Genomic DNA, 901,723 nt, shown 5'->3' with positions numbered 1-901,723 from the left:
GCGGCGGCTCGACGTCACCGACGCGAACGAGGTGGCCGCGCTCGCCGCGAGCGAACGCGCATTCGACGTGCTGTTCAACTGCGCGGGCTACGTGCACCACGGCTCGATCCTCGACTGCGACGACGACGCGTGGGCGTTCTCGCTGAACCTGAACGTCACGTCGATGTACCGGCTGATCCGCGCGCTGCTGCCCGCGATGCTCGAAGCCGGCGGCGCGTCGATCGTCAACATGGCGTCGGCCGCGTCGAGCGTGAAGGGCGTGCCGAACCGCTTCGTGTACGGCACCACCAAGGCGGCCGTGATCGGGCTGACCAAGGCGGTGGCCGCCGATTTCGTCGAGCGGGGCATCCGCTGCAACGCGATCTGCCCGGGCACGATCGAATCGCCGTCGCTCGAGCAGCGGATCGCCGACCAGGCGCGCACGCGCCACGTGTCGACCGACGAGGTGCGCCAGGCGTTCGTCGCGCGCCAGCCGATCGGCCGCATCGGCACCGCGGACGAAGTGGCCGCGCTCGCGCTGTACCTGGCGTCCGACGAAGCGTCGTTCACCACCGGCACGATTCACCTGATCGACGGCGGCTGGTCAAACTGACCGCGTCAAACTGACCGCCCCTTTCCATCCACTTTCCGTTTCCGTTCGGACGACGATATGAAACTGCTGAGATTTGGCGACAAACACCATGAAAAACCGGGCCTGCTGGATGCGCAGGGCCACATTCGCGATCTGTCCGGCGTGATCGACGACATCGCCGGCGACGCGCTGACGCCCGCGTCGCTCGCGCGGCTGCGCGACATCCCGCCGTCGTCGCTGCCGCTCGTCGAAGGCACGCCGCGGCTCGGCGCGTGCGTCGGCCGCGTCGGCAAGTTCATCTGCATCGGGCTCAACTACTCGGATCACGCGGCCGAATCGGGGATGGAGGTGCCGAAGGAGCCCGTCGTGTTCGGCAAGTGGACGAGCGCGATTTCCGGCCCGAACGACGACGTCGAAATCCCGCGCGGCTCCGAGAAGACCGACTGGGAAGTCGAGCTCGGCGTGGTGATCGGCCAGGGCGGCCGCTATATCGACGAAGCCGATGCGCTGTCGCACGTCGCCGGTTACTGCGTCGTGAACGACGTGTCGGAGCGCGAATATCAGCTCGAACGCGGCGGCACGTGGGACAAGGGCAAGGGCAACGACACGTTCGGCCCGCTCGGGCCCTGGCTCGTGACGGCCGACGAAGTGCCCGATCCGCACGCGCTGCGGCTGTGGCTGGACGTGGACGGCCACCGCTACCAGAACGGCTCGACCGCGACGATGGTGTTCCGCGTGCCGCACCTGATCAGCTACCTGAGCCGCTTCATGAGCTTGCAGCCGGGCGACGTGATCTCGACCGGCACGCCGCCGGGTGTCGGCCTCGGACAGAAGCCGCCCGTCTACCTGCGCGCCGGACAAGTGATCACGCTCGGCATCGACGGGCTCGGCGAGCAACGCCAGCGCACCGTGCAGGCCTGATTCCCTTTAACGGACGGTTCGTCATGCCTATCATTCGATCGATGCGCGTCCTCGACGTGCGCTTTCCGACCTCGCGCCAGCTCGACGGCTCCGACGCGATGAATCCGGACCCCGATTATTCGGCGGCCTACGTCGTGCTCGAAACCGACCACGACGGGCTCGAAGGTCACGGGCTCACGTTCACCATCGGGCGCGGCAACGAAATCTGCTGTGCGGCGATCGACGCGATGCGTCACCTCGTCGTCGGCCTGGACCTCGACTGGATCCGCGAGGACATGGGCCGTTTCTGGCGGCACGTCACGTCGGACAGCCAGTTGCGCTGGATCGGCCCCGACAAGGGCGCGATCCACCTGGCGACGGGCGCCGTCGTCAATGCGGTGTGGGATTTGTGGGCGAAGGCCGTCGGCAAGCCGCTGTGGCGGCTCGTCGCCGACATGAGTCCGGAGGAGCTGGTGCGGGCGATCGACTTCCGCTACCTGACCGACTGCCTGAGCCCGGACGAAGCGCTCGAGCTGCTGCGCCGGCAGGCGCCCGGCAAGGCCGCGCGGATCGCCGCGCTCGAGCGCGACGGCTACCCGTGCTACACGACGTCGGCCGGCTGGCTCGGCTACAGCGACGACAAGCTGCGCCGGCTGTGCCGCGAGGCGGTGGAAGAAGGCTTCGACCACGTGAAGCTGAAAGTCGGCGGGAACCTCGAGGACGACATCCGCCGCGTGACGATCGCGCGCGAGGTGATCGGCCCCGACCGCAAGCTGATGATCGACGCGAACCAGGTGTGGGAAGTCGACGAGGCGATCGACTGGGTGCGCGAGCTCGCGTTCGCGCGGCCGTGGTTCATCGAGGAGCCGACGAGCCCCGACGACGTCGAAGGGCATCGCAAGATCCGCAAGGCGATCGCGCCGGTGCAGGTCGCGACCGGCGAGATGTGCCAGAACCGCGTGCTGTTCAAGCAGTTCATCGCGCGCGGCGCGATCGACGTCGTGCAGATCGACGCGTGCCGGCTCGGCGGCGTGAACGAGATTCTCGCGGTGATGCTGATGGCCGCGAAGTACGGGCTGCCGGTGTGCCCGCATGCGGGCGGCGTCGGCCTGTGCGAGTACGTGCAGCACCTGTCGATGATCGATTACGTGTGCATTTCCGGCACGAAGGAAGGGCGCGTGACCGAGTACGTCGACCACCTGCACGAGCATTTCGTCGAACCGTGCGTGGTGCGCGGCGCAGCGTACATGCCGCCGACGGCGCCCGGTTTCTCGATCGAGATGAAGCCCGAATCGCTGGAGCAATACCGGTTCCGCGGCTGACGCGGGGCGACGCGCGACGGCGCGCCGCGCGCGCCGTGCGCGGCGACAACATGAACGACGGAGACGCGAAGTGGATTTGAATCTGCAAGACAAGGTCGTGATCGTGACCGGCGGTGCGTCGGGCATCGGCGCCGCGATCTCGATGCGGCTGGCCGGCGAGGGCGCGATACCGGTGGTGTTCGCGCGCCACGCGCCCGACGACGCCTTCTGGCGCGAACTCGCGCAGCATCAGCCGCGCGCTGCGTGCGTGAGCGTCGAACTGCAGGACGATGCGCAGTGCCGCGATGCCGTCGCGCAGACCGTCGCGCGCTTCGGCCGTATCGACGGCCTCGTGAACAATGCGGGCATCAACGACAGCATCGGGCTTGACGCCGGGCGTGATGCGTTCGTCGCGTCGCTCGAACGCAACCTGATCCATTACTACGTGATGGCGCACTACTGCGTGCCGCACCTGAAGGCGGCGCGCGGCGCGATCGTCAACATTTCGTCGAAGACGGCCGTGACCGGGCAGGGCAACACGAGCGGCTATTGCGCGTCGAAGGGCGCGCAGCTCGCGCTGACACGTGAATGGGCGGTCGCGTTGCGCGACGACGGCGTGCGCGTGAACGCGGTGATTCCCGCCGAGGTGATGACGCCGCTCTACCAGAACTGGATCGCCGGTTTCGACGATCCGGAGGCGAAAGTCGCGGAAATTGCCGGCAAGGTGCCGCTCGGCCGGCGCTTCACGACGGCCGACGAGATCGCCGATACGGCCGTGTTCCTGCTGTCGGATCGCGCATCGCACACGACGGGCCAGTGGCTGTTCGTCGATGGCGGCTACACGCATCTCGATCGTGCGATCAGTTGAGGGCCGCGTTCCATGCAACCCGACCCGACCCCGAACACCCCGCCGCCGCTGATCGCGCTGACCGGCATCGGCAAGCGCTTTCCGGGCGTGCAGGCGCTCGACGATTGCCGTTTCGACCTGCATGCGGGTGAAGTGCATGCGCTGATGGGCGAGAACGGCGCCGGCAAGTCGACGCTGATGAAGATACTCGCGGGCGTCTACCAGCGCGACGCGGGCGAGATCCGGATGGACGGCCGCCCGGTGGAGATCACCGACCCGCGTGCCGCGCAGGCGCTCGGCATCGGCATCATCCATCAGGAACTGAACCTGATGAATCACCTGAGCGTCGCACAGAACATCTTCATCGGCCGCGAGCCGCGCGGCCGCTTCGGCGTGTTCGTCGACGAAGACAGGCTGAACCGGGACGCTGCCGCGATCTTCCGGCGGATGCGGCTCGATCTCGATCCGCGCACGCCGGTCGGCCGGCTGACGGTCGCGAAGCAGCAGATGGTCGAGATCGCGAAGGCGCTGTCGTTCGACTCGCGCGTGCTGATCATGGACGAGCCGACCGCCGCGCTGAACAACGCGGAGATCGCCGAGCTGTTCCGCATCATCCGCGACCTGCGCGCGAACGGCGTCGGCATCATCTACATCTCGCACAAGATGGACGAGCTGCGCCAGATCGCCGATCGCGTGACCGTGATGCGCGACGGCAAGTACGTCGCGACCGTGCCGATGGCGGACACGTCGATGGACACGATCATCTCGATGATGGTCGGCCGCCAGCTCGATGCGCAAACCCGCACGCCGCCCGATACGTCCGCGAACGAGATCGCGCTCGAAGTGCGCGGGCTGTCGCGCGGCCGCGCGATCCGCGACGTCGGCTTCACGCTGCGGCGCGGCGAGATCCTCGGCTTCGCCGGGCTGATGGGCGCGGGCCGCACCGAGGTCGCGCGCGCGGTGTTCGGCGCGGATCCGGTCGACGCGGGCGAGATCCGCGTGCACGGCAGGGCCGTGACGATCCGCACGCCGGCCGACGCGGTGAGGTTCGGCATCGGCTATCTGTCCGAGGATCGCAAGCACTTCGGGCTCGCGGTCGGGATGGACGTGCAGAACAACATCGCGCTGTCGAGCATGCGCCGCTTCGTGCGCCGCGGCATGTTCCTCGATGCGCGCGGGATGCGCGAGGCCGCGCAGTCGTACGTGCGCCAGCTCGCGATCCGCACGCCGTCGGTCGCGCAGCCCGCGCGGCTCTTGTCGGGCGGCAACCAGCAGAAGATCGTGATCGCGAAGTGGCTGCTGCGCGACTGCGACATCCTGTTCTTCGACGAACCGACGCGCGGCATCGACGTCGGCGCGAAAAGCGAGATCTACAAGCTGCTCGACGCGCTGGCCGCCGACGGCAAGGCGATCGTGATGATCTCGTCGGAGCTGCCCGAGGTGCTGCGCATGAGCCACCGGATTCTCGTGATGTGCGAAGGCCGCGTGACCGGCGAATTGCGCGCGGCCGACGCCACGCAGGAAAAGATCATGCAGCTCGCGACGCAGCGCGAGTCGACCGTATTGTCCTGAATCAGACGCTCAGACGCCTACCCGATCATGTCCAACGATACGCATCCCGTTCCGTCCCTGGCCACCGGCGACACGCCGGCCGCCGCAGCGAGCCTGAAATCGCGCTTCTTCAACCCGGCCGCGCGGCAGAAGCTGCTCGCGTTCGCGAGCCTCGTGCTGCTGATCGTGTTCTTCAGCTTCGCGTCGTCGAACTTCCTCGAAGTCGACAACCTCGTGTCGATCCTGCAGGCCACCGCCGTGAACGGCGTGCTGGCCGTCGCCTGTACGTACGTGATCATCACGTCCGGCATCGACCTGTCGGTCGGCACGCTGATGACGTTCTGCGCGGTGATGGCCGGCGTCGTGCTGACCAAGTGGGGCATGCCGCTGCCGCTCGGGATTCTGGCGGCGCTGGGCTTCGGCGCGCTGTCGGGCGGCGTGTCGGGCATCGTGATCGCGAAGATGAAGGTGCCGCCGTTCATCGCGACGCTCGGCATGATGATGCTGCTCAAGGGGTTGTCGCTCGTGATCTCCGGCACGCGGCCGATCTACTTCAACGACACGCCGGGCTTCACGTCGATCGCGCAGGATTCGCTGATCGGCAACCTGATTCCCGCGCTGCCGATCCCGAACGCGGTGCTGATCCTGTTCCTCGTCGCGATCGGCGCGTCGATCGTGCTGAACCGCACCATCTTCGGCCGCTACACGTTCGCGCTCGGCAGCAACGAGGAGGCGCTCAGGCTGTCCGGCGTGAACGTCGACGCGTGGAAGATCGCCGTCTACACGTTCAGCGGCGCGGTGTGCGGGATCGCCGGCCTGCTGATCGCGTCGCGGCTGAACTCCGCGCAGCCGGCGCTCGGGCAGGGCTACGAGCTCGATGCGATTGCGGCCGTCGTGATCGGCGGCACGTCGCTGTCGGGCGGCGCGGGCAGCATCGTCGGCACCATCATCGGCGCGTTCATCATGAGCGTGCTGACCAACGGCCTGCGCATCATGTCGGTCGCGCAGGAATGGCAGACGGTCGTGACGGGCGTGATCATCATCCTCGCCGTCTACGTGGACATCCTGCGCCGGCGGCGCCGCTGACGCAGGTACGGGCGCAAGCACGCATGGGCTTCACCGCCGGCCGGGCCGGCATTTCAGTCGATACCAACCAAGGAGACGCGAAGTGATCAGGAGCAAGGTGTTGAACGCGATCGTCGGGCTGACGTTCGCCGTCGGCGTCACGGCCGGCGCGCAGGCGCAGGAAACCTACATCCCGCTGATCTCGAAAGGCTTCCAGCATCAGTTCTGGCAGGCCGTGAAATCGGGCGCGATGCAGGCGGCGAAGGACTACAAGGTGAAGGTGACGTTCGAAGGGCCGGAAACCGAGGCGATGGTCGACAAGCAGATCGACATGCTGTCGGCCGCGATCGCGAAGAAACCGGCCGCGCTCGGCTTCGCGGCGCTCGACAGCAAGGCCGCGCTGCCGCTCCTGAAGAAGGCGCAGGCCGAGAAGATTCCGGTGATCGCGTTCGACTCGGGCGTGGACAGCGACATTCCGGTGACGACGGCCGCGACCAACAACAAGGCGGCCGCCGCGCTCGCCGCCGACAAGCTCGCTGCGCTGATCGGCGACGAAGGCGAGGTGGCCGTGGTCGCGCACGACCAGACGAGCCGCACCGGCATCGACCGCCGCGACGGCTTCCTCGAACGGATGAAGTCCGCGCATCCGAAGGTACAGGTCGTGACCGTGCAGTACGGCGAGGGCGACCAGCTGAAGTCGACCGAGGTGACGAAGTCGATCCTGCAGGCGTATCCGAAGCTCAAGGGGCTGTTCGGCACCAACGAAGGCTCGGCGATCGGCGTGGTCAACGGCGTGCGCGAGATGAAGCGCAAGGTCGTGATCATCGGCTACGATTCCGGCAAGCAGCAGAAGGACGCGATCCGCAGCGGGCTGATGGCCGGCGCGATCACGCAGAACCCGATCGGGATCGGCTACAAGACCGTCGAGGCGGCCGTGAAGGCGATCAAGGGCGAGAAGCTGCCGAAGGTCATCGATACCGGGTTCTACTGGTACGACAAGACCAATATCGACGATCCGAAGATCACGGCGGTGTTGTACGACTGAACGTGGCGAATGGTGGCGACGATGCGGGCCGTCGCCGCCGCGGCGATTGAACACGAGGGCATCATGGGCGCAGTGCGTATCGATTCGCATCAGCACTTCTGGCGTTATCGCGCGGCCGACTATCCGTGGATCGGCCCCGGCATGGGCGTGCTCGCGCGCGACTACCTGCCCGACGCGCTGTGGCCGCAGATGCATGCGCAGGCGCTCGGCGCGTCGATCGCGGTGCAGGCGCGCGCCGGGCGCGACGAGACGGCATTCCTGCTCGACCTCGCGCGCGACGACGCACGCATCGCGGCGGTGGTCGGCTGGGAGGATCTCGGCGCGCCGGCGCTGGCCGACCGTGTCGCCGAGTGGCGCAGCCCGAAGCTGCGCGGCTTTCGTCACCAGGTGCAGGACGAAGCCGACGTCGGCGCGTTCGTCGCCGATCCCGGCTTCAATCGCGGCGTCGCGTGGCTGCAGGCGAACGGTTACGTGTACGACGTGCTCGTGTTCGAGCGCCAGTTGCCGGACGTGCGTGCGTTCTGCGCGCGGCACGACGCGCACTGGCTCGTGCTCGATCATTGCGGCAAGCCGGCGCTCGCCGCGTTCGAGCGCGACGACACGGCATTTCCGCGCTGGCGTGCGGCGCTGCGCGAGCTGGGCGCGCTGCCGCAAGTCGTGTGCAAGCTGTCGGGGCTCGTGACCGAGGCCGACTGGCGGCGCGGTCTGCGCGGACAGGATATCCGGCATGTCGAACAGTGCCTCGACGCGGCGCTCGACGCGTTCGGCCCGCAGCGGCTGATGTTCGGCTCGGACTGGCCCGTGTGCCTGCTCGCGGCGTCGTATGACGAAGTGGCGTCGCTCGTCGAGCGCTGGGCCGAATCGCGGCTGTCGGCGGCCGAGCGCGACGCGTTGTGGGGCGGCACGGCCGCGCGTTGCTACGCGGTGCCGGGCGACATGAAGCGCGGCATATAAAATAGGCGCGAGCGGTCTGCCGATTCGTCAGACCGTCCGGAACGAAACCGATTACCAGCGTCAACGTATGTCCATCCAGCCGATTCAGAACCGCCGCCTCTACCAGCAGATCGCCGACAAGCTCAGCGCGATGATCGAGTCCGGCGATTTCCCGCCGGGCAGCTATCTGCCGCCCGAGCGCGAACTGGCCGAACGCTTCGGCGTGTCGCGCACGTCGGTGCGCGAGGCACTGATCGCGCTCGAAGTGAACGGGCTCGTCAGCGTGCGCGTCGGCGACGGCGTGAAGGTGCGCCACCCGGAAGCGGCTGCCGTGCCCGAACCCGCGCCGGCGCCCGACGCGAAGGTCGCGCCGTTCTCGATCGTCGAGATCGATCCCGAACTCGGCATCGCGCTCGACCTCGATACCGAAATCCCGCCGTTCGCGCTGCTGCAGGCGCGCCGGCTGATCGAGCCGGAAGCCGCGTCGCTGGCCGCGAAGCATGGCTCGGACGCGCAGATCGAAGGGATTCACGAAGCGTTCCTGCGCAACCAGGACGACAACCGCAGCGGCTCGCTCACGCACCCGGGCGACCGGCTGTTCCACATCCGCATCGCGGAAGCGAGCGACAACCCCGCGTATGCGCTGATGATCAAGCAGTTGCTCGCGCACAAGTACGATCTGATGTTCCAGCGGCTGCAGTCGCTGTACATGCCGAACGACATGCCGCACCGGTCCGAGCTCGAGCATCGCGCGATCCTCGACGCGATCCGCGCGCGCGACCCGGACGCCGCGCGCCGCGCGATGGCCGAGCATCTCGACGAAGTGATCCGCATCTTCGGCCGCGCGCTCGACTGAGCGCACGAATCGATTTCCTGCATGTCGGGAAGCGGCGCACGCGACGCGGACCCTTCCGGGTGTCGATGCGGCGTCCGCACCGTGCGAGCGCACCGGCCGTCGGGACAGAACGAACGCTGCGCTGCGAGCGACGCGCGCCGGTCGACCGGCACGCCGCTCGCGCGCCGAATGGAGTGTGACGAATGCGCGTGAACGATTGCCACAATTTCCACGACTTCCGCGAACTCGCCAGGCGGCGGTTGCCGGGACCGATCTTCAACTACATCGACGGTGCGGCCGACGATGAAGCCACGTATCGACGCAACACGCGTGCGTTCGAACGCTGCGATCTGGTGCCGAACGTGTTGCGCGGCGTGCGCGATGTCGACCTGTCGGTGACGGTCATGGGGCAGAAGCTCGGCATGCCGGTCTATTGCTCGCCGACGGCGCTGCAACGCCTGTTTCATCATGACGGCGAGCGCGCGGTCGCCGCCGCGGCCGCGAAATTCGACACGATGTTCGGCGTGTCGTCGCTCGGCACCGTGAGCCTGGAAGAAGCGCGTGCGATCAGCCAGGGCCCGCAGGTCTACCAGTTCTACTTTCACAAGGATCGCGGCCTCAACCGCGAGATGATGAACCGCTCGAGGGACGCCGGCGTGAACGTGATGATGCTGACGGTGGACAGCATTACCGGCGGCAATCGCGAGCGCGACAAGCGCACCGGTTTTTCGATTCCATTCCGGCTGACTCTCGCGGGGCTGACCGAGTTCGCGTTGAAGCCGGCCTGGGCCATCAACTATCTGACCCACGAGCGGTTCCGGTTGCCGCAACTCGACCGGCATGTCGACATGGGCGGCGGCGCGATGTCGATCAGCCGCTACTTCACGGACATGCTGGATCCGTCGATGTCATGGGACGACGTCGCCGCGATGGTGCGGGAGTGGAACGGGCAGTTTTGCCTGAAAGGCGTGATGTCGGTCGACGATGCCCGCCGGGCGGTGGACATCGGCTGTACCGGCATCGTGTTGTCGAACCACGGCGGACGGCAACTGGACGGTTCGCGCGCGGCGTTCGATCAGCTTGCCGAGATCGTCGACGCGGTGGGCGACCGGATCGACGTGATGATGGATGGCGGCGTGCAGCGCGGTTCGCACGTACTGAAGGCGCTGGCGTTGGGGGCGAAGGCCGTCGGGCTGGGACGCTATTACCTGTTCCCGCTCGCCGCCGCCGGGCAGCCCGGCGTCGAGCGCGCGTTGCAACTGATGCGGGCGGAGATCGAACGGGACATGCGGCTGATGGGCTGCGCGTCCGTTGCGCAACTCGGGCGAGATCAGCTGCGCTTTCGCTGACGACGCCGGATTCGACGCCATTCGGGGCGGCGCGTCGGGGGATCGCCTGCTCAGAAGCGATCCGCGCGATACGGCGCCGGATCGGTGAACGGCGCCTCGCCGGTCATCATCTCGGCGAGCAGGCGGCCGGTGACGGGGCCGAGCGTCAGGCCGTGATGGTTGTGGCCGAACGCGAACCACAGCCCGCGATGCGCGGGCGCGGGGCCGATCACCGGGCGCATGTCGGGCGTGCACGGCCGGAAGCCGAGCCACGGATGCGGGTCGAGCCGCTCGCCGAACCCGAACACCGGCCGCGCGACGCGTTCCGCGCGTTCGAGCTGCACGCCCGTTGGCGGAAGCCCGCGCCGCGCGATCTCGACGCCGGTCGTCAGCCGCAATCCGCGCCGCATCGGCGCGATCACGTAACCGTATTCGCGATCGACGATCGGCGCCGACGGCACGCCGCGCGCGGACGGCGCGTAGTGCATGTGATAGCCGCGCTTCTCGCGCAGCGGAATCTTGTAGCCGAACTTGCCGAACACCGTGTCGGACCACGGGCCGAGCGCGACGACGACGGCTGGCGCGGCCGCCGGGCCGTCGTCGGTCTTCACCTGCCAGCCGGGTGACAGCGCGTCGAGGCTCGCGGCGTCGCCCGTCAGCAGCGTGCCGCCGCCCTGCGCGAACAGCTGCGCATACGCTTTGACGAGCGCGGACGGATCGACGACGCTTTTCGGGTCGAGCCAGTGCAGCGCGCCGCAGAAGCCCGCCGCGAGGCTCGGTTCATGCGCGAGCAGCGCGGCCGCGTCGAGCGGCGTGATGCCGAGCCCGTGGCGGCGCGCGGTGAGGCCGGCCTCGGCCACGCCGCGTTCGAATGCGGCCGGCGTGCGGAACGCTTCCAGCCAGCCGTTCGCGCGAATCAGTTCGCCGGCGCCGGCCCGGGCGATCAGCGCGTCGTGTTCGACGATGCAGCGTTCGATCAGCGGCAGCATGTCGCGCGAGGCCGCCGCGTGACGTAGCGGCGCCGATTCCCACCAGAACCGCGCGAGCCACGGCGCGAACGCGGGCAGCGACGCGCTGTGCCAGTAGAGGTCGGTCGAGCGATTCAGCGCATAGCGCATCAGCGTGAACGGGCTGCGCGGGAACGGGTACGGTTCGACCGACGAGCGCTCGATCAGCCCGGCATTGCCGAAGCTCGTGCCTTCGCCGGGCGCGCCGCGATCGACGAGCGCAACCTTGCGCCCGCGATCCTGCAGGTGCAGCGCGGCGGAGACGCCGACGATGCCGGCGCCGAGAACGATGACGTCGAAATCCATCGATGACGGGAGAGAGGTTGATATAGGTTGCGAGCCGACATCGTGGTCGGAGCGAATACCGCGGGCTGCCCCCGTACGGCTTGTTATTAGGATACTCGCGATGTCATTCGATTCGCAAAATCACTGGGGGTCTGCTGGGCTGCACTTCACGATTTGCGACAATCTGAATTATGCTCGGACGCAAAGTCCAAGGTCAGAGGCCGTCCGTCGGCATTGGACGACTGCGCTCCATTCATGTAACTCCATGATTTAGAATGGAATCGTGAACGGGCCTATGGCGGCGCTCCGGATTGCCGCTGGACCCTGCGTTTCGCCGACGTTGAGCGCATCGGCCGTGGGCGGGACACCCATCTATCATGCTGGTGGTTGGGGCCTCTTGAGTCGATAGAGATACAAGGATGAAACGGGAACCGGTTGAAGGCGTGCAGCCTGAGGTGTTGCGTTGGGCGAGGGAAACGGTCGGACTGTCGATCGACGAGGTCGCGACCATGCTTCGCGCAGCGCCGAGCGAAGTGGCTGACTGGGAAACGGGCGCCGGGGCGCCGACATACGCTCAACTCGAGAAGCTCGCGTATCAGGTATTCAAGAGACCGCTTGCAGTTTTTTTTCTTCCGGCGCCGCCCGAGGAAAAGGTTCCGCAGCGGGAGTTTCGCACGCTTCCGGAAACGGACATGCGCTCGCTTGCTCGCGACACCTATCTGCAGATCCGGCAAGCGCATGCATTCCAGCTATCGCTCAAAGAGGTGTTTAACGGACGTAATCCTGCGGATAAGTTGATCTGGAAATCCCTGGCGCTTTCGTTGTCGGAGCCTGTATCGGCGCAAGCTGACAAGGTTCGTCGCTTGCTGGGTATCACGCTCGATGAGCAGACCTCGTGGCGTAACGATGATCTCGCGCTCAAACAGTGGCGGAAGGCTATCGAAGACGCTGGTGTCTTTGTCTTCAAGTCGTCGTTCAAGCAGCGCGAGATTTCGGGATTTTGCCTGATGGACGAGGCATTCCCGATCATTTATCTCAACAACAGTACGACGAAGACGCGTCAGATATTCAGTCTTTTGCACGAACTGGCGCATTTGCTCCTGAGCATGAATGGGTTGAGCAAGCTCGATTCCGGCTATATTGATGCGCTTCCGAAAGCGGAGCGGGAAATTGAGCGATTCTGCAACGCCATAGCAGCGGAAGTACTGATTCCACCATCGGCTTTCGACCGCCTCGTGGCAGGACATCCCTCCGACGTTGAATCCGCGCCCGACGAGATGTTCGCCGAACTGGCCAGCTATTTTGGTGTGAGTCGTGAGGCGGTGCTGCGGCGATTGCTGGACCAGGGACGAGTGAGTCAGGCGTTCTACAAACGTAAGGCAACGATCTGGTCAGCGCAGCAGAGAGAGGCGAAGGGAGGAAGCTACTATGCGAATCAAGGCGCATATCTGAGTGACCGCTTTGCTCGGGAGGTCGTCGGACGCCACTATCGGCATCAAATCACGCTTGAGCAGGCCGCGGACTTTCTCGGCATCAAACCCAAAAGCTTTGCCGGATTCGAAGAGCATGTTCTTCATGGGGCCGGTGCATGATTTATGTGTTTGACACCAGTTCCATTCGATCGTTGCAACATTTCTATCCGCGTGTGTTCCGAAGTATCTGGCAGGGCATCGAAAAGCTCGTGGGTCAGAGGCGATTGATTTCGACTAGAGAAGTGTTGAACGAGATCGAGCGCCAGGCTGTCAGTGCAGATGTATTGACGTGGGTGAAAGGCAACCGATCACTGTTCACGACGCCGAGCGCGGACGAATTGCGGTTTGTCGCTTCGATTTTGCAGATCAAACATTTTCAGGCACTTATCGGTCAACAGCAGCGACTCAAAGGGACGCCAGTCGCTGATCCGTTCGTTATAGCGTGCGCCAAGGTCTGTCTGGGGACGGTTGTGACGGAAGAGGGATGGTTGCATGCGGGCGACGGACTTGTGCCTAAACCGCATGCAGCGAAGATACCCAATGTATGCGCGCATTTCGAAATCCCATGCATTGATCTCGAAGAATTCATGCATCAGCAGGATTGGCAGTTCTGACCGACAAGCATCAACTCATCGAGAACAGCTTTCCCCACCGCGCCAGCACGCCCGTATCGACGCCGGCCATCCGCAACGCCTTCCACACGACCGTCGACACCGTGTCGTAAGCCGCGATGCCCGTCGCCTGTTCGAACGGCCCGGCCAGATGCGCGGCATGCAGGTTCGTGCAGAACGTCGCCACCGCATCCGGCCGCGCCTGTGCCGTCTTGCGCATCAACGCCGCGAGCTGCGTATCGGGCACGTCCGCGAAGCTGGCGTTGTCGCGCAGCCCGAGATGCCGTTCGGCCACGCAGTCGATGCCGAGCTGCGCATACTGACGCACGATCCGTTGCTGCACGTCGCCGAGATACGGCGTGACGAGGCCGAGCCGCCGCACGCCGGTGCGCTCGAGCAACTCGTTCAGCGCGAGCACCGACGTCGTCGCCGGGATGCCGGTCGCTTTTTCGATGCCGCGGCACAGCGCGGCATCGCGCTCGAAGCCGAGCCAGCCGGCCGACGTGCCGCTCCAGCCGGTCACGTCGACGCGCGCGTCGGCGAGCTGCCGCGCCGCGACGAGGATGTGCGCCGCGTCGAACTGGTCGAGCGCGGCCGCGCTGAGCGCGATCTCGGTCACGGTGAAGCGCGCGAAATGCACGCTGACGTGTGGCAGGCCGGCGACGATCGCGCTCGTCAGCGGCTCGAGCGCGGTGTTCGACGACGGCGTCAGGATGCCGATGCGGATGCGCGGATTCATCGGATGGCCTCCACTCAGTCGAGCAACTGCCGCACCGCGGCGACGGCCGCACGGCGCAACGCGGCCAGATCGAGCCCCGGGATCTCGCCGTTGTCCACCACGATCCGACCGTTCACGATGTTGTACTTCACCGGCGCGGGCTCGCCGGCCGCCACCGGCGCGATCGCATGGTCGTGGAAACCGTTGAAGCGCGGTCCGCTCACGTCGTACAGCACGAGATCGGCGGCTTGTCCGACCCCGAGCGTGCCGACCGCATCCAGCCCGAGCACGCGGGCGCCGCCTTGCGTGCCCCAATGCAGCACGTCCTCGATCGTGGTGGCCGACGCGCCGTGCGCCGCGCGATGCACGAGCCACGCGAAATTCGCCTCGTGCGTCATGCTGCCCGATTCGTTCGACGCGACGCCGTCGACGCCCAGCGACACCGGCACGCCGGCCGCCGCCATGCGCGGCGCGGGCGCGATGCCGCTGCCGAGCCGTGCATTGCTGACGGGGCAGTGCGAGCAGCCGGTGCCGGTTTCCGCGAGCATCGCGATCTCGCTCGCCTCGAGATGAACGAGGTGCGCGAACCACACGTCCGGGCCGAGCCATTCGTGCTCGGCGACGAATTCGACGGGCAGCTTGCCGTAGCGCTCGCGGCAGAAATCGACGTAGCGGGTCGTCTCGGACAGATGCGAATGCAGCCGCAGACCCATGCCGCGCGCCGCTCGCGCGACTTCCGGCAGCAGGTCCGGCGGCAGCGAGAAGGTCGGCGTCGTCGGCGCGACGACCACGCGGCGCATCGATGCCGCGCCCGCGTCGTGATAGCGCGCCTTCAGCCGTTCGATATCCGCGAGCATCTGATCGAGCGTCTCGGGCTGCAGCGCGGTGCCGGCGAACCCCGGATGATCGCCGGCCGCCTGCAATGCGCCGCCGCGGCACAGCACGAAGCGCATGCCGAAGGCGGCGGCTTCGTCGAACAGCAGGTCGCCGGTCTCGGTCGTGCCGCCCGCGTGGTACAGGTAATGATGATCGGCGCAGGTCGTCACGCCGGACAGCAGCAGTTCCGCGAAGCCGAGCCGCGCGGCGATGCGCGCGAGCTCCGGCGTGAAGCGGGCGACGCGCGGATACGGGACGGCGGCAAGCCATGCCTGCAGGTCGGCGTTGATGCCGGCCGGCACGCCTTTCAGCAGGTTCTGGAACAGATGATGGTGCGTGTTGATCCAGCCCGGATAGACGACGCAATGGCTCGCATCGATCACGCGCTCGCCGGGTAGCGGCGCGAGATCGGGTGCGATCGTCTCGATCCGGCCGTCGCGGATGCGCAGGTCGGGCCGGCCGAGCCGCGCGGCGTCGCCGGGGTGGCCGCTCATGACCGCGAGCGGGTGGCGGATCAGCAGCGAAGAACAAGGAACGCTCATGGTCGGGTCTCCTCGGATTCGGATAGTCGGGTCACGGGTTGTCGTGCGCCGCGCGCCGCCGTGAGGCCGCGCGTGGCATGAAGCCGGTCAGTCGCACTCGCGCGCCATCGGGCTGCGGGGCGCGGCATCGGCACGGGCATGCGTTTCAACGGGGGCGGCCGCCGGCACGCCGTTGAGCAACGCATTGAGCAGCACCGACACGAGGCAGGCGATCACGACGCCGCTGTGCAGGAACGGCTGCGTCCAGTTGGGCATGTGCGCGAACACCTTCGGCGCCATCACCGGAATCAGCGCGGTCGCGATCGTGAAGCCGACGATCAGCACGTTGTAGCGGTTGTTCTCGAAATCGACCTTCGCGAGCGTCTGCACGCCGGCCGCGACGACCACGCCGAACATCGCGATACCCGCGCCGCCGAGCGCGGCCGACGGCGTCGACGCGACGATCGCGCCGATCTTCGGCACCAGCGCGACGACGCACATCAGCACGCCGCTGACCGCGACGATCCAGCGGCTGCGCACGCCGGTCAGGATCACGAGCCCGACGTTCTCCATGAACGCGATGAACGGAAACGCGGCGAACGTGCCGGCGATCGCGCTCGCGATGCCGTTCGCACGCAGCCCGCGCACGACGTCCTCCTCGCTCACCTGTTTCTCGACGATGTCGCCGATCGCGACGAACAGGCCCATCGATTCGACCATCTGCACGATCATCACGACGACCATCGTCAGCACCGGCACGATCGCGAACACGGGCGTGCCGAAATGGAACGGGTAGGGCACGGTGAACCACGGCGCGGCCGCGACGTTCGTGAAGTTGCCCATCCCGAGCGCGATCGCGAGCAGGCTGCCGGCCACCAGCCCGATCAGCACCGACAGGTTGCGCAGGAACGCGTTCGCGAAGCGGTTGACCGCGAGGATCACGACCGCGACGACGAGCGCGACCGCGAGGAACGACAGCTCGCCGAACTGCAGCTTCGCCGCGTCGCCGCCGCCGGCCCACTGATATGCGACCGGAAACAGCTGCAGCCCGATCACGGTGACGATGCAGCCCGTCACGACCGGCGGGAACAGGCGGCGCAGCCGGCCGACCAGCGGCGCCGCGAAGGTCGTGATGATGCCCGCGCCGATCACCGCGCCGCACACGCCGGCGAACCCGACGCCCGGCGTCAGGCCGATCGCGATCACCGGGCCGACGCTGCTGAACGCGACGCCCTGCAGGATCGGCAAGCGCACGCCGAGCTTCCACACGCCGACCGTTTGCAGGATCGTCGAGATGCCGGAACAGAACAGCGCGGTGCTGATCAGCACGGTCGTATCGGCGGGCGACATCTTCAAGGCCGATGCGACGATCAGCGGCACCGCGATCGCGCCGATATACGCGACGAGCATGTGCTGCAGGCCGAGCGTCAGCATCTGGCGGCGCGGCAGGACCCGATCGACGGGATGTGAAGCAGAGTTCATGGGCGTGTCTCCTGAGGTTCGTTATCGGGCGGGCGCATGGCGCACCCGCCTGGCGTGCCCGTCAGGCCGCGACCGGCGCGGCGAGACAGGCATGGAAACGGTCGGTCAGCGCGGCGCGATCGAGATCGCGGCCGATGAAAACGATGCGCGACGAGCGCGGCTCGCAGCCCCACGCCTGCGCGGCGCGCAGTTCGATCACGCCGTGCACGCCCTGCAGCACGTAGCGCTGCGCGCGACCCTGCACGGCGAGGATGCCCTTCATCCGGAACAGGTTCGCGGTGTCGGCGCGGCGCAGCTCGCCGAGCCAGGCTTCGAGCGCGTCGAGATCGACGTCCGCGTCGACTTCGATGCCGACCGACGATACGCTTGCGTCGTGTTCGTGGTGATCGTCGTGGTCGTCGTGCGGATGATCGCCGTGTGCGTCGTGGCCGTGCGCATGCGTGTGTTCGTGTTCGTCCGCATGCGGCGCCTCGACCGCCAGCCCGTCGCTCTCGACGAGAATCTGCGCGAATTCGTTCGCGCCGATCCCGAGGATGCGATCGAGATCGACCTGCGCGTAGCTCGACGTCACGATCTCGGCGGTGCTGTTCAACTCGCGCAGCCGCGCGGTCAGCGCGCCGACGTCCGTCGCGTCGACGAGATCGACCTTGTTGATGACGATGCGGTCCGCGCAGACGATCTGGTCGACCGCCTGGTTGTCGCGGCCGTCGAGCACGAGATCGTCGAGGTGCGCGCGAATATGCTTCGCATCGACCATCGTGACGACCGCATCGAGCGCGACTTCCTTCGCGATCGGATCGTCGAGAAAGAAGGTTTGCGCGACCGGATACGGATCGGCGAGCCCGCTCGTCTCGACGATGATGTGATCGAGCCGGTCGGGCCGGGCGACCAGCATCCGCACGATCCGCACGAGATCCTCGCGCACCGCGCCCACGCAGCACACGCAGCCGTTCGTCATCTCGTAGATTTCCTCGGTCGATTCGAGCACGAGGCCGCCGTCGATGCCGATTTCGCCGAACTCGTTCTCGATCACCGCGATCTTGCGGCCGTGTTTCTCGCGCAGGATATGGTTCAGCAGCGTGGTCTTGCCCGCGCCGAGGAAGCCGGTCAGCACGGTGACCGGAATCTTCTGGACGTCGCTGTGGGTGGTGTGGATGTGGGTCATGACGCGTCTCCGTTGAGTCGGTTGGGCTGCGGATGGGGCCGTGATTCGCTGTCTTTCCAGCGATGGACGGTGCGGGAATCGAGGTCGAACAGGTCGAGCACGCGGCCGAGCGTGTGGTCGATCATCTGCTCGAGGGACGTGGGGCGCGCATAGAACGCCGGCACGGGCGGCGCGACGATCGCCCCCATCTCGGTCGCGGCGGCCATGTTGCGCAGGTGCGTGAGCGTGTACGGCGTTTCGCGTGCGAGCAGCACGAGCCGGCGGCGTTCCTTGAGCGCGACGTCGGCGGCGCGCGCGATCAGGCCCGCCGACAGCCCGCTCGCGATCTCCGCGAGCGTCTTCATCGAGCACGGCGCGACGATCATCCCGAGCGTGCGGAACGAGCCGCTCGCGATCGGCGCGGCGATGTCGTCGCTGCGGTACAGCACGCTCGCGCGCGCGGCGACGTCGGACAGCTTGAAATCGGTCTCGTGCGCCATCGTCAGCGCGGCGGCGCGGGACACCACCACGTGCGTCTCGATGTCGAGTTCGCGCAGCAGCGCGAGCAGCCGTATCCCGTACACGAAGCCGGACGCGCCGCTGATGCCAACCACGAGCCGCCGCGCGCTCATCGCGGCGCTCCGGCGAGTTGCGCGACGAGATGCGCGGCACGCTGCATTGCAGCGTCGCCGACCCGGGCGCGCACGCCGTCGAAGCGCGCGCCGCGGGTCGCGTCGACGCCCATTCGCGACGTCGTGCCGTCGGCCGACGACGATGGGTCGAGCGGGCTGCCGGGCAGCCCGTCGACGACGAACAGGTCGCGATGCGGCTGGAAGTGCGTCGCGATCGCCCACAGCACCTGCGCGTCGTCGGTGATGTCGATGTCGCTGTCGACCGCGACGACGTTCTTCAGGTACGGGTCCCAGCCGAGCAGCGCGAGCATGATCTGGCGCGCCTCGCCGTCGCGCGACTGCTTCAGCGCGACGTAGCAGTGAAAATGCGTGCCGGAATTCGGATAGTGGATCGCGGTGACGGCCGGAAAGCGCGCCTTGAGCTTCTCGCTCATCTCGGCTTCGCGCGGCAGCCGCGCGAGTGTCAGGTGTTCCGCGTACGGGCCGCCGACGACGTCGACGAGCCATGCGTCGTCGCGCCGCATCATCGTGTCGACGCGCAGCACGTTGTTGGTCGAGCGATCCGACGAGTAGCCGGTGAATTCGCCGAACGGGCCTTCTTCGGCGTGCGCGTCGGGATCGATCGTGCCCTCGAGCACGAACTCGGCGGCGGCGGGTACGCCGATGCCGTGGCGCGGTGTGCGCACGAGCTGCAACGGCGCGCCGAACAGCCCACCCGCGATCGCGCGTTCGTCCGCGCCGAACGGCACGCGCGCGGCGGCCGCGAGCATGACGAGCGGATGTGCGCCGATCACCATCGCGACTTTCAGCGTGTCGCCGCGGGATTTCGCGGTTTGCAGCATCCGCCACAGATGGCCGCGCGAATGCAGGCTCGTCGCCAGCGCGTTGCGCGCGTGCGGCATCGAGCGGTGATAGCTCAGGTTCGCGATGCCCGTCACCGGATCTTCGGCGACGATCACCGCGTTGGTCACGTATGGCCCGCGATCCGTTTCGAAGTGGCGGATCATCGGCAGGTGCGCGAGATCGACCGCGTCGCCTTCGACCACATGATCGAGCACGGGGCCGTGCGGCACGACGACCGGCGCGACGGGCGCGTTCGCGCGCTGCTGCCACGCGTCGAACAGCCGGTTCGCGTCGACGCCGAACAGCCGGCCGATACGCGTGCGGGACGCGAAGACGTTGGTGACGAGCGGCGTCGACAGGCCGTCGATGCGCTCGCAGACGAGCATCTCGTGCCGGCCGCGCGCGGCGAGCGACGCGACGACGGCGGTGACGTCCTGGTCGGCGGACAGCGGCTGCGCGATCGTCAGCACGTCGTCCGGAAAGCGTTCGCGATAGGCGGTCGCGAAGTGATGAAAATCCTGCTGCTCGGCGAAAAGGCTCGACGCCATGATGCACTCCGTCGGATGCGGAAGGGAAAAGGCCGGACCGCGTGCATGCCCGTGGCGGCACGCGGTCCGGGCGCCGGCGCGTTACACGTAGGTCGCCGTCAGGCGCTTCTGTGCTTCGTCGAGATCCTTCGGCGGCCTGGTCGGCTCGATGCCGACGAGGCGGGCGATGTTGTTGCCCATGTAGTCCTCGAGGCCGTCCTCGTCGAGATCCATCCCCTGCGGCGCGGGCCCGCACAGCATTTCCAGCTCGCGCAGCCACATGCCGGGCTCGTTCGGCGGCGAATCGGTGCCGAACACGATCTTGTTGCGCGGCAGCTCGCGCGCGAATTCGACGATCCGCGACTGGTAGCACCAGCCCGATTCGCAATACACGTTCGGCGTGTCCATCGCCATCCAGAACGCTTCGAACGAGTAGTTGCCGCCCGTCTGGATGCCGAAGTGACCGATGATGAAGTTCACCATCGGAAACTCGCGGATGATCGGGTAGAACTGCGTCGGAATCGTGTACGGCCCGTCGCCCGTATGGATCAGCACGACGGTGTTGTACTTCGCGCACACCTTCATCGCTGGGCGCAGCCAGTCGAGCGCGCGGTCGGGCCGGTAGCCGTGCATGTTCGCGTGCAGCTTCACCATCTTGAAGCCGTACTCCCTGATGTGGAATTCCAGCTCCGCCGCACCGTTTTCCGGGCCCCAGCGCGGGTTGTACGTGAAGTTGCCGATGAAGCGGTCGGGGTACTTCTGCGTGAGTTCGGCGATGTACGCCATGTAGTCGCGAATGCCGTCGCGGCCGCGGCGATTGCCGTCGCGATAGCCGGTGTTGCCAGGCGGCGGCTGGATGAACCCCATGTCGATGCGGCGCGGCTTGCCGTTGATGATGTACGGGCCGTCCATCATCTTCAGCAGGCGTTCGCCGGTGAACGGTTCGCCGGTATGGCGCCACGCCTCGTCGACGAGGTTGGTCGGGTGCAGGTGCGTATCGATGATCATGCAATGCTCCGGAATCGGGAGAGAGGGGCGCGCGTCAGGCGGCGAGCAACGCTTTCGCTTCGTCGACGGTGCGCGGCGCGGGCGTCGGTTCGAGGCCGATCATGCGCGCCGTGTTGTTGCCGAGGTAATCCTCGAGCGTGTCCTCGTCGAGATTCATCCCTTGCGGCGGGTCGAAGCACAGCACTTCGAGCAGGCGCAGCCACATGCCCGGTTCGTTCGGCGGCGTGTCGGAGCCGAACAGGATCTTGTGCTTCGGCAGCACCTTCGCGAATTCGACGATGCGCGATTGCAGGCACCAGCCCGATTCGCAATACACGTTCGGCAGATCCATCGCGAGCTGGAACGGCTCGAAGCAGTAGACGCCGCCCGTCTGCACACCGAAGTGCGCCATGATGAAATTGACCGTCGGGAATTCCTTGATCATCGGCACCCACTCGGTCGGGATGCTGTACGGGCCGTCGCCGGTATGCAGCTTCACGAGCACGCCGAGTTCCGCGCATTTCTTCAGCGCGGGGCGCAGCCAGTCGAGCGCGCGGTCGGGCCGGTACGCATGCATGTTGGCCTGGAATTGCACCATCTTGAAGCCGAGCTTGCGCACGTAGTGATCGATTGCGTTCACGCCGTTCTCCACGCCGCAGCGCGGGTTGTAGACGAAGCAGCCGATGAAGCGGTCGGGATGCCGGTGCACCATCTCGACCGTGTACGCCATGTACGCGTCGATCGATTCGGTGCCCGACTTTTCGCCGTCGGTATACGTATAGATGGTGTTGCCTTGCGGCGGCTGGATGAACGCCTTGTCCACGCGGCGCGGCTTGCCGTTGATGAGGAACGGGCCGTTCATCGTCTCGATCAGGCGTTCGCCGGTGAACGGCGGGCCGTCGTGGCGCCACGCGAGGTCGACGAGATTCGTCGGGTAACAGCTGGTGTCGATGATCATCTACTCGATCTCCTTGAGAGGAACCGGAAAAGCCGGTTGCCGGGTCGCGGGCAGGCACGTCGATGAAGCGACCTGTCGGTCGGATTCATGCGGCCCTTTGCAAGGCGCTTTTTTTTCGCGCCTTCCCCTCGCCGGCATCGAGTGACACACTGCGGCGTGCACTGCTGCTTGAGACCGAGTGTCACAAGCCGAATGTGCTCTGTACAATATTTTTTACTGACGCTCTTGATACGTTTGCGATATGGACATGCGTGTGTTGCGTTACTTCGCGGTGCTGGCCGACGAACTGCATTTCGGGCGCGCCGCCGCGCGGCTCCATATCTCCCAGCCGCCGCTGAGCCAGCAGATCCGGCTGCTGGAAGAGCAGCTCGGCACCGCGCTGTTCGTGCGCTCGCAGCATCGCGTCGCACTCACGGAGGCAGGGAAAACACTGAAGGAACAGGTGCCGCTGATCGTCGCGCAGTTCGATCGCGCGATCGATCTGACGCGGTGCGCGGGGCGTGGCGAAGTCGGGCGCCTCGCGGTCGGCATCATCAGCTCGGCGATGGTCGCGCCGATCCCGCACGCGTTGCGCGTGTTCGCCGAACGCCATCCGCACGTGCACTGGTCGCTGCACGAGATGACGCCGGCCGCGCAGATCGATGCGCTGAAGGAGAAGCGGCTCGACGTGTGCTTCTTCCGGCTGTTCCAGGACGATCCGTCGATCCGCAGCGAGATCGTCGTGCGCGAGACGGCCGTGGCCGTGCTGCCGCCAGGCCATCCGCTCGCATCACGCGCTGCGATCGCGCTCGGCGAGCTGGCCGGCGAGCAGTTCGTGTCGTTCGGCCTGCGGCATTCGCAACTGGCGCGCTTCCTGCAGCAGAGTTGCGTCGATGCGCGCTTCACGCCGCGGATCGCGCACGAGGTCGTCGAAGTGCACACGCTGCTGTCGCTGGTGCGCGAAGGGCTGGGCGTCGCGCTGCTGCCGGCGTCGTCGCGGCAGATCTCGACGGGCGGCGTCGCGTTCGTGCCGCTGTTGCCGCCGGCGCTCGAGGTATCGCTGCAGGCGCGTTACCGCGCGGACGATACGTCGGCGGTGCTCGGCGCATTTCTCGATACCGTGCGCGAGGTCGCGGCGGAATTCACTGCCTGAAGCGCGCGGGTCAGCGCGCGAGCGATTGCATGACCAGCGCGCCGATCGCGTCGATCAGCGGTTTCACGCGTGCGTGCCGCTCGCGCGGCCAGATCGCGTGGAGGTTGTAGTGGGTCGGAATCGCGATCGTGCAGAGCTCGACGAGCCGGCCGTCGCGCAATGCATCGGCGGCGAGCAGCCCGCGCACCAGTCCCGCGCCGCACCCTGACGCCAGCGTCGCGACGAGCCCGGCCGCGTTGTCGAACACGGCGATCGTCTCCGGTTCGACGGGCGCCAGCCCGGCCGCTTCGAGCCACGGAATCCACGAACGCTTCGTATAGCCGAGCAGCGGCAGCTCCAGCACCTGCTCGGGCGCGAGCGGCGCGGCGAGCCCGTAGCGGGCGAGCAGTGCCGGTGCGGCCATCGCGGTCAGCCGGTCGGGGCAGACCAGTGCACTGTCCACGCCTTCCCATTCCCCGTAGCCATAGCGCAGCGCAATATCGACACGATCGAACGCATCGCGGTCGTGGCGCGGCGCGGACAGCACCGTCAGCGTCGTGTCGTCGAGCGTGCGCATCAGTTCCGGCAGCCGTGCGGGCAGCCAACCCTGCATCAGTTCAGGATCGACGTCGAGCCGGAGCGACGGCGCGGTCGTGCGCCCCTTGACCGACGACAGCGCGCGATCGATCTGTTCGAGCCCGTCCGACAACTGGTTCGCGAACAGCGTCCCCGCGTCGGTCAGGATCACGCGGCCGCCGGCCCGCGCGAACAGCGGCTGGCCGATGAATTCCTCGAGCGAGCGGATCTGCTGGCTGATCGCGCTGTGCGTGAGCGCCAGCTGACGCGCCGCGCTCGAAAAACTGCCGACCCGCGCGGCCTGCAGGAACGCCTGCATCGACTGGATCGAAGGGTATCGCTTGAGCATCTGTTAGTCCGACTGACAGGGATTCGACGAAATGATCGCTGGCGTGGCCACCCATCGCGTTTCGATAATGCTCCGAAACCGCGCACCGACCCATGAATGCGAATCAGGAGACTGCACATGATCGACATCGTCGTGAACGATACACGCCATTCGCTCGAGAATGTACCGGACGACATGCCGTTGCTGTGGGTGCTGCGCGACCGGCTCAGGCTCACCGGCACGAAGTTCGGCTGCGGCAAGGGCCTGTGCGGCGCGTGCACCGTGCATCTCGAAGGGCAGGCCGTGCGGTCGTGCCTGATCCCCGCTGTCGCCGCGAACGGGCGGCACGTGACGACGATCGAAGGGCTGTCGCCGGACGGGCGCCATCCGCTGCAGCTTGCATGGGTGGCGGAGGACGTGCCGCAATGCGGCTATTGCCAGCCAGGGCAGCTGATGCAGGCCGCCGCGCTGCTGAACGGCGGGCAGCCGGTGGATGACGCGGCGATCGTGTCGGCGATGTCGGGCAACATCTGCCGCTGCGGCACCTATGCACGGATTCACCGTGCGATCAGGCGTGCGGCCGCCGGCGATCCGGCGTTGAAGGCTGCCGCCGAACCCGTGAAGGAGGCGTGACATGCGCGACGATCACGCAACGGATGCACCGAGCACCGACGACACGCCGCGTCGTCGCTTTCTCAAACAGACTTCCGCGCTGCTCGCCGCCGGCATCGCGATCGGTTTCCGGATGCCTGATGCGGCCGCCGCGGGCAAGCGTGCGAGCGGCGATCCGCATCCGTCCGCGGGCGAATTCGAACCGAACGCATGGGTGCGCGTGCTGCCCGACGACACGATCAAGCTGGTCGTGCACAAGCACGATTCGGGCACCGGCACGCGTACCGCGCTCGCGGCGGTGGTGGCGGAGGAGCTCGACGTCGATCCGTTTCGCGTCGACGTGATCACGCCGGAAGATCCGTTCTTCGCCGACTACATCCATCCGCTGTGGAAGGTGTTCTCGACCGGCGGCAGCACGAGCGTCGCGATGGAATACGAGCGGTTGCGTCGCGCGGGTGCGACTGCGCGGGCGATGCTGGTGGCCGCGGCGGCGCGGCAATGGAGCGTGCCCGCCTCGGCGTGCACGACGGCCGATGGCGCCGTGCTGCATGCGGCGAGCGGGCGCCGTGCGACATACGGGTCGCTCGCGCAGGCCGCCGCGCAACTGCCCGCACCGACGCAGGTCGCGCTGAAGGACCCCGCGCAGTTCCGCTACATCGGCAAGCTGCGCAGCAAGCGCGGCGCCGCGCAGAAGGCCGATGGTTCGTTTCCGTACAGCATCGACGTGTCGCTGCCCGGGATGCGGGTGGCGGTCGTCACGCGCGCGCCGGTGATCGACGGCCGCGTGCGCCGCGTCGACGCGAAGGCCGCGCTGGCGATTCCCGGCGTGCGCGAGGTATTGCAGATTCCGCCGCGCCCCGACGTGCTCGGCGGCAACCAGGCCGGCGTCGCGGTGCTCGCGGACGATTACTGGTCGGCCCACAAGGGACAGGCTGCGTTGACGATCGAATGGGAGGACAGCCTGTTCGAGACGTTCGACAGCGGCACGCTCGCCGCGCGTCAGGCGGCGTGGATCGACGATCCGACCGCGCGCGTCGTACCGACGATCGCCGACGGCGATCCCGCGCATGCGAAAGCGCCCGGCGCACGCATGATCGAAGCGTCGTATTCGATGCCGCACAAGGCCGCGAATCCGCTGGAACCGATCAACCTCACCGTGTGGGCGCGCGACGGCGGCATCGAATACTGGGGCGGGCTGCAGGTGCCGTCCACCGCGATGGAAGCGGCCGACGTGATCGGCGGCATTCCCGCACATCGCGTGACGTTGCACGAGCTCATGTCGGGCGGCAGTTTCGGCGCGCGCGAAGCGAAGTACTGGCTGTTCGAGGCGACGTGGCTCGCGGTGAAGACGGGCAAGCCCGTGAAGCTGATGAACAGCCGCGAGGACGAGATGCGCGCGTTGTTCTATCACGCGGCGAGCCACCACCGTGCGCGTGCGGTGCTCGATGCGCAGGGCAATCTCGCGTCGCTGTGGCTGCGTGGCGTGATGCCCGCGTCGCCGCAGCAGTGGGAGCCCGGTTATCTCGAGCGCACCGACCGGATGGATTTCAGCACGACCGAAGCGCTCACCAAATGGGAGTTCGCGTACCGTGCGCCGCATCGCGATATCGGCTGGATCCGCATGGAGACGGGCGTGCCGACCGGCTGGTTTCGCGCGGTGAGCTACATCCCCAACGTATTCGCCGTCGAATCGGTGATGGACGAAGCCGCGCATGCGGCGAAGCGCGACCCGGTCGAATTCCGGCTCGCGCACATGCATGACCGGCCACGTCATGCGGCCGTGCTGCGGGAGGCCGCGCGGCGTGCCGGCTGGGGGCAGCCGCTGCCGGATGGCGTCGCGCTCGGTGTGGCGACGAACCAGGCCTACGACAGCTATGTCGCGGTGGTCGCGCGGGTCGTGCGCCAGGACGGCGCGGTGAAGGTGGAGAAGCTCACGTGCGTGGCCGATTGCGGGATCGCGGTGTCGCCGTCGGGCGTCGACGAGCAACTGTACGGCGGGCTGATGTGGGGGCTCGGCCATGCAACCGCCGATCGCATCGATTTCAAGCACGGCCGCGTGCAGCAGTCGAATTTCGATACGTATCGCGTGATGCGGATGCGCGACATGCCCGACACCGACATCCATGTCGTGCAGGGCGATCCGGCGAAGCCGGGCGGGGTGGGGGAACTGTCGAGCCCCGCGGTGACGCCTGCGATCGCGAATGCGGTGTTCAGGCTGACGGGCAAGCGGTTGCGGGAGACGCCGTTCGATCTGTCGGCGTTGACATAGCACGCGAAAGACAGTCGCGGCGACGCGCGGCATGCGCGGCGGGGATCGCTTCGCACGAGCAGGCGCTTCGCACGGGGCATGCCGTACCGGGGCCCGGCTAACGAACCATCGCGCGCCATTCGGCCGAGAATTGCCGCGCGGCGACGAAGCACGCGGCGTCGTCTCCGGGCGCGCCGATCAACTGCACGCCGACCGGCAGTTCACCCGACGCGAAGCACGGTGCGCTGACGACCGGCAGCCCCGCGAATGAAATCGGTTGCGTGAGCAGGCCGAGCGCCTTCGCGGGGGCGAGCGCGACGCCGTTGATATCGACGGTTGCGTCGGTGAAGTGCGGCGCCGCGCACGGTGTCGAAGCGGCCAGCAGGACGTCGTAGCGCGCGAACAGCGCTTCGAGGCGCGTGCGCCACGCGGCACGGCAGGCGAGCGCCTCGCGATACACGGCGCCGGGGACGGCGAGGCCGATTCCGATGCGCGAGCGCAGGTGTTCGGATACGAGTGCCGCCGGCGCGTCGAGCAACCCGCTATGGGCGCGTGCCAGCTCCACGTTCGAGATCACGAGCGCCGCTTCGCGCACGTTCGCGATTTCGTCGCTGCCGACAGACACCGATTCGCGCGCCCGCAGGCAGGCGGCCACGCGCCGGACGGCGCGTTGCGCATCCGCATCGGCATGTGTTTCGAAATCGCCAGTCAGCACGGCGACGCGTAGCGGCACGCCCGGATCGCGCACCGGCTTCGAGCGCGGCGCATGGGCTTCGCACAGCGTGTCGTACAGCACCGCGAGATCGTCGATATCGTTCGCGAACCCGCCGACGGTATCGAGCGATGCGGCATACGGCAGGCAGCCGGTCCGCGACAGCCGCCCGTCGCCGGGGCGGAATCCCCATACGCCGCACAGCGCCGCCGGCGCGCGAATCGATCCGTTCGTATCGCTGCCTAGCGCGAGCGGCACGTATCCGGCGGCAACCGCGGCGGCGGAGCCGCTCGACGAGCCGCCCGTCATGCGCGTCGGGTCGGCCGGCAGGTGCACCGCGCCGTAGTGCGGATTCACGCCGGTGGCGCCGCATGCGAGTTCGTCCATGTGGGTTGCGCCGATCGGGACCGCGCCGGCCGCACGCAATCGTGCGACCGTTGCCGCGTCGGCGCTGGCGGGTGGCAACGCGGCGCGCGCGGGCGATCCCGCGACCGTCGGGTAGCCCGCCACGTCGACATTCCACTTCACGAGGAACGGCACGCCTGCCAAGGGGCCCGGGTCGTCCCCGTCCCGCACGAGGCGGTCGACGCGCAGCGCGTCGCGCCGTGCCCGTTCGTCGAAAGTGCGTGCGCAGGCATTGATCGCGTCATCGCGCGCGGCGATGTCGGCGAGCACGGTTTGCACGAGCGACTCCGCGCTCACCCGCCCGCTGCGCACGCCCGCCGCCAATGCCAGCGCACTGCGCATCGAAGGCGCCGCGCTCATGAGCGCACCATGAGCCGACGCGGAATCGCCAGGATCAGCGCGGCGGCGGCGAACAGCGTGAAGGCGAGCAGCGCGACACCGAGTTCGGTGCTGCCGGTCAATCCCGTTGCATAGCCCATCAGCGTCGGCCCGACGAATCCCGCGACGGCCGCGCCGATATTGACGAGCCCGGCGCCGCCCGCGGCCGCTTCGCCCGCGAGAATCCGCGACGGCAGGCTCCAGAACATCGCGAGCGTGCTCATGATGCCGGCCACACCCGCGGTCAGGCACGCGACCGCAAGCACGGGATGCGCGCGCATTCCGAGGCTCGCGAGCAACGCAACGCCGCCGAGCGCGACCGGCAGCGCCGTATGCCAGCGGCGCTCGCCGGTTCGCACCGAATGCTGCGCGTTCGCGACCATGGCGACCGACGCGACCAGATACGGGAAGGCGCTGACCAGCCCGATTTCGAGGTTGCTCGGCGATCCGAGCGCCTTGACCATCGTCGGCATCCAGAACACGAGCCCGTAGTTGCCGACGTTGTAGAGGAACGACGTCGCGAACAGCAGCCACAGGGTCGGCTCGCGCAGCGCAGCGCCGAGCCGGGTACGCTTGCCGGCCGCTTCCTGAGCCATTTCCGCGTGGATCATCCGTTTTTCCGTATCGGTCAGCCAGGCTGCATCGTCGATCCGTTCCGTCACGCGGGCGAGCAGATAGCCGCCAAGCACGATGGCGGGCAGGCCTTCGATCAGGAACATCCACTGCCAGCCGCGCAACCCGAAGCCGCCGTGCGTGGCGTCCATGATCCAGCCGGACAGCGGGCCGCCGACGATCACGCCGAGCGGCATCGCGAGAAACAGGAACGCCATGACCTTCGCGAGCCGGTGCGAGGGAAACCACACGCTGAAGTACGCGATCACGGCCGGAAAGAAGCTTGCTTCGGTCACGCCGAGCAGGAAGCGCAACGCATAGAAGCTCGCGGTGTCGCGGGTCGCGAGCGTGGCGACCGACACGACGCCCCACGTCAGCATCGATCCGGCGAGACAGCGCTTCACGCCGATCCGCCGCACGAGCCAGCCGGCCGGCACCTGCAGCAGCAGGTAGCCGACGAAGAACAGGCCCGCGCCGACGCCGTAGGCGGCGTCGGTGAGATGCAGGTCGGTCACCATCTGCAGCTTCGCGAAGCCGACGTTGACACGGTCGAGATAGCCGAAGAAATAGCAGACCAGGATCAGCGGAACGATGCGTCGGCTCAGGCGCGCATAAAGTGCGTCGAGCCCGGGCGTGGCGGATTCGGCGTGCGGCCTCGAACCGCGGTGCATGCCGCGCGGCGTGGCGGCGCCGTTGGGATTCGTCATGGTGACTCCGTTCAGGTTGACTCGGGGCCCGCTGTCGCGATCGCGCGAGCGCGCGTCGCCGCCAGGCGATCCTGGACGTCGCGGCGCAGCGCCCGGCCGGGACGCGCGCCGGTGTGACGGCCATGTTCGAGCACGGCCCGTCCGTTGACGAAGACGTGTTCGATGCCTTCGGGGCGTAGCGTCGGGCTCGCGAACGTCGCGCGATCGATCACGCGTGCCGGATCGAACACGACGAGATCGGCGTAGTGACCGACCGCGAGCCGTCCGCGCCGTGCGATGCCGAACTGCTCGGCTGTGAGGCCCGTCATCTTGCGCACGGCGGTTTCCAGCGGGAACAGGCCGCGCTCGCGGGAGAATTCGCCGAGCACTCGCGGGAACGTGCCCCACAACCGCGGATGGGGGCGCTTGTCGTTGGGCAGTCCATCCGAGCCGACCATCGTCAGCTCGTGCTGAATGATGCGCTCGACATCCGCCTCGTTCATGACGAAGTAAATCGCGCCGGCGGGGCGTAGCGCGTCGATTGTGGCGTCCACCGAATTGCCGAACAGCGGCAGCAGTTCGTGGAAATCGCGGCCCGCGAGTTCGGGATGCGGCTTCGACCAGCCGAGAATCACGCGGGACGACTGACGGACGCGATCCGCGCGCAGCATCGTCGACGTGGCCGGATACGGATGACAGTCGAGACACAGCGGTTGCAACTTGCGCCGCGCGTCGATATGCGCGAGCGTTTCGATCGAGCGGCCGTGGTTGGCCTTGCCGGCCACCTTGTGATGCGACAGCACGACGCGCACGTCGAGCGCGCGGCCGATCGAGAACGCTTCGTCGAGCGATGCGATGATCGCATCGCTTTCGTCGCGCAGGTGCGTCGCGAATACGCCGCCCGTCTCGCGCAGCGGCGCGCACACATCGATCAGTTCTTCCGTCGGCGCGGCTGCCGCGGGCGGATAGAAGGTGCCCGACGAGACGCCGAACGCACCGGCCGCCATCGCTTCGCGTACGTCGGCCGCCATCGCCGCGATTTCGGCTGCGCTGGCCGCGCGGTCGAGATCGGCCATGTGCCGCACGCGCAGCGTCGAGTGGCCGATCAGGGCCGCCGTATTGACGGCGGCGGGCGTCGCGTCGAGCGCGTCGAGATAGGCGCGAAAGGACGGGAAGCGGAACGCCTGCCACGCGCCCAGCAGGTCGAGCGGCTGCGGCACCTCGCGGTTGGCGAGCAGCGGGGCGAGACTGATTCCGCAATTGCCGGCGATCACCGTGGTGACACCCTGCGCAACCTTCGGCTCGACGTCGGGATCGGTCAGCACGAATGCGTCATCGTGCGTGTGACTGTCGATGAAACCCGGCGCGACGACGAGGCCGCCCGCATCGAGCGTGTGCGAGGCCGTCGCGCCGCCCAGATCGCCGATCGCGGCGATGCGCTCGCCCGTTACGCCGAGATCGGCCTCGAAGCGTGCGGCCCCGGTGCCGTCGATCAGCTCGCCGCGACGCAGGATCACGTCGAAATGCATGGTGGTTCCTCCAGAATCCGCGCGGAGCCGGGCCGCGCCCGTTTCCGTCGTTCATGTTCGCCACCATCGTCTCCAGCCATTTTTCGCGAGTCCAATGCCGTTCGGCTCGCGATTCATGCGAAACCGGCATCAATGCGGGCGCTGTCGCGCCGCCGTGTGGCCCGCGGCGTTATGCGAACGACGCCTGCACCAGCGCAAGCAGGTCGCTCGCGAAGCTGGACATCGAGATGGCGCGATGCCGCACGATGCCGACCCGGCGCTCGATCGTCGGGCTCGCGATCGGCACCGTGCGTACCGCGGGCGAACCGTAAGCACGCAGCGCACTCTCCGGCAGGATCGCGCAACCGACCCCGGCCGCTACCAGTGCGGCAACGCACGAGATGTGCTCGACCTCATAGAACCAGCGGGTTCGCACCGCTTCCTGGCCCATCAGCATTTCGAGCAGCAGACGATTGCCGCTGTCGCGACCGCCGATGATCAGCTTGGCGTGCCGCAGTTCACCGAGCGTGACGGCGTCGGCGTGCGCCAGCGGATCGGCGTCGTGGGCCGCGAGCACGTAGCGGTCGGTGAAGAGCGGTTCGAACACGAGATCGTCGTCGTCGCCGGGATGCAGGCTCACGCCGAATTCGGCGATGCCCGCGCGCACTTGCGACAGCACGAAGTCGTGATTGCCGTCGAGGATCTGCACGGCGACGTGCGGATACTTGGCGGCGTAGCGACGCAGCACGTCGGGCAACGCCTGAGCGACGACCGTCGGGATCGACGCGAGCCGTACCTTGCCGTATCGCTTTTGCGCGATGTCCTGGATCGACGACAGCATCATCCCGAGCTGCGCGATCTGCTCGCGCGCCATCGGCAGGAACTGGCGGCCGACACCCGTCAGCGTCACGCTGCGGGTGGTGCGCTGGAACAACTCGACACCGAGCGTCTGTTCGAGTTTCTGGATGCGGCGCGACAGTCCCGGCTGGGTCAGGTTCAGCTTTTCCGCCGCGCGATGGAACGTACCGAGTTCCGCAACGGCGACGAAGGCTTCGAGTTCCGAGTTTTCGACTTTCATGGCGTTCCAGTAGTTGACCGACTCCGGCATGCCGACGTATCGCGGCAGGCCTCGCGGATATTCTCGCCGGTCTCGCTTGATGATCGCCGCAAGCGTACATGCATTGCCGGCCGGGTCGGCGACGAGTGGCCCGCGTACTGACGCACGAGCCGTCGCAGCGTTGACGAACGTCTGACGTTTGCCGCGCACCGGCATCCAATCCGCTGATCAATCCGTCGACGTCGATGATGAATCGACGTCGGCCCGCGCGTTCGGCCGCCTCCCCGGGCGGTGGCATCGAATCCGCATACTTTCCGACGTTTTCTCGGGTGTTTCCCACTGCTTGGTGATCCGAATTTTTACCTAAGATGAAGAAATCGTGCGCGTCATTCGGTGCTTGCATGCGCATGGAGGGAGGCAGGAGGCAGCGCCGGAGCGATGCCAGCGGATGTTGCCATCATGGAAGCGAAAGTGTGCGCGGCGGCTGCCTGTCTTGCGACGGCGGCGACGCCAACGGGCGCGGCGGAGATCGCCGCACGGACCACGAGCCGGCCCGGCCGGATCACTTCGCTGCGCCACGCGTTGCTCGCAATCGTTTGCGTTCTGGGGGCCGCGCCGGCCGTACTCGCCGGGGCACCGACCGATGCCGACGGCCCGCCCGACAACGCGCACATCGTCCCCGCCGCGAACCCCGTCGATTCGGGCATGTCGTCACACGACACGGCCGTGCGTCAGGTCGTGCTCGGCATCATCAGCTTCACGCGCTGGCCGACGACGCCCGTTCGTCTGCATCTGTGCGTCACCGGGCGGCCCGACTACGCGCGTGGCCTGACCGACACGCTGCAGGCCGGCTCGACGTTGCTCGACGTGCAACGCGTCCGCTTCGACGATCCGTCGCTCGGCATCGCGTGCGACGTCGTCTATCTCGGCACGTTGAGCAACGACGAGCGCGCGCGGGTGAGAGCCGCATTGGCCGGCCATCCGGTGCTGACGATCGCGGAACACGATCCGTCCTGCACCGCGGGCGGCATGTTCTGTCTCAACGTCGACGGCGACCGCGTGTCGTTCGACATCAATCTCGATGCCGTCGCGCGCAGCGGCGTGCGCGTGCATCCGAATGTTCTCAATCTCGCACGACGGCCGGTGACGCCATGACACGCTCCGCGCTCCCCGTTCCCGCTTCGCGCCTGCCGCGCCCGACGCTGCAAAGCGTGTTGCGTCGGGCGCACCTGCGCCTCGCGTTCGTCGCCGTGACGATGGCCGCCGTGTCGTTGATCGTCGTCGCCGTGATCGCGCTGCGCGCGTATGCCGGCAACAACCTGAACCTGCTGGCGCGCTCGCTCGGTTACACGGTCGAGGCGGCCCTCGTGTTCGGCGATCGCGTCGCGGCGAACGAGGCGATCGGCATGATCGCCGGCGACGAGGACGTCGCGCAGGTGGTCGTCACCGACAGCAACGGGCAACTGTTCGCCACGTGGCAGTTACCGGCCCGAAACGGGGTCGCGCGGCTCGAGCGCGCCGTCGCCGATGTGGCGCTGCCGGGGCCGGTGACTGTCCCGGTGATGCATGACGGCATCATCGTCGGCCACGTCGTCGTGCGTGGCCGCGGGCATCAGTTCTTCGGATTCCTGCTCGGGGGCGTCGGCGGCATTCTCGGCTGCCTGGCCGTCAGCGTATTCGGTGCGTATGTCAGCTCGAAGCGTCTGCTGCGCAACATCGTGTCGCCGCTGCGCGCGCTGGCGGGCGTCGCGCATGCGGTGCGACGCGAGCGTGCGTTCGCGCGGCGTGTCGAGCCGGCGGCGATCGCCGAACTGAACCAGCTCGGCGACGACTTCAACGCGCTGCTCGACGAATTCGAAGACTGGCAGAACACGCTGCGCGACGAGAACGCATCGCTCGAACACAAGGCCACGCATGATGCGCTCACGGGGTTGCCCAACCGCGTGCAGTTCGAATCGCGCCTCGCGCTTGCGCTTTGCGACGCCACGTTGACCGGGCAGCGGGTCGCCGTGCTGTATCTCGACTGCGACCGCTTCAAGGAGATCAACGATTGTCTCGGCCACGACGCCGGGGATGCGGTGCTGATCGGCATCGCGTCGCGGTTGCGCACGCGGGTGCGCGAGACCGATGTCGTCGCGCGCCTGGGCGGCGACGAATTTGCGGTGATGCTGGTGGCGGTGCCTGAAGCGGGCAGCGTGTGCCGGATCGCCGACGAGATTTTGTCCGGCATGGCGCCGTCGATCGAGTTGTCCGACGGCCGCGTGGTGGCCACCATGATGAGTGCCGGCGTTGCGCTGTATCCCGATCACGCGTCGGACGCGAGCGGCTTGCTGCGCGCGGCGGATATCGCGATGTACCGCGCCAAGCGCGCGCGGCCGGGATCGTGGCAACTGGCGGAGAGCGTTGCAGGGCCGGTGTGAGGTCGATCGACTCGCGCTGCGGGCGAGGCCGCGGCGGCGGTTAAAAGAAGCGCTTGCCGGGCGGGCGCAACGGAAGGGGATGCGAAATGAACCACTCGTTTCCTGTGAGCATGGGGCGGATGTGCGTCGGGAGCGCACTGCTGCTGTGCATGCTGCTGGGGGGCTGCAAGACGCCGCCGCTTCATCGCGGGCTGACGCAGACGCAGGTCACGGCGCTGAAGTCGGCCGGATTCCAGGAGACCGGACAGGGATTCGAGTTCGGATCGACCGGGCCGATTCTGTTCGATTTCGACCGGTACAACCTCAAGCCGGACGTGCGGCGGATCGTCGAAAGGATCGGGCGGACGTTGCGGTCGGCGGGGATCAACGGGGTGCGGGTGTATGGGTACTCGGATGACGAGGGGGCGGCGGCTTACGATCTCGAGTTGTCGAGACGGCGGGCTGAAGTCGTTGCCGTCGAACTGGCCGACGTCGGGCTGGATGCGAAGCGGATCGCGGTCGTGGGGCGAGGGAAGAGCGATCCGGTGGGGGACAACAAGACGCCGGTGGGGAGGGCGCAGAATCGGCGGGCCGCGATCGTGGTTTCGCCGCGGTGAGGGAAGTGCGCCGTGATGGCGATTGCACGCCTGCCGACCAGCAGGTTGCCTAGTATGTTTGTTCAAACACCGACCCGGGAATGCCTTGGTGCGGTCGGTCTGGACGGTTTCTTACCATTGTCACGCAGACACCCGAGCATCCGTTGATCGTCACGGTGTTCCGGGCGGTCCAGGTTATCGACACGCGCGCTGACACGGTTTTCATTGCAGACCGTCGTACTGCGCAGCCGTGGGCGATAGCCTTCAGTCAGCTTCACTGCTGGCTCAGTTCTTTCGGTTTTAGGGTCGGAAAGCAAACGTTTGCGCGAGACTTTCGCGCAGTCGGGTTTTACCCTACATTATCGGGGCTTCGGGCCGGCGAGCCGGCTCATGGAACCTGAGATCACACGCAAGGAACAAGAATGAGTTTCGCTCCGAACGGGGGTATTCCCAGTGGATTGGGCGGTGGTGCGCTCGGCTCGTTGAGCGCACTCGGGGGCCTCGCGGGCCCGGTGGCGTCGAGCGTGGCCGGCAGCCTCGGGCCGCTCGCCGGGCTGGCCGGGCACGTCGACACCGTCCAGCGCGCGATGCAGCTTGCGCAGACCGGCTTCTCGCTGATGGACAAGACGCCCGGCGCGATCGCCGAAGCGATCAACGGCGCCGCCAACCCGGCACGCCTGACCCAGCTCAACCGTTACGTGACGCTCGATACGCCGCTCGGCCCGGATGTGCTGCTGGTCAGCGCGGCCGTCGTCGACGAGCACGTGAACCGGTTGCCGGAAATCCACCTCGACCTGCTGTCGCATCGCCACGACCTGCGCCCGGAGGACCTGATCGGCCAGCAGGTCAAGATCCGCTTCGATCAGCAGGCGCGCCTGTCGACGCTCGAACGCGTCGTCGCGTCGGGGGCAGTCGAGGGCGACCGCTACTTCGACGGCTACGTCGCGTCGTTCGACCGGGCCGGCAATCCCGGGAACGTCACGCAATACCACCTGACGGCCGTGCCGTGGTTCTGGTTCCTCACGCGCTCGACCGACTGCCGGATCTTCCAGAACAAGACCGCGCAGGACATCCTCACCGAGATCTTCCAGGAACACGGTTTTTCCGATTTCACGTTCGACATCCGGACCAGCCAGAAGCCGCTCGAGTACGTCGTGATGTACCAGGAGAGCTACTACAACTTCTGCGCGCGGCTGATGGAGCAGGAAGGGCTCGTGTGGACGCACCGCTACGAGAAGGACAAGCACTTTCTCGTGATCGGCGACACGAACCTGCTGTTCCGCCCGATCGACGGGCTCGCCACCGTGCCGTTCGCCGCGACCGAGGCCAGCGAGGACAGCGGCATCGATCAGTTGCACGAAGGTCGGCGCTTCGGCGTCGGCAAGGTCACGTTCCGCGACTTCAATCACCAGAATCCGTCGTCGCCGCTGATGCTGGTCGAGGCCGGGCCGCAAAACCTCAAGCATGCGCGGCTCGATGCGACCGAGCGCTTCGAGCACCAGTCGCTGTACGACCACGGCGACGACGGCAACCGCTATGCCCGTTTCGCGATGGAGGCCGAGGAGGCGCAAGCCCATCGCTATACCGGCGGCGGCTACGCGTGGCGTATGACGACGGCCGGCGCCGTGACCGTCGCGAATCACCCCGTCCTCGAGAACAACCAGGAGTACGTGATCCTGCACGTGCGTCACGAGGCCGTGAACGACTATACGCAGCACAGTGCGAAGCTGCCGTACCGCAACAGCTTCGCACTGCTGCCGAAGAAGATTCCGTACCGTGCGCCGCGCGCGACGCCGAAGCCGGTGATTCACGGCACGCAATCGGCGATCGTCGTCGGGCCGAAGGGCGAGGAAATCTATACGAACGGCAGCGCGGTGAAGGTGCATTTCCCGTGGGACCGGCGCGGCAAGAAGGACGGCTCCGATTCGATGTGGGTGCGCGTGTCGCAGCCGTGGGCGGGCGACGGCTGGGGCGCGGCCGCGATTCCGCGGATCAAGCAGGAAGTGCTGGTGGCGTTCAATCAGGGCGATCCGGATAACCCCGTGATCGTCGGCCGCGTGTTCAACGGCGAGCAGGGCAACCCGTATCACGGCGCGGCCGGCCAGACGATGGGGATCAAGAGCCAGACGCACAAGGGGCAGGGGTCGAACGAGATCCGCATGACCGACACGAACGGCATGCAGGAATTCTTCATGCACGCGCAGAAGGACATGAACACCGTCGTCGAGAACAACGAGACGCACAAGGTGCTGGGGCCGCTGCGGACCGTGCTGGTGGCGACGGGCAGCGAAGAAAAGCAGATTCCGCAGGGCAACCTGACCGAGACGATCGCCGAGAAGCGCAGCACCACGGCGACTACCGTCGAGGTCACGACGCCGGCCAAGGATGGTGGCGGCGGTACGCAGGTCTACGTGGCCGAGCGCGGCATCCTGCTCAAGGTGCAGAACAGCTCGATTTCGCTCGCGCCGGAAGGTATTCGGTTGGAGCACAACGGCTCCGTGATCCTGATGACCGACGACGGCGTGATGGTCAACGGCAAGCGCATCGATCTCAACAAATAACTCGACGAACACCAGTCATGCACTACGCAATCCATGAAGGCACATTCGAATTGCCGGACGCGGCGCTTGATCGCACCGTCAACATGCTGATTCTTCCCGTCGGCCCGGGCGGGCTGAGTCTCGTCGTGTCCCGCGGCCGGCTGCGCGAGCAGGAGTCGATCGACGCATTCGTCGAGCGCGAATGGGCGCAGGCGTCGCGCACCGCGCAGAACCTGAACGTGCAGTCGCGACGCCCGGTGACGGTCGGGCGAGCGGAATGCCCCGGCGTGCAGACGGAATCGACGCATGAACAGGACGGCCGCACCTTTCATCAGATGCAGACGGCGTTTCGGCTCGATGCCGGCGGGCAGGTCATCGTGATGACGTTGACCAATGCGGCGCCGCTCAACGACGAACAACGTGCGCTTGCAGCGCGCATGCTGGAGAGCTTCCAGCCGCGCCCGGTTGCGCCCGCGCTGGTTTCGGATGCCGGCCGCCCATGAGTCAGCCGGCCGCTCGTAAGGATGATCCCTTTACCCACACGACGCTCGCGGGCGACCTGCTCGGCATGGGCGGGTCGCTGCTGGGCGGCTTGGGGATCGGATGGGCGCTGACCACGCTAGCGGAAGGTCTCGTGTTTGGTGCATTGGGTGCGCTCGAAATCGGCACCGGCGGGCTGGCGACGCCCATCGTGCTGGCGATCGGTGTCGGCGTGGCTGCATACATGCAGGGTTCTGGCCTCAACGACAAGATCGACGAGGCCGCGAAGGGGCTCGGCAACGCCATTTCTCCGCCCGAGGAGAAAGGCACGATCCAGAACGGCTCGCCCGATGTGTTCGTCAACGGGAAGCCGGCCGCACGCGCGGCCGACGGCGCGGACATGGATCCGGTTCTGTGCAGCGATCATCCCGGTCCGCAATTCGTCGCGCAAGGGTCCGACGTGGTGTTCATCAACGATCTGCCCGCGGCGCGGGTCGACGACAAGACCACCTGTGACGGCACGATCTCGAAGGGCTCGCCGGATGTTTTCTTCGGTGGCGGCACGAAGACCGTGCGCGACATCAGTGCGGCACGGCCGTGGGTCGCCGGACTCGGCGCGGCGATCGGTATCGCGCTTGCGCTATGTGGTCGAGGCAAGGGGAACTGGAGCGATTTCGTCAAGGGCAAGCTGCCGTGTCTCGCGATGAACTTCGCGGCCGGCATATTCGGCACATGGCTCGGCAGCAAGATGCAGCCGTCGGCCGGCCATCCCGTCAACGTGATTACCGGCGGCAAGATTCTCGACGGCAGCGACGACACGGATTTCGTGTTGCCGGGCCCGCTGCCCATTGTCTGGCGGCGTTTTTACAGCAGCCATGACGATCGCGCCGATGGCCTGTTCGGCGCCGGCTGGAGCGTGCCGATCAGTGTCGAGTTGAAGGTCGCGCGAGAGAACGGCGTCGTCGCGTCGATCACGTACTGGGACGAACAGGGGCGTGATATCGAGTTTCCGCCGGTGGCGCCGGGTGAGAGTCATTTCAGCGTGCCGGAAGGCATTTACCTGATTTGTACCGCTGGCGGGCACTATGTCGTCGAAACGGTCGATGGTTTGTATCGCGATTTCGGTCCGGCCCGGGCACCGGCGTCGGATGCTGAAACACTGAACCTTCGGCGGCTTGAGGACCGAAACGGCAATTGGATCGAGGTCGAGCGTGCGGCCGCCGGCGAACGGGAGCGGCCGGTTCGGCTTCACGATAGTGCCGGCCGTGTGCTGACGGTGCACTACGATCCGGAGCATCCGCGACGCGTCGCCTCGATCGAACTGGTACGCGGCGTCGATGGTGAGTTGCCCGAGATCCTGGTTCGTTACGGCTATACGAGCGCAGGCGAACTCGCAACGGTCACCGACCGCAGCGGCCATACCGGGCGGCATTTCGGTTACGAACACGGCCGGATGACACGGCATACGCTGCCCGGCGGGCTACAGTGCTTTTACGCGTGGAACGGCGTCGGCCGCGACGCGCGTGTCGTGCGCCACTGGACTGACGACGGCGAAGCGTACACGTTCGACGCAGACCTTGCGCAGCGTTCGGTGACGATCACCGATCAGATCGGGCGCGTGACGCAATGGACATGGAACGAGGATCGGCAGCCGACGAGCCATACGGATGCAGAAGGTCACGTCTGGCAGTTCGAATGGAATGCGATGCGGCAACTGGTCAGCACGACCGATCCGGCCGGCCATGTCACGCGCTTCGAATATGACGAGCGCGGGCGGCAGACGCAGCGCATCGACGCGCTCGGCGAGGTCGAGCGGACCGAATGGAACGGGCACTACGATCTGCCTGTTGCGGAAATCGATCCGACCAATGCGCGGTGGATCTATCGCTACGACACGCGCGGCAACCTGACGATGACGCGCGATCCGGCGGGTTTCGCGACCGAGTATTACCGGGACGAGCGCGGGCTCGTGCATACGATTCGCGATGCGCGTGGCGGGTACAAGTTCCTCGAATGGAATGGTCGGGCGCAGTTGACCTCGTATACCGATTGCTCCGGCAAGGTCACGCGGTTTGCGTATGACGCACGCGGTGCGCTCGCGCGGGTGACGGATGCGGCCGGGCAGGCCACCGTGTACGAAACGGATGCGATGGGGCGAGTCACGGGAATCCGGACGGCCGATGGTGCGCATCAGACGTTTCGGTACGACGCAGCGGGGCGTCTCGTTGAGGTCATCGATCCGAATCAGCGCAGCACGCGTTACGAGCTCAATCCGCGGGGATTGTTGCTGGCACGCACGGATGCGGCTGATCGTGTCGTGCGGTTCGGCTATGACGATGCGTTCCGGTTGGCGAGCTTGACCAACGAGAACCGTGAGACGTATCGCTTTCAGTATGATCGTCGCGATCTGGTTTCCGCACAGATCGGTCTCGATGGCCACAAGCGTACGTACGAGTACGACGTGTGCGGTCAAGGAACGATCGTACGCGACGGCCAGCTCGAGACGCGATACGAGCGCGATGCGGTCGGTCGGTTGACGGCGAAGCAAGCTGCGCACGAGCGTTGCGAATACCTGTATGACGAGGCAGGCCGGATTACATCGGCCGAGTTGTACGCGTTCGCCGCGCGTGGGCCATCGTTGAAGAATCGGGTCAGCCTGAAGTACGACAAGCGTGGAGAAGTCGTCGAGGAATACACGCCGACCGGCTGGCTCGCACATACCTACGACGAGCTTGGCAATCGTGTCAGCACGACGATTTCCGGCGAGCGCACGATCGATTGGCTGCATTACGGTTCTGGGCATGTGCACCAGATTCGTTTCGATGGTGCCGCGGTTGCGGACATCGAACGGGATGACCTGCATCGCGAGGTGCTGCGGACGCAGGGCAAGCTGACGAGTCACTTCGGGTATGACGCGGTGGGGCGCCGTGCGCGGCAAACCGCGCAGCGAGGTACGGCGGGCGGCGAGTTGCTTGCGAAGCAGTGGCAATACGATGCGGCAGGCGACGTGATCCAGAAGCGCGATCAGCGTTATGGCACGACGAGCTATCGGTATGACCCGACGGGGCGCATCGAGCACGCGGCAGGGCCGGGGTTGCCGTCGGAAGTGTTTCGCTGGGATGCGGCGGCGAACCTGGTGTCGAGCGATCACCCGGGCGGCTACGTCGAGCACAACCGGCTCAAGATGTTCGAGGACAAGCGCTTCGAGTACGACGCGTATGGGCGGTTGGTTCGCAAGCTCAGTGGGCATGGGCCGGCTAAAGAATTGGTGCTTGAGTACGACGATTGGAACCAGCTCAAGACGGTCGTGACGAAGGACCGGCTCGGGATCGCGACGACGCATTTCGAGTACGACGCGTTCGGCCGGCGGATCCGGAAGCTCAATGGCAGTTATGCGAGTACGGATTTCCTGTGGGACGGCATGCGGTTGGTGCAGGAGACGTATCACGATCGCCAGGGCGAGGAAGCGCTGACGTACTTGTACGAGTCCAATAGTTATGTGCCACTTGCCCGGATCGATCAAGGGAAGGCGGCGGCTAATGATTCGGATGTACGGGATGCGGTTTATTACTTCCACAACGATGTTTCGGGGCTGCCGGAGGAACTGACTGACGCTGGTGGCGAGCTGGTTTGGCAGGCGCGCTATAAGGTGTGGGGCAATGCGGTGCAGGAGGAGTGGGTTGCGCGGGCGCCGCAGCGGTCCACACCGGCGTGGGGCGAAGTACAGGCCGTAGCACCGGTGCAGTCGCACGTGCCTCGACCGCAGAACTTGCGCTTTCAGGGGCAGTATCTGGACCGCGAGACTGGCCTGCACTACAACACGTTCAGGTTCTATGATCCGGACATCGGACGCTTCATCAATCCGGATCCGATAGGGTTGGCAGGCGGGTTGAATCAGTATCGATATGGGCCGAATCCGCTGGCGTGGATTGACCCGTGGGGCCTGACTTGCCTGAGTCAATGGAGTGGAAAGCGCGGTCGCGAAAAATCGATGTACGACTTGGAGCGAAACGGCTTCAACGTCGTTGCTGAAGAGGTGACAATGAAGGTGAACGGCAAGCGTATTCGGGCCGACTTCGTTGCAACGGACAACCACGGCAACTATCACGTCTTCGAGGCGAAGCATGGGACAGGGCGTCTGACCAAAAATCAAAGTGCTTCCGGTGTATTTGATATGGCGAGTCCATCGAATACCGTTGACGGTATTGGTGGTGGGGTAATTACGCCGTCAGCGGGAAAAACGGGACAGTTCGAGATCGCAACTGGCAATAGAGATATAGGGGAAGTGCTTGGTGAGCGTGGTACTTCGTATGATGCAACATTTCACGTGCTGAAATATTGAGGTGTGTTGATGAGCGCGGAGTTGAAGAAGACATTTGAGAAAAGACTGCAAAATTTTTTAAAGGAAAATATAAGTGAAAAAGGTGTCAAGGTATCGAGGGGCGAGATTGTTGTTGACCGAGAAGGTATGGGTAATGGGCGTATCGGATTCAGATTTCTGAGAAATGCAAACGGATATATTCTTTCTGCTGCAGCTGACTCTCCTGGCCTCCAGGATTTTTATGTGAGCAGAAATCCTCCGTACAGGCCGAAGATACCAACTGGTTTGGTTATGGCGATGAATACATCCATGGAAACGGTAAAATCATTTTCCCCGAATGTCGGTGGGGCAATTGATCTGCCGCGGGATGAAGAGGGGATTGAGTCGGCGTGTCGATGGATATGTGAAAAGGTAGCGAGTATTTATTTGCCGAGAGTAATAAATGTAGTTGAGATCAATTCTGGGTTGGTGCGAGATGTAATGGAAAATCCAAATTACTATTCATACCCATTTTTGACCATCGTTTTCGCTGCAAAGAAAAATGGTATCGGACTGAATGAACTTGATACTGATTATTTGCTGGGTAAAAAGGTGTCAGGTAATAAGTCGTTCGATGGTGAAGTTTTGAAAGAGTATTTTTAGGGTATGACGCGGTGGGTCGTCGTGCGCGGCACGCTGCGCAGCGAGGTACGGCGGGCGGCGAGTTGCTTGCGAAGCAGTGGCAATACGATGCGGCAGGCGACGTGATCCAGAAGCGCGATCAGCGTTACGGCACGACGAGCTATCGGTATGACCCGACGGGACGCGTCGAACAGGCGGCAGGGCCGGGATTGCCGTCGGAAGTGTTTCGCTGGGATGCGGCGGCCAACCTTGTGTCGAGCGATCACCCGGGCGGCTACGTCGAGCACAACCGGCTCAAGGTGTTCGAGGACAAACGGTTCGAGTACGACGCGTATGGGAGGCTCGTTCGCAAGCTGAGTGGGCATGGGCCGGCTAAGGAGCTCACGCTTGAATACGACGATTGGAACCAGCTCAAGACTGTCGTGACGAAGGATCGGCTCGGAATTGCGACGACGCATTTCGAGTACGACGCGTTTGGCAGGCGGATCCGGAAGCTCAACGGCAGTTATGCGAGTACGGATTTCCTGTGGGACGGCATGCGGTTGGTGCAGGAGACGTATCACGATCGCCAGGGCGAGGAAGCGCTGACGTACTTGTACGAGTCCAATAGTTATGTGCCACTTGCCCGGATCGATCAAGGGAAGGCGGCGGCTAATGATTCGGATGTACGGGATGCGGTTTACTACTTCCACAACGATGTTTCCGGGCTGCCGGAGGAACTGACTGACGCTGGTGGCGAGCTGGTTTGGCAGGCGCGCTATAAGGTGTGGGGCAATGCGGTGCAGGAGGAGTGGGTTGCGCGGGCGCCGCAGCGGTCCACACCGGCGTGGGGCGAAGTACAGGCCGTAGCACCGGTGCAGTCCCGCGCGCCTCGACCGCAGAACTTGCGCTTCCAGGGGCAGTATCTGGACCGCGAGACTGGCCTGCACTACAACACGTTCAGGTTCTATGATCCGGACATCGGACGCTTCATCAATCCGGACCCTATCGGGCTGATTGGCGGGATGAACTTGTACCAGTACGGATCGAATCCGATCGTATGGATTGACCCGTGGGGATGGGCGGCCGATAGGTTGCCGCGCACCAACGGCCGTTGGGACGGTGAACCTGGGAACAGCAACTGGTATTCCGACAATGCGAAAGTAAATGCCATTACAGGCAATGATCCGATTCCTTTCAAGGGGGGGTGTCCTGACTTCTCGGCATGGTCAAAGGGTACGTTGACCTTCGAGAAAGATGTTCTTAACGGTACGCGGACCGATTTCCCAACGGTCTATGCTGAGCTTGGTCGTATCAAAGGAATTAGTGCGAACGCTGCCAAGAATCTCTTGAAAGAGAAGGGACTTACACCCCATCATTTGAGTGCGACGGAAATTCAGTTCATTCCATCTGATCTACATGGAAATGTCCCGCGCACGGGATCTGCGGCAGATATGAGGAAGGCGCGATGCTAGACAAACTTTCGCAACTCGGAGCAACTCCTGACGAATTGTCGTCGGAAAGGAAGATGCAGCTTTTAGCTTCTTTGGAGGCCGAGGTTGGCCCGCTTCCGGACGACTATAGAAACCTGTTGCTGCATTTCGGCGGGGATATCGAGTTCAATTCTCTCGTCAAGTTTCGTTCCGATGAACCGTCACCGTGGGCAGCACAGGACGGTACCGATTCTTTGGAGTTTCTCTACGGACTGTCGAGCAAATACGGATCGACAATACTCGAGAGGTTTGAGACGTACAAGGGCCGTATTCCGGCTGATTGGATTCCGATCGGAGAAGCGCCTGGTGGAAATCAAGTCTGCCTCAGAATTCATCCATCAGGTGCTCGATCGGTTGAGTTCTGGGATCATGAGAGCGAGGTCGGCCCGGGCTTGCAGCCGCGCGGTACGGGCTTGACGAAAATCACCGACACGTTGCAGGAGTTTGTTAGCCGACTTACGCCGGAAGATCCACCAGAGAATGCGCCTCGTGCCGTAAAGGTGGATCTTCAGTTTTGATATTCAATCTTGGCTCCCCCTGAATCAGGAGCTCAAGGAACAAGCATGCAAACGATTGACCTGTTGATTTCCCATAGTCAAATCGTAGTTCGATCGAGGCCGTACGATGAAGGTTCGAGCCAATGGGGAACGGGCAACGTTGATCAGGGCGCGGTGCTGCACGCCAACTACCTCATTTTCTATCCGCTTCCGGACGATGCCTTCGGTGCAAAGGTGTACTTGCAGGTGGTGGACAAGTTCGAGATGGACGAGTGGGCCGCACGATGCATTGTTGCGCCGTTTCATATTGAGGATCGCAATTCGCTCCAAGTCGCCTCGGCGGCCGAAAAGTTCAAGGCGTGATCATCACACAGATGTAAAAGGCAACGCCGCGAAATGCGACCGCGCAGCGCAACGTCGCGCAGCGTGCCGGGCAGGGTAGACCAGCCGTAAGCGGCCGCTACCCCGAAACCCCACTTCACCAAGCAATATCGCAAGACGACCGCGACGTCCTCGCACCACCGGTAGCCGTGCACTTCGTCCCCGATCCATTGTCATAAAACGTCCGCGTCTCTGGCTGCGGCACCGACGGATCGAACGGATTCGGCGCCCCGTGAGGACCACGCGGCGCATCGTACGGCCGCTGCGGCGCATACGAGCCGCCACGACCAGCAGGCCGAGAACCGTTCGCGCGCAGGTATTCATGCCAGTTTTGCTCGCGCTGCTCGTACCCGGGCACTGCGCGACCCAGACTATCGTTCCCGCCCGCGCCGAGCGCGACGCGGTTCGGCGGCAAGACGAAATCGGGTTCACGCCCGGAAGAAGCGGGCAGCGGCGCCACCAGCGCATCACTCGTTACCCGCAATGGCCGCGTATCCGGCGTATCGAACGGGCTACGTTCGGCAGGCGCGGCGAACTGTACGCGTGGGCGGCTCATCCTCACCGCGCGCCCGTCATCCCGAGCAGCCGCACGCCGCTCCGAGCGAAACACATTGGCACCGGCCGACCGATCGGTCAGCGTATCGCGTCCCGAAGCATGGGCAGCAGAAACAGAAAGCGCGCACGCGATCGCGGCGGCGGAAGAGAGGCGGACTGGGCAATTCATGGGCGATCCGAAGCAGGTGATGTGCATTGAACAAAAACGGCAGATCACTGGCTGGCGGCTGAGCGACGAGGGGGCGTCGAAGCGGCCCTGAAGCGACTGCGGGGCGCGGCGAACGCGACTTGCAGGGAGGCTGGCTGGATTGCAGAAGCGAGCTCGTATTATTTCATGAAAATATCAAAAAGCTTTCAGATTGTTTAGTTTCGCAGATAAACAGTAATATTTGCCGCCTCACTGAGCGCTCCGTCCTGGTGCGTGCCAACACAATCATCAGTCGATTGATCCCCAGCGACCAGGGCTCTTGGCAACCCAAAAAATGCATCCCCGGGAAATCCCCGTCGCCGAACGCCAAGCCCAGCAAGGAACCAGCTCCCAGCTTCTTGCCAAAATAGCAACCCGATTGCACTCGAAGCAAACGTTGTCACCGCGTCGCGGTTGCGCCCCCATCGCCACCCACCCATCTCAAAAACGTACGTGTTTTCCCTCAATCGACAGGCATTTTTGACAGACGATTGAAAAACGCCCATATAATTTCGACTGCCTTGCCAATGGCTGTCGGACCATCCCTCCGAACGAGCGATTTGGCAAGCGGGGCAGGCGAAACGCTTGCGCAATGCAAGACGCATCACGATGTCTTTCCGAACCAGACGTCCCCTTCGGGGACTGCAAGAGCCGGGCCCCGCTACGCAACATTCCGCCGGAGTTCCGTCTTCTATGTGTCTCGGGCGTGTCCCATGTCCTCGCCCCGGGTGCTGTTCGATTGCGCAAGTCATGCCGCCTTTGCCCGTATGACTAAACAACATCGAGGAGCTCCCAGATGACGCTGTCCCGTCTTACGTCCATTTCCGTCGCCGCCGTGCTGTTCGCCGCCGGCGCCGCCGCCGCGCAAGCGGAAACCGTGAAGATCGCCATCGCTGGTCCGATGAGCGGCTCGGTCGCCCAATACGGCGACATGGTGAAGGCCGGCGCGCTGACCGCGATCGAACAGATCAACGCGGCAGGCGGTGCGGGCGGCAACAAGTTCGAAGTGGTGATGATGGACGACGCGTGCGAACCGAAGCAGGCCGTCGCCGTCGCCAACAAGATCGTCAGCCAGAAGATCAAGTACGTGATCGGTCACGTGTGCTCGGGTTCGACGATTCCCGCGTCGGACATCTACGAGAACGAAGGCATCGTGATGGTCACGCCGTCGGCCACCGCGCCGCAACTGACGGAAGGCAAGAAGCGCCACTTCATTTTCCGCACGATCGGCCGTGACGACCAGCAAGGCCCGGCCGCCGCGCACTACATCATCAACAACGTGAAGCCGAAGAAGGTCGCGGTCCTGCACGACAAGCAGTCGTACGGCCAGGGCATCGCGTCGTCGGTGAAGAAGGACCTCGAAGCCGCGAAGATCCCGGTCGTGCTGTTCGAAGGCATCAACGCCGGCGATTCGGACTACTCGGCGATCATCACGAAGCTGAAGTCGCAAGGCGTCGATTTCGTCTACTTCGGCGGCTACCACCCGGAAATGGGCCTGCTGATGCGCCAGGCGCGCGAGCAGGGCGTGAAGGCGACGTTCATGGGGCCTGAAGGCGTGGGCAACAAGGACGTGACGGCGATCGCCGGCCCGGCTTCGGAAGGCATGCTCGTGACGCTGCCGGCCGACTTCTCGGCCGATCCGGCCAACGCGGCGCTCGTGAAGGCGTTCGCGGACAAGAAGCGCGACCCGAACGGTCCGTTCCAGATGCCGTCGTACGCCGCGGTGAAGATCATCGCCGACTCGATCGCGGGCGCGAAGACGACCGACCCGACGAAGGTGGCCGCGTACATGCACAAGACGACGTTCGACACGCCGATCGGCAAGGTCGCGTATGACGCACAGGGCGACCTGAAGGCGTTCAAGTTCGTCGTGTACACGTGGCACAAGGACGCGACGAAGACCGCCGCCAAGTAACAACGGAGTACCCGCCCGCGCACCCGCCCTGTCCGAAACCCGGACGGGGCGGGTGCGTATTGGCCGCGCATCTGCCCCATGCGCGCCAGCGGGCGGCCCGAGACGACACCGTGCGTTGCGCGCGGCCGAGCGCCGTGATCCGGCGACGGCATGCGACCCAGCGCCAACGGGAGCTTCCCGCACATGACTGACTTCTTTCCTCAATTCGCCCAGCAGCTGGTCAACGGCCTGACGCTGGGTGCGATCTATGCGTTGATCGCCATCGGCTATTCGATGGTCTACGGCATCATCGGCATGATCAACTTCGCCCACGGCGAGATCTACATGATCGGCGCGTACGTGGGCCTCGTGACCCTGACGGCCATCGGCATCTCCGCCGGCTATCCGCTGCCGCTCGTGCTCGGCGCCGCGCTGATCGTGTCGGTGATCGTCACCGGCCTGTACGGCTTCGCGGTCGAGCGCGTCGCGTATCGCCCGCTGCGCGGCGGCCCGCGCCTCGTGCCGCTGATCTCCGCGATCGGCATGTCGATCTTCCTGCAGAACTACGTGCAGATCGGCCAGGGCGCGCGCGACGTGTCGGTGCCCGTGCTGATCTCCGGCGCATTCGACATCCATCTCGGCGGCGACTACGACGTGACGATTCCGTATGCGCGTCTGCTGATCGTCTGCGTGACGATCGTGCTGATGATCGCGCTCACGCTGTTCATCTCGCATTCGCGGATGGGGCGTGCGTGCCGTGCGTGCGCGGAAGACATGAAGATGGCGAACCTGCTCGGCATCGACACGAACCGCGTGATCTCGTTCACGTTCGTGCTCGGCGCGATGCTGGCGGCCGTCGGCGGCGTGCTGATCGGGCTGACGATCGGCAAGCTGAATCCGTATATCGGCTTCGTCGCGGGCATCAAGGCGTTCACCGCCGCGGTGCTCGGCGGGATCGGCAGCATTCCGGGCGCGATGCTCGGCGGCGTGCTGCTGGGCCTCGCCGAAACCTTCGCCGCGGGCTACATGCCGGCCGAGTACAAGGACGTGGTCGCGTTCGGCCTGCTCGTGCTGATCCTGCTCTTCCGCCCGACCGGCCTGCTCGGCAAGTCGGACATCGAAAAGGTTTGAGGGAGACGCAGATGAGTCAAGTCATTTCCGTTCGCCGCCCGGCCGCCGACGCGTCGTTCGGCCAGGCGCTGAAGAACGCCGTGGCCGCCGCGATCCTGACGGCGATCCTCACGATTCCGGTGCTCGGGCTGCAACTGAAGCTCGACGGCTATCAGGTGGTGCTGACGCCGCACTGGCGCCCGGTGTGGATCGCGGTCGCGGCCGTGTTCCTGTTCCAGTTGTTCAAGCCGTGGCTGATGCGCGCGAAAGCGGCCGTGAAGCTGCCGGCGGCGCCGACGATGGGCGCGCGGCAGCAGCGCGTGATCATCTGGGTGCTGCTCGCGGTCGGCCTCGTGTGGCCGTTCTTCGGTTCGCGCGGCGCGGTGGACGTCGCCACGCTCGCGCTGATCTACGTGATCCTCGGCCTCGGGCTGAACATCGTGGTCGGTTTCGCGGGGCTGCTGGATCTCGGCTACGTCGGGTTCTACGCGGTCGGCGGCTATACGTACGCGATGCTCAACCAGTATTTCGGGCTGTCGTTCTGGGAATGCCTGCCGATCGCGGCGATCGCCGCGGCGACGTTCGGCTTCCTGCTCGGCTTCCCGGTGCTGCGGTTGCGCGGCGACTATCTGGCGATCGTCACGCTCGGCTTCGGCGAAATCATCCGCCTGCTCGCGAACAACCTGACGAGCCTCACCGGCGGCCCGGACGGCATCTCGAGCATTCCGAAGCCCACGGTGTTCGGCTTCGAGATGGCGCGCTCGGCGAGCGTCGAAGGCGCGAAGACCTTCCATGAACTGATCGGGCTGGAATACAGCGGCGAGCACATGGTGATCTTCCTGTACCTGATCGCGCTGCTGCTGGTGGGCTTCACGCTGTTCGTGACGAGCCGCCTGATCCGCATGCCGATGGGCCGTGCGTGGGAAGCGCTGCGCGACGACGAGATCGCATGCCGTTCGCTGGGTCTCAACCCGACGCGCATCAAGCTGTCGGCGTTCACGCTCGGCGCGGCGTTCGCGGGGATCGGCGGCGCGTTCTTCGCGGCGCGTCAGGGCCTCGTGAATCCCGAATCGTTCACCTTCATCGAATCGGCGCTGATCCTCGCGATCGTCGTGCTCGGCGGGATGGGCTCGCAGCTCGGCGTGATTCTCGCGGCGATCCTGCTGACCGTGCTGCCGGAAGTCGCGCGCGGCTTCGCCGAATACCGGATGCTGATCTTCGGTCTCGTGATGGTGTTGATGATGATGTGGCGTCCGCAGGGCCTGTTGCCCGCGAGCCGTCCCCACGTGGAGCTGCCGCAATGAGCGCGAATGCAGAACTGTTGAAGGTCGCCGGGCTGCAGATGCGCTTCGGCGGGTTGCTCGCGGTGGACGGCATCGATTTCGACGTGCGCCGCGACGAGGTGTTCGCGATCATCGGGCCGAACGGCGCGGGCAAGACCACGGTGTTCAACTGCGTCGGCGGCTTCTACAAGCCGACCGGCGGCGACGTGGTGCTCGACGGCCACGCGATTGGCGGGCTGCCGAGCCACAAGATCGCGTTGAAGGGTCTGGTGCGGACGTTCCAGAACATCCGGCTGTTCAAGTCGCTGACCGTCGTCGAGAACCTGCTCGTCGCGCAGCATCGCAAGGTGAAGGCCGGGCTGCTGCACGGCCTGTTCGCGACGCCCGCGTATCGTCATGCCGAGCAGGCAGCGCTCGAACGCGCGGCCGTCTGGCTCGACCGGATGGGGCTGACGTCGGTCGCCAACCGGCCGGCCGGCACGCTGTCGTACGGGCACCAGCGGCGTCTGGAGATCGCGCGCTGCATGATCACCGAGCCGCGCCTGCTGATGCTCGACGAGCCGGCGGCGGGCCTCAACCCGCAGGAAAAGATCGAGCTGCAGCACCTGATCGACAAGCTGCGCCGTGAATTCGGCGTGTCGGTGCTGCTGATCGAACACGACATGAGCCTCGTGATGGGCGTGTCCGACCGCATCCTCGTGATGGAGCACGGCCGGCCGATCGTGATCGGCACGCCGGAAGCGGTCCGCAACGACCCGCGCGTGATCAAGGCGTATCTGGGGGAAGAGTGATGCTGAAGCTGGAACAGGTCCATACGCACTACGGCGCGGTCGAAGCGCTCGCGGGCGTGTCGATCGAAGTGAACAAGGGCGAGATCGTCACGCTGATCGGCAGCAACGGCGCCGGCAAGACGACGCTGATGATGACCGTGTGCGGCACGCCGCGCGCGTCGTCGGGCCGCGTGCTGTTCGAGGGCAACGACATCACCGCGATGTCGACGCACCAGATCATGCGGCAGGGAATGGCGATTTCGCCGGAAGGGCGGCGCGTGTTCCCGAGCCTGACGGTGCTCGAGAACCTGAAGATGGGCGGCTTCTTCGCGAGCCGTCACGAGATCGACGACGGCATCGAGCACGTGTTCAAGCTGTTTCCGCGCCTGAAGGAACGCGCGGCGCAGCGGGCCGGCACGATGTCGGGCGGCGAGCAGCAGATGCTCGCGATCGGCCGCGCGCTGATGAGCAAGCCGCGTTTGCTGCTGCTCGACGAGCCGACGCTCGGCCTCGCGCCGCTCGTGATCGCGCAGATCTTCGACATCATCCGCACGATCCGCGACGAAGGCGTCACGGTGTTCCTCGTCGAGCAGAATGCGAACAAGGCGCTCGGTGTGGCCGACCGCGGCTACGTGCTCGAAACGGGGCGCGTGGTGCTGGCCGACACGGGCGCGAACCTGCTCGCGAACGACCGCATCAAGCAGGCGTATCTCGGCGGTTGACGAGAGAAAGCCCGCCGGCCTGCAACGGGCCGGCGGCAGTTTTTCCGGCGGTTCACTTCTGCTTGCAAGGCCGGGTTCCCGGCCTTGTCTTCGTTATCCGATCCTGAACGTGCTTTTCAGTACGTCGCGCAGATGCAGCGCGGCGCGATTGCTGTCGTCCGTCAGCACCGTGATCAGGTGCGGCGGCAGATCGGGCAGCACGATCCCGGCGACGTGGCTCGTCAGGTTGCCCGACACGCGATCGTGCTCGATCAGGCCGACCGCCAGCCCGTTCGCGATACACGCTTCGACCGCCGGAGAACTGGCGCTTTCGAGCAGCATCCGGTGCGCGATCTTCGCCTTCTTCAGCGCATTCAGCGCGGTGTCGCGGTACGGGCAGCCCTGCAGTTGCACCGCGATCGGTAGCGGCGCATCGGGATTGAACTTGAAGGTGCGCGCGGCGACCCACACCGGATGCGTCTTGCTGAGCAGTTCGGCGTGCGGCAGCGCTTTCGGCACCACGGCGATCGTGATGTCGAGCTGGCCACGCGAGAACAGCAGCTGCAACTCTTCGCTGGAGCGCGCTTCGACCGTCAGTTCCAGCAGCGGCCGGTCGGCGGCGAAGCGCGGCAGGAATTCGGCCATGAAGTGCGCGGCGTAGGAATCGGGGATGCCGAGCCGCAGCTTGCCGGTCAGCATCTGCGGCGACAGCGATTCGACGAGCCGGTCGTGGCTCAGCAGGAACTCGGTGGTGTCGCTCAGCAGCTTGTGGCCGAACTGCGTGAGTTCGACCGCCTGGTTGTTTCGCGTGAACAGCCGCTGCGCGACCATCTCTTCCAGCTTCTGAATCTGCGCGGTGACCGACGACGGGCTGCGGTTTACATGAACGGCCGCATCCTTGAAGCGGCCGAGCTTCGCGACGGCGTGGAAGGTACGCAGCAGGTCGACGTCCAGGGTACGCGGCATGATTTGGTTTTTCCGAATCAGTGATTCAGGTAATGTCGATTGACGGAATTATTGGGCATCCCATATTCTCGGGTCAACAGGCAGACAACGGCAGGCAGCCGGTCGGGCGTTGCACGCATCCGGGGAACGATTCATGTCGATCAATGATTTTGTCGTAGATGCATTGGTGCGGGACAGGAAGCTGAAGGCGGAGTCGGTATGGACGGTCGAGAATCACGAAAAATATTCGACGTTGCATCGCACGGACGATGACGTGCGGCGGCAGGAAGCGGGGCGCGAAGTCTTTGCGCTGATGCGCAACCTGAACGAGCTGGGCGTGCGAAGCCCGGCGTTGTGCGCGGATCGCGACGGTAACGGGTCGTTACGCGAAGCGATCGGCGCATTGAGCGAGCGGCTCGCGACGTTGTCGCGCGGCCGCCATGTGCATTACATCGAGCTCGGGCCCGAGCCGGTCAAGACGACCGAGCTGATGAAGGCGGTCAGCGGCGGCGGCCCGAACCATCTGCGTTACACGGCCGTCGACATCAACGAGTCGTCGGAAGACGCGATGCGGCACGCGATCATGCCGTTCCTGAAAACGCCGGGCTGTTTCAACTACATCGCCGACGATTACCGGAACGTGCAGTGGAACCATATCGACCTGGGCCAGGACGTGACGTTCATCACGATGCTCGGATTCCAGGAAGGCAACGAGCTGCCGGTGACGATCGGCCGGCTGATTCGCAATCTCGGCGGCAAGTCGACTTACGTCGTGTCGGAGATGCAGTTGCTCGTGGAAGGGCGCGAAGAGCCCATCTACAACTTCTACCAGAACGAGAACATGGTGCGGTTCTCCGAAATCGTCAGCCGGCAGCAGGGTTTCGAGCCGCTCGGCAAGCATCACGTGTCGATCGTGCGGCTCAATCTGCTGGGCGACCAGTTCCATGTGGCGGTCACGCTGCAGCCGGTGTCGAAAGCGGGGGCCGACGGGCATCTGATCACCAACGTCTGCCTGAAATACACGCCGGAGCAATTCCGCCACGTTCGCCTGAGCCACGGCAATTGCCGCGTGATCGACGAGCTGCGCAGCGGGGATGGCAGCGTCGTGTACCAGATTGCGCAGTTCAAGGGCTGAATGGCGAAACGTCGACAGCGAGGCACGCGATGAACAAGGGAAATGCATTGCCGGTGTTTGCGCGCGGGTTCGGCCGGGTGAGGCTGGCGCTGCGGACGTCGCTGTCCGTCGGCGCGAACGTCGGCGGCAGGCTCGACGCATCGACGGAACCGATGCGCTGGTCCAGCGCGTGCCTGCGCGACGGCTACGAGGTACGCTACCGCCGCAACCTCGACGATCTCGGCTATCGCGACGTGCCGATGCGCGGTACGCGCTCGGATGCGCTGAACGCGGTGTGTCACCTGCGCGGCTTGTTTTCCGACGAAGCGGTCGACGCGTTGCGCGAGATCGGCCGCGCGCTGGAGCGCAGTGCGTCGAGCAGCAACTGGATCATCTCGAAGCGCGTGCGTGCGGTGACGAACCGCTCGCGGTTCGTCGACGACATGATGCACGATCGCGCGTTCCTGCTGCGGGTGTCGCGCCTCGCCGGCGTGCCGTTGATTCCGTACCCGATGGCCAATGCGCGCTCGCAGTTCAATTACTACTATCCGACGGACCAGCGCGACGGCAAGGAACAACTGGGCATGTGGCATACCGACGGCACCAGTTTCGTGCTGAACATCGTGTTGTCGGATCGCGCCGAGTACGAAGGCGGCAACTTTCTGTTCTACGAATCGATGGCGGAGACGTTCGATCGCCACGATCGCGAACGCCGGCACGTCAAGACCGCGAATCTGGACAACGCGGGTGATGCGCTGCTGATCTACGGCAGCAAGCTGTTTCATGGCGTCGAACCGGTTCAGGGCGGGCGTCGCATGTCGCTGGTGCTGTCGTTTCATTGCCCGACCACGCGCGAGGACGACAACGGGTTCTGGCATCTCGCGTCGGACGACGGTATTCCGCGCACCGTCGTCAACTGGCTGGCGCTGCAGCGTGCCCTTCGGGACGACGCCGAATTGCAGTACCTGCGCCTGGGGCTCGAACCGATCCGGCCGGAAGACCTGGGCGACCAGCGTCTGGCTCCGGCCACTTTCTGAGAACCGTCGCGCCATGCAGCTTTTCCTGCTCCAACTCGTTTTCGTCCTGTCGTGGAGTTCCGGGTTCATCGGCGCCAAGCTCGGCGCGGAGACGGCCGGCGCGTTCAATCTGCTGTTCTGGCGGTTCCTGCTCGTCACGCTGTGCCTTGCGATCGTCCTCAATCGCCAGCTCGCGCGTCTGACGCTCGAAAAAATCCGCTATCACGCGGTGATCGGCTTCCTGTCGCAGTTCCTCTATCTGGCCTGTGTGTACGTCGCGATCCAGCATGGCCTGCCGCCGGGCATCGCCGCGATCGTCGCGGCGTTGCAGCCGCTCATCACGGCGGCGATGACGTCGTTCGGCGGCAGCGAGCGCAGCGGGGCGCGCCAGTGGGCCGGGCTCGTCGTCGGGTTCGTCGGCGTAGGCATCGTGATCGGCGGGCAATATGCGCTGCCGGCCGGGTCGGTCGGGATCGTGATGTACCTGCTGCCGCTGGTGTCCGCGTTCGGACTGTCGATCGCGACGATCTATCAGCGCCGCCGCGCGCTGACGGCCGCGCGCAGCAACGAGGACGGGCTGTTCCTGCCGCTGTTCGTGCAGGGTTGCGTGAGCCTCGTGCTGTTCGCGGCGTGCGGGCTCGTCACCGGCGACCTGCATGTGCCGACGCAGCCGAACGTGTGGGTGTCGGTCGTGTGGCTGACGGTGTTCTCGACTTTCATCGCTTACCTGTCGCTGTGGGCGCTCCTCAAACGCATGCCCGCGACGCGCGTGGCGACGCTCGTCTATCTCGAACCGCCGGTGACGCTGCTGTGGGCCGCATGGATGTTCGGCGACCGGATCGAGGTGACGACCTACGTCGGCATCGTCGTCGTCGCGATCGGCGTCTGGCTGGCCGGCAAGCACGGCGCGCGGCCCGCGCGGCCGCGCTGCGCGGACATGGAGACGGCCGGCCGCTGACGCACTGGTTGCGCGCGCGATTCCGGTGTAGCTTCGCGAGACTGCCCGACTCGTGAAGGAACCCGATGAAAGTCAAACGGATCGTCGCCAACGTCGATACGCGCTCGATCGACGACGCCAGGCGCTTCTACCAACGGATCTTCGGTCTCGACCTGCTGATGGACCACGGCTGGATCGCGACCTACGGCAACGCCGAGCAGATGGACGTGCAGATCAGCTTCGCGTCGCACGGCGGATCGGGCACGCCGACGCCCGATCTGTCGATCGAGGTCGACGATGTCGATGAAGCGCTCGCGCGGGTTCGGGCGGCCGGCATGTCCGTCGAATACGGGCCGGCCGACGAACCGTGGGGCGTACGGCGGTTTTACGTGCGCGACCCGTTCGGCAAGCTCGTCAACGTGCTCGCGCATCGCTGAGCCGGCGACGGGAGTCGGGTACGCCGGCGTTCACGCATGCAGCGCCAGCCCCTTCACCGCCTTGTCGACGGCCTTCTTCGGCCCGTGCAGCGCCAGGCCGACCAGATCGGGATTGTCCGCATCCTCGGCGCGGAACGCCGCGCGGTTGGCCGCGTCGTGCCCGGTCGAAAACATCGCGCGCACGTAGGGCACGATCGTCAGTTCGCGCGACAGCGCCTGCCGATGCGCGGCCTGCAAGCCGTTCAGGTCGGCCGCGAACACCAGCATCGGCTGGCCCAGCATCCGGCTGTAACGGCGCCCGGCCGCATCCTCGTAAGGCTCGCCGAGGGCGTCCGGCGCACCGGCCGCGACACCCGTCGCGAGAAACGCGACCACGTTGAGTTTCTGCCACGCCGCGAGATCGTCGCGCACGATCAGCGCTACTTTGGTATCGAACATGCTTGCTCCTGGTTGGAGCGCTCATGATCGGCCGGCGCGCGCGATCAGTCTGGAACGTTTGTGCAAAGTTGCCGGTACGCGGCCGGCGTGATCCGGTACGCGCGGCGGAACCAGCGGCCGAGGTGGCTCTGGTCGGCGAAGCCGACGTCGGCGGCCGCCTGCGCGGGCGTGCGGCCGGCGGCGAGCAGCTTGCGCGCGGCACGCAGCCGCAGGCGCACGAGATACGCGTGCGGCGACGTGCCGAACGCACGCTGGAACATCCGCGTCAGCCGGAACCGGTCGATGCCGGCGACGCTCGCGAGTTCGTCGAGGCCGAGGTTGCCGTCCATGTGTGCGTGCAGCAGGTCGCGCACGCGCGCGATCGCGGGCGGCACGACGGCGCTTTCCAGCGCGAGCGGGCCGCCCAGCTGGCTGCCGAGCCGCATCAGCAAGCGGTCGAGCGTCTGGTCGCGTGCGAGCCGGCCTTCGTTGTCGTGGATCGCGAAGAACGCGTTCCGGATCGCGTCGACGAGGCCGCGATCGTCGACGAGCGTATGGCCGAACGTCGCTTCGACGCTGCCGAGGCCCGGCAGGTCGAGCCGGCGCGCGGCGCGCTCGACCCATGCCTGCGGCAGGTACAGCATCCCGTACGTGAAGCCGCCGGCTTCGGGCGCGTGGCCGTCGTGCATCGCGCCCGGCTCGATCAGGATCGCGCGGCCCGGCACGCTGGTATGCAGCGAGCGGTGGCACTGGAAGCGCTGCACGCCCTGTTCGGTGAAGCCCACCAGCATGTCGTCGTGGTCGTGCGCATCGTACGCATGGCCGGTGAAATGCGCGTGCAGGCTTTCGATGCCGGTGTCCGCATCGCGGCGCGCGACGAGCCAGTGGTCGGTCGTGCCGGTTCGGTTCGTCGCGGTCGTCATCGGGTTCCTCGCACGTCGTCATCGCGTGACGGGATGGATCCGCAGCCGGCGAGGCGACGGGGGCGGGCGGTGCGGTTCATGGTTCGATCGCTATCTGTTCGTCGCGCGCGTATTGCGCGGGCGGCCGGCCGACATGCCGCGTGAACGCGACGCTGAAGGTGCTCGCGGAGCGGTAGCCGACGCGCGCCGCGATTTCCGCGATGCGGCCTTCGTTGCGGCGGAGCAGATCCTTCGCGAGCGCCATGCGCCACGTCAGCAGGTACTCCATTGGCGCGACGCCGACCGCGCGGCTGAAGCGCTCGAAGAACGTCGAGCGCGACAACGCGGCCTCCTTCGCGAGCTCGACGATCGTCCACGGGTGCGCGGGGCGTTCGTGCATCCGGCGGAGCGCGGCCGCGAGGCGGCTGTCGGCGAGCCCGCGCACGAGGCCGGGCGATGCGTGGGTGCCGGTCGTGAACCGCAGCGCCTCGATCAGCAGCACTTCCAGCAGGCGCGCGAGCACGATCTCGCGGGCCGGCCGCTGTGCGTGCGACTCGTCGCGCACCAGTTGCACGAGCGTGGTCAGCCGCGGCTCGCCGCGTACGTGCACGAAGCGGGGCAGCAACGACACCAGCAGCGATGCATCGGGCGAACCGAAACTGCAGTTGCCGACCATCATCCGCGTATCGATCGGGTTGGTCGGGTCGCCGATCCGGTACTCGCCAGGGGCGAGCGGGACGGGCGGCGCGGTTTCGACGCCCGGCGCCGGCGCGTCGAGGCTCGACAGCGCCACGCCGTAGGCCGCCGGAATCAGCACGAAATCGCCGGGCAGCAGCTCGATCGGCGCGTGCCCGTCGATCGCGATCCGGCACCCGCCGTCGAGGACCGCACAGTAGAACGGCTCGCCCGCGACCACGCGATTGATCGCCCACGGGCTCGCGCCGCGCACGTACTTGGCGTGCCGCGCGCCGGGTTGCAGCAGCGTCACGACTTCGGTCAGCGGGTCGCTCATTGCCGGACTCTCGCAAAAGAAAAGCGGATTTTCGATTGTAGCGAATACGGTTCCGGCCATCTATCGTACGGACACATGCTCAACACACCCTAGGAGTTTGCATGAAGACCGTATTGATTACCGGCTGTTCTTCCGGCTTCGGCCTCGAAATCGCGCGCCATTTCCTGGCCCGCGACTGGCGGGTCGTCGCGACGATGCGCAAGCCGGGCGACGACGTGCTGCCGCCGTCGGAGCGCTTGCGCGTGCTGCCGCTCGACGTGACGAACGCGGACAGCATTCGCACCGCGATCGAGGCCGCCGGCCCGATCGACGTGCTTGTCAACAACGCGGGCTTTGGTGCGGCCGCCCCGGCCGAGCTCACGCCGCTCGACACGGTGCGCGCGCTGTTCGACACCAACACGATCGGCACGATCGCGGTGACGCAGGCGGTGCTGCCGCAGTTTCGCGCGCGCGGCGCCGGCGTGGTCGTGAACGTCACGTCGAGCGTCACGCTGAAGGCATTGCCGCTCGTCAGCGCGTACCGCGCGAGCAAGGCGGCGGTGAATGCGTTCACCGAATCGATGGCGGTCGAACTCGAGCCGTTCGGCGTGCGCGCGCATCTGGTGCTGCCGGGCCGCGCGCCCGACACGCGTTTCGCGGACAACGCGCGGGCCAACATGCACGGCTTCGACCACGAAGCGTATGCGGAATTCGTCGGCCAGGCCGTCGCGCGGATGCTCGATGCATCGGGGCCGATCACCCATGCGCAGGATGTTGCCGAAGCCGTGTGGCGCGCGGCGACCGATCCGTCGAGCCCGCTGCGGCTGCCGGCCGGCGCCGACGCCGAAGCATGGGCGGCGCAAGCGGCGTGATCGATCGGGAGTCCGTCGCACCGGCCGGTTGAGCCGGCGCGACGGCGCGCGTGAGTTGGGGTGCGGCGGACGTTACAGCGCGCGCGTGATCGCCTGCTCCAGCAGCGACAGCCCGAGGTCGATCTCTTCGTCGCTGACGGTCAGCGGCGGCGCGATCCGGAACACGCCGCCCATGCCGGGCAACTGCACGATGTTCATGCTGAGCCCGAGGTTCATGCACTCGCGCGTGATCTTCGCGCCGAGCCCGTCCGCCGGCTCCCTGGTGTGGCGATCCTTGACGATCTCGACGCCGAGCAGCAGCCCGCGCCCGCGTACGTCGCCGATGCAGTCGAAGCGCTCCATCAGGTCGAGCAGGCCGCGCCGCAGCCGCTCGCCCATCGTGTTGGCGCGCGCGACGAGACCGTCGCGCTGCACGACGTCGAGCACGCGCAGGCCGACCGCCGCCGGCAGCGGGTCGGACACGTGCGTCGTGTAGAACAGGTAACCGAGCGCGTGCGCGCGCTCCTCGATGGCCGCGGACGTGACCATCGCCGCGAGCGGCAGCCCGGCGCCGAGCGTCTTCGACAGCGTCAGGATGTCGGGCGTCACGCCGTCGCGCTGGCACGCGAACATCGTGCCGGTGCGGCCGACGCCCGTCTGCGCCTCGTCGAGGATCAGCAGCATCCCGCGTTCCTCGCACTTGCGCTTGAGCGCGGCCATATAGCCTTCCGGCAATTCGATGATTCCGCCCGAACTGAGGATCGGCTCCGCGATGAACGCGGCGAGGTTGCCGCTCGACTGGCGGTCGATCAGTTCGAACGCGTAGTCGAGTTCGGCGAGCGGATCGTACGCACCGTTGCGCTCGAAGCGCGGCCGGTACGCGAACGGCGCCGGAATCGCGAACGAGCCGACCGACGCGGGGCCGACGCCCTTGCGGCCGGCGCTGTACGTGGCCGACGCGGCGGCGCCCGTCATCCCGTGCCACGACTGCGCGAAGCCGACGATCTCGTACTTGCCGGTGACGAGCTTCGCCATCCGGATCGCCGCCTCGTTCGATTCCGCGCCGGTGCTGAGCAGCAGCGCGCGGTCGAGGCCGGCGGGCGTGAGGTCGGCGAGGCGCGTCGCGAGATCGACGACCGGCCGCGACAGCATCCCGCTGAACAGATGGTCGAGCTTGCCCGCGTATTCTCCGATGACGGAGACGATCTCCGGATGGCTGTGGCCGAGCACCGCGCTCATCTGGCCCGACGTGAAATCGAGGATCGCGCGGCCATCGGCGTCGTAGACGAAGCTGCCTTTCGCGCGCTCGATGATCACCGGTTCGAACGTGCCGCCGTAGCGGACCAGGTGCTGCCTGGCGTTGCGCCAGAAGGTTGCATCGTCGTTCAGGGACATCGGGCGGCTCCGGCAAAAGGGCAGGGATCGCTTGCAGTCTAGGCGCGGGTCTGGTTTGATGGAAACGAATAGTCCTAATGCAAGGTAGAAAAGGAGCTAATACCTTGGTGCTTTCGCTCGACATCGACCTGCTGCGCTCGTTCATCGTGATCGCCGAGGTGCGCTCGCTGAGCCGCGCGGCCGCGCGCGTCGGCCGCACGCAATCCGCGCTCAGCCAGCAGATGAAGCGGCTCGAGGAAGCGGTCGACCAGCCGTTGTTCCAGCGCACCGGCCGTGGCGTCGTGCTGACGCATCCGGGCGAGCGGCTGCTCGTGCACGCGCAGCGCATCCTGCGGCTGCACGACGAGGCGATGGCCGACCTGTGCGGCACGGGGCTGTCGGGGACGATCCGGTTCGGGTGCCCCGATGATTACGCCGAAGTGTGGCTGCCGTCGCTGCTGCGGCAGTTTTCGAGCCAGCATCCGCAGGCGATCGTCGAAGTCGTCTGCGGGCCGACGCCGCGGCTCGTCGAACACCTGGAGAAGCGCGCGGTCGATCTGGCGATGATTTCCGTGCCGGACGACGGCGCGACCGACGACGTCATTCGCCGCGAGCCGCTGGTCTGGATCGGTTATCCGGGGCTCGAACCCGCGCATTTCGATCCGTTGCCGCTCGCGCTGTCCGATCGCGACACGCTCGATCACCTCGCGGCCTGCGACGCGTTGAATCGCGCCGGCCGCGACTACCGCGTCGCGTATGCGAGCAGCAGTCTCGCCGGGCTGATCGCGCTGGTGCGCTCGGGGCAGGCGTTCGCGGTGATGACGCAGACGGCCGTGCCGGCCGACCTCGCGATCGTCCACGGCGATCCGCGCTTGCCACCGTTGCCGGCGGTGGGCATTACGCTGAGGTTCGACCGGAAGCGGCCGTCGCATCTGACGGCAGCATTCGCCGAGCATATCCGGCAAACGCTGCCGTTGCTTTGATCGTCGACGCGATCAGTCGACCATCGACGAAGCCGACGCCTGCGTGCGGCCCGGACGCTCCGCCGCCGCCTCGCGCACGCGGATCGTCGCCCGCATGCCGGACAGCTTCAGTTCGGTTTCCTGATATTCGCTGACCGGCTCGGAATCGGCGACGATGCCGCAGCCCGCGAACAGCCGGCACGCGCCGCCCGCGATCAACGCCGAACGCAGCGCGACGATGAAATCGCCGTTGCCGTGCGCGTCGATCCAGCCGATCGGCGCCGCATACCAGCCGCGATCGAAGCCTTCGTGCGCACGGATATGGTCGAGCGCCGGCGCGCGCGGATGGCCGGCGACCGCCGGCGTCGGGTGCAGCGCCGCGACGACCTGCAACAGCGTCGCCTCCGCATTCAGCGTCGCGCGAATCGGCGTGCTCAGGTGCTGAAGCTTCGGCAACCGGTGCAGCGACGGTTGATCGGGCACGTCGAGCTCACGCGACAGCGGCGCGAGCGCGGCACGGATGGCGTCGACGACGAGCGCATGCTCGAGCCGTTCCTTCGCGGACGCCATGAGCGCGGCGCCGAGTGCGCGATCGTCGTCGGGCGTGGCGCCGCGCCGGATCGTACCGGCCAGCGCATGCGTGCGCACGTCGCCGGCCGCGACACGCGCGAGCCGTTCCGGCGTCGCGCCGACGAAGCACGCCCCGTCGCGACGGACCGCGAACAGGTGCGCATGCGCGTCGCGCCGTCGCAACCGGCGCAGCAGCGGCGCGATCGCGACGGGCCGTGCGTACTGTTCGAGCACGTCGCGGGCGAGCACGACCTTGCCGAACGCGCCGTCGTGGATCGCATCCACCGCACGGCGGACTTCGTGCTGCCATTCGCTGGCCTGCAGCGCCTGCGTGTGCAGCAGTTGCGGCGCGTCGTCTTCCGCGGCCGGCGCAAGCGCGCCGAGCGACTCGATCCGCGCGAGGCACGCATGCGCGAGCGCGGCCGGATCGTCGTGAGCGGCGACGACCTGCTGGCAGACGGCCCAGTGCGCATCGCCTTCGCGCACGATCAGCAGCTTCGCCAGCATCATGCTCGCATCGGGAAACGATGCCCAGTGCGCGCTGCGCGGGCCTTGCGCATCGAACCGGAAGCCGCCGACCAGCCGCGGCGGCTGCGGGCCCGCCGTGACCGCGTCGCGCACGAGGGCGCGCCAGCGCGCATCGATCTGCGCGAAGCGCGTGTCGCCGGTGGCGCTCAGTTCGGCCGCGCAGTCCCAGCCGTAGAGCGTGACGGACGCATCGCCGGCTTCGTGGAAGCACCATGGCGTCGCGCCGTCGTCCCACGCGGCGATCAGGTCGAAGAAGTCGAGCGGGCGCAGCGGCACCGAGACCGACGCGAGCGTCGGCGTGCCGGTGGCGGCGGCGCGGCGGGCCGCACGCGCGAACGTGTCGTGCAGCAGCGGAAGGCCGGCGTTCATGCGAGCCCCCGCTGTTGTCGCCAGTATTGCGTTTGCTGCGCGATGTACCACGCGATGAGCTGGGCGAACAGCGTCTCGACGTAGTCGGCGTCGAGGCCGGCCTGCTCGGCCCAGCGGCGCCGGTCGGGCAGCATCGCGGCCACCCGTTCCGGCGCGGCGATGCTCGCTTCGTCCGGCTTGAAGCGCGACGCGGCTTTCACGTACTGCATGCGCCGGCCGAGCGCGTCGATGATGTCGGCGTCCAGACGATCGATGGCTTCGCGAATGTCGGGAAGCCCCGTGCAGGCGTCCGGTGTTTTCATGTGTACTCCTTTCCGTAACGAAGGGATTGGTCGATCCGTTCGACCAGATGTGCGATCACCGCCGGGTATTGGTGTCGCAGGTAGAAGTGGTCGCCGTTGAACGTCTCGACGCGGATCGGCCGCGCCGCGACGTCCTGCCACGCATGCGCCTCGTCGCTGTCGAGCTCGGTATCGGCGAGCGGCAGCATCACGCCGAGCGGCGCATCGATGCGCGGCGGCCGCTCGCGCCGATACGTTTCGATCGCGCGGTAGTCGTGGCGGATCATCGGCAGGTAGATTGAGCGCATTTCCGGATCGGCGAGCAGCGCGGCGTGCTCGCCGGACAGCCGGGCGACGTCGCCGACGAGCGCGTCGTCGGATTGCAGGTGCAGATCCGACGGGCGCTGGCGATGCGGCGGCGGCAGTGCGGACACCGCCACGTAAAGCGGCGCGGCGCCGCGCGCCTCGAGCCGTACCGCGACCTCGTACGCGAGCGCCGCGCCGAGGCTGTGCCCGAACAGCACGAGCGGCGCGTGCGCATAGCGTTGCAGCGCGTCGGCGGCGGGGCCGGCGAGCGCTTCGATCGAGGGCAGGCACGGCTCGCCGAAGCGTTCCTCGCGGCCCGGATACTGCAGCGCGAGCAGATCGACGTCCCACGGCAGCGCACGGCTCCAGCCGCGAAAGAAATTCGCGGTGCCGCCCGCGTGCGGGAAGCAGACGAGCTGCGCACGCGGGCACGGCGACAGCCGTAACTCGCGAATCCAGTTCGAATCGGTCGGGTGCGCGCTCATGCGGCCGCCTGCAACTGGCGGCGCAACAGGTCGCGCAGCGATTTCTTGCTGGTCTTGCCGATGCCGGTTTCGGGAAAGCGCGGCATGAATTCGATGCGGTCGGGGATCTTGAAGGCCGCGAGCCCGCAGTCGCGCAGGTAGCGTTTCAGCACGAGTCGGGACGGGGCAGGCGCGCGCGCGACGACGAACGCGCAGGTCCGCTCGCCGAGCATCGGATCGGGCATCGCGACGACCGCCGCGTCGTGCACCTGCGGATGCGCGAGCAGCAGGTTTTCCACTTCCTCGGCCGAGACTTTCTCGCCGCCTCGGTTGATCTGGTCCTTGTCGCGGCCTTCGACGACCAGGTCGCCGTCCGCGGTGCGCCGCACGCGGTCGCCGCTGCGATAGAAGCCATCGGCCGTGAATGCCGTCGCGTCGTGCGCCGCGAGCCGGTAGTAGCCGCGGATCGTGTACGGGCCGCGTACCTGCAGTTCGCCGATCTCGCCGGGCGCGACCGGCGCGCCGGTTGCGTCGACGATGCGCACTTCGTCGCCGTCCGAGACCGGGCGGCCCTGCGTGTGCGCGATCCGTTCGGGCGCGTCGTCGAGCCGCGTGCAGCAGATGAGCCCTTCGGCCATGCCGAACACCTGCTGCAACCGGCAGCCGAGCACGGGCGTCACGCGTTCGGCCGCGTGGTCCATCAGCCGCGCGCCGCCGACCTGCAGCACGCGCAGGCTCGACAGGTCGGCCTGCCGTTGCGGCTGCTCGTCGAGCCACAGCAGCGCGAGCGGCGGCACGAGCGCGGTATGCGTGACACGTTCCTGCGCAATCAGCGCGAAGCTCTGGTCGGGCTCGGGCCGCGCGGTCGTCACCACCCGGCCGCCCGCGAGCAATGCGCCGATCGTGCCGGGGCAGCACAGCGTGAAGTTGTGCGCCATCGGCAGCGCGGCCAGATAGACGGTGTCGGCATCGAACCCGCTCGCGGCGCTGCATGCGCGCACGTTGTACAGGTATTCGCGATGGCGGCGCGGAATCAGCTTCGGCGTGCCGGTCGTGCCGCCTGACAACTGGAAGCACGCGATATCGTCGGCGCGCGCCGCGCAGTCGAGCACGGGCGCCGCGTCGTACAGCGCGGCGAACGACGTGAATGCGTGGTCGTCGCCGGCCATCACGATGTGCTCGAGCGTCGGGCACTCGGCCTGCAAGGCGGCCGCGAGCGGCCGGCAGTCGAAATCGCCGAGCTGCGACGCGCCGAGATAAGCGCGCGCGCCGGCGAAGCGGCAGAACGCGCCGATCTCGTAGTGACGGTGCGCGGGCAGCGCGAGCACCGGCCGCACGCCGAGCTGGAACAGCGCGAAGCACGTCTCGATGAAACGCGCGCCGTTCGGCAACTGGACGACGACCGCGTCGCCGCGTACCAGGCCGAGGCGCGCGAGGCCGCCCGCGAGGCGGCGAATGCGCGCGAGCAGATCGCGATAGCACAGCCGCAGCGCGCCGTCGACGACGGCGAGCGCGTCGGGATGGCGCTGCGCGCAGGCATCGAGCGCGTCGAAGAACGTCGTGTCCTGCCAGTAGCCGGCGTCGCGGTAGCGGCGCGCGAAGTCGTCGGGCCAGTCGGGCGCGTCGGCCGGCACGGCCGCCGCCAGGGAGGAAGGGGAGGATTGCATGCGCTGACCTTGGGTTCCGGCAAGTTGTCAGAAAATGTAAATGAGAGGTATTATCATTTGTAACAGGTGCTGCGATAGCGCCGTTTCTTTCGATATCGCGGCAATTTCGTTCGATCGGGCGCTGGTCGCGCGGCACCCGCCCGGTCCGGCCGGACAATCGGCCGGTTGCCGCCGGCGCGCGCCGGTCCGCGCGTGCCGCCTAACCAACGGACCTCCGATGAGATCGACCTCCTTCGCTTCGTCACGACGTCACCCGCCGGTGCTCGTGCCCGGCAATCATCCGGGTGTGGTGCACATCGACACGGGCATGAAACTCATGAGCGGCACGCTGTGCTCGGATAGCCGCGACTGGTACGAGGAGCCGCTCGAAAAAGGGCTGAAGCTCGTCCTCGTGCAGAGCGGGCAGTTGCGCTGCCGCGTGCCGGGCCAGCCCGAGCAATGCATCAAGGGGCCGGGCCTGTGCGTGATCGCCAACGACGGCGAATTCACGACCCACCAGATCTACGACCGCGACGTGCCGCTGCGCTACACGATCGTGCAACTCGGCCTCGATGCGCTCGACCGCAACCTGAGCCTGCTGCCGGAGAAGATGCTCGCGCCGACGGGCGGCGATCCGCGCATCGTCAGTTGCCCGGCGTCGAAGGCGCTGCAGGCGCTCGCCGTGCAGATCGCCACCTGCCCGTTCGAGGGCGCGGTGCGCGAGTACTACCTGAAGGCGAAGGCGTTCGAGCTGACCGCGCTGAGCGCGCAGTTGCTGGCCACGCAGCGGCAGTCCGCGCCGGCCGACGTGCGGGTCACGTCGTCGGATGTCGAGCGCGTGTATGCGGCGAGCGACATCCTGACGCGCGAGCTCCAGCACCCGCCGACGCTCGACGCGCTCGCGGGCCGCGTCGGGATGAATTCGCGCAAGCTGACGGCCGGCTTCCGCAAGGTGTTCGGCACGAGCGTGTACGCGTATCTGCAGGAATACCGGCTGCGGACCGCGCACGCGATGCTGTGCGCGGAGGATGCGAACGTGTCGACCGTCGCGTACCGCGTCGGCTACAGCCCCGCGCATTTTTCGATCGCGTTCCGCAAGCGCTACGGCATTTCGCCGAGCGATATTCGCGTGTCGCCCAACGCAATGGATCACGAGGAATTGACGGGCGCGGCGATCTAAAACAACTGACCGGCCGCCTAAAGGAATCGACCGGGCTCATGGGTGTTAATGAGATAGATTCTCATTCACAGGTGGCCGCCGCCGCGCGGACCCGCCGTCGAACGACCCATACAAGGCGTGCCCATGAGCCAGACCGTTGTCGATTCCACTACCGACCATTCCGATCCTTCCTGTTGTTCTCCCACTGACTGTCGCGCGCAGCTCGTTGCGCTGATCGCCGAGCTGCTCGACGAAGCCGTCGACGAGATCGCGTCGCTCGACGATGACGAGGACCTGCTGAGCTGCGGCCTCGATTCGATCCGGTTGATGTATCTGCAGACGCGCTTGAACCGGCTCGGTCATGCGCTGACGTTCGACGCGCTCGCGCGTAAGCCGACGCTCGGCGCGTGGACCGCGTTGCTCGCGACTGCGCCGCGTATCGCGCGCGCGGAAGCCGTCGTCGCGGCCGAAGCCGTCGACGTGCACGCGCCGTTCGAGTTGTCCGCGGTGCAGCAGGCGTACTGGCTCGGCCGCGGCGACGGCGAGGTGCTCGGCAACGTGAGTTGCCACGCGTTTCTCGAATTCCGCAGCCGCGCGATCGATCCGGTTCGGCTGGACACCGCGTGCCGGCGCGTGCGCGAGCGTCATCCGATGCTGCGCGCGCGCTTCGACGGCGGCCGCCAGCAGATCGTCGCGGCGCCGGACGCGCCGGTGTTCGCGCACGCGGACTGGCGCGACCGGACGGCGGCCGAAGCGGAAGCCGAATGGGCGTCGCTGCGCGCATTCCGCTCGCACGAATGTCTCGACGTCGAGCACGCGCAAGTGTTCATGATGGGGCTCGCGCAGATGCCCGGCGGCGAGGATCGCGTGTGGCTGAGCGTCGACCTGCTCGCGGCCGACGTGGACAGCGTGCGGCTGCTGATGCAGGAGATCGGCGTCGCCTATGCCGAGCCGTCGGCGCTGCCGGCTGCGCCGTCGACGTGGTTCCCGGCCTGGCTCGCGCGTCGCGCGGCCGATGCGCGCGATGCGCGGGCCGCGGCGCGCGACGCATGGCAGGCGCGGCTCGCGACGCTGCCGGAAGGGCCGGCGCTGCCGCTCGCCCGTGCGCCGGAAACGATCCGTGCGCCGCGTTTCAGCCGCGTCGCGCATACGCTGAGCACGGACGAGTTGACGCGCCTGCAGGCGCGGGCCGCGCAGCATGGCGTCACGTTGTCGTCGGTGTTCGGTGCGGCATTCGCGGCGGTGCTCGCGCGCTGGAGCGGCCGGCAGGCGTTCCTGCTCAACGTGCCGCTGTTCGACCGGCACGGCGATGCGCCCGATCTGGGCCGCGTGATCGCCGATTTCACGACGCTGTTGCTCGTCGAATGCGACGTGCACGCCGATGCGAGCGCGGCCGACACGGTGCGCGCGTTCCAGCAGCGGCTGCACGGTGCGATCGCGCAGGCCGCGTATCCGGCGCTCGACGTGCTGCGCGATGCGCGTCGGCAGGGCACGCCGCGCGCGGCGCCGGTCGTGTTCTCGTGCAATCTCGGCGACGAGCCGTTCGTGCCCGCTGCGTTCGCGCAGGTGTTCGGCGATCTGCACGACATGATTTCGCAGACGCCGCAGGTATGGCTCGATCATCAGCTCTATCGCGTGCCGGGCGGCGCGCTGCTTGCGTGGGACAGCGTCGACGGCCTGTTCCCGGACGGGATGATCGACGCGATGTTCGGCGCGTATGTCGCGTTCGTGCAGGCGCTGTGCGATCGCGACTGGCGGCTGCCGATCGCGGTCGAGTTGCCGTCCGCGCAGCGGCGCGTGCGCGATGCGCTCAACGCGTTGCCGGCCCCCGGCCGTGCGCGCACGCTGCATCACGATTTCTTCGCGCTGGCCGCACGCGAGCCGGCCGCCGTCGCCGTGCGATGCGGCGATCGCGCGGTGACGCGCGGCGAACTGGCCGCGCAGGCGCTCGCGATCGCGGGCGGGTTGCGCGCGGCCGGGATCGGGCACGGCGATGCCGTCGAGATCAGCCTGCCGCGCGGGCCCGAGCAGGTCGCGGCCGTATTCGGCGTGCTGGCGGCCGGCGCGTGCTACGTGCCGCTCGACATCGCGCAGCCGGTCGCGCGCAAGGCGCTGATCGAGCGCGCGGCGGGCGTGAAGGCCGCGATCGTCGACACCGCCTGCGCGGACGGGCCGCTGCCGCATGTCGGCATCGCCGCGCTGCTGCGGCATGTGCCGCTGGCCGCGCCGCTCGAGGTCGCGCCGCGGGCGACGGCTTACGTGATCTACACGTCCGGTTCGACGGGCGTGCCGAAGGGCGTCGAGATGACGCACGCGGCGGCCGTCAACACGATCGATGCGATCGATGCGCTGCTCGGCGTGCGCGCGCACGACCGGCTGCTGGCGGTGTCGGCGCTCGATTTCGATCTGTCGGTGTACGACCTGTTCGGCGCGCTGGGCGCCGGTGCGCAGCTCGTGCTGCCGACGCAGGACGAAGCGCGCGATGCGGCACGCTGGATCGAACTGATCGCGCAGCACCGCGTGACGCTGTGGAACTCGGCGCCCGCGCTGCTGGAAATGGCGCTGGCCGTGCCGGCGGCGCGCGACGCGTGCCGCAGCGTGCGCGCGGCGCTGCTGTCCGGCGACTGGATCGCGCTCGACCTGCCGGCGCGCCTGCGCGAGCGCTGCGGCGACGCCTGTGCGTTCCACGCGCTCGGCGGCGCGACCGAGGCCGGCATCTGGTCGAACGTGCAGACGGTGCGCGACGTGCCGCCGCACTGGCGTTCGATTCCGTACGGCCGGCCGTTGCCGGGGCAGGCGTATCGCGTCGTCGATGGCGACGGTCGCGATGTGCCCGATTACGTGCCGGGCGAATTGCTGATCGGTGGCGACAGTCTCGCGCGCGGCTACCGGAACGATCCCGAGCTGACCGCGCAGCGTTTCGTGCAGCACGCGTCGGGCCGCTGGTATCGCACCGGCGACCGCGGCCGCTACTGGCCGGACGGGACGCTCGAATTCCTCGGCCGCGAGGATCGACAGGTGAAGGTGCGCGGGCACCGGATCGAACTCGGCGAGATCGAGGCGGCGCTCGCCGCGCATCCATTGATCGACGGTGCATGTGCGAGCGTCGTCCACGGCGAGGCCGCGCGCATCGTCGCGGCGTTCGTGCCGGCCGACTGCGCGGCGGCGGACACCGCGCCATCGTTGCTCGCGGCAGTCGACATGGTCGACACGATGCCGGCGGAAACGGCCGTCGCGCACGCCGTCGCCGCCCGGCTGCTCGACGGCGACGCGGGGCTGCCGCCGCCGCTGCTCGCGCACTGGCGCGCAAAGGGCGCCGCATCGATCCCGATCGACGACGCGCTCGACCGGCTCGCCTGGCAGGCAACCGATCTCGACGCTCTGACGGCCGCGCTGCGCGCGCTCGCCGCCGATCCGGAGACCGCCGCGCAACGCGTGCCGCTGGACCCGTGCGTGGCGCCGCTCGCGTTCGCGACGCGCTTGCCGGACGGCGTTCGTGCGCTGCGCGAGTTCGCCGCCGCGCTGGACGCGCAGGCCGCGGCGCACACGGGTGCGCTGCGCGTCGCGGTGCTCGATGTGCGCGCGGGCCAGGCGCTCGATGCGGGGCTCGGCGTGCTCGACGATCCGCGCTTCGACGTCACGCTGTTCGACGTGTCGCCGGGCCTGCTGCACAACGCGCAGGCACGCTTCACGCGAACGCTGCCCGCATTGCAGACGATGCAGGACGGCTTGCTGCCCGCACGTCATCTCGGCGCATTCGATTGCGTGATCAGTTTCGCGGCCGCGCACCTGCGCGACGATCCGCGCGACACGTTCCGGATCGCGGCCGCGCTGCTCGCGCGGGACGGCCGCCTGCTGCTCGCCGACGTGCTGCGCGATTCGCCGCTGCGTGAACTCGTCGCGAGCGTCGCGGGCGATACGTCGCCGCCGCGGCCGTTCCCCGACGACGCGCTCGCGGCGGCCGCCCACGCGTGCGGCTTTGCGCTCGATGCGCGCAGCTGGCGCTCGACGGCGTTCGCCTGCCTCGACGCGCGCCGGGTCGGCGAGCCGATCGCGCAGGCGGCGCTGGCCGACTGGTTGCGCGATCGCTTGCCCGACGCGATGCGTCCCGATGCGCTGTGGTGCGTGCCGCGCTGGCCGCTCAACGCGAACGGCAAGATCGATCGCCGGACAGTCGGGGAGGCGCTCGCGCGCGCACTCGGCGACGCGCCGGCCGCGCACGACGCATTCGTGCCGGCCGGCGAGCGGCACGCGATATTGCTCGCCTGCTGGGAACAGGCGCTCGGCCGCGCGGCGAACGCGCGCGACGCGACGTTCTTCGCGCTCGGCGGCGACAGCCTGCTCGCGACGCGCCTGCTCGCGCAACTGCGCGAGCGGCTCGGCGTGCGGATCGGGATGGCCGCGTTCTACCGGCAGCCGACGCTCGCCGGTCTCGCGGCGCAGCTCGACGAACTGACGCCGGCGGCGCCGGCCGACGGCGACGCAGCGGTCGCGACGATCGAGGAGGGCGTGCTGTGAGTTTCGACGACGTGCTCGACCTCTGCCGCGAACGGCGGATCGAACTGTGGTGCGACGACGGCGGCCAGTTGCGCTATCGCGCGCCGGCCGGCGCGCTCGATGCGGATCTCGCCGCGCGCATCAAGGCCGAACGCGATGCGTTCGTCCGCTTCCTTCAGAACGGCGCATGGCGCGACGATCCGGCGCACCGGCACGAACGGTTCGCGCTGACGCCGGTGCAGGCCGCGTATGTGCTCGGTCGCCACGAATCGTTCGAGTTCGGCGGCAGCGCATGCCACCTGTACGTCGAATACGACGAACCGCAGGATCTCGACTGCGTGCGCTTCGAAGCCGCGTGGAATGCGTGCGTCGCGCGCCATCCGATGCTGCGCGCGATCGTCGAGGACAACGCATGGCAACGCGTGCTGCCCGACGTGCCGTGGCAGCCGCTCACCGTGCACGACCTGCGCGAGGCCGACGCGAACGCCTTCGACGCGCACCTGAGCCGCGTGCGCGAGCGCCTCGACCATGCGGTGCATGCGCTCGACCGCTGGCCGGTGCTGCAGCCGGAAGTGAGCCTCGGCCAGGAGGCGGCGGTGCTGCACCTGTCCGTGGATTTCACGCTGATCGACTACGCGAGCCTGCAATTGCTGCTCGCCGAATGGCGGCGCCGTTACGACGATCCGCAATGGCAGCCCGCGCCGCTCGATGCGACGTTTCGCGACTATGTGCTGCATGAAGCGCAGGCCGACACGCGTGCGGACCATGCGCGCGACAAGGCATGGTGGCTCGCTCGACTCGACGAGTTGCCCGCGCGTCCCGATCTGCCGGTCGTGCCCGCGAGGCGCACCGACGGGCGGCCGCGCTTCACGCATCGGCATGCGCGGCTCGATCGCGCGCAATGGGCCGCGCTGAGCGGCCAGGCGAGCCGTTTCGGGCTGAGCGCGGCGAGCGTCGCGCTGGCCGCGTTCGCCGAGGTCGTCGGCCGCTGGAGCCAGACGCCGGCGTTCTGCCTGAACCTGACGGTGCTGAACCGTCCGCCCGTGCATCCGCGCATCGATGCGGTGCTCGGCGATTTCACCGCGCTGAGCCTGCTCGCCGTCGACGCGACGCACGGGCGCGATTTCGTCGAGCGTGCCCGCACGATCGGCGCGCGGATGTTCGACGATCTCGACCATCGCGCGTTCACCGGCGTCGACGTGATGCGCGAACTCGCACGGCGGCGCGGCAAGGATGCGGCGCTGATGCCGGTGGTGTTCACGAGCGGGATCGGCAGTGTCGAGCGCCTGCTCGGCGAGCACGCGGGGCACGCAGGGCACGCGGCGCGCGCCGCGCCGCCGCGCACCATGATCAGCCAGACGCCGCAGGTGTGGCTCGACTGCCAGGTGACCGACCAGTTCGGCGGGCTGGAAATCGGCTGGGACGTGCGCGACGACCTGTTTCCGGACGGCATGCCGGCCGCGATGTTCGACGCGTATGTCGCGCTGCTGGGTCGTCTGGCCGACGATGCCGCATGGTGGTCGCGTGAGGGTGACATCGTGCTGCCGTCCGCGGCGCCCGTCGCCGACGTGCATCCGGATGCCGATACGCATATCGCGGCCGGTTTCGCCGCGCAGGCGCTGCGCACGCCCGATGCGCCGGTCGTGATCGATGCGCGGGGGCCGCGCACGTACCGCGAGGTCGCGCAACAGGCGGCGGCGCTGCGTACCGCGCTCGAACAGGCGGGCGTCGGCGTGGGCGATACCGTCGCGGTACTGATGCCGAAGTGCGCGCACCAGCTCGCGGCCGTGCTCGCGATCGTCCAGGCGGGCGCCGCGTACGTGCCGGTCGACAGCCGCCAGCCGGCGCTGCGGCAGCAGGCCATTCTGCGCAATGCACGGGTACGCGCGGTCGTCAGCGTGCAGGCGCTCGCATTCGACCATGACGGTTGCGTGCGCATCGATATCGATGCGGTGCCGATCGATCCGCAATGGCCGCCGCGCGCCGCATGCGACATCGCTCCCGATGCATTGGCTTACGTGATCTATACGTCGGGCTCCACCGGCGAGCCGAAGGGCGTGATGCTGAGCCACGCGGCGGTGTGCAACACGCTCGCCGACATCAGCGCGCGGCATGCGGTCGGCGCGGGCGACGTGGTGCTGGGCCTGGCCGAACTGAGCTTCGACCTGTCCGTCTACGATTTTTTCGGTGCGACCGCGCGCGGCGCGTGCATCGTGCTGCCCGATCCGGCGCGCGGCAACGATCCGTCGCACTGGGCCGAACTGATGGCGCGCCATCGCGTGACGCTGTGGAATTCGGTGCCCGCACAGGGGCAGATGCTGATCGACTACCTCGAAGGCGAACCGGCGCTCGACGTGCCGGGCCCGCGCCGCGTGCTGTGGTCGGGCGACTGGATTCCGGTGACGCTGCCGGCCCGCTGGTGGCGTCGCTGGCCCGACAGCGCGCTGTTCAGCCTCGGCGGCGCGACCGAAGCGTCGATCTGGTCGATCGAACATCCGATCCGTCCGGAAGATACGCAGCTCGCGAGCATTCCGTACGGCCGCGCGCTGACCGGGCAGACGATGGAAGTGCTCGACGCACTCGGCCGGCCGTGCCCGCCGGGCGTGCGCGGCGAGATCCATATCGGCGGCGTCGGGCTTGCGACGGGCTACGCGAACGATCCCGTGCGGACGGACGAGCGTTTCATTCGTCATCCGGACGGGCGCAGGCTTTATCGCACCGGCGATCTCGGGCGCGTGCGCGCCGACGGCTCGCTCGAATTCCTCGGGCGGCAGGACGATCAGGTGAAGATTCGCGGCTACCGGATCGAGCTCGCCGAGATCGATGCGGCGCTGACCGCGCATCCGCTCGTCGGCGCGGCGGCCACGATCGTGCTCGGCGAGGGCGCGGAGCGCCGGCTTGCGAGCTTCGTGTCGCTGCAGGGCGCGGAAGCGCCCCCGCCGGCGCAGGACGACGCGCTGCACGAGATCGCGACGCACGTGCGCACGGCGTTCGACGCCGCGCGCTGGCCCGCGCAGGCGGACGTGTCGCGTTCGGTCGCGCAGCTCGACGCAGCGTGCGTGGCGTCGCTCGCCGCGTGGATCGTGCCGGCCGGCGGCTTGACGACCGACGGCGTGACCGGTTTCGCGACGCTGTGCGAGCGGCTGCGCGTGCCGGCGGCGCGACGACATCTGCTGCGCCACTGGCTCGCGATGCTGGTCACACATGGCGTGCTGGACGCGGACGCGGACGACGGCTGGCGCAGGCGGCCCGACGTCAGCATCGTCGACGCGCGTGCATGCTGGGACGCATTCGCGCAACACGCATCGCCCGCGCTGTGGCCGGCCGTCCTCGTCGATTACTTCCGCGCCAGCGCCGGATGCCTCGACGCGCAGATCGACGGCCGCGTATCGCCGGCCGGCCTGATGTTCCCGGAAGGGGCTTCGCATATCGCCGAAGCGATGTACAGCGACGGCGAACACGCCCGCGCGCTGCATCGCGGGATGGCGCAGGCCGTGCACGCCGTCGTCGCACGCGAACCGCGGCGCGCGTGGCGCATCCTCGAAATCGGCGCGGGCACGGCCGCCGCGACGCGGGCGATCGTCGAGGCGCTCGCGCCGCTGGTGGAAGCCGGGACGCGCATCGATTACCTGTTCAGCGACGTGTCGAGCTACTTCCTCGCGGCCGCGCGCGAGCGTTTCGCTGCGTATCCGTGGATGCGCTTCGTGCGTTTCGACATGAATGCGGCGTGCGACGCGCAGGGCATTGCGCCGCATTCGGTCGACATGACGATCAGCTCCGGCGCGCTGAACAATGCGCGCGACACGGTCGCGCTGATTGCCGGCTTGCGCGCACTGTCGGCGCCCGACGCGTGGTGGGTGATCCAGGAACTGACGGCCGAGCATCCGGAAATCAGCATCAGCCAGGGGCTGATGATGGAGACGCCGGACGATGCGCGGGCCGCATCGGCGCGGTTGTTCGTGCCGCATGCGCAGTGGCTCGACTGGCTGCAGGCGGAAGCGGGCGATCGCGCGCTCGGGTGCGTCGCGCCCGACACGCCGCTCGCCGCGCTCGGCTACGACATCCTGCTCGCCCACGTGAAGCGCGGCGCGGCGCGCATCGCGCCGGATACGCTGCTGGCGTTCGTGGCCGAGCGTGTGCCGGGCTACATGGTGCCGTCGCAACTGCGCGTGCTCGAACGTTTGCCGGTGACCGCGAACGGCAAGATCGACCGCCGTACGCTGGCCGGCATCGCCGATATCCGCGAGCCGGCGCCGGCCGTGGTGCGAGCGGTGCCCGCACCGGCAGCCGATCCGTTGCTGGCGCGGCTGATCGGCTTGTGGGAGACCGTGCTCGATACGCGCAACGTCTCGCCGGATCAGGACTTCTTCGCCGCGGGCGGCGATTCGCTGCTGATCGCGCAACTCGTGTCGCGGCTGCGCGGCGAGGAACCGCTCGCGCACGCGCATCCGTTCGACCGGCTGTTGCGCTGGGTGCTCGCGCAGCCGACGCCCGCCGCGTTCGCGCAATGCCTGCGCGACGCGGGCGAACAGCCGGCGAGCGCGACGCCGACGGCCGCGCCCGCCGCGTCGCGCACGGCGCATGGGTCGGCGGTCGTCCATGCGCCGGCGCCGCGCGTGCGCACCGGCGTGCGGCCGATTCCGCTCGCGCCCGGCGACGGCGTGCCGCGCGTGATCGTGCACGAAGGGCTCGGCACCGTGCATGCGTATCGTCCGGTGCTTCCCGCGCTGGCGCGGCTCGGCCCGGTGCTCGGCTTCGCGGTGCGCGACGCGCAGGACTATCTCGACCTGCCGGCGCGTCACCTGAACGCGACGCTGGGCCGGCGTTACGCGGATGCGCTGTGGCGCAGCGGCGTGCGCGAGGTCGACGTGCTCGGCTATTGCTCGGGCGGGCTGGTCGCGCTCGAAATGGCGAAGTCGCTGGTGCAGTTGGGCGTCACGGTGCGCACGCTCGACATCGTGTCGAGCTACCGGATTCCGTACCTGATCGAGGATGAACGGCTCGTGCTGTTCAACTTCGCGGCGACGCTCGGGCTGCCGCTCGACGCACTCGGGTTTCCGGAAACGTACGTGCTGGCCGACGCGCTCGCCGACGCATTGAAGGCCGACCCCACGCGGCTCGCGCCGGGCAGCCTGCAGGCGCAGCTCGAGATCTTCGGCGATCGCTGCGAGCCGCTCGACGTGCTGCGCGGCCGCGTGTTGCGCGCGGCGGCCGGCCTGTCGATGCAGGACGCGGTCGCGCATCCGCTGCTCGACGAGCGCGAGCGGCTCTACCGGCTCTTCATGCATTCGGTGCAGGCGTGCCACTGGGCCGGCGATGCGCCGTATGCGGGCGCGCTGCGGCTGTTCGTGCCGGAGCGCTGCAATCCGCTGATTCCGCAGCAGCGCGCGGCGCTCACGGACTACTGGACGGCGCAGGCGCTCGGCGGCATCACGGCCGTCGATATCCCCGGCGGTCATTTCGACTGCCTGAACGCCGCGTTCGTCGACACCCGCCTGAAGGAGGCACGATGAAGGTCCATCCGCTGCCGGTCGTCGTGGCCGGCTCCCGTTTCGGTCAGTTCTATGCGGCGGGCCTCGCGGCGTCCGGTTCGTATCACGTCGCCGGCATCCTCGGCCAGGGCAGCGCGCGCACGGCCGCATTGGCCGCGCGCGTCGGGGCGCCGGTGTTCGACCGCGTCGACGCGTTGCCGGACGACGTGCGCATCGCGTGCGTCGCCGTCGGCGGCGCGGCCCGCGGCGCGGAGGGCGCCGCGCTGGCCTGCCGGCTGCTCGAACGCGGGATCGACGTCGTGATCGAGCATCCGCTGCTGCCCGACGAATGGGCCGGCGTGCTGCGTACCGCGTCGCGCCAGGGCCGCCGTTGCCTGCTCAACAGCTTCTATCCGAACCTGCCGGTCGTCGCGCGCTTCATCGCGGTCGCGCGGCGGCTGCGCGAGACGAGCGCGCCGGTGCATGCGGACGTGGTGTGCTCGGTGCAGGCGAGCTACGCGGCGCTCGACGTGCTCGCGGCCGCGTTGCAGGGCGTCGGGCCGTGGTCGGTCGAACCGATCGGGCCGGCGTTGTCGTCGATGCGCGAATGCGCGATGGTGCTCGCCGAAACGCCGGTGTCGCTGCGCGTGCACAACGAGATGGCGGCGGCCGACGACGGCCGGATGAGCATGCTGTTCGGCATCACGCTGACGACCGACGCCGGCACGTGGACGCTCGCGTCGCCGCACGGCCCGCTGTGGTGGGCGCCCGCGCTGCGCGAGCCGGCGCAGGACGAGGACGGCCTGTTCCCGATCTTCGGCGAGCCGGCCGGCGACGACCTGCCGAGCATCCAGATCTGCGACGACGCGCAGGACACGTGGGGCGAGATTCATGCGCGCAGCTGGCCGCAGGCGGCCGTGCGTGCCGTCGATCGCCTCGTGTCCGGCGAAGGGCTGCACGCGTGCAACCAGCGCAGCATCGACGTGGCGCGCGTGTGGCAGCAGTTGACCGCGCAACTCGGTTTTCCGGCGCAGCCGCCGGGCGATGCGCGCGCCGCGACGCTCGGCATGCTGCTGGAGCGTGCTGCATGAAGGGGCCGTTGCTTTCGATGTTGCGACCGTTCGCGGTGCCGCTCGTCGCGGCGGTGGCGTTGCAGGCGCTGGCCGGCATCGCGTCGCTCGTGCCGTGGCTCGCGCTCGCGCATCTCGCCGACGCATGGCGCGCGAGCGCGCAGCTCGACACGGCGGCGCGCGGCTGGCTCGTCGCGGCCGTGGCGGCCGGTGCGTTCTGGCTGGCCGGCCAGACGGTCGCGCTGCACCTGACGCACCGCGTCGACGCCGATCTCGGCGATCGCCTGCGCAAGCGCCTCGCCGATCATCTGCAGCGTTTGCCGCTCGGCTGGTTCGCGCGCGCGGGCAGCGACCGCGTCGCGCGCCACGTCGACCAGGACGTGCGCGCGCTGCACCAGCTCGTCGCGCATGCGCCGGCCGATCTCACGCAGCTCGTGGTCGTGCCGTGCGCGGCGCTCGCGTGCCTGCTTTACCTGAATCCCGCGCTGCTCGCGTTCGCGCTCGTGCCGCTCGTCGCCGGCGCGGCGCTGTTCCGCTGGATGCGCTCGGCACGTTTCGCGCCGGCCTTCGCCGCACGCAACGCGGCGCTCGAACGGTTGATGGGCGACTACGCGCAGCTCGCGCAGAACCCGGCGCTGGTGCGGCAGTATCCGGGCGCCGGCATCGAGGCGGCCGCGCTCGCGTCGAGCGGGCAGTTCTCGCGGGCGTTCTCGGCGTGGGTCGGCCGCATCGGCGGCCTCGGCGCGTGCACGCAGGTGCTGCTCGGCACGCCGTTGCTGCTCGCGTGGGTCGTGTTCGGCGCGACGTGGCTGACGGCCGGGCAGTTGCCGGTCGGCACGCTGTGCGCGTTCGCGCTGCTGATCTGGGCGGTCGCGGCGCCGGTGCGTGCGCTCGGTCATGGCGCCGATGCGCTGCGCGACGCGCGCGCGGCCGCCGCGCGGCTCGATGCGTTGCTTGCGCAGCCCGGCCTGCAGGAACCCGCCGACGGCGCGGCACAGGCGCCGCGCGATGCGTCGATCGAACTGCGCGGCGTGCAGGTGGACATCGACGGCGAGCCGATCCTGCGCGACATCGACGCGACGCTCGCGGCCGGCACGACCACCGCGATCGTCGGGCCGTCCGGCGCGGGCAAGAGCACGCTACTGATGCTGCTCGCGCGCTTCATGGACCCGGATCGCGGCACGGTGCGGCTCGGCGGCGCCGATCTGCGATTGGTCAGTTCGCAGACGCGCCGCGAACAGATTGCGATGGTGTTCCAGCAGGCGAGCGCGCTCGACGTGTCGATTGCCGCGAACATCGCGCTTTATCGACCCGACGCCGATCGCGACGCGATTCGCGCCGCCGCGCGCGCGGCGTGTCTCGACGCACGCATCGACGCATTGCCGGGCGGTTACGACTGCGTATGCGGGCGCGACGTGCGCCTGTCCGGCGGCGAACTGCAGCGGCTGTCGATCGCGCGTGCGCTGCTGTCGCGTGCGCCGTTGCTGCTGCTCGACGAACCGGCGTCGGCGCTCGATCCGCAAACCGGGCGCGCGTTGCGCAACGCGCTGCGCACCGACACGCGTACCCGTGTGATCGTCAGCCACGATCTCGACGCGATCCGGCACGCGGACCAGATTCTCGTGATGGAACGCGGCCGCCTCGTCGAACGCGGCACGCATGCGGCGCTGCTGGCCGCGGGTGGGCTGTATGCGCGGCTCTGGCGCGAACGCGGCGCCGCAGGCGGGGAGGCCGCATGATGACGAAATCGCTCAAACGTTTGCAGTGCCTGCCGCGCGACACGCGCCGCGCGCTGTGGCGCGGGCTGGGCTGGGCGGTGGCCGCCGCGTTGCTCGACGGCGCGTGCGGGCTGCTGCTCGTGCCGTTGATCCGCGCATGGTTCGCCGGCGCGCATACGGCCGCGCTGCACTGGACGATCGTGCTCGGCGCGCTGACGCTGGGTCATGCGCTCGTGCTGTACGTCGCGCAACGCGGCGGCTATCGCGCGGGCGGCGCGCTGGCCGTGGGCCTCGTCGAACGCCTCGTGCAACACCTGCCGCGCATCGCGTCGTGGCAGACCGTGCGCGACAGTCATCCGGCCGGGTTGCTGCGCGGGCCGGTGATGCAGGCGATGGGGATTCCCGCGCACCTGCTCGGGCCGTTGATCGGCGCGGTCGTCACGCCGCTCGCGGTGGTCGCGGGCCTTGCATGGATCGACTGGCGCATCGCGCTGTGCCTCGCGGCGGCGGCCGTGCTGCTGTTCGCGCTGCTGCAGCGCGGCGGCGCCCGCACGCTCGGGTTCGAACAGGCGCGCGCCGCGGGCGATCGCGAGATGGCCGTGCAGCTTCAGACCTTCGCCGCGCATCAGGGGCTGCTGCGCTTCGCGGGCCAGGACGGCGAAGCACGCGCGGCGTTGCAGCGCGCGTGCGACGAACAGCATCGCCGCACGCGGGCGCTGATGCGGCGCTCGCTGCCGCTCGAGCTCGGATTCGCGGCCGCGGTGCAGGGCGTGTTCGTCGCGATGCTGATCGGCGGCGCGTGGGCCGTCGCGGCCGGCCGACTCGACGCGGCGACGGCCGTCGCGGTGCTCGTGCTGCTCGTGCGCTTCATCGAGCCGCTCGCGCAACTCACGCAGCTCGATCAGGCGCTGCGCGGCGGCTGGCGCGCGCTCGACACGGTGCTCGCGGTGCTGCACGCGCCGCGCTTCGACAGCCCCGAGCGCGGCACGCCGGTACACGACGCGAGCGTCGACGCGCTGCGCGTCGGCTATCGGTCGGCCGGCGGCGCGACGCTGCTCGACGGGATCGACCTGCATTGCCCGGCGGGCGGCTTCGTCGCGATCGTCGGCCCCACGGGCGCGGGCAAGAGCACGCTGCTCGGCCTGCTCGCGCGGCTCGACGATCCGTGCGCCGGGCGCGTGCTGCTCGGCCGCGCCGACGTGCGGCACCTGAGCGAGGCGACGCTCGCCGCGACGCGCAACCTCGTGTTCCAGGACAACGGGCTGTTTCGCGGCAGCCTCGCGTGGAACGTGCGGATGGGGCGACCGGACGCGACCGATGCCGAGCTGCGCGCCGCGCTGGACGCGGTCGGCCTGCTGCGCGACGCCGAGCGCCTGCCGGACGGTCTCGACACCGACGTGGGGCCGGGCGGGCAGGTGCTGTCGGGCGGGCAGCGCCAGCGGGCGTGCCTGGCGCGTGCGCTGCTCGCGCGGGCGCCGGTGCTGATGTTCGACGAGCCGACCGCGAGCCTCGACGAACTGAGCGCGCGGCGCGTGCGCGACAGTCTCGTCGCGCTGCGCGGGCAGCGCACGCGCATCGTCGTCACGCACCAGCCGGCGCTGGCGGCGGCCGCCGACACGATCGTCGTGCTCGACGCGGGCCGCGTGCGGGCGACCGGCACGCACGCGCAACTGATCGAGACCGATGCGTGGTACGCGGCGTTCGCCCGCGCCGGACGGCCACCCGACGGGGCGCCGCCCGCCGGCGCGGACGCGGAATTCCGCCCGGCCGAATCCGAACAGTGACGTGAACAATACGGGCCGCCGTGCCCGGAATCGATAGGAAAAGCCCCTCGATCGAAAAATCGCCTGCCGGTTCTAATTGATAATGAGAATGATTATCAAATACGGGGGCGTGAATGCGGTACGAGGTACGGGAACCTGAGAGATCGATGATGCAGGGCGCGCGCGTCGCCCGTTTCGGGCGCTGGCGTCCGTCGCTGTACCTCGGCCTGCTGATCGCCGCGCATCCGGCGGCGGCGTTCGCCGATGCGGCGCCGGCGGGCGGCGCGGAAGTCCGCAAGGAAGAGGCGGCCGCCGCGCAGCCTGCCGGGGGCGAGTTGAAGGCGATTGCGGTGAATGCGTCGCGCAGCGTGGCCGACGATCCGTCGGTGGCGACGGTCGGCAAGATGCCGCTCGCGTTGCGCGAGATTCCGCAGTCGGTCAGCGTGACGACGCGCGAGCGGATCGACCAGCAGAACCTGTTCTCGCTCGACGAGGTGATGCAGCAGTCGGCCGGCGTGACGGTCCAGCCTTACGTGCTGCTCACCACCGCGTACTTCGTGCGCGGCTTCAAGGTCGATTCGTTCGAATTCGACGGCGTGCCGGTCGTGATCGGCGACATGGCGAGCGCGCCGCAGGACATCTCGGTGTACGAGCGCGTGGAAATCCTGCGCGGCGCGAACGGGCTGCTGCACGGCTCCGGCAATCCGGCCGCGACCGTCAACCTCGTGCGCAAGCGCCCGCAATACCAGTTTTCCGCGCATGCGACCGCAAGCGTCGGCAGCTGGGACCGCTATCGCGCGGAAGCCGACATCGGCGGCCCGCTCAATGCGGCCGGCACCGTGCGCAGCCGGCTCGTCGCCGCGTACGAGGATCGCCACTTCTTCTACGACCATGCGAAGCAGGACACGCGTTCGATCTACAGCGTCACGGAAGTCGACGTGACGCGCGACACGCTGCTCACGTTCGGCGCGCAGTACCAGACCACGTCGTCGGTGCCCGACATGTCCGGCGTGCCGATGGCGCGCGACGGATCGAGCCTCGGCCTGTCGCGCTCGACGTTCCTCGACACCGCGTGGGGCCGCTTCAACTGGGACACGACGCGTGCGTTCGCGTCGGTCGAGCAGAAGCTCGGCGCCGGCTGGAAAGCAAAGGTCAGCGGCGAATACCAGAGCGTGCGCTCGGACCTGAAGTACGCGGGTTCGTTCGGCGCGATCGATCCGGCGACGGGCGCCGGCGGCCGGCTGACCGGCGCCGCGTACCAGTTCAGCAGCTACAGCCGCAGCCTCGACGCGAACGTGCAGGGCCCCGTGCATGCGTTCGGGCTCACGCACGACCTGCTGTTCGGCGTCAGCTACGCGAACAGCAGCAGCGGGCAGATGACGGCGCCGCTGCTCGGCGACGTGGCCGGCACGCCGGTGAACGTGTATCGCTGGAACCCGAGCAGCGTGCCCGAGCCCGGCATCGGGCCGTACCAGCAATCGCAGCAGAACGACATTTCGCAGAAGGGCGTCTACGGGCTCGGCCGCATCAAGCTCGCGGAACCGCTGACGCTCGTGCTCGGCGGCCGGATGAGCTGGTGGAACCAGGACAGCCTCGGCGCGCACTACAACACCGGCCACCAGTTCACGCCATACGGCGGGCTGATCTGGGATTTCGCGCGCGACTGGTCGTGGTACGCGAGCTATGCGGAGGTGTTCCAGCCGCAGACCAAGTCGATGTGGGGCGGCGGCATCCTGACGCCGGTGAAGGGGCGCACCTACGAAACGGGCGTGAAGGGCGAACTGGCGGGCGGCAAGCTCAACGTGTCGCTCGCGGCGTTCCGCATCGATCTCGACAACAACCCGCAGGTCGACCTCGCGCATCCGTGCGCGGGGCCGAGCTGCTACTACGTGAACGGCGGCAGCGTGCGCAGCCAGGGTTTCGAGTTCGAGGCGAACGGCCGCATCACCCCGTGGTGGAGCGTGTGGGCGAGCTACACGTACGACACGATGCGCTATGCGGACAACCTCGCGAACGCGGGCACGTTCGCGCCGCTGCTGAATCCGCGCCACCTGTTCCGGCTGTGGACCAACTACGACCTGCCGTGGCAGGAGCGGCGCTGGAGCATCGGCGGCGGCGTGCAGGTGCAGAGCAGCTACTCGGCGCAGGCGAACGGCGTCACGATGAGCCAGGGCGGCTACGCGCTCGCGAGCGTGCGGCTCGGCTACCGCTACGACAAGCACTGGAGCGCCGCGCTCAACGTCAACAACCTGTTCGACCGCCACTACTACCTGAGCCTGAGCCAGCCGGGCTGGAACAACCGTTACGGGGAACCGCGCAACGTGATGCTGACCGTGCGCGGGCAATTCTGATGGCGTCCGGCTGGGGGGCGCGGGCGGCGATCGCGATCGGCGGCGTGCTGCCGGGTGCGGTCGCGCTCGCGCTCACGCTGGCCCGTCATTACCCCGACGACGGCCTGAACCGGCTCTATGCGGCCGTGTTGCTGACGCTCGCCGCGAGCGTCGCCGCGCTGCTGTGGGTGCTCGTCGCGCCCGGCTGGCGGCAGGCCGCGTGGCGCGCGGGTGTGTGGCTCGCGGTGCTCGTGCCGTGCGCGATGTTCTGGGGAGGGCGCTGACATGGATGCTTCGTCGCGTTCGCGCTGGCGCGCGCTGCATCGCGGCGCTGGTGCGCTGTTCGGCGTGGTGCTGTTCGTCGTGCTGTTCAGCGGCGCCTGGAGTCTCGCATTCGATTCGATGCAGGGCTGGTGGCGGCCGCCGGCGGTGGCCGTCGCGCGGCCGACGTTGTCGCTCGATGTGCTCGTCACGCGCGCGGCGTCGCTCGGGGTGGCGTTGCGCGACGCGCGCATCGTGCTGCCGCGGCCGGACGATCCGGCCATCCGTTTCTGCGACGCGCGCCAGACATGCACGCTCGCACTCGATCCGGCAACCGGCGCGCCGCTGCCCGACGCAGGGCGGGCGACCTTGATCGTCACGCTGCACAAGACGCTGTTCGCCGGCTTCCCCGGGCGCATCTTCGTCAGCCTGTGGGGCATCGTGCTGCTCGTGCTCGTCGTCGCGGGCATCGTCGTGCATCGCAAGCGCTGGCCCGATGCGGCGCGCATCCGGCGCGGCCACGGCTTGCGCGTCGCGCTGTTCGACCTGCACGCATGGATCGGCCTGTGGGGCACGCCGTGGCTCGTGCTGTTCGCGTTCACCGGCGCGTTGTCGGGGCTCGGCGCGCTCGGCACGGTGTCGCTCGCGGGCGTCGCGTATCCGGGGCAGCCGCAGCGTGCGTTCGCCGAACTGCTGGGCGGGCCGCCGCCCGTGGAAGCCGGCGGCCCGTGGCGACATGCGCCCGATCTCGATGCGCTGCTGCGGCGCGACGCGGTGCGCAGGCCGGATTTCCGGCCCGAAGCCGTCGTGCTGCATCGCTGGGGCGATGTGAATGCGCGCGTCGAGATTGCCGGCACGACCGCGGGCCTGCCGAGCACCGCCGTGTTCGAACGCCACCTGTACCGTGCGACGGACGGGCAATGGCTCGCCGATGCGACGTCGCGCGGCCGCGGCTTCTGGCTGCGCGCGTTCATCGCGGTGCAGCCGCTGCATTTCGCGCAATACGGCTGGGTGGGGGCGGCCGGTGATGGGCTGCGCGTGCTGCATTTCCTGATGGGACTCGCCGCGTGCGCGTTGTGCGCGACGGGGTTGCACCTGTGGATCGAGCGGCGGCGTGCGCAGCGCGAGCGTTCGGCGGACGTGCTGGCCGCCGCCGCGGTCGGCGTGTGCGGCGGGCTCGTGCTCGCGGGCGGCGCCCTGCTGTTCGCCGGCCGTGCGCTGCCGGACGGCGTGCACGTCGACCATGCGCTCGCGATGCTGTTCTGGGCCGTGTGGGTCGGCGCGATCGCGCTCGCGGCCTGTGTCGCCGATCGCGCGGCATGGCTGCGCGTGCTGATGCGTGCGGCCGGCATCGCGTACGGGCTGGCCGGCGCGACCCATTGCGCGCTCGCGCTGCGGGGCGCGGGCCAGCCCGTGTACTGGCCGATCGACGTGGCGCTCGTCGCCTTCGGCGCATTGTTGCTGCGTGCGGCACGCCGTCCGCGGCGCGACGCGATGCAGCCTGCGCGCATGCCGGCCGGCGCCGAACCTTTTTAACCTCATTCAACTGGAGACTTCGATGCGCGACCTGCTCGAACATCGCCGCCTGGTCATCACGATCACGCTGCTTTACCTGTCACAGGGAATCCCGATCGGCATCGCGATGGACGCGATGCCGACGCTGCTGCGCCACGACGGCGCGCCGCTTCACGCGCTCGCGTTCCTGCCGCTCGTTGGACTGCCGTGGGTCGTGAAATTCCTGTGGGCGCCCGTCGTCGACAACCGCTGGTCGCCCCGCATCGGCCGGCGGCGCAGCTGGATGCTGCCGATGCAGACGATCGTCGTGCTGTGCCTGGTCAGCCTCGCGCAGATCGGGATGACCGTCGCGACGGCCGGCTGGGCGGTCGGGCTGCTGGCCGTCGCGTCGCTCGCGAGCGCGACGCAGGACATCGCGAACGACGGGATGGCCGCCGAGCATTTCAGCGGCGACACGCTCGCGAAGATCAACGCGATCCAGATCGCGGGCGTGATGATCGGCTTCTTCGGCGGCGGCGCCGGCACGTTGACGCTGATCGGCCTGTTCGGCCAGCCCGCCGCGTTTCTCGCGCTGGCCGCCGTCCCGCTCGCGAGCCTCGTCTGCGTGCTGTGGGTGCTGCCGCGCGACGCGGATCGCGCGCGCGTCCGGCCCGAACACGATGCGAGCCTCGTGCGCTTCGCGAAGCGGCCGCGTTCGTGGTCGCTGCTGTCGCTCGCATTGCTGTCGGCGATGACCGCCGTATCGGGCTTCGGCCTGTCGAAGCTGTTCCTCAACGACGCGGGCTGGTCGCTCGACGCGATCGGCAAACTCGGGATGGCGGGCGGCGTCGTGACGGTCGTGCTCGGTTGCGGCGGCGGCGCGTGGCTCGTGAGGGCGCTCGGGCTGTGGCGCGCGTTTACGGCCGGCGTGAGTTGCGCGGGCGCGGCCGCGCTGCTGTGGTTCGCGCAGGCGAACGGGTGGCTGCCGGTGTCGCCGTCGTGGGCGTGGCTGTGCACGGTGCTCGGCTCGTTGGCGACCGGCATCACGTCCGTGTCGATCATGACGGCCGGCATGCGTTTCGCCGGCGGCAGCGATCAGGCCGGCACCGACGTGACGGCCGTGCAGAGCACGCGCGATCTCGGCGAGCTGATCGCGTCGTCGACGATCCTGTCGCTGACCGCGAAGGTCGGTTACACGGGCGGGTTTCTCACCGGCGTCGCGCTCGCGGTGCTGGCGGCGCTGATCGCGATGAAGCTGCGGCGGCGCGAGGCGGCGTATGCGGTGAAGGGGGACGATGCGCTGGTGTCGTGACGGCTGAGCGGCCGGCGCGCGATGCAGGGTGCGCATCGCGCCGCGCCGCGTCGGGTCACGCGTGGCTGAGCGCGGCTCAAGCGCGGCTCAACTGCCGCGCCGCCAGCAATGCGATGACGAGCAGCACCGCGACGTACGCGGCGACGCTCGTCCACGCGCCGCGTTGCCAGAACGCGCCGCCGACCGAGCCGAGCATGCTCGACCCGACGTAGTAGGCGAGCAGATACAGCGAAGCCGCATGCCCCTTCGCGGCGCCCGCGAGCGCGCCGACCCAGCCGCTCGCGACCGAATGGGCGACGAAGAAGCCGATCGTCACGAGCACGATGCCGACGACGATCGCGGCGAGCGAGTGCGACAGCGTCAGCGCGAGGCCCGCCGCGAACACGACGATGCCGCTGACGAGGACCGGCGCCCGCCCGAGGCGATCGGCGAGCGCGCCGGCGCTCGACGACGACACCATCCCGAACAGGTACGCGCCGAAGATCAGCCCGCACGCGGTCGGGCTCAGGTTGAACGGCGCGGCCATGAGCCGGAAACCGGCGTAGTTGTAGATCGTCACGAACGCGCCCATCACGAGGAAGCCGATCGCGAATACGAACGGCAGGCGCGCGTGCTGCAATTGCGCGTGCCACAGCCGCAGGTGGTGACGCAGCGTCAGGTCGGTGCGCTTCACGAAGCGTCGCGACGGCGGCAGCAGCATCACGAACGCGATCGCCGCGAGCAGGTCGACGACGCCGATCGACAGCATCGCGGTTCGCCACGAGAAGTGCTCTTCGAGCGCGCTCATCCCGATCCGTCCGATCATGCCGCCGAACGCGGTCCCGCCGACATAGAGCCCCATCGAGAAGCCGAGGCCGTCCGCCGCGATTTCTTCCGCGAGATACGCCATCGCCACCGCCGGCACGCCGCCCAGCGCGAAGCCTTCGAGCGCACGCCAGACCAGCAGCAGGTGCCAGTTCGGCGACCACGCGGCGAGCAGGTTGAACAGCGCGGCCAGCGTCATCGACGCGAACATCAGCCCGCGCCGCCCGACGCGTTCGGACAGCGCGCCGGCGCACAGGATCGACACCGCGAGCATCCCGGTCGACAGCGACAGCGAGAGCGAACTCGACGCCGCGCCGACGTTGAACTCGCGGGCGAACGCGGGCAGCAGCGGCTGCACGCAGTACAGCAGCGAGAAAGTGGAAAAGCCGGCGAGGAACAGCGCGAACGCGATGCGCTTGTACGCGGCCGAGCGCGGGGACACACCGGCCGGCAGCGCATCGGGTGCGGTGTTCTGCGTGCCGGGCAGGGAACGGGAAATCGAAGCGGAGGACATGAAGGCACTCGTTGTGCGACGGGATACACGAATTCTTGCGCACGGTCATGTATATGTCCAATATATGAAATGAACCGCAGCCATATGTTTTAACACTGGCTGACGGATTAATCCGACTCACCGCGAGGTCACGTCACGCATGGAACTCCGGCATCTCCGCTACTTTCTGGCCGTCGCGGCCGCGTCGAATTTCACGAAGGCCGCCGAAACGCTCGGCATCGGCCAGCCGCCGTTGAGCCAGCAGATCAAGGCGCTCGAGAACGAGCTCGGCGTGGAGCTGTTCAAGCGGACCGCGCGCGGCGCCGAGCTGACGCTGGCGGGCGAGGTGTTCGCGGAGGAGGCGCGACGCGTGCTCGACGACGCCGAGCGCGCGGCCCGGGCGGCCAGGCGCGCGGCGCGCGGGGAAACCGGCCATTTGCGGGTCGGCTTCACCGGCACGGCCGCGTTCAATCCGAAGGTGTCGGATCTGATTCGCCGCTTTCGGGAGGCGTTTCCGGAGGCCGAGCTGACGTTGCAGGAAGCGACGTCGGGGGTTTTGCTGGAGGCGCTCGAGGCCGGGCGCGTCGATGTCGCGATCGTGCGGCCCGAGCGTCGCGTCGCCGCGACGCTGCGGGTGTCGGACTGGGACGAGGAGCCGATGTTCGTCGCGCTGCCCGTCGCGCACCGGCTCGCGCAGCGGCGGCGCATCGAGCTGGCGGAACTGGCCGACGAGTCGTTCGTGCAGGTGCCGCGCGCGGCCGGCGGCGCGCTGTTCGACGACATCGTCGCCGCGTGCCGGGCCGCCGGGTTCGAGCCGCGCATGGCGCAACCGGCGCCGCAGATCGCGTCCGCGGTGACGCTGGTGGCGGCCGGGCTCGGCGTGTCGGTTGTGCCGAAGGCGATTACGCAGGTGCAGGTTCCCGGGGTCGTGTACCGGCCGTTCGCGGGTAACCGGTTCCGCGCCAGGCTGGCGATTGCGTCGCGCTGCGACGAGCCGTCCGCGGTCGTGCGGAATTTTTTGTTGTTGGCGTAGCGGAAAACAAAAAACCCGCGAAGCCAGGTGCTGTCGCGGGTTTCAGAGAATGCTGGAATGCGGGGAAAACGCATCTGGTGCCGACGGCGAGACTCGAACTCGCACAGCTTTCGCCACTACCCCCTCAAGATAGCGTGTCTACCAATTTCACCACGTCGGCACTGCAAGGGGCGCAATTCTAACGTCACATCGCGCGTTTGTGAAGGGGGTGTGACAAGGTCGTGCACGGGCACCCGATCGATCCCGGTAGAATTCGTCCGATCGACCCGACGATCAACGCAACCGCCACCCGTTTTCTTCCCGTGACCCACACCCTCGAACACCTGCAGGCCGGCCAACTGGCGGGCGCGCGGCAACTCAAGCTCGCGTGCGGGCTGACCGAATTTCCGCGCGAGATCTTCGATCTGGCCGACACGCTCGAAGTGCTCGACCTGACCGGTAATGCGCTGTCCGCGCTGCCGGACGATCTGCCGCGGCTGCATCGCCTGCGCATCCTGTTCGCGTCGGGCAACCGCTTCACCGCTTTCCCTGGCGTGCTCGGCGCGTGCGAGCAGCTCGACATGATCGGCTTCAAGGCGAACCGGATCCGCACCGTGCCGCGCGGCGCGCTGCCGCGTGCGCTGCGCTGGCTGATCCTGACCGACAACGCGATCGACGAACTGCCGGCCGACATCGGCGACTGTGCGCGGTTGCAGAAGCTGATGCTCGCCGGCAACCAGCTGCGCGCGCTGCCTGCGGAACTGGCCGCGTGCCGCGCGCTGGAACTGGTGCGCCTGTCCGCGAACCGGCTGGAGGCGTTGCCCGACTGGCTGCTGCGCCTGCCGCGTCTCGCATGGCTCGCCGTTGCCGGCAATCCGCTCGGCGCGGTGCCGGAGGCTGCGGCGTCCGCGGAACCGGACGTCGCGGAGATCGACTGGGCGGCGCTGTCATGCGAACAGAAGCTGGGCGAGGGCGCGTCGGGCGTCATTTACCGTGCGCAGTGGCGCGCGGACGGCCATCCGCCGCGCACGGTCGCGGTCAAGCTGTTCAAGGGCGCGGTGACGAGCGACGGCCTGCCCGATTGCGAAATGGCCGCGTGCCTGCATGCCGGCGGTCACCCAAACCTGATCCCCGTGATCGGCAAGGTGCGCGGGCATCCGGACGGCACGCACGGCCTGGTGATGGCGTTGGTCGATCCGGCGCTGACGAACCTCGCCGGGCCGCCGAGCTTCGCGTCCTGCACGCGCGACGTCTACGCCGCCGATGCGAGGTTCGATCCGGCGCAAGCGGTGCGAATCGCGCACGGCATCGCGTCGGTCGCCGGTCATCTGCACGCGCGTGGCATCATGCATGGCGACCTGTATGCGCACAACATCCTGCACGACGGTGCAGGCGGCGCGTTGCTCGGGGATTTCGGCGCGGCGTCGCTGTACGACCCGAACGCGCGTATATGGGGCGCCCGGTTCGAGCGGCTCGAAGTGCGCGCGTTCGGCTATCTGCTCGGCGAATTGCTCGAGCGCTGTGGATCGCACGCCGACGCGCTCGATGCGCTGGCGGCGGCCTGTGTGAACGAGGACGTCGATGCGCGGCCGTCGTTCGACGAGATCACGGCCGCGCTGGCCGAGCGCATGCGCTGAACGGATGGGGCCGACTCATGCCTGCCGTGCACTCAGCAGCTTGATGCCGAGCCCGACGAACAGCAGCCCGCTCGCGCGCTTGAGCGCGCGTACCGCGCGGCTCATGCCGAAGCCGCGATGCAGGCGGCGCACGCCGGCCGAATAGACGCTGTGAACGACCACGACCGTGCACGCGATCGTCGCGTACATCACGACGAACTGCAGCGCGAGCGGCCGGTCGTGCACGACGAACTGCGGCATGAACGCGGACAGGAAGATCATCGTCTTCGGATTGCTGCCCGATACGAACAGCGCTTCGCGGAACAGCTTGCGGCGATCGGGCACGGCGATCTCCGTTGGGCCGCTCGATGCGGCGGCCTTGCGGTCGCCGCGCAACTGCCGGACACCCAGGACCATCAGGTACGCGGCGCCAATCACCTTCATCGCGACGAACAGCGGCGGCATCGCGGCCAGCACCGCGTCGACGCCGAGCGCGACCAGCAGCACGATCACACCCTGCGCGACGAGGTTGCCGGCGATCGTCGCCGCGGTGCCGTGCGCGCCGTAGCGCACCGTGTTGCGGATCACGAGCAGCACGTTGGGCCCCGGCGACAGCGTCGTCGCGAGATAGGCGGCGGCAAACAGCATCCAGGTCTGAATGGACATGCGGCGCTCCGAGAGGCGGTTCCGGCGGTCGGGATGACGCGATGATGTCACGCCAATAATGGCGCGGGCCGCCGCCGGAACCGTGCCGTCCGGCGTGTCAGCGCGCGTCGCGCATGCAGTACGCGGGAATCGACGGCGGTGTATCGATGGCGGCAGGCCGCGTCATCCACGCGATCCATGCGGCCCACAACCCGCAGACGATCAGTACCGCGACATTCAGCGGCGTCCGGTAGCGAACGATCAGGTCGGCCAGCGGCAGGCGGTCTTTCATGTACGTCTCCTTCGATCGTGAGGCGGGCGGCGTTACTGGCCGGCGTAGGTCGGCGCCTTCGCGTCGCAGGTCACGGACACGGTCGAGCCGTCCGCGAAGTGCAGCCGGAACGGCACCTTCGCGCCGGGCGCGACGGCCTGGCGCGGCTCCTCCAGCATCACGTGATAGCTTTTCGGCTTGAACGTCACCGCGCCGTGCGCCGGCACGACGACCGAATCGACGTGCACCATCTTCGCGGTGCTGCCGCTCGTCTGCGTTTCATGCACCATCGCCATCCCGTAGGCGGGCGTGTCGATACCGGTCAGCGTCGCGGGCGCGTCGCCGTGGTTCTTCAGCGTGAAGTAGCCGGACGACGGCACCGTCGCCGGCATCGTACGGATCCAGCACGCATCGGCCTGGATGGCCGGCGCGGCGAACGTGGCGGTGGCGTGCAGCGTCAGTGCCATGAGCAGGCCGGTCGGAATCGGGCGTTTCATCATGTGTTCTCCTTATTGGGTGCGATGCCGCGGGCATCGATGCGAATGCGCTCGGCACGAAGCGCCGATGCGCACCGCGTGCGTGCCATGCGTTACTTCAGCGTGAACGTGTAGCGGCCGTGCGTGCGATGGCCGTCGCTGGCCACCGCGATCCACGCGACCGTGTAGGTGCCGGGCTTCAGGTTCGCGAGTGGGACGTGCATTCGCTTCCGGTTGCCGGCGTCGACGGCCGATTTCCCGTCGACGACCGATTGCCCTTGGCTGTCGGTCACGGCGATCGAGCTGAACGCCGGCTCGAGCGCCTCGCCGAAATCGATCGTGACCGCGTGCGGCGCGGTGGACAGCGTGGCGTCGGGAGCCGGGTCCTGCGTTTTCGGGAGCGCATGCGCGTGGGCGGCCTGGATGACGACGAAGCCGAGTGCGGCGAGTGCGCCGCGAACGAAAAGGGTGGTTTTCATGGCTGGATGAGCGAATGACGAATCGGATGAAAAAACGGATTCGACGGACGGCTGCGCGGAGCGGCATCGATGCCGACGCCGGTCGGCGCGGACCTGCGCGGCCGGGCATTCGCATGCGGGCGAATGCGGGCGCGGCAACTCGAACCGGCGGCGGCCAACCACATGCCCGGCACGACGCCGTGCGCAGCAGGGTGAGACATGATCGTCCTTCGAAACGTGACACGTCGCGCACGCCGGCGGCGTGCGCGGACGGCGCGATGCACGACGGCATCACGCGCAATGACGACGGATCAGGACGTGAACGGTGGGGCGCGCGGTCGCGCGGACGTGAGCGGTAGCGCGCGGCGCAGGCTTTCGAAGCGGGTGGCCGCGCGATGCTCGATTGCGTGCACGTGAGCCGCGAACGTCAGTTCGGGCGCGGGCAGCGCGGGGGTATGGGCAAGCAGGCTGCAGTAGCCGCATGCCTGGAGATGGGCCTGCAGGCTTTTCGTCGCCGCATCGGCGGACGGCGTGCCGGCGGCCGGCGCGGACGAACAGTAGCCGGCCAGCAGCGCGTCGACGCGCCCTTGCGTGGTCAGCGCCTGCGAGATCGTCGGCGCGAGCGCCGTCATCAGGATGGCGAGCATCCCGATCAGACTGCCGATCTTCCGGAGACGACGACTCAGCATGCGATGCGCGGCGGCGGGTGGACGACGATGCCGCCGATTATGCCACGCACGTCGATGCGCCGGTCGGCGCGGACGTGCGGCGTAGCGGCGCGCTACGCGTGCAGCGCCAGATACTTTGCGATCAGCGTCATCTGCGCGGCCCAGCCCTGGTCGTTCATGTCGCGCGCGGTCGCGCGACGCGCTTCGATCAACTGGTCGAAGCCCGTTTCGGTGACGGTGAGCAGCGTGCCGCCCGCCTGCGCCGCGAGCGTGAACGTGACGAGCGTCATCGGCTCGGACGCGTAATCGACATTCGGATCGATCGCGAACGGATGCCAGCGAAACGAGAACAGTTGCTTGGGTTCGATACGGTCGACGACGATTTCGAACACAGTGCCCGCATAGGGCTCCTGCGCCTTGGCGACGTCGTCGTCGACGCGGGTGGGGGTGATGCGGCCGAACAGCGACTGGCCGGCCTCGAACGGGCCGTCGAACGACACGCCGAACCACTGGCCGAATTCGCCGGAATTGCTCACGGCTGCCCAGACGCGGTCGGGCGATGCGGCGAGCAGCGTCTGTTTTTCGATGCGATCGGTTGGCTGGACCATCACGTTCTCCATGCAGGATCGAGCGTTGCAGGACGACGCGCGCGGTCGCGCGCCGCGTCTAGTCGAGCATGACCGCGTCGGGCACGTCGAGCACGAGGTCCGACGTCGCGACGGCCACGCACGGCAGCGTATAGCCGTCGGCCTTTTCCTCGCGGGAGAGCCCCGGCCATTCGATCGTGTAGCGTACGCTGCCGCTGACGATCCGGCAAAGGCAGCTTCGGCACGTGCCGTTGCGGCACGAGCGCGGCAGCGATACGCGCGCGAATGCGGCGGCTTCGAGCACGGTCAGCGCATCGGGCGCGTCGAAGGTGGCGCCGAGCGGCTCGATGCGCACGACGGGCGGGTGTTCTGGATCGGTCATGACTGAAGCGGGCGGCGGTTCGGCGGCAACGCGCCAAGCATACCCGAACGCGCCGGCCGCCGGCCGTGTGCATCAGTGCCGCCGCAGATACCGGTACACGGTATTGCGGGCGAGGCCGAGTTCGCGCGCGGCCGCCGACACGTTGCCGCCGTGCCGCGCGAGCACCGCGTCGATCATCGCGGCCTGGTGGCTTTGCAGCGTCGTGCCTTCGTGCTTGCCGGCCGATGGGGCCGGGGTGGCCGCCGCTGGCCCAGCCGGCGCATCGTCGCAGTCGAGCCAGAAATCGTCGGGCAAATGCGCGAGCGTGATTTCGGCTTCGTCTTCGGCGAGCATGCCGGCCGTGCGCAGCACGTTGGTCATCTGCCGCAGGTTGCCGGGCCAGCGATGGCGCGCAAACGCATCGAGCACGTCGGCCGCGAGACGGCGCGGCATCGGCTCGCTGCGCGCGAGCCGCGCGAGGATGCGCTCGACGAGCGCCGGCAGGTCGGTGCGGGCGGCAAGCGCCGGCAGCGTGACCGCGAGCCCGTTGATCCGGTAGAACAGATCCTCGCGGAACGTGCCTTCCGCGATCATCGCGCGCAGGTCGCGGTGGGTCGCGCAGACCACCCGCACGTCGACCGGCACCGCGCGTGCGCCGCCGAGCGGCATCACCGCGCGCTCCTGCAGCACGCGCATCAGCCGCACCTGCTGCGCGAGCGGCATGTCGCCGATTTCATCGAGAAACAGCGTGCCGCCGTCGGCCTGCGCGATCTTGCCGGGGCTGCCGCGCTTGCGTGCGCCCGTGAACGCGCCGTCTTCGTAGCCGAACAGCTCGGCCTCGATCAGCGAATCGGGCAGCGCCGCGCAGTTGACCGCGACGAACGGACCGTCCGCGCGCGGCGACGCCTGGTGCAGCGCGCGGGCGAGCCATTCCTTGCCGGTGCCCGTCTGGCCGAGGATCAGCAGCGGCAGGTCGCGCCCGCGGATCTTCGCGACGCGTTCGAGTACGGCGGCCATGCGCGCGTCGCCGGTGTCGAGCGTCGCGAACGTGATCGCGTCCGGGTCCGGTGCTCGCACGCGCGCGGCCGGCGCCGGCGGCGTGACCGCGACGGTCGTTTTCTGCGCTTCCGGGAATTCGCAGCGGGCGAGCACGCGCACGCCGGTCGACAGCGCGAGGCGGAACGTGGCGCCCGGCGCGCGCGCGGCCTGCTGCGCGAGCTGGGCGAAGCGCATGCCGAACAATGCGTCGCTCGCCTGATGCTGCAGTGCGTCGAACGACGCGCCGAGCTGGAACTGGGCGCTGCGGTTCGCGGCGATCAGCCCGCCGTCGGGGCCGAAGGCGACGAGCCCGGCGAACAGCGAATCGACGCAATCCTCGTGCGCGTGAAAGCGCAGCCGCAGCGCTTCGCCGCACTGGTTCGCGAACAGGTGGTTCTCGATCAGTTGCGCGGACATTCGCACCAGCGCGAGCGTATGCGGGCTGGAGCTGCGCGGGTCGCCGCTCACGTCGAGCGTGCCGAGCGTGCGGCCGAACGGATCGACGATCGGCGCGCATGCGCAGGTGAGGATGTGGTTCGCGCGCAGGAAATGTTCGGAGCCGTGCACGACCACGGCCTGGCCCGACGCGAGCGCGGTGCCGATCGCGTTGGTGCCGCGCGCGCCTTCGGCCCACGACACGCCGTTGCACAACGCGACGCGGTTCGCTTTCTCGATGAAGTCCGCGTCGCCGATGCTGTGCAGGATCACGCCGTCGGCATCGGTCAGCAGCACGAGGCTTTGCGTCTCGGCGATCTGCGCGTGGAGGTCCTCCATCACCGGGCGGGCGTGCGAGAACAGCGTGTGGTTCGTGTCGAGCAGTTCGCGCAGCGCGACGCGCGACAGCGGCGAGAAATCGGGGCGTTCGTGCGCGCGCAGGCCGACCGCGGTCGAACGCGCATGCGCCTGCGCGAGCAGGTCGGTACGCCCCGCGGTGGCGGGCAGCACGAAGGGTTGCGGCATGATGTGTCTCCTGTTCCCGGGGCCGCCGGGGCCGACCGGATCGGAATCGGCGGCGGAGTGCGGCTCCGCTCGCGGTGCACCATTCGGCGCGACGGCCGACCGTCCGGGTACGCATCATCATACAAGCGCCACGTGCGATGCGCGACCGCGAACAAAATCCCCTTGCTTTTAAGCGCCCGCCTGCAATGATGGAAATGGAACACGCACGCGCCGTGTTCCGCAGTGCAACATGCATGCGACGCGACATGCATCCGTTCGGGAGACGCATCATGGTTCGGGCGGAACTGAGAGTCGTGCTGGCGGCCATCGCCACTTTCATCATGCTGGGCGGCATTGCCGTGGCGATCCACGGATTGCTGTTCGATCTGACCGATGCGGTGAGATACGGGGCGGCCGCGATTGCGGTGGGCGTCACGACCGCCGCGATCGCGCTCAACATCTGGCCGACCGATCCGCACTGACGTCCGTTGCTGAAACGGTGCCGGATGCCGCGCAGATCAGACGAAATGCGCGTCGGAACGACGCACACCGAAATTTTTGTGTCCCGCGCGAAACCGTCTAAAGTGGAATTCAACCGGCATGCATCGACCGCGCCACACCCCGCGGTCGGGGCCTCCGCCGGCGAGCCCGCGTACATTTCGTCCGGCCGGTAGCGGACGACGGACGCGGTCATTCGTTTTCTACCGGTCGAGGCGGCGCCCATGCAGATCCATTTCACGAACGAGAAGCCTGAGTATTCGGGGCGTGACCTGATGCTGGGGTTCACGGCACTGGTCAATGGCGAGCGCGTCCAATGTCAGATCACCGCCGAGGCGCTGGAAGACCACTTCGGTGCGGCGTCGCCGCGCTTCGAGGACATGGTCGGCGCATTCGACCAGCACCGCGAGCGCATCGAGGCGGCCGCACGGCGCCTGCTGTCGGAAACGCGCGCGCAGTGCGTGACGCTGCGCAGCGGCTACGTGCGTTTCTACGAGGCCAACTGGCGCTGACGACACGACGCTCGTCCGGCGGCGCGCGCGACCGAGCGCGGCGCACGAAGACGTTGCCTTTCACGCAATGCCGTTCGGTGGGGCCGGGCGGCATTTTCGTATGCGGGCCGGGCGGGATGGTCGACCATCGATAGGGGCGTGCGCGTCGATTCGTCAGGATCGCGGATGAATCGTGCGAAAACGAAAACGCCACCCGAAGGTGGCGTTTTTTCGTTGCATCGTGCGGCGCGGCGATGCGCTTCGCTTACTCGCTGCCGAGATAGAAGAAGCGGAACAGGAACACGGCCGCGATGATCCAGACGATCGGCTTGACCGTGCGGCCCTGGCCCGTCAGCAGCTTGAGGCCGCCGTACGCGATGAAGCCGAACGCGACGCCGTTCGCGATCGAATACGTGAACGGCATCAGCAGCGCGGTCAGCGCGGCCGGCACGGCTTCCGTCGCGTCGTCCCACGGCACCTCGACCATCTCGCGCAGCATCAGGCACGACACGTACAGCAGCGCGGGCGCCGTTGCGTAGGCCGGCACGACGCCGGCGAGCGGCGCGATGAACAGGCACGCGAGGAACAGCACCGCGACGGTGATCGCCGTCACGCCGGTGCGGCCGCCGGCCTGCACGCCCGACGCGCTTTCGATGTACGCGGTGGTCGACGACGTGCCGAGCACCGAGCCCGCGACGATCGCCGTGCTGTCGGCGAGCAGCGCCTTGTTCAGGCGGTTCATCTTGCCTTCGACGAGCAGGCCCGCGCGATTCGCGACGCCCATCAGCGTGCCCGTCGCGTCGAACAGCTCGACGAGGAAGAACACGAGGATCACGTTGATGATGCCGGTCGACAGCGCGGCGCCGATGTCGAGCTTGAACAGCGTCGCGTCGATCGACGGCGGCGCGGAGAACACGCCGTGGAACTGGTTGCCGGCGAAGAAGAACGACAGGATCGTCACGCCGATGATGCCGATCAGGATCGCGCCGCGCACGCGCAGGTGGTCGAGCGTGACGATCGTGAAGAAGCCGACGATCGCGAGGATCGTCTCGTGCTTGTGCAGGTCGCCGAGCGTGACGAGCGTGGCCGGGTTGCCGACGATCACACCCGACGTCTTCAGCGAGATGATGCCGAGGAACAGGCCGATGCCGGCGGTGATGGAAATTCGCAGCGATTTCGGAATGCCGTTGACGATCGCCTCGCGCACGCGGAACAGCGTGACGAGCAGGAACAGGCAGCCGGAGATGAACACCGCGCCGAGCGCCGCCTGCCACGTGAAACCCATCCCCTTGACGACCGTGTACGCGAAATACGCGTTCAGGCCCATGCCGGGCGCGCAGGCGATCGGGTAGTTCGCGTACAGCCCCATGATGATCGACGCCAGCGCCGCGACGAGGCAGGTCGCGACGAACACGGATTCCTTCGGCATGCCGGCGTCGCCGAGGATCGCGGGGTTGACGAAGATGATGTAGGCCATCGTCAGGAACGTGGTGACGCCCGCGAGTATTTCGGTGCGGAAGTCGGTGCCGGCTTCAGCGAAGCCGAAATACCGCTTGATGGATTCCATGAAGGCGTTTCTCCGGTCGGGTTGTCGTGTTGATTGTTGTGCCGAATTGTTGTAAAGGCAGCGCGCGGCCGGCTAACTGTAACCAGCCACTATTGTCCGGCTATCGGCGGATTGTAATAGCGTGGATAGCTCGGACGATATAGTTGGGGGCACGATCGGTTGCCTGCGCGCGAACGGTCTGGCAGCCCGCCCGCGCGACGAAGGCGCGCATTTTACCGGTTCGCGCGGTGAGGGCCGGCAGAAATGGCTGAAACGGCGGGAGCGGTGGAAACGACGGGAAGCGGCGGAAAGCGGCGCGGCGCAGGCAGGCGAGACGGGCCGATGCGTGCGCAACGGCACGCCGGCGGCATCGCACGCGGCCGGTGCGCGATGACATGCGACTGAAACGGAGCGCCCGCATGCTGCACGAACGCGGTGCAGGCGGCGGTGCGCGCGAACGCGCGTGCGCGGCCGATGCGGATGCGCGGCCGCGGCGTGCGGCGGCCATTCGTCAGTCCAGGCAGTTGCAGGTATCGGGCTATCCTGCGCCGAAGCCGTCCCGTGCGCAACAGTCATTTCGCGATGCGGGGGCGACTGTGGTTTCTGTGTAAAAGATTGCAAGACCCCATCGCGTAAACCGGCAAGTCTTTCTACGATAGATACACCGCGCATGCACACGCCGGCCGGTCATTGCCGACGCGGGGGAGTCGCAGTCCGTGCAGGCCAGGCGGTGAATGGCGGTCAAGGCCGTTGCGCGTTTGGGCAGGCACGGCCGGTTGCGATTGCCCGATGCGGGTTCGTCCGTAATCACGGAGGTCAGCATGTTGAACTGGATCAGCCGCTGGGCGATGCGACACGCCCCCACGCCGGAAAAAACCGCTGCGTCGATGCTCGTGACGGCGCGCATGGAACTGTTCGCAGCCGAACAGCGCGTCATCGATGCGAAATTACAGGCGGATTACTGGCGCACGCGTGTGTCATTCCTCGAAGAGGTGCAGAAGCAGGGCATCGATCCGTGGGTGACCTCGCAGGCCGCGCAACGTCCCGACCTCGATTCCACTCCACGAAGCACGGGCCCGCGTCTCGCCGCCAGCACCTGATGCCTTTGCTGCATCCCGTCGCTGCGCACGGCGCGCGATCGCTCGCGGCATGCACCGGCGTGCCGCGTCCTTCGATGCGCACCTGCGGCGCGTTGCGCCGCGGGTGCGTCCGTTTCCGGTCGCGGCCGCTCCGCGTGTCGCGCGCGTGACGCGTGCGACACGGCACGTCGCTCATCCGCTCCTTCTCCCTATCCCGACGAGCAAACGTTGCACTTGCGCGAGCATGCGCTTGACGCGCTCGCCGCGCCGCACGTACGCGGTCGTGATCGTCGCTTCGGCCGACCGGTCGGCATCGGTGCCGAGCCAGATGCGCTCGCCGCGCGCGATACGCAGCACCTCGCCGGGCCGCACCCAGTGATCGTCGACGCTCGGCGGCCGCGTGATCCACAGCGCCGCGCCGTGCGCGCGGATCTCCGCATCCTGCGGCGCGCGCCAGGTCATCGTCGTGCGTGGCGCGACCGCGAAACGGATCACGACGGTCGGTAATGCGATCGTGCCGGCGTGGCGCCGATCGCGGCGTTCAAACAGCGGGCTTGCCTGGTCCATCGTCTTCTCCATTCAGTGAGCCGGACGGATGACGTGCACCAGAACAAAAAGGCCTCATCCGTTTCCGGCGAGGCCTTGTGTGACATGCGGTACTGCCCGATTGCTAACGCACAAGCGCCTCCCGTGATCCATTCTTTCGAATGTTCACCGGGCAATGCATCGTGATGGCGATGAGCTTGAACGTAGGCATGCGAACGATTTTGTTGTCGGCGCGCGGCGTTGTCAACGACTATTTTCGGGATATGCGCGGGCGATACAGGATGCGTCACTCGCGCGTTCTTCGACCTCGTCTGCCCAGCATGTCGCGCATCCGTGCGATCGCCCGCCCCAGCGACGTATCGCGCCGCATCACGTACACGGTCGCGATCGACGCTTCGGCGGGCTGGGTGTCGCCGGTGCCGATCCAGATGCGGTCACCGCGCCGTACGCGCAGCACGTCGCCGGTGCGCAGCCGGTAGTCGTCGATGCGGCCGAGCCGCGTGATCCACAGCGTTGCGTCGTGTACGCGAATCTCGGCGTCGTGCTGCGCGCGCCACGTGAGCGTCTTGCCGGGCGCGACCATGAAATGCAGCTCGATGCTCGGCAATGCGATCGTATCGGCGCGGCACCGATCGGGGCAGACAACCAGCCGGCTTGCGTGGTCCATCGTCATCTCCATCCGTTGAGCCGGGCGGGATGACGCGCACCCAAACAAAAAGGCCTCATCCGTTTCCGGCGAGGCCTCGTGACATGCGTGACTGAATTTCGATGCTAACGCACAAGCGCCTCCGGTGATCGCCGCGTATGGGCGTTCACTCGGTTTTCATGCGCGATGGCGACGGGCTTGAGCATAGGCATGCGAACGAGTGTGTCGTGGCCGCGCTGCCGTGTCAACGGCAATTTCGAGATACGTGGCGGTTACGCGTCGCGTTGCGCGAGGCCGTTCACGAGCAGTTCCGACAGCAGGCCCGTCATCCCTTCCGGGTGCGTGGCCGCGCGTGCCTTCAGCTGTTCGACGAGCGCGGCGTTGAGCTTGCACGCGAACGGCACGAGGCCCTGTTCCTGGTCGAGCTTGCGCTGCGCGCGGCGGTCCAGCTTGGCCGCTTCGTCGGCGCCCTTGCCGAAACGCGCGGAGCTCGACTGCTTCATCGCGTGCGTCAGTTTGAGCGCCTTGTTCTTTTCGAGATCGGTTTTCTTCATGGCCATCGCGGCACCTCCGGGAAATGAAGCCGCGATTGTACGCATTTCGGCGGGCGCCGCCTGCCGGGCCGGCCGAAAACCCGGTCACGCGCCTTTCGTCGTGCCCCAGTTGCCGCCGTGCGCGGCCGCCTGCGCGGCCGGCGAGCGGGCGAGGTACGCGAGCGCCTGCTCGGTCGAACCTTCGTGATGCGGCGTATAGCCCGGCTTGAAATAGCGCAGCGCCGCGCCGATCACCTTCCAGAACGACGGCAGGTGCCCGCGCCGCGAACCCTGCCACCACGCGAGCACGAAGCCCGGGTAGCGGCCGGCGTCCGGATCGCGCCGGTACATGAATTTCGCGCCGGTCGTGATGTAGTAGAGCAGCAGCAGGATCACGAACGCCATGTGCACGCACCGCTCCGGATAGGTGCCGCCCATATGCCGGTAGATGTCGAACGCGACGGTGCGGTGCTCGACTTCCTCGGCGCCGTGCCAGCGCAGCAGGTCGACCATCGTCGGGTCGGCGCGGCCTTCGTCGAGTCCGTGCGCGTTGAGCACCCAGTTGCCGAGATAGCCGAAGAAATGCTCGAGCGACGCGATCACGGCCAGTTGCTGCCGCAGCCAGAAGCGCGTATGGCCGATCTTCAGCCCGAACGGGGCTTCGCCCAGCACGCGCGTGAACAAACGGTTGAGCTTCTGCGTGAACGGCTTCGTGTCGATGCCGTGGCGGTCGTAGTAGTGCTTCAGCACGCCGCCGTGCGAGCGCGAATGCACGGCTTCCTGCCGCAGGAAGCCTTCGGCTTCGTCGCGCAGGCGTGCATCGGTGATCAGCGGCAGCGCCTTGTTGTACACGCGGCAGAACCACAGCTCGCCTTCCGGGAACAGCAGGTTCAGCGTGTTGATGATGTGCGTGCTGCCCGGATCGTTCGGCACCCACGTGACCGGCGTGTCGCTGAAGTCGAACTTCACGTGCCGGGCCTTGATCTTGTGATAGTCGGCGGTATCGGTCATGTTGTCTCCCTGTGCGGCGTCGTGCGCCGTCAATGCGATGCCATGCTGACGCGGGCGATCATCCGGCCGAGCCACGGCATGAAGCGGCCGACGAAGCGCAGCGCGTGCGCTTCGCCGCCGACCGCGACGACGGGGCGGTTGCGCAGCACGCCGTCGACCATCGCCTGCGCGACGGTTTCCGGTTTCAGGCCGCGCATCTGGTACAGCTTCGTCGCGCGCTTGCGCAGCCGCGCTTCGTCCTGCGCGTTGGCGCCCGCATAGTGCGTCGACGCCATGATTCCCGTCTCCGCGAAACCGGGGCACACGGCCGTCACGCCGATGCCTTTCTCCGCAAGTTCCGCGCGCATGCATTCGCTGAGCATCAGCACCGCGGCCTTGGTCGTCGCATAGGCGGGCAGGTCCCGCGACGGGCCGAATGCGGCTGCCGATGCGGTATTGACGATATGCCCGCCGGTGCCGCGCGCGGCCATCTGCTGCGCGAACAGCCGCGAGCCGTGGATCACGCCCCACAGGTTCACGTGCAGGATCCGCTCCCAGTGCCGCGCGCTCGTGTCGAGGATGCCGCCGGCCATGCCGATGCCCGCGTTGTTGATCACGACGTCCGCGCCGCCGAGTTCGCTGCCGACCCAGGCCGCGAGCGCTTCCATCTCGTCGGCGGACCCGACGTCGACGCGTTTCGCGTGGGCCTGCGCGCCGGTCAGCCCGATCAGCAGCGCGGTGCGCTCGGCGCTCGCGAGATCGATGTCGCATGCGACGACGGTCGCGCCCTCGCGTGCGAAGGCCAGCGCCGCGCAGCGGCCGATGCCGCTGCCCGCGCCGGTGACGACCGCGACCTTGCCGCTGAAGCGCCCGCTGGTGGCGCGGCGGCGCGCGTTCGCGAGCGCGGGCGGTTCGTTGCCGGATTCGACCGCGTCGATCAATTGCCCGGCGAGATCCGCGAAGCGCGCGGGATCGGCGAGCGGCAGCCAGTGACCGGCCGCGACTTCGCGGCGGTAGTACTGCGGCACCCAGCGCGACAGGTTTTCGGACAGCGCGGGGCTCACGTACTTGTCGCCGAGCGGCACGATCGTCTGCACCGGTGCGTGTGCGTAGCGTTCGCGCGGCGCGAACAGGCAGCGGATGAAGTTCGCGCGATACAGGCGCACGCCGCGCGCGCCGTCGTCGGCCTGCGTCGGGCGCGGCGCGGCGGGCGTTTTCTCGAGCCGGCGCAGCAGGCCCGGCCACGCGCGGCCGAGCCACAGCCGCCAGCCGAGTTCGGGGAGGAACGGCAGGTGGAACAGGTACACGTACCACGAGCGCATGAGCTGGCCGCCGAGCTTGGCGAGCGACGCGGGCGTCGGCCGCAGCACGCGTTCGCGCAGCCAGAAGCCGACGTGGTCGAGGCACGGCCCCGAGCACGACGTGTACGACGCGATGCGACCGGCCAGGCGCGGATCGGTGACGAATTCCCAGCCCTGGATCGAGCCCCAGTCGTGTGCGACGAGGTGCACGGCGCGGCCGGGGCAGAGCGCATCGATCACCGCGACGAAATCGTCGGTCAGCTTCGCGAGATGGTAGTCGGCCGTGCGCGTCGGCACGCCGGACAGGCCCGCGCCGCGCACGTCGTACGCGATCACGTAGTGCCGGCGCGCGAGCAGCGGCGCGACGTGCTGCCAGACGCTGCTGTCGTCGGGATAACCGTGCACCAGCACGACCGGCGAGCGGGCCGGGTCGCCCCAGGTCCGGACCGCGAGCGTCAGGTCGCCGGAGGCGACCGCCGTTTCGTTGTGAACCGATTCGAACAGGGCCAGCGGCGCTTCGTCGGAAAGAGGCTGCATCGTGAGTCCGTCGTTCAGGGAGTCGTGAGGAAGGGGCGCGTCAGGCGGCGGCCGGCACGGTCGACGCCGCCTGCGCGCGTCCGGCCTGGCGGCGCTGCCAGCGGCGCACGTGCGGCAGGTCCTCGTCGAGCCAGTACGCGTCGTCGTCGGTGATCACCAGCAGTTCCTCGAATTTCGCGCCGACGCCGGCGAAGCCGAGATGCGGCTCGACGGCCCACAGGCCCGGCACGGGCGCATGCTCGGAGCGGCGGTCGATCGACCACAGCGGCGACCAGCCTTGCTGCTTCGCCGCGCGGCCCTGGTCGAGCAGCAGGTTGCGCGTCGCGTTCAGCCCGAAGCGCGCGACGAAGCGCGGCTTCGACAGCTTGTGGATCTTCGCGACGCGATGCGCGAGCACCTTGAACGGATAGGCCTTGTGGCGCGGCTCGACGCCCTGGCGGCGGCACAGCGCGTCGACTTCCTGCGCGACTTCCGCCATCGACCGGCGCTCCTTCACGAGCCGCACGATCATGTCGCGATGGTCCATCAGGTCGTCCTGCAACTGCTCGAGGATCGGGTTGTGGCCCAGGCAGTGCGCGTAGCCGACGTCGGCGACGATGCCGTCGAGCACCGGTGCGACGTCGAGGATCACCGGCATGTCGGTTTCGAGTTGCCGGTTGCTCGGAAAGAACGCGAGATTGAAGCCGCCCATGTGCTTGAGGCCCGAGAAGCCTTCGAACGCGGTGCGGTCGCCGAACCACGCGAACGGCTTGTGCAGCCAGTCGTGCACGCCGTTGTCCTGCAGCCATTCGGTCAGGAGGCGCGCGGCTTCCTTCTCGGTGATGCCGGGGTAGAGCATCGCGCCGACGGTTTCGACGCAGCGGTACGCCAGTTGCTGGACCGCGCGGAATTGCGGCAGCTCGTCGAGGTGGACTTCCGGCAGCGGATGGTGGTCGGCCATGATGCGTCTCCATGTGTCGGCCCGCGTTCGCGTCTCGGCGCAACGCGGGTCCTGGGCAAGGCTGGGGTGCTGATCCGGAATGCATCCGCCGGCGTCCATCGCCGCACGGTTTATTCAGTCAGCATTTAATGTGTCATTGGGTAATGTAATGATCATAGCCGGTTCGACGTCGCGCGCCAGCCCCCCGGAGATGAGGGCTTCTCCTAATGAAAGGCCGAAATGGAGGGGAAGCTCTAGATTTCAGGCGAGCGGGGCCGGATGGTCATTGCTTGTTCATGCTTGCCGAACGGGGAAGTCGGTCGTGGCACCCATGCAAGGCTTCCGCACGGCCCGGCATGTCGCGCCGGATCAACTCGCCGTCGTGTCGCGGCGGGACGCTGTCAAATTGCCGAAATAATTTCGTCACATCATCCGCCCCGATTCGAAGCCTTTGCGGCTTCGCGAGGCCGGTGTGTCGCGCGTCGCGCGGGGCCGCGACCGAGGCCGATTCGGCATATCAACGGAGAGACCATGCAACGCCGCCAGTTCATGAACACCCTTGCCGCGGCGACCGCTGCGACGCCGCTGATGCTCAAGGCCGGCCTCGCCGGCGCGAAGAGCGCCACCGCGCCGGACGCGCTGGACCTCGGCCGCTGGTCGCCGTTCAACGCCGCGCGCCTGCAGGCGGTGCTCGACCAGCATGGCGTCGCGAGCGCCCGCTACGACGGAAAGCGCCGCCCGTACGCGGTGTTCGACTGGGACAACACGTGCATCATGAACGACTGCGAAGAGGCGTTGCTGATGTACCAGATCAACCATCTGCAGTACAAGCTGACGCCGGACGAATTCGTCGCCGTGATGTGGAAGGACGTGCCGAAGGGCGCGTTCATGAAGGACTACACGACCGTCGACGGCAAGCCGGTGACGATGGAGGACCTCGCGGCCGACGTCGAATCCGACTACCGCTGGCTCCATGCGAACTACCAGGGCCTCGGCGGCGACAAGAGCCTCGACGAGATTCGCGAGACCGATCAGTTCAAGGATTTCCGCGCGAAGCTGTACTTCATGTACGACGCGATCTGCGACACGCATCCGCTCGAAGTCGGCTACAAGTGGATCATCTACTTCTACCAGAACATGACGACCGCCGAGCTGCAGGCGATGGCGCAAGCGTCGAACAACTACGGGATCGGCGACGCGCTGCGCAAGGTCCGCTACGAAAGCCCCAAGGCGCTGCCGGGCAAGGCCGGCGTGGTGGCCGATACGCATTTCCACGGCATCCGCATTCACGAGGAAATCCGCGCGGTGATGCACACGCTGCGGGCGAACGGCATCGACGTGTACGTGAGCACCGCGTCGCTCGACGACGTCGTGCGCGTGTTCGCCGGCAATCCGAACTATGGCTACGGCGTGCCGCCGGAGAACGTGATCGGCCTGCGGCTGGACATGCAGGACGGCAAGTACACGAGCACCTATCCGGCCGGCTGGCATTTCAACTGGGGGCCCGGCAAGACGGTGGGCATCCGCAACGTGCTCGCGTCGAAGAAGGGCTACGGCCCGCTGCTGGTGTTCGGCGACAGCGACGGCGACGCGTGGATGCTGCGCGATTTCAAGGACACCGCGGCCGGCGTGATCGTCAACCGGATGAAGAAGGGCGAGATCGGCGCGGACAGCAAGCTCGCGGCAGAGCAGATCGGCAACCCGGACGCGCGCTTCCTGCTGCAGGGCCGCGACGAGCACACGGGCCTGATGATCCCGGACGAGAAGTCGATCAAGTACGGCAAGGCCGAGCGCAAGCTGCTGGCCTGACGCGGGCGGGCCGCTGGGCCGCCGGGCGCTGGCCGCCGCGGCTCCCGCGCCCATCGGCATCGGCCCGCGGCGTCGTGCGGCCGGCGCATGCGCGTCTCAACGCTCGCGCGGCGGGCCCAGCCGATCCAGCAACGCCCCCAGCAGATCGACCGGCAACGGAAACACGATCGTCGAATTCTTGTCCGCCGCGATCGTCGTCAGCGTCTGCAGGTAGCGCAACTGCATCGCCTGCGGCTGCAGCGCGAGCCGCTGCGCGGCCTGCAGCAGCTTCTCCGACGCCTGAAGCTCGCCTTCCGCATGAATCACCTTCGCGCGCCGTTCGCGTTCGGCTTCGGCCTGCCGCGCGATCGCGCGGATCATCGTCTCGTTCAGGTCGACGTGCTTGATCTCGACCGTTGACACCTTGATCCCCCACGCATCGGTCTGCGCATCGAGCGTCTTCTGGATGTCTGCGTTCAATTGCTCGCGCTCGGCGAGCAGCGCGTCGAGTTCGTGCTTGCCGAGCACCGCGCGCAGCGTCGTCTGCGCGAGCTGGCTGGTCGCCTCGAAGAAGCGCGCGACCTGGATCACGGCCTTCTCCGGATCGACGACGCGGAAATACACGACCGCATTGACCTTCACCGACACGTTGTCGCGCGTGATCACGTCCTGCGCCGGCACGTCGAACACGACGGTGCGCAGGTCGATCCGCACGACCTGCTGGACGATCGGGATGATCAGCACGAGCCCCGGCCCCTTCACTTTCCAGAACCGGCCGAGCATGAACACGACACCGCGCTCGTACTCGCGAAAGATGCGGATCGACGATGCGACGAGGACCACGACGAAGACGACCAGGACGCTGCTGAAGCCGAACGTGTAACCGATCATGAAGGTTCTCCCTGGGGATGGGCGGGGGCGGGCACGTCGTAGAGCGGCGCGACCGTCAGCGTCAGCCCGTGGCGGCCGGTGACGCGCACGCGGCAGCCGGCGGCCAGCGGCGTGCTGCTCGCCACGCGCCAACGCTCGCCGTGCACGCGCGCCCAGCCGGCGGCCGACGGCGCGGCGTCGGTCGCGCCATGCGGCTGGTCCGGCTGCAGGCCGTCGTCGAGCACTTCGCCGATGCTGCCGAGCATCGCCTCGGCGCCCGTCACGACCGGGCGGCGCCGCGCGCGCAGCGCGACGCTCGACACGCCCGCGACGAGCAGCGCGCCGCCGAGCGCCAGGCTCGCGATCACGGGCCACGGAATCCCGTAGCCGGGCACGTCGGTGTCGATCAGCATCAGCGCGCCGATCGTGAACGCGACGATCCCGCCGAACCCGAGCACGCCGAAGGTCGGCAGGAACGCCTCCGCGACGAGGCAGCCGAGCCCGAGCAGCACGAGGCCGAGGCCCGCATAGCTGATCGGCAGCAACTGCATCGCGAACAGTCCGACCAGCAGGCAGATCGTGCCGGCGACGCCCGGCAGCACGAAACCGGGGTTCGCGAATTCGAAGAAGAGGCCGTAGATGCCGATCGTCAGCAGGATCAGCGCGACGTTCGGATCGGCGATGATCGCGAGGAACCGGCTGCGCCAGTCGGGCGCGAGCACGACGAGCGGCGCGTGCGCGGTCGCGAGATGCAGCGTGCCGGCAGTCGTCGTCACCGTGCGGCCGTCGAGCTGGCGCGCGAGGTCGGCCGGGTCCGGCGCGATCACGTCGACGACGTGCTGCGCGCGCGCTTCGTTCGCCGACAGGCTCACGGCCTCGCGCACCGCGCGCTCGGCCCATTCGACATTGCGTCCGCGCAATTGCGCGAGGCCGCGGATGTATGCGGAAGCGTCCTGGATCGCCTTGCGGATCTCGGTCGATTGCGTATCGGTCGGCAGCACGGCAGCCGCGTCCGACACGCCAGACGCACCCGATGCACCGGTCGGTCGCGGCGCGGCGGGATTCGCGCCTGGCGGCGCCGCGCCGCCGATGCCGAACTGCACGGGCGACGCCGCGCCGAGGTTGGTGCCGGGCGCCATCGCCGCGAAGTGGCTCGCATAGACGATGTAGGTGCCCGCGCTCGCCGCCCGCGCGCCGCCCGGCGCGACGAAGGCGGCGACCGGCACCGGCGAGCGGAGGACGGCCTTGATGATCTGCCGCATCGACGTATCGAGGCCGCCGGGCGTGTCGAGCTGAAAGATCGCGAGCGGCGCATGCTCGCGGGCCGCGCGGTCGAGCGAACGCACGATGAAATCGGCGCTGGCCGGGCCGATCGCGCCGTTGACGGGAATCACGACGACCGGATGCGCGGCGGGCGCGTCGGCCGATGGCGGCGCGGCGAGCGCGGCGCACACGACGAGCAGCGCCGCGAACAGCGCGGCGCGCGCGACCCGCGCGGACAGCGGGTGACGGGGGCGGCCGTCGGGCGCGGCAGGCGCCGGCGGCGGGCCATGACGGTGAAAGCGCATCGGGACGTCCGGGCGGCGCACGGCCGCGTGCCGTCCGGCTGGCGGAAAGGGCGTAGGCCCGATGCTTGAAGATTAGGCGGTTTCGGCGCAAAGCGCGAAGGCGAGGCGGGCCGGCCGCGCCTTCAGCCGGCGCCGCCGCCGCGCGCGAGCGCTTCTTCCCGAAACTCGGCCGGGCTGCGCCCGCTCCATTTGCGGAACGCGCGGTAGAACGCGCTCGGTTCCGCGAAACCGGTCGCGGCCGCGACGTCGGCGATCGTGCGGGCGGGGTCGGCCAGCGCCTCGAACGCGAGATCGCGCCGCAGCGTGTCCTTGATCGACTGGTACGCGTGGCCTTCCTGATGCAGCTTGCGGCGCAGCGTGGCCTCGGCCACGTGCAGCCGCGCGGCCATCCCGCCCGCGCCCGGCCACGCGGCGGGCGGCATCCCGCGCAGCACCGCGCGCACGCGCTGCGCGAGCGCGTTCGGGTTGCGGTACTTGACGATGAAGCTGGCCGGCGCGTTGCGCAGAAACGTTTTCAGCGTCTTCGCATTCTGCACGACCGGCAGCGTCGCGAATTCGGGATCGAAATCGACATACGACTCGGGCTCGTTGAAGCGCATGTCGTCGCAGAACATCGACGGGTATTCGTGATCGGCCGGTGGCGTGTCGCAGCGGAAGCTCGCATGCAGCAGCGGAATGCGCCGCCCGATCAGCCAGCAGGTGAGGCCGTACACGATGATGAAATAGGTCGCGTACGTGAACATCGCGGGCGTCGCGCCGTTGTTGCGGTGCACGAAACGCAGCCGCACGCGCTGCGGGTTCGCGTCGAGCTCCGCGTGGAGGTCGTCGAGCACGCAGTGCATGAAGTTCACCGCGCGCGCCATCGCGTGCAGCCCGTCGCGCGCCGACAGCGCGGCCTGGCTCATCGCGATGAAGCTGCCGCTGCGCATCGGGTGGCGATCCTGCCCGAAAAACTCGTCGTCGAGCGTGCGCGCGATCGCGTTCCACAGCGCGCCGTATTGCTGCGCGGACACGCGTGCGCGCGGCTGCCCGAGCAGCGCGGGCGCGATGCCGGCCTGCGCGAGCAGCGGCTCGGCCGCGACGCCGCGCCGCGTGGCCAGCGCGACGCTGTACGCGACGAGGCTGATCGCGACGGTTCCCTTGTCTTCCTGCTTCATCGGTGTCGCCGGTGTGGCAAAAACGCTCAGTGTAAATGAGCGACGCGAGCATCGAACAGTCGCGCGTGCTTGCCTACACTTGTTGCATCGAAACGCAAGGACGGTCGCGCCCGGCGGCCGCGGGAGACAGCAGCACCATGGACGAGCTTTACACCGAAGACCAGCGGATGATCCGCGATGCGGCGCGCGCTTTTGCCACCGAGATGCTGGCGCCGAACGCCGCGCAGTGGGACCACGACGCGCACCTGCCCGACGCGATCGTCGCGCAGCTCGGCGAGCTCGGCCTGCTCGGGATGATCGTGCCGCAGGAGCTGGGCGGCTCGTATACGGACTACGTGGCCTATGCGCTGGCGATGGAGGAAGTGGCGGCCGGCGACGCCGCGTGCGCGACGATGATGAGCGTGCACAACTCGGTCGGCTGCGGGCCGATCCTCGGCTTCGGCACGCCCGCGCAGAAGGAGCGCTGGCTGGCCGACATGGCGGCCGGTCGCGTGATCGGCGCGTTCTGCCTGACCGAGCCGCATGCCGGTTCCGAAGCGAACAACCTGCGCACGCGGGCCGAGCTGCGCGACGGCCAATGGGTGCTGAACGGCGCGAAGCAGTTCGTGACCAACGGCCAGCGCGCCGGCGTCGCGATCGTTTTTGCCATGACCGACCCGGAAGCCGGCAAGCGCGGCATTTCCGCGTTCCTGGTGCCGACCGACACGCCGGGCTTCATCGTCGGCAAGCCCGAGAAGAAGATGGGCATCCGCGCGTCGGATACGTGCCCGATCACGTTCGAGAACTGCGCGATTCCGGAAGACAACCTGCTCGGCAATCGCGGCGAAGGGCTGAAGATCGCGCTGTCGAACCTCGAAGGCGGCCGCATCGGCATCGCCGCGCAGGCGCTCGGCATCGCGCGCGCCGCGTTCGACAAGGCGCGCCGCTATGCGGGCGAGCGCGTGCAGTTCGGCAAGCCGATCGCCGAGCATCAGGCGATCCAGCAGAAGCTCGCCGACATGGCCGTGCAGATCAACGCCGCGCGCCTGCTCGTGCATCACGCGGCGAAGCTGCGCACGGCCGGGCTGCCGTGCCTGTCGGAAGCGTCGCAGGCGAAGCTGTTCGCGTCCGAGATGGCCGAGCGCGTGTGTTCGGATGCGATCCAGATTCACGGCGGCTACGGCTACCTGGTCGATTACGAAGTCGAGCGTCACTATCGCGACGCGCGCATCACGCAGATTTACGAAGGCACCAGCGAAGTGCAACGGATGGTGATCGCGCGGCAGCTTTGAGCCGCGACGGTCGCACCGGGACGACAGCATCACGCAGGGCACGAGGGCAGCGCGGTGAACGCGGCACGCAACGACGTGACCGTGCGCCGTGCAACACGGAACCGGGCATGTGCTGCAGCACCTGCACCGGTTGAGCGCTGGGCATGGAGACTGGACGGAGACGACACATGACGGTACAGGCATTCCTGGACGCACGCGACTTTCTGCTGCGCCATCGCACCGACTACGACACCGCATACCGCGATTTCGAATGGCCGGTGCTCGATGCGTTCAACTGGGCGCTCGACTACTTCGACCCGATGGCGCGCGGCAACGACCAGCCCGCGCTGTGGATCGTCGACGCGGCGACCGGCACGGGCGATCCGTATTCGTTCGCGCAGATGTCCGAGCGTTCGTCGCGGATCGCGAACTGGCTGCGCGCGATCGGCGTCGTGCGCGGCGACCGCATCCTGCTGATGCTGCCGAACCGGGTCGAGCTGTGGGACGCGATGCTGGCCGCGATGAAGCTCGGCGCGATCGTGCTGCCCGCCACCACGCAACTGTCGCCCGACGACGTGCGCGACCGCGTGCAGATCGGCGGCGCGAAATACGCGATCGTCGACGAGAACGAAGCCGCGAAATTCGAACAGCCCGATCTCGGCCTCGCGCAGAAGATCGTCGCCGGCGCGCCGCGCGCGGGCTGGCTCGCGATGAACGACGGCTATGCGGCGAGCGCTGCGTTCGAGCCGGACGCCGTCACGCACGCGAACGATCCGATGCTGCTGTACTTCACGTCCGGCACGACGTCGAAGCCGAAGCTCGTCGAGCACACGCACCGCACCTATCCGGTCGGCCATCTGTCGACGATGTACTGGGTCGGCCTGCAGCCGGGCGACATCCACTGGAACATCAGCTCCCCGGGCTGGGCGAAGCACGCGTGGAGCTGCTTCTTCGCGCCGTGGAATGCGCAGGCGTGCGTGTTCGCGTTCAACTATGCGCGCTTCGAGCCGAAGGTCGTGCTCGATGCGCTCGTCAAGTATCGCGTGACGACGCTGTGCGCGCCGCCGACCGTGTGGCGCATGCTCGTGCAGCAGCCGCTCGCGTCGTTCGACGTGAAGCTGCGCGAGATCGTCGGCGCGGGCGAGCCGCTGAATCCCGAGATCATCGAGCGCGTGAAGAAGGCGTGGAACATCTCGATTCGCGACGGCTACGGCCAGACCGAGACGACCTGCCTGATCGGCAACTCGCCGGGCCAGCCGGTGGTCGCGGGCTCGATGGGCCGGCCGCTGCCCGGCTACCGGATCGCGCTGCTCGACCCGGACGGCGCGCCGGTGACCGAAGGCGAGGTCGCGCTGCCGATCGGTGGCGACGTCACGCGTCCGGTCGGGCTGATGAAGGGCTACGCGAACAATCCGGACGCGACGGCCCACGCGATGCGCGACGGCCACTACCGCACGTCGGACATCGCGATGCGTCGCGACGACGGCTACTACGTGTACATCGGCCGCGCGGACGACGTGTTCAAGTCGTCCGACTACCGGCTGAGCCCGTTCGAACTGGAAAGCGTGCTGATCGAGCATCCGGCGATCGCGGAAGCGGCCGTCGTGCCGAGCCCGGACCCGGTGCGGCTGGCGGTGCCGAAGACCTTCATCACGCTGCGCCAGGGCTATGAAGAAAGCCCCGCGCTCGCGCTGGAGATCTTCCGTTTCTCGCGCGAGAAGCTCGCGCCGTACAAGCGCATCCGTCGCCTGCAATTCGCGGAACTGCCGAAGACGATCTCCGGGAAGATTCGCCGCGTCGAGCTGCGCCGCCGCGAGATCGAGCGCGGCGACGACGCGACCGAACGTATGCCCGGCGAGTACTGGGAAGAAGATTTCGCCGCCGAACTGAAATGACCGGCCGCGGGTCGAGCGCGCTGCTTTTTTCCGCGCGTCGCCCGCCGCCTCGCTGAACCGAACCGGCCGCGCGTCGCACGACGCGACGCGGCCCACTGCAAGGAGAGTGCTCTGATGAACGCGAATCCGACACCCCGCACGGGGCAAGACGTGCCGACGGTCAAGCTGCTGATCGACGGCGCCTTCGTCGAGTCCGCCACGAACGAGTGGCGCGACATCGTCAACCCGGCGACGCAGCAGGTGCTCGCACGCGTGCCGTTCGCGACCGTCGCGGAAGTCGACGCGGCCGTGCAGGCCGCGCACGCCGCGTATGCGACGTGGAAGAACACGCCGATCGCCGCGCGCATGCGCATCATGCTGAAGTTCCAGGATCTGGTGCGCGCGAACCAGCAGCGCATCGCGAAGACGCTGACGGCCGAGCAGGGCAAGACGATTCCCGATGCCGAAGGCGACATCTTCCGCGGCCTCGAAGTGGTCGAGCACGCATGCTCGATCGGCACGCTGCAGCTCGGCGAATTCGCGGAGAACGTCGCGGGCGGCGTCGACACCTACACGCTGCGCCAGCCGCTCGGCGTGTGCGCGGGCATCACGCCGTTCAATTTTCCCGCGATGATTCCGCTGTGGATGTTCCCGATGGCGATCGTGTGCGGCAACACGTTCGTGCTGAAGCCGTCCGAGCAGGACCCGATGTCGACGATGGAGCTCGTCGAGCTCGCGCTGGAAGCCGGCGTACCGAAAGGCGTGCTGAACGTCGTGCACGGCGGCAAGGAAGTCGTCGATGCGATCTGCACGCATCCGCTCGTGAAGGCGATCTCGTTCGTCGGCTCGACCGCCGTCGGCACGCACGTGTACAACCTCGGCAGCCAGCACGGCAAGCGCGTGCAGTCGATGATGGGCGCGAAGAACCACGCGATCGTGCTGCCCGACGCGAACCGCGAGCAGACGATCAACGCGCTCGTCGGCGCGGGCTTCGGCGCGGCCGGCCAGCGCTGCATGGCGACTTCCGTCGCGGTGCTGGTGGGCAACGCGCGCGAATGGCTGCCCGACATCGTCGCGAAGGCGAAGACGCTGAAGGTCAACGCGGGCTCGGAAGCGGGCACCGACGTCGGGCCGGTCGTGTCGCGCGGCGCGAAGGCGCGGATTCTGTCGCTGATCGACATGGGCATCAAGGAAGGCGCGAAGCTCGAACTCGACGGCCGCGACGTGAAGGTCGCCGGCTTCGAGGAAGGCAACTTCATCGGCCCGACGATCTTCTCCGGCGTGACGACCGACATGACGGTCTACACGCATGAAATCTTCGGACCGGTGCTGGTCGTGATGGAAGTCGACACGCTCGACGACGCGATCGCGCTGGTCAACGCGAACCCGATGGGCAACGGCGTGGGCATCTTCACGCAGAGCGGCGCGGCGGCACGCAAGTTCCAGAGCGAGATCGACGTCGGTCAGGTCGGCATCAACATCCCGATTCCGGTACCCGTGCCGTTCTTCAGCTTCACCGGTTCGCGCGGCTCGAAGCTCGGCGATCTCGGCCCGTACGGCAAGCAGGTCGTGCAGTTCTACACGCAGACCAAGACGGTCACCGCGCGCTGGTTCGACGACGACACGACGGCCGGCCCGGTGAATACGACGATCCGGCTGCACTGAGCGGCGGAGGACACCAACATGAAAATCGGATTTATCGGCCTCGGCCACATGGGCGCGCCGATGGCGCTGAACCTGCTGAAAGCCGGCCACGACGTGCACGCGTTCGACCTGAGCGCCGACGCGTTGCGCGCGCTGCAGGACGCCGGCGCGCAGGTGGCAGCTTCCCCGCGCGACGCGGCATCGGGCGCGACGTTCGTGATCACGATGCTGCCGGCCGCGCCGCACGTGCGCTCGGTGCTGTCCGGCGAGAACGGCGTGCTGGCCGGCCTCGGCGCGGGCGCGACCGTGATCGATTCGAGCACGATCGACCCGGCGAGCGCGCAGGCGTTCGGCGCGCTGGTGCGCGAGCACGGCGGCGCGTTCGTCGATGCGCCGGTGTCGGGCGGCACCGGCGGCGCGGCGGCCGGCACGCTGACCTTCATGGTCGGCGGCAGCGACGCGGATTTCGAGCGCGTGAAGCCGGTGCTCGCCGGCATGGGCAAGAACATCGTCCACTGCGGCGCGACCGGCATGGGGCAGGTCGCGAAGGTCTGCAACAACCTCGTGCTCGGCATCTCGATGGCGGCGGTGTCGGAGGCGATGTCGCTCGGCGTCGCGCTCGGCATCGACCCGAAGGTGCTGGCCGGCATCGTCAACACGTCGACCGGCCGCTGCTGGAGCTCGGACACCTACAACCCGTATCCGGGCGTGATCGAGACCGCGCCGTCGTCGCGCGGCTACTCGGGCGGCTTCGGCACCGACCTGATGCTGAAGGATCTCGGCCTCGCGAACGATGCGGCGAAGCAGGCGCGCCAGCCCGTCTATCTCGGCGCGCTCGCGCAGCAGCTGTACCAGACGATGAGCAGCCGCGGCGACGGCCAGCTCGATTTCTCGGCGGTGATCCGCCTGTATCAACCGGCCACGAAGAAGGACGCGTGATGATCGAACTCGACTACGTCGACGACGGCGCGATCGCGTGCGCGACGCTCAAGCGTCCGCCCGCGAACGCCTTTACCGCCGACGGGCTGCAGCAATTGCAGCAAACCGTCGCCGAACTGAATGCGAACCCGCGCGTGCGCGCGCTGGTGATCACCGGCGACGGTCCGAAGTTCTTCAGCGCGGGCGCCGATCTCAACACGTTCGCCGACGGCGATCGCGCGGTCGCGCGCACGATGGCGGCGCGCTTCGGCGCGGCTTTCGAGGCGCTGCACGACGCGCGCGTCGTGACGATCGCGGCGATCAACGGCTATGCGATGGGCGGTGGCCTCGAATGCGCGCTCGCATGCGACCTGCGGATCGCGGAGACGCATGCGCAGATGGCGCTGCCCGAACCGTCGGTCGGGCTGCTGCCGTGCGGGCTCGGCACGCAGACGCTGCCCTGGCTCGTCGGCGAGGGCTGGGCGAAGAAGATCATCCTGACCGGCGCGCGCGTCGACGCGGCGACCGCACTGCGGATCGGCCTCGTCGAGGACGTGGTGGACAGCGGCGCCGCGCGCGACGCGGCACTCGCGCTGGCACGCAACGTCGCGCGGCAAAGCCCGCATGCGCTGGCCTACAGCAAGGAGCTGATCGGCCTCGCCCGACGCGGCGTGCCGCGCGGCGCGGCGCTCGCGGTCGAACGCGAACGCTTCGTCGACCTGTTCGACACGGCCGATCCGCGCGAAGGCGTGGCGGCGTTCCTGGGCAAGCGCGCGCCGCAGTGGCGCACCGATGGAGAGCCGCAACGATGAGCACGCCGGTGACGAATCACGACACGTTCGCGCAACATGCGCCCGAGGTGCTGTTCCGCGTGGTGAACCGCGTGGCGCTGATCACGCTGAACCGGCCGGCCGCGCTCAACGCGCTGTCGTACGCGATGATCGGCGAGCTGACCGCGCTGTTCGAACGCTGCCGCCACGACGACCAGATCGTCGCGGTCGTGCTGCGCGGCGCGGGCGAGAAGGGCTTCTGCGCGGGCGGCGACGTACGCGAGCTGTACCGGATGGTCGCGCAGCGCGAGACCTGGCTGCCGTTCTTCGTCGACGAGTACCGGCTCGACTACGCGATCCACACGTTCCCGAAGCCGGTCGTCGCGCTGATGGACGGCGTGACGATGGGCGGCGGCATGGGCCTCGCGCAGGGCGCGGCGCTGCGCGTCGCGACCGAGCGCAGCAAGATCGCGATGCCGGAAACGCGCATCGGCCTCGTGCCCGACGTCGGCGCCACGCATTTCCTGTCGGGCATGCCGGCCGAACTCGAACTGTACGTCGGGTTGACCGGTGCGATGCTGTCGGGCGCCGACGCGCTGACCGCGAAGCTCGCGGACCTGTGCGTGCCGTCTGCGTGGCTCGACACGTTCGAGACGCGCATCGAAAGCGTCAAGTGGGACGGCGATGCGCTGCCGTTGCTGCGCAAGGTGTTCGAGCCGCCGTGCAACGTGGTGCCGCATGCGGCGCTCGACGGCCAGATGCCGTGGATCGTTCGCCACTTCGACAAGCGTTCGACCGTCGAGCGGATCGTCGCGACGCTCACGCAGGAGCTGGCGCGCGACGAGCTGGCGCGCGAGCACCGCCAGTGGCTGCAGGCGACGCTCGACGCGCTCGCGAGCCATTCGCCGACGATGCTCGCCGTGACGCGCGAGGCGCTGCTGCGCGGCCGGCAGATGACGCTCGCGGAATCGTTCCGGATGGAGCTCGGCATCGTCGCGCGCGCGATCGAGGAAGGCGACTTCTGCGAAGGCGTGCGCGCGCATCTCGTCGACAAGGATCGCAAGCCGCGCTGGGCGCCCGCATCGCTCGTCGAGCTGCGCGCCGAACGCGTGCGGCATTTCCTGACGTCGCCGTGGAAGCTGTTCGCGCATCCGCTCGCCGATCTCGGCGCGGCGTGATGCGATGAGCCGACGCGCCCGCGCGGCGCGTCGGTTGCCGCGTATTTCGTTGCGGTTCTTCCGCGCTCAGCGCTCGATCATCGGCGGCACCGCCTCCACGAGCGCATCGATCACGCAGCGCGTCTTGCGCGGCAGGTAGCGCGTCTTCGGCCAGATCGCATGAATGTCGCCTTCGCAGACGAAGCAGCGATCGAGCACGACCACCATCTCCCCGCGCTTCACGTAGTGATCGAGCAGCCAGCTCGGCAGCCACGCGATCCCGAACCCCGACGCACCGGCCGCCGCGATCGCCTGCACGTCGTCGAAACTGAGCTGGTGCGGCATGTCGATGTGGACGCTCGAGCCGTCCGGCGCACGCAGGTACCACGGTTGCACGACGCCCGAGCGTGAATACGCGATCGTGCGGTGGTTCTTCAGGTCGTCGAGCGATTGCGGGGTGCCGTAACGCGCGAGATACGATGGCGCCGCGCCGAGGCTCCCGTATTGCGTGCCGAGCCGCCGCACCGCGAGGCTCGTGCTGTCCGCGAGCGGGCCGATCCGCACCGCGAGATCGATGCCTTCCTCGACGAGATCGACGAAACGGTCGGTGATCGACACGTCGATCCGCAGGTGCGGGTAAGTGCGCGCGAGGTCGAGCACGATCGGCGTCACGCAGTGGTGCCCGAACGCGAGCGGCACGCTCAGCCGCAGCTTGCCGCGCGCCTCGTTGCGACCGCAGTCGAGATCGGCTTCCGCCGCTTCCAGTTCCGCCAGCGCGCGTACGCAGCGGTCGTAGTACGCCTGGCCGTCGTCGGTCAGGCTCTGGCTGCGCGTCGTGCGCTGCAGCAGCCGCGCGCCGAGCCGCTTTTCGAGCCGCGCGATCGCCTTGCCGACGGCCGAGCGCGTCATGTCGAGCCGTTCCGCGGCGAGCGCGAAGCTGCCGGATTCCACCACCTGGACGAAGGTCGTCACGCCATCGAGTCTGTCGGTCATAGCGGGTTGCGCGGATTGCGTCCTGTGATTCCCCAGTTCGTAGAAATGGATGCGTCAATGGGGAGGGAAATTCTCACTATAGTACCGATTCCCGCCCAGCGTGCGTCGCCGGCCGCGCGCGGCGAATCCTACTCACCTGGAGGCGCGCGGCCTGTCGCCGGGCCGCCGCGCAATACGCATGACGCTATCCGACTCCCGCAGGAATGCGGTCGCGCTCGCGGCCGTCTGTCTCACGTCGCTGATGTTCGGCCTCGAAATATCGAGCGTGCCGGTGATCCTGCCGACGCTCGAACACGTGCTGCACGGCGATTTCAACGGCATGCAGTGGATCATGAACGCGTACACGATCGCGTGTACGACGGTGCTGATGGCGGCCGGCACGCTCGCGGACCGGTTCGGCCGCAAGCGCGTGTACGTGATCGGCACCGTGCTGTTCGGCGCGACGTCGCTGCTGTGCGGGCTCGCGCCGAACGTGCCGGTGCTCGTCGCGGGCCGGCTGCTACAGGGCGCGAGCGGCGGCGCGATGCTGATCTGCCAGATCGCCGTGCTGTCGCACCAGTTCCGCGAAGGGCGCGAGCGCGGCCGCGCATTCGGGATCTGGGGGATCGTGTTCGGCATCGGGCTCGGCTTCGGGCCGATCGTCGGCGGCGCGATCGTCGCGCTGGCGAGCTGGCCGTGGGTGTTCCTCGTCCATGCGCCGCTCGCGGCCGTCGCGCTCGTGCTGATCGGCGGCGCGGTGCAGGAATCGCGCGATCCGCATGCGGGCGCGCTCGACGTCGCGGGTATCGTCACGCTGTCGCTCGCGGTGCTCGGTGTCGCCTTTTACATCACGCAAAGCGCCGAGCTCGGGCTGACGAGCGCGGCCGGCCTCGGCGTGCTCGGTGCGACCGTGGTCGCGGTGATCGGCTTCTTCATCGCGGAGCGCGCCAGCGCGCGGCCGATGTTCGACTTCTCGGTGTTCCGGATCCGCGCGTTCACCGGCGCGATCTTCGGCTCGATGGGGATGAACTTCAGCTTCTGGCCGTTCATGATCTACCTGCCGATCTGGTTCCAGGTCGCGCTCGGCTACGACAGCGTGACGGCCGGCCTTGCATTGCTCGCGTACACGCTGCCGACGCTGATCGCGCCGCCGTTCGGCGAACGGCTCGCGCTGCGCTACGGGCCCGGCGTCGTGATTCCGGCCGGGCTGTTCACGATCGCGGCCGGCTTCGTGCTGATGCGGCTCGGCAGCGCGGCCGATCACGCGAGCTGGCTGACGATGCTGCCGGGTTGCGTGATCGCCGGCATCGGGCTCGGGCTGACCAACACGCCCGTCACCAACACGACGACGGGCGCGGTGCCGAGTGCGCGGGCCGGGATGGCGTCGGGCATCGACATGAGCGCGCGGATGATCTCGCTCGCGCTGAACATCGCGGCGATGGGCTTCGTGCTGGTGGCGGGGATCGTCGCGAGCCTGAAGGGCGGGCCGGCCGGCGCAATCGGCGACGCGGCGCTGCGCCGGCTCGCGCAGGAAATCGCGGCGGGCCGCACCGACGGGCTGCAGGCGATCGCGCCGGCGCTCGCGCAGGCCGACCCGAGCGGCGCGGCGCTGCACGCGGCGCTCGTGCACGGGTTCGGCTGGGTGATGGTGTACGGCGCGGCAGGCGTGGCCTTGCTCGCAACGGCGAGCGCGGTGGCGTTCGCGCCGGCGCGGCGCGGGGCGGCCGTGTGCGAATGACGCGGCCGGCGTGCGGCGCGTGACGGCCGGTCAGGACGTCCCGCCGCCGAGCGCGCGGTAGAGCTTCATCTGGTTGTTGAGCCGGTTCAGGCGCGTCAGCTCGTCGGCGCTCTGCGCGCTCCTCAGCACCTGTTGCTGGTCGAGCCACGGCTGCACGGCGGTCGCGCCGGCCGCGAAGCGCGCGGCGGCCAGCCGTTCGGCACGCTGCGCCTGCGCGAGCGACAGCGCGCGCTGTTCGGCCTCGCGTTCGAGCTGCACGCGTGCCGACAGCGCATTCTCGACTTCCGCGAGCGCCGTGTAGAGCCGCTGGCGGAACCCGACGACCGCTTCCTCGTACTGCGACTTCGACACCTTGATCTGCAACTGCATCGTGTTCCACTGGATGAACGGCAGCGCGAGGCCGAGCCCGAGCGTGCCGACCGGGTTCGTCAGCACGCGCTCGAGGCTCGCGCTCGTCGTGCCGGCGCTGCCGGTCAGCGTGAAGGTCGGGTAGAAGCTCGTGCGCGTCGCGTCGACCTGCGCGAGCGATTCGCGCAGCCGGAATTCCGCCGCCCGCAGATCGGGGCGCCGGCCGAGCAGGCTCGCGGGCAGGCCGGCCGCCACGTCGGGCGGTGCGGCGTCCGGCAGTGCCGCCGGCTCGGCCGCCAGTTGCTGCGGCGGCCGGTCGAACAGGATCGCGAGCGCGTGGCGGTTCTCGGTGCGCTGCTGGATCAGTTGCGTCTGCGCCGCGCGTTGCGCGGCGAGGCTCTGTTCGGCCTGCGCGAGATCGAGCCCCGACACGGCGCCGGCCGCGTGCCGCGACCGGACGAGCGCGAGCGTGCGCACCGCATACGCGATGTTCGCGTCGCCGAGCGCGATCTGCCGGTTCAGATAGCCGATCTGCCAGTACAGCGCCGCGGTCGTGCCGATCAGCGACAGCCGCGCGGCTTCGAGATCGGCGGCCGTCGCGTCGGCTTCCCAGTGCGCGGCATCGCGCAGCGCGGCCAGCCGGCCCCACAGGTCGATTTCGTAGCTGAGCGAACCGTTGAGGCCGCTCGACTGGCTCGTCCGGTGCGTATCGAGCGTGCGCGACACGGCGCCGTTCGCGCCGAGCGTCACGTTGGGCGTCAGGTTCGTATCGACGAGCCCGGCCTGCAACTGCGCGCGATACACGCGGATCGCCGCGATCGCGAGGTCGTTGTTGGCGCGCAGCGCGTCGTCGATCAGCGCATCGAGTTGCGGATCGCCGAAGCTGCGCCACCAGTCGCGCGCGGCGGGCGGCGCGTCGGCCGTGACCGGCGCGGCCCAGTTCGCGGGCATCGCGACGGGCGGCAGCGGATCGTGGCGCGTACCCGCGCAGCCGGCGAGCAACGCGGCCGCGCAGGCGAATGCGCCGAGGTGGCGAAGCGGGGAGGAATGCGTGATGGTCATGTTTCGTCAGTCGCGCGCGAGCGCATCGATCGGATCGAGCCGCGACGCGTTGCGCGCGGGCATGAACCCGAAAATCACACCGGTGAGCGTCGAGCACACGAACGCGGTCACGATCGCGCCGGCCGAGAACACCATCTTCCACTGCGCGACGAACATCGAGAACAGCGCGCCGAGCCCGAACGACAGCGCGATGCCGATCGTGCCGCCGAGCAGGCACACGAGCACGGCCTCGACGAGGAACTGCTGCAGGATGTCGGACTGGCGCGCGCCGACCGCCATCCGGATGCCGATCTCGCGCGTGCGTTCGGTCACCGACACCAGCATGATGTTCATCACGCCGATCCCGCCGACGACGAGCGAGATCACCGCGATCAGCGACAGCAGCAGCGTCAGCGACTGGCCGGTTTTCTCGACGGTCTTGACCACGCTGTCCATGTTGTACGTGAAGAAGTCCTTGCGGCCGTGGCGCTGGATCATCAGCTTCTCGAGGCTTTTCTCGGCGGCGGCGCTCGGCTGCCCGTCGCGCACGCGTACGGTGATGCTGTCGAGATAGCGCTGGCCGAACAGACGCCCGCTGGCGGTCGTGTACGGCACCCACACGTTCAGGCTTTTCACGCTGCCGAATGCGCTCTTCTTGTCGGCGGTCACGCCGATCACGACGCACGGCACGTTGTCGACCAGGATCACTTCGCCGACCGGATTGCGCGTCGCGCCGAACAGCTTGCGGCGCGTGTTCTGGTCGATCACGGCCACCTGCGCCTGACGGCGCACGGCATCGTCGTCGAACGCGACGCCGAGCGCGAAGCGCATTCCGCGCGCCTGGAAGTAGCGTTCGCCGACGCCGCTCACGAGCGCGTTCACATTGACGTTGCGGAAGCGCAGCAGCAGCGTGCGCGACGTTTCGGGCGTCGCGCTGTCGACGTACGGTTGCTCCGCGAGCGCGACGACGTCCGCGGGCACGAGCGTCTGGATCGTGTCCGCGCGGCTGTCGCCCCAGTCGGCGCCCGGATAGAGGCTGATCGTATTGGTGCCGATGCTGCCGATTTCCTCGAGCATGTAGCGCTTCGCGCCTTCGCCGACCGCGACGATCGACACGACCGACGTGATGCCGATGATGATGCCGAGCATCGTCAGCAGCGTGCGCAGCCGGTGCGACACGAGTGCGATCCATGCCATCCGGCACGCTTCGGCGAAGCGGCCGGTGCCGGCGGCGAAGCGGGGGGCGCGTGGGCCGGGATCGGTGTCGGCGGGCGGCGGGGCATCGTGCGGCGCGGGCGACGAAGCCGTCTCGGCTGCCGTTTCGGCTACGTCGGCTGCGCCGATTCCGACTTCCGCGAGCGCCTCCGCGTAGTGGCGGTTCGGCCGGTCGGCGACGATCTCGCCGTCGCTGATTTCGATGATGCGCCGCGCATGGCGCGCCACCGCCTTGTCGTGCGTGACGATCACGATCGTATGGCCGAGCGCGTTCAGCTCGTGCAGGATGCGGATCACGTCCTGGCCGCTTTTCGTGTCGAGTGCGCCGGTCGGTTCGTCCGCGAGGATCACCTGGCCGCCGTTCATCAGCGCGCGCGCAATGCTCACGCGCTGCTGCTGGCCGCCGGACAGTTGGCCGGGCCGGTGATGCGCGCGATCCGCGAGCCCGAGGCGCGCGAGCAACGCGCGGGCGCGTGCATGCCGCTCGGCGCGCGGGGTGCCCGCGTAGATCGCCGGCATTTCGAGGTTCGCGACCGCGTCGACGTGCGGCAGCAGGTGATAGCGCTGGAATACGAAGCCGAAGTGCTCGCGGCGCAGCTGCGCGAGCTCGTCGCTGTCGAGCATGTGCGTGTCGCGGCCGCCGACCGTGTAGGTGCCTTCGCTCGGATGATCGAGGCAGCCGAGGATGTTCATCAGCGTCGACTTGCCGGACCCCGACGCGCCGACGATCGCGACGATCTCGCCCGCGTCGATCGACAGGTTGACGTTGTTCAGGACGACGACGTCCTTGTCGCCGGCCGGAAAGCGTCGCGTGACGGCGGCGAGTTTCAGCAGGGGCTGGCGCATCGTTACACCACGTCCGACAGCGGCGCGCGCTCGTCCGCCGACGCTTCGCCGATCACGACGCGCTCGCCGTCCTTCAGGCCGGCCAGCACTTCGACGCGCACGTTGTTGTTGATGCCGATGCGGATATGGCGCGTTTCCGTGCTGCCGTCGGCGCGCAGCACGCGCACCGCCACGGTGCCGTCCTTGCGCTTCTCGCCGAGCGCAGCGGCCGGAATGCTGAGCGCGTTGCGCGCGTTGCCGAGCACGATGCTGACCTGCGCGGTCATCGCGATGCGCAGCCGGTGCTCGGGATTCGGCACGTCGAACAGGGCGTTGTAGAACACCGCGCTGTTCGGTTTCGCGCCGCCACCCGCGCCGCCGCCGAGCGGGCTTTGCGCTTCGGCGTAGTTCTGCGGCGCCGGTTCGATCGCGCGCAGCTTGCCGTAGTGACGCTTGTCCGGTTCGCCGAGGATCGTGAAATACGCGGTCTGGCCGGCGCTCACGCGAATCACGTCCGCTTCCGACACCTGCGCTTTCACGGTCATCGTGTCGAGATTCGCGAGCTTCAGGATCACCGGCGCCTGTTGCTGCGCGATCACGGTCTGGCCTTCCTGCGTGACGATCGCGACGACCTCGCCGTCGATCGGCGCGACGATGCGCGTGTAGCCGAGGTTGGCTTGCGCGGTCTCGATCTGGATGCGGGCCGAACGGATCTGCGCGGCGAGCGACGCGAGCGTCGCGCGCTGCACGTCGAGCGCCGCGCGGGCGGCCTCGAACGATTCGCGCGACGTCGCGTCGTCGGGCAGCATCGCCTGCTGGCGGCGGAACGCGAGTTCGGCCTGGGTCAACTGCGCGGCGGTCGATTGTTGCTGCGCGCGCAGGCTTTCTTCGCTGGCGCGCGCCTGGCGCAGCGCGTTTTCCGAGATCACCGGGTCGATCTCGGCGAGCCACTGGCCCTTCGTGACCTTGTCGCCGAGCTTGACCTTCAGCGTCTTCAACTGCCCCGACACCTGCGCGCCGACGTCGACTTGCCTGAACGCCTGCAGCGCGCCGGTCGCGAGCACCGCGTTCTCGAGATCGCCGCGCGTGACGGGCGCGGACAGGTACTGCGGATGCTTGTCGGGCGCGCAGGCCTTCAGCGTGACGCCGACGGCGATTGCGACGACGGCAAGGGTAGCCAGCACGATGCGCCGGCGGCGATGGGTCTTCTGGGTCATGAGAATGCAGCGAGGATGAAGCGGGCGCCGGCGATGCGTGCGGCCGAACGGAACGATCCGGTCGGCGCCGCGTCTCGGGCGTGTTGCCCGCGACGGGTTCCGCGTACGCATCGCGCGGGCGTGCCGAATCGAATCAGGCGCTCATGGTAAGCGAGGAATTCGCGCCAAATCGTGTGGAAATTGTGCTGAATTGTGTGGACGCCGTATCGATGCGCGGGCCGGACGGTGCAATTGTTTCGATCTGTGAAGGCGGCGATCCGCCGCGACCGCGCTACCGCCGCGCGGCGACGATCGCCATCATCGGCCGGTCGCGTTCCTCGTCGAGAGCGGGCAGCGCGTCGACCTGCCCGGGCGTCGGCGCCCATTCGTCGAGGTGCGTGAGCGTGAAGCCGCTGCGGATCAGCAGGTTCACGAGCGTACCGAGCGTGCGATGCTGCTTGACGACGCCCGGCGCGAGCCAGTCGGTCACGCGTTCGCCTTCGCGCTGGTAGCCGTCGAGCGGCCACGAGCGGTTGCCCTGCGCATCGACGTCGAAACCCGGCCGGCGCGGCGCCGTATAGATCGGATGCTCGATCGAGAACACGAGCCGGCCGCCCGGCACGAGCGCGCGGTGGATCGTGCGCAGCAGCGTGTCGAGGTGCACGACGTAGTGGAATGCGAGCGAGCTGTACGCGAGGTCGAACGCGGCATCCGGCAGCGCGAGCGTTTCGAGGTCGGCGCGACGGTACGTGATCGCCGGATGCGCGGTGGTCGATGTCGCGCGTTCGAGCATGCGTTCGGACACGTCGATGCCGAGCACGCCGGCAGCGCCCTGGTCGGCGGCCCAGCGGCTGAACCAACCGTAGCCGCAACCGAGATCGAGCACGTGACGGCCGTGCAGGTCGGGTAGCAGCGCGCGCAGCGCGGGCCATTCGGGCGCGCCGTCGAGCCCGTGAATCGAGCGGTTCAGGCGGCTGTAACCTTCGAAGAAGGCCGGGTCGTCGTAGATGTTCTGCGTCATGCGTCGGCTCAGGTGCGGGTGGGGCGCGCAAGGTGGCACGCCCGATCCCGCGAGCTTACGCGCGCTGCCCACCCGCGTCGATCCTGCGCTGCGTGTCGACATCGACGATCTCGCGGATCGCGCTGAACAGCGGCGCGGCATCGGTATAGCGCCGGCCGTAGCCGAGATTGAACGCATAGTCGAAATCGGGCGGATTGCTGCCCTGGTTGTGCTGCAGGATCGTTTCGAGCTTGTCGAGCGCCTTCGCCGCGCGGGCTTCGGGTGAGGCGGCCGCCTCGTATTCGTCCCACAGCGCGACGATCTCGTCGCGCACCGCGCGGTCGAGCGACGCGGTCAGCGTCAGCAGATCGTCGCGTTCGTGCGCGCTCTTGTCGGGATGCGCGGCCTGCTCGATCGCGGGGATGTCGCCGTGCAGCGCCTCGCCGAGGTCGTGGACGACGCACAGTTTCAGCAGCTTCAGCGTATCGACGCCGGGCAGCGCGTCGGCGAACACGAGCGCCATCAGGCATAGCCGCCAGCTATGCTCGGCCGTGCTTTCCGCGCGCCCGGCCGACGTGTGGCCGCTGCGCAGCACGTCTTTCAGGCGTTCGGCGTCGCGCAGGAAATCGAGGCGCGCGCGGATCGTATCGGGATTCATGGTCGGCGTCCTTGCGATGAACCGCCAAGCGTACGCCGGCCGGCCGCGGGGTGTCCACGCATGAAATATGCGTGGGCGTCAGTGCGCGTCCAGCGTTTCCACGAGCCGCACGGCCGAGCCGTCCGACAGCGTCATCCGCGTCCATCGGCACAGGCTGCCGCGAATCGGCACGACGCGCGACGCATTCGCGCCGGTGTCGAACTCGACGCTCGGCGGTCCCGCGCGGTCGTACCAGCCGAGCGGGTCGAGCGCGGCTTCCATGCGGGCGATTTCCGGCGTCGCGTAGCGCCACAGCGACGCGCCGAGCAGCGTCGAAAGCGGCCGCGAGAACTCGGCCGCGCGCGCCGGCGAGCTGGCCAGCAGGCGGTGCGTGAAGTCGCACACGAGATGCATGCGGCCCGTGCTGCCGGCGATCAGCCGCGCGAGCGCGTGGTCGCCCGCGGAATCGAGGCGCGCGGCGAGCAGCCGTTCGGCCGTCGCGCGCTCGGCGGGCGACATCTGCTGAAGGCCGGCTTCCCAGCGGGAGATCGTCGATTGCGCGACGCGGAACAGTTCGGCTGCATGGCTTTGCTTCACGCGGTGCAGCGCGCGCCAGCGCTTGAGTTGCGGGCCGAGCGAGGATGGATGAAGCGGCGGGTGGGGCATGTCGATGCTCCTGTTTCATGCGTCGGCCAGCGCCATGGCTGACAGGGGCGGCCTGGAACCTGGCGAGTGGCGGCCAGCATGTGCCGGCGTGTAATCGGTCCATGCATGTGCTCTCGTCCCGTCTGTGCGGTTCGGCTGGGTGGCTTTCGCCCTCGGAAGCCGGATTCTCCCGTATCCGCCGCCCGTTGTCGAACCCGAAATCTGCCGTGGCAGCGGGCGGCCGGGGCGGTCCGCGCCCCGCCGAAAACGTTTTCGCCAGGCTTTCAACCGGCTCCGCCATATCTTATTATTCGGCCAGAGCGGCGCATGCCGGCCGCCATCGATCACGTCGACGACATGACGGGCCGGCCACGGCGACCGCCTTCCGGCCGGCACGTCGCCCGACGCGCGGTCGAAACGACAGGGGGCGCGAGGCCGCGCGTATCCCGAAAAAATACGAGGGCGCAATGGTACGACTGGTGTTGCTGCTGCTGGGCATCGAATATCTGCGAACCCGCTGGCGCGGGCTGACCGTGCTCGGCTGGCTGTGGGTGGTGGCAGGCGTCGGCATTTTCATCGACGCGCTCGATGGTGCGCTGCATTTCCCGATCGAGCTGTTCGCATGGCTGTTCCTGATCGAGGGGCTCGCGACGCTCGCGGTGGCCGGCAGCGGGGTCGGCGGCCAGCGCATTCTGCGCTACGTGAAAGGCATCGCGGTCGTGGTGGCCGCGGGGCTCGTGTTTGCCGGCCATCATCACGGCCACTTCCTGCTGTCGATGATCTTCGGCACGCTGTTCCTCGTCGACGGGCTGCTGCAGTGCACGTCCGCGTGGATGGTGCGCTATCGCCGCTGGAATGTCGCGTTCGCGTGGGGTGTCGTCGAGATCCTGCTGGCGATCTTCTTCTTCCAGCCGTACCCGACGCACTACGCGGGCACCGTGCCGTACTGCCTCGGCCTGCTGCTGATGTTCGGCGGAATGCACATGCTGAGCCTCGCCGCGCGCGTGCGGCGGCTGACGCGCAATCCGGCGTTCGCGACCTCGCCCGCGCCGGCGCTGGCGCCGGATCTCGACGATGCGCAGTACCCGCCGCAGTTCGCGCAATCCGAATGGGACGGGCCGCCGGCCGACGGCGAGCGGGCGCTGACCGTGCACGTGTGGACCCCGACCGGCACGTCGAAGGCCGAAGCGCAGCGCTATCCGGTGATCGATCGCTACATCGCGGCGGTGGACGTCAACGGCGTGATCTCGACCGGCCATGCGGCGCTGGAATCGCCGGAGGGCATCTACATCAGCCTGTATCCGGCTGTCGAGATCGATCGTTCTCCGGACGAATTCACGCGCATCCTGCGCGCGACGCGCGAGAACGACGTGCCCGGCCTGTTTCAGCCCGACTATGCGACCGAGTCGAAAGCGTGGTGCCCGTCGACCGTGCGCGTGCGCATCCGCAACTACGATCCGGCCAAGCTCGAGGCGTTCTGGTCGTCGTATCGGCAGAACCTCACGTACAACCTCACGCACCGCAACTGCTCGAGCACCGTGTCGAACGCGCTCGAGGCGGCGCTCGACGGTGCGGTGTGGCGGCTGAAGGGCGCGCGGGCCGGGTGGGGCGCGTTCGTGCGGCTGCTGCTCACGCCCGAGCTGTGGGTGGCCGCGCAGATCCGCAAGCGTGCGGTGACGATGGCGTGGACGCCCGGACTCACGCTCGACTATGCGCGCGCGCTCAGCATGCTCGCCGATCCGCGTCCGTTCGCATGGTGGAAGGTGGCGCGCTCGGCGGTGAGCGCGATCATGGCGTCGCGGCGTGCGTGGCGCGAGCAGGACAGCGCGGCGTTGTCGCCGGGCGGCTCGGAGGCGGCGTCGATGAAGTGAAACGCGTGATGCCGGACGCGGGCCCGGCATCACGAAGGGCGCCCGGCGCGGCCCGGCGATATTGCCCGCTACCCGCACCCACGGACGACAACAATGAACAAGACGAGAACGTTCCGCATCCTGGTTCCCGCCGCGCTGGCGCTGGCGAGCGCCGGCCTCGCGCAGGCGGGCACGGACGAAGTGCCGCGCATGAGCAACGACGTGTACCGGATGTCGGTATCGTTCTGCTCGAACGTCACGGCCGACGAGAAGATCATGTGCCAGGGCGACATGATCGCCGCGGGCAGCAGGATCGTCGCGGCGATCGGCGGCCTGCCGCCGGCTTCCGCGTCGGCGATCGACGAAGGCGCGCGCAACAAGCTGCCGCCGGAAGAGCGCAAGGGCCTTGCGCCCGTCGAGCCGCGCGCGATCGACAAGGACGACGATCTGGCCGGCCTCGCCGGCATGGTGCGCCTGTGCGACGTGTACGAATCCGGGCCGGCGTCGCGCGCGCGGCACCACGCGGCGCTGCAGCAGAAGGCGCCCGATGTCGCACCGCGTGTCGAGGCGTTGCTGGCCGATGAGTCGACCGCGGCGCGCCAGCGCGTCAGTATCGGCGTGTGGCAGATTCTCGCGCTCGAGGGGCCCGAAGCGTCGGCGCGCGCGTGCACGCAGCTCGGCACCTGAGCGATCACGTGCGGTAAGCGCGTGCCGTTCGACCGTCGACGCACGGGTGCCGACCATGCGGCATCCGTGACGATCAGCTCAGTCGTGCGCGATCGTGGCCGGCCCGATCCGTATCGGCTTGCCGAGCGTTCGGGCGACCGGCGAGGCCCGTACCGCGTCGCGGACGAGTATGTGCTGCGCCTGCGACAGCGGCACCACGAAGCGCAGGGCGATGTCGAAACCGGTTTCGACATCGCGGCGTTCGAGGGTGACGTCCACCGTACAGGCCGGCAGCGTCACGCCCGCGCGTTCCGCTGCCAGTTCGACCGACATGCAGACGCAGGCCGCCAGCGCGCTTTCGAGCAACTCGTGCGGCCGCAGGCCGGCGTCGCCGCCTTTGCCTGCCTTGCGGGTGTCCGAGCGCACGACGCTGCGCCCGTTTCCGATCTCGACGCAGTACGGCTTGCCCAGCCGTGTGGCCGTCACCATGGGGATGCTCCGTTGCAGGATGAAAGTGGCGACAGCGTATGCCGGGGGCGCATGCGGCGGAAGGCAATCGCCGGTACCGGTACCGGCAGTAACAGGTTCGGCGGTACCCCGCGCGTTCTTTCGTGCACCTTCACATTCGTGCCACGTTGCGGCAGCAACAATCGCGGGCAGACATTCGACAACCTTGCGGCGCATCCCGCGACCGCAAGCCTTTTCCGAGGAAACACGCCATGCTCAAGACGCTCGCCCGCGCCGCTGCCGCACTCGCCGTCGCTTCCGTGTCACTGCACGCCGCCGCGCAGACCAGCTACGACTACCTGTTGCTCGCCGCATCGTGGGAGCCGGGTTTCTGCGCGTCGCACGACACACCGGAATGCACGAACCTCGCCGGATCGTACGCGGCGACGAGCCTGTCGCTGCACGGGCTGTGGCCGAACCGCTACGACGGCAACCAGCCGTTCTACTGCGGCGTGCCGCAGAACGACATCGACCTCGACAACGCGCACCAGTGGTGCAGCATGGACGCGTACCCGATCAGCAGCGCGACGCGCAACACGCTGTCGACGTACATGCCGGGCGTCGCATCCTGTCTCGACAAGCACGAGTGGTTCAAGCACGGCACCTGTTCGAACTCGGCGACGCCCGATGCGTACTGGAACCAGGCGTCGGGCATGATCAGCCGGCTCGGCAACACGTCGTTCAACGCGTTCCTGCAGGCGAACGCGGGCAAGACGGTCACGCGTAACCAGTTGCTGTCGGCGTTCGAAGGCGCGTTCGGCAGCAACACGCGCAGCGCGGTGTCGCTGAAGTGCACGAAGACGAACGGCGTGAGCTACTTCACCGAAGCGTGGATCGCGGTGAAGACGAACGCGACCGCGCAGTTTCCGAGCGCGGCGTCGCTCGTGACGGACGGCAATACGCAGGGTACGTGCCCGACGTCGGGCGTGTTCATCGCGAAGTGAGGCGGATGCTGCGGCTCGGCCGTCGTTACGCCAGCAGCCGCAGCGCCTCCGCGAGCGACAGCACCGTCGTGCGCGATTCGAACGCGGTGGCGAACAGATGCTCGTGGACCACCGGGTCCGGGTCGTAGCAGCAATCCTTGACCGTGTAGAGGCGGAAATCGGCGTCGCTCGCATGGGCGATCGACGACAGCATCACGCCGGTCGACGCGATGCCGACCATGATCAGCGAATCGACGCCTTGGGCGATGAGCCGCGCCTGCAGATCGGTGCCGAAGAACACGCTCGCGCGGTGGGCGAGGATCAGCGGCTCGTCGGGCTGTTTGGCCAGCTCCGGGCAGGGGGCATCGTCGATGAAGAGGCCGAGTTGCTTGATGCCCTGGCCGTTCTTGTTGAGCGGACTGACTTCCGGATAGCCGGGACTGAAGCGCAGATTCGCGAACCACACGCCGACGCCGGCCGCTCGCGCCGCGTCGCAGAGGCGGCGCGTATTCGAGAGCAATTCAGGGGCGACCGACGGAAAGAGGCCGAGGATGTCGGTCTGGTAATGCATGACGAGCAGCGCGGTTCGGGATGGCGCGATGCGCGGGATCGGCGAGGAGGAATGGCTGTCGGCGTGCGCGTGGGCCGTCGTTGCGACTTTTGATGCGTTGTCCGGATTCATGCGTGGGGCTCCAGTAATCGCTGCGGAATGTCGGGAAAGTCGGTTGTTCCGTATCGTCGGTCACGGCGGCGCCAGCGTGCTCGCGCGTTGCGGAGTCTCGGTTGGATATTTCCCGAGGATATCAACGAGTCGAACGATTTCCAGCGCGGCTTGACGGCAGGGGATCACGGCGTTTCGTTGCGATGCTTGCCGGAATCGCGCGTTGCGGCGACAGCGATCTATCGCACCCGTACCGTTCTTACGCAAGCCGGGGCCGGCGGCTCACCGTTATCGCCGCGTTCTCTGTAGGGGACGACCTCCACGGACATCTGCTCGCGCCAGAAGATCTCGGAGATCCGGCGGCCGTGCTCGCCGTAGTGGGTACGATGATTGAACCCCATCGACTCCAGTGCTCCAGTGAATTGCGCGAAATTCGGCTCGCATGTCGTCAGCGGCGCAGCCGGCATTCCGGGAATCGGATCAAAGCCCAGTTCTACGCGCGTCCCTCTTCCATAGACCACGAACCGCTGGATACCGACCGCCCAGTTACCGGGCAGGCGCTGGCCGTAGCCGAAGCTGTCTTGATCGATCGCGTGGGTCTGCACGCCGAAGCTGAGGTGCACCGCGTCGGGTGTCATGTCGGTAACCTGATTGCTGATCCGAATCAGCTCCAGCATGCCTTGCAGCGCTTGCGTGACGGTCAGGTTCGCCGGGCTTCGCGACTCGACGGCCCCGCTGCCGTCGGGTGGGGCATCCGCCGATTGCCCATGTGCGCCGCCGAACGGCAGGCACAGGCTCAATGCCGTCACGACGGCCAAGGGGTTGACGAAGCCGTGCCTGGTATGAGCGGTTGAAACGACGTGAATTCTGTTCTTGGTCTGCATCACGCTGGATCCTTGTTGTGTCGAGCAAAGCAACGATGTCCATTCCCCGTGCCCGTCCCGCGCGGCGTTGTGACGACATTGTCGACAATCTCGCCGACGTAATGGCGTCACTTCGTGGCGCGCGTCGACATCAATACGCTGTCACGGCACCGGACGACGCGAGTGCCCACTGAGACTTCTCAAAAAATCGACCTTCCCGTATAAGTCGTCAACCACTCCAGCGCCAGCGTCCCCGCCAACGAATTCCCGTTCGCATCCAACCCTGGCGCCCACACGCACACCGCCATCTCCCCCGGCAGCACCGCGACGATCCCGCCCCCCACGCCGCTCTTCGCCGGCAACCCGACCCGATACACGAAATCGCCGGCCGCATCGTAGGTGCCGCAGGTCAGCATCAGCGCCGACAGCCGCTTCGCGGAACTCGAATCGACGATCCGCTCGCCGGTCACCGGCGCGACCCCGCCGTTCGCGAGGAACAGCGCGGCGCTGGCGAGTTCGACGCAGTTCATCTCGATCGCACATTGGCGGCAATACGCGTCGATCACGGTATCGGGCGGCATCTGCATGTTGCCGAAGCTCGCCATGAAATGCGCCATCGCGCGGTTGCGCTCCGCGTGCTGCAACTCCGACAGCGCGACGCGCGAGTCGTAGTCGATGTCGTTCGCGCCGATCAGCCGCCGCACGAACTCGACGAGCGCCGTCTCGGCCTTCACGAAGCGGCGGCACAGCACGTCGGTGACCACCAGCGCGCCCGCATTGATGAACGGATTGCGCGGCTTGCCGCGCTCGCTTTCGAGCTGGACCAGCGAGTTGAACGCGGTGCCGGACGGCTCGCGGCCGACCCGTTCCCACAGTTCGTCGCCCAGCAGCTGGAACGCGAGCGTGCACGCGAACAGCTTCGAGATGCTCTGGATCGAGAAGCGCTCGTGCGCATCGCCGACCGTGTAAACGTTTCCGTCGAGCGTCACGACCGCCATCCCGAACTTGTCGGCGGGCACTTTTGCGAGTTCGGGAATGTAGTCGGCCACCCGGCCCTGGCCAATCCAGGGGGCGAGTTCGGTGTGGATGCGTTCGAGAGTCGTCTGGTAATTCATCGCGTCAGGCAGGGTAGAGGCACGGCCGGATTCCGGCGAGCCCGTATGGAACCGTCCCGGCGCCGATTCGTCAAGCGCGGGCGGAATCGCGCCCTTATTTTCAAGACCGGCAAACAGGCAAGCGGCGGGCGCAGTATCATGCGGTACGTTTCGGCCGATGGCCGGCGTCCGGCACCGGCCGGCGCCGCCGCGGCTTCCCCGATGATCCGACCGCTGCCCATGTCTTTTCGCATCCTGCTCGTCGAAGACGACACCCGCCTGTCCACGCTGATCGCCGGCTACCTGCGCAAGAACGACTATGAAGTCGACACTGTGCTGCATGGTGACGCCGCGGTGCCGGCGATCCTGTCCATTCGTCCCGATCTCGTCATCCTCGACGTGAACCTGCCGGGCAAGGACGGCTTCGAAATCTGCCGCGAGGCGCGCAAGCAGTACGACGGCGTGATCATCATGGTGACGGCGCGCGACGAACCGTTCGACGAGCTGCTCGGTCTCGAATTCGGCGCGGACGACTACGTGCACAAGCCGGTCGAGCCGCGCATCCTGCTCGCCCGGATCAAGGCGCAACTGCGCCGCGCGCCCGCGCGCGCGGCCGAAAGCACCGCGCCGCAGCCGGAGCGCTACGCGTTCGGCAAGTTCTCGATCGACCGCACCGACCGCACCGTCGTGCTGCCCGACGGCAGCACGCCCGATCTGACGTCGGCCGAATTCGACCTGCTGTGGGCGCTCGTGTGTCATGCGGGCGAAGTCGTCAGCCGCGACGACCTGATGCTGCAGTTGCGCGGCGTCGAATTCGACGGCCTCGACCGCACGATCGACGGGCGCATCTCGAAGCTGCGCCGCAAGCTGCGCGACGACGCGAGCAACCCGCAGCGGATCAAGACGATCCGCAGCAAGGGTTATCAATTCAGCAAGCACGCGTGGGAATGACGCCGCGCTCGCGCGACGCCGTCACGTTCCGCGCGGGCATTCCGCCTGCCGGCCGGGAGCCGCGATGATCCGACGAACCCGTTCGCACCCCGATGCACCGCCGCTGCCGACGCTGCGCTACGTCAAGTGGCGCTGGCTGCATTTCCGTCGCGCGTGGACCGACACGCGCGCCGACCGCATTCCGAGCTGGTCGCGCCTGTACGTGCGCACCTATCTGCATCTGCTCGGCCTCGTGCTGCTCACCGCACTGGTGCCCGCTCTCGCGCTGTGCGTCGAATTGTCGCCGCAGGTCGTGTGGCATGCGTTCGACTCGTTGCCGGGCGACATCTGGATCGTGCTCGCGTTCGTGTTCACCGCGCCCGCGCTCGCCGCGTACCGGTGGATGCGGCCGGTCTGGTCGGATCTCGTGATGGTGCGCGAGCGGGCGATCGACTTCACCGGCGGCCGCTTCAACACCCGCGCGCGCGAATCGCACAGCGTGATCATCGGTCCGCTCGCGCGCACGCTGAATGCGCTGGCGATGCGCATGGAGCGGCTGATCGCCGCGCAACGCGATTTGACGAACGGCATCTCGCACGAACTGCGCACGCCGCTCGCGCGCGTGCGCTTCGCGCTCGAAATGCTGCGCGAACCGGGCTCGGCGGCCGAATACCAGGGCGCGCTCGAGAGCATCGCGCAGGACGTGACCGAGCTCGAGGAACTGATCGACATGAGCCTCACGTATGCGCGGCTCGAATACAGCTCGCTGCAGTCGAACCTCGAGTCGACCGCGCCCGTCGCATGGTTCGAGCATCAGGTGAACGACGCGCAGCTGCTGTATCCGGAGCGTGCGATCGAGTCGCGCATCGCGATCGCGTCGGATTTGCGCGTGAAGATGGACCGGCGGCTGATGTCGTATGCGATGCGCAACCTGTTGCGCAACGCGAGCAAGTACGCGAAATCGCGGATCGTCGTCGGGATCTCGCTCGTGCACGGCAACATCGGGATCTTCGTCGAGGACGACGGCCCCGGCGTGCCCGAGAGCGAGCGCGAACGGATCTTCGACGCGTTCGTGCGCCTCGACCGCCGCACCGGCGGTTACGGGCTCGGCCTGTCGATCACGCGGCAGGTGCTCCACGCGCACAACGGCCGGATCGCGGTCGTCGATCCGGTCGAGCTCGGCGGCGCGCGGTTCGAGATCAGCTGGCCGGTCTAGCGATACGCGGCAAGCGTCCCGAGCCTCGCCGCAACAACGGCACGACAGCACGCAGCCGCGCGCGCCGGACCCGGATGCGTCGCCGGCCTTTCCCGCCATACCTTCCCCGTATCGATGCCTTCCTGCACCGCGAGCGCGTGACGATTCGTTTGCCACGCGGGCGCGCTTTGCATTACGATTGCAATTGCAACTATATGGGTGGCCGATCCGTGACGGCGGACGCGGGCGCCCCGCGACGCAGCAGTGAAGCCGGGGTCGCCACGATGGCCGTCCCCTTGTTCATGCATTCCTGTCCGGGTCACACATCATGCGGCTTTTGAATATCGTGTCTTCTCCCCGCGGCGCGAAGTCGGCTTCGATCGCGGTCGCCAATGCCTTTATCGATGCGTACCGGCAGACGGGCGCCACGCTCGACGTCGATACGTTGAATGTCTGGGAGGAGGATTTGCCGGACTTTGACGGCGACGCGATCGGCGCGAAATACAAGGGCGTCGCCAACGTGCCGATGGACGAGGCGGAGCAGTCGATCTGGCGACGAATCCAGTCCCTCGTGAAGCGCTTTCAGGAAGCGGACCGGATCGTCGTCGGCGTGCCGATGTGGAATTTCGGCTATCCGTACAAGCTCAAGCAACTGATCGATCTCGTCAGCCAGCGGAACATGCTGTTCACGTTCGATGGCACTGCCTACGGCCCGTTGCTGGAGATTCCGCGCGCACTGGCCATCCATGTGCGCGGGCAGGGCGAGGCGGCCGGCGCGGGACGTGCGGGCCATCCCGGCTTCGGGCATCAGGCCGATTACATCGAATTCTGGCTGAAGTTCATCGGCGTGGACGAGGTCAGAAGCCTGACCGTCGAACACACGTGGCATGCGAGAGCGCACGAAAGCATCGAACGCGCGCAAGCGCGTGCGGTCGCGATGGCCGCCGATTTCTGATCGGGGAAGACGCCGGCGCGACGGCCGCACGGATGCCGCCGCAGCGGCATCCGCGCATGCTCAATAAGTCCGGCCGAGCTGCAGGTAGACGTTGCGTCGGCCGCCGGGGGCGAGCGCCACGCCGATGTAGACCGGCCCGAACGCGGTCGACAGGCTCGTGAAGAACGTATAGCTCTGCTTGAGCGCGCCGCCGCCGATCTTCTCGCCGGCGGCCCACACGTTGCCGACTTCCGCGCTGGCGCCGATCGACAGGGCCTTGATCGGCGACGCGTTGAACGTCATCAGCTGGTTCATGTACGTCACGTTGCCGTATGCGAGCTCGTTGCCGTTCAACTGGTCGGCCGCATAGGCGGCCAGATGCTGGAAGCCGCCGAGCGTGAAGTTGAACGCGTTGATCAGGTTGGTGCCGCCGATGCTCTTGCCGCCTTCGATCGTCGCGCTGATGCTGTGCCGGCCGAACTGTTGCGCGATCATCGCCTTGCCGTAGATCTCCGTGTACGGCGTGTTGGAGATCGCATCGTCGAATTCCTGCGCCGACTGGCTGTTGTGCGACAGCAGCGAGCGTTCGACGCGGAATTCGGTGTAGTAGCCGTGACGCGGGAACATCGGATCGTCGAGCTGATCGATGACGAGCCGCGCACGGGCGATGAGCGCCTGCGACGTGAAACTCGGCCACAGCAGCGTCGAGCTGCTGCCGTCGTCGGCCGAGAACGGCAGGTTGTAGTTCGGCGAGCCGTGCCCGGTCGCGTAGCCGAGGCCGATCCGGAAGTCACCGAGACGCCCGATCGGCAAGCCGAGGTCGAGCCCCGCGCGCGCCGTCTGCATCAGGTACTGGTTCAGCTTCACGTCATTGCTGTTGTCGTACAGGTTCGCATAGCGACGCTGGTATTCCGCGTACGGCGACAGGTACACGCCATATGCGGCCGGCAGCGGCTGGCGCAATTCGACGCGCGCCGACTGCAGGTCGCTGCCGATCGTCGTGTCCGCGCGGAATTCGAGCCCCGACTCCGTGAGCCACGGCCGCCGGTAGCCGACATGCAGGCGGAAGCCGCCTTCGTCGGTCGAACTGCTCGACATGCCGAGCCCGAACAGCAGGAAGTTGGGCCCCCAGTACTTCTCGCGCGCGTCGATCTCGAGCACGTTGTCGTCGCCGCGGCTCACGATCTGCTGCGTGACGCTCTCGAAGTTGCCGCCCGTCGTGAGTCCGAGCAGATCCTGGCTGACGGTCTGCGGATCGTAGATGTCGCCGGGTTTCACGTGCAGCGCGTTGCTGACGACCCGCTTCGGCACGCCGCCGCTGGTCTTGATGTCGATGCGCGTGATCCGGATCGGCGGCGGCAGCGGCTGCGCGTGCGCGGACCGGTACGCCGCGTACTGTTCCGGCGTGAGCGCGAAACGCCGCAGCCTCGGCAGCGCCGCGGTCGCGGCGGCCTCGCCGGCGGCGATCGCCTGCTTCGCGTTCTGGAAATCGGTGAACGCGAGCGAGCCGAGGTCCGGCGTGAGCAGCACGTCCTGCGCGTCGAGTTGCTTGCGCTGCGCGGTCACGTTCTGGCGGATCAGGATGCCGACCATCTGCTGCATCACGTCGGCCGGCGACGCGAGCGCGTCGAGCGGGCGCAACTGCGAGCCGATGTCGACGGCGATCACGACGTTCGCGCCCATCTGCCGTGCGGTGTCGACGGGCAGGTTGCTGACGAGGCCGCCGTCCACGAGCGCGCGCCCGTTGATCTCGGCCGGCGCGAACAGGCCCGGCATCGCCATGCTCGCGCGAATCGCGAGCGGCAGCGAGCCGTGGTCGAGCACGACCATCTGGCCGGTCTGCAGGTCGGTCGCGACCGCGCGATACGGGATCGGCAGGCGGTCGAACGGCTGGTTGGTCGGCACGGCGGCCGTCCAGTTCGCGAGCAGCGCCTGCAGCCGGTTGCCCTGCACGAGGCCGACCGGCGCCTTGACGCCTTTCTTGCCGAAGCCGAGCGTCAGTCCGTTGATGTACAGGCGTTCGTCTTCCCGGCTGGTTTGCGGCAGGTCCGCGCGATCCGTCACGTCGAACGCGATATCCGCGAGGTTCACTTCCGACAGCCGCTTCTGCATTTCGTCGGCCGCCATTCCGCTCGCGTACAGGCCGCCGACGACGGCGCCCATGCTGGTGCCCGCGATGCAGTCGATCGGGATCCGGTTGTCCTCCAGCACTTTCAGGACACCGAGGTGTGCGTAGCCGCGCGCGCCGCCGCCGGACAGCACGAGGCCGATCGACGGGCGGCCGGCCGGGCCGCCGTCGGCCGAGCAGGTGTGCGCGGATGCAGCGGATGCAGCGGGCGTGGCGGCCGCCGGCGCGTTGGCCGCCGCGGCGACGGCCTGGGCGGCGGCGGATTCGGTGGCCGGCAGCGGTTGCGCGGCGACCGTGCAGCACCAGAAGGCAACGAGCGTCGTGCAGAGCGGGCGCACCGGCGCCCAGCGGAAGGAAACGGTCGCTGTCATGGTGAAAATACCTGGCGTGATCGTGCGTCTGACGCCTGCCGGGAGCAGGCAAGACCGAGAGATTACCGTGTTTTACAGGCCGAACGCGAGAGGCTGTTGCGTAGCCGGACGGGCGCGGAATGCCCGTTTCGGCAATTTCGTCGCGAAAAAATCATGGGAATTGCCTAAAGTATCGGAATGATTTGCCGCTAAGCTCGTGATGGGGCGGCATGGACGCGCGGCAAAAAAGTGCGGCGCGGCCGTCCCGGCCCGTTCCCTCACAAAGGTTTGATATGTCGACACCGCTGTTCGGAAAGTTGTTTGCGCAACCCGTTGCGATCGACCCGGGAACGGCGAGTACGCGGATCTATACGCATGAACGCGGCGTGGTGCTGAACCAGCCGTCGGTCGTCTGCTTCCGCAAGGGCGGCGCGAGCGACGCGCGGCCGACGCTCAAGGCCGTCGGCGAGCTCGCGAAGGCGCTGGTCGGCCGCGAACCGGGGCACCTCGAAGCCGTGCGGCCCATGCGCCACGGCGTGATCGCGGACGCGCACGCGGCCGAGCAGATGATCCGCAGCTTCATCGACATGTCGCGCACCCGCTCGCGCTTCGGTCGCCGCGTCGAGGTCACGTTGTGCGTGCCGTCCGACGCGACGGCCGTCGAGCGCCGCGCGATCCGCGAGGCCGCGTTCGCGGCCGGCGTATCGGAGGTCGAACTGATCGAGGAATCGCTCGCGGCCGGGCTCGGCGCGGGTTTGCCGGTGACCGAGCCGGTCGGCTCGATGGTCATCGACATCGGCGGCGGGACGACCGAAGTCGCGGTCATCGCGCTCGGCGGCATCGTCTACCGCGAGGCGATCCGCGTCGGCGGCAGCCAATTCGACGCGGCGATCGTCAACCATGTCCGCAACCTGTACGGCGTGCTGCTCGGCGAGCAGACGGCGGAGCACGTGAAGAAGACGATCGGCTCGGCCACCAGCGCGGTGCCGCGCACGTCCACGCGCGCCGTCGGTCGCAGCATCGGCGACGGCCTGCCGCGCTCGGTCGAGCTGTCCAACCACGACGTCGCGGACGCGCTGGCCGCGCCGCTCAAGCAGGTCATCGGCGCGGTGAAGTCGGTGCTGGAAAACGCGCCGGCCGAACTCGTGACCGACATCGCGCATCGCGGCGTGGTGCTCACCGGCGGCGGCGCGCTGCTCGCCGATCTCGAACGCCTGCTGTACGACGAGACCGGGCTGGTCGCACGGATCGCCGATGAGCCGGCCACCTGCGCGGTACGTGGCGCGGGCGAGGCGATGGGGCGACTCGCGATGTGCCCGGCCGACTGACCCGGGGCGGTGCCGGGTTCGCGTCGCGACGCGGCGCATCCTTCACATACTTTCGATCTCCCGATGGCCGGCCTGCGTGGCCGGCATCGGTTCGTCGCATGGACAGGCGCGAGCGCGCCGTGCTAGCGTGACGCGCCCATTCGGGGCGGGCCGGCCGATGCGCGCGGCGATACCTGAGAGAGACCGACTACCTTGAAATATCGAACCAAACGGGGCTTCGCGGCCCGGGCCGGCCGCGTGCTGGCCGTCGTTGCGTGCGTCTGGGCCGCGGCCGCTGGCGCGATCGTCGTCCATGGCATGCGGATGCCGAGCGATCCGGCGGACGTCGCCGTGATCTTCGGCAACGCGCTCGACGAAACCGGCGCGCCGAAGCCCGTGCTCGCGGCCCGGCTCGATGTCGGCGTGCGGTGTTACCGCGCGGGGCAGTGTCCGGCGTTTCTGGTCAGCGGCGCGATTGACGGCCCCGGGCTGAACGAGGCGACGGCGATGCGCGACTACCTCGTCGCGCGCGGCGTGCCGGCGGACCGGATCGCCGTCGACGACCAGGGCGACAACACGCTCGCGACCGCGCAGCACACGCTGGCCTACCTGCGCACGCACCGCCTGTCGCGCGTGCTGATCGTCAGCCAGTATTACCACCTCGCGCGGGCGCGCCTCGCGTTCGAGCGCGTTGGCATTGCGCGGTCGACTATCTCCGCCGCCTATCCGCGCCGCTTTCAGTGGCGCGATGTCTATTCGAGCTGGCGCGAGGTGCCGGCCTATGCGGTGTATGCGGTGCGGCTGTGGGTGAATCCCGATGCGCGGCCGGTTTCGTTTCGGCCGATGCTTTATCTGATGAGCCTGTTTTCGTGACGCGGCAGCCGCGGCGGCACATGCTTCCGGCCGCGTTGCAACGGTGTTTCAAGACGAAAATCGAAGCAATTCCGGGGATTGCTTGAAAATCCGGATTCCTCTGATGATTATTGACGGCGCGGATTATCCATTTCCTGATCCGGCAGGGTAAAAATATTGCACTGCAAGATTCGCGTATAACGCATCAGGACGATATATCAGCGTTTTCACGGATGCGGCGCGTCCGATATCTTTGCGAAAAACTTGAAACAAGCCGGTGAAAGACCTGCCGGTCGTTATTGGTGAGCGCCTTCCGGTGAGTAAAAAGTACATGTGCGTCGGCCCTTGATCCGATGGGAAAACATCGACTGGAAAACGGGTTGAGTTTGATATGGCCTTGTCTGATAAAAGCAGGGCAGTAATCAAATCAACAGAAAGTCGCTGCAAAAAACAGGGGCCGCCATCATGTCATTCGACTAGTTTCGACTTGCATTCCCGGTCTGACTAAAAATTCATCCATGAATAAACCGACATCGCGCCGCGATTGCCGGAGCGGACGCTTTCATCCGTGATTTTCTGCTGTGCGTCACCCTGTGTGGTCGCAATACCAATACCAAGGCCGAAATCAATAACGAGGGAAAGCATGAATACTGCGCGTTCGAAAAAGGCGAGTGAACCGTTCCCGAGACTGTTGTTGCCCACGGGTGTTTTCCTGGCACTGTCCGGCGCGGGTATCGTGCCCGCTCATGCAACTTGCAACCAGGCGGGCACGACGGTGAGCTGTTCCGGCGTCGCGAACCCGCTGGCGCCGAGTTTCTCGAGCAACCTCAACAACATCAACGCGACGGTCAACCCCGGTGCGAGCGTCGGCGTGCTGCTCGGCGTCGGCGGCACGGCGATGTCGCTGACGGGCAACAACACCACGCTGACCAACAACGGCACGATCGACCCGTCGGCGCTCGGCTCGGGGCTCGGCGTGCTGTCGAGCGGCGCGGTGATCGGCAACGCGGCGGCGAGCTCGGTCAACGTCACCAACAACGGCGTGATGAACGGCTCGACCGGCGTGGCGATCAGCGGCGTGACGGGCATGGCGCTGTCGGTCCAGAACGGCACGGGCGGCACGTCGACCATTACGAACACCGGTTCGATCGGCTCTTCCGCGCTGGTCGGTGCGACGCTGACCGGCGCCGATGCGCCGGTGGTCGCCGCCTACGGCGGCGGCACGGTCAACATGACGAACAGCGGGACGATCAGCGGCCGCGTGTCGTTCGGCTCGAACAGCGCGCCCGGGGGCGGCAATACGTTCACCAACTCGGGCGTGATCAACGGCAGCGTGTCGATGGGCGCGAACAGCACGAACACGTTCAATGCGATCACGGGCTCGCAGGTCAATACGGCGGGCGGCACCGGGGGCGCGTTCAACATCACGGTCGGGGCGAACACGCTCAACGTCGCGCAGACGGGCATCGTCGACGGCGGCGCGGGCGGCAACAACACCCTCAACCTGCAGCAGGGCGCTTCCGCGAACGGCACGATCGCGGCCAACAACTACATCAACTTCAATCACCTGAACGTCCAGGGCGGCAACTGGACGATCAACGGCGCGTCCACCGCGCAGGACGCGACGCTGAGCGGTGGCGTGGCGATCATCAACGACAACGCGTCGCTCGGCACCGGCACCATCACCGGGAACGGCGGTGCGTTGCAGGCGGGCACGGCGGCGCTCAACGTCTCTAACAACGTGTCGCTCGGCGTGGGGGGGCTGACGGTGCAGGGCACGACCGGGCTGACGCTGTCCGGTACGGTGTCGGGTGGCGGTGCGCTGACGAAGAACGACGGCGGCACGCTGACGCTGTCCGGCGCGAACAGCTACACGGGCGGCACCAACCTGAACGCCGGCGGCCTGGTGATCGGCAACAATTCGGCGCTCGGCATCGGCACGCTGAACGTGAGCGCGTCGGCGTCGCTCGACACGAGCACGAACGTGACGCTCGGCAACACGGTCAATCTCGCCTCCGGCTCGACGCTGTCGATCGGCGGCAGCAACAGTCTCGGGCTGACCGGCGCGATCAACGGAAGCGGCGGCCTCGTGAAGAACGGCGCGGCGACCACGACGCTGAGCGGCGTCAATACGTATACGGGCGGCACGACCATCAACAGCGGCACGCTCGCGCTGAATGGGGCCGGCAGTCTGTCGGCGACCGGCACGGTCAACCTGACCGGTGCGGGTGCAACGTTCGACGTGAGCGCTGCGTCGGGCGCGCAGACGATCGGCTCGCTGGCCGGCGCGGCCGGCACGAACGTGAACCTCGGCGTCAATTCGCTGACGCTCGGCGGCACCGGCAATGCGACCTATGCCGGCACGATCGGCGGGTCGGGCAGCGTGACGCTGTCGGGTACCGGCGTGCAATCGCTGACGGGTACGAACGTATACACGGGCGGCACCAACCTGAACGGCGGCAACCTCGTCGTCGGCAGCAATACGGCGCTCGGCAGCGGCGCGGTGAACGTGAACGGCTCGTCGACGCTCGACGCGACGACCAACGTGACCCTGACAAACGGCGTCAATCTCGCGACGGGCACCACGCTGGCGCTCGGCGGCGGCACCGATCTCGGCCTCGGCGGCGTGATTGCCGGTGGCGGCGGTCTCGTGAAGAACGGCGCGGCCGCGCTGACGCTGAACGGCGCGAACAATTACACGGGTGGCACGACGCTGAACGCAGGCAGCCTCGTGCTCGGCAATGGCTCCGCGCTGGGCACCGGTGCGCTGACCGTCGGCGGCGCGGCGACGCTCGATACGAATGCGAACCTGTCGGTCGGCAATGCGATCGGTCTCGGCACGGGCGCGACGCTGACGCTCGGCGGCAGCAACGCACTCGGATTGAGTGGCGCGATTTCCGGTACGGGCGCGCTGGTGAAGAACGGTGCGTCGACCACGACGCTGACGGGGGCGAACACCTACACCGGCGGCACGACGATCAATGCCGGCACGCTCGCGCTCGGCGCGGGCGGCAGCCTGTCGTCCACGGGTACGGTGAACCTGGTCAATGCGGGTGCCACGCTCGACATCAGCGCGGGCAGCGCGCAATCGATCGGCGCGCTGTCGGGCGGCGTCGGCACGAGCGTGAGCCTCGGCGCCAACGCGCTGACGCTGGGCGGGACCGCGAGCGGCACGTTCAGCGGCACGATCGGCGGCACCGGCAGCCTGACGCTGGCGGGTACCGGCACGCAGACGTTGAACGGCGCAAATACCTATACCGGCGGCACGAATCTCAATAGCGGCAGCCTGGTGCTCGGCAACAACGGGGCGCTCGGCTCCGGCGCGCTGAACGTCGGCGGGGCGGCGACGCTCGATACGAATGCGAGCCTGTCGGTCGGGAATGCGGTCAATCTCGGCACGGGCGCCGCGCTCACGCTCGGCGGCAGCAACAACCTCACGCTGGGCGGCGCGATTTCCGGCGCGGGCAGCCTCGTGAAGAACGGCGTGGCCACCACCACGCTGACCGGCGCGAATACCTACACGGGCGGCACGACGATCAACGCGGGGACGCTGGCGCTCGGCGCGGGCGGCAGTCTTGCATCGACCGGTGCGATGAACCTCGCGGGCGTCGGCGCGACGCTGGATCTGGGCGGTGCGACGGGTGGCCAAACGCTCGGCGCGCTGTCGGGTGTCGCGGGAACGAACGTCAACCTCGGTGGCAACGCACTGACGCTGGGCGGGACCGCCAGCGGCACGTTCAGCGGTGCGATCGGCGGTACGGGCAGCCTGACGCTCGCAGGCACCGGCACGCAGACGCTGAACGGCGCGAGCACCTATTCGGGCGGCACGAACCTCAATAGCGGTGGCGTGGTGCTCGGCAACAATACGGCGCTGGGCACCGGCACGGTGAACGTGGGCGGCGCGGCGACGCTCGATACGAACGCGAGCCTGACGGTGGCCAATGCGGTCAATCTCGGCACGGGTGCGGCGCTCACCTTGGGCGGCAGCAATGCGCTCGACCTGAGCGGTGCGATTTCCGGTGCGGGCAGCCTCGTGAAGAACGGCGCGGCGACGACCACGCTGACGGGCGCGAACACGTACACGGGCGGCACCACGATCAACGCCGGCACGCTGGCGGTGGGCGCGGGCGGAAGCCTCGCGTCGACCGGCGCGATGAATCTCGCGAGTGCCGGCGCGACGCTCGATCTGAGCGCCGCGACGGGCGCACAAACGCTCGGCGCATTGTCGGGCGTCGCGGGCACGAACCTCAACCTCGGTGGCAACGCACTGACGCTGGGCGGGACCGCCAGCGGCACGTTCAGCGGTGCGATCGGCGGCACGGGCAGCCTGACGCTCGCGGGCACCGGCACGCAGACGCTGTCCGGCGCGAACACCTATACGGGCGGCACGACGATCGGCGGGGGCAGCACGCTGGCGCTCGGCGCGGGCGGCAGCCTTGCGTCGACCGGCACGGTGAATCTGGCCGGGGCCGGGGCGACGTTCGACCTGAGCGGCGCATCGGGCGCGCAGACGATCGGCGCACTGACCGGTGCGGCCGGCACGAACGTGAACCTCGGCGGCAACGGGCTGACGCTGAGCGGCAACGGCAGCAACACGTTCGGCGGCGCGATCGGCGGCGCCGGCGGCCTGACGCTCGCCGGCAGCGGTACGCAGACGCTGACGGGCGCGAACACTTATACCGGCGGCACCACGATCAGCGGCGGCGGCACGCTGGCGCTGGGTGCGGGCGGCAGCCTCGCGTCGACCGGCGCGGTGACCCTCGCCGGCACGGGTGCGACGCTCGATCTGAGTGGCGCGACGGGCGCGCAGACGATCGGCACGCTGGCGGGTGCGGGCGGCACGAGCGTGAATCTGGGCGCGAATGCGCTGACGCTGAATGCCACCACCAACGGTACGTTCGGCGGTGCGATCGGCGGGACGGGCGGTGTGACGGTCGCCGGCACGGGCACGCAAACGCTGACGGGCGCGAACACGTATACCGGCGGCACGACGATCAACGGCGGCAGCACGCTCGCGCTCGGTGCGGGCGGCAGCCTCGCGTCGGGGGGCGCCGTGACTCTCGCGGGCGCGGGCGCGACGTTCGACGTGAGCGGCGCGACGGCCGCCCAGACGCTCGGCACGCTGACCGGCGCGGCCGGCACGAACGTGAATCTCGGCGCGAATGCGCTGACGTTGAACGGCAGCGGCAACGGTACGTTCGGGGGTGCGATCGGCGGGACGGGCGGCGTGACGTTCGCCGGCACGGGCACGCAAACGCTGACGGGCGCCAACACATATACCGGCGGCACGACGATCAACGGCGGCAGCACGCTTGCGCTGGGAGTCGGTGGCAGTCTCGCGTCCGGTAGCACCCTGAATCTCGCGGGCACGGGTGCGACGTTCGACGTGAGCGCTGCGAGCGGCGCGCAAACGATCGGTGCGCTGTCGGGAGTGGGCGGCACGAACGTGAATCTCGGCGCGAATACGCTGACATTGAACGGCAGCGGCAACAACACGTTCAGTGGCGCGATCGGCGGGACGGGGGGCGTGACGCTGGCGGGCACCGGCACGCAGACGCTGACGGGGGCGAACACGTACACGGGCGGCACGACGATCCATGGCGGCAGCACGCTTGCACTTGGCGCGGGAGGTAGCCTCGCGTCGACGGGCGCGGTGAATCTTGCGGGCACCGGTGCGAGGTTCGATGTGAGCGCCGCGACCGGTACGCAAACGATCGGTGCGCTGTCGGGCGCGGCCGGCACGAACGTGAATCTCGGCGCGAATGCGCTGGCGCTGAACGGCACCGGCAGCAGTACGTTCGGCGGCACCATCGATGGCTCGGGCAGCGTGACGGTGGCGAGCGGCACGCAGGTGCTGACCGGCGGCAACACGTACACGGGCGGCACCACGATCGCCGCCGGCGGCACGCTGCAACTCGGCAACGGCGGCACGTCGGGCAGCGTGGCCGGCAACGTCGTCGACAACGGTGCGCTGATCGTCAATCAATCCGGCAATGTGACGATCGCGAGCGTGCTGTCCGGCACCGGCTCCCTCACCCAGGCCGGCAGCGGACAACTGACTCTGACCGGCGCGAGCACGCTGAGCGGGCCGACCACGGTCAGTGCGGGCACCCTCGCCGTCAACGGTTCGCTCGGCCAGTCGACCGTCACCGTGCAGAGCGGCGCGACGCTGACCGGTACCGGCACGGTCGGCGGCCTCGTCGTGCAGAACGGCGCGACGGCGGCTGCCGTGCAACCGGGCGCGGCGCTGAACGTGGGCGGCAACGTCACGTTCCAGCCGGGTTCGACGTTCCAGGTCGCCGCCACGCCGCAGCAAAGCGGCAGCCTCGCGGCGAGCGGCACGGCGACGCTGAACGGCGGCACCGTGCAGGTGCTGGCGAACCAGAGCGCTTACCAGCCGAGCACGACGTACACGATCCTCAGCGCGTCGTCGGGCGTGCAGGGCGCGTTCACCCAGGTGAGCGCGAACTACGCGTTCCTGACGCCGACCCTCAGCTACGACCCGGGCCACGTGTACCTGCGACTGGTTCAGAACGGCACGTCGCTGCCCGACGTCGCGACGACGCCGAACCAGCGCTCGGTCGCGACCGCGCTGGGCGGGCTCGGCGCCGGCAATCCGCTGTACGACGCGGTGCTGACGACCGACGCGCCCACCGCGCGCCGCGCGTACGGGCTGCTCGACGGCGAACTGCAGGCGAGCCTGAAGAGCATGCTGCTGCTCGACAGCCGCTATGTACGCGACGCGGTGACCGATCGTGTCCGCCAGGGTCTCGCGCCCGGATCGGGCCCGCTCGCGGCCCTGTCGTCGGGCGGCGCCGCGCTGTGCGGCGACAACACGGCCGGCGTGGCCGACCCGACGCTGCCGCCGGAACGCCGGATCGGCTCGCGCGACGGGTGCTACGGTGGGACGCCGTATCAGCCGGTCGTCTGGGGGCAGGCGTTCGGCGGCCGCAGCCGGCTCGCCGGCGACGGCAACGCGTCGACGATCAACCGCAGCATGACGGGCTTCATCGCCGGCGCCGACATGGCGCTCAACGACAAGTGGCGCGCGGGGCTGGCGGCCGGTGTCACGCACAGCTCGCTCGACAACGACCAGAGTTCGTCGGCGGCGGTGAACAGCTACTACCTGTCGCTGTACGGCGGCGCGCAGTACGGCGCGCTCGGCGTGCGCGGCGGCGCGTCGTACACGTGGTACCGCATCAACAGCGACCGCTATCCGGGCTTCGCGGGCTTCTCCGATCACGACTCGGCCGGCTACAACGCGAATTCGGCGCAGGTGTTCGGCGAAGTCGGCTACGCGCTGCCGGTCGGGCCGGTCGCGATCGAGCCGTTCGCGGGCCTCGCGTACGTGAACCTGCATACCGACGGCTATACGGAAACCGGCGGCGCGGCCGCGCTGCGCGCCGGCGGCGAGACGACCCACGTCGGCTTCTCGACGCTCGGCCTGCGTGCGGCGTCGCAGCTCGGCTCGATCGCGAGCGGCACGTTCACCGCGCGCGGGACGATCGGCTGGCGACATGCGTTCGGCAACGTGCGGCCGTCGTCGGCGTTCACGTTCGCGAATGGCGGCACGTCGTTCCAGGTGTCGGGCGTGCCGATTGCTCGCGACAGCGCGGTACTCGAAGCCGGCATCGACGCGAACGTCACGAAGCGCCTGACGCTCGGCCTCACGTACAGCGGCCAGTATGGCAGCGGCGTGCGCGACAACGCGATCCTCGGCAACATCCTGTGGAAATTCTGACCGGCAACTGACGTACCCGTCCGCGGCGCCTCGCGACGCAGCGACGTCGCGGGGCGCCGCGGCCGTTTCGTCGCTGCGCACGTACCCGGTTCTGGCCTATCCTGTGCGAAACACGCGACGCGCGCCGCGCGTTGCGCCTCGACACAGGAGCATCGATGCCGAATCACGCCGAAGCCACGACGACGCAGGCGCCGCAAGTCGCGCCAGTTGCCCCGACCATCGCGTCGGGTCCCGCCTTCATCGCGCCCGAAGCCGATCAGCAGGTTCTCGCGCGCAACAACCAGTACGTGCTGAAATCCGGTGACGCGTTCGTGGTCAGCGACGCGCTCGGTGACATCGGCGGGCATGACGACGGCCTGTTCGTCGACGACATGCGCGTGCTGTCGAAATGGCGCCTGACGTTCGGCGGCCGCGCGCCGTCGCTGCTGTCGGGCGCGACGAGCGCCGACAACGCGTCGTTCACCGCGCACCTGACGAACCGCCCGCTGCCGCCGCTCGGCGGCCACGAGACGCCCGAGGGCGTGATTCATATCGAGCGCATGCGCGTGCTCGCGGGCGACGTGCTGTACGAAGCGCTGACGCTGACGAACTACGGCGCGAGCGAAGCCGAGGTGCCGCTGTCGCTGTCGTTCGCGGCCGATTTCAAGGACATGTTCGAAGTGCGCGGCACGCAGCGGCCGAAGCGCGGCACGGTGGGCGCGCCGCGCGTCGACGCGGGCGCGGTGCGGCTGCGCTACGACGGCCTCGACGGCGTGGAGCGCAACGTGACCGTGCATTTCTCGCCGGCGCCCGACGCGCTGTCGGTCGATCGTGCGGACTACACGCTGACGATCGCCGCGCAGGCGTGCGTGTCGATCTACCTGACCGTCGATGCGACGCTCGGGCCCGAGCAGGGCGAAGGGCCCGGATGCGGCCGCGTCGCGCTGCGTACCGCGCTGGTCGGCGTGCATCGCGAGATGCGGGCACGGCGCGAGTCGATGGCGCGCGTGAACACCGGCAATCCGCTGTTCGACGCATGGCTCGATCGTTCGCTCGCGGATCTCGGGCTGCTCACGACGCAGCTCGACACGGGGCCGTACCCGTATGCGGGCATTCCGTGGTTCTCGACGCCGTTCGGCCGCGACGCGATCATCACGTCGCTGCAGATGCTGTGGCTGCAGCCGTCGCTCGCGCGCGGCGTGCTGCGTTTTCTTGCCGAGCATCAGGCGCGCGAGACCTCCGCGTTCCGCGACGCGGAGCCCGGCAAGATCATGCACGAGTTCCGCCGCAGCGAGATGGCCGCGACGGGCGAGGTGCCGTTCGCGCTGTACTACGGCGGCGTCGATACGACTCCGCTGTTCATCGTGCTCGCGGGCGCCTATCTCGAACGCACCGGCGACGATGCGTTGATCGACGAGCTGTGGCCCGCGCTCGAGCGCGCCGCGCAATGGGTGATCGACAAGTGCGACCGCAATCCGTACGGACTGCTCGATTACCAGCGCACGTCGGAGCGCGGCCTCGCGAACCAGGGCTGGAAGGACAGCCACGATTCGGTGTTCCACGCGGACGGCCGTTTCCCGGACGGGCCGATCGCGCTCGTCGAAGTGCAGGCCTATGCGTGCGCGGCGCTCGACGCGATGTCGGCATGCTCGCACCGGCGCGGCCATGCGGCCGACGCGACGCGCTACGCGTTGCGCGCGAAGACGCTGCGCGATCAGGTCGATGCGCTGTTCTGGATGCCGGAAGGCGATTTCTACGGGATCGCGCTCGACGGTCATGGCGAGCTGTGCCGCGTGTTCGCGTCGAACGCCGGCCACCTGCTGGCATTCGGGCTGCCCGACGCCGAGCGCGGCGCGGCGGTCGCCGGCGTGCTCGGCTCGGCGCTGTTCCAGACGGGCTGGGGCATCCGCACGCTCGCGGCCGGCCAGCCGCGTTTCAACCCGATGGCGTATCACAACGGCTCGGTGTGGCCGCACGACAATGCGCTGATCGCGCGCGGTCTCGCGCGCTACGGCGACAAGACGGCCGCGGTGAATCTGCTGCGCGCGCTGTTCGAGGCGGCGGTGAGCTTCGAGATGCGCCTGCCGGAGCTGTTCTGCGGGTTCCCGCGCCGGCGCGGCGAACCGCCGACCGCGTATCCGGTGGCCTGCCTGCCGCAGGCGTGGGCGGCCGGCGCGCCGTTCATGATGCTGCAGGCGTGCCTCGGCGTGAGCATCGACGCGTCGCGCCACGAGGTGCGCGTCGAGCGCCCGGCCTTGCCGGAAGGCGTCGACTGGCTGCGGATCGACGCGCTGCGCGTCGGCGACGAAACCGTATCGCTGACGTTCCGCCGTGTCGACGGTCAGGTCGTCGCGGCGGCGGAGCAGCCGGGCCGCGTGAAGGTGGTCGCGGTACTGTAGCGGGGCGCTGCGCGAACGTTGCGCGATGTCGCGCCACGTTCGCGCGCAGCGGCATAGAATCGTGACATGACCCTTGAACGATGGCGGAGGTAGACGATGACGACCGACAACCGGCCCGACGACGGCGAGCACAAGCTCGAGAATCTGGAAGCGGCGGTCGACCACCTGCACAAGTCGATCGAATCGCAGAGCATCGCGGTCGGCGCGGCGAAAGGCATCCTGTTCAGCCTGATCGAAACGCTCGGCGCACTGATCGGCGATCCCGATCTGCCCGAGCATGCGCGTTCGGGCTACGAAGCGTTGCGCGACAAGGCGAGCGAATTGCGCGGCGGGCTCGACCGCCATTGATGCACGGGCGGCGCGGGCGCTGCCCGATTTGGCAGACGCGGCACAAAACCCCGTGCGCTCAACCAGTTAGGTGCCCGATGCGCAGGATATCCACAAGCTTGCCAACACAATCTGTGGAGAACCGCCCGGCCGCCGGCCGGGTGCGTCGCGGGTGCGTGGCGAGCGGTTCGACAACCGTTCCGGTGCCACACCATTGACCGGTCAAGGTCCGTGGATCGAATCCCCTTGTGTATCAAGATGTTACGCGTCCGATCTGACGGATATCCACAGGCTTGCCAACAAAATCTGTGGACAACTCGCAATCGATTGCGTCGCAGGGGTTGAGGATCCGGCCGGAATGCGACCGGGGCACGAAGCCCGTGCGCAAAGGCTGCCCGCGCCGTGCACCGGCACGCTAATGCGTGCGCGATCAAGGGCTTAGGCGCCAGGTACCCAGGATATCCACATCCTTGCCAACACTTTCTGTGGACAAGCGGCGTTATTCGACGGGCGCGGCGCCGGCCGCCTCGGCCACGATCCAGTCCCGAAAGAGCGTCATCGCGGGCGTCAGCGGTTTCGACTTCAGCGACGTGAGCCAGTAGCCGCCCGCGCGCACGTCGATGTCGAGCGGCCGCGCGAGCTGGCCGAGCTGCAGTTCGCGCGCGAACATGCACGCGGGCGCGAGCGCGACGCCCGCACCCTGCATCGCGGCCTCGACCATCAGCCGGGACGAATCGAACACGGGTCCGTTGACGGCCCACGGTTCGAGCCGTGCGGCGTCGAACCAGCCGAGCCATTCGTCGGTGCGGTACGAGCGCAGCAGCGTTTCGTTCGCGAGATCGGCCGGCCGCGCGAGGCGCCGCGCGATCTCCGGCGTGCACAGTGCGGTGAGTGGCGCATCGAGCAGCCGCTCGTTGCGCGTCGCCGGCCAGTTGCCTTCGCCGAAACGGATCGCGAAGTCGAGGCCCTCGGCGGCGAGGTCGACGACATTGTTGTTGGTCCGCAGCCGCAGCTCGACGAACGGGTGCGTGTCGCCGAACTGCTTCAGCCGCGGCATTAGCCAGCCTAGGGCAAAGGTGCCGACGACGCCGAGCGTCAGCACCTCGTGGAAACGCCCGCCGTCGAACTGCTTGAGCACCGTTTCGATGCGGCTGAACGCGTCGCTCAGCACCGGCAGCAGCGCGCGCCCTTCGTCGGTGAGCCCGAGGCCGCGCGGCAACCGCGTAAACAGCGTACAGCCGAGCCGCTCCTCGAGCGAGCGCACCTGCTGGCTGACGGCGGCCTGCGTCACGCTCAGCTCGAGGCCGGCGCGCGTGAAGTTCAGGTGGCGCGCCGACGATTCGAACGCGCGCAACGCATTGAGCGGAAGATGAGGGCGGAGCTTCGTCATAAGAATTTCTTTTGTCAGCGCTCAATTATCGTTGCTTGTCAGGCAACCGTAAAGTCTCGATAGTGCTGTCTCGGCGGCCGGCCGTTTTCCCTCTCCCGACACCGTTGCGCCGCCATTCCACCACGAGACAACCGACATGACCTACTCATCGAAACGTCGAACCCTGTTGCTGGCCGCCGCGACGGCGCCGCTCGTTCTCACCGCCACCGCGTGCGCGTCGCGGCAGGCCGCTGCGCCGGAGCCGGCCACGGCGGCGGCAGCGGCTGCCGCGGACGCCATGGCGCCCGCCGCGGCAGCAGCGACGCTCGCCGATCTCGAACGCGACGCGGGCGGCCGTCTCGGCGTATGCGCGATCGACACGGCGAGCGGCCGGGTCATCGAGCATCGCGCGGGCGAGCGCTTCCCGTTCTGCAGTACGTTCAAGGCGATGCTGAGTGCGGCGGTGCTCGCGCAGAGCGTCGAGCGGCCGGGCTTGCTGCAACAGCGCGTGAAGTATACGAAGGCCGACCTCGTCAACTATTCGCCGGTGTCGGAGAAGCATGTCGGCGCGGGCATGACGGTGGCCGCGCTGTGCGAGGCGACGATCCAGTACAGCGACAATTCGGCCGCGAACCTGCTGATGAAGCTGATCGGCGGCCCGTCGGCGGTCACCGCCTACGCGCGCTCGATCGGCGACGACGCGTTCCGGCTCGATCGATGGGAGACCGAACTGAATACCGCGTTGCCGGGCGACCCGCGCGACACGACGACGCCCGCCGCGATGGCCGCCAGCATACGCGTGCTGACGCTCGGCGACGCACTGCCGGCCGCGCAGCGTGCGCAGCTCGTCGCGTGGCTGCGCGGCAACAAGGTCGGCGACAAGCGGATTCGTGCGGGCGTGCCGGCCGGATGGGTGGTCGGCGACAAGACCGGTACTGGCGACTACGGGACGACGAACGACGCGGGCGTCATCTGGCCGACGTCGCGCGCGCCGATCGTGCTGGCCGTGTACTACACGCAGACGCGAGCCGATGCACGAGCGAAGGATGACGTGATCGCGTCGGTCGCGCGCATCGTCGCGCAGACGTTCGGTTGAGCGGCGCGGCGCGGCGTGCGTGGCGAGATCCGCGGGCGCGCCGTGCCGCAGTCGTGACCCGCGCGATCAAACGTTGTGCGATCAACGACTTAGATCGCGCATGCTCAGGATATCCACATGCTTGCCAACAAAAAGTGTGGACAAGCCCGCACGCGGCGGCGCCAGGCATGCGCCCGCCGTCGTGCCGCGTTTGAAGCAGCGCGGACAAAGTCTTTCGGATCAAGCGTTTGGCCGCGGTATGCGCAGGCTATCCACACGCTTGCCAACACAATCTGTGGACAAGCGCGGCGAGCAGTGTGGCAGCCGGTGCGTCACGCGTCGACGCAGCACATAACCGGTGATTGGCCGCCCGCGTGCCGCTTTCTAGGCGGCGCGGACAAAGTCTTTCGGATCAAGTGCTTGATCGCGGTATGCGCAGGCTATCCACATGCTTGCCAACACAATCTGTGGACAAGCCCGCGCGCTGCCGCGATGGCAACGCTCAGGGCTGCCGATCGCCGACGGCCGGCCAGCGCGCGAACGCGAACACCCACAACATGATGAAGTTCAGCACCGGGACGAACATCGTCAGGATCCACCAGCCCGAATGCCCGGTGCGCCGGACGATGCGGACGTACGGATAGACGACGATGGCGACGAGCACGAGCGAGATGAGCAATTGCCACGCGGTGAAGTGGTCCATGGTCTTCCTCGGATTGAAATGTCGTCATGCGGTGCCGGCGGAACGGCCGGCCCGTGGCGCCGACGCGCGTTGCCGGCCATGCGCGGCCGCGTGCGGCTTGCGTGATCTTGATGGGTGACGGGCGCGGGCGTCAAGGTATCGGCGCCGCGCTGCGATCGCACTGAATCGTCCGCGTGCGCGCCGGCCGCTACCGCGCGCTGCCGAAACGATGACACGCGGCACGAACCGTAGACCGATCAATGGGTTAGCGCAGGCTTGCGCAGGATATCCACAAGCTTGCCAACACAATCTGTGGGTAAGTGGCGCAGCGCCGGCCGTTACGACGCGCATCGAGCGTGCATCGGACTGCATCGGAGTACATCGGGACTACATCGCCGTGGCGTCGTGATGCGAAGTGCGGCGACGCGGTGTGCGCGATGGCCATGGCGCGCGCCGTGTCTGCATCACGCGTGCCAAAGTCCATCGGATCAAGGGTTTAGCGTCGCGGTGCGCAGGATATCCACAAGCTTGCCAACATTTTCTGTGGAGAACTCCACGTTCGCGAGGCGGCCGATGCCACGCACTGCCACGCTTCGCATGCCCGCTCACGCCGTGCAGATACCGGCCACGCCGACCTTCTGGAACAGGTGCGGGCTGGCGACGGCGGACGACGGATAGGCCGACAGCTTGGCGACGAACTCCGGATGCGTGAAGGCCGCGCGAAACGCGTCCGTCGATTCCCAGATCGCGTAGTTCAGGTAGGTCGGGCTGTCGCCGAGCGCGCGATGAAGCTGCGTCGAGATGAATCCCGGCTGCCGCTTCATGAAAGCCGCGTCGTCTTTCCAGGCGGCGAGAAAATCGGCTTCGTCGGCGGGCGCGAGCGTGAACACGTTGACGAGCACGACCGGGTCCGCGTCGATCGCAATCTGTTGCTGGATCGGAAAGGCCGGATCCATCGGCTTGAACTGGGGCATGGGTGCTCCTGGTGAGGTAGAGGGCGAGCGGGCGGCTACGCGTGGCCGTCCTGGCCGTGCGCGCCGGACATCGCCGACAGCACGCGCAGCGCCGCGTCGAGGTCGGAAGAGCTGAAGTCGCCGGCGATGTCGCGGACATGCCGCTGCCACTGCTCGACCACGGCCTGATAGGCCGCTTCGCCGCGCGGCGTCAGCGCATACAACGGCGAGCGCTTGTGCGCCGGATTGGGCAACGACAGCACCAGCCCTTCGTCGGTCAGCACGTTGATCTGTTTCAGGACGGCCTGCCGCGTGATGCCCATCGTGTCGGCGATCTGCGGGATGTTGGGCGCGTCCGGCGCCATCGAGATCGCGCCCAGCACCTGCCAGCGCGCGCTGGTCAAGCCGTGCGGCCCGGCGAAGGTGTTGCCCCATTCGATCAGCAGGCCGTTCAACCGGAATACGGATAGCGCGACGGCGGTCAACTTGTCGGATTTCGTCATGGCCAGCTCGGGTCGTAAATTGACAACTACTTTACGTAATAGACAACTAGTTGTCAAATTGATGGGCGAGTGTCGACAGACGAAGGGGCTTCGGTATTGCAGCGTGGAAGCGCACGCGAACATCCGTGAAACCTCGACCGATCTTTGGGGCGAGCGGATTGTCCACCAGGAGTGACGCGCGCGGGCGTGCTTGCCCCGGGCCGGCGCATTTGCCGCGCACGCACGACAAACCCTTTCCGATCAAGGGCTTGGTGCTGTTAATGGAAGGTTGTCCACAAGCTTGCCAACATTATCTGTGGACAAGCCTTCGGCCGCCCGCGCATCAGGCCGGCAGCGGGAAGCGCACCGTGACGGTCAGCCCGCGTCCGCCGCGGGTGGTGCCCAGCGAGACGGTCGCGCGATGCTGTTCGGCGATCCGCTTGACGATCGACAGCCCGAGCCCGCTGCCCGACGACGTGGCGGCCTGTGCGCCTTCGCCGCGATAGAAGCGTTCCCACACGTCGGCGCGCTCGGCTTCCGGAATGCCGGGGCCGTCGTCCGCGACTTCGAGCACGGGCGTCGTGCCGTCGACGCGCGCCGACACGTCGACGCGCGCGCCTTCGCCTGCATAGCGGATCGCGTTGTCGACGAGATTGTTCAGCAGCACGCGCAGCGTGTCGGCATTGCCCGCGGCCATCACCGGCACGTCGACGATCGCGCCGAGATCGATCCGGTGCGCGTCGGCGACGCGTGCGCGATCGGACACCACCGAGCGGCACAGCGCGGCGAGATCGACCGGCGCCGATGCGGAGACGACCGCCTGCGCATCGGGTTCGAGGCGCGCGAGCGTCAGCAACTGTTCGGCGAGGTGGCCGAGGCGGGTCGTGCCCGCATGGATCTGCGCGAGGATGTGCTCGCGTTCCTCGGCCGTCGCCGCGCGCCGCAGCAGTTGCGACTGGATCGACAGCCCCATGATCGGCGTGCGCAGCTCGTGCGCGGCATCGGCGATGAAGTGCCGCTGCAGCGTGAACGAGCGGTCGAGGCGCGCGAGCAGGTCGTTGATCGCTTCGGCGAGCGGGCGGACCTCGTTCGGCATCGACGCGACGTCGACCGGTTCGAGGTTGTTCGCATTCCTGCGTTTCAGGCCGGACGCGATCGCCCGCAGCGGCCGCAGCCCCGCGCCGATGCCGAACCACAGGCCGAGCGCGAGCAGCGGCAGCATCGAGAACACGGGCCACAGCAGGTGGACGGCGATGCCCGCGATCGCTTCCCAGCGCGCATGCCGCGCCTGTGCGAGCCGGATCGTCGTGCCGCCGCGCTCGGTCACATAGGTGCGCCACGGCTGGCCGCCGACGTCGACGCTCGCGATGCCCTGCTGCGCGGGCGGCGGCAGCTTCGAGTCGCGATCGGTCGAATACACGAGCGTGCCGTTGCGCCACACCTGCAGCAGCACCGCGTCGGGGTCGCTCGCTTCGAAGCCGTGCTTGCCTTTGGCATGGTTGCTGAACGACAGCTCGCCGTTCGGGCCGACCACGATCTGTTTCGACATGCTGCGCATCTGGTCGTCGAGCAGGTCGTCGAGCTCGCGCAGCGCGCCCCAGTAGGTGCCGGCGCTCGCGACCAGGCCGATCACGCACGCGGCCGGCAGCAGCCACGTCAGCAGGCGCCGCCGCAGCGACGCGTTGCGCCAGCGCGCGACCGCGCGTTCCATGCGCGTCACGTGCCGTCACCGATCCGGTAGCCGACGCCGCGCACCGTGCGGATCATGTCGTGGCCGAGTTTCTTGCGCAGGTTGTGGATATGCACCTGCACCGCGTTGCTCTCGATTTCCTCGCCCCAGCTGTACAGCCGTTCCTCGAACTGCTCGCGCGAAATCACCGCGCCCGGTTCGCGCATCAACTCGTGCAGCAGTACGAATTCCTTCGGCGACAGCGGGACTTCGTCACCGTCGAGCCAGACGAGGTGCTTGACGGGATCGAGCCGCAGCGGGCCGATCGCGAGCGTCGTCTGCGCGCGACCCGCATGGCGGCGGCTGACCGCGCGAATGCGGGCGAGCAGCTCGTCGAGCTCGAACGGCTTGACGAGATAGTCGTCCGCGCCGCTGTCGAGGCCGGCGATGCGGTCCGGCACGCCGTCGCGCGCGGTGATGATGATCGCGGGCAGGTTTTCGTCGCGGCGGCGCAGCGCGGCGAGCACCGACAGGCCGTCGCGGTTCGGCAGCCCGAGATCGAGCAGCAGCAATCCGTAGCCGGTCGCGCGCAGCGCGAGCGACGCGGCGTCGCCGTCCTTCACCCAGTCGACCGCGAAGCCTTCCTGTTTGAGGCCCTGTTCGAGCCCGCTGCCGATCAGCGGATCGTCCTCGACGAGCAGTACGCGCATGAATTCGTGTCTCTTCAAACGGGGCGCCGCGGCGCCCGGGATTCCCATGATAAGCGCACGCGTCTTAGACCAAGCTTAAATGCGCGCAGGGCGCCGCGCGGTTTTCGTACTCGTCCAATGCGGCACCGTGTCACTTCGGGATGCCCTTCAGGTTTGCTTAATCTTACGGTCCGTAATCTGGCGCCGTCGCGTTCAACGGAGCGCGGCGCCACATCGAAGAAGAGGACCACGATCATGAAACATCTGGCCAGAATTCTGGCGGTCGCGCTCGTCGCGCTGCCCGCCGCCGTCTACGCGCAATACACGGGGCCGTCCGCGCTGACCACGACCACCGTGAAGGAACTGCTCGCCAACGGCCGGGATGACCAGCACGTGCAGTTGCAGGGGCGCATCGTCAAGCACGTCGGCGGCGAGGACTACGAGTTCGCCGACGCCACCGGCACGATCCGTGTCGAGATCGACCACAAGCTGTGGGCGGCGGGCCAGCCCGTCAGCGACAAGAACGAGGTGAAGCTGACCGGCGAATTCGAGCGCAAATGGTCGGGCCGCGTGAAGGTCGACGCCGATCACGTCGAAGTGCTGCGCTGACCGATGCGCGCGGGGCCGGTGATACCATGGACGACCGGTTCCCGTTCCCATCAAGATGGCCGCCAATTTCGACGAACTCGCGTCCCGGATCCGGGCGCAATTTTCCGAGCTGAGCCCGCAATTCCAGGCGGGCGCCGCCTTCCTGCTCGATCATCCCGACGAAGTCGCCACGTCGTCGATGCGTAAGGTCGCACAGCGCGCGCAGGTGCAGCCTGCGTCGCTCGTGCGGCTCGCGCAGCAATTCGGCTTTCCCGGCTGGAACGAGCTGCGCGACCTGTGCGTCGCGCGCGTGCGTACGCGGCCCGAGCCGCTCACGCAGCGTGCGCGCTCGCTCGTGCGGCCCGACGCGAAGGCGTCGCTCGCACACGACCTGCTCGCCGCGCAGCAGCACAACCTGTCGGCGACCGCCGCGCAGAACGAGCATGCGCTCGCGGATGCGGCAAAGCTGATTCGCAAGGCATCGCATGTGCACGTGGCGGGGTTTCGCTCGTGCTATCCGGTCGCGTTCGGTTTCGTCTACGGCTACCGGCTGTTCCGGCCGACCGTGTCGCTGCTGAACGGCGTCGCCGGTTCGCTCGAAATGGAACTGCGGACGATCGCGAAGCAGAGCGTGACCGTGATCGTCAGCTTCGCGCCGTATTCGGCCGAAGCGACGCGCGTCGCGCAGGCCGCGAAGGCGCAGGGCAGCCGGATCGTCGCGATCACCGACAGCGCCGTGTCGCCGATCGCGCTGCACGCGGACGCGCAACTGATCTTCACGCACGACAGCCCGTCGTTCTTTCCGTCGCTGGTGGCCGCGCATGCGATGGCCGAGGCGCTGGTCGCGCAGTTGCTGGCGCTCGAAGGCAGCGATGCGATCGCGGCGCTCGAGCGGACCGAAGCGGAACTGCACGCGAAGGGCGCGTACGTCGTTTGACGGGCGCGGCACGGGCAGTTTCAGCCCTCTCGCATCACTTTCATTCACGACCCGACGCAACTCGATGACGTTGACCTACGCAGTGACCGACGCGGGCGACGCGGCGGTGCGCAAGCAGATCGTCGCGCCGCTCATCCGCTTCAACGAAAGCCAGGCCGGCCCGGTCGACTTCCGGCCGCTGGCCGTGATCGTGACCGACGAGGCCGGCGCGGTGGTCGGCGGCCTGTGGGGCGGCACGGCGTTCGGCTGGCTGCACGTCGACCTGCTGGTCGTGCCCGAGGCCGCGCGCGGCCAGGGTGCCGGCACGCGCATCATGGACCTGGCCGAACAGGAGGCCGTCGCGCGCGGCTGCCACAGCGCGTGGCTCGACACGTTCGACTTCCAGGCGCGACCGTTCTACGAGAAGCGCGGCTATGTCCGCTTCGGCGAGCTGCCCGATTATCCGGTCGGGCACAGCCGCATTTTCCTGACGAAGAAGCTCGCGGGCTGAGCGCCGCCGCGCGGCACGATTGACGTTGCCGGCGGCCGTCGCCTACGATACCGGGCAGCGATGCAGGTCGCTTCCGGGTCCGCGGAAAGGGTTCAACCCACCTGTCGCGGCAAATCCGGTCTTTCCCCATCCTTTGTGCTGGCGGTATTGCGGACCTTCGGCCATCCATGCACGAGGATCCGCATGAAAAAGCTGCCTCCCAACGCCCATCCCGATCATCTGAAAAAGCAGGCCAAGGCGTTGTTGCGCCTGTACCGGCAGGGTGACGCCGATGCCGTCGCGCGCTTCGTCGAGTCGCTGCCCGCCGCCGCGAATCGCACGCACGACGAAACGCTCGCGCTCGGGCTGCGCCTGCACGACGCGCAGTCCTGCATCGCGCGCGAGTACGGTTTTGCTTCGTGGGCCGATCTCGGCGTGTTCGTCGAAACCCATGCGCTCACGCGGGAACCGCGGCCGCTGCTGATCCGCCGCTGGCTGGAGCTCGCTTACGGCGCCGACGTGACGGGCGGCTTCGACGCGGCCCGGCCGCGCGTCGCCGCGCAATTGCTGCTCGATCATCCCGATCTCGTTTCGGCGGACCCGACCATCGCGTGTGCGGCCGGCGATCTCGACGCGGTGAAGGCCGCGCTGGCCGCCGATCCCGGCTGGATCGCGCGCGCCGGCGGGGCGCTGAAGCTGCCGCCGCTCGTCGCCGTCACGCATTCGCGGCTCGGGCAGCTTCCCGAATTCGCGGCGAGGTTGCGTGCGTGCGCGCGTCATCTGCTCGATGCGGGCGCTGATCCGAACCAGCGGATCGGCAACCGGTATCCGCCGGCCTCGCTCGCCGCGCCCGATGCGTCGGCGCCGCTGTCGGCGCTCTATGGCGCCGCCGGCGTCCAGCGCGATCCGGCGCTCACCGCGATGCTGCTGGAAGCCGGCGCCGATCCGAACGACGGCGAATCGCTGTATCACTCCGTGGAGAACCCGGCGTGCACGCGGCTGCTGCTCGAGCACGGCGCGCGGGTGGGCGGGACGAATGCGTTGCGACGCGCGCTCGACGTGCCGGACGCGACCGCGCTCGAACTGCTGCTCGCGCATGGCGGCGATCCGAACGAACCGGCCGGCGAGGGGCCGACCAGGACGTGGGGCGCGCCGTTGCTGCGCGCGATCGCCGTGCGTTGCCCGGCGCGCCACGTCGCCGCGCTGCTGGCGGCCGGCGCCGATCCCCACGTGCGGACCGCCGCGGGCGTCAGCGCGTACCGGCTCGCGATGCAGACCGGATCGTCCGATGTCGCGGCGCTGTTGCGCGCGGCCGGCGCGGAGGAAGCGCTCGATGCGCAAGACGCGTTCGTGGCGGCGTGCGCGCGCGCCGATGCCGACGACGCACGGCGCATCCAGGGGCGTCATCGCGAACTGCCCGGTGCGCTGTCCGACGACCGGCTGCGGTTGCTGCCGGACGCCGCCGCATGGGGTTCGCGCGATGCGGTGAAGGTGATGGTCGAGCTGGGCTGGCCGATCGACGCGCGTGGCGGCGACTGGGACGCGAGCGCGCTGAATCACGCGGTGTTCCGCGGCGATGCGGAACTGCTGGCGTTTCTGCTCGCGCACGGTGCGGGCTGGCGCGACCTGCACGGGTTCGGCAGCGACGCGCTCGGTACGTTGTCGTGGGCGTCGGTCAACGAACCGGAGGGAGCCGGTGAGGCCGACTGGGAGGCGTGCGCGCGCGTGCTGCTTGCGCATGGCGTGCCGCCAGCGGTGCGCGATCCGTCGAATCCGGATGGCGTGCTGATCGACGGTCGCGCGATGCGGTTCTCCGAGGCCGTCACCGACGTGTTGCTCGGCAGCGACGGCGGGCGGCCCGTATCGACGTGAACCGACGCGGGCGGCCGCGCGGGGTGGCCTGCATTCGGCGTTGGGCCGCATTCTTCCTGTTGCGCGACGACATTTCGACGAAAGCTGAAACGTCGCGTGCACGACCGGCGTAAGCTCACCCGTCAACACTGTCCCTGGAGTTCGCGATGATCCGTTCCGACCTGCAAGCCCGCCACGCCGAAGCTTTCCGTGCGCTGCATACGCGCCCCGGCGCGTTCATCATCCCGAACCCGTGGGACGCCGGCACCGCGCGCCTGCTCGCGATGGCCGGCTTCGAGGCGCTCGCCACGACCAGCGCCGGCTACGCGTTTTCGAAAGGGCAGCCCGACAACGCGATCGACCGCGACGCGATGCTCGATCACATCGCCGATCTCGTCGCCGCGGGAGGCCTGCCGGTGAGCGCCGATCTCGAGAACGGCTTCGGCGACGCGCCCGGCACGGTGGCCGAAACGATCCGGCTGGCGGCCGAAGCCGGCGCGGTCGGTGGCTCGATCGAGGATGCGACCGGCCGCGCCGATACGCCGATCTATGCGCGCGACGCGTCGGTCGAGCGCATCGCGGCGGCCGTCGACGCGGCGCGCGCGCTGCCGTTTCCGTTCACGCTGACCGCCCGCTGCGAAAACTACCTGCACGGCCGCCGCGACCTCGACGACACGATCGCGCGGCTCGTCGCCTATCGCGACGCCGGCGCCGACGTGCTGTACGCGCCCGGCATCACCGACGCCGACGAGATCGCGGCGGTGACGCGGGCGGTCGGCGCGCCGGTCAATGTCGTCATGGGCCTGCAGGGCGGGCTGCTGAGCCTCGACGAACTGGCGGCGCTCGGCGTGAAGCGTGTCAGCGTCGGCGGCGCGCTGGCGCGGGCCGCGCTCGGCGCGTTCCTGCGCGCGGCGACGGAGATGAGGCGCGACGGCACCTTCACCTTTACCCAGGCGGCCGTGCCGGGGCGCGATATCAACCGCTGGTTTGCGGCGCCCGATAATTCGCCGATTTTGTTCGACGAATGAGCCCCAATAAAAGCCGGAATCGTTTACGGCGAAACATTGATTGACAATAATCAACCAGTTTCGCGTCCGAATTAATCGTCGATGACGACACGAAAATCATCGTCTATTCTCCGCATTCCGCCTGTTCGGCCACAGCCGGCGCGCCGCGCCTGACGCCCGGCGGGCCGTCAGGCGTGACGATCCCGCGCATTGTTGCAGGTTATTGTTCAGAGCGTTGCCGCGCGCGGCAGTTGCCGGATGATTTTTTGATTGATAATCTGCGGCACGTTCCAATGGCCGGTCAGTGCGCCGCCGGGAATATCAATATATTCAATATATAAAAAGCTGAGAGAGCGATGACGATCCGAGAAAATCACCGCATGAGGTTTCGCGTGGGCGATGTCGTGACGCTTAAAACGGGCGGCCCGCGCATGACCGTCACGTATGCCGGGCCGGTCGTGTTCGACGACGGCGACTGGCTGATCTGCCAGTGGTTCGACGAAAGCGGCGAATTCCGGCAGGAAATGTTCCATCACGACACGGTGGTGCCCGAACCGCGCGCGATTTCGGCCGGGCGGGTCCGGCTGCGCATGCAGTCGCACCGCGACCGATCGGCGGCCTGACGCCGGCCGCCTCAGCCATGCCGTGACTCGTCGCTCCCCGTCCGTACCGCGACATTTCACGCCATCCCGAAACATGCGGCGGCGCACTGCGCCGATACTGAGCGCATGAACCCGACCGATCCCATTGCCGCGGTCACGCACCGCGATCCCTATCCCTATTACGCCGCGCTGCGCGATCGCGCCGAGACGATTGCCGCGCGGCGGTTGTCCGCGCCCGGCGATGCCGACGCGCTGAACGCATGGTGCATGACGGTGCCCGTGTGCGCGGTTGCCGATCTGCTCGGCTTCGACGAAACCCAGCTCGACGACATCGCGGCGCGGGTCGTCGAATTCGTCGCGGCACTGTCGCCGCTGTCGGATGCCGCGGCGCTGGCGCGCGCGAGCGACGCGGCGCGACAACTGCTCGACCGGATGACGGAACGCGTCGCGCAGTCGCATGCGCAGGACGGCACGCTGGTCGCCGCGGTACAGCAGGCGGCCCGCGCGTCGGGCTGGCAGGCGGGCGGCGCGCTGGTCGCGAATCTCGTCGGGTTGCTGTCGCAGACATGCGAGGCGACCGCCGCATGGCTCGGCAATGCACTCGTGGCGTGGAACGGCGAAGCAGGCGAGGTGCCGGACGCTGCCGCGATCGACGCATTCGTCGCCGAAGTCGGGCGTTTCGATTCACCGGTACAGAACACGCGCCGCTTCGTCGCGGCACGCACGACGATCGAAGGCGTGAGCGTCGAAGCCGGCGACGCGATCCTCGTCGTGCTGGCGGCGGCGAATCGCGATCCGGCCGTGCATCGCGAGCCGCACCGGCTGATGCCCGGCCGCACGGCGGGGCCGAATTTCGGTTTCGGCACGGGGCCGCATGGATGTCCGGGCGAGCGAATCGCACGGGCGGTCACGGCGGGGGCATTCGCGGCGCGGTTGCACGCGGGCGGCTGGCCGCCGCGTGACGCACTGAAGTGGGATTACCGCGCGTCGACCAATGTCAGGATGCCGAAGTTCGACGCGAGTCGGTGAAGGGGAAAGAGGGACTTACCGGCAGCCCTGTTTTTCCGCCCATTGCTCCTGGGCGGCGACACGGCGTTGCACGCGTTCGACGAGGCCGGTCGAAAAAGTCCGCATGCTGATGCCGCGGCGCTTCGCGAGGATCGTCTGCGCGACGTCGGTGCGCGGGTTCGGCTGGCACGCCCAGTACAGCGTCATCAGCCAGCCGATGCCTGTCCACGCGAACAGGGCGTTGAACATCGCGATCGTCAGCTTGTCGTGCCGGCCGCGCCGGTCGGCAATGACGGCCGGCAGGAAATAGAGCGCGATCGCCGCGACTGAACCGGCCACTTGAATCAGGACTGCATCATGCATGGTGCTGCTCCGTCCGAACTGCAATGAGGCTGATTGTCGCGCTTTTTCCGTTCGTGTGCAGGCAATTGATTGTTGCGCTTTTAGTGACGATCAGGCGGCTTCGACGTCGGTCGGCTGCACGTCGTTGCTCAGTGCGAAACCTTCGTCGAGCCAGCCCGTCACGCCGCCGATCATCAGCTTGACCGGGCGGCCGAGGCGCGCGAGCCGGATCGCCGCGCGGGAGGCGCCGTTGCAGTGCGGCCCCGCGCAGTAGACGACGAACAGCGTGTCGGCCGGGTAGCCGGCGAGCTTGCTTTCGATGATCTTGCGGTGCGGCAGGTTGCGCGCGCCGGGCACGTGGCCGGCGGTGAACTGGTCGGGGCCGCGCACGTCGAGCAGCACGAAATCGGGCGTGCCGGACGCGAACGCGTCGTGCACGTCCCAGCAATCGGTCTCGAAGCGCAGCGAGGCCTCGAAATGCGCGAGGGCGGCGGGGCTGTCGGCGGCGGGGACGTCGGTGACGTGGGACATGGTCAGGCTCTCCGGGTTGAACGGGCACGAAATGCGCCGCAATGAAGGGCAGTATCGCGGTTCGGCGCGGGTCGCGGCAGTGGCGCGATCGACAAGTTCCGGTAACATCGCGCCATGCACAATCATCTCGTCGTCGCGCTCGCCTACGATCGGCTCTGCACGTTCGAATTCGGCTGCGTGGTCGAACTGTTCGCGCTCGAGCGCCCCGAACTCGGCGTCGACTGGTATCGCTTCGCGGTATGCGCGAGCGAGCCGGGGCCGGTGCGCGCGGCGGGCGGCATTACCGTTGCCGCGCCCTACCGGCTCGCGACGCTCGATCGCGCGGACACCATCGTGATTCCCGGCTGGCGCGATCCGGACGAATTGCCGCCCGAGCCGTTGCTGAAGAAGCTGCGGGCCGCGCACCGGCGCGGCGCGCGGCTCTGCTCGATCTGTTCGGGCGTGTTCGTGCTCGCGGCGGCCGGCGTGCTCGACGGCCTCACCGTGACGACTCACTGGCGGTATGCGGAACGCCTGCAGGCCCGTTATCCGGCGCTGCGCGTGAATCCCGATGCGCTGTACGTCGACGAAGGGCAGATCGTCACGTCGGCCGGCTCGGCGGCGGGGCTCGACATGCTGCTGCATCTCGTGCGCCGCGATCATGGCGGCGCGATCGCGAACCGCGTCGCGCAGCGTCTCGTGCTGCCGCCGCATCGCGACGGCGGCCAGGCGCAGTTCGTGCCGCGTCCGGTCGCACCGGGCGGCACCGACCGGCTCGCCAAGCTGATCGACTGGATGCGCGCGCATGCGGCCGAGCCGCACACGCTCGCGTCGCTCGCCGCGCAGGCCGCGATGAGCACGCGCACGCTGCAGCGTCAGTTCTCCGATGCGACGGGGATGTCGCCGCTGGCGTGGCTGATCCGCGAGCGCGTGAACGTCGCGAAGGACATGCTCGAGGCGCAGCCGGCACTGCCGCTCGCACAGGTCGCGGCGCGCGCCGGGTTCGGTTCCGAGGAGTCGCTGCGCCGGCATTTCCGGCGCGTCGCGGCGACGAGCCCGGCCGCGTACCGGCGCGGGATGGATCGCGGCGGCACGTAGCGGGTGTCGGGCCGGAGCGCTCGCGCGACGATGAAAAGCCGTCCCTGCGGCACGATGCGCTCACCCGCGCGGCCGGGCTGCGCGACGCATTTCCGAACGCTGTCTGAACGGCCAGGAGGGGCGCCGGCGGGGGCGCATCGGCGTATGATCTGGGTTTTCGTCAGCCCGATCCAGGCACCCCCACCATGACTTCCGTCGACACTACCCCCGTCCTCGACCATGACAAGCTCGTTACCTTCATCGAGCGCAAGTGGAACGATGAAATCCTCCACGCCCTGACCGACTACATCGCGATTCCCGCGAAGAGCCCCGCATTCGACCCCGACTGGGCGAAACGCGGATATCTCGAGCGCGTCGTCACCGATGCCGCGCAGTGGGCCGAACGGCAGCCGGTGAAGGGCCTGAAGCTCGAAATCGTGCGCCTGCCGGGCCGCACGCCGGTGATCTTCTTCGAGTCTCCGGCCACGCGCTCGGGCAGCACCGACACGATCCTGCTGTACGGCCACCTCGACAAGCAGCCCGAATTCGACGGCTGGCGCGCGGACCTCGGCCCGTGGACGCCGAAGTTCGAGAACGGCAAGCTGTACGGCCGCGGCGGCGCGGACGACGGCTATGCGATCTACGCAAGCCTCGCGGCGCTCGGCGCGCTCGACGAGCAGGGCATCGAGCGGCCGCGCTGCGTCGGCCTGATCGAGACCTGCGAGGAGTCGGGCAGCTACGACCTGCTGCCGTACGTCGACGCATTGCGCGACCGGCTCGGTCAGGTGTCGCTCGTCGTGTGCCTCGATTCGGGCGCCGGCAACTACGACCAGATGTGGCTCACCACGTCGCTGCGCGGCCTCGTGTCCGGCGATCTGCAGGTCGAGGTGCTGGAAGAAGGCGTCCACTCGGGTGTCTACGGCGGCATCGCGCCGTCGAGCTTCCGCGTGATGCGCCAGCTGTTCGAGCGCCTCGAAGACGCGAAGAACGGCAACCTGCTGCCGGGCGTGTTCCATTGCGAGATTCCGTCGAGCCGCGTGCGCGAAGCCGAGGCCGCTGCCGCGATTCTCGGCGACACGGTGTGGAAGGGGCTGCCGTGGGCGTGCGGCCAGGATGGCAAGCCCGTGCTGCCGACCACGACCGATCCGCGCGAGGCGCTGCTGAATTCGACGTGGCGTCCGTCGCTGTCGGTGACGGGCGCGGCCGGCATGCCGGCGCTCGCCGATGCGGGCAACGTGCTGCGTCCGCGCACCGCATTCAAGCTGTCGCTGCGGCTGCCGCCGCTCGTCGACGCCGCGCAGGCCGTCCAGCAGCTCAAGGAATTGCTCGAACTCGATCCGCCGTACAACGCGAAGGTCACGTTCAAGCCGGACGCCGGCGCCGCGACGGGCTGGAGCGCGCCGGATCTCGCGCCGTGGCTCGCGTCGTCGCTCGACGCCGCGTCGCGCCGCCACTTCGGCGCCGACTGCGCGTACATGGGCCTCGGCGGCACGATCCCGCTGATGAACGTGCTACAGGAAGGCTTCCCCGCAGCGCAATTCATGGTGTGCGGCGTGCTCGGGCCGAAGTCGAACGCGCACGGCCCGAACGAGTTCCTGCACGTACCGTATGCGAAGAAGCTCACCGCGGCCGTTGCCGACGTGATCGCGACCGCGCGCTGATCGGCGCAACGTTCGACGTACCGTTGCCCGACCCGAACCGCCTTGATGGAGTGTTGCCGATGACCGCACTGCCGACGCCCGATACCGAACCGCTGCGCATGCGCGCCGAATCGCTGCACGCCTTCGTCGCGGCACTCTGGGAACGGGCCGGCAGCCACCCGCGCGAGGCGACGCTCGTCGCCGATCACCTGGTCGGCGCGAATCTCGCGGGCCACGATTCGCACGGGATCGGGATGATCCCGAATTACGTCGCGTCGTGGCGCGAAGGGCAGCTGCAGTTGAACGGGCACGCGTCGATCGTCCGCGACGGCGGCGCGGTGCTGACGATCGACGGCGGGCGCGGCTTCGGCCAGGTGATCGCGTTCGAGGCGATGGTCGAAGGAATCGAGCGCGCGCGGCGCATGGGCATCTGCGCGATCGGGCTGCGCGACGTTCATCACCTCGGCCGCATCGGGCACTGGGCCGAGCAGTGCGCGCGCGCCGGGCTCGTGTCGTTCCATTTCGTCAACGTGCCGGGCGACCTGCTGGTCGCGCCGCTGCACGGCACCGATCCGCGTTTCGGCACGAATCCGTTCTGCGCCGCGTATCCGCGGGCGGGCAAGCCGCCGTTGCTGCTCGATTTCGCGACGAGCGCGATCGCGTACGGCAAGACGCGTGTCGCGTACAACCAGGGCAAGCGCGTGCCGGCCGGGTCGCTGATCGACCATCGCGGCCAGCCGACCGACGATCCGGCCGTGATGCACGAGCAGCCGTTCGGCGCGCTGCTGCCGTTCGGGCTGCACAAGGGCTATGCGCTCGCGGCGATGTGCGAGATCTTCGGCGGCGCGCTGGTGGGCGGGCATACGACGTACGGCGATACGCTGCAGAAGACGAGCGCGATCGTCAACGGGATGCTGTCGGTGCTGATCGATCCGAACGCGTTCGACGCGGCCGATGCCGAACGCGAAGCCGATGCGTTCGTCGCGTGGGCGAAGGCGTCGCCGCGGGCCGGCGATGCGCCGGTGCAGGTGCCCGGCGAGCCGGAAGAGGCGAGCCGCGCCGCACGCGGCACGGCCGGGATTCCGGTCGACCGCGCAACGTGGCGGCAGATTCGCGAGAGCGCGGCGGCCGTCGGGGTCGACGCGGCCGAGTTCGATGCGTGGACGCAGCGCTGCGAGGCGTCCGCATGAGCTGGCAGGCGGAGAAGGCGCACGGCGAGGAAATTGCGTATCAGCTTGCGCCGCTCGGTACGGTCGCCGTAGCACGGTTCTTCAGCGGGGCGGCCTTGCGGCTCGACGGCGTGATGTTCGGCTTCCTGTCGCGCGGGTCGCTGTTCCTGCGTGTCGACGACGTGAATCGCCCGGCGTTCGTCGCGGCGGGGATGGGGCCGTTCTCGTATGCGCGGCCCACGCGCACCGTCTCGCTCGAGGGCTATTACGAAACGCCGGCCGACGTGCTCGAGGATGCGGGCGCGCTGCTCGACTGGTGCCGCAGCGCGTATCGCGCGGCGCTGCTGGCCGGGCCGCCGAAGCGCAAGGCGCGGGCGGTGTCGAAGACGGGATCGAGGGCGGCGCCGAAGCCTGCAGCGAAACCGGCGCCCAAAAAGGCATCCACGCCAGCGGCGAAATCCGCATCGAAACCGGCGTCGGCGCAGAAAGCGAAACCGGCATCGAAATCATCATCCGCGCCGGCACCGAAACCGGCAGCGAAGCGCAAGCAGACGTAATACCGGCCGCGTGGCGCGACAGCCTCGCAAGGTTCGCTTTCCTTTCTTTCAGACCGCCTCGTCGCGGCCGACCAGCACGCCGCGCGGGCGACTGGCCCGCGCGATCCGGCGCATGAACGCATCGAGCGTGACGCACCGCACATCCTGCGTGCTTCACAACGGCGGCCCCGACGTTTATGATCGGCGCGGGCTGCGCCCGTGCGTCGCGCGACCCGCGCCGGCCTCGCCGCCGGCCCGCGAACGGCGCACCGTACGCCGCGCGGCACGCTTCCCCACTCATCATTCCAGACGGAGACAGCCGATGCTCGTCCTGATTCTCGGTTTAGCGATCTTCCTCGGTGTGCACTCGGTCCGGATCGTCGCCGACGGCTGGCGGTCCGCGACGATCGATCGGATCGGCGAGAAAGGCTGGAAGGGCGGCTACGCGATCGCGTCGATCGTCGGCTTCGTGCTGATCATCTGGGGGTACGGGATCGCCCGCGCGGGCGCGACGTTGCTGTGGGTGTCGCCGGTCGGCGTGCGCCACCTGACGGGCATGCTGACCGCGGTCGCATTCGTGCTGATCGCCGCGTCCTACGTGCCGCGCAACCGGATCAAGACGCTCGTCGGGCATCCGATGCTGGCCGGCGTGATGGTGTGGGCGGTGGCGCACCTGCTCGTGAACGGCACCGTGCATGCGGTCGTGCTGTTCGGTGCGTTCTTCGTGTGGTCGATCGTCGATTTCGTCGTGTCGCGTGCGCGGGATCGCAGCGACGGTGTCCGCTATCCGGCCGGCGGGCTGGCCGGCGACCTCGCAACCGTGGCGGCCGGGCTCGTCGCCTGGGCCGTGTTCGCGCTGTTCCTGCACGGCCCGCTGATCGGCGTGCGGCCGTTCGGCTGAACGGAACGCGCACGCCGGTCGGCCTCCCGCCGGTCAACGCCCCTTCGCGCCGGCGGCCTGCCCGAACGACGGCTGCTTGCGCCGCAGGAAGTACGCCGCGACGATCGCGAGCGCCGTCAGCACCGTGAACCAGAACTGGAAGCGCGAATCCGGGTTGAACGCCTGCGACCCCAGCACGGCGACCAGCGCCAGCAGCGCGACCCAGTTCGATACCGGATAGAACCACGCGCGGAACGCCGTCGGATCGCGTTGCTCGTGCTTCGTCTGCCGGCGCATCGCGAAGTGCGCGACGATGATGAAGATCCACACGATCATCACGAACGCGCCGCTGCTCTTCGCGAGCATCAGGAACAGGTCGCCGCCGCTCACGAAGTGAATGCCGAGGATCGACACGCAGATCGCGAGGCACAGCACGAGCGCGTTCATCGGCACGCCCTTCGCGTTGGTGCGGCCGAACACCGCGGGCGCGTGGCCGCGCTGGCTCAGCGAGAACAGCATGCGCGAGTTCGAGAACAGGAACGAGTTCATCACCGACATGAACGACACGAACAGCACGATCTTCATCGCGACGGCGGCCTCCGTGAAGCCTGCCATGCCGAACAGCGATACGTACGGCGATTTCAGGTTGGCCTTGTCGGTCCACGGCATGCACAGGATCAGGATCGACACCGAGCCGACGTAGAACACCATCACGCGCACGATCACGCTCTTGATCGCGCGGATCACGTTCCTGCTCGGGTTTTCCGATTCGCCCGCGGCCACTGCCGCGATCTCGCTGCCGCCGAGCGAGAAGATCACGACCATCACGCCGGCGAGCACGGGCGAGATGCCGTTCGGCATGAAGCCGCCGTGATCCGTGAGGTTCACGAGCCCCGGCGCGGGAATGCGCGGCTGGAAGCCGAGCAGGATCGACGCGCCGAGCGCCATGAACACGATGATCGTCGCGACCTTCGCGAACGACAGCCAGTATTCGGCTTCGCCGAACGAGCGCACCGAATACGCGTTGCTCGCGATCAGCGTGACGAGCATGAACAGCGCGCCGCCCCAGATCGGCAGCCACGGCAGGAAATCGTGGAGGATCGCGCCGAGCAGGATCGCTTCGACGGTGATCGTCATCATCGACTTGAACCAGTACAGCCAGCCGACCGCGAAGCCGGCCCATTCGCCGAGATAGCTGCTCGCATACGTGGAGAACGATCCGCTGTCGGGATTGCGGGACGCCATTTCGCCGAGCATGAACATGACCAGCGTGACGATCACGCCGCCGATCAGGTACGACAGGATCGCCGCGGGGCCGGCCGTTGCGATGATCGCGCCGGAGCCGACGAACAGGCCCGCGCCGATCACGCCGCCGAGCGCGATCATCGTGATGTGCCGTTGCTTGAGGCTTTGCCTCAACGAGTTGTCCTGCATCTCCTACCTCTAGTTATTGTTGGCCGGGAACGTATCGGGCGGCGCGGCGGCAAGCGTTCTGCCGCCGCGGGGCGCCGATGTCGAGGGAGCGTGTGTGACGCGATGTGCGGGGCCGCCTGCGGTGTATCGAAATGGCGGCCACGGTGTGCCGGTCGGTGCCCGCGAGAGGGCGGTGATGGCGACAAACCGGATTGTCGGCGGACACCGCCGCGACGGCAAACGAGATATGCGAAAGACGTCTTGCGGTTTGCTCATCAATTGCCGCGATCGCGGCAGGCGTGGGCGTGGGTCAGATCGGTTTGACGAACAACCCGATGGTCAGCAGCACGCCGATGCAGACGATCGCGATTCGCAGCACGCGTTCGTTGACGCGATGCAGCGCCCATGCGCCGAGCAGGCCGCCGACGATGGCGCCGCCGCCGAGTGCGATCGCCGCGCGCCAGTGAAGGTGCGGCGAGGTGAGGAACAGCACGACCGCCGACGCATTCATCACGCCCGCGAGCGCGTTCTTGGTCGACATCGCGCGACGCGGCGGCAGGCCGGCCATCGTCAGCGCGGCCATCATCAGGAACCCGATGCCGCCGCCGAAGTAGCCGCCGTAGATCGCGATCAGGAACTGCGAGGCCCCGGCCGCGACAGGGCCGAGATGTTGCGTGCCCGCGCCCGGCTTGCGAAAGAAGCTGCCCCATGCGAACACGATCGTCGCGAACAGCACGAGCCACGGGACGAGGCGCGAGAAGATCGACGAAGGCGTCTTCAGCAACAGCAGCCCGCCGAGCGCGCCGCCGACCACGCTGATCGCGAACAGCGCGCGAAACGGCAGCCTGCCCACGCCGCTCACCATGTTCCGGCTCGCCCAGCCCGTCGTGACCTGGCCGGGGAACAGTGCGACCGTCGACGTGATGTTGGCCGCGAGCGGCGACATCCCCGACACGATCAGCGCGGGCAGCGTGACGAACGAGCCGCCGCCGGCGAGAGCGTTCTGCAGGCCGGCCCACAGGCCGGCGAGGATGATGAGGGCGAGCACGATCGATGGATCCGGGATATTCCGACCTTGAACCGCGAACGGCCAGGCTTGCCGGGCGGGGATGCACGATGGTAATTCAGGACCGCGGCCGATGCACGCACGATACGCGGCGTGCCGATGGCGGCCAGGACGCGGACGAAATGAGCATCGATTGTCTGCGGCGACGATTCAATTAATAAAGACCAGGTCGTTTATTTCGTTTCTGGATTCATCGGGTGTGGTTTTCGGGAGACGGGTTTTTGGTATGAGCGGACAGGGTTGCGGCGAAGGTTGAATTGAATTCCGGGCATCCAGGCAGAAACGGATGCTGGGGTCGGAAGCGCCCGGATGTCGGAAGTTTTTGAGTGAATGTCGGGAAGAGAGAAGCGTCTTGCGAAAATCCTTGTCGTCGAAGAGGTTTTTGGCAGGATCCGACGCGTCGAAATGCTCGATCTCAATATAGTTGCATGGTGAGGTTCGATTTCATTTTTCACCCTGCAGCGTTGGGTGCGAGCGTGCGCGCATACGCCTTGTCGCACCGGCTGGGCCGAAAACATTCGGTTTCCAGCGGTGCTTTCGGGGATAACCCGCATCGCGATGACTCATTGCCACGACAGCGAATAAGGTGAACCAATCCAGACAATTGTTTATGTTTTTATAAGCGGCGGGAAATATGCGAAAGAAAGGCTGAAAATATTTGTAAAAGTGCCAGTGGAGTGCAATCATGTACGTGAAAGACCGGTGTAATCTAAACGCAGGCACGAGCGGTACATAGAGAGAGTGATGGTGCGCCGCGGCAATTCGCCCTGATCAAGCGAATTGTTGATGATTCGCGATAAAAGGAAATAACTAATATGGCGAGGGCGGTAGAAATGCAGATCCAATATCAAACAAAAAATCGCCGCGTGGACAACACCCGCGGCGCGAGGGCCATCAAACACGTATGTCCGTCGGACTGGCGCGTTGTATTGGGCCATTTCCCGGCACGCAGGGCGAACGGCTGTTCCGGCCGTCTGGACTCATCCCTGATTCCGTAGCAGCCCCGGCTCCATTTTTCCTTTTCCGGCATAGGCCGCCTCGGGCGGGCTAGCGGCTAGTTGCGTCCCGCGCGAGCCGGATACCCGGTTTGCAGCGGCGCGAATTCGCGTCGTGCTCCGTCGCGCCTGTTTGGTTGAACGTTTGCCTGTCATCGACGGGCCAGCTTTTGTCACATCCATCTACAAGGAGTCGGGCAATGGTTTCCTCGTCGGTCTTGAGCAATCACGTCGATGTTCCGGTCGCCAACGGTTCGCAGGTCGTCGCGTCGCCGGGTGGCCCGGCGAATTTTCTGCTGTCGGCCCACAAGGAGGACGTGGCCAACTATGCGCGTTCGGGGAACGACCTGGTCGTCGAATTCAAGGACGGCCGAACAGTGCGCGTTCAGGCGTTCTTCGAGAACGGCGCGGATTATCACAATCTCGTCTTCGTTCAGGACGACGGGCGATTTCTTGTGCAGTTCGGCCCCGCACTGCAGGCGACCGGCGATGGCATCGTCGATGCGGCGCTCACTTATGCGCCGATCGGCGACGGGTTGTCGACTGGTGCGCTGCTCGGAATACTCGGCGGCGTCGCCGCGGCCGGCGGCATTGCGGCAGCCGCGGCCAGCGGCGGCGGTGGGGATGACGGCGGTAGCGGCGCCAGTGGCGGAGGAACGCCGACCGGGCCGGCGCGACTGGCGATCGATTCGATCGATGGGCAGTCGACCGACGGCAACGGCAATATCGTCACGGGGCGGGCGTCGCCGACGATCGCGGGTTCGGGCGCTCAGCCGAACACGACGGTGACGATCCAGGTCGATGGTCAGACGATCGGTGCGGTGACTGCGGACGCGAACGGGCGCTGGTCGTACACGGCCGGTACGTTGCCGGAGGGCGCCCATCAGATCACCGTGACGCAGACCGACAGTAGCGGCAATACGAGCGAGCTGAGCACGGTGGGGATCGTGGTGGATACGATCGTGCCGGAAACGCCTGCGATTACGGCCGTCAGCGACGATGCACAACATCCGGTGACGATCGGCGGTGCGACGAGCGATACGACGCCGACGCTCGGCGGTACCGCGGAAGCGGGTAGCAGGGTGAGCGTGTATGACGGCACGACGCTGCTGGGAACGACGACAGCGGATTCGTCCGGGAAGTGGACATTTACGCCGACCACGGGTTTGGGCGAGGGCGCGCACTCGATTACGGTGACTGCGACAGATGCGGCCGGCAACGTGAGCACCCCGAGCGCGGCCTTCGAGCTGACGATCGATACGACGGCTCCCGCGCTGCCCACGGTGAACGCGACGGACGGTACATCGCTGTCGGGCACGGCCGAAGTGGGCGCAACGGTCAACATCGATACGAACGGCGACGGCACGCCGGACGCCACCGTGACAGCCGACCCGAGCGGCGCGTGGACGTACACGCCCTCGACCCCGCTGCCGGCTGGTACGGTGATCGGCGTGACGGCCACCGATGCGGCAGGCAACACGGGCCCGTCTGCCTCGGTAACGGTGACGGGTGACACGACGGCACCGGGTGCGCCGGTCATCGGCACCGTGACGGATGACGTGGGTTCTGTTGTTGGTGCGATCATTTCCGGCGGCAGTACTGATGACGCGACGCCGACATTGAGCGGTACAGCGGAGGCAGGCAGCACAGTGAGCGTGTATGACGGCACGACGTTGTTGGGTACGACGACGGCCGACCCGTCCGGAAATTGGACGTTCACGCCGACCACGGGTTTGGGTGAGGGCGCACACAGCCTGACCGTCACCGCAACGGATGCGGCCGGCAACGTGAGTGTTCCGAGCACGGCCTTCGATCTGACGATCGATACGACGGCTCCGGCGATTCCGACAGTGAACGCGACGGACGGTACGTCGTTGTCGGGCACGGCCGAAGCGGGTGCAACGGTCAACATCGATACGAACGGCGACGGCACGCCGGATGCCACCGTAACAGCCGACCCCAGCGGCGCGTGGACGTACACGCCCTCGACCCCGCTGCCGGCTGGCACGGTGATTGGCGTGACGGCCACGGACGCGGCGGGCAATACGGGCCCGTCTGCATCGGTAACGGTGACGGGCGACACGACGGCACCGGGTGCGCCGGTCATCGGTACGGTGACGGACGACGTAGGCTCTGTTGTTGGTGCGATCATTTCCGGAGGCAGTACTGATGACGCGACGCCGACATTGAGCGGCACAGCGGAAGCGGGCAGCACGGTGAGCGTGTATGACGGCACGACGTTGTTGGGTACGACGACGGCAGATCCGTCCGGAAACTGGACGTTCACGCCGACCACGGGTTTGGGAGAGGGCGCGCACTCGATTACGGTGACTGCCACGGACACGGCCGGCAACGTGAGTGTTCCGAGCACGGCCTTCGACCTGACGATCGATACGACGGCTCCTGCATTACCCACGGTGAACGCGACGGACGGTACGTCGCTGTCGGGCACGGCGGAAGCGGGCGCGACGGTCAACATCGATACGAACGGCGACGGCACGCCGGACGCCACCGTAACAGCCGACCCGAGCGGCGCGTGGACGTACACGCCCTCGACCCCGCTGCCGGCTGGTACGGTGATCGGCGTGACGGCCACGGACGCGGCGGGCAATACGGGCCCGTCTGCATCGGTAACGGTGACGGGCGACACGACGGCACCGGGTGCGCCGGTCATCGGTACGGTGACGGACGACGTAGGCTCTGTTGTTGGTGCGATCATTTCCGGAGGCAGTACTGATGACGCGACGCCGACATTGAGCGGCACAGCGGAAGCGGGCAGCACGGTGAGCGTGTATGACGGCACGACGTTGTTGGGTACGACGACGGCAGATCCGTCCGGAAACTGGACGTTCACGCCGACCACGGGTTTGGGAGAGGGCGCGCACTCGATTACGGTGACTGCCACGGACACGGCCGGCAACGTGAGTGTTCCGAGCACGGCCTTCGACCTGACGATCGATACGACGGCTCCTGCATTACCCACGGTGAACGCGACGGACGGTATGTCGCTGTCGGGCACGGCCGAAGCGGGCGCAACGGTCAACATCGATACGAACGGCGACGGCACGCCGGACGCCACCGTGACAGCCGACCCGAGCGGCGCGTGGACGTACACGCCGTCGACCCCGCTGCCGGCTGGTACGGTGATCGGCGTGACTGCTACCGATGCGGCAGGCAACACGGGCCCGTCTGCCTCGGTAACGGTGACGGGAGACACGACGGCGCCGGCCGCACCGATCGTTGTTAGTGTCACGGACGACGTTGGCTCGATCGTTGGCCTGCTGACGACTGGCGCGACGACGGACGACACGACCCCGACGCTTGCCGGTACGGCGGAAGCAGGGAGCACGGTGAGCGTGTATGACGGCACGACGTTGCTGGGCACGACGACGGCAGATCCGTCCGGAAACTGGACGTTCACGCCGGCCACGGGTTTGGGAGAGGGCGCGCACAGCTTGACCGTCACCGCCACGGACACGGCAGGCAATGTGAGTGTTCCGAGCACGGCTTTCGAGCTGACGATCGATACGACGGCTCCTGCATTACCGACGGTGAACGCGACCGACGGTACGTCACTGTCGGGTACGGCCGAAGCGGGTGCGACGGTCAACATCGACACGAACGGCGACGGCACGCCGGACGCCACCGTAACAGCCGACCCGAGCGGCGCGTGGACGTACACACCATCGACCCCGCTGCCGATCGGCACGGTGATTGGCGTGACGGCTACCGACGCGGCGGGCAATACGGGCCCGTCTGCTTCGGTAACGGTGACGGGCGACACGACGGCACCCGGTGCGCCGGTCATCGGTACGGTGACGGACGACGTAGGCTCTGTTGTTGGTGCGATCATTTCCGGAGGCAGTACTGATGACGCGACGCCGACATTGAGCGGCACAGCGGAAGCGGGCAGCACGGTGAGCGTGTATGACGGCACGACGTTGTTGGGTACGACGACGGCAGATCCGTCCGGAAACTGGACGTTCACGCCGACCACGGGTTTGGGAGAGGGCGCGCACTCGATTACGGTGACTGCCACGGACACGGCCGGCAACGTGAGTGTTCCGAGCACGGCCTTCGACCTGACGATCGATACGACGGCTCCTGCATTACCCACGGTGAACGCGACGGACGGTACGTCGCTGTCGGGCACGGCGGAAGCGGGCGCGACGGTCAACATCGATACGAACGGCGACGGCACGCCGGACGCCACCGTAACAGCCGACCCGAGCGGCGCGTGGACGTACACGCCGTCGACCCCGCTGCCGGCTGGTACGGTGATCGGCGTGACTGCTACCGATGCGGCGGGCAATACGGGCCCGTCTGCCTCGGTAACGGTGACGGGCGACACGACGGCGCCGACCGCACCGATCGTTGTTAGTGTCACGGACGACGTTGGCTCGATCGTTGGCCTGCTGACGACTGGCGCGACGACGGACGACACGACCCCGACGCTTGCCGGTACGGCGGAAGCAGGGAGCACGGTGAGCGTGTATGACGGCACGACGTTGCTGGGCACGACGACGGCAGATCCGTCCGGAAACTGGACGTTCACGCCGACCACGGGTTTGGGAGAGGGCGCGCACTCGATTACGGTGACTGCCACGGACACGGCCGGCAACGTGAGTGTTCCGAGCACGGCCTTCGACCTGACGATCGATACGACGGCTCCTGCATTACCCACGGTGAACGCGACGGACGGTATGTCGCTGTCGGGCACGGCCGAAGCGGGCGCAACGGTCAACATCGATACGAACGGCGACGGCACGCCGGACGCCACCGTGACAGCCGACCCGAGCGGCGCGTGGACGTACACGCCGTCGACCCCGCTGCCGGCTGGTACGGTGATCGGCGTGACTGCTACCGATGCGGCAGGCAACACGGGCCCGTCTGCCTCGGTAACGGTGACGGGAGACACGACGGCGCCGGCCGCACCGATCGTTGTTAGTGTCACGGACGACGTTGGCTCGATCGTTGGCCTGCTGACGACTGGCGCGACGACGGACGACACGACCCCGACGCTTGCCGGTACGGCGGAAGCAGGGAGCACGGTGAGCGTGTATGACGGCACGACGTTGCTGGGCACGACGACGGCAGATCCGTCCGGAAACTGGACGTTCACGCCGGCCACGGGTTTGGGAGAGGGCGCGCACTCGATTACGGTGACTGCCACGGACACGGCCGGCAACGTGAGCACCCCGAGCACGGCCTTCGACCTGACGATCGATACGACAGCTCCGTCGATTCCGACAGTGGACACGACGGACGGTACGTCGTTGTCGGGCACGGCCGAAGCGGGTGCAACGGTCAACATCGATACGAACGGCGACGGCACGCCGGATGCCACCGTAACAGCCGACCCCAGCGGCGCGTGGACGTACACGCCCTCGACCCCGCTGCCGGCTGGCACGGTGATTGGCGTGACGGCCACGGACGCGGCGGGCAATACGGGCCCGTCTGCATCGGTAACGGTGACGGGCGACACGACGGCACCGGGTGCGCCGGTCATCGGTACGGTGACGGACGACGTAGGCTCTGTTGTTGGTGCGATCATTTCCGGAGGCAGTACTGATGACGCGACGCCGACATTGAGCGGCACAGCGGAAGCGGGCAGCACGGTGAGCGTGTATGACGGCACGACGTTGTTGGGTACGACGACGGCAGATCCGTCCGGAAACTGGACGTTCACGCCGACCACGGGTTTGGGAGAGGGCGCGCACTCGATTACGGTGACTGCCACGGACACGGCCGGCAACGTGAGTGTTCCGAGCACGGCCTTCGACCTGACGATCGATACGACGGCTCCTGCATTACCCACGGTGAACGCGACGGACGGTATGTCGCTGTCGGGCACGGCCGAAGCGGGCGCAACGGTCAACATCGATACGAACGGCGACGGCACGCCGGACGCCACCGTGACAGCCGACCCGAGCGGCGCGTGGACGTACACGCCGTCGACCCCGCTGCCGGCTGGTACGGTGATCGGCGTGACTGCTACCGATGCGGCAGGCAACACGGGCCCGTCTGCCTCGGTAACGGTGACGGGAGACACGACGGCGCCGGCCGCACCGATCGTTGTTAGTGTCACGGACGACGTTGGCTCGATCGTTGGCCTGCTGACGACTGGCGCGACGACGGACGACACGACCCCGACGCTTGCCGGTACGGCGGAAGCAGGGAGCACGGTGAGCGTGTATGACGGCACGACGTTGCTGGGCACGACGACGGCAGATCCGTCCGGAAACTGGACGTTCACGCCGGCCACGGGTTTGGGAGAGGGCGCGCACTCGATTACGGTGACTGCCACGGACACGGCCGGCAACGTGAGCACCCCGAGCACGGCCTTCGACCTGACGATCGATACGACGGCTCCTGCATTACCGACGGTGAATGCGACCGACGGTACGTCGTTGTCGGGTACGGCCGAAGCGGGCGCAACGGTCAACATCGATACGAACGGTGACGGCACGCCGGACGCCACCGTGACGGCCGACCCGAGTGGCGCGTGGACGTACACACCATCGAGCCCGCTGCCGATCGGTACGGTGATCGGCGTGACCGCCGCGGACGCGGCTGGCAACACCGGCCCGTCCGCGTCGGTAACGGTTGCAGACCTGACGGCGCCGGCCGCGCCGATCATCGGCACCGTGACCGACGACGTTGGCTCGATCGTTGGTCTGCTGACGACTGGCGCGACGACGGACGACACGACCCCGACGCTTGCCGGTACAGCGGAAGCAGGCAGCACGGTGAGCGTCTATGACGGCACGACGTTGTTGGGTACGACGACAGCAGACCCGTCCGGAAACTGGACGTTCACGCCGACCACGGGTTTGGGAGAGGGCGCGCACTCGATTACGGTGACTGCCACGGACACGGCCGGCAACGTGAGCCCCCCCAGCGCGGCATTCGCGATCACGGTCGATACGACCGCACCGACTGCGACGGCCACGCTGACGACCCTGACCGACAACACCGGCGTGCCCAACGACTGGATCACCGGCGACACGACCCCGACCCTGAGCGGCACGCTGAATGCTGCGCTCGGTGCGGGCGAGGTCGTCCAGGTCAGCCTCGACGGCGGCGCCCACTGGACCAACGCGACCGTCAACGGCACGAACTGGACCTGGTACACGCCGGGCGTGTTGTCCGCGGCGAACTACACGGCGACGGTGCGCGTGGTCGATGCCGCCGGCAACCTCGGCCCGACGACGTCGCAGCTTTTCACGATCGATCCGAATGTCGCACCGGTCGTATCGGCGCAGGCGTCGGGGAACCTGCTCGGGATCATCGGCGCGAACCTGCTCAACCTGATCGATTTCAGCACGCAGCAGGCGTTCTCCGCATCGGACTACAACAACAACCTCGATCACGTGACGCTGCACTACGGCGGATTGCTCGGCCTCGGCGCGCTGCAATTCAACGCGAACCAGGCGCTGGCGAACGAACTGGGGCTGCACTTCAACGTCGTCAACAACCCCGGAATCCTCGGCATCATCGGGCCGTCGTCCGACCTGACGATCACGGCGACCGACGGCGGCCCGATCGACAACCTGAGGCTCAACGAGTTTCTCGGTTCGATCACGCTGAACGGCGGGCTGATCAGCATCAGCGCGCTCGACAGCGTGACGATCTCCGCGACCGACAAGACAGGGCTGTCCGCATCGGCCACCGCCGGTCAGTTGCTGAACGCGAGCCTGCTCGGCTCGACGCAGTCGGCGTCGATCATCGAGGGGACGTCGGGCAGCGACACCGTCACGGGCACGTCCGGCAACGACCGACTGTACGGCTATGGCGGCGACGACGTGCTGAACGGCGGCGACGGCAATGATCTGCTGCGCGGCGGCGCCGGCAACGACACGCTGAACGGTGGCAACGGCAACGATATCCTGATCGGCGGCGCCGGTAACGACACGCTGACGGGCGGCGCCGGCACCGACGTGTTCCTGTGGGAAGTCGTCGGCGCGGACAACACCGGCGGCAACGGCCATGACGTCATCACCGACTTCCAGCTGGCAAGCGGCCCCACCGATACGAGCGGCGACAAGATCGATCTGTCGAAGCTGCTGGTCGGCTACACGGCCGACGCGGACGGGCCCGCGCACTACGTGGACGGCGTGCCCACGATCGATGCGGGCGACACGATCGGGCAGTTCCTGTCGGTGACGAACGTCGGCGCCGATACGGTGATCAGCATCGACCGCGACGGCGCCGGGACGGCGTTCGGTTCCGAAACCCTCGTCACGCTGAACAACGTGACGACCAACCTGGAGAGCCTGCTCGCGAACCATCAGATCATCGTCTGACCGCAGCGCCCCGGGGAGGCCGGCCTGCCTCCCCGACACGGCAGGCCCGTTCGCATCGCGACGCGGGCTCGCCCGACGCATATCCGTTCCCGCGTCATGCGCGGGGCCAGCTTTGCCGGACGGCTCGCCGCCGGCGTCCCGATGATGCTCAAGACAACCGCTTGCTCGAGATTCACAGTGCGTCGCGCCGCTCGCGCGGCGCGTGCCGTTTTTCATCCAGGCCATGTGTTGTTCGCGATCGCGCTGTTCGATACCGCCTCGGTGGCGTTCGCGTCATCGTCGTCGCCGCTGCCGAGCGGCCGACTGACCGATTCGTTCGAGACCGCGGTCCGCGTGCCGGCTCCTGCGACCCAGGCTGCCGCGGCATCTCCCGCGCGTTCGTTGCCGCCGGGGTCTCCCCGGGTTGCCGCTCCGGCGATGCACACCGCGATGGCGCCGTCGTTCGTGCCGTTGCCGGCCGGCATGCCCGCCGCCGCCGCTGCCGCCCCGCGCCGGCACCTGGCGCCGCCATTGCCGCCTGCGGACCCGGCACGGCGCATCGTCCTCGCGAACCTGTCCCGCGCGATGGCGCCGGGCGACCTGCCATCACCGGTGCCGTTGCCGCACGACGGGGTGACGACGATCACGCCGGATCTGCCGGACGCATTCGACACGCCCGCCGCCGCGCACGCAGCGGATCCCGAGGTTGCAGAGGATTCCGCCGGCGCATCGGGCGAAACGCTGCGCATCGCGCTCGATCGCCTGACGCTGCGCGACGCGGTCGGCGTCGCGATCGCGCGCCATCCGGACATCGGTCGCGCGCATGCGGAAGTGGCGCAAAGCCTGTCGGAGGTCGAGGTCGCGAAAGCGGCCTGGTACCCGAAGATCGACTATGGCGTGCGCCCCGGCTATGGCGGCAGTTTCGGCAGCAACGGCAACCGCACCGGCACGCGCGCCTCGATCGGCGTGTCGCAGTTGCTGTACGACTTCGGCCGTACGTCGGGCCGGATTTCCGCGGCGGACTCGACGCGCAGCCAGAAGCAGTACCAGTTGGCCGACACGATCGAGACGGTTGCGTATCAGACGGCGTCGACGTTCATCGAACTGGCCGCGAGCCAGGACGTCGTCGCCGCCGCGCGGCGCCAGGTCGCCGCGCTGAGCGACACGCGCACGAAGATTCTCGATCGCGTGCGGGCCGGACTGTCGGTTTCGTCGGACCGCAATCTGGTCGAACTGGCGATCCTGCATGCACAGGCGGAAGTGCTGAAGGCCAACACGCGCTTCGACGTCGCCGCCGCGAAGCTCACCGAACTGATCGGCGCCCGCCCGCGGCGCGTGGCGCCCCTCGGCGGCACGGTCGATTTCGTCGGCGATCTCGGCCACGCCGGCGGCGACATCGAACGCACGCCGTCGGTGCTTGCCGCGGCGGCGGCCGTCGATGCGGCCGATGCGCGCGTGCGGGTCGCGCAGGCGGAACGCTTTCCGTCGATCGGTATCGGCGCGAGCCGTTCGATATCGAGCGGCCGCCCGAACGCGACCAACGACACATGGATCGGTTTCGCGGTGAGCGGCAACTACTCGCTCGGCGGCCTGGCGAAACACCAGATCGCGGCCGCCGAAGCCGAACTGCGCGCGAACCGCGAAAGCCTCGAGAACCGGCGGCTCGTCACGCGCAGCGCGCTCAAGTCGGCGGAAATCGAAGCGTCCGGCGCGGCCGCGCGCCTGAACAGCTACGAGAAAGTGACCGCGCTGTCGCGCGCGTCGCGCGACCTGTACTGGCAGGAATACATCCTGAACAAGCGTACGTTGACCGACGTCGTGAATCCGGAGCGCGACATCTTCGAATCGGAAGTCGAGGCGATCAACGCACTGGCCGACGGCGCGATCGCGCGCATCAAGGCATACGTGGCAGTCGGCAAATTCGTCGAATTGCTGCGCGAACACGAGGGGAGTCGTCATGAATGATGCGTTTCGCGCCGGGCGCGATGCCGGCGCCGATATCGCGCGCTGGACCGACCCGCTGATTTTCGCGGCACGGCATCTCGGTCTCGCCGTTTCGCCCGAGCAGGTCCGTGGCGCGGCGTCGTGGGCGAGCGTCGCGGAGCCGGACGCCGCCGTCATCGAAGTCGCCGCGTCCGCGGGCCTGGCCGCGCAGTTCGTCGCGTTGCCGCCGGCACGGCTCACGCCGGCGATGCTGCCGGCGCTCGCCGTGTTCGACGATGCGCATGTCGGCGTGATCGTATCGGTCGCGGCGGGGCGTGCGGTCGTCCAGTTCGTCTTCGACGGCAAGCCGGTCGAACGCGCGATCGATCTGGGCGCGCCGGCGCCGGCGTGGCCGGCCCGGATGTTGATCGTCCACGAGCGGGTCGCGCGGCGTGATGAACGCGTCGACGGCTACCTGTCCGCCAAACCCGACACCTGGCTGCACGATCTGTTCTCGGCGCAATGGAAGGTATTGCTCGATCTCGGTGCCGGCTCGCTGTTCGGCAATCTGCTCGCGATCGCGACGTCGCTGTTCGCGATGCAGGTGTGGGATCGTGTGGTCCCGGCGCGGGCGACGCACACGCTGTGGGTGCTGGCTTCAGGCGTCGTGCTCGCGCTCGCGCTGGAACTGCTGCTGCGTACCGCCCGCGTATCGATCGCCGATCATTTCGGCAAGCAGGCGGACCTCAAGCTGTCCGCGATGTTCTTCGCGCGCGTGCTCGATATTCGCAACGACGCGCGGCCGCGCTCGCCGGGCACGCTGGTCGCCCAGCTTCGCGACCTCGAACAGCTGCGCGAGCTGCTGACGTCGAGCACGATGGGCGTGCTGATCGACATCCCGTTCGTCATCACGTTCCTGTTCATCATCTGGCTGCTCGGCGGGCCGCTCGCGTTCGTGCCGCTCGCGGCGATCCCGCTGCTGATCCTGCCGGGCGTGCTCGCGCAAATCCCGCTGGCGAAGCTGTCGAACCAGGGGCTCGAGGAATCGGCGCTGCGCAACGCGATCCTGATGGAGGCCATCTATCGCGCGGAGGACATCAAGGCGTTGCAGGCGGAGCCGCGATTCCGGCAGCTGTGGGCGCGGACGAATCGCGTGAATGCCGATATCGGCTTGCAACAACGCCGGCTGGCCGGTCTGCTGGTCAATCTCGCGCAGACGGTGCAGCAGCTTGCGTACGCCGGCGTACTGGTCGCCGGCGTGTACGGCATCCTGGACGCGAGCCTGTCGTTCGGCGCCGTGCTGGCCTGTTCCATCCTGACGAGCCGCACGATCGCCCCGCTGGGCCAGATTCCCGCCGTGCTGTCGCGCATCCAGAACGTACGCGCGGGCAAGAAGGGGCTCGACAACCTGCTCGCGCTGCCGGTCGATCATGATCCGGCGGTCGATGCGTATCACAAGCCGGCGCTCGTCGGCCGATATCGCTTCGAGCAGGTCGGATACAGCTTCGATCCGCAGGCAAAGCCGGTGCTCGGTATTCCGAATCTGTCGATCGAGCCGGGCGAGCGGATCGCGATTCTCGGCCGGGTCGGTGCGGGCAAATCGACGCTGCTGCGGCTGCTCGGCGGACTCGCGACGCCGGTGCAGGGGCGCATCCTGTTCAACGACACGCCACTGCCGCTGATCGACGTCGCTGACGTCCGTCGCGACGTCGGGATGCTGCTGCAGGAATCGAGTCTCTTCTACGGCACGCTGCGAGAGAACCTGCTGATCGCGAATCCGCTCGCTACCGACGATGCGATGCTCGCGGCGATGAAGGTCGCCTGCGCGGACCAGTTGCTGTTGCGGCAGCCGCACGGCCTCGACCTGAAACTGCGCGAAAGCGGCCTCGGCCTGTCCGGCGGCCAGAAGCAGGCGCTGATGCTGGCCCGCGTGATTCTGCGCGCGCCGAACGTGTTGCTGCTCGACGAGCCGACCGCGTCGCTCGACGAGGCGACCGAGCGCGCGATCGTCGAGCGCCTGCGGCAGTGGCTCGGCCATCGCACGTTGATCGTCGCGACGCATCGTTATCCGGTGCTCTCGATCGTCGATCGCATCATCGTGCTCGATGGCGGGCGCGTGGTGCGTGACGGTCCGAAAGACGAGGTGCTGGCAGCGTTGCGCGGTGCCGGCACGCCGGAGCCGGCGGCGGCTTCGCGCGCGCCGGCTGGCGAGTCGAGCCCGTTGCCGGCGCAGATGGCGGGAGAGGCACGATGAGCGATTTTCCGTGGTCGGCGCATCGCGCACGCGAAGCGGCACCCGCCCGGCGGATGCTGTGGCTGATCGTTGCTGCGCTGGCGATCTTCCTCGTGTGGTCCGCGTTCGCGAACCTCGACGAAGTCGCGGTCGGCGAAGCCAAGGTCACGCCGGCATCGAAAGGGCAGGTCATCCAGAGTCTCGAAGGCGGCATCCTGCTGGAACTGGCGGTGCGCGAAGGCGATGTCGTCGACGCGGGCCAGCGGCTCGCGACGCTCGATCCGGTGCTCGCGCGCTCGTCGATGGAGGAAACGCTGGAACGGATCACCGCATTGCAGGGGCGTGCCGCGCGGCTGTATGCGGAGATGAACGACCTGCCCGGCATCGAATTCCCGGCGGAACTGGCGAACGAGAAGGCCGTGACCGGGCGTGAGCGTCAGCTGTTCGTCGCAAACCGGCGCGCGTTTCGCGAGAACGTCGCCAACCTGCGCGAACAGTTGCGGCTCGCCGAGGACGAGCTCCGGATTGCGTTGCCGCTGTTGAAAACCGGCGCGACCAACGAGGTCGAGGTGCTCCGGTTGCGTCAGAAGGCCGCCGAATTCTCGACGAAGCTCGCAGCGGCGCAGAGCGAATACTACGTCGCGCTGAAAGCCGACTATTCGAAGACGATGGCCGATCTCGAACCGCTGCTCAAGGTTCGCGAAGGGCGTGCCGATCAATTGCGGCGGACCGTGATTCGCGCGCCGGCGCGCGGCATCGTGAAGGACATCCGGGTGTCGACGCTCGGCGGGGTGATTCCGCCGGGCGGCATGCTGATGGAGATCGTGCCGCTCGACGACCAGTTGTTGATCGAGGCGCGCCTCAGCCCGCGCGACATCGCATTCATTCATCCGGGGCAGGAGGCGAGCGTGAAGATCACGGCGTTCGAGTCGTCGATCTACGGGTCGCTGCCGGCGAAGGTCGAGCGGATTTCGCCCGACACGATCGAAGACCAGGTCGACCGGCGCGTGTATTACTACCGTGTCTACGTGCTCACGCAGCACGCGTATCTGGAAACCCGCGACGGCAAGCGGCATCCGATCCTGCCGGGCATGGTCGCCACCGCGGAGATCCGCACCGGGCGCCGCACCGTGTTCGACTACCTGGTCAAGCCGCTGAACCGCGCAGCCGAGGCGTTGCGCGAACGCTAACGCGCCGGCGCGGCACGATCATGGGTGCGACGCCGAGTCGCTGCGTTCGGCATCCGGATACACGATCGTGCCGTCGTCCCGGATCACGGCACCGGCCGTGAGCCGCGCGGGCTCCACGCGGTTGCGGCCCATGATGTGCAGCACCGTTTCGCCGCGCGCGATCAGGTAGTCGGACACGATGCGCCGGTGGCAGCGCCACCACACGGCTTCCGAACACATGATCGCGCAGCGCTGCTCGTGCCCGTGCGCGACCAGCCGGTCGAGGCCCGCATGAAACGCCGGCGACAGCGCATAGTCCGCGTAGCGGTGAAAGCTGCGGTTGGTCCAGAAACCGTTGACGTCGTCGGGTACGCCGCGCGACTTGCCGCGCAGGCCGCCGAGCTCGGCGATGTGTTCGTACGCGATGTCGGCGGCGGCGAGCGCGTCCGGCAGCGTCGCTTCGTTGAATTGCGGATTGGTGCGCGAACGCGTCATCTTGCGGATGTCCGCGAGCAGCGTGATCTCGACCGCATCGAGCAGGTCGACGAATGCGTCGAGCGTGCGGTTCGAATGGCCGATCGTGTAGAACGGGAGCGTCATACGTCGTCCTTGCCGGCGATGCGTTCGAGCACGCGGCCGCGATGCGCGGCGATGTGGTCGGTCCGGTCGCTCTTGATCTCGTACTGCGGATCGTCGGGCGACGCGCGATGGCGATGCCCCTTGTAGTCGAAGTCGGCGGTATGGATCGCGATGATCGTGCCGGTCACGTAGCCGGCCTCGGAATTCCAGCGGACGTGGTCGCCCAGCCTGAATGGGGTGGTCATGCCGGGTGTGCCTCCTCGTGTCGATACGCGGTGGGTCGGCCCGCGGCCTTGGCGGTGCGCGCCGGCGGCCGCGAGACAGAACATCGATGAATTCAGGACAAACTGGATGCGTGAACGAGAGTAGCGCGATTTCCGCCACCCGGGCGAATGTGCTTGAGCGGAAGCCGGCGTGTCTTGTGTAACGCCATATATCCGACGAGGCGCCGGCAAAAAGTTCACATCCGTTGTCCGTACGGTGGTAGCCGGGTTCGGAACAGCAATGTGTGGGAGGAATCGGGGTGATATCCCGGGACGAAATGACTCGATCAGCGCCTGGCCCAGCTGGCTATCGCGGCAATGACGCGGGTGGTCGACCCGGCTGAAGCGACGAACAATTTCGATGCGGAGTCAACCGCGATGCAGTGTCTCGATGACGAGCTCGCGGAGCCAACAGATTCCTTCGTCATTGTCGAAGTTGCGATGCCAATGAACGGTGGATTCAATGTCGGGAATTTCCGCCGGTATCGGATAGATCGAGAACTGGCCCGTTTCATTGAACATGAGCGCCGCGCCTTTATGGAGCGTCACCATCCAGTCCGTGCGCTGCAGAATCTGTGGAACAACCGTGAAATGGGGTACGCGTAATGCAATACGCCGGTGCAAACCCTGCGTGCGCAAAATATCGTCGATCGCAAGATGGCTGCTGTCGCTGGTTGTGACGCTCACATGCAGAAATTCCAGAAACTTCTGTCGTGACAACTTCCGGGCCGGTAGCCCGGCGCGTTTTCGCGTCATGCACACGAACTCGTCGCGAAACAACAGCGCGTGGTTTGTGACCGGCATGAGCGACGGAAGGTTGCCGATAGCGAGATCGATCTGCCCAAGTCGCAGTTTCTCCTCGACCTCGCGCAGCGGCACTTGCTCGGCCGCTAGCCGCACCTCCGGTGCAACGCGTTGCAATTTCTCGCAAATGCGCGGCAAGAAAACGTGTTCCCCAATGTCGGACATTGCCAGGCGAAACTCGCGCGTACTCGTCGCAGGGTCGAACTCTTCGCTTTGCCGCAAGGCTTCGCGGATCGACGCGATGGCGTTGCTGAGCGGGACAGCCAATCTTTCCGCGGTCGCCGTGGGCAACATTCCATCCGGCGTGCGAACGAAAAGAGGATCGTCGAACAGCGAGCGCAGACGTCCCAGCGAATAACTGATCGTGGGCTGTGACAAGTGCAGCCGCTGCGCTGCACGCGTGAGGCTGCGCTCTTCGAGAATCACCTGGAACACGCGCAGCAGGTTGAGATCGATGCTATGGAAATTGATCACGTCTATGTACACCCTAAAATTGATCGATTTGACCGATATCTTAGCGGAACCTAGACTGGCCTCACACATAGGAGAGGCCAGTGTTTATGGAACTGACAGATACGATCGTCGAACAGCGTGCAGACGAACCAGCGGTTGTTTCGTCGCGCACGCTGCCGGCCTTGCTGGCAGCGCGCGTTGCCCGAAACGCCGAGGGACCGCTATTTTCGGACGGAACCACGGTATGGAGCGGCGCCGATGCCATCGAGATCGCGGCGCGCCGAGCCGGTACACTGGCCGCGCATGGCATCAAGCGCGGTGATCGCGTCGCATTGCTCTGCGGAAACCGTGCCGAATTCATGGAAGTCGTCCTCGGCTGCGGCTGGCTCGGCGCGGTGGTCGTGCCGATCAACACCGCCTCGCGCGGTCCGCAACTCGAGCATATCCTGCGTAACTCGGGCGCGCGCTTGCTGGTCGCCGAAGCGCATCTTGTAGACGTCGTGCACGCGCTCGACGCGCGAGATCTTCCCCTCGAGCACATCTGGCTGATCGACGAACCGGTGGCGAATTCGCTTGCGCCCCGTTACAGCACGACACCGCTCCCCCCGGCAGCAGAGTCGGTTCCGGCCGCGAACGTCCAAGACGGCGATGCTTTTGCCGTGCTCTATACCTCCGGTACGTCGGGGTTGTCCAAAGGGGTGATCTGTCCGCATGCCCAGTTCTACTGGTGGGGATACAACACGGCGCATGATCTCGGCGTTGTCGCAGGCGACGTTCTGTACACGTGCTTGCCGCTGTTTCATACAAACGCACTCAACAGCTTTTTCCAGGCCATGTTGCACGATGCTCAACTCGTCGTGGGCCGGCGTTTCTCCGCGAGCGGCTTCTTCGACGCGTTGGTGGCCACGCAAGCAACCGTTACGTTCGTTCTCGGTGCGATGGTGCCCATTCTGCTGGGCAGGCCGGCAACTGCGAGCGAGCGTGGACATCGGGTACGCGTCGCGCTCGCGCCGGGCGTGCCGGGACATTTCCAGGAAGAATTCACGGCTCGCTGCGGCATTGCCCTGATCGACGGGTACGGCTCGACGGAAACCAATGCAGTGATCGGCGGCGTCGCGAGCGCTCGACGCCCGGGATATATGGGCCGGCTGGCTCGAGGCTTCGAAGCGCGTGTCGTCGACGAGCACGATCGGCCGGTACCTGACGGCCAGCCGGGCGAACTGATCCTGCGCGCCAACGAGCCGTTTTCCTTTGCGAACGGCTATCTGGGCATGGCGGCCGAAACGGTGAAGGCCTGGCGCAATCTGTGGTTTCACACGGGTGACCGCGTCATACGCGAGGCCGACGGCTATTTCCGTTTCGTCGATCGTCAGAAGGATGCGATCCGCCGCCGCGGCGAGAACATCTCGTCATATGAGGTCGAGCAAGTGCTGTTGAGCCATCCTTCGGTCGAGACGGCAGCGGTGTTTGCCGTGAAGTCGACGCTCGCTGAAGACGAGGTGATGGCAGTCATCGGCCTGCGAGACGGCGAGGCGTTGGAGCCACTCGATCTGATCCGCTACTGCGAACCGCGATTGCCATACTTCGCCGTGCCGCGCTATCTGGACTTCCAGCAAGAACTGCCGAAGACGGAAAACGGAAAGATCCAGAAGTTCAAGTTACGGGAGACCGGCGTGACTGCCACGACGTGGGATCTGGAAATGTCTGGATACCAGCTCAAGCGTCGATGACGCGACGGTCACTATTTTCCGGAAGGCGCGGCGGACAAGTTCGCGACAGGGCGATTCGTCGACGCTTGGCAACTGAGACAGCAGCAATCAGTACATCTCGAATGTACACATGGAGCCTCCCATGGCCAGCATGAGAACGTTTTCTGCCGCGAGCACGCCCCCTCAAGTGGCGCCCGAGCCCGCAGCGGTCTCTGTCGACGAAAGGTCCCTGCGGCGAATCGTGTTCGCGTCCGTCGCGGGGAACGCGCTCGAGTGGTATGACTTTTTCCTGTATAGCACTGCCGCAGCGCTCGTTTTTGGCGAGCTGTTCTTTCCGAAAGGAACCGATCCGCTCGTGGGCACGCTTGTCGCATTCGCGGGCTTCTCCGTCGGGTTCGCCGCTCGTCCGTTGGGTGGCGCGCTGTTTGGGCATATCGGCGACCGCTATGGTCGAAAGAGTGCGCTCGTGTGGACCCTGTCGATCATGGGCGGTGCGACGTTCCTGATCGGCTTCCTGCCGACTTACCCGCAGGTCGGGCTGTGGGCACCGGTGCTGCTGATGGTCCTGCGCATATTGCAAGGCGTCGCGGCTGGCGGGGAATGGGGTGGCGCAGTGCTGATGATCAGCGAGTCTGCGCCGCCTGAACGGCGCGGATTTTACGCGTCCATGAGCCAGATCGGCGTCGGCGGCGGTTTCGTGCTGTCGGCTAGTGTTTTCTTCCTCGTGCAGATGTTGCCGAAGGACGCGTTCATGTCGTGGGGCTGGCGGATTCCGTTCTTGCTGTCGATCGCGATTTTCGGAGTGGGCGTTTATATCCGTTCGAAGTTGCCTGAAAGCGCCGAATTCGCGAAGGCCGAGGCCGAGGGAAGAAGAGCCCGGATGCCGGTACTCGACGTGATCCGCAAGCATCCGAAGGAAGTGCTGATGGCAATGGGGCTGCGCGTGGCGGAAAACGGCGCTTCATACATCGTCATTGCGTTTGCGCTCGTTTATGGGAAATTCATCGGCGTACCGAACCAGATCATGCTCGCTGGCGTGATCGTCTCGATGGCCGTGGAACTGGTCACGCTGATGTTGTGGGGCCGCCTGTCCGACCGGTTGGGCCGCAAGCCCGTGTACATGATCGGCGCTGTCGGCGTCGTGATCATCGCGTTTCCGTTTTTCTGGCTCCTCGATACGAAGGTCCCGGCGCTCATCTGGCTGGCCTTCCTGCTCGGTAATGCCGTGTGTCACGGCGCGATGCTCGGCACGCAACCCGCGTTGATGGGCGAGCTGTTCAGCACGGAAGTGCGTTACTCGGGTATGGCGCTCGGTCACGAGGTCTCGTCGGTCTTCGCAGGCGGCTTGTCACCGATGCTGGCGACGGCGCTGCTTGCGCACTACCACGCAGCCTGGCCGGTGGCATTGCTGATGGCGGCCCTCGGGATGATCACCGTGATCTCGCTGTTGTTCACCCACGAGACGGTTGCCCGTCGCGAGCGTTGATCGTCGCGCTCAAGGAGATCGAATATGACACTCGAGAAATGCGACGAAGTCCTGCTGACAGCCGGGGTGGAAGTACCGTATAGGCGACACGCTCCGTCGGATTCCACTGGCGACCTGCTTGCCCGGGCGTTCGCCGCTGCCCTCGACGAGTCGGGGTTCTCGGCGAAGGACGTCGACGGACTCGGCGTCGCGTCTTTTACGCTGGCTCCGGACCATGCCATCGACCTCGCGTGGCGGCTCGGGCTGAGCCCGCGCTGGAGCATGGACGATTGTCACGGTGGAGCAAGCGCCATCAACATGCTGCAGCACGCGATACGCGCGATTCAGCATGGCGACGCGAACGTGATTGCGCTGGTGTCCGGCGATCGATTCGAGCCGGCTGACTTCAAGCAACTGGTCGATCACTACAACCTGACGACGCGCACCTGGTTACGGCCGCTCGACCTCGGTGGACCGAACGGACTGTTCGCGATGCTCACGCAACGTCACGCGAAGCGTCACGACCTGACCCGCCGCGACTATGGGGCGCTGTGCGTGGCGCAACGGGCGTGGGCGGCGCTGAACCCGAACGCAGTCTATCGAACGCCGCTGACGATCGAAGACTATCTCGAAGCACCGATCATCGCCGATCCGTTGGGACGATTCGATTGCGTCCCCGTTGTGAGCGGCGCCAATGCCGTGATCATCGCGCGCGCCGATCTCGTGCGTCAGGCCAGGAACGTCCGTGTGCGCTCCTTGCAATGCCGCTACAACAGCGATCACCAGACGGGGGATGGCACTCGGACTTCATTGTCCGCGATTGCCGGCGAATTGTGGCGACAGGCAGGTGTCGCGCCCGACGACATCGACATGGTTTCGGTCTACGACGACTATCCCGTGATGGCGATTGCGCAACTGGACGATCTCGGCTTCGCGCCCGACGGCGACTTGCGCGCAATGATCGCGCGCGTCGAATCGCGCGCCCTGCCGGTGAATACATCCGGTGGTCAACTGTCCGCCGGGCAGGCGGGAGCCGCGGGCGGCATGCATGGGCTCGTGGAGGCGTTGACCCAGTTGCGCGGACGTGCGGGGGAGCGGCAGGTGCCGAATGCTCGGCTCGCGGTCGTGAGTGGCTATGGAATGGTCGAGTATCGCTACGGCATGTGTGCGAATGCCGTCGTGCTGGAAGCGGTTGAGCGGGGTGTGCAATGAAACTCGAGGTATTCCAGTGCACGCAGTGCGGTTCGACGGTGTTTCCTGCGCGCTATTTCTGTTTCGAATGCGGCGGCGCCGATTGGCGCGAGCGAGTGGTCGAACACGGCCGCGTCGGCGAATTGACGACCGTGCGCCGGCGCGTCGGCGCGCAAGACGGCGGCGACGTGCTTCTTGCAAGCGTGACGACGGATGCTGGCCCGACCGTCATCGCGCGACTCGAATGCGCGGTGCGGACTGGCGACTGCGTCCGCCTTGCAGTCGACGAACAGAACGGTGTTCTTGCGCTGCCCGTCGCGTGACCCAGGTGGAAATCGGTTCGTTGAACGATGCCGGTGGCGCCGGCGGGAAGGCGTCAGGATCCATGCGCGCTCGGACATGTGCACGGAACGGCAAAATTAATCAAGCAGGAGAAGGGTGTGACAACTCAATTGAATTCGACCTCGCGCGACCGGCAGTTGTTGCGCCATTACATCAACGGTGAGTTTGTGGCGAGCGGCACAACCTTTCCAAACCTCAGTCCGGTCGACGGTCGCAAGCTTGCCGACGTTTGCGAAGCAGATGCGGCGCTCGTGGATAGCGCCGTACAGGCGGCTCACGCGGCGCAGAAGGCCGGCTGGCGCGACACGACGCCCGCGCAACGGGCGGCATGGCTGCATAAGATCGCGGACGGCATCGAGGCCCGCTTCGACGAATTCGTGGCGGCGGAAGTCGCCGATACCGGTCGGCCTGTCGCGCAGGCCCGCACCCTCGACATCGCACGTGGCATTGCCAATTTCCGGACCTTTGCCGACCTTGTCCGCACCGCGAGCGGTGAGTACTTCGAAACGCATGCGGCGGACGGCAGCGAGCTGATCAACTACGTGACGCGCAAGCCGCTCGGCGTGATCGGCATCATATCGCCGTGGAACCTGCCTCTGCTGTTGTTCACGTGGAAGGTGGCGCCGGCGCTGGCAATGGGCAACTGTGTGGTCGCCAAGCCCTCCGAGGAGACACCCAGCTCCGCAACGTTGCTCGCCGAAGTCATGCACGACGTCGGCTTGCCACCCGGCGTCTTCAATCTGATTCATGGGCACGGCCAGAACGCGGCCGGCGAATTCCTGACGCGTCATCCGGATATCAGTGCAATCACGTTCACGGGCGAGTCGCGCACCGGCAGCACGATCATGAAGGCCGTTGCGGACGGCGTGAAAGAGGTTTCGTTCGAGCTGGGCGGCAAGAACGCGGCCGTCGTGTTCGCGGACGCGGACTTCGATGCCGCGGTTGCCGGCGTCCTTCGGTCCAGTTTCACGAACGCCGGCCAGGTCTGCCTGTGCAGTGAGCGGGTGTATGTGGAGCGGCCGATCTTCGAGCGCTTCGTCGCGGCGCTCAAGGAACAGGCGCAAGCATTGCGCGTTGGCGCGCCGGAAGATCCCGCCACGACGATGGGACCGCTCATTTCGCGCGGCCATCGCGACAAGGTGCTGTCGTATTTTCGTCTTGCCGTCGAAGAAGGCGCGACGGTCGTGACCGGTGGTGGCGCCCCGAGCTTCGGCGATGCACGGGACGACGGCGCGTTTGTGATGCCGACGATCTGGACGGGCTTGCCGGATTCCGCCCGATGCGTACGGGAAGAGATTTTCGGACCGGTGTGCCACATCGCGCCGTTCGACGACGAAGCGGAGGTCGTGAAGCGCGTCAACGACAGTGCTTATGGTCTTGCCGCAAGCATCTGGACGACGCAGCTTGCGCGCGGCCATCGCGTCGCGAAGCAGATCGAGACGGGCATCGTGTGGGTCAATGCGTGGTTCGTGCGCGATCTGCGCACACCCTTCGGTGGCACCAAACTGTCAGGACTGGGACGCGAGGGGGGCCGCCATTCGCTCGACTTCTATTCCGAATTGACGAACGTTTGCGTGAGGATTGCATGAATCCGACGACTTCAGCGCGTGTCGTGCCGGGCAAGGCCACGCCGCGTGGGCGCTTCCCGCATATCACGCGAGCCGGCGATTTTCTGTTCGTCTCCGGCACCAGTTCACGACGCCCGGACAACACGATAGATGGCGCGTCAGCCGACGAATTCGGCACTGCCGCGCTCGATATTCGCCGACAGACGCGCGCCGTCATCGAAAACATGCGCGACATACTGAAAAGCGAGGGCGCGGACCTGTCGAATCTCGTCGAAATCTCGGCGTTCCTCGTGAACATGAGCGATTTTGGTGGCTACAACGAAGTGTACGCGGAGTATTTCGACGAGTCGGGGCCCGCACGAACGACTGTCGCCGTTCATCAGTTACCTCATCCGCACCTGCTCATCGAGATGAAGGCAGTTGCATACGTACCCGCGCGCTGAAATGCGAACCGCAGGATCGACATACCGATCACTTTGAGTGAGACGAGCATGCTGAGTTATGGAAAGCCATTCAACTTTCAACGTTGGATCGACGAACACGTGCATCTGTTGAAGCCGCCGGTTGGCAACCAGCAGGTATGGCAAGACAGCGATTTCATCGTCACGGTGGTGGGCGGGCCGAATCGTCGAACCGATTACCACGACGATCCGCTCGAAGAGTTTTTCTATCAACTGCGCGGCAACGCATACCTGAATCTCTGGATCGACGGCAAGCGCGAGCGCGTTGAACTGAAGGAAGGCGATGTGTTCTTGTTGCCGCCGCACGTACGTCACTCGCCGCAGCGGCCGGAGTCGGGTAGCGCATGCCTCGTGATAGAGCGCCAACGTCCGGAAGGCACCGTGGACGGATTCGAGTGGTATTGCGATGCATGCGGAGAGCGCGTTCATCGCGTCGAACTGCAGCTCAAGAGCATCGTCAACGATCTGCCGCCGCTCTTCGATGCCTTTTACGAATCGGAAGAGAAGCGCCGCTGCCCACGCTGCGGCGTCGTCCATCCGGGCAAGCAGGGCCGAACCGATTAACCGAACCTGTCCAAAGCGAACCAACATGACAGTGCGAATCGATATGCATTCCCACTTTTTTCCGCGTATTACGCGGGAAGAAGCAAGAACGCTCGATCCCGAGCATGCGCCGTGGCTCCGGGTCGATCCGGACGGCGCCACCGGGACGATCATGACCGGAGAGCGTGATTTCCGGCCCGTCTATCGTGCGTTGTGGGACCCTGCCACGCGCATTGCCGAAATGGATCGATGCGGCGTGGACATCCAGCTGATGTGCGCGACGCCCGTGATGTTCGGCTACCGGTACGACGCGGTCGCGGCGCATGAATGGGCCACGCGAATGAACGATCGCGCGCTGGAATTTTGCTCGCACGCACCGCAGCGCCTGATGCCGCTGGCTCAAGTGCCGCTGCAGGACGTCGAACTGGCCTGTCGGGAAGCTTCGCGTGCGCGCCGTGCCGGTCATCGTGGCGTGCAGATCGGCAATCACCTGGGCCCGCGCGATCTCGACGACGATCAACTGGTGACGTTTCTTACGCATTGCGCACATGACGACATACCGGTTCTGGTGCATCCGTGGGACATGATGACGGATGGCCGCATGAAAAAGTGGATGTTGCCCTGGCTGGTCGCCATGCCGGCCGAAACACAGTTGAGCATCGTGTCGCTGATTCTCTCGGGCGCGTTCGAGCGCATTCCCAGGACGCTCAAACTTTGCTTCGCCCATGGCGGCGGCAGCTTTGCGTTCCTGTTGGGGCGCGTGCAGAACGCGTGGGAGCAACGAGACATCGTACGCGAGAATTGTCCGAATCCACCCGCTTCGTATGTCGATCGTTTCCATGTCGATAGCGCCGTTTTCAGCGATGGTGCGTTGCAGTTGCTCGTGGAGACGATGGGCGAAGACCGCGTGTTGCTCGGCTCGGACTATCCGTTCCCGCTCGGAGAGAAGGTCGTGGGCGATCTGGTTGCGAATCATCCGCAATTGAGCGACGCGGCGAAGGAGAAAATCCTCGGCGTGAATGCGCAACGCTTTTTCAATCTGGCGCCCGAGCCCGGTTCGGGAGGTCGTCATGCAAATTGAAGGCTGCGTGGCATGTGTGACGGGTGCCGACCGTGGGCTAGGTGCGGGCTTGCTTGAAGCGTTGCTGGAGCGGGGCGCGCGCAAGGTCTATGCGGGCGTCCGGAAAAAGGAATGTCTTTCGGACGTTGGTCCGCGCGTCGTGCCGGTTGAAATAGACATCACGAACGTCGAGCAGGTGGCGAGGGCGGCGTCGCGTGCCAAGGACATCACGCTCCTGATCAACAACGCGGGGCTGAACCGGATGCAACCGGTACTGGAAGCGCATGACCCGGAAGCGGCGCGTGCCGAAATGGAAGTGAACTACTTCGGGACGTTGAACATGATGCGTGCATTTTCACCGGCACTCAAATCGAATGGCGGCGCCATCATCAACGTTCTTTCGATACTCGCGCGCGTCGCGCTGCCGTCCATGGCGTCGTTGAGTGCATCGAAGGCTGCGGCGCTTCGAATGACGGAAGGCGCACGCGCCGAACTCGCGCCGCATCGCGTTCGGGTCATCTCCGTGCTGCCCGGACCGATCGACACGGAAATGAGCCGGAACGTTCCCCCTCCGAAGATTGCGGTCCGAGAAGCAGTCGACGCCGTGCTGGCCGCATTGGAAGGCGGAGCGGACGAGGTCTACATGGGCGCGATGGCACAAGAAATCGCGCAGGGACTCGCCGCGGATCGCCAGGCGCTGCACGCGCGCCTTTTGACGCCTTGAGCGACTCCGAGAATCGCAACGACATTGCATTGAGCAAAGGACGAAGAGATGATGAACGGTGAATACATTGACATTGACGCCGGCAATGGCGAAGCCTTTTCCGCGTACCTCGCGCGGCCCCGACAAGGTTCCGGCCCCGGCTTGGTCCTGTTGCAGGAAATCTTCGGCATCAACGACTACATGAAGGAAACGGCCGATCGGTTTGCCGAGGAAGGGTATGTCGTGCTGGTGCCCGATCTGTTCTGGCGCATGAAGCATGGTGTCGACCTCGGCTACACCGGCGAGGACTTCGCCACGGCGCTGCGATATAACGACGAGTTCGATGTCGACAGGGCAATCACCGACATCGCATCGACGATCAAGACCCTCCGCTCGCTCGAGCAGCACGCCGGAAAGGTCGGCGCCGTCGGCTATTGCCTGGGCGGCAAACTCGCGATGCTGGCGGCCGCTCGCACGGACATCGACTGCGCCGTGAGTTACTACGGTGTGGGGCTCGATGCATATCTGGAAGAGGTGCCGTCGATTCGATGCCCGATGGTTTTTCATTTCGCCGGTGAAGACGCGCTGTGCCCCGAGGCAACACGCGAGCCGATCCAGTCGGCGCTTTCCGCGCTGCCTGCGGTCGAGCAATACGTGTATCCCGGGTGCGATCACGCTTTCGCGACCCCGAAACGCGAGCATTTCGACAAGCCGGCGGCGATGATGGCTTATTCGCGTACCATCGCGCTGTTGCGTAAAGTGCTCGGACCCGTCTATGACCTGAACGCGCTGTGGGAGCTGCACTGCTATCACGAATTCGATTCGCGCGACGTCGATTCGATCTTGCCGACCATGGTTCCCGCGCCATACGTCAACCATGTGCCGACCATGACGGGAGGCGTTGGCTACGACGATCTCAAACGGTTCTACAAGTATCACTTCGTTCACGCCAATCCGAAGGACACGCATTTCATTCCGATCTCGCGCACCATCGGCGCGGACCGTATCGTCGATGAATTCATTTTCTGTGCCACCCACGACCGCGAGATCGACTGGATGCTGCCCGGACTCGCGCCGACCGGCAAGTACATCGAGATTCCGATGCTGGCAGTCATCTGCTTCCGTGGCGACAAGCTGTACAACGAGCACATTTACTGGGACCAGGCTTCGGTGCTCGTCCAGATCGGTGTTCTGGATCCCACGGGACTGCCGGTTGCCGGCATCCGTACCGCGAAGAAATTGATAGACGAGACATTGCCGAGCAACGAGCTGATGACGAAGTGGGCGTCGAGCGAAGGCAAGCCGATCTGAGGTTCCGTAGACAGCGGGGCGCGTAATCGCGGGCGCAGCAGGATCCGCTGGTCGAGCCTGGTTTTAGAAGGAAAATCGCGCCGCGTGGCGGCGCATCAACCACACGGGTTCCATCATGAAACTAAAGTCAGGACTACTGGCGGTTATGGCGGTTGCGTCAACCTCGGCATCGGCGCAAAGCTCGGTGACCCTATACGGAATCATCTCGAACGGGCTCGGTTATGTCAGCAATCAGGGCGGGCACAGCAACTGGACAATGATTAGCGGAGCCAATCAGAACAATCGCCTGGGATTCAGATTGACCGAAGATCTGGGCGGCGGTCTGTCCGCTATCGGAGTCCTGGAGAACGGCTTCGATAGCAACAGCGGCAAACTGGGGCAAGGCGGCCGGATGTTCGGGCGGCAGGCGTTTGTCGGGCTGTCGAGTCCGACGTACGGGAAAATTACTTTCGGTCGACAGTACGACGTGCTGTGGGATTACCTGGATCGTATCGAACCACAGGCCATGGGTCCAGGCCTTGGCGTCAGTGTCGGCAGCAACGACAATATCGAAGGCAACTTCCGCTACAGCAACGCCGTCAAGTATACGAGCCCGGTCTGGGGCGGCTTCGGATTCGAATCCCTGTACGCGTTCAGCAACAAGGCCGGCAGCTTCCAGCAGAACCGTGCGTTCAGCGCAGGCGTCAATTTCGACCAGCATACGCAACGATATGCGCTGGTCTACGTCGAAATCGACCATCCGGGCACGGGCAATCCAAATGGCGCGGTGAGCGACGACTACGCAGGTGCTCCGTTCCAGCTGTTCCATACCAGCCCGCTCAGTTCGTCGGTGGGCGTACGGAAACAGCGCGTGATTGCCGGGGGGGCCGAGTACGAGTCCGAAAAACTCAGCCTCGGCGCCATCGTTTCCGACGTGCGCTACAACTATCTCGATAGCACGAGCCTGCATCTGGACAACCTTAGCGTCGTCGGCGTGTACAAGCTGACGCCAGCCTTGTTCGCCTCGGCTGCCTACCTGTACACGCACGGCAGCTACGGTGGCGTCGTCTCGAATCCGCACTGGAACCAGGGACAAGTGAGCGTCGACTATTTCCTTTCGAAGCGAACGGACGTCTATGCGTACGTCAACTACATCCGTGCCTCCGGATCCAACGCCCCCGCCGTGTTGTTCCTCTCTTCAAAATCGAGCACGAATGCGCAAACGGCCGTGGTGGTAGGGGTGCGTCACAAGTTTTGAGTCGGGATCAGGCTGATTGAGCGCTGGGCCATAACGGTCCCGGCAATGATTTGGACAACAGGATGAATACGATTCTCGACCGGATTGTCGATCGCAAGACTCGTGAAGTCCGGCTGGCAGCCGAGTGCATGCCGCAAGCCGAGCTTCGCGAGATCGCGGCGACTGTCGACTCAAGGGATTTTATCGCCGCGCTTCGCAACAAGGCCAGGCAAGGCTTGACCGGCGTCATCGCCGAGGTGAAGAAGGCGAGCCCGTCCGAGGGGATTTTGCGGCCGGACTTCGACCCTGCGGCTATCGCGGCATCGTACGAGGAAGCCGGCGCCGCCTGCCTCTCCGTGCTCACCGATCAGGTGTTCTTCCACGGAAGTGCATCGGATCTTCGCGCTGCGCGCGATGCGTCAAGCGTGCCGGTGCTTCGCAAGGATTTCATCGTGGACGCCTATCAGGTTTGGGAGGCGCGTGCGATGGGGGCCGATTGCATCTTGCTCATAGCGGCGGTCCTCGATGGCGGCGCGATGCGGGAACTCGAATGCCTCGCGTCCGAACTGGGCATGGCAGTGATCGTAGAGATTCACGGCGCTCATGAGCTCGACGCGGCACTCACGTTGAAGACCCCGCTGATCGGCGTGAACAACCGCGATCTTGCGACTTTCGCAACGAATATCGAAACAACCGTCGCGATGCGCCGGCTCATCCCCGGCGACAGGATGGTCATTTCGGAGTCTGGAATTCGGAATGCGGACGATGCACGAAGGCTTCGTTCAGCAGGCGTGGAGCATTTCCTCGTCGGCGAAGCGCTGCTTCGCGCCGAGAGCCCGGGTGCCGCGCTCAAGCAGATCTTCTATTAGGCACTGACAGCTGAGAGGTCCATGAAAGCCATGCGAATTCAAGAGGCGGCGGCCGCGCTGCGTGACGCGGCAAAGACACGCAAATACATCGCGCCGTTGCGCGAGACATACGAGCAACTGAGCATCGCCGACGCGTATGCGATTCAGCGGATCAACACGGACCAGCATCTGGCGGATGGTCGGCGCCTCGTTGGTTGCAAGATCGGCCTGACCTCCGTGGCGGTGCAGAAGCAGCTCGGGGTCGATCAGCCGGACTTCGGCATGTTGTTTGATCACATGGGCTACGGCGACGGCGAACCCATTCCGGCTGAAATCCTTACCCAGCCGAAAATCGAAGCCGAAATCGCATTCGTCATCGGTCGCGATATCGTGGTAAGCGATCCAGGCCACGTGGATGTGCTCGGTGCCATCGAGTACGCGCTGCCGGCACTTGAAATTGTCGGCAGCCGCATCGCCGACTGGGATATTCGCATCGCCGACACGATCGCCGATAACGCATCGTCGTGCGCGTACGTGCTGGGCTCCCGTCCGCGCCAGCTGTCGGGTATCGACCTGCGTCTTTGCGGCATGGCGATGGAGCGGTGCGGGGAACTCGTATCGGTGGGCGCGGGAGCCGCATGTCTGGGCAACCCGCTCAACGCTGTCGTATGGCTCGCGCGAACGATGCATGCGCTCGGCACGCCGCTCAAGGCCGGCGACCTGGTCTTGTCCGGCGCCTTGGGTCCGATGGTTGCCGTCAGCCCCGGCGACGTATTCGAGACGCGCATCAACGGGCTCGGCTCCGTCCGTGCGGTTTTTGACCACGATTGAAGCGAGGCACGCCAATGATCACCACCATGGAATACGCCAGGCTGCTCGACGAGGCAGCAGTCCATGCGACCGAAGTGGCCCAATTCGACCCGGAAAGCCAGCTCCCGCTCGATATGGCTTATGCGATTCAGGCAGCGTCGATACAACGCCGTGTCGAACGCGGCCATCGACGCGTGGGTGTCAAGATGGGCTTTACCAGCCGCGCGAAGATGCTTCAAATGGGTCTGTCAGACGTGATCTGGGGACGTTTGACGGCCGACATGCAGATCGAGGAAGGCACGGCGATCGATGTCGCGCGATTCGTGCATCCGCGCGTCGAGCCCGAAATTGCGTTTGTTCTGAAGCGATCGCTCGACGGCGACGTGACGGGGCCGCAAGCGTTGGCCGCTGTCGAGGCCATCGCGCCTGCGCTCGAGATCATCGACTCTCGCTACAAGGACTTCAAGTTCACGTTGCCGGAAGTGATAGCGGACAACGCGTCGTCGAGCGGCTTCGTCCTCGGTCCCTGGTGCGATCCTCGTGTCGACGTTTCGAATCTCGGCCTCACGCTGAATATCGATGGACGTGCCGTGCAGGTTGGATCGACCGCGGCGTTGCTGGGCCATCCGTTGCGTTCGCTCGTAGCCGCCGCTCGGCTTTCAGCTCGAGCGGGCGAACCTTTGCAGGCTGGCTGGATCGTGATGGCCGGCGGTGCGACTCCGGCCGAATGGATCAGGCCCGGACAGCACGTGTCGGTCGATATCGAACAATTGGGCAGCGCGTGCTTCTACACCAGGAAGTAACGCGGCGCAGGTCTTCTCGACGCAAAGGTACCGGTCATGTTTTCCGGAAGGCAGGATGGGGGGCGCCAACTTCGGCGCGAAGCGCTGAAGGCGCCTGCGTCGCGATTGCGGGCGCACACGCTCGCGGATAGACGATTCGAGCATCACGGGTGCGGCAGGCTCGTTGCCGTCCGCATCAGCGGCGGACAGCGCAGTCCGGTTGGCCGTACCGTCACATTTGGGAGTCGCACATGAATGACAGGGTGAAGGTCGCCATCATCGGTCCCGGCAATATCGGCACCGATCTGATGATCAAGATAATGCGAAACGGCAGGCATCTGAAAATGGGTGCCATGGTTGGCGTCGATCCGAATTCGGAAGGGTTGGCGCGTGCGGCACGCATGGATGTCGCGACGACGGCAGAAGGAATCGACGGCTTGCTACGGCTGGACGTATTCAAGGAGATCGATATCGTCTTCGATGCGACGTCAGCGGGCGCGCACGGACGTCACAATGAATTGCTGCAGGCGCATGGGGTTCAGGTGATTGACCTCACGCCTGCCGCGATCGGGCCGTATGTGATTCCATCGATCAATCTGGAAGAAGAAAACGCGACAAACATGAATATGGTCACGTGCGGCGGGCAGGCCACCATTCCGATCGTCGCCGCTGTTTCACGCATCGCCAAAGTCCACTATGCGGAGATCGTCGCGTCGATCTCCAGCCGGTCCGCCGGGCCGGGAACGCGCGCGAATATTGACGAATTCACCGAGACGACGCGAGCCGCGATTGAAAAGCTTGGCGGCGCCGAGCGCGGTAAGGCGATCATCGTTCTCAATCCCGCGGAGCCGCCGTTGATCATGCGCGACACCGTATTCGTGCTGTCGGAAAACGCGGAGCCGGCGGCTATCGAGGCGAGTATCGCCGAAATGGTGAGCAGCGTGCAGGAATACGTTCCGGGCTACCGCCTGAAGCAGTCGGTTCAATTCGACGCGGTGCCGCCGGACATGCCGCTCAACGTGCCGGGCATCGGGCCGCGGCACGGCTTGAAAACCTCGGTATTTCTCGAAGTGGAAGGCGCAGCCCACTATTTGCCTTCCTATGCCGGCAACCTCGACATCATGACGTCGGCGGCACTCGCGTGCGGAGACATGATGGCCCGGCGCCGGATGGCCGCCGGCATCGCTCGCGGCTTCAAGGAGACGGCGCGATGACTTCAGCAGAAAAGAAGCTTTACATCTCGGACGTCACGTTGCGCGATGGCAGCCATGCGATCCGTCATCAATACAGCGTCGACCATGTCAGGGCGATTGCCGCGGCGCTCGACGATGCCGGCGTCGACAGCATCGAGGTTGCTCATGGGGACGGGCTCCAGGGATCGAGCTTCAACTACGGATTCGGCGCTCACACCGATGTCGAATGGATTGCGGCGGCGGCGCAAAGCGTCAAGAAGGCGAAGATCGCGACGCTGCTGATTCCCGGCATCGGCACGACCCATGATCTCCGGCATGCGTTCGATGCCGGCGCACGGGTCGTACGCGTGGCTACGCATTGCACGGAAGCCGATGTATCCCGCCAGCATCTCGATTTTGCTCGTGAGCTGGGTATGGATGCGGTGGGGTTCCTCATGATGAGCCACATGACCACCCCGCAGAAGCTGGCTGAGCAGGCGAAGATGATGGAAACGTTCGGCGCCACCTGTGTTTATGTGGTTGATTCGGGTGGTGCGCTCGGCATGAATGAGGTACGGGACAGGTTTCGCGCGCTTAAGGCGGTGTTGAAATCCGACACTCAAACCGGGATGCACGCACACCATAACCTGAGCCTCGGCGTGGCCAACTCGCTGGTTGCCGTGGAGGAGGGGTGCGATCGCATCGATGCGAGCTTGGCCGGCATGGGTGCGGGCGCCGGCAATGCGCCGCTCGAAGTGTTCATTGCGGCGGCACAGCGACAGGGCTGGAATCACGGCTGCGATTTGTACCGGCTCATGGACGCGGCTGACGATCTTGTGCGACCGCTTCAGGATCGGCCGGTACGCGTCGACCGCGAAACGCTTGCGCTCGGTTTCGCCGGCGTTTATTCGAGCTTCCTGCGTCATGCGGAAGTTGCCGCCGGCAAATATGGGCTGAAGACCGTCGACATTCTGGTCGAACTCGGCAGGCGGAAGATGGTCGGCGGCCAGGAAGACATGATCGTCGACGTCGCGCTGGATCTGTTAAAGCGCCAACAGCCGATCACGAGCGACGCGCATTGAGCTGCCGTGGGCGGCGTTGCCTCGTGTTTCTTCGACAGTCGCAGCGAATGGCTGCGACTCGATTCTGGTGAACCAACATGCGAACCTTGTCGGCTTCCCGTCAGCATCAGCCGTTTGTCTATCAATTGAATGTCGGTGCTGTCAAAGTGACCGTGATCGCCGAGTCGGTCGCGCCGCTCCTCCGATGGCAGGAACTCTATCCCGACGCGACGGAGCGGTCCGTGTCGGCATCCATCGCGACCGCGGATCCCAAACTCTACGACGTCGGCAGCGGGCGGCTCGTCATCGCTATCCAGGGTTTTCTCATTGAAAGCGAGGGGACGACGCTGATGGTCGACACTTGCGTCGGGGACTGCAAGGCCCGAGCGCGAGGCGAATTCAATGAAGCCCGTTTCGGCTGGCTGAGCCGGTTGCAGGCGGCGGGCATCCGCGTCGAGGATGTCGACCTGGTGCTTTCCACGCATCTGCATGTCGATCATGTCGGCTGTAACACCTACTACGCTGACGGCTGGTGGCGCCCCACGTTTCCCAACGCGCGCTATCTGTTTGTCAGCGAGGAATTCGGGTTTTGGTCGAGCGAGCTGGCGAGATCACCGCTGGAAAGGACCGGCGACTACATCGGGGACAGCGTCATGCCGCTTTTCGAGGCTGGACTCGCCGATATGATCGACTCCCGGCATGTCATCGATTCGTCCATTCGCGTCATTCCGCTGCCCGGACACACACCGGGGCACGTCGGCGTTTGCATTGAAAGCAATCGGAGGCGGGCGATTATATCCGGCGACCTGTTTCACACAGCGCTTCAATTGGAAAATCCGGACTGGAGCACGAGGTTTTGTGTCGATCCCGATCAGTCCCGCCAAGCCAGGCGAGCGTTCTTTGACGCACATGCCGACACGGATACGCTGATTTTGCCAGCGCACTTTCCCTATCCGTGTGCGGGGTTCATTTGTCGCATGGGGACTGCCTACGCCTTTCGATTCATGAGTTCGGAGAAGATTCTGAATATGTCCTAGCACATCGGGGCGTTGTTCGATAAATTGCGCGCGGACCGGTGATGTCGACGCGCAACGGCCGACATGGTTGACTGGTTCCGTCAATCCGAACCCACACATCATGCGCAGGATGATGCAGGACGTCGATGGCGCATCCGGTGCCTGGCCGCGACCATCGACCCGCATTTCCGCGAGTCGTGCGGCTACGGTTGGTACTGACGATTCGCTGTTTGGTCGGTGTCGTTGAGCGGCTCGACGAGATCGATCTGCGCTTTCAGTGGATTCGGCTGGTCAACGCTCAAGGTGCCCGCCGACGTGAACGCCAGTTGATTGTCGAGATCGGCGTTATACATCGGCCACGCAATCAGACCGGCGTCGGAAGGATTCCCCGTTCTGGCGAATGCCGTCCAGTAGGCGATCATGTCGTGCGCGACCTGTTCGTCCTGACTGGCCACGGCTGTGCCGTACGCGGCGGAGAGCGTGTCGAACACATAGGGAATCTCGGCCGCATGCGTCGCGCCGCTGACCTTGCCGCGTATCGACTGGGCAACGTACGAGAAGCGATACAGATAAGTCGGCACACCCCGCGCGGTAAAGGTTCGTGCAACGAACCGTGCGGGTTCGTCCATGGTGATGACACGGGCGATCTGGTTCTCCACTGTCGAAACGGACGCCGTGCCCGTCGGGTCGAACGCCGCGGCAGCCGCGCTCAGGTTTTGCTGACCGAAGATCGCATAGGCCTGCTCCTTGGTCGTGAGTCCGCGCGTGGCAAATCCGAGGTCCGCATTGTTGACGCCGAGCAGGAGCGGAACCTTCGCGAACTGGCCGGCCTTGTACTGATTCTCGGGTTCGTCGACCACGAGTTTGCCGTCGATGATGGAACTGCCGGAGAACGTCGCGAGGCTATGTGCGGTATTCAGCGTCGTAGTGTCCAGCCCGTCGAGAACCTGATCGGCCGAGAGCGCGCGCAAGGCGTGCAAGGAACGGGCGTCGCTGCCGGTGATGCCGAATCCTGCAGCAAACGCGGAACCCTGTTCCTCCGCGGACGCGCCGACTGTTTTCGCGTTGCGAGAGAGCGTGCGCCCGAAGTACTGGTTGACGCGTCCATTGCCGGACTCGACGATCGCCTTTGCAAACAGTCCCGATGCCTGTGGTGAAGTCAGCAGGTTGTGAACCGATTCTCCTCCAGCGGATTCCCCGAAGAGCGTGACGTTTGCCGGGTCGCCGCCGAAGTTCGCGATGTTGCGCTGTACCCATTTGAGCGCGGCGATCTGATCCATGTAGCCGTAGTTGGCCAACATCTCGCCGGATTGCGCGGCGGCCGCCGTCACGGCCGGATGTGCGAAGAAACCGAACCGGCCGAGACGGTAGTTCACGGTGACGATGACGACGCCTTGCCTGGCGAACTGCGTGCCGTCATATGTCGGCATCGACGTGCCGCCAATGACGTATGCACCACCGTAAATCCAGACCATGACGGGCAGATTCTTGCCGTTGCCGCTTTGCGGGCGCCATACATTCAGGTACAGGCAATCTTCAGACGGTGTGACCGTCAGCGTCGCGTTCGGGCCGCTCGTCTGCATGCAGTCGTGAACGAAAGACGTGGCCTGGCGCACGCCGCTCCATGCGGCCACGGGCTGCGGCGGTCTCCAGCGCAAGTCGCCGACTGGCGGAGCCGCGAACGGAATACCCTTGAATGCGATCACGCCGTTGTTCAGGGTGCCTTGTACGGCGCCGTCGGCGGTCACGGCGATCGTGGGGTCCGAAGTGACGGAGGAGCCGTCGCCGCCGCAACCTGACAGCAAGACGGCGAGCGTTGACGAAACGAACAGCACGGGCAAACGCCTTCCGCTATCGTGCCTCGGTGAAGCGCAGGCTTTGGCTTTTTTCAACGGGTTGTGTTTCCGTGAAATCATGGCTGTCATCTCTCCTTGAATCCATCGTTCAAGCGTGGAACGTTTTAATTGTCACCATGGTTCTTGTGTCGGCGAGCGCTGCGGCGCAGAGCGGAATCGAGTATCGAAGGACGACTTTGTGCCGTCAAATTCCGGCCAATAATGGCCGGCATGAATCGGGTTCATGCACGTGCGCCGTGAGCAATGCCGATCGGACGTGACGAAGCGGGCGTCCCGTCATCAGGCCGGAAGCCCGCTGAGACGTTGTGCAAGCCCGCGAGTTAGCCCGCGTCACTCACGAGCACGACTCTCTTTGACATGATGTCCGCTCGGGTTGACGGGCGAGTCACGCGAGCCTGGCGATGCGCTCGGCGAATCCTCTCGTTGACACCGGTCTCGCTTTTCGATGACCATGCGTCAAATCGCTTCACCGCGCGCAGTCAAATCAGTTCGGCCCATGTATCAAGCTGTCCGTCATGACATCCATTGACCATATCGATCTGAATCTTTTGCGCGTTTTCCAGGCTATCGTGGAAGAGCGCAGTCTGACGCGCGCGGGCGAGCGTCTTGCACTGTCTCAACCGGCGGTCAGCTATTCGCTTGGGCGATTGCGCACTTTGTTCGACGACACGCTATTCATCCGGACCCGCACGGGCATGCAGCCCACGCCCGTCGCACTCGAGCTGGCCGAAATCGTCGGGAGCGCGCTCGACACCGTGCGGCAAGCGTTGCGTCACGCCGAGCGCTTCGATCCGGCTACCAGCACGCGAACATTTCGCCTGTCGCTGTCGGATGCGGGGGAGATGGCGTATCTGCCAGCGATCTGCGCCGTGCTGCATGACGCCGCGCCGCGCGTGAAACTTGTTGTAGCGCCATTGCCGGTCGAAGAAATCGAAGAAGCGTTGCGCGCGAGTCGGCTGGATTTCGCAATCGGCAACCTGCCGTCGCTACTGCCGCGCACGCGCCATTGCGTGCTCTTCGAGGAATCGTATGTGTGCATGACGCGCAAACGCGGCGATCTGCCCGACGGCAAAAAACTGAAACTGGAGCAGTTTCTTGCCGCGTCGCACGTTCAGGTTCGCTCGCTCGAACACAGCCATGACGCGCTGGATGATGCCCTGCGCGCACAGGGCGTCGGGCGCAATATTGCGCTGGTGTTGCCGCATTTCGTGGCGGCGCCCGGCGTGCTGGCTGCCACGGATCTGTTCGCCACGCTGCCGGAAAAACTCGCGCGTATTCTCAACAAAGGCGACGCGTTCAACATCTACGCGCTGCCGGTGCCATTGCCGAAAGTCGCGGTGACGATGCACTGGCACGAACACTTTCACGACGATGAAGGTAACGCGTGGATGCGCGGCCTGATGACCGACACCCTCGCGAGTTTCAAAACGATGTGATCCCGGTCGGAGCTGGAGCGTTCCGCTTGACTCGGACCTGATCGCGATGTTCCGGCTCGCCGCTCACGACGTCCACCATGCAGGAGCCGCAAACGCCTTCGCATGACGAACAGTGTCAAGGTGACAGTCGGCGCGGTCGAATTCGCCGAAAGGATGGCCTGATATCGACGCAGCCAATGCGCGTCAGCCGTCGGGTTGACGAAACATCGAATAGATCGTGTCGCGCAACCATGCGACGCCCGGGTCGCTCGTGAATTGCGTGTGTGAGTGCACCTGGATCTCGATGGGCGGCAGGGTGAATGGCAATGGCAGAATGCGAAAGGCCCTCCCGCGATTGAAGCGCTGCGCAAGGCTCTTGGGGAAGATCACCGCCAGGTCCGAGTTCATCACGATTTCGGGCGCCACGACGAAGTGCGGCAGCCGTACCACGACATCGCGTTTGAAGTTCAGCTCGTCGAGCCATTGCTCGACCATGCGATGGCCCGTGGCGTTGGTGCTCGCGTAGACGTAGCGCAAGGCGGTCAGATCGTCGCGTGTCGGCCGCGCCTTGCCTAGCGGATGATTGGCGCGCACCACGCAGACATGCTCGTCGACGAATAGGGTCTCGCTGACGCATCCCGCGTCGAGGCCCGGCACGTAGCCGAGCGCCAGATCGATTTCGCCGGCGCGCATGGCGGCGCTGACGGATTCCACCGGAACATTGACCGCTTCGATTCGAATGCCGTGCGCGTCGCGTTCCAGCAGCGCGACCAGCGGCGGCAGAAAATAGAATTCCGACATGTCCGACATCGAAATGCGAAACACGCGCCGGGCGGTCGCGGGATCGAACTTGGCGAGTTGCTGGACCGCCTCGTTGATGATCGACAACGCCTGCGCGAGCGGCGGATACAGCCGATGCGCGGCATCGGTCGGCACCATGCCGGTGGGCGTGCGCACGAAAAGCGGATCGTCGAAGATGGTGCGCAAGCGCCGCAGGGCATGGCTCACCGCGGGCTGGGTCAATTCCAGACGGTCGCCGGCAGCGGTCAGGCTGCGCAGATCCCAGATGGCAAGGAACACGCGCAGCAGGTTCAGATCGGCGATACCGGAGTTGGGCTTCGTCATACGGGTTGACTCACGAACGAGCGCTGGTCGCGCCATGCGGCCATCAATGTGTGGCGAGATTACCGTATGTGCTGCGCATTGCAAAATGCGGCGTACCACCTCGATAGGGCGGCAAGGTGTGGAAGTCCCTGCGCATCAGGTCGCGCACCGGCGACGCGAGCGCGTCGGCGAGCGCCGACGCATCGTCGAAGACGACCTTGTTGCGCTGCATCGCTTCCGCGCGCGCGCACGGCAGGCCGATGGTGCAGTCGATGCGCGTATAGATCTCCAGCTCGCGCAGTGCGGGCAAGGTCGACATCAGCGGCGCGTGATGCTGCAGGTAATGCGCGAGCCATGTGTCGAAGTCATCCGCCGGGCCGTCGTAAGCGACGAGATAGGTGCACCGCTGCACGCGTGCTTCGCCTCCCGGCGTGGATGGTGCCAGGGTGCGTACCGCCATGGCCTGCTGCGTGAAGTGCTCGACTGTCGATTGCGCCTGCAGAGCGTGGTGAATCGGACCGTCGCAGGCCGCGGCCGCCTCGAGCGTCGCCAGTTCGTCGAAATAGAGTTGCAGCACGCTCGACGGCGCATCGGCAGCTGGTGCGATGCGCGGGTCGACCCGTTGGCTTATCGGTTCATGCACGACCAGGCCGCGTAATCCTTCAATGCGCTGCAGGGGCGCGACATCCAGCAGGGATGGCTGTCCACTCCCCCCGATCAGAAACAGGCAGACTTGCATGATCACGCCACCTCGCATGGAGCGGCCACGCGCGCGAGCCGATGAAACTGCCGGGCGAAGTACACGAGGCCGTCGCCGTCTTCGTGCGAGGCGATGTGTTCGACCTGTACGAAAAGCACCGAATGCGAGCCAACCTGCTTGCTGTCTACGATGCGGCCTTCAAGACTCGCGATCGCATCGTCGAGCACGGGGAGCTGCAGGGCGCCCGGGCGCGAGCCGCAGCGCGCAAAGCGCTCTTCCATCGAGCATCCGTCCATGCCCGCGAAAACACGCGCCAGCGCTTGCGCGTGCGCGCCCAGCACATTGATGCACGCGCGGCCATTGCCGAGCAGTACGTCGTGAACATAACTCGACTGGTTGATGCAGACGAGCATCGTTGGTGGCGTGTCGGTCACGGAGCATACGGCGCTTGCGGTGATACCGCAGCGCCCGTGCGGGCCGTCCGTGGTGATGACGTTGACGGCCGCGCCGAGCGAGGCCATTGCGTTGCGAAACTGTGCACGCGCTTGATCGTGGGTCATGGCTGCTGTCCTTTCGGGGAGAGGCGCATATTCAGGGATACGGCGTGACGGGAGGAATACCCACGAAAACCGCACCCGATGCATCGTAGTTGCCTTCGCCGAGGAAAGCGTGTTGCGTGACGACGATCGAGTCCCGTACAAGACGCTGCATGCGGTTCTCGCGATAGATCGCGCCGATGCCCGCCATCTTGTACGCCTGCATCACGATATCCGCACAGGTGTGAGCCGCGTGGGTGGCAGACAGACGCAGCAAATTTGCTTCCGCGGGCAGCACCGGATCGCCAGCCAGCACCGTTTGCCACGATGTTTCCGCGGACTCGAAGAAGAATGCCCGCGCGCTGCGCAACTGGGCTTCCGCCTGCGCGAGCCCTGAACGATAGTACGCGCGATCGGCAAGACGTGGCGCGCCCGTGGTGGTCTTCGTCACGCCAGACATCCCCGCCAGCAGATCGAGTGCGGCACGCGCCAGGCCAAGGTTGACTGCCGCATGCACCTGCGCCTGGTAGGCGATGGCGGGATACCGATACAGAGGCTCATCGATCAGCGGCGTGCCGCCGCGCACGAAGGTCCATTGTTCGTCGACGTATTTGTCTTTCAGGCGCAGATCGTGGCTGCCCGTGCCTTGCATGCCGACCACGTTCCAGTTGTCGACGATCTCGACTTCGCTTGCCGGAAAGACCGCCGTGAACGGCTTGCCGGCGTTCTTGTCGTCCGCGCCAGCAGGCACACCGCCGATTCCTACGCCGATCCAGTCCGCACCTTTACAGCCGCTGGCGAAGCGCCATTGTCCCGACACGAGAAAGCCGCCGGGTGCGCGCTCGGCCTTTTGCAGCGGATACAAGCCCCCTGAGAAGACCTGGTCGGGTCCCGATGCGTAGATCTGCGCTTGCGTTTCAACCGGCAATGACGCAAGGTAGGTATTGGCGGAGCCGAACGCCGCGACCCACGCGGTCGAGCCGTCGGCAATCGCGATGCGTTCGAGCATCTGGAGGAAGCGCGCCGGCGGCAGCGCATCGCCGCCGAAACGTTTCGGCGTGCTCGCGCGAAAAATGCCCGCGCGTTTCATCTTGCCGATCATATCGCGCGGCACATGAGATACCTTGTCGAATTCGTCACGGCGACGCTCGACTTCTTCAATCAGCGCATCGAGCGATAGCGGCGCGGCATACTGCGGATAGTCGTTATGCGATTCGATGATGGCTTCGCTTTGAAGGTCTTGCATGAGTGATACCTCGCGGTTGCTGGTGTGGGGATGTCATTCGGGCTGCTGACGAACAGCAGCGCGCATCGCTTTCGGAAATGTCTCGCGTGCGAGCAACGTGGCGACGACGGTCACGAGTCCGAGTACGCCCAGATAGATGGCGACCGGCACGGCGCTGTGATAGTGCGCGAGCAGCGCGGTCGCGATCATCGGCGAGAGGCCGCCACCGAGCACGGACGAGACTTCGCGGCCGATGCCGAGTCCCGAAAAGCGCAGGTGCACCGGCAACATCTCGCTGATGAACGCGGGCTGTGCGCCCTGGAGAATGCCGAGCGTGACGCTGTTGGCGAGGATAAGCGCGGCCACTACCTTCCAATACTCGCCCGAACCCAACAGCACGAAGTAGGGCCATGCCACCAGCATGATCGCGATCGCGCCGGCGAGATAGACCGGCTTGCGTCCGACCTTGTCGGTCACCCAGCCGAAGAACAGGGAGACGGGTATCATCAGCAGCATGGAGATGCACAGACCGCCGAGAATCCAGCTCGACGTGATGCCGAGAAACTGCGCGTAGGTGATCGAGAAAGCGAAGAAGAGGTAGGATGCCGCGCCCTCGCCAAACCGCAGGCCGAACACAGTGAGCACTTCGCGCGGACATTGGCGCAACACTTCGATGACAGGCATCCGGCTTTCATGGCGCGTCGCCTTCACTTCGGCGAACGCGGCGCTTTCTCCAATCGAGCGGCGCATCCAGAGGCCGAGGACGACGAGTGCGGCGCTGGCCAGAAACGGAAGGCGCCATCCCCAGCTGTGGAAGTCGTCCGCCGGAACGTTTTTCGCCAGCAGGAACGCGCCCGTGGACAATACGAAGCCCAGTGCGGCGCCACAGGGGCTCCAGGCGGCGAGTGCACCGCGCCTGGATCGCGGCGCGTTCTCGTGGATCAGTAAAATACTGCCGCTCCATTCACCGCCGGCGGCAAGCCCCTGAAGAATGCGCAACAGCACCAGCATGACGGGTGCCGCGATGCCGACCTGCCGATACGTTGGCAGAACGCCCATCAGGACGGTGGCCGTACCCATCGTGAGCAGCGTAAGTGTCATGACGGCCTTGCGGCCGTACCGGTCGCCGATATGGCCACATAGCACGCCACCGATCGGCCGGGCGATAAAGCCGACCGTGAACCCGCCGAATGCAGCGATGGTGCCCGTCAGCGGATCGGTGCCGACCGGAAAGAACAGCTTGCCGAAGACGAGCGCGGCCGCGGTGCCGTACAAGAAGAAGTCGTACCACTCGAGGATTTGGCCGAGTACGGCCGTGGTAACGGCACGACGCACGTTGCTCGCGGACCGCGCGGATCGGGGATGAGCGAGCGCGCCCAGATCGGAGTTCAGAGCTTCAGGGTTCATGGTGGGGGAAGACATGAAGTGATGGTTCCCGCTTCCCTGATGCTCCAGAAGCGGCGCGAGTCGTATCGATTCGATGTGCCCCACGATATGAGCGTCCACAATCGCGGTCAAATTCGAGACAAAAATGGACGACATGAATCTGGTGCATGTCGCGCTCGCCGCCGTACGTACTAACCCTTGCTTTACATGGCGTATCAACTGCGCTTGTTGACCGTCACCTTTTCGGTCGATTTGCCGCGTGCAATGAGCAACCGCGGACCGCACTCAAGCCCGCGCACGTATTTCCGGCGCGCCGGTATGAGTGACCGACTGCTGCACCGCACTGGGCACGGTATGGACGTGACCGGGCGCGAAGCGCCGTTTTTCGCTGACGGTTACGAACGCATCATCGAGCCAGGCATGTGCCTGACCATCGAGCCCGGAATTTATGTTGAAGGCATCGGTGGCTTTCGCCATTCCGACACCGTGTTGATCGGCGACGATGGCCCTGTCATGCTGACCGGTGGCCCGGTGAGCATCGGTGCGCTGACGCTTCCGATGCATTCTTGAAGAACGCTCGGCGGTCGCCGTCGGGCAGGCGCAGACGAACCGCATCCGGCCGGCGGCGAGATATCTTGCCAGCCCGAAGGACTGGGAGTGGGTGGCAGGGGCGACGAGGTTGGGGGCGGGTCGGTCGATGTCACGCCTGTCGCGACTGCCCGATGATCGGCGCATCGCTGAATCGCGTCATCGTTGACGTTCCTTTATTGAGGCGGGTGTGACGCTGCCCCACGACTAAGCCCGGTGAGCCCGCCAAGCCCGCTGGATCGCGCAACGAGGGGGTGACGGTGTCCGCGTGCCCCAAACGTTTAGAATTCCCGTCGAATCAGTTCAAGGCCCTGTCGGTAAGTTGTCACCTCAAACTCGGGGAATCGGCGCTTGAACTTCGTGGAATCGAAGAGATTGTCCTGCTCGTAGCGAGGCAGAAGCTCCCGGATCTCACGTACCTGCGGGGAGAAGAGGCCCGCGACCCAAAACGCCCCTTTCCCGATGATCGAATAGGCGGGCGGTCGTCCAAACGCGGCGCTGGCCATGTCGACGAACTCCCGGTAGGTCGGCCGGTCGTCGCAGCACGGCAGATGCCAGGTCTGCCCGAACGCGTCCGGCGAGTTGCCGAGCGTCGCGAGCGCACGGCTCGCGTCGGGCGTCCAGATAAGAGTGCGCCGCGTGTCGTCACGCAACGGCACCTTCGGCTTCTTGCCTTCCTTCAGCTTGTCGATGACCAACGCATTCGTGAAGCTCTGCGTCTTGCCCGGGCCATAGAACTCGGGTGCCCGGCCGATCAGCACCGGGATGTCGCCACGCGCCATCTCTTCGAGCACCATCGACGCCATTGCCGCGCGCACCTTGCCCTTGCGGCCTACCGGCGCGAACTGTGTCGCCTCGGTCTGCAGCCGGTTGTTCTGCGGGTACATGTAGGTGTTGTCGAAATAGGCGAATCGAGCACCTTCCGCGCGGCACGCATCCAGCGCGTTCTTCAACATCACCGGAAACTGCGTTTCCCACAGCTCCGTGTCCGGGGGCAGGCCCGCCGTGAAGTAGACGATGTCACTGCCTTTCACCGCCTGGGCGGTCTGTCGCGCATCAAGCAGATTGGCCGACACCAAGCTATCGGTGTCGTTGACCTTGCGCGGATTGCGGCTGACGAGGCGGATTTCGCCGGTGTTGAGGCGGCGCAATTCCCGCGCCAGTTCCGTGGCGATCTGACCGTTCGCTCCCAGTATCGTTTGCATGTCGGATACCTTCGTGACCTTGTGTCGAATGACGATGGACACTAGGCTAACCTTGAAGGCAAGTTCAAAGTCAAGCGGTTACGGCAACGATCGCAACGTTACATCCGCACTCGGTGCGGAGCCAACCTTTTCGAGCGCGGCAACCGTGGCGTCGTTGCCTTGCAGGATCGCGTTCTGTAGCGCGGTACAACCGAGCGCATCGACGTGATCCGGGTTCGCGCCATGTGCGACGAGTACCGGCAGCAGGTCGAGGCGGCCGAACAGCGCGGCGAACGACAGCGCTGTTCTGACTTGTCACGCGGGTTCTGCGCGAGTTCGTTCAGCGTTGACGACTCGTAGTTCACTTCGCCCTTGCGGTCGCCGAAGTTCAGCGCACCGTCCTGGTTGTTGTTCGTGACGCGCACGCGCGGACGGTTGATCGACGACTGATTGAAGTTCGCGCCGAGGCGGTACATCTGCGTATCGGTGTGCGAGAACATCCGACCCTGCAGCATCCGGTCTTCCCACGGCTCGATGCCCGGCACCATCCGCGACGGGGAAAAGGCATTCCTCGTTCGCCCCGGAAATATATTTAGGCAAACCAAATAAATAGAAGTTACGTCGGTGAGGCACCTGCCTGCATCAGCTAACGCGATCCACGGCCATGGATGCTCAGTCGGTTCGAGGCCGGGTTGGTGCGGGCATGCGACCGGATCGGTGACACGACAACGTCGTATCGATCGGTGGCGATGCTGATTCTCGAGACGGACGCCGCCGAGCGCCACGGCATCCGGACGCGTGGCGGTGTGGCGATGGCGCGCCGTGATCACTTGACATTCAACTTAACTTCAATCCTAGGATTTCGTCTGCATCCTTTCACGTCGTTGCTTCAGTGCGGTGCGATCGAGTCATGACCCGAAGTCGCGCCGACTTATATGAGGAATCGAGAATGTTCAAGCGTTGGCTTTTGAGGCATTGGCTCCTGGCCATCATGATTTCCGTGCTGACGGGCGGATACGCCTATGCAGCCGACGTTGCGCGGAACGAGGGCGTGCCACAGCTGAACGGCAAGGTTCTGGTCGTGATGACCAATCACTCGAAGTATCCGTCTCGATCGGATACGACCGGCCTCTGGTTCACCGAGTTGACTCATTTCTATGACGTCGCCCAGGCAGCCGGGCTGCAAATGGATTTTGCGAGTCCGGCGGGGGGTGAAGTCCCGATCGACGAGCGCAGCCTGAAGTCTTTCTACCTGGATGATTCGGCACGCGCACATTTGGCCGATCCTGCTTTCATGGCGCGATTGAAGGCGACTTTGCCGGCCGCGGCCGTCGATCCCGCCGACTACAAGGCGATCTACTTCACTGGCGGGCACGGTACGTTGTGGGACTTTCCCGACAACGCGGCGCTGAAGGCCGTCAGCGAGCAGATTTATCGTCAGGGGGGCGTCGTCTCGGCCGTTTGCCATGGCGTATCCGCGTTGTTGCCGCTCCAGGACGCCGAAGGCAAGTCTCTCCTCGCGGGCGTGCCGGTGACGGGCTTCTCCGACATGGAGGAGACGCTGTCCGGCATGAAGTCACAGGTTCCGCTCTTCTTGCAGGATGCACTTGTGAGCCGTGGTGCGCGCTACAAGAAGGCGTTTCTTCCCTTTACATCCTATGTCGTCAGTGACGACCGGATCATCACCGGGCAAAACCCGCAATCGAGCAAGGAAATTGCCGAGGCGGTCGTCAAGCGGCTCAGGGAAACGAATTGACTGGCTGCCGATGCCGGCAGAGCAAGTAGCAGGAAACGGGGCGCGTGGTCATCGAGTTTGCGCAACGGGGGTACCGGGAGCGTGATCGTACGCGGTTCGGGTATCGGGTGGTCAGATGTAGCCGCTTTTCGATTACCAAAGGAGGCTGTCATGAGCGGTAAGGATGAAGTCGACGTCATCAGCAAATCTCGTCGCGAACTGATGATCGGAGCGGGTGCAGTAGCGGCTGCCTCGATGGCGCTGCCCTTGTTTTCTTCGAGTGGCACGGCCGGTGCCGCATCAGCCAAGCATCCGATTTATCCGTCGGCAGGAGAGGCTGACCGTGGTAACAAGATCGTGACGAAGGACGGCGTCGAGATCTTCTACAAGGATTGGGGCAAAGGCCAGCCGATCGTCTTCAGTCACGGTTGGCCGCTGTCGGCGGATGACTGGGACGCTCAAATGCTGTTCTTCGTCGAGCATGGTTATCGCGTCATCGCCCATGATCGTCGTGGGCATGGGCGATCCACGCAAACAGCCGACGGCAATGACATGAATCACTACGCTGCCGATCTCGCGGCCCTGACCGAGGCGCTCGATATCAGGAATGCCGTCCACATCGGGCACTCGACCGGGGGCGGGGAAGTTGCTGCCTACGTAGCGCGTCATGGCATGAAGCGGACTTCAAAGATCGTTCTGGTCAGCGCAGTGCCACCGGTCATGGTGAAGAGCGAGCGCAACCCCGGCGGAACGCCGATTGAAGTCTTCGACGGCTTCAGGAAGCAGCTTGCCGCCAACCGGGCGCAGTTCTACCTCGACGTGCCGTCGGGACCGTTTTACGGCTTCAACCGGGCGGGCGCGAAGGTGTCCGAAGGCGTCATCCGCAATTGGTGGCGTCAGGGCATGATGGGTGGAATCAAGGCTCAATACGATTGCATCAAGGCCTTCTCGGAAACGGATTTCACCGAAGACTTGAAGAAAATCACGCAACCGGCGCTGGTCCTGCATGGTGACGACGACCAGGTCGTGCCATACAAGGATGCCGGCGTGCTGTCCGCAAAGCTGCTCAAGAACGCGACGTTGAGAATCTATCCGGGCTACCCGCACGGGATGCTGACGACCAATGCGGATGTCATCAACGCGGACATTCTGAAGTTCATCAAGAGCTAAAGGTCAAGGCGGCCTCTCCAGCAAGAGGCCGCCTGTTTCCGATACCGCGCCGATCTGTCGATCGGGCTCACTCTGCCGGGAGCGCGTCGGTGACGAGAACGATCTTGCCAATGTGCACGCCGGAATCGATCAACTCGTGAGCCCCGCGCGCGTCCTTCAACGGGAAGGTCTTGTAAACCTGGGGTTTGACCATTCCCGCCTGGATCAACGGCCAGACATGCATCTCCAGTTCACGAATAATTTCCGCTTTCTCGTTGGGTGTTCGGGAGCGCAGCGTCGAACCGATATGCGTCAGGCGTTTCGTCATCATCGGCCACAGATCGAGGTCTTTGGCGGGGCCTTTCAATACACTCACCTGCAGGATGCGGGCGTTCATTGCAGCGACCGTGTAGTTACGTGCGACGTAATCCCCGGCGATGATGTCGAGAATGACGTCGACACCGTTCCCGTTCGTGAACTCGCTGACCTTTTCGACGAAATCCTCGCCCCGGTAATTGATCGCGTGATTGGCCCCAAGACGCAGGCTGGCCTCGCGATGAACCTCCGATCCGACGGTGGTCATGACCTTCGACGCACCGAATGCTTTGGCCAGCATTGTCGCCGTGGTGCCGATACCTGAAGCGCCGCCATGGATGAGAACCGACTCGCCGGCTTGTAGTTTGCCGCGCTGAAACAGATTGAGCCAGACCGTCATGAACGTCTCCGGCATTGCCGCGGCTTCGACGACACCAAGTCCCTTCGGGAGCGTCATGGTAACCCGGTGATCGGCCACTGCATATTCGGCATAACCACCACCGGTAACGAGCGCGCACACGACATCGCCGCGCTTGAAGCGCTTCACTGCGCTCCCCACGTCGATGACCTCGCCCGCGATCTCGAGGCCCGGGATGTCCGATGCGCCCGGTGGCGGATTGTAGAAGCCCTTGCGCTGGAAGACATCGGGACCGTTGACGCCAGCGGCGTGAACGCGGATCAGGACCTGTTCGTCGGTGGGGCGCGGCACCGGACGTCGGGATGGAACGAGTACGTCGGGACCGCCGGGATGGACGATTTCGATCGCGGTCATTTCGGTAGGAGGTGTGAAAGCGTCAGCAGGCATTGCGTTTCTCGGATAGATTTGGAGTGACGACTGCGTGCCGGCCCGACTCCGGGCCGGAAGCAGTAGTACGATTCGGAACAGCGGCATTGTCGCGTCGTACCTCCGCGTACGAGCTTCACGGCCCGGCACTTGCCATGTCGGGCCGAACAGCGATAGTCATCGCCACTGGATGCGAGCGGACAGGGCCGGTTCCCCCGGCAGCCCGCTCGCATCGATGTACCACCGCTTTTTGTCAGGCGAGATCGAATCGATCGAGATTCATCACCTTGACCCAGGCCGCCACGAAGTCACGAATGAACTTCGCCTCGCCGTCTGCACTCGCATAGACTTCGGACAATGCCCGCAGCACGGCATTCGAACCAAACACCAGATCCACGCGCGTACCGGTCCACTTCAGCTCACCGGTCCGACGGTCACGTCCTTCATAGGTGTCTTCGCCGGCAATCGGCTTCCATTCGGTCGCCATGTCGAGCAGGTTGCGGAAGAAATCGACGGTCAGCGTTTCGGGCTGGTCGGTAAAAACGCCGTGTTTTTCGTCGCCGGTTTGGACGTTCAACACGCGCAGTCCGCCGACGAGCGCCGTCATCTGTGGGGCGGTCAGCGTCAACAGTTGCGCCTTGTCGATCAGCAGCGCTTCGGCCGGCACCGCGAATTTGTCCTTGACGAAATTACGGAAACCGTCTGCGACCGGTTCGAGCACCGCGAAGGAGTGCGCGTCGGTCTGTTCCTGAGAGGCGTCCATCCGGCCGGGCGCGAACGGCACAACCACGTCGTGGCCAGCGCGCTTCGCCGCCTGCTCGATGCCGGCGCCGCCGGCCAGTACGATCAGATCGGCCAGCGAAATCTTCTTGCCGCCAGGCTGCGTGCTGTTGAACTCGCCCTGAATGCGCTCGAGAACTTTCAGAACCTTGGCCAATCGTGCGGGCTCGTTGACGGCCCAGTCCTTCTGCGGCGCGAGGCGGATACGCGCGCCGTTGGCGCCGCCGCGCTTGTCCGAGCCGCGGAATGTCGATGCCGACGCCCATGCGGTGGACACGAGCTCGGCCACGGAAAGCCCCGAGGCAAGGATCGTCTCCTTGAGCGAGGCAACGTCCGTGTCGTCGACGAGCACATGATCGACCGCAGGAATCGGGTCCTGCCAGATCAGCTCTTCGGTCGGCACGTCCGGCCCGAGGTATCGGGCGCGCGGTCCCATGTCGCGGTGCGTGAGCTTGAACCACGCGCGCGCGAACGCGTCGGCGAACACGTCGGGGTTGTCCATGAAATGACGCGAGATCTTCTCGTAGACGGGGTCGAAGCGCAGCGAGAGATCGGTGGTCAGCATGGTGGGCAGCAGCTTTTTCGACGGATCGTGTGCATGCGGGATCGTCGGTTCGGCGTTTTTCGCCACCCACTGGTGAGCGCCTGCGGGGCTCTTCGTGAGTTCCCATTCGTATCCGAACAGGTTCTTGAAAAAGCCCATGCCCCATTGAGTCGGCGTGTCGCTCCACGTGACTTCGAGGCCGCTCGTGATCGTGTCCGCGCCTTTGCCGGTGCCAAAGCTGTTCTTCCAGCCAAGCCCTTGCTGCTCGAGACCGGCAGCCTCGGGTTCCAGACCGACGTTGTCGGCCGGACCCGCGCCGTGCGTCTTGCCGAAGGCATGACCACCGGCAATCAGCGCCACGGTTTCTTCGTCGTTCATCGCCATGCGTCCGAAGACCTCCCGGATGTCGTACGCTGCCGCGACGGGATCGGGATTGCCGTCCGGACCTTCCGGATTCACGTAGATGAGGCCCATCTGCACCGCGGCAAGCGGATTTTCGAGGTTGCGCCCGGCGTTGCCACCGTGTTGCGATTCGCAGGCGCCGCCCTTGCCGTAGCGCAGGTCGCCGCCAAGCCAGGTCGTCTCGCTGCCCCAGTAGACGTCGCGATCCGGCTCCCACGTGTCCTCGCGGCCACCGGCGTAGCCGAAGGTCTTGAATCCCATCGTGGTAAGCGCAACGTCACCCGTGAGAATCAGCAGATCGGCCCACGAGATCTTCTGACCGTACTTCTGCTTGATCGGCCACAGCAGGCGGCGAGCTTTGTCGAGACTCACGTTGTCCGGCCAGCTGTTGAGCGGCGCGAAGCGCTGCTGGCCGCGCCCGGCGCCGCCGCGCCCGTCGCCCATGCGATAGGTGCCGGCACTGTGCCAGGCCATCCGTACGAATAACGGACCGTAGTGGCCGAAGTCCGCCGGCCACCAGTCCTGGGAGTCGGTCATCAGGGCAGCCAGATCTTTCCTGAGCGCGTCGAGGTCGAGGCTGTTGAAGGCTTCGGCATAGTTGAAGCCAGGGTCGAGCGGGTCGGTTTTACTCGAGTGCTGGCTGAGCAGATCCAGGCGCAATTCGTTTGGCCACCAATCGCGATTGGTCGTGCCGCCGCCGTTGGCATGGTTGAATGGGCACTGCCCTTCGTTCGACATAAGCACCTCTGTATGAGGACGTGTGGGTGTATCGCTATGCACGGAGCGGTCGCCGGGAGCAATGCTCCCGCGTGCTGTGAGCCGCGCGAACGGACACTTGAATAATGTGTGAGTGTTTCTCGGGGAGGCAGTGTGCTTTCCCGGAAGGAGGCAGGCGGGTGCCGGGCGTGTTTCTTTTCCGGCACCCGTCGCGATTACCCTCGCAGGAACGCGAGCAGATCGGCGTTGATCGTGTCGGCGTTGGACGTAGGCATGCCGTGCGGGAAGCCCTTGTAGGTCTTCAGCGTGCTGTTCCGAGCGAGCTTCGCCGACAGCAAGCCGGAATCGGCATAGGGGACGATCTGATCGTCATCACCATGCATCGCGAGCACGGGAATCGTGGTGCTCTTCAGGTCCTCGGTAAAGTCGGTCTGCGAGAACGCGACGATGCCGTCGTAATGCGCCTTGGCGCTGCCCATCATGCCCTGGCGCCACCAGTTCCAGATCACGCCTTGCGACGGTTTCGCGCCGGCACGGTTGTAGCCGTAGAACGGGCCGGCCGGAACGTCGTAATAAAACTGAGCACGGTTCGCGGCCAGTTGCGCCTGCAGGTTATCGAACACGTCCTTCGGCAGGCCGCCCGGGTTCTTGTCTGTCTTGACCATCAGCGGCGGCACAGCGCTGATCAGCACGGCCTTCGAGACGCGATCTTCGCCATGACGGGCGACGTAGTGGATGACTTCGCCACCGCCGGTGGAGTGGCCGACATGAACGGCGCCTTGCACGCCGAGATGGTTCACGACAGCGGCGACGTCGTCCGCGTAATGATCCATGTCATGACCGTCCCACACCTGGCTGGAGCGTCCGTGACCGCGGCGGTCATGCGCGATGACCCGGTACCCGTGCGACAGGAAAAAGAGCATCTGGGCATCCCAGTCGTCCGCGCTGAGCGGCCAACCGTGATGGAAGAAGATGACCTGCGCGTCGCGCGGACCCCAGTCCTTGTAGAAGATCTGAACGCCATCCTTTGTTGTGACGTATCCCATGATCAGCACTCCTTTTCGATATTCAAGTTGACAACCAGTGACGTGTACGGCGATCGTTGCTGCTCGGTAGCGGGCGACTCCTTTTGTGACGGTGACTGACGAAACGGCAACGTGACGATGGCGCTGGGATCCGGTCACTCTGCCGGCGACGCGCAGGCCGACGTCACCATTTGCGGCCTGGGTGAGACAATGCGCTCCGTTTGTTGAGACAATTCGAAATACTCGGTAGGCCGCGAGGCGGTCGCTTGCCCCCGAGTCAGTCGGGCTTCACCATGTAGTCGCCGGTCAACTTTAGGATTAAAGTCAACGTTAATGTCAATAGTTTTTTGGGGTGTGGCGTGAAAATCGGAGAGTTGGCGAAGCGCAGTGGTCTGACGGCCTCACGTATTCGTTTCTACGAGGCAGAGGGATTGATCAGGGTGGTGGAGCGCCAAGCGAATGGCTATCGGGAGTATCCCCCGGAGGCGGAAATTCTCCTGGGGTTGATCTCGATCGCGCAGCAGGCGGGGTTTACGCTCGAGCAGATTCGACAACTGCTACCGGTCGGCCCGGGCGCATGGGATCATCGCGCATTGCTCGATGCACTCAAGCAGAAGGTGGAGGAGATCGATGGCATCCGCAAGCGTCTCGACCATACCCGGGCCCAACTTGTCGTCGCGATCGCGAGTATCGAGGACAGGCCGGACGGAATTGAATGTGTCGACAACAAGAAGCGCGTGCTGGACCGTCTCCGCGAAGCAGGAATTACGCCTGATTTAGGCAAGCCCGACGGTTCCACCACCGGCTGATCCCCACACCTGCCGAGCAAGCGCGCCGTGCGGGGAGCGCGCTTGCCTTCCAGCGCGCCGACTGGGATATCCGTTCCGGATCCGTCAGTGACTGACCAAACGCCGCAGCCGGAGGTCCCCGTCGTCCGTTCGGTTCGGGATTCGCATAAGCCAGCGGCTGCGGCGTAGACCAAGCGTATCGATTCATTCCGATTCGTTGCGAAGTACTTGACCTTAAAGTCATATTCAATCTTAGAGTGATTGTTGCCGGCTGTTAATCGGTATGCCTTTTCAGGCTCGCCTGCCGGTTCAATCACCGAGAAAGGTCAACGAATATGGATAAGCGGTTCATTCAGGTCGAGTTTGGCGAGCACAAGGTCGAGGTGCCTGCCGGCGGCTACTATGACCGTTACCGGATGAACCCGGATCTCGACGAGGTGGCGAGAGACCCTGCCGCAGGAAACATCGATTTTTTTCGCAGGATCCCGAAGCGGCTCGTCACATCCACGGTTGGTCCGACGTGGGCGCCGAACTTCTACTACCGCTCAAGTAACGTTCAGCTGCTGTTCCTGGCGCCTGCCGATCGATTGCGTGCAATGTTGCCGACGCCTCTCGAGCCACTGCGCGCCTATCCGGGCCATGGACTCGTGGCGTTGACCTTCTTCTCGTATTCCGTTTGCGATAACGACCCCTACGACGAAGTTTCCGTAGCGGTGGTGATCCGCCGGCCGGGGGCGCGGGGGCCCCATGCGCCGGAACTGCTCGCTTCCATGCGACGCCGCAGCTTCCACGCGCATGTTCTTGCGCTGCCGGTGACCACGGAAATCGCGCGGGTGCGCGGACTGTATGGATATCAGTTGCCAAAATGGCGCACGGAAATCGGCGTGCACATCGGCGCCGACGTAAAAGCCAGCATCGCCGGTCCCGGCGGCAAGCCGGACCTGACCTTGCGTGCGCCGCTTCCCGAGTTGCGCAATGTTCCGTCGCAGTCGCATATGGCGACGGCAACCATGATCAACCGGATCGACGGCGAGTGGCACCAGACACTGGTGCAGACCAACATGCTGTCGTTCGTGCAGCGACTCTTTCCGCGCGACGTCGAACTGTCGCGGCACGGCGGGCCGTTGAGTCAGCTGCTTGACGGACTCGGAGCGTCCACCGTGCTTCGTATGGACGTCGTCAAGGACGCGCAACTGGTCCTGAACATGCCCACCCGTCTGGGCACTTTCGCACCCAAGACATGAAGATAGGGGATCTGGCGGAGCGTACTGGCCTGACGCCGTCGCGCATCCGCTTCTATGAACGCATCGGCCTGTTGACGGCCGTCGAGCGGCAACCCAACGGCTATCGGATCTATTCGCCGGACGCTGTGGTCGTGCTCGGTCTGGTCACGGCAGCACAAAAGGCCGGCTTCAGCCTGGACGAGATCCGCATGTTGTTGCCGCCCGACCTCGTGCAGTGGCAGCGCGGTGCGCTGCTCGAGGCGCTCCGTCATAAGGTGCGGGATATCGAGACCATGCAGGTGAAGCTGGCGCAGAACAAGGTGCATCTCGTGTCGTTGATGGCCGAGATCGAGGCCAAGCCCGACGAGATCGATTGCAGCGCCAATGCAACGCGCCTGTTGTCGCAGATGCAGTCGAGGGAACTGGACGGTGCGGCCCGAACGAAGGGCGCCGGCAAGGCCGGACGCCGCCGACCGTCCGGAAAAGGCTAGGCGAGGATGTCCGCTGGCGTCCCGGGCTGCCTGCCGTTACAGGAGAGCCGCGACCTGCTCGGCCGTTGCTTTTGCCGATTGGGGATTCTGCCCTGTTACCAAGCGGCCATCTGTAACGACTTTCGACGTGAACGGCAGCAACGCTTTTTCGTAAAGTGCGCCGCGCCTCACCATCTCTTCCTCGGCGTTGTAGGGCACTTTCTTCGCGACGCCCGCAAGCACCTCCTCCACCCACGAGTAGCCGGTGAGGCGGCGGCCGGCGACGAGCAGTGTGCCGTTGGCGAGTCTCGTATTCAGCAAGCCGCAGTAGCCATGGCATACGGACGACACGATACCGCCGCGCTCGTAGATGTCTCGCGTGAGCCGTTGAAGTCCGGCATCGTCGGGAAAGTCCCACATGACGGCGTGCCCGCCCGTGAAATAGATCGCATCGAAATCCGCCGGATCGATCTGATCGGGGCTTGCCGTCGTCGCCAAAAGCTTCTGGCGGTCCTTGTCGTTCAGCCACTCCTTTACCGAGGCATCGGCGAGCGGCCATTTCAGCGAGCGAGGTTCCAGCGGGGACTCGCCACCCCTGGGGCTGACGAGGCGCTGGTCGTACCCGTGTTCGGCGAAGACGTGCCACGCATGGGTCAGTTCCGACAACCACAGGCCGGTCGGCTCGGATTGATCCGCGTAGTTGGCGACATTGCTGACAACGTGAAGTATGCGTTTGGTCATGGTGAGTCTCCCCTTCATCGGTCACAGGCGATAGCCGCGGACATGTCGCCCTTTGCCTGATGCCACAAGCGTGACCATGGGCTCGAAGCGCATGCCATGGCAAACCATAACCTTCAAGTTAAGTCTATGGTCAAGCTTTTTTTGCGTTCCTTCTGAGCAGTGCTTCGCGCTGACCACATCATTCGGCGGTATCGATGCAAGCATGTGACTCTCACGTGCACGTTATCGGTCGAGGGCGAGCTGAGGAGTCCAGGGAGCTTCGTTCCGCGACGTCACACCAGGTCGTTCATCACGGACGAAATGACGATGAACGCACCGATGAAGGCGATCATGCGTAGGCGCCGACGCGGAAGTGCGATTCAGATAGCGTCGGTGCAAACTGCAATGCGGTCGATGGACGGGCACTGGACGGCAACAGTCGTCTTCCGGAGTACGCGGTACCCGCCTGGGTCTGCCGTTGTCAGGAGCCGCAGTCTGCTCGGCTGGCGTCCTTGTGGATTGCGTATTCTGGCCGGTCACCGTGCGACCAACCAAAAGTTATTTGCGTCCGGGCGCTTGACATTAAAGTTTGGTTTGACCTTAAGGTGCGGGTAGTAGGCTGGGCCATTGTGATACGAGGCAAGGAAGCGATACATGGATCTTGACGTCAACCACCAACGGGTCAACGTCGACTGCGACCCGGCTACCCCCTTGCTGTGGGTGCTGCGTGACCACCTGAACCTGACGGGCACGAAATTCGGCTGCGGCGTCGCTGCCTGCGGCGCGTGTACCGTGCATCTGGATGGTACGGCGGTACGATCTTGTGTCCTGCCCGTGGCAGCGGTCGCCGGCAAGCGTATCACCACGATCGAAGGGCTGGCGGAATCGCCGGAGAAACGCCATGCGTTACAGCAGGCGTGGGTCGACGAACAGGTACCTCAGTGCGGCTATTGCCAGTCTGGCATGCTAATGGCGGCGGCAGATCTGTTGATGAGACAGCCCGATCCGAGTGACACCGATATCGACACGGCGATCACCAACCTGTGCCGTTGCGGGACGTATCCGCGCGTGCGCATAGCGATCAAGCGTGCGGCGAAAGTGCTGCGGGACGGCCACGCATGAGCGCCGACCCCAGGATTGCACGCCCTGGGCGGCGCCGATTTCTGCTGGGGGCGGTTGGCCTTGGCGGTGCGCTGGTGGTGGGCTGGGGCGTGATGCCTCCACGCAGCCGGCTCGGTGATCCTGCGGTGTTTCCCGAAACGTCCGGTCAGATTGCCCTGAATGGCTGGATCAAGATCACCTCGGAAGGCAATGCGATCCTGGCCATGCCGCGTGTCGAGATGGGGCAGGGAATCCACACTGGGCTGTCGATGTTGGCCGCGGAGGAACTGGATATTCCGCTGACGCGGGTGAGCATCGAGTCATCGCCGATCGAACGCATCTACGGTAATGTCGTCGCAATGGGCGACAGCTCGCTGCCGCTGCATCCGGACGACGCGGACAAGCTCTGGGCGCGCGCACTGCATTGGATCATGGCCAAGAGCGCGCGCGAAATCGGTCTCGTCATCACCGGCGGCAGCAGCAGCATGGCCGACGGGTGGCAGCCCGTGCGCGAGGCCGCCGCAACCGCGCGCGCCACGCTGGTGGAGGCAGCCGCGCGCGAATGGGGCGTGCAGTCGACGCTGGTGACGGTGCGGGCAGGGCAACTCATCGGGCCGGGCGGAAAGCAGATGCCTTTCAGCGCGGTCGCGCAGAAGGCACGCGAGATTGCTCCGCCGTCCAATGTCACGCTCAAGCCCGCTTCGCAATATCAACTGGTGGGCAAGCCTGCGCCGCGCAACGACATCGCCGCCAAGACCGATGGCAGCGCGCGCTTCGCCATCGACGTGAGGCCGCCCGGCATGCTGTATGCCGCTGTCGTTATGTGCCCGGTATTGGGCGGCAAGCTCAAGACCTTCAACTCGAAAGCGGCCCTTGTGATGCCCGGCGTGCGGTATGTCGTGCCGTTCGACGGCTCGACGGGCGGCGCTCCGGGCGTCGCCGTGGTGGCAGACCATTACTGGCAGACACGCCAGGCCCTTGGTGCACTCGAACCCGAGTGGGACAATGGCCCACATGCCACCCTGGATTCGGCTGACATCCATCAACAACTCGGCGGCGCGCTGAACAGCGACAAGGGTGGCTTCACCTACCGTTCGACGGGTGATGGGCTGAAGGCCTTTGAGAATGCACAGGGTGCGACCATTGTCGAGGCCGAATACAGTGCGCCGTATCTTGCGCATGCCACGATGGAGCCTATCAACTGCACGGCGCAGGTGACCAAGGATCGAGTGCAGCTTTGGGCACCCACGCAGGTCGCCACGCTGGCCCAACTGGTCGCAGCCCGCGCGGCAGGCGTGAGCCGCGACCAGGTACACATCGATATCCCGCTCATCGGAGGGGGCTTCGGGCGACGGTTGGAGTCGGACTTTGTCGGGCAGGCGGTGACGATCGCCGCCAGGACGGAAGGCCGCCCGGTGCAGGTGATCTGGTCGCGCGAAGATGACATCAAGCACGACTTCTACCGCCCCCAGGCCATCGCACGGCTGAAGGCTCGCGTCGAGAACGGCAGGGTGACGGCCATCGCCTCGCGCAGTGCGGGCCAGTCGATCCTGGCCGGCGAGTTGGAGCGCCTGTTCGGTGCGCCGTCGCTCGACATTGACCGCTATACGGCCGAAGGTTTGTTCGACCAACCGTATGAGATCGAGCACGAACACATTGCGCATCTGGTGGTCGACTTACCGGTACCCATCGGGTTCTGGCGCAGCGTCGGCCACTCGTACACGGGGTTCTTCCTCGAAAGTTTCCTGAACGATGTGGCTGCCGCCGCCAAGCTCGATCCGCTGGCGATGCGGCGAGACTTGCTCAAAGCGCATCCGCGTGAGCGGAAGGTGCTCGACATCGCGGCGCAGACGGCAGGCTGGGGCCAGCCGCTCGCGCCCGCCGCCGATGGCGCACCGCGTGCGCGCGGGCTGGCGCTGCACAACGCATTCGGCTCCGTGGTGGCACAGGTGGTGGAGGTGTCGCTCAAGGATGGCAAGCCACGTGTGCATCGCGTCGTCTGCGTGGCGGACTGTGGAACGGTGGTCAACCCCGGCATCGTCGCGCAGCAGATGGAAGGCGGGATCATCTTCGGGCTGAGCGCTGCGTTGTACGGCCAGATTCAGATCAAGGACGGACGGGTCATTCAATCCAACTTCCCCGACTATCCGGTCTTGAAGATGGCGGAGGCGCCAGCGATCGAAATCCACGTCGTGCCGAGCACGGCCGAACCGACCGGGGTCGGTGAAATTGCCGTGCCTCCGGTCGCGCCAGCCGTGGCGCACGCCGTCGCGCAACTCACCGGCAAGTCGGTGCGGCAGTTGCCGATGGTGTAGGTCAGAAATTCGCGAGGCAAGGCACTGTGGAGGTTTTGGGCAAGCTCGAAGAACGTCGAGCTTGCCGAAGCAGTCTGCTAACCACGGGTGTCTGAGTGAGTTTTCAACGTGGTTCGCCGCTGATTGAAGGCCTAGGACGCTACACACGAAGCTCGCGGCATTAACGGACCCACGGGGAATCGCAACTGCGTTACGTCGGGCTGTCGAGAGCAAAGCAACTGTTGCACCTTATCGGTGATGAAGATGTCGCGTCTTTCTTCATACCTGCCACGACCTGGTCTCCTAGGTTGCAGCGCCCATGCCGGCGTGCCGGCATGCTCTCCTGGTCTCGATGACAACGTCATGCCGGAATTTTCCACTTCCAAACGGGACAGTCTTGTGGACCCAGGCTAGGGTCGGTTTCAACTTGAACGAAAAAATTCCAAGTTGGACGCATCTCGACAGTCGGGCCGGACTGATAGACCGTCGGTCTCACGCTTGCTCTCGTGAAATTGTCATGCTAGTTTTTCATGAAATTTCTCGGCGTAATTTTCACGGGAGTCCGCATGTTCGTGCAGTCCGACCGTCACGTCGCAAGCTACTACGCCGGCACCTACCCGGCGCCGATCCCGCATCGGCCGGTGCTGGACGAACGCGTCGACGCCGACGTGCTGGTCGTTGGCGCGGGTTTCAGCGGGCTGCATACGGCGCTGCGGCTCGCGCTTGCCGGCAAGCGCGTCGTCATGCTGGAAGCGAGCCGCGTCGCGTGGGCCGCATCGGGCCGCAACGGCGGACAGGCGCTGCTCGGCTGGTCGTGCGACATGCAGCCCCTCGAGGATGCGCTCGGCCGCGACGGCGCGCGGCTGCTGTGGAACAGCATGCGCTGGGCGGCGGCCGAGGTGCGCGAACTGCCGGCGCGGCACGGGTTCGACATCGACTACCGGCCCGGCAGCCTGTGGGCCGCGGTGCGGCCGCGGCGCGTCGCGATGCTGGCGCAGGCGCGCGACGAGGCGGCCGAGCGCTGGGGCTACGATCGGTTGCGCGTGATCGGGCGCGGCGAGATGCCTGAATGGATCGGCGGCACGCGCTATCTGGCCGCGCTTCACGATCCGGAGGCCGGCCACCTGAACCCGCTGAAGCTCGCGCTCGGCCTCGCGCAGACGATCGAGCGCGCGGGCGGCCGCATCTTCGAACAGAGTCGCGTGCTCGACTGCCGCGAGACGGCCGGCGGCCACGTCGCCCGCACGACGCGTGGCGAAGTGCGCGCGGACGTGCTGGTGCTCGCCTGCAATGCGTACGTCGACCGGCTCGACCGCGATCTCGCGCGCCGGCTGCTGCCGGTCGGCACGTATCAGGTCGCAACGGCGCCGCTCGCACCCGACGTCGCGCGTGCGCTGCTGCCGCGCAACAGTTGCGTGATCGACAACCAGTTCGTGCCCGACTACTTCCGCCTGAGCCCCGACAACCGGCTGCTGTTCGGCGGCGGCTGCACGTATCTCGGCGGCATCCCGGCCGATATCGCGGCGGCGACGCGCCCGCACCTCGAACGCGTGTTTCCGCACCTGGCCGGCGTGCCGCTCGACTACGCGTGGGGCGGTCACATCGACATCAGCATGCGCCGCACGCCGGACATCGGCCGCCACGGGCAGCGCTTCTGGCTGCAGGGTTTTTCGGGGCACGGCGTGCTGCCGACGCTCGCCGGCGCGCGCGCGGTGGCCGATGCCGTGCTCGGCGACACCCGTCTGCTCGCGCAGTACCAGCGCATCCGCAACCCGCGCTTTCCCGGCGGCGGCCGGCTGGCCGCGCCGCTCGAAGCGATCGGCAAGGCCTGGTACCGTTTGCGCGATACCGTTTGATTGCACCGGAATCCATCATGAACGAACAGGAAGAGATAGAAAGTCTGGCGATCCTGATCCGCGACCTGCGCAAGCATCGCAAGGTCACGCTGAACGATCTCGCCGAACGGATCGGCCGCTCGGTCGGCTTTCTGTCGCAGGTCGAGCGCGGGCTGTCGCGTCCGACGGTCGCGGATCTCACCGCGATCGGCGAGGCGCTCGGCGTGCCGACCACCTATTTCTACAGCCTGAGCAAGCCGCGCAGCGTGCCGTGGGTCACGCGGCCCGACGAACGCCGCACCGTGTATTACGCGGCCGGCATTACCGACATCCTCGTGTCGCCGAACATGCGGTCGCGTTTCTCGATCCTCGAAAGCCATCTCGGGCCCGGCGCGAGCAGCGGCGAGCGGCCGGTCGACGACAGCGACGAGCAGGGCGGCTTCGTGCTCGAAGGAGAACTGACGATCTGGATCGACGGCGACGACACGCCGGTCACGCTCGGCCCGAACGATGCGTTCCAGCTGCCCGCGCACAAGCGCTTCCGCTACGCGAACCTGACCGACGCGCCGACGCGCGTGATCTGGGTATTCACCTGAGTGGTCGGCGGGGCGGGCGGTGTTGGAGGCGGCCCCGCCGCGCAGCCTGTTTGCAGTACTGATCGACATGCGGCGTGCGTTGCGCCGTGCGCCGCCCGAATCCGGTTCGCCGCGTTGCGGCACCGCCATACAAGACATGGAAAGGATGAGACATGGCTGACGTCGTTCCCGCGCTGGTCAGTGAAGTCCGCGCATTCCGGCAGGCGCACCCCGAGATCCGTTATGTCGACCTGATCTGCCTCGACCTGCCCGGGCACTTCTACGGCAAGCGCTATCCGATCGATGCGCTCGAGAAAGTCGCATCGGGCTCGCTGCTGAAGCTGCCGCAGAACTGCGTGCTGCTCGGCACGCAGGGCGGCCTCTACAAGATCGGCGACTACTGCTTCAACGACGGCGATCCCGATGCGCCGCGCCGCCTGATCCCCGGCACGCTGAAGCCCGTGCGCTGGGAGCGGCAACCGCTCGCGCAGATGCTGATCAGTTCCGATGGCACCGATTCCCCGATCGAATTCGAGCCGCGCGAGGTGCTCGCACGCGTGCTGCGGCGCTTCGCGGCGCGCGGCATCCGGCCGGTCGTCGCATTCGAGCTCGAGTTCTACCTGTTCGCCGCGCAGCTCGCGGACGGGATGCCGCAGTATCCGCGCGACCGCCTGAGCGACGACCGCGACGATCAGCCGAACATGCATATCGAGCGCCTGTCGCGCTTCTCCGACGTGCTGCACGAGATGGTCGAAGCCGCGTGCGAGCAGGGCGTCGATGCGACGGTGATCACCGCGGAGCTCGGGCCCGGCCAGTTCGAGATCAATTTCGGGCATACCGACGACGCGCTGCGCGCGGCCGACTGGTCGGCGCTGTTCTGTCGCAGCACGCGCGGCGTCGCGTTGCGGCACGGCTATCGCGCGAGTTTCATGGGCAAGCCGTATTTGCATGCGCCGGGCAGCGGCATGCACGTGCACGTGAGCCTGTATGACGACGCGGGGCGCAACCTGCTTGCGGCGGACGGGCAGCGGCCGTTGCGTCACGCGGTGGCCGGCTGCCTCGCGCTGCTGCCGCATTGCATGCCCGTGTTCGCGCCGAATCACAATGCGTTCCGGCGCTACGGGTCGATGGTGAACGCGGCGAGCCGCGCGAGCTGGGGTTTCGAGGATCGCGACGCGTGCATCCGCATTCCCGAGTCGGACGCCCGCAACCTGCGGATCGAGCACCGGCTCGCGAGTGCGGATGCGAACCCGTACCTGGTGCTCGCGGCGATCCTCAGCGGGATGGAGCACGGGCTCGATGCGCGCCTCGAGCCGATCGCGCCGCTCAACGAGGATCGCGGCAGCGGGATCGATTTTCCGAAGGAGATGCTGTCGTCGGTCGCCGCGATGCAGGATCATCCGGCCGTGCGCGACGGGCTCGGCAGCGAGTTCGTGATGGTGTACTGCGAGAACAAGCGGCAGGAGGAGCTGGATTTCCGCAACGAGATCGGCGCGCGGGAGTATCGGTGGTTTCTGTGAGCCGATGCCGCCGTCCGCACGGCTTATCGTCCGCGCGCCTGTTCCATCGGCAGGTGTGCGCCCCACGCGTTCGTCAGCGCTTCGATTTCGGCGACCGGATCGATCCGTTGTCGGGCGCTGTCGCTCACGTCGTCGCTGAATAACAGGTGCGCGAATTCACGCGCACGCTCGGTGATCGCGGCGGTTTTCCCGCTGCGCCGCAGCGTGAACGCCGTAAGCGCCGCATCGAGATCGCCGCCGTTGGCTGAATCGTATTCGTCGAGGCACCGGGCAAGATGCCACGCATCTTCGAGCGCCTGGCAGGCGCCTTGTCCGGAGGTCGGGAGCGGCGCGTGCGCGGCGTCGCCGATCAGCAGTACGTTGCCGCGGTGCCATGCGTCGACCGGATCCAGATCGTGCACGCGGATCTTCGTGAGCGTGTCCGCTGGCGTCGCACGTATCACGTCCGTGACGGGCGCCGGCCACGGCGCGAAGCGCCGTTCCAGCATCCCGCGCGGATCGTCTTCCGCCGTATCGCACCTGTCGGCTTCCGGCCATGCCGCCGCCCAGTACACGCGATGCCGGTCCAGCGCGACGATGCCGAAGCGTTCGCGCGTGCCCCAGTAATCGAATATCGACACTTCGTCGACCAGCGGCGCATTGCTTTGCGCGACGCCGATCCAGTTGACGAAGCCCTGATAGACGGGGGTGTTGTCGCCGACCACATGACGTCGCGCGATGGAGTTCATGCGGCCGTCCGCGCCGATCACGAGATCGGGGGCGATCGTCGTGCCGTTGTCGAAGCGAACGACGGCACGACCGTCCGCGCCGGTATCGATAGCCGTTGCGCCGTGGCCGAAGCGGACCTCGATGCCGCGCGCGGCGAGGTGCCGGGTCAGCACGGCCTGCAGGTCGCGCCGCAGGATCGACACCGTCGGGAAGCCCATGCGGCGGTCGAGCGCGCCGATCTCGGTGGCCTTGAGCAGGGTGCCGTGCCGGTCGATGCGCCGCATCGCATGCAGGCGGCCGCCGGCCTCGACGATGTCCGGCAGCAGGCCGAGCTGGGTGAGGACGAAGCCGGCATTCGGCCACAGCACCACGCCTGCGCCCATCGTCGATTCCGCCGGCCTGCGTTCGTACAGCCGGATCTCGTGGCCGCGCCCGGCGAGCGCGAGTGCGGTGCTCATGCCGGCCACGCCGGCGCCCAGGATTGCAATGTTCATGACGCTCCTTGCCTGTGTCGTGCGAACGCTCGCTGGCACGCGCGTGCGTGCCCGGGCGTCGCATTGACGGGATGAGCATCGTAAATTATGGTCTCTGGCGGGATAAGCCATCGAAATCGGCAGGCTTTGATACCTCCAACGGGATAATGATGCGTAGCAAGCTGGATCTGAATGCGGTGCGTGTGTTCGTGACGGTCGTCGATGAAGGCAGCTTTGCCGGCGCCGCGCGCATGCTCGCGCTGCCGGGTTCCAACGTGAGCCGTCATGTGGCGCAACTGGAGTCGCGGCTCGGCGTGCGCTTGCTCGAGCGCAGCACGCGGCACCTGCGGATGACCGAGGCCGGGCGGTTGCTGCACGAGCGTGCACGGCCGATGCTCGACGCGCTGACGCAGGCCGAATGCGAGCTGACGTCGCAGCAAACGGAATTGCGCGGCGTGTTGAAGCTTTGCGTCCCGGGCGAAATCGGGCCGCGCATGCTGGGGCCGATCGTCGCGGAATTCGCGAGCCGCCATCCGCGTGTCGAGATCGACTGCGACACCAGCCTCGCGGGCATGTCGACGCTGCGCGACGATATCGACCTGTCGATCATCGTCAATCGCGGCAAGCTGGACGACAGTGCGTTCGTCGTCAGGCCGCTCGCGAGTTTGCCGAGCGTCGTCGTGGCCGCGCCGTCACTGGTCGCGCGGGTCGGGATGCCTGGCCTGACGGAGCAGCTTCGGCAGTTGCCGTGCATCACGACGTTGAGCACGCTGAAAGGGCAGCCGTGGCAGTTCGCCGATCGCGACGGACGGATTCACAAGATTCCGGTGGCGAGCCGGTATCGCGTCAATAGCGGCGAGATGGCGGGCCTCGCGGCGGTGAACGGGATCGGCTTCGCGATTCTGGTCGAACGCGCGTGCGCGGTGGAGCTTGCCGAAGGGCGGCTGGTGCGCGTGCCGCTGGAGATGGCGCCGGCGCCGCTGCAGCTGCATGCCGCTTACGCGAGCCGGAATTCGGTCAACGCGAAGATTCGCGCGCTGCTGCAGCTGATGCAGGAACGATTGGCGACGGAGGAGGCGCTGCCGTCATCGCGACCGCTTCGGTAGGGCGCGCCAGTAGCGCACTTCCTCGATCGGCGTACCGTCGATCTCGAAGGTCTTGATGTCGTCTTCGGCGACGAAACCTTCGCGTTCGTAGAATGCTCTTGCCCGACGGTTTTTGACCAGCACCCACAGCGACACCCATGCATGACCCGCGTCGTGCAGCGCCCGGCATGCATGGTCGACCAGCCGCGCACCGATCCCTTGCCCGCAATGCGCAGGATGCAGATAGATCGCTTCGATTTCGCCCCACGCCCGGTCCTTGTCGGCGTCGCGCGTCGGGCCGTACGCGATCCAGCCGGTCGGTGCGTGGTTCGCGAACGCGAGCGCGACGCATGGCCGGCCCGCGTCGAGTACCGGGCGCCATGCGGCCGTGCGCTTTTCGACCGACAGGCCGGCGAGGAACGGGGCCGGCATGATGTCCGTGTAGGTCGCTTGCCACGACGCGACGTGGATGCCGGCGATGGCCGGTGCATCGGCGGCGGTGGCCGCGCGGATGTCGATCGTCGTCGTATTCGATGCCATGCGCCCTCCGTGTGGCCGGTTGCCGGTTGCCGCGCTGCCGCCTGCCGGATTCACGTCGCCGGATCCAGGCTGGCGTCGATGGCGAAACGGTAGTGGATGTCCACGTGTGATGCGTTGCCCGGTGCGTCGGTTTTCTTCAGCACGAACTCGAACGCGGGTTCGAACCAGCCGTCGCGTGCGATTTCTCCGCCGAGGATCTCGACGTCGTACCAGCCGTTGTCGATTTCAATGACGGGCCTGCCTGGTTCGCGATAGCGCGCAAGCAGCGCATTCACCGTGTCGTCGGTGAAGCGTTCGAGAATGCGCCACGTGTAGAGCATCACCGCACGATGCGCGACGCGCAATACGTATCCACCGCGCCGATGCTGCAGACGACTGCCTGCTTTCAGCAATTCGGGCGTGCCGTCGTCCAGCGTGAAGATGACCGTATATGGATGATTCTCGATGCCGGCCAGCGGAATGACGATGCCTTCGAGCACCGCGTGGTCGCCGCTGTCGCCGGTCGTGAACGCCGATGCGACGTCGTCCGGCAGCCCGTGTTCGTCCTTGTAGCGTTTCAGCAGCAGAAGATCGCCGACGAGAAAGTAGTCGATCAGATCGTTGAGGACTTCGGCGAATTGATGCCGCATCGTCGTTCCTTTCGAGCAGCGTGCCGTGCCGCGACGTGCTTCGCGGCACGGCACGCGTGGCGACCTTATTCGCCGAGCTTCGACGTCACGCAGCCGGTGCTCGAGCATTCGCGCTCACGCTCGCGCAGGAACGACAGTCGCGATTGCGTCATGTCGTTCGCGCACTGGATGTCGACGAGGTAGCTGCTGCCGCGCGTTTCGCTGCACTGCGCATCGCGTTGCTTCAGCCACGCGAGCTGGCCGGCCTTCAGCGTCGCCTGCTGGTCGCCGCTCAGTTGCTTGCGCAACCGGCCGTATTCGTCGTTGAGATCGCGGTCGGACTGCGAGAACTGCGTGCTCGTGCAATAGACCTGGTCGAACGCGCTGCGCGGCTTTCCGCAGCCGGCCGCGTGCGCGGCGAACGGAACGGCGAGCGCGAGCAACGCGCAGGATGCGAGCAGATTCTTTTTCTTCATGGTGATGCTCCTGACTGGGTGAAAACCGTTGAACGCGACGGGCGAGACCGTCGTTATTGGGGCGTCGTGCACGCGTCGATGCCGCCCGCGATCGCGGCGGACAGGCGCTGGATCGTCTCGCGGCGCGCGAGCCGCGCTTCTTCGTCCGGATTGACGATCACGCCGGCTTCGACGAGCACGGCCGGAATCGGCGCGGTGCGCAGCACGACGAGATCGTCGAAGCGGTGGATGCCGAGTTGCGGGTCGATCAGCGGACGATTCTCGCCGCGGATCGGCTGCGCGTGATACAGCGACGGCCGTTCGCCGGCCGCGACCAGCCGCTCGGCGATCGCCTTCGCACAACGCAGGCTCTCCGCATAGTGCGGATTGCGCTCCGACACGAACACCGAGAAGCCGCGGAATTCGCGCTGCCGGCCCGCGTCGATGAACTGCTGCTGCATCGAGTCGTGATGGATCGACACGAACAGGTTAGCGTCGGGCGCCTGCGTCGAGCGCTGATTGAGCGCGATCTCGCGACCGTCCGCCGACGTGCGCAGCACGCGGTCGCCGTGCGCGGCGAGTTTGTCGGCGACGGCGCCGGACAGGTCGAGGTTGTACAGATATTCGACGCGGCCGCTGGCGCCGGTGGAGCCCGGATGCGCGGGCGTATGACCGGTGTCGACGACGATGTAGCGGCCGGACGCGGGCTCGGTAACGGGCGTGGCCGCGGTGTCGGCCGCGTGCAGCGCCAGCGGCGCGCCGAGCAGCGGGGCGCACGCGAGCATGCGCGCGGCGGCGCGCACGAGCGGGCGAAGGCGTCGGAAGGTTCGGTTCGTCATTGTTGTTGTCGAGAGGGGCGGACGGCGCGTCGAACGGCGCGCCGCCGTCGGCCTGCTCAATGCAGTCGGAATGTCGCGCGATTATAGCGGGTGGCGGCGACGCCGCAATGACGCGCGACGGTTGTCAGGCGAGCACGCGATGTGCCGCCAGCATGCCCCAGTACGACGCTTCCTCGAACAGCGACAGTCCGGACAGGTCGGCATGCGCGAACACGACGGGGCCGTCGGCATAGCGCAGCGCGAGCAGCCCCGGCCGGCTCAGGAAGCCGACGTCGGGCGTGGCCATCGCATGGCCGCGGACGGTGATCTCGAGCGCGGTCGCATGCTTCCACAGCTCGCGTCCGTACACGGCCTGCAGGTCGATCGCCGCCTGCTCGCGCAATGCGTCGGGCTTCGCCTGCGCGAGCCAGCGGCGCGTATCGTCCGGCGTTTGCGCGCTCAATGCCTGATAGGCGGAGAACACCGAGCGCGTCGGCGGCGACATCCGGATCAACTGGTGCGTCGACACGACGTAGCCGAGCCCGGCGCCGTCGTAGACGACGTTGTCCCACGCGAGCGGCACGCCGGCTTCCTCGGCCGGCATGCCGTCGAGCAGGAAGTTGGACACGAGCCACGGCGCGCGCGGCGGCAAGTCGCGCGCAGGTTCGAAACCGTACGCGGCAAGCTGCGGAAACACGCGCGCCGCGACGAACAGCGGCATCGCACATACGACACGGCGCGCCTTCAGCGTGAACGTCGACAGCGTGCCGTCGTGACCGACGCGTGCGCACAGCACGTCGACGCCGCCCGCGCGTTCGGTCGCGCGCACCGCGAAGCCATCGCGCGACCACGTGTTCGAGCCGGTGCGCGCGGCGATCGACTCGCTCAGCTTCGTCACCATCGTGTGCAGCCCGTCGGGCCAGGTCAGCACCGCGCCGTCGCTCGCATCGCCCGCATGGCCGCCGCGCGACGAGAAATAGTGCAGGCCGGCCCAGGCGGAGACATGCTCGTAGCCGGCGCCGTAATCGTCGCGGCAGCAGTAGTTCAGATACCAGTGCAGCGCCTTCGCGGTGTAACCCTCGTCGTGCAGCCACTGGCGAAACGAGCGCCGGTCGAGTGCGCGCCAGCGCGGGTCGCGCGACGATTCCGCGATCGGGATGCAGAACACCTTGCGGCCGTCGGCGCCGCGTGCGGTGCGCAGCCCGTCCGTGTACGCGAAGAAGCGCGCCTGCTGCGCGAGCGCGTCGGCGTCGAGGCCGGTGGCCGGCACGATGCCGTCCTGCCACTGTCCATCGATGAACAGGCGTTCATCCGGTGCGTGGACGAGTGCACGCTCGTCGTACACGGGGCGCGCGGAGAACGGCGCGGATTCGATCACGCCGAGATCGGCGAGCATGTCGCGCAGATGCGCGGATTCGAGCGACGGCAGCGGCAGGTAGTGCGCGCCCTTCGGATAGCCGAGCGCGCCGAAACGCCCGCCGGCCGCGTTGCCGCCGAATTCGGGGCCGGCGAGCACGGTGAAGCGCGTATGGCCCGCGCGCGCGAGCTGCCATGCGCACGACAGCCCGGCCGCGCCGGCGCCGAGAATCGCGACATCCGTCTCGATCGTGCCGGACGGCGCGGGCAGCGCGGCATGGTCGCGCAGCGCATGGCCTTCGCGCATGCCGGGGTAGTCGACGCGCGGCGTCGTCTCGATCCAGCCGGTGCGGCCGCATGCGGCGAGCGACGCGGCCGCCGATGCGACGAGGAACGTGCGGCGATCCATCAGCGCAGCACGTGCTTCCAGTCGTCGTCGAAGCGGCGCACGAGCGGCTGGTCGTTGAGTTCGTTCGGCGACATCGACAGCGCCGGCATGTCGGCCGGGAAGTGGAACATCTCGGCGGCCGTTTGCGCATCGAGCCAGCGCGTCGGCACCGAGTAATGCGTCGGCACCGTGAAGTCGCGGCGCTTGCCGGCGATCACGAAGCCCCAGTCGCCGAACGACGGCACGTAGCAGTGGTATGGCCACGTGTTGAGCCCGGCTTCGTGCAGCGTCGCGATGATGGTCCAGTACGCGTGCGGCGCGAAGTACGGCGAGGTCGACTGGATCACCGTGTAGCCGTTCTCCGACAGGTGGCGCGCCAGCAGCCGGAACACCGGCACCGAGTACAGGCGGCCGAGCCCGAAGTTGGTCGGATCGGGGAAATCGACGACGATTGCGTCGTACACGTCGGCATTCGATTCGAGCCAGCGCACCGCGTCGTCGTTGATCACGTGCACGCGCGGGTCCTTCAGCGCGCCCTGGTTCAGCTTGACGAGCGGCACGGACGTCGAGAACAGCATCGTCATCGCGGGGTCGAGATCGACGAGCGTGATTTGTTCGAGGTTGCGGTGCTTCAGCAGTTCGCGCACCGCGAGGCCGTCGCCGCCGCCGAGCACGAGCACGCGCTTCGCCCACGGCAGTGCCTCGATCGTCGGGTGGATCAGCGCTTCGTGATAGCGGTGCTCGTCGCGCGACGAGAATTGCAGGTTGCCGTTCAGGTACAGCCGCATGTCGTCGTGCCATTGCGTGAGCACGATGCGCTGGTACGGCGTCGTTTCCGAATAGATCGTCTCGTCGCCGTACACGCCGTGCTCGGCCCAGTGCGTGATGCGGTCCGACAGCGCGAATCCGGCGACCAGCAGCCCGATCACGAGCGATGCGCGCATCAGCTTGCCGCGCACGTTGCGGATCTCGTCGCGGAACAGGTGCGTGGTCCACAGTGCGACGAGTGCGTTCAGGAGGCCGAACAGGAAGCTCGTGCGCAGCAGGCCGAGACGCGGCGCGAGCACGAGCGGGAAGATCAGCGACACGGCCAGCGAGCCGAGATAGTCGAAGGTCAGCACCTCGCTGACGGTATGGCGGAATGCCTGGCGCCGCTGCTGGAACGCGCGCATCACGAGCGGAATCTCCATCCCGATCAGCAGGCCGAGCGCGAGCACCAGTGCGTAAAGCGCCGCACGAAACGGCGCGGCGAGCCAGGCGAACACGACGAACAGCAGCGCGGCCGACACGCCGCCGAGCAGGCCGACGAGCAGCTCGATGTCGACGAAGCGGTCGAGCACGTCGTCGTCCTCGACGAACTTCGCGAGCCACGAGCCGATCCCCATCGCGAACAGGTAGCAGCCGATCACCGACGAGAACTGCAGGATCGAGTCGCCGAGCAGGTAGCTCGACAGCGCGCTGCTGATCAGTTCGTAGCCGAGCCCGCAGGACGCGAGCACGAGAATCGACAGGACGAGCGCGCGCTTATGCAGCATCGCGCATCCGTTGTGCAGTGTTCGGCAATGTGGATATACTGGCGCGGATTTTCGTCTGGCGGCCCCGTGCGGGCCGGCCGGCGACGGGGCGGCGAACCGAGCACAAAATCCGAGGAAAAGAATGAATAGTGCCTATCTTTATGCGGTTCATTTACTGTCGGCGTTCGTGCTGCTTCTCGTGTTCGCGGCAGTGTACCTGAAGGTCACCCCGTTCGACGAACTGGCGCTGATTCGCGACGGCAACGCGGCCGCGACGCTGTCGTTCGGCGGCGCACTGATCGGTTTCTGCCTGACGCTCGCGTCCAGCATCGCGCACAACGCGACGCTCGGCGAAGTCGTGATCTGGGCCATCGGCGCGATGATCGTGCAACTGATCGCCTACGCGGTGCTGACGCGCGTGATGCCCGGCATGAATCATGCGATCGAGGATCGCAACGTCGCGATGGGCGGCCTGATGGGCACCGCGTCGCTCGTCGTCGGCATCATCAATGCCGCCTGCCTGACCTGACGCGCCACGCGTTCCGAGGAGACCGACATGAGTCTGGGTTCATTCATCCGCAAGCAGTTCATCGACGTCCTGCAATGGACGGAAGACACCGACGGCGTGCTGGCCTGGCGCTATCCGATGGAAGACCAGGAAATCCAGTACGGCGGCAAGCTGACCGTGCGCGAAACGCAGGTCGCGATCTTCGTCAACGAAGGCAAGGTCGCCGACGTGTTCCAGCCGGGCCTCTACACGCTGGAAACGCGCACGCTGCCGGTGCTCACGAACCTGAAGAACTGGGACAAATTCTTTCAGTCGCCTTTCAAGTCGGACGTCTACTTTTTCAGCACGCGGCTGCAGCTGGGCCGGCGCTGGGGCACCGCGCAGCCGGTGACGATCCGCGACCGCGAATTCGGCTTCGTGCAGCTGCGCGCGTTCGGCATCTACTCGTATCGGATCGTCGATGCGGCCGCGTTCCATCGCGAGGTCAGCGGCACGCGCGCGGCATACACGGTCGATGATCTCGAGCAGCAACTGCGCAACCTGGTCGTCACCGCGATGAGCACCACGTTCGGCTCGGCCGACGTGCCGTTCGTCGACATGGCCGCGAACCAGTCGCTGCTGTCGCAGCGTGTCGCCGAGGCATTGGTGCCGGTGTTCACGCGCTACGGGCTGGCGCTCGACGCGTTCGCGGTCGAGAGCGTGTCGCTGCCGGCCGAACTGCAGAAGGCGCTCGACCTGCGGATCGGTGCCGGGATGGCCGGCGATCTCGTGCGCGCCACGCAATACCAGACCGCGCAGGCGATTCCGCTCGCCGCGCAAAACCCGGGCGGCATCGCCGGGGTCGGCGCGGGGCTCGCCGCGGGCGCGGCGATCGGGCAGGCGATGGCCGGCCAGATCGCGGGCGCCGCGCAACCGGCACAGGCCGCACCGCCCGCGCCCGTTGCCGCGCCGGTGGCCGCCGCGCCGGCCGAGAGCACCGATTACGTGCAGCGGCTCGAGCAATTGAAGGCGCTGTTCGACAAGGGCCTCGTGACCGAAGACGAATATTCGCGCGCGAAGGCCGAGATTCTCGCGAAGCTCACCCGGTAAGCGTCGCGCATGTTCCGTACCTCGTGCCCCCAGTGCGGTGCGCCGGTCGAGTTTCGCTCGGCCGCGGCGGTAATGGCCGTCTGCGCGTTCTGTCGCAGCACGCTGCTCAAGCGCGGCGCCGACGTCGAGCGCATCGGCGAACTGGCCACGGTGCTCGACGATGCGTCGCCGATCCAGATCGGCACGGCCGGCCGCTACGACAAGCGCGCGTTCACGGTGCTCGGGCGCATCCAGATGACCTACGACGCCGGTGCATGGAGCGAGTGGTACGTCGTGTTCGACGACGGCGCGTTCGGCTGGCTGTCGGATGCGTCGGGCCAGTACGCGATCACGGTGCGCGAACCCGACGATGCGTCGGGCCGCGCATGGCCCGCATTCGACACGCTCGAACCGGGCATGCGGATCGACCACGGCGGCCGCGCGTTTCTGGTGTCCGACGTGCGCACCGCGCGCTGCACGGGCGGCGACGGCGAGCTGCCGTTTCGCGTCGATGCCGGCTGGGAGGCGCGCGTCGCCGACCTGCGCACGGGCAATGCATTCGCGACCTACGACTATTCCGACGCCGAACCGAACGGCGGCATCCCGGCCGTCTATGCGGGCGAGGCGCTGGAATTCGACGCGCTCGCGTTCACCGGGCTGCGCGACACCGAAAACGATACGCGCGACAAGCGCGGCGCGGAGCTGGTGCCGTTCGCGTGCCCGAGCTGCGGCGCGCCGCTGTCGTATGCACCGAACGTGGCCGACTACGTCGTGTGCGGCAGTTGTCACGCGGGCGTGCAGTGCACGGCGCAGCAGCAGACCGTGTTCGCGGCGCGGCGCAAGCTCGAATCGGTGAAGGGCGCGCTCGAACTCGGCGCGATCGGCACGTTCGACGGCGTGAAGTACACGGTGATCGGCATGATGCGCTGCCGCGTGCCGGGCGACGACGAGACGTGGGACGAGTACCTGTTGCTGAACCCGAAACGCGGCTTCCTGTGGCTCGTGCAGAGCGACGGGCGCTGGGAACGGGTGCAGGTGCTCGACCATTGGCCGACGATCGGCGGCGAATCCGGCAACGTGACCGACGACGGCAAGACCTACCGGCTGCGCGAGGAATACGAATCGGAGGTCGTCTACGTGGTCGGTGCATTCAACTGGCGCGTGCAGGCGGGCGATCGCACGTCGATCATCGACTACGGCTGGCAGAAGGACAAGCTCACGCGCGAGCGCAGTGACGCGGAGATCGTCTGGTCGCGCGCGCGCCCGCTGTCGGCCGGCGCGCTCGCCGAGCGCTTCGGCACGCCCGCGCTCGCGGCGGCCACGCCGGCGGCCGCCGGCGCCACCGAATCGATGGGCCTGTTCGGCCGAAAGGGGCCGCACAGTTTCGCGCCGCTGCCGTTCATGTTCAGCGCGTTGCTCGTGATCTTCAACATGGGCTCGCTGTTCTCGTTCACCGGCCGCTCCGTCTACGTGCTGGTCGGCCTGCTGGTGCTGTGGCTGCCGGAATGGCTGTGGAAACGGTTTGCGCCGGACGGGGGCAACGCGTGATCCGGTACATTCTCTACGGCATCTACGGCCTGATCGTCGTCACGCTGTTCAGTTGTTCTTCGATCGGCGGCAGCGGTTCGGGCGGCGGCGGGTGGGGCAGTTCGTCGGCGCGCAGCGGCTACTCGTCGTACGGGTCGCACAAATGACCGCACGCGACGGGAGCGTGTCGCCGGACTCGACGCTCGGCTCGCACGTGCTGGCCGATCTGGCCGGCATCGATGCGACGCTGCTGCGCGACGCCGCGCGGCTCGAAGCAATCCTCACCGACGCGGCGCAACGGGCCGGCGCGCGCGTGATCGGCGCGCATTTCCATCATTTCGGCGGCGAGCATGGCGTGACGGGCGTCGTGCTGCTGGCGGAGTCGCACATCACGATCCACACGTGGCCCGAGCATCGCTTCGCGGCCGTCGATGCGTTCATGTGCGGCGCGGCGCGTGCCGCCGACGCGGTCGATGCGATCGCCGCGGCGCTCGGCACGCACGCGCAGGTCCGGCAGCAGGTGGCGCGCGGCGGGGTGGCGGCCGCCCGGCGTTTCCCCGGCTTCGGCGAATCTGGCAAATAGCCGATGGCGCAGCCGGCTTACGCCGGTCAGCGCGGCAGCGCTTCGGCTTCGGCCCAGCGCTTGAACGAATCGAGACGCCGGCGCGTCTGCACGAGATAGAACGCGCCGATCAGCGGTTCGAGCAGCCAGCGCAGCCAGGACGGCTGGGCGCGGAAGTGGTACGTGAACTTCACCTCGGTCGATCCGGCCGTGCGCTCGGTGAAATTCCAGCTGCCGCTGAAGCGTTCGAGCACCTTCGGCCCTTCGACCATTTCGACGGCGGCGACCTGCGGCGGACGGTACGAGATGTAGCGCGACACCATCGTCGCGCCCGACTGGCTGCGGCAGAACGCGTCGACGCCGACGTCGGCGGTCGTGCCGTCGAGCAGATAGGCATCGATGAGGAAGTTGTCCCAGACGAGCCGCCGCCCGTAGTCCTGCGACCACGTGAACAGGCGTCTGCGATCGACGCCGACGGTCCGGCTGACGGAGATCCTCATGAGGGCGGGCGCCGTGGCGCGGATTGGGATGAAATCGAGTGTAACTCGCCAATAACGCGTGTTTCGTCAGACTTCGTCAAGTCGAGCGCGGGCTCGAATCAGCTCGATTGACGTCCCTCGGGAATTCCCCTAGGATTCATCTCAACCCTTCGGGACAGACCCGGAGCGTTTCAATCTCTTGAGGGAGCCTCATGAGTACGCAACAGAACCGGCGCTTCGACGCGCTCGTTTTCATTGGTCGTTTCCAGCCTCCGCATCGTGGTCACCTGAACGTGCTGAAGTCGGCACTGAGCCGGGCCGAGCGCGTGTGCGTGCTGATCGGGTCGACCGACAAGCCCCGCACCATCAAGGATCCGTTCTCGTTCGACGAGCGCCGCCAGATGCTGGCTTCGCTGCTCGACGCGTCCGAGCGCGACCGCGTGACGATCGCACCGCTGCAGGATTCGACCTACAACGACGGCGACTGGGTGCGCTGGGTGCAGGATGCGGTGGCCGTCGCGCTCGGCGACGTCGCGCAACGCAAGGTCGGGCTGATCGGCCACGAGAAGGACGCCACCTCGTATTACCTGCGGATGTTCCCGCAATGGGAGCTCGTCGACGTCGATGCGACGGAAGACATTTCCGCCACCGAGATCCGCGACCAGTATTTCGCCGAACGCACCAACAGCTTCGTGCAGTGGGCCGTGCCGGAACCCGTGTTCGGCTGGCTCGAGCGTTTTCGCACGCAGCCGGAATTCGCGCAACTGAAGTCGGAAGCCGAATTCATCGCCGCGTATCGCAAGGCGTGGGCGGCCGCGCCGTATCCCGTCACGTTCGTGACGGTCGACGCGGTGGTCGTGCACTCGGGCCATATCCTGCTCGTGCGCCGCCGCAGCGAACCGGGTCGCGGCCTGTGGGCGCTGCCGGGCGGCTTCGTGAACCAGGACGAGCGGCTCGATGCGGCGTGCATCCGCGAGCTGCGCGAGGAAACCGGCCTCAAGCTGCCGGAACCCGTGCTGCGCGGCTCGATCAAGGATCGCCAGGTGTTCGATCACCCGACGCGTTCGCTGCGTGGCCGCACGATCACGCATGCGTGCCTGTTCAACTTCCCGACCGGCGAGTTGCCGCGCGTGAAGGGCAGCGACGACGCCGACAAGGCGCGCTGGGTCCCGCTCAACGAATTCGCGCAGATGCGCAACGTGATGTTCGAGGATCACTTCGACATCGCGTATCACTTCCTGGGGAAGCTGTGACGCGCTGATTCCCCGCATCGGTCCGCCGCGACAGACGCGGCGGCACTTCAACGGCCTAGAGGAGCTCTAGCCATGCAAAACGATCCCGGCGGCTTTGCCGCGGTTCTCGCCAATCCGATTCTCAACACGGATTCGTACAAGGCTTCCCACTTCCTGCAGTATCCGCCGGACGCATCGGCGATGTTCTCGTACGTCGAATCGCGCGGCGGCCGTTACGACCGCACGCTGTTCTTCGGCCTGCAGATGCTGCTGAAGCAGTACCTGTGCAAGCCGGTCACGCACGCGATGATCGACGACGCGCGCGATTTCTTCACGGTGCACGGCGAGCCGTTCAACGAAGCAGGATGGCGCTATGTCGTCGAGCACTACGACGGTTACCTGCCGGTGAGGATCCGCGCGGTGCCGGAAGGCTCGATCGTGCCGGTGAACAACGTGCTGATGACGGTCGAATGCGACGATCCGCAGGTGTTCTGGCTCGCGTCGTATCTCGAGACGATGCTGTTGCGCATCTGGTATCCGGTGACGGTGGCGACCCGCAGCTGGCACCTGCGGCAGACGATTCGCCGCTTCCTCGAACGGGCCGACGACGATCTCGCGCAACTGCCGTTCAAGCTGCACGACTTCGGCGCGCGCGGCGTGTCGAGCGCGGAATCGGCCGCGATCGGCGGCGCCGCGCACCTCGTGAACTTCATGGGCTCGGACACGGTGCTCGGCGTGCTGGCCGCGAACCGCTTCTATCGCGAGCCGATGGCCGCCTACTCGGTGCCGGCGGCCGAGCACAGCACGATCACGTCGTGGGGGCGCGAAGGCGAGGCCGATGCGTACCGCAACATGATCAGGCGCTTCGGTTTGCCGGGTGCGATCGTATCGGTCGTGTCGGACTCCTATGATCTGTTCGCCGCGCTCGATCTATGGGGTGGCGAACTGCGGCAGGCGGTGCTCGATTCGGGCGCGACGCTCGTCGTGCGTCCCGATTCCGGCGATCCGGTGACGATCGTGCTGCAGACCGTGCGCGCGCTCGACGCGTCGTTCGGTTCGACCGTGAACGGCAAGGGGCGGCGCGTGCTGAACCGCGTGCGCGTGATCCAGGGCGACGGTGTCGACGAGCAGTCGATCGAGGCGATCCTCGCCGCGCTCGACGATGCCGGCTATGCGGCCGGCAACGTGGTGTTCGGCATGGGCGGTGCGTTGTTGCAGCGCGTGAACCGCGATACGCAGCGCTTCGCGATGAAGTGTTCGGCCATCCGGCGTGATGGCGTATGGCACGACGTTCGCAAGGATCCGGTCACCGATCGGGGCAAGCGCTCGAAGCAGGGGCGGTTGACGTTGCTGCGCAATTGGCGCACCGGGGAATATCGGACGGTGACGTTGCCGGTTGCGTGGGATGATCGCGTGCTGGAAGGCGAATGGGAAGAGGCGCTCGAGACGGTGTTCGACACCGGGCGTTTGCTCGTCGATACGTCGTTCGCCGAGGTCCGGGCGAGGGCGCATGCGGGGGAGGTGTGACGCAGGCGGCGGGCCATCCCGCCGCTGCGCGGCAGGTTCGCGTCACTTGCCGGCCAGTACACGGCTGCCGGCATTCGCCGGCGCGCCGCCGCGCTCGACCACCCGCACCGCCTCCATCGCCCGCGCCAGCGCATCGAACACCGCCGGACCCTTGCAACGCGACACGTTGAAGCGCATGTACGACGTCGCGCTGCGCGACGCGCTGAACACGTCGCCGGGCGCGAGCACCACGTCATGGTCCAGCGCATGACGCGCGACGCGCGCGGCGTCGAGTCCGTCCGGCAATTGCGCCCACACGAACAACCCGCCGCGCGGCTCCGTCCAGATCCCGAGCCCGGCCCGCGCGAGGCGCCGGATCGTTTCGCCCATCGCGTCCGCGAGACGCGCGCGCAGGCTGTCGAGATGGCGCCGGTACGTGCCGTCGATCAGCAGTCGGTGCACGACGTTCGCGCCGATCTGTGCATTGCCGAACGACGTCGCGAGCTTCAGGTCGACGAGCGCGTCGATCCATTCCGGACGCGCGGCGACATAGCCGCAGCGGATCGCGGCCGACAGCGTCTTCGAGAAGCTGCCGATCGACACGACGCGCGACAGCCCGTCGAACGCCGCGAGGCGCGGTGCGGGCGTGCTCTCGAAATCCGCGAAGATGTCGTCCTCGACGATCAGCAGCCCGTGCTCGGCCGCGAGCGTCAGCAGCCGGTGCGCGACGGGCGGCGCGAGCGTCGCGCCGGTCGGGTTGTGCAGCGCGGCGTTGGTGATGTACAGGCGCGGCCGGTGCTCGGCGAGTACCTGCTCGAAGCGCACGAGATCGGGGCCGTTCGGCGTGAACGGGACGCTGACGATCCGTGCGCGATGCGCGCGCAGCAGCGCCTGGAAGTTGAAGTAGCACGGATCGTCGAGCACGACCGTATCGCCGGGCTCCAGCAGCAGGCGGCACACGAGGTCGAGCGCGTGCGTGCCGCCGTCGGTCAGCATGATCTGCGCGGGTTCCGCGTGGACGCCGTGCTGCGCGAGCCGCCACGCAAGCTGCTGGCGCAGCGCGGGCAGGCCGAGCGGGGTCGCATAGTCGGTCAGCGCATCGGCTTCGTCGCGCGACACGGCGCGCAACGCGCGCCGCAGGCTTTCGTCGGGCAGCCACGACGACGGCAACCATCCGCAGCCGGGCTTCACCGACGTCGGCGCCGCTTCGAGCGACTGACGCGACAGCCACAGCGGATCGAGCGCGCGATCGAGGCGCGGGCCGAGTTCCGCGAGCGCGAGCGGCGGTGCGTGCCCCGATACATAGAAGCCCGAACCGCGTCGGGCGACGAGCACGCCTTCACTCGCGAGCCGTTCGTACGCATCGACGACCGTCGATTTCGATACGCCGAGCGCATCGGCCATCATCCGGATCGACGGCACGCGCGCGCCGGGCATCAGCGCGCGGCTCGAGATCCGCGCGCGCAACGTATCCATGACGGTTTCCACGCGCGTGCGCGACGGCGCGGGCGGAGCGGGAATCGGGGCGGAATGGTTCATGGCGAACGATGAACTGTACGGCCGGTTGTCCAGCACAGTTTGTCTGAATTGTATTGGGCTGTAGCTTACGCCGTTTTCGCCGGCGGCGGATCATCGGTCATCCATCATCCATTTCCCCATTCAGGATCGACCGTGCAAAAGACGACCGACGGATGGCTCAGCGGCCTGCTGGGTGTCATCATTTTCAGTGGCTCGCTGCCCGCGACGCGTGTCGCGGTACAAGGGCTCGACCCGCTGTTCCTGACGTTCGCCCGCGCGACCATCGCCGGTGCGCTGGGCCTGCTGCTGCTCGTCGTGCTGAAGCAGCGGCGGCCGTCGCGCGCCGAGGCCGTGTCGCTGGCCATCGTCGCGCTCGGTGTCGTGGTCGGGTTCCCGTTGCTGACGGCGCTTGCGTTGAAGCACGTGACGTCGGCGCACGCGATCGTGTTCGTCGGGCTGCTGCCGCTCGCGACCGCGCTGTTCGGCGTGTGGCGCGGCGGGGAACGGCCGCGGCTGCCGTTCTGGATCTTCTCGATCGTCGGCAGCGGCGCGGTGGCCGCGTTCGCGCTGCGCAACGGCGGGCAGGCGTCGGTGGTCGGCGATGCGCTGATGCTGGCCGCGATCGTCGCGTGCGGGCTCGGTTATGCGGAAGGCGCGCGCCTGTCGCGCCAGCTCGGCGGCTGGCAGGTGATCTCGTGGGCGCTCGTGTTGTCGCTGCCGCTGATGCTGCCGCTCACGTGGCTGACCTGGCCCGCGTCGTTCGACGGAGTAGACGCCGCCGCGCTGTGGGGGCTCGCGTACGTGTCGCTGTTCAGCATGTTGATCGGTTTCGTGTTCTGGTATCGCGGGCTGGCGCTCGGCGGGATCGCGGGCGTCGGCCAGTTGCAGCTGCTGCAGCCGTTCTTCGGCCTCCTGCTCGCGGCCGGGCTGCTGCACGAGACGGTGCCGCCGTCGATGGTGGTCGTGACGGTCGTCGTGGTCGGCTGCGTGGCGGGCGCGAAGTACTTCTCGAAGATGGCGCCCGTGCAGCGTGCGGGGTGACGCAGGCGCAGCGGCGTGCCGCGCATCAGGCCGACGCCCTCCGGTGCGAGACTGGCGGCAAGCCGATTGCCGCCGATACGCGTGATCGCGACGTGCGCCCGATCCTGCACCCGATGACGCGGCCCAAGGCAAAACGGCCAGGCTGCCGGTAGCGGCAAGCCTGGCCGTTGGGCGTTCGTCACGCCGGGCGCGGGTTACTCGAACGTTTCCAGCGCGAGCAATTCGCCGATCGTCTGCCGGCGGCGGATCAGTCGCGGCCTGCCGCGATCGACGAGCACTTCCGGCGCGAGCGGCCGGCTGTTGTAGTTCGACGACATCGACGCGCCGTACGCGCCCGCGTCGTGCAGGAACAGCAGGTCGCCGATCTGCGGCTGCGCGAGCTTGCGGTGCGTGACCACGCCGCCTGCATCCTGCGTGAACACGTCGCCCGATTCGCACAGCGGCCCCGCGATCGCGAGATCGACGAGCGGCCGGCCGGCGGGCAGCGCGCCATCGTGCGCGTGTACCGACACCGCGTGATAGCTGCCGTACATCGACGGGCGCATCAGGTCGTTGAAGCCCGCGTCGATCAGCACGAAATCGTGCTTCGGCCGACGGTTGACGGCTTGCACCTCGGTGACGAGCGTGCCTGCTTCGGCGACGAGAAAGCGGCCCGGTTCGATCTCGATGCGCACCGGGTGGCCGAGATGCCGTTCGATCCGCTTGCGCGCGGCGTCCCACTGGCTGAAGTAGTGACCGACGTCGACGCGCGGTTCGCCGTCGCGATACGGGATCGACAGGCCGCCGCCGGCCGAGATCGCATCGATGTCGTGGCCGAGCGACGTGACGAGATCGACCATCGCATCGCACACCTGCGACAGGTGGCCGTAGTCGACGCCCGAACCGATGTGCATGTGGATGCCGACCAGCTTCAGCCCGTACTGGCGCACGATCTCGATCGCGCGCGGTACGTCGTCGATCCAGATGCCGTGCTTGCTCTGCGGGCCGCCGGTGTTGGTCTTGTTGCTGTGGCCGTGGCCGAACCCGGGATTCACACGCAGCCACACGCGGTGGCCGGGCGCGTGCTCGCCGATGCGCGCGAGCATGTCGAGCGAGCCGGCGTTCACGGTCACGCCATGCTTGAGCACCGCCGCGAGCGTCGGGCGATCGATCAGGTCGGCCGTGAACACGACGCCTTCCGGTTCGCCTGCCGGGCTGAACCCCGCCGCGAGGCTGCGCTCGATCTCGCCGAGCGACACGGCGTCGACGCACGCGCCTTCTTCGCGCATCAGCTTGAGGATATGGACGTTCGAATTCGCCTTCTGCGCGTAACGGATCACGTCGAACTGGCGCAGTTGGGCGATGCGGTCGCGGATGACGTCGGCGTCGTACACCCACAGCGGGGTGCCGTATTGCTGCGCGAGCGTCGCGAGCTGGCGGGAATCGAGAGACATGGCGGATGAACCGGATGGAATGAACGGATAGCGGGATGATGCGCCTGATCGGCTATACAGTAAAATGCAGATTTATCTTCATTCGATTCATTTCTGATATATACGATCATGCTGACGCACCGTCATATCGAGGTGTTCCGTGCGCTGATGGTCACCGGCAGCACGACGCGCGCGGCCGAGATGCTGTACACGTCGCAGCCGACGATCAGCCGCGAACTGGCGCGGATGGAGCAGGTCGTCGGCTTCGCGCTGTTCGAACGCGCGCACGGCCGGCTGCGCCCGACGATGGCCGCGCTCACGCTGTTCGACGACGTGCGGCTCGCGTATGTGGGGCTCGAACGCGTCGCGGCGACGGCCGCGCGCCTGCGCGAATTCCGCGACGGGCAACTGTCGGTGATCGCGCTGCCGGCGTTCTCGCACGCGATCCTGCCCGGCGCGTGCCGGCGCTTTCACGATGCGCATGCGGGTGTCAGCGTGTCGGTCACGACGCAGGAGTCGCCGGTGCTCGAGGAGTGGCTCACCGCGCAGCGTTACGACCTCGGGCTGACCGAGCACGACGTCGCGCCGGCCGGCACCGTGCTCACGCCGCTGCTCGAAGTCGATGAAGTGTGCGTGCTGCCCGACGGCCATCCGCTGCTCGCGCAGGACGCGATCGACTTGCTCGATCTCGCCGACCGCCCGTTCGTGAGCCTGTCGCTGAACGATCCGTACCGCATCCTGATCGACGAGGCGTTCGCGCAACTCGGTGTCGCGCCGCGCTCGGTGGTCGATACGCCATCGGCGGTGTCGGTGTGCGCGTTCGTGCGGCAAGGGCTCGGGGCCGCGATCGTCAACCCGCTCACGGCGCTCGATTTCGTCGGCCGCGATCTGCACGTGCGGCCGCTGACGCGCTCGTTTCCGTACCGGGTCAGCGTGATCGTGCCCGAGCACCGGCCGAAGAGCCTGCTCGTCGATGCGTTCGCCGATGCATTGCGCGGCGAAGCGAAGGCGATCCGCCGCCGGCTCGCCGCGCACCTCGGCTAGCGGCACCGTATGATGGGCGTTTCGCCGCCATCGTCCTCATTTTCCGGAATCCCGTCATGACCGACGCATCGTCTTCCCTCGAACAACCGACCCTCGTCGGCGAACGTGTCGTCCTGCGTCCGCTCGACGTGTCCGACCGGCAAGCGCTGCTGGACGCTGCAGCCGACGGCGAGTTGTGGAACCTGAAGGTCACGGTCGTGCCGGGCGCGCAGACGGTCGACGCCTACATCGACACGGCGTTGCGGGGCCGCGCGGCCGGCACCGTGATGCCGTTCGTGATCGTCGATCGCGCATCGGGTCGCGCCATCGGCAGTACACGCTTCTGGAAGATCGATCGCACGAATCGCAAGCTGGAGATCGGCCATACGTGGTTGAGCGAATCGGCGCAGCGTACGCGGGCGAATACCGAAGCGAAGTGGTTGCTGCTGACCTATGCGTTCGACACGATGCGATGCGTACGCGTGCAGTTCACGACGGACGAGCTGAACGAGAAATCGCGCGCGGCGATCCTGCGGCTCGGTGCGAAACAGGAGGGCATCGTGCGTCACGAACGGATCATGCCGGACGGCCGCAAGCGCAATTCGGTGCGCTTCAGCATCATCGACGACGAATGGCCGGAAGTGCGTGCGCGGCTCGACGCGAAGCTGGCGACGTAACGTGTGCCGCGCCGCCGGCAGGGGAGGCGGCGACGCGACAGGGGGCGGTGCGCCGCGCACGATGCGCGGCGCTGCATCGTGTTACTGCGCCGATGCGAGGTGATGACGCTGCGCGAGCTTCTGCGCGTCTGCATAGTGCGCCTGCAGGATCGGCAGCGCCTGGCGTGCGACTTCCTTCAGCTTGGTGTCGCGGCCCGATGCGATTTCGGCCTGGAATGCCGAGATCGCCTTTTGCTGGCCGGCGAGCGCGACCTGTTCGATGTAGGCCTTGTCGAAGTCGGCGCCGCGCAAGCTCTTGATGCTGTTCAGCACGGTCGTGTCCGGGTCGTTGGCCGGCACGTCGACGCCGCGCGGGCTCGCCGCGCGCATCGCCTGGATGATCTTCGCATCGTCGGTCGACACGCGTTGCGCGAAGGCCTTGACCTGGCTGTCCGACGTGCGCGAATCGGCGATGCGCGCGGCGTCGTGCTGGGTCGACACGGTTTTCGTGCCGTCCGTGATGAAGGTCTGGTCGGCTTCGTGGATGCGCGTCGCGGTGGCAGCCGGCGCGGCGGACGCGGCGGGGGCCGGTTGCGCGGTTTGCGCGGTCGCCGTCACGGCGACGAGAAGCAGGCCGGCGGCAGACAAGGCAAGGCGCGAGATGGGGGGAAAGCGGTTCATGGGACCTCCTTTCGATCGGGGCTCTGGTTGAAAAACGGATCGTGTGATCCGTCGCTGTGCGAGAGACCGGGCGCGCCCGGGCCGGATTCGATGGCCACTCTGCCGCGGCGGCGTTCGAAGTGTTTCCCGGCCCGACTGATTCTAGGAGAGCGCTCGGGTAGCAGGTGCAACCGTGCTGTGGCTTGTGTAACGGTTGGTAAGACGAATCGATGGGCATGCGCGCAGGCAGGTAGCGCGTACCTGATGCGCGTGCGGTGGCGGCAATTTTTGCGCGCGCGTGGCGCATGCAATGCATGAGATGCAGGTGCGTGTCATCCGCATTGCATCGACGTGATGTTGTCGTGGCGGCTGCCGTGGCTGCATGCGCGCGTGGCGCGGCGAACGCGTTACACGCGTTCGAGCAGCGCGTCGAGGCGCGGCAGCAACGGCGTCGCGCAATGCGCCTGCAACGCGTCGGGCGCCGTATAGCCCCACGCGACGCCCTGGAACGCGATCCGTGCACGCCGTGCCGCGTCGGCATCGCGGATTTCGTCGCCGACGTACAGCACTTCGTCGGCGCGCACGCCGGCCTCGCGAACGAGCGCGCGCAGACGACGCGCCTTGCCGAACAGCGGAATCCCGCATGCGAAATGGTCGACGCGCGCGCCGGCGCGCGGGCCGAGCCGGTCGCGCACGATCGCCTCGGTATTCGACGTGGCGATCGCGATGCGGATGCCGCGCGCGGCGAGCGCGTCGAACGTTTCGTCGACGCCGGGGAACAGCCGCACGTGCGCGACACGCGGCTGCATCAGGCGGCGCATGTCGATCGTCACGCGCGGCACTTTCCACATCGGCACGTCGAGCGCGCGGATGATGTCGCGCGCCGACATGCCGCGCAGCGCCGGGCGCAGTTCGGGCGTGGCGTCGCGAAAGCCGTGCAGGCGCGACGCTTCCGACAGCGCGGCGAGAAAACTGTCGAGCGAATCGGCGAGCGTGCCGTCGAAGTCGAAGGCGATGAGGCGGTAGGTCATGATGCAGCGTGGCAGGTTTATCGGGCGATGACATTGTCACCGAATCGAAGCCGGCAGAGTACGACCGTTCGTCCGCGGTGGATCGTTGCGCCCCTTGTCCGCCACTCGCCAGCGCGGTATCGTCGATGCTCCGCCTTCCGTCCCGACCGGAGAACAGACGTGCCCGCAGCCACCCCCGCCACGCTGAGATTTTCCACCGACAAGCGCGAACTCGACATCGACGCGATCTTCGATTTCCTGCATCGCGACGCGTACTGGTCGCAGGGCATTCCGCGCGACGTGGTCGAGCGCGCGATCGACGGTTCGCTGTGCTTCGGCGCGTACGTCGGCGACCGGTTCGTCGGGTTCGCGCGGCTCGTCACCGATCAGGCGACGTTCGCGTACCTGTGCGACGTGTTCGTGCTGCCGGCCGAACGCGGCAACGGCTACGGCCGCGCGCTGATCGACCATATATTCGCGCAGGAGATGGTGCGGCGGCTGCGCCGCATCATGCTCGCGACGACCGACGCGCACGCGCTGTACCGGCCGGTCGGTTTCGGCCCGCCGGCGAACCCCGAGCGGCTGATGGAGATCCGCCGCCCCGACATCTACACGACACGCTGACGGGCGGCGCAGCGCATACAATACGCGCTTTCCCTTTTTGCCGAAGAGAAGCACACCATGACCGAACAGGAAGCCGAACAGCTCGCGACGCACCGCCACTACAAGGGCGGCCTGTACCGCTACATCGGCGTTGCCCGCCATTCCGAAACCGAGGAATCGGTGGTCGTCTACGAGCATCTGTGGCCGCATGCGCGCGGGCTGTGGGTGCGGCCGGAAGCCATGTTCAACGGCAATCTCGAAGACGGCACGCCGCGTTTTCGCAAGCTGCGCGACTGATCCGCGGCCGGCGGCGCGTACGCCGCCGCGCGGGCCGGCCGCGCGAACCTGTGCGCGTTACGTGTCGGCCAGCGCCTTCACCAGTTCCGGCGGTGCATGCCTGACCGTCACCTCCGGCGTGCCGTGCCACGCCGCGAGTTTCTTCACGGCCTTCGCGACGTCGGCCGCGAGCCCGGTGCCGAAGCGCACGCCCGGCTCGACGTGCACGGCCTTCAGTTCGAACGTGCCGAGCGTGCGATGCGCTTTCGCATCGACGCGGCCCACCAGCCGGCCGCGATGCAGCACGGGCAGGCAGAAATAGCCGTAGCGCCGCTTGTGCTCGGGTGTGTAGCACTCGATCGTGTAATCGAAACCGAACAGCGTCGACGCGCGCCGCCGGTCCCAGACGACCGGATCGAACGGCGACAGCAGCGTCGTGACCGTCGAGCGCAACGTGTCGGCCGCGGCGGCCGGCAGCCACGCATCGAGCGAGCGATGCACGTAGGCCGGCTCCTTCCAGTCGTCGATCTGCACCGGAATCAGGTCGCCGGCCTCCGCCAGCCGTTCCAGCTCCGCGCGGTACGAGCGGCGCGGCAGCCGATAGTAGTCGGCCACCCAGTCCGCGCGCACGACGCCGAGCGCGCGGCACGTGTAGTCGAGCAGCGCGGGCAGCACGGCTTCGCGCGGCGGCAGGTCGCGCGTATCGTCCCAGCCGGGCAGCACGCGTTCGCGCACGTCGTACACACGCTGGAAATTGCGGCGCTCCGACACCATCAGGTCGCCCGTCGTGAACAGCACTTCCAGGTGACGCTTCTCGGGCTTGCGGTCCCACCAGCCGTTGCCCTTCACGCCGTCCTCGCGCGCGAAATCCGCCGACCGCACCGGGCCTTCCGCGCGAATCCGCGCGAGCAGCCGTTCGATCTCGGGACGATTCTGCGCATGCCATTCGGCCGCATATTTCCAGCCCATCCCCGACGGATCGAGCATCTTGTAGCGCATCAGCCCGAACTGCTCGATCGGCAGGAAACACGCTTCGTGCGACCAGTATTCGAACAGGCGCGCCTCGGCGAGATGTTCGTCGAGCCACTGCGGCGAGAAATCGCCGAGCCGGCTGAACAGCACGAGATACGGGCTGCGCGCGACGACGTGGATGGTGTCGATCTGCAACTGCGCCATCCGGCGGATCGTGTCGAGCACGTCGGACTTGGTGGCCTTGCGGCGGGGCGGCGTGAGCAGGCCCTGTGCGGCGAGATGCAGTGCGCGGGCGGCGGCGGGCGAGAGCGTGAGCATCGGCAGGACGGTCGAGGGTGGCGATCGGGAACCACTTTAGCGCGAAAGCGGCGCGCGCGTGCGACGTGCGGCTGCAACGCGTCTGACAATGGTTGACAGATGCGTTTCGCAAGTTTCCCTATAGTGCAGTTCATGGCGCGACGACAAGTGCGCGCAACGATTCCGCTTCCGACGCACATATGTCCATGGCACGCAGGAAGCGAATCCGGGACTCTCAACCCCCATCGGGAGACCCGGAGCCCTGAGCGAACATCCACGCGGCTGTGCACCGGCCCCGTGTGGATGTTCGCTGATTTTTTTGTTTTTCCGGTTTTCATCCGTCGCCGAGCGACAGGTCATGTCGCAGCGCTCGTCTGTCCGGGCCGCAGCGCACGGGACAGGTCGTAGTGTTTCGCCGCACCGTAACGCGGCGAACCGAAGTGCCAGTCGTAGTTGCCGCGAATGTATGTGCGGGCCTCGTCGAGCAGGCGCAGCGACGCGCGATCGTCGGTGCGCGCACGCACCTTTTTTTCCAGATCCAGATAACGCGCGAGATAGCCGTTGTGGATGTCCGCCGCCGCGTCGAGCGCGGCTTGCGGCGCGAGCCCGCGTTCGTGCATCAGGACGCAGACGAGATTGCTGCTCGATTCGCCGGCCTCCTTCGGATACGAAAAGATGTCGTTGCACAGGCACAGGATCAGGCCGGACAGCTTGCGCAGGCGCTCGACTTCTTCGTCTGCGTAGAACGCGGCGGGCGCTTCGTAGCCCGCGGCGATGTCGATCAGCGCGAACGCGCCTTCGCCGCAGCCGTTATAGGTGCGACCGGACAGGTACTCGGCCTCGCCGGGCACGACGTCGGTCGCGAACCGGCCGGTTTCCCATAGCGTCGAGAACAGGAACGTCATCATTCCCGCCACCCAGCGGGCGTACTGCACGCGTGTGGATGCAGCGGCGATACGCGCGCAGATGTCCTGCGTCGCCCGTTGCAGGGCGGGCAGGAACGCGGCCAGGTGCGGCAGGCGCCCCGCCAGCGCGGCGCGCAGCGGCGCCGGATCATGACCGGTCGGGTCGGCGATCATTTCGTACAGCCACAGGTAGAGCGCGCCGAGCTCGCCCGGGGCGCGCGCGACGCCGTGCAGGCTGCACAGGCCGTCGTCGATCGCGAAGATCCAGCCATACGCGCGGCTCGTCGTGCACAGGCCGTCGAAGGTCGCGTGCGCATAGACGCGTGAGCAGTATTCGCCGACCTTGCCGTGACGGATGCCGTTGGCCCAGCGCGGATCGTCGAGCAAGCCATGGCCGTTCATCCACGCGAGCAGGTCGGCTTCGGCGCGGTCGGCGTCGGGATGCACGGGCGTGTCGAACGGGTGGAACAGGTGCGGCAGCACGAGCGCGGGCGCGGCGGCTTCGGCGGTAACGGTTTCAACGGTGGACATGGCGTGCCTCGCGGATGGCGGGTGACAACGGGTGTCATGAAGGACGGTCCGGCGCTACTTGCCGAACCGGCGCGCGCGCTTGCCGTACGCATCGATGGCCTGTTCGAAATCGTCGCGTCCAAAATCGGGCCAGCACGTCGGCGTGAAATAGAACTCCGAGAAAGCGGTTTGCCACAGCATGAAATTCGACAGGCGCTGCTCGCCCGACGTGCGGATCACGAGGTCCGGCTCCGGCTGGCCGGCCGTGTAGAGCCGGCTCGCGATCAGCTCCGGGCTGAGTTGCGCGAGCAACTGCTCGACGGTGCCGGCGGCGACATGCTCCGCGATCAGCGAGCGGACCGCGTGCAGCAGGTCGAGGCGGCCGCTGTACGCGACCGCGATGTTCACGTCGAGCCCGCGCGCGTGGGCCGTGCGTTGCTGCGCGGTGCGGATGCGCTCGGCGGTGGCGGGCGGCAACTGCGTCAGGTCGCCAATCACGTGCAGGCGCCAGCGGCCGCAGGCGGCAAGCTCGTCGAAGACGTCGCCGATCACCGCGAGCAGGTCGCGCAATTCCCCGGCGTCGCGCTGGAGATTCTCGGTGGACAGCGGCCACAGCGTCACGAACGGGATTCCGGTTTCCTCGCACCACGACAGCAGCGCGTGCACGTTGCGCCCGCCGGCCCGATAGCCGTCGGCGGCCGGCAGGCCGAGGCGGTCCGCCCAGCGCCGGTTGCCGTCGAGGATGACGGCGAGATGCGTCGGCAATGGCGGCCGGGCCGTATCCAGTGCAGCGGGCGAGTCGGTGATGAATGTTTCCGGCGCGCGCAGAATCAGCTCTCGAGTCATGGAGACCCCTTCGAGGCGAGATAGCGATCGAAACGTGAAACAGCGGATGGGAGGTTATGACGACTGCTGCAATTCGGCGCGGGGACAATATTGGCGCCGATGCGAGTGATCATTATTGATCAATGGATTTCGGATTTTCAAGTCGTTCGCCTGCCCGATATCGGGACGCGCCAGCGCAAGCGACCGAGCAGGCGTGGCGGCGCGTCTGCCGATATCGAAAGCGGTGATGCGCAGTCGATCTTCGGGCCGAGGTTATTTCGACATGCGGATTCGGCGAGTGCCTCGTGCGTTTCGCGCGATTGAATAAATTTCGGAATTGAAAAATAAAAGCGATGCAATACGCGGACGATCGATGCAATACGCGGACGATCGATTGCGGCGAAAACGATTTCGCTGCGTCGGCCGTTGGCCGCCTATGCCCGCTTGCCGCGCGCGACCTCGTCGCCGGCGCCGGGCGGCAGCCGCCGCGTGATCGGAATCGATGCGAACGAGCACAGCCCGACTACCACGAATGCCGGCCAGAAATCCGACCACACCATCGCCTGATGGCCCTGGAGCCAGTGCGACACGTGCAGCACGAGGCCGGCCACCGTCACGCCGAGGCCGAGCGACATCTGCTGCACGACGCTGCCGAGGCTCGTCGCACGGCCTGCGTCGCGCGGCGAGATGTCCGCGTAGATCATCGAATTCAGGCTCGTGAACTGCAGCGCGGGGAAGATGCCGCCGACGAGCACGATCATCCAGATCGCCCAGGTGGCCATGCCGGGATGGAATACGCCATACGCGGCGATCGCGAGGCCCGCGAATGCCGCGTTGTAGATCAGCACGGTACGAAAGCCGAAGCGGCGCAGCGTATGGGTGGCCGTCGAGCGGCTGACGGCGCCGCCGAGCGCGGACGCGCACGTGATCAGGCCGGAATGGAACGCGCTCATGCCGAGCCCTTCCTGCAGCGCGAGCGGCAGCAGGAACGGCACCGCGCCGAGGCCGATGCGGAACAGCGACCCGCCGACGACGCTCGCGTGGTACGTCGGGATCTTCAGGAAACTGAGGTCGAGCACGGGGCGCTCCTTGCGGCGCGCGTACGGCACGTACAGCGCGAGCATCGCGGCGCCGGCCGCGCACATGAGGATGGCGTTCGAGCGCGACGTGAGCGAACCGTCGATCAGCGTGAGGCCCATCAGCAGCAGCGCCGCGCCGCTGGCCGACAGCAGGAAGCCGAACCAGTCGAGCGGGCCCGGATCGGGCTCGTGCGTGTTCGCGATGTGCTTGCTCGCGAGGTAGATCCCGTAGATGCCGATCGGCACGTTGATGAAGAAGATCATCCGCCAGTGCAGATAGGTCGTGATGAAGCCGCCGACGAGCGGCCCGACCGTGGGCCCGAACAGCGCGGGAATCGCGAGGTAGTTCATCGCGCGCACGAGATCGGAGCGTGGCACCGCGCGGAAGATGATGATGCGGCCGACCGGCACCATCATCGCGCCGCCGACGCCCTGTATGAAGCGCGCGAACGTGAGCACGCCGAGGGAGTTGGACGCCGCGCACATCAGCGAGCCGACGACGAAGATGCCGATCGCGGTGCGGAACACGGCGCGCGCGCTGAAGCGGTCGGCGAGCCAGCCGCAGATCGGGATGAACACGCCGAGGCCGACCACGTAAGCCGTGATCGCGATGTTCAGTGTGACGGGGCTGTGCCCGAAGTCCCTCGCCATCGCGGGCAGCGCGGTGACGATGATGTTCGCGTCGACGCTTTCCATGAACAACGCACAGGCAACGATGAGCGGTGCTAGAAAGACGGGCGACATGGGCTGGGCGCGCGGTAAAGACGTCATTATGCCCACAATGTGACCGTTGCGTCACGTACGACAACAGTTGTTCCGCATGTTGCAACAGTCGTCTTTTCCTGTGGATGGGGCGGAAAGAACGACTGTGCGTGGGCAAGCGGCGCATTGCTCGTGCGTGTCGAATGCGTTGTCCGACCGGTGAACGACGCAGCATCGCCGTTGCGGGGCGCGCGTGCGTTTTCGATGCCGGGCAGGCGGTCGACGCGCCCGACATTGCGATCGGGGAACGGCTTCCCGTGCGGTGCGTCCCCCGCGCTTTCGCCATTCGTCGTGCGTGTCGACGCGCATGAACACGATGAGCGGGACCGACGTCTGCCCGGTATGGCGATTCCTTTTGACGGAGTGGCGGTGCGTTTCTAGAATATGAGCGTTTGCTCATATTCGAAACTCGCATTCCCGCCATGTCCGACTCGTCTTCGCGCATCCCGCTGTCGCCCCGCAAGGCGCCGCGCCAGCGCCGCTCGGTGGCCACCGTCGATGCGATCGTCGAGGCCGCCGCGCGCATTCTGGAGCGCGACGGCTTCGACGGCTACACGACGAACGCGGTCGCCGCGCTGGCCGGCGTGAGCATCGGTTCCCTCTATCAATATTTTCCGAACCGCGATGCGCTGACCGCTGCGCTCGTCGAGCGCGAGAGTGCGCATCTGCTCGACGACGTCGACCGGGCGGCCGCGCTGTCGTCGTGCGACGACGTGCTGCGCACGCTGGTGCGCGGGGCCGTCGCGCACCAGATGCGCCGGCCGGTGCTCGCGCGGCTGATCGATTTCGAGGAGGCGCGGCTGCCGCTCGGTGCGCGCAACGCGCGCGTCGTCGACCGCATCCACGCGACCTTGCTGCATGCGCTCCGGTTGCGCGATGCGCCGCGTGTCGCCGCGCCCGACGTGATTGCGCACGATCTGCTCGCGATCGTGAAAGGCATCGTCGATGCGGCGGGCGCGCGCGGCGAAACCGATGCGCACGCGCTCGAAGCGCGGGCGTGGCGGGCGGTGCGCGGTTATCTCCGGGAATCGCGCGAATCGAAACTTGCTTGAGATGCATGTTTCGTGCGACAGTCGGACCCATTCGCACCACAACATGACGCGTATCGATCGAAGGCCATCGAGACGAACGCGCGCGCGAACGAGACCTCGTGCCGATCCACTCACCATCGAAAGGAGGGGACACGCCATGACGTCACGTCGTGCCGCACCGCTTGCATCTCGCTTCTCGTCGCGTCAGTCACCGCCCGCGCCGCGTCTGCGCTGGGCCGCCGCACTGGCCATCGCGTATCTCGCCGTCGCCGGCTGCGCCGCGCAGGCCGACAATGCGAACCAGGCCGCCGCGCAAGCGGCCGGCCAGTCCGCGATACCGGCTACCACCGCAGCGGCTGCCGCTCCCGCGTCGGGCACGCTGCCGCCGCCGCCGAGCCAGCTCTACGGCGATCTGTTCGTCGCGGTGCAGACCGCGCAGCTCTATCCCGACCAGAAGACCTTCGTCGACGCAACGCCCGATACCGACCCCGCGACGATCGTGCAGTTGTATCAGCAACAGAAATCGCAGCCGGGCTTCTCGCTGAAGGCGTTCGTCGACCAGCATTTCACGCCGCCCCCGGCAGGCGGCGTGACGCCGCCGCCGAACCAGACGCTGCGCCAGCACATCGACTGGCTGTGGCCGCAGCTCACGCGCACGAGCGTCACGGTGCCCCAGTACAGTTCGCTGATTCCGATGCCGAAGCCGTACGTCGTGCCGGGCGGCCGTTTCCGCGAAGGGTACTACTGGGATACCTATTTCACGATGCTCGGGTTGCAGGTGTCGGGGCGCGAGGATCTCGTCGACGACATGCTCGACAACTTTGCATACCTGATCGATACGGTCGGCCACATCCCGAACGGCAATCGCACGTACTACGCGAGCCGCTCGCAGCCGCCGTTCTTCGCGTACATGGTCACGCTCGCCGCGCAGGTCGAGGGCGACAAGGTCTACCAGAAATACCTGCCGGCGCTGCGCAAGGAACATGCGTACTGGATGCAGGGCGAGACCACGACGCCGCGCGGGCAGGCGGCGCGCCACGTGGTCGCGATGCCCGACGGCGCCGTGCTGAACCGCTACTGGGATGCGAGCGATACGCCGCGCGACGAGTCGTATCTGGAGGACGTGACGACCGCGAAGTCGGTGCCGTCCCGACCGGCGAACGAGGTGTACCGCGACCTGCGCGCGGGCGCCGAAAGCGGCTGGGACTACAGCTCGCGGTGGTTCGGCGACGGCAAGACGCTCGCGACGATCCGCACGACGTCGATCGTGCCGGTCGACCTGAACAGCCTGATGTTCCATCTCGAGACGACGATCGTGAAGGGCTGCGCGGTCACGCGCGACATCGCATGCGTGGCCGATTTTTCAGCGCGCGCGGGCAAGCGTGCGGCTGCGATCAATCATTACCTGTGGAACCGTCGCGGCTACTATGGCGACTACGACTGGCAGTTGCGCAAGCCGCGCGACGGCGTGACGGCGGCCGCGCTGTATCCGTTGTTTGCAGGCGTCGCGTGGCCGGAGCGTGCGAAGGCGACCGCGCGCGAAGTGCGCAAGACGCTGCTGCAGCCGGGCGGTCTCGCGACGACGACCGAGAACACGGGCCAGCAATGGGATGCGCCGAACGGCTGGGCGCCGCTGCAGTGGATCGCGATCGACGGGCTGCGCCGTTATGGCGAACCGGCGCTCGCGAAGGACATCGGCACGCGTTTCCTGTCCGACGTGAAGCATGTGTATGCGACCGAAGGCAAGCTCGTCGAGAAGTACGTGGTCGAGGGTACCGGCACGGGCGGCGGAGGCGGCGGCGAATATCCGTTGCAGGACGGCTTCGGCTGGACTAACGGCGTCACGCTGAAACTGCTCGGGCTGTACGGCGAGTAAGGTGCGGTGCGCGGTGCGGGCCGCGTGCCCACACGGCGAGCAATCGCACGGGCCGGACCGTCGCGCAAGCGGCCGTCCGGCCCGCGTTTTCATGCGGCGCGCGTCAGAACGTGATCGTCGTGCGCACGCCGACCACCGTCTCGTCGCCGATGCGCGCGCCGGCCGCGTTCGGGTTCGGGATGCCGCCGCCAGGGCGGAAGAAGTGCTGCAGGTCGGCCTGCACCTGCCACCACGGCGCGACCTGGTACTGGTAGGTCGCTTCGATGACGGTTTCCGCGCGGCGCACCGGATAGCCGGGCGTCGTGTACACGCCGGTATCGCCGTCGAGGCCGCGCGCATGCGAGCCGATCTTCGCGTAGCCGATCGCGATGCCGGCGACGTCGTTGTCGCGGCCGGCGAACGGCGCCTTCAGCGTCACGCCGGCGTTGGCCGCGAAATCGACGACGTTGCGGTCGCCCGGCGAACCCATCACGCGCGCGAACACGCCGACCGAACGCGGGCTGTCGGCGGACGGCCGCCACACCATCTGGTCCGCGACCGCATAGAAGCCATAGTTGCCGCGATGCGTGGCGGGCGTGCCGTTGCTCGCCGGATCGGCGAGCGACAACCCGTCGGTGCCGTAGCGCGGATCGTTCGCATGCTGCGAGTGATACCAGAAGCCGAGCTTGTACGTGCCGGGCAGGCCGGCCGGCTGCGGGGCCTTCGGGTCGGCGGGCGGCGCGTTCAGCGCGTACTGCACCTCGCCGATCACGAACGCGCCGCTGCGCAGGTTGAAGTTGGTGCCGTGTGCGTTCAGCACCTGGGCGTCGCCGTCGATGCGGCCGGCCGGGTTGCCGTCGAACACGCCGACCATCGCGGTCCACGCATCGGCCGGCTTCACGCGCAGCCGCACGCCGAGCGACGACAGCGGGTACGCGGGGCCGCCGGACGGCAGATCGGTGGACGGCAGCACGGGCCAGCCGAACGTCGCGTTCATGAACGTCGCCGCGTTCTGGCTCACCATGAATTCCTGGTCGACGCTCTGCTGGCCGACTTTCACGTCGACCTTGCCGTCGAGCAGCGACTGTTGGTACCAGAGTTCCCACAGGCGCGTGGTCGAGTTCGCCTCGATGCCGGTGGCGGTCTGCAACGTCTGCAGGTAGCGCTGCGTGAGGTTGGTGCCGTGGATCTGCAGCCCCGACACGTTGAACGTGCCGCCCGGCAGGCCGACCGCCTTGCCGGTGTCGACGTTGAAACCGAATTGCGTGAGCCCCTGGTATGCGCCGCCGCGACCCGTGCCGCCGGACGTGTTGTACAGGTACTCGCTGGTCTCCTGCAGGCTCAGCGTGACGCCGTGCTCGTCGAGCACGTCACGCAGCCCGCCCATGTTGCCGAGCAGGTTCGAGCGCTCCCAGAAGCCGGTCGGAGCGGGCGCGGCAGTATCGGCGGCCTGTTGCGCGGGGGCGGCGGCATCGCTCGCGCCGGCTGCCGGTTCGGCAGCGGCGGGCGACGATGCCTGCGCGAATGCGGGCGCGGCGGCGAGCGACAGCAGCAGCGCGGTGAGCGCATCGAGGCGGCGCTTGCGCGGGACGGGTGCGAGGTGATTCTTCATTTGGGTTCCGTTGGCAGTTTGATTAGTTTGGCTGAAGAAACGGGAACGTGATGCGGGACGCATGGCGAGACGGCCCGCACGGAGCAGGGCTTACGGCAGCCAGCCGCCGACGCGCCAGACCTGCGCGAAGCCGACGCGCGGCGCGACCGAGCACAGCAGCGCGGCGAGCGCGAGCGCGGCCGCCGTCGCGGCGATCAGCACGCAATCGAGCGGGCGGGGCGCCGTCGGCACGTGGGCGAGGGCCCGGCCGCGCCAGCGGCTGAATGCCCGGGCGAGCGGCGAGCGGCCGGAAAAAGAGCGGTCGCACGCGACGTGTACGACGCGCTTGAGCTTGACCGCGAACGATTGAACGAACATGACGCTGCCTCCGTTCCGTCCGGCGGACGCCGGACGACGTGATCGAGCGCGGGTGCGTGACGCGGCCTGCGATCGGAGGATGGAACATAACGGAGCGTGCGACTGACGAACCGGCGATGGCCGGCCCGGATGGAGGCGCGCTAACCCGACGAGTGCGAGCTAGCGGCGAAAGACATGCGTCTGGCTGCTATCTCGCGATGGCTTGGCCGGCCTGGACCGGCATCGAACTGCAACTAGAGCATGTATCCACGGAGGGGACTCCCGTGATGAATTGGGGCGGATTGTAGTCGCGACTTTTGCTGCGGCGCAAGTAGAAAACGCATGACGGTTGCGCCGTGTGGTGTGCGCGTCGCGGCGGCCCAGGGCCGCCACACGCCCGCCCGGCAACGGCAAAGCGGGTGGTTGCGCGTTGCGCCGCACCGTTGCTTGCACGCATCGGCGCGCGATCGCGTCATCGCCCGCTGAAAGGTTTCGGTACGTCAATTCAAGGGCAAATCTTTCAGTTGCGTCATGCGGGAAATTTATTTCGAAAAACGGGGTTTCGAGGGGTTGACTTCACTTTCGCGCGGTCCATAGAATCCGCCATCTTCACTCTTGGGGCCGCCGCCTTGGACGCCTGCAGTAGTCGATCTTCGAACGAAATTTCCGCCTGAGCGACCGACGTCCGCGCCTCATCGAAGCCGCCGTTTGTCTCCCGGGCAAACGGTGCGCGCAGCAGTATTTCCGCAGCAACTCCCTACGTGCACCCTGATTCGCGCCGGTTAGCGTGATGCGTTCTCGCATGCGTTGTCCGGTTTCACCGCCGCCTGGCAGGCGGCCGTGTTCGCGCATCCGTTTCCCGGGCGCGCGAATGCCGGCCCGCACGCCGGACGGCGGTCAACCGTGTTCCCCGGAACACCGTACAGGAGCCGCCATGAACGACAGTGACAGTTGTCCCTTATGCCCGCTGCATACGCAGACCCTTTTGAACCCGGGTCGCGGGGACATGCCGGCCGACTAGCCTGACACGTCGTTCAGGCCGCTGGCTGGCCCCGCGCCCACGACGCGGCCGGCACGCCTGCCGCCGCCGCACGGAGCCAGACCATGAACTTCGGCCTTCTGCTGTCGACCCTTCCGCACGTCACGGAATCGCGCCCCCACTACGACGCGATGCTGACGCTCGACGCCCGTCCGCGGGTGTTCTCCCGCCTGCTGAACCAGTTGAAAGCGTTGATCCGCTAAAAGAGACACGCCGAGCGCGCCTCGGCATGCGCACGTGCGGCCGCCTTCGAGCGGCCGTCCCGCGCGCATCCCAAGGTCGCACGCTCATCGAATCGCATAACCCTTAGCCGTACGGAACACATCATGTCCACGCCCTCCAACGTCTCTCCACCGATCGCGGTCGACCGCAGCGCCGTGCTCGACGACGCCCACCTGGGCGACATCCGCGGTGCGCTCGGCACGATCCCGCACCACGACACCGGCGCACGCGGCACGTGGTGGGCGCGCCTGCGTACGCTGCTCGCGATCATCGGCCCGGGCCTGATCGTGATGGTCGGCGACAACGACGCGGGCGCATTCGGCACCTATACGCAGGCCGGCCAGAACTACGGCACGACGCTGCTGTGGACGCTGCTGCTGCTCGTGCCCGTGCTGTACGTGAATCAGGAAATGGTGCTGCGCCTCGGCGCGGTCACGGGCGTCGGCCATGCGCGGCTGATCTTCGAACGCTTCGGCAAGTTCTGGGGCGCGTTCAGCGTGATCGACCTGTTCCTGCTCAACGCGCTGACCATCGTCACCGAATTCATCGGCATCACGTTCGTGCTGGATTTCTTCGGGCTGCCGAAGGTGGCCGGCGTGTGCGTCGCCGCCGCGCTGACGATGGCCGCGGTCAGTACCGGCGATTTCCGGCGCTTCGAGCGGTTCGCGATCGGGCTGTGCGTGCTGAGCCTGCTGCTCGTGCCGGTGCTCGTGTCGATCCACCCGCCCGTCGCGCAGATGACGCGCGATTTCTTCGTGCCGAACTGGCCCGCGCACGCGAAGCTGTCGGACGTGATGCTGCTCGTGATCGGGATCGTCGGCACCACGGTCGCGCCGTGGCAGTTGTTCTTCCAGCAGAGCTACGTGATCGACAAGCGCATCACGCCGCGCTTCATGAAGTATGAAAAAGCCGATCTGTGGATCGGCATCGCGTTCGTGCTGGTCGGCGCGGTCGCGATGATCGGCTTCAGCTCGGCGCTGTTCGGCGGCCATCCGGAAGCCGGCAACTTCACCGACGCGGGCGGCATCATCGCCGGCCTCGAGAAGTATGCGGGCCGCACGAGCGCGACGCTGTTCGCGATCGCGCTGCTCGACGCGTGCATCATCGGCGCGGCGGCCGTGTCGCTGTCGACCGCGTACGCGATCGGCGACGTGTTCAAGATCCGTCACTCGCTGCACCGCGGCGTGACCGACGCGAAGGGCTTCTATCTCGTCTACTTCGGCATCGTCGCGGCGGCGGCCACGCTCGTGCTGATTCCGGGCAGCCCGCTCGGCCTGTTGACGGAAGCCGTGCAGACGCTGGCCGGCGTGCTGCTGCCGAGCGCGACGGTGTTCCTGCTCGTGCTGTGCAACGACCGTCAGGTGCTTGGGCCCTGGGTCAACTCGACGAAGCTCAACGTGTTCACGGGCGCGGTGATCTGGGTGCTGGTGCTGCTGTCGATCATCCTGACCGCGTCGGTGATGTATCCGGACATCAGCGGGGAGGCGATCGTCGACGTGCTGGTGGGCGGCACCGTGCTCGCCATCGCCGGCTATCTCGCGACGGTACTGATTCGCCGCAACAAGCGCGTCGTCGAGCCGGCCGTCGATCGTTCGCTGCGCGACACGTGGCGCATGCCGCCGCTCGACACGCTCGAGCCGCAGAACATGACGCTCGCGACGCGGATCTGGATGGCCGTGCTGCGCGGCTATCTGGTGATTGCGGTCGGGCTCGTGATCGTAAAGGTCGTGCAGATGACGCTGCTGAAGTAACGGCGACCGTCCGCCGCGAGGAAGCGGCGCCGGCCCGGCGCCGCGCCGCAACCCGAACATGCCGGCCCGCGAGGCCGGCATGTGCGTTTACGCGATCGGCGAAACGAAACTGCGCCGCGCCGTCGCCCGCGCGTCAGATCAGCTCGAGCTTCGACGTCAGGTACGTGAGCTGGATCCGGTTCGCGACGCCGAAGCGCTTGCGCAGCTTGCGCAGGTGATAGTCGACGTTGTGCGCGCTGGTGTCGAGGCGCCGGCCGATCTCCTTGTCGGACGCGCCTTCGGCGATGCCGAGCAACAACTCCTGCTCGAACGGCGTGAGCCCGTTGACCGCGCGCTCGCGCGACGTCGAGATCAGTTGCGGCGACGCGAACTTGTGTACCGACAGCCCGATCGACAGCGCCTGCTCGATCGTCGCCGGCGTGATCCATTCGCGCGTGCGGCGCGGCGCGGTGAAGCTCATGAACGCGTGCAGCCGCGTGCCGGGCACGGCCATCGAATACATGATGCCGCTGCACATCCCGTCGTCCTGCATCGTCTGCAGGAAGCCGTCGAGCGCGGCCGGGCTCACGCACGAGTCGTCGTCGCGCTCGCGGTGTTCGCGGCGCAATTGCTGCAGGTCCCACACGATCGGCATGTTGCACACGCGCGCGCCGAGCGTGCGCGGATCGACGTCGTGATGGTTGTGACGTACGTAGTCGCCGCGATAGGTGGCCGGCGTGAATGCTTCGTGCAGGTAGAGACTTTCGACGCGCTCGCGCGCGAATTCGAGGGCGAAGTACGCGAACGTCGAGAAGCCTGTCAGATGCAGCAGGCTCGTGACGATCCGGTTGCGCTCGGCCGTGCTCTGTGCGTGCGCGAGCGTATCGGCGACGCCGAGCTTCGGCGCGTGCGGCTGCGCGACGTCGCCGCGTTTCACGTCGTCGCACCAGACGACCTGCACGGTGCGCTCGCGCAGCGTGTCCGCGCAGGCGTTCAATCCGCGCGACGAGCGGGACAAGGTGGTTGGGGCGACCGCTTCTTCATGCAATGCAATATCGGACATGAGCCATCCCTCGGAATCGACGCGCATCGCCTGGCGGCGGCCGTATCGTGTACGGCATTCGCGGCGGTGCGACCGAGCATCGTTGTGATATGCGCCGATCGTCATCCCTGACGAAACGCGGGGGCATTGTACAAAAATGCCGGTGTGTGGGTAATATGCCGTAATACTAATTGCGGCGAAAGGTTCATGTTCGTGCGCATATAACGACGACCAGAAAATCATAAAGAAAAGACCAGATCGTGACGGGGCGCAGTTTCACATATTGGGAAAGGGCGGGCTCCTCATGACATATGCTGACGGCGCACCACGCGTCGAGTGGTTCTCACAAGCCGATATAGCGGCCGCCGCCGCTTATTCGAACGAATATCACGCAATCGAGCGTGACGTTTTTACCGGTATTCAAATCACGTCCGGTAAAACCGACCTTGCGTCATTCGATTTCGCGCAATGCCATGCGCGATTGCGGCAAATCGGATTCAGTACGCTCGGTTACGGCGCGTACGAAATGATCGGGCGGCGCATTCTGCGCGCGCATCTGCTGCGCGACCTCGCGCCGGCGACGTTCATGCAGCCGTTCATCGAAGGGATGCTGTACGAAAGCGACCCGCGCTTCGCGCAGGTGCGGCAAAGCGGCTTCCCGGTCGCGTGGCGGCTCGACGAGATCGAGGCGGCCGCGCACGGCAGCGGCGACCGCAAGGTGCTGGCGCTCGCCGGCCACTTGCGTGCGCACGCAATGAACAGCGGCGTGATCTTCAGCCTGTCGGCGCCGCGGCTCGACCTGCGCGTCGCGGTAAACGTGACGTCGGAAACGCACGGCACCGAATGGATCGACGATCGGGTGATCGGCGGCGCGCTGTCGGTCAGTCTGGCCGTGCATCGCGTCGCGCTGCCGTTCCTCGAGGCGCGGGTCGCGCGCATGCGCGGCTTCGCGCTCGGCGACGAGCAGCAGCAGGTGCTCGACCGGCTCGTGCACGGGCTGTCCGACCAGGAGATCGCGAGCGCGCTGCGCACGTCGCTGCACAAGGTCGGGCACCACATCCGCTCGCTCGAAAAACTCTTCAACGTACAGAACCGCGCGCAGCTCGCGTACCTCGCCGCGCGCCGGCTGCCGTCCTGACCCGACCCCTGCCGCAGGCGCGCGCCGGCGGCCCGGCGCGCGATGGAAGCGGTTCCGGCGGCGCGTGCCCGAGCCGGCCGCCGGGTTTCGTAGTCCGATTCGATCGTCTGAGGAAAACGCGCTTTCACGCTACGAGGCGCGCTTCTTTTTCCGCCGTTTCCCGTCGCTACACTCGTCCCATTCAACGGTCCGCGCAGCACGGGGAAGGGTTGCCCGTGCCAGCCGGCGATAACGACAGGACGACGGCACGATGGCTGAACCGAAGGCGCTCCCCCGCGACTGGCAGCGGTTGTTTTCCGCCGGCCGCGGCGTGTCCGGACGGCGCCTCGGGGGCGCGTCGCCGCGCGCCGACCTGTTTCTCGCGACCTTCATCGTCGCGGTCGTCGCGCTGTTCATCCTGCCGCTGCCGCAGGCCGCGCTCGACGGGATGATCTCGCTGAATCTGGCGGCGAGCGTCGTGCTGCTGACGGTGTCGACCTACGTGCCGTCGGCGGTCAGCTTCTCGTCGTTTCCGGCGCTGCTGCTGTTTACGACGCTGTTCCGGCTCGCGCTGAACATCGCGTCGTGCAAGCTGATCCTGCTGCATGCGAACGCCGGCCACGTGATCGACGCGTTCGGGCGTCTGGTGGTCGGCAACAACGTGGTGGTGGGCGGCGTGGTGTTCCTCGTGATCGCGGTCGTGCAGTTCATCGTGATCGCGAAAGGGTCGGAGCGGGTGGCCGAAGTCGGCGCGCGCTTCTCGCTCGACGCGATGCCCGGCAAGCAGATGAGCATCGACGCGGACCTGCGCGCGGGCATCATCAGCGCCGACGAAGCGCGCGAGCGCCGCGAGAAACTCGAGCAGGAATCGCAGATGCACGGCGCGATGGACGGCGCGATGAAGTTCGTGAAGGGCGACGCGATCGCGGGCCTCGTGATCGCGTTCATCAACATCGTCGCGGGGATCGCGGTCGGCACGCTGATGCACGGGATGGACATCGGCGAAGCGCTGCAGCGTTACGCGATCCTGACGGTCGGCGACGGGATGGCGTCGCAGATTCCGTCGCTGCTCGTGTCGATCGCGGCCGGCATCGTGACGACGCGCGTCGCGACGCGCGATGCGCGGCAGCGCCAGCTCGGCGAACAGCTCGGCGAGCAACTGGGTGCGCATCCGCGCGCGCTGCTGATCGCGGCGTTCGTGCTGAGCGGTTTTCTCGTCGTGCCCGGTTTCCCGAAATGGTCGTTCGCGCTGATCGCGCTCGGCCTCGGCGCCTTCGCGTTCTCGCAACTGAAGCGCAAGACGTCCGCGCCGAGCTTCAACCTGATTCATGTCGCGGGGCGCGTCGGCGCGGCCGACGACGGCCAGCCCGCGAAGGTGTCGCACGCGGCGGGCGTCACGTCGCTGATCGCGGTGTCGCTGTCCGACGACCTGCGCACGAACCTGAACCTCGCGCAATTGCAGGCGGCGCTGTCGAGCGCGAAGGCGCGCGTCGACGCGGACATCGGCACGGTGTTCCCGCGTATCACGCTGAACGACGACGAAGGCGCGCCGGCCGGCACGTACCGGATCTACCTGCAGGACGTGCTCGTCGCGCACGGCGCGCTGAAGCCGGGCTGGCTGCTGTGGGACGGCGTTGCGCCGCTGCCCGAGCGCGCGGAGCGCCAGCCGGCCGAAGCGTTCGGCCCGTTCGCGACCGCGCTGTGGATCAAGCCCGACGGCGCGGCGCCGGACGGCAAGTGGCTGTCGAGCGAGAGCGCGCTGGCCGCGCACGTCGAGCAGATCGTGCGCCAGCACGCGGACGAGCTGCTCGGCATCCAGGAGACGCAGGCGCTCGTGCATCTGGTGCGCCGCGATCATCCGGAGCTCGTCGGCGAACTGACGCGGCTCGTGCCGCTGCAGCGCGTGACCGAAGTGTTGCGCCGCCTGCTGGCCGAACAGGTGCCGATCCGGAACCTGCGCGTGATCTTCGAGAGCCTGATCACGTGGGCGCCGAACGAGCCCGACGACGTGATCGCGCTGGTCGAACTCGTGCGCGTCGACCTGCGCCGGATGATCACCGATCGTCACGCGGGCACGGCGCGCCAGCTGCGGGTCGTGCTGTTCGAGCAGAACCTGCAGGAGCGGATCGAGAGCGCGGTGATGCGCACCAAGCAGGGCAATTTCCTCGCGCTGTCGAGCGCGGTCAAGCAGGACATCGGCGAACAGGTGCGCGCGATCGTGCAGGCCGCGCAGGCGGCCGGCCCCGGCGGCCACGGCAACGCGCAGGGTGGCGCGCGGCTCGCGGTGATGGTCGCGCTCGGCGCGCGCCGCTACGTGAAGACGATCCTGCAGCCGGTGCTGCCCGAACTCGCGGTGCTGTCGTACCAGGAAGTCGAGGAGGACGTGCAGTTGCATACGGTCGGCTGGGTGAAGAACCCGCCGGACGACGGCACGGTCGGCGCGGGCGCCGACGTGCGCGCGCCAGGAGCCGTGCAATGACGAGCTCGACGATCCTCGACCTGACGCGCCAGGCGCTGATGCTCGTGCTGCTGCTGTCGCTGCCGATCGTGCTGATCGCGACCGTCACGGGCCTCGTCGTCGCGATCCTGCAGGCCGTCACGCAGGTGCAGGACGCCAATATCGGCATCGCGGTGCGGCTGATCGCCGTGATGGTCGCGCTCGTGCTGCTGTCGGGCTGGCTCGGCGGCGAAGTGCTGCGCTTCGCGCAGCAGGCGCTGGAACGCATGTTCGTTTCTTCCACAGGAGTCCTTTGATGCGTCGACGCGTCGCCTCGATCCGGTTTCAACCGCGCAGCCTGCAACGGGCCGCGCTTGCCGTGTGCGCGACCGCGCTGCTCACGGCGTCGCTGTGCATGGCGCCCGCGCAGCATGCGCGCGCCGCGGACCTGCGCTGGCGCAACAAGCCGTTCACGATCGTCGCGAACGGCAAGAAGATCGGCGACTTCATCCGCGAGCTCGCGTCGTCGCAGGGCGTGACGGCGGTGGTCGACCCGAAGGTCGACGGCGTGATCAGCGGCCGCTTCTCCGGCACGCCGCAGCAGACGCTCGACACGATCTGCTCGACCTACGGGCTCACGTGGTATTACGACGGCTCGTTCCTGTACGTCGATCCGGCCGACCAGTCGCAGACGCAGATGATCCCGATTCCGCCGAATGCGTCCGGCGAAATCGGCCGCGCGCTGCAGGCGATGCAGATTCCGGACAAGCGCTACACGCTGGTGATCAACGATCGCGCGAACAGCGTGTACGTGGCCGGCCCGCGCCGCTATGTCGAGCTCGTGCGGCAGGCGGTCGGCTCGGTTGGCGATCCGTCGGCGAACGGCGCGCATGCGGACATCCGCGCGTTCCGGCTGAAATACGGCTGGGCGTCGGACTTCACGATCAACCGCTCGGGCAAGGAAGTGACGGTGCCGGGCGTCGCGACGATCCTGCGCCGGCTGTTCGGCAAGGGCGGCGGCACGACCGCGGCGCCGTCCAGCACGCCGCTCGGGCAGGCCGCGCGCCAGGTGAAGCTCGGCTCGGGGCTGACGATCGCGGTGCCGCGGCTCGACTTTCCCGACATTTCCGGCGGCCCGCGGCAGGGCGGTTATGGCGGGGCGGACGGCAGCATGGGCGGCGGCTTCTCGCCGTTCTCGAACAACGGCGGCGGCGACACGCTGCCGCAGATCGTCGCCGACCCGGCGATCAACGCGGTGATCGTGCGCGACCTGCCGGAGAACATGTACCGCTACCAGTCGCTGATCGGCCAGCTCGACGAGCGGCCGCGCATCGTCGAGATCAACGTGACGATCATCGACATCAACGAGGATTCGCTCGACAGCCTCGGGATCGACTGGCGCCTGCACACGACGCACGGCGACGTGCAGATCGGCAACGGCCAGAACGCGCTGAACGGCAACACGCAGTACAACGGCGCCGGCAATCCGCCGCTGACGTTCGGCATCGGCACGTCGGAAACCGGGCAGACGGGCGCCTTCATGCCGACCGGCATCGCGCTGACCGCGTCGATCGGCGGGTCGCTGCGCAACTACCTGCTCACGCGCGTGAACGCGCTCGCGCAGAAAGGCCAGGCGCAACTGCGATCGAAGCCGAAGGTGCTCGCGCTCGACAACACCGAGGCGATCCTCGAGAACCTCACGCAGTTCTACGTGCAGGTGCCGGGCTATCAGGATTCGTCGCTGTACAGCGTGACGACCGGCACCAGCATCAAGGTGACGCCGATGATCGTCGACGAGGCGATCCGCAACGCGGCGGCCGTGTCGGGCAACCCGCAGAGCGTGATGATGTCGATCGACATCCAGGACGGCAACATCGTGCCGGGGCAGGCGGTGTCGAACGTGCCGGTGATCCAGCAGCGCAACATCGTCACCAAGACGATGATCGACGAAGGCAAGAGCCTCCTGATCGCCGGTTTCAACGACGACGAGGTGCGGCTGAACAAGAGCGGCGTGCCCTGGCTGTCCGACATCCCGCTGATCGGCAACCTGTTCAAGTACACCGACAAGTCGGGCAACCACATGGAGCGGTTCTACCTGCTGACGCCGCGGGTCGTGACGAGCGCGTCGATGTATGCGCCGGACGGCTCGCCGGTGAATCCGGGCGTCGACGGTCCGGCGAACCAGGAAGGGATGTCGATGTATCGCCCGCCGGACAACGACGTCACGGTGCCGCTGACGCCGAAGCCGCTGCCCGGCACGAAATTCGGTCCGCCCGCGTTGCCGCCGCCGAAGGATACGGCGGCGTCGCAGCCCGCGGCGACGACCGCAGGAGTGGTCACGCATGTCGACGAGCATCATTGATCCGCACGGCGACGGTGCATTGCCCGGCGGCGCGGCGGGCGGGGCCGGCTCGGCCGCCGCGCTCGCGTCGCCGTGGAACCTGTGCTTCCTGAGCGGGCCGATGTACGGCCGCACGATGTCGCTCGCGCGCGGCGCGAACTGGGTCGGCACGGCGGCCGACTGCGAGGTGATCCTGCCCGATCGCGAGATCGGCGCGAAACAGGTGTGCCTGCAGGTCGGCGCGCTCGCGGTGACGGTGCAGAACCACGGCGGCGACGCCGGCGCGCCGGTGCTGTTCAACGACGAGCCGCTCGGCACCGGCCGCCGCTCGTTGACGCCGAACGACGTCGTGACGGTCGGCTCGATCCGGCTCGGCATCGCACGGCATGCGCAGGCGAGCGTCGCGGTGCCCGACGAAACCGATGCGCCGGACGCCGCGCGCGAAGCCGCGTGGCTCGGCTGGCTCACGGGCGGGCTACGGCGGCTGGGCAGCCGGCGGCTCGTGATCGCGCTGGTCGCGCTGTGGGTCGGCGTGCTGCTCGGCGCGCTCGGCTACGGCTTCGTCGCGTGGTCGGGGCGGCTGCCGTGGCAGCACGAATCGGTGCTCGCGCGCACGCACCGGCTGCAGCAACTGCTGCACGCGTATCCGGAGCTGGCGGTCGCGCCGCGCGACGACGGCGTGATCGTGTCGGGCTACGTGAGCGACCCGGCCGCGCGCGAGCGCGTCGCGCAGATCGTCGCGGGCGTCGACAACGCGGCGCTCGGCAACATCTACGTGGTCAGCGATCTCGTGGCGACCGCGCAGACCTATTTCAGCGACACGGCGCTGACGGTCACGTATCTCGGCCGCGGCCGGATCGAGCTGACGGGCACGGCCGCGCGCGCGCAGATCGAGCCGCGCATCCGCAACTACATGAAGGACGCGCGCCCGGCGCTCGAGGTGGTCGATCACGTGCGCGATGCCGATGCGGCCGCGCCGCGCACGGCGACGACGCTCGGCGGCACGGCGGGCATTCCGGAGATCACGACCGTGTTCGCCGGCGACGGCGACCAGCGCTACATCGAGACGGTCGACGGCAGCCGCTATTTCGAAGGCGCGCGGCTGAAGGAGGGCGCGACCGTCGTGTCGATCGGCCCGGACGAGGTCGTGTTCGAACGCAACGGCCAGCGCATCACGATGCCGCTCGGCGGCCCGTCGACGCGTGCGCCCGGGCAGGCGCCGGCGCCGCCCGTGGCGCCGCTCGCGAGCGGTGCGGCGGCGGGCGTCGCGCAGCCGGTGCCGGGGCCGACGCTGTTGCCGCGCGAGCCGGCGGCCGGTGTATCGACGAAGGAGGCGGCGCACTAGCGTCGCGACGAATCAGGCGCAGCGCGAATCGCGCTGCGCGCATCACGCGACACGTCGCCGGCAGGCGGCGCGTCACGTCATCGGCGGGGCATGGGGCCGCCGCCGGCAACGCAAGTGAACGTCACGTAAAGGAGCGAAACATGACTGCCCCCACCGGTAGCGCAACCGACACGAAGCAGGTCCAGCAGCAGGCCGACGACCTGACCAAGACGCAGCTCGAACTGACGAAGATCAACTTCCAGGTCCAGCAATCGACTGCGACTTTCGAAACCAGCAACGCAGTGACCGCGCAGGAGGGGACGGCGAACGCCCAGGTCGCGCAACACCTGAGTTCCGCCGGCCGCGCGTGATGCCGGTCGCCGGCCGTGCCGCGCGACGCCGGATGCCGGGGCCGCCCGTGACGGGCGCCCGGTGCGGCGTGGGTGCGTGCCGGCCGGCCCGTTTCCGGCCCTGCCGGTCAAGGAGGACACGATCATGTCGGTAACAGGCGTAGGCGCGGCGCCGCCGGGCGCAGCCGCGCTCGCGAGTGCCGCGCAGCAAACGGGCGCGACGTCCGATCCGGCGCAGGTGCGCCAGTTCGATGCGCTGATGCAGCCGGGCGCGTCGTCGGCCGCACCCCCGTCTTCGTCCGGTGTCGCGATGTCGCGCGCACCGGCGGATGCGGCGCCGGCCGTGCAGATGACGCCCGCGCAGGCGAACCAGTCGTCGCTCGTCGAGCGGTTGCGCACCTACGGCAACGATCTCGATTCGCGGTACGCGAACATCGACAAGCACCGCAGCGAGATGCTGACGTCGATGGCGGACAGCCGCAGCGATCCGCTGATGACGATGGTGAAGGCGATGGATTTCCAGTGGACGGCAACCACCACGATTTCGGAATACCAGTTGAGCCTGTCGGTTGCGCAGGCGGCGAACGGCTTCACGCACACGGTGCTGAAGACGCAGGAGTGACGAAAGCCGGTGCGTGTGCCTGCAACGGCCGCGCGCCCTGAAGCGGACAAACGATGACGACGATCGATTCGACGCCGCGCACGCATGCGTGGCGCAGCCGGGCGGCGCGCGCGCTGCTCGCGGGGCTGCTCGTGCTGTTGGCCGGGTGCCAGAAGGAGCTGTACTCCGGCCTGTCGGAGCGCGATGCGAACCAGATGGTCGCGGTGCTCGGCGACGCGGGCATCAGCGCGTCGAAGGACAACGATGCGCGCGACACGTCGGACCGCAACGCGTGGCTCGTGAGCGTCGCGGACGGCGACATGCAGGCGGCGCTCACGGTGCTGCAGGCGAACGGGCTGCCGAAGCCGAGCTATGCGAGCCTCGGCGAGCTGTTCCAGAAGCAGGGGCTCGTGTCGACCCCGGCCGAGGAGCGCGTGCGCTATCTGTACGGCGTGTCGCAGGACCTGTCGCGCACGCTGCAGGACATCGAAGGCGTGGTGGTCGCGCGCGTGCAGGTCGTGATTCCGGAGAACGATCCGCTCGCGGACAAGATCAAGCCGTCGTCGGCCGCGGTGTACATCCGCTACCGGCCGGGCGTCGACCTGCGCGCGATGGCGCCGATGGTCAAGGATCTCGTCGCGCACAGCATCGAAGGGCTGCAGTACGACAACGTGTCGCTGTTCCTGCAGCCGGCCGCCGCGCGCGCGACGCGGGTGGACGGCATCGGCAGCGCTGTGTCGGACATCCTGCGGCTGCGCTCGCCGCTCGGCTGGCTGGTGTTCGCGCTGATCCTGCTGACCTGCGCGGTGATCGCGCTGTCGGCCGCCCGGCGCGGGATGTTCGGTGCCCGCCTCGCGGGCCTCGTCGGCGCACCGCGCGGCGCGAACGGCGGTGGTGCGGCCGCGCAGCAGGCAGGCGGCGGGCTGCGTACGCCGGACGGCGCGCGCGACGGCGCATGAGCGACCCGCACGCGCTGCCGCCGGGCGAGGCGGTCGACGCGGCGCCGCTGCCGTGGCTGCAGCCGCTCGCGCCGCCGCCCGCCGCGCGCGCTGCCGCGTTTCATGCGCTCGTCTGCGACTTCAACCTGCGGCCCGACCGCTATCTGCACGTGACGCGCGTGCCGGCCGACTGGCCCGCGCGCTATCGTTCGCCGGACGCGTTCGGCGCGGCCGGCCGCAAGCTGCTCGCGCGGCACCTGCTCGACCTGCACGGCGTGGCCGACCGGCACGACTTCGACGTCGCGAGCCCGTGCGCGCGGCTCGCGCTGCTGCCCGGCGCGGCGCTCGAACAACTGGCCGCGTATGCGGGGCTGCTGCTGCATCGCGCATGGCTGCGCGACGCGCTGGCGGGGCGGCGCATTCGCGCGGAAGTCGCGGCGCGGCTCGGCGGCGATGCGCTCGAACTCGCGCTCGAACGCGCGCCGGAATTCGGCGCGCTCGCCGAAACGCTCGAACCGTGGCGCGCCGATCCCGCCGCGCTGCCGGTCGTGATCCGCGCGCGCGGCGGGCGCCTGCTCGCCGATTTCATCGGCGTGGCCGGCGACGCGGTGGCGCGGCGCGTGCGCCTGAAATTCAACCGCGCGATCGACGACGAAGCGCCGTACTGGCTGAACCGCGCGCAGCGCGACCAGTTCGGCGAACTGATGTTCCTGTTTCTGATTCCCGAGAGGCTTGCGTCATGGGACTGGCTTTTCTGATCACGAGCGACAACCTGCAGCTGCTGTCCGAGCGCAAGGTGCTCAAGGAGCGCGAATACGCGGCGCTGCTCGACGCGTCCGCGGTGATCGCGACCGCGCATGAAGAAGCGGCGCGCATCGTCGCCGACGCGCAGCGCGAATTCGACAAGCGCCAGGCGGCCGGCTACGACGAAGGCATGCGCCGCGCGCAGCGCGAGCAGGCTGCGCAGGCCTACACGCAGGCGCTCGCCGCGACGCGCACGATGGAGACGATGAAGGATGCGATGGCCGATATCGTCGTGAAGGCCGTGCGCGCGATCGTCGGCGAGATGAGCACGCAGAAGCTGTACGAGGCCGCGCTCGCGCGGATCGTGCCGCTCGTGCGCGACGAGGCGTTCCTGATCGTGCGCGTCGCGCCCGGCCGCACGGACGAAATGCGCGATGCGCTCGACGGCGCGTTCGCCGGGCAGTCGAACCGGCAGAAGATCCGCATCGTCGAGGATGCGCAGCTCGAACGCCACGCGTGCACGGTCGAGACGCCGTCCGGGCGGATCGACGCGAGCCTCGACCTGCAGATCGACGCGCTGCGCCAGGCGATCCGCCGCGACGCGCTGAAAGGGGCCGCGCGATGAGCGCGCCGCTCGACGATCCGCCGTCGTTCGGCGACGACGACGCGCCGTTCGATCGCGGCCGCCTGGTCGGCGAGCTCGACGCGGGGCTCGCGTTCTTCTCGCCGGTCTCGGTGCAGGGCCGCGTCAACCACGCGGTCGGGCAGATCCTGAACGCGACGGGCATCCGCGCGCGGCTCGGCGAGATCTGCGAGCTGCGCACGCCGAACCAGCCGACGCTGCTCGCGGAGGTGGTCGGCTTCTCGCGGCAGACGACGCTGCTCACGCCGCTCGGCGACGTGGCCGGCCTGTCGCCGGAGACGACCGTCGTGCCGTCCGGGCGCGAACATGTCTTTCCGGTGGGCGAAGGACTGTTCGGCCGCGTGCTCGACGGGCTCGGCCGGCCGCTCGACGATCGCGGGCCGGTGACGGGCGCCGCGTGGGTGTCGACGCAGCAGGACCCGCCGAACCCGCTCGCGCGCAAGATGATCGACACGCCGTTTCCGACCGGCGTGCGCGTGATCGACGGGCTGATGACGCTCGGCATCGGGCAGCGCGTCGGCATCTTCGCGCCGTCCGGCGTCGGCAAGAGCACGCTGCTCGGGATGATCGCGCGCGGCGCGCAGGCCGACGTGAACGTGATCGCGCTGGTCGGCGAGCGCGGCCGCGAGGTGCGCGAATTCATCGAGCACAGCTTGTCGCCGGAAGTGCGCGCGCGGTCGATCGTCGTCGTGTCGACGTCCGATCGCCCCGCGATGGAGCGCGTGAAATCCGCGCTGGTCGCGACCGCGATCGCCGAGCACTTCCGCGATGCGGGCAAGCGCGTGCTGCTGCTAGTCGATTCGTTGACGCGCTTTGCGCGCGCGCAGCGCGAGGTCGGCCTCGCGAGCGGCGAGCCGCCGACGCGGCGCAGCTTCCCGCCGTCGACGTTCGCGGTGTTGCCGCGCCTGCTCGAACGCGCGGGGCAGGGGTCGCACGGGTCGATCACCGCGCTCTACACGGTGCTCGTCGAAGGCGACGAGGAATCGGACCCGATCGCCGAGGAGGTGCGCTCGATCCTCGACGGCCATATCGTGCTGTCGCGCAAGATCGCGCTCGCGAACCGCTATCCGGCGATCGACGTGCTCGCGAGCCTGTCGCGGGTGATGCCGCTCGTCGCGAGCCGCGCGCACCAGCATGCGGCCGCGCGCGTGCGCGAGTTGATCGCGAAGTACCAGGAGATCGAGCTGCTCGTGCAGATCGGCGAGTATCGCGAAGGCAGCGACCGGCTCGGCGATCTCGCGCTGCGCGCGCGCGACGCGATCGGTGCGTTCTGCGCGCAGGCGTCGGACGAGGACGTGCGCTTCGACGCGCTGCTCGCGAAACTGACGAAGCTGGCGAACGATCATGTCTGAAGCCGACGACCGCCTCGTGCTCGCGACGCTTGCCCGTCTGAAGCGGGTGCGCGAGATGCGCAGCCAGATCGCGCGCGTCGCGGCCGCGCGCCAGCAGGGCATCGCCGCGCAGAGCCGGCGCGCGCTGGCGGCCGCGCAGGCGCAGCTCGCGCAGCAGGTCGCCGCGAAGGCCGCGATCCAGACGCGCCTGGCCGACGACGTGCGTGAAGCGCGCGCGTTGCAGAACGCGGCGGCCGATACGCGCACGTTCGACCGGCATATCGGCACCGCGAACGCGTCGGTGAGCGAGGCCGCGCACGTGCATCGCGGCCACGAGGCGACGCTCGCCGACCTGCAGCGCGCCGCACGCAAGGCGAAGGCCGCCGAGGACAAGCTGGAGAAAGCCGGCGAGAAGGCGCTGCATGCGCGCGCCGCGCGGGTCGAGCGCGACGCCGACGACGTCGCGGACGGCTACGCGGTGCGACGCTTCGCGACCGGCGGCACCTGGGTGGCCGGCGCGGGCGACGCGGCCGGTCACGGGTCCACGTCGCCGGAGGCCGCCGCCGCGTTCGATGCGGCGATGACCGACGTGGAGACGGGCGCCGCCGCTGCCGCTGAAGCCGATGCATCCGATACATCGGACGCACCCGCCATGCCCGACGATTCCGTCCCGTCCGCCGCCGCGGAGCGCCGATGCTAGACCAGGCCGCGGGTTTCAACGACGTCGCCGGCATGCTGCGGCCGCTGCTCTACGTGATGCCGCGTCTGTTGCCGGTCATGCTGATCGTGCCGGTGTTCAACGAGCAGATCATCACGGGCCTCGTGCGCAACGGGATCGCGGTCGTGATCGCCGCGTTCGTCGCGCCGACGATCGATGCCGCGCAGGTGGCCGCGCTGCCGTTCCTGATGTGGTGCCTGCTGGTCGCGAAAGAGGCGATGGTCGGCATGCTGCTCGCGGGCGCGTTCAGCGCGGTGCTGTTCGCGATCCAGGGCGTCGGCTACCTGATCGATTTCCAGACCGGCAGCGGCAGCGCCGCGTTCTTCGATCCGATGGGTGGCCACGAGGGCGGCCCGACTTCCGGATTCCTGAATTTCGTCGCGATCGCGCTGTTCGTGACAGCCGGCGGGCTGCAGGTGCTCGTGCAACTGTTCGCGCAGTCGTACGCCTGGTGGCCGATCGGCTCGCTCGGCCCCGATTTCTCGTCGATGCTGCAGACCTTCATCGTGCGGCAGACCGACACGATCTTCGAATGGATGGTGAAGCTCGCCGCGCCGGTCACGATCGTGCTGGTGCTCGTCGAGCTCGGCGTCGGGCTGGTCGGGCGTGCGGTGCCGCAGCTCAACATCTTCGTGTTCTCGCAGCCGCTGAAGAGCGCGCTCGCGATGCTGATGATGATCCTGTTCCTGCCGGTGGTGTACGCGTCGCTGCATGCGCTGCTGAGCCCCGACAGCGGGTTGATGGCGCTGCTGCGCGCGTTGTTCGCCGCGCACGGCGGCGGCTGAGCGCGCGAGAGCCGACATGGCCGAAAAGGACCAGAAGCCGACCGCGAAGCGCCTGCGCGAGGCGCGCGAGAAAGGCGACGTGCCGAAAAGCGCGGAAACGGTGTCGTCGGCGTTCTTCGTCGGCGTGTGCGTGGCGCTCGCGGTGGGCATCGGTTCGCTGTTCGCGCGGTTGCAGGCGCTGTTCCGGCTCGTGTTCGACGCGGTCGGCGCAGCCGATCCGGCCGCGCGGCTCGCGGTGCTGATCGACGGCGCCGCGCGCGACTGGGCGACGCTGTCCGCGCAGATCGTCGCGGCCGGGCTGCTGGCGGGGTTGCTCGCGGGCTTCGTGCAGGTGGGCGGCGTGATGGCGTGGAGCCGCCTCGTGCCGCAGTTGTCGCGGCTCAACCCGGCCGAGGGGATGAAGAACCTGTGGTCGCTGCGCAACCTCGTCAATCTCGCGAAGATGTTGCTGAAGACGGCGCTGCTCGTCGCGACGCTCGGCTGGCTGATCGTCGAGTCGCTCGATCCGTCGGTGCAGTCGGGCTTCACGCGGCCGGTCTCGATCCTCGCGCTGATCGTGAAGCTGCTGATGCTGCTGTTCGGCTGGGCCGCGCTGATCTACATCGTGATGGCGTTGATCGACATCGTGCACCAGCGGCACGAGTTCAACCAGAAGATGAAGATGTCGATCGACGAAGTGCGGCGCGAGCACAAGGAGGACGAAGGCGATCCGCACATCCAGGCGAAGCGCCGCCAGCTCGCGCGCGAAGTGCAGTTTGCGTCGCTGCCCGACCGGATCGGCTACGCGTCGGTGGTCGTCTATTCGCCGCGCGTCGCGGTCGCGCTCTACTACGGCGGGATGGGCTCGCTGCCGTGGGTACTCGCGCGCGGCGAGGGCGACGCGGCCGAGCGGATCGTGCGGCTCGCCCGCGACGCGCTGCGCCCGACGCTCGCGAACGTCGGGCTCGCGCAGGCGCTGTACGAGACGACGCCCGAGAACGGCACGATCCAGCCGCAGCATTTCCGCGAGGTCGCGCAGTTGCTGAAATGGGCGACCGGCGCCGGTTGACGGCGGCGTGGCGTGGCGGCGTTGCCGTCGGCATACGGCCCTTTTTTCATCCGCAACGCTTGCCGGCCAACTCACCGGATTCGATATGGCCCCTTGCGCGACCATCCGCACGCGGCACTTGACGTCCATTTTTTTCCGGACGGTGCCGACATTCACTGGTGAATTATTGCTGATTTATTTCTTCGTAATATGGCTCGACCGTCATGCCCGACGGCGGGCCGCGAGGTTGCGCGGTGCGTGACGGAACTGGTCAACAGGGGCAGACAAATCAATGTGCGGAATCGACGGCTTTCTGAATAGCGTCGCCTTCGATGAGGAGACAGCGCGCGGCACGCTCGCGCGAATGACGGCGAGCCTCGCGCATCGCGGGCCGGACGGGCAGGGGATCTGGGTCGACCCGGAGGCCGGCATCGCGCTCGGCCACCGGCGGCTCGCGATCGTCGACCTGTCGGTGCACGGCCGGCAGCCGATGGCTTCCGCGTGCGGCCGCTACGTCCTCGTCTTCAACGGCGAAATCTACAACCATCGCGAACTGCGCGCGGAGCTCGAGCGTGCGGGGCGCGCACCGGCGTGGCGCGGCCACTCCGACAGCGAGGTGCTGATCGCGGCGATCGTCGCGTGGGGCGTCGAGGCCACGTTGCGCCGCGCGACCGGCATGTTCGCGTTCGCGCTGTGGAATCGCGCGTCGCGGGTGCTGACGCTCGCACGCGACCGGATCGGCGAGAAGCCGCTCTACTACGGCCGGATCGGCGACGCGCTGGTGTTCGCGTCCGAGCTGAAGGCATTGCGCGGCTACCCGGGCTTCGACGGCACGGTCGACCGCGACGCGCTGTGCCTGTACCTGCGCCAGTCGAGCGTGCCCGCGCCTTACACGATCTATCGCGGCATCCGCAAGCTGCCGCCCGGCACGTACATCCAGTTCGAACATGCGCGCGACACGCCGCGCCTGCGCGCGTACTGGACGCTCGAACAGGCGATCGAGGCGGGCCGCGCGCAGCCGTTCGAAGGCACTCCCGACGAAGCCGTCGGCCAGCTCGACGCGATCCTGCGGCAGGCCGTCGCGCGGCAGATGGAGGCCGACGTGCCGCTCGGCGCGTTCCTGTCGGGCGGCGTCGATTCGTCGGCGATCGTCGCGCTGATGCAGGCGCAATCGGCGACGCCGGTCGACACGTTTACGATCGGCTTCCACGAGGCCGGCTACGACGAAGCCGGTTACGCGAAGGCCGTCGCGCGCCATCTCGGCACGCGCCATACCGAGCTTTACGTGACCGCCGACCATGCGCTCGGCGTCGTGCCGAAGCTGCCGTCGATCTACGACGAGCCGTTCTCCGATGCGTCGCAGATCCCGACCTTTCTCGTCTCTGAACTGACGCGCCGGCACGTGAAGGTAAGCCTGTCCGGCGACGGCGGCGACGAGCTGTTCGGCGGCTATACGCGCTATTTCCTGACGCCGCGCCTGTGGCGCAAGCTGCATCGCGTGCCGGGCGCCGTGCGCGCGCGGATCGCCGCCGCGTTGCACGCGCTGCGGCCCGACCACGCGGACCAGCTGGCAGCCGTCGCGCAGGGCGCGTGGGGCGGCGGCGTGGAGGCGCGCGAATCGACGTCGCGCATCGGCGATCGCCTGCACAAGCTCGGCCATGTGATGACGGCCGAAAGCCGCATCGGGCTGTACCGGCTGCTGATGTCGTCGGTGCATCATCCGGAGCGCATCGCGCTGTCGGGGCAGGAGCCGCCGACGCCGCTCGACACGGTGTCCGCGTGGCCCGCGCATCTGAGCTTCGCCGAGCAGGCGATGGCGATCGACACGCTCACGTACCTGCCGACCGACATCCTCGCGAAGGTCGATCGCGCGGCGATGGCCGTGAGCCTCGAGACGCGCATGCCGTTCCTCGATCATCACGTCGTCGAATTCGCGTGGCGCGTACCGGCGTCGGTGCGCTTGCCCGAAGGGCAGTCGAAGGCGCTGCTGCGCCGGCTGCTCGACCGGTACGTGCCGTCCGCGCTGATCGACCGGCCGAAGCAGGGCTTCTGCGCGCCCGTCGACCACTGGCTGCGCGGCGCGCTGCGCGACTGGGCCGAGGCGCTGCTGCGGCCGTCGCGCCTGCGCGAAGAAGGCTTCTTCGATGCGGCGGCGGTCGAGCGGCTGTGGCGCCAGCACCAGACGGGCCGGATGAACTGGCAGCACCAGCTGTGGACGGTGCTGATGTTCCAGGCGTGGCTGGAGGCGCAGCGCGCGGCGTGACGGCATCGTCGTGCCCGCCGCCGTGACGCGCGGCGGGCCGACCGTCATCCGACCACCAGCGGCGTGCCGACCGGCAAGTGCGTGGCATCGCGCGCGGCCGACGGATTGAGCTGCAGGATTTCTTTCAGCGCACGCGCATCCTGTTCGCCGCGCGTCATCGCCTGCTGGTCGGCACGCGATACGTGCGCGGCGTCCAGCAGCGACTGGCGATGCTGGTCCGCGATCACCCATAGCGAATCGCCGTCGACGACGATGTAGGGCTGCGGGGCGTTCGACGGCGACGGCGGGTTCGACGGCGTGCCTGGCGACGGTTGCGGTCGGGACGGCGAGGCGGCGCTCGCCGAAGGCGACGGCGGCGCGCTCGGCTGCGCCGCATGCGTGGCGGGCGCCGGGTGTCCCGGCGTGGCGGCCGACGACGGCGCGACGGCGTGCTGGGTCGCCCCGCCGCCCGGCTGCTGCGTGCCGGATGGCGGCGCCTTGCCGTCGTCGTCCTCGAATGCGGTGTAGATCCACTTGCCGACATAGATCAGGATCGGCGCGACCATGAGCGACGTCGGAATCGAGCCGGTGAGCCGCTTCGGCAGGTTCGGGAAATGCGTGTCGATGCGCGCGAGCGCGAGCAGCGTCGCGGACGACAGCGACGAAATCGCGATCGGCAAGTCCGACTGGATCGCGGGATGCGGGCCGACGAATGGCGCGATCGCACCGCCGGCGATGCTCGCGAGATCCGACATCAGGTCGATGCCCCGCACGACGCGGCTACGCCGTTCGATGCTCAGGTGCGCGAACGCGCTGCCCTGCACGAGGCCGGTATACGTGATGCCGAGCAGCGCGCCGGCCGCGCCCAGCGCCGGCACCACCGACGGATTCTGCAGCAGCGCATGCAGCGACAGCTCGCCGAGGCTCGCATAGCCGGCGATCGCGGCGGCGCGTCCGGCCTTGCCCATGAAGCGGCGCGGATTGCCGTAATGCAGCTGCTGGATCGAGGTGCCCGCGAGCACGCCCTGCATCTGCTGGAGCATGTCGTTGGCGATCATCTTCGTGTATTCCAGCGTCTTGTCCGCCGGCAGCGACGCGGCCTTGTGCAATTCCAGCTGGAGATGAATCTTCGCCCGCGCGCTCTCGGCGAGCAGGATCAGCGACGCGTTGCGCTGCTCGGCATGCATCTGGTGCGCGTCGAGCTGATTGTTCAGGCCGTCGACGAAGCGGTCGATCACGCGATCGAACAGCCGCGGGTCGCCGCTTTGCAGCGCGCGCACGGTGTCCTGGTGCACGGCCTGCACGAGCCGGCCGGTCCGCACGCCGACGAACGCCGCGTTCGCGGCCTGCTTGAACTTGTCCGGCGTCAGGCCGAAGTGATGGACCGCGAAGCCGGCCCCCGCGCCGATCGCGATCGACAGCAGGTTCTTGCGGTTCAGCAGCGCGGCGATCCAGCTGTCCGGCTGATGCAGGCGCAGCGCATGCAGTTCCGCGGCCGCGGCGAGCGGATCGTCCGGACGCATCGGCTCGTTCGTCTGCGCGCTGACGAGCCGGCTTTCGCTGATCGGCTGCGTATCGGCCGCGACGAGCGCGGGCGCGAGGACGGTTTCGCGCCAGGCCTGCAGCGGTTCGACACCGGCGCCGCCGCCGTCCGTCGTGACGATCTGTTCCGGCGCCGCGAGCCGCGCGCCGACGTCGGTGAGCCATCGTTCGGTAAACATCCGGGCGGCGTCGCTGGCCGCGGGCGCGCGGCGCGGGTCGGCGGCCCAGCGGTCCGCCGCGAAGCGCGACGTCGCATAGCGGGCGCGATGCAGCAGTTGCGTGGTGTTGCCTTCGTACAGTTGCTGGCGCAACGCCGCGAGCCGCGCGGGCGACATGCCGCGCGCCCGGCCGATGCGGTCGACTTCCGCGAGCAGCAGGCCGTGCTGGTTCATCAGCGTCGTGCGGTCGACGCGGTCGTATACGCGCGTCAGCGCGTCGGCGCCGTGCAGTCGCGCGAGCGTCGGGTCGTTGGCCCTGGCGCGCTCGACGAGCAGCGTCGCGAGCGCGGTCGTCAGTTCCTGGTTCGCGACGAAGTCCGAGCCATGCGTCGCGTACGACAGGCCGACGTGCACCCACGGCAGCGCCGGATGGTCGAGCAGCGATTTCGCGAGTTCCAGGTGGCTCGCGCCGGACGCGGGCTCCGGCACCGTGTCCCAGCCGTGGAACGTCACCATCACGTGCGGTGCCGGCTGGCCGAGGTGCGTCCGGTTCCACGATTCGAGCAGCGCGCCGAGCCGCGCGTGGTCGTGATAACCGGTGTTGGAGCCGGGCTGATGCCGGTGGTCGACGGACGACACCAGCGCCCGCGCCGGCGCCATTTCGAAGCGCAGCAGGAAGCCGGCCTTCGACGACGCATCGAGCCAGTTGTGCACGTATTGCTCGGCCAGGTCGTCGATACGCATCGACTTGCCGTTCGCACCGGTGATCGTGCCGGTCCAGTAGTCGATCGTCGCGTCCTTGTGGTCGCCGATCGACTTCGCGTCGTGCACGACGGCGGGGTCGTGCTTCGCGCCGCGCGTGGCCGCGAGCGTGTGCGGGTCGATCACGATCGTCACGGCCGGCATCACGCCGCCGTGCCGCTCGATCTGCGCGACGAATTTCGCGGGATCGTCGGAGAGCCGGAACGCGCGGCTCATCGGCACCACGCGCTGCTGGTACGCGGGATCGGCGGCGAGGAGGCGCCGGCGCAGCGCGCGATCGGTCGCGAGCGCGGTGCTGAAACGGCTCAGCACCTTTCTTCTGAGCGGGATCGGCGCATAGCGCGAGCCGCCGCCCGACCAGTCGCGCGCGACGTACAGCGGCATGCCGGTGTCGCGCAACGCCTGGGCGTCGGCCATGATCGCGGGCGGCACGCCGTTGACCGCATCGTCGAGTTCGAGCGGCGCGGCGCGCGGATCGCGCGCGTGCTGCACGAGCGCGTCGATCCGGTCGTAGTGCGCGAGCAGGGCCGACGCGTTGCCGTCGCCATAGCGCTGCAGCGATTCGACCTGCGTCGTGCTGACGAGCGACGGCTGATAGGTGCGCACGTCGAGCACCGGATGGCCCGATGCCGCTTGCCCGTTGCGCGCGGCCGCGGCGTTCGCGCGGCGGATCGACTGCAGCGCCGCGTGGCGTTGCGACCGCAGCCGCCGCGCCTCGGTCGCGCCCCAGTCGCGCCGCGCGTCGGACATGTGCGGCGACGGGTCTTTCGCCCATGCGTCGACGGTTGCGAGGCGGGTCTCGAGCGTCTTGAGCCGGGTGCCGCGCGCGTGCTCCGCAAGCGCATCCGGCGCGAGTTCGGTCAGCAGCAGATGGGTATCGCCGCCGTACGGGCCGCCGCCGATCGGCGACGCGTCGAGCGGCACGCCGGGGCTGTCGGGCTTGCGCCAGTTGTCATGCCAGGTCAGTTCGCCTTGCGCGTTGGCCGTGATCACCGCGCGCGGCTTGCCGAGCCGGTACGCGATGCGCTCGCCGCCGCCATACACGTAGATGAAATGCTTGCCGGGCACGAGGCCGCGCGCTTTCGCGAGACTGAGCAGGTGCACGACGTTGTGACCGCTGAAATCCAGCGCATGACCGGACGCGGCGGGCAGCAGCCCGGCTTCGAACGCGCGGGGCGCCGGCGCCAGCGCGGTGGTCGCGGGCGTGCGCGTGCCGCCGGCGGGCAGCGGGCGCGTGGCTGACGATGCGCGGCCGAGCGTCGCGATCGCGCGGGCGCGGCGCAGTGCGATCGCGGCGCCCGTGCCGGTCAGCGACGCGAAGCGCCGCCGCAGGCCGTGCATGCCGCTGATCGCCACATGGCCGCCATAGTGCAGGCCGCGGCGCGGCAGGACTTCCGTCTTGTCCTTCTTCGGTGGTCGCGGCGCGTCGAAGCGGTCGCCGACCCGCGCCAGCGTGGCCGGTTCGACGCTGCTGACGAAGAACGTCATGCCGCGCGTGCGGGCCCGCGTGAGCGGCACGCCGTGCAGTTTGCCGTTCGGCCGCAACCGGATGCGGCCGCGCTGCGGATACGCGGCGGCGAGCGGCCGCTCCGTCACGTGAGTCCGTGCATGCGGGGCGTTTTCCCGGTATTGCCAGACACCGGTGGCCGAGTCGTAGCGCGCATGACCGGCGATCTTGCCGGTCGCCTTGTCGACGACGTAGATCGTGTCGGCGTGGCCGGCCGCCGCGACGGCCTGTTTCGCGCGTGCGAAATGCGGCGCATTCGACAGCGCGTCGATCGCATCGACGTACGCGTCGCGCACGCGCCCGTTCCGCGTGAATTCGACCGTCTCGCCTTCACGCGCGGGCTTGACCTTCGCCGGGCCGCCGAGCGCGACCAGTTCGCGGTGCGTGACGGGCGACGCATGGAAATCGAACGCGCGCCGCGCGGCGGCGGTGCCGGCCGGATCGCTGCGTTCCATCGCGCTCGACAGCGCCTGCTTCAGCGCCTGTCGCTCCTCGGCGTTCAGCGCGTTGCCGAGAAAGCGCAGGCGCTGGATCGCGCCATTCGCATCGACGTGCGCCGTCGCGACGAACGTCGGCGGCGCGTCGGGCGTCGGCTGGCCGGCCCGCGCGATCAGCAGCGCCGTGTCGGTGCCGGTCTGCTGCACCAGGTGCCCGAGCGTGGGCGCGTGCTGGCCTTCGGCGCGCGTCAGCGTGCGCATGTCGCGCGCGTCGAGCCACGCGCGTGCGTGCTTCATCGCGTTGCCGTCGACCGCATGGCGGGCGCGTGCCGGCGCGGCGAGCCGTGCCGCGACGGGGCGTCCGGCCGCCGCGCGAACCTGTTCGCCGTAGTACTCGCGATAGGTCGGATTGCCGGGCGTCGACGTGCGCATGTCGCCGAACGTGTCCGCGAGGGCGTCGAGCGCGGCCGGGTCGCGGCTCGTCAGCGCATGCTCGGTCGCCCGGGCGAGCGCGTCGGGCAACGTCGCGTGGGTCGCGATGTCGGGCCCGCCGGCGGCGAGGATTTCGTTGCGGATCGTGTACGCGTTGACCTCCGCGCGCGCATCCGACTTCAGCAGCGCGGCCACGGCGGCTTCGGGGCTGGCGTGCTCGGCGGCCAGCGCGCCGGTCGCGAGATCGACGCTGTGCTGCAGTTCGTGGCCCCACACGAATACGAGCGTGCCGGCGCGGCGCGTATTGCCGTCGAGTACGATCGTGCGCGTGTCCGCGTCCGCGTAATGACCGCCGCCCGGCGTGCCGACGCGGATCGTCCAGCCGTCGCTGCGGGCCAGCCGCATCTGCGCGCGGAAGGTCGGCGACTGTCGCGCGATCGCGTGCGCGCGCATCAGCAGCACGCGGCCGCGGAACCGCTGCACGACGCGCCCGAGCATGCCCGGGCGTTGCGCGTACGCGCCGCTTTCGGCGTAGGCGGGATGGGCGAGGCGAATGCGGCCCGTCGCAATGCCGCGCTGGATCGTGTCGATGACGCCGTCGATCCGCTCGACGACGTCGCCTTCCGGGTCCGCCTTGTGCAGTACCTGGCCGGGGTCGTGCAGCAGCACTTCGCCATGGCGGCCGAACAGCACCTGGAAGTCGTACAGCAGCCCGTGCCGCTGCGTGACGTTGCGAATGTTCGCGAGATCGTCGAGACCGCTGCGCCGGACCACGCCGGGCAGGCCGAGCCCTTTTTCCATCGCCGCGCTGCTCAGCAGTGCCGCCGGCTTGTACACGACGCCGACCCGGCCCAGGTGCGAGAACGGTCCGTCGACCGTGCTGACGGGCAGGTCGAGCCGTTTCAGTTCACGCAGGCCGCCCTGTTCGGCGCCGATTTCCTCGTGCGCGACTTCCACGCCGTCCGGCGACGTGTCGCGGAAGAAGCCGATCGCCTGGCCCGTGCCGCCGTCGAATACCGTCTTGTAGAGCCCCGAGCCGACGAGCGGGCCGAGATGGTCGGCGGGATCGACGGTGCGCGCGGGATCGCCCGCGACGTGCAGCTGGCCGCCGGTGACCGACAGCTCGCCGAGCGCCGGCTGCTCGTAAGCGGCCGGCACGTAGCGGTTCATGCCGGACAGGTCGGTCAGTCCGCCGTCTGCGCCGACGGCGTCCGGATGCACCGCGTAGACGGGGCGTTGCCACAGGTTCGCCAGTTGCGCGGCCGCGCCTTCGTTCGCGTGCCGCGCGGCCAGGATCACCACGCGCTGGCCGGCGTACGGCGCATCCGACAGCAGCGAGAAGCCGTGCGGATCGATCGGCCGGCCGTCGGGGCCGAGCAGCGTGCCGTCGGGCTGCGTGTCGGCATGGACGATCGCGAGACGGTCGGCTTCATCCATCGACACGAGGCCGCGCCGCCTGAGCCCCAGCGCGTCGAGCGCCGGCGTCGCGGCGCCGAACGGCGACGCGTTGCGCTCGACGTGCGCGCGCGACCACGCGACGCGCTGCGCCTGGATCTCGCGCATCGAGCGCGGCGCGTCGTCGCGCGGCTTGTCGCGGCCGCCGTGGTCGTTCGGCGGATCGCCCGCATCGCGCGGATGCGCGTCGGCGCGACTGCCGAGATCGACGTCGTAGCGGGCCTCGAATGCATTGAGCTGCCGGCTCGCCTCGGCTTCGAGCGCCTTGCGCGTGTAGCGGCCGCCGCCCGGACGCTTGCCGGCGGCGTTCACGCGCGAACGGTCGCTGCCGAGCAGGCGCATCTGCTGCGCGAGCGTGCCCGACTGTTCGGCGAACGCGCTGACCTGGTTCGGCAGCGGCGCGCCGCCGGCACGCATCTGCACGTCCGGGCGCTTGAGCTTCACGTCGCCGCGCTCGATCCCGCGTTCGAGCAGCGTGATCTGATCGTCGACGTCCGCGAGGGTCTGACGATACGCGTCGCTGTGGGTCTCGATCGGGCCGGGATCCGCGAGCAGCAGCCGGCCGTCGCGATACACGCCTTGCGGATCGAAGTAGAGCCGGTCCTGCTGAATCGCGTCGCGCAGCGTGCGCAGGGTCTGCAGCGATTCGGGGTCGAGCGTCGTCGGCAGCAGGCCGCGCCCGGCATCGCCGGTATGCAGCCCGCCGCGCGGCTGGTACAGCACCGCGACGCGGCCGGCGTGCGAAAACGGGCCGTCCATCGCGACGGTCGGGAGATCGTAGCGACGCCGCAGCAACGCGAGCGCCGCGCGTTCGGCGCCGGCGCTGGCCTGCTGTTCGGCGCGCGTGCTGAAATCCTCGTAGAGGGCGACGACCGCATCCCGGCCGAGCGCGAAGCCGCCCTTGTGCGCGCCGAAGCCGAGCAGCGCGCCAAGATGCTCGTTCAGGTCCACCGGCTTGCCGCTGTCCGCATGGAATACCTGCAGGCCGTCCGCCCGCAGCGGCCCGAGCGCGACCTCCGGATGCGGCGCGGGATCGAAGCGCAGGAAGCCGCTGGTCGCGCGGATCGTGCCGTCCGCCGCGAGCGCGCCGCGCGGTGCGACGAATACCGGACGGTTCCAGACGTTCGCGAGTTCGGGGGCCAGCCCGGCCTCCGCGCCTTCCGCGACGAGCACGATCGGTTCGTCGAGCCGGGACGGCGCCGGCAGCCCGTGGCGCGCGTCGAGCGCGAGTTCGTGGCCGGACAACGGCGTGCCGTCCGGGCGTGTCAGCGGCGCGTCCGGGCGGCCGTTGCGCACGACGAACAGCGTGCGCCCGCCATAGCTGTGCTGCTCGACGCGGGGCCCGCCGGGCGCGACCGCGACGTCCGCCTCGCGGGCGGCGAAGCCCGGCGCGAGCGGGGAGGATTCGATCGCATGGAGGACGGTCCAGGCGACGCGCTGGCGAAACGTCAGCGGCTCGAGCGGCCCGCCGGCGCCGGTTTCGGCCGGATCGGCGACCCGCCGGTACTGGATCGTCCGCGCGTCGCCGCTGCGGCGATCCGCGCGCGATGCGGTGCGTGCATCCTGGTCGTTCTCGGCGGCGCGTTCGCGCACCTGCGCGGACGAGCGGCCTGCCTGCGCGGTCGCGCGCGACGTCGCGGCGGCCGGCTCGGCCACGGCCGCCGTCGGGTCCGCTGCCGCGCGCAGCGTGGACGGGGTCGCGCGGGCCGCGTTCGTGCGGGCGCCATCGTCGTGCGGCGGCGCGGCCGTCGGCGTGGCGGGCGCCGGGCCCGCGCCGCGCGGCGTGCCGACCTGGCTCGGCGCGCGCAGCTCGATGCCGTCGGACAGCGTCAGGCTGCCGTCCCGGCCGGCCGTGATGCGGCCATCGGTACCGTAGCGGTTGAAGCGCGTGCGCTCGAGGGTGCGCCACGAGCCGTCGACGCGTTCCGCGATCGTGATGCGGCCTTCGTGGTCGACGAACGCGGTGGTGCCGGTCTTGCCGCGTGCGCCGGTATTCACCGCATTCGCGCGGCTCAATACGCGGATCGGCACGCCTTCGTAGGTCAGCACGCGCTTGCCGACCATCAGCGTGCCGTCGCCGGCCACGGTCACGCTGCGGCCGTCGATGGTCGCGCGCGTACGGCCGAGCCGCAGCGTGTTCGTCGCCGTGTAGCGGCTCTGGCCGATGCGCACGGTCTGGTCGCCGATCTGCACGGCCTGGTTGTTCAGGTCGCGGCCGCCGAAGCCGCCGGTACGCCGCACGATGCCGGTCGTCACGGCCTTGAGCTTCTGGTGACCTTGCGCGAGGCCGAGATTCAGTATGAACGACGACGCATCGCCGGCGAGCCGGTCCGTATGACCCGTCACCGCATCGTGCACGAACTGCACGCCGGCTTCCGCCGCGCCGCCGAGACCGGTGACCGTCGTCGCGCGCCGCACGAAGGTCGCGAGCCCCTTCGAATCGTTCAGCAGCGTGGCGATCTTGCCGACGCCGCCGACGCCGGCCGGCACCAGGTTCAGGTAATCGGCGCGCGCTTGCGCATCGAGCGGGCTGATCGTGCGATCGTGCTGGATGCGATTGGCGAGGTCGTAGCCGGAGTTCGCGACGGCTGCCGCCGCCGACGTATAGATCAGCCCGGTGCCGGCCACGTTGAGCGCGACGCCGAGCGGCGCGCCGAATACCGTCGCGTCGAGCAGGCCGCCGCCGACTTCGAGCGCGATCCCGCCGAGCAGCATCCCGAGGTTCACGTCGCCGGAACCGAACGTGTGCATCACGCTTTCCCACCAGCTGTCGTCGTGCGCGGTGTTGTGCGGGTCGATCCGCGCGGTGCCGTTCGCGTCGTAGCCGGTCGCGATGTCGAGCGTGCCGTCCGACGACAGCGAGTTGTCGTCGATGAAGTTGTCGATGCTCGAGTATTTCGCGCCCTGATCGTCGACGTAGTGCGTGTCGCCGTTCTCGTTCGTGACCTTGAAGATCGCGCTCGTGACCAGGCCGGCGTCCTTCGACGCATAGACGATCGGCATCACGTTGACGCGCGTGCCTTTGCCGCCGCCCACCTTCAGCAGTTCGTCGCGAACCTTGTCGATCGATTCGAGCTTCTTGCCGTCGCTGAACTGCGCGGCATGCGGGTCGCCGGTCGCGCGGTCCGGCGACAGCCCGATCGCGACGCCGACGAGGTTGCGCTGCTCCGTAGGGTCCAGCAGGCCGAAGTCGATCCGCGTGCCGCGCCGCGTCGCGTCGCCGGCCTTGTCGAGCAGCGACTGCGACAGCTCGCTGCGGTGCGCGCCGAAGAAGTCGGACAGCGCCTTCGCGTAGTCCTTCTGATCGGATTCGGTCTTCGGATTGCGCAGCCGCTCGTCGAGATGCGCGTCGAATTCGTTGAACAGCACCTGCTGATGGAACGTTTCGCTGCGCAGTTGCGCGTGCTGGACGTCCCGGTTCGCCTGATCGAGTTCCGCGAGCGCATCGGCAAGCGGCTTCGCGTATTGATTGACGACGAACGGCACCGGCGCCGTCAACGGGATGTTCTTCGGCGTCCCCTGCGGTGTCGCGACGGAAAACACGCTCGGCGTCGGCCCGATGCCGTGATCGCGGTTCCACTGGTCGTACTGGGCCTGCAACCCGTCGACCTTGATCTTCAGGTCCTGCTGCTTCGCCTGTGCATCGGCGAGCGCCTGCTTCGTCGCGCGCTCGTTGACGGACGCGGTCATCCGCTCGTCTGCCTGATGCAGCGCGGACGCGATCGTTTTCAGGCCCTTGATCTCGAGCGGCGTCGGATCGTTCGCGATGCACATCGTCCGGTGGTCGTACCGATTCTGCACGCCGGCAGCGATATCGTCGTAGTGGATCGCGAGCGCGTTGCCGTACGCGGCGACATAGCCGTCGTGCGCGAGGCTCGCGGCATCCTTCGCCTTCCACAGCTGCGTGGCCGCGTCTTCGACGCCGAGATCGGCGCGCGGGTCCATCAGCTTGACGCCGGGATGGTCGCGGCGCCATTGCGTCGCGCTCTTTTGCGTGGCGTCGTAGTTCTTCTGCTGTTCGTCGACCTGGCGATTCGCATACAGCATCTGCAGATACCCGCCGCTCACGCGCGCGCTGGCCTGCGCATGGTTCAGCAGGTCCTGCTGCGCGGCGACCGTCGTGCTCATCACGGTCGGCCCGTACTTGCCGGACACCGCGTTGTACGTGCCCTGGATGTCGGCGACCTTCGCCGCGTCGGTCGCCGCATTCAGGCATGCGTTCGCATAGTTCGCGTCGTCGGCGCTCTGCGTCAGTTGCGTCCGGGCCTCGTCGGGCTTCAGCGCCGGCGGCACGTCGATCACGCGATCGAGCGGCGCGAGCTGCTTGTTGATACGCGCGATGCCGGCATCCATCGCATCCGCGTAATCGCCGTTCGACCCATACGACTGCAACTGGGCGAACGCGAGGTTCGAATTCGCGATGTCGGCGTTGTGAAGCGCCTTCGCTTCGGACAGCTTCGCGTCCGCCTTCTGCCACGCGTCGTAGGCCTGCTTCTGCTGCGGCGTCCAGTCGTCCCGCGGCGACACCTTGGCCGGATCGTCGATGCCCGGGACGGCCGCCTTCAGCCGGTCGAGCGCCGCGTTCGCGTCGGCCTGCGCGGAGCCCGCCCGTTTCGGATCGAGCGCTTCGTTGTCGTGATCGGCCTGCTGCGCGTACGCGATCATGTAGCCGGCGTCGGTCGTGACGTCCAGCTCCTTTTCCGCTTTCGCGGTGGCCTGGTGCGCGTTGTCGTAGGCGGTTTGCGCGCTGGCGAGCGCGTCCTTCGTCGTGGACGGATCGTTCTTCGCGTGGGTCAGCGCGGTCTGCTTGTCCTGCTCGTCCTGCAGCGCGTTGTCGTATTGCGTCTGCGCGCCCTGGATCGCGGTCTGCGCGGCTTGGGTCAGCGGATCGTCGACCGTGATGTCGGGCGGCTTGGGCCGGTACTGTTCGGCGAGGCTCCTGATCAGCGAGGTCGCGGACGCGATTTCGGCATTGGTCGGCTTCGACGGGTCCGTATCGGGCGTGACCTGCACCGTGATCGGCGGCGGCGGGGGCGTGGCGGTCTGCTGTTTCGACGGGTCGCCCGATTGCTGCGCGGCCTGGCTTGCCGCTTTCGCGCGTTCGGCTTCGAGCGTGCGCTCGAGGAACGCCATCCAGTTGGCGCCCATGCCGACGCCGTCGATATCCAGCATCAAACTCTCCCGGTCGCGCCGCGCTCGACGGGGCGCGCATTACGATGCCATTACGGTCAAGCTTGGAGTGTAGAAAGGCATGCGCCGCGGTGACGCAGCGCGTTTCGTAGCGCGCCGCCGATGCGCGCGCGCCGCCGGGTCGTCGCTACGAACGGCGGCGACGCGAGGCGGCGGGAACGAGGGTACGGGCCTGCTTACTGATCGAGACACCGCACGCACAGCCGCTTCGCCTGGTTCGCCGGCAGCCCGCGGCACATCATCACCACCGGGCGCGCATGGCACGACGGCGCATCGGCGGACGCGGCGGGCGACGGCAGGCGGCGCGCGCGTTCGGGCGGCGTCGTGGCGGCCGCGGCCATGCGCCGCTGGCGTTCCGGCGGCGGCGTGTCGGTTACGACGGGGATCGGTTCGACGCCGCCTTCGCGCGCATTGCGCTGTGCGCTCGCGACGACGCGGCTCACGTAGCCGCTCGAGAAGCCGGTCGTGAAGTTGCCGCTGTAGTAGCACGACAGCGCCGCGCGCAACGCGGCCTGCGTCGCGCGGCCGGTGCCCGACGAGCGCGCGAAGCACTCGGTCAGGATCGCGCCGCCGGCCTGCAGGTTGCGGCACGGCTCGAACATCGTCGCTTCGTCGAGCCCGTATTTCGCGAAATTGCGTTCGTTGACCTGCGCGAGGCCGACGCTGTAGCTGAAGCCGCGCGACGACAGTTCGCGCGCGGTCGCGCGCGCCTCGTCGAGCGACGCGGGCTGGCGCGTCAGGTGCCCGCCGACCACGCCGATCGCATACGGATTGAAGTCCGACTCGGTACGCACGAGCGCGGCGAGCGTCGCGGGATCGACGTTCGGCGCGCAGGCGCGCGCCAGTTGCGCGAAACCGGCGCCGCCGGCTGCCTGCGCGACGCGCGGTGGCAGGCACGCGAGCGCGAGCAGGGCCAGCGCGCCCAGGCACGCGGCGGCGGTGCGCAGGCGGCGCGCGTTCATCCCGCCCCCGCCACGCGGTACGACAGCACGAGCCCGTGCACGAGCAGCGACCAGCCGTCGAGCGCGACGAACAGCAGCAGCTTGAACGGCACCGAGATCGTGGTCGGCGAGATCATCTGCATCCCGAGCGCCAGCAGGATGTTCGCGACCAGCAGGTCGACGACGATGAACACGATGTAGATCACGAAGCCGATCTGGAACGCCTTCGTCAGCTCGGCGAGCGTGAAGCTCGGCACCAGCACGAGCAGGTCGTCGTCCTTGATGCCGTCCGCGCGGTTCTTCGGCCAGACCGACGTCGCGGTGCGCACGAAGAATTCGCGGTCGCGCTGCCGCGTATGCGACACGAGGAAATCCTTGATCGGCGGCAGCGCGGCATCGGCGAGCGCGCCGATGTCCGAGGTCGACAACTGCCCCGACGCATCGAAGTGGCGCGCCTGCAGCGCATCGCGGATCGACATTCCGACGGGCGCCATGATGAACAGCGACAGGATCAGTGCGATGCCGTTCAGCACGAGGTTCGGCGGCACCTGCTGGATCCCGAGCGCGGAGCGCAGCAGGCCGAGCACGACCACCAGCTTCGTGTAGCTCGTCACCATCAGCGCCGCGAACGGCGCGATGCCGAGCGCGGCGATCACCGCGATCAGCGCGACCGGATTCGGCAGGTTGCCCATCGTTCAGCGCTCGCGCGGCGCGGGTTGCGTCAGCGTGACGACGCGCACGCCGAGCTTCTGGCCGACCGCGATCAGGTGGCCGGTGCCGATCAGCATCCCGTTCGCGACGAGATGGATCACGCTCTGGTTGATCCCTTGCTGCAGCTCGATCACGGCGCCCGGCTGCAGCGTGCTCAGTTCGCCCAGCGGCATCGACGTGGGCGGCAGCTCGAAGCGCAGGTCGACCGCGAGGCCGTCGAGCGAGCGTGGCGCGTCGCCGGGCGGCGCGTCGTGCGTCGTCGGCGGGGCGGAGTCGGTGCGGGTCGGTTCCAAAGGCATCTCCCTGATTCGTTCGACTGTGAGCCGGTTGCCCGACGGCCGTCCGGTGATCTCCCACGCCGGCGCGGCCGGCAGCCGCGCGACGCACAGCAGGTTCTGCTCGTGCGCCTGCCAGCGCTCGATCGCGATGATGTCGCCGCCGACGACGTCGGCCAGCTCGGCCGTCGTCAGCTCGGTGCGGCCGATTTCGAACACGAGCGGCACGGGCAGGCTCGCGTAGGCCGCGCGCGCGTCGGCGAGCGCGGCCGGCGCGGTCGCGAAGAACACGGCCAGCGCGTCCGGCGCGTCGAACAGCAGCGCGCCGTGGCAGCGCCACGCGGCGTCGGCGCGTCGCAGCTCGAACCGCAGCGCGGCCGGCGCTGCATCCCAGGCCGGTGCGCCGTCGGGCGGCGGCAGCAATGCCACGCGCTGCCGGGTCGCTGCCTGCAGCACCGCAGCGAGCGGCGCGCACAGGTCGGCGAGCAGCGCCGCGCGGATCACGGCCGGGACCGCGGGGTCGGCCGCGTCGCCGAGCCATTCGGTTTCCGCGACCGGGTCGATCCACAGCGTGCCGGCGGCCGGGCCGACGACGAAGCGGTACGCGTGCGCATCGGCGGCCGGCTCGGCGTCGACGCGCCAGCGCACCTCGTACGCGTGCTCGCCGAGCGTGACCGGGACGGCGCCGGTCGCGCCGTACGCATGCGACAGCCCGCGCGCGGCGGCGGCGGACAGGCGCGGCAGGTAGGGCGACGCGTCGAGCGCGACCGCGGCCGGCACGGCGGCGGACGGCGGGGAAGCGGCGGGCATGGCCCGGTTCGCGGCGTCGCCGGCGTCGGCATTCGTCAGGAACAGCGCAGGCACGGCGGGATCGGGGCGGATTCGGCGTTGGTTCGACGGGTTGTTCTGATGCCGGCGGCGCCGGGGGCGCGCGGCTGCTGCGTCGATTGTAGGGACGGCGATGGCCGTGTGCCGCGCCGGAATCCGTAGTCGCGCACATCGTGCGGAGGCGGCGGGAGCGGGGCGCTACGAAGCGCGACGAAGTGCGGTGGAGCGCGCCCGAGTGCGCCGAAGTGGGCGACGCGACGGCTGGCCTCGAAAGCAACCGCCGCCCGGAGGCGGCGGTTGGGGCGCGACTGGCTGGCGGGCCGGGCGGCGTGCAGGCCGCATCCGGCTGGCAGGCCGCGAGGGGCTGCGAATCCGCGCAGCGCGGTGGGGCAAGCGTGACCGGCGTGCCGCGAGCGGGCGGCGCGCGGGTGAAGCGTTACGCGTAGTCGGCGGCCATCGCGGGTTGCGGCGCGGTGCGCAGCATCGGCGCCGCGTCGTGGCGTTCGACGTGCGTCATCGCCGCACCGAATAGCACCAGCCGATAGCCGACCGCGTAGATCGGGATGATTCGCAGGTTCTTGTCATGTTCGAGCTGCAGCTTCGAACGGATCCGCGAGATATGGGTATCGAGCGTGCGTGACGACACGCCGAGCTCGCGGCCCCACACGGCTTCCTGGATTGCCTGCCGCGGCACGATCTTGTTCATGTTGTCGAGCAGGAATTCGACGACGTCGAATTCGCGCGGCGTGACGTCAACGACCTTGTTGTCGATTTCGATCGTGCGGCGCACGAAGTTGATTTTTATGTTGTCGATGTACAGGTATTTGCAATCCATGGTGGCCCTCGCATGTCCATAAAGGAGTGTTTGCGGGGTCCTGTGCTGCAACTTTCGGGCCAGGGGGCGGTTGTCAGGGGGTAACGGCGGGCGGGAGCGGCGCGGACCGCGGAGCAGCCTTGAATTTAAAAAGAATTTTTAACGCGCAACGCCGGGCGCGTGATGACAGGGCTGGAGCAATGGTGAAGGATTGTTACGTAGCATCGGGCGCGGACGTTACGGGCGTTACGTCTGACGTAACGTGGGGGAGGGACGGATTTCGGGGGCGGCCGGATAAGGCTTCGGATGGGTAACGAACCCTACGTCGAACCCTGCCGGGCTTGCCGGGTTTTCTTTTTGAATCAAATGGTTGGCGAAGATTTTTGCCGACATCGAACCCTACATGGGCAGCCGAAAAAACGCCGGTCACAGGGCACCCCTCACCCCGCAGCCGGCGTCCCGTCACATCAAGCCTTCGCGCTATCCGCCGAATCGAACGGCAGCACGTAGTGCCGCTTGCCCGTCGCCGCGAAGATCGCGTTCGCCACGGCCGGCCCGACCGGCGCGACGCCCGGCTCGCCGACCCCGGTTGGCGCCTCGGCCGACGGCACGATATGCACCTCGACCTTCGGCATCTCGGCCATCCGCAGCACGTGGTAGCCGTCGAAGTTGCGCTGCTCGACCTGGCCGTCCTTCAGCGTGATCGCGCTGTGCATCGCCGCGCCGAGGCCGAAACCGATGCCGCCCTCCATCTGCGCGGCGACGATGTCGGGATTGATCGCGATCCCGCAGTCGACCGCGCACACCACGCGCTCGACCTTCACCTTGCCGTCCGCGTCGACCGAGACCTCGGCCACCTGCGCGACATAGCTCTTGAACGCCTCGGCCACCGCGATCCCGCGCCCGCGGCCCTTCGGCAGCGGCTTGGCCGGATCCCAGCCGGCCTTCTGCGCGGCCAGCTCCAGCACCGCGCGCATGCGTGGCTCCTTCGCGAGCAGGTCGCGGCGGAACGCGTACGGGTCCTTGCCGGCCGCGTGCGCGGCTTCGTCGATGAACGCCTCGACCGCGTAGGCCGTATGCGAGCTGCCGACCACGCGCCACCACAGCACGGGCAGGCCGACCCGGGTGGTGGTGAGCTCGACCGACACGTTCGGCACCGCGTAAGGCAGGTTCGCCGCGCCCTCGACCGACGTCGCGTCGATGCCGTTCTTGACCATGAACGCCTCGAACGGCGTGCCGGCGAGGATCGACTGGCCGACGATCCGGTGGCGCCAGCCGACCAGCCGGCCGTCCGCGGTCAGGCCCGCGTCGAGCTTGTGGAAGTACATCGGCCGGTAGAAGCCGCCCTGGATGTCGTCCTCGCGCGTCCACTGCAGCTTGACGGGCTTGCCGTCCGCGCCGAGCGCCTTCGCGATCGACACGGCCTCGACGACGTAGTCCGACCACGCATTCGCGCGCCGGCCGAAGCTGCCGCCCGCATACAGCGTATGGATCTTCACCTGTTCCGGTTTCAGTCCGGCCGTTTTGGCCGCATTGCCCTGGTCGACCGTCTGGAACTGGTCGCCGGCCCAGATCTCGCAGCTGGTCGGCGTCAGCTTGACGACCGCATCGAGCGGCTCCATCGGCGCATGCGCGAGATACGGGAATTCATACGTCGCGCTGATCTTGCGCGCGGCGCCGGCGATCGCCGCATCGGCATCGCCGTCCTTGCGCGCCGACGTGCCCGGCTTGTCGGCGAGTTGCCGGTATTCGCGCATGAGCTCGTCCGAGCCGCGCTTTTCCGCCTTCGTTTCGTCCCATTCGACCTTCAGCGCGTCGCGGCCCTGTTTCGCGGCCCAGAAGCCCGTCGCGACGACCGCGACGCCGCCCGGCACCTGCACGACCGAGACGACGCCCGGCACGGCCTTCGCGGCGGTCGCGTCGAACGATTTCACCGTCGCGCCGAAGCGCGGCGGCCGCTGCAGCAGCGCGACGCGCATGCCGGGGAACGTCGTGTCCAGCGTGAAATGCGCGGTACCGTTCGATTTCGACGACCCGTCGACACGCGGAATCCGGTGCCCGATCAGCTTGAAATCGGCCGGCTGCTTCAGCGTGACCTTGTCGGGCACGGGCAGCTTCGACGCATCGGCGACGAGCGTGCCGTACGCGGCCGTCTTGCCGCTCTTCGTGTGCGTGACGACGCCGTTGGCGGTGGTCAGTTCGCCGGCCGGCACCTTCCAGCGGGCCGCCGCGGCCGACACGAGCATCGCGCGCGCCTTGCCGCCGGCCTCGCGCAGTTGCTGCCACGAGTTCGCCATGGCCGAGCTGCCGCCCGTGCCCTGCATCGTGCCGAACGCGAGGTTCGCATAGCGCTTCGCATCGGCCGGCGCGCTTTCGACGCGCACGCTCGACCAGTCGGCGTCGAGCTCCTCGGCGACGATCGTCGCGATGCCCGTATAGGCGCCCTGGCCCATTTCCACGTGCTTCGCGATGACCGTGACGGCGCCGTCCGGCGTGATGCGCAGGAAGGCGTTCGGCGCGAAATCGCCGGCCGGCGCGGTGGCGGCGAGCGCGCGGCGGCCGAGGCCGGCCCAGTCGAAGCCGATGGTCAGGCTGACGGCGGCAGCGGCCCCCGCGGCCTTCAGGAACGTGCGGCGCGACGGGCGCACCGAACCGGGGTTGTCGAGTTCGATCGTCATGGTCAGGCTCCCAGCGTCGCGGCCGCGTCGTGGATCGCGGCCCGGATGCGGGCGTAGGTCGCACAGCGGCAAAGGTTGCCGTTCATCGCGGCGTCGATGTCCGCGTCGGTCGGCTTCGGGTTCTGTTCGAGCAAGGCGGTGGCCGACATGATCTGGCCGGACTGGCAATAGCCGCATTGCGGCACCTGTAGCTTGACCCACGCGGCCTGCACGGCCTGCGCGGGTTTGCTCTGCAGGCCTTCGATCGTCGTGACGTGCTTGCCCGCGATGCCGGCGAGCGGCAGCACGCACGAGCGGACGGCCTGGCCTTCGAGATGCACCGTGCACGCGCCGCACTGCGCCATGCCGCAGCCGAATTTCGTGCCGGTCAGTCCCGCGTGTTCGCGAATCGCCCAGAGGACGGGCATCGACGGATCGGCGTCGAGCGTGACGTTCTTGCCGTTCAGGACAAACGAGGTAGGCATGTTGTTGTCTCCGTGGGGAAAACCCGGCATGCGCCGGGTTAGCCGGCAGTGTGCGCGAGGCATCGTTTTTTGCGTCTACCCAATCCTGCAAATTTATTGAACAATCCTGCAAATTCCCCGCACGCCGCGAGCCGTTTCGCTATGCTCGCGCGACACGGGAAATCATTCGAGGAAGCGTCATGGACATGACCGATATCGTGGCGTCGCGCGAATCCGGGCGGCGCGAACTGGCGTCGCTGATCGGCCGTTTCGCGCCCGCGGACGGCTCGCACTCGACCGCCGTGCCGGGCCTGATGCTGCATCGGCACACGCGGCCGGTCGATCTCGGCTGCGGCGTATCGCGCGCCGCGCTGGTGATCGCCGCGCAGGGCGCGAAGCGCGTGATCGTGGCCGGCCAGGCTTACGAATACGACACCCACAATTGCCTGATTACGTCGATCGACTTGCCGATCCTGTCGCGCGTGACGCGTGCGTCGCCGGATGCGCCGTACCTGTGCCTGTCGCTGACGCTCGACCCGCAGCGCATCGTCGAGCTGGCGGCCGAGATGCGGCTGCCCGAGCCCGACGCGGGCCCGGAGGGCGAGGGGATCGCGCTCGCGGAGCTGACGCCGCCGCTGCTCGATGCGGCGTTGCGGCTGCTGCGGCTGCTCGATACGCCGGCCGACATCGCGGTCGTCGCGCCGCTGATCGAAAAGGAAGTGCTGTACCGGCTGATGATCAGCGGGCAGGGCACGCGGCTGCGGCACATGGCGATCGCGGGCAGCCAGACGCACCGGATCGCGCGTGCGATCGAATGGATCCGCGATCACTTCGCGGAGCCGATGCGCGTCGAGTCGCTCGCGCAGGCGGTCAACATGAGCGTGTCGTCGCTGCACCATCATTTCAAGCACGTGACGACGCTGAGCCCGTTGCAGTACCAGAAGCAGCTGCGGCTGCACGAGGCGCGGCGGCTGTTGCTGCGGCAGGGCGGCGACGTCGGGTCGGTGGCGGCCGTGGTCGGCTACGAAAGCGCGTCGCAGTTCAGCCGCGAATACAGCCGGCTGTTCGGCGCGCCGCCGATGCGCGACGTCGTGCATCTGCGCAAGAAGGAACTGCTCGGCTGACGGCCGGCCGCTCGCCGATCGTCATTTCGCGACGACCGTCGTCTGCAGGAACGCCGGCGCGATCCGCCAGTCCGGCACATAGTGCGCGGGCCACGCGCCGGGCGTGTCGACCGCGTTGAAGTAGACCACCGCCTTCAGCAACGGATAGCGCCACAGCGAGCGCTGGAATTCGTCGAGTTCCGCGCGCTTGCGCGCATTCGACCCGTCGACGCCGAGCTCCGCGACCATCACCGGCAAGCCGTAGTCGGCCACCCGTTCGTATTTGGTGCGCAGGATGCTCGCGGCCGAGAACCGGCCGCCGGGCGGCCAGATCGCGCAGCGCGGGCAGTCGAATACCGACAGGCCGACTTCGTCCACATAGCCGCGCCCCGGGAAATAGTCGCCGAGATTGCGGTTGCCGGCCGGCGACCACACGAAGCGGATCTGGTCGGTCATCGTGCGGCACGCGGTGACGACGCGCCGGTACGCATCGACGTAAGCCGAGGCATCGCCGACGGCCCACGGATAGCGTCCGGTGTCCGTCTCCATCTCGTGGCCCCATCGCACGAACACCGGCCCCTTCAACGCGGCGAGCGCCGAGCAGGTCGCGGCGATCCGCGCGTCGTAGCGGCCGCGCGCGATATCGGCGAGCAACGTGCCCGGTCGCGTGCCGTCCGCCGCCCACGGCTCGACGGTCAGCATCAGCGAGCGGTTGCGGGCTTGCGCGGCCCGGTACGCGTTGCCGATTTCCGCGTCGATATCGGGCGCGTTCCACGACACGAATACATGATCGAATGCGATGCCCGGCGCGGCCGCGAGCGCGTCGTCGGGGTCGTAGGCGCCGAGCGCGGGCTGCTTCACCGGCTCCCCCGCCGCGGGTTCGACCATCGCGACGACCGGCACGCCCGAGCGCCACATCATCGCCTGCCAGCCGTGCGGTGCGCGCAACCCGATGGCCGTCAGCAGCATCGCCAGCGCGAAGACGAACAGCGCGTTGCGCACGGGCAGGCGGCTGACGAACATCTGCGTGAACGTCGACGCGTCGAGTCCTTGCTCCTTGCCGTGATGCACGGCGATGACGGCGGCGATCACGAAATACAGGATGCCCGTCAGCGTCGAGAACAGATAGAAGCCGGCCGCGTTGCGCGGATTCTCGATCGCGACCACCGGCAGGCTGCAGAACAGCGAGATCAGCAGGTAAGGCGCGACGACGCGCAGCGGCGCGTCCTGCTCGACCATGCCGCCCTTCGGCGTGACCTTGAACGGAAATTCCCTGCCGCGCACGCAGTCGAGCAGCGCCGACACGCAGCCGAGCACCACCCACGGCCAGCGCGCGAACACGAACGTGAGCCCTTCCCACGACAACAGCTTGGTATTCAGCGGCCGGCACGACTGCGTCGAATGCGTGGCCCACGTCACGACGCACAGGATCAGCACGGTGAGCGGCAGCGCGTAGGTGAGGTACGTGAGGTAGTCGACGTGCGCCCACACGCGGCCGGTCAGCAACGCGACGACCGGAATCACGACGCTGCCGGCCATCGCGAGCGCGCACAGCGGATACCACAGCTGGCAGAACAGGAACTGCGCCTTCAGCTTCAGCGGCAGGCCCATGAAATAGCGGCGCGTGTAGCGCAGCATGATGATCATCACGCTCTTGGACCACTGGAATTCCTGCGTCGCGAGATCGCCGAACGTGCGCGGTCCTTCGCCGTTCGCGATCGCGTTCAGCGCATGCATGCCGCGCCAGCCCTTCGCGTTGAAGATCATCGTGGTCGAGTGATCCTCGGCGAGTTCGGGCCCGAGCCCGCCGATCTCGCGCAGCGCGCGGCAGCGCACCGCGTAGTGCGAGCCGATGCACAGCGGCGCGAGGCCGCCCGCGTAGCCGGCCTGCATCGTGCCGTGCAGCGGCCCTTCGACGTTGACGCGGCCGCGCGCGCTCCAGCTGCCGGCCGCATTGCTGTCGCAGATGCTCGGGGCCGACACGTAGCCGACGTCCGGATCGACGAACGGCCGGAGCATTTCCTCGAGATAGGTGCGGGTCGGCACGTGGTCGGCGTCGAGCTGCGACACGAAATCGTAGTTGTCGTAGCCGACCCGGTCGTAGAAGTACGCGAGATTGCCTTCCTTGCAGCGGGTCCGGCGCGGCCAGCTCGCCCGGTGATACGCGGCGATGCCGCGCCGCGTCGACACGAACACGCCGTGCTCGCGGCACCAGTCGAGCGTGGCGGGCGACGGGTCTTCATCGGCGAGCCACGTGTCGTGCGGATAGGTCTGGTCGAGCATCGCGAGCAGCGTCGTGCGCACGATGTCGAACGGCTCGGACGGCGCCTTGGTGACGACCATCGCGACGCGCCAGTCGCGCGGCACGGGCAGCGCGGGGTTCGGCACGACCGCCGAGCGGATGATGAAGATGAAATAGCCGGGAATGAAGGTGGTCCAGAACAGCACGAAGCAGTTGACGCCGAAGCGGAACGCATCGACATAGTGCTCGTTGCGCAGCCACCAGCGCCAGAAGATGCCCAGCGCGACGAACCAGCCCAGCGCGAGGATCTGGAACACGATCCGGGTCCCGCTGTCCATCAGCGGGACCACGAACGGAACCGCCGCGTGCCGCGCATCGGCGCGACCTGCTTCGGTGTCCGGCGCGTCCGTGGTATCGGCGGTATCCGGCGCAAGCGCACCGGCAGGCGACGCAACCAGCTTCTTCATGGTGCTCTCCCGTCAAGGTCGGACCATCAGTGCTGAAGCAGGCCGCGCTGCGGCCGGGTGTCCGCGCTCGCGTTCGCGGGTTCCGCGGCCGGGTCTGCCGGCGAGCGCTCGCCGCACGAGCGGCCCACGCGTTCGTAGCGGCGAAAGCCGCTGTCGGCGGCCAGCCGTTCGCTGAACAGGTTGCGCATGTCGAGCATCACGGGGTCGGCCATGTGATCCGCGAGGTCGGCGAGATCGAGCGTCTCGAACGCCTTCCATTCGGTCATCACGACGACGGCATCGGCGCTGCGTACCGCATCGACCGCGGAGCCTTCCATGAACACCTGCGGCAGCAGCCGCGACGCCTCGTGCGGACGCGCCGGGTCGTACGCGCGGATATGTGCGCCGGCGCCGACGAGCAACTGGATTACGTCGATGCTCGGGCTTTCGCGCACGTCGTCGGTCTGGCCTTTGAAGGTGAGGCCGAGCACCGCGATGCGCTTGCCCTTGATCGAGCCGCCGCACGCGTTCTCGATGCGCCGGAGGATCTGCTCCTTGCGCAGCGCGTTCGATTCGATCGCCGCGCTGACGATGCGCAGCGGCACCGCATGCAGGGAGGCCGTCGCCTTCAGCGCGCGCGTGTCCTTCGGGAAGCACGAGCCGCCCCAGCCGGGGCCGGCTTTCAGGAACGACGCGCCGATGCGCCGGTCGAGGCCCATCCCGTTCGCGACCAGCTCGACGTCGGCGCCGACCGCTTCGCACAGGTCGGAGATCTCGTTGATGTAGCTGATCTTCACCGCGAGAAACGCATTCGCCGCGTATTTGACGAGTTCGGCCGTCTCGATCTCGGTCGCGAGCACGAGATGGCCGGCCGCTTCCAGCGGCGCGTAGATCGCCTTCATGATCTCGATCGCACGCGGATGCTCGGCGCCGAACACGATGCGATCGGGATGCATGAAATCGTCGATCGCCGAGCCTTCGCGCAGGAATTCCGGATTCGACGCGATCGCCGCGTCGACGCCGTCCGGCGCGCAGCAGTCGACGATCTGCGCGACGATCCGGTTGGTGCCGACCGGCACCGTCGACTTGGTGACGATCACCGCGAAGCCGGTCAGGTTCGCCGCGATTTCCCGCGCGGCCGCCTCGACGTATTGCAAATCCGCGTGGTCGGTGCCGGGCAGCGTCGGCGTGCCGACCGCGATGAACACCGCATCGCGATCGCGCACGCTGGCGGCGAGGTCGCTGCTGAAGCGCAGCGTGCCGCGTTCGACGTTGCGGGCGACGACGGCGTCGAGGCCCGGTTCGTAGATCGGCATGCGGCCTTCGTTCAGCGCGTCGATCTTGCCGCGATTGTTGTCGATGCAGACGACGTCATGCCCGAGCTCGGCAAGGCATGCGCCGCTGACCAGGCCGACGTAGCCCGTACCGACGATGGCGATCCGCACATTCATGGTTGTTCCCCTGGGTGGCTTGTGACGACGCTTGCGTCGTTACCTGCTGGATTCGCGTTGCCGCTCCTTCTGAAACCACGCCGCAGCGTGTTTGACCATCGGCTCGATCGCGGTGAAGCGGGGCCGCCAGCCGAGCACCCGCGCGGCCATCGTCGCGTCGGCGTACAGCGCGGGCGGATCGCCCGGGCGGCGCGCGGCCAGCACCGTCGGCACGCGGCGGCCCGTCACGGCCTCGACCGCGCGCAACGCGGCGAGCACCGACGTCCCGTTTCCGGTGCCGAGGTTCAGCGCGACGCTCGGGCCGCCGCCGCACAGATAGGCGCTTGCCTTCAGGTGGGCGTCGGCGAGGTCGCTCACGTGCACGTAGTCGCGAATCGCCGAGCCGTCCGGCGTCGGGTAGTCGGTGCCCATTACCCGGAATGCGTCGCCGGTGCGCAGCGCCGCGCGGATCGCCAGCGGCAGCGCGTGCGTTTCCGGTGCGTGGCATTCGCCGATCGCGCCGTCGGGGTCCGCGCCCGCCGCGTTGAAGTAGCGCAGCGCGATCCATTTCAGCCCGTACGCGCGTTCGAAATCGGCGGCCATCCGCTCCATCGCGTACTTCGTGAAGCCGTACGGATTGATCGGCCGCTGCGGCGTGCGCTCCGAGATCGGCAGCGCCTCCGGAATGCCGTACGTCGCGCACGACGACGACATCACGATCCTGCCCACGCCGGCTGCGCGCATCGCGCTCAGCAGCGTGCAGGTGCCCGTCACGTTGACCGTGTAGTAGCGCTCGGGCGCGAGCACCGATTCGCCGACGTAGGCGAGCGCGGCGAAATGGATCACGACGTCGGGCCGGTGCGCGGCGAGCGCGTGCGACAGCGCATCGCGGTCGAGGATGTCGGCCGCGACGAGCGGCCCCCAGCGGACCGCGTCGCGATGACCGGTCGACAGGTTGTCGTACGCGACGGGCTCGTGTCCCGCTTCCGCGAGCGCCTTGCACGTATGGCTGCCGATATAGCCCGCTCCCCCTGTCACGAGCACTTTCATGCGACCGCTCCGGTCCCGCGCAGCACCGGCGCGAGCCACAGTTCGCGGCTGAAATAGTCGACCGTGCGGCGCAGGCCTTCGTCGAGATCGATCGCCGGCCGCCAGCCGAGCTCCGTCGCGGCGACCGAAATGTCGGGCTTGCGCTGGTGCGGATCGTCGATCGGCAGCGGCCGGAACACGATCTCCGAGGTCGAGCCCGTGATCGCGAGGACTTGCTCCGCAAGTTCGATCATCGTGAATTCGCCGGGATTGCCGATGTTGACCGGTGTGCCGACGTTGCGCGGGGCGTCCATCAGGCTGAAGAAGCCGTCGATCAGGTCGCTGACGAAGCAGAACGAGCGCGTCTGCCGGCCGTCGCCGTAGATCTCGAGCGCGGCGCCATTGAGCGCGGCGACGATGAAGTTCGACACGACGCGGCCGTCGCGCGGCGACATGCGCGGCCCGTAGGTATTGAAGATGCGCGCGACGCGCACGTCGACGCCGTGCGAACGGTAGTAGTCGTAGCACAGCGCCTCGGCCGCACGCTTGCCTTCGTCGTAGCACGCACGCGGGCCGATCGTGTTCACGTTGCCGCGATAGGTTTCCATCTGCGGATGGACGCCGGGGTCGCCGTAGATCTCGCTGGTCGACGCCTGGAACACGCGCGCGCCGGTCCGGCGCGCCAGCGCGAGACAGTGGTTCATGCCGAGCACGTTCGTCATCATCGTGTGGACCGGATCGATCTGGTAGGTGGGCGGGGAGGCCGCGCACGCGAGATTCCAGATTTCATCCACCTGCAGCTGCGGCAGGCCGAGCGACACGTCGCCCTTCACGAATTCGAACCGGCCGGACGCCTTCAGGTCGGCGACGTTGAGCCTGCGTCCCGTCAGCAGGCTGTCGACGCAGGTGACGAACGCGCCTTCCATGACGAGCCGTTCGCAGACGTAGCTGCCGAGAAAACCTGCGCCACCCGTCACCAGTACGCGCCGGCCGGCGCGCGTGTCGATCGCGACCCTGTCATTCATCGCTTTCTCCTTCGTCGAGCATCTCCAGGAACCACACGTCGATGTACTCGACGGCGTCGCGCACCCGTTCCATCCCGCTGCACGGGTATCGCTTCGGCGGGCGCCGGTCCGCATGTACCGATGTCGACGAAGCGCCGCGACAGGCGCTCCGGTTTCGCTGACAACCCCGTTGATGCTTGAACGACGCAAGCGTCGATCGATCGGTGGTGATCTTCATCGCCTTTTCCCCGACACGCTGATTGACGAGGGGCCGCCGCTTGTATGTCGTGTGCCGTGGCGTGCCGCTCGGTGAGAGCCGGACATCAGGCAATCGGCATGCCATGAATGACGAAGTCCCGCTGGATGCGGGCGTGGCCGCGCAATGGCCGTTCGGCACGCGCGTTTGTGTTTCATGCGTGAATCGTGGGGACAGGGAAGCGCCCGTGGCGATCGCGGGATCGATACGGTTCGATACGACGAAACGCGCGTCGAATCAGGCTTTTAAGACATTGAAGGCGTGAAAGCGGTTTTTAATCGGCATGTTTCGGTGATGAGAATTAGGCGGATAACCGATCGAAAACGTCTCTTCAATGAATTGCTCATCGAGGCCAGGCGATGAAAGGTGAATCGAACGGAAATGAAAAAATGATGCGTACGTTTTTGCCGGGATCGCTGGTTTACATTTGTTTTAATTATTACGCCTGCAACGTGCCGGAAGGCAAGCTTTTTTCACCGGATGATCGTGTGGGTATTTTCACGGATGAATCAAATTCGTTTCGTATTTCGGGGTGAACCCGTGTTCCGGTCGTATCGGCGGCCGTTCGGCGGGGATCATCGAGCGCCGGGATCCCCGTCCGCCGGGGGGGATGGACGGTTGCCGGCATGCCGCAACACGCGGTTTGTCAGTGGAAACGCGCGAACCGTGGGCCGGGTGTCGACGGCCGCTTCTCAAGTTTGAAACAACCGTTCGCAGGGGCGTCCGGGGTGCCTCGGCACGCCGGATTCGTCCGTCAAATCACGGCATTACGTCGCAGTGTTCAATGATCGCTGCCAAGTGCATCCCGTTATCGCGATACATTCCTGAAACAAAAAATGCCGTTCCGGGTGAAATCGTCAGGGCTGGCGGTCGCATGCGGCGCGCAATGCGCGGTGGAATATCGCGTGGCATGCAGTTTGCGACATGGGACGCACCGGCGAGCGGTCGACACGATGCAACAACGATGTGGGGGCGGCCAGTTCGTCACGAGCCAGTCGGGGAAGCGGCGATGAACACTATAAGCAGTGGCTTGATCCGCGCGATTCTGGCGGACCACAGGGGTAGTCGGCACGATCGGGGTGTGGCTTGCGACGCAGTGCCAGCGTCGCCGGTTGCGCCTTGCAGATTTCCTGCCCTCCGCGCGCGCCGCGTGCTGGAGCGGTTGTCGCTGCGCGCGGCAACCCGGCGACAGCGGCGCTCGACTTCATTCAGCGTTCCCGGATGGAGCATGCCGTTCGTGCCGAACAGCGTGGCGCCGATTCCTCTTCAACCGTGCAGAGCCGTTTCGATCGCGCCGGGTCAGTGCCGGCGCCGGCCGGACTAGATCGAACGCGCGTCGGCCGGGTTATCCGGAAGGCCTTTCTTCGTCAGCTCAGGGAGCAGACATGTCGTCTGGCTGCAATGCAGGCCCGTCGTCGCCCGGATGAAGGGCGCACGTCGCGCGGGCGCTGAATTTTGCGGTTGTAAATATATTCGCTGATTTTCAATTCCGGAAACGGGTGCCAGTGCCGGCATCGGTTTTCGACGGGGTATTGAAAATCGCGGGCCGGAAAGACGTGCTCGCCATTCCGGTTAATTTCATCAATGGTGTTTTGAGAGCATTTTAATGTTCATAAAAATAATAGAAAACACCTACTCAGAAATTTTGGACAACTTAAAAACATAAAACTAGACTTCGTCTGGCCAAAAATAAAAACGCCATTTACGAGTAAGCAATAGCTTATTTATTAGATAGTGATCCTTATTTTTAAGGATTGCTCGAGGCAGGAAGATTGATGGCGTGCGATCTTCCATGCTCATTCTCTCCACGCCGTTATGGAGTCGACCATGAAGAAGCTTCTGATTGCAGCAGCAGTTCTGGCGGTTTCGGGTGCAGCGTTCGCCGGCAGCGGCACGGTGTCGAGCAGCAACTCGTCGAGCGGTGGCCAGACGATGGCAGGGGTCGCCGGGTTCGGCCACTTCTCCGCGACCGATTCGGGCTCGGCACTCGGCGCAGCCGGCGCAACGGCCGGTGGCGGCAGCAGCGGTTCGATCTCGTACACGAACCACACTCAAACGTCGACGGTCGGCGGCTTCGGCTTCGGCGGCGCACAAGCGGGCGGCAGCAGCGGTGCGAACGCCGGCTCGATCGGCTGGACGTATCACCACTAAGCCGCGACGCGTAGCGTTCGTCATTGGCTGGCGGTACGGATGCCGGGTTTCGTCCCGCGAGGGCGGGCCCGGCTCCGCCACCGTCGAACTTCCTCACAGCAAGGAATTGCTATGAAAGCCAAAGTCATTTTAGCGACAGCGCTCACCGTCATTTCGTCCGCTGCGTTGGCGGCCGGATCGTCCACGACCAACCAGACGCAATCCGTTGCGGCGGGTGTTTCCGGTTCGGTGCTGGTCGGCTCCGGCAGCTATACCAGCAATTCGACATCGACGGCCGGCGCGAATGCAGGAAGTACCGTGACGCCCAGCGGCTCCGCCGGCACGGCGTCCGCTTATCACAACTCGACTTCGACGGCCAGCGGTTCGGGCCCGAACGGGGGCGCGTTCGCGGCAGGCGGCGGTATCGGTGCCGCAGGCTCGTTCGCTGGAAACGGCAGCACGAACGAGAACGCGAATGCGCTTTCGGGAGGGGTGACCGCCACGATCGTACTCGGCGCGAACCACTACACGGCCACGGGCGCGAACGACCACGGCAATGCCAACGCGGGAGCCGCGGGATGGACGGGCAGTGGCGGATCGGGCGCGATCGCGGGCTCGAATCACTACAACTCGTCGACCGTGTGGAGTACCGGTCCGGCCGGTTCGCCGTCCGCATCGGGCGGAAGCCAGGGCGACTCGAGCGCGACCGGGAGCAGTCATTAGTCAGGTGTGGGGGGGACCAGTTTCCCAGCGACGCTGGTCTCTTTTCCGCATTGTTGTCACGTAAGGAGTTGGCATGAAGCAGAACCTGATTGCCGCCGCTCTGATGCTCGCGTCTCTGACGGCGTATGGCGCTGACCGTGCTGCCGATGGTGGGCAATCGACTATGCAGACGTCAAACAACCCTGACCAGACAACCAAACCGTCAGAACAACAAACGCTTTCGTCGGGCAGTGCCATCGGCGGACCGGACACCCAGCAGTGGCAGGGCGTGTCGGCCGGCTCGTGGTCCCAGCTGGGCAGCGGCTGGAAGCAGTTCGGGGAAGCAGCGAAAACTGAAGGCATTCAGGGGAATTAGTACGGTTGCCTGGGTGGAGGACAAACCTCGTCCGGAGAGTGAAATGAACAGCAACAGGATCAAGGTGGCATGTGCGGCGATGTTCGCGATGACCACGATCGGTGCACAGGCACAAACCGCCGATTCGACGTCGAGCGCGCAGTCGTCGACATCGTCGACGGCCATCAGCCAGGGCGGCGGCTCGAGCATGAACACGAATACGACCAGCTCGCGCGGCGGCAATGCCACCAGTTCCAGCGGTGTGCGCGGCAGCGGCAATTCGAGCGTGAACGTCAACGTGACGCTGCCGTCCAGCACGGCCGGCGGCAACGTGAGCCCGCAGAGCACGAACGCGCTCGCGGCCGGCGCACCCGGCACCAGCCCGTACAACACCCAGGCGACGGAAAACGTCAATTACTCGGGCACGCAGACGATCAAGACGAACCCGTCGATCCAGGCGCCCGGCCTCACGACCACGCTGTCCGATACCTGCATGGGCTCGGTGAGCGTCGGCGTGTCGTTCCCGGGGTTCGGCGCGACGGGCGGCACGACGCTGGTCGACCAGGCCTGCGTGCGGCGTCTCGATGCGCGTGAATTTCGCGCGATGGGGCTGACCGACGTGGCGCTCGCGCTGCTCTGCCAGAGCGATGCGAACCGGCGCGCGGTGGAAGCGACCGGGCACCTGTGCCCGGGCACGACCGCGCCGCTCGCGCGTTCGAACGTGGCGCCCAGCGTCGAAGCGACCGTCGCGGACGACGTGAAGTATCGCGATCCGATCGTGCGCGACCGGATGGGCCTGCCGCCGCTCGGCTCGGCCGCGCCGGCGCCCGCACCGACGCGCCCGATCGAGACGACGTCGACGCGCGCGGCGCCCGTTTCGGTGCCGGTACCGGTGATGGCGCCGGTCGCCGCGGCTCCGGCCGTCGCAGTGCCGACGGTTGCCGCCGCAGTTCCGGCGGTCGCGGCACCGGCTGCTGCTGCCGCGCCTGCCGTCGCCGCGGCACCCGCGGCGTCGGTGGTACCGGCGGCCGCAATGGCCGCCGTGCCGGCGGCAGCCGTCATCGCCGCGCCGGCAGTGGCAGACAAGGGATCGCCCGCGCCCGCCGCACCGGTCGCCGATACGAAGGCGCCGGAGCCCGCGCAGCCGGTCGCGGACAAGGCGCCCGAGCCCGCGCCGGCCGTGGCCGACCAGGCGCCGGAGCAGGTCCCGCCGGTCGCCGACAAGGCCCCGGAGCCGATGCCCGCCGCGACCGACGCCGCGCAAGCCGCGGGTGAGCCGGTGGCCGAACCGATGCCGGCGGCAGCCGTCGTCGCGGCACCGGCCGCCGACGCGAAGGCTGCCGAGCCCGCGCCGCAGGCAGCCGCCGAAGCGCCAGCACCGGAACCCGCGCAGCCTGCCGTTGCCGCGGCGCCCGCCGACCTGCCGGCCGCCGACGCGAAAGTGCCGGACGCGGTCGAAGCCGCTGGCACGGCGGCTGCACAAGCCGCCGCCGGCACGCCGGCGCTGACCGATCCGGCGCAAGCGTTGCCACCCGCCACGGTCGACCAGCAGGCCGCACCGGCAGCACCGGTCGCGCCGGCGCCGACCGTCATCTCGACGAGTACCTCGTCGTGAGCATGCGGGCCGGTTTGCCGTGCGACCGGAGCGCGGGTCGCACGGCAGGCGTTCGGCCCGATGCCCGACCGTCTTTTCCGGTTTGACGGGTGTTGTGCCCATCCCCGAGGTCAACACCTCTTTTTGCGTGACGAGGATGCAAGGAGGCCTCAATCATGAGGATCTTTTTGGTCGCTTTGTTGCTGGCCAGCGTGCAGGCCGCTGCGCAGTCGGTTTTCCAGAATCCCGCGGTCTTCGTCATCCTGAGCGAGCAGACCCTCGCGAACGCCGCGAGCGTCCAGCAGGCGCTGTCGACGCTCGGCCGTCCCGACAACACGGCATGCGCGCCGATGATGATGATCGGCGACCCGCAGATGGTCTACATGGTGCCGGAAGCCGGTCACGCGCCGTCGTGGCAATCGCCGGTGTACGGCCGCGGCGCGCCGTTCGACGCGCAGACCGGGCCGAAGTCGACCGGCAAGACGGTCGGCGCGATGCAGCACACCGAGGACATGCAGACGCAGCCGTGGAGCGACGGCAGCGCGATCACGCAGAAGATCGCGGGCGAGTCGAGCGTCACCGCGGCGGACCGGGTGAACGAATGGCGGCATACCGGGCTCGACAAGATCGAGACGGCCCGCGCGTCGGACGTGACGGTAAACGGCAAGACCTACCGCGCCTATCGCGACGATCTCAACGGATCGGCGAAACCCGTCATCGAGCCGCAGATCTACACGCAGCGCGTCGTGTTCTGCCGCTGACGCATCGGATGACGCGACATCGATTCGAGGACGGAGCGGCGCCGCGCCGCGGGACCACGGGCCCCGCCGCGCGCGATCGGGCAACGGCCGCTCCGACACACAACCTTATGCGGCGAGGCAATCGTGAACCATTGCTGTCAGCTCAGCATGTCGGGCGCGGAGGATGTCGAACGGGAGGTGAGCACGCTGCCGTTCCTCGCGGTCCGGCGCAATCATGTCGCGCCGTCGCGGCCGCTCGTCTACCTGTCGCAGCAGCACGATGCCGCGCTCGTCGACGTGCTCGCGGCGCGCGGCTGGGAAGTGTGGCGCGCCAAAACCGTCGCGGACGCGCTGAATCTCGTCAAGGCGAACCGTCCGCATGCGGGCATCGTCGATTTCGGCAGCTTCGCGTCGCCTGACGTCGCGTCGTTCGAGACGCTGCTGCGTGACCCGCGCGTCGGCTGGGTCGCGCTCGCCGACGGCGAGCGGCTGCGCAACATCACGATCGCGCGGCTGATCCGCCATTGCTGCTTCGACTACGTGCGCAATGCGGCGGCCTACACGACGATCGGCTATCTCGTCGGCCATGCATACGGGATGCTCGAGCTCGCGGACGGCGACCCGGCCGCGGAGGCCGCGCCGCCCGACGGCGCGATGATCGGCGCGTGCGGCGCGATGCGCCGGCTGTTCGCGACGATCCGCAAGGTCGCGAACACCGACGCGAGCGTGTTCATCGCCGGCGAATCCGGCACCGGCAAGGAGCTGACGGCGGCGGCGATCCACCGGCAGTCGTCGCGTGCCGATGCACCGTTCGTCGCCGTGAACTGCGCGGCCATCCCGACGACGCTGCTGCAGGCCGAACTGTTCGGCCACGAGCGCGGCGCGTTCACCGGCGCGCACCAGCGCAAGATCGGCCGCATCGAGGCCGCGCACGGCGGCACGCTGTTTCTCGACGAAATCGGCGACATGCCGTTCGAGAGCCAGGCGAGCCTGCTGCGGTTCCTGCAGGAAGGCAAGATCGAGCGGCTCGGCGGGCATGCGTCGATTCCGGTCGACGTGCGGATCGTGTCGGCGACCCACGTCGATCTCGAGGCCGCGATGCAGGCCGGGCGATTCCGCGCCGACCTGTATTACCGCCTGTGCGTGCTGCGGATCGACGAGCCGCCGCTGCGCATGCGCGGCCGCGACATCATGCTGCTCGCCGACGACGTGCTGCGGCGCTATCGCGACGACGGCTCGTACCGGATTCGCGGCTTCACGCCGTGCGCGATCGAGGCGATCCACAACTATCCGTGGCCCGGCAACGTGCGCGAGCTGATCAACCGGATCCGCTTCGCGGTCGTGATGACGAACGGCCCGCTGATCTCGGCCGCCGATCTCGAATTGCGTCCGTACACGTCGCTGCGGCCGCCGACGCTCGCGCAGGCGCGCCGGCAGGCCGAGCGGCACGCGATCGAGGAAACGCTGCTGCGTCACCGCCACCAGCATGCGGACGTCGCGGCGGAGCTCGGCATCTCGCGCGCGACGCTGTACCGTCTGATGATCGCGCACGGGCTGCACAGCTGACGCGCCATGGCGCGCGACCGCTCAAGACGTCGCGGCGGCGGCCGTTAAAACATGAAATGGCCCGGCCGGCACGCGCGCATCGAGGTGCGCGCGACCGGCACGCGGCGCATCACGTTCATCCGAGGTCATCGTGGCAGAGTGCAGTCACTGCGGCAGGACGTTCCTGCTCGGCGGGCAGTCGATCGACGGGCGCCGCTATTGCGGCCTGGCATGCGCGCACGCGCATCCGGTCGTCGTCGAGGCCGAACGGGTGCCCGACGCGAAGGTCCGGCAGTACGTCGACGACTGGCGCTACGGGCCATGCCCGATCTGCCTGCGAGAAGGGCGGCCGGTCGACGTTCACGCGTCGCATCGCGTCGTGTCGCTCCTGTTCGTCACGCGCTGGGCCACGCGGCGCCACGTGTGCTGCCGCCGCTGCGGGCGCAGGAAGCAGGCGCTCGCGCTGCTCGCATCGGCCACGCTCGGCTGGTGGGGGCTGCCGTGGGGCATCGTGCTGACGCCGATCCAGCTCGCGCGCAACCTGCTGGGCCTCGCCGCGCGCGACCCGGAGGTCGCGACGCAGCAGTTCGAGCAGCTCGTGCGGCGCAAGCTGGCCGCACGCCGGCTCGCGCGCGCGGAGCGCGGCGCCGGCGCCTGATCGCGCTTCGGCGCGCCGTGCGGGCTCAGGCAGGCCGATCGAAGCCCGAGGCGACCCAGCGTTCGGCGCTGGCCTTGTTGAGCTTGAACCCGGCCGACACCTTCGCGTCGGCCAGCAGCTCGCCATACGGATCGAATGCCTTGAGCTGTGCATACGGCTCGAACTCGTCCGGCACGATGTCGAGCGTCACCGACACATCCTGCCCGGCTTCGTCCTGCACCGTCACTTCCTTGTGCAGCAGCGCGCGCCGCTGCTGTTCGTGCCGCATCAGCACTTCGGTCGCGGTTTTCACGAGCGTGCGGAACGCGTTCGCGTCCATCGGCTTCGGGTTCTTCTTGTCGCGGCCCATGGTCCACGGCCCGACGAGCGCGGGCTCGGACTCGCCGTCCTTGACCATCTCGACGGCCCAGCCGTCGTCGTCTTCGTTCTTGATGATGCGGGCCGTCCAGCCGTTGTCGCGCCAGAGGCCGTCTTCGTGGATGGAGGTGTCGTCGGATTGCAGGTCGGAATCGGTCATGAGGAAAGCGGGCGGTACGGGCAAGCCGGCGAACGGGCGGGGCGCGCGGCCGGCAGCGGCGCGTCGCTCGCCGCCGGCGGGCCGGGGTGGCATGCAAACGCGCAATTTTACCTGCTGACCGGCCGCGCGGCGCGCGACCCTGGCCGTCGGGCCGATGCCGCTGCAATCGACCGCCGGCCGCCGGGCGTCGGACCGGTGCAAATATCAAACCCGTATTACGTCTGCGGCGGCCAATTCGTACGCCGTCCGATATCGCGTCCTTGCGTACGTTCATAGAATCGACGTTCAGGCTAAAAGTAGCCTGAACGTCCTTTCAACGCCCAACCGGCCGACGCCTTTCGCGTGGCGCGGCCGGTGAATTACCAGGAACTGCGCATGAGGAAATTCAATGTTCGCATCGTCGTCGCGTACGACTGGCCGTTGACGCTGGCCGGCATCGAGCAGATCGCAGGCAGCACCTGCGCGATCGAGCTCGTCGCGGTCTACCGGAGCGCGGCCGAACTGGTCGCGTCGCTCGGCGGCGTCGACTGCGACGTCGTGCTGGTCGACTATGCGATTCCCGGCGACGAGCAGATGGACGGCCTCGCGCTGTTCGACTGGCTGCGCCGCATGCGGCCGAACGTCGGGATCGTCGCGCTGGTCGCCAACGAGAATCCGCTGATCTTCCGCTCGATCCTGGGGATTGGCCACGTGAGCGTCGTCAGCAAGCTCGACGAGGTCGGCCACATCGTCACGGCGATCCATTCGAGTTACAGCGGCGGCGCCTATCTGTCGCCGTCCGTCCGGCGCGCGGTCGATGCGCTCGGCACGCGCGGCGACCCGCCCGTGAAGCTGTCGGCGCGCGAGATCGAGGTGATTCGACTGTACCTGTCGGGCGTGCCGATCAAGACGATCGCACAGCGCCTGAGCAAGGGCAAGCAGACGGTCAGCGCGCAGAAGATCAGCGCGATGAAGAAGCTCGGCGCGAACAACGACGTCGAGCTGATTCAGCGCGCGGCGGGGCTGGGGCTCGGGAGCGGGGAGGCCGCGCTGCGGGCGGGCAGCGCGGCGTGAGGGGCCCGGGCGGGGCGCCGTCAGGCCGGCAACGCGAACCGCGTCACCGCGTCGCGCAGCGCCTCGGCCTGATCGCGCAGCGAATGCGCGGCTGCCGCGGCCTGTTCGACGAGCGCCGCGTTCTGTTGCGTGACCTGGTCCATCTCGCCCACCGCGCGGTTGACCTGCTCGATCCCGGCGCTTTGCTCGCGGGACGCGTGGCTGATTTCGTCGAGGATTTCGTTCACGCGCCGCACCGACTGCACGATCTCGGCCATCGTCTCGCCTGCATGCGTGACGAGCGTCGCGCCGTGCTGGACCGTCTCGTTCGACGATACGATCAGCGACTTGATCTCCTTGGCCGCCGTCGCCGAGCGTTGCGCGAGCGAGCGCACTTCGGCCGCGACCACCGCGAAGCCGCGGCCCTGTTCGCCCGCGCGCGCCGCTTCGACGGCCGCGTTCAGCGCGAGGATGTTGGTCTGGAACGCGATCCCGTCGATCACGCCGATGATGTCGCCGATCTTGTGCGAGCGGTCGGTGATCTCGTTCATCGTGCGCACGACGTCGTCGACCACCGCGCTGCCGCGCGTCGCGACCTGCGCGGCCTGGCCGGCGAGCGACGCGGCCTGCGCGGCGCTGTCCGCGTTCTGCTTCACGTTCGCGGTCATTTCATCCATGCTCGATGCGGTCTGCACGAGCGCGGCCGCCTGTTCCTCGGTGCGCTGCGACAGGTCCGTGTTGCCGGAGGCGATCTCGCTCGCGCCGACGTTGATGTTCTCGGTGCCCATCCGGACACGCGACACCATGTCGATCAGCCCGCCCTGCATCGTATGCAGCGCATGCAGCAGGCTGCCGCGATCGTCGTGCTTCACGGTCACGCGCGCGGTCAGGTCGCCCTGCGCGATGCGCTGCGCGGCGTCGAGCGCCACTTCGAGCTCGCCGCCGAGGTTCGCGCGCACGCTTTTCAGCACCAGCACCATCACGGCGGTCGCGATTGCACCGAGCACGGCCGTCATCGCCAGCCAGCGGCCGACGCTCGCGAGCACCGCCGAGCGCACGTCGTTCATGTACATGCCGGTCACGAGATACCAGTCCCACGGCGCGAAGCGTTGCACGGCGCTGGTCTTGTCCTGCGGCTTGTCCGCGCCAGGCTTCGGCCACAGATATTCGACGAAACCCTTGCCGCCTTCCGCGTTGCCGGCCTTCACGATCTCGACGAACAGGTGCTGGCCGTTCGGATCGGTGAAATTCGACACGTCCTTGCCGTTGAGATCGGACTTGATCGGATGCATCACGATCACCGGCTTCGAATCGTTGATCGAGATATAGCCGTCTGCACCGTAGCGCATCGCGGCGATCGCCTCGAGCGCCTTCTGTTTCGCTTCGGCTTCCGGCAGCGCGTTCTGCTGCGACAGCTTGTAGTAGTGATCGGTCACGCTCGCGGCCTGCGCGACCAGCGACGCGAGCTGATCGCGGCGATCCGCGATCATCGAGGTACGGGTCTGCCATGCGCCCAGCCCGGCGATCACGAGCAGGCCGAGCCACAGGATGACGATCATCGAGGCGAGTTTCTGATTCAGGGAGAGAGTGCGCATGGTAGGAGGTCGGTCAGTCGTGGAAGCTCGCCGGGTCGGCGTGACGGGATAAGTCTCTTGACGGCGCGCCATGCGTGTCGCCGTAGACGGGAAATCCCTTAGAGGCGGCCATTTCCGCATGCCCAGGACGCAAGCGCGGGCATCTATGCATATGCATAACAGCGGCCGCTATACTGTCGGGCGATGGCGTGCGCGCCGCGCCCGCACGGGCGGCGGCGCGACGCCGAACCAAACCGAAAGGAGGCAACGATGCGGATTCTGGTGGTAGGGGCCGGCGCGGTCGGCGGATACTTCGGCGGCCGGCTGGCCGCGGCGGGGCGCGACGTGACGTTCCTGGTGCGCGACGGCCGCGCCGCGGCGCTCGCCCGCGATGGCTTGCTGATCCGCAGCCCGCGCGGCGACCTGACGCTTGCGAACGTGCAGACCGTGCGCGCGGGCGACGCGGGCGCGGGCGTCGCGCCGTTCGACCTCGTGCTGCTGAGCTGCAAGGCGTACAGCCTCGACGACGCGATTGCGTCGTTCGCGCCGTTCGTCGGGCCGCAGACGCTGATCCTGCCGATGCTCAACGGGATGCGCCACCTCGACGTGCTGCGCGAGCGCTTCGGCGCCGCGCAGGTGCTCGGCGGGTTGTGCGTGATCGCGGCGACGCTCGATCGCGAGCAGCGCATCGTGCACCTGAACGACACGCACGGCGTGTCGTTCGGCGAGCTGGCCGGCGGCGAATCGCCGCGCGTACGCGCGGTGGCCGACGTGCTCGGCGGCGCGGGCTTCGATGCCACGCTCAGCGACGACATCGCCGCGCGGATGTGGGAGAAGTGGGTGTTCCTCGCGACGCTCGCCGCGAGCACGTCGCTGTTTCGCGGGTCGATCGGCGACATTCTCGCCGCGCCGGACGGCCGCCGCCTGCTCGAAACGATGCTCGCGGAATGCAGCGCGATCGCCGAATACAACGGCCACCGGCCCGACCCGGCGGCCAGCGAGCGGATGCAGCGGATGGTGCTGACGCCGTCGCCGCTGACCGCGTCGATGCTGCGCGACGTCGAGAACCACGCGCGCGTCGAAGCCGATCACGTGATCGGCGACCTGCTCGCGCGGCGCGACCCGCAGTCGGCCGATACGCTGTCGCTGCTGCGGATCGCGTACAACCACCTGAAGACGTACGAGGTGCGCACGGCGCGCGAGCACGCGGCGGCGTAAGCCGGCGCGGGCGGCCGTCCGCGCCGTTCCGCGCTGCAACAAATTTGCCGTCTGGCACCGTTTATGGCCAGATTGCGCAAAAAAGTATCGGAAATCAGGCGTAAAGTTGGTGGAGCCGCGCGCTCGATCGACCTACATTGCTTCCCATGCGACCGGTCGCATCGCCGCGCGAGACACGCGGCGATGCGCGCACCGCCGAACAGGCCGGCCAGCGAACCATGGGAATGGAGACGCCAACATGATGCACCCCGATCTCGAAGTGGTCGAAGTGCGACGCGACGAGTCGTTCAAGGTCTGGTCGCATGGCTATCCGTATCGCACGATCCGCTGGCATTTCCATCCCGAATTCGAGCTGCACCTGATCGTCGCGACGCACGGCAAGTATTTCGTCGGCGATCACATCGGCTCGTTCGGCCCCGGCCATCTCGTGCTGCTCGGTCCGAACCTGCCGCACAACTGGGTCAGCGACATGGCCGAAGGCGAAACCGTCGAGCGCCGCAATCTCGTGATCCAGTTCGATCCGTCGTTCGTGCGCCGCTGCATGGACGCGTTCCCCGAATGCCGCGACGCGCAGGCGCTGCTCGACGATGCGCGGCGCGGGGTCGGCTTCGACGCGGCGACGAGCGCCGCGATCGCCCCGCTGTTCGATGCGTTGCTGACCGCGCGCGGGATGCGCCGCATCGCGCTGTTCATGACGATCCTCGAACGGCTGTGCGGCGCGGCCGAACGCACGCTGCTCGCGAGCCCCGCGTACGACCAGGCCGATGTCACGCCGACGCGGCTCAGTCATGCGCTGTCGTATATCGGCAAGAACCTCGCGTCCGAGCTGCGCGAATCCGATCTCGCGCAACTGACCGGGCAGAGCGTCAGCGCGTTCTCGCGCGCGTTCCATCGCCACACCGGCATGCCGTTCGTCCAGTACGTGAATCGTCTGCGGATCGAATCCGCGTGCCAGATGCTGCTCGCCGACGACGCGAGCATCACCGATATCTGCTTCCAGGCCGGCTTCAACAACGTGTCGAACTTCAACCGCCAGTTCCGCGCGGTGAAGGGGATGGCGCCGTCCGAATTCCGCGCGCTGCAGCGCCTGAACGCGCGCAGCCGCGAGCTGGCGCTGCATGCGGCGCCGACCGGCAATCCGCTGCCGCCGCGCGTGCTGACGCCCGGCGCCCCGGAGCTCGTGCCGCAGCCCGGATGATCGCCGGGCCGTTGCCCGCCTGAGTTTTCCTAACCGTTTCACCCCGCCGATCGCGCCGTTCACGTCGCGAGGGGCGCATTCACCCACGAAAAAGCTGCACACAATTCAGGAGACACCGTCATGACGCACGCATCGCCCGCTTCATCCCCCCGTCGCGCCGCCCGCCTGGCGGCCGTTGCCGCGCTCGCCGTCGCGGCCCTGTTGCCCGCCGCCGCGCATGCCGCGCCGCTGCGGATCGGCATGACGTTCCAGGAACTGAACAACCCGTATTTCGTGACGATGCAGAAGGCGCTGAACGACGCGGCCGCATCGATCGGCGCGCAGGTCGTCGTCACCGACGCGCATCACGACGTCAGCAAGCAGGTGAGCGACGTCGAGGACATGCTGCAGAAGAAGATCGACATCCTGCTCGTGAACCCGACCGATTCGACCGGCATCCAGTCGGCGATCACGCAGGCGAAGAAGGCCGGCGCGGTCGTCGTGGCGGTCGATGCGAACGCGAACGGCCCGGTCGATTCGTTCGTCGGCTCGAAGAATTACGACGCGGGCGTGATGTCGTGCGAATACCTCGCGAAGGCGATCGGCGGCAGCGGCGAGGTCGCGATCCTCGACGGCATTCCGGTCGTGCCGATTCTCGAGCGCGTGCGCGGCTGCAAGGCCGGGCTCGCGAAATTTCCGAACGTGAAGCTCGTCGACACGCAGAACGGCAAGCAGGAGCGTGCGACCGCGCTGTCGGTCACCGAGAACATGATCTCCGCGCATCCGAACCTGAAGGGCCTCTTCAGCGTGAACGACGGCGGCTCGATGGGCGCGCTCGCCGCGATCGAGGGCTCCGGCAAGGACATCAAGCTGACGAGCGTCGACGGCGCGCCCGAGGCGATCGCCGCGATCCAGAAGCCGAACTCGAAGTTCATCGAGACGACCGCGCAGTTTCCGGCCGACCAGGTGCGCATCGCGCTCGGCATCGCGATTGCGCGCAAGTGGGGCGCGACGGTGCCGAAGGCGATTCCCGTCGACGTGAAGGTCGTCGATCGCGGCAACGCGAAGGGTTTCAGCTGGTGAACGACGTGCGACGCGACGCGAAGGGCGGCGGCGCGGCCGACGCCCTTCGCACGGAGAAGCCGATGGACACGATACTCAGGCTCAGCCATATCACGAAAAGCTTTCCTGGCGTGAAGGCGCTGTCCGACATCGATCTGGAGATCGCGCGCGGCGAGATCCATGCGCTGCTCGGCGAGAACGGCGCGGGCAAGTCGACGCTGATGAAGATCCTGTGCGGCATCCACCAGCCGGATGCCGGCACGATCGAGATCGACGGCGCCGCGCGCCATTTCGCGGACTATCACGACGCGGTCGCGGCCGGCGTCGGCATCGTATTCCAGGAATTCAGCCTGATTCCGCACCTCGATGCCGTCGACAACCTGTTCCTCGGCCGCGAGCTGCGCAACCGCTGGGGCGCGCGCGACCGCAAGCGGATGCGCGCGGCGGCCGCGGCCATCTTCGCGCGCCTGGGCGTGGCGATCGATCTCGACGCGCCGATCCGCACGCTGTCGGTCGCGCAGCAGCAGTTCGTCGAGATCGGCAAGGCGCTGTCGCTCGACGCGCGCATCCTGATCCTCGACGAACCGACCGCCACGCTGACGCCGGCCGAGGCCGAACACCTGTTCGCGATCATGCGCGAGCTGAAGCGGCAGGGCGTCGCGATGATCTTCATCTCGCATCACCTCGACGAGATCTTCGCGGTGTGCGACCGCATCACGGTGCTGCGTGACGGCCAGTACGTCGCGACGACCGAGGTCGCGCGCACCGACGTCGAGCAACTGGTGCGGATGATGGTCGGCCGCCGGATCGAAAGCAGCTTTCCGCCGAAGCCGGCGCTTGCGGCCGACGCGCCGGCCGTGCTCGAGGTCGACGCGCTGCAGATCGAGCGCGACGGCCCGGTGAACCGCTTCGCGCTGCGGGCCGGCGAGATCCTCGGCTTTGCCGGCCTGGTCGGCTCGGGCCGCACGGAAACCGCGCTCGCGGTGATCGGCGCGACGCGTGCGCATCGCAAGGAGTTGCGCGTACGCGGCACGGCGGCGAAGCTCGCCGATCCGGCCGACGCGCTGCGCGCGGGCATCGGCATCCTGCCGGAAAGCCGCAAGACGGAAGGGCTCGTCACGTCGTTCTCGATTCGCGACAACATCTCGCTGAACAACCTCGGCAAGTACCGGTCGATGCGCTGGCTGATCGACCGGCGCGGCGAGGCGCGCACCACGCACGACGTGATGCGGCGCGTCGGCGTGAAGGCGCCGTCGATCCACACCGAGGTCGCGACGCTGTCCGGCGGCAACCAGCAGAAGGTCGTGATCGCGCGCTGGCTGAACCATCACACGTCGGTGCTGATCTTCGACGAGCCGACGCGCGGCATCGACGTCGGCGCGAAAGCCGAAATCTACGGGCTGATGCGCGAACTCACCGCGCGCGGCTACGCCATCATCATGATCTCGTCCGAGTTGCCGGAAATCGTCGGCATGTGCGATCGCGTCGCCGTGTTCCGGCAGGGCCGCATCGAGGCGACGCTCGCCGGCGACGAGATCGATCCCGACACGGTCATGACCTATGCCACGGCCGGCACGCGAGGAGCGATCCATGAACCTGCCTGACTCTTCTTCCACGCCTTCCACGACGCTCGCGGCCACGGCCGGCGACGCGCCGCCGCCGCGCGCGATGTGGGCGCAGCTGCGCCGCTCGACGCTGTTCTATCCGCTCGTCGGCCTGATCGTCGTGTGCATCGCGATGATGATCGCGAGCCCGAGCTTCCTGTCCGCCGCGAACCTCGAGAACGTGCTGCGCCAGGTGTCGATCAACGCGATCATCGCGGTTGGCATGACCTGCGTGATCCTGACGGGCGGGATCGACCTGTCGGTCGGCTCGGTGATGGCGCTGTCGGGCACGCTCGCGGCCGGGCTGATGGTCGCGGGCGTCAACGCGGTCGCCGCGCTGGCGATCGGCATCGCGGTCGGCCTCGGCTTCGGCTTCCTGAACGGCGTGTTCGTCGCGTTCGCGGGAATGCCGCCGATCATCGTCACGCTCGCGACGATGGGCATCGCGCGCGGCCTCGCGCTGATCTACACGGGCGGCTATCCGATCGACGGGCTGCCCGACTGGGTCGCGTTCTTCGGCAGCGGCAAGGTGCTCGGCATCCAGGCGCCGGTGCTGATCATGCTGGTGGTCTACGCGATCGCATGGCTGCTGCTCGACCGGATGCCGTTCGGCCGCTACGTGTATGCGATCGGCGGCAACGAGCAGGCGACGCGGCTCACCGGCGTGCGGGTCGCGCGCGTGAAACTGATCGTCTACACGCTGGCCGGCGTCACGTCGGCGCTCGCCGCGATCGTGCTGACCGGGCGCCTGATGAGCGGGCAGCCGAACGCGGGGGTGGGCTTCGAGCTCGACGCGATCGCGGCGGTCGTGATGGGCGGCACGTCGATCTCCGGCGGGCGCGGCGCGATCCTCGGCACGCTGGTCGGCGCGCTGCTGCTCGGCGTGCTCAACAACGGGCTCAACATGATCGGCGTGAACCCGTATGTGCAGAACGTGATCAAGGGCGGAATCATCCTGCTCGCGATCTACATCAGCCGCGAACGATCGCGGTAATGAAAAAATCATCGGTTATCCGAATCACTCAGGAAAGAGACAACTCATGACGACACCCGAAGCCCAGCCGCGCATGACCGCGGTCGTCTGCCACGGCCCCGAGGACTATCGCGTCGAACAGGTCGCGAAGCCGAATCCCGGCGCGAACGAGCTCGTGATCCGCATCGCCGCGTGCGGGATCTGCGCGAGCGACTGCAAGTGCTACACCGGCGCCAAGATGTTCTGGGGCGGCCCCAGCCCGTGGGTGAAGGCGCCGGTGATTCCCGGCCATGAATTCTTCGGCTACGTCGAAGCGCTCGGCGACGGCGCGGCCGAGCATTTCGGCGTCGCGCTGGGCGACCGCGTGATCGCCGAGCAGATCGTGCCGTGCGGCAAGTGCCGCTATTGCAAGTCGGGCCAGTACTGGATGTGCGAAGTGCACAACATCTTCGGCTTTCAGCGCGAGGTGGCCGACGGCGGGATGGCCGAGTACATGCGCATTCCGCCGACCGCGATCGTCCACAGGATTCCGCTCGGCGTATCGCTCGAGGATGCCGCGATCATCGAGCCGCTGTCGTGCGCGATCCATACGGTGAACCGCGGCGACGTGCAGCTCGACGACGTCGTCGTGATCGCGGGCGCGGGCCCGCTCGGGCTGATGATGACGCAGGTCGCGCACCTGAAGACGCCGAAGAAGCTCGTCGTGATCGACCTGATCGACGAACGGCTCGAGCTCGCGCGGCAGTATGGCGCCGACGTGACGATCAACCCGAAGCGCGACGACGCGCGCGAGATCGTCCGCGCGCTCACCGACGGCTATGGCTGCGACGTGTACATCGAGACGACCGGCGCGCCGGTCGGCGTGAACCAGGGGCTCGACCTGATCCGCAAGCTCGGCCGCTTCGTCGAGTTCAGCGTGTTCGGCGAGGATGCGACCGTCGACTGGTCGATCATCGGCGACCGCAAGGAGCTCGACGTACGCGGCGCGCACCTCGGGCCATACTGCTATCCGGTCGCGATCGACCTGCTCGCGCGCGGGCTCGTCACGTCGAAAGGCATCGTCACGCACGGTTTCGCGCTCGAGGACTGGGACGACGCGATCCGCGTCGCGAAATCGCCCGAATCGATCAAGGTGCTGCTGAAGCCGGCCCGCTGACGGCCGGCGTGCGCCTCACCGGAGACATCATGGAATACGTCATAGGCGTCGACATCGGCACGCAGAGCACCAAGGCGCTGCTGGTCGACCGGCACGGCACGATCGTCGCGCGGCGCTCGGCCGGCTACCAGCCCGATACGCCGCGCCCGCTGTGGGCCGAGCAGTGGCCGCACGTGTGGTTCGACGCGGTGCTCGACTGCATCGGCGGCTGCGTGAGCGACGCGCGCGCGCAGGGCGTGCCGGCCGACGCGATCCGGGCGGTGTGCGTGAGCAGCCTGTACGGCGGCTCGGGCATCCCGGTCGACAGCGACATGCGGCCGCTGCATCCGTGCCTGATCTGGATGGACCGGCGCGCGACCGCGCAAGTCGACTGGGTCGACGAACACGTGAACGTCGAGCGGCTGCGCGTGATCACCGGCAACGGCGTCGACAGCTACTACGGCTTCACCAAGATGCTGTGGCTGCGCGACCAGCGGCCGGACGTGTGGGCGAACGTGCGCTATTTCCTGCCGCCGAACGCGTATGTGATCTACCTGCTGACCGGTGAAGTCGCGGTCGATCACAGTTCGGCCGGCAATATCGGCGGCGTGTACGACGTCGCGCGCCGCGAGTGGTCCGACGACGCGCTCGACATGCTCGGCATTCCGGCGACGATGATGCCCGAGCGGCTGGTCGATTCGACGGACGTCGTCGGCGGCCTGCTGTCGCAATGGACCGCGCAACTCGGGCTGCCGGCCGGCACGCCGGTCGTCGCGGGCGGCGTCGATGCGGCCGTGGCGACCTTCGCCGCCGGCGCGACGCGCACCGGGCAGCACGTCGCGATGATCGGCACCAGCATGTGCTGGGGCTACGTGAACCGGCACGTCGATGCGCGGCACGGCCTCGTCAGCATGCCGCACGTGTTCAACGGGCAGCGCGACCTGTACGTGTTCGGCGGTGCGATCGCGGCCGGCGCATCCGTCGCGTGGTTTCGCGACCAGTTCTGCCACGCGGAAACCGACGCGGCGCGCCTGCTGCCGCACGGCGATCCGCACGTGCTGCTCGAGGAGGCGGCCGGGCGTGTGCCGGCCGGCGCCGACGGCGTGCTGTTCCTGCCGTATCTGATGGGCGAGCGCAGCCCGGTATGGGATGCGAAGGCGAGCGGCGCGTTCGTCGGGCTGAGTCTCGCGCACACGCGTGCGCATCTTTATCGAGCGGTGCTCGAAGGCGTCGCGTTCGCGTTGCGCCACAACATCGAGGCCGGCCGCCGGGGCGCGGCGGCGCTGGACGATCGGTTGATCGTCGTCGGCGGCGCCGCGCATTCGGCGCTGTGGATGCAGATCATCGCGGACGTGACGGGTTTTCCGGTGTGGACGATCGAGCAGGACGTCGAAGCCGCGATGGGCGCCGCGCTGCTTGCGGGCGTCGGCGCAGGGCTCGTGTCGGACGATGACGCGCAGGGCGGCTGGGTCACGCTCGTCGAGCGCGCACGGCCCGATGCCGAGCGTGCGAACACGTACGACGCGCGTTTTTCGCTCTATACGGCGTTGTATCCGGCACTCAAGCCGATCATGCACAGGCTGGGCACCTCATCATGAACACACGATTCGATTTCAGCGGGGCAACGGTGCTCGTCACGGGCGCGTCGAGCGGAATCGGCCGCGCCTGCGCGGTCGCGCTGGCGCAAGCGGGCGCGCGCGTCGTCGCGGCGGGGCGCGACATGGTCGCGCTCGACACGCTCGCCGGCGAGATTGCGTGCGATACGTTGCGCCTGGACGTCGGCGGTGACGAGCAATCGATCGATGCCGCACTCGCCGCGTACGAGGCGTTCGACGGCCTCGTCAATTGCGCGGGGATCGCGTCGCTCGAACCGGCGCTCGAGGTCGGCGCCGCGCAGTTCGATCGTGTGATGGCCGTCAATGCGCGCGGCGCGGCGCTCGTCGCGCGGGCCGTGGCGCGCAGGATGATCGAGCGCGACGGACGCGGCGCGGCGCACGCACGGGGCAGCATCGTCAACGTGTCGAGCCAGGCCGCGCTCGTCGGGCTGCCCGCGCATTTGAGCTATTGCGCGTCGAAGGCGGCGATGGACGCGATCACGCGCGTGCTGTGCATCGAACTCGGGCCGCACGGCATTCGTGTGAACAGCGTGAACCCCACCGTCACGCTCACGCCGATGGCGCAGTTCGCGTGGAGCGAACCGGAAAAGCGGGCGCCGATGCTGGCCGCGATTCCGCTCGGCCGGTTCGCGGAGCCGGAGGAGGTCGTCGAACCGATCCTGTTTTTGCTGAGCGATGCGGCGTCGATGATCAGCGGCGTGTCGTTGCCGATCGACGGCGGGTATACGGCGCGCTAGATCGCGTCACGGAAGTCGCGGACTGAAGTCGCGGCGCGGCCGGCGCGCGGCTAGACCGGGTCCTTGCTCGGCGGCCCGTCCGGTTGCTGCGGATTGTCGTGATGACCGGGCGGCGACGCGAACGGATCGTCTTCCGGATCGCGGTTCGGGTCGGCCGGTGGCTCGGGCGTCGGGGTCGTGTGATCGCTCATGGAGAACTCGCGCGGTGCGTGACGGCGGTGGCGCGGCGGATGCGCCTCGTCTCCGTTATAGCCAATCGGGCGCGTGTTTGCAGCGCGATTCTTGCGACCGGTGGACGATCGTCGGCGAAATTCGTCCATTGACGGTGTTCGTGCGGGATCGTGCAGAACCGCACCATCGAAGTCAGCGCAAATCCGCCGGCGTATCGACGTCGCGCAGGATGCCGGGATCGTCGACATCGAGCAGGGTCACCGGCACGCTGGCGAACAGCGCACGGGCGCCCGTGTCGCCGTCGAGGGCGGCGAGCGCATCGAAATGGTGCGCGGCGAAGCCGACCGGATGGCCGCGCACGCCGCGATGCGCGGGCGCGACGATCGACGCGTTGTCGGCTTCGAGCGCGCGGGTGACGGTTTCGTAGGTGGAAGCGGCGATCCACGGCATGTCGCCGAGCGCGACGAGCCAGCCGTTCGAATCGGGCGTGGTGCGGACGCCGGCCGCGAGGCTGGCGCCCATCCCGCGCAACGCATCGGGGGCATAGACGACCTGACAGCCGGCTTCATTCAGCAGAATCGCAAGCTTTTCGGCGCCGGGACGCACGACGGCGATCACGTCGGCGGTGGCGGCCGCGAGACGGCGCGCGGCGGCGACCGCCACCGGCGTGCCGTCGGGAAGCCGGGCGAGCAGCTTGCTGTGCAGGCCGCTCGGGTCGAAGCGTTGACCAAGGCCGCCGGCGAGCAGGACGCCGGTGGCGAGTGACGCATAGGACATCGGCGCGGGGGGAGTGAGGCAGGTGCTGCGATTGTGCGGGAGCACACGAGGATCGGCAAGTGAGGATGTTACCGAGTCACGTATGCCGGATCGGGAAAACCGTCATCGCGATGCTTCGTCGAGCATGCTTTCCTCGACGGGACCGTAAATTGCGTGCGATTCGTTCTGCATGACGGCCCAATAGCGGTCGCCGAACGACCAATGCCACCATTCGGACGGGTAATTCGTGAAGCCGGCGTGGGTCAGCGCGTCGATCAGGATCTGGCGGTTTCGTGCAGCCGCGCGGCTGATGAACGCGTTGTGCATGTAGCACGCGCCGGACGATTCCTGGTCGGTGGCGTTCATGATGGTGCCCATGTCGATCTCGATGCCTTCCGCCGAGATCAGCGTGAGGTCGATGGCGGCGCCCGTCGGATGGGCGGCGACTTCCGGCGGTGCGACGTAGTGGCTGGTCAGGGCGATCAGGGTGTCTTCGTCCGGCAGCGGGTTCAGCGTCCGGCGCAGATGCGCGAGATGCTCGGTGAAGTACCGGCGCTGCAGGGCCAGCGGACGGTAGCCTTCCTTGACGTACAGGCGCAGGCCGGCGGGCAACGCGTGCGCGGCGGCGATCAGCCGTTCCGCCACGCCGCGACGCACTTTCAGGAAATGCGGGCTCCTGCTTTCGATATCGCGGCGGTCGAGATCGACGGCGATGCGGTCATGGAAGCCTGCGAGATCGACGAACCCTTCGTGTGACTCTTGCAGGGCGATCGAGCGGATGGCGGGATCGGAGAGCGGTATCACGGTAGCGGGTAAATGGCGCGAGGACGGTTGTGGGCCGCTGGCCGATGTCGAGTGCGGCGGCCGCGGTCGTTTTGGTCAGACGAATCGGCAATATGCCAGAGTCGGGCGGAAGATGCGCGGCGGTTCGAGCTACGGGTGCATCCACGCGGCTTTGCTCATCGCATCGATACTGGCTGCCCGGTCAACGAGGCAATTCCCACCCCTCTTCTTCAACCGGATCTGCCGGATGATCGTAGTGCATGACCGACGCGTGCAATATGTCCAATGGTCACGACTCGTGTGAACGATACGGGTGGATTTCGAGTACCGGACGGCCATGGTCGGTGACGACGAGCTTTTGGCCCGATGTCTCGACGAGTCGAAGGTGTTCGAGTGCGCGAGCGCTGAATTCGGATTTCGAAACGGTAGCGTGCGACATCACGGAATGAATGCGGTCATGTGAAGTGAAGGGAGTCAATGTACGGCGAGCGTGTGGCTCTGCACAAGTAGTGAGCGTGGGGCAGAGCCTATTGCGGCGCCGGCGGGGTCGCTTCACCGATTCGGTACAATCGTGCGGCCGTTCGGGCAGGCCCGCTTGGGAGAGCAAGCGGGCCCGAATGAGACTCGTCACACGCTATTCGAACATGACACAACAACAATTCTTGACGCGACTGGTCGCATTCGGCCGGAAAAATCCAATCGTCACGCTTTCGTGGCTGGTGCTGTCATGCGGGGCGCTGCCTCTGCTGTTCTATGCGAACGGCGTCGACCAGCTACCGGACTTCACGCTGAGCGAGTTGACCGGGACGCTGATTGCATCGTTCGCACTGGAGCTGATGCTGGTGCCGCTGATCGGTTGGTATTGCATCCTGGCCGGGCTGGCGGCGCGCGCCGTTCTGAACCACTTCTATCCTCACTCGCCCGCATCGACCGTACCGGGCACGATCGTCGCCGTTCGCGCCGCGACGCGGGAGCAACTCGTTCGAGGAAAATTCATTGTTCTCGTTTCGTTGTTGACCGGCATGATCTGGCTGGATGTGCTGTCGGCCGCGGCTGGATTTTCTCCGTTTTCCAGATGGCAAGACCCCGCGATGATGGTGCTCGTATCGACGACGTATGTTGCCGCGTATGTCGCGATGTTCGGCCTGATCCTGTTCGATTGGCAAGCGCCGGGACTGCGCCGCCGCCTTGTTCATCGCACACTTTGGTCGTTGTTCCTGTTTTCGGTTCTCGTCAATGTCGCAACCTTTCTCGTCCGGCGTCGGATGCACGGAACGGTGGTGCCCCCGCCGGATCCCGACGCTCATCCGATCATCTACGTTTCCGACAATATTCGCGATGCATTGCCGGATATTGGGCAATGGTTCAGGGCAGGGGCGGCCTGGCTGCACACGTGGCTGACGGGCATCCCGGGCGGGGAATGGATCGTTGCAGTGTTTCGGTTTGTCGGACATGGGGTGGCGGAATATGGCACCGTTATGGTTTGCGTGATCCTGTCCGTCACCGCGCTACGGATGTCGGTCCGCAGACTGCGCTACGGGTTGCATGGGCAACAGGCAATGAACTGGCTGTGCGCCGCACTCATGCCTTGGCTGATTCGGGCGACGCTGGTGTCACTTGCGTCGCCGGATGCGAGCCTGACGCAGCGGGTCATGTTGGGTGCCGCTACCGTTGTCGGTGTTATCTGGGCGGGGATCTGGATACTTGCCGCCGGGCGGCGGTCATGGCACGGCGGTGGGGCCACGGCGTCAACGGGATGGCCGTTGATTGGCGTGAAGTTGCTAATCACGGGGATGTTTGCCGGCGGGGCGAGCATCGTATTGATTTTCGTCTGTTTGATCGTCGACCAAGGGCGCCCGGACGGTGAGACAGTGACGCTTGCCAACGCGATCCTGCTGATCTGCCTGCTCAACTGTGGAGTATTCAGTCTGGGCCGAGACTGGAAACCCTTGGGACTGGTATGCATGTCCGCGTTCCTCATGTTGGTGCTGGTGCCGCAGTTCAGCGGAAACCCTCTATTTTTCCCAAAACTCGTCGTCAGGAATTTCGGGCTCGGGTATCTGCACGCGGACAACCTTGTGCTTTCGGGCCAGCAATGCGCGACGCTGGTGCCGTATGGCGTTCATTGCGACAAGGGGAAGGACGATGCGATTACGCTGACGCATGTGAATATCGTCAATCGCCTGGGCTCGTCGGTGCAACTCGAACTGATGCTGCACGCGGACCTCCATTCGTCGACGGCGCGTGCCGGCAAGTCGTCTGCCACCGTCGTGCCGTTTGCTGTTCAAACTCTGGTAACGGGCGACGACGTCATGCCGTTTACCGGGGCGCCTGTCCCCCGCAAACCGGCAGCCGGATGTGACGATCTTTTGGCGGCCAGACTGATTGACGCAATAAATAGTGCGAAGGAGCACGCAAAGAAAGGCGGGCCCGCCCTGCCTGACGAGAAAGTAGTCGCGTCGCTCGTATGTGTTCGCTTCGTCGTGCCCAAAGATCAGATCATCAGCTATGAGCGCAGTGGCGCCAGGACGTATGAGAAGGGCTACAGCGGGTATATCGCAACGCCGGACAAGCCGGAGACGCCAAAGAAGTAATCGCAGCGACTTGGGTTTCTGACTCGGATGGCGGATGCCCTTCACGCATCCGCCCACTTCCTCAACAGGTTGTGATAAATCCCGGTGAGCGAAATGACCATCGGATCCCTCGCCCCTTTTTCCGCGGAAAGCGCCTGAATCTGCGTATCGAGCTGAAACAGCAGCGTGCGATCGCCGTCGTCGCGCACCATGCTCTGAATCCAGAAGAACGACGCCACGCGCTCGCCGCGCGTGACCGGCGTCACATGATGCAGGCTCGACGCCGGATACAGCACGAGGTCGCCTGCCGGCAGCTTCGCGCGATGCACGCCATACGTGTCCTCGACGCACAGCTCGCCGCCGTCGTACGCATCGGGTTTCTCGAGGAACAGCGTCGCCGACAGATCGCTGCGCACGCGGAAATCCGTGCCGCGCAGCAGCCGGATCGCGTTGTCGACGTGCGTGCCGAACGTTTCGCCGCCTTCATAACGATTGAACAGCGGCGGAAACACCTTGAGCGGCAGCGCCGCCGAAAAGAACAGCGGATGGCGCGCGAGCGCATCCTGGATCGCGTCGCCAACGGTGCGTGCGACCGGCGAGCCTTCCGGCAATTGCCTGTTGCGTTTCGCGAGCGCCGACTGCGCGCCGGACGTTGCGTTGCCGTCGACCCATTCGGCGGCATCGAGCAGTTCGCGGCATTGCGCGACTTGCGCTTGGGTCAGTACGCCGGGGATGTGAAGCATCATGATGCGGATTCCATTGCGTGCGGCGCGAGTTGCATGGCCGCCGAACGAAAAGCATCGAGCGGCGACGACACGAGATACGCGCGCATTTTCGCGATGAACGCGGGGGTCGCGGTGGCCGGCACCCGCGCGAGCCAGACGAGCGCCTCGTCGACGCGCCCGCGTTCGGCGAGCAGCCGCGCATAGTTGAACTGGCCGCGGAAGTCGCCGGCGACGGCCGCGCGGCGATAGTGGTCGAACGCGGCGTCGGTGTCGACCGCGACGACCCATCCGTCCTCGTAGAAACCGCCGATCAGGTTGATCGATTTCGCATGGCCGAGCGCGGCCGCGCGGCGGAACCAGTCGAGCGCGTCGGTGCGGTTCTCGTCGACGCCGTTGCCGAGAGCGAGTGCGGTCGCGTAGTTGTACATGCCCCAGTCGAGGCCCGCCTGCGCGGCCAGCCGGTACCAGTACACGGCGACCGGCGCGCAGGCGGCCGTGCCCCAGCCGAACTCGTAGCAGCGTCCGAGCATGTTCATCGCCATCGGGTGGCCGGCTCGCGCCGCGTGCCGGAACCAGTTGAACGCGGCGGCCGGATCGCGTGCGACGCCGTGCCCGTCGAGCAGGTATTGCCCGTAGACGGCCTGCGCATCGACGATGCCGTGCTCGGCCGCCGCCGCGACCCACGCGGCGGCGCGCTCCGGCGGCCCGGCCAGGATGTCGGCGAACTCGCGCGGCGATACCGACGCGAGCGCCTTCAGCGATACGGCCTCCATCGATCAGTAGCGCGCGTTCAGCGTGACGAACGCCGAACGGCCCGGCGCGATCGACGCATAGTGCGCCGGATACGCCTGATCGAAGTAGGTGCGGTTGAACAGGTTGTTCACGTTCAGCTGCAGGTCGAGCTTCTTGTTGATCCGGTACTGCGCCATCGCGTCGAAGCGCCAGTACGACGGTACGGCGCGCAGGTTCGCGGGATCGCCGAACACTTCCGACATGTAGAACGCGCCGCCGCCGACCGTGAATTTCGGCGTGACGTCGTAGTTCGACCACATCGTGAGGCTGTGCTTCGGCGTATTCGGGAAGCGGTTGCCGTTGTTCGCGGTGTCCTTGCCGTTGTCGCGCAGTTCGCTCTTCATGTACGTGTAGCCGCCGAACACCTGCCACTGCTTCGTGATCTGGCCGGCGAGGCCGAGCTCGAGACCCTGCACGCGTTTGTTGCCGACCATCGCGTACTGGTTGTTCGGCAGCGTCACGCGTGCGTTCGTCGTGTCGATCTGGAACAGCGCGGCCGTCAGCGACAGCTTGTCGTTCAGCACGTTCCACTTCGTGCCGAGTTCGATGCTGCGGTTCTTTTCCGGCGAAAGCTGATCGGCGTTCGGGCCGACGCCGCCGCGGCCCGGCGTGAGCGACTGCGTTTCGCTGCCTTCGCCGAGCAGCATGCCGGCAGGCGTCGACGACGTCGCATACGACGCATAGATGCTGCCGTTCTGCGCGGGCTTGAACACGAGGCCTGCCTGCCAGTTGAAGAGCGTGTCGTCGCGCGTGTACGTCTTGCCGCCATTCGCCTTGGTATCGGTGAAGCGGGTCGAGTAGTCGTCGACGCGCACGCCGGCGTTGACCTGCCAGCGCGGCGTGATCTCGATCGTGTCGAAGCCGTAGATCGACTTCGTCGTGGTGCGCGCATGCGCATAGTCGTTGTTGCGCGTGATCGAGCCGGCCCACGGATCGTTCGGGTTCGGCGACCACAGGCTCGTGCAGTTGTAGCCCGACGGCGCGCCGATGCCTTTCTGGCAGATCGTGCCCTTGTCTGTCGCGACCGTGTACGAATCGCGCTTGCCCCATTCGCGCGACAGTTCGATGCCGGTCGTGAAGCTGTGCTTGAACGGGCCCGTGCGGAATTCGCCGAACAGCTCGGTCAGGTTCGCGAGGCTGTTGATCGAGCTGTTGCGGTTGTTGTTGCGGCGCCAGACCTTGCCGTTCACCACGTTGCCCTGGCTGTCGTCCGGCTGCGTCCAGATGTAGTCCTGCGTCGATTCCGTGTAGCGCGTGGTGTTGCGCACCGTGAGGTTCGGCGTGATGTCGTGCTCGATCTTGATCGTGCTGATGTCCGACGTGGTCTTGCGGAAGTCGCGGTCGATCAGGCCGTAGAAGTTGTGGCGATCGACGGGCGCCGGATAGATCGTGTCGACGTTCGCGGGCTTGTTCGACGTCGTGTAGAAGTACGGGATGCCGCCGTCGGGCATGTCGTCCGTTTGCAGGTGGTAGTAGCTCGCGGTCACGCGCGTCGACGTGCCGAGGCCGAACGCGATCGACGGCGCGACGCCCCAGCGCTCGTTGTTGACGGCGTCGCGGCCGGCGACGTCGTTGTTGTGGCTCATCAGGTTCAGGCGGAACGCGGCGTGATCGGCGAACTGCCAGTTGCCGTCGGCGGTGAAGCGGCGATAGCGGTCGGTGCCGAGGCCCGCGCTCGCGGCGGCCGTCGTGCCGAGATGCGGGGCCTTCGTGATCAGGTTGATGCTGCCGCCGGCGCCGCCGCGGCCGCCGTACGCGCCGTCGGAACCCTTGGTGATCTCGACGCGCTCGGTGTTGAAGATCTCGCGCGTGGTGGCGCCGGTGTCGCGCATGCCGTCGACGAACATGCTGCCCTGCGTGTCGTAGCCGCGGATGAACGGACGGTCGCCGAGCGGGTTGCCGCCTTCGCCGGCGCCGAACGTGATGCCGGGCACGGTGCGCAGCGCTTCGGTCAGCGTCGCCGCGCCGCTGCTCTGGATCAGTTCCTGCGGGATCACGGTGACGGATTTCGGCGTGTCGACGAGCGGCGCGGTGAATTTCGCGGAAGCGGAAAAGTCGGCCTTGTAGCTGTGCTCGGTCTTGCCCTGGATCTCGATCGGCGCGAGATGGCCTTCGGTGCTGGCGGGCGCCGCGGGCGGCGTGCCGTCGGCGAACGCGGGGCTGGCGGCGAGCACGCTGCAGAGGGTGGTGAACTTGCCGAGCTTCAGCTCGTCGGGACGGGACTTCATGGTGCGCTTCGACCTCGCGGTGTGGCCCCGGGGCAGTGCGCTGCGGAAATGTGCACGCCGGCGGGAATTATTACGATTTGTTTTCAGGCGGCATTCTATGTAATTTCCTGTTAAATGAGAAGCGTTCTTGTTCGCGTTTGTGGGGGAATTGTTGACGAATGTGACGGGGTGGTCGCGAGGCGACCCAGGAGGCGCAAGCATGGCCGAATGGCCGGATATGACGGACCGGCAGGTCGGATTGGATTGGCTGTGTCGCGACGCTCGCCATGACAGCAAAGTGATAGTAGGGGCGCGTCATGCGGTGATCACCGTTCGAAATTTGCCCGATGAAGTGCACCGCGCGCTTCGGATCCGCGCGGCCCGACACGGGCGCAGTACGGAGGCCGAGGTGCGCGACATCCTGGAGCGGGCCGTTCTGCCGGGCGGGCGGCTCGAGCTCGGAACGCTGCTCGCGGAAATCGGGCGGGAAGCGGGCGATGTCGATATCGGCGTGCTGTGCGACGAGATGCCAACCGGTCCGATGAGCTTTGAATGATCCCTGTCGATACGAACGTCATGCCCGAACCGCTGCGGCGTGAGCCGAACGCGGCGGTGATCGAGTGGCTCGATGCGCAGAACGTCGAGACGCTGTATCTCGCGGCGATCGGTCTCGCGGAATTGCGGTTCGGCGTGGCTGCATTGCCGGAAGGGCGCAGGCGGGATTGGCTGCAGCAGAGTATCGGGCAGCGTGTGCTGCCGCTGTTTCGCGGTCGGATCCTGCCGTTCGACGACGCGGCGAGCAGGGCGTGCGAGCCTTTGCGCGCGGACGCGTGCCGCGGGCAACGCGATCGCGGTCGCCGATGGCTACATCGCCGCGACGGCCGAGGCAAACGGCTCGATCGTGGCCACACGCGACGTCGCGCCGTTCCAGGCGTTGGGGCTGCGCATCATCGATCCATGGGCCGTCCGGTTCGCGATCGCCGGTTCTTTTGGCGTGCCGAAATGCAAAACGCGCCGTGCGTGGCGGCGCGTTTTGAATCGAACCATCAGGCTCGTTCCCTGACGCAACGGCGGCAGGGCGCGAGCGTTTCGCAGTGGCGTCAATCGATCCCGTGAAACACCGCGTCTTCCGGGCCGAGGTACGCCGGCGGACGCCACGTCGCGTCGCGCATCGAATGCTGGACGAGATTTTCGACACCGAGCAGCACCGCGAAGATCGCCATCCGCACCGGAATGCCGTTGTCGGTCTGCCGGAAGATCGCGAGACGCGGGTCGCGGTTCAGGTCGACCGACAGGTCGTTCGCGCCGGGCCGGCTGTCGCGCGGCAGCGGGTGCATGATCAGCGTGTCCGGCTTGCATACCGAGTCGACGAGCGCCTGATTGATCTGGAAATCCGGCGTGTAGCCTTCGAACGACTCGTCGGTGAAACGCTCCTTCTGAATTCGCGTCGCGTAGACGACATCCGCGCCGCGCAGCCCGGCCGCGAGGTCGGTCGTCTGCTCGACCACATGGCCGTTCGTCGCGATCTGGTCGACGATGTACGCCGGCATCTCGAGCGTCGGCGGCGATACGAGCGTGAACTTCAGCCCGCGGTACAGCGCGAGCAGCTTGACGAGCGAGTGCACGGTGCGGCCGTACTTCAGGTCGCCGACCAGCGCGATGTGCGCGCCGTCGACGATCTTGCCGAGCCGCGAGAACTCGCGCTGGATCGTATAGAGGTCGAGCAGCGCCTGGCTCGGGTGCTCGCCGGGGCCGTCGCCGCCGTTGATCACCGGCAGGTTGGTCGCGCGCGCGAATTCGGCCACCGAGCCTTTTTCGGGATGGCGGATCACGAGCGCGTCGACGTAGCCGGCCATCACGCGGCTCGTGTCGTAGATCGATTCGCCCTTGGCCATCGACGAGAACGTGAAGCCCGTCGTGTCGCACACCGAGCCGCCGAGCCGGCAGAAGGCCGCGCCGAACGACACGCGTGTACGCGTGCTGGCCTCGAAGAACAGGTTGCCGAGCACGGCGCCTTCGAGCACGCGCGAAATCTTGTGGCGTCGCGCGATCGGCTGCATGACGTCGGCCACGCGGAACAGCGCCTCGACCGAATCCCGCGAGAACTGGTCGACCGAGATCAATTGCGGCTTGCCTTCGAACAGGAACTGCTTCGCGAGCCCTTGTTTGTCTACGCTTTGCGTATAGTTCTCGCCATCCGGCGCCGAGCGCTCGACGATCTCCGACACGAAGCGCTCGACGATCTCGGGCATCCCGCGCGATTCCTGCGAATCGTCGGGAAGTAGCCAGGTATCCAGCGCGCGCCGGCTGACGCCGATGCGATTCGCGAACGCCTCGCGGGTCATGTTGAGGCGGCGCATCGCGTCGCGGAGGAAGGCTTGCTGGGGAACGGTCATCGGCGGCTCCTGGGCGGAAAATATACGCGATGCGTATATTAGTTCCTGGCGCAATGAAGTCAAGAAAAATCTGCGTGCAAGCGGGGTGTGGCGCGCATGACACTCGGCGGGGCCGTACTGGCGCGCGGCGTGCGTCTCCGTATAATCAGGTCAGGCCCCGTGTCCGGCAGCGTGCCGGGCGCCAGCCGCACACGATTCGCCCGATCGGGCATGTTGATTCGAAGGAGAATGAGAATGACGCGTACGATTGCTGCAATGCTGCTGGTGGTGACCGCGGCGCTCGCCGGGTGCAATACGGTCGCCGGCGTGGGCCAGGACATTTCGAAGGGCGGCCAGGCGATCAGCGATTCGGCTGAAAAGGCCAAGTAAGCCGACCGGTTCCGGCATGCAGAAGGCGCCGGCCTTCCCGCGGTTGCGGGGAGGCGCGGCGCCTTTTTTGCGCCCGAGTCGACGCCGGCGGCGTCAGGTGCGCTCGACGAATGCGTAGCGGCCGTCGACCTTGCGCGGCGTGAACCAGCCGTAGTCGGGGAACACCCGGTTGCGGACGAACCATACGTAGCCGACCAGCACGACCGTGATCGCAAGGCTCGGCAGCGCGGCCGACGGATCGCGCCCGAGATCCGCGACGGTCTTCGGTACCTGCAGCAGCGACAGCAGAATGAACGCGTGATACGCGCCGACACGATGGGTCGCAAAACCCCAGATGAACAGCAGCGACAGCGGCACGGTCAACGCGAGGAACACGGTGACCAGCACGCCGCCGGCGCCGGACGCGAAGAAGTAGTACGCGAGCATCAGGCTGATGACCAGCTGCGCGATGCCGAGCGCGATCAGGATCCGGGTGTGCACCTTGTTCTTGCGGCAGCGTTCGGGGTCCGGGTGCGACGCGATCAGATGCGCGAGCACGCGATCCTTGAGCCCCTGTCCGGACAGCTCGGCCAGTGCGTCGGCCTTCCTCGTTCCCGCGGACAGCAGCACCGCGATTCTTGTTTTGGCTTCCTTCCTGTTCATTGCTTGGCCTAGCGGATTGTTGTTCGATGGTTGTCAAAGGGTCCGGCCACGCGAATATTGCATCTTGCGCAGTCGTGCGCAACGGTTTTGCGGGGCGCGGACACATTCCTACAGTCGTTGGCTGCATGGCCGGAAGGCGGCGTTCGAAGGCGGTGCGACGGGAAGGCGCCGCCATCGTTTTCGGCGGGACCAAGGAACGCGAATCAATCGGTGGCGGTCCGCGCGGCGAGCGTGGCGGGTGATTCGACGGGCGGCTCGCGCCGCCGCGTCGCGCCGACGAGCATGCCGGCGACGACGAGCGCGATGCCCGCGACACGCGTGCCGGTCAGCGTTTCGCCGAACAACGCGACCGCGAACAGCACGGCCGAAACCGGCGCGACCGCCGTGAACAGGGCGGCCTCGGTGCCGCTCGTGCGCGCCGAGCCCGCATACCAGCACAGGTAGCCGAGCACGGTCGGAATCAACGCGTAGTAGACGATCGCCGACACGGCGCCGACGGTCCAGCCGCTCGCCACCGCGCGCCATTCGAACGCGGCCGGCACGAGTGCGAGCACGAAGCCGAGGCCCGACATCGCGGTGGAAAGCGCCAGCGGCGGCAACGGCGCGGCAAGCCGCCGGTTGAGCAGGATGAAGACCGCTTCGCAGGCGACGGCCGCCAGCACCAGCGCATCGCCGGCAAGCGTCCGGAGCGACGGCATCGCGTGGCCCGGCGCGAACGTGACGAACAGCACGCCGGCCGTGGCGAGCGCGGCGGCCAGCCAGTCGCGCGGCGTCTGCCGCTCGCGCAGCACGACGGCCGCGATCAGCGTCGACATGGCCGGCAGCGTGCCGAGCATCACGCCGGCATCGAGCGGCGACGACAGTTTCGTGCCGCTGATCAGCAGCACCGTATAGCCGACGCCGCCCGCCGCGGCCTGGATGACGAGCAGCACGGCGTCGCGTGCGGCAATGCGCGGCCAGCGCATGCGCTGCGCACGCATCAGCGCGAACAGCAGCGGCGTCGCGATCAGGAAACGCAGCGCGGTGGCCGCGAACGGCGGCAGGCCGCCGGCCGCGAGACGGCTCGCGATGACGGTGCTGCCGACGCCCGCCATCGCGGCGGCGAGATAGAGATAGCCGATCAGTCGTGTCTTCATGCGCCGCATCGTCGCGTACGGCGGTGGGGGGCGTCTTGAACGAAATTGCAGCGGGGCGGGCGTCGAATGTGCTGCGCCGTCGACATGCACCGACGCAAGAGGTCACGGCTGACGTCGAGGTGGCAACCGCCGTCGAATGCAATGCGCGCGGCGGTCCGCGCACCGACAGCGCTATTGACCCGCCTGCGTGAACCGCCCCGGCGTGATCCCGAACTGGCGCGCGAACGCGCGCGTCAGGTGGCTCTGATCGGCGAAGCCGGCCTCGGCCGCGGCCTCGGCGATCGGCAGGCCGCCGGCCAGCAACGCGCGCGCCAGCCGCGTGCGCGACTGAACCAGATAGGCGTGCGGCGTGATGCCGAGCTCGCGCGCAAAGCCGCGCAGCAACTGGAAGCGGCTCACGCCGCTCAGGTCCGCCAGCTCGGCGAGCGATACGGGTACGGCCGGCGCTGCGTCGAGCCGCTCCCGGGCGACGCGGACCGCCGGCGCGACACCGGCCGCCGGCAGCGTGCGGTTGGCGTGCCGGGCGAGCAACCCTGCGACGAGCATCACGAGCGCTTCGTCGCGAGCGAGCGGCTGGGTTTCGCCTGCGACGATGCGTGCATGCAGCCGGCCGACGGCGGCCGCGAGCCGCGCGTCGCGCACGGCCGGGTGCGCAAGCTCGACGCCGCCGAGGCCTTCTTCCGCCGCGACGCCCGCGACCAGCGCCGGCGCGAGGTACAGCATCCGCCAGCGACGGCCGGTGCCGGCCTCGAGCGGCGAGCCGTCGTGCATTTCGCCCGGGTTGACCATGATCGCGTCGCCGGCCAGCGCGTCGACTTGCCCGCGGCCGCTCCACGACCGGTGCGCACCGCTGACGATCACGCCGACCCCGAATTCGTCGTGCGCGTGGCGCGGAAACGCGCGATCGGATTCGAGGCTGATCGCCTCGATGCCTTCGCCGGTGCGTCGGTAGTGGGTGACACGGTGCATGTGCGCTCCTCGCGCCGGTCGCGGCGCGGATCACGTGCACTTTAGCGCGTTCCGGCGCCGTGCGCCCTTCATCCTTTTGGCGGATACCGCGCGGCGCGCGCAGCCCGCACCATGTGCACATCGGCAGCGTACACGGCCCGCCGGGCCTGAAGCTGCGCGGGAGACGGCAGGTGGAACGACAGGATCCGGTATTCATTCAGGTGGGCGCGCTCGCGGACGGCTTCGCGCCGGAGGCGAACACCCTCGCGCCCGTCGACGCGCTCGTCGGGCGGACGCTGGCGCTCGAAGACGCATCGGGCGCATGGCGCGTCCATACGTTCGAGCCGGGCGCGTTGCAGTGGCGCGATGCGGCGACCGATACGGGCGGCCGCGCGCCGTGCCGCGTGACGCGGCTGCGCGACGGTCTGTACTTCGTCGACTACATCGATACCACTGCCCGCGCGACGTCGGTCAGCCTCGTGATCGATCTCGACAACGGCGTGTGGACGTCGGTCGTCGGTACGCTGCCGACGGAAGCCGACACGCGCATCGATGCGTTCACGCGCGTCGCGCGCGGGCTGCCGCTGACGGCCGTCGACGCGCAATTCCGGCACGGCACGCTCGGCGGCCACGCCCGGCCGGGCCCGCTGCATGCGCCCACGCGCGAGCTGATCGGCAAGCGGACGATGTACCGCTACAGCCCGACCGAATGCTACGAGCATATCTACCTGAACGAGAACTTCTACGCGTGGCAGTGCCTGCAGGGCGTGGAAGGCGGGCTGGCCGACGTCGACCGCTGTCATTACTTCAAGATGGCCGATGAGCTGTATCTGTTCGTGTGGCGCGAAAAGGTGGTGCCGACGCTCGGCGTCGTGCTGATCGACCTCGCGCAGCGCAAGACCGACGGCAAGATCTTCGGCTACCAGGGCGGCGATTTCGGCACGCTGTCGAATTTCCAGATCGGCGCTTATGCGCAGGTGCTGAACGAAACCGTGCATCCGCTCGGCGGCGAGGCGCAACGATGACTGCCGTGCTGGGCAGCGGCCGCCTGCGTGCGGATTTCGGCGGACGCGTCGTGCTCGTCACGGGTGCTGCGCAAGGGATCGGCGCGGCGATCGCGCGCCGTTTCGCGGAATCCGACGCATTCGTCGCGGTGGCCGACCTGAACCGCGAAGCAGCCGCCGCGCAGGCCGAGGCGCTGGTCAGCGCGGGCGGCGATGCACGCGCGTATCAGGTCGACGCCGCGAGCCGGGACGAACTGGATGCGCTCGTGGCGGCAGTCGAGCGCGACGGCGGCCGGCTCGATGTCGTCGTCCACAATGCCGCGTATTTTCCGCTGACGCCGTTCGAGCAGATCGACGCGCCGACGCTCGACCGGACGCTGTCGGTCAACCTGTCGGCACTGTTCTGGCTCGCGCAGGCTGCGTTGCCGGCATTCGAGCGCGCGGGGGCCGGGCGGCTGCTCGTCACGTCGTCGGTGACCGGGCCGCGCGTCGTCTATCCGGGGCTCGCGCATTACGCGGCGTCGAAGGCCGGCGTGAACGGCTTCATTCGGGCAGCGGCGCTGGAACTGGCGCGCCGCCACGTGACGGTCAACGGCGTCGAGCCGGGGATGATCCGCACGCCGGCGGCCGGCAATCTCGGCGACGCGTCGGTCGCGGCGCAGATCGCACGCGACATTCCGCTGGCACGAATGGGCGAGCCGGAGGACATCGCGAACGCGATGCTGTTTCTCGCGTCGGCCGACGCGGCGTACATCACCGGGCAGACGATCGTCGTCGACGGCGGAGCGACGTTGCCGGAAAGCGGGGCGGTGCTGGCGGACGGGTAGCGGTAGGCCCGCGAGGGGGGAAGCGTCGAGGCCGTGTCGGCGTAGGCGTGCGACCCACGCCATGGAGGGCCGCGCTACACGCGCCCGCCGCGACTACAGCCAGCCGTTGCGGATGAACTCGACGATCGAATAGCGACGATGCTCGAGATCGTGCCGGCGGACTGCCTCGACGATGCGCGATACGCCATCCGCATAGGGCGTATCGCCGGACACGCGCGATTCGAACTGCAGGCTGCATGCGCCGTCGTCGATGCGTATCCGGTGAAGCGCATGGCGGCCGAGCTGATCGTCGCGGATACCGAATTCGCCGCGCTGCACGGTCGGGTCGCGTACGGAGCGAATGTCTGCCGGCCGCACGCCGAGCGACTCGGCGATGCCGACGGCCGTGCCGGGGACGGACGTCTTGCCGGCCTGATGCGACTCGGTCACGCTGATGTCGCAGTCGCGGAACAGGTGGCCGCTGGTTTCCAGCATGCTCATGAACTTGAGCATCAGGATGTTCGTGTTCGGACACAGCACGACCGGAAAGCCGTATGTCCCGGTTTCGAGGTCGGAGCCGGTCGACAACTCGACGAGCGGCGATGCGGTGGCCTGGCAGAACGCGATCGCCGCGGCGAGTTCGCGGCCGGAACCGGCATGGACGACGATCGACCGGGCGTCGGTTCGCGTGGCGTCCGACCACGGCATCACGCGACAGGTGGCCGGGTCGAGCTGGTGCGAGCCGAGCAACTCGTTGGCGAGCTTGCCGGTTCCGATGACGAGTACTTGCATGGGATGGACGGGTTGAGGTTCGGGATGCGCGTCCGCAGTGGCGCAGGCCGTCGGGCGGGCCACGCTGGTCCGACTGTCGTGCCGCGCGCCACGCCTGGCGGGCATCGCGCATTATGCCCGGCCGTGCGACCGCGCGCTCGTCGAGCCGCGCCCGCGACGTCGCGGCGCTCCGCGCCGCATGGATCGCGATCCATCTCGCGATGCCGCCAACCGCGCTTGGCGCCCGATAACCACGGCGAAACGACAGCGGAACTGCGCTGCCCACCGTCATCCCGTTCGCACGAACGCGTGAACGGCGCTACGCTGTCGGCATTTCATCCCATCACCCTCGATCCAGGAGAACACATCGATGGAACACGACCTGAACGGCAAGGCAGTCGCGATCACCGGCGGCTTCGGTCATCTGGGCGTCGCGACGGCCGCGTGGCTCGGCGCGCGCGGCGCGCGCGTCGCGCTGATCGGCCGCGGCGCGGCCCCGGCGGCGCAGGCGCTGCCCGGCGTGCCGGCCGATGCGCTGCGCATCGGCGGCATCGATCTCGTCGACCCGCAGGCCGCCGCGCAGGCGCTCGAAACGGTCAACCGCGAATTCGGCCGGGTCGACGCGCTCTTGAACATCGCCGGCGCATTCGTGTGGCAGACGATCGCCGACGGCGATGCCGCCACGTGGGATCGCATGTACGAACTGAACGTGAAGACGGCGCTGAACGCGTCGAAGGCCGCGCTGCCGTACCTGATCGCGAGCCAGGCCGGCCGCATCGTCAACATCGGCGCGGGCGCGGCGTTCAAGGCCGGCGCGGGGATGGGCGCGTATGCGGCCGCGAAGGCCGGCGTCGCGCGGCTCACCGAGGCGTTGGCGGCCGAGTTGCTCGATCGCGGCGTGACCGTGAACGCGCTGTTGCCGAGCATCATCGACACGCCGCCGAACCGCAAGGACATGCCCGACGCCGACTTCTCGCGCTGGGTCCGGCCCGAACAGCTCGCCGCGACGATCGGCTTCCTGCTGTCGGCCGACGCGCAGGCGATCACCGGTGCGTCGATTCCGGTGAGCGGCCGCGTGGCGTAGTGCGCCGAGGGCGGGCTCGTCGGGTCCGGGCGTGCGTACAATGTCGCACCGGATTGCGCGCCCCGAACCCATGACTCAGCCCACCATCCTGATCGTCGAAGACGAACAGGCGATCGCGGATACGATCGTCTACGCCCTCGGCACCGACGGCATGCAGACCGTCCACTGCACGCTCGGGCAGGCGGCGCTCGACCGCCTGCGCGGCACGCGTGTCGACCTCGTGGTGCTCGACGTCGGCCTGCCGGACCTCAGCGGCTTCGAGGTATGCCGGCGGCTGCGCACGTTCACCGATGTTCCGGTGATCTTCCTGACCGCGCGGCACGACGAGATCGACCGGATCGTCGGGCTCGAGATCGGCGCTGACGACTACGTCGTCAAGCCGTTTTCGCCGCGCGAGCTGGCGGCGCGGGTGCGCGTGATCCTGCGCCGCTTCCATCGGACGGCCGCGCCGGAACCGACACCCGCAACCGCGCCGGCCGATGCGCCGGCACCGGTCGCGTCCGGCTTCACGCTCGACACCGACGGCGCGCGCGTGTCGTGGCTCGGCCACGCGCTGGACCTCACGCGCTACGAATTCGGGCTGCTGGCGCTGCTGGTCCGGCATCCGGGGCGCATCTACTCGCGCGAACAGTTGATGGATCTCGTCTGGCACGAGGCGCTCGATTCGGCCGACCGCACGGTCGACACGCACATCAAGACGCTGCGCGCCAAGCTGCGCGCGATCGATCCCGAGCGCGACCCGATCCGCACGCATCGCGGGATGGGTTATTCGCTGCAACCGTAACGACCGGCACCACCCATGCATATCGGCCTGCGCATCTTCTTCGGTTTTTTCCTGATCGTCGGTCTGGCCGCGCTGATCACGCTGCGCGTGTTCGTGCAGGAGGTGAAGCCCGGCGTGCGCGAAGCGATGGAGGACACGCTCGTCGACACCGCGCAGGTGCTGGCGACGCTGGCCGCCGACGACATGGCGAACGGCCATATCGCCGACGGCGCCTTCGCGCGGCAACTCGGGAAATTGCACGAGCGGCCGGTCAGCGCGAACGTGTGGGGCATCCAGAAGAACGCGATCGGCTACCGCCTCTACATCACCGACGCGCACGGCATCGTCCGCTACGACTCGTCCGGCAGCGCGGTCGGGCAGGATTATTCGCGCTGGAACGACGTGTACCGGACGCTGCGCGGCGAATACGGCGCGCGCAGCACGCGCAGCGATCCGAACGACGACAGCAGTACCGTGATGCACGTCGCTGCGCCGATCCGGCGCGGCGACGAGATCATCGGCGTGCTGACGATCGCGAAACCGAACCAGACGGTCGCGCCGTTCATCGCGCGCAGCCAGCGCAAGATCATGTTGTACGGCGCGTTGCTGATGGGCGGCGCGATCCTGATCGGCGCCGCGTGCACGTGGTGGCTGGTGCTCGGGCTGCGGCGCCTGCAGCGCTATGCGCGCGCGATCGCGGCCGGCGAGCGCGCGTCGATGCCGCTGCAGGGCGCGAACGAGCTGGCCGAGCTCGGGCGCGCGGTGGAAAGCATGCATCAGCGGCTGGAGGACCGGCAGTACGTCGAAACCTACATCCACACGCTCACGCACGAGATGAAGAGCCCGCTGGCCGCGATCAGCGGCGCGGCCGAGCTGTTGCAGGAAGACATGCCGGTCGCGAACCGCCGGCGCTTCACCGAGAACATCCGCCGCCAGGCCGGCCGCCTCGAACAGATGATCCGCAAGCTGCTCGCGCTGGCCGAGGTCGAGCAGAAGCAGCGCCTGTCGGTGCATGAGCCGGTCGCGCTGCGGCCGGTGCTCGAACAGCTCGTCGACGATATCGAGCCGCGCGCGCGGCAGCGCGGCGTGAGCCTGCGGATCGATGCGAACGACGCAGCCGAGCCGGCGGTCGTCGACGGCGATCCGTTCCTGCTGCGGCAGGCGCTCGGCAACCTGCTCGACAACGCGCTGGATTTCGCGCCGCGGGGCAGCACGATCCGGATCGCGCTCGAACGGCAGCCGGCGGGCAGGGCGCACGTCGCGGTCGTGCGCGTCGCCGACGACGGCCCCGGCGTGCCCGACTATGCGCTCTCGCGCGTGTTCGAACGCTTCTATTCGCTGCCGCGCCCCGACGGGCAGGATCGCAGCACGGGCCTCGGGCTGTGTTTCGTCCGCGAAGTCGCGATGCTGCACCGCGGCCAGGTCGCGCTCGCGAACCGCGCGGAAGGCGGCGCGTGCGCGACGCTCACGCTGCCGTCGGCGGGCTGACCGCGCTTCACGCCCGCCACACATTCGCTTCACGCCGGCTTCAATCGCCCTTCACCGGGGCCGCTCATGCTGACCGTACCTTCCACTCCGGTACCTCCCAGCAATGAATCGAGTCCTGTTGTTCAAGTCCATGATCACCGCGTTGCTCGCGCTGGCGATCCTGATCCCGCTGCAGATGGTCCAGAGCATCGTGCGGGAACGCGCCGACTATCGGCAGAGCGCGCTGCAGAGCATCTGGGCGAGCTATGCGGGGCCGCAGACGGTGACGGGGCCGGTGCTCGTCGTCCATTACACGGAAGTCACGCGCGCGAGCGACGACGTGCGGGCCGGCGGCAAGGCGAAAACCGTCCTGAAAAGCGAGGCGAAACGGCTGCTCGTGTTCCCGAAGACGCTGAACGTCGACGGCACGCTGTCGGTCAGCACGCGCTATCGCGGCATCCACAAGGCGCTCGTGTACGGGCTCGACAGCCGGATGACGGGCACGCTGCCGCTGCCGGACCTGAAGAAGCTGCCGCAGGCCGACGGCCACGTGAGCTTCAAGATCGACAGCGCGGTCGTCGCGCTCGGCATCGGCGACTTGCGCGGGCTGAAGGCGCAGCCCGACCTGCGCATCGGCGGCAAGCGGATCGACGTTGAGCAGGGCACGCGGCTCAAGAGCCTGCGCCAGGGCGTGCATGCGAACGTCGATCTCGCGGCGCTGGCGGAGGCAAACGCCGGGGCGACGGTCGTGCCGTTCAGCATCGGCCTGCCGCTGGCCGGCGCGGAATCGGTCGCGTTCGCGCCGGTGGGCGACCAGAACGACTTCTCGCTGAAATCGACGTGGCCGCATCCGAGCTTCGGCGGCGAGTTCCTGCCGGCCGAGCGCACGATCGACGCGCGCGGCTTCGTCAGCAACTGGCACGTGACGTCGTTCAACACGAAGGCGCGCGAGCAGGTGGCGTCCGGCAACGGCAACGGCGACGGCGGGATCGAGATGGCGTCGGTGTCGGTGATCGAACCCGTGAACGTCTATCTGCAGGCGGAGCGCGCGACGAAATACGGTGCGCTGTTCGTGATGCTGACGTTCGCGAGCTTCTTCATGTACGAGCTCGTGAAGCGGCTGCGCATTCACCCGATCCAGTACACGCTGGTCGGCCTGTCGCTCGCGCTGTTCTTCCTGCTGCTGCTGAGCCTGTCCGAACACATTGCGTTCGGCTATGCGTATCTCGCGGCGAGCGGCGCCTGCATCGGGCTGCTCGGCTTCTACCTGTCGTTCGTGCTGCACAGCGTGAAGCGCGGCGCGACGTTCACCGCGCTGCTCGCGATGCTGTACGCGGCGCTCTACGGGCTGCTGCTGTCGGAGGACAATGCGCTGATGCTCGGCTCGCTGCTGCTGTTCGCGATTCTCGCCGGCATCATGACGCTCACGCGCCGCGTCGACTGGTATTCGCTCGGCGCGGCGTGGCAGCCGCTGGCCGACAAGCCGACGGCCATGAAGCCGGGCGCGCCGGCGAAGTAAGCCGGCGGGCTGCAGGCAAGTGCGCGCGCCGGCCGGGAATGCCGCGACCGGCGCGCGCTTTCATGCGAGCCCGATGCGTTTCACGCAGCCGTCTCGGGACGACGGAACCGCGCCCGCGGAATCTCGGCGATGGCCGCGATCTCGATCAGCAGGTCGGGATGGTAGAGACGCTCGACCTGGACGGTCGTCGTCACGGGATAGGGGGCGGCGAAGTACGTGTTGCGGATGTCGCCGGCCTGCATGAATGCGTCGATGTCGGTCGCGTAATGGACGAGCGAGATCACGTCGCGCATCTGCCCGCCCAGTGCGGCCAGCACGTCGCGGAGGTTGCCGAGTGTCTGGCGAACCTGCGCGCGCATGTCGCCGGCGCCGACTACCTGCCCGTCGCGGTCGAGCGCGACCTGCCCCTTCAGATGCACGATCCGGCCGTCGCCCTGGATCATGGCCATCGAGAACGCGCCGAACGGCGCCCAGACTTCCGGGGGATTCACGGCTTCGGCCATCGCGCAGCTCCTATGGAACGGAAACAGGACGAACGCAGCGGCATGCGGCGCCCGACGATCGCACCATGATGGACGCGTTCATCGTCGATCCGCCCGCCCTGCCGAAAGCGGCGGCGGCCCGGATCGCCCTATACTGACCACTCCACCTTACCGGACCACGCCGTGCCGAACCAAGTTTCCGGAGATCCGTCCGTCGACGATCCCCGTCCGACCCCGCCTGTCCAACCCGAACTGGAAGACTGCTGCAACAGCGGCTGCTCGCCGTGCGTCTTCGACCTGTACGACGAAGCGCTCGCGCGCTATCGCGTCGAGCTGGCCGAATGGGAGGCGCGGCAGGCGCAGCGCGAGCCTCACCGATGAACCGGAGGCCGACGAGCCGTCACGCCGCGCCGCGCATGCGCCGTGTCCGTGTCACGCACCTCCACTGACGGTGCGGATTCCGTCGCGTGTCGCGCGTCACGCATCCGCATGCAGCCGCCGATGCAGCGGGCCGAGCGCCATCGACAGCGCGATGCAGGCCAGCAACACGACCGTCAGCGTGAACATCGACGCCCTGAATCCCTGCACGTAATCGAGCGCGGCCGGATGCACGCCGAGCCGCGCGAAGAACACGCCGCCGATCGTCGCGGCGCCGACGGCCGCGCCGATCTGCAGCATCGCGCTGACCATCCCGGACGCGACCCCCGCGCGGGCCGCATCGACTTCCGCGAGCACGATCCGCACGACCGACGGCAGCACGAGCCCTTGCCCGACGCCGATCGCCGCGATGCCCGCGTAGAAGCCGGGGCCCGGCGCGCCGTCGCGGGCGAGCGCGGCGGCGATCGCGACGCCCGCCGCGAGCATCGCGAAGCCGAGCGTGAGCACGCGATAGCCGCCGAACCGGGCGACGAGGCGCGGCATCAGCAGCGGGCTCGCGAGGAAGCCGAGCCCGAGCGGCAGGATCGCGAACCCGGACGCGAGCGGCGACCAGTTCAGGCAGCCCTGCAGATAGATCCCGTAGCTCAGGAAGAACGCGCTCAGCGTGTAGAACAGGAACGCGAGCAGGAGCCCGAGCGCGACGACCGGGTTGCGGAACAGGCGCACGTCGAGCAGCGGATCGTGGCCGCGCGCGAGCCGGCGCGCTTCCACTGCCAGCAACGCGCCGAGCATCGGCAGCGCGCCGACCCCGCACGCGATCATCCATAGCGGCCAGCCGGCTTCGCGACCGTGCGTGAGCGGGTACACGAGCATCAGCAGGAACAGCGACATCAGCACCGTGCCCGGCACGTCGATGCGCTGGCCGCGCGGCGGGCGGTTTTCCGGGATGAAGCGCCAGCTGCCGAGCAGCGCCAGGATGCCGATCGGCAGATTGACGAGGAAGATCGCGCGCCAGCCGAGCCCGAACGGATGCAGGCTGATCAGCGCGCCGCCGCCGAGTTGGCCGATCACGGCCGCGAGGCCGAACGCGAACCCGTAGAAGCCCATCACGCGCACTTGCTCCTGCGGGCTGAACACGCTGCGGATCGTCGCGAGCACCTGCGGCGCGAGGATCGCGGCGAACAGGCCTTGCAGCACGCGGCCGCCGACCAGCACCGTGCCGTTGCCGGCGAGCCCGCACAGCGTCGACGCGAGCACGAAGCCGGCCATGCCGATCATGAACATGCGCTTGCGTCCGTACAGGTCGCCGAGACGCCCGCCGGTGATCTGGACCACCGCGTTCGCGCACGCATAGGCCGACACGACGAGCTGCAGCTCGGTCTGGCGCGCGCCGATGCCGTCGCGAATGGCCGGCAGCGCGAGGTTCACGATGAAGTAGTCGAGCGGCGGCAGAATGGCGCCGACCAGCAGCACCACGAGCGCCCAGCCGCGGTGGCTGCGCGGCGTCGCCGCGGCAGCCGCGCCGGCCGGCGCGCAGGGAGCGAGGGTGTTGTTCGTCATGAAAGCAGGATCCAAAAAAATGAGGGCCCGATAGTCGATCGACGGATGTAGGCCGTTGCCCCCGTATTCTGGGGATCGCTCATGTTTCGGAAAAGCGGGAAAGAGTGGTAGCATCCATCGGGTTAATCGATGGATAAGGAATGACGATGCGCGGTTTCGATCTGGACCAGTTGCGCACGTTCGCGGCGGTCGCGGACGCCGGCAGCCTGACGGCCGCCGCGCCGCTGCTGCACCTGTCGCAATCGACGGTCAGTGAGCAGGTGCGCAAGCTCGAATCGCGCGCCGGCGTGCCGCTGTTCGTGCGCAGCAAGCGCGGCGTCGAACCGACGCCCGCCGGCTCGCGGCTGCTGCAGCACGCGCGGCGCATCGTCGCGCTGAACGAGGCCGCGTTCGACGAGCTGCGCGGACAGGCGATCAAGGGCGAGCTGCGCGTCGCGATCACCGACTATTACCGGACGAATGAAGTGGCCGGCATGCTGGCGCGGCTGCGCGAGTGCTATCCGCAACTGAGCCTGCACGTGAGCGCGATGAAGAGCGTGGAGATCGAGGCGGCGCACGCACGCGGGCAGATCGATCTCGGCGTCGTGATGAACATGTCGAGCGGGCCGTTCCGGCCGGCGTCGGCCGACACGCGCTGGGTGCTGCGGCGCGAACCGCTGTCGTGGGTCGCGTCGCCCAAGCTCGCCGAGCAGTTGCCGGAGCCGCTGCCGCTGGTGTTGCTGCCGGACGACTGCATGATGCATCAGGTCGCGGTGCGCTCGCTCGACGAGCAGCACACGCCGTACGTGCTCGTGCATAGCGCGTCGGGCGTCGCCGGGTTGCAGTCGATGCTCGCGGCGGGGCTCGGGGTCGGTTGCCTGTGCGCGTCGGCGATCGGCGACGGCCTGATGCGGCTCGGCACGAAATACCGGCTGCCGCCGCTGCCCGACGCGGTGTTTTCGCTGACGCCGCCGCTGCCGGGCGAACGCGAGACCGTCACCCAGGCGCGCGAGGTGCTGTCGCGTCAACTGCTGATGTAAAACCATGCCGCGCGACACGCGGCGGCGCGTCGCCGAGCGGCGCGCCAGGGGGCCACAGGCATGAACGACGACGAACTGAAGAACCAGATGGCCGCGAAGCTGCAGCACGCGCTCGAGCGCGTGGTCGACGAGCGTTCGCTGATCCACTTCCTGCGCGTGCTCGGCCATGACTGGCACACGGAGCGGCAACTCGAGGCCGACGCGCCGCTGTCGCCGTACGCCCGCGCGGCGCTCGGCTGGGAAAACCGGTCGATCGGCGAGTACCTGGAAGCGATGATCGACTGGGCGGAGGCGTCGGAAGAAGGGCTGCGTTTCTACGATGTGCCCGACAACCCGTGGCGGCGCATCGCGGACATCCTGTTCGCCGGCAAAATCTACGAATAGCGTGGCCCGCGGATTCACGCACGCCGCTTTCTACTCGGCGCCTTCGCCGTCCGCATACGCACGCAGCCCGTTGGCCAGCGCATCGAACACGGCCCGACAGCGCGGGCTCGCCCGCAAGTCCTCATGCATCACGACCCAGGTTTCCAGCCGAATCGCGGGCCCGTTCGGCAGCACGCGCACGAGCCGCGCGTCGCGTTTCGCGAGCGCCGTCTGGCAGAAGCCGATCCCGTAGCCGGCGCGGATCATCGCGAGCTGCGCGAGGTTGCTGTCGGTGCGCAGCGCGAACGCGTCGCGTTTCCACAGCGGCATGCCGCGCCCCGCCGAGCGGATGAACGGCGTGACCGTATCGAAGCCGATCAGCGCGTGATGCGCGAGCGCGTCGGTTGTCGCCGGCGCGCCGTGGTGCGCCAGGTAATCGTCGCGCGCATACAGCCCGACCTCGATTGCGCCGACGCGCCGCGCGACGAGCGCGTCCTGCGCAGGCGGCGCCATCCGGACCGCGATGTCGGCCTCGCGCTTGAGCACGTCCTGGACGCGGTCGGTCGGCACCAGTTCGATCACGAGCCCCGGATGGTCGCGCCGCAATTGCGCGAGCATCGGCGGCAGCACCTCGACGGCGATCACGTCGCTGGCCGAGATCCGCACGATGCCGCGCACGCCGGCGCCGTGGCTGGCCGCCGCGCGCTCGAACGCGGCCGCCGCGCTGCGCAACGCCTCCGCATGGCCGCGCAGCGCGAGCGCGGCTTCGGTCGGCAGCAGGCCCGACGGCGAGCGCGTGAACAGCGTCTGGCCGAATGCGGCCTCGAGCGCCGCGACATGGCGGCCGGCGGTCGGCTGGGTGATGCCGAGGGCCCGCGCTGCGCCGGACAGCGAGCCTTCCGTCAGCACCGCGAGGAAGGTGCGGTAGCGTTCCCAGTTCAGATCGGTGGTCATGCATAAATGTATAGCTGATCTGCTGGGTTCAGCAATTCCTTGATGGTGATCGGCGCGCCAGAATGCGTGTCGTGACGGTTCCATTCAAGGAGGGCGGCAATGACGACGGACGCAGGCAGGACGCAACGGCTGGCACTCGTGCTCGGCGCGGGCGGCGGGATTGGCGGGGAAGTCGCGCGGCAGTTGCGCGATGCGGGCTGGCAGGTGCGCGCGCTCAAGCGCGGGCTCGATGCCGAAATCGCGGAGCGCGACGGCATTGCCTGGGTGCGCGGCGACGCGCTGGATCGCGACGCGGTGGTGCGCGCCGCACGCGGCTGCAGCGTGATCGTGCATGCGGTGAACCCGCCCGGATACCGGAACTGGGCCACGCAGGTGCTGCCGATGATGGACAACACGATCGCGGCGGCCCGGGCCGCGCAGGCGACCGTCGTGCTGCCGGGCACGGTCTACAACTTCGGCGCCGATGCGTTTCCGGTGCTGCGGGAAGACGCGCCGCAGCATCCGGCGACCCGCAAGGGCGCGATCCGCGTCGAACTGGAGCGGCGGCTGCAGGACGCCAGTGTGCACGGCGTGCGGGCGATCGTCGTGCGCGCCGGCGATTTTTTCGGGCCGCAGCTCGGCAACAGCTGGTTTTCGCAGGGGTTGGTCAAGCCGGGGCGGCCCGTCGCGGCCATCAGCGTGCCGGGCCGCGGCGTCGGCCATCAATGGTCGTATGTGCCGGACGTGGCGCGCGTGATGGTCGAGCTGATCGAGCGGCGCGAGATGCTGGAGCCGTTCGCGCGCTTTCATCTGGGCGGGCATTGGGATGAAGACGGCCTGCAGATGGCGCAGGCCGTGCAACGCGTCGCGCAGCGGCACGGCATGCGGCCGGCGCTGCGCGATTTCCCGTGGTGGCTCGTGTGGGCGGCCGCGCCGTTCGTCACGACACTGCGCGAATTGCTCGAGATGCGTTACCTGTGGCGCGAACCGATCCGGATGGACAACGCGCGCGTGACCGCGGTGCTCGGCCGCGAGCCGGTGACGCCGCTCGATACGGCGGTGGAGGCGACGCTGGCGGGGCTCGGGTGTCTCGGGTGAGCAACGGTGGGTAGCACGGGCAGCGCCCGGGCATGGAAACGCATCACGGCGAACCGATGAAGCCCCCGGACCACAATTCTCCACATACCCGCGTGCGTCCGATGCGCATCATGTCGGTCAACACCGATAGGGCGAAAACGGGGGCGAGATGGTGCATTTCGGATGGAAAGCGTCGGTTGCGGGCGCAATCATGTTCGCATTGAGCGGGTGTACGGATCTGGCCGGCGTGCTGTATTGCGACAACTCGCAGTTCAACTTTCCCGACTATCACTGCTTTCAGCCGTACCGGTAGGGCTGGCACGGCGACTGAACGCCGTCGCCTCCGTATGCCGTGCAGTTTCCCGTTCCCGTCAAGCCACGACCGGCAACACCTCGACCGCATAGCGATGCGTGAGACTGCGCCCGAGCACCGGATCGTGCAGCTCCATCTCGAATGCGTCGCCGTCGTCCATCGCCGCGATCGCGCCGTGCACGGCGACGGTCCCGCCATACATCGCGCAGCGCGCGGGCATCGTGCGGCGGTCGTCGAAACGCTGCCACAGCACGTCGGGCGCGAGCAGGCCGCTGACCGCGCCTTGCTGGTACGCCACCCGTTCGCCATCGCGCGCAATCAGCCACGAACGCATCTCGAGCGCATCCCAGTGATCGGCGACATCCGCATAACGCCACGCGTCACGGCCGAGCGGCTTCGCGCACACCTGCTTCGACACGGCGACGCCGTATGCTTCGACTTCGCGATCCGTGTGATCGGAGCCGACCGTGACCAGCGTGCCGGCCGGGCTGTCGACCAGCACGCATTCGATCTCGCCGCCCGAGCGCGCGCCGAGCACGCCGATCGACGGCGCTTGCGTGAGCAGCGCGGACGACACGCGATAGAAGCACGGCGTGGTCGACGGCGGCGCGACGCCGAGCGCCGCGAGTTCGTCGATGTGCGCCTGGATCGCGGCCGGGTCGCGGCCGGCCCAGCCGGCGATCACGACGCGTTCGACGTCGACGTCGACGGCGGCCGGCGCGCGTTGCAGGGAAATCACGTTGAACGACAGGGTTGGCATGCGGCTATCCGTTTGAAGTGCGAATGAATGGTCGGCGGGTGGCGGCGCTCAGTCGTCGAGCAGCCGGTGCGCGGTCTCGCGCGCGGCGACGAGCGCGATCGACGTGACGACGAGCGCGGCGGTGACGTACAGCGACACGGCCGTCGTCGTGCCCGTCTGCCGGAACAGCGCGGCGATCACGAGCGGCGCGAAGCCGCCGCCGACGATGCCGGCGAGCGTGTACGCGAGCGACGAGCCCGTGTAGCGCACGCGCGTCGGGAACTGTTCGGTCACGAACGCGCCCTGCGGGCCGTACATCACCGCATGGATCACGAGGCCGATCGCGACGGCCGCGACGATCGCCGCGGGGCGCGCGGAATCGAGCAGCGCGAAGAACACGAATGCCCACACGATGCCGGCGAGCGCGCCGGCGAGATACACGGGCCGGCGGCCGAAGCGGTCCGACAACGCGCCGAAGAACGGCACCGCGAGCGCATTGCAGGCCGTGCCGATCATCACGGCCGTCAGCGCGACGGGGCGCGACAGGTGCAGCACGGTCGTCACGTAGGTGAGCGTGAACACGACGATCAGCGCATACAGCACGTCCGAACCGATGCGCGAGCCGCCCGCGATCAGCAGGCGCTTCCAGTGGTACTTCAGCACGTCGGCGACAGGCACGTCGGCGGTCGCATGCGATTCGGCGAGCTGCTCGAACTGCGGCGTTTCGTCGACGCCGCGCCGCAGCCAGAAGCCGAACACGACGAGCAGCGCGCTGGCCGCGAACGGCACGCGCCAGCCCCACGACAGGAAGGTGTCGGACGTGGTCGACAGCGTGACGAGCGCGATGCAGCCGGTGCCGAGCAGCGTGCCGAACGACGGGCCGATCTGCGTCCACGACGCGGACAGCCCGCGCCGTTTCTGGTCGCCGTGCTCGACCGACAGCAATACCGCGCCGGCCCATTCGCCGCCGAGCGCGACGCCCTGCACGAAGCGCAGCGCGACGAGCAGGATCGGGCTCAGGATGCCGGCCTGCGCGTAGGTCGGCAGCGCGCCCGTCAGCGCGGTCGTCACGCCCATCAGCACGAGCGTGAGCATCAGCACCGCGCGGCGGCCGATGCGGTCGCCGAGGTTGCCGAATACGAAGCCGCCGAGCGGGCGCGACACGTAGCCGACCGCATAGGTCGAGAACGCGAGGATCGTGCCGGCCAGCGGATCGACCGACGGGAAGAACAGATGGTTGAAAACGAGCGCGGCGAGCGTGTTGTAGATCGTGAAGTCGTACCACTCGAGCGACGTGCCGATCATGCTCGCGGTCGCGAGTCGGCTGTTGCGGACACGGCGGGGCGCGTGGGCGGCGGGCTGGACGAGAGTGCTCATGGTATCGGGCAGGTCGTGACGGATGACGGGATGAAGCGCGGGCCGGCGTGGGCGGCGGCGTCGAGCGTTCAGGCAGGCAGGGCGGTAGCGGTCGCGGCGGCGGCCGTTTCGGTTCCGACGTCGCATCGCTGGACGGGCAGCGGCGCGGCGGCGCGCCACAGCAGGTCGAAGGTGCGCACGTCGTCGTGTCCGGCGAGCGTGGCGGCGACGCGGCGCGTGGCCGTTGCGTCGCTGCCTTCGATCAGCACCAGCGCATCGGCGGCCGGGCGGGCGGCCGCAGCGGCGCCGATCGGTGCGGACAGGTCCGGTGACGTGCGGAAAAGCCGTGCGGCATGGATGCCGGGTTCCTGCAGCGCGGCGTCGAAGCGCGCGCGCAGGTGCGGCACGTCGATGCGATCGGGGGGCAGCACGAACAGCGCGAGATGCGCGCCTTCACCGTCGCCGGCCTCGATCGTCAGCTCGCCGACGCGCCGCTGCGTACCCGTCATGCGCTCGAAGTTCGCGAGCGACCACGCGGTCTGCTGCGTGAACGCGCGCCGGTACGCATCGCCGCGGAACACGTCGAGCGCGTCCGTCACGTACAGCGCGAGGTATCGGCGCGGGCCGCCGTCGGTCGCACGAAACCGTCGCGCATGCGTGAAGCCGGGAATCGCGACACGCTCCTGCATGTGCTCGCGGTCGTACCACGCGTTGAAATCGGCTTCGTGCGCGGGGTCGATATCCGTCCAGACGCAAAGCTGGCCGTGCGGAAGGGAAAGGCGGGTCATTGCGGGGTTCCTCGTGACGCGGTGGGGCAGGAACTGCAGTGTCCCGAAGACGGGGCGCGCCCGTCCAACAAGAAAACAAATTCGCGGTGAACAGGTTTTCTTATGAGCGGCGCGGGCGGCGTTTTGCGGCGGGCGCGGCAGGCGGGGCGGTTTTCGTCGTGCGCTTCGTTGTCGTCGGTGCGTTCGTCTTTGTCGTGGTCGCCTTGCGCGCGGGCGTTGCATCGACGAGCGTTGCGTCGACGCGCTCGGCGGCGGCAGGCTTCGCGAGATTTCCGGCAGCCGCCATCGCGCGCGCCACTTCGCTCGCGAGTTCCGCGATGCGCGCGGCGACCGGCAGCCCCTGGCTGCGGTAAGTCGCGACGAGCGGCAGCGGCGGGAATTCGGGCGCGACGTCGAGCAGTTCGAGCGTGCCTTCGTGCAGCTCGCGCCCGATGATCGCCGGCGGCAGCGCGGCCACGCCGAAGCCGTCGGCGACGAGGCGGATCATCGCCGCGACCGACGTGATGCAGTTGATGCTGGCCGGCCGTTCGACCGCCGCGAACAGCCGCTCGATCGTCGCGTGCGGCCCCGAGTGGCGCGAGAAGCTGATGATCGGAAAACCGGCCAGCCGCGCGACGTCGAGCGGCTGGCCGCCGAGCCCGAGGCGCGGGCTCGCGGCCCAGCGCACCGGGAATTCGCATAGCGGCAGGTTCGTGAAGTCCGGGCCCGGCACCGGGTCGGTCTGCAGGATCAGGTCGACGCCGTCGGTGCTGAGCAGGCGAATCAGATGCAGCGTCGTGTCGCTCGTGATCTCGACGTCGAGGCGCGGATAGCGCTCGCGCAGTTGCGCCATCAGCGCGGGAAACCAGCTGTGCACGATCGATTCGATCACGCCGATCCGGATCAGGCCCGCATCGCTGGCCGCGTCGATGTCGCGCCGCATTTCCCCATCGAGCCGCACGATCCGCTCCGCGTAGGCCAGCATGCGCCGGCCCGCCGGCGTGAGCGTGGCCGAGCGCGTGTTGCGGTCGAACAGGCGCACGTCGAACGCTTCCTCGAGCGATGCGATGCGGCTCGACACGGCAGCCTGCGTCGTATGCAGTTTCTCGGCCGTGAGCCGGAAGTTTTCCAGCTTCGCGAGCCAGACGAAGGTTTCCAGAAACCGGATGTTCATCGAATTCCGAACGGTGAGGCGGTGCCGCGCCAGGCGGCGGATCGGGACGATGTTAACGGATTCGGAAGCGCGCACGCACGCGCCGCAGGTTCGGGTGGCGTCAAAGCCGGTCGAACGCGAGCGTCGGCACGTCGACGACCATCGCGCCGCCGTCCGCGACGAGCGTCGCGCCGGTCACGAACGACGCGTCCGGCGACGCCAGGAACGCGCAGACGGCCGCGATCTCGTCGGGATCGGCCGCGCGCCGCAGCGGCACGTCGGCGCTGACGCGGGCGTACGCACAGTCGAGCGAATCGCCGTGCGCGGCCATCAGCGGCTCCATTTCCGCGTCGGCCATCGGCGTGCGGACCCAGCCCGGGCAGACGGCGTTCGCCCGCACGCCGTGCGGACCGTAGTCGCGCGCGAGCGATCGCGCCAGGCCGAGCAGCGCGTGCTTGCCGACCGTGTAGCCGCATACGCCGGGCCCGGCCGCGAGCGCCGCGATCGACGCGACCAGCACGATATTGCCGCGCTGCGCGATCAGGTCGGGCAGGCACGCGCGCGCGCTGACGAATGCGGTGTCGAGGTTCGCATGCATCGCAGCGCGCCACTGCACGTCGTCGGTTTCGTCCGCACGGCCGATGCCGTGGCCGCCCGCGCAGGCGACAAGCGCATCGACGCGGCCGAAGCGTGCGGCGATGCGCGGCAGGAAGCCGGCCCAGTCGGCGGCGCTCGCGGCGTCGCCGGCCAGCGCGAGGCCCCCCGTTTCGGCAGCCAGCGCGTCGAGCGGCGCCTGGCGGCGCCCGATCAGCACGACGCGGTCGCCGCGGCGGGCGAAGCGGCGCGCGCAGGCGGCGCCGATGCCGGTGCCGGCGCCGGTAATGGCGATCGTGCGGGGGGGCGAGTGCGTCATGTCGTTCTCCGGAAAGGGGGCGTTCCGGCCACTTTAGGCGGCGCCGGCGCGCGCCGGTATCCACCGAAAGGATGAACGCGGGTCGTCCGAACGGCCGGCGTGGCGGGCACGGTGGCCTTGGCCCATTTTGCAAAGGCTGACGATGTCCGACGCCGAATCGCTCTATCCTCCACATTTTTGCGATAAGCCACGAAAGCCCGGCAAAATAGCGCGGGCGGGCGCGCAGCGACGCGCGGCGCGTCGGCCGCCGATTCCGTCGTACGAATGGCGCGGCCGGCAGGGGCGCGGCCGGCAATGGCGCGGCCGGCCGGATCGGCGCGAGCGGGCGTCCGATGCGCAGGTATCGCGTCTGCCGACGGAGCGTGTCGCCACGGCGTATCGCCCGGTTGCGCGCTGGCGCGATCGGACCATCGACAAAAGAACAGGGAGGGGCCGGCAATGAGGCTGGACGACGAAAGGGAAAGCACGAACGTCGAGGATCGACGCGGCGCCGGCGGGTTCGGCGGCGGGCGCGCGACGATCGGCATCGGCACGATCGTGATCGCGCTGGCTGCCTCGTATTTCTTCGGAATCGACCCGCGCGTCGTGCTCGAAGGTGCGTCGGCGCTGCAGGGCCGCCAGCAGCAGGCGCAGCCCGCGCCGACCCAGCACCAGGGCGCACCGGCGAACGACGCCGGCGCGGTGTTCACGCGCAAGGTGCTCGGCAACATCGAACGCACGTGGACGGGCGTGTTCAACACGCAGCTGCATGCGCAGTACGAACCGCCGAAGCTCGTGATGTTCACGAACTCGACGCCGACCGCGTGCGGCACCGGCCAGACCGCGATGGGGCCGTTCTACTGCCCGGGCGACCGCAACGTGTACATCGATCTCGGCTTCTACGACGAACTGCGCAAGCGTTTCGGCGCCGGCGGCGACTTTGCGCAGGCCTACGTGATCGCGCACGAAGTCGGCCATCACGTGCAGAACCTGCTGGGTATTGCCGACAAGGTCGACGCTGCGCGCCGGCGCTCGAGCCAGGCGCGCGCGAATGCGCTGTCGGTGCGGATGGAGCTGCAGGCCGACTGCTTTGCCGGCGTGTGGGCGAACAACGCGCAGCGCGCGAACCAGCGGTTGATGGAACCCGGCGATTTCGAGCAGGGACTGAAGGCCGCCGCGGCGATCGGCGACGACCGGCTGCAGCAGCAAGGGCAGGGCTACGTCGTGCCCGAAAGCTTCACGCACGGCACCAGCGAGCAGCGCGTGTACTGGCTGCGGCGCGGGATGGAGTCGGGCGAGGTGAGCGCCTGCGACACGTTCGCCGCGAACGCACGCTGAAGCCAGGCGCGCGCACCGTCGCGCGTCGGCATCGTCCCGGCTGAACCGGCTGAACAGGCTGAACTAGCCACCTGGCCGGCCCGGGACGATTTGCCGATTTGTGCTCACCGGCGCTTTTCGGCGCCGGTAGGCTGGCCCGGACGTTGAAATTCGACGCGTTCGCTACCCAGCCGATTTCCGATGCCGACCTCATCCGTTCCCGCCGACCACGCTCCCGCCGACTGGCCACGCGCGCTGCGCGCGTGCGTGGACGCGTTCGATGCGTTCGCGAGCCCGTCGGCGATCGTGTTCTACCGGCTCGACCAGAGCGGCGAACCGGCCGATTTCGAGCTGTTCGGGATGCCGGAATCGATGCACCGCACCTATGTCGCCCGCTACCGGATGCTCGATCCGCTGCACCCGTCGCGCTGCGCGGCGGGCGACCGCGCGATCGTCACGCTCGCGTCCCAATTGCCGGACGAGCGACGTGACGCATCCGCGTACTGGACCCGTTTTTTGCGGCGGCACGACGTGGCCGACGTCGTCGAGATCTGGCTGCGCGACGCGGGCCGCACGGTCGGCGCGTTTTCGCTGCTGCGCTTCGGCATGGGCGACGCGAATCGCACCGGCAACGGTACGGCAGGACGCTTCGCACCCGGCGAGATCGACGCACTCGCGCGGCTGCAGCCTGTCGCCGAAGCCGCGCTGAGCCCGCTGCTGCGTGCCCGGCGCGGGATCCACCGGATCGGTTGCGAGGAACGGCTGACCTACCGCGAGGAGCAGATCGCGCGGCTCGTGCGCGACGGTTGCTCGAACAAGGAAATCGCGCGCGATCTCGCGCTCGGGCAACCGACGATCAAGACCCACCTGATGCGCATGTACCGCAAGCTCGGCGTGTCGAATCGCACGGAGCTGGTCGGCGCGCTGTTCCTGTAATCGTTCTGCAAGCTGGCCCGCGAGATCGTGCAGTACCATGCGCGCTCGTCGTATCGATAACAATTCAAGAAAAGGGCCGGGAACATGGACGTCGCGATCATTGCCGCTTCGATTTTGGTCATCGCGTTGAGCGTCGCGCTGCCGATCTTCATCGTCAGGACGGTCAGAAGCGGAACCTACGACTCGCTGTACTTCCTGATCCCGCTTGCGCTCGGCGTTTATTGGCTGGACTACCAGGCGTACGACTTCCTCGCGTCGATGGCGCACGGTTTCAGAAACTGACGATTCAATGACCGGACCCCGGTCCGGCATCCAAACCACGGCAGCCCCCGGCGGATCGCGCACGTCGCCCGCGGGCCGCGTCGCGGGCTCGAACCCGCTACCGTCGCCACGCGCTGCCAATTTGCGCTCACCGGGCGTGATCCCTCGTCGATACAGTGGTCCGACGCCCGCGTGCCTCGCCCGCACGCGGTCCAGCCACGACAATCAACGAGACGCCCATGAGCAACACGAACTTCGTCGCCGTCAGCGACACCGTGCGCACCTTCGTTGCGCGCGATTTCGGCCTCTTCATCGACGGCGCCATGCAGCCCGCGCACGCGGCCGCGCGGCTCGACGTGTACGACCCCGCGACGGGCGAGCGGCTCGCCACCGTCGCGGACGCCGACGCACACGACGTCGACCGCGCGGTCGCCAGCGCCAGACACGCGTTCGACGCGCGTGTGTGGAGCGGGCTGCGGCCGGCCGACCGCGAACGCATCCTGCTGAAACTCGCGGACCTGATCGAAGCCGACGCCGAAACGCTCGCGCAGCTCGAAACGCTGAACCAGGGCAAGTCGATTCACGTGTCGCGTGCGATCGAAGTCGGCGCGAGCGTCGAATACGTGCGCTACATGGCCGGCTGGGCGACCAAGATCACTGGCCAGACGCTCGACGTGTCGATCCCGTTTCCGCCCGGCGCGCACTATACGGCCTATACGCGCAAGGAGCCGGTCGGCGTGGTCGCCGCGATCGTGCCGTGGAATTTCCCGCTGATGATCGCGGTGTGGAAGCTGGTTCCCGCGCTCGCGGCCGGCTGCACGATCGTGCTGAAGCCGTCGCCGGAAACGCCGCTCACCGCGTTGCGCCTCGCCGAGCTCGCGCGCGAGGCCGGCGTGCCGCCCGGCGTGTTCAACGTCGTCACGGGCGGCCGCGTCTGCGGCGCGGCGCTCGCCAGCCACCCGTCGATCGCGAAGATCTCGTTCACGGGCTCGACCGCGACCGGCAAGCTGGTCGGCGCGGCGGCCGTGCAGAACATGACGCGCTTCTCGCTGGAGCTCGGCGGCAAGAACCCGATCGTGATGCTCGACGACGTCGACGTCGCGCAGGCGCTCGACGGCGTCGCCGCCGGCGCGTTCTTCAACCAGGGGCAGGTGTGCGCGGCCGCGTCGCGCATCTATGTGCATCGCAGCAAGTTCGCGCAACTCGCGGACGGCCTCGCGGGCGTCGCGCGGTCGATGAAGCTCGGCGCGGGCCTCGACACCACCGCGCAGATCAACCCGCTCGTGTCCGCGCACCATCGCGACAAGGTCGTCCAGCACATCGAAGGCGCGCGCCGCGCGGGCCTCACGTTCCTCGCGGGCGGCACGCCGGCCGACGATCTGCCCGGCTATTACGTGAAGCCGGCCGTGATCGCCGATCCGCATCCGGACAGCGCGATCGTGCGCGACGAGGTGTTCGGCCCGGTGATCGTGGTCGTGCCGTTCGACGACGCGGCCGACGCGGTGCGCCTCGCGAACGCGTCGCCGTACGGCCTCGCCGCGAGCGTCTGGAGCAACGACCTGAAACGTGTGATGAACCTCGTGCCGCAGATCGAGGCCGGCACGGTGTGGGTGAACTGCCATATTCCGCTCGATCCGTCGATGCCGTTCGGCGGCTACAAGCAATCGGGCATCGGTCGCGAATTCGGCCAGTACGCGATCGAAGGCTTCACCGAAACCAAATCCGTCTGCATCGCGCACTGACGCGCGACGCTCGAACCCGAACGAACCCGATTCAACGATCCGACAGTGGAGACTGCAATGAGCTACAACGAAGCGAAATTCTGGCACCCGATGCTGCACCCGAACGAGATGAAACAGCGCAAGCCGATCCGCATCGTGCGCGGCGACGGCTGCTACGTGTTCGACGAGGCGGGGCGCAAGCTCGTCGACGGCGTCGCGGGCCTGTGGAACGTAAACGTCGGTCACAACCGCCAGGAAGTGAAGGACGCGATCGTGCGCCAGCTCGACGAACTCGAATACTTCCAGCTGTTCGACGGCATTTCGCATCCGCGCGCCGAGGAGTTGTCGAAGAAGGTGATCGACCTGCTCGAACCGGAAGGGATGCGCCGCGTGCTGTACAGCTCGGGCGGCTCCGATGCGATCGAGACCGCGCTGAAGATCGCGCGCCAGTACTGGAAGGTGCGCGGCCAGGCCGATCGCACGAAGTTCATCTCGCTGAAACAGGGTTATCACGGCACGCACTTCGGCGGCGCGTCGGTGAACGGCAACACGGTGTTCCGCCGCAACTACGAGCCGAACCTGCCCGGCTGCTTCCACGTCGAGACGCCGTGGCTGTACCGCAACCCGTTCACGCAGGACCCGGAGGAACTCGGCCGGATCTGCGCGGAAATGCTGGAGCGCGAGATTCAGTTCCAGAGTCCCGACACGGTCGCCGCGTTCATCGCGGAGCCGATCCAGGGCGCGGGCGGCGTGATCGTGCCGCCGGCCAACTACTGGCCGCTGGTGCGCGAGGTGTGCGACCGTTACGGCGTGCTGCTGATCGCCGACGAAGTCGTGACGGGCTTCGGCCGCAGCGGCTGCCTGTTCGGCAGTCGCGGCTGGGGCGTGCGCCCGGACATCATGTGTCTGGCGAAGGGGATTTCGTCGGGCTACGTGCCGCTCGGCGCGACGGTCGTGAACGCGCGGATCGAGGACGCGTTCGCCGCGAATGCCGATTTCGGCGGGGCGATCATGCACGGCTACACGTACGCCGGCCACCCGGTCGCATGCGCGGCCGCGATCGCGAGCCTCGACATCGTCGTGAAGGAGGACCTGCCGGCGAATGCGGCGAAGCAGGGTGCGTATCTGCTCGAAGCGCTGCAGCCGTTCGCGGAGCGCTTCGCGGCGGTCGGCGAGGTGCGCGGCAAGGGGCTGATGCTCGCGCTCGACCTCGTCGCGAACAAGGACACGCGCGAGCCGATCGATCCGCTGTCGGGCTATGCGAACGCGGTCGCGGAAGTCGCGCGCGAGAACGGCGTGCTGGTGCGCCCGGTCGGCACGAAGATCATCCTGTCGCCGCCGCTCGTGATCCAGCGCGAACAGCTCGACCGGATCGTCGACGCGCTCGCGGCCGGCTTCGAGGCCGTGCCGTTCGCGTAACGGCGTGATCGCATGACGGCCAATCCGCGGCGGAAGGGGGAACGCCGTCGCGGGTTTGCCGATTTGCGCTATGACCGGATTATTTTGCCTGCGTATTTTTTCGACATCGGATCACGCCGTGATCGACAGGGGCCCGGGATCGAAGCGCTGAAGCGCCGACCGGGGCCGACCGCAGAGCATCTGGCCCCCGGCAGCTGACGAAGCGCCGGTTCGGGCCAACCTACGAAGGAGACAACGATGTCGGGATGGTCGGGAGTGACCGGCGCCGCGGGCGATACGCCTGGCGGCTCGCCGGCTGAAGCGGGCGGCGGCACCGCGTTGAAGGCGGGGGCGGTCGGTTTTCCGACCGCGCTGGCGAGCGCCGTCGGGCTCATCATGGCGAGCCCGGTGATCCTCACCGCGACGTCGGGCTTCGGGATGGGCGGCTGGGCGTTCGCGGTCGCGATGATCATCGCGTTCGTGATGATGCAGGCGCAGGCCACCACGTTCTCCGAAGCCGCCGCGATGCTGCCGACGGCCGGCTCGGTTTACGATTACCTGTCGTGCGGGCTCGGCCGCTTCTGGGCGATCACCGGCACGATTTCCGCGTATTTCCTCGTGCACGTGTTCGCCGGCACGGCGGAGACGATCCTGAGCGGCATCATGGCGCTCGTGAATTTCGAATCGCTGAACGCCGCGTTCGAGCAGCACAACAGCTCGTGGCTCGTCGGCGTCGGCCTCGTGGTCACGTTCGCGATCACCAACATCATCGGCATCAAGGTGTTCAGCAAGCTCGAGATCGTGCTGACGGCCGGCATGTGGCTGTCGCTGATGATCTTCGGGATCCTCGGGCTCGCGGCCGCGCCGGCCGTGCATCTCGACGGCTGGTTCGGCGGCTCGGAAGTCGGCACGTCGATTCCGGCCGTGCTGTCGCTGGTCGGGATGGCGATGTTCATGTTCGTCGGCTGCGAGTTCGTCACGCCGCTCGCGCCGGAAATGAAGGCGCCGGGCCGCACGATTCCGCGCGCGATGGCGCTCGGCCTCGTCGGCGTCGCGATCTGCATGTTCCTGTACGGCGCGGCGATCCGCCGCCAGGTCGCGAACGTGCCGGTGAGCCCCGACGGCCTCACGCACCTGCTCGACACGCCGGGCGCGATTCCCGCGTTCGCGCTGCAGGTGCTCGGGCCGTTCGGCCGCGTGTGGTTCGGCATCGCGTTCCTGTGCGCGGGCGCCGCGACGATCAACACGCTGATGGCCGGGCTGCCGCGCATCCTGTACGGGATGGCGATCGACGGCGCGTTGCCGCGCTGCTTCGCGTACCTGCATCCGCGTTTCAAGACGCCGGTGGTCGGCATCGTCGCGGCGGCGATCGTGCCGATCTTCCATGCGTGGCTGATCAACGGCAATCTCGACAGCATCCTGCATCTCGTGCTCGCCGCGACCTGCGCGTGGGGCACCGCGTACCTGCTCGTCACCGCGTCGGTCGTGATGCTGCGTATCCGCCGCCCGGACCTGCCGCGGCCGTACCGTTCGCCGCTGTTCCCGCTGCCGCAGATCGTGTCGAGCGTCGGCATCGTGCTCGCGATCTGGTACATCACGCCGCCCGGCATGAACCCGCGCGACATCTACGTGCCGTTCGGCGCGATGCTCGGGCTCACCGCGCTGTACGCGCTGTTCTGGACGCTCGTCGTGCAGCGCCGGCATCCGTTCAGGCCGGTGCCGGTCGAGGACGTGCTGCGCAACGAGCACGTCGCGTCGTGAAGGCCGCGCTTGCCCCGCGGCGCGCGGCGCCCGATGCGCCGCCGCCCGGCCATCGGCCCGGCGCGATCGCCGCGCGCGTGCTCGCCGACCTGCGGGCCGTGCGCGATACGGATGTGGGCGGCGCCACGGCGCGGCTGCCGAACGGCGTGCATGTGAGCGTCGACGAGCGCGTCGAGCGCCAGTTCCTGATGCATACGGTCAGCGTGAAGGTGACGGTAGCCGCCAACGGCCCGGCCGCACAGGGCCGCGCGCGCGTGCGGCAGACCGGCTGGCTGCGCCGCACGGGCGTCGATGCGGTGCCCGGACCCGGATGCGACCGGGTCTTCATCGACACGCTGGCCGCGCTGCTCGCCGAGCCGTCGCTGGCCGACGCGCTGCGGCCGCTGCACCTGACCGACTGCGTCATCGACGCACACGGCGGCGTTGCCCGCGACGGCCGCTGGACGATCGCGATCGTGCCGTTCGGCGGCAGCGAGATCGTGAACCGGATGCCGTCGTTTCGCCGCTACGTCAGGCTGATCGACGAGCAGGCCGCCGCGCTGTCGGCGGCCTGTCTTGCGTTCGAAACCGCACTACACGGGATTTTGCGAGGGTAAGCTGTGGCGATGCGTGCCGCGCAAACCCGGCGGCCGCATCCAGGAATCAGGGTTTTACCGGAGATGCCGATGCTGTTCCAGTCACGCTCACACGAAGACGTGCACGATCACGGGCTCGCGATCGCGGGCTGGCATCAGGTTTACCGTCAGATGACGCCGGGCCGCTTCAAGGGCACCGTCACGCAGGTGCTGTACGACGATTTCCACTTCTTCCGCGAAACGACCAACCGGCGCGTCGCGCAAACCGGGCTCGCACCGGTCGCGCGCACGTCGCTCGCGGTGCCGCTGTCCGTGCCGCTCGCGGGCACGTTCCAGGGCCAGCCGGTCGACGGCTATGCGCTGCTCGCGCTGCGCGCCGGCGAGGATTTCGAATTCCACACGCCGGAAGGGATGGGGCTCGTCGGGATCAGCGCGGCGTCCGACATGGTCGACGAGCTGTGCGAAGCCGAATTCGGCGCGGCCGGCGCGCGCCGGCTGCGGCACGTGACGCGGCTGTCCGACGCGCAGGGCGTCGCGCTCGGCGTGCGGCTGTCGGCGCTGATCGACGAGGCCCAGCGCAACCCGGGCTGCCTCGAATACGCGGCGACCCGCAAGATGTTTCGCGACGCGATGCTCGGCATGTTCCTCGATGCGCTCGAACAGGGTATCGGCGTCGAGCGCCGCGACATCACGCACGCCACCTACAGCGATATCGTCAGCCGCTGCGAGAAGCATCTGCGCGACCGGCCCGAAGAACCCGTCACCGTGCTCGAACTGTGTCGCGCGCTGCGCTGCAGCCGCCGCACGCTGCAAACGAGCTTCCAGCGCGTGGCCGACGTCACGCCGGTCGGCTATCTGCGCACGATCCGGCTGAACGCGGTGCGTCGCCTGCTGCGCACGACGTCGGCGCAGCAACTTGGCGTCGGCGAAGCCGCCGCGAGCTGGGGTTTCACGCACCTCGGCTATTTCGCGCGCGAGTATCGCGACCTGTTCGGCGAGCTGCCTTCCCAGACCACGCGTCCCGAATGACGCACGCGCATCGCGACGGCGCCGTCCGGCGTCGTCGCGGGTCGCACCCCCCACCGTTTGCCGATTTGCGATAGAGGTCCGGAATTTTCGCTGGATAAAGTCCTGTCACCCATATCGAAAACACCGTCGGTTCGCACTGCGAATCGATGATCACAGAGGGGCGGGACATGAAGAACGGACGACGACTGACCGCAGCCGCGGCCATGCTGGGCTGCCTGCACGCACACGCGCAGACTTCGGGGAGCGTGACGCTGTACGGCACCGTGGACACCGGCATCATCTATTCGACGAACCAGCAGTTCACACGCGCCGACGGCAGCACGGGCGGCGGCCATGCCTGGCAGATGGGCGGCGGCAACCTCGTGCCGTCCCGCTTCGGCTTCCAGGGCGCCGAGCCGCTCGGCGGCGGCCTCAACGCGGTGTTTACACTCGAGCAGCAGTTCCTGTCCGCGAACGGGCAGGCGCTGCAGGGCGGCACCGCATTCAGCCGGCAGGCATGGGTCGGGCTGCGCCAGGACGGAATCGGCACGCTCGGCGTCGGCCGCCAGTACGACTCGTACACCGACATGCTCGGCGCGTACGTATCGAGCAACAACTGGGCGACGCCGTACGGCTCGCATCTCGGCGACGTCGACAACCTGAATGCCGCGTTCAACTTCAACAACGCGGTGAAGTTCACCAGCGCCGATTTCAACGGCTTCACGTTCGGCGGCACGTTCAGCTTCGGCGGGCAGGCCGGCGATTTTTCCGCGAAGCGCGGCTATGCGGTGGCCGCGACGTACACGCGGGCGCCGGTGGCGTTCTCGGTCGGCTACCTCGACCTGCACCAGCCGCTCGACGCGGCGCTCGGCGGCGCGAGCGGCTATATCGGCGATTTCGCGTGCAGCAACCCGGGCGCGATGTACTGCCTGCTGCAGGATGCCGGCTCGATGCGCGCGTTCGGCGCAGGCGGGTCGGTCACGCTCGGCGCGGCGACGGTCGCGCTGACCTACACGCACACGCGGCTCGGCGACAGCCGCTATTTCTCGACCGACGCGCAGCCGCGCACGCAGGCGTTCACGTTCGACATCGGCGAGCTGAACGTCACATACATGTTCACGCCGGCGCTGCAAGGCGGCGTCGCGTACATCTTCAACGCCGCGCATGCGGACGGGCGCGGCACGACGCGGTTCCACCAGGTGAACGTCGGCGCGAACTACAGCCTGTCGAAGCGCACCGCGCTGTATGCGGTCGCGATCGGCCAGGTCGCGAGCGGCACGGGGCTCGGCACCGACGCGGGCGGCAACGCGGTCAACTATGCGCAGATTCCGGTGCTCGCGAACAGCAATTCGAGCCGGCAGCTGGCGGTGATGGCAGGGATTCGTGTGAACTTTTGACCTCGGACGGCGGGCGGTGGCACGCCGGTCGCGTGCCGCCGTGCGGTCTTCACGGGCATGGGGCGGCATCGGGCGATCGATGGAAAGCCATGCTTGAAAAAAATCGTCCGTATGCTTGACTGAATGGACCCGGATCGACGGCATCCGCGCGTCAGGTTGCCCGGCTTGCGGCTTGCCACAATACCTTCACGGTCTGCGTGAACAATGGCGACGCTTCAGGCGACTTGACCCGTCGCCGGCGTTGCACACGTGTGCAACGCATGATTGTTCCGCTCCATACGCCGATCGAGAGAGACCACATGACCCTGCTGAGCCGCCTGCGCGCGCTGTCCGCCGCCGTTGCGCTATCCGTTGCCGCCACGCACGCCTTCGCGGCGGATCTCGTCATCGCGGGCCGCGACGACATCTACGGCAAGGGGCTGGCCGACGCCGTCGCCGGCTTCAACAAGCTGCATCCGGGCACCGAGATCGAGCTGCTCAAGCTGCCGAACGCGAACCTGTACCAGAAGCTCAAGCTGTCGATGCGCGAAGGCACCGGCGCGTACGACCTCGTGATGATGGACGACACGTGGGCGCCGGAATTCATCGGCAACGGCTGGCTGAAGCCGCTGCCCGCGTCGCTCGCGGACGCCGATCTCGTGCCGTCCGCCGTCGCGCTCGGCCGCAATGCGGCCGGTGCGCTGTACGCGCTGCCGATCGTCGGCAACGTCGAGATGTTCGCGTACCGCAAGGACCTGCTCGCGAAGTACAAGCTGCAACCGCCGCGCAACTGGGACGACGTGCTGAAGATCGCGCAGACCGTCGGCGGCGCGGACAAGAGCGTGTCGGGTGTCGTGTTCCGCGGCACGAAGGGCAACCCGGTCGTCACGGGCTTCCTGCCGATCCTGTGGGCGTACGGCGGCGACGTGTTCGACCACGCCGGCAACGTGACGATCGATTCGCGCGAAGCGCAGGCCGCGCTGAAGACGTTCCTCGCGCTGAAGGCGTTCGCGCCGAAGGACGTCGACGTGTACGGCGCGGCGGAAGTGCGCGACGCGCTGCAACGCGGCACGGCCGCGCAGTCGATCGAGGTGTGGCCGGCGTGGGTGCCGGCGCTCGACGACGCGAAGCAGTCGCGCGTGGTCGGGCAGATCGCGCTGCAGCCGCCGCCGGGGCAGACCGCGGGCCCGGCGCCGATGCTCGGCATCTGGCAGATGGGCATTCCGAAGGACGCGCCGCACGCGAAGCTCGCGCAGGATTTTCTCGCGTACCTCACCGCGCGCGACACGCAGACGCGCCTCGCCGGCATCGGCATTCCGCCGACCCGCCGCAGCGTGTTCAACGATCCGGCGCTGGTGCGCCAGTACCGCTGGTATCCCGATCAACTGAAGGCGCTCGAGGCCGGCCGTGCGCGGCCGCGTGTGAAGGACTGGCAGCAGGTCGAGAGCATTCTCGGCGATCAGTTGCAGCTCGCGCTGACGGGGCAGGCCGCGCCCGACGCCGCGCTGCGCCAGGCGCAGCAGAAGATCGCGCAGGCGACGGCCGCGGCCGGCAAGTGACGGCTCACGTCGATCCGCTGGCCGGAGCTCACGCATGAAAGCGTTCGGCCGCAGCCTGCCGTTCGTCGCGCTGCTCGGGCCCGCGCTGCTGGTGCTCGCCGCGCTCGCGCTGTATCCGGTCGCGCAGGTGCTGATCGACTCGTTCTGCCGGGTCGACTACTCGGCCGGCCGCCGCGCGTTCGCGGGGCTCGCGAACTATCGCGCGGTGCTCGGCGACGACGCGTTCGCGGCCGGCTTCGGCAACACGTTGCGCTTCACGATCGTCGCGTCGCTCGCCGAAGTCGCGCTCGGCTTCGGTCTCGCGCTGTTGTTCGTGCGCGCGTTTCCGGGCCGGCGCATCGCGTTGCCGCTCGCGATCCTGCCGATGATGCTGTCCACGCTCGTGTGCTCGGCGATCTGGCGCAACTGGCTGAACTTCGACGGCTTCCTCAATGCGCTGCTCGCGGCGTTCGGCATCGAAGGCGTGCGCTGGCTGTCCGATCCGCATCTCGCGCTGTGGTCGCTCGCGCTCGTCGACGTCTGGCAGTGGACGCCGATGGCGTTCCTGATCGTGCTGGCCGGGCTGCAGTCGATTCCGCCGGAACTGTACGAAGCCGCGCGCACCGACGGCGCGAGCGAGTGGCAGTGTCTGCGCGACATCACGCTGCCGCTCGCCGCGCCGCAGATCGGCCTCGCGCTGCTGCTGCGCTCGATCGACACGTTCAAGCTGTTCGACAAGGTCTATGCGCTGACGGGCGGCGGCCCCGGCAACGCGACGCAGACGCTGTCGACCTATATCTACGACACGGGCTTCCGCTTCTTCAACGTCGGGCCGGCGAGTGCCGCGTCGGTGCTGATGCTCGCGGCGTCCGCGCTGCTGGTCTCGGGGTACGTATGGCAGACGGTTCGCAAGCGGCGCGCATGACGACGCGATCGACGGGTATCCCGCGCGCCCGAACGGGCGCCGCATTCGGTCAAACGGTGCCGTGGGCGCTGCGCATCGTCGCGCTCGCACTGTTGCTGCTGCCGTGCCTGTGGATGGCCGGCGCGGCCTTCATGCCGACGCTCGAACGCCTCGATCATCCGTTGCGGATCTGGCCGGCCGCGCCGACCGTCGAGCATTTTGCGTCGGTGTGGTCGAACGGTATCGGCGCGCCGCTGTTCAATTCGCTGCTGGTCGGCTTCGGCACGACGCTGCTCGCACTGGCGCTCGCGTTTCCGGCCGCGTATGCGCTCGTGCGGCTGCGGTTTCCGGCGCGGCTCGACCTGCTGTTCCTGGTGCTCGTGCTGGCGTTGAAGCTGATGCCGCCGATCACGATCGCGGTGCCGCTGTTCGCGCTCGCGAAGCGGCTGCACCTGCTCGATTCGACGCTCGGCCTGATGCTCGCGTACCAGATCTATGCATTGCCGATGGCGATCTGGATGCTGCTCGCGTTCGTGCGCGACGTCCCGATCGAGTACGAAGAGGCGGCGTGCATCGACGGCGCGGGGCTCGCGCGGCGGCTCGTGCAGATCGTGCTGCCGCTGTGCGCGCCGGGGCTGATCGCGACCGCGATCTTCGTGTTCATCGCGGCCTGGAACGAATTCCTGATCGCGCTGCTGTTCGTGTCGACGCCGAGCCGCTTCACGCTGCCGCTCGCGATCGCCGGCTACGTGACGGAGAACGGGATCGACTGGGGCGACCTGATGAGCGCGGGGCTGATGGCGTCGCTGCCCACGCTCGCCGTGGCCGGTTACGTGCAGCGCTACCTGTTGCGCGGGTTCGCGGGCGGATTGAAGTGACGCGCGAGGTGACCGCGCCCGGTCCTGCGTCGTCACGCGCAGCTGTTTCGCACCACCTGCGTGACCGGCACGACGCGCGTGCGCGACGGGCCGTCGAACGTCTGCAGCCGGTCCGCAAGCAGGTCGATCGCCGCGAGGGCGAGGCCGCGCGTGTCCTGCCGCAGTGTCGTCAGCCGATAGGCGTCGTATTCGGCGGCGGGGATGTCGTCGAAGCCGATCACGCGCAGGTCGTCCGGTACGCGCAAGCCGAATTCTCGGCGTGCGACGTCGATCACGCCGAGCGCGAGCAGGTCGGACGAGCAGAACACGCCGTCGGGCCGCTCGCCCGTCGCGAACAGTTGCCGCGCCGCGTCGATTCCGCCGGCGTGGGTGTCGGACGGCGTGTCGAGCACGCGGACGAGCGTCGCGTCGAACGCGTCGCGTTGCGCGAGCGCCTGTTCGAACGCCGCGGCGCGCGACCGCGCGCTGTAGCTCGTGCCGCGCGGCCCGACGAACGCGAGCCGGCGCGCGCCGGCCCGCACGAGCCGCTGCGCGGCGTGGACCGCGCCCGCCGCGTTGTCGCTGACGACCACGTCCGCGCCCGGCAGGTTCGCTTCGCGGTTGATCATCACGACCGGAATCCGGTGTTCGAGATACTGCTGCGCGACCGACAGCGGCGGCGACGCGGACGTCATCACGAGGCCCGCGATCCGATAGCTGAGCAGTTGTTCGAGCGATTGCCGGATCTGGCGCGGGTCTTCCGCATTGGTCACGAGCGGCGTGAGCGCGCGCTGCCCGAGTGTGGCCATCAGGTCCGACAGCAGCCGCGCGCGAAACGGGTTCTCGAATCCGGCCGTCACGACGCCGATCATGCTGCTGCGCTGCGTGATCATGTCGCGCGCGATCAGGTTGACCTGGTAGCCCAGCGCCCGCGCGGCGACCATCACGCGTTCGCGTGTTTGCGGCGCGATGCTTGCCGTCGGCGAGAACGCGCGCGACACTGCGGAGCGTGAGACGCCGGCCCGCGCCGCGACATCCGACGCCGTGACCCACGGTTTTCTTTCCTTGTCATTCATCGATTCATGATCCCTTCGAGCCACGATACGTGCGTGCCGCCTGCCGACTGGATGTCGGCGCTCGACGACGCGCGGCCGCTGCATACGCTGACCCTACCGGGCAGCCATGACACCTGTGCGTATACGGTCGACGATTTGCTCGTGCGCACGCAGCGCGCGCCGCTCGAGGCGCAGCTCGCGCATGGCGTGCGGCTGCTCGACATCCGCTGCCGGCACGTGCGCGATGCGTTCGACATCCATCACGGCGGCATCGCGCTCGGCATGACGTTCGACGACGTGCTGGCAACCTGTACGCGCTTTCTCGATGCGCATCCGCGCGAATGCATCGTGATGTCGGTGAAGGACGAATGGCCTGCGCATGCGTGCACGCGCGGTTTCGATGCGACGTTCGACGCGCATCGCGCGCGGCATCCGCGGCTGCGCTGGCATGCCGGCGGCACGCTGCCGACGCTCGGCGACGTGCGCGGCGCGGTCGTGCTGTTGCGGCGCTTTCGCAGCGGCCGGCCGCTCGGCATCGACCTGACCGCGTGGCCCGACAACGCGACGTTCACGATCGACCATCCGGACGGTGCGTTCGTGGTCCAGGACGAGTATCGCGTGCCGGTGGCCGCATCGATCGCATGGAAGTGGCGTGCGATCGACGCGTTGCTGACGCATCTGCCGCTGCCGGACAGCGGCTGCTGGGCGCTCAATTTCTGCAGCGGAACGGGGATGGGCGCGAATCCGTCGGTGGTCGCACATGGAGATGGCCGCGTGCCGGGCATTCATGCGCGACTGGCCGAGCGCTTGCGCGAACAGCGCGGCCCGTACGGCGCGATGCTGCTCGATTTCTGCGATGACGACGACTGGACGCTGGTGCGCGCGCTGATCGAATGCAACGCTCACACGCCGGAGCAGGGCGTCTGGCGCAAGGCGTTTCGCTGTTAGCGGGCGGCGGGTCGCCGGGGGTACCGCAGCCGGCGAACCCCGTGGATCGGGCGTTCGAAACGATACGTATGAGGTTTCGATTATAGTGACGGCCGTCCCGGACTGCCTGCCCGAATTGCCGTCATGCCTGCATCGATCCTGATTCGCCCCGCCACGCGGGAAGACGCGGCCGCGATGGCCGCCGTGGAAGTGGCCGCCGCGCAGCGGTTTCGCGAGGTCGGCATGGCCGACATCGCCGACGGCGAGCCGACCGATGCGGCTGCCGTGCTCATGCGGATCGACGACGGTCGCGCGTACGTCGCGGTCGATTCGCAAGGCACGTGCGTCGGGTTCGCGTTCTACCGGCTGCTCGATGCGCAGCGGCTGTATCTGGAGGAACTGGATGTCGCGCCGTCGCATGCGGGGCAGCGGATCGGCGCGCGCCTGATCGAGCGGATCATGACGCGCGCCGCGCAAGACGGCATCGTTGAGGTCGTGCTGTCGACGTTCCGCGACGCGCCGTGGAACGCCCCTTATTACGCGCGCCTCGGTTTTCACATCATCGACGACGCATCTCTCGACGACGCGCTGCGCGCGATCCGCGCGCACCACGTCGCGCTCGGTCTCGACGAAACGCAGCGCGTGTTCATGCGTGCCGACGTGCGCGCCTGAACCCGCGCCGTCCTACCGTCAGGCCGCGTCGCTCAGCGCCGGGTAGTCGGTGTAGCCCGTTTCGCCTTCCGCGTAGAACGTCTCCGGCACCGGCTTGTTGAGCGGCGCGCCGATTTCGAGGCGGCGCGGCAGGTCCGGGTTCGCGATGAACAGCTTGCCCCAGGCGATCGCGTCGGCGCTGCCGTTCGCGAGCGCGGCCTGCGCGGTGTCGAGCGTGAACTGCTCGTTCGCGATCAGCGGGCCGCCGAATGTTTCCTTCAGGCGCGGGCTCAACTGGTCGCCCGAATACGATTCGCGCGTGAAGATGAACGCGATCTTGCGGCGACCGAGTTCGCGCGCGACGTAACCGAACGTGGCGGCCGGATCGGAGTCGCCCATCGTATGCGCGTCGCCGCGCGGTGCGAGGTGCACGCCGACCCGGCCGGCGCCCCACACGTCGATCGCCGCGTCGACCACTTCGAGCAGCAGGCGCGCGCGATTCTCGATCGGGCCGCCGTACGCATCGGTGCGGCGATTGGTGCTGTCCTGCAGGAACTGGTCGAGCAGGTAGCCGTTCGCGCCGTGAATTTCCACGCCGTCGAAGCCCGCTGCCTTCGCATTCTCGGCGCCCTTGCGGTACGCGGCGACGATGCCCGGAATTTCGTCGAGTTCGAGGGCGCGCGGCGTCACGAACGGGCGCGGCGGACGCACGAGGCTCACGTGGCCTCCCGCGGCGATCGCGCTCGGCGCGACCGGCAGGTCGCCGTTCAGGAACATCGGATCGGAGATCCGGCCGACGTGCCAGAGTTGCAGCACGATGCGCCCGCCGGCCGCATGCACGGCCTGCGTGATCTGCTTCCAGCCTTCGACCTGTTCGTCGGACCAGATGCCCGGCGTGTCGGCATAGCCGACGCCTTGCGGCGTGACCGACGTCGCTTCGGTAATGATCAGGCCGGCCGATGCGCGCTCGGCGTAGTAGCGCGCCATCAGCGCGTTCGGCACACGCGTCGCGCCCGCACGGGAGCGGGTGAGCGGCGCCATCACGATGCGGTTCGGCAGGGTCAGGTCGCCGAGGGTAACGGGATCGAACAGCGTGGGCATGGCAGATAACCTCTTCACGAAAGGCGGGAAGCCGTCGCGTCGTGTGCGATGGCGCCCCGCATGGCCGGTTCGGCCGTTGGCTAGAGTTCGCGGCGCAGGGCGTCGTGAAATGCGTCGATGACGGCCTCGTTGCGCTGGAAGAACGCCCATTGGCCGATCCGCGTCGACGTCACGAGCCCCGCGCGCTGCAACGTCGCGAGGTGCGCGGAGACGGTCGACTGCGACAGCCCGCAGCGCGCGTCGATCTGGCCCGCGCAGACGCCGTGTTCGTACGGCAGCGTCTGCTGCGGGAAATGCTCGCCGGGCGTTTTCAGCCAGACGAGGATCTCCCGGCGCACGGGGTTCGAGAGCGCTTTCAGGATCGCGTCGATGTCGAGTTCGGTCGGCATGGAAAGACTGGGTGTTTCGGTCAGGCAGACGGGTATCGTCGATGGGCGAATCATATATCGTGTTTTGACGATATGTTTGTAAGCACTACCGGCAATGGGGTTGATAGCGTGCGACGATCTTGGGGGCGGATCAACGCCGGGCGACGCGCCTTCAACGCGGCCGCCCGGTTTCAGGTCATCTCGTCGGCGATCTCATCTCGCCGCGCGCGTAACATACGTGGCATCGCGCTTTACTTACGGAGTTCTTTCATGTCGGTTCGGGCCGTCATATTCGATTTCGACCTGACGCTGGCGGATTCGTCCGCCGCGATCATCGAATGCACCCGGTACGCGCTGGATCAACTCGACGCCGCCGGCCCGACACCCGCGCAGATCGGCGCCGTGATCGGACTGCCGCTGCCGGACATGTTCCGTTCGTTGACGGGCGAGACCGTGGCGGCGCGGGCCGATGCGTTCGCGCGGCACTTCGTCGCGCGCGCCGACGAGATCATGGTGCCCGGCACCCACATCTATCCCGAAGTGCCGCCGCTGCTCGCGGCGTTGCGCGAGCAAGGGCTTGCCGTCGCGATCGTGTCGTCGAAGTTTCGCTACCGGATCGACGCGATTCTCGAACGCAACGGCTTGCAATCGATGGTCGACGTGTTGATCGGCGGGGAGGACGTGCAACGCCACAAGCCGGACCCGGAAGGGCTCGTGCAGGCACTGGCGCGGCTCGGTTTGCCCGCCGCCGCCGCGATCTACGTCGGCGACCATGCAGTGGACGCGCAGGCGGCCGAGCGGGCCGGCGTGCCGTTCGTCGGCGCGGTGAGCGGGATGACGTCGTTCGACGCGTGGGCGCGCGCCGGCAAGCAGGCGGTAGCGACGCATATCGGCGAACTGGTCGGCATCGTGCAGCAGCTGCAGCGTCGAGCGGGCGAAGCGTGCGCCGACGCCGAACCGGGTGCGCAGCCGGCCGGCTGACCCGTTTTCGGCAACGGGCCGGCAGCGCGCGACGGATTCTGCGACCATCGCCGTTCAAGTCATATTCGCCACCCGAGCCGCCGCCATGTCCGCCATTTCCGTCGCCTTTGCCCGCCTCCGACGCTTGCGTGCGTTGCCGCTCGCCCGAGCCCTGTCGTTCGCCGTTCCGCTCGCGGTCGCCGCCGTCGGCATGCCGGGCGGCGCGCAGGCCGAAGCCGCCACGCCCACGCAGCGCGAACGTCTCGAAGCGCCGGTCAAGGCCGTCGCCGACCAGCGCTTGGCCGTCGACACGCCGCAGGACCGCGCGGAGCTGCCCGTCTACGCGGACCGTCCGCTCGACCAGGCCGCACCCGACGTCACGCGCGTGTTCATCGTGATTCACGGCACGCTCCGTAACGCCGACGCGTATTACGCATCGGGGCGCAAGGTCGTCGAAAAGGCCGGGGCGGCCGGCGCGGGCACGATGGTGGTCGCACCGCAGTTCCTGACCCGTGCCGACGCGCGCGCCTTTTCGTTGTCCGCATCGACGCTCGCGTGGACGCAGGAAGGATGGAAAGGCGGCGAACCGGCGCGCGAGCCGGGCCCGGTCAGCTCGTTCGCGGCGCTCGACGCATTGCTCGCGCATTTCGCCGATCGCGGCCTGTACCCGTCGTTGTCGACGGTCGTCGTGATCGGTCATTCCGCCGGTGCACAGTTGCTGCAGCGTTATGCGGTGGCCGGGCGCGAAGGCGACGCACTGGCGCGTGCCGGCATTGCCGTGCGTTACGTGGTCGCGAATCCGTCGAGCTACCTGTATTTCGACGATGAACGGCCGAATGCCGACGCGCTTGCCGGCGGCGCCTGTCCGCGCGCGACCGAATGGAAGTACGGGTTGAAATCGGCGCCGCCTTATGTCGCGTCGCAGGACGTGCGCGATCTCGAAACGCGCTACGTCGCACGCCATGTCGTGTACCTGCTCGGGCAGGCGGACACGAATCCAACCACGCATTTCATCGACCGCTCGTGCGCGGCGATGGCGCAGGGGCCGTACCGGCTGGCGCGCGGGCTCGCGTATTTCGATTACCTGAAGAAGCGGCATCCGGACGATCTCGCGCAGCAGGTGGTCGAAGTGCCGGGTGTCGGGCACGACGGCGTCGGCATGTTCACGTCCGCTTGCGGGCTGGCCGTGTTGTTCGGGCATGCGCTGCCTCGATCGTGTCCGGTCGTCGCCGGCACCGCGCCGGCGCTGCGCGCGGCGGGGCAGTGAGCCTGCATGCGACGCGCGTGAGCGACGGAAACAGATCGATCAGAAAAATGCAGGAATCCGCACGTTAAATTCATTTCCCGGTTCGGCGCTCGCGGTTCAGGATGACGGTGTTCACAGGAGCGCCCCCATGAACATCACGATCCTCGACGATCATTTCGACACGCTGTGTGCACTGCCGAGCTTTCGCAAGCCGGATGCGCAGCCGATCCACGTAGTCCACCCGAAGGCGTCCGAGCGCGAAGCGGCGTCGCTCGAGCCGTTGATCGATGACCTGCTCGAATGGATCGGGCCCGCCGCGCGGCCGTACGATGAGGTGATCGATGCGTGGCGCACGTCGTGCCCGCGCCTGCCGGTGTGGGAGGAAGCCTGCGCGCGCGGCTACGTGGTCCGGCGTCATACACCTGGCGGCGTGGCGGAAGTGGCGGTGACCCCGGCCGGCCGCGCGCGCCTGCGGGCCCGGCGGGCGTGACCGACGCGCAGGCGTCACGCGTCCGGGTACGGCGTGCCGTCCTTGTGCAGAAACCGGCCGTCGCGGCTCGGGCTCATCATGTCGATGTCCGGGCACGTGATCACGTCGTCCGGCGAGCGCGAGCCGACCTCGAGATAGACGGCGACCGCATCCGATCGGTTGATCAGATGATGGCCGTTACCCGAATTTTTCGGAAACGCCGCGCAGTCGCCCGCGCGCAGCACGGTTTCACCACCGTCCTCGATCATCACGAGCTCGCCTGCGAGCACGTAGACGAATTCGTCCTCGTCGGAATGCCAGTGGCGCTGCGACGACCAGCCGCCTGGCGGCACGCGCATCAGGTTGACGCCGAAATCGCGCAGGCCGCCGGCGTCGCCGAGACGCTGGCGGATGCGCTGCGCGCACGGCGCATCGAACGGCCGCGGATAGCCGCTGCCGCGGCGTTCGGGCACGGTACCGAGATCGATCCTTGGCATGGACGGCTCCGTCTGCCTCGCGGGCGAAGGGGACGACAGTCATTGTAGGCGGCCGCCCGTCGTTCGCCCGCGGTGCGTGGCAGGCCGCGTCATTCGACGGTGATCGTTTCCTTCATGTACGGATGAATACCGCAGAACACCTTGTAGACGCCCGGCTTGTCGAAGCGGAACGAATACGTCTCGTCCTGGTCGAGCGCCTTCGAATGAAAGATGCCGGCGTCGTTGACGACGGTATGCGGCTCCGCGTCGAGGTTCTTCCACGTGATGGTCGTGCCGGCCTTGATCGTGGTCGACATCGGCGAAAACATGAAATTGCGGATCGTCACGAGCGGGCCGGTCGGGCCCTGCGCGAACGCGGCGGGCGGCGTGCAGGCAGCGGCGCCGCACAGGATCAGCACGGCGACGATTCGGTGGCGTTGGAAGCGGATCATGTCGTTCTCCTTATATCGATCACGCGAGCGTCGCATCGTGCAGCGACGACGCGACCGGATGGCCGGCAAACTCGACGGTCGTCACGCCGAGCATCGACGGCAGCCGGTCGTGCGGCACCGTGAGCGGCACGGGGCCCGGGCCGTTGCCGGCCGTCGGCTGCGGGAACGCGGTCGAGCGGGCGGTGTGGAACGTCACGTTGCCCTCGACCTTCGACACGATCTGATGGATGTGCCCGTTCAGGACGGTGACCGAGCCGAAGCGGCGCAGCAATGCCATCGTCTGCGGCGCGTCGCCGGTGCCCCAGCCCCACGGTTCGTAGATGGTCCACATCGGCATGTGCGAGAACACGACGATCGGCGTGCTCGACGAGCGGCCTTTCAGGTCTTGTGCGAGCCACGCGAGCTGCTCGTCGCCGAAGCTGCCAAGCCCGTTCGGCTTGAAGTGCATCACGTTGACGAGGCCGATGAAGTGCACGCCCGCGTGGTCGAAGCTGTAATAGCCGCGGTTGTCCGACGCCTTGCCGAACCGGCCGAAATATTCGGCGCCCGATCCGTCGGTGACGTCGTGTTCGCCGGGCACCGTATGCAGTTCCGTCACGCGCAGCGCGGACAGCAACTGCGACGCGTGATCGAATTCCTCGGGTTTGGACAGGTGCGTGATGTCGCCGGTGTGGATCGTTAGCGCCGGCAGCGCGGGCATCCCGTTGACGAGGTCGATCGTCTGCTTCAGCGTGGCCGACACGTCCGGATTCGCGTCCTTGTTGAAGCCGATGTGCGTATCGCTGATCTGCACGAACAGCGGCCGGCCCGCGTCGGCCGGGCGCGCATCGCCGGCTTGCGCGAGCGCGAGGTCGAACGGCGTGAGGATGCCGCCCGACAACGTGAACAGCGTACCGAGGCCGCCGAAGGCCATGCATTGCAGGGCCTTGCGGCGCGACGGGCGGGTGGGGGGCGATGAAGACATGTGAGCCTCGCATTCGTGTGACGAAACCGGACGGCCGGATCGTCCTGGAATAAGCCGGCGCATTCGCATGCGATACCGGCGAAGCGGCGGATTTATTCCCGCCCGTTACGAGGTTGAACACTCGCATTGACAGCCGACGGGGCGATGCACGATTCCGCCCGGATGAGCCGTCAATGTCCTGTAAGTGACACGTCACATTTGCGTCACGGCCGCCCGATAGCCTCCCACTCCGAACCCCTCTCCGGAGCCCTTCATGCCGAACCTCGCGGCAACGGAAACGGGCGGTGCGGTCGCTCACCGCACACGCGCCCTCGGCCTCGCGCCGCTTTTTCTGATCGTTGCCTGCGGCATCGTCGGTGTCGGCATTCATCCCGGTGCCGGTCTTCGTTTCGTCAAGGACGGTGCGGTGCGGCCGTTCGCGTTGCCGGCCACCTCATACCGGGCACTGCACGGGCTGTTCTGATTCGCACCGCGAGTGCGACGCCCGGCTGCGCGACAGGCGGCCGACCCCATCGATTTTCAATTCCACACAAGACGCTACCGATGGATATCCGTTTCTTCGATCCGAATCGCACTGCCAACGCGTCGGCGTGGCGCGTGCTGCCCAACCGCTGGGATGCGGTCGCGTTTCCGCTGATCATTTGTGTGCTGGCGATGGCGATCGTCGGTTTTCACGAGACGATGGCGCCGATCGGCGTACTGCAGACGCAGAAGATCTCGCTCGATCCGTCGAACCTGCCCGAATACGCGCTGCGCACCACGCTGCGGATGCTCGCCGCGATGATCGCGTCGCTCGTGTTCACGCTCGTCTATGGCACGCTCGCGGCCAAGAGCCGCCGCGCGGGGATGGTGCTGATCCCGATCCTCGACATCCTGCAGTCGGTGCCGGTGCTCGGCTACATCTCGTTTACCGTCACGTTCTTCCTCGCGCTGTTTCCGGGCCGCGTGCTCGGCGCCGAGCTGGCCGCGATCTTCGCGATCTTCACGAGCCAGGCGTGGAACATGACGTTCAGCTTCTACCAGTCGCTGCGCACGGTGCCGCGCGACCTGAGCGAAGTGTCGCGCGGCTTTCACCTGACGCCGTGGCAGCGCTTCTGGAAGCTGGAGGTGCCGTTCTCGATGCCCGGCCTGATCTGGAACATGATGATGTCGATGTCGGGCGGCTGGTTCTTCGTCGTCGCATCCGAGGCGATCACCGTCGGCAACCAGACGATCACGCTGCCGGGCATCGGTGCGTATCTCGCGCAGGCGATCGCGGACAAGAATCTCGGCGCGGTCGGCTGGGTGATCGTCGCGATGTCGGTCGTGATCCTCGCGTACGACCAGTTCCTGTTCCGTCCGCTCGTCGCGTGGGCCGACAAGTTCCGGATGGAGAACACCGCGTCGGGCGATGCGCCGCAATCGTGGCTGCTCGACATGATGCGTCGCACGCACCTGATCCATCAGTTGCTCGTGCCGGCCGGCTGGCTGCTGTCGCAGGCCGCGCGGATTCCGCTGCGCGTGCCGTCGCTGGCGGGTACGCGCGTGCGCGGCGCATCGTCGCGCCGTTCGTCGCGCATCGGCGACATCGTATGGGGCGCGTTCGTGATCGCGCTGACGCTGTACGTCGTGTGGCGCGTCGTCAGTTTCGTCGCGACCGGCGTGACGATGGGCGAGGTGGGCCACGTGCTCGTGCTCGGGCTGATCACGCTGCTGCGCGTGCTGGTGCTGATCGCGATCGCGTCGGTGATCTGGGTGCCGCTCGGCGTGCTGATCGGGCTGCGCCCGAAGCTCGCCGAGAAGATCCAGCCGCTCGCGCAATTCCTCGCCGCGTTTCCGGCGAACCTGCTGTTCCCGGTGTTCGTGATCGTCATCGTCCATTTCCACCTGAACGCGGACATCTGGCTGTCGCCGCTGATCGTGCTCGGCACGCAGTGGTACATCCTGTTCAACGTGATCGCCGGCGCGATGTCCTATCCGAACGACTACAAGGAAGCGACGAAGAATTTCCGCATCCGCGGCTGGCAGTGGTGGCGCCAGGCGATGCTGCCCGGCATCTTCCCGTACTACGTGACCGGCGCGATCACCGCGTCGGGCGGCGCTTGGAACGCGAGCATCGTGTCCGAATTCGTGCAATGGGGCGATACGAAGGTCGTCGCGCACGGCCTGGGCTCGTATATCGCGCAAACGACCGCCGCCGGCGATTTCCCGAAGATCATCCTTGGCATCGCCGTGATGTCCCTGTTCGTTACCTTGTTCAACCGCCTGCTGTGGCGTCCGATGTACGCCTATGCGGAATCCCGGCTCCGTCTCGATTGAGAGTAAGCGCGATGCAAAATTCGACCGTTATCAACGCCCCCGTCAAGACGTCCCAGCCGCTGCAGCCGCCGCGGCTCGGTGAAGAAATCCTGCGCGTCGAGCACGTGAACCGCGGCTTCAACAAGACGCAGGGCGAGCTGCTCGTGCTCGACGACGCGAACCTGTCGCTGCGCGAAGGCGAGATCGTCGGCCTGCTCGGCCGCTCGGGCTCGGGCAAATCGACGCTGTTGCGCATCATCGCCGGCCTGATCGAGCCGACCGGCGGCGAAGTGACCTACCTCGGCAAGCCGCTGCGCGGCCCGGCCGAAGGCGTCGCGATGGTGTTCCAGACCTTCGCGCTGTTCCCGTGGCTGACCGTGTTGCAGAACGTGGAAGCCGGGCTGGAGGCGCTCGGCGTCGGCGCGCGCGAGCGGCGCGAACGTGCGCTCGCCGCGATCGACCTGATCGGTCTCGACGGTTTCGAGAACGCGTATCCGCGCGAGCTGTCGGGCGGGATGCGCCAGCGCGTCGGTTTTGCGCGCGCGCTCGTCGTCGACCCGACCATTCTGCTGATGGACGAGCCGTTTTCCGCGCTCGATGTGCTGACGGCTGAAACGCTGCGCACCGATCTGCTCGATCTGTGGACGCAAGGCCGGATGCCGATCAAGTCGGTGCTGATCGTCACGCACAACATCGAGGAAGCGGTGTTCATGTGCGACCGGATTCTCGTGCTGTCGTCGAATCCGGGCCGCGTGATCGCCGAGATCAAGGTGCCGTTCAAGCATCCGCGTAACCGGCTCGATGCCGATTTCCGCAAGCTCGTCGACGACATCTACGCGAAGATGACCGCGCGCCAGACCGGCGAGGCGACGAAGAAGGGGCTCGAGCTGGGTAGCTGGATGCCGCGCGTGTCGACCAACCTGATGGCCGGCCTGATCGAGACGCTCGCGATGGCGCCGTACCATGGCCGCGCCGACATGCCGGAAATCGCGCGCACGCTGCATCTGGAGGTCGATGAACTGTTCCCGATCGCGGAAGTGCTGCAGCACCTCGGCTTCGCGGACGTGCGCGAAGGCGACGTGTTCCTGACGCCGCCCGCCCGCGTGTTCGCGGAATTCGGCACGCAGGAGCGCAAGCTGATGTTCGCCGATCACCTGCTGAAGCACGTGCCGCTCGCGGCGCGAATCAGGAAGGTGCTGAACGAGCGTCCGGGTCATCGCGCGCCGCGCGTGCGCTTCGAGCAGGAGCTGGAGGATTTTCTGTCCGACGAGGCGGCGGAGGAAACGCTCGATGCGGTGATCGACTGGGGGCGGTATGGGGAGGTCTTTTCGTATAACGACAAGACGGAAGTGTTCAGTCTGGAGGATGTCGAGAGCTGATCCCTGCAGGCGGAGGGCGACGCGTCGTCACTCCGGCAAATCCCGCCGGCTCACATCCCACTCGATCCCGCCCGCATTGAGCTGCTCGATCTTCTCCATCCGCTGCCGCGCGAGTTCCGGCAGCCGGTTCGTCACACCGATCACCAGCGCTTCGGCGAGCGCCAGCGCGGGCACGTTGGTCTGCAGCATCGCGAAAGGGCGGCCCTGGATGCGCAGCACGATCTCCGCGAACTCGCCGATCGGCGAGCGCCATTCGTCGGTGATCAGCAGGATTCGCGCGCCGAGTTGGTGCGCGGCCTGCGCGAAGCGGATGCTGTCCTTCTGGTAACGGCGAAAATCGAAGATCACGAGTACGTCGTTGCGCCCCATGTCGGCCAGCGCGACGGACGCGAGATTCACGTTCGGCTCGACGTACTGCACGTGCGGCCGCGCATAGGCCAGCGTGAACGAGAACAGCGACGCAAGCGGCGCCGTATAGCGCCCGCCGCCGCAGAAGACGCGCACGTCCGGATCGGCCAGCACCGCCACGGCTGCGTCGAACGCGGCCGCGTCGAGCCCGTCGATCGTCGTCGCGAGCGATTCGGACAGCCGCTGGAAAATCGCCGCGTGACTGTCGCGCATGCCCGTTTCCGAGTGGAACGCATCCATCCGCGCGAGCGGCGAATTCATCGCGGTGTCGATCTCGTCGTGCAGCGCCTGCTGGAACGACGAGTAGTTCGGAAAACCGATCCGGACGACGAAGCGGAACACGGTCGGGTCGCTGACTTCCGCCTGCTTCGCAACCTGCGCGATGGGGCCCAGCCCCAGACTGGGATAGCGATCCAGCAACGCCTGCGCGACCTTCTGTTCCGACGGCGTGAAGCTATCCATTTGGGATAACAGCAACGCCCTGATGCTCGTCCCCATCGGCACTCCGGCTCTCTATCTGAATTGAATGACCCAATGAAACGGCAGACGGGCGTCTGCCGGCAACTGCACGCATGTTAGCCGATCGCGGGGCGGCAGGCCGCGTGCGGTTTCAAATTAGAGGGACGCATCACCTGCCCAGACGATATGTTCATATATGTAATAAATCAAACATGCTTCACCCGATGCATCTCGGATGTTTCGCTTTAAATTCAGTGGTTACCCTAGGTTTTGGTACAAAAAAGCGAATGATATGATCGCGGCCTCGCTGAAATGTATTGTTTATTACATGTCGAATCGGCAGCGTCGACCAACCAGTTGCGCGGTCGACGTATCCCGGCATGGCCCGGTTTATTCGTCTGGAGGATTCCGTCATGAGGCGGCTCGTAGTACTCACCCTGTTGTCGGCGATGAGCGTGTGCGCGTCCGCCGCGTCGGACCCGGCGGTCGAAGCGAAGAACGGCATGGTCGTGTCGTCGCAGCACTTCGCGTCGCAGATCGGCGTCGACATCCTGAAGGCAGGCGGCAATGCGGTGGACGCAGCGGTGGCCGTCGGCTATGCGCAGGCCGTGACCAACTCGTGCTGCGGCAACATCGGCGGCGGCGGCTTCATGACGATCCACCTGGCCGACGGTCGCGACCGCTTCATCAATTTCCGCGAGACCGCGCCGGCCGCGGCGTCCGCGAACATGTATCTCGATGCGGCGGGCAACGTGATTCCGGACCAGAGCCTGTACGGCTACCGTGCGGTCGGCGTGCCGGGCACGGTGGCCGGCCTCGATCTCGCGCAGCGCAAATACGGGAAGCTGACGCGCCGGCAGGTGATGGCGCCGGCGATCCGGCTCGCGCGCGACGGCTTCGTGCTGACGCGCGGCGATACCGATATCCTCGACACGACGGTCGAGCGCTTCAGGAAGGATCCGGAAGCCGCGCGCATCTTCCTGCGCCCGGACGGCACGGCGCTGCAGCCGGGCGATCGCCTGGTGCAGAAGGATCTGGCGCGCACGCTCGAGCGCATCGCGGAGCAGGGGCCCGACGCGTTCTATCACGGCGAGATCCCGAAGATCGTGGAAGCGGCGGCCAAGCGCGGCGGCGGCGTGATCACGGCGGCCGATTTCGCGTCCTATCGCGCGCAGGACATGGCGCCGCTGACATGCACGTATCGCGGCTACGAGTTCGTGTCGGCGCCGCCGCCGAGCTCGGGCGGCGTGACGATGTGCGAGACGCTGAACATCCTCGAAGGATATGATCTGCGCAAGCTCGGCTACCACTCGGCCGCGGCGGTGCACTACATGACCGAGGCGATGCGCCATGCGTACGAAGATCGCAACACGCTGCTCGGCGATCCGGACTTCATCGACAACCCGATCGCGAAGCTGACGAGCAAGGAGTACGCGGCGCAGATCCGCAAGAGCATCCATGCCGATACGGCGACGCCGTCGGTCGACGTGCAGCCCGGTGTCGGCGTGCACGAGAAGCCGGAAACGACGCATTACTCGATCGTCGACCACGACGGCAATGCGGTGTCGACGACCTACACGGTCAACGGCCGCTTCGGCGCCGTGGTCATCGCGCCGGGCACGGGCTTCTTCCTGAACGACGAGATGGACGACTTCACCGTGAAGGTCGGCGCGCAGAACCTGTTCGGCCTCGTGCAGGGCACGCGCAACTCGATCGCGCCGGGCAAGCGTCCGCTGTCGTCGATGGCGCCGACCATCGTGAAGAAGGACGGCAAGGTGTTCATGGTGGTCGGTTCGCCCGGCGGCTCGCGCATCATCACGATCACGCTGCAGACCGTGCTGAACGTGATCGACTACGGGATGACGCCGCAGGACGCGGTCGCCGCGCCGCGCATCCATCACCAGTGGCTGCCCGACGCGGTCTATTACGAAACCTACGGCCTGTCGCCGGACACGCTCGCGATCCTGCGCAACATGGGCTACAAGATGGTCGAGCAGACGCCGTGGGGCGCCGCCGAGCTGATCATGGTCGGCCTGCCGGGCACCGAAGCGGCGAGCCGCCAGAGTTCCGGGAACGATTCGTCGGTGTCCGGCAACGTGCGCGTCGGCTTCATCTACGGCTACAACGACCCGCGCCGTCCGGCCGGCTCGGCGATCGGCTACTGACGCGATCGTTTCAAGTTGAATCGCTGCCGCCGGCGTTCGCGTTGCCGCGAATGCCGGTGCGGCGGCAAGCGTGTCCGTCAGCGGGCATCCGGCAGCCGCAGCGGCGCGCCCGGTGCGCACCGAGGCACGGCGCGCGCAGCTTTCTTCCGTCAACTCCATCGCCATGCGGCGAATCCCGTCATGAACAAACGAATGTCTGCAGCAGGGTGGATCCTGCTCGCGATGGCAGCCGGCATCCTGATCGGCTACCTGATCTACACGCAGCTTCCCGACAAGCAATCGGCCGCGGAAATCGCCGGCTACATCTCGCTCGTGTCCGACGTGTTCCTGCGGCTGATCAAGATGGTGATCGGTCCGCTGGTGTTCTCGACGCTCGTCGTCGGCATCGCGCACATGGGCGATGCGTCGTCGGTCGGGCGCGTGTTCGTGAAGGCGCTCGGCTGGTTCGTCACCGCGTCGCTGATCTCGTTGCTGCTGGGGCTGCTGATGGCGAACCTGCTGCGACCCGGCGAGAACCTCGGGCTGCCGCTGCCGGACATCGGCGCGTCCGCGCATCTCGCGACGTCCAAGTTCACGCTGAAGGATTTCGTCGGCCACATGGTGCCGAAGTCGATTGCCGAGGCGATGGCGAACAACGAGATCCTGCAGATCGTCGTGTTCTCGATGTTCTTCGGCGTCGCGCTCGCCGCACTCGGCGAGCGCGGCAAGATCCTGGTCGCCGCGATCGACCAGCTCGCGCACGTGATGCTGAAGATCACCGGCTACGTGATGAAGCTCGCGCCGCTCGCGGTGATGGCCGCGATGGCGTCGACCGTCGCGATCAACGGGTTGTCGATCCTGCTGAAGTTCGCGGTGTTCATGGGCGACTTCTACGCGAGCCTCGTGCTGCTGTGGGCCACGCTCGTCGCGGCCGGGCTGCTGTTCCTCGGTCGCCGCGTGTTCAAGCTGCTCGTGCTGATCAAGGAAGCGTTCATGCTGTCGTTCGCGACCGCGAGCTCGGAAGCCGCGTATCCGAAGATCCTCGACGCGCTCGACCGGTTCGGCGTGCGCCGCAAGATCTCGAGCTTCGTGATGCCGATGGGCTATTCGTTCAACCTCGACGGCTCGATGATGTACTGCACGTTCGCGACGCTGTTCATCGCGCAGGCGTACGACATCCACCTGTCGCTCGGCACGCAGGTCACGATGCTGCTGATCCTGATGCTGACGTCGAAGGGGATGGCCGGCGTGCCGCGCGCGTCGCTCGTCGTGATCGCGGCGACGCTGCACCAGTTCAACATCCCGGAAGCCGGGCTGCTGCTGATTCTCGGTGTCGACACGTTCCTCGACATGGGCCGCTCGGCCACCAATGCGGTGGGCAACTCGATCGCCAGCGCGGTGGTCGCGAAGTGGGAAGGCGAGCTGATGTCGGAGTCGGAAGCGCACGCGCATGCCGCGCATCTCGATGCCGAACTCGAACGGCAGAACGGCGACCCGGCCTATGGCGCCGGTCAGGCCACGTCGACCTGACGGTCAGGCCGCGAGCGCTTCGTCGATGCGCGCCGCGAGCACCATCGCGGCGGCGTTGCCCGGCGTCGAGCCGAGCAGTTGCGGCGCATAGACGCTGTCGCCGATCTCGATCGCGCGCCCCGACAGCGCGCACACGCCGCGCTTGCGCGTCGTGAACAGGCGCCACTTCTGGTAGCCGTAATGCCCGGTGCATGCATCGCACCACGAAATCATCACGGTGTCGGCCGTGGGCCGTTCGAGCACGCTGATGGTCGGCTTGCTCGTCGCGTCCCACGACGGCAGCCGGTCACGCGTGACGCTGCGCCGTCGCGGCCCGCTCCACGAAACGGACGGCATGTCGAAGCTGCCGATTGCGGCGACGGTCATGAGCCAGGGCGCTACACGATTGTTCATGTCTCTGTTCCTCGAAACGTTGCGCGGTGCCGCGACACGCGGCATCACGACAGGCGGATGCGCGGCTGCACCCAGCCGTTGATCCGTTCGGCGATCCACAGCAGGGTCGCCTTGGAGAAACCGTGCAGCGCCTGCTGGTGCCGCCGGTAGAGCATCAGGTGGCTGAACTGCGCGAAGCGGCCCTGGATGAAGCCGCCGCGGAAGAATCCGAACTGCCCGAGCGTGCCGAACGCGTCGTAGTCGCTGATCGACACCAGCGCGCCGAAATCGTGGAACGCGAACGGCGGAATCGGCGTGCCGTCGAGCCACGCGGGCAGATGCTTCGCGAGATGCTCGGCCTGCTGCGTCGCGACCTGCGCGGTCGGCGGCAGCGGCCGTTCGTGGCCGTCGGGCAGCAGGCTGCCGCAATCGCCGATCGCGAACACGCGCTCGTCGCCGGTCGCCTGCAGCGTGGGGCCGACGACGATCTGGTTCGCGCGGTTCGTGTCGAGCCCGCCCAGCGCCTGCATGAAATCGGGCGCCTTCACGCCGGCCGCCCATACCATCAGGTCCGCTTCGGCGAACGAACCGTCGCCGTAGTGGAAACCGTTCGCGTCGGCGGACGTGACGCGCGTCGACGTGAGTACGCGAAAACCGATCTGTTCGAGCCGCCGCTGGGCCGACGCGGAAATCCTCGGCGGAAACGCGTTGAGGATGCGAGGGCCGCTTTCGAGCAGGGTGAGTTGCAATCGCTCGCGCACCGTGTCGTCGCCATAGGCCTGCGCGACTTCCAGCAAGCGGCTCAACTCCGCCGCGAGTTCCACGCCCGTCGCCCCCGCGCCGACGATCGCGACGCGAAACGGCTCGTCGCGCGCGATGCTGCGGAACACGCGCATCCGCAACGCTTCGTTGAAGGTCTCGGCCTGCTGCTGGCTGTCGATGAAGTAGCAGTGCTCGCGCACGCCGGGCACGCCGAAATCGTTGGCTTGGCTGCCGAGCGCGAGGATCAGCACGTCGTATTCGAGTTCGCGTGCGTCGATCACGACGTCGCCGTCCTGCGAGCGGATCTCGCCGAGCTGCACGCGGCGGCGTGCGCGATCGAGCCCCTTCAGTTCGCCGGGCTGGTACGTGTAGCCGTGGTCGCGGGCATGGGCGAGGAAGATCACCTGCTGCTGCTGGACGTCGCGCGTGCCGGCCGCGATCGTGTGCAGCATCGGCTTCCAGATGTGCGTCGGACTGCGATCGACGACCGTGATCTGCGCCCGCCCGGAGCGGCCGAGACGCTCGCCCAGGCGGGTCGCGAGCTGCAGCCCGGCGATCCCGCCGCCGACGATGACGATGCGTGTAGGGGTTGTCATGGATAAATCATCACGTGATGAATAAGGTATGATCCTAGCGCTTCCCGGCTCCGCGTGTCAACGGAGCGGGGCAGGCCGCCCGCTTCCGGTACGTGAAACCGGGGACCGAGCACGGGCATTCGAATCGTTCAAGGAGCAGGAAAAACGTGGCAGAAGTCACTGAGCGCGCACCGTCGAAGCGGCGTACGCGCGGACGGCCGCTGGCGGATGCGTCCGTCGGCCCGGACGTGATATTGCGGGCCGCGCGCCGCACGTTCGCGAAGCGCGGCTACGACGCGACGAGCGTGCGCGAAGTCGCGCGCGAGCTGGGCATCGATGCGGCGTTGATCGCCCATCACTTCGGTACGAAGGAAACGTTGTGGCTGGCCGTCGTCGAGCAGATCGTCGAACTGGCCGAACCGATGTTCGACGCGCTGCGTGCGTTGCGCACGTCGCCGCTGCCGCATCGCGACCGCGTGCGGCGCGCGCTCGAGCTGTGCGTCGATCACGAATTCGCGGAGCCGGATATCGGCATGTTCTTCTCGACCGCGGCGACGGAGGAAGGCGGGCGGCTCGATCGACTGCAGGAACGGATCGTGCGCCCGTATCACGATGCGATGTTTCCGCTGCTGGCGGATGCGGTCGAGGCCGGCACGATCCGGCCGGTCGATCCGAACGTGCTGTTCTTCATGATCGCGAGCGCGATCGGCACGACGGTGTCGTACAGCCACATGATGCTGGAGTTCACGTCGTTGCCGACGCGGCCGGAGGCGTTCCGGCAGGCCGTGCTCGGCGTCGCGTTCAACCTCATCGGCGACTGAGCGCCGCGCGCGACGCGCGCGGTCACGTCGCGGCGACCAGCCCGAGTTCGCGCACCGCGTTGCGCGCGCTCTCGCGCAGCGCGTCGACGAGCGGCGACGGCGTGCGGTACGCGAGCGCCAGTTCGTATGCGAGCGGGCTGCCCGCATCCTTCAGTTCGCAGAACGTAATGCCTTGCGGCTGCATCGGCACGAACAGGCGCGGCATCAGCGCGACGCCGATGCCGCCCGCGACGAGCCCGGCCGTCGTCTGCATCTGGCGCGGCTGCTGGACCACGCGCGGCGCGAAGCCCGCCTGCGCGCACGCCGTCACGATCAGCGCATGCATGCCGGGCCCGTGGTGCGCGGCGAACATGACCCACGGTTCGTCCGCCAGCTCGGCCAGCGCGATGCGGCGGCGGCGCGCGAGCCGGTGGCCGTCGGGCAGCGCGGCGACCATCCGGTCGCGCAGCAGCGGTTCGACGTGCACGTCGCCGGCATCGGCCACCGGCAGCACGACGAGGCCGGCGTCGGTGCGGTCCTGACGCAGCGCGAGCACCTGCTCGGCGGTCGTGCCTTCCTCGAGCTGGAAATCGACGTTCGGATGCCGTTCCTGGAATGCCCGCAGGATCAGCGGCAACAGCGCGTTGACGGTGCTGTCGACGAAGCGCAGCCGCAGCGTGCCGCCGAGGCCGGCGCCCGCGCGGCGCGCCACGGCCACCGCGCGCTCGGCCTGTTCGAGCGTGCGCCGCGCATCGAGCAGGAAGGCTTCGCCGGCCGGCGTGAGCCGCGAGCCGCGGTTGTCGCGTTCGAGCAACGCGACGCCCACTTCGTCCTCGAGCTTGCGGATCGCCGCGCTGAGCGGCGGCTGGGCCATGTGCAGCCGCTCGGCCGCGCGCCGGAAACTGAGCGTTTCGGCGACCGCGATGAATTGCCGGAATTGGCGCAGATCGATCATGCGATACCTTCCATGTATCAGTAGATCATCGAATTCGTATTTTACCTATCACCCTGCGTTACCGAGAATGGGGTTGTCATCCACCATCGAGATTCGGGAGGGCAGGTCATGACGGGCAATGAACAGCAGCGAACGGCGATCGTCACGGGCGGGTCGAGCGGGATCGGCTTCGCGATCGCGCACCGGCTGGTGCAGGACGGGTATCGCGTCGCGATCGTCGGGCGCGACGGGGCGCGGCTGGCGGCGGCCGTCGCGCGTCTCGGCGGCGCGGCGATCGGGCAGGCCGGCGACCTCGGCGTGCGGCGCGAAGCGGAAGCGGCGGTCGCTGCGATCGTCGCGCGCTGGCCGCGCATCGACGTGCTGGTCAACAACGCGGGGCTGACCGGGCGCGTCGGCGCGGATACCGAAGCGGCCGAGGCCGAGTCCGTCTGGGACGCGGTGCTCGACGCGAACCTGAAAAGCCTGTTCCTGACGACGATGGCCGTGCTGCCGCACCTGGCCGAGCACGCGGCGCGCATCGTCAACATCGGCTCGATCGCGGCGCGCGCCGGCAGCCTGTTGCCGGGCGGCCTTGCGTATGCGGCCGCGAAGGCCGGCGTCGAAGGCTTCACCGTCGCGCTGGCACGCGAACTCGGGCCGCGCGGCGCGACGGTCAATACGGTCGCGCCCGGCTATATCGCGGACACGCGTTTCTTCGGCGACGGCGGGGTCGCGCCGGCCATCGCGGCGACGATCCGCGAGCAGACGCCGGTCGGCCGCGCGGGGCAGCCGGACGACATCGCGGACGCGGTCGCGTGGCTCGCCGGGCCGCGCGCGTCGTTCGTCACGGGCGCGACGATCGCGGTGAACGGCGGCTGGCGCGTCGGGTGATGCAGCGCGTGCCCGGCCGGCGCGTCATTCGCAATCGGTCGGCGGCTTGTCGCCGAGCCAGCGCCGCGCGCCGGGCCCGTTGCGGCCCGCGCGGTCTTCGGGGTTGGTCAGCTTGCAGCGTTTCAGCGACAGGCAGCCGCAGCCGATGCATTCGTCGAGGTTGATATAGAGTCGCTGCAGCTCCTCGATCCGGCTCGCGACGCGCTGCTTCCAGCCGCGCGACAGCCGCTGCCAGTCCTTGTTGCTCGGCGCGGTGTCCTCGGGCAGGCTGACGAGCTGCTCGGCGATTTCGTCGAGCGAATAGCCGATCTTCTGCGCGAACACGATGAACGCGATCAGCCGCAGCACCGCGCGCGAATAGTGGCGATGGCTCGAGCCGTTGCGGTGCGACTTGATCAACCCGCGCGTCTCGTAGAAACGCAGCGTCGACGCCGGCACGCCGCTGCGCGCGGCCACTTCGCGGATCGACATCAGCGGCCATTGCGGGGTTTCCTGGATACCCATGACGCCCTCCGGGAAAGCTTGACTTGAAGTTAACTTCAACTTTTATGCTACGCGGCAGTTTAACCCGTCGCGAGGCATCATGCTCTCCTTTTCCCTACGCAGGACGTCGCCTTTGGGCGCGGCTTGCGCCCTGTTGCTGGCGTTGTCGGGCTGTCACGACGGCAAAGGCACATCGTCGGCTCATCCCCTTCCCGAAGTCGGCGTCGCCACCGTTGCGCCACGCACCATCCGCCTCGCGGACGAATTCAACGGGCGCGTCGAAGCGGTCGACGCGGTCGAACTGCGGCCGCGCGTCAGCGGCTATCTGCAGCGTGTCGCGTACAAGGAGGGCGATGTGGTCGCGCAGGGCGCGCTGCTGTTCGAGATCGATCCGCGGCCGTACCGGATCGCGCTCGACCGCGCGAATGCGCAGCAGCAGCGCGCGCGTGCGGCCGCGAGCCTCGCGAACGTGCAGCTCAAGCGCGTGCAGACGCTGATCGATGCGCATGCGACGTCGCAGGAAGAACTCGACAACGCGCGCGCCGCCGCCGAGCAGGCGCGCGCCGATCTGCAGGCGGCCGATGCGGCCGTGGCCGACGCGAAGCTCAATCTCGGCTTCACCGAAGTGCGCGCGCCGATCGCGGGCCGTGTCGGCCGCGCGGTCGCGACCGTCGGCAACCTCGCACGCGCGGACGACACGCTGCTGACGACCGTCGTGTCGCAGGACCCCGTCTACGTGTATTTCGATTGCGACGAGCAGAGCTACCTGCGCTACAACGCGCGGCGCGCCGATCCGAAGCATCGCGCGATCGGCGCCGATCCGGTGCGCGTCGGCCTCGCGAACGAAACGGGCTTTCCGCATGCGGGCACCGTCGATTTCCTCGACAACCGGCTCGATCCGCAAACCGGCACGATCCGCGCCCGCGTGCGGCTGCCGAATGCGGACCATACGTTTACGCCGGGCCTGTATGCGCGCGTGCAGCTCGTCAGCGGCCACGACCAGGATGCATTGCTGGTCGACGACAAGGCCGTGCTGACCGACCAGGACCGCAAGTACGTCTACGTGATCGGCCCCGGCGACAAGGCGTTGCGCCGCGACGTGACGATCGGCCGCGAGCTCGACGGCGAGCGGATCGTCGAGAAGGGGCTGCAGTCGGGCGACCGCGTGGTGGTCGACGGCGTGCAGCGCATCTACTATCCGGGCGCGCAGGTGAAGCCGAAGGCGCTGCCCGCACGCGCCGCGGCGGACCCCGGCGCCGGCACGCAGGCCGTGGCCGATGCCGGCGCGCCTGCCGCGCAATGACGGGAGCGAGACGATGGATTTCTCCCGTTTCTTCATCGACCGGCCGATCTTCGCGGTCGTGCTGTCGATCGTCATCTTCGCGCTCGGCCTGATCTCGATTCCGATGCTGCCGGCCGGCGAATATCCGGAGGTCGTGCCGCCGAGCGTCGTCGTGCGTGCCACGTACCCCGGCGCGAACCCGAAGGAAATCGCCGAGTCGGTCGCCGAACCGCTGGAAGAGGCGATCAACGGCGTCGAAGGCATCATGTACATGAAGTCGGTCGCCGGGTCGGACGGCAGCCTGCAGGTCGTCGTCACGTTCCTGCAGGGCGTCGATCCCGACACGGCCGCCGTGCGCGTGCAGAACCGCGTGAGCCAGGCGCTGTCGCGCCTGCCCGACGAGGTGCGGCAGTACGGCGTGACCACGCAGAAGCAGTCGCCCACGCCGCTGATGTACGTGAGCCTTTATTCGCCGGACAACAGCCGCGATTCGCTGTACCTGCGCAACTACCTGACGCTGCACGTGAAGGACGAGCTGTCGCGGCTCACCGGCATCGGCGACGTCGGCGTGTACGGCTCCGGTGACTACGCGATGCGGCTGTGGCTCGACCCGAACCGGCTCGCGTCGCGCGGGTTGACCGCGAGCGACGTGATCGCGGCCGTGCGCGAGCAGAACGTGCAGGTGTCGGCCGGCCAGCTCGGCGCGGAGCCGTCGCCGAAGAAAAACGACTTCCTCGTGTCGATCAACGTGCGCGGCCGCCTGCGCACGGTGCAGGAATTCGGCGACATCGTGCTGCGCAACGGCGACGACGGCCAGGTGGTGAAGCTGTCCGACGTCGCGCGCATCGAGCTCGGCGCAGGCGACTACACGCTGCGCTCGTATTTCAACGACAAGCATTCCGCCGTGGTCGGCATCTTCCTGTCGCCGGGCGCGAATGCGCTGGACGTCGCGAAGGCCGTGTACGCGAAGCTCGACGAGCTGTCGAAGCGCTTCCCGCCCGGCGTCGCGTACCGCCCCGTGTGGGACCCGACGGTGTTCGTGCGCGAATCGATCCGCGCGGTGCAGCACACGCTGGTCGAGGCCGTGGTGCTGGTCGTGCTCGTCGTGATCCTGTTCCTGCAGACCTGGCGCGCGTCGATCATTCCGCTCGTCGCGGTGCCGGTGTCGGTGGTCGGCACGTTCGCGTGGCTCTACCTGCTCGGCTATTCGATCAATACGCTGACGCTGTTCGGGCTCGTGCTCGCGATCGGCATCGTCGTCGACGATGCGATCGTGGTCGTCGAGAACGTCGAGCGCAACATCGCGCAGGGGTTGAGCCCGCGCGATGCCGCGCACCAGGCGATGCGCGAGGTGTCGGGGCCGATCGTCGCGATCGCGCTCGTGCTGTGCGCGGTGTTCGTGCCGATGGCATTCATGTCGGGCGTCACCGGCCAGTTCTACAAGCAGTTCGCGGTGACGATCGCGATCTCGACGGTGATCTCCGCGATCAACTCGCTGACGCTGTCGCCCGCGCTCGCGGCGAAGCTGCTGCGTCCGCACGGCGCGCCGAAGGATGCGTTGACGCGCGGGCTCGATCGCGCATTCGGCTGGCTGTTTCATCCGTTCAACCGCTTCTTCGAGCGCAGTTCCAACCGCTACCACGGCGTCGTCGGGCGCACGCTGAAGCGGCGCGGCGTGGTGTTCGCCGTCTATGCGGCGCTGCTCGCGGCCACCGCGCTGCTGTTCAACGCGGTGCCGGGCGGCTTCATCCCGGTGCAGGACAAGCTGTACCTGTTCGCGGGCGCGAAGCTGCCGGAAGGCGCATCGCTCGCGCGCACCAGCGCGGTGACCGAGCAGATGACGAAGATCGCGCTCGGCACCGACGGCGTCGAGATGGTGCCGGCGTTCGCGGGGCTGAACGCGCTGCAGGGCGTGAACACGCCGAACATCACGAACTCGTACGTGATCCTGAAGCCGTTCGACCAGCGTCACCGCAGCGCCGCGCAGATCAATGCGGACCTGAACGCGCGCTTCGCGGCGATCGACGGCGGCATCACCTATGCGCTGATGCCGCCGCCGATCCAGGGCCTCGGCAACGGCTCCGGCTACTCGCTGTACCTGGAGGATCGCGGCGGGCTCGGCTACGGCGAATTGCAGAAGGCGCTCGGCGCGTTCCAGGCCGCGGTCGCGAAGACGCCGGGGATGAGCTATCCCGTCAGCTCGTACCAGGCGAACATCCCGCAGCTCGAGGTGAAGGTCGACCGGCTGAAGGCGAAGGCGCAGGGCGTCGCGCTGACCGATCTGTTCAATACGTTGCAGGTGTATCTCGGCTCGATGTACGTGAACGACTTCAACGTGTTCGGCCGCGTGTATCGCGTGATGGCGCAGGCGGACGCCGGCCACCGGCAGACGGCCGCCGACATCGCGAACCTGCGCACACGCAACGCGAAGGGCGAGATGGTGCCGATCGGCTCGATGGTGACGGTCGGGCCCGCGTACGGCCCCGACCCGGTGGTCCGCTACAACGGCTATCCGGCCGCCGACCTGATCGGCGACGCCGATCCGAAGATGATGTCGTCGTCGCAGGCGATCGCGAAGCTGCAGCAGATCGCGAAGGAGGTGCTGCCGCCGGGCATCACGCTCGAATGGACCGACCTCAGCTATCAGCAGGTCACGCAGAGCAACGCGGCGATCGTCGTGTTCCCGCTCGCGGTGATGCTGGTGTTCCTGGTGCTTGCGTCGCTGTACGAGAGCTGGACGCTGCCGCTCGCGGTGATCCTGATCGTGCCCGTGTGCATGTGCGCGGCGCTGTTCGGCGTGTGGCTGTCCGGCGGCGACAACAACGTGTTCGTGCAGGTCGGCCTGGTCGTGCTGATGGGGCTTGCGTGCAAGAACGCGATCCTGATCGTCGAATTCGCGCGCGAACTCGAGATCCAGGGCAAGGGCGTGGTCGAAGCCGCGCTCGAGGCGTGCAAGCTGCGGCTGCGTCCGATCGTGATGACGTCGGTCGCGTTCATCGCGGGCTCGGTGCCGCTGCTGATCGGCAGCGGCGCGGGCAGCGAGGTGCGGGCGGCCACCGGCATCACCGTGTTCGCCGGGATGCTGGGCGTCACGCTGTTCGGGCTGTTCCTGACGCCCGTGTTCTATGTGGCGATCCGCAAGCTCGCGGGCGGCACGCCGGCCGTCTGGAGCGAACAGCACGGCACCCTCGAAGGAGAAAACCGATGAGCGCCGCTTTCCGTCTTTCCGCGCTCGCGATGTCGGTGACGCTCGCCGCATGCGCGGTGGGCCCCGATTTCAAACGGCCCGACACCGCCACCGCCGCGCGGTTCGCGCGCGACGCCCACCCGGCGACGCAGCACGATGCGGCGCCGGCCGAGACGCCGCCCGAGACGCCGCCCGAGACGCCGCCCGACGCGTCGGCTGCCGCCGATGCCACGTTCTGGCGCGGGTTCGGCGATCCGACGCTGACGCAGTTGATCGATGCCGCGCTCGCCGCGAACCAGGACCTGCAGGTCGCCGTATCGCGCTACGACGCATCGAATGCGCTGCTGTCGCAGGCCACGTTCGACCGCTATCCGACGATTACCGCGAGCGGCCAGATCGGCCATCGGTTGATGAGCAAGGACCAGGCGTTCGGTGCGCCGCGCAGCCAGCGCGATGCGCCGACGTCGAGCATCGGCATCAATGCCGCGTGGGAACTCGACCTGTTCGGCCGGGTGCGCCGCTCGATCGAGTCGCAGCGCGCGGAAACGGCGGCCAGCGCGGCCGACGTGCGCGCGGTGCGCGTCGCGATCGCGGGCGAGGTCGCGAGCACGTACGTCGATCTGCGCGGCTCGCAGGAGCGCTTGCGGATCGCCCGCGAGAATGCCGACAACCAGAAGCAGACGCTCGCGCTGATCAATGCGCGCGTCGGCGCGGGACGCGGCTCCGAACTGGATGCGGCGCGCGCGCGTGCGCAGTACGAATCGACGACCTCGCGGATCGCCGTGTACGAAGCCGCGATCGGCGTCGACGAGCATCGGCTCGCGGTGCTGACCGGGCAGACGCCGGACGCGCTGATCGGCCGGTTCGACCTGCCGGGGACGGCCGCGTCGACCGGCACGCCGGTGCTGCTGCCGGCGCTCGCGGCCGACATCGATCCCGGCACGCCGGGCGACCTGCTGCGCCGCCGGCCCGATGTCGCGGCCGCCGAGGCGCGGCTGCATGCGGCGACCGCGCGCGTCGGCGTCGCGACCGCCGACCTGTTCCCGCGCTTCACGCTGTCGGGGCTGCTCGGCAGCGCGACGAGCAGCTACGGGTTCTTTCGCGCGGGCAGCGACACGAACCTGATCGCGCTCGGCATCGACTGGTCGTTTCTCGACGTCGGCCGCGTGCGCGCACGGATCGCCGCGAGCGACGCGGAAGCGGCCGGCCAGCTTGCGCAGTACCGGCAGACCGTGCTCGGCGCGCTGGAGGAAACCGAGAACGCGCTGCTGCGTGTCGCCCGCACGCGCGACGAGACCGCGCACCTCGTGCGCGCGGCCGACGACAGCGCGCGCGCCGCGCAGCTCGCGCAGGCCCGGTTCTCGGCCGGCGCGATCGACTACTACGAAGTGCTGGACGCGCAGCGGACGCTGCTGCAGGCGCAGGACGCCGCGGCCGACGGGCGGATGCGCAGCGCGGCATCGACGGTCGCGCTGTACAAGGCGCTCGCGGGCGGCTGGCCGTCGGGCACGGGGCAGGGCGCGCCCGGTCCGCTCGCGCGGTCGGGGCAGTAGCGCCGGCGGCGCGGCAGGCCGATGCGATGCAGCCTGCCGCGCGCCGCATGACTACACGGTGGCCGGATCGACCTTGTCGATATCGATGCCGTAACGCCGGATCGCTTCGCCGACGCGAGCCCGTTCGATCACGCCGTCGTCGGCGAGCGCCTTCAGCGCGGCGATCACGATGAAGTGCCGGTCGACCTCGAAGAACGTGCGCAGCGCCTCGCGCGTATCCGAGCGGCCGAAGCCGTCGGTGCCGAGCGACACGAAGCGGCGACCGTCGACGAACGCCCGGATCTGGTCGCCGACGATCTTCATGTAGTCGGTCGCGACGACCACCGGCCCCGCCCGGCCGTCGAGGCATTGCTGCACGTACGGCACGCGCGGCGCCGCGTCCGGATGCAGCAGGTTCCAGCGTTCCGCGGCGAGCCCGTCGCGGCGCAGCTCGGTCAGGCTCGTCGCGCTCCAGACGTCGCTCGACACGCCGAAGTCCTGCGCGAGCAGGTCGCTCGCGGCAAGCGTTTCGCGCAGGATCGCGCCGCTGCCCATCAACTGCACGCGCGGCGCGTCGGCCGCGTGCGGCGGGCCGTCGCGCAGCAGGTAGAGCCCCTTCAGGATGCCGGTTTCCGCACCGTCGGGCAGCGCCGGATGCGGATAGTTCTCGTTGAGCAGCGTGATGTAGTAGTAGACGTCCTCCTGCTCCGCGAACATCCGCCGCAACCCGTCGCGCACGATCACCGCGAGTTCGTACGCATAGGTCGGGTCGTACGACACGCAGTTCGGAATCACCGACGACAGCACCTGGCTGTGCCCGTCGTTGTGCTGCAGCCCTTCGCCCATCAATGTCGTGCGGCCCGACGTCGCGCCGAGCAGGAAGCCGCGCGTGCGCGCGTCGCCGGCGGCCCACGCGAGATCGCCGACCCGCTGCAGCCCGAACATCGAATAGAAGATGTAGAACGGGATCGCCGGCAACCCGTGGTTGCTGTACGCGGTGCCGGCCGCGATCCACGACGCGATCGCGCCCGATTCGTTGATCCCTTCCTGCAGGATCTGCCCGTCCTTCGCTTCCTTGTAGTAGCTGAGCTGACCCGCGTCCTGCGGCGTATAGAGCTGGCCGAGATGCGAATGGATGCCGATCTGGCGGAACAGGCCCTCCATCCCGAACGTGCGCGACTCGTCCGGCACGATCGGCACGACCAGCTTGCCGAGCTGTGGGTCCTTCAGCAGCGTGCCGAGGATGCGCACGAACGCCATCGTCGTCGACAAGCCGCGCTCGCCGGTGTCTTTCAGTTGCGCGTCGAATGCGGCGAGCGGCGGCGTCGGCAGCGGCGCGACCGCGTGGAAGCGGGCCGGCACGTGGCCGCCGAGCGCGGCGCGGCGTTCCGCGAAATAGCGTGCCTCGGCACTGCCCGGTTCCGGCTTCAGGTAAGGCAGCGCGTCGAGCTGCGCGTCGCTGACCGGCAGCGCGAAGCGGTCGCGGAATGCACGTACCGCATCCGCGCTCATCTTCTTCAACTGATGGTTCACGTTCTGGCCTTCGCCGGCTTCGCCCATCCCGAAGCCCTTGACCGTCTTCGCGAGCACGACGGTCGGCCGGCCGTCGGCGCGCATCGCCTGCGCATAGGCCGCATGCACCTTCTCCGGATCGTGGCCGCCGCGCGCCAGTTTCCAGATGTCGTCGTCGGACAGGTCGGCGACCAGATCGAGCAGTTCGGGGTACTTGCCGAAGAAATGCTCGCGCACGTAGGCGCCGCTTTGCGACTTGAAGGTCTGGTAGTCGCCGTCCACGCATTCCATCATGCGCTGGCGCAGCAGGCCCGTCGTGTCGCGTTCGAGCAGGCGATCCCAGCCGCCGCCCCAGATCACCTTGACGACGTTCCAGCCGGCCGCGCGGAACGTGCCTTCGAGTTCCTGGATGACCTTGCCGTTGCCGCGCACCGGGCCGTCGAGGCGCTGCAGGTTGCAGTTGACGACGAAGATCAGGTTGTCGAGCCGCTCGCGCCCGGCCAGCGAGATCGCCGCGAGCGATTCGGGCTGGTCCATTTCGCCGTCGCCGAGAAACGCCCACACCTTGCGGCCCTGATGCGCCTTCAGCCCGCGATATTCGAGGTAACGCATGAAACGCGCCTGATACGCGGCCGTGAGCGGCCCGAGCCCCATCGACACGGTCGGGAACTGCCAGAAATCGGGCATCAGGCGCGGATGCGGATACGACGACAGTCCGTCGCGGCCCGCTTCGCGGCCGGTCTCGCGGCGGAAATGGTCGAGCTGCGCGTCGGTGATGCGGCCTTCCAGGTACGCGCGGCCATAGATGCCGGGCGCCGAGTGGCCCTGGATGTAGACCATGTCGCCGTCGAACGTATCGGTGCGGCCGCGGAAGAAGTGGTCGAAGCCGACGTCGTACAGCACGGCCGCCGACTGGTAGGTCGCGATGTGGCCGCCGACGTTCGAATGCCAGCCGGCGCGCAGCACCATCACCATCGCGTTCCAGCGAATCATCGCGTTCAGCCGCCGCTCGAGCGCGAGATCGCCCGGGTAGGCCGGCTGCCGCTCGCGCGGCACGGTGTTCACGTACGCGGTCGTCACGCGGCCGTGCAGGTCGCCATGCCGGGCCGCGTCGAGATCGGCGAGCTGGTCGAGCAGATAGTGCGCGCGCGGACGGCCTTCGAGCGCGATCACGGATTCGAGCGCATCGAGCCATTCGCGGGTTTCCTGCGGATCGATGTCGGGTAACGCGAGAGGTGCGGTCATGCAATGTCTCCAGAAGCATCAGGCAGCGCGCAGCGACGGTCGTGGCGCCGCGTCGCGCGACGAAACGCCCGCCGGTTGGCGGGCAAGTAGTTGCAATTGCAATCGTATGACGGGCATTGTTATCGAGGTAAAATTTAATTGCAAATGCAATTCAACGAAAGGAACGACCTGACATGAGCGCACCCGAACCCGATCTGTGGTTCTCGTTCGTCCGCGCGCACCGGACGATGATTCGCGAGATCGAGCGCCGCCTTGCGGCGGCCGGCCTGCCCGCGTACGCGTGGTACGACGCGCTGTGGGGGCTCGAAAGCGGGCCCGACGGCACGCGCCGCATGCACGAACTCGCCGACGTGCTCGCGATCGAGCGCTACAACCTCACGCGGCTCGTCGATCGGCTGGAACAGGACGGGCTCGTCACGCGCGCGCGGTCGGCCGACGATGGCCGCGCGGCGTTTGCGAGCATCACCGACAAGGGGCGGACGCTGCGCAAGAAGATGTGGAAGGTGTACCAGTCGACGGTCGCGGAGCTGTTTCTCGACCAGTTCACGGGCAAGGAGCAGGCGACGATGGCCGCCGCGCTCGATCGCGCGACCGCCGCCGCGCGCGACGCGGCGGCCGACGCGAAGTAACGGCGTCCGGCGCGCATCAGCCGCGCGTATGGCCGCGCATCGCCTGCGCGGCCCAGTCGGCCGGCACGCGGCCATCGTCGGCCAGCAGGCGCAGCGCGACCGCGACGATCCAGCGCGCGGTCGGCGCGCGTGCGCCGGGCCCGGCCGAATCCGCGCCGAGCGCCGTGAAGCGGGCCGGCACGAACGCACCGATCTGCGCGGCAATGTGCCGTGCATAGCCGGTCACCGCGAGCACCGGCGTGCCGCCTTCGCCGAGGCAGGCCCGCACGTGCGGAACGCGCGGGGCGTCATGCGGATGCAGCAGGTTCCAGCGTTCGGCCGCGCGACCGTCGCGCGCGAGCTGCGTATAGCTCGGGCAGCTCCAGATCGTCGAGTCGATTCGCCATTCGTCGTGCAGCAGGTCGGCCGCTTCCCTGACCTGCGCGAGCGTGCTGCCCGCGCCGCACAGCCGGATATGCGCTGCGGCGCCGGCGGCGGCACGCCGGCCGGCCCGCACCATGCCGTTGAACGCGTCGCGGGCGGCCGACGCCGACAGCGGCTTCGCATCGGGCTCGCAGTCGTCATGGCTCGCGAGATAGACGAAGCCAGGCTGGCCGGCGACGTACAGCGTGCGCAGCGCGTGGCGCAGGATCGCGATCGCTTCGTGTCCCGACGCCGGATCGTACGGCGTGCACGCGGCGTTCGCGGCGAGCCAGTGCGGGACGTCGGGCGTCACGCCCTTCGGCCATGACGATGCGGCCGTTTCCGCGTCGTTCACGAAGATCCCGCGATCGACGGTTTCGATCGACGCGAGCCGCAACCGGTCGATCGCGCGCGCATGCAGCAGGTACAACAGCGGCCGCTCGAAGCGCTTGCCCGGATCGAGAAGCCGCAGCGGCCACGCACTGATGTGGCGATGCGCATGCGTGCCGGAAACCGGCTCGCGCGCATCGGCGCGGACGATCCACACGCGCTTCGACGTCGCCGCATCGCGTTCGAGACACTCGGCGGCTGCCCGCATCGCGCCGAGCGGCGAGACCGCCGCGCCCGGCGGCACGAGCCGCCGCGTGGTCAGCCGTTCGAGGCAGGCCGCCGCGGCGCGGCGGGTATCGGGCGTCCGCACGGGCGGACCGGATCGCGCAGTCTGCATGTCCCTCCTTCGAGTACTGGCATGGCGCCGGCGTCATCGATTCCGGCATAGGATTGCAATTGCAACGATTGTAGTTGCAACGATAACCCGATGACAAGGACCGACATGACCTCGACGCACTCCCTCACGTTCTATACGGCCGACACGCCGAACGGGCACAAGATCGCGATCTACCTGGAAGAGGCCGGGCTCGCGCACGATCGCGTGCTGGTGGACCTGTCCGCCGGCGAGCAGCGCAGCCCGGCGTATCTCGCGATCAATCCGAACGGCAAGATCCCGGCCATCGTCGACCACGACACGGGGCTCGCCGTATTCGAATCCGGCGCGATCCTCGGCTATCTCGCCGCCAAGACCGGCTGCCTGCAGCCTGACACGCTGGCCGAGCGCACGGCGGTCCAGCAATGGCTGCATTTCCAGATCGGCGGGATCGGGCCGATGCTCGGCCAGCTGTGGTGGTTCCTGCATGCATCGAAGACGGTCAATGCGGAAGCGATCGACCGCTACCGGAAGGAGGCGCTGCGGCTCTACGGGGTCGTGAACGGCCGCCTGTCGGAATCGGCGTATCTCGCGTCGTCGCGGTATTCGATCGCCGATATCGCCGCGTTCCCGTGGCTGCGCACGGCGGCCGAGCTCGATCTCGACGTGACCGGCTTCCCGCACGTCGAGCGCTGGCTCGCCGAGATCGCCGCGCGGCCGGCCGTGCAACGGGGCCTGATCGCATGCCGCGCGCCGGCCGCCGAGGCGGCGCACTGACGTCGCATCGCCCGCGCCGGATGGACGGCGCGGGCGCCGGCCGCTTGGCCGCCGGGAAAACATTGTTCTCCTTCGTCGTAAACGTCTCGAATGCGTGATATTTGCGCGGCCCGATCCGGTTTAGAGTGGCCGCGAATCGATGACGATGTGTCGTATGGCCGCAGCCCCGGGCCGTACCGACGCACGAGGAGCTGGAGACAAAATGAGTGAAGGCAGGATTACGCAGGTCGAGTCGTTCGGTTTCGAGCGCATTCCCGATGCATCGCGCTATGCGCGGCCGATCGATCTGTTCCGGTTGCTGTTCGGCGGTTGCAATACGTTTTCCACATCGGTGCTCGGCAGCTTTCCCGTGCTGGTCGGGCTGTCGTTCAAGGCGGGCGTCTGCGCGATCGTGCTCGGCGTGCTCGCCGGCACCTGCATCCTCGCGCCGATGAGCCTGTTCGGCCCGCGCAACGGCACCAGCGACCCGGTGTCGTCCGGCGCGCATTTCGGCATCCACGGCCGGATCGTCGGCTCGTTCCTCGCGCTGCTCACGTCGATCGCGTTCTTCTCGCTCGCGGTGTGGAGCTCGGGCGACGCGCTCGTCGGCGGTGCGCACAACCTGGCCGGCGTGCCGGTCAACGGCTTCACGCTCGGCGCCGCGTACCTGGTGTTCGCGGTGCTCGTGCTGATCGTCTGCATCTACGGCTTCCGCTTCATGCTGTGGGTCAACAAGATCGCCGTGTGGGCCGCGAGCGTGCTGTTCGTCGCGGGCCTGTTCGCGTTCGCCGGCCTGTTCGACATGCGCTACGCGGGTACGCTGCAACAGGGCAGCGCGGGCTTCTGGGCCGCGTTCGTCGGTGCGGTGCTGGTCGCGCTGAGCAACCCGGTGTCGTTCGCGTCGACGCTGGGCGACTGGGCGCGCTATATTCCGCAGCACACGCCGAAGCGTCGCGTGATGGGGGCGGTGTTCGCCGCGCAGATCGCGACCTTCGTGCCGTTCTTCTTCGGCCTCGCGACCGCGACGATCATCGCGTCGAAGGCGCCCGCGTTCATCGCGTCGAACGACTACGTCGGCGGATTGCTCGCGATTTCGCCGCGCTGGTTCCTGCTGCCGATGTGCCTGATCGCGATCATCGGCGGGATGTCGACCGGCACGACCGCGCTGTACGGCACGGGCCTCGACGTATCGAGCATGTTCCCGCGGGTCCTGAACCGTGTGCGCGCGACGCTGCTGATCGGCACGATCGCGATCGCGTTCATCTTCGTCGGGCGTTTCTGGTTCAACCTCGTCGAAAGCGTCGCGACGTTCTCGACGCTGATCGACACGTTCAGCTGTCCGTGGATGGCGATCATGGTGATCGGCTACGTGACCCGCCGCGGTTACTATCTCGCCGACGATCTGCAGGTGTTCAATCGCGGGCTGCGCGGTGGCCACTACTGGTTCACGCACGGCTGGAACGTGCGCGCGATGGGCGCGTGGCTGCCGGCCGCGTTCGTCGGGCTCGCGTTCGTGAACCTGCCGGGCCAGTTCGTCGGGCCGCTCGGTAACCTCGCGGGCGGGCTCGACCTGAGCGTGCCGCTGTCGCTGGCGGTCGGCGGGATGCTGTACTTCGCGCTGCTGACGCTGTATCCGGAACCGGACGGCGTGTACGGCCCGCATGGGCGCCGTTTCGTGCGCGGCGGCAAGCGGAAGGCGCGCGAGGTCGGCGCACCGGCGATCCAGCCGAAGGGATACTGATTGACGGTCGACGGGTTGCACCTGATCCGGAAACGACAACGCCGCCGTGCGGGCTCAGCCGCCGGCGGCGTTGTCGTTTGGGTTGACGTTTGTGGCGAAGCGCCGCGTTGTGTCAGTGGAACGTGCTGCCCGCGAGCAGCCCGCCGTCGACGATGAATTCCGAGCCCGTGCAATACGTGGATTCGTCGGACGCGAGGAACAGCACGAGGCTGGCCACTTCGTCGGGCTTGCCGATGCGCGCGATCGGCAGGCCGCTGTAGATCGACGACGGATCGAAATCCGCGAACTCGGGCGGGCGCGCCATCACCGTATCGATGCCGCCCGGATGCACCGAGTTCACGCGAATGCCGTAGCGGCCGAATTCGAGCGCGGCGGCCTTCGTCATCCCGCGCACCGCGAACTTGCTCGACACGTAAGCGCTGCCGCCCGCGACGCCTTCCATCCCGGCCGTCGACGACACGTTGACGATCGACCCGCCGCCCGCATCCTTCAGCGCGGCCAGTGCCGACTTCATCCCGAGCCAGCAGCCGACCTGGTTCACGTCGATCACCTTGCGGTAGTCATCGAGCGAGCACGCTTCGATCGGCACGAGCTTCAGGATCGCCGCGTTGTTCACGAGAATGTCCAGCCGGCCGAACTGCGCGAGCGTGGCCTGAACGGCGGCGTGCCAGTCGGCTTCGTTCGTCACGTCGAGATGCTGGAAGCGTGCGGCATCGCCGAGTTCGGCCGCGACGCGCCGGCCGGCGTCGTCCAGCACGTCGGCGATCACCACGCGTGCGCCTTCGGCGACGAACCGGCGCGCTTCCGCTTCGCCCTGGCCGCGGGCGCCGCCCGTGATCAGCGCCACCTTGCCTTCGAGTCGTTTCATCGTGCTTGCTCCTGTGAGTGAAAGGGGGCGTGCGCGGCTCGCGTGGACGCGGCCGCCGCGTCCACGCTGCGGACCGGATCGCCACCGCGCCACGCGCGGGCTTCGGCGATGCCGTGCGCGATCAGGTCGCGCATGCCGGCGCCTTCGATCACTTCGATGCGCACGCCGGGATCGTCGGCGTCGTCGAGATACGCGACGCGTGTGGCCGCGTTGTGCGCATCGAACACGACGCGCAGGCCGCGGGCGGCGAGCCGTGCGACCGCCGCATCGAGATCGTCGACGACCCACGCGACGTGATGCAGGCCGACGAGCGGTTGCCCGTGCGCGTCGCGATACGGCGACGGCGTGTCGTTCGTCACGTGGATCAGTTCGATCTGCAGATCGCCGCGATACGCGAGCCCGACGTCCATCGTGACCGTCACCGGTTCGCCGAGATGGCGGCCGTCGAGCCGCACGTTGCGGAACACGGTCCACGGGCCGACCTCGTGGCGGGCGCGCCAGCGCGCGATGCTGCGGTCGAGGTCGGCGACTACGTAGCCGATCTGGTCGATGGGGCCGAGGGCGGGGTCGTGCATGTCGTCTCCGTGGCGGACGCACCGGTGCGTGCCGTGCGATGCATGACGGCCATGATCGCAACAAAGCGCGTGTTTCGTGCCATCCAAACGGACGAGTAGGCGCGCACGCAGCGTCGTGCGATGCGGCGCCCCGACGCAACGCGTGCGCGAGCTGAAAGCGGGCAATGCGCTCGACGCGTTACCGCGCGTTCGACCCCTTGACCGTCAGCCGGCACACGGTCGCGAGCGCGAGCAGGTTCGGGTCGCGCTCGCGACGATGCAGAAAGCTCAGGCCGATTGTCTGGCGGATCGTCGGTCCGGCGAGCGGTCGCGAGCGCGATCCGGTGCGCGACCAGATCGCGCACGCGGCCCGGCAGCAGCGAGCAGCCGACGCCGCCCGACACGAGGTTGATCAGCGAGAAGATGTCGCCCACGCGCATCACGACGTTCGGCGTGACACCGGCCGCGCGGAACGCCTCCGTGAAGCCGTGGCGCGTCGCGAAGCCTTCGCCGAGCGACACGAACGGTTCGTCGCCGCATGCGTGGAGATCGATCGCATCGCGTTGCGCATACGGCGAATCGACCGACGCGGCGAAGGACATCTCGTCCTCGAACAGCGCGATCGACTCGATCTCGGCGTCCGGGTCGGGCAGCGCCATCAGCGACGCCAGATAGGGCCACGATCCATCGGCGCGGGCCACAGGCGGGGTATCGGGCGAGCCGATGATGAGCATCGCGGCCGGCCATCTACCGCGGCGGCCGCCGCGTCATTACGCTTGGGCGATCGTCCACTCTGTCCGGAAGGTCGCCATGTCCCGGCTCGACTACACCCTGCTCGGCCCCTGCCTGCTCGCCATCGCGCTCGACGCGATGGGGTTCGGGCTCGTCTATCCGATGATGTCCGCGATCTTCAGCGATCCGCACGCGGGCATCCTGCCGGCCGACGCCGGCGCGCATGCGCGCAATTTCTATCTCGGCCTCGGCTACGGGATCTACCCGCTGTGCATGTTCTTCGGCTCGTCGCTGATGGGCGAGCTGTCCGATCGCTATGGCCGCCGCCGGATCCTGCTGCTGTGCGTGCTCGGCCTCGCGGCCGGCTACGCGCTGATGGCGGCCGGCGCGTGGCGGGCCAGCATCGCGCTGCTGCTGGTCGGCCGTGGGCTCACGGGCCTGATGGCCGGCTGCCAGGGCATCGCGCAGGCGGCCATCACCGATCTCAGCACACCCGACACGAAGGCGTACAACATGAGCATCATGTCGCTCGCGTTCAGCGCGGGCGTGATCGTCGGCCCGGTGCTCGGCGGCGTCACGTCCGACCGGACGATCTCGCCGCTGTTCGACTACGGCACGCCGTTCGTGCTGGTCGCCGCGCTGTCGCTGATCTGCGCGGGCTGGACCTGGGCGTCGTATCGCGATTCCGCCGCGCCGCGCGGCGATACGCGCATCGATCCATTGCTGCCGCTGCGGATCATCTGGGAGGCCGCGCGACAGCGCAACGTCGCGTTCCTGTCGGTGGTGTTCTTCCTGATGCAGGTCGGCTACGGACTCTACCTGCAGACCATCATGCTGCTGTTGCAGGCGAAATTCGGCTATACGAGCGCGCGGCTCGGGCTGTTCAGCGGCGTGATCGGCATCTGTTTCGTGTTCGGGCTGCTGTGTGTCGTGCGGTTGATGTTGCGCGTGTGGCGCGTGATCGATATCGCGAAGACGGGCCTGCTCGTGGCCGGCCTTGGCCAGATCCTGTCCGCGCTGTTTCCGCACGAACCGGTGCTGTGGGCGCTCGCGATGGTCGTCGGCTGCTTCGACATGGTTGCGTACACGACGATGTATACGGCGTTTTCCGATGCCGTCAGCGACGATCGGCAGGGCTGGGCGCTCGGCGTCGCGGGCTCGGTGATGGCGGTCGCGTGGGTCGTGACGGGTGCGCTGACGAACCTGCTGCCCGTATTCGGCGAAATCGGACTGCTGCTGATCGGCGGCGCGGGTTTCCTGCTCAGCTTCGCGATGATGGTCGCGTACGGCCGCACGCGGCCGGGCGCGCGAACGGCCGCGCTCTCGTAAGTTGCTCACACGTACGTTGGCCCGATCCTGTCGGAGGTTGTCCCGCGCGCCGCTGTCGCATCGCGCCGCGCGGCCCGACACTGGCGCGTCGCGGCCGGAGAGGTTCCGGGCCGCGTGCGGCGGCGCCGGCCGGGCCGGCGCGCCGTTTCGTCAATGTAACCACCGAGAGAGCATGTCATGCAACATCCGACCATCCGTACCCTGGCCGGCGCGAGCGCGCCGACGTCGATCGCCGCCGCCCGCACCGCGCTGCTGGTGATCGATTTCCAGAACGAATACTTCAGCGGCCGCCTGCCGATTCCGGACGGGCCGCGCGCGCTGGGCAATACGCAGCGCGTGATCGCGTTCGCCGATCGCGCGGGCATTCCGGTGTTCCACGTCCAGCACGTCGATACGGCCGACAGCCCGATCTTCGCCGATGGCAGCGACGGCTTCCGTTTTCATGCGGACCTGCAGCCGGCGCCGCATCACGCCGTCGTGAAGAAAACGTCGGTGAGCGTCTTCCCGACGACGGATCTCGATGCGCGGCTCAAGGCGGCCGGCATCGACACGCTGATCGTCACCGGCCTGATGACGCATGCGTGCGTGGCCGGCGCGGCACGCGATGCAGTGCCGCTGGGCTATGCGGTGATCGTCGTCGACGATGCCTGTGCGACGCGCGACCTCGACGTCGCGGACGGCGGCACGGTGCCGCACCGCGAGCTCCATCGTGCGACGCTGGCCGCGCTGTCGGACACGTTCGGCGACGTGCTGACGACCGAGCAGGTGCTGGCGCTCGGCGTCGCGTGACGGCGGCCGGTTCGCGCGTCACTCGGCCCAGCCCGGCGCGGCGTACACGACTTCGCCGCGGAAGCACGTTTCGATCACGCGGGCCTGCGCGAACGTCTCGACCGGGTGCGCGAACGGATTGCGGTCGAGGATCGCGAAGCTCGCGTCCTTGCCCGCTTCGAGCGAGCCCGTGCAGTCGTCGAAGCGCAGCGCATACGCGGTGTTGACCGTGTAGGCCTCGAGCATCGTGAGCAGGTCGAGCCGTTCGTGCGGATTCCACGGCGGGCTGTCCGGCTGGTCGATCAGCAGGTGCGTGACGCCCGTCTGGATGATCTGCATCGGGTCCATCGTGCTGACCGACCAGTCCGAACCGGCCGCGAGCATCGCCCCCGCGTTGCGCAGGCTGCGGAACGGATAGTTGCGCGCAGTGCGCTCGGCGCCGAGCAGGTCGCGGTAGAGCTGTTGCTGCTCCTCGCGGGCGGCGGTCCACAGCGTCTGCACGCTCGCGATCGCGCCGAGCCGGTTGAAGCGGCTCATGTCGGCCGGATCGACGAGTTGCAGGTGCGCGAGCTGCGCGCGCCGGTCGCGCATCCCGTTGCGGCGCTGGACGGTTTCGAGCGCGTCGAGCGTCATGCGCACCGCGCGGTCGGCGAGCGTGTGGAAGTGCAGGTCGAAGCCGGCCGTATCGGCGAGCAGGCAGATTTCGTTCAGTGCGTCCTGGCTCCACAGCGCGAGGCCGCAGTCGTCGGTGCCGGCGTACGGCTCGAGCAGCGCGGCGGTTTTCGATTCGGGCACGCCGTCGACGAAGATCTTCACCGTATGCAGGCGCAGGTTGTCGCGCTCGTACTCACGGCGCCACGCGACGAAGCGTTCGACCTGCTCGCGCGGATCGCGGCGCGGGTTCGCATAGAGGCCCGCGCTCATGTAGGCCTTCAGCGTGCCGGCGCGCTGCGCGTCGGCGTAAGCCTTGAGTTCCGCCTCCTCGACGCGTGCGTCGAACCAGCCGGTGATGCCGTAGCCGTGCGCCATCGCATGGGCTTTCGCGAGCGACTTCGGGTAGCCGGCCGGGCTCAGTTGCGGAATGATCGGGCAGACGCGGTAGAACGCCGCTTCATGCACGACGCCGGTCGGCGCGCCCGACGCATCGCGCTCGATCACGCCGCCGGACGGATCGGGCGTATCGGCGCGGATGCCGGCCGCTTCGAGCCCTTTCGTGTTGAGGCAGCCGCTGTGCACGTCGAAGCCGACCACGAGCAGCGGCCGGTCGGGCACGACCCGGTCGAGCCGTTCGCGGGTCGGATACGCGCCGAACGCGGCGAGGTTCGCGCCGCCGAGATAGACCCACGGCTCGTTCGGCGTCGCATCGGCGCATGCGCGGATGCGTTGCACGATCGTGTCCGGATCGTTGATGCCGGACAGGTCGAAGTCGCCGAGGATCTGATGGCCTTCGAGCGGATGAACGTGACCGTCGATGAAGCCGGGCAGCATCAGCCGGCCGGCGAGGTCGACCGTGCGCGTCGCGGGGCCGGCCAGCGGGCGGATGTCGTCGTCGCGGCCGACCGCGACGATCTTGCCGTCCTTCGTCGCAAGGGCCTGCGCGAAGCGGCGCTGCGCGTCGCCCGTGTAAAGCAGGCCGTTCAGATAGACGGTATCGGCGTGTTGCATGTGTCTCCTCCGGATGGGGGCGTGTCGACGGGCGCACGCGTCCGACGGGCGGGCCGTGTGGCTCGTCCGGTCGCATGAACCCGGTCGGGTTGGAATGGGATGCGGGGCGTTATGTCCCGGCGCCGCGCGGCAGAGGTGGGGCTGCGCGGGGATGAAGGCCGACCACGGCTACCGGAGCGTCATGCCGGGTTCGCCGACGAGCGCGTATCGGTACAGCGGCGGTCGACGTGCACGCGGCCGCGTGGGCCGGCGTCCCTTCGGTATTCGGCATTGCGTGTCTCCGTGGCATCCGACGCGTTCCTGTCGTCGGTGGAGACAGATACTAGGAGCGGGAGCGGCGGCTGTCTGTCATCGTTTTGAGGACAACGCGCGACAAGGGAGGACGGTAGAAGTCACGACGTAGCGGTGGCGGCTAGTTGCCGCGGTCTTCCGGCGTTGCTTCTTCCTCGACGCACCACGCGAAGAGCCCGGCCCGGTTCGCGACGCCGAGTTTCGCGAGCGCACGGCCGAGATAGGTGCGTACGCTGCTCGGCTTGAGCGCGAGCGTGTCGGCGATCCGCGGAACAGGCTGGCCCTGCAGTACCGCGCGGCACACGAGCCGTTCGCGCTGCGACAGCGTCGCGCCGCTGCGCGCCAGGCGCTGTTCGAAGCGCTGCAGCAGCGCGCCGTCGTCCGAGCGCGGTGTCAGGCGGGCGAGCCGCGCATGCTGGATCAGCAGCGGCAGCACGAAATCGCCGAGCTGACGCAGCAGTGCCAGTTCGGCCAGCGTATAGGACGGCTGGCCGCGTCGGCGGAACAGCGAGAACGCATAGACGTAGTCGCGTTCGCTGCCGAGCAGCGTGCAGTCTTCGCCGAGCTCGCCGAGCGCGAACTGGCGGCCGTACTCGGTCGCCGTGTCGATTTCCTCGTTGCACGAGAACACGAGCTGCGAATCGGTCGCGCGCTCGATGTGCGGAAGCAGCGTGTCGGAGCGCCAGTCGCCCTGTGTATACAGATCGAGCGCGTGGCGCGTGCCGTCCGGATCGTCGCCGCCGGCGAAGAACAGCACGTCGACGCTGTCGACCGAGTGCGACGGCGCGTCGCGACGGTAACGCGTCGCGACGCTGTAATGGGACTGCGGGTCGACGGTTTCGCGCAGCCACGCCCAGAGCCGGGCGGGAAACTGCGGACTGCCGAGGCTGGCGACCAGGTCGCCGGCGTTGCTCAGGGAAATATGGGCGGGGCTCATCGTTGACACCGTCTTCGCGAACGGCCGCGCGTGCAGGCCGTGCGTCGCGTGCGGCGGCGCGGTGGCCGGCATTGCGATCATGCGAGACGGAGGCCGGCGCGGCGGCGAAGCACGATTGTAGGGGAGTTCGCCGCCGCGGGGCATCCGCGCTTGCCCGGCGGCCGGCCGACGCTCCGGTGAGCGCGATGCGGTGCCGGTCGCGGCGTGCCGCGCGCCGGCCTCGTGCATCAGGACAATCAGAACATCGTGTTCCGGTTCGCGGACGTTTCGGGTACCGGCTGGATCACGTCCCAGTGTTCGACGATCTTGCCGTCCTTCACGCGGAAGATGTCGACCACCGCTTCGCCGCGATCGCCGGGCCGCTCGGTCGCATGCACGTGCAGGTAGACGAGATCGCCGTCGGCCGCGCTGCGGACGATGCGCGCGCGCGAAGCCGGGTTCTTCTGGAACGCGCCGACGAAGTACGACACGAACGGCTGCTTGCCGTCCGGCACGTGCGGGTTGTGCTGTTTGTAGTCGTCCGCGACGACGGCGGCGGCTTCGACTGCTTCGTGCCGGTTGAAGAAGCGGTCGTAGAACGTCAGCACCAACTGGCGGTTGGCTTCCTCCGCGGCCAGGTCGCGCGTGGCCGGGCCGGCAGCCAGCGCGGCCGCCGATGATGCGGCCAGCAGAACGAATGCGGCAACGGCGCGAGCGGGGGAGCGGAACGATGACATGTAGCGTTTTCCTTGTCTGACGGTTCGTGGAGGGATGCGCGAGCGAGACGGCGGCTTTGCGCGGCGCGCGACGATCGGCGGTCGGTGCGGGCGGGGCGCGACGTGCACGCCGTATCGGCATCAACGGCGCGCCGACGAGACCACGTTGCCGCTGCCGGTATTGCGACGCCGCGGGGCATCGTCATGCTTCGTTGAACTGGCGAATCCGGGCGGCTGTCGGCCGATCGAATGGTACAGTTGCCGCGAACCCGTCACAAGAAGTCATCGCGGTGTGAACAGGTCACGCCGCGGTGACCGCGCATCGCCCTTGAAAGAGAATGCCGTCATGCCGCTTCCGTCTGCCGACGAATCCGTCGAACTCGATCAGCCATGCCCGATCCGCGATGTGCTCGACCGCATCGGCGACCAGTGGAGCCTGCTCGTACTCGAGGCGCTGGCGGGCGGAACGATACGCTTCAACGAACTCGGCCGTACGATCGGCGATGTGTCGAACCAGATGCTGTCGCGCACGCTGAAGCGGCTCGAACACGACGGTTTCGTCAGCCGCACGCTGTTCGCCGAAGTGCCGCCGCGTGTCGAATATGCGTTGACCGACCTCGGGCGTTCGTTCCTGACGCCGATGCAAGCGATGATCCGGTGGGCCGACGAACATCATCGCGCGATCTGCGCGGCGCGCCGTCGGGCGCGCGAGCAGGAAGGCGGCGGGCGTTGAGTGCGCTGCGTGCATCGGTTCGTTGACCGGCGGTGCGCGGCAGGCGAGCTCGACGGGTTGAAGCATGTGCGGATGCATTCGCATCGCCATCGCGTGACTTCGTTATCCGAAGGATGGCGTCGGAATGGATAGCCCGACGATAGGTTGATTTGGCACCCTTGCCGTGGCGACTGATTCCGTGGCGCGAGCGGCGGCGGTTCTCGCGCGCCGTCCGGCCCGGGCGCTTCATCGGCCGGTATCGAGCCGCTGCTTACCGCCACGAACCGTCGACGTAGACCCAGACCGGCCCTTGGCGGCGCCAGTAGCCGGGCACCCAGCGGCGCCCGGGGCGCCGTGCGACCCAGCGACCGGACACCCATATATAGCGACCGCGCTGCCAGCGCCAGTAGCCGTCCGTCCATATATAGCCGTGCGGCCGCGGCGGCGGCGGGCGACGATCGTGGCGTGCCGCCGGCGGTGCGAAGCTCGGCCGATCCGCATACGGCGGCCCGCCCGGTACGCGGTTCGGACCGGAGGGGCGATACACGGGCGGGGCGGGCTGGGCCGAGGCGGCGCGCAGCCAGCCGGTGCCGACGAAGGCGGCAGTCAATCCGATGGCGCGCAGCAACGAGCGTCGATTCATGGCGGTTCCTGTTCGGTATTCGAGGCCGCCTTACATTAGCCTGCCGGCCCACGCGCCGGGTTACGCGGGCGGTTAAGGCTGTTACCGCGTGTCACGGCCGGGGGCGAGCCGCCTGTTTTGCTTTCCGATGGCTGACGGATCTCGCCGTGGCGCAGGCGCCGCTCCCTGTTTAGGGGGCGACGCGGACGTTTTAGATGCGGGATGGCCAATATTTGAGATTGAATCGGGTAAAAATTACCGTTTTCGGGGTGCCGAACCGAATCCGCTTGTTGTTTCTATGCAACCGTCAAGACGATGACATGAAAGAATGATGCGATGAAAGCCTCCAAAAAGCCCTCGTCAAGAAGTCAAAAATAGACGTTAAAACAAATACTTATGACGCGGCCCCACTTTCATTATTTCTAGTTCTGGAAAAGCTTATTTCTTTATTTGCGGATCGCTCCCCTAGGGTACACCCCTAAACTCACGGTTCCCAAACGGGCAACTATCCGGGCGCCGCCAGCAGTACCGATGGCGCTCCCGGGCGGTTGCAGACCGTTTATGAACAAGGTCGCGAGACCTGCCTCTTTTTAGAAGGGAGCTCCACGAATGAACAAGACTCTGATCGTTGCAGCAGCTGCAGCATCGTTCGCTACCGTCGCTCACGCGCAAAGCAGCGTCACGCTGTACGGCGTGCTGGACGCAGGCATCACCTACCAAAGCAACGTCGCCAGCAAGTCGCTGTGGTCGATGGGCTCGGGTATCGACCAGAGCCGTTTCGGCCTGCGTGGTTCGGAAGACCTCGGTGGCGGCCTGAAGGCAATCTTCACGTTGGAAAGCGGCTTCAACATCGGTAACGGCCGTCTGGGCAACAACGGTGGCATGTTCAACCGTCAAGCATTCGTCGGCCTGTCGAGCCAGTACGGCACGGTCACGCTGGGTAAGCAATACGACGCAACGCAAGACTACCTGGCGCCGCTGACGGCAACGGGTTCGTGGGGCGGCACGTACTTCGCTCACCCGCTGAACAACGACCGCCTGAGCACGAACGGTGATGTCGCGCTGAACAACTCGATCAAGTACACGAGCGCTAACTACGCTGGCCTGCAATTCGGCGGCACGTACTCGTTCTCGAACAACCAGAACTTCGGCAACAACCGTGCATACAGCGGCGGCCTGTCGTACCAGTTCCAAGGCCTGAAGCTGGGTGCAGCATACTCGCAAGCAAACCTGGGTGACGGTACCAACGCCAACGGCGCGACGAACATCGCTGCACAAGGCCGTGTCCGTACGTACGGTGCTGCTGCTGGCTACGCATTCGGCCCGGCACAAGTCGGTGCTGCATGGACGCAATCGCGTATCGACAACCGCGCTGCAGGCGTTCCGTCGCTGCGCGCTGACAACTACGAAGTCAACGCAAAGTACAACCTGACGCCGGCTCTCGGCCTGGGTGCTGCTTACACGTACACGAACGCGAAGGTTGATGGTTCGAGCGCACACTGGAACCAGTTCGGTCTGCAAGCTGACTACGCACTGTCGAAGCGCACGGACGTCTACGCACAAGCTGTGTACCAACGTGCTTCGAAGAACGCTGGCGGCGCGTCGATCTACAACGGCGACCTGTCGACGGCTCCGAGCTCGTCGATCAACCAAACCGCAGCAACGGTTGGTCTGCGTCACCGCTTCTAAGCGTGACGGGCGGGGTAACCCGCTTCGCAGCATCAAAAAAGGCGCCTTCGGGCGCCTTTTTTTCGTCTGTTGAACGCGATGGCGGCAATCCGGATCGTCCGGATGCAAAAAAGCGAGGCCGGTGCCTCGCTTTTTCCGTTTTGCGCCCGTATCGCGCGGCGCTGGTCGACCGGCGGCTCAGCGCGTGTATTCGCCGTTGGCTTCCGGCTGGAACACGATCGCGGCGACCTTCATCAGCTTTTCGGCGCCGCTCGGCTGCATCACCTTGACCATCTGGCCGCGTTGCGTGCCCAGCAGCGCCATGCCGACGGGCGAGAAGACGTTCAGGCGGCCGAGTTCGAGGTTGGCGGCGTCCGGATAAACGATCGTCCAGGTGGCCTGTTCCTGGGTCGCTTCGTCGAGCAGCGTGATCTGCGAGTTCATCGTGACGACGTTTGCCTTGATGGCGTCGGGCTGAACGATGTCGGCGCGTTCGAGCAGCGTGTCGAGCATCGTCTGGAAGCGCGGATTGTGCTCGGCGTGCTTTTCGAGGCGAGCGACGTCGAGTTCGGTCAGCTGGTAAAGGCGTTGTTTCATGGCAGTTCTCCAAATGATCGGCAGGGGCAGGCGTGGCGTGCCTATGAGGATCGCCCGGAGCCTGTCTAACCTGGCTCCGGGTGGAGACCGAGCGGTCAGATCAGGCGCCGGGCAGGGGCGAGCGGCGCCTGGGCCGTGCGTCGAGCGAGGGGGTGTGCCGGCTGGCCGGCACGCGCGCGCACGCCGGCCGGGCCGGACGGCGAAACCGAAAGGGGCGTGAGCGCGTACATGGTGGATGGAATATCGACTGGCGAATAACCTTACGATTCTACAACACAACCCTTCCGGACAGGTGATCCGGCTGTTGGCCTTTCGTCAGCGATTGTTGTGTAGATGAAGCAAGTTGCAACGACCGTGTCTGGAACAGTGTGCGATTTTTTCCAAAAATGCAACGCTGTATATTCAAACTAAGGGTTTCCCCTTGGAATGGCGCGCACTACACTGAATTCAATCGCTTCAGACAGTCCTGCCGAGGCGACGTCAAAAGAGAACATATTCCGGAGGTAAATCATGAAGTCGATCATCTACGCAGCCATCGCCGCATCCGTCCTTGCCGCTCCGATTGCATCGTTCGCGCAGTCCGAGCAGGGGTTGACCCGCGCTCAGGTCAAGGCCGAACTCGTGCAACTCGAGCAGAACGGCTACAAGCCGCTGGCGAGCGATTCGCAATATCCGAGCAACATTCAGGCCGCCGAGCAGCGTATCCAGCCGAACCAGCCGATGCTCGCGCAAGCCGACACGAGCGGTTACGGTGCCGTGGCCACGGGGGCCGCGCAAGCCGGCCGTCGCGTGACGCGGGAAGCGCCGAATCCGGTGAACTCGGTCTACTTCGGTAACTGATTGAACGTCCCCGGTCCTGCCCGAGCGCACCGCTGAATTGACGAGACGCGCGCCTGTTGCGCGCGTCGTTCGCCCGCGGGAGCAGAACCTCCGTCGCCGCATGCCGGCGGCTTTCCGCCCAGACGCTGACGCGTTTGGGCCTTTTTTGCTGGGCCGGATCAGGCGGACGTGACGGTGGGCGTGCCGTGGATATAGTGTTCGAGCTGGCTGATCGTGAACTGCTGATCGGCGATCACGCTCTTCACGAGGTCGCCGATCGAGATGAGACCGACCAGCTTGCCGCCGTCGAGCACGGGCAGGTGGCGCATCCGGTGCTCGGTCATCAGCGCCATGCACTCGTCGGTGGATTGTGACGGTTCGACGTAGCGCACCTTTGCCGTCATGATTTCCTCGACGCGGGTGGCTTTCGACGAGCGGTCCTGCAGGACGACCTTGCGCGCGTAGTCGCGCTCGGTGACGATGCCCGCGATGTCGTCGCCGTCGACGACCAGCAGCGCGCCAATGCCCTTTTCGGCCATCAGCTTGATGGCGTCGTAGACGAAGTCGCTCTTCGTGACGGTGTAGATGGTGCGGCCCGAATCCGGCTTGGCCTTGAGAATTTGCGCGACAGTCGTGCTCATTCGCTTTCTCCGTGTGCAGGTCGATGCAGGGCAGGCGGGGCGTGATGCGCGTCACCCGGTGAGCCCAGTATAGCCGGGCGGGCGGCGGCAGTCGCGTGACGTTTCCAGATTAGCGGTAAACTCCCGTCACGCACCATCCACACAACTCCTACATTCCTGAACGTTTCGATTGAATTCATGATGTCTTCGCGTCCCCAATCGCCCACGCCGGGCAATGGCCAGGCCGACGAGTGCGTGACGCTCGTCGCCACGGCGTCGCTGCCTACGCGCTACGGTACGTTCACGTCATACGCGTTTCGCGTATCGGGCAGCGATGCCGAACATCTCGCGCTCGTGATGGGCGACGTGACGGGCGAGCAGTCCGTGCTGACCCGGCTGCATTCCGAATGCCTGACCGGTGACGTGTTTGGCTCGTACCGCTGCGACTGCGGCGAGCAACTCGATCTCGCATTGCGTTACATCGCGGCCGAAGACCGCGGCGTGCTGCTGTATCTGCGCGGCCATGAAGGCCGCGGCATCGGTCTGAGCAACAAGATCCGCGCGTATGCGTTGCAGGAGCAGGGGCGCGACACCGTCGAGGCGAACCTCGATCTCGGCCTGCCCGACGACGCCCGCGAGTACGACTCGGCCGCTGCGATCCTGCGCATCCTCGGCGTGACGTCGGTGCGGCTGATGAGCAACAATCCGAAGAAATTCGATACGCTCGTGAAGCATGGCATTCCCGTCTGCGAGCGCGTGGCGCTTGCGGTGCCCGTGCGCGAGGAAAACGAGCGTTATATCCGCACGAAGCAGACGAAGTTCGGGCATTACTTCGAGGAGAACGAGTAACCCGAGCGGGCGGCGCTAGCGCTCGTTTCTCGTCAGCAATTCTTCCGATCGTCGCTGGTACTAGCGACGATCGCGACTTCCTTCCCCTCATGCGTTCAGTGCCGCGCTTGTGGCGTCATCTGCATTGAGTCCACAGTCGTCCTTCCGTACCCCCGTAACGATCACGCCATCGAATCGATATCGAACGTCTGACGCTGCATCGTTGGCGACCGGCGAGTGCGGATGTGCTACTACCGGCGGCAACCACCCCGCCGTGTAACGGCTCACGCACGTCAGCCCATCAGCGCCACGTACCGTTCTGCAACACGATCCGGTAACCGTCTGCATCCTCGAAGGTCTGGCCGGAAATTTCCCAGTGCGGATTGAGCGACGTCACGGGCATGAAGCCGTGTGCGGTCGCGCGCTCACAGGCGGCTTCCCATTCCGGCCGATCGGGCAGGTAGAACACGATCAAATCCTCGGGCGTCGGCGATGGTGCGATCGGATGGTCGGGGCAGTGTGTGAACTCGAAGTGATAGTCGAGGCCTTCGCGGCCGAGCATTACGCCGGAAAAGCCGTCGTGATCGTCGAAGCGCGCCAGTACCGACAGATCGAGGCCGTCGCGATACATGCGTTCGGTGCGGGCGAGGTTGTTGACCGGGCGGGCAATGCGCAGATGGGCGTGCAAGATGACCTCGACGGGAAGTGGCTGGCCGGTCAATGATAAGCCGGCCGATCGCGATTGGGCGAGGCGAGCGGATCGTGTTTCGGGCGATACAGGCTGTATCGAACGATATCGATTCGGCCCGGCCAAACGAATCGAATTGTGCTGAGCCTCGTCTCGCGAAAGAAAACATGACGCATTTCGATCGAGTGTGCGCACTCCGCATCGCAGCGGCTACCCATCAACAAGACCTTCGCATTCATGCGATCGGCGGCGCTTGCCGCACGACGTGCGCGCACGCGCATGCCGGTAGGGAACTGACGAATGGGTAAGCCCGATCTGCGCCGGCCGGTTGCCGGACCTTACCGCCAGTCGCGATGGGCAGCCGGGCTGGAGGCCGCGTTCGGATGGGTGGCAAAGGGGACGTTGGTGCTGGCCGGCCTGGCGATGGTCGCGTTGGCGGCGCTGACGGGCGAAGTCGGTGCCCTGACGGACCTGCCGACGACCAGAAAGGGCTGGTTGTACCTGCTGCTGATCCTGGTCGTCACGGTCGCGCTGATATTTGCGGTGCGTTACTACTGGCTACGCCCGGCCACCTTGGGTCCGGCGGGCTAGTCGCGCGCAGGAGGTGATGTGGCCCCGCAAACTGTTCAGGCAATAAAAAAGCCCGCTGCTGGAGCGGGCTGAATCCATGTTTGGAGACATGGAGGAGACAGACGTAAATTTAAGGGAAAACCCGGACGTTTGCAAGCGCTCGTTGTATCGGCACAACTTGCCGCCGCGCAACCCGCCTGGTGGCGGCCCGCGGCACGGCCGCACTCACATGCCGCCGGCCCGCGCATGCGCGGCAAACGCGCCGAACCGCTCTTGCGCGACGGGCAGCGCGTATTTGCTGCGCATCTCCGTCTCGATCCATGCACATGCCTCGCGCGCGCAGTCGGTCAATGCGTGTCGCGTCGCATGCCCGTCGATGTCGTAGACGAAACGCACGCCGACCTCGTCATCGTCAACCTGTCGTTCGAGCTGATTGAGCTGCAGTTGCGGCCCGTGCTGTTGCGACAACGCGCGCAGTTCATCGAAGTGATATTCGAGCCAGTCCGCGAAGAACAGTGCGTCGCTGTGGCAGGGCAGGCGGAAAGCCGCGCTGCGCGACGGGCGCGCCGCGGTTTCGCCGGCCGCTGCATGCGGTTCGCCGTCGATGGGAGCGGGCAGATCGACCGGCGCGAGCGGGTGCCGAATTCGCCGGTACGGCTCGCGATCGCGCAACGCGTGCCACAGCAATTCGTCACCGGCGGCGCCGGACGGCTGCATCGTCAGGTCGTGGCGGCCGTCGCCGGTCGCGGCGATGTCGCGGATCACGAGGCGCAGCGAGCACAGCGGCTCGTCCGCGACCAGCAGGGTTGCCGGGCGCGGCAGCCCGCACACGAGCGGTGCGGCGCCGGCGGCACGAAACACGAGCCCGCGGCGGTCGAGCCGCACGAGCGGCAACGGCCTGGGAAACGACGGATAGGCGACCGTGACGCGGGCGCCGCTGGCGCTCGTCAACCCGGGCATCATCGCGCGAAAGACCTGAGACTGGTCCACGTTGGTTCTCCTTCGTTACGATGCCGCCCCGGACGGAAACGCGCGTTCCGGCTCAGGCGGCGATAGCTTGCCGGGCGGCCTGCCCCGGCTCGATTCCTAGCGCAGCAAACGTTTGCGGATCGATGTCGATCCAGCACGCGACCACCAGACGCCCATCTACCTGCTTCGGCGGGCCTGCGCGGTGCGCGTGTATGCCGATCCGGCGGAACAGGCGCTCCATGCTCGCGAACGTCACGCCGATCAACTGCCGCGCCCCGAGCTGCGCCGCGCATTCGACGACGGCCGCGAGCATCGGCCGCACGGCCCATTCGGCGTTGCCCGGGCCGCCTTCGTCGTCGGTCGCCGCGAATCGCGACAATTCCCAGACGGCGGCCGATTGCGGCAGCGGCATGTCCTCGGCGACCAAGTCGGCGAACAGCGACTTCAGCAGATACGGGCGCGTCGTCGGCAGCAGGCGCGCACATCCGCACATGTCGCCGTCGGCGTTTCGCGCGAACACGTAGACGGTATCGTCGCGATCGAACTGGTCACGCTCGAAACTTTCGTTCGCCGACGGGAGCGCCCAACCGAGCTGCTCGACGAACACGCGGCGCCGATAGCGCCCGAGATCCGCCGCGAGTTCGTGTGGCAACCGCCCTTCCTCGTGAACGAAGGTCTGCATGGATGTCCTCGGATCTGTGCTTTTGTATGCGTGCATTACAGCGCGCGGCACGAGGAGCCTGTAACTGGTAACTCTTACAGGGTGACGGCGTAAAGACGCCATTCGGGACGTGGTAACGGTTTCTTGATCAACGGGATTGAAAACCGCGCCGCTTTTGCTTATAAAGAGCGCCAGTCTTGCAAAATCGTCAGAGGAATGCGCGGCCGGTTGTCACTGGAGCGTCGGACCGGCATGATAGGCGTCGTTGTGCCCGAGCAGGGCCGACGCGACCGCGGCGGGCCAGTCGAGGGCGGCGAGCCGTGCGGCGAGCGCGGCGGCCGTGCGCAACATGCCGATGTCGGCGCCCTTGGCGTCGATGGCCATCACGTTGCTGCGAACGTCGCCGCCCGCGATCACGAACGTGCCCGTCGCGCGTTCGAGGTACCAGTCCCAGCCGACCGTCACGTAGGCGACGCCGGCACCGGCCGTGCGATGCCATTCGGTATAGCCGGCGAGGCGGGCGTCGATCGCGTTGTCGCGCAGTTCGGCCAGCAGCGACGGATCGAGGCCGCTCGCGACATGGTCGAACACGAGTGCGGCCAGTGCGCCTTCTGACAGGCGTACGTAGCCGTCCGGGGACGGGCCGGGGACAGGGTGCAGCAAGGGTGAAGTCATGCGCGGAATGTATCAGCCTCGAACGGGTACTGAAACCTGACAAGTATGACAGCGTGACGTTGTCGGAGAAAGAATGGAACTGCGCTGGCAGGATGCCTACCAACAATTCAGCGCCGCGGAGGACGAGCAGCAGCTCTTCCAGCGGATCGCCGCCTATTCCAAGCGGCTCGGATTCGAATACTGCTGTTACGGCATTCGCGTACCGCTGCCCGTTTCGAAGCCGGCCGTCGCCATCTTCGATACCTATCCGGACGGCTGGATGGCGCACTACCAGGCGCAGAACTACATCGAGATCGATTCGACGGTTCGTGACGGCGCGCTCAGCACCAACATGATCGTGTGGCCGGACGTCGACCGGATCGACCCGTGCCCGCTGTGGCAGGACGCGCGCGATTTCGGATTGTCGGTGGGCGTCGCGCAGTCGAGCTGGGCGGCGCGCGGCGCGTTCGGGCTGCTGAGTATCGCCCGCCATGCCGACCGGCTGACGCCGGCCGAGATCAACATGCTGACGCTGCAGACCAACTGGCTCGCAAACCTGTCGCATTCGCTGATGAGCCGCTTCATGGTGCCGAAGTTGTCGCCGGCGGCGGGCGTCACGCTGACCGCGCGCGAGCGCGAGGTGCTGTGCTGGACGGCCGAGGGCAAGACCGCGTGCGAAATCGGCCAGATCCTCAGCATCTCGGAGCGGACGGTCAACTTCCACGTGAACAACATCCTCGAGAAGCTCGGCGCGACCAACAAGGTCCAGGCGGTCGTCAAGGCGATCTCGGCCGGGCTCATCGAAGCACCCTGACGCAACGCGACGGCGGCGCCGGATGCGGCGGCCGCCACGCGGCTCACTCCATCATCGGCTCCGCTTCCTTCGCGGTCCAGCTCACGCTGGAAATGCTTTTCTCCATGCTCATCCGGCTCGCGATCTGCTCGAGCTTCTGCTGATCCTTCGGATGCAGCTTCAGCGTCGCGGTCACCTTCAGCCGGTCCGGCTGGTCGGGCACGTCCTCGCTCGTGAGGCTCTGGAACGACAGCGGCTTCGCATACATCGCGTTCGACAGCAGCGTGCGGATGTGCACTTCGTCGGCGGCGAGGCAAATCACGGTGATCTGGTATTCGCGCACGAGGTCGGCGTTGGAGACGGGCGTCGCGTTGATGGCCTGGCTGACGCCGCGCAGCACCGTATTGGTGAGCAGCACGACACCCGTGCCGGCGAGCGCGGGCACGTAGTGACCGGAGCCGGCCAGCACGCCGACGGCGGCCGAGCACCACAGCGTCGCGGCCGTGTTGATGCCCTGGATCGAACCCTTGTCGCGCATGATCACGCCGCCGCCGAGAAAGCCGACGCCCGACACGACGTACGCGGCGATCTGCGTGACGCCTGCGACGCCGTTGCCGGTCAGCACGCCGAGCGTGACGAACAGGCATGCGCCGCTCGCGACGAGCGTGATGGTGCGCAGGCCGGCCGTGCGCTGGCGCATCTGGCGCTCGAGGCCGATGGCGACGCCGCAGGCGAACGCGGTGAAAAGACGGAGTGCGAAATCGAAAGTCATGGTTGTCCTGCCGTGCAAGAAGCGCATGCCGGCGCGCGTCGCCGCGGCGCAAGGCCGAACGCGACGCGGCGATAGCCGTCATCGCGCGGTACTGTACCGCGCGAATGCGTCATTCAGTGTGAAACGGGGTGAGCGTGCGGCTCGCGGAACGCGAGCCGTGGCAGGAGAACTGCGGCGGACAGGCGTTCAGGCGGCAAGCGGCGCACGCAACGGAGTGCTGCAACTGTCCACGATGGTTCCTGAAGGAAGAATGGGCGGCATTCTAGTGGGCGGCGCGCGCCTGCGTCAACCGCATGGCGGCGGCGCTACTGCGCCGCGCCGATCGTGCCCGTCGCGAGCGCGAGCGCGGCGGCGGCCGACAATGCGCCGGCATAGCTGTCGACTTCCGCGTTGCGCGCGGCGAGCAACTGGCTTTGCGCGATCGTCGCGTCGGTGACCGAGCCGACGCCGTTCCGGTACGCGGTCAGCGCCGCGTCGTAGCTGGTTTGCGCGGCATCGACGAGCGCCTTCGCGGCGTCGTGCGACGCCAGGCTCGTCTGCACCGCGTTCTGCGCGGCGACGACCTGGCGCACCGCTTCCTCCTTGGTCCGCGTGAGGCGCGCGGACGCGCTTTGCGCGTCGTTGCGCGCCTGCATCAGCACGGCCGAGCGCAGGCCGCCGTCGTACAGCGGAATCGTCACGCCGAGGAACACGCCGCCGCCGTAGCGGCTGCCGTTCAGGTTGACGGTCGGCGCCTGGTCGCCGATCGCGGGCAGCGCGGAGATGGCCGTGCCGCCGCTCGCATACGACGTCGACGCGGACAGGAAGATCTTCGGCATGAACGCGGCTTCCGCGGCCTTGATCTTCGCGCGATTGGCCTTTTCGACCGCGAACGCGCCCTGCAGGTCGGGCCGGCGTGCGATCGCGTCCGACACGATCGCGTCGACCGACGAGCCGAGCGCGGGCGGCAGCGGCCGCTTCGGCAGCGCGGCGATCGTCGGCTTCGACAGCGGCGAGATGCCGAGCGCGGAGACGAGCGCGAGGTAGCCGTCGCTCTCGGCGCCGTTCGCCTGCACGAGCGCGAGGTTCGCCTGCGCGCGGTTCTGCGTCGCCTGCGCGAGCTCGACGACCGTGCCGACGCCGTGCTTGAGCCGCGCGCGGGACGCCGCGAGGATCGCGTCCGCGTTCGCGAGGCCCTGTTGCGCGCTCAGCGCGCGCGCGCGGGCGGCTTCGTAGCGGTAGTACGAGACGGTCACGTCGTGGATCACCTGCTGGTGCACGGCCGTGAACGCGACGTTCGACGCGATCGATGCCTGTTCGGCCGCTTCGACGCGCGCCGCGCGGCCGCCGAAATCGAACAGCAGCCATTGCAGCGACAGCGCCGAAATCGTGCCGTGCACGGTGGTGTTGCTCGACGAATCGCCGAGGATCGTCGACGTCGAGCCGTGGTTCGCCTGGTACGCGCCCATTGCCGTCGCGGACAGGCGCGGCAGATAGGCGGACTTGGCGAGGCCGACCGCGAGCGCCGCGTTGCGCGCGTCGTTCCAGGCGATGCGGGTCAGCGGGTTCGCCGATTCGGCGAGATCGATCAGCTCGGGCAGCGTGTACGCGTGCGCGGCATCGAGCGCGGCCGGCGCCGACACCGACGCGAGCGCCGGCGACGCAGGCAGCGTGTAGTCGTGCGCACCTTGCGTGGATGCGCGCGGTGGCGCCGCCACGATGTCGCCCGCGGCCGACGTTTGCGGCTGCCACGGGCGGTCGGGCGCCGCCGGCGCCAGATCGATCGACGACGTCGCGCAGCCGGCCAGCGCGACGGCGGTCGCGAGCGCGGCGGCGGCGATCGAGGCGGCCGGTGGTTCAGGTACGCGCATGAGGGGCAGGCTCCTTCGGTGTGGCTTGACGGGCGGCGTCGGCGATCCGCGCGAGCCGCGTGTCGATCAGGTTCAGCAGCGCGTCGCGCGCGGGGTCGGCGGGGGCGGCGGCGCTCGACGGTGGCGCCGGGGCAGGCGTGCGGGGCGTCGTTTCGTCGTCGCCCGGGGCAGTGACGCGCGAGAGTTGCGCGCCGATCGCCGCGTCGCCCGGCTTGCGTTCGGCGAGCAGGAACAGCGGGCCTTCGAGCGCGCCGAGTTCCGCGAGCGCGCGTCGCCGCGTGGCCAGCCACGTCGCGGCCGGCCGCACCCACGACGGTTCGTAGTGGATCAGGCCGAGCTCCTGCGAGATCGCGCCGTGACGGGCGAACGCGTCGGCGGCCAGCGCGCGCCGTTCGGCCGGCTGCGCGATCTGCGTCACGCGCCGCCACTGGTCGAGCAGCGCCGCGAGCGCCGTGTCGATCTGCTTGCCGATGCTGACCGGCCAGATGCGCGTGAACACGAGATACACGACCACGTTGCCGAGCAGGATGCCGATCGTGCGATCGCGCGCGAGCGTCAGGTCGAAGCCGGGGCCCGCGCCCTGGATCACGCACAGGAAGAACGCGAACGCGACCTGGAAGCCCGCGTACGCGATGCGCGGCGATCCGAACGCGACCCACGCGGACAGCCACGCGCCGACGAAGACGAGCGCCATCAGTTCGCCGATCGACGACAGCGACGGGACGACGAACACGAGCGCGGCGGTGCCGATCAGCGCGCCGACGATGCAGCCGGCGATGCGCAGCGTGAGCTTCTCGACCGTTTCGGCCGTCGAGCCGAGCGACACCATGTAGCAGGTGATGAAGCAGGTATGGATGCCCGACCAGTCGAGTTGCGAGTACAGCAGGTAGCAGAACATCGCCGCGACCGTCGTCTTCAGCGCATAGCGGATATGGTCGGGATTGGTGCGCGCGTCCGGCAGGAAGAAGCCGCCGCGCGGCGCGGGCGGTGCCGCGGGTGCGGCCGGTTGGCCGGCGGCGCGCGCGTCGGCGGTATCGGCCGGCGCGGCCGCCGTGTCGATCGCGGGCGGTTCCGCGAACCGCGTGATCGCGGCGTGCAGGTCCGTCGCGACGACGCGTGCGAGCGGCGGCAGCGCATCGGCGGCTGGCAGCGCGAGCGTCACGTCGACCGGATAGCCGCCCCGTTCGAGGATCGCGGCCATCTCGTCGAGCGTCGTCGCGATCGGCGTGACGAATGCGTCGGGCAGCCGCGCCTGCGGTTCGCGATCCGCGAGCGCCACCGCCACGAGCAGTGCGGTGCTCGACGCGACGGCCTGCCGCAACGCGACGACATCCGCGCCCGACGACGAGCCTTCGAGCTTCGACAGCTTGAGCCACGTGAGCAATGGCTTGTCGCCTTCGCGCAGGCTGGCATCGAACCCGGCGCGCGCGTCGTCGTCGCCGCGCAGCCGCCGCGCGGCGAGCCGCAGCCGCTTCGCGAGCTGCGCGTGCGCGAGCTTGCGCGGTGACGGCGCGATCAGCAGGTTGACGACGATCGCGACGCCGACCGGGATCGCGACCATCAGCCAGGCATAGAGCAGCGCGCGCGTCGCGGCTTCGCCGACCGGCGCGAGGCCCAGCTGGTCGAGCCCGAAACCGACGATCATCGCGAGGATCGCGCCGACGGGGCGCAGCTTGCTGGCGGACGTCAGGTAGAGCAGCCCGACCGACAGCACGGCCATGCACGCGACGCGCAGCACCGAATACTCGATGCTGAAGATCGCGACGCCGATCACGAGCGCGATCACGATCGTGACGAGCAACAGCATCGCGACCGCGAGCACGGCGCTCGTCACGCGATCGGCGCGGTTCAGGAAGAACACGACGTACGCGGAAATCGCGGCTTCGGGCGTGCCGTACCCGCTCGTCACGAGCACGACGAGCGCGCAGATCAGCGCGACGCGCACGGCCATGGCCGCGCGTCCCGGAAACGGCGCGAGCAGCCGCAGGACTTCGCGCGGGCCCGGCGAGCGGACGTCAGCGGCAGGCCGAGCCATGCCGGACCTCGACGATCGCGCTCGCGCCGACACGCACGAGCTTGCCGTCGGGTTCGTCGAGCTTCACGCGCACCGGGAAGCGCTGCGCGACGTGCACCCAGTTCACCGAGCGCTGCACGATCGGCAGCGAGCGCGGCAGGTTGATGCGGTCGCTGTCCGCAATGCCGGCGCCGATGCCGACGACCTTGCCGGTCATCGGGCGGTCGCGGTCGATCATCGAATAGACGGTCGCGCAGTCGCCGACCGCGATGCGGTTCAGCGACGTCTCGCGGAAATTGCCGACCGCGAACCATTCGCTCGCGTCGATCAGCGTGAAGATCGACTGGTTCGGCGCGAGGGTTTCGCCGGGAAGCACGCTCAGGCCCGTCACGAGCCCGTCGTGCGGCGCGCGCACGACCGTATCGTCGAGCGCATGCTGCGCGCGGGCCAGCGCGGCTTCGCGCGCATGCAGCGTCGCGATCGCGTCGGCGTCGTCGCCGATCGTCTGCGCGGACGCGCGCTGCTGCTCCTGCGCCTGCGCGAGCGACACGGCCGCGTCGCGCTGGCGCACCTTCGCCTGATCGAACTGCTGCGCGCTGACATAGCCCTGCGCGGCGAGCGGCGCGAGCCGGTTCACGTCGCGCGTCGCGAGATCGTGGTTCTGCGTCGCGCGCTTGACCTGCTCGGCGGCGACGGACGCATTCGAGCGCTCGCCGATCAGCGAACGGCGGCGCGTGTCGAGCGACGCGCGCGCGAGTTCGAGATCGGCCTGCGCCTGCGCGACGGTCAGCCGGTACGGCACGGGATCGATCACGTACAGCAGGTCGCCTTTCGCGACGCGCTGGTTTTCATGCACGGCGAGCTGCACGATGCGGCCGCCGACCGGCGACGCGACGTGCACGACGTCGGCGTCGATCGACGCGTCGTCGGTGGACGGGTAGGCCGTCGTGCGGTGGTACGCGTACGCGAGCGCCGCGATGCCGAGCGCGACGATCGCGAGCGCGATCACGCGGCCTTTGACGGAGGGGCGGGCGATGCCGGCGGCCTTCATGCGAACGGCCCCGTGCCGGTGAGCCAGACGATCACGGCGATCACGAGCCCGATCGCGGTGCAGACGGCGAGCTGGTAAGGCACCGTCGCGGCCCAGCCGGTCGCGACGAACACGCGGTGCGCGACGATCGCGCCGACGATGCCGACGATCGCGCTGACGAGCCACAGCGGGAAGTACGCGCCGAACAGCACGTAGGACGGTGCGCCGCGCGATGCGCAGCCCGCGAGCGGCAGGGCGGGCGCCAGGACGGCGGCGATGCGCAGGGGCGCGCGCGGCGTTGTTTTTCTCATGGGGTGACGAGCTCGACGTTGGGGGTGGATGCCGGGCGCGGCGCAATGCGGATCGTCGCGACCGGCCGGGCCGCGACGACGATTCCAGGATACGGAGCCGATCATAAATCAGCGCGATGCGGACCGCCAGCGATCCGGCACGCGTTTGCGGCATGGGCCGAGGCCGGCGGTGGCCGCGCCGTCGGTCATGCCGGACGGTCCGGCCGCGCGTGTCGGCAGCGACGGCCGGAACGCCGCGATTTTGCCAGCCCAAGCTCGCGTAGGGTTGCTAACGGACTGTAAAGGATCGTCAGACGACATCACGCAGCGGAATTTGCGATGCCGACGCAGCGGAATCGGCGCGTAACACGCCGATTGCCCGTCGAACGCATGCGAATCCGCTCAGTCGGGCTGACCGCGCGCGTCCTCGACGAGCAGGTCGACGAGATCGCGCGCGAAGCGCGGCAGCGCATCGAGATCGGCGACGCAGATCTGCAACTGGCGCTCGGCCCAGTCGTCTTCGAGCGCGACGAGACGCAGCGCCATCGTCTTCGCATGACGGCGCGCGGTGCCTTCGGGCAGCACGCCGACGCCGACGTTCGCCTCGATCATCCGGCACGCGGTCTCGAAGTTGCTGACCTGGATGCGCCAGCGCAGCGTGCGCTGCACGTCGGCGGCCGCGCGTTTCAGGAACGCGTGGATCGCGCTCGCTTCGGGCAGGCCGATGAAGTCGTGGTCGAGCGTCGCGACGAACGGCGTCGATGCCAGGCCGGCGAGCGGATGCCCGAGCGCGGTCGCGAGCACGAGGCGGTCGCGCCGGTACGGCATCGCCTGCAGCCCGTCGGTGCGCACGTCGCCGGCGACGATGCCGATGTCGATCATGCCTTCCTGCACCGCGCGCACGATGTCTGGACTCAGCCGCTCCTGCATGTCGATCGTCACGTCCGGATGGTCGACGAGATAGTGTCGCAGCACGCCCGGCAGGAACTCGCTCATCGCCGTGGTGTTCGCGAACACGCGCACGTGGCCTTTCACGCCCGATGCATATTCCTGCAGGTCGCCGGTCAACTGCTCGAGCTGGCGCAGCACGCGGCGCGCATGCGCGAGCAGCGTCTCGCCCGGCGCGGTCAGCGTGACGCCCTGGCTCGTGCGGCTCAGCAGCTTCACGCCGACCTGTTCCTCGAGGTGCTTGATGCGCGTGCTGGCGGCCGGCACTGACAGGTGCGCGCGTTCGGCGCCGCGCGTCAGGCTGTTCGCTTCCGCGATGTGCGTGAAAAGTTTGAGGTCGACGAGATCGAAGCGCATGGATCGGGCAGCGGGAGGATGGCCGATTATCGCGCGAAGCCGCACGGCGCGGCACCGTGAGGCGCGACCCGTCGTCGCGACCGGGATCTGTGTACCATCGTGCGTAGGGCGCGACGCGCCGCACCGGGCATCGCGGCCCGTGCGACGCACGTCGTGGAAGCGGTCGTGCAACGAAGGTGAACGTTTCATGCGAAGTTTCTTTGTCCGGTTCATTGCAATCGGCGTGCTGTTCCATCTGTATGTCGGGATGCGCATCATTCCCGATGCGTTCGCGTCGCCGCTCGCACGGACGATCGCGGCGCTCGTGCTGGCGAGTTTCGTCGTGTTGATCCCGGTCGGCATGTTCTCGCGCCGCTTCGACGAAGGCTGGGCCGCGACGCTGGTCGGCTGGGCCGGCGCGCTCGCGATGGGCTTCTTCTCGTCGCTGCTGGTGCTGACGTTCGTGCGCGACATCGTGCTGCTCGGCGTGCTCGCGTGGCGCCATCTCGGACATGACGGCGCATGGAGCGGCGCCGCGCCCGACACGGCGCTCGGCGTGCTGGCGGCCGCGGTGCTCGTGACCGCGATCGGGTTCGTCGGCGCGCGCCGCACGGCGGCGGTCAAGCGCGTGTCGATTCCGATTGCCGGGCTGCCGGCCGCGCTGGACGGGCTGACGATCGTGCAACTGTCCGACATTCACGTCGGGCCGACGATCAAGCGGCCTTATATCGAACGGATCGTGCGCGCGGTCAATGCGCTCGACGCCGACCTGGTGGCCGTGACGGGCGATGTGGTGGACGGCTCCGTCAAGCGCCTGCGCGAACACACGGCGCCGCTCGGCCAGATGCGCTCGCGGCACGGCACCTTCCTCGTGACGGGCAACCACGAGTACTACGCAGGCGCGCATGCGTGGATCGACGAATTTCGCCGTATCGGGTTGACGGTGCTGCTGAACGAACACGTGCTGATCGAGCGCGGCGGCGCGCGCGCGGTGCTGGCGGGCGTGACCGACTTCACGGCGGGCGGCTTCGATCCCGCGCATCGCAGCGACCCCGCGCAGGCGCTGGCGGGTGCGCCGCGCGACGTCGGCACGAAGATCCTGCTCGCGCACCAGCCGCGCAGCGCGGAGGCGGCGAACCGCGCGGGCTTTACCGTGCAGTTGTCGGGGCATACGCATGGCGGCCAGTTCCTGCCGTGGCCGCCGTTCGTGCGGTTGCAGCAGCCGGTGATCGGCGGGCTGAACCGCTTCGGCGACATGTGGCTGTATACGAGCCGCGGCACGGGCTACTGGGGGCCGCCGAACCGCTTCGGCGTGCCGTCCGAGATCACGCTGATCCGGCTGACGCGCGGCTAGCGGAGGGCCGCGAGGCGAGACGCGTGCACCGCGGGGCGCGGCCGCGTTCTTTTCTTTCCACGTCGAATGACGGCGCATGGCGGCGCGCGGCGCCGTTGGCTAGTATGCAGGCATGCCTCGTTCGTTCCTCGCCCGTTCCTGCCGACATGTCGACGCCCGATCTTTTCGCTGATACGCCCGCGCCAGACGTGGACTGGTACCCGGACTGGCTTGCGCCGCCCGAAGCCGACCGCGCGCTGGCCACGCTGATCGACGAGGTCGCGTGGCGGCAGGACACGATCCGCACGCCGCGCGGACGCATTCCGTTGCCGCGGCTCACCGCGTGGCAGGGCGAACCGGATGCCGTGTACGTCTATTCGGGCATCCGCAACGTGCCGCAGCCATGGACGCCGGGCGTGCTTGCGCTCAAGCATGCAGTCGAGGCGACGTGCGGCGTGCGTTTCAACAGCGTGCTGCTCAATCGCTATCGCAACGGGCTGGACAGCCTCGGCTGGCACGCGGACAACGAACCCGAACTCGGCGACGCGCCGGTGATCGCGTCCGTGAGCCTCGGCGCGATGCGGATGTTCGATCTTCGCCATCGCACGACTGGCGCCACGCACGCGTACCGCCTCGTGCATGGCAGCCTGCTCGTGATGCGCGGCCGCACGCAGGCCGAATGGCAGCATCGCGTGCCGAAGGCGCCGGGCGTGCAGGGCGAACGCATCAACCTGACGTTCCGGCGCGTGTCGATGGCGGCCGAATAGATCGCGCCCCGTTTCGGTGATCCACGAAAGGCCAATGCAAGCAATTGGCCGCGCGTGCGGCACGTTGCCGCACGAACGCAAGGCGGGGCGGCCCGACGTGGCGCTCAGGCCCGTCCCGCAAGGCTTACAGATGGATTCGATCGACCGCCCGGTTCCGATAGGTGAGTGAAACCTCTGATGGTGCGTCGCAACAATTATTGACTAGACTGTGGAATGGCAGAAACGCGTCGGCAGACCGGCGCGCCCCTTTCGACATGCCTCCGTGCGCTGCCGATGCAGCGCGCAACGGGGCAGGAGCAAAACGCGTGACCGTACTCGACCCTTCCTTCGAACCCTCGCTGCACGTCTTCGAGCAAGACGGCGGATGGCAATGGGCGCTGACGGTGAAGCGGGCGACCGGCGTCGGCGTGAAAGTCGTGGCGTTCAGCCGCGAAGGCTTTCGCGGCGAAGCCGAGGCATACGCCGCCGGCCAGCTTGCCCGCGCCGAATATGACGACGCCGTGACGGCCTGACGCCGTCGCGGCGATCCCGCGCGGGGATCGTCTTCCTCGGTGCCGTCCGTTTCCGGACGGTGCTTTCCCGACCGTTTTCCGTTTTCGTTTTTCGCTGCGCGAGGCGATCGTCTGCCGGCGTTCGTCGCGCCAAATGATCCGTGCCGTTCGATGCTCGGGCATCGCGCCGACGATGCGACATGCGTGGCGCAAGCCCGCACGCGGACTCGCGGCATCCGAGTCAACGCGAACCACGCATGGTGCGAGCGCGTCTGGAAAATGCCGAGCCATATCGTAATAAGATATGAAGTTATTGCACCGGCGGGACGACGACGTCCCGCTTCCCTGAAAGGAGCTATCCGTGCAGCTGACCCAGTTAGGCGGGCATGTCGCCCAATCCGGCATCGCCGAACGGCAAAAACACGCTCAGGCGCTGATGTTCGGGATGGCGAACATCGACGAATACGTATCCCGCGGCGTCTGCTACGACGCCGCGGCCTATGTCCGCTATCTGCTGCGTGCCGACGCGCTGATCGCGCCCGATGCGCTGCTCGATACGGCCGGTCAATCGTGGAGGACGCGGTTCAACTTCGAAACCGGCGATCAGTGGGACGGGCGCGCGAGCATTCCGGCGGGCACCGCGGTCGGCTTCGCGCGCGGCGGCAATGTCTTTCATGCGGCGATTGCGGTCGGCGGCACCCGGATTCGCGCGATCAACGGCGGGCTGCTGGGCACCGGATGGATGAATCCGGTCGACCTTGCGCGAGCGCTGCAGCCGGATCCGGCCGGGGGCTTTACGTACGATCGCACGACCATTCGCGTCCATCTGTCGCGCCTGTAGGCGGGGCGGCATCCCGTCTCCCGCTCCGGCCACCGTGGCCCGTGCGCGCCGCGCGGCCGCCTTCCCGCCGTTCGGCGATTTCCGCATGGCGTCGCGCCGTCCAACGCTGCTATCCTCTCGACCTTGAATGACGCGTCATGGCGGCGTGGCCGCGCATGCTGCAGCGCGGCGCCGCGCGCCGGTGCGAGCCCGGGCGCGCACTGAGGTAGCATGACCGAATATCCACGACGATCGATGACCCGTTTCGTGACCGACTTCCTTCCGTCCATGTCCACATGGTCAAGACAACGATGAGCGATGCACCCGATCCGGCGGTGCCTGGCGACGACGAGTCGTCGGGCGGCGCTTCGTCCTATCTGGTGCCGGGGCTCGAACGCGGGCTGCGGATCCTCGCCGAATTCTCCGCGCGCGAGCCGGTGCTCGGCGCGCCCGAACTGTCGAAGCGCATCGGCATTCCGCGCACGACCACGTTCCGCCTGCTGCAGACGCTCGAAGCGCTCGGTTTCCTCGAACGCGTGAACGGCGACCGCTATTTCCGGCTCGGCGTCGGCGTGCTGCGGCTCGGCTTCGAATACCTGAATTCGCTCGAACTGACCGATCTCGGCACGCCCGTGCTCGAGCGGTTGCGCGATTCGACCGGCCTGTCGACGCACCTGCTGATCCGCGACCAGCGTGACGTGGTGTTCGTCGCGAAGGCGCAGAGCAATGCGTCGATGTTCGGTTCGGTGAAGGTGCACGTTGGCACGCGCCTGCCCGCGCATGCGACCGTGCACGGTCACGTGCTGATGGGCGACCTGACGCGCGACGCGCTGCGGCAGATCTATCCGGAAAAGAAGCTAGAACAGTTCACCGAGCGCACGCCGGGCACCGTCGACGAGCTGTACGAACGCGTGCGTCATTACGCGCGGCTCGGCTATGCGGTCAGCGAGGCAGCGTTCGAGAGCGGCATTTCGGCCGTGACCGCGCCGGTGCGCGATCATTCGGGCTCGATCGTCGCGGCGATCACCGCGACGGTGCCGCGCTCGGAGATCGGCGAGGCCGGCGAGAAGGAGCGGCTCGTCGAAGCCGTGTGCGGTGCGGCGGTCGACCTGTCGCAACGGCTGAACTATCGTCCGCTCGAAAGCGACCCGACGTTCGCGCATGCGCGCCACAAGGTCGCGATGTTCTGACGCTCGCGCATCGATCCGGCCGCGGCGCGCGGCATCGCAAACGACGAGAGCGGCCCGCGGGCCGCCCTCGTCGTTTTCCGGCACCGCACGCGCGGTGCGCAAACCTGCTCAGAACGAGTGATGGATGCCGGTCAGCACGATCACCTGGTTCGCGGTGCTCGACACGCCGGCCGTGAAGAACGCGGCCTTCGCACCGCCCGAACCGTGTTCATAAAGCACGTTCGCATACAGCTGCGTGCGCTTCGACAACGCGTAGATGTCGCCGAGTTCGACCTGCGTCCAGCGGCGGCCGGCCAGCGTCGTGGTCGCCGCGCCGCCCGCGATCGTGTTGAACGCGCTGCTGCGGTAGTTCACACCCGCGTCGTAGCTCTGGAACGTGTCGGAAAACCCGTTCGACTGCATCTTCACGCGCGTGTAGAGGCCGTGCACGAGGAAGTCGCCGATCTGGTACGACGCGCCCGCGCCGATGTTCTCGACCTTGTTCGCAAGGTAACCGTTCGCGGTGTTCTGCCCCTGGAACGATGTGATGCCCGTCTGGCTGATCAGGATCGCGCGGTCGTGCTCGTTCGAGTAGACGGCCGACGCCTTGAACGGCCCGTTCACGTAGTTCAGCGCGACGCCGACCGATTTGCCGGTCGAGAAGTTCGTCGTGTTGCCGAGCGCGAGCGTCGCCGCGGCCGAGAAGCCCGCGAAGGTCGGTGAACGGTACTTGACCGAATTGTTGTACGGCACGTTGCCGGTCGCGGCGAGCCCGTCGATGTTGCCCGGGTGGAACGCAAACCAGCTCATCGCGAGGTACGCCGTGCTGAGCGGATCGAGATAGTCGAACGTCAGCGGCGTCTGGCGGCCGAGCGTCAGCGTGCCGTAGCGCTCCGAACTCAGGCCGACGAACGCCGCGCGGTTCCAGATCGTGTTCGCGGTCGCGAACTGGCCGTTGTTCGTATAGAAGCCGTTTTCCAGCTGGAAGATCGCGGACAGCCCGCCGCCGAGATCTTCCTTGCCCTTCAGGCCCCACCGGTCGGGCTGCGTATTGCCCTGGATCATCGCCCACTTCGCGTGGCCGCCGACGTTGTTCACGTACGCGATCCCCGCGTCCATGCTGCCGTACAGCACCACGCTGCTCTGCGCCCACGCGCCCGACGCGGCGCCCATTCCGATGACTGCCGCTGCTACCGCATGCTTGACCATTTTGTCTCCTGACTCTCCAACCTGATGAATACGTGTCGTGACGGCCTGCGCGGGGACGGCCGGCCGTCGCGCATGTTCATCGCCGCATGGGCATTCGTATGTTCCATATACGGAACGGTGTGCCTCTGATGGAATGGAGTATAGAGGCGCTGAGCGCCGGATCAAAAATAAATTTTTCGGGACGGATGGGCGCGGTGCCGACGCCCGGCAACCCGGCGAGATGTCTCGAAAAAGCCGATAAATCCCCGTCGAATAACAAAAAATTACATTCGATCAGGTAGGCGAAAGGGTGCGTCGACCTGACGGTCGGTGTTTTCCCTAGGACATGCAGCTTTTTGTTTTACTCGTGGAAAGTCGCTCCTATAATCACCATCCATAAACTGCTGTTCCGGATATGGAACAAATCGGAGCAAACCGAGAGTCGATCAGAAGGAAGGGTGTGAGATGTCTGAACAATGGATTTGCGCCGGTCACGCCGGCGCGCTGTCGGAAGACACGCCGATCGAGTTCAAGCGGACCGACGGCGTGGAAATCGGGATCTACCGCGTCGGCGACGACGTGTATGCGCTCGAGAACGTGTGCCCGCATGCGTACGCGCTGCTGACGCAGGGGTTCGTCGACGAAGGCACGGTCGAATGCCCGCTGCACGAGGCCGTGTTCGACATCAAGACGGGCGAATGCCTGAAGGGTCCGGGCGGGCGCGCGCTGAAGCAGTACGCGGTGCGCCTCGCCGGCGAGGAAATCCAGATCAAGGTGGAATGACATGAAAGAAGCGACCGTCAACTTCAATCCCTTCCTGAAGCCGTGGGTGGCGCCGCAGCCGAACAACATCGCGGGCAAGGGACAGATCGAAATCCCCGGCCAGGTCGAGAACCAGGTCTGGCAGAACCGCAAGGCCGCACCCACGCAGTACGAGAACGACCTCGGCGATGCGCTCGAACGCGTGTTCGAGAGCGGCGCGACCGAGCTGGACGATGTCGTCGCGGGCCTGAACCGCATCGGCTTCCGCGCGCCGGACGGCACCGCGTGGACCGCGGCGCGCTTTCGCGCCGAAATGGCCGCGCTGGCGGAATGAGCGCGCGCCGCGTGACCGCCGACCCGACGACAACCGCATCCGGAGCACACTGATGACGTCCCCCGACCAACACGAAGCCCAACACGACCCGGTCCGTGACTATCTCGACCGCGGCATCAAGAACTACTGGTATCCCGTCGCACCGAGCTGGCAGGTGTCGAATGCACCGGTAGGCCTCACGCGCCTGTCCGAGCAGATCGTGCTGTGGCGCGATCACGACGGCAAGGTCCACGCACTGGAAGACCGTTGCCCGCATCGCGGCGCGCGCCTGTCGCTCGGCTGGAACCTCGGCGGCAACATCGCGTGCTGGTATCACGGCATCGAAGTCGACGGCGGCGGCACGGTCAATCGCGTGCCGGCGGTGTCGAACTGTCCGCTCGAAGGCACGAAGTGCGTGAAGTCGTATCCGGTCGAAGAGAAGGCCGGCGCGATCTTCCTGTGGTTCGGCGACGAAGCGCACGGCGAGCCGGCGCCGCTGAACCTGCCGGAAGAACTGGTCGCCGAAGAGTATGGCCACTTCCTGTGCGTATCGAACTGGAAGTGCAATTACCAGTACGCGATCGACAACGTGATGGACCCGATGCACGGCGCGTATCTGCACGCGACGTCGCACTCGATGGCCGAAGGCGACAAGCAGGCCGACATGCGCGTGCGCAAGACCGAAACGGGGCTGATGTTCGAGAAGATCGGCCAGCGCGACGTGAACTTCGACTGGGTCGAGCTCGGCGAAACGGGCTGCCTGTGGATGCGTCTCGCGATTCCGTACAAGCAGAAGTTCGGCCCCGGCGGCAACTTCGGGATCATCGGCTTCGCGACGCCGGTCGACGGCGACCACTGCCAGGTCTATTTCTGGCGTACCCGCAAGGTCAGCGGCTGGCAGCGCGACGTGTGGCGCTTCATGTACCGCAACCGCCTCGAGGGTCTGCACTGGGACGTGCTCGAGCAGGATCGCTACGTCCTCGAAAGCCTCGCGCCGCATGCGCGCGATCACGAATACCTGTACCAGCACGACGTCGGCATCACGCGCGTGCGCCGGATGCTGCGCCAGCGTGCGCAGGAACACCTGTCCGCGCTCGACGCGCATCGTGCGGCGCATGCCGCCGCGGAGCCCGCGAATGGCTGAGCGCGCTCCGATCGTCGCGCTGCCCGGTCGCCGCGTGCTCGTCACGGGCGGCGCGCGCGGTCTCGGCGCCGCCTTCGTGAAGGCGCTGGTCGAAGCGGGCGCGCAGGTCGCGTTCGGCGACGTGCTCGCGCAAGAGGGCCGTGCGCTGGCCGCGCAGCTCGCGCAAGCCGGCCACACCGCGCATTTCTTCGCACTCGACCTCGCCGATCCGGCCAGCATCGACGCATTCGTCGCGCAGGGCGCGGCGGCGCTCGGCGGCCTCGACGCGCTGATCAACAACGCGGCGATCACGAACTCGGGCGGCAAGCTGTCGACGGAGCTCGACGTGTCGACGTGGGACGCCGTGATGAACGTGAACGTGCGCGGCGTATGGCTCGTCAGCAACGCGGCGCTGCCGCACCTCGCGCGGTCGGGTCGCGGCGCGATCGTGAATCTTGCGTCGGACACCGCGCTGTGGGGCGCGCCGAAGCTGCTCGCGTACGTCGCGAGCAAGGGCGCGGTGATCGCGATGACGCATGCGCAGGCGCGTGAGTTCGGCGCGCACGGCGTGACAGTCAACGCGATCGCGCCGGGGCTGACCGAAGTCGAGGCGACCGCGTACGTGCCGGCGGAACGCCATGCGTTCTACCTGCAGGGCCGTGCGCTGACACGCGCGCAGGTGCCCGACGACGTGACGGGCCCGGTGCTGTTCCTGCTGTCGGACGGCGCGCGCTTCGTGACGGGCCAACTGCTGCCGGTCAACGGCGGCTTCGTAATGAACTGAATTGCAGTTTTCACTCGGAATGAAGGAGAGGACGATGGCGGACGCCGATCTCGAACGCAAGTCGTGGGACCAGCCGGAAGGCGCAAGCTTCAACGACTGGATGGAAGGGCGCGTCGCGCGCTATGCGACGCGGCGCTACGACTGGGACGCGCTGAAGTTCCAGGCCGATTACGACCCGAAGTACCGCCGTGCGCAGATGCGCTATGTCGGCACGGGCGGCACGGGCGTCGCGAAAGACGTCAACACGGTGCCGGCCGGCAACTTCACGTTCTCGACGATGGTCATCCCGGCCGGCAACATCGGGCCGAGCCACATCCATATCGACGTCGAGGAAATCTTCTTCGTGCTGCGCGGCAAGATGAAGGTGATCTGCGAGCGCGACGGCGAGACGTGGGAAGCGATCCTCGGCGAGCGCGACCTGATCTCGGTGCCGCCGGGCGTGTATCGCACGGAAATCAACATCGGCGAGGAAGATGCGCTGATGTGCGTGATGCTCGGTTCGTCGAAGCCGATCACGCCGACGTATCCGCCCGATTCGCCGCTCGCGAAGATCAAGCGTTGAGACGGAGCGGGTGAAGCAATGAGTGTCATCGACAAACGTGAACGCGACCGCACCGCGGCGTTCGCCGCGCTGCTCGGGCAGTTTCCCGAGCAGCGTTGCGCGGCCGGCGCGGCGGGCACGATCGGTTATCGCGAGGCCGGCGCGCAGCATGCGGGCCGCGCGCTGCCCGTCGTGCTGCTGCACGGGATCGGCTCGGGCGCCGCGTCGTGGGTCCGTCAGCTCGACACGCTGGGCGCGTCGCGGCGCGTGCTCGCGTGGGATGCGCCCGGATACGGCGTGTCGACGCCCGTGCACGGCGCGTCGCCGGCCGCCGCCGATTACGCGGCAGCGCTGAACGCGTGGCTCGAGGCACTCGGCATCGAACGCTGCGTCCTGGTCGGCCATTCGCTCGGCGCGATCATCGCGGGCGGCCTCGCCCGCGTGACGCCCGCGCGGATCGCCGGCCTGCTGCTGGTGTCGCCCGCGGGCGGCTACGGCAGCGCACCGGCCGAGACCCGCGAAGCGCGCCGCGACGCGCGGCTCGCGATGCTCGCGGAACTCGGCCCGGCCGGGCTCGCCGAGCAGCGCAGCGGCAACATGCTGTCCGGTTTCGCGAACGAGGAGGCGAAGGCATGGGTGCGCTGGAACATGGCGCGCATCGTGCCGGCCGGCTATGCGCAGGCCACGCATCTGCTCGCGAACGCCGATCTCGCGGCCGATCTCGCCGGCTTCCGGGGCCGCACGGCCGTGGCCGTCGGCGCGAACGACGCGATCACGCCGCCCGCCGCGTGCGAGCGGATCGCCGCGGCCGCGCACGTCGGGCTGCAGGTGATTCCGCAGGCAGGGCACGCCGGCTATGTGGAAGCGCCGGCCGCGTATTCCGCGCTGATCGACTCGTTCTGCCGGCAGTGCGATACGCAGTGGGGGCTGGCATGAAGTCCCCCCACGCTCACCTTGGTTCGCGGGAGGCATAAATGAGCGAACCGCTGCAACAAAACGAATCCGAAAACGCGAAGGCCGAAGCCAGCTACGTGGTGCCGGGCCTCGAACGCGGGTTGCGGATTCTCGCCGAATTCTCGCCGCGCGAGCCCGTGCTCGGCGCGCCTGAACTGTCGAAGCGGCTCGGCATTCCGCGCACGACGGTGTTCCGTCTGCTGCAGACGCTCGAATCGCTCGGCTTTCTCGAACGCGCGGACAAGGATCGCAACTACAAGCTCGGCATCGCCGTGCTTCGGCTCGGCTTCGAATACCTGAGCTCGCTGGAGCTGACCGATCTCGGCCTGCCGGTGATCGAAAGCCTGCGCGATGCGACCGGCTTCACGACGCACATCGTGATCCGCGACGGCCGCGACGTGGTGTTCGTCGCGAAGGCGCAGAGCCAGTCGCCGGTGTTCAGTTCGATCCGCGTGAACGTCGGCACCCGGCTGCCCGCGCATGCAACGACGCACGGCCACGTGCTGATGGGCGACCTGTCGCTGAAGGAACTGCATGCGCTGTATCCGGAAGGCGTGCTGAACCGGATGACGAGCGCGACGCCGGAAACGGTCGACGCGCTGTACGAAGTGATCCGCGAGGATGCGCTGCGCGGCTACGGCGTCAGCAATTCGTCGTTCGAGCGCGGGATCTCGGTCGTCACGGCGCCGGTGCGCAACGAGACGCAGAAGATCGTCGCTTGCATCACGGTGACGGTGCCGCGTCCGGAGATCGACGCGGCGCTGATCGCGGACGGGCTGATCGACAAGGTGCAGCGCGCGGCGGCGGAACTGTCGCGGCGGCTGAATTACCGCTCGGATGACGAGCACACGTTTCTCAAAGCTTTAGGACTCCGATGATCCAGATCGATCTGAGCGGGCAAGTGGCGGTGGTGACGGGCGGTTCGTCCGGCATCGGACTCGCGACAGCCGAACGGTTTCTGCAGGCAGGCGCGTCGGTCGCGATCTGCGGCCGCGACGACGAACGCCTTGCACGCGCCGAGGCGATGCTGCGCGGCAAGTATGCGGATGCACGACTGCTGGCCACGCGCTGCAACGTGCTCGACGAAGCCGACGTGACCGCGTTCGCGCAAGCGGTATCTGCGCGTTTCGGCCGCGCCGACATGCTGGTCAACAACGCCGGCCAGGGCCGCGTCTCGACCTTTGCCGACACGACCGACGACGCCTGGCGCGAAGAACTCGAACTGAAGTACTTCAGCATCATCCGCCCGACGCGCGCATTCCTGCCGCTGCTGCGCGATGCGGCTGCGCCGACGATCACCTGCGTGAACTCGCTGCTCGCGCTGCAGCCGGAGCCGCACATGGTCGCGACGTCGTCGGCGCGTGCCGGCGTGCTGAGTCTCGTGAAGTCGCTCGCGACTGAACTGGCGCCGCAGCGCATCCGCGTGAACTCGATCCTGATCGGCATCGTCGAGTCGGGGCAGTGGCGCCGCCGCTATGACACGCAGGCGCAGCCCGGCGAAAGCTGGGAGGACTGGACGGGCGCGCTCGCCCGCAAGAAGAACATTCCGCTGAACCGCTTCGGCAAGCCTGACGAGGCGGCCTGGGCACTTTTTTATCTCGCAACGCATCTGTCGTCCTACACGACGGGCAGCCATATCGACGTTTCTGGAGGCTTTGCACGCCATGTCTAAAAAAACCACGGTTGGCGAGCTGATTGCCGCCTTTCTCGAGCAGTGCGGCGTGAAAACCGCATTCGGTGTCATCTCGATCCACAACATGCCGATCCTCGACGCGATCAATTCGCGCGGCAACATCCGGTATGTCGGTGCGCGCGGCGAAGCGGGTGCGCTGAACATGGCCGACGGGCTGGCCCGCGTGTCGGGCGGCCTCGGCGTCGCATTCACGAGCACGGGCACGGCGGCCGGCAACGCGGCCGGCGCGATGGTCGAGGCGCTGACGGCCGGCACCGCGCTGCTGCACGTGACCGGGCAGATCGAGACACCGTATCTCGACCAGGATCTCGCGTACATCCACGAAGCGCCCGACCAATTGTCGATGCTCGACTCGATCTCGAAGGCCGCGTTCCGCGTGCGCACCGTCGAAACCGTGCTGCCGACGATCCGCGAAGCCGTGCGCATCGCGCAGACCGCGCCGACGGGCCCCGTGTCGGTCGAGATTCCGATCGACATCCAGGCGGCCGAAATCGAATGGCCGGAAGACCTCGCGCCCGCCCACGTCGCGGTGCGCGAGCACGACACCGCCCGCGTCGCGAAGCTCGCCGACGCGCTCGCGGCCAAGCGCCGCCCGCTGCTGTGGCTCGGCGGCGGGGCACGCCATGCACGCGAGGAAGTCGAACGCCTCGTGAAGCTCGGCTTCGGCGTCGTGACGAGCGTGCAGGGCCGCGGCGTGCTGCCGGAAGATCATCCGGCGACGCTCGGCGCGTTCAACGTGCATGCGTCCGTCGAGGCGTTCTACAAGACCTGCGACGCGCTCGTCGTGGTCGGCTCGCGCCTGCGCGGCAACGAAACGCTGAAGTACAAGCTCGCGCTGCCGCAGCCGCTGTTCCGCGTCGATGCCGATGCGCTCGCCGACAACCGCGGCTATCGCAACGCGCTGTTCGTGCACGGCGATTCGAAGCGCGTGCTGGCCGAACTGGCCGACCGCCTCGAAGGCCGCCTGTCGGTCGATCCGCGGTTCGCGTCCGATCTCGCGGCGGCCCGCGAGGAAGCGGTGGCCGACGTGTCGAAGGGCCTCGGGCCGTACAAGAAGCTCGTCGACACGCTGCAGGGCGTGGTGGGCCGCGACTACAACTGGGTGCGCGACGTGACGATCTCGAACAGCACGTGGGGCAACCGCCTGCTGAAGATCTTCGAGCCGCGCTCGGGCGTGCATGCGCTCGGCGGCGGCATCGGCCAGGGTATCCAGATGGGCATCGGCGCGGCGCTCGCGGGCACGGCGGCGAAGACGGTCTGCCTCGTCGGCGACGGCGGCCTGATGGTCAACGTCGGCGAGCTCGTGACGGCCGTGCAGGAAAACGCGAACGTGATGATCGTGCTGATGAACGACCAGTGCTACGGCGTGATCCGCAACATCCAGGACGCGCACTACGGCGGCCGCCGTTGCTTCGTGCAGCTGCACCAGCCCGATTTCGCGCAGTTCTGCGCGAGCTTCGGCCTCACGCACTACCGGATCACGTCGCTCGACCAGGCCGAAGCGATCGTGCGCGAAGGGATGGCGAAGGAAGGGCCGGTGATGGTCGAGGTCGACATGCTGTCGGTCGGTTCGTTCGCGTCGAACTTCGCGGGGCCGCCGGTGAAGAAGGAAGCGCCGACGGAGCGCCAGTATGCATAACGGCCAGAAGCGCGCGCACGCGCCCGTCGACGTCGCGATGATCGGCTTCGGCGCGATCGGCGCGGCCGTGTACCACGCGGTCGAGCACGATGCGTCGCTGCGCGTCGCGCACGTGATCGTGCCGGCACACCAGCGCGCGGCGGTGCAGGGCGAGCTCGGCGACGCGGTGGAGGTCGTGTCGTCGGTCGACGCGCTGGCCCGCCGCCCCGAGTTCGCGCTCGAATGCGCGGGCCACAGCGCGCTCGTCGATCACGTCGTGCCGTTGCTGAAGGCCGGCACCGACTGCGCGGTCGCATCGATCGGCGCGCTGTCCGATCTCGCGCTGCTCGACGTGCTGTCGCAGGCCGCCGACGAAGGCGGCACGACGGTGACGCTGCTGTCGGGTGCGATCGGCGGCATCGACGCGCTGGCGTCCGCGAAGCAGGGCGGCCTCGACGAAGTGCTGTACGTCGGCCGCAAGCCGCCGCTCGGCTGGCTCGGCACGCCGGCCGAGGAATTGTGCGACCTGCGCGCGATGACCGGGGAAAAGGTGATCTTCGAAGGCACTGCACGCGACGCCGCGCGGCTGTATCCGAAGAACGCGAACGTCGCGGCGACGGTCGCGCTCGCGGGCCTCGGTCTCGACGCGACGCACGTGCGCCTGATCGCCGATCCGGCGGTGGCGCGCAACGTGCATCGCATCACCGCACGCGGCGCGTTCGGCGAGATGTCGCTGGAAATGAGCGGCAAGCCGCTGCCCGACAACCCGAAGACGTCCGCGCTGACGGCGTACAGCGCGATTCGCGCGCTGCGCAACCGCGCGGCCCGCTGCGTGATCTGACCGGACCATCGAGCGTCCGCCCGCGCCACGGCGAGGGCGGACGTGCAGAGACAGATTTGTGGGACTTGTGACATGACTCCTTTTGATACGCGCCTCGTACCCGACGGCAACATCCTGATCGGCGGCGAGTGGCGGCGCGGCCGTGGCGCGCCTTACACGAGCATCTATCCGGCCGACCAGTCGGTGAACATGGAAGTGTCGACGGCGAACGCGGAAGACGCGGCCGACGCCGTCGTGGCGGCCGACGCCGCATGGCGCCGCGCCGACTGGGCCGGGCTGAAGCCGCACCTGCGCGCGCAGGTGCTGTACCGCATCGCCGACCTGATCATGCAGCGCCACGAAGCGCTCGCGAACCTGCAGCGCCGCGACAACGGCAAGCCGATCGGCGAGACGCGCGTGCTGGTGGCCAGCGCCGCGAACACGTTCCGCTATTTCGCGGCCTGCCTCGAGACGCTCGACGAAGAACTGACGCCGTCGCGCGGCGACTACCTGACGATGAGCGTGTACGAGCCGATCGGCGTGATCGCCGCGATCACGCCGTGGAATTCGCCGATCGCGTCCGACGCGCAGAAACTCGCTCCCGCGCTGGCCGGCGGCAACGCGGTGGTGCTCAAGCCGGCCGAGGTCACGCCGCTCGTATCGCTCGCGCTGGCGCGCATCTGCGAGGAAGCCGGCGTGCCGAAGGGCGTGCTGAGCGTGCTGCCGGGCAAGGGCTCGGTGATCGGCGACGTGCTCGTGCGTCATCCGCTGGTGAAGAAGGTGTCGTTTACCGGCGGCACCGAAGTGGGCCGCGGCATCGCGCGCATCGCGGCCGAGAAGCTGATGCCGGTGTCGCTCGAACTCGGCGGCAAGTCGCCGACGATCGTGTGCGACGACGCCGATCTCGATCACGCGGTCAACGGCGTGCTGTATGGCATCTTCAGCTCGTCGGGCGAAGCCTGCATCGCCGGTTCGCGGCTGTTCGTGCAGCGCGCGGTGTACGACGCATTCATGCAGCGCCTGGTGGCGGGCGCCCGCAAGCTGCGCGTGGGCGACCCGACGCGGCCCGACACGCAGATGGGCCCGCTGATCACCGCGAAGCATCGCGAGTCGGTCGAACGCTACGTCGCGCTCGGGCTGGAAGAAGGCGGCCGCCTGCTGTGCGGCGGCGAGCGGCCGGCGGGCGACGGGCGCGAGAACGGCTTCTTCTATCAGCCGACGATTCTCGAAGGCTTGCCGAACAGCGCGCGCATTTGCCAGGAGGAAATCTTCGGGCCGGTGCTGGTCGCGATGCCGTTCGACGACGAAGCATCGCTGATCGCGCAGGCGAACGACAGCGTGTTCGGCCTCGCGGCCGGCATCTGGACGCGCGACTACAAGCGCGCATGGCGCATCGCGCGGGCACTCGAGACGGGCACCGTCTGGATCAACACGTACAAGCTGTTCTCGATCTCCACGCCGTTCTCGGGCTGGAAGGAGAGCGGGATGGGGCGCGAGAAGGGACGTCTCGGCATCCGCGAATACATGCAGCAGAAGAGCCTCTACTGGGGCTTGAACGACGCGCCGCTGCCGTGGGCGAACTGAGCGAAGGGGAATGACGCAATGAGCATCTTGGGAATCGAGCAGATCACGTACGGTGTCGACGACCTCGCCACCTGCCGGCGCTTTTTCGCCGACTGGGGGATGAAGGAAGTCGCGCACGACGACACGCGCGCCCGCTTCGAAACGCTGAACGGCTGCACCGTGCTGGCCGTCAAGGCCGACGATCCGGCGCTGCCGCTGGCGTTCGAGGCCGGTCCGACGCTGCGTGAAGTCACGTGGGGCGTCGCGACGCAGGCCGAACTCGACGCGCTGCGCACGAAGCTCGCCGGCCAGCCCGGCTATTACGCACAGGACGATGCGGTCGGCTGCATCGATCCGAACGGGATGGCGATTCGCGTCGAAGTCACGCGCAAGCGCGCACTCGACATCGCGGGCTCGCCGTCGAACGTGTGGGGCCAGACGCTGCGCGTCGACCAGCCGAGCCCGGTCTATGCGCGCGCGGAGCCGGTCGAGGTCGGGCACGTCGTGTTCTTCACGAACTGCCTCGACGCGCAGGAAAAGTTCTATCACGAACTGCTCGGCTTCGAGACGTCGGATCGTTACCCGGGCCGTGGAGCATTCATGCGCTGCGCGCCGCACGGCGGCCATCACGACCTGTTCCTGCTCGCGCTGCCGAACGGAAAACGCGGCCTGAACCACGTCGCGTTCACCGTGCGCGACATCCACGAAGTGTTCGGCGGCGGCATGCACATCGACCGCTGCGGCTGGGAAACGCAGCTCGGCCCGGGGCGTCATCCGGTGTCATCCGCGTACTTCTGGTACTTCCAGAACCCGGCCGGCGGCCTGATCGAGTATTACGCGGACGAAGACGTGCTGACGCCCGAATGGCAGCCGCGCGAATTCGAGCCGGGCCCGACCGTGTTCGCCGAATGGGCCGTCGACGGCGGCCTCGACGGCAATACGCGCCGGCAGAAGAACGCGAAGGCGCCGGAAGGCAAGTTCATGACGGAGCGCAAATCATGAGCGAAACGAACGCGCGGGAAGCGGCCGCGCCGGCCACGGTCGTCGTGATCGGCGGCGGCCAGGCCGCCGGCTGGGTGTTGAAGACGTTGCGCGCCGAAGGATACGCAGGCCGCCTCGTGATGATCGCCGACGAGCCGCATCTGCCGTACGAGCGCCCGCCGCTGTCGAAGGCCGTGCTGGCCGGTGACGCGGATATCGAAACCGTGCGCGTCGTGCGTCCCGACGAATTCGACGCGCTGAACGTCGAAGCATGGCAGCCGGAACGTGCGGCCTCCATCGACCGTGCACGCCGCGTGGTGAAAACCGAAAGCGGCCGCGAGATCGAATACGACCGGCTCGTGATCGCGACCGGCGGTACGTCGCGTCGCTTGCCCGATGCGCTCGTCAACACGCCGAACCTGCATTACCTGCGCACGCTCGACGAAGCGGCCGCACTCGGCGAAAAGCTGCGCGCGAGCCGGCGCGTGCTCGTGATCGGCGGTGGCTGGATCGGCCTCGAAGTCGCGGCGACCGCGCGCAAGCTCGGCGTCGAAGCCGTGGTCGTCGAAGGCGCGCCGCGCCTGTGTGGCCGCTCGGTGCCGCAGATCGTGTCCGACTTCCTGCTCGACCTGCATCGTTCGAACGGCGTCGACGTGCGGACGGGCGCCGCGCTCGCGTCGCTCGACCCGCGGCCGGACGACGCGTCGAAGGTGCGCGCGACGCTCGCCGACGGTACGACGATCGACGCCGATTTCGCGGTGGCCGGCATCGGCCTCGCGCTCAACGCATCGCTCGCGAGCGACGCGGGGCTCGCGGTCGACGACGGCATCGTCGTCGACGAATACGGCGCGACGAGCGACCCGGCGATCTTCGCGTGCGGCGACGTCGCGAACCATCACAACGGCTGGCTGAAGCGGCGCGTGCGGCTCGAATCGTGGGCCAACGCGCAGAACCAGGCGATCGCGGCGGCGAAGGCCGTGCTCGGCGTGCGCGCACCGTACGCGGAGATTCCGTGGTTCTGGTCCGATCAGTACGACGTGAACCTGCAGATCCTGGGCGATCTGCCGGCCGATGCGCAGCTCGTCGTGCGCGGCGATCTCGCCGCGCGTCGTGCGACGCTGTTTTTTGTCGGCGACGGACATGTGAGAGGTGTCATCGCCGTGAACAACGCGCGTGAGCTGAAACTCGCGCGCAAGTGGATGAACCAGGGCCGGGCAGTGGATACGGAAGCCCTGGCAGACACGACCCAAGCGCTTGCCTGACCGGCCCACCGGAAAGAGATCCAGGAGACACCCCGCATGAGCACTTTCGACAACGTCGTGGCCGGCAGGGCCACGATGGAAGCTGCCGCCTCCACGCCCGGCGCGATCATCGCGCGGCTCGAGCGGCTTCCGGCCAACTCGATGCAGATCCGCGCACGCGTGCTGATCGGCACCGCGACGTTCTTCGACGGCTTCGACGTGATCACGATCGCGGCGACGCTGCCGTTGCTGATTCACAAATGGGGGCTGTCGCCGACGCAGATCGGCATGCTGATCGCGTCCGGCGCGATCGGCCAGCTGATCGGCGCGTTCCTGTTTCCCGCGCTCGCGGAAAAGCACGGCCGCGTCAAGGCGATCGCGTGGAGCTCGGCCGTGATCGGCATCACGAGTATCGCGTGCGGCTTCGCGCCGACCTTCGAGGTATTCGTGCTGCTGCGGATCCTGCAGGGGCTCGGGCTCGGCGGCGAGTTGCCGGTCGCCGCGACGTACATCAACGAGATCACGCGCGCACATGGCCGCGGCCGCTTCGTGCTGCTGTACGAGATCGTGTTCCCGATCGGCCTGCTCGTGTCGATGGCGCTCGGCGCGTGGCTCGTGCCGCGCTTCGGCTGGGAGATCATGTACTTCGTCGGCGGGCTGCCGCTGATCCTGTCGCTCGTGCTCACGCACCTCGTGCCGGAATCGCCGCGCTGGCTCGCGTCGCGCGGGCGGCTCGCGGAAGCCGGGCGTGCGGTCGGCGTGTTCGAAGGATCGGTGCGCGGCGAGCTGCCGCCCGTCACGCAGGTGGCCGCGTTCGACGAACTGGTGCGCCAGCATCCGAAGCGCAGGATGAGCGACCTGTTCAGCGCCGCGTATCGCAAGCGCACGCTCGCGGTGGCGACGTTGTGGGCGACCTGCGGGTTCATCCAGTACGGGCTGTCGACGTGGCTGCCGACGATCTACAAGAACTTCTATCACGCACCGCTGCAGCTCGCGCTGAATCTGGCGGTGATCGGCTCGGTGATGGGCGTGCTCGGGTCGCTCGCGTCCGCGCTGCTGGTCGACAAGCTCGGCCGCAAGCCGGTGATCGTGTGGTCGTTCGTGCTGTGCGCGCTGTCGCTGGCGCTCGCCGGCATCTATCACGCGTCGTCGGTGTACGTGGTCGCGATCTTCTGTTCGCTGTCGCTCGGGCTGATGGCGTCGGGCTTCATTACCGCGTACGTCTACACGCCGGAGCAGTATCCGACGAGCATCCGCGCGTCGGGCTGCGGGCTCGGCAGCGCGTGGCTGAAGATCGCGTCGTTCGTCGCGCCGATGGTCGTGCCGCACGCGATCATCGGCGGGAATCTCGCACCGGCGTTCTACCTGATCGGCGTCGTGCCGCTGATCGCGGCGCTGACCGTGCACTTCGTCGGGATCGAGACGAAGGGGAAGGTGCTGGAGGCGCTCGAGGCGTAAGCGCATTGCGCAGCGGTGGATGAGGTGAACCGGGAGGCCCGGGCGATGCTCCCGGGCCTCTTTGTTTCGGGGGCGCCTCGCGGGGGCGTGCAGGGTGCCGAGCGTACGCGCGATTGTTGGCGCGTGGCGCGCGTGTTCTAATTCACGGTTCCGATTTCGTCAGACGATTGCCATGCCCCTGTTCGAACCCGTCACGCTGCATACCGCTCGACTCGTGCTGCGCCCGCTTCGCGAAGCAGACGCGCCCGCTTTCTTCGAGATCTGGTCCGATCCGGAAGCGATGCGCTACTTCTCGTTCTCGCCGATGACGCAGATCGAGCAGGCCGAGGCGCGCGTCGCGCGCAACGTGCAGACGTCCGCGAGCGGGGAGAGCCTGGTCTGCGTGCTCGAACTGCGGGAAACCGGCGAAGCGCTCGGCGAATGCGTGCTGTTCCATGCGAACGAGCAGTGCCGGCGCGCCGAGATCGGCTTCAGCCTGCGGCGCGCGTTCTGGCGCGGCGGATACATGCGCGAAGCGGCGTCGGCGATGATCGATCATGCCTTCGGCACGCTGCGGCTGAACCGGATCGAGGCCGATATCGATCCGCGCAACGTCGCGTCGGCCGGGTTGCTTGAACGGCTCGGTTTCGTGCGGGAAGGGCTGCTGCGCGAACGCTGGATCGTCGGCGACGAAGTGTCGGACAGTGCGCTGTACGGGTTGCTGGCGAGCGATCGCGGCCGAGGCTGATGCGGCGGCCGGTTATTTCGCGGCAGGAACGATCGCGAACGCGTCCACTTCGACCAGTACCTCCGGGCGGAACAACGATGCCACGCCGACGAGCGCGCTTGCGGGCGGGCACGCGGTGTTGACCCAGCGGTCGCGCACGTCGCGAATCTGCGGCAACAGGCTCGAATCGAAATCGCGGACATAGATCGTCAGACGCGCGACGGATTCGAAGCCGACACCCGCGGTGCGAAGCGTATCGGCGATGTTCCTGAACACCTGATCGAGCTGCGTTGCATGATCGGCGCCGACAACCGCGCCCTCGGCATCGAACGGAACATGGCCGGACAAATACAGCGGTTGACCACCTTCGACGAGTATCGCTTGCGAAATGCCGGGAATCGTGGCGCCGGGGGGATTGATGGCACGCAGCATCGGAGCATCCTCTCAGGTTGATGCGGTTGTTCGGGGCGGCCCGGATCGGCCCGCCATCTTCGATTCAGGGGCGATCGGCAGCGGTATTCACAGCTTCGCGAGCCAGCCCTCGACCTTGTCTTTTCCGCGCAGCGTCGCAACCCATCGAGCGGGCAACGCCCGTTCGCCGTACACCACGCCGGCGAGGCTGCCGGCGATTGCCGCGGTCGTATCCGTGTCGTTGCCGAGCGCGATCGCGCGCTTCACGCAATCCTCGTAGCTGTCCGTCAACAGCAGGCAATGGATCGCCGACCAGAAGCTGTCGACCACATAGCCCGATCCTTGCGGTGCATCGAAGCGGCCGTCGAGCACGATCTTCAGTTCGATTTCATCGGCCGTGCCTTCGTGGCGCGCGAGCAGTTCGTCCTCGGCCGTGCGCACCGCGTCGGGAGCCGACTGGCCGTCGACGATGCCCAGCGCCGTCAGGCAATAGAGCGCGCAGCAAAGCTGCGAACGCACGTGGCCGTGCGTGACGACGCTCTGCTTGCGCGCGAGCCGGATCGCGTCGTCGCGCGACGCCGCGACCATCACGACGGGAAAGCAGCGCATCAGCGAGCCGTTGCCGTTGTCGCGCTCGTCGCCGGGCCCGGCTGCCGCGGGCGCGGCGCCGGCCGCCAGCGCGTGGAACGCACGCTGCGTCTGCAGGCCGACGTCGAATACGCGGCCGTCCGGCGTGAACGCGCCGCGATGAAACCAGTCCAGCAGGTTGCCGGCGAACGTGTCGAGATTCAGGTCGTGCTCGCGCAGCAGCGCGTCGAGCAGCGCGAGCGCCTGCGCACCGTCGTCGCTCCAGGTGCCGGGCGGCACGCCGTCGTGCGCGCGCGCGAAGCCCGGCGGCGGCGTCATGTCGATCGCGGCGGGAGGCGGAATCGACGCGGCGTCGTGGAATTCGTACGGCACGCCGAGCGCGTCGCCGATCAGCAGGCCAAGCAGGCCGCCGCGCAGGCGGGATCGTCGGTTCGGAATGGTTGTCATCGAAAGGAATTCGGGTTGGGGCGGCGGAAAACCATGCACAAGACCTTGAGCTGAACCCCGTCATTATGCAGTCGCCGCCAATTGGCGTACTTTCCAGACTGTTCGCCGGCCGCCTTCGCGTGGTGGCGGCCGCAGTCGTCGTAGAAACGACCCGCGACGATCACGTCAACGCTCGCCCGGCCGCCACGTCGACAGGCACTTCGCGCTCCAGTGCCTTGGCGGCGAGTTCCCCGACCCAGTCTGCATCGGCGGGACCGACGACGCCATATTGATCCGGCGGAAAAAAAGCATAGTGATGAGCCGCCGCAGCCAGGCGCTCACATTCGGCGTGAGACAGCAGGTAGGACGTCACGGTCAATGGCGCCGCTGGTCCACTCCATCTCAATCCGATGCGGATATGGGTGCGTGGCGCAAATGCTATTGCCAATTCTCGCCGCGGGATCAATCGTTTCGTCTCCGAGGGGAACGTTGGCGGCGCGCCCCGACCGTCTGCCGCAATTCGATGATCCAGCACCAGCCAATGACCAGCGGACGTTCGGGTCAGGATCCACTGCCTGACTCGGGTCATGCTGGATTTGAGCTTGCCGTCGATCCATTCCTCGACGTAGAGGGGTTCCGGATCGTAGTCGTCCGACCACACGACGATTGCCGAGCATAGCGTATGGCGCTCCAATTCGACATGCCCGTTGGACGGCATTTCACGCCAGTACCGCTGTCGGGTGCCGTACGTCGCGACGCACCAGTTCAGGCCGATCCACGCTGCGATGAAGAGCGCCGTGACCCATATGACGGTGACGGCTGTTTCGCCAACCGCACGATCCATATCGAAGGCCCGATCGACCGTTCCGCGGTATGCAAGCATACCCAGCAAATACGCGAGCATCGGGATCGCAGGCCCGACTGCGACCGGCATCATCAGAATGGCGAGCCAGCTTCGGACATGCACGCTCCCCACCGACTTGGCGCGCGCACGCTCCTCATCGCTCATCGCCGCGACTTCCCGCGCGGCGATGTCGTCGCTTGGGGTGTGGAACCGCTCATACGTATTCTGGCATTTTGGCATTCGACGGGGCGTTCGGTGAAAGAGGGCGATAAAGCAGGGATTGCCTCGAGGAACCGATTCTTGCATACGTTAGGGTCGGTTTTCATACGGACGCATGTGCGTTCGTACGGAAACGAACCGATGCGCTGCGGCTGGTGCGAAACCAGGCGGCAGGGGTCCGCATGCGCAGGAGGCGCAGAGCCGAACGGTAGCGGATGAAACGACGCCGGGAAGACACCGACGCGCGGGGAGTATCGCGAGCGGATGACTTGCCGGATTCACGCGGCGAACGTACGCTTGATCGATACCACGATCGACCCACAGGTTCTCGACCATGCAAGCCCGTCCATTGCGTCTTTCCCCCGGCGACGATCTGCGCGGCGCCATCGAAGCCGCGTTGCATCGCCACGACTCGCACGCGGCTTTCGTGATCCAGGGCATCGGCAGCCTGAGCGTCGCGCAGTTGCGCTTCGCCGGCGTCGACCAGCCGACCGCGCTGCGCGGCGACCTCGAAATCCTGACGCTGGCCGGCTCGGTGTCGCCGGACGGCGCGCATCTGCACATGTCGGTCTCGGATGCGGACGGCCGCGTGACCGGCGGCCATGTCGCGAGTGGTTGCGTGGTGCGCACGACGGCCGAGATCCTGCTCGCGCTGCTGCCCGCGCATCGCTTCTCGCGCGAGCCCGATGCGGGCACCGGCTTCAACGAACTGGTGATCCGTCGCGAGCCGGGCGGCGACGCCGCATGAGTATCGCGAAGCGGCGCTAGAATCGCCGGTCATCGAAGCACTTCCCGTTACCGCTCATTCCGCAAGACGCACTCCATGGACGACACCGAAATCGAACAGAAAATGTGGGACATCGTCCGGACCTGGCTCGAAGGCGCGACGCCCGAGCAGTGGCACCGGTTCGCCGCACGCTCCAATTACGACGGCAACGGCCGCGCGTTGCGCTGGCTGCTGGACAACCGCAACGTCGATCGCGCGACCGCGTTGCTGATCTACTGGAATCTCGGCGCCGCGTGGTTCGTGCAGTATGCGGACGAAAACGCCGCGTCGTATCAACGGGATACGTTCCGGTTGCTGCGCGAGATCGAGCAACGTTACGCGGAAGGCTATTACGCCGATCACGGAATCTGGTTCGATCCGCACGACTTCGATGGCGCGGGGCCGAACGATTATCCGGACGTACCGGTCGTGCGGCCCGTGCCGGCACTGATGCTGCAGCCGACCGACGGCCGCGAGTACGTCGATCTCGACGAAGCGGACGGCTATGACGAAGGCCTGCCGTTCGACGTGGTCGAGCGGCTGCACGCGCTGCTCGACTGACCGCGCGGGCGCGTCCGTTCGCCGACGCATAAAAAAAGCGCCGCGGCCATTCGGCCCGCGGCGCCTTTCGGTGCGCTGCGACGTCGACTTCCCGTCGCAGCCCGACTGCGTGCTTACATCTGCACGGTGTCGGCCACTTCCTTGAAGTCTTCGATCTGGTCGAAGTTCATGTACTGGTAGATCTTGTCGCCGTTGGCGGTGAGCACGCCCATGTCGGCCATGTACTCTTCCTTGGTCGGGATCTTGCCCAGACGCGAGCAGATCGCCGCCAGTTCCGCCGAGCCGAGGTACACGTTCGTGTTCTTGCCGAGGCGGTTCGGGAAGTTGCGGGTCGACGTCGACATGACCGTCGCGCCTTCGCGCACCTGTGCCTGGTTGCCCATGCACAGCGAGCAGCCCGGCATTTCGGTGCGGGCGCCGGCCGTGCCGAACACACCGTAGTGGCCTTCTTCGGTCAGTTGCTTCTGGTCCATCTTGGTCGGCGGCGCGACCCACAGCTTGACCGGAATGTCGCGCTTGCCTTCGAGCAGCTTCGACGCGGCGCGGAAGTGACCGATGTTGGTCATGCACGAGCCGATGAACACTTCGTCGATCTTCGCACCGGCGACGTCGGACAGCGTCTTCACGTCGTCCGGGTCGTTCGGGCAGGCGACGATCGGCTCATGGATGTCGGCGAGGTCGATCTCGATGACGGCCGCGTATTCGGCGTCGGCATCCGGCGACAGCAGTTGCGGATCGGCCAGCCACTGTTCCATCGCCGCGATGCGGCGCTGCAGGCTGCGCGGATCCTGGTAGCCCTGCGCGATCATCCACTTGAGCAGCGTGATGTTGCTGTTCAGGTACTCGATGATCGGTTCCTTGTTCAGGCGCACCGTGCAACCGGCAGCCGAACGCTCGGCGGACGCATCCGACAGCTCGAACGCTTGCTCGACCTTCAGGTCGGGCAGGCCTTCGATTTCGAGAATGCGGCCCGAGAAGATGTTCTTCTTGCCCTGCTTGGCGACCGTCAGCATGCCTTGCTTGATCGCGTACAGCGGAATCGCGTTGACGAGGTCGCGCAGCGTGACGCCCGGCTGCATCTTGCCCTTGAAGCGGACCAGCACCGATTCCGGCATGTCCAGCGGCATCGTGCCGGTAGCGGCCGCGAACGCGACCAGGCCCGAACCTGCGGGGAAGCTGATGCCGATCGGGAAGCGCGTGTGCGAATCGCCGCCGGTGCCGACGGTGTCGGGCAGCAGCATGCGGTTCAGCCAGGAGTGGATCACGCCGTCGCCCGGGCGCAGCGCGATGCCGCCGCGCGTGCTGATGAAGTTCGGCAGCGTCTGGTGCGTCTTCACGTCGACCGGCTTCGGATACGCGGCGGTGTGGCAGAACGACTGCATCACGAGATCGGCCGAGAAGCCGAGGCACGCGAGGTCCTTCAGTTCGTCGCGGGTCATCGGGCCCGTGGTGTCCTGCGAGCCGACCGAGGTCATCTTCGGTTCGCAGTACGTGCCCGGGCGCACGCCCTGGCCTTCCGGCAGACCGCATGCGCGGCCGACCATCTTCTGCGCGAGCGAGAAGCCCTTGCCGCTGTCGGCCGGCTGGTGCGGCAGGCGGAACAGCGTCGACGGCGCGAGACCGAGCGCTTCGCGCGCCTTCGCGGTCAGGCCGCGGCCGATGATCAGCGGAATGCGGCCGCCGGCGCGCACTTCGTCGAACAGCACGTCGGACTTGACCTGGAATTCGGCGATGACCTTGCCGTCCTTCAGCGCCTTGCCTTCGTACGGGCGCAGTTCGACCACGTCGCCCATTTCCATCTGCGACACGTCGAGCTCGATCGGCAGCGCGCCGGCGTCTTCCATCGTGTTGTAGAAGATCGGGGCGATCTTGCCGCCGAGGCACACGCCGCCGAAGCGCTTGTTCGGGACGAACGGAATGTCTTCGCCGGTGAACCACAGCACCGAGTTGGTGGCCGACTTGCGCGAGGAGCCGGTGCCGACCACGTCGCCGACGTAGGCGACCAGGTGGCCCTTTTCCTTCAGCGATTCGATGAACTTGACCGGGCCGCGCTTGCCGTCTTCTTCCGGCGTGATGCCCGGGCGCGCGTTCTTCAGCATCGCGAGCGCGTGCATCGGGATGTCCGGGCGGGTGGTGGCGTCCGGCGCCGGCGACAGGTCGTCGGTGTTGGTTTCGCCCGTGACCTTGAATACGGTGATGGTCAGGCTTTCCGGCACTTCCGGACGGCTCGTGAACCATTCGGCATCGGCCCAGCTCTGCAGCACGGCCTTCGCGTGCGCGTTGCCCTTGTCGGCGAGTTCCTTCACGTCGTGGAACTGGTCGAACATCAGCAGGGTTTTCTTCAGCGCGTCGGCGGCGACCGCGGCGACGGCCTCGTCGGACAGCAGCTCGATCAGCGGCTGGATGTTGTAGCCGCCGAGCATCGTGCCGAGCAGCTCGGTCGCGTGCGCACGCGAGATCAGCGGGCAGGCGGTCTCGCCCTTGGCCACGGCGGCCAGGAAGCCGGCCTTCACGCGGGCGGCTTCGTCGACGCCGGCGGGCACGCGATGGGTGATCAGCTCGAGCAGCGTCTGCTCTTCGCCGGCGGGCGGGTTCGTCAGCAATTCGACCAGTTCGGCGGTCTGCTGAGCCGTCAGCGGCAGGGGAGGAATACCGAGCGCGGCGCGGGCGGCCACGTGAGCACGAAAGTTTTCAAGCATGGGGAGACCTGCTGATATTGCGTTTGAGGGGAAGGCCTTGCCGGCACTCCGGGGCTATTCCAGGCACTGCTTTGAGCGGGATTCTAATCTCAATGGTGTGCAACGTCAAATGTCTTATGTCTTATATAAGAGTTGGCAATGCGAAACACGGAAGGCGGGGTTGCATGGCGGGAGGCGGCCTTGTCGGGCGCGGTCGGGCGGGCGAGTGCAGGGTGTCGGCTCAGGCCGCCGGTGCCGCACATATCTGCACAAGCCCGCAGGAAACGGTACACACCGGGCGCGTTCGGGCCGCTACGCTTGCCGTCACGCAGCTTGCAATCGGGTTTCGGAACTGGAGGCGGAAGTCGTCGCGCCCCTGTCGATTCGACCCGGGCGGCGGCGATTTCCTTGACTCCGGCGATCCACGACATGCGCTCCAGAGACGCGATTTTCCTGATGGCGACGCTCGTCGCGTCGCCGGCCGTTCACGCGGCCGCGCCCGGCGACGAAGCGCGCGACGCGGCGAGCCGGCCGGTCGCGCTGGTCTATCGCGGGCCTGCCGCGTGCGACGGGTGCCCCGAAACCATCGCCAGACGCCTGCGGGAATCGGACTACCGGTTCCGGGTGATCTACGTGGGGCCGGCGGAACGGCTCAAGATCACGCCCGCGGCGCTGGCCGGTGCGGCGCTCTATGTGCAGCCCGGCGGCGGGCAGGACATTCCCGGCGCGGCAGCGAGCATCGGTCGGCCTGCAATCAGGGCCGTGCGGCATTACGTGGCGAACGGCGGCCGATACCTCGGGCTTTGCATGGGCGCCTACCTGGTCGGCGCGCAGGGGTTCGGGCTGGTTGCCGGCGATATCGACTCAGAGGTCGACCGGCCGGGCTCGACGCTTCACGGCATCGCGGACACGGTGACGCCGGTCGTCTGGCGCGGGAAAAAGCGCTGGATCTATTATCAGGACGGCGCGAGGCTCCCGGTCGCGCCGATCGGCTCCGGCGGGATCGTGCTGGCGATCTACCCGAACAAGGACATCGCGGCCGCCACGTACCGCTACGGCAAAGGGCGCGTCGGCCTTGCCGGCCCGCATCCGGAGGCCGATGAAAGCTGGTATCGCCAGAACGGCCTGACGAACCCGGACGGCGTGGTGCCGGACATGGCCTACGACCTGATCAACGCGACGATGAAGCCGTAGCGAAGCGGCCGCGGGGCGTGGCCTATTTCCGCTTGGCGCGATACGCGTCGAGATTTTTCCGTGCCTGCGCGCGGATCGCGCGCTGCATGAAAGGCGTCCAGCCGAGCAGCGCGCCCTTCATCCCGAGCGCCTGACGCGCCCAGCACCACAGGTCGAAATGGTCGCGATGCTCGACGATGCGTCCGTCGCGAAACCGGAAGCGTGCGTCGATCCGGTTGACCACCCTCCGTCCGGTCGCGGCGAACCGGTAGTCCGCGCGCCATTTTGCGCGCCCGGCCTGGTCGTCCGCGGCGACTTCGCCGAACGTCAGCGAGAATTCCTGCGCCCGCGCGACCAGCATCCGCCACATGTCGCGTGCGAGCTCGCCACGCAGCTCGCCGAACGCGGGATCGCTGAACACGATGTCGTCGGCATAGCACGCGAGCATCGTGTCGATGTCGCGCTGCTGGAAGGCCGTGTAGAAGCGCTGGATCAACGCGGTGTTCGGATCGGTCATGTCGGGGCGTAACGGGGCAGGGATGGCGGACGGCAACGTCCGTATCGGGACAGTGGGGCAGGCAGCGCGAACCGGCGCCCGCGACTTCGGGCGCGGCCGGCTCGCCGCCGGATGCGGCGCGTCAGCGGGCCGCCATCGCGACGTCCTGATCGCTGCGTCCCGTCACCAGGCAGCCCGACATGAAGGCCTCGCTCTGGCTACCGGCGGCGGCTTCGCCGAAGCCGCGACCGAGCGCGTCGGCCTTGACCTGCGCGGCGCCTTGCTCGCACGCGAGCGGGCTGGCGTCGCGGCCCTGCGCGTGCAGGATCGCGCGATCGCCGATGAGATAGGCCAGCAGTGCAAAAACGGCGATATGTACGGCTCGTCTCATGGTTCGTCTCCTCGTCGCTCAAGCGTAACGCGGACACGTTCGACGAAGCACTTGGGGCTTCCCCCGGTAAACGTCTGCTGAAAGCGCTGGCGGAGCGGGACGATCCTGTCCCGTTTTTCGGTCGCCGCCCGACGGGCGGGCAATGCGCGGGAGTTTGACGAATGTCAGGGTGCGGGCGGGCGGCGGTGGTCGCACGGCCGTTCGAAGCGATAGCATGAATGCATGATTTGACGGCACGCGATGCGGGGGCGATGCATCGGGTCCGGCAAGCACGCAAATGTCGAATATCGCTGTCGAAATAGTGAGGAAACCAAAATGTTGAACGTCTCTTCCGTCCTGATCAGTCTTGCCCCGATGTGGGCCATCCTGCTGCTGGCGTCTTCCGCGGCCGCCTATTTCGTGTTCTGGCGCAAGGTCATCGATTGAGCGCCGCGCGACAGCGTGCGCACGATGCGCACGCATGACGCGCCGTTTCCGTCATTGCACCGCCGTCACCGGCACATTCGAAATCCGCACCAGCCGCGCCATCACGCTGCGCCGAAACACCGACATCAACGCGTGCAGCGGATCGCGTCGCGGCCCGGCCACGACGATCTCGTCGCACCCGGTCTCGGCCGCCGTGGCCGCGATCGTGTCGGCCACCGGCCCGACCTTCATCACGACGCTGAACTTCACGTCCGCATCGCGCAGGATCCGCTCGGCCATCGCGAGATCGTCGGTCGCGAATTGCGTCTCGATCGCGCGCAACCGCGACAGCGGGTGATAGGCCTCGAGCCGCGTCGATTCCAGCGGCGCCTGCACGTTGATCAGCACGACCTCCGATGCGCAGCGCTCGCGATACAGAAACGTCGCGTGCCGGACGGCCTGAAGCGAGCGCGGTGAATGACCGACCGGAACCAGCAGCTTGAGCATGGACGATGAACCCGGAAACGAAGTGCTTCCAGCGTAGCGTGCGGCCGCACGAAGCGATCTAAAGAGATCGGCCGGCCGCATAAAAATGTCGTTAACGCGCGCGGTCCCGTGACGCACCGATTAAAAATATAAGAAATTTAAGTTTATGCGCATAAACGGCAGCGAGCGGCGTCGCCCGTTCCGCCCGGTCGTCGCCGGCCGTTCGCGCGAGCGCGATTCAGTCGGATCCGCAATGAATTGCGCCGCAAAATATCGGAGGTCGCCCGGGGCGCGTCGCGTAGAGTAGAGCGTCGGCCGCCGCCCGGCGGCGCGCCATCCGCTACCGCTTCCCAGGAGACCCCGCATGCCGCACGGCGCCCCGCAGTTTCTCGCTCCCGCTTCCATTTCCGTCGATCCGGTCGTACGCCTGTCGGCCGGCGAGCTCGCGTCGGCGATCCGCAGCAAGGCGGTGTCGTGCGTCGAGACGATGCGTGCGTATCTCGATCACATCGAGCGCGTGAACGGCGCGATCAACGCGATCGTCGCGCTGCGCGATCGCGATGCGCTGCTGGCGGAAGCCGCGGAAAAGGACGCGGAGCTGGCGCGCGGCGAGTATCGCGGCTGGCTGCACGGGATGCCGCAGGCGCCGAAGGATCTGGCGATGACGAAGGGGCTGCGCACGACCTACGGCTCGCCGATCTTCCGCGAGAACGTACCGCAGGCCGATTCCGTCGGCGTCGCGCGGATGCGCGCGGCCGGCGCGATCTTCATCGGCAAGACCAATACGCCCGAGTTCGGGCTCGGTTCGCATACGTTCAACGAAGTCTACGGCGCGACGCGCAACCCGTACGACCTGACGAAGAGCGCGGGCGGCAGCAGCGGCGGCACGGCGGCGGCGCTCGCGTCGCGGATGCTGCCGGTTGCGGACGGCAGCGATTTCGGCGGGTCGCTGCGCAACCCGGCCGCGTTCTGCAACATCTACGGCTTTCGCCCGTCGCAGGGCCGCGTGCCGCGCTGGCCGGGCGTCGACGTGTTCATGCAGCAGCTCGGCATCGAAGGGCCGATGGGGCGCACCGTCGGCGACGTCGCGCAACTGCTCGCGATCCAGGCCGGCTACGACCGCAACGATCCGCTGTCGCTCGCGGACGATCCGGCGGTGTTCGCGCAGCCGCTCGACGCGGACCTGCGCGGCAAGCGCATCGCGTGGGTCGGCGACTGGAACGGTTATCTCGCGACCGAGGCCGGCGTGCTCGCGCAGTGCGAGCACGGGCTGGCGACGCTGCGCGAGATCGGCTGCGACGTTGATGCCGCGCTGCCGGCGTTCGCACCCGACCGGATCTGGCGTCTGTGGCTCGCGCACCGGCACCTGCTGTCGGGCGGCGGGCTGCTCGCGCACTATCGCGACCCGGCGCGCCGTGCGCTGCTGAAGCCCGAGGCGATCTACGAGGTCGAAGGGCTGCTCGCGCTGCAGGGCGCGGCGGTGTTCGATGCGAGCGTCGAACGGACCGCGTGGCATCAGGCGGTGCTGAGCTTCTTCGATCGCTACGACTTCATCGCGGCGCCGACCGCGCAGGTGTTCCCGTTCGACGTCGACCAGCGCTGGCCGAAGGAGATCGCGGGCCGCGCGATGGACACCTACCACCGCTGGATGGAAACGGTCGTGCCGTGGACGCTGGCCGGCTGCCCGGTGATCAACGTGCCGGTCGGCTTCAACGACGCGGGGTTGCCGATGGGGATGCAACTGATCGGGCGTCCGCGCGCCGATCTCGCCGTGCTGCAGCTTGCGCGCGGCTACGAGCGGGCGGCCGACTGGGTGGCCCGGCGCGTGCCGGCGTGGATGGCCGCGTGATGCCGCGGCAGGCGGGCAACCGGTAGCCGGTAGCCAGTTGCCGGGGTGACGGAGCGGGCGGCGACGAGCTGCCCGTTTCGTTTTGCATCGCTCGACGCGACGTTCGCCGGCGCCCGCCGGACCCGACATCCGCCATTGATGCAGCCGGAGAACGAATCGGGATGCGCGCACGACATCGCTCGGCAAACGCGCGCGAATCTGCGTGACGGGGCTCGTCGGTCGCCGAATTGCAAGCGGCGCCGCCGCCGGATTTCGTTTCGATGTGTTTCAGTCGTTGCGGCGGCGCGCGACGCGCTTCGACAATATCGCCTCGACAATTCGGGCACGAGGAACACACATGAAGCACATTCGCGCGACGGGCCGGCATCTGGCCTCGGCAGGCATCGCGTTCGGCATCCTGGTGAGCGGCGCCGCGCACGCGCAGCTCGACCTGCAGTCGCTCGGCGCGTCGCTGCTCGGCGGCGGGCAGCAGCAGGCGGCGCCTGCGCAGGGCGGTGTCGCGCAATTGCTGCAGGCCTATGTCGGGGCGAACCAGCAGGTGCTGAACGGCCAGTCGTCGCTCGCATCGGCGATGGGTCTGACGGGGGCGGCCGGGCAGGCGCAGCAGGCCGCGAGTCAGTTGTCCGGTGCCGATGCGCTGTCGCCGGCCACGCTGTCGCAGATGGGCGGCGCGCAGCAATCGGTGTCGCAGGCGCTCGGCCAGGCGTTCGCGAGCGGCGGCGCCACGCACGGCCCGATCGACAAGCAGGCGTTCAGCAACGGGCTCGCGTCGCTCGGGCAGGGGCTCACGCAGTATTCGCAACTGCAGTCGGGGCTCGGCAATCTCGGTTCGACGAGCGCCGCGTCGTTGCTGCAGTCGGGCCTGAATCCGCAGAACATGCAGGCCGCGTCGTATATCGCGCAAAGCGCGCCGGGCCAGTTGCAGTCGCTGGCCGCGACGCTCGGCCAGGCCGTCCAGTTCGCGACGAGCCAGGGCATTTCGGTGCCGTCGGTCGCGTCGTCCGCGCTGAAGCTGCTGCCGTAACGTCAACGTGGCGCGGATGTGCGCGCGATGCGCGGCCCGCATCGCGCGCGTCGACCACGAACAATCGCCCCGCACAACATGGGGATTGCGCGCGATGCTATCGTGGCGGGTCCCTTTTATCGGTGCCGGTTCATGACTGACTCGTTCGACCTCTCGCGCTATTTCTCCCGCATCGGCTACGACGGCCCGGCCGCGCCGACGCTGGACGTGCTGCGCCGGCTGCATCTGCTGCACCCGCAGGCGATTCCGTTCGAAAACCTCAATCCGCTGACCGGCGCGCGCGTCGCGCTCGACCTGCCCGCGATCGTCGACAAGGTGGTCGAACGCCGCCGCGGCGGCTACTGCTTCGAACTCAACAAGCTGTTCTACACCGCGCTCACGACGATCGGTTTTCGCGTCACGCCGCTGATCGCGCGCGTGCGCTGGATGCGGCCGCCTGAGATCGTCACCGCGCAGACGCACATGTTGCTGCGCATCGACCTCGACGGGGCCGCGTGGCTCGCGGACATCGGCTTCGGCAGCGCGACGCTGACCGCGCCGCTGCGCTTCGTGCCGGGCGAGCGGCAACTGACGCCGCACGGCGCGTTTCGCGTGATCGACGCGCCGGTCGACGGCGAATTCGACATGCAGTTCGAAATCCCCGACGGCTGGCAGACGACCTACCGCTTCTCGCTGAAGCCGGCCGAATGGATCGATTACGACGCCGCGAACTGGTTCACGTCGACCTATCCCGAATCGATCTTCGTGAACGACCTGATCGCGTGCCGCGTGCTGCCGGACGGCCGCGCGGCGCTGCTCAACACCGCGCTGACGTTGCGCGACGCGGCGGGGGCCGGGCGCACGGTCACGTTCGACAATGCTGCCGACTGGGCCGCGTGCCTGCGCGACACGATCGGCATCAATACGGCGGGATTCGATCTCGACGCGCTGTTCGCGCGACTCGCGGCGCGCCCCGCGCGGTAACGCGAACCCCCGACATCCGACATCCGACATCCGACGGCGGCCCGCACGCGGGCCGCGACCATCCCGCGATCACCGTCAGTTGACTTTTGCTAGATTGCTAGCATACTAGTATCCATGACCGACGAAGAAGTGAAGCAATTCAACGTGTACTTGCCGCTCGGCCTGATCCGGCAGGTCAAGCATCGCGCCATCGAAACGGAGCAATCGCTGTCCGCGCTGGTGGCCGACGCGTTGCGCGCGTACCTGGCCGCGCCGCCGTCCGGCGCGGAACCGTCCAACAAGGAGGAGTGACATGTCATCCGAGCGGATCGAAGCCGTGTATCTGACCACCCACAACTGGGGCAAGTCGGCGAAGTTCTTTCAGGCGCTGGGCTTCAGGCTGGAGTTCGAAACCGACCACAATTCGGGCCAGTTGCGCAGCGGCGACGGTCCGTTCCTGTTCATCGCCGAAGTGCCGCCGAGCGAAACGCCCGACATGCAGGTCGTGCTCAAGGTGGCCGACGAGCAGGCGGTGCAGCCGCAGCCGATCGTCGAGGTCGTCACGCCGTTCGAGGACACGCACTGGGGCACGCGCGACATGACGGTGCGCGATCCTGACGGCCGGGTGTGGCGCCTGCAGGCGCCGGGCAAGCAGGGCGAGTGAGGTCGACATGACGGCTATCCGCGAAGACGACGCGCCCGACAGCACGGCCGCGCGCGTCGCGCTGTGGCGCGCGCTGCACGTCGAGCTCGACGCGCCGCCGCATGTGCTCACGGACGAAATCGGGTTGCAATTGCTCGCGCCGGCACCCGGCTGGCAGCAGCGCGGCGACATGGATCCGCAGTTCACGCGGCCGTTTCGCGCGTCGATCGTCGCGCGGGCGCGCTTCATCGAGGATCTCGTGGCCGAGCAGGCCGCGCGCGGCGTGCGCCAGTACGTGATCCTCGGCGCGGGGCTCGACAGCTTCGTGCAGCGTCGGCCGGACATGGCGTCGCGCGTGACCGTGTTCGAAGTCGACCAGCCGGCGCCGCAGCGCTGGAAGCAGCGCCGCCTGATCGAGCTCGGCTTCGGCGTGCCCGACTGGCTGCGCTTCGTGCCGGTGGATTTCGAGGCGAAGCAGTCGTGGCGCGACGCGCTCGTCGGTGCGGGCTTCGATGCCGGCAAGCCGGCGGTCGTCGTATCCACCGGCGTCAGCATGTACCTGACGCGCGAAGCGAATGCGGCCGCGCTGCGCGAAGTCGCGTCGCTCGCGCCGGGCTCGACGTTCGCGATGACGTTCCTGCTGCCGCTGGAGAACGCGGATCCGGACGTGCGCCCGGGGATGGAAATGGCCGCGAAGGGCGCGCGGGCGAGCGGCACGCCGTTCATCAGCTTCTTCATGCCGGACCAGATCCAGGCGCTCGCACGGGAGGCCGGCTTCGCGAAGGCCGAACACGTGTCGGCCGCCGAGCTGACGCGCCGTTACTTCGCCGAGCGCACCGACGGCCTGCGGCCGCCGAACCGCGCGGAAGAGCTGCTGGTCGCGACGGTCTGACCCGTCGCGTCCGTCACACTCGTCACGCGCGTTCGAGCACGGCCATCTCCCGCACGACCACGAGCAGCACCGCGAGGCTCGCGCCGCCGGACGCGCGCAGATCCGCGAGCAGGTGCTCGTAGCGCACCAGCGCGGCTTCGCGGCGCGCGCGCCACGCGCCGACGATCGTCTCCGGCGTGGTCGAATCCGGCGACTCCGCGAGCGCGCTCGTCGCGAGCGTGCGCTTGAGCCGCGCGACCTCCGCGAGTGCGGCGGCGCGCGCGAGCATGTCCCAGTGCGTCGGCGTCGGCAGGTTCGCCGCGCGTTCGCCGATCCACCCGTAATTGAGCAGCGTGCCGAGCGAGAAATAGACACCGGCGACGAGTTCGAGGCTGCGATTGCAGGTCGCCGCCACTTCGGCGATGTCGAGCAGCGCGGCCGAGATGTCGCCGCTCGCGACGCGTACCGCGAGCGCGCTGTCGACGCCGGCGTCGACCAGCACGCGCTGCCGCTCGGACAACGCATCGAGATCGTCGGCCGGCAGCAGCGACGGCAGTTGCGGGGCGAGCCGCGCCGCCGCGTCGCGACAGCGCGCGATCAGCTCGGCGACGCCGCCGTCGGCCACCGCGCCCGACTGCAGATGCCGCAGGAACCACAGCGCCGCGCGCTCCAGCAGCCGCGCGACGTCGACGAACATGCGCGCCTGCACGTCGTCGGCGACGCGGTTGTCGAGCGCGTCGATGTCGCGCCATACCGCATCGAGATCGAACACGTCGCGCGCCATGATGCACGCGCGGACGATGTCGCCCGGCTTCGCGTCGGTTTCCTCCATCAACCGGTGCACGAATGCGCAGCCGACACGGTTCACGAGCGCGTTGGTCAGATGCGTCGCGAGAATCTCGCGGCGCAGCGGATGGCGGCGCATCGGCTCGCTGAAGCGCTGTTGCAGCGGCTTCGGGAAGTAGTCGACGAGCATCGCGGCCACCAGCGGATCCTCGGGCACGTCGGACTCGAGCAGCGCATCGTAGAGCCACATCTTGCTGTACGCGAGCAGCACCGCGCGCTCCGGCGACGTGAGGCCGAGCTTCGCGGCCTGCCGCTCGGCGACTTCGTCGTCGGTCGGCAGGAATTCGATCACGCGGTTCAGGCGGCCCGCGCGTTCGAGCCAGCGCATCAGGCGCGCCTCGACGTCGAGCAGCTCGACCGCATAGCGGCCCGCGATCGACAGCGCCTGCGTCTGGTAGTAGTTGTCGCGCAGCACCAGCAGTCCGACTTCGTCGGTCATCTCGGCGAGCAGTGCGTTGCGCTGCTTCTCGGTCATCTCGCCGTCGGACACGACGAGCCCGAGCAGGATCTTGATGTTGACTTCGTGATCCGAACAATCGACGCCGGCCGAGTTGTCGATCGCATCGGTGTTGATGCGGCCGCCGCGCTGCGCGAACTCGATGCGGCCGAACTGCGTGCAGCCGAGATTGCCGCCTTCGCCGACGACCTTGCAGCGCAGGTCCGCGCCGTTCACGCGCACCGCGTCGTTCGCGCGGTCGCCGACCTGCGCGTGGGTTTCGCGCGCCGCCTTCACGTAGGTGCCGATGCCGCCGTTGTACAGCAGGTCGACCGGCGCCTGCAGGATCGCACGGATCAATTCGGTCGGCGGCAGCGCGTGCGCGTCGATGCCGAGCGCGGCCTGTACCGCCGGCGACAGCGGGATCGTCTTCGCGGTGCGCGGATACACGCCGCCGCCCGCCGAAATCACCGACGTATCGTAGTCGGCCCAGCTCGAGCGCTCGAGCGCGAACATGCGCTGGCGCTCCGCGAAGCTCGTCGCCGGGTCGGGGTTCGGGTCGAGGAAAATGTGCCGGTGATCGAACGCGGCGACGAGCCGGATATGCGGCGACAGCAGCATCCCGTTGCCGAACACGTCGCCCGACATGTCGCCGACGCCGACCACGGTGAAGTCGGTCGTCTGCGTGTCGATGCCCATCTCGCGGAAGTGCCGTTTCACCGATTCCCACGCGCCGCGCGCGGTAATCGCCATCTTCTTGTGGTCGTAGCCGACCGAGCCGCCGGACGCGAACGCGTCGTCGAGCCAGAAGCCGTATTCGTGCGAGATCGCGTTCGCGTAGTCGGAGAAGGTGGCCGTGCCCTTGTCGGCGGCGACGACGAGATACGGATCGTCGGGGTCGTGGCGCACCACGTCGGGCGGCGGCACGATCGCGGTGCCGGCGAGGTTGTCGGTCAGGTCGAGCAGCCCGCGCAGGAACGTCTGGTAGCACGCGATGCCTTCGCGCATCCATGCCTCGCGATCGCTCTGCGGCGGCGGGTTCTTCACGACGAAGCCGCCTTTCGAGCCGACCGGCACGATCACGACGTTCTTCACCATCTGCGCCTTCATCAGCCCGAGCACCTCGGTGCGGAAATCCTCGCGGCGATCCGACCAGCGCAGGCCGCCGCGCGCGACGCGCCCGCCGCGCAGGTGCACGCCCTCGACGCGCGGCGAATACACCCAGATCTCGAACATCGGCTTCGGTTCGGGCAGGCCGGGCACCTTCGCCGGGTTGAACTTGAACGACAGGTACGGCTTCGATTCGCCGTTCGCGTCGGCGAGGAAGTAGTTCGTGCGTTCGGTCGCGTTGATCACGCCGAGGAACTGGCGCAGGATGCGGTCCTCGTCGAGGTTCGGCACCTGGTCGAGCGCGCCTTCGATCGCCTTCAGCAGCCGTTCGGCCTGCACGTCGCGCGTGTCGCCGATCCGCGGGTCGAAGCGCAGCACGAACAGCTCGACGAGTTGCCGCGCGATCGCCGGGTTGCCGGTCAGCGCGCGCTCGATATACGCGTCGCTGAAGGTCGAGCCGACCTGCCGCAGATATTTCGCATACGCGCGCAGGATCGTCACTTCGCGGGCGCTCAGGTGCGCGCGCAGCACGAGGCGGTTGAAGTCGTCGTTCTCGATCCGGCCGCTCCAGATCCGGTCGAACGCATCCTCGAACAGGCCTTTCACGCGCTCGATGTCGAACTCGGTATCGTCGGCGAGCTCGAGGCCGAAATCGTGTACCCATGCATGCGCGGCATCCTGCGTCTGGATCCGGTATGGCCGCTCCTCGTCGACGCGCACGCCGAGGTGTTCGAGCATCGGCAGGCTGCGCGACAGCGCGATCGGGTCGCCCGCGCGATACACCTTGAAGCGGAACGCGCGCGGCTCGGCCTCGATCGGCCGGTACAGGTTCATCGCGAGCTGGCCCGAATCCTTCACGCGCTCGATCAGCTCGATGTCGCGCACGGCCGTGCGCGCCGGATAGTCGTCGCGATAGCCGGCCGGGAACGACTCGGCATAGCGCTGCAGCAGGCGGTTGCCTTGCTCTTCGCCGAATGCGTCGAGCAGCGCGTCGGCGAGATCGTCCTGCCAGCGGCGCGTGACCTGCACGAGCCGCGTTTCGAGTTCGCGCGTGTCGACGTCGGGCATCGTGCCGGGTTCGGCATGCACGACGAAATGAATCCGCGCGATCGCCGATTCCGACAGCAGTGGCGTGAATTCGACGTTCACGCCGTTGTACGCGTCGACCAGCAGCTTCGCGATGCGGCGGCGCAGGTCGGTGTTGTACTTGTCGCGCGGCACGAACACGAGGCACGACACGAAGCGGTCGAACCGGTCGCGGCGCACGAACAGGCGCGTGCGCTGGTGTTCCTGCAGGCGCAGGATGCCGAGCGCGATGTCGTAGAGCTGGTCTTCGTCGGCCTGGAACAGTTCGTCGCGCGGATAGGTTTCGAGCACCGTCACGAGCGATTTGCCGAGATGTCCCTTCGGCAGGAAGCCCGCGCGCCGCAGGATGTTCGCGCACTTGCGGCGCACGATCGGGATCTCGGCCGTCGACACCATGTACGCGGTCGACGTGTAGAGCCCGATGAAGCGGCGCTCGCCGACGACCTTGCCGTCGGCGCCGACGAGTTTCACGCCGACGTAGTCGAGGTAGCCGGGCCGGTGCACCGTCGCGCGCGAATTCGCCTTGGTCAGGAAGATCGGCCACGCGCCGGTGATGATGTCGGCGGCGGCCTGCGGCAGCGGCGTCACGTCGGGCGCGCCGGACGTGCGCAGCGCTTCGCGCAGGATGCCGAAGCCCGAGCCCTCGATGCCGCGCAGCCCGAAGCCCGTGCCGTCCGATACGAGCGCGTAGTCGCGCTGGCCGAGGAACGTGAAGTGATCGGCGGCCATCCATTCGAGGAACGCGCGCGCCTCGATGTCCTCCGCGGTCGATTCGCGCGCCTTCATCTCCTTGATGGTCGCGCGCACGATGTCGACGATCTTCGGCCAGTCCTCGACCGACGCGCGCACGTCGCCGAGCACGCGCGCGATGTCCTCGCGCAGCGTGTCGAGCAACGCGGCGTCGCCGCAGCGGTCGACTTCGAAATGGATGAACGACGCGAGCTGCGACTGGCCGTCGCCGGACGTCGCGCCGCCCGCGTCGACCCGCTCGATGCCGCCGCCGGCGCCGCGCCAGATGCGGAACACCGGATGCAGCGCCGAATGCAGCGCGAGCCCGAGGCGGTTGACGGCCATCGTCACCGAGTCGACGAGGAACGGCATGTCGTCGTTGACGATCTCGATCACCGTGTGGTCGGAATGCCAGCCGTGCTGTTCGAGGATCGGGTTGTACACGCGCAGGCGTTCGCTGCCGGGCACGAATTTCTGCGCGGTCTGCCAGTGTGCCATCGCGGCGCCGTACAGGTCGGCGATGCTGCGGTTCTGCAGATCGTCGGCATCGACGAAATCGTAGTAATGACGCAGGAAGGGTTCGACGATCCGGAACGTGGCTTCGGGCAGGCGAGCGCGCGCGAATTCGACGACATCGGAGAGCAGGTGTGCGACGACTTCCTCGTTCTTCGCTTCCATGGCGGTCTCCTCGTCGGGTGGCCATTGGCGGCTGCGTCTGTCCGGCATTATGCGCCGATTGCGTGACAAAGCGATGTGCGGGCGCACAACGGCGGCGGGCGGTGGGGCGGGCCTGCGGCGCCCGTCGCGGACGCCGCGGTGCAGCGTTCAGCGCAGGGCGGGCGACGCCGGCGCGACGCCGCCTTCGGCGCTCAGCGCTCGTCGCTCCACAGCTTGCCGGCGGTCGCCCAGTTCTCCTTCTTCACGTCGGTCAGGATGATGTCGACCGAGCCTGGCGCGCAGCTGAGCGTCTCGCACGTGACGCGCGTGATCGCTTCGACGAAGGCGCGCTTCTGGTCGACGGTGCGGCCTTCGAACAGCTGGATATTGAAAGTCGGCATGGCAAATGCTCCGGTTGAGGTTGAACGATTGACGATGAACGATTCGGTCGGGTGCGGACGTGGCGTCAGTCGCGATACGACGGATCGATCCGGTCGAGGCGGCGCAGCAGCGCCGGCCATTCCAGTTCGCCTTCGATCGCGCCGCCGTCGCGCAGTTGTTCGGCGGTGCGCGCGGCGACGGCCGGTTCCGGCAGCACGAGCGGCCCGCCGCCGGCCTGCGCGCGAACCTGGATGTCGCACGCCTTGATCAGCGTATCCATCAGCACGTACGCTTCGGCGACGGTGCGGCCGACCGTCAGCGTGCCGTGATTGCGCAGCAGCATCGCGGATTTCGCGCCGAGGCTCGCGGTCAGCCGCGCGCCTTCGGCCGGCGAGAACGCGAGCGCTTCGTAGTCGTGGTACGCGAGGTCGCCATGAAAACGCAACGCGTGCTGCGATGCGGGCAGCAGCCCGTCGCGCTGGATCGATACGGCGATGCCGGCCGTATTGTGCAGGTGCATCACGCAGACGGCGTCGGCGCGCGCCGCGTGCACGGCCGCATGCAGCGCGAAGCCGGTCACGTTGACCGTGTGCTCGCTGTCGCCGATCCGGTGGCCGGCGAGGTCGATCTTCACGAGGTTCGACGCGCGAACCTCGTCGAACGTGAGGCCGAACGGGTTGATCAGGAAGTGGCCGGGTTCGCCCGGAACGGTCGCGGACAGATGCGTGTAGATCAGGTCGTCCCAGCCGTTCAGCGCGACGAGCCGGTACGCGGCGGCGAGGTCGACCCGCAGCTTGCGTTCGGCGTCCGAGATCGGGCCGCCGGGCTTCACGGCATCAGGACGGTGTGCGAATGACGACATCGGGTTCTCCGAGGGTAAAGCGGCGCGCGACAGCGACGGTCACCCATGACGCGAGCGCGAACGGGGCCGTGAACGCGGGGGTGCCCGTGCGCATCGCGAGCCACTGGATCAGCGCGGCGAGCGCGGCCGCCGCGAGCGCCGCACGCGGGCCGCGCGGCATCAGCGCGAGCGCGGCGAGGGCGCCGTTGAAGCCGAGCAGGCCGTCGGCGAACAGCGCGCCGCTTGCGCCCAGCGCGGCCAGCAGCACGGTCGACACGACCGCGCCGCCGAGCGCGAACGCGGCCGCGCGGCGCGATGCGACGGCGAGGCCGGCGACGATCAGCGCGCCGGCCCACGCGCCTTGCGCGAAGGTGGTCTGGGCGACGCCCGACAGCAGCGCGTCGGCGGCGGACGCGAGCGTCAGCACCGGGCCGGCGGCCGCGGGGTCCGCATGCTGCACTGCGACAAGCGGCAGCCACAGCGCGGTGACGGCCAGGCACGGGCCCGAATACGGGCACTGGCGCCAGCGGGCGAGCGGCACCCGCATCGCGCGTTGCACGAGCGCCGCGCCGATCGCGACCAGCGGCGCCAGCGCGACGGCGGCGAGCGGATGGGGCGCGAACAGCACGGCGATCAGCGCGGCCAGCGCGCCGTTGAAGCCGTGCAGGCCCTGTTCGACGTCGCGGCGGTCGGCGCCCGTCAGCACGGCCGTCATGCTGGCGGCGGCCGAGCCGACCAGCGCGGCGCACGCGAGCCGCAGGTCGGTCAGCGCCAGCGCGGCGAGCAGCAGCGCGCCGGTGAGCGCATGCGCCTGCAGCACGATCTGCCCGATGCCGCGCAGCAGGATGCGCAGGTCGATCGACGGCGGGACGGGGCGGGCGGTAGGCATGATGGCGGCGGAACAGGACGAGCCGCGAGCATAGGACACAATCCCATGCACCGGAATAGGGAATTCTGGATAGTCAGGATTTGTGCGACGATGCCCCGCAATGGGGAAACCGGGAGGTGGAACGATGCGCGAGGTGCGGTGGGCGTCGCTCGAAGGCGACGGGGTCGAACATCTGACGTTCGACCGCAGCGGCGGCGCGATCGTCGTCGAAAGCGCGGTGGTCGGCCAGCGGTACGGTCGCGCATACGGGCTCGCGTATCGCGTCGAGTGCGATGCGCAATGGCGCGTGACTTATGCGGTGCTCAAGGTGATGGGCGGCGGCACGCTGGCGTTGCGCGGCGACGGCGCCGGCCACTGGCGCGACGGCGCGGGCCGCCCGTTGCCGGCGCTCGACGGTTGCATCGACATCGACATCGCCGCGACGCCGTTCACCAATTCGCTGCCGATCGGCCGCCTCGGGCTTGCGCGCGGCGAGCGGCGGCCGATCGACGTCGCGTACATCTCGACGCCGGACCTGACGGTCGCGCCGGTCAAGCAGGCTTACGCGTGCATCGAACCGGGTCGGCGCTATCGCTACGAAGGGATCTTCCGGAATTTCACGGCCGAGATGGACATCGACGACGACGGGCTCGTCGTCGATTACGAGACGCTGTTCAGACGCCTGCCGGCGCCGCCGACGGCGCGCTGAACCGCGGCGTTCGTCGCCGCCGGCCGCTCCTGCGCGGACGCGAAGCGATCGATCCGCGACGCGATCAGGTCCGGATGGCGCAGTACGATCCAGTGCGTGCCGTCGATTTCCTCGCGCACGTGGTCGCCGAGCCAGCGATCGAGGTCGACCGACATCTCGGGCGTCACGTAGCGGTCGCGCACCGGCACCAGGATCTGCACCGGCGCCTGCGCATACCGCTCACGCGGCTGGCGGGCCCGCGCGATGAAGTTCGCGCGGTACATCTGCATCCCGTTCAGCGCGTTCTTCAGTTGCACGGGATCGCGCTCGGCGCGCACGCGTTCGGTGAGCTGGAGCCAGCGCGGCCACAGCGCGGCGCCGCCGAGCCGCCATACCAGCGATGGCACGAGCGGCAGATGGAAGAACCCGATGTACCACGACTTCAGGCTCTGCTTGAGCCGCAGCTTCGCGCGGAACACGTGATCGAGGCACGGGCCCGAGATCGACGTGTACGACGCGATGCGGCCGCGGAACGCGGGGTCGGTCACGGCCTCCCAGCACTGGATCGAGCCCCAGTCGTGGCCGACGAGGTGGAACGGCCGGCCGCCGCAGGTCGCGTCGGCCACCGCCTTCAGGTCGCCGGCGAGCCGTTCGAGCGTGTAGTCGGCCCGGCGGCGCGGCGCATCGGATGCGCCGGCGCCGCGCACGTCGTACGCGATCACGCGGTAGCGCTTCGCGAGCCGCGCGCGGACCGGCGCCCACACGGCCGCCGAGTCGGGATAGCCGTGCACGAGGATCAGCGGCGGCGCGCGCCGCGACCCGCTTACGTAGACGGCGAGTTTCACGTCGCCGGACTGGACGGTCAGCATCTCGTGAGCGCGCGCCATGGCGTCATGCCTGCGGCACCGGGTGCAGCGGCACGCGGCGCGGGGCGGCTTGCGCCGCGTAGCGCGCGTTGGTCGCGTCGATGTTGTCGAGCAGCGTGTCGAGCTCCTGCAGGTACTGATGGTTGTCGTGATCCCACGGGTGGAAACCCGGGCGGAAGTAGTCGAGCCATTCGCGCGCGATGCTCGGAAACACGCCGTGCTTCGGGCTGTACAGATACTTCACGAGGCGCCACATGCCGCCGAACTTGCCGTGTTCGCGACGGTGCGCGCGCATCAGGCGTACGTGGAAGTCGAACACGATGGCCCAGAAGAACACCGTCGTCGTCAGCATCGTGCCGGTGCGCAGCAGGTAGCTGCCGAGGCCCGGCTTCATCACGGTGCGCCACACGTCGTAGGACACCGCCTTGTGCTCGGTTTCCTCCATCGCGTGCCACATCCACATCTGCTGGTAGCCCTCGACCGAGCCGTCGATCCGGTGCTCGTGGCCCGACAGCAACTGGTTCGCGAGGATCGCCGTGTAGTGCTCGAGCGCGATCGTGATCGCCAGCTGCATCGAGTGCGGCAGCACCTTCTTGAACCAGCCGAGGATGGTCCACAGGCGCTTGTCGAGCTTGTGCGCGGGCAGCCCGGACGATTGCAGCAGATCGTTGTATTCGATGTGCTCGCGCGTGTGCATCGCTTCCTGGCCGATGAAGCCGAGCACCTGCTTCTTCAGCTCGGGATCGTCGATCCGGTCGCGGTAGTTGCGCACCGAATCCATGAAGAAGCGTTCGCCGGCCGGGAACAGCAGCGACAGCGCGTTCATGAAGTGCGTAACCGGCACGCCCTGCACGTGCCAGTCCTTCGCGCGTTCGGGCGGCAGCGCGAAACGGATGTCGCGCCGCACGGGCATCATGTTCGGGGTCGTCATGATTGTTCACCTCCCTGATTGCCTGCATTGTTGTAGGTCGCGTGCAGCGGGGCGGGCGCCGGCGCCGGCGCGCCGCGCGCGGCACGGCGGGCTTTCGCCGCCTCGCGGCGCGTCGCGAGCACGACGAGCGCCTGGTACGCGGCCGGCAGCACGCGCGCCATCCAGTCCGCGCCCTTCGCGTCGCGGCCGATCAGCACGCGGCGCTTGTTCTTGCGCACGCCGGCGAGGATCGTGCGCGCGGCGTCGTCGGCGGTCGTGATGAAGAACTTCTCGAAGCTGTCCTTGCCTTGCTGTTCGCTCTCGACGATGAAGCCGACCATGTTCTTCGCGACGCGGCTCGACTGCGCGATGTTCGTGCGGATGCCGCCCGGATGCACGCAGGTGGCCGACACGCCGCACTTCATCATGTCGAGTTCCTGGCGCAGCGATTCGGTGAAGCCGCGTACCGCGAACTTGGTCGCGTTGTAGCCGCTCATGCCCGGCTGCGCGAAGATCCCGAAGATGCTCGACGTGTTGATCACGTGGCCGTCGCCCGATGCCTTCAGGTGCGGCAGGAACGCCTTCGTGCCGTGCACGACGCCCCAGAAGTTGATGTTCACGATCCACTCGAGATCGCTGTATTCCATCCCTTCGATCGTGCTGGACAGCGCGACGCCCGCATTGTTGAAGATCAGGTTGACCTTGCCGTGCTCCTTCGCGGTGTCGTCGGCCCACGCGAACATCGCGTCGCGATCGCCGACGTCGAGCACGCGCGTCGACACGCGCACGTTCGGCGCGATCGCGCGGACGATCCGTTCGGTTTCCGCGAGGCCGACGCCGTTCTTGTCGGCGAGCGACACGTGGCAGCCGGCCTGCGCGAGCTGGATCGCGAGCGCGCGGCCCATGCCCGAGCCGGCTCCCGTGATCGCGGCCACCTTGTTGGCGAAATCTCTCATGTCGTTGGCTCCTTGTCTGGCTCAGGCCGCTTCGGCGGACGTGGAAGCGGAAGCGGCCGGCGCGGCGGCGGGCCGCGCGGTCGTGTCGTGTTGTGGCGCGCGATACGCGTGGTAATCGGCGATCGAGAAACGCGCGGTCGCCTGGCGGAAGCGCCACGTGAAGCCTGGCCACAGCGTCGTGTTCTTGCCGGTGCGCGGATCGAGATACCAGCTCTTGCAGCCGCCCGTCGACCAGATTGCCTTCTTCAGCTTGCCCTGCAGGTCGCTGTTGAACTGCGCCTCGACGAGCGGGCGCACCTCGATCGCGTCCGCGCGCTCGCGGCGCATCGCCTGCAGCGCGCCGAGGATGTATTCGATCTGCGACTCGATCATGAACACCATCGAGTTGTGGCCGAGGCCGGTGTTCGGGCCGACGATCATGAAGAAGTTCGGATAGCCGGGCAGCGTCGAGCCGAGGTACGCGTGCGCGCCGTCGCGCCACGCGTCGACGATGTCGAGGCCGCCGCGGCCGATGATCGCGCCGCGCGGGTACGGATCGGCGACCTGGAAGCCGGTGCCGTAGATCAGGCAGTCGACTTCATGACGCTTGCCGTCGGTCGTCACGACCGCGTCGGCTTCGATATGGTCGATGCCGGTCGTGATCACGTCGACGTTCTTGCGCGACAGCGCCGGGTAATAGTCGTTCGAGATCAGCACGCGCTTGCAGCCGAGCGTGTAGTTCGGCGTGACGGTCTTGCGCAACTCCGGATCGGGAATCTGCTTGCGGATGTGCCGCAGCGCGAGCTTCTGCACGTTCTTCATCAGCGACGGATGGATCGCGAAGCCGAGCACGCGCGATTCGAGCATCCAGTAGATGCCGCTGCGCACGATCTTCTGCGTGAACGGCAGCGTGCGGAACAGCCATTTCTCGAAGCCGGTCAGGTTGCGGTCGGGCTTCGGCATGATCCACGGCGGCGTGCGTTGGAACAGCGCGAGTGCTTTCACGCGCGGCGCGATCTGCGGGACGAACTGGATCGCGCTCGCGCCGGTGCCGATCACCGCGACACGCTTGCCTTCGAGCGGGTAGTCGTGATCCCACTGCTGCGAATGGAACGCGCGGCCCTGGAAGGTTTCGACGCCGGGAATCGCCGGCAGCGCGGCGCGCGACAGGCCGCCCATGCCCGACACCAGCACGCGCGCGGACAGCCGCTTGCCGTTCGCGAACGTGAGGCGCCAGCGTTGCGCGGCTTCGTCGTATTCGGCGCGCTGCAACTCGTGATTCAGCCGCAGGTGCGGGCCGACGCCGAAGCGCTGCACGCAGTCTTCGAGATACGCGCGGATTTCCGGCTGCGGCGCGAACATGCGCGTCCAGCGCGGGTTCGGCGCGAACGAGAACGAATAGACGTGCGATTGCACGTCGCATGCACACCCGGGGTAATGATTGTCGCGCCACGTGCCGCCGACCGAGGCGGCCTTCTCGAGGACGACGAAGTCGGTCACGCCCGTCTGTTTCAGGCGGATCGCCATCCCGAGACCGGCGAAGCCGGTGCCGATGATGGCGATGTCGATGGTTTCGTCCAGGCCGTCATGGCCGGGTGGACCGAAAGGCAACGTGCGAGCATTCATCCGGGTGTCTCCGATTTGGCTCATTTTTGAATGTTACATTGTTTGATGTAACGATAGTGGGTGAACCCGGAAACCGCAAGAGGCTAGAAGCGGCGCTCTAAGGGCCGGAAGCCAGGCGGGAAAAGGCTGAGCGGGGTTTGGAACGGTCGGGTTTCCGCAATGCGGGATGAGCGGAAAAGGCCGTCGGCAGGGCGAGACAGCGAGGAAACGGGACCGCCGGCGCGCGACGGTCCGTTTGAAACGGTATCAGGGACGGATCGATCGGGCGGCCGTCTCATGGAAAACCCCGGCCACGATCGTGACCTGCGCGAGCGCATAGAGGCCCCAGATCAGATAGTCGATCCCCGGAAAGCCGCCGAGGAACCGGCCGACGCCGATCAGCGTGTCGGAGCCGACGAAGATCAGGCTGCCGATCGCGACCAGCGGGCCGCGCGTGCGGGCGGCGAGCGCAAAGCTCGCCATCGCGCACAGCACGAGCATGTAGATGGCGACCGGCGCCAGCAACTCGCCGAGGTGCGGGAAGAATGCCGCGTAGAACGCCGGCGCGGCGATCCACAGCCCGACGAGCGCGACGATGCGCCAGCCGTGCGGCCGCGCGCGCCACCGGAAGAAGATCGCGCAGTAGCACACGTGCGTGAGCAGGAATGCGCCGAGGCCGAGGACGAACGACAACGGCCAGTCGGGCAGCGCGAGCAGCACGTCGCCGAGCACGGCGGTCGCGAGCGCCGCGCACAGCCACGCGCGTTCGCGCGGCGCGCCGCAGGTGCTGCCTGCCGCGAGCAGCAGGATGCCCATCGCGGCTTTCGCGGCGGCCTGGCCCGGATACGGCGCGACGGCGAGCGACAGGCCGTACAGCAGCGCCGCGGCGATGGCGAGCGGCCAGAGCCGGCGGTAGGGGGCGGGAAGCGTGGCGATCAAGGCGGGTGTCTCCGGTTTGTAGTTGTCTGCGGTGGACGCCGCGCCGTCGAGGGCGCGGCTGTCGGCCATTATCCGGAAGAACGGGCGCGCGAAAACCGGCGAATCCTTCTAGGAAACGACCGCGACGGGCGGCGGTGCCGCCGCCGGATTTTTCCGCGCGTTGCCCCGGCTGAACCGGGGCAACGGCGTCGATTCGGCTTGCTATGATCGCCGCGGTATTGCCGTTGTCGCTGTCGATGTCCCGCCTGGCCGCGCGACCGGATGCGCGAGCCGGTGCGTGCCGATGAATCCATGCCGTGCCCGGCCCGCGCCCTCAGAGGGCGCGGGCCGGCGCCGGCACCCCCACGAAAACAGGTCCGACCATGACCGAACTTCTTCACGGCGACGGCGCGATCCGTCGCACGACGCCGTACGGTTCCTCGATCGAAAACACCTATGCGGGCGTGCTGTCGTTCATGCGCCGCAATTACTCGCGCGTGCTCGACGGCATCGACGTCGCGATCTCCGGCGTGCCGCTCGATCTCGCGACGACCTATCGTTCCGGTGCCCGGCTCGGGCCGGCCGCGATTCGCGCGGCAAGCGTGCAGCTCGCGGAGCTCAATCCGTATCCGTGGGGCTTCAACCCGTTCGACGACCTCGCGGCCGTCGACTACGGCGACTGCTGGTTCGACGCGCACAACCCGTTGTCGATCAAGCCGGCGATCGTCGAGCATGCGCGCACGATCCTGCGTTCGGGCGCGAAGATGCTGACGCTCGGCGGCGATCACTACATCACGTATCCGCTGCTGGTCGCGCACGCGGAGCGCTACGGCCAGCCGCTGTCGCTGATCCATTTCGACGCGCACTGCGATACGTGGGCCGACGACGATCCGGACAGCCTCAATCACGGGACGATGTTCTACAAGGCGGTGAAGGAAGGGCTGATCGATCCCGCGACGTCGGTGCAGGTCGGCATCCGCACGTGGAACGACGACTTTCTCGGGATCGAGCGGCTCGACGCCGCGTGGGTGCATGACCAGGGTGCGCGGGCAGCGGTCGAGCGGATCGTCGCGATCGTCGGTGCGCGGCCTGCGTACCTGACGTTCGATATCGACTGCCTCGATCCGGCGTTCGCGCCGGGAACGGGGACGCCGGTTGCCGGCGGGCTCTCGTCCGCGCAGGCGCTGGCGATCGTGCGGGGGCTCGGGGCGGTGAATCTGGTCGGGGCGGATGTGGTGGAGGTGGCGCCGGCGTACGATCACGCGGACATCACGGCGATCGCGGCCGCGCATGTGGCTTGCGATCTGCTGTGTCTGTGGCGGCAGAAGAAGGTGGCGGCGCGGTGACGCAGGCGAGCGGGCATGTGATGCGGAAGGCCGGCGGGCAGGTTGCCCGCCGTTTTTTTATGACCGTTTGCGCGGATCTCGCGAGTAGCGCGGCGTTCAACCGCGCGTATCGACCCAGTGGCGCGCCCAGCGTGCCGAATGCGCGAGCGCCTGTGCCTCGCTCGCGAAGTAATCGAGCGAATAGAACTGGTAGCGGCCTTCGCCGTGCGTGCTATCGGCGCGTTCGAGCAGCAGGTTGGAGGAAAAACTCCCGTCGGGCAGGCGATGCGCCGAGGGTTGGACGGCATAGCCGTTGTATTGCTGAATTCGTTGGTTGTCCATTTTAATTTTAATGATGTTCGAGTGCGCGCGTGCCGTGCGAAATACGCACGGTTACGCTGATTCAAAGCCATTGCGAGCCGAATCAGACGCAGTCGGAAAGCGAAAATAAGGCGTTGCGGCCAGAGGGGGGATGAAGTGCAACGAGACGTGTAGCGCGTGGCGAACTGCTGACTGAACAGATGCAGCTAAAAAGCCGGTCGCGCCAACTTGGGGAGACGAAGCTCCGTGGGGATGTCGCTGCGACCCGGCGTCCGTCGTGGGAGGCCGGGCCCTTCAAACTTTACAGCGGCTTGATGTTCGCCGCTTGCAGACCCTTCGGTCCTTGCTTCGTTTCGAAGCTCACTTTCTGGTTTTCAGCCAGCGTCTTGAAGCCGTCGGCACGAATTTCCGAGAAGTGAGCGAACAGATCGTCGCCGCCGTTGTCCGGCGTGATGAAGCCAAAGCCTTTGCTGTCGTTGAACCACTTGACGATACCGGTATCCATGAAGATTCCTTGAGAAAAAAATAGAGAAATTTGCTCTGTGGAAGAGCGCGCGAAGCGTCAAGGAGGGAGAGGACAACGAATACCGCTGAGGAGGAGCGAGCAATTGATGAACAGCAATCGGACTTCTTGGACTTCGGTGCCTACACTAACCGTCGCTGGGGCTCGCGTCAACCGTTATCTTGTAACTGTTTAACAGCGTAGCCTGCGATGACGGACGCAGCGCGGTGGCGCCGTCTGGCTGGAATGCGCGCGGGCGCGGCTGCTGGCCATTTGCCGGCCCATGCTGGCGGCTATCGTCACCTGCCATGGACGTCGGCCTTTCCTCCAGCCGGACACGCGCGCGTTGTCGCGAAAAGCCCACGCATGCATGACGGCGAAGGCCTTATGCGGTGTCGCCGTCGCCCTGCGTATCGCTCGTACCGGACTGCCGCGCGGCTTCGTCGCTGAGTTTCTTGTCGAGAATCGTCGCGACGCGGCCGCCCAGATACGCGCTCGCCGCATTCTCGAGCGCGCGGTTCGTCTCGCCTTCGACGAACACGGCCGCGAGCGGGCGCAGCCGCCAGATCGCGTCGACGAGCGCCGGCACGTCGGTGGCGGGCGGCAGCGTGCCTTCGTCATAGCGGTCGAGCCGCTTCACGACGAGATCGACGAGCAGCCGCGCGATCGCGTCGAAATGCGGCCGCGCGACGCTGATCACGTCGAGCAGTTCGCGCGGCGGAATCCCTTCCTTCGTCATCGCGGCGGCGGCCTCGAGCAGCGCGGGGCTTTTCGCGACGAACGACAGGCCGCGCCGTTCGAGCAGCCCGAGCTCGGTCACGCGCGACAGTTGCGTGGTCGCCTGCGGGCCGAACATCTGCGCGAGTTGCGCGAGCGAGTAGGTTTTCGGCAGCTCGTGCGACCAGCGGCCGCCGATCGCGTTTTCGAGGCCGAGGATCGAGCGCAGGTCGTGGCCTTCGTCGATCGCCTTGATCAGGTCCTGGATGTTCGACAGCGTGTAGCCGCGCGCGAGCAGATGGTTGATCAGCTTCAGGCGCGCGACGTGCGTGTCGTCGTAGATGCCGACGCGCCCGCGTTTCTCCGGCGGCGCGAGCAGCCCGCGATCCTGGTAGGCGCGGACGTTGCGCACGGTGGTATCGGACACGCGCGCGAGCTCGTCGACCGTGTACTCGTTGCGGGAATCCGGCGTGGCCTCGTCGGGCGTGGAATGAGTCTGTTTTGACATGCGGCCATTCTAGCGCGCCGGGGCAGGCTCGGGCGAGGCGGGGCGCGTGTTCGCGCCTTCGCCGAGCGGGCGCTGCAGCAGCGCCGTATCGATCCAGCGGCCGTGCTTGAAGCCGACCGCTTTCAGCTGGCCGGCCGGTTCGAAGCCGAACGCGCGATGCAGCGACGTCGAGCCGCCGGTGCCGCCGTCGGCGATCACCGCGATCATCTGCCGCCACGGGCCGCCTTCGCAGCGCGCGATCAGCGCGGCGAGCAACGCGCGGCCGATTCCGCGGCCGCGCTGCGCGTCGTCGATGTAGATCGAATCCTCGATCGCGAAGCGGTACGCGCTGCGCGTGCGGTACGGCGTCGCGTACGCGTAGCCGGCCACGCGGCCGTCGCATTCGGCGACGAGATACGGCAGCCCGTGGTTCAGCACCGCGTCGCGGCGTGCGCGCAATTCGGCGACGTCGGGCGGCGTTTCCTCGAACGACGCGACGCTGTGGTGAACGTGGTGCGCATAGATCGCGTGGATCGCCTCGAGGTCGGCATCTGTCGCGTCGCGCACGACGCAGGCGGGAGCGTTGGACATGGCGGCAGGGCGGTCGGAATCAAAACGCTACTATGCCGGCCGCCGCCGCGCGTGGCAAAGCCGTTTGCGGCTTCGGCGGCTTACAACCGGCCGTCCGCCGCATGCACCGCATCGGCGATCGCGTCGGCGACGCGCTGTACGCGCGGCGACCGGCGCACGTCCGGGTGAACGACGAGCCAGATTTCGCGCTCGATGTCGCAATGCGGCGCGGCCGTCAGCTCGACGAGCGGCGCGCCGGCATGCGCGGCCGGATCGTCGACGAGAAACCGCGGCAGCAGCGCGACGCCGGCCCCGGCCGCGCACGCGCGATGCTGCGCGGCGAGGTCGTTGGCGATGAACGCAAAGCGGCGCCCGGCCGCGAAGCGTTCGAGCCATTGCTGCTGCGGCGTTTGCGCGAGCGCGTCGTCGTAGCCGATGAAGGGCCAGATGTCGGGCGGCGCATCGGCCCATTCCGGCGCCGCGCACAGCGCGAAGCGCATCGTGCCGAGCCGGCGCGCGGCGAGCCCCGGCTCGCTCGGCCGCGACAGCCGTACCGCGAGGTCGGCTTCGCGCGCATACAGGTTGGCCGCATGCATCTCGCCCATCAGGTCGATCCGCAGCGCCGGCCACGCGCGCTGCGCGCGAGCCAGGCGCGGCGCGAGGAAATGGCTCGCGAACACCGGCGACGCCGATACCCGCACCACGCCGTCGAGCGCCGCCGCGCCTTGCGCGGCGCGCGCGAACGCATGCGCGTCGGCTTCGAGGCGTGCGGCGTGCTCGGCGAGGTGCAGCCCTTCGTCGGTCGGCGGCCAGCCGCGCGGCAGCCGGTCGAACAGCCGGATCCCGAGCGCCGACTCCAGCGCGTCGATGCGCCGCGCGACCGTCGAATGCTGGACCTGCAGCGCCCGCGCGGCGGCCGACAGGCTGCCGCCGCGCATTACCGCCAGGAAGTAGCGGATGTCGTCCCAGCTCATCGGCAGTGCGGGTGAGGAGGCAGGATCACGATCGGTCGAATTTTGCACAGTAGATGGGCGTTCAGCGTGAATTCCGTTCGATTATGCACGATGGGATGATCGTGTCACTTCATTCGATAACGAGGAACGTCATGACCCAAACCGCCAATGCCATCCGGATCGGGATCGACCGTTACGGCGATGCCGGCGTGCTGCGCCGCGTCGATGCGCCCGTCGCGCCGCCCGGCGCCGGCGAAGTACGGATTCGCCAGACCGCGATCGGCGTGAATTTCGTCGATATCTATTTCAGGACGGGCGCGCATGCATTGCCCGCGCTGCCGGACGCGCTCGGCGTCGAGGCGGCCGGCGTGATCGACGCGGTCGGGCCGGGCGTGACGGAGCTCGTACCCGGTCAGCGCGTCGCGTATGCCGGCATGCCGAGCGGCAGCTATGCGAGCCTGCGCACGATGCCGGCCGAGCGCGTGCTGCCGATTCCAGACGGGCTGAGCGACGAAGCCGCCGTCGCCGGGCTGCTGAAGGGGATCACCGTCTACATGCTGCTGCATCGCGTGCGGCAGGTCGGCGCCGGCGACACGGTGCTCGTGCATGCGGCGGCCGGCGGCGTCGGGCTGCTGGCGACGCAGTGGGCGCGCGCGCTCGGCGCACGGGTGATCGGCACGGTCGGATCGGCCGCGAAAGCCGCGCTGGTGCGCGCGCACGGCGCGGAAGCGGTGGTCGATTATCGCGAGGCGGATTTCGTCGCGGCCGCGCGTGCCTTCGGCGGCGGTGCGGGCGTCGATTACGCGATCGACGGAATCGGCGGCGACGTGCTGACCCGCACGCTCGGCGCGATTCGTCCGTTCGGGATGGTCGCGAGCATCGGGCAGGTGGCCGCGATCGGCACGCGGCAGACGTTCGATCTCGACGAGCTGGGGCCGGCCCGTTCGATCGCGCTCGCGCGGCCGAGCGTGCTCGGTTTCATCGCGCGGGACGTCGGCGCGTATCGGGACGCCGCGCGGGCGACGCTCGACCGGCTGGCAGGCGGCATGCACGTCGAGATCGGCGCGCGCCTGCCGCTCGAACAGGCGGCCGATGCGCACCGGTTGCTGGAGTCGCGCGCGACGACGGGCGGTGTGGTGCTGTTGGCGTGATGGCGGGGGCGGGCGACTCGCGACGCGGCTCGACCCGACGGCCGTGTCGCGAGCCGCCGCTCGCTCAGTTGTGCGTGCGCAGCGGCGCATCCTCGACGAACCACGCGAGCACGAACGCGATCGCGATCACCGTCGCGGCCGACAGGTACACGACGTGCAGCGAGCCGGCGAACGCGTGCAGATACGCGTCGCGCACGGCGTCCGGCAACTGGTGCACGGCGGCCGGGCCGAGCGCGGGCGGCAGCTCGGTGCCGGCCGGCAGCGCGTGCCTCATCCGCGCTTGCAGCCCGTGCGAGAACAGCGCGCCGAATGCGGCGACGCCGAGCGAGCCGCCGATCGAGCGGAACAGCGTCGCGCCCGACGTCGCCACCCCCATGTGCCGGAATTCGACCGTGTTCTGCACGGCGAGCGTCAGCACGGGCATCACCATCCCGAGCCCGATTCCGAGCAGCGCCATGTACGCGTACATCGTGTGCAGCGGCGTATCGAGCGTCAGCGTCGACAGCAGCGCCATCGCGACGCCGCCGATCAGCGTCCCGGCGATCGGGAACATCCGGTACGAGCCGAGCCGCGAGATCAGCCGCCCGCTGACGATCGACGTCACGAGCATCCCGCCCATCATCGGCAGCAACTGCATGCCGGCCTGCGACGGCGTCGAGCCCTTCACGACCTGCAGGTAGAGCGGGATGAACGTGACCGAGCCGAACAGCGCGATGCCGACCACGAACCCGATCAGGCTGACCAGCACGAAGGTGCGGTGACGGAACAGGTCGAGCGGCATGATCGGCTCGGCCGCCAGGCGCTCTTCATAAATGAAGCCGCCGATCGCGACGAGCCCGAGCACGAGCGTCATCCATAGCTGCGGCGACGTCCACGGCAGCAGCGAGCCGCCTTCGCTCGTGAACAGGATCACGCAGGTGAGGGCGGTCGCGAGGAACGTGGCGCCCAGGTAGTCGATCCGGTGCTTCACGTGCGCGGTGTGCGGCCGGAACGCCATGCCGATCACCGCGAGCGCGAGCAGGCCGAGCGGCAGGTTGATCGTGAAGATCCAGCGCCATGACAGGTGCTCGACCAGGAAGCCGCCGAGCAGCGGGCCGACGATCGTCGCGAGGCCGTAGACGCCGCCGAACATCCCCTGGTAGCGCGCCCGGCGATCGGGCGGGACCAGATCGCCGATCGCGGCCATCGTGACGACCATCAGGCCGCCGCCGCCGAGCCCCTGCAGCGCGCGCAGCCCGATCAGTTGCGTCATGTCCTGCGCGACGCCGCACAGCGCCGAGCCGGCGAGAAACAGCACGATCGCGGCCTGCAGCACGATCTTGCGGCCGTACAGGTCGCCGAGCTTGCCGTACAGCGGCAGCACGACGGTGGACGACAGCAGGTACGCGGTGACGACCCACGACAACTGGTCGAGCCCGCCGAGTTCGCCGACGATCGTCGGCAGCGCGGTCGACACGATCGTCTGGTCGAGCGCGGACAGCAGCATGACGAGCAGCAGCGCGGCGACGATCAGCCCGGTCGGCGCGTCGCGGCGGGCCGCGTCGGCGGCCGGCGGAGTGAGGAGGGTGTCGGTTGTCATCGAGATATCTGCCATGGCAGGAAAGCTGGACCGAAATATAGCCATCGATGATTGACTAGTCAATTTCTGCTCAGCCTCGATATGTTGCAGTCGTAACAGGAGATTGCCCGGCCGAAAGAAAAATTGATCACGATCAGCCGGAAAGCGGGGACGGACTCAAGTTTCTTGCAGGCAAACCGTAATCCAGAGTGCCGCGGACCGATTGCCGCGGCACTTTTCATCGCTCACGTGCCGTCATGAACCTGAACGCCCTGTTTTCCCGTTTCTCGATCCGTACGCGGATTTTCTCCACGCTCGGCCTCGTCGCCGTGCTGCTCGTCGTATCGGGGCTGATTGGCCTCGCGGGCATGCAGAGCTCGAATCGCGCGCTCGACGAGGCCTATACGCGGCAACTGGCCGCGAAGACCGCGCTGTCCGCGGCGAGCCTGAACCTGACGATCGTGCGCACCACGCTCGACCGTGCGCTGCTGCATCCGGAAGCGCCGGACGTATCGGAACTCGTGAAGAAGGCCGAGGGCTATCTCGCGAAGGCCGACACGGCGTGGCGCAGCTACGCGGCGATGCCGCACGGCGACGACGAAGGCCCGCTCGCGAGCCGCCTGGATGCCGCGCGCCAGGCGCTGATCGGGCAGGCGCTGAAGCCGATGATCGATGCGATCCGCGAAGGGCGGCGCGACGAAGCCGACCGCTTGCTGATGACCGTCGCGCCGCCGCTGTCGGTCGCGCTCACGCAGGCGACCGACGCGCTCGATGCGTACCAGGCCGCGCGCGGCAAGGACGTGTACGACACCGCGCAGACCTATTACGGCTGGATGCGGATGGGCGCGATCGCGGGGATCGCATTCGGGCTGGCCGCGTGCCTCGGCTGCGCGATCGGCCTGCATTTCGCGATCACGCAGCCGGTGAATCGTCTGCTGTCGCATTTCCGCCGCCTGTCGGAGGGCGACCTCACGTCGGAAGTGCGCTGGTCGTCGCGCGACGAGATGGCCGAGCTGGTCAAGGGCGTGACCGGCATGCAGCGCAGCCTCGCGGATACGGTGCGCCAGGTCAGCCAGGGTTCGGAAGCGATCTCGACGGCGACGCACCAGATCGCGGCCGGCAACACCGACCTGTCGCAGCGCACCGAAGAGCAAGCATCGGCGCTGCAGGAAACGGCCGCGAGCATGGAGCAACTGACGGCGACCGTGAAGCAGAATGCCGACCACGCGCTCGAGGCGCAGGCCTGCGCGGACAGCGCGAGCGAGATCGCGACGCGCGGCGCGACGGTCGTCGGCGAGGTGATCGGCACGATGAACGAGATCGACCAGAGTTCGCAGAAGGTCGCCGACATCATCGGCACGATCGAGGGGATCGCGTTCCAGACCAACATCCTCGCGCTGAATGCGGCGGTCGAAGCCGCGCGCGCGGGCGAGCAGGGCCGCGGCTTCGCGGTGGTCGCGGGCGAGGTGCGCACGCTGGCGCAACGCTCGGCGTCCGCGGCGAAGGAAATCCGCACGCTGATCGGCGAATCGGTCGAACGGGTCGCGACCGGCTCGCGGCTCGTCGGCATGGCCGGCACGACGATGCAGGACATCCAGCAGGCGATCGGCCGCGTGACGGGCATCATGACGGAGATCGCGGCCGCGTCGAGCGAGCAGCGCGACGGGATCGAGCAGGTGAACCGCGCGGTGTCGCAGATGGATCAGGTGTCGCAGCAGAACGCGGCACTCGTCGAGCAGGCGGCCGCGGCCGCCGCGTCGCTCGAGGAACAGGCGGATGGGCTGCGTCGCGCGGTCGGCGCGTTCCGCGTCGCCTGAACCGAAATGACGGCGGCGCGATGACGGGCCGGCGCTCGCTCGCCGGCCGCGTCGACCCGCGGCGTCAACCCGTTGCGAGTTGCGCGGCCGCGCGCGACGACGCGACGATCAGCAGCTTCATCGTCGCGCGCGTCGCACCGACGAACAGCTTGCGCGCGGCACGCGCGTCGAGCGTGTCGAAGTCCACTTCGGTGAGGATCACGCACGGCGCCGACTGACCCTTGAAACGGTAGATCGAATCGAGCAGCACATCGCCGTCGCGATACTCGGGGTTGCCGAACAGGTCGTACTTGCCGGTGAAGCGCTTGATCCGGTGCGGGCCGAGCTGGTCGAGCGGCGCGAGCACCGAGCCTTCGCGGCCGCGGTACGACAGCACCGCGATGTCCTGCTTGCGGAAGCCGAGCGACAACGCGTGCGTGATCGCACGCTTGGTCGCGTCGATGCAGGCTTGCGCCGAGGCGTCGCCCGACGCGCCATCTTCCCCGTATGCCGACACCGACGGATCGGAGCCGTCGAACGGGCTGCCCGAGCGCAGTTCGGCCGCGAGCGGCTCGACCCGGCCGACGACGTCGCGCACGAATTCGAGCAGGTCGCGCGGGCTGCGGTAATTCGTGAGCGCCTTCAGCGTGACCCAGCCGGGCAGTGCGACGGGTTCGCGCATGTACAGGTTCTGCAGCGGATCTTCCAGCCACCACCATGCGGCGTCCGGCGCCAGCAGGCGCTCGAGCGCGGCGGCCCACGGCGCATGGAAATCCTGCCCTTCGTCGACGATCAGCACGTCGAAGCGCCAGCGCTCGGGAATCGGCGCTTGCGCGAAGCGCGCCTCCAGCCGTTCGAACTCGCCGGGCACCTGGAAATCGGGCGTATAGCCGCCGTCGCGCGCGACCCAGTCGCACAGCTGGTGGTAGTTCGCGATCTTCGCGCCGGGCGGCGCGATGCGCGTGATGTAGTCGGCGAGTGGCCGGTTGAAGCAGACGTACAGCACCCGTTTGCCGGCCGCGACGGCATCGCGCATCACCTGCACCGCGAGCTGCGTCTTGCCCGAGCCGGCGGTGCCGGTGACGCGCAGCCGGAACGGCGCGAATTCGAGCTGGCGCGCCCAGGCGGCGAGCCCGCCCGACAGCCGGGTGACGAGCGTGCCGGCCTGGCCGACGAGTGCGCTCGTGTCGGGCGTGAGCGCGAGCTCGTCCGCGAGGAAATGGTGGAGCTTCGGCGCGTTCGGAAAGGGTTCGTCGGCCTCGGGCAGGATCTGCAGGATCACCTGCCCGAGCTGCGCCTTGCGCGACGCATCGACGATGCGCTCGGGCGCGACGCCGGCGATCGACGCGTCGCGGATCGCGTAGTCGGGGCAGTACAGCAGCGCCTCGACGCCGTAGACGCCCGCGCCGAGCGCGGCCGTCAGGCGCCGGTGCAGCGTCTCCTGCGTGCGCGCGAGCTGGATCGGGACATTGCGCTCCTTCTGCAGGTAGACCTTTACGAGCCCTTTCGGCGTTTCGCGCAGGAAGCCGGCTTTCTGCTCGATCAGCAGCACGCGGCCGGCCGGGCTCACGACGACGAACGCGGCTTCGCCGAACACCGAGAACGCCTGGTCGGCGCGCGTCCAGTGGACGCCGTGATACACGGTGTAGCCGTCGGGCAGCGCGTGTTCGAGCGCGGCGAGCGTTTCGCGCTCGCGTTCGGCCGCGCCGGTCGCGGCGAGGCTTTTCCAGTCGTCGGGGATGAGGCGGGCCATGGCGTCGGGCGGCGGATGCCGGCGTGGGCGTGAACGGGTGCGGCTATTGTACTGAGGAACCCGCTCATGCCCGCGGCGCGGGCGGTGGCCATTCGACGGGCGGCCGGCCCGGCGGACGTCAGTCGCGCGCGAGCCGCTTCGCGAGATCGGCGCTGAGGATCGCCATGCGCGCGGGTTTTTCGTAGCACACCACGTCGAACGCGCGGATCACTTCGCTGATGTCGGCTTCGCTCGCGCGGCCGGTGAGCAGGTCGCCCGTCAGCACGAAAATCGGCGCGCCCGGGTTGTCGGACGTGCGCACGGCCTTGATCGCGGTGGCGGCCGTGCTGTCGTCGAACAGCCATTCGGTCAGGACCGCGTCGAAGGCCTGGCCCTGCAGCGCGTCGACGAACGGCGCGAGACCGTCGAATGCGGCCGTCGCGAAACCTTGCCGTTCGAGATAGCGGCACAGCTCGGTCGCGCTGACGCGATCGGGGTCGATCACCGCGACGACGAGCTTGTCGCTCTCCGCGCGGCGCGGGTAGATCTCGATCTTGTGCACGTCGTACGCGTTCTGGTACAGCACGCCGGTATGGCGCAGCACGCGCCAGCGGCCGTTCTGTTCGTACGCGACGAACTCGGGGCGCGCGCCGGCTTCGAGCGGCGCGCCGATCCAGGCGGTGCACGGAATCTCGGCGACGCCCGCATACAGGACGGCTTCCTGGGAATAGGCGCCGACCATGCCGGGGTCGAGCGTTTGCGCGCCGAACAACTGGGCGGCGGGTTCGCCGTACGCTTCGGCGACTTTCTTGATCTGCGCGAGCGTCCAGGGGCTGCTGCCGCGCAGTTTGCGGTGGCCTTGCGAGAAACTCAGATCGAGGATGCGGCACAGCTCGGTGGTCTGCTGGCGCTTGCCGATGCCGTTGCGGGTCATCAGCTCGCGCACGCGCTCGGCAACCGCGAGGGAATCCGTGGTGATTGCTTCAGTGGTCATGCTACGGGAACGGATCGTGACGTTCAGAACGACGCCTTGCGGCAGTCTCGGCGGACAGTCTTCATGACGTCCAATGGCGAGCCGACCGGCCACGCACGGAAAAGATAACTTTACCGCAAAATGGTCGTCATTCAGTGTTGTGAAAGGTGCGTTTGTGTGAAAGGTGTGTCATGAAGTTACGCTCGGCCGGCCCGAGCGCGCGGGCGCGACGGTGCGTTCGACACCGGTCGGCCCGGATTCCGGTGGGCCGGGATGCGATTCCACCCAAGGCGGCAGGTAATCGCCGCGCGATGCACCAACGCAGGGCGCATGCTCGCCCGAACCGAGGTATCGGACCCGTTTTGCAGGATATCGCGCGACGGCCGGCGGAGGCGCTGGCAGGGCGATCGATCGACGGTTTCTTCTAGTGAAACCGGCGTGGATACATTTGCGAAGTCGACGAAGCTGCATGCTACGATTTCGCCGTCTCAAAAAAGTGTTGAACCGATGCAGAAGAAATTCTTGATGCGCGGATACGAAATGAACTGCGAGCCGCGCGTGACGGAGACCGGCAAATACGCCGCGCAGGTCGAGGTCACGAAGGTGGGTTTCAGCCGTGAGGCTGCGTTCCGCAAGCTGGGTGAATTCGATACCGAAGCCGAAGCGGTCGCGTACGCGAGACAATTCTCCGAAGAGTGGTTGAGCCGCTATGCGTAGGTAGTGCCGCGTGTGCCCGTGCAATGCGGGCCTCCGGTTGACCGGCGGCGCGGCGCCCCGAACGGCTGGAATTCCTGCCTGAATATTGCGAATGCGTCCGGAAATTTGTAGATTGACGACTCCTGTTGTGAGGTATCGATCGTCCGAAGGCAACGCAATTGGAGACTGCGAATGTCCACTTTGTGCATGCAGACCGTCGTTCACGGCAAAACTGTCCAGGTCGTGCTGTCGCCGGAGCGGCGTACGGCCCGGATCGACATCGTCGATGACGAAACCGGCAGCTATCCGCCCCGCACGATGAGCATCGAGCAGTACGTCGACGCCGGCATGGCCGACGACGAAATCGCGCGGCATGTGCTCGAAGTCGTCACGATGTCGATCGAGCAGCTTGCGAGGCTGCAGCCGTTCGACCGCGCGGCAGGCACTCAAACGCGCTATTCGCACTGACGGCGCTGGGGCAGCGGCTGCTCCCGCGCAGACCGCAGTTCCGGCTGAATCGCCGCGTGGCTGATCGAGCGTTCGACATGTCGTCGTCGAGCCGGCATGCATCGGTCGCGCGTTCGCGCTACGCCGGCATGTACAGGAACGGCTCGCCGTCTTCCCGCTCGACGGACAGCAGCCGTTTGAGCTGATCCAGCGCGAACAGTTGCTTGCCGTCCGCCGCCGCCTCGGCGATCGCGGCGTCGACCAGCTTGCGCGCCCGCGCCAGGATCACGGATCGCTGCCGCGCAATCTCGAGCACCATCCGTTGCTCGACGTTCTGCCGATTCGATTTCCTGTCGCTCAGGTGACGCCAGCGATCGCGAAGCTCGGCCCACGTGATGCGCTGAAATTCCGGAATCGTGCACGGCAGCGTGCCGGCCTCGGCCGGCTCGGGCTGCGCGCGCAACGCGCCGCGCAGTGCCGCGCGGGCACGCCATTCGTCCGAAAACGGCGCATACACGTCGCGCGTGCGGCCGATCGGATTCGCGCGCTCGATTTCCTTTTCGAGCAGGTAGCCGAGCCGCCGAAGCGCGGACCCATGCGCGAGCATGTCCGGATCGAGCACGCGGATGCGGCGCGATGCGTCCGCGACGTGGGCTTTCAATTCCCACAGCGTCAGGCGGAGGTGCTGCACTTCGAGTATCAGGCGCTGCACGTCCGCGTAGGTGCAGTGCGTCCACCATTCGGTGAGGTCGTTCAGCTTGGGAGGATCGAATGGGGGAAGGATCATTTTTACTGCGATGACACTGTATGGATATACAGTTTATCTCGTGCCGAACCGGGATCGTCAAGCCGAAAAAACGGGGCCGGTCGGCGGGCGGGCCTGGATGTGGGGATGGGGCGGGGTCCGGATCGCGTGCCGCCCGCTTCATGTGACGACGTTGCCGCGATAAGCTTGGCCGGCCATGCATTGATACCCGACAGAAAACAATGACCACCACTTATCCGCTGCACGACGCATTGAGCCACGCCGCTACGGCGTTTCCGGTCGAGGCCGACGTCGTGATCGCCGGCGCCGGCATCATGGGCTGCGCGGCCGCTTACTACCTCGGCCTGCGTGGCCTGAAAGCCGTCGTGCTCGACAAGTCGCGCATCGCCGGCCAGCAATCGACGCGCGCGTGGGGCTTCGTGCGCCAGCAGGGGCGCGAATCCGCCGAAGTGCCGCTGATGATGGCCGGCATGCGAATCTGGGAAGGCCTGGCGCAACAACTCGGCTTCGATCTCGAATGGCGGCAGGGCGGCTGCCTGTACATGGCCGACAACGAAGACGACTGGGCGTCGTTCCAGGCATGGCTCGCCGTCGCGCGCGAGCACGGGCTCGACACGCGCACGCTGACGCGCGCCCAGATCGACGAACGCGTGAACGGGCTGTCGACGCAGGCGCGTACCCTCGGCGGCTTGTATACGGCGACCGACGGACAGGCCGAGCCGCGCCGCGTGGCCGCCGCGTTCGCGGCGCGCGCGACCGAGGCCGGCGCGCGTTTCTTCGAAGGCTGCGGCGTCACCGCGATCGAGACGGCCGGCGGCGCGGTCGTCGGCGTCGCGACCGAACGCGGCACGATCCGCACGCGGCGCGTGATCTGCGCGGCCGGCGCGACCAGTTTCCGGCTGCTCGACGGCGTCGGCATCCGGCTGCCGCAGCAGGCCGTGCGCGGCACCTGCATGCGCACCAACGTGGTCGCGCCGGTGTCCGCGGCGACCGTGTGGGGCCATGGTCTCGGCATCCGGCAGCGCAAGAACGGCGCGATCAATCTCGCCGACGACATGCAGGTCGACGTCGATCTGACGCTCGGCCACCTGCGCGGATTGAGCCTCTTCTGGCCGGAGTTCTGGTCGCAGCGCGACAAATTCCGGCTGCACCTGAATGCATCCGCATGGCGCGACGTGCTCGCCCGCATCCACGGCACGACCGGGCCGATCGAGCCGCGCGATCCGCAACCGCAACCGAATCGCGCGCATGCGCCGCGTGCGCTCGCGAAGCTCAAGGCGATCTTTCCCGCGTTGAAGGATGCGCAGATCGTCGAGGCGTGGGCCGGCCTGATCGACGTGCTGCCCGACGGCATTCCGGTGATCGATGCGCCCGGCACGCCGTCGGGGCTCGCGATCGCGACGGGGTTCTGCGGTCACGGTTTCGCGATGGGGCCGATCGTCGGCCGGCTGCTCGCCGAATGGATCGACACGGGCGCGCCGTCGCTCGACCTCTCGGCGTTTCGTGCACGGCGTTTCGTCGACGGCACGATGGTGCGGCCGCGCAGCATGCTGTGACGGCCGGGCGCACGCGTTCCCGTCGTAGAATCGAGCCCGCATCCTTCAGGAGATTCCCCGTTGGCCACGCCATCCGATCAGCGCCGCTCGTTGCGCATGCGCTTGCGCCGCGCCCGCAATCCGTGGCAGGCGCCGCGTGCGCGCACGCTGTTCACGCGCCCGGCGACCTCGCCGCGGCGCACGCTGCTGTTCCGCCTCGGTGCGGTCGTGCTGCTGTGCACGCTCGCGTTCCTCGTGCTGTATCTCGATCGCGACGGCCTGCGCGATTCGACCAAGAGCACGCCGATGACCGTGGCCGATCTCGTGTACTTCACGATGGTCACGGTCGCGACGGTCGGCTATGGCGATATCGTGCCCGTCACGGCGCGGGCGCGCCTGCTCGATGCGTTCTTCATCGTGCCGATCCGCATCGGCATCTGGTTCATTTTCCTGGGCACGGCGTATCAGTTCGTGATCCAGCGCGTCGTCGAGGAATTCCGCATGAAACGCCTGCAGAAGCAACTGTCCGATCACATCGTCGTGTGCGGTTATGGCCTGTCGGGATCGATCGCGGTGCGCGAGTTGCTGGAGAGCGGCGTCGATCCGGCGACGATCATCGTGATCGATTCGCAGCAGCAGGCTCTCGAGGCGGCGACGTCGCTCGGCGTGACGGGATTGCTCGGCGATCCGGCGCACGAGGATCTGCTGCAGCAGGCGCAGGTGCGCGCGGCGAAGGCCGTGATCATTTCGGTGACGGACGATCCGACCGCGATCCTGTTGACGCTGTCGGTGCGCAGCATCGCGCCCGATACGAAGATCGTCGTGCGGATCCAGGAGAACCTGTACCAGCGGCAACTGCGGCAGGCCGGCGCGGACGTGATCGTGTCGTCGACGAAGATCGGCGCGCTGTTGCTGGCGGACGCGGTCCATAGCCGCTACATCGTGCCGTTCGTGAACGACATGCTGTCGACGCGCGGGCGCGCGACGCTGCTGGAGCGCGAGGCGTTGCCGCATGAAATCGGCTGCCTGACGAACGTCGTGCCGGGCGCGATCGTGGTCGGGCTCGACCGCTGCGGGAAGATTCATTCGTTTTACGAGGATCCGCCGTGCCGGATCGAGGCGGGCGATACGCTGGTGGTGATTCAGTCGGCGCGGATTCCGGATCCGGATGTGTGACAGAGAAGCGGGTTGCGCCGAGCGCGATGCGTCGCATACGCCTGCTGGCCATACCTAGCGCCCCATCTCCCGCGCAACTTCCACGATCTGCTGCCGCAGCCAACCATGCGCGGGATCGTCGTGTGTGCGTTCGTGCCAGATCATCGACGGCGAGAAAGACGGCACCTCGACCGGCAACTTCACGAGTGTGACCGGCATCGACAACGCGACATGCCGCGCCAACCGTTGCGGCAGCACTAGCGTCATGTCGCTCTTCGCGACCACCATCGGCGCCACCAGGAAATGCGGTAGCCGCATTGCAATCCGCCGGTGCAGCCCTTGCCGCGCGAGCGCTGCGTCGACGAGTTCTCCACCCCGGCCGCCGATCGTCACCAGCACGTGCGACAGCGCGGCGAAACGCTTCGGTGTCAGCCGCGCCGACAGTGCTGGATGCCCGTTCCGCACGATGCAGACCAGATTATCGTCATAGAGCTTTCGACGATAGATGCCGGCGGGCAACGTATCGTCGTCGAATACGCCGAGCGCGATACCTGCGGTGCCATCCGTCACGAGTTCGACGTTATTGCTGCGTGACGGCGGAACATCGAGATCCAGTCCCGGCGCGCTTCGTTCCAGCCGCGCATTCACATCCGGAATCAGCGTCAACGCCATGTGATCAAGGCTCGCGATCGAGAACAGTCCGCGCGCGGTGGCCGGGTCGAACACCGCAGGCGCGACGATGCCTGCCGCTTCCGTCAGTACACGCGACACGCGCTGCGCAAGCGATGCCGCGCGCGGCGTGAATTCCAGCCCCTTCGGCGTGCGCACGACGACACGATCGTGAAGCAGCGTGCGCAGCCGGCCCAACGCGCGGCTCGCGGCGGGCTGGGTCAGGCCGAGCCGCATGCCGGCACGCGTGACGCTGCGTTCCTTGAGCAATGCGTCGAGCAGCTTGAGCAGGTTGAGATCGACGGACCGTAAATCCGCTTCGTGCATGTTTGACATGATCGGTATGCATTTGAGTTATGTGAGGTCAGCGTACATCATCGAAACCATCGCTCCAACCGGTGGAGCGGCTATTGGGAGAACACATGTACGTTGTCACGGGTGTCACAGGACGCACGGGGGCCGTCGCCGCCCGGGTGCTGATCGATGCAGGGGTTCCGGTTCGCGTGGTCGTGCGCGATCGAGCGAAGGCGGTGCGCTGGACGGAGCTGGGTGCGGAAGTGGTGGTTGCCGATCTGGCCGATTCCGCTGCGTTGATGCAGGCGTTCGCCGGCGCGCGCGGTGCATATCTGGTCAAGCCGCCCAACTATGCGCTGGAAAATCTGTTCGAGCACGCGGACGTGACGGCGCGTGCCGTCGCCGCGGCGGTTCGCGCGACGGGCTTGCCGAAACTCGTGTTGCTGTCGTCGGTCGGCGCGGACCGGTCGGCCGGCACCGGCGTGATTGCGACCAACCGGACGGCCGAGCAGCGGTTGGCCGAACTGGGCATACCGGTCGCGTTCCTGCGGGCCGCCTACTTCATGGAGAACTGGGCGCGCGTCGTCGGGCCGGTCCGCGTGCAGGGTATCCTGCCGAGTCTGCTCGGGCCGGTCGAACGGGCGATCCCGATGGTCGCGACCGAAGACATCGGCCGCGTTGCGGCGGAAATGCTGCAGGAAGACTGGAACGGTGTCCGGAAGGTCGGGCTGGCGGGGCCGAGCGCGTATTCACCGGCCGACATCGCGGATGCCTTTGCGCGCGTGCTGAATCGGCCGGTGCGACCGGTGGCGCTCGAGCCGTCCGCATGGGCCGGGGTGCTCGCGATGAACCCGTTCTCGACTGCCGCGATCGATGGTTTCATCGAACTGAATCGCGGGCTGAACAACGGCCATATCGGCTTCGAAAGCGACGCAACGGTGGAACTTCGCCACGGGCGCGTGCCGTTCGAGCATGTCGCCGAGGATATCCTGCGGGCGTAACGCCGCGCGTTCGCATTCCATCTGGCTCTATTGCGGGGCCGCTCAATCCTTTCGTACCCGCGCCGTGCCTATGTCGTTCAGGGGCAGGACCGTCGTCGGTTCGTCGTATGTAAGCCGCTGTCGACCGGCGAGAAAAAGAAGATACGTTGACGGAACACGCGCGGCGCGGCGTGCTGCACCGGCCCGAGCGGTGACGCGCATCGAGCGACGGGAGGCATTGCATCCGTTCGTGGACGAGGCCTCCCGGTACGACCTCGGCGCCCGCTATCCGCGACCGACGAACGGCATCGCCGTCGCCATGATCGTCATGTTGAGGATGTTGGTGTCGAGCGGCAGATTCGCCATCTGCACGATCGCGTTCGCGACATGCGCGACGTCCATCCGCGCTTCGGGCGCCAGGCTGCCGTCCGCTTGCGGGACGCCTTGCGTCATCCGTTCCGTGAGCGACGTCGCGGCGTTGCCGATGTCGATCTGGCCGCATGCGATGTTGTACCGGCGGCCGTCCAGCGCCAGCGACTTCGTGATCCCGGTCACCGCGTGCTTGGTGGCCGTGTACGCGATCGTGTCGGGGCGCGGCGCGTGCGCTGAGATCGAGCCGTTGTTGATGATTCGGCCGCCCTGCGGCGTCTGCGCTTTCATCATCCGCCATGCGGCCCGCGCGCACAGAAACACCCCGGTCAGGTTCGTCGCGACGACGCTGTTCCACACGTCGAGTTCGTATTCATCGAGGGAAACGACCGGGGCGTTGCGGCCGGCATTGTTGAACAGGACATCGAGCCGGCCGAATTGTTGCGCGATCCGTGCAAACGCGTGGTCGACCGACGCTTCGTCGGTGACGTCGACCGGAAACACCTGCGCGTCGCCGCCGGCGGCGCGGATCGCGTCCTGCGTTTCGCGTAACGACGCCTCCGTGCGCCCGAGCAGCGCGACGGTGAAGCCGGCCTGGGCAAGCGCGAGGGCCGCGGCGCGGCCGATGCCGGAGCCGGCGCCCGTGACGGCGGCGAATTTCTTCGAGACAGACATGGCTGGGTTTCCTGCGGGTCGAGTAAGGGGAGGCCGGCGATGACCGATGTCATCGCCACTTCGGCAATGTAGTCGAAATGCGCGCCGCGCCGGTTCGCGCACGCTTGCAAAGCGCGATCGATCCCGCGGCGCTGGTCGAGCACTCGCTGATTATTACCCGAATGGCAATTCTGTATCGATTTAGTGTATCGATACAGAAGATGATATAGTGCGGCCACGCCAAGCGGTCGGTGCCTTCGAATGAATAGAGGGCCGCATCGCAAAAGCGCCCGAAACCGCTTTTTCCACCGGATTCCTCCAGGAACGATTTCCATGCGTTTGCCCGGCCTTTCCGCCCTTGTCGTGCTTTTCCTCATCGCGACCTCCGCGTCGGCGGCCGGGCAGGCGGCCGATCGCGTCGCCGCGGGCAAGGCGCTGGCCGTCGCGGCCGACTGTGTCGCGTGCCATACGGTGCAGGGCGGTCAGCCGTTCGCGGGCGGTCTCGCGATGCCGCTGCCGATGGGCAACATCTACTCGACCAACATCACGCCGGACCGGCAAACGGGGATCGGCCGCTACTCGGAGCAGGACTTCGCGAACGTGCTGCGCAAGGGGCTGCGGCGCGACGGCGGCAACCTGTACCCGGCGATGCCGTACCCGTCGTACACGAAGTTCAGCGACGACGACATCGCGAACCTGTACGCGTATTTCATGCAGGGCGTCGCGCCGGTGCGTCAGCCGAACCGCGCGCCGGATTTCCCGTGGCCGCTGACCGTACGCTGGCCGCTGAAGATCTGGAACGCGCTGTATCTGCGCGAAGGCGCGTACGTGCCGAAACCCGGGCGCGACGCCGAGTGGAATCGCGGCGCCTACCTCGTGCAGGGCGCCGCGCACTGCGGTACCTGCCATACGCCGCGCGGCATCGGGATGCAGGAGCTGGCGTACGACGAAACCGGCGTCGGTTATCTCGCCGGCGCGCCGCTCGCCGGCTGGCAGGCGTTCAACATCACGCGCGATCGCGACGCGGGCATCGGCACGTGGACGACCGCGCAGATCGTCCAGTACCTGCGTACCGGCAACGTCCCGGGCAAGGCGCAGGCCGCGGGCCCGATGGCGGAGGCGGTCGAGCACAGCTTCAGCCGGATGAGCGCACGCGATCTGAACGCGATCGCCGTGTATCTGTCGACCGTGCCCGCCGCGAAGGGCGCCGATACCGCACCGCGTTCGACCCAGGGGCGTCCCGCCGACGACTACCTCGCGATCCGCGCCGCGGCCGCCGCGGGCGGGCAGACGCCGGCCGGCGCGTCGCTCTACCTCGATCATTGCGCGAGCTGCCACGGGATGACGGGCGCCGGCACGACGGACGGCTTCTTCCCGTCGCTGTTCGCCAACAGCGCGGTCGGCACCGCCACCGCGTCGAACCTGCTGCAGGTCGTCATGCATGGCGCGAGCGTGAACAACGGCGCCACGCACTATTTCATGCCGGCGTTCCAGACCGAACTCGACGATGACGAAGTGGTGACGCTGGTGAACTACCTGAGCGAACGATTCGGCAACGGCCGGGCCCGCGTGAGCGCGGCCGAGGTCGCGAAGATTCGCACGGCGCCCGCCCACTGACAGGAGAGGCACGCGATGAACGATTTCGATGTGAGCGGCGCACCGGATGTGCAGCGCCGCCGGCTCGTGAAGCTGTCGGCCGGTGCGGCGCTTGCCGCCGCGTTGCCGGCCGGCATGCTGATCGCGCGCGCGGCCACCGCGCCGCAGGCCGTGCCACTGCGGGACTTTGCCGGAGTGGCCGCGTACCTGACGCGCCGCTCGGCGCTGCCGTCGCGCTACGTGCAGTCGGTCTACGACGGCCTCGTCGAGCAGGACCGCGAATTCCCCGCACGGCTGCGCGCGCTGGCCGTCGCGATCGGCACGGGCACGCAGCCGGTCGATAGGTTCGTGCGCACGCTGGGCGTCGCCGCCCCCGAATTGCGCGCGACGGCGCTGGCCATCATCGAAGCCTTCTACACCGGCAGCGTCGGTCACGGCGGGCAGGCGCGCATGGTCGGCTACGAAACCGCGCTGATGTTCGAGCCGACCTCCGACGTCACGGTCATTCCAACCTACATCCGCGCGCGCCCCGAGTACTGGACCGCACGCCCGGCCGCCGACGCCGGCTGAGCCGCCTTCGAACGAGGATCGAAATCATGAGCAGTTCCTATGACGCGGACGTCATCGTCATCGGCGCGGGCATCCTGGGCGGCGCCGTGGCGCAGTCGCTGACGCAGCAGCGCAAGTCCGTCATCGTGATCGAGGCGGGGCCGGACGTGAAGCGGGCCGAGCTCGTTCGCGCGTTCCGCAACTACGGCAACAAGTCGGACTACAACGGCCCGTATCCGGATCTGCCGTGGGCGCCGAAGTCGTCCACCGGCCGCTATTCGGATCGCTACATCGACAGTGTCGGCCCGGTGTTGCAGAAGCCGTCGTTCCTGCGGCTCGTCGGCGGTACGACGTGGCACTGGGGTGGCGCGACGTGGCGCATGCTGCCGAACGATTTCCGGCTGCACAGCCTGTACGGGCAGGGGCGCGACTGGCCGATCGGTTATGACGAGCTCGAGCCGTGGTACCAGCTCGCGGAAGAACAGATCGGCGTGTCGGGCTCGGACACCGACGACCAGAGCGGGCAAGGCGGCGCGCCGTTCCCGCCGCGCTCGAAGCCTTACCCGATGCGTCAGCAGCCGTGGTCGTACCTGACGCAGCAGGTCGCGGAAAAGGTCGCGACGATCGGTCATCGTTTCGTCGACGAGCCCAACGCGCGCGCGACGCGGCCCTACGAGGGCCGGCCGACCTGCGCCGGCAACAACAACTGCGCGCCGATCTGCCCGATCGGCGCGCAATTCTCCGGCGATCGTCCGGTGCTGCGCGCCGTCGCGCAGGGCGCGCGGCTGCTGACGAATGCGGTCGTCTACAAGATCGAGCGCGGCGAGAATCGCAAGATCGCCGCGATCCACTACATGACGCCGGATGGCAACAGCACGCGCCTGACCGCGCGGACCTTCGTGCTCGCGGCGCACGGTGTCGAGATTCCGAAGCTGCTGCTGATGTCGGATGTCGCGAACACGTCGGGCCAGGTGGGCCGCAACATGATGGGACACACCGGCCGCGCGATCGCGATGCTCGCGCGCGAACCGTTGTGGGCCGGTCGTGGTCCGACGCAGCAAGGCAGCATCAACACGCGGCGCGACGGCGCGTTTCGTCGCGAACACGGCGCGATCCGGCATTTTCTCGACAACACGGTGCCGAACGAGATCGTCACGCGGCGGCTGATCGCGCAAGGTGTCGTCGGCGACGCGCTCGATGCACGGATCCGCCACGACGCGGCGCGCTATCTGAAGATCGCGAGCTACGTCGAGATCCTGCCCGACCCGCGCAACCGCGTGACGCTCGGCGATCGCAAGGATGCGCTCGGGCTGCCGACGCCGCGCACCGACTACGACGTGTACGACTATTCGTTGCGTGCGGCGTCGCAAGTGCTCGACGATTACCGCGATTTCCAGCAGGTGTTCGGTGCGACGGAGATCGTGAACGACATCCATGCGTGGGTGCCGAGTTCTCACATCATGGGCACGACGATCATGGGCAACGATCCGGCCGATTCGGTCGTCGACCGCGATTGCCGGACGCACGATCATCCGAACCTGTTCATCGCGAGCACGGCGGTGCACCCGAGTTCGTCGGTGGTCAATCCGACGCTGACCGGGTATGCGCTGGCGCTCAGGATGGCAAAGACGATTGGGGCGGAGGTGTGACGCAAGCGGGGCGGCGGGCATCGCGCACGTGCTGGCGCCGTGCCCGGGCGCGTTCAGCCCCGTTTTACTTCACACACTCCAACGCATACCTCAACCCCTGCCCGAGCAACCCGCGCCACACGTCCCACGTATGCCCGCCGTCGACGATGCGCAGTTCGGCCGGATTCTGCGCGCGGCGCAAATGCGTATACAGCACGCTCGACTCCGCCTGGATCGTCAGGTCGTCGTCGCCGGCCGCGATGAACATCGGCACGCGCCAGCTGCGCGCGAAATAGCCGCGCAGCAGCGCCGGGTAGTTCAGCTCGTGCCATACGCGTGAATCGAACTGCCGATCGCCGAACACGCCGACGTAGCGCGCGGCGGAATTGAGCGGCGGCTCGTTCGCATAGATCGCGGGGCTCAGCAGCATCGCGCCGCAGAACAGCCCCGGTTCGAGCAGCGAGAAGCGCAGCGCGCCGAAGCCGCCCATCGACACACCGCCGATCGCGCGGCCCGCGCGCTGGTTCGACACCGCGAAGTGCGCTTCGACTTCCGGCAGCAGGTCGTTGAGGAACGCGCTCTGCATCTTCTCCTTGCGGTCGACGTACCAGTCGGTGCCGCCCTGCGGCATCACGATCACGACGGGCGGGATGTCGTGGCGCTCGATCAGCGTGTCGGCGGTGGCCTGCAGCCGGCCCTGCGTGACCCAGTCGTTCGCGTTGCCCGCGTTGCCGTGCAGCAGGTACATCACCGGGTAGCGCGCGCCTTCCGGGTTGTAGCCGGGCGGCAGGTAGACCGTGTACGACCAGTCGCGCTTCAGCGACGCCGAGCGGAACGTGCGCAGCACGACGCTGCTGCCCGGATTGACGGACGGCTCCTGCGCGGTCGACGGGGTCGTCGCGGTCTGGACGGCCGGCGGCTGCGTGGGCGATGCCGCGGGCGCGGGCGCCGGTGCCGGCGGCGTGGCATGGGCGGTGGCGATCGCGCCGGCGATCAGGGCGAGGGCGAACGGAAGGGCGAGTCGGCGCATGGCGAATCGTTTCAGGGGAGGCGCCGGCTATCGTAGCAGCGGCGCATGACGGCGCGGCGCGTCATGGCCGCGAACGGAACGGCAGCCGCGCGACGAGCGGACCGTAGAGCTTGGCGACGAGATACAGCAGCCCCATCGCGACGGCGTCGGCGGTCAGGCCGAGCGGCACGTCGAGATAGCCTTCGGTCGCCTGGTAGAGCAGCGAATCGACCGCGAGCGAGATGCCGGTGCCCGCGACGAAGCACAGCAGCCCCTGCCGGCCGATCGTGCCGATCCACGGCATCGCGTGCGCGACCTTCTTCATCCAGCCGAGGTGCACGAGCTTGGCGGCGAGCCACGCGATCGCGAGGAAGTTCACGAGCCGCAGCGCGCCGAGATTCTGCTTGATCGACGGATCGGTCGGGAACGGCTCGATGCGCAGCCGGTAGTACGCGCCGGCCGCGACGATCGCGAGCGACGCGGCCGTCAGCAGCCAGCCCTGCGGCCGCGGCGCGAGCGTCTGGTAGACCGGCTGGCAGCGCGCGATCACGCCGAGCACGAACAGGAACTGCCACGCGAACGGGTTGAAGTCCCACGGCGCGCCTTCGACGGTCGGCAAGAAGCGCGCGACGTGCGGCGCCGCGTACCACAGCGATCCGCTGAACGCGAGCATCAGCCACGGCTGCGTGCGGGCGAGCGGCAGCGCGAGCGGGACGAGCAGCGCGAAGAACGCGTACATCGGGAGCACCGACGCGAGGTACGGCTGGCGGCGGAACAGCAGGATGTCGCGCAGCGCGGCGAGCGGCTTGTGCAGCAGCCCGTCGAGATCGTTGGTCGGCATGTTCGGGCCGTCGATCGCGAACGCATTCAGCGCGGCGGTAATCAGCAGCATCAGGCCGGCCGTCACGAGGAACGCGCGGTAGATCTCGAACGCCCGCCGGATGAAGCGCTGCCGTGCGGCGGCCTCGTCGTGCCGCTCGGCGAGCGAGTTGTACGCAATGGCGGTCGCGAAGCCGCCGAGGAACACGAACACCTCGGCCGCGTCGCACAGCGCGTACGCGTGCAACGTGACGCGCGACAGGATGCTGCCGCCGATGTGGTCGACGACGATGACGAGCAGCACGAGGCCGCGGAAGAAATCGAGCTCGGCGTAGCGGCCGGCCCGGGCCGGCGCGGTCATCGGAGCGCCTTCCGGCGCGGGCCGCGTGCACGGCCGGCACGCGCCGCGCATGAATCGGGGTGAAGCATGACTTCGTGAAGAAATGGCGAACGGATGCGCATTGTGCCATCGAAGCGACGCCTGCCGGGTTTACGCGGATGGCGGTCCGGCCTGCCGCTGCCGATAAGCCCGGTCAGGCTGTCCGCGCAACGGCGCAGTTGGGCGAGCGCAACGCTTTGCATGCGACGACCCGCACCCGATGGACGGACGGTTTCCGACGTGACACCATTTTGTCCTCACGCGGCCGCACACCGCGTCGTCCGCCCTGCGGGCCACACATACAACAGACCAACATTCGCCGGGCGCTCGGCCTGCCCGGCCCTCGGCTCCGGAGATCCGTCATGAAGAAGCACGTCATTTTTGCCGCCGCGCTCGCTGCCTTCGCCGCGCCGGCCTTTGCCGAGACCAGCGTGACGCTGTACGGCCTGATCGACGAAGGCTTCAATTACACGAACAACGTCAACGTCAATGGGGTCGGAAAGACGAATTACCAGCTCGCGAGCGGGTATGCGCAGGGCAGCCGGTGGGGCCTGAAGGGCAGCGAGGATCTGGGCGGCGGGCTGAAGGCGATCTTCACGCTGGAAAACGGGTTCGACGTGAACAACGGCCGGCTCGGCCAGGGCGGCCGCATGTTCGGCCGTCAGGCGTTCGTCGGGCTGTCCGAATCGCGCTTCGGTACGCTGACGTTCGGCCGCCAGTACGATTCCGTCGTCGACTATCTCGCACCGCTGACCGCGAACGGCAACTGGGGCGGCACGCTGTTCTCGCACCCGTTCGACAACGACAACACGGACAACTCGTTCCGCGTCAACAACACGGTCAAGTACGCGAGCGCCGACTGGAACGGCCTGACGTTCGGCGGCACGTACAGCTTCAGCAACAGCACGGGCTTCTCGAACAACCGCCAGTACAGCATCGGCGCGCAGTATTCGCTGGCCGGGCTGCAGGTCGCGGCCGCGTACCTGCAGGCGAACAACCCGGGCATCGGCAGCGCGGGCGCGATCGCGGCCGACGACGCGAACTTCGTCGCCGACCGGCTGCGCATCTTCGGCGGCGGCGTCAACTACACGTTCGGCCCGGCCACGGTCGGCTTCGTCTACACGAAGACCGACGTGAAGAACCCGGTATCGACGGTCTACCTGCCGGCGTCGACGTTCGCCGGCCTCGGGTTGACCGCGACGAAGTTCCAGAATTTCGAGGTCAACGGCAAGTACCAGCTCACGCCCGATTTCTATCTCGGCGCGCAGTACGTGTACACGGACGGCAAGTACGATGCGGCGGCCGGCTCGTTCAAGCCGAAGTACCACACGGTCGGCCTGATGGCCGACTACAGCCTGTCGAAGCGCACCGACGTATACCTGCAGGGTGCATGGCAGAAGGTGGCCGGCGACAAGACGGGCACGGCGGCCGACGGCGGCTATGTCGTCGGGACGGATGGCCCGTCGGCATCGGCGAACCAGTTCTCGGTGCGCGCCGCGATCCGTCACAAGTTCTGACCGGGTGTCGTGCCGGGGCGCACGGCCCCCGGCACGACCGTCGTCAGTCCGCCCGGCGCAGGCCGCCGAGCGTTTCCGCGAGCCAGTCGACGAAGATCCGCACGCGCGGCGCGAGATGCCGGCCGGTCGGAAACACCACCGATACGGGCAGCGGCCCGGCACGCCATTCCGGCAGCACCTCGACCAGCGAGCCGTCGGCGAGCAGCGGCGCGAGCCCGTCGCGCGGCGCCTGGATCAGCCCGAGGCCCGCGAGGCAGCACGCGAGATACGCTTGCGAACTGTTGACCGACACGACGCTGTGCATCTTCACCGTATGCATCTCGCCTGAATCCATGTCCGCATATTCCCAGTCCAGCTCGCGGCCCGTGCGGCTCGAGAAATAGCCGACCGCGACGTGGTCCGGCAGATCGTCCGGCGAGCGCGGCGTGCCGTGGCGCGCGAGATAGGCGGGCGACGCGCAATTGATCTGGGCCATCTCGCCGACGCGCCGCGCGACGAGCGACGTGTCGGACAGCGCGCCGACCCGCACCGCGCAGTCGATGCCGTCCGCGACGAGATCGACGAAGCGGTCGGTCGTGCTGATCGCGACGCGCAGGTCGGGGTAGCGCGCGTGGAAATCCGGCAGCGCCGGAATCACCTGGTTCAGCGCGAACCGTTCGGGCAGGTCGACGCGGATCACGCCGCGCGGCGACGCGCCGGCATCCTCGAACAGCGTTTCGGCGTCGTCGAGATCGGCCAGCAACCGCACGCAGCGTTCGCAGTAGGTCGCGCCCTCGGCGGTCAGCGCGACGCGTCGCGTCGTGCGTTGCAGCAGCCGGATCTTCAGGTGTTTTTCCAGATACTGGACGGCGTTGCTGACCGTCGGGCGCGGCAACTGGAGCTGCTCGGCCGCCTTCGTGAAGCTGCCGAGATGGGCGACGCGCGCGAAGATGCGCATTGCTTGCAGATGATCCATGCGGGCGAGAACCTTGGCGGGAGGAAACCAGGCTCCATTGTTAATCAGCGTCGAATGGTTTGGTGGAGCGTTTCGCGTTTATCGCGCGGCGTCGCGCGTCCAGAATCCGTTTCATCCACTCACCATTTGAAGGAAACGGACATGGACAGGCGTCAACTGGGCCGCACGGGCCCGCAGGTATCGGCGATCGCACTCGGCTGCATGGGGATGTCGGATTTCTACGGGCCGGCCGACCGCGACGAAAGCATCGCGACGCTGCACGCGGCGCTCGACCACGGGATCACGATGCTCGATACCGGCGACTTCTACGGCATGGGCGACAACGAGATGCTGATTCGCGACGCGCTGCGCGGCCGCACCCGCGACCAGGTGCGGATCAGCGTGAAATTCGGCGCATTGCGCGATCCGGCCGGCGGGTTTGCCGGCTACGACGCGCGGCCCGCGGCAATCCGGAACTTCGTCGCGTACTCGCTGAAGCGGCTCGGCACCGACTACCTCGACATCTATCGCCCGGCCCGCGTCGATCCGGCGGTGCCGATCGAGGAAACGGTCGGCGCGATCGCCGATCTCGTGAAGGCCGGCTACGTGCGCCATATCGGGCTGTCGGAAGCCGGCGCGGACACGATCCGCCGCGCGGCGGCCGTCGCGCCGATTGCCGACCTGCAGATCGAATACTCGTTGTTGTCGCGCGGGATCGAGGCCGAGATCCTGCCCGTATGCCGCGAGCTCGGCATTGGCGTGACGGCCTACGGCGTGCTGTCGCGCGGGCTGCTGGGCGGCCGCTGGACCGCGGCGCGGCAGGGCGAGCGCGACTTCCGCGCGGCGAGCCCGCGTTTCCAGGGCGAAAACCTCGCGCACAACCTCGCGCTCGTCGACGCGCTGCGCGCGATCGCCGACGAGAAAGGCAGCAATCCGGCGCAGGTCGCGATCGCGTGGGCGCTGTCGCGCGGGACCGACATCGTGCCGCTCGTCGGCGCCCGCAAGCGCCCGCAACTGCAGGACGGTTTGCTGGCGACTGAATTGCAACTAACGGTCGATGATCTCGTCCGCATCGAAGCGGCGGTCCCCGCCGGGGCGGCTGCCGGCGAGCGTTATCCCGCCGCGCAAATGGTCCACCTCGACAGCGAGCAGGGCCGGGGGTGATCCACGGGGTCGAATCGCCGGGCTGACAGGCCCGGCGGGCGGGCCCGAGCCAGCCTCAGGCAAAACCAGATGGCGGGCGGCATGGCGGGCAGGCACCATCGGCGCCGTACTCGACGGACGGAATGCCTGCCATGCAAATTCATACGCTGACGATCATCGTGCTGGTCTTCCTGCTGGCCGGCGCGGTGAAGGGCATGATCGGGCTCGGGCTGCCGACGATCGCGATGGGGCTGCTGACGCTCGCGATGCCGCCGTCGGCCGCGGCGAGCCTGCTGCTCGTGCCGTCGTTCATCACCAACGTGTGGCAGTTGTGGCTCGGTCCGTCGTTCGGCGCGCTGCTGCGCCGGCTGTGGCCGCTGCTCGCGGGCCTGACGGTCGGTACGCTGACGGGCGGGTTGCCGGCGCTCGCGGCCGGCAGCACGTGGACGCACGCGGCGCTCGGCGTGGTGCTGGTGCTTTACGGGCTGTGGGGACTGGCGGCCACGCGGCTGCCCGCGCCGGGGCGCCACGAAAAATGGCTGTCGGCCGTGGTCGGCTACCTGACGGGCGTCGTGACGGCCGCGACCGGCGTGTTCGTCGTACCGGCGGTGCCGTACCTGCAGGCGCTGCGGTTGTCGAAGGACGATCTGATCCAGGCGCTCGGGCTGTCGTTTACCGCGTCGACGATCGTGCTCGGCCTGCAATTGCGCGTGACGGGCGCACTGCAGACGGTCGATCTCGGTGTGTCGGCGCTCGCGCTCGTGCCCGCGCTGGCGGGGATGGCCGGCGGGCAATATGCGCGGCGCGTGATGAGCGAGAAGACGTTCAAGCGCTGCTTCTTCGTCGGGCTGATCGCGCTCGGCGCGTATATGGCGGGGTCGGGGTGGTGGTGAACGCGCGCCCGGATGCTGAATGATCCCGAAGCCGGTTTCGGCAACCGGCTTCGGGAACGGTCACGGGATGGTGCTTGCCCCGCTCACGCCGGATCGGCGTACTTCAGCGTCCATCCGACCGTGCGGGTCGCGCCTGCGCCGAGTGCGAACGGCTTCGTCGTGCACGCGAAGTTCGAATGCAGTTGCCCGATCGGCGTCGTCGACAACGGATTCGCCGCGCCGTTCACCGTGTCGAAGGCGGACAGCGCGCAGGTGTCGAACCCGGATGCCGCATAGCCGGTCGCGGCGCTGTTCGCGTACGTCACCGACACGCCGTCGCCATTGGCCTGCGTCGACGCGAAATCCGCGAACGACGTGAAATCCGTCTCGACCGCGAGGTTGCCCGCGAGCGTGCCCGAGCTCAGCGTATCGCTGCGCGAGACCGAGCCGTGCGCGAAGGTCAGCACCGTGTGCACCTGCAGGTCGAGATCCGTCGTGTACGCGGCGTTCTTCGACGCGAGCCGGAACTTCGTCGTATCGAACGACACGATCACCTGGCCGTTGCTTTCCTGCACGTTCAGGTTCCTGTAGTACGTGACCGGAATGTAGGTCTTCGCGTTGTACGTCACCTGCGGCACCAGCAGCGCATAGCCGAGGTCGGTCGTGCCGTAGATCAGCTTGTCGGAGAACGGCACCGGGTAATACGGCGTGTACGAGTTGTAGTCGGGCGCCTGGCTGAGATTCAGGTTGATCACGCGACGGCCGTCGCGCACGGTGAGCAGCGCGGCGCTGTACGGATGCGCGGCATCGCCCGGCTGGTTGTACCAGGTGAGCGTGTAGCGCGGCAGCGCGTCGAGCCACGCGCGGTAGTCGGCATCGGCCATCGGCGCCTGGCCGCCGAAGCCGAGCTTGTTCCACCACGCGTTCACGTACAGGTACTGGTGCAACAGGCTGAAGTTTTCGCCCATCACGCGCGGCTTGCCGCGATACGTGTCGGTGCCGCGACCCTTGACCCACATGTTCACCGACGGCGTCGGCAGCGACGGATCGTACCAGTACGTGTCGAAACGACGCGCGGCCTGGTAGATGAATGCGTACGCAACCTGTTTCTCCCGGTCGGTCAGCACGCCGGCATTGGCCGCGGCCGTCAGCACCTCCATGAACGCGGAATCGCCGTACGGGCCGATCGAGCGGCCGTAGTTGAAGCCCTGGCCGTCGGGGTTCAGCTGCGGCAGGATCAGGTCGACCGATTTGCGCAGATAGCCCTTCAGCTCCGGCGTGAGGTTCGCTTCGTTGCCCATCTCGAACGTGCGCTCGACCACTTCGCCGATCAGCAGCGTGCTGTAGCGGTCGAAGCGCGCCTGGTCGTAGTAGGTCGTGTGCGTGTTCGATGCTTCGTCGGAGAACCCGCCCGACGAGTCGTTGCGAATGTGGTTCGTCAGCGTGTACAGCAGTGCGTCGCGCGCGTTCATCGTCGCGACCGCCGGGTCGGTCTTCGATGCGAACGACGGGCTGCTCCAGCCGAGCTTCTGGCGCAGCCCGGCAATGCCGTAGGACACCGCATAGTAGTTCTGCGCGGTGTTGAGCGACGCGATGTCGATCGGCGTGCCGGCGGCCGGGCACGTGCTGGTCTTGCCGCTTGCATCGGGGCCGAACATGTCGCAGAAGGTGAGCCGCTGCTGCAGCGTCGCGAGCATCGCGTCGCTGAAGACTTCGTTGAGCATCCCGTGCGCCTTCAGGTTGTTCAGCGCGACGAGGTAGTAGTACTCGCCCCACGACGTGTTCGCATACGTGTAGTTGCTGCCCGACTGCGCCATCATCGCGGTCGTGATCGCCTGGTACGTCGCGAGGTAGCTTGCGTATTGCGGGTCGTTCTTCGACTTCATGTCGATCAGGATGTACGACAGGCCGAGCGCGAGCTTGCCGGGCAGGAATTTGTCGCCGGTATTCGTGTCGAGCACGTGGACGGGCGTGCCGTCGCCGAGATCCATCACGACCTGCGTGAAATCGGGCGATTTCCGGATCAGGTCGAACAGCGCGCGCATCTGGCCCATCATCGTGACCGGGATGTTCGTGCCGGCCGGCACGCTGGTGTCGGGCGCGCCGTAGACGAGCGCCTGCAGCGAGTTCGCCGCGAGCGCGGGCGTGCTGGACGAAGGAGGTGGCTGCGGCGTATCGGTCACGTCGTTGCCGCCGCAGGCGCTGACGAACACGACGGAAAGGGCGCCGAGCGCGGCGCCGAGCGTGAATCTGCTGCGCGGATGCATGGTGTCTCCAGTTTTGAATAGTGGTGAAGGCCGGGCACATGTAGCCGATGCGGCGCACGATGCCCGTACCCGGCCTCCGCCTTGCAACCCTGATCCCTGAAGACGGACGGCCTGAATCACAAATCGAGCGCGCAAGCGTTCCCCCTGCGCGGGCCGTCACCGGCGTCGCGCTCCAGTAATGGAAAACGTTTTCCAAATTTAGGCATCGATCGACGCGATGTCAATGAACTTTCACATCGGATGCGCCGGTAGAAACCCGAATGGCGGGAGGGAATGGTGCGGAGGGTAAATCGGAATTACGCGAAAATCTCGGGGATTTTTCTCGGTGGCTGGGCTGTCATTGCACGCGCGAAGGGCTTTGAAGCGGCGGGCGAGCGCATCGGATGGAGGCGGGCCTCCGACGCCTTCTAAAAGAAAACGTTATCCATAAGGATCGAGGTGCGTTCGACCTGCCACCGCGGGCTGTCAGCCACCGCCCGCCGTGCGCGCCGACCCGCCGTTTCGACCGCGCTACAGCTGCTGCTCGATCGCCGCCTTGTCGATCACCGACCACACCTGGCGAATCTTGCCTTCGTGAAATTCGTAGAACACGTTCTCGGCGAACGTGACCTTGCGGCCGTCGACGGCGAGCCCCATGAACGTTCCCGTCGGCGCACACGCGAAGCGAAGGCGGCACGCGACGTGCGGCGGCTCGCACGCGAGCAGCCGGATGTCGAAGCGGAGATCGGGAATGTCGCGGAAGTCCTGTTCCAGCATCGCGCGGTAACCGGCGAGGCCGAGCGGCCGGTCGTTGTGGATCACGTCGTCGGACACGTACTCGCCGAGCGACGGCCAGTCCTGCCGGTTCAGGCAGTCGATATACGCGCGATAGCGGGTGGCGAGATCGGTGTCGGTCATGGTCATGTCTCCGTCAGTCGATGGGGCAGGTCGAACGCGACGCGCGTCATTGCGGCGGGGCGTCGCCGGACAGGAACGCGACGAACTCGCGCGTGTACTTCGGCAGCGCGTCGAACGATCGCGCGCAGAGCGTCAGTTTCCGGTGGCTCCACGGATCGGACAACTCGACGAGCCGCACGTCCATCGTCTGCATCGCGCGCTCGGCCGCATGCCGCGACACGATGCCGATGCCCACGCCGCTCGCGATCACGCGGCAGATCGCGTCGAAGCTCTTCAACTGCACGCGATAGCGGATCCGCCTGCCGAGCGCGCGCGCCTGGTCGGCGAGATGCACCTGCAGCGCGCTGCCGTCGGTGAGGCCGATGAAGTCCTCGCCGGCGATGTCGTCGAACGCGACCTTGTCGCGCGACGCGAGCGGATGCGCGGCCGGCACGACGACGATCAGCCAGTCTTCGCGGAACGGCTTCTGCTCGAGCCCGCCGAGTCCGACCGAATCGGCGACGATGCCGACCTCGGCGGTCTTGTTGCGGATCGCATGGACGATCTCCTGGCTCGAGCGCTCCTCGACGCTGATCGACAGCTTCGGATGGCGCGGCAGGTAATCGGCCAGCGCGTCGGGCAGGTATTCGCTCAGCGACGCGGTGTTGCACAGCAGCCGGATATGGCCGCGCAGTCCCTGGCCGTATTGCTGCAGTTCGCCGCGCATGTGATCGATCTGCTGCAGCACGGTGCGCGCGTGGTGTTCGAGCGCACGGCCCGCATCGGTGGCCTGTGCGCCCGACTTGGTCCGGTGCAGCAGCGGCACGCCGAGCTCGTCCTCCATTCCGCGAATGCGCTCGCTCGCGGCCTGCAGCGTGATGTGTGTCCGCTCGGCGCCGCTCGTGATCGTGCCGGCTTCGCAGATGTTCAGGAAGAGCCGCAGGTCGGTCAGGTCGAAGCGCATGATGGGCGGAGCGATGGGTGGGGAATGGCCGATAAGTTAGCAGGAACCGCGGCGCCGGTCTCAGGGCTGGCCTGAGACCCGGTTCGCCGCTTCCGCATTTTCGGGGCGCGATCGATGGTCGATCATGGACGCACATCAACCGGGGAGCCTGTCATGCAGATCGATTCGTCATGGGGCGTGTCGTTCAAGATCGCGCTGCATCTGCTGTTCCTGTGCATCGGCGTCGCGTGGGCCGGTGCCGAACTTGTCGCGTGGTGGCGATGAACGTCGCGGTGCATGTCTATTGAAATAAATCAGCCATAGTTTTTTGCGACGAAAATTCTTCCGTTTTTCTGCGAAAACACCATCAAGTTTTTCCGGATCGGACCGTATTACCGGTAGCGAATGCCGGCCGGCATCCGGTCCGTGATCGTTTGTCATCATTGTTTGCATCCGGTTACACGTCGGCCGTTCCGTTTTTGAGATGCTTGAAAGATTGTCAAACCGGAGTCGGATCGTCCATGAAAACGCGCGAGATTCACCGCAAGGCGGCGTGGCTGTCGGGCCTGGCCGCCGTGCTCGTCATGGCCGGTTGTGCAAGTCCGCAGTCCGTTCCGCCGAGCGACACGCTGGCGGGAAAACCCGCTGATTCGAGCCCGCCTGCCGCGCCGTCGGCCGCCGCGATGCCGCCCGCGCCGATTCTCGTCGCGCAGAAGTACGTCGTGAAACGCGGCGACACGCTGACGGGCATCGCTTCCGCGAACGATTGCAGCGTGGCCGACTTGCGCACCTGGAACAAGCTGGCCGCGAACGGCAGGCTGCGCAGGGGGCAGGTGCTGCGCATCGTCAGGCAGCAGCCGTTGCCGCCCGCGGGAGCGGCTGCCACGCAGGCCGTCGCGAGCAATGGCGCGGCGGGTAGTCAGGGCAATTCGCAGACAACCGCGCAAGCCACTTCGCAGGCCGGCGCATCGAGCGCGAGCGACCGTCAGGTCGTCAAGGAAACCCGTCGCCATGCGGGCGGCGTCGCGCTCAAGTGGCCGGCAACCGGCAAGATCGTCGACGGGTTCCGGCCCGGCCAGAACCGCGGCATCCAGATCGCCGGCCGGCCGGGCGACCCGGTTCGCGCCGCGGCCGACGGCCGCGTGATGTACGCGGGCACCGGCCTGAACGATTACGGTAGCCTGATCATCGTCCAGCACAACGCGGATTTCCTGACCGCCTATGCGCACAACCGCAAGCTGCTCGTGAAGACGGGCGACATCGTGCATCAGGGCGATGCGATCGCCGAGATGGGCGATCTCGACAACTCGCGCGTCGCGCTGCTGTTCGAGGTGCGACGCGACGGCAAGCCGGTGAATCCGATGCCGTACCTGCCTTCGTCGCAAGGGTGAGGCGGGGCCGTTTCGCTGGAACGCGACGGCGGTCGCTGCTACGCTAGGGTCTGTTCATGCGAATCCCGCCATCGCGCGGGGCCGACGGGCGTCTTTCGGGGATGCGCGGCGAATGCCGTCGCGGGCCGGCCGTCGGCGTGAACGGTCGCGCGTCGCGGATGCGCGGCCGCGTTGCTTCGAGCCACCGTTTCCGACAGAACAGACCTCATTCATGGAACACTCTCCGACACGCCGCTCGCTGTTGCTTGCCGCCGTTGCCGCGCCGTTCGTTGCCGCGTGCACGTCCGCGCCGGTCGCCGACCAGGGGCGCGCCCACACCGCACAAGCCGAACTCGCCGCGCTCGAAAAGGCCTCGAACGGGCGGCTCGGCGTCGCCGCGCTCGATACGTCGAACGGCGTACGCATCGCGCATCACGCACGCGAACGCTTCCCGCTGTGCGGTACGTATGCGGTGATGGCGGCCGCTGCGATGCTCGCGCGCGGTTCGCTCGACGCATCGCTGCTGCCGCGTCGCATCCTGTATCGCCGCTATGAAATCGTGTCCGGCTCGCCGATTACGGAGAGCCACGTCGACACCGGCATGACGATCGCGCAGCTGTGCGCCGCAATGCTGCAGTCGGGCGACAAGGGCGCGGGCAACCTGCTGATGGGCGTGCTCGGCGGCCCGCAGGCCGTCACCGCGTTCGCGCGCGAAAGCGGCGACACCACCTTCCGCCTCGATCACTGGGAACCCGAACTGAACAAGGCCGCGCCCGGCGACGAGCGCGACACGTCGACGCCGGTCGCGATGGTCGACACGCTGCAGCGGCTGTTGCTCGGCGACGCGCTGCGCGAACCGCAGCGCGCGCAACTGACGGAGTGGATGGTCGGCGGCGCGCGCGGCGCGACCGGCATCGCGGCGGGCGTGCCGCCCGGCTGGCGCGTCGCGGACAAGGCCGGGACCGGCGGCTTCGGCACGACGACCGACGTCGCGGTGCTGTGGCCGCCGGCGCGCGCACCGATCGTGATGGCCGTGTCGTTCACGCAGCCGCAGGCCGATGCCGCGGCGCGCGCGGACGTCGTCGCCTCGGCGGCGCGCATCGCGGCGGGCGCGCTCACCGCGACGGCCTGAGTACCCGGCGTCTCGCGCAAAGCCGGCGTTTGGCTTATCGTGTCGGTCAGCGCGCGCCGGCGTCGGCGCGCGGTCCTTCCGCGCCGTTTTCCGTTTCCCGTTCGCCATGCGCCGACTTCCGCCCCTGCACGCGCTGCAGATCTTCTCGACGGTGGCTCGCCACCGCAGCTTCACGCGCGCGGCCGAGCAGCTGTGCATCACGCAGGGTGCGGTGAGCCGCCAGATCCAGACGCTCGAGGCGCATTACGGTTTTCCGCTGTTCAGGCGGCATGCGAAGGGCCTCACGCTGACGGCCGAAGGCGAGCAGTTGCTGCCGGTGGTCGACGAGAGCTTCGCGCGGATCGAGGACATCTCGATGAAGCTCACGCGGCAGCGCACCGATCTCGCGCTGAAGGTGCCGACCTGCGTGATGCGCTGGATGCTGCCGCGCATCATGCGCTTCCAGGGCGAACATCCCGATCTCCACGTGCAGATCACGACCACGTGGCAGCACGTCGTCGATTTCTCGAGCGAGCCGTTCGACGCGGCGATCGTCTACGGGACGTCGCCGGGCCCGGGCGTCGTCGCGCTGCCGCTGTTCGACGAGCGGCTGACACCCGTTTGCGCGCCCGAGTTGCGGCAGACGTCGCCGCTCGGCGCGGTCGGCGATCTCGCGCATCACACGCTGCTGCACCCGACGCGCGACCACCGCGACTGGCGTGCATGGCTCGACCATGCGGGCGAGCGCGGCGTCGATCCCGCGCGCGGGCCGACGTTCGACACGCTCGATCTTGCGACGAACGCGGCGATGCAGGGCTTCGGCGTCGCGATCGGCGACGTGACGCTCGTCGACGACGACGTGAGCGCACGCCGGCTCGAACGGCCGTTCGACATCGTGCTCGAAACGGGCGCACGCTACTTCTTCGTCTACCCCGAGAACCTCGGCAGCCAGCAGAAGATCCGCGCGTTCAGCGACTGGATCGCGCGTCACCGCGACTGACGCGCGGCGCCGCGGCGAGCTTTACTGGTAGGTCACGACGGCGATCATCGGTGCATGGTCGTTGCCCGGACGGTCAGGTAAAACGATTGCGCGGGAGGCTTGCGTAAAGAGCGCGGTCTTCAGCGAACGCTGGGTCGCCGCGTCGACGAACGCGATCTGGCCGGCGGCCGGACGCGGGCAGTCGGGGCGCACGTGTGCCCGGGCCGCGTTGGCCGTGTCGAGCGCGAACGAGCAGGGCGGCTCGACGATCATGCCGGAAAAGTAGATGATGCCGGACGCGCCGGCGGCGAATGACGAGGACGAGGCCAGAAGCGAGGCAGCCAGGGCGAACGAGGCGAACACGCGATGCTTCATGACAGGCTCCAGAGAGGAAGCGCGTCGCAGCGGGGCCGCTCGGGTGGCAGTCCGTCAACGCTGCGATGCTATCTGCGTAAACGGCAAAACCATCGGACCTCTTGAATCAAAAAACGAAAATATAGGTAATAAGCAAATGACCGCGCAGTGCTTCAACCAATGTAGGCCGGATCTGCGCATCCGCAAGGTGGGGAAACGCCGGATGGGACAAGATCGCATGACGAACGATCGCGGTAACCGTTGCGCCGGCAACGGTTAGCGTCGTCCGGAAAGCAAAACGGCCGCTCGTGATTGAACTGCACCCCAAAAGTTGGACTAGATCCAACCTTTGGGGTGTTTTTCATGACGAAGTACGACGAACGTTTTCGGCGTCGAGTGGTTCAGGCGTACCTGGCTGGAGAGGCCGGCACCAAGACACTTGCTCACCGTTACGGAGTGGGCAGGACGATGGTGCGACGTTGGGTGGCGAGCTATCGCGAGCATGGTGAACAGGGGCTGCGCAAGAAGCACAGCCACTACGACGCGCGATTCAAGTTGTCAGTCCTTCAGCGGATGCGGCGCGATGAGCTGTCGTATGCGCAGGTGGCAGCGCTATTCGGCATCCGCAATGAACGAAGCATCCCGATCTGGGAGCGTCTGTATCATGAGGGCGGTATAGATGCGTTGGCGCCTCGTCGCCGAGGGCGCCCCCCGAAAATGACCACCTCACCACCACCGAAATCCCTCGACGATACCGTGCAGAAAGAGCCGAGCCGCGAGGAACTGCTCAAGGAAATCGTGTATTTGCGCGCGGAGGTGGCATACCTAAAAAAGCTCGATGCGCTGCTGCAATCCAAGAAGCAGGCAGCGCCCAGGAAAAAGCGCAAATAGTGCGTGAGCTCAGGCAGTGTCATCCGGTAGCTGCGCTCCTGAAGGCGGCAGGCCTGGCGCGCAGCACGTTCTATTACCAGCTCAAGGCATTGGCTGCCGGCGATCGGTATGCGAATCTCAAAGCGAAGATCCAGACCGTATACGACCACCACAAGGGCCGTTACGGCTATCGGCGAATCACGGCGGCGATCCGGCAGACCGGAGATGCGATCAACCACAAGACCGTGCAACGGTTGATGGGACAGCTGCAATTGAAATCTCTGGTGCGCCCAAAGAGATATCGTTCCTGGCGAGGCGAAGTCGGCCGCGTTGCCCCGAATCTACTGCGGCGTCAGTTTGATGCTGAACGCCCGAATCAGAAGTGGGTGACCGACGTGACCGAATTCAATGTAGAGGGCCAAAAGCTCTATCTATCGCCGGTGATGGACTTGTACAACGGGGAGATCGTCGCTTACCAAATGGATGAGCGCCCGAGCTTCGAGTTGGTCAGCTGCATGTTGAAGAAGGCGTTGGCCAAGCTCGATGATGAAGGACGGCCGTTACTGCATTCGGATCAAGGCTGGCAGTATCAGATGCCCGCCTACCGTCGGCTGTTGAAGCAGCATGCGCTCACCCAGAGCATGTCGCGCAGAGGCAACTGCCTTGATAACGCAGCCATGGAGAGCTTCTTCGGCACGCTGAAATCCGAGTGCTATCGGCTGACGCGCTTTGCCAGCGTGGAGCAGTTGCGAGATGCGTTGAGCCGCTACATTCACTACTACAACCACGAACGCATCAAGCTGAAATTAAATGGGCTGAGTCCCGTGCAATACAGGACTCAGCCCTTGGCCGCTTAGATTTTAACCGTCCAACTTCGTGGGGTCAGTTCATGATCGAGCGGCCGTTTTGCGCTGGTGCGGGGCGCGCGGTGTTCAGCTCGTGCGCTTGCGGATCGCACCCACGACGACGAGCAGCACGATCGCACCGATGATCGACGCGATCCAGCCGGCGCCCTGGCCCGGCGCATACCAGCCGGCGGCGCGGCCGACATAGCCGGCCACCAGTGAGCCGACGACGCCGAGCACGATGGTCATCAGGATGCCCATCTTGTCGTCGCCCGGCTTGAACGCGCGGGCGAGGAGGCCGACGATGAGCCCGACGACCAGGGTTTCGATGAATTGCAGCATGAACGCCTCCCTATTGCGATTGAGCTGTTGACGAAAGGAAGTTGACCCGTGCGGTACGCAAGGGTTCCATGCGGCGGCAAGCCGGCGCGTGGCGTGCGCAGTATCGCATGCGTTCGCGTCCGGCGGATGTCACGAGGCAGGCGCGTCGACCACCGGGTCGAGACGGCGGTAGCCTTCGGTCGCATTCAGCAGCGTGCGCGTGTAGTCGCGAGCGACCCGTCCGGCGCGCACGTCCTCGATCCGCAGCTGCTCGACGATCTCGCCGTGCTGCATCACGGCGACGCGCTGGCACAGGAAGCCGATCACCGCGAGGTTGTGGCTGACGAGGATCATCGTCAGGTTGCGTTCGCGATGCAGGCGGCGCAACAGGTTCAGGATCTCGGCCTGCACCGACACGTCGAGCGCGGACGTCGGCTCGTCGAGCAGCAGCACGCGCGGCTCGACGATCAGCGCGCGGGCGATCGCGACGCGCTGCCGCTGGCCGCCGGACAACTGGTGCGGATAGCGGAAGCGGAACGCCGGGCCGAGGCCGACTTCGGACAGCGCGCGGGCGATCCGCGCATCGGCGTCGCCGATCGCATGGATCGACAGCGGCTCGCGCAGCGTCTGGTCGACGGTGAAGCGCGGATGCAGCGATGCATACGGATCCTGGAACACCATCTGCACGTGGCGGCGGAACGCGCGATCGGGCGTGCCGCCCACCGGGCGGCCGTCGATCGACAGGCTGCCGGACGCGAGCGGCACGAGGCCCGTCAGCGCCCGCAGCAGCGTCGACTTGCCGGAGCCCGATTCGCCGACCAGCCCGAACACTTCGCCGTCGCGCACCGCGAAGCTCGCGTCGCGCACGGCGTCGACGTGACCCGTGCGGGTCGGGAAACGGATCGATGCATGATCGACGTCGATCATCGTGCGGCCTCCTGTCGATCGGTTCTCGCGGCGGCCGGCGGCGCGGGCTCGAGCCATGCCGGGTCACGCCGCAGCACCGGCAGTTCGTCGGGCGGGTCCGCGAGCGGCGGATTCGCCGCGAGCAGCCCGCGCGTATAGGGATGCGTGGCGTCGCGCAGGTCGCGCGCGGCGCAGGTCTCGACCACGCGGCCCGCATACATCACCGCGACGCGGTCGCAGAACGACATCACGAGCGGCAGGTCGTGGCTGATGAACATCAGGCCCGTGCCGTGCCGCGCGATCATCGCGTCGAGCACCGCGAGCACCTGCATCGACACCGCGACGTCGAGCGCGGAGGTCGGCTCGTCGGCGATCAAGAGGCGCGGGCCGGTCGACACCATCATCGCGATCATCACGCGCTGGCCCATGCCGCCCGACAACTCGTGCGGATACGCATCGGCGACGCGCGCCGGGTCGCGGATCTGCACGGCCGCGAGCGCGTCAACGATCCGCTCGCGCAGCGCACGGCCGCGCAGGCCCGGCTCGTGCAGCCGGAACGCCTCGCCCATCTGCTTCGCGACCGTCATCACCGGGTTCAGCGAATATTTCGGGTCCTGCAGAATCATGCCCATCTGGCTGCCGCACAGCCGCCGGCGCTCGCGCGGCGACATCGCGAGCAGGTCGTGGCCCGCGAAGCGCATCGTGCGCGCCGACCAGCGCGCGGCGTCGGGCAGCAGACCGAGCAGCGCGCGGCCGGTCAGCGACTTGCCGGAGCCCGATTCGCCGACGATGCCGAGCCGCTCGCCCGGCGCGAGCGTCAGCGACAGGTCGCGCACGGCGTCGGTGACGCTGCCGTCGTGCCCGCGGAAACCGATCTTCAGCCCGTCGATCTCGCAGAGCGGTGCCGGCGCGGCGGTGGAATGCATCGGCATGTCACGCTCCATGGCGGGGATCGAAGACGTCGCGCAGCCCGTCGCCGAGCAGGTTGAACGCGAGGCTCACGAGCAGGATCGCGATGCCGGGCAGCGTCGCGACCCACCACGCGTCGAGCAGTACGTTGCGGCCCGACGCGACCATGAAGCCCCACTCGGGGCTCGGCGGCTGCGCGCCGAGGCCGAGAAAGCCGAGGCCCGCGACGGTCAGGATGATGCCGGCCATGTCGAGCGTCGCGCGCACGATCACCGACGACATGCACAGCGGCATGATGTAGCGCAGCAGGATGCGCGGGCCCGACGCGCCTTGCAGCCGCGCCGCGTGGATGTAGTCGGCCTGCGCGATGCGGATCGTTTCGGCGCGCGCGAGCCGCGCATACGCGGGCCACGCGGTGATCGAGATCGCGACGACCGCGTTGATCACGCCGGGGCCGAGCGCGGCCGCGAACGCGAGCGCGAGCACGATCTTCGGGAATGCGAGCGCGATGTCGGTGATGCGCATCAGCACGCTGTCGACGAAGCCGCCGCAATAGCCGGCCGTGGTGCCGATCAGCAGGCCGATCGGCACGACGATCACGACGACCAGCAGCGCGATGCCGAGCGTCAGGCGCGAGCCGGCGATCAGCCGCGAGAGGATGTCGCGGCCGAGCTGGTCGGTGCCGAACCAGTGCGACGGCGAGCCCGGCGGCAGCAGCCGGTCGGACAGCACCTGGCGCAGCGGATCGTGCGGCATGATCAGCGGGCCGACGATCGCGACCGCGATCAGCGCGACCAGGATCGCGAGCCCGAACAGGTTGAGCGGATTCGTGGCGAACCGGCGCCAGCGCCGGTACGCGAGGCCGAATGCGGCCTGCGAGCGCGACGCGGGCGCGTCGGACAGCAGCCACGCGCGCAGGGAGAGACGCTCGGCGCTCATGGTTGGACGACCTTCGGCATGGACGATGAAAGAAGCAGGGGGGAAGCGGTCATGTCGGAGCGGCCCTCAGCGCGCACGCGGATCGAACACGCGGTACAGCGCGTCGGTCAGCAGGTTGACGGTGATGAACATCGCGCCGATCACGAGCGTCGCGCCGAGCACCGCGTTCATGTCGGCGTTCAGCAGCGCGCCGGTCAGGTACGAGCCGAGCCCCGGCCACGCGAACACGATCTCGGTCAGCACCGAGCCTTCCAGCAGGTTGCTGTACGTGAGCGCGATCACGGTCAGGAGCGGCACCGCGATGTTGCCGAACGCATGCCGCCAGATCACGCGTCGCTCGGACAGGCCCTTCGCGCGCGCGGTGACGATGTATTCCTGGTTCAGCTGGTCGAGCATGAACGAGCGCGTCATGCGGCTCAGATACGCGACCGAGTAGTAGCCGAGGATCGCGGCCGGCAGCGCGATGTGCGACACCGCGTTGCGGAAGACGTCCCACTCGCCCGCGAGCGCCGCGTCGAGCAGCAGGCTGCCGGTGCGCGGGTCGACCATGCCGTCGTAGACGGGATCGAGCCGGCCGGGGCCGCCGACCCAGTGCAGCCGCGCATAGAACAGCAGCAGCCCCATCAGCCCGAGCCAGAACACCGGGACCGAATTGCCGATCAGCCCGACGAAGCGCGCGATGTGATCGATCGGGCGGTTGTGCTTCACGGCGGCCGCGACGCCGAGCGGCACGCCGATCGCGATGCCGATCAGCGTCGCGATGGTCGCCAGTTCGAGCGTGGCCGGGAACACGCGCTTGATGTCGTCGAGCACCGGGTTCGCGGTCAGCAGCGACACGCCGAGATTGCCGTGCAGCACGTCGCGCGCATAGATCAGGAATTGCGTGACGAGCGGCTTGTCGAGCCCGAGCGCGATGCGCTCGGCCGCGTACGCCTCGGCCGACGCCCGATCGCCGAGGATCGCGAGCACGGGATCGATCGGCACCTTGCGGCCGATCACGAACGTCAGCGCGAGCAGCCCCGCGAACGTGACGGCGAGCGTGAGCGCCCAGCGCAGCACGCGCAGTGCCCAGCGCACGGCCGGGCGCCGCGCGGGCAGCGTGCGCAGTGCTTCGAGGGAGGAGGCGGGAGTCGACATGCGGCGAATCTTATTGCTTCTTCAGGTTGCGGTACGACACCAGATCGTTGATCGGCCCGACTTCGAGCCCGCTCACGCCGGGCCGCGTCGCGACCTGCGCGACTTTCTCGAACATGATCACGAACGGCGAGCGTGCGAGCACTTCCTTCTGCATCGCCTGATACAGCTGCGCGCGTTTCGCGGCGGTCGGTTCGGCGAGCGCGGTGTCGGTTTCCTTCGTCAGTTGCGGGATGTCCCAGCTGTTGCGCCAGGCCAGCATTTTATAGCTCGACTTGTCGGTGTTGTCCGGATTCCACGCAAAACCCTGCGCGTTGCTGTGCGGATCGATGTAGTCGGCCGACCATTCGCCGATGTAGATGTCGTGCTGGCGCGCGCGGTATTTCGCGAGCGTCTGCTTGTTGTCGCCGGGAATCAGCTGCACCTTGATGCCCGCCTGCGCGAAGTTCGCCTGCACGGCCTGCGCGATCTCCGTGTACGGATAGTCGTTGCGCACGTCCATCGTCACCGAAAAGCCGCCGGGCACGCCGGCCTTCGCGAGCAGCGCCTTCGCCTTCGCGATGTCGAGCTTGTACGGGTTCGTGTTCAGCGCACCGAGGAAGCCCTCGGGCAGGAAGGTCTGGTGCACCTTGTAGGTCGTCTTCACGACGTTGCCCTGGATCCCCGCATAGTCGACGAGCCATTTCAGCGCTTCCTGCACGTCGGGTTTCGCAAGCGTCGGGTTCTTCGTGTTCAGGCCGAGATACAGCAGCGTCGCCTGCGGCGAGGCCGCTACCTTCGCCTTGCCCGACTTCACGACCGACGCCAGATCGTCGGGGCTCAGGTCGCGTGCCGCGTCGACGTCGCCGTTCTCCAGCAGCAGGCGCTGGCTCGCGGCTTCGGGCACGTGGCGCAGCACGATGCGCTTCATCGCGAGCGGCAGCCGGTAGCCGTCGAAGCGCTGCAGCACGACGCTGTCGCCGGCCGTCCACTTGACCAGCCTGTAGGCGCCGGAGCCCGCTTCGTTGGTTTTCAGCCAGCCGTTGCCGAAGTCGTTGCCCTGCTGGTGCGACAGCAGCAACTTCTTGTCGAGCACCGATGCGGGCCACGAACCGAGCACGTTCAGCACGAAGGTCGGCGCGTACTTGCGGTCGGTCGTGACCGACACCGTCGCGTCGTCGAGCTTCTTCACGTTCGCGACGACGTTCGCCTTCGTGAGGCCGATGCCGGTCAGCACCGCGGCCGGCCCCTTGTCGAGCAGCACCGCGCGCTGGATCGACCACGCGACGTCGTCGGCCGTCAGCGGGTTGCCCGAGTGGAACTTCAGGCCGGTGCGCAGCTTGAACGTATAGGTCAGGCCGTCGGGGCTCACGGTCCACGACTGCGCGACGTCGCCGTTGAATTTCGACGGATCGCGCAGGTCGACGCGCACGAGCCGGTCGTACGTGTTCGCGACGTATTCCTCCGGCACCAGCTCGTAGATCTCGCCCGGATCGAGCGTCGTGAATTCGTCGAGCAGCGTGGCCATCACGAACATGTCCTTCGGCGTTTCCGCATGCGCGGCGGCAAGCGGAACGGCGGCGAATACGGACGCGGCGGCCAGCGCCGCGACGAGCCGGGAGGTCGGGAATGTCATGTGCGCTTCTCCATCTGTCGTTTGAGTCGTTGAACGTGGACGTGCATGAAAAAGGAGGCGTGGATCGTCGTTACATCAGGCGCCACGGGCCGCTCGCCGCATTGTCGATCTGCGGCAACGCGCGCGAGCCGGGCAGTTCGTAGTGCCACCATTCGCTGTCGATGTGCGCGAAGCCGGCCGCATGCATCACGCCGAGCAGCAGCAGGCGGTTGCGTTGCACGTGTTCGGGCAGCCCCGCGTGAAAGTGGCCCGATGCGGCGACCATCTCGTCGAAGCCGGTGCCCATGTCGAGCGGCGCGCCGTTCGCGCCGACGAGCGTCAGGTCGAGCGCGGTGCCGCGGCTGTGATTCGAGCCGCGGCCGAGGTCGGCGACGAAGTTCGGATCGGGCAGGAAATCCCACAGCACCTGCTGCGCCTGCGGCGGCCGGTAGGCGTCGTAGAGGCGCAGCGTGACGCCGGCCTGCGCGGCGACCTCCACCGCGCGGCGCAATGCGGCTTCGGCGGGCTCGAGCAGCAGGCAGTGCGCGTTGCGGTAGATCGGCTTGCCGGTCAGGTTGCGGTCGGTCGCGTAGACGAGATCGATCTCGACGCGATGCGTGGCGGGCGTGATTTCGACGAGGCGGTGATCGTTCATCGGCAGGGTGGGCTCGCTCAGGATTCGAACTGGTCGAACGTGCGCTGCAGTTCGCGGTTGCGCGCGACGCGCCGGTCGATCGCGGGACCGAGGCGATCGACCACGGCCGTGATCAGCAGGTTGAACAGGCAGGTGAGCGGCGCGAGCGAATCCCAGAACTGGCCGACGTCGGTCTTCACCTGCAGCAGATCGGCCGGCCATTCGCGCGCCCACGGGCACGACAGGTCGGTCACCAGCGCGAACGGCTGCCCGCGTTCGGCGGCCGCCTGGCAATAGCGGCGCGCGCTGCGCGAATACGCGCGCGTATCGGTGACGATGCAGTACGGATGCTCGAATTCGGAGTTCAGCGAATCGACGTACGAGCCCGACTGGCCGTCGGAATAGAACACGCGCGGGCGCAGGTATTCGAGGTAGCTGCTGAATGCGTTGCTGATGCCGCGGGTCGACTGGATGCCGAGGATGAATACGGCATCGGCACGTGCGATCCGGTCGGCGACCTGCGCGAACACCGGGCCTTCGGTCAGGCGGTACACGTGGCGGATCGCGTCGAGCTCGCGTTCGAGTGACGACGCCAGCGTGCCGGCGCTGCCGTTGCCGCCGTTGCGCTCGGCCGATGGCGTGCCGGCGATGCGGCGGTATTCGTCGAGCCGGTCGGTGATCATCCACGGGCGATCGCCGCCGCCGCGCAGTTCGCGCTTCAGGTCGTCGAGATTGCGGTAGCCGACGCTGCGCAGGAAACGCCCGACCGAAATGCCGCTGGTGCCGGTCTGCTGCGCGATCTGGTCGGCGGTTTCGAGCCCGAGCCGATCGAGGTTCGCGAGCATGTAGCTCGCGATGCGCTTCGCGGTCGGCGTCAGCTCGGCAAAGCGGGATTCGACGGTATGGGCGAAGGCGCAGGTCATCGAGCTGTTAGATCGTTGTCATTTAGTGATTTGATGTCATCTATCTGACAAAGCCAAAATCATTCACGCCAGCGGATAAAAACTATCGGGTGGCGGTGAGCGATAGCGGGCTGGGCGTGCGTGCAACGACTGGGGGAGCTACGCACTGGCGGGTGGAAATATTTCTGACAGGAATATTTTACGTTTATCTCTATCAGAGATAATTTGCGTTTATGCCTGTCAGAGATATACTGCATGGATCGCATACAGGACTCCAGCCGTGAATCTCATCGTCAATACCCCTGCTCAACTGGGCGAAATCCTGTCGTCCGCGCGTCAGGCCAAGGGGCTGACGCAAGCCGAAGCGGCGGCGCGCATCGGCGTCGGCCAATCGCGCCTGTCGTCGCTGGAAACGCTCCGCACCGAAAGCCTGTCGCTCAAGCAGTTGCTCGAACTGACCGCGCTGTACGGTCTCGAGCTCAGCATCCGCACGAAGGACGGGCGCGACGCTGCCAACGTCGAGTGGTAATCGATGGGACGCAAATCGCACAGCCGCGCGCTATCGATCTGGGCCAATGGCGTGCGGGTCGGAATCTGGCGGATTCCCGCGCGCGGCGACATGGAACTGCTGTACGACGCCGGCTGGAAACAGTCGGATGCAGGCCGCCCGCTGTCGCTGTCGCTGCCGTTCGGCGTCGGTGATGCGCCGTTGCGCGGCGAGCGCGTCAATCACTACTTCGATAATCTGCTGCCCGACAGCGACGCCATTCGGCGCCGGCTTGCGTCGCGGTTCGGCACGGCGACGACCGAGCCGTTCGATCTGCTCGCCGCGCTCGGCCGGGACTGCGTCGGCGCGGTGCAGTTGCTCGGCGAGGATGAAACCCCGGCCGGCCATGACCGGATCGACGGTATGCCGTTGTCCGACGACGACGTGGCGCGTGTGCTCGATCAGGCGAGCGGGGCGGCGGGCGGTGCGCAGGACGACGACGACTTCCGCCTGTCGCTGGCCGGCGCGCAGGAAAAGACCGCGCTGCTGTTTCACGACGGGCGATGGATGCGTCCGCATGGCGCGACGCCGACCACGCATATCCTCAAGTTGCCGCTCGGGCTGGTCGGCAACAAGCGTGCGGATCTGACGACTTCCGTCGAAAACGAGTGGCTGTGCCTCGCGATCCTGCGCGCGTTCGGCCTGCCGACGGCGGATGCCGACATCGTGCGTTTCGGCGAACACAAGGTGCTGTCGGTCGCGCGCTTCGATCGCGCGCTGCATCGTGACGGCGGCCGGCTGTTGCGCTTGCCGCAAGAGGATTTCTGCCAAGCGCTCGGCGTGCCGCCGCATCTGAAATACGAATCGCAGGGCGGCCCCGGCGTGCCCGATCTGGCCGGCATCCTGCGCCGGTCGGAAACGGCGCAGGCCGACCTCGACACGCTGTTCACCGCATTGGTGGTGTTCTGGATGCTTGCCGCACCGGACGGGCATGCGAAGAACTTCAGCCTGCGCCTGCTGCCGGGCGGCCGCTTCCGTCTGACGCCGCTCTACGACGTGATGTCGATCTGGCCGGTCGAAGGAGATGGCGCGAACCAGTGGTCGTGGCACAAGGCGAAGCTCGCGATGGCCGTGCACGGCAAGCGCAAGCACTATGCGATGCGCGACATCACGCGCCGGCACTTCACTGCGATGGCGGAGCATTGCCTGCTTGGCGATATCGCGACACCGATCGTCGAACGACTCATTGCAATGACGCCACATGTGATCGAATCGGTCGGCGCGGCGCTGCCGGCCGGGTTTCCGGCAAGGATCGCCGAACGCATTCTCGGCGGATTGCGCTTCGCCGCGCAGCGACTCGCCGACATGCCGCGGGAGTGACGCGGGCCCGGGCCCGGTCCCGGCCGGGCAGGTGAAAGCCGGCGCATCCGTATTTTTCCGTTCCGGGTGGCGCGCCAGGCCACCTGAATCGATGGCAGTGGGCTGCCATCGCGCGGTGCGCATATCGATTTCTTTTCCTCGCCATTCATCCCCTGCTGCATCGCAATAATTACAAAATTAAAGCCGATCAGATTAAATCATTAATTCATCTTAATAATTCATTTAATTTTTAGATGAATCTGGATTTAACTTGCGTCACGGGATGTTTGATTTTCGGTAATTCGAAGAAACAGCAAGTGTTCCGTAATGGAAATTCTCTCGATTGCAGGGATGAAGAGGAAATCATGACGAATCTTTCTCGACGCAAGATGCTGGCCGGTACGGCCGGCGCCATCGCCGCCGCGGGCATCGCGGTATCGGCCAAGGCCGCCTCGTTCGGTAATCCGGACAGTCCGCCGGAAGGCGCGGTAAATGCCCGCAACCGCCAGAGCCTGACCGACCCGGGGCCAAAAAATCCGGCCATTGCCAATCAATTCCCGTCTTTTCAGGATCCGCCGGCCACTGATATCAACGGGATGCCGTTATTCTGGGCGTCTTTCAATAATGCTCATAAACGCATTCAAAATGGCGGATGGGCGCGCGAAGTGACGCAGGACGATTTTGCGATTTCCGAAACCATTTCCGGCGTCAACATGCGGCTGACGCGCGGCGGCATTCGCGAGATGCACTGGCACCAGCAGGCCGAGTGGGCCATCATGCTCGACGGCCGTTGCCGGATCACGGTGCTCGACGAACTCGGGCGGCCGTCGGTGCAGGACGTCAAGACCGGCGATCTCTGGTATTTCCCGCCCGGCCTGCCGCATTCGCTGCAGGGCCTCGGCAGCGACGGCGCCGAATTCCTGCTCGCGTTCGATAACGGCCGCGCCTCGGAATTCAACACGCTGTTGCTGACCGACTGGATCGCGCATACGCCGCCCGACGTGCTCGCGCTCAACTTCGGCGTGCCGGCCGACGCGTTCAGGAACGTGCCGCTCGACAACCTGTGGATCTTCCAGGGCGACGAACCGGGCCCGCTCGCGGACGCGCAGCGCGCATCCGCCGCATCGGCCGGTGCGCCGCCGCATCCGTTCATCTTTTCGCTCGGCGACATGAAGCCGGTCAAAAAGACGCGCGGCGGCGAGGTGCGGATCGCGGACAGCACCAACTTCAACGTGTCGACGACCGTCGCGGCGGCACTCGTCACCGTGCATCCCGGCGGCATGCGCGAACTGCACTGGCACCCGAACGCCGACGAATGGCAGTACTACCTGCAGGGCGAGGCGCGGATGACGGTGTTCGACACGGGGCCGAAGGCGCAGACGGCCGATTTCCGCGCGGGCGACGTCGGCTATGTGAAGAAGAGCCTCGGGCACTACGTGCAGAACACCGGCCAGACCGACCTCGTGTTCCTCGAGATCTTCAAGACCGACCGCTATGCGGAGGTGTCGTTGTCCGACTGGCTCGCGCATACGCCGCCGAAGCTCGTCGAAGCGCACCTGAACGTCGCGCCGGACGTGATCGCGCAGTTTCCGCGCAATCGTCCCGACGTCGTGCCGCTGTAACGCGGTCTTCGCACAGCGCCGTGGCCGGCAGGCGGCATGCCGGCCACGGTGCCCGCTCCCGAATCAGTCTGCGTCATTCGAACGGAAACTCCACCATGCTTCCCGTCCCGAGCAAACCTGCCGGCGGCCTTGCGCTGCCGGGCCTGTCCACCGAGCACACCGACGGCGCGGCGCGCGCCGCGCTGGAAGGGCGCCGCACCGGCGTCGCCGCGCTGCTGCCGTTCGTCGGCCCGGCCGTGATCGCGTCGATCGGCTACATGGACCCCGGCAACTTCGCGACCAACATCCAGGCCGGCGCCGCGTACGGTTACCGGCTGCTGTGGGTCGTGCTGGCCGCGAACGCGATCGCGATGCTGTTCCAGGCGATGTCGGCGAAGCTCGGCATCGTGACCGGCCGCAATCTCGCCGAACTGTGCCGCGACCGTTTCCCCGTGCCGGTCGTGTGGGGCATGTGGATGGCTTCCGAGATCGCCGCGATGGCGACCGATCTCGCCGAATTTCTCGGCGGCGCGCTCGCGTTCGGGTTGTTGTGCCATTCGTCGCTGTTCGCGGGGATGATCGCGACCGCGTTCGCGACCTGCGCGATCCTCGCGCTCGAAAAGCGAGGCTTCCGGCCGCTGGAAGCGGCGATCGCGGCGCTGGTCGGCGTGATCGGCGCGTGCTATCTCGGCGAACTGCTGATCGCGCCGCAGGACTGGCACGCGGCCGCGTTCCATCTGGTGGTCCCGCAGATTCCGGATCACGCGGCGCTGACGATCGCGGTCGGGATCATCGGCGCGACGATCATGCCGCACACGCTGTATCTGCATTCGGGTCTCACGCAGGATCGCACCGCCCCGCGCGACGACGGAGAGCGGCGGCGGCTCGTGCGGTTCTCGAATCGCGAAGTGGTGGTCGCGCTGGGGCTCGCCGGGTTCGTGAATCTCGCGATGGTGATGATGGCATCGTCGGCGTTTCACGCGACTGCGCCGGGCATGACCGACATCGGCGACGCCTATCACACGCTGATCCCGGTGCTCGGGCCGGCGGCCGGCGCGCTGTTTCTCGTCGCGCTGCTGACGTCGGGCGTGTCGAGCTCGGTGGTCGGCACGATGGCCGGGCAGGTCGTGATGCAGGGCTTCATCCACCGCCGCATGTCGCTCTGGGTGCGGCGCGCGGTGACGATCGCGCCCGCGTTCGTGGTGGTCGCGCTCGGCTGCGACGTCACGCGGGCGATGGTGGCGAGCCAGGTCGTGCTGAGTTTCGTGCTGCCGATGCCGATGATCGCGCTGCTGATACTGTCGGCGCGCGAAGACGTGATGGGCGCTTACGCGCTGCGGATGCCGCTGCGGATCGTCGCCGGCGCGGCGACGGTCGTGATCGTCGGGCTGAATGCGTACCTGGTATGGGCGGCCTTCAATTGAACCGGTGCGGGCAGGCGCTTACTGCTGCATGTCCGGCGCTTCACGCAGCCGCCAGATCGCGTTGCACTGCTGGCCGCCGAGGCTCGTCGCACGCAGCGTGATGACGGCGCCGGCCGCCACCTGGTACCAGAAATGCGCCATCAGTTCGGTGCCCTTGCGCTGCGCGTGGCCGTCGACCCGCACCTCGCACAGCAGCGGCGACGGCGAACCGGACGGATGCGTGACGTAGACGTTCAGCCGTGCGATGTCGCGGGTCGCGGTGAACACGACTTCGTGGTTGCCGCTGCCGACGAGCATCGTGCCGCCCGGTTCGTCGATCGCCTGCAGGTACGCGCCCGCGCTTGTCTCGATCGCGGCGGACGCAACGGTCAGCCCGGCCGAACGCACGTAATCCGCCGCCGCGATGCGGGCGGCGACCGCATCGGACGGCGCCGGCGTGCCGTCCGACAGCGCGAACGGCTGGCCGTCGCGCAGCGAGGCGTCGGTGTGGTTCGCGTAGTAGCGCCACCGGTCGAGGAAGCGGATGTCGCCGGTCATGTGCAGCGCACGGATCGGCTCGCCGTGGTACCTGAGCGTCGTCGTGCCGGTGCCCGCGTCGAACGATTCGTGAATGCCGTACTTGCTGACGAAGTTCTGGACCGGGTCGAGCAGCGCCGTTTCGCCTTGCGCGCTCCACAGGTGCAGGAACGTCGTGTCGATGCCGAAGCATTCCTGGAAATCGGTGCCGATGCGGGCGATGCAGTCGCGCAGGTGGTCGGCATAATGCGCCCATGCGTCGGCGGTTCCGGCGACGAGCCCGGCTTGCAGCGCACCGCCGTGGCGCGCGTTGACTTCGTCGACGACGAGGCGCCAGTGATGGTCGCGCCGCTCGCCGATCAGCGGCGTGACGACGAACGTGCAGAACAGCGGGTCGGGGCACACGTGGAGCCGGTCGTCGCCGATCTGCGAGAACAGGTCGAACTGCGGCGCGCAGAACCAGATGTCCGCGTCGTACAGCGCGAGCTTGCGGATCTGCGGATGGCGCGCGCAATACCCGGCGGCCTCGATGAAGCGGCCGACCGGCAGCGCATAGGCGCTCGACGCGTCGATCACGTCGACCGACTGGCTCGCGAGAGTCTGCCGTTTGCGCTCGGACAGCCCGTAGCCGATCACCGCGATCCGCCCGTCGTAGCCGGCGTGCCGCAGCGACAGCAGGAACGGCACGAGCATTTCGTACCACGCGCGGTTGTTGTCGTTGATCGCCACGCAGACTGCGTGCTCGCTCGAATGCATGTTGGTGTCCCGTTACGTGTGCCCGGCGCGGTGTCCGCGCGATGCCGGTCATTGTAGATCGCCGCCGCACGGCCCGGCGCAGGCCCCGCGCCGGCTCGGCGGCCCGCGGCGCTGGCCCGCGCGGCGGCGTGGCCGCGCGCGGGCGGCGGCGATTACTTCGCGAGCGTCCGGTACGACACGAGGTCGTTGATCGGCCCGATTTCCGGTCCGGTCGCGCCGGGGCGCGTGGCGACCTGCACGACCTTTTCGAACATGATGATGAACGGCGAGTTCGCGAGCACGGCCTTCTGCAGCGCTTCGTAACGCTGCGCGCGTTTCGCGGGCGACGGCTCGACGAGCGCGGCCTCGGTGTCCTTCGTCAGTTGCGGAATGTTCCAGCTGTTGCGCCACGCGAGCATCTTGGTCGGCGACTGGTCCGAGTTGTCCGGATTCCACGCGAAACCGCGCGCGTTGCTGTTCGGGTCCATGTAGTCGGGCGACCATTCGCCGATGAAGATGTCGTGCTGGCGCGCGCGGTACTTGCCGATCGCCTGCTTCGCGTCGCCCGGGATCAGCTTCACGCGGATGCCGCCCTGCGCGAAGTTCGCCTGCAGCGCCTGCGCGATCTCGAGGTACGGATAGTCGTTCGGCATGTCCATCGTCACGTCGAAACCGTTCGGCAGGCCGGCCTTCGCGAGCAGCGCCTTCGCCTTCGCGACGTCCTGCTTGTACGGCCGCGCGTTCGACGCGCCGAGGAAGCCTTCGGGCAGGAAGGTCTGATGCACCTTGTAGGTCGTACTGACGACGTTGCGCTGGATGCCGTCGTAATCGACGAGCCACTTCATCGCCTGCTGCACCTCCGGCTTCGCGAGATTCGGGTTCTTCGTGTTCAGGCTCAGGTACAGCAGGGCCGACACCGGCCACGACGCGACCTTGATCTTGCCGGCCTTCGACAGCGCGGCGAGGCTGTCGGGGCTCAGGTTGCGCGCGGCGTCGGCGTCGCCGTTCTCCAGCAACAGCCGTTGCGCGGACGCTTCGGGCACGTGGCGCAGCACCACGCGCTTCATCGGGTATGGCGTGCGGTATTTGTCGAAGCGCTGCAGCACGATGGTTTCGTTCGGCGTCCACTTGACGAGCTGGTACGGGCCCGAGCCCGCGTCGTTGGTGCGCAGCCAGCCGCTGCCGAAATCGTTGCCTTGCTGGTGCGACAGCAGCAGCTTTTTATCGAAGACCGAGGCCGGGCATGCGCTCAGCACGTTGAGCACGAAGCTCGGCGCGTATTTGCGGTCGGTTTCGAGCACGACGGTTTGCGGATCGACCACGCGCACCTTTTGCGTCACGTTCGCCTTCGTGAGGCCGAGATCGGCGAGCACGCCGGCCGGCCCCTTGTCGAGCAGGATGGTGCGCTGCAGCGACCACGCGACGTCGTCGGCGGTCACCGGGTTGCCGGAATGGAACGTGAGGCCCGGGCGCAGCTTGAACGTGTAGGTCACGCCGTCGGCGCCGACCGTCCACGATTGCGCGATCTGTCCGTCGAAGCGCGTCGGGTCCTTCAGGTCGACGCGCACCAGCCGCTCGTAGGTGTTCGCGACGTATTCGGACGGCACCAGCTCGTAGATCCCGCTCGGGTCGAGGGTCGTGAATTCGCCGAGTTGGGTGGCGACGACGAAGATGCCGGGCGGCGTGGCAGCCTGCGCCGGCAGCGCCGGAACAAGCGCGACGAGCGCGGCGCTGACGAACAGCCGGGACAGCAGGTGCTTCATGCGGGCTCCATCGAAAGGGAATCGTGGTGCGATTCTCTCATCGACGGGCACCCGGATGAAAATATTCGGCGGGCGCGCCGGTTGGCGCGTGGCGACGGGCCGGGCGGGCGCCCGGCGCGGGAGGTGGTCAGATCGCGCAGCGTGCGATCGCGAAGCGCATCGCTTCCTCGGCCGGCTCGCTGCCGGAGCCGCGCACGACCTTGATCACCGAGCCGTTGCCCGACGGCGTCAGCGTGACGAAGTACGAATTCGAACCGACGGCGATGTCGGTCACGCCGTTGTGCTGCGATTGTTCGGTGCCCGACAGGCGGCTGTCGAGGCAGTTCGCGACCGCGTAGGCCGGGCGTTGCGACGACACGTAGATCATCGGCGCGGCACCCGAGGCGGCCGAGTCGGACGAGGGCGCGGAACCGCAGGCGGCGAGCAGGGCGGCGGGAAGGAGCAGCAGGAATCGTTTCATGGTCGGTCGTCGGGTGTCTCGTATCGAGGCTGGGGCGCGGGGTAGCGAAACGCGAAGCTTCGCGACGAAGCCGCCCGGAATCGGGCCGCTTTTGGCGGGCGACGAGACGGCAGGCGGCTGACGACGGAGTATACCCGCAGCATTTGACGCCGTTGGCGCGTTGAAACGATTCGATACACAACGAGCGCCCGCTGCCGGACGGGCGCTTGCTCGGTGCTCGCCGTTACCGGCGGATCCCGCGGTCGTCGCGATGCCGGCGCACGGAGTGGCGCCGCAACGCATGCGGGTCAATGCGCGCCGGCCGCCGCCGCATCGGCATCGCCGCCGCCCGAGCGCGACGGCTTCGTGATCCAGATGAGCGGGATGATCGCGATGAAGATGATCGCCGACACATAGAAGATGTCGTTCAGGCCCATCACGGCCGCCTGCGAATCGACCGATGCATTGAAGAACGCGAGCGCCGAATCGGGGCTCAGGTGCAGCAGCGAACGGGTCGTGTCGAGCTGCTGCGTGAAAACCGGATTGGTGACGCTCGCCTGTTCGGTGAGCCGCACGTGGTGCAGGATCGTGCGGTCGTTCCACGCGTTGCTGATCAGCGACGTCCCCACCGCGCCGCAGAACGTGCGGCCGAAATTCGACAGGCCGGCCGCGGCCGGAATCTTCTCCGGCGGGAGCCCGGACAGGATGATCGACGTCAGCGGCACGAAGAACATCGCCATCGGAATGCCTTGCAGCAGCGTCGGCAGCACGAGGTCCCAGTGCGACACGTCGGTGTAGAACGTGGTGCGCATCATGAACACGACCGCGAAGCCGACGAATGCGAGCGTCGCGATATAGCGCGGATCGGTGCGCGGCAGCAGGCGCCCCATGACCGGCGTGAGCAGGATCGCGAACACCCCGAGCGGCGCGGTGGCGAGCCCCGAATCGACCGCGCGGTAGCCGAGATAGCCCTGCATCCATTGCGGCAGCAGCACGAGCGTGCCGAAGAACATCCCGTACGCGACGGAGATCGCGATCGTGCCACCCGCGAAATTGCGCTGCGTGAAGAGGCGCAGGTCGACGATCGGATTGGCTTCGTTCAGCTCCCACACGAGGAAGAACGCGAAGCCGATCAGCGCGACGATGCCCAGCGCGACGACGACGGGCGAATTGAACCAGTCGAGATCCTTGCCCTTGTCGAGCATGATCTGCAGCGATGCGACCCACAGTACGAGCAGCAGCAGGCCGACCGTATCGATCGGCAGGCGGCGCGTGGCCGATTCGCGATCGCGGAACACGAACCACGTGACGGCCGCCGCGAAGAAGCCGACCGGAATGTTGATGTAGAAGATCCACGACCAGTTGTAGTCGTACGTGATCCAGCCGCCGAGCGACGGCCCCGCGATCGGCCCGACGAGCGCCGTCATCGACCACAGCGCAAGCGCCGTCGACGACTTCTGCCGCGGCCACGCGCCGAGCAGCAGCGCCTGCGACAGCGGCGCGAGCGGCCCCGCCACCGCGCCTTGCAGGATCCGCGCGGCGAGCAGCGTCGGCAGGTTCGGCGCGATCCCGCACAGCCACGACGCGAACACGAACAGCAGGATCGACGTGACGAACAGGCGTACCTGGCCGAAGCGCTGCGTGAGCCAGCCGGTGAGCGGAATCGACACCGCGTTCGCCGCCGCGAAGATCGTGATCACCCATGTGCCTTCGTCGACCGACACGCCGAGGTCGCCCGAGATCGTCGGGATCGCGACGTTCGCGATCGACGAATCGAGCACGTTCATGAACATCGCCAGCGATACCGCGATCGTGCCGATGACGAGCCGGCCGCCCGACAGCGGGCCTGAAGACGAGGGAGAGGGCATGGCGTTCCTGCGTGATGGACGAAGGCCGTACGGCGCGCGCCGTACGCCGCGCATGCATGTGACGTGCAATGCGGGGACGAAGCGCGAAACGAACGGGCGCACGCACGCCGCACGGCGGCCCGACAAGCGGCGCGGTCGCGTGCGGTGTGCGGTTCGATCGGTGAATCGGAATGGCGAAGCCGGGGCGGGCTTCGCGGGGCGGCTATCGCCGCTCAGGAGGGCGCGACGCGCGTGACGCGTCGGCGGGCAGCACTCACATGGCTGCCGTGGCGTGTGTGGTCGTTTTTCATCGCCACAGGCTAACCATGCGGCGAACGACGATCAACGCTTGCGCGCTCATTAATTCCTTTCCTGCGCTGCAATAATGTAGTCGACGTGCATCGATTGCCGGCCGTGCGAGGCGGTTACGGCGCGGTTCGCCAGGTGGCGAACAGTTCGGTGAGGAACTCGACGAATGCCCGCACCTTGCTGTCGAGCGTCGCGCGGCGCGGATAGAGCGCGTGAAGCTCGACATCGTTCGTACGGTGCCAGTCGGGCAGCACGATCTCGAGCTCGTTCCTCGCGAGCCGTCGCGCGGTGAAATGCGTGGAGATCAGCGCAATGCCGCCGCCGCTCGTGGCCTGGCGCAATACCGTGACCGATTCGTTCGAGATCAGCACGGGCTGCACCGGGACGTCGGCCCGCTCGCCGTCGGTGTTGCTGAGCCGCAGCGTCAGGCCCGGCGCATCGCGGCCGACGAACAGGATGTCGTGTTGCGCGAGATCGTCCGGCGTGCGCGGCCGGCCGGTGCGATCCAGGTAGGCCGGGCTCGCGGCGAGCTTCGCATGCGACCAGCCGAGCGAGCGCGCGACGTAGCCCGAATCGTTCAGCAGACCCGCGCGCAGCGCGACGTCGAAGCCATGCTCGACGAGGTCGAGCGGACTGTTGTCGTAGATCAGCACCAGCTGCACCAGCGGGTAGCGCCGGCGGAATTCGGCGAGCGCCGGTTCGAGCTGGAACAGGCCGATCGCATAGGGCACCAGCACGCGCAGCGTGCCTTCGGGGTCGGTGCGAAGCGTGCGGACCTGGCGGTCCGCGTCGAGCAGGATGTCCTCGGCGCGCAGGCAGCGATCGTAGTAATCGCGCCCGGCTTCGGTGACCGACACGCGGCGTGTGGTCCGGTACAGCAGTTGCACGCCGAGATCGTCCTCGAGGTGCTTGACCTTGCGGCTCACGCGACTGAGCGGCATGTCGAGTTCCACGGACGCGGCGGTGAAGCTGCCGCGTTCCACTACGCGCAAGAAGATTCGGATGCTATCGAGGTCCATACAAATTGGTTACGTGTTCAACCTGCGCGCATCTTACCGTTGTCGGTCCTGCCACTGCATTTTCATGTCAGTTGTCCAGATTATTCCGTGCGCTGCAATACCGCATTCCGTTTCGGCCGGTAGTGGCGCGCGTCGCACGCTCGTATGCTCGACGCATGAAATTTTCCGTCCCCGGCCTGCCGCCGATCGCGGCCGTGCGCGCCGCGCTGCGCGATGCGTGGCCCACCTTGCCGCCGGGCGCGCTCGGCTTCGCATTACGCAATACCGCCGCGTCGTTGCTCGCGCTCTATATCGCGTTCCGCATGAATCTCGACGATCCGATCTGGGCCGCCTCGACCGTGTGGATCGTCGCGCAGGGCAGCCGCGGGATGGGGCTGTCGAAGAGTCAGTACCGGATTCTCGGCACCGCGATCGGGGCGACCGTGGCGCTCGCGCTGACCAGCGCATTCGAGCAGACGCCGCAATTGTTCCTGCCCGCGCTCGCCGCGTGGATCGGCCTGTGCGCGGGCATCGCGACGTTCCAGCGGAATTTTCGTGCGTATGCGGCGGTGCTCGCGGGCTATACGGCCGCGATCGTCGCGATGGACGCGGTATCGGCGCCGCTGCATGCGTTCGATATCGCGGTCGCGCGGTTTCTGTACGTGGTGGTCGGCATCCTGTGCGGTGCGCTGTTTGAAACGGTCTTCGCACCAGGCGCGCCGCTGAAGGACGTCCGCACGCGGCTCGCGCGCTATCTCGACCGCGCGGTGGCGGTCGGCGCGGGCGCGCTGCGCCGCGAGCCGAACGACGCGGCCGTGCACCGGCTGTTCGCGGACGCGCTCGAACTCGACACGGCGGCCGAATACGCGGCGGCCGGCGCGCCGCCGGTGCGCAACATGATCGGCCATCTGCGCGTGGCGGCGCTCGGTGTGCTCGCCGCGCAGGCTGCCGGGCAGGCGATCCGCGAGCATGCGGCGCGCGCCGGCGGTGCGCCGGAGCCGCTCGTCGACGAGGCGGCAGGCGTGCTCGACCGGGTCGCCGTGTCGGGCGACGCGGGGCACGAGATGGCGGCGCTGCGCGTACGGGTGGACGCCGCCCTGCGGGTCGAAGCGGCCGTGCCGGCCGGCACCGACACGTCGCGCCTGCTCACGCTCGACCGGCTGTCGGCGCTGCTCGGCGGCTTCGACCGCGCATTCGCGAGCCAGGCATTGCTCGAGCGGCCGGTGCCGCCGCCTGCACGCGTGCGCTATGCGTTCCACCGCGATCCGGTGCTCGCGTGTCACAACGGCGTCCGCGCGTTCATCGCGGTGCTGGCCGCGTCGGCGATCTGGATCTTCACCGCGTGGCCGGCGGGCGGCGGGTTCGTCGCGATCACGGCGGTGGTGAGCGCACTGTTCTCGACACGCCCCAATTCGGTGCGCGCGATCGTCGGTTTCATGAAAGGCACGGCATGCGCGGCGGTCGCGGGCGTCGTCTGCAACTTCGCGCTGCTGCCTGCGGTATCGGGCTTCGAGATGCTGGCCTACATCCTCGGCGTGTTCCTGATCGGCACCGGGCTGGCGATACGCCATCCGCGCACGGCCGCGATGGGCAGCGCGTTCTCGATCTTCTTCTGGAATTTCACGTCGCCGAACAACACGACGCGCATCGGCGACGCCGCGTTCCTGAACAGCGCGCTCGCGACGCTGCTCGGCATCGCGTTCGGCGCGCTGGTGTTCGCGCTGGTGTTTCCGGGTGATCCCGGCACGAGCCGGCGACGCCTGCATCGCGCGGTGCGCCGCGATCTGGTGCGGATCGCGCGCGATCCGCGGGCGTGGTCGGCGAGCGCGTGGCTGAGCCGCACGGCCGACCGGCTCGCGCGCGAGCTCGGGTTCGCGGGCAGCGTGCCGCAGACGCAGATCGAGCACGACATGCGCGATCTGCTCGCGATCTGGGGAATCGGCGACAGCCTGCTGGCGCTCGCTGAACTGGCCACGCGGGAACCGGCCGCGCGCCGCGCGGCGGCGGCGGTGCGCGAGCGCGTTGCGTGGGCGGATTTCGCGCGGCTCGAACGGAGCTGCGACGCGGCGGCCCGCCTGTTGCGCCGTCGCGTGGCCGCGCGCGACGGCGACGCCGCGCATGCGTTGCTGAATGGCGTGGTCCTGCTGCGGCGGATCGCGGATGCGGCCGCCGAGCATGGCGACTTCCTGCGCGGCCGGCGCGATCGGGCGGGGCGGCCGGTCAGGTGAGGCGGTACGACGGGCCGGGCGTCACCTCGGCCGGCAGCGGCTCGCGGTTCAGTTCGAGCAGCGTGCGCTCGATCTGCCGCGTCATCGCATCGAGCGCGAGATGGTTCGGCCCGTCGCCGAACGGTTCGGCGATCGCATGCGCGATCGCGTCGAGCGCGATCAGCGTATAGGCGACGAAAACTGTTACAAAAGGTGTCGCCGCGCCGATCGAATCGACGAGGCCGAATGGCAACAATACGCAATATGCGTAGATGGTCCGGTGCAGCAGCACGTCGTATGAAAACGGAATCGGCGTCGACGCGATGCGCTCGCAGCCGCTCACCATCGCGACGAGATCGTCGAGGCGCGCATCGAGCATCCACAGCCGCGTGTCGGCGAGCTGGCCCGCATCGGCGCGCGCGGCGAACGCTTCGCGCAGCGCGTGCACGATGACGACCGGACGAAACCGGGCAGCGGCGACGCGCGTATAGGTCGCGCCGTCGAGCAGCCCGCGCAGGTCCGCGGCCGGATCGGTGCCGCGCAGCTGATGCTTGAGCGTGTAGACGAATGCGACGACCGTGCGCACGAACGCGCGGCGCGATGCGTCGTCACGGTCGACCGCGCCGTAGCAGAGCGCCTGCGACACCAGCGTGCGCGTGGCGGTCAGCACGCCGCCCCACAGCTGCCGGCCCTCGCGATAGCGTTCGTAGCTGGCGTTGTTGCGAAACCCGGCGAAGATCGCGAGCGTCAGGCCGATCAGCGTGAACGGCGTCGGATTCAGCGGCACCTTCTCGCCGAGCACGCGGCCGCCGCCCCAGACCGCGACGAGGCTGATCGCGAGCGTCAGCACGAGTTGCGGCAGGATGGTCGGCAGCACCGAGCCGTTCCAGACGAGCAGCATCCGCAGCCAGTGTTCGCGCGGACGAACGATCATCGTCGTGCTCCGTCAGGCGGCGATCGACGCCGGCGCGGCCGCGCGATGCAGCAGCACGGGCACCGACTTCGACGTCGGCGTGTTGCACACGTCGCCGACGCTGTCGAGCGGCACGAGCGGGTTGGTTTCCGGGTAGTACGCGCCGATGCAGCCGCGCGGGATGTCGTACTCGACGAGCAGGAAGCCGTTCGCGCGCCGCTCGATGCCGTCGTGCCACACGGTTTCCATGTCGACCCATTCGCCGGCCTTCAGGCCGAGCATCGCGAGATCGTCGCGGTTGACGAACACCACGCGGCGCTGGCCGAACACGCCGCGATAGCGGTCGTCGAGCCCGTAGACGGTCGTGTTGTACTGGTCGTGCGAGCGCGTCGTCATCAGCGTCATCAGCCGGTCGCCGTGCAGCGCGCGGGCACGCTGGATCGGCGTGTCGGTCGGCAGCGCGTGCGCGATGAAATTCGCCTTGCCCGTCGGCGTGAGCCATTCGCGGTCGCGCGACGCCACGCGCAGGTGAAAGCCGCCCGGCCGCGCGATGCGCGTGTTGTAGTCGTAGAAGCCGTCGAGCGTCGCCTCGATCGCATCGCGGATCTTCGCGTAGTCGTCCTTGTACGCGAGCCAGTCGATCGTGTCGCTGCCGAACAGCGCGTGCGCCATGTGCGCGACGATCGCGGGCTCCGACATCAGGTTCGGCGAAGCCGGCTTGTTCATCCCGTACGACACGTGGACCATGCTCATCGAGTCCTCGACCGTCACGCCTTGCGCGACGTCGTCCTGCAGGTCGATCTCGGTGCGGCCGAGCGTCGGCAGGATCAGCGCGTCGCGGCCGTGGATCAGGTGACTGCGGTTCAGCTTCGTCGTGATGTGCACCGACAGTTCGCAGCGGCGCATGCCTTCCCACGTGCGCGGCGTGTCGGGCGTCGCCATCGCGAAGTTGCCGCCGAGGCCGATCAGCACCTTCACGCGGCCGTCGAGCATCGCTTCGATCGTCTCGACGACGTCGTAGCCGTGATGGCGCGGCGGTTCGAAGTCGAACACGTGGCCGAGCCGGTCGAGGAACGCCTGCGACGGCTTTTCCTCGATGCCGACCGTGCGGTTGCCCTGCACGTTCGAATGGCCGCGCACCGGGCACAGGCCGGCGCCGGGGCGGCCGATGTTGCCGCGCATCAGCATCAGGTTGGTCAGCATCTGCACCGTCGCGACCGAATGCTTGTGCTGCGTGATGCCCATCCCCCACGTCGCGATCACGCGTTCGCTGCGCGCATAGAGCCGCGCGAGCGCGTCGATCTGCTCGTACGGCACGCCGCTTTCGGCCGTCAGCGCGGACCAGCTTTCGGCGCGCAGGTCGTCGGCGAACGCGTCGAAGCCGGCCGTGTGCTCGCCGATGAACGCGGTGTCGATGACGCGCGGCGCACCGGCGGCGCGCGCGGCGTCGTCGAGTTCGAGCACGCGCTTGGCCATTCCCTTGATCAGCGCGAAATCGCCGCCGAGCGTCGGCTGGATGAACGTCGATGCGATCCTGGTGCCCGACATCGTCAGCATCTCCAGCGGGCTTTGCGGATCGGCGAAGCGTTCGAGGCCGCGCTCCTTCAGCGGGTTGATCGACACGATCGTCGCGCCGCGCTTCGCGCATTCGCGCAGCTCGCCCATCATCCGCGGGTGGTTGGTCGCGGGGTTCTGGCCGAAGATCAGCAGCGTGTCCGCATGCTCGAAATCGTCGAGCGTGACGGTGCCCTTGCCGATCCCGACCGACGCCGGCAGCCCGCGGCTCGTCGCCTCGTGGCACATGTTCGAGCAGTCGGGGAAGTTGTTGGTGCCGTACCGCCGCACGAACAATTGATACAGGAACGCGGCCTCGTTGCTGGCGCGGCCGGACGTGTAGAACGCGGCCTGGTTCGGGTCGGGCAGCGCGCGCAGGTGGCGGGCGATCAGTTCGAACGCGTCGTCCCACGCGATCGGCACGTAGCGGTCGGTCCGCGCGTCGTACACCATCGGATCGGTGAGCCGGCCGTGCTGTTCGAGCTCGAAATCCGACTGTTCGAGCAGTTCGGTCACCGTGTGCGCGGCGAAGAAGTCGGGCGTCACGCGCTTGCTCGTCGCTTCCGCGGCCACGGCCTTCACGCCGTTCTCGCAGAATTCGAACGTCGACGCGTGCTGGCGGTCGGGCCACGCGCAGCCCGGGCAGTCGAAGCCGTCCGGCTGGTTCTGGCGCAGCAGCGTGCGGTAGTTGCCGCCGGCGACCTTTTCCTTGATCAGGTTGATCGTGACGGCTTTCAGCGCGCCCCAGCCGGCGGCCGGGTGGGTGTACGGTTCGATGCGCGCGGTGGCGGATTTCTTTTTCATGATGCGGGTGTCGGGGTCGATGCGTGCAGAGTACGCGCGGCACCCGTCCCGCTGTGTGTACACCTGTTCACTTCAAAAAAGAGTACAGTTTCGGCCATTCATACAGTGCGGATCGCAACTGTGTTGCTGAAGGGAAGCTGAAAGGGAGGCGCGTGAAGCGTTACGAACAACTGGCCGACGATCTCCAGGCGCAGATCGAGCGGGGCGTATACCGGCCCGGCGAGCGGATTCCGTCGGTGCGTCAGGCGAGCCGGCAGCAGCAGCTCAGCGTCACGACCGTGCTGCGCGCGTACCTCGTGCTCGAAAGCCGCGGCCTGATCGAAAGCCGGCCGCAGTCGGGCTATTTCGTGCGGGCGCGCGCCGTGGCGCCGGCCGAGGCGGAATTGCATGTCTCCGCGCCGGCCGCCGAGCCGTCGGCCGTGGACGTGAGCCGGCTCGTGCTGTCGACGCTGCGCTCGATCGCGCGCGACGACGCGGTGCCGCTCGGCTCGCCGTATCCCGACGCGTCGCAGTTTCCGGTGCAGCGCCTCGCGCGCTATGCGCAGGCGATCGGGCGGCGCCGCACGCGCTGGGGCGTGATCGACGACCTGCCGCCCGGCAACCAGGAGCTGATCCGCCAGATCGCGCGGCGCTATGCGGAGCGCGGAGTCGCGGTCGAGCCCGGCGAGATCGTGATGACGATCGGCGCGACCGAGGCGATCAACCTGTGCCTGCAGGCGGTCGCGAAACCGGGCGACACGATCGCGGTGGAGTCGCCGACCTTCTACGCGATGCTGCACGCGATCGAGCGGATGGGCATGCGTGCGCTGGAAGTCGCGACGCATCCGGGCGACGGCATCGATCTGGACGCGCTCGGGCGGATTCTCGCGAGCGAGCGCATCGCGGCGTGCATGGTGATGCCGAACTTCCAGAATCCACTCGGCTTCCAGATGCCCGATGCGCGCAAGCGCGCGCTGGTCGAACTGCTCGCGAAGCACGGCGTGCCGGCGATCGAGAGCGACGTCTATCACGAGCTGCACTTCGGCGACACGGCGCCGAGCGCGCTGAAGTCGTTCGATCGCGACGGGCTGGTGCTGCATTGCGCGTCGTTCACGAAGAGCCTGTCGCCGCGCTACCGGATCGGCTGGGCAATGCCGGGCCGCTACCGCGACCAGGTCGAGAAGCTGAAATTCCTGAATACGCTCGCGACGCCCGCGATCGAGCAACTCGCGATCGCCGAGTACCTGAAATACGACGGCTACGACTTTCACCTGCGGCGCATGCGCAAGCAGTATGCGCAGCAGGCGAGCCTGATGAGCGCGATGGTGCGGCGTTTCTTCCCGGAAGGCACGCGGCTGTCGCAGCCGCAGGGCGGGTACGTGCTGTGGGTCGAGCTGCCGCCGCAGGTCGACGCGATGAAGCTGTATTCGCTGGCGCTCGCGCAGCGGATCACGGTCGGGCCCGGACACATGTTCTCGGCCGGCACCGATTACCGGCATTTCATCCGGCTCAATTACAGCTACCCGTGGTCGCGGCAGATCGAGGACGCGCTGAAGGTGCTGGGGCGGCTCGCGTCGGAGTGCGCGGCGCGGTGAGCGCGGCCGCCTGGCGCCGGTATCAGGCCGCGCGTGGCTCCCGTAGTCCGGCTTGCGCGGTGTCGACCATCTGCCGCATGTCGAAGCCCGACGGATGCTGGTAGACGCGCAGCCCGAACTCCGGCAGCACCGCGATCAGGTGGTCGAACAGGTCGGCCTGGATGGTCTCGTAGTCGACCCACGTCGTCGTATCGGTGAAGCAGTACAGTTCGAGCGGAATGCCTTCGGCCGTGAGCGGCAGTTGCCGCGCCATGTTCGTCATGTCGCGGCGGATGCGCGGATGGCCCTTCAGGTAGTTCGCGACGTATGCGCGGAACGTGCCGAGATTGGTCAGCTGGCGGCGGTTCGCCGGGCAGTCGCCGGCCGCACCCAGCGTGCCGTTCCATTGCGCGATCGCATCGACCTTGTCTTCGAGGTAGTCCTTCAGCAGCGTCAGGCGTTCGAGACGTTCGATCTCGTCGTTCGACAGAAAGCGCACGCTCGTCGCATCGATGAACAGCGCGCGCTTGATGCGGCGGCCGCCCGCCTCGGTCATCCCGCGCCAGTTCTGGTAGCTCTCGGTGATCAGCTTCCACGTCGGCACCGTGATGATCGTGTGATCGAAGTTCGCGACCTTGACGGTGTTCAGCGTGATGTCGATCACCGTGCCGTCCGCGCCGGCCGACGGCATCGTGATCCAGTCGCCGATCCGCAGCATGTCGTTCGACGACAGCTGCACGCCGGCGACGAGGCCGAGCAGCGTGTCCTTGAAGATCAGCATCAGCACCGCCGACATCGCGCCGATGCCGGACAGCAGCAGGCCGATCTGCTTGCCGGTCGCATCACCGATCACGACGAGCGCGGCCGTGATGAACATTACGAGCTTGACGAGCTGCATCGCGCCTTTCAGCGACAGGCGCGGCTGGTCGCGCCGGGACGTGCGGTGCGTGTGTTCGAGCGCGGACAGCGTCGCGCTGATGGTCATCGTCACGAGGAACACGATCAGCGCGAACAGCACCTTGTCGGCGACCTGCGCGGCCAGGCCCGGAATGCCGGGCACCGCGCCGAGCCCGAGCTTGATCACGACGAACGGGACGATGCGGTTCAGCCATTTGAAGGCGCCGAATTCGAACAACGTGTCGTCGACGCGCGTGGCGGACAGCCGCGCGAGTCGCGCGACCACGCGAAACAGCAGGAAATGCACGACGGCGGTGATCGCGCCGGCGGCGGCGAGCAGGACGAGGATGCCGACGAGCGGCGTCAACCAGGATTCGTTCAGGGTCATAGGAGCAGACTGGGGCCTTCTTGTGCGTTGAATCGGCGCCGCGACGCGGCGCGCGCCCGGTGAAGGGCACATGAAAGGGACCGTGATTGTGCCATCGGGTTCCGGAGGCGTGCCGCGAAGGCGGGCGATCGGCTCCCGAATCGGCTCACCTTTGTGCAGGTATCCTTTCTATCAAGGTGAAGACGAGCGGCGAATCGACGTCACCGCAAGCCGGTGTGCGAGCAGGGCGCCGGACGTGTCGTTCACGGGGCGCGATCGTCCGGAAGCCGCGACGGCCGGCTGTTGCGCTTCGATGCGCGCGATAGCCGATCCATGCAATCATGCGGACGTCACACGCGTCGTCGGTGCGTCGTTCGCGTTGGTGCGCGGCCGGTCCGGCGACGGTGAGCGACACGCGACACCGTCGCGCACCCGTTCGCGGCCTCGTCATTTCGACCTCACGCATTTCACGCATGCCAGATTCCAACGAAAGCCGTCCGTCACGCGTGCGGCTGCTGAAAGGCCTCCTTCCGATCCGCCGCGCGGCGGCGATACGCGACATCGTCGCGGGCATTTCGCTCGCGTCGATGGATATCCCGCAGGTGCTCGGCTACGCGCGCATCGCCGGCATGCCGGCCGTCACCGGGCTCTACACGGTGTTCCTGCCGCTCGTTGCATTCGCGTGCTTCGGCGCGTCGCGCCATCTCGTGGTCGCCGCCGACTCCGCGACCGCGACGATTTTCGCGAGCCGGCTGTCGTCGATGGCGCCGGCCGGCAGCGCCGACTATGCGGCGCTGGCCGGCATGGTCGCGTTGCTGACCGCCGCGATGCTGCTGCTCGCGCGGATCTTCAAGCTCGGCTTTCTCGCCGATTTCCTGTCGCGCACGGTGCTGGTCGGTTTTCTCGCCGGCGTCGGCGTGCAGGTGTCGATCGCGATGCTCGGCGACATGTTCGGCCTGGCCGTGCCGTACCCGGCGTCGCGCAGCCTCGCGCAACTCGACTACGTCGTCACGCACCTGGCTCACACGCACCGGCCGACGCTCGCGCTCGCGGCGCTCGTCGTCGTCGCGATTCTCGCGTGCAAGCGGTTCCTGCCGCGCGTGCCGATGCCGATGATCGCGGTCGCGGGCAGCATCGCCGCGAGCGCTGCGTTCGGCTTCGCCGCGCACGGCATCGCGGTGCTCGGGCCCGTGGCGGGCGGGCTGCCGCCGCTGCGCTGGCCGTCCGTCACGTGGCAGCAGTTTCTCGATCTCGTGCCGGTTGCCGCTTCGTGCTTCGTGATGATCATCGCGCAGAGCGCGGCCGCCGCGCGCGTATTCGCGCAGCAGTACGGCGAGGACGTCGACACCAACGCCGACATCCTCGGGCTCGCGGCCGCGAACGCGGCGGCGGCGCTCGGCGGTGCGTTCGTCGTCAACGGCAGCCCGACGCAAACGGCGATGGCCGACGGCGCGGGCGTGCGCAGCCAGATCGGGCATCTCGCGTTCGCCGTCGTCGTCGCCGTCGTGCTGCTGTTCTTCAGTCCGTATTTGCAGTATCTGCCGCATGCGGTGCTGGCCGGCATCGTGTTCACGATCGCGCTCGGGCTGATCAACGTGCGCAGTCTCGCGGCGATCCGCGAGGAAAGCCCCGGCGAATTCACGCTCGCGCTGATCACGGCCGCGGCCGTCGTGACGGTCGGCGTCGAGCAGGGCATCCTGCTGGCCGTCGCGCTGTCGCTGATGCGGCACGTGCGCCACAGCTACCAGCCGCATACGATGGTGCTCGAACCCGTGGCCGGCAACGGCCGGTGGCAGCCGGTGCCTACCCGGCGCGGCGCGATGACGGCGCCCGGATTGATCGTCTACCGGTTCGGCGCCGACTTGTTCTTCGCGAACGATCACCTGTTCGCTGCCGAAGTGACCGAACTCGTCGAGGCGGCGCCGGTGCCGCCGCGCTGGTTCGTCGTCGATGCGGGCGCGATCACCGACGTCGACTATTCGGCCGCGCGGACCTTGACCGATCTCGTCAGGTCGCTGCATGCGCGCGGGATCGGCGTGCTGTTCGGGCGCGTGAACCGTTATCTGCGCGCGGACATGGATCGTCACGGGATCACCGAGGTGGTCGGCGCGACGTGCATCTTTGCCACACTGCATCAGGCGCTGGAGGCGGCGGGTACGACACCCGCGCCGCAGGAGCCGGGCACGGTGTAGCGCGATGCGGCGCTACGCGAGCGCGCGCAGGCGCGCGAAACCGTTGCGCAGGCAGCGGGCCAGTTCCGCCGCGGCCGGCGTGTGCTGGCCGCGCGGCACATGGAGGTTGATCGAGAAATTCGGCAGGACGGGCAGGCCGCCGCCGGCCGGCAGGATATCGAGGTCAGTCGCCTGCGCCTGCGCCGGACGATCGCAACGGCAGCCGCAGCGTCGTCACGAAGCTTGCCGCATGCAGCGCGCACAGCAGGCCGAACGCCCACGCATAGGCGACGGCCTGCGTGCCGCCGGCCGTCGTCGATTCGGCCTGCAGCCGCCACGCGAGAAACAGCGTGCACAGCGTCGTGAACGTCGGGCCGCCGAGCCGCTGCACGATATTGAGCGACGTGGTCGCCATCGGCAAGTTGCGGCGCTCGACCGACGCATATGCGGCGGCGATCGACGGCGCGCCGATCGCGCTCTGGCCCATGCCGCGCAGAAACAGCGCGGGGACGAGCACGAGCGGATCGTAACCGGTCAGCGCGAGGAACACGAACGGCAGCGTGGCGACGAGCGCGAGCAATGCACCGGCGGCGGCCAGCCGGCGTACGCCGAAGCGGCTCGTCAGCGCGCCCATCGACGGATAGGTGACGAGCATGCCGAGCCCGAGCGGCGCGAGCAGCCAGCCCATCTCTCCCGGCGAGCGCCCGCACGCCTGGATCAGGAACACGGGAATCAGCATCTGGCCTGCATACATCGCGCCGTTCGACAGGAACTGCGTGCTCGCTGCCGCGCCGAATACGCGCGAGCGAAACAGCGCGAGGTCGATCAGCGCAAGTTCGCGCTGGCGGCGCTCGAAGCGCAGGAACGCGATGAGCAGCAGCGCCGAGCTTGCGACCGCCGCGATGCCGAGCGTCGAGCCGATCCGCTCGACGCCGTACAGAAACAGCACGAGCGCCGGCGACAGCAACGCGAGGCCGAGCCAGTCGAGTTCGCGCCGCGGCGCATCGTCTTGGTCGCCGGGCAGGAACCGCGCGGCCAGTGCGAGCGCGAGCGCGCCGACGGGCAGGTTCACCAGAAACAGCCAGCGCCACGACGTGTGCTGCAGGATCGCGCCGGCCACGACCGGGCCGAGGATCGGCGCGAGCAGTACCGGCACCGCCGCGTAGCCGATTGCGCGCGCCATCTGCTGGCCGGCGACGCGCGCGATCATCATCTGCGCCATCGGCGCGAGCAGGCCGCCGCTGACGCCTTGCAACACGCGAAACGCGATCAGCGACGGCGCGGACCACGCGAGCCCGCACAGCGCCGACGTGAGCGTGAACGCCGAGAAGCACCACAGATACAGCGCCTTCGCACCGATGCGGTCGACGAGCCAGCCGTTCAGCGGCAGCACCAGCGTCAGCGCGAGCAGGTAGCCGCTCGTCACCCACTGGATCGTCGACAGGCTGGCATGCAGGTCGGTCGCGAGGCTCGACAGCGACACGTTGACGATCGTCGCATCGAGTTGCGACAGCAGCGAGCCGAGCGTCGCGACCGCGCCGACTTTCCAGATCGATGGATCGAGCCGGCCGGCCGCGTGGCCCGGCGCCGGTCGGATGCGCTTGTCGCTCACGCGCCGCGCCGGTCGAGCAGCGCGACGATGTCCTGCGTCGTGCCCGTTTCGCCGAGACGCGGGAACAGCCGCTCGACGCTGTTGACGTGCGCGTCCGCGTTCAGGTCGGTCATCGCGTCGACGGCGAGCGTCACGTTGTAGCCGAGTTCGTGCGCCTGCCGCGCGGTCGATTCGACGCCGATGCTGGTCGCGACGCCGGTCAGCACGATCTGCGTGACGCCGGCTGCCTTCAGGTGCGCGTCGAGACCGGTGCCGGTGAAAGCGCCCCAGGTCTGCTTCGTCACGACGTGGTCGGTCGGCTGGCGGTTCAGCTCGGGCACGAGTTCGGTCCAGTCGGCCGGAAGCTGCGCCGTGCGTGGCGCTTGCTCGGTGCGGCCCGGTGCGCCGCCCGCGACGTTGACCAGCACGACCGGCAGGCCGCGGCTGCGGAACGCGTCGAGCAGTTCGCGGGTGCGGGCGATCACCGGTGCGACCGGGTGCACGGTGGGGAGGGCGACGATGCCTTTCTGCAGGTCGATGACGACCAGCGCCGTGTTCGTGTCGAGACGGGTTGCGCTCATGATGGGGCTCCGGGGAAAGGGCGGGGAAAGCCGTGCGCGCGCATGCCGCGTCGCGCGCCGGCCGGCTTCATTGCTCGCCGATGCGGCGGATCAGCGGGATGGCGGCGGCGAGCGTGTCGATGTCGTGCGGATCGAGCTTCTCGATCGCGGCGCCGAGCCACTTGTTTTTCGCGGCGTTGCGCTTGTGTCGTGCGTCGAGGCCGGCGGCGGTGAGTTTGAACAGGATCTGGCGGCCGTCGGTCGGATGCGGTTCGCGCTCGACGAGCGCGTCTTCCTCGAGGCTCGCGAGGATCGCCTTCATCGACTGCGGCTTCATCGCTTCGGCGCGCGCGAGATCGGCAGTCGTCATCGGCCCGTGCCGGTGAAGCCGTGCGAGTGCGCTCGTCTGGGACATGCCGAGCCCTTCGGAATCGATCTCGGAGCGCAGCCGGCGGATGAGCTGGCCGACCGCGAGGGTCAGGTCGGCGGCGACGGCGTCGGCGGAAACGCCGGGTTTGCGTGGCGGGTTCATGCGGCGAATCATAGAATAAGACAGTTAAACTTGCAAGTTTGACTGTTGAATTGATCGCCGCTTGGCGACGCCGTCCGGCGCGCGATTACGTACGCCGATGCGCGACCGGTACGACTTCGCTGTAGCGCGGGGTCGCGTTCTCGTGCAGCAGATCGCCGAGATACTGGTCGAGTTCGTCCGCGGCGAGCGCGGACGGAATCTGCAGATTGGCCGGGCGTCGCTTGCCTTCGGCGCCGAGATCGAACACGGCCCAGCGGCCGTCCATGCGCACGACGGCGAGCAGCCGACCGAATGCGTTGAAGCGGTATTCGTCCTGCATGGCGTCGCTCCCCTGGCGTGAATGCGCCGGCTGCCTGCGTGTGTTTACCGGATCGAACAGGACAGCCAGCGATGGATCCGGATGGCGTCGCTCGATACGCCGGCGCGCGTCGGCGCACCGAGCAGCACGACCGTTTCGCGGCGGCCTTTCACGCGCATGCGCATCACGACGCCGTGCCCCGATTCGTTGATGAAGCCGGTTTTCTGCAGCCGGATCGGCAGGCGGCGGTAGCGCACGAGCGGGTCGGAATTCACGTACACGAGTTCGCCGTCGCCGGGGCGCACGGTGGTCGACAGATCGGTCGAGAAATAGCGGATCAACGGATCCTGCGCGGCCGCGCCGACGAGCCGCGCGAGATCTTCCGCGGTCGATACGTTGTGCGGCGACAGGCCGGTGGGCTCGCGGAAGTGCGTATGCCGCATGCCGAGCCGACGTGCTTCGCGGTTCATCGCCTTGACGAACGCGACGCGCCCGCCCGGATAGTCGCGGCTCAGCGCGGCGGCCGCGCGGTTCTCCGACGACATCAGCGCGATATGGAACATCTCGCGGCGCGACAGTTCCGAGCCGACCTGCAGCCGCGAACCGGTGAACTTGATCGTGTCGCGATCGCGCGCGGTCACGCGCAGCACGCCGTTCAGCGGACGATCGGCGTCGCGCGCGACGACGGCCGTCATCAGTTTCGAGATCGATGCGATCGGCCGGACGGTACGCGCGTTGCGCGCCAGCAGCGGGGTGCCGGAATCGACGTCGAGCACGTAGGCCGCGCGCGAATGCAGCGAACCGACCGCGCGCGGCGTATAGCCGCAACTGGCGAGCAGCTTCGGCTTCGCGGGCGGGCGCGGCCGCACGGCGGCCGTGCGTTTCGCGCGCCGCTGCTGCGGCGCGGGCGCCGCGTGGCGTTTGGCCGCCTGATGCGTCACGCGCGAGCGACGATGCTTGACGGCCTTTTTCTTGCGATGGGGTTTCTTCTTGACGGCCTTCGTATGGGCATGCGGTTGCACATGGGCGGCGCGATGCGGTTGTACGCGTTGCGCGGACGCATTCGCGGCGAATGCGAGCAGCAGGAACGACAGGGCGAGGATCAGGGTGGTCCGGGCGCGAGGCAGGCGCGCGATGAGGCCGGTCAAGCGAAAGTCTCCTTTTCACGCGCGATGCGGCTGCGCGGAATGCGTGGGCGGTCAGCGGGTGCGGGAAATTATACGGTCGATCGCGGGGCGATGACGATGGGATGACGCGCATTGACGCGTGATACGGGAGGATTTCGGTCGTTTTCGCGCTGTCGGGCCGCGGTGGGTGTGGGGTGAAAGGCGCGCAGCCACGCGGTTCAGCGTGGCCAGTTCCGCCGCGACACGACCGCAAAACTGATCGCGATCGAACCGGTCACCGCGCGTGGCGGCGCGTCTTCCAGGGCATCGCCGAAGCGAAAGCGGCGGCTGCGCCCGTCCGTGCGCTCGGCACGACGCGTCGGTGCGCGGGTCTCGGCGGCCACTGCGCGAGCGTTTGCACCCGCGACATCGCATGACGGCTCGGCCACGCAGTCGGCCGCTGGATCGAGGGACATGAACGTGAATTCCGGAAAGGGCATGTCCGTATTGAACGCCATTGCATTCGATCGGTAAAATGAATATTTCGATCGTTACGATTCCATTAAAGAATGGAACTGAAACTGCTGCGCACATTCCTGACGGTCACCGAGCTGTGCCATTTCAGCCGTGCGGCCGATGCGCTGCACATGAGTCAGCCTGCGCTCAGCAAGCAGATCGGCGCGCTCGAGGCGAGCCTCGGCGGCAAGCTGTTCGAGCGCGGTCGGCATGGCGCGGAGCTGACGCCGTTCGGCGAACGCTTTCTGCCCGACGCGCAGGCGCTCGTGCGCGATGCCGACGAAATCCTGGCGCGTGCGCGGGAAGCGACCAGCGGGCAGCGCGGGCATTTGCGGCTCGGCATCTGCCTGTCCGTGCTGACGCTCGTGCCGAAACTGATCGCCGAATTCCGCCGTTGCAATCCGGGTATCGCGGTGACGCTGAGCGACCTGTCGTCGTCCGAGCAGACGCGCCGGCTGCGCACCGGCAAGCTCGACGCCGGTTTCCTGCGCCTGCCTGCCGACGAAGGCTTGTCGTCGTTCAAGGTGATCGACGAAGCGCTCGCGCTCGCGGTACCGCCGCATCTCGGCTTCAAGCGCGTGCCGGCCGACCTCGACGTGCTCAACGAGATCGGCTTCATCGCGCTGCAGCGTGCGCGTGGTCCCGGGCTGGCCGCGCAGATCGACCGATGGTGCGTCGCGCGGCGCTTCGTGCCGCACGTGATGCAGCAGGCGGAGGACGTGCAATCGGTGCTGACGTCGGTCGCGGCCGGCGGTGGTGTCGCGTTCATCCCGTCGAGCGCGCAGTACCTGTTGCGCGACGCGACGGTGCTGCCGCTCGACGGCCGGGACGCGAAGTGGCGCGTGGGGCTCGCGTGGCGGTCCGATCGCGACGATCCCGTCACCACGCGTTTCGTGTCGTTCATGCGCGCGGCGCTCAAGGGGGCGTGACGCGGCGTATAGTGTCCGCGATCGCTTTCTTCCTGCATGCCGGCGCGACGCCGGCCGACGAACCCGAACCGATGACTTCAGAATCCGACGAATCCCCGCTCGATCCCGCACTCGTCGCCACGCTCGCGACGCTGAACGAAGCGGCCAGCGATCCGGCCGGCAAGCCATGGTCGCTGCCGAAGATCGCGAAGCGCGCGCAATTGCCGATGAGCACGCTGCGCCGCGTGTTGACGCAACTCGACGCCGCCGGCCTGAGCGCGACGACGCTGAACGAGGACGGGACCGGCAGTGCTGCGCTGACCGACGAGGGGCGCGCGGTGTGCGCGCAGTTGTTCGGCGCGAACGATGCCCGCTGAATGAAAAAACGGGCCGCCGAGGCGGCCCGTTCATCGCCGAACGACGGCAGATCGGGGTGTTCGGCCCGTGCGGGTGGCGCACGGGCCGGCGCATCGTCATCCGAGCGCGATCAGAACCACTGCTTGTAGCGGCGCACGTAGATCGTCTTGACGATCTGCGCGAGCACGATGTAGCCGACCATCGTCGCGGCGAGCCACAGCCAGTAGGTGCCCGGCAGGTGCATGAAGCCGATCGCTTCCGCGAACGGCGAGAACGGCAGCCAGCAGCCGATCGCGATCGCGGTGAAGGTCGACAGCAGCACCGGCAGCGACGCCGTGCTCTGCAGGAACGGGATCTTCTGCGTGCGCAGCAGGTGCACGACGAGCGTCTGCGACACGAGGCTCTCGATGAACCAGCCCGAGTTCATCACGATCTGGCCGCTCGCGCCGCCGTTCAGGTGATACAGCGCGCCCGCACCGAACACCGTCCACATCAGGATGTACGTCGTGATGTCGAATACCGACGACGTGGGCCCGACCCACAGCATGAAGCGGCTGATGTTGCCGGCTTCCCACTTGCGCGGCTTCTTCAGGAACTCGGGGTCCATCTTGTCCCACGGCAGCAGCATCTGCGACGTGTCGTAGATCAGGTTCAGCACGAGCAGTTGCGTCGCGAGCATCGGCTCCCACGGCAGGAACGCGCTGGCGACCAGCACCGAGAACACGTTGCCGAAGTTGGAGCTGGCCGTCATGTTCAGGTACTTCAGGATGTTGCCGAACGTCTCGCGGCCCTTGATCACGCCTTCCTCCAGCACCATCAGGCTCTTTTCGAGCAGGATGATGTCGGCGGTCTCCTTCGCGATGTCGGCGCCGCTGTCGACCGAGATGCCGACGTCGGCGTCGCGCAGCGCGGGCGCATCGTTGATGCCGTCGCCGAGGAAGCCGACGGTGTGACCGTTCGCCTGCAGCGCCTTGACGATGCGCGCCTTCTGTAGCGGCGTGAGCTTCGCGAACACGGTCGTGCGTTCGACGACCTTGGCGAGCGTGTCGTCGTCGAGCACTTCGATTTCCGTGCCGAGCATCGGTTTGCCGGGTTCGAGGCCGACCTGGCGGCACACCTTCATCGTGACGGTCGGGTTGTCGCCCGTCAGCACCTTCACCGCGACACCGTTCTCGCGCAGCGCGGCGAGCGCCGGCGCGGCCGACTCCTTCGGCGGATCGAGGAAGGTCAGGAAGCCGCGCACGACGAGATCGTGTTCGTCGGCGGTGCGGTATTGCGCACGCTCGTCGCCGCGCGGGATCGTGCGCGTGGCGAGCACGAGCACGCGAAAGCCGTCCTCGTTGTACGCGGTGGCCTGTTCGAGCAGCCGCTTGCGGGCCACGTAGTCGAGCGGGCGTACGCCGTCTTCATCCTGCACGTGCGTCGACACCGCGAGCATTTCCTCGACCGCGCCCTTGCAGATCAGCAGATGCGTGCCGCGCGTATCCTCGACGACGACCGACAGGCGGCGCCGCACGAAGTCGAACGGCAGTTCGTCGATCTTCTTGTAACCCTGCGGCTTCACGCGTTCGCCGATCTCGTCGGCGCGCGCGACGACCGCGATGTCGATCAGGTTCTTCTGGCCGCTCTGGTGGAAGCTGTTCAGCCAGCCGAGCCGCAGGATGTCCTCGTTCTTGTGGCCGGACAGGTCGAGGTGATGTTCGAGGATGATCTTGTCCTGCGTGAGCGTGCCGGTCTTGTCGGTGCACAGCACGTCCATCGCGCCGAAGTTCTGCACCGAGTTCAGCCGCTTGACGACGACCTTGCGGCGCGCCATCGCGACCGCGCCGCGCGCGAGGTTCGCGCTGACGATCATCGGCAGCATCTCGGGCGTGAGGCCCACGGCCACCGCGAGCGCGAACGTGAGGGCGCTCAGCCAGTCGCCCTTGGTCAGGCCGTTGATCATGAACACGATCGGCACCATCACGAACATGAACTTGATCAGCAGCCAGCTGACGCTCGCGACGCCGCGGTCGAAGCTCGTCTCGATGCGCTTGTGGCTCACGACGTTGCGCGCGAGCGAGCCGAAGTAGGTCTCTTCGCCGGTCGCGACGACGACGGCCGTGGCCGTGCCGCTGACGACGTTGGTGCCCATGAAGCAGACGTTCTCGAGATCGAGCAGCGACGCCGGTGCGTCGTTCGCCGCGCCCGCCGCGTGCGTGCCCGCGGATTTGCCGGCCACCGCGCCGAGCGTGTCGTACTTCTCGACGGGCAGCGCCTCGCCGGTCAGCACCGCCTGGCTGATGAACAGGTCGCGCGACGCGAGCAGCCGCACGTCGGCGGGGATCATGTCGCCGGCGGAAAGATGCACGATGTCGCCGACGACGACGTCGCGCATCGGCACTTCGCGGCGCGACGGCTCGGCCGTGTCGGTCACCGCGCGCTGCACGGTCGCGGTCGTGCGGACCATCGCCTTGAGCTTCTCGGCCGCGCGCAGCGAACGGAATTCCTGCACGAAGCGCAGCAGCGCGCTGATCGTGACCATCGTCAGCAGGATCGTCATGCCGACGTAGTCGCGCTCGTCGGGCGCCGCGAAGTAGACGTCGGTGAAGAAGCTGATGGCGGCCAGAACCAGCAGCACGTAGACGAACGGGTTGTGGAACGAGAGCAGCAACTGCCGGGTCCAGTGCGGCGGCTTGTCGTGCGCGATTTCGTTCGGGCCATGCTGCTGCAGGCGGTCGGCGGCCTGGTCGTAGGTGAGGCCGCGCGTGCTGGTGTACAGCGACTTCAGCGTGTCTTCGAGCGGGCGGGCCGCTTCCTGCGCGGCGCGCATGGTGCGCGGTTCGTTCTGCTGGCCGGCGCCGGCCTTGATGAAGCCGCGCTGTTTCTTGTGCGAGGTGTTGTGTCGTGTCGTCATGAGTCGCTCCTTGCGCACGAGGCGGCGGGCGGGGAGCGACCGTGACGTTATCGACGCACGAGCGCTCCCCGCCGCGTCGCGTCAGGCGCGATCGGCTGTGGATCGGTAAAGGCGGGAACGCTCGCCGGCGCGCATGATGCGGACGGCGTGTCGATGCGCAGCGTCGCACCGGCGAGCGGTAATCGACTACTGTCGTCTGAGTTCATCTGCACTCCTGTCGGTTGCGGATAGTCGGCACGGGCGATCGGCAGCGGCGCGCGCAACGAGGCGCGCGGCCGGACGGCACGCGAACGGAGAGCGCACGCGGCTGGCGCCGCGCGCAACACGAACGCACGCGCGCGACGGCGCGTCGCGTGCATTCGACAACATCGAAAAATTCGGCGGGAGATCTGGCCCGTGGTCAGGCCGGAAGGGCGCCGCATCCTGCTTCCCGGGATGCGGCAGAAGACGAGGCTCTGCGCGTTTTCCTCAGGCAGCAGTCAAGTTGGCCAGGGACCAACTACAACTCGCATCGGTGTTCACAGAACACTCCATGTAACTAGACGGGGGCGATGGTAATGGCTCGCTGTGCGAAGCGTCAACCCTTTTGTCAGGCGTTATTTCGAGATGCTTGATCGCGCCGGTGTGCGTTCGCGGGCGCGCCGGACAGCCCGCAACGAAACAGCCGCACGCACACCTTGTCGGCATGCGCGCGGCTGCGTCGAACGCGGTGCCGGTTACTGGTTCGCGGTCGCGACGGCGGCGCCCGCATCGAGGATGCCCGAGCCGGCCGGCAGCGCGGTGCACGACGTGCCGGCCGCCAGCTTCGCCGCGCGCGTGCCGCCTTGCAGCTTCTGCAGGATCTGCGCGGGCGTGAGGTTGCCGTTCACCGACAGCATCAGCGCGGCGACCCCCGTCACCTGCGGCGTCGCGAGGCTGGTGCCGTTCGCGAGGCCGTAGGTGTCCGAGCCCGGCGTCGTCGTGCCGGTGTTCGACGTCGACAGGATGTTGACGCCCGGTGCGCTCAGCGCGACATCGGCGCCGAAGTTGCTGAACGATGCGCGGCGGCCCGTCGCATCGGTCGCGCCGACGGAGATCACGCCGCGGCAGTTGGCGGGCTGGTCGAGCCCGGTCGACAGGCCGTCGTTGCCGGCCGCGACGACCACGGTCACGCCTTTCGCGGTCACGTCGTCGATCGCCTGCTGGAACGTCGTGCTGCACGCGCCGACTCCACCGAGGCTCAGGTTGATGATCTTCGCCGGCCGCGGGTTCGTCGGTACACCGGTCACCGGAATGCCGGCCGCCCAGCGCATGCCGTCGGCGATGTCGCTCGTCACGCCGCCGCACTTGCCGAGTACGCGCACCGGCAGGATCTGGCCGAGCCACGATACGCCGGCGATACCGGTGCCGTTGTTGGCGGTCGCGCCGATCACGCCCATCACGCGCGTGCCGTGCCAGCTGCTGTCGCTCGGCTGGCTCGCGCAGTGATAGAACGGGCCGTTGGCGTTGTCGAGTTCCTGCTGCGTGACCCAGTCGCCCGGATCGGTCGCGTCCGGGCCGCGCGTCAAGCCGTTGTTGCTGGTGTTGACGTTGCTGATGAAGCTGTAGCCGGACAGCAGGTTGCCGACGAGGTCGCCGTGCGGCCGATAGCCGGTGTCGAGCACGGCCGTGACGACGGTCGGCGAACCCTTGGTCACGTTCCACGCGGGCGGCAGGTCGATGCCGGCGGTCGGGTCGGACAGATACCACTGCTGGTTGTAGAGCGGGTCGCTCGGCGTGTCGCGGATCTGCATCGGGTGATCGGGTTCCGCGTAGTCGACATCGCTGTCGGCCGCGAACGCCTGCGCGAGCGCGGCGGCATCGGTGGCGGCCATGCGCTGGCCGAGCGACAGCACGGCCGCGCCGTTCGAGATGGTGCGCTCGACCTGCACGTTCACCGGCGTTTGCGCGACCGTGCTCGCGTACGCACGGGCGCTGCCGGTCACCGGCGCCGTCCAGCGCGTCATCGCGCGCTGGATCACCGCGTCGAGTCGCGCACCGTTGTCGACGGCCGCCATCGCTCGGGGGGCCGTCAGCGTCTTCAGCTTGACGATGAGGTGATCGACCGGCGGCTCGACCGGTGCGGTCTGCGCGGCCATCTGCACGGCGGCCTGCTGCGACGTGCACGCATTGGTGCCGGACGACGCGGGCGGGGTGGTCGGTGCGGGCGTGGGCGCAGGCGCGGGCGCCGGTGCGGGTGACGCGTTGGACGAAGACGGGTTGCTGCCGTCGCCGCCGCCTCCGCCGCAACCGGCGAGGGGCAGCAGGGCGGCGGCGGACAGCATGCCGGCGAGCATGCGCGCATGTGCGAGGCGCGCCAGCGCGAAATTGAAACGTTTGGCTCTCATGTTGAAAGTCGATCCTCGTAGATAACCGTCGTGCCGGCGGTGGCGCTGGTCCGGGCGAGCCGGACCTTGTCGTTTTTGTCTGACGGTTGCAGCAGGTTGCTGCGACGCGCCATGCACTGGGTAACGGCGTGCGCGGCGGCTTCTTGAGTGCGTTTCGCGAGAAAAACAGGCGGTGCCGCAAACGATTACGTTGGTGCGTCGCAGCATGAACGCGCGTTTGGAACGACCGGCACAGAGCCGGTGCGCGGACCGGTCGGGCAGGAGGCGCGGGCGAGCGGGTTTGCGCGGCACGGAAAACGTCTTTCAGGATCCGGCCGCGGCGGAAGGTGGTTTACGCTTCCCCTGATATGACGCGAATATTGTCGGGCGTACGATCGCGACTCGATCAACGTTTCGTCAGGAGACAAGCATGGATCGTCGTTTCCGTTGGCTTGCCGTCGCGCTGGCCTGTGCGCTGGCCGGCACCGCGCACGCGCAGGCTCTTACCGGTACGCTGAAGAAGATCAAGGACACGGGCGTCGTGTCGCTGGGCATTCGCGAGTCGTCGGTGCCGTTTTCGTATTCGGACAACCAGCAGAAGAACATCGGCTATTCGCGGGACATCGCGTCGCGCATCATCGACCAGTTGAAGACGGAGTTGAACCTGCCGAACCTCACGGTGAAGGAAATCCCGATCACGTCGCAGAACCGGATTCCGCTGCTGCAGAACGGGACGATCGACTTCGAATGCGGTTCGACGACGAATACGCTCGAACGGCAAAAGCAGGCCGCGTTCTCGAACAGCATCTTTCTGTACGGCATCCGCTTCAGCACGCGCAAGGATTCGGGCGTGAAGGACTTCGCGGACCTGGCCGGCAAGACGGTCGCGACGACGGCCGGTACGTCGGACGAGCGCCTGCTGCGCAAGCTCAACGAAGAGAAGGCGATGAACATGACGATCATCAGCGCGAAGGATCATGCCGAAGCGTTCATGAACGTCACGACCGGGCGCGCGGTGGCGTTCGTGATGGACGAGCCGCTGCTGTACGGCGAGATCGCGAAGGATCGCAACCCGGGCGCGTACACGGTCACCGGTACGCCGCTCGTTCATGAAAACTACGCGTGCATGATGCGCAGGGACGATCCGCCGTTCAAGCGCGTCGTCGACGGCGTGATCGCGAAGATGCAGACCTCGGGCGCGGCCGAGAAGCTGTACGACCAGTGGTTCACGCAGCCGATTCCGCCGAAGGGCGTGAGCCTGAACTATCCGCTGTCGGCGGAGATGAAGCAGCTGTTCAAGAATCCGACGGATCAGGCGCAGTACTGAGCACCGCGTCGTGGCGATGTCGCGCCACCCATGAAAAACCGCCGGCACGTGCCGGCGGTTTCGCTTTGCGGCCCGGTCGCTCGTGCGCCGGACGCGCGCGTCAGGCCTTGATTTCAGGCCCGCGTGCGGCCGGCCGTGCCGGCGCCGCCGGGGCGGGAGCGGGCGCCATCGAACGCGCCGAAGGTTGCACCGGCACGATCACGACGACCGGTTCCGGCATGGCCCACGGCGCCATCGCGAACCCGACGGGCTGCGGCATCGGCATCGCGAACGCGTTGGCGAGCGCGATGTGCTGGAGCGCCATCATCTGCTGCTGCATCGCGAGCATCTGCGCCTGCGCCGCCTGCATCCGGTACTGCACGGCCTGCATTTGCCGCAACGCTGCCGCGGGCGGCATGCCGCCCGACGACGACGTCTGCATCTCGAAGCTCGCACCGCCTTGCGGGCTGTGCCAGCTCCACGTGCTGACCTTCATCGGGCCGACGGCCGTCTGGACGACACGCGTCTCGGCTTTCACGGGCACGGCCTGCCCGTTGACATTGACGAACATCGGTTGGGCGGCCGCCGCCGCGCCGGGCTGCCCGGCCAGCGCGAACACGGGCACCAGCGCCAGCGCGCCCGCCGCCATATACGAACGGAATCGCATCTTCGTATCTCCATCAAACGAGACTGATCGAATCAACAATGACGTGCGGCTCACGGAGTGAGCCACCCGAGACAATGCCGCCGCCGGCTTAAATCAACATTAAAACCGCCGCCGGCGGCCCGATCGGCGCATGTCGGGACCGGCCATTCAACCTCGCCCGCGCCAGGGAAATCCTGTCGCCGGATGCAACAACAGGCACAATACGGAATTCGCCACGATCGCACGCATGTTCGACATTCGAACATTGGCGGTGCGGCACTGCTGTCCGACCTCCTTCCCAGTCGTCATGAACGCCACGCTCACTCCCGCGCGCGAGTCGAATTCGCCGCGCTTCCTGCTGTTCCTGATCTGCCTGTTCGCGTCCGCCGGCCAACTCGCGATCGACATCTACGTGCCCGCGCTGCCCGACATGGCACGTTCGTTCGCGACCACGCCGCAGGCGATCCAGTCGAGCGTGTCCGGTTACATGGCGGCCTACGCGCTCGGCCAGCTGATCTTCGGGCCGATCGCCGACGCCTACGGCCGCAAGCGCGTGCTCGCCTTCGGGCTCGTGATCTACACGATCGGCTGCCTGCTGTCCCTCGGCGCGCCGAACCTGGAGACGTTCGTGCTCGCACGCTGCCTGCAGGGCTTCGGGATCGCGACGACCAACCTGCTGGCGAAGGCGATCATCACCGATTCGTTTTCCGGCCAGGCGCTGATGCACGCGTTCACGTACATGTCGATCGCATGGGGGCTGGCGCCGATCATCGCGCCGGTGATCGGCGCGCACCTGCAGGAATGGTTCGGCTGGCGTGCTTGCCTCGTGTTCCTGCTGGTCTACTCGCTGGCGATGTGGGCGCTGCTGTGGCGCTACCGCGAGACCTTGCCGAAGCCGGTGCATCTCGAGCCGCGCACGCTGATGGCGAACGCGGGCAAGGTGCTGGCCAGCCCGGTGTTCCAGAGCTGCTTCCTCGCCCAGGGGCTGTGCTACAGCATCCTGCTGGTGTTCAACATCGTCGGGCCGTTCATGGTGCAGACCACGCTGCACAAGCCGCCGACCTTCTTCGGTTATCTCGCGCTCGGCATCGGCCTCATGTATTTCCTCGGCGGTTTGTCGAACCGGATTCACGGGCGCGGGCTGCCGAGCGCCGAGCAACGGCTGCGGATCGGCGCGCGCGTGATGGCGGGCGCGTCGGTCGCGATGCTGGTGCTGGCGCTGACCGTCGGCCTGCGCGTGTGGACGCTCGCGACGCCGGTGCTCGTGATGGGTTTCTGCGCCGGTGCGATGTATCCGACGCTGATGGCCAAGGGCAATTCGCTGTTTCCGCATATCGCCGGCCTGACGAGCGCGATTCTCGGCTGTGCGCTGCTGCTCGTGTCGTCCGCGATGATGGGGCTGGCCGGTTTCGTGTCGATTCACGTGCTGACGCCGCTGGCGGTGTTTTTCGTCGCGTTGTCGTTCATCGTCGTGTGGATGGTGACGAAGCTGCTGCGGTATCTGTCGCAGCAGCAGGCGGCGCCGGTGGTGTGCGGGAGCGGGGAGGCGGCGTAAGCGCCGGGTGGTGACCGCGGCCCACGAGCCGGATCCTGCTGAATCGCGTCGCCCGGTCCGACGCCGCTGACGTGATCGCCGCGAACCATCCGGCAAGCGTGCGTCGATCGCGCTGGTTCGACGGCTCGGGTTCAGGCAAGCGGGATGTTCGCCGCGCTGTCTGCGCATCGGCGGCGAATGGCGCGACCACGAGCGTTTGGGCATTGCTGGCCGACGACGCGCGCGAAGCCGGCACCTGACGGTCGATTCCCGTCCCGGTCACATTCCTTGCAGCGGATGCGCGGCCCCGGCCTGCTGCAACAGCGACACGGCAACCGGATCCGGCAGTCCGTTCGGATCGATCGCGCCAGCCTTCGCCAGCGCAACGAGATCGCCGTCGACGCCCGGTTGCCCGGCCACGAACGAGGTGGTCAGGAACGCCGGCGCGGCGAGCGAGACCGCATAGCGCTGCTGCAGGTTCGTCACGACGGCCGATTGCGCGGCCTGCACGGTGTCCGGGCTGTTCATGGCCCGCTGGTAGCGCAGGCTGCCCTGGAAATTGCCGATCAGCCCGGCCGTGTTCGTCCCGAGTTGCGCCGCGAGATAGACCAGCATCAGCTCGGTCTCGGGCGTCGTGTTGAAGGTGCCGCCCGCATAGGCGAGCGAATGCAGGCTCGCGCCGCCCGACGCCACGGTGATGACGCATGGCAGCGCGGCGTCGAGCGTCACACGGTAGTTGCCGCCGCCGTCCGTCAGCGTCGTTGCCGAGCCGACCGCGCAATTGACCGTGACCTGCGCGCTCGCGAGCGCGTCGCCCGTCGCGGCCGTGCCCGATAGCGCGACGGTCTGCGTGTTGTCGTTGAAGCATACGTCGACACCGAAGCAGGCATCGCCGTTGCAGGCCTGGAGGGCGGCGAGCGCTGCAACGCACAAGACGCCCAGCGCGGGGCGGGTGAAGCGTTCGTGGCGGATGTTCATGGTCGCAGGCCATCGAGAGAATGAGGCAACCGGTGCGCGTCGGGAATGCGGCGCTGCTGTCATTCTAGGTGCTGAACCGCGGTGCTGCTGGCCCGTTCGGTCTGCCGCTGGCGGCTTGCGCGCGGTATGGCCGGGCCGGGGCGTCATTGGCGCGGGTGGCGGGCCGGCGCCAAGACGTAAGCGAGCAACAGGCTCAGCAGAACGCTGAGCCCGAGCACGTGCCAGTGGCTGGCGAGCAATCGCTGGAAGTGTTCGCCCATGTCCGGCGTGATCCACCAGCAGCTTATCGGATGCATGCGAGCCTGGTGGCATTCCAGGATGCCGCCGTTGCGATACGCGTCCCACAGGCTGTCGGCGGCATACAGGCCCAAGCAGAGCGGGATGATCTGTACGCCATGCCGGAGCAGTTTGCCCTCGGTTTCGGGTGTCATCGTTGTCGGTCCGGAATCGGCCTGCGTCGGTTCGTCGTCGGTGCCCGAATGCACCGCATGCGCGATATTGTCGAACTAATTCATCCCGTCCACAATGATTTGCGGCTTGGCCGGTCCGGTCGAATAATCGGGCGACTGCACTCGACTTCTCCGGCCGGCCGCCGAAGGCGAATACGGCCGGCCAGTAAGGCCGGCTCGCCGCCTCAGGGCTTGCGCGCGGCCGGCTTCGCGAACGCGCCGCGCACCTCGAAGCCGATCGCATCCGCGACGTTGCCGCGCGCATCGACGAGTTCGAGCCGGTGCCGGCCCGGCCATGGCAGCCACGCGACGCGATCGGCATGCCCGATCACCTTGTCGTCGAGCCGCCACGCGAACTTCGCCGCGCGCCCGGACGAGCGCTCGAACCAGATCCGCTGGTTCTTCGGCGGAATGTCCGGGTCGATCGCGAAGATCGTGCCGTCGGTCGGCGCGCCGATCGTCAACGGCGCGCGCGCGCCGTCCCTGCCCGGCGTGACCGGCGCCGCGAGCCGGATCGTGTCGACCGCCGTGCCCGCGATGAACCACTCGTTGCGGGCCGGCTCGATGTCGCGCTCGAACGCGATGCGGCGCGTCTCGACGCCGGCCGGCGCACGCGGCGCACGGCTCGGCAGGTCGCGGTGCAGATAGCCGACGACGGCCGACCACACGGGCGACGCGCCCGTGACGCCCGACACGTCCCACATCGGCGAGCCGTCCGCATTGCCGACCCATACGCCGACCGTATAGCGCGACGTGAAACCGACGGTCCAGTTGTCGCGCATGTCCTTGCTCGTGCCGGTCTTGACCGCGGAAAAGAAGCGCGTCGTGAGCGGGTTGTCGAAGCCGAACGTGCGCACGCGCGCATTGTTGTCGGACAGGATGTCGGTGACGACGAAACTGGCCGCCTCGCTGAACACGCGCGTGCCGGCGTCCGGCCGCGCGGGCGCCGCTGCGCCGGCTGCCGCCGTCGGCGCCCCGGCCGGCAGGTCGACGACCTTGCGCGCGACGCCGCCGTTCGCGAGCGCGCGGTATGCGTTGGTCAGCGACAGCAGCGTGACGTCGGCACTGCCGAGCGCGAGGCTGAAGCCGTAGTAATCGCCTTCCTGCGCGAGCGGCAGGCCGAGTGCGGTCAGCGTGCGCGCGAAGCGGTGCGGCGTGACGAGCACGAGCGTGCGCACGGCCGGCACGTTCAGCGAACCACCGAGCGCGCTGCGCACGCTCACCCAGCCCTTGAAATCCTTGTCGTAGTTCTGCGGAATGTACAGGCCGCCGCCGGCGGCGAGGTTGATCGGCGCATCGTCGAGCAGCGACGCGGCCGTCAGCCGCTTCTCGTCGAGCGCCTGTGCATAGAGGAACGGCTTGAGCGTCGAGCCGGCCTGACGCGGCGCGAGCACGGCGTCGACGTCGCGCGCGCTCGACAGCGCCCCCGACGAACCGACCCACGCGCGGATCTCGCCGGTCGCGTTGTCGATCACGACCACCGCGCCGTCCTGTACGTTGCGCCGGTGCGCGGGCGCGTCGAGCTCGGTCAGCGCGCGCGTCAGCGTGTCGCGCGCGAAGCGCTGCAGCGGCGCATCGAGCGTCGTGCGGATCTGCGCGCCGGCCGCCGGCTTGACCTCGGCCGCGATGCGCCGCGCGAAGTGCGGGGCGAGGGCGGCGCCGTCGTCGCGGACGGTATTGGCTGGGCGTGCGACGACGAGCTGCACGTAGCCGTCGAGCGACGCGCATGCCTGCTCGGCATGCATGTCGCGCAGGATCCGGCACGCGCGCTCGGCGATCTTCGCGGGTGCCGCGTTCGGCGCCCGCACGAGGGCGGCCGCGATCGCGGCCTCGCGCGCGTCGAGGCCCGACGGCGCCTTGCCGAACAGCACCTGCGACAGCGCGCCGAGCCCGATCGTCTCGCCGCGGAACGGCACCAGGTTCAGGTAGGCCTCGAGGATCTGGTCCTTGCGCCAGCTGCGTTCGAGCCACAGCGCGTTCACGGCCTGCGTGGCTTTCTGCGGCAGCGAGCGCTGACCCGAGCGGCGCGGCGAATCGCTGAGCAGGCCCGCGAGCTGCATCGTGACGGTCGACGCGCCGCGCGTGCGCTCGTTCCACAGGTTGCCCCACGCGGCGCCGGCGATGCCGCGCCAGTCGACGCCGCTGTGTTCGTAGAAGCGCTTGTCCTCGGACACGACGATCGCCTCGCGGAACGCGGGCGATACGTCGGCGAGCGACACCCAGTCGCCGCGCCGTTCGGTGAGGTCGATGCGCGTGCGCTGCAGCGGCGTGCCGTCGCGCGCGAGCAGCACCCAGTCGGAACTGCGCCAGTTGCGGCGCACGTCGTCGTAGCCGGGCAGCGCATGCGCGACGAGCGGCGCGGCCAGTACGACGGCGACGAATACGCGGCCGGCGAAACGCGCCGGCCGCGGCAAAGCCAGATCGATCATCACTTGCTCGTTACTTGCCCGCGTCGGCCGGCTTCACGGTCAGCGGCGGGTTCGGCCACAGGCCGTACACGGACGGTGCATACAGCGCCTCGACGCGCGTCGGCGGCAGGCCGAACGTGCCGACGTTGTTCAGCCGCACCGTGTACTCGACCGAGAATTTGCCCTTCGGCAAATAGTCGTAGTACGCGCGATAGCCGTCGAAGTCGCGCTCGATGAACGCTGGCCATGCACCGTCCGGCGTTTTCTCGCCCTGCGTCGCGGCTTCGGAATCGCGGCCGAGGCCCGACCCGAGGATCGTCGCGCCGGACGGAATCGGATCGTTGACGACGACCCACGTCATGTCGCTCTGCGCATCGATGTCGAGATGCACGCGCACGACGTCGCCGCGCGTCAGCACGCCCTTGACGGCCGGCGATACGGGCGTGACGGTCTTCGTGATCCGGTAGCCGGCCGCGAACGGCGCGCGCAGCGGCACGGCGGCGAGGCTTTCGACGGTCGCCCACGGGCGACCGGTGCCGTCCTGCGTGACCGACAGCGTCGCCGGCCCCTGTGACGCACGCGGCCACGGCATCAGCACGCTGCGCGCGGCGGCCGCGCGGGTCGCGGGCGTGGCCGACGCCGACGCCGACGGCGCCGCCGACGCGGGGGTATCGGCGGGCGCGGCCGAGCCTGCCTGCGACCACGAGATCGCGCGTTCGTTGCCGCCGAGCGCGATCTTCGTCGTGCCGGCGACCGGCGTGCTCTCGTAGGTGCGCGAGAAGCGCTCGACCGCGAGCAGGCCGAGCGCGTTCGACGTGGTCGTCTGCCAGGCGCCCTGGCGTTGCAGCGCGAGCAGGCCGGCGGTCACGCGCGGCATTTCATCCTTCCATGCCGGGTCGCCCGCGAATTCCAGCGCGAGACGGGCGGCATTGGTCTCGTTGCTGGTCATCAGCCACCACAGGTCGTCGTCGCGCGCGGTCGAGAACACTAGCTGCGTGCCCTGGTACGTCAGGCGCGCCCGCAGGATCTGGTCGACCTGCGCGCGTTTCTCGTCGCGTTGCGGGATGTCCTTCACGCGCGTCAGGATCGCGTGATAGTCGATCACCGCCGACGTCGGCCACTGGTTCGGCGCGATCTCGATCGAACCCAGCATGCGGCCCTGCGCGGCGCCATAGCGCGACAGCGCCTCGATCGCGGCGAGCTTGCGCAGGTCGCGATCCTGGCGCGGCGCCCACGCGTTGCGCTCGAGGCGACCGTCGACGAAGCGCGCGAGCCCGGCTTCGAGCTGCGTGCGCAGGTCTTCCGGCAGCGCGAAGCGCGGATCGAGACGGCTGGCTTCGTCGGACACCACGAGCAGGTACGACGACAGCGTCGGGCTGCCATGGTGCGAATCGTCGGACGACGGCGGGAAGTAGCTCGCCAGCCCGTCGCTGTCGAGATAGACGGGCATGCGCGCGATCAGCGCCTGCCATTGCGCGGGGTCGCGCAGCCCGATCGCACGCGACGTCTGCTGTTCGAGGCAGCGGTACGGATAGCGCTCGAACCAGCGGCGCACGCCGGGCAGGCCGTCGGCGAGCTTCGACTGCAGCGACACGGCGATGCCGCCGCGCGGTACGCCCTGGGCGTTGCTCACCGCGCCGGCCGGGGCCGACACGGGCACCGTCAGCGTGCCATCGACCTGCGCGAGCGTCGCCTGCTGCACCGTGACCGGCAGCGCGGGCACGACCTTCTGCGCGACCGCCAGCGCGTCGGACGCGCGCTTGCCGCCTTGCTCGGCCGCCTCGATGCGCCAGTTCAGCGCACCGGCCGCATCGAGCGCCTGTTCGGGCACGGTGATCGTCCACGCGACTTCGGTGGCCGCATTCGCCGCCAGCGACACGGTTTGCGGTGCGACGTCGAGGCCCGTCACGTGCGGCGTCACGAAGACCTGCATCGCGCGGTCGGTCGTGTTGCGCAGCGTGACCTGCGCACGGAACGCGTCGCCTTCGCGCACGAGCGGCGGCAGGCCGGAGATCAGTTGCAGATCCTGCGTGCTGCGGATCGACGTGCTGCCCGTGCCGAAACGGTCGGGGCCGACCGCCGCGATCGCGACGATCCGGAAGCGCGTGAGCGCGTCGTTCAGCGGCACCTCGACGGTCGCGCTGCCGTTGGCGTCGAGCGTCACGCGCGGGTTCCACAGCAGCAGCGTGTCGAACAGCTCGCGGGTCGGCGCGCTGCCGCCCCCGCCGCCGGCCGGCACGGCCTTGCGGCCGAAGTGGCGGCGGCCGACGATTTCCATCTGCGCGGTGGCCGTCTCGACACCGTACGCGCGCCGGCGCAGCATCGCGTCGAGCAGGTCCCAGCTGTTGTTCGGCATCAGTTCGAGCAACGCCTCGTCGACGGCCGCAATGGCAATCTGCGTGCCGGCCGGTGCCGGCTGGCCGTTCGGCAGCGTGACCTTCACGTGCGCCTGCGCCTTGCCGCGCACCGTGTAGCGCGTCGCGTCGGTCGTCACGGTCACGCCGAGGCGGTGAACGCCCGTGCCGACCTTGATCTCGCCGAGCCCATAGCGGAACGTGGGCTTCGACAGGTCGACGAACGCGGTCGGCGCTTCATAGTGGCGGCCTTCGCGCCAGAACGCGCGCGCCCATTCGACCGGCGCCTTCCAGCCCCACGTGAAGAACGAGTACCACGGCACCTCGCGAATCCGGCCGCGCAGCGCGAGCACCGACACGTAGACGTTCGGCCCCCACGAGTCGCCGACCTTCAGGTCCACGGTCGGGTTCTTGCCGTTCAGCTCGACGATGTGCGTTTCCATCACGCCGCCGCGCTCGACCGCGACGAGCGCGGTCGCGTAGCGGAACGGCATGCGCACCTGGAAGCGGGCCGTTTCGCCCGGTTCGTACGACGTTTTCTCGGGGATCACGTCGATCCGGTCGGTGTTGTCGCCGCCGAACCAGAGTTCGTCCTCGCGCGTGACCCACACCGACGTCGATGCATTCGACGTGCGGCCGTCGCCGTCCTTCGCGACCGCGATCAGCTGCACGTTGCCGGCCTGTTCGAGCGTCGCGTCGCAGGCCATGCGGCCCTTGTCGTCGGTCTTGCCCGAGCACAGCACGCCGAGGTCGCGCGTATCGCTCTTGTTGTCGTACGCATAGAAGCCGCCGACCATCCGCTTGCGCGACGACGTCGTGATGCGCGCGACACCCTTGATCTCGATCGGCACCGACGCGCGCGGCTTGCCCTGCAGGTCGACCGCCAGGGCCTGCACCGGCACGCGCTGGCCGACCGACACCCAGCGGCCGGCCTTGATGCCGGCCACCACCGCGGCCGGCCACAGGATCGTGTCGCCGCGGATCGTCTGCACTTCGCCGTTCGGGTCCGCGAACGTCGCCTCCAGCGCGATGCGCTTCGGTGCGTCGACGTCCGGCAGGCCCTTGAGCGTGACGGTGCCCGCGCCGTTGCGGTCGAGCGTCAGCGGCAGCTTGTCGGCGATCAGCTTCGTCGCGTCGGGGTCGTGGTTCGACGACGACGCGTTGTCACCGTCCTGCGCATCGTCGTCGGCGTTGCCGTCGCTCGTGTCGGGGCGATACGGCGTGAAGCTGAAATCCTCGAAACGATCGGCGAACGGCGGCGACGCCCACTTCATCAGCGCCGACACCTGTACCGGCAGGTTCGATGCGCCGCCGCCCGACACGTAGTCGATCTGCACCGCGAGCGGCGCTTCCTTCGCGGCGACGAGCGGGCTCTTCTGCGCGTCGCGCGCGCCGATCGAGCCTTTCAGCACCGGCAGGCGGAACGCCTCGACCCGGAAGCTGCCGCTGTAGTAGGTGGTGCTCGGCGCATCTTCCGGGCCGCCTTCGAGTTCGACGCTGTATTCGCCGAGCTTCGCGGCGGCCGGCAGCGTGAACTGCGAGTCCGCGCTGTGGTCGGCCGCCCACGTGAGCGGCAGCTTGTAGGTCTGGCCCGTGCCGAGATGGCGGATCGCGACGCGCGTCGGGTATTGCGACGGGAACGCGAGACTCTGCAGCGTCTCGGTGCGGATGAAATGCTTCATCGACACGGTTTCGCCGGCGCGCAGCAACGTGCGGTCGAACACCGTATGCGCGCGCACGGTCGGCGCGCTGTCGGTGTCGGTCGGCACGTTGAAGCGCCACGATTCGATCCCGCGGTTCCAGCCCGAGCTGACGAACGCCATGTCGGGGCCCGTCTTCGGGTCGTCGACGCGCGCCGACACGAAATAGTCGTCGAAGCGCTGCTCCGACGAGCTGCACGCGCGCTTCGGCTCGAACGGCCCGTCGATCTTCAGCAGGCCCTGCGCGTCGGTCTTGCCGGCCGCGATTTCGTCGCCGTTGCAGTCCGACACGCGGATCTGCGCGTTCGGCACCGGCTTGCCCTTGTCGAGCGTCGTGACCCACACGAGATTGTTCTCGCGGCCCTGCTTCAGATGCACGCCGAGGTTCGTGACGAGCACGGTGGTGCGCACGTACATGCTCGACGGCTTCGCGAGCAGCGAGCGGCCGAGCGCGGGCGACGCGAGTTCGAGCACGTAGAAGCCGGGCTTGTCGATCGGCACGCCGACCACTTCGAACGGGCGCAGCGTCTTCGGGTCGGCCTTCGGCAGCGTCAGCACCTGCGCGCCGGGCTCGCCCGTCAGCAGCGACAGCGAGCGCACGTCGATGCGGCGGTTCTTCGGCGCCGGCTGCTTTTCGCCGGCTTCGAGCGGCACGTACACGGGGTGCTGGCCCTTGCGTTGCAGCAGGCCGGGAATCTGGTCGTCGATCGAGCCGGCCGTCATCGACCAGTTGTCGAACCGATCGACGGTGCGCATCCATTGACGGATCGCGGTGTCGTTCTCGACCTTCAGGTTCGCGAATTGCGCGCCGCCCGCATTGAGGCCGGCGATATGCAGGTCGGCCTCGACGTTGCGCAGCGTGACGGGCACCAGCGCCGGCGTACCGGGTTCGGCGAAGCGCTCGACGATCCCGAAGGTGCCCGACGAGAATTTCGCGAGCGGCGGCATCGGCGCGGTGCGCGTCGCGAGCGGGAACAGGTCAGCGTTGGACAGCGGCCGGTCGGTCACGTCGTGCAGGTCCGACGGCAGCTCGACGGTCAGGGCGGCTTGCGCGGGCAGCGGCGGGTTGAACGTGACGGTCGTCACTTCCTCGCTATGATCGTCGGCCGCGAAGGTCGGCGACAGCGAACCGTCGGGGCCACGCAGCTTGATCGCTTCGGCCTGCTTGCGCGCGACCGGTGCGTTGAACGACAGCGTGAGCGGGCGCAGCGGCGTGCAGGGCGCCTTCGCGTTCTCGCGTTCGCACGAGAAGCTCGCGGCGAACGGTGCGCGCACGGTGAAATCGAAGCGCCGTTCGGTTTCGTTCGCGATGCCGCTCGGGCTCGCGACGCCCTTGCCGTACACGAGCTGCATCTTCGCGCTCGCCGGCAGCGCCTGCGAGCACGACAGCGTCAGCACGCGCGCCGCCTCCTTCTTCAGCCCGAAATGATCGAGCAGCGCATTGCGCGTATCGTCGTCGGCCGCCGTGACCGGAATGCGGTTGCCAATGCCGGCCGCTTCGCACCAAATGTTCGCGAGCGCCGAACGCGGCTCGGCCGGGCCGTTCAGCTTCATCACGAAGACCTGACGCTCCTCGATCTCGCGGGAGCCGGGGCGCACCGACACCGGGAACGGGCCGCCCGTCTGGAACGTGAAGCGACGCGGGCCGCTCGCCGCATTGCCGGCGACCGAGCGCAGCGTGTCGTTGAGCGCGACCGCGCAGCGGACGCCCGGCGGCAGGTCGCTTTCGAAATCGTAAACCCAGGTCTTGTCGTCGAGCCAGTGGCCCTGGCCGCGCGCGGCCGTCGAATCGTTACAGGTCACGCGCGCCGGATTCGGCGCGGAGGCCGAGCCGAAGGCGACCATCGGTTCGTCGAACTTGACGACGCTCTGCCGGACTTCGGTGACGGTGCCTTGCGGCGACACGCTCACCGTGCGCGCCGCGCCGGCGTGCAGCGACAGGGCCGCGGCGGCGCCGAGCGCCGCGACGGCGCCGATGCGCCAGAGCAGCCGGGTCGTGTGGTTGGTTTGGTTCGTTTCTTTGTTGTACTTGTCGCGCTGCTTCATCGCTCGATTGCCCTCGGAGGGAAGCTTTCTGTTTGATTGCACGGAATTCTAACCGACCGTCATGCGTGCGCAGTGCGGCGTGCAGGTGCGGTGTGTGGTCGGCACGCGACACGCGTGTGCCTGCGGCGGATTTGTCGCGTCGACGACACAAAAATGCAGCGAAATATCGATTGTCCCGGATTGCGGAACATTTAATGGACTATAAAAAGATTGTTCGATCCGATTTGTGCGCGTACATTGCAGGTCCGCGCCAATGTTTGAGAAATATCAAGCGTGGTTTTCCCGAATCCGGTGTTCGAGAGAAGGAAACATGCACAACGACAACACCCCCCAATCGCGTCGTGACGACGACGCAGCCGCAACCGGCATCACGCGGCGTCAATGGCTGCAGGGCGCACTGGCGCTGACGGTGGCGGGCCTCACCGGCTCGCTGGCGTTGCGGGCCCTGGCCGACGATCCCGGCACCGCGCCGCTCGATACGTTCATGACGCTCTCCGAAGCATTGACCGGCAAGAAAGGGCTGAGCCGCGTCACCGGCCAGCGCTATCTGCAGGCCTTGCAGAAGGGCTCGTTCAAGACGGCCGACAGCCTGCCGCAACTCGCCGGTGCGCTCGCATCCGGTTCGCTGAATCCCGACCAGGAATCGCTCGCATTGACGATTCTCGGCGCGTGGTATCTCGGCATCGTCGACAACGTCGTGATTACCTACGAGGAAGCATTAATGTTCAGCGTGGTGTCCGATACGCTCGTGATCCCTTCGTATTGCCCCAACAAACCCGGCTTCTGGGCCGAAAAACCGATCGAGAGGCAAGCCTGATGGCCGATACCGATACGCAAAAAGCCGACGTCGTCGTCGTCGGATCGGGTGTCGCCGGCGCGATCGTTGCGCACCAGCTCGCGATGGCGGGCAAGTCCGTGATCCTGCTGGAAGCCGGCCCGCGCATGCCGCGCTGGGAAATCGTCGAGCGCTTTCGCAACCAGCCCGACAAGACCGATTTCATGGCGCCGTACCCGTCGAGCCCGTGGGCCCCGCATCCGGAATACGGCCCGCCGAACGACTACCTGATCCTGAAGGGCGAGCACAAGTTCAACTCGCAGTACATCCGCGCGGTGGGCGGCACGACGTGGCACTGGGCCGCCTCCGCGTGGCGCTTCATCCCGAACGACTTCAAGATGAAGACGGTGTACGGCGTCGCTCGCGACTGGCCGATCCAGTACGACGACCTCGAGCACTGGTATCAGCGCGCCGAGGAGGAACTCGGCGTGTGGGGCCCGGGCCCCGAGGAAGACCTGTACTCGCCGCGCAAGCAGGCGTACCCGATGCCGCCGCTGCCGCTGTCGTTCAACGAGCAGACCATCAAGAGCGCGCTCAACGGCTATGACCCGAAGTTCCACGTGGTGACCGAGCCGGTCGCCCGCAACAGCCGCCCGTACGACGGCCGGCCCACCTGTTGCGGGAACAACAATTGCATGCCGATCTGCCCGATCGGCGCGATGTACAACGGCATCGTCCACGTCGAGAAGGCCGAGCAGGCCGGCGCGAAGCTGATCGACAGCGCGGTCGTCTACAAGCTCGAGACGGGCCCGGACAAGCGCATCGTCGCCGCGATCTACAAGGACAAGACGGGCGCCGACCATCGCGTCGAAGGCAAGTACTTCGTGCTCGCCGCGAACGGCATCGAGACGCCGAAGATCCTGCTGATGTCCGCGAACCGCGATTTCCCGAACGGCGTCGCGAACAGTTCCGACATGGTCGGCCGCAACCTGATGGACCACCCGGGCACCGGCGTGTCGTTCTACGCGAACGAGAAGCTGTGGCCGGGCCGCGGCCCGCAGGAGATGACGTCGCTGATCGGTTTCCGCGACGGCCCGTTCCGCGCGACCGAAGCCGCGAAGAAGATCCATCTGTCGAACATGTCCCGCATCAACCAGGAGACGCAGAAGATCTTCAAGGCCGGCAAGCTGATGAAGCACGAGGAGCTCGACGCGCAGATCCGTGACCGTTCCGCGCGCTACGTGCAGTTCGATTGCTTCCACGAGATTCTGCCGCAGCCCGAGAACCGCATCGTGCCGAGCAAGACGGCCACCGACGCGATCGGCATCCCGCGCCCCGAGATCACGTATGCGATCGACGATTACGTGAAGCGCGGCGCCGTGCACACGCGCGAGGTCTACGCGACGGCCGCGAAGGTGCTGGGCGGCACCGACGTCGTCTTCAACGACGAGTTCGCGCCGAACAACCACATCACGGGCGCGACGATCATGGGCGCGGATGCACGCGACTCGGTCGTCGACAAGGACTGCCGCACGTTCGACCATCCGAACCTGTTCATCTCGAGCAGCTCGACGATGCCGACCGTCGGTACGGTGAACGTGACGCTGACGATCGCGGCGCTCGCGCTGCGGATGTCGGACACGCTGAAGAAGGAAGTCTGACCGTGCGGAAATCTACTCTCACCTTCCTCCTCGCCGGCTGCCTCGCGCTGCCCGGCCTCGCACGCGCGGCCGATTCGGTCGATCCGGCGCAGGTCAAGCGCGGCGAATACCTCGCCGTCGCGGGCGACTGCATGGCATGCCACACCGCGAAGGGCGGCAAGCCGTTCGCGGGCGGCCTCGGCATGCCGGTGCCGATGCTCGGCAAGATCTATACGAGCAACATCACACCGGATCCCGATACCGGCATCGGCAACTGGACGTTCGAGGACTTCGAGCGCGCGGTGCGGCACGGCGTATCGAAGAACGGCGACAACCTGTACCCGGCGATGCCGTACGTGTCGTACGCGAAGATCAACGACGACGACGTGCAGGCGCTGTACGCGTACTTCATGCACGGCGTCGAACCGGTCAAGCAGGCGCCGCCGAAGAACGAGATCCCCGCGCTGCTGAGCATGCGCTGGCCGCTGAAGATCTGGAACTGGCTGTTCCTGAAGGACGGCGTGTACCAGCCGAAGCCCGAGCAGAGCGCCGAGTGGAACCGCGGCGCCTATCTCGTGCAGGGCCTCGCGCACTGCAGCACGTGCCACACGCCGCGCGGCATCGCGATGCAGGAGAAGTCGCTCGACGAAACGGGCGGCAGCTTCCTGTCGGGCTCGGTGCTCGCGGGCTGGGACGGCTACAACATCACGTCCGACCCGAACGCGGGGATCGGCGGCTGGACGCAGCAGCAGCTCGTCCAGTACCTGCGCACCGGCAGCGTGCCGGGCCTCGCGCAGGCGGCCGGCCCGATGGCCGAGGCGATCGAGCACAGCTTCTCGAAGATGACTGAAGCCGACATCGGCGCGATCTCGACGTACATCCGTACGGTGCCGGCCGTCGCCAGCGGCGACGCGAAGCAGTCGCGCTCGTCGTGGGGCAAGCCGGCCGAGGATGGCCTGAAGCTGCGCGGCGTCGCGCTCGCGTCGTCGGGCATCGATCCGGCACGGCTGTATCTCGGCAACTGCGCGACCTGCCACCAGATGCAGGGCAAGGGCACGCCGGACGGTTACTACCCGCCGTTGTTCCACAACTCGACGGTGGGCGCGTCGAATCCGACCAACCTCGTGCAGGTGATCCTGAACGGCGTGCAGCGCAAGGCCGGCAGCGAGGACGTCGGGATGCCCGCGTTCCGCCACGAGCTGTCGGATGCGCAGATCGCCGCGCTGACGAACTACCTGACCGGGCAGTTCGGCAATCCGGCCGCGAAGGTGACCGAGCAGGACGTCGCGAAGCTGCGCTGAAACGCGGCACGCGGCGAGGCAGGGCAACAATAGAAAAGAGGAGGAGCACAGCACATCGGGCGGGCCCCGATGCCGGTTGTTGCAGAGCGGGACGGGCGGCGCAGGCGGCCGCCCGTCCTGGTTCACAGGCAATCCGGTGCGCGCACGCCGCGCATCGTTTTCGTTGATCGAGACCATGACACCGAACCAACCGTTTCTCGCGTCCCAGCGCGATGTGCTGCTGCTGCTGTCCCGAATCCTGCTCGTGATCCTGTTCGTGATGTTCGGCTGGAAGAAGATTATCGACTTCTCCGGTACGATCGCGTTCATGGGCAGCGAGGGCGCGCCGGCGCCGATCATCTCGGCGGCGATCTCCGTCGTGATGGAGCTCATCGTCGGGATTGCGATCCTCGTCGGTTTCCAGACGCGGCCGCTCGCGCTGTTGCTTGCGCTGTACACGATCGGTACCGGCATCATCGGCCACCACTACTGGACGATGACGGGCGGCGAGCAGATCAACAACATGATTCATTTCTACAAGAACATCGCGATCTCGGGCGGCCTGCTCGCGCTCTGCGCGGCGGGCCCCGGACGTTTTTCGATCGATCGCGGATAAGCAGACCCGAGGCGCGTGCATGGGGTGCGCGTCGGACGGTCGAGACTTCGAGGGGGCATCATTTTGCGACTCAAATACTTCGCATGGCTGATTGCGGCCGCCACGCCGGCGGCCGCGTTTGCACAGACGAGCGTCACGCTGTACGGCCGGATCGACGGCGGTATCGAATACCTGAACCACATCGCGACACCGAACGGCAGCAAGTCGCGCTGGAGCGCGGAAAGCGGCGACTGGGGCACCAGCATGTTCGGGCTGAAGGGCGTCGAGGATCTCGGCGGCGGGCTGTCGACGGTGTTCAACCTGGAAACCGCGTTCCAGGTCATGAACGGCCAGACGGGCGGCGGGCGCATGTGGTCACGGCGCGCGTACGTCGGGTTGAAGAGCAACACGTGGGGCCAGCTGCAGGCCGGCCGCAACCTGTTCATCGACAGCGACGGCGTGTGGGAATTCGACCCGTTCGTCCAGCAGGCGTTTTCGTCGGCCTCGCTCGTGCGTGGCCGCAACTGGCAGCAGAGCAGCAACAACATCGAATATCACAGCCCGGTGATCGGCGGCTTCGACGTGCAGGCGCAATACGCGTTCGGCAACCAGTCGCGCGGCTTCAACTACGGCGCGGCCGACGATTTCGGCCGCTCGGACGGGATCATGATCTCGTACCACTCGCCGGTGCTCGACGTGCGCGGCATCTACGACGAACTGCGCGACAACAACGGCAAGTTCAGCAACATTTTCACGGCGTCGCGCGAGTACTTCGTCGGGGCGAACGTGAAGGTGTCGAAGTTCAAGATCCAGGGTGCGTATACGCACTACCAGGCGCCGGACAGCCCGGCCGGTGTCGCCGACCGTGCCGATCACTACTGGCTTGGCGCGACCTATTCGGCTACGCCGCAGTGGGCCGTGACGGGTGGTGGCTACTACGTGAAGGTGGGCGACGGCGGCGGCGATGCGTCGCACGATCCGTCAGGGCACGCGATCATGTATGTGCTCGGCACCACGTACAACCTGTCGAAGCGCACGTTCCTGTACGGCACGGTCGCGTATGCGCGCAACGGCGGAAATTCGAACTTCTCGCTGCTCGCGACGCCGCGTGACGCGACGTCGGGGACAAGCCCGATGACGGGCGAGTCGCAGACGGGTGCGTATGTGGGGATGATGCATACGTTTTGAGTGCGAGCGGTTTGTGTAGGTGAAAAAGGCACGGGTGGCGAAAGCCCCGTGTCTTTTTGCTTTTACTGTGCATGCCGTATCGTCGCTGTCCATGAGCGGACGCGACAGGGTCTCGCACGTGCTCTTCTGCTGCTTCGAGGTCAGTCCCGTTCTCGAAGGTCGGCATGACGCATCGAACGATCGGCAAGCCGATTCCTGCGAATTGACGGCCCCTTCTGACGCTATTGCAACGCGCGCACTCGCTTACCGCAGTCCGACCGGCGCGCTGCATCAGAACACGCATGCCTCGGTCGTCGTCAACACCGCAAACGGCCCGCCAAGCGTCGCATTATGATGCGCGACGATCCGCTCGGCCGGCAGCGCGGGCGTATCCGTGCAGGTGTGCGCATCGGCCACGAGCACCGCGCGAAACCCGAGATCCGCGGCCGCACGGCACGTCGTATCGACGCAGTACTGCGTCTTCATCCCCGCAATCACGATCTCGCCGATCCCGGCCGCATGCAACCACTCGGCGAGTCGCGTGCCCGCGAAGCAGGTCGGCCGCGTCTTGTCGAACACGATGTCGCGAGCGGTATCGATCGCAAGCTCCGGCAGCAGCGCGGCCAGCGGCGCGTCGGGCGCGATCGGAGAGCCGGCCGGGCCGGTGTGACGCACGGCGAACACCGGCACGCCGGCTTCATGCGCGCGACGAATCAGCAGGTTGATGTTGGCCAGCACGCGTTCGCCGTCATGCGGACGATCGGGACCATGAAACAGCCCGACCTGCATGTCGATGACGAGCAGCGCGCGTTTCGGGGAAGGGGCTTCGGACATTGCGTTTCTCCTGAGTGGCCGATGCGGACGGAGAAACGACGAGACCCCGTCCGGAATCGGCGGGGCCTGTGGGAATTGAGCCGCTACGATCTTACGCGCACTCGCCGCACGGGCCCGCCGAAGGCGGTCGTGCGCGTGGTCGTCGAAAGGGTGATCGTGGCGTGGTGCATGGGCCGATGATGCCCGATGCGCGCGCGCGACGTCAATGACGCTTCGCGTGCCGCGCATCGTCCGCCGTTCAATCCAGCGCCTTCCCGGCCTTCTCGTCCATGCAACGGATCGCAAGCAACGTCATCGCGCCACACCCGACCGCATACCACGCAGGCGCATTCGGATTCCCGGTCGCCGAGATCAGCCACGTGACGAAGAACTGCGCGAAGCCGCCGAAGATCGCGACGCCGACGCTATACACCAGCGCACCGCCCGTCGCACGCACCGCCCGCGGAAACAACTCGCCGAGCATCGCGCCCGTCGCACCGATGTTGATCGCATGCACGATCGACAGCGCGGCGATGATCGACAGCAGCGACGCGGCGCCCGGCCAGCGGTTCAGCGCGATGAACGCCGGATAGATCGCGGCCATCAGCACGATGCGCGTCCACCAGACGATCCGGTTACGGCCATATACGTCGGACAGATGGCCGCCGATCGGCGTCACGAGCATCAGGATCGCACCGGCGACGCAGCCGGCCGTCATCGACAGCCAGGTCGGCAGGTGCAGCACCTGCACGCCGTAGATCGCCATGTAGAACACGATGATGTAGTGGATCGACGTGCCGCCGATCGTCACGCCGAGACCCGCGAACACGGCCTTGCCATGGTGGCGCAGCACGTCGGCGAGCGGCAGCGAGGCGACCGGCTCGTCGTGCGCGGCGGCCGGCGCGGCAGCGGGCACTTCCTCGACGGTGTGGCGCAGCCAGTAGCCGATCGGCACGAACAGCGTGCCGATGATGAACGGCACGCGCCAGCCCCAGCTTTCGAGCTGCGCGGCCGTCAGCGTCGACGTCAACGCAACGCCGGTGAGTGCGCCCGCCAATGCGGCGAGCCCCTGGCTCGAGAACTGGAACGATGCGTAGAAGCCGCGACGATGCTGCGGCGCCTGTTCGAGCAGCAGCGTCGTCGATGCGCCGACTTCGCCGCCCGACGCGAACCCCTGGAGCAGCCGCGCGAGCACGAGCAGCAGCGGCGCGGCGATGCCGATCTGCGCGAAGGTCGGCGCGATCGCGATCGTCGCGGTGCCGAGCGCCATCAGCAGCAGCGTGAGGATCATCGCCTTCTTGCGGCCGGCGCGGTCCGCATACATGCCGATCACGAGCCCGCCGAGCGGACGCGTGACGAAGCCGACACCGAAGCTCGCGACCGCGAGCATCAACTGCCCGAACGACGAATGCACGGGAAAGAACAGCTTGCCGATCAGGATCGCGAAGAAGCTGTAGACCGTGAAGTCGTAGAACTCGAGCGCGTTGCCGACGGCGGCGGCCGCGATCAGCCGGCGTTTCTTCGCGGCGGCGCGGGCATCGACCGGCGTGCCGGCGAACGGAAGGGCGGACGTTTCCATGGGGTTCCCCCGGTTGAGCGCGAAACTGCGTGGTGAAGGGCCGTCAGGCCGCGAGCCAGGCTTCGGCGACGCGAACCCAGTAGCTCGCGCCGATCGCGAGGATGTCGTCGTTGAAGTCGTAGCCGGGGTTGTGCACCATGCAGCCGCCCTTGCTGCCGATCCCGTTGCCGATGAACGCGTAGCAGCCGGGGCGCGCTTCGAGCATGAACGCGAAGTCCTCGCTGCCCATCAGCGGCGCGGCTTCGGTTTCGACGCGGTCGGCGCCGAGCATCTGGCGTGCGACGTCGGCCGCGAACGCGGTCGGTTCCGCGTGATTGACGAGCACGGGGTAGCCATAGTCGTAGTCGACTTCCGCGGTGACGCCGAAGCTCTCCGCCTGCCCCTTCGCGAGCGCTTCGATACGGCGCGCGAGCAGCGCGCGCACGTCGGCGTTCAGCGCACGCACCGACAGTTTCATCACGACGGTTTCCGGAATGATGTTGAACGTCTCGCCGGCCTGCACGCTGCCGACCGTGATCACGGCCGCATGCTGCGCGTCGACTTCGCGTGCGACGATCGTCTGCAGCGCGACCATGATGCTGCCCGCGGCCGACATCGGATCGCGCGCGAAATGCGGCATCGCGCCGTGGCCGCCGACGCCGCGCAGCGTGATCGTCACGCGGTCGGCCGACGCCATCGCGGCGCCGGTGCGAAACGCCATGTCGCCGGCCGCGCGGCCCGGCATGTTGTGGATCGCGAAGATCGCGTCGCACGGGAAACGGTCGAACAGGCCGTCGTCCATCATCGCCTTCGCGCCGCCGAAATTTTCCTCGGCCGGCTGGAAGATCAGGTTCAGCGTGCCGGAAAAATGGCGCGTCGCCGCGAGGTGGCGCGCCGCGCACAGCAGCATCGCGGTGTGGCCGTCGTGGCCGCATGCGTGCATCTTGTTCGCGTGGCGGCTTGCGTACGGCAGGCCCGTGGTTTCCGCGAGCGGCAGCGCGTCCATGTCGGCGCGCAGGCCGACGGTACGCGTGCCTTGTCCTGCGCGCAGCACGCCGACCACGCCCGTCTTGCCGATGCCGCGATGCACGTCGTAGCCCCAGCCGGTGAGCAGTTCGGCGACGAGATCGCTGGTGAGCGTCTCTTCGAATGCGAGTTCGGGATGGGCGTGGATGCGGCGGCGGACTTCGACGAGCTCGGGGGCGATCGCGGCGATGCCGGGGATGACGGGGTTCACGGCTTGCAGCATGGTGTCTCCTGTGGGGCCGGGTGGGGCGTCTGATGCGCATGCGACGACCAAGCATATAAATTTCTTTTGCGTACCAGAAGCTGCTAAATTGCTTTGGTGCACACCGTCGGTTGCCGCTCGGGAATACCCTGAGCGATGGCGCCGCGCGCCGCACAGGGTTTCCACGGATCACGCATTGCCCCATGAAATACCATCAGCTGAAAGCGTTCGTCACCGCCGCGGAGGAGGGCAGCATTCGCGCGGCCGCGCGGCGCCTGAACGTGTCGCCGGCCGCGTTGACGAAGGCGGTGAAGGAGCTGGAGATCGCGCTCGGCGTGTCGCTCGTCGTGCGCACCGCGCGCGGCGTGCAGCTCACCGCGTTCGGCCAGCAACTGCAGGTGCGCGCGCGGCTGATCGTCGCCGAAATGCAGCGCGCCCGCGACGACATCGAGCAGGCGCAGGGCGCGATGACGGGTTCCGTCGCGGCGGCGATCACGCCCGCGGCGGCGGTGACGATCCTGCCCGACGCATTCCGTGCGTTCCGGCGCCGCTTTCCGGTGGCGCGCGTCAATCTGGTCGAAGGCTTCCCGGGGGTCGCGCTGCCGCGCCTGCACGACGGCTCGCTCGATTTCGCGGTGGCCGTCGTCGTGCCTGAACTGCTCGCCGCCGAGTTCGATCATGCGGAGCTCTACGCGAGCCGCTCGCTGATCGTCGCGCGCAAAGGGCATCCGCTCGCGTCGGCCACGTCGCTCGCCGATCTCGTCGAGGCCGACTGGCTGATGAATCCGTCGCCGGAAAGCTCCACGCAGGTGTTGTTCAATTCGTTCGTCGCGTACGGGCTGCCGGTGCCGGCGCGCGTCGTCGAATGCCCGAGCTTCGGTCTTGCGCACAGCCTGATGACCGGCTGCGACCTGATCGCATCGATGCCCGAGCAACTGCTGCAAGGCGAGTGGGCGCGCGAGCAGCTCGCGGTGCTGCCGATTCGCGAGCGCCTGCCGGGCGTATCGGTTCAGGTCGTCACGCGCCGCGACAGCCCGCTGACGCCGGCCGCGGCGATGCTGCTCGATTGCCTGCGCGATTCCGCGCGGCGCAAGGGGTTGCGGTGAACCGGCACCCCACATGAATCACGTAGTGATCCTGACGATCTTGGGCCCGGCGCGCACCGGTAGCGCGCCATTCCGATACACGTTGCGCGAGCCGGTATCATAGCGGCCGGCCCGCCGCCCCGGCCGGCCTCCAACTCCATCGCCATCCGGCATCCAGCAATCAGAGGCATCACATGACCAGTGCAACCCAATTCGACAACGTATCGGTCGTCAAGCGCGCGAACGTCTATTTCGACGGCAAGTGCGTGTCGCACACCGTGCTCTTCCCGGACGGCACGCGCAAGACGCTCGGCGTGATCCTGCCGTGCGCGCTCAACTTCGGCACGGATGCGCCCGAATTGATGGAAGTGCAGGCCGGCAAGTGCCGCGTGAAGCTCGACGGCAGCAGCGAATGGCAGACCTACGGCGCCGGCGAATCGTTCTCGGTGCCGGGCAAGAGCCGCTTCGACATCGAAGTGCTCGAGACGCTCGATTACGTCTGCAGCTATCTGTAAGACGCTTTCCGCGCAGCAAAGAAAAAGCCCCGCCGAAGCGGGGCTCGTCGCAAGCGGATGGCGCAAGGCCATCCGGTGCGCTGTTCTCGTTACATCGTTACAGGCAGGCGTTGATGTCGCCGGCGGACGCTGCATCGCCGCGCACGCCGACCCACGTCTTCGCACCCGGCTTCCACGACGGACGCACCATCGCGGCGGCGCCGTTCGGCGGCTGCTGGCCCGGTGCGTACACATCGGTCGCGAGGCCGTTGGCCAGCACGTTCTGCGAGATCACCTGTTGTTGCGACTTGTCGGCCCAGGTCTTGGCGATGCACGCCGAAACGTCGGGAGCGTCTTTCTGGCTTTGTCCCACGTTTTGCACGGCAGGTTCAGCGGCATGAGCAGAAATTGCCACGGTCAATGCGATGAGCGGTAAGTATTTCACGTTCACGTTATCTCCCTCGAGTCGTGATTGATTGAGTGGGATGCGCAGCAGTGCTGCGTGCAAGTGAGATCGCATCGGGCGGGCACGGTTCCGGTCATTCCGAAACAAGTTGTTAACGCGCTTGCCAAATGGCGGCTCGGATGCTGCGCATGTTGCTGCGGCGCGGCATGCGTCGTGTACGGCTCGACGTCATGCGCGGCGCGGTCGGTGCGCTGCCCGGTCGTGGTGTGGTGAGGTGACGGTCGCGGCAGGCGGCATGTACGTGCATGCCGCGCCGCGACTCTTTATCGAATGGCGAAGTGGAATGGCTATTGGATGGCCCCGTCGCATGAGCACCATGATGACAAACTTTCGTCTGTTGAATTGTTAACCAACTTTAAACGGCGGAAAGCGACGGGAAGGCGATGCGGCGCGCGACGGGCGCACCGTATCGTGGCGCGGCGTGAGGCAGGGAAGCGGCGCGCGGCAGAGCGCCGCGCACGCGAACGACGTCAGCCGGCCTTGCGCGAGCCGATGCCGCGCAGGTTGACCGGGACGACCGGACGGAAGCGCTCGCGCTTGTGTTCGTCGTCGAAGTGCTGGAGCGCCGGCTTGATCAGGTCGCTGCGGGACACGATCCCCGTGATGCGCAGCGATTGCTCGTCGGCGACCACCGGCAGGCGTTCGAGGCCGAGCATCGCCAGGCGCGACGCGACGACGCGGCAGGTTTCGTGCGCCAGCGCGACGGCCGGTGCACGATCGGCGAACGCGGCCGAGATCGGCGTGTCGGCGCCGGCCTGCGCACGTTGCGCGTCGAGCGTCGCGCGATCGACGAGGCCGAGCAGGCGGCCGTTCTGCACGACCGGGTACGCGCGGTGTGTCTGCTTCGCGCCGAAGTATTGCGTCTCGACGGTATCGAGCGTCGCGGTGCCGTCGATCGCGACGAGCAGATCGGCCGACGTCATCACTTCGCCGATGTCGTGCCGCTCCAGCGGATCGACGCCGTATTCGCGATAGATGTGGTAGCCGCGGCGTGCGATCTTTTCCGTCATGATCGAGCGCTTCATCACGATGGTCGCGAAGCCGTGCGCGACGAGCGTCGCCGCGAGCAGCGGCAGCAGCGCATTGGTGTCGTGCGTGAGGCCGAAGGCGAATACGATCGCGGTGAGCGGGGCGCCGAGCGTCGCGCCGAGCGTCGCGGCCATGCACACGATCGGCCACAGCGCCGGATCGCCGCCCGGCAAGACCGGCGACAGCACGGTGCCGAGGCCGGCGCCGAGCATCAGCAGCGGGGCGAGCACCCCGCCCGACGTGCCGGAGCCGAGCGCGATCACCCACATCACGGCCTTCACGATCAGCAGCGCGAGCGCGATCTTCAGCGCGATGTGCTGGTGCAGCAGGTCGCCGATCACGTCGTAGCCGACGCCGAGCGCGCGCGGCTCGAGCCAGCCGCCGACGCCGATCACGATCGCGCCGAGCGCGGGCCACCACATCCAGTGCACGGGCAGCTTCGCGAAGGTGTCTTCGACGCGGTAGAGCGCCGCCGACAGGCCGCATGCGAGCGCACCCGACAGCAGACCCGCGACGATGCACGACAGCAGCGCGACGGGCGTGGGCGCGGCGGTCGTCAGCGGAAACAGCGGATCGACGCCGAAGAACACCGCGCGTGCGAAGCCGGCCACCGCGCACGCCAGCGCGACCGGCAGGAAACTGCGCGGGCGCCATTCGAACAGCAGCAGCTCGACCGCGAGCAGCACGGCGGCCACCGGCGTGCCGAACACGGCGGTCATGCCGGCGGCTGCACCGGCGACGAGCAGCGTCTTGCGCTCGGCGGCGGTCACGTGCACGCACTGCGCGATCAGCGAGCCGAGCGCGCCGCCCGTCATGATGATCGGACCTTCGGCGCCGAACGGGCCGCCGCTGCCGATCACGACGCCGGACGACAGCGGCTTGAGGATCGCGACCTTCGGCGACATGCGGCTCTTGCCGAACAGGATCGCCTCGATCGCTTCCGGAATGCCGTGGCCGCGAATCTTCTCCGAACCGAAACGCGCCATCAGGCCGACGATCAGCCCGCCGATCACCGGGACGGCGATCACCCAGGCGCCGAGCGTGTTGTTCGCGGGCGAATGATCGGCGAACGAGAACTGCTGGAAGAAGAACAGGTTCGTGAACAGGTGGATCAGGCTCAGCAGCACGAACGCGGCAAGCGTGCTGAGCAGGCCGATCACGGCGGCAAGCAACGCGATCCTGGGCAGGCGTTCGTTGGTCGAGAAATCGCGTTTATGTGGGGCGTTCATCGGAGTGGCAAGGGTCAGTAATCGATCTGGGGAACCTGGAACGTGTCCTTGAGCGACTTCAGTTCGGCGCGATGCATGGCCGCGAGGCGGGCGAGCAGCGTTTCGCCGGCGTGCTCGAGGTGGACTTCGACCTGGCGGCGGTCGGCTTCGCTCGGCTTGCGCTTCACGAGCCCGAGCGCTTCGCAGCGCGTCACCAGCGCCACGACGCCGTGGTGCTGCGCCTGCAGGCGTTCCGCGAGTTCGCCGATGGTCGCCCATTCGCGATGCGGATAGCCCTTGATGTGCAGCAGCAGCAGGTATTGCAGCGGCGTCACGCCTTCGCTTTGCGCGGCGCGTTCGGAGAAGCGCTCGAAGCGGCGCATCTGGTAGCGGAACTCGGACAGTTGCTGGAAATCGCCTTTCGTCAGCGCGCGTCGGGTATCGTTCATCGAGGTCGGTCGGGCAGTCGGTTACGGTGGCGGCAAATATATCACAATATGATATAAATGGCCGAAATCAGGCGGAATGGTCGCATTCCGCGTGTCGCAGGCGGTGACGTGGCGGGGTGCGCGCTACGCGGCCTCGAGCATTTGGGTCTGCTGATACAGGCCCGTGACGAGATCCGTCTGCGTAATGATGCCGACGAGCCGGCGCGACGCATCGACGACCGGAATATGGTGGTGGCCCGAATGCGTGAACAGCGGCACGAGCGCCGTAATCGGCATGGTTTCCGGCACCGATGCGACGTCGCGCGTCATCACGGACGCGACGCTCGCGGGCTGGCCGCCGAACGATTGCGGCAACCGCGCGGACAGGCGCTGCCACAGCGGGGCCGGACGGCGCAACTGACGCGTGAGGTCGGCGCGCGTGACGATGCCGGTCAGGCGGCCTTCGCCGTCGACCACCGGTAGCGCCTTCACGCGGTGGCGATCGAGCAGCGTGAGCGCGGCCGCGACCGACGTCGACGGCGCGACCTCGATCGCATGCTTCGTCATCAGGTCGGCGCACTTCAACTGGCCGAACGTGCGCGTATAAGCCTGCATTTCGGTTTCGCGCAGCAGCGTTTCAAGATCGTCCGGATCGACGTCGAGCCATTCGCTGCGGCGCTTCAGCACCGCGTCGAGGTCGCCGCGCGTGAAGCCGCCGCGCGCCGGGGCGGCGCCGCCGGTCTGCGGTTTCGCTTCGGGGCGCACGCCGCCGTGCGGGTAGCGGTGCCCGGTCAGCGCGTGGTAGACGAGCGCGGCCGACAGCAGGATCGCCGATTGCAGCGCGATCGGCTGCAGGACGAAGCCGAAGCCGAGCGCATGGATCGCCGGACCGCCGACCACGGCCGTGAGCGCGACGGCGCCCGACGGCGGATGCACGCAGCGCAGCGCGAACATGCCGCCGATCGCGCAGGCGATCGCGACCGCGGCGGCCGTGATCGGGTCGGCGATCCATTGCGCGCACGCGACGCCGACCGTCGCCGCGACGAGATTGCCGCCGATGATCGACCAGGGCTGCGCGAGCGGGCTCGCCGGCACCGCGAACAGCAGCACGGCCGACGCGCCCATCGGCGCGACGAGCAGCGGCACGAGGCCCGGTACGCCGGGCAGCAGCCGCGTCGTGACGCCGACCGTCGCAATGCCGACGAGCGCGCCGGTGCACGAGCGCAGGCGCTCGCGCCAGCCGAGTGTCATCGGATGGGGAATGAAGCTGTGCAGCCACTGCCGCAACGTGCGGCGCGACGGGGAGGAGCCTGACGACATGGACGGTAAGCGGTAAAAATGACAACGCGAGGGCGCGGCGGCCAAGCGCGGAATTATATCGTGTTGTGATACAAATTGTCGCGCGGCATCGCGTCGTTGCACGCGTGCGACGCGCAAATCTTGCAAAATGCTTTCACCGGATGAGAGCTTGCGTGCGCACAATCGCCCAAATTTGTCTGCAGCGGCGTACAATTCGGCGCACTGAATTCCCCCGTCATGCCAGAACCCCGTACGCGATGCCCGCTCTCCCGCCTTCTCCCCGGCACGGTGATCGATTCGACGTGGTTCGCGGCCGTGTTCCGTTGCCCCTCTGACGCGAGCGCCGCCGACGCCTCCCCACTGACTCTCCCCAAGCCAATTCAATGGACATGCTCGAAAACATGCGCCTGTTCGTGCGCGTCGTCGAAGCCGGCAGTTTTACTGCGGTCGCGAAGGAAATCGACGCGACCACCGCGCAGGTGTCGCGCGCGGTCTCGAACCTCGAAGCCCACGTACAGACGCGCCTGCTGCATCGCACGACCCGTCACCTCGGCCTGACCGAAAGCGGCGAGCGCTATTTCGAGCGCGCGAAATCGATCCTCGCGGAAATCGACTACGCGAACGCGGAGGCGCGCAACGCGCTGCTGCGGCCGAGCGGCAAGATGCGCATTCACGCGATGACGGGGCTCGGGCAGAGTCATGTCGTGTCGTCGATCGTCCGCTACCAGGAGGACAACCCCGACGTATCGGTCGAGCTGACGCTGGCGCAGCGGATGCCGAATCTGGTCGAAGAGGGCTACGACGTATCGATCGTGACCGCGTCGCAACTGCCCGATTCGGGCTATGTCGCGCAGACCTGCGGCACGAGTTGCAGCGTACTCGTCGCGTCGCGCGAATACCTGGCACGGCACGGCACGCCGCAGACGCCCGACGAACTGCCGAACCACGTGTGCCTGCGCCTCGACACGCCCGCGTCGCCGGCCGGCGAATGGCGCCTGGAGCGCAGCGACGGCGAGGAAACCGTCTACGAGCTGCAGCCGGCGCCGTTCCAGGTCAACGTGCCGGATGCGCTGTGCGTCGCGGTGCGCGCCGGGCGCGGGATCGCGTGCGTGGCGCTGTATACGGTGCTCGACGATATCCGCGAAGGGCGCCTGATCCGCGTGCTGCCCGAGTACCGGCTGCAGACGGTGAGCGTCTATGCGGTCTACGCGACGCGCCGCTATCTCGATGCGAAGATCCGCACCTTCCTCGACCACCTGCGCACGACGCTCACGCCCGCGCTCGAGAACGATCTGCGCGAACTCGACCGGCTGACGACGGAGCACGTGCCGAGCAGCCGCCAACGCGCGTGACGGCGCCGGCGTGCGGCCGCGGCGCTCATGCGGCCGGCGCGATGCGGATGCGCTCGAAGCGGCCCGCGAGCCATACGTACGCCGCAATGCCGATCAGTCCGTGCGCGGCGACGAACCACAACGCGCCGGCGAACGAGCCGGTGCTCGCGACGAAGTAGCCGATCACGAGCGGCGTGACGATCCCGGCGATGTTGCCGAGGCCGTTGAACACGCCGCCGCTCAGCCCAACCATGCCTTCCGGCGCCGTGTCGGCGAGCACGGCCCAGCCGACCGCCGCGAGCCCCTTGCCGAAGAACGCGATCGTCATCAGCGCGATCACGACCGCGTTCGACGATGCGCCGTTCGCGAGCACGAGCAGCGCCGCCATCGCCATCCCCGCGACGAACGGCGTCTTGCGCGCCCTCGACGGATGCATGCCGCGCCGGATCAGCCAGTCCGACAGCACGCCGCCGAGCACGCCGCCCGTGAAGCCGCAGATCGCCGGCAGCGCGGCGACCCAGCCGGCTTCCATGATCGTCATCCCGCGCCCCTTGATCAGGTAGATCGGGAACCACGTGATGAAGAAGTAGGTGAGCGCCGTGATGCAGTACTGGCCGATGTAGATCGCCCACAGGTTCCGGTGGCGGAACAGTTGCGACACGTCGTGCCACGACACGCGCGGCCGCTCGCGCACGCGGTTCGCCTCCAGATCGACGAGCGCGCCGTGAGCACGCAGGTAGTCACGCTCCGCGTCGGTCACGCGCGGATGGCCGTGCGGCTCGCGATACCACGCGAACCACAGCGCGGCGAGCGCGATGCCGAGCAGCCCCATCCACAGGAAGACGTGCTCCCAGCCGAGCGCATGCGTGAGCCACGCCATCGCCGGCGTGAACAGCACGACGGCCATGTACTGCGCGGAATTGAACAGCGCCGACGCGGTGCCGCGTTCGGCCGTCGGGAACCAGCAGGCGACGATCCGCGAATTGGCCGGAAACGCCGGCGATTCGACGAGGCCGAGCATGAAGCGCATCACGAACAGCGCGAGTGTCGCGGCCGCGCCCTGCACGGCGAACGCGCCGACCGTGCCCTGCAGCATCGTGAACACCGACCACAGCAACAGGCTCAGGCCATACACGCGCCGTGCGCCGAAGCGGTCGAGCAGCCAGCCGCCCGGAATCTGGCCGATCGCATAGGCCCACGCGAACGCGGAAAAGACGACGCCGAGCTGGACCGGCGTGAGCCCGAGATCGTGCGCGACGCCGGTGCCGGCGATCGACATCGTCGCGCGGTCCGCATAGTTGACGACGGTGACCGCGAAAATCAGCGCGAGGACCGCGTAACGGACGCGGCCGATCGTGCGCGAGGCGGCGGGCGAGGCGGCGACGGCAGCGCCGCTGGATCGATGGGACATGCGTGTCTCCTGGCCTCCGTCGTGCGGAGGCATCCGGTGTTGTAACGGGCGGGCGGTGTGGCGCTCAGCGGGTGACGCTGGTCGGCGGGCGCTGGCCCGCGAAGCATGCGGCGAGGTTCGCGAGCACGATGCGGCCCATTGCCTCGCGCGTTTCGTGCGTGGCGCTCGCGCGGTGCGGCTGCACGACGACGCGATCGAGTTCGAGCAGCGCGGCCGGCACGTGCGGTTCGTTCGCGAACACGTCGAGACCGGCGCCGGCGATCGTGCCGTCGGCCAGCGCGCGCACGAGCGCGGCTTCGTCGACCAGCTTGCCGCGCGCGACATTGATCAGGAATCCTTGGGGGCCGAGCGCGGCGAGCACATCGGCCGTCACCAGCACGTTGCCGTGATCGGCCGAGGCCGCGATCACGAGCACGTCGCTGTCGCGTGCGAGCGTGGCGAGGTCGGGCACGAAGCGATAGCCGCTGTCGCGATGCTCGCGCGGGCCGAAGTAACTGACGGGCATCCGGAACGCCTGCGCGCGCTGCGCGATCGCGCGTCCGACACGGCCGAGCCCGACGATGCCGAGCCGCTTGCCGGTGACCTGCGTCGCGAGCGGCTGCGCCGTTTTGCCCCAGCGGCCGGCGCGCACGATCCGCTCGCCGGCGCCGAGGTCGCGCAGGGTCATCAGGATCAGGCCCAGCGCCATGTCGGCGACGTCATCGGTCAGTACGTCGGGGGTCGTCGTCACGTGGATGCCGCGCGCCCGGGCGCGGTCGAGATCGACCGCGTCGGTGCCGATGCCGTTGATCGCGATGATCTCGAGCGCGGCGAGCCGGTCCATCAGCGCGGCGGACAGGCCGTTCGCGCCACCCGTCACGACGCCGCGAATGCGCGGCGCCACGCGATCGAGCAGCGCCTCCGGTTGCTCGGCCGCATACAGCCGGTGCACGGTATAACGGGCGGACAGTTCGGCGTCGATGGTGTCGGGAAGCGGCTGGGTCAGCAGGATGTCGATGGTCATGAAGGTCTCGGTCGTCGTGCGCGGCGCGGGCCGTGCATCAGGTGGAACCGAGTATAGAAATCGTATTGATATCGGTCTAACATCAAAAGACTATCGATTGATTCAAGATTTGAATGATTGAACTGCACCAGCTTCGCTGTTTCGTCGCGGTCGCTGAAGAACTGCATTTCGGCCGCGCGGCCCGGCGACTCTTCATGACCCAGCCGCCGCTCAGCCGGCAGATCCAGTTGCTCGAGCACGCGCTCGGCATCGCATTGCTCGAGCGCAGCAGCCGGCAGGTCAGCCTGACCGCGGCCGGCGAGCGCTTCCTGCGCGACGCGCGGCACATCCTCGAGTTTTCCGCGCGCGCCGAGCAGGCCGCGCAGCGCGTCGCGCACGGCGGGGCCGGGCGCATCACGCTCGGCTTCACGGCCGTCAGTGCGTACCGGATGATTCCGGTGCTGCTCGCGCACGCGGCGCATGCGTTGCCGGACGTCGACGTCGAATTGCGCGAGATGGTGTCGACCGTGCAGATCGACGCGCTCGCGTCGCGGATGCTCGACGCGGGTTTCGTGCGCCAGCGCGCGGCGCGCCAGCCGCTCGAATACCGGCTCGTGCAGCGCGAACCGATGCTCGTCGCGGTCGCGGAGGGCGCGCCGCTCGCGGCCTACGAGCAGATCGGCCCCGATGAGCTCGACCGGCAGCCGTTCATCGCGTATTCGCCGAACGAGGGCAAGTATTTCCACGACATGATCTCGGGGATGTTCGCGGGCGCCGGGCGGCTGCCGAACTACCTGCACTACGTCGGCCAGACGCATACGATCCTCGGCCTCGTGCGCGCGGGGCTCGGTGCGGCGCTGGTGCCGGCGTCGGCGCGCGAGCTTCATGTGGACGGCGTGGTGTTCCGGCCGCTGGCTGGCGTCAACGTGGCGGCCGAGCTGTATCTCGCATGGCGCGCGGACAACGACAATCCGGCGCTGCCGGTGTTCAACGCGATGGTCGAGCGGTTTCTGACGGACAGCGCGGACGATCCGGGCGTTTAGCGGTGCGCCTGCTCGCCTGAGCGGCCTGCCGCGTACCACCGAAAGTCGGTCGTCCGATGATCGAAGACGCGGGCGCGAATTGTTTGCGGCGTCCCCAACGCGTGAAAAACGGCGATTTTTCATACGAGTTCCGCCCGAAATACGCGCCACACGATCCGGATTTTTTGTCCTGAACAGGGGAAACCCCCATTTTTCTCTCATCGGTCGTCGTATTACTGTATCGATACACTAAATCGATACAGTCGCGTCGCGAGACGCACTCGCAAAGGAGACGGCTCATGAATACCTACACCCGGCGGCGCTTTCTGCAGACGGTGTCCGCCGCCACGCTGGCGGCCGCGGGCGGCTTGCCGGAAGGCGTGCGCGCGCAGCAGCCGGTCGTCACGCTGCGCTGCTCGTCGTCGATGCCGGCCGACCAGAACGCCGCGCATTACGTGTGGTACGAGCGTCTCGCCGCGAACCTGAAGGCGAGCGTGGGCGATGCGATCCGGGTCGACTACTTTCCGAACAGCCAGCTCGGCAAGGAAAACGATGTCGTGCAGCAGGTCAAGATCGGCGCGATCGACATGATGATCTCGGGCTCGTCGATCTGGGCCACGATCGCGCCGGAGCTCGGGATGCTCGATCTCGGCTACCTGTTCGACAGCTACGCGCACGTCGCGAAGGCGCTCGACGGTCAGGTCGGTACGAGCCTGAACGCGCTGCTGCAAAAGCGCGCCGGATGCTCGGTGCTGACCTGGGGTTCGCATTTCGGCGGGCGCTGCGTATTCACGAAGCAGCCGGTGACGGCGTTGCCCGGGCTGAAGGGGACGAAGCTGCGCGTGCTGCCGACGCCCGCGTTCATGGATACCTTCAAGGCGATGGGCGCGGTGCCGACGCCGATTCCGTTCGGCGAGCTGTACATGGCCGTGCAGACGGGCGTCGTCGACGGTCTCGAGCACGATCCCGCCACGGTGCTCGCGAGCCGCTTCGACGAGATCGTGAAGTCGTGCTGGCAATCGCGCCACGTGTTCGCGGCGATGACCGTCGTGATGGGGCGGCGTGCGCTCGACCGGATTCCGGCCAATCTGCGGCCGGCCTTCGATCGCGCGGTGGCCGACGCGACCGCGCAGCAGCGCGCGATTGCCGCGCAGAAGGCCGCGCAGGCGGAGCAGGCGCTGAAGCAGCGCGGCATGGCGTTTTACCCGCTGGCCGACGCCGAGCGCGCGGCGTTGCGGCAGACGATGCACGACCGCCTGTATGTGGCGTTCGCGAAGCAATATCCGGCCACCGCGCCGCTGTTTCCGGCGATCGCCGCCGCGCGGGGTTGAGCGATGGACATGCACTCCGTGTCGGGCGCCGCGCCGGCGCCCGCTGCAGGCCAACCGGCGCATCGCGCCGCCCGCGTGCTGGATGCGCTGCTGCGCTGGCTCGAGTACCTGTCGGCCGCGGTGCTCGGCGTCGACGTGCTCGTCGTGTTCGTGTCGGTCGTGTTCCGCTATTTCCTGCACGACCCGGTCGACTGGGCCGAGGAAGTGGCCAGCGCGCTGATGATCGTGCTCGTGTTCTTTGGCGCGGCGACGGTGCTCGGGCGCAGCCAGCATGTCGGCATCGACGTGTTTCGCGGCCGCCTGCCGGCACGCTGGCAGGGCGCGCTGATCCAGGTCGGCCACTGGATCGTGGCGGCCGTCGCGCTGAACCTGCTGGTGTCGTCGTGCCAGTTGCTCACGGATTCGTACGACCAGTTGACGACGGGCGGCTTGCCGGGCTGGATCAACGGGTATCCGATGATGTTCGGCGCGCTGTTCATGACGGTATTCGCGCTTGCGAATGCGCTGAACGCGCCGCGCCGCCGGGTGATCGGCACGTTCGCGTGCTGCGCGGCGCTCGCGGGCGCCGTGTACGGCTGGAACGCGCTGTGGCCCGCGCATGCGGTCGCGCCGGGCACGCTGCTGGTCGCGGGCTTCGTCGGCGGGCTGGTGCTCGGCGTGCCGATCGGGTTCGTGCTGGCGTTTTCGGCGCTGCTGTATTTCCTCGCGGATCCGACGCTGCCGCTGCTGGTCTACTCGCAACAGGTGATGGCCGGCGCCGATCACTTCGTGCTGCTCGCGGTGCCGTTCTTCGTGCTGGCCGGGCTGCTGATGGAGACCAACGGGATGTCCGCGCGGCTCGTCGAGTTGCTGCTGCGGATTTTCGGGCGCGTGCGGGGCGGGCTCGGCCTGATCGTGATCTTCGCGACGGCGTGCTTTTCCGGCGTGTCGGGCTCGAAACTGGCCGATATCGCGGCGGTGGGCGGCGTCGTGATGCCGGCGGTGCGCCGCGCGCGGCAGGACCCCAACGAAACCGCCGCGCTGCTCGCGTGCAGCGCGGTGATGGCCGAAACGATTCCGCCGTGCGTGAACATGATCATCATGGGCTTCGTCGCGAACATCTCGATCGCCGGGCTGTTCGTCGCGGGGATCGTGCCGGCGGCCGTGCTGGCCGCGTCGCTCGCGGTCGTGACGGTGATCACCGGGCGCAGGATCGACGTGGCGGAGGTGTTCGGCGAGCGTCGCGCGTGGCTGCCGCTCGCGGGCGGCGCGCTCGTCGCGCTGGTCATGGTCGCGATGATCGGCAAGGGCGTGACGTCGGGGATCGCGACGTCGACCGAAGTGTCCGCGTTCGCGGTGGTCTACGCGCTCGTCGTGGGCTGGCTCGCGTTCCGCGAACTGACGTGGCGCTCGGTCGGCCGCGTGTTCGTGCGCGCCGCGTCGATGGCGAGCGGTATCCTGTTCATCGTCGCGGCGGCGTCGAGCGTGTCGTTCGCGCTGTCGATCGAGCAGATTCCGGCCCTCGTCTCGGGCACAATGACGGCGTTTGCCCATCAATACGGCGCAACGATGTTCCTGCTGCTGGCGGCGCTGCTGATGATCGTGTTCGGCGCCGTGCTCGAAGGCGCGCCCGCGCTGATCATCTTCGGGCCGCTGCTCGCGCCGATCGCGCTGCAGCTCGGCATCCATCCGCTGCATTTCGGCACGGTCGTGGTGGTGGCGATGGGGTTCGGGCTGTTCGCGCCGCCGGTCGGCCTCGGGCTGTTCACGACCTGCGCGATCACGGGCACCGAGGTCGGGCGCGTGGCCCGGCCGATGGTGAAATATCTGCTGGTGCTGTTCGCCGCCCTCGTGGCGCTGATCTTCGCACCGGCGTTTTCGTTGTGGCTGCCGGCCCATTTCGGCCTGTAGCCCGTTCTATGCAAGACGACATGAGTACGATTCAGGACGTGGCCCGTCATGCGGCCGTTTCGGTCAGCACGGTTTCGAACGTGCTCAACGGACGCACCGACCAGATGAAGCCGGAGACGCTCGAACGCGTGAAGGCGGCGATGGACGCGCTGCAGTACCGGCCGAGCACGCTCGCGCGCCAGCTCAAGACGGGGCAGACGCCGCTCGTCGGGCTGCTGGTGCCGTCGATGGCGAACCCGATGTACGGCTACATCGCGCGCGAGATCGAGGCGTGCGCGCAGGAACGGTATGGCCATCGCGTGCTGATCGGCAACACCTACCGCGATGCGCGCAAGGAGGCGTCGTTCTTCGACGATCTGTACGCGCACGGCGTGCGGCGCGTGATCGTGATCTCGTCGCTCGCCGACGAAAGCCACCTCGAGCGCGCGGCCGAACGCGGGATGACGGTCGTCAGCTACGACCGGCGCGCGACACCCGGCGAGCAATCGAAGGTCGATCACGTGACGGCCGACAACGAGGCGGCCGCGCGGCTCGCGACACGCCGTCTCGTCGACGCCGGCCATACACGGCTCGCGTTCGCGACGGTGGCCGGCATCACGGTGAGCCGCAGCGACAAGATCCGCGGCTTTCTCGCCGTGGCAAGCGAGGCGGGCGGCGGCGCCCAGGCGCGCGTGCTCGACGGCGGTCCCGCGAACGAATACGGCGACTCGGTGATCGTCGACGTCGGGCGTGCGCTCGGCGTCGAGCTCGCGGTCGATCCCGCGCGGCCGACCGGCATCGTCGCGGTCAACGACCTGTTCGCGCTCGGCCTGATGGCCGGGCTGCGCGACGGCGGCTTGCGGGTGCCGGACGATGTCTCCGTCATCGGGATGGACGGTCATTTCCTGTCGGCGATCTCGTGGCCGGCGCTGACCACGGTGCAACTGCCGGTCACCGAAATGGCCGGCGAGATGGTGCGGCGCGTGATGCGGCAGGAGGGCGACGCACCGTCCGCCGGGCCATGCGTGTTCGCGGACGTGACGCTCGTGGAGCGCGCCTCGGTCGCGCCGCCGCCGGCGCAGGCGGCCGGCACGAACGGAGGTCACGCATGACGCGCGTCTACGTCACGCATCCGAGCGGGATGATCGACCACTACTTCGGCGCCAGGGCGTTGCGCGCGCTGCGCGCGATCGCGGACGTCACCTGCAACCCGCACGATCGCGAACTCGACACGGACGAACTGATTGCCGCCGCGCAGGGATGCGACGCGATCATCGCGTACCGGCAGACCCCGGCGCCTCGCGCGCTGTTCGCGGGGCTGCCGGTACTTGCCGCGTTCCTGCGTTGCGCGGTCGACATCCGGACGGTCGACGTCGCCGCGGCGAGCGCGTGCGGCGTGCTGGTCACGCAGGCGAGCCCCGGCTTCGGGCCGGCCGTCGCCGAGTGGGTCGTCGGCGCGATGATCGACCTCGCGCGCGGGATCGGCGGCTACGCGGACGCGTACCATCGTGGCGCGCCGCCGGTGCCACGGATGGGGCGCGAACTGCGCGGCAGCACGCTCGGCCTGATCGGCTATGGGCAGATCGCGCGCCATCTCGCCCCCGTCGCGACGGCGCTCGGCATGCGCGTGCTCGTCAGCGATCCGTACGTGCGGGTCGACGCGCCGCCGCCCGAACAGGTCGACGCCGCCACGTTGCTGCGCGATTCGGATTACGTCGTCTGCCTTGCGCCGGCCACGCCGGCCACCGCGAACCTGATCGATGCGGCGACATTCGCGGCGATGAAGCCGGGCGCGTGCTTCATCAATGCGTCGCGCGGCGAACTCGTCGACGAGCAGGCGCTGGCCGACGCGCTCGCCAGCGGGCGGCTGGCCGGTTGCGCGCTGGACGTCGGCCGTGCTGCGGACCAGATGCCGACGCCCGCGCTCGCCGCGCATCCGCGCGTCATCGCGACCCCGCACATCGGCGGGCTGACGCTGCCGGCGATCGAGCATCAGGCGCTGGAGACAGTCGACCAGCTCGCCGCGCTGCTCGACGGGCGCGTGCCGACCGGCGCGGTCAACGCCGCGCAGGCGAGGCGGCTCGCGCGCTGGCGCGCGTCGCACGCATCCGTCGCGCCGGGCGGGCGATGATCCGCGACGGCGTGGGCGGCACGCGGTTCCCGGACGCGTGCGATTGCCATATCCATATCTACGACGATGCGTACCCGCTCGCGCCGACGGCGACGTTTCGGCCGCCCCATGCGCCGGCGGACGCGTATCGGCGCGTGCAGCGCGCGCTCGGCCTCACGCGCGTGGTGATCGTGCAGCCGACCGGCTATGGCGCCGACAACCGCTGCACGCTCGCTGCACTGGCCGCGTTCGGCCCGCAGGCGCGCGGCGTCGCGACGTTGCCGGTCGACGTGCCGGATGCGGAGCTGGAGCGCCTGCATGCCGCCGGCATGCGCGGCGTGCGCTTCATGATGCTGGCGGGCGGCACCGCGCAATGGAGCGATCTGGAGCGGATGGCCGCGCGGATCGCGCCGCTCGGCTGGCATATCGACCTGCAGTTCGACGGTCGCACGCTGGCCGATCTCGAGCCGACGCTGGCGCGGCTGCCGGCGCGCGTGGTGATCGATCACACGGGCAAATTCCTGACGCCCGTCGCCCCGGATGCACCGTCGTTTGTCGCACTGCGACGCCTGCTCGATCGCGGCCACGCATGGGTGAAGTTGTCCGCGCCGTACGAGACGTCGCAATCCGGCGCACCGGGCTACGACGACGTCGCGCGCCTCGCCGCCGTGCTCGCGCGCGGCCATTCGACACGCTGCGTGTGGGGCAGCAACTGGCCGCATCCGAACGCGTCGCCGCTGCCGGACGATGCACGCCTGCTCGGCTGGCTGCACGATTGCGCGGCGGACGACGCGATTGCCCGCGCGATTCTGGTCGACAACGCGGCTGCGCTCTATGGATTCGAGACGGACACGCAGCGCGAAACCGTCGCGTGACGCGCTGCCGCCCCCGTTGGGTCACGGCGGCGTGAAGCGAAGGACAGGGAAGGGACTTGAAGAAGTGCAAGCGGCCCGCCGGAGCGAATCCGCCGGGCCGCTTGCATTGGAGCGTCAGTGGGTGATCGACAGGAACAGGTACGCGGCGAACAGCGCGACGTGCACGACGCCGTGCAGCACCGTCGTGCGCCCCTGGCTCAGCGTGAGCGTACTGACCAGCAGCGTGAGCGCGAGCAGGACCGTTTCCATCGCGCCGATCCCGAGCGTGAGCGGCTGGCCGACCCAGATGAACACGGCCGCGACGGTCGGGATCGTGAGCCCGATGCTCGCGAGCGCCGAACCGAGCGCGAGGTTCATGCTGGTCTGCAGGCGGTTCGCCCGTGCGGCGGTGACGGCCGCGAGCCCTTCCGGCAGCAGCACGAGCGCGGCGATCACGATACCGACCGCGGCTTCGGGCGCGCCGAGCTTCAGCACCGCATGCTCGACGGCCGGCGACAGCAGCTTCGCGAGCAGCACGACCGCGACGAGGCTCGCGAACAGCAGCACCATGCTGGTGATCGCGGTGCGGTTGCTCGGCGCCGCCGCGTGCACCGCTTCGTCCGCGGTGTCGTGCGCGGCGAGGAAGTAGTCGCGGTGGCGCACGGTCTGCACGAACACGAACGCGCCGTACAGCACGAGCGACGCGACGCCGGCGAACGCGAGCTGCGATTTCGAGAAGAACGGGCCCGGGGCGGCGCTCAGGTAGTTCGGCATCACGAGCGACAGCACCGACAGCGACGCGAGCACCGCGAGCGCCTTGCTCGCGCCGCGCCCCTGGAAGTCCTGTTCGCCGTGCTTCCATGCGCCGACCAGCAGGCAGATGCCGACGATGCCGTTACAGATGATCATCACGGCGGCGAACACGGTGTCGCGGGCGAGGCCCGATTTCTCCGGGCCCGCGCCGAGCATCACCGACACGATCAGCGCGACCTCGATGACGGTCACGGCGACCGCGAGCACGAGCGTGCCGAACGGTTCGCCGACGCGGTGCGCGACGACTTCCGCGTGGTGGACGGCGGCGAACACGGCGCCGGCGAGCGCGGCGGCGAACACCGCGATGACGAGGCCTTCGGCCGGCACCGCGCGCGACAGCGCGAGTACCAGCCAGGCGGCAAGCGGGGCCCAGAGGGTCCAGCGCGGGAGCTGGTTGGACGACAGCGGCATGGAGGGTTTCCTTATGCGAGTGGCGGCGCGCGACGCGCCGTCACGGGTTGACGAAGCCCGGCCGTACTATCCGCCGAACGAGGACGATGAAACCGAAAAGGTGGCGGCGCGCAACGGCGCTGCCCTGGGTTCGCTGCCGTGAGGCGGCGAGGGGCGCGGGCGGGCCGAGGCCCGTCGCGGGATGAAACGGTTCGATGCGGTTGCCCGCGGATGGCGAGACGAGCGCACGTGACGACGCGTGGCCGGCGGCTCGATCCGACCCCGACAGGGCGGGCGACGATGGACGGCGGTGACGGCGCGACACGCTTTCCCCCTGAAATCCGGCAATTTGTCGAATTTTATCAGGCGTTCGGGGGTCACTATCTCATATTCGAACGCTTACGTTGACCTTTCGGTTGATAAAAAGTTGCCCGACGTTTCGATTTTTTTTTCGTTGCAGTTTCCGTAACGATGTCTTGCACGACAAATTCGGGCTCGCCCTGACATAAATATACCGACCGGTCGGTTTATAATCGCTCGCACTTCCACTTCATGACGGATCGCAAGCGATGGCTGTTTCCTCTGCACATTCGGTGAACTCGGGCGCACTCGCGCCGTCGGCCGTCGTCGGCGTGATCGGCGCCGGCGCGATGGGCGCGGGCATTGCGCAGGTCGCGGCGGCGGCCGGCCATGCGGTGCTGCTCTACGACCTGAACGAAGCGGCCTGCGACAAGGCGCTGGCCGGCATCCGTGCCCAGTTCGCCCGGCTGGCCGAGAAGGGCCGGCTCGAACCGGCGCAGGCCGACGCGGCCGGCAACCGGGTCCGCGCGGTGCGCGCGCTGGCCGATTTCGCGGGGGCGGCGCTGATCGTCGAGGCGGCGGCGGAACGGCTCGACGTGAAGCGCGAGATTTTCGCGACGCTCGAACGTCATGTCGACGACGCGTGCGTGCTCGCGACCAACACGTCGTCGATCTCGATCACGTCGATCGCGGCCGGGCTGCGCGTGCCGCAGCGCGTCGCCGGCCTGCATTTCTTCAATCCCGCGCCGCTGATGGCGCTCGTCGAGGTGGTCAGCGGGCTCGCGACCGCGCCCGAGGTTGCGCAGATGCTGTATGCGACCGCCGCTGCGTGGGCCAAGCAACCGGTGATGGCGAAATCGACGCCGGGCTTCATCGTGAACCGCGTCGCACGGCCGTATTACGCGGAGGCGTTGCGCGTGCTGAACGAGCAGGGCGGCGCACCGGCGTCGATCGATGCGGTGATGCGCGAAGCCGGCGGGTTCCGGATGGGGCCGTTCGAGTTGATGGACCTGATCGGCCACGACGTGAACTTCGCGGTGACCGAGTCGGTGTTCCGCGCGTACTTCAACGATCCGCGCTACACGCCGTCGCTGATCCAGCAGGAACTCGTCAACGCGGGCTTCCTCGGACGCAAGTCCGGACGCGGCTTCTATTCGTATGCGGACGGCGCGACGCCGCCTGCCCCCGATCTCGAACCGCCGCGCGCCGCGCCGGCGGACGTCGTGCTGTTTGCGCAGGAGGGCCCGGCCGCCGCGCTGCATGCGCGCTTCGTCGACCGTATCGCAGGCGCCCGTCAGGCCGGTGCGCAGCCGGACGATCTGCTGGCCACGGCCGGCCGCGCGTCGATCGCGCTGACCGATGGCCGGACGGCCACCGCGCGCGCCGCACAAACGGGCGTGGCGGATCTCGTGCTCGTCGATCTCGCGCGCGATTACGCGCAGGCGGGGCTCGTCGCGCTGACCCGCGCGCTCCAGTGCGGCGACGCGGCCTATGCGGATGCGGTCGGCTTGTTCCAGCAGGCGGGCTTTCGTGTCGTCGGCGTCGCGGACGTGCCGGGGATGGTCGCGATGCGCACCGTCGCGATGCTCGCGAACGAAGCGGCCGACACGGTGAACCAGGGCGTGTGCTCGCCGGCCGATCTCGATCTCGCGATGGAGAAGGGCGTGAACTATCCGTGCGGCCCGCTCGCGTGGGCCGACGCGATCGGCCTCGGCCGCGTGCACCGCGTGCTGTCGAACCTCGCGGCGAGCTACGGCGAGGACCGCTATCGCGTGTCGCCGCGCCTCGCCGCGCTGCATGCGGCCGGCCGCACGTTCCGGTCGTAGCCGCCCGCCCCGGTTACTTCGAACACGATAACGACATCACGCCATTGGAGGAGCACCCCGATGACTCACCCGACGCATCCCGCCGCCGCCCTCGAGCCGATCGAGACCGCCAGCCGCGACGAACTGCAGGCGCTGCAGCTCGAACGCCTCAAGTGGTCGCTGCGCCACGCGTACGACAACGTCCCGCACTATCGCCGCACGTTCGACGCGGCCGGCGTGCATCCGGACGACCTGAAATCGCTCGCCGATCTCGCGAAATTCCCGTTCTCGACCAAGAACGACCTGCGCGACAACTATCCGTTCGGCCTCTTCGCGGTGCCGCGCGAGCAGGTCGTGCGCGTGCACGCATCGAGCGGCACGACCGGCAAGCCGACCGTGGTCGGCTACACCGCGCGCGACATCGACACGTGGGCGAACGTGACCGCGCGCTCGATCCGCGCGGCCGGCGGCCGCCCGGGCGATACGCTGCACAACGCGTTCGGCTACGGCCTGTTCACCGGCGGCCTCGGGATTCACTACGGCGCGGAGCGGCTCGGCTGCATGGTCGTGCCGATGTCCGGCGGGCAGACCGAGAAGCAGGTGCAACTGATTCGCGACTTCGAGCCGAAGATCATCCTCGTCACGCCGTCGTACATGCTGAACCTGATCGACGAGATGGTGCGGCAGGGGATGGACCCGGCCGAATCGTCGCTGAAGATCGGCATCTTCGGCGCCGAGCCGTGGACGCAGGCGCTGCGCAATGAAGTGGAGACGCGCGTGGGCATCGACGCGCTCGACATCTACGGGCTGTCGGAAGTGATGGGCCCGGGCGTCGCGTGCGAATGCGTCGAGACGAAGGACGGCCCGGTGATCTGGGAAGACCATTTCTACCCGGAGATCATCGATCCCGTCACCGGCGAGGTGCTGCCCGACGGCAGCCAGGGCGAGCTCGTGTTCACGTCGCTGACGAAGGAGGCGATGCCGGTGATCCGCTACCGCACGCGCGACCTCACCGCGCTGCTGCCGCCGACCGCGCGCGCGATGCGCCGGCTCGCGAAGATCACGGGCCGCTCCGACGACATGCTGATCGTGCGCGGCGTGAACGTGTTTCCGAGCCAGATCGAGGAGATCGTCGTCGCGCTGCCGCTGTTGTCGGGCCAGTTCCAGATCACGCTGTCGCGCGACGGTCACATGGACCGGCTCGACCTCGCGGTCGAGTTGCGCTCCGAGGCGGCGGCGTCCGTCACCGACGGCGAGCGCGCGGCGCTCGCGCGCGAGTTGCAGCACCGGATCAAGACGATGGTCGGCGTGTCGTCCGGCGTGACGGTGCTGGCAGCCGGCGGCATTCCGGCGACCGCGACCGGCAAGGCGCGCCGCGTGATCGATCGCCGTCAGGCCGCCTGATGTCGAGGTGTGCCGTTCTACCCGAGGAAACCTGTTCGATGGATGAATTGAAGACCCTGGCCGTCACGGTCGATGCGCGCGGCATCGCGACCGTCGCGCTGCAGCGCGGCGACGTGCTGAACGCGTTCGACGAGACGATGATCGCGGAGCTGACCGACGCGTTCACGACGCTCGGCCGGCGCGACGACGTGCGTGCGATCGTGCTGCGTTCGGACGGTCGCGCATTTTGCGCGGGCGCCGACCTGCAGTGGATGCAGCGTGCGAGCGCGAACGACGCGGCCGCGAACCTGCGCGACGCCGAGCGGTTCGCCGCGATGATGCGCGCGATCCGGCAGTGCCCGAAACCGACGGTCGCGCGCGTGCAGGGCCACGCGTTCGGCGGTGGGGTCGGGTTGTGCGCGGCCTGCGACATCGTGATAGCCAGCGATCACGCGCGCTTTTCGGTCAGCGAGGCGCGTTTCGGGATCCTGCCGGCCGTGATCGGCCCGTATCTGGTCGAGGCGGTCGGCCAGCGCCAGGCGCGCCGGCTCGCGCTGACCGCGACGCAGCTCGCGGCCGCCGAAGCCGTCGCGATCGGGCTGATCCACCAGGCCGTGCCGCTCGATGCGCTCGACGACACGCTCGAACGGACGCTCGCGGAACTGGGCCGCAACGGCCCGCACGCGCTGATGGAGATCAAGCGCTTTTTCGATGCGATCGGCGAATACCCGCCGTCGGACGAACGCGCGGCGTTCACCGCGCAGACGATCTCGCGGGTGCGGGCGACGCCGGAAGCGAAGGAAGGCTTCGCGGCCTTCTTCGCGAAGCGGCCGCCGGCGTGGGAGGCGGGCGCCGAATAAGGCTGCACGACGAAACTCGACCGCGACCGTCGGCGCAACCGGGCCGGCCGTATTTTGCGTCTCGGGCGCGAGCGCTTGCACTACAATGCGTGACCCCCGGCGCGCTGCCGGCCCAGCCCCGACCGATGCTTCGCACGATGATCGTCAACCGCCTTGTCTCCGAGATCCTGTTCGGTTTTACCGGCCTGATCGGCATCATCAATCCGATCGGCATCGCGTTCCTGTTTCTCGAACGGACCGAGGCGCTCACCGCGTACGAACGGGATCTGCTCGCGAGGAAGGTCGCGTTCAACGCGTTCGTGGTCCTGATGGTCGCGTTCTTCGCCGGCACGCCGGTGCTGCATTTCTTCGGGATCTCGATGGAAGCGCTGCGGATCGGCGGCGGCTTCGCGGTCGCGGTGGCCGGCTGGCAGATGCTGAACGAGCCCGACGGGCCGGGCGGCGGCGACACGCCGGTCAAGCCGATCGACGCGAACGCGATCATGACGCGCGCGTTCTTCCCGTTGACGGTGCCGCTGACGGTCGGTCCCGGCTCGATCGCGACCGCGATCGCGCTGAACGCGAACCGCACGCACAAGCTGTCGGAATTCATGCTGTCGAGCATCGTGTCGATCGCGGTGTCCGTGCTCGTCGCGCTCGTGATCTGGCAGGTCTACAGCCGCTCCGCGCTGCTCGCGCGCTATCTCGGCAGCGAAGGGACCAAGGTCGCGAAGCGCGTGTCGGCGTTCCTGCTGCTGTGCATCGGCGTGCAGATCATGCTGACCGGCTTCTCCGCGTTCCTGCAGCCGATCGCCGACCAGGTCAGGTAACCGGGCCGCCCGGTCCGGCCGTCAAGGTTCGACCTTTCACGCAGCCTGCACGCGACGCGCGGTCATACGCGTTCGCCGCATGCGGGATACCATGCGACGTCTGGCGGATGCGCGGCGCGCATCCGGCCGCAACCCCAACTTGAGTGGCGAGGCGTGCAATGGAATACGTGAAATTCGGGTCGACCGGGCTGGACGTGTCGAAGCTGGTGCTGGGCTGCATGACGTTCGGCGAGCCGTTGCGCGGCACGCACCCGTGGACGCTGCCGGAAGCGGAAAGCCGGCCGATCATCCAGCGGGCGATCGAGGCCGGCATCAACTTCTTCGACACCGCGAACATGTATTCGGACGGCACGTCGGAGGAGATCGTCGGCCGCGCGCTGCGCGATTTCGCGAAGCGCGACGACGTCGTGATCGCGACCAAGGTGTTCTACCGGATGCGGCCGGGGCCGAACGGCGCCGGGCTGTCGCGCAAGGCGATCATGACCGACATCGACCAGAGCCTGAAGCGGCTCGGCACCGACTACGTCGATCTCTACCAGATTCACCGATGGGACTACGGCACGCCGATCGAGGAGACGCTCGAGGCGTTGCACGACGTCGTGAAGGCCGGCAAGGCGCGCTATATCGGCGCCTCGTCGATGTTCGCATGGCAGTTCGCGAAGGCGCTGCACACGTCGAAGCAGCACGGCTGGACCCGCTTCGTCAGCATGCAGAATCACCTGAACCTGCTGTATCGCGAGGAAGAGCGCGAAATGCTGCCGCTGTGCGAGGACGAAGGCATCGCGGTGATTCCGTGGAGCCCGCTCGCGCGCGGGCGCCTGACGCGCAACTGGGACGAATCGTCGGAACGGCAGCAGAAGGACGAGGTCGGCCAGCAGCTGTACAACGCGACGATCGATGCCGACAAGGCGGTCGTCGAGGCCGTCGCGGCGATCGCCGCCGCGCGCAACGTGCCGCGGGCGCAGGTCGCGCTGGCGTGGGTCGCGCAAAAGCGCGGCGTGACCGCGCCGATCGTCGGCATTTCGAAGCCGCAGCAGCTGGACGATGCGCTCGTGGCGCTCGCGCTGAAGCTGACCGACGACGAAATCGCGACGCTCGAACGCCCGTACGTGCCGCACGCGGTGGCCGGGTTCAACTGAGCGGCAACGCGGGCGGCGCCGCGCACCGCGTTCAGCGCGCGGCGGCGAGCATCGGGTAGGTGAACAGGCCGAAGTGGACGACGTTCAGCCCCGCATGCGCGAGCGCGGCGGCGAGCAGGCCGCCGCGCCGCCACGCGAGCCCGTAGCCGACGCCGGCCACCGTGCCGAGCGCGATCCATTGCCAGCCGCCCGCGGCGTGCGCGGCGCCGAACAGCACCGCGCCGGCCGCGAGCGCGACCCACGGGCCCCAGGAATAAGCGCGCAACACGCGGGTCAGCCCGCCTTGGACGTAGCCTCGGAACAGCGCTTCCTCGGCGAGCGTCACCAGCAGCAGGTTGTTCGCGAGCCACAGCCAGCCGGACGGCGGCCATTTGGGGGCCCAGCCGACCATCCCGAACGCGAGCGCGCCGGCCAGGCACGCGGCGGCCGTTGCGGCGGCCGCCACCGCGCCGGTGCGCAGCGCGCGCGACAGCGCGACGTCGGGCGCGACCCACGGCAGCGCCCACAACAGCCACAGGCCGACGAGCGGCTTGTCGAAATTCAGGTACATCGTGAACGGCACGGCATCCGGCGTGAAGCGGGTCGGCGCGATCACGCGCGGATTGTGGAAGCCGGGAATCAGGTGCAGGCTCAGCGCGATCGCGAGCGCGGCGAAGACGAGATGCGCGGCGACGCGCACCGCGAGCGGCCGCGCGGGCAGCACGCCCCAGCCGGCCGCGATCAGCAGCGCGAATGGCGCCAGCGTGATCGGCGCGAGCTGGCCGAATGCCAGCGCGCCCGCGTAGCCGAGCGTGGCGACGCCGATGCTCAGGCCGTGCAGTGGGCGATGCCACGCGAATGCGGCGGCCGCGAACAGGGCGAGCCAGATCGTGGCACACGGAAGGAGCGAAAGGGACATGACGGAAAACGGATGGGCGGACGAGACGCCGCGCATCATACAGCAGGTGCCGTGACACGCTGCCGGGCGGCCGGCGCGCCGCGTGTCAGCGGCCGGCGGTTTCGGTGACGCCGCCGCGGCCCGGGATGTCGACGCTGTTGCGCACGCGCATCCGCCGCCGGTACCAGAACGTCCACAGCAGCAGGCAGGCAAACACCGTGTAGCCCATGACCGGCGACACGACCAGCACGCGTTCGACCGGCCAGCTGACGACCATCCACCAGCGCAGCAGCATCTCGACCGTCATGATGGCGCCCCACACGAACGTCATCAGCCGCAGCATCTGGCGCAGGCCCGGCTGCGCGTCCCAGACGGCTTCGAAGTGCGCGGCGCCGCCATCCATCTCGCGGGCCACGGTCGCGCGGGCCAGATAGTAGATCAGCGGGCGTTCGCGGAACAACGACAGCAGGAACACGATGCCGATCGTGCCCGACCCGATCGATTCGCGCATCAGCAGCGTGCGCGGACTGCCGCCGAACGCCATCCCGACGATCGACAGCGTGATGCCGAGCAGCACGATGGCCGCCACCGCGTCGACGCGGCGCGAGCGGATGAATTCGACGATCGACCAGATGATCGGCGGAACCGCCGACGCGTACAGCGCGCCCGTTTCGCCGAAATACGGATGCGCGACCCGATAGGCCACCCAGGGCAGCACGAGGTTGACGAAGAGTTCGAGAATCAGTCCGGTTCGCGGTTTCACGGTGCGCGCTTCCACGCAGGCGGGGCGGACGCGAGGAAGGCGGGTTGCCCCCCGGTTGCCCCGAAAAGGGTTCGGTTCAGTATATCGAAGAATCGCGCGGGGTTGCGACGTCATGGGTTCGCCGCCGCCGGCAGCGCGATCGTGATCGTGGTGCCCTGCAGCACGGCGCTCTGCACGTGAATGTCGCCCGCGTGCCGTTCGACGACGGCCTTGACGAACGCCATTCCGAGCCCCACGCCGCCCGTGTCCGGTTGCCCGGCCGTGCGAAAGCGCCGGTAGCGTTCGAACAGCCGCGTCTGGTCCGTATGGCTGATCCCGCAGCCGCGGTCCCGGATCGTGCAGTGCACGGCCCGGCCGTCGGCGCCCGGTTCCACCCGGCATTCGATGCTCGTCAGCGACGGGCTGTACTTGATTGCGTTATCCAGCAGGTTGATCAGCGCGCGCGACAGCAACGCAGGGTCGCCGTGCACGATCGTGTCGTCGCGGCGCGGCACGTCGTCGATCGAGATGCGTTTGCGATGCGCGAGCGGCCATACGGCGTCGCGCGCCTCGTTCATCAGGTCGGCGAGGTTGACCGGCACGCGCTCGTATTCGCTGGCTTCCGCGCGCGACAACTGCGCGAAACCGTCGGCCATCGCCAGCGTATGGCGGGCGAGCCTGCCGATTCTCTCGAATTGCCGCTTTGTCGGTGCGTCGTTCGCGCGGTGTTCCTGCGCGTCGATCAGGATGATCAGCGACGTCAGCGGCGCGCGCATGTCGTGCGAGAACAGCGTCAGCATGTCGTTGCGCTGGCGTTCGAGCATGTCGCGGCGCACATGCGCATGGCGCAAGGTCTCCAGTGCCCGGTCGATGCGGGCGAGCTCGGGCCCGACGCCGCTCGGCATCGCGACGGGCGTCGTATCGCCGTCGCTGAGTGCGACGATCCGGCGGCCGAGCGCATCGAGCGGCGTCGACAGCAGCCGCTGCGTGCCGCGCGCGAGCGACAGCAGGATCGCGACGCTGAGCGCGGTCGCGCATGCCGATACCGCCACCTTGATCCGCGCGGTGTTCCGGTCCGAGACGGCGCGGCGCCGCGCCGCGTCGATCACGCGGTCGCGCAGCCGCTCGCACGGCCCGAAATACGGGACGATCGTTCGCGAAAAATCGCCGGCGCTCATCGCGTAGGCGCCTGTCCGGCCGTTCGCGACGATCGCGTCGACGAGCGGCAGCAGATGACGGTCGAACGCCGCGTTGAGCTGCGCGTACTCGCGGGCCACGTCCGCATCGTCGAGCCGCGCGCCGAGCGCGCCGTCGATCAGTGCGCGCAATTGTTCGATGCGTCCGCGCATCAGCATGATCTCCGCGAACTGCGTGCGATCGAGCGCCTGCCGCGCGAACATCGGCGCGACGAGCAGCGAGCCCGTGCGTCCCGCGTATTCCCGCAGGTCGCTCAGCAGCCGCGCGAGCAGGATCGCGCCCGACGTGCGCGGGTCGCGCATGGCCGTGTCGGTCATCGCGCCGTCGATCAGCAGCGACACCGTGTCGACGACCCGGAACAGGCGCGCCTGCGCATGCTGGATGTCGCGCACCGTGCGGGACGCGAGCGGCCGCGCGTCGAGTGCGTCGACTTCCGCGCGCGCATCGGCGAGCGTGATCCGGATCGCATCGACCGCGTGCAGCAGGTTGCCGCGCTCGCGGTCGTCGAGCGCCGCCGCGTGCCCGATGCCGGCCCGAAAATGCGCGAGCGCGCGGTCGGAACGCTCGCGCGCGGCGCGCAGGTTGCGCCGCTCCGTCCCAGCGTCGGGCTGCGCGCGCACGAGCAGGTCGTTCGTCGGGCCGCGTTCGGCCGAGATCATGTTGGCGGCGATCATCGCGCCGTGGACGAATTCGAAGCTTTGCAGGTCGGCGTTTTCCTGCCGGTATTGGCGGACACTGCCCGCGATGATCGTGCCGCACAGCAAGGCCAGCAGCGTGGTGACGAGCGCGAAGCCGAGATGGGTTTTCTGCTGGATCGTCAGCGAGCGAACGTCGTTTGCGCGTTCCCGATTGAACGAGAGATTCATGGCACACCGTGTTTTGCGAACTATCCCTGGGAGGCCCGTATTCTCGGCCTGTCGGCGCCGTGGCGCCGTGAGGTTCGACAGGTGTTCCGTCGTGACGGGGCGGCAACGATCGCGCCCGGGAAGCCGGATCGCACGCGGCACCGGATCGCGTTGCGCCACCATCCTGTCGACGCCGGACGCATCGTGCTTGATGCGGAGAAACCCTGATCGCGCACCGGTGCGGATCGCGCGTTGCGGTGAATGTTAGGGATTGCGAATGTTTGGGCGCGCCGCTTCCGGAGGGAGCGCGACATGGCGGCTGCCTTGGACGGTGACGACAGAGCGAAGGGATGCGCACGCAGGCGCGCCGCCCGCGCACCGGGGCGACGCTCGAGGGGGGGCCGCTATACGCCTGTACGGCGGCCGGCGCGGCGCGGCGGGAATCGATGCCGCGGCCGCGCGTGTGCACTCAGGAAACGGCCGGCTGGACGATGATCTTCACGTTGCGGTCCTTGTGGTTGACCAGCTCCTCGAAGCCGTGCGCGACGATGTCGCCGAGCGCGATGCGCCCGGTGATGAGCGGCTGCACGTCGATGCGGCCGTCCGCGATGAAGCGGATCACGTCCGCGAATTCGCCGTTGTACGCGAGCGAGCCGATCACTTCCTTCTCGGTCGACACGATGTCGAAGAAGTTGAACGGCGCCGGTTCCTCGAAGATGCCGACCATCACCGACTTGCCGGCCTTGCGGATCACGTCGATCGCGAGCTTCGCGGTGGCCGTGTGCCCGATGCACTCGAACGAGACATCCGCGCCGTAGCCGCCCGTCAGCGCCCGGACTTCCGCGATCGCGTCGGACGTCTTCGGATCGACGACCGCGCTCGCGCCGACCTCCAGCGCCTTCTGCTTGCGCGCGGCCGACATTTCCAGCGCGATCACGCGTCCGGCGCCCGCGGCCTTCGCGCACATGATCGTGCACAGGCCGATCGTGCCCGCGCCGACCACGACGACGGTCTGCCCGACGATGTTGCCGGCCTTCTTCACCGCATGCAGCCCGACCGCGAGCGGTTCGATCAGCGCGCCGGCCTCGGTCGGGAAATGGTCGGGCAGCTTGTACAGCAGTTCGGCCGGCACGTTCACGTATTCGGCGAACGCGCCGTTGTTCATCAGCCCCGTGAACGCGAGGTTCTCGCAGATGTTGTACAGCCCGTGCCGGCAATACCAGCAGGTGCCGCAATGCTGGCATGCGTCGGCCGTCACGCGGTCGCCGACCGCGAAGCCCGACACGCCCGCGCCGAGCTCGGCGATCTCGCCGCTGAACTCGTGGCCCAGGATGCACTGGCCTTTCAGGCCGGTCAGCGGATGCGGCGCGTCGACCGGGATGAACACCGGCCCGGCGACGTATTCGTGCAGGTCGGAGCCGCAGATGCCGCACCAGTGCACGCGAATCGTGACCCAGCCTGCCGGCGGGCGTTCCGGAACGGGAACCTCTTCGACGCGGATGTCGTGGCGGCCGTGCCAGACGGCGGCCTTCATGCTGGGGGGAGTGATCGGTGCCGGTGTACTCACGTTGCTGTCTCCGTCAGGTTGTCGTCGGGCGTGCGGCGATGTTGCCGGCGCACCCGTCGCGCGATTGCGCGTTCGACCGGTATGCAGGAACGGGGCCAGCGTGAAGCGGGGCGATGCGTGGCGGCCGGAAAATGTGCGTCGGGTGCGCTGCACCATGTCGCTGTCCGCCGAACGGCAACGATTTGGAAGAAACGGAGCGTCGAATTTGCTGCGATAGCGCCACAGCGAAGCGCGTGAGACGCCGGGACGTTCGTCTCAGCGCAATGAGACGAATCGCGAGACGAACGGCGACGGGCGGCGCCGTTCGATCCGCGTTCAGGCGACGACTTCGTCCACGGCGACCGCGGCGAGCGGCGTGAATCCGGCGGCGCGGTACAGCGGCTGGCCGACCTCGGTCGATATGAGCCACACGCGGCGCGCACCCCGGTGCCGTGCGTGCGCGACGATCGCGGCGAGCAGTTGCGTCGCCAGGCCGCGGCGGCGGTATGCGTCCGCCGTCCCGACGCGGTCGACGACGATATCGCGCGGCGACGCGAAGCCGTAGCGCGCGGTGGCCGCGATCTGTCCGTCGAGCCGGTGCGCGAACAGGAACGCGGCCGGATTCGGCTGGAACGGCGCGAAGGCGCCGCTGGCGTTGAACGCGTCGATCGCGCCAGGCGTGTCGCAGGCCAGCGAAAGCGCGAGCGCGTCGTCGCCGGACAGCCCGTCGATGTCGGCGGCCATGAAATGCTCGTCGGTCAGCCGGCGCGTCCGGCCGTGCAGCGCGGGCGGCAGCGGTGCCGCGCCGTAGCGCGTGATCCACGCGCCAACCGCAAACGGGCCGGCGCCGGACACGGGCGCGCCCTCGATCATGAAATGCTCGAAAGGCCGGCCCATCGCGCCGTCGAACTGCACGACATGGCCGTCCGGGCCGTCGTGCAGCGGCGCATCGCGCCGGCCGCGCGCGGCGCAGTACCCGGCGATGAAGGTGCGCACGGCCGCCTTGCGGCGGGGGAAATCCGTCCAGGCTTCGTCGAGCGGAAACAGCGTGGCCGGTGCAGGGGAGGCGGTCGACATAAGGAGGGGCGCGGCGTTGTCGGACGAAGCGGACAGCTTAGACCAGGATGCCGTCGCGTGTCGCGCCGGCCATTGTCACCATCGCCGAAACGGATCGTTGCGCGCGCTGCCCCTTTACTTGAAGTTAACTTCAATTTGTATCATGTGCGCCAGTCCGATTGCGGTCGCGTGAGACATCCCGTTGCACGCCGCCGCTTCAACGGAGGTGAAGATGACCGAATCGCCTGTCGCGGCCGATGCCGCCACGCTGCCGGCGCGCAGCTACCGGGCCGCCGTCGCGAACGTCGTGCTGGCGAGCATCGTGTCGGCGCTGCACGTCGGCAAGGCGACGATCGGCTTGCCGTCGCTCCAGCACGAGTTTGGCGGCTCGCTCGCGTCGCTGAGCGGGATCATGTCGGTGTTTCCGTTCGTCGGCGTGTTCGGCGGGATCGCCGCCGGCCTGCTGGTGCGGCGCTGGGGCGACCGGCGGCTGCTGGTGACGGGCCTCGTCATCCTCGGCCTGTCGAGCGTGGCCGGCGCCTGGGCCGGCAGCTTCGCGCTGTTGCTGGCCACGCGCTTCGCGGAAGGCCTCGGGTTCGTGATCGTGGTGGTCGCAGCGCCGGCCGTGCTGAACCGCGTGACGCCGCCCGAACGGCGCAATTTCGCGTTCGGCCTGTGGAGCACCTTCATGCCGGCCGGCATGGCGCTGTCGATGCTGGTCGGGCCGCTGCTCGGCGGCTGGCGCAACGGCTGGCTCGCGGCCGCGGCGCTGACGCTCGTCGCGGCGGCCGCGGTGCCGGTCACGACGTCGGCCGACGCGCCGTCGCGGCAGGCGACGACGCGCATCGGCTCCGCGCTGCGCGCCGTGCTCGCGTCGCGCTCGACTACGCTCCTCGCACTGGGCTTCGCGACCTACAACGTGCAGTTCTTCGCGGTGATGACGTTCCTGCCGGTGTTCCTGATGCAGCGCCTCGGCGTCGCGGTCGGCGCGGCGGGGCTGATCAGCGCGGCGATCGTCGCCGCGTGCGTGATCGGCAACCTGACGGCCGGCTGGCTGCTGTCGCGCGGGGCGCGACCGGGGATCGTGATGGCGGCGACGTCGGTCGCGATCGGCGCGGCGGGCGCGGGCCTCTTCGGCGCGGCGACACCCGCGCCGCTCGCGGTCGTGCTCGGGTTCGCGTTTTCGGCGATGGCCGGGATGCTGCCCGCGACCATTCTCGCGTGCGCGCCGGGCTCCGCCCCGTCGCAGTCGCTGGCGCCGCTCAGCATCGGCTGGGTCGTGCAGGGCAACTATCTCGGCCAGGTGATCGGGCCGCTGACGATCGGCGCGATCGTCGGTGCGTTTGGCTGGTCGGGCGGCATCGGGCTGATGCTCGCGGCCGCCGCCGTCGGCGCGGCGATCGGCCTGTCCCTGCTGCGCGAACCGATGGGCCGGCGCTGAACGCGCCGGCGTCGTTCAACCTGCACGGAAATTCGTCAAGCATGCTCAACACCATGGAAAGCCCGATCTGCGAAGAAGACCTGTCGTGCGACGCGTCCGCGTTCGACGAAGACGATGCGATGCCGTCGCGCGGCGGCGTGATCGCGCATCCGCTCGTGACGATCGGCCGCGCGCCGATTCCGGAGCAGGGGACGGCCGCGGCGTCGCCGTTGCGCCCGCAACTGTTCGTCACGGTGCTGGAGGCGGGCGACGACGGACTGCTGGTGCGATGGGTCGAGAGCGGCCGGTGTCACTACGGCGAGCAGCGCTGGCGGCTGCGCGTCGCGTTGCAGCCCGGTCGCTGCGCGCTTTCCGGGCAGCCGATCGAGCCGGGCGAGCCGGTGTTCCGGCCGGTGCGGCGACCGGTGCCGGCCAACGGCGACGAGATGATCTGCCCGGCGTCGGTGCCGGGTAGGGGCGGTGCGGCGTGCGATGGCGCGCGGCGGGACCGCGACGCACGCGATCCGGCCGATGTTCCGGGCTGAACATCGGCCGTCGGAGCGGCGACGTTACTTCTTCAGGTCGTGCCGGTACTGGATGAAACCGGCGTTGTTCGCGAGCTTGTCGTACAGCGCGCGCGCGGCCGTGTTGGTCTCGTGCGTGAGCCAGTACACGCGGCTCGCGCCGGCTTCGCGGGCCCGTTCGTACACGGCCTCGATCAGCGCGCGGCCGGCACCTTGCCCGCGCGCGTCGGGCGCCGTGTACAGGTCCTGCAGATAGCAGTACGGCCCTTCGGTCCAGCACGAGCGGTGGTAGATCGAATGCACGATCCCGACCAGCGCACCGGACGCGTCGAACGCGCCGAGCACGAACATCGGCTCGGCCGGATCCATCAGGCGCGCCCAGGTCGTCGCGAACACCGCGTCGCTCAGCGCCGTGTCATAGAACTTCTGGTAACCCTGCCACAGCGGACGCCACGCGGCTTCGTCGGCGGCGACGAGCGGGCGTACCGTGACGCGCGTGGCGTCGTTCGCGCGGCTGGCTGCGTCGCGTGCGCTGGCCTGCGCGTGGCGTATCGCGGTGAGCGGCTGGCGCTGGTTGCCTTCGGCATCGAAGTTCTCCGGTGCGAGCCATGCTTCGAACGCGGCGCGGACGTCCGGCCATTCGCCGTCGATGATCGAGAACCACGCGGTGTCGCGATTGCGGCCGCGATAGACGATCGCCTGCCGGAACGTGCCTTCGTAGCGGAAGCCGAGCCGGGCGGCCGCCTTGCGCGACGGCGCGTTCAGGTCGTCGCACTTCCATTCGTAGCGCCGGTAGCCGAGCGTGTCGAACGCGTACTTCATCAGCAGGAACTGCGCTTCGGTCGAAACCGGCGTGCGCTTGAGCAGCGGCGAGAACGTGACGGAGCCGACCTCGATCACGCCGTTGGCCGGATCGATGCGCATCAGCGCGAGCGTGCCGACCGCGCGACCCGTGGCGCGGTCGATCACCGTGTAGTGCAGCGGATCGGTGCTCGCCTGCGCGCCGCGCGCGTAGTCGTGGTAGCTCGACTCGTCGGCATACGGGCCGTGCGCGAGATAGGTCCAGTCGCTGCCGTCGGGCGCCTGGGCGTAGGCCGCGTACAGGTCGGCCGCATGGCGCTCGGCGTCGAGCGGTTCGAGCCGGCAGTAACGGCCTTCGAGCGCGATGCGCTCGGGGCGCGGACGCGCGGACCAGTCGGGAACGGGTTGGCCGATGGGCTGCTGGAAAGCGTTGGTGAGCGTGGGCAAGGTCGATCTCGCTTCGGTTGGCGGCCGGCGACATGCCGGCATGCAGACGATCGTAGTCCCGGCGAGGTACCATGAGAAGCGCCAGAGAACGGTAAATTTATGGTGCCACGAGCCGTGATCGCCCGCCGTTCGCCAATCACCGCAGGTTCGACTTTTCACGCCGCGATATTCCGATGACGACTGCCTTTCCTTCCGGCGCCGCGCCGTTGCTGCCGCTCGATGCGCCGCTGGCACGTACGCCCGGCGCACCGTCGCTGCAGCGCCAGTTGCTGCGCCGCTTGCGCGACGCGATCCTCGGCGGCGCGATGCCGGCCGGCACGCGGTTGCCCGGCACGCGCGCGCTGGCCGAAACGCTCGGCGTGTCGCGCAATACGACGGCCGCCGTGTACGAGCAGCTCGTCGCCGAAGGTTTCCTGCAGTCGGATCGTCGCGGCACGCGGGTCGTCGGGCTGTCGCGGCCGGCGCCGCCGCGCAGGCGGACCGCGCCGCCGGCCGTCGCGCAGCGGCTCGGCCGGATTCGTCCGAGCCTCGTCGGCACCGGCGAATCGGAGGGCTTCCGGCCGGGCGTGCCCGCGCTGTCGCATTTCCCGGTGGATGCGTGGCGGCACGCGATCGACCGCGCGCTGCGCCGTGCCGGCCGCGAGCTGCTCGCGTATGGGGACCCGCTCGGCGAATCCGCCCTGCGCGAATCGATCGCGCGCCATCTGGCCGTCACGCGCGGCGTGCGCTGCGATCCCGAACAGATCGTGATCACCGAAGGCGCTCAAGGCGCGATCGCGCTGTGCGCACAGTTGCTGACCAATCCGGGCGATACGGTGTGGGTCGAGGAGCCCGGCTATCGCGGCGCGCGCACCGCGATGCAGGCGGCCGACCTCGACGTCGTGCCGATGCCGGTGGACGCGGAAGGGCTGCGTGCGGAACCGGACGACTGGCGCGAGCGGCCGCCGCGCCTCGTCTACACGACGCCGTCGAACCAGTTCCCGACCGGCGCCGTGCTGTCGATCTCGCGCCGGCTCGCGCTGATCGATGCGGCACGCCGCCATCGCGCGTGGATCATCGAGGACGACTACGACAGCGAATTCCGTCACACCGGCGAGCCAATCGGCGCGATGCACGGGCTCGCGCCGGATTCGCCGGTCGTCTATCTCGGCTCGTTCAGCAAGACGATGTTTCCGGCGCTGCGGATCGGTTTTCTCGTGCTGCCCGACGCGTTGCTGGCCGCCGTGCGGCCGGCGCTGCCGGAGATGCTGCGCGGCGGGACGCGCCACGTGCAGCTCGCGCTGGCCGATTTCATCGAGACGGGCGAGTACGGCCGGCATCTCGGACGGATGCGCCGGCTGTATCGCGACCGGCGGCGGTTGCTGCTCGCCGCACTCGATAGCAGCCTGAGCGTGCCGCACCAGATCGAGGGCGGCCCGTGCGGGCTGCATCTCGCGCTGCGGCTGCCGGCGCGTTATCGCGATCGCGCGATCGTCGAAGCGGCGCGCGCGCATGGCATCGGGCCGTTTCCGCTGTCGGGTTTCGCGATCGATGCGGCGCGCGCCGGCAACGGGCTCGTGCTTGGTTTCGGCAATACGTCGGCCGATGCGTTCGAGCCGATGTTGCGGATGGTGTCGGCGATCGCGGAGCGGGTGGGCGCGGGGCACGCGTGATGGTAGGGTTTCGCCACCTCGAACTTCCTGCTGCGTGATCGTGATTGCGCTCGGCCTGTCCGTGATGTGCGACAGATGGCATGCCCGGCCGCAGACCGTGACGAAGACCCCGGCACCGACGTCCACCCCAATGCGTGGTGGATATTCGGATTGACGAACCGCGCACTTTGTTCGAAACGGCCGCCCTCGCGGTTCCGCCGCCCGGGCACCTCCCGGCATACGGGTTTCGATTCGTATGTTCCAACCGGCGCGTGGGCTATAAATGGAGGCGTGTACCGGTGCTCGTCGGGCGCCTGCGCGTCTCGCGCAGGGTGGCGTCGCGACTGCCCGGGGGAGGTGCACCGTGGTCTGCCAGACGCTTGCTCGCGCCGTGCTTCGCACCGCGTTGATCGGGGGCGTGCTTGCCGGAATCTTGCCGCCGCCCGCCGCCATCGCCGGCACCCTCGCACCACCCGCCGCACCGCCCGCGATGAAGGCGCGGCCGCCCGCCGCGCCTTACGCGATGCCGGTCGACTTCCCGGCGATCGTCGAGCGCTACGGCCCGGCGGTCGTGACCATCATGGCCGCCACGCCCGACCCGCAAACCGGCGGCCCGGCCTTTGCCATGCTCGATCCCGACGATCCGCTCGCCGCGTTCTTCCGCCATGGCGCACCGCCGTCCGCGCAGGGGCCGCAGGCACCGGCGCCCGATACCGCGCCGCGTGCGGTGTCCGGCAGCGGCTCGGGTTTCATCGTCAGCGCCGATGGCCTGATCCTCACGTCCGCTCATGTGGTCGACGAGGCGACCGACGTGACGGTGCGGCTCACCGACCGGCGCGAATTCAAGGCGACGGTACTGGCCGTCGATCCGCAAAGCGACGTGGCCGTGCTGCGCGTCGACGCGACGAAGCTGCCGTTCGTGCGCGTCGGCGATTCGTCGAAAGTGCGCGCGGGCGAACCGGTGATGACGATCGGCGCGCCGGACGGCTCGGGCAACACGGTCACGGCCGGCATCGTCAGCGCGACGTCGCGCCGGCTGCCGGACGGCAGCGCGTTTCCGTTCTTCGAAACCGACATCGCACCGAACCCCGACAACTCGGGCGGCCCGGTGTTCAATCGCGCGGGTGACGTGATCGGCATCGCGGTGCAGGTGTATACGGGCGCCGACCGCTACGCGAGCACGACGTTCGCCATCCCGATCGCGTTCGCGACGAAGGTGCGCGCCCAGTTGCGTGCGCAACAGCAGGCGCAAGTGCAGGCGCAGCAGGCTCCGCCGCTCGCGGCGGAGGCGTCGTCGGGTAATGCGTTCGGCGTCGACGTGCAGGACGTGGGCGTCGGCCTGGCCGCGGCGTTCGGACTGCCGCGTCCGGCGGGCGCACTCGTCAACGGGGTCGCGCCCGGCTCGCCGGCCGCCGCGGCCGGCCTGAAGCCCGGCGACGTGATCGTGAAGGTGGGCGACAAGACGATCGGCCACTCGGCCGAACTGAACGATCTGGCCGGCGCGCTGCCACCGGGCGGCAAGGCGCGGCTGCGTGTGATCCGCAACCGTGCGCCGATGATGCTGACGATCACCGGCGCCGACGACGCGGGCGGTAGCGCGGCCACCACGGTCGGCATGGCCGCGTCGAAGGCCGCCGCGCGGCCGGGGCCGGGTTCGGGGGCGGGCGATGCAGGCGACCACGGCGACCGCCTCGGCCTGACGATGCACGCGTTGAGCGACGACGAGCGCCGTTCGACCGGGCTCGCGGTCGGGATGATGGTGGATGCGGTGCATGGCCCGGCCGCGCGCGCCGGCATCCAGCCGGGCGACGTGGTGCTGGAGCTCAACGACACGCTGCTCGAGACGCCGGACGACGTGCAGACGCTCGAAGCGAGCGGCGGCAGCGTGATCGCCGTGCTGATCCAGCGCAACAACGCGCGGAAGTTCGTGTCGGTGCGCGCGCGTTAGGGCGTTGACGCGGCTGCCGTCGTCCGCCTAACATCGTCCGATATCGCTGGCGGTCCGCCACGCATCCAGGAGCCATTCAGCATGAAAACGGCTTGCTTCATCGTAGTCATCCACAGGCGCAGGGTCCGGTAGCGGGATCGCGCCGGCACCCATGCGCCCCCGACTCGTTCGGGGGCTTTTTTTTGTGTTGCGCACGGCCGTGCGGCCCTGCGCGGGAGGGCATCCGCTTGTCATCGAACCTGTCGACCGCGTCCGACCCGGCGTCGCCGCGGCACGCCACGCTGATCCTGCTGTGCGCGTTGTCGGTCCTGCCGCTGAGCCTGTTCCTGCCGTCGCTGCCGGCGATCGTGCGCGACCTGCACACCGACTATGCGCTCGTCGCGCTGTCGCTCGGCGGGTATGCGGCGGTGGCCGCATCGCTCGAGTTCGTGACGGGGCCGCTGTCCGACCGGTTCGGGCGGCGGCCGATCGTGCTGACGAGCGTCGCGCTATTCGCGCTCGGGTCGCTCGGTTGCGCGATGGCGGCCGATATCCGCGTGTTTCTCGGCTGCCGGCTGATGCAGGCGGCGATCACGTCGGTCTATCCGGTGTCGATGGCGGCGATCCGCGACACCGGCGGCGGCGCGCGCGCGGCGAGCCGGATCGGCTATGCGGCGATGGCGGCCGCATTCGCGCCGATGCTCGGCCCGACGCTCGGCGGCGCACTCGACCAGACGGTCGGCTGGCGCGCGAGCTTCTGGTTGCTTGGCGCGGTCGGCGTCGCGCTGTTCGCCTGGTGCGCGCGCGATCTCGTCGAAACCCATACGCGCCGGTCGTCGAGCTTCGGGCAGCAGCTTCGCGCGTATCCGGCGCTGCTCCGTGCGCGCCGCTTCTGGGCCTATGCGCTGTGCATGGCGTTTTCGACGGGCGCGTTCTATGCGTTCCTGGCCGGCGCGCCGCTCGCCGCGAAAACGCGATTCGGCATCGCGCCGGCGGAGATCGGCTTCTACATGGGGACGATCACGGCCGGTTTCGTGTGCGGCAGCTTGCTGGCCGCGCGGGGCGCGCGCCGCTACGCGCTGGCCACGACGATCCTGGGCGGGCGGGTCGTCGCGTGTGCCGGGCCTCTGATCGGGCTTGCGCTGATGTCCGGCGGCGCGACGCACGCGCTCGCATGGTTCGGGCCGTGCGTGCTGGTCGGCATCGGCAACGGGCTGAGCAACCCGGGCGCCCATGCGGGCGCGGTGTCGGTGCGCCCGGAACTGGCGGGCAGCGCGTCGGGGCTGGCCGGCGCGATGACGATCGGCGGCGGCGCCGCGCTGTCGTCGTTGACGGGCGCGCTGCTGACCGTCGGCAACGCGGGCTACCTGCCGCTCGCGATGATGCTGCTGTCGGCGGCGATCGCGCTGGCGGCCGCCGTGTGCGTGCGGGTGTTCGACGGACAGGACGCCGGGCGGTGAGCGCGGGTGCGCCCCGGTACCGGTGCGCGGCCGAATGACGGACAATCCGCCGCATGCCGGGAGACGACGCACGAGCCGCGCGCCGCGTGTCCCGACGAGCGCAAAAGGCGACTGGACGAGGATGCGATGAGCGACTTTTCTGATTTCCAGCGGGATATTGCCGATGCCGCGAGGGCGACCTTCCGGGCGCTGCGGGCGTTGCACCCGGACGAGCATTTCTACGCGTTTGCGTTGTACACCGACAGCGGAGCGATGACGGTGGTGCCGGCGGCCAATTCGGTCGAAGGGCTGCGCCGGGTCCGCGCGCGGCAGGCGGTGGCGGACGACGACCCGTGGTTCGTGTGGGGCGTGGCCGAGTGGGCGTACGCGGCGGCCGAGGCTTCGCCGTTCAACGCGATCTGCGGCCGGCTGGCCGACGAAGTGCTGAGCCCGCAGTTCGTCCCGTCGCGCTTCAGCGAATTTTCCCGGCAACTGCACGCCGACATGATCGAGGCATTGCGGCTGCTCGATCGCGACGGCGTGTTCGGCACGGGCGATGACCGGGCGGCGATCACGCTGTTCGTGTCGATCAGCGACGACGATGCGGCCGAGGCGCTGGAAAACGCGTCGGCGAAAGCGCTGAATCCGCCGGCCGTCGCCGACGCCTTTCTGCGCCGCTACGACTGACCGGCATCGGGATCTCGCGCGGCGGCCCGGACAGGCGCCGCCGTGCGTGCCGCGTTACGGCTTCGCGCCGACCACGAATTCGAACGTCGCGATGCCGTCGACGCCGCCCGTCACGCGGTCGCCCGGCTGCAGCGCACCGACGCCGGCCGGCGTGCCGGTGAAGATCAGGTCGCCGGCCTTCAGCTCGACCGAGCGCGACACGTACGCGATCACGTCGGGCACGGGCCAGATCATGTCGGCCAGGTCGCCTTGCTGGCGCGTGTCGCCGTTGACCGCGAGCCAGATGCGCCCGGCGGCCGGATGGCCGGTGGCCGTCGCCGCGCGCAGCGCGGTTACGGGGCCCGACGCGTCGAACCCCTTCGCCCAGTCCCACGGCCGGCTCAGCTTCTTCGCTTCGGCCTGCAGGTCGCGGCGCGTGAGATCGACGCCGACGCCGTAGCCCCACACGTGCGACAGCGCGTCGGCCGGGTCGATCGACCGGCCGTCCTTGCCGATCGCGACGACCAGCTCGATCTCATGATGGAGATCGTTCGTCAGCGGCGGATAGGCGACCGTGCCGCTGGCCGGAACGATCGCGTCGGCGGGCTTGGTGAAGAAGAACGGCGGTTCGCGGTCGGGGTCGGCGCCCATTTCGCGGGCGTGGTCGGCGTAGTTGCGGCCGACGCAGAATACGCGGCGCACCGGAAAGCGCGCGGACGACTGTTCGACTTCGACGGAAGGACGCTCGGCGGCGTCGATGACATAGGCGGACATCTGATGGCCTCGTTCGGTAGGAAGACGGATGGCCGGCGCAGCGGCCGGCATGCGTGCAACGATACCCGACGCGCATGCGCCCGGATGCGACGCAACTGCGTTTTACCGGGACAAAACTACGCGTCGGTGGCCGCCTGCGTGTCGTCGGCGGCGGGCAGCGCGGCGTTCGCGTCGCGGTACGCCTTCGGCGACACGCCGACCCGCGCGCGGAAGCGCCGCGCGAAATACCCTTCGTCGCGGAAGCCGACCGAGCGCGCGATGTCCGCGATGCGCCGGCTGGTGTGGGCCAGCAGCGACTGCGCGAGCGCGATCCGGCGCTCGGTGACGAGATCGGTGAAGGTGCTGCCGGTTTCCTTGCGAACGAGGTGTGCGAGGTAGTTCGGCGACAGGAACGCGGCTTCGGCGGTCGCGGCGAGCGTCAGGTCCTCACGCGTCAGGTTCGCCCGCACGTGGCGCAGCACGCGGGCCAGCGCGTCACGCCGGCCGGCGCGCTGGGCGCCGCGCTGCGCGAGCTTGTCGAGCGCGCCCGCGTACTGCGTGCAGACGAGCCCGATCAGTTGCAGCAGGTAGCCGCGCAGCAACGTGGTCGAGCCGAAGGTGCGCACGCGATCGGCGTCGAGCATGCACAGCGCGAGGCGGCGCGCTTCGTCGTACGTATCGCCGGTCAGGATGAAATCGAGGTGCTCCTGGAAGCGGAACGGCGTCAGTTCGGGGAAGCGGTGCGCGGGCACGTCCTCGAGATCGAGCGGATCGACGTCGAGATCGGCGCGCAGGAACGCCTGGCTGAAATTGATCACGATGAAGTGCGCGCCTTCCGGATGCGGAATCAGGTGCTCGCGGTGCGGCAGCACGAACGCGAGCGCGCCGCGCGGAAACGGCCGCGTGACGCCGCCGATGCGCTGCTCGGTGTCGCCGCCGAGGTTGAACTGGATCTGGAAATACGCGTGCCGGTGCGGCTCGGTGATCGCCTGGCGCGACGCCTGGTCGCGGATGTAGAAATCGAGCCGGTCGCTGCGTTCGGGCATCCCGTACAGGCGCGGCGGGGCGGTGGAGGGCATGAAGGATTGTGCTGTTCGTGACGCGGTTGAGCCGCGATGGTACAGCGAACCGGGCGCGCCGGGGCCGGGCGCCGGCTCGCGGGCCCCGCTCAGCCTGCCGCGAGCGGCGCGATCCGGCGCCGCAGCTCAGGTACGACCTCGGCGTCGAACCATGGATGGTGCTTGAACCAGGCCTGGTTGCGCGGCGACGGATGCGGCAGCGGCAGGACGGCCGGGCCGTAGTCGCGCCAGGCTTGCACGGTATCGGTCAGCGTCGCCTTGCGGGCGCCGCGCAGGAAATGCCGCTGCGCGTACTGGCCGATCAGCAGCGTGAGCCGGATCGACGGCAGTTCGGCCAGCAGCCGGTCGATCCACAGTGGCGCGCATTCGGGGCGCGGCGGGTTGTCGCCGCTCGCGCCGCGGCCCGGGTAGCAGAAGCCCATCGGCACGATCGCGAAGCGCGTCTCGTCGTAGAAGGTCTCGGCGTCGACGCCGAGCCAGTCGCGCAGCCGCTTGCCGCTCGCGTCGTCCCATGGAATCCCGCTCGCATGGACGCGTGCGCCCGGCGCCTGCCCGACGATCAGGATGCGCGCGTCGCGATGGGCGCGCACGACCGGGCGCGGGCCGAGCGGCAGGTCGGCTTCGCATGCACGGCACGCGCGGATTTCGGTGAGCAGCACGTCGAGCGGCGCGCGCGTTCGTTTCGGCATCGATTCGGAGCGGGGACGGAGTGGCAAGGCGGTGTCGTGCGGGCGGGCAGCGGCCGGGCGCCGTGGCCCGGCGGCACACGCGGGCTGCACCGTGCGGCGCGCGTCACGCCCGCGACGGGCCCGCTGCGCCGCCTTCGGCGACCGCAGCATCATACAACGCGGTTTGCGCGATCGCCGCGGCGATCCCCGCATCGTCGTGCGAACCGTCGAGCATGCCCCAGCGCCGGTATTGCGACAGGAACCACAGCGCCTCGCGCGGATCGGGCCGGTTCACGGCGCCGCCGTCGTGGAAGCGGATCGGCAGCGGCGGCGTGGCGAACGGCCCCGCGCCGTAGTCGCCGAGCAGGCGCGGCGCGATCAGCCGGGCCGGCACGCCGAGTGCGTCGGGCGACGCGAGCCAGTCGGCCGCCTCGCGGCGGTGCGCGGCGCTGTCGAGCCATGCGCACGCATCGACCAGCGTGCGGACCAGCGCACGCGCGGTGGCCGGATACAGCGCGACGAAGTCGCGCCGGGTCGCGAGCACCTTCTCCGGATGATCGGGCCAGATCTCGCTCGTGACGGCGACGGTGCGGCCCGCGCCGCACGCTTCGGCCACCGCGTGCCATGGCTCGCCCGCGCAGAAGCCGTCGAGCTCGCCGCCCGCGAGCGCGGCGACCATCTCGGGCGGCGGAATCACGACGCTGCGCACGTCGCGCAGCGGATCGACGCCGTGCGACGCGAGCCACGCGTTCAGCCACATCGCGTGCGTGCCGGTCGGGAAGGTCTGCGCGAGCAGCGGCTTGCGGCCGAGCGTCGCGAACGCGGCACGCACGTTGGCGGTTTCGCGGTACGCGTCGGCGAGGCTCCGCGACAACGTGATCGCCTGCCCGTTGCGGTTCAGCACCATCAGCGCGGCCATGTCGGCCCGCGGGCCGCCGATGCCGAGCTGCAGCCCGCAGACGAGCCCGTAGAGCGCGTGCGCGGCATCGAGCTCGCCGCTGAGCAGCTTGTCGCGCACGGCCGCCCACGACGGCTGGCGGCTCAATTCGAGCGTGAGGCCATGACGCGCGCCGAGATTCAGGCGCTGCGCGACGATCAGCGGGGCCGAGTCGCTCAGCGCGACGAACCCGAGGCGAAGATGCGCGCGTTCCGGCGCGGCGGGAGGAGAGGTATGCATGGCACTCATGACTGGGGTGACGCGTCGAGCAATTGTCGCGCGACGTCGACGATGCGCAGGCCCTGATCCATCGCGCGCTTGCGCAGCGCGGCATACGCATCGTGTTCGGACAGCTTGCGCTGGTCCATCAGCACGCGTTTCGCGCGGTCGATCAGCTTGCGTTCCTCGAGTTCGCGCTCGACGTCGGCCAGCCGGCGGCGCAGCGCGTCGTCGTGCGAGAAGCGCGCGAGCGCGACTTCGAGAATCGGCGCGAGGCGCTCGGCCGACAACCCTTCGACGAGATACGCGCTGACGCCCGCGCCGACCGCCGCGCGGATCAGTTCCTGGTCGGCGTCGTGGCTGAACATCAGCACGGGGCGCGGCGCGGTCGCATGCATGACGGCGAGCTGTTCGAGCGTGTCGCGCGATGGCGAATCGGTATCGATGATCACGACGTCCGGGCGTTGCTCCTCGACGGCCGCCGGCAGGCGCGCGGGCGTCGCGACGTCGTTCAGCATCTCGTAGCCGAGGCGCGCGAGCGCATTGCCGAGTTCGCCGATCGGCTTGTCGGTATCGGTGACGAGCAGCACGCGCAGGCGGACGGGCAGGGCGGACGAACTCATGAGGCGGGCGACAGGGGCAGCGATGCGTCGGTGCAAGGGGCGAACGAGGCAGTCGGGCCGCACGCGCGGCCGGGGGTGAACGAAACGGGGAGCGGCCGAAGCCGCGCGATGCCGCCCATGTCAGGCGGCCCGCGGCAGCGCCGCGCCGATTGCCGCGTCCGCCTCCTGCGCGGCCGTTTCGCCGATCGCGCCGCCGACGAGGATCACGGCCGGGCTGCCGAGCCGCGCGGTTTCGATGCCGCTTGCGAGCGTGTCGAGCGTGCCGCTCCAGCGACGCTCTTCGGGCGTACCGGCCCATTGCACGGCCGCCGCCGGCGTCGACGCGGGGAGCGCGGCGAGCAGGCCCGCCGCGATGCTGTCGACGCGGCTCATCCCCATGTAGATCGCGAGCGTGGTGCCGGTCGCCGCGAGCCGGGCCCAGTCGGGTTCGCCGTGGTCCTGGCGATGCGCGGTGACGAACGTGACGCCCTGGCAGTGTTCGCGATGCGTGAGCGAGATGCCGAGGCTCGCGGCGGCCGCGAATCCCGACGAGATGCCGTTGACGATCTCGACCGGAATCGCGGCCGCGCGCAGCGTCGCGAGTTCTTCGCCGGCGCGCCCGAACAGCAGCGCATCGCCGCCTTTCACGCGCACCACGTGCGCGCCGCGCAGCGCATGGCGGCGCATCAGTTTCTCGATGAACGCCTGCGGCGTGGAGCGGCAGCCGCCGCGCTTGCCGACGCGGATCACGCGCGCCTGCGGCGCGAGTTCGACGATGCCGGGCGCGACGAGATCGTCGAGCAGCAGCACGTCGGCGGCGGCCAGCGCCTTCACCGCCTTCAGCGTGAGGAGATCGGGGTCGCCGGGGCCGGCGCCCAGCAGCGTGACTTTGCCTGTCGTCATGTCGTGTTCCTGTGCCGCATCGCATGCCTGCGGCGGTCTGCTTCGCGTTGTTGCTCGGCGGCGGCGGGCGGTCGAAACGCACCGGCATCCGGCCGTGCCGTGCACGGGGGGACGCCGTTGTCCGGAAAGGCTCGCCGTGAAGGGCGGGCCGGGTTTGCGGGGACTGTCCACCGGCGCCGTTGCCGGTGTAGTGAAGGTTCAGCAATATCCGGGCCAACCGGCGCGACGATGGCGCCTTTGCGCGACGCGGCGCACCGTGCGATGGCCGCGAGCGGGCATGTGCTCGCGACGCGCGAGCAGTCGCGATGCCGCATCGGCGTGCAGCGTGCCGCGCCCGCGCGCACCGCGATGCCGCACGACGACAGTGCTGCAGCGCACCACATCTGTGCCTCGGTGCATCGCGACGGAGAGCGCGTCGCGCGTCGCGGTGACGTGCCCGATACCCGCTGCGCCTTGTGCGGTGGGGTTTCCGGCGCGATTGACGCCGACATGGCACGTCGCTTGCGTTAGCTCGTTCGGGCGGGTCAATGGCGATCCGTCCGCAGTACCGAATACCGAAGCGCCCGGCAACGGGCTTCATGGGCAACGGCGTCCTACGTATCAGGTCTCGACGAGACCGGGTGCGCAGGACGCCGTTTTTCGTTTGGCGGATGACATGACCGACAAAGCTACCCGTATCGATCTCTTCAGCCTCCGCACCGCGCCGATGCGCGCGTTCCATCTGACGTGGATGGCGTTCTTCGTATGCTTCTTCGCGTGGTTCGCGTGCGCGCCGCTGATGCCGCTGATCGCGCGCGAATTCCATCTCACCGCGGCGCAAGTCGCCAACATCAACATCGCCGCGGTGGCCGCGACGATCGCCGTGCGGCTGCTGGTCGGCCCGCTGTGCGACCGCTTCGGCCCGCGCCGCGTGTATGCGGGCCTGCTGCTGCTCGGCGCGATCCCCGTGTTCGCCGTGTCGTTCACGCACGACTACCTGTGGTTCCTGATCTGCCGGCTCGGCATCGGCGCGATCGGCGCGGGCTTCGTGATCACGCAATACCACACGTCGGTGATGTTCGCGCCGAACGTGGTCGGCACCGCGAACGCGACGACGGCCGGCTGGGGCAATGCCGGCGCGGGCGCGACGCAGGCGCTGATGCCGCTGCTCGTTGCCGCGGGGCTGATGCTCGGCTTCGGCGAGGATGCGTCGTGGCGCATCGCGCTGGTCGTGCCGGGCGTGGCGATGCTCGTGATGGCGTGGGCGTACTGGCGCTTCACGCAGGACTGCCCGCAGGGCGATTTCGTCGCGCTGCGCAAGGAAGGCGTGACGATCGACAGCGGCAAGAAGGGCGGCTGGGCGAGCTTCTTCGCGGCGTGCGGCAACTATCGCGTGTGGATGCTGTTCGTCACGTACGGCGCGTGCTTCGGCGTCGAGGTGTTCATCCACAACATCGCCGCGCTGTACTACGTCGATCATTTCAAGCTGTCGTTGAAGGACGCCGGTTTCGCGGTCGGGATGTTCGGCTTGCTCGCGCTGTTCGCCCGCGCGCTCGGCGGCTGGCTGTCCGACAAGATCGCCGCGCGCCGCAGCCTCGACGTGCGCGCGACGCTGCTGTGCGCGCTGATCATCGGCGAAGGGCTCGGGCTGATCTGGTTCTCGCATGCGCAAGGCATCGGCATCGCGCTCGTCGCGATGCTGACTTTCGGCCTCTTCACGCACATGGCGTGCGGCGCGACCTACGCGCTGGTGCCGTTCATCGACCGCAAGGCGCTCGGCGGCGTCGCGGGGATCGTCGGTGCGGGCGGCAACGTCGGCGCGGTCGCCGCGGCTTTCCTGCTGAAGGGTGTCGGCGACGTCCAGCAGGCGCTGAGCCTGCTCGGCCTGGCGGTCACCGCGACCGCCTTGTGCGCGATGGCCGTGCGCTTCAGCGAAGAACACAAGGCGCGCGAAGCCGAGCTGCGCGATCGCGCGCTGGCCGCCGCCAACGCCGCGAACTGATCGACCGAAGGAACCGCCATCATGAAACTCATCGTCATCGGCCACGGCATGGTCGGCCACAAGCTTCTCGAATGCGTCGCAGCGGAGGCCGCCGCGGCCGGCGCGCCGCAGGTCACGGTGCTCGGCGAGGAACCGCGCGCGGCCTACGATCGCGTGCATCTGTCCGAATTCTTCGCGGGCAAGTCGGCGGACGATCTGTCGCTCGTCGAACCCGGCTTCTTCGAGCGTCATCCGCAGTTCGACCTGCGCCTGAACGCGCAGGTCGCGTCGATCGACCGCGCCGCGCATACGGTCACGCTCGTGTCGGGCGAAACGCTCGCGTACGACAAGCTGGTGCTCGCCACGGGCTCGCGTCCGTTCGTGCCGCCGGTGCCGGGCCGCGATCGCGCCGGCTGCTTCGTGTACCGGACGATCGAGGACCTTGAGGCGATGCAGGCGTGCGGCGCACACGCGAAGCGCGGCGTCGTGGTCGGCGGCGGCCTGCTCGGCCTCGAATGCGCGAAGGCGTTGCGCGACATGGGGCTCGACACGCACGTCGTCGAATTCGCGCCGCGCCTGATGGCCGTGCAGGTCGACGACGGCGGCGGCCGGATGCTGCGCGCGAAAATCGAGGCGCTCGGCGTGACCGTGCATACCGGCAAGAACACGCTCGAAATCGTCGACGGCGACGAAGGTACGCACCGGATGGCGTTCGCCGACGGCACGCATCTCGACACCGACATGATCGTGTTCTCGGCCGGTATCCGGCCCCGCGACGAACTCGCTCGCGCGTGCGGGCTCGACATCGGCCCGCGCGGCGGCGTCGCGATCGACGACGCGTGCCGCACGAGCGACGCCGACATCTACGCGATCGGCGAATGCGCGGCCTGGAACGGCATGGTGTACGGCCTCGTCGCGCCCGGCTACGACATGGCGCGCGTGGTTGCGAAGCAACTCGCGGGCGACGCCGACGAAGCGACGGCGGCCGCGTTCGCGGGCGCCGACATGAGCACCAAGCTGAAGCTGATGGGCGTCGACGTCGCGAGCATCGGCGACGCGCACGGCACGACGGCCGGCAGCCGCACCTACCAGTACGCGGACGAGCGCCGCCAGGTCTACAAGAAGCTGGTGGTGTCCGACTGCGGCAAGTTCCTGCACGGCGCGGTGATGGTTGGCGATGCGGCCGAGTACGGCACGCTGCTGCAGATGATGCTGAACCGCATCGAGTTGCCCGAATCGCCGGAATTCCTGATCCTGCCGTCGTCGGACGGCGCCGCGAAGCCGGCGATCGGCGTCGATGCGCTGCCGGAAGGCGCGCAAATCTGCTCGTGCAACAACGTGTCGAAGTCGCAGATCTGCGCGGCGGTGGCCGACGGCGCGACGAGCCTCGGCGCGCTGAAGACGTGCACGGGCGCCGGCACGTCGTGCGGCGGCTGCGTGCCGCTCGTCACGCAGATCATGAAGGCCGAGATGAAGAAGCAGGGCCTCGCGGTCAATAACCATCTGTGCGAGCACTTTCCGTATTCGCGCCAGGAGCTGTTCCACCTGATTCGCGTCGAGCGCATCACGACGTTCGACGCACTGCTGCACAAGCACGGCCGCGGGCTCGGCTGCGACGTGTGCAAGCCGGCCGTCGCGGGCATTCTCGCGTCGTGCTTCAACGAGTTCGTGCTGAAGAAGGAGCACGCGGGGCTGCAGGATTCGAACGACTACTACCTCGCGAACATCCAGCGCGACGGCACGTATTCGGTCGTGCCGCGCATGCCGGGCGGCGAAGTCACGCCGGAAGGGCTGATCGCGGTCGGCCAGGTCGCGAAGAAATACGGCCTGTACACGAAGATCACCGGCGGCCAGCGCGTCGACCTGTTCGGTGCGCGCGTCGAGCAACTGCCGTCGATCTGGGAGGAGCTGATCGCGGCCGGCTTCGAATCGGGTCACGCGTACGGCAAGGCGCTGCGCACCGTGAAATCGTGCGTCGGGTCGACGTGGTGCCGCTACGGCGTCGACGATTCGGTCGGCCTCGCGATCGATCTGGAGAACCGCTACAAGGGGCTGCGCGCGCCGCACAAGATCAAGTTCGGCGTGTCCGGCTGCACGCGCGAGTGCGCGGAAGCGCAGGGCAAGGACGTCGGCGTCATCGCGACCGAGAAAGGCTGGAACCTGTACGTGTGCGGCAACGGCGGGATGAAGCCGCGCCACGCGGAGCTGCTCGCGTCCGACCTCGATCGTGCGACGCTGGTCCGCTACATCGACCGCTTCCTGATGTTCTACGTGCGCACGGCGGATCGCCTGCAACGCACCAGTGTCTGGCGCGACAACCTCGAAGGCGGCCTCGACTACCTGGTCGACGTCGTCGTGCACGACAAGCTCGCGATCGCCGACGAACTCGAAGCCGACATGCAGCACGTGATCGACACCTACGAGTGCGAGTGGAAGAAGGCCGTCACCGATCCCGACACGCGCAAGCGCTTCCGCCACTTCGTGAACAGCGACGCGCCGGATACGACCATCGAGTTCGTCGAGACGCGCGGCCAGATCCGGCCCGCGACGCCCGGTGAGCGCGCGGGCGGCAAGCCCGTGCCGATCCCCGTCGTCGCCGCGGCGGCGACCCGAGCCGCGACCGAAACCGCCACCGCGTGACCGACATCCGCCACCTTGCAAGGAGCCCATCATGAACGATCGCCTTCCGCTGTCCTGGACCCGTGTATGCCCGCTCGACGACATCGTGCCGAACACCGGCGTGTGCGCGCTCGTCAACGGCGAGCAGATCGCGGTGTTTCACGTCGCGCATGCCGACGGCGGCGTGTTCGCGATCGACAACGTCGACCCCGTATCGCAGGCCGCCGTGATGTCGCGCGGACTGATCGGCAGCCTCGGCGAGCGCGTCGTGGTCGCGTCGCCGCTGTACAAGCAGCACTTCGACCTGCGTACCGGCGAATGCCTGGAAGCGCCCGAGCAGTCGGTGAACGCGTATCCGTCGCGGGTCGAGGACGGCTTCGTGTGGGTCGCGGCCTGACCGTCCCGGAGCGCCCATGACCGCGACCCCCGTCAAGAGCGTGTGCCCGTACTGCGGCGTCGGCTGCGGCATGGTGCTGCACGTCGAGGAGGGCGAAGTCGTCAAGGTGTCCGGCGACGCCGACCATCCGACCAACTTCGGGCGGCTGTGCACGAAAGGTTCGTCGGCGCACGTCGCGCTGCGCCGCTCGGGGCGGCTCGATCGCGCGTTCGTGCGCCGCGCGCGCGAGGACGACCTCGTGCCGCTGCCGGCGCGCGACGCGATCGCCGAGACCGCGCGCCGGCTGCGCGCGGTGCTCGATGCGCACGGGCCCGATGCGCTGTCGTTCTACGTGTCGGGGCAGTTGTCGATCGAGGCGCAATACCTCGTCAACAAGCTCGCGAAGGGCTTCGTCGGCACCAACAACATCGAGTCGAACTCGCGCCTGTGCATGGCGAGCGCGAGCACCGGCTACAAGCAGTCGCTCGGCGCGGACGGCCCGCCCGGGTCGTACCAGGATTTCGATCGCGCGAACCTGTTCTTCGTGATCGGCGCGAACATGGCCGACTGTCACCCGATCCTGTTCCTGCGGATGATGGATCGCGTGAAGGCCGGCGCGAAGCTGATCGTCGTCGATCCGCGCCGCACCGGCACCGCCGACAAGGCCGATCTGTTCCTGCAGATCCGGCCGGGAACTGATCTCGCGCTGGTCAACGGGCTGCTGCATCTGCTGCATGCGAGCGGCCGCACCGACGCCGCGTTCATCGACGCGTACACCGAAGGCTGGGACGCGATGCCCGCGTTCCTCGCCGACTACACGCCCGAGCGTGTCGCCGGGATCACCGGGCTCGCGGAAGCCGACATCCGCACGGCCGCGCAATGGATCGGCGACGCGCCGGAATGGACGAGCTGCTGGACGATGGGGCTCAACCAGAGCACGCACGGCGTGTGGAACACCAACGCGATCTGCAACCTGCATCTCGCGACCGGCAGGATCTGCCGCCCGGGCAGCGGGCCGTTCTCGCTGACCGGCCAGCCGAACGCGATGGGCGGGCGCGAGATGGGCTACATGGGGCCGGGGCTGCCGGGCCAGCGCTCGGTGGCGTCCGACGACGACCGCCGCTTCGTCGAGACCCTGTGGCGCGTGCCGGCCGGCACGCTGCGCAAGGACACCGGCAACGGCACGGTCGACCTGTTCGAACGGATGGCGGCCGGCGACATCAAGGCGTGCTGGATCGTCTGCACGAACCCGGTCGCGACCGTGCCGAACCGACGCACCGTGATCGCCGGGTTGCAGGCCGCGGAGCTCGTGATCGCGCAGGACGCGTTCCTCGACACTGAGACCAACCGCTACGCGGACATCCTGCTGCCCGGTGCGCTGTGGGCCGAGGGCGACGGCGTGATGATCAACTCCGAGCGCAACATGACGCTGATGCGCGCGGCGGTCGCGCCGCCCGGCGACGCGCTGCCCGACTGGCGCATCGTCGCCGAAGTCGCGCGCGCGATGGGGTTCGGCGACGCGTTCGACTATGCGTCGGCGGCCGACGTGTTCGACGAGATCGTCCGTTTCTCGAACCCCGCGACCGGCTACGACCTGCGCGGCGCGAGCCACGCGGCGCTGCGCGACGGGCCCGTGCAGTGGCCGGTCGCGCCGGGCACCGCGCGCGCGCGGCACCCGATCCGCTACCTGAACGACGGCGTGAACCAGCCGCTGCGCGCCGCAGCCGACGGCGGCGACGCCCCGCGCATCGCGTTCCCGACGCCGTCGGGCAAGGCGCGCTTTTTCGCGCGGCCGCACGTCGATCCGGCCGAGCTGCCGGACGACACGTTCCCGATCGTGCTGAACACCGGGCGGCTGCAGCATCAGTGGCACACGATGACGAAGACCGGCAAGGTCGCGATGCTGAACAAGCTCAACCCGCGCCCGTTCGTCGAACTGCACCCGGACGATGCGAGCGCGCTCGGCATCGCCGCGAAGGACAGCGTCGAGATCCGTTCGGCGCGCGGCCGCGCGGTGCTGCCGGCCGTCGTGACCGAGCGCGTGCGGCGCGGCAACTGTTTCGCGCCGATGCACTGGAACGACGTATACGGCGACGACCTGTGCATCAACGCGGTGACGAACGACGCGATCGACCCCGAATCGCAGCAACCCGAACTGAAATACTGCGCGGTCGCGCTGACGCGGGTCGAAGCCGATGCGTTCGCGCCGGTCGACGACGACACCGCGCAACCCGATGCAGGCGCCGACGACGCGCGGCCCGCGCCGGCGATGATGCACGCGACTGCTTCACAGGAATCCGACATGGCAGACATCGACACTTTCGCGGCCGCGCTCGGCGTCGCCGATCTCGCGCCGCCGCCGCTGACCGACACCGAGCGGCTGTACGTGGCGGGCCTCGTCAGCGGGCTGAAGGCGAGCGCTGGCCGTCGCGAAGGCAGCGTGCCCGTGCTGCCGGCCGGCGCGCCGTTGACGCCGCCCGTGCGGTTCTGGCTCGACGGCATGCTCGCGGGCCTGTTCAGCCGCGCGCTGCCTGCCGGTGCGCAGACCGGCGCGGCGCCCGCGCTGCCGGCCGACGCCGCCGCGGCGGGCGGCGTGCGGATCGTGCGCCCGCGCCCGAAGGTCACGTTGTTGTGGGCGTCGCAGACCGGCAACATCGAATCGTTGACCGAGGATTACGCGACGAAGCTGATGAACGCGGGCTTCGAGATCCGCACCGCGTGCATGTCCGACTATCCGGTCGCGTCGCTGGCCGGCGCGCAATACGTGCTGCTGATGACGAGCACGTTCGGCGACGGCGATGCGCCCGACAACGGCGGCGAGTTCTGGGACGCGCTGCAGGCCGGCAGCGCCGCGCGTCTCGACGGCGTGCATTTCGCGGTGCTCGCGTTCGGCGACCGCAACTACGACCGGTTCTGCGGCCACGGCCGCCGGCTCGACGCGCGGCTCGCGGAGCTCGGCGCGGCACGTCTGTGCGCCCGCGTCGATTGCGACGTCGAGTTCCAGCACGAGGCCGACCAGTGGCTCGAACGCGTGGTCGCGCGCATCAAGGAAGCCGATGCCGCGCTGCACGCGGTGCCGTCCGGCGGGTTGAGCCCGTCGGGGCTGCTGCCGACGAAGGCGCATCCCGCGCCGTCGAAGCTCGTCGCGAACCTGCGGCTGAACCGGCCGGGCGCCGCGAAGGACACGCGCTATGTGTCGCTGTCGACCCAGGGCGCGAACCTCGAATACGAAGCCGGCGACGCGCTCGGCGTGTGGCCCACCAACTGTCCGGAGCTGGTCGACGAACTGCTGTCCGTCACCGCGCTGAAGGCCGATGCGCCCGTGTCGGTGCCGGGCGTCGGCGATGTCCGGCTCGGCGATGCGCTCGCACGCCACTTCGACATCACGCGCCCGCATCCGGACACGCTGGCCTTCATCGCGTCGCGCAGCGCGAACGGCGCGCTGAAGTCGCTGCTCGGCGACGATCGCAAGGGCGACCTCAAGCAATGGCTGTGGGGGCAGCAGCTGGCGGACGTGCTGCACGAATATCCGATCGAGCTGTCGGGCGCCGAGCTGGTCGGCATGCTCAAGCGCATGCAGCCGCGCCTCTATTCGATCGCGTCGAGCCCGAGCGCGCACGAGGGCGAGATTCACCTGACCGTGTCGGCCGTGCGCTATCACAACGGCCGGCGCGCGCGCAAAGGCGTCGCGTCGACGTTCCTCGCCGATCGCGCGGACGACGGCCGCGTGCCGGTGTTCGTGCAGAAGTCCGCGCACTTCCGGCCGCCGGTGAACGGCGACGTGCCGATCGTGATGGTCGGCCCGGGCACCGGCGTCGCGCCGTTCCGCGGCTTCCTGCACGAGCGGCGGGCGCGCGGCGCGCGCGGGCGCAACTGGCTGTTCTTCGGCGAGCAGCACGCGCAGACCGACTTCTACTACGGCGACGAGCTGAGCGAGATGCGCGACAGCGGCTTCCTGACGCGGCTCGATCTCGCGTTCTCGCGTGACCAGGCCGACAAGGTCTACGTGCAGGACCGGATGCGCGAGCAGGGCGCCGAGCTGTTCGCGTGGCTGGAGGAAGGCGCGCACTTCTACGTGTGCGGCGACGCCGCGCGGATGGCCAAGGACGTCGATGCGGCGTTGAAGGCGATCGTCGCCCGGCACGGCGGCATGTCGGAGGACGCCGCGAACGACTACGTCGCGCGGCTTTCGAAGGCGCGGCGCTACATGCGCGACGTGTACTGAGAATCGCGCAATCGCGCGAGCGGCGGACGGTCGGTCCGCCGCTTCGCCGGCGGCGCTTACTGCTGCCGTTCCCAAGCACGCGCCTGCTCGGCGCGCACGAACGCTTCCGACGCCGCCGGCAGCAGGTTGCGGAACGCGCCGCCGTCGCCGTCGATCACGTCGACCATCTTTGCGATCATCTCCTCCGGGTCGTGCTGTTCGAGCGGGAACGTCAGCCGCTCGGGCGTCACGGTATGCACGGCAGGATCGTGCCAGCGCCGCGTCGTTTCCATCATCCGGTCGTTGAAGCCCGTGCGGTACGGGCCGGGGTTCACGACCGCGACGCGGATGCCGTGCGGCGCGAGTTCCGCGTGCATCGCCTCGGCCACCGATTCGATCGCGTGCTTCGACGCGCAGTACGCCCCCGTGAACGGCCCCGTGATCAGGCCCGCGATCGACGACACGAACACGATCTTGCCGTGCCGGCGCGCGAGCATCCCGCGCGCGATCTGCTGCGTGAGCGCGAGCGGCCCGAACACGTTCACGTCGAACAGCTCGCGGACGATCTCGACCGGCAGGTCGACCAGCGCGCCGGCTTCGCCGACCCCCGCGTTGTTCACGAGCACGTCGATGTCGAGCTCGGCCGCACGCGCGCGGTCGTGGGCCGACGTGACGTCGAGCCTGATCGCGCGCAGCGTGGTGCCGCGTTGCGCGGCGGCGGCCGCGACGTCGTCGATCTCGGCCGTGGCGCGTACGCCGGCCGTCACGTCGTGACCGCGCTCGGCGAGCCGCAGCGCGACTTCGCGGCCGAAGCCGGTGCCCGCGCCGGTGATGAGGATGTGTTTCTGTGCCATGTGCTTACCTTGTGGAGTGGAACGATGCCTGAAAAAGGTCGCGGCAGTGCTGCGCGATCGCGGTGTCTTCGTCGACGCTGCCGCCCGAGATGCCGATCGCGCCGACGCAGCGTCCGTCGCCGTCGACGAGCGGCTCGCCGCCGCCGAACGTGACGAGCCCGCCGTGACTGTGTTCGATGCCGCGCAGCGGGCCGTCGCCCGACATCGCGCCGAGCGCGCCGGTCGACGCGCGGAAGCGCACCGCCGTCAGCGCCTTGCGCTGCGCGAGATCGGTCGCGCCGAGAAAGCAGTCGTCGGTGCGCACGAACGCGAGCAGGTTCGCGCCGGCATCGACGATGGCGATCGCGACGCCGGCTACCTGCAGCGACGCGGCATGCGCGAGGGCCGCGTCGATCGTGCGGCGGGCAACGGCGAGCGGCAGCGCGGCGGTGAGCGGGTTCATGCGAAGGGCTCCGACAGGACGACAGCGCCAGTGTAGGCAGTGGCGGTATATGGGAGAATCCGCATTCCACTCGAAGCAGTTTCAAGTTTTTTTAATGATGGGCAAGCGATGAGCAGACGCGATCCGATGGCCGGCCTGCACGTGTTCATGACCGTCGCGACGGCCGGCAACTTCACGCGGGCCGCCGCCGCGCTGGGCCTGACGCCGGCCGCCGTCAGCCTGTCGATCGGGCAGCTCGAGGGCGAGCTCAACGTGAAGCTGTTCAACCGCAGCACGCGCGGCGTGAGTCTCACGGAAGCCGGCCAGCGTTACTGGCGGCAGACCGAGCCCGCGTACCGTCAGGTCATGCAGGCGCGTGACGCGCTGAAGGATGCGCGCAGCGAGCCGAGCGGGCTGTTGCGCGTGACCGCGCTGCCGCTCGCGCGCTTGCTCGTGATCGCGCCGGTGCTCGCCCCGTTTCGTGAGCGCTATCCGAAAGTCCGGCTCGAAATCCGCTACGAGAACGAACTCGTCGACATCGCAAAGGAGGGGTTCGATGCGGGCATTCGCCTCGCCGACCGGCTGCAGCCGGGCATGATCGGCGTGCGGATCGCGCCTGCGTTGACGTGTGCGCTGGTCGCGTCGCCCGGTTATCTGGCGCGGCACGGTGCGCCGGCGTCGATTGCGCAGCTCGAGCGTCACGCGTGCATCCGTTTCCGGTTCACGGAAAGCGGGCGGTTGCACAAATGGCTGCTGCACGACGGGCGACGCGACGTCGATCTCGACCCGGACGGCGTATTCGTGACGAACGATGCCGATGCGGTGATCGATGCAGCGCGCGCGGGCGTCGGCATTGCGTTCGCGTTCATGCGCGAGCGGATCGAGCAGGACCTGCGCGACGGCACGCTCGTCGAGGTGCTGCCCGGTACGTGCCGCACGCTGCCGCCGATGTGGCTGTATTACGTGAATCGCAAGCACGTGCCGGCCAAGCTGCGCGCGTTCATCGACGTGCTGCGCGAGCGCGCTGGCGCGGACGCGGCGTAGTCGCATCGGCGCGGCTCACTGCAGCGATCGATTCGCCGGCGCATGATGGCGACTCCCGCCACGACGCCATGGAGTTGCGTGATGACCGGATTTCCGCATTTTTCGATTCGAACCGGCGTGATTGCCGCAGCGTTGGCGGCCGCCGCGATTTCCAGCGCACCGGCCGTCGGCCAGACGTCGACGGTGCCGGCAGGATCGGCCGTCGCGACGCCCGACAACGCGGTCCTGCTGACCGTTTTCCTGAAACACGACGAATCGCGGCCGCTCGCCGAGCTGAATGCGCAGCTTGCGAAGCAGGGGTTCTACAAGGCGTTTCCGCCGCCGGGCGTCGAGGTGGTGAGCTGGACGGTGACGATGGGAATCGGGCAGATCGTCGTGCTGCGATTGCCGGCGGCGCGGCTGCGCGAGGTCAATCGCGTGCTGGAGGATACGGCGTGGGGGGTGTACCGGACGGAGTTCTATCCGACTTACGATTACAAGGCGATCGGGTTGGGGGAGCACGAGCGGGCGAAGTAAGGGAGGCCGGACGTTTCTGCGCGCACGCGGAGGTCCGAATCAATCTGCCCCCATTCCGGGAAAGCCTCGCGACACGACGCTTTCGTCCTCTTCGGCTGGCGTCGTGCCGGCAGATTCCTCCCAAATGCATCGCAAGTCATTCATCCGATGAAAAAACCGCCCCGGTTCCCGGTATGATGCGCACCTTGCGTTCGTAGGACGCACGGTTTCTTTATGCGTTTTGATGCGAGAGACACCACAAATCCGCACAAAGCCGACGTGAAAGATTCTGTAATATTAATTCCGTATACTCGTAAGTTCTGATCCAGGCGCCACGAGCCCGTCTTCGGCCGGACGCCCATGCAGAACAACCAGATACGTCGTCGCCGGCCAACCCGCGCCGCGACACGCTATGCACCACCACTGAACACGTTATGTCTTCCCGCCACTCTGGTTCGCCCGGCCGTGCCGCGGCGGTGATCGCCCGTGCCCGGGCGCTGATCCGCAACGAGCGCGTGCTGTCGCCGCTGCTCGCGCTCGGCATCGGCCTGCTGCTGATCGTGGTTTTCCAGCATCTGTCGGAATCCGTCGACTACCGGTCGGTGATCCGCCAGTTGCGTCACATGTCCGTCGCCGAGTGGGGCGCGTCGCTGGCCGCGACGGCCCTCAGCTATCTCGCGCTCGTCGCCCGCGATGCGGTCGGCCTGCGCTATGTCGCGGCCAAGGTGCCGCGCGTCGCGCTGTGGATCGGCGCGATTGCCGGTTCCGCGCTCGGCAATGCGACCGGCTTCGGCGCGTTGACGGGCGGCGCGGTGCGTGCGCGCGTGTACGGTGTGTCGGGCGTCACGCCGGCCCAGATCGGGCGGATGACGGTGTTCACCAGCGGCACGCTGGCGCTCGCGATGGTGTTGATGACGGCGGTCGGCATGGTCTGCGTGCCGGAGGCGCTCGCCGCAATGCTGCACGTCGGGCCCGGCGTGCTCACGTGGACGGGCGCCGCGTTGCTCGTCGCGCTCGCCGCGCTGGTCGCGCTGTGCGGCAACACCGCGCGCCCGGTCGTCACGCGCTTCAAATGGCTGTCGTTCGACGTGCCGGCGCGGCGCGATCTCGTCGCGCAGGTCGTCTATGCGGTGCTCGACGTGGTGGCCGCGGGCCTGACGCTGTGGGTGTTGCTGCCGGCAGCGCCGGTCGGCTTCCCGACCTTCATTACCGTTTATGCGGCCGCGTTGCTGCTCGGGATGATCGGCCATACGCCGGGCGGGATCGGCGTGTTCGAGGCGGCGATGGTCTTCACGCTCGGCCGCGAAGTGCCCGCGCACGCGATGGTCGCCGCGCTGATCGCGTATCGCGCGATCTATTTCGGCGTGCCGCTCGTGCTGTCGGCCGGCCTGCTGGCCGGCTTCGAGGGCCGCGCGCTGCGGCGCCGGCTCGTGACGCGGCAGGCCGTGCGCGTGTCGCAGCTCGCGCCGGTGTTCCTGAGCCTCGTGACGTTCGCGGTCGGCGGGATGCTGGTGATCTCGAGCGCGACGCCCGCGTTCTGGCACCGGATCGCGATCCTGCGCCACATCGTGCCGCTGTGGGTGCTCGAAGGCTCGCAGGTGATCTGCAGCGTGCTCGGCGTCGCGCTGCTGTTCGTTGCGCGCGGGCTGCTGCGCCGGCTCGACGGCGCGTGGTGGATGACCTTCGCGTTGACGCTCGCGAGCCTCGCGCTGTCGCTGGCCAAGGGCCTCGCGTTCGTCGAGGCCGGCGTGCTCGGCACGCTGCTCGTGCTTTTGCTCGTCAGCCGCCGCCGCTTCAATCGTCATTCGTCGCTGCTGGCCGAGCGCTTCACCGTCAGCTGGTTCGTGTCGGTCGCGATGGTGCTGATGCTGGCCGTGTGGGTGCTGTTCTTCGCGTTCCGCGACGTGCCTTACACGCGCGAGCTGTGGTCGCATTTCTCATTCGACGCGCGCGCGCCGCGGGCGCTGCGCGCGACGCTCGCGTCCGGCGTGTTCGTTGCGCTGTTCGCGCTGTGGCAATTGCTGCGCCCGGCGCCCGGCCGATTCGTGAAGCCCGCGGAGCAGGATCTGGTCGACGCGGAGCAGATCATCCGCGCGCAGGAATGCAGCGATGCGGGCCTGGCGTTGATGGGCGACAAGTCGTTCCTGTTCTCGGAGTCGCGGCGCGCGTTCCTGATGTACGCGAAGAACGGCCGCACGTGGGCCGCGCTGCACGACCCGGTCGGGCCGCGTGAAGAGTGGCCGGCGCTGATCAGCAAGTTCATTGCGCTCGCGCATGCGCACAGCGGCCGCGCGGCGTTCTACCAGGTGCGCGCGAACGCGCTGCCGCTGTATCTCGACGCGGGGCTCACGCTGATGAAGCTGGGCGAGGAAGCGCACATCGCGCTCGACCAGTTCGACCTGAAGGGATCGAACCGTTCGCATCTGCGCTATGCGCTGCGGCGCGGCGACAAGGATGCGCTGACGGTCGAGGTGATCGCGCCGGGCGACGTGCCGGCCGCGCTGCCGGCGCTGCGCGGCATCTCGGACGGCTGGCTCGACAGCCGCGATGCGCGCGAAAAGAGCTTCTCGGTGGCCGCGTTCCACGACGGCTATCTCGCGACGCAGTCGGTGATGCTGGTGCGGCAGGCCGACAAGCCGATCGCGTTCGTCACGTTCATGACGACCGACCTCAACACCGAGGCGACGGTCGGCGTGATGCGCCATCTGCCGGAGGCTTCGCCGTACGCGATGGAGTATCTGTTTACGCAGCTCGCGCTGCATCTGAAGGAAGCGGGGTTCCGCAAGCTGAGCCTGGGTATCGCGCCGTTCTCGGGGATGGGGGCGGCGAAGATGCCGTCGCCGTTCCACCGGCTCGGCCTGATGGTCTGGCGCTTCGGCGGCCGCTTCTACAACTTCCGCGGCTTGCGCGCTTTCAAGAGCAAGTTCGAACCGCACTGGGAGCCGCGTTATCTCGCGGCCTCGGGCTCGGTCGGCGTGTTCGTCACGCTGGCGGATCTGTCATTGCTGGCTGGAGGTCGGCGTTCATGATGTCGAAGAAGGGTATCGCGCGGGCGGCAGCCGCCTGCGCGGGAATGATGCTGGCCGGCGCCGCGTGCGCCACGCAGCCGGCCGCGGTGAAAGCCGAAACCGTGTCCGGCGGCCGCTACGGGCCCGTGACCGTGACCAGGCCGAGCGGGCCGCTGCGCGGGTTCGTCGTGCTGTTCTCGCGTGAGGGCGGCTGGCGGGCCGCCGATCAGCAGGCGGCCGACGCGCTCGCGAAAACCGGGGCGATGACGGTCGGCGTCGATTCCGCGCGTTACGCGGCGAATCTCGCCGCGAAGCAGGAGACTTGCCACCACCTCGACGGCGACGCCGAGGCGGTCAGCCATCAGCTCGAACGTCTCGCGCAGTCGTCGCGCTATTTCACGCCGATCGTCGCGGGCGTGGGTCAGGGCGGCGCGATCGCGAAGCAGATCCTCGCGATGGCGCCGGAGAACACGATCGCCGGCGTCGTCGCGGTCGGTCCGGCCGCGAAGCTCGATCCGCGCTTCAAGCCGTGCCCGCCCGATCCGACGATCGTGCGACGCGCGATGCCGGGCTTCGTCGAAACGGCTGCCGCGGGCGACACCGCGAAGCTCGTGTCGCTCGTCACGCCGCACCTGCGCGACACCACCGGCAGCAGCGACGAGCTCGACGTCTCCGACCTGCCGCTCGTCGAGCTGCCGGCCAAGGGTGGCAGCGACCGGCTCGCGATCGTGATTTCGGGCGACGGCGGCTGGCGCGATCTCGACAAGACGATCGCCGAGGCGCTGCAGCGCGACGGCGTGTCGGTGGTCGGCATCGACAGCCTGCGTTATTTCTGGAGCGAGAAGCCGCCCGCGCAGGTGAGCCGCGATCTGGCCCGCGTGATGCGCACCTACATGGCGCGCTGGCATGCCGGCCGCGTGGCGCTGGTCGGCTACTCGTTCGGCGCGGACGTGATGCCGTTCGCGTACAACCGGCTGCCGGCCGACCTGCGCGACAAGGTCGCGGTGGTGTCGCTGCTCGGCTTCGCGCCGTCGGCCGATTTCCAGATCCGCGTGACGGGCTGGCTCGGCATGCCCGCGAGCGACAAGGCGTTGAAGGTCGCGCCGGAAATCGCGAAGGTGCCGCCGGCGCTCGTGCAGTGCTTCTACGGTGCGGAAGAGACGGACACGATGTGTCCGGCGCTCGCGAACACGGGCGCCGACGTGATCAGGACGCAGGGCGATCACCACTTCGGCCGCGATTACATCGCGCTCGAGAAGAAGATCCTCGGCGGGTTCGGCAAGCCGGTGGCGGCGCGCTGAACATCGGCCGGCGCCCGCGTGACGGCAGGCGCCGGCCGGTTTGGTTCCGGTTCATCGGACGGGCGGCCAGCGAGCCGCCCGTTTCATTTTCCGGGCTGCGCCGCCGCGTCCCGCGGCGGCATGACCGTTCGCGCATCGCGCTGATAGAAGCCCGGAAACCGGTCGAGCTGCCGCCGTGCGACCGCGAGATCGGCGGCATCGCCGAGCACCGCGCTCGAAAACCCCGTGCGTTCCATCAGCAGCAACTGGTCGACCAGTACGTCGCCGGTCGCGCGCAGGTCGCCGGCGAAGCCGTAGCGCTTGCGCAGCAGGTAGGCCTGGCTGTATGCGCGGCCGTCGGTGAACGACGGAAACTGCAGGTCGATGCGCGTGGCGTGCGCGATGCGTGCGGCCAGCGGCGGCAGTTCCTCGTCGTTGCCGATCGTCAGTGTCGTCGCGTCGTGCTGCTGCGTGTCGTCTGCGTGCTCGGCCGGCGTCAGCAGCCGGATGCGTGCGGATGGGTTCGAGGTCTCGTGCTTCATGCCGGCTCTTCCTGATGACGTGCGGCGTTCGCGGCGGCCTTGAACGGTTCCGTGCCGATGCGGCGCACCGTGTCGACGAATCGTTCGCCGCGACCGTTCGCGTCGATGCGCGCGTCGAGATAGGCGTTGATGATCGCGTCGACGACATCGACGATCTCGTCCGCCGAAAACGACGGGCCGATCACCTTGCCCGGCCGCGCGGGGCCGCTCGCGCTCGAGCCGTCCGAGCCGCCGAGCGTGACCTGGTACCACTTCGCGCCGTCCTTGTCGACGCCGAGGATGCCGAGGTGGCCGCTGTGATGATGGCCGCACGAGTTGATGCAGCCGCTGATGTGCAGGTCGATGTCGCCGATGTCGTGCAGCAGGTCGAGATCGTCGAAGCGCTCGGCGATCGCGTCGGCGACCGGAATCGAGCGCGCGTTCGCGAGCGCGCAGAAATCGCCGCCCGGGCACGCGATCATGTCGGTCAGCAGCCCGACGTTCGCGCTCGCGAGCCCGATCGCGCGGGCGTTTTCCCACAGCAGGAACAGGTCGTCGACGTGCACCCACGGCAGCACGACGTTCTGCGTGTGCGTGACGCGGGCCTCGCCGGCCGAGAAGCGGTCGGCGAGCTCGGCGAGCGCGTCGAGCTGCTCCGGCGACGCATCGCCCGGTGCCTGCAGGCGGCGCTTGAACGACAGCGTGACGATGCGCAGCGCCGGGTCGCGGTGGTCGGCGACGTTGCGGGCGAGCCAGCGCGCGAACGCCGGATGACGGCTCGCCTGCGCGGCGACGCGCGCATTCGCGTCGGCGAGGTCGAGCGTGCGCGGCTTCAACCGCGGCGGCACGCACGACGCGGCGACGCGCTCGAATTCGGCCTGCGGGATCGTGTGCGGGCCGCCGTCGAGGTCGACGATCTGGCGGAACTCTTCCTCGACGTCGTCGATGTAGCGTTGCCCTTCGGTCTTCACGAGGATCTTGATCCGCGCCTTGTACTTGTTGTCGCGTCGCCCGTAGCGGTTGTACACGCGGACGATCGCCTCGATGTAGTTCATCACGTGCTGCCACGGCAGGAACGCGCGCAGCAGCGTCGCGATCATCGGCGTGCGGCCCATCCCGCCGCCGACGCTCACCCGAAAGCCGAGCGCGCCCGCGTCGTCGCGCACGAGCTTCAGCCCGACGTCGTGCCAGTCGGTCGCCGCGCGGTCCTCGGTCGCACCGGTGATCGCGATCTTGAACTTGCGCGGCAGGAACGCGAATTCGGGGTGCAGCGTCGTCCATTGACGCATCACCTCGGCGAACGGGCGCGGATCCGCGATCTCGTCTGGCGCGACGCCCGCGCGTTCGTCGCACGAAATGTTGCGGATGCAGTTGCCGCTGGTCTGGATGCCGTGCATGTCGACGGTCGCGAGCAGATCCATCACGTCGGCCGCCTTCGCGAGCGGAATCCAGTTGAACTGCACGTTGGTGCGGGTCGTGAAGTGCGCGCTGCGGGTCGGCAGGTGCAACGTGCCGAGCAAGGCCTGCGCGTCGCACGCGGCGCGGTAGGTGGCGTCGTCGGGCACGTCGTAGTCGCGCGCGATCCGCGCCAGCACGCGAAGCTGCGCGCTGGACAGCTCGCCGTACGGCACCGCGACGCGCAGCATCGGCGCGTGGCGCTGCACGTACCAGCCGTTCTGCAGGCGCAGCGGCCGGAACGCATCCTCGCCGAGGGTGCCTTGCTGCCAGCGTTCGAGCTGGTCGCGGAACTGGGCGGCGCGGCTGCGCACGAGCGCCCGGTCGAAATCGGTATATCGATACATGACGTGATACGCGAGAGGCGCCGCGGCGCAGGGCGCGCGGCGCGGCAGGGCGTTGCGACGGATGTCAGGCAACGGAAGACAGCGTAGGGAACGCGGTGCGGCGGGACAAGCAGCAGATCGGGACGGAAAAGGCGCAGCAGATGGCCGGCGGGGCGCCGGCGCAGGCCGGGCATGCGTGCATGCCCGTGAGCGCGGTCAGGCGTCGACGACGAGCGCCGGATCGAGCGCGCGGATGCGCTGGTCGATGAAGTAGCCGCCGCCTTCCTGGTAGCGCAGGAACAGGCGGCCGCACGGGCGGCAGCGGCTGACGGTGCAGCGGTTGTACGGGAAATGGCGCGGCGCGATCGGCGCGTCGTCCGATGCATAGTGCGTGCCGGCCGGATGATATTCCGCGTAGGTCGGCTCGGCATCGCCCGGCGGCATGAGCGTGGCCACTTCGAGCAGTTGCGTGTCCGGCAGCGACAGCGGCAGGGTCGTCCAGCCGGCGAGCGAGGTCTTGGTGCACGTGCACGGCTGCGTGACGTGCGCCGCTTCGGCCGTCAGTGTCAGCAGCGCGTCGTGATCGAGGTAAGGCAGTGGGCTCATGGGCAATCGTGAAGGGGCGGCAGGACCTGCAATGTAACCCGCGCGCGGATCGGCTGCATGGCCGCGACACCGGCAGCGCGGCGCGCTCCCTGCGCGCTCAGCCGGCCTTGCGGACCGACGGCTGCGCGACCAGTTCGCCGAGCACGCGGATCGCGCGCTCGATGTCGCGGCTCCACGGATGGCCGAAGTTCACGCGCACGCAGCGCTCGAAGCCGTGCGCGGCCGAAAACAGCGGACCCGGCGCGAAGCTGATGCCGCGTGCGATCGCCTCGCGATGCAGCGCCATCGCGTCGATCGCGTCGGGAAACGCGAGCCACAGGAAATACCCGCCTTCCGGCCGCACCCACTCGACGTCGGCCGGCAGCCAGCGCCGCAGCGCGTCGTCCATCCGGTCGAGCTGCGCGTGCAGCGCGCCGCGCAGCACGCGCAGGTGCCGGTCGTAGCCGCCGTGCTCGAGATAGTTCGCGATGCCGGCCTGCGCGGGAATGCTGGCCGACAGCGTCGTCATCAGCTTGAGCCGCTGCACTTTCTCCGCGAACCGGCCGGCGGCGGCCCAGCCGATCCGGTAGCCGGGCGCGAGCGTCTTCGAGAACGAGCTGCAGTGCATCACGAGGCCGTGACGGTCGAATGCGCGCGCGGGCAGCGGATAGTCCGGGCCGAAATGCAGTTCGCCGTAGACGTCGTCCTCGATCAGCGGCACGTTGCGCGCCGCGAGCAATTCGACGAGCGCGCGCTTTTTGTCGGCGGTCAGCGTGACGCCGGTCGGATTCTGGAAATTGGTCATGAACCAGCACGCGCGGATGTCGTGCCGGTCGAGCGCGTTCGCGAGCGCGGCGAGGTCGAGGCCAGTGCGCGGATCGACGGGAATCTCGACCGCGCGCAGGTCGAGCCGCTCGATCGCCTGCAGCGCCGCGTAGAAACCGGGCGCTTCGACGGCGACGACGTCGCCCGGCCGCGTGACCGCCATCAGGCACAGGTTCAGCGCTTCGAGTGCGCCGTTCGTGACGACGAGTTCGTCGATCGGCTGCGAGATGCCGGTGGCGAGATAGCGCCGCACGATCTGCTGGCGCAGCGCCTCGTTGCCGGGCGGGAGGTCGACGACCGTGCTCCACGGGCTCACGAGCCGCGTGGCCTGCGCGAGCGACTTCGCCAGACGCGGCAGCGGAAACAGCTGCGGCGCCGGGAACGCGGAACCGAGCGGCACGATGCCGGGCTGCGTGGCCGCATCGAGCACGGAGAACACGAGATTGCTGATGTCGACCTTGCGGGTTGCGTCGGTGCGGCGCGTACGGCGTTTCGTCGCCGGGCTCGCAGCCGGCTGCGCGCCCGGCGCGACGTAGTAGCCCGAGCGTTCGCGCGCGCGGATCAGCCCCCACTGTTCGAGCAGGTAATACGCGCGAAATACCGTCGACTGGCTCACGCCATGCTGCGCGATGATCTGTCGCAACGACGGCAGGCGCGTGCCGACGGCGAGGTTGCCGTTGCGGATGTCGTCGGCGATCGTATGGGCGAGGGTTTCGTAGCGTTTCATCGGCGTGGGCGGAGCGCTGCGTCGCCGCACGCGGGCCGGAGCGGCGCCGCGCCGGCGGGCGCGGCTCATTGTCCGATGCGCGGCCCGAAAAGGAAAGCGCGGGTGTTTCGGCCGCGCCGTCCCGCCGTGTCACGCCGCGTTCGGCTCGACATTCCGCCCGCTGCCGCCGCGACGCAGCGGCGGCAACGGCTCGACCTTGCCGACCACGAACAGGTACGACAGCGCCCCGACCACGCATAGCGCGCCGGCCACCGCGAGCGGCACCACGAACGAGCCTTTCGTGATCGACAGCATCACGCCGGTGAAGGTCGTGATGAAGATGCCCGCGAGATTGCCCGCGAAGTTCTGGATGCCGCCGAGCGACGCGACGTGCGCGGGCGTCGGCGCGACTTCGCCGACGAGCGTCCACACGTTGGCGCCGGCGAACGACAGGCTGGCATACGCGAGTGCGAACAGGCCGAGGCAGGCCCACACGTTTTCGACGAACGCGGACAGCGCGATCGACGACGACAGCAGCATGCCGAGCACGAGACAGGTCTTGCGCGCGGCGGTGGCGCTCCAGCCGCGGCGGAACAGGCTGTCCGACACGTAGCCGCCGAGCCAGCCGCCGGGAATCGCGAGCAGCGCGGGCAGCATGCCCCAGGTGCCGAGCGACGCGAGCGAGAAGCCGCGCGACTGCAGCAGGTAGCTCGGGAACCACGTGATGAAGAAATAGATCGCGAAGTTCAGGCAGAACAGGCCGATCATCATCCCCCACACGGTGCGGTAGCGGAACAGGTCGAGCCACGACACCGTCGGGCCGTCGGTTGCGGCCGCAACCATCGGCGCGCCGCGTTGCGCGAGCAGCGCATCGACGGCGTCCGGCGCGATCGCGCGATAGCGTTCCGGGTCGCGATAGACGAACCACCACGCCAGCGCCCACACGATGCCGATGCCGCCCGTGATCACGAACGACCCGCGCCAGCCGACGAGCGAGATCAGCCACGCGACGAGCGGCAGCGACAGCGCGGAGCCGACGCGCGAGCCGCTGTCGAAGATGCTGCTGGCGAGGCCGCGCTCGCTGCGCGGGAACCAGTTGAACGCGACCTTCGCGAACGACGGGATCGCGGCCGCTTCGCCGACGCCGAGCATCAGCCGCACGCCGACCAGTTGCGCGAGGCCGCGCGCGGCGCCGGTCGCGACGGTGAACACCGACCACCAGCCGACGGCCAGCGCGAGGCTCACGCGCACGCCGACCTTGTCGATGAACCAGCCGGCCGGTAACTGCAGGAACGCATAGGTCCAGAAGAACGCGCTCAGCACGAGCCCCATGCCGACCGCGTCGAGCCCGAGGTCGGCACGGATGCTGGGCGCCGCGATCGCGAGGTTCGCGCGGTCGATGAAGTTGATGACGTTGGCCAGAAAGCACATCAGGATCATGGCCCATCGGATGCGTGGCATGGCGGTGTCTCCGCGCGGAATGTCGTGGCGGGCGACCGGCGATCCGCTGCGCCGGCCGCCTCGAAAGGCGAATTACTGCGACGCTTGCGGCGCGCGGTCGAACTTCGCCAGCGCTTCCCACAGGCCGTTCAGGTAGACCGCGCCGAGCGCGCGGTCGTAGAGGCCGTAGCCGGGCTTGCCCGTCTCGCCCCAGATCATGCGGCCGTGGTCGGGGCGCACGTAGCCGGTGAAACCGGTGTCGTGGTACGCCTTCACGATCGCGGCGATGTCGAGCGAGCCGCAGCTCGACAGATGCGCGGTTTCCTCGAAATCGCCGTTCGCGTCGACCTTCACGTTGCGGATGTGCGCGAAATGGATGCGGCCCATCGCGCCGAACTCGCGCACGAGCGCTTCGACGTCGTTTTCGGGGCCGGCGCCGAGCGAGCCCGAGCACAGCGTCAACCCGTTCGCGGGCGAGTCGACGAGACGCACGATCCGCGCGAGATCGTCGCGGTTCTTCACGATGCGCGGCAGCCCGAAGATCGGGCGCGGCGGATCGTCGGGGTGGATCGCCATCTTCACGCCGGCTTCCTCGGCGACCGGAATGATCGCCTTCAGGAAGTATTCGAGGTTGGCCCACAGCGCGTTCTCGTCGACGTCGCGGTAGTCGGCGAGCAGCGCCTGCAACTGTTCGGGCCGGTAGCTGGAATCCCAGCCGGGCAGCGCGATGCCGTCGTTCGGATCGATCCGGTCGACCGCATCGGTGCTGAACGCGAGGCAGGTCGAGCCGTCGTCGAGCGTCTTCGACAGTTCGGTGCGCGTCCAGTCGAACACGGGCATGAAGTTGTAGCAGACGACGCGGATCCCGGCCGCGCCGAGATGGCGGATGGTCTGCCGGTAGTGGTCGATCAGGCGGTCGCGGCTCGGCTTGCCGAGCTTGATGTCCTCGTGCACCGGCACCGATTCGACGACGTCGAACTGCAGGCCGGCGCGTTCGATCGTCGCCTTCAGCGCTTCGATCTTGTGCGCGGGCCAGACTTCGCCCACCGGTTCGTCGTAGATCGCGGACACGATGTGCGTGACGCCGGGGATCTGGCGGATGTATTGCAGCGAGACCGGATCGGACTCGCCGTACCAACGGAAAGACATCTTCACTGGAGCGGCTCCTGGCTGGCGGTTCATGCGTTGGACGAGCGGGGCGGCAGCGTGCCGGGCCGTCGTCGGTGTGCGGATTATGATTGGTATGCCAGTTTTGAGGGATAGTGGTTTACCAGTTGTTCGGGAAAGCGTCGGCCTGTGTGACGTTTCCGAAAGCGTCAGGCGAGGCCGGCCAACGGGCGAGCCGGGGTGTCGCCAAATTGGTGTACCATTTTGTCGATCCGGCGCCGCAGCGGCGCCGGCCAGCCTGTTGCGAGCCTTCCGATGACCGATCTTTCCAGCCTGCCCGCCAGCCGCGACACCGATGCCGCGGACCGCTCCTATATCGGCCTTGCGCGGCAGATTCACGCGATGGTGGCCGCCGGCGCGTTCGAAGCCGGTGCGCGGTTGCCGTCGGAACGCAGCCTGGCCGACCAGTTCGGCGTAAGCCGCACGCAGGTGCGCGAGGCGATCATCGCGCTCGAGGTGCAGGGGATCGTCGAGGTGCGGATCGGCTCGGGCATCTACGTGTCGGCGGCCGATGCCGCGCGGCCGGTGACGTTCGAAGTCCCGCGCGGCCCCGGGCCGATCGAGACGCTGCGCGCGCGCGGGCTGATCGAGGCGGAAGTCGCGGCGCTCGCGGCGACCGAACGCAAGGATGCCGATCTCGACCGCCTGTTTTTCTCGCTGACGACGATGCGCGAGCAGATGAACGACAAGGCCGCCTACGACGCGGCCGATCGCCAGTTCCACTTGCGAATCGCGGAATCGACCGGCAACACGGTGCTGCTGCACATGGTCACGGCGATGTGGGATTGCGCGCGCAGCGATCCGCTGTGGGACAAGATCGAGGAGCACTTTCACTCGACCGCGCTGCGCGAAGCGTCGCAGGAAGATCACCAGCGGATCTTCGCGGCGATCATGGCGCGCGACGCGGACGGTGCGCGCGACGCGATGCGCGCGCACCTGTCGCGCGTGATCGCGGAATTCACGCAGGCCTGGCGCTGACGTTCGTCTTCGCGTATCCGCGCATGCGTGCATTCGCGCCGCGATGCAGGCCCCGGTAACTGCGTCGCATTCAGCCGCAAGGCCAATGAATATGCGCCGTGTGCGGCTTGTTCCGATTGCGTGACCCTGCGTTTTATGGTCTCGTTGCGGGATATCGCATCGACTCGAAAAAGGACAGTCGAATGCAGCCGGGCGATTCACGCGGGGTCCGATTGATCAGGGGAATCGGCGCAGGCACGCGCGCGCGCCGCGCCGTGCGTACGCTGCTTGTCATATTGACGGTAGGCTTACTGGCGCCCGTCCCGCCGGCCGTCGCCGCCTCTCCCGAAACCGTCAACGACAACGTGCTGCGCGTGCTGGCGTGGCCCGGTTATGCGGACAGCGATATCGTCAGCGCATTCGAGGCGCAGTTTCATGTGCGTGTGGAAGTGACGCTGGTCGATTCCGACGAAGCGTTGTGGACGCGGTTGCACAGCGCATCGCCGCCGCCGTACGACGTGCTGGCCGCGAACACGGCCGAGATCCAGCGCTATGCGCATGAGCACCTGCTCGCGCCGGTCGACCTGTCGCGCATCCCGAACCGGCGGCGGCAGTTGCCGAATTTCCAGCAGCTCGCGATGATCGGCGGCCTCGTGCAGGACGGCGCGTCCTACGCAGTCCCGTTCACCTATTCGTCGATGGGGCTGATCTACGACCGCAAGCAGGTGCCGGCCGCGCCGCGCTCGATGCGCGAACTGTGGAATCCGCGCTATCGCGGCAAGGTGCTCGACTTCAACAGCGCGCAGCACAATTTCTCGTTCACGGCGCTGGCGCTCGGCTATCCCGATCCGTTCCGTCTGTCGCCCGCGCAGACGCTTGCCGTCGCGCGCAAGCTGATCGACCTGCGCCGCAACCTGCTAACCTACTACACGCTTCCGGAAGAGGCGACCGCGCTGTTCGTCCAGCATCGCGCGGCGCTGATGTTCGGCAACTACGGCACGCAGCAGGTCGAGCAGTTGCGCCGCGCCGGCGCGGACGTCGGCTACGTGATCCCGGACGAAGGCGCGCTCGCGTGGCTCGACTGCTGGGCCGTCACGCGCGGCGCGCTGCGTCCCGAGCTCGCGTTCGCGTGGATCAACTACATGCTCGAACCGGCGATCGGCGCGCTGCTGACCGAGCGCCAGGGGCTCGCGAACACGCTCGAGCCGCCGCGCGGCCTCGACACCGGGCACGAGCATCTCGTATGGCTTCAGCCCGTGGAGGACATTGCGCGCCGCGAATCGCTGTGGGGCCGCATCGTGTCGGGCGACCGGCCGGAGCGGTTCGGAAAATGATCCGGCTCGGGCTCACGTCGAAGCTGTCGGTGCTGTTCGCGTGCATTGGCGTGATCGCGTCCGGCACGACCGGCTACTACGCGTATCGCGCCAACCGCGCGATGCTCGTGCAGGAGGCGCAGCACAGTCTGCTGATGTCGACGCAACTGCTCGGGCAGCGCTTCACGACCGCGCTCGCCGACGTCGCCGACGATGCGCTCGTGCTCGCGCAGTTGCCGTCGTCCGCGTTCGTCGCGGGCGCCGACCATCCGGACGAAGCGCGCCGCATGCGGCTCGAACAGGTGTATTACAGCTTCATGCGGAATCACGCGGAGTACCTGCAGATCCGTCTGATCGCGCGCGGGCATTTCGGGATCGAACGCATTCGCCTCGATCGCGATGCGCGCGGCATCGTCGTGCTGCCCGAACGCGAATTCCAGGAGAAAGGGCAGTTCTCCTATGTATTCGATACGCTCGCGACGGCGCCTGGCCACATCTACCTGTCGCCGATCGTGGTCAATCATGAGACGGGCTCGCACGCGGCGGAGGGGCTGCCGATCCTGCGCGTGGGCACGCCGGTGGTCGACGCAGCGGGGCAGACGGTCGGCGCGCTCGTCGTCGACGTCGAGTTGTCGCGCGTGTTCGACCGGCTCGAACGCGATTTGCCGGACGACTATGCGGTCTATCTCGCGAACGAGTGGGGCGATTTTCTCGTGCATCCCGATCCGGAACAGACGTTCGGCTTCGATCGCGGCCGGCGCGTGCTGATGCAGGATCGCTTTGCCGTCACGCGCGCGCTGTTCGACAGCGGGCGCATGAACGTGACGCTCAATGGCCTCGCGCAGCCCGACGCGGCACCCGGCCAGATGTTCGCGTTCGTCCGCACGCCGTTCGGACACGACGAAGGCAACCGCTTCGTCGTGCTGGGAATGGGCCGGCCGCTCGCCGACGTGCTCGCGCCGGCCGGCATGCTGGGCGAACGGATCGTCAGGATGGTGCTCGTATCGAGCCTGCTGGCGGTCATCCTCGCGATCCTGTTCGCGCGGGCGATCACGCGGCCGTTGCAGACGCTCGCGCGCGCCGCCACGCACGTGTTCGACGATCCGGCGGCCGAACGGCTGCCGGTCGCGCGGGCCGACGAGATCGGCGTGCTCGCGCGCTGTTTCGACAGCATGCGCGTCGAGATTCGCACACAGGTCGCGATGCTGCGCGCGAAGCAGCAGGAGCTCACGCACCTCGCCGGCCACGATCCGCTGACGGGCCTGCCGAACCGCCTGCTGTTCATGGAGCATCTCGATGCCGCGATCCGGCATGCGGCCGCGGTGCGCGAGGGGCTGGCGGTGATGTTCGTCGATCTCGACCGCTTCAAGCAGATCAACGACCAGCACGGGCATTCGGTTGGCGACCGTACGCTCGTTGCAGTCGCGAAGCGGTTGAGCCAGGTGCTGCGCAGCGGCGACATGGTGGCGCGGCTGGGCGGCGACGAATTCATCGTGCTGATGTCGGATGTGCGTTCGCCGGCGGTGATCGGCGATGTCGCGTCGCGCATCCAGATCGTGATGGCCGAGGCGCTCGAGTTCGACGAAGGGCGCATGGCCGTCGGCGCGAGCATCGGCGTCAGCGAGTTTCCGGCGGATGGCGCGTCGGCCGAGGAGTTGCTCGTCAAGGCCGACGCGGCGATGTACGCGGCGAAGGCGTCCCCGCAGTGCGTGTGCGTGCGCTACCAGGATCTGGTGCGCAGCGGCGCACCCGACGAGACTGGCCGCGTCGCATCCGGCGGCAGCCGCTGACCGCGGGCCGAAACGCGACGAGCCCGTCGCGGGACGGGCTCGTCGCATGGGCGGGCTGCAGGTGCGAAGCGCGCAGCGGCAGGCTTAGTGGCCGAAGTAGACCGAGTCGCGCGGGTTCTGCGCGCGGACGACCGGTGCGCCGCCCTCGACGGTCGCGGCCGGTTGCGAGCCGGCGCCGCTGTTGTCGATGCCGTGCACGCGGGCTTGCGCGGCCTGGATGTCGGCCGGGTAGTACGGGCTCGACTGGCTGGGCTTGTAGCCCGCGTTTTCGAGCTGGACCAGTTCGTTGCGCACCTGGGCGCGGGTCACGGTGCTTTGGGCGAATGCGCCGAACGACGCGGACAGGGCGGCGGCGGCAACGACTGCGGAAACGAGCGATTTCATGATGACCTCCGATGTTTATTGGCTTTCCGCGTTCGACACCATGTCGTCAGCGGTTGATTACATCGTAGGCGTCGCTTCACCTAGGGTAAACGCGAGTTTGAGTGAAAGATCGTTGCGCTCGAGGTAATAATTTCGAGACGAACGTCTTCCGTCCCCATTCGGTATTGCGGGGATTGCAAGCAATTGGCGGGAGCGTGAACAGACGGGCGCGCACGGACATGCGCGCGGCGGCAAGGGCCGCCGAATATCGCGCGTCGAAGCGGCGGGGCTGCGGGATCAGACCCCGTCGTCGTCGATTTCCTTGCGCTCGCGGCGTTCTTCGTTGCCGCGCCGCGCGCGCAGGCGCTGGCGGGACAGGACGGCGATCACCTGCTGGGTCGGCGCGCCGGACGGCAGCTCGTTGCGGATGCGGTCGGGGACCATCGGCAGGCCGGCGCGCTGCCGGCGCAGCGCCTTGGCGATTGCCCGGCGGCATTCGTCGCCGTGGCAATCCCATTCATCGCGGATTCTCTGGCAATAACGGCATTGTTCCATCCGACTAGTCTAACGCGTCTTCGGGAATGGAGCAGGGCGCGGGGCCGGACGGGCTGCGTGCCGGCCGGCGGCGATGGCCGACGGCTCGGAGGCGGGCGATGGCAGGCTGAATCGGACTGCAAATCAAATCGACCGGAACCGTTCATCGACACGACGGTTTCGCGTCCTGCTCCAGATGGATTCCTTGCGCGCGGACGGGGCCGCCGCGCGTCAGCGGAGCGACCAGATGCCCCAGATCGCGATCAACAGGCCAAGGCCCAATCCGCAGCCCAGCAATACATACGTTTCCATTTCTTGCCTCTGACGACATGGCCATGCTGACATCGGTATCAGCGTACGCGCAGCAAAGCCGGCCGCGTATCGTCCGCGCTGTCGGTCGGAGCGATACGCCGGGTGGTCTGCGCATACTACGCGTGGCAGCTTTCAGAACGCATGCGCGATCGACGGCTGGGTCGCGTGCACGCCACCCGTCTGGGCCGTGGCCGATCCGCCGTGCCGAAATACGCCCGACTTCCAGATCATCTGCGCCGCCGCGACGAGCACGAACAGCAGGACGACCATCCTGAAGATCCGGGGCGACATCTTGTCCCGCAGCGGGCGAACCAGCCACATGCCCGCAATCGCCGGCAGGCTGGCGGCCGCCGAGATCGCAAGGTCGGCGCCGCTCGCGTGCGCCGCGCCGCTGAACGTCGTGATCAGCGTGACGATCGACACCACGAGGATGATCGCGATCTGCTTCGTGAATACGCGCCCGGTCGCGCCCGACGAAATCAGGTAGGTGGCGAGCAGCGGGCCGGGCACCGATGCGATGCTTTCCATCAGCGCCGCACCGAAGCCGAGCGCGAAACCGACGGGCTTTTGCCACGCTTGCGGCAGGTCGAGCTTCGGCGCCGCGAGCATCAGTGTCGCGGCCACGATCAGCAGCGCGCCGGAGGCGGCCTGTGCGTGACCGGGATTGAGGGACAGCAGGATCGCCACGCCGACGACATTGCCGATCACGGTGCCGGCGATCGGGGCCGCGATCTTGCGTGCCGTCGCGAGTACCTGGCCGCCTTCCAGCGCCTGCGGGATGTTGCCGAGGATGATCGGCATCGACAGCAGCAGCACCGCATGCCGGATCGGCAGGAACTGGCTGAGGATCGGCATCGCGATCAGCGGCACGCCGATGCCGGTGATGCCCTTGGCCATCCCGCCGAGCAGCAGCGCGACGGCGATGCCGGCTAGTTCGAACGCGGTGAGCCCCTGCAGGCTGGAGACCAGCACCCCTTCAGTCAGATTGAAATGCATCATGGAATGGCATGTCGCGGCGTAGCCGGCAGCGAGCGTCGTCGACGGCGCCCGTGGCGGTCGCGTGCATCGTGCACGCAAGGTGTTCGGGATCGGTGCGAACCTGATCGGCCGGTTGTGCGGCCCGGCCCGTCGTGCAGCGTGATGCGCCTGCATCGACGCGGCGGTTCGATCACGCATCTTACCCGAGCGTTGCATCCGGCATTCGGCTCGCGGATGGCGCGGTGCGCGTGTCGGCTGCATGACCGTCGCACCGGTTCAATATAATTCAAGTGAATCGGCCGTCTCATGCGCCGCATACATACCTTCTAACGAGGAAACCCGATGACGCTCGCCCAGTTGCAGGCCCTCGCTGCCGTGGTCGAACTCGGCTCGCTGACGGCCGCGGCAGACCGGCTCAGCCGCAGTCAATCCGCGATCAGCCATGCGCTGACGGAGCTGGAGGACCTCACGCAGGTCAAGCTGCTCTGGCGCGACCGGCAGCCGGTCGTGCTGACGGCGGCCGGCGAACGCCTGTGGCCGTATGTCCAGAGCGTGGTGCGGGAAGCGCAGATGCTGCGCCAGCAGTTCAGCCTGTCGCGCGGCAAGCTCGAAGGGAAGCTGGTGGTTGCGTCGCTGCCGAGCGTGTCGCTGGCGTTCGTCGTTCCCGCCATCGAGGCGTTGAAGGAGATGCACCCGGGCGTATCGGCGGTGCTGCTCGAAGGCACGGACAGCGAAGTCGAAGGGTGGCTCGACGACGGCACGGCCGACGTCGGCGTGGTGGCCGGCACGAAGACGTTCGCGCACCACCTGCCGCTGCTCGACGAGGATTTCGTCGCGGTGGCGGCCGACGACATGTTCGCCGGCCGCAAGAGCGTGTCGGCCCGGCAGCTGGCCGCGGCGCCGTTCATTTTCTCGAAGGCGGGATGCGGGCCGGTGATCGCGGATTACTTCGCGCGCGGCGGCGCGCCGCTTCGGCCCGCATTCAACGTGGTCGAGATGCGCACGATCCTGTCGATGGCGGAGGCCGGCATGGGTGTGTCGATCGTGCCGCGCATCACGCTCACGTACACGCCGTTCGGCGGGCGCGTGCTGGCGCTGTCGCCACGGCTGCATCGCTCGGTGCGACTGGCGTGGAATACCGCCGGCAACGCGGTCACCGACGCGTTCGTACGGCTCGTCGACGCGCAACGCGCGAAGGCGGAAAAGACGGTCCGGACCCGTGCGAAAAAGGGCAGATAGCGAGCAGCGGGCACGATGAACGGCGCTCATGGGGCGCTTGCAGTTTATTCACGATGGCGAAGGTCAACATGCAATACATTGTTCTGACCTCGTGATCGTTGCCCTGAAGGAGTGCGCCGTGCCAGCCTTGCCCACCCTGTTTGCGTTCGGACTCGTGTCGCTCGGCATGGTGCTGACGCCCGGGCCGAACATGATCTATCTGGTTTCGCGCTCGATCTGCCAGGGCCGCCGCGCCGGGCTGGTGTCGCTCGGCGGCGTCGCGCTGGGATTCGTGTTTTACATGGTGTGCGCGGCCGTGGGCATCACCGCGCTGGTGATGACCGTGCCGTATGCGTACGATGCGCTGCGCGTTGCCGGCGCGCTGTATCTGGCGTACCTGGCGTGGCAGGCGCTGAAGCCGGGCGGGCGCTCCGCGTTCCAGGTCCGGCAGTTGCCGCACGACAGCCGCGCGAGGCTGTTCACGATGGGCTTCGTCACGAACCTCGCGAACCCGAAGATCGCGGTGATGTATCTGTCGTTGCTGCCGCAGTTCATCGTGCCGGGGCACGGCAGCGTGTTCGCGCAATCGCTGGCGCTCGGCTGCGTGCAGATCGCGGTGAGCGTCAGCGTCAACGCGCTGATCGCGTGCGCGGCGGGTTCGATCGCGGGTTTTCTCGCGGGGCGGCCGCTCTGGGCGGCGGTTCAGCGCTGGCTGATGGGGACGGTGCTGGCCGGGCTGGCCGTGCGGATCGCGCTGGAATCGCAAAGTTGACGATGGCACCGGGCCTCGTCACCCGTGGCAGCTACCGTCGGCCTCGTTGACGATCCGCACGGGCCTGGCCTTGTCACGGCGGCTGCGCGTCGCGAGCCAGCACAGGATCGAGCCGCCGCACACCATCGACGCGCCTTGCCAGAACTCGGCCGACAGCGGCGCGTGCAGCAGCGTGGCGGCGACGGCGGCGGCGAGCACCGGCGTGAAATACGACGCGCCGACGATGACCGTCACGTTGCCGTGCATGATGCCGGTGTTCCAGGCCGCATAGCCGAAGCCGAGCGCCGACGCCGCCAGCACGAGATACCCGACCGCGTGCAAACTGAACGTCATGCCGCCGCCGCCTTCGATCGCGAACTTGATCCAGAGCACCGCGGCGACCAGCATGAAGAACGGCGTGACGCCGTTCTTGCCGTCGGCGATGCGCGCGGTCACCGTGCAATAGCCGGCCCAGATCAGCGCGCCGACGAACGCCAGCCCGTAGCTGAGCGGATTGTCCGCGACGTTGCGCAGCATGCCGGCCGGATCGAGCCCCTGGTCGCCGCCGAGCACCCGGCAGATGCCGAGCATCGACAGCAGGACGCCGGGCACGACCAGCAGATTCGCGCGCTGCTGGTTGAACGCGATGGCGGCGACCAGCGTGAGACTCGGCCACAGATAGTTGACCATCGCGACTTCGATCGCCTGCCGACCGTTGCTCGCATAGCCGATCGACAGCGACAGGCACAGCTCGTACGACACGAACAGCAGCCCGCCCCACAGCAGGTAGTTTTTCGGGAATCGGCTCAGGTCGGGGAAGCCGATCGAGAACAGCAGAAGCACGGACGCCACCGTATAGATCATCGCCGCGCCGCCGGTCGCGCCGAGGCTTTCGCTGACGCCGCGAACGAGCGCGACCACCGAGGCCCATAACAGCACCGCACCGAGCCCGATGAGCGTTGCCTTGTTCTTGCGTTTCATGCTTGCTGCCTGTTTCAACATGCCAATTCGATTTCGGATGACGCGACGGCGCCGGGCAGTGCCCGCCATGCTCCGGAACGCGCCGTCGACGATCGGCTGCGCGACCGCGTCGAGATCGGGCGCATCGGGCAGCACGAGCGCCGGATTCTTGCCGCCGCACTCTAGCACGATGCGCTTCAGGTCGAATTCGGTCGAGTACTCGAGGAATTGCCGCCGGGGTCCGCCGGATCGGCGAAGCTCACCGTGTCGACGTCCGCGTGCCGGCTTCACGAAACCACCAAGAGAGGGCCGCCTTGTCATCCGGCACGACGGTTTCGAGCCGCCGTCGCGCGGCGGGCATCGGGTCCTCGTGTTCGGCACCAACCGCGACACGGGCGACTGGCTGTTCCACAACCCGTCCGGGTTCGACGTGCGCACGCAGCAAAACGTGGCGATGCCGCGCGCGACGTTCGACCGGTACTTCGCGAATCGCGGCATCCTGGTCGCCCCGTCATGTTGCGCGCGCAACGAGCCGGGCGATCGAAGCGTCAGACGCCCGCCGCAGCGGGCGCCCGTCCGGTCACCGCTCGTGCCGCTTCTTGCTCAGTTCGATCGTCTCGAACAGCTCGTACTGCGCGGTCGGGTGCTGGTCGGCGCCCGGCGCGTGGTAGTAGCGCATCGTGATCGTCGTGTGGCCGCCCGGCTTGCCCGGATCGTGGTCGAACACCGCGATCCCGTAGCCGGTGCCCGTGTCGCGGCGTGCGGACCAGATCGCATCCTCGAGCGCATCGGCCGGCTGGCGCACGAACGTGTTCGGCGCGGTGCCGGGCACCGGCCGGTTCGGCTTCGTGAACACCTTCGCCTGCGCAAAGCCGGTCGACGGGTTTTCGCCGTACACGTCGAGCGGCGCGCTGGTGCCGCCGCCGCCGAGGATCAGGTGGATCGTGCCGTGACTCGTGTCGAACGTCGTACGGTTCGGATCGTTCGAGCCGACCGGGCGCGGCTGCAGCGTTTCGACCACTTCGCCGGTTTTCGCGTCGACGCCCGCGCGGTGATTGCAGCCGCGCACCGGATAGCTGCGCTCGTAGTCGTGATCGTGGCCGCACAGCACGAGATCGACGCCGTAACGATCGAACAGCGGCAGCCACGCTTCGCGAATGCCCTTGTCGGACCCGTTGCCCGTCTTCGACGAACTGAGCGCGTCCTGGTGCATCTGCACGACGATCCAGTCGATATCGTCGTCATGCGCGGCGTGACGCAGCGTACGTTCGAGCCAGCGCGTCTGTTCGCCGTTGCTGTAGCCGCGCACGTAGAACGACGTGCCGGGCTCGATCGGCGGGCGACCGGTGCTCGCGGCCGGCACGAGCGGCGCGGGGCCGCCGACGAACGCGGCGGCGTCCTGGTACACGACGTCGTCGGCGTCGAGCGACACGAACAGCACGGAGCTCACGCGGAAGCTGTACCAGCGGCCGGGGAAATGCGTGCCGTTCTCCGGCAGCGTATAGCGGGCGAGATACGAGTCGAGCCCCTGCGGACCGTTGTTGAACTCGATCTCGTGATTGCCGGGGCATGGCATCCACGGGCGATTCGCGGCCGACGTCTGGTTGTTGTTGCCGAAATCGCGCCACACCTCGGGCTGGTGCGCGGGGTTCAGGTTCGCGTAGCAGAGGTCGCCGTTCAGCAGGTGGAACAGCGGCTGGAACTGCTCGACGGCCTGCACCGCGAAGCGGCTTTGCGGCGACGACAGCACCCACGCGCCGTTGGGCGTCGCGAGATCGCCGTAGCTCGTGAAACGGAACGGCGCCCGGCCGCGCGGCGCGGTCGAAAAGTGCGCGGAGAACGGCTGTGCCGCATTGCCGTCGTTGTCGGCCGTGATCTCGTAGCGGTAGCGCGTATCCGGCTTCAGCCCGTGCACGCGCGCGTGGTACGCGAACACGGTCTCGCCGTTCAGGCCGTCGGTGTACAGGCGCTGGACGCCGTGCACGGTGCGCGCCGGCTCGCCGTCGGCGACGATGCGCGCGCGCGGATTGACGGCCGGTGCGAGCGACGCCCACGAGATCACGACTTCGGACGTCGGGTCGTTGCCCCACGTCAGGTGAACCTGCTCGGGCGTGCCGTCCGGGTTCGACGCGGCGGCGCGGGCTGCCGCGAGCCCGCCGGCGGCGGTGGCGAGGCCGGAGACGCCGGCGAGTTTCAGGAAGCCGCGACGCGACACGGAGGCGGCCGGCTCGTTCGGCTGGTCAGGGAGAGTGTCCTGGTTCGACATGGTCGGTGTTTTTCGTTGATGGGGCGCGAGACGCGGAACCGCGCGGCCATGCGCGCGCACGGCCGGGGCGTGGGCCGGAAACGAGCGGGATCCCGGTCGCATGCATTGTCGAAGGGCAGTTTTGCCGCGTTGTGACAGTGCCGCAACCCTGCGCCTGCGGCCGCCGATGTGCAGAGGCGCGCGTCGTGGCCGCCGGTCCGCTCCCGCGCCCGTTCACTTTCTCCGAAATTTATTTGCCGATACCGCGACGGATTTCTCCCGTCCGCTCCGTTTAACGCATGAACGACCGCTTCCGGTCGATGCCCGTTATTTCGGAGTCTTTCATGAAACTTTCCGTTCCATTGCGATTGGCCGTCGGATGCCTGGCTGCGCTCGCGACGTCCGCCGTATTCGCGCAGGCCGTCATCGTCGCGCCTTACGCGCCGCCGCCGCCGCGCGTCGAAGTCATGCCGGCGCCGCGTGCCGGTTACGTATGGGATCAGGGCCACTGGCACTGGCGGCAGGGCCGCTACGTGTGGATTCCGGGCCACTGGCAAGTGGTGCGGGTCGGTTACCACTGGGTGCCCGGACACTGGGCCGCGCGCGGCCCGGCCTGGCGCTGGGTGCCGGGCCACTGGGCCTGACGTGCAGGCCGCCGCGCGGCACGCGATGCCGGCGCAGCGGATTTTTCACGCAACATCATGAGTCGAAGCGATGCCTTTTCGAATCATCGTGATACTGGCGGCCGCGGCGATCGCGCTGGCCGGCTGCGTCGTGGTGCCGGCCCGTCCGGTGTATTACCGGCCCGCGCCGGTCGTCGTATATTGAGCGCGCCGGCCCACGCTCGCGTGGCGGGCTGCGAGGATCGACATGCGGCGCGAACCGGATGTCGATGAATCCGGCTCGGCCGGCACCGTGTGCGATGCCGGGCGCGACGCGCGCGGTGTCGACGCACCGTCGGCATGGCGCCGTCCGGCGATGGCCCGACGCATGCAAGGAGAGCACGACGATGAGCTTCAGCCGGGCGGCGGGTCCTGCCGCCGTGACAGTGCGGCGCGCACGCGCCGCGCGACGGAGCAGGCGGCGTTGAGCGATCGCGGCGACCGCGATCCGGACGCGGAACTCGTCGCACGTGTCGGCGCGCGCGATGCGTCGGCGGTGCGCGTGCTCGTCGCGCGCAAGCTGCCGCGGCTGCTCGCGTTGGCGACGCGCATGCTCGGCGACCGGAGCGAAGCCGAGGACGTCGCACAGGAGACGTTCTTGCGAATCTGGAACCAGGCGCCGCGCTGGCGCGAAGGCGAAGCGCGCTTCGACACGTGGCTGCATCGCGTCGTGCTGAACCTGTGCTACGACCGGTTGCGCGGCCGGCGCGAGGCGCCCGTCGATACGCTGCCCGACGTGCCCGACACGCAACCGGAGCCGGCCGCGCATGCGGAACTGCGTTCGCGCGATGCGCGCGTGCGGCAGGCGCTGGCCGCGTTGCCGCCGAGGCAGCGGGAAGCGCTGGTGCTCCAGTACTATCAGGACATGTCGAACGTGGAAGCGGCCAACCTGATGGGCATCACCGTCGATGCGCTGGAAAGCCTGCTCGCCCGTGCGCGGCGCAACCTGCGCGCGCAACTGGCCGGCGACCCACCTAGCGAGGACAAGCGATGACACCCGAACGATTTCGTACCATCGTCGCCGCGTACGGCTCGGACGCGCGGCGCTGGCCGGCCGGCGAGCGCGCGGCCGCCGAGGCGTGGGCGCACGCGAACCCGCGCGACGCGCTGCTGGCGCTCGACGATGCGGCCGACCTCGATGCGTGGCTCGCGTACGACACGGTCGCGCCTCCGGCGCCGGCGCTCGTCGAGCGCATCGTCGCCACGGCGCCCGCGCCGCAGCGCGCCCGCCGGCGCGGCGCCGTATGGTGGTCGGGCGCGGCGTTCGCGGGCGTCGGCCTGGCCGGCGCGCTCGCGGGGGCGGTGGCCGTGTCGATGCTGATGCTCGGCAGCGCGTCGCCGGCGCAGCACGAGCCGGGCTATCTGACGACGACGTTCGGCGGTCCGAGCGTGGACGGGAGTGACGAATGACCGAACGCGGCTGGAAATTCACCCTCGTCGGCTCGGTCGTGCTGAACGTGTTCATGCTCGGCGCGATCGGCGGCGGCGCGTATCAATGGTTCTCGACTCACCGCGACGGGCATGCGGCGGGCACGCCCGCATCGCGCACCGCGTTGCGTTTCGCGGCGGACGGCTTGCCCGATGCGCGGCAGCGCGAGTTCGCCGCGGCGCTGAAGGCGGCTCGCAAGAGCGGTCGCGATTTCGCGCGCGAAGGGCGCGACGGCCGGATCACCGTGCTGGACCTGCTCGCCGCGCCGCAACTCGATCGCGCGGCGATCGATGCGGCGCTCGACCGCACGCGCGCGGCCGACACCGCGATGCGTGCGCAGGTCGAGCGCAGCGTCGTCGATTTCGCGGCGACGCTGACGCCCGACGAGCGCGCGAAGTTCGTCGACGGGTTGCAGCACAGCGGCAACTGGCGTTTGCCGCCGAGGCTGCAGAAGAAACCGGACGCGTCGACGAGCGAGTAAGCCGCGCGTGGGCGGCGCGCGATCTGCGCGCCGCTCGTGCGTCATGCGTGCGCCGGTTCCGGCGAATCGCGCGGTCGTTGTCCGCTGACGATCCACGCCGCTGTGTTGCGCGATTTCCGCCCGGCGCTTCCACAGCAAAAAATATTTTCCCGCCCCGCGACGGATTTCCCGGCGTGCTTGCGTTGAACGTGAATACGCACTGCAAGAGAGCCCGTCATGGAGCACCCGAACGACGCCACGCCGGCCGCGATCGCGCTGAACCGCTTCGGTCTCGGCGCGCGCGCCGACGAAGCCCCGCCCGCCGACCCGAAGGCCGCATTGCTCGCCCAGTTCGACCGCTACGATGCGCGACCCGCCGCATGGGCCGGCGAGCCGGACGCGGTCACGCTCGCCACGCGCTTCGCGAACACCCGCAACGCGACGACGGGCGACGACGCGGCCGCGAAGCGTGCCACCGCGCAATCGATCCGCCGCGACGGCTACGACGCGTATCGCGGCGCCGTCGCCGCGCGCATGAACAGCGCGCTGAACACGTCCACGCCGTTCGTCGAGCGTCTCGTGCATTTCTGGGCGAATCATTTCGCGGTGTCGGTCGACAAAGGGCAGGTGGCCGCTTACGCGGGCGCATTCGAACGCGACGCGATCCGTCCGCACGTGCTCGGCCGTTTCGAGGACATGCTCGTCGCCGTCGAGCAGCATCCCGCGATGCAGGTGTTCCTCGACCAGGCGCGCTCGGTCGGTCCCGACAGCCCGGCCGCGCTGCGTGCGCAGGCACGCGATCCGTCCGCGAAGCGCGGGCTCAACGAGAACCTCGCACGCGAAATCATGGAGCTGCACACACTCGGCGTGCGCACCGGCTACACGCAAGCCGACGTGACGGAATTCGCCCGCGCGCTGACCGGCTGGAGCATTGCCGGCGGGCGCGGGGCGCAACCGGGCGATGCGGCGCCTGGCGCATTCGTGTTCCGGCCGAATCTGCACGAACCCGGCACGCGCACGGTGATGGGCCGCACCTACGATCAACCGGGTGAAGCGCAGGCGCGCGCGATCCTGCGCGACCTCGCGCGATCGTCGGCGACCGGCCGACACATCGCGTTCCAGCTCGCCCGTCATGTCGTCGCCGACAATCCGCCGCCCGCGCTGACCGAGCGGCTCGCGCGCGCCTTCGATGCGAGCGGCGGCGACCTGCCGACCGTCTATCGCGCGCTCGTCGACGCGCCCGACGCGTGGTCGCCGGTCAACCGCAAGTTCAAGACGCCGTGGGAGTGGGCCGTGTCGTCGCTGCGCGGGCTCGGCTGGCGCGACACCGGCGATCTCAAGGCCGCGCCGCTGCTCGCCCAGCTCGGCCAGCCGGTGTGGCGGCCGGGTTCGCCGGCCGGCTACGACGACGTCGCCGCGAGCTGGGCCGCGCCCGATGCGCTGGTGCGCCGCGTCGAGATCGCGCAGCGTCTGGCCGCACGCACGGGCGACCGGCTCGATCCGCGCACGCTCGGCAACACGCTGCTCGCCGGTTCGCTGAGCGCGCCGACCGCGACCGCGCTCGCGCGCGCCGAAAGCGCGACGACGTCGCTCGCACTGCTGCTCGTTTCGCCCGATTTCCAACGGAGATGACCATGGCACTATCCCGCCGACGATTCCTCAGTGTGGCCGCGGCCGGCGCGGGCGCGATGCTCGTCGCGCCGCGGCTCGTGTTCGCGAATGTCGAGACCGACCGGCGCTTCGTGTTCGTGATCCAGCGCGGCGCGGCCGACGGCCTGAACATCGTCGTCCCGTATGCGGAGCCCGCGTATGCGTCGCTGCGCGGCCCGCTCGCGATCGACACGACGGCCGCGACGCGGCTCGACGGCACGTTCGCGCTGCATCCGTCGCTCGCGCAAACCGCGCAGATGTACCGCGACGGTCAGGCGCTGTTCGTCCATGCGATCGCGTCGCCGTATCGCGACCGCTCGCATTTCGACGGCCAGAACGTGCTCGAAACGGGCGGCCGGGCGCCGTACCAGGTCAAGGACGGCTGGCTGAACCGGCTCGCCGCGCTGCTGCCGGCGACGCGCGACAACGCAATCGCGTTCGCGCCGACCGTACCGCTCGCGCTGCGCGGCGCGGTGCAGGCCGCGTCGTATGCGCCGTCCGGTTTGCCGGCCGCGCCGGACGATCTGCTCACGCGCGTGTCGGCGCTCTACGAAGCCGACGCGCAGCTCGGCCCGTTGTGGCAATCCGCGATGGAAGCACGCGGCCTCGCCGGCGACGCGCATGCGCGACAGGACCCGGCCGGCGTCGGCAAGCTCGCCGCGACGTTTCTCGCGCGCGACGACGGCCCGCGGATCGCGATGATCGAGACGGGCGGCTGGGATACCCATAGCGCGCAGAACGCGCGGCTCGCGAATCAGTTGAAGGCGCTCGACACGATGCTCGCCGCGCTGCGCGACGGCCTCGGGCCCGCGTGGCAGCAGACCACGGTGCTGGTCGCGACCGAGTTCGGCCGCACGGCCGCGGTGAACGGCACGGGCGGCACCGATCACGGGCAGGCGTCGGTCGCGATGCTCGCGGGCGGCGCGGTGGCAGGCGGCCGCGTGATCGCCGACTGGCCGGGGCTACGGCCGGGCGACCTGTACGAAGGGCGCGACCTGAAGCCGACTGCGTCGCTCGATGCGCTGATCGCGGGCGCCGCCGCCGACAGCCTGCGGCTCGACCCGCGCCGCACCGCATCCGCGCTGTTCGCGGAAAGCGGTGCGGCACGGCCGATGAGCGGCCTGATTCGCGCAGCCGCGTGACGCGTCGTGTCGCCGCGATCGGCCGACAACCGATGACACAACAGGGAGCATCGACAATGAAGATCCGGTCTGTTTCGCTCGCCATGCTGGTGAGCGCGAGCGCCGTGCTGATGTCCGCGTGCGTGGTCGAGCCCATGCGGCCGCCGCAGCCCGCGCCCGTCGCCGAGGTGGCGCCGCCGCCGCCCGCACCCGGCTATCGCTGGGCCAGGGGGCATTACCGGTGGGCCGGCAATCACTGGGCGTGGGTGCCCGGGCACTGGGTGGCGGTGTACTGACACGGCAAGCGTGTCGACGTGTCGCGCGGCGGGATCGACGCGCCGGAGCAAGCGGCCATGGGAAGTGCCGCAGCCACGGCGGATCTCGGCGGGATCGACCTCGTCCGTCGAGCGGCGCAACGCAGTCTAGTCCCACCCGATCCGGTGCTTCGCTTGCGTCTCGCGATGGCGCCAGTCGTCGTCCGCGTGAAGATACTGGCTCGTCGTCGTGAGCGACACATGGCCGAGGTTGTCGCGCACGAGCCGCAGATCGACGCGGCCGTCGGCCATGTGCGAGCCCGCGCTGTGACGCAGCCAGTGCGCGGACGCCTGTTCGAGCACGCGCGCCGCTTGCTCGCCGGCTTCGCCGTTCGCGCGCAGCCGGTCGGCCGCGTGCCGGAACACCTGCTTCACGATCCGGTGCAGCGCCGCACGCGTGAGCGGCTTGCGCGCCTGGCCGACCGGCAGCACGAGCGGCGTCGGCTCGCCGTCGACCGGCAGCGCGGGCAGGCCGTGCGCACGCCGGTAGCGCGCCAGCTCGGTCATCATCTCGTCGGTGGCCGGCACGAGCCGCTGCCGGCCGCCTTTGCCCGTCACGTCGAGCCACCAGCGTTCGTGCCCGTCCGCATCGCGGCGGCAGAAGAACCGGCCCATCGTCGTATCGGCCGCTTCGGTGATGCGCAGCCCGCCGAGATACAGCAACGTGAACAGCCAGCGCGCGCGATCCGCATGGAAGCGGGCGCGCGCATCGTCGCGCGGCATCGCGGCGATCGCATCCTTCACCGCTTGCCACAGCGGCTGCCCGAGATGGCGCGTGACGCGCGGCGCGGGCCGGCGCTGCCGCTGCCGCGACAACGCGAGCGGATTGCCGGCCAGATAGCCGGCCTGCACGAGCCACGAGAACATCACGTTCAGGATCACCAGCGCCTGCCGCTGGCTGGCTGCCGACAGCGGCCCGTAAAACGGCCGCCAGCGCGGATCGTCGCGCGGATGCTTGCGGCCGCCGTTCGCGCACCACAGCTCGGCCGGCGCGGGCGCGAGCAGGAATTGCCGGTACACGACGAGATCCTCGTGCGTGAGCGACGACAGCGGCTTGCCGCATGCGATCACGGCCCACAGCAGCAGGCGCTCGGCTTCCTTGCGGTAGTTCTGGAACGTGGTCGGCGTATCGACGAAGCGCGCGAGCCAGGCGCGCACGGCGTCGAGGTCATGGGTCGCGGCGATCTGCGGATGCGCGCTGCCCGAGCGGTTGGTGCCCGTGCGTCCGTCGAGCGCGGCCGGCACGGCCAGCGTATCGATCGGCAGCGGGCGCAGCGCGGTGTCGTTGGACGAAGCGGATGAGGTCATGCGAAGGAAACGCGCTGCGCGAACCGCGCGGGCGTGGCCGGGCGGACGAAGGCAGCGCGCCAAAGCGTATCGGGAAGCGCCGATGGTACACGATCACCACACGGTGAAGCCGCCGTCGACGGCGATCGTCTGGCCGGTCACGAAGCGTGCGGCGGGCGAGCACAGCCACATCACCGTTTCCGCGACGTCGCGCGGCTCGCCGAGCCGTGCCATCGGCGTGGCCTGCATCAGCCGCGCCATGTCGTCGCGGTTGTCCGGCCGGTCGGTGATCGCCGTGTTCGCGATGCCGCCGGGGCACACGGCGTTCACGCGAATGCCGCGGCTCGCATAGTCGATCGCCACCGCTTTCGTGAGGCCGACGACATCGCTTTTCGACGCCGAATACGCGGCGAGCCCGGGGCCGCTGACGAGCCCCATGATCGACGACGTGTTGACGATCGCGCCGCCGCCCGATTGCAGCATGTGCCGGCATTCGTGCCGGATGCACAGCCACACGCCTTTCAGGTTGACCGCGATCGTGCGGTCCCATTCGTCCTCGTCGAATTCGGCGGCCGGTGCGCCGCGCGGCGCGATGCCCGCGTTGTTGAACGCGAGGTCGAGGCGGCCGAAGGTGTCGACCGTCATGTCGATCGCATGGCGCACGTCGGCGTCGTGCGACACGTCGGTGCGCAGCACGATCGCCTTCGCGCCGAGGCGCTCGATCTCGTGCGCGGTGTCTTCCGCGGCCGCCACGGCGGTGTCCAGCAGCGCGACCTGCGCGCCGGCTTCGGCGAAGCACAGCGCGGCCTGGCGTCCGATGCCGGTCGCCGCGCCGGTCACGACGGCGACTTGTCCTGCGAAGCGTTCCATTCCTGTCTCCTGAAGCGCGGGTCGGACGGACAGGTTAGGCGGGCTGCGCCGATGCTTCGACGTTGAAACGGACTAGGCGGATTCGGCGGTGGCGGCATTGCGGCGAACGCTTCACCCCAGCGACAGCACGCTGTTCAACAACAGCCGCACCAGCGTCGCCTGCCGCGTGACACCCGTCTTCGAAAAGATCGCACGCAGATGCGAGCGCGCGGTGTTCTTGCTGATCGCCAGCTCGTCGGCCGCTTCCTCGAGCGTCTGTCCGTTGACGAGCGCGAGCGCCAGCGCGGTCTCGGCCGGCGTCAGGTCGAACAGCTTGCGCACGATCTCGTGCGACGCCTGCGACTTGCGCTCGGCATCGCGGATGAAGATCGCGCACGCCGGCCGGCGCGGATTGTCCTCCGACCACTCGCTGAGCGGCACCGCGCGGATCAGCACGCCGAGCCGCGGCTTGCCGGACGGGCGCGGCACCGCGATCGCGTGCGCGACCGACGGCGTGCTGCCCGTGCGTTCCGCGAGCACCTGGCGGATCAGCTTCTGCAGCTTGCGGTCCTCCAGCGGATACGACGCTTCGAGCGCGCCGCCGCGCACGCGCAGGCCGTCGCATTCGGCGAAGATCTCGTCGGCGACGGAATTGGTCTTCATGATCGCGCCGCGCTCGTCGAGGATCGCGGTGCCGACGAGCATGCGGTCGATCGTGCTCGCATACAGCGTGCGCTCGGATTCGACCATCCCGAACTTCGCGTGCAGCCGCACCGCGCGCTTCAGGTGCGGCAGCAGCGCGTTGCACACGGCCTTGTCGGTCGCCGAGAATGCGTGGTCGCGATGTGAACGGCACACGCGAAAGCGGCACTCGACGCCGTCGTGCGTGCGCAGGTCGGCGCCCATCAGATGGCCGACGTCGAGCGGCTTCAGGAATTCGGCATACATCGCGCTGTTGCGCCAGACGCCGGCGCCGAGCAACTCGTCGACCGTGACGACGCGATCGGTCGGCAGGTTCACGAACGGGTCGAGCGCGTAGTAGTAGCTGTTGTACGACGCGACGCCCGGCAGCGGCGCGCTGTTTTCCGACGCATTGATCATCAGCCCCGCATGGCCGCTGGCGGGCCAGCGCAGGATCATCGTCGCGTAGTTCGCGTGCAGGTGCACGCGGATCTGTTCGAGCGCGCCGCCCCACGGGACGTCCTCGAGCGGGCCTTCGTAGATCTTCGTGAGCAAGGCGTCGAACTGCTCGAGCGTCAGTTTCGACTGGGCAAGATGCGGCGGCAGGGCCGCGGTCGCCGTGGTCATTCGGGTTGTCTCCTGTTGCGGCCGCCGGGTCGCGATGCGCTCGGCGTGCACGTGCGGACCGCCGGCGGCTGCGCAGAGCGGAACCGGAACACGGTAACGTATCGGCGCGCGCGCGACATCCCATAAATGAGGGTGGTCGAACCGGTTTTGTAAGGTATTTGTGAACTTTCGCGCCGGGCGGCTCGTCTAATCGGCCCTCCAACGCTCCCAGAGGAACATCAGATGATTCGCCCCTCCCGAACGCTGCTTGGCGCGGCCATCCTTGCCGGCAGCACGCTCCTCGCCGGATGCCAGACCGATGCGGCGGCGACCGCGCCGGCCGCGGCCCGCCCGGCCGACGGCAAGCCCGTGACCCGGACCGTCTACGTCGCGCCGCAGTCCGCCCGCTGCACGGGCGTCGCGCCGATGGAGTGCCTGCAGGTGCGCGGCAGCCCGGGCGAGCCGTGGAGCCTGTGGTACGCGGGTATCGAAGGCTTTGCGTACCAGCCCGGCTACCTGTACACGCTCGAAGTCGACGAATATCGCGTCGCGCAGCCGCCGGCCGACGGTTCGTCGATCCGCTGGGTGCTCAAGCGCGTCGTCGAGCGCCGCCCGGTGAACTGACGGCCGCGATCACGCGGAAGGGCGCGCCGCCGCATGGGCCGGCGGCGCGGCCGTATCGATCCGCCGGAACACGACGGACGACAGCAGCGTCACGGCGCCCATGCACGCGAACGACAGCATGAACCCGTGCGCCATCGAGCCGCGATAGGCGGCGAACAGGTTGACGAGCCCGCCGCCGATCGAGACGCCCAGACCCATCGCGAGCATCTGCATCATCGTGAACAGGCTGTTGCCGCTGCCGGCGTCGGCATGCGACAGCCCCTTGAGCGTCACGCCGTTCATCGCCGCGAACTGCATCGAATTCGCCGCGCCGAACACGATCAGCAGCACGCCTTCCAGCACCGGCGCGGGCCGCGCCGACACCAGCGCGAACCCCGCGATCGCGCAGCCGACGATCCCCGTATTCACGACCAGAAACGTCGCATAGCCGAAGCGCTTCACGAGCGGCGCGATCCACCGTTTCGCGACGACGCCCGCGATCGCGGCCGGCAGCATCATCAGCCCCGACTGCAGCGGCGTATAGCCGAGCTGCACCTGCATCAACAGCGGCAGCATGAACGGCACCGAACTCGTGCCGATCCGGCACAGCAGGTTGCCGAGCAGCCCGGACCCGAAGTTCGGCTCGCGGAACAGCCCGAGCCGGAACAGCGGCTGCGCGCGTCGCCGCGCGTGCGGCAGGTACGCGAGCGCGCTTGCCAGCCCGAGCACCGCGAGCGCGGCCGCCCACGCCGCGCGGTGCGCGGACATCGGCGGGTCGATCGCGAGCGACAGCGCGATCATCGCGGCCGACAGCAGCGCGCAGCCGACGAAGTCGAACGGCGGCGGCTGCGTCGCCTGGTCGTGCGGCAGGTAGCGCTGCACGGCGATGAAGCCGACCACGCCGACCGGCACGTTGACGATGAACACCCAGTGCCACGAAATCGCCTGCGTGAGCCAGCCGCCGAGCGTCGGCCCGACGATCGGGCCGAGCTGGCCGGCGATCGACACGAACGCGATCGCCGCGACGTACTGTTCGCCCGGCACGCGACGCAGCACGGCAAGCCGCCCGATCGGCAGCAGCATCGAGCCGCCGATGCCCTGCACGGCGCGCGCGACGACCAACTGGCCGAGCGTATGCGACGCCGCGCAGCCGATCGACGCGAGCACGAACACGAGGATCGCGACCGAGAACACGCGGCGCGTGCCGAACCGGTCGGCGAGCCAGCCGGACGCCGGCGTGAGCATCGCCATCGTCAGCGTGTAGACGACCACGACGGGCTGCATCGCGAGCGGCGACGCCTGCAGGCTTTGGGCGATCGACGGCAGCGCGGTGTTGACGATCGTCGTGTCGAGCGACTGCATGAAGAACGCAGCGGCGACGATCCAGAGCAGCGCGGAGTGTGTGGGTTCCCGGGACATGGCGAAATCGGTGGGGCGAAAGTCCGGCGGGCGGCGCCGCTGCGCGGTCGCGCGGCGCGTGCCGGACGTCGAGCGCTCGATGGTACCGATTCCGCTGGTCATCGGGAAGCCGCCTCAAGGCATTGACTGTCATCGGAAATGACGATGACAATGCGGGATGCTCAATCCCGTCTGGCTCAAGACGTTCGCGACCGTCACGAACTGCCGCAGCTTCACCGAAGCGGGCCGGCAGCTCGGGCTCAACCAGTCGAGCGTCAGCGAACACATCCGTCGCCTCGAAGAGAGCGTCGGCCGCCGGCTGTTCGTGCGCGATACCCATTCGATCGCGATGACGGCCGACGGCGAGGCGCTGCTCGTGCACGCGAACGTGATCCTGCAGGCGCTGAACCGCGCCGAATCGCAATTTCGCAAGCCGCGGCTGCAGGGGCGCGTGCGGCTCGGCGCGTCGGACGATCTCGCGCTCGTCGCGCTGCCGGAGGTGCTGGCCGGGTTCCGCGCCGCGCATCCCGATGTCGCGCTGGAAATCACCACCGGCATGACGAGCCGGCTCTACGCACTGATGGACGCGGGCGCGCTCGACCTGATGATCGGCAAGCGGCGGCTCGGCGAACGGCGCGGCACGCCGCTGCTGCGCGCGCGGCTCGAATGGGTCGCGCGGCCGGGCACCGTCGTCGATCTGGAGCGCCCGCTGCCGCTCGTGCTGGTGGCCGAGCCGAGCGTTACGCGCGCGGTGGTGCTGAACGCGCTCGCGGAAAAGGGCATCGGCTGGGAAGTCGTGTGTTCGAGCAGCAGCCAGCCGGGCTGCATCGCGGCCGCGCGCGCGGGGCTCGGGCTGACCGCGACGTCGCAGTACCTGTCCGCGCGCGGGCTGGCGCCACCCGTGAACGGCGACGGGTTGCCCGCGCTGCCCGACGTCGAATTCATCGCGCTGGCCGCGAAGCGGCTCAGCCAGCCGGCCGGCACATTGCTCGAACTGCTGGAAACCAGCGATCTGCGCGCGTCGGGCGCGGACGCGTGACGCCGGCTACGCCCGCGCGGCATCCGGTGCGCGCGCATCCGGCGGCCGCGCCGCGCATCGTCATGCCGACCGTTTCTGCGAAATCACCAGCAACGCGCCGTTCCTGTCCTCCAGCACCGCGCGGTATTCGTGCGGTCCGGCCTGCACGGGCACGCGCACCGATGCGCCGGCCTTCACGACCCGCGCCATCGCCGCATACAGGTCGTCGTCCTCGTCGACGCGCAGCGTGAGTGCCGCGCGTTCGACGATCTGCTCGTCGCCCGCGACCAGCGCGATCGTCAGCGGGCCGCCGTCGAGCGCGCAATAACGGTCGCCGTCGCGAAACTTCACGTTCAGGCCGAGCCCGTCGACGAACAGCGGCAACGCCGTGTCGATGTCGTCGACCGGATACAGCAGCATCGATACCTTCATCCCGGTTCTCCCTTGTCTTGATGTGGGCGGCGTGCAGTGCGCCGTCGTCCGATGCTAGCGCGCCGCTCGCGCGCTCACGCAGTCCGATCGGATGACCGTGAAACCCCTCTGTCCCCGCGGGCGTCCGGCTACTCCGAACAGATGATGCCCGCGCCAGCCGGCGCGCCGACACTCCCATTCGTGGACCGTCGCTATTCGTCCGTATCGTGCGGGCGGCCTGCGCGACCCCGATTCGTCCAACAGACATGGAGACGCACGCAATGAAGTTTTCCCTCATCTACGAAGCCCAGACCACCGACGCGTCGCGCGAGGGCGACCACCGGGTGTTCAAGGAAACGGTCGAACAGGCGCTGCTCGCCGAGCAGGTCGGTTTCGACACGATCTGGTGCGTGGAACACACGTCGCTGACCAACTATGCGCACATGAGCGCGCCGGAAACCTTCCTCGCGTACCTGGCCGGCCGCACGACGCGCATCGGCCTCGGCCACGGCGTCGTGTGCCTGCCGCCGGCGATGAATCACCCGATCAAGGTGGCCGAGCGGGTCGCGCTGCTCGACATCCTGTCGGGTGGCCGCGTGCATTTCGGCGTCGGCAAGGGCGGCAGCCAGCAGGAAGCCGGCGCGTTCGGCTACGACCTCGACGCGCTGCAGCCGATGATCGACGAATCGATGTACCTCGTGCCGAAGATGTTCGTGCAGGACGAGATCGAGCACGATGGCCAGTACATCAAGATTCCGAAGCGCCCGATCCACCCGAAGCCGTTCCAGGACCCGCACCCGCCGATGTACCTCGCATGCACCAACACCGACGCGCTGCTGCGCGCCGGCCAGCGCGGGATGGGCGCGCTGGTGCTCGGCTTCGGCGGCCCCGACGAAGTCGCGAAGAAGAACGCGGTGTACCGCGACGCATGGGCGAACCGCAAGCCGGAAGACCAGGTCGGCTTCCGCCCGACGCAGCACCTCGCCGCGCTGTGCCCGACGGTCGTGATGGCGGACGGCCAGGCGGCCCGCAAGATCGGCATCCGCGGCCAGCGCTACTTCATGGAATCGCTCGCGTACTGGTACACGGGCGGCGAGCGGCCGGACCCGGCGAAGTGGGGCGACGACCTCGTGCAGGCCGACACCGGCGAGATGGTGATTCGCTCGCGCTTCGCGTCGGAGGAAGTCGTCGTGAACTTCGCCGACCCGGCGCTCGCGATGATGAACCCGAACCACGCGTACGGCACGGTGGACGACTGCATCGGCTATGTCGGCCGCCTGCAGGCAGCCGGTGTCGACGAAGTGCTGTTCCTGTGCCAGATGGGTACGGTGCCGCACGAAGCGCAGATGGAGACGATCCGCAATATCGGCGAGCACGTGATTCCGTTCTTCAATCGCGAGAAGGAACGGGCCTGCGCGTGATGCACCGGGCCGCGCCCGTCGTCCGGTCGGACGATGCGGCGCGCTCGCGCGAAGCTGACCATCGGTGGTGGCGAGCATCGCCCGCGGCCAGGCCGCGCCGAACAACTTTGAACGGGAGCGGGGCGGGCGCCGCGGCGCCGCCCCCGTTCCACAGGAGACATTCGTGCATCGCGACAACGATTCGAACGCATTGGCCGCCACGCTGATCGCCCGGGCCGAGGCGCTGGCGCCGACGCTGGCCGGCCGCGCCGCGCACGCGCAAGCGCAGGGCCGCATCCCGGCCGAGACGATCGCCGACATGCAGGCCGCCGGCTTCTTCAAGGTGCTGCAGCCGAAGCGTTACGGCGGCTACGAGCTCGATCCGCAGACCTTCTTCGAGATCCAGATGGCGCTCGCGCGCGGCTGCATGTCGACCGCGTGGGTGTACGGCGTCGTCGGCGTGCACAACTGGCAGCTCGCGCTGTTCGACGAACGCGCGCAGCAGGACGTGTGGGGCAACGATCCGGCGACGCTGATCGCGTCGACCTACATGCCGGTCGGCCGCGTGACGCCGGTGGACGGCGGCTTCCGGCTGTCGGGCCACTGGAAGTTCTCGAGCGGCAGCGAACTGTGCGAATGGGTGTTCCTCGGCGCGCTGGTGCCGCCGGCCGAGGCCGGCCAGCCGCCCGAATACCGCACCTTCCTGCTGCCGAAAGCCGACTACCGGATCGAGCAGGACTGGGACGTGCTCGGCCTGCGCGCGACGGGCAGCCACGACATCGTCGTCGACGACGCGTTCGTGCCTGCGTACCGCACGCACAAGGCGATCGACGGGATGATGGGCACGAGCCCCGGGCTGGCGGTCAACGACGCGCCGCTGTTCAAGCTGCCGTTCGCGCAGATTTTCGTGCGTGCGGTGTGCACGTCGTGCATCGGCGCGCTGCAGGGTGCGCTCGACGATTTCACCGGCTATGCGGCGACGCGCGTGTCCGCCAACAGCGGCGCGAAGACGACCGACGATCCGGGCGCGCAGCACGCATGCGCGAACGCGGCGGTGGCGATCGACGAGATGAAGGTGCTGCTCCAGCGCAATTTCGCGGAACTGATGGCGTCGGTGACCGGCGGCCCGGCGGTGTCGATCGAGCGCCGCGTGCATTTCCGCTACCAGTCCGCGCAGGTCGCCGAACGCTGCGCGCAGGCCGCGAACGCGCTGCTGCGCTATGCGGGCGGCAACGGCATCTATCACCGCAATCCGCTGGTGCGCCGCTTCCTCGACCTGCATGCGGCCCGCGCGCACTACGCGAACAACGTGGACCGCTTCGGCCAGAACCTCGGCGCGGTGATGCTCGGCCGCGAGAACACCGATTTCTTCATCTGACGGGGCCAGGATGAACGACACGCAAGCACGGCAATACGCGTTCGACGTGGTGGTCGTCGGCTCGGGCGCGGGCGCGCTGCTCGCCGCGTGCCGCGCGGCCGACCACGGGCTGTCCGTCGTGGTGATCGAGAAGACGGCGCGGTACGGCGGCACGTCGGCGGTATCGGGCGGCGGCATCTGGGTGCCGTGCAATCACCATATCGCCGAACTCGGCGCGACCGACTCGCGCGACGCCGCGCGCCGCTATCTCGACGCGTGCACGGCCGGCGCCTCGACGCCAGACAAGCTCGATGCGTATCTCGACCGCGCGCCGGAGATGCTGCGCTATCTGGAATCGAAGACGCCCGTGCGCTATCAGGCGCTGCCGATGTATGCGGATTATTTCCAGAAGCTGCCGGGCGCGATGCCGGGGTATCGCGCGCTCGATCCGCTGCCATTCGACGGCGGGCTGCTCGGCGACGAGTTCGAGCGGCTGCGGCCGCCATCGCCCGGCACGCTGATCGGCGGGCGCGTCGCGGTGACGTCGAAGGAAGCGCATACGCTGTTCTCGCGCGGCCCCGGTTTCATGCGGCTCGCGATCGCGCAGTTCGGCCGCTACTGGCTCGATGTCGGCATGCGCCGCCGCACGCGGCGCGACCGGCGCCTGACGCTCGGCAATGCGCTGATCGGCGGGCTGCGTCGCGCACTGCTCGACCGTCACGTGCCCGTGTGGCTCGAGACGCCGATGCGCGACCTGCTCGAGGTGGACGGCCGCGTGACGGGCGTACGCGTGCAGCGCTTCGGACAGCCGGTGACGATCGCCGCGCGGCGCGGCGTGATCCTCGGCGCGGGCGGTTTCGAGCGCAACCAGCCGATGCGCGAACGTTACCTGCCGCAGCCGACCCGGACGCAGTGGAGCGCGACGCCGCCGTCCAACACGGGCGATGCGATTGCCGAAGGCCACCGGCTCGGCGGCGCGCTGGCGCTGATGGAGCACGTGTGGGGTGCGCCGACCGTCGGCGTCGCGGGCGAGGAGAAGCAGCGCGCGCTGTTCGTCGAACGCAACCTGCCGGGCTGCGTGATCGTCAACGGCCTCGGCCGGCGCTTCGTCAACGAGGCCGCGCCGTATTCCGAATTCGTGCCCGCGATGTATCGCGATCATGCGCGCACCGGCGCGAGCGTGCCGGCATGGATGGTGTTCGACGCGCGCTTTCGCCGCAAGTATCCGTGCGGGCCGATCATGCCGGCGTCGATGATGCCCGATTCGAGGATCCCGGATGCGTTTCGCGACGTGCTCGTGAAGGCCGACACGATCGACGCGCTGGCCGCGCGGATCGGCGTCGACGCGGCGGGGTTGCACGACACGCTGCGCGACATGGCGCGCTACGCGATCACCGGTGTCGACGAAGCGTTCGGCAAGGGCGACAACGCGTTCGACACGTATTACGGCGACCCGCGGAACCAGCCGAACCCGTGCCTGGGGCCGGTCGACCAGCCGCCGTTCTATGCGGTGCGGATCGACGCCGGCGACATCGGCACGAAGGGCGGGCTCGTCACCGACGCGCACGCCCGCGTGCTGCGCGCCGACGGCGAACCGATCGACGGCCTCTATGCGATCGGCAACACCAGCGCATCGATGATGGGCGCGAGCTACCCCGGCGCGGGCTCGACGCTCGGTCCGGCGATGACCTTCGGGTATCTCGCCGCCGATCACCTGGCCGCCCGCGCGGCCGACGCCGGCGGGCGGTCCGCCCGGCCATCCACGACAGAACCTGACGGAGTCCGATCATGAGCGATCTCACCCCCCATCCGCTGCGCACCGACATGCTGCTCGCGATGCGTCGCCTCGCGCGTTCGGTCACGGTCATCAGCAGCGCGCACGACGGCCGGCGCTACTCGATGTCCGCGACGGCGGTCGATTCGCTGTCGACCGATCCGCCGTCGCTGCTGATCTGCATCAACCGCACCGCGTCGCTGTATCCGCCGCTCGATGCGGGCGCGCCATTCTGCGTGAACGTGCTGTCCGCGCGCCACGAAGGCATCGCGATCGACTGCAGCGGCCGCCTGAAGGGCGAAGCGCGCTTCACGACCGGCGACTGGCACACGTCGCCGCACGGCGTGCCGTATCTGCGCGATTCGCAGGCGAGCCTCGTGTGCGAGCAGGACGGCCGCTTCGAATACGGCACGCATACGGTGTTCATCGGACGCATCCGCGAGGTGCTGATGAGCGGCGACGTCGATCCGCTCGTCTATCTCGACGGCGCCTATACGACACCCGGCGCGCCGGTGGCCCATGCGGCCGCGTGACGCAAGGAACCGGCGATGAGCGATTCACGCTTCCATCGGCTGACCGTGGCCGACGTGATTGCCGAGAGCGACGACGCGTGCTCGTTCGTGTTCGACGTGCCGGCCGCGTTGCGCGACGCGTTCGCGTACCGGCCGGGGCAGTTCCTGACGCTGAACGTGCCGTGCGCGGATGCGACCGTCGCGCGCTGCTATTCGCTGTCCAGCGCACCCGGCATCGATGCGGCGCCGAAGATCACCGTCAAGCGCGTGCGTGACGGTCGCGCATCGAACTGGCTGTGCGATCGCGTGAAGGCGGGCGACGCGCTCGACGTGCTGCCGCCGGCCGGCGTGTTCACGCCGCGCACGCTCGACGGCGATTTGCTGTTGTTCGCGGGCGGCAGCGGCATCACGCCCGTGCTGTCGATCCTGAAATCGGCGCTCGTGCACGGCCGCGGGATGCTGACGCTGATCTATGCGAATCGCGACGAGCGTGCGGTGATTTTCCGTGACGAACTGCAGCAGCTCGCGCAGCGCCATCCGGGCCGCCTGCGCGTGATGCACTGGCTCGACAGCGTGCAGGGCATTCCGCAACAGCGCCATCTCGAGGAACTCGCGCGGCCGTTCAGCCAGCAGGAGACGTTCATCTGCGGGCCCGCGCTGTTCATGGAGAACGCGCTGGCCGCGATGCTCGGCCTCGGGCTGCCGCGTGCGCGCGTGCACGTCGAGCGGTTCGCGTCGCTGCCCGATGCGCCGGCGCAGGCTGGCGGCGCGCCGGCGGACGCGGCGCCGGCAACGTCGACGTCCGGTGCAACTGCCGCGATCGAGACGGTGCTCGACGGCGACGCATTCGCGTTCGACGGCGCGCCCGGCGAAACGCTGCTCGACGCGATGCTGCGCGCGGGCGTCCCGGCGCCGAATTCGTGCCGGATGGGGCAATGCGGCGCGTGCATGTGCCGGATCGAGCGCGGCGCGGTCGCGCTCGACCGCAACCACGTGCTCGACGACGACGAGATCGCGGCCGGCTGGACGCTCGCCTGTTGCGCGCGGCCCGCGAGCGATGCGCTGCGCGTGGTGTTTCCCGACTGAGCCGTGGCGCGCCGGCGGCGCGCGCGGCAACCTGATCTATGACGATGGACAACGAAATCCTGACCACGCCCGCGCTGATCGCGCGGGCAGCCGCGCGCCACGGCGCGCATCCGGCGATCGAGTCGGAGCACGGCCGGCTGACCTACGCGGAACTCGACGCCGCGCGCATCGAAGCGGCCCGCGCGCTGCTCGCGAGCGGCATCGATCCCGGCGACCGCATCGCGGTCTGGGCGCCGAACCTGCCGCAATGGATCGTCGCGGCGCTCGCGATCCATACCGTCGGCGCGGTCCTCGTGCCGGTCAATACGCGGATGAAGGGGATGGAGGTCGGCGGCATCCTGCACGACGGCGGTGCGCGGCTGCTGTTCTGCTGCGGCACCTTCCTCGGCGAATCCTATCCGGCGATGCTCGCGCCGCATCGGCCGGCGACGCTCGAGCGCGTCGTCGTGTTCGACGGCGAACCGCCTTCGGGGGCGCACGACGAGACCTGGAACGCGTTTCTCGCGCGCGGCGCGGCGGTGCCGCTTGCCGCGGTGCGCGAACGCGAGGCGCAGGTCACGCCCGACACCGTGATGGACCTGATGTTCACCTCCGGCACGACGGGGCGCCCGAAAGGCGTGATGACCGCGCACGGCCAGAACCTGCGTGCCGCGCAGGCGTGGGCGGCGATCGCCGGCGTGCGCCCGGACGACCGTTACCTAATCGTCAATCCGTTCTTCCATACGTTCGGCTACAAGGCCGGCTGGCTCGCCGCGCTGTCGAGCGGCGCGACCGTGCTGCCGCATCTGGTGTTCCAGCCGGACGACGTGCTGCGGCGCGTCGCCGCGGACCGCGTGTCGGTGCTGCCCGGCCCGCCGACGCTGTACTACGCGCTGCTCGACGCGCCCGATCGCGCGACGCGCGATCTGTCGTCGCTGCGGATCGCGGTGACGGGGGCGGCTGCGATCGCGCCGAGCCTGATCGAGCGGATGCGCGCGGAGCTCGGTTTCGAGACGGTGCTGACCGGCTACGGGCTCACCGAGTCGTGCGGCTTCGCGACGCTGTGCCGCCAGGGCGACGATGCCGAGACGGTCGCCCGTACGTCGGGCCGGCCGATGCCGGACGTCGAGCTGCGCATCGCGGGGCCGGGCGGCGAGCCGCTCGGGCCGGACGAGACCGGCGAGATCTGGGTGCGCGGCTACAACGTGATGCACGGCTACTTCAAGCAGCCCGACGCCACGCGCGAGACCGTCGATGCGGCGGGCTGGCTGCATACGGGCGATCTCGGCTGCGTCGACGCGAACGGCAATCTGAAGATCACCGACCGTATCAAGGACATGTTCATCGTCGGCGGTTTCAACTGCTATCCGGCGGAGATCGAGCGGCTGCTCGCCGCGCATCCGGCGATCGCGCAGGTCGCGCTGGTCGGCGTGCCCGACACGCGGCTCGGCGAAGTCGGGCACGCCTATGTCGTGCTGCGGCCCGGCGCGCACGCCGATGCCGACGAACTGAACGACTGGGCGCGCCGCAACATGGCGAACTACAAGGTGCCGAGGTATTTCACGTTCGTCGCGCAATTGCCGACGAGCGCGGCCGGCAAGGTGCTGAAGTACCGGCTGCGCGCGGCGACCGAGGCGGCGGCCTGAGCGAAGAAGCCACAACCCTTAACGGGATGAACGCATGAACGACAACGGATTTCCGGCGGGCGCGGTACTCGTGTTCGGTGGCAGCGGCGGCATCGGGCAGGGCGTCGCGCTCGAGTTCGCGCGCGCCGGTGTGCCGGTCGCGGTCGGTTACCGCAGCAAGGCCGACGTCGCCGAGCGCGTGGCGTGCGATATTCGCGGCGAGGGCGTCGCGGCCACCACGCACTGCGTGGACGTGACCGATCCAGCGCAGGTCGATGCCGCGCTCGCGGCGGCGATCGACGCGCATGGGCGCGTGCATACGGTCGTCTGGGCGGCGGGGCCATTCGTGAACCAGCGCCATATCGGCGACATGACGCACGACGACTGGCGCCGCGCGATCGACGTCGAGACGATCGGCTTCTTCGTCGCCGCGAAAGCCGCGCTGCCGCATTTCCGTGCGTCGGGCGGTGGCTCGTTCGTGACGCTCGGCTCGGCCGGCCATCTGCGCTGGCCCGATCGCGACGGGCTGTCGGTCGCGCCGAAGGCGGCGAACGAGGCGCTGGTCAAGGGGCTGGCGCGCGAGGAAGGGCGCTACGACATTCGCGCGAATTCGATCCTGGTCGGCGTGATCGAGGCCGGGATGTTTCCGGTGCTGCTCGAGCAGGGGCAGTTCGACCCGGCGTGGATCGACGAGACGCGGAAGATGCTCGCGCTCAAGCGCTGGGGCAAGGCGCACGACGTGGGGCGCGCGGCGGTGTTTCTCGCGTCGGACCGGGCGGGTTACATCACCGGGCAGCAGTTGAACGTCTCGGGCGGGTACGGGTTGTAACCGCGTATCTCCGTTGCGCGTGACGCCGACCAGATGCATGCGCACGCATCGGTATTCACCCTGCCTCGTCACGCACGAGCGCGCATCAGCGCCGCTTGCGACCGGCACGAGGTCGCACTTTTGCAACGCTTTTTCAACGTATTCCTCCGCGCACGACTGATCGCGACGGCGATCCGCGTGCGCTGACGGCCGTCCGGCCTCGTCGTGCCTGCGTCGCGCGATCGGCGCGAGAGGCCGCCTTTCGCGTGTTTCGGTGCCGCTCGCCGAATACGGATACGTTCCTGAAACATTTCCCCTCGTTTGCGATCCGCGCCACGCCCTGTCCCGATGGGTAGCGCTTCTTCCGCTTCGGTCCGCGCCGCATGGCACGCCCTTTGCGGTTCCCCCGATGTCGCCCGCGCAGACGCATTTCGCCAGAACGATCCGCGCATCGGCGGCATGTAACGACATCGAAACAGACGGGGAATCGGATCGGGTCGCGCGCGCCGCGTGCCACGGCGCCTGCGCAGCGCATGTCGTATCGGCCATGCGCACCGCGCAATGCGTCCCCGATCCGTCGAACAGCAAGCGTGCTTGCAAGGTGTCGTGCCGGGGTTCGCATCGCGCATCGCGACGAAGGTCGCGTGTGCGTCGCGTCGCGCCCGGCACATGTCGGGGGAGACGCCCGTGAAAACGACAGCGAACCAATGGGCAGCGGTCGCGGTGATGTTCGTCGCGAGCGCGCACGCGCAGGAAATCTACCTGCAGGGCGGCACGCAGGGCGTCGGCATCGGCGCGGCCGTGAGCTTCAATTCGATGCTGGGCGCGCACGCGGATTTCAACGCGATCAATCTGACGCATGACTTCACGGTGGCCGGCAACCGCTATCAGGACGACCTGAAGCTGCGCCAGGGCGGCATCTATGCGGACATCTTCCCGTGGCGAGGCAGCGGCTTTCGCGCGACGCTCGGGCTGCGCTTCAACGACGACGAGCTTCACGGCGTGTCGGTGCCGACCAACGGAACCTACGTGTTCGGCGGCAAGCGCTATCCGGCGCTGCCGGGGATGTACGCGGTCGCGGAAGCGCGCTATCCGACCGTGATGCCGTATGTCGGGATCGGCTACGGACATCGACCGGCGTCGAAAGGGCTCGGGTTCGTCGCCGACATCGGTGTCGCGTACGGGATACCGAAATGTTCGTACACGCTGTCGCCGGAACTGGCCGCGGCGGCCGGACCGGCGAAGAGCCAGGTACTGGTCGCGAGCGGGCTCGACTCGCTGCGGCAGATGATGTCGCGCTACCGGTGGTATCCGGTCCTGCAGATCGGCATCTCGTACCGCTTCTGAACGCGCCCGGTCACGGCGCGACCGTTTGGCGCTCGCGAGCGGGTTCGGCCGCGCGGCGTGCTGCGCGTGCGTCGTTGCGCTTCGCGATGAACGGATGCTCGACGTAGCGGTAAGTGAGCAGCGAACACAGGACGGCAACCAGCGCGCAGACGAGCGCGAGCGCCCAGATGCCCGAGTCGTCGGTCGAATTGATCGGGAACACGAACTTGTTGAATGCGTGAATGATCATGTACACGATCACCATGTGGATCATGTAGATGCTGAAACTCGCGGTGCCGAGCAGCGCGAGCGGGCGGGTCTTGAGCACGCCGTAGAACGTGTTCCCGCATGCGATGCAGAAGAACACTGGAAGCAGCGGCAGCGCGCCTGCGATCGAATAGCGTTCGGCTGGCGACGGCGACATCGCGAGGATCAGCAGCGCGACGGTCGCCGCCGCCTTCGTGGCGAGCCGCGCGCGGATCGCGGGGTGCCGCGACACCTCGTAGGCCACGGCGCCGAACGCGAACAGCAGCGCCATCCCGCCGGGCGGCCCGAACAGCGCGGCGCAGGCGAGGACGATCGCGAGCGCGAGCAGCTTGCGCCATGCACGCGTGGCGACGAACCATGCGAGAAACGGAACGGCGACGTAGAACCGCCATTCGTACGCGAGGGTCCACCAGACGCCGCTCAGATAGGGCGTGCGCGCCGCTCCGTTGATCGGGAACGCGCCGAACCAGCCGAGCGAAACGGTCTTGAGCAGATCGGCCAGCAACTGCACCGGTGCGCCGACGGCGTTGCGGGGAAACCAGTAAAGCGTGCAGATGACGATGACGGCCGCATAAAACAGATAGAGCGGCGCGAGGCGTCGCACGCGCCCGACGAAGAAGGTCCGCACGTCGAGCGTGCCTCTGCATGCGCGCTCCCAGAACAGCAGCCCGGTGACCATGAAGAACATCGCGACGGGAATCGTCCCGAGATTGCGCAGGAAATCGGTGCCGGCGCCCCAGACGCCGGTCGACAGCAATGCCTGGTTGCACGCGAAGTGATGGAACACCACGGAGGTGGCCAGGATGCCTCGGAAGCCGTCGAGATTGCGGTAGCGCATCGACAGCGATTTGTCGACGGCCGCCCGGTAGAACGGCACGTGCCGGGCGACGCGCCACGCGATGATCGCCACGGCCGCCAGGCATGCCGGGAAGTAGAGTTTGTCGGGTGTCGGGGAGAACAGGGTTTGCAGGGCAGGCGTAACAAGGTCCACTGAAGAGCGTCTCGTGTCTTGGATCGGGATTTCAGGCACGGAGGGTCCGCGTCGATGCAAGGTCTTCTGCGCGCTTCGCACGGCGTTCGATCGCCGGTCTTGTCGTTCGATGGTATCAAACGATGTGCGACGGTCGCGGCTCGTTGTGCAACATGATGTTTCAGCGCGAACCGGTGCGACGCGCGTATCGGTCGCCGATGTCGCCAACGGCGGGTCGCGCCGCAAATTCCGTTCCTTGCCGCCGGACCTTCATCGTGGTCGACGCCACCCGACTGGCCATTTGGCCGGCTCCGGATCGTCCCGCTCCGGCTTACCTTGAGCGACAGCAGTTCGATGCGTCGGGCCAGCGGCGGAAGGGGGACGAATTCCTGTCGTCCGCTGCCACGGGCTCACGCCGACTCCAGGGTCCGTCCGGTCAGGAAGGTGATAGCAATGCTTGCAATTTACCTTCATGACGCTATCATTGATAGCAAATCTGGATGGAGGTAATCATGGCAAATCTTCTGGTGCGTAACGTGGATGACACTCTCGTTCAAAGCCTGCGCGAGCAGGCGGCGGCCAACGGCAGGAGCGCCGAGGCCGAACATCGAGCCATTCTGGCCGAAGCGCTCGGCCGGCCGAAGCGGCGCACATTCGCGCAAGTGCTGATGAGCATGCCGGAGGTGGGTGAAGACGCGGATTTCCAACGTATTCAGGATTCAGGCGAGGTCAGGCGTGTTTTTGATTGAAACATTCGATCGCCCGGAAACCCTTGTCGCATAAGGGCGTGTTCAGAACCTGTTCAGAATTCGTTAAGAACCCACCTTCACCCGAATAGGCTCGATTCCTCGTGCATCCGCATAGGTTTCGGCCGACGTATCCGACATGTGGCCAAGTAGAGCCTTCGTGTCGACGTTCCCCTGCTTGTCGTAAAGTCGCTTCGAAAGGCTCCGGATTTCATGGAACGACGGTGCGTTCTCATCCGGAATCTTGGCCTTTTTGCGGGCCCGAGCGAACGCTGCCGAGATGACCCCCAGTCCGACCGGTGCGCCCGGCACGGTGCCGTTCTTTCTGGTCGTGTAGTGGATCAGGTACTGGCTGATGACGCCAGTTTTCTTGCACTGCGTGATCACGTCCGCCAATGTCATCCCGATAGCATCCAGGCGCAGGCTCGTCGGAATTTCGACTACGACACCGGTCTTCTGCCGAGCGACGCGCGCATGCCCGTGCTTGATCCATGACCGCTCCCAGCGCGCGCAGGTTGATCGATCCTGTCCCGAGACGAGCGCGAGCAGCATCGCGTTTTCCAGCCAGCTCGAAACGGTCGGCGCCTGAGCGAGAATCTTCTGGAACGATTCCAGTGTCAGGCGGCTGCGCTTCGTCTTGAACTTGACACCTTCCGTCACGGCGGCCGGGTTGGAATCCATCCAGCCAAGTGACACACCGCGCCGGCAGACAGCCATCGCTCGAGCGCGGACTACCTTCGCCAGCGCGGTCTTTCCATCGGCGAGGATCGCTTCGATGATGTCGGCGAAGTGCTTCGTTGTCAGTTCTCGGCACTTGATGTTGCCGATCTTCGCTTCGAGCCGGCCATCTGCCAGCTTTCTACTTTGGGCGGTATTGTACTTCTCGGACACGGGCATCTTCTTGAGCAACTCGCTGAATGTCGGCGAATCGCTTTCCACGCGTTCGGCGAGCGTCTTTTTGCCTTCGGCGATCGACATGTTCGCCTCGGTCGCTTCGTAAATCGCTTGGGCAAGCGGCATGCGGCCGAGGATGTGCGTCTTCTTCGTGCGTGGATCGAACCAGGTGAAATATCCGGAGCGCGGCTCGTGAAGGTGCTCGGGCCAGTTAGCCCGAATGCGGATGCGCGGACGGGCGGCCATCATGCGATCCTATGGACGAGGCGAGGTCGAGCGCTGTCCTGGTAGACAGCGTTTTGCTCAACGTAATAGGCATTGCCGACCTTGATCGGCGGCGGGTAGATCTTGCCTTCCTTGACCCAGCGTGAGGCCGTACGCATTGCCGGCGCTGGGCTGAACTCTCGCGCGAGCCAGTCGCTCAGTCTGATCTTCATTTCTGTTCTCCCTCACTAGCAGGGGCGCGGCCATCCAGTGCGCGCGCGTAATCGGCGATCTTCATCGCCAATTCTTCTGCCGTCATGCCGAGCGCATCGGCAATCGCGTTGCATGCAAGGGCAGCATCCGAACGGGAGATCATCGGCACGCGTGCACCAATGCACGCATCGAAATCGGCCACTCTACTTCGGATGTAGTCGTACGCTTCGGTGTATGGGTATCGGCTCACGATCCTTCTCCCTGTCGTTGCGCGAGGGCGGCGTCAATCAATTCCACGCTCTTGAAAGCATGCGCGTTACCCACGCTTACACCGTTCTCATGGGCTACGATCACGCCGATGTCCCATAGCTCGCCCTCAGGAATGAATTCATGCACGATTCGCCAGCGCTCCGCATCCCGCTTATCCGCCGCAGCGGCTTCCAGCTCTGCCAGTAGGAGGTCGATAGCATTCCCGGCTTGGCGTAGCTTCTGCTGTTCCGTCCATGAAGTGCACGGCCCCCGCAGTTCTGTCGCCAGCGCCCGCATCTTGTCTTGGTCGATCATGCTTTCACTCCGATTCGGTCTAGGTTGCGGATGGCGTACTGTATGTTTTGCCGTCTCCAGCCGGGCATCAAGGGACGCTCTGATTGGTAGCCGTCCTGCCATTCCTCGCCGCAACCGGCGCACGTCACTGTCGCGCCGTACCATTCAAAGTACCGAACGAACATGCGGCGCGGACGTTCACACGTCGGACAGAGGTTGACTTGACACGTTTCCTCGACGGGCTCGGGAGCGTGGATATGCACGAAGTTCTCGGCGCTCACGACTTCTCTCCCTGATCGCTAGTGGGGGCGGTCGGCAGGGGCATCCAGTGGGTGACGCCTTTCATCTTGTTGCCGCAGATGGCAGACGTGCGCCATGTCTTCTCGCCTTCCGAATTCGGATGGTAAGCAGCCCAGAAAATCGTGCATGGCGCATATAGATGCATAAGCTGAGGATGAAACGCGCACCCGATGATCGGCGACCCATCCTTCGGCGCGGTCTCAATCGGCTGCCACGCCTCCCTGTCGGGCGTGGTGCGGCGATTCTCTTGCCACAAGGAAAACGCGACGGCGACGAGCATTTCCTCGCGCGTCAATGTCGGCACCTCCCGCATCAAGCCCTTCTCCATGTACTCCATGAAGCCGACGAACTCTTTGCGCTCATCCATGGTGCTTCTCCTTGAGGCCGCGCATCTTTTCGCACAAGCCGCAGGGACATGTAGCCAGTGGAAGCCCGGAGCCAACATGCACGTCGTTATCGTCGTATTGGGATGCCGCGTCAAACACGGCGTCTTGATGGACTTGTATTTGCTGGTTCGCCAGATAGGCAAGTTGCCGCATCTCGTTGACGGTCAGCGGGAATCGCTCGTTGCGGTCGGCGTACTCAATGATGAGTCGGCAGGTTTCTTCGGTGACTTGTCCCATTTCAGCACTCCGTCAGCATGTCATCGGTGATCTTCATGATTGGCTTTTCGTTAGGTTGTTGAGTTCGCGGCGCAGTTCGTCGGGATCGACTTCGAATCGGTGAACCACATTGCCGCCACCATACGGTTTCGGTCCTGCGAGTCGATACCCGCCAGAGTCGTCTCCGATGGATAGGCAATGACCAGTTCGGCCGGCGATTACTTCGATGAATACCTTCGATTTCGTGTTCATGATGAGGCTCCGGTGCGGGCGGCGTCTCGGTCGAGTCGCTCGATCTCGGCGAGGATCAGCGCGCCGGCCTTCACGAGGTTGCGGCGCGGCGTGGTCGGCTTCCACCAGAGCTTATCCCAAGGCCACGTGATCGGCGGGTCACCGTGCTTCAACTCGCTCACGGCATAGTTGCTAGCTGCGTACGCCAGTTCGCGCTTGGTGTATTTGTCGTCACGCTCCGGGGTCCAGCCTTCGGCTGTAACTTGCCGATGGCGTTCGGCGAGCACGTCGCGCACTGCGTCCGTCACCTCGGCGCGCGGCTCCGGCTGGCCCGGATGGGAAAGAAGAACGCGCGCGGCTTTGAGGAGCTGAGCATGCTGGCCGCGAACGGCATAAAGCATGTTGGTCGTCGCGTTCAGGTCGAGGCCAGCGTCACGGAACACGTCGAGGATCTGTTCGTCCGTCAGCACGTTGTCATTCGGCATGGCATACCTCTTTCGTTCCGTGGTTGGCGAATTCGCCGTGCAACATGACGGCTGCTAGGCAGTAGACTTCGTGCGCTTCTTCTGCCGATTCGAAAAGGCCGAGACGCTTTCGCTTTCCCCGGTATCGGATGTGCGAGGCCCATTTGCCGCTGGCACTGTGGTAATGCGCACCCTTCAGGCCGACCGAGTTGTTGCGGTTGAGGCTCTTATTCCATTGATTCTCAGCATGGCCGACCTCGCGTAAATTGCAGATTCTGTTGTCTGTCCGGTCGTTGTTGATGTGATCGAGAAATTCCTTCGGCCACTTGCCGTGCACCCAGAACCAGGCGAGACGATGGGCGCGAAAGATGAACCCTCCAACACCGAGACGGAGATAGCCGTGAGCGGAGACGTAGCCAGCCACAGACCCGCGCCGGATTCCACCAGATGCGGCCAGTCTCGTGAACTGGCCAGTCTCTGCGTCATATTGCACAATCTGCTTCAGCCGTTCGTGTGTGAGTACCGATTCGCCCTTGCAGCGCTGGAAATTGTCCATGGATGCCTCACTTAGCGGACGAGCGGGAGAGCGCGGCTTTCCAGGTGTTCCACGCATCGTCAACGCCGATCAGGTGGTACCCCTCGCCATCCCGCGTCGGGAGTGCCGCGAGCGCAAACTCGCCCATCGCCCACGCTTCGAAACGCTCGCGCATGGTCACCCCTTCCGCCCCCGTCTCGTTGGCAGATGCGGCGCGGGCTGGCGCAGTTTCGTCTGCGGGAAGAAACGCGCGAACTTGTCGCAGCAGATCACCGGACGCGATCGTAACGGCTTTGCCGATTGCGGCAGCTTCAAGAATCGGCTCCGCAATCTCCAATAACCGGATTGCGCGTGCCGCCCGCTCGTCCGCCGGCGAGGGTGCGGGAGTTTCGGCGCTGGGCCACCGATACTCGTCATCGGTGTCGCATTCCTTGATCGACTCTTCTCCGGACTGATTCGGAAGGAATGCCATGTCTAAGTCTGCGGCAGTCCCGTGTTCCCAGTTATCTCGCAACACACGAACAGCTTCGTCGACAGCATGTCGCTGCTCATCCGTCAGCGCATCAGCGCGGCTATTTTCGGTGGTCATGGTGATCCTCATGCGAAGTCGATTGCGCTTTGCTCGGCACGTTTCGGCGTGGACGTGAAAAGCGATTCCTGGCGCTGCGCGTCTTCGATGCGACGGCAGGCGATTTCGAAGTACTTCGGCTCGATCTCGATGCCCGTGAACTTGCGTCCGGCACGGATCGCGGCGACGCCCGTTGTTCCCGATCCCATGAACGGGTCGAGCACCATGTCGCCGTCCTCGCTCCAGAAGCGCATGAGCCAGTCGAAGTGCTCGAGCGCGCGGCTGCACGGATGGCCGTTTGCCTTCCGTCCGCGCGGCTGTACCTTCGGCGACATGCCTGGAATCAGATGGCAGCCCGGTCCGCTCGCGATCGGCTCGCCGAAACCGTAGGCGATCTCGTTTCCACCGAGCTTCCGCCCGATGTATCCGGGCATGACGTATTGCAGGATTTGTGCGACGAAGAACGGCATCAGCGGCGTGACGGCCGTCAGGAACCGAGGGTCGCTATCTGACCGCATCACAATCACCATGCGTTTCGGCAGCCGCATCGCACCGATCGCTTCCTCGAGCAGCTCGTACGGTCGATCGTGGCCCTGCAGCAGTCCGGCCGGCACGTTCGGCCATACTGGGTCGGTGATCACGACGTCGGCGCGCGGAAGTGTCTCGAGCACTTCCCGGCAGTCGCCGAGGAAAAGCGTCGCGTCACCGATCTGGACCTTCTCTGTCGTCATGGTGTTTGGTCCTCAGGTGTTCTCGTCATCGTTTGAGAAGGGTGAATGCTGTTGCAGCCACTCGCGGTACCTGGCCGTTTCCAAGGGCTTTAATGCGGTGTGCCCGATGGGCCATCCCATCAACCACTCGACCCATTCCGGGTTCAGTTGGCCACCGTCCGAAGCCATAACCGCGTGGTCGATCCGATCGTTCGAACGATCCTTCCCGCTCTTGCGCGTCAGCGCCGCCGGCGACGATCCTTTGCTCGCGCTCGCGCACGGCGTCGGCCACATTCCCTTGCGCGCCATCATCGCCAGCGTTGGACGTTCCGCAGCTCCCGGACTCGGGCTCTTGTTGACGCGGCCACTGCCCGCATCGATCGCGCAGGGCGTCGGATACATTCGCGATGACACCGCTTCGATCAGCGTTCCACCCTCGCGCCCCTTGCGTGGCGTGATCCGGCCTCCCTTGTCTGCAAGGCTGGCCGTCGGTGTGGGCCAGAGCTTCGCGGCGCTCGACAGACCCCACCCGGAACTCGCGCTCGCGCCCGGCATGTTGTGGTTCCCGTGCACGGTAGGCGTCGGCCACATAACCTCGGATCCAGATGCGTTCCCGTAGATGAGGGGCATCTGTATCGGCCGCAGATAGCACTCCCCATTCCGCATCGAACCCCATCGCGGCCAGGTCTCCGAGAACTCGTCCGAGTCCCCGAGAAGTGAGCATTGGGCTGTTTTCCACTTCGACTCCGAGGGGCTGAATCTCGCGAATGATCCGAGCCATTTCGGTCCAGAGCCCGCTTCGCTCGCCGTCGAGGCCGTCACCGGTTCCAGCTGCACTGACGTCTTGGCAGGGAAAGCCACCAGCCACGATGTCAACAATTCCGCGCCAAGGTCTGCCGTCAAAGGTTCGAACGTCATCCCAAATCGGGAACGGAGGAAAGGTGCCGTCGTTCTGCCGCGCGACGAGGACTGCTTGGGCATAGGGATCAAATTCAACGGCGCATACGCATCGGTTGTTCCGCAGTTGACCTGCAAGGATTCCTCCACCAGCGCCCGCGAAAAGATGAAGCTCATTCACCGTCATCCTCTAAATCAGTAGATCAAGCCTCAATGGCTCAAATCGCTGCAAACTCGACGCCGAGCGTTTCCGCCGCGTAGACTTCGATTTGCGTCACGTAGCGCTGGAACGTTTCCTTGTCCATCTGGCTCGTGCTCATTGGAGTCAGGCCAGCGGGACCGTCTTCCTTTGGCGCATATTGCTCACGAAAATACGTGTGCCACGCTTCCCGGCTAAACCGCTTGCCATCGACATAGGCTTGTCCGGAGATTTCCTCCAGGAGAGCCCAATAGCGGGCGTTAGCCTGCGTGCTACGCTTCGCCTGGTATTCGCCAATCTCGACCACGATCGGCCTACCAGACTTCGCGGCAGCCCCAGCAACAGCCTTGATGTAATCCACCATTCGCTGGGCGATGTCTTTGTTTCGGAGGATGTAGGTCGGCATGGCTTACCTCACGCTACTTTCTTGCTGAGAAGGGCGACGGCCTCGTTCACGCGTGCATCGAACGCGAGCAGCTTCTCGACCATCTGATCGATGAATGCTTCGTCACGCTCGATCCGCTTGACGAACAGGTGATTGCCGCCGTTTTCGAGGGCAGGGACGTACTGGATGAAGTCGCACCACTTCCGACCAGAAATCCACAGACCGCCCTGAATCTGGTGGTAGTACTCAGACACATCACCCGTGCGCAGCATGTCGATGATCTTCACACTATCAACCGGGCACTTGATCTCAATAAGCCCGTCGTCTTCGACGAGGCCATCCGAGCTGTAGCCGAAGCGGCGATCATCGGTCAGGATCACGCCAGATTCCGACGCCAAATAGCCTGTCTGCGCCTCGTATTCGATGCGTGCCTCGACTTCCAGTGCATGGCCGCGCTCAAGCGTCCAAGCCTTGACGGGCTCGCCGTACGGCTTGCCGCTGACGCGCTCGATTGCGAGGTCGTAGCAGTACTTGTCAGACGCGCCAGTCGGATCGCCAGCTTCCTTGCTGCCCGACTTGCGTGTAAGTACGGAAATGGCGTCGGCAAAACACGATGCGGTTGTTGCCCCGCAACGCGCGTCAAGCCATTCCTGCGTCCCTTGCTGGCAGGTGACGATGATCATTTCGCCTCCGCAGCGGCTTTGAAATCAGCGATCTTGCTTTCGACCAGCGCCTTGACTTCCTTATGCCCTTCGGTTGCCTTGACAGCACGCAGAGCAGCTGCGGCCACCGCCCAAATCTGGCGTACTTCCGCATCTGATTTTGCTTCGCGAACCTGCGTAAGGAATTGATCGACCAGCACTCGTTGGTCAACTCCGGGCGGCGGGTTGCCGTCTTTGTCATCGTCCTGTTCAGAGAGTCCAGTGATTGCCTTCAGCGTGTACCGTTCGAGATAGGTCTTCGTGCTGGCCCGAGCCTGGATCGCGTTCTTCGCGCCACCCACGTCCGGAGGACCGCCCATCGATACGCTTTCCTCGTGACCGTTCACATGGCGCAGATAGCAGGTGACTTCCATCCAGTCTTTCTCGTCGCGTGTCAGCTTCCACGACGACGACAGGCCATGTTTCGAAAGGGCGGGCGTAACGGCGTTCACCACGTCGTGAAGTTCCGCGTATTTCTTGCCCTTCAGCGGGCCGTCCGATACGTCCTTGCCCTTGGCGATCACGACTGCTTCAGCCTTGAACGCAGCGAACGCGATGTCGTAAGCCTGCTTGGCCTGCTTGGCTTCCCATCGATCCTGAAGCGACATGAGACGTTCCAGCCGATCCAGATCGGCGCCGCTTTCGACGGCAATGCGCAGCAGGTCGGCCGGCGTCGTCGTGGCGATCGCTGTTCCGGTGGGCTGCGCGACAGCCACCGGCAGTTCCGGACGAGCATCCGTTTCCATGTCAATGACAGCTTGTTCTGCAACGCGATTCATCGCTTGTTCCTCATATGCTTGTAACGTGTCGGCCGCGAGCCATGTCGGGCCGTCGTCGGTGTTCATGTTTGACTCAGTGCCGCGCGTACCGCGAGCGTGGAATCAGGGATCTAAGCAATGCCGATCGCGCATGCGAATGCGATTGCCATCGCGACGAGAATTCCGGCGACCGGGTTCCGCTCGAACAGGCGGTCGAGCGCGCCGCACAGATAGGTGATCGGGTTCATCGCGCAATCCCCGCGAGAAGTTCATAGGCCGGCGCGACGCCGCTGGCAATCAGCCACAGCGCGAAGATCAACGCGGGCTTAAACCAGTCGGGAAGGCTGTTGAGAGGGGCGCGCATCATGCCTCCTCAACGACCTGAACTTGATGCGCGATCAAGATGAACGGATGGCATCTTTCGAATTCGACGGTCTTCCCGACCAAGGTGTCGTGTGATTCGGCGTCGAGATCGCCAGATACCAGAAGATCGATATACGCTTCATCACCGTCTTCGAACCGGCACTTATGTGCCCCCCAATGCTCGTCGTATCTGAGGACTTGGACTTTCATTTCGCACCTCCTGCGATCGTCACGACCCGCACTGGCTCCGGCGCAGCCTCGGGCGCCTGCGTGGCGAGTTCGATAGCTGCGGCCGCTTCCGTCACGCGAAGGTATTGTTCGTCCGGCACGCTGAGCGTCGAGACGAGTTCGTAGAGGCCCGACAGCGCAGCGAGCATCGCCGGAGACGCCGCGAACAGCCGCGCGTAATCCTTCCCGTGTGGAGCCGTCGAGCAGTCGGCGACGAGCCAGCCAGCCGTGTCGACGTCGGTTCGCTTCGTGCGCACGTACCAGCCGCAGGCTTCGAGTTCGGGCCCGGTGGTGATCTCGCTCATGGTCTATCCTCGGTGTGGTGTTCAGACTTCGACCGGTTCGCCGTTTTCGTTCAGCGAATACCAGGTGTCTGCCTTGATGCCGTCTCGGCCGACGATCAGTGCATGCGCATGCAGGATTCGGCCGTAGTCGTCGCCGTCACCATCTGCATCGCGATAGACGAGGAACAACGCGGCACCATCGACGCCTCGCGCGCGGCCATCGAAACCGGATGCCGTGGCAGCCGAGTGGCGCCCGCTGGCCGTTGCCGCGCCGCGGTTGCCGCTGGCCGTTGCCGCGCCGCGGTTGCCGCTGGCCGTTGCCGCGCCGCGGTTGCCGCTGGCCGTTGCCGCGCCGCGGTTGCCGCTGGCCGTTGCCGCGCCGCTGTAGCCGCTGGCCGTTGCCGCGCCGCGGTTGCCGCTGGCCGTTGCCGCGCCGCTGTAGCCGCTGGCCGTTGCCGCGCCGCGGTTGCCGCTGGCCGTTGCCGCGCCGCTGTAGCCGCTGGCCGTTGCCGCGCCGCTGTAGCCGCTGGCCGTTGCCGCGCCGCTGTTGCCGCTGGCCGTTGCCGCGCCGCTGTCGCCGCTGGCCGTTGCCGCGCCGCGGTTGCCGCTGGCCGTTGCCGCGCCGCGGTTGCCGCTGGCCGTTGCCGCGCCGCTGTAGCCGCTGGCCGTTGCCGCGCCGCTGTAGCCGCTGGCCGTTGCCGCGCCGCTGTTGCCGCTGGCCGTTGCCGCGCTGCGGTTGCCGCTGGCCGTTGCCAGACCGTTGTCAGCAGTCGAGTAGGCCGGTGAATTCGGATCGATCGGCTTCGCGCGACTGAAGGTGTATTCGACCGCTGCCTTGATCAAGCCCGGCAGACTCAGTTCGACGCCGATCTTGATCTTCGAACTTGCGACCTTCGAATCTTCATCGTGACGAGACAGCGTGCCGCTCTGCTCGACGACGAAGAAACGCGACGTGTTCGGCGAGTAGTAGCGCAGTACGTCGAGCGGGTATTCGCAGGCATGGAAACCGGCCGCACATGCCTCGACATCGCCGTCGTGTGTGTATTCCTCGCCAGCCGCGTACTGGAAACCACGGCACTTCATGTCTGCGTCGAAGCCTTTGTACGAAACGATCTTCTCGGTGGTATCGCTCATGGGTGTCCCCGGTGATGGTGTGGTGTGATTGCCCGCAGGGCGGGAGCGGGTGGTCACGCGTCCGGATAAATTCCGGCGCGAATGTCGTTCTCGGTCTTGAACTTCCAGAGATCGGCCTCGCGATTCACCTCGACGCTGATCGTGCGGCGGTCTTTCGGCTGACCAGTCGCATCGCGATTGAACGGGTTCACGGTCTGCTCGAAGTTGCGAGTTTTTTGGCGACGCTTGCCGGTGGCCGGGTCTATCCAGCTCACGGTGCGCTTGGCGCCAATCCTGTCGAACGTGATGCGCATCGTCTTTCTCCTGTAGCGGGAGGGGTTGGGTCAGTGCCGGTGGTGCTCGTCGTTGCCGATGTGCTTGATTGCGTCCTCAACGAAGATCACGATCGCGACAGCAGCGAGGATCAGCAGCGCGATCGCGCCGATCAGGAGGCGGGTGGTGGTCATTCAGGAAGCCCCATATAACGGGGAGTGCTATATCCGACTTTCCGCAGAGCGGAATCGACTACGACACGCACGTCTTCGGGGAGGGCCACACGCGACGTCACCTTGAGCAGTGCGCAGGTCAGTTCGCATGTGATCGAGATAGCCGCAGTTTCAAGCGGCGATTCAGCGTTCTGCATCACTCCCTCCGGTCTTCAAGAGCTTCACGCTCAAGCTGTCGTTCTTCATCGGTCAGCGGTTTGTCATCGCCGTACCAGTCGTCCAGACCAGCAAGCCGCCAGTCGTCAGACGGTTCAATAATTCGCATGTCTGGACTCCTAAATAGGTGCCGGTTACGGTTCCGGAACGATCGACTTAGCGCGTGCCGCCAGCGGTCATCGTCGGTTTGAACTGCGCTCAAGGAATGGCACTGGTTCAATGCCATTCGATCAGGGCAGTCTTCACGGCTGGCGCCTCGAAGTTACGAAACGCCAGCCGTCAAAACTGCTTCAGCGCATCGGCCTGGCTACTCCCGACCTAGTGCCGGCTCCAGGTCCGATGCGCACATCACAGGCTTTCTCGCTGCGAGCTCATGTAGTCAAACCTCGACCTAGCGCGGCTCGCGCGTCCTGCGTAACGGCCTGATACGGCCGGTAGGGCGAGTCCCGAGGGAGGCCCTACAAACTTCAGTTGTTAAGGAACGATCCGCCGGGGCGGTGGCAGCGCAAGTGCTGCGGTGAGTGCATTATGGCAAATGCCATCGCTGAGTGCAAGTGCAATTGCGATTGAAATTTGTAACAGGTCGAAGGAGGGGCGCAAAAAAGTGCGCAGGTGCGGGCGACGTCATGCCGTCCTGATAAGCTTGCGAGTCTTACATGTACAAGGCGGGGCTGCTATGGGGTATCGGTCGTGGAGTGATGCCGATTTGATCAACGCTTACAACGATCGCCGCCTGAAGCGCGCCATCGGCTCGAAGGTGACGCTCCGAAATGTACTCTATTGGGGTTACGTTGGGATCGGCTGCCTTTTTCTATTCGCCGTGGTCGCGGAAGCGCTTAGTTGCGTGCCGGTTGTTTTTCAGGTGGTATTTCTGGCAAGTCTGCCAGCGATGCCAATGGCGTACTTCGGGCTTCGGGCGAACCGACTTAAGGAGCAGGATTTTGAGGATCTTCTGCGCGAGCTTCAGTGGCGGGGATATGCTGACTAGAGACCGAGAAATGAAAAGCCCCGCAGTGGGCGGGGCAGGCTTTACTTGGTCGGAGTGGCCGTAACTTGGGTAGGCGCGTTTGGACCGGGTTGCAGCTGAACGGGTATCACGATTGGTGCCACGGCCGGCGATGTGGCTTGTTTTACGTCGTGAGATTTATTTGCGTTCCAGATCGTGAACAATAGTCCAATTAATCCGATCAGAAACGAAGTAATGATTGCCCATATCGCCGTATGGGACCATCGACCATTCTCGGTGATCGATTTTTGAATTTCTGTTCGAATATCAGAAATAGATCGAATTGCTTTTTCGAAATCTGCTCGAAGAGTCTGAAATTCTGACTTCAATTCCGCGCGTAGCACATCCGAATCAGACTTTGTAGACAACTTCTCAATGTCAGACTTTGTGGCAAGAGTCTGAACCAATTTTTCAAGCTCTGAAATCCTTGCTTCGTGATCCATTCCCCCTGATCCTCCTCCAGATCCTCCGTCTATTGTCACTCCAGGCGGATGAAGTTTGGATACAGCATAACGGAGCTCGCTAACGGTTCCCAATGGCGTTCTCCTTATCCATAGCCGCTTTCAAAGTGGCATATATTCTTTGAACCAATTCAAACTTGGCTTTGTCAACAGGGTCGGTGATCACGCCGTCGGTAGCACGCTTCTCAAATTCTCGCAATTCATCGAGTATGATGTCTTGCATTTCCAAGTACATATTCCTGTACACTTGCACTGTTCGCAACGCATCGACTAGCTGCTCAAGTGTATCCTTGTACTTGTCTTCAAAATTGTCGTCGGTCATTTGGCGTCTAATAGATCGATCATAGTGCTCGTTTAGTTACCGCCTGCAGGGCCGGATCCAGAGCGATACATGACCTCGCCGGCGATTTGCAGCCTCACGAGTTGGTCACCTCCTACAAATCGGTCCGGAAACTCTGGATTGTAGGAGTGTAACCGTAAGGCTCCGTCGGGCTCTTTGAAGATTTGCTTCACGAGCGGCTCATCTTCGAAGTACACCGCGTAGATGTGACCGTCACGGATATGCGTCTTGGTAGTGCAGATCATCATTAAGTCGCGATTGAACAGGTATGGCTCCATACTCCGGCCGTGTACCTGAACAAGCTTGCAGTCCTGCGGCTTTACTCCAAGTGCCTTGAAGAACCCTGTATCGAAGGGCAGTTCCTTCTTCTGTCGTACTTCCCACTGAATCAAACCTGTCCCCGCGCTGAATCTGTAGTCGTACCTATCCAGCCAGACGCGATGATCGTCCGGTGGTAGGTCGTCCGGGTGCTCCCACACCAGAACGTTTCCTTGGTCCTCGGGAAGTTTATGGATGCCAGGCTGCTGAACGGTGGCAGCGCTAGCTTCTTTCGGGCCGCTCTCTGATTCGAGCCACGCAGCATTGACGCCAAGCGCTCGAGCTATCGAAAGCAAATGTTTTGACCCCTGATTTCGCCCGCTTTCAACGTTGGCGATTGTGGTCTGCGATACGCCGGCGCGCGCCGCAAGCTGTGCTTGGGACATCGACTTTTCTTCCCGGGTATCGCGGAGGCGTTGAGCTAGTGATCGCATATGGCGATTGTAATTGTTTGAGGAAACGCTTTTGCCATCGAAAATTGCTTGCTGAGTGAGTGCAAATGCCATATTCTTGAGTGCATGAACGCTCAAGCCATGATCGCCGACCTCATGAGGTCCGGCCTTACCCAGATGGAGATCGAGCGCCGGTCCGGCGTCGATCAGTCGACCGTTTCCGGCCTGTACACCGGCAAGCGCGGCAAGCGCGTGTCGTACGAAGTGGTGAGCAGGCTGCACACCCTCCATACGGAGGTTTTGGGAAGTGTGCCCAAGCCGTCCTGACGCGCGTTTGCGTACGGTTCTCATGCAAAAAATTTTGCGCGTCGCTCGACTCGTAATTCCAGTCGTAACCCGGTTGTTTTTCTCTATGGAGTCTTGATGCTCTTACAGCCTCACTGCCAGCCTGCAGGCGGCGCCCATACGGCGCAGGCTGAGTTTGTGCCGCAGGAATCAATCGCCGAGTGCAGTTCTTTCCGTGATGCCGTGTGTCTCGCGTGGGAGCAGCGAGCCGAACGCGGCATGACGCAAAGAACGCTGGCTGAACGCCTCGATGTCCCGGCATCGCATCTTTCCAACATGTTGAACCGAGATCCGCTCGATCGCCATGGGAGGGCACGCCAGGATCTTCCGGCTCGGCTGATCGCGGACTTTGAAAGGGTCGTTGGCAACCGTGCCGTGTCTCAGTTCCTTGCGCGGATGGCAATGCTGACGTTGATGGAAGAGGTGATTCAGACGAGGGCGACGATGAAATGACCGAGGAGCAGGCGCTTCGGAAGGGCCGTGAGGCCGTTGAGGACGCCCGGCAACGGGTTGGTGACAACCGAAACGCACTGATTGAGGAGCTCAGTCGAGCAGCTATCGATGATCCCGAGCTGGCAACTGCATTCGCGATTGCCGGGCATCTGATCATCGAAGCTCAGCAGCAGACCAAGCAGTAAGGCGCGCCGGCTTCGGCCGGCGCTCTGAAACATGACAAAAGCGTTCTCACAGAGATCGTTTCTGCCCTGATTCAGTACTCCTATCGGAGGCCATATGGCCGACTTCTACAGCCCGATCTCGGGACAACGCGTCTCCGAGACGCAGTACGAAAGCTATAAGACCATTTCGGTCGAAGAATTTTGTGCCACGCAGCGGATGGTCATGGGGTGCTTTGACGCGCCCGACGTTCTTCTCACGCGAGAAGAAATCTCCGCACGCACCAACCTCAAGCTGTCGAGCGTCTGCGGTCGTGTGCGCGAACTGCTGGACGCTGGCCGGCTGGAAAAACGCGGCTCCCGCAAGTGCGTCGCGACGGGTAAGTCGCAGGAACTGATCGGCTTGCCGGTGGAGGCGCAGTGAGCATCCAAGCAATGAGCTGGGCGATGGAACAGCAAGTCGTCACTGACGCGTCGGCGCGCCACGTGTTGCTTTGTCTCGCCAACTATGCAGACCACCGCGGCAAAGCGGCGTTTCCGTCCGCGGCGACGCTTGTTCTCGACACGGGCCTGTCCGAACGCACCGTGCGCGCAAAGCTGGACGCGCTTGAGCAGATGGGCGTCATTCAAAAGGGAAACCAGGCGGTCGTGGCAGCTTACATCGAACGCGGCGATCGTCGCCCTGTTTGCTATGACCTGAACATCGAACGGCATGCAACCGCTGCACCCCGTGACGAACGGGGTGCAAATGACGCAGCCACGGGGTGCAATCCATGCAGCCACGGGGTGCAAATGGCGCAGGAACGGGGTGCAGCCACTGCACCCAATACGTCCAGTAAACCGTCAAGTAAACCGTCAATAAAAGAAAGTAAGCCGCGTGACGCTTCGCGTCCCGCAGCGATCCGCGCATCGAAGCCGGCGAAGGTCACATTGCCAGCCGATTTTGCGATTAGCGAACGCGTCCGGAACTGGGCGGCAGAGAACGGCTATGCACAGCTCGAAAAGCATTTCGCCGCCTTCGTTCTGAAGGCTGAATCGAAGGGCTACACCTACGCGAACTGGGATTCCGCCTTCATGACGGCTGTTCGCGAGGATTGGGCCGGCCTGAACGGCAAGCCGGCCGCACAACAGCAACGCGCCGGGAAGTTTGACCCGGTCGCTTACGTCAACCGAAACAGGATCAGCAATGGACGCACTCACGACGTCATCGACGTTGAAGCCGAGCGTGTGGCTTGAACCTCGGCCGCAGTTGGATGGGATTTCTCTGATGGACCACCTTTTCAACCGCCTCGATGGCGCGTATCCGAATCGATGGCGCGCAGCATTCGCGGACGCTCGTGCCATCGCGAATTGGACCGAGACGTGGTCCGATGCGTTCGACGAAGAGGGTATTACGCCCGATCTGGTCGCTGCCGGCCTACGCGCGTGTCGACGCAAGTTCGACTGGCCGCCCTCGCTGACTGAGTTCCTGTCGCTTTGCAAGCCTCCGATCAACGTCGACGTTGCGGTGTACGAGGCGATCGAGCAGATGCGGGCTCGTCAGTACGGGAAGGACGTGTGGTCGAACCCGGCGATTTACTGGGCAGCTGTCAAGGTTGGGGAGTACGACATGCTCAGCCAGACGTTTTCTCAGATCAAGCCACGCTTCGAGCGGGCACTTAGCGCGATCCTCGAGGGAAACGTGCTGCCGGTGCCCGAGCGCGCGCCGGCACTTCCTGCTCCTGGTAAGGGGTACTCGTCTCAGGAATATGGGCGTCAGCGACTGGCAGAACTCAACGCGTCCGGCGTGCTTCGCACGGCTCCGGCAGGCAGAAACATCGGATGGGCTCAGAAGATCATCGCCGAAGAAGAGCGTACCGGGAAGGTACAGGCAAATCGGCTGCGCATCGCGCGCGAAGCAATTGCTGCAGTGGGTGCCGCATGACCAGGTTCAGGCGCATTGTCCTGTTGCTTCAGGAGCGTGGTCCGATGACGACGGCCGAGCTATCGGCTGCGCTCGAGATGGACTCAGGTGGCGTGAGTGACGCCATTTCACGGGCACGCAAGCGCATGAAAACGAAGCGGATCTACATCGCGGAATGGGTTCGACCAAGCGCAGATATTCGGAGCGTGGCAGTTTGGGCTGTTGGAAGCCGTGAGGACGCCAAGGTAACGCGAGTCTCGGCGAAGGCAATCGAGAGGCAGCGAATCGCTGACCAGGCACGACAGGAGAGGGAAACACTCCGTCGCGTCGCCGCGCTAGGCTCCAATCCGTGGCGTACCTGCATTGTCCAGGTGGCCGCATGATCGGTGCCAGTCGTCAAATGATCCGCTCAACCGTAAAGCCGAAGAGATGCCGAGAATGCGGTGTCGTGTTCACGCCGGCGCGCTCGATGCAGAAGGTTTGCTCGCCGGCGTGCGCCATTGCGCTGACCGAGAAGGAAAAGGCGCGCAAACTGGCTCGTGCGCAGCGCGCCGAGCGCAAATCGCTGCGGGACGCGCTGGAGAAGGCCAAGACGCGCGGCACGCACCTTCGGGAGCTGCAAGCGGCATTCAACGCCTGGATCCGAGCTCGTGACGCCGGGCAGCCCTGCATTTCGTGTGGCCGATTCCATCAAGGTCAGAACCATGCGGGGCACTACCGTTCGGTTGGTTCCGAGCCGGCGCTTCGATTTGAACCGGATAACGTCCACCTGCAATGCGCCCCGTGCAACACCCATCTTTCCGGCAACCTGATCGCCTACCGTGCCAACCTGGTCAAGAAGATCGGAATCGAGCGTGTTGAATGGCTGGAAGGTCATCACGTCCCGAAGAAGCTCACCGTTCAGGAGATTCAAGAAATGAAGACTTTCTACCGTGCCGAAGTTCGGCGAATGAAGCGGGAGGCTGCATGAGCGAGTTCCGAACCATGGAAGAGAGGCTCGACAACTGGGGAGCAACGGTCCGCTCGCCGCGGTTCAAGCCGGAGGTCTGCGCGCAGTGGGCGCGTCTGCACGTCGCGCTACGCGACAGGGCGCTCGCCGAGATGACGATCCCGCCCGAGCAGAAGGACGGATGGCTAATCGAGGCAGCATGGTCGTCGATGCCGAACCATGTCGCGAAATGGGTGCTTAAGTACACGTACGTCTGGCGTATGGCGCCGGACCAAGTGCAAACTCGTCTTCGTAAGGCGCACAAGGCCGTTTTGCGTGGCCGCCACTTTGACCTTGTGCTTGCCGACGCGCATCGATCGTTGTCGCAATGCATCGCAAAGCTAACCGCTGATTCGGTGATCGGAAAATTCGCTTCGAATAGTTGTAAACCGCTGGATTCTGTTCTATGATCATCGTCAGATTACTGATTCCGCCTCGCGCGTGAGCTTTTGCTTCCCGGTTGGGAGGCACAGGCGCGAGAAGACGAAGCCCCGTTGGCAAAAGCCACGGGGCTTTTTGCATTGGGCCGCCGATATGTGCTTCCGCATCCTCGAATCCCGAATGTACCGAGACCCGATGCTCGTGCTGGAGGCGAAGCAGGAAGCCGCGGCGCGTGAACGGCGACGTCGGGCCGAGCGAATCGCGCCGAGTGTGGCGCGCCGCGCGGCCGAATCCCTTTTCGAGATCCCGCCGCGGCCCGATCCGGAGCCGTGATTCCCGCTCTCCGCGCAATGCGGATGGCAGCCGGGAACAGACCGGCACGAACATTTCAGGTTGAATGATATGGCGCAGGAAAAGAAAGCCGCGCCGGACTGGGAGCGCATCGAAGATGACTACCGGGCCGGCGTGCTGTCGGTTCGGGAGATTGCGGCATCCCAGGGCATCACTCACGGCGCGATCAACAAGCGCGCAAAGCGTGACGGCTGGGAGCGCGATCTCGGGAAACGCATACAGGCAAAGGCCGACGCGCTGGTATCCAAACGTGAGGTATCCACACAGGTATCCACGAAAGCGGCGGTATCCGACCGTCAGATTGTCGAGGCCAACGCCGAGGTAATCGCACGGATTCGACTAGCGCATCGCGGGGACATCGCGAGGTCGCGCCGGGTGGCGATGGCTCTCTTGGATGAGCTCGAGGCGGTTACAAACGATCCGGAACTGTTCGAGAGATTGGCGGAACTGGTGCTTGATACCGGGAGCGATTCCGAATCGAAGCTGATGGACGCATACCGCAAGGTAACGTCGTCGGCTGGCCGTATCGACAGCATGAAGAAGCTGGCCGAGACACTGAAGACGCTGATCGGGCTTGAACGCGAGGCATACAGCATTGGTGCCGAAACGGGCGCAGGTGCGGGGAATGCTGCCAAGGCACTCATCGCCGTGAGCGACCCGATCGAAGCTGCGAAGCTGTACGCCCAGTTGATGAACCCATAGCATGCCCATCCCGTTCCCGTTCGACTTCCGCGCACCGGACTACGTGCAGGTGTTCGAATGGCGGGCGGAGCGACTGAAGCGCATCCGCGCGAACCCGGGCGTGCTGCCGGCACTGCGCACGTTTTACCGCGATAACCCGGCTCAGTTCATCATCGACTGGGGAATGACATTCGATCCGCGGAACGTTGAGCGCGGGCTGCCGGCGACGATCCCATTCCTGTTGTTCCCGAAGCAGGAGGAATGGTGCCAATGGTTCATGGAGCGCTGGAAGGCACAGGAGCCCGGCATCACCGAGAAGACGCGCGACATGGGCATGTCGTGGCTGACGGTTGGGCTCGCCGACACGATCTGCCTGTTCCATGAGGGCGTCGCGGCCGGCTTCGGCTCGCGCAAGGAAGAGTACGTCGACAAGATCGGATCGCCGAAGAGCCTGTTCTGGAAGGCGCGCGAGTTCCTGCGGCTGCTGCCTGCCGAGTTCCGCGGTTCGTGGGACGTCGGCACGCACGCGCCGCACATGCGAATCATCTTCCCGGACACTGGGTCGGTGATTACCGGGGAGTCGGGAGACGGCATCGGCCGAGGCGACCGCGCCAGCTTCTACATCGTCGACGAGTCGGCGTTCCTTGAGCGGCCGCAGCTGGTTGACGCGTCGCTCTCGGCGACGACGAACTGTCGCCAGGACATTTCGACGCCGAATGGCATGGGGAACTCGTTCGCCCAGCGCCGGCACAGCGGAAAGGTGCGTGTCTTCACGTTCCACTGGCGTGACGATCCGCGCAAGGATGACGCCTGGTACGCGAAGCAATGCGCCGAGCTCGATCCGGTCGTCGTCGCACAGGAAATCGACATCAACTACGCGGCGTCCGTCGAGGGCGTCGTGATCCCGTCCGCGTGGGTGCAGGCCGCGATCGGCGCCCACGTGAAGCTCGGCATCGAGCCTAGCGGCGTGCGGCGCGGCGGCCTCGACGTCGCCGACGAAGGCAAGGACAAGAACGCGTTCGCGGGCCGCTACGGCTTCCTGCTGAATTACCTGCGGTCATGGTCGGGCAAGGGCGGCGACATCTACGAGACGGTTGAGAAGACCTTCGGCATCTGCGACGAGCTCGGCTACGAGTCGTTCGACTATGACGCCGATGGGCTCGGCGCGGGCGTGCGCGGCGACGCGCGCGTGATCAACGAGCAGCGCATCGAGATCGGCAAGCGGCCGATCAACGACGAGCCGTTCCGCGGTTCCGGCTCGGTGCACGATCCGGAAGGCGAGATGGTTCAGGAGCGGAAGAACAAGGACTACTTCGCCAACCTCAAGGCTCAGTCCTGGTGGGCGCTGCGGTTGCGCTTCCAGGCGACGTACCGCGCGGTCGTCGAGGGAAAGCCGTACAACACGGACGACATAATTTCCATCGACCCGGCGCTCGACGAGCTGTCCGCGCTGACGATGGAGCTTGCGCAGCCGACCTACACGGTGAACGGCGTCGGGAAGATCGTCATCGACAAGGCGCCCGACGGTACGAAATCGCCGAACCTGGCTGACGCGGTCATGATCGCGTATCAGCCGGCCGGGCAAGTTTTGGACATCTGGACAAAGTTAGGGTCGGCATGAATCGAAAACAACGCAAGGCCGAGCAGCGGCAATACCGCGCGATGGCTGCGGATTCTGCCAACGCGAAACGCTGGCTCACGCCGGACAGCTTCCAGAACTTCGAAGCGCGCGTCGGCCTCGGCACGCCGAATCAGGCATCCGCCTACCAGTACGGGTTCGACTTCATCTCGCGCAACCGCGTGCAGATGGAGGCGATGTACCGGTCGTCGTGGATCGTCGGCCAGGCCGTCGACGTCGTCGCCGAAGACATGACGCGCATGGGCGTCGAAATCGGCTCTGACATCGATCCCGACGACAAGGACGCGCTGAACCAGGGGTTCGAGAACCTTGCGATCTGGGACAGCCTCTGCGACACGGTGAAGTGGGCGCGCCTCTACGGCGGCTCGCTCGCCGTGATGATGATCGACGGGCAGGACGCGTCGAAGCCGCTGCGGCTGGACACGATCGCGGAAGGCCAGTTCAAGGGCCTCTGCGTGCTCGACCGCTGGCTCGTGCAGCCGACTCTCACGGACCTCGTGCAGGAGCCAGGTCCGGAGCTGGGCATGCCGCGCTACTACGACGTCGTGGCCGACTCGATGGCACTCCCGCGCCAGCGGATCCACTACAGCCGCGTGCTGCGTTTCGACGGCGTCACGTTGCCGTACTGGCAGCGCATCGCCGAGAACCTGTGGGGCCAGTCCGTCATCGAGCGCCTTATCGACCGCCTGGTTGCGTTCGACAGCACGACGATGGGCGCGGCGCAGCTCGTGTTCAAGGCGCACCTTCGCACGATGAAGGTGAAGGACCTGCGCAAGATCATTGCGATGGGCGGCCCGGCGCTCGAGGCGCTGCTGAAGAACGTCGACTTCATCCGTCGGTTTCAGTCCAACGAAGGGCTGTCGCTGATCGATGCCGACGACGAGATGCAGATCGACCAATACGGTTTCACCGGCCTGGACGCCGTGCTGCTGCAGTTCGCTCAGCAGCTCGCCGGCGCGCTGCAGATCCCGCTCGTGCGGCTGCTCGGCCAGTCGCCGGCCGGCCTGAACGCCACCGGCGAGTCGGACCTCCGCACGTACTACGACAACATCAAGCAGCAGCAGGAGCGCCGACTGCGCCGTCCGCTGAACGTGCTGTTCGAGGTGATGTTCCGATCGATCCTCGGCACGAAGCCGCCTGATGGATTCTCGTACGACTTCCGCGCGCTCTGGCAGATGACGGACGAGCAGAAAGCGGCCACGGCCAACACGATCACCGACGCGGTGACGAAGGCCGTCGACGCCGGGCTCGTGACGCCCGCCGGCGGCATGAAGGAATTGCGCGCGTCGGCGCACCGGACGGGCGTGTTCTCGTCGATCACCGACGAAGAGATCAAGGAGGCGGAGGACCAGCCGCCGCCCGCGCCCGAAACGGAGCTTCCACGCGATGTTGATGACCCGAACGACGGATCGCAAGCGCCGCCAAAACCCGGTGCGTCTCAGCGTCCCGGAGCGTCGGTACGGAACGCAGTTGCGCAAGATCGCGCAGCAGGTGGGCGCGTTGGTCGATGGCTTTCCGCCTGGCGATCCCGCCGCGGCGCCGACGATCGAGCAGCTGCTTAGGCGGTACGCCGAGGCGCTTACGCCGTGGGCCGAGGCGACCGCCGCGCGGATGCTGGAAGACCTGAACCGGCGCGACGAGCAGGCGTGGATGCAGAACGCGCAGGAGATGTCGCGCGCGTTGCGCGACGAGCTGCGGCGCGCGCCGACTGGCGAGACGATGCGCGCGCTGATGGCCGAGCAGGTCGGCCTCATCAGGTCGATCCCGCTGAAGGCCGCCGAGCGCGTGCACCGGCTCACGATCGAGGCTCTCGAAGACAGCACGCGCGCCGCGGCGATCTCGAAGGAGATTCAGCGGTCTGGCGAGGTCGCGAAGAGCCGCGCCGACCTGATCGCGCGCACGGAGGTATCGCGCGCGGCGACATCACTCACGGAGGCCCGCGCGCTATCTGTTGGCAGCACGCACTACATCTGGCGCACCAGTGGCGACAGCGACGTACGCGCCGGCCACCGCGCGATGGAGGGCAAGGTCTGCGCGTGGGCCGAGCCGCCCGAGGTCGACGAGAACGGCCGCGTCATGCGGTTCCACCCCGGACAGATCTGGAACTGCCGGTGCTGGGCCGAACCGATCATTTCCGAGGACTGACATGCGCTTCTACACCGTACAGAAGCTCGGGCCGAAGCGTTCGCTCACGCCCGAGGGTTTCCTGCTGTGCGAGGACGTTCCCGTCGCGCGCACCGGCGAGATGCTGTATGCCGCCGGCGAGGTGCCGATCGAGGCCGGACCCGACGGGCTGATCCGCATCAGCCGCACCGCGGAGGAAGTGTTCCGCGACGCGACGATGGCGAGCTGCATGGGCAAGGACATCACGCTCGACCATCCGGATGACTTCGTTCAGCCGTCGAACTACGCGGGACTCACCCAGGGCGTGATGCTCAACCCGCGACGCAGCACGACGGAGCCCGACCTGCTGGTGGCCGACCTGCTTATCAAGCATCCGGACACGATCACGGCGGTGCAGGACGAAGAAATCGAAGAGGTCAGCCTCGGCTACGAGGCGGACTACGAACAGGTATCACCCGGCCGCGGGGTACAGCGGAACATCGTTGTCAACCACGTAGCCATCGTCCCTCGCGGCCGCTGCGGCCCGCGCTGCGCGATCGGCGATAAGGAACCCGAGATGAAGACGAAAGACAGCAAGCCCCAACGCCGGCCGGCGTGGCTCGATCGCCTGATGAAGTCGATGAAAGCCAAGGACGAAGCCGGCGTCGAGGAAGCGCTCAAGGAAGGGCAGGAAGCCATGGACGAAGAGTCCGAAGAAGAGCGCAAGAAGCGCGAAGAAGCCGAAGCCGGCAAGACCGGCGACAGCGCGCTGATCCTGAAGACGTTGCGCTCGCTCGATCGACGCATGGCGCGTATCGAGGCACGTGACGCAGAGCGCGGCGATGAAACCGAAGACGATGACGAGGAAGACGACGAAACGGACGAGACGACCGACACGGTCATCGAGGCCGAGCCGTCGCGCCGCGTCAGCGAGGAAGGGGTCGAGCTGTACACCGGCGACTCGGCGCGCCTCATCTCCGCGCGCGCCGAGATCCTCGCGCCGGGCGTGAAGTTGCCGACGCTGGACGGGCTCAAGACGAAGGACCGCGCGGCCGCGCTCTGCAAGTGCCAGCGCCGCGCGCTCGACCAGGCATACGAAACGGATGCCGGCCGCGCCGCGATTGCGCCGTTCCTCGGTCGCCGCGCGCCGGACTTCGACACCATGCCCGCGCCGGTGGTCGACGCAATCTTCACCGGCGCCGCCGAACTGATGCGTGTGAAGAACAACGCCGGCTCGTCGAGCGGCAAGGTCAGCACGCGCGATTTCGGCAAGGTGAAGACCATCGCCGACATCAACGAACAGAACCGCAAGTTCTGGGCGGGCCAGTCCAACCAGTAAGGAGAATGCCTCATGGGCAACGCAATTCTGTATCGCATGCCGTCGGGCATTCCCGGCGACGTGACCCGGCCGTCTCAGTCGACGATCGAGCCGGTTCCCCTCGATCCGACCGCGCCGTTCTCGGCGTATGGCCTGTTCGGGAAGATCGCGAACGGCAAGTTTGTACCCATCGGCGCCGGCGACGCCGCCGCAGCGGTCTACGGTCTGCTGGTGCGCCCGTATCCGACGCAGAGCTCGCAGGATCCGCTCGGCACCTCGACGCCGCCTGCCAAGGGCATCGGCGACGCGCTGCGCCGCGGCTACCAGACCGTGAAGCTGAACGCCGGTGTTGCAGCGCTCGATGGCCAGGTGTACGTGCGCGTCGCGGCGGCAGCAGCCGGCAAGCCTATCGGCGGCATCGAGGCGGCTGCCGACGGCACGAACACGATCGCCATCACTGGCGCGACGTTTATGGCCGGCGCTGACGCTGACGGCAACGTCGAAATCGCTTACAACATCTAAGGGAGCCGACATGACGACTCACAACAAGTCGCTGCTCGCCCGCGCGGCGGGCATCGCAATCGCTGGCGCGCCGGCGATCATTCGTGCGCGTACGCGTGACGCAATGATGACGTTCGACGCGCGCACGATCGACAGCACCGGCGCGTTTCTGGTCGGCGAGCTCGAACGCCTCGACCAAGAGCTGCACATGCCGCTCGCGTCGGTCACCTGGTCGCGCGACATCGACCTCCGCGAGGACGTGTCGATCGCCGACGAGGTCTCGTCGTTCACGAACTCCATGTTCGCCGCGGCGGGCGGCCCGTCGCCTGCCGGCAAATCCTGGGTTGGCAAGGACGCGAACGCGATCCAGAGCCTCGGCCTGGACATCGGCAAGACGCCGAACCCGCTGACGCTGTGGGGCATGCAGATCGGCTGGACGATCCCGGAACTGGAATCCGCACAGAAGCTCGGCCGCCCCGTCGACCAGCAGAAGTTCGAGGGCATGCAGCTGAAGCACAACATGGACGTCGACGAGCAGGTCTACATCGGCGATACCGTGATTGGCGTGACGGGTCTCGTGAACAGCACGGCGGTCGAGAACGTCTCCAACGCGCAGACCGGCAACTGGGCAACGGCGACGCCGGACCAGATGCTCGACGACGTGAACGAGCTGCTGAACAGCGCGTGGGCGGCCGCTGGCTACGCCGTGTGCCCGGGTCGCCTGCTGCTCGACCCGAAGAGCTTCTCGCTGCTCGTGCAGCGCAAGGTCAGCGATGCCGGCAATATCAGCGTGCTGCGCTACCTGCAGGACAACAGCCTCGCGAACCAGCTCAACGGCAGACCGCTTGAGATCTTCCCGTCGAAGTGGCTGACCGGCCGCGGCGCCGCTGGCAAGAACCGCATGGTCGCATACACGAAGGACAAGGGCCGCGTGCGCTTCCCGCTCGTGCCGCTGCAGCGGACGCCGCTCGAGTACCGCGACCTGCGTCAGCTGGTGACGTATTTCGGCCGCCTCGGCGTGGTCGAAGTCGTCTATCCGGAAACGATCGGCTACCGTGACGGGGTGTAACATGCAGCTCATCAACGTGCTGAAGGCATTCACCGTGCGGCTCGTCCATGAGGGCGAGTCGATCGAGCGGCGCATCGTTGCCGGCGTGCAGGAGGTCGAGGATTACATCGCCGACCACTGGTATACGAAGGCGCATACCGGCCCTCTGCCGGAAGGCGTCGCGGCCGCGCAGGCGAAGTCGTCCGACGAGGATCCGCCGAAGTCCGATGCAGCGACGGACCCGGCGGCCGATCCTGTGACTGCCAAGGCCGGTAAAAAGTAAGGTGACCCGTGGACGTTTCCCAGTTCAGACAGTCGTTCCCTGAGTTCAGCGACACGACGACATACCCTGACTCGCTTATCCAGTTCTGGATGACCGTGGCGGTTTCGCTCGTCAACCCGGACCGGTGGAGCGAACTGACTGATCTGGGGATCGCGCTCGTCACCGCGCACCATCTCGCACTCGCAGTGAAGGACCAGAAGATGGCCACCGTCGGCGGCGTGCCGGGCCAGGTCACCGGGCCGCAGTCGTCGAAGGCCGTCGACAAGGTGAGCGTGAGCTACGACACCGCGGCTGTCGCCATCAAGGACGGCGGCTTCTGGAACGCCACGATGTACGGCGTCCGCTATTTCAGCCTCGCAATGATGATGGGCGCGGGCGGCATGCAGCTGTAACGCCGCCGCTGCCCGTCGGGAGAAACCCCCATGGGCAGCATGAAAATCGATCGCCTCGACGAGGTGCTGAAGTCGATCAGCGGGCTGGTACAGAAGGAGGTGCTGGTCGGTGTGCCGGACAGCACCGCCGGCCGCAAGGACGAGGGCGAGCCGCTCAGCAACGCCGAGATCGGCTACATCATGGAAAACGGCTCGCCGGCTAACAACATCCCGGCGCGCCCGCACCTGGTGCCCGGCGTGCAGGATGCGCGGCCGAATTTCGAGCCGCAGCTCCAGAAGGGCGTCGAAGCGGCGCTCGACGGCGATCTCGAACAGGTCGAGCGCAGGCTGAAGCTGGCCGGTCTCGCCGGGCAAAACGGCGTGCGCGCGAAGATCAACAGCAACATCGCTCCCGAATTGGCCGAATCGACGCTGGCCGCGCGCCGGCGCCGCGGCGTCACGCGTGAGAACACGCTGGTCGACACCGGCCAGTACCGCAACGCGATCACGTACGTGGTTCGCAAGAAGTAGTTTCCAGTTTCCCAGCTCCAAGGGCCGCCACACGCGGCCCTTTTTCGTTGGTGCGCTCGCTATGGCCTTCCTCGACGTAACCGAGGTCCTGCTCGATCCGGATTTCATGGATACGGGCCTGATCTGCAATCGCATGACGCAAACGGTCGACAGCCACGGCCGCGCGCAGAACACCGCTGCGTCGACGTCGTTCGACGCCGTCGTGACGAGCGACAAGGGCGACATCCTGCACCGCAACGCGGACGGCAGCCGAATCATCGGCTCGATCACGCTGCACACGATGTTCCGGCTGATAGACGGCAGCGCCGGCCACGACGCCGACGAGGTCGTATGGGCGGGCCGCACCTACACGGTCGTGAACGTGAACGACTACTCGCACTTCGGCCGCGGCTTCGTCTGCGCGACGTGCGACCTGAAGCCTCTCTCAGGATGACCCCATGACCGACAGCTCGACCGGTGGATACCTGGCGCCAGCCGTCGATGCGCCGCCGTCCGAGGACGACGCCCTCGACGATCTGGTCCACGACCTGATCGCGGGCGTCACGTCGCTGCCGCCGGACCTCGTGCGGCCGCGGTGGCAGCCGACGGTACCGAAGCAGCCTGAGCCGTCCGTCAACTGGTGCGCGTTCGGCCTGCAGGAGCAGGAGCCGGATGCCGGCCCGGCTATCCAGCACGACCGCACCGGCGACGGGTACGACACGTACATCCGGCACCAGGACATCGATGTCATGTGCACGTTCTACGGGCCGCGCGCGAAGGGATACGCGCAGCGGCTCGCCGACGGCCTCGCGATCCCGCAGAACCGTGAGCAGCTCCAGCTACAGGACATGGCGTTCGTAGGCGTCGGCCCGATTCGGGCGGCGCCCGACCTGGTCAACCAGCAGTGGGTGCGGCGCTACGACATGACCGTGACGCTGCGCCGCAAGATCACCCGGACCTACGCGGTCCTCAACCTCAAATCGGCCAGCGTGGCGACGACGACTGACTCGTCGACGCCCGTGGCCGGCGTTTCGAACATCCACTCGTAGGGGACCAGCATGTCCAACGGATTGCCGGTATCGCGTCTGATCAACGTGACGATCAACCTCGCCGCGCTGGCGGCGCAGGGCGCGAACATGAACACCGGGTTGATTCTCGGCCCGTCCGCCATCATTGACACCAACGAACGCGCGCGCTCGTACGGCGGCATCGACGAGGTGACGTCCGACTTCGGCACGAACACGCCGGAGTACTTCGCGGCCGCGCTGTATTTCAACCAGGTGCCGCAGCCGCAGCAGCTGATGATCGGTCGTTGGGCGAAGACCGCCACCTCCGGATCGCTTCGTGGCGGCGTGCTGTCGACGGCGCAGCAGGACATGACCGCCTGGAAGGCGATCACGACGGGTGCCTTCAACATCACGATCGACGGCAACGCGAAGACTGTCACCGCGCTCGACTTCTCCGCGCAGACGAACCTGAACGGCGTTGCGACGGTGATCAACGCGAAGCTGACCGGCGCGACGATTGCGTGGAACGGCTCACAGTTCGTGGCGACTTCGAGCACGTCCGGTACCAGCTCGACCGTCGGGTATGCAACCGCGCCGGGCAGCGGCACGGACGTTTCGTCCATGCTGGCCTTGACCAGCAGCCTCGCAGGTACGCCGGCGGCCGGCATTGCACCGGAACAGCCGGTCGATGCTGCTGCGGTGTTCCTCGACCGGTTTGCGAATCAGTTCCTCGGCCTGGACTTCGCTGACGCGTCGATCACGGATGCGCAGCATCTTGCCGTCGCTGGTCTCATCGAAGCCGACCAGCGGCACATCTATGGCATCACGACGCAGAACCCGCAGGTGCTCGACTCGACGGTGTCGACCGACATCGCGAGCAAGCTGCAGGCGCTGAAGCTGAAGTACACCATCGTGCAGTACTCGAGCGCGACGCCGTATGCGGTGTCGTCGCTGCTCGGCCGACTGCTGACGGTGAACTTCAACGGCAACAACACGACGATCACGCTCATGTTCAAGCAGGAGCCGAGCGTCGCCGCTGAACAGCTGACCAGCACGCAGGCGAACACGCTGCAGGCGAAGAACTGCAATGTCTTCGTCAACTACAGCAACGACACGTCGATCATCCAATACGGCGTGACGCCGAGCGGCCTGTTCGCCGACTCGGTCTACAACGCGATCTGGTTCCGCAACCGCATCGAGACGGACGTCTACAACCTGCTGTACCAGAGCCCGACGAAGATTCCGCAGACCGACGGCGGCAACGCGCAGATCGCGGCGACGATCTCGGCGTCCTGCGAGGCGGCAGTGAACAACGGGTATCTGGCGCCGGGGGTCTGGAATTCGGCCGGCTTCGGCGCACTGAATCAGGGCGACACGTTGGCCCAGGGCTACTACGTATATGCGCCGCCGATCGCGACACAGTCGCAGGCCGATCGCGAGGCGCGCAAGTCGGTCACGTTCCAGGTCGCGGCGAAGGAAGCCGGCGCGATCCACAGCGTCGACATCCTCGTCAACGTCAACCGCTAACAGGGGCATCTCAACATGACGACTTACAGCTTTCAGGACGTCGCGGCGACGATCGTAGGCCCGGGCGGCGCGTTCTCGCTTGGCTACGGCGAAGCGACTGCGGAAGAAGGCATCACGATCGCGCGCGCGGGCGACAAGAACACGATGACGATCGGCTCGGACGGCGAAGGCATGCACAGCCTGCATGCCGACAAGTCCGGGCAGGTCACGCTGCGCTACCTGAAGACCGCGCCGATCAACGCGAAGCTGATGGCGCTCTACGACGCGCAGTCGCTCGACAGCCGCCTGTGGGGCAAGAACCTGATCGAGGTTCGGCAGACGGCGGCCGGCGACGTGCTGACCGCGCGCAGCTGCGCGTTCAAGAAGGCGCCGGACCTGAAGTACGCGAAGGACGGCGACATCGTCGAATGGGTCTTCGACTCGATCAAGATCGACAACATCCTCGGGACGTACTGAGCATGGCGACCGAAGTTCAACTCAACGGCACGCGATACGTGATCGGCAAGCTGAGCGCGATGCAGCAGTTCCACGTATCTCGGCGCATCGCGCCGATCATCCCGCCGATGATCCCGGTGCTGATGAAGTTCTATGCCGAGCTCGAGCAGGCCGACGTAGCACGCGAGCAGGCGCGCGCGAACGCCGCGCTCGCGGCTCTCGAAGAAGCCGGTGGCACGGAAGCGCAGGACACCGCACCGCCGGCACCCGAGGCGGACCGCTCGCGCGAGCTGTTGACGCTGGTTGACGCGATCGCGCCGGTGCTGCAGCCGTTCGCTGATGCGCTGGCCGGTCTGAAGGACGAGGACGCGGAATACGTCTTCGGCACGTGCCTGTCCGTTGTCGAGCGCTGGCAGGGGGCGGGCTGGGCGAAGGTCTGGAATACCGCTCACAAGACGTCGATGTTCGACGACATCGGCATCGACGTGATGCTGCCGCTCGTTGTGCGCGTGGTGGTGGCGAACCTCGGCCCTTTTATCAGCGGGCTGCTTACCAGCCAAGCGAGCAGCCCGGCGGCGACGTAGACTGGATTCGCACGCTGCCCGGCGGTGAGGACTGGCTGCTCGCTCCAGTACATGCGCAGATGTGCCGGTACGAGTCGCTTCTCGACGGAACGCTCGGCCTGGCCGACATCGCGCTCATGAACGATTCACTCGCCGTCCGGGCGGACAACGAAGCGGCGTTCCGCCGCAAGATGGAAAGAGAAAATGGCTGATTCGGTCGTCATCCGCGAGTTCCTGGTCGCGCTCGGCTTCAAGGTCGACGAGAAGGGCCTGAAGAACTTCAAGGAAGGCGTCGAAGGCACGACCAAGGGCGTCAAGCAGTTGATCGCCACGGTGTCCGGCGCCGCGCTCACGGTGAGCGCGGGCGTCGCGGCATTCGCGTCGAAGCTCGAACGCCTGTACTTCGTGTCGCAGCGGACCGGCGCGTCGGCGACCAATCTGCGCGGCTTCGAGTTCGCCGCGCGCAACATGGGCGTCTCGGCCGAAGCGGCCACGGGCACGATTGAGAACCTTGCGCGCTTCCTGCGCAACAACCCGGCGGGCGAGGGCTACCTCGCGACGCTCGGCGTGCAGACGCGAAACGCAAACGGCGAGCTGCGCGACACGGTCGACATCATGTCCGACCTCGGGAAGTCGCTGGCGAACAAGCCGACGTGGCTCGCCAGCCAGTACGGCAACATCCTCGGCATCGACGAGAACCTGATGCTCGCGATGCGCAACGGGGACTACGAGAAGCTCCTGGCGCAGTACCGCGAGATGTCGAAGTCGACCGGTCTGGACAAGGCGGCCGACGACTCGCACCGCTTCATGACGCAGCTGCGCGGCCTCGGTACGTCGTTCGAGAACCTCGGCATTCGCGTCGAGGGCGCGATGCTGCAGAAGATCGGGCCGCAGCTCGAACGGTTCCAGCGTTGGATGGATGAGCACGGCGACGAGATCGCGAACCGGATCACGGACATCGCCAACGCGGTCGTGAAGGCGGCCGCAGCGATGGGGCCGCCGCTGGCGTGGCTTGCGGACAAGTTCGTTGAGCTCGACCACAGCACGAACGGCTGGTCGACGAAGATCTTGTTGCTGAGCGTAGCACTGAATGCGCTGGGCGTTTTCAAGATCGCGCGCGGCATCTGGAAAGCCGCGGCAGCGCTTCGCGCGATGGGTGCGGCAGGCACCGGTACAGCTTCCGTCATCTCCGGCCTGATTGGAAGTGTCGGCGGGCTGATCGCGCTGTTGGGGCGGCTTTCCGCGATTGCCGGCGCCGCGTTCGCTGGCTGGAAAATCGGCGATGCGCTGCGCGACTCGGTTGACGGTTGGATTTCGAAGGCGTCCGGCGGCCGGTTCCGGTCGATATGGGACGTGCTGACCGGTAAGGACCGGCGCGGTTTGGATGCGACCGGCGGCTACACGCAGGAGGAGATCGACAGCGTGAAGGACGGCGGCGGCGTGAAATTGACGCCACCGCGCGCCGAGCAGTCCCGGATGCCGGCGCCCTTGGTCACACCGGAGCCGGATGCAACAGAGCCCGCCGAAGGTCCGCAGGAGCCTCCCGCGCGAATCTCAGATTCGCAAGGTGCGACACCGCAACCGCAGCCTCGACGGCTCCCGCAGGCTCAACCGCCGATGTGGCCGCAGCCGGTACAGCAGCCAGCGGCAGCTCCGTCGCCGGCACCGCGGATCGAGAGGGTTGCGGTTCACGACGACGGCGGTCTGGCTGGCCGGCTCGGCCAGTTGGCGGACACCGCGTTCGGCAAGTTGATCGCACGCGGCGAAGGCGATTACAACAGCGTGAACCGCGGCGCGCGCGGCGGTTACCGCGCCGGCACCGAGAACCTCGAGGGCATGACGCTGGCGCAGGTGATGGCGGCGCAGCGCGCGGGGCAGTTCAACGCGGCGGGCCGATACCAGATCATCGGCAGCACACTGGCCGAGGCCGCACGCGGGTTGAGGCTGAACGGGTCCGAGATGTTCGACCGGAAGCTGCAGGACCGGATCTTCGAGCAGTACCTCGTGCGCAACAAGCGTCGTGCGATCGCCGATTACGTCGAAGGGCGTAGCGACGACCTGCGCGGCGCTCTGCGCGCGGCGTCGCGCGAGTGGGCGAGCGTCGCAGACCCGGATACTGGTCGCAGCTACTACGCGGGCAAGGGGAACAACCGTGCGAGCATCACGGCCGCTGAAATGGCGGCAGCGCTGCGGAACACTCGCGCGACTTACCAGCCGCCGGCCGCGCTGGTCGCGCAACCGGCAGCGCGCGGCGGCGCGGCGAAGGTCGAGCTGCACCAGTCCACGCAGATCCATGTGACTGGCGCTAGCGATCCTTCGGCGGCCGGCCGTGCGGTTGAGCGCGAGCAGCGCGCGGTGAACGCCGATATGGTGCGCAACCTGCAGGGGGTGATCGCATGATCCTCGACATGATCATGATCTCGCCGAAGATGATCGGCAGTATTACGGTGCAGGTCGCGATCGAAGAGGTCTACAACGATGAGCTGACGATCACCGAGCATCCGGTTGAGCAAGGGGCGCAGATCACCGATCACGCTTTCAAGCGCCAGCCGGATCTCTCGATGCGGTGCGGCTGGAGCAACGCCGACTACGAGGCACTGCTCGGCGCGGCAGAGGCGACGTTCGACGGTGGCGGCCTGCCGTCGGCGCAGTACGTCAACGCGATCTATTCGCAGCTCCTCGCGCTGCAGCAGGCGCGCACGCCGTTCGACGTCACGACGAGCCGCCGGACCTATCAGAACATGCTTCTGCAGGGCCTGCGGCTCACGACTGACGAGAAGACGTCGAGCGCGCTGATCCTGACGGCGACGCTCAAGCAGATCCGCATCGTGTCGACGCAGGTGACGAAGCTGCCGCCGCGCGAGAACCAGGCCGACCCGGCATCGACGGCCGAGACCGGCAACGGTGGTACGAAGGCCGCCATGCCGGCGACGCCAGCGCCGGGCGGCGCGGTACCGCCGGGGAGTATGTGATGCCGAGCTTCTTCGAGATTCCGTTTTCGCCGCGCCCCGAGCGCTTCACCGTGACGCTGAGCGGGACCGACTATCGCCTGACGGTCCAGTACCGCAAGGCCGGCGGCGCGGGGTGGGTGCTCGACGTCGCGGATGCGCAGGACAACCCGCTGGTGTCCGGCCTCCCGTTGGTGACCGGCATCGACCTGCTTGGCCAGTACAAGCACCTGGGATTCCAAGGGCGGCTATGGGTGCAGGGCGCCGCTGATCCGGACGACGTTCCGACGTACGAGGATCTCGGCATTGGATCGCACGTTTTCTGGGTGACGGATCAATGAGCGTTCAGCAGTTCGGCCGGAAGGTATCGCTGGTCATCGGCTTCGATAGCGGCGATTCGCTCGATCTGTCCGAGCTGCGGATCGTGTTCCGCGTGCAGCGGGGCGACCTGCAGACGCCGAACTCGGCGCGGATCCGGGTCTACAACGTGTCCGCGACGACGGCGCGGCGCGCGCAGAAGGAATTCACGCGCGTCGTCCTGCAGGCCGGCTACGAGGGCAACTACGGGATTATCTTCGACGGGCAGATCAAGCAGGTGCGGCGCGGGCGCGAGAGCCAGACCGATACGTTCCTCGACATCACCGCGGCGGACGGCGACTCGGCGTACAACTTCGCCGTGGTCAACACGACCCTCGCGGCCGGCTCGGTGGCGAGCGACCACGTGTCCGTCGCGACGGCGGCCATGGGCCCGTATGGCGTGTCGCTCGGCTACATGCCGGAGGTGACATCGAACCCCCTGCCGCGCGGCAAGGTGATGTTCGGGATGGCGCGCGATTTTCTGCGCGGAATCGCGAAGACTACCCAGACGGTCTGGAGCATCCAGGATGGGAAGGTCGTGCTGGTGCCGGAGACCGCGTACATGCCTGGCGAGATCCCGGTGATCACTTCCGCGACTGGCATGGTCGGCCTGCCGCAGCAGACAGCGAACGGCATCGAGGTGAAGATGCTGCTGAACCCGAGCGTGAAGATCGGGCGGCTGATTTGGCTCGACAACGCGAGCATCCAGCAATACGAGTACAGCCTGAATGTCGGCCAGCAGGCCGAAAACGAGCGGATCGAGATGCAGGCCAAGCTGCAGGACGACGGCTTCTATTACGTCATGCTCGCGGAGGTGAGCGGCGATACGCGCGGCGAAGAGTGGTACACGAGCGTGATCTGTCTCGCGGCCGACGTCACCGTGCTGCCCGACTCATTTAAGGACAAGGCGGCGGTGCCGTCCGCCGACGTGATCAAGCGGTTCGGCTAGCGGCCGTAGGTCGGCAGGGCCTTGATGGTCATCGTCGTGCTTTCGCCGTTGCGCTTCACGTCGGCGCGCGCAAGCACGTTGAGCGGCATCGACTTCGTAGGCATTGTCGGCACGATGATCAAGGCGTTGCCGTCGACCGTCTCGCCCCAGCAGCCGATGTCCCACACGCCGCGGTAGGACTCGTAACGCCGCAAGTTCTTCGCGTTCGTGAGCGGCAGGTCGCACTTCTTCGTCGTGTACAGGATGGTCGGGAATTCGTTCTCGACCGTCGCGCCGACTTTCATGCCGGCGAACGGGTACACATAGGCATCGTCAGCGACGGCGGTGAGCGGCGCGAGCAGCGCGGCGATCAACAGCAGCTTCTTCATTTTCATCCTATGGATCGACGTGAAAGGGTAGGCGACCCGGAGGTCGCCTTGCGTGAAGCGTTCGACGGCGTGCGCGCGGGCATCTGGACAGCATTGCCCGGCATCATCCAGTCGTTCGAAAGCGCCGCCGACCGGCCGCCGACGTGCAGCGTGCAGCCGGCGATCAAGGCGCAGGTGCGCGGCATCGAGGGCACGATCCAGAGCGTCGCGCTGCCGCTGCTGGTCGACTGCCCAGTCCAGTTTCCTGCCGGCGGAAATTGTACGTTGACGTTCCCGGTGGCGCCGGGCGACGAGTGCCTCGTCGTGTTCGCCTCGCGCTGCATCGACGCATGGTGGCAGTCGGGCGGCGTGCAGGAGCAGGCGGAGCTGCGCATGCACGACCTGTCGGACGGATTCGTGCTGCTCGGCTTTCGGTCGAGGCCGCGCGCGCTCGCCGGCGTCAGCGGCAGTTCGACGCAGCTGCGCAGCGACGACGGCGCGACGTACATCGACCTGAACCCGACGCTGCAGAAGGTCAAGATCGTCGCGCCGGGCGGCTTCGATGTCGTCGCGCCGCTGTCGACGTTCTCGGCGGCCGTGACGATCACCGGGCTGCTGACGTTCGTCGGTGGCATGGTCGGCAGCGCGGCGAGCGGTGCCGCCGCGGTGTTCAACGGCATTCTCAACGTGATCGGCCAGATCACGGCGAACGGCAAGCGCGTCGACGACACGCACACGCACCCGGATGCGCAGGGCGGCAACACCGGCCCGGTCAACTGAGATTCCCATGCGATACCGAAAACTTGACGCTGACGGCGACTACGTCTTCGGCGGTGGCGCGGCCGACTTCCTCGCGAACACGCCGGAGACGGTCGCGCAGGCCGTGCTGACGCGCCTGCGCCTGTTGCGCGGCGAGTGGTTTCTGGATACGACGGCCGGCATGGCATGGGCGACCGATGTGCTCGGCAAGTACACGAGCGGCAAGTACGACGCCGCGATTCGGACGTGCATCCTCGGCACGCAGGGCGTGACTGAGCTCACAAGCTACTCGAGCACGGCCGATCCTGAGACGCGCGTACTGACCGTCACCGCGACGATCAACACCATCTACGGCACCACCACGGTACAGGCGACATTGTGACTATCACGACCCTCGCACCCACCATCGACGCGAACGGCATCACCGCGCCGACGTACGCGGACGTGTTCGCGTTTCTGCAGGATCAGTTCCGCTCGATCTATGGCGCCGACACGTACCTGGAGCCGGACAGCCAGGACGGCCAACTGCTCGGCGTGTTCGCGAAGGCGATCAGCGATGTCAATTCGGTGGCGATCGCGATCTACCGCTCCTTCAGCCCCGCGACTGCACAGGGCGACGCGCTGTCGAGCAACGTCAAGATCAACGGCATCGCGCGCAAGGTCGCGTCGTACTCGAGCGCCGACCTGGTACTGGTCGGGCAGGCTGGCAAGACGATCACGAATGGCGCGGCGAAGGACGCGAACGGTGTGCAGTGGATGCTGCCGGCCACGGTGACGATCCCGCCTAGCGGCACGATCACCGTCACGGCGACGTGCGCGACCATCGGTGACATATCCGCGCGCGCGGGCACGATCAACCAGATCGCGACGCCGGCGCTCGGCTGGCAGTCGGTGACGAATCCGGCGGATGCGGCCGAGGGGGCGCCAGTCGAATCCGACGCAGCGCTGCGTCAACGGCAGACGGTGTCGACGGCGCTGCCGTCGCTCACCGTGCTCGACGGCATCATCGGCGCGGTGGCGAACGTGCCTGGCGTCACGCGGTACGTCGCCTACGAAAATGACACGAGCTCGACCGACGCCAACGGCATCCCGTCGCACTCGATCTCGCTCGTCGTCGAGGGTGGCGACGCGACGGCGATCGCGAATGCGATCGCAGCGAAGAAGACGCCAGGCGCTGGAACGTTCGGCACGACGTCGATCGTCGTCACGGACATCTACGGCCGACCGATCACGATCAACTTCTTCCGGCCGGTTGGTGCGCCGACTGGCGCCACCGTCACGATCAAAGCGCTCACCGGCTACACCAGCCAGGCGGGCCAGCAGATTCAGCAGGCTGTGTCGGACTACATCAACGGCGTGCAGATCGGCGGCGGCCTATCCGGCAGTGTCGAATGGGGAGACGCCCTGACCGCGGCGAACAGCGTCGGCGGTGGGGTGACTTTCAAGCTGTCTGGGCTGACGCTCACGGGGCCGCGTGGTGCCGGCACGCCGGATGTCGCGCTGCTGTTCAACGAGGCGGCGTCGTGCACGCCGGCGAACGTGACGCTGGTGGTGACCTGATGGCTGACCTGACCGAATACGCTGCGCTGATCACGTCGGAGCACAGCGACAAACCGCGGTTCATGGCGGTGGTGTCGACACTGGTGCAGCCGCTCGTCGACCAGATGAACCTGATCGAGAGCATGCCCGGAAAGTTCGACTTGGACGTCGCAGTGGGTGACCAGCTCGACACGATCGGCGTGTGGGTCGGCGTGTCGCGGAAGATCCGCACGCCGCTGACGGGCATTTATTTCTCGTTCGACATCGCGGGCCTTGGCTTCGACCAAGGCACGTGGAAGGGGCCGTTCGATCCGGATACGGGGCTCACGGTGCTCGACGACGACACGTACCGGCTCGTCATCCGCGCGAAGATCGGTGCTAACCACTGGGACGGGACGCTCGAACAGAGCGCCGCGATCCTGAACAGCATCTTCGACACGGACACCCACGTGTTCATCGAGGACCACCAGGACATGTCGATGACGATCGGGATCGCCGGCAAGGTGCCGCCGGCGACGTTCCTTGCGCTGCTTTCCGGCGGATACATCCCGCTGAAACCCGAGGGCGTTCGGGTCAATTACACGATCGTCACGACCGTCGACGGATCCCCCCTGTTCGGATTCGACATGAGCAATCAGCTCGTGGCCGGGTTCGACGTCGGAGCCTGGAGCAGGCCCGTTTAACCGCCAATCGCATTGTCTGCAAGCCACCTTCGGGTGGCTTTTTTTATGCTCGGAGCATTGATGGCAACGAACGACTTTCTCGTGTTCGGTGGAGGCAGCTCCCCGAACGTTATCGACCAGGCGACGTATGCGGCGCTGTCGGCCCGTCTGTCGGGATTTCAATCTGGCACCGCGCTGTCGGCGCAGCTCAACAAGGTGTGGCGCCAGAGCTCGATCATGGCTGCCGTGCTCGCACAGTTCACGGCGAACTTCTCCGGCCAGAACTCGGTCGACGACGGCACGACGGTGACGCTGTTGGCGAACCTGCAGGCGGCGATCAATGCGGCTGGGATCACGGCTCCGCAGTTCGACAGCAGCACGAAGCTTGCCACGACCGCATTCCTGCAGCGAGCCCTCGGTAATTATCGGACCGCAAGGGGATATGCTGGCAACGCTACCCTAAGTGCAGTTGACATTGGAGCGATGATTACCTGGGACGGGAACGGCACGTTGACGTTGCCGGATGCCACTGCTTTTCCTGGCGGGTCCACAATCCGTGTGTTCAAGTACGCAGGGCCGATTGCTTCCGTTCTTGCGGCGAACAAAGCAGGACAAATGACGGTGCCGGGTATCGCAGTCGATACTTACACGTTTCCCGTTGGAGTTTCCGGCTTCTTCGAGTTGATCAACGAAAGTAGCGCGAAGTGGGACGTGGCTGGAGAGTTGTTCAACTTGTACGGAACGACCGCTGCGGCTGGCGACAACAGCACGAAGCTCGCGACGACGGCGTTCGTGCAGACCGCCCTGTACTCGGGAAAGGGTATCGCGCGGTTCGTATCGAGCGGCACGTTTACGGTGCCGGCAGGTGTCACGACGCTCTATGTGAGCGGTTGCGCGGCTGGCGGCGGCGGTGGGGCCGGCGCTGGGAACAACAACGGGCAATCGTCGCTTGTCGGCGGCGGTGGTGGTGGCGGTGGGGGCGCTGGACAGTCGGTGATTCGCCAGGCGTTTGCCGTCACGCCCGGTGCTGCCATCACGGTCACCATCGGCGCCGCTGGTGCCGCGGGAACTGGTGGCGTGGTAGGTGCGGGCGGCGCAGGTGGCACGGGCGGAAACACGACTTTGACTGGCGGTGCGTCACTCACCTTGACGGGCGGCGCAGGAGGTAGTGGCGGCGCAGCTGTCGTTTCGAATGCAGTCGGCCAAGGTGGTGGCGGCGGTAGCGGTGGTGCTGGCTTTCCGAGCGGGAGTGCCGGTGGCGACGGGAATTACGCGGGGCTCGGTGGAGCAGGTGCATCCTCGCCGTTCGGCGGCGGTGGCGGCTCCGGCCGCGCTGCAACGAACACGAGCGCCTATCAGGTAGGGAGTGCCGCTGGGGGGTATGGAGCTGGTGGTGGCGGTGGCGGTGCGGGCTATGGCCAAGCTTCGACGGCTGTTACGGGTGGCGCAGGCGCCGTCGGCACTGCAGGTTTGATCATCTTCGAATGGTGATGGAATGAGCAATTACGCAGTGGTGCAGGACGACGTCGTCGTCAATGTTGTGGTTTGGGACGGCGACGAGGCTACCTGGCAACCTCCGGAGGGCTGCCAGGCGGTCGAGGTTCCAGATGGTGCCGACGTATGCATCGGGTACGGGTATGCCGACGGAAATTTCTTGGCGCCGTCGCCCGCTGCTATACCGACGACCGATTCTGACGTTACTTCAGCGCCGAAATCACCGTCGACACCGTAGGAAATTCAATGTCCGCCTTCTTGGCATAGAGCGCATCGGATGGATGGAGGCAATCGGTGAGCATCGACTGCCAGTCCGGCATCGCCAAGATCGCGTCGAACTCGCCGACAATCGGCACCTGTTGAGCGGCTGCCACTTGGCGGAGCGCGGCGACATACGACGGCATCAGCGGTTGTCGGATCGGTTCGCAGGTCGGATTCGGCTCGAAGATGACGACCTGTTTGCCCGACTGCCGCGCGATCTGGACGAGCTGCGTCATCGTCGACGCGAAGTCGTCCGGCGATTCGGCGGCGATGCCGTCCTTCTTGGCCGTGGTGTAGTAGGCATCGTTCAGGCCGAAGTTGAGCGTGACGATCTGCGCCTTCGACGCGGCCATCTGGTTCTGCCACGTCGGATGCACGCCATCGGTTCCGTTCAGCAACTGGGACGCTTCGGTCGAGCCGACGCCGTTGTTCGACACGGTGACCGTCGTACCGAAGCGATCTTGCAGCAGCTTTTGCAGAATGACTGGAGCCGAGTTCGGTGTCACCTGGCCGGTGCCATTGACGACCTGCCAGCCCTGCGTGGTGGAATCGCCGTACGACTCGATCAGCACGGTTCGCGGTGTCGACGCTTGAGCGGCGGCCGGCGGCGTGCCGCCGTCGCCACCACCACCGCAGCCACTGCACGATACGACCAGCGCGCCGAGGAGCGAGCAGAGCGCACCCTTCACGACGGCTCTCCGGAGCCAAGATCGATCGTGGCGCCGATCGTGCGCATGCGCGCCAGTACCCGCTCGAATTCCTCCGGAGACAGTTCGAGGCGAGCCGCTGCGAAGAACAGGATATGCGGGCTGATGTCGCGCGGTTCCTCGCCCCCCGTGTACTTGCGCCACTGCCGGCCGCCCTGCACGCCGAACAGGTCCGCCATCTGCGCGCTGCTGAACTGCAGGTCGTGCTTGAGCTTCTCCAAGTCTTGCGGGGTCGGTGGGTCGTATCGCATAGGGGAATTGGCGGCGCAACGCCGCGACGATCGTGGTGTTCATGGAGTCCTCTCGGATGTATGGGCCGCGCGTATGCGCTTCCTCTGGTGGTAAATCTAGGCCCAATGGGCCTATCTGTCAAGAATATTCACTGCCGCCTTCGGGCGGCTTTTTCATTTCGGGGACTCGATGAAGAACGATCTCGCGGTGAGCGCTGCCAAGGCGGCGCCGGCGGTGGGAAGCAACTTCTGGCTGTGGCTGACCGGCCACGACATCAACTGGTGGGTAGCCGTCGCGACGATCGCGTACATCGGGCTGCAGGCGTACTACCTGGTCAAGAACAAAGGGAAGAGGGCATTGCTCGATGGCTAACGTACCGAAGAAGACACTGGCGGGTGTGGTGGGGGCTGCTGCGGCAGCCCTTCTTTTTTCCATGGTCCCGAAGTTCGAGGGGCTTGAGCTCGTCGCGCGGCCCGACCCGATCGGGATCGTCACGGCCTGCTACGGCGACACGAAGAACGTGCGCGCTGGCCAGCGCTTCACGCCGGAAGAGTGCCGCGCGCGCCTCGAGCAACTGCTGATCGAGCACGCCGAGCCGGTGCTGAAATGCACGCCCGGTCTGAAGGGGCACAAGTTCCAGCTCGCCGCCGCGATCAGCTTCGCCTACAACGTCGGCGCGGGCGCCTACTGCGGCAGCACGACGGCGAAGCGGTTCAACGCCGGCGAATGGAAGGGCGCGTGCCGCGCGATGAATGAATCGGACAGCGGCAAGCAGCAGTGGGTGACGGCCGGCGGCCGCGTGCTGCCCGGCCTGGTGGAGCGGCGCGCCGAAGAGCGCGCATTGTGCGAGAGGGGATTGTAGCTGCGGCCGAATTGGCGAGCTACTCGTACTTGATAGACGATCGATCGACCGGAAAGCCACCGCCTGCGCCGCCGGGCATGCTGTTCGTTCCAAGGGCTCCCCCGCCACCGCCGCCGGTAGTCCATCCGAAGGGCAACGCCCCCGCACCGCCACCAGCAATGCGCTCGGCACTGATCTGCAAAGCACCTTCTGGGGTTAGCTGAAAAGAGATGCGTTCGGTTTCATTGTGCTTGCGCACTACAAATTCAAAACCTTGGCAATCGTCCGGCAAGTCGATCGAGAAAGCAACGTCGCCGTTGCGAGTAACGCCAATGCGCTCTGGCATCTGAATCTCCTCTAAGTCGACCAAGTATAACCGCCATCGAGCGGATCTTCATTTGCAGCCATGACCACACAACAAACACACGAAACCCATCGTACGCTCGAAGAAGACGTTTTCTACCCGGACCACGAGCCACGCACCGAGTCGTCGACGTTCCGCGCGAGCAAGCGCGCGATGAAGGCGGCCGGCGGCTACGTCTGCGCGGTGTGCGGCGACGACCAGGCGGTCGAGTCTCACCACCGGTTCTTCGAATGGGCGTTCTCGCACGCGATCGACTGGAAGTGGATCCGCGGCGTCGCGCTCAACCAGGTCGACACGATGTTCAGCCACAAACTGCAGCAGACCGTGCCGATTCCGCGCCAGCACCCGATCTGGGACGTGATCAAGCTGACGCAGGGCTTCGACTGGGAGGCGTTCGATCCGGCCCGGCCGGAGGCATTCGTCGACTCTACCTACAACCAACTGCTGCTGTGCGCGCTCCATCACCGGGGCAAGGATCACGGCCGGCACGAGGAAAGCGACCCGGTTTGGAGCGTACAGGCGTTCCTGTTGCCGGGCTTCGTCTACTCGCCGGACGAGCTGAAGCAGTTGCATGCGAAGGAGCGGAAATGACCTGGTTCGATCCTCGTGTCTGGCTCGCCGTCATCGTGGCGGCCATCGTCGGCCTGGCCGGCGGTTACTTCAAGGGGCACGCCGACGGCGTACGTACGACGGCCGCCGCGGCGCAGAGGGCTCAGCTCGACGCCGTCGCGGCCGCGCGCGCCGAGGAACAACGCCGCGCCGCGGCTCAATCGGAGATTGCGAAAGATGCAAACCAACAACGCACGGCCGCGCTCGCGGATGCTTTTGCTGCTCGTGCTGCCGCTGGCAGCCTGCAGCAGCGTGTCGACCAGCTCGTCGCAGCCGCCCGCCATCCCGCAGTTGCCACCGGAGGCCCGGCAGCCGGCGACGCCCTCGATCTGCTTGCCGACGTGCTCGGCCGCGCTGACCAGCGCGCGGGCGAGCTGGCAGAGTACGCTGACCGTGCCCGCATCGCCGGCCAGCAGTGCGAGCGCGACTACGACGCGCTGACGCCGATACGTTGATCTACTAGACTTCCGTCGTCTGGGTGACGGAGGCTGTCATGGGCAAACCTGAGATCGACTGGAAAGTGGCCCCGAAGACCGCTCGCTGGTGGGCCATGGATGCCGACGGACGTGCGCACTGGTATTGCATGCCGGACATCAAGCCGTTCACGAACTTCTGGGGTGTCGATATGGTTGAGGCCCCGATGTTCGAATTCGGCGGGGACTGGCGGATGAGCTTAGTCGAGCGGCCAACGTGACCGCCGGCGGTGCCGGGAGCGGTAGGGGCTAGTTGATCGGCTCGAGGTAGAACCCGCGCGCGGTCAGGTCCATCGTGACGTCGCTGAACGAGTCGAAAATGTCGTATCCGCATTCGACGTACGTGGTCTTGGAATCGAATTTGAGTTCCTCGACGTTGCGCTTCCATGTGAGCGGCAAGTCAGTCGAGTGCCCCGGATCGAAGTGGGTGATGATCAGGTACGGAGGGCGGACGCCGCGAGGCGGATGCTGCGTGCGTAGCACGAGTTCGACGTTCACGACGACATGGTGTTCCGGGATGCGGTCTGCGTAGCGCAGCAGGTACGCCCGCAGCGAATGGCCGTCCTTCCGGTCTTGCGCCGAGGCGAAACCGAACCAGTCGTCGTCGGAATCGCTGAATTCTTCCTGAATCGTGCGCATGTCAATCTCCAGTGCGACGAGCGTCCAGAATGCCACATGTGCGTTATTCGTTCATCCGCGCTCGCCGCAGCTCTTCGCGAAGCATGTGGTACAGCTTTCGAAACGGCCCAAACGGGCCGTCCAGATCGCCGCGGTCTGACGTCGCGCGTTCAGTCGATTTCCACCAGTCCATGACCTTTTCGAGAGATTTCCGCAGCGCTACGATCTCGAGGATCAGGCGTCGGACCTCAGGATCGCGGTTGGTGCGCCAGAGCTCGCGCAGTTCCGATTCGGTGGGGGCAATGAAGTCCGGCATCGGAACGATGCGGCGGCATGGGTCCCTGAGTGGTACCAAATTTCGATCGACTTTCGTTTCCTCCAGCGCGCGGACGTCCGATTCGTCGGGGAATTGCCCGGTCAGTGACTGAAATTCAGCTCGCGTGACAGGGAGGCGCGTGCGCCGGCGTTCTCCGGATTCGACGTCCGTGTACTCCCAGATGTAGGCCCAGCGCGGTTTCATGATGTGACATCGTACTGTATGGATATACAGTGTAGCGCGGGGTAAGATGGGGCCGTCAAGACCGAAAATAGGGGACGGCGATGTGCACGAACTACGTGGCGCCGGGCGAAGATCCGGGCCTGAGCGAGCTCAAGATCGACAACTTCCGCGATCTGTACCGATGGACGCCATGGAAACCCGAGATCTACCAAGACTACGACGCGCCGATCGTCGGGTACGTCGACGGGCAGTTCAAGCCGCTGATCGCCAACTTCGGCTTCTGGCCGCGCGCGCTGCAAAAGGCCAATGTCGAGAAGGCGAAGGCGGCGGGGCGCAAGCCGCCGATCATGCGGAGCACGATGAACGTGCGCGACGACAACCTCGGGAAGTCGCCGTTGTACGCGCCGGCGTGGCGCGCCGGGCGGCGGTGCCTGATCCCCGCGAAATGGATCTACGAGCCGAACTGGGAGACGGGGAAGCACATCCGCTACCGAATCGGGCTCGCCGGCTGGCGGCCGCTTTGCGTTGCCGGCATTTGGCGGACGCTGCAACGCCCGGATGGCACCGAGCAGCACACCATGGCGATGATCACGGTCAACGGCGACGAGCATCCGATCATGAAGCACATGCACCGACCCGGCGACGAGAAACGGTCGGTCGTGATCCTGCGGCCTGACGACTGGGAGGAATGGTTGACGACGCCGAACGTAGAGGCTGCGCGCGCGATGCTGCAGCTTTATCCGGCCGAGGATATGGCGGCAGAGCCGTCGTGATTTGAGCCACGCTTGTTCGCTCGCATCAAATCGACTATTTCGTCAACATTGGTCGAGAGTATCTGCTCATGAGTCGAACAAACGCTGTCGCACTGTCATCGGGTATCCCCTCCTGATCCAGCGATAGCAAGCGAACTGTCGTCTCGCCCTTAGGCGCTTGGAGCATATTCATGCCCAGTGCCCTCGCTACTATCTCGGGGGCGTCAAAGTTTGCTCGAAGGACGCGACGTATGCCTGAGGCAATCAAGTCTGCAACTTGAACGCCGGAGACTTTCTGCGAGTCCACGTATTTAAAGTCATCGTTGATAATCTTCCCGATGTTCGCGGCGTTTCCACTTCTAGTGTCGACATCCAATCCATAAGTCTCTTTGAGATAGTTCGGTTCAGTGCCGGGGGCATACTCAAATCGCTTGAAGTGACGATAGTCTTCACCTTCAATAATGATCATGGGATCTCGCAACGACTTAGTCTGCAGCACTCCCGGCAAGATACTCTGGAATGCCTTGTCATACGGATTGGGTATGCGATCCTTCTGATCCACGCGCCACCGAAAGTGAGCCAAAGCTATGGGTTCTCGTTGCACGTAGTATGCGGTCGCATACTTCACAACCGTATGTACGAGTTCAGCTTGCAGTACAAGTTGCGTGTAGAGCTGCAACGGCAGCGCGCTGATCTTGTCCGCGAGGTCTGTGACCGCCCTCCGGCCACCTTCGTATAGCATGTGGTCAATATTTTTCCTGATCTTGGCGACCTGAAGTTCCTGATGGCACTGTATTTCATCACGACGATGCAGGCTGACGTCGACGGCTACCGAGAAAACTATACCCCCCAATATTCTCAATTCGGTCAGGAATTTGACGAAATCATCCTCCGGGATAGCCCCTAGTTTTACTTCGGCCCCTGCGCCGTGCGTGAAGCGCAATTTTGAGACGAGCGCGTCTAATGGACGTCGCTTTGATTCAGGCACAACGAAGGCGGCGATCGCGCACCAAGCGTTCTCCTTATCGGAAAATGAGAACGTTCCAGATTCGTCGATGAATATAAACATGTGTCGTGTGAGCCTTGATGGAGCAAACGTTGGATGCTAACGACGAACTATCTCATTTCGGCGTGCGTCGGCTTCGTTGTATGCCTAAACCTGATCGCCATTATGAGCTAGCATCGCAGACGAACCGAGCAAATATGGTGTTCAGAACCCTATGGCAAGTCCTTGATTTTACTGGCGTCAAGGTGCAGACTTTGACCGGTGTTTTTGGCTCAAAATCTGCACTCAACCGATTGAAAACAAAAGGAAATATGCCGGAACGTCAGGCATTTTTGATTGATACGAACGTCATCAGCGAAATCAGGAAGGGCAAGCGAACCAACCGCGGCGTGCGGGCGTTCTTCAGGCAGGCCGAAGCCGACGCGAGCCCGCTTTACCTGTCCGTCGTGACGGTGGCCGAGTTGCGGCGCGGTGTCGACCTGATCCGTCATCGCGGCGATCACAGCCAGGCGTCGGCGCTCGAGGCCTGGCTGACGATGATCCTGTCCGGCTATGCGCCGAACATCCTGCCGGTCGATGTCGAAACCGGCCAGATGTGGGGGCATTTGCGCGTGCCCGATCCGACGCACGAACTCGACAAGCTGATCGCGGCCACCGCGTTGATCAACGATTTGACGGTCGTCACGCGCAACGTCGACGATTTCGCTCGCACCGGCGTCCAGTTGCTGAATCCGTTCGAGTAACGTCGCGGCAGGCGGTCTGCCGGTCGCGCGAAGCCGGGGCGGGCGGTGACCGCCCGGCAGGCGAACGCACCGCCCTGGCTGCCGTGACCGGCCGCCACCTTTCACCCGCCGAGCACCGAATCCTCCTGCGGCGCGCTTCCGCGCCGCCATCCCCGCCTTTTACCGCCCGTCCTCTCGTCCCAACAGACGATGTAACGCCACCCCCGACCGGCCAGAATCCTTTCACGAACAACGGATTCTGAACCAGGAGGAGGCCGACATGATCGATGTCCGTGCGCTGGGCTACGTCGTCGTCGAGGCGACGCGCGTCGATGCGTGGCGCCGCTACGCGGAAGACGTGCTGGGCATGCAGGCGCTCGACGCGCCCGACGGCGCGCTTTATCTGAAGATGGACGAGCGCGATTTCCGCTACGTGATCGTTCCCGGCGCGGCCGACCGCTATTTCGCATCGGGCTGGGAATTGCCCGACGGCGCCGCGTTCGACGCCGCGCTCGCGGCGCTGCAGCGCGCCGGCGTCGAGCCGGTGCGCGCCAGCCGCGACGAAGCCGCGTTGCGCCGCGTGCAGGCGATGGCGTGGTGCACCGATCCGTCCGGCAACCGCCACGAGCTGTACTGGGGCGCACGCTGCGACTTTCGCCGCTTCGTGTCGCCGCTGGGCGTCGCGCGTTTCGTCACCGGCGACATGGGGCTCGGCCACGCGGTGCTGCCCGCGCCGCAGTTCGACGCGACCGATGCGTTCGTGCGCGGCGTGCTCGGCTTCGAGCTGTCCGACATCTACCGCGTGAAGTTCACGCCGGACCCGGCCGAACCGGAAAAGCGCATCCATTTCATGCACTGCCGCAACGCGCGCCATCACAGCCTCGCGCTGTTCGAGATGGCCGTGCCGTCCGGCTGCGTGCACGTGATGGCCGAAGTCGATTCGATGGACGAAGTGGGCCGCGCGCTGGACCGCGTCGCCGCGCACGACGTGAAGATGTCCGCGACGCTCGGCCGGCACTGCAACGACCAGATGATCTCTTTCTACATGAAGACCCCCGGCGGCTTCGATCTCGAATACGGCTTCGGCGGCCTCACGGTCGACTGGTCGAAGCACGCGGTGTTCGAGGCCACGAAGGTGAGCCAGTGGGGCCACGATTTCAGCATCGGATACCGGTAAGCCAGCACGATGACGATGAAACCTCTCGACAAGACGATGTCCGCGCGCGACGTGGTCGCGCAACTCGCCGACGGCATGACGATCGGCATCGGCGGCTGGGGGCCGCGGCGCAAGCCGATGGCGCTGGTGCGCGAAATCGCGCGCTCGAACCTGAAGGACCTCACGATCGTCGCGTACGGCGGCGCCGACGTGGGCCTGCTGTGCGCGGCGGGCAAGGTGCGCAAGGTGGTGTTCGGCTTCGTGTCGCTCGACGTGATCCCGCTCGAGCCGCATTTCCGTCGCGCCCGCGAGCAGGGCCGCATCGACGTGCTCGAACTCGACGAAGGGATGCTGCAGCTCGGCCTGCGCGCGGCCGCCGCACGCCTGCCGTTCCTGCCGACGCGCGCCGGGCTCGGCACCGCGCTGCTCGATCACGCGCCGCAACTGCGCACGGTGCAGTCGCCGTACGACGACTGCGAGACGCTGCTCGCGATGCCGGCGATCGAACTCGACGTCGCGCTGCTGCACGTGAACGCGGCCGACCGGATGGGCAACACGCGCATCGACGGCCCCGATCCGTTCTTCGATGCGTGGATGGCGCGCGCCGCGCGGCGCTGCTACGTATCGGCGGAAACGGTCGATGCGTCGCTCGCGAGCGACGACCTCGACGCCGCGCGCCGCAACCCGTTCGAGCGCTCGCTCGTCGCGGGCGTCGTGCACGCACCGGGTGGCGCGCATCCGACGTCGTGCGGGCCGGCCTACGGCTGGGACCTGCCGCACCTGCGCGCGTACTGCACCAGCGCGGAAGACGACGCCAGGACGGCGGCGTACCTGCGCGACGTGGTTGGCCAGGACGAACGTCAGTACCTCGAAGGCGTCGGCGGGCTGTCGCACGTGACGACGCTGCCGTTGCCGATTCTGTAAAGGAGCGCCTGTGAGCGAATCTCTCGACCATTCCCTCGCGGAACTGATGATCGTCGCGTCCGCGCGACTGTGGCGCGACGACGGCGAAGTGCTGGCGACCGGCATCGGCACGGGCCCGCGGCTCGCGGCCGGCCTCGCGCGGCTCGCGTACAACAACGGGTTGATGCTGACCGACGGCGAAGCGTATCTCGTCGAGGAGCCGGTGCCGCTCGGCCCGCGCCCCGACGGCTATCGCGTGAAGGCGAGCGGCTGGATGACCTACGAGCGCGTGTTCGACTGCCTGTGGCACGGGCGCCGCCATGCGCTGGTGATGCCGACGCAGATCGATCGCTTCGGCCAGGCCAACATTTCGTGGCTCGGCGACGACTACGCGCACCCGAAAACCCAGTTGCTCGGCGCACGCGGCTTCCCCGGCAACACGACGAACCACGCGAACTCGTTCTTCGTCAGCGGCCATGGCAAGCGCACGTTCGTCGAACGCGAAGTCGACATGGTGTGCACGGTCGGCTACAACCCGGCGCGCCGGCTGCCCGGGATGAAGACCTTCGTCGACCTGCGCAGCATCGTCACCGACCTGTGCGTGATGGATTTCGGCGGCCCCGACCACGCGATCCGCGTGCGCTCGCTGCACCCGGGCGTGAGCTTCGACGAGGTGCAGGACGCGACCGGTTTCCCGCTGCTTGCCTCGCCGGACATCGGCACGACGGCAGCGCCGAACGCGGAAGACCTGCGCATCGTGCGCGCGCTCGATCCGCACAACCTGCGCGCGACGATCGTGCGCAACAATCCGGCGCCGCGCCGGGGATGAGGGCCGACATGGAAGCGACCCGGATGACGTTCGGCGACGGTGTCGTCGACTACGCGCTCGAGGACGGCATCGCGACGATCACGATGAACCGCCCCGACTACCACAACGCGCAGAACTCGAAGATGACGTATGCGCTCGACGCGGCGTTCCGGCGCGCGGCGCACGACGACGCGGTGAAGGCGATCGTGCTCGCGGGCGCCGGCAAGCATTTCTCGGCCGGTCACGACATCGGCACGCCGGGCCGCGACATCCACGAGTCGTTCGAGCGCGCGTCGCTGTGGTACGACCACGTCGACAAGGCAGGCGGCGAATTCCTCTATGCGCGCGAGCAGGAGGTGTATCTCGGCATGTGCCGGCGCTGGCGCGACCTGCCGAAGCCGACGATCGCGATGGTGCAGGGCGCGTGCATCGCCGGCGGGCTGATGCTCGCGTGGGTGTGCGACCTGATCGTCGCGTCGGAGGATGCGTTCTTTGCCGATCCGGTCGTGCGGATGGGGATTCCGGGCGTCGAGTATTTCGCCCACGCGTACGAGCTGAATCCGCGCATCGCGAAGGAATTCCTGTTTCTCGGCGAGCGGATGCCGGCCGAGCGCGCGTACCAGATGGGGATGGTCAACCGCGTGGTGCCGCGCGAGCGGCTGCGCGACGCGACCTACGCGATCGCCGCGAAGATCGCGACGATGCCGCGCCTCGGGCTCACGCTGACCAAGCAGGCGCTGAATCACGTCGAGGAACTGCAAGGCAAGCGCGCGGCGATGGACGCGGCGTTCGCGTGGCATCACTTCGCGCATGCGCACAACGAGCTCGTGAGCGGCGACCGCCTCGGCGGTTACGACGCCCGCAGCATGGCGAGCTCGCAACGCCAGCCGAACGGCGCGGACCGCGCGGACGCGCCGGCACCGGTCGCCGTCAACGGAGCCGCCGCATGAGCACGACACTTCACGGCCCGCTGCATACGCCGCTGTGCGACCTGCTCGGCTGCCGCTACCCGATCGTGCAGACCGCGATGGGCTGGGTGGCCGACGCGCGGCTCGTCGCCGCCACGAGCAACGCCGGCGGATTCGGCTTCCTGGCCGGGGCGACGCTCGAACCGGAGCAGGTCGAGGCCGAGATCCTGAAGGTGAAGTCGCTGACGGATCGGCCGTTCGGCATCAACTTCCACATGTTCCAGAAGAACGCCGCGCAGGTGGTCGATCTCGCGATCGAGCACCGGCTGCGCGCGGTCAGCTACGGGCGCGGCCCCGATGCGAAGACGATCCGCCGTTTCAAGGATGCCGGCATCGTCTGCATGCCGACCGTCGGCGCGCCGAAGCATGCGGCGAAGGCCGTCGAACTAGGCGCGGACATCGTGACGGTGCAGGGCGCGGAAGGCGGCGGCCACACGGGCGCGGTGCCGACCACGCTGCTGCTGCCGAAGGTGCTCGACGCGGTGCGCGTGCCGGTCGTCGCGGCCGGTGGCTTCTTCGACGGGCGCGGACTGGCGGCCGCGCTCGCGTACGGCGCGGCCGGCATCGCGATGGGTACGCGCTTCCTGATGACCGCGGAATCGCCGGTGCCGCGCGCGACGCTCGAGCGCTACGTGGCGGTCGGCGACCCGGCGCGCATCCGCGTGTCGGACGCGCTCGACGGGCTGCCGCAACGAATGATCGACAACCCGTACCTGCTGAAGCTCGAACGTTTCGGCCCGCTGCGCCGCACGTGGTTCGCGCTGAAGACGGCCGACGCGTGGCGGCGCCAGAACGGGCTGAGCACGGCCGACATGCTCGGCCTCGCGATCAAGGCGCTGCGCTCGCACGACTACACGGCCAGCCAGACGCTGATGGCCGCGAACGCGCCGTTCCTGATCCAGCGCGCGATCGTCGAAGGCCGCCCCGACGAAGGCGTGCTGCCGAGCGGCCAGGCGGCCGCGATGATCGGCGCGATCGAATCGTGCGATGCACTGATCGCGCGAATCGTCGCGGAAGCCGGCGAGCGTCTCGACGCACTGGCCGCGCTGCGCGGCGCGGCAGCGACGCAGGCCGCATGACGAACATCACAGGGAGGCAATGGAGATGGCAGCAACCAATCAACCGGCCGGCGCGATGCCGTTCCGGATCGATCGCGCGGACGGCATCGCCGAGCTGGTGATCGCCCATCCGCCGGTGAACGCGCTCGACGCGCACGGCTGGCAGGCGCTGTCCCGCGCGCTCGACGCGCTCGGCGAGGACGACGACGTGCGCGTGATCGTCGTGCGCGGCGAAGGCCGCGGCTTTTGCGCGGGCGTCGACATCAAGGAGCTGGCCGCGCATCCGGAGCGGATCGTGGCGGTCAACGCGGGCAACTACGAGACGTTCCGCGCGGTGCACCGCAATCCGAAGCCGGTGATCGCGGCGGTGCACGGCTTCGTGCTCGGCGGCGGGATCGGCATCTGCGGTGCGGCGGACATCGTCGTCGCGGCCGACTGCGCGCGTTTCGGCGTGCCCGAGATCGACCGCGGCGCGATGGGCGGCGGCGCGCACCTGCAGCGGCTGTTCGGCGTGCAGAAGGTGCGCGCGATGTACTTCACCGGCGACATGATCGACGCGGCCGAAGCGTACCGGCTCGGCGCGCTCGAGCAGGTGGTGACGCGCGACGCGCTGCGCGACGCGGCGCTCGCGATCGCCCGCAAGATCGCCGCGAAGAGCCCGGCGATGGTGCGGCTCGCGAAGGAGGCGCTGAACGGCGTCGAGGACGGCGATCTCGAAGACAAGTACCGCTGGGAGCAGGGCTTCACGCTGCAGGCATACATGACGAACGATTCGACGGAAGCGCGCGCCGCGTTCGTCGAGAAGCGCGACGCGCATTTCGACGCACGCGCCAGCGCCGCGGAGGCACGCGCATGAACCTGACCTATACGCCGCAACAGCAGGCGTTTCGCGCGGAAATCCGCGCATGGCTCGCCGCGCACGTGCCGCGCGAGCGGCTGCCGAGCTTCGACACCGAGGCAGGCTTCGCCGCGCACCGCCAATGGGAGCGCACGCTGCACTCGGGCCGCTGGAGCATGGTCACGTGGCCGCGCGAGCTGGGCGGGCGCGGCTGCGACCTGATCGAATGGCTGATCTTCGAGGAAGAGTACTGGCGCGCGGATGCGCCGATGCGCGTGAACCAGAACGGCATCTTCCTGCTCGGGCCGACGTTGATGGATTTCGGCACGGATGCGCAGAAGGCGCGCTTCCTGCCCGCGATGGCGGCCGGCGAGCACGTGTGGGCGCAGGGCTGGTCGGAGCCGAACGCGGGCTCGGACATGGCCGCGATCCGCACGACCGCCACCCGGATCGGCGACGAATACGTGCTGAACGGCCAGAAGATCTGGTCGACCCGCGCGGTGTGGGCCGACTGGCTGTTCGGGCTGTTCCGCAGCGATCCCGAATCGACGCGTCACCACGGCTTGACGTTCCTGATGGTGCCGCTGTCCGCGCCCGGCATCACGGTGCGGCCGATCCGCCAGTTGAACGGGCAGACCGGCTTCGCGGAGATTTTCTTCGACGACGTGCGCGTGCCGGTCGAGAACCGGCTCGCGGCCGAAGGCGCCGGCTGGCAGGTCGCGATGGCGACGGCCGGTTTCGAGCGCGGGCTGATGCTGCGTTCGCCCGCGCGCTTCCAGCGCACCGCGCAGGCGTTGCGCGACCTGTATCTCGCGCACCGCGACAGCGCGGACCGCGATCCGACGCTGCGCGAACGCGTGGTGCAGGCCTGGATGGACGCGCAGGCGTATGCGCTGTCGACCTATGCGACCGCGAGCCGGCTGCTGAAGGGCGGCCACATCGGCGCGGAGTCGAGCACCAACAAGGTGTTCTGGTCGGAGCTCGACCTGCGCATGCATCAGACCGCGCTCGACATCCTCGGCGCGCATGGCGAGGTCGTCCCGCAGACGGCCGCGCAGCACGCGACGCTCGGCCACTGGCTCGACGGTTTCCTGTTCGCGCAGGCCGGCACGATCTACGCGGGCACCAACGAGATCCAGCGCAACATCGTCGCCGAACGGATGCTCGGCATGCCGCGCGCGTAAGCGCGCCGGCGACACTCACTGAACGGACATCGTATGGATTTCGTATTCGATGAAGACCAGGAAGCGCTCGCGGACAGCGTGAAGCGCCTGCTGATGACCGAGATGACGCCCGAGCTGATCCGCGAGCTGTGGGCGACGCCGACCGGGCGCTCGGATGACCTGTGGGCATTGTTCGCGTCGCAGGGGCTGACCGCCGTGTCGGTGCCCGAAGCACACGGCGGCCTCGGCCTGACCGAAGCGGAATGGGCGCTGCTCGCGCAGGCCTACGGCTATTTCGGCAGCCCCGAGCCGCTGCTCGACACGGCGCTCGTGTCGGCCGGCGTGCTGGCGCGGCTGCCCGCGAGCGACTGGCGCGACGCGCTGCTGCGCGACATCGCCGAAGGGCGGGCGCGCGTCGCGCTCGTGCATCCGGTGAACCCGTATGCGGCCGACGTGCATGTCGCGGACACGCTGCTGTGCGAACACCGCGGCGAGCTGCACCGCGTCGATCCCGCGCAGTGCGCATGGCGCGCGGTCGACAGCGTCGATCCGTCGCGGCGCCTGTTCACGCTCGACTGGGAGCCGTCGGCGGCCACCCGCATCGCGAGCGCCGACGAAGCCGCGCCGCTGCTGAACCGCGCGCTCGACCATGGCGCGTTCGCGGTCGCCGCGCAACTGCTCGGCCTCACGCAGCGCGTGCTCGACGTCGCGATCGACTACAGCGCGCAGCGCAAGCAGTTCGGCAAGGCGATCGGCTCGTACCAGGCGCTCAAGCATTTGCTCGCCGACGTCGCCATCCGCTACGAGTTCGCACGGCCGGTGGTCGCGCGCGCCGCGCAGGCGATCGCCGACGATCACCCGCAGCGCGCGGTGTTCGTGTCGCACGCGAAGCTCGCCGCGATGTCGGCCGCGCAACTGGCCGCGCGCCACGCGATGCAGGTGCACGGCGCGATCGGCTACACGTGGGAGCTCGATCTGCAGATCTTCATGAAGCGCATCTGGGCGCTGTCCGGCAGTTGGGGCGACAGCGCGTTCCACAAGGCCCGCGTGGCCGACGCGATCCTCGGCGACGCATTGCCGATCGGCCCCGCGCAGACCTTCGATTTCGAGGAAACGAACCGATGAAACAAGCCTATATCGTCGACGCGCTGCGCACGCCCACCGGCCGCCGCAAGGGCGGGCTCGCGCACGTGCATGCGGCGGACCTCGGCGGCTTCGTGCTGAAGACGCTCGTCGAGCGCAACGCGATCCCGGCCGACGAATACGACGACGTGGTGTTCGGCTGCGTCGACACGATCGGCCCGCTCGCGGGCAACATCGCGCGTACCTGCTGGCTCGCGGCCGGGCTGCCGCTGCAGGTGCCGGGCGTGACGGTCGACCGCCAGTGCGGCTCGTCGCAGCAGGCCGTGCACTTCGCCGCGCAGGCCGTGATGAGCGGCGTGCAGGACGTGGTCGTCGCCGGTGGCGTGCAGACGATGACGCAGATCCCGATCTCGTCCGCGATGACCTGCGCGGCGCCGCTCGGCTTCACCGATCCGTTCTCGGGTAGCGCCGGCTGGCGCGCGCGCTTCGGCGACGCGCCGGTGTCGCAGTTCGTCGCCGCGCAGCGGATCGCCGATCACTGGAATCTGTCGCGCGACGCGATGGAGCGTTACGCGCTGGAGAGCCACCGCCGCGCGGTCGCGGCGATCGAGGCCGGTCATTTCAAGCGGGAGATCGTGCCGTTCGAAGGGGTGATGCATGACGAGACGCCGCGCCCCGACACGTCGCTCGACAAGATGGCGACGCTCGAACCGCTGACGCCGGGCGGCTCGCTGACGGCCGCCGTCGCGAGCCAGACCTGCGATGCGGCCGCGGCGCTCCTGATCGTGTCGGAGGAGGCGCTCAAGCGCTACGACCTCACGCCGCGCGCACGCATTCATCACCTGAGCGTGCTCGGCGACGATCCGCTGTGGATGCTCACCGCGCCGATTCCGGCGACCCGGGCTGCGTTGAAGAAGAGCGGGCTCGATCTGGCGCGGATCGACGTCGTCGAGCTGAACGAGGCGTTCGCGTCGGTTGCGCAGGCGTGGCTGGCCGATACGCGTTTTCCGCACGAAAAGACCAACCCGAACGGCGGCGCGATCGCGCTCGGCCATCCGCTCGGCGCGACCGGCGCGCGGCTGATGACGACGCTGTTGCACGAGCTGGAACGCACGGGCGGCCGCTACGGGCTGCAGACGATGTGCGAAGGCGGCGGCCTCGCGAACGTCACGATCATCGAGCGCCTGTGAGCGCGTCACTTTCACCATCTCAGGATCCACGAGGCACCAGCATGGGAATCTGCAACGGACGCACCGTCATCATCACCGGCGCGGGCGGCGGGCTCGGGCGCGAATACGCGCTCGCGTTCGCGGCCGAGGGCGCGGCGGTCGTCGTCAACGACATCCGGCACGACGCCGCGCAGGCCGTGTGCGACGAGATCGCGCGGCGCGGCGGCCGCGCGCTCGCGAATTCGGACGACATCACCCGGGTCGACACGGCGCAGCGGATCGTCGATGCCGCACGCGCTGCGTTCGGCGACGTGCACGTGCTCGTCAACAACGCGGGCATCTGCCGCGACAAGATGTTCACGAGCATGACCGAAACCGACTGGGACGACGTGATGCGCGTGCATTTGCGCGGCCACTTCTGTCTGTCGAGCGTGCTGGCACGCGCGTGGCGCGACGCCGCGAAGGCCGGTAACCCGGTCGACGCGCGGATCGTCAACACGAGTTCGGGCGCCGGGCTGCAAGGCTCGATCGGCCAGTCGAACTACGGCGCGGCAAAGGCGGGGATCGCCGCGCTCACGCTGATGCAGGCGGCGGAACTCCAGCGCTATGGCGTGCGCGTGAACGCGCTGGCGCCGGCCGCGCGCACGTCGATGACCGAAGGCGTGTTCGCCGACATGATGAAGAAGCCCGAGGACGGCGGCTTCGATTATTTCGATCCGGCCAACGTCGCGCCGCTGGTGGTGTGGCTCGGCAGCGCGCAGTCGGCCGACGTGACGGGCCAGGTGTTCGAGGTCGCGGGCGGGATGATCGCGGTCGCCGAAGGCTGGCGCACCGGCCCCCGTGTCGATCGCGGCGCGCGCTGGGCGGCGGCAGAGGTTGGCCCGGCGGTTGCTCGACTGCTGGCCGACGCGCGGCCCGCGCAGCGCGTGTACGGGAGCTGACCGATGGATCTGGCGCTCACCGACGAACAGGCGATGATCCGCGACGCGGCGGCCGACGTGCTCGCCGAACGCAGCGCGTCCGCCGACGTACGCCGCGCGATCGAGCAATCGGCCGGCCGCGACGATGCGCTGTGGGCCGCGCTCGCGGGCGAACTCGGCTGGAACGCGCTTGCGCTGCCGGAAGCGGCGGGCGGGCTCGGGCTCGGCGCGGTCGAACAGACGGTGCTGATGGAGCAGCTCGGCCGGCGCGTCGCGTGCGTGCCGTATTTTTCGACCGCGTGCCTGGCGGCGACCGCACTGGCTGGCTGCCGCGAGGCGGCCGGCGCCGCCGGCTGGCTTGCAAAGATCGCCGAAGGCGCGTGCAGTGCGACGCTGGCGCTGCCATTCGAGATGCCCGCAGGTTCGTGGTCGTTGCAGGTCGTCGCGGAAGAGGCCGCGAGCGGCTACGCGCTGTCCGGCGAGGTCGCACAGGTGATCGACGGCGTGCGCGCCGATCTGCTGCTGATTCCCGCCCGGATCGCGAACGAAGGGCAGTCGATCGGTTTGTTCGCGATCGACGTCGCAACGGCAACGGGCCTGACCGTCACGCCGCTCGACACGCTCGATGCGACGCGGCCGATCGCGCGCATCGTCCTCGACGAAACGCGCGTGAGCCGCGACGCGCTGCTCGCCGTCGGCGCCGCCACGGCCCGGACGATGGAACGCACCGCCTGGTTCGCGGCGCTCGCGCTGGCCGCCGAACAGCTCGGCGGCGCGCAGCAATGCCTCGACCTGACGCTCGACTACACGAGCCAGCGCGTGCAGTTCGGCCGGGCGATCGCGTCGTTCCAGGCCGTCAAGCATCGATGCGCGCAGATGATGGTGCTGATCGAAGCGGCGCGTTCGGCCGTACTCGGCGCCGCGCACGCATGGGATGCCGAAACCGGCGCGATGCCGGGCGCCGCGTTGCGCGCCGACATCGCGGCCGCGAAGGCCGCCGCGAACGATGCGTATGCGTTCTGCGCGCAGGAAGCGATCCAGTTGCATGGCGGCGTCGGTTTCACGTGGGAATACGACCCGCATCTCTATTTCAAGCGCGCACAGGCGTCGAGCGCTCAGTTCGGCAGCACGCCGCACCTGCTCGAATGGATCGCATCCCGTGCGATCGACGGCGGCGCATCGCCGCGCGACGAAGCACGGGCAGCGTCGCCGGTTTCGATCGCCACGCGTGCGTCGGCCGCGCGCGCAGGAGCCCTCCAATGAACAGCGAAACGCGTGAACGGCAATTGCGGCACGAAGTGGCGGACTGGGTGCAATCGCACCTGACCGGCGAATTCGCATGCCTGAAATACCGCGGCGGCCCCGGCGACGAGGAAGCGTGGCCCGCGTTGCGCAAGGCGTGGGAGCGCGAACTGGCCAACGGCGGCTGGACCGGCCTCGGCTGGCCGACCCGCCAGGGCGGGCGCGGCTTCTCGGTCGCCGAGCAGGTGATCTTTCACGAGGAATATGCGCGCGCCGGCGGTCCCGGACGGATGGGCCACATCGGCGAAGGGCTGCTTGGGCCGACGCTCGTCGCGTGCGGCACCGACGACCAGCGCGCGCGCTTCCTGCCCGGCATCCTGGCCGGCACGCAGTTCTGGTGCCAGGGCTACTCGGAGCCCGGCGCGGGTTCGGACCTCGCCAACGTCCGCACGCGCGCCGAGCAGGACCCGGACGGCGCGTGGCGCGTGCACGGCCAGAAGGTATGGACGTCGCTCGCGCACGATTCCGACTGGATCTTCGTGCTCGCCCGCACCGATCCCGCGTCGACGGGCAACAAGGGGCTGTCGTTCCTGCTGATGCCGCTCGACCAGCCGGGCATCGAGATCCGGCCGATCAGGCAGCTCAACGGCGGCGCGGAATTCAACGAGGTGTTCTTCGACGGCGCGCGGGCCGACGCACGCGATCTGGTCGGCGCGGCCGGCGACGGCTGGCGGATCGCGATGACGCTGCTCGGCTTCGAGCGCGGGATGTCGACGCTCGGCCAGCAGATGCAGTTCGTCCGCGAACTCGAATGGGTGATCGACGCGGCGCGCGAATCGGGCGCGGACCGCGACCCCGTGCTGCGCCAGCGGATCGGCCGCGCGTGGGCCGGGCTGCGCGTGATGCGCTACAACGCGCTGCGGATGCTGTCCGGCGCGGACGATGCCGACGGCGGCTCGGGTGCGTCGCTGCGGCGCGAGGCGCTGATCTACAAGTACTTCTGGTCGAACTGGCACCGCGATCTCGGCCAGCTCGCGATGGACGCACTCGGCCCGCGCGCGAACGTGCTCGATCCGGCCGACGACAAGCTCACCCATCTGCAGCGCGTATTCCTGTTCTCCCGCGCGGACACGATCTACGCGGGCACCAACGAAATCCAGCTCAACATCATGGCCGAGCGCGGGCTCGGCATGCCAAGAGAACCACGAGGCACAGCATGACCGAACCCCAGATCCAGAAAGCGCCGGCATACGTTCCCGGCCATCAGTTGCTCGCCGGCAAATCGGTGTTGATCACGGCTGCCGCGGGCGCCGGCATCGGCTTCGCGGCCGCGCGCCGCTGCGCGGAGGAAGGCTGCCGCGCGCTGTTCATTTCGGATATCCACGACAAGCGCCTCGCACAGGCCGTCGAGACGCTGCGCGCGGAAACCGGGCTGCAGCAGGTCCATGGCCGCCTGTGCAACGTCGCGGTCGAGGCCGACGTGCAGGCGCTGGTCGCCGAAGCGCAGGACAGGCTCGACGGCGTCGACGTGCTGATCAACAACGCCGGGCTCGGCGGATCGACCCGCATCGTCGATATGGACGATGCCGAATGGTCGCGCGTGATCGACATTAGCCTCACTGGGACGTTCCGGATGACGCGCGCGATGCTGCCGCACATGCAGGCCCGCGGCCGCGGCGCGATCGTCAACAACGCATCGGTGCTCGGCTGGCGTGCGCAGGCGGAACAGGCGCACTACGCGGCGGCGAAGGCGGGCGTGATGGCGCTCACGCGCTGCGCGGCGCTCGAGGCGTCGCCGTACGGCGTGCGCATCAACGCGGTCGCGCCGAGCATCGCGATGCACGATTTTCTGAAGAAGTCGGCTCCGGCCGATTTGCTGAATCAACTGGCGTCGCGCGAAGCCTTCGGGCGCGCCGCCGAAGTCTGGGAGGTTGCGAACGTGATGGTGTTCCTGGCAAGCGATTACGCGTCGTACATGACGGGCGAAGTGCTGTCGGTCAGCAGCCAGCACGCATGATGGATACGACCCTCGACTCCGTCCGCGCGACGCCGCGCGTGTTCGCGCATCCCGGCGAACTCGCGGCCGCCGTCGGCGACACGCTCGGCGCGAGCGCGTGGCTCGCGATCGACCAGATCCGCATCGACGGCTTCGCCGATGCGACGGGCGATCACCAGTGGGTGCACGTCGATCCGGTGCGTGCGAAGGACGGCCCGTTCGGCGCGTGCATCGCGCACGGCTACCTGACGCTGGCGCTCGTCAATCATTTCCTGCCGCAGATCGTGCGCATCGACGGCGCGCGGCTCGGCGTCAACTACGGCTGCGACAGGATCCGTTTTCCCGCGCCGGTGAAGGTCGGCGCACGCGTGCGCGGCGTGGGCGAGCTGCTGCGCGTCGAGCCGCTCGACGGCGGCGTGCAGGCATGGATTCGCGTGACCGTCGAGATCGACGGCGAGGCCAGGCCCGGCTGCGTGGCCGACACGATCAGCCGCTATTACTTCTAGTTTCCGATTCAGAGAGCCAGCACATGGAAGACGCAGTCATCGTTTCCGTCGCACGCACGCCGATCGGCAAGGCGTTTCGCGGCATGTTCAACGACACCGAGGCGCCCGCGCTGGGCGGCCACGTCGTGCGCGCCGCGCTCGAACGCGCGGGCGTCGCGCCGGCCGACGTCGACGACGTGCTGATCGGCTGCGCCGCGCAGCAGGGCACGCAGGGCTACAACATCGGCCGTCTGTCGGCCGCGGCGGCCGGGCTGCCGGCGTCGGTGCCGGGGATGGCGATCGACCGCATGTGCTCGTCGGGCCTGATGTCGATCGCGAGCGCGGCGCGCAGCATCGGCGCGGGCGATGCGCGAATCGTCGTCGCGGGCGGCGTCGAGTCGATCTCGCTCACGCAGAACAAGCACAAGAACGCGTATCGCGCGCGTTCGCAGGCCGTGCTCGAGCACCAGCCCGACGCGTACATCGCGATGATGGAAACGGCCGAGATCGTGTCGCGCCGCTACGGCATTTCGCGCGCGGCGCAGGACGCATTCGCGCTGCAGAGCCACCAGCGCACCGCCGGCGCGCAGGCAGCCGGCCGCTTCGACGCGGAAATCGCGCCGCTCGACGTGCGGCGCGCGCTGTTCGACAAGGAAGGCAATCCGGCCGGCCACGAAGCGGTGCGCGCGGCGCGCGACGAGGGCGTGCGCGCCGACACGACGGCCGAGCGGCTCGCGGGGCTGAAGCCGTCGTGGAGCGGCGGCAAGCTCGTCGAGCAGGGCGAGTTCGTGACCGCGGGCAACGCATCGCAGCTGTCGGACGGCGCGGCGGCCGTGGTCGTGATGTCGCGCGCCGAGGCGACGCGTCGCGGGCTGACGCCGCTCGGCGCGTTCCGCGGCCTCGCGGTGGCAGGCTGCGCGCCGGACGAGATGGGTATCGGCCCGGTGTTCGCGATTCCGAAGCTGCTGGCGCGCTTCGGGATGACCGTGGCCGACGTCGGGTTGTGGGAGCTGAACGAGGCATTCGCGTGCCAGGCGCTGTACTGCCGCGACACGCTCGGCATCCCGGACGACCGGTTGAACGTGGACGGCGGCGCGATCGCGCTCGGCCATCCGTTCGGGATGTCGGGCACGCGGATGACGATGCACGCGTTGCTCGAAGGCGCGCGGCGCGGTGTGCGGCACGCGGTCGTGACGATGTGCATCGGCGGCGGGATGGGGGCGGCCGCGCTGTTCGACGTCGGCGCATAACGTCCGGTAGCGGCACGCGGACGAGCCGCGCCGCACGAGCGGCCATCCATTCAGGACCCTTCGAGGCCGCGGCAACGACCGACGGCCCGGAGACTGGCGGCCGACGGTGGCCGGCGCTTCGGCGCCTGCCGCCGTCGACCGCAGACACAGGAGACAAGCATGAAACGAACCTTGCCCGGACTCGCGATATCGGCGCTCGTGCTCGGCGCCGCGCTGTTCGCATTCTCGCCGCGCCCGCTGCCGGCGTTCCCGGTCACCGCGATCCATGCCGACCGATTGCAGATCAACGGGCTCGCCCGTGCCGGCACGACGCGCATCGTCGCGGTCGGCGAGCGCGGCGTGATCCTGCTGAGCGACGACGCGGGTGCGCACTGGCGGCCGGCGGCGATCGCGCACGACCCGGCATCGACGCTCACGCAGGTGCGCTTCATCACGCCGACGCTCGGGATCGCGGTCGGCCACGACGGGCGGATCGTGCGCAGCGACGACGCGGGCATGCACTGGCGCGAGGTGCACATCGACCACGACCATTCCGATCCGCTGCTGTCGATCTGGGGCACCGCCGACGGCCCGCTGTTCGCGGCCGGCAGCTTCGGCCAGCTGCTGCGCTCGGACGATGCGGGTGTCAACTGGCGGACGGTGAAGACGCCGGCCGGCGACCGCCACCTGAACGCGATCGTCGGTGACGGCCGCGGCAACCTGCTGGTCGCGGGCGAGAGCGGCACGCTGCTGCGCTCGGCCGACAACGGCGTCACGTGGGACAAGCCGCCGTCGCCGTACGCGGGTTCGCTGTTCGGCGCGCTGATGCTCGCGAACGGCGACTGGGTCGCATACGGGATGCGCGGCAACGTGGTGCGCAGCACCGATCACGGCGCGACCTGGACGCACGTCGACAGCCACGTGCCGGTGTCGTATTTCGGCGCGACGCAGCTCGCGGATGGCGAACTCGTGCTGGTCGGCCAGGGCGGCGCGATCGTCGTGTCGAAAGACGGCGGGCTGACTTTCGACGTACGCAAGCTCGGCGGCGTGCAGAGCCTCGCGGCCGTGCTCGACATGGGGCACGGCGCGCTGCTGCTCGGCGGCGAATCCGGCGTCGCGCCGCTCGCCGTGTCGCCGTCCTGACGCGCGGCCCGGCGGCCGCGATCGATGCAGCCGCCGTTTTTCGCCCGTATCCGTTCGTTTCGCATCGCCCGTCCGTCCCGACACGAGAATTCCATGAACGACCTGTCCCGTCCCCCTGAAGCCGTTTCCGCGTCGCGCCTCGCCACGTTCGTCGAGCGCTGCGCCAACACGATCATCCGCCGGCGCCGGCTGCTGATGCTGCTGTGCGTCGCGGTGACGCTCGCGCTCGGGCTGTCCGCGACGCGGCTCAAGCTCGATCCGGGCTTCAACAAGATGATCCCGATGCAGCACCCGTACATGCAGGTGTTCGAACGCTATGCGGGGGCGTTCCCCGGCGCGAACACGATCCTCGTGAGCCTGCGCTGGAAGGGTGACGGCGACATCTACAACCAGACCTTCATGGACGCGCTGCGCCACGCGACCGACGACGTGTTCTTCATCCCCGGCGTGAACCGTTCGCGCGTGTTCTCACTGTTCACGCCGAACGTCCACTACACCGAGGTGACCGAGGCCGGTTTTCGCGGCGACGTGGTGGTGCCCGGCCAGTTCTCGAGCGCGAACCCGGACGATCTCGCGAAGGTGCGCCGCAACGTCGCGCGCTCGGGGCAGACCGGCCGGCTGGTCGGCAACGACCTGAAGTCGGCGCTGATCCGCGCGGAACTGCGCGAGACCGATCCCGCGACCGGCAAGCGGCTCGACTACAGCGCGGTCGCGCACCAGCTGGAGGAGATTCGCGCGAAGTACGCGAAACGGGGCATCGACGTGAACATCATCGGCTTCGCGAAGCTGGTGGGCGACGTCGAAGCCGGGATCGCCGGCGTGATGGCGTTCTTCGCGCTCGCGTTCCTCGTCACGGCCGCGCTGCTGTTCGCGTATACGCGTTCGCTGAAGACCACCGCGCTGGCGCTCGTCGTCGCGCTGCTGCCGGTCGTCTGGCTGCTCGGCGCGCTGCCGCTGCTCGGGCTCGGCATCGACCCGATGTCGATCCTCGTGCCGTTCCTGATCTTCTCGATCGGCGTGTCGCACGCGGTGCAGATGACCAACGCGTGGAAGCAGGCGCTGGTGCGCGGCGCGTCGTCGGTCGACGCCGCGCGCGACGCGTTCCGCAAGCTGTTCGTGCCGGGCACCGTCGCGCTGCTGACCAACGCGCTCGGCTTCATGGTGATCATGCGGATCAGGATCGACATCGTGCGTGAACTCGGCATCACCGCATGCCTCGGCGTGCTGCTGATGATCGTGACCAACAAGGTGTTCCTGCCGATCCTGCTGTCGTACACGCGGCTCGAGCCCGGCACGCTGGCGCGCGCGCAGCGCACCGCGGCGGCCGGCGGCAGCCGGATGTGGTCGCGCTTCGCGGCGTTCGCGCGGCCGGCGCCGGCGCTCGGCGTGTGCGCGGTGGCGCTCGCGCTGCTCGCGTACGGCACGCTCGAATCGCGCCGGCTGGAGATCGGCGACATCGGCACCGGCGCGCCGGAGCTGCGCGCGAACTCGCGCTACAACGTCGACAACGCGGCGATCACGCACCAGTACAACATCGGCGTGGACGTGCTGTCGGTGATCGTCGAGACGACCGGCTTCGACGACGCATGCCTGCATTACCCGGTGATGAGCGCGATCGAACGGTTCGAGATGAACATGCGCGGCGTGGCCGGCGTGCAGTCGGTGACGAGCGTCGCGTCGCAGGGCAAGGTGTTCATCGCCGCGTTCAACGAAGGCAACCCGCGCTGGGCCGCGCTGCCGCGTTCCAGCGACGGGCTCACGCAGGGCGCCAACGCGTTCGATCCCGACAACGGGATGAACACCGCGAACTGCAAGGCGATCCAGGTCCTGATCTACACGAAGAACCACGAAGGCACGACCATCGCGCACATCGTCGACGAGATCAAGCGCTTCGCGGCCGAGAACCCGACGCCGAACGTCGCGTTCCGGCTCGCGGGCGGCAACGTCGGCGTGATGGCCGCGACCAACGAGGCGGTCGGCGACGCGGAGATCGCGATGCTGCTGTCGATCTTCGGCGCGATCGCGCTGCTCTGCGCGCTCACGTTCCGCTCGTGGCGCGCGGTGCTGAGCATCATCGTGCCGCTCACGCTCGTGTCGATCCTGTGCAACGCGGTGATGGCGCGGCTCGGCATCGGGCTGAAGGTCGCGACGCTGCCGGTGATCACGCTCGGCGTGGGCGTCGGCGTCGACTACGGGATCTACCTGTACGAGCGCCTGCAGCACGACCTCCGCCACGGCGCGACGCTGCCGGACGCGTTCGCCGATGCGATGCGCCAGCGCGGCACGGCGGCGCTGTTCACGGCCGTCACGATGTTCATCGGCGTCGGCACGTGGGCGTTCTCCGCGCTGAAGTTCCAGGTCGACATGGGCGTGCTGCTCGCGTTCATGTTCCTCGTGAACCTGTTCGGCGCGGTGTTCCTGCTGCCCGCGCTCGCCGCGTGGCTCGGCGTCGAGCGTGCCGAGCGCCGCCTGCCGAAGCAGCAGCCGTCGCCTGCGACCCCCGCGCCGCCGCAGCCGGCGCCCGCACTCGAACACGGCAACCCGGTGCGCTGAACGGCGCGCCGATTTTCCCCGCGCGCGGCGGGCCGCCGCGCGCTCTCCACAAGAGGAGTCAACCCACATGTCCGCACGCCCTTACAAGATCGAAGCCCAGCCGCTCGCGCAGCGCTATGCGCGCGGCTGGCACTGCCTCGGCCTCGCCCGCGACTACCAGGACGGCAAGCCGCATACGCTGAACATCTTCGGCCGCAAGCTCGCCGCGTTCGCCGATTCGACCGGCAAGGTCAACGTCGTCGACGCCTATTGCCCGCACATGGGCGCCGACCTGAGCCTCGGCACGGTCCAGGGCGACACCCTCGTGTGCCCGTTCCACGGCTGGGCGTGGAACGGCGAAGGGCAGTGCGCGTCGATTCCGTACTGCAAGCGGATTCCGCCGAAGGCGCGCATCGGCGCGTGGCCGACCTGCGAGGAAAACAACCTGCTGTTCGTGTGGAACGACCCGGAAGGCCATGCGCCGCCGGCCGAGGTCGCGATTCCGCGCCTCGACGTGTGTTTCTCGGACGAATGGTCGGGCTGGGTCATCGACAAGATGGTGATCCACGCGAATTGCCGCGAGCTGGTCGACAACATCTCGGACGTCGCGCACTTCGCGACCGTGCACCGTGCGCCGATCGACTATTTCGCGAACCTGTTCGAGCACCACAAGGCGACGCAGTTGTTGGTCGGCCGCAGCGAGAAGCTCGGCGGCGACAGCCTGACCGCGCTGTCGACCTATTTCGGGCCGGCCGTGCACATCACGCAGATGACGGGGCAGAGCAACGGGCAGCCGATCCATTCGGTGCTGCTGAACTGCCACGTGCCGATCGACATGAACAGCTTCGAGCTGCGGTACGGCGTGATCGTGAAGAAGGTGGCCGGACTGTCCGACGAGCAGAACATGGAGATCGCGAATGCGTACGTGAAGGAAGCGCAGCGCGCGTTCTACGAGGACGTGGACATCTGGCACAGCAAGACGCGGATCGACAACCCGCTGCTGTGCGAAGGCGACGGCCCGCTGTACCAGATGCGCGACTGGTATTCGCAGTTCTACCTGGACGTGGCCGACGTGCGGCCCGCGAGCGTCGCGCGCAAGGCGTTCGAGATGCGCATTCGCGAAGGCGACGCGCCGCCGGCGCTGCATCACGTGTTCGAGCCGCAGTAAGAAAGGGGCAGGCCGGCCGGAAAAGAGGGGCGTATCGAAAGCGCGTCGATCGGCCGGCAACACCCGCCGCAGAAGGCGCGCCGGGCGCCTGCGCTTGTGCGCCGCACCAAAAGAACTTGACGAAACGGCCGCTACCGCGTAGTGTCCGAGACCGAAGTCGTCAAGAAGTTCGATTGCTCATCATTGGCCGCACACAGTGCGGCAGTCGTTGGTCTCTCCCTCTTTGATTCTTTCTGTGCCCGTCGCGGGCGCATGTTCACCATTCGTCATTTGTATTAAGGAAGTATTTGTGGATACCGGTACCGTCAAGTGGTTCAACGAAACCAAGGGCTTTGGTTTCATTTCCCCGGACAACGGCGGCGACGATCTGTTCGCCCATTTCTCGGAAATTCGCGGCACGGGCTTCAAGACCCTGGCCGAAGGCCAGAAGGTCAGCTTCGAAGTGAAGCGTGGCCCGAAGGGTCTGCAAGCGTCGAACATCACGCCGCAGTAAGCCGCATCGGCAGCGGTCGCCGATCGGCGGCCGTTGCCGGATGGAGTATCGCGCGGGGCGCCGCCTGACGGCGCCTGTGCGTTCCGATGCGCACGACCGATGCATCGCGACATTCACGATGCATCGGTCGTGACGCCTCCCTCATCGCATGCCTGAACCGCATGCGACGCAACGCCCTCGCGAAGCGCAAGCCGTTTTGCGAGCGCATCACCGCTTCAACGCATCAACCCGAGCAGACCGCCGCCATGCCGTAGCTGGCGCGGTCCCGACTTGCGCGGCGCTGCTGGCGCCGCAGCCACCGACCGCCCGAACGTCGCAACGCGCCGGGCTCCGATCGCAAGACAGGCCCGAGGCCCGTCTGAACGAACCGATCCCGGCAGCCTGCCGGCCGCCGTCCCGTTTGCGGGAATCGGCGCCGGGCAGTCGCCGGCCGCGGTCAATCACCTTGTCTGGAGGAATTGGTTTGGCAAAAGAAGAACTGCTGGAACTGGACGGAATCGTCGACGAAGTGCTGCCGGACAGCAAATACCGTGTCACGCTGGAAAACGGCGTCGTGGTCGGCGCATACGCGTCGGGCCGCATGCGCAAGAACCACATCCGCATTCTCGCGGGCGATCGCGTGACGCTCGAACTGTCGGTGTACGACCTCACCAAGGGCCGCATCAACTTCCGGCACAAGGACGCGAATTCGCCGCGTCCGCCGCGAAGCGGGCAGCCGCGCCGCTAAGCGGCCACCATCGGTGCGCCGCAGCGCGCACCGATCGACACCCGTCCGGCCGCACGGCCGGACGAACCCGCTGAACGGCGCACGGTGTGCCGTTCGCCGGTCGCCGCGGCGCCATCGCGCCGCGGCGGCTTCTCCCGCCTTTGCCGGCGCCGTGCGTGTACCACGCTCAGGCGGCCGCGTCCTGCAGCAAGTCTCCCCGTTCCGAACCGCACGAGCCGGGCGAAACGCATCGTCGTCCGCACCGGCCGGCGACTGAACGCACCCGTTGCGACGTCGTTCGCCGGCGGCTTTACGCGCGGGCCGGCGCGGTCGTACACTCGTCGGCAATTCGCGGCCCGCACGCGGCTTTCAATCCCTTCGGTGCGGGCTCGTCACGACAACCTGCCGGACCGATTGTCCGCAAAGGATCGGAGCATGAGTACCACCCCGACGCGGGATCCGCGCGATGCACTGCCCGTGCGCGATGGCACGAGCCTGATCGCCTATCTGCACATCCTGAGGAAAGCGCATGCGGCGCTGGTTGGCCAGGATCACGCGCATCAGCGCTTCAGCGAGATCGTCACGCGCGGGCAGGCGCGCCAGTACATCGAGGAACTGATGCCGGTGCTGCTGCGCAAGCGCGCCGAGCACCGGGCGCGCAAACATGGCGGGAAGCACCATTGAGCGAACGGCGGGTGCGCATGTGTCGCGTCATGCCGCCCGCTGCACGCTGACCGCCGATACCGCCGCGCCCGTCAGTTGAACCGCCGCGCCGGCGAGCATCGCGACGCGCAGGCCGGCCGCGCCGCCATGCGCGGCTGCGAACGCCGTGCCGAGCACCGCGATGCCGAGCGTCGCGCCGGTCATTCGCGCGACGTTGACGAGCGCGCTGGCGGTGCCCGAACGCGCCGCGTCGACCGCACCGACCGCGACGGTCATCAGCGGGCCCGTCGCGATCCCCATCCCGAGCCCCGTCAATGCCAGCCCGATTTCGGCGCCGAGCAGGCTGGCTGACTCGGCCGATGCGCCGATCGCGGCGAGCCCGCTCGCGATCACGGCGACACCGCCGGCCGTCGTCGCACGCGTGCCGATACGCTCCGACAACGGCCCCGACCACGGCGACACGACGACGAACACGAGCGCCATCGGCAGCAGCGCGAGCCCCGCGCCGGTCGAATCGAGGCGGCCGACGCTTTGCCACGTCAGCGGCAGGAGGAACAGCACGCCGTACATTCCGAACGTCATGCCGGTGGTCGCGGCGATCGCCCCGCGAAATGCGCTGATCCGGAAGAGGTCCAGCGGCACCAGCGCGGATTCTCCGTGGTGGCGCTCGATCGCCACGAACGCGACGAACGACGCGACCGCGATGCAGCCGGCGATCGTGCAGGCGACCGGTGCGTCGCGGAACACGATCGCCGCATACGCGAGCGCGCCGAGCGCGAGTGCGCCCGCGACTTGCGCCGCACCGTCGAAATGACGGCCGTGCGGATCGGACGATTCGGGCACGGCCGGAATCGCGAGCAGCATCGCGGCGACGCTCAGCGGCACGACGACGAAAAAGATGCTGCGCCAGCCGAAGTGCCGGATCAGCACGCCGCCGAGCGTCGGGCCGAGCGCCATCGCGACGCCGTTGCACGCGGCCCAGATGCCGAGCGCGCGGCCGCGCGCGACCGGATCGCGCCACACGACGCGCACGATCGCAAGCGACGCCGGCAGCAACAACGCCGCGCCGACGCCGGCCAGCGCACGTGCGGCGATCAGCACCGATACCGATGGCGCGAGCGCGCACAGCAGCGACGCAAGCGTGAAAACGGCCGTGCCGGCCATGAAGAGGCGGCGCCGGCCGTACAGGTCGGCGAGCAGGCCGCCGGTCAGCAGCAGCACCGCGTACGTGAGGTTGTAGCTGTCGACGACCCATTGCAATGCACCGACACCGGCGTGGAAATAGGCGCCGATGGCGCGCGTCGCGAGATTGACGACGGCCGTGTCGACCTGCGCGACGAGTACGGCGAGGCACAGGGTCAGCAGGGTGACACCGCGCCGTTTGACGGCGCGCTCGGCCAGTGCGGCCAGTTCTCCGGTATGGGCCACGGGCGATGCTCCTCGGGTGTCGGACGTTCGAGCTTAGGGCCCGCCTGCTGACAGCGTGGTGTCAGCAGGCGGGCGCCCCGGGCGCGCGCAATCGACATACCCGTGCATCCAACGACGAACGGGGCTTGCGCCCCGTTTCCGTTGGTTGGCCGTGAACGACCGCGTCGCCTACGCCGCCACCTCCCGCGCCCGCACCATCGTCAGCGCCGCATCCTCGATCATGTCCTCCTGCCCGCCGACGAGCCGCTGACGGCCCAGCTCGACGAGGATGTCGCGCGCCGGAATCCCGTACTTCGCTTCCGCACGCTTCGCGAACAGCAGGAACGACGAGTAGACGCCCGCATAGCCGAGCGTCAGCGCGTCGCGGTCGAGACGGATCGGCGCATCCATGATCGGTACGACGAGATCCTCGGCGACGTCGGAAATCGCGAATACGTCGACGCCCGTTTCGACCCCCATCCGGTCGCACACCGCGACGAACACTTCCATCGGCGTGTTGCCCGCGCCGGCGCCGAGGCCGGCCGCCGCCGCGTCGATCCGGTTCGCGCCGGCGGCGACCGCCGCGACCGAATTCGCGACGCCCATCGCGAGGTTGTGGTGGCCGTGGAAGCCGAGCTCCGTCTCCGGCTTCAGCGCGTCGCGCACCTGGCCGATTCGCGCGGTCACGTCGTCGGGCAGCATGTGGCCGGCCGAATCGGTGATGTAGATGCAGTTCGCGCCGTACGACTCCATCAGCTTCGCCTGTACGACGAGCTGTGCCGGCGACGACATGTGCGCCATCATCAGGAAGCCGACCGTGTCGAGCCCGAGCGTGCGTGCGAGGCCGATATGCTGCTCGGACACGTCGGCCTCGGTGCAGTGCGTCGCGACGCGGATCGTGCCGACGCCGAGTGCGTGCGCCATGCGCAGGTGCTCGACGGTGCCGATGCCGGGCAGCAGCAGCGCGGACACCCGGGCCTGTTTCAGCTCCGGGATCACGGCGCTCAGGTACGCCTCGTCGGTGTGCGCGGGAAACCCGTAGTTGACCGACGCGCCGCCGAGGCCGTCGCCGTGCGTGACCTCGATCAGCGGCACGCCGGCCGCGTCGAGCCCGCGCGCGATGTCGCGCATCTGGTCGAGCGTGATCTGGTGGCGCTTCGGGTGCATCCCGTCGCGCAGCGACATGTCGTGGACGGTGATCTTCTTGCCTGCAAGTGACATCGTGTGGCTCCTCGGCTCAAGCGGTGGCGGCCGTCGCGGCCAGCATCTGTTCGGCGAAACGCTCGGCCGTGGCGGCCGCGGCGGCGGTCATGATGTCGAGGTTGCCCGCGTACTTCGGCAGGTAGTCGCCGAGCCCCTCGACTTCCATGAACACCGACACGCGATGGCCGTCGAACACCGGGCCGTTCTTCAACGTGTAGCCGGGCACGTAGCGTTGCACTTCCTTGACCATCGCATGCACGGACGCGGTGATCGCGTCGACGTCGGGCGGCCCGTCGGTCAGGCAGTGGATCGTGTCGCGCATGATCAGCGGCGGCTCGGCCGGGTTGATGACGATGATCGCCTTGCCCTTGCGTGCGCCGCCGACCTGTTCGATCGCGCCGGACGTCGTGCGCGTGAACTCGTCGATGTTCTTGCGCGTGCCGGGGCCGACCGAGCGCGACGACACGGTCGCGACGATCTCGCCGTACGCGACCGGCTGTACGCGCGACACCGCATACACCATCGGAATCGTCGCCTGGCCGCCGCAGGTCACCATGTTCACGTTCGTCTGCGCGCTGTCGAGATGCGCATCGAGGTTCACCGGCGGCACGCAATACGGCCCGATCGCCGCGGGCGTCAGGTCGATCATCTTCACGCCGAGCGCGGTGAGCTTGTCGGAATTGTCGCGATGCACGTATGCCGACGTCGCGTCGAATGCGATGCGGATCTCGTCGCCGACGACGTGCGGCAGCAGCCCGTCGACCCCCTTGTCGGTGGTTTTCAGGCCGAACTCGCGTGCGCGTGCGAGGCCGTCGGATGCCGGGTCGACGCCGACCATCCACACGGGTTCGAGCACCGGCGAACGGCGCAGCTTGTACAACAGATCGGTGCCGATGTTGCCCGGCCCGATCAATGCGCATTTGATTTTCTTCATCGGGAGTGTTCCTTTAGATAAAGCGGACGTCGCAGCTGCCGATGCCGGCGATGTGCATCGACAGCGTGTCGCCGGCCGTGACCGGAATCAGTTTCGCGAGCGAGCCGGACAGCACGATCTCGCCGGCAAGCAGCGGCACGTCGTAGGCGGCGAGCGTGTTCGCGAGCCACGCGACCGCATCGGCGGGATGGCCGAGCGCCGCATCGCCGCGACCGCGCGCGACGGGCTCGCCGTTTTTCTCGATCGTCATCTCGCAGGCGGCGAGATCGAGCGTGCGCGGATCGACGCGCGCATCGCCGAGTACGTACACACCGCACGAAGCGTTGTCGGCGACGGTGTCCTCGATCCGGATCGCCCAGTCGCGGATGCGCGAATCGACGATCTCGAAGCAGGGCGCGACGGCGGCCGTCGCGGCGATCACGTCGGTGCGGTCGATGCCGGGGCCGCGCAGGTCGTGCGCGAGGATGAACGCGATCTCGCCCTCGGCGCGCGGCGCGATCAGCGAGTCGGTCGCGATCGCTTCGCCGGCCGCATGGTGCATGCCGGACAGCAGGATGCCGAAATCGGGCTGGCGCACGTTGAGCATGTCCTGCACGGCCTGGCTCGTCACGCCGATCTTCTTGCCGACGACCGCTTCGCCGTGTTCGACGCGGCGTTCGATGAAGCGCTGCTGGATGAGATAGGCATCGTCGAGCGACAGACGGCGCGGGCGGCTCGACAGCGGCGCGACCGGCGCGCGCGCGTGCCACGCGGCGTACAGCTCGTCGCCGAGCGTCGTATGCAGGCGGGAAGACATGAAAGGGCCCTCGAATGGAAAAAGGCCGCCGTCGCGGGCGGCGTCGTGCGCCGGAGCGGGGGCTCCGGCGCGTGGAGCGCGGGCAGGCCGCGTCGATCGATCAGTTGCCCGAACTACGGATCGCGTCCGGCGAGAAATACGCTTCGCTGAACTGCGGGCTGTTGTCGAGCTTCGGCATCGGGCCTTCGTTGGTGAGGCGGTCGGCCATGTATGCGCCGGAGATCAGGTCGTGGAAGAACACGACGCCCGGATAGAACGTCTTCGCGTCGTACGCATACAGCGTCGTCGCGACGTTGGTGCGCCACAGCTGGCCGCGCGCGTCGTAGTTGTCGGCGAGCAGCGTCATCCAGGAATCCTCGTCGATGTACAGCACGCGCTTCGCATACTGATGACGGTAGTTGCTCTTCAGCGTCGCCTGCAGCACCCACACGCGATGCAGTTCGTAGCGGATGTACGCCGGGTTTTCATGCCCCTTGGTCAGCAGGTCCGCATACTTGACCGAGCTGTCCATCGCCTTGTAGTTGTCGTACGGCACGTAGATCTCGCGCTTGCCGACGATCTTCCAGTCGTAGCGGTCGCCGGGGCCGTTGTACAGGCGATCGTCGTCGACGGTGCGAAAGCCGCCCGGGCCCTGCGGCTGGTCATAGCCGTATTCCGGCGCCTGGCGCACGCGCCGGGTGCCGGGGTTGTACATCCACGTGCGCGACGCGTTGTCCGCGCCGGCCTTGTCCCAGTTCTGGAAGCCGACGATCAGCGAGCCGCGGTCGGACAGCGGCAACTCCGTCGCGTTGCGGTAGAACGTGCGGTTGTTCAGGTCATTCTTCACGTCGTACTTGCCGACGTTGCGCGGCGAGTAGATGTCGTAGCGCACCTTGCCCCACGCGATGTTGCCGTCGGAATAGACGACCGCCTGGTCGTAGGTTGCCTGCTCTGCACCGATCGCCGACGACATGCGCTGATTCCACAGCAGCTCGGCCGCCGTCTTCGGGATCGGATAGGGCACCTGCGGCGGCGCGTTGGTCAGCCCGTTCGCGTCGGACGTCATCGTCGAATCGGGCGCGTACGTGCGGATGTCCTTGTAGACGGAATCGGTGTAGCGGAAATCGCGATGACTCGGGTAGACGTTGATCTTGAACGTGGCCGGATAGCGCTTGAACATCGCCTTCTGACCGTCGGTCAGATGCTCCGCATACTGCGCCATGTTGTCCGCGGTGATCGTCGCGATCGGCTTCTCGTTCGCGAACGGATCGGGGTAGCGGCCGCCGCGCTTGTACTGCACGTCGGGCGGCGTGCCGAGCCACTTGCCCGACCACTCCGGCACGCCGTTGTCCTTGCTCGCGGCGCGCAGCGCGCCCATCGGCGTCAGCGGGCCGTCGAGCGCCTTCAGGTCGTCCGGCGTGACCTTCGGGAACGACGCCGTCGCGACGACCGCGCACGCGGCCATCACCGAGGCGCGAAGGAGGGGGAGATGAATGCGTTTCATATCGATCCTCTTGTTGCTGAGTGACGAGCGGCCGGGCCGCTCAGAAGTGATAGGTCGCCGTGGCCAGCACGTAGTCGCGATCCGAGAGCGGACGCGTGACCGGGTTCGGCGAGCCGAGGAACTTGGCATAGACGAGCGACAGCTGCAGGTTGCTCAGGCGCGTGAAGGTCAGGCCGGCCGTCACGCGGTGATCGCCCTGGCCCGTCAGCGAGCCGAGCGCGCCGGCGAGCGGCGACGTGCCCGTCAGGTCGTGCGTGTAGGTCAGCGGCACGTCGAGATCCCAGCCGTTGAACACGTTCTTGTAGCTGAGCGTCCATGCGATCTCCATCGCGAGTGCGTTGCGCGAATTCGACAGCGTGGTCGAGCCGTCGAGCGCCGAGATGCTGCCTGCGTGCACGTACGTGAGTTCGCCGATCAGCGATTGCGAGTTCGCGAGGAAGCTCGGCCCGATCGAGTAGATGCCGGACAGGTTGGTTTGCAGCACGTTCGCGCGGGTCGACTGCGGGCCGGTCGCCGTATTGACCAGCACGGCCGCGCCCTGGCGGTACGACACTTCGCCCGCGACGTTCACCGGGCCGACCTGCGTCGAGAAGCTCGCGCCGGTCAGCTTGATGTTGCTGAAATACTTCTGCTGGTACTGCAGCGTCGGGAAGTACGTCGTGACGACGCTCGGATTCATGTCGTTGTAGTGCAGGTGGTACAGGCCGAGCTCGGTGTCGCCGAGTATGCGAAAGCGCGCGCCGATCCCCCACTGGTTGCGTGCGCTCGGCTTGTCGTCCGGGCCGCGCGGAATGATCATCCCGCCCGGGCCGATGATGTATTGCGCGCCGGGGCCCGTGACGTCGGAGTAGCTCCAGTACGTGCCGGGCGCGGTCAGCCGGTTCTGCTGGTACGAGAACTGGTAGTAGCCGAGCAGGCTGAAGTTCGGCGTGATCTGCCACTGCGTCGAGATCTGCGGCACCGGCAGCAGGATGTCCTTGACCTCGGCGCCGGCCATGTACGACTTGGTCGCGTCGGACGGCCCCTGTGCGCCCGCGATGTTCGGGAAGAACAGGCTTTCGCCCCAGGCGACCACCTGATCGCCGACCTTCACGTTCAGGCTCGTCGAACCGAGATGGAACGTGTTGTACGCGTACGCGGCGAGCAGCGTCGTGTGGCCGCCCGACCAGTAGCGCGCGTCGCTCGTGAAGTCGTTGTACTGGCCGGAGTGGTTCACGGTGCCCGGCGCGTCGTTGTAGTTCGGGCGCCGATACGCCTGGTCGTAGAACGTGTCCGCGCGAACGAATATCCCCCAGTCGTCATGCTTCAGGTTCACTTCGCCGAGCAGGCTGACCTGGTTCTCGATCAGCTTGTTCTTCGCGAAGTTGCGATCGCCGTCGTCGCCGTTGATGTTCGCCGGCGTCAGCAGATTGCCGCTCGGCGCACGGGTGCGCATGCCGAGGCCGTAACTGAGCGTGAACGTATAGTCCAGCGTCGTGTCGGCGCCAAGCGCGATCGTGCTGCCGGCGTGTGCGTCCGGAACGGCGCACGTCAGCAGCGCGGCGGCCAGCGTCGACAGCGTGGCGGCGGCCCGCTTGTCGGTACGGCGCGAAATCCGTTGATGCATGGTGTCTCCTCTTGGGGTATCGACGACGGTCGACTCTGTGTGTTGTCGTGAGAGGCAGAGTAGGGAGATCGCGGTAGCAGGGAATCGTCAAAATGAACTAGAGGACTTCCCTAGCATCGGCAACGACCGGCTGCGCACCGTGCGCATCGCATGGTTCAGCGCGCGTCCGTCCGTGCGGCCGACAGGAACGCGGGCCGTTCGCCGCCGCCGTCGAGTCGCAGGTTCGCGCCCGACGTGTACGACGCGTCGGGCGATGCGAGGAACAGGCAGGCGGCGGCGACGTCGTCGGGTGTCGCGAGCCGGCCGGCGGGAATCGTCGCGCGAATCGCGTCGAGCGCGGCATCGTCGCCGTAGTGGCCTTCGGTGGCCGCGTCGGTCTGCACGAGGCTCGGGCTGATCGCGCACACGCGCACGCGCGGCGCCCACTCGACCGCGAGCGACGTGACCGCGTTGACGAGGCCGGCTTTCGCGGCGCCGTACGCGGCCGTACCGGGCGACGGTCGCGATGCGCTGACGCTCGCGATGAACAGCATCACGCCGCCCGTGGATTGCGGCTGCATGATCGCGTTCACGCGCTGCGCGAGTTGCAGCGGCGCGATCAGGTTCAGCCGCACGATCGATTCGGTGAAGCGCGGCGACGCATCGGCCGCGAGCGCGAACGGCGAGCCGCCCGCGTTGTTGACGAGCACGTCGAGGCCGCCGGCCATGTCGCGAATCGTCGCGAGCATCGCGTCGACCTGCTCGATGTCGCGCAGGTCGGCCGCGACGAAGGCAGCCGTGCGGCCATTCGCCGACGGCGGCGTATCGGGCGCGCTGCGTCCGCAGACGAACACGCGCGCCCCGGCCGCGAGGAACCGTTCGGCGATGCGCCGCCCGATGCCCTTGGTGCCGCCCGTCACGAGCACCGTCTTGCCGCTGTAGTCGAATCCGTTCATCGTCGCCTCCGTTTCGGTGGACCGATGATAGGAACAAGTGCGCGCGGCTTCGTAGTCTGAAAGGATGATGCCGGCCTGCGCCGGCGGCGCAATCATCGTGGCAGGCATCCATCGAACGACGAAGGAGACAATCCGCGATGACGACCCCCACGACGCCGCCGGCCGGCATCTTCACCGACGTACCGGGCGGCATGCGCCTGCATCATTTCGAGGCGGGCGAGGGCCGGCCGGTGGTGTTCATTCACGGCAGCGGGCCGGGCGCCAGCGGCTTCAGCAACTTCAAGCACAACTATCCGGCGTTCGCGGCGGCCGGCCATCGCGCGATCGTCGTCGACCTGCCCGGCTACGGGCAGTCGTCGAAGCCGTCCGACGTCGCCTATACGCTCGATTTCTTCGTCGGTGCGCTGCATGCGCAACTCGCCGCGCTCGGGATCGGGCCGGCCGTGCTGCTCGGCAATTCGCTCGGCGGCGCGATCGCGCTGAAATACGCACTCGACTACCCGGACGAAGTGGACGGGCTGATCATGATGGCGCCCGGCGGCGTCGAGGATCGCGACACCTATTTCCGGATGGAAGGGATTCAGCGGATGGTGAAGCTGTTCACCCATCGCCAGATGAATGACGACACGATGCGCGAACTGCTGACGCTGCTCGTGCACGATCCGGCGATCGTCACCGACGCGCTCGTCGCCGAGCGGATGAAGGTATGCGTCGAGCAGCCGACCGAAGTGCTGTCGACGATGAGCGTGCCGAACCTGACCGCGGCGCTCGGCGATCTGCGCAGCCCGGTGCTCGGTTTCTGGGGTACGGACGATCGCTTCAATCCGGTCGGCGGCGCGCTGACCTTCCTCGAACGCTGCCGCGATGCGCGCTTCGTGCTGATGAACCGCTGCGGCCATTGGGTGATGGTGGAGCACGCCGATTATTTCAATCGGGAATGCCTCGATTTTCTTGCGGCGCGGAATACGCGATAACGCCGGATGTGCTCGAAGGCGCCCATCCGAATACAAGGAGACGACATGAAACTCATCGAAGAACTGTTCGACCTGCGCGGCAAGGTGGCCGCGATCACCGGCGGCGCGCGCGGTATCGGCGCCGAGACGGCGCGTACGCTGGCCGCGGCCGGCGCGAGCGTCGCGATTCTCGACGTGCTGTCGCAGCCGGCGCAAGCGCTGGTCGAGGACATCCGCGCACAGGGCGGCCAGGCCGCATTCTGGTCGCTCGACGTCACGCACGAGGCGGATGTGGCGCGCGTGTTCGACGAGATCGTCGCGCGCTTCGGGCGCCTCGACGTGCTCGTGAACAACGCGGGCATCGAAGGGCACAACGTGCCGACGCACGAGCTCACGCTCGCGCAATGGCAGCGCGTGCAGGACGTGAACGTCAACGGCGTGTTCCTGTGCACGCGCGCGGCGATTCCGCATATCGACGCAGCCGGCGGCGGGTCGATCGTGAACCTGTCGTCGATGTACGGGATCGTCGGCGGCCCCGACGTGCCCGCGTATCACGCGTCGAAGGCCGCGGTGAGGATGATGGCAAAGGTCGACGCGATGCTGTACGCGGCGAAGAACATCCGCGCGAACTCGGTGCATCCCGGCTATATCCGCACGCCGATGCTCGAGGACGCGTTTCGCCAGATGGGCCAGGACCCCGATCGCGCGTTCGAGTACATGCAGACGCACGTGCCGATGGCGAAGATCGGCAATCCGCGCGATATCGCGGCCGGCATCCTGTATCTCGTGTCGCCGGCAGGCCGCTACGTGACGGGCGCGGAGCTCGTGATCGACGGCGGGTTTACCGCGCGCTGATACGGCGCGCTCGCGCAACGGAACAGGAGACAGGCAGTTGAAAGTGCTCGTGGCAGTGAAACGCGTGGTCGACGCGAACGTGAAGGTCGGCGTGAAATCCGACCGGACGGGCGTCGATATCGCGAACGCGAAGATGTCGATGAACCCGTTCGACGAAATCGCGGTGGAAGAAGCGGTGCGGTTGAAGGAGGCTGGAGTCGCGACCGAAGTGGTCGCGGTATCGGTGGGTGTCGCGCAGGCGCAGGAAACGCTGCGCACGGCGCTGGCGATCGGCGCGGATCGCGCGATTCTCGTCGAGTCGAATGAAGGCGTCGAACCGCTGGGCGTCGCGAAGGTGTTGAAGGCGCTGGTCGACCGGGAGCAGCCGCAATTGGTGATTCTCGGCAAGCAGGCGATCGACGACGATGCGAACCAGACGGGCCAGATGCTGGCCGCGCTGGCCGGTCTGCCGCAGGCGACGTTCGCGTCGAAAGTCGTGATCGCCGACGGCCATGCGACGGTGGCGCGCGAAGTCGACGGGGGCGCGCAGACGCTGTCGCTTCGACTGCCCGCGGTCGTGACGACCGACCTGCGCCTGAACGAGCCGCGCTACGTGACGCTGCCGAACATCATGAAGGCAAAGAAGAAGCCGCTGGAAACGGTGAAGCCCGACGATCTCGGTGTCGACGTATTACCGCGCGTGAAGACGCTCAAGGTGAGCGAGCCGCCGAAGCGCGCGGCCGGCGTGAAGGTGCCGGACGTGAAGACGCTGGTCGGGAAGCTGAAGACCGAAGCCAAGGTGCTGTAACAGGGAACGCAACGACATGACGATTCTGGTAATGGCCGAGCACGACAACGTGTCGATCAAGGCCGCGACGTTGAATGCGGTGGCCGCGGCACGGGCGCTCGATGCCGCGGGCGTCGGCGATGTTCACGTGCTGGTCGCGGGCCACCACGCGCAAGCGGCGGCCGATGCAGCGGCAAAGATCGAGGGCGTTTCGAAGGTGCTGCTGGCCGACGCGCCGCATCTGGCGGAGGGCCTGGCGGAAAACGTCGAAGCGACCGCGCTGAACATCGCGAAGGACTACTCGCACATCCTCGCGCCGGCCACCGCGTACGGCAAGAACGTCGCGCCGCGTATCGCCGCGAAACTGGATGTCGCACAGATTTCCGAGATCACGGCCGTTGTATCGGCCGACACGTTCGAGCGCCCGATCTACGCGGGCAACGCGATCGCGACCGTGCAGTCGGGCGATCCGGTCAAGGTCGTCACGGTGCGGGCGACCGGCTTCGATCCGGTTTCGGCGGAAGGCGGCAATGCGACGGTCGAGAGGATCGACGCAGCGGCAGACGTCGGCACGTCGCACTTCGTGAGCCGTGAAGTGACGAAACTGGATCGGCCGGAACTCACCAGCGCGAACATCGTCGTGTCGGGCGGCCGCGGACTGGGCAGCGGCGAAAACTACACGAAGGTGCTCGAGCCGCTGGCCGACAAGCTGCAGGCCGCGCTCGGCGCATCGCGCGCGGCAGTCGACGCCGGCTACGTGCCGAACGACTATCAGGTCGGCCAGACCGGCAAGATCGTCGCGCCGCAGCTGTACGTCGCGGTCGGCATTTCGGGTGCGATCCAGCACCTGGCCGGCATGAAGGATTCGAAGGTGATCGTCGCGATCAACAAGGATCCCGAAGCACCGATCTTCAGCGTGGCCGATTACGGTGTCGTCGGCGACCTGTTCACGCTCGTGCCGGAAGCGGTCGCGGCGCTCTGACGATGCCGCTGTTCGAATTCAACGGGATGCGGCCGCGCGTCGATCCGTCCGCGTACCTCGACCCGAGCGCGGTCGTGATCGGCGACGTGACGATCGGCGCGCGCTGCTACATCGGCCCGCATGCGAGCCTGCGCGGCGACTTCGGCGCGATCGTCGTCGAAGACGGCAGCAACGTGCAGGACGGCTGCGTGCTGCACGTCGGGATCGGCGAGACCTGCCGGCTGGGCGTGAACAGCCACATCGGCCACGGCGCGATCGTGCATGGCGCGACGCTGGAGCCGGACACGATGATCGGCATGAATGCGGTCGTGATGGACGGTGCGACGATCGGCGCAACGACGATCGTCGCGGCCTGTGCGTTCGTGAAGGCCGGCTACGACGTGCCGCGCGGCGTGCTGCTGGCGGGCATGCCGGCGCGTGTCGTACGCCGGCTGAGCGGCGCGGAGATCGACGCGAAGGCGAATGGCACGCGGATTTATCAGCAACTGGCGGCGGATTGCCTGAAGACGATCAGGCCGGTCGTCGATTGAGCGCGGTGGCGCGGAGAGCCGCCCCGCGATCCATGCGGCATCGCGCCTGAACGCGCGAAATCCTTCCGCCGTCGCGACGCATGCCGGCTTCCGTCGAGGTTGCGACAATCGATGCGCTTTTACGCATGCGGGTCAATCGGGACGATACCGGATCGATTGCGTCATGCATCGCCATTGGCTTAAGATCGTCGGGAAATCATCCCACGCCTTCAGCGTCAATGAAAAAGAGCATAAGCCTGCGGGTCGCCATCATCGCTTCGGCCGTTGCCGTGTACAGCATCTACATGCATGTCCAGCAGTTGATCAGCGGCTGCATGTGGGTCAGGGGCCATCAGCGCTGCAGTTTCGAAAACAGTACGAATTTCGAGGGCTGGATGGATCTGGACCTGATGATCACCTGCTGCTGGGTCGCCGCGGCGGTGGTCGGGTGGATTTCCGTTGCGCAGGGCACGAAAAAAACGGGTTAGCAGCGCCACGCACGTCCTCGTTAAACGGGTACGACATGGCCATTCGATCGGGTCGAGCCTGTCAATCCGTGACAACGCGCATTCGCGGCCTGGTCGCGACGGCGCACGCGATGCGTTCGAGCCGGACATGAACGCGTGAGTCTGCGCCGGCAGACGCCGTCATCGCGGTCCCCGGCGAGATGGGCGTCAGCGCGTGGGTCGCGCGAGGGGAGGTTCCCGTGCAATTTCCGACAGGATCGGTAGTCGCGCTCAGTTCGGCCGCCGCGACGATGTTCTCGATGGGCATGCTGTTTCTCGGCTACTGGGGGTTGCACGAAGCGCTGCCCTGGCGGTTCGGCGACTACGTCGTGATCGTGCCCGCGCTGGCGGGTTTCGCGTGCCTCGCCAGCGTGCCGTTTCTCGCCACGTCGCCGATGAAAACCCCCGGCGACGAGTCGCGAATGTTCGTCGCGCGGCGCGTGTTTCTGTGCGGCGCCGGCGCCGTGTGGTGTGCGATCGTTGCTTCGCTGATCGTGTGAGAACAGGGGGACGAGACGGTTTCCGGCGCAACCCGGCGAACGCATCCTGAAACGTCTTACGTGAGGCCGGAACCCCCGGTTTTCACGCCGCCACGACCGCTTTGCTTTCCCCGATCGCGTGCACTAGATTCGAAGCGTTCGTCTGTTTCAGAGCGCGAGGTGGAGCCATGACGCCGTGGGAAATTCAGGGAACCGAAATGATCAGTTGCAATTGCTCATACGGTTGCCCTTGCCAGTTCAATGCGCTGCCGACCAACGGCAACTGCGAAGCGATGGGGGCGATTTCGATCGACAGCGGCCACTACGGCGACGTGGTGCTCGACGGCGTCAGGATCGCGGTGGTGTTCCAGTGGCCGGGCGCCGTTCACGAAGGCAAGGGCAAGTGCCAACCGATCGTCGACGAGCGTGCCAGTCCGGCACAGCGCGAGGCCGTGCTGAAGATCATGACCGGTCAGGATACCGATCCGTTCGCGACGATGTTTTCGGTGTATGCGTCGACGCTCGAGCACGCGTTCGAGCCGATCTTCACGAAGATCGATTTCGACGTTGACGTCGATGCGCGGCGCGGCCGGATTCACGTGGACGGTGTGTTCGACGCAGCCGGCGAACCCATCCACAATCCGGTGACGGGTGCCGAGCACCGTGTGCGGATCGACCTGCCGCACGGTTTCGAATACGAGCTGGCCGAGATCGGTTCGGGCACGGGGCGCTCGCAGGGCAACATCGCGCTGAATCTCGACGGAACCTATGCGCAATTCGCGCGGCTGCATCTGAACAACCACGGGCTGATCCGGCATCGCGCCGCGGCATGACGCCGTTCGACACCTGGCTCGCCCGCGAGCGCGCCGTCACGCTGATCGGCATGGCCGCGCTCGTCGGCCTGTGCTGGTTCTATCTGTGGACGGGCGCGGGAACCGGCATGTCGGCGCGGGAGATGACGACCGTCGCGCTGTTTCCGCATCGGCTGGCGGACGGCATGGGCAGCATGGATCCGCCTCTGCCGACCGTGATCGCGATGTGGTGGGTGATGATGATCGCGATGATGACGCCCGGCGCGGCGCCGCTCGTGATGCTGTACCGGCGCGTGCTACGGCAGCACGGCGACGGGGCGACGGGATCGGCGTTCACGTCGGTGGCGCTGCTGGCCGGCTATCTGACGACGTGGCTCGCGTTCTCGATCGGCGCGGCGCTGCTTCAGGCGCTGCTGCAACCGGCCGGGCTGATCTCCGCGATGATGCTGTGGTCGAAGAGTGCGCGCCTTTCCGCGATCGTGCTGGCGCTGGCCGGGCTTTATCAATTCTCGCCGCTGAAACGCGCGTGCCTGCGGCAATGCCGGGCGCCGGCTGCATTCCTGGTCGCGCACTGGCGCCCGGGCGTCGCCGGCAGTTTCCTGCTGGGAGTGCGGCACGGCATCGTTTGCGTGGGCTGCTGCTGGTTACTGATGGCGCTGCTGTTCGTCGGCGGCGTGATGAACGTGGTGTGGATCGTCGCGTTGTCGCTGTTCGTGTTCGTGGAGAAGGTGCTGCCCGGTGGCGAGCGTATCGGCCGCGTGCTGGGTGTCGTGCTGATCGCGTGGGCCGGTGCGACGTTGATCGTGTGATGCGTGGCGCTGGCTGGCGACGGAAACGCGCTGGCTCGACGGGAGATGCTCGATGAAGACCTGTTTTCGCGCTGTCGTCGTGTCGTGCGCGATGGCGACCATTGCCATGCCGGCGCTCGCCGGCGGCGACATGCCGGACATGAACGCAGGCGACGCGACCATGTCGGCGTCGAATGCGACGCTGACCGATGCCGAAGTCAAGGCAATCGATGCCGGCCGCAGGCTCGTGATGCTGAAGCACGGCGCGCTCGACAACATCGGCATGCCGCCGATGACGATGGCATTCAAGGCCGGCGACGCGGCGATGATTCCGCCGCTGCATGTGGGCGACAAGGTTCGGGTTCGGGTGGAAAACGTCAACGGCACGCTGACGATCGTGAAGCTGGTGAAGCGGCCGTGACGAGGATGCTGCCGGTTTTTCCCGGTCGGTGCTACGTAACGCGGGGCCGGTGTTACGTCAGCGCGATCGGAATGCCAGGACGGGACGCGCCGCGACGCACGATCCGCACGCGATGTGCCGTGACGCGCAGTGCGGCCCGGACCGCGATCGAAAGGCGATCGTGACAATGTGAAGGAGGCCCACGGAGATGGCACGCTAGATGCTTGTTGACGTGATCGAGCTGAATAGCGAACGGGGGCTTCCATGCACAATCACTTCACCAAGGCGAACGTTTCACTCGCCGCCATTGCCACTGCGTGTGCGCTCGCGGCGTGCGGCGGCGGTGACATTACGGCGCCGACGCTGGCCGGCAACACCATCGGGACGAGTACGAGCGGGACGAACGGAACCGGTGGTACGAGCGGGACCAGCGGCACGAGCGGGACGAGCGGGACGAGCGGGACGAGCGGCACAAGCGGGACGAGCGGCACAAGCGGCACCAGTGGCACCAGTGGCACCAGTGGCACCAGTGGCACCAGTGGCACCAGTGGCACCAGTGGCACCAGTGGCACGAGCGGCACCAGCGGCACGAGCGGAACCAGCGGCACGAGCGGAACCAGCGGCACGAGCGGAACCAGCGGCACAAGCGGAACCAGTGGCACAAGCGGAACCAGTGGCACAAGCGGAACCAGCGGCACGAGTGGAACCAGCGGTACACCCGGCACCAACGGCATCATCAGTTCCGTCGGCGCAGTCGTGCTGGCCGCGGGCTCGACGCTCGGCGACGTGACACTGCCCGGCGTCGGCAAGACCATGACGGCCGGGCCGGCCGACACGGTCACCGGCGTCGGCACGCTCATCCGCGACACGACGAATGCCGTGAGCAACGGTATCGGCCAGATCGGCTTCACGCCGAACCCGGTCGGCACGACGGTGACGGGCCTCGGCACCCTCGTCGGCTCGACCAGCAACCCGGTCAACGGTCTCAGCGAAACGGTGAAGGCGCTCGGCTCCGGCCCGCTGTCGCCGCTCGCGCCGATTACGACGCCCGTCGGCGGTCTACTCGACACGGTGGCCGGCGGCCTGAAGTCGGGCGGCACCATGCTCGGCTCGGCCCTGTCGTCGGGCCCGGTCCAGCAGGCGACGCAGGCGCTCAGCACGGCGATCACGCCGCTCGTGACGACGGCCGGTCAGCTCACGCAGCAGGCCGGCACCGCAACGGGCCTCGGGCAGCCGGTCGCGGGCCTGCTCGGGCAGGTCGGCGGAGCGATCACGTCGGCCGGATGGAAGGTGACGTCCACGTCGCCGCAGCCGATCGTCGGCGCGGTCGGCGGTCTCGTCCGGGCGGTCGGCAACACGGTGACCAATGCGGGCGGCCTCGTGAACCCGAGCGGCCCGAACGGCGCGGTGCCGGTCGCCGGTCTGGTGACGAGCGTGGTCGGCGGCATACCGGCGACCGTGCACGGTGGCGCCGAGACCGGTGCGAGCGGCGGCGGCTCGCCGCTGGGCGCGCTCGCCAACCCGCTCGCGCCGGTGACGTCGCTGGTGGGTGGCCTGCTCGGCGGCGCGGTCGGCAAATAGCCGGCTCGTGCCGATCGCCATGCGGGAACCCGGCCGCATGACCGGAGACGACGGCCATCGGTCGTCTTCGGTCCCGGCCGGGACCGGCGATGGAGCCTGAAACCGCGGCCCGCTACCTGCGCGTGTCGCCGGGCTTCGACGGCGGCCGTGCGAGCCCGCGCGCCGGCAGCGGCGTCGACATCACGATCGACGTGCGCGTTTCGCCGTACAGATTGATGCGTTCGATCAGTTGTTCGAGATGAGCCATGCTGACGGCGACCAACCGCATCACGTACGAATCCGCCCCCGTCACGTGATGGCATTCGACGACTTCGGGAATCGTCTCCAGCAGCTTCAGGAACTTCGCTTTCGCCGGTTGCTGCACCGTGATGCCGATCAGCGCGCTCACCGGATAGCCTGCCGCGGACGGGTTGATCCGCGCGATGTAGCCCTCGACCACGCCGGCGGCTTCAAGGCGCTTCACGCGTTCCGTCACCGCCGGCACCGACAGATGGACCTGGCGCGCGAGCTCCGTATAGCTGATGCGTCCGTTGTCCTGCAACAGCGCCAGTATCTTCCAGTCCAGATCGTCCATCGCGGCGGGCGTTTTTAAGGTGGAGTGCCTATTTTTCCTTAAAAACCGTATTCAGCGGGGGCCGGACTTTCCCTACGATGCCTGTTCGATCCACTGGATGCTGCAAGGGGCAGGCGATGCTGTTCATCAAATCCGTCGTGATGGGGTGGTCGATCGCGGCGCCGGTCGGCCCGATCGGCATGCTGTGCATTCAGCGCAGCCTGAGCCGCGGCTTCCAGGCGGGATTCGCGACGGGCATCGGCGCCGCATGCGCCGACGCGATTTACGGCCTGCTCGGCGCGTTGGGCGTTGCGGGCCTCGTCACCGCGTTCCCGATGCTGACCGTCGCCCTGAAAATCGGCGGCGGCGCGTTTCTCGTCTGGCTCGCGTGGACCATCGCGCGCCAGGCGCCGGCCGCGCCGGCGGGGCAACGCGAGCTGCCGCGTACGACGGTCCTGCGCGATTTCCTGACGACGTTCGGCCTCACGCTGTCGAACCCGATGACGATCGTGTCGTTCGTCGGGATCTTCGCGGCGCTCGGCCCGCTGCCGGACACGCAGGAAGGCGCGATGGAGGCCACCGTCGGATCGATGGTCGCCGGCGTGTTCATCGGTTCGGCCATGTGGTGGCTGTGCCTGAGCACCACGAGCGCCGCGCTGCGCACGAAGCTGTCGTTCGGGTTCATGCACGGGCTGTCGCGCGTGTCGGCGGCGATCGTCGCGGGATTCGGCGCGATCCAGCTGGTCGCGGGCGTGCGCGGACTGATCTAGACGCGCGGGGCAGCGCAGCGATCCCGGCCGATGCCGATGTCGTTCCCGGGTGCGTTTCTATTCATCGCCGGCTCCATTCGATGCGTGCAGGTGCGCGTGCACGAAGCGCGCGATTTCCTGGCTCAGCTCGATATCCTCCGGCGCGCCCATGAATCCGCCGTGCGGCATCCCCTCGAACACGTGCAGCTCCGTCGGCACCTGCGCGCGTCGCAACGCGCGATGCAGGCGCACGGCGTTCGACAGGAACAGGTCGCGCGTGCCGCTCTGGATGAAGGTCGGCGGGAAGCCGGCGGCGAAATCGCCGAACAGCGGCGACAGGTACGGATGCGCGAGATCGGCGCCGTTCGCGTAGAGCAGATTGTTCGCCATCAGCGGCCCCGGCAACACGACGTCGACCAGGCGGTTGGTCTCGAAGCTGTCGCCGGATTCGGTCAGGTCGGCTTCCGGAGACAGCAGCACGAGCGCGGCCGGCAGCGGCAGGCCCTCGTCGCGGGCGCGCAGCACCATCGCGGCGGCGAGATTGCCGCCGGCCGAACGGCCGCCGATGACGACGTGTTCCGGTGCGTAGCGCTCCAGCACGTAGGCATAGGTCGCGATGCAGTCGTCGAGCGCGGCCGGATACGGATGCTCGGGCGGCATCCGGTAGTCGACGCCGTAGCAGCGCACGCCGAGCCGGTCGGCCTGCATCTGCGCGCCGGCACGGCACGCGGCGCCGCCGCCGACGACCAGCGCGCCGCCGTGCAGGTCGATGGTCGCATAGGCGCTGGAAGCCTCGGCTTCCGGTGTCGCGACATGCACGTCCGCATCGCCGACGCGGATCGTCTCGACGCTCGAACGCAGATAGCCGGCGAGCTGCTCGACCGCGGCCGCGTAATGTGCGTCGGCGCTGGCCTTCACGCGCATCCACGCGTCGATATCGTCCGGGGCCGGCATCACGTGCAACGCGTTCAGCGGCACGCCGTCGTCGCCGGTCAGGCGTTGCAGCGCGGCGCGTGCTTCGTCGCTGATCGAGGTCGGGAAGGGAACGACACGGCTCGGCAGTACGACGCCGTCGGGTTTGTCTTTCATCGCTCGGGTTCCGTTCGGTGCGTCAGGCGGCCGACGGCCAGTGACGCAGCATCACGTCGAGCGCATCGAGGCTGCGCGACCACGACGCGTCGGAATCCGGCGCGCTGTGCGAGAAGCCGCCGGCGCTTTCGAGCGTCACGTAGCCCATGAAGAAGCCGCCGAGCAGACGGATCGCGTGCGCCTGTTCGGTTTCCGGCAGGTCGTAGCCGCGCAGCACCGCCGCCGTCATCCTGACGAGCTGCCCGCCCGCGCTTTCGGCGGCCCGTTCGGCGCTCACCGGATGGCGCGCGGCCGCAAAGCGGCCCGGATGCGCCCGCGCGTAGTCGCGATAGACGTTCGCGAGCGCGGCCAGCGCGTCCTTGCCGGTGCGGCCGGCCAGCGCGTCGGTGGCGCGATCGGCCAGCTCCTGCAGCGCGAACAGCGCGATCCGGCTCTTCAGATCGTCGAAGCTCGGGATATGGGAATACAGGCTCGCCAGCTTGACGTCGAAATGTCGCGCGAGCGCCGCGCCGGTGAGCAGCTCGAAGCCGGTTTCATCGGCGAGCCGCGCGCCGGCTTCGACGAGCTTGTCCACGGTAATGCCGGCACGCGCCATGACGAATGCTATGCGGATTAGTCAAAAAACTAATTCTATTAGGTTTGGCCGCGATGTCAATTTTCCGCGCGTGCCGGCGTGGCGCTTCATGCGGATGCGTGAGCTCGTCAGAACGTATAGCTGACCTTGCCGAACGCGGTGCGCCCGAGCGTGTTGTAGCCGTACGCGGTCATGTACTGCCGGTCGAACAGGTTCGACAGCGACGCCGACACGGTCAGGTGCGAATTGATCCGGTACGACGCGCGCAGGCTCACCGTCAGGTACGACGCCAGATACTGCCGGTTGGCCGGATCGTCGAACGTCGAACCGCCGTACAGCAGCGACGCGCCCGTGCTCAGCGCATGCAGCTTCAATTCGTCCCACGTGTGGTCGACGTTCAGGCTGACCGTCTGGCGCGGCCGGCGGCTGAGCCAGGTCTGGTTGGTCTCGTCCTGCGGATTCAGGATGCCGACCGCGATGCTCACCGGCGTTGAACGGCCGATCGTCCCCTTGTACGACAGGTCGATGCCGCGAATGTGCGAACGGCCGATGTTCATCGGCGAGAACGTTGCCGGGTTGTAGGCGATCAGGTTGTTGACGCGCGTATCGTAGATCGCCGCGGTGAAGGTGCCGTACGCCGTGTTCGCGTCGAGCGCGGCCTCGACCGACGTGCTGCGTTCCGGGCTGAGGCTCGGATTGCCGTAGCCGGGATAGTACAGGTCGTTGAACGTCGGCAGGCGGAATGCATTGCCGTACGACACGCGCGCCGTGTAGACCGGCGTGATCGCCCACGACAGCGCGGCGTTGCCGGTGTTCACCGCTTGCCCGGCGACGATCTCGTGGCGACCCGCGACGAACATCGTCACGCTGCCGAGCGTCGCCGACTGGTGCAGCGAGAACGCGGAATCGTTGCGCGTCGGTACGCCACCGGGAATGTCGACCGGCAGGAATGCCTGTTCGCGCGTGAAATCGTAGGCGAGCTTCGATTCGCCCGACAGCGGCAGGCCGAACAGATGAAATCCGTGCGCCTGATGGGTCAGCGACGTCGACGTGCTGATGCGTTGCGAATTGATCTGGTCCGTCGCGAGGGCCGGGTTGTCCGCATAGATGAACTGGCGGTCGTTCGCATAACCGAACGACTGGTCGAATTGCGTATCGGGCGTGATGTCGAGATGGAACGCGACGCCGGTCGTCAGCTGGTGATCGAGCTCGCGATTCGCGTAGCCGCTGTTGTCGTAGGACAGGTCGGAGCGGTGGTACAGCGCGAACGTCGAGATCGACCAGTTGTCGCGCGCATAGCCGAGCCGCGCGTCGAGATCCTGCGCGTGATACGGATTGCGGCCGTCTTCGTGACCGTAGAAGAACGGCCGCGTCGCGTCGATGCCGGCCGTGTTGTAGTCGTGCAGCCCGAGCGAATAGGTGAGCCCGCCGAGCGCGGCCAGCGGCCCCGTCGACGGCACTGTGCCCGACGTGCGGAACCGCGTGTCGAACGTCTTGTTCGTGCCGCCGCCGAACGACACGGTGGTCTGGTTCGGCTGTTGGGCGGCGCGGCGCGTGAAGAGTTGCACGACGCCGCCCATCGCGTTGTTGCCGAACGACGCGGCGGCCGGCCCGGAGATCACCTCGACGCGCTCGAACGCGTCGGTCGGCAGGTCGGCCCACGGCGCGATGCCGGTGGTCGGCGAGCCGATCCGGATGCCGTCGATGAACACGGCGACCTGGCTCGCCGACGAACCGCGGATGCTGACCGACGCGGACGAGCCGGGCCCGCCGTTCTGCGTGACGGTCACGCCCGGCAGCGTCGCGAGCGCCTGCGTGATGCTCGGGTCGGCCGGCGACAGCCGGTCGAGATCGTCGCGCGTGAGCACCTGGGTCGACGCGTAGCGCCGGTCGAACGATTCGGGCAGGTGCCGCGTGTCGGTCACGCTGATCGTCGGCAGGTCCGCCCCTTCCGCGGGCCCGGCGGGCTGCGCAGGCGCCGTGTCGCCGGCCGCATGGGCGAGCGGGGAAAGCAGCGCGGTGGCGGCGGACGTGGCGAGCAGGTGACGAAGGTTCATGAGACGGCGGGACAAAGCGAGTAGCGGGTACGGCGATCGTGAGCGGAGGGCGGACAAGCAACGGATGCCGACGGCGTGTCGGTGCGACGCTTCCGGCCGGGAAGCGGATTCGGGAACGATGGACATCTGGTGGATCCTGAGGTCGGGTCGTCCATGCAACGGGCGACCACCCGGGGGCGGTGCCTGGCGCATCGGGACACCCCGCCCGGTGCGGCTGCCTGGACCTCGGGTCGATGGCAGGTCTCCTGGCTCGCGGGTCGTCATCCGTGCGGGCCTTCCCGGTTTCCCAGTGGCATGCGGTGGCACGGATTCGCCGCTCACAGTTGCGGGGGCAGCCGCAGCTTCGAGGCGTTGCCTCGCCTGCGTTCCCTTTTGATCCCATCCCTGGGAACCATCAGCGCGCAAGGGTAATGGCGTGCGCTCGCGCACGTCAATCGTCCGGCTGCCTGCGGATGCGAAAAAACGTCATTGTCCCGCGTCAGCTTTCCGGATCCTTTCGTTTCATGCGCGCGGGCCGTGCGTCTGGTCTGACGAAACGGGGCGAGCGCGTGCCCTCGAGCCGGAACCGGCTCGGCGCGTTGCGCGGGCCGCGCTTTCCTCGACAGTTTCCCGTTCGAACCTGCCGCTCGCGTGCGCGATCTCGTTCAAACGGGCGAGGCGGAACCCGGGCGCGTATTGCACCGTGTGGATATCGCGGGTTCGAGCTGAACGGCCCGCACTCGATGACAGGAGACATCATGACCGACACCCGAAGCCGGTTCCTCGCCGGCCAGTGCACGCTCGCGCAGCGCCGCGCATCCGACCCGACAGGACGTTGACCGACATGACCGATTCGATTCGCTTCGACGGCGGCACCGCCGTGATTACCGGCGCGGCCAGCGGCATCGGCAGCGGGCTGGCACGCCACGCGGCCGCGCTCGGCATGCGCGTCGTACTGGCCGATCTCGATCCGGCGAAACTCGACGCGTTCGCCGCGACGCTCGACACCGACGTGCTGTGCGTGCCGACCGACGTCAGCCGGCCGGAAGCCGTCGACGCGCTGGCCGAAGCCGCATGGCGGCGCTTCGGCGGCGTCGACCTGCTGTTCAACAACGCGGGCGTGATGGCGACCGGCTTCAGTTGGGAAATCACGCCGGAGCGCTTCGAGCGCAGCTTCGCGATCAACGTGCACGGCGTGCTGAACGGGATTCGCAGTTTCGTGCCGCGCATGCTCGAACGCAACGCGCCGGCGCGGGTCGTGAACACCGCATCGGTCGGCGGCTTCCTGCCGAGCCCGCTGATGTCGCCGTATTCGGCGACGAAATTCGCGGTGGTCGCGCTGACGGAATCGCTGTACGGCGAACTGAAGATGCTCGGCGCACCGGTCGGCGTGTCGCTGCTCGCGCCGGGGCCCGTGCTGTCGGGCATCTTCAACGATCCGTTCGGCGCCGCGCACGACCGGCCCGAGGTGCGCGGTTTCGTCGACACGATGCGCACGATGCTGAACGCACACGGGCTCACGCCCGACGCGTTCGCCGAGCGGGTATTCGACGGTATTCGCGCCGGGCGCTACTGGCTGATTCCGCAACCGGAGACGCTCGACGGCGCGCTGCAGCGGCGCACCGACGACATCCTCGCCGCCCGCGATCCGTCGCTGCCGTCGTTCTGAATGCCGGCGGCCGGCGCGTGTCGTTACATATGCGTGCCGGCGTGCGTGCGGCCGCCCGGGTCGCCGCCGCGATCGGGCGGCGTATTGTTCTGATCGATCTTCGCGAACACGAAGCCGACGGGCGGCAACGCGGCGGGCGAACGGTGCGTCGCTTGCGCGACTGCGGGGGCCGGCGATGCGGCGGGAAAACCGGATGACGTCACGCCCGGTTGAGCGAACGCCGACAGGGAAGCGGCCGCCAGGGCGGCGGCGACGATCGCGTGCGTATTCATGGCGACTCCTTCACGACTGACTTCAGGACGACGTAATCAGTCTAGGGCGCGAAACTTAACGCGACGTGAAGGGTCGGCGGCGCGCGCATGACAGGATCTTCATGCGCGCCGCGACGGTCAGGCCGGTGCCGACACCAGCGCGCAGAAGTTCTCGAGATCGACGTTGCCGCCGCTGATCACCACGCCGACGCGCTTGCCCTGCAGCGCATCCTTCATCCGTCGCACGGCGGCGAACGACAGGCAGCCGGTCGGCTCGACGACGAGCTTCATGCGCGTGGCGAAGAAGCGCATGCAGTCGACCAGTTCCGCGTCCGTCGCGGTCAGGATGTCGTCGACGTCGCGGCGGAGGATCGGGAACGTCAGGTTGCCGAGGTGCTGCGTCTGCGCGCCATCGGCGATCGTGCGCGGCGTGTCGATGTGCACGATCGTGCCGGACCGGAACGATTGCTGGGCGTCGTTGCCGGCTTCGGGCTCGACGCCGTACAGCTTCGCGTGCGGCGACAGCGCCCGCGTGGCGAGCGCGGTGCCCGACAGCAGGCCGCCGCCGCCGAGCGGCGTGAATACCGCGTCGAGCGGGCCGACTTCGTCGAACAGTTCCTTGGCCGCGGTGCCCTGGCCGGCGATCACGTCCGGGTGATCGTAGGGCGGAACCAGCGTGAGCCCGTGCTTCTCCGCGAGCTCGCGCCCGATCTGCTCGCGATCCTCGGTGTAGCGGTCGTAGGTCACGACGTTGCCGCCGTAGCCGCGCGTCGCGGCCATCTTCGCGGCCGGTGCGTCCCGCGGCATCACGATCGTCGCCGGAATGCCGAGGATGCGCGCCGACAGCGCGATCGCCTGCGCATGGTTGCCCGACGAGAACGCGACGACGCCGTGCCGGCGCTGTTCCGCGCTGAAGCGCGACAGTGCATTGAACGCGCCGCGGAACTTGAAGGCGCCCATGCGCTGCAGGTTCTCGCACTTGAAGAACACCTGCGCGCCGAGCGCGTCGTCGATCGTCCGCGACGTCATCACCGGCGTGCGGTGCGCATGGCCTTCGAGCCGGGCCGCGGCGGCGGCAACGTCGTCGTACGTGGGGAGAGTCGGAGAGTTCATGGTCGCTAGAGGTCGAAAAGGTCAGTCAACGGGAAATTCGATACGGGACGGCAGGGCGCGCGGCGTCACTTCGCATCGTTGTAGACGGTGGCGCGCGAGACGCCGAGATGCTGCGACACGATTTCCATCGCGCGGCGCACTTCGAGGAAGCCGTCGGCCTTCAGCGTCTGCATCAGCTCGCGGCGCTGGTCGGTCTTCAACTCGCGCGGCGTCGTCGCGAGGCGCGTCGCGAACGCGTCGATGCGCTGCCGGATCGCGTCCGCGCCGGCCGGGTCGAGCGTTTCGACGACGGTCTCGCCGTCCGTGCGGCAGAACTGGTTCAGCATGCCCTGGAAGCCGCGGAACAGCGTGACGTCGGCATTCAGGCACAGCGCGGCGACGTAGCGTCCGGTCGAATCCTTGATGCCGATCGACGTGCTTTTCGCGGTGCGGCCGTCGGCGAAGCGGTTCGGGTAGTTCGCGAGCACCTGCGGGAAATCGTCGTCGGCGATGCGGGCGAGGCCGAGCTCGGTCGCGGGATCGCCGACCGCGCGTCCGGACAGGTTGTTGTGGATCGCGAGGATCGCGTGCTCCGGCGTGCGCAGGTCATGCACGACGACCTCGGTGAACGGCGCGAACATCGCGCCGAGCCCTTCGGCGATGCGCTGCACCTGCTCGATCAGCGAGGCCTGTTCCGATGGCCGCGGTGTGTCGTTCGTGCTCATGCGTGGTCCTGGGGAGCCGGGGTGTCCGTCGTTTCCGATCGCGTGATGTCGGCCAGCAGCGGGCGCGCGATCCGGACGTAGTCGGCCGCGTCGAGCACGACCGAGCGGTCGAGCCGGCCCGCGTTGAACGCGATCTCGTCATTGTGTTCGACCAGTGCGGGATCGACGACGAGCGTCACGTTCGAATCGAATGCGAACGGCGGCACGGCGCCCATCACGCAGCGCGTGACGGCGGCCGCGACGTCGGGCGACGCGAGCGTCGCCTTGCGCCGGCCGAGCGCATCGGCGACCTTGCGGAAGTCGATCTTCAGGTGGCCGGGAATCACCGCGAGCGCGGTGGCGTCGCCGCCATCCTTGAACGTGCAGAGCATCGCCTTCGCGCCCTGTTCGGGACGGGTGCCGCGCAGCGCGGCGATCGCGTCGGATTTGCCTTCCGCCGGATGCTCGAGCACGCGGAAACGCGCGCCGGCGGTATTCAGCAGTTCGCACAGCGTGTCGAAAACGGGCGAGTCGTTCATGTTGCTCCGGAGCAGGCAGGCCGGCGCGCCGATGCGCGCGGATCAAAGAATTGTCCAAGTATAGACGTTTTGTCATGGCTGTGACAAAGGGGGCGCGCTCGTCGTTGCCCGACCGCGGCCCAGGCATGTCGTTCTTCAGCAGCCGAAAGGGCATTTCGTATTGCGGGATACGCGCCGGATTCCTGTCGCCGCGTTTTACCGCCGCTTGAAACCGTGTTTTGCATCGCAAAAACGCCTGGCTATCTCATTGAAAAACAACAGAAATTTATATCTTATGTCTTATATAAGACTTGACCGAAATTTCGCTGGACGGGATTACTATTGAGTCCATGCAGTTCGCTTCGTCACACGCGGCGGGCACGCTGAACCCTTTACTCAAATGCGCTTCGTTCCCAGGAGATAGACATGTCCCAATATCAAGACGACATCAAGGCAGTGGCTGGTTTGAAGGAAAACCACGGCAGCGCGTGGAATGCCATCAGCCCCGAATATGCCGCCCGCATGCGTGCCCAGAACAAGTTCAAGACCGGCCTGGACATCGCGAAGTACACGGCGAAGATCATGCGCGCCGACATGGCCGCGTACGATGCCGATCCGTCCAAGTACACGCAGTCGCTGGGTTGCTGGCACGGTTTCATCGGCCAGCAGAAGATGATCTCCATCAAGAAGCACTTCAACAGCACCGAACGCCGCTACCTGTATCTGTCGGGCTGGATGGTCGCCGCGCTGCGCTCGGAGTTCGGCCCGCTGCCGGACCAGTCGATGCACGAAAAGACTTCGGTCAGCGCGCTGATCCGGGAGCTGTACACGTTCCTGCGCCAGGCCGACGCCCGTGAGCTGGGCGGCCTGTTCCGCGAACTGGATGCCGCGAAGGACGCGGCCGCCAAGGCCGCGATCCAGCAAAAGATCGACAACCACGTCACGCACGTCGTGCCGATCATCGCCGACATCGACGCCGGCTTCGGCAACGCGGAAGCGACCTACCTGCTGGCCAAGCAGTTCATCGAAGCGGGCGCGTGCTGCATCCAGATCGAAAACCAGGTGTCGGACGAGAAGCAGTGCGGCCACCAGGACGGCAAGGTCACGGTGCCGCACGAGGACTTCCTCGCGAAGATCCGCGCGATCCGCTACGCATTCCTGGAGCTGGGCGTGGACGACGGCATCATCGTCGCGCGTACCGATTCGCTGGGCGCCGGCCTGACCAAGCAGATCGCCGTGACGAACCAGCCGGGCGACCTGGGCGATCAATACAACTCGTTCCTCGATTGCGAGGAACTGTCGGCCGACCAGCTGGGCAACGGTGACGTCGTCATCAAGCGCGACGGCAAGCTGCTGCGTCCGAAGCGCCTGCCGAGCAACCTGTTCCAGTTCCGCGCCGGCACGGGCGAAGCGCGTTGCGTGCTCGACTGCATCACGTCGCTGCAGAACGGCGCCGACCTGCTGTGGATCGAAACCGAAAAACCGCATATCGCACAGATCGGCGGCATGGTCAGCGAGATCCGCAAGGTGATCCCGAACGCGAAGCTGGTGTACAACAACAGCCCGTCGTTCAACTGGACGCTGAACTTCCGTCAGCAGGCGTACGACGCGATGAAGGCAGCGGGCAAGGACGTGTCGGCTTACGACCGCGCGCAGCTGATGAGCGTGGAATACGACGAGACCGAACTGGCGCAACTGGCCGACGAGAAGATCCGTACGTTCCAGGCCGATGCATCGCGTGAAGCAGGCATCTTCCATCACCTGATCACGCTGCCGACGTACCACACGGCCGCGCTGTCGACCGACAACCTGGCCAAGGAATACTTCGGCGACCAGGGCATGCTCGGCTACGTGGCCGGCGTGCAGCGCAAGGAAATCCGTCAGGGCATCGCCTGCGTGAAGCACCAGAACATGTCCGGTTCGGACATCGGTGACGATCACAAGGAGTACTTCAGCGGCGAAGCGGCGCTGAAGGCCGCGGGCAAGGACAACACGATGAACCAGTTCTGATCGTCGTCCGACCCGAAGCACGAAGCCAGCCCCGCGGGGCTGGCTTTTTTTTGTCTGCCCGAGCCTGGCACGTCACCCGCGCACGGCCTTCACGACGTACTGGCTCGTCGGCACCACGTCGATCTTGTCGAAATCGATGAAGCGCCCGCAACTGTCCATCATCTCGGCCACGTTGCGCTGGAACTTCTCCTCGTCGCCGACCGCATCGAAAAACGCGTGCGGATCGGTCATCGCGGCGGCCGGGAAGCATTCCTCGACGATCGCGTCGTAGCCGGGCGCCGCATGCGTGAGCGCACGTACGACGACGTTCTGCACGTACAGGAAATTGTCCTGCGTATCGATCGCGACACGCGTGTGATGGCCGTGCCACACGTCGAGCCACGCTTCGTGCGTGAGGCGCGGCGGGCGCTTCAGGAATGCGAGCTGCGAGAAACCGGTCGTGCGCTCGCCGGGCCGCGCGGGGAAGCGCGTGTTCGGAATCGGCTGCGACTCGGTGACGAGATACGCGGCCATGTGCGGGACCACGGCGCGCACCGCGTCGTCGAACGGCTGGCGGAACATCGCGTTCGCGCTGTCGACCCATACCGCGACGATCCCGTCGATGCCCGGGTGCGTGTTGGTCTGCTTCAGGCCGGCGGCGGGTGCGACGTCGGCATCGGCGACGTTCACCTGCACGCCGTGCGCGCCGAGCGACAGCAGCCGGTCGGCGAGCTGCGCGCGTACGCCGCGGCTCCACTGATCGGGCGCGACCTGTGCATCGCGCCACAACACGTAAATGACTTTCTCCATGGTTCCGGCTCCGGAAAGGGAATGACGGGAGCGGCGGCGTGGCCGCCGCGGTTCAGGAAGCGGCTTCGGTCGATCCGGCCGCTCGATGCGCACCGGGGGCGAAGCGGTTCGCGGTCAGCGTGAACGACGGTGGAATCGGCGACGTGACGGTTTCGAACAACCGCTCGTGGCGCGTCGCATGAATGCGCCATACGCCGTCGCGCTTCACGTACTGGTCGTCGTAGAACGCGGTGCCGTGCAGCAGGTAGTCGTCGTCGAGATTGATCGCGTGATCCTCGAGAAACCAGATGCCGCATGCGTGCTCGGCCGACACCAGCGTGAGCTCCGGGTGATGGCCGTGATGCATCGTCAGGAAGGTCGGCTTGCCGATCAGTTCGCGCAGGCTCGACACGAAGGCGTCACGGCCGTCGTACGCATACCGGCCGCCATACAGCCGCGCCTCGCAATCCTCGGTCAGGCACGCCGCGAGCAGCGTCCAGTCGTGCGTGTCGATCGCGCGGAAATACCGGTATTTCAACTGACGGATCTGCTCGTATTCGTGGAGCGTGCGGGTCGTGTCGTCCATCGGCGTGTCTCGTGGTGATGTCGTTCGATGGTAGGGACGAGGCCGCCTGCATCACATCGTCTGTTCGGACGAAAGCCGCGTGCGCATGCGCGCGGCGCTGCTTCGACGAAGCGCCGGCTTCATCCGAACGGGTGATGGCCGGCGCAGCGCGCGGCGGTAACGTGGCATCGACGCGGCCTTCGAACCGCGCGGGCACCGAACAAGGAGACGGGATGACCCTCATCGAATCGCTGGAAACGCGCGTGCGCAGGCTCGAGGACGCCGATGCGATCCGCCGGCTGAAGGCGCGCTACTTCACGTGCTGCGACCGCAAGGATCGGCAGGGCATGCGCGACTGCTTCGTGGCCGGCCCCGTGCAGATCGATTACGGCCGGATCGGCACGTTCGACACGCGCGACGCGCTCGTCGACGTATTCGAGCGGCTTGGCTGCCATCCGCACATCGTTGAAATGCATCACGGCGTGAATCCCGACATCATCGTGATCGACGACACGCATGCGCGCGGCACGTGGGGCCTGCATTACCAGATGATCGACACGCACGCGCGCACGCTCACGCAGCTCGGCGCGACCTACGACGACGTGTATCGCAAGGTCGACGGCGAATGGAAGATCGCGGCCACGCGTTGCGTGGTCACGTCGACGCTGTCGGCCCGCTACGAAGGCGACGCGCCGGGCGTGCTGTTCGCCGGTGCGCAGCCGCCGGCTGCGTGATGAACCTTCCACAGGAGACATCGAACATGACACAGAACCACGATGCGCCGGTTGCCGTCGTGACGGGCGCATCGCGCGGTGCCGGCAAGGGTATCGCGCGGGCGCTCGGCGCGGCCGGCATGACCGTCTACGTGACGGGCCGCTCGCAGCGCGAAGGCGATGCGCCGCTGCCCGGCACGATTCACGAGACCGCACGCGAGATCGACGCGCTCGGCGGCCGCGGGATCGCGGTGGCCTGCGACCACGCGGACGACGCACAGGTGAAGGCGCTGTTCGAACGTGTCGAGCGCGACGGCGGGCGGCTCGACATCCTCGTCAACAACGCGACCTACCTGCACGATCAATTGATCCTGCCCGGCCCGTTCTGGGAGAAATCGCTCGATCTGGTGAACATCCTCGACGTCGGGCTGCGCTCCGCGTACGTCGCGAGCTGGCACGCGGCGCCGCTGATGGCGAAGCGCCGCAGCGGGCTGATCGCGTTCACGTCGTCGTTCGGCGCGAGCTGCTACATGCACGGCGCGGCGTACGGCGCGCAGAAAACCGGCGTCGACAAGTTCGCGAAGGACATGGCCGTCGACCTGAAGCCCTTCGACGTCGCGGCCGTGTCGATCTGGATGGGGCCGCTGCGCACCGAGCGCACGACGCGCGTATGGGAAGAACATCCGGATCTGTACAAGGAGTTTTCGCTCGTCGCCGAAAGCCCGGAATTCACGGGCCGCGTGATTCATGCGATCCACGACGATCCGCGGCGCATGGCGCTGTCGGGGCAGGTGCTCGTCGGTGCGGAAGCCGCGTTGCAATACGGCATCGCCGATCTCGACGGCAAGCAGCCGCCGTCGTACCGCGAACTGCTCGGCGGGCCGGTGCAGGCCCATCCGGCGATCGTCGCCTAAAGGAGCACGCATGGGCATCCTGAACGGCAAGGTCGCGCTCGTCACGGGCGCGGGGCAGGGCGTCGGCCAGGGCGTCGCGCATGCGCTCGCCGCCGAAGGCGCGCACGTCGCGGTGGTCGGCCGCACGCGCGACAAGCTGCTCGCGACGTGCGAAGCGATCCGTGCGCGCGGCGGCCTGGCCGACGCGTTCGTTTGCGACGTGATGGACGCCGCGCAGATCGCGCGGTGCGTCGAGGCCGTCGTCGAGCGGTGCGGCGGCGTGCAGATCCTGATCAACAACGCGCAGGTCGTGCCGCTCGGCCGCCTGCTCGACGTGAGCGACGCGGATTTTCTGGCGGGACTCGAATCGGGGCCGATCGCGACGCTGCGGATGATGCGCGCGTGCCATCCGCATCTGAAGGGCGACGGCGTGATCGTCAATTTCGCGTCGTCGGCCGCGGTGCGCTGGGATGCGTCCGGTTACGGCGCGTATGCAGCGACCAAGCAGGCGATTCGTGCGCTGACGCGCGCTGCCGCATGCGAATGGGGCGCGGACGGCATCCGCGTGAACGCGGTCGCGCCGCATGCGTTGTCGCCGGGCCTGAAAGGCTGGATCGATGCGCATCCACAGGAAGCGGCCGCGTTCTTCCGCACGATCCCGCTCGGCCGCGTCGGCGATTGCGAGCAGGACATCGGGCGCGCGATCGTGTTTCTCGCGAGTCGCGACGCCGCGTATCTGACGGGCGCGACGCTGCCGCTCGACGGCGGACAGGCGTACTGGGGCTGACGTCGCACGGCGTGTGCCCATCATCAATTCGGCAGCCGCGCGCATGCGTGCGCAGCGCTGCCGGCAAACCGGAATCGAGAGAGGACGACATGGGTCGACTGGCAGGCAAGGTAGCGATCGTCACGGGCGGCGCGCGCGGCATGGGCGCCGCGACGTGCAGGCTGTTCGTCGAAGAGGGCGCTCGCGTGGTGATCGGCGACGTGCTCGACGCGGAAGGCGAAGCGCTCGCGCGCGAACTCGGCGACGCGGCGCGCTTCGTGCGGCTCGACGTGGCCGACGAAGCGAGCTGGGCGCGCGTGGCCGAGGCGGCCGTCGAGCAGTTCGGCCGCATCGACGTGCTCGTCAACAACGCGGCCGTGCTGACGTTCGGCGGCATCACCGAGCTGTCGAAACGCGATTTCGAGCGGGCGGTGTCGATCAATCTGGTCGGCACGTTCGTCGGCATCCGCACGATCGCGCCGCGCATGATCGCGCAGCAGAGCGGATCGATCGTCAACATCTCGTCGGTGGACGGGCTGCGCGGCGTGAATGCGCTGGCCGCGTACGTGTCGAGCAAATGGGGGGTGCGTGGGTTGACGAAGGTCGCCGCGCTCGAGCTCGGTCACCAGGGTGTGCGCGTGAATTCCGTCCACCCGGGCGGCGTGAACACCGCGATGTCGAACCCGACCGGCGCGCCGCTCGAGGAAATCAACCGGCACTATGCGAACGTGCCGCTGCAGCGCGTCGGTTTGCCCGACGAGATCGCACGCGCGACGCTGTTCCTCGCGAGCGACGAAGCGTCGTACTGTAACGGTGCGGAACTGGCCGTCGACGGCGGGATGGCGGCGGGCGCGTATTACCCCGGATTGCCTGGCGCACCGTTTTGAGCGGGGACGTGTGGCGGGCATTCAAACAGGATGTTTGTGTACGCAACCTAATTCAGGGTTTGCCTGAGTAGCGAAAACGCGAATTCGCGCGGCGCGCGTTTGCGTCGCGAGTACGCGCGAGCGGCAGGGTGAAATTGCCGCTCGTGCGAAACCCTTGCGGGGCGGCCGTCGCGGCCGTTTCGTCCCCAAAGCCCGCGCGACCACGCCTGTAAAAAGGACCTGTCTGCAACGCGCATGCCGGCGCGCCGTCACAGTTGTTTCTTGTTGCAACGCAACGCCCGCCCAATAACGGCGATGGTATGCTGGCCGGCATGGAGTTGTATGGCAGGTTGCTTGCATGGCGAAACTCGCGTTCGCACCCTCTAACGAGACTTCACCTTCTCTCGCACGCATCGCGGCATCGACGCGCGCTCCGCTCGCGCGTCCCGTCCTGCGCGCCGCATCCTCCTGCGCTCCGCACGCATTCCCCATCTCGCGGGCTCGCCCCGCATCCCCCATCCCCGCCCAATAATCTGGAGACATCCCCATGTCGCAAAACACCATGGCCGAAGCGACACACGGCCCGCTGATCGCTCCGCCGGCTTTCGTCAAACATCGCAAGCTGATCGACTGGGTATCGCGTATCGCGGCACTCACGGAGCCCGAGCGCGTCGTGTGGTGTGACGGCTCGCAGGAAGAATACGATGCGCTGTGCCAGGCGATGGTCGATCAAGGCACGCTCAAGCGCCTGAACCCGGCGAAGCGCCCGAATTCGTATCTCGCGCAATCCGACCCGTCGGACGTCGCGCGCGTCGAGGATCGTACGTTCATCTGCGCGGCCTCGCGCGACGACGTCGGCCCGACCAACAACTGGATCGAGCCCGCCGAAATGCGCGAGACGCTCAACGGGTTGTTCCGCGGCTCGATGCGCGGCCGCACGCTGTACGTCGTGCCGTTCTCGATGGGCCCGCTCGGTTCGCCGATCGCGCACGTCGGCGTCGAACTGTCCGACAGCCCGTACGTCGCGGTGAACATGCGGATCATGACGCGCATGGGGCGCGACGTGTACGACGTGCTCGGCGAGGACGGCGATTTCGTGCCGTGCGTGCACAGCGTCGGCCATCCGCTCGAAGCCGGCCAGCAGGACGTGCCGTGGCCGTGCAACCCGGTCAAGTACATCGTGCATTTTCCGGAAACGCGCGAGATCTGGAGCTTCGGCTCGGGCTACGGCGGCAACGCGCTGCTCGGCAAGAAGTGCTTCGCACTGCGCATCGCGTCGACGATGGGCCGCGATCAGGGCTGGCTCGCCGAACACATGCTGATCCTCGGCGTGACGTCGCCGGCCGGCAAGAAGTATCACGTCGCGGCCGCGTTCCCGTCCGCGTGCGGCAAGACCAACTTCGCGATGCTGATCCCGCCGCAGGGCTTCGACGGCTGGAAGGTCACGACGATCGGCGACGACATCGCGTGGCTGAAGCCGGGCCGCGACGGCCGCCTGTATGCGATCAACCCGGAAGCCGGATTCTTCGGCGTGGCGCCGGGCACGGGCGTGAAGACCAATCCGAACGCGATCGCCACGCTCAAGGAAAACGTGATTTTCACGAACGTCGCGCTGACGGAAGACGGCGACGTATGGTGGGAAGGGCTGACCGACACGCCGCCCGCGAAGCTGACCGACTGGCAGGGCAATCCGTGGACGCCCGACATAGCCAAGGAAACCGGCCGCAAGGCCGCGCACCCGAACTCGCGCTTCACGGCGCCGGCCGCGCAGTGCCCGTCGATCGACGACGACTGGGAAAACCCGGCCGGCGTACCGATCGACGCATTCATCTTCGGTGGCCGCCGCTCGACGACGGTACCGCTCGTCACCGAGGCGCGCGACTGGGTCGAAGGCGTGTACATGGCCGCGACGATGGGTTCCGAGACGACCGCGGCAGCCGTCGGCCAGCAGGGCATCGTGCGCCGCGATCCGTTCGCGATGCTGCCGTTCTGCGGCTACAACGTCAGCGATTATTTCGCGCACTGGCTCAAACTCGGCAAGCAGCTCGAAGCCGCCGGCGCGAAGCTGCCGAAGATCTATTGCGTGAACTGGTTCCGCAAGGATGCGAACGGCAAGTTCGTGTGGCCGGGCTTCGGCGAGAACATGCGCGTGCTGAAGTGGATGCTCGATCGTCTCGAAGGCACCGGCGGTGGCGGCGAGCATGCGTTCGGCGTGTCGCCTGCGTATGAAGACCTGCACTGGGACGGCCTCGATTTCACGCGCGATCAGTTCGATGCGGTGACGTCGATGAACGCCGACGAATGGCGCGAGGAGCTGAAGCTGCATGCGGCGCTGTTCGAGACGCTGAAGCTGCGCTTGCCGGCTGAAATGACCGACACGATGAAGAAGATCGAGCAGCGTATCGGCGGCTGACGCGGTACGCATCGTTATCGACCCTGACGTCCCGCCGCCGGTGTTTGTTGCCGGCGGCGGGACGTTTTCGTATCCACGCCGTGCTTGACCCGTTCGCTCACCGCGCGCTGCAATGCGCGACGACTTCGTCGACCGCGCGCTGTACGTCGCCGCGCCGGTAGCGCAGCAGTGCGATATCCGCCGGATCGGGCTCGTACGACACGATGTTGCCACGCCCCGTGTAGATCGCGATGTCGGGCAGCAGCGGATGCTCCTGGTCGAGCGACGGCACGTCGCGCGGGTTGCCGGCCGCGCGGAAGAACGCGGCGAAGTAGTCGGCGAAGCTCAGGTTCTCGTCGCCGACGAGATAGGCCTTGCCGGCCTCGCCACGCTGCAGCGCGCCCCAGATCGCTTCCGACAGCGATTGCGTCGAGATGAAGTTGCTGCCGCCGGCCGGCCCGTACACCGGCAGTCCCGCCAACTGGCCCTTCGCATACCCCGTGTACGCGGCGAACATCTCGTTGCGCAACCCCGGCACCGACCCGACGACGAACGGCGCATTGACGCTGCACACCGCGAACGACGGCGTCGCGAGCGCGCGCACGCGTTCGTCGGCGAGATGGCGCGAGCGGACGTACGGCACGGTGTCGACGAGCGCCGGCGCGACCTGCGGGTAGAAGCTGCCGACCAGCACCGCGCGCTTCACGCCCGCATCGCGTGCGAGTGCGAAGAAACGCGGCACCGCATCGACGTTCGCGCGTTCCCAGTGCGCGGCTTCGTCGGTGCCGGGCGGCAGATGGCGGATGTCGTTGCCGGCCGCGAACACGACCGCGTCGAACGGCGCGAGATCGTCGCGCGTGAAATTGCCGGCCACGTAGTCGCGTTGCAGCACGTCGAACTGCGCGAGCGCGCTGCCGGCCGCGGCCGGCTTGCGTGCGGCGAGCGTCACGTGATTGCCTTGCGCGTGCAGATGCAACGCGGCGTGGCCGCCGATGAGGCCCGTGCCGCCGACGATCAGGCTCTTCATGGTGTCTCCGGTGGCGGCGCAAGGGCGCCGCGTGAAATGAACGGATGAAGCGGCAGGTGTGTCTGGCCGCTGCTCGGAAATCGAAGCCGTTGCCCGCGACGCATGGCAGTGGGTCTAGAAGCCGTTCGGGTCGCGATACCCGCTGACTGCCGCGAGTGAGTCACCGTCGACGTCCCGCATCGTTCAGCCTTCCAGCGGCAGATCCTGCGACCAGTCGACGTGCAGCGTGCGCGCGGCGAAGCGCCACGTGCCGCCGTCGAACACGCAGCGGTCGCGATAGCGCAGCCCCCAGTCGAGCTTGCGCTTCACGCCGTCGCGCACGTACACGTGGCATGCGACGCCGTAGGTCTCGACATCGGCCTCGCCGCCGTCGAGCGTGACGAGCTGGTTGTGCACGTGATGCTGGGTCGCGTCGTAACGCTCGATCACGCGCATGCCGGCGACGATCGCGTCGCGGTCGTCGAAGCGGAAGCCGGGGCCGGCCAGCGTGGCGTCGGCGGTGAAGAGGGCGGTGAGGCGAGGCCAGTCGCGCCGGTCGACGGCCTGGGCGTAGCGGCACGCAAGCTCGTACAGCGCGTGGCGCGAATGCGAATCGGTCATGCAGTGCTCCCGTGGAAGAACGGAAAGAGTCGGTCGCGTCGCGTATGCGAACGCGGCGGCATTGCGACGTCGATGCGCAGGTTCGCACTGGACCGTTCGACCTTCATCACCCATACGGAGCAGGGCCGGGGTCGGGGAAAACACCGGGGACGGCCGGCGCGCGGCGTACGCGCGCGAGTCGATGGTGCGATGCGGTGACGAAGCAGGACATGCGTCTGACGATTGAAGCGACCGGTCGAGCAAGGCGTGTCACGTGATTGCCTGCCCCGCAGGCATGCGATGCCGTCGGTATCGATGCTGCGGCGCGACATGCGGCGCCCGGTCCGCTCAGCGTTTGCCCCTAGTCGAAACGGACGATGGCCGCCGGCCTGGCGCTGGCTACCGTGCAGTCATCCGGTGCGGCACGCGAGGCACGCCGGACACGAACCGCACCAGCGGCCAACCGGAGGGGACGACGATCATGAGACTGACGACTCGCAAGCTGTGCGTACTGGCGATGGGCACGTTCGCTGCCATGGCGATGGCGCGATACGGCGCGGACGAAGTCCCGTCGCCGCCGTATGCGGCCGGCATCCTGCAATGCCGCTCGGTCGATCCGAACGGGTTGCCGACCGGGTGCGTGCCGATCGATCCGTCGCACTTCGGTTTCGCCGCGCTGCGCGGCATGTGACGCCGGTGCGGGCTCGAACCGCGCAGGAAGGGCGCCATCGCGGCGCGATGGCGCGTGGACCGCTTTCGGCGAGCGCACGCGATACGACACGTGGCGTGTCGCATCAGGCAGCGTAGCCGGTCAGGTTTCATGTCGTCGGCGTTCCATCCGCGCGGCGCATGGGCTTCGTATCGACCACGCTGCTTCGCGTCAGGTCGTCCACGCGGGCGGCCATCGCCGCGTCCGCAGCATCCCGCAAATTTCCTCCACGCCGATCCATTCGTCATGTCATTCGACTATTCCCTGACCCATCCCCTGAACCTGCGCGACGTGCACCGCTGGGACGCCGACCACGACGTCGTGATCGTCGGCTTCGGCGCGGCCGGCGCGTGTGCCGCGATCGAGGCCGCGAGCGCCGGCGCGGACACGCTGATCGTCGAGCGCGCGTCGAGCTACGGCGGCACGAGCGCGCTGTCGGGCGGCGAGATCTACCTCGGCGGCAGCGGCGGCACGCCCGCGCAGCGGCAGGCCGGCTTCACCGACGACACCGAGGACCTGTATCGCTACCTGATGCTCGCGGGCGGCCGCGACGCGGACGACGCGAAGGTGCGCCTCTATGCGAACGAGAGCCTGGCGCACCACGACTGGCTCGTCGCGCAGGGTGTGACGTACAAGAACACGTTCATCGCCGAGCGGATCGTCGAACCGGAAACGGACGACTGCCTGATCTGGTCGGGCAGCGAGGAAGCCTGGCCGTTCAGCGAGGCCGCGAAGCCGTGCCCGCGCGGCCACACGCCGCAATGGCCGGGCTGGGGCGGCGGGCAACTGCTGATGCGCGTGCTGGCCGAGCGTGTCGCGGCGCTCGGCGTGGCCACGCGCTACGACACGCGCGCGGTGGCGCTGATCGTCGACGACGGCGGCGCGGTACGCGGCGTCGTGCTGCGCGCGTATGGCGACACGGTGTTCGTGCGTGCGCGCCGTGCGGTGATTCTGTGCGCGGGCGGTTTCGCGATGAACCGCGACATGGTGCGCCGGCATGCGCCGCAATTCCTGCGCTCGGACGAGCCGATCGGCAGCCCGGGCGACGACGGGTCGGGCATCCTGCTTGGCCAGAGCGCGGGCGGTGCGGCGATCCACATGGACGAGGGCTTCGTCAGCCTGCCGTTCTACGCGCCCGAAGCGCTGATCAAGGGCATTTTCGTGAACGCGCGCGGGCAGCGCTTCGTCAACGAGGACGGCTATCACGGCCGCACCGGCCACCATGCGTTCCATCAGGCCGACGATCGCATCTACCTGCTCGTCGATCACGCGACGTACCAGGAGCCGCCCGCCATCGCGCGAATCGGCATCGCGGCGGCCGGCGAAACCTGGGAGGAGGTCGAACGCGACCTGCGGATGCCGGCCGGCACGCTGACGGCGACCGTCGACGTCTACAACCGCCATGCGGCCGACGGCGTCGATCCGCTGTTCCACAAGGCGAAGCAGTGGCTGCAGCCGCTGATCGAGCCGCCGTTCGTCGCGCTCGATTGCCGGATCGACTACGCGTTCTATCCGCACTTCACGCTCGGTGGGCTCGATACGCTGCCCACCGGCCAGGTGCTCGATGCGACGCGTACGCCGGTGCCGGGGCTCTACGCAGCCGGTCGCACGACGTGCGGGCTGCCGCGCTGGGGCGCCGGATACAGTTCGGGGCTGTCATTGGCCGACGCGACGTTCTTCGGCCGGCAGGCCGGCCGTCATGCGGCGCAGGCCGTGCGCGACGCAGTGCGCAGCGCCGCGTAGCGCCGCCGGGCCTGAAACGAACGACGCCCCGGACCATTCATCGGATGGCCCGGGGCGTCGTCGTTTGCGGCGACCGGCTGGCGGTCAGCCGAGCTCGAGTGCGTTCGTCAGGTCGCCCGGCGGCGTCGCGCCGCGCGCGGCGAACGCGTTGTCGCGCAGGACCACGCCGTCGAGCGGCGCGAGCCCGTGCACGCGGCTGATGAAGCGCAGGATCGAGTTCGTGTCGTACAGCGTGTGATCGACGAAGCCCTTTTTCGCGAACGGCGAGATCACGAGCGCCGGAATCCGCGAGCCGGGGCCCCAGCGGTCGCCGACCGGCGGCGCGACGTGATCCCACCAGCCGCCGTTTTCGTCGTGCGTCATCACGATCACGGTGTTCTCCCATTGCGGGCCGCGCCGGATATGGTCGATCACGGTCGCGATGTGACGGTCGCCCGATTCGATGTCCGCATAGCCCGCGTGCATGTTCAGGTTGCCCTGCGGTTTGTAGAACGTGACGGCCGGCAGGCGGCCCGCGTCGATGTCGGCGATGAAGTGGTTGGTCGACGGCTCGTCGCCGAGCCCCGCGTCGCGCAGATGCTTGCGGCGCGCTTCGGTGCCCGGCGCGTAGTTCACGAAGTAGTTGAACGGCTGGTGGTGGTACTGGAAATCGGGCACCGTGCCCGTGTCGCGATGCTCGAGCGCGTACTGCCACGCGCCGCTGTACCACGCCCAGTCGATGTTCTTTTCCGACAGGCGATCGCCGATCGTCGCGTAGCCCTGCGGCGGCATCACGCGATGGTCGGCCGGGTCCGCATACGCGGCATTGCCCGGATCGGGCGGCGGCACGTAGCTCGGCTGGTACGGCGGGGCCATCGTGTTCACGCCGTAGCCGTCCGGCGTGAGCGGGCCGTCGACCGCGAATTTCGGCGGGCCGTCGAGCGCGGACGCGGGCGAATCGTCGGCGAGCTTCAGGCGCGTGCCGGCCGGATCGTCGCCTTCGACCTTCGACAGCAGCTTCGCCGCATGCGGATGCTTGTGCGCGTCCGGATACCGCGGCGGCTGCGCGGAAATCAGGAACATGTGGTTCATCCACGAACCGCCGAAGGCGGCCATGAAGAAGTTGTCGCACAGCGTGTATTGCCGTGCGAGATTCCACAGCCGCAGCGTGTCGGCCGAATTGCGGTAATGGCCCATCACGAGGCCGCCCGAATCGGCCCACGCGGCGAACTGGTTGTTGCGGCCGCCGGCGATCTGCATCTGGTTCTGGTAGAAGCGGTGCCACAGGTCGCGCGTGATCACGCCGTTCGGCAGCGGCTTGCCCTGCGCATCGGTAATCCGGAACGGCGCGTTCGGCAGCTTGTCGATGTCGCGCTCGGCGATCGCGTAGCGCTTGCCGTCCACTTCCTGCGCCTGCGGCACGAGCCCGCCCCAGATCTTCGGCAGCACCGGCAGCGGCGTCTTGCCGTCGCGGTCGAGCTGCTGCGCATGCTCGGGCCGCACTTCGCTCAGCGGATAACGGACACCCGGGAAATCGCCGTACAGGTTCGCGAAGCTGCGGTTTTCCGCATAGATCACGACGATGTGGCGCACGCGCTGGCGCAACGCCTCGTCGATGCGCAGGTCGGCGGCCGAACGCGGCGCGTTGCCCGCGGTGGTTTCGCAGCCGGCGAGCGCGACACCGGCGCCGAGCGCGGCGAGGCCGCCGAGTAAGCGGCGGCGGTCGGGATCGGCGGGAAGGTCGTCGGGGCGATCGGGGGTGTCGTTCACGTCGTGGGCTCCTCGGGTGGGCGGGTGGGCGGGTCGTTCGATGCGCGCCCGGCGGCCGCGCGGGCTGCGGCGAATGCGGCGCGGGATGCAACGGCCGGCATCGCGCGCGGCGGCACGATGCGACTGTCACAAAAATGTCATGAACGCGACTATAGCGCGGCAAGGGGGCGGATGAAAGCCGTTTGTCGGACGATTCGACGCTTGCGCCGCGAGCGCTGCGCGACGTCCACGCGCGAACTAGACTGGAATCAGGGGCGGCGCGTCGCGGCGCGCCGCCCGGGCGAGGATCGCCCGGCGACGCCGGCCCACGGGTTGCCGAGGCGGCATCGATGCGACGAACGACGCGAGACAGCGAGGCGACGATGACGTGGATGCATGGCGTTTTCGCATGGCTGCCGCGGCCGCGTACCGGTTGCGCGCGCGTGCCGGCGTGAGCGCACGCCGTGCAGCAGATACGGCCGGCCCGATGCCATGGACAGGAAATTCGACTACCCGGGATTGCTGATCGCGGCGGGCTTCTTCGTGCTGTTCGCCGCGCAGTTGCTGATGCTGCATCCGACGTCGACACCGATCGCATACAGCGATTTCCACCGGCTCGTCGCCGCGCGGCTGGTCGACGATCTCGAGGTCGGCCCCGCGTCGATCTCGGGCACGCTGAAGATGCCGCAGGCCGGCACGCTGCTGCCCGCGTCCGACGCCGCGGTCGTGCAGCAGGCCGGCACGCCGTGGCGCTTCACGACCAGCCGCGTGACCGACGAACACCTGATCGACACGCTGACCGCCGCCGGCATCCGCTATCACGGCACGCCCGACACCGGCTGGATCGCGTCGCTCGCATCGTGGCTGCTGCCGCTCATGCTGCTCGTGTTCGTGTGGAACATGATGCTGCGCAAGCGCGGCGGGCTGCAGGACTTCACCGGGATGGGCAAGAGCCGGGCGCGCGTGTACGTGCAGCAGGAAACCGGCATCACGTTCGACGACATCGCCGGCATCGACGAAGCGAAGGCCGAACTGCAGCAGCTCGTCGCGTTCCTGCGCAACCCCGATCGCTACCAGCGGCTCGGCGGCAAGATCCCGAAAGGCGTGCTCGTCGTCGGCGCGCCCGGCACCGGCAAGACACTGCTCGCGCGCGCGGTGGCCGGCGAGGCGGCCGTGCCGTTCTTCTCGATCAGCGGCTCGGCGTTCGTCGAGATGTTCGTCGGCGTGGGCGCCGCGCGCGTGCGCGACCTGTTCGAGCAGGCGCAGCAGAAGGCGCCGTGCATCGTGTTCGTCGACGAGCTCGATGCGCTCGGCAAGGTGCGCGGCGTCGGCCCGATGTCGGGCAACGACGAGCGCGAACAGACGCTCAATCAATTGCTGGTCGAGATGGACGGCTTCCAGGCCGGCTCCGGCGTGATCATCATGGCCGCGACCAACCGGCCCGAGATCCTCGATCCCGCGCTGCTGCGGCCGGGCCGTTTCGATCGCCACATCGCGATCGACCGGCCCGACGTGAACGGCCGCCGCCAGATCCTCGGCGTGCACGTGAAGCGCGTGAAGCTCGCGGCCGACGTCGATCTCGGCGAGCTTGCGTCGCGCACGCCGGGCTTCGTCGGCGCCGATCTCGCGAACGTCGTCAACGAGGCCGCGCTGCATGCGGCCGAACTTGGCAAGCCGGCGATCGGCATGGCCGATTTCGACGAAGCGATCGACCGCGCGCTGACGGGCCTCGAGCGCAAGAGCCGCGTGATGAACGAGCAGGAGAAGCTGACGATCGCATATCACGAAGCCGGCCACGCGCTCGTCGCGGAAAGCCGCGCGCATTGCGACCCGGTGAAGAAGGTGTCGATCATTCCGCGCGGCGTCGCCGCACTCGGCTACACGCAGCAGGTGCCGACCGAGGATCGCTACGTCCTGCGGCGCAGCGAGTTGCTCGACCGGATCGATGCGCTGCTCGGCGGGCGCGTGGCGGAAGAACTCGTGTTCGGCGATGTGTCGACCGGCGCGCAGAACGACCTCGAACGCGCGACCGCGATGGCGCGCCACATGGTCATGCAATACGGAATGAGCGAGAAGATCGGGCTCGCGACGTTCGACGACGGCGACGCGCGCCAGGGCATGCCGGGCGCATGGCATGGCGCCGACGGACGCTGCAGCGAGCATACCGCGCGCATGATCGACGACGAGGTGCGCACGCTGCTGACCGATGCGCATGTGCGCGTCGCGGCGACGCTCGGCGAACGGCGCGACGCGCTCGAACGCATCGCGCGACGGCTGCTGCAATGCGAGGTGCTCGAACGCGACGCGCTGCAGGCGCTGATCGACGGGCGCATCGAACCGTCGTCGGCCACGTCGGCGTCGCCCGGTGACGATGCCGGCGCGCGCGGCGGCGCGATCGAAACGGAGCAGGCGTCGGCGGTCGAGCGCGATTTCGTCGCGTACGGCCGGCCGCACGAACCCGATCGCTGAAGCCGCCCGGTGGAGTTTGCGCTGGAGCGGCGGCACGTCGATCCGCAGCCGGACACCGCGCATGTCGATGTCGATATGGTGCGGAACGAAGCGGGCAGGGTGCGCGTGGGCGCGATGGCCGTGCGCCGGTCGGTCGGCCGGACCTGGGCCGGCCTCGCGGCCGCGACGCGCGCGCATCCCGATTTCGGTCGACGCGTGCGATGCAAACGGCGTCGTGCTCGAATGCGCGACGACCGGCGCGTGAGCGCGCGTCAGCGCGTCAGGATTCGGCCGCGGCCGCCACTTCGGCCGCTTCGGTGAGCGCTTCGAGAAAGCGCGTGCGCCACCAGTGCACGTCGGTCTTGCGCATGATCGCCATTAGCGCCGCGTGACGCTGGCGGCGCTCTTCGAGCGGCATCGTGAGCGCGCGCTGGATCGCCTGCGCGGTGCCCTGCGTGTCGTACGGATTGACGAGCAGCGCCGACTTCAGTTGCTCGGCCGCGCCCGCGAAACGCGACAGCACGAGCACGCCCGGGTCGGCCGCGTCCTGCGCGGCGAGGAACTCTTTCGCGACGAGGTTCATCCCGTCCCGCAGCGGCGTGACGAGCGCGACCCGGCTTGCGCGGTAGAGGCCCGGCAGGCGCTTGCGCGCGACGGTGCGGTGGATGTAGCGCATCGGCATCCATTCGAGCTCGCCGTAGTCGCCGTTGATCGCGCCGCACAGGCTGTCCATCTCGCGCCGCAGGTCGTCGTACGCGCCGAGATCCTCGCGGCTCGGCGCGGCGATCTGGATCAGCGTCGCGCGGTCGCGGTTCTCCGGATACTGTTCGAGCAGCTGGCGGAACGCATGCACGCGCTGCGGCAGCCCTTTCGTGTAATCGAGCCGGTCGACGCCGACCAGCAACTGGCGGCGCGAATATTCATCGCGCATCCGCTCGAACATGTCGAGGCCGTCGCGATCGCGCGCGAGCGACTCGAACTCGTCGACGTTGATGCCGATCGGGAACGCGCCGGCCGACAGCGTGCGGCCGAACGCGCGCAGCCGGCCGTCCGGCAACCGCGCCGCGCCGGCTTCCGCCTCGACGTAATGCTCGAAGTGCAGCAGATCCGATTCGGTCTGGAAGCCGACGAGGTCATACGCGAACAGCGAGCGCATCAGCCATTCGTGTTCCGGGATCGCGGCCATGATCGGCGGCGGCGGCATCGGGATGTGCAGGAAGAAGCCGATCGGATTCGTGCACCCCATCGCGCGCAGCTCGGCGGCGAGCGGAATCAGCTGGTAGTCGTGCACCCAGATGACGTCGTCGGGCCGCAGCAGCGTGCTCAGCTTGCGCGCGAACAGCTGGTTCACGCGCCGGTAACCGTCGGCGAAGCGTCGATCGAACTGCGCGAGGTCGAGCCGATAGTGAAACACCGGCCACAGCACGTTGTTCGAGTAGCCGAGGTAGTAAGCGTCGTAATCCTGCGGATCGAGATCGATCGTCGCGAGCTGGATGCCGCCGACGTTCTGGATCTGCACGTCGTCGCCACGCGCGGCCTGATCGTCGCCGCCGCGTAGCCTGCCGCTCCAGCCGAACCAGACGCCGCCGGTTTCCTGCAGGCTGTCCTTCACGGCGACGGCGAGGCCGCCGGCCGCGGCTTTACGGGGATCTGCGATGCGATTGGATACGACGACGAGTCGGCTCACCAGCTCTCCTGACGATTGTTGGGGGAAGGTTCGTGCGGCCAAGGCGCGAGAGGCAGACGCCGCCATCGGCGCGCGCTGCGCGATACGATGGGGCCGCATGGCGATCGGACGGGAGTCAGGGCATGCGATTCGCCGTCCGGTCGAGAAGTGCTTTTTTTAGGATACTCGTCATTCGTGCGTTTTAAAAGTCTGTGTCGACGGACGAGGTGGACCCCCCTGTCGCGCGGTATCGGTGACGACGGCGCGGCAACGCGCGATGCGGGAGCGGGACCGAAACTTGCGCACGGCTGCGGACGCAATGTGTGCAAGGCCAGGCGGCGCGTGGCGCGCATGGCGGGCGATTTTGTCGGCGATCCATGTGCGCGCATGACGGCACGCGAATCGGCGGCACTGACCTTCGATGCGGAATGCGGCTGTGCTGCGCGGCGTGTCGGCCTACACGCGCGCGTGCCGGAAACGCGTCGCACGCAGTGGCGATGTGTGTCGCCATGCATGCGTACTTCCGGACGCGTTATCGGGTGACGACGACGCGCTGCCGCATCGCGTGCCACGCGTGGCCGCGCATCGTCCGGTGCGCGCCAGCGCGGCGCACGCGCACAAGCGAAACAGCGTGCGCATCGCCGTCTCGTTCGCGACCGCCGTTACGCGGCAGCCGGCTGCCAGTGACGCGGGCCGGCTTCCTGCGCATGCGCGCCGGGCGACGCGCGATGTGCGCCGGACGGCATTCGGAACGCGGCGACCGTTTCGGACAACTCGCGGCCCTGCGCCTCGAGCGACTTCGACGCGGCCGCCGCCTGCTCGACGAGCGCCGCGTTCTGCTGCGTCGTCTCGTCCATCTGCGTGATCGTCAGGTTCACCTGGTCGATGCCGCGGCTCTGCTCGGCCGACGCGGCCGCGATCTCGCCCATGATGTCCGTCACGCGCGCCACGGCCTGCGTGACGTCGGACATCGTCTTGCCGGCTTCGCCCGCGAGCGCCGAGCCGTCGCGGATCGTCTGTACCGACGCGGTGATCAGTTCCTTGATTTCCTTGGCCGCCGTCGACGAGCGCTGCGCGAGATTGCGCACCTCGCTCGCGACGACCGCGAAGCCGCGGCCCTGTTCGCCCGCGCGCGCGGCTTCGACCGCCGCGTTGAGCGCGAGGATGTTGGTCTGGAACGCGATGCCTTCGATGATGCCCGTGATGTCGGCGATCTTCGACGAGCTGTGGCCGATCTCCGTCATCGTGTCGACCACGCGGCCGACCACCGAGCTGCCGCGGTGCGCGACGTCCGACGCATTCGCGGCGAGCGTGCTTGCCTGTTGCGCGTTTTCCGCGTTCAGGCGTACCGTCGACGTGAACTCCTCCATCGTCGCCGCGGTTTCCTGCAGCGACGCAGCCTGTTCCTCGGTGCGCTGGCTCAGGTCGAGGTTGCCCGACGCAATCTCGCTGACCGCGTGCGCGATGCTGTTCGACGAGTCGCGTACGCGGCCGACGATGCCGATCAGCCGTTCGTTCATCGTCCGCAGCGCGTCGAGCAGGTCGCGCGTTTCGTCGTTGCCGCGCACCTCGATGCGGCTGCCGAGATCGCCGTTCGCCACCGTGCGCGCGACGTCCACGGCCGCGCTGATCGGCACCGTGATCTTGCGGGTCAGCCACAGGCCGCCGCAGGCCGCGATCGCGACGGCGATCAGGCAGATGCCGGCCAGCAGGTTGCGCTCGACCGTGTAGCGATCCGCGAAGGCCTGCGCGATCTCGGTTTCGCGTTCGTGCGTATAAGTCGCATAGGCGTCGGTCGCCCGCACCAGTTGCGCGAGCAACGGGCGGCAATTGTCGTCGATATCGGCGGTTGCCTCGTCCTTCTTGCCGGCCTGCACGAGCCCGACGATGCGCAGTGCAACGGGCCCGTAGCGGGTTTCGATGCGCACGATGTCGGCCACCAGTTCGCGTGCGCGATCGGAGGTGTCGGTCGCGTACGCCATGAGCTCCTTGAGCTTCGCGAGATGGTCCTGCACGTCCTTGTGCGCGCGGTTCACCTCGGCCAGCTCGGCCTCGACGTCGGCCGGCCGGGTGACGAGCACGAGGTTGCGCGCGGCGATCGCGCGCCGGTCGACCGCGGTGCGGATGTGCGCGGACAGGTTCGCCCGTGCGTTGATGCCGTTCATGTAGCGTGAAAACTCGGCGTTCGTGTCGGACAGTGCCTTGAGAGCCATGCCCGACACGATCACGACGACCGCGGCGAGCAGGCCGAAGCCGCCGAGGAGTTTCGTTTTGATGCTCATTCTGGCGATTTTCACGTTTGGGCCCCCGTGCGTGTGGTTGGCAAATGGAATTTATTAGTTCGACCAGATACGGGCTCGTGCCGGCTTTAACGGGTATTCGCGATGATTCTTTACCCTTCGAAAACCCTGATATTCGCTTTTCGAGTGATGAAATCCTTGTCGCTCGGGCATTCTTGATCCCGATCAATAAGCTGCCGGGAGGGCATTTATTCAATGCGTTATGCGGGGGATTTGAAACCGGTTTTACTGATAAAACAAAAACCATCTTCTTTATAATAATTGTCTGATGATTTCTTTCTGATTTACCGGTGAATAACGGAATTTCGTTGCGGATGAATTGGGGTGCGATCCGGCGTGCGTTTCAATGCGAAACGATGCGATCGATTGACGGATAAATGGAAAGGCGCGGGCGGTTCGGGGGCGCGCCGGCAAAAGGCTCGCGGCGGGCGCCGCGAGCCGTGCGAGGGTCAGAACGTGGTGCGCAATCCGGCCATCACGCTGCGGCCGCCTTGCGGGGCGAAGCCGCGCACGACCGACGTCGAGTAGCGAATTTCCTGGTTCGTCAGGTTGTCGCCGCGCAGGTACGCGAGCCAGTGCGTCGGGCCGACGCGGAACTTGTACGTCAGCATCACGCCGAGCGACGTATAGCCGTCCGTCGAGAAGTCGTCGTCGGGCACGCGATGCTGCGACCACGCATGCGTGACCTGCGCGCGCGCGCCGAACGGGCCGTAACCGTAGTCGGCCGCGAGCGTCGCGCGCAGCGGCGCGATGCGCGGCAGCGGCTGGCCCGTGTCGACGTTGCGCGCGTGCGTGTAGTCGGCCGTCAGTTCGAGATCGACCGTGTGGCCGCGCCGCGAGAATGCCCGCCACTTGCCGTCCAGCTCGATGCCGTAGAACTCCGCGCGCACGCCGCGGTAGATCGCCTCGTTGAGCGAGCCGTCGGTGCCGGGCGCGACCGGTTCGCCGTCGTCGTCCACGACGCGGCCGGTGTTGTACTCGGTCAGGTAGTTCGAGAAGCGGTTGTAGAACACGCCGACGCTGCCGCGGTTCGGCCCGCTCGCATAGCGCAGGGACAGGTCGGTCGACACGGCCTTTTCCTTCGACGCGTTCGGGTTGCCGATCAGGAACTGGCCGGTCGCATCGTGCGGGCCGTTCGAATACAACTCGTAGAAGGTCGGCGCGCGTTCGGTGTAGGCGACGTTCGCCGCGATCGACCAGACCGGCGTCAGTGTGAACAGCGCGCCGGCCGACAGGCTGCCCGCGTTGAAGTCGCGCGGCTGCGCGCCCGCGAATTTCTCGACGCCGGCCGGATCGGGATCGACCTTCACATGCTCGAAGCGGCCGCCGAGGCTCAGCTTCAGCGCCGGGACCACCTGCCATTCCTCGAGGCCGAACAGCGCGACGCTGTTGGTGCGCGTGGACGGCACGAGCATTTCGTCGCCGAGCGCCGAGAACGTGTTCTGGCCGAACTGCACGCCGATCGCGCCTTCGAACGGCCCGATCTTGCGATGGCGCGCCTCGATGCGCGCCTCGTAGCCGCGATTGCGGAAGGTGGTCGCCGTCTCGCCGTTGTCGATTTCCTTGTGACGGTAGTCGGTGTACGCGAAATCGAATTTCAGCGTCGTGAACGGCCCGCTCAGGTTGCGCACCTCGGAGGCGAGCGCGAGGCGTTCCTGACGCATCCGCAGCCGCACGTCGCTTTCCGCGACCGAGCCATAGTTCGATTCGTAGCCGCTGTACGACAGGCCTGCGAAACCGTCCGCCCACGTGTACGACGCGCCGACCGCACCGCCGTGCACGCGGCCGTCGCTGTTCGGCACGTTGCCTTCCGGTTGCGGCGTGTCGGGACCGTCGATCGCGCGTTGCTGGCTGCTGCGCGCGTAGCCGGGAATCCGCAGCTTGCTCGTTTCGCGATCGAACGCGTCGACGTGGAATGCGAAGCGGCCGTTGCCGCCTTCGACCTGCGCGGCGCCGGCACGCACGGAATTCGCGCCGCCGTAGCGCGCGTCGAGCGCGCCGGTCACCCCCTGGATCGCTTCGCGCGGAATCCGGTTGTCGATCGTGTTGACCACGCCGCCCACCGCGTTGCCGCCGTACAACAGCGCGGCCGGCCCGCGCACGATTTCGACGCGCTCGATCGACAGCGGATCCTGCGGCACCGCATGGTCGTACGACAGCGACGACGCGTCATAGGCCGCGACGCCGTTCTGCAGCAGCCGGATCCGGTCGCCGTCCATCCCGCGGATGATCGGCCGGCCGACCATCGGCCCGTAGGTGGTGGTCGACACGCCGGGCAGCCCGTTGAGCGTTTCGCCGAGCGAATCGGCCTGGCGGCGTGTCAGTGCATCGCCGGAGAGCTGGACGGTCGGGGCGATCAGTTCGGTGTCGCCGAGCGGGTTCGCGGTCACGAAGATCGGTGCAAGCGGCGCGGATGGGTTGGCGGGCGTGCCGGACGCGCCCGGTGCATCGGTCTGCGCGTGGGCGACGGCGGCGAACAGCATCAGCGACAGGGACGAGAGCGGGCGAAGCGGTAAGCGAGGGAGGTCGCGCATGGTCGGTGAATCGGTTGGAATCGGATCGGATAACGAGCGATGCGGGCCACCGCTGGATACGATATATTGTTGCGTCAATGACGCGCAATGACCCGTTGGAACATGGCTCGGCGAGGCTCGGCCACCGGGTCGGGACGGCGTCAGGCGGACGAGCACGCGAAATGATATGTTATATCATGTCAAATTCCAAGCCGAATGGCGGGATCTCGTCGGGTTTCCGTCGGAGCGGTGAAAGGGTGGCGCGAGCGGCGGGGCGGCGAGCGATCGACGGCTCGAGCTTTCACGTCGAACGATGCCGATCGTGGCGCGTCGGGTCGATTGCTGCATCCGTTCCGATGCGTTGACGCGTATCAACGTGCTCCGATTCCGGAACCGGATACTGGGTCGCTCATCGACCAGACAGGAGCGACGCATGACCCAGACCATGAAAGCAGCCGTGGTACACGCGTTCGGCGCGCCGTTGCGCATCGAGGAAGTGCCGATTCCGGCACCGGGGCCCGGCCAGATTCTCGTCAACATCAAGGCGTCGGGCGTTTGCCATACCGATCTGCACGCGGCCGACGGCGACTGGCCCGTCAAGCCGTCGCTGCCGTTCATCCCGGGCCATGAAGGCGTGGGGATCGTCGCGGCGGTCGGCGCGGGCGTCACGCACGTGCGCGAGGGCGATCGCGTCGGCGTGCCGTGGCTCTATACGGCCTGCGGCCATTGCGAGTACTGCTGCACGGGCTGGGAAACGCTCTGCCACGGTCAGCAGAACACCGGCTATTCGGTGAACGGCAGCTACGCGGAATACGTGCTGGCCGATCCCGACTACGTCGGCCAGTTGCCCGCGCAGGTCGCGTTCGACGAGATCGCGCCGATCCTGTGCGCGGGCGTCACGGTCTACAAGGGCATTCGCGTCACCGACACGCGCCCGGGCCAGTGGCTCGCGATTTCCGGCATCGGCGGCCTCGGGCACGTGGCCGTGCAGTATGCGCGGGCGATGGGCCTGCACGTCGCGGCCATCGACATTTCCCCCGACAAGCTCGCGCTGGCGCGGCAACTGGGCGCGCACCTGACGATCGACGCGTCGATCGACGACCCCGCAACAGTGATCCAGAAGGAAATCGGCGGCGCGCACGGCGTGCTCGTCACGGCCGTGTCGCGCAGCGCGTTCGCGCAGGCGCTCGGGATGGTCCGGCGCGGCGGCACGGTGGCGCTCAACGGTTTGCCGCCGGGCGATTTCCCGCTGCCGATCTTCTCGACCGTGCTGAACGGCATCACCGTGCGCGGGTCGATCGTCGGCACGCGGCGCGATCTGCAGGAATCGCTCGATTTCGCGGCGGACGGCCTGGTGCGCGCGCACATCCACCGCGACCGGCTCGGCAACATCAACGACGTATTCGCGAAGCTGCGGGAAGGGAAGGTCGACGGGCGCATCGTGCTGACCGACATGCATTGAGGCGCGGGACCTGCGCCCGCCGCCGCGCGACGCATGGCGGCGAGGCGGCGGCGAGATGGTCGGGCTCGCGTTACGGCGCGAAGAACACGTCGGTGCGGTTCGTCAGGTTGCCCGCGTTGGTCTGCACGAAGAACGGATGGAACGACGACGACGGAAGGACGTCGAGCCCCTGGTAGTCGCCGATGAAGAACCCTTCGGCATTGGGCGCGAGCTTCATGTCGAACGGGCCGCCGACGCGCCGCTCGTCGGCGAACGTGGCGCCGCCGTCGTGCGAGATCTTGCGCCAGAAGCCGGTCGGCAGCGTCGTCGTGTTGCCGGCCTGCAGGTCGCGGAAGTCGTAGTGCGTGACCATCACCGCACCCGTGTTGTCGACGCGCACCGACGGATTGAACGCCGGGCGTCCGGTCGGCGTGTTCACCTGTTGCGGCGCGCTCCAGGTCGCGCCGCCGTCCTTCGACGTCGATAGCGCGATCTCGTCGTATGCGCCGCCGTTGAAGCGGCTGTCCTGCCACACGACATAGAGTTGCCCGGATGCGGGATCGATCGCGGGTTCCGGAATGATGTCGCCGGTGCGCACGGGTTCGCCGGTGTTCGGATCCGTGACGCCGACCGTCTGCAGTCCGGCGATCACCTGCGGCTTGGTCCACGTCGCACCGTCGTCGGTCGACTTGATGAACGCGACCTTGCCGGCCGCCTTGCTGAACGGCGGCTGGATCAGGTCGAAGAAATCGTAGAGCGTGCCGCTCTTCGGATCGACGACGATCTGGTTGCCGATCGTCTGCTGGCGCGACGGCACGTCGACGATGACCTTCGCGGCGCTCCACGTCTTGCCGCCGTCGGTCGTCTTCGAGAACAGCGTCGGCCCGCGGTACGCCTTCGTGTGCAGGTTCGCGTACGGATTGCCGTTCGGCAGCTCGAGACGGTCCCATACCGCGTACGCGGTGCCGGCCTTCACCGGGTTGGCGGTCACCGATTCCTTGTCGTTGAAGAACTGCGTCGTCGGTTCGTCGTTCGCGATCAGCACGGCCGGGCTGCTCCACGTTTGCCCACCATCGGTCGAGACCGACGCGCCGACCGCGTTGGCGTTGTTCGACTGGTTGAACGAGATCGATACCGAATAAGCGGTGCCGTCCGGCCCGAACGATACCCACGGATCGGACGCGCGCTCGTATTTCAGCCCGCCCGGCGCGCATGCGCTGAACGGCTGCGGCGTGCGCGCCCAGGTCGCGCCGGCGTCGAACGTGTAGCCGGCGACGAGCCCGTGGGCGCCGCCGTTCGACCAGCGGTCCTGCTGCCACACGCCGATCATGTTGTTCGGGTTCGCTGGGTTGACCGCGAGCCACGGTTCGACTTCTGCATTCACGTAGTTGGTGCCCGGGCCGCCGATGGTGCACGCGGCGAACGGGCTGGGGCCGGAGACGACGACGGGTTCGGCGTGCGCCGCGGCAGCGGCGGCCAGCGCCATCGCGGCGGACAGGCGGGTGACAAGCGGATGGGACACGATCATGCGTCGCATGGACGACTCCTCGGTGAGGGGCGAATGCGATGGCGGGGGCACGACGAGACAACGCGAGCCGAGGCGCGGCAATCATGCCGCGTGTCGTTGCGTGCCGTTCAGCATGCCGTTTCAGTCATCGCAATCCGCGTGCGCTGGATGCCGCCAGCGCTTCGGTTAAGACTCCTCTTCTTTTCATTGCTTGTCGGGTGTGTCTGCGATGTCGACCCGACGGGAAAGCCAGTCCGGGCATGCGACGAATGTGTCGAAGTGGATTGCAATGTAGGCGATTCGAATGCCGCGCGACAGGCGGTTTTTTGTAACAGGACGTAGCCGGAAAGCGTTGCCGAAAGCACGCATCGGGCCCGCAAGTTTTGCCGTTGCGCGGCATGAAAATCGAATCGAAAACGCGAATCGCAATCGCTTGCGATTGATGCGCGCGCACGCCGGCCGCGCGCGCGTGAAGCGCGGTTCAGCGCTCCGCCGGAAAGCGCTCCTGCAACGCATGCAGCCAGCGCGCGACGACGTCGAGTTCGTCGTCGGAAAACCCGTCGCACAGCTTGCCGTTGAGTTCGCGCAGCAGCACGCGCGCACGCTTGAGTGCCGCGTGGCCGTCGTCGGTCAGGTACAGCCGCGTCGCGCGGCCGTCGTCCGAATCGGCATGACGCGTGATGAGGCCGGCTTTCGCCATCCGGTCGGCGAGGCCCGTCATCGCGGACGGCGCAAGTTGCAGCGTCGCGCCGACTTCGCCGATCAGCGCGCCGTCCTGTTTCGCGAGACAGAACAGCACGCCGGCCTGCGCGGCGCTCGCGCGCGTCTCGGTTTCGGCCTTGCGGTCGATCCAGCGCTGCACGCGCCGCTGGCCGATGTTCAACATGAAAAACAGTCGTCGGTCTTCGCTCAAGCTGGGTTCCCGGCTGCAATGGAAAGGGAGGGACGGCCCGTGGCGCGCGGCGTGTCGAGCGCCTGCGCGAGCCAGTCGGCGACGTCGGGCCACAGCACGGTGCCGGGCCGGCTGCGAAAGAAGCCCATGTGCCCGACCGGGCCGCTGCCCGCCGCACGCGGATCGATCTGGCGGCGTTCGACCTTCGCGCGGGTCAGATAGCTTACCAGCAGGCCGATCGCGGCCGGATTCGCCCACGGATCGTCGTCGAAGCCGAGCGCGAGGATCGGCAACTGCTGCTTCGAGAAGCGCTCGGCCGCGCCGAGCGTCGGATCGTCGAAGAAGTAGTGCGGCAGCGTCGTCCAGCGGCTCCATTCGCGGAACACGCCGGCCGGCAGATCCTCGCCGAGCCCGAGCCGCTTGCCGGGCACGTAGCCGAGCAGCGCGGACGTCAGCGGGCCGAGCACGCGCAGGATCAGCCGCACCTTCACGCGTTCGGCCGCCTGCGCGATCAGCCGCGTGCTGCCCGCATGCGCGGCGACGAGCACGGCCGCGCGCAGATGCGTCGTCGCGCCGGACAGCCCGATCGCGTGTCCGCCGACGCTGTGGCCGACCGCCAGCAACGGCAGCCCTTCATGCGCGTGCCGGGCCCACGCGGTCGCGGCGCCCACGTCGAGCTCCATCCAGTCGCGCATGCGGGCCTGCAGCGTGCGCAGCCGCGCGGGCCGCGATGCGCCGATGCCGCGATAGTTGTAGGTCAGCGCCGCGAAACCGCGCTCGGTCAGGAAGCGCGCGAAGCCCGCATACAGCCGCTCGGGCACGGCCGTCGCCGGATGGATCAGGACCAGCGCGCGCGGCGGCGCGTCCGGCGACCACAGCGTGCCGTGCAGTACGTAGCCGTCGGCGGCGGAAAAATCGATGGGTTCGGAGGTCATGGCCGTCCTCGCTCGGGCAGTTATTTCGTATGCGAAATATAGTCGGGAATGTGTTTCGCGTGCGAAATATCTATCGAGGAATCGTTCGAACTTCACGCGGCGGCGGCCGGCGGCGAAGCGGTGGCCGCACGCGCGTGCTTCATAAAATATTTGCATCTTTGCATAGAAGAATATTGCGTTTGTGTCATGAAGTGGATCGACGTATCTTCACCGGTTCCATCCGTTCCGCCGGCGGTCGCGCACGGCGGACCAAGGGCGTCGCCGTCGCGCGGCCGCCCGCCAACCTTCCGGGAGATCATGTTGCTGAGCCGAATCGTCACGGCGCTCTTGCTGGCGCTTGCCGCGCAGCCGGGCATCGCCAAGGACACCGTCACGCTGCGCGTCGGTGAACAGAACTACTTCAACATCCAGGCATCGATGGAAGCGTCCGGCGTGCTGAAGGACCTGCCTTACACGATCGAATGGAAGCACTTCCAGGCCGCCGCGCCGGTCGCCGAAAGCCTGAACGGCAACGCGATCGACCTCGGCTTCCTCGGCGATTCCGCGCTGCTCACGCTGGCCGCGCGCGGCGCGCCGGTCAAGGTCGTCGCGGTGTCGCGGCAGAGCCTCGACGGCGTCGCGATCCTCGTGCCGAAAAACTCGCCGGTGCGCACCGTGGCCGACCTGCAGGGCAAGACCATCGCGGTATGGCGCGGCGCCTGGAGCCAGCAACTCGTGCTGCGCGCGCTCGAACACGCGGGCCTGCGCGCCGATTCGGTGAAGTACGCGTACCTGATGCCGATCGACGCGACCAACGCGCTCGCGAACGGTTCGGTCGATGCGGTGTCGCTGTGGGAGCCGTTCGTCAGCACGCTGGCGTTACGGCAGGGCGCGCGGCCCGTGACGACCGCGCAGGGGCTGATGCCGGCGCTGAGCTTCGTCGCCGCGAACGAGCAGGCCGCCTCGGGCAAGCGCGCGGAGATCACCGATTTCCTGCGGCGCGTGGTGGCCGCACGCCAGTGGGTCGACAGCCATCCGCGCGAGTACGCGGACCTGTGGGCGAAACGCGCGAATCTCGAACCCGACGTCGCGTATCGCTGGCTCAACAATGCTCGGCAGCGCGTCGGCCCGGTCGACGAGACGGCCGCGAAGGACGCGCAGAACACGGCCGACTTCCTGCACAAGTCCGGCGTGATTCCGGCCGCGTACGACACGTCGAAGCTGCTCGACCGCTCGTATGCGGGCGCGTTCGCGGCGCCTGCGCAGAAGACCGCCGCCGCGCAGTGACCGTGCGGCCCGCTGCACGATTCCCGCGCTTCCCGATCGACATACCCGAGGACATCCCGACATGCCAGTCGACATCATCGGCATGATCACCGCGACACCCGGCGCGGAGGTCGACGTACCGGGCGGCGCGGCCGTCCAGCCGGACTACGTGCGCCGCTTCGCGCAGGCGCACGAAGCCGCCGGCTTCGACCAGATCCTGATCGGCCATTTCAGCAACGCGGCGGACGGCTTCATCGTCGCGTCGTTCGCGGCCGCCGCGACCGCGCGCATCCGTCTCCTGCTCGCGCACCGGCCGGGCGTGATCGTGCCGTCGGCCGCCGCGCGGCAGATAGCGACGCTCGACGTGTTCAGCGGCGGAAGGCTGGCGCTGAACGTGGTGTCCGGCGGCGACGATGCGGATCTGCAGCGCGACGGCGATTTCGTGCCGCACGATGCCCGCTATCGCCGCACCGGCGAATATCTCGACGTGCTGAAACGGATCTGGCTGGCCGATGCGCCGGTCGATCACGACGGCGCGTTCTACCGGCTGCGCGGGGCGTCGCCGGTCGTGAAGGGCGTGCAGCGGCCGCATGTGCCGATCTATTTCGGCGGCTCGTCGCCGGCCGCGCTCGCCGTCGCGGGCGAGCATGCGGATGTCTACATGACGTGGGGCGAGCCGCTCGACGCGGTGCGCGAGCAGATCGCGCGCGTGCGGGCCGCCGCCGCGCCGTTCGGGCGGGCGCCGCGCATCAGCGTGTCGTTCCGGCCGATCGTCGCGGATACGGAGGCGGCCGCGTGGGAAAAGGCCGAGGCGATCCGCGAACGCGTGCGCGCGGCGCGGCTCGCGAACGGTCAGCCGATCGCCGGTCACGCGCCGCAGAATGCGGGCTCGCAGCGGCTGATGGCCGCCGCCGCGCAGGGCGACGTGCTCGACGAACGGCTGTGGATGGGCGTTGCGAACCTGACCGGCGCGCGCTGGAATTCGACCGCGCTGGTCGGTACGCCCGAGCAGGTCGCGCGTGCGCTCGGCGCGTACTACCGGCTCGGCGTATCGACGTTCCTGATTCGCGGTTTCGATCCGCTCGACGATGCGCTGGCCTACGGGCGCGACCTGATCCCGGCGATTCACGCGCATGTTGCGGAGCTCGACCGCTATCGGGCGGCGGTGCCGGCGTAGGCGAACCCGCCGAACTGCCGCACGTTGACGCGCCCCGGCATCGCCATCACGGCATGCCGGGGCGCTTGCCTTGAACGCTCAGAACGACGGCAACCCCGGCGGATTGGTCTCCGCCCGCGCGATCGCCTCGCTCTGCAAACCCCAGCGCGCGAGCGCCTGCCCGTAGCGGCCGTTGCCGATCAGCGCATTGGTCGCGAGCGTCAGCGCCGGCGCGAGCCCGCTGCCGCGGCGCGTCGCGATCGCGACGTCCGCATTCGCCGGCCAGCCCGCATTGACGACGCCGACGCGGCGGATCTTGCCGGTGCGCGCGGCCTCGTACGCGAGCGACGCGTTCGGGTTCAGCTCCGCATCCGCGCGGCCCGACAGCAGCGCGACGCGCGCCGTCGCATCGTCGTCGAAATAGAGCAGCTCGGCCGGCTTCAGCCCCTGCGCGACGTTGCGCTTGCTCCATTCGAGCAGGATGCGCTCCTGGCTCGTGCCGGCGCCGGTGATGATCCGCAAACCCGCGATGTCCTTCGGCTCCGCGATCTTCGCGATCGGGCTGGCGGTGCGCACGTAGAAGCCGTGCAGCCCGAGCCGGTAGGTCGTGAAATCGTATTTCTCCTTGCGCTTCTCGGTGACGCCGACGTTCGAGATCACCGCGTCGTACTTGCCGGACGTCAGCCCGAGCGGCCAGTCGGCCCACGCGATCGGCAGCAGCACGAGCGTGCGGCCGAGCGCGTCGGCAACGAGCTGCGCATAGTCGGGATCGGCGCCGACCACGGTGCGCGCGTCGGTCGCATAGGTCGACACGGGCGGTGCGTGCGGCGAGATCGCGACCGTGAACGCGCCGTCGCGCACCCAGCGGTAGCCGCTGGCCGCGCGGATGGCCGCGTCGTCGGGGCCGGCGCGCGGGCGGCCGGCCTGGCGCGGGTCGAGGTCGGCGGTGGCCGCCGCCGCGCGTGCCGCCTGCCACGGCAGGCCCGATGCCGCGAGCAGCGCGGCCGTGATGAACTGGCGTCGATCGGTCATCGTGCGGCACCCCGCAAGTCGGAAGCGGCGCGCATCACAGCACCCGCGACAGGAACGCGCGGGTGCGCGGATGCGACGGCGCATCGAGCACGGCGGCGGGCGGCCCGGCCTCGACGATGCGCCCGCGTTCCATGAACAGCACGTTGTCCGCCACTTCGCGCGCGAAGCCGATTTCGTGCGTGACGATCACGAGCGTCGTGCCCGAGCGCGCGAGTTCCTTGATCACGTCGAGCACTTCGTTCACGAGTTCGGGATCGAGCGCCGACGTCGGCTCGTCGAACAGCAGCACCTTCGGCCGCAATGCGAGCGCCCGCGCGATCGCGACACGTTGCTGCTGGCCGCCGGACAACTGGCGCGGGTACGCATCGGCCTTATCCGCGAGGCCGACCCGCGCGAGCAGCGCGCGTGCGCTGTGCTCGGCTGCATCGCGCGTCACGCCGGCGACGGCGACCGGCGCTTCGATGAGGTTCTCGAGCACCGTCAGGTGCGGGAACAGGTTGAAGTTCTGGAACACCATGCCGACGGCCGTGCGCCGCTTCAGCACGTCGCGCTCCTTCAGCTCGTGCAGCACGTCGCCGTCGCGGCGATAGCCGATCAGCTCGCCGTCGATGTCGATGAAGCCGTCGTCGACGCGTTCGAGATGGTTGATCGTGCGCAGCAGCGTCGACTTGCCGGAGCCGGACGGCCCGACGATCACGGTCACGCTGCCGCGCGGCGCGACGAACGACACGTTGTCGAGCACGCGCTGCATGCCGAACTGCTTCGACACGCCATGCACGGCCACTTCGCCGCCGGTGCGCGACACCGCGGCCACGGTATCGGCAGACGGGCCGGCCTCGCCTCGTGCACGGGCGATCGAGGCCGTGCGGCGCGACGTGACACGCCGCCACAGCCCGCCGATGCGCGCCAGCGCGAACGTGACCACGGACGGCGGCGGGTTGCGCAGCGCGCCGCGTGCATAGTGCCGCTCGACCTGTACCTGGATCGCGGACAGCACGGTCAGGATGATCAGGTACCAGACGGTCGCGACCATCAGCAGCGGAATCACTTCGAGGTTGCGGCGATAGATCACCTGCACCGTGTAGAACAACTCCGGCATCGCGAGCACGTACACCATCGACGTGCCTTTCGCGAGCGTGATCAGGTCGTTGAACGCGGTCGGCAGGATCGCGCGCATCGCCTGCGGCAGCACGATCCGCGACGTCTGGCGGCCGCGCGGCAGCCCGAGCGCGGCGGCGGCTTCGAGCTGGCCCTGGTCGACCGCGAGAATGCCGCCGCGGATCACCTCCGCGGAAAACGCCGCATGATTCAGCGTGAGGCCGAGCACGGCCGCGAGGAACGGGCTGATGAGGTCGGTCGTCGGCGTGTCGAACCACACGATGTCGGTGAACGGCACGCCGAGCCGCACGTGCTCGTACAGGTAGCCGAGGTTGTTCAGGATCAGCAGCAGCACGATCAGCGGAATCGAGCGGAACAGCCACACGAAGGTCCATGCGCTGGCCGACAGCAGGCGCGACCGCGACAGCCGGGCCAGCGCGACGAACGCGCCGAGCACGAAGCCGAACACCGCGCCGAGCAGCGTCAGCACCAGCGTGCGCGCGAGCCCCGACAGCACCGGCGGCGACAGGAACCATTCGGCGAACACCGGCCAGCCCCACTGCGGGTTGCCGAGAATCGAATGCAGCGTGAGCGCGATCAGCACGAGCGCGAGCACGGTGCCGGCCGTGCGCGACCGGTGGCGCGCGGGCACGATCCGCAAACGCGTGCCGGGCTCGCGAGCGCCGGGGGAAGAGAGCGGCGGCAGCGCGCCGCCGAGATGGGTCGTGTCGCTCATGTCGTGGGAATCCTCGAATCGATCGATCGGCGGGCGCGCCGCGCACGGGCGGCGCGGCGGCGTCAGGCGTGCGCTTCGGCCGCCGCTTCCTGTGCGGCGCCGGGCGCCGCGTAGCGGCTCGCCTTGCGCGGCAGACCGAGGTGATCGCGCAGTGTCGCGCCGGGCAGGTCGCGGCTGTAGCGGCCGCGCGCCTCGAGCACCGGAATCACGAGTTCGATGAAATCGTCGACGCCCTGCGCCTGCACCGGGAAACCGAGGATGAAGCCGTCGCCGGCGCCCGCGTCGTGCCAGCGGATCAGTTCGTCGGCGACGTGCTCGGCCGTGCCGATGAAGTTCGGCCGCGGCGTCGCGACCGCGAGCGCGGTCTCGCGCAGCGACAGGCCCTTGCGTTTCGCATCGGCCTTGATCCGGTCGGTGGTCGAGCGGAAGCTGTTGCGGCCGAGCTCGCCGAGTTCCGGGAACGGCGCGTCGAGCGGGTACTGCGTGAAGTCGTGGTGATCGAAATAGCGGCCGAGGTACGCGAGCGCCTCGTCGATCGTCAGCAGGTCGCGGATCGCCTGGTATTTGTCCTCCGCTTCGGCGGCCGTGCGGCCGACGATCGGCCCGACGCCGGGGAAGATCTTCACGTCGCCGGCCTGCCGCCCGTGCTCGATCGCGCTCTGTTTCACGCGCCGCGTGAACGCGGCCGTTTCGTCGATCGACGGCGAATGCGTGAACACGGCATCCGCGTATTTGCCCGCGAGGCCGATCCCGGTGTCGGACGAGCCGGCCTGGAAGATCACCGGCTGCCCCTGCGGCGAGCGCTGGATGTTCAGCGGGCCCGCGACCTGGAAGAAGCGGCCGTGGTGATCGAGCGTATGCAGCTTGTCGCGATCGAAGAAGCGGCCGCTCGCGCGGTCGCGCACGAATGCATCGTCGTCCCAGCTGTCCCACAGGCCCTGCACGACGTCGAGATATTCGTCGGCGATTTCGTAGCGCAGTTCGTGATCCGGGTGCGCCTTGCCGAAATTCTTCGCGGTGCCTTCGAGCGGCGTCGTCACGACGTTCCAGCCGGCGCGCCCGCCACTGATCGCGTCGAGCGACGCGAGCTGGCGTGCGACCGTGAACGGCTCGCTGTACGACGTCGAGATCGTGCCCGCGAGCCCGATCTTCTTCGTCGCGACCGCGAGCGCCGACAGCACGGTCAGCGGCTCGAAGCGGTTCAGGAAATGCGGGATCGACTTCTCGTTGATGTAGAGGCCGTCCGCGACGAACGCGAACGCGATGCCGGCGGCTTCCGCCTTGCGGGCGACGCCGATCATGAAATCGAGGTTGATGCTCGCGTCGGGCGGGTTGCTCGGATGCCGCCACGCGTTCATGTGGCTGCCTGCGCCTTGCAGCATCAGGCCGAAGGGGATCGATCGTCGGGTCGTCATGATGGGAATGTCACGCGTTCGGGTCAGGGGAGAGGGAGCGGTCGGCCGCGAGGGCCGCCTGCAACGGCGTGGTGGACAGCGCGCCGCCGAGCCATTCGGCCGATGCGAGTCGCGCCGCGTAGTCGGACACCGGCGAATCGATCACGAACGCATCGACGTCGAGCCGGCGGCTCAGCGCGTCGAGCGCGCGATGCACGCGCTCGGGCGTATCGGCGAGCACCGTCGGGCGCAGCTCGTCGATCCGGTAGTCGGATGCGCCGCTTTGCCGCGCGAATTCCGCGGCTGCCTGCGCGCTGGCGAGGTTGAAGCTCTGGCCGCCCGCGAACTGCAGCTTGAAGATCTTCAGCGGCCCGATCAGTCGTTCGGCTTCGTCGCGGGTCGGCGCGGCGACCGCATACAGCGCGACGAGCGGTTTCTCGCCGCCCGCGCTGCGGTAGGCGTCGAGCGAGCGTTCGAGATTCGCGTCGTCGCCGTTGAAATGGCCCGCGTAGCAAAAACGCCAGCCGTTGCGCGCGGCGAGCGCGCCGCTGTCCGGCGAGCCGCCGAGCAGGATGCGTTCGGGCAACTGCGGCGGCACCGGCATCGCGACCGCGCCGGCGAGCGGATGATCCTCGGCCACGCCCCAGCCGAGAAACGCGTCGAGCGCCGCGAGCTGCCCCGCGAAATCGGGCTTGCGCGCCTTGTCGTGGAACCACTGCAGCGCGCGCGTGGTCAGCGGCAGCCCGCCGGGCGCCTTGCCGATGCCGAGATCGACGCGGCCCGGCGCGAGCGCGGCCAGCAGCTTGAAGGTCTCCGCGACCTTGAACGGGCTGTAGTGCTGCAGCATCACGCCGCCCGAGCCGATGCGGATGCGCGACGTGTGCGCGAGCAGGTGCGCGACGACGATCTCCGGCGCCGAGCTCGCGAAACCCGGCGTGCCGTGATGTTCGGCGACCCAGAAGCGCGCGTAGCCGAGCTGTTCGGCGCGTTGCGCGAGCGTCGTGGTGAAGCGCAGCGCATCGGCGGCGTTCGCGCCGTCGGCGATCGGACTCTTGTCCAGCAACGAAAGCGAATAAGACATGGTGAGCGGCGTTCCTGCGTGAGCGTGGATGGACGGTTGCGGGCGCGCGGCGCTCAGCTCTTCGGCAGCCCGGGCGGATTCGTGCGCGACTGGTCGATCGCTTCGGACGCGAGGTTCCAGCGGTCGAGCACCTGCTGGTAGCGGCCGCTCTTGATCAGCCCGTTCAGCGCGACGGTCAGCGGCTCGGCGAGGCCGCTGCCGCGACGCGTCGCGATCGCGATGTCGGCCGTGCGCGGCCAGCCGCCGCTGATCGCGCCGACGAGCCGCGTCTTGCCTTGCTGCGCGCTTTGATACGCGAGCACCGAGTTCACGCTGAACACCGCGTCGGCGCGGCCCGACTGCACGGCGACGATGCGCATCGCCTGGTCGTCGTAATACTGGATCTGCACGGGTTTCAGCCCGTGCGCGACGTTCTCGCGGTCCCAGGCGAGCAGGATCTTTTCCTGGTTGGTGCCGGCGTCGGTCACGATGCGCAGCCCCGCGACGTCCTTCGGCTCGCGGATCGCCTGGATCTTGCTGTCGTTGCGGACGTAGAAGCCGACCTGATCCTTGCGATAGGTCGAGAAATCGAACTTCTGCTTGCGCTCCTCGGTGACGGTCACGTTCGAGATCACCGCGTCGACTTTCCCCGATTCGAGCGCCAGCGGCCAGTCGGCCCACGCGAGCGCGACGATCTTCAGCTTGCGGCCGAGGCTGTCGGACACGAGCTGACCGACGTCGGCGTCGAAGCCGATCACCGTGCGCGCGTCGGTCGCATATGAACTGATCGGCGGCAGGCTCGGCGCGATCCCGATCGTCAGCGTGCCGGGGTCGGCGAACTTGAACGACGCGGGCACCGCGCGCTCGACCGCCGCATCGGGGGTGCCACGCGGGCGGCCGCGTTGTTCGGGGCTCAGGTCGAACGTCGCGGCAGCTGCAGCCGTCGCGGCGGCGAAGGCGCTCAGGCCGATCAGCGCGGTGGCCAGCGTGCGCACGGCACGGGATGAAAACGGTACGGCTCGATGCATGAAGACGTCCTGTCGTGGAAGCGTGGAAAGCGGAATGGGCGAGATGAAATGCGGGACGTCGTGCACTCAGCGCGGCAGCACCGGTTCGGGCACCGGCGCCCACAGGTCGGCCAGCGTCGACGTGCGCGACGGATCGACGAGATCCTTGCCGAAGCGCAGATGGAAATACGCTTCGGGATCGATCGACGAATCGAACAGCCGCGTATAGCCGGTGCGGTCGTACAGCGCCCATGCTTCGGGCTGGCGAAAGCCGGTGGTCAGGTAGAGGCGCTGGTAGCCCTGCTGCGCGGCGCGCAGTTCGAGCGCTTCGACGATGCGCCGGGCGAGGCCCTGGCGGCGCAGGTCGGTGCGCGTCCAGATGCGTTTGAGTTCGGCGGTCCGTGCGTCGTAGCGCTTGAACGCGCCGCCGCCGATCGTTTCGCCGTCGCGCAGCAACAGCACGAACGCGCCTTCGGGCGGCGCGAACAGTTCGGCCGGGTAGCGTGCGAGTTCGTCGCGGGCCGACGCGCGGCTGTCGGGGCGGTACGCGTCGTAACGGATCGAATACTCGTCGATCAGCGCGTCGATCAGCGGCTGCGCGCGGACGTCGAGCGGCGTCGTGTCGATGATGCGGTCGTTCGTGGCCATGGGCATCGCGAATGGCGCGCGATGCGGACGTTCCTGGCGGGGTGCGGGCACGCGGCCCGTCCGGTCTGTTCCGTTATCGCGACGCAGTTGTCGTGATGGCGGCGGCTGTCGTGCCCGATGCGAGGCATCCGGCGTGCCGCCGCCGTTTTGAACACGTTAGCGGCGCGGCCGGCAAAGGCGAACGAAGCAATTTCGATAAGGATTTCGCGGAAGGCGTAAGAAGGCTTGCAGGGGGCGTGGGGTGGGGCGAGCGGGCGTGGGCGAGCCGTGCCCGTTTGCGGTGTGGACGACGGGGAAGGGCCGCCGTGGATTGGCGGGGTGTCGTCGTTTCGATCGCCTGCCGGTCATGCCTCATGCTGATGGGGGCAGGCTTTTCACGGCCGCGCCCCCGGCCGCGATCCGTCGCCATGATGGCGACGGTCCCCCTTGAATTGTCGCGTCGTCGCGCGGCGACGACCCTCGACGACGCTGTTCAGGCTGCTGCCGGCTGAGGAACCGAGTCCTGCCGATCCCCGCCCAGGATATCGACGAGACTGGTCAGCATCCGCGCCAATTCACCCGTCATCAGCGTGAAGTCGGAGTCGAAGCGCTCGTCGTCGTTCTGCGCGGTGGGGTCCGCCGCCTCCTTGATCACGTCGAGCGGCGTGACCCGCTTGATCGTCAGCGACGGAGTCAGCACGAACGAGATCCGGTCGTCCCAGGTCATCGCGAGGCGCATGCATTGTTTGCCGGCTTCGATGTGCCGGCGCATGTCGTTCGCTTCCAGCGCGTGGCCGACGTAGCGTACGGTGGCGCCGCCTTCGCCGCTCGAGCGCAACTCGACGTCCTGGTCGACGGTGAATCCGCCCGGCGCGTCGCCGGACAGCAGCCAGTCCGTCATCGCGGCGACCGGCGAGCGCGCCACCTGAACGCCGGCGAGCGGCAAACCGTCGATCGATTTGACGAGCAGGCTGCGAACGTCGTCGGCGAGCGCCTGGGCCGCCGCATCGATGACGAGCCAGCCGTTCGCCGTATCGATCCACACGCGGGTATCGCGGCGAATGCTGAACGCGCGCGGCAGCAGTTCGTCGGTCACCTGTTCCTTGAGTTCGCGCAGTTGTTTCCGGCCGACCTTGAAGCCTTGCTGCTCTTCGAGTTCGAGCGCACGGGCCTTGGTGACCTGATTGACGACCGACGCCGGGAGCAGCTTCTTTTCGGCACGAAACACCAGCAGCATCTGCCGGTTGACCGAATACACGAGCGCGCCGCCGTCACGCGGCGACGCCCAGCCGACGCGCTGCATTTCGACGCTGCTGCCCGGCTGGAATGCGTGAGGCGCGAGCCATTTTTCCATCTGGTCGGGGGTGACGGCCCAGGGTGCGGGAAGACGGTGAAGCTGGAGATTCTTGAACCACATAGGCGTACGGGCAAAGCGCGTCATTCTATATGACGGGGGCGATTGCCGGTCAGTGGCGGAGATTCGACGCCAATGTCGAGGGGACTTGCCCGCTAGCGCGAATGGGGGCCGACCGTTTAGGATCGGCATTCGGCATCAGCGCGGCGCCGCACGGCAACCGACGACAAAGAGAGCATCGACGGTTGCATCAAGATTGATACCAATGGAAACCATTCCAACAACAAGGAAGGAAAAACCATGATGACTTCCGGCGACGGCCTGACCAGCCCTGCGCGGCTCCTGCGACTCGCGTCATGGGTGATCGCGATCATCTTCGCCGTCTTTCTGAACATGCTCGGCAGTCTCGTGATTCGCGACATGGCGTTCGCGCCTCGGGGTGGTCCGCCGGTCATCGAGCAATTCGCCGACGCTCCGTTAAAAGCGCGGCTGGACGCGGCGCGGCGTCAGTTGCAGGCGCAGCGCGATGCGCTCGCCGAGAAGGTCGACACGATGGAAGTGGCGCGCGGCCGTGCCGCGAAGGCGTACGCGGCCGAAAAGGAAAGTTTCCGCAACTGGCTGGCCACCCGCGCGGTGACGGGAGACGGTGCGGGGGACCCGGACATCGTGGCGAGAACGCGCAAGCTGGATACGCTGCAGGCAGTGGTCGTCAACTGGCAGCATCAGATCGATGCGATCGGCGACCAGCAACGGGCGCTGGCATCGCAGCAGACGCAAGTCGACACGCAAATCGCCGAAGCGGACACAGCAGCCGAACGGCGCTTCGACGACGCGACCCGGCGCTACGAGATGCAGGTGTTCGGGCTGCGGCTGGCGCTGACGTTGCCGATACTGCTGGTCGCGACCTGGCTGTTCATCCGCTACCGCAACGCGCGCTACTGGCCGTTCGTGTACGGTTTCGGCCTGTTTGCGCTGAGCGCGTTTTTCATTGAACTGGTGCCGTACCTGCCGAATTTCGGCGGCTATGTCCGGGTCCTGGTCGGCATCGTGCTCACGGTATTCGCCGGTCTTTACATGATGAAGGCGTTTCAGCGCTATGCCGAGCGCAAACGGCTCGAATTGCAGCAGGATCAGGGCGAACGCGCGCGCACGATCGGATACGAAAAAGCCGTCCGGTCGCTCGAAAAAAAGCGCTGCCCGTCATGCGACAAACAATGGAGTCTCGGTGGCAACGACTCCACGTTCTGCGTCCATTGCGGATTGAGGCTTTTCAATGTGTGCGAATGCGGTGGCCGGAATTTCTTCTTCTTTCCGCATTGCCATCAATGCGGTGTTGCGCAGGGAAACGAGTCGCCGGTGTCGTCCGACTGACGGTCGGCGTGTCCGCACTGGCAGCGTGCGACGGTCGTGAACGCGTCAGTCGGGTGCCTCACGCGATGACGCGCGGCGGCGTCGACGGCTCCGCGAGCTGAAACAGGCAATCCCCGCGCCGCACCTGCGCGGGCACGCGCTTGCACACCACCTCGCCGTCGCCGTTGAACCGGTGCAGCACCGGTTCGCGCAACGGCGTATCGGGGAAATGTACCCACGCGGCCGGCTGCCCGGCCTTCACCTGGTCGCCGAGCTCGACGAGCGGCTCGTACAGCCCACGCTCGTACGCATAGACGAAATGGCGATCGCCGTCGACGCGCATGAAGCGCGTGACGGTCGGCGGCGCGTCGGGCACGAGCGCGCCGTGCAACAGCCCGATATAGCCGAGGTAATGCAGCAGTCCGTGGCGACCGAGCCGGATCAGCGACGGATCGGCCATCCCGGCGCCGCCGAGTTCGGTGACGATCGAGATCGCGCCTTGCCGGCGCGCGGCCGACGCCGAATGCACGGGATTCGGCGCGTGCAGCAATGCATTGTGCAATCCGAACGCGACCAGCAGCCCGTTGAGCTTCTCGGCTTCGTCGGCGTCGAGCGGATCGATCGCGAGCATGTTGCCGCCCTGGTACAGCAGCGAGCTGCCGCCCGAATGCAGGTCGACCAGATACTGCGCGCGCGACAGCAGCGCGTGCTCGATGTAGTGGGCGATCATCTGCGTCGGCGTGCCGGTCGGGTCGCCGGGAAAGCTGCGGTTCAGGTTGCCTTCGTCGAGCGGCGACACGCGCAGGCCCGCATCCGCCGCCGGGAAATTCGCCATCGGCAGCAGGATCAACTGCCCGCGGACCATGTCGGGTTCGATCTCGCGCATCAGTTGCGACACGATGATCTGGCCTTCGTACTCGTCGCCGTGGTTGCCGGCCATCACGAGCGCGACCGGGCCGTCGCCGTTGCGGATCGACGCGATCGGGATCGGCAGCCAGCCGTATGCGGAACGGTGCACGGAGTGCGGCAGCCGCAGGTAGCCCGCGTGCTTGCCTTGCGCGTCGAGATCGATTTCGCAGTGAATGGGGTTTCGAGCAGGGGAGGAAGTCATGGCAGCGTCGTTCGATGAACGGAATCTGCCATCTTATAGGGGAAACCGGCGCCGCGCGGCGCGGCGGGCGGGATCGGCCAGGCAGCGCGTGACCGCGGACGGGCGCACGGCCGTGTCTTGCCGGGACCATACGCGGGCGCGCGCGATGTTGCAGCGATGAAGCCATGCCGGCGCGCCGGCCGGCTGCATTGACGTGCCGGCTCTCGCGCCAGCCCGTGTCGTGACAGGGCCGGCGCGCGCGACGCGCTTACCGGCCGGATGTTTCAGCTTCGAGACGTCCTTCTTCCCACAGTGCCCAGAAACGGCTGCCGGCGCGATACGGATTCGCGCGTCGCGCGGCGTGATCGGCGACGCCCTGACGAAACGCGCCGTACAGCGTGAGCGGCGGATTGTCGATGCAGGCGGCTTCGCGCGCGGCCGGCATCCGGCGCTCGGACACGAGCCGGCGGATCAGCGATGCGCCGTCGATCACGGCCTGTTCGTCGATGATTTCGGTTCGTGCGAGCACGTCGACGGTATTCATGTTGGGCTCCCTGAAACGTTCTTTCCCCATCAAGGAGCAATAAGAGTGCCAGCCGCGAAATGCCGTGCCCGGCCTCGATCGTGCGGGCTTCTGCAGTCATCTTGCGGCGCGTCGGATGGCGATGTTACGGAACACGTCACGTGACACGCGAACGCACGGCGTCATGTGCGGACCGGCAAAGCGTTTCGGAATTGAATCGTCGGGAGAACGCAGCGGGCACGGAAAGTTGATGCGCGGCGCGCGCGTCACGGGCTCAGCTTGCGGTGGCCGGCGCCATGCGGCGGCTGCCGCTCGAATAGAAACAGTAGATGCCCTTGCCGGCCGACTTCGCGTCGTACAGCGCGCTGTCGGCTTGCCGGATCAGTTCGTCGGGCGAGCCGTGCCCGTCGTCGAGCGCGATGCCGATGCTGATGCCGATGCAGACGGTCTCGCCGTTCGACAACCCATACGGCGCCGAAATCTGCCGGATGATCCGCGCGGCGAGGATCGAGCACGCGTGCATCGTCGTGTCGTCGATCGCGACGACGAATTCGTCGCCGCCGATGCGAGCCGCGAGCTCGCCCGGCGGCAGCGTCTTGCCGAGCCGTTCGGCGACCTGCGTGAGCACTTCGTCGCCGGCCTGGTGGCCGAAGCGGTCGTTGATCGACTTGAAGCCGTCGAGGTCGAGATACATGATGGCGAACGCCGGGCTCGGCAGCCGCGGCCGGCGCGCGAGCATCCGCTTGAGCGCCGCGTGCAGCTCGTGGCGATTCGGCAAACCGGTCAGCGCGTCGTGCCGCGCGAGGTGCCGGATGTGCTGTTCGGTCTGGCGGCGCGCGGTGACGTCCTCGACGATGATCACCGCGTTGCCGTCCGGCACGCGGTGGCGCGTCAGTTCGAGCTGGCGGCCGTCGGCGAGCGCGATGTCCAACGGCGCGGGCTCGTTGCGGCTCAGCCAGCTGTCGCATTGCGCGGCGAGGCCGATGCCGCCGGGATCGGTCGCGGCGTTCGCGCCGAGCGCGGCGACCACGGCCGGCAGCGGCGTATCGAGCATGATCTCGCGTGGCGAGCCGAACAGTTGCGCGGTGCGCCGGTTCGCGACGATCACGCGGCTGTCGCCATCGATCATGCACAGGCCGTGCGGCATGTAGGTGAGGGCGGCGTCGAAGCGCGCGACCAGTTCGGCGTTGCGCTGGCGCGCGGCGATCAGCGCGACGAGCACGCGGTAGTGGCGCTGCACGACCGTGCGCATCGCCGCGAGATAGATCGCGAGCGGCGGCACCAGCAGCCATGCGCCCGGCCGCGGGGCCAGCAGCGCACCGACGCCGATCGGCAGCACGCCGAGCACGACCTGCGTCATCGCGAGCCGCGGCAGCGCCGCATTGCGCGACGCGATCCCGCCGAACACGCCGCCCGCGACCATCACCGACAGCGTGCCCAGCTCGACGTCGGCCGCCTGCACGCAGCCCATCACGCCGAGGCCGAGCACGAAGCACGCGACGAGCGACACCGGCGCATAGCGCCTCGCCCAGTATTCGGCGCGATCGTCGCCGGCGTTGCGCCGCACCGTGTAGGCCCGTGCGATCGACAGGCGCGCGATGAGCAGGCCGACGTCGACGACGAGCCACGCGAGGCACCACAGCTGCTGCAGCCGGATCAGCGCGACGGCCGCGACGAAGCCGCTCGCGAGCCCGGACAGCGCCATCGGGCGCACGTCCTCGAACAGCGTGACGAGCATCGACGGACGCAGCGCGGCCGTCACGCGGTGGTTGCCGGAGGGGGGAGTGGCGAGAACGGAGTTCAGGAGAGAGGCCCTGACTGCCATGGTCGTTGACCTCGACACGATGTCGGGATGGCTGGCGACGCCCGCACGGCACGTGGCGGACGCCCGGCCGAGCCGGATGCGCACGACATTACCATGAAAAACCGGCGGCGCGGGCCGCCCGACGGCGCCGCGCACCGCTTCGCGCGGTAGTCGTAAACCACGGTTGCGAGAGGCTTGCGGATTCGGCGGCGCGAAGGCAGCATCGTTGCGAACGGAACGATGTGCGGCGACCGGCAGGAGACGGGGGCAGCCTGCGTGGCGGCCGCCGGCCGCACGCGCACGGCGGGCGATTCGCGCCCGCGACCGCCCGCCGCAGCCCGGCTGAAACCCGTTATAAGAAATCCAATAAGTATTTCATGCGGGAAATACTATAGGCGATATATCAAAAACAATGCCAGAATGCGCGCCGCTCCGAACGCCGCGACACCCGATCGCCGTCCGAGCCGCATCAGGAGGTTCCCCCCAATGAAAAACCACGGCCTGTCACGGCGGGGTTTTCTGAAAGCCAGCGTGCTGGCGGGCGTCGCGGTGTATGTCGCGCCCATCGGCAGCCGCGCGTTCGCGGCGCTCTTCGAAGAAAAACTCCTCACCCCCGTCAAGTGGGATAGCGTCACCGGCATCCCCCAATTCCGCATCGACGGCATCGCGAAGGTCACGGGCTCGAAAGTGTTCGCCCGCGACGTGCGCGCCGCCGACATGCCGCACTGGCCGCAGCAGCAGTCGCATGCGCTGATCCTGCGCGTCACGCAGGCCGACCGCACGTACGAAGGTTTCGACCTGTCGCTGCTCGGCGACGAGCTGAAGCCGGACCGCGTGGTCACGGCCGACGATCTCACGCGCGACGGCGTCGCGTTCCCGGCGTTCTACGGCGACGACATGCTGTTGCCTGCCGGCAAGACGCCCGCGTATCTCGGCCATGCGGTCGCGATCCTGATCTATCACGACTTCGCGCGCTTCCGCTTCGCGAAGAACGCGCTGAAGTTCCGCGACGACGTGATCCGCTACGGCGCGGTCACGGGCCCGCTCGAGCGCGATCCGTGGGGCACCTTCCGCTACGTGCGCGTGGGCGGCAAGACGGCCTATGACGACGACGTCTATTCGAGCCTGAAGGACGCGCCGATCTTCCCGAGCATGATGCGCAAGCACCTGCCGGTCTGGCCGGACGGCAAGGAGCACGGCAAGCTCGACGAGCAGGGCATGTTCCTCGCCGGGCAGATCGCCAGCGAGCTCGACCATCCGTCGGCCGACTGGCTCGTGTTCGACCGCGAATACAACACGCAGTCGGTCGATACGGCCGCGCTCGAACCCGACAACGCGAACTGCTGGTACGACGCCGCGACACAATCGCTGCACCTCGTCGTGCCGACCCAGTCGCCGCTCGAAGTGTCGGAGAACGCGGCCGCGATGGTCGCGAAATGCCGCTTCCCGGTGAAGAAGCTGTTCGTGCATCCGTGCTACACGGTCGGCTACGGCTCGAAGGACCACTTCAACGTGCCGTTCTACGGCCTCGTCTGCGCGCTGTACGCGGACGGCCGCCCGGTGCGTTTCGCGAACGACCGGTACGAACAGTTCCAGACGTCGCTGAAGCGTCACGCGTTCAAGATGCGTTACCGGATCGCGGTCGACCGCAACACGGGCCTGCTGCAGTCGTTCAAGGGCGACTTCGAGGCGAACGGCGGCGGTCGCTCGAACTTCTCGCCGTCGGTCGCGATGGTCGGCGCCACCGCCGCGCAATCGATCTACTACTTCCCGAAGAGCGACCTGGCGGCCGTCGCGATCGCGTCGCGCGCGATCGACGCCGGCTCCGCACGCGGCTACGGCACGCTGCAGAGCATGGCCGCGACCGAGATGGCGGTCGACGAGATCGCCGCGCAACTGAACATCGACCCGATCGACTTCCGTCTGCGCAACGCGCTGCGTTCGGGGATGAAGAACACGCAGGGCGCGATTCCCGCCGGCGCGCTGCGCGTCGACGAAGTGCTGGAGCGCGCGAAGCAGCATCCGCTGTGGACGCGTCGCATCGCGCGCAAGGCCGAATTCGAGGCCGCGCATCCGGGCAAGCGCTACGGCGTCGGCTTCGCGTGCGTGCAGAAGGATTTCGGCACGGGCGCGGAAGCGTCGTTCGCGAAGGTCGAATTCGACGAGCACGGCAAGGTGTCGCTGCAGCACACCGCGGCCGAGATCGGCACCGGGATGTCGACGTCGCAGGCCGTCGCGGTCGCGAAATGGCTCGGCCGTCCGGCGACCGACGTACGCGTGGCCGTGACCGAATGGCCGGACCTGCCGGTCGAGACGAGCGGCGACCCGTACCTGATGTCGCAGGCCGACCAGGACCGCCTGAGCGCGAACCCGCGCTGGTCGCCGGGCTATGCGTCGCCGTCGAGCGCGACGAACTCCGCGTACTACTTCACGCACAGCACGCGCGAAGCCGCGCGCGCCGTGTTCCGCTACGGGCTGTGGCCGGCCGCGATGTCGATCTGGACGCGCGGCCTCGGCGGCGGCCAGGCCGCGCCGTACACGATCCGCATCGAGGATGCACGCTGGGTCGACGGCAAGCTGACCGCCGACGGCCTCGAGCCGCTGACGTTCGAACAGCTCGCGAAGCAGGCGCATGCGCTCGGCCTGCCGACCGGCGCCGTCGTGCACGTGTTCAACCGCTGGCAGTGGACCGATGCGGAATTCGAGGTAGGTGGCGCGGTCGAGCGTCTGCCGATCGACGGGCTGTCGCTGCGGGTCGGCGCGCCGAAGACGGGCGATGACGGTCCGATCCCGGGCACCGCCGCGCCGGCCGGCGCGACCGCGCTGCGCGGCACGCTGCCGCCGACCGCGAACGGCTACCGCGTGCTGGACCGCAAGCGCGTGTTCATCCCGCCGACGAGCCGCAACAACGCGGCCGTCACGTATTACACGGCGGTCGGCACGCTCGTCGAGCTGGCCGTGCACGAAGCGACCGGCAAGGTCGAACTGCTCACGCACCATTCGATCATGGAATGCGGCAACCAGATTTCGCCGCAGCTCGTGTCGGGCCAGTTGCAAGGTGGTCTCGCGATGGGTATCGGCCATGCGCTGCACGAGTACCTGCCGCTTTACGAGGACGGCCCGGGCAACGGGACGTGGAACTTCAACCGTTACCAGCTGCCGCGCGCGTCCGACGTCGCCGTCTGGACGCAGACGGGCGACGTGCTGCCGCCGCTGTCCGAGACCGATCCGCCGAAGGGTGTCGCCGAAGTGGTGATGATCCCCGTCGTCGGCGCGATCGTGAACGGCATCGCGCACGCGATCGGCCATCGTTTCACCGATCTGCCGGTGACCCCGCAAAAGATTCAGGAGGTGCTCGCATGACGACCGCCCAAACCGCGGCTTCGGCCGCGAGCGCCAGCGTGGCTGCGACTGGCGCTTCCGCACCGGCGGCAACTTCGGCCGCATCGGCGTCCGTTCCCGCTGCCCCGGCTGCGCCGGCATCGGCCGCGGCCGCCGTCGAGCGTCCGCTCGTCCGGTTCCAGCAGAAACCGCTGTCGGTCAGGATCAACGGCAAGACCGTCGGTCCGATGCAGGTGCCGGAAGGTCTGATGATGATCGAGTTCCTGCACGAGTACGCGGGCCTCACCGGGTCGCGGCTCGGCTGCGGGCAGGGCATCTGCCATGCGTGCGTCGTGATCGTCGACCAGCCGGACGGCACGAGCGAGGAAATGCGCACCTGCATTACCGGCGCGCACTTCTTCCACGGCCGTTCGATCCGCACGATCGAAGGCCACGCGAAGCGCAACGAAGCCGGCGAAGTGGTCGAGCTGTCGCCGATCCAGCAGAAGTTCCTCGAACACTTCAGCTTCCAGTGCGGCTACTGCACGCCGGGTTTCGTCAACGCGGCGACCGTGCTGATCGAACGCCTGAAGCGCGAGCCGATCGCGAAGGCCGACGTGGAACGCACGATCACCGACGCGCTCGACGCGCATCTCTGCCGCTGCACGGGCTATGTCCGCTACTACGAAGCCGTCAAGGACGTGGTGCTGACGACGCCGGGACTCGTGAAGGACGCCGCATGAACCGCACACTCGCTCATCGTGTCGCGCGGGCCGCGCGCCTGCCCGCGCTCGCAGCGGCCTGTGCGCTGCTGCTCGCCGCGTGCGGCGGCCACGACGCGCCGGCCTCGAACGCGGCGTCCGGCGCACCCGGCGCCGACCCGGTCGCGCGCGGCCGCTATCTCGTGAAGGCCGCCGACTGCGCGGCGTGCCACACCGCGAAGGACGGCGCGCCGTTCGCCGGCGGCGCGGCGCTCGAATCGCCGTTCGGCACGTTCTACGGCTCGAACATCACGCCCGACAAGGATCACGGGATCGGCAACTGGAGCGCGGACGACTTCTATGCCGCGCTGCACGACGGCAAGGCGCCGGGCAAGCGCCTGTATCCGTCGATGCCGTACACGTCGTACCGGCAGCTCACGCGCGCCGACGCCGACGCGATGTTCGCGTACCTGAAGACGGTCAAGCCGGTCGCGCAGGAAAACCGCGCGCATGAACTCAAGTTCCCGTACAACCTGCGCTTCGGCATGGTCTTCTGGGACATGCTGTTCCTGAAGGACAGCCTGCCGGATGCGTCGACCGGGCAATCCGCCGACTGGCAGCGCGGCCGCTATCTCGCGGGCGCGCTCGGCCACTGCGCGGAATGCCACACGCCGCGCGCCTTCACGGGCCAGCTCGACGGCGCGAAGCCGTTCGCAGGGGCCGCGCTCGGCCGCGTGGCCGCGCCCGACATCACGCCGGCCGGCCTCGCCGCGCGCGGCTGGACGGGCACCGACCTGCAGACGTTCTTCGGCGTCGGCATCGCACCGCAAGGCTCGGCGTTCGGCGAGATGTATCCGGTCGTGCACCTGAGCACGCAGTACCTGACGAAGGACGACCTGCGCGGACTGTCGGTGTACCTGCTCGGCGATACGCCGCCCGCGCCGCAACCGGTGAAGCCGGTATCGGCCGATGCCGCGCAACTGGCCGCCGGCCGCTCGGTGTATCTCGCGGTCTGCGCGGGCTGTCACGGTTTCAACGGCGAAGGCAAGCCGCACGTGGCGGTGCCGATGAACGGCAACTCGACGGTGCGCCAGGGCGATCCGCGCAACCTGCTGGTCGCGATGCTCGACGGCATCGGCGAGCAGAAGTTCGCCGGGTTCGAAAACCTGCAGCCGATGCCGGGTTTCGCGAAAACGTTGAGCGACGACGAACTCGCGCAGCTCGCGAACTACCTGCGCGCGACGTGGGGCGGCCAGCCGGCGAGCGTCACGTCGGCCGACGTGAAGGCGATGCGTTGAATCGCACCCCGGGGCGGGGCGTCGCGCACGAGGCGGCCGGTTTCCGGTGCCCGTGCGCGATGCGCCGCCCCGTTTTCCTGACGGCGGCGCGTCAGTAGCCGCCGCCGCCTCCGCCGCCTCCGCCGCCTCCGCTACCTCCCGAGCCGCCATACCGGCTCATGCCGGGTCCTTGCGACACGCCGCTGCCCGACGACGTACAGCCCGTCGACAGCACGAGCACCAGCGCCGCGACGAGCGCCGCGGCCAACGTTGCCGATTTCATTGCAATCTCCTTGCAGCGCGCAGGCCACGGGAAAGGCGGTTCGCGTGAACCGCGCGGCTGCGCGATGAGAAGACGTTTCGGCGGCGCGTTTATTCCATGCTTTTTGCGTATCGCCGCCGCCGCGGCGACGCCGGATCAACGATAGACGAGATCGGCGCGGCGGTTCTGCGCCCACGCTTCCTCGTCGTGGCCGAGCGCGACCGGCTTTTCCTTGCCGAGGCTGACGGCCTCGAGTTGCGTGGCCGGCACGCCGAGCGTCTGAAGCGCGCTCGCCACGGCCTGCGAGCGGCGCTGGCCGAGCGCGAGGTTGTATTCGGACGTGCCGCGCTCGTCGGTGTTGCCCTGGATCAGCACGTGCCGCGCCGGGTGGCTGCGCAGGTAGTCGGCGTGCGCCTGCAGAAGCGACTGGAATTCGGGCTTCACGGAGTACTGGTCGAAATCGAAGTAGATGCTGCGCTTGGCGAGCGGGCTGTTCGGATTGTTCAGATCGTCGGCCGTCACCGTCGCGACGGTTTCGCTCGAGGGCTCCGGTGCCGCGCCGGCATTCTCGGGCGTTTTCGCCGCGTTGTGACAACCGGCCAGCAGTACGAAAGTTGCCAGGACCGCAATTCGGTTCATTTTGCTCATCGTTCGTCTCCAGCGGTTGACTGCGTTGAAAGCGTGGCTGCGTGCCGTCCGCACGCAGCTGTCCGGCCGCCATGGCGCGAAAGGTCCGGCTCCGTTGCCGTGATGCAGGCTCGTAAGCCGATGGTGCGCCAGATGAAAGAATGTTGCGACCGGAACGCCGAATCGCGGCGTCGCTGCAAACAGATTAGGAAAAATGTCACAACGTGACCAGTTTCTTCGCATTTTTTGCGCAAATGCGACAGTCGGGAGGCATTCTTGCTTCCGCGCGCCGTACGCGATACCCGACGCCCGCCACAGCGAAAAGGCCGCGCACGGGGCGCGGCCTTTCTCGTGTCGATCACGGCGATCGGGTGACGGGTGACGTGCTCGTCGGATGCAGCCGGGCGGCCGCGCGAGGCCGCATTCGTCAGAACTTGTGCCGCAACCCCAGCGCGACGACGACCTGGTTGCTGTTCGCCGAAGGCGTCAAGGTCCAGACGGTCGCGTTGAACGCCGGATTGCCGTTGCCGCCGCTCACGCTCTGGTAAGTGCCTTCGAGATACGCATCCGTGCGCTTCGACAGCGCGTAGTCGGCCTGCGCGACGACCTGGTTCCATTTCGGACGCGTCTGGCCCGTGCGGGTGTCGAAGCGGCCCATCGTGTACGTGTACGCGGCGGCGACGCTCAACGCGCGCGTGACGAAGTAGCGTCCGTCGATCGAGAAGTTGTCGAACACCAGCGATTCGCCCTTCAGCGGCGCGATGTTGCCGCCCTGGAGCACGCCCGTCACGCCGTCGGTGGCCGAATGCGACCACGCGGCGCCGACCGAGTGCGGCCCGAACGCATACCGGCCGGCCAGGGCCCAGATCTGCTGGTTGCCGCCCGTGATCGTCGCGGAGCCGTCGACCGTGCTCAGCGCGCCGTCCGGGTTCGGCGCGTTGCGGTCGCGGCTGATCTTCAGGTAGCCGGCGCCGAGCTTCAGCGGCCCGTTCGCATACGACACGCCCGTGCTCCACACGGCATTGTTGGAGAACTGGCCGGCCGTGTTCGAGAAGCCGACCATCGCGCCGAACGTCAGCCCGCGAACCGTCGGGCTCGTATATTTCACCGCGTTGTTGATGCGCAGGTTGCGGTTCGAATCGTCGTTGTCGTACGGGTGGACGGCGAGGTTGCCGCCCCAGCCGGGGCCGGACGCGCCGAGCGGCGTCACGAAATCGAGGATCAGGTCGTACTGGCGGCCGAAGGAAAGCGTGCCGGCCGTCTTCGAGCCCACGCCGATCCACGCCTGGCGGCCGAACAGGTCGACGCCTTTCTGCGACAGCTTGCCGGTGGTGCCCGAGAAGCCGTTTTCGAGCGCGAAGACCGCGGCCATCCCGCCGCCGAGATCCTCGCGGCCGCGCAGCCCCCAGCGCGACGCATTCAGCGCGCCGCTCGTCATCGCGACGCTGCCGCCGGCGGGCGAGCCGGCGCCGCGCGTGCGCTGGTTGGTCGAGTAGGTGATCGACGTGTCGATCAGGCCGTACAGCGTCACGCTGCTCTGCGCATGCGCGACATTCGGCACGAAGCTGCTCAGGCAGGCGGCAATGACGGTCCCCGCGACGCGTGCGCCGGCCTGCGGGTTCATTTGGCAGGAATGCATAGGAGTTTTGTTGTTGTGGGTCCGGCCTGGCGGCCGATGGATCGAGCGGCCATTATTGGAGATCGTGCGGCGGTCGATTAAGGCGTTGCACAGGAAAGGTCCTGTGCGGAATCGCGCGGAATCGCGATGCGTCGACGGCGGGGCGGCGGTCGGAAAGGCAGGGCGTGCGGGGCGGGGTGCGGGTTCAGCGCGCCATCGCGCGATTGCGTGCCGAGCTGTCTAGCGGTGGGCGATCGGCAGCGCCGCGTCGGCGCCGCCGCTTCGATAGGCGGCGCGCACGGCGTTGGTCCTCGCTTCGAGCGCTGCCGGCGAGAGCCACGGTCGCAACCGGACGACGACCCGCGGCAACTCGGCCAGTTGCGCACGCAACTGCACGATCGACCGGCAGCAACGGCAGGCCGACGATTGCGCATCGGCGGCCGAGGAGCCCGGCGGTCCATTCGACGCCGCGATGGCGCCTGGCCGCGTCGAGGTGCGGCAGATAGCGCGCGTCGCCCGACAACGCGATCAGCAGCGCGGCCCAGTGCGCGCCGCGCCAGCCGTGCCGCATGTCGCGTGTCAGGTCGGCCAGCAGCGCGTCGTCCAGCGCGGACAGGCTTTGCTGGCACAGATAGTGGAAGTCGAGCGGCTGGTAGCGGACCTGCGGGTAGTCGCGCAGCACATGCCGGAGTTCGGCGCCGGTAGCGACGGCGGCGGCGAGAAACCGCTCGGCGGGCGCGGGGCGGCTCAACTGCAGCGTCGGCACACCGAGGAAAAGCCGGCTGATGTCGTCGGGGTGGTAGTGCATCGCGGATATCGGGGGATCGTTCGGGGTACGCCGTCCGGAATGCTCACTGATCGCCGGACATCAGCGCCGTGTAACGCCGCTGCATTTCATCGGGTTCGACCGCTTCGATCGTATGCCCGATCAGCCAGTCGTAACCGAACGGATCGCGGATCCTGCCCGAACGCTCGCCGTAGAACTGGTCCTGCAGCGCGCGGGTCACGCGCGCGCCGGCCGCGACGGCGGCGGCGATCGTCGCGTCGGCGTCGTCGACATGCAGATGGAGCACCATCGGCGCGTTGCCGTCCGGGTCGAGGGCGAACAGATCGTATTCCGGGAACTCGTCGGAGATCATCAGCGTGCATGGCCCGAGCTGCAATTCCGCGTGTCCGATGCGCCCCGACGGCTCGACGAGCCGGAATTTCTCCTGCGCGCCGAATGCCTTCGCATAGAACGCGATGGCGTCTTCCGCGCTTTTGGCGCGCAGATACGGAAAGACTTCGTGAATCGCCATGGTGCCCTCCGGTGGGTGGTGTGGGTGTGGCTCGATCCTATCGGGCGTCCGGCGCCCGGTCTTGAACAAAATTGACCGCCGCGGCGACCGTGGCGGTCGTGCGTCAGCAGTCAGAGCGGTACGTGAAAACCGTTCGCGCTCGCGCGTTGCCGGTACTGTTCCGGTGACAATCCGGCGAACTCGAGGAATTCGCGATTGAAATGCGGTTGATCGGCATAGCCTGCCGCCGCCGCGGCATCGGCCCACGATGCCGGCGGCGCCGCCGACAAGCCGTCGAGCAGTTGCGCGAAGCGGCGCACGCGGCCGTAGCGTTTCGGCGGCATGCCGACCGCCTCGCAAAACTGTGCGATGAAGTGACGATGGCTGCAGCCGAGTTGCTGCACGATCGTGCGGACCGCCGTGCCACGATTCAATTGCGCGATCGATGCGGCGATGGCCGGGTCGATGCCGGTCACGCGCGGCAGCCGTGCGCTCAGCAGCGTTTCCCACAGATCCAGCCGCGCGGCGGCGGAAGCGACTTCGCCGAGCCGGTCGCGGATGCTGGCAGCGTCGGCGCCCCACAGATCGTCGAGCGACAGGTGCAGGCCGTAGAAGGCCGACGCCGGCACGCCGGTGACGAGCCGGACCGCGCCCGGACGGATCAGCGCACCGACGGTCGGCACCGGCGCGGAGACGTCCTTGAGGTACGCGCACGCCCGTGCGCCGCCGACCACGGCGACGCCGACCGTGCGGCCGGTGTCGTCTTCGACGCGGTCGAATAGCCGCAACGGCTCGGCATCGAGCCGGATCGCGATGTGTACCGCGCCGGTCGGCAGCACGCGCTCGCGGCAACGTTCGTCCCGGATCGAAAACGGCGGATACGATGCCCATACCGAGTCGATGAAGGGCCGCAGGTATCCGGCGGGACGGCGGCTGAGGATCATGTCTTGTCCCGTGTCGTGAACGGCGAACACGCCGATTCTACAAACGAATCGGGTAGGGGGCGCAAGGTCGGTTTCAACCGACGGGCACGGACGATCGGTGCACAAACGCGTCGGCGACGGTCCGCCCACGCCGAACGACAGCCGCGAACGGCGTCGGATAGCGGGTTCCGACCGGTGGCCGGCGATCCGCAAAAATGCCAGAATCGCCCGACAAACGGCGGCGCCGACCACGACGGCACGGCCGCCCGGACGACGCGACAGGAGACGACGAGTGACCCGCGATGCCATCCGCCCCCGCTCAATCCCGCCACGAGGCGCCGCGCTTGCACGGCGCGTCGGCCGCCTGCTGTTGCCGCTCTACCGGTTGCCGCAAGCCACGCGCGTCGACGAATTCGACCGCCGGCTCCTGCTGTTGCTGAACGAGCACATCGACTTCGACGGCGCATGGTTCGGCCATTCGAGCCTGCGGCCCGACGGCCCGTTGCCGCACAGCGCGTACCTGCACAATCTGCGTCCGGGCTTCATGCACGACTGGGAACAGGTCAAGCTGCGCGATCCGCTGGCGCGACTGGCGGAAACATCGTCGGAGAAGATCGTCGTCGCGTCGACGTCGACGGTTCCGCTGAACGACACGATGCGGCGGTTCTGCAAGGCGCAGGGCATCGCACAGGTGTTGTTCGCCGTGTGCGTGGACGCCGGGAATCAACGCGCCACGCACCTGTCGCTGTATCGCCGCACGCATCGCCGCTTCGACGCGGCCGATGCAAACCTGCTCGAACTCGCGATCGAGCACATGGCGTCGGCGCTCGAATGCAACCGCCTGCACTGGATGCACGCGACCGATGGCGCGACGGGCGGCGCGGCTTCCGCGCTGTTTGACGCGCATGGCGTGCTGCAGTACGCGGACGACGCGTTCCTCGCGCTCGCCGCGCTCGAATGGCCGTCGTGGGATCGCACCGGCTTGCCGGACGACGCGAGAGCCCGACTGTTCGACGCCACGCCGCCGCCGCCCGCGTTGTCGGGCGCGCGTATCCGGCTGCACAGCGAACGGCTCGGCGATTACGTGCTGGTGCGCGCGCGGGCGGCCGGCGTCGGCGCCGTGCTGAGCCCGCGCGAGCTGGCGGTCGCGCGCATCTTCTGCGACGGCTGCACGTACAAGGGCGTCGCGAAACGCCTCGGCATCGCGCCGGCGACGGCGCGGCATCATCTGCGCCGCGTGTACGTGAAGCTGCGCGTGACCACGAAGAGCGAACTGATCCGCGTGCTCGACGACGACGGCGCGCTCGCGTAAGCGCGCCGCTTTTTCCCGCTGTTCGCCGCATTCCTGCCGCACGTTCTCATCGTTCATCTGAACGATTTCGGATGGTTTTTTCGCGGGCTTCAATGAAGTCACTTCACCGCAGTCCCGCCCATCACGACATCCGTCACCCCCGACGAACGCAGGAGAACGCCCATGAATATCGAGGAATACGTACGTTACGACGCGACCGGCCTGGCCGCCGAGATCCGCGCCGGCCATGTCAGCGCCGACGAAGCGATGCAGGCGGCGAAAGCCGCCGCCGCGCGCGTCAACCCGGAAATCAACGCGATCATCGAAACCTTCGAGCAGCCGCTCGAGTATGCGGCGGACGGGCCGTTCGCCGGCGTGCCGTTCCTCATCAAGGATCTCGTGCTGCATGCGGGTGGCGTCGCGAACGACGGCGGCTCGCGGCTGCTGGCCGGGCGCTATGTGCCGCCTGCCGACAGCGAGCTGATGGCGCGTTTCAAGCGCGCGGGCTTTGCGACCTTCGGCCGGACGACGACGCCCGAACTCGGCTTCAACGCGACGACGGAATCGCTGCTGCACGGGCCGACCCGCAACCCGTGGAACCCCGCGTACAGCGCCGGTGGATCGAGCGGCGGCTCGGCGGCGGCGGTGGCCGCGGGCATCGTGCCGGCCGCGCACGCAAACGACGGCGGCGGGTCGATCCGCGTGCCGGCGGCCGCCTGCGGGCTCGTGGGGCTGAAGCCGTCGCGCGGCCGTACGCCGGTCGGCCCGGACTACAACCTGCCGTTGTTCGGTCTCGGCATCGAGTTCGCCGTGACGCGCACGGTGCGCGACAGCGCGGCAATGCTCGATGCGGTCGAAGGCCCGGAGACCGGTGCGATGTTCGATATCGCGCGGCCGCACGAACGCTATGCCGACGCGATCCGCACGCCCGCACGCCGGCTGCGTGTGGCACTGGCGACGCGCATGCCCGGCGCCGGCGTCACGCATCCGGATTGCGTCGCCGCGGCCGAGCAGGTGGCACGCACGCTCGAACAGCTCGGCCACGACGTCGACGTGGCCGTACCTGCGTACGACGCCGAAGCGCTTGCGTCGGCGAGCTGCACCGCGTGGACGGCGTTCCTTGCGTCGGCCGCGCTGGGCGCCGCCGATGCGCTCGGGCGGTCGTACGATCCGCGCGAAGTGGAAGCGTGCACGCATGCATGCATCGAGCACGGGCGCCAGCTGTCGGGGCTCGACCTGCAACGCATGCTGATGCAGTTCAATGTGCTGTCGCGCGACGTCGGCGGGTTTTTCGGCGGCTATGACGTGCTGGTCACGCCGGTCACCCGGATGCCGACGGTCGAACTCGGCCATCTCGACCAGAACGATGCGACGCTCGACGCGCGCGGCTGGTGCGACAAGCTGTTCGACTACTGTCCGTTCACGGGGCTTTTCAACATCACCGGCACGCCGGCGATTTCGCTGCCGGCCGGCTGGTCGGGCGACCGCCCCGTCGGCGTGCAGCTCGCCGGGCCGATGGGCAGCGAAGCGGTGTTGCTGCAGGTCGCGGCCACGCTGGAGCAGACGCTCGGATGGCATACGCGGCGGCCGCGCGTGCATGCAGCCGGCGGTTGATGGCCGGCGGTCGACGCGGCCGCGTGCGATGTCGCGATCGGGGGCTCGGCAGTAGCGCGCGGATGGCGAGTCGTTGTCGCAGTTGACGGGGGGCTTGTCGCGACATGTCGACGATGTGGGCGGATGTCCGAGGCTGGGGTTGTCGCATGAACACCCGGAACGGAGTCCACCAGGATCGGACGCAATTCCACCGGCGGCGTCACGGAGCACGGCAGAATAGGGTAGAGGGGCGCATGCCGGCCGTTGTCGGCAGCGCGCCGATTCGTCAGAACTCGTCAAGTCTTCACGGCGCTCCCTATGCCCGACATCTTGCCGGCGCCCGTTCCTCGAACCATCGATGATCGCAGCCGTCGATCTGGATCAATTCGCCGAGGCAGGCCCGGCGCGCTCGCGGCTGGTAGATCTTCGGCGGTCGTTGCCGACGCGGAATCCACAAGCCAGCGTCTGTCATCAGCTTCCTGACGGTCTCCTTGGCCAGCTGAATGCCGTGGCATTCCCAGAGCTTCTCGCAGGCCAGCGTCGGCCCAAAATCGGCGTAGCGCTCACGAATAACGGTCAGGGCACGTAACGCCAGCCCATCGTCGAGCTTGCGGTTGCCCGGTCGGCCACGGCGGCCCGAAGCTACGCCGCCGGGCCCGCGCTCGCGATAACGGAGCACCAGCCGTTCCACCTGGCGCACGCTCAGGCCCAGCCGTTCGGCTGCACGGCCTGGCTTCAAACCCGTGTCCACCACAGCCTGGATCACCTTGAGTCGATCAAGCTCTCGCATCGTCAGTGTCACCAATCCGGCTGGCTGCATGGTCGGCTCCCGCGCTTGCTCAACGAGCCGTCCAGCATGCCAGCAGTCAAAAACACGACATCTGTAAATAGCCAGAACACGACATTAGGATATGGTCGCTACAACACAAATTGTCGATAATTCACGTTATGTAAAATAGAGTCGCTAGCGAAAACCGGTAAGGAAGTTCGGGCGTTGTAACGCGTGTGATATCTTCCGACCAAACGCTTTCAATTATTACGGGGTTATTTCGCATGACACGGGGTCTGTCATACGTCTGCATTTCACTCGCGCGCGCACACGATCGCCGCGCAGGAATGGTCGAGGAATTCGCGAAACAAAATATCAATGCGCGCTTCTTCGACGCCTTCGAACTCAAAGGCTGCGGCCACGGTATCCCCGGGTACGACACCGGCGCCCGCCTTCGCCGTTACGGCTGGCTGCTGTCACCGGGCGAACTCGGTTGCTATCTCAGTCATCGCGCTGTCTGGCGACAACTTGTGGAGTCGGGGAGCAACGCGTGCTGCATCATGGAGGACGACGTGGCGTTACTGGATGGCTTCAAATCCGCGACCGAAGAACTGTACGCCACGCGCGAGCACTGGGACATGGTGCGATTGATGTGGCTCAACAGGCGCGAGCAAACCGAATACGCACACCTGTCGAGCGGTACAAAGCTGATGTGGATGGAAAGCCCGGTCGGTTTGCAGTGCTACATGATCACGCGCGAAGCAGCCGAAGCCATGCTCGATTACACGTCCAGGATTTTGCACGCCATCGATATCGCGTTCGATCGCAATTGGGAACACGAGCAGCGGATGTTTGTCACTGAGCCGCAATTCGTCCAGGACACCGGCGCGCCGACCACGATCCTCGATCGCTCAGACGCCCGCACGCTCGTACAACGGCTGAAAGCCAAATATCACCGGAAGGTCGATCGTATAGCGGCACGCGCGTACGCCAAGAAGCACCGTCCGTCGAGTCCGATAACGCTTGACGAGCGAAAAACGATTGACGCTTGAGACCTGCGATTGAAAGCGACGGCACCCGGCGCGTCGGCGCGCCGTCGCCAGTCCGGGCGATCATCGAGCCGGCCCCGCCCACGCTGGACCGGCATCGAGGCGCCGACCGTCGCCCATGAACGGCGACCAACTGGCATCGAGACATCCGCAAAGCGGGCGCGCCGCACGCATCGCGGCGCGCCCACACTCAACCGACCGTCAGACGGCCATCACCGTCACCGACTTCGTGACGAGATACGGCTCCAGCGCTTCCGGCCCGCCTTCCGACCCGTAGCCGGAATCCTTCACGCCGCCGAACGGCATTTCCGGCCACGGCGTCGCCGGCTGGTTGATCCACAGCATCCCGACTTCGAGGCGCTGCGTCAGCAGATGCACGTTCGCGAACGAACGCGTGAACGCGTAGCCGGCCAGGCCGAACGGCAGACGGTTCGCCTCGGCGATCGCCTCCTCCAGCTTGTCGAAACCGCGAATCGCCGCAACGGGGCCGAACGGCTCGTTGTTGAACACGTCCGCTTCGAGCGGCACGTTCGCGATCACGGTCGGCGCGAAGAAATTGCCTTCCGCGCCGATTCGCTCGCCGCCGGTTTCGATGCTCGCGCCGACCTTGCGCGCGTTGTCGACGACCGACGCCATCGCGGTCAGGCGCCGCGGGTTCGCGAGCGCGCCGAGCGTCGTGCCTTCCTCGAGGCCGTTGCCGACCTTCAGCCCTTCGGCGTGCTTGACCAGCGCGCGCGTGAATTCGTCGCGGATGCTGTTGTGCACGAGGAAGCGCGTCGGCGAAATGCACACCTGCCCTGCGTTGCGGAACTTCGCCCCGCCGGCGGCCTTCACCGCGAGCGCGACGTCCGCGTCCTCGGCGACGATCACCGGCGCATGGCCGCCCAGTTCCATCGTCGCGCGCTTCATGTGCTGGCCCGCGAGCGCGGCCAGTTGCTTGCCGACCGGCGTCGAACCCGTGAACGTGACCTTGCGGATCACCGGGTGCGGAATCAGGTACGACGAGATTTCAGCCGGATCGCCGTACACGAGGCCGATCACGCCCGCCGGCACGCCCGCATCGACGAACGCGCGCAGCAGCGCGGCCGGCGATGCCGGGGTTTCTTCCGGCGCCTTCACGAGGAACGAACAGCCGGTCGCGAGCGCGGCGCTCAGCTTGCGCACGACCTGGTTGACCGGGAAATTCCACGGCGTGAACGCCGCGACCGGGCCGACCGGCTCCTTCACGACCGTCTGCTGCGCGCCGAGGTTGCGCGGCGGCACGATCCGGCCGTACACGCGGCGGCCTTCGTCCGCGAACCATTCGATGATGTCGGCCGCCGACAGCACTTCGACGCGTGCTTCGGTGAGCGGCTTGCCCTGCTCCTGCGTCATCAGCTGTGCAATCGTGTCCGCGCGTTCGCGCACCAGCGCGGCCGCCTTGCGCATCGTCGCCGCGCGCTCGTGCGCGGGCACCTTGCGCCATGCCTCGAAGCCGCGCTGCGCGGCGGCGAGCGCGCGGTCGAGATCGGCGATGCCCGCGTGGGCCACCTTGCCGATCGGCTTGCCGGTCGCCGGGTTCACGACGTCGATCGTCTTGCCGCTCGCGGCGTCGACCCACTCGCCGTCGATCAGCAGTTGCGTATCCGTATAAGTCACGTTAGCCATCCAGACACCCCTACATTGCGTCGATAAAACGCGCGCTGCCGCGAACGGCCACGCGCCGGTTGACAGAAAAAGCCGAGCCGCCGGGGCAGGCACGCACCCGGCGGCATCGACGGCAGGCACGCCGGCCCGCCGTCGTTTTGCAGCGCACCGCGCTCAGCGCGCGGCCGCCGTCGCCTTGCGGAGTTTCGCGACGTCCGCCGCCTGCACGGCCGGCGCGCCGTTGTTCCAGCCGGCGCGCATGAACGTCAGCACGTCGGCGACCTGCTGGTCGTTCAACTGGTTCGAGAACGCCGGCATCGGATACGCGGACGGCACGCCACCGATCACGAGCGTGTCGCTGCCGTTCAACGTCACGTTGATCAGCGACGACGCATCGGCCTCGAGCACGTTCGGATTGCCGGCGAGCGGCGCGAGCAGCGGCGCATAACCGCGCCCGTCCGCCCCGTGGCAATGCAGGCAGTAAGCGTTATACACCTTCGCGCCCGGATCGGCTGCCGGCCGGCCCAGTGCGACCTGCGTCGCCTTCGGATCATAGCGGTACGGCGGCGCGCCCGTGCCGCCTGCCGCCGGCAGCGATTTCAGGTAGCGCGAGATCGCCGCCAGATCGTCGTCGGTCAGTTCCTGCGTGCTGTGGTTGATCACGCTCACCATCGAGCCGAACGCGGTCGCGTGCTGGTTCGCGCCGGTCTTCAGGAACTGCGCGACGTCGGCCTCGTTCCAGCGGCCGAGCCCGGTGTTGTGCTCGCCGGTCAGGTTCGACGCGAACCAGTTGTCGATCGACGCGCCCGACAGGAACGCCGCCCCGCTTTCGTCGAGCGCCTTCTCCTGGAAGCCGACACCGCGCGGCGTGTGGCACGACCCGCAGTGCCCGAGCCCCTGCACGAGATACGCGCCGCGGTTCCACATCGCGTCCTTGGCCGGCTTGTCCGCGTACGGCGTCGTGTCGAGGAACACCGCGTTCCACAACGCGAGCGGCCAGCGCATGTTGAGCGGCCACGGGATGTCGGACGGCCGGTTCGCCTGCTTCACCGGTTCGACGCCGTGCATGAAGTACGCATACAGCGCCTTCACGTCGTCGTCCTTCAGCTTCGCGTACGACGGATACGGCATCGCCGGATACAGGTTGTGACCGTCCTTCGCGACGCCCTTGCGCAACGCGCCGGCGAAATCCGCTTCGGTATAGCCGCCGATACCTGTCTCCGGGTCGGGCGTGATGTTGGTCGTGTAGATCGCGCCCATCGGCGTGACCATCTTCAGGCCGCCCGCGAACGGCGTGCCGCGCGGCGCGGTGTGGCACGCGACGCAGTCGCCGGCTTTCGCGAGATACGCGCCGCGCGCGACGAGCGCGCTGTCGGCGGGCGCCGGCTGCGCGGCATGCGCGGCCGTGCCGCCCACCAGTGCGGACAGCGCGAGCAACGACGCGCGGAGCGTGTTCAGGTTCAGGGTGAGATGTCGCATGGTCGTTCCCTCCCCTCAGACCGTTTTCAGCTGGTTGCCGACCGGCAGCTTGCGCAGCCGCGTGCCGGTGGCCGCGAAGATCGCGTTCGACAGCGCCGCCGCGGTCGCGGCCGTGCCCGGCTCGCCGATTCCGCCCGGCGCTTCGCCGCTCTTCACCAGATGGACTTCGATTGGCGGCACCTCGTTGATGCGCATCATCCGGTAGTCGGTGAAGTTGGTCTGCACGACGCGGCCGTCCTCGATCGTGATCTCGCCGTACAGCGCGCCCGTGATCCCGAAGATGATGCCGCCCTGCACCTGCGCCTCGATCGTGTTCGGATTGACGAACATCCCGCAATCGACCGCGCACACGGCGCGCTTGACCTGCACCTCGCCGCCGTCCACCGCGACGTCGATGACGATCGAGAAGAAGCTGCCGAACGCGTGCATCACCGAGACGCCGCGCCCTTGCCCCTTCGGCAGCGGCGCGCCCCAGCCGGCCGCCTTCGTCGCGACGTCGAGCACGTTGCGGGCGCGCGGCGTCTTGTCGAGCAACGCGCGGCGGTATTGCACCGGGTCGGTCTTGGTCTGCGCGGCCAGTTCGTCGATGAAGCTCTCGACGACGAACGTGCCGCGCGTCGGCCCGACGCCGCGCCAGAACGCGGTCGGCACGTGGCGCGGCTCCTGGCGCACGTAGTCGACGAGCTGGTTCGGCAGGTCGTACGGCAGTTCGGCCGCAACCTCGACCGCGTCGGGATCGACGCCGTCCTTGAACGCGGGCGGCGCGAAGCGCGCCATGATCGACGAGCCGACGATCCGGTGCTGCCACGCGACCGGCTTGCCGTTCGCGTCGAGGCCGGCGGAGATCTTGTCGTAGTAGCACGGCCGGTACATGTCGTGCTGCACGTCTTCCTCGCGCGTCCAGATCACCTTCACCGGCGCGTTGACCTGTTTGCCGACCTTCACGGCCTGGCCGACCATGTCGGTTTCGAGCCGTCGGCCGAACCCGCCGCCGAGCAGGTGGTTGTGCACGACGATCTTGTCCGGCGGCAGCCCGGTCAGTTGCTGCGCGGTGTCGCGTGCGCGGGTCGGCACCTGCGTGCCGACCCAGATCTCGCAGCCGTCGCCGTGCACGTGCACCGTGCAGTTCACGGGCTCCATCGTCGCGTGGGCGAGCAGCGGCTGTTCGTAGACGGCGTCGACGCGCGTCTTCGCGTTCGCGAACGCCTTGCCGACGTCACCCTCCTTGCGTGCGACCGCGCCCTTGCCGTTCGCCGCCGCCTGCGCGAGATCCGCGAACAGATCCTTCGTCGACACCTTCGCGCCCGCGCCTTCGTTCCACTTCACGACGAGCGCCGACGCACCGCGCTTCGCGGCCCACGTGTGATCGCCGACCACCGCGACCGCGTTGTCGACGCGCACGACCTGGCGCACGCCGGGGATCTTCCTCGCGGCCGTGTCGTCGACGCTCGCGACCGTGCCGCCGAACACCGGGCTGTTCACGATCACCGCATACAGCATGCCGGGCAGGCGCACGTCGAGCCCGAACTGCGCGGTGCCGTCGACTTTCTCCGGCGAATCGAGGCGCTTCGCGGGCGTGCCGATCAGCTTGAAATCCGCCGGCTGCTTCAGCGCGACGTCCTTCGGCACCGGCAGCTTCGCCGCGGCGTCGGCCAACTGGCCGTACGATGCGCGCCGGCCGCTCGGCGGATGCTGCACCTCGCCGTTCGCCGCGCGGCAAGTGGCCGGATCGACGTTCCATTGTTTCGCGGCGGCCGTGACCAGCAGCGTGCGCGCGGTGGCGCCCGCGCGGCGCATCGGTTCCCACGCGTAGCGCACCGACGTCGAGCCGCCGGTGAGCTGGCCGCCGAGCAACGGATCGAGGAACAGTTTCTCGTTCGGCGGCGCATGATCGAGCGTCACGCTCGACAGCGGCACTTCGAGTTCTTCCGCGATCAGCATCGGCAGCGCCGTGTAGACGCCCTGCCCCATCTCGACCTTCGGCATCACCAGCGTGACCTTGCCGGCGCGGTCGATCTGCACGAAGGCGTTCGGCGCGAACACGCCGGGCGCCGCGGGTTCGGCCGCGTCGCCGCCGATCACCGAACGGCGTGCATCGTCGCCCGCGGCCGGCAGGCTGAAGCCGAGCAGCAAGCCGCCGCCGGCCGCGGCACCGAGCGACATGCCGAGTTTCAGAAACCCGCGGCGCGACACGCCCGCGCCGGCCCGGCCTGCTTCGAGGAGTCCTCGCGACATGTCAGACCTCCTTCGCGGCTTGCTTGACCGCGGCGCGAATCCGGTTGTACGTGCCGCAGCGGCAGATGTTGCCGGCCATGGCCGCGTCGATGTCGGCGTCGCTCGGGTTCGGGTTCGATGCGATCAGCGCGGTAGCGGCCATCACCTGCCCCGACTGGCAGTAGCCGCACTGGACGACGTCGAGCTCGCGCCAGGCCTGCTGGACCTTGTGGCCGGCCGGTGTCGCGCCGACGGCTTCGATCGTCGTGATCTTGCGGCCCGCGACCGCGGCGACCGGCAGCACGCACGAACGCGCGGCGACACCGTCGAGATGCACGGTACACGCGCCGCATTGCGCGATCCCGCAGCCGAACTTGGTGCCGGTGAGGCCGACGACGTCGCGCAGCACCCAGAGCAAGGGCATGTCGTCGGGGGCGTCGACCGAGCGGTTTTCGCCGTTGATGTTGAGGGTGATCATTCAGCCTCCGGGGCCGTTGTATTGGGGAAGCGGCGCGAGCGAGGCGCGCTGCGCCGTGTGGTGGTCGTCATCGCCGTTGCGTCGTGCGCAACGGGTGCCGCGCGGTCCGGGTGCGGGCGGGCCGCGGCGGTGGTGTTGCGTGCTGCGTCGTTACTCGGCCACGTCGATGCCCGACAGCACCTTGATGACCGGCGGTGCGGTGAACCAGTCGGCCGACTTCGTGCGGAATTCGCCGAAATACGGGCTCGCGAGGTGTGCGTCGAATGCCGCCTGATCGTCGTAGATCTCGTACAGATGCAGGTTCGGCGAACCGTCCTGTTCGCGGAACAGGTCGTAGCGCCGGTTGCCCGGTTCGGTGCGCGTCTTGGCGACCATGCTGCGCAGCTCGGCCTCGGCGGTCTGCGCGTGTTCGGGTTTCAGGAACAGCGAAGCAATCACGTGAAGCGCCATTTTTTCACTCCTTTGCAAACGGAAACGAGCATGCCACAAGCCGGCGTCGAGCGACGCCAGCGTGCAACGGTGGTAGGTGGTCGAGCGGAGGGATCAGGCCAGCTCGTCCGGGCCGACACGCACGACGACCTTGCCGAAATTCTTGCCGGCGAGCAAGCCGATCAGCGCTTGCGGCGCGTCGGCGAGATCGGGGACGACGTCCTCGAGCGTCTTCACCTTGCCCTGCGCGACCCATTCGCTCATGTCCTTCAGGAACGGCGCATAGCCGGTCGCATAATGATCGAGGATGATGAAACCCTGCACGCGGATGCGCTTGCGCAGGATCGCCCCCATCAGCGCCGGCACCCGATCACGGCCGGTCGACAGCGCCTTGTCGTCGTAGGCCGCGTCGTTGTAATGCGCGATGATCCCGCAGACGGGCACGCGCGCATGGTCGTTCAGCAACGGCCACACCGCATCGAACACCGCGCCGCCAACGTTCTCGAAATAGACGTCGATGCCGTTCGGGCACGCGTCCTTCAGCTTCGCGGCAAACGCCGGATCGTGGTGGTCGACGCATGCGTCGAAGCCGAGCGTGCCGGTCACGTACGCGCACTTGTCGGCGCCGCCCGCGACGCCGACCACGCGGCAACCCTTCAGCTTCGCGATCTGGCCGACCACGGCGCCGACCGCGCCGCTCGCGGCCGCGACGACCACGGTTTCGCCGGCCTTCGGTTCGCCGATCTTCAGCAGCCCCGTGTACGCGGTGAAGCCCGGCATGCCGAGCACGCCGAGCGCGTACGACGGATGCGCGAAGTCGCGGCCGAGCGGGATCAGGTCGCGTCCGTCGGACAGCGCGTAGTCCTGCCAGCCGGCTCCGGCGACGACCAGATCGCCTTCGCGAAACGCCGGCAGGTTCGACGACACCACGCGGCTGACCGTGCCGCCGACCATCGGCTGGCCCAGTTCGGCCGGCGGCGCATACGACGGCGCGTCGCTCATCCGGCCGCGCATGTACGGGTCAAGCGACAACCAGACGGTGCGCAGCAGCACCTGACCGGGGCCGGGCACCGGCACGTCACTCGTTTCGGCGCGGAAGTTGTCCGGCGTCGGGGCGCCGACCGGGCGCGAATTCAGGATGATCTGGCGGTTTGCGGTCTTGCTTTGCGGCATGTGAGCCTCCGTCAACAGGAATGAACGTGCTTCGTGGGCACGATCGGATCAGGGATGGACCAGCAGGAAGTGCACGCCCGTGGCGGCATCGGCGGTCGGGCCGGTGCGCTCGCAGGCAGGCGGTGGGAACGATCGGGACAGCGTAACGCAGCGTGAAGCGTTCGTCATGAAGGATTGAGTAGACCAGTCGTCTAGAATCAGGGCAAAAACAAGGCGCGCTCAGGCGCGCCCGGATTACGACTGCGCTCCGTCGTGCGCGGCCGGCGGCAGGTTCAGCATGCGCCGCGTTTCGGCCATCGCCCTTTCGAGCGGTTTGCGGTTGCGGTGAATCTTTTCCAGCAGCGTCGCGCCCAGCCACAGCTCGTACAGGATCGCGGCCGTGTACGACGGATCGTCGACGCCGCTCAGCGACCCGTCGGCGAGCCCGCCTTCGATGCCGCCCGCGAGCCGCTCGATGATCTGGCTGGTGCCGCGCCGCAATACCGCGCGCATCGCTTCCGACAGATCCGACACTTCCGCGCCGAGCTTCACCGCGAGGCACTTGCCTTCCGGATCGTCCGCGCATTGCGTGTGCAGCCAGTTGCCCCAGTACGTCATCAGGCGCTCGGCGCCCGTGCCGGCCTGGTGCTTGAGCAGGTTGTCGAGATGCGCGAGATAGCCTTCGAAATACGATTCGAGCAGCGCTTCGCCGAATGCCTCTTTCGAGCCGAAGTAATGGTAGAACGAGCCCTTCGGGATGCCCGCCGCGGCGAGAATCTCGTTCAGACCGACCGCCGAAAACCCCTTGTGGAGCATGATCGGCTTCGCGATGTTCAGGATGTGCTGGCGGACTTCGGCGCCTGAAGATGCATTCATGATGGCGTATGGTAGCAACGATTAGACCGGTCGTCTAGTAACGTCGAACCGGCATGTTGAGCGGCACTTTACCCGATCCCCGTCGCGCACCCAATGCCTGGCCGGCGCTCCCCTCGCCCGCCCGGGCCGTCCGCGCGCGGCGCGTCACATCGGCGACTCGGTTTCGTCGCAGGCATTTCATCGATCTCCCGCATAAATACGCGCGGCGCATGTGCCGGCGACCGCGAGGACGCAGCCGGCATTGCACACGTGTGCAATGCGCCGGACCGTTACCGCCTCTCGAACCCGTGACCAGGAACGCCCCATGACCGCTTCGAAACCCGTCCGCCCGACCGCGCCGAACCGCCGGCGCTTCATCCAGCGCGGCGCCGCGCTGACCCTGTCGCCGCTCGTCGGCTCGCTGGCTGCCTGCGGCGGCGACGACAGCCCGGCCGCCGCATCGTCGTTCGCCGCCACCGGCGCCGCCGATACGTCCGCCCGCAGCTACGGCATCGCCGATCGCTCGATCGCGATCAACGTCGTCAACGCGATTCCGTCGACCACGCTCGCGTTCGGCAATGCGGCGAGCCAGAGCGGCTCGACGCCGCAGGCGTCGCAAAGTTTGATCGCGACCGGGCAATCGACCGCCGTCAGCGCGTCGAACAGCTGGGGCGATTGCACGGGATCGTTCAGCCTCGCCCGCGGCGACGCATCGTTCGCGATCGCGTACACGCATCCGTTCGGGTCGCAGCCGACCACCGTCAGCGTCACGCCGTCGGCCGGCTACGTGTCGGGCGCCGACGCCGCGACGTTTCCCGGCCACGACTCGGTCGCGAATCTCAACCTGTATCGCGGCGTCGCGACTGCGAACGGCGCATGGGTCGTCCCGCTCGCGCAACTCGCGACGCCGCCGGCCAACAACTGCCAGGATTTCGCGAACAGCATGTTCGGCAGCAACGTGCGCACGGCCGCGGCGATCCGGTCCGCGTATCAGGGCACGGGCTCGCTCGGCTACGTGCCGCCCGCCGACTTCACCGGCGGCCAGCTCGCGGGCTTCGTCGCGCAATGGGTGCGACGCTGGCAGAACGGCGCGTCGTACACCGTGCTGCCCGGCGCCGATGCGCAATTGATCGATGCGCTGAAGCAGTACGTGTCGAGCGCGTCGAACGCGGGCCCGCTGACGATGTGGGTGCCGCAGATCGCGTGGCAGGCCGGCTCCGACCCGGCGGTTTTCTCGCTGACCGGCTATCGCGCGTTCCCGTTCGTCGACGCGCAAGGCAACTGGAACGCGGCCACGCTGTCCGCGTTCCTGACGCTGCTGGCGGCCGGTTCGCACCTCGTCGCGATCAGCGCGACCAGCGACCTGCCGGCGGGCGTCACGATGCAGGCCTTCGACAGTTTCATGGGGGCGAGCGGGCTGGCGACGTCGACGGATATCGGCAATTCGCACTACGCATCGGTCGTGAACACGACGGGCCGCTATTACCTGAGCGTCGGCAACGATTTCGCGCCGGCGAATTGCGGGCTGATCCTGTCGTTCCTGTACGGGCGCACGGTGAACAACCTGCTCGCGGGCGCCGGCACGTACAACACGTTCATCCAGCTCGAAGGCTGGCAGGCCGGCGGCTCGCGCCACAACGCCGACTACGCGACGTATCAGCAGACGTTGTGGAACATCTCGACGTACGGCGCATCCGCGTACAGCGAGAAGCGCGCGACGTCGATCTTCCTTGCGCCCGCCGGCTGGACGCCGCAGGTCTATCAGACGACGCGGATGATGCCGTACGTCGGCGCGTATGCGCAGTCGAACGGCACGCCGCAAGGCTGGCTGAACACGTCGCTCGTGACGATTCCGGCGGACGCGCCGCCGCTGCCGTCGCGGTATGTGGGGAGTTGAGGGGGGGCGCAGCGGCCGGCGGTCGGTCGGGCCGGCCGCTCGCGCCACGTCGCTTCGCGCATGCGGCGCCGATCGGCCCTGCAGTCAGCGCGGCGCTTCGTCGGCGCGCTTTCTCATGCGTGCCCGCCGCTCGCTCCGTTCGGCGGCCGGGACGGCCTTGACGCCGCGCAACGGCGGCCGGCGCACGAGCGCCGCCATCTCGCGCCTCAGCGCGTCGAGCTCGTTGCTGCGCGCCGCATCGGTCGCCAGGGCGCCGTCGAGCTGCCCCTGAAGCACGCCGCAGCGATGCAACGCGTCGCCGAGTTGCGCCTGTAGCGCGGCCATGTCCTTCCGCTGCTGCGCATCGCGCTGTTCCGCGCGCGATGTCGCTGCGTCGAGTTCCTTTTGCAATCGTGCGGCCGTGAGCCGCTCGCGATCGATTTCCTGAAGGGCCCGCTTCTCCGATGCGCGCAGGCGCGCCTCGGCGCGGCCCGCGTCGTCGCGCAACCGGTCGAGCTGGGTGGTGAAATCCGCGCGGGCTTCGGCGAGTGCGCGATCGGCCTCCGCGTTGTCGGCTGTCAGGCGTTCGATATCCGCTTGCAGCGCTTGCCGCGATGCATCGTCCGCCGCCCTCGCCTGCTCCAGTTCCTGAATGCGGACCTGCGCGGCCAGCAGCGCGGTCGTGCGTTGCTCCAGCGCGGTTTCGGTGCGGGCCAGTTCGGCCTGCAACGTCGCGACTTCCGCTTGCGCCGCGGCCCGCTGGGCTTCGACTTCCGCGCGCAGCGAGTCGAGTGCGGCGGCCGCGTCGGTACTCGACCGGTTCCACAGCGCCGCGACCAGTTCGCCTGCCGCGGCCTGCAGATCGGCCGGCAGGTCCGGGTGCTCGATGCGCACGCGGCTCTTTTCCCGCAGCTCGGCCCAGAACTCGGCCAGGACGGCCGTCGGCGTGCTCATGCTGCCCTTGCGGACGAGCTGGTACAGGCGGTTCGCCGTCGGCGTGATGCCGAAGCGGAAGAACAGCAACGCGCAGGCTTCGCGATACAGCTCCCGGGTTTTCGGGAAGTCGGCCTTGAGGCGCTCGATTTCGGCGGTCAGGCGGGGTTCGTCGGCGGCGAGATCGGACATGGCGGGGTTTCGTCGGGAATTTGATAAATAATATAACGTAAACCGTTAGATATCCAATCATTCGTCAATTGAATTTTGACATTATTTCTATAATGTCGAGTGCGATGGTTCATGGCCTCGCATGTGCCATCGCGGAAGCTGTTGGCGGCCTCGTCTTCACCCCAACGTGGTTGCCCGGCAAAAACGCCGCTGCAACCGCCGCGAAAAAACGTCAACATGGCGCGATTGAAGGCTGGCCGCCCTGCTTTGCCGGGGCAACGGTAAAAGACAGAAGAACGAGGAGCCCGCGTTGCGCACATTCCGGATCGGCTTTCGCGGCTTGTTCGTCAAGCTCGTACCGACGTTCATCGTCGTGGGGTTCGTCGCGATGGTGCTGTCGTCGGTGCTGACGAGCGTGTTGTGGCGCACGCATGCGGAAAGCGACATTCGCCGTTTTCTCGGCAATCTCGATCGCCCTGCACTGGCCGCCGCGACCGGCGCCGTCGACTTGCGCGACCCGGTCGCCTGCCGCGCCGCGGCCGACGCGATGTTCTGGCAGATCGCACGAATCGGCGCGCGCGACGTGATGGATTTCGCGCCGATGATGGGCTTCTTCGGCGCCGGCCGGTTGCAGGTGCGCATCGCGCCGCCGGATGGCGCGGGATGCGAAACGTCGCCGGCCGCGTCGCCGCTGCTGTCCGATGCGTTCGCGGCGACACCGGCCGACCCGGCCGCGCCCGACACGATGCTGCATCGTGACGGCGACTGGGCCATCGTCACGCGCATCGCGCTGGCCGGCGGCGCGATCGCGCGGATCGGCGTCCATTACTGGCCGGGCTGGCAACTCCACTACGAGATCGCGGACGACGCCTCGGCCTACGACCTGATCCGCACCGTGCTGTATCTCGGTGCGATGGGCGCGAGCTTCGCGGGCTTGCTCGTCTGGTTGCTGGTGCGGCGCGTGCGGCGGATGACGGCGGCGGCCGACCGCTGGGCGGCCGGCGACTTGTCGGCGCGGATCGCCGATGCGTCGCGCGACGAACTCGGCGCGCTGGCCGCGCATTTCAACCGGATGGCCGATGCGCTCGCGCGGGCGTTCGGCATGCAGAAGGCGCTCGCGGTATCGGTCGAGCGCACGCGCATCGCCCGCGACCTGCACGACACCGCGAAGCAGCGCAGCTTCGTGCTCGGCCTCAAGCTGACCGAGCTGGAATACGAGGCGCAGCGTCATCCCGACCTGTTGCCGACCGTCGGCGCGGCGCGACGTCTGGCCGATCACCTGCAGCAGGATCTCGACAACGTGGTGACCGGCTTCAGCCTGCCCGCGATTGCCGAGGACGGCCTGCGTGCGGCCGTTTCGCACGCGGTGCGCGACTTGCTGGCCGGCTCGGGCATCGCGTGGTCGCTCGACCTGCCGGATGCCGCGGCGCGCACGCTCGATGCCGATCCGGCGGCCGCGCACGAGTTGCTGATGATCACGCACGAGGCGGTCGCGAATGCGCTGCGCCATAGCGGCTGTCGCCGCATCGACATCGCGTGCGAACCGGGCGATGCGGGCCACGCATCGGCCGCCCGTCCGCCGGCACACTGGCGATGGAGCGTGCGCGACGACGGCGCCGGTTTCGACCCGGCCGCCGTGCCCGTCGGCATGGGGCTCGGCAATTTGCGCTGGCGCGCGGACGCGCTGCCCGGCGGCAGGCTCGACATCGTGTCGGGCGCGGACGGCACGCGCGTGACCGTCCATTTCAATCCGATGGAGACCACATGACCACCATCCTCGTTGCCGACGATCACGCGGTCGTGCGCGAAGGCATCCGTGGCCTGTTGCGGCTCGATGCGTCGTTCGAGATCGTCGCGGAAACGGACGACGGCGCGTCCACGGTCGAGCAGGTACGCGTGCATCGTCCCGACGTGCTGTTGCTCGACCTGATGATGCCCGGCATGGGCCACGCCGGCGTGCCGGCGGTGATTCGTGCGATTCGGGCGGCCAGCGGCGACACGCACATCATGGTGCTGACGTCGTCCGACGACGATGCGCTGGCACTGGCCGCGATCGACGCCGGCGCCGATTCGTTCCTGCTGAAATCGATGCGCGGCGAGCGTTTGCTGCAGGCGATCCATGCGGCCGTCCACGGCGAACCGACGCTGCACCCCGGCATCGCGCAGCGCATGATCGGTGCGTTGCGCAAGCCGCCGCGCAACCCGTTCGCCGCATTGACCGCGCGCGAGCTCGAAGTGCTGCGCTGCCTGGCCGAGGGCGGCAGCAACGCGCGCATCGCCGCGACGCTCGGCATCACGGAAAAGACGGTCAAGACGCATCTCGGCAACGTGATGTCGAAACTGCATCTGTCCGACCGCACGCAGGCCGTCGCGCTCGCGTGGCGCGAAGGATTGATGGCGCCGAAAACCTGACGTCGCCGGGCGGCCAGTGCCGGCCGCGCGTCGACCGCGCTTCCCCGTATCTACGACTTTCGTCGGATCCTTTCCGTCGCCAGCGCGCGACCTTCGCCCGATGCGCGGCGCGGCCGGCGTCCCTAAAGTGGCGCTGTCGCGCGATTCCGCGCATTCGTTACGGCGAAAACATGAGACCTGCCTGGCTGTTGTGCCTTCCTGTCGCGCTGGCGGCATGCGCGCCGCTCGAACCTTCCGCCGCGGGGCGCGACGTGCGCATCGTCACGAGCGACCCCGGCGGCACCTGCCGCCACCTCGGCGACGTGACCGGCAGCCGCGGCAACTTCCTGATCGGCGGCTTCATCCCCGATGCGACGCTCGAGACCGGGGCGCGCAACGACCTGAAGACCCGCGCGGCCGCGCTCGGCGGCAACGTCGTGGTGCTGCTCACGCAGCGCGGCGTGCAAAGCGGCAGTTTCGACGGTACCGACGGCGGCTACCTGCGGCAGACCGGCGTCACGCTGACCGGCAGCGTGTATCGCTGCCCGGGCGCCGGGGCGTGACGATGCGTGCCTTCGCCACCCTGATATGGAGCCTCGGTATCTCCGGCTGGCTGCCCGGCTGCGGCGGCGACGGCAACGAGCCCGTCGTGCCGGGCGGGCTGCCGTCCGCGCCGCCCGAGATGCTGCGCGCCGCGTGGCAGGACGGCGCGTTCGTGCCGCAGACACACGGTATCTGGGCGCTTGCCGGCACCGGCGCGATCGCCGAGATCGGGCCGCACGGCGCGGTCATCTACAACACGACGCGCACCGGCAACCTGTGCTGGCGCGATCCCGCGTACAACGCGAGCACGGCGGCCGTCTCCGGCCTGATCGGGATGTATGCACGCTGGCGCGGCGGCATGGTCTTCACCGACTCGCCGGACGGCATGCAGCTGCATGCGCGCCCGCTGGCTGCGCTGCCCGACGCGTGTCGCATGACGGGCAACGGCGCGCCGTCGCCGCTCGCGACGTATGACGCGGTCGCCGCCCTGCTGCTCGACTTCCATTCGTTCGCGGCCGACTACGGCATCGACTGGGCGGCGCGTATCGCGCGACTGCGCCCGCAGGCCGCCGCCGCCGGCAGCGACGCGGCGCTCGGGCCCGTGCTCGATGCGCTGCTCGGCGCACCGGTCGATGCGCATACCAGCATCAGCGACGAAAACGATTCGTTCACGCTCGGCTGGCGCGACGAAAACGCACCGCAGCAGACCTTCCGCCGGTTGCGGCATGCGTGGATGCAAGAGGCGCCCGCTACGTCGTTTCCGGCCTGGCTCGGCGTGTGGCACGCGCGGCAAACGCAGGCGCGGCTCGGCCTCCTGCGCGCCGATGCGCGCGGCATCGAATTCGACGGCAGCCTGGTCTGGGGCGTGCTCGACGGCAATATTGGCTATCTCGCGATCGACCGGATGGGCGGCTTTGCGGGCGGCCCGATCGCCGACATCGAGCAGGACCGGGCCCGGCTCGCCGCCACGCTCGATGTCGTGCTCCAGCGGCTCGGGCAGACGCATGCGCTCGTGCTCGACCTCGCGTTCAACCAGGGCGGCGCGGCGCAGATCGCGCACGACATCGCCGCGCGCTTCGCCGACCGCAAGCGGCTCGCCTATACGCGTGCGCTCCCGCAGGCGGCCGGCATCGCGCCACAGCGATTCCATGTCGAACCGGGCGGCGCCGTGCGCTATGCGAAGCCCGTCGTCGTGCTGACGAGCGACGTGACCGTCAGCGCCGGCGAATACCTGACGCTGATGATGCGCACGCTGCCGCACGCGATCCAGGCCGGCCAGACCACGCAGGGTGCGCTGTCCGGCGGCTTCGGCAAAGGGTTGCCGAACGGCTGGATGATGGGCATCGCGAATCATGTGACGCGCGATGCAGCCGGCATGTCATACGAAGCACGCGGAATCCGGCCCGACGCGGAATTCGACGTGATTCCGGACGATGCGTCGGACTCGGGTTACGGCCGCGCCGTGTTGCGCGCCGCGGCGCTTGCCGGCGAAGCCGCGCTGTCGCACCGGACGCGGCGCACCATGCGCGACCGACCCAACCACCGCGCGCGAGGGCGGCCCGAAGCGCGACGCATCACGGCGCGGGCCTTCAACGGCCCGACGCGGCTTCCCTGAGGAAATCGAGCAACTGGCGTGTCAGGAAGGCCGGATTCTCGTCCGGCAGCCAATGGCCCGTATTCGGCGCAACGGCTCCGCGAACGTCCAGCGCCAGCTCCCTCGCCATGTCGAGTTCCTTGGCGCCGTTGCTCTTGTCGCCCGCGAGCGCCAGCACCGGCATCGGGAGCTTGTGCTTCATGAACGCCTTGAACCGCGTCTCGTCCTGCGGAAACGCGCGATAGAGTTCGAACCCGGCGCGTAGCGCGCCCGGCGCCGCGTAAGCGTCGGCGTAGACGGCGATATCGTCGTTCGACAGCGCGACGTGGGTTCGCTTCTTGTAGAAATCGAGGATGTACGCGCGCTCCTTGCCCGCAATCAACATTTCCGCGATATCGCGCTGCTGATGCAAGCCGAAATGCCAGATCTGCGGATCGGCGCTGGCCTTCGCTTCGTCCCAGATACGCGTGCCCGGCACCGGAACGTCGAGCATCGCAAGTTTCACGATCTCGGTCGGCCATTGCGCGGCGTACGCATAGGCCACCATCACGCCGATGTCGCGGCCGACGAGGTGGATGCGCGTCGCGCCGAGCTGGTGAACGAGGGCGCGGATGTCGCCCGCCATCGACGCCTTGTCGTAGCCGCCGAGCGGCTTGTCGGATTCGCCCGCGCCGCGGTAATCGACCGCGACGACCCGATACCCGTCTTCGGCGAGTGCCGGCATCACGTGACGCCACGTGTACCAGGTTTGCGGCCAGCCGTGCAGCAGGACCACCATCTCGCCGTCGTCCGGGCCGCCGGTCACGTAATGGAGTCGGACGTCGTCGAGCTGCGCGTAGCGTCGGCTGAAGCGCCGCTCGAAACCGGCCGGCAGGCCCGGCGCCGGCATCCCTGGCATCGATTGTTCGGATCGTTCGTTCTGCATGGGTCGTCATCCGTTGCTGTGTCGGTCGCCCAGCCTGTCGACCTGCTTCACGCCGCGGAGCAGCCATGGCCGAAGTTGCCTCGTGAGGAGCGGCATGATGATCCAGGTCAGCGATGCGGTCAGCAGCGCGGAGCTGAGCGCGAGTTGGACAGGACGCTCCGACGCTGGCAGGAGCGCGTTCAGTAGGTACGTGATCGACAGCAGGGCCGGATAAACGGCCAGCCACGTCACGAGAAACGTTTTCCACTTCGGTGTAGCGGGCTTGCCGGCGATCGCGAACCACGCATCCATGCCGACCGCGGCATCGCGATGCTCGTCCGATATCGTGTCGCCCTTCGCCACCAGCTTTCGTCGCTCCGCGGAGGCCTCCCACGCATGCAGGTGCGCCGGCGAGTCGAACCGATAAATCAGGTAGTTGATGCCGCTGGAATCGCTCAGGCGAACGTTTCCGAGGTGCCCCGGGTAACGCCGCGCCGCCGCGTCGATCTCGCGCGCCCAGCGATCGAATTGCCTTTCCCGTCCCGGATGAACGACGCGACCGACGACGATCGTGCTGGACTCACGCATCGTGTCGGGTGGGTGAAGGTGCTGGCTGTCGTGCATTGAGGCGCTCACGGGAGTGGGCGGTGAATTTCGTCGCCCGGCAGCTGCCGGTGGCGGCCGGGAAAACCTCGGATACGCGGTCCGGGCGAACATGCCGGGCTGTCGCGAAAGCAAACCGCGATCCCGCTCGCAAGCCGGCCGCGTCGCTCATCGCGCTTCGGCGCTCCATCGGGCGGCCTGCGGCGACGGCGCCGCAGCGTCATCCGATGCCGTCGACTCCGTTACCAAATGAACGCGCGCTGTAATTTTTTCAGCGCGATCGAAAGCGGTGAGCGCGACGGGTGACCGGTCAGCGGATCGCCATGCGCCGAATCCTCGCGCCGCGCCTTCGTTTCGTCTGTCATTCGCGTGCCACCGTAGGCCGGTAACGTTCGAAGCCGTCCCCGATTCCGACAAGCGATCCGCCATGCAGCGCCCGTCGCGCGCCACGCCCCACGTCTACGCAGCCACGTCCCGCGCACTCGTCGTCAGCCTCGCGATCAACCTGCTGCTGCTCGCCGCCGAGACGGCGGCGGCATGGTCCGCGCATTCGTCGGGGCTGCTCGCGGACGTCGCGCATGCGGCGATCGACCTTGCGGCCGATGCGCTGATCCTCGTCGCCTGCCGGCTCGACGCGCGCCTGCCGCCGCAGCGTCGCCCGACCTACGAGCCGCTCGCGCTCGCGGGCCTCGGCGCGTTGCTGGCCATCACCGGCGCGCAAATGATCTGGCATGCGCTGACCCGGTTCGATACGCCGCCGGTCGTGCAGCCGGGCGCGACCGCGCTCGCGCTGGTTGCGGTCACGCTCGCGGGCAAGGCCGTGTTGTCCTGCTGGATGCTGCGCAAGGCGCGCGAGACCGGTTCCGCGCTGCTCGAGGCGAGCGGCTGGCACGTGCGGACCGATGCGCTGTCGTCGTTGCTCGCGGCGCTCGCGATGAGTGCGGCGCTGATTGGCTTCGGCCGCCTGGACGACCTGGCCGCGCTCGCGATCGGCGCGCTCGTGATCCGCACCGGCGTCGCCTTCATCCGGCGCGGCTGCGCGCAGTGGCCGGCATGGGCCGATTGGGCGAATCGCTCGACGCGCGGGTCGTGAACTCGGGTAGCCGCACGACCCGTCGCCCAATCGATACGCATGAGCGACGGCACGGGATGAAAAAGAGGCTCGCGCGGTGCGAGCCTCTTTTGCGTCAAGTCGCCATCGTCGCGACGCCGGTGAAGTATCGATCGATGCCGATGTATTGCCGGGCGAACGCATCCGTTGCCGCTTGGTCGGCATCGACTACACCATTCACCCGAGCGGCACGACACTCCCGAGCAGAATCCGCACCAGCGTCGCCTGACGCGTGACGCCCGTCTTCGAGAAAATCGCGCGCAGGTGCGTACGCGCCGTGTTCTTGCTGATTCCCGATTCGTCCGCGGCTTCCTCGAGCGTCAGCCCGTTGGTGAGCAGCAGCGCGAGCGACGTCTCGGCCGGCGTCAGGTCGAACAGCTTGCGGATGATTTCCTGCGCGCCCTGCGGCTTGCGATCGGGATCGCGCAGGAACAGCGTGACGGCCGGCCGGCGCCGGTTGTCCTCCGACCAGTCGGACAGCAGCACCGTGCGCACCAGCAGCCCGAGGCGCGGCTTGTCGAAGCTGCGCGTGATCGGCATCGCCTCGACGGTTGCCGCGGCTGTGCCGTGATGCCCCATCACCGCGTGGCGGATCAGCCGCTTCAGCGTGCGGTTCTCCTGCGCGTCGGTCGCCTCGATCGTGCCGCGCGCGATCGTCAGCCCGTTGTTCTGCTTGAGGATCTCGTCGGCGACGCTGTTCATGTCGATGATCGTGCCGTTCTCGTCGAGCGCGATCGTGCCGACCTGCATGCGGTCGATCGCGTTCGCGTAGATCGAGCGCTCGACCTCCGCCGAATCGAGCCGCGAATGCAGTTCCACCGCGCGCTTCAGGTGCGGCAGCAGCAGCGCGCAGACCGCCTTGTCGCGCGCGGAGAACTGCTTCGACGCATGGTTGCGGCACACGCGGAACCGGCACTCGACGCCCGACGGCGTGCGCAGGTCCGCGCCGAGGATATAGCGCACGTCCTGCGGCTTCAGGAACTGCTTGTACAGCTCGCTCGACAGCCAGCCCGTGTCGCCGAACACGTCGTCGACCGTGACGACGCGATCGGCCGGCAGGCCGACGAACGGGTCGAGCGAATAGTAGTAGTTGTTGTACGACGCCTCGCCGTCGCCCGGAACGACCGGGCCGAATTCCGACGCGTGCACGGACAGCGGCGCGCGGCGATCGCTCGCGGCCGCGCGCAGGATCAGCGTCACGTAGTTCGCGTGCAGCCAGCGACGGACGAGCTCGAGCGCGCCGGCCCACGGCGGCGTCTCCAGCGGACCCTGGTAGATGCGCGCCATCAGCTCGCTGAAATCCGCGACGCCGATGTCGGCCTCGTCACTGGTTGCCTGGCTCTCTTGCGGAGCCCATCTCGTCTCCATCAGCACGCTCCATCCTCCATACGACATGTTTGCGGTGCGACCGAGCCGCGCCGCCATGATTTAAGACGCGTCTAAATTCCGGCGTCATCGGGAGATTCACTGAATGGCGAGAATTGGCCATCCGGGCGGGCAAACCATCGTCCGATCGGATGATGTGGCGCCCTGCCCGCTGCGCTGGAATGCCCGTCAGGCCGTGCCGGCAAGCGTCCGGCGCGGACTCAGGGAAAACCGGGACACGGGTTTACCTGATTCAGACCGCATCCGATTCAGACAGGAGTTCCCATGCCGCTCGACCCCCAGGCGCAGGCGCTGCTCGCCGCATTCGCCCAGGCCCCCGCGATCGATTTCGCGCAGCTCACCGTTCCCGCGTACCGCGCGAGCCTCGCCGCCGGCGGCGCGTTCGCGCCCGGCGATGCCGTCGCCGCCGAAGCGGACTGGCAGATCCCGGCAGCGGGCCGTCGATTGCCGGCGCGGCTGTATCGGCCCGCCGTCGACGGGCCGTTGCCGCTGACCGTGTTTTTCCACGGCGGCGGCTTCGTGTCGTGCGGCATCGACTCGCACGCGAACCTGTGCCGCAGCCTCGCGCATCGGGCGCGCACGCTCGTGCTGTCGGTCGACTACCGGCTCGCGCCCGAGGCGCGCTTCCCGGCCGCCGCGCACGATGCGTGCGACGCCGTGCGCTGGGCGGCGGCCAGTGCACGCGATCTCGGCGCCCGCGCCGGCGCGGTGGCGGTCGCCGGCGACAGTGCGGGCGGCAATCTCGCGGCGGTCGCCGCGCTGCAGTTGCGCGGCTCGGGCATCGCCATCGCGCACCAGTTGCTGCTGTATCCGGTCGTCGATTGCGCGACCGAGCATCCGTCGTACGAATCGCTCGGCAACGGCTATTTCCTGACGGCCGACATGATGCGCTGGTTCAAGGGCCACTACTTCGACGACGGCGCCGATCGCGCGTCGCCGCTCGCGAGCCCGCTCGCTGCGCCGGATGTCGCGGGCGTCGCGCCGGCGACGATCGTCAGCGCCGAATTCGATCCGCTGCGCGACGAGGCCGAAGCGTATGCGCTGCGTCTCGCGCGGGCCGGCACGCCGGTGACGCTCGTGCGCTGGCCGGGCCAGTTGCACGGTTTCGCGAGCATGCTCGGCGCGGTCGACGCGGCCGAGCACGTGCTGACGTTCGGCGCCGACGCGCTGCGCCGCGCCTTCGACGCGACGGAGGCGTCATGACGCTCGCCGGCACGCTGGAGATCGTCGACGAGTTGCGCGCGGGCCGCATGGTCCTGCTCGTCGATGAAGAGGATCGCGAGAACGAAGGTGACCTGGTGATCGCCGCCGATCACGTGACACCCGACGCGATCAATTTCATGGCGCGCTTCGGGCGCGGGCTGATCTGCCTGACGCTGACCGCCGAACGCTGTGCGCAACTGCGGTTGCCGCCGATGGCCGACCACAACGGCACGCCGTTCGGCACCGCGTTCACCGTCAGCATCGAGGCGGCCGAAGGCGTGACGACCGGCATTTCGGCCGCCGATCGCGCACATACGATCCGCGTGGCCGTGCGTTCGGGCGCACGCCCCGACGATCTCGTGCAGCCCGGCCATGTGTTTCCGATCGCCGCGCGGCCGGGCGGCGTGCTCGTGCGCGCCGGGCACACCGAGGCCGGTTGCGATCTCGCGGCGCTGGCCGGGCTCACGCCCGCGTCGGTGATCTGCGAGGTGATGAACGACGACGGCACGATGGCGCGGCTGCCGGAGCTGAAGGCGTTCGCTGCGCATCACGGGCTGAAGATCGGCACGATCGCCGACCTGATCCATTACCGCCGCGAGCATGAGTCGCTCGTCGAACGCGTCGGCGAGCGACCGCTGCATACGCCGTGGGGACGGTTCCGTGCGATCGAGTATCGCGACGCCGTGCACGGCGCGCCGCATCTGGCGCTCGTGCGGGGCGAACCCGATCCGGCGACGCCCGTGCTGGCGCGCGTGCACGAATGCCATTCGCTGCTCGACCTGCTCGACGCGGAGCCCTCCGCGCATTCGTGGCCGCTGCACGCCGCGCTGCAGCGCATCGATGCGGCCGGCTGCGGCGTGGCGGTGCTGCTCGATTGCGACCTGCGTGGCGACGCGCCGCGGATGCCGGCCGGTACGGCGCGCCGCGACGGACGCGTGACGGGAATCGGGTCGCAGATCCTGCGCGACGTCGGCGTGCGGCGGCTGAACGTGCTGTCGAGCCCGTTCCGGCTGCCGGCGTTGTCGGGGCACGACCTGGAGATCATGGCGTTCATTCCGCTCGGCGACGACGATCCGGAAAGCGCGCGGGCGATGCCGGCGAATTCATTGCGAGCGGCGTGAGGGTCGGCGCGGGAAGCCGGGGCGCGGCACGCTGCCGTTCGGTGCCGTGGAAGGGTGTTTCGTCGATGCCTGCCAGCCACCGTGCGTGCTCGACGGGATCGCGGCGGGCCGCCGCGCGACACCGCGGCTCATCCACCCGGACGATGCGCGCCCGTCCCGCTGCCGCACAATGGTCGCCGTGCCCATCCTTTCGTCCGCCCCATGGAATCAGCTGACCTCACCACCGCGTTCAGCCCGCTGCAGATCGGCCCGTTGACGCTGCGCAACCGCCTGATCAAGTCCGCCACCAACGAAGGGATGACGCCGAACGGCGTGCCGTCGCGAGCGCTCGTCCGCTTTCACGAGCGCATCGCCGAGGGCGGCGCCGCGTTGACGACCGTCGCATACTGCGCGATCAGCGACGACGGTCGCACGTTCGTCGACCAGGCCCGGCTCGACGCACCGACGGTCCGGCAATTCCGCGTGCTGACCGATGCCGTCCACCGTCACGGCGCGGCGGCCTCCGCGCAGATCACGCACGGCGGCTGCTTCACGTTCCTGCCGTCGCTGTCGACGAAACGGCCATTGAGCGCGTCGGGCGGCTTCAACAAGGTCGGCGTGATGAGCGGCCGCTTCCTGAAGCAGGCGATGACGCGCGAGCAGATGTCGGCGATCGCCGACGAGTTCGCGCAGGCGGCGCGGCATGCGCGCGACGCCGGCTTCGATGCGGTCGAGATTCACATGGGGCACGGCTATCTGCTGAGCCAGTTCCTGTCGCCGCTGTACAACCGCCGCCGCGACGCGTATGGCGGCGACGCCGCGCGTCGGGCGGCCTTTCCGGTCGACGTGCTGCGCCGCGTGCTCGACGCGGTGGGTCGCGATCTCGCCGTGGTCTGCAAGATCGGTGTGACGGAAGGCGTGCGTGGCGGCGGCACGGCCGACGACGCGTGCGAGATCGCGCGGCGGCTCGAGGCCGAAGGCGCGCACCTGCTCGTGCTGAGCGGCGGGATGAACGTCGAATCGGTATGGCAGTTGTTCGGCAGCCCGCTGCCGGGCGATGCGCGCGCGAATGCCGACAATGCGATCGTGCGGGCCGCGATGGCGCTGCAGACACTCACCGAGCCGAAGATGGGCGCGTTTCGGGAGATGTATTTCCTGGAGCATTCGAAGCAGGTGCGCGCGGCCGTCCGGATGCCGCTTGCCTACCTCGGCGGCGTGCGCTCGCGTGACAACGTCGCGCGGGCGATGCGCGAAGGGTTCGACGCGGTCGCGCTGGCACGGGCGCTCGTGTTCGAGCCGGGTTTCGTAAACGGGCTGCGCGACGGCCGGCTCGCGCAGTCGGGCTGTACGTCGTGCAACCGCTGTGTGGTGTCGATGTACACGCCCGGTGGCACCGCATGCGTGCTGCGCGAGCCGAACGACCCCGCGCCGAACCGCGTGCCGGCCGCCGGCGCCTGATCGTTCAGCCGGCGTCGCGCGCGCGGGCAAGCGCCGCGAGGTTGCCCTCGCCGAACCCGTGGTGCCCCTTGCGCTGCACGATCTCGAAGAAGATCTCGCCGGGGCGGCGCTTGACGAAGGTCTGGAAGAACAGCCTCGGCACACCGTCGCTGCCGATCTCGCCATCGACCAGCACCGCGCGGCGGCGCAGCGCGTCGAGGTCGACGCCATGCGCCGGCAGCCGCGCGTCGACGTCGTCGTAATAGCGCGCGGGCGGCTCGATGAACTCGACGCCGTTCGCACGCAGCGCATCGACGCACGACAGGATGTCGTCGGTGGCCAGCGCGACGTGCTGCACGCCCTCGCCCGGATGATCGGGCAGGTACGCATGCATCAGCTCGGTGCGGCGCGTGCCTTCCTCGTAGACCGGAATCCGCACCGCGCCGCACGGCGACACCATCACGCGCGATTCCTCCGACACATGCCAGTGCGCGTCGATCTGATGGATCTCGCGAAAGTGCAGCAGGTCGTGGTAGAAATCCAGCCACTCCTGCATGCGGCCCGCGCCGACGGTTTGCGTGAAGTGATCGACCTGCTGCAGGCCGACGCCCGCGCAATCGAGATCGGTATGCGCGGTCGCGATGTCGATCGGCCGGAAATCGATGTCGAAGATCGAGATGTCGCCGACGCCGCCGCGCTGGCCGTCCCGCCCGCGCCAGCGGTCGACGAAATACAGGTGCGAATCGCCGATCCCCTGGATCGCCGGGATCTTCAGCTCGCCGACCCCGACCTTTTCGCCTTCGAACGCCCACGCGCCGAGCTGGATCGCGCGCTCGAACGCACGCCGGGCGTTCGCCACGCGCAACCCGATCGCGCAGACGCCCATTCCGTACTCCTCCGCATAGCGCGCGGCGAACGAATCGGGCTCGGCATTGATCAGGAAATGCATCTGCCCTTGCCGGTACAGCGTGACGTTCTTGCTGACGTGCCGCGCGATCGCCTTGAACCCGAATTGCTCGAAGCGTTGCGCGAGCGCTTCCGGCACGGGCGCCGCGAATTCGACGAATTCGAGGCCGGCCATCCCGAGCGGATTGGCGGCCGGATCGGCGACGGGCGGCGTATCGCTGGACAATGGGTGGGAAGTGCCGGGCATTCCAGTCTCCGGGGGCATGCGGTCGATGGGGATTCGTGCCTGTCGCGTGCGGCATGCGCGGCCGAGGTGACGGCGGCGCATGCGCCCCGAACGGGCGAGTTGTCGATGCTGCAGATTTTAACCAGATCGTTCACGGCGGCACACCCCGGCCGAACGGGATATCGTCGCGCCGCCTAGTGCAAACCCGGAAAGCGTTCGATAATCGCACGGACTTGAACGATAATCGCGCACATTGCCCGTTTGGCCAATTGCCGCCATGTGGCGCGCGCCCTATTCTCCGTTCACCCTTCGACTTCAATGCAGCATCGGACGCGGCCCCGCCACGATTCCACGATGCGCCGTGCCAGGAGACATTGCCATGACCCCCACCTTCGACACCCTCGACGCCGCGGCCGGCGCCCGTGCGCGCAGCCAGGCCCGCAAGGCCGCGATCGGCAGCTTCGTCGGCGCCGTCGTCGACTGGTACGACTTCCTGCTGTACGGGATCGTCGCCGCGCTGGTGTTCAATTCGGAGTTCTTCCCGAAAGTCAGTCCGACGATGGGCACGCTCGCGGCGTTCGCCACCTTCGGCGTCGGCTTCCTGTTCCGGCCGCTCGGCGGCATCGTGTTCGGCCACTACGGCGACCGGCTCGGCCGCAAGCGGATGCTCGTGCTGACCGTGATGCTGATGGGGCTGTCGACGGTCGCGATCGGCCTGCTGCCGGCGTTCTCGACGATCGGCTGGTGGGCGCCCGTGCTGCTGGTGCTGATGCGCGCGATCCAGGGGTTCGCCGTCGGCGGCGAATGGGGCGGCGCGGCGCTGATGGCCGTCGAGAGCGCGCCGAAGCAAAAGAAGGCGTTCTACAGCAGCGGCGTGCAGGTCGGCTACGGCGTCGGGCTCGTGCTGGCCACCGGCATCGTCTCGATCCTGAGCCATACGCTCGGCGAGGCCGCGTTCAAGTCGTGGGGCTGGCGCCTGCCGTTCGTGTTCAGCATCGTGCTGGTGCTGATCGGGCTGTGGGTGCGCAAGAACATGGACGAATCGCAGGAGTTCGTCGAGAAGGTCGAGCATGGCAACCGCAAGCTGCGCCTGCCGGTGCTGGAAGCGCTGACGCGCCACCCGAAGGCGTTCCTGCTGATCGTCGCGCTGCGGCTCGCCGAACTGTTCACGATGTATATCGTCACCGCGTTCGCGCTCAGCTATTCGACGACGAACCTCGGCATGTCGCGCGACCTGTTCCTGAACATCGGCCTGCTGGTCGGCGCGGTGAGCTGCGTGACGATCCCGTGCTTCGCGTGGCTCGCCGACCGCTACGGCCTGCGCCGCATCTACCTGATCGGCGCGCTGATCGGTCTCGCGTCGGCGGTACCGTTCTTCGTCGCACTGGAAGCGCGGTCGATCGCATGGATCGTGATCTTCTCGATCCTGCTGGCGAACGCGGCGCACGACATGGTCGTGAGCGTCCAGCAGCCGCTGTTTACCGAGCTGTTCGGCGCCGAATACCGCTACAGCGGCGCGGGCGTCGGCTACCAGTTCGCGAGCGTCGTCGGCGGCGGGTTCACGCCGTTCATCGCGGTCGGCCTCGTCAGCGTGGCCGGCGGTTCGTGGCACCTCGTCGCCGGCTATCTCGCGGTCGGCTGCCTGATCTCGCTGGTGGTCGCGGCGCGGATGCGGGCGGCGCAATGACGGTGTGAGCGGATGGCCGGCCCGACGTGCGGCCGGCCATTGCGTCGGGCCGGACGGCATTCGGCCTGCCGTATCTCTGGCGCGACGTCAAACACTGTCAGTTAAGCGCGCCGATTCCCCCTTTTCCCCTCTGAACATTCCACGCCGCGTGCCGACCAATGGCATCATATGGGCCTACGTCAGTCACCGATACGCCCCCATATCATGTCGAATCTCATCGTCCACGGCGGCACTCCGCTGCGCGGGGACATCAAGCCGTCCGCGAACAAGAACGCCGTCCTGCCGATTCTGTGCGCCACCCTGTTGACCGATCAGCCGCTGCGTCTCGTCGGCGTGCCGGACATCACCGACGTGCGCAAGATCCTCGACATCTTCCGCACGCTCGGCAGCGACGTGTCGGTCGATTTCACGACGGGTCTGCTCGAACTCCACCACCGCGACACGAAGTTCGATCCGGCGGTCCACCGGCTGCCCGAGGCGATGCGTTCGTCGATCATGCTGATTCCGCCGCTGCTCGCGCGCTTCGGCGTCGCGCGGCTCGAAAACGACGTGAAGGGCTGCACGCTCGGCGTGCGCGAGATCGATCCGCACGTCGAGGTGTTCGAGCGGTTCGGCGCGCACATCGAGCGCACGCCCGATTCGCTGATCGTCCGTACCGACGGCCCGCTGACGGCCAACGATCACTGGCTCGACTACGCGTCGGTGACGACCACCGAGAACTTCGCGCTGTGCGCGACGGCCGCCAGCGGCACGTCGACGCTGATGAACGCGGCGTCCGAACCGCACGTGCAGGAGTTCTGCCAGTTCCTCGCGATGATCGGCGTCGCGATCGAAGGCATCGGCACGTCGCGGCTCTGCGTGACGGGCGGCGGCAAGCTCGGCGGCGGCGAGTTCCGCTTCGCCGAGGATTTCCACGAGATCGCGACGTTCCTCGCGCTCGGCGCGATCACGGGCGGCGACATCACGGTGCGCAACTCGTCGCCCGAGCATTTCCCGCTGATCGACCGCACGTTCGCGAAGTTCGGCGTCACCGTCACGCACCGCGACGGCTGGTCGCGCGCGGAACGCGACGGCCCGCTGCGCGTGCGCCGGCCGTTCACGCAGAACATCCTGACCAAGGTCGAAGCCGCGCCGTGGCCGTACTTGCCGGTCGACCTGCTGCCGATCTTCATCGCGCTCGGCGTGCGCGCGGAAGGCAGTGCGATGTTCTGGAACAAGGTCTACGACGGCGCGCTCGGCTGGTCCGGCGAACTGTCGAAGTTCGGCGCGCACGTGCTGTTGTCCGATCCGCACCGGCTGATCACGTTCGGCGGGCTGCAACTGACGCCGGCGCGTGTCGAGAGCCCGTACATCATTCGCGTCGCGATCGCGCTGCTGATGGTGGCCGCGAGCATCGAAGGTCGCTCGGAAATCATGAATGCGCTGCCGATCCGCCGCGCGCATCCGCATTTCGTCGAGAACCTGCGTTCGGTGGGCGCGAACGTCGAGTGGACGAGCAGCGAGTAAGGGCATGACGGATGCGGCGCGCGGAATAGTCGCGTCGCATCCGGTTCCTCGGCTTTTCATGCCGTATCGGCCGCTTCCATGCGCGGCCGCGCAGCGTTCTGCCATCGGTTGCCATCTGTTTACGGCAGCACACTGCGTGCTGCTTCACGCCTCTTTCCCGCAGTCAGCGCCAGCCCGACAATGCGTCATCGGGGCGTCTACTCCCGCGCCCTGCCGGCATTTTCCCGCTCACGGCACAACCAGATTCAGACCTGTCCAATTGCCCAAGCATGAGCCCGGCCATAGGCTGCCTTCCTGACCCTGGCGGATAGCGCCAAAAAACCGCGCACCCGCGCTCCAGCAGGACAATGCACCGCCTATGGAACCCCGATTCACCCTGGCGCAGATGCGCGACGTCTGGATCGACGCGTATCGTCACGCCGATGTCGAACAGCTCGATTTCGTCGCAAGCCCGAACTTCTTCGTCCTGCACGAAGCTCACATTCGCACGAAAGCGCAATTTCTTGCGCGAATGCGCGTCGTAGCGGCCGAACGTGCATCGAACAGATCGGGTATCGCATATCGGGACGAAACCATGCAAATCGTTACGCGCGGACAACGGGCGACGATAACGGGCATCGGGACGGTACGAATCAACCAGGCAATCGATTCCCGCTTCGATTTCGTCGAGCAGTGGTGCGTGATCGACGCGCGATGGCGCATTGCCTCGCTCCGCCACGAACACAAGTAAGCTGGACCGCGCCGCGGCTGCGTCCCGGCGCTTGAATGAGTCGACTCAATCCGACTCGTTTGCGTCGTTCCGCCTGAACCTGAAATCGCCTGGTAGCTTGCCTCTGAAACGCCTCAACGGCAGGAGAATTGCTTCGGGGCTCGCGTTGCGGCTCTCAGCCAAAGCACCTGCACGGTAAACGACGATTTCGACTTCGTCGCCTTCACGCAGCCCCCACTCATCGACCAGACCGGCCGGAAGGCGCACGGCCAGACTATTCCCCCACTTCGCAACCCGCATACGACCTCCTTGAATAGATGTCGTCGACTCTATATCTGCCGCTATCCAGCGGACAAGGATGGTGGATCGACCGATTTCCCGTTACCCGACCACTCGCGCGATAATCGACCACTCCTGCGCGAACACCGCGCATCTCCCCGCGCGCCGCCCATGACGAAAAAGCCCGACCTCGACCGACGCGACTGGATTGCCGGCCTCGAAAAAGGCCTGATGATCCTGGAGGCCTTCGACAGCCAGCACGCGCGCATGACGCCCACGCAGGCCGCCGCCCGCACCGGCCTCACGCGCACGGCCGCGCGGCGCTACCTGCTGACGCTGGAATCGCTCGGCTACGTGTACACCGACGGCAAGCTGTACGGCCTTACGCCGCGCGTGCTTCGGGTCGGCTGGTCGTACTTCGATTCGGCGCGGCTGCCGCGCACGGTCCAGCCTTATCTGCAGCAGCTGAGCGCGTCGCTGAACGAATCGGCGTACGTCAGCGTGCTGGACGGCTGGGAACTCGTGTTCATCGCCCGCAACGGCGTGTCGCGCGTGATGACGACCGGCTTCGTGCTCGGCGCGCGCGTGCCGGCGCCGTTGACGTCGCCCGGTGTCGTGCTGCTCGCCCATCATCCCGATCGCGAAGCCGTGCGCGCGTGGCTCGACGAGACCGAGCTGCCGCCGTTCACGCCGCACACGATCACCAACAAGGCGCGGTTGCTCGAACAGGTCGACCAGGCGCGCGACGCCGGCTACGCGGCGATCGAGCAGCAATTGCAGGTGGGCGTGCGCGGCATCGCGGTGCCGCTGAAGAACCGTCACGGCGAAGTCGTCGCCGCGCTGAGCACCAACATGCCGATCGGCGCGGAAACGACCGACGCGGCCGTGCGGCGCGTGCTGCCGCACCTTCAGGAAGCCGCGCTCGCGATGCTCAACGTGCTGTAGCGACGACCGGCAACGCCGTCACCCGATCCGCCACCACCGCGGCAGCAGATTGCGCACTTCGCGTCGCCGGTAACGGTCGTCGATCAGATGCACGACGCCCTCGTCGTGCTCGGTGCGGATCACGCGTCCGGCCGCCTGCACGACCTTCTGCAGCCCCGGATACAGGTACATGTAGTCGTAGCCGTTGCCGAAGCGCGCGTCCATCGCGCGCCGCATCTGCTCGTTGACGTCGTTGACCTGCGGCAGCCCGAGCGTCGCGATGAACGCGCCGATCAGCCGCTCGCCGACCAGGTCGACGCCTTCCGAGAACGCCCCGCCCAGCACCGCGAAACCGACGCCGCGTCCGCCCGCGTCGAAGCGCGCGAGAAACGCATCGCGCTCGCTTTCGGCCATGCCGGGCGCCTGCGCCCACACGGGGACGTCCGGATGGCGCGTCTGCATCAGCGCGACCACGCGCCCGAGATAGTCGAAGCTGCTCAGGAAGCCGAGATAGTTGCCGGGGCGCGTCGCATATTGCGCGGCGATCAGGTCGGCGATCGGTTCGAGCGAGCGATCGCGGTCGCGCCAGCGGGTCGACACGTGGCTCGCCACGCGCACCGTCAGTTGCTCGGCGCGGAACGGCCCATCGACGTCGAGCCAGCCCGTATCGCCGGGCAGCCCCAGCGTGTCGCGGTAGAAATGGAACGGGCTCAGCGTGCCGGAGAACAGCACGGTCGCGCGCGCGGCGGCGTAGCGCGGCGCCAGGAAACCGGCCGGGATCACGTTGCGCACGCACAGCGTCGACTGGACGCGGCGCCGGCGGCCGGCCGCCGCGACGCCGTCGAGCACGGGCTGGCGCGGCATCGGTTCGCCGTGCAGCGTCGCGTCGAAGATCGACGCGCTGTCGAACGCTTCGGCCAGCACGCCGAACTGGATTGCTTCGAAGTGAAAGCGCAGCAGCGCGTCGCCGTTCGCGCGCGGCGCGTCGGTCAGGTGTTCGCCGATCGCCGCGACGAGGTTCTGCACGGCCGACACGATCGGGCCCGGCACGTCGGGATAGGCCGCATAGCGCTCGGCCTGCGCACGATTGAGCGTGCCCCACGCGCGGGCGAGCCGGTCGAACGCCTTGCGCAACGCGGCGGGCGCGGCTTCCCGCGCGGCCGCGAACGCGAACGGATCGAGCGACGCGCTGTACATCTTGCGGGCGCGATCGAGCAGGTTGTGCGCTTCGTCGACGAGCACGCCGACGCGCCACTGGTTCTGCTGCGCGAGCGTGTGCAGCATCGCGCTGCCGTCGTAGTAGTAGTTGTAGTCGCCGATCACCATGTCCGACCAGCGCGCGAGTTCCTGTGCCAGGTAGTACGGACAGACGTCGTGCGCGAGCGCCGCGGTGCGCACCGTATCGCGATCGAGCAGTCCGGCCTCGATCGCCGCATCGCGCGCGGCCGGCAGCCGGTCGTAGAAGCCTTTCGCGAGGGGGCACGATTCGCCGTGACACGCGTTGTCCGGATGCTCGCACGCCTTGTCGCGCGCGACGAGTTCCAGCACGCGCAGCGGCAGCGCGGACGTGCTGGCGCCGAGCGTCGTTGCCGCTTCGAGCGCGAGCGCGCGGCCGGGTGTTTTCGCGGTCAGGAAAAACACGTGGTCGAGCTCGCCCTCGCCGCATGCCTTCAGCAGCGGGAACACGGTGCCGAGCGTCTTGCCGATGCCGGTCGGCGCTTGCGCCATCAGGCACTGCTCGTCGCGTGCCGCGCGATAGACGGCCACCGCCAGTTCGCGCTGGCCGCTGCGGAACTGTCCGTGCGGAAACGCGAGCGCACGCAGCGCCGCGTCGCGCGCGGCGCGATGGGCCGTCTCGCGTTCGGCCCAGCCGACGAAGCACGCGCACTGCTCGGCGAAGAACGTCGCGAGCGTGCCAGCATCCAGCGTTTCCGTCAGCACGGTCTCGCGCTCGGACACGATGTCGAAATACACGAGCGCGACGTCGATTTCCGCGAGATCGCGCGCGGCGCACATCAGGTGCGCATAGACCTTCGCCTGCGCCCAGTGCAGCGCGCGATGGTTGGCCGGCATCGCGTCGAGGCTGCCGCGATAGGTCTTGATTTCCTCGAGCCGGTTCGCCACCGGATCGTAGCCGTCCGCGCGGCCGCGCACGGTGAGCGTGCCCCACGTGCCGGTCAGCGCGATTTCGGTTTCGTAGCGCGCGCCGCGCTTCGACGTGACCGCGCCGTGCCCGGCAATGCCTTCGAGCGCGGTCGGCGCGGGCGTGAAGCGCAGGTCGAGATCGCCGCGCCGCGCGGTGAACTCGCACATCGCCCGCACCGCGACGACGTAGCTCATACGGACAACCCCGCCGCCTCGGCGTGCGCAACGCCCTCGCCGGCCCACTCGACGTCGACGACGCGCACCGGCATGCGGTGGGCGATGCAGTACGCGAGCCAGCGCGTCTGGTTGTCCTGCAGCCGGTCGCCCGGGCCCTTCACCTCGATCAGCTCGTAGCGGCGTTCGGCGGGCCAGAAGCGGACGAGATCGGGCAAGCCGGACCGGTTGCTGCGGATATCCGCGAGCAGGCGCGTGAACCACAGCCGCAGGTGTTCGGGCGGCAGGCAGGCGAGCGCTTCGTCGAGCAGTGCGTCCGTCAGCACGCCCCAGAACACGAACGGCGATTGCAGCCCGGCCTTCGTCGCGAAATGCCGGCGGATCGTGTCGCGGTACGCGCCCGAATCGAGCTGCGCGAAGCAGGCATCGAAGGCCGCCGCGCGGCGCACGGCGAAATCGGGCGCATGCAGGTCGGCCGGGCCGCGCTGGAACGGGTGAAAGAACGCGCCGGGCACGGCCGCGAACACGGGCTCCCAGCACAGCAGCCCGAACAGCGAATTGATCAGCGTGTTTTCGACGTAGTGGACCGGCGACGCCGGCTGCGCGAGGTGGTCGCGCACCGCGAACTCGACGCTGACGAACGCGTCGGGACGCGCGAGCACGAGCGTCTCGCGCGGCACGTCGACCGCAGCGGCCGCGCGTTCGACGCGCTGGCCGGCGCGACGCTGCAGGCGCGGCAGCATGCGCTCGACGCGCTGCCGCTCCTCGTCACTCTCGAAGCCGCCGCGCGCGTCGAGCGCCAGCGCGAGCGCGTCGTCGTCGCGCCCGCAGCGTTCGAGCACGCGGATGCGCCGGTGCCGGCTGCCGGGCCACGCGCTGCGCGTGTACACGTCGAGCGCGGCGTCCCAGTCGGCACGGCGTTCGCACGCCTGGCCGAGCGCGAACAGCAGCTTCGCGCGGCGCGTCGCGAGCCACGGTTGCGCGCAGTCGACTGCGTCCAGCGCGCGGATCAGGTCGTCGAACGGCAGATCGTCGGGCCACGCGTCGAGCGCGTCGCGGCACATCTGCAGCGCGAGATACGCGTCGACGTCGCCGCGCTGCTGGAACGCGCGCGACGACGGCGCGATCGGCACGCTTTCGTACTGGAACACGCCGAGATCGGCGAGCACGAATTCACTCCAGTCCTGATGCAGATTGCCGAAGAACATCAGCCGCAGCCGGTCGCACAGCGCGCCGACCGTCACACGCAGCACGCGGTCGTCGCACTGCGCGCACCACGCGTCGAGCGGTTGCGCGACGTCGTGCGCGGGCCGCAGCCGGTCGAGCCAGTCGGACTTGCGCTCGCCCGCATGCGCGGCGAGCGACGGAAAGATGCGCAGCAGATCGGCCTTGGTCGACAGCGCGAACAGTTCGTCGAGCGTGAGCGCCGGCGCCGGATCGACCCAGCCGAGCGCGACGAGCGGCGCAGCGGCGTCGAGCGGGCAGCCGATCTCGTCGTACACGAGCTTGCTCGCGCGGAAATCGGACCCGTTGCGCATCAGCATCCGCACGAGCAGCGCGCGCGACGCCTGCGGCAGCGCCGCGAACTGCCGGACGAACGCGTGCTCGTGCGCATCGAACAGGTCGTCGTAACGCTCGCCGAGCCAGGTCAGCGCGCGTTCGAAATTGGTCAGGTAGTAAAACGCCGGGGGCGTGGGCGAGGCAGGCGTCACGGGGATCGATCACTGTACATTTGTACAGGTCGCAATCATATCAAATGTGACGGACGATGCCGCACGCGGCATCGCCCTTTCGCTGCCCGCCCCGGTCAGAACTGGTAATTCACCGACATGTCGAACACGCCGTTGGTCGACTGCTGCGTGATCGGGCTGCGCGCCGCGCGGCCGACGAGCTGCTCGATCGCGCCGTCCATCGTCACGAACCAGTGCTTGTTCACGAACCACACCATCGTCACGCCGAGGCCGGCCGACTTGATCCCCGCCCCCGACGAATAGGTGGGCAACCCAGAGCGCGCGGCCGCGCCCGGGTTCACGCCGAACCAGCTGTTCATGTAGCGGGAATCGGCGAACGTCACGGTCGGCCCCGCGAACCAGAAGAAGTGTTCGTTGCTGCCCGGCATCGGCATGTACGCGGAGAAATCGCCGGTCCAGCCGTTCGACCCGCCGATGCTGCGCCGGACGTCCGCGCGCAGCACGAGCGGGAAATCCTTCGACACCACGTAGTCGGCCGCGAGCTTCATCACGGGCGCCGCGTTGATGTTGTCGAGACCGTTCAGGTGGCCGAGATCATCGGCCGAACGGCGTCCGAGGTCATAGCCGACCGACAGGCTCACGCGCCAGTTCGGCCCGCGCAACACGTTCGCGCCGAGCCCCTCGCCGGTCGACAGGAAGAACAGGTCGCGATAGCGGATGTCGAAGTTCGGGCCGCCCATCACGCGATAGCGGTCGGAGCCCGCATAGCGCGGCTGCAGCGTCATCGCGGCGCCGACGCTCACTTGCCAGGTGGGGATATTCGGATCGAAGAGTTTCTGGAGCGGTACGCCCGCCGTGTACTGCCATTCGCCGAGCGGCGAAGGCGTCTGGGCCGACGCGTCGCGGGCGCCGGCGGCGGCGAGCGCGGCGAAGGCCGACAGGCCGGATACGAACCGGCGTGCGCCGGGGGACAGCAACAGGCGAGCAACAGGGGTCAAGGCGGTCTCCGTCGGTTGCGCGAAACGAACCTGAAGGAAAGCGCGTCGCGCTTCATCGGCCGCAACAGCCGGCGGCCTGCCGCGCGAACGTAGCGTGCGCTGAATTAACGGACATCCTACGCGACACGCGCGCAGACGCAAAGCGCCCGTTGTGCACGGGCACTTTGCCGAAATCCGGCACGAGCCGGCGAATGATTGCGGAATCAGAAACGCTCGACGTGATAGTCGCCGGCGAGCGCGGCCGGACTGCGCGTCGACATCATCCGCGAGAAGCCGTCGGCGAGCCGGCCGAGCGCGAGTTGCTTCTGGCTCGCGTCCCAGTGCGTGTAGGTGTCATACGCGGCATCGTCGAACGAAACGGTGACGGCGACCGGGCGGCCGCTGGCGCGAAAGCCGATCTGCAGCACGCCGCCCGGCAGTTCCTCGATGTGATAGTGCAGCGAACGCGATTCGAAATAGCGGCCCAGTACCTGAGCGATCGCGCGCTTGTCTGGCGATTGCACGTGAATGTCCATGTCGGTCCTCCTTTTCAAGGTTCGCGCGGCCGCTCGCGGCGCATGGCCTCCGCCCGGCATCCGCATCGGCGGCGGGTTCGACGGCGGATCGCCCTGCGGCAGCCCGTCGGGCACGGGCGGATCGACCGGGTCGTCGTGTCCGGGCGGTGGCGGATCCGGATCGACGTCGGGTGTCGTCGGTTCGGGGCGATGCAGCATGGATGGCGTGTTCATGTCACTCCCGCGCGACGGCGCGCGCATCTCGATGGCGAGGCGAGCGCCCGCAAGCACCGTGCCTGCTCTCGCGCCGCGGCCATCGGGCGTTTGGTTCATCGGTCATTCGTCGTAAGCCGCCATGACGAGCCACATCGTGCGCCCCTCGGCGCTCAGTTGCACGGCGAGCGCGAACGGATCGGACGGCTCGCATCGCGCGATGAGCGCCTGCTGCGCGCGCTCCGGGCCGTCGTAGACGGTGTCGTTCAGTGCGCGTACCTCGTCCTTGCCGTCGAACATGCGGCGCTCCGGCCGATAGACCAGCGATTCGCGTTTCCACGTCGCGAAGCGTTCGCGCACGTGGCCGAAGTCGCCGCCGCAGACGTTCGCGTCGTAACGTATCCTTTCCCTGGCTGCATTCATCACGATGTCCTCTCGTCTATACCGGACGCGTGCGCGTCGTATCCGCATGCCCGGCCCTCGCCGGCTTGCAAGCGCCGTGCCGCGGACACCGCGGGTACGGCGCTTGCGCCTTCTCATCGACAAGGAGGTTGACCATGACCGTTCACGCCCCCGGCCGCCGCGACGCCGTGTCACCGGCTGCCGGACTGCTCCGGCTCGCCACGTCGCGCCCGCCGTCCGAAGACAAGACGGAGGAGCGCATCGACGAAGGGCTCGAGGAGACGTTCCCGGCCAGCGATCCGCCCGCCGTCGGCGGTGCGACGCGTATCGACCCCGCCAAGCCGTCCGGCGAGCACGAACGTCGCGCGCCGCACGTCCCTTCCCCGCCCCGCGATCACGGCTGACGGCGGCACCCGGCGCGCGGTGCATGGCAGCAGCGGCGCGCCGGCGAAATCAGGAGCGATCCGATGAAAGTCCTTGAACGCAGATGGCATGAAATCAGCGGCGCGGCCGGCGTCGCGGCGCTCGCCGCGATCGAAAGCGCGGTGGTGCTGGCAATCGTCACGGTGACGGGTATCGGTCACTGACGTCCCGCACCGACCGACCGCGGCGCCGCCGTGGAAGATGTACAAGCGCGGTGGCAAATTTCTCCGTCGCCCGGCCGCCCAGGCCCGGCGTGCGCGCCGCGCGCGCGGCACGCGGCCTGCTCCCGTATCGTTCCGATCACGAAGGAGGCGTTCATGTATCGCGTCAACGAGATCATGTCGCGCGACGTAGTGTGCGTCGCGCCGACCGACACGATCCGCCATGCGGCCGAATTGATGCAGCGCTTCGATATCGGCGTGCTGCCCGTGTGCGACGGCACCGAACTCGTCGCGATCGTGACCGACCGCGACCTCGCGGTGCGGGCGCTGTCGCACGGTCATTCGCCCGATACGCCGGTGCAGGCGGTCGCGTCCCGACCCGTGCAGTGGTGCGTCGAGGACGATGGCGTCGGCGACGTCCAGCAGCGGATGGCCGACGTGCAGTTGCACCGGTTGCCGGTGCTCGACCGCAGCCTGAAGCTGGTCGGCATGGTGTCGCTCGGCGACATCGCGACGCGGGCCGGCGGTCCGGCGCGCGACGAGCTGGTCAATACGCTCGAGGACGTATCGCTGCCGCGCCGCCGTTGATCGGCGTCCCTCATCACCTCGCGGCCCGTTCTCCCGGCGCATTGCCCGCGCGGCGAATTCGCATGCGCACCGGGTTGCCGCTACGACCAGGAGGTTTTCGATGACAACGGACAAACCGTCGCGCGACCCCGCGCGCATCGTCGGCACCCGTCCGCGTACGGCCGCCGGCGGGCCGGGGCCCGACGTGATGGCCGCCCGCACGTTCGAAGGCGATCGCGTGCTGACGATGGACGGCGACGACGTCGGCAAGCTCACCCACATCATGCTCGACGTGCGCGCCGGGCGGATCGCGTATGCGGTCGTGTCGTCGGGCGGCCTGCTCGGGTTCGGCGACAAGCTGCTCGCGGTGCCGTGGAACGCGCTCGTCCTCGATGCCGAGCGCGAGTGTTTCGTGCTGCCGGTCAACACCGAACGTGTGCGCGAGGCGCCCGGTTTCGACAAGAGCCGGTGGCCCGCGATGGCGGACCCGGAATGGGCCGAAGCACTGCATGCGTACTACGGCCGCTCGCCGTACTGGCTGATCGAGGAAGGCGAAACGGCGCTCGATTCGCCGCCGTACGAGGCGTCGCCGGGCGGCCCCGAGGACGGCACGCGGCAGCACTGACGCCTGGCCGCCGGAAAGCCGATCACTGCGCGGCGGCCACCGTCTTCGCGAGTTGCCGCGCGGCACTCAGGTGCGCGTTCAGCGTCGGCAGCGTGCGGGCCGCGAATGCGCGAAGCTGCGGGTCGCGGCCCTCTTTCGCTTCGGTTTCGTAAAGCCGGACCGCCGCTTCGTGCGCGCGGGGCCCGGCCAGCGCCACGTACGCGGCATCGAACGCGCGCCCGTCCTTCGCCCGCAATGCCGTTACCTCTGGATCGACGAGCATGCGCGTCTGCACCGGCACGCCCTTTTGCGCACCGATATGCCGCAATTCGTCCGCGATACGCGCGTGATCGTCGACCATCCTGCGGGCGAACGCCTTCACGTCCGCGTTCGACGAGCGGTCGAGCGCGAGCTGGCCGGCCTGCCGTTCCACCTTGCCGATCATGCCCGCCTTGTCGACGAATTCGGCATCGATACCGATCGGTCGTTGGGTCAGGCCGGCCTCGTCGGCGGTCGGGCCGGGGCGGATGACGCCGGGCGCGACCTGCGCGGATGACGCGGGCGGCGCCTGCGCGTGCGACAGCGCGGACGTCAGGATACTGGCGGCGGCCGCCAGCACGATGGCCATCGGCCGCCGCGTGCCGGGTTTCATTCGGTGGATTGTCGTCATCCGGGCCTCCGTGTCGGGCGACGGAGCGGGCCGGCCGCCCGGCTTGCCGTCACGCGGGACGATGGGCCGACGTGAAGAAATCGGTCCACGCGCCGTTGTGCCACGCGCCCTCGGTACGCTCGACCGACAGCGCGCCGGCCGCGAGCATCGTGCGCTCGGCGAACGTGATCGTGCGCCGCGTCACGTGCGCGGCCAGCACGACGCCGTTCTCGCATTGCTTGAGCGCGCCATGCCCCTCCGGCGCATCGCCGCGCATCCGGCCGAGCGCGCCGCACAACGCGCCGACATAGCCGCCGACGAGCGGCACCCCGATCCACGCGAGCGGCGAATGAAGCCCGACCAGATAGAGCAGCGCGGCCCCGGCGAGCCCGACGACCGCACCGATGGCCACGCCTTCCAGCGCGCCGAGGCCGCCCGGCCGCGCGGCGGAGTCCGCATAGACGTCGCCGCCGAGCCAGAACAGCGCGTGCTGTCCGGGCGGATTGAGAAAGAAGACCTTCACGTCGTCCCGATGCATGGCGTGGCCGCGCAACTGTTCCGCGCAGCGTTCCGCCTGTTCGAGCCGCGAGAAACGGCCCGCGATGATGGTGTCCATGTCGAACCTCCTGCCCGGTGACGCGCAGGGCCGCGGGCGTGCGACGCCCGGTCGGCCCGGCGCTGGCCCGCGCATCACGTTACTTCCGGCGGATCTGCAGCTTGTCGCGCACGCCGCTCACGCCGTCGACGTCGTGCGCGACGCGGATCGCGGTCGCGCGTTGCCGCTCGTCGGGCACGTTGCCCGTCAGTTCGACCACGCGATCGTGAACCTGCACGTCGATGTCCGCGGAAGCCAGCCCGCGTTCGGCGACGAGCGCGGCCCGGACGCGGGACGCGAGCGTCGCATCGCGGATCTGGCCCCCGACGGCCGACGCCTGGCTCGCGAGCTTCGCACGCGTGCCCTCCTCGGCGGCTGCGTGGCGGGGTGTCGCGATCCATGCACACGACAGCATCAGTATGCTCGCGATCGGCACGACCGGCGTCCTGCGTCGGCCGCGTGCAGGCCGGCGGCAGCCGCCGTCGCGCCGCATGCTTTCCGTTGCGTCCATCGCGTCTCCTTTTCGTATGCGGCCGAGTGGCCAGGGGGCCGGCCGGCCGGGCCGCGTGCTCGCCGCTATCGGTCGCGCGGCTTCCCGTCGCCGGCGTCGTCCGGTACGACGTCGACGATCACGCTCGCGAGCGTCGGCATGTCGACCGGCTTGCACAGATACGCATCGAACCCGGCGGCCATCACGCGACGCCGGTCGGCCGTGCCGGCGTGCGCGGTCACCGCCACGACCGGCAGATGCCCGCCGCCGTTCGGCAAATGCCGGATCTGGTCGAGCAGCCAGTAGCCGTCGCCGTCCGGCATCGCGAGATCCGACAGCACGACGCTCGGCTGCTGCCGCTCCACCGCCGCGAGCGCATCGTGCCCCGAACGCGCGGTCGATACCTGTGCGCCCATCGTCTTGAGCGCCGCCGCGAGGCTGGTCCGCGACGTTGCGTCGTCGTCGACCACCAGCACGCGCTGGCCGTCGAGCGCGACCGTATCGGGAGCGCCTCGCGCGCGCGACGTCTGCCCCACCGGATCGTCGGCGTCCCAGCCGGCCGGCAGCGTCACCGTGACGGTCGTTCCGCGCCCGGCGCCCGCGCTCGTCGCGACGACCTCGCCGCCGTGCAGCTGCGCGATATTGCGCACGATCGACAGGCCGAGCCCGAGGCCGCGCTTGGGCGACGTGAACGCGCCTTCCGGCCGGCTGAACGTCTCGAACAGATGCGGCAGGCGTTCCGGTGCAATGCCTTGTCCGGTGTCGGAGACCGACAGCCGCACGCGTTCGCCCGCGCGCGTCAGCGAAACGTTGATGCGGCCACCCGGCGGCGTGAACTTGATCGCATTCGACAGCAGGTTGGACAGGACCTGACGCAGGCGTTCGCCGTCCGCCGGAATCACGCAGGCGGGCATCGCGTATTCCGTCGACAGCACGAGCCCGTTCGCCTGCGCGGTCGCGTCGAGTTCACGCGCCGCGTCGCGCACGATCCGCACGAGATCGACCGGCACGCGCTCGAGGCGCAGCCGGCCGGTCGCGAGCGACGATGCGTCGAGCAGGTCGGCGACCATGTGCGACAACGACCGTGCGCTGCGATCGATCGCGGCGACCGCCTGCTGCACGAAACCCGGCCCGTCGGCATTGCGCAGTACCTCGACCCAGCCGTAGATCACGTTCAGCGGCGTGCGCAGTTCGTGCGACACCGTCGCCAGCAGCTCGTCCTTCAGCCGGTTCGACGCGTCGGCCTGTACGCGCGCGTCGCGGGCGCCGCGCAGCGAACGGAGGTGGTGGCGTTCGTCGCGGCGGCGTTCGCCCGCTTCGCGCAGCGTCAATGACAGGCCCGTGCAGTTGCCCTGCGCGTCGACGATCGGCGACGCGGCGAACGTAGCGCGAAAACGGCCGCCGTCAGGGCGCACGCACAGTACGTCGAGCGGCCCGACGGGCGCGCGCAGGTCCGCGAACGATGCGGGCACCGGATGCCGGCGCAACCAGCGTGGCGCGATCATCGTGACGATGTCCCGTCCGTTCGCCTGGGCCGTATCGATGCCGAAGATGCTTGCCGCGGCCGGATTCCAGCTGGTGATCCGGCGCGCGGCATCGGTCCCGACGATGGCATCGGGCGACGCGTCGACCACGCGGCGCAGCAGCCCGTCGTCGGGCGCAGCCGCGACGGACGACGGCTCGAGGTGCGGCGGGTACGAGCCGCCGTCGTCGTCATCGATCTCGCGCAGACGATCGTTCGCGAGCAGCGGCTTCACGGCCGTCACCAGCACGCATTCGACGAAACTGATCGCGACGAACGCGCCGGCTTGCGCCAGCAGCGTCGCCAGCGGCGCGTCGCGCCACCACAATGCGCCGATCACGCCGGCGCTCGCGGCGGTCGCGACGAGTCCGCCGGCCAACGACGTCAGCCATGCGGCAGCCGCCACGCCTGCGTAGAAAGGCAGCGGCGCAAAGGGCGCGTGCAGGCCGACAGCCCGAATCGCCCACGCCTGCAGCGCGGACGCCAGCCCGACGGCCAGCACGACCCATGCACCCTGCCGCAACACCTCACGGGTCAGAGTCCTCATTGCATCCTTGCATCGCACCGGCTGCCGTCGTGCGGGGCATGCCGCCAGTCGGCCATCCGGCATGCCGTCGAACGCGCCGGGCGAGCGTGAACGCGTCAGCAAACGGCGTGCCTGGCCGGGGCAGGCAGTCGGGTTCGCGGCAACGGCAGGCGGGACCGTGCGCCCGCACGGGGCCGTGGCCGATCAGGTCGTCGCCGATCTCACGGCGCGCGCGGGCGCACCGTGCAGCCGGCCACTTTTTTCATCGACTTCCTGTAAAAAAGCGCCGGTAGTGACCGGATGGAGCGTCGCGCGCCGAATGCGCGGAAAACCGATGGGCGATTCCTTTCGTTCCGCTCGCCCGCATTGGAAATTCCTATTCAGCGGCACCTTCGTGGTCGTTTCGCTGTCGATGATAAATATTGCAATCAACGGGATGCGTGATGCCGTTTTTCAAAACGGCCCGCGAACGCCTATGGGTGAATCCGCCAACCGGACGAAGCAGCGCGCAGACGACCGCCGGCTGTCCGGCCGGTCCGCCGCGATGCGCGCGCTGCTCGGCCGTATCGAGAAAATCGCGCCGACCCGCGCGAGCGTGATGATTGCCGGCGAAAGCGGGGTCGGCAAGGATATCGTCGCGCGCCGGCTGCACGATCTGAGCGCCCGGCGCGACGGCCCGTTCGTGCCGATGAACTGCGGCGCGATTCCGCCTGAGCTGGCCGAGGCGCAATTGTTCGGGCACGAGAAAGGCAGCTTTACCGGCGCGGTCACGCAGCGTGAAGGGTTCTTCGAAGCCGCGCGCGGCGGCACGCTGCTGCTCGACGAGATCGCCGAGATGCCCGCGGCGCTGCAGGTGAAGCTGCTGCGGGCGATCGAGTCGAACACGATCGTGCGGGTGGGCGGCACCGAATCGATTCCGCTCGACGTGCGGTTCGTGTCGGCCACCCGCCACAATCCGGCCGACGCCGTGCGCGACGGCCGGCTGCGCGAGGACCTGTTCTACCGGCTCGCCGCGTTCGCGATCTACGTGCCGCCGCTGCGCCAGCGCGACGGCGACGTCGAGACGATCGCGCAGGAATTCGTCGACACGCTGAACGCGCGGCATCGCTCGCACAAGCGGCTGACCGACGCAGCGATCGCCGCGTTGCGCGCGTATTCGTGGCCCGGCAACGTGCGCGAGCTGCACAATACGATCGAGCGCGCGTACATCCTGTCGGACGAAGGCATCGAGGTCGCGCTGCCGAAGCAGCCGGTGCCGGCCGTCGACAGCACGTCGGAAGGCGCGATGGCGCTGCCGCTCGGCGCGACGCTGCACCACGCGCAGCAACACTTCATCGCGGCGACGCTGCGTCACTTCGACGGCAACAAGCCGCGCGCGGCCAAGGCCCTCGGCATCAGCCTGAAGACGCTCTACAACCGGCTCGCGCTGATGCGCGACCAGGACGGTTCGTGAGCGGCGCAGCCCGCGAGCCGCCGCTGCGTCAGGCGACCTTGAACTGGCCGACCGTCGTCGCCAGCGCGTTCGCCTGCGACTGCAGCGCGGTGGCCGCCGCGGTCGACTGTTCGACGAGCGCCGCGTTCTGCTGCACCATTTCGTCGAGCTGCGTGACCGCGCGGTTCACTTCCTGGATGCCGCGCGTCTGCTCGTTCGCCGCGTGCGTGATCTCGGAGATGATGGTCGTCACGTTCGACACGTTGGACACGATCTCGCGCATCGTGTCGCCGGCCTGGCGTACCTGGCCGGACCCGGCCGACACGCTCGCGACCGTCGATTCGACCAGCACCTTCACTTCGCGCGCGGCTTGCGCGCTGCGCTGCGCGAGGCTGCGCACTTCCTGTGCAACGACCGCGAAGCCGCGGCCCTGTTCGCCCGCGCGGGCCGCTTCGACGGCCGCGTTCAGCGCGAGGATGTTGGTCTGGAACGCGATCCCGTCGATCACGCCGATGATGTCGCCGATCCGGCCCGACGCCTCCTCGATCTTCCCCATCGTCGCGACCACGTCCGACACGACCACGCCGCCGTGCGACGCGATCCGCGACGCGGCCGCCGCGCGTTCGTCGGCCTGGCTCGCGGCCGCCGCCGACTGACCGACGGTCGCGGTGATCTCTTCCATCGACGCGGCGGTTTGCTCGAGGCTTGCCGCCGCCGATTCGGTCCGCGACGACAGGTCCTGGTTGCCCGCCGCGATCTCGTTCGCGGCCGTGCGCACCGATTCGCTGGCGTCGCGGATCTGGCGCATCACGTGGTTCAGCTTGTCGACGAAGCTGTTGAACGAGCGCGCGATGTCGGCGACTTCGTCGCGGCCGTCGGCCGGCAGGCGCTGCGTCAGGTCGCCGGCGCCCGAGCCGATCGCGGCCATCGCCTGGCGCACCTGCGACAGGCGGCGGAACGCGGTTGCGGTGATCGCGCCGATGATCAGCGACGCCACGCCGACGATCACGATCAGCGTGATCAGCGACGCGGTCAGCAGCGAACGCATCCCGGCCGTCGCTTCGGTCTTGTCGAGCAGCACCAGCGCGTACCAGTCGGTGCCCGGCACCGGTTTCGCGCGCACCAGCTTCGCGTCGCCGCCGACGCCGACCTCGACCGGCGCGCTCGCCGCCGCGATCGAGGCCACGCCCAGCGAGCCGAGTTCGGGCGAGACGTCGGCGACCGGCTTCAACGTGAGCTTCGCGTCCGGGTGCGCGACCACGTGGCCGCTGCTGTCGATCAGCATCCCGAAGCTCGCCGGCGTCGGGCGGATCGACTTGACGTTGGCGATCACGCTGTCCATCGACACGTCCGCGGCGACGACGCCCTTCAGCGCGCCGTCGCGCAGGATCGGCACCGCGAACGTGACGACGAGGTTGCCGGTGCCGGCATCGACGTACGGCGGCGTGACGACCGGCTTGCCGGCCTGCGCGGCCTGCTTGTACCACGGGCGGCCGGTCGGGTCGTAGTCGGGCGGGATGCCGGTCGGATCGGAGAAGTGGAACGCCTTGTCGGCGTAGCCGGCGTAGACGTTGGTGAAGCCGCCGGCCGCGGCCATCTGCTTGAACACCGGCAGCGGATCGGGGGTCAGCGCGGCATCCTGCAGCGACGCGATCATCCGGCTGCGGGTCGCGACCCAGTCGGCGATCCCGACCACGTGACCGCTGGCGACGGAGGTCAGGTTGCGGTCGATCGCGTCGTCGTTGTACGAGCGTGCGATGAAATAGTTGATCAGGGTCGTGGCGACGAGCGCGAATACGACGATGGCGACGCACGCGGCGAGAATGCGGGCGCGAATGGACGAGAACATGGCAACGACTCGGTAAGGGAGCGCGAACGCCCGGTGGACGAATTCACCGGGTAAACGGCAATCGCGCCGCTTACTTGAGGTCGTTGTGACAATTCAGTGAAACGTATGACGAAAGCCGCCGGCGACTGTCGGCGGATCGTCAGGATGGCCGGCGCCAACGGGCATGTGGCATGTCGGTGCGGCACCCGGCCGCCGCGCGTTACAGCCGATGGCTCGGGCGCGGATCGGCGTCCGCGGGCGCCGCGTTGGCGCGGGTGTCGCGGTCGAACTCGTCCTTCTGGCGCATCCGCTCGCGCAGGTTGCGGATCGCGAACACGTGGATGTAGTCGTGCACGCGCGCACCGGACGACAGCGCGCGCACTTCGTCGTCGAGCATCGCGCGCAGCTGATCCGCGCCGATCGCACGCTGTTCGGCGGCTTCCTTGAGTGAATCGAGCAAATTGTCCTTGGGCATCGACGGACTCCTGACGGTCGAGGAACGAAAAGATGGCGGTACCGGAAGCTTAAAGACTAGACAGATACGCGGCGTACGATGCGCCGGCACGTGTTTGCGCGCGATCAACGGCACGTTGCGTGCCGCCGCGCCGATCCGTTTCCGAACCGACCCCGCGCGGGGTTCGCGGTGCACGTGGCCCGCGAACGAGACTGGAAGCCCTGCCACGCCACCCCGGGGCGCGGCACTGACGACGGGCGGCAGGTGAAACGCACGCGCGACGCCGATGCAGACGCGAACTTAGACCGGCCGAAATCATGCGTCAAGCGGCGCCCCGCGTGTGCCGTCCATTCGTCGAACGAACCTGCCGGCCCGGCCGGTCGACTGCCGCGCGTGTCAGCGGATTCCGATACGCGTCGCGCAATTTCCTGACAGCGACTTCAGCGCGCGCCGCTTGGCAGCGCACCGTCGCCGCACGATACTGATCACATGAACCAGGCGTTCATACCGGAACATCGCTCAGCTGGCCATCGAGCCGGCACGCGGGGTTCCGCGCAGGAGACCAATCATGGCACATCGCAACTTGCCGGGCCGGGACGGCCAGCGGCGCGCGTCGGGCAACGCGCGCGCCCTGCCCGCCCGGGCCGCGTCGGCCGGCAACCGTCCGTCCGACGATCTCGACACCCTGCTCGCGCTCGCCCGCGAGGCCGGGTTGCTCGTCACGCTCGACGGGCAGATCGGCCGCGAGAAGTATCAGAGCGTCGTGGGGTCGGTTCTCGCGCTGCAGCGGTTCGCCGCGGCGCTCAGCGCGCGAACCGAAGCCGACGCGCCGGCCGTGTCCGAGCCGCGTCGCAAGGCGCGCCCGGGCTGGCCGCATGCGAATCGTCTGCGCAGCCGCACGTGCAGCGCATGCGCGCCGCTCCGTGTCGCTCATCCGCATTCGCGGGTACGGCGCGGCGCGGGCCGCCGGCACGACCTGCGACCGATTCTTCGTATCCTCTGATCTGAGCGCGTCACCGACGCACGGCACGAGGCGACTGCCATGCCCGCGCGCTGCCGTGCAGGCTTCCAGGTTCGCCGTGGTCCGTGCCGAAGCGACCGCGCGATGACGCGCCGCTCGACGCGGCCGCGTTCAAAACCATTCCTGCGGGAAAGTGAATTCGACGGGGCCAGGCGGAAAGCGGACGGGGTGACTTGCACCCCGCCCGTCCTCCAAGGCAACCGTCGGTTGCCTACCCTCGTGCCAGAGAGTTCCCGGTCGGATGACGCGCCGGACGAACACGTGGCGCGGCTCCCGAAAATGATGTGACGGCGGCGCGTGCGACGGTGATCGTCACTCGCATACCGGCGCGGTTGCCGTCGCGACTGCACGACCAACCCGCCGCGTCGCCGGATGTTCCATCACTGTCTCACGCGATGTGCGTCGCGTTTCTGATGCAGGTCAATCCAAACCCGCTTCGGTCGCGATGACGCGCGATTCAGTCCGCGCCACGCACCAGCAACACGGGCACCTGCGCGAGATGCGCGACGCGCCGCGCGACGCTGCCGATCAGCCAGGCGGCGATGCCGCGACGGCCATGCGTGCCGACCACCAGCAACTCCGCGCGCCAGTGCACGGCATCGCGCATCAGCGCATGGGCCACGTCGTCGCTGGTCGGGCGCGTTTCGACGATGCCGCGCTTGGTCGGATTGCCGGTCGCATGGAACAGCGGGCCGATCTTCGCGAGCGCATCCTCGCCCTCCGCGCGGTACGCATCCTCGAGCGCGCGCACGGGCACGACATCGGTCAGACGAACCGCGCGATCGATCACGTACGCCGCATACAGCAACGTCGTCGGCGCCGCGAAGCCGAGCCCGACGCGCACCGCGTGCAGCGACGGCTCGCTGCCGTCGACCGCGAACATCAGCCGCTGCAGCGCGCCGTCCGACGGCCGCGCATAGGTGCCCGGCACGATCAGCAGCGCGCAGCGCGCGCGTTTCGTCAGCGTGTCCGACATCGCGCCTTCGACGAGCCGCAACAGCCCGTGATGCGGATTCGCGCCGATCACCAGCACGTCCGCATGCCACGTCGACGTATCGTTCACCAGTGCGTCCGCCACCGAGCCGCCCGTGACCGACGTATCGACGACCGTCTGTTCGACGTCGATGCCGTTGTCGGCGAACAGCGCCGCGATCCGCTCGCAGGTGGCGTGCGCTTCGCGCGTCATGTCCTCGCGCGCGGACGTCAGCAGCGCATCGATGCGCGGAATGTCGGGCAACACGAGGCGCGGATTGTCGATCGCGCAAATGATGCGCAATCGCATGCCGGGGCTCAGCAGCGTACGCACGTAGCGCGCGGCGGTCAGCGATTCGGGCGTCGGGTCGACGGCCAGCGCGATCCGCGCGAGCGTCGGGATGGGCTGGGCAGGCTGCATGGCGAAGGCCTCCGTGCGTGCACGTCGTCGCTGAACGACGACGGGCGCTTCGCGCGGCAGCGGCGCGCGGCGGCCGGACAGCCGCCGCGGTCGCAGGGATCGGCGGATGCCACGCGAAGCGCGGACAAGCAATGCGTTCGTTCAGCATAGGCCGTCCGGCCCGCGCGTGCATGATCGCGATCAACGATCGCGCGGCACCCTGCCCGCGCCGGCTTACGACTTCGTCGGCATCGACGCGGCCGGACGGTTCGCGTAGAACAGCGCGTACGCGATGCCGAGCAGCACGATCCACACCGGCCCGATCACGAGCGCGACGCGCGTATCGGGCGTGAACGCCATCAGCACGACGACCAGCGCGAGAAACCCGAGCGCGACGAACGAACCGAGCGGATAGAACGGCACGCGAATCGGCAGGCGCGCGATCTTGTCGGCCGACAGCGTGCGGCGAAAACGCATCTGCGCGATCAGGATCACGCACCACGTCCAGATCGCGCCGAACGTCGACACCGACGTGAGCCACGTGAACACGTGCTGCGGCGCGAGATAGTTGAGCAACACGCCGATCAGCAGCAGCGCGACCGACACGGCCACGCCGTACACGGGCACGCCGCTGCGGTTCACGCGACCGAGCGCGGCCGGCGCCTGGCCTTGCTGCGCGAGGTTGTAGAGCATCCGCGCGGTGCTGAACAGGCCGCTGTTGCACGACGACAGCGCCGCGGTCAGCACGACGAAGTTGATGATGCCGGCGGCGGCGGGAATGCCGAGCCGCGAGAACGTCATCACGAACGGGCTGCCCTGCGTGCCGATCTGGTCCCACGGATAGAGCGACATGATCACGAACAGCGCGCCGATGTAGAAAATCAGCACGCGCCAGAACACCGAGTTCACGGCCTTGGTCAGCGACTTCTCCGGGTTGCGCGCCTCGCCGGCCGTGAGGCCGAGCATCTCGACGCCGAGATACGCGAACATCACGATCGGCAGCGCGGCGATCACGCCGTTGATCCCGTTCGGCATGAAGCCGCCGTGCGACCACAGGTTCGAGATGCCGGTCGCGATGCCGCCGTTGCCGATGCCGAACGCGATCATCAGCCCGCCGCCGATGATCATCAGCACGATCGTGACGATCTTGATCAGCGCGAACCAGAATTCGAATTCGCCATACAGCTTGACCGCGATGAAGTTCACCGAGCCCATCGCCATCAGGGCCGCGAGCGCCCAGATCCAGTTCGGCACGCCGGGAAACCACATGTGCATGTAGACGCCGACCGCCGTGATTTCCGCCATGCAGGTGACGATCCACACGAACCAGTAGGTCCAGCCGGTCAGGTACCCGGCGAGCGGGCCGAGGTAGTCGCGCGCATAGCGGCTGAAGGCGCCGGCGACCGGGTTGGTGATCGCCATTTCGCCGAGCGCGCGCATGATCAGGAAGATCGCGAGGCCGCCCAGCAGGTAGGTCAGCAGGATGGCCGGGCCGGCCGTTCGGATCGCGGTGGCGGAGCCGAGGAACAGGCCGACGCCGATCGTCGCGCCGAGCGCCATCAGGTTGATGTGCCGTTCTTCCAGCCCGCGGTGCAACTGGTCTTCTGGTTGTTTCAAATCCGTCTCCTGGCAGCCGCGAGCGGGCCGCCGTCATTGTGTCGATGACAAGGCGCGCCCGTTCATGCCGAGTGTGGTAGCCGAAAACGAAATAATCGCCGCTGTCGATTTCCGAATAAGAAACGACACGGATACCGCGTCAATCCGGTTGGAATTGCCGCGGATTATCCGAATTTCCCGGAACAATCCGGAAAAACGGATCGAGCCCTTCACGGAATACACCCGAGCGGCCCGCGCGACGCGGCTGTGCGCGTGGCGAGCGGCAACGGGATCCATCGCTTTCGGCGCGAACGACCGCGCGTCGAATGTGCGCAATTTCGCGCACGCAATATGCAGGCGGGATTATAGGGAGGATCGGCGATTTAACGCCAGGTGATTTTGGGGAAAATCGCGGTGCGTGAAAGCGGTGATCGGATTCGAATGCGCGCGGCGCAGCGCGCGCATTTATTTCGACAACGTCGCCCGCACCGTATATTCGCCGTCGAGCCGGCCCTGCTCGGGCCGCACGAAATAACGCGACGAATCCAGATCGGCCGGCAGCGGCTCGACCGGATAACCGTGCTTTTCCCACGCATCGAGGCCGCCCTTCAGCGCGCGGATGTTGTGGATCATCTTCTTGCGCTGCATCTTCGCGATCAGGCGCTTCGCGGTCGCCTCGTTCGGGCACACGCAATAGACGACGATCGGCCGTTTCAGCACTTCCGGATCGAGCAGATCGGGCGAATCGAGATCGACCGGCACCGCGCCCGCAATCCGGTACGGCTCGCGTTCGCGAATCGCCTTGGGCCGCGCGTCGAAGATCAGCGGCGGTTCGCTCGACGTCATCATCTCGACGAGCTGCGGCGGCGAAATGCGCACCTGCGCGAGATAGCGGCGGAACTGCACGCGGCGCACCCAGCGGTACAGCAGGAACGTGGTGAAGATCGCGAGGAACGCGTCGAGGATCGTGCCGCCGCTCGCGCGCACCCACAGCACGAACTGGACGATCTGGTCGTGAATCGCCGCGCCGCCGATCAGCCAGAACGCCGCCCACAGCGACGCGCCGGCCAGATCCCAGAACAGGAACACGCCGATGCCGATCGCGGTCGTGCCGAGCAGCGGCGCCGACACGAGGCCGAGGCCCGGCAGGAATTTCGACAGCACGAGCAGCGGCGCGCCGTATCTTTCGAACACGTTACGCGCGAAGCGCAGCGTCGTGTCGAGCGACAGCGAGAAGCGCACGAGGCCGTTCAGCAGACGCCGGCCGCGCGTGCGGCCCATGAAGAACCACAGCGAATCGGCCAGCATCGTCGCGCCGATCGCCGCCGCGAACATGCTGACCCAGGACGCCTGCCCCATCGCCGCCATCGTGCCGCCGAGAATCAGCATCGGCACGGCCGGCACCGGCACGCCGAGCTGCGTGATCAACACGCTCGCGAACACGGCCCACGGGCCGAGCGACGATGGAATCGCAATGGGAAAGTGCCACACGGCGGCGCTCCTGGAAGACATGCGGGCCGCGCGACGGGGCCGTCGGTACGGCGGTGCAACGGCCGCCGCGGCACGTCCGCGACCGACCGGTGCATCATGCGCATTCTAAACGGGTTTGGCCTCGACCGCGCGGAACGCGGGCCGTCGGCACGGGCTTTGCGCCCGGCGTGGCGCGCCCGTGACAGTCACGCGTCGGAGCGCTGCGCGAGCTGGGCGACGTGTTCCGCGTAGTCGGGAAACTCGGCCGCCAGCGCGGCCGCATCGGCCAGCTCGAATTCCGCGAACTCGAACCCCGGCGCAACCGTGCAGCCGACGAGCGCGACGTGCTGCGGCGACGCGCAGCGCGCGCCGAACCAGCTTCCGGCCGGCACGACCGCCTGGAACACGGCGCCGGGATGCGTGAGCGGATTGCCGAGCCGGTGGATCGTCAACCCGTCGCGCGCGTCGAGTACCCACACTTCGATCGGGTCGCCCGCATAGAAATGCCAGACCTCGTCGGAGCGGATGCGGTGCCACGACGAATACGCGCCGTCGCACAGCAGGTAGTAGATCGCGGTCGACGCGGCACGGGGCGCGCCGTCGGCCGGACGCACGACCGAATCGGTCGCGCGGTAGGTTTCACGGAAATAGCCGCCTTCGGGATGCGGCTGCAGGTCGAACTGGCGAATCAGGTCGGGCGCGGAAATCGGCATGGCAGATGACGTCGGTAAGGTAGGAAACCGGCATCCGGCGGCCTGCCCGATCTCGATTCACGCGCTCGGGTGCCGCCGGATGTCCCTGCGTCGATCGCCGCGGCCATGCGCGCGGCGATCGAGCGGACACCGGCCGATGCTGCCAGAACTGCGTGCCGGGATGCAACCGTCGACGCGCAATCGCGCACCGGCGAGCGTATCGGCAGCGCCGCGCGCCGGATCGCTCGCGCCGACGGCCGGCCCGGCGCGCGGCGCTCGGCCGACCGCGGATGTGTGCGCCGCGTCGGCCGCCGTACCGCCCGTCGTCGATCATGCGGCCGCCGACGCCCCCGCCTCGCCATGCCGCACCAGCAGCACGGGCCGGTCGGCCGCGCGCAGCAACGATTCCGCCACGCTGCCGAGCAACAGCCTGCGCAGGCCGTGTCGCCCGCTCGTGCCCATCACGATCAGATCGGCGTCGGCTTCGGCCGCCGTGCGCATCAGCACCGTCGCGATGTCCTCGCCGTACGCGTCGAGCGCGCGCACCGTGCCGCGCACATGCTGCCGCGCGAGCGCCGCCTTCGCATCGTCGAGCACCGGCGTCGCGGCATCGGCCGCGGCGACATCGCCGTCGCGCTCGGCCGCGAAGCCGGCGTCGACGTCGACGAGCTGCGGCCGATGCTCG

Annotated in this window: 826 protein-coding genes, 1 tRNA gene, 10 pseudogenes and 1 riboswitch (2 of these 838 cut by a window edge); of the genes and pseudogenes, 454 read left to right on the top strand and 383 right to left on the bottom strand. The window is 67.7% G+C overall.

What is annotated here, in order from left to right; all coding sequences use genetic code 11:
- The 10 genes from KU887_RS23160 to KU887_RS23115 all read left to right on the top strand — a co-directional run.
- A protein-coding gene (locus KU887_RS23160; RefSeq protein WP_006484753.1) for an SDR family oxidoreductase crosses the window boundary here: on the top strand, positions 1-592 show its 3' portion. Its footprint begins 173 nt before the window's first position; 592 of the gene's 765 nt are visible here — the last part of the coding sequence; the start codon falls outside the window, past its left edge; the stop codon is at positions 590-592.
- Between the two features lie 57 nt (positions 593-649).
- Positions 650-1,492: an ureidoglycolate lyase gene (locus KU887_RS23155; protein WP_006484749.1), complete on the top strand. Its 843-nt coding sequence runs from the start codon at positions 650-652 to the stop codon at positions 1,490-1,492.
- A 23-nt stretch (positions 1,493-1,515) separates the two neighbouring features.
- Entirely contained in the window at positions 1,516-2,793 is a 1,278-nt protein-coding gene (locus tag KU887_RS23150; RefSeq protein ID WP_006484705.1) for an L-fuconate dehydratase, read from the top strand.
- Between the two features lie 70 nt (positions 2,794-2,863).
- On the top strand, positions 2,864-3,640 hold the full coding sequence (locus KU887_RS23145) for an SDR family oxidoreductase (RefSeq protein ID WP_109342766.1): 777 nt from the start codon (positions 2,864-2,866) through the stop codon (positions 3,638-3,640).
- 12 nt (positions 3,641-3,652) lie between these two features.
- Entirely contained in the window at positions 3,653-5,191 is a 1,539-nt protein-coding gene (locus KU887_RS23140; protein WP_258258306.1) for a sugar ABC transporter ATP-binding protein, read from the top strand.
- A gap of 27 nt (positions 5,192-5,218) precedes the next feature.
- Complete coding sequence (locus KU887_RS23135) at positions 5,219-6,256, top strand: ABC transporter permease (RefSeq protein ID WP_060263733.1); 1,038 nt, start codon at positions 5,219-5,221, stop codon at positions 6,254-6,256.
- 82 nt (positions 6,257-6,338) lie between these two features.
- A complete protein-coding gene (locus KU887_RS23130; protein ID WP_006484743.1) occupies positions 6,339-7,280 on the top strand; it encodes an ABC transporter substrate-binding protein in 942 nt (313 codons plus the stop codon).
- 63 nt (positions 7,281-7,343) lie between these two features.
- Positions 7,344-8,234, top strand: coding sequence for an amidohydrolase (locus KU887_RS23125; protein ID WP_258258302.1), 891 nt, complete (start codon positions 7,344-7,346; stop codon positions 8,232-8,234).
- Positions 8,235-8,301: 67 nt separating this feature from the next.
- Positions 8,302-9,069 (top strand): FadR/GntR family transcriptional regulator, encoded by a 768-nt coding sequence (locus tag KU887_RS23120; RefSeq protein WP_006484716.1) that lies wholly within the window; start codon positions 8,302-8,304, stop codon positions 9,067-9,069.
- A gap of 182 nt (positions 9,070-9,251) precedes the next feature.
- Positions 9,252-10,397 carry an alpha-hydroxy acid oxidase gene (locus tag KU887_RS23115; protein WP_006484756.1) on the top strand — a complete coding sequence of 382 codons (1,146 nt, stop codon included), beginning with the start codon at positions 9,252-9,254 and terminating at the stop codon, positions 10,395-10,397.
- A 50-nt stretch (positions 10,398-10,447) separates the two neighbouring features.
- Here KU887_RS23115 and KU887_RS23110 read toward each other — a convergent pair whose 3' ends face one another.
- The gene (locus tag KU887_RS23110; RefSeq protein ID WP_006484725.1) at positions 10,448-11,689 is read right to left on the bottom strand and encodes an FAD-binding oxidoreductase; all 1,242 of its coding nucleotides are present in this window, start codon (positions 11,687-11,689) and stop codon (positions 10,448-10,450) included.
- Between the two features lie 398 nt (positions 11,690-12,087).
- On the opposite strand from KU887_RS23110, the gene KU887_RS23105 reads away from it, so the two are divergent.
- Both KU887_RS23105 and KU887_RS23100 read left to right on the top strand, forming a co-directional pair.
- Entirely contained in the window at positions 12,088-13,260 is a 1,173-nt protein-coding gene (locus tag KU887_RS23105; RefSeq protein ID WP_006484766.1) for an XRE family transcriptional regulator, read from the top strand.
- Positions 13,257-13,754, top strand: coding sequence for a PIN domain-containing protein (locus KU887_RS23100; RefSeq protein ID WP_012493518.1), 498 nt, complete (start codon positions 13,257-13,259; stop codon positions 13,752-13,754). Before KU887_RS23105 ends, KU887_RS23100 begins: the two co-directional genes overlap by 4 nt.
- 10 nt (positions 13,755-13,764) lie before the next feature.
- On the opposite strand, the gene KU887_RS23095 is transcribed toward KU887_RS23100, so the two are convergent.
- The 8 genes from KU887_RS23095 to KU887_RS23060 all read right to left on the bottom strand — a co-directional run bounded on the left by KU887_RS23095 (position 13,765) and on the right by KU887_RS23060 (position 22,439).
- A complete protein-coding gene (locus KU887_RS23095; RefSeq protein WP_258258296.1) occupies positions 13,765-14,490 on the bottom strand; it encodes an Asp/Glu/hydantoin racemase in 726 nt (241 codons plus the stop codon).
- A 14-nt stretch (positions 14,491-14,504) separates the two neighbouring features.
- Positions 14,505-15,887: an amidohydrolase family protein gene (locus KU887_RS23090; protein WP_060263742.1), complete on the bottom strand. Its 1,383-nt coding sequence runs from the start codon at positions 15,885-15,887 to the stop codon at positions 14,505-14,507.
- A gap of 87 nt (positions 15,888-15,974) precedes the next feature.
- Positions 15,975-17,348, bottom strand: a complete 1,374-nt coding sequence (locus KU887_RS23085; protein ID WP_006484715.1) for a nucleobase:cation symporter-2 family protein — start codon at positions 17,346-17,348, stop codon at positions 15,975-15,977.
- A 61-nt stretch (positions 17,349-17,409) separates the two neighbouring features.
- Positions 17,410-18,513 (bottom strand): GTP-binding protein, encoded by a 1,104-nt coding sequence (locus KU887_RS23080; protein WP_048985080.1) that lies wholly within the window; start codon positions 18,511-18,513, stop codon positions 17,410-17,412.
- Positions 18,510-19,124, bottom strand: coding sequence for a UbiX family flavin prenyltransferase (locus KU887_RS23075; RefSeq protein ID WP_058903433.1), 615 nt, complete (start codon positions 19,122-19,124; stop codon positions 18,510-18,512). Before KU887_RS23075 ends, KU887_RS23080 begins: the two co-directional genes overlap by 4 nt.
- Entirely contained in the window at positions 19,121-20,515 is a 1,395-nt protein-coding gene (locus KU887_RS23070; RefSeq protein WP_006498780.1) for a UbiD family decarboxylase, read from the bottom strand. The genes KU887_RS23075 and KU887_RS23070 overlap by 4 nt, the downstream gene beginning before the upstream one ends.
- An 81-nt stretch (positions 20,516-20,596) precedes the next feature.
- Positions 20,597-21,502 carry an amidohydrolase family protein gene (locus KU887_RS23065; protein ID WP_006484751.1) on the bottom strand — a complete coding sequence of 302 codons (906 nt, stop codon included), beginning with the start codon at positions 21,500-21,502 and terminating at the stop codon, positions 20,597-20,599.
- A 34-nt stretch (positions 21,503-21,536) separates the two neighbouring features.
- On the bottom strand, positions 21,537-22,439 hold the full coding sequence (locus tag KU887_RS23060) for an amidohydrolase family protein (RefSeq protein ID WP_058903431.1): 903 nt from the start codon (positions 22,437-22,439) through the stop codon (positions 21,537-21,539).
- Between the two features lie 241 nt (positions 22,440-22,680).
- Between KU887_RS23060 and KU887_RS23055 the strand changes: the two genes are divergently transcribed.
- On the top strand, positions 22,681-23,571 hold the full coding sequence (locus KU887_RS23055; protein WP_006484720.1) for a LysR substrate-binding domain-containing protein: 891 nt from the start codon (positions 22,681-22,683) through the stop codon (positions 23,569-23,571).
- Positions 23,572-23,581: 10 nt separating this feature from the next.
- Here KU887_RS23055 and KU887_RS23050 read toward each other — a convergent pair whose 3' ends face one another.
- Positions 23,582-24,475, bottom strand: coding sequence for a LysR substrate-binding domain-containing protein (locus KU887_RS23050; RefSeq protein WP_258258290.1), 894 nt, complete (start codon positions 24,473-24,475; stop codon positions 23,582-23,584).
- A 117-nt stretch (positions 24,476-24,592) separates the two neighbouring features.
- On the opposite strand from KU887_RS23050, the gene KU887_RS23045 reads away from it, so the two are divergent.
- Both KU887_RS23045 and KU887_RS23040 read left to right on the top strand, forming a co-directional pair.
- Positions 24,593-25,087, top strand: coding sequence for a (2Fe-2S)-binding protein (locus KU887_RS23045; RefSeq protein WP_006484745.1), 495 nt, complete (start codon positions 24,593-24,595; stop codon positions 25,085-25,087).
- A gap of 1 nt (position 25,088) precedes the next feature.
- On the top strand, positions 25,089-27,335 hold the full coding sequence (locus KU887_RS23040; RefSeq protein WP_258258289.1) for a xanthine dehydrogenase family protein molybdopterin-binding subunit: 2,247 nt from the start codon (positions 25,089-25,091) through the stop codon (positions 27,333-27,335).
- Between the two features lie 97 nt (positions 27,336-27,432).
- Here the strand turns inward: KU887_RS23040 and KU887_RS23035 are convergent, their stop codons facing one another.
- The 4 genes from KU887_RS23035 to KU887_RS23020 all read right to left on the bottom strand — a co-directional run bounded on the left by KU887_RS23035 (position 27,433) and on the right by KU887_RS23020 (position 32,693).
- On the bottom strand, positions 27,433-28,773 hold the full coding sequence (locus tag KU887_RS23035; RefSeq protein ID WP_258258444.1) for an amidase family protein: 1,341 nt from the start codon (positions 28,771-28,773) through the stop codon (positions 27,433-27,435).
- 14 nt (positions 28,774-28,787) lie between these two features.
- Positions 28,788-30,128 (bottom strand): MFS transporter, encoded by a 1,341-nt coding sequence (locus KU887_RS23030; protein WP_258258288.1) that lies wholly within the window; start codon positions 30,126-30,128, stop codon positions 28,788-28,790.
- Positions 30,129-30,139: 11 nt separating this feature from the next.
- Entirely contained in the window at positions 30,140-31,636 is a 1,497-nt protein-coding gene (locus tag KU887_RS23025) for an amidohydrolase family protein (RefSeq protein ID WP_258258286.1), read from the bottom strand.
- Positions 31,637-31,805: 169 nt separating this feature from the next.
- Entirely contained in the window at positions 31,806-32,693 is an 888-nt protein-coding gene (locus tag KU887_RS23020; RefSeq protein ID WP_012493516.1) for a LysR family transcriptional regulator, read from the bottom strand.
- Between the two features lie 438 nt (positions 32,694-33,131).
- Between KU887_RS23020 and KU887_RS23015 the strand changes: the two genes are divergently transcribed.
- From KU887_RS23015 to comJ, 10 genes are all read left to right on the top strand, one after another.
- Positions 33,132-33,827, top strand: a complete 696-nt coding sequence (locus KU887_RS23015; protein WP_058903426.1) for a YfiR family protein — start codon at positions 33,132-33,134, stop codon at positions 33,825-33,827.
- Positions 33,824-35,092, top strand: a complete 1,269-nt coding sequence (locus KU887_RS23010; RefSeq protein ID WP_258258284.1) for a diguanylate cyclase domain-containing protein — start codon at positions 33,824-33,826, stop codon at positions 35,090-35,092. Before KU887_RS23015 ends, KU887_RS23010 begins: the two co-directional genes overlap by 4 nt.
- An 86-nt stretch (positions 35,093-35,178) precedes the next feature.
- Complete coding sequence (locus KU887_RS23005) at positions 35,179-35,688, top strand: OmpA family protein (protein ID WP_205671891.1); 510 nt, start codon at positions 35,179-35,181, stop codon at positions 35,686-35,688.
- A 401-nt stretch (positions 35,689-36,089) separates the two neighbouring features.
- A complete protein-coding gene (locus KU887_RS23000) occupies positions 36,090-38,228 on the top strand; it encodes a type VI secretion system Vgr family protein (RefSeq protein WP_258258282.1) in 2,139 nt (712 codons plus the stop codon).
- 17 nt (positions 38,229-38,245) lie between these two features.
- Positions 38,246-38,710, top strand: coding sequence for a DcrB-related protein (locus KU887_RS22995; RefSeq protein WP_034202009.1), 465 nt, complete (start codon positions 38,246-38,248; stop codon positions 38,708-38,710).
- On the top strand, positions 38,707-43,029 hold the full coding sequence (locus KU887_RS22990) for an RHS repeat-associated core domain-containing protein (RefSeq protein ID WP_230626792.1): 4,323 nt from the start codon (positions 38,707-38,709) through the stop codon (positions 43,027-43,029). Before KU887_RS22995 ends, KU887_RS22990 begins: the two co-directional genes overlap by 4 nt.
- A 21-nt stretch (positions 43,030-43,050) precedes the next feature.
- Positions 43,051-43,650 (top strand): hypothetical protein, encoded by a 600-nt coding sequence (locus KU887_RS22985; RefSeq protein ID WP_230391040.1) that lies wholly within the window; start codon positions 43,051-43,053, stop codon positions 43,648-43,650.
- A gap of 62 nt (positions 43,651-43,712) precedes the next feature.
- Positions 43,713-45,083 carry an RHS repeat domain-containing protein gene (locus KU887_RS22980; RefSeq protein WP_258258281.1) on the top strand — a complete coding sequence of 457 codons (1,371 nt, stop codon included), beginning with the start codon at positions 43,713-43,715 and terminating at the stop codon, positions 45,081-45,083.
- Positions 45,077-45,619: an SMI1/KNR4 family protein gene (locus tag KU887_RS22975; RefSeq protein ID WP_194131823.1), complete on the top strand. Its 543-nt coding sequence runs from the start codon at positions 45,077-45,079 to the stop codon at positions 45,617-45,619. The genes KU887_RS22980 and KU887_RS22975 overlap by 7 nt, the downstream gene beginning before the upstream one ends.
- A 45-nt stretch (positions 45,620-45,664) precedes the next feature.
- Positions 45,665-45,961, top strand: coding sequence for a competence protein ComJ (gene comJ, locus KU887_RS22970; RefSeq protein ID WP_144445999.1), 297 nt, complete (start codon positions 45,665-45,667; stop codon positions 45,959-45,961).
- Positions 45,962-46,076: 115 nt separating this feature from the next.
- Here comJ and KU887_RS22965 read toward each other — a convergent pair whose 3' ends face one another.
- Complete coding sequence (locus KU887_RS22965) at positions 46,077-46,730, bottom strand: hypothetical protein (RefSeq protein WP_249486113.1); 654 nt, start codon at positions 46,728-46,730, stop codon at positions 46,077-46,079.
- A 787-nt stretch (positions 46,731-47,517) separates the two neighbouring features.
- Here KU887_RS22965 and KU887_RS22960 point away from each other — a divergent pair.
- From KU887_RS22960 to KU887_RS22940, 5 genes are all read left to right on the top strand, one after another.
- On the top strand, positions 47,518-48,636 hold the full coding sequence (locus KU887_RS22960; RefSeq protein WP_006484706.1) for a branched-chain amino acid ABC transporter substrate-binding protein: 1,119 nt from the start codon (positions 47,518-47,520) through the stop codon (positions 48,634-48,636).
- Between the two features lie 183 nt (positions 48,637-48,819).
- Entirely contained in the window at positions 48,820-49,746 is a 927-nt protein-coding gene (gene livH / locus KU887_RS22955; protein ID WP_006484734.1) for a high-affinity branched-chain amino acid ABC transporter permease LivH, read from the top strand.
- A gap of 11 nt (positions 49,747-49,757) precedes the next feature.
- Positions 49,758-51,029, top strand: a complete 1,272-nt coding sequence (locus KU887_RS22950; RefSeq protein WP_006498797.1) for a high-affinity branched-chain amino acid ABC transporter permease LivM — start codon at positions 49,758-49,760, stop codon at positions 51,027-51,029.
- Positions 51,026-51,799, top strand: coding sequence for a high-affinity branched-chain amino acid ABC transporter ATP-binding protein LivG (livG, locus tag KU887_RS22945; protein ID WP_006484760.1), 774 nt, complete (start codon positions 51,026-51,028; stop codon positions 51,797-51,799). The genes KU887_RS22950 and livG overlap by 4 nt, the downstream gene beginning before the upstream one ends.
- Positions 51,799-52,500, top strand: a complete 702-nt coding sequence (locus KU887_RS22940) for an ABC transporter ATP-binding protein (protein ID WP_006484776.1) — start codon at positions 51,799-51,801, stop codon at positions 52,498-52,500. Before livG ends, KU887_RS22940 begins: the two co-directional genes overlap by 1 nt.
- A gap of 93 nt (positions 52,501-52,593) precedes the next feature.
- Here the strand turns inward: KU887_RS22940 and KU887_RS22935 are convergent, their stop codons facing one another.
- On the bottom strand, positions 52,594-53,445 hold the full coding sequence (locus KU887_RS22935; protein ID WP_006498800.1) for a LysR substrate-binding domain-containing protein: 852 nt from the start codon (positions 53,443-53,445) through the stop codon (positions 52,594-52,596).
- Positions 53,446-53,578: 133 nt separating this feature from the next.
- On the opposite strand from KU887_RS22935, the gene KU887_RS22930 reads away from it, so the two are divergent.
- The 4 genes from KU887_RS22930 (at position 53,579) to KU887_RS22915 (ending at position 56,928) form a co-directional block, all read left to right on the top strand.
- Entirely contained in the window at positions 53,579-54,559 is a 981-nt protein-coding gene (locus KU887_RS22930; RefSeq protein WP_258258278.1) for a hypothetical protein, read from the top strand.
- Between the two features lie 29 nt (positions 54,560-54,588).
- Positions 54,589-55,575, top strand: a complete 987-nt coding sequence (locus tag KU887_RS22925; RefSeq protein WP_258258277.1) for a 2OG-Fe(II) oxygenase — start codon at positions 54,589-54,591, stop codon at positions 55,573-55,575.
- Positions 55,576-55,588: 13 nt separating this feature from the next.
- Positions 55,589-56,512 carry a DMT family transporter gene (locus KU887_RS22920; protein ID WP_006484773.1) on the top strand — a complete coding sequence of 308 codons (924 nt, stop codon included), beginning with the start codon at positions 55,589-55,591 and terminating at the stop codon, positions 56,510-56,512.
- A gap of 65 nt (positions 56,513-56,577) precedes the next feature.
- The gene (locus tag KU887_RS22915; RefSeq protein ID WP_006484732.1) at positions 56,578-56,928 is read left to right on the top strand and encodes a VOC family protein; all 351 of its coding nucleotides are present in this window, start codon (positions 56,578-56,580) and stop codon (positions 56,926-56,928) included.
- A 30-nt stretch (positions 56,929-56,958) separates the two neighbouring features.
- Here the strand turns inward: KU887_RS22915 and KU887_RS22910 are convergent, their stop codons facing one another.
- From KU887_RS22910 to KU887_RS22900, 3 genes are all read right to left on the bottom strand, one after another.
- On the bottom strand, positions 56,959-57,366 hold the full coding sequence (locus KU887_RS22910) for a DUF2000 domain-containing protein (RefSeq protein WP_006484757.1): 408 nt from the start codon (positions 57,364-57,366) through the stop codon (positions 56,959-56,961).
- 44 nt (positions 57,367-57,410) lie between these two features.
- Positions 57,411-58,268: an AraC family transcriptional regulator gene (locus KU887_RS22905; protein ID WP_006484752.1), complete on the bottom strand. Its 858-nt coding sequence runs from the start codon at positions 58,266-58,268 to the stop codon at positions 57,411-57,413.
- Positions 58,269-58,344: 76 nt separating this feature from the next.
- Positions 58,345-59,319 (bottom strand): AraC family transcriptional regulator, encoded by a 975-nt coding sequence (locus KU887_RS22900; RefSeq protein WP_006493043.1) that lies wholly within the window; start codon positions 59,317-59,319, stop codon positions 58,345-58,347.
- A 41-nt stretch (positions 59,320-59,360) separates the two neighbouring features.
- Between KU887_RS22900 and KU887_RS22895 the strand changes: the two genes are divergently transcribed.
- On the top strand, positions 59,361-60,110 hold the full coding sequence (locus KU887_RS22895; protein ID WP_006498803.1) for an SDR family oxidoreductase: 750 nt from the start codon (positions 59,361-59,363) through the stop codon (positions 60,108-60,110).
- Positions 60,111-60,182: 72 nt separating this feature from the next.
- On the opposite strand, the gene KU887_RS22890 is transcribed toward KU887_RS22895, so the two are convergent.
- The gene (locus tag KU887_RS22890; protein ID WP_080322414.1) at positions 60,183-61,484 is read right to left on the bottom strand and encodes an aspartate aminotransferase family protein; all 1,302 of its coding nucleotides are present in this window, start codon (positions 61,482-61,484) and stop codon (positions 60,183-60,185) included.
- A gap of 77 nt (positions 61,485-61,561) precedes the next feature.
- Between KU887_RS22890 and KU887_RS22885 the strand changes: the two genes are divergently transcribed.
- A complete protein-coding gene (locus tag KU887_RS22885) occupies positions 61,562-62,446 on the top strand; it encodes a LysR family transcriptional regulator (RefSeq protein WP_109342754.1) in 885 nt (294 codons plus the stop codon).
- A gap of 12 nt (positions 62,447-62,458) precedes the next feature.
- Here KU887_RS22885 and KU887_RS22880 read toward each other — a convergent pair whose 3' ends face one another.
- The 4 genes from KU887_RS22880 to KU887_RS22865 are packed head-to-tail and all read right to left on the bottom strand — an operon-like array spanning position 62,459 to position 66,610.
- Complete coding sequence (locus KU887_RS22880; RefSeq protein ID WP_125331629.1) at positions 62,459-63,892, bottom strand: isochorismate synthase; 1,434 nt, start codon at positions 63,890-63,892, stop codon at positions 62,459-62,461.
- Positions 63,889-64,194 (bottom strand): isochorismate lyase, encoded by a 306-nt coding sequence (locus tag KU887_RS22875; RefSeq protein ID WP_006484772.1) that lies wholly within the window; start codon positions 64,192-64,194, stop codon positions 63,889-63,891. Before KU887_RS22875 ends, KU887_RS22880 begins: the two co-directional genes overlap by 4 nt.
- Positions 64,191-64,964 carry a thioesterase II family protein gene (locus KU887_RS22870; protein WP_062884913.1) on the bottom strand — a complete coding sequence of 258 codons (774 nt, stop codon included), beginning with the start codon at positions 64,962-64,964 and terminating at the stop codon, positions 64,191-64,193. The genes KU887_RS22875 and KU887_RS22870 overlap by 4 nt, the downstream gene beginning before the upstream one ends.
- Complete coding sequence (locus KU887_RS22865; RefSeq protein WP_048985049.1) at positions 64,961-66,610, bottom strand: (2,3-dihydroxybenzoyl)adenylate synthase; 1,650 nt, start codon at positions 66,608-66,610, stop codon at positions 64,961-64,963. Before KU887_RS22865 ends, KU887_RS22870 begins: the two co-directional genes overlap by 4 nt.
- A gap of 217 nt (positions 66,611-66,827) precedes the next feature.
- On the opposite strand from KU887_RS22865, the gene KU887_RS22860 reads away from it, so the two are divergent.
- The 10 genes from KU887_RS22860 to KU887_RS22815 all read left to right on the top strand — a co-directional run bounded on the left by KU887_RS22860 (position 66,828) and on the right by KU887_RS22815 (position 87,664).
- Complete coding sequence (locus tag KU887_RS22860; RefSeq protein WP_046338026.1) at positions 66,828-67,769, top strand: helix-turn-helix transcriptional regulator; 942 nt, start codon at positions 66,828-66,830, stop codon at positions 67,767-67,769.
- Between the two features lie 123 nt (positions 67,770-67,892).
- The gene (locus KU887_RS22855; protein ID WP_258258267.1) at positions 67,893-72,266 is read left to right on the top strand and encodes an amino acid adenylation domain-containing protein; all 4,374 of its coding nucleotides are present in this window, start codon (positions 67,893-67,895) and stop codon (positions 72,264-72,266) included.
- Entirely contained in the window at positions 72,263-77,758 is a 5,496-nt protein-coding gene (locus KU887_RS22850) for a non-ribosomal peptide synthetase (RefSeq protein WP_258258265.1), read from the top strand. Before KU887_RS22855 ends, KU887_RS22850 begins: the two co-directional genes overlap by 4 nt.
- Complete coding sequence (locus KU887_RS22845; protein ID WP_006493253.1) at positions 77,755-78,807, top strand: Gfo/Idh/MocA family oxidoreductase; 1,053 nt, start codon at positions 77,755-77,757, stop codon at positions 78,805-78,807. Before KU887_RS22850 ends, KU887_RS22845 begins: the two co-directional genes overlap by 4 nt.
- On the top strand, positions 78,804-80,525 hold the full coding sequence (locus KU887_RS22840; protein ID WP_124633263.1) for an ABC transporter ATP-binding protein: 1,722 nt from the start codon (positions 78,804-78,806) through the stop codon (positions 80,523-80,525). The genes KU887_RS22845 and KU887_RS22840 overlap by 4 nt, the downstream gene beginning before the upstream one ends.
- Positions 80,525-82,288 carry an ABC transporter ATP-binding protein gene (locus KU887_RS22835; protein ID WP_258258443.1) on the top strand — a complete coding sequence of 588 codons (1,764 nt, stop codon included), beginning with the start codon at positions 80,525-80,527 and terminating at the stop codon, positions 82,286-82,288. Before KU887_RS22840 ends, KU887_RS22835 begins: the two co-directional genes overlap by 1 nt.
- Positions 82,289-82,434: 146 nt before the next feature.
- The gene (locus tag KU887_RS22830) at positions 82,435-84,618 is read left to right on the top strand and encodes a TonB-dependent siderophore receptor (RefSeq protein WP_258258263.1); all 2,184 of its coding nucleotides are present in this window, start codon (positions 82,435-82,437) and stop codon (positions 84,616-84,618) included.
- Positions 84,618-84,881 (top strand): hypothetical protein, encoded by a 264-nt coding sequence (locus KU887_RS22825; RefSeq protein ID WP_006486734.1) that lies wholly within the window; start codon positions 84,618-84,620, stop codon positions 84,879-84,881. Before KU887_RS22830 ends, KU887_RS22825 begins: the two co-directional genes overlap by 1 nt.
- 1 nt (position 84,882) lies before the next feature.
- Complete coding sequence (locus KU887_RS22820; protein ID WP_258258262.1) at positions 84,883-86,394, top strand: PepSY domain-containing protein; 1,512 nt, start codon at positions 84,883-84,885, stop codon at positions 86,392-86,394.
- Positions 86,395-86,416: 22 nt separating this feature from the next.
- Positions 86,417-87,664: a RhtX/FptX family siderophore transporter gene (locus KU887_RS22815; protein ID WP_258258260.1), complete on the top strand. Its 1,248-nt coding sequence runs from the start codon at positions 86,417-86,419 to the stop codon at positions 87,662-87,664.
- Positions 87,665-87,740: 76 nt separating this feature from the next.
- Here KU887_RS22815 and KU887_RS22810 read toward each other — a convergent pair whose 3' ends face one another.
- A complete protein-coding gene (locus KU887_RS22810) occupies positions 87,741-88,982 on the bottom strand; it encodes an MFS transporter (RefSeq protein ID WP_258258258.1) in 1,242 nt (413 codons plus the stop codon).
- 139 nt (positions 88,983-89,121) lie between these two features.
- Here KU887_RS22810 and KU887_RS22805 point away from each other — a divergent pair, with 139 nt between their 5' ends.
- On the top strand, positions 89,122-89,994 hold the full coding sequence (locus KU887_RS22805) for a LysR family transcriptional regulator (RefSeq protein ID WP_006486745.1): 873 nt from the start codon (positions 89,122-89,124) through the stop codon (positions 89,992-89,994).
- A 75-nt stretch (positions 89,995-90,069) separates the two neighbouring features.
- Here KU887_RS22805 and KU887_RS22800 read toward each other — a convergent pair.
- Positions 90,070-90,154: transfer RNA gene (locus tag KU887_RS22800), tRNA-Leu, on the bottom strand.
- 142 nt (positions 90,155-90,296) lie between these two features.
- Here KU887_RS22800 and KU887_RS22795 point away from each other — a divergent pair.
- Positions 90,297-91,610, top strand: coding sequence for a leucine-rich repeat-containing protein kinase family protein (locus tag KU887_RS22795; RefSeq protein WP_258258257.1), 1,314 nt, complete (start codon positions 90,297-90,299; stop codon positions 91,608-91,610).
- A 15-nt stretch (positions 91,611-91,625) separates the two neighbouring features.
- On the opposite strand, the gene KU887_RS22790 is transcribed toward KU887_RS22795, so the two are convergent.
- The 8 genes from KU887_RS22790 to KU887_RS22755 form a co-directional block, all read right to left on the bottom strand.
- A complete protein-coding gene (locus KU887_RS22790) occupies positions 91,626-92,255 on the bottom strand; it encodes a LysE family translocator (protein ID WP_034202027.1) in 630 nt (209 codons plus the stop codon).
- A 97-nt stretch (positions 92,256-92,352) separates the two neighbouring features.
- Positions 92,353-92,526, bottom strand: coding sequence for a hypothetical protein (locus KU887_RS22785; protein ID WP_006486739.1), 174 nt, complete (start codon positions 92,524-92,526; stop codon positions 92,353-92,355).
- Between the two features lie 32 nt (positions 92,527-92,558).
- Complete coding sequence (locus KU887_RS22780) at positions 92,559-93,002, bottom strand: copper chaperone PCu(A)C (RefSeq protein WP_043206152.1); 444 nt, start codon at positions 93,000-93,002, stop codon at positions 92,559-92,561.
- Between the two features lie 92 nt (positions 93,003-93,094).
- Positions 93,095-93,460 carry a copper resistance protein CopC gene (locus tag KU887_RS22775; protein ID WP_006486759.1) on the bottom strand — a complete coding sequence of 122 codons (366 nt, stop codon included), beginning with the start codon at positions 93,458-93,460 and terminating at the stop codon, positions 93,095-93,097.
- Between the two features lie 290 nt (positions 93,461-93,750).
- Positions 93,751-94,128 (bottom strand): DUF2946 domain-containing protein, encoded by a 378-nt coding sequence (locus KU887_RS22770; RefSeq protein WP_258258255.1) that lies wholly within the window; start codon positions 94,126-94,128, stop codon positions 93,751-93,753.
- A gap of 92 nt (positions 94,129-94,220) precedes the next feature.
- Positions 94,221-94,715: an SRPBCC family protein gene (locus tag KU887_RS22765; RefSeq protein WP_012493504.1), complete on the bottom strand. Its 495-nt coding sequence runs from the start codon at positions 94,713-94,715 to the stop codon at positions 94,221-94,223.
- A 58-nt stretch (positions 94,716-94,773) separates the two neighbouring features.
- Positions 94,774-95,076 (bottom strand): 2Fe-2S iron-sulfur cluster-binding protein, encoded by a 303-nt coding sequence (locus KU887_RS22760; RefSeq protein WP_006486753.1) that lies wholly within the window; start codon positions 95,074-95,076, stop codon positions 94,774-94,776.
- A 72-nt stretch (positions 95,077-95,148) separates the two neighbouring features.
- Positions 95,149-97,053: a sigma-54-dependent Fis family transcriptional regulator gene (locus KU887_RS22755; protein ID WP_258258250.1), complete on the bottom strand. Its 1,905-nt coding sequence runs from the start codon at positions 97,051-97,053 to the stop codon at positions 95,149-95,151.
- A gap of 185 nt (positions 97,054-97,238) precedes the next feature.
- Between KU887_RS22755 and KU887_RS34615 the strand changes: the two genes are divergently transcribed.
- Both KU887_RS34615 and KU887_RS22745 read left to right on the top strand, forming a co-directional pair.
- Entirely contained in the window at positions 97,239-97,514 is a 276-nt protein-coding gene (locus tag KU887_RS34615; RefSeq protein ID WP_006498826.1) for a DUF2964 family protein, read from the top strand.
- 240 nt (positions 97,515-97,754) lie between these two features.
- Positions 97,755-98,042 carry a DUF1488 domain-containing protein gene (locus KU887_RS22745; protein ID WP_006486743.1) on the top strand — a complete coding sequence of 96 codons (288 nt, stop codon included), beginning with the start codon at positions 97,755-97,757 and terminating at the stop codon, positions 98,040-98,042.
- Positions 98,043-98,286: 244 nt separating this feature from the next.
- On the opposite strand, the gene KU887_RS22740 is transcribed toward KU887_RS22745, so the two are convergent.
- A complete protein-coding gene (locus KU887_RS22740) occupies positions 98,287-99,588 on the bottom strand; it encodes an NCS2 family permease (protein ID WP_006480751.1) in 1,302 nt (433 codons plus the stop codon).
- Positions 99,589-99,709: 121 nt separating this feature from the next.
- On the opposite strand from KU887_RS22740, the gene KU887_RS22735 reads away from it, so the two are divergent.
- The 3 genes from KU887_RS22735 to KU887_RS22725 all read left to right on the top strand — a co-directional run bounded on the left by KU887_RS22735 (position 99,710) and on the right by KU887_RS22725 (position 100,667).
- A complete protein-coding gene (locus KU887_RS22735; RefSeq protein WP_080484045.1) occupies positions 99,710-99,961 on the top strand; it encodes a hypothetical protein in 252 nt (83 codons plus the stop codon).
- A 25-nt stretch (positions 99,962-99,986) separates the two neighbouring features.
- Positions 99,987-100,178 (top strand): hypothetical protein, encoded by a 192-nt coding sequence (locus KU887_RS22730; protein ID WP_111442342.1) that lies wholly within the window; start codon positions 99,987-99,989, stop codon positions 100,176-100,178.
- Between the two features lie 210 nt (positions 100,179-100,388).
- A complete protein-coding gene (locus KU887_RS22725; RefSeq protein ID WP_006480752.1) occupies positions 100,389-100,667 on the top strand; it encodes a hypothetical protein in 279 nt (92 codons plus the stop codon).
- A 171-nt stretch (positions 100,668-100,838) separates the two neighbouring features.
- Here the strand turns inward: KU887_RS22725 and KU887_RS22720 are convergent, their stop codons facing one another.
- The 6 genes from KU887_RS22720 to KU887_RS22695 form a co-directional block, all read right to left on the bottom strand.
- Positions 100,839-101,213: a DUF2917 domain-containing protein gene (locus KU887_RS22720; RefSeq protein ID WP_006493550.1), complete on the bottom strand. Its 375-nt coding sequence runs from the start codon at positions 101,211-101,213 to the stop codon at positions 100,839-100,841.
- A 265-nt stretch (positions 101,214-101,478) separates the two neighbouring features.
- The gene (locus tag KU887_RS22715; protein WP_258258219.1) at positions 101,479-101,859 is read right to left on the bottom strand and encodes a DUF2917 domain-containing protein; all 381 of its coding nucleotides are present in this window, start codon (positions 101,857-101,859) and stop codon (positions 101,479-101,481) included.
- Between the two features lie 251 nt (positions 101,860-102,110).
- Complete coding sequence (locus tag KU887_RS22710; protein ID WP_006486730.1) at positions 102,111-102,398, bottom strand: hypothetical protein; 288 nt, start codon at positions 102,396-102,398, stop codon at positions 102,111-102,113.
- A gap of 78 nt (positions 102,399-102,476) precedes the next feature.
- The gene (locus tag KU887_RS22705; RefSeq protein ID WP_012493501.1) at positions 102,477-103,382 is read right to left on the bottom strand and encodes a metal-dependent hydrolase; all 906 of its coding nucleotides are present in this window, start codon (positions 103,380-103,382) and stop codon (positions 102,477-102,479) included.
- A 29-nt stretch (positions 103,383-103,411) separates the two neighbouring features.
- Positions 103,412-105,199, bottom strand: coding sequence for an SDR family oxidoreductase (locus KU887_RS22700; protein ID WP_080322437.1), 1,788 nt, complete (start codon positions 105,197-105,199; stop codon positions 103,412-103,414).
- A 40-nt stretch (positions 105,200-105,239) separates the two neighbouring features.
- Positions 105,240-106,139, bottom strand: a complete 900-nt coding sequence (locus KU887_RS22695) for a M24 family metallopeptidase (protein WP_006486262.1) — start codon at positions 106,137-106,139, stop codon at positions 105,240-105,242.
- A gap of 510 nt (positions 106,140-106,649) precedes the next feature.
- Here KU887_RS22695 and KU887_RS22690 point away from each other — a divergent pair.
- Positions 106,650-107,927 (top strand): haloacid dehalogenase-like hydrolase, encoded by a 1,278-nt coding sequence (locus KU887_RS22690; protein WP_258258218.1) that lies wholly within the window; start codon positions 106,650-106,652, stop codon positions 107,925-107,927.
- Positions 107,928-108,023: 96 nt separating this feature from the next.
- Here the strand turns inward: KU887_RS22690 and KU887_RS22685 are convergent, their stop codons facing one another.
- The 3 genes from KU887_RS22685 to KU887_RS22675 all read right to left on the bottom strand — a co-directional run bounded on the left by KU887_RS22685 (position 108,024) and on the right by KU887_RS22675 (position 111,501).
- Entirely contained in the window at positions 108,024-108,797 is a 774-nt protein-coding gene (locus KU887_RS22685) for a slipin family protein (protein ID WP_006483242.1), read from the bottom strand.
- Positions 108,794-110,344 (bottom strand): nodulation protein NfeD, encoded by a 1,551-nt coding sequence (locus KU887_RS22680; protein WP_258258217.1) that lies wholly within the window; start codon positions 110,342-110,344, stop codon positions 108,794-108,796. The genes KU887_RS22685 and KU887_RS22680 overlap by 4 nt, the downstream gene beginning before the upstream one ends.
- 122 nt (positions 110,345-110,466) lie before the next feature.
- A complete protein-coding gene (locus KU887_RS22675) occupies positions 110,467-111,501 on the bottom strand; it encodes an AraC family transcriptional regulator (RefSeq protein ID WP_006498836.1) in 1,035 nt (344 codons plus the stop codon).
- A 137-nt stretch (positions 111,502-111,638) separates the two neighbouring features.
- Between KU887_RS22675 and KU887_RS22670 the strand changes: the two genes are divergently transcribed.
- The 6 genes from KU887_RS22670 (at position 111,639) to KU887_RS22645 (ending at position 119,135) form a co-directional block, all read left to right on the top strand.
- Positions 111,639-112,772 (top strand): acyl-CoA dehydrogenase family protein, encoded by a 1,134-nt coding sequence (locus KU887_RS22670; protein ID WP_258258215.1) that lies wholly within the window; start codon positions 111,639-111,641, stop codon positions 112,770-112,772.
- 167 nt (positions 112,773-112,939) lie between these two features.
- Complete coding sequence (locus KU887_RS22665; protein WP_062884902.1) at positions 112,940-114,646, top strand: AMP-binding protein; 1,707 nt, start codon at positions 112,940-112,942, stop codon at positions 114,644-114,646.
- A gap of 114 nt (positions 114,647-114,760) precedes the next feature.
- Positions 114,761-116,290 (top strand): CoA-acylating methylmalonate-semialdehyde dehydrogenase, encoded by a 1,530-nt coding sequence (locus tag KU887_RS22660; protein WP_058903406.1) that lies wholly within the window; start codon positions 114,761-114,763, stop codon positions 116,288-116,290.
- 18 nt (positions 116,291-116,308) lie between these two features.
- The gene (mmsB, locus tag KU887_RS22655; RefSeq protein WP_006480765.1) at positions 116,309-117,208 is read left to right on the top strand and encodes a 3-hydroxyisobutyrate dehydrogenase; all 900 of its coding nucleotides are present in this window, start codon (positions 116,309-116,311) and stop codon (positions 117,206-117,208) included.
- Positions 117,208-117,999 carry an enoyl-CoA hydratase gene (locus KU887_RS22650; RefSeq protein WP_258258210.1) on the top strand — a complete coding sequence of 264 codons (792 nt, stop codon included), beginning with the start codon at positions 117,208-117,210 and terminating at the stop codon, positions 117,997-117,999. The genes mmsB and KU887_RS22650 overlap by 1 nt, the downstream gene beginning before the upstream one ends.
- Complete coding sequence (locus KU887_RS22645; protein ID WP_212093348.1) at positions 117,996-119,135, top strand: enoyl-CoA hydratase/isomerase family protein; 1,140 nt, start codon at positions 117,996-117,998, stop codon at positions 119,133-119,135. Before KU887_RS22650 ends, KU887_RS22645 begins: the two co-directional genes overlap by 4 nt.
- A gap of 66 nt (positions 119,136-119,201) precedes the next feature.
- On the opposite strand, the gene KU887_RS22640 is transcribed toward KU887_RS22645, so the two are convergent.
- Positions 119,202-120,107 (bottom strand): LysR family transcriptional regulator, encoded by a 906-nt coding sequence (locus KU887_RS22640; protein ID WP_034202034.1) that lies wholly within the window; start codon positions 120,105-120,107, stop codon positions 119,202-119,204.
- A 178-nt stretch (positions 120,108-120,285) separates the two neighbouring features.
- Between KU887_RS22640 and KU887_RS22635 the strand changes: the two genes are divergently transcribed.
- Complete coding sequence (locus tag KU887_RS22635; RefSeq protein ID WP_043206095.1) at positions 120,286-121,824, top strand: MFS transporter; 1,539 nt, start codon at positions 120,286-120,288, stop codon at positions 121,822-121,824.
- Positions 121,825-121,854: 30 nt separating this feature from the next.
- Here the strand turns inward: KU887_RS22635 and KU887_RS22630 are convergent, their stop codons facing one another.
- The 6 genes from KU887_RS22630 to KU887_RS22605 form a co-directional block, all read right to left on the bottom strand.
- Positions 121,855-123,234 (bottom strand): efflux transporter outer membrane subunit, encoded by a 1,380-nt coding sequence (locus tag KU887_RS22630; RefSeq protein ID WP_077021269.1) that lies wholly within the window; start codon positions 123,232-123,234, stop codon positions 121,855-121,857.
- Positions 123,235-123,240: 6 nt separating this feature from the next.
- On the bottom strand, positions 123,241-125,274 hold the full coding sequence (locus KU887_RS22625) for a MacB family efflux pump subunit (RefSeq protein WP_048986896.1): 2,034 nt from the start codon (positions 125,272-125,274) through the stop codon (positions 123,241-123,243).
- 2 nt (positions 125,275-125,276) lie between these two features.
- The gene (locus KU887_RS22620; RefSeq protein WP_059722066.1) at positions 125,277-126,470 is read right to left on the bottom strand and encodes an efflux RND transporter periplasmic adaptor subunit; all 1,194 of its coding nucleotides are present in this window, start codon (positions 126,468-126,470) and stop codon (positions 125,277-125,279) included.
- A 271-nt stretch (positions 126,471-126,741) separates the two neighbouring features.
- Positions 126,742-127,470: a bifunctional 2-polyprenyl-6-hydroxyphenol methylase/3-demethylubiquinol 3-O-methyltransferase UbiG gene (locus tag KU887_RS22615; protein WP_109342739.1), complete on the bottom strand. Its 729-nt coding sequence runs from the start codon at positions 127,468-127,470 to the stop codon at positions 126,742-126,744.
- A gap of 55 nt (positions 127,471-127,525) precedes the next feature.
- Positions 127,526-128,107, bottom strand: a complete 582-nt coding sequence (locus tag KU887_RS22610) for an HD domain-containing protein (protein ID WP_112751221.1) — start codon at positions 128,105-128,107, stop codon at positions 127,526-127,528.
- A gap of 78 nt (positions 128,108-128,185) precedes the next feature.
- Positions 128,186-128,752 carry a helix-turn-helix transcriptional regulator gene (locus KU887_RS22605; protein WP_058903402.1) on the bottom strand — a complete coding sequence of 189 codons (567 nt, stop codon included), beginning with the start codon at positions 128,750-128,752 and terminating at the stop codon, positions 128,186-128,188.
- Between the two features lie 446 nt (positions 128,753-129,198).
- Here KU887_RS22605 and KU887_RS22600 point away from each other — a divergent pair, with 446 nt between their 5' ends.
- Together KU887_RS22600 and KU887_RS22595 are read left to right on the top strand one after the other, a co-directional pair.
- Complete coding sequence (locus KU887_RS22600) at positions 129,199-130,602, top strand: HdeD family acid-resistance protein (RefSeq protein WP_058903401.1); 1,404 nt, start codon at positions 129,199-129,201, stop codon at positions 130,600-130,602.
- Between the two features lie 93 nt (positions 130,603-130,695).
- Positions 130,696-131,268 (top strand): hypothetical protein, encoded by a 573-nt coding sequence (locus KU887_RS22595; RefSeq protein ID WP_205671874.1) that lies wholly within the window; start codon positions 130,696-130,698, stop codon positions 131,266-131,268.
- 78 nt (positions 131,269-131,346) lie between these two features.
- Here KU887_RS22595 and KU887_RS22590 read toward each other — a convergent pair whose 3' ends face one another.
- Entirely contained in the window at positions 131,347-131,931 is a 585-nt protein-coding gene (locus tag KU887_RS22590) for an OsmC family protein (RefSeq protein WP_258258204.1), read from the bottom strand.
- Between the two features lie 35 nt (positions 131,932-131,966).
- On the opposite strand from KU887_RS22590, the gene KU887_RS22585 reads away from it, so the two are divergent.
- Complete coding sequence (locus KU887_RS22585; protein ID WP_006498851.1) at positions 131,967-132,698, top strand: ribonuclease T2; 732 nt, start codon at positions 131,967-131,969, stop codon at positions 132,696-132,698.
- Between the two features lie 25 nt (positions 132,699-132,723).
- Here the strand turns inward: KU887_RS22585 and KU887_RS22580 are convergent, their stop codons facing one another.
- The 3 genes from KU887_RS22580 to KU887_RS22570 all read right to left on the bottom strand — a co-directional run bounded on the left by KU887_RS22580 (position 132,724) and on the right by KU887_RS22570 (position 135,316).
- Positions 132,724-133,359, bottom strand: a complete 636-nt coding sequence (locus KU887_RS22580; RefSeq protein ID WP_059721935.1) for an isochorismatase family cysteine hydrolase — start codon at positions 133,357-133,359, stop codon at positions 132,724-132,726.
- Positions 133,360-133,577: 218 nt separating this feature from the next.
- Positions 133,578-134,222 carry a hypothetical protein gene (locus tag KU887_RS22575; RefSeq protein WP_112751224.1) on the bottom strand — a complete coding sequence of 215 codons (645 nt, stop codon included), beginning with the start codon at positions 134,220-134,222 and terminating at the stop codon, positions 133,578-133,580.
- Positions 134,223-134,401: 179 nt separating this feature from the next.
- Complete coding sequence (locus KU887_RS22570; RefSeq protein WP_058903396.1) at positions 134,402-135,316, bottom strand: glutaminase; 915 nt, start codon at positions 135,314-135,316, stop codon at positions 134,402-134,404.
- Between the two features lie 219 nt (positions 135,317-135,535).
- Between KU887_RS22570 and KU887_RS22565 the strand changes: the two genes are divergently transcribed.
- The 3 genes from KU887_RS22565 to KU887_RS22555 all read left to right on the top strand — a co-directional run bounded on the left by KU887_RS22565 (position 135,536) and on the right by KU887_RS22555 (position 138,375).
- The gene (locus tag KU887_RS22565; RefSeq protein ID WP_006498855.1) at positions 135,536-136,246 is read left to right on the top strand and encodes a response regulator; all 711 of its coding nucleotides are present in this window, start codon (positions 135,536-135,538) and stop codon (positions 136,244-136,246) included.
- Positions 136,247-136,310: 64 nt separating this feature from the next.
- A complete protein-coding gene (locus KU887_RS22560) occupies positions 136,311-137,441 on the top strand; it encodes an ATP-binding protein (protein WP_006483159.1) in 1,131 nt (376 codons plus the stop codon).
- 307 nt (positions 137,442-137,748) lie between these two features.
- Entirely contained in the window at positions 137,749-138,375 is a 627-nt protein-coding gene (locus KU887_RS22555) for an FMN-dependent NADH-azoreductase (RefSeq protein WP_006483167.1), read from the top strand.
- 60 nt (positions 138,376-138,435) lie between these two features.
- Here the strand turns inward: KU887_RS22555 and KU887_RS22550 are convergent, their stop codons facing one another.
- Positions 138,436-140,853: a patatin-like phospholipase family protein gene (locus KU887_RS22550; protein ID WP_058903394.1), complete on the bottom strand. Its 2,418-nt coding sequence runs from the start codon at positions 140,851-140,853 to the stop codon at positions 138,436-138,438.
- Between the two features lie 272 nt (positions 140,854-141,125).
- Here KU887_RS22550 and KU887_RS22545 point away from each other — a divergent pair, with 272 nt between their 5' ends.
- Both KU887_RS22545 and KU887_RS22540 read left to right on the top strand, forming a co-directional pair.
- A complete protein-coding gene (locus tag KU887_RS22545; RefSeq protein WP_258258194.1) occupies positions 141,126-142,160 on the top strand; it encodes a rod shape-determining protein in 1,035 nt (344 codons plus the stop codon).
- Between the two features lie 192 nt (positions 142,161-142,352).
- A complete protein-coding gene (locus tag KU887_RS22540; RefSeq protein WP_048989341.1) occupies positions 142,353-143,012 on the top strand; it encodes a YdcF family protein in 660 nt (219 codons plus the stop codon).
- 483 nt (positions 143,013-143,495) lie between these two features.
- Here KU887_RS22540 and KU887_RS22535 read toward each other — a convergent pair whose 3' ends face one another.
- Complete coding sequence (locus KU887_RS22535; RefSeq protein ID WP_077209982.1) at positions 143,496-143,693, bottom strand: hypothetical protein; 198 nt, start codon at positions 143,691-143,693, stop codon at positions 143,496-143,498.
- Here KU887_RS22535 and KU887_RS22530 point away from each other — a divergent pair.
- From KU887_RS22530 to KU887_RS22520, 3 genes are all read left to right on the top strand, one after another.
- Positions 143,635-150,732 (top strand): autotransporter-associated beta strand repeat-containing protein, encoded by a 7,098-nt coding sequence (locus KU887_RS22530; RefSeq protein ID WP_258258193.1) that lies wholly within the window; start codon positions 143,635-143,637, stop codon positions 150,730-150,732. The two genes, KU887_RS22535 and KU887_RS22530, sit on opposite strands and share 59 nt — an antisense overlap.
- Before the next feature lie 155 nt (positions 150,733-150,887).
- Complete coding sequence (locus tag KU887_RS22525) at positions 150,888-153,110, top strand: amylo-alpha-1,6-glucosidase (RefSeq protein ID WP_006482131.1); 2,223 nt, start codon at positions 150,888-150,890, stop codon at positions 153,108-153,110.
- Positions 153,111-153,206: 96 nt separating this feature from the next.
- Entirely contained in the window at positions 153,207-153,458 is a 252-nt protein-coding gene (locus tag KU887_RS22520; protein WP_006482135.1) for a hypothetical protein, read from the top strand.
- Between the two features lie 478 nt (positions 153,459-153,936).
- Here KU887_RS22520 and penR read toward each other — a convergent pair whose 3' ends face one another.
- On the bottom strand, positions 153,937-154,827 hold the full coding sequence (penR, locus tag KU887_RS22515; RefSeq protein ID WP_006491626.1) for a beta-lactamase transcriptional regulator PenR: 891 nt from the start codon (positions 154,825-154,827) through the stop codon (positions 153,937-153,939).
- A 136-nt stretch (positions 154,828-154,963) separates the two neighbouring features.
- Between penR and blaPEN-B the strand changes: the two genes are divergently transcribed.
- A complete protein-coding gene (blaPEN-B, locus tag KU887_RS22510; RefSeq protein WP_258258190.1) occupies positions 154,964-155,902 on the top strand; it encodes a PEN-B family class A beta-lactamase in 939 nt (312 codons plus the stop codon).
- A gap of 481 nt (positions 155,903-156,383) precedes the next feature.
- Here the strand turns inward: blaPEN-B and KU887_RS22505 are convergent, their stop codons facing one another.
- From KU887_RS22505 to KU887_RS22485, 5 genes are all read right to left on the bottom strand, one after another.
- Entirely contained in the window at positions 156,384-156,584 is a 201-nt protein-coding gene (locus tag KU887_RS22505) for a DUF805 domain-containing protein (RefSeq protein WP_258258189.1), read from the bottom strand.
- Between the two features lie 584 nt (positions 156,585-157,168).
- Positions 157,169-157,537, bottom strand: a complete 369-nt coding sequence (locus KU887_RS22500; protein ID WP_006485685.1) for an antibiotic biosynthesis monooxygenase — start codon at positions 157,535-157,537, stop codon at positions 157,169-157,171.
- Positions 157,538-157,572: 35 nt separating this feature from the next.
- The gene (locus tag KU887_RS22495; RefSeq protein ID WP_006485683.1) at positions 157,573-158,019 is read right to left on the bottom strand and encodes a MarR family winged helix-turn-helix transcriptional regulator; all 447 of its coding nucleotides are present in this window, start codon (positions 158,017-158,019) and stop codon (positions 157,573-157,575) included.
- A gap of 322 nt (positions 158,020-158,341) precedes the next feature.
- Positions 158,342-159,709, bottom strand: a complete 1,368-nt coding sequence (locus KU887_RS22490; protein ID WP_206532996.1) for an ATP-binding protein — start codon at positions 159,707-159,709, stop codon at positions 158,342-158,344.
- A gap of 5 nt (positions 159,710-159,714) precedes the next feature.
- Positions 159,715-160,377 (bottom strand): response regulator, encoded by a 663-nt coding sequence (locus tag KU887_RS22485; RefSeq protein WP_006485687.1) that lies wholly within the window; start codon positions 160,375-160,377, stop codon positions 159,715-159,717.
- Between the two features lie 234 nt (positions 160,378-160,611).
- Between KU887_RS22485 and KU887_RS22480 the strand changes: the two genes are divergently transcribed.
- The 7 genes from KU887_RS22480 to KU887_RS22450 all read left to right on the top strand — a co-directional run bounded on the left by KU887_RS22480 (position 160,612) and on the right by KU887_RS22450 (position 166,839).
- The gene (locus tag KU887_RS22480; RefSeq protein WP_205671870.1) at positions 160,612-160,965 is read left to right on the top strand and encodes a YgiW/YdeI family stress tolerance OB fold protein; all 354 of its coding nucleotides are present in this window, start codon (positions 160,612-160,614) and stop codon (positions 160,963-160,965) included.
- Between the two features lie 55 nt (positions 160,966-161,020).
- On the top strand, positions 161,021-161,881 hold the full coding sequence (locus tag KU887_RS22475) for a MurR/RpiR family transcriptional regulator (RefSeq protein ID WP_006485686.1): 861 nt from the start codon (positions 161,021-161,023) through the stop codon (positions 161,879-161,881).
- Positions 161,882-161,945: 64 nt separating this feature from the next.
- A complete protein-coding gene (locus KU887_RS22470) occupies positions 161,946-162,371 on the top strand; it encodes an N-acetyltransferase (RefSeq protein ID WP_006485684.1) in 426 nt (141 codons plus the stop codon).
- A gap of 183 nt (positions 162,372-162,554) precedes the next feature.
- Entirely contained in the window at positions 162,555-164,222 is a 1,668-nt protein-coding gene (locus KU887_RS22465; RefSeq protein WP_212066125.1) for an ankyrin repeat domain-containing protein, read from the top strand.
- A gap of 146 nt (positions 164,223-164,368) precedes the next feature.
- The gene (locus KU887_RS22460; protein WP_006489758.1) at positions 164,369-165,229 is read left to right on the top strand and encodes an oxaloacetate decarboxylase; all 861 of its coding nucleotides are present in this window, start codon (positions 164,369-164,371) and stop codon (positions 165,227-165,229) included.
- A 335-nt stretch (positions 165,230-165,564) separates the two neighbouring features.
- Complete coding sequence (locus KU887_RS22455; protein WP_034178596.1) at positions 165,565-165,831, top strand: YodC family protein; 267 nt, start codon at positions 165,565-165,567, stop codon at positions 165,829-165,831.
- Positions 165,832-165,936: 105 nt separating this feature from the next.
- Positions 165,937-166,839, top strand: coding sequence for a cytochrome P450 (locus KU887_RS22450; protein WP_258258182.1), 903 nt, complete (start codon positions 165,937-165,939; stop codon positions 166,837-166,839).
- A gap of 15 nt (positions 166,840-166,854) precedes the next feature.
- Here KU887_RS22450 and KU887_RS22445 read toward each other — a convergent pair whose 3' ends face one another.
- Together KU887_RS22445 and KU887_RS22440 are read right to left on the bottom strand one after the other, a co-directional pair.
- A complete protein-coding gene (locus KU887_RS22445) occupies positions 166,855-167,181 on the bottom strand; it encodes a superinfection immunity protein (RefSeq protein ID WP_006490851.1) in 327 nt (108 codons plus the stop codon).
- A 90-nt stretch (positions 167,182-167,271) separates the two neighbouring features.
- Positions 167,272-167,691, bottom strand: a complete 420-nt coding sequence (locus tag KU887_RS22440; RefSeq protein ID WP_258258177.1) for a rhodanese-like domain-containing protein — start codon at positions 167,689-167,691, stop codon at positions 167,272-167,274.
- 114 nt (positions 167,692-167,805) lie between these two features.
- Between KU887_RS22440 and ftrA the strand changes: the two genes are divergently transcribed.
- The 5 genes from ftrA to KU887_RS22415 all read left to right on the top strand — a co-directional run bounded on the left by ftrA (position 167,806) and on the right by KU887_RS22415 (position 172,993).
- On the top strand, positions 167,806-168,768 hold the full coding sequence (gene ftrA, locus KU887_RS22435) for a transcriptional regulator FtrA (protein WP_006490855.1): 963 nt from the start codon (positions 167,806-167,808) through the stop codon (positions 168,766-168,768).
- Between the two features lie 185 nt (positions 168,769-168,953).
- Positions 168,954-170,408: a M20 family metallopeptidase gene (locus tag KU887_RS22430; protein WP_006490856.1), complete on the top strand. Its 1,455-nt coding sequence runs from the start codon at positions 168,954-168,956 to the stop codon at positions 170,406-170,408.
- A 59-nt stretch (positions 170,409-170,467) separates the two neighbouring features.
- A complete protein-coding gene (locus KU887_RS22425; RefSeq protein WP_006490859.1) occupies positions 170,468-171,577 on the top strand; it encodes a malate/lactate/ureidoglycolate dehydrogenase in 1,110 nt (369 codons plus the stop codon).
- Positions 171,574-172,113: a TfoX/Sxy family protein gene (locus KU887_RS22420; protein WP_258258172.1), complete on the top strand. Its 540-nt coding sequence runs from the start codon at positions 171,574-171,576 to the stop codon at positions 172,111-172,113. The genes KU887_RS22425 and KU887_RS22420 overlap by 4 nt, the downstream gene beginning before the upstream one ends.
- A 301-nt stretch (positions 172,114-172,414) precedes the next feature.
- The gene (locus tag KU887_RS22415; RefSeq protein WP_006490860.1) at positions 172,415-172,993 is read left to right on the top strand and encodes an NnrU family protein; all 579 of its coding nucleotides are present in this window, start codon (positions 172,415-172,417) and stop codon (positions 172,991-172,993) included.
- 33 nt (positions 172,994-173,026) lie between these two features.
- On the opposite strand, the gene KU887_RS22410 is transcribed toward KU887_RS22415, so the two are convergent.
- On the bottom strand, positions 173,027-174,406 hold the full coding sequence (locus KU887_RS22410; protein WP_006490861.1) for an amino acid permease: 1,380 nt from the start codon (positions 174,404-174,406) through the stop codon (positions 173,027-173,029).
- Positions 174,407-174,695: 289 nt separating this feature from the next.
- Positions 174,696-175,433, bottom strand: coding sequence for a sulfite exporter TauE/SafE family protein (locus KU887_RS22405; RefSeq protein ID WP_006490854.1), 738 nt, complete (start codon positions 175,431-175,433; stop codon positions 174,696-174,698).
- A gap of 1,213 nt (positions 175,434-176,646) precedes the next feature.
- On the opposite strand from KU887_RS22405, the gene adhA reads away from it, so the two are divergent.
- Positions 176,647-184,752 carry a cable pilus-associated adhesin AdhA gene (gene adhA / locus KU887_RS22400; RefSeq protein ID WP_258258170.1) on the top strand — a complete coding sequence of 2,702 codons (8,106 nt, stop codon included), beginning with the start codon at positions 176,647-176,649 and terminating at the stop codon, positions 184,750-184,752.
- A gap of 212 nt (positions 184,753-184,964) precedes the next feature.
- Here adhA and KU887_RS22395 read toward each other — a convergent pair whose 3' ends face one another.
- Positions 184,965-185,378, bottom strand: coding sequence for a hypothetical protein (locus KU887_RS22395; RefSeq protein ID WP_249214370.1), 414 nt, complete (start codon positions 185,376-185,378; stop codon positions 184,965-184,967).
- Here KU887_RS22395 and KU887_RS22390 point away from each other — a divergent pair.
- The 3 genes from KU887_RS22390 to KU887_RS22380 are packed head-to-tail and all read left to right on the top strand — an operon-like array spanning position 185,263 to position 190,077.
- Positions 185,263-186,696 (top strand): TolC family protein, encoded by a 1,434-nt coding sequence (locus KU887_RS22390; RefSeq protein ID WP_230205442.1) that lies wholly within the window; start codon positions 185,263-185,265, stop codon positions 186,694-186,696. The two genes, KU887_RS22395 and KU887_RS22390, sit on opposite strands and share 116 nt — an antisense overlap.
- Positions 186,689-188,908, top strand: a complete 2,220-nt coding sequence (locus KU887_RS22385) for a type I secretion system permease/ATPase (protein WP_258258168.1) — start codon at positions 186,689-186,691, stop codon at positions 188,906-188,908. Before KU887_RS22390 ends, KU887_RS22385 begins: the two co-directional genes overlap by 8 nt.
- Entirely contained in the window at positions 188,905-190,077 is a 1,173-nt protein-coding gene (locus KU887_RS22380; protein WP_258258167.1) for an HlyD family efflux transporter periplasmic adaptor subunit, read from the top strand. The genes KU887_RS22385 and KU887_RS22380 overlap by 4 nt, the downstream gene beginning before the upstream one ends.
- A gap of 18 nt (positions 190,078-190,095) precedes the next feature.
- Here KU887_RS22380 and KU887_RS22375 read toward each other — a convergent pair whose 3' ends face one another.
- From KU887_RS22375 to KU887_RS22365, 3 genes are all read right to left on the bottom strand, one after another.
- Complete coding sequence (locus tag KU887_RS22375; protein ID WP_258258166.1) at positions 190,096-190,656, bottom strand: DUF488 family protein; 561 nt, start codon at positions 190,654-190,656, stop codon at positions 190,096-190,098.
- Positions 190,653-190,880 (bottom strand): DUF2945 domain-containing protein, encoded by a 228-nt coding sequence (locus KU887_RS22370; RefSeq protein WP_124634094.1) that lies wholly within the window; start codon positions 190,878-190,880, stop codon positions 190,653-190,655. The genes KU887_RS22375 and KU887_RS22370 overlap by 4 nt, the downstream gene beginning before the upstream one ends.
- Before the next feature lie 387 nt (positions 190,881-191,267).
- Positions 191,268-192,176 (bottom strand): LysR family transcriptional regulator, encoded by a 909-nt coding sequence (locus KU887_RS22365; RefSeq protein WP_006490331.1) that lies wholly within the window; start codon positions 192,174-192,176, stop codon positions 191,268-191,270.
- 86 nt (positions 192,177-192,262) lie between these two features.
- Here KU887_RS22365 and KU887_RS22360 point away from each other — a divergent pair, with 86 nt between their 5' ends.
- The 17 genes from KU887_RS22360 (at position 192,263) to KU887_RS22280 (ending at position 209,434) form a co-directional block, all read left to right on the top strand.
- On the top strand, positions 192,263-193,885 hold the full coding sequence (locus tag KU887_RS22360) for an ATP-dependent acyl-CoA ligase (RefSeq protein WP_006490266.1): 1,623 nt from the start codon (positions 192,263-192,265) through the stop codon (positions 193,883-193,885).
- A 109-nt stretch (positions 193,886-193,994) separates the two neighbouring features.
- Entirely contained in the window at positions 193,995-195,350 is a 1,356-nt protein-coding gene (locus KU887_RS22355; protein ID WP_006490302.1) for an MFS transporter, read from the top strand.
- 24 nt (positions 195,351-195,374) lie between these two features.
- Positions 195,375-196,541 (top strand): thiolase family protein, encoded by a 1,167-nt coding sequence (locus KU887_RS22350; RefSeq protein WP_006490253.1) that lies wholly within the window; start codon positions 195,375-195,377, stop codon positions 196,539-196,541.
- Positions 196,538-196,843 carry a zinc ribbon domain-containing protein gene (locus KU887_RS22345; protein WP_006493869.1) on the top strand — a complete coding sequence of 102 codons (306 nt, stop codon included), beginning with the start codon at positions 196,538-196,540 and terminating at the stop codon, positions 196,841-196,843. Before KU887_RS22350 ends, KU887_RS22345 begins: the two co-directional genes overlap by 4 nt.
- 117 nt (positions 196,844-196,960) lie before the next feature.
- On the top strand, positions 196,961-198,451 hold the full coding sequence (locus tag KU887_RS22340) for a 2-hydroxymuconic semialdehyde dehydrogenase (RefSeq protein WP_006490292.1): 1,491 nt from the start codon (positions 196,961-196,963) through the stop codon (positions 198,449-198,451).
- On the top strand, positions 198,448-198,873 hold the full coding sequence (locus KU887_RS22335; RefSeq protein ID WP_006490306.1) for a RidA family protein: 426 nt from the start codon (positions 198,448-198,450) through the stop codon (positions 198,871-198,873). Before KU887_RS22340 ends, KU887_RS22335 begins: the two co-directional genes overlap by 4 nt.
- Positions 198,874-198,921: 48 nt before the next feature.
- On the top strand, positions 198,922-199,455 hold the full coding sequence (locus KU887_RS22330) for a 3-hydroxyanthranilate 3,4-dioxygenase (RefSeq protein ID WP_006490322.1): 534 nt from the start codon (positions 198,922-198,924) through the stop codon (positions 199,453-199,455).
- Between the two features lie 25 nt (positions 199,456-199,480).
- Entirely contained in the window at positions 199,481-200,515 is a 1,035-nt protein-coding gene (locus tag KU887_RS22325) for an amidohydrolase family protein (protein WP_006490340.1), read from the top strand.
- Complete coding sequence (locus KU887_RS22320) at positions 200,505-201,218, top strand: SDR family NAD(P)-dependent oxidoreductase (protein ID WP_006490321.1); 714 nt, start codon at positions 200,505-200,507, stop codon at positions 201,216-201,218. The genes KU887_RS22325 and KU887_RS22320 overlap by 11 nt, the downstream gene beginning before the upstream one ends.
- A gap of 51 nt (positions 201,219-201,269) precedes the next feature.
- Positions 201,270-202,508 carry a dienelactone hydrolase family protein gene (locus tag KU887_RS22315; protein WP_006490332.1) on the top strand — a complete coding sequence of 413 codons (1,239 nt, stop codon included), beginning with the start codon at positions 201,270-201,272 and terminating at the stop codon, positions 202,506-202,508.
- Between the two features lie 145 nt (positions 202,509-202,653).
- Positions 202,654-203,745, top strand: a complete 1,092-nt coding sequence (locus tag KU887_RS22310) for a porin (RefSeq protein WP_006498889.1) — start codon at positions 202,654-202,656, stop codon at positions 203,743-203,745.
- A 62-nt stretch (positions 203,746-203,807) separates the two neighbouring features.
- The gene (gene trpC, locus KU887_RS22305; RefSeq protein WP_258258159.1) at positions 203,808-204,593 is read left to right on the top strand and encodes an indole-3-glycerol phosphate synthase TrpC; all 786 of its coding nucleotides are present in this window, start codon (positions 203,808-203,810) and stop codon (positions 204,591-204,593) included.
- A gap of 30 nt (positions 204,594-204,623) precedes the next feature.
- The gene (mhpD, locus tag KU887_RS22300; protein WP_006490369.1) at positions 204,624-205,403 is read left to right on the top strand and encodes a 2-keto-4-pentenoate hydratase; all 780 of its coding nucleotides are present in this window, start codon (positions 204,624-204,626) and stop codon (positions 205,401-205,403) included.
- Positions 205,404-205,417: 14 nt separating this feature from the next.
- Complete coding sequence (locus KU887_RS22295) at positions 205,418-206,185, top strand: 2-keto-4-pentenoate hydratase (protein WP_006498891.1); 768 nt, start codon at positions 205,418-205,420, stop codon at positions 206,183-206,185.
- A 230-nt stretch (positions 206,186-206,415) separates the two neighbouring features.
- Complete coding sequence (locus KU887_RS22290) at positions 206,416-207,378, top strand: acetaldehyde dehydrogenase (acetylating) (RefSeq protein ID WP_006490293.1); 963 nt, start codon at positions 206,416-206,418, stop codon at positions 207,376-207,378.
- On the top strand, positions 207,375-208,418 hold the full coding sequence (dmpG, locus tag KU887_RS22285) for a 4-hydroxy-2-oxovalerate aldolase (protein WP_006498893.1): 1,044 nt from the start codon (positions 207,375-207,377) through the stop codon (positions 208,416-208,418). Before KU887_RS22290 ends, dmpG (KU887_RS22285) begins: the two co-directional genes overlap by 4 nt.
- Positions 208,419-208,495: 77 nt before the next feature.
- Positions 208,496-209,434: an MBL fold metallo-hydrolase gene (locus tag KU887_RS22280; RefSeq protein WP_006490346.1), complete on the top strand. Its 939-nt coding sequence runs from the start codon at positions 208,496-208,498 to the stop codon at positions 209,432-209,434.
- Positions 209,435-209,616: 182 nt separating this feature from the next.
- Here KU887_RS22280 and KU887_RS22275 read toward each other — a convergent pair whose 3' ends face one another.
- Positions 209,617-211,338: a carboxylesterase/lipase family protein gene (locus KU887_RS22275; RefSeq protein WP_258258148.1), complete on the bottom strand. Its 1,722-nt coding sequence runs from the start codon at positions 211,336-211,338 to the stop codon at positions 209,617-209,619.
- 446 nt (positions 211,339-211,784) lie between these two features.
- Between KU887_RS22275 and KU887_RS22270 the strand changes: the two genes are divergently transcribed.
- Entirely contained in the window at positions 211,785-212,705 is a 921-nt protein-coding gene (locus KU887_RS22270; protein ID WP_105866345.1) for a LysR family transcriptional regulator, read from the top strand.
- Here the strand turns inward: KU887_RS22270 and KU887_RS34660 are convergent.
- The 6 genes and pseudogenes from KU887_RS34660 to KU887_RS22245 all read right to left on the bottom strand — a co-directional run.
- Positions 212,633-212,814, bottom strand: a pseudogene (locus tag KU887_RS34660) (2Fe-2S iron-sulfur cluster-binding protein); the annotation flags it as partial. The gene KU887_RS22270 and the pseudogene KU887_RS34660 overlap by 73 nt on opposite strands.
- A 74-nt stretch (positions 212,815-212,888) precedes the next feature.
- A complete protein-coding gene (locus KU887_RS22265) occupies positions 212,889-213,809 on the bottom strand; it encodes a LysR family transcriptional regulator (protein WP_048989380.1) in 921 nt (306 codons plus the stop codon).
- Between the two features lie 43 nt (positions 213,810-213,852).
- Positions 213,853-214,527 carry an ethyl tert-butyl ether degradation protein EthD gene (locus KU887_RS22260; protein ID WP_258258147.1) on the bottom strand — a complete coding sequence of 225 codons (675 nt, stop codon included), beginning with the start codon at positions 214,525-214,527 and terminating at the stop codon, positions 213,853-213,855.
- Positions 214,528-214,529: 2 nt separating this feature from the next.
- A complete protein-coding gene (locus KU887_RS22255; protein ID WP_006490344.1) occupies positions 214,530-215,048 on the bottom strand; it encodes a flavin reductase in 519 nt (172 codons plus the stop codon).
- A 31-nt stretch (positions 215,049-215,079) separates the two neighbouring features.
- A complete protein-coding gene (locus KU887_RS22250) occupies positions 215,080-216,270 on the bottom strand; it encodes an acyl-CoA dehydrogenase family protein (RefSeq protein WP_006490338.1) in 1,191 nt (396 codons plus the stop codon).
- 33 nt (positions 216,271-216,303) lie between these two features.
- Entirely contained in the window at positions 216,304-217,656 is a 1,353-nt protein-coding gene (locus tag KU887_RS22245) for an MFS transporter (protein WP_227743193.1), read from the bottom strand.
- A gap of 186 nt (positions 217,657-217,842) precedes the next feature.
- Here KU887_RS22245 and KU887_RS22240 point away from each other — a divergent pair, with 186 nt between their 5' ends.
- Positions 217,843-218,205, top strand: a complete 363-nt coding sequence (locus KU887_RS22240; protein ID WP_227743165.1) for a Xaa-Pro peptidase family protein — start codon at positions 217,843-217,845, stop codon at positions 218,203-218,205.
- A gap of 299 nt (positions 218,206-218,504) precedes the next feature.
- Here KU887_RS22240 and KU887_RS22235 read toward each other — a convergent pair whose 3' ends face one another.
- The 3 genes and pseudogenes from KU887_RS22235 to KU887_RS22225 form a co-directional block, all read right to left on the bottom strand.
- The gene (locus tag KU887_RS22235) at positions 218,505-219,428 is read right to left on the bottom strand and encodes an SDR family oxidoreductase (RefSeq protein ID WP_196446271.1); all 924 of its coding nucleotides are present in this window, start codon (positions 219,426-219,428) and stop codon (positions 218,505-218,507) included.
- A gap of 78 nt (positions 219,429-219,506) precedes the next feature.
- Positions 219,507-219,713: pseudogene (locus KU887_RS22230) on the bottom strand (ankyrin repeat domain-containing protein); the annotation flags it as partial.
- A gap of 2 nt (positions 219,714-219,715) precedes the next feature.
- Positions 219,716-219,973: pseudogene (locus KU887_RS22225) on the bottom strand (catalase); the annotation flags it as partial.
- 383 nt (positions 219,974-220,356) lie between these two features.
- Here KU887_RS22225 and KU887_RS22220 point away from each other — a divergent pair.
- Both KU887_RS22220 and KU887_RS22215 read left to right on the top strand, forming a co-directional pair.
- Complete coding sequence (locus KU887_RS22220; RefSeq protein WP_012493484.1) at positions 220,357-221,163, top strand: type 1 glutamine amidotransferase domain-containing protein; 807 nt, start codon at positions 220,357-220,359, stop codon at positions 221,161-221,163.
- 150 nt (positions 221,164-221,313) lie between these two features.
- Positions 221,314-222,312 carry an alpha/beta fold hydrolase gene (locus KU887_RS22215; RefSeq protein ID WP_124675271.1) on the top strand — a complete coding sequence of 333 codons (999 nt, stop codon included), beginning with the start codon at positions 221,314-221,316 and terminating at the stop codon, positions 222,310-222,312.
- A 67-nt stretch (positions 222,313-222,379) separates the two neighbouring features.
- Here the strand turns inward: KU887_RS22215 and KU887_RS22210 are convergent, their stop codons facing one another.
- The 3 genes from KU887_RS22210 to KU887_RS22200 form a co-directional block, all read right to left on the bottom strand.
- A complete protein-coding gene (locus KU887_RS22210) occupies positions 222,380-223,411 on the bottom strand; it encodes an NAD(P)H-quinone oxidoreductase (protein ID WP_309138186.1) in 1,032 nt (343 codons plus the stop codon).
- A gap of 232 nt (positions 223,412-223,643) precedes the next feature.
- Positions 223,644-225,854 carry a catalase/peroxidase HPI gene (gene katG, locus KU887_RS22205; RefSeq protein ID WP_258258130.1) on the bottom strand — a complete coding sequence of 737 codons (2,211 nt, stop codon included), beginning with the start codon at positions 225,852-225,854 and terminating at the stop codon, positions 223,644-223,646.
- Between the two features lie 194 nt (positions 225,855-226,048).
- Positions 226,049-226,879, bottom strand: a complete 831-nt coding sequence (locus KU887_RS22200; protein ID WP_258258129.1) for an alpha/beta fold hydrolase — start codon at positions 226,877-226,879, stop codon at positions 226,049-226,051.
- 338 nt (positions 226,880-227,217) lie between these two features.
- Here KU887_RS22200 and KU887_RS22195 point away from each other — a divergent pair, with 338 nt between their 5' ends.
- The 3 genes from KU887_RS22195 (at position 227,218) to KU887_RS22185 (ending at position 229,360) form a co-directional block, all read left to right on the top strand.
- The gene (locus KU887_RS22195) at positions 227,218-227,667 is read left to right on the top strand and encodes a MerR family transcriptional regulator (protein ID WP_012493480.1); all 450 of its coding nucleotides are present in this window, start codon (positions 227,218-227,220) and stop codon (positions 227,665-227,667) included.
- A gap of 314 nt (positions 227,668-227,981) precedes the next feature.
- Positions 227,982-228,890 carry an acetoacetate decarboxylase family protein gene (locus KU887_RS22190; RefSeq protein WP_006492917.1) on the top strand — a complete coding sequence of 303 codons (909 nt, stop codon included), beginning with the start codon at positions 227,982-227,984 and terminating at the stop codon, positions 228,888-228,890.
- On the top strand, positions 228,887-229,360 hold the full coding sequence (locus tag KU887_RS22185; protein ID WP_006490276.1) for a MerR family transcriptional regulator: 474 nt from the start codon (positions 228,887-228,889) through the stop codon (positions 229,358-229,360). The genes KU887_RS22190 and KU887_RS22185 overlap by 4 nt, the downstream gene beginning before the upstream one ends.
- A 36-nt stretch (positions 229,361-229,396) precedes the next feature.
- Here the strand turns inward: KU887_RS22185 and KU887_RS22180 are convergent, their stop codons facing one another.
- On the bottom strand, positions 229,397-230,080 hold the full coding sequence (locus KU887_RS22180) for a type 1 glutamine amidotransferase domain-containing protein (RefSeq protein WP_006490335.1): 684 nt from the start codon (positions 230,078-230,080) through the stop codon (positions 229,397-229,399).
- A 633-nt stretch (positions 230,081-230,713) separates the two neighbouring features.
- On the opposite strand from KU887_RS22180, the gene KU887_RS22175 reads away from it, so the two are divergent.
- From KU887_RS22175 to KU887_RS22155, 5 genes are all read left to right on the top strand, one after another.
- A complete protein-coding gene (locus KU887_RS22175) occupies positions 230,714-231,181 on the top strand; it encodes a (2Fe-2S)-binding protein (protein WP_006498906.1) in 468 nt (155 codons plus the stop codon).
- Positions 231,178-233,475: a molybdopterin cofactor-binding domain-containing protein gene (locus KU887_RS22170; protein WP_258258122.1), complete on the top strand. Its 2,298-nt coding sequence runs from the start codon at positions 231,178-231,180 to the stop codon at positions 233,473-233,475. The genes KU887_RS22175 and KU887_RS22170 overlap by 4 nt, the downstream gene beginning before the upstream one ends.
- Positions 233,476-234,020: 545 nt before the next feature.
- Positions 234,021-235,310 carry an FAD-binding oxidoreductase gene (locus KU887_RS22165; RefSeq protein ID WP_196433268.1) on the top strand — a complete coding sequence of 430 codons (1,290 nt, stop codon included), beginning with the start codon at positions 234,021-234,023 and terminating at the stop codon, positions 235,308-235,310.
- 17 nt (positions 235,311-235,327) lie between these two features.
- A complete protein-coding gene (locus KU887_RS22160) occupies positions 235,328-235,885 on the top strand; it encodes a helix-turn-helix domain-containing protein (protein ID WP_006490367.1) in 558 nt (185 codons plus the stop codon).
- A gap of 152 nt (positions 235,886-236,037) precedes the next feature.
- A complete protein-coding gene (locus tag KU887_RS22155; RefSeq protein ID WP_006490374.1) occupies positions 236,038-237,384 on the top strand; it encodes a glutamine synthetase family protein in 1,347 nt (448 codons plus the stop codon).
- A 23-nt stretch (positions 237,385-237,407) separates the two neighbouring features.
- On the opposite strand, the gene KU887_RS22150 is transcribed toward KU887_RS22155, so the two are convergent.
- Entirely contained in the window at positions 237,408-238,586 is a 1,179-nt protein-coding gene (locus KU887_RS22150; protein WP_258258119.1) for an FAD-dependent oxidoreductase, read from the bottom strand.
- Positions 238,587-238,735: 149 nt separating this feature from the next.
- Here KU887_RS22150 and KU887_RS22145 point away from each other — a divergent pair, with 149 nt between their 5' ends.
- The gene (locus KU887_RS22145; RefSeq protein ID WP_012493478.1) at positions 238,736-239,671 is read left to right on the top strand and encodes a LysR family transcriptional regulator; all 936 of its coding nucleotides are present in this window, start codon (positions 238,736-238,738) and stop codon (positions 239,669-239,671) included.
- Here the strand turns inward: KU887_RS22145 and KU887_RS22140 are convergent.
- From KU887_RS22140 to KU887_RS22115, 6 genes are all read right to left on the bottom strand, one after another.
- Positions 239,651-240,190, bottom strand: coding sequence for an N-acetyltransferase (locus KU887_RS22140; protein ID WP_205671860.1), 540 nt, complete (start codon positions 240,188-240,190; stop codon positions 239,651-239,653). The two genes, KU887_RS22145 and KU887_RS22140, sit on opposite strands and share 21 nt — an antisense overlap.
- Before the next feature lie 50 nt (positions 240,191-240,240).
- Positions 240,241-240,819: a hypothetical protein gene (locus tag KU887_RS22135; RefSeq protein ID WP_084752178.1), complete on the bottom strand. Its 579-nt coding sequence runs from the start codon at positions 240,817-240,819 to the stop codon at positions 240,241-240,243.
- 65 nt (positions 240,820-240,884) lie between these two features.
- Positions 240,885-241,274, bottom strand: coding sequence for a lysozyme inhibitor LprI family protein (locus tag KU887_RS22130; protein WP_006480817.1), 390 nt, complete (start codon positions 241,272-241,274; stop codon positions 240,885-240,887).
- A gap of 53 nt (positions 241,275-241,327) precedes the next feature.
- The gene (locus KU887_RS22125; RefSeq protein WP_060210890.1) at positions 241,328-242,092 is read right to left on the bottom strand and encodes an N-acetylmuramoyl-L-alanine amidase; all 765 of its coding nucleotides are present in this window, start codon (positions 242,090-242,092) and stop codon (positions 241,328-241,330) included.
- A 124-nt stretch (positions 242,093-242,216) separates the two neighbouring features.
- Positions 242,217-243,836 (bottom strand): FAD-dependent oxidoreductase, encoded by a 1,620-nt coding sequence (locus tag KU887_RS22120; RefSeq protein ID WP_258258105.1) that lies wholly within the window; start codon positions 243,834-243,836, stop codon positions 242,217-242,219.
- Entirely contained in the window at positions 243,836-245,350 is a 1,515-nt protein-coding gene (locus KU887_RS22115; RefSeq protein WP_258258101.1) for a polyamine aminopropyltransferase, read from the bottom strand. The genes KU887_RS22120 and KU887_RS22115 overlap by 1 nt, the downstream gene beginning before the upstream one ends.
- A gap of 121 nt (positions 245,351-245,471) precedes the next feature.
- Between KU887_RS22115 and KU887_RS22110 the strand changes: the two genes are divergently transcribed.
- From KU887_RS22110 to speD, 5 genes are read left to right on the top strand one after another with little or no spacing between them, the layout of a single operon-like run.
- Positions 245,472-245,858, top strand: a complete 387-nt coding sequence (locus KU887_RS22110) for a DUF350 domain-containing protein (protein WP_006490342.1) — start codon at positions 245,472-245,474, stop codon at positions 245,856-245,858.
- A 27-nt stretch (positions 245,859-245,885) separates the two neighbouring features.
- Positions 245,886-246,926 carry an SPFH domain-containing protein gene (locus KU887_RS22105; RefSeq protein ID WP_060266301.1) on the top strand — a complete coding sequence of 347 codons (1,041 nt, stop codon included), beginning with the start codon at positions 245,886-245,888 and terminating at the stop codon, positions 246,924-246,926.
- Positions 246,927-246,935: 9 nt separating this feature from the next.
- The gene (locus KU887_RS22100) at positions 246,936-248,453 is read left to right on the top strand and encodes a DUF4178 domain-containing protein (RefSeq protein WP_258258097.1); all 1,518 of its coding nucleotides are present in this window, start codon (positions 246,936-246,938) and stop codon (positions 248,451-248,453) included.
- Positions 248,450-248,599, top strand: a complete 150-nt coding sequence (locus tag KU887_RS22095) for a hypothetical protein (protein ID WP_006491192.1) — start codon at positions 248,450-248,452, stop codon at positions 248,597-248,599. The genes KU887_RS22100 and KU887_RS22095 overlap by 4 nt, the downstream gene beginning before the upstream one ends.
- Entirely contained in the window at positions 248,596-249,015 is a 420-nt protein-coding gene (speD, locus tag KU887_RS22090) for an adenosylmethionine decarboxylase (RefSeq protein ID WP_258258095.1), read from the top strand. Before KU887_RS22095 ends, speD begins: the two co-directional genes overlap by 4 nt.
- A 26-nt stretch (positions 249,016-249,041) precedes the next feature.
- Here the strand turns inward: speD and KU887_RS22085 are convergent, their stop codons facing one another.
- On the bottom strand, positions 249,042-249,494 hold the full coding sequence (locus KU887_RS22085) for an SRPBCC family protein (protein WP_006491214.1): 453 nt from the start codon (positions 249,492-249,494) through the stop codon (positions 249,042-249,044).
- 191 nt (positions 249,495-249,685) lie between these two features.
- Between KU887_RS22085 and KU887_RS22080 the strand changes: the two genes are divergently transcribed.
- Positions 249,686-250,726: a bifunctional nicotinamide-nucleotide adenylyltransferase/Nudix hydroxylase gene (locus KU887_RS22080; protein ID WP_012339666.1), complete on the top strand. Its 1,041-nt coding sequence runs from the start codon at positions 249,686-249,688 to the stop codon at positions 250,724-250,726.
- Between the two features lie 72 nt (positions 250,727-250,798).
- Entirely contained in the window at positions 250,799-252,232 is a 1,434-nt protein-coding gene (locus tag KU887_RS22075) for a nicotinate phosphoribosyltransferase (RefSeq protein WP_258258089.1), read from the top strand.
- Between the two features lie 42 nt (positions 252,233-252,274).
- Here KU887_RS22075 and KU887_RS22070 read toward each other — a convergent pair whose 3' ends face one another.
- On the bottom strand, positions 252,275-253,750 hold the full coding sequence (locus KU887_RS22070; protein ID WP_034202102.1) for a PLP-dependent aminotransferase family protein: 1,476 nt from the start codon (positions 253,748-253,750) through the stop codon (positions 252,275-252,277).
- Between the two features lie 132 nt (positions 253,751-253,882).
- On the opposite strand from KU887_RS22070, the gene KU887_RS22065 reads away from it, so the two are divergent.
- Positions 253,883-254,770 (top strand): DMT family transporter, encoded by an 888-nt coding sequence (locus KU887_RS22065; RefSeq protein WP_006491199.1) that lies wholly within the window; start codon positions 253,883-253,885, stop codon positions 254,768-254,770.
- Between the two features lie 194 nt (positions 254,771-254,964).
- On the opposite strand, the gene lysA is transcribed toward KU887_RS22065, so the two are convergent.
- Positions 254,965-256,203: a diaminopimelate decarboxylase gene (gene lysA, locus KU887_RS22060; RefSeq protein ID WP_212253302.1), complete on the bottom strand. Its 1,239-nt coding sequence runs from the start codon at positions 256,201-256,203 to the stop codon at positions 254,965-254,967.
- Between the two features lie 108 nt (positions 256,204-256,311).
- Between lysA and KU887_RS22055 the strand changes: the two genes are divergently transcribed.
- Entirely contained in the window at positions 256,312-257,226 is a 915-nt protein-coding gene (locus KU887_RS22055; RefSeq protein WP_048989423.1) for a LysR family transcriptional regulator, read from the top strand.
- A 56-nt stretch (positions 257,227-257,282) separates the two neighbouring features.
- Complete coding sequence (locus KU887_RS22050) at positions 257,283-257,882, top strand: GNAT family N-acetyltransferase (protein ID WP_034202103.1); 600 nt, start codon at positions 257,283-257,285, stop codon at positions 257,880-257,882.
- A gap of 81 nt (positions 257,883-257,963) precedes the next feature.
- On the opposite strand, the gene KU887_RS22045 is transcribed toward KU887_RS22050, so the two are convergent.
- Both KU887_RS22045 and KU887_RS22040 read right to left on the bottom strand, forming a co-directional pair.
- Complete coding sequence (locus tag KU887_RS22045) at positions 257,964-258,542, bottom strand: DUF4142 domain-containing protein (RefSeq protein WP_006491198.1); 579 nt, start codon at positions 258,540-258,542, stop codon at positions 257,964-257,966.
- A 386-nt stretch (positions 258,543-258,928) separates the two neighbouring features.
- The gene (locus tag KU887_RS22040; protein ID WP_006491197.1) at positions 258,929-259,552 is read right to left on the bottom strand and encodes an HAD hydrolase-like protein; all 624 of its coding nucleotides are present in this window, start codon (positions 259,550-259,552) and stop codon (positions 258,929-258,931) included.
- Between the two features lie 159 nt (positions 259,553-259,711).
- Here KU887_RS22040 and KU887_RS22035 point away from each other — a divergent pair, with 159 nt between their 5' ends.
- Positions 259,712-260,155 (top strand): GNAT family N-acetyltransferase, encoded by a 444-nt coding sequence (locus KU887_RS22035; protein ID WP_006491201.1) that lies wholly within the window; start codon positions 259,712-259,714, stop codon positions 260,153-260,155.
- A 57-nt stretch (positions 260,156-260,212) separates the two neighbouring features.
- Positions 260,213-260,431, top strand: a complete 219-nt coding sequence (locus KU887_RS22030) for a DUF1653 domain-containing protein (RefSeq protein WP_006480837.1) — start codon at positions 260,213-260,215, stop codon at positions 260,429-260,431.
- Between the two features lie 57 nt (positions 260,432-260,488).
- On the opposite strand, the gene KU887_RS22025 is transcribed toward KU887_RS22030, so the two are convergent.
- The 4 genes from KU887_RS22025 to KU887_RS22010 form a co-directional block, all read right to left on the bottom strand.
- Positions 260,489-261,700, bottom strand: a complete 1,212-nt coding sequence (locus KU887_RS22025) for a winged helix-turn-helix domain-containing protein (RefSeq protein ID WP_062884866.1) — start codon at positions 261,698-261,700, stop codon at positions 260,489-260,491.
- 335 nt (positions 261,701-262,035) lie between these two features.
- Positions 262,036-263,115 carry a hypothetical protein gene (locus KU887_RS22020; RefSeq protein WP_006491212.1) on the bottom strand — a complete coding sequence of 360 codons (1,080 nt, stop codon included), beginning with the start codon at positions 263,113-263,115 and terminating at the stop codon, positions 262,036-262,038.
- 54 nt (positions 263,116-263,169) lie between these two features.
- Positions 263,170-263,940: a polyprenyl diphosphate synthase gene (uppS, locus tag KU887_RS22015; RefSeq protein ID WP_062884865.1), complete on the bottom strand. Its 771-nt coding sequence runs from the start codon at positions 263,938-263,940 to the stop codon at positions 263,170-263,172.
- 413 nt (positions 263,941-264,353) lie between these two features.
- Positions 264,354-265,742, bottom strand: coding sequence for an MFS transporter (locus KU887_RS22010; protein ID WP_006491205.1), 1,389 nt, complete (start codon positions 265,740-265,742; stop codon positions 264,354-264,356).
- 440 nt (positions 265,743-266,182) lie between these two features.
- On the opposite strand from KU887_RS22010, the gene KU887_RS22005 reads away from it, so the two are divergent.
- Together KU887_RS22005 and treA are read left to right on the top strand one after the other, a co-directional pair.
- Positions 266,183-266,812, top strand: coding sequence for a TetR/AcrR family transcriptional regulator (locus KU887_RS22005; RefSeq protein ID WP_059721994.1), 630 nt, complete (start codon positions 266,183-266,185; stop codon positions 266,810-266,812).
- Between the two features lie 136 nt (positions 266,813-266,948).
- Entirely contained in the window at positions 266,949-268,667 is a 1,719-nt protein-coding gene (gene treA, locus KU887_RS22000) for an alpha,alpha-trehalase TreA (RefSeq protein ID WP_258258066.1), read from the top strand.
- Positions 268,668-268,770: 103 nt separating this feature from the next.
- Here treA and KU887_RS21995 read toward each other — a convergent pair whose 3' ends face one another.
- Positions 268,771-270,258 (bottom strand): carbohydrate porin, encoded by a 1,488-nt coding sequence (locus KU887_RS21995; protein WP_258258065.1) that lies wholly within the window; start codon positions 270,256-270,258, stop codon positions 268,771-268,773.
- Between the two features lie 90 nt (positions 270,259-270,348).
- The gene (locus tag KU887_RS21990; RefSeq protein ID WP_006487869.1) at positions 270,349-270,615 is read right to left on the bottom strand and encodes a hypothetical protein; all 267 of its coding nucleotides are present in this window, start codon (positions 270,613-270,615) and stop codon (positions 270,349-270,351) included.
- 1,083 nt (positions 270,616-271,698) lie between these two features.
- Here KU887_RS21990 and KU887_RS21985 point away from each other — a divergent pair.
- Entirely contained in the window at positions 271,699-271,836 is a 138-nt protein-coding gene (locus KU887_RS21985; protein WP_006487867.1) for a hypothetical protein, read from the top strand.
- A gap of 123 nt (positions 271,837-271,959) precedes the next feature.
- Entirely contained in the window at positions 271,960-273,606 is a 1,647-nt protein-coding gene (locus KU887_RS21980) for an Nramp family divalent metal transporter (RefSeq protein ID WP_006487872.1), read from the top strand.
- A 133-nt stretch (positions 273,607-273,739) separates the two neighbouring features.
- On the opposite strand, the gene KU887_RS21975 is transcribed toward KU887_RS21980, so the two are convergent.
- A complete protein-coding gene (locus KU887_RS21975; protein WP_034178602.1) occupies positions 273,740-274,648 on the bottom strand; it encodes a LuxR family transcriptional regulator in 909 nt (302 codons plus the stop codon).
- Between the two features lie 283 nt (positions 274,649-274,931).
- Here KU887_RS21975 and KU887_RS21970 point away from each other — a divergent pair, with 283 nt between their 5' ends.
- From KU887_RS21970 to asnB, 15 genes are all read left to right on the top strand, one after another.
- The gene (locus KU887_RS21970) at positions 274,932-275,765 is read left to right on the top strand and encodes an autoinducer binding domain-containing protein (RefSeq protein WP_006487859.1); all 834 of its coding nucleotides are present in this window, start codon (positions 274,932-274,934) and stop codon (positions 275,763-275,765) included.
- A gap of 250 nt (positions 275,766-276,015) precedes the next feature.
- Positions 276,016-278,223 (top strand): type III secretion system export apparatus subunit SctV, encoded by a 2,208-nt coding sequence (gene sctV, locus KU887_RS21965; RefSeq protein ID WP_006487865.1) that lies wholly within the window; start codon positions 276,016-276,018, stop codon positions 278,221-278,223.
- On the top strand, positions 278,220-278,498 hold the full coding sequence (sctS, locus tag KU887_RS21960; RefSeq protein ID WP_006480854.1) for a type III secretion system export apparatus subunit SctS: 279 nt from the start codon (positions 278,220-278,222) through the stop codon (positions 278,496-278,498). Before sctV ends, sctS begins: the two co-directional genes overlap by 4 nt.
- Positions 278,498-280,543: a type III secretion system outer membrane ring subunit SctC gene (sctC, locus tag KU887_RS21955; RefSeq protein ID WP_006487858.1), complete on the top strand. Its 2,046-nt coding sequence runs from the start codon at positions 278,498-278,500 to the stop codon at positions 280,541-280,543. The genes sctS and sctC overlap by 1 nt, the downstream gene beginning before the upstream one ends.
- Positions 280,524-281,867, top strand: coding sequence for a type III secretion system inner membrane ring subunit SctD (gene sctD / locus KU887_RS21950; protein WP_258258053.1), 1,344 nt, complete (start codon positions 280,524-280,526; stop codon positions 281,865-281,867). Before sctC ends, sctD begins: the two co-directional genes overlap by 20 nt.
- 140 nt (positions 281,868-282,007) lie before the next feature.
- Positions 282,008-282,217 carry a hypothetical protein gene (locus KU887_RS21945; protein ID WP_006486267.1) on the top strand — a complete coding sequence of 70 codons (210 nt, stop codon included), beginning with the start codon at positions 282,008-282,010 and terminating at the stop codon, positions 282,215-282,217.
- 124 nt (positions 282,218-282,341) lie between these two features.
- Positions 282,342-282,818, top strand: coding sequence for a hypothetical protein (locus KU887_RS21940; RefSeq protein WP_012493472.1), 477 nt, complete (start codon positions 282,342-282,344; stop codon positions 282,816-282,818).
- Between the two features lie 53 nt (positions 282,819-282,871).
- Positions 282,872-283,756: a type III secretion system inner membrane ring lipoprotein SctJ gene (sctJ, locus tag KU887_RS21935; protein WP_006498992.1), complete on the top strand. Its 885-nt coding sequence runs from the start codon at positions 282,872-282,874 to the stop codon at positions 283,754-283,756.
- The gene (locus KU887_RS21930) at positions 283,753-284,493 is read left to right on the top strand and encodes a Yop proteins translocation protein K (RefSeq protein WP_258258037.1); all 741 of its coding nucleotides are present in this window, start codon (positions 283,753-283,755) and stop codon (positions 284,491-284,493) included. The genes sctJ and KU887_RS21930 overlap by 4 nt, the downstream gene beginning before the upstream one ends.
- Positions 284,475-285,104, top strand: a complete 630-nt coding sequence (gene sctL / locus KU887_RS21925) for a type III secretion system stator protein SctL (protein ID WP_077021246.1) — start codon at positions 284,475-284,477, stop codon at positions 285,102-285,104. The genes KU887_RS21930 and sctL overlap by 19 nt, the downstream gene beginning before the upstream one ends.
- Complete coding sequence (gene sctN, locus KU887_RS21920; RefSeq protein ID WP_060210875.1) at positions 285,101-286,474, top strand: type III secretion system ATPase SctN; 1,374 nt, start codon at positions 285,101-285,103, stop codon at positions 286,472-286,474. Before sctL ends, sctN begins: the two co-directional genes overlap by 4 nt.
- The gene (locus tag KU887_RS21915) at positions 286,467-287,153 is read left to right on the top strand and encodes a hypothetical protein (protein WP_006495896.1); all 687 of its coding nucleotides are present in this window, start codon (positions 286,467-286,469) and stop codon (positions 287,151-287,153) included. Before sctN ends, KU887_RS21915 begins: the two co-directional genes overlap by 8 nt.
- Complete coding sequence (sctT, locus tag KU887_RS21910; protein ID WP_006489708.1) at positions 287,147-287,956, top strand: type III secretion system export apparatus subunit SctT; 810 nt, start codon at positions 287,147-287,149, stop codon at positions 287,954-287,956. Before KU887_RS21915 ends, sctT begins: the two co-directional genes overlap by 7 nt.
- Positions 287,957-287,972: 16 nt before the next feature.
- Complete coding sequence (locus tag KU887_RS21905) at positions 287,973-289,004, top strand: EscU/YscU/HrcU family type III secretion system export apparatus switch protein (RefSeq protein WP_058903313.1); 1,032 nt, start codon at positions 287,973-287,975, stop codon at positions 289,002-289,004.
- A 271-nt stretch (positions 289,005-289,275) separates the two neighbouring features.
- Complete coding sequence (gene asnB, locus KU887_RS21900) at positions 289,276-291,246, top strand: asparagine synthase (glutamine-hydrolyzing) (RefSeq protein WP_006495899.1); 1,971 nt, start codon at positions 289,276-289,278, stop codon at positions 291,244-291,246.
- Positions 291,247-291,290: 44 nt separating this feature from the next.
- Here the strand turns inward: asnB and KU887_RS21895 are convergent, their stop codons facing one another.
- The 7 genes from KU887_RS21895 to KU887_RS21865 all read right to left on the bottom strand — a co-directional run bounded on the left by KU887_RS21895 (position 291,291) and on the right by KU887_RS21865 (position 309,419).
- A complete protein-coding gene (locus KU887_RS21895; protein WP_258258027.1) occupies positions 291,291-302,690 on the bottom strand; it encodes an LWXIA domain-containing protein in 11,400 nt (3,799 codons plus the stop codon).
- A gap of 194 nt (positions 302,691-302,884) precedes the next feature.
- Complete coding sequence (locus KU887_RS21890; protein ID WP_258258026.1) at positions 302,885-303,670, bottom strand: lytic transglycosylase domain-containing protein; 786 nt, start codon at positions 303,668-303,670, stop codon at positions 302,885-302,887.
- A complete protein-coding gene (gene sctR / locus KU887_RS21885; protein ID WP_006480865.1) occupies positions 303,667-304,341 on the bottom strand; it encodes a type III secretion system export apparatus subunit SctR in 675 nt (224 codons plus the stop codon). Before sctR ends, KU887_RS21890 begins: the two co-directional genes overlap by 4 nt.
- A 3-nt stretch (positions 304,342-304,344) precedes the next feature.
- Positions 304,345-305,499, bottom strand: a complete 1,155-nt coding sequence (gene sctQ / locus KU887_RS21880) for a type III secretion system cytoplasmic ring protein SctQ (protein WP_258258022.1) — start codon at positions 305,497-305,499, stop codon at positions 304,345-304,347.
- 400 nt (positions 305,500-305,899) lie between these two features.
- Positions 305,900-306,298 (bottom strand): winged helix-turn-helix domain-containing protein, encoded by a 399-nt coding sequence (locus KU887_RS21875; protein ID WP_006485803.1) that lies wholly within the window; start codon positions 306,296-306,298, stop codon positions 305,900-305,902.
- A 446-nt stretch (positions 306,299-306,744) separates the two neighbouring features.
- Complete coding sequence (locus tag KU887_RS21870) at positions 306,745-308,955, bottom strand: xanthine dehydrogenase family protein molybdopterin-binding subunit (RefSeq protein WP_258258017.1); 2,211 nt, start codon at positions 308,953-308,955, stop codon at positions 306,745-306,747.
- Positions 308,956-308,957: 2 nt separating this feature from the next.
- Entirely contained in the window at positions 308,958-309,419 is a 462-nt protein-coding gene (locus KU887_RS21865; RefSeq protein ID WP_006480868.1) for a (2Fe-2S)-binding protein, read from the bottom strand.
- A gap of 179 nt (positions 309,420-309,598) precedes the next feature.
- Between KU887_RS21865 and KU887_RS21860 the strand changes: the two genes are divergently transcribed.
- Positions 309,599-310,522, top strand: a complete 924-nt coding sequence (locus tag KU887_RS21860; RefSeq protein ID WP_006485801.1) for an AraC family transcriptional regulator — start codon at positions 309,599-309,601, stop codon at positions 310,520-310,522.
- A gap of 21 nt (positions 310,523-310,543) precedes the next feature.
- Here the strand turns inward: KU887_RS21860 and KU887_RS21855 are convergent, their stop codons facing one another.
- Genes KU887_RS21855 through KU887_RS21835 form a run of 5 tightly spaced genes read right to left on the bottom strand, consistent with a single transcriptional unit; the run spans position 310,544 to position 316,890 of the window.
- Positions 310,544-313,210: a glycosyltransferase gene (locus tag KU887_RS21855; protein ID WP_258258014.1), complete on the bottom strand. Its 2,667-nt coding sequence runs from the start codon at positions 313,208-313,210 to the stop codon at positions 310,544-310,546.
- Positions 313,211-313,236: 26 nt separating this feature from the next.
- Entirely contained in the window at positions 313,237-314,640 is a 1,404-nt protein-coding gene (locus tag KU887_RS21850) for a UDP-glucose/GDP-mannose dehydrogenase family protein (protein ID WP_034202118.1), read from the bottom strand.
- Positions 314,641-314,679: 39 nt separating this feature from the next.
- On the bottom strand, positions 314,680-315,669 hold the full coding sequence (gene galE, locus KU887_RS21845; RefSeq protein WP_258258009.1) for a UDP-glucose 4-epimerase GalE: 990 nt from the start codon (positions 315,667-315,669) through the stop codon (positions 314,680-314,682).
- Positions 315,666-316,673, bottom strand: a complete 1,008-nt coding sequence (locus tag KU887_RS21840; RefSeq protein ID WP_080322488.1) for a UDP-glucuronic acid decarboxylase family protein — start codon at positions 316,671-316,673, stop codon at positions 315,666-315,668. Before KU887_RS21840 ends, galE begins: the two co-directional genes overlap by 4 nt.
- The gene (locus KU887_RS21835; protein ID WP_230204603.1) at positions 316,666-316,890 is read right to left on the bottom strand and encodes a hypothetical protein; all 225 of its coding nucleotides are present in this window, start codon (positions 316,888-316,890) and stop codon (positions 316,666-316,668) included. The genes KU887_RS21840 and KU887_RS21835 overlap by 8 nt, the downstream gene beginning before the upstream one ends.
- 103 nt (positions 316,891-316,993) lie before the next feature.
- Between KU887_RS21835 and KU887_RS21830 the strand changes: the two genes are divergently transcribed.
- From KU887_RS21830 to KU887_RS21790, 9 genes are all read left to right on the top strand, one after another.
- Positions 316,994-317,173: a hypothetical protein gene (locus KU887_RS21830; protein WP_006491001.1), complete on the top strand. Its 180-nt coding sequence runs from the start codon at positions 316,994-316,996 to the stop codon at positions 317,171-317,173.
- A gap of 94 nt (positions 317,174-317,267) precedes the next feature.
- Entirely contained in the window at positions 317,268-317,444 is a 177-nt protein-coding gene (locus tag KU887_RS21825; RefSeq protein ID WP_162838545.1) for a hypothetical protein, read from the top strand.
- Between the two features lie 1,291 nt (positions 317,445-318,735).
- Positions 318,736-319,059 (top strand): hypothetical protein, encoded by a 324-nt coding sequence (locus KU887_RS21820; RefSeq protein ID WP_006491010.1) that lies wholly within the window; start codon positions 318,736-318,738, stop codon positions 319,057-319,059.
- A 111-nt stretch (positions 319,060-319,170) separates the two neighbouring features.
- Positions 319,171-319,761 carry a hypothetical protein gene (locus tag KU887_RS21815; RefSeq protein WP_205671849.1) on the top strand — a complete coding sequence of 197 codons (591 nt, stop codon included), beginning with the start codon at positions 319,171-319,173 and terminating at the stop codon, positions 319,759-319,761.
- Positions 319,762-319,834: 73 nt separating this feature from the next.
- A complete protein-coding gene (locus tag KU887_RS21810) occupies positions 319,835-320,116 on the top strand; it encodes a hypothetical protein (RefSeq protein WP_006491003.1) in 282 nt (93 codons plus the stop codon).
- 43 nt (positions 320,117-320,159) lie between these two features.
- Positions 320,160-321,710: a chemotaxis protein CheA gene (locus tag KU887_RS21805; RefSeq protein WP_200037378.1), complete on the top strand. Its 1,551-nt coding sequence runs from the start codon at positions 320,160-320,162 to the stop codon at positions 321,708-321,710.
- A 155-nt stretch (positions 321,711-321,865) separates the two neighbouring features.
- The gene (locus tag KU887_RS21800; protein WP_006496160.1) at positions 321,866-322,450 is read left to right on the top strand and encodes a hypothetical protein; all 585 of its coding nucleotides are present in this window, start codon (positions 321,866-321,868) and stop codon (positions 322,448-322,450) included.
- Between the two features lie 147 nt (positions 322,451-322,597).
- Positions 322,598-323,995 (top strand): sigma-54 dependent transcriptional regulator, encoded by a 1,398-nt coding sequence (locus KU887_RS21795; protein WP_112751274.1) that lies wholly within the window; start codon positions 322,598-322,600, stop codon positions 323,993-323,995.
- 130 nt (positions 323,996-324,125) lie between these two features.
- Positions 324,126-324,632 carry a hypothetical protein gene (locus KU887_RS21790; protein ID WP_062884851.1) on the top strand — a complete coding sequence of 169 codons (507 nt, stop codon included), beginning with the start codon at positions 324,126-324,128 and terminating at the stop codon, positions 324,630-324,632.
- Between the two features lie 25 nt (positions 324,633-324,657).
- On the opposite strand, the gene KU887_RS21785 is transcribed toward KU887_RS21790, so the two are convergent.
- The gene (locus tag KU887_RS21785) at positions 324,658-325,149 is read right to left on the bottom strand and encodes a hypothetical protein (RefSeq protein ID WP_011547320.1); all 492 of its coding nucleotides are present in this window, start codon (positions 325,147-325,149) and stop codon (positions 324,658-324,660) included.
- A 375-nt stretch (positions 325,150-325,524) separates the two neighbouring features.
- On the opposite strand from KU887_RS21785, the gene KU887_RS21780 reads away from it, so the two are divergent.
- Entirely contained in the window at positions 325,525-326,202 is a 678-nt protein-coding gene (locus KU887_RS21780; protein WP_062885611.1) for a response regulator transcription factor, read from the top strand.
- A 20-nt stretch (positions 326,203-326,222) separates the two neighbouring features.
- On the opposite strand, the gene KU887_RS21775 is transcribed toward KU887_RS21780, so the two are convergent.
- On the bottom strand, positions 326,223-327,776 hold the full coding sequence (locus tag KU887_RS21775) for a methyl-accepting chemotaxis protein (protein ID WP_077189298.1): 1,554 nt from the start codon (positions 327,774-327,776) through the stop codon (positions 326,223-326,225).
- A gap of 249 nt (positions 327,777-328,025) precedes the next feature.
- On the opposite strand from KU887_RS21775, the gene panE reads away from it, so the two are divergent.
- The 8 genes from panE to KU887_RS21735 all read left to right on the top strand — a co-directional run bounded on the left by panE (position 328,026) and on the right by KU887_RS21735 (position 337,277).
- On the top strand, positions 328,026-328,973 hold the full coding sequence (panE, locus tag KU887_RS21770; RefSeq protein WP_253566622.1) for a 2-dehydropantoate 2-reductase: 948 nt from the start codon (positions 328,026-328,028) through the stop codon (positions 328,971-328,973).
- A 238-nt stretch (positions 328,974-329,211) separates the two neighbouring features.
- Positions 329,212-330,171, top strand: a complete 960-nt coding sequence (locus KU887_RS21765) for an AraC family transcriptional regulator (protein ID WP_006485849.1) — start codon at positions 329,212-329,214, stop codon at positions 330,169-330,171.
- A gap of 120 nt (positions 330,172-330,291) precedes the next feature.
- Complete coding sequence (locus tag KU887_RS21760) at positions 330,292-331,233, top strand: substrate-binding domain-containing protein (protein WP_006485848.1); 942 nt, start codon at positions 330,292-330,294, stop codon at positions 331,231-331,233.
- A gap of 5 nt (positions 331,234-331,238) precedes the next feature.
- The gene (locus KU887_RS21755; protein ID WP_375167910.1) at positions 331,239-332,816 is read left to right on the top strand and encodes a sugar ABC transporter ATP-binding protein; all 1,578 of its coding nucleotides are present in this window, start codon (positions 331,239-331,241) and stop codon (positions 332,814-332,816) included.
- A complete protein-coding gene (locus KU887_RS21750) occupies positions 332,803-333,810 on the top strand; it encodes an ABC transporter permease (RefSeq protein WP_006485854.1) in 1,008 nt (335 codons plus the stop codon). Before KU887_RS21755 ends, KU887_RS21750 begins: the two co-directional genes overlap by 14 nt.
- A gap of 46 nt (positions 333,811-333,856) precedes the next feature.
- On the top strand, positions 333,857-334,945 hold the full coding sequence (locus KU887_RS21745) for an erythritol/L-threitol dehydrogenase (protein ID WP_006496169.1): 1,089 nt from the start codon (positions 333,857-333,859) through the stop codon (positions 334,943-334,945).
- Positions 334,946-334,974: 29 nt separating this feature from the next.
- A complete protein-coding gene (locus KU887_RS21740) occupies positions 334,975-336,522 on the top strand; it encodes an FGGY-family carbohydrate kinase (RefSeq protein WP_006496170.1) in 1,548 nt (515 codons plus the stop codon).
- Positions 336,519-337,277 (top strand): SDR family oxidoreductase, encoded by a 759-nt coding sequence (locus KU887_RS21735; RefSeq protein ID WP_006496171.1) that lies wholly within the window; start codon positions 336,519-336,521, stop codon positions 337,275-337,277. Before KU887_RS21740 ends, KU887_RS21735 begins: the two co-directional genes overlap by 4 nt.
- Positions 337,278-337,327: 50 nt before the next feature.
- Here KU887_RS21735 and KU887_RS21730 read toward each other — a convergent pair whose 3' ends face one another.
- From KU887_RS21730 to KU887_RS21715, 4 genes and pseudogenes are all read right to left on the bottom strand, one after another.
- Positions 337,328-337,468 carry a hypothetical protein gene (locus KU887_RS21730; RefSeq protein ID WP_162838543.1) on the bottom strand — a complete coding sequence of 47 codons (141 nt, stop codon included), beginning with the start codon at positions 337,466-337,468 and terminating at the stop codon, positions 337,328-337,330.
- 172 nt (positions 337,469-337,640) lie between these two features.
- Complete coding sequence (locus KU887_RS21725) at positions 337,641-338,225, bottom strand: NTP transferase domain-containing protein (RefSeq protein ID WP_006485855.1); 585 nt, start codon at positions 338,223-338,225, stop codon at positions 337,641-337,643.
- Positions 338,226-338,327: 102 nt separating this feature from the next.
- On the bottom strand, positions 338,328-339,008 hold the full coding sequence (locus tag KU887_RS21720; RefSeq protein WP_212260856.1) for a M15 family metallopeptidase: 681 nt from the start codon (positions 339,006-339,008) through the stop codon (positions 338,328-338,330).
- 181 nt (positions 339,009-339,189) lie between these two features.
- Positions 339,190-339,429: pseudogene (locus tag KU887_RS21715) on the bottom strand (type II toxin-antitoxin system Phd/YefM family antitoxin).
- A 202-nt stretch (positions 339,430-339,631) separates the two neighbouring features.
- Here KU887_RS21715 and KU887_RS21710 point away from each other — a divergent pair.
- Complete coding sequence (locus tag KU887_RS21710) at positions 339,632-341,581, top strand: hypothetical protein (RefSeq protein ID WP_060210864.1); 1,950 nt, start codon at positions 339,632-339,634, stop codon at positions 341,579-341,581.
- Between the two features lie 41 nt (positions 341,582-341,622).
- Here the strand turns inward: KU887_RS21710 and KU887_RS21705 are convergent, their stop codons facing one another.
- From KU887_RS21705 to KU887_RS21695, 3 genes are read right to left on the bottom strand one after another with little or no spacing between them, the layout of a single operon-like run.
- Positions 341,623-342,306 (bottom strand): Fe2+-dependent dioxygenase, encoded by a 684-nt coding sequence (locus KU887_RS21705; protein ID WP_077189302.1) that lies wholly within the window; start codon positions 342,304-342,306, stop codon positions 341,623-341,625.
- A complete protein-coding gene (locus KU887_RS21700; RefSeq protein ID WP_006485843.1) occupies positions 342,303-343,058 on the bottom strand; it encodes a tetratricopeptide repeat protein in 756 nt (251 codons plus the stop codon). Before KU887_RS21700 ends, KU887_RS21705 begins: the two co-directional genes overlap by 4 nt.
- A gap of 3 nt (positions 343,059-343,061) precedes the next feature.
- Positions 343,062-345,305 (bottom strand): TonB-dependent siderophore receptor, encoded by a 2,244-nt coding sequence (locus tag KU887_RS21695; protein ID WP_058903292.1) that lies wholly within the window; start codon positions 345,303-345,305, stop codon positions 343,062-343,064.
- A gap of 301 nt (positions 345,306-345,606) precedes the next feature.
- Between KU887_RS21695 and KU887_RS21690 the strand changes: the two genes are divergently transcribed.
- Both KU887_RS21690 and KU887_RS21685 read left to right on the top strand, forming a co-directional pair.
- Positions 345,607-345,840, top strand: a complete 234-nt coding sequence (locus KU887_RS21690) for a plasmid stability protein (RefSeq protein WP_212157716.1) — start codon at positions 345,607-345,609, stop codon at positions 345,838-345,840.
- Positions 345,837-346,248 (top strand): annotated as a pseudogene (locus KU887_RS21685) (type II toxin-antitoxin system VapC family toxin); the annotation flags it as partial. The gene KU887_RS21690 and the pseudogene KU887_RS21685, both read left to right, overlap by 4 nt.
- Before the next feature lie 136 nt (positions 346,249-346,384).
- Here the strand turns inward: KU887_RS21685 and KU887_RS21680 are convergent.
- Positions 346,385-347,680 (bottom strand): aspartate carbamoyltransferase, encoded by a 1,296-nt coding sequence (locus KU887_RS21680; protein WP_006485851.1) that lies wholly within the window; start codon positions 347,678-347,680, stop codon positions 346,385-346,387.
- Positions 347,681-347,914: 234 nt separating this feature from the next.
- On the opposite strand from KU887_RS21680, the gene KU887_RS21675 reads away from it, so the two are divergent.
- Positions 347,915-348,049, top strand: coding sequence for an entericidin A/B family lipoprotein (locus KU887_RS21675; protein ID WP_006485835.1), 135 nt, complete (start codon positions 347,915-347,917; stop codon positions 348,047-348,049).
- 93 nt (positions 348,050-348,142) lie between these two features.
- Here KU887_RS21675 and KU887_RS21670 read toward each other — a convergent pair whose 3' ends face one another.
- The 3 genes from KU887_RS21670 to KU887_RS21660 form a co-directional block, all read right to left on the bottom strand.
- A complete protein-coding gene (locus KU887_RS21670) occupies positions 348,143-348,691 on the bottom strand; it encodes a permease (RefSeq protein WP_258257977.1) in 549 nt (182 codons plus the stop codon).
- A 203-nt stretch (positions 348,692-348,894) separates the two neighbouring features.
- Positions 348,895-349,827: a DMT family transporter gene (locus KU887_RS21665; RefSeq protein WP_080322496.1), complete on the bottom strand. Its 933-nt coding sequence runs from the start codon at positions 349,825-349,827 to the stop codon at positions 348,895-348,897.
- Positions 349,828-349,998: 171 nt separating this feature from the next.
- Positions 349,999-350,796, bottom strand: coding sequence for an AraC family transcriptional regulator (locus KU887_RS21660; RefSeq protein ID WP_062910375.1), 798 nt, complete (start codon positions 350,794-350,796; stop codon positions 349,999-350,001).
- A 170-nt stretch (positions 350,797-350,966) separates the two neighbouring features.
- On the opposite strand from KU887_RS21660, the gene KU887_RS21655 reads away from it, so the two are divergent.
- Positions 350,967-351,800, top strand: a complete 834-nt coding sequence (locus KU887_RS21655; protein WP_006493836.1) for a molybdenum cofactor biosynthesis F family protein — start codon at positions 350,967-350,969, stop codon at positions 351,798-351,800.
- On the top strand, positions 351,797-352,606 hold the full coding sequence (locus KU887_RS21650; protein WP_062910376.1) for an SDR family oxidoreductase: 810 nt from the start codon (positions 351,797-351,799) through the stop codon (positions 352,604-352,606). The genes KU887_RS21655 and KU887_RS21650 overlap by 4 nt, the downstream gene beginning before the upstream one ends.
- 93 nt (positions 352,607-352,699) lie before the next feature.
- Here the strand turns inward: KU887_RS21650 and KU887_RS21645 are convergent, their stop codons facing one another.
- Positions 352,700-353,377, bottom strand: coding sequence for a dihydrodipicolinate reductase C-terminal domain-containing protein (locus KU887_RS21645; protein WP_258257975.1), 678 nt, complete (start codon positions 353,375-353,377; stop codon positions 352,700-352,702).
- A 349-nt stretch (positions 353,378-353,726) separates the two neighbouring features.
- On the opposite strand from KU887_RS21645, the gene KU887_RS21640 reads away from it, so the two are divergent.
- The 4 genes from KU887_RS21640 to creD all read left to right on the top strand — a co-directional run bounded on the left by KU887_RS21640 (position 353,727) and on the right by creD (position 358,189).
- Positions 353,727-354,440, top strand: coding sequence for an SDR family NAD(P)-dependent oxidoreductase (locus KU887_RS21640; protein WP_012493456.1), 714 nt, complete (start codon positions 353,727-353,729; stop codon positions 354,438-354,440).
- A gap of 70 nt (positions 354,441-354,510) precedes the next feature.
- Entirely contained in the window at positions 354,511-355,224 is a 714-nt protein-coding gene (gene creB / locus KU887_RS21635) for a two-component system response regulator CreB (RefSeq protein WP_034202136.1), read from the top strand.
- Between the two features lie 15 nt (positions 355,225-355,239).
- Entirely contained in the window at positions 355,240-356,691 is a 1,452-nt protein-coding gene (gene creC, locus KU887_RS21630) for a two-component system sensor histidine kinase CreC (RefSeq protein ID WP_006485670.1), read from the top strand.
- 103 nt (positions 356,692-356,794) lie between these two features.
- On the top strand, positions 356,795-358,189 hold the full coding sequence (creD, locus tag KU887_RS21625; RefSeq protein WP_258257965.1) for a cell envelope integrity protein CreD: 1,395 nt from the start codon (positions 356,795-356,797) through the stop codon (positions 358,187-358,189).
- Positions 358,190-358,269: 80 nt separating this feature from the next.
- Here creD and KU887_RS21620 read toward each other — a convergent pair whose 3' ends face one another.
- Positions 358,270-358,692 carry a RidA family protein gene (locus KU887_RS21620; protein WP_058903285.1) on the bottom strand — a complete coding sequence of 141 codons (423 nt, stop codon included), beginning with the start codon at positions 358,690-358,692 and terminating at the stop codon, positions 358,270-358,272.
- A gap of 162 nt (positions 358,693-358,854) precedes the next feature.
- On the opposite strand from KU887_RS21620, the gene KU887_RS21615 reads away from it, so the two are divergent.
- Positions 358,855-359,052 carry an oxidoreductase-like domain-containing protein gene (locus tag KU887_RS21615; protein WP_006492647.1) on the top strand — a complete coding sequence of 66 codons (198 nt, stop codon included), beginning with the start codon at positions 358,855-358,857 and terminating at the stop codon, positions 359,050-359,052.
- 96 nt (positions 359,053-359,148) lie between these two features.
- On the opposite strand, the gene KU887_RS21610 is transcribed toward KU887_RS21615, so the two are convergent.
- A complete protein-coding gene (locus KU887_RS21610) occupies positions 359,149-360,609 on the bottom strand; it encodes an MFS transporter (RefSeq protein ID WP_006496843.1) in 1,461 nt (486 codons plus the stop codon).
- Between the two features lie 146 nt (positions 360,610-360,755).
- On the opposite strand from KU887_RS21610, the gene KU887_RS21605 reads away from it, so the two are divergent.
- Together KU887_RS21605 and KU887_RS21600 are read left to right on the top strand one after the other, a co-directional pair.
- On the top strand, positions 360,756-361,628 hold the full coding sequence (locus KU887_RS21605) for a LysR family transcriptional regulator (protein WP_034203325.1): 873 nt from the start codon (positions 360,756-360,758) through the stop codon (positions 361,626-361,628).
- A 60-nt stretch (positions 361,629-361,688) separates the two neighbouring features.
- Entirely contained in the window at positions 361,689-362,012 is a 324-nt protein-coding gene (locus KU887_RS21600) for a hypothetical protein (RefSeq protein ID WP_006496845.1), read from the top strand.
- Positions 362,013-362,042: 30 nt separating this feature from the next.
- Here KU887_RS21600 and KU887_RS21595 read toward each other — a convergent pair whose 3' ends face one another.
- Positions 362,043-362,945: a LysR family transcriptional regulator gene (locus tag KU887_RS21595; RefSeq protein ID WP_006492639.1), complete on the bottom strand. Its 903-nt coding sequence runs from the start codon at positions 362,943-362,945 to the stop codon at positions 362,043-362,045.
- Positions 362,946-363,044: 99 nt separating this feature from the next.
- Between KU887_RS21595 and KU887_RS21590 the strand changes: the two genes are divergently transcribed.
- Positions 363,045-364,022, top strand: coding sequence for an NAD-dependent epimerase/dehydratase family protein (locus KU887_RS21590; protein ID WP_258257957.1), 978 nt, complete (start codon positions 363,045-363,047; stop codon positions 364,020-364,022).
- A gap of 350 nt (positions 364,023-364,372) precedes the next feature.
- Here KU887_RS21590 and KU887_RS21585 read toward each other — a convergent pair whose 3' ends face one another.
- The 5 genes from KU887_RS21585 to KU887_RS21565 all read right to left on the bottom strand — a co-directional run bounded on the left by KU887_RS21585 (position 364,373) and on the right by KU887_RS21565 (position 369,242).
- Entirely contained in the window at positions 364,373-365,074 is a 702-nt protein-coding gene (locus KU887_RS21585) for a DUF2848 domain-containing protein (RefSeq protein WP_258257956.1), read from the bottom strand.
- Positions 365,075-365,122: 48 nt separating this feature from the next.
- Complete coding sequence (locus tag KU887_RS21580; RefSeq protein ID WP_258258432.1) at positions 365,123-366,442, bottom strand: MFS transporter; 1,320 nt, start codon at positions 366,440-366,442, stop codon at positions 365,123-365,125.
- A 56-nt stretch (positions 366,443-366,498) separates the two neighbouring features.
- Complete coding sequence (locus KU887_RS21575; protein ID WP_258257955.1) at positions 366,499-367,197, bottom strand: DUF4286 family protein; 699 nt, start codon at positions 367,195-367,197, stop codon at positions 366,499-366,501.
- Between the two features lie 100 nt (positions 367,198-367,297).
- Complete coding sequence (locus tag KU887_RS21570; RefSeq protein WP_077021526.1) at positions 367,298-368,350, bottom strand: LysR family transcriptional regulator; 1,053 nt, start codon at positions 368,348-368,350, stop codon at positions 367,298-367,300.
- Positions 368,351-368,450: 100 nt separating this feature from the next.
- The gene (locus KU887_RS21565) at positions 368,451-369,242 is read right to left on the bottom strand and encodes an SDR family NAD(P)-dependent oxidoreductase (protein ID WP_080322504.1); all 792 of its coding nucleotides are present in this window, start codon (positions 369,240-369,242) and stop codon (positions 368,451-368,453) included.
- 438 nt (positions 369,243-369,680) lie between these two features.
- On the opposite strand from KU887_RS21565, the gene KU887_RS21560 reads away from it, so the two are divergent.
- The 13 genes from KU887_RS21560 to KU887_RS21500 all read left to right on the top strand — a co-directional run bounded on the left by KU887_RS21560 (position 369,681) and on the right by KU887_RS21500 (position 382,894).
- On the top strand, positions 369,681-370,559 hold the full coding sequence (locus KU887_RS21560) for a neutral zinc metallopeptidase (protein WP_006483975.1): 879 nt from the start codon (positions 369,681-369,683) through the stop codon (positions 370,557-370,559).
- A 180-nt stretch (positions 370,560-370,739) separates the two neighbouring features.
- On the top strand, positions 370,740-371,474 hold the full coding sequence (locus tag KU887_RS21555; protein WP_258257951.1) for a LuxR C-terminal-related transcriptional regulator: 735 nt from the start codon (positions 370,740-370,742) through the stop codon (positions 371,472-371,474).
- Positions 371,475-371,558: 84 nt separating this feature from the next.
- Entirely contained in the window at positions 371,559-371,756 is a 198-nt protein-coding gene (locus KU887_RS21550; protein WP_006483979.1) for a hypothetical protein, read from the top strand.
- Between the two features lie 218 nt (positions 371,757-371,974).
- Positions 371,975-373,477, top strand: a complete 1,503-nt coding sequence (locus tag KU887_RS21545; protein WP_258257949.1) for an aldehyde dehydrogenase family protein — start codon at positions 371,975-371,977, stop codon at positions 373,475-373,477.
- Positions 373,478-373,534: 57 nt separating this feature from the next.
- Positions 373,535-374,875 (top strand): aspartate aminotransferase family protein, encoded by a 1,341-nt coding sequence (locus KU887_RS21540; RefSeq protein WP_006483976.1) that lies wholly within the window; start codon positions 373,535-373,537, stop codon positions 374,873-374,875.
- Between the two features lie 12 nt (positions 374,876-374,887).
- Entirely contained in the window at positions 374,888-375,073 is a 186-nt protein-coding gene (locus KU887_RS21535; RefSeq protein WP_124675239.1) for a hypothetical protein, read from the top strand.
- 39 nt (positions 375,074-375,112) lie between these two features.
- Entirely contained in the window at positions 375,113-376,615 is a 1,503-nt protein-coding gene (locus KU887_RS21530) for an APC family permease (protein ID WP_006493968.1), read from the top strand.
- Positions 376,612-377,211 (top strand): DUF3156 family protein, encoded by a 600-nt coding sequence (locus KU887_RS21525; RefSeq protein WP_258257947.1) that lies wholly within the window; start codon positions 376,612-376,614, stop codon positions 377,209-377,211. The genes KU887_RS21530 and KU887_RS21525 overlap by 4 nt, the downstream gene beginning before the upstream one ends.
- A 69-nt stretch (positions 377,212-377,280) precedes the next feature.
- Positions 377,281-378,219 (top strand): helix-turn-helix domain-containing protein, encoded by a 939-nt coding sequence (locus tag KU887_RS21520; RefSeq protein WP_006485599.1) that lies wholly within the window; start codon positions 377,281-377,283, stop codon positions 378,217-378,219.
- Between the two features lie 167 nt (positions 378,220-378,386).
- Positions 378,387-379,595, top strand: a complete 1,209-nt coding sequence (locus tag KU887_RS21515; RefSeq protein ID WP_258257946.1) for a porin — start codon at positions 378,387-378,389, stop codon at positions 379,593-379,595.
- A gap of 299 nt (positions 379,596-379,894) precedes the next feature.
- The gene (locus KU887_RS21510; RefSeq protein WP_060266176.1) at positions 379,895-381,133 is read left to right on the top strand and encodes an ABC transporter substrate-binding protein; all 1,239 of its coding nucleotides are present in this window, start codon (positions 379,895-379,897) and stop codon (positions 381,131-381,133) included.
- Positions 381,134-381,167: 34 nt separating this feature from the next.
- Positions 381,168-382,037, top strand: coding sequence for a carbohydrate ABC transporter permease (locus tag KU887_RS21505; protein WP_034202149.1), 870 nt, complete (start codon positions 381,168-381,170; stop codon positions 382,035-382,037).
- Positions 382,034-382,894, top strand: a complete 861-nt coding sequence (locus KU887_RS21500; protein ID WP_048988648.1) for a carbohydrate ABC transporter permease — start codon at positions 382,034-382,036, stop codon at positions 382,892-382,894. Before KU887_RS21505 ends, KU887_RS21500 begins: the two co-directional genes overlap by 4 nt.
- Before the next feature lie 32 nt (positions 382,895-382,926).
- Here the strand turns inward: KU887_RS21500 and KU887_RS21495 are convergent, their stop codons facing one another.
- On the bottom strand, positions 382,927-383,949 hold the full coding sequence (locus KU887_RS21495) for a LacI family DNA-binding transcriptional regulator (RefSeq protein ID WP_006493904.1): 1,023 nt from the start codon (positions 383,947-383,949) through the stop codon (positions 382,927-382,929).
- A gap of 6 nt (positions 383,950-383,955) precedes the next feature.
- On the opposite strand from KU887_RS21495, the gene KU887_RS21490 reads away from it, so the two are divergent.
- Together KU887_RS21490 and KU887_RS21485 are read left to right on the top strand one after the other, a co-directional pair.
- On the top strand, positions 383,956-384,876 hold the full coding sequence (locus KU887_RS21490) for a phosphatidylinositol-specific phospholipase C (RefSeq protein ID WP_155296106.1): 921 nt from the start codon (positions 383,956-383,958) through the stop codon (positions 384,874-384,876).
- Between the two features lie 123 nt (positions 384,877-384,999).
- Positions 385,000-385,527 carry a GNAT family N-acetyltransferase gene (locus KU887_RS21485; RefSeq protein ID WP_006496872.1) on the top strand — a complete coding sequence of 176 codons (528 nt, stop codon included), beginning with the start codon at positions 385,000-385,002 and terminating at the stop codon, positions 385,525-385,527.
- A gap of 18 nt (positions 385,528-385,545) precedes the next feature.
- On the opposite strand, the gene KU887_RS21480 is transcribed toward KU887_RS21485, so the two are convergent.
- Both KU887_RS21480 and KU887_RS21475 read right to left on the bottom strand, forming a co-directional pair.
- Positions 385,546-386,607, bottom strand: a complete 1,062-nt coding sequence (locus tag KU887_RS21480; protein ID WP_258257941.1) for an alkene reductase — start codon at positions 386,605-386,607, stop codon at positions 385,546-385,548.
- Positions 386,608-386,687: 80 nt separating this feature from the next.
- Positions 386,688-386,996, bottom strand: a complete 309-nt coding sequence (locus KU887_RS21475; protein ID WP_006496873.1) for a helix-turn-helix transcriptional regulator — start codon at positions 386,994-386,996, stop codon at positions 386,688-386,690.
- A gap of 249 nt (positions 386,997-387,245) precedes the next feature.
- Between KU887_RS21475 and KU887_RS21470 the strand changes: the two genes are divergently transcribed.
- From KU887_RS21470 to KU887_RS21460, 3 genes are all read left to right on the top strand, one after another.
- The gene (locus KU887_RS21470; RefSeq protein WP_059722056.1) at positions 387,246-387,956 is read left to right on the top strand and encodes an HAD family hydrolase; all 711 of its coding nucleotides are present in this window, start codon (positions 387,246-387,248) and stop codon (positions 387,954-387,956) included.
- An 85-nt stretch (positions 387,957-388,041) separates the two neighbouring features.
- Entirely contained in the window at positions 388,042-389,202 is a 1,161-nt protein-coding gene (locus KU887_RS21465; protein WP_112751286.1) for an alpha/beta hydrolase, read from the top strand.
- 127 nt (positions 389,203-389,329) lie between these two features.
- Complete coding sequence (locus tag KU887_RS21460; RefSeq protein WP_077189322.1) at positions 389,330-389,671, top strand: 3-phosphoglycerate dehydrogenase; 342 nt, start codon at positions 389,330-389,332, stop codon at positions 389,669-389,671.
- A 14-nt stretch (positions 389,672-389,685) separates the two neighbouring features.
- Here KU887_RS21460 and KU887_RS21455 read toward each other — a convergent pair whose 3' ends face one another.
- The 3 genes from KU887_RS21455 to KU887_RS21445 all read right to left on the bottom strand — a co-directional run bounded on the left by KU887_RS21455 (position 389,686) and on the right by KU887_RS21445 (position 391,542).
- A complete protein-coding gene (locus KU887_RS21455) occupies positions 389,686-390,147 on the bottom strand; it encodes a cupin domain-containing protein (protein ID WP_048988653.1) in 462 nt (153 codons plus the stop codon).
- An 89-nt stretch (positions 390,148-390,236) separates the two neighbouring features.
- Complete coding sequence (locus KU887_RS21450; RefSeq protein WP_058903273.1) at positions 390,237-390,578, bottom strand: cupredoxin family copper-binding protein; 342 nt, start codon at positions 390,576-390,578, stop codon at positions 390,237-390,239.
- Positions 390,579-390,597: 19 nt separating this feature from the next.
- A complete protein-coding gene (locus tag KU887_RS21445; protein WP_034202154.1) occupies positions 390,598-391,542 on the bottom strand; it encodes a metallophosphoesterase in 945 nt (314 codons plus the stop codon).
- Between the two features lie 253 nt (positions 391,543-391,795).
- Between KU887_RS21445 and KU887_RS21440 the strand changes: the two genes are divergently transcribed.
- From KU887_RS21440 to KU887_RS21430, 3 genes are all read left to right on the top strand, one after another.
- Positions 391,796-392,005 carry a hypothetical protein gene (locus KU887_RS21440; RefSeq protein ID WP_006484431.1) on the top strand — a complete coding sequence of 70 codons (210 nt, stop codon included), beginning with the start codon at positions 391,796-391,798 and terminating at the stop codon, positions 392,003-392,005.
- 80 nt (positions 392,006-392,085) lie between these two features.
- A complete protein-coding gene (locus KU887_RS21435) occupies positions 392,086-393,840 on the top strand; it encodes an ABC transporter permease subunit (RefSeq protein ID WP_006484435.1) in 1,755 nt (584 codons plus the stop codon).
- A gap of 11 nt (positions 393,841-393,851) precedes the next feature.
- Positions 393,852-395,198 (top strand): nitrate/sulfonate/bicarbonate ABC transporter ATP-binding protein, encoded by a 1,347-nt coding sequence (locus tag KU887_RS21430; protein WP_258257930.1) that lies wholly within the window; start codon positions 393,852-393,854, stop codon positions 395,196-395,198.
- A 27-nt stretch (positions 395,199-395,225) separates the two neighbouring features.
- Here KU887_RS21430 and KU887_RS21425 read toward each other — a convergent pair whose 3' ends face one another.
- On the bottom strand, positions 395,226-396,104 hold the full coding sequence (locus tag KU887_RS21425) for a MurR/RpiR family transcriptional regulator (protein WP_006484428.1): 879 nt from the start codon (positions 396,102-396,104) through the stop codon (positions 395,226-395,228).
- A gap of 374 nt (positions 396,105-396,478) precedes the next feature.
- Here KU887_RS21425 and ggt point away from each other — a divergent pair, with 374 nt between their 5' ends.
- Entirely contained in the window at positions 396,479-398,230 is a 1,752-nt protein-coding gene (ggt, locus tag KU887_RS21420) for a gamma-glutamyltransferase (protein WP_124675615.1), read from the top strand.
- Positions 398,231-398,410: 180 nt separating this feature from the next.
- Positions 398,411-399,739 carry a dicarboxylate/amino acid:cation symporter gene (locus KU887_RS21415; protein ID WP_043205527.1) on the top strand — a complete coding sequence of 443 codons (1,329 nt, stop codon included), beginning with the start codon at positions 398,411-398,413 and terminating at the stop codon, positions 399,737-399,739.
- Positions 399,740-399,742: 3 nt separating this feature from the next.
- On the opposite strand, the gene KU887_RS21410 is transcribed toward KU887_RS21415, so the two are convergent.
- Positions 399,743-400,132 carry a DUF3331 domain-containing protein gene (locus KU887_RS21410; RefSeq protein ID WP_069351855.1) on the bottom strand — a complete coding sequence of 130 codons (390 nt, stop codon included), beginning with the start codon at positions 400,130-400,132 and terminating at the stop codon, positions 399,743-399,745.
- Between the two features lie 44 nt (positions 400,133-400,176).
- The gene (locus tag KU887_RS21405) at positions 400,177-401,469 is read right to left on the bottom strand and encodes an NAD(P)/FAD-dependent oxidoreductase (RefSeq protein WP_059720740.1); all 1,293 of its coding nucleotides are present in this window, start codon (positions 401,467-401,469) and stop codon (positions 400,177-400,179) included.
- 146 nt (positions 401,470-401,615) lie between these two features.
- On the opposite strand from KU887_RS21405, the gene KU887_RS21400 reads away from it, so the two are divergent.
- The gene (locus KU887_RS21400) at positions 401,616-402,269 is read left to right on the top strand and encodes a TetR/AcrR family transcriptional regulator (protein WP_006496890.1); all 654 of its coding nucleotides are present in this window, start codon (positions 401,616-401,618) and stop codon (positions 402,267-402,269) included.
- A 22-nt stretch (positions 402,270-402,291) separates the two neighbouring features.
- On the opposite strand, the gene KU887_RS21395 is transcribed toward KU887_RS21400, so the two are convergent.
- Complete coding sequence (locus tag KU887_RS21395) at positions 402,292-403,203, bottom strand: LysR family transcriptional regulator (RefSeq protein ID WP_124675613.1); 912 nt, start codon at positions 403,201-403,203, stop codon at positions 402,292-402,294.
- 108 nt (positions 403,204-403,311) lie between these two features.
- Between KU887_RS21395 and KU887_RS21390 the strand changes: the two genes are divergently transcribed.
- Complete coding sequence (locus KU887_RS21390; RefSeq protein WP_048987956.1) at positions 403,312-404,073, top strand: SDR family NAD(P)-dependent oxidoreductase; 762 nt, start codon at positions 403,312-403,314, stop codon at positions 404,071-404,073.
- A 24-nt stretch (positions 404,074-404,097) separates the two neighbouring features.
- Here the strand turns inward: KU887_RS21390 and soxR are convergent, their stop codons facing one another.
- On the bottom strand, positions 404,098-404,577 hold the full coding sequence (soxR, locus tag KU887_RS21385; protein ID WP_006485131.1) for a redox-sensitive transcriptional activator SoxR: 480 nt from the start codon (positions 404,575-404,577) through the stop codon (positions 404,098-404,100).
- 79 nt (positions 404,578-404,656) lie between these two features.
- Here soxR and KU887_RS21380 point away from each other — a divergent pair, with 79 nt between their 5' ends.
- From KU887_RS21380 to KU887_RS21370, 3 genes are read left to right on the top strand one after another with little or no spacing between them, the layout of a single operon-like run.
- A complete protein-coding gene (locus KU887_RS21380; protein ID WP_258257912.1) occupies positions 404,657-405,859 on the top strand; it encodes an efflux RND transporter periplasmic adaptor subunit in 1,203 nt (400 codons plus the stop codon).
- A gap of 13 nt (positions 405,860-405,872) precedes the next feature.
- Positions 405,873-409,046, top strand: a complete 3,174-nt coding sequence (locus KU887_RS21375; protein WP_060211245.1) for an efflux RND transporter permease subunit — start codon at positions 405,873-405,875, stop codon at positions 409,044-409,046.
- Positions 409,043-410,578, top strand: coding sequence for an efflux transporter outer membrane subunit (locus KU887_RS21370; protein WP_258257908.1), 1,536 nt, complete (start codon positions 409,043-409,045; stop codon positions 410,576-410,578). The genes KU887_RS21375 and KU887_RS21370 overlap by 4 nt, the downstream gene beginning before the upstream one ends.
- 51 nt (positions 410,579-410,629) lie before the next feature.
- On the opposite strand, the gene aceE is transcribed toward KU887_RS21370, so the two are convergent.
- Positions 410,630-413,314, bottom strand: a complete 2,685-nt coding sequence (gene aceE, locus KU887_RS21365; protein ID WP_258257906.1) for a pyruvate dehydrogenase (acetyl-transferring), homodimeric type — start codon at positions 413,312-413,314, stop codon at positions 410,630-410,632.
- Positions 413,315-413,487: 173 nt separating this feature from the next.
- Between aceE and KU887_RS21360 the strand changes: the two genes are divergently transcribed.
- On the top strand, positions 413,488-413,943 hold the full coding sequence (locus tag KU887_RS21360) for a MarR family winged helix-turn-helix transcriptional regulator (protein WP_006485425.1): 456 nt from the start codon (positions 413,488-413,490) through the stop codon (positions 413,941-413,943).
- A 16-nt stretch (positions 413,944-413,959) separates the two neighbouring features.
- Here KU887_RS21360 and KU887_RS21355 read toward each other — a convergent pair whose 3' ends face one another.
- Positions 413,960-415,072, bottom strand: a complete 1,113-nt coding sequence (locus KU887_RS21355) for a pyruvate dehydrogenase (RefSeq protein WP_200061706.1) — start codon at positions 415,070-415,072, stop codon at positions 413,960-413,962.
- Between the two features lie 105 nt (positions 415,073-415,177).
- On the opposite strand from KU887_RS21355, the gene KU887_RS21350 reads away from it, so the two are divergent.
- Positions 415,178-415,825, top strand: a complete 648-nt coding sequence (locus tag KU887_RS21350) for a glutathione S-transferase family protein (RefSeq protein WP_034202167.1) — start codon at positions 415,178-415,180, stop codon at positions 415,823-415,825.
- Positions 415,826-416,027: 202 nt separating this feature from the next.
- Entirely contained in the window at positions 416,028-417,545 is a 1,518-nt protein-coding gene (locus KU887_RS21345) for a cytosine permease (RefSeq protein ID WP_006486042.1), read from the top strand.
- 112 nt (positions 417,546-417,657) lie between these two features.
- Here KU887_RS21345 and KU887_RS21340 read toward each other — a convergent pair whose 3' ends face one another.
- The 3 genes and pseudogenes from KU887_RS21340 to KU887_RS34655 all read right to left on the bottom strand — a co-directional run.
- The gene (locus tag KU887_RS21340) at positions 417,658-418,413 is read right to left on the bottom strand and encodes a glucose 1-dehydrogenase (protein ID WP_034202168.1); all 756 of its coding nucleotides are present in this window, start codon (positions 418,411-418,413) and stop codon (positions 417,658-417,660) included.
- The gene (locus tag KU887_RS21335; protein WP_058903264.1) at positions 418,410-418,988 is read right to left on the bottom strand and encodes a VOC family protein; all 579 of its coding nucleotides are present in this window, start codon (positions 418,986-418,988) and stop codon (positions 418,410-418,412) included. Before KU887_RS21335 ends, KU887_RS21340 begins: the two co-directional genes overlap by 4 nt.
- Before the next feature lie 178 nt (positions 418,989-419,166).
- A pseudogene (locus tag KU887_RS34655) lies at positions 419,167-419,635 on the bottom strand (LysR substrate-binding domain-containing protein); the annotation flags it as partial.
- 142 nt (positions 419,636-419,777) lie between these two features.
- Between KU887_RS34655 and KU887_RS21325 the strand changes: the two are divergent.
- Positions 419,778-421,028 (top strand): MFS transporter, encoded by a 1,251-nt coding sequence (locus KU887_RS21325; RefSeq protein WP_034202170.1) that lies wholly within the window; start codon positions 419,778-419,780, stop codon positions 421,026-421,028.
- A 177-nt stretch (positions 421,029-421,205) separates the two neighbouring features.
- Complete coding sequence (locus KU887_RS21320; RefSeq protein ID WP_006492743.1) at positions 421,206-421,817, top strand: cysteine hydrolase family protein; 612 nt, start codon at positions 421,206-421,208, stop codon at positions 421,815-421,817.
- Between the two features lie 18 nt (positions 421,818-421,835).
- Here the strand turns inward: KU887_RS21320 and KU887_RS21315 are convergent, their stop codons facing one another.
- The 3 genes from KU887_RS21315 to KU887_RS21305 all read right to left on the bottom strand — a co-directional run bounded on the left by KU887_RS21315 (position 421,836) and on the right by KU887_RS21305 (position 425,405).
- Positions 421,836-423,461 carry an amidohydrolase gene (locus tag KU887_RS21315; RefSeq protein ID WP_069351860.1) on the bottom strand — a complete coding sequence of 542 codons (1,626 nt, stop codon included), beginning with the start codon at positions 423,459-423,461 and terminating at the stop codon, positions 421,836-421,838.
- Between the two features lie 412 nt (positions 423,462-423,873).
- Positions 423,874-424,770 (bottom strand): helix-turn-helix transcriptional regulator, encoded by an 897-nt coding sequence (locus KU887_RS21310; RefSeq protein WP_226244745.1) that lies wholly within the window; start codon positions 424,768-424,770, stop codon positions 423,874-423,876.
- A 155-nt stretch (positions 424,771-424,925) separates the two neighbouring features.
- Positions 424,926-425,405, bottom strand: coding sequence for a nuclear transport factor 2 family protein (locus KU887_RS21305; RefSeq protein WP_006496909.1), 480 nt, complete (start codon positions 425,403-425,405; stop codon positions 424,926-424,928).
- Positions 425,406-425,730: 325 nt separating this feature from the next.
- Between KU887_RS21305 and KU887_RS21300 the strand changes: the two genes are divergently transcribed.
- Positions 425,731-426,117 carry a helix-turn-helix domain-containing protein gene (locus KU887_RS21300; RefSeq protein ID WP_006496910.1) on the top strand — a complete coding sequence of 129 codons (387 nt, stop codon included), beginning with the start codon at positions 425,731-425,733 and terminating at the stop codon, positions 426,115-426,117.
- Between the two features lie 250 nt (positions 426,118-426,367).
- On the opposite strand, the gene KU887_RS21295 is transcribed toward KU887_RS21300, so the two are convergent.
- Positions 426,368-426,739 carry a YXWGXW repeat-containing protein gene (locus KU887_RS21295; protein ID WP_020979551.1) on the bottom strand — a complete coding sequence of 124 codons (372 nt, stop codon included), beginning with the start codon at positions 426,737-426,739 and terminating at the stop codon, positions 426,368-426,370.
- A gap of 588 nt (positions 426,740-427,327) precedes the next feature.
- Between KU887_RS21295 and KU887_RS21290 the strand changes: the two genes are divergently transcribed.
- Positions 427,328-428,407 carry a porin gene (locus tag KU887_RS21290; RefSeq protein ID WP_006486033.1) on the top strand — a complete coding sequence of 360 codons (1,080 nt, stop codon included), beginning with the start codon at positions 427,328-427,330 and terminating at the stop codon, positions 428,405-428,407.
- Between the two features lie 177 nt (positions 428,408-428,584).
- Here KU887_RS21290 and KU887_RS21285 read toward each other — a convergent pair whose 3' ends face one another.
- Positions 428,585-428,983 carry a GreA/GreB family elongation factor gene (locus tag KU887_RS21285; protein WP_006486027.1) on the bottom strand — a complete coding sequence of 133 codons (399 nt, stop codon included), beginning with the start codon at positions 428,981-428,983 and terminating at the stop codon, positions 428,585-428,587.
- Positions 428,984-429,493: 510 nt separating this feature from the next.
- On the opposite strand from KU887_RS21285, the gene KU887_RS21280 reads away from it, so the two are divergent.
- Positions 429,494-429,823: a DUF4148 domain-containing protein gene (locus tag KU887_RS21280; RefSeq protein ID WP_006486030.1), complete on the top strand. Its 330-nt coding sequence runs from the start codon at positions 429,494-429,496 to the stop codon at positions 429,821-429,823.
- 158 nt (positions 429,824-429,981) lie between these two features.
- On the opposite strand, the gene KU887_RS21275 is transcribed toward KU887_RS21280, so the two are convergent.
- Positions 429,982-430,443 (bottom strand): CBS domain-containing protein, encoded by a 462-nt coding sequence (locus tag KU887_RS21275; RefSeq protein WP_006486040.1) that lies wholly within the window; start codon positions 430,441-430,443, stop codon positions 429,982-429,984.
- A gap of 177 nt (positions 430,444-430,620) precedes the next feature.
- Between KU887_RS21275 and ribA the strand changes: the two genes are divergently transcribed.
- Entirely contained in the window at positions 430,621-431,271 is a 651-nt protein-coding gene (gene ribA, locus KU887_RS21270) for a GTP cyclohydrolase II (protein ID WP_006480964.1), read from the top strand.
- Between the two features lie 280 nt (positions 431,272-431,551).
- Here the strand turns inward: ribA and KU887_RS21265 are convergent, their stop codons facing one another.
- The gene (locus tag KU887_RS21265) at positions 431,552-431,938 is read right to left on the bottom strand and encodes a VOC family protein (protein WP_258257869.1); all 387 of its coding nucleotides are present in this window, start codon (positions 431,936-431,938) and stop codon (positions 431,552-431,554) included.
- A 300-nt stretch (positions 431,939-432,238) separates the two neighbouring features.
- On the opposite strand from KU887_RS21265, the gene KU887_RS21260 reads away from it, so the two are divergent.
- Positions 432,239-432,529, top strand: coding sequence for a hypothetical protein (locus tag KU887_RS21260; protein ID WP_012493406.1), 291 nt, complete (start codon positions 432,239-432,241; stop codon positions 432,527-432,529).
- A 204-nt stretch (positions 432,530-432,733) separates the two neighbouring features.
- Here KU887_RS21260 and KU887_RS21255 read toward each other — a convergent pair whose 3' ends face one another.
- From KU887_RS21255 to KU887_RS21245, 3 genes are all read right to left on the bottom strand, one after another.
- Positions 432,734-433,498, bottom strand: coding sequence for a hypothetical protein (locus tag KU887_RS21255; protein ID WP_006496917.1), 765 nt, complete (start codon positions 433,496-433,498; stop codon positions 432,734-432,736).
- Positions 433,499-433,550: 52 nt separating this feature from the next.
- Positions 433,551-434,159: an acyl-homoserine-lactone synthase gene (locus KU887_RS21250; protein ID WP_006483943.1), complete on the bottom strand. Its 609-nt coding sequence runs from the start codon at positions 434,157-434,159 to the stop codon at positions 433,551-433,553.
- Between the two features lie 210 nt (positions 434,160-434,369).
- Positions 434,370-434,813: a DUF4902 domain-containing protein gene (locus KU887_RS21245; protein ID WP_258257863.1), complete on the bottom strand. Its 444-nt coding sequence runs from the start codon at positions 434,811-434,813 to the stop codon at positions 434,370-434,372.
- A 73-nt stretch (positions 434,814-434,886) separates the two neighbouring features.
- Here KU887_RS21245 and KU887_RS21240 point away from each other — a divergent pair, with 73 nt between their 5' ends.
- Positions 434,887-435,606 (top strand): autoinducer binding domain-containing protein, encoded by a 720-nt coding sequence (locus KU887_RS21240; protein ID WP_006496918.1) that lies wholly within the window; start codon positions 434,887-434,889, stop codon positions 435,604-435,606.
- Positions 435,607-435,649: 43 nt separating this feature from the next.
- Here the strand turns inward: KU887_RS21240 and KU887_RS21235 are convergent, their stop codons facing one another.
- From KU887_RS21235 to KU887_RS21210, 6 genes are all read right to left on the bottom strand, one after another.
- Complete coding sequence (locus tag KU887_RS21235; protein WP_006483946.1) at positions 435,650-436,357, bottom strand: MgtC/SapB family protein; 708 nt, start codon at positions 436,355-436,357, stop codon at positions 435,650-435,652.
- A gap of 305 nt (positions 436,358-436,662) precedes the next feature.
- On the bottom strand, positions 436,663-438,207 hold the full coding sequence (locus tag KU887_RS21230) for a TolC family protein (RefSeq protein ID WP_006494035.1): 1,545 nt from the start codon (positions 438,205-438,207) through the stop codon (positions 436,663-436,665).
- Positions 438,194-440,242, bottom strand: a complete 2,049-nt coding sequence (locus tag KU887_RS21225) for an FUSC family protein (protein WP_258257860.1) — start codon at positions 440,240-440,242, stop codon at positions 438,194-438,196. The genes KU887_RS21230 and KU887_RS21225 overlap by 14 nt, the downstream gene beginning before the upstream one ends.
- Positions 440,223-441,272 (bottom strand): multidrug transporter subunit MdtN, encoded by a 1,050-nt coding sequence (gene mdtN / locus KU887_RS21220; protein ID WP_006489885.1) that lies wholly within the window; start codon positions 441,270-441,272, stop codon positions 440,223-440,225. Before mdtN ends, KU887_RS21225 begins: the two co-directional genes overlap by 20 nt.
- Entirely contained in the window at positions 441,269-441,562 is a 294-nt protein-coding gene (locus KU887_RS21215) for a hypothetical protein (protein ID WP_006489906.1), read from the bottom strand. Before KU887_RS21215 ends, mdtN begins: the two co-directional genes overlap by 4 nt.
- Before the next feature lie 381 nt (positions 441,563-441,943).
- Complete coding sequence (locus tag KU887_RS21210; protein WP_006489897.1) at positions 441,944-442,846, bottom strand: LysR substrate-binding domain-containing protein; 903 nt, start codon at positions 442,844-442,846, stop codon at positions 441,944-441,946.
- Positions 442,847-443,033: 187 nt separating this feature from the next.
- Between KU887_RS21210 and KU887_RS21205 the strand changes: the two genes are divergently transcribed.
- The 5 genes from KU887_RS21205 (at position 443,034) to KU887_RS21185 (ending at position 447,426) form a co-directional block, all read left to right on the top strand.
- Positions 443,034-444,179: a metallophosphoesterase gene (locus KU887_RS21205; RefSeq protein ID WP_006489901.1), complete on the top strand. Its 1,146-nt coding sequence runs from the start codon at positions 443,034-443,036 to the stop codon at positions 444,177-444,179.
- A gap of 146 nt (positions 444,180-444,325) precedes the next feature.
- Positions 444,326-444,925: an alpha-ketoglutarate-dependent dioxygenase AlkB gene (locus tag KU887_RS21200; protein WP_043205534.1), complete on the top strand. Its 600-nt coding sequence runs from the start codon at positions 444,326-444,328 to the stop codon at positions 444,923-444,925.
- A gap of 305 nt (positions 444,926-445,230) precedes the next feature.
- Positions 445,231-445,437: a hypothetical protein gene (locus tag KU887_RS21195; RefSeq protein WP_006489891.1), complete on the top strand. Its 207-nt coding sequence runs from the start codon at positions 445,231-445,233 to the stop codon at positions 445,435-445,437.
- A 340-nt stretch (positions 445,438-445,777) separates the two neighbouring features.
- Positions 445,778-446,257, top strand: a complete 480-nt coding sequence (gene tecA / locus KU887_RS21190) for a type 6 secretion system effector deamidase TecA (RefSeq protein ID WP_258257851.1) — start codon at positions 445,778-445,780, stop codon at positions 446,255-446,257.
- Between the two features lie 275 nt (positions 446,258-446,532).
- Positions 446,533-447,426, top strand: coding sequence for an IclR family transcriptional regulator (locus KU887_RS21185; protein ID WP_062910411.1), 894 nt, complete (start codon positions 446,533-446,535; stop codon positions 447,424-447,426).
- Positions 447,427-447,534: 108 nt separating this feature from the next.
- On the opposite strand, the gene KU887_RS21180 is transcribed toward KU887_RS21185, so the two are convergent.
- On the bottom strand, positions 447,535-448,614 hold the full coding sequence (locus KU887_RS21180; RefSeq protein ID WP_006489902.1) for a porin: 1,080 nt from the start codon (positions 448,612-448,614) through the stop codon (positions 447,535-447,537).
- Positions 448,615-449,058: 444 nt separating this feature from the next.
- On the opposite strand from KU887_RS21180, the gene KU887_RS21175 reads away from it, so the two are divergent.
- From KU887_RS21175 to KU887_RS21105, 15 genes are all read left to right on the top strand, one after another.
- Positions 449,059-449,376 carry a non-heme iron oxygenase ferredoxin subunit gene (locus tag KU887_RS21175; protein WP_006489883.1) on the top strand — a complete coding sequence of 106 codons (318 nt, stop codon included), beginning with the start codon at positions 449,059-449,061 and terminating at the stop codon, positions 449,374-449,376.
- 1 nt (position 449,377) lies between these two features.
- Positions 449,378-449,689: a recombinase-like helix-turn-helix domain-containing protein gene (locus tag KU887_RS21170; protein ID WP_006489911.1), complete on the top strand. Its 312-nt coding sequence runs from the start codon at positions 449,378-449,380 to the stop codon at positions 449,687-449,689.
- Positions 449,690-449,741: 52 nt separating this feature from the next.
- On the top strand, positions 449,742-450,812 hold the full coding sequence (locus KU887_RS21165) for an aromatic ring-hydroxylating dioxygenase subunit alpha (protein ID WP_006489909.1): 1,071 nt from the start codon (positions 449,742-449,744) through the stop codon (positions 450,810-450,812).
- Complete coding sequence (locus KU887_RS21160; protein WP_212157692.1) at positions 450,805-451,575, top strand: SDR family oxidoreductase; 771 nt, start codon at positions 450,805-450,807, stop codon at positions 451,573-451,575. The genes KU887_RS21165 and KU887_RS21160 overlap by 8 nt, the downstream gene beginning before the upstream one ends.
- Before the next feature lie 34 nt (positions 451,576-451,609).
- Entirely contained in the window at positions 451,610-452,137 is a 528-nt protein-coding gene (locus tag KU887_RS21155; RefSeq protein WP_006489904.1) for a cupin domain-containing protein, read from the top strand.
- Between the two features lie 18 nt (positions 452,138-452,155).
- Entirely contained in the window at positions 452,156-453,052 is an 897-nt protein-coding gene (locus KU887_RS21150) for an alpha/beta fold hydrolase (protein WP_006496927.1), read from the top strand.
- A 38-nt stretch (positions 453,053-453,090) separates the two neighbouring features.
- Positions 453,091-453,948, top strand: a complete 858-nt coding sequence (locus tag KU887_RS21145) for an IclR family transcriptional regulator (RefSeq protein WP_006496928.1) — start codon at positions 453,091-453,093, stop codon at positions 453,946-453,948.
- Positions 453,945-454,742, top strand: a complete 798-nt coding sequence (locus KU887_RS21140; RefSeq protein WP_006496929.1) for an SDR family oxidoreductase — start codon at positions 453,945-453,947, stop codon at positions 454,740-454,742. Before KU887_RS21145 ends, KU887_RS21140 begins: the two co-directional genes overlap by 4 nt.
- Positions 454,735-456,402, top strand: a complete 1,668-nt coding sequence (locus tag KU887_RS21135) for a thiamine pyrophosphate-binding protein (RefSeq protein WP_006496930.1) — start codon at positions 454,735-454,737, stop codon at positions 456,400-456,402. Before KU887_RS21140 ends, KU887_RS21135 begins: the two co-directional genes overlap by 8 nt.
- Positions 456,395-457,222, top strand: a complete 828-nt coding sequence (locus tag KU887_RS21130; protein ID WP_034202181.1) for an aspartate dehydrogenase — start codon at positions 456,395-456,397, stop codon at positions 457,220-457,222. Before KU887_RS21135 ends, KU887_RS21130 begins: the two co-directional genes overlap by 8 nt.
- A gap of 72 nt (positions 457,223-457,294) precedes the next feature.
- The gene (locus KU887_RS21125; protein WP_006487205.1) at positions 457,295-458,785 is read left to right on the top strand and encodes an aldehyde dehydrogenase; all 1,491 of its coding nucleotides are present in this window, start codon (positions 457,295-457,297) and stop codon (positions 458,783-458,785) included.
- 18 nt (positions 458,786-458,803) lie between these two features.
- On the top strand, positions 458,804-459,766 hold the full coding sequence (locus KU887_RS21120) for a VOC family protein (protein ID WP_258257841.1): 963 nt from the start codon (positions 458,804-458,806) through the stop codon (positions 459,764-459,766).
- Positions 459,763-461,007 (top strand): NAD(P)/FAD-dependent oxidoreductase, encoded by a 1,245-nt coding sequence (locus KU887_RS21115; protein ID WP_006487198.1) that lies wholly within the window; start codon positions 459,763-459,765, stop codon positions 461,005-461,007. The genes KU887_RS21120 and KU887_RS21115 overlap by 4 nt, the downstream gene beginning before the upstream one ends.
- 36 nt (positions 461,008-461,043) lie before the next feature.
- A complete protein-coding gene (locus tag KU887_RS21110) occupies positions 461,044-462,444 on the top strand; it encodes an MFS transporter (RefSeq protein WP_006487206.1) in 1,401 nt (466 codons plus the stop codon).
- Positions 462,445-462,616: 172 nt separating this feature from the next.
- Positions 462,617-463,171, top strand: a complete 555-nt coding sequence (locus KU887_RS21105; RefSeq protein WP_080322529.1) for a GNAT family N-acetyltransferase — start codon at positions 462,617-462,619, stop codon at positions 463,169-463,171.
- Positions 463,172-463,183: 12 nt separating this feature from the next.
- Here KU887_RS21105 and KU887_RS21100 read toward each other — a convergent pair whose 3' ends face one another.
- The 3 genes from KU887_RS21100 to KU887_RS21090 all read right to left on the bottom strand — a co-directional run bounded on the left by KU887_RS21100 (position 463,184) and on the right by KU887_RS21090 (position 465,659).
- Positions 463,184-463,582, bottom strand: a complete 399-nt coding sequence (locus KU887_RS21100) for a RidA family protein (protein ID WP_080322530.1) — start codon at positions 463,580-463,582, stop codon at positions 463,184-463,186.
- Between the two features lie 87 nt (positions 463,583-463,669).
- Positions 463,670-464,596 (bottom strand): ADP-ribosylglycohydrolase family protein, encoded by a 927-nt coding sequence (locus KU887_RS21095; protein ID WP_258257840.1) that lies wholly within the window; start codon positions 464,594-464,596, stop codon positions 463,670-463,672.
- A 160-nt stretch (positions 464,597-464,756) separates the two neighbouring features.
- Entirely contained in the window at positions 464,757-465,659 is a 903-nt protein-coding gene (locus tag KU887_RS21090; RefSeq protein ID WP_034178397.1) for a hypothetical protein, read from the bottom strand.
- Positions 465,660-465,972: 313 nt separating this feature from the next.
- Here KU887_RS21090 and KU887_RS21085 point away from each other — a divergent pair, with 313 nt between their 5' ends.
- Complete coding sequence (locus KU887_RS21085; RefSeq protein ID WP_058903250.1) at positions 465,973-466,386, top strand: PPC domain-containing DNA-binding protein; 414 nt, start codon at positions 465,973-465,975, stop codon at positions 466,384-466,386.
- A gap of 75 nt (positions 466,387-466,461) precedes the next feature.
- Positions 466,462-466,965: a DUF4274 domain-containing protein gene (locus KU887_RS21080; RefSeq protein ID WP_006496938.1), complete on the top strand. Its 504-nt coding sequence runs from the start codon at positions 466,462-466,464 to the stop codon at positions 466,963-466,965.
- 113 nt (positions 466,966-467,078) lie between these two features.
- On the opposite strand, the gene acnB is transcribed toward KU887_RS21080, so the two are convergent.
- Complete coding sequence (acnB, locus tag KU887_RS21075; RefSeq protein ID WP_034202186.1) at positions 467,079-469,664, bottom strand: bifunctional aconitate hydratase 2/2-methylisocitrate dehydratase; 2,586 nt, start codon at positions 469,662-469,664, stop codon at positions 467,079-467,081.
- Between the two features lie 387 nt (positions 469,665-470,051).
- On the opposite strand from acnB, the gene KU887_RS21070 reads away from it, so the two are divergent.
- Positions 470,052-470,837 (top strand): BPL-N domain-containing protein, encoded by a 786-nt coding sequence (locus KU887_RS21070; protein ID WP_258257832.1) that lies wholly within the window; start codon positions 470,052-470,054, stop codon positions 470,835-470,837.
- A 22-nt stretch (positions 470,838-470,859) separates the two neighbouring features.
- Here the strand turns inward: KU887_RS21070 and KU887_RS21065 are convergent, their stop codons facing one another.
- The 3 genes from KU887_RS21065 to KU887_RS21055 form a co-directional block, all read right to left on the bottom strand.
- Complete coding sequence (locus KU887_RS21065) at positions 470,860-471,333, bottom strand: nuclear transport factor 2 family protein (protein ID WP_258257830.1); 474 nt, start codon at positions 471,331-471,333, stop codon at positions 470,860-470,862.
- Positions 471,334-471,454: 121 nt separating this feature from the next.
- Positions 471,455-471,703: a hypothetical protein gene (locus tag KU887_RS21060; protein ID WP_006487226.1), complete on the bottom strand. Its 249-nt coding sequence runs from the start codon at positions 471,701-471,703 to the stop codon at positions 471,455-471,457.
- 477 nt (positions 471,704-472,180) lie between these two features.
- Positions 472,181-472,615 (bottom strand): universal stress protein, encoded by a 435-nt coding sequence (locus KU887_RS21055; RefSeq protein ID WP_012493398.1) that lies wholly within the window; start codon positions 472,613-472,615, stop codon positions 472,181-472,183.
- 343 nt (positions 472,616-472,958) lie between these two features.
- Between KU887_RS21055 and KU887_RS21050 the strand changes: the two genes are divergently transcribed.
- The 6 genes from KU887_RS21050 (at position 472,959) to KU887_RS21025 (ending at position 477,944) form a co-directional block, all read left to right on the top strand.
- Complete coding sequence (locus KU887_RS21050; RefSeq protein ID WP_006487199.1) at positions 472,959-474,443, top strand: amidase; 1,485 nt, start codon at positions 472,959-472,961, stop codon at positions 474,441-474,443.
- Between the two features lie 337 nt (positions 474,444-474,780).
- Complete coding sequence (locus tag KU887_RS21045; protein ID WP_012493397.1) at positions 474,781-475,467, top strand: hypothetical protein; 687 nt, start codon at positions 474,781-474,783, stop codon at positions 475,465-475,467.
- Positions 475,468-475,599: 132 nt separating this feature from the next.
- The gene (locus tag KU887_RS21040) at positions 475,600-476,430 is read left to right on the top strand and encodes an arylamine N-acetyltransferase (RefSeq protein ID WP_012493396.1); all 831 of its coding nucleotides are present in this window, start codon (positions 475,600-475,602) and stop codon (positions 476,428-476,430) included.
- 114 nt (positions 476,431-476,544) lie between these two features.
- On the top strand, positions 476,545-476,721 hold the full coding sequence (locus KU887_RS21035; RefSeq protein ID WP_006487211.1) for a ribbon-helix-helix protein, CopG family: 177 nt from the start codon (positions 476,545-476,547) through the stop codon (positions 476,719-476,721).
- 1 nt (position 476,722) lies between these two features.
- The gene (locus KU887_RS21030) at positions 476,723-477,073 is read left to right on the top strand and encodes a glyoxalase/bleomycin resistance/extradiol dioxygenase family protein (protein WP_006487203.1); all 351 of its coding nucleotides are present in this window, start codon (positions 476,723-476,725) and stop codon (positions 477,071-477,073) included.
- A gap of 7 nt (positions 477,074-477,080) precedes the next feature.
- Positions 477,081-477,944 carry a class I SAM-dependent methyltransferase gene (locus KU887_RS21025; protein WP_059720755.1) on the top strand — a complete coding sequence of 288 codons (864 nt, stop codon included), beginning with the start codon at positions 477,081-477,083 and terminating at the stop codon, positions 477,942-477,944.
- A gap of 22 nt (positions 477,945-477,966) precedes the next feature.
- On the opposite strand, the gene KU887_RS21020 is transcribed toward KU887_RS21025, so the two are convergent.
- From KU887_RS21020 to KU887_RS21005, 4 genes are all read right to left on the bottom strand, one after another.
- Complete coding sequence (locus KU887_RS21020; protein WP_258257826.1) at positions 477,967-482,808, bottom strand: NAD-glutamate dehydrogenase; 4,842 nt, start codon at positions 482,806-482,808, stop codon at positions 477,967-477,969.
- 191 nt (positions 482,809-482,999) lie between these two features.
- Complete coding sequence (locus tag KU887_RS21015) at positions 483,000-483,188, bottom strand: 4-oxalocrotonate tautomerase (RefSeq protein WP_258257825.1); 189 nt, start codon at positions 483,186-483,188, stop codon at positions 483,000-483,002.
- A gap of 65 nt (positions 483,189-483,253) precedes the next feature.
- Complete coding sequence (locus KU887_RS21010) at positions 483,254-484,030, bottom strand: class II aldolase/adducin family protein (protein ID WP_006496946.1); 777 nt, start codon at positions 484,028-484,030, stop codon at positions 483,254-483,256.
- Positions 484,005-484,898 (bottom strand): urea transporter, encoded by an 894-nt coding sequence (locus KU887_RS21005; RefSeq protein ID WP_058903241.1) that lies wholly within the window; start codon positions 484,896-484,898, stop codon positions 484,005-484,007. Before KU887_RS21005 ends, KU887_RS21010 begins: the two co-directional genes overlap by 26 nt.
- 124 nt (positions 484,899-485,022) lie before the next feature.
- Between KU887_RS21005 and KU887_RS21000 the strand changes: the two genes are divergently transcribed.
- Positions 485,023-485,586 (top strand): putative glycolipid-binding domain-containing protein, encoded by a 564-nt coding sequence (locus tag KU887_RS21000; RefSeq protein ID WP_006496948.1) that lies wholly within the window; start codon positions 485,023-485,025, stop codon positions 485,584-485,586.
- Here KU887_RS21000 and KU887_RS20995 read toward each other — a convergent pair.
- From KU887_RS20995 to KU887_RS20975, 5 genes are all read right to left on the bottom strand, one after another.
- Positions 485,538-486,452, bottom strand: coding sequence for an alpha/beta fold hydrolase (locus KU887_RS20995; RefSeq protein WP_006496949.1), 915 nt, complete (start codon positions 486,450-486,452; stop codon positions 485,538-485,540). The genes KU887_RS21000 and KU887_RS20995 overlap by 49 nt on opposite strands.
- A gap of 4 nt (positions 486,453-486,456) precedes the next feature.
- On the bottom strand, positions 486,457-487,362 hold the full coding sequence (locus KU887_RS20990) for a metal-dependent hydrolase (protein WP_060268201.1): 906 nt from the start codon (positions 487,360-487,362) through the stop codon (positions 486,457-486,459).
- Complete coding sequence (locus tag KU887_RS20985; protein WP_006496951.1) at positions 487,359-488,297, bottom strand: SDR family oxidoreductase; 939 nt, start codon at positions 488,295-488,297, stop codon at positions 487,359-487,361. The genes KU887_RS20990 and KU887_RS20985 overlap by 4 nt, the downstream gene beginning before the upstream one ends.
- A 21-nt stretch (positions 488,298-488,318) precedes the next feature.
- The gene (locus tag KU887_RS20980) at positions 488,319-489,902 is read right to left on the bottom strand and encodes an NAD(P)/FAD-dependent oxidoreductase (protein WP_258257811.1); all 1,584 of its coding nucleotides are present in this window, start codon (positions 489,900-489,902) and stop codon (positions 488,319-488,321) included.
- A gap of 246 nt (positions 489,903-490,148) precedes the next feature.
- Positions 490,149-490,820 carry a lysoplasmalogenase gene (locus KU887_RS20975; RefSeq protein WP_034203331.1) on the bottom strand — a complete coding sequence of 224 codons (672 nt, stop codon included), beginning with the start codon at positions 490,818-490,820 and terminating at the stop codon, positions 490,149-490,151.
- 362 nt (positions 490,821-491,182) lie between these two features.
- Here KU887_RS20975 and speB point away from each other — a divergent pair, with 362 nt between their 5' ends.
- Positions 491,183-492,145, top strand: a complete 963-nt coding sequence (speB, locus tag KU887_RS20970; RefSeq protein WP_062910418.1) for an agmatinase — start codon at positions 491,183-491,185, stop codon at positions 492,143-492,145.
- A 96-nt stretch (positions 492,146-492,241) separates the two neighbouring features.
- On the opposite strand, the gene KU887_RS20965 is transcribed toward speB, so the two are convergent.
- From KU887_RS20965 to KU887_RS20945, 5 genes are all read right to left on the bottom strand, one after another.
- Entirely contained in the window at positions 492,242-492,466 is a 225-nt protein-coding gene (locus KU887_RS20965; RefSeq protein ID WP_006485967.1) for a hypothetical protein, read from the bottom strand.
- A 280-nt stretch (positions 492,467-492,746) separates the two neighbouring features.
- The gene (locus KU887_RS20960) at positions 492,747-492,950 is read right to left on the bottom strand and encodes a cold-shock protein (protein WP_006485974.1); all 204 of its coding nucleotides are present in this window, start codon (positions 492,948-492,950) and stop codon (positions 492,747-492,749) included.
- Positions 492,951-493,332: 382 nt separating this feature from the next.
- Entirely contained in the window at positions 493,333-494,172 is an 840-nt protein-coding gene (locus tag KU887_RS20955) for a MerR family transcriptional regulator (protein ID WP_006485961.1), read from the bottom strand.
- Positions 494,173-494,181: 9 nt separating this feature from the next.
- Complete coding sequence (locus KU887_RS20950) at positions 494,182-494,742, bottom strand: GNAT family N-acetyltransferase (RefSeq protein ID WP_058903238.1); 561 nt, start codon at positions 494,740-494,742, stop codon at positions 494,182-494,184.
- A gap of 80 nt (positions 494,743-494,822) precedes the next feature.
- Positions 494,823-495,695 carry a LysR family transcriptional regulator gene (locus KU887_RS20945; protein WP_258257778.1) on the bottom strand — a complete coding sequence of 291 codons (873 nt, stop codon included), beginning with the start codon at positions 495,693-495,695 and terminating at the stop codon, positions 494,823-494,825.
- 131 nt (positions 495,696-495,826) lie between these two features.
- Between KU887_RS20945 and KU887_RS20940 the strand changes: the two genes are divergently transcribed.
- Entirely contained in the window at positions 495,827-496,825 is a 999-nt protein-coding gene (locus KU887_RS20940; RefSeq protein ID WP_205671828.1) for a quinone oxidoreductase, read from the top strand.
- A 64-nt stretch (positions 496,826-496,889) separates the two neighbouring features.
- Here the strand turns inward: KU887_RS20940 and KU887_RS20935 are convergent, their stop codons facing one another.
- Positions 496,890-498,404, bottom strand: coding sequence for an MDR family MFS transporter (locus KU887_RS20935; protein ID WP_006496957.1), 1,515 nt, complete (start codon positions 498,402-498,404; stop codon positions 496,890-496,892).
- A gap of 236 nt (positions 498,405-498,640) precedes the next feature.
- On the opposite strand from KU887_RS20935, the gene KU887_RS20930 reads away from it, so the two are divergent.
- The gene (locus KU887_RS20930; RefSeq protein ID WP_006496958.1) at positions 498,641-500,200 is read left to right on the top strand and encodes a methyl-accepting chemotaxis protein; all 1,560 of its coding nucleotides are present in this window, start codon (positions 498,641-498,643) and stop codon (positions 500,198-500,200) included.
- 64 nt (positions 500,201-500,264) lie between these two features.
- On the opposite strand, the gene KU887_RS20925 is transcribed toward KU887_RS20930, so the two are convergent.
- Together KU887_RS20925 and KU887_RS20920 are read right to left on the bottom strand one after the other, a co-directional pair.
- Positions 500,265-501,932 carry an ATP-binding domain-containing protein gene (locus tag KU887_RS20925; RefSeq protein WP_048988014.1) on the bottom strand — a complete coding sequence of 556 codons (1,668 nt, stop codon included), beginning with the start codon at positions 501,930-501,932 and terminating at the stop codon, positions 500,265-500,267.
- Between the two features lie 118 nt (positions 501,933-502,050).
- Positions 502,051-502,905 (bottom strand): helix-turn-helix domain-containing protein, encoded by an 855-nt coding sequence (locus KU887_RS20920; RefSeq protein WP_258257768.1) that lies wholly within the window; start codon positions 502,903-502,905, stop codon positions 502,051-502,053.
- A 486-nt stretch (positions 502,906-503,391) separates the two neighbouring features.
- Here KU887_RS20920 and KU887_RS34610 point away from each other — a divergent pair, with 486 nt between their 5' ends.
- Entirely contained in the window at positions 503,392-503,601 is a 210-nt protein-coding gene (locus KU887_RS34610; RefSeq protein WP_011547465.1) for a hypothetical protein, read from the top strand.
- Between the two features lie 171 nt (positions 503,602-503,772).
- Positions 503,773-504,048, top strand: a complete 276-nt coding sequence (locus KU887_RS20910) for a hypothetical protein (protein WP_012493391.1) — start codon at positions 503,773-503,775, stop codon at positions 504,046-504,048.
- A 118-nt stretch (positions 504,049-504,166) separates the two neighbouring features.
- On the opposite strand, the gene KU887_RS20905 is transcribed toward KU887_RS20910, so the two are convergent.
- The gene (locus KU887_RS20905) at positions 504,167-504,814 is read right to left on the bottom strand and encodes a hypothetical protein (protein ID WP_058903236.1); all 648 of its coding nucleotides are present in this window, start codon (positions 504,812-504,814) and stop codon (positions 504,167-504,169) included.
- Positions 504,815-505,014: 200 nt separating this feature from the next.
- On the opposite strand from KU887_RS20905, the gene KU887_RS20900 reads away from it, so the two are divergent.
- Both KU887_RS20900 and KU887_RS20895 read left to right on the top strand, forming a co-directional pair.
- Entirely contained in the window at positions 505,015-506,349 is a 1,335-nt protein-coding gene (locus tag KU887_RS20900; RefSeq protein ID WP_258257759.1) for an FAD-binding oxidoreductase, read from the top strand.
- Between the two features lie 60 nt (positions 506,350-506,409).
- A complete protein-coding gene (locus KU887_RS20895; protein ID WP_043205538.1) occupies positions 506,410-507,504 on the top strand; it encodes a TrkA family potassium uptake protein in 1,095 nt (364 codons plus the stop codon).
- Between the two features lie 54 nt (positions 507,505-507,558).
- Here the strand turns inward: KU887_RS20895 and KU887_RS20890 are convergent, their stop codons facing one another.
- Complete coding sequence (locus tag KU887_RS20890) at positions 507,559-508,389, bottom strand: LysR family transcriptional regulator (protein WP_230463859.1); 831 nt, start codon at positions 508,387-508,389, stop codon at positions 507,559-507,561.
- Positions 508,390-508,574: 185 nt separating this feature from the next.
- Between KU887_RS20890 and KU887_RS20885 the strand changes: the two genes are divergently transcribed.
- Positions 508,575-509,447, top strand: a complete 873-nt coding sequence (locus tag KU887_RS20885; RefSeq protein WP_258257744.1) for an NmrA family NAD(P)-binding protein — start codon at positions 508,575-508,577, stop codon at positions 509,445-509,447.
- Positions 509,448-509,711: 264 nt separating this feature from the next.
- Here the strand turns inward: KU887_RS20885 and KU887_RS20880 are convergent, their stop codons facing one another.
- Positions 509,712-510,470, bottom strand: a complete 759-nt coding sequence (locus KU887_RS20880) for an SDR family oxidoreductase (RefSeq protein ID WP_069351879.1) — start codon at positions 510,468-510,470, stop codon at positions 509,712-509,714.
- A gap of 312 nt (positions 510,471-510,782) precedes the next feature.
- On the opposite strand from KU887_RS20880, the gene KU887_RS20875 reads away from it, so the two are divergent.
- From KU887_RS20875 to KU887_RS20865, 3 genes are read left to right on the top strand one after another with little or no spacing between them, the layout of a single operon-like run.
- Positions 510,783-512,066: a c-type cytochrome gene (locus KU887_RS20875; RefSeq protein ID WP_006489831.1), complete on the top strand. Its 1,284-nt coding sequence runs from the start codon at positions 510,783-510,785 to the stop codon at positions 512,064-512,066.
- Between the two features lie 15 nt (positions 512,067-512,081).
- Entirely contained in the window at positions 512,082-512,615 is a 534-nt protein-coding gene (locus KU887_RS20870; RefSeq protein ID WP_062884796.1) for a sugar dehydrogenase complex small subunit, read from the top strand.
- Positions 512,616-512,641: 26 nt separating this feature from the next.
- On the top strand, positions 512,642-514,243 hold the full coding sequence (locus KU887_RS20865) for a GMC family oxidoreductase (RefSeq protein WP_006489815.1): 1,602 nt from the start codon (positions 512,642-512,644) through the stop codon (positions 514,241-514,243).
- A gap of 64 nt (positions 514,244-514,307) precedes the next feature.
- Here KU887_RS20865 and KU887_RS20860 read toward each other — a convergent pair whose 3' ends face one another.
- Positions 514,308-515,252 carry an esterase family protein gene (locus KU887_RS20860; RefSeq protein WP_077021189.1) on the bottom strand — a complete coding sequence of 315 codons (945 nt, stop codon included), beginning with the start codon at positions 515,250-515,252 and terminating at the stop codon, positions 514,308-514,310.
- Positions 515,253-515,313: 61 nt separating this feature from the next.
- Positions 515,314-516,411: an OpgC domain-containing protein gene (locus tag KU887_RS20855; RefSeq protein ID WP_006489829.1), complete on the bottom strand. Its 1,098-nt coding sequence runs from the start codon at positions 516,409-516,411 to the stop codon at positions 515,314-515,316.
- 380 nt (positions 516,412-516,791) lie between these two features.
- On the opposite strand from KU887_RS20855, the gene KU887_RS20850 reads away from it, so the two are divergent.
- The gene (locus KU887_RS20850) at positions 516,792-517,946 is read left to right on the top strand and encodes a porin (RefSeq protein ID WP_006489833.1); all 1,155 of its coding nucleotides are present in this window, start codon (positions 516,792-516,794) and stop codon (positions 517,944-517,946) included.
- A 43-nt stretch (positions 517,947-517,989) separates the two neighbouring features.
- On the opposite strand, the gene KU887_RS20845 is transcribed toward KU887_RS20850, so the two are convergent.
- The gene (locus tag KU887_RS20845) at positions 517,990-518,901 is read right to left on the bottom strand and encodes a LysR family transcriptional regulator (protein ID WP_258257730.1); all 912 of its coding nucleotides are present in this window, start codon (positions 518,899-518,901) and stop codon (positions 517,990-517,992) included.
- Between the two features lie 141 nt (positions 518,902-519,042).
- Between KU887_RS20845 and KU887_RS20840 the strand changes: the two genes are divergently transcribed.
- Both KU887_RS20840 and KU887_RS20835 read left to right on the top strand, forming a co-directional pair.
- On the top strand, positions 519,043-520,044 hold the full coding sequence (locus tag KU887_RS20840) for an aldo/keto reductase (protein ID WP_258257729.1): 1,002 nt from the start codon (positions 519,043-519,045) through the stop codon (positions 520,042-520,044).
- A 131-nt stretch (positions 520,045-520,175) separates the two neighbouring features.
- Positions 520,176-520,916, top strand: a complete 741-nt coding sequence (locus KU887_RS20835; RefSeq protein WP_181365759.1) for a sulfite exporter TauE/SafE family protein — start codon at positions 520,176-520,178, stop codon at positions 520,914-520,916.
- An 83-nt stretch (positions 520,917-520,999) separates the two neighbouring features.
- On the opposite strand, the gene KU887_RS20830 is transcribed toward KU887_RS20835, so the two are convergent.
- The 3 genes from KU887_RS20830 to KU887_RS20820 all read right to left on the bottom strand — a co-directional run bounded on the left by KU887_RS20830 (position 521,000) and on the right by KU887_RS20820 (position 525,002).
- Positions 521,000-523,162: a hypothetical protein gene (locus KU887_RS20830; protein ID WP_258257721.1), complete on the bottom strand. Its 2,163-nt coding sequence runs from the start codon at positions 523,160-523,162 to the stop codon at positions 521,000-521,002.
- A gap of 510 nt (positions 523,163-523,672) precedes the next feature.
- Positions 523,673-524,059 carry an ester cyclase gene (locus KU887_RS20825; RefSeq protein ID WP_060268241.1) on the bottom strand — a complete coding sequence of 129 codons (387 nt, stop codon included), beginning with the start codon at positions 524,057-524,059 and terminating at the stop codon, positions 523,673-523,675.
- 46 nt (positions 524,060-524,105) lie between these two features.
- Positions 524,106-525,002 (bottom strand): LysR substrate-binding domain-containing protein, encoded by an 897-nt coding sequence (locus KU887_RS20820; RefSeq protein WP_048988029.1) that lies wholly within the window; start codon positions 525,000-525,002, stop codon positions 524,106-524,108.
- Between the two features lie 500 nt (positions 525,003-525,502).
- Here KU887_RS20820 and KU887_RS20815 point away from each other — a divergent pair, with 500 nt between their 5' ends.
- The 3 genes from KU887_RS20815 to KU887_RS20805 all read left to right on the top strand — a co-directional run bounded on the left by KU887_RS20815 (position 525,503) and on the right by KU887_RS20805 (position 528,462).
- Entirely contained in the window at positions 525,503-526,372 is an 870-nt protein-coding gene (locus tag KU887_RS20815; protein WP_006489809.1) for a peptidoglycan DD-metalloendopeptidase family protein, read from the top strand.
- A gap of 211 nt (positions 526,373-526,583) precedes the next feature.
- Positions 526,584-527,483, top strand: a complete 900-nt coding sequence (bla, locus tag KU887_RS20810) for a class A beta-lactamase (RefSeq protein WP_034202207.1) — start codon at positions 526,584-526,586, stop codon at positions 527,481-527,483.
- Between the two features lie 106 nt (positions 527,484-527,589).
- Positions 527,590-528,462, top strand: coding sequence for a LysR substrate-binding domain-containing protein (locus tag KU887_RS20805; RefSeq protein WP_006496977.1), 873 nt, complete (start codon positions 527,590-527,592; stop codon positions 528,460-528,462).
- A 21-nt stretch (positions 528,463-528,483) separates the two neighbouring features.
- Here KU887_RS20805 and KU887_RS20800 read toward each other — a convergent pair whose 3' ends face one another.
- Positions 528,484-528,816 carry a hypothetical protein gene (locus tag KU887_RS20800; RefSeq protein WP_006483530.1) on the bottom strand — a complete coding sequence of 111 codons (333 nt, stop codon included), beginning with the start codon at positions 528,814-528,816 and terminating at the stop codon, positions 528,484-528,486.
- A 342-nt stretch (positions 528,817-529,158) separates the two neighbouring features.
- Between KU887_RS20800 and KU887_RS20795 the strand changes: the two genes are divergently transcribed.
- Positions 529,159-530,522, top strand: a protein-coding gene (locus KU887_RS20795) for an IS3-like element ISBcen10 family transposase (protein WP_258250486.1) whose coding sequence is annotated in 2 segments (ribosomal slippage) — positions 529,159-529,621 and positions 529,621-530,522 — 1,365 coding nt in all. Because the reading frame shifts where the segments join, the coding sequence is not laid out codon by codon here.
- Between the two features lie 75 nt (positions 530,523-530,597).
- Here the strand turns inward: KU887_RS20795 and KU887_RS20790 are convergent.
- The 8 genes from KU887_RS20790 to sapR form a co-directional block, all read right to left on the bottom strand.
- Positions 530,598-530,852: a GlsB/YeaQ/YmgE family stress response membrane protein gene (locus tag KU887_RS20790; protein WP_006483522.1), complete on the bottom strand. Its 255-nt coding sequence runs from the start codon at positions 530,850-530,852 to the stop codon at positions 530,598-530,600.
- 129 nt (positions 530,853-530,981) lie between these two features.
- The gene (locus tag KU887_RS20785; protein WP_034202208.1) at positions 530,982-531,758 is read right to left on the bottom strand and encodes an ABC transporter ATP-binding protein; all 777 of its coding nucleotides are present in this window, start codon (positions 531,756-531,758) and stop codon (positions 530,982-530,984) included.
- Positions 531,755-532,669, bottom strand: a complete 915-nt coding sequence (locus tag KU887_RS20780; protein ID WP_006483526.1) for an ABC transporter ATP-binding protein — start codon at positions 532,667-532,669, stop codon at positions 531,755-531,757. Before KU887_RS20780 ends, KU887_RS20785 begins: the two co-directional genes overlap by 4 nt.
- 1 nt (position 532,670) lies before the next feature.
- Positions 532,671-533,585: a nickel transporter permease gene (nikC, locus tag KU887_RS20775; RefSeq protein WP_060211196.1), complete on the bottom strand. Its 915-nt coding sequence runs from the start codon at positions 533,583-533,585 to the stop codon at positions 532,671-532,673.
- 66 nt (positions 533,586-533,651) lie between these two features.
- Positions 533,652-534,722 carry an ABC transporter permease gene (locus KU887_RS20770; protein WP_006483536.1) on the bottom strand — a complete coding sequence of 357 codons (1,071 nt, stop codon included), beginning with the start codon at positions 534,720-534,722 and terminating at the stop codon, positions 533,652-533,654.
- Between the two features lie 10 nt (positions 534,723-534,732).
- Positions 534,733-536,334, bottom strand: coding sequence for an ABC transporter substrate-binding protein (locus tag KU887_RS20765; protein WP_006483531.1), 1,602 nt, complete (start codon positions 536,332-536,334; stop codon positions 534,733-534,735).
- Between the two features lie 70 nt (positions 536,335-536,404).
- Positions 536,405-536,968, bottom strand: a complete 564-nt coding sequence (ddpX, locus tag KU887_RS20760; protein ID WP_060211194.1) for a D-alanyl-D-alanine dipeptidase — start codon at positions 536,966-536,968, stop codon at positions 536,405-536,407.
- Positions 536,969-536,985: 17 nt separating this feature from the next.
- Positions 536,986-537,870: a sap1 transcriptional regulator SapR gene (gene sapR, locus KU887_RS20755; RefSeq protein WP_062910428.1), complete on the bottom strand. Its 885-nt coding sequence runs from the start codon at positions 537,868-537,870 to the stop codon at positions 536,986-536,988.
- 259 nt (positions 537,871-538,129) lie between these two features.
- On the opposite strand from sapR, the gene KU887_RS20750 reads away from it, so the two are divergent.
- The 4 genes from KU887_RS20750 (at position 538,130) to KU887_RS20735 (ending at position 542,720) form a co-directional block, all read left to right on the top strand.
- Positions 538,130-538,378 (top strand): helix-turn-helix transcriptional regulator, encoded by a 249-nt coding sequence (locus KU887_RS20750; RefSeq protein WP_006483523.1) that lies wholly within the window; start codon positions 538,130-538,132, stop codon positions 538,376-538,378.
- Positions 538,379-538,381: 3 nt separating this feature from the next.
- Positions 538,382-539,716: a type II toxin-antitoxin system HipA family toxin gene (locus KU887_RS20745; RefSeq protein ID WP_060263409.1), complete on the top strand. Its 1,335-nt coding sequence runs from the start codon at positions 538,382-538,384 to the stop codon at positions 539,714-539,716.
- A 344-nt stretch (positions 539,717-540,060) separates the two neighbouring features.
- Positions 540,061-541,317, top strand: coding sequence for an oxalate decarboxylase family bicupin (locus tag KU887_RS20740; protein ID WP_043205542.1), 1,257 nt, complete (start codon positions 540,061-540,063; stop codon positions 541,315-541,317).
- Between the two features lie 95 nt (positions 541,318-541,412).
- A complete protein-coding gene (locus tag KU887_RS20735; protein WP_034202215.1) occupies positions 541,413-542,720 on the top strand; it encodes an Nramp family divalent metal transporter in 1,308 nt (435 codons plus the stop codon).
- Between the two features lie 18 nt (positions 542,721-542,738).
- On the opposite strand, the gene KU887_RS20730 is transcribed toward KU887_RS20735, so the two are convergent.
- From KU887_RS20730 to KU887_RS20710, 5 genes are all read right to left on the bottom strand, one after another.
- Positions 542,739-543,992: a hypothetical protein gene (locus tag KU887_RS20730; RefSeq protein WP_258257702.1), complete on the bottom strand. Its 1,254-nt coding sequence runs from the start codon at positions 543,990-543,992 to the stop codon at positions 542,739-542,741.
- Positions 543,993-544,144: 152 nt separating this feature from the next.
- On the bottom strand, positions 544,145-545,734 hold the full coding sequence (locus KU887_RS20725; RefSeq protein WP_048988045.1) for an ABC transporter substrate-binding protein: 1,590 nt from the start codon (positions 545,732-545,734) through the stop codon (positions 544,145-544,147).
- Between the two features lie 127 nt (positions 545,735-545,861).
- A complete protein-coding gene (locus KU887_RS20720) occupies positions 545,862-546,194 on the bottom strand; it encodes a hypothetical protein (RefSeq protein ID WP_034202218.1) in 333 nt (110 codons plus the stop codon).
- A gap of 287 nt (positions 546,195-546,481) precedes the next feature.
- The gene (locus tag KU887_RS20715) at positions 546,482-548,041 is read right to left on the bottom strand and encodes a DHA2 family efflux MFS transporter permease subunit (RefSeq protein WP_077021180.1); all 1,560 of its coding nucleotides are present in this window, start codon (positions 548,039-548,041) and stop codon (positions 546,482-546,484) included.
- Between the two features lie 404 nt (positions 548,042-548,445).
- Positions 548,446-549,348 carry a LysR family transcriptional regulator gene (locus tag KU887_RS20710; protein WP_006483836.1) on the bottom strand — a complete coding sequence of 301 codons (903 nt, stop codon included), beginning with the start codon at positions 549,346-549,348 and terminating at the stop codon, positions 548,446-548,448.
- Positions 549,349-549,503: 155 nt separating this feature from the next.
- Between KU887_RS20710 and KU887_RS20705 the strand changes: the two genes are divergently transcribed.
- Positions 549,504-551,555 carry an FUSC family protein gene (locus KU887_RS20705; protein WP_258257699.1) on the top strand — a complete coding sequence of 684 codons (2,052 nt, stop codon included), beginning with the start codon at positions 549,504-549,506 and terminating at the stop codon, positions 551,553-551,555.
- Here the strand turns inward: KU887_RS20705 and KU887_RS20700 are convergent.
- Complete coding sequence (locus KU887_RS20700; protein ID WP_059720774.1) at positions 551,548-552,468, bottom strand: bestrophin family protein; 921 nt, start codon at positions 552,466-552,468, stop codon at positions 551,548-551,550. The two genes, KU887_RS20705 and KU887_RS20700, sit on opposite strands and share 8 nt — an antisense overlap.
- A 12-nt stretch (positions 552,469-552,480) precedes the next feature.
- Positions 552,481-554,805, bottom strand: coding sequence for an FdhF/YdeP family oxidoreductase (locus KU887_RS20695; RefSeq protein ID WP_258257698.1), 2,325 nt, complete (start codon positions 554,803-554,805; stop codon positions 552,481-552,483).
- A 152-nt stretch (positions 554,806-554,957) separates the two neighbouring features.
- Between KU887_RS20695 and KU887_RS20690 the strand changes: the two genes are divergently transcribed.
- Positions 554,958-556,379, top strand: coding sequence for a PLP-dependent aminotransferase family protein (locus KU887_RS20690; RefSeq protein ID WP_058903210.1), 1,422 nt, complete (start codon positions 554,958-554,960; stop codon positions 556,377-556,379).
- Between the two features lie 22 nt (positions 556,380-556,401).
- On the opposite strand, the gene KU887_RS20685 is transcribed toward KU887_RS20690, so the two are convergent.
- Positions 556,402-557,643, bottom strand: a complete 1,242-nt coding sequence (locus KU887_RS20685; protein WP_258257687.1) for a mechanosensitive ion channel family protein — start codon at positions 557,641-557,643, stop codon at positions 556,402-556,404.
- A gap of 452 nt (positions 557,644-558,095) precedes the next feature.
- Between KU887_RS20685 and KU887_RS20680 the strand changes: the two genes are divergently transcribed.
- Positions 558,096-559,814 (top strand): SulP family inorganic anion transporter, encoded by a 1,719-nt coding sequence (locus KU887_RS20680; protein ID WP_062885597.1) that lies wholly within the window; start codon positions 558,096-558,098, stop codon positions 559,812-559,814.
- 12 nt (positions 559,815-559,826) lie between these two features.
- Here KU887_RS20680 and KU887_RS34605 read toward each other — a convergent pair.
- From KU887_RS34605 to KU887_RS20650, 7 genes and pseudogenes are all read right to left on the bottom strand, one after another.
- Positions 559,827-559,979 (bottom strand): annotated as a pseudogene (locus tag KU887_RS34605) (transcriptional regulator); the annotation flags it as partial.
- A complete protein-coding gene (locus KU887_RS20675) occupies positions 559,978-561,405 on the bottom strand; it encodes a DHA2 family efflux MFS transporter permease subunit (RefSeq protein ID WP_258257685.1) in 1,428 nt (475 codons plus the stop codon). The gene KU887_RS20675 and the pseudogene KU887_RS34605, both read right to left, overlap by 2 nt.
- Complete coding sequence (locus KU887_RS20670; RefSeq protein WP_258257683.1) at positions 561,402-561,965, bottom strand: cysteine hydrolase family protein; 564 nt, start codon at positions 561,963-561,965, stop codon at positions 561,402-561,404. Before KU887_RS20670 ends, KU887_RS20675 begins: the two co-directional genes overlap by 4 nt.
- Positions 561,966-562,032: 67 nt before the next feature.
- The gene (locus KU887_RS20665; protein ID WP_006481621.1) at positions 562,033-562,488 is read right to left on the bottom strand and encodes a MarR family winged helix-turn-helix transcriptional regulator; all 456 of its coding nucleotides are present in this window, start codon (positions 562,486-562,488) and stop codon (positions 562,033-562,035) included.
- A gap of 73 nt (positions 562,489-562,561) precedes the next feature.
- Complete coding sequence (locus KU887_RS20660; protein WP_124633824.1) at positions 562,562-562,795, bottom strand: hypothetical protein; 234 nt, start codon at positions 562,793-562,795, stop codon at positions 562,562-562,564.
- A 44-nt stretch (positions 562,796-562,839) separates the two neighbouring features.
- Positions 562,840-563,922, bottom strand: coding sequence for a serine hydrolase (locus KU887_RS20655; protein WP_006481625.1), 1,083 nt, complete (start codon positions 563,920-563,922; stop codon positions 562,840-562,842).
- A 197-nt stretch (positions 563,923-564,119) separates the two neighbouring features.
- Positions 564,120-564,398, bottom strand: a complete 279-nt coding sequence (locus tag KU887_RS20650) for a hypothetical protein (protein WP_034202226.1) — start codon at positions 564,396-564,398, stop codon at positions 564,120-564,122.
- Between the two features lie 51 nt (positions 564,399-564,449).
- On the opposite strand from KU887_RS20650, the gene KU887_RS20645 reads away from it, so the two are divergent.
- Positions 564,450-565,325, top strand: a complete 876-nt coding sequence (locus KU887_RS20645; RefSeq protein ID WP_258257679.1) for a LysR family transcriptional regulator — start codon at positions 564,450-564,452, stop codon at positions 565,323-565,325.
- Positions 565,326-565,396: 71 nt separating this feature from the next.
- Positions 565,397-565,681: a hypothetical protein gene (locus KU887_RS20640; RefSeq protein ID WP_060263413.1), complete on the top strand. Its 285-nt coding sequence runs from the start codon at positions 565,397-565,399 to the stop codon at positions 565,679-565,681.
- Between the two features lie 110 nt (positions 565,682-565,791).
- On the opposite strand, the gene mgtA is transcribed toward KU887_RS20640, so the two are convergent.
- The 3 genes from mgtA to KU887_RS20625 all read right to left on the bottom strand — a co-directional run bounded on the left by mgtA (position 565,792) and on the right by KU887_RS20625 (position 570,923).
- A complete protein-coding gene (gene mgtA, locus KU887_RS20635) occupies positions 565,792-568,557 on the bottom strand; it encodes a magnesium-translocating P-type ATPase (protein ID WP_080322619.1) in 2,766 nt (921 codons plus the stop codon).
- A gap of 47 nt (positions 568,558-568,604) precedes the next feature.
- Complete coding sequence (locus KU887_RS20630; RefSeq protein WP_006481619.1) at positions 568,605-568,763, bottom strand: hypothetical protein; 159 nt, start codon at positions 568,761-568,763, stop codon at positions 568,605-568,607.
- 510 nt (positions 568,764-569,273) lie between these two features.
- On the bottom strand, positions 569,274-570,923 hold the full coding sequence (locus KU887_RS20625) for a S8 family peptidase (protein ID WP_309138185.1): 1,650 nt from the start codon (positions 570,921-570,923) through the stop codon (positions 569,274-569,276).
- A 409-nt stretch (positions 570,924-571,332) separates the two neighbouring features.
- On the opposite strand from KU887_RS20625, the gene KU887_RS20620 reads away from it, so the two are divergent.
- Entirely contained in the window at positions 571,333-572,229 is an 897-nt protein-coding gene (locus KU887_RS20620; RefSeq protein WP_080331114.1) for a glutamate/aspartate ABC transporter substrate-binding protein, read from the top strand.
- 100 nt (positions 572,230-572,329) lie between these two features.
- Here the strand turns inward: KU887_RS20620 and KU887_RS20615 are convergent, their stop codons facing one another.
- Positions 572,330-572,875, bottom strand: coding sequence for a hypothetical protein (locus KU887_RS20615; protein WP_060263399.1), 546 nt, complete (start codon positions 572,873-572,875; stop codon positions 572,330-572,332).
- Positions 572,876-573,161: 286 nt separating this feature from the next.
- On the opposite strand from KU887_RS20615, the gene KU887_RS20610 reads away from it, so the two are divergent.
- Positions 573,162-574,409: a multidrug effflux MFS transporter gene (locus KU887_RS20610; RefSeq protein ID WP_006488708.1), complete on the top strand. Its 1,248-nt coding sequence runs from the start codon at positions 573,162-573,164 to the stop codon at positions 574,407-574,409.
- 91 nt (positions 574,410-574,500) lie between these two features.
- Positions 574,501-574,648 (top strand): annotated as a pseudogene (locus tag KU887_RS20605) (GNAT family N-acetyltransferase); the annotation flags it as partial.
- A gap of 19 nt (positions 574,649-574,667) precedes the next feature.
- On the opposite strand, the gene KU887_RS20600 reads toward KU887_RS20605, so the two are convergent.
- The 4 genes from KU887_RS20600 to KU887_RS20585 form a co-directional block, all read right to left on the bottom strand.
- Positions 574,668-575,366: a hypothetical protein gene (locus KU887_RS20600; RefSeq protein ID WP_059720782.1), complete on the bottom strand. Its 699-nt coding sequence runs from the start codon at positions 575,364-575,366 to the stop codon at positions 574,668-574,670.
- Between the two features lie 143 nt (positions 575,367-575,509).
- On the bottom strand, positions 575,510-575,797 hold the full coding sequence (locus tag KU887_RS20595; protein ID WP_012493379.1) for a hypothetical protein: 288 nt from the start codon (positions 575,795-575,797) through the stop codon (positions 575,510-575,512).
- Positions 575,798-576,000: 203 nt separating this feature from the next.
- Positions 576,001-578,244, bottom strand: coding sequence for a penicillin-binding protein 1C (gene pbpC, locus KU887_RS20590; protein ID WP_258257675.1), 2,244 nt, complete (start codon positions 578,242-578,244; stop codon positions 576,001-576,003).
- 10 nt (positions 578,245-578,254) lie between these two features.
- Positions 578,255-584,323, bottom strand: coding sequence for an alpha-2-macroglobulin (locus KU887_RS20585; protein WP_258257673.1), 6,069 nt, complete (start codon positions 584,321-584,323; stop codon positions 578,255-578,257).
- A gap of 310 nt (positions 584,324-584,633) precedes the next feature.
- Between KU887_RS20585 and KU887_RS20580 the strand changes: the two genes are divergently transcribed.
- The 5 genes from KU887_RS20580 (at position 584,634) to KU887_RS20560 (ending at position 589,801) form a co-directional block, all read left to right on the top strand.
- Positions 584,634-585,140, top strand: coding sequence for a sugar dehydrogenase complex small subunit (locus tag KU887_RS20580; protein ID WP_080331110.1), 507 nt, complete (start codon positions 584,634-584,636; stop codon positions 585,138-585,140).
- Positions 585,140-586,759, top strand: coding sequence for a GMC family oxidoreductase (locus KU887_RS20575; protein ID WP_006482972.1), 1,620 nt, complete (start codon positions 585,140-585,142; stop codon positions 586,757-586,759). The genes KU887_RS20580 and KU887_RS20575 overlap by 1 nt, the downstream gene beginning before the upstream one ends.
- 2 nt (positions 586,760-586,761) lie before the next feature.
- A complete protein-coding gene (locus KU887_RS20570) occupies positions 586,762-588,039 on the top strand; it encodes a cytochrome c (RefSeq protein ID WP_060263394.1) in 1,278 nt (425 codons plus the stop codon).
- A gap of 175 nt (positions 588,040-588,214) precedes the next feature.
- Positions 588,215-588,634, top strand: coding sequence for a DoxX family protein (locus KU887_RS20565; RefSeq protein WP_012493376.1), 420 nt, complete (start codon positions 588,215-588,217; stop codon positions 588,632-588,634).
- A gap of 63 nt (positions 588,635-588,697) precedes the next feature.
- Complete coding sequence (locus tag KU887_RS20560; protein WP_006482966.1) at positions 588,698-589,801, top strand: porin; 1,104 nt, start codon at positions 588,698-588,700, stop codon at positions 589,799-589,801.
- A 270-nt stretch (positions 589,802-590,071) separates the two neighbouring features.
- On the opposite strand, the gene KU887_RS20555 is transcribed toward KU887_RS20560, so the two are convergent.
- The 3 genes from KU887_RS20555 to KU887_RS20545 form a co-directional block, all read right to left on the bottom strand.
- Entirely contained in the window at positions 590,072-590,614 is a 543-nt protein-coding gene (locus tag KU887_RS20555; protein ID WP_258257657.1) for a cysteine hydrolase family protein, read from the bottom strand.
- A 238-nt stretch (positions 590,615-590,852) separates the two neighbouring features.
- Entirely contained in the window at positions 590,853-592,172 is a 1,320-nt protein-coding gene (locus KU887_RS20550; protein ID WP_258257656.1) for an MFS transporter, read from the bottom strand.
- Positions 592,173-592,215: 43 nt separating this feature from the next.
- A complete protein-coding gene (locus KU887_RS20545) occupies positions 592,216-593,400 on the bottom strand; it encodes a M20 aminoacylase family protein (RefSeq protein ID WP_006482953.1) in 1,185 nt (394 codons plus the stop codon).
- A gap of 182 nt (positions 593,401-593,582) precedes the next feature.
- Between KU887_RS20545 and KU887_RS20540 the strand changes: the two genes are divergently transcribed.
- Both KU887_RS20540 and KU887_RS20535 read left to right on the top strand, forming a co-directional pair.
- On the top strand, positions 593,583-594,485 hold the full coding sequence (locus KU887_RS20540; RefSeq protein ID WP_006482963.1) for a LysR substrate-binding domain-containing protein: 903 nt from the start codon (positions 593,583-593,585) through the stop codon (positions 594,483-594,485).
- Positions 594,486-594,658: 173 nt separating this feature from the next.
- Positions 594,659-594,979, top strand: a complete 321-nt coding sequence (locus KU887_RS20535) for a pyrimidine/purine nucleoside phosphorylase (protein WP_006478890.1) — start codon at positions 594,659-594,661, stop codon at positions 594,977-594,979.
- Positions 594,980-595,076: 97 nt separating this feature from the next.
- Here KU887_RS20535 and KU887_RS20530 read toward each other — a convergent pair whose 3' ends face one another.
- From KU887_RS20530 to KU887_RS20515, 4 genes are all read right to left on the bottom strand, one after another.
- Positions 595,077-595,409, bottom strand: a complete 333-nt coding sequence (locus KU887_RS20530; RefSeq protein ID WP_006482964.1) for a hypothetical protein — start codon at positions 595,407-595,409, stop codon at positions 595,077-595,079.
- A gap of 485 nt (positions 595,410-595,894) precedes the next feature.
- Positions 595,895-597,682 (bottom strand): chloride channel protein, encoded by a 1,788-nt coding sequence (locus KU887_RS20525; RefSeq protein ID WP_034202237.1) that lies wholly within the window; start codon positions 597,680-597,682, stop codon positions 595,895-595,897.
- A 14-nt stretch (positions 597,683-597,696) separates the two neighbouring features.
- Positions 597,697-598,110, bottom strand: coding sequence for a MarR family winged helix-turn-helix transcriptional regulator (locus KU887_RS20520; protein ID WP_006482973.1), 414 nt, complete (start codon positions 598,108-598,110; stop codon positions 597,697-597,699).
- A gap of 123 nt (positions 598,111-598,233) precedes the next feature.
- The gene (locus tag KU887_RS20515; protein WP_258257638.1) at positions 598,234-599,409 is read right to left on the bottom strand and encodes an HPP family protein; all 1,176 of its coding nucleotides are present in this window, start codon (positions 599,407-599,409) and stop codon (positions 598,234-598,236) included.
- Positions 599,410-599,771: 362 nt separating this feature from the next.
- On the opposite strand from KU887_RS20515, the gene KU887_RS20510 reads away from it, so the two are divergent.
- Entirely contained in the window at positions 599,772-600,740 is a 969-nt protein-coding gene (locus KU887_RS20510) for a LysR family transcriptional regulator (RefSeq protein WP_006494690.1), read from the top strand.
- A gap of 25 nt (positions 600,741-600,765) precedes the next feature.
- On the opposite strand, the gene KU887_RS20505 is transcribed toward KU887_RS20510, so the two are convergent.
- Positions 600,766-602,130 (bottom strand): MFS transporter, encoded by a 1,365-nt coding sequence (locus KU887_RS20505; RefSeq protein ID WP_077056851.1) that lies wholly within the window; start codon positions 602,128-602,130, stop codon positions 600,766-600,768.
- A 64-nt stretch (positions 602,131-602,194) separates the two neighbouring features.
- A complete protein-coding gene (locus tag KU887_RS20500; protein ID WP_060211182.1) occupies positions 602,195-603,133 on the bottom strand; it encodes a 2-hydroxyacid dehydrogenase in 939 nt (312 codons plus the stop codon).
- Between the two features lie 113 nt (positions 603,134-603,246).
- Here KU887_RS20500 and KU887_RS20495 point away from each other — a divergent pair, with 113 nt between their 5' ends.
- From KU887_RS20495 to KU887_RS20470, 6 genes are all read left to right on the top strand, one after another.
- On the top strand, positions 603,247-604,155 hold the full coding sequence (locus tag KU887_RS20495) for a LysR substrate-binding domain-containing protein (protein WP_034202240.1): 909 nt from the start codon (positions 603,247-603,249) through the stop codon (positions 604,153-604,155).
- 278 nt (positions 604,156-604,433) lie between these two features.
- Complete coding sequence (locus tag KU887_RS20490; protein WP_006494693.1) at positions 604,434-605,465, top strand: TRAP transporter substrate-binding protein; 1,032 nt, start codon at positions 604,434-604,436, stop codon at positions 605,463-605,465.
- A 3-nt stretch (positions 605,466-605,468) separates the two neighbouring features.
- Positions 605,469-607,355 carry a TRAP transporter large permease subunit gene (locus KU887_RS20485; protein WP_080403476.1) on the top strand — a complete coding sequence of 629 codons (1,887 nt, stop codon included), beginning with the start codon at positions 605,469-605,471 and terminating at the stop codon, positions 607,353-607,355.
- An 8-nt stretch (positions 607,356-607,363) separates the two neighbouring features.
- Positions 607,364-608,446 (top strand): LacI family DNA-binding transcriptional regulator, encoded by a 1,083-nt coding sequence (locus tag KU887_RS20480; RefSeq protein ID WP_062885583.1) that lies wholly within the window; start codon positions 607,364-607,366, stop codon positions 608,444-608,446.
- Complete coding sequence (locus KU887_RS20475) at positions 608,443-609,465, top strand: hydroxyacid dehydrogenase (RefSeq protein ID WP_258257632.1); 1,023 nt, start codon at positions 608,443-608,445, stop codon at positions 609,463-609,465. Before KU887_RS20480 ends, KU887_RS20475 begins: the two co-directional genes overlap by 4 nt.
- Positions 609,462-610,319, top strand: coding sequence for an amidohydrolase (locus tag KU887_RS20470; RefSeq protein ID WP_060211180.1), 858 nt, complete (start codon positions 609,462-609,464; stop codon positions 610,317-610,319). The genes KU887_RS20475 and KU887_RS20470 overlap by 4 nt, the downstream gene beginning before the upstream one ends.
- 114 nt (positions 610,320-610,433) lie before the next feature.
- Here KU887_RS20470 and KU887_RS20465 read toward each other — a convergent pair whose 3' ends face one another.
- Complete coding sequence (locus tag KU887_RS20465; protein ID WP_006483972.1) at positions 610,434-611,522, bottom strand: calcium:proton antiporter; 1,089 nt, start codon at positions 611,520-611,522, stop codon at positions 610,434-610,436.
- Between KU887_RS20465 and KU887_RS20460 the strand changes: the two genes are divergently transcribed.
- The 6 genes from KU887_RS20460 (at position 611,521) to KU887_RS20435 (ending at position 617,797) form a co-directional block, all read left to right on the top strand.
- On the top strand, positions 611,521-611,664 hold the full coding sequence (locus KU887_RS20460; protein ID WP_193372798.1) for a hypothetical protein: 144 nt from the start codon (positions 611,521-611,523) through the stop codon (positions 611,662-611,664). The two genes, KU887_RS20465 and KU887_RS20460, sit on opposite strands and share 2 nt — an antisense overlap.
- 406 nt (positions 611,665-612,070) lie before the next feature.
- The gene (locus tag KU887_RS20455) at positions 612,071-613,627 is read left to right on the top strand and encodes a 3-hydroxyacyl-CoA dehydrogenase (RefSeq protein WP_060263387.1); all 1,557 of its coding nucleotides are present in this window, start codon (positions 612,071-612,073) and stop codon (positions 613,625-613,627) included.
- Positions 613,628-613,687: 60 nt separating this feature from the next.
- Complete coding sequence (gene paaK / locus KU887_RS20450) at positions 613,688-615,010, top strand: phenylacetate--CoA ligase PaaK (RefSeq protein ID WP_006483970.1); 1,323 nt, start codon at positions 613,688-613,690, stop codon at positions 615,008-615,010.
- A 38-nt stretch (positions 615,011-615,048) separates the two neighbouring features.
- Positions 615,049-615,849: an enoyl-CoA hydratase-related protein gene (locus KU887_RS20445; protein ID WP_060263386.1), complete on the top strand. Its 801-nt coding sequence runs from the start codon at positions 615,049-615,051 to the stop codon at positions 615,847-615,849.
- A 137-nt stretch (positions 615,850-615,986) separates the two neighbouring features.
- Complete coding sequence (locus KU887_RS20440) at positions 615,987-616,658, top strand: MarC family protein (protein WP_006494701.1); 672 nt, start codon at positions 615,987-615,989, stop codon at positions 616,656-616,658.
- A 158-nt stretch (positions 616,659-616,816) separates the two neighbouring features.
- Positions 616,817-617,797: an aldo/keto reductase gene (locus KU887_RS20435; protein WP_258257627.1), complete on the top strand. Its 981-nt coding sequence runs from the start codon at positions 616,817-616,819 to the stop codon at positions 617,795-617,797.
- Positions 617,798-617,828: 31 nt separating this feature from the next.
- On the opposite strand, the gene KU887_RS20430 is transcribed toward KU887_RS20435, so the two are convergent.
- The 5 genes from KU887_RS20430 to KU887_RS20410 all read right to left on the bottom strand — a co-directional run bounded on the left by KU887_RS20430 (position 617,829) and on the right by KU887_RS20410 (position 624,081).
- The gene (locus KU887_RS20430; protein ID WP_060263412.1) at positions 617,829-618,695 is read right to left on the bottom strand and encodes a CPBP family intramembrane glutamic endopeptidase; all 867 of its coding nucleotides are present in this window, start codon (positions 618,693-618,695) and stop codon (positions 617,829-617,831) included.
- An 85-nt stretch (positions 618,696-618,780) separates the two neighbouring features.
- A complete protein-coding gene (locus tag KU887_RS20425; RefSeq protein WP_006488931.1) occupies positions 618,781-619,437 on the bottom strand; it encodes a VC0807 family protein in 657 nt (218 codons plus the stop codon).
- A gap of 110 nt (positions 619,438-619,547) precedes the next feature.
- A complete protein-coding gene (locus tag KU887_RS20420; protein WP_258257625.1) occupies positions 619,548-621,641 on the bottom strand; it encodes a HAMP domain-containing histidine kinase in 2,094 nt (697 codons plus the stop codon).
- Positions 621,642-621,927: 286 nt separating this feature from the next.
- Complete coding sequence (locus KU887_RS20415; RefSeq protein ID WP_034202246.1) at positions 621,928-622,992, bottom strand: 2,3-butanediol dehydrogenase; 1,065 nt, start codon at positions 622,990-622,992, stop codon at positions 621,928-621,930.
- 348 nt (positions 622,993-623,340) lie between these two features.
- Entirely contained in the window at positions 623,341-624,081 is a 741-nt protein-coding gene (locus tag KU887_RS20410) for a GNAT family N-acetyltransferase (RefSeq protein WP_034202247.1), read from the bottom strand.
- A gap of 211 nt (positions 624,082-624,292) precedes the next feature.
- Between KU887_RS20410 and KU887_RS20405 the strand changes: the two genes are divergently transcribed.
- Entirely contained in the window at positions 624,293-625,501 is a 1,209-nt protein-coding gene (locus KU887_RS20405; RefSeq protein ID WP_258257622.1) for a CynX/NimT family MFS transporter, read from the top strand.
- Positions 625,502-625,542: 41 nt separating this feature from the next.
- Positions 625,543-626,025 (top strand): DUF3331 domain-containing protein, encoded by a 483-nt coding sequence (locus KU887_RS20400; RefSeq protein ID WP_006487344.1) that lies wholly within the window; start codon positions 625,543-625,545, stop codon positions 626,023-626,025.
- 24 nt (positions 626,026-626,049) lie between these two features.
- Here KU887_RS20400 and KU887_RS20395 read toward each other — a convergent pair whose 3' ends face one another.
- Entirely contained in the window at positions 626,050-627,252 is a 1,203-nt protein-coding gene (locus KU887_RS20395) for a GNAT family N-acetyltransferase (protein WP_125331829.1), read from the bottom strand.
- Positions 627,253-627,425: 173 nt separating this feature from the next.
- Here KU887_RS20395 and KU887_RS20390 point away from each other — a divergent pair, with 173 nt between their 5' ends.
- The 4 genes from KU887_RS20390 (at position 627,426) to KU887_RS20375 (ending at position 632,936) form a co-directional block, all read left to right on the top strand.
- Complete coding sequence (locus KU887_RS20390; RefSeq protein ID WP_060263381.1) at positions 627,426-628,904, top strand: PLP-dependent aminotransferase family protein; 1,479 nt, start codon at positions 627,426-627,428, stop codon at positions 628,902-628,904.
- A 343-nt stretch (positions 628,905-629,247) separates the two neighbouring features.
- Positions 629,248-630,831 carry a trypsin-like peptidase domain-containing protein gene (locus KU887_RS20385; protein WP_258257616.1) on the top strand — a complete coding sequence of 528 codons (1,584 nt, stop codon included), beginning with the start codon at positions 629,248-629,250 and terminating at the stop codon, positions 630,829-630,831.
- Between the two features lie 227 nt (positions 630,832-631,058).
- A complete protein-coding gene (locus tag KU887_RS20380; protein ID WP_258257615.1) occupies positions 631,059-632,270 on the top strand; it encodes an MFS transporter in 1,212 nt (403 codons plus the stop codon).
- A gap of 126 nt (positions 632,271-632,396) precedes the next feature.
- Positions 632,397-632,936, top strand: coding sequence for a DUF4303 domain-containing protein (locus KU887_RS20375; RefSeq protein ID WP_006494727.1), 540 nt, complete (start codon positions 632,397-632,399; stop codon positions 632,934-632,936).
- Positions 632,937-632,990: 54 nt separating this feature from the next.
- Here the strand turns inward: KU887_RS20375 and KU887_RS20370 are convergent, their stop codons facing one another.
- The 6 genes from KU887_RS20370 to cobA all read right to left on the bottom strand — a co-directional run bounded on the left by KU887_RS20370 (position 632,991) and on the right by cobA (position 638,076).
- A complete protein-coding gene (locus KU887_RS20370; protein ID WP_034202256.1) occupies positions 632,991-633,689 on the bottom strand; it encodes a fumarylacetoacetate hydrolase family protein in 699 nt (232 codons plus the stop codon).
- A 116-nt stretch (positions 633,690-633,805) separates the two neighbouring features.
- Positions 633,806-634,747, bottom strand: a complete 942-nt coding sequence (locus KU887_RS20365; protein WP_034202257.1) for a helix-turn-helix transcriptional regulator — start codon at positions 634,745-634,747, stop codon at positions 633,806-633,808.
- A gap of 89 nt (positions 634,748-634,836) precedes the next feature.
- A complete protein-coding gene (locus tag KU887_RS20360; protein WP_006483783.1) occupies positions 634,837-635,436 on the bottom strand; it encodes a uracil-DNA glycosylase family protein in 600 nt (199 codons plus the stop codon).
- A gap of 103 nt (positions 635,437-635,539) precedes the next feature.
- Positions 635,540-636,592, bottom strand: a complete 1,053-nt coding sequence (locus KU887_RS20355) for a CmpA/NrtA family ABC transporter substrate-binding protein (protein ID WP_258257607.1) — start codon at positions 636,590-636,592, stop codon at positions 635,540-635,542.
- Between the two features lie 5 nt (positions 636,593-636,597).
- Positions 636,598-637,194: an ANTAR domain-containing response regulator gene (locus KU887_RS20350; RefSeq protein WP_006494730.1), complete on the bottom strand. Its 597-nt coding sequence runs from the start codon at positions 637,192-637,194 to the stop codon at positions 636,598-636,600.
- Between the two features lie 120 nt (positions 637,195-637,314).
- Positions 637,315-638,076, bottom strand: coding sequence for a uroporphyrinogen-III C-methyltransferase (gene cobA, locus KU887_RS20345; RefSeq protein WP_194131954.1), 762 nt, complete (start codon positions 638,074-638,076; stop codon positions 637,315-637,317).
- Between the two features lie 228 nt (positions 638,077-638,304).
- On the opposite strand from cobA, the gene KU887_RS20340 reads away from it, so the two are divergent.
- The 5 genes from KU887_RS20340 to KU887_RS20320 all read left to right on the top strand — a co-directional run bounded on the left by KU887_RS20340 (position 638,305) and on the right by KU887_RS20320 (position 647,256).
- On the top strand, positions 638,305-638,586 hold the full coding sequence (locus KU887_RS20340; protein ID WP_155296107.1) for a hypothetical protein: 282 nt from the start codon (positions 638,305-638,307) through the stop codon (positions 638,584-638,586).
- A gap of 145 nt (positions 638,587-638,731) precedes the next feature.
- Positions 638,732-640,057 (top strand): MFS transporter, encoded by a 1,326-nt coding sequence (locus tag KU887_RS20335; protein WP_006494732.1) that lies wholly within the window; start codon positions 638,732-638,734, stop codon positions 640,055-640,057.
- A gap of 21 nt (positions 640,058-640,078) precedes the next feature.
- Complete coding sequence (gene nirB / locus KU887_RS20330) at positions 640,079-642,676, top strand: nitrite reductase large subunit NirB (protein WP_059720804.1); 2,598 nt, start codon at positions 640,079-640,081, stop codon at positions 642,674-642,676.
- 31 nt (positions 642,677-642,707) lie between these two features.
- Positions 642,708-643,052, top strand: coding sequence for a nitrite reductase small subunit NirD (gene nirD, locus KU887_RS20325; protein WP_006488749.1), 345 nt, complete (start codon positions 642,708-642,710; stop codon positions 643,050-643,052).
- Between the two features lie 16 nt (positions 643,053-643,068).
- Entirely contained in the window at positions 643,069-647,256 is a 4,188-nt protein-coding gene (locus tag KU887_RS20320) for a bifunctional nitrate reductase/sulfite reductase flavoprotein subunit alpha (RefSeq protein WP_258257597.1), read from the top strand.
- 56 nt (positions 647,257-647,312) lie between these two features.
- On the opposite strand, the gene KU887_RS20315 is transcribed toward KU887_RS20320, so the two are convergent.
- Together KU887_RS20315 and KU887_RS20310 are read right to left on the bottom strand one after the other, a co-directional pair.
- Entirely contained in the window at positions 647,313-648,089 is a 777-nt protein-coding gene (locus tag KU887_RS20315) for an SDR family oxidoreductase (RefSeq protein ID WP_258257595.1), read from the bottom strand.
- A 4-nt stretch (positions 648,090-648,093) separates the two neighbouring features.
- The gene (locus KU887_RS20310) at positions 648,094-648,531 is read right to left on the bottom strand and encodes a heme-binding protein (RefSeq protein ID WP_258257594.1); all 438 of its coding nucleotides are present in this window, start codon (positions 648,529-648,531) and stop codon (positions 648,094-648,096) included.
- A 108-nt stretch (positions 648,532-648,639) separates the two neighbouring features.
- On the opposite strand from KU887_RS20310, the gene KU887_RS20305 reads away from it, so the two are divergent.
- The 4 genes from KU887_RS20305 to KU887_RS20290 all read left to right on the top strand — a co-directional run bounded on the left by KU887_RS20305 (position 648,640) and on the right by KU887_RS20290 (position 654,358).
- Positions 648,640-649,554, top strand: a complete 915-nt coding sequence (locus tag KU887_RS20305) for a LysR family transcriptional regulator (protein ID WP_006486000.1) — start codon at positions 648,640-648,642, stop codon at positions 649,552-649,554.
- An 81-nt stretch (positions 649,555-649,635) separates the two neighbouring features.
- The gene (locus tag KU887_RS20300) at positions 649,636-650,070 is read left to right on the top strand and encodes a hypothetical protein (RefSeq protein WP_006486003.1); all 435 of its coding nucleotides are present in this window, start codon (positions 649,636-649,638) and stop codon (positions 650,068-650,070) included.
- A 413-nt stretch (positions 650,071-650,483) separates the two neighbouring features.
- Entirely contained in the window at positions 650,484-653,078 is a 2,595-nt protein-coding gene (gene mprF, locus KU887_RS20295) for a bifunctional lysylphosphatidylglycerol flippase/synthetase MprF (RefSeq protein WP_048988129.1), read from the top strand.
- The gene (locus tag KU887_RS20290; protein WP_258257588.1) at positions 653,075-654,358 is read left to right on the top strand and encodes a virulence factor family protein; all 1,284 of its coding nucleotides are present in this window, start codon (positions 653,075-653,077) and stop codon (positions 654,356-654,358) included. The genes mprF and KU887_RS20290 overlap by 4 nt, the downstream gene beginning before the upstream one ends.
- An 83-nt stretch (positions 654,359-654,441) precedes the next feature.
- Here the strand turns inward: KU887_RS20290 and KU887_RS20285 are convergent, their stop codons facing one another.
- The 6 genes from KU887_RS20285 to uxuA all read right to left on the bottom strand — a co-directional run bounded on the left by KU887_RS20285 (position 654,442) and on the right by uxuA (position 661,350).
- On the bottom strand, positions 654,442-654,879 hold the full coding sequence (locus tag KU887_RS20285) for a DUF934 domain-containing protein (protein WP_006486022.1): 438 nt from the start codon (positions 654,877-654,879) through the stop codon (positions 654,442-654,444).
- On the bottom strand, positions 654,876-656,660 hold the full coding sequence (locus KU887_RS20280) for a nitrite/sulfite reductase (protein WP_258257585.1): 1,785 nt from the start codon (positions 656,658-656,660) through the stop codon (positions 654,876-654,878). The genes KU887_RS20285 and KU887_RS20280 overlap by 4 nt, the downstream gene beginning before the upstream one ends.
- A 195-nt stretch (positions 656,661-656,855) precedes the next feature.
- Positions 656,856-657,245: a hypothetical protein gene (locus KU887_RS20275; RefSeq protein ID WP_006486014.1), complete on the bottom strand. Its 390-nt coding sequence runs from the start codon at positions 657,243-657,245 to the stop codon at positions 656,856-656,858.
- A gap of 97 nt (positions 657,246-657,342) precedes the next feature.
- Positions 657,343-658,776 carry a PLP-dependent aminotransferase family protein gene (locus KU887_RS20270; RefSeq protein WP_034202269.1) on the bottom strand — a complete coding sequence of 478 codons (1,434 nt, stop codon included), beginning with the start codon at positions 658,774-658,776 and terminating at the stop codon, positions 657,343-657,345.
- A 129-nt stretch (positions 658,777-658,905) separates the two neighbouring features.
- A complete protein-coding gene (locus KU887_RS20265; protein WP_258257580.1) occupies positions 658,906-660,216 on the bottom strand; it encodes an MFS transporter in 1,311 nt (436 codons plus the stop codon).
- Positions 660,217-660,288: 72 nt separating this feature from the next.
- Positions 660,289-661,350 carry a mannonate dehydratase gene (gene uxuA, locus KU887_RS20260; RefSeq protein ID WP_006494744.1) on the bottom strand — a complete coding sequence of 354 codons (1,062 nt, stop codon included), beginning with the start codon at positions 661,348-661,350 and terminating at the stop codon, positions 660,289-660,291.
- A 267-nt stretch (positions 661,351-661,617) separates the two neighbouring features.
- On the opposite strand from uxuA, the gene KU887_RS20255 reads away from it, so the two are divergent.
- From KU887_RS20255 to KU887_RS20245, 3 genes are all read left to right on the top strand, one after another.
- Positions 661,618-662,340, top strand: a complete 723-nt coding sequence (locus KU887_RS20255) for a FadR/GntR family transcriptional regulator (protein ID WP_006486005.1) — start codon at positions 661,618-661,620, stop codon at positions 662,338-662,340.
- Positions 662,341-662,522: 182 nt separating this feature from the next.
- Complete coding sequence (locus tag KU887_RS20250) at positions 662,523-663,653, top strand: PotD/PotF family extracellular solute-binding protein (RefSeq protein WP_060211163.1); 1,131 nt, start codon at positions 662,523-662,525, stop codon at positions 663,651-663,653.
- Entirely contained in the window at positions 663,650-665,422 is a 1,773-nt protein-coding gene (locus tag KU887_RS20245) for a sensor domain-containing diguanylate cyclase (RefSeq protein ID WP_062885569.1), read from the top strand. The genes KU887_RS20250 and KU887_RS20245 overlap by 4 nt, the downstream gene beginning before the upstream one ends.
- A gap of 84 nt (positions 665,423-665,506) precedes the next feature.
- Here KU887_RS20245 and KU887_RS20240 read toward each other — a convergent pair whose 3' ends face one another.
- The 3 genes from KU887_RS20240 to KU887_RS20230 form a co-directional block, all read right to left on the bottom strand.
- The gene (locus KU887_RS20240) at positions 665,507-665,806 is read right to left on the bottom strand and encodes a DUF4148 domain-containing protein (protein ID WP_006486001.1); all 300 of its coding nucleotides are present in this window, start codon (positions 665,804-665,806) and stop codon (positions 665,507-665,509) included.
- 276 nt (positions 665,807-666,082) lie between these two features.
- A complete protein-coding gene (locus KU887_RS20235; RefSeq protein ID WP_006478949.1) occupies positions 666,083-666,340 on the bottom strand; it encodes a hypothetical protein in 258 nt (85 codons plus the stop codon).
- Positions 666,341-666,763: 423 nt separating this feature from the next.
- Complete coding sequence (locus KU887_RS20230; RefSeq protein ID WP_046337914.1) at positions 666,764-667,630, bottom strand: sulfite exporter TauE/SafE family protein; 867 nt, start codon at positions 667,628-667,630, stop codon at positions 666,764-666,766.
- Positions 667,631-667,951: 321 nt separating this feature from the next.
- Between KU887_RS20230 and KU887_RS20225 the strand changes: the two genes are divergently transcribed.
- On the top strand, positions 667,952-668,848 hold the full coding sequence (locus KU887_RS20225) for a LysR family transcriptional regulator (protein WP_060211161.1): 897 nt from the start codon (positions 667,952-667,954) through the stop codon (positions 668,846-668,848).
- 118 nt (positions 668,849-668,966) lie between these two features.
- Positions 668,967-669,599, top strand: coding sequence for a LysE family translocator (locus tag KU887_RS20220; protein WP_006494750.1), 633 nt, complete (start codon positions 668,967-668,969; stop codon positions 669,597-669,599).
- 18 nt (positions 669,600-669,617) lie between these two features.
- Here the strand turns inward: KU887_RS20220 and yddG are convergent, their stop codons facing one another.
- The 3 genes and pseudogenes from yddG to KU887_RS20205 all read right to left on the bottom strand — a co-directional run bounded on the left by yddG (position 669,618) and on the right by KU887_RS20205 (position 672,804).
- Positions 669,618-670,559, bottom strand: a complete 942-nt coding sequence (gene yddG / locus KU887_RS20215) for an aromatic amino acid DMT transporter YddG (protein WP_143272892.1) — start codon at positions 670,557-670,559, stop codon at positions 669,618-669,620.
- 120 nt (positions 670,560-670,679) lie between these two features.
- Positions 670,680-670,859: pseudogene (locus tag KU887_RS20210) on the bottom strand (hypothetical protein); the annotation flags it as partial.
- Between the two features lie 259 nt (positions 670,860-671,118).
- Positions 671,119-672,804, bottom strand: a complete 1,686-nt coding sequence (locus tag KU887_RS20205; RefSeq protein ID WP_006485997.1) for a metallophosphoesterase family protein — start codon at positions 672,802-672,804, stop codon at positions 671,119-671,121.
- A gap of 323 nt (positions 672,805-673,127) precedes the next feature.
- Here KU887_RS20205 and KU887_RS20200 point away from each other — a divergent pair, with 323 nt between their 5' ends.
- The 7 genes from KU887_RS20200 to KU887_RS20170 all read left to right on the top strand — a co-directional run bounded on the left by KU887_RS20200 (position 673,128) and on the right by KU887_RS20170 (position 678,401).
- Positions 673,128-673,427 (top strand): YXWGXW repeat-containing protein, encoded by a 300-nt coding sequence (locus tag KU887_RS20200; RefSeq protein WP_006493271.1) that lies wholly within the window; start codon positions 673,128-673,130, stop codon positions 673,425-673,427.
- 226 nt (positions 673,428-673,653) lie between these two features.
- Entirely contained in the window at positions 673,654-674,439 is a 786-nt protein-coding gene (locus KU887_RS20195; RefSeq protein WP_080323777.1) for an RNA polymerase sigma factor, read from the top strand.
- A complete protein-coding gene (locus KU887_RS20190; RefSeq protein WP_062885567.1) occupies positions 674,436-674,855 on the top strand; it encodes a hypothetical protein in 420 nt (139 codons plus the stop codon). The genes KU887_RS20195 and KU887_RS20190 overlap by 4 nt, the downstream gene beginning before the upstream one ends.
- Positions 674,852-675,355 (top strand): periplasmic heavy metal sensor, encoded by a 504-nt coding sequence (locus tag KU887_RS20185; RefSeq protein ID WP_048988148.1) that lies wholly within the window; start codon positions 674,852-674,854, stop codon positions 675,353-675,355. Before KU887_RS20190 ends, KU887_RS20185 begins: the two co-directional genes overlap by 4 nt.
- 216 nt (positions 675,356-675,571) lie before the next feature.
- Positions 675,572-676,966 carry a DUF1800 family protein gene (locus KU887_RS20180; protein ID WP_080323778.1) on the top strand — a complete coding sequence of 465 codons (1,395 nt, stop codon included), beginning with the start codon at positions 675,572-675,574 and terminating at the stop codon, positions 676,964-676,966.
- A gap of 2 nt (positions 676,967-676,968) precedes the next feature.
- Positions 676,969-678,126, top strand: coding sequence for a DUF1501 domain-containing protein (locus tag KU887_RS20175; protein WP_058903185.1), 1,158 nt, complete (start codon positions 676,969-676,971; stop codon positions 678,124-678,126).
- A 56-nt stretch (positions 678,127-678,182) separates the two neighbouring features.
- Positions 678,183-678,401, top strand: a complete 219-nt coding sequence (locus KU887_RS20170; protein WP_058903184.1) for a YXWGXW repeat-containing protein — start codon at positions 678,183-678,185, stop codon at positions 678,399-678,401.
- A gap of 126 nt (positions 678,402-678,527) precedes the next feature.
- On the opposite strand, the gene KU887_RS20165 is transcribed toward KU887_RS20170, so the two are convergent.
- The 3 genes from KU887_RS20165 to KU887_RS20155 all read right to left on the bottom strand — a co-directional run bounded on the left by KU887_RS20165 (position 678,528) and on the right by KU887_RS20155 (position 681,863).
- Positions 678,528-679,727, bottom strand: coding sequence for a tyrosine-type recombinase/integrase (locus KU887_RS20165; RefSeq protein ID WP_258257536.1), 1,200 nt, complete (start codon positions 679,725-679,727; stop codon positions 678,528-678,530).
- A 93-nt stretch (positions 679,728-679,820) separates the two neighbouring features.
- Entirely contained in the window at positions 679,821-680,576 is a 756-nt protein-coding gene (locus tag KU887_RS20160) for an SDR family NAD(P)-dependent oxidoreductase (RefSeq protein WP_258257532.1), read from the bottom strand.
- Between the two features lie 111 nt (positions 680,577-680,687).
- A complete protein-coding gene (locus KU887_RS20155; RefSeq protein WP_006483696.1) occupies positions 680,688-681,863 on the bottom strand; it encodes a LuxR family transcriptional regulator in 1,176 nt (391 codons plus the stop codon).
- Between the two features lie 222 nt (positions 681,864-682,085).
- On the opposite strand from KU887_RS20155, the gene KU887_RS20150 reads away from it, so the two are divergent.
- Entirely contained in the window at positions 682,086-682,466 is a 381-nt protein-coding gene (locus tag KU887_RS20150) for a DUF4377 domain-containing protein (protein ID WP_048988163.1), read from the top strand.
- 9 nt (positions 682,467-682,475) lie between these two features.
- On the opposite strand, the gene KU887_RS20145 is transcribed toward KU887_RS20150, so the two are convergent.
- The gene (locus KU887_RS20145) at positions 682,476-683,864 is read right to left on the bottom strand and encodes a DHA2 family efflux MFS transporter permease subunit (protein ID WP_058903598.1); all 1,389 of its coding nucleotides are present in this window, start codon (positions 683,862-683,864) and stop codon (positions 682,476-682,478) included.
- 157 nt (positions 683,865-684,021) lie between these two features.
- Between KU887_RS20145 and KU887_RS20140 the strand changes: the two genes are divergently transcribed.
- A complete protein-coding gene (locus KU887_RS20140) occupies positions 684,022-684,882 on the top strand; it encodes a LysR family transcriptional regulator (RefSeq protein ID WP_006483122.1) in 861 nt (286 codons plus the stop codon).
- Between the two features lie 60 nt (positions 684,883-684,942).
- Here the strand turns inward: KU887_RS20140 and KU887_RS20135 are convergent, their stop codons facing one another.
- A complete protein-coding gene (locus KU887_RS20135) occupies positions 684,943-685,293 on the bottom strand; it encodes a VOC family protein (RefSeq protein WP_006483121.1) in 351 nt (116 codons plus the stop codon).
- A gap of 260 nt (positions 685,294-685,553) precedes the next feature.
- Between KU887_RS20135 and KU887_RS20130 the strand changes: the two genes are divergently transcribed.
- The 8 genes from KU887_RS20130 to KU887_RS20095 all read left to right on the top strand — a co-directional run bounded on the left by KU887_RS20130 (position 685,554) and on the right by KU887_RS20095 (position 695,160).
- Complete coding sequence (locus KU887_RS20130; RefSeq protein WP_006493091.1) at positions 685,554-686,693, top strand: LLM class flavin-dependent oxidoreductase; 1,140 nt, start codon at positions 685,554-685,556, stop codon at positions 686,691-686,693.
- A 163-nt stretch (positions 686,694-686,856) separates the two neighbouring features.
- Positions 686,857-688,050 carry an acyl-CoA dehydrogenase family protein gene (locus KU887_RS20125; protein ID WP_059720819.1) on the top strand — a complete coding sequence of 398 codons (1,194 nt, stop codon included), beginning with the start codon at positions 686,857-686,859 and terminating at the stop codon, positions 688,048-688,050.
- 10 nt (positions 688,051-688,060) lie between these two features.
- Positions 688,061-689,821: an FAD-dependent oxidoreductase gene (locus tag KU887_RS20120; protein WP_048988167.1), complete on the top strand. Its 1,761-nt coding sequence runs from the start codon at positions 688,061-688,063 to the stop codon at positions 689,819-689,821.
- Positions 689,818-690,336, top strand: a complete 519-nt coding sequence (locus KU887_RS20115) for a flavin reductase family protein (RefSeq protein WP_006483126.1) — start codon at positions 689,818-689,820, stop codon at positions 690,334-690,336. Before KU887_RS20120 ends, KU887_RS20115 begins: the two co-directional genes overlap by 4 nt.
- Before the next feature lie 15 nt (positions 690,337-690,351).
- Positions 690,352-691,401: a ferredoxin--NADP reductase gene (locus KU887_RS20110; RefSeq protein ID WP_258257520.1), complete on the top strand. Its 1,050-nt coding sequence runs from the start codon at positions 690,352-690,354 to the stop codon at positions 691,399-691,401.
- 38 nt (positions 691,402-691,439) lie between these two features.
- A complete protein-coding gene (locus tag KU887_RS20105; RefSeq protein ID WP_309138184.1) occupies positions 691,440-693,026 on the top strand; it encodes a FadD3 family acyl-CoA ligase in 1,587 nt (528 codons plus the stop codon).
- 34 nt (positions 693,027-693,060) lie between these two features.
- Positions 693,061-693,834, top strand: a complete 774-nt coding sequence (locus KU887_RS20100) for an SDR family NAD(P)-dependent oxidoreductase (RefSeq protein ID WP_069351934.1) — start codon at positions 693,061-693,063, stop codon at positions 693,832-693,834.
- Between the two features lie 648 nt (positions 693,835-694,482).
- Positions 694,483-695,160 carry a hypothetical protein gene (locus KU887_RS20095; protein WP_077176171.1) on the top strand — a complete coding sequence of 226 codons (678 nt, stop codon included), beginning with the start codon at positions 694,483-694,485 and terminating at the stop codon, positions 695,158-695,160.
- A gap of 10 nt (positions 695,161-695,170) precedes the next feature.
- Here the strand turns inward: KU887_RS20095 and KU887_RS20090 are convergent, their stop codons facing one another.
- Entirely contained in the window at positions 695,171-696,397 is a 1,227-nt protein-coding gene (locus KU887_RS20090; RefSeq protein ID WP_034202283.1) for an acyltransferase, read from the bottom strand.
- Between the two features lie 491 nt (positions 696,398-696,888).
- On the opposite strand from KU887_RS20090, the gene KU887_RS20085 reads away from it, so the two are divergent.
- The gene (locus KU887_RS20085) at positions 696,889-697,125 is read left to right on the top strand and encodes a DNA-binding protein (RefSeq protein WP_258257515.1); all 237 of its coding nucleotides are present in this window, start codon (positions 696,889-696,891) and stop codon (positions 697,123-697,125) included.
- 63 nt (positions 697,126-697,188) lie between these two features.
- Here the strand turns inward: KU887_RS20085 and KU887_RS20080 are convergent, their stop codons facing one another.
- The 21 genes from KU887_RS20080 to KU887_RS19980 form a co-directional block, all read right to left on the bottom strand.
- Complete coding sequence (locus tag KU887_RS20080; protein ID WP_258257513.1) at positions 697,189-698,262, bottom strand: tyrosine-type recombinase/integrase; 1,074 nt, start codon at positions 698,260-698,262, stop codon at positions 697,189-697,191.
- A complete protein-coding gene (locus tag KU887_RS20075; RefSeq protein ID WP_258257512.1) occupies positions 698,262-698,453 on the bottom strand; it encodes an excisionase in 192 nt (63 codons plus the stop codon). Before KU887_RS20075 ends, KU887_RS20080 begins: the two co-directional genes overlap by 1 nt.
- Positions 698,450-698,635: a hypothetical protein gene (locus tag KU887_RS20070; protein WP_258257510.1), complete on the bottom strand. Its 186-nt coding sequence runs from the start codon at positions 698,633-698,635 to the stop codon at positions 698,450-698,452. Before KU887_RS20070 ends, KU887_RS20075 begins: the two co-directional genes overlap by 4 nt.
- A gap of 44 nt (positions 698,636-698,679) precedes the next feature.
- Complete coding sequence (locus KU887_RS20065; RefSeq protein ID WP_258257509.1) at positions 698,680-698,997, bottom strand: hypothetical protein; 318 nt, start codon at positions 698,995-698,997, stop codon at positions 698,680-698,682.
- A 256-nt stretch (positions 698,998-699,253) separates the two neighbouring features.
- Positions 699,254-699,643: a DUF551 domain-containing protein gene (locus KU887_RS20060; RefSeq protein WP_258257508.1), complete on the bottom strand. Its 390-nt coding sequence runs from the start codon at positions 699,641-699,643 to the stop codon at positions 699,254-699,256.
- Positions 699,636-699,899, bottom strand: coding sequence for a hypothetical protein (locus KU887_RS20055; protein ID WP_258257507.1), 264 nt, complete (start codon positions 699,897-699,899; stop codon positions 699,636-699,638). Before KU887_RS20055 ends, KU887_RS20060 begins: the two co-directional genes overlap by 8 nt.
- Positions 699,900-699,932: 33 nt before the next feature.
- On the bottom strand, positions 699,933-700,130 hold the full coding sequence (locus KU887_RS20050; protein WP_258257506.1) for a hypothetical protein: 198 nt from the start codon (positions 700,128-700,130) through the stop codon (positions 699,933-699,935).
- On the bottom strand, positions 700,127-700,594 hold the full coding sequence (locus KU887_RS20045) for a hypothetical protein (RefSeq protein WP_258255236.1): 468 nt from the start codon (positions 700,592-700,594) through the stop codon (positions 700,127-700,129). Before KU887_RS20045 ends, KU887_RS20050 begins: the two co-directional genes overlap by 4 nt.
- Positions 700,584-701,129 (bottom strand): HNH endonuclease, encoded by a 546-nt coding sequence (locus tag KU887_RS20040; protein ID WP_258255237.1) that lies wholly within the window; start codon positions 701,127-701,129, stop codon positions 700,584-700,586. Before KU887_RS20040 ends, KU887_RS20045 begins: the two co-directional genes overlap by 11 nt.
- A 7-nt stretch (positions 701,130-701,136) precedes the next feature.
- Complete coding sequence (locus KU887_RS20035) at positions 701,137-701,697, bottom strand: hypothetical protein (RefSeq protein WP_258255239.1); 561 nt, start codon at positions 701,695-701,697, stop codon at positions 701,137-701,139.
- 8 nt (positions 701,698-701,705) lie between these two features.
- Positions 701,706-702,407 carry a DNA methyltransferase gene (locus KU887_RS34600; RefSeq protein ID WP_309138183.1) on the bottom strand — a complete coding sequence of 234 codons (702 nt, stop codon included), beginning with the start codon at positions 702,405-702,407 and terminating at the stop codon, positions 701,706-701,708.
- Between the two features lie 25 nt (positions 702,408-702,432).
- Positions 702,433-703,470 carry a DNA cytosine methyltransferase gene (locus KU887_RS20025; RefSeq protein WP_375167909.1) on the bottom strand — a complete coding sequence of 346 codons (1,038 nt, stop codon included), beginning with the start codon at positions 703,468-703,470 and terminating at the stop codon, positions 702,433-702,435.
- 31 nt (positions 703,471-703,501) lie between these two features.
- Entirely contained in the window at positions 703,502-703,888 is a 387-nt protein-coding gene (locus KU887_RS20020) for a recombination protein NinB (protein ID WP_258257502.1), read from the bottom strand.
- Positions 703,889-703,896: 8 nt separating this feature from the next.
- A complete protein-coding gene (locus tag KU887_RS20015; protein WP_258257501.1) occupies positions 703,897-704,550 on the bottom strand; it encodes a lambda exonuclease family protein in 654 nt (217 codons plus the stop codon).
- Positions 704,547-705,413 (bottom strand): ERF family protein, encoded by an 867-nt coding sequence (locus KU887_RS20010; RefSeq protein ID WP_258257498.1) that lies wholly within the window; start codon positions 705,411-705,413, stop codon positions 704,547-704,549. Before KU887_RS20010 ends, KU887_RS20015 begins: the two co-directional genes overlap by 4 nt.
- A gap of 276 nt (positions 705,414-705,689) precedes the next feature.
- The gene (locus KU887_RS20005) at positions 705,690-705,899 is read right to left on the bottom strand and encodes a hypothetical protein (RefSeq protein ID WP_258257497.1); all 210 of its coding nucleotides are present in this window, start codon (positions 705,897-705,899) and stop codon (positions 705,690-705,692) included.
- Positions 705,896-706,222: a hypothetical protein gene (locus KU887_RS20000; RefSeq protein ID WP_258257495.1), complete on the bottom strand. Its 327-nt coding sequence runs from the start codon at positions 706,220-706,222 to the stop codon at positions 705,896-705,898. The genes KU887_RS20005 and KU887_RS20000 overlap by 4 nt, the downstream gene beginning before the upstream one ends.
- Before the next feature lie 21 nt (positions 706,223-706,243).
- Positions 706,244-707,335 (bottom strand): hypothetical protein, encoded by a 1,092-nt coding sequence (locus KU887_RS19995; RefSeq protein WP_258257494.1) that lies wholly within the window; start codon positions 707,333-707,335, stop codon positions 706,244-706,246.
- Between the two features lie 53 nt (positions 707,336-707,388).
- Positions 707,389-707,628, bottom strand: coding sequence for a hypothetical protein (locus KU887_RS19990; RefSeq protein WP_258257493.1), 240 nt, complete (start codon positions 707,626-707,628; stop codon positions 707,389-707,391).
- A 30-nt stretch (positions 707,629-707,658) separates the two neighbouring features.
- A complete protein-coding gene (locus tag KU887_RS19985) occupies positions 707,659-707,781 on the bottom strand; it encodes a hypothetical protein (protein WP_258257492.1) in 123 nt (40 codons plus the stop codon).
- Between the two features lie 175 nt (positions 707,782-707,956).
- Positions 707,957-708,085, bottom strand: a complete 129-nt coding sequence (locus tag KU887_RS19980; protein WP_258257489.1) for a hypothetical protein — start codon at positions 708,083-708,085, stop codon at positions 707,957-707,959.
- Between the two features lie 597 nt (positions 708,086-708,682).
- Between KU887_RS19980 and KU887_RS19975 the strand changes: the two genes are divergently transcribed.
- Complete coding sequence (locus tag KU887_RS19975) at positions 708,683-708,964, top strand: hypothetical protein (protein ID WP_258257486.1); 282 nt, start codon at positions 708,683-708,685, stop codon at positions 708,962-708,964.
- A gap of 41 nt (positions 708,965-709,005) precedes the next feature.
- On the opposite strand, the gene KU887_RS19970 is transcribed toward KU887_RS19975, so the two are convergent.
- From KU887_RS19970 to KU887_RS19960, 3 genes are all read right to left on the bottom strand, one after another.
- Entirely contained in the window at positions 709,006-709,425 is a 420-nt protein-coding gene (locus tag KU887_RS19970; protein WP_258257484.1) for a CCDC90 family protein, read from the bottom strand.
- A gap of 79 nt (positions 709,426-709,504) precedes the next feature.
- The gene (locus KU887_RS19965; RefSeq protein ID WP_258257482.1) at positions 709,505-709,765 is read right to left on the bottom strand and encodes a hypothetical protein; all 261 of its coding nucleotides are present in this window, start codon (positions 709,763-709,765) and stop codon (positions 709,505-709,507) included.
- A 32-nt stretch (positions 709,766-709,797) separates the two neighbouring features.
- Positions 709,798-710,631, bottom strand: a complete 834-nt coding sequence (locus tag KU887_RS19960) for a S24 family peptidase (protein ID WP_258257481.1) — start codon at positions 710,629-710,631, stop codon at positions 709,798-709,800.
- Positions 710,632-710,634: 3 nt separating this feature from the next.
- On the opposite strand from KU887_RS19960, the gene KU887_RS19955 reads away from it, so the two are divergent.
- The 29 genes from KU887_RS19955 to KU887_RS19820 all read left to right on the top strand — a co-directional run bounded on the left by KU887_RS19955 (position 710,635) and on the right by KU887_RS19820 (position 731,315).
- Positions 710,635-710,820, top strand: a complete 186-nt coding sequence (locus KU887_RS19955) for a helix-turn-helix transcriptional regulator (RefSeq protein WP_258257480.1) — start codon at positions 710,635-710,637, stop codon at positions 710,818-710,820.
- Between the two features lie 96 nt (positions 710,821-710,916).
- Complete coding sequence (locus KU887_RS19950; protein ID WP_258257479.1) at positions 710,917-711,291, top strand: helix-turn-helix transcriptional regulator; 375 nt, start codon at positions 710,917-710,919, stop codon at positions 711,289-711,291.
- On the top strand, positions 711,288-711,476 hold the full coding sequence (locus KU887_RS19945; protein ID WP_060158614.1) for a hypothetical protein: 189 nt from the start codon (positions 711,288-711,290) through the stop codon (positions 711,474-711,476). Before KU887_RS19950 ends, KU887_RS19945 begins: the two co-directional genes overlap by 4 nt.
- A 94-nt stretch (positions 711,477-711,570) precedes the next feature.
- A complete protein-coding gene (locus tag KU887_RS19940; protein WP_258257477.1) occupies positions 711,571-711,876 on the top strand; it encodes a hypothetical protein in 306 nt (101 codons plus the stop codon).
- 23 nt (positions 711,877-711,899) lie between these two features.
- Positions 711,900-712,688 (top strand): helix-turn-helix domain-containing protein, encoded by a 789-nt coding sequence (locus KU887_RS19935; protein WP_258257476.1) that lies wholly within the window; start codon positions 711,900-711,902, stop codon positions 712,686-712,688.
- Complete coding sequence (locus KU887_RS19930; RefSeq protein WP_258257475.1) at positions 712,639-713,376, top strand: replication protein P; 738 nt, start codon at positions 712,639-712,641, stop codon at positions 713,374-713,376. The genes KU887_RS19935 and KU887_RS19930 overlap by 50 nt, the downstream gene beginning before the upstream one ends.
- A 358-nt stretch (positions 713,377-713,734) precedes the next feature.
- A complete protein-coding gene (locus KU887_RS19925; protein ID WP_258257474.1) occupies positions 713,735-714,325 on the top strand; it encodes a recombination protein NinG in 591 nt (196 codons plus the stop codon).
- Positions 714,322-714,753 carry a hypothetical protein gene (locus KU887_RS19920; RefSeq protein ID WP_258257473.1) on the top strand — a complete coding sequence of 144 codons (432 nt, stop codon included), beginning with the start codon at positions 714,322-714,324 and terminating at the stop codon, positions 714,751-714,753. The genes KU887_RS19925 and KU887_RS19920 overlap by 4 nt, the downstream gene beginning before the upstream one ends.
- 166 nt (positions 714,754-714,919) lie before the next feature.
- Positions 714,920-715,057: a hypothetical protein gene (locus KU887_RS19915; RefSeq protein WP_258257472.1), complete on the top strand. Its 138-nt coding sequence runs from the start codon at positions 714,920-714,922 to the stop codon at positions 715,055-715,057.
- A gap of 69 nt (positions 715,058-715,126) precedes the next feature.
- Complete coding sequence (locus KU887_RS19910) at positions 715,127-715,777, top strand: hypothetical protein (RefSeq protein WP_258257470.1); 651 nt, start codon at positions 715,127-715,129, stop codon at positions 715,775-715,777.
- Between the two features lie 43 nt (positions 715,778-715,820).
- A complete protein-coding gene (locus tag KU887_RS19905) occupies positions 715,821-717,377 on the top strand; it encodes a TerL protein (protein ID WP_258257468.1) in 1,557 nt (518 codons plus the stop codon).
- Positions 717,374-718,957 carry a DUF1073 domain-containing protein gene (locus KU887_RS19900; protein WP_258257467.1) on the top strand — a complete coding sequence of 528 codons (1,584 nt, stop codon included), beginning with the start codon at positions 717,374-717,376 and terminating at the stop codon, positions 718,955-718,957. The genes KU887_RS19905 and KU887_RS19900 overlap by 4 nt, the downstream gene beginning before the upstream one ends.
- Entirely contained in the window at positions 718,866-719,540 is a 675-nt protein-coding gene (locus KU887_RS19895) for a phage minor head protein (protein WP_258257466.1), read from the top strand. Before KU887_RS19900 ends, KU887_RS19895 begins: the two co-directional genes overlap by 92 nt.
- Position 719,541: 1 nt before the next feature.
- Positions 719,542-720,837, top strand: a complete 1,296-nt coding sequence (locus tag KU887_RS19890) for a DUF2213 domain-containing protein (RefSeq protein ID WP_258257465.1) — start codon at positions 719,542-719,544, stop codon at positions 720,835-720,837.
- Positions 720,838-720,849: 12 nt separating this feature from the next.
- Positions 720,850-721,338, top strand: coding sequence for a hypothetical protein (locus KU887_RS19885; protein WP_258257462.1), 489 nt, complete (start codon positions 720,850-720,852; stop codon positions 721,336-721,338).
- A 10-nt stretch (positions 721,339-721,348) separates the two neighbouring features.
- The gene (locus KU887_RS19880; RefSeq protein ID WP_258257460.1) at positions 721,349-722,386 is read left to right on the top strand and encodes a DUF2184 domain-containing protein; all 1,038 of its coding nucleotides are present in this window, start codon (positions 721,349-721,351) and stop codon (positions 722,384-722,386) included.
- A 1-nt stretch (position 722,387) separates the two neighbouring features.
- Positions 722,388-722,648 carry a hypothetical protein gene (locus tag KU887_RS19875; RefSeq protein ID WP_258257459.1) on the top strand — a complete coding sequence of 87 codons (261 nt, stop codon included), beginning with the start codon at positions 722,388-722,390 and terminating at the stop codon, positions 722,646-722,648.
- Positions 722,649-722,656: 8 nt separating this feature from the next.
- A complete protein-coding gene (locus KU887_RS19870) occupies positions 722,657-723,040 on the top strand; it encodes a DUF4054 domain-containing protein (RefSeq protein WP_258257457.1) in 384 nt (127 codons plus the stop codon).
- 30 nt (positions 723,041-723,070) lie between these two features.
- Entirely contained in the window at positions 723,071-723,550 is a 480-nt protein-coding gene (locus KU887_RS19865; RefSeq protein WP_258257456.1) for a hypothetical protein, read from the top strand.
- A gap of 61 nt (positions 723,551-723,611) precedes the next feature.
- Positions 723,612-723,983: a hypothetical protein gene (locus tag KU887_RS19860; RefSeq protein WP_258257455.1), complete on the top strand. Its 372-nt coding sequence runs from the start codon at positions 723,612-723,614 to the stop codon at positions 723,981-723,983.
- A 4-nt stretch (positions 723,984-723,987) separates the two neighbouring features.
- Complete coding sequence (locus KU887_RS19855) at positions 723,988-724,578, top strand: LIC_12616 family protein (protein WP_258257454.1); 591 nt, start codon at positions 723,988-723,990, stop codon at positions 724,576-724,578.
- A 9-nt stretch (positions 724,579-724,587) separates the two neighbouring features.
- Complete coding sequence (locus KU887_RS19850) at positions 724,588-726,063, top strand: DUF3383 domain-containing protein (RefSeq protein WP_258257453.1); 1,476 nt, start codon at positions 724,588-724,590, stop codon at positions 726,061-726,063.
- A 15-nt stretch (positions 726,064-726,078) separates the two neighbouring features.
- Complete coding sequence (locus KU887_RS19845; protein WP_023474707.1) at positions 726,079-726,519, top strand: phage protein; 441 nt, start codon at positions 726,079-726,081, stop codon at positions 726,517-726,519.
- Positions 726,520-726,521: 2 nt separating this feature from the next.
- The gene (locus tag KU887_RS19840) at positions 726,522-727,082 is read left to right on the top strand and encodes a phage tail assembly chaperone (protein WP_212093588.1); all 561 of its coding nucleotides are present in this window, start codon (positions 726,522-726,524) and stop codon (positions 727,080-727,082) included.
- A gap of 59 nt (positions 727,083-727,141) precedes the next feature.
- Positions 727,142-727,273 (top strand): DUF6889 family protein, encoded by a 132-nt coding sequence (locus KU887_RS34650; RefSeq protein WP_264838576.1) that lies wholly within the window; start codon positions 727,142-727,144, stop codon positions 727,271-727,273.
- A complete protein-coding gene (locus KU887_RS19835) occupies positions 727,266-729,461 on the top strand; it encodes a mannosyl-glycoprotein endo-beta-N-acetylglucosamidase (RefSeq protein ID WP_258257452.1) in 2,196 nt (731 codons plus the stop codon). Before KU887_RS34650 ends, KU887_RS19835 begins: the two co-directional genes overlap by 8 nt.
- On the top strand, positions 729,458-730,033 hold the full coding sequence (locus KU887_RS19830) for a phage baseplate protein (RefSeq protein WP_175910626.1): 576 nt from the start codon (positions 729,458-729,460) through the stop codon (positions 730,031-730,033). The genes KU887_RS19835 and KU887_RS19830 overlap by 4 nt, the downstream gene beginning before the upstream one ends.
- The gene (locus KU887_RS19825; protein ID WP_034201702.1) at positions 730,033-730,350 is read left to right on the top strand and encodes a phage baseplate plug protein; all 318 of its coding nucleotides are present in this window, start codon (positions 730,033-730,035) and stop codon (positions 730,348-730,350) included. Before KU887_RS19830 ends, KU887_RS19825 begins: the two co-directional genes overlap by 1 nt.
- Positions 730,347-731,315 carry a hypothetical protein gene (locus tag KU887_RS19820; protein WP_212203090.1) on the top strand — a complete coding sequence of 323 codons (969 nt, stop codon included), beginning with the start codon at positions 730,347-730,349 and terminating at the stop codon, positions 731,313-731,315. The genes KU887_RS19825 and KU887_RS19820 overlap by 4 nt, the downstream gene beginning before the upstream one ends.
- On the opposite strand, the gene KU887_RS19815 is transcribed toward KU887_RS19820, so the two are convergent.
- On the bottom strand, positions 731,312-731,668 hold the full coding sequence (locus KU887_RS19815; protein ID WP_249207062.1) for a hypothetical protein: 357 nt from the start codon (positions 731,666-731,668) through the stop codon (positions 731,312-731,314). The genes KU887_RS19820 and KU887_RS19815 overlap by 4 nt on opposite strands.
- Positions 731,669-731,692: 24 nt before the next feature.
- On the opposite strand from KU887_RS19815, the gene KU887_RS19810 reads away from it, so the two are divergent.
- The 5 genes from KU887_RS19810 to KU887_RS19790 are packed head-to-tail and all read left to right on the top strand — an operon-like array spanning position 731,693 to position 736,113.
- Positions 731,693-732,442 carry a Gp138 family membrane-puncturing spike protein gene (locus tag KU887_RS19810; RefSeq protein WP_258257447.1) on the top strand — a complete coding sequence of 250 codons (750 nt, stop codon included), beginning with the start codon at positions 731,693-731,695 and terminating at the stop codon, positions 732,440-732,442.
- A gap of 7 nt (positions 732,443-732,449) precedes the next feature.
- On the top strand, positions 732,450-732,803 hold the full coding sequence (locus KU887_RS19805) for a hypothetical protein (RefSeq protein ID WP_034201706.1): 354 nt from the start codon (positions 732,450-732,452) through the stop codon (positions 732,801-732,803).
- On the top strand, positions 732,800-733,981 hold the full coding sequence (locus KU887_RS19800) for a baseplate J/gp47 family protein (protein ID WP_034201707.1): 1,182 nt from the start codon (positions 732,800-732,802) through the stop codon (positions 733,979-733,981). The genes KU887_RS19805 and KU887_RS19800 overlap by 4 nt, the downstream gene beginning before the upstream one ends.
- Positions 733,981-734,643 carry a DUF2612 domain-containing protein gene (locus KU887_RS19795; protein WP_258257445.1) on the top strand — a complete coding sequence of 221 codons (663 nt, stop codon included), beginning with the start codon at positions 733,981-733,983 and terminating at the stop codon, positions 734,641-734,643. Before KU887_RS19800 ends, KU887_RS19795 begins: the two co-directional genes overlap by 1 nt.
- Positions 734,644-734,703: 60 nt before the next feature.
- Positions 734,704-736,113: a hypothetical protein gene (locus tag KU887_RS19790; protein ID WP_258257442.1), complete on the top strand. Its 1,410-nt coding sequence runs from the start codon at positions 734,704-734,706 to the stop codon at positions 736,111-736,113.
- A 206-nt stretch (positions 736,114-736,319) separates the two neighbouring features.
- On the opposite strand, the gene KU887_RS19785 is transcribed toward KU887_RS19790, so the two are convergent.
- Both KU887_RS19785 and KU887_RS19780 read right to left on the bottom strand, forming a co-directional pair.
- Complete coding sequence (locus KU887_RS19785; protein ID WP_258257440.1) at positions 736,320-737,066, bottom strand: SGNH/GDSL hydrolase family protein; 747 nt, start codon at positions 737,064-737,066, stop codon at positions 736,320-736,322.
- On the bottom strand, positions 737,063-737,335 hold the full coding sequence (locus KU887_RS19780) for an XRE family transcriptional regulator (protein ID WP_212203084.1): 273 nt from the start codon (positions 737,333-737,335) through the stop codon (positions 737,063-737,065). The genes KU887_RS19785 and KU887_RS19780 overlap by 4 nt, the downstream gene beginning before the upstream one ends.
- 169 nt (positions 737,336-737,504) lie before the next feature.
- On the opposite strand from KU887_RS19780, the gene KU887_RS19775 reads away from it, so the two are divergent.
- Positions 737,505-737,687: a hypothetical protein gene (locus KU887_RS19775; RefSeq protein WP_006495243.1), complete on the top strand. Its 183-nt coding sequence runs from the start codon at positions 737,505-737,507 to the stop codon at positions 737,685-737,687.
- Positions 737,680-738,177 (top strand): lysozyme, encoded by a 498-nt coding sequence (locus tag KU887_RS19770; protein WP_258257430.1) that lies wholly within the window; start codon positions 737,680-737,682, stop codon positions 738,175-738,177. The genes KU887_RS19775 and KU887_RS19770 overlap by 8 nt, the downstream gene beginning before the upstream one ends.
- A gap of 19 nt (positions 738,178-738,196) precedes the next feature.
- Here KU887_RS19770 and KU887_RS19765 read toward each other — a convergent pair whose 3' ends face one another.
- A complete protein-coding gene (locus KU887_RS19765) occupies positions 738,197-738,502 on the bottom strand; it encodes a hypothetical protein (protein ID WP_258257428.1) in 306 nt (101 codons plus the stop codon).
- A gap of 60 nt (positions 738,503-738,562) precedes the next feature.
- On the opposite strand from KU887_RS19765, the gene KU887_RS19760 reads away from it, so the two are divergent.
- Genes KU887_RS19760 through KU887_RS19750 form a run of 3 tightly spaced genes read left to right on the top strand, consistent with a single transcriptional unit; the run spans position 738,563 to position 739,823 of the window.
- Positions 738,563-739,111: a hypothetical protein gene (locus KU887_RS19760; protein WP_258257427.1), complete on the top strand. Its 549-nt coding sequence runs from the start codon at positions 738,563-738,565 to the stop codon at positions 739,109-739,111.
- Positions 739,108-739,584 carry a DUF2514 domain-containing protein gene (locus KU887_RS19755; RefSeq protein ID WP_258257425.1) on the top strand — a complete coding sequence of 159 codons (477 nt, stop codon included), beginning with the start codon at positions 739,108-739,110 and terminating at the stop codon, positions 739,582-739,584. Before KU887_RS19760 ends, KU887_RS19755 begins: the two co-directional genes overlap by 4 nt.
- Before the next feature lie 38 nt (positions 739,585-739,622).
- Positions 739,623-739,823, top strand: a complete 201-nt coding sequence (locus tag KU887_RS19750) for a hypothetical protein (RefSeq protein WP_196446209.1) — start codon at positions 739,623-739,625, stop codon at positions 739,821-739,823.
- Between the two features lie 28 nt (positions 739,824-739,851).
- On the opposite strand, the gene KU887_RS19745 is transcribed toward KU887_RS19750, so the two are convergent.
- Together KU887_RS19745 and KU887_RS19740 are read right to left on the bottom strand one after the other, a co-directional pair.
- Positions 739,852-740,241: a hypothetical protein gene (locus tag KU887_RS19745; protein ID WP_258257416.1), complete on the bottom strand. Its 390-nt coding sequence runs from the start codon at positions 740,239-740,241 to the stop codon at positions 739,852-739,854.
- A 43-nt stretch (positions 740,242-740,284) separates the two neighbouring features.
- Positions 740,285-740,740: a hypothetical protein gene (locus KU887_RS19740; RefSeq protein ID WP_027813659.1), complete on the bottom strand. Its 456-nt coding sequence runs from the start codon at positions 740,738-740,740 to the stop codon at positions 740,285-740,287.
- An 80-nt stretch (positions 740,741-740,820) separates the two neighbouring features.
- Here KU887_RS19740 and KU887_RS19735 point away from each other — a divergent pair, with 80 nt between their 5' ends.
- Complete coding sequence (locus tag KU887_RS19735; protein ID WP_258257409.1) at positions 740,821-741,492, top strand: SOS response-associated peptidase; 672 nt, start codon at positions 740,821-740,823, stop codon at positions 741,490-741,492.
- Positions 741,493-741,526: 34 nt separating this feature from the next.
- Here the strand turns inward: KU887_RS19735 and KU887_RS19730 are convergent, their stop codons facing one another.
- Positions 741,527-742,540 carry a DUF3800 domain-containing protein gene (locus KU887_RS19730; RefSeq protein WP_258257407.1) on the bottom strand — a complete coding sequence of 338 codons (1,014 nt, stop codon included), beginning with the start codon at positions 742,538-742,540 and terminating at the stop codon, positions 741,527-741,529.
- 248 nt (positions 742,541-742,788) lie between these two features.
- Between KU887_RS19730 and KU887_RS19725 the strand changes: the two genes are divergently transcribed.
- The 22 genes from KU887_RS19725 to KU887_RS19620 all read left to right on the top strand — a co-directional run bounded on the left by KU887_RS19725 (position 742,789) and on the right by KU887_RS19620 (position 764,943).
- A complete protein-coding gene (locus KU887_RS19725) occupies positions 742,789-743,220 on the top strand; it encodes a type II toxin-antitoxin system VapC family toxin (protein ID WP_258258411.1) in 432 nt (143 codons plus the stop codon).
- Between the two features lie 259 nt (positions 743,221-743,479).
- Positions 743,480-744,376: a VOC family protein gene (locus KU887_RS19720; RefSeq protein WP_058903174.1), complete on the top strand. Its 897-nt coding sequence runs from the start codon at positions 743,480-743,482 to the stop codon at positions 744,374-744,376.
- Between the two features lie 9 nt (positions 744,377-744,385).
- Entirely contained in the window at positions 744,386-745,279 is an 894-nt protein-coding gene (locus KU887_RS19715) for a CoA transferase subunit A (protein WP_258257403.1), read from the top strand.
- A gap of 10 nt (positions 745,280-745,289) precedes the next feature.
- On the top strand, positions 745,290-746,087 hold the full coding sequence (locus tag KU887_RS19710; protein WP_006481539.1) for a CoA-transferase subunit beta: 798 nt from the start codon (positions 745,290-745,292) through the stop codon (positions 746,085-746,087).
- An 8-nt stretch (positions 746,088-746,095) separates the two neighbouring features.
- A complete protein-coding gene (locus tag KU887_RS19705; RefSeq protein ID WP_006481536.1) occupies positions 746,096-747,016 on the top strand; it encodes an enoyl-CoA hydratase in 921 nt (306 codons plus the stop codon).
- The gene (locus KU887_RS19700; RefSeq protein ID WP_258257398.1) at positions 747,013-748,113 is read left to right on the top strand and encodes a nitronate monooxygenase family protein; all 1,101 of its coding nucleotides are present in this window, start codon (positions 747,013-747,015) and stop codon (positions 748,111-748,113) included. The genes KU887_RS19705 and KU887_RS19700 overlap by 4 nt, the downstream gene beginning before the upstream one ends.
- Before the next feature lie 19 nt (positions 748,114-748,132).
- Complete coding sequence (locus KU887_RS19695; protein WP_034202288.1) at positions 748,133-748,948, top strand: enoyl-CoA hydratase family protein; 816 nt, start codon at positions 748,133-748,135, stop codon at positions 748,946-748,948.
- Complete coding sequence (locus tag KU887_RS19690) at positions 748,945-750,114, top strand: acyl-CoA dehydrogenase family protein (protein WP_006481533.1); 1,170 nt, start codon at positions 748,945-748,947, stop codon at positions 750,112-750,114. The genes KU887_RS19695 and KU887_RS19690 overlap by 4 nt, the downstream gene beginning before the upstream one ends.
- A 33-nt stretch (positions 750,115-750,147) precedes the next feature.
- Positions 750,148-751,218, top strand: coding sequence for an acyl-CoA dehydrogenase family protein (locus KU887_RS19685; protein WP_006494774.1), 1,071 nt, complete (start codon positions 750,148-750,150; stop codon positions 751,216-751,218).
- Positions 751,215-752,366: an acetyl-CoA C-acetyltransferase gene (locus KU887_RS19680; RefSeq protein ID WP_006494775.1), complete on the top strand. Its 1,152-nt coding sequence runs from the start codon at positions 751,215-751,217 to the stop codon at positions 752,364-752,366. The genes KU887_RS19685 and KU887_RS19680 overlap by 4 nt, the downstream gene beginning before the upstream one ends.
- A gap of 41 nt (positions 752,367-752,407) precedes the next feature.
- A complete protein-coding gene (locus tag KU887_RS19675) occupies positions 752,408-753,286 on the top strand; it encodes an SDR family oxidoreductase (protein WP_006494776.1) in 879 nt (292 codons plus the stop codon).
- A gap of 3 nt (positions 753,287-753,289) precedes the next feature.
- Entirely contained in the window at positions 753,290-754,528 is a 1,239-nt protein-coding gene (locus tag KU887_RS19670) for an acyl-CoA dehydrogenase family protein (RefSeq protein ID WP_258257392.1), read from the top strand.
- Entirely contained in the window at positions 754,525-755,727 is a 1,203-nt protein-coding gene (locus tag KU887_RS19665; RefSeq protein ID WP_058903168.1) for an acyl-CoA dehydrogenase family protein, read from the top strand. Before KU887_RS19670 ends, KU887_RS19665 begins: the two co-directional genes overlap by 4 nt.
- Positions 755,724-756,524: an SDR family oxidoreductase gene (locus tag KU887_RS19660; protein WP_006481546.1), complete on the top strand. Its 801-nt coding sequence runs from the start codon at positions 755,724-755,726 to the stop codon at positions 756,522-756,524. Before KU887_RS19665 ends, KU887_RS19660 begins: the two co-directional genes overlap by 4 nt.
- Complete coding sequence (locus KU887_RS19655) at positions 756,524-757,009, top strand: MaoC family dehydratase (protein WP_060263954.1); 486 nt, start codon at positions 756,524-756,526, stop codon at positions 757,007-757,009. The genes KU887_RS19660 and KU887_RS19655 overlap by 1 nt, the downstream gene beginning before the upstream one ends.
- 23 nt (positions 757,010-757,032) lie before the next feature.
- The gene (locus KU887_RS19650) at positions 757,033-758,238 is read left to right on the top strand and encodes an acetyl-CoA C-acyltransferase (protein WP_060263952.1); all 1,206 of its coding nucleotides are present in this window, start codon (positions 757,033-757,035) and stop codon (positions 758,236-758,238) included.
- 159 nt (positions 758,239-758,397) lie between these two features.
- Positions 758,398-759,360 carry a YCF48-related protein gene (locus KU887_RS19645; protein ID WP_034202296.1) on the top strand — a complete coding sequence of 321 codons (963 nt, stop codon included), beginning with the start codon at positions 758,398-758,400 and terminating at the stop codon, positions 759,358-759,360.
- A 93-nt stretch (positions 759,361-759,453) separates the two neighbouring features.
- Positions 759,454-761,913 carry an RND family transporter gene (locus KU887_RS19640; protein WP_258257387.1) on the top strand — a complete coding sequence of 820 codons (2,460 nt, stop codon included), beginning with the start codon at positions 759,454-759,456 and terminating at the stop codon, positions 761,911-761,913.
- Positions 761,914-761,980: 67 nt separating this feature from the next.
- Positions 761,981-763,060, top strand: a complete 1,080-nt coding sequence (locus KU887_RS19635) for a Rieske 2Fe-2S domain-containing protein (RefSeq protein WP_006483025.1) — start codon at positions 761,981-761,983, stop codon at positions 763,058-763,060.
- 289 nt (positions 763,061-763,349) lie between these two features.
- Positions 763,350-763,553 (top strand): cold-shock protein, encoded by a 204-nt coding sequence (locus KU887_RS19630; protein ID WP_006483056.1) that lies wholly within the window; start codon positions 763,350-763,352, stop codon positions 763,551-763,553.
- A 463-nt stretch (positions 763,554-764,016) separates the two neighbouring features.
- A complete protein-coding gene (gene infA / locus KU887_RS19625) occupies positions 764,017-764,280 on the top strand; it encodes a translation initiation factor IF-1 (protein WP_006483034.1) in 264 nt (87 codons plus the stop codon).
- Between the two features lie 414 nt (positions 764,281-764,694).
- Positions 764,695-764,943, top strand: coding sequence for a hypothetical protein (locus tag KU887_RS19620; RefSeq protein WP_258257343.1), 249 nt, complete (start codon positions 764,695-764,697; stop codon positions 764,941-764,943).
- Positions 764,944-764,970: 27 nt separating this feature from the next.
- On the opposite strand, the gene KU887_RS19615 is transcribed toward KU887_RS19620, so the two are convergent.
- From KU887_RS19615 to KU887_RS19585, 7 genes are all read right to left on the bottom strand, one after another.
- A complete protein-coding gene (locus tag KU887_RS19615) occupies positions 764,971-766,350 on the bottom strand; it encodes an MFS transporter (RefSeq protein ID WP_258257340.1) in 1,380 nt (459 codons plus the stop codon).
- Positions 766,351-766,518: 168 nt separating this feature from the next.
- Positions 766,519-767,550, bottom strand: a complete 1,032-nt coding sequence (dmpG, locus tag KU887_RS19610) for a 4-hydroxy-2-oxovalerate aldolase (RefSeq protein WP_077056823.1) — start codon at positions 767,548-767,550, stop codon at positions 766,519-766,521.
- 16 nt (positions 767,551-767,566) lie between these two features.
- Positions 767,567-768,466: an acetaldehyde dehydrogenase (acetylating) gene (locus tag KU887_RS19605; RefSeq protein WP_058903163.1), complete on the bottom strand. Its 900-nt coding sequence runs from the start codon at positions 768,464-768,466 to the stop codon at positions 767,567-767,569.
- Between the two features lie 13 nt (positions 768,467-768,479).
- Positions 768,480-769,262, bottom strand: a complete 783-nt coding sequence (gene dmpE, locus KU887_RS19600; protein WP_258257334.1) for a 2-oxopent-4-enoate hydratase — start codon at positions 769,260-769,262, stop codon at positions 768,480-768,482.
- Positions 769,263-769,362: 100 nt separating this feature from the next.
- On the bottom strand, positions 769,363-770,745 hold the full coding sequence (locus tag KU887_RS19595) for a DUF1329 domain-containing protein (RefSeq protein WP_062910464.1): 1,383 nt from the start codon (positions 770,743-770,745) through the stop codon (positions 769,363-769,365).
- A 40-nt stretch (positions 770,746-770,785) separates the two neighbouring features.
- A complete protein-coding gene (locus KU887_RS19590) occupies positions 770,786-772,351 on the bottom strand; it encodes a DUF1302 domain-containing protein (RefSeq protein WP_006483062.1) in 1,566 nt (521 codons plus the stop codon).
- 155 nt (positions 772,352-772,506) lie between these two features.
- Complete coding sequence (locus KU887_RS19585; protein ID WP_006483021.1) at positions 772,507-773,286, bottom strand: SDR family oxidoreductase; 780 nt, start codon at positions 773,284-773,286, stop codon at positions 772,507-772,509.
- Positions 773,287-773,423: 137 nt separating this feature from the next.
- On the opposite strand from KU887_RS19585, the gene KU887_RS19580 reads away from it, so the two are divergent.
- The 11 genes from KU887_RS19580 (at position 773,424) to KU887_RS19530 (ending at position 781,917) form a co-directional block, all read left to right on the top strand.
- Complete coding sequence (locus tag KU887_RS19580) at positions 773,424-774,260, top strand: alpha/beta fold hydrolase (protein ID WP_006483031.1); 837 nt, start codon at positions 773,424-773,426, stop codon at positions 774,258-774,260.
- A gap of 45 nt (positions 774,261-774,305) precedes the next feature.
- On the top strand, positions 774,306-775,094 hold the full coding sequence (locus KU887_RS19575) for an SDR family NAD(P)-dependent oxidoreductase (protein ID WP_006483065.1): 789 nt from the start codon (positions 774,306-774,308) through the stop codon (positions 775,092-775,094).
- Positions 775,095-775,131: 37 nt separating this feature from the next.
- On the top strand, positions 775,132-775,881 hold the full coding sequence (locus tag KU887_RS19570) for an electron transfer flavoprotein subunit beta/FixA family protein (RefSeq protein WP_258257328.1): 750 nt from the start codon (positions 775,132-775,134) through the stop codon (positions 775,879-775,881).
- 16 nt (positions 775,882-775,897) lie between these two features.
- Positions 775,898-776,842 (top strand): electron transfer flavoprotein subunit alpha/FixB family protein, encoded by a 945-nt coding sequence (locus tag KU887_RS19565; RefSeq protein ID WP_125331865.1) that lies wholly within the window; start codon positions 775,898-775,900, stop codon positions 776,840-776,842.
- Between the two features lie 2 nt (positions 776,843-776,844).
- Positions 776,845-777,372, top strand: a complete 528-nt coding sequence (locus KU887_RS19560) for a transferase hexapeptide repeat family protein (protein WP_006494792.1) — start codon at positions 776,845-776,847, stop codon at positions 777,370-777,372.
- Between the two features lie 80 nt (positions 777,373-777,452).
- Positions 777,453-777,839 carry a hypothetical protein gene (locus KU887_RS34645; RefSeq protein WP_370538985.1) on the top strand — a complete coding sequence of 129 codons (387 nt, stop codon included), beginning with the start codon at positions 777,453-777,455 and terminating at the stop codon, positions 777,837-777,839.
- A gap of 218 nt (positions 777,840-778,057) precedes the next feature.
- On the top strand, positions 778,058-778,357 hold the full coding sequence (locus tag KU887_RS19550) for a hypothetical protein (RefSeq protein WP_012493350.1): 300 nt from the start codon (positions 778,058-778,060) through the stop codon (positions 778,355-778,357).
- A 167-nt stretch (positions 778,358-778,524) separates the two neighbouring features.
- On the top strand, positions 778,525-779,169 hold the full coding sequence (locus tag KU887_RS19545) for a DUF1326 domain-containing protein (protein ID WP_006491659.1): 645 nt from the start codon (positions 778,525-778,527) through the stop codon (positions 779,167-779,169).
- Positions 779,166-779,957 carry a DUF2182 domain-containing protein gene (locus tag KU887_RS19540; protein WP_006494795.1) on the top strand — a complete coding sequence of 264 codons (792 nt, stop codon included), beginning with the start codon at positions 779,166-779,168 and terminating at the stop codon, positions 779,955-779,957. Before KU887_RS19545 ends, KU887_RS19540 begins: the two co-directional genes overlap by 4 nt.
- A gap of 52 nt (positions 779,958-780,009) precedes the next feature.
- Positions 780,010-780,357 carry a copper-binding protein gene (locus KU887_RS19535; RefSeq protein WP_258257325.1) on the top strand — a complete coding sequence of 116 codons (348 nt, stop codon included), beginning with the start codon at positions 780,010-780,012 and terminating at the stop codon, positions 780,355-780,357.
- A 243-nt stretch (positions 780,358-780,600) separates the two neighbouring features.
- Positions 780,601-781,917: a collagen-like triple helix repeat-containing protein gene (locus tag KU887_RS19530; RefSeq protein WP_212250680.1), complete on the top strand. Its 1,317-nt coding sequence runs from the start codon at positions 780,601-780,603 to the stop codon at positions 781,915-781,917.
- A gap of 112 nt (positions 781,918-782,029) precedes the next feature.
- On the opposite strand, the gene KU887_RS19525 is transcribed toward KU887_RS19530, so the two are convergent.
- Positions 782,030-782,491 (bottom strand): Lrp/AsnC family transcriptional regulator, encoded by a 462-nt coding sequence (locus KU887_RS19525; RefSeq protein WP_059722747.1) that lies wholly within the window; start codon positions 782,489-782,491, stop codon positions 782,030-782,032.
- 116 nt (positions 782,492-782,607) lie between these two features.
- On the opposite strand from KU887_RS19525, the gene KU887_RS19520 reads away from it, so the two are divergent.
- A complete protein-coding gene (locus KU887_RS19520; protein ID WP_124675836.1) occupies positions 782,608-783,240 on the top strand; it encodes a LysE family translocator in 633 nt (210 codons plus the stop codon).
- Between the two features lie 57 nt (positions 783,241-783,297).
- Here the strand turns inward: KU887_RS19520 and KU887_RS19515 are convergent, their stop codons facing one another.
- The 3 genes from KU887_RS19515 to KU887_RS19505 all read right to left on the bottom strand — a co-directional run bounded on the left by KU887_RS19515 (position 783,298) and on the right by KU887_RS19505 (position 786,939).
- Positions 783,298-784,308 carry an alpha/beta hydrolase gene (locus tag KU887_RS19515; RefSeq protein WP_058903151.1) on the bottom strand — a complete coding sequence of 337 codons (1,011 nt, stop codon included), beginning with the start codon at positions 784,306-784,308 and terminating at the stop codon, positions 783,298-783,300.
- Between the two features lie 22 nt (positions 784,309-784,330).
- Positions 784,331-784,882, bottom strand: a complete 552-nt coding sequence (locus tag KU887_RS19510) for a TetR/AcrR family transcriptional regulator (protein WP_226245071.1) — start codon at positions 784,880-784,882, stop codon at positions 784,331-784,333.
- Positions 784,883-785,010: 128 nt separating this feature from the next.
- The gene (locus KU887_RS19505; RefSeq protein ID WP_006483015.1) at positions 785,011-786,939 is read right to left on the bottom strand and encodes a TonB-dependent receptor domain-containing protein; all 1,929 of its coding nucleotides are present in this window, start codon (positions 786,937-786,939) and stop codon (positions 785,011-785,013) included.
- Positions 786,940-787,156: 217 nt separating this feature from the next.
- Positions 787,157-787,350: riboswitch (cobalamin riboswitch) on the bottom strand.
- A 412-nt stretch (positions 787,351-787,762) separates the two neighbouring features.
- Here KU887_RS19505 and KU887_RS19500 point away from each other — a divergent pair.
- The gene (locus KU887_RS19500; protein WP_006483043.1) at positions 787,763-788,587 is read left to right on the top strand and encodes an SDR family NAD(P)-dependent oxidoreductase; all 825 of its coding nucleotides are present in this window, start codon (positions 787,763-787,765) and stop codon (positions 788,585-788,587) included.
- A gap of 23 nt (positions 788,588-788,610) precedes the next feature.
- Here KU887_RS19500 and KU887_RS19495 read toward each other — a convergent pair whose 3' ends face one another.
- The 4 genes from KU887_RS19495 to KU887_RS19480 form a co-directional block, all read right to left on the bottom strand.
- Entirely contained in the window at positions 788,611-788,859 is a 249-nt protein-coding gene (locus tag KU887_RS19495; protein ID WP_006483063.1) for a hypothetical protein, read from the bottom strand.
- Positions 788,860-788,976: 117 nt separating this feature from the next.
- Positions 788,977-789,951: a threo-3-hydroxy-L-aspartate ammonia-lyase gene (locus tag KU887_RS19490; RefSeq protein WP_258257311.1), complete on the bottom strand. Its 975-nt coding sequence runs from the start codon at positions 789,949-789,951 to the stop codon at positions 788,977-788,979.
- A 65-nt stretch (positions 789,952-790,016) separates the two neighbouring features.
- A complete protein-coding gene (locus KU887_RS19485) occupies positions 790,017-790,655 on the bottom strand; it encodes a transcriptional regulator (protein WP_048988232.1) in 639 nt (212 codons plus the stop codon).
- Positions 790,652-791,173 (bottom strand): YbaK/prolyl-tRNA synthetase associated domain-containing protein, encoded by a 522-nt coding sequence (locus KU887_RS19480; protein WP_006483022.1) that lies wholly within the window; start codon positions 791,171-791,173, stop codon positions 790,652-790,654. The genes KU887_RS19485 and KU887_RS19480 overlap by 4 nt, the downstream gene beginning before the upstream one ends.
- Positions 791,174-791,578: 405 nt before the next feature.
- On the opposite strand from KU887_RS19480, the gene KU887_RS19475 reads away from it, so the two are divergent.
- A complete protein-coding gene (locus KU887_RS19475; protein WP_006483004.1) occupies positions 791,579-793,162 on the top strand; it encodes an isocitrate lyase in 1,584 nt (527 codons plus the stop codon).
- Between the two features lie 72 nt (positions 793,163-793,234).
- Here KU887_RS19475 and KU887_RS19470 read toward each other — a convergent pair whose 3' ends face one another.
- Together KU887_RS19470 and KU887_RS19465 are read right to left on the bottom strand one after the other, a co-directional pair.
- Positions 793,235-793,951: an EthD domain-containing protein gene (locus KU887_RS19470; protein ID WP_048988234.1), complete on the bottom strand. Its 717-nt coding sequence runs from the start codon at positions 793,949-793,951 to the stop codon at positions 793,235-793,237.
- Between the two features lie 52 nt (positions 793,952-794,003).
- Entirely contained in the window at positions 794,004-794,516 is a 513-nt protein-coding gene (locus KU887_RS19465; RefSeq protein WP_258257307.1) for a nuclear transport factor 2 family protein, read from the bottom strand.
- A gap of 212 nt (positions 794,517-794,728) precedes the next feature.
- Between KU887_RS19465 and KU887_RS19460 the strand changes: the two genes are divergently transcribed.
- The 5 genes from KU887_RS19460 (at position 794,729) to KU887_RS19440 (ending at position 800,146) form a co-directional block, all read left to right on the top strand.
- On the top strand, positions 794,729-795,229 hold the full coding sequence (locus KU887_RS19460; RefSeq protein WP_258257306.1) for a nuclear transport factor 2 family protein: 501 nt from the start codon (positions 794,729-794,731) through the stop codon (positions 795,227-795,229).
- A gap of 26 nt (positions 795,230-795,255) precedes the next feature.
- Complete coding sequence (locus tag KU887_RS19455) at positions 795,256-796,122, top strand: SDR family NAD(P)-dependent oxidoreductase (protein WP_060211140.1); 867 nt, start codon at positions 795,256-795,258, stop codon at positions 796,120-796,122.
- A gap of 10 nt (positions 796,123-796,132) precedes the next feature.
- Positions 796,133-796,888, top strand: a complete 756-nt coding sequence (locus tag KU887_RS19450; protein ID WP_060211139.1) for an SDR family NAD(P)-dependent oxidoreductase — start codon at positions 796,133-796,135, stop codon at positions 796,886-796,888.
- 89 nt (positions 796,889-796,977) lie between these two features.
- Positions 796,978-797,754, top strand: a complete 777-nt coding sequence (locus KU887_RS19445; RefSeq protein ID WP_034202312.1) for a glucose 1-dehydrogenase — start codon at positions 796,978-796,980, stop codon at positions 797,752-797,754.
- A 526-nt stretch (positions 797,755-798,280) separates the two neighbouring features.
- Complete coding sequence (locus KU887_RS19440; protein WP_060211138.1) at positions 798,281-800,146, top strand: phosphoenolpyruvate carboxykinase (GTP); 1,866 nt, start codon at positions 798,281-798,283, stop codon at positions 800,144-800,146.
- A 97-nt stretch (positions 800,147-800,243) separates the two neighbouring features.
- On the opposite strand, the gene KU887_RS19435 is transcribed toward KU887_RS19440, so the two are convergent.
- Positions 800,244-801,152, bottom strand: a complete 909-nt coding sequence (locus tag KU887_RS19435; protein ID WP_258257299.1) for an NAD(P)-dependent oxidoreductase — start codon at positions 801,150-801,152, stop codon at positions 800,244-800,246.
- A gap of 183 nt (positions 801,153-801,335) precedes the next feature.
- Positions 801,336-801,752 (bottom strand): nuclear transport factor 2 family protein, encoded by a 417-nt coding sequence (locus tag KU887_RS19430; protein ID WP_059722764.1) that lies wholly within the window; start codon positions 801,750-801,752, stop codon positions 801,336-801,338.
- Positions 801,753-802,212: 460 nt separating this feature from the next.
- On the opposite strand from KU887_RS19430, the gene KU887_RS19425 reads away from it, so the two are divergent.
- Positions 802,213-802,422, top strand: coding sequence for a hypothetical protein (locus KU887_RS19425; RefSeq protein WP_006483048.1), 210 nt, complete (start codon positions 802,213-802,215; stop codon positions 802,420-802,422).
- Between the two features lie 264 nt (positions 802,423-802,686).
- Entirely contained in the window at positions 802,687-804,183 is a 1,497-nt protein-coding gene (locus tag KU887_RS19420) for an FAD-dependent oxidoreductase (RefSeq protein ID WP_060211136.1), read from the top strand.
- Between the two features lie 84 nt (positions 804,184-804,267).
- On the opposite strand, the gene KU887_RS19415 is transcribed toward KU887_RS19420, so the two are convergent.
- Positions 804,268-805,932 carry an acid phosphatase gene (locus tag KU887_RS19415; RefSeq protein WP_006483058.1) on the bottom strand — a complete coding sequence of 555 codons (1,665 nt, stop codon included), beginning with the start codon at positions 805,930-805,932 and terminating at the stop codon, positions 804,268-804,270.
- A 471-nt stretch (positions 805,933-806,403) separates the two neighbouring features.
- Between KU887_RS19415 and ftsH the strand changes: the two genes are divergently transcribed.
- On the top strand, positions 806,404-808,380 hold the full coding sequence (gene ftsH, locus KU887_RS19410; RefSeq protein WP_125331871.1) for an ATP-dependent zinc metalloprotease FtsH: 1,977 nt from the start codon (positions 806,404-806,406) through the stop codon (positions 808,378-808,380).
- Between the two features lie 259 nt (positions 808,381-808,639).
- On the opposite strand, the gene otsA is transcribed toward ftsH, so the two are convergent.
- Both otsA and KU887_RS19400 read right to left on the bottom strand, forming a co-directional pair.
- Entirely contained in the window at positions 808,640-810,046 is a 1,407-nt protein-coding gene (gene otsA / locus KU887_RS19405) for an alpha,alpha-trehalose-phosphate synthase (UDP-forming) (RefSeq protein ID WP_006483013.1), read from the bottom strand.
- Between the two features lie 641 nt (positions 810,047-810,687).
- Positions 810,688-812,307 carry a methyl-accepting chemotaxis protein gene (locus KU887_RS19400; RefSeq protein ID WP_258257287.1) on the bottom strand — a complete coding sequence of 540 codons (1,620 nt, stop codon included), beginning with the start codon at positions 812,305-812,307 and terminating at the stop codon, positions 810,688-810,690.
- A 44-nt stretch (positions 812,308-812,351) separates the two neighbouring features.
- Between KU887_RS19400 and KU887_RS19395 the strand changes: the two genes are divergently transcribed.
- Positions 812,352-812,594, top strand: a complete 243-nt coding sequence (locus KU887_RS19395) for a hypothetical protein (RefSeq protein WP_143280901.1) — start codon at positions 812,352-812,354, stop codon at positions 812,592-812,594.
- Between the two features lie 180 nt (positions 812,595-812,774).
- Here KU887_RS19395 and KU887_RS19390 read toward each other — a convergent pair whose 3' ends face one another.
- Complete coding sequence (locus KU887_RS19390; RefSeq protein WP_230204626.1) at positions 812,775-814,859, bottom strand: TonB-dependent receptor; 2,085 nt, start codon at positions 814,857-814,859, stop codon at positions 812,775-812,777.
- A 412-nt stretch (positions 814,860-815,271) separates the two neighbouring features.
- On the opposite strand from KU887_RS19390, the gene adhP reads away from it, so the two are divergent.
- A complete protein-coding gene (gene adhP / locus KU887_RS19385; protein ID WP_006483046.1) occupies positions 815,272-816,300 on the top strand; it encodes an alcohol dehydrogenase AdhP in 1,029 nt (342 codons plus the stop codon).
- Positions 816,301-816,370: 70 nt separating this feature from the next.
- On the opposite strand, the gene KU887_RS19380 is transcribed toward adhP, so the two are convergent.
- The 3 genes from KU887_RS19380 to KU887_RS19370 form a co-directional block, all read right to left on the bottom strand.
- Positions 816,371-817,816: a sialidase family protein gene (locus KU887_RS19380; protein WP_006483052.1), complete on the bottom strand. Its 1,446-nt coding sequence runs from the start codon at positions 817,814-817,816 to the stop codon at positions 816,371-816,373.
- A 451-nt stretch (positions 817,817-818,267) separates the two neighbouring features.
- Entirely contained in the window at positions 818,268-818,699 is a 432-nt protein-coding gene (locus tag KU887_RS19375) for a MarR family winged helix-turn-helix transcriptional regulator (protein ID WP_006483055.1), read from the bottom strand.
- Positions 818,696-819,613 carry a serine aminopeptidase domain-containing protein gene (locus tag KU887_RS19370; RefSeq protein ID WP_048985433.1) on the bottom strand — a complete coding sequence of 306 codons (918 nt, stop codon included), beginning with the start codon at positions 819,611-819,613 and terminating at the stop codon, positions 818,696-818,698. Before KU887_RS19370 ends, KU887_RS19375 begins: the two co-directional genes overlap by 4 nt.
- Before the next feature lie 297 nt (positions 819,614-819,910).
- Between KU887_RS19370 and KU887_RS19365 the strand changes: the two genes are divergently transcribed.
- Both KU887_RS19365 and KU887_RS19360 read left to right on the top strand, forming a co-directional pair.
- Positions 819,911-820,879, top strand: coding sequence for an ABC transporter substrate-binding protein (locus KU887_RS19365; RefSeq protein WP_006494828.1), 969 nt, complete (start codon positions 819,911-819,913; stop codon positions 820,877-820,879).
- A 61-nt stretch (positions 820,880-820,940) separates the two neighbouring features.
- Positions 820,941-822,035: an LLM class flavin-dependent oxidoreductase gene (locus tag KU887_RS19360; RefSeq protein ID WP_258257266.1), complete on the top strand. Its 1,095-nt coding sequence runs from the start codon at positions 820,941-820,943 to the stop codon at positions 822,033-822,035.
- Between the two features lie 78 nt (positions 822,036-822,113).
- Here the strand turns inward: KU887_RS19360 and KU887_RS19355 are convergent, their stop codons facing one another.
- The 7 genes from KU887_RS19355 to KU887_RS19320 form a co-directional block, all read right to left on the bottom strand.
- Positions 822,114-823,046 carry an ABC transporter substrate-binding protein gene (locus KU887_RS19355; RefSeq protein WP_006494830.1) on the bottom strand — a complete coding sequence of 311 codons (933 nt, stop codon included), beginning with the start codon at positions 823,044-823,046 and terminating at the stop codon, positions 822,114-822,116.
- A gap of 34 nt (positions 823,047-823,080) precedes the next feature.
- Positions 823,081-824,880 carry an amino acid ABC transporter permease/ATP-binding protein gene (locus KU887_RS34595; protein WP_077188788.1) on the bottom strand — a complete coding sequence of 600 codons (1,800 nt, stop codon included), beginning with the start codon at positions 824,878-824,880 and terminating at the stop codon, positions 823,081-823,083.
- A gap of 62 nt (positions 824,881-824,942) precedes the next feature.
- Positions 824,943-826,295 (bottom strand): LLM class flavin-dependent oxidoreductase, encoded by a 1,353-nt coding sequence (locus tag KU887_RS19340; protein WP_006494832.1) that lies wholly within the window; start codon positions 826,293-826,295, stop codon positions 824,943-824,945.
- Between the two features lie 10 nt (positions 826,296-826,305).
- Entirely contained in the window at positions 826,306-827,355 is a 1,050-nt protein-coding gene (locus tag KU887_RS19335) for an LLM class flavin-dependent oxidoreductase (protein WP_006483631.1), read from the bottom strand.
- A 53-nt stretch (positions 827,356-827,408) separates the two neighbouring features.
- Positions 827,409-828,362, bottom strand: a complete 954-nt coding sequence (locus KU887_RS19330) for an ABC transporter substrate-binding protein (protein WP_212158488.1) — start codon at positions 828,360-828,362, stop codon at positions 827,409-827,411.
- A 66-nt stretch (positions 828,363-828,428) separates the two neighbouring features.
- Positions 828,429-828,989, bottom strand: coding sequence for a GNAT family N-acetyltransferase (locus KU887_RS19325; RefSeq protein ID WP_006494834.1), 561 nt, complete (start codon positions 828,987-828,989; stop codon positions 828,429-828,431).
- A gap of 472 nt (positions 828,990-829,461) precedes the next feature.
- Positions 829,462-830,385: a recombination-associated protein RdgC gene (locus KU887_RS19320; RefSeq protein WP_258258462.1), complete on the bottom strand. Its 924-nt coding sequence runs from the start codon at positions 830,383-830,385 to the stop codon at positions 829,462-829,464.
- A gap of 240 nt (positions 830,386-830,625) precedes the next feature.
- Between KU887_RS19320 and KU887_RS19315 the strand changes: the two genes are divergently transcribed.
- Positions 830,626-831,693, top strand: a complete 1,068-nt coding sequence (locus KU887_RS19315) for a hypothetical protein (protein WP_077021512.1) — start codon at positions 830,626-830,628, stop codon at positions 831,691-831,693.
- 58 nt (positions 831,694-831,751) lie between these two features.
- On the opposite strand, the gene KU887_RS19310 is transcribed toward KU887_RS19315, so the two are convergent.
- The 3 genes from KU887_RS19310 to KU887_RS19300 form a co-directional block, all read right to left on the bottom strand.
- Positions 831,752-832,783, bottom strand: a complete 1,032-nt coding sequence (locus tag KU887_RS19310) for a succinylglutamate desuccinylase/aspartoacylase family protein (RefSeq protein ID WP_006483634.1) — start codon at positions 832,781-832,783, stop codon at positions 831,752-831,754.
- Positions 832,784-833,030: 247 nt separating this feature from the next.
- Positions 833,031-833,306, bottom strand: coding sequence for a hypothetical protein (locus KU887_RS19305; protein ID WP_006483627.1), 276 nt, complete (start codon positions 833,304-833,306; stop codon positions 833,031-833,033).
- A gap of 253 nt (positions 833,307-833,559) precedes the next feature.
- On the bottom strand, positions 833,560-835,110 hold the full coding sequence (locus KU887_RS19300) for a sensor domain-containing diguanylate cyclase (protein WP_212202946.1): 1,551 nt from the start codon (positions 835,108-835,110) through the stop codon (positions 833,560-833,562).
- 465 nt (positions 835,111-835,575) lie between these two features.
- Here KU887_RS19300 and KU887_RS19295 point away from each other — a divergent pair, with 465 nt between their 5' ends.
- From KU887_RS19295 to KU887_RS19285, 3 genes are read left to right on the top strand one after another with little or no spacing between them, the layout of a single operon-like run.
- On the top strand, positions 835,576-838,452 hold the full coding sequence (locus tag KU887_RS19295; RefSeq protein WP_258257259.1) for a xanthine dehydrogenase family protein molybdopterin-binding subunit: 2,877 nt from the start codon (positions 835,576-835,578) through the stop codon (positions 838,450-838,452).
- Positions 838,449-839,153 carry a (2Fe-2S)-binding protein gene (locus KU887_RS19290; RefSeq protein WP_006483632.1) on the top strand — a complete coding sequence of 235 codons (705 nt, stop codon included), beginning with the start codon at positions 838,449-838,451 and terminating at the stop codon, positions 839,151-839,153. The genes KU887_RS19295 and KU887_RS19290 overlap by 4 nt, the downstream gene beginning before the upstream one ends.
- Positions 839,150-840,409 (top strand): cytochrome c, encoded by a 1,260-nt coding sequence (locus tag KU887_RS19285; protein WP_012493341.1) that lies wholly within the window; start codon positions 839,150-839,152, stop codon positions 840,407-840,409. Before KU887_RS19290 ends, KU887_RS19285 begins: the two co-directional genes overlap by 4 nt.
- A gap of 91 nt (positions 840,410-840,500) precedes the next feature.
- Here the strand turns inward: KU887_RS19285 and KU887_RS19280 are convergent, their stop codons facing one another.
- From KU887_RS19280 to KU887_RS19255, 6 genes are all read right to left on the bottom strand, one after another.
- Complete coding sequence (locus KU887_RS19280) at positions 840,501-840,671, bottom strand: hypothetical protein (RefSeq protein ID WP_006484238.1); 171 nt, start codon at positions 840,669-840,671, stop codon at positions 840,501-840,503.
- Between the two features lie 135 nt (positions 840,672-840,806).
- The gene (pal, locus tag KU887_RS19275; RefSeq protein WP_006492284.1) at positions 840,807-841,298 is read right to left on the bottom strand and encodes a peptidoglycan-associated lipoprotein Pal; all 492 of its coding nucleotides are present in this window, start codon (positions 841,296-841,298) and stop codon (positions 840,807-840,809) included.
- A gap of 406 nt (positions 841,299-841,704) precedes the next feature.
- Positions 841,705-842,916 (bottom strand): porin, encoded by a 1,212-nt coding sequence (locus KU887_RS19270; protein WP_258257248.1) that lies wholly within the window; start codon positions 842,914-842,916, stop codon positions 841,705-841,707.
- 184 nt (positions 842,917-843,100) lie between these two features.
- Positions 843,101-843,703: a hypothetical protein gene (locus KU887_RS19265; RefSeq protein WP_258257246.1), complete on the bottom strand. Its 603-nt coding sequence runs from the start codon at positions 843,701-843,703 to the stop codon at positions 843,101-843,103.
- Between the two features lie 43 nt (positions 843,704-843,746).
- Positions 843,747-844,193 carry a VOC family protein gene (locus KU887_RS19260; protein ID WP_006484235.1) on the bottom strand — a complete coding sequence of 149 codons (447 nt, stop codon included), beginning with the start codon at positions 844,191-844,193 and terminating at the stop codon, positions 843,747-843,749.
- A gap of 110 nt (positions 844,194-844,303) precedes the next feature.
- A complete protein-coding gene (locus tag KU887_RS19255) occupies positions 844,304-845,404 on the bottom strand; it encodes a helix-turn-helix domain-containing protein (RefSeq protein WP_240465614.1) in 1,101 nt (366 codons plus the stop codon).
- Here KU887_RS19255 and KU887_RS19250 point away from each other — a divergent pair.
- Together KU887_RS19250 and KU887_RS19245 are read left to right on the top strand one after the other, a co-directional pair.
- On the top strand, positions 845,388-846,407 hold the full coding sequence (locus tag KU887_RS19250; RefSeq protein ID WP_006494845.1) for a helix-turn-helix transcriptional regulator: 1,020 nt from the start codon (positions 845,388-845,390) through the stop codon (positions 846,405-846,407). The genes KU887_RS19255 and KU887_RS19250 overlap by 17 nt on opposite strands.
- A gap of 162 nt (positions 846,408-846,569) precedes the next feature.
- Complete coding sequence (locus KU887_RS19245) at positions 846,570-848,000, top strand: amidase (protein WP_258257239.1); 1,431 nt, start codon at positions 846,570-846,572, stop codon at positions 847,998-848,000.
- 310 nt (positions 848,001-848,310) lie between these two features.
- On the opposite strand, the pseudogene KU887_RS19240 reads toward KU887_RS19245, so the two are convergent.
- A pseudogene (locus KU887_RS19240) lies at positions 848,311-848,799 on the bottom strand (helix-turn-helix domain-containing protein); the annotation flags it as partial.
- Between the two features lie 296 nt (positions 848,800-849,095).
- Here KU887_RS19240 and KU887_RS19235 point away from each other — a divergent pair.
- Complete coding sequence (locus KU887_RS19235) at positions 849,096-849,800, top strand: glycosyltransferase family 25 protein (RefSeq protein ID WP_229699537.1); 705 nt, start codon at positions 849,096-849,098, stop codon at positions 849,798-849,800.
- A gap of 198 nt (positions 849,801-849,998) precedes the next feature.
- Here the strand turns inward: KU887_RS19235 and KU887_RS19230 are convergent, their stop codons facing one another.
- The 7 genes from KU887_RS19230 to KU887_RS19200 all read right to left on the bottom strand — a co-directional run bounded on the left by KU887_RS19230 (position 849,999) and on the right by KU887_RS19200 (position 858,051).
- On the bottom strand, positions 849,999-851,444 hold the full coding sequence (locus KU887_RS19230; RefSeq protein WP_006482793.1) for an NAD-dependent succinate-semialdehyde dehydrogenase: 1,446 nt from the start codon (positions 851,442-851,444) through the stop codon (positions 849,999-850,001).
- A 153-nt stretch (positions 851,445-851,597) separates the two neighbouring features.
- A complete protein-coding gene (locus KU887_RS19225) occupies positions 851,598-852,902 on the bottom strand; it encodes a cytochrome c (RefSeq protein ID WP_059723488.1) in 1,305 nt (434 codons plus the stop codon).
- A 15-nt stretch (positions 852,903-852,917) separates the two neighbouring features.
- Entirely contained in the window at positions 852,918-855,137 is a 2,220-nt protein-coding gene (locus KU887_RS19220) for a xanthine dehydrogenase family protein molybdopterin-binding subunit (RefSeq protein ID WP_258257225.1), read from the bottom strand.
- A 1-nt stretch (position 855,138) separates the two neighbouring features.
- Positions 855,139-855,594 (bottom strand): (2Fe-2S)-binding protein, encoded by a 456-nt coding sequence (locus tag KU887_RS19215; RefSeq protein ID WP_060266106.1) that lies wholly within the window; start codon positions 855,592-855,594, stop codon positions 855,139-855,141.
- Positions 855,595-855,744: 150 nt separating this feature from the next.
- Positions 855,745-856,044 (bottom strand): putative quinol monooxygenase, encoded by a 300-nt coding sequence (locus tag KU887_RS19210; protein ID WP_176045418.1) that lies wholly within the window; start codon positions 856,042-856,044, stop codon positions 855,745-855,747.
- Positions 856,045-856,137: 93 nt separating this feature from the next.
- Positions 856,138-857,196, bottom strand: a complete 1,059-nt coding sequence (locus tag KU887_RS19205) for an NADP-dependent oxidoreductase (RefSeq protein WP_060212429.1) — start codon at positions 857,194-857,196, stop codon at positions 856,138-856,140.
- A gap of 234 nt (positions 857,197-857,430) precedes the next feature.
- A complete protein-coding gene (locus KU887_RS19200; RefSeq protein ID WP_006482787.1) occupies positions 857,431-858,051 on the bottom strand; it encodes a TetR/AcrR family transcriptional regulator in 621 nt (206 codons plus the stop codon).
- Between the two features lie 304 nt (positions 858,052-858,355).
- On the opposite strand from KU887_RS19200, the gene KU887_RS19195 reads away from it, so the two are divergent.
- Positions 858,356-859,927 carry a hypothetical protein gene (locus KU887_RS19195; protein ID WP_258257219.1) on the top strand — a complete coding sequence of 524 codons (1,572 nt, stop codon included), beginning with the start codon at positions 858,356-858,358 and terminating at the stop codon, positions 859,925-859,927.
- Between the two features lie 84 nt (positions 859,928-860,011).
- Here the strand turns inward: KU887_RS19195 and KU887_RS19190 are convergent, their stop codons facing one another.
- Positions 860,012-861,031, bottom strand: coding sequence for a DNA-binding protein (locus KU887_RS19190; RefSeq protein ID WP_062910470.1), 1,020 nt, complete (start codon positions 861,029-861,031; stop codon positions 860,012-860,014).
- A gap of 289 nt (positions 861,032-861,320) precedes the next feature.
- Here KU887_RS19190 and KU887_RS19185 point away from each other — a divergent pair, with 289 nt between their 5' ends.
- The 4 genes from KU887_RS19185 to KU887_RS19170 all read left to right on the top strand — a co-directional run bounded on the left by KU887_RS19185 (position 861,321) and on the right by KU887_RS19170 (position 865,559).
- Positions 861,321-862,778, top strand: coding sequence for a HAMP domain-containing protein (locus KU887_RS19185; RefSeq protein WP_205672036.1), 1,458 nt, complete (start codon positions 861,321-861,323; stop codon positions 862,776-862,778).
- The gene (locus KU887_RS19180) at positions 862,775-863,422 is read left to right on the top strand and encodes a response regulator transcription factor (protein ID WP_006490644.1); all 648 of its coding nucleotides are present in this window, start codon (positions 862,775-862,777) and stop codon (positions 863,420-863,422) included. The genes KU887_RS19185 and KU887_RS19180 overlap by 4 nt, the downstream gene beginning before the upstream one ends.
- A 170-nt stretch (positions 863,423-863,592) precedes the next feature.
- Positions 863,593-863,964: a DUF4156 domain-containing protein gene (locus KU887_RS19175; protein ID WP_034202340.1), complete on the top strand. Its 372-nt coding sequence runs from the start codon at positions 863,593-863,595 to the stop codon at positions 863,962-863,964.
- A gap of 2 nt (positions 863,965-863,966) precedes the next feature.
- Positions 863,967-865,559, top strand: coding sequence for a S41 family peptidase (locus KU887_RS19170; protein ID WP_240464490.1), 1,593 nt, complete (start codon positions 863,967-863,969; stop codon positions 865,557-865,559).
- Here KU887_RS19170 and KU887_RS19165 read toward each other — a convergent pair.
- The 3 genes from KU887_RS19165 to KU887_RS19155 form a co-directional block, all read right to left on the bottom strand.
- A complete protein-coding gene (locus KU887_RS19165; protein ID WP_058903119.1) occupies positions 865,534-866,463 on the bottom strand; it encodes an alpha/beta fold hydrolase in 930 nt (309 codons plus the stop codon). The genes KU887_RS19170 and KU887_RS19165 overlap by 26 nt on opposite strands.
- A gap of 6 nt (positions 866,464-866,469) precedes the next feature.
- On the bottom strand, positions 866,470-867,066 hold the full coding sequence (locus KU887_RS19160; protein ID WP_006490642.1) for a hypothetical protein: 597 nt from the start codon (positions 867,064-867,066) through the stop codon (positions 866,470-866,472).
- 221 nt (positions 867,067-867,287) lie between these two features.
- Positions 867,288-867,410, bottom strand: coding sequence for a hypothetical protein (locus KU887_RS19155; RefSeq protein WP_258257208.1), 123 nt, complete (start codon positions 867,408-867,410; stop codon positions 867,288-867,290).
- A gap of 62 nt (positions 867,411-867,472) precedes the next feature.
- Between KU887_RS19155 and KU887_RS19150 the strand changes: the two genes are divergently transcribed.
- On the top strand, positions 867,473-868,138 hold the full coding sequence (locus tag KU887_RS19150) for a cation diffusion facilitator family transporter (RefSeq protein ID WP_258257205.1): 666 nt from the start codon (positions 867,473-867,475) through the stop codon (positions 868,136-868,138).
- Positions 868,139-868,333: 195 nt separating this feature from the next.
- Here the strand turns inward: KU887_RS19150 and KU887_RS19145 are convergent, their stop codons facing one another.
- Positions 868,334-869,524 (bottom strand): LuxR family transcriptional regulator, encoded by a 1,191-nt coding sequence (locus KU887_RS19145; protein WP_012493335.1) that lies wholly within the window; start codon positions 869,522-869,524, stop codon positions 868,334-868,336.
- A 282-nt stretch (positions 869,525-869,806) separates the two neighbouring features.
- On the opposite strand from KU887_RS19145, the gene KU887_RS19140 reads away from it, so the two are divergent.
- The 3 genes from KU887_RS19140 (at position 869,807) to KU887_RS19130 (ending at position 873,303) form a co-directional block, all read left to right on the top strand.
- Positions 869,807-870,745 (top strand): alpha/beta hydrolase, encoded by a 939-nt coding sequence (locus KU887_RS19140; RefSeq protein WP_069352224.1) that lies wholly within the window; start codon positions 869,807-869,809, stop codon positions 870,743-870,745.
- Positions 870,742-871,866: a bifunctional 3,4-dihydroxy-2-butanone-4-phosphate synthase/GTP cyclohydrolase II gene (gene ribBA / locus KU887_RS19135; RefSeq protein ID WP_048985463.1), complete on the top strand. Its 1,125-nt coding sequence runs from the start codon at positions 870,742-870,744 to the stop codon at positions 871,864-871,866. Before KU887_RS19140 ends, ribBA begins: the two co-directional genes overlap by 4 nt.
- A gap of 201 nt (positions 871,867-872,067) precedes the next feature.
- On the top strand, positions 872,068-873,303 hold the full coding sequence (locus KU887_RS19130) for an NADH:flavin oxidoreductase (protein ID WP_006485217.1): 1,236 nt from the start codon (positions 872,068-872,070) through the stop codon (positions 873,301-873,303).
- Between the two features lie 4 nt (positions 873,304-873,307).
- Here the strand turns inward: KU887_RS19130 and KU887_RS19125 are convergent, their stop codons facing one another.
- A complete protein-coding gene (locus KU887_RS19125) occupies positions 873,308-874,435 on the bottom strand; it encodes a 4-hydroxyphenylpyruvate dioxygenase family protein (protein WP_006485220.1) in 1,128 nt (375 codons plus the stop codon).
- Between the two features lie 358 nt (positions 874,436-874,793).
- Here KU887_RS19125 and shiA point away from each other — a divergent pair, with 358 nt between their 5' ends.
- The 3 genes from shiA to KU887_RS19110 all read left to right on the top strand — a co-directional run bounded on the left by shiA (position 874,794) and on the right by KU887_RS19110 (position 878,337).
- Positions 874,794-876,101 (top strand): shikimate transporter, encoded by a 1,308-nt coding sequence (gene shiA, locus KU887_RS19120; RefSeq protein ID WP_058903117.1) that lies wholly within the window; start codon positions 874,794-874,796, stop codon positions 876,099-876,101.
- Positions 876,102-876,305: 204 nt separating this feature from the next.
- On the top strand, positions 876,306-877,607 hold the full coding sequence (locus KU887_RS19115) for a UDP-N-acetylglucosamine 1-carboxyvinyltransferase (protein WP_006485223.1): 1,302 nt from the start codon (positions 876,306-876,308) through the stop codon (positions 877,605-877,607).
- A 358-nt stretch (positions 877,608-877,965) separates the two neighbouring features.
- Positions 877,966-878,337 (top strand): DUF4440 domain-containing protein, encoded by a 372-nt coding sequence (locus tag KU887_RS19110; protein ID WP_012493332.1) that lies wholly within the window; start codon positions 877,966-877,968, stop codon positions 878,335-878,337.
- Positions 878,338-878,382: 45 nt separating this feature from the next.
- Here the strand turns inward: KU887_RS19110 and KU887_RS19105 are convergent, their stop codons facing one another.
- Positions 878,383-878,616, bottom strand: a complete 234-nt coding sequence (locus tag KU887_RS19105) for an AbrB/MazE/SpoVT family DNA-binding domain-containing protein (RefSeq protein ID WP_011547707.1) — start codon at positions 878,614-878,616, stop codon at positions 878,383-878,385.
- Between the two features lie 150 nt (positions 878,617-878,766).
- Here KU887_RS19105 and KU887_RS19100 point away from each other — a divergent pair, with 150 nt between their 5' ends.
- A complete protein-coding gene (locus KU887_RS19100) occupies positions 878,767-879,540 on the top strand; it encodes an IclR family transcriptional regulator C-terminal domain-containing protein (RefSeq protein WP_006485222.1) in 774 nt (257 codons plus the stop codon).
- Positions 879,541-879,558: 18 nt separating this feature from the next.
- On the opposite strand, the gene KU887_RS19095 is transcribed toward KU887_RS19100, so the two are convergent.
- The 5 genes from KU887_RS19095 to KU887_RS19075 form a co-directional block, all read right to left on the bottom strand.
- The gene (locus KU887_RS19095) at positions 879,559-881,859 is read right to left on the bottom strand and encodes an ATP-dependent DNA helicase (RefSeq protein WP_006485218.1); all 2,301 of its coding nucleotides are present in this window, start codon (positions 881,857-881,859) and stop codon (positions 879,559-879,561) included.
- Entirely contained in the window at positions 881,856-883,550 is a 1,695-nt protein-coding gene (locus KU887_RS19090) for a VRR-NUC domain-containing protein (protein WP_205672038.1), read from the bottom strand. Before KU887_RS19090 ends, KU887_RS19095 begins: the two co-directional genes overlap by 4 nt.
- A gap of 95 nt (positions 883,551-883,645) precedes the next feature.
- Positions 883,646-884,527, bottom strand: a complete 882-nt coding sequence (locus tag KU887_RS19085) for a MipA/OmpV family protein (protein WP_006491220.1) — start codon at positions 884,525-884,527, stop codon at positions 883,646-883,648.
- Positions 884,528-884,730: 203 nt separating this feature from the next.
- Positions 884,731-885,042 carry a hypothetical protein gene (locus KU887_RS19080; RefSeq protein WP_006479035.1) on the bottom strand — a complete coding sequence of 104 codons (312 nt, stop codon included), beginning with the start codon at positions 885,040-885,042 and terminating at the stop codon, positions 884,731-884,733.
- Between the two features lie 315 nt (positions 885,043-885,357).
- Positions 885,358-885,657, bottom strand: coding sequence for a hypothetical protein (locus KU887_RS19075; protein WP_012493330.1), 300 nt, complete (start codon positions 885,655-885,657; stop codon positions 885,358-885,360).
- Between the two features lie 134 nt (positions 885,658-885,791).
- On the opposite strand from KU887_RS19075, the gene KU887_RS19070 reads away from it, so the two are divergent.
- From KU887_RS19070 to KU887_RS19060, 3 genes are all read left to right on the top strand, one after another.
- Positions 885,792-886,040 (top strand): hypothetical protein, encoded by a 249-nt coding sequence (locus KU887_RS19070; RefSeq protein WP_006491222.1) that lies wholly within the window; start codon positions 885,792-885,794, stop codon positions 886,038-886,040.
- Between the two features lie 336 nt (positions 886,041-886,376).
- Positions 886,377-886,808 (top strand): CBS domain-containing protein, encoded by a 432-nt coding sequence (locus KU887_RS19065; protein WP_258257193.1) that lies wholly within the window; start codon positions 886,377-886,379, stop codon positions 886,806-886,808.
- A gap of 100 nt (positions 886,809-886,908) precedes the next feature.
- Complete coding sequence (locus KU887_RS19060) at positions 886,909-887,412, top strand: PRC-barrel domain-containing protein (protein WP_258257192.1); 504 nt, start codon at positions 886,909-886,911, stop codon at positions 887,410-887,412.
- 22 nt (positions 887,413-887,434) lie between these two features.
- Here KU887_RS19060 and KU887_RS19055 read toward each other — a convergent pair whose 3' ends face one another.
- The 4 genes from KU887_RS19055 to KU887_RS19040 all read right to left on the bottom strand — a co-directional run bounded on the left by KU887_RS19055 (position 887,435) and on the right by KU887_RS19040 (position 891,194).
- A complete protein-coding gene (locus tag KU887_RS19055; protein WP_125331895.1) occupies positions 887,435-888,061 on the bottom strand; it encodes a DUF4142 domain-containing protein in 627 nt (208 codons plus the stop codon).
- 49 nt (positions 888,062-888,110) lie between these two features.
- The gene (locus KU887_RS19050; RefSeq protein ID WP_006491228.1) at positions 888,111-888,656 is read right to left on the bottom strand and encodes a hypothetical protein; all 546 of its coding nucleotides are present in this window, start codon (positions 888,654-888,656) and stop codon (positions 888,111-888,113) included.
- Between the two features lie 79 nt (positions 888,657-888,735).
- Positions 888,736-889,146, bottom strand: a complete 411-nt coding sequence (locus KU887_RS19045; protein WP_006491223.1) for a BON domain-containing protein — start codon at positions 889,144-889,146, stop codon at positions 888,736-888,738.
- Between the two features lie 65 nt (positions 889,147-889,211).
- Positions 889,212-891,194: an ATP-binding protein gene (locus KU887_RS19040; protein WP_258257190.1), complete on the bottom strand. Its 1,983-nt coding sequence runs from the start codon at positions 891,192-891,194 to the stop codon at positions 889,212-889,214.
- A 391-nt stretch (positions 891,195-891,585) separates the two neighbouring features.
- Between KU887_RS19040 and KU887_RS19035 the strand changes: the two genes are divergently transcribed.
- Complete coding sequence (locus KU887_RS19035; protein ID WP_258258461.1) at positions 891,586-892,626, top strand: sigma-54-dependent Fis family transcriptional regulator; 1,041 nt, start codon at positions 891,586-891,588, stop codon at positions 892,624-892,626.
- Between the two features lie 28 nt (positions 892,627-892,654).
- Here KU887_RS19035 and KU887_RS19030 read toward each other — a convergent pair whose 3' ends face one another.
- Both KU887_RS19030 and KU887_RS19025 read right to left on the bottom strand, forming a co-directional pair.
- Positions 892,655-894,454 (bottom strand): methyl-accepting chemotaxis protein, encoded by a 1,800-nt coding sequence (locus KU887_RS19030; protein ID WP_006494876.1) that lies wholly within the window; start codon positions 894,452-894,454, stop codon positions 892,655-892,657.
- A 199-nt stretch (positions 894,455-894,653) separates the two neighbouring features.
- Positions 894,654-894,908 (bottom strand): DUF3562 domain-containing protein, encoded by a 255-nt coding sequence (locus tag KU887_RS19025; RefSeq protein ID WP_077021082.1) that lies wholly within the window; start codon positions 894,906-894,908, stop codon positions 894,654-894,656.
- Between the two features lie 547 nt (positions 894,909-895,455).
- Between KU887_RS19025 and KU887_RS19020 the strand changes: the two genes are divergently transcribed.
- Complete coding sequence (locus KU887_RS19020; RefSeq protein ID WP_205670769.1) at positions 895,456-895,890, top strand: hypothetical protein; 435 nt, start codon at positions 895,456-895,458, stop codon at positions 895,888-895,890.
- 475 nt (positions 895,891-896,365) lie between these two features.
- Here the strand turns inward: KU887_RS19020 and KU887_RS19015 are convergent, their stop codons facing one another.
- The 6 genes from KU887_RS19015 to KU887_RS18990 form a co-directional block, all read right to left on the bottom strand.
- Positions 896,366-897,301, bottom strand: coding sequence for a universal stress protein (locus tag KU887_RS19015; RefSeq protein ID WP_006485822.1), 936 nt, complete (start codon positions 897,299-897,301; stop codon positions 896,366-896,368).
- Between the two features lie 213 nt (positions 897,302-897,514).
- The gene (locus tag KU887_RS19010) at positions 897,515-898,897 is read right to left on the bottom strand and encodes an amino acid permease (RefSeq protein ID WP_048985478.1); all 1,383 of its coding nucleotides are present in this window, start codon (positions 898,895-898,897) and stop codon (positions 897,515-897,517) included.
- Between the two features lie 33 nt (positions 898,898-898,930).
- Positions 898,931-899,173 (bottom strand): hypothetical protein, encoded by a 243-nt coding sequence (locus KU887_RS19005; protein WP_258257188.1) that lies wholly within the window; start codon positions 899,171-899,173, stop codon positions 898,931-898,933.
- Between the two features lie 168 nt (positions 899,174-899,341).
- Complete coding sequence (locus KU887_RS19000) at positions 899,342-900,367, bottom strand: DedA family protein/thiosulfate sulfurtransferase GlpE (protein ID WP_258257187.1); 1,026 nt, start codon at positions 900,365-900,367, stop codon at positions 899,342-899,344.
- 185 nt (positions 900,368-900,552) lie between these two features.
- Positions 900,553-901,059: a cupin domain-containing protein gene (locus KU887_RS18995; RefSeq protein WP_080322745.1), complete on the bottom strand. Its 507-nt coding sequence runs from the start codon at positions 901,057-901,059 to the stop codon at positions 900,553-900,555.
- Between the two features lie 309 nt (positions 901,060-901,368).
- Positions 901,369-901,723, bottom strand: the 3' portion of a protein-coding gene (locus KU887_RS18990) for a universal stress protein (RefSeq protein WP_205672041.1). It continues 116 nt past the right edge of the window; 355 of the gene's 471 nt are visible here — the last part of the coding sequence; the start codon falls outside the window, past its right edge — the gene reads right to left on this strand; its stop codon occupies positions 901,369-901,371.

The organism is Burkholderia sp. EMB26, assembly GCF_024730645.1.
In the GTDB taxonomy this organism is placed as follows: Bacteria; Pseudomonadota; Gammaproteobacteria; order Burkholderiales; family Burkholderiaceae; genus Burkholderia; species Burkholderia cenocepacia.
Note: the sequence above shows the minus strand (reverse complement) of the source record. Positions and strands in the feature narration are given on the sequence as shown.

What these genes read in the sequence shown, in the direction of transcription:
- KU887_RS21360 (WP_006485425.1), top strand. Translation starts at nt 413,488, where the DNA reads ATGAGCGCACCCGAACCCGATCTGTGGTTCTCGTTCGTCCGCGCGCAC.
- KU887_RS20040 (WP_258255237.1), bottom strand. Translation starts at nt 701,129, where the DNA reads ATGGACAATTTCCAGCGCTGCAAGGGCGAATCGGTACTCACACACGAA.
- KU887_RS19565 (WP_125331865.1), top strand. Translation starts at nt 775,898, where the DNA reads ATGACGATTCTGGTAATGGCCGAGCACGACAACGTGTCGATCAAGGCC.
- KU887_RS21725 (WP_006485855.1), bottom strand. Translation starts at nt 338,225, where the DNA reads ATGTCCTATGCGTCACTCGCCACCGGCGTCCTGCTCGCCGGCGGCCTT.
- KU887_RS22810 (WP_258258258.1), bottom strand. Translation starts at nt 88,982, where the DNA reads ATGTCCTCCGCTTCGATTTCCCGTTCCCTGCCCGGCACGCAGAACACC.
- sctN (WP_060210875.1), top strand. Translation starts at nt 285,101, where the DNA reads ATGAGCGCGCCGCTCGACGATCCGCCGTCGTTCGGCGACGACGACGCG.
- KU887_RS22150 (WP_258258119.1), bottom strand. Translation starts at nt 238,586, where the DNA reads ATGAACATTGCAATCCTGGGCGCCGGCGTGGCCGGCATGAGCACCGCA.
- KU887_RS20660 (WP_124633824.1), bottom strand. Translation starts at nt 562,795, where the DNA reads ATGCAGGACGAATACCGCTTCAACGCATTCGGTCGGCTGCTCGCCGTC.
- KU887_RS19360 (WP_258257266.1), top strand. Translation starts at nt 820,941, where the DNA reads ATGCCAGTCGACATCATCGGCATGATCACCGCGACACCCGGCGCGGAG.
- KU887_RS23155 (WP_006484749.1), top strand. Translation starts at nt 650, where the DNA reads ATGAAACTGCTGAGATTTGGCGACAAACACCATGAAAAACCGGGCCTG.
- KU887_RS21485 (WP_006496872.1), top strand. Translation starts at nt 385,000, where the DNA reads ATGCCTGCATCGATCCTGATTCGCCCCGCCACGCGGGAAGACGCGGCC.
- KU887_RS21045 (WP_012493397.1), top strand. Translation starts at nt 474,781, where the DNA reads ATGAAGCACATTCGCGCGACGGGCCGGCATCTGGCCTCGGCAGGCATC.
- KU887_RS19810 (WP_258257447.1), top strand. Translation starts at nt 731,693, where the DNA reads ATGGATCGACGTGAAAGGGTAGGCGACCCGGAGGTCGCCTTGCGTGAA.
- KU887_RS20685 (WP_258257687.1), bottom strand. Translation starts at nt 557,643, where the DNA reads ATGACCCTGAACGAATCCTGGTTGACGCCGCTCGTCGGCATCCTCGTC.
- KU887_RS21735 (WP_006496171.1), top strand. Translation starts at nt 336,519, where the DNA reads ATGAACACACGATTCGATTTCAGCGGGGCAACGGTGCTCGTCACGGGC.
- KU887_RS22620 (WP_059722066.1), bottom strand. Translation starts at nt 126,470, where the DNA reads ATGACCCAGAAGACCCATCGCCGCCGGCGCATCGTGCTGGCTACCCTT.
- KU887_RS20780 (WP_006483526.1), bottom strand. Translation starts at nt 532,669, where the DNA reads ATGCCGATGCATTCCACCGCCGCGCCGGCACCGCTCTGCGAGATCGAC.
- KU887_RS21740 (WP_006496170.1), top strand. Translation starts at nt 334,975, where the DNA reads ATGGAATACGTCATAGGCGTCGACATCGGCACGCAGAGCACCAAGGCG.
- KU887_RS34610 (WP_011547465.1), top strand. Translation starts at nt 503,392, where the DNA reads ATGCAGAAGAAATTCTTGATGCGCGGATACGAAATGAACTGCGAGCCG.
- KU887_RS21705 (WP_077189302.1), bottom strand. Translation starts at nt 342,306, where the DNA reads ATGATGCTTCACATCCCCGGCGTACTGACCCAAGCGCAAGTCGCGCAA.
- KU887_RS21930 (WP_258258037.1), top strand. Translation starts at nt 283,753, where the DNA reads ATGAGCGACCCGCACGCGCTGCCGCCGGGCGAGGCGGTCGACGCGGCG.
- KU887_RS21215 (WP_006489906.1), bottom strand. Translation starts at nt 441,562, where the DNA reads ATGAGAAAAACAACGCCGCGCGCGCCCCTGCGCATCGCCGCCGTCCTG.
- KU887_RS19860 (WP_258257455.1), top strand. Translation starts at nt 723,612, where the DNA reads ATGGCCTTCCTCGACGTAACCGAGGTCCTGCTCGATCCGGATTTCATG.
- KU887_RS20415 (WP_034202246.1), bottom strand. Translation starts at nt 622,992, where the DNA reads ATGAAGGCCGCCGTCTGGCACGGCCGCCACGACATCCGCGTCGAAGAG.
- KU887_RS20720 (WP_034202218.1), bottom strand. Translation starts at nt 546,194, where the DNA reads ATGAAACGATTCCTGCTGCTCCTTCCCGCCGCCCTGCTCGCCGCCTGC.
- KU887_RS19880 (WP_258257460.1), top strand. Translation starts at nt 721,349, where the DNA reads ATGACGACTCACAACAAGTCGCTGCTCGCCCGCGCGGCGGGCATCGCA.
- KU887_RS22895 (WP_006498803.1), top strand. Translation starts at nt 59,361, where the DNA reads ATGAAGACCGTATTGATTACCGGCTGTTCTTCCGGCTTCGGCCTCGAA.
- KU887_RS22705 (WP_012493501.1), bottom strand. Translation starts at nt 103,382, where the DNA reads ATGACCGATACCGCCGACTATCACAAGATCAAGGCCCGGCACGTGAAG.
- KU887_RS21170 (WP_006489911.1), top strand. Translation starts at nt 449,378, where the DNA reads ATGAAAGAAGCGACCGTCAACTTCAATCCCTTCCTGAAGCCGTGGGTG.
- KU887_RS21345 (WP_006486042.1), top strand. Translation starts at nt 416,028, where the DNA reads ATGAGTGAAGGCAGGATTACGCAGGTCGAGTCGTTCGGTTTCGAGCGC.
- KU887_RS20865 (WP_006489815.1), top strand. Translation starts at nt 512,642, where the DNA reads ATGAGCAGTTCCTATGACGCGGACGTCATCGTCATCGGCGCGGGCATC.
- KU887_RS22625 (WP_048986896.1), bottom strand. Translation starts at nt 125,274, where the DNA reads ATGCGCCAGCCCCTGCTGAAACTCGCCGCCGTCACGCGACGCTTTCCG.
- KU887_RS21915 (WP_006495896.1), top strand. Translation starts at nt 286,467, where the DNA reads ATGTCTGAAGCCGACGACCGCCTCGTGCTCGCGACGCTTGCCCGTCTG.
- nirD (WP_006488749.1), top strand. Translation starts at nt 642,708, where the DNA reads ATGAACGATCGCCTTCCGCTGTCCTGGACCCGTGTATGCCCGCTCGAC.
- KU887_RS19755 (WP_258257425.1), top strand. Translation starts at nt 739,108, where the DNA reads ATGACCTGGTTCGATCCTCGTGTCTGGCTCGCCGTCATCGTGGCGGCC.
- KU887_RS21450 (WP_058903273.1), bottom strand. Translation starts at nt 390,578, where the DNA reads ATGATCCGCTTCCAACGCCACCGAATCGTCGCCGTGCTGATCCTGTGC.
- KU887_RS19155 (WP_258257208.1), bottom strand. Translation starts at nt 867,410, where the DNA reads ATGACAGACGAAACGAAGGCGCGGCGCGAGGATTCGGCGCATGGCGAT.
- KU887_RS19430 (WP_059722764.1), bottom strand. Translation starts at nt 801,752, where the DNA reads ATGACCGATTCGCATTCGCGCCACGCGCTGTACGAGCTTGCGTGCCGC.
- KU887_RS21490 (WP_155296106.1), top strand. Translation starts at nt 383,956, where the DNA reads ATGATCCCTTCGAGCCACGATACGTGCGTGCCGCCTGCCGACTGGATG.
- KU887_RS21895 (WP_258258027.1), bottom strand. Translation starts at nt 302,690, where the DNA reads ATGCTGGATATCGACGGCGTCGGCATGGGCGCCAACTGGATGGCGTTC.
- KU887_RS20925 (WP_048988014.1), bottom strand. Translation starts at nt 501,932, where the DNA reads ATGGCCCGCCTCATCCCCGACGACTGGAAAAGCCTCGCCGCGACCGGC.
- KU887_RS19455 (WP_060211140.1), top strand. Translation starts at nt 795,256, where the DNA reads ATGACACAGAACCACGATGCGCCGGTTGCCGTCGTGACGGGCGCATCG.
- KU887_RS22635 (WP_043206095.1), top strand. Translation starts at nt 120,286, where the DNA reads ATGACGCTATCCGACTCCCGCAGGAATGCGGTCGCGCTCGCGGCCGTC.
- KU887_RS20050 (WP_258257506.1), bottom strand. Translation starts at nt 700,130, where the DNA reads ATGAACACGAAATCGAAGGTATTCATCGAAGTAATCGCCGGCCGAACT.
- KU887_RS21480 (WP_258257941.1), bottom strand. Translation starts at nt 386,607, where the DNA reads ATGCCCACGCTGTTCGATCCCGTTACCCTCGGCGACCTGACCCTGCCG.
- KU887_RS19355 (WP_006494830.1), bottom strand. Translation starts at nt 823,046, where the DNA reads ATGACCGATCGACGCCAGTTCATCACGGCCGCGCTGCTCGCGGCATCG.
- KU887_RS19780 (WP_212203084.1), bottom strand. Translation starts at nt 737,335, where the DNA reads ATGCGATACGACCCACCGACCCCGCAAGACTTGGAGAAGCTCAAGCAC.
- pbpC (WP_258257675.1), bottom strand. Translation starts at nt 578,244, where the DNA reads ATGATCGATCTGGCTTTGCCGCGGCCGGCGCGTTTCGCCGGCCGCGTA.
- KU887_RS19220 (WP_258257225.1), bottom strand. Translation starts at nt 855,137, where the DNA reads ATGTCGCGAGGACTCCTCGAAGCAGGCCGGGCCGGCGCGGGCGTGTCG.
- KU887_RS22475 (WP_006485686.1), top strand. Translation starts at nt 161,021, where the DNA reads ATGGCCGCCAATTTCGACGAACTCGCGTCCCGGATCCGGGCGCAATTT.
- nikC (WP_060211196.1), bottom strand. Translation starts at nt 533,585, where the DNA reads ATGAGCGCCGAGCGTCTCTCCCTGCGCGCGTGGCTGCTGTCCGACGCG.
- speB (WP_062910418.1), top strand. Translation starts at nt 491,183, where the DNA reads ATGACCGAACTTCTTCACGGCGACGGCGCGATCCGTCGCACGACGCCG.
- KU887_RS20060 (WP_258257508.1), bottom strand. Translation starts at nt 699,643, where the DNA reads ATGGATGAGCGCAAAGAGTTCGTCGGCTTCATGGAGTACATGGAGAAG.
- aceE (WP_258257906.1), bottom strand. Translation starts at nt 413,314, where the DNA reads ATGACCGCACCTCTCGCGTTACCCGACATCGATCCGCAGGAAACCCGC.
- KU887_RS22925 (WP_258258277.1), top strand. Translation starts at nt 54,589, where the DNA reads ATGAACAAGGGAAATGCATTGCCGGTGTTTGCGCGCGGGTTCGGCCGG.
- KU887_RS21105 (WP_080322529.1), top strand. Translation starts at nt 462,617, where the DNA reads ATGCCCCTGTTCGAACCCGTCACGCTGCATACCGCTCGACTCGTGCTG.
- KU887_RS22765 (WP_012493504.1), bottom strand. Translation starts at nt 94,715, where the DNA reads ATGGTCCAGCCAACCGATCGCATCGAAAAACAGACGCTGCTCGCCGCA.
- KU887_RS21780 (WP_062885611.1), top strand. Translation starts at nt 325,525, where the DNA reads ATGAGGAAATTCAATGTTCGCATCGTCGTCGCGTACGACTGGCCGTTG.
- KU887_RS19775 (WP_006495243.1), top strand. Translation starts at nt 737,505, where the DNA reads ATGAAGAACGATCTCGCGGTGAGCGCTGCCAAGGCGGCGCCGGCGGTG.
- KU887_RS22500 (WP_006485685.1), bottom strand. Translation starts at nt 157,537, where the DNA reads ATGCCCCAGTTCAAGCCGATGGATCCGGCCTTTCCGATCCAGCAACAG.
- KU887_RS22975 (WP_194131823.1), top strand. Translation starts at nt 45,077, where the DNA reads ATGCTAGACAAACTTTCGCAACTCGGAGCAACTCCTGACGAATTGTCG.
- KU887_RS22910 (WP_006484757.1), bottom strand. Translation starts at nt 57,366, where the DNA reads ATGTTCGATACCAAAGTAGCGCTGATCGTGCGCGACGATCTCGCGGCG.
- KU887_RS19935 (WP_258257476.1), top strand. Translation starts at nt 711,900, where the DNA reads ATGGAACAGCAAGTCGTCACTGACGCGTCGGCGCGCCACGTGTTGCTT.
- KU887_RS21150 (WP_006496927.1), top strand. Translation starts at nt 452,156, where the DNA reads ATGAGTGTCATCGACAAACGTGAACGCGACCGCACCGCGGCGTTCGCC.
- KU887_RS19725 (WP_258258411.1), top strand. Translation starts at nt 742,789, where the DNA reads ATGCCGGAACGTCAGGCATTTTTGATTGATACGAACGTCATCAGCGAA.
- KU887_RS19835 (WP_258257452.1), top strand. Translation starts at nt 727,266, where the DNA reads ATGGCTGATTCGGTCGTCATCCGCGAGTTCCTGGTCGCGCTCGGCTTC.
- KU887_RS19285 (WP_012493341.1), top strand. Translation starts at nt 839,150, where the DNA reads ATGAACCGCACACTCGCTCATCGTGTCGCGCGGGCCGCGCGCCTGCCC.
- KU887_RS22255 (WP_006490344.1), bottom strand. Translation starts at nt 215,048, where the DNA reads ATGACCCACGATCAAGCGCGTGCACAGTTTCGCAACGCAATGGCCTCG.
- KU887_RS19290 (WP_006483632.1), top strand. Translation starts at nt 838,449, where the DNA reads ATGACGACCGCCCAAACCGCGGCTTCGGCCGCGAGCGCCAGCGTGGCT.
- KU887_RS20680 (WP_062885597.1), top strand. Translation starts at nt 558,096, where the DNA reads ATGCCAGATTCCAACGAAAGCCGTCCGTCACGCGTGCGGCTGCTGAAA.
- KU887_RS23095 (WP_258258296.1), bottom strand. Translation starts at nt 14,490, where the DNA reads ATGAATCCGCGCATCCGCATCGGCATCCTGACGCCGTCGTCGAACACC.
- KU887_RS22445 (WP_006490851.1), bottom strand. Translation starts at nt 167,181, where the DNA reads ATGCATGATGCAGTCCTGATTCAAGTGGCCGGTTCAGTCGCGGCGATC.
- KU887_RS22360 (WP_006490266.1), top strand. Translation starts at nt 192,263, where the DNA reads ATGGAACTGACAGATACGATCGTCGAACAGCGTGCAGACGAACCAGCG.
- KU887_RS19045 (WP_006491223.1), bottom strand. Translation starts at nt 889,146, where the DNA reads ATGGACGCAACGGAAAGCATGCGGCGCGACGGCGGCTGCCGCCGGCCT.
- KU887_RS22245 (WP_227743193.1), bottom strand. Translation starts at nt 217,656, where the DNA reads ATGAACCCTGAAGCTCTGAACTCCGATCTGGGCGCGCTCGCTCATCCC.
- nirB (WP_059720804.1), top strand. Translation starts at nt 640,079, where the DNA reads ATGAAACTCATCGTCATCGGCCACGGCATGGTCGGCCACAAGCTTCTC.
- KU887_RS22180 (WP_006490335.1), bottom strand. Translation starts at nt 230,080, where the DNA reads ATGACCAAACGCATACTTCACGTTGTCAGCAATGTCGCCAACTACGCG.
- KU887_RS22210 (WP_309138186.1), bottom strand. Translation starts at nt 223,411, where the DNA reads ATGCCTGCTGACGCTTTCACACCTCCTACCGAAATGACCGCGATCGAA.
- KU887_RS23070 (WP_006498780.1), bottom strand. Translation starts at nt 20,515, where the DNA reads ATGGCGTCGAGCCTTTTCGCCGAGCAGCAGGATTTTCATCACTTCGCG.
- sctT (WP_006489708.1), top strand. Translation starts at nt 287,147, where the DNA reads ATGCTAGACCAGGCCGCGGGTTTCAACGACGTCGCCGGCATGCTGCGG.
- KU887_RS21970 (WP_006487859.1), top strand. Translation starts at nt 274,932, where the DNA reads ATGACATATGCTGACGGCGCACCACGCGTCGAGTGGTTCTCACAAGCC.
- KU887_RS20355 (WP_258257607.1), bottom strand. Translation starts at nt 636,592, where the DNA reads ATGCATACCTCTCCTCCCGCCGCGCCGGAACGCGCGCATCTTCGCCTC.
- livG (WP_006484760.1), top strand. Translation starts at nt 51,026, where the DNA reads ATGAGCGCGAATGCAGAACTGTTGAAGGTCGCCGGGCTGCAGATGCGC.
- KU887_RS19665 (WP_058903168.1), top strand. Translation starts at nt 754,525, where the DNA reads ATGAACAGCGAAACGCGTGAACGGCAATTGCGGCACGAAGTGGCGGAC.
- KU887_RS20665 (WP_006481621.1), bottom strand. Translation starts at nt 562,488, where the DNA reads ATGATTCGCCGCATGAACCCGCCACGCAAACCCGGCGTTTCCGCCGAC.
- KU887_RS22700 (WP_080322437.1), bottom strand. Translation starts at nt 105,199, where the DNA reads ATGCAGCCTCTTTCCGACGAAGCGCCGCTGGCCCTGTTCGAATCGGTT.
- KU887_RS20320 (WP_258257597.1), top strand. Translation starts at nt 643,069, where the DNA reads ATGACCGCGACCCCCGTCAAGAGCGTGTGCCCGTACTGCGGCGTCGGC.
- KU887_RS21455 (WP_048988653.1), bottom strand. Translation starts at nt 390,147, where the DNA reads ATGCCAAGGATCGATCTCGGTACCGTGCCCGAACGCCGCGGCAGCGGC.
- KU887_RS20065 (WP_258257509.1), bottom strand. Translation starts at nt 698,997, where the DNA reads ATGATCGACCAAGACAAGATGCGGGCGCTGGCGACAGAACTGCGGGGG.
- KU887_RS22330 (WP_006490322.1), top strand. Translation starts at nt 198,922, where the DNA reads ATGCTGAGTTATGGAAAGCCATTCAACTTTCAACGTTGGATCGACGAA.
- KU887_RS22660 (WP_058903406.1), top strand. Translation starts at nt 114,761, where the DNA reads ATGAACGCGAATCCGACACCCCGCACGGGGCAAGACGTGCCGACGGTC.
- KU887_RS19675 (WP_006494776.1), top strand. Translation starts at nt 752,408, where the DNA reads ATGGGAATCTGCAACGGACGCACCGTCATCATCACCGGCGCGGGCGGC.
- KU887_RS22315 (WP_006490332.1), top strand. Translation starts at nt 201,270, where the DNA reads ATGAACGGTGAATACATTGACATTGACGCCGGCAATGGCGAAGCCTTT.
- KU887_RS22105 (WP_060266301.1), top strand. Translation starts at nt 245,886, where the DNA reads ATGAGTCTGGGTTCATTCATCCGCAAGCAGTTCATCGACGTCCTGCAA.
- KU887_RS21975 (WP_034178602.1), bottom strand. Translation starts at nt 274,648, where the DNA reads ATGTCCGATATTGCATTGCATGAAGAAGCGGTCGCCCCAACCACCTTG.
- KU887_RS20510 (WP_006494690.1), top strand. Translation starts at nt 599,772, where the DNA reads ATGGACATGCTCGAAAACATGCGCCTGTTCGTGCGCGTCGTCGAAGCC.
- KU887_RS21050 (WP_006487199.1), top strand. Translation starts at nt 472,959, where the DNA reads ATGCCGCACGGCGCCCCGCAGTTTCTCGCTCCCGCTTCCATTTCCGTC.
- KU887_RS21585 (WP_258257956.1), bottom strand. Translation starts at nt 365,074, where the DNA reads ATGCCAACCCTGTCGTTCAACGTGATTTCCCTGCAACGCGCGCCGGCC.
- KU887_RS21700 (WP_006485843.1), bottom strand. Translation starts at nt 343,058, where the DNA reads ATGGAGGCCGTATCGCTGAAGGCGCTCGCGTCGGTATCGCCGCGCGAG.
- livH (WP_006484734.1), top strand. Translation starts at nt 48,820, where the DNA reads ATGACTGACTTCTTTCCTCAATTCGCCCAGCAGCTGGTCAACGGCCTG.
- KU887_RS22160 (WP_006490367.1), top strand. Translation starts at nt 235,328, where the DNA reads ATGAACGAACAGGAAGAGATAGAAAGTCTGGCGATCCTGATCCGCGAC.
- KU887_RS19715 (WP_258257403.1), top strand. Translation starts at nt 744,386, where the DNA reads ATGACGATGAAACCTCTCGACAAGACGATGTCCGCGCGCGACGTGGTC.
- KU887_RS22290 (WP_006490293.1), top strand. Translation starts at nt 206,416, where the DNA reads ATGAATGACAGGGTGAAGGTCGCCATCATCGGTCCCGGCAATATCGGC.
- penR (WP_006491626.1), bottom strand. Translation starts at nt 154,827, where the DNA reads ATGACGAAGCTCCGCCCTCATCTTCCGCTCAATGCGTTGCGCGCGTTC.
- KU887_RS22770 (WP_258258255.1), bottom strand. Translation starts at nt 94,128, where the DNA reads ATGCTGAGTCGTCGTCTCCGGAAGATCGGCAGTCTGATCGGGATGCTC.
- KU887_RS19730 (WP_258257407.1), bottom strand. Translation starts at nt 742,540, where the DNA reads ATGTTTATATTCATCGACGAATCTGGAACGTTCTCATTTTCCGATAAG.
- KU887_RS22145 (WP_012493478.1), top strand. Translation starts at nt 238,736, where the DNA reads ATGCGTAGCAAGCTGGATCTGAATGCGGTGCGTGTGTTCGTGACGGTC.
- KU887_RS21410 (WP_069351855.1), bottom strand. Translation starts at nt 400,132, where the DNA reads ATGAACAATCGTGTAGCGCCCTGGCTCATGACCGTCGCCGCAATCGGC.
- KU887_RS23005 (WP_205671891.1), top strand. Translation starts at nt 35,179, where the DNA reads ATGAACCACTCGTTTCCTGTGAGCATGGGGCGGATGTGCGTCGGGAGC.
- galE (WP_258258009.1), bottom strand. Translation starts at nt 315,669, where the DNA reads ATGAAAGTGCTCGTGACAGGGGGAGCGGGCTATATCGGCAGCCATACG.
- KU887_RS19480 (WP_006483022.1), bottom strand. Translation starts at nt 791,173, where the DNA reads ATGAACGACTCGCCCGTTTTCGACACGCTGTGCGAACTGCTGAATACC.
- KU887_RS21640 (WP_012493456.1), top strand. Translation starts at nt 353,727, where the DNA reads ATGGAACACGACCTGAACGGCAAGGCAGTCGCGATCACCGGCGGCTTC.
- creC (WP_006485670.1), top strand. Translation starts at nt 355,240, where the DNA reads ATGCATATCGGCCTGCGCATCTTCTTCGGTTTTTTCCTGATCGTCGGT.
- KU887_RS20315 (WP_258257595.1), bottom strand. Translation starts at nt 648,089, where the DNA reads ATGGCACAGAAACACATCCTCATCACCGGCGCGGGCACCGGCTTCGGC.
- KU887_RS22600 (WP_058903401.1), top strand. Translation starts at nt 129,199, where the DNA reads ATGGTACGACTGGTGTTGCTGCTGCTGGGCATCGAATATCTGCGAACC.
- KU887_RS19520 (WP_124675836.1), top strand. Translation starts at nt 782,608, where the DNA reads ATGCTGTTCATCAAATCCGTCGTGATGGGGTGGTCGATCGCGGCGCCG.
- KU887_RS21140 (WP_006496929.1), top strand. Translation starts at nt 453,945, where the DNA reads ATGATCCAGATCGATCTGAGCGGGCAAGTGGCGGTGGTGACGGGCGGT.
- KU887_RS20960 (WP_006485974.1), bottom strand. Translation starts at nt 492,950, where the DNA reads ATGGATACCGGTATCGTCAAGTGGTTCAACGACAGCAAAGGCTTTGGC.
- KU887_RS20080 (WP_258257513.1), bottom strand. Translation starts at nt 698,262, where the DNA reads ATGGCCGCCCGTCCGCGCATCCGCATTCGGGCTAACTGGCCCGAGCAC.
- KU887_RS19955 (WP_258257480.1), top strand. Translation starts at nt 710,635, where the DNA reads ATGATCGCCGACCTCATGAGGTCCGGCCTTACCCAGATGGAGATCGAG.
- KU887_RS21570 (WP_077021526.1), bottom strand. Translation starts at nt 368,350, where the DNA reads ATGAACATCCGGTTTCTGGAAACCTTCGTCTGGCTCGCGAAGCTGGAA.
- KU887_RS22825 (WP_006486734.1), top strand. Translation starts at nt 84,618, where the DNA reads ATGGCGTCCGGCTGGGGGGCGCGGGCGGCGATCGCGATCGGCGGCGTG.
- KU887_RS22560 (WP_006483159.1), top strand. Translation starts at nt 136,311, where the DNA reads ATGATCCGACGAACCCGTTCGCACCCCGATGCACCGCCGCTGCCGACG.
- KU887_RS23010 (WP_258258284.1), top strand. Translation starts at nt 33,824, where the DNA reads ATGACACGCTCCGCGCTCCCCGTTCCCGCTTCGCGCCTGCCGCGCCCG.
- KU887_RS22670 (WP_258258215.1), top strand. Translation starts at nt 111,639, where the DNA reads ATGGACGAGCTTTACACCGAAGACCAGCGGATGATCCGCGATGCGGCG.
- KU887_RS19920 (WP_258257473.1), top strand. Translation starts at nt 714,322, where the DNA reads ATGAGCGAGTTCCGAACCATGGAAGAGAGGCTCGACAACTGGGGAGCA.
- KU887_RS20265 (WP_258257580.1), bottom strand. Translation starts at nt 660,216, where the DNA reads ATGCCACGCATCCGATGGGCCATGATCCTGATGTGCTTTCTGGCCAAC.
- KU887_RS20625 (WP_309138185.1), bottom strand. Translation starts at nt 570,923, where the DNA reads ATGAGAGCCAAACGTTTCAATTTCGCGCTGGCGCGCCTCGCACATGCG.
- KU887_RS22755 (WP_258258250.1), bottom strand. Translation starts at nt 97,053, where the DNA reads ATGCCGCAACCCTTCGTGCTGCCCGCCACCGCGGGGCGTACCGACCTG.
- KU887_RS21055 (WP_012493398.1), bottom strand. Translation starts at nt 472,615, where the DNA reads ATGCTCAAGCTGCTGGTTCCGGTCGGTCATTCACCGCGCTCGCTTCAG.
- KU887_RS22250 (WP_006490338.1), bottom strand. Translation starts at nt 216,270, where the DNA reads ATGCAAGACCTTCAAAGCGAAGCCATCATCGAATCGCATAACGACTAT.
- KU887_RS19180 (WP_006490644.1), top strand. Translation starts at nt 862,775, where the DNA reads ATGACCACCATCCTCGTTGCCGACGATCACGCGGTCGTGCGCGAAGGC.
- KU887_RS20445 (WP_060263386.1), top strand. Translation starts at nt 615,049, where the DNA reads ATGGATGAATTGAAGACCCTGGCCGTCACGGTCGATGCGCGCGGCATC.
- KU887_RS20055 (WP_258257507.1), bottom strand. Translation starts at nt 699,899, where the DNA reads ATGGGACAAGTCACCGAAGAAACCTGCCGACTCATCATTGAGTACGCC.
- KU887_RS20170 (WP_058903184.1), top strand. Translation starts at nt 678,183, where the DNA reads ATGAAGATCCGGTCTGTTTCGCTCGCCATGCTGGTGAGCGCGAGCGCC.
- KU887_RS21165 (WP_006489909.1), top strand. Translation starts at nt 449,742, where the DNA reads ATGACGTCCCCCGACCAACACGAAGCCCAACACGACCCGGTCCGTGAC.
- KU887_RS21575 (WP_258257955.1), bottom strand. Translation starts at nt 367,197, where the DNA reads ATGACCCGCCTTTCCCTTCCGCACGGCCAGCTTTGCGTCTGGACGGAT.
- KU887_RS22370 (WP_124634094.1), bottom strand. Translation starts at nt 190,880, where the DNA reads ATGACCACCCCATTCAGGCTGGGCGACCACGTCCGCTGGAATTCCGAG.
- KU887_RS19140 (WP_069352224.1), top strand. Translation starts at nt 869,807, where the DNA reads ATGCCGCTCGACCCCCAGGCGCAGGCGCTGCTCGCCGCATTCGCCCAG.
- KU887_RS22470 (WP_006485684.1), top strand. Translation starts at nt 161,946, where the DNA reads ATGACGTTGACCTACGCAGTGACCGACGCGGGCGACGCGGCGGTGCGC.
- KU887_RS21085 (WP_058903250.1), top strand. Translation starts at nt 465,973, where the DNA reads ATGCAAGCCCGTCCATTGCGTCTTTCCCCCGGCGACGATCTGCGCGGC.
- KU887_RS23080 (WP_048985080.1), bottom strand. Translation starts at nt 18,513, where the DNA reads ATGACCCACATCCACACCACCCACAGCGACGTCCAGAAGATTCCGGTC.
- KU887_RS19320 (WP_258258462.1), bottom strand. Translation starts at nt 830,385, where the DNA reads ATGTGGTTCAAGAATCTCCAGCTTCACCGTCTTCCCGCACCCTGGGCC.
- KU887_RS19545 (WP_006491659.1), top strand. Translation starts at nt 778,525, where the DNA reads ATGACGCCGTGGGAAATTCAGGGAACCGAAATGATCAGTTGCAATTGC.
- sctJ (WP_006498992.1), top strand. Translation starts at nt 282,872, where the DNA reads ATGACGACGATCGATTCGACGCCGCGCACGCATGCGTGGCGCAGCCGG.
- KU887_RS22990 (WP_230626792.1), top strand. Translation starts at nt 38,707, where the DNA reads ATGAGTCAGCCGGCCGCTCGTAAGGATGATCCCTTTACCCACACGACG.
- KU887_RS20910 (WP_012493391.1), top strand. Translation starts at nt 503,773, where the DNA reads ATGTCCACTTTGTGCATGCAGACCGTCGTTCACGGCAAAACTGTCCAG.
- KU887_RS20505 (WP_077056851.1), bottom strand. Translation starts at nt 602,130, where the DNA reads ATGTCCCATCGATCCAGCGGCGCTGCCGTCGCCGCCTCGCCCGCCGCC.
- KU887_RS20390 (WP_060263381.1), top strand. Translation starts at nt 627,426, where the DNA reads ATGACGACTGCCTTTCCTTCCGGCGCCGCGCCGTTGCTGCCGCTCGAT.
- KU887_RS22215 (WP_124675271.1), top strand. Translation starts at nt 221,314, where the DNA reads ATGAGCGGTAAGGATGAAGTCGACGTCATCAGCAAATCTCGTCGCGAA.
- uppS (WP_062884865.1), bottom strand. Translation starts at nt 263,940, where the DNA reads ATGACTCGAGAGCTGATTCTGCGCGCGCCGGAAACATTCATCACCGAC.
- KU887_RS21985 (WP_006487867.1), top strand. Translation starts at nt 271,699, where the DNA reads ATGAACTTCGGCCTTCTGCTGTCGACCCTTCCGCACGTCACGGAATCG.
- KU887_RS20205 (WP_006485997.1), bottom strand. Translation starts at nt 672,804, where the DNA reads ATGTCGAACCAGGACACTCTCCCTGACCAGCCGAACGAGCCGGCCGCC.
- KU887_RS19910 (WP_258257470.1), top strand. Translation starts at nt 715,127, where the DNA reads ATGGCGCAGGAAAAGAAAGCCGCGCCGGACTGGGAGCGCATCGAAGAT.
- KU887_RS21340 (WP_034202168.1), bottom strand. Translation starts at nt 418,413, where the DNA reads ATGAAACGACTCGAAGGCAAGGTGGCGCTGATCACGGGCGGCGCCCGC.
- KU887_RS21545 (WP_258257949.1), top strand. Translation starts at nt 371,975, where the DNA reads ATGAGCAACACGAACTTCGTCGCCGTCAGCGACACCGTGCGCACCTTC.
- KU887_RS20310 (WP_258257594.1), bottom strand. Translation starts at nt 648,531, where the DNA reads ATGAACCCGCTCACCGCCGCGCTGCCGCTCGCCGTTGCCCGCCGCACG.
- KU887_RS20160 (WP_258257532.1), bottom strand. Translation starts at nt 680,576, where the DNA reads ATGGAACGCTTCGCAGGACAAGTCGCCGTCGTGACCGGCGCGGCGACC.
- KU887_RS20175 (WP_058903185.1), top strand. Translation starts at nt 676,969, where the DNA reads ATGGCACTATCCCGCCGACGATTCCTCAGTGTGGCCGCGGCCGGCGCG.
- KU887_RS22310 (WP_006498889.1), top strand. Translation starts at nt 202,654, where the DNA reads ATGGCGGTTGCGTCAACCTCGGCATCGGCGCAAAGCTCGGTGACCCTA.
- KU887_RS21440 (WP_006484431.1), top strand. Translation starts at nt 391,796, where the DNA reads ATGCCGAACCTCGCGGCAACGGAAACGGGCGGTGCGGTCGCTCACCGC.
- dmpG (WP_006498893.1), top strand. Translation starts at nt 207,375, where the DNA reads ATGACTTCAGCAGAAAAGAAGCTTTACATCTCGGACGTCACGTTGCGC.
- sctC (WP_006487858.1), top strand. Translation starts at nt 278,498, where the DNA reads ATGCGTCGACGCGTCGCCTCGATCCGGTTTCAACCGCGCAGCCTGCAA.
- KU887_RS20335 (WP_006494732.1), top strand. Translation starts at nt 638,732, where the DNA reads ATGACCGACAAAGCTACCCGTATCGATCTCTTCAGCCTCCGCACCGCG.
- KU887_RS22615 (WP_109342739.1), bottom strand. Translation starts at nt 127,470, where the DNA reads ATGACGCAGAACATCTACGACGACCCGGCCTTCTTCGAAGGTTACAGC.
- KU887_RS23030 (WP_258258288.1), bottom strand. Translation starts at nt 30,128, where the DNA reads ATGACGAATCCCAACGGCGCCGCCACGCCGCGCGGCATGCACCGCGGT.
- KU887_RS22085 (WP_006491214.1), bottom strand. Translation starts at nt 249,494, where the DNA reads ATGAGGATCTCCGTCAGCCGGACCGTCGGCGTCGATCGCAGACGCCTG.
- KU887_RS19105 (WP_011547707.1), bottom strand. Translation starts at nt 878,616, where the DNA reads ATGCGGGTTGCGAAGTGGGGGAATAGTCTGGCCGTGCGCCTTCCGGCC.
- KU887_RS20995 (WP_006496949.1), bottom strand. Translation starts at nt 486,452, where the DNA reads ATGGCGCGCGCTCACGAGATGCTGACCGTCCAGTCCGGCGACGTGAAA.
- KU887_RS19670 (WP_258257392.1), top strand. Translation starts at nt 753,290, where the DNA reads ATGGATCTGGCGCTCACCGACGAACAGGCGATGATCCGCGACGCGGCG.
- KU887_RS20940 (WP_205671828.1), top strand. Translation starts at nt 495,827, where the DNA reads ATGACCCAAACCGCCAATGCCATCCGGATCGGGATCGACCGTTACGGC.
- KU887_RS19160 (WP_006490642.1), bottom strand. Translation starts at nt 867,066, where the DNA reads ATGCACGACAGCCAGCACCTTCACCCACCCGACACGATGCGTGAGTCC.
- KU887_RS19530 (WP_212250680.1), top strand. Translation starts at nt 780,601, where the DNA reads ATGCACAATCACTTCACCAAGGCGAACGTTTCACTCGCCGCCATTGCC.
- KU887_RS21865 (WP_006480868.1), bottom strand. Translation starts at nt 309,419, where the DNA reads ATGCCTACCTCGTTTGTCCTGAACGGCAAGAACGTCACGCTCGACGCC.
- KU887_RS19855 (WP_258257454.1), top strand. Translation starts at nt 723,988, where the DNA reads ATGACCGACAGCTCGACCGGTGGATACCTGGCGCCAGCCGTCGATGCG.
- KU887_RS20800 (WP_006483530.1), bottom strand. Translation starts at nt 528,816, where the DNA reads ATGAAGCATCGCGTGTTCGCCTCGTTCGCCCTGGCTGCCTCGCTTCTG.
- KU887_RS20640 (WP_060263413.1), top strand. Translation starts at nt 565,397, where the DNA reads ATGACTTCAGAATCCGACGAATCCCCGCTCGATCCCGCACTCGTCGCC.
- KU887_RS21090 (WP_034178397.1), bottom strand. Translation starts at nt 465,659, where the DNA reads ATGCCAAAATGCCAGAATACGTATGAGCGGTTCCACACCCCAAGCGAC.
- KU887_RS21130 (WP_034202181.1), top strand. Translation starts at nt 456,395, where the DNA reads ATGCATAACGGCCAGAAGCGCGCGCACGCGCCCGTCGACGTCGCGATG.
- KU887_RS22585 (WP_006498851.1), top strand. Translation starts at nt 131,967, where the DNA reads ATGCTCAAGACGCTCGCCCGCGCCGCTGCCGCACTCGCCGTCGCTTCC.
- KU887_RS22385 (WP_258258168.1), top strand. Translation starts at nt 186,689, where the DNA reads ATGAATGATGCGTTTCGCGCCGGGCGCGATGCCGGCGCCGATATCGCG.
- KU887_RS20200 (WP_006493271.1), top strand. Translation starts at nt 673,128, where the DNA reads ATGAAACTTTCCGTTCCATTGCGATTGGCCGTCGGATGCCTGGCTGCG.
- KU887_RS19790 (WP_258257442.1), top strand. Translation starts at nt 734,704, where the DNA reads ATGGCAACGAACGACTTTCTCGTGTTCGGTGGAGGCAGCTCCCCGAAC.
- KU887_RS21030 (WP_006487203.1), top strand. Translation starts at nt 476,723, where the DNA reads ATGTCATCCGAGCGGATCGAAGCCGTGTATCTGACCACCCACAACTGG.
- KU887_RS22075 (WP_258258089.1), top strand. Translation starts at nt 250,799, where the DNA reads ATGCAAAACGATCCCGGCGGCTTTGCCGCGGTTCTCGCCAATCCGATT.
- KU887_RS20875 (WP_006489831.1), top strand. Translation starts at nt 510,783, where the DNA reads ATGCGTTTGCCCGGCCTTTCCGCCCTTGTCGTGCTTTTCCTCATCGCG.
- KU887_RS20240 (WP_006486001.1), bottom strand. Translation starts at nt 665,806, where the DNA reads ATGAAATCGCTCGTTTCCGCAGTCGTTGCCGCCGCCGCCCTGTCCGCG.
- ddpX (WP_060211194.1), bottom strand. Translation starts at nt 536,968, where the DNA reads ATGAACGATCACCGCCTCGTCGAAATCACGCCCGCCACGCATCGCGTC.
- KU887_RS19295 (WP_258257259.1), top strand. Translation starts at nt 835,576, where the DNA reads ATGAAAAACCACGGCCTGTCACGGCGGGGTTTTCTGAAAGCCAGCGTG.
- KU887_RS20885 (WP_258257744.1), top strand. Translation starts at nt 508,575, where the DNA reads ATGTACGTTGTCACGGGTGTCACAGGACGCACGGGGGCCGTCGCCGCC.
- KU887_RS19825 (WP_034201702.1), top strand. Translation starts at nt 730,033, where the DNA reads ATGCCGAGCTTCTTCGAGATTCCGTTTTCGCCGCGCCCCGAGCGCTTC.
- KU887_RS21990 (WP_006487869.1), bottom strand. Translation starts at nt 270,615, where the DNA reads ATGTTCGTTCAATCGTTCGCGGTCAAGCTCAAGCGCGTCGTACACGTC.
- lysA (WP_212253302.1), bottom strand. Translation starts at nt 256,203, where the DNA reads ATGTCTCTCGATTCCCGCCAGCTCGCGACGCTCGCGCAGCAATACGGC.
- KU887_RS22270 (WP_105866345.1), top strand. Translation starts at nt 211,785, where the DNA reads ATGACATCCATTGACCATATCGATCTGAATCTTTTGCGCGTTTTCCAG.
- KU887_RS22550 (WP_058903394.1), bottom strand. Translation starts at nt 140,853, where the DNA reads ATGACAGCGACCGTTTCCTTCCGCTGGGCGCCGGTGCGCCCGCTCTGC.
- KU887_RS21830 (WP_006491001.1), top strand. Translation starts at nt 316,994, where the DNA reads ATGAATGACGAAGTCCCGCTGGATGCGGGCGTGGCCGCGCAATGGCCG.
- KU887_RS20840 (WP_258257729.1), top strand. Translation starts at nt 519,043, where the DNA reads ATGGACAGGCGTCAACTGGGCCGCACGGGCCCGCAGGTATCGGCGATC.
- KU887_RS19190 (WP_062910470.1), bottom strand. Translation starts at nt 861,031, where the DNA reads ATGTCCGATCTCGCCGCCGACGAACCCCGCCTGACCGCCGAAATCGAG.
- ggt (WP_124675615.1), top strand. Translation starts at nt 396,479, where the DNA reads ATGAGGCGGCTCGTAGTACTCACCCTGTTGTCGGCGATGAGCGTGTGC.
- KU887_RS18995 (WP_080322745.1), bottom strand. Translation starts at nt 901,059, where the DNA reads ATGCCGATTTCCGCGCCCGACCTGATTCGCCAGTTCGACCTGCAGCCG.
- KU887_RS22415 (WP_006490860.1), top strand. Translation starts at nt 172,415, where the DNA reads ATGCTCGTCCTGATTCTCGGTTTAGCGATCTTCCTCGGTGTGCACTCG.
- KU887_RS20185 (WP_048988148.1), top strand. Translation starts at nt 674,852, where the DNA reads ATGACCGAACGCGGCTGGAAATTCACCCTCGTCGGCTCGGTCGTGCTG.
- KU887_RS23055 (WP_006484720.1), top strand. Translation starts at nt 22,681, where the DNA reads ATGGACATGCGTGTGTTGCGTTACTTCGCGGTGCTGGCCGACGAACTG.
- KU887_RS22830 (WP_258258263.1), top strand. Translation starts at nt 82,435, where the DNA reads ATGATGCAGGGCGCGCGCGTCGCCCGTTTCGGGCGCTGGCGTCCGTCG.
- soxR (WP_006485131.1), bottom strand. Translation starts at nt 404,577, where the DNA reads ATGGGTATCCAGGAAACCCCGCAATGGCCGCTGATGTCGATCCGCGAA.
- KU887_RS23105 (WP_006484766.1), top strand. Translation starts at nt 12,088, where the DNA reads ATGAAACGGGAACCGGTTGAAGGCGTGCAGCCTGAGGTGTTGCGTTGG.
- KU887_RS21775 (WP_077189298.1), bottom strand. Translation starts at nt 327,776, where the DNA reads ATGCGCACTCTCTCCCTGAATCAGAAACTCGCCTCGATGATCGTCATC.
- KU887_RS19805 (WP_034201706.1), top strand. Translation starts at nt 732,450, where the DNA reads ATGCGATACCGAAAACTTGACGCTGACGGCGACTACGTCTTCGGCGGT.
- KU887_RS21595 (WP_006492639.1), bottom strand. Translation starts at nt 362,945, where the DNA reads ATGACCACCGATCTGAACTGGGAACGCTACCGCACCTTCCTCGCGGTG.
- KU887_RS21100 (WP_080322530.1), bottom strand. Translation starts at nt 463,582, where the DNA reads ATGCTGCGTGCCATCAATCCCCCCGGCGCCACGATTCCCGGCATTTCG.
- KU887_RS22025 (WP_062884866.1), bottom strand. Translation starts at nt 261,700, where the DNA reads ATGCTCACGCTCTCGCCCGCCGCCGCCCGCGCACTGCATCTCGCCGCA.
- KU887_RS22780 (WP_043206152.1), bottom strand. Translation starts at nt 93,002, where the DNA reads ATGAAACGCCCGATTCCGACCGGCCTGCTCATGGCACTGACGCTGCAC.
- KU887_RS20245 (WP_062885569.1), top strand. Translation starts at nt 663,650, where the DNA reads ATGATCCGGCTCGGGCTCACGTCGAAGCTGTCGGTGCTGTTCGCGTGC.
- KU887_RS21005 (WP_058903241.1), bottom strand. Translation starts at nt 484,898, where the DNA reads ATGCCTACCGCCCGCCCCGTCCCGCCGTCGATCGACCTGCGCATCCTG.
- KU887_RS21995 (WP_258258065.1), bottom strand. Translation starts at nt 270,258, where the DNA reads ATGAAGAATCACCTCGCACCCGTCCCGCGCAAGCGCCGCCTCGATGCG.
- KU887_RS20440 (WP_006494701.1), top strand. Translation starts at nt 615,987, where the DNA reads ATGATCGTCAACCGCCTTGTCTCCGAGATCCTGTTCGGTTTTACCGGC.
- KU887_RS19605 (WP_058903163.1), bottom strand. Translation starts at nt 768,466, where the DNA reads ATGAAGAAAATCAAATGCGCATTGATCGGGCCGGGCAACATCGGCACC.
- KU887_RS21325 (WP_034202170.1), top strand. Translation starts at nt 419,778, where the DNA reads ATGTCCCGGCTCGACTACACCCTGCTCGGCCCCTGCCTGCTCGCCATC.
- KU887_RS20670 (WP_258257683.1), bottom strand. Translation starts at nt 561,965, where the DNA reads ATGAGCGCAACCCGTCTCGACACGAACACGGCGCTGGTCGTCATCGAC.
- KU887_RS22940 (WP_006484776.1), top strand. Translation starts at nt 51,799, where the DNA reads ATGCTGAAGCTGGAACAGGTCCATACGCACTACGGCGCGGTCGAAGCG.
- KU887_RS20130 (WP_006493091.1), top strand. Translation starts at nt 685,554, where the DNA reads ATGAAGTTTTCCCTCATCTACGAAGCCCAGACCACCGACGCGTCGCGC.
- KU887_RS21515 (WP_258257946.1), top strand. Translation starts at nt 378,387, where the DNA reads ATGAAGAACGGACGACGACTGACCGCAGCCGCGGCCATGCTGGGCTGC.
- KU887_RS20735 (WP_034202215.1), top strand. Translation starts at nt 541,413, where the DNA reads ATGCTTCCCGTCCCGAGCAAACCTGCCGGCGGCCTTGCGCTGCCGGGC.
- KU887_RS21610 (WP_006496843.1), bottom strand. Translation starts at nt 360,609, where the DNA reads ATGACGAACAACACCCTCGCTCCCTGCGCGCCGGCCGGCGCGGCTGCC.
- KU887_RS20075 (WP_258257512.1), bottom strand. Translation starts at nt 698,453, where the DNA reads ATGAAGATCAGACTGAGCGACTGGCTCGCGCGAGAGTTCAGCCCAGCG.
- KU887_RS20615 (WP_060263399.1), bottom strand. Translation starts at nt 572,875, where the DNA reads ATGCGATTCCGTTCGTATATGGCGGCGGGCGCGCTGGCGCTGGTGCCC.
- KU887_RS19265 (WP_258257246.1), bottom strand. Translation starts at nt 843,703, where the DNA reads ATGCACTACCACCCCGACGACATCAGCCGGCTTTTCCTCGGTGTGCCG.
- KU887_RS19945 (WP_060158614.1), top strand. Translation starts at nt 711,288, where the DNA reads ATGACCGAGGAGCAGGCGCTTCGGAAGGGCCGTGAGGCCGTTGAGGAC.
- KU887_RS21025 (WP_059720755.1), top strand. Translation starts at nt 477,081, where the DNA reads ATGACGGCTATCCGCGAAGACGACGCGCCCGACAGCACGGCCGCGCGC.
- KU887_RS20700 (WP_059720774.1), bottom strand. Translation starts at nt 552,468, where the DNA reads ATGATCGTTCGTCCGCGCGAACACTGGCTGCGGATGCTGCTCGTCTGG.
- KU887_RS19760 (WP_258257427.1), top strand. Translation starts at nt 738,563, where the DNA reads ATGACCACACAACAAACACACGAAACCCATCGTACGCTCGAAGAAGAC.
- KU887_RS19125 (WP_006485220.1), bottom strand. Translation starts at nt 874,435, where the DNA reads ATGCCCGGCACTTCCCACCCATTGTCCAGCGATACGCCGCCCGTCGCC.
- KU887_RS21875 (WP_006485803.1), bottom strand. Translation starts at nt 306,298, where the DNA reads ATGGATTGCAAATACCTGTACATCGACAACATAAAAATCAACTTCGTG.
- KU887_RS19070 (WP_006491222.1), top strand. Translation starts at nt 885,792, where the DNA reads ATGACCGTTCACGCCCCCGGCCGCCGCGACGCCGTGTCACCGGCTGCC.
- KU887_RS23100 (WP_012493518.1), top strand. Translation starts at nt 13,257, where the DNA reads ATGATTTATGTGTTTGACACCAGTTCCATTCGATCGTTGCAACATTTC.
- KU887_RS21810 (WP_006491003.1), top strand. Translation starts at nt 319,835, where the DNA reads ATGAAGCAGAACCTGATTGCCGCCGCTCTGATGCTCGCGTCTCTGACG.
- KU887_RS20495 (WP_034202240.1), top strand. Translation starts at nt 603,247, where the DNA reads ATGATTGAACTGCACCAGCTTCGCTGTTTCGTCGCGGTCGCTGAAGAA.
- KU887_RS21145 (WP_006496928.1), top strand. Translation starts at nt 453,091, where the DNA reads ATGAGCGAACCGCTGCAACAAAACGAATCCGAAAACGCGAAGGCCGAA.
- KU887_RS21225 (WP_258257860.1), bottom strand. Translation starts at nt 440,242, where the DNA reads ATGGCTCGGCCTGCCGCTGACGTCCGCTCGCCGGGCCCGCGCGAAGTC.
- KU887_RS20905 (WP_058903236.1), bottom strand. Translation starts at nt 504,814, where the DNA reads ATGATCCTTCCCCCATTCGATCCTCCCAAGCTGAACGACCTCACCGAA.
- KU887_RS22880 (WP_125331629.1), bottom strand. Translation starts at nt 63,892, where the DNA reads ATGAACGCCGGCCTTCCGCTGCTGCACGACACGTTCGCGCGTGCGGCC.
- KU887_RS20565 (WP_012493376.1), top strand. Translation starts at nt 588,215, where the DNA reads ATGACACCGAACCAACCGTTTCTCGCGTCCCAGCGCGATGTGCTGCTG.
- KU887_RS20740 (WP_043205542.1), top strand. Translation starts at nt 540,061, where the DNA reads ATGACGAATCTTTCTCGACGCAAGATGCTGGCCGGTACGGCCGGCGCC.
- KU887_RS20300 (WP_006486003.1), top strand. Translation starts at nt 649,636, where the DNA reads ATGACCGGATTTCCGCATTTTTCGATTCGAACCGGCGTGATTGCCGCA.
- KU887_RS22650 (WP_258258210.1), top strand. Translation starts at nt 117,208, where the DNA reads ATGATCGAACTCGACTACGTCGACGACGGCGCGATCGCGTGCGCGACG.
- KU887_RS19700 (WP_258257398.1), top strand. Translation starts at nt 747,013, where the DNA reads ATGAGCACGACACTTCACGGCCCGCTGCATACGCCGCTGTGCGACCTG.
- KU887_RS20930 (WP_006496958.1), top strand. Translation starts at nt 498,641, where the DNA reads ATGAACCTGAACGCCCTGTTTTCCCGTTTCTCGATCCGTACGCGGATT.
- KU887_RS19820 (WP_212203090.1), top strand. Translation starts at nt 730,347, where the DNA reads ATGAGCGTTCAGCAGTTCGGCCGGAAGGTATCGCTGGTCATCGGCTTC.
- KU887_RS19635 (WP_006483025.1), top strand. Translation starts at nt 761,981, where the DNA reads ATGTCCGCACGCCCTTACAAGATCGAAGCCCAGCCGCTCGCGCAGCGC.
- KU887_RS20275 (WP_006486014.1), bottom strand. Translation starts at nt 657,245, where the DNA reads ATGAGCCCACTGCCTTACCTCGATCACGACGCGCTGCTGACACTGACG.
- KU887_RS21785 (WP_011547320.1), bottom strand. Translation starts at nt 325,149, where the DNA reads ATGACCGATTCCGACCTGCAATCCGACGACACCTCCATCCACGAAGAC.
- KU887_RS20485 (WP_080403476.1), top strand. Translation starts at nt 605,469, where the DNA reads ATGGACATGCACTCCGTGTCGGGCGCCGCGCCGGCGCCCGCTGCAGGC.
- KU887_RS19965 (WP_258257482.1), bottom strand. Translation starts at nt 709,765, where the DNA reads ATGACCGACGACAATTTTGAAGACAAGTACAAGGATACACTTGAGCAG.
- KU887_RS20180 (WP_080323778.1), top strand. Translation starts at nt 675,572, where the DNA reads ATGGAGCACCCGAACGACGCCACGCCGGCCGCGATCGCGCTGAACCGC.
- dmpE (WP_258257334.1), bottom strand. Translation starts at nt 769,262, where the DNA reads ATGTCTTCCCGCCTGCATACGACGCTCGGCGACGAGCTGTACGCCGCG.
- KU887_RS20235 (WP_006478949.1), bottom strand. Translation starts at nt 666,340, where the DNA reads ATGGAACAATGCCGTTATTGCCAGAGAATCCGCGATGAATGGGATTGC.
- KU887_RS21155 (WP_006489904.1), top strand. Translation starts at nt 451,610, where the DNA reads ATGGCGGACGCCGATCTCGAACGCAAGTCGTGGGACCAGCCGGAAGGC.
- KU887_RS21905 (WP_058903313.1), top strand. Translation starts at nt 287,973, where the DNA reads ATGGCCGAAAAGGACCAGAAGCCGACCGCGAAGCGCCTGCGCGAGGCG.
- sctR (WP_006480865.1), bottom strand. Translation starts at nt 304,341, where the DNA reads ATGGGCAACCTGCCGAATCCGGTCGCGCTGATCGCGGTGATCGCCGCG.
- KU887_RS20515 (WP_258257638.1), bottom strand. Translation starts at nt 599,409, where the DNA reads ATGTCGTCAGGCTCCTCCCCGTCGCGCCGCACGTTGCGGCAGTGGCTG.
- KU887_RS21430 (WP_258257930.1), top strand. Translation starts at nt 393,852, where the DNA reads ATGCAAAATTCGACCGTTATCAACGCCCCCGTCAAGACGTCCCAGCCG.
- mhpD (WP_006490369.1), top strand. Translation starts at nt 204,624, where the DNA reads ATGCGAATTCAAGAGGCGGCGGCCGCGCTGCGTGACGCGGCAAAGACA.
- KU887_RS20955 (WP_006485961.1), bottom strand. Translation starts at nt 494,172, where the DNA reads ATGTCAAAACAGACTCATTCCACGCCCGACGAGGCCACGCCGGATTCC.
- paaK (WP_006483970.1), top strand. Translation starts at nt 613,688, where the DNA reads ATGACTCACCCGACGCATCCCGCCGCCGCCCTCGAGCCGATCGAGACC.
- KU887_RS23040 (WP_258258289.1), top strand. Translation starts at nt 25,089, where the DNA reads ATGCGCGACGATCACGCAACGGATGCACCGAGCACCGACGACACGCCG.
- KU887_RS22875 (WP_006484772.1), bottom strand. Translation starts at nt 64,194, where the DNA reads ATGAAAACACCGGACGCCTGCACGGGGCTTCCCGACATTCGCGAAGCC.
- KU887_RS20580 (WP_080331110.1), top strand. Translation starts at nt 584,634, where the DNA reads ATGCACAACGACAACACCCCCCAATCGCGTCGTGACGACGACGCAGCC.
- KU887_RS21460 (WP_077189322.1), top strand. Translation starts at nt 389,330, where the DNA reads ATGAACATCACGATCCTCGACGATCATTTCGACACGCTGTGTGCACTG.
- KU887_RS20610 (WP_006488708.1), top strand. Translation starts at nt 573,162, where the DNA reads ATGAACGCCACGCTCACTCCCGCGCGCGAGTCGAATTCGCCGCGCTTC.
- KU887_RS19475 (WP_006483004.1), top strand. Translation starts at nt 791,579, where the DNA reads ATGTCCCAATATCAAGACGACATCAAGGCAGTGGCTGGTTTGAAGGAA.
- KU887_RS21680 (WP_006485851.1), bottom strand. Translation starts at nt 347,680, where the DNA reads ATGACCGTTCCCCAGCAAGCCTTCCTCCGCGACGCGATGCGCCGCCTC.
- KU887_RS20420 (WP_258257625.1), bottom strand. Translation starts at nt 621,641, where the DNA reads ATGGTGGCGCAACGCGATCCGGTGCCGCGTGCGATCCGGCTTCCCGGG.
- KU887_RS23090 (WP_060263742.1), bottom strand. Translation starts at nt 15,887, where the DNA reads ATGAGCGTTCCTTGTTCTTCGCTGCTGATCCGCCACCCGCTCGCGGTC.
- trpC (WP_258258159.1), top strand. Translation starts at nt 203,808, where the DNA reads ATGAATACGATTCTCGACCGGATTGTCGATCGCAAGACTCGTGAAGTC.
- acnB (WP_034202186.1), bottom strand. Translation starts at nt 469,664, where the DNA reads ATGCTTGAAAACTTTCGTGCTCACGTGGCCGCCCGCGCCGCGCTCGGT.
- KU887_RS20435 (WP_258257627.1), top strand. Translation starts at nt 616,817, where the DNA reads ATGGAATACGTGAAATTCGGGTCGACCGGGCTGGACGTGTCGAAGCTG.
- KU887_RS22645 (WP_212093348.1), top strand. Translation starts at nt 117,996, where the DNA reads ATGAGCACGCCGGTGACGAATCACGACACGTTCGCGCAACATGCGCCC.
- KU887_RS20270 (WP_034202269.1), bottom strand. Translation starts at nt 658,776, where the DNA reads ATGAAACGCTACGAAACCCTCGCCCATACGATCGCCGACGACATCCGC.
- KU887_RS20165 (WP_258257536.1), bottom strand. Translation starts at nt 679,727, where the DNA reads ATGACCTCATCCGCTTCGTCCAACGACACCGCGCTGCGCCCGCTGCCG.
- KU887_RS19150 (WP_258257205.1), top strand. Translation starts at nt 867,473, where the DNA reads ATGCAGCGCCCGTCGCGCGCCACGCCCCACGTCTACGCAGCCACGTCC.
- KU887_RS21020 (WP_258257826.1), bottom strand. Translation starts at nt 482,808, where the DNA reads ATGGAAGCGAAGAACGAGGAAGTCGTCGCACACCTGCTCTCCGATGTC.
- KU887_RS19025 (WP_077021082.1), bottom strand. Translation starts at nt 894,908, where the DNA reads ATGCCCAAGGACAATTTGCTCGATTCACTCAAGGAAGCCGCCGAACAG.
- KU887_RS22430 (WP_006490856.1), top strand. Translation starts at nt 168,954, where the DNA reads ATGACTTCCGTCGACACTACCCCCGTCCTCGACCATGACAAGCTCGTT.
- KU887_RS19560 (WP_006494792.1), top strand. Translation starts at nt 776,845, where the DNA reads ATGCCGCTGTTCGAATTCAACGGGATGCGGCCGCGCGTCGATCCGTCC.
- KU887_RS21120 (WP_258257841.1), top strand. Translation starts at nt 458,804, where the DNA reads ATGAGCATCTTGGGAATCGAGCAGATCACGTACGGTGTCGACGACCTC.
- KU887_RS20095 (WP_077176171.1), top strand. Translation starts at nt 694,483, where the DNA reads ATGTCGGGGGAGACGCCCGTGAAAACGACAGCGAACCAATGGGCAGCG.
- KU887_RS21445 (WP_034202154.1), bottom strand. Translation starts at nt 391,542, where the DNA reads ATGTCTTCATCGCCCCCCACCCGCCCGTCGCGCCGCAAGGCCCTGCAA.
- KU887_RS21375 (WP_060211245.1), top strand. Translation starts at nt 405,873, where the DNA reads ATGGATTTCTCCCGTTTCTTCATCGACCGGCCGATCTTCGCGGTCGTG.
- KU887_RS20005 (WP_258257497.1), bottom strand. Translation starts at nt 705,899, where the DNA reads ATGAAAGTCCAAGTCCTCAGATACGACGAGCATTGGGGGGCACATAAG.
- KU887_RS20045 (WP_258255236.1), bottom strand. Translation starts at nt 700,594, where the DNA reads ATGCCGAATGACAACGTGCTGACGGACGAACAGATCCTCGACGTGTTC.
- KU887_RS19395 (WP_143280901.1), top strand. Translation starts at nt 812,352, where the DNA reads ATGGAATTTATTAGTTCGACCAGATACGGGCTCGTGCCGGCTTTAACG.
- KU887_RS22295 (WP_006498891.1), top strand. Translation starts at nt 205,418, where the DNA reads ATGATCACCACCATGGAATACGCCAGGCTGCTCGACGAGGCAGCAGTC.
- KU887_RS21855 (WP_258258014.1), bottom strand. Translation starts at nt 313,210, where the DNA reads ATGAAGAAGCTGGTTGCGTCGCCTGCCGGTGCGCTTGCGCCGGATACC.
- KU887_RS22730 (WP_111442342.1), top strand. Translation starts at nt 99,987, where the DNA reads ATGCTGCACGAACGCGGTGCAGGCGGCGGTGCGCGCGAACGCGCGTGC.
- KU887_RS20820 (WP_048988029.1), bottom strand. Translation starts at nt 525,002, where the DNA reads ATGCGCTTCGACCTGACCGACCTGCGGCTCTTCCTGAACATCTGCGAA.
- KU887_RS19170 (WP_240464490.1), top strand. Translation starts at nt 863,967, where the DNA reads ATGCGTGCCTTCGCCACCCTGATATGGAGCCTCGGTATCTCCGGCTGG.
- KU887_RS21175 (WP_006489883.1), top strand. Translation starts at nt 449,059, where the DNA reads ATGTCTGAACAATGGATTTGCGCCGGTCACGCCGGCGCGCTGTCGGAA.
- KU887_RS19100 (WP_006485222.1), top strand. Translation starts at nt 878,767, where the DNA reads ATGACGAAAAAGCCCGACCTCGACCGACGCGACTGGATTGCCGGCCTC.
- KU887_RS21415 (WP_043205527.1), top strand. Translation starts at nt 398,411, where the DNA reads ATGAACAAACGAATGTCTGCAGCAGGGTGGATCCTGCTCGCGATGGCA.
- KU887_RS22595 (WP_205671874.1), top strand. Translation starts at nt 130,696, where the DNA reads ATGAACAAGACGAGAACGTTCCGCATCCTGGTTCCCGCCGCGCTGGCG.
- KU887_RS19515 (WP_058903151.1), bottom strand. Translation starts at nt 784,308, where the DNA reads ATGAAAGACAAACCCGACGGCGTCGTACTGCCGAGCCGTGTCGTTCCC.
- KU887_RS22100 (WP_258258097.1), top strand. Translation starts at nt 246,936, where the DNA reads ATGTTCCGTACCTCGTGCCCCCAGTGCGGTGCGCCGGTCGAGTTTCGC.
- KU887_RS21080 (WP_006496938.1), top strand. Translation starts at nt 466,462, where the DNA reads ATGGACGACACCGAAATCGAACAGAAAATGTGGGACATCGTCCGGACC.
- KU887_RS21275 (WP_006486040.1), bottom strand. Translation starts at nt 430,443, where the DNA reads ATGAGCACGACTGTCGCGCAAATTCTCAAGGCCAAGCCGGATTCGGGC.
- adhP (WP_006483046.1), top strand. Translation starts at nt 815,272, where the DNA reads ATGACCCAGACCATGAAAGCAGCCGTGGTACACGCGTTCGGCGCGCCG.
- KU887_RS22790 (WP_034202027.1), bottom strand. Translation starts at nt 92,255, where the DNA reads ATGTCCATTCAGACCTGGATGCTGTTTGCCGCCGCCTATCTCGCGACG.
- KU887_RS21475 (WP_006496873.1), bottom strand. Translation starts at nt 386,996, where the DNA reads ATGCCGACCGAACTCGACATCGACGCGATCCTGAAAGCGCTCTCGAAC.
- KU887_RS21470 (WP_059722056.1), top strand. Translation starts at nt 387,246, where the DNA reads ATGTCGGTTCGGGCCGTCATATTCGATTTCGACCTGACGCTGGCGGAT.
- KU887_RS22605 (WP_058903402.1), bottom strand. Translation starts at nt 128,752, where the DNA reads ATGCCCCACCCGCCGCTTCATCCATCCTCGCTCGGCCCGCAACTCAAG.
- KU887_RS19400 (WP_258257287.1), bottom strand. Translation starts at nt 812,307, where the DNA reads ATGAGCATCAAAACGAAACTCCTCGGCGGCTTCGGCCTGCTCGCCGCG.
- KU887_RS19985 (WP_258257492.1), bottom strand. Translation starts at nt 707,781, where the DNA reads ATGACCACCACCCGCCTCCTGATCGGCGCGATCGCGCTGCTGATCCTC.
- KU887_RS21520 (WP_006485599.1), top strand. Translation starts at nt 377,281, where the DNA reads ATGCTGTTCCAGTCACGCTCACACGAAGACGTGCACGATCACGGGCTC.
- KU887_RS21160 (WP_212157692.1), top strand. Translation starts at nt 450,805, where the DNA reads ATGGCTGAGCGCGCTCCGATCGTCGCGCTGCCCGGTCGCCGCGTGCTC.
- KU887_RS19165 (WP_058903119.1), bottom strand. Translation starts at nt 866,463, where the DNA reads ATGCAGAACGAACGATCCGAACAATCGATGCCAGGGATGCCGGCGCCG.
- KU887_RS21675 (WP_006485835.1), top strand. Translation starts at nt 347,915, where the DNA reads ATGACGCGTACGATTGCTGCAATGCTGCTGGTGGTGACCGCGGCGCTC.
- KU887_RS23000 (WP_258258282.1), top strand. Translation starts at nt 36,090, where the DNA reads ATGAGTTTCGCTCCGAACGGGGGTATTCCCAGTGGATTGGGCGGTGGT.
- KU887_RS22815 (WP_258258260.1), top strand. Translation starts at nt 86,417, where the DNA reads ATGCGCGACCTGCTCGAACATCGCCGCCTGGTCATCACGATCACGCTG.
- KU887_RS20870 (WP_062884796.1), top strand. Translation starts at nt 512,082, where the DNA reads ATGAACGATTTCGATGTGAGCGGCGCACCGGATGTGCAGCGCCGCCGG.
- KU887_RS21560 (WP_006483975.1), top strand. Translation starts at nt 369,681, where the DNA reads ATGAGGCTGGACGACGAAAGGGAAAGCACGAACGTCGAGGATCGACGC.
- KU887_RS20880 (WP_069351879.1), bottom strand. Translation starts at nt 510,470, where the DNA reads ATGTCTGTCTCGAAGAAATTCGCCGCCGTCACGGGCGCCGGCTCCGGC.
- KU887_RS20815 (WP_006489809.1), top strand. Translation starts at nt 525,503, where the DNA reads ATGAAAACGCGCGAGATTCACCGCAAGGCGGCGTGGCTGTCGGGCCTG.
- KU887_RS20980 (WP_258257811.1), bottom strand. Translation starts at nt 489,902, where the DNA reads ATGAATGCTCGCACGTTGCCTTTCGGTCCACCCGGCCATGACGGCCTG.
- KU887_RS22450 (WP_258258182.1), top strand. Translation starts at nt 165,937, where the DNA reads ATGAACCCGACCGATCCCATTGCCGCGGTCACGCACCGCGATCCCTAT.
- mprF (WP_048988129.1), top strand. Translation starts at nt 650,484, where the DNA reads ATGTCTTCCCGCCACTCTGGTTCGCCCGGCCGTGCCGCGGCGGTGATC.
- KU887_RS20455 (WP_060263387.1), top strand. Translation starts at nt 612,071, where the DNA reads ATGGCTGTTTCCTCTGCACATTCGGTGAACTCGGGCGCACTCGCGCCG.
- KU887_RS20105 (WP_309138184.1), top strand. Translation starts at nt 691,440, where the DNA reads ATGACGATGGACAACGAAATCCTGACCACGCCCGCGCTGATCGCGCGG.
- KU887_RS20010 (WP_258257498.1), bottom strand. Translation starts at nt 705,413, where the DNA reads ATGAACACCGACGACGGCCCGACATGGCTCGCGGCCGACACGTTACAA.
- KU887_RS21660 (WP_062910375.1), bottom strand. Translation starts at nt 350,796, where the DNA reads ATGCACCGTGTCACCCACTACCGACGCACCGGCGAAGGCATCGAGGCG.
- KU887_RS21060 (WP_006487226.1), bottom strand. Translation starts at nt 471,703, where the DNA reads ATGAGACGAGCCGTACATATCGCCGTTTTTGCACTGCTGGCCTATCTC.
- KU887_RS19225 (WP_059723488.1), bottom strand. Translation starts at nt 852,902, where the DNA reads ATGCGACATCTCACCCTGAACCTGAACACGCTCCGCGCGTCGTTGCTC.
- KU887_RS19740 (WP_027813659.1), bottom strand. Translation starts at nt 740,740, where the DNA reads ATGAAACCGCGCTGGGCCTACATCTGGGAGTACACGGACGTCGAATCC.
- KU887_RS22265 (WP_048989380.1), bottom strand. Translation starts at nt 213,809, where the DNA reads ATGACGAAGCCCAACTCCGGTATCGCCGATCTGAACCTGCTGCGCGTG.
- KU887_RS34600 (WP_309138183.1), bottom strand. Translation starts at nt 702,407, where the DNA reads ATGACGACAGAGAAGGTCCAGATCGGTGACGCGACGCTTTTCCTCGGC.
- KU887_RS19795 (WP_258257445.1), top strand. Translation starts at nt 733,981, where the DNA reads ATGGCTGACCTGACCGAATACGCTGCGCTGATCACGTCGGAGCACAGC.
- asnB (WP_006495899.1), top strand. Translation starts at nt 289,276, where the DNA reads ATGTGCGGAATCGACGGCTTTCTGAATAGCGTCGCCTTCGATGAGGAG.
- KU887_RS22865 (WP_048985049.1), bottom strand. Translation starts at nt 66,610, where the DNA reads ATGCAATCCTCCCCTTCCTCCCTGGCGGCGGCCGTGCCGGCCGACGCG.
- KU887_RS22525 (WP_006482131.1), top strand. Translation starts at nt 150,888, where the DNA reads ATGCCGAATCACGCCGAAGCCACGACGACGCAGGCGCCGCAAGTCGCG.
- KU887_RS19915 (WP_258257472.1), top strand. Translation starts at nt 714,920, where the DNA reads ATGCTCGTGCTGGAGGCGAAGCAGGAAGCCGCGGCGCGTGAACGGCGA.
- KU887_RS19840 (WP_212093588.1), top strand. Translation starts at nt 726,522, where the DNA reads ATGGCGACCGAAGTTCAACTCAACGGCACGCGATACGTGATCGGCAAG.
- KU887_RS22680 (WP_258258217.1), bottom strand. Translation starts at nt 110,344, where the DNA reads ATGCGCTTTCACCGTCATGGCCCGCCGCCGGCGCCTGCCGCGCCCGAC.
- KU887_RS20830 (WP_258257721.1), bottom strand. Translation starts at nt 523,162, where the DNA reads ATGCATCCGCGCAGCAGATTCACGCTCGGCGCCGCGCTCGGCGCCCTT.
- KU887_RS21495 (WP_006493904.1), bottom strand. Translation starts at nt 383,949, where the DNA reads ATGAATGACAAGGAAAGAAAACCGTGGGTCACGGCGTCGGATGTCGCG.
- KU887_RS22020 (WP_006491212.1), bottom strand. Translation starts at nt 263,115, where the DNA reads ATGTCCACCGTTGAAACCGTTACCGCCGAAGCCGCCGCGCCCGCGCTC.
- KU887_RS20745 (WP_060263409.1), top strand. Translation starts at nt 538,382, where the DNA reads ATGGGACGCAAATCGCACAGCCGCGCGCTATCGATCTGGGCCAATGGC.
- KU887_RS22630 (WP_077021269.1), bottom strand. Translation starts at nt 123,234, where the DNA reads ATGACCATCACGCATTCCTCCCCGCTTCGCCACCTCGGCGCATTCGCC.
- KU887_RS19735 (WP_258257409.1), top strand. Translation starts at nt 740,821, where the DNA reads ATGTGCACGAACTACGTGGCGCCGGGCGAAGATCCGGGCCTGAGCGAG.
- KU887_RS19035 (WP_258258461.1), top strand. Translation starts at nt 891,586, where the DNA reads ATGATAAATATTGCAATCAACGGGATGCGTGATGCCGTTTTTCAAAAC.
- KU887_RS20535 (WP_006478890.1), top strand. Translation starts at nt 594,659, where the DNA reads ATGACCAGTGCAACCCAATTCGACAACGTATCGGTCGTCAAGCGCGCG.
- KU887_RS22690 (WP_258258218.1), top strand. Translation starts at nt 106,650, where the DNA reads ATGCAACGCCGCCAGTTCATGAACACCCTTGCCGCGGCGACCGCTGCG.
- KU887_RS22050 (WP_034202103.1), top strand. Translation starts at nt 257,283, where the DNA reads ATGACCGACGCATCGTCTTCCCTCGAACAACCGACCCTCGTCGGCGAA.
- KU887_RS21040 (WP_012493396.1), top strand. Translation starts at nt 475,600, where the DNA reads ATGACTGACTCGTTCGACCTCTCGCGCTATTTCTCCCGCATCGGCTAC.
- KU887_RS22335 (WP_006490306.1), top strand. Translation starts at nt 198,448, where the DNA reads ATGAATCCGACGACTTCAGCGCGTGTCGTGCCGGGCAAGGCCACGCCG.
- KU887_RS19830 (WP_175910626.1), top strand. Translation starts at nt 729,458, where the DNA reads ATGATCCTCGACATGATCATGATCTCGCCGAAGATGATCGGCAGTATT.
- KU887_RS21000 (WP_006496948.1), top strand. Translation starts at nt 485,023, where the DNA reads ATGCGCGAGGTGCGGTGGGCGTCGCTCGAAGGCGACGGGGTCGAACAT.
- KU887_RS19425 (WP_006483048.1), top strand. Translation starts at nt 802,213, where the DNA reads ATGAGACTGACGACTCGCAAGCTGTGCGTACTGGCGATGGGCACGTTC.
- KU887_RS20350 (WP_006494730.1), bottom strand. Translation starts at nt 637,194, where the DNA reads ATGAGTTCGTCCGCCCTGCCCGTCCGCCTGCGCGTGCTGCTCGTCACC.
- KU887_RS19215 (WP_060266106.1), bottom strand. Translation starts at nt 855,594, where the DNA reads ATGATCACCCTCAACATCAACGGCGAAAACCGCTCGGTCGACGCCCCC.
- KU887_RS19200 (WP_006482787.1), bottom strand. Translation starts at nt 858,051, where the DNA reads ATGAATGCATCTTCAGGCGCCGAAGTCCGCCAGCACATCCTGAACATC.
- KU887_RS22960 (WP_006484706.1), top strand. Translation starts at nt 47,518, where the DNA reads ATGACGCTGTCCCGTCTTACGTCCATTTCCGTCGCCGCCGTGCTGTTC.
- KU887_RS21620 (WP_058903285.1), bottom strand. Translation starts at nt 358,692, where the DNA reads ATGGCCGAAGCCGTGAATCCCCCGGAAGTCTGGGCGCCGTTCGGCGCG.
- KU887_RS20620 (WP_080331114.1), top strand. Translation starts at nt 571,333, where the DNA reads ATGGATCGTCGTTTCCGTTGGCTTGCCGTCGCGCTGGCCTGTGCGCTG.
- KU887_RS22440 (WP_258258177.1), bottom strand. Translation starts at nt 167,691, where the DNA reads ATGTCCCACGTCACCGACGTCCCCGCCGCCGACAGCCCCGCCGCCCTC.
- KU887_RS22685 (WP_006483242.1), bottom strand. Translation starts at nt 108,797, where the DNA reads ATGATCGGTTACACGTTCGGCTTCAGCAGCGTCCTGGTCGTCTTCGTC.
- KU887_RS23140 (WP_258258306.1), top strand. Translation starts at nt 3,653, where the DNA reads ATGCAACCCGACCCGACCCCGAACACCCCGCCGCCGCTGATCGCGCTG.
- KU887_RS22665 (WP_062884902.1), top strand. Translation starts at nt 112,940, where the DNA reads ATGACGGTACAGGCATTCCTGGACGCACGCGACTTTCTGCTGCGCCAT.
- KU887_RS22725 (WP_006480752.1), top strand. Translation starts at nt 100,389, where the DNA reads ATGTTGAACTGGATCAGCCGCTGGGCGATGCGACACGCCCCCACGCCG.
- KU887_RS20290 (WP_258257588.1), top strand. Translation starts at nt 653,075, where the DNA reads ATGATGTCGAAGAAGGGTATCGCGCGGGCGGCAGCCGCCTGCGCGGGA.
- KU887_RS21730 (WP_162838543.1), bottom strand. Translation starts at nt 337,468, where the DNA reads ATGAGCGATCACACGACCCCGACGCCCGAGCCACCGGCCGACCCGAAC.
- KU887_RS22495 (WP_006485683.1), bottom strand. Translation starts at nt 158,019, where the DNA reads ATGACGAAATCCGACAAGTTGACCGCCGTCGCGCTATCCGTATTCCGG.
- KU887_RS21565 (WP_080322504.1), bottom strand. Translation starts at nt 369,242, where the DNA reads ATGACGCACTCGCCCCCCCGCACGATCGCCATTACCGGCGCCGGCACC.
- KU887_RS22890 (WP_080322414.1), bottom strand. Translation starts at nt 61,484, where the DNA reads ATGTCCCTGAACGACGATGCAACCTTCTGGCGCAACGCCAGGCAGCAC.
- KU887_RS19595 (WP_062910464.1), bottom strand. Translation starts at nt 770,745, where the DNA reads ATGAAACGCATTCATCTCCCCCTCCTTCGCGCCTCGGTGATGGCCGCG.
- KU887_RS22610 (WP_112751221.1), bottom strand. Translation starts at nt 128,107, where the DNA reads ATGAATCCCGATACGATCCGCGCGCGCCTCGATTTCCTGCGCGACGCC.
- KU887_RS19890 (WP_258257465.1), top strand. Translation starts at nt 719,542, where the DNA reads ATGCGCTTCTACACCGTACAGAAGCTCGGGCCGAAGCGTTCGCTCACG.
- KU887_RS21235 (WP_006483946.1), bottom strand. Translation starts at nt 436,357, where the DNA reads ATGACTTTCGATTTCGCACTCCGTCTTTTCACCGCGTTCGCCTGCGGC.
- KU887_RS22715 (WP_258258219.1), bottom strand. Translation starts at nt 101,859, where the DNA reads ATGGACCACGCAAGCCGGCTGGTTGTCTGCCCCGATCGGTGCCGCGCC.
- KU887_RS23060 (WP_058903431.1), bottom strand. Translation starts at nt 22,439, where the DNA reads ATGATCATCGACACCAGCTGTTACCCGACGAATCTCGTCGACCTCGCG.
- KU887_RS20965 (WP_006485967.1), bottom strand. Translation starts at nt 492,466, where the DNA reads ATGGACAACCAACGAATTCAGCAATACAACGGCTATGCCGTCCAACCC.
- KU887_RS19195 (WP_258257219.1), top strand. Translation starts at nt 858,356, where the DNA reads ATGACCGCTTCGAAACCCGTCCGCCCGACCGCGCCGAACCGCCGGCGC.
- KU887_RS23065 (WP_006484751.1), bottom strand. Translation starts at nt 21,502, where the DNA reads ATGATCATCGATACGCACCTGCACCCGACCAACCTCGTCGACGAGGCG.
- KU887_RS22860 (WP_046338026.1), top strand. Translation starts at nt 66,828, where the DNA reads ATGAGATCGACCTCCTTCGCTTCGTCACGACGTCACCCGCCGGTGCTC.
- KU887_RS20550 (WP_258257656.1), bottom strand. Translation starts at nt 592,172, where the DNA reads ATGGAAACGTCCGCCCTTCCGTTCGCCGGCACGCCGGTCGATGCCCGC.
- KU887_RS23025 (WP_258258286.1), bottom strand. Translation starts at nt 31,636, where the DNA reads ATGCATTTCGACGTGATCCTGCGTCGCGGCGAGCTGATCGACGGCACC.
- KU887_RS21980 (WP_006487872.1), top strand. Translation starts at nt 271,960, where the DNA reads ATGTCCACGCCCTCCAACGTCTCTCCACCGATCGCGGTCGACCGCAGC.
- KU887_RS22045 (WP_006491198.1), bottom strand. Translation starts at nt 258,542, where the DNA reads ATGAACCGCTTTCCCCCCATCTCGCGCCTTGCCTTGTCTGCCGCCGGC.
- KU887_RS19745 (WP_258257416.1), bottom strand. Translation starts at nt 740,241, where the DNA reads ATGCGCACGATTCAGGAAGAATTCAGCGATTCCGACGACGACTGGTTC.
- shiA (WP_058903117.1), top strand. Translation starts at nt 874,794, where the DNA reads ATGACCCCCACCTTCGACACCCTCGACGCCGCGGCCGGCGCCCGTGCG.
- KU887_RS19245 (WP_258257239.1), top strand. Translation starts at nt 846,570, where the DNA reads ATGAATATCGAGGAATACGTACGTTACGACGCGACCGGCCTGGCCGCC.
- KU887_RS21205 (WP_006489901.1), top strand. Translation starts at nt 443,034, where the DNA reads ATGCGAAGTTTCTTTGTCCGGTTCATTGCAATCGGCGTGCTGTTCCAT.
- KU887_RS20405 (WP_258257622.1), top strand. Translation starts at nt 624,293, where the DNA reads ATGACCGAATCGCCTGTCGCGGCCGATGCCGCCACGCTGCCGGCGCGC.
- KU887_RS22900 (WP_006493043.1), bottom strand. Translation starts at nt 59,319, where the DNA reads ATGGCCGGAACCGTATTCGCTACAATCGAAAATCCGCTTTTCTTTTGC.
- KU887_RS22785 (WP_006486739.1), bottom strand. Translation starts at nt 92,526, where the DNA reads ATGAAAGACCGCCTGCCGCTGGCCGACCTGATCGTTCGCTACCGGACG.
- KU887_RS21210 (WP_006489897.1), bottom strand. Translation starts at nt 442,846, where the DNA reads ATGCGCTTCGATCTCGTCGACCTCAAACTTTTCACGCACATCGCGGAA.
- KU887_RS22845 (WP_006493253.1), top strand. Translation starts at nt 77,755, where the DNA reads ATGAAGGTCCATCCGCTGCCGGTCGTCGTGGCCGGCTCCCGTTTCGGT.
- KU887_RS21350 (WP_034202167.1), top strand. Translation starts at nt 415,178, where the DNA reads ATGACCTCGACGCACTCCCTCACGTTCTATACGGCCGACACGCCGAAC.
- KU887_RS20025 (WP_375167909.1), bottom strand. Translation starts at nt 703,470, where the DNA reads ATGACGGTGAATGAGCTTCATCTTTTCGCGGGCGCTGGTGGAGGAATC.
- KU887_RS22915 (WP_006484732.1), top strand. Translation starts at nt 56,578, where the DNA reads ATGAAAGTCAAACGGATCGTCGCCAACGTCGATACGCGCTCGATCGAC.
- KU887_RS20945 (WP_258257778.1), bottom strand. Translation starts at nt 495,695, where the DNA reads ATGAGCTGGGACGACATCCGCTACTTCCTGGCGGTAATGCGCGGCGGC.
- KU887_RS34595 (WP_077188788.1), bottom strand. Translation starts at nt 824,880, where the DNA reads ATGAGCGACACGACCCATCTCGGCGGCGCGCTGCCGCCGCTCTCTTCC.
- KU887_RS20195 (WP_080323777.1), top strand. Translation starts at nt 673,654, where the DNA reads ATGCGGCGCGAACCGGATGTCGATGAATCCGGCTCGGCCGGCACCGTG.
- KU887_RS19620 (WP_258257343.1), top strand. Translation starts at nt 764,695, where the DNA reads ATGAGTACCACCCCGACGCGGGATCCGCGCGATGCACTGCCCGTGCGC.
- KU887_RS19235 (WP_229699537.1), top strand. Translation starts at nt 849,096, where the DNA reads ATGGTCGAGGAATTCGCGAAACAAAATATCAATGCGCGCTTCTTCGAC.
- KU887_RS21035 (WP_006487211.1), top strand. Translation starts at nt 476,545, where the DNA reads ATGACCGACGAAGAAGTGAAGCAATTCAACGTGTACTTGCCGCTCGGC.
- KU887_RS21230 (WP_006494035.1), bottom strand. Translation starts at nt 438,207, where the DNA reads ATGCGCGTACCTGAACCACCGGCCGCCTCGATCGCCGCCGCCGCGCTC.
- KU887_RS22740 (WP_006480751.1), bottom strand. Translation starts at nt 99,588, where the DNA reads ATGGAATCCATCAAGCGGTATTTCGGCTTCGCTGAAGCCGGCACCGAC.
- KU887_RS21465 (WP_112751286.1), top strand. Translation starts at nt 388,042, where the DNA reads ATGTCCGCCATTTCCGTCGCCTTTGCCCGCCTCCGACGCTTGCGTGCG.
- KU887_RS21850 (WP_034202118.1), bottom strand. Translation starts at nt 314,640, where the DNA reads ATGAATGTGCGGATCGCCATCGTCGGTACGGGCTACGTCGGCCTGGTC.
- KU887_RS21795 (WP_112751274.1), top strand. Translation starts at nt 322,598, where the DNA reads ATGTCGGGCGCGGAGGATGTCGAACGGGAGGTGAGCACGCTGCCGTTC.
- KU887_RS22080 (WP_012339666.1), top strand. Translation starts at nt 249,686, where the DNA reads ATGAGTACGCAACAGAACCGGCGCTTCGACGCGCTCGTTTTCATTGGT.
- KU887_RS19340 (WP_006494832.1), bottom strand. Translation starts at nt 826,295, where the DNA reads ATGACGACCCGACGATCGATCCCCTTCGGCCTGATGCTGCAAGGCGCA.
- KU887_RS22030 (WP_006480837.1), top strand. Translation starts at nt 260,213, where the DNA reads ATGACCGAACAGGAAGCCGAACAGCTCGCGACGCACCGCCACTACAAG.
- KU887_RS22425 (WP_006490859.1), top strand. Translation starts at nt 170,468, where the DNA reads ATGACCGCACTGCCGACGCCCGATACCGAACCGCTGCGCATGCGCGCC.
- KU887_RS19050 (WP_006491228.1), bottom strand. Translation starts at nt 888,656, where the DNA reads ATGGACACCATCATCGCGGGCCGTTTCTCGCGGCTCGAACAGGCGGAA.
- KU887_RS20630 (WP_006481619.1), bottom strand. Translation starts at nt 568,763, where the DNA reads ATGAACTCAGACGACAGTAGTCGATTACCGCTCGCCGGTGCGACGCTG.
- KU887_RS20470 (WP_060211180.1), top strand. Translation starts at nt 609,462, where the DNA reads ATGATCCGCGACGGCGTGGGCGGCACGCGGTTCCCGGACGCGTGCGAT.
- KU887_RS20370 (WP_034202256.1), bottom strand. Translation starts at nt 633,689, where the DNA reads ATGTCCGCCTATGTCATCGACGCCGCCGAGCGTCCTTCCGTCGAAGTC.
- KU887_RS20400 (WP_006487344.1), top strand. Translation starts at nt 625,543, where the DNA reads ATGCTCAACACCATGGAAAGCCCGATCTGCGAAGAAGACCTGTCGTGC.
- KU887_RS20920 (WP_258257768.1), bottom strand. Translation starts at nt 502,905, where the DNA reads ATGACCACTGAAGCAATCACCACGGATTCCCTCGCGGTTGCCGAGCGC.
- KU887_RS21800 (WP_006496160.1), top strand. Translation starts at nt 321,866, where the DNA reads ATGAGGATCTTTTTGGTCGCTTTGTTGCTGGCCAGCGTGCAGGCCGCT.
- KU887_RS23125 (WP_258258302.1), top strand. Translation starts at nt 7,344, where the DNA reads ATGGGCGCAGTGCGTATCGATTCGCATCAGCACTTCTGGCGTTATCGC.
- KU887_RS19660 (WP_006481546.1), top strand. Translation starts at nt 755,724, where the DNA reads ATGACCGAACCCCAGATCCAGAAAGCGCCGGCATACGTTCCCGGCCAT.
- KU887_RS23020 (WP_012493516.1), bottom strand. Translation starts at nt 32,693, where the DNA reads ATGAAAGTCGAAAACTCGGAACTCGAAGCCTTCGTCGCCGTTGCGGAA.
- KU887_RS22420 (WP_258258172.1), top strand. Translation starts at nt 171,574, where the DNA reads ATGAGCTGGCAGGCGGAGAAGGCGCACGGCGAGGAAATTGCGTATCAG.
- KU887_RS22280 (WP_006490346.1), top strand. Translation starts at nt 208,496, where the DNA reads ATGCGAACCTTGTCGGCTTCCCGTCAGCATCAGCCGTTTGTCTATCAA.
- KU887_RS21890 (WP_258258026.1), bottom strand. Translation starts at nt 303,670, where the DNA reads ATGAACGCGCGCCGCCTGCGCACCGCCGCCGCGTGCCTGGGCGCGCTG.
- KU887_RS21320 (WP_006492743.1), top strand. Translation starts at nt 421,206, where the DNA reads ATGCAACATCCGACCATCCGTACCCTGGCCGGCGCGAGCGCGCCGACG.
- KU887_RS19300 (WP_212202946.1), bottom strand. Translation starts at nt 835,110, where the DNA reads ATGGCAGTCAGGGCCTCTCTCCTGAACTCCGTTCTCGCCACTCCCCCC.
- KU887_RS19980 (WP_258257489.1), bottom strand. Translation starts at nt 708,085, where the DNA reads ATGCGAATTATTGAACCGTCTGACGACTGGCGGCTTGCTGGTCTGGAC.
- KU887_RS21250 (WP_006483943.1), bottom strand. Translation starts at nt 434,159, where the DNA reads ATGCAGACCTTCGTTCACGAGGAAGGGCGGTTGCCACACGAACTCGCG.
- KU887_RS19490 (WP_258257311.1), bottom strand. Translation starts at nt 789,951, where the DNA reads ATGAACTCTCCGACTCTCCCCACGTACGACGACGTTGCCGCCGCCGCG.
- KU887_RS21605 (WP_034203325.1), top strand. Translation starts at nt 360,756, where the DNA reads ATGCGCGGTTTCGATCTGGACCAGTTGCGCACGTTCGCGGCGGTCGCG.
- bla (WP_034202207.1), top strand. Translation starts at nt 526,584, where the DNA reads ATGGAACACTCTCCGACACGCCGCTCGCTGTTGCTTGCCGCCGTTGCC.
- katG (WP_258258130.1), bottom strand. Translation starts at nt 225,854, where the DNA reads ATGTCGAACGAAGGGCAGTGCCCATTCAACCATGCCAACGGCGGCGGC.
- KU887_RS19865 (WP_258257456.1), top strand. Translation starts at nt 723,071, where the DNA reads ATGGGCAGCATGAAAATCGATCGCCTCGACGAGGTGCTGAAGTCGATC.
- KU887_RS22070 (WP_034202102.1), bottom strand. Translation starts at nt 253,750, where the DNA reads ATGAACCATTCCGCCCCGATTCCCGCTCCGCCCGCGCCGTCGCGCACG.
- KU887_RS22010 (WP_006491205.1), bottom strand. Translation starts at nt 265,742, where the DNA reads ATGTCGCCCGTCTTTCTAGCACCGCTCATCGTTGCCTGTGCGTTGTTC.
- KU887_RS19280 (WP_006484238.1), bottom strand. Translation starts at nt 840,671, where the DNA reads ATGAAATCGGCAACGTTGGCCGCGGCGCTCGTCGCGGCGCTGGTGCTC.
- KU887_RS22040 (WP_006491197.1), bottom strand. Translation starts at nt 259,552, where the DNA reads ATGACCTACCGCCTCATCGCCTTCGACTTCGACGGCACGCTCGCCGAT.
- KU887_RS19925 (WP_258257474.1), top strand. Translation starts at nt 713,735, where the DNA reads ATGATCGGTGCCAGTCGTCAAATGATCCGCTCAACCGTAAAGCCGAAG.
- KU887_RS23150 (WP_006484705.1), top strand. Translation starts at nt 1,516, where the DNA reads ATGCCTATCATTCGATCGATGCGCGTCCTCGACGTGCGCTTTCCGACC.
- KU887_RS19590 (WP_006483062.1), bottom strand. Translation starts at nt 772,351, where the DNA reads ATGCATCAACGGATTTCGCGCCGTACCGACAAGCGGGCCGCCGCCACG.
- KU887_RS19335 (WP_006483631.1), bottom strand. Translation starts at nt 827,355, where the DNA reads ATGTCTTATTCGCTTTCGTTGCTGGACAAGAGTCCGATCGCCGACGGC.
- KU887_RS20100 (WP_069351934.1), top strand. Translation starts at nt 693,061, where the DNA reads ATGAACGACAACGGATTTCCGGCGGGCGCGGTACTCGTGTTCGGTGGC.
- KU887_RS20410 (WP_034202247.1), bottom strand. Translation starts at nt 624,081, where the DNA reads ATGTCGACCGCCTCCCCTGCACCGGCCACGCTGTTTCCGCTCGACGAA.
- KU887_RS22455 (WP_034178596.1), top strand. Translation starts at nt 165,565, where the DNA reads ATGACGATCCGAGAAAATCACCGCATGAGGTTTCGCGTGGGCGATGTC.
- KU887_RS20230 (WP_046337914.1), bottom strand. Translation starts at nt 667,630, where the DNA reads ATGATGCATTTCAATCTGACTGAAGGGGTGCTGGTCTCCAGCCTGCAG.
- KU887_RS21095 (WP_258257840.1), bottom strand. Translation starts at nt 464,596, where the DNA reads ATGACAACCATTCCGAACCGACGATCCCGCCTGCGCGGCGGCCTGCTT.
- KU887_RS22200 (WP_258258129.1), bottom strand. Translation starts at nt 226,879, where the DNA reads ATGGGATACGTCACAACAAAGGATGGCGTTCAGATCTTCTACAAGGAC.
- KU887_RS22885 (WP_109342754.1), top strand. Translation starts at nt 61,562, where the DNA reads ATGCAAGGTAGAAAAGGAGCTAATACCTTGGTGCTTTCGCTCGACATC.
- KU887_RS22920 (WP_006484773.1), top strand. Translation starts at nt 55,589, where the DNA reads ATGCAGCTTTTCCTGCTCCAACTCGTTTTCGTCCTGTCGTGGAGTTCC.
- KU887_RS21240 (WP_006496918.1), top strand. Translation starts at nt 434,887, where the DNA reads ATGGAACTGCGCTGGCAGGATGCCTACCAACAATTCAGCGCCGCGGAG.
- KU887_RS19900 (WP_258257467.1), top strand. Translation starts at nt 717,374, where the DNA reads ATGAATCGAAAACAACGCAAGGCCGAGCAGCGGCAATACCGCGCGATG.
- KU887_RS19585 (WP_006483021.1), bottom strand. Translation starts at nt 773,286, where the DNA reads ATGAACGGATTCGACTACAGCGGCAAGACGGTGCTCGTGACGGGCGGC.
- KU887_RS21665 (WP_080322496.1), bottom strand. Translation starts at nt 349,827, where the DNA reads ATGAAGACACGACTGATCGGCTATCTCTATCTCGCCGCCGCGATGGCG.
- KU887_RS22380 (WP_258258167.1), top strand. Translation starts at nt 188,905, where the DNA reads ATGAGCGATTTTCCGTGGTCGGCGCATCGCGCACGCGAAGCGGCACCC.
- KU887_RS21065 (WP_258257830.1), bottom strand. Translation starts at nt 471,333, where the DNA reads ATGACCGATCCGAACACCGCGTTGATCCAGCGCTTCTACACGGCCTTC.
- KU887_RS22120 (WP_258258105.1), bottom strand. Translation starts at nt 243,836, where the DNA reads ATGGATCGCCGCACGTTCCTCGTCGCATCGGCGGCCGCGTCGCTCGCC.
- KU887_RS20305 (WP_006486000.1), top strand. Translation starts at nt 648,640, where the DNA reads ATGAGCAGACGCGATCCGATGGCCGGCCTGCACGTGTTCATGACCGTC.
- KU887_RS21300 (WP_006496910.1), top strand. Translation starts at nt 425,731, where the DNA reads ATGCCGCTTCCGTCTGCCGACGAATCCGTCGAACTCGATCAGCCATGC.
- KU887_RS22545 (WP_258258194.1), top strand. Translation starts at nt 141,126, where the DNA reads ATGTCGACACCGCTGTTCGGAAAGTTGTTTGCGCAACCCGTTGCGATC.
- KU887_RS20480 (WP_062885583.1), top strand. Translation starts at nt 607,364, where the DNA reads ATGCAAGACGACATGAGTACGATTCAGGACGTGGCCCGTCATGCGGCC.
- KU887_RS21555 (WP_258257951.1), top strand. Translation starts at nt 370,740, where the DNA reads ATGCCGACCTCATCCGTTCCCGCCGACCACGCTCCCGCCGACTGGCCA.
- KU887_RS20710 (WP_006483836.1), bottom strand. Translation starts at nt 549,348, where the DNA reads ATGGACCTCGATAGCATCCGAATCTTCTTGCGCGTAGTGGAACGCGGC.
- KU887_RS22465 (WP_212066125.1), top strand. Translation starts at nt 162,555, where the DNA reads ATGAAAAAGCTGCCTCCCAACGCCCATCCCGATCATCTGAAAAAGCAG.
- KU887_RS19930 (WP_258257475.1), top strand. Translation starts at nt 712,639, where the DNA reads ATGGACGCACTCACGACGTCATCGACGTTGAAGCCGAGCGTGTGGCTT.
- KU887_RS19850 (WP_258257453.1), top strand. Translation starts at nt 724,588, where the DNA reads ATGTCCAACGGATTGCCGGTATCGCGTCTGATCAACGTGACGATCAAC.
- KU887_RS21870 (WP_258258017.1), bottom strand. Translation starts at nt 308,955, where the DNA reads ATGACGATCGAACTCGACAACCCCGGTTCGGTGCGCCCGTCGCGCCGC.
- KU887_RS22935 (WP_006498800.1), bottom strand. Translation starts at nt 53,445, where the DNA reads ATGCCGCGTACCCTGGACGTCGACCTGCTGCGTACCTTCCACGCCGTC.
- KU887_RS21015 (WP_258257825.1), bottom strand. Translation starts at nt 483,188, where the DNA reads ATGCCGACTTTCAATATCCAGCTGTTCGAAGGCCGCACCGTCGACCAG.
- KU887_RS22355 (WP_006490302.1), top strand. Translation starts at nt 193,995, where the DNA reads ATGGAGCCTCCCATGGCCAGCATGAGAACGTTTTCTGCCGCGAGCACG.
- KU887_RS20935 (WP_006496957.1), bottom strand. Translation starts at nt 498,404, where the DNA reads ATGACAACCGACACCCTCCTCACTCCGCCGGCCGCCGACGCGGCCCGC.
- KU887_RS20595 (WP_012493379.1), bottom strand. Translation starts at nt 575,797, where the DNA reads ATGACACCCGAAACCGAGGGCAAACTGCTCCGGCATGGCGTACAGATC.
- KU887_RS23115 (WP_006484756.1), top strand. Translation starts at nt 9,252, where the DNA reads ATGCGCGTGAACGATTGCCACAATTTCCACGACTTCCGCGAACTCGCC.
- KU887_RS20430 (WP_060263412.1), bottom strand. Translation starts at nt 618,695, where the DNA reads ATGTCCCTTTCGCTCCTTCCGTGTGCCACGATCTGGCTCGCCCTGTTC.
- KU887_RS22695 (WP_006486262.1), bottom strand. Translation starts at nt 106,139, where the DNA reads ATGGCCGACCACCATCCGCTGCCGGAAGTCCACCTCGACGAGCTGCCG.
- yddG (WP_143272892.1), bottom strand. Translation starts at nt 670,559, where the DNA reads ATGAAACGCAAGAACAAGGCAACGCTCATCGGGCTCGGTGCGGTGCTG.
- KU887_RS20850 (WP_006489833.1), top strand. Translation starts at nt 516,792, where the DNA reads ATGAAGAAGCACGTCATTTTTGCCGCCGCGCTCGCTGCCTTCGCCGCG.
- KU887_RS21435 (WP_006484435.1), top strand. Translation starts at nt 392,086, where the DNA reads ATGGATATCCGTTTCTTCGATCCGAATCGCACTGCCAACGCGTCGGCG.
- mmsB (WP_006480765.1), top strand. Translation starts at nt 116,309, where the DNA reads ATGAAAATCGGATTTATCGGCCTCGGCCACATGGGCGCGCCGATGGCG.
- KU887_RS22125 (WP_060210890.1), bottom strand. Translation starts at nt 242,092, where the DNA reads ATGACGAACCGAACCTTCCGACGCCTTCGCCCGCTCGTGCGCGCCGCC.
- KU887_RS22375 (WP_258258166.1), bottom strand. Translation starts at nt 190,656, where the DNA reads ATGACGCTCCCGTTCTACACGATCGGCCATTCGAACCGCACGCTCGAC.
- KU887_RS19440 (WP_060211138.1), top strand. Translation starts at nt 798,281, where the DNA reads ATGTCGCAAAACACCATGGCCGAAGCGACACACGGCCCGCTGATCGCT.
- creD (WP_258257965.1), top strand. Translation starts at nt 356,795, where the DNA reads ATGAATCGAGTCCTGTTGTTCAAGTCCATGATCACCGCGTTGCTCGCG.
- KU887_RS19650 (WP_060263952.1), top strand. Translation starts at nt 757,033, where the DNA reads ATGGAAGACGCAGTCATCGTTTCCGTCGCACGCACGCCGATCGGCAAG.
- KU887_RS22775 (WP_006486759.1), bottom strand. Translation starts at nt 93,460, where the DNA reads ATGAAAACCACCCTTTTCGTTCGCGGCGCACTCGCCGCACTCGGCTTC.
- KU887_RS20365 (WP_034202257.1), bottom strand. Translation starts at nt 634,747, where the DNA reads ATGCCCTCCACCGCCCCGCCGCGCCTGTACGGGATGCCCGAACGCAGC.
- KU887_RS20545 (WP_006482953.1), bottom strand. Translation starts at nt 593,400, where the DNA reads ATGCTGCAAGCCGTGAACCCCGTCATCCCCGGCATCGCCGCGATCGCC.
- KU887_RS19940 (WP_258257477.1), top strand. Translation starts at nt 711,571, where the DNA reads ATGGCCGACTTCTACAGCCCGATCTCGGGACAACGCGTCTCCGAGACG.
- KU887_RS21125 (WP_006487205.1), top strand. Translation starts at nt 457,295, where the DNA reads ATGACTCCTTTTGATACGCGCCTCGTACCCGACGGCAACATCCTGATC.
- KU887_RS19145 (WP_012493335.1), bottom strand. Translation starts at nt 869,524, where the DNA reads ATGGAGACGAGATGGGCTCCGCAAGAGAGCCAGGCAACCAGTGACGAG.
- KU887_RS19450 (WP_060211139.1), top strand. Translation starts at nt 796,133, where the DNA reads ATGGGCATCCTGAACGGCAAGGTCGCGCTCGTCACGGGCGCGGGGCAG.
- KU887_RS20695 (WP_258257698.1), bottom strand. Translation starts at nt 554,805, where the DNA reads ATGAAAAAGAAATCCGCCACCGCGCGCATCGAACCGTACACCCACCCG.
- ftrA (WP_006490855.1), top strand. Translation starts at nt 167,806, where the DNA reads ATGCACAATCATCTCGTCGTCGCGCTCGCCTACGATCGGCTCTGCACG.
- KU887_RS22320 (WP_006490321.1), top strand. Translation starts at nt 200,505, where the DNA reads ATGCAAATTGAAGGCTGCGTGGCATGTGTGACGGGTGCCGACCGTGGG.
- KU887_RS19845 (WP_023474707.1), top strand. Translation starts at nt 726,079, where the DNA reads ATGACGACTTACAGCTTTCAGGACGTCGCGGCGACGATCGTAGGCCCG.
- KU887_RS22345 (WP_006493869.1), top strand. Translation starts at nt 196,538, where the DNA reads ATGAAACTCGAGGTATTCCAGTGCACGCAGTGCGGTTCGACGGTGTTT.
- KU887_RS19525 (WP_059722747.1), bottom strand. Translation starts at nt 782,491, where the DNA reads ATGGACGATCTGGACTGGAAGATACTGGCGCTGTTGCAGGACAACGGA.
- mdtN (WP_006489885.1), bottom strand. Translation starts at nt 441,272, where the DNA reads ATGAAGGCCGCCGGCATCGCCCGCCCCTCCGTCAAAGGCCGCGTGATC.
- KU887_RS20110 (WP_258257520.1), top strand. Translation starts at nt 690,352, where the DNA reads ATGAGCGATTCACGCTTCCATCGGCTGACCGTGGCCGACGTGATTGCC.
- KU887_RS22155 (WP_006490374.1), top strand. Translation starts at nt 236,038, where the DNA reads ATGGCTGACGTCGTTCCCGCGCTGGTCAGTGAAGTCCGCGCATTCCGG.
- KU887_RS19110 (WP_012493332.1), top strand. Translation starts at nt 877,966, where the DNA reads ATGGAACCCCGATTCACCCTGGCGCAGATGCGCGACGTCTGGATCGAC.
- KU887_RS21540 (WP_006483976.1), top strand. Translation starts at nt 373,535, where the DNA reads ATGAGCTACAACGAAGCGAAATTCTGGCACCCGATGCTGCACCCGAAC.
- adhA (WP_258258170.1), top strand. Translation starts at nt 176,647, where the DNA reads ATGGTTTCCTCGTCGGTCTTGAGCAATCACGTCGATGTTCCGGTCGCC.
- KU887_RS19370 (WP_048985433.1), bottom strand. Translation starts at nt 819,613, where the DNA reads ATGACCTCCGAACCCATCGATTTTTCCGCCGCCGACGGCTACGTACTG.
- KU887_RS21505 (WP_034202149.1), top strand. Translation starts at nt 381,168, where the DNA reads ATGAAAGCGTTCGGCCGCAGCCTGCCGTTCGTCGCGCTGCTCGGGCCC.
- KU887_RS20020 (WP_258257502.1), bottom strand. Translation starts at nt 703,888, where the DNA reads ATGCCGACCTACATCCTCCGAAACAAAGACATCGCCCAGCGAATGGTG.
- KU887_RS20540 (WP_006482963.1), top strand. Translation starts at nt 593,583, where the DNA reads ATGAAATACCATCAGCTGAAAGCGTTCGTCACCGCCGCGGAGGAGGGC.
- KU887_RS19015 (WP_006485822.1), bottom strand. Translation starts at nt 897,301, where the DNA reads ATGCAGCCTGCCCAGCCCATCCCGACGCTCGCGCGGATCGCGCTGGCC.
- KU887_RS20790 (WP_006483522.1), bottom strand. Translation starts at nt 530,852, where the DNA reads ATGCTGCAATTCATCGAAACCCTGGTCGTCGGGCTCATCGTCGGCCTC.
- KU887_RS19305 (WP_006483627.1), bottom strand. Translation starts at nt 833,306, where the DNA reads ATGAATACCGTCGACGTGCTCGCACGAACCGAAATCATCGACGAACAG.
- KU887_RS22325 (WP_006490340.1), top strand. Translation starts at nt 199,481, where the DNA reads ATGACAGTGCGAATCGATATGCATTCCCACTTTTTTCCGCGTATTACG.
- KU887_RS19970 (WP_258257484.1), bottom strand. Translation starts at nt 709,425, where the DNA reads ATGGATCACGAAGCAAGGATTTCAGAGCTTGAAAAATTGGTTCAGACT.
- KU887_RS19645 (WP_034202296.1), top strand. Translation starts at nt 758,398, where the DNA reads ATGAAACGAACCTTGCCCGGACTCGCGATATCGGCGCTCGTGCTCGGC.
- KU887_RS20825 (WP_060268241.1), bottom strand. Translation starts at nt 524,059, where the DNA reads ATGACCGACACCGATCTCGCCACCCGCTATCGCGCGTATATCGACTGC.
- KU887_RS22575 (WP_112751224.1), bottom strand. Translation starts at nt 134,222, where the DNA reads ATGCAGACCAAGAACAGAATTCACGTCGTTTCAACCGCTCATACCAGG.
- KU887_RS34650 (WP_264838576.1), top strand. Translation starts at nt 727,142, where the DNA reads ATGTGCCGGTACGAGTCGCTTCTCGACGGAACGCTCGGCCTGGCCGAC.
- KU887_RS22490 (WP_206532996.1), bottom strand. Translation starts at nt 159,709, where the DNA reads ATGGAACGCGCGGTCGCGCGCTGGCGCAACGCGTCGCTGCGGCGGCGC.
- KU887_RS22965 (WP_249486113.1), bottom strand. Translation starts at nt 46,730, where the DNA reads ATGCACATCACCTGCTTCGGATCGCCCATGAATTGCCCAGTCCGCCTC.
- KU887_RS20765 (WP_006483531.1), bottom strand. Translation starts at nt 536,334, where the DNA reads ATGACATTCCCGACCTCCCGGCTCGTCGCGGCGCTGGCCGCCGCGTCC.
- KU887_RS19210 (WP_176045418.1), bottom strand. Translation starts at nt 856,044, where the DNA reads ATGGCGCTTCACGTGATTGCTTCGCTGTTCCTGAAACCCGAACACGCG.
- KU887_RS19330 (WP_212158488.1), bottom strand. Translation starts at nt 828,362, where the DNA reads ATGCATCGAGCCGTACCGTTTTCATCCCGTGCCGTGCGCACGCTGGCC.
- KU887_RS19540 (WP_006494795.1), top strand. Translation starts at nt 779,166, where the DNA reads ATGACGCCGTTCGACACCTGGCTCGCCCGCGAGCGCGCCGTCACGCTG.
- KU887_RS20650 (WP_034202226.1), bottom strand. Translation starts at nt 564,398, where the DNA reads ATGGCGTTCAATACGGACATGCCCTTTCCGGAATTCACGTTCATGTCC.
- KU887_RS22480 (WP_205671870.1), top strand. Translation starts at nt 160,612, where the DNA reads ATGAAACATCTGGCCAGAATTCTGGCGGTCGCGCTCGTCGCGCTGCCC.
- KU887_RS22905 (WP_006484752.1), bottom strand. Translation starts at nt 58,268, where the DNA reads ATGACGACCGCGACGAACCGAACCGGCACGACCGACCACTGGCTCGTC.
- KU887_RS19075 (WP_012493330.1), bottom strand. Translation starts at nt 885,657, where the DNA reads ATGAATGCAGCCAGGGAAAGGATACGTTACGACGCGAACGTCTGCGGC.
- KU887_RS19205 (WP_060212429.1), bottom strand. Translation starts at nt 857,196, where the DNA reads ATGCCGCAAAGCAAGACCGCAAACCGCCAGATCATCCTGAATTCGCGC.
- KU887_RS22710 (WP_006486730.1), bottom strand. Translation starts at nt 102,398, where the DNA reads ATGGCCATGAAGAAAACCGATCTCGAAAAGAACAAGGCGCTCAAACTG.
- KU887_RS21370 (WP_258257908.1), top strand. Translation starts at nt 409,043, where the DNA reads ATGAGCGCCGCTTTCCGTCTTTCCGCGCTCGCGATGTCGGTGACGCTC.
- KU887_RS23050 (WP_258258290.1), bottom strand. Translation starts at nt 24,475, where the DNA reads ATGCTCAAGCGATACCCTTCGATCCAGTCGATGCAGGCGTTCCTGCAG.
- KU887_RS19270 (WP_258257248.1), bottom strand. Translation starts at nt 842,916, where the DNA reads ATGCATTCCTGCCAAATGAACCCGCAGGCCGGCGCACGCGTCGCGGGG.
- KU887_RS22140 (WP_205671860.1), bottom strand. Translation starts at nt 240,190, where the DNA reads ATGGCATCGAATACGACGACGATCGACATCCGCGCGGCCACCGCCGCC.
- KU887_RS20460 (WP_193372798.1), top strand. Translation starts at nt 611,521, where the DNA reads ATGGAGGGTTTCCTTATGCGAGTGGCGGCGCGCGACGCGCCGTCACGG.
- KU887_RS19175 (WP_034202340.1), top strand. Translation starts at nt 863,593, where the DNA reads ATGAGACCTGCCTGGCTGTTGTGCCTTCCTGTCGCGCTGGCGGCATGC.
- KU887_RS21840 (WP_080322488.1), bottom strand. Translation starts at nt 316,673, where the DNA reads ATGAATGACAGGGTCGCGATCGACACGCGCGCCGGCCGGCGCGTACTG.
- KU887_RS20085 (WP_258257515.1), top strand. Translation starts at nt 696,889, where the DNA reads ATGGCAAATCTTCTGGTGCGTAACGTGGATGACACTCTCGTTCAAAGC.
- KU887_RS19020 (WP_205670769.1), top strand. Translation starts at nt 895,456, where the DNA reads ATGGCACATCGCAACTTGCCGGGCCGGGACGGCCAGCGGCGCGCGTCG.
- sctD (WP_258258053.1), top strand. Translation starts at nt 280,524, where the DNA reads ATGTCGACGAGCATCATTGATCCGCACGGCGACGGTGCATTGCCCGGC.
- KU887_RS20730 (WP_258257702.1), bottom strand. Translation starts at nt 543,992, where the DNA reads ATGCATTCGAGCGAGCACGCAGTCTGCGTGGCGATCAACGACAACAAC.
- KU887_RS22505 (WP_258258189.1), bottom strand. Translation starts at nt 156,584, where the DNA reads ATGGACCACTTCACCGCGTGGCAATTGCTCATCTCGCTCGTGCTCGTC.
- KU887_RS22870 (WP_062884913.1), bottom strand. Translation starts at nt 64,964, where the DNA reads ATGAGCGCGCACCCGACCGATTCGAACTGGATTCGCGAGTTACGGCTG.
- KU887_RS19695 (WP_034202288.1), top strand. Translation starts at nt 748,133, where the DNA reads ATGGAGATGGCAGCAACCAATCAACCGGCCGGCGCGATGCCGTTCCGG.
- KU887_RS22675 (WP_006498836.1), bottom strand. Translation starts at nt 111,501, where the DNA reads ATGAAGCAGGAAGACAAGGGAACCGTCGCGATCAGCCTCGTCGCGTAC.
- KU887_RS19640 (WP_258257387.1), top strand. Translation starts at nt 759,454, where the DNA reads ATGAACGACCTGTCCCGTCCCCCTGAAGCCGTTTCCGCGTCGCGCCTC.
- KU887_RS22590 (WP_258258204.1), bottom strand. Translation starts at nt 131,931, where the DNA reads ATGCGCCGCAAGGTTGTCGAATGTCTGCCCGCGATTGTTGCTGCCGCA.
- KU887_RS19500 (WP_006483043.1), top strand. Translation starts at nt 787,763, where the DNA reads ATGACCGATTCGATTCGCTTCGACGGCGGCACCGCCGTGATTACCGGC.
- KU887_RS20340 (WP_155296107.1), top strand. Translation starts at nt 638,305, where the DNA reads ATGGCGCCTTTGCGCGACGCGGCGCACCGTGCGATGGCCGCGAGCGGG.
- KU887_RS19885 (WP_258257462.1), top strand. Translation starts at nt 720,850, where the DNA reads ATGGGCAACGCAATTCTGTATCGCATGCCGTCGGGCATTCCCGGCGAC.
- KU887_RS22640 (WP_034202034.1), bottom strand. Translation starts at nt 120,107, where the DNA reads ATGACCGACAGACTCGATGGCGTGACGACCTTCGTCCAGGTGGTGGAA.
- KU887_RS19030 (WP_006494876.1), bottom strand. Translation starts at nt 894,454, where the DNA reads ATGTTCTCGTCCATTCGCGCCCGCATTCTCGCCGCGTGCGTCGCCATC.
- KU887_RS22055 (WP_048989423.1), top strand. Translation starts at nt 256,312, where the DNA reads ATGCTGACGCACCGTCATATCGAGGTGTTCCGTGCGCTGATGGTCACC.
- KU887_RS22185 (WP_006490276.1), top strand. Translation starts at nt 228,887, where the DNA reads ATGAAGATAGGGGATCTGGCGGAGCGTACTGGCCTGACGCCGTCGCGC.
- KU887_RS20015 (WP_258257501.1), bottom strand. Translation starts at nt 704,550, where the DNA reads ATGATCATCGTCACCTGCCAGCAAGGGACGCAGGAATGGCTTGACGCG.
- KU887_RS19230 (WP_006482793.1), bottom strand. Translation starts at nt 851,444, where the DNA reads ATGGCTAACGTGACTTATACGGATACGCAACTGCTGATCGACGGCGAG.
- KU887_RS19750 (WP_196446209.1), top strand. Translation starts at nt 739,623, where the DNA reads ATGGGCAAACCTGAGATCGACTGGAAAGTGGCCCCGAAGACCGCTCGC.
- KU887_RS20805 (WP_006496977.1), top strand. Translation starts at nt 527,590, where the DNA reads ATGCGCCGACTTCCGCCCCTGCACGCGCTGCAGATCTTCTCGACGGTG.
- KU887_RS21760 (WP_006485848.1), top strand. Translation starts at nt 330,292, where the DNA reads ATGACGCACGCATCGCCCGCTTCATCCCCCCGTCGCGCCGCCCGCCTG.
- KU887_RS20255 (WP_006486005.1), top strand. Translation starts at nt 661,618, where the DNA reads ATGACCGATCTTTCCAGCCTGCCCGCCAGCCGCGACACCGATGCCGCG.
- KU887_RS20705 (WP_258257699.1), top strand. Translation starts at nt 549,504, where the DNA reads ATGAAATTTTCCGTCCCCGGCCTGCCGCCGATCGCGGCCGTGCGCGCC.
- KU887_RS23035 (WP_258258444.1), bottom strand. Translation starts at nt 28,773, where the DNA reads ATGCGCAGTGCGCTGGCATTGGCGGCGGGCGTGCGCAGCGGGCGGGTG.
- KU887_RS19580 (WP_006483031.1), top strand. Translation starts at nt 773,424, where the DNA reads ATGACGACCCCCACGACGCCGCCGGCCGGCATCTTCACCGACGTACCG.
- KU887_RS20715 (WP_077021180.1), bottom strand. Translation starts at nt 548,041, where the DNA reads ATGCCCTCTCCCTCGTCTTCAGGCCCGCTGTCGGGCGGCCGGCTCGTC.
- KU887_RS22530 (WP_258258193.1), top strand. Translation starts at nt 143,635, where the DNA reads ATGAATACTGCGCGTTCGAAAAAGGCGAGTGAACCGTTCCCGAGACTG.
- KU887_RS23075 (WP_058903433.1), bottom strand. Translation starts at nt 19,124, where the DNA reads ATGAGCGCGCGGCGGCTCGTGGTTGGCATCAGCGGCGCGTCCGGCTTC.
- KU887_RS22240 (WP_227743165.1), top strand. Translation starts at nt 217,843, where the DNA reads ATGGCGTATCAACTGCGCTTGTTGACCGTCACCTTTTCGGTCGATTTG.
- ftsH (WP_125331871.1), top strand. Translation starts at nt 806,404, where the DNA reads ATGGACAGGAAATTCGACTACCCGGGATTGCTGATCGCGGCGGGCTTC.
- KU887_RS21535 (WP_124675239.1), top strand. Translation starts at nt 374,888, where the DNA reads ATGACGGCCAATCCGCGGCGGAAGGGGGAACGCCGTCGCGGGTTTGCC.
- KU887_RS22950 (WP_006498797.1), top strand. Translation starts at nt 49,758, where the DNA reads ATGAGTCAAGTCATTTCCGTTCGCCGCCCGGCCGCCGACGCGTCGTTC.
- KU887_RS21200 (WP_043205534.1), top strand. Translation starts at nt 444,326, where the DNA reads ATGTCGACGCCCGATCTTTTCGCTGATACGCCCGCGCCAGACGTGGAC.
- KU887_RS23085 (WP_006484715.1), bottom strand. Translation starts at nt 17,348, where the DNA reads ATGAACTCTGCTTCACATCCCGTCGATCGGGTCCTGCCGCGCCGCCAG.
- blaPEN-B (WP_258258190.1), top strand. Translation starts at nt 154,964, where the DNA reads ATGACCTACTCATCGAAACGTCGAACCCTGTTGCTGGCCGCCGCGACG.
- KU887_RS22805 (WP_006486745.1), top strand. Translation starts at nt 89,122, where the DNA reads ATGGAACTCCGGCATCTCCGCTACTTTCTGGCCGTCGCGGCCGCGTCG.
- KU887_RS22520 (WP_006482135.1), top strand. Translation starts at nt 153,207, where the DNA reads ATGACGACCGACAACCGGCCCGACGACGGCGAGCACAAGCTCGAGAAT.
- KU887_RS22460 (WP_006489758.1), top strand. Translation starts at nt 164,369, where the DNA reads ATGATCCGTTCCGACCTGCAAGCCCGCCACGCCGAAGCTTTCCGTGCG.
- KU887_RS19005 (WP_258257188.1), bottom strand. Translation starts at nt 899,173, where the DNA reads ATGGATCCCGTTGCCGCTCGCCACGCGCACAGCCGCGTCGCGCGGGCC.
- KU887_RS21590 (WP_258257957.1), top strand. Translation starts at nt 363,045, where the DNA reads ATGACGACGGACGCAGGCAGGACGCAACGGCTGGCACTCGTGCTCGGC.
- KU887_RS22170 (WP_258258122.1), top strand. Translation starts at nt 231,178, where the DNA reads ATGAGCGCCGACCCCAGGATTGCACGCCCTGGGCGGCGCCGATTTCTG.
- KU887_RS19380 (WP_006483052.1), bottom strand. Translation starts at nt 817,816, where the DNA reads ATGCGACGCATGATCGTGTCCCATCCGCTTGTCACCCGCCTGTCCGCC.
- KU887_RS22190 (WP_006492917.1), top strand. Translation starts at nt 227,982, where the DNA reads ATGGATAAGCGGTTCATTCAGGTCGAGTTTGGCGAGCACAAGGTCGAG.
- KU887_RS21405 (WP_059720740.1), bottom strand. Translation starts at nt 401,469, where the DNA reads ATGACAACCCCTACACGCATCGTCATCGTCGGCGGCGGGATCGCCGGG.
- sapR (WP_062910428.1), bottom strand. Translation starts at nt 537,870, where the DNA reads ATGACCTGCGCCTTCGCCCATACCGTCGAATCCCGCTTTGCCGAGCTG.
- KU887_RS20190 (WP_062885567.1), top strand. Translation starts at nt 674,436, where the DNA reads ATGACACCCGAACGATTTCGTACCATCGTCGCCGCGTACGGCTCGGAC.
- KU887_RS21750 (WP_006485854.1), top strand. Translation starts at nt 332,803, where the DNA reads ATGAACCTGCCTGACTCTTCTTCCACGCCTTCCACGACGCTCGCGGCC.
- KU887_RS20500 (WP_060211182.1), bottom strand. Translation starts at nt 603,133, where the DNA reads ATGACCATCGACATCCTGCTGACCCAGCCGCTTCCCGACACCATCGAC.
- KU887_RS23045 (WP_006484745.1), top strand. Translation starts at nt 24,593, where the DNA reads ATGATCGACATCGTCGTGAACGATACACGCCATTCGCTCGAGAATGTA.
- KU887_RS21135 (WP_006496930.1), top strand. Translation starts at nt 454,735, where the DNA reads ATGTCTAAAAAAACCACGGTTGGCGAGCTGATTGCCGCCTTTCTCGAG.
- KU887_RS22745 (WP_006486743.1), top strand. Translation starts at nt 97,755, where the DNA reads ATGCAGATCCATTTCACGAACGAGAAGCCTGAGTATTCGGGGCGTGAC.
- KU887_RS22275 (WP_258258148.1), bottom strand. Translation starts at nt 211,338, where the DNA reads ATGACAGCCATGATTTCACGGAAACACAACCCGTTGAAAAAAGCCAAA.
- KU887_RS19130 (WP_006485217.1), top strand. Translation starts at nt 872,068, where the DNA reads ATGGAATCAGCTGACCTCACCACCGCGTTCAGCCCGCTGCAGATCGGC.
- KU887_RS19065 (WP_258257193.1), top strand. Translation starts at nt 886,377, where the DNA reads ATGTATCGCGTCAACGAGATCATGTCGCGCGACGTAGTGTGCGTCGCG.
- KU887_RS22165 (WP_196433268.1), top strand. Translation starts at nt 234,021, where the DNA reads ATGTTCGTGCAGTCCGACCGTCACGTCGCAAGCTACTACGCCGGCACC.
- KU887_RS19505 (WP_006483015.1), bottom strand. Translation starts at nt 786,939, where the DNA reads ATGAACCTTCGTCACCTGCTCGCCACGTCCGCCGCCACCGCGCTGCTT.
- KU887_RS22410 (WP_006490861.1), bottom strand. Translation starts at nt 174,406, where the DNA reads ATGCAGGACAACTCGTTGAGGCAAAGCCTCAAGCAACGGCACATCACG.
- KU887_RS22930 (WP_258258278.1), top strand. Translation starts at nt 53,579, where the DNA reads ATGTCGATCAATGATTTTGTCGTAGATGCATTGGTGCGGGACAGGAAG.
- KU887_RS20140 (WP_006483122.1), top strand. Translation starts at nt 684,022, where the DNA reads ATGCTCAATCCCGTCTGGCTCAAGACGTTCGCGACCGTCACGAACTGC.
- KU887_RS19995 (WP_258257494.1), bottom strand. Translation starts at nt 707,335, where the DNA reads ATGAGCGATACCACCGAGAAGATCGTTTCGTACAAAGGCTTCGACGCA.
- KU887_RS34615 (WP_006498826.1), top strand. Translation starts at nt 97,239, where the DNA reads ATGATGGAAATGGAACACGCACGCGCCGTGTTCCGCAGTGCAACATGC.
- KU887_RS19115 (WP_006485223.1), top strand. Translation starts at nt 876,306, where the DNA reads ATGTCGAATCTCATCGTCCACGGCGGCACTCCGCTGCGCGGGGACATC.
- KU887_RS20145 (WP_058903598.1), bottom strand. Translation starts at nt 683,864, where the DNA reads ATGTCCCGGGAACCCACACACTCCGCGCTGCTCTGGATCGTCGCCGCT.
- KU887_RS21510 (WP_060266176.1), top strand. Translation starts at nt 379,895, where the DNA reads ATGACCCTGCTGAGCCGCCTGCGCGCGCTGTCCGCCGCCGTTGCGCTA.
- KU887_RS21600 (WP_006496845.1), top strand. Translation starts at nt 361,689, where the DNA reads ATGAACGACGACGAACTGAAGAACCAGATGGCCGCGAAGCTGCAGCAC.
- KU887_RS19655 (WP_060263954.1), top strand. Translation starts at nt 756,524, where the DNA reads ATGGATACGACCCTCGACTCCGTCCGCGCGACGCCGCGCGTGTTCGCG.
- KU887_RS21945 (WP_006486267.1), top strand. Translation starts at nt 282,008, where the DNA reads ATGACTGCCCCCACCGGTAGCGCAACCGACACGAAGCAGGTCCAGCAG.
- KU887_RS21305 (WP_006496909.1), bottom strand. Translation starts at nt 425,405, where the DNA reads ATGTCATCGTTCCGCTCCCCCGCTCGCGCCGTTGCCGCATTCGTTCTG.
- KU887_RS22220 (WP_012493484.1), top strand. Translation starts at nt 220,357, where the DNA reads ATGTTCAAGCGTTGGCTTTTGAGGCATTGGCTCCTGGCCATCATGATT.
- KU887_RS20855 (WP_006489829.1), bottom strand. Translation starts at nt 516,411, where the DNA reads ATGACCGCGCCGGCCCGGGCCGGCCGCTACGCCGAGCTCGATTTCTTC.
- KU887_RS20120 (WP_048988167.1), top strand. Translation starts at nt 688,061, where the DNA reads ATGAACGACACGCAAGCACGGCAATACGCGTTCGACGTGGTGGTCGTC.
- panE (WP_253566622.1), top strand. Translation starts at nt 328,026, where the DNA reads ATGCGGATTCTGGTGGTAGGGGCCGGCGCGGTCGGCGGATACTTCGGC.
- KU887_RS21355 (WP_200061706.1), bottom strand. Translation starts at nt 415,072, where the DNA reads ATGCAGACTGCGCGATCCGGTCCGCCCGTGCGGACGCCCGATACCCGC.
- KU887_RS22130 (WP_006480817.1), bottom strand. Translation starts at nt 241,274, where the DNA reads ATGAAGAAAAAGAATCTGCTCGCATCCTGCGCGTTGCTCGCGCTCGCC.
- sctL (WP_077021246.1), top strand. Translation starts at nt 284,475, where the DNA reads ATGGGACTGGCTTTTCTGATCACGAGCGACAACCTGCAGCTGCTGTCC.
- KU887_RS19310 (WP_006483634.1), bottom strand. Translation starts at nt 832,783, where the DNA reads ATGACTTCCTCCCCTGCTCGAAACCCCATTCACTGCGAAATCGATCTC.
- KU887_RS21290 (WP_006486033.1), top strand. Translation starts at nt 427,328, where the DNA reads ATGAACAAGACTCTGATCGTTGCAGCAGCTGCAGCATCGTTCGCTACC.
- KU887_RS19535 (WP_258257325.1), top strand. Translation starts at nt 780,010, where the DNA reads ATGAAGACCTGTTTTCGCGCTGTCGTCGTGTCGTGCGCGATGGCGACC.
- KU887_RS20785 (WP_034202208.1), bottom strand. Translation starts at nt 531,758, where the DNA reads ATGATCGACGTCGATCATGCATCGATCCGTTTCCCGACCCGCACGGGT.
- KU887_RS19060 (WP_258257192.1), top strand. Translation starts at nt 886,909, where the DNA reads ATGACAACGGACAAACCGTCGCGCGACCCCGCGCGCATCGTCGGCACC.
- KU887_RS19470 (WP_048988234.1), bottom strand. Translation starts at nt 793,951, where the DNA reads ATGGAGAAAGTCATTTACGTGTTGTGGCGCGATGCACAGGTCGCGCCC.
- KU887_RS19055 (WP_125331895.1), bottom strand. Translation starts at nt 888,061, where the DNA reads ATGACGACAATCCACCGAATGAAACCCGGCACGCGGCGGCCGATGGCC.
- KU887_RS20520 (WP_006482973.1), bottom strand. Translation starts at nt 598,110, where the DNA reads ATGAACGATACCCGACGCGCGCTGACGAAAGGCGATTTCCAGCAACTG.
- KU887_RS19705 (WP_006481536.1), top strand. Translation starts at nt 746,096, where the DNA reads ATGGAAGCGACCCGGATGACGTTCGGCGACGGTGTCGTCGACTACGCG.
- KU887_RS22835 (WP_258258443.1), top strand. Translation starts at nt 80,525, where the DNA reads ATGACGAAATCGCTCAAACGTTTGCAGTGCCTGCCGCGCGACACGCGC.
- KU887_RS19365 (WP_006494828.1), top strand. Translation starts at nt 819,911, where the DNA reads ATGTTGCTGAGCCGAATCGTCACGGCGCTCTTGCTGGCGCTTGCCGCG.
- KU887_RS19435 (WP_258257299.1), bottom strand. Translation starts at nt 801,152, where the DNA reads ATGAAGAGCCTGATCGTCGGCGGCACGGGCCTCATCGGCGGCCACGCC.
- creB (WP_034202136.1), top strand. Translation starts at nt 354,511, where the DNA reads ATGACTCAGCCCACCATCCTGATCGTCGAAGACGAACAGGCGATCGCG.
- KU887_RS22565 (WP_006498855.1), top strand. Translation starts at nt 135,536, where the DNA reads ATGTCTTTTCGCATCCTGCTCGTCGAAGACGACACCCGCCTGTCCACG.
- KU887_RS19080 (WP_006479035.1), bottom strand. Translation starts at nt 885,042, where the DNA reads ATGGACATTCACGTGCAATCGCCAGACAAGCGCGCGATCGCTCAGGTA.
- KU887_RS19770 (WP_258257430.1), top strand. Translation starts at nt 737,680, where the DNA reads ATGGCTAACGTACCGAAGAAGACACTGGCGGGTGTGGTGGGGGCTGCT.
- KU887_RS22720 (WP_006493550.1), bottom strand. Translation starts at nt 101,213, where the DNA reads ATGGACCAGGCAAGCCCGCTGTTTGAACGCCGCGATCGGCGCCACGCC.
- KU887_RS21710 (WP_060210864.1), top strand. Translation starts at nt 339,632, where the DNA reads ATGACACAACAACAATTCTTGACGCGACTGGTCGCATTCGGCCGGAAA.
- KU887_RS20475 (WP_258257632.1), top strand. Translation starts at nt 608,443, where the DNA reads ATGACGCGCGTCTACGTCACGCATCCGAGCGGGATGATCGACCACTAC.
- KU887_RS19765 (WP_258257428.1), bottom strand. Translation starts at nt 738,502, where the DNA reads ATGCCAGAGCGCATTGGCGTTACTCGCAACGGCGACGTTGCTTTCTCG.
- KU887_RS21335 (WP_058903264.1), bottom strand. Translation starts at nt 418,988, where the DNA reads ATGCACGACCCCGCCCTCGGCCCCATCGACCAGATCGGCTACGTAGTC.
- KU887_RS21380 (WP_258257912.1), top strand. Translation starts at nt 404,657, where the DNA reads ATGCTCTCCTTTTCCCTACGCAGGACGTCGCCTTTGGGCGCGGCTTGC.
- KU887_RS22110 (WP_006490342.1), top strand. Translation starts at nt 245,472, where the DNA reads ATGAATAGTGCCTATCTTTATGCGGTTCATTTACTGTCGGCGTTCGTG.
- KU887_RS21110 (WP_006487206.1), top strand. Translation starts at nt 461,044, where the DNA reads ATGAGCACTTTCGACAACGTCGTGGCCGGCAGGGCCACGATGGAAGCT.
- KU887_RS22350 (WP_006490253.1), top strand. Translation starts at nt 195,375, where the DNA reads ATGACACTCGAGAAATGCGACGAAGTCCTGCTGACAGCCGGGGTGGAA.
- KU887_RS20900 (WP_258257759.1), top strand. Translation starts at nt 505,015, where the DNA reads ATGACCACCACTTATCCGCTGCACGACGCATTGAGCCACGCCGCTACG.
- dmpG (WP_077056823.1), bottom strand. Translation starts at nt 767,550, where the DNA reads ATGTCACTTGCAGGCAAGAAGATCACCGTCCACGACATGTCGCTGCGC.
- KU887_RS22115 (WP_258258101.1), bottom strand. Translation starts at nt 245,350, where the DNA reads ATGCTGCATAAGCGCGCGCTCGTCCTGTCGATTCTCGTGCTCGCGTCC.
- KU887_RS21185 (WP_062910411.1), top strand. Translation starts at nt 446,533, where the DNA reads ATGGTCAAGACAACGATGAGCGATGCACCCGATCCGGCGGTGCCTGGC.
- KU887_RS20770 (WP_006483536.1), bottom strand. Translation starts at nt 534,722, where the DNA reads ATGTCGACTCCCGCCTCCTCCCTCGAAGCACTGCGCACGCTGCCCGCG.
- KU887_RS19950 (WP_258257479.1), top strand. Translation starts at nt 710,917, where the DNA reads ATGCTCTTACAGCCTCACTGCCAGCCTGCAGGCGGCGCCCATACGGCG.
- KU887_RS19315 (WP_077021512.1), top strand. Translation starts at nt 830,626, where the DNA reads ATGACTTCCGGCGACGGCCTGACCAGCCCTGCGCGGCTCCTGCGACTC.
- KU887_RS20950 (WP_058903238.1), bottom strand. Translation starts at nt 494,742, where the DNA reads ATGTCCAACGCTCCCGCCTGCGTCGTGCGCGACGCGACAGATGCCGAC.
- KU887_RS19325 (WP_006494834.1), bottom strand. Translation starts at nt 828,989, where the DNA reads ATGGCCACGAACGACCGCATCATCGACACGACGCCGCTCGACGTCCGC.
- KU887_RS22485 (WP_006485687.1), bottom strand. Translation starts at nt 160,377, where the DNA reads ATGCGCGTACTGCTCGTCGAGGACGATCCGCTGATCGGCAGCGGGCTC.
- mgtA (WP_080322619.1), bottom strand. Translation starts at nt 568,557, where the DNA reads ATGACGACACGACACAACACCTCGCACAAGAAACAGCGCGGCTTCATC.
- KU887_RS20555 (WP_258257657.1), bottom strand. Translation starts at nt 590,614, where the DNA reads ATGTCCGAAGCCCCTTCCCCGAAACGCGCGCTGCTCGTCATCGACATG.
- KU887_RS21860 (WP_006485801.1), top strand. Translation starts at nt 309,599, where the DNA reads ATGGACATGACCGATATCGTGGCGTCGCGCGAATCCGGGCGGCGCGAA.
- KU887_RS19420 (WP_060211136.1), top strand. Translation starts at nt 802,687, where the DNA reads ATGTCATTCGACTATTCCCTGACCCATCCCCTGAACCTGCGCGACGTG.
- KU887_RS21835 (WP_230204603.1), bottom strand. Translation starts at nt 316,890, where the DNA reads ATGAAGATCACCACCGATCGATCGACGCTTGCGTCGTTCAAGCATCAA.
- KU887_RS19485 (WP_048988232.1), bottom strand. Translation starts at nt 790,655, where the DNA reads ATGAGCACGAACGACACACCGCGGCCATCGGAACAGGCCTCGCTGATC.
- KU887_RS20600 (WP_059720782.1), bottom strand. Translation starts at nt 575,366, where the DNA reads ATGAACATCCGCCACGAACGCTTCACCCGCCCCGCGCTGGGCGTCTTG.
- KU887_RS20645 (WP_258257679.1), top strand. Translation starts at nt 564,450, where the DNA reads ATGGAACTGAAACTGCTGCGCACATTCCTGACGGTCACCGAGCTGTGC.
- KU887_RS23120 (WP_006484716.1), top strand. Translation starts at nt 8,302, where the DNA reads ATGTCCATCCAGCCGATTCAGAACCGCCGCCTCTACCAGCAGATCGCC.
- cobA (WP_194131954.1), bottom strand. Translation starts at nt 638,076, where the DNA reads ATGACGACAGGCAAAGTCACGCTGCTGGGCGCCGGCCCCGGCGACCCC.
- KU887_RS21285 (WP_006486027.1), bottom strand. Translation starts at nt 428,983, where the DNA reads ATGAAACAACGCCTTTACCAGCTGACCGAACTCGACGTCGCTCGCCTC.
- KU887_RS19685 (WP_006494774.1), top strand. Translation starts at nt 750,148, where the DNA reads ATGGATTTCGTATTCGATGAAGACCAGGAAGCGCTCGCGGACAGCGTG.
- KU887_RS21260 (WP_012493406.1), top strand. Translation starts at nt 432,239, where the DNA reads ATGGGTAAGCCCGATCTGCGCCGGCCGGTTGCCGGACCTTACCGCCAG.
- KU887_RS22855 (WP_258258267.1), top strand. Translation starts at nt 67,893, where the DNA reads ATGAGCCAGACCGTTGTCGATTCCACTACCGACCATTCCGATCCTTCC.
- KU887_RS22995 (WP_034202009.1), top strand. Translation starts at nt 38,246, where the DNA reads ATGCACTACGCAATCCATGAAGGCACATTCGAATTGCCGGACGCGGCG.
- KU887_RS21390 (WP_048987956.1), top strand. Translation starts at nt 403,312, where the DNA reads ATGACGGGCAATGAACAGCAGCGAACGGCGATCGTCACGGGCGGGTCG.
- KU887_RS19390 (WP_230204626.1), bottom strand. Translation starts at nt 814,859, where the DNA reads ATGCGCGACCTCCCTCGCTTACCGCTTCGCCCGCTCTCGTCCCTGTCG.
- KU887_RS22580 (WP_059721935.1), bottom strand. Translation starts at nt 133,359, where the DNA reads ATGAATCCGGACAACGCATCAAAAGTCGCAACGACGGCCCACGCGCAC.
- KU887_RS20835 (WP_181365759.1), top strand. Translation starts at nt 520,176, where the DNA reads ATGCAAATTCATACGCTGACGATCATCGTGCTGGTCTTCCTGCTGGCC.
- KU887_RS19720 (WP_058903174.1), top strand. Translation starts at nt 743,480, where the DNA reads ATGATCGATGTCCGTGCGCTGGGCTACGTCGTCGTCGAGGCGACGCGC.
- KU887_RS21670 (WP_258257977.1), bottom strand. Translation starts at nt 348,691, where the DNA reads ATGAACAGGAAGGAAGCCAAAACAAGAATCGCGGTGCTGCTGTCCGCG.
- KU887_RS21940 (WP_012493472.1), top strand. Translation starts at nt 282,342, where the DNA reads ATGTCGGTAACAGGCGTAGGCGCGGCGCCGCCGGGCGCAGCCGCGCTC.
- KU887_RS20585 (WP_258257673.1), bottom strand. Translation starts at nt 584,323, where the DNA reads ATGAAGCAGCGCGACAAGTACAACAAAGAAACGAACCAAACCAACCAC.
- KU887_RS21645 (WP_258257975.1), bottom strand. Translation starts at nt 353,377, where the DNA reads ATGCAAGTACTCGTCATCGGAACCGGCAAGCTCGCCAACGAGTTGCTC.
- KU887_RS21650 (WP_062910376.1), top strand. Translation starts at nt 351,797, where the DNA reads ATGACTGCCGTGCTGGGCAGCGGCCGCCTGCGTGCGGATTTCGGCGGA.
- KU887_RS21315 (WP_069351860.1), bottom strand. Translation starts at nt 423,461, where the DNA reads ATGCAACACGCCGATACCGTCTATCTGAACGGCCTGCTTTACACGGGC.
- ribA (WP_006480964.1), top strand. Translation starts at nt 430,621, where the DNA reads ATGATGTCTTCGCGTCCCCAATCGCCCACGCCGGGCAATGGCCAGGCC.
- KU887_RS19040 (WP_258257190.1), bottom strand. Translation starts at nt 891,194, where the DNA reads ATGAGGACTCTGACCCGTGAGGTGTTGCGGCAGGGTGCATGGGTCGTG.
- KU887_RS20465 (WP_006483972.1), bottom strand. Translation starts at nt 611,522, where the DNA reads ATGCCGCTGTCGTCCAACCAGCTCCCGCGCTGGACCCTCTGGGCCCCG.
- KU887_RS21745 (WP_006496169.1), top strand. Translation starts at nt 333,857, where the DNA reads ATGACGACACCCGAAGCCCAGCCGCGCATGACCGCGGTCGTCTGCCAC.
- treA (WP_258258066.1), top strand. Translation starts at nt 266,949, where the DNA reads ATGACGTCACGTCGTGCCGCACCGCTTGCATCTCGCTTCTCGTCGCGT.
- KU887_RS19465 (WP_258257307.1), bottom strand. Translation starts at nt 794,516, where the DNA reads ATGGACGACACGACCCGCACGCTCCACGAATACGAGCAGATCCGTCAG.
- KU887_RS21820 (WP_006491010.1), top strand. Translation starts at nt 318,736, where the DNA reads ATGAAGAAGCTTCTGATTGCAGCAGCAGTTCTGGCGGTTTCGGGTGCA.
- KU887_RS20285 (WP_006486022.1), bottom strand. Translation starts at nt 654,879, where the DNA reads ATGAAGCACGAGACCTCGAACCCATCCGCACGCATCCGGCTGCTGACG.
- KU887_RS19460 (WP_258257306.1), top strand. Translation starts at nt 794,729, where the DNA reads ATGACCCTCATCGAATCGCTGGAAACGCGCGTGCGCAGGCTCGAGGAC.
- KU887_RS21500 (WP_048988648.1), top strand. Translation starts at nt 382,034, where the DNA reads ATGACGACGCGATCGACGGGTATCCCGCGCGCCCGAACGGGCGCCGCA.
- KU887_RS21815 (WP_205671849.1), top strand. Translation starts at nt 319,171, where the DNA reads ATGAAAGCCAAAGTCATTTTAGCGACAGCGCTCACCGTCATTTCGTCC.
- KU887_RS22005 (WP_059721994.1), top strand. Translation starts at nt 266,183, where the DNA reads ATGTCCGACTCGTCTTCGCGCATCCCGCTGTCGCCCCGCAAGGCGCCG.
- KU887_RS20150 (WP_048988163.1), top strand. Translation starts at nt 682,086, where the DNA reads ATGATTCGCCCCTCCCGAACGCTGCTTGGCGCGGCCATCCTTGCCGGC.
- KU887_RS20250 (WP_060211163.1), top strand. Translation starts at nt 662,523, where the DNA reads ATGCAGCCGGGCGATTCACGCGGGGTCCGATTGATCAGGGGAATCGGC.
- KU887_RS19990 (WP_258257493.1), bottom strand. Translation starts at nt 707,628, where the DNA reads ATGCGCATCACGTTCGACAGGATTGGCGCCAAGCGCACCGTGAGCTGG.
- KU887_RS19260 (WP_006484235.1), bottom strand. Translation starts at nt 844,193, where the DNA reads ATGGCGATTCACGAAGTCTTTCCGTATCTGCGCGCCAAAAGCGCGGAA.
- KU887_RS21395 (WP_124675613.1), bottom strand. Translation starts at nt 403,203, where the DNA reads ATGATCGATCTGCGCCAATTCCGGCAATTCATCGCGGTCGCCGAAACG.
- KU887_RS19495 (WP_006483063.1), bottom strand. Translation starts at nt 788,859, where the DNA reads ATGAATACGCACGCGATCGTCGCCGCCGCCCTGGCGGCCGCTTCCCTG.
- KU887_RS22760 (WP_006486753.1), bottom strand. Translation starts at nt 95,076, where the DNA reads ATGACCGATCCAGAACACCCGCCCGTCGTGCGCATCGAGCCGCTCGGC.
- KU887_RS20845 (WP_258257730.1), bottom strand. Translation starts at nt 518,901, where the DNA reads ATGGATCATCTGCAAGCAATGCGCATCTTCGCGCGCGTCGCCCATCTC.
- KU887_RS20725 (WP_048988045.1), bottom strand. Translation starts at nt 545,734, where the DNA reads ATGAAGCACCTGCTGTCCCGGCTGTTCGTCAGCGCCGCGCTCGTCGCG.
- ribBA (WP_048985463.1), top strand. Translation starts at nt 870,742, where the DNA reads ATGACGCTCGCCGGCACGCTGGAGATCGTCGACGAGTTGCGCGCGGGC.
- KU887_RS20155 (WP_006483696.1), bottom strand. Translation starts at nt 681,863, where the DNA reads ATGACCACGGCGACCGCGGCCCTGCCGCCGCATCTTGCCCAGTCGAAA.
- KU887_RS20525 (WP_034202237.1), bottom strand. Translation starts at nt 597,682, where the DNA reads ATGAACGCCCCACATAAACGCGATTTCTCGACCAACGAACGCCTGCCC.
- KU887_RS19875 (WP_258257459.1), top strand. Translation starts at nt 722,388, where the DNA reads ATGCAGCTCATCAACGTGCTGAAGGCATTCACCGTGCGGCTCGTCCAT.
- KU887_RS20280 (WP_258257585.1), bottom strand. Translation starts at nt 656,660, where the DNA reads ATGTATCGATATACCGATTTCGACCGGGCGCTCGTGCGCAGCCGCGCC.
- KU887_RS23015 (WP_058903426.1), top strand. Translation starts at nt 33,132, where the DNA reads ATGGAAGCGAAAGTGTGCGCGGCGGCTGCCTGTCTTGCGACGGCGGCG.
- KU887_RS19445 (WP_034202312.1), top strand. Translation starts at nt 796,978, where the DNA reads ATGGGTCGACTGGCAGGCAAGGTAGCGATCGTCACGGGCGGCGCGCGC.
- KU887_RS21825 (WP_162838545.1), top strand. Translation starts at nt 317,268, where the DNA reads ATGAAAGGTGAATCGAACGGAAATGAAAAAATGATGCGTACGTTTTTG.
- KU887_RS20575 (WP_006482972.1), top strand. Translation starts at nt 585,140, where the DNA reads ATGGCCGATACCGATACGCAAAAAGCCGACGTCGTCGTCGTCGGATCG.
- KU887_RS21310 (WP_226244745.1), bottom strand. Translation starts at nt 424,770, where the DNA reads ATGATCGCAATGCCGGCCACCGCGCCGCCGCACGCGACGCACGGCCTG.
- KU887_RS19680 (WP_006494775.1), top strand. Translation starts at nt 751,215, where the DNA reads ATGAAACAAGCCTATATCGTCGACGCGCTGCGCACGCCCACCGGCCGC.
- KU887_RS21180 (WP_006489902.1), bottom strand. Translation starts at nt 448,614, where the DNA reads ATGGTCAAGCATGCGGTAGCAGCGGCAGTCATCGGAATGGGCGCCGCG.
- KU887_RS20115 (WP_006483126.1), top strand. Translation starts at nt 689,818, where the DNA reads ATGAGCGATCTCACCCCCCATCCGCTGCGCACCGACATGCTGCTCGCG.
- KU887_RS21805 (WP_200037378.1), top strand. Translation starts at nt 320,160, where the DNA reads ATGAACAGCAACAGGATCAAGGTGGCATGTGCGGCGATGTTCGCGATG.
- KU887_RS20225 (WP_060211161.1), top strand. Translation starts at nt 667,952, where the DNA reads ATGACGCTCGCCCAGTTGCAGGCCCTCGCTGCCGTGGTCGAACTCGGC.
- KU887_RS23110 (WP_006484725.1), bottom strand. Translation starts at nt 11,689, where the DNA reads ATGGATTTCGACGTCATCGTTCTCGGCGCCGGCATCGTCGGCGTCTCC.
- comJ (WP_144445999.1), top strand. Translation starts at nt 45,665, where the DNA reads ATGCAAACGATTGACCTGTTGATTTCCCATAGTCAAATCGTAGTTCGA.
- sctS (WP_006480854.1), top strand. Translation starts at nt 278,220, where the DNA reads ATGACGAGCTCGACGATCCTCGACCTGACGCGCCAGGCGCTGATGCTC.
- KU887_RS19690 (WP_006481533.1), top strand. Translation starts at nt 748,945, where the DNA reads ATGAACCTGACCTATACGCCGCAACAGCAGGCGTTTCGCGCGGAAATC.
- KU887_RS21245 (WP_258257863.1), bottom strand. Translation starts at nt 434,813, where the DNA reads ATGACTTCACCCTTGCTGCACCCTGTCCCCGGCCCGTCCCCGGACGGC.
- KU887_RS22555 (WP_006483167.1), top strand. Translation starts at nt 137,749, where the DNA reads ATGCGGCTTTTGAATATCGTGTCTTCTCCCCGCGGCGCGAAGTCGGCT.
- KU887_RS22820 (WP_258258262.1), top strand. Translation starts at nt 84,883, where the DNA reads ATGGATGCTTCGTCGCGTTCGCGCTGGCGCGCGCTGCATCGCGGCGCT.
- KU887_RS19575 (WP_006483065.1), top strand. Translation starts at nt 774,306, where the DNA reads ATGAAACTCATCGAAGAACTGTTCGACCTGCGCGGCAAGGTGGCCGCG.
- KU887_RS21295 (WP_020979551.1), bottom strand. Translation starts at nt 426,739, where the DNA reads ATGAATCGACGCTCGTTGCTGCGCGCCATCGGATTGACTGCCGCCTTC.
- KU887_RS21425 (WP_006484428.1), bottom strand. Translation starts at nt 396,104, where the DNA reads ATGGGGACGAGCATCAGGGCGTTGCTGTTATCCCAAATGGATAGCTTC.
- KU887_RS20135 (WP_006483121.1), bottom strand. Translation starts at nt 685,293, where the DNA reads ATGAAGGTATCGATGCTGCTGTATCCGGTCGACGACATCGACACGGCG.
- KU887_RS23135 (WP_060263733.1), top strand. Translation starts at nt 5,219, where the DNA reads ATGTCCAACGATACGCATCCCGTTCCGTCCCTGGCCACCGGCGACACG.
- KU887_RS20985 (WP_006496951.1), bottom strand. Translation starts at nt 488,297, where the DNA reads ATGAGAGATTTCGCCAACAAGGTGGCCGCGATCACGGGAGCCGGCTCG.
- KU887_RS34645 (WP_370538985.1), top strand. Translation starts at nt 777,453, where the DNA reads ATGCCGGCTTCCGTCGAGGTTGCGACAATCGATGCGCTTTTACGCATG.
- KU887_RS22840 (WP_124633263.1), top strand. Translation starts at nt 78,804, where the DNA reads ATGAAGGGGCCGTTGCTTTCGATGTTGCGACCGTTCGCGGTGCCGCTC.
- KU887_RS20490 (WP_006494693.1), top strand. Translation starts at nt 604,434, where the DNA reads ATGAATACCTACACCCGGCGGCGCTTTCTGCAGACGGTGTCCGCCGCC.
- KU887_RS21550 (WP_006483979.1), top strand. Translation starts at nt 371,559, where the DNA reads ATGGACGTCGCGATCATTGCCGCTTCGATTTTGGTCATCGCGTTGAGC.
- KU887_RS21010 (WP_006496946.1), bottom strand. Translation starts at nt 484,030, where the DNA reads ATGTCGTCATTCGCACACCGTCCTGATGCCGTGAAGCCCGGCGGCCCG.
- KU887_RS22175 (WP_006498906.1), top strand. Translation starts at nt 230,714, where the DNA reads ATGGATCTTGACGTCAACCACCAACGGGTCAACGTCGACTGCGACCCG.
- KU887_RS21530 (WP_006493968.1), top strand. Translation starts at nt 375,113, where the DNA reads ATGTCGGGATGGTCGGGAGTGACCGGCGCCGCGGGCGATACGCCTGGC.
- KU887_RS20890 (WP_230463859.1), bottom strand. Translation starts at nt 508,389, where the DNA reads ATGCGGCTCGGCCTGACCCAGCCCGCCGCGAGCCGCGCGTTGGGCCGG.
- KU887_RS22235 (WP_196446271.1), bottom strand. Translation starts at nt 219,428, where the DNA reads ATGCAAACGATACTGGGAGCGAACGGTCAGATCGCCACGGAACTGGCG.
- KU887_RS20360 (WP_006483783.1), bottom strand. Translation starts at nt 635,436, where the DNA reads ATGCCGAAACGAACGCGCGCGCCGCTCGACGTGCTGCTCACCGAAATC.
- KU887_RS21115 (WP_006487198.1), top strand. Translation starts at nt 459,763, where the DNA reads ATGAGCGAAACGAACGCGCGGGAAGCGGCCGCGCCGGCCACGGTCGTC.
- KU887_RS21695 (WP_058903292.1), bottom strand. Translation starts at nt 345,305, where the DNA reads ATGAAGTCCCGTCCCGACGAGCTGAAGCTCGGCAAGTTCACCACCCTC.
- KU887_RS20860 (WP_077021189.1), bottom strand. Translation starts at nt 515,252, where the DNA reads ATGCGCCGACTCGCCCTTCCGTTCGCCCTCGCCCTGATCGCCGGCGCG.
- pal (WP_006492284.1), bottom strand. Translation starts at nt 841,298, where the DNA reads ATGAGCAAAATGAACCGAATTGCGGTCCTGGCAACTTTCGTACTGCTG.
- KU887_RS21280 (WP_006486030.1), top strand. Translation starts at nt 429,494, where the DNA reads ATGAAGTCGATCATCTACGCAGCCATCGCCGCATCCGTCCTTGCCGCT.
- KU887_RS20375 (WP_006494727.1), top strand. Translation starts at nt 632,397, where the DNA reads ATGAGCGACTTTTCTGATTTCCAGCGGGATATTGCCGATGCCGCGAGG.
- KU887_RS19255 (WP_240465614.1), bottom strand. Translation starts at nt 845,404, where the DNA reads ATGGCATCGCGGGTCACTCGTCGTCTCCTGTCGCGTCGTCCGGGCGGC.
- KU887_RS19095 (WP_006485218.1), bottom strand. Translation starts at nt 881,859, where the DNA reads ATGAGCTACGTCGTCGCGGTGCGGGCGATGTGCGAGTTCACCGCGCGG.
- KU887_RS20000 (WP_258257495.1), bottom strand. Translation starts at nt 706,222, where the DNA reads ATGAGCGAGATCACCACCGGGCCCGAACTCGAAGCCTGCGGCTGGTAC.
- KU887_RS20990 (WP_060268201.1), bottom strand. Translation starts at nt 487,362, where the DNA reads ATGACGACCCCGAACATGATGCCCGTGCGGCGCGACATCCGTTTCGCG.
- KU887_RS22570 (WP_058903396.1), bottom strand. Translation starts at nt 135,316, where the DNA reads ATGAATTACCAGACGACTCTCGAACGCATCCACACCGAACTCGCCCCC.
- KU887_RS20035 (WP_258255239.1), bottom strand. Translation starts at nt 701,697, where the DNA reads ATGACCACCGAAAATAGCCGCGCTGATGCGCTGACGGATGAGCAGCGA.
- sctV (WP_006487865.1), top strand. Translation starts at nt 276,016, where the DNA reads ATGGCTGAACCGAAGGCGCTCCCCCGCGACTGGCAGCGGTTGTTTTCC.
- speD (WP_258258095.1), top strand. Translation starts at nt 248,596, where the DNA reads ATGACCGCACGCGACGGGAGCGTGTCGCCGGACTCGACGCTCGGCTCG.
- KU887_RS21765 (WP_006485849.1), top strand. Translation starts at nt 329,212, where the DNA reads ATGATGCACCCCGATCTCGAAGTGGTCGAAGTGCGACGCGACGAGTCG.
- KU887_RS22260 (WP_258258147.1), bottom strand. Translation starts at nt 214,527, where the DNA reads ATGCAAGTCTGCCTGTTTCTGATCGGGGGGAGTGGACAGCCATCCCTG.
- KU887_RS22135 (WP_084752178.1), bottom strand. Translation starts at nt 240,819, where the DNA reads ATGCGGCATCAATTCGCCGAAGTCCTCAACGATCTGATCGACTACTTT.